834 protein-coding genes, 18 tRNA genes, 1 other RNA gene, 34 pseudogenes and 1 riboswitch (2 of these 888 cut by a window edge) are annotated in these 922746 nt (G+C 59.4%); of the genes and pseudogenes, 448 read left to right on the top strand and 439 right to left on the bottom strand.

Features of this window, described 5'->3' with window-relative positions:
• Both EJ997_RS07065 and EJ997_RS07070 read left to right on the top strand, forming a co-directional pair.
• Nucleotides 1–2714, top strand: partial view of a multifunctional oxoglutarate decarboxylase/oxoglutarate dehydrogenase thiamine pyrophosphate-binding subunit/dihydrolipoyllysine-residue succinyltransferase subunit gene (locus tag EJ997_RS07065; protein WP_228201416.1) — the 3' portion only. The gene continues 1054 nt to the left of window position 1, outside the view; 2714 of the gene's 3768 nt are visible here — the last part of the coding sequence; the start codon falls outside the window, past its left edge; the stop codon is at nt 2712–2714.
• Nucleotides 2715–2803: 89 nt separating this feature from the next.
• A complete protein-coding gene (locus tag EJ997_RS07070) occupies nt 2804–3394 on the top strand; it encodes a GDSL-type esterase/lipase family protein (protein ID WP_323052602.1) in 591 nt (196 codons plus the stop codon).
• A gap of 231 nt (nt 3395–3625) precedes the next feature.
• Here the strand turns inward: EJ997_RS07070 and EJ997_RS07075 are convergent, their stop codons facing one another.
• The 13 genes from EJ997_RS07075 to EJ997_RS07130 all read right to left on the bottom strand — a co-directional run bounded on the left by EJ997_RS07075 (nt 3626) and on the right by EJ997_RS07130 (nt 15755).
• Nucleotides 3626–4186, bottom strand: a complete 561-nt coding sequence (locus tag EJ997_RS07075) for a hypothetical protein (RefSeq protein WP_126703932.1) — start codon at nt 4184–4186, stop codon at nt 3626–3628.
• Between the two features lie 110 nt (nt 4187–4296).
• Nucleotides 4297–4371 (bottom strand): 50S ribosomal protein bL37, encoded by a 75-nt coding sequence (locus EJ997_RS14080; RefSeq protein WP_407644345.1) that lies wholly within the window; start codon nt 4369–4371, stop codon nt 4297–4299.
• A gap of 86 nt (nt 4372–4457) precedes the next feature.
• Nucleotides 4458–4727: a mycothiol system anti-sigma-R factor gene (rsrA, locus tag EJ997_RS07080; RefSeq protein ID WP_126703933.1), complete on the bottom strand. Its 270-nt coding sequence runs from the start codon at nt 4725–4727 to the stop codon at nt 4458–4460.
• Nucleotides 4724–5329: a sigma-70 family RNA polymerase sigma factor gene (locus EJ997_RS07085; protein ID WP_126703934.1), complete on the bottom strand. Its 606-nt coding sequence runs from the start codon at nt 5327–5329 to the stop codon at nt 4724–4726. Before EJ997_RS07085 ends, rsrA begins: the two co-directional genes overlap by 4 nt.
• Nucleotides 5330–5379: 50 nt before the next feature.
• Complete coding sequence (locus EJ997_RS07090; protein WP_164719859.1) at nt 5380–6525, bottom strand: N-acetylglucosamine-6-phosphate deacetylase; 1146 nt, start codon at nt 6523–6525, stop codon at nt 5380–5382.
• A 364-nt stretch (nt 6526–6889) separates the two neighbouring features.
• Complete coding sequence (locus EJ997_RS07095) at nt 6890–7648, bottom strand: glucosamine-6-phosphate deaminase (protein WP_126703936.1); 759 nt, start codon at nt 7646–7648, stop codon at nt 6890–6892.
• A 3-nt stretch (nt 7649–7651) separates the two neighbouring features.
• The gene (locus EJ997_RS07100) at nt 7652–8323 is read right to left on the bottom strand and encodes an N-acetylmannosamine-6-phosphate 2-epimerase (protein WP_126703937.1); all 672 of its coding nucleotides are present in this window, start codon (nt 8321–8323) and stop codon (nt 7652–7654) included.
• Nucleotides 8316–9200 (bottom strand): ROK family protein, encoded by an 885-nt coding sequence (locus EJ997_RS07105; protein WP_228201417.1) that lies wholly within the window; start codon nt 9198–9200, stop codon nt 8316–8318. The genes EJ997_RS07100 and EJ997_RS07105 overlap by 8 nt, the downstream gene beginning before the upstream one ends.
• A complete protein-coding gene (locus EJ997_RS07110) occupies nt 9197–10123 on the bottom strand; it encodes a dihydrodipicolinate synthase family protein (RefSeq protein WP_126703938.1) in 927 nt (308 codons plus the stop codon). The genes EJ997_RS07105 and EJ997_RS07110 overlap by 4 nt, the downstream gene beginning before the upstream one ends.
• 10 nt (nt 10124–10133) lie before the next feature.
• The gene (locus tag EJ997_RS07115) at nt 10134–10940 is read right to left on the bottom strand and encodes an ABC transporter ATP-binding protein (RefSeq protein ID WP_126703939.1); all 807 of its coding nucleotides are present in this window, start codon (nt 10938–10940) and stop codon (nt 10134–10136) included.
• Entirely contained in the window at nt 10940–13060 is a 2121-nt protein-coding gene (locus EJ997_RS07120; protein ID WP_126703940.1) for a dipeptide/oligopeptide/nickel ABC transporter permease/ATP-binding protein, read from the bottom strand. Before EJ997_RS07120 ends, EJ997_RS07115 begins: the two co-directional genes overlap by 1 nt.
• A 3-nt stretch (nt 13061–13063) precedes the next feature.
• Nucleotides 13064–14014: an ABC transporter permease gene (locus EJ997_RS07125; protein WP_126703941.1), complete on the bottom strand. Its 951-nt coding sequence runs from the start codon at nt 14012–14014 to the stop codon at nt 13064–13066.
• 133 nt (nt 14015–14147) lie between these two features.
• Complete coding sequence (locus EJ997_RS07130) at nt 14148–15755, bottom strand: ABC transporter substrate-binding protein (RefSeq protein WP_126703942.1); 1608 nt, start codon at nt 15753–15755, stop codon at nt 14148–14150.
• A 229-nt stretch (nt 15756–15984) separates the two neighbouring features.
• On the opposite strand from EJ997_RS07130, the gene EJ997_RS07135 reads away from it, so the two are divergent.
• The 7 genes from EJ997_RS07135 (at nt 15985) to hisN (ending at nt 22315) form a co-directional block, all read left to right on the top strand.
• Entirely contained in the window at nt 15985–16833 is an 849-nt protein-coding gene (locus EJ997_RS07135) for an alpha/beta fold hydrolase (RefSeq protein WP_126703943.1), read from the top strand.
• Nucleotides 16830–17747 carry an alpha/beta hydrolase fold domain-containing protein gene (locus tag EJ997_RS07140; protein ID WP_126703944.1) on the top strand — a complete coding sequence of 306 codons (918 nt, stop codon included), beginning with the start codon at nt 16830–16832 and terminating at the stop codon, nt 17745–17747. Before EJ997_RS07135 ends, EJ997_RS07140 begins: the two co-directional genes overlap by 4 nt.
• A gap of 27 nt (nt 17748–17774) precedes the next feature.
• Nucleotides 17775–18551 (top strand): FadR/GntR family transcriptional regulator, encoded by a 777-nt coding sequence (locus EJ997_RS07145; protein WP_228201418.1) that lies wholly within the window; start codon nt 17775–17777, stop codon nt 18549–18551.
• A 44-nt stretch (nt 18552–18595) separates the two neighbouring features.
• Entirely contained in the window at nt 18596–19144 is a 549-nt protein-coding gene (locus tag EJ997_RS07150; RefSeq protein WP_126703945.1) for a DoxX family protein, read from the top strand.
• An 89-nt stretch (nt 19145–19233) separates the two neighbouring features.
• Nucleotides 19234–20430: a 3-phosphoshikimate 1-carboxyvinyltransferase gene (gene aroA, locus EJ997_RS07155; RefSeq protein ID WP_126703946.1), complete on the top strand. Its 1197-nt coding sequence runs from the start codon at nt 19234–19236 to the stop codon at nt 20428–20430.
• Entirely contained in the window at nt 20427–21437 is a 1011-nt protein-coding gene (gene rsgA / locus EJ997_RS07160; RefSeq protein WP_126703947.1) for a ribosome small subunit-dependent GTPase A, read from the top strand. The genes aroA and rsgA overlap by 4 nt, the downstream gene beginning before the upstream one ends.
• 56 nt (nt 21438–21493) lie before the next feature.
• The gene (gene hisN, locus EJ997_RS07165) at nt 21494–22315 is read left to right on the top strand and encodes a histidinol-phosphatase (protein WP_126703948.1); all 822 of its coding nucleotides are present in this window, start codon (nt 21494–21496) and stop codon (nt 22313–22315) included.
• Nucleotides 22316–22427: 112 nt separating this feature from the next.
• Here the strand turns inward: hisN and EJ997_RS07170 are convergent, their stop codons facing one another.
• On the bottom strand, nt 22428–22967 hold the full coding sequence (locus EJ997_RS07170) for a DUF6912 family protein (protein WP_126703949.1): 540 nt from the start codon (nt 22965–22967) through the stop codon (nt 22428–22430).
• Between the two features lie 159 nt (nt 22968–23126).
• On the opposite strand from EJ997_RS07170, the gene EJ997_RS07175 reads away from it, so the two are divergent.
• Both EJ997_RS07175 and EJ997_RS07180 read left to right on the top strand, forming a co-directional pair.
• Nucleotides 23127–23333, top strand: coding sequence for a helix-turn-helix domain-containing protein (locus EJ997_RS07175; protein WP_126703950.1), 207 nt, complete (start codon nt 23127–23129; stop codon nt 23331–23333).
• A 165-nt stretch (nt 23334–23498) separates the two neighbouring features.
• Complete coding sequence (locus tag EJ997_RS07180) at nt 23499–23903, top strand: Rv3235 family protein (protein WP_126703951.1); 405 nt, start codon at nt 23499–23501, stop codon at nt 23901–23903.
• Here EJ997_RS07180 and secA read toward each other — a convergent pair.
• The 18 genes from secA to EJ997_RS07270 form a co-directional block, all read right to left on the bottom strand.
• Complete coding sequence (secA, locus tag EJ997_RS07185; protein ID WP_126703952.1) at nt 23900–26620, bottom strand: preprotein translocase subunit SecA; 2721 nt, start codon at nt 26618–26620, stop codon at nt 23900–23902. The genes EJ997_RS07180 and secA overlap by 4 nt on opposite strands.
• Nucleotides 26621–26745: 125 nt before the next feature.
• Entirely contained in the window at nt 26746–27690 is a 945-nt protein-coding gene (locus EJ997_RS07190) for a polyprenyl synthetase family protein (RefSeq protein WP_126704990.1), read from the bottom strand.
• Between the two features lie 53 nt (nt 27691–27743).
• Nucleotides 27744–29306, bottom strand: a complete 1563-nt coding sequence (nuoN, locus tag EJ997_RS07195; RefSeq protein ID WP_126703953.1) for an NADH-quinone oxidoreductase subunit NuoN — start codon at nt 29304–29306, stop codon at nt 27744–27746.
• The gene (locus EJ997_RS07200) at nt 29303–30862 is read right to left on the bottom strand and encodes an NADH-quinone oxidoreductase subunit M (protein ID WP_126703954.1); all 1560 of its coding nucleotides are present in this window, start codon (nt 30860–30862) and stop codon (nt 29303–29305) included. The genes nuoN and EJ997_RS07200 overlap by 4 nt, the downstream gene beginning before the upstream one ends.
• 25 nt (nt 30863–30887) lie before the next feature.
• Nucleotides 30888–32810, bottom strand: a complete 1923-nt coding sequence (nuoL, locus tag EJ997_RS07205; RefSeq protein WP_228201419.1) for an NADH-quinone oxidoreductase subunit L — start codon at nt 32808–32810, stop codon at nt 30888–30890.
• Between the two features lie 12 nt (nt 32811–32822).
• Nucleotides 32823–33113 carry an NADH-quinone oxidoreductase subunit NuoK gene (gene nuoK / locus EJ997_RS07210; RefSeq protein ID WP_206501904.1) on the bottom strand — a complete coding sequence of 97 codons (291 nt, stop codon included), beginning with the start codon at nt 33111–33113 and terminating at the stop codon, nt 32823–32825.
• 5 nt (nt 33114–33118) lie between these two features.
• Entirely contained in the window at nt 33119–34156 is a 1038-nt protein-coding gene (locus tag EJ997_RS07215) for an NADH-quinone oxidoreductase subunit J (RefSeq protein ID WP_206501596.1), read from the bottom strand.
• A complete protein-coding gene (gene nuoI, locus EJ997_RS07220; RefSeq protein ID WP_126703957.1) occupies nt 34153–34824 on the bottom strand; it encodes an NADH-quinone oxidoreductase subunit NuoI in 672 nt (223 codons plus the stop codon). The genes EJ997_RS07215 and nuoI overlap by 4 nt, the downstream gene beginning before the upstream one ends.
• On the bottom strand, nt 34817–36154 hold the full coding sequence (nuoH, locus tag EJ997_RS07225; RefSeq protein WP_126703958.1) for an NADH-quinone oxidoreductase subunit NuoH: 1338 nt from the start codon (nt 36152–36154) through the stop codon (nt 34817–34819). The genes nuoI and nuoH overlap by 8 nt, the downstream gene beginning before the upstream one ends.
• The gene (locus EJ997_RS07230; RefSeq protein ID WP_126703959.1) at nt 36154–38730 is read right to left on the bottom strand and encodes an NADH-quinone oxidoreductase subunit G; all 2577 of its coding nucleotides are present in this window, start codon (nt 38728–38730) and stop codon (nt 36154–36156) included. The genes nuoH and EJ997_RS07230 overlap by 1 nt, the downstream gene beginning before the upstream one ends.
• Nucleotides 38727–40061 carry an NADH-quinone oxidoreductase subunit NuoF gene (gene nuoF / locus EJ997_RS07235; protein WP_126703960.1) on the bottom strand — a complete coding sequence of 445 codons (1335 nt, stop codon included), beginning with the start codon at nt 40059–40061 and terminating at the stop codon, nt 38727–38729. The genes EJ997_RS07230 and nuoF overlap by 4 nt, the downstream gene beginning before the upstream one ends.
• The gene (gene nuoE, locus EJ997_RS07240; RefSeq protein WP_126703961.1) at nt 40052–40732 is read right to left on the bottom strand and encodes an NADH-quinone oxidoreductase subunit NuoE; all 681 of its coding nucleotides are present in this window, start codon (nt 40730–40732) and stop codon (nt 40052–40054) included. The genes nuoF and nuoE overlap by 10 nt, the downstream gene beginning before the upstream one ends.
• The gene (locus tag EJ997_RS07245) at nt 40732–42087 is read right to left on the bottom strand and encodes an NADH-quinone oxidoreductase subunit D (RefSeq protein ID WP_126703962.1); all 1356 of its coding nucleotides are present in this window, start codon (nt 42085–42087) and stop codon (nt 40732–40734) included. Before EJ997_RS07245 ends, nuoE begins: the two co-directional genes overlap by 1 nt.
• Nucleotides 42087–42785, bottom strand: a complete 699-nt coding sequence (locus EJ997_RS07250) for an NADH-quinone oxidoreductase subunit C (RefSeq protein ID WP_126703963.1) — start codon at nt 42783–42785, stop codon at nt 42087–42089. The genes EJ997_RS07245 and EJ997_RS07250 overlap by 1 nt, the downstream gene beginning before the upstream one ends.
• Complete coding sequence (locus tag EJ997_RS07255; RefSeq protein ID WP_126703964.1) at nt 42782–43342, bottom strand: NADH-quinone oxidoreductase subunit B; 561 nt, start codon at nt 43340–43342, stop codon at nt 42782–42784. Before EJ997_RS07255 ends, EJ997_RS07250 begins: the two co-directional genes overlap by 4 nt.
• Nucleotides 43343–43353: 11 nt before the next feature.
• Nucleotides 43354–43713 (bottom strand): NADH-quinone oxidoreductase subunit A, encoded by a 360-nt coding sequence (locus tag EJ997_RS07260; RefSeq protein ID WP_126703965.1) that lies wholly within the window; start codon nt 43711–43713, stop codon nt 43354–43356.
• A gap of 109 nt (nt 43714–43822) precedes the next feature.
• Nucleotides 43823–45100 (bottom strand): geranylgeranyl reductase family protein, encoded by a 1278-nt coding sequence (locus tag EJ997_RS07265; protein WP_407644346.1) that lies wholly within the window; start codon nt 45098–45100, stop codon nt 43823–43825.
• 124 nt (nt 45101–45224) lie between these two features.
• Nucleotides 45225–45920 (bottom strand): demethylmenaquinone methyltransferase, encoded by a 696-nt coding sequence (locus EJ997_RS07270; protein ID WP_126703967.1) that lies wholly within the window; start codon nt 45918–45920, stop codon nt 45225–45227.
• Between the two features lie 129 nt (nt 45921–46049).
• On the opposite strand from EJ997_RS07270, the gene EJ997_RS07275 reads away from it, so the two are divergent.
• Nucleotides 46050–47189 carry an isochorismate synthase gene (locus EJ997_RS07275; protein WP_164719861.1) on the top strand — a complete coding sequence of 380 codons (1140 nt, stop codon included), beginning with the start codon at nt 46050–46052 and terminating at the stop codon, nt 47187–47189.
• A gap of 174 nt (nt 47190–47363) precedes the next feature.
• Nucleotides 47364–47540: a hypothetical protein gene (locus EJ997_RS12905; RefSeq protein WP_164719863.1), complete on the top strand. Its 177-nt coding sequence runs from the start codon at nt 47364–47366 to the stop codon at nt 47538–47540.
• A 310-nt stretch (nt 47541–47850) separates the two neighbouring features.
• Here EJ997_RS12905 and EJ997_RS07280 read toward each other — a convergent pair whose 3' ends face one another.
• The 3 genes from EJ997_RS07280 to EJ997_RS07290 all read right to left on the bottom strand — a co-directional run bounded on the left by EJ997_RS07280 (nt 47851) and on the right by EJ997_RS07290 (nt 52307).
• Nucleotides 47851–49596, bottom strand: coding sequence for a trypsin-like peptidase domain-containing protein (locus tag EJ997_RS07280; RefSeq protein WP_126703969.1), 1746 nt, complete (start codon nt 49594–49596; stop codon nt 47851–47853).
• A 66-nt stretch (nt 49597–49662) separates the two neighbouring features.
• Nucleotides 49663–51321, bottom strand: coding sequence for a 2-succinyl-5-enolpyruvyl-6-hydroxy-3-cyclohexene-1-carboxylic-acid synthase (menD, locus tag EJ997_RS07285; RefSeq protein ID WP_164719865.1), 1659 nt, complete (start codon nt 51319–51321; stop codon nt 49663–49665).
• Nucleotides 51318–52307 (bottom strand): o-succinylbenzoate synthase, encoded by a 990-nt coding sequence (locus tag EJ997_RS07290; protein WP_126703971.1) that lies wholly within the window; start codon nt 52305–52307, stop codon nt 51318–51320. Before EJ997_RS07290 ends, menD begins: the two co-directional genes overlap by 4 nt.
• 33 nt (nt 52308–52340) lie before the next feature.
• On the opposite strand from EJ997_RS07290, the gene EJ997_RS07295 reads away from it, so the two are divergent.
• Genes EJ997_RS07295 through EJ997_RS07305 form a run of 3 tightly spaced genes read left to right on the top strand, consistent with a single transcriptional unit; the run spans nt 52341 to nt 55266 of the window.
• A complete protein-coding gene (locus tag EJ997_RS07295; RefSeq protein WP_126703972.1) occupies nt 52341–53321 on the top strand; it encodes a 1,4-dihydroxy-2-naphthoyl-CoA synthase in 981 nt (326 codons plus the stop codon).
• The gene (locus EJ997_RS07300; RefSeq protein WP_126703973.1) at nt 53318–54394 is read left to right on the top strand and encodes an AMP-binding protein; all 1077 of its coding nucleotides are present in this window, start codon (nt 53318–53320) and stop codon (nt 54392–54394) included. Before EJ997_RS07295 ends, EJ997_RS07300 begins: the two co-directional genes overlap by 4 nt.
• Before the next feature lie 2 nt (nt 54395–54396).
• Complete coding sequence (locus tag EJ997_RS07305; RefSeq protein WP_126703974.1) at nt 54397–55266, top strand: 1,4-dihydroxy-2-naphthoate polyprenyltransferase; 870 nt, start codon at nt 54397–54399, stop codon at nt 55264–55266.
• 158 nt (nt 55267–55424) lie between these two features.
• Here EJ997_RS07305 and EJ997_RS07310 read toward each other — a convergent pair whose 3' ends face one another.
• On the bottom strand, nt 55425–55820 hold the full coding sequence (locus tag EJ997_RS07310; RefSeq protein ID WP_164719867.1) for a DUF4229 domain-containing protein: 396 nt from the start codon (nt 55818–55820) through the stop codon (nt 55425–55427).
• 50 nt (nt 55821–55870) lie between these two features.
• On the opposite strand from EJ997_RS07310, the gene EJ997_RS07315 reads away from it, so the two are divergent.
• Together EJ997_RS07315 and EJ997_RS07320 are read left to right on the top strand one after the other, a co-directional pair.
• Entirely contained in the window at nt 55871–56248 is a 378-nt protein-coding gene (locus EJ997_RS07315) for a PLDc N-terminal domain-containing protein (RefSeq protein ID WP_126703976.1), read from the top strand.
• On the top strand, nt 56223–57356 hold the full coding sequence (locus tag EJ997_RS07320; protein ID WP_126703977.1) for a hypothetical protein: 1134 nt from the start codon (nt 56223–56225) through the stop codon (nt 57354–57356). The genes EJ997_RS07315 and EJ997_RS07320 overlap by 26 nt, the downstream gene beginning before the upstream one ends.
• Here the strand turns inward: EJ997_RS07320 and EJ997_RS07325 are convergent.
• The 10 genes and pseudogenes from EJ997_RS07325 to EJ997_RS07370 all read right to left on the bottom strand — a co-directional run bounded on the left by EJ997_RS07325 (nt 57304) and on the right by EJ997_RS07370 (nt 64029).
• A complete protein-coding gene (locus EJ997_RS07325) occupies nt 57304–58254 on the bottom strand; it encodes a hypothetical protein (RefSeq protein WP_126703978.1) in 951 nt (316 codons plus the stop codon). The two genes, EJ997_RS07320 and EJ997_RS07325, sit on opposite strands and share 53 nt — an antisense overlap.
• On the bottom strand, nt 58241–59146 hold the full coding sequence (ccsB, locus tag EJ997_RS07330; RefSeq protein ID WP_126703979.1) for a c-type cytochrome biogenesis protein CcsB: 906 nt from the start codon (nt 59144–59146) through the stop codon (nt 58241–58243). Before ccsB ends, EJ997_RS07325 begins: the two co-directional genes overlap by 14 nt.
• Nucleotides 59143–60669, bottom strand: a complete 1527-nt coding sequence (gene resB / locus EJ997_RS07335) for a cytochrome c biogenesis protein ResB (protein WP_164719869.1) — start codon at nt 60667–60669, stop codon at nt 59143–59145. The genes ccsB and resB overlap by 4 nt, the downstream gene beginning before the upstream one ends.
• On the bottom strand, nt 60669–61430 hold the full coding sequence (locus EJ997_RS07340; protein WP_126703981.1) for a cytochrome c biogenesis CcdA family protein: 762 nt from the start codon (nt 61428–61430) through the stop codon (nt 60669–60671). Before EJ997_RS07340 ends, resB begins: the two co-directional genes overlap by 1 nt.
• Nucleotides 61427–61969: a TlpA family protein disulfide reductase gene (locus tag EJ997_RS07345; protein ID WP_206501598.1), complete on the bottom strand. Its 543-nt coding sequence runs from the start codon at nt 61967–61969 to the stop codon at nt 61427–61429. The genes EJ997_RS07340 and EJ997_RS07345 overlap by 4 nt, the downstream gene beginning before the upstream one ends.
• A pseudogene (locus tag EJ997_RS07350) lies at nt 61969–62639 on the bottom strand (histidine phosphatase family protein). The gene EJ997_RS07345 and the pseudogene EJ997_RS07350 overlap by 1 nt, the downstream one beginning before the upstream one ends.
• Before the next feature lie 38 nt (nt 62640–62677).
• The gene (locus EJ997_RS07355; RefSeq protein WP_126703982.1) at nt 62678–63148 is read right to left on the bottom strand and encodes a MarR family winged helix-turn-helix transcriptional regulator; all 471 of its coding nucleotides are present in this window, start codon (nt 63146–63148) and stop codon (nt 62678–62680) included.
• Between the two features lie 35 nt (nt 63149–63183).
• Nucleotides 63184–63483, bottom strand: a complete 300-nt coding sequence (locus EJ997_RS07360; protein WP_164719871.1) for a glutaredoxin family protein — start codon at nt 63481–63483, stop codon at nt 63184–63186.
• A 163-nt stretch (nt 63484–63646) separates the two neighbouring features.
• Nucleotides 63647–63745, bottom strand: a complete 99-nt coding sequence (locus tag EJ997_RS07365; protein ID WP_019174583.1) for a 30S ribosomal protein bS22 — start codon at nt 63743–63745, stop codon at nt 63647–63649.
• Nucleotides 63746–63819: 74 nt separating this feature from the next.
• The gene (locus tag EJ997_RS07370; RefSeq protein ID WP_126703984.1) at nt 63820–64029 is read right to left on the bottom strand and encodes a helix-turn-helix domain-containing protein; all 210 of its coding nucleotides are present in this window, start codon (nt 64027–64029) and stop codon (nt 63820–63822) included.
• Nucleotides 64030–64219: 190 nt separating this feature from the next.
• Between EJ997_RS07370 and EJ997_RS07375 the strand changes: the two genes are divergently transcribed.
• The 3 genes and pseudogenes from EJ997_RS07375 to radA all read left to right on the top strand — a co-directional run bounded on the left by EJ997_RS07375 (nt 64220) and on the right by radA (nt 67776).
• On the top strand, nt 64220–65599 hold the full coding sequence (locus EJ997_RS07375; RefSeq protein ID WP_228201420.1) for a TrkH family potassium uptake protein: 1380 nt from the start codon (nt 64220–64222) through the stop codon (nt 65597–65599).
• Between the two features lie 116 nt (nt 65600–65715).
• Complete coding sequence (locus EJ997_RS07380; protein WP_126703985.1) at nt 65716–66381, top strand: potassium channel family protein; 666 nt, start codon at nt 65716–65718, stop codon at nt 66379–66381.
• Between the two features lie 43 nt (nt 66382–66424).
• Nucleotides 66425–67776: pseudogene (gene radA / locus EJ997_RS07385) on the top strand (DNA repair protein RadA).
• A 98-nt stretch (nt 67777–67874) separates the two neighbouring features.
• Here radA and EJ997_RS07390 read toward each other — a convergent pair.
• On the bottom strand, nt 67875–69020 hold the full coding sequence (locus tag EJ997_RS07390) for a hypothetical protein (protein WP_126703986.1): 1146 nt from the start codon (nt 69018–69020) through the stop codon (nt 67875–67877).
• A 68-nt stretch (nt 69021–69088) separates the two neighbouring features.
• On the opposite strand from EJ997_RS07390, the gene EJ997_RS07395 reads away from it, so the two are divergent.
• Both EJ997_RS07395 and EJ997_RS07400 read left to right on the top strand, forming a co-directional pair.
• Nucleotides 69089–69952 carry an HhH-GPD family protein gene (locus EJ997_RS07395; protein WP_126703987.1) on the top strand — a complete coding sequence of 288 codons (864 nt, stop codon included), beginning with the start codon at nt 69089–69091 and terminating at the stop codon, nt 69950–69952.
• Nucleotides 69949–70338, top strand: a complete 390-nt coding sequence (locus EJ997_RS07400) for a hypothetical protein (protein ID WP_126703988.1) — start codon at nt 69949–69951, stop codon at nt 70336–70338. Before EJ997_RS07395 ends, EJ997_RS07400 begins: the two co-directional genes overlap by 4 nt.
• 198 nt (nt 70339–70536) lie before the next feature.
• Here the strand turns inward: EJ997_RS07400 and EJ997_RS07405 are convergent, their stop codons facing one another.
• Together EJ997_RS07405 and EJ997_RS07410 are read right to left on the bottom strand one after the other, a co-directional pair.
• Nucleotides 70537–71064, bottom strand: a complete 528-nt coding sequence (locus tag EJ997_RS07405; protein ID WP_126703989.1) for an amino-acid N-acetyltransferase — start codon at nt 71062–71064, stop codon at nt 70537–70539.
• Between the two features lie 9 nt (nt 71065–71073).
• Nucleotides 71074–72114 (bottom strand): sugar-binding transcriptional regulator, encoded by a 1041-nt coding sequence (locus EJ997_RS07410; protein WP_228201421.1) that lies wholly within the window; start codon nt 72112–72114, stop codon nt 71074–71076.
• 385 nt (nt 72115–72499) lie between these two features.
• On the opposite strand from EJ997_RS07410, the pseudogene glpK reads away from it, so the two are divergent.
• Nucleotides 72500–74025 (top strand): annotated as a pseudogene (glpK, locus tag EJ997_RS07415) (glycerol kinase GlpK).
• A 237-nt stretch (nt 74026–74262) separates the two neighbouring features.
• Here glpK and EJ997_RS07420 read toward each other — a convergent pair.
• On the bottom strand, nt 74263–75057 hold the full coding sequence (locus EJ997_RS07420; protein WP_228201422.1) for a MerR family transcriptional regulator: 795 nt from the start codon (nt 75055–75057) through the stop codon (nt 74263–74265).
• Nucleotides 75058–75215: 158 nt separating this feature from the next.
• Between EJ997_RS07420 and EJ997_RS07425 the strand changes: the two genes are divergently transcribed.
• The gene (locus EJ997_RS07425) at nt 75216–76016 is read left to right on the top strand and encodes an HAD-IIB family hydrolase (RefSeq protein WP_126703992.1); all 801 of its coding nucleotides are present in this window, start codon (nt 75216–75218) and stop codon (nt 76014–76016) included.
• Between the two features lie 123 nt (nt 76017–76139).
• Here the strand turns inward: EJ997_RS07425 and EJ997_RS07430 are convergent, their stop codons facing one another.
• The 4 genes from EJ997_RS07430 to EJ997_RS07445 all read right to left on the bottom strand — a co-directional run bounded on the left by EJ997_RS07430 (nt 76140) and on the right by EJ997_RS07445 (nt 80841).
• Nucleotides 76140–77810: a ribulokinase gene (locus EJ997_RS07430; protein WP_126703993.1), complete on the bottom strand. Its 1671-nt coding sequence runs from the start codon at nt 77808–77810 to the stop codon at nt 76140–76142.
• Nucleotides 77811–78060: 250 nt separating this feature from the next.
• Nucleotides 78061–78705, bottom strand: a complete 645-nt coding sequence (gene deoC, locus EJ997_RS07435; protein ID WP_126703994.1) for a deoxyribose-phosphate aldolase — start codon at nt 78703–78705, stop codon at nt 78061–78063.
• Between the two features lie 100 nt (nt 78706–78805).
• The gene (locus EJ997_RS07440) at nt 78806–79765 is read right to left on the bottom strand and encodes a sugar-binding transcriptional regulator (RefSeq protein WP_126703995.1); all 960 of its coding nucleotides are present in this window, start codon (nt 79763–79765) and stop codon (nt 78806–78808) included.
• A gap of 14 nt (nt 79766–79779) precedes the next feature.
• Entirely contained in the window at nt 79780–80841 is a 1062-nt protein-coding gene (locus tag EJ997_RS07445; protein ID WP_126703996.1) for a galactitol-1-phosphate 5-dehydrogenase, read from the bottom strand.
• Nucleotides 80842–81011: 170 nt separating this feature from the next.
• Between EJ997_RS07445 and EJ997_RS07450 the strand changes: the two genes are divergently transcribed.
• Nucleotides 81012–81857 (top strand): HAD family hydrolase, encoded by an 846-nt coding sequence (locus tag EJ997_RS07450; RefSeq protein WP_126703997.1) that lies wholly within the window; start codon nt 81012–81014, stop codon nt 81855–81857.
• A 106-nt stretch (nt 81858–81963) separates the two neighbouring features.
• On the opposite strand, the gene EJ997_RS07455 is transcribed toward EJ997_RS07450, so the two are convergent.
• Nucleotides 81964–82548: a GntR family transcriptional regulator gene (locus tag EJ997_RS07455; RefSeq protein ID WP_126703998.1), complete on the bottom strand. Its 585-nt coding sequence runs from the start codon at nt 82546–82548 to the stop codon at nt 81964–81966.
• Between the two features lie 38 nt (nt 82549–82586).
• On the opposite strand from EJ997_RS07455, the gene EJ997_RS07460 reads away from it, so the two are divergent.
• A complete protein-coding gene (locus EJ997_RS07460; protein ID WP_126703999.1) occupies nt 82587–82802 on the top strand; it encodes a dihydroxyacetone kinase subunit DhaK in 216 nt (71 codons plus the stop codon).
• Between the two features lie 213 nt (nt 82803–83015).
• On the opposite strand, the gene EJ997_RS07465 is transcribed toward EJ997_RS07460, so the two are convergent.
• The 19 genes and pseudogenes from EJ997_RS07465 to EJ997_RS07555 form a co-directional block, all read right to left on the bottom strand.
• Nucleotides 83016–83795 (bottom strand): DeoR/GlpR family DNA-binding transcription regulator, encoded by a 780-nt coding sequence (locus EJ997_RS07465; RefSeq protein ID WP_126704000.1) that lies wholly within the window; start codon nt 83793–83795, stop codon nt 83016–83018.
• A gap of 133 nt (nt 83796–83928) precedes the next feature.
• Nucleotides 83929–84963 carry a zinc-dependent alcohol dehydrogenase gene (locus tag EJ997_RS07470; RefSeq protein WP_164719875.1) on the bottom strand — a complete coding sequence of 345 codons (1035 nt, stop codon included), beginning with the start codon at nt 84961–84963 and terminating at the stop codon, nt 83929–83931.
• A 21-nt stretch (nt 84964–84984) separates the two neighbouring features.
• Complete coding sequence (locus tag EJ997_RS07475) at nt 84985–86031, bottom strand: NAD(P)H-dependent glycerol-3-phosphate dehydrogenase (protein ID WP_126704001.1); 1047 nt, start codon at nt 86029–86031, stop codon at nt 84985–84987.
• A 17-nt stretch (nt 86032–86048) separates the two neighbouring features.
• Nucleotides 86049–87614, bottom strand: coding sequence for a xylulokinase (locus EJ997_RS07480; RefSeq protein WP_126704002.1), 1566 nt, complete (start codon nt 87612–87614; stop codon nt 86049–86051).
• A 427-nt stretch (nt 87615–88041) separates the two neighbouring features.
• Nucleotides 88042–88694, bottom strand: a pseudogene (locus tag EJ997_RS07485) (class II aldolase/adducin family protein).
• A 6-nt stretch (nt 88695–88700) separates the two neighbouring features.
• Complete coding sequence (locus tag EJ997_RS07490; protein WP_126704003.1) at nt 88701–89726, bottom strand: 2-hydroxyacid dehydrogenase; 1026 nt, start codon at nt 89724–89726, stop codon at nt 88701–88703.
• Nucleotides 89727–89766: 40 nt separating this feature from the next.
• Nucleotides 89767–91272 (bottom strand): FGGY-family carbohydrate kinase, encoded by a 1506-nt coding sequence (locus EJ997_RS07495; RefSeq protein WP_126704004.1) that lies wholly within the window; start codon nt 91270–91272, stop codon nt 89767–89769.
• Nucleotides 91273–91364: 92 nt separating this feature from the next.
• Nucleotides 91365–92405 carry a zinc-binding dehydrogenase gene (locus EJ997_RS07500; protein WP_126704005.1) on the bottom strand — a complete coding sequence of 347 codons (1041 nt, stop codon included), beginning with the start codon at nt 92403–92405 and terminating at the stop codon, nt 91365–91367.
• A 114-nt stretch (nt 92406–92519) separates the two neighbouring features.
• Nucleotides 92520–93998 (bottom strand): FGGY-family carbohydrate kinase, encoded by a 1479-nt coding sequence (locus EJ997_RS07505; RefSeq protein ID WP_126704006.1) that lies wholly within the window; start codon nt 93996–93998, stop codon nt 92520–92522.
• A gap of 658 nt (nt 93999–94656) precedes the next feature.
• Nucleotides 94657–94923, bottom strand: coding sequence for a hypothetical protein (locus EJ997_RS07510; RefSeq protein ID WP_126704007.1), 267 nt, complete (start codon nt 94921–94923; stop codon nt 94657–94659).
• A gap of 326 nt (nt 94924–95249) precedes the next feature.
• Entirely contained in the window at nt 95250–96314 is a 1065-nt protein-coding gene (locus tag EJ997_RS07515; RefSeq protein ID WP_126704008.1) for an NAD(P)H-dependent glycerol-3-phosphate dehydrogenase, read from the bottom strand.
• Nucleotides 96315–96323: 9 nt separating this feature from the next.
• On the bottom strand, nt 96324–97835 hold the full coding sequence (locus EJ997_RS07520) for a xylulokinase (protein WP_126704009.1): 1512 nt from the start codon (nt 97833–97835) through the stop codon (nt 96324–96326).
• A 42-nt stretch (nt 97836–97877) separates the two neighbouring features.
• Entirely contained in the window at nt 97878–98579 is a 702-nt protein-coding gene (locus EJ997_RS07525) for an L-ribulose-5-phosphate 4-epimerase (RefSeq protein WP_126704010.1), read from the bottom strand.
• Entirely contained in the window at nt 98576–100246 is a 1671-nt protein-coding gene (locus EJ997_RS07530; RefSeq protein WP_126704011.1) for a ribulokinase, read from the bottom strand. Before EJ997_RS07530 ends, EJ997_RS07525 begins: the two co-directional genes overlap by 4 nt.
• A 33-nt stretch (nt 100247–100279) precedes the next feature.
• Nucleotides 100280–101647, bottom strand: a complete 1368-nt coding sequence (locus EJ997_RS07535) for a sn-glycerol-1-phosphate dehydrogenase (RefSeq protein WP_126704012.1) — start codon at nt 101645–101647, stop codon at nt 100280–100282.
• A gap of 91 nt (nt 101648–101738) precedes the next feature.
• Complete coding sequence (locus tag EJ997_RS07540) at nt 101739–102530, bottom strand: DeoR/GlpR family DNA-binding transcription regulator (protein WP_164719877.1); 792 nt, start codon at nt 102528–102530, stop codon at nt 101739–101741.
• A 10-nt stretch (nt 102531–102540) separates the two neighbouring features.
• Nucleotides 102541–104088 carry an FGGY-family carbohydrate kinase gene (locus tag EJ997_RS07545; protein WP_126704995.1) on the bottom strand — a complete coding sequence of 516 codons (1548 nt, stop codon included), beginning with the start codon at nt 104086–104088 and terminating at the stop codon, nt 102541–102543.
• 80 nt (nt 104089–104168) lie between these two features.
• A pseudogene (locus EJ997_RS13765) lies at nt 104169–104965 on the bottom strand (HAD-IIA family hydrolase).
• 125 nt (nt 104966–105090) lie between these two features.
• A complete protein-coding gene (locus tag EJ997_RS07555; protein ID WP_126704014.1) occupies nt 105091–106092 on the bottom strand; it encodes a hypothetical protein in 1002 nt (333 codons plus the stop codon).
• A gap of 585 nt (nt 106093–106677) precedes the next feature.
• On the opposite strand from EJ997_RS07555, the pseudogene EJ997_RS07560 reads away from it, so the two are divergent.
• Nucleotides 106678–107537: pseudogene (locus EJ997_RS07560) on the top strand (HAD-IIB family hydrolase).
• Here EJ997_RS07560 and EJ997_RS13475 read toward each other — a convergent pair.
• Nucleotides 107501–107680: a hypothetical protein gene (locus EJ997_RS13475; protein WP_228201662.1), complete on the bottom strand. Its 180-nt coding sequence runs from the start codon at nt 107678–107680 to the stop codon at nt 107501–107503. The pseudogene EJ997_RS07560 and the gene EJ997_RS13475 sit on opposite strands and share 37 nt — an antisense overlap.
• Nucleotides 107681–107748: 68 nt before the next feature.
• On the opposite strand from EJ997_RS13475, the gene EJ997_RS07570 reads away from it, so the two are divergent.
• Nucleotides 107749–108372 (top strand): SMP-30/gluconolactonase/LRE family protein, encoded by a 624-nt coding sequence (locus EJ997_RS07570; RefSeq protein ID WP_265936857.1) that lies wholly within the window; start codon nt 107749–107751, stop codon nt 108370–108372.
• Between the two features lie 18 nt (nt 108373–108390).
• On the top strand, nt 108391–109044 hold the full coding sequence (locus EJ997_RS07575; protein WP_126704017.1) for an ATP-binding protein: 654 nt from the start codon (nt 108391–108393) through the stop codon (nt 109042–109044).
• A 401-nt stretch (nt 109045–109445) separates the two neighbouring features.
• On the opposite strand, the gene EJ997_RS07580 is transcribed toward EJ997_RS07575, so the two are convergent.
• Nucleotides 109446–110486: a zinc-binding dehydrogenase gene (locus tag EJ997_RS07580; protein WP_126704018.1), complete on the bottom strand. Its 1041-nt coding sequence runs from the start codon at nt 110484–110486 to the stop codon at nt 109446–109448.
• Between the two features lie 219 nt (nt 110487–110705).
• On the opposite strand from EJ997_RS07580, the gene EJ997_RS07585 reads away from it, so the two are divergent.
• The gene (locus tag EJ997_RS07585; RefSeq protein WP_126704019.1) at nt 110706–112574 is read left to right on the top strand and encodes a KUP/HAK/KT family potassium transporter; all 1869 of its coding nucleotides are present in this window, start codon (nt 110706–110708) and stop codon (nt 112572–112574) included.
• 305 nt (nt 112575–112879) lie between these two features.
• On the opposite strand, the gene lysS is transcribed toward EJ997_RS07585, so the two are convergent.
• Complete coding sequence (lysS, locus tag EJ997_RS07590) at nt 112880–114358, bottom strand: lysine--tRNA ligase (RefSeq protein WP_126704996.1); 1479 nt, start codon at nt 114356–114358, stop codon at nt 112880–112882.
• A gap of 872 nt (nt 114359–115230) precedes the next feature.
• Here lysS and glpA point away from each other — a divergent pair.
• Genes glpA through EJ997_RS07605 form a run of 3 tightly spaced genes read left to right on the top strand, consistent with a single transcriptional unit; the run spans nt 115231 to nt 119341 of the window.
• A complete protein-coding gene (glpA, locus tag EJ997_RS07595) occupies nt 115231–116805 on the top strand; it encodes an anaerobic glycerol-3-phosphate dehydrogenase subunit GlpA (RefSeq protein ID WP_126704020.1) in 1575 nt (524 codons plus the stop codon).
• Entirely contained in the window at nt 116802–118052 is a 1251-nt protein-coding gene (glpB, locus tag EJ997_RS07600; RefSeq protein ID WP_126704021.1) for a glycerol-3-phosphate dehydrogenase subunit GlpB, read from the top strand. The genes glpA and glpB overlap by 4 nt, the downstream gene beginning before the upstream one ends.
• Nucleotides 118049–119341 (top strand): anaerobic glycerol-3-phosphate dehydrogenase subunit C, encoded by a 1293-nt coding sequence (locus tag EJ997_RS07605; RefSeq protein WP_126704022.1) that lies wholly within the window; start codon nt 118049–118051, stop codon nt 119339–119341. The genes glpB and EJ997_RS07605 overlap by 4 nt, the downstream gene beginning before the upstream one ends.
• Before the next feature lie 202 nt (nt 119342–119543).
• Here EJ997_RS07605 and EJ997_RS07610 read toward each other — a convergent pair whose 3' ends face one another.
• The 16 genes from EJ997_RS07610 to dacB all read right to left on the bottom strand — a co-directional run bounded on the left by EJ997_RS07610 (nt 119544) and on the right by dacB (nt 134078).
• Nucleotides 119544–119771, bottom strand: a complete 228-nt coding sequence (locus tag EJ997_RS07610; RefSeq protein ID WP_126704023.1) for a hypothetical protein — start codon at nt 119769–119771, stop codon at nt 119544–119546.
• Between the two features lie 158 nt (nt 119772–119929).
• Complete coding sequence (locus tag EJ997_RS07615) at nt 119930–120151, bottom strand: hypothetical protein (protein ID WP_126704024.1); 222 nt, start codon at nt 120149–120151, stop codon at nt 119930–119932.
• A gap of 626 nt (nt 120152–120777) precedes the next feature.
• The gene (gene panD, locus EJ997_RS07620; RefSeq protein WP_206501604.1) at nt 120778–121251 is read right to left on the bottom strand and encodes an aspartate 1-decarboxylase; all 474 of its coding nucleotides are present in this window, start codon (nt 121249–121251) and stop codon (nt 120778–120780) included.
• Nucleotides 121244–122074, bottom strand: coding sequence for a pantoate--beta-alanine ligase (gene panC, locus EJ997_RS07625; protein ID WP_228201425.1), 831 nt, complete (start codon nt 122072–122074; stop codon nt 121244–121246). The genes panD and panC overlap by 8 nt, the downstream gene beginning before the upstream one ends.
• 82 nt (nt 122075–122156) lie before the next feature.
• Nucleotides 122157–123014, bottom strand: coding sequence for a Rossmann-like and DUF2520 domain-containing protein (locus tag EJ997_RS07630; RefSeq protein WP_126704026.1), 858 nt, complete (start codon nt 123012–123014; stop codon nt 122157–122159).
• Nucleotides 123011–124564: a PH domain-containing protein gene (locus EJ997_RS07635; protein ID WP_126704027.1), complete on the bottom strand. Its 1554-nt coding sequence runs from the start codon at nt 124562–124564 to the stop codon at nt 123011–123013. Before EJ997_RS07635 ends, EJ997_RS07630 begins: the two co-directional genes overlap by 4 nt.
• Nucleotides 124565–124566: 2 nt before the next feature.
• Entirely contained in the window at nt 124567–125052 is a 486-nt protein-coding gene (locus EJ997_RS07640; RefSeq protein WP_126704028.1) for a PH domain-containing protein, read from the bottom strand.
• Between the two features lie 186 nt (nt 125053–125238).
• The gene (locus tag EJ997_RS07645) at nt 125239–125733 is read right to left on the bottom strand and encodes a DUF3180 domain-containing protein (protein WP_126704029.1); all 495 of its coding nucleotides are present in this window, start codon (nt 125731–125733) and stop codon (nt 125239–125241) included.
• The gene (folK, locus tag EJ997_RS07650; protein WP_164719879.1) at nt 125697–126554 is read right to left on the bottom strand and encodes a 2-amino-4-hydroxy-6-hydroxymethyldihydropteridine diphosphokinase; all 858 of its coding nucleotides are present in this window, start codon (nt 126552–126554) and stop codon (nt 125697–125699) included. Before folK ends, EJ997_RS07645 begins: the two co-directional genes overlap by 37 nt.
• Complete coding sequence (folP, locus tag EJ997_RS07655) at nt 126547–127317, bottom strand: dihydropteroate synthase (protein WP_126704031.1); 771 nt, start codon at nt 127315–127317, stop codon at nt 126547–126549. Before folP ends, folK begins: the two co-directional genes overlap by 8 nt.
• A gap of 8 nt (nt 127318–127325) precedes the next feature.
• Complete coding sequence (gene folE, locus EJ997_RS07660) at nt 127326–127892, bottom strand: GTP cyclohydrolase I FolE (RefSeq protein ID WP_126704032.1); 567 nt, start codon at nt 127890–127892, stop codon at nt 127326–127328.
• The gene (ftsH, locus tag EJ997_RS07665) at nt 127889–130204 is read right to left on the bottom strand and encodes an ATP-dependent zinc metalloprotease FtsH (RefSeq protein WP_323052605.1); all 2316 of its coding nucleotides are present in this window, start codon (nt 130202–130204) and stop codon (nt 127889–127891) included. Before ftsH ends, folE begins: the two co-directional genes overlap by 4 nt.
• Entirely contained in the window at nt 130188–130742 is a 555-nt protein-coding gene (hpt, locus tag EJ997_RS07670; protein WP_228201426.1) for a hypoxanthine phosphoribosyltransferase, read from the bottom strand. The genes ftsH and hpt overlap by 17 nt, the downstream gene beginning before the upstream one ends.
• Before the next feature lie 36 nt (nt 130743–130778).
• On the bottom strand, nt 130779–131798 hold the full coding sequence (gene tilS / locus EJ997_RS07675) for a tRNA lysidine(34) synthetase TilS (protein WP_126704033.1): 1020 nt from the start codon (nt 131796–131798) through the stop codon (nt 130779–130781).
• Nucleotides 131774–132709 (bottom strand): zinc-dependent metalloprotease, encoded by a 936-nt coding sequence (locus EJ997_RS07680; protein ID WP_126704034.1) that lies wholly within the window; start codon nt 132707–132709, stop codon nt 131774–131776. The genes tilS and EJ997_RS07680 overlap by 25 nt, the downstream gene beginning before the upstream one ends.
• The gene (dacB, locus tag EJ997_RS07685; RefSeq protein ID WP_126704035.1) at nt 132699–134078 is read right to left on the bottom strand and encodes a D-alanyl-D-alanine carboxypeptidase/D-alanyl-D-alanine endopeptidase; all 1380 of its coding nucleotides are present in this window, start codon (nt 134076–134078) and stop codon (nt 132699–132701) included. The genes EJ997_RS07680 and dacB overlap by 11 nt, the downstream gene beginning before the upstream one ends.
• Nucleotides 134079–134146: 68 nt before the next feature.
• Here dacB and EJ997_RS07690 point away from each other — a divergent pair, with 68 nt between their 5' ends.
• Complete coding sequence (locus tag EJ997_RS07690; RefSeq protein WP_126705000.1) at nt 134147–134647, top strand: inorganic diphosphatase; 501 nt, start codon at nt 134147–134149, stop codon at nt 134645–134647.
• 321 nt (nt 134648–134968) lie between these two features.
• Here the strand turns inward: EJ997_RS07690 and EJ997_RS07695 are convergent, their stop codons facing one another.
• Nucleotides 134969–135511: a DUF1648 domain-containing protein gene (locus EJ997_RS07695; protein ID WP_126704036.1), complete on the bottom strand. Its 543-nt coding sequence runs from the start codon at nt 135509–135511 to the stop codon at nt 134969–134971.
• 323 nt (nt 135512–135834) lie between these two features.
• Nucleotides 135835–137277, bottom strand: coding sequence for a C40 family peptidase (locus EJ997_RS07700; RefSeq protein ID WP_126704037.1), 1443 nt, complete (start codon nt 137275–137277; stop codon nt 135835–135837).
• Nucleotides 137278–137741: 464 nt separating this feature from the next.
• Here EJ997_RS07700 and EJ997_RS07705 point away from each other — a divergent pair.
• From EJ997_RS07705 to EJ997_RS07715, 3 genes and pseudogenes are all read left to right on the top strand, one after another.
• Nucleotides 137742–139024: pseudogene (locus EJ997_RS07705) on the top strand (O-acetylhomoserine aminocarboxypropyltransferase/cysteine synthase family protein).
• Nucleotides 139025–139026: 2 nt separating this feature from the next.
• Nucleotides 139027–140253, top strand: coding sequence for a homoserine O-acetyltransferase MetX (gene metX, locus EJ997_RS07710; RefSeq protein WP_126704038.1), 1227 nt, complete (start codon nt 139027–139029; stop codon nt 140251–140253).
• Nucleotides 140254–140395: 142 nt separating this feature from the next.
• The gene (locus EJ997_RS07715; RefSeq protein WP_126704039.1) at nt 140396–141436 is read left to right on the top strand and encodes an alpha/beta hydrolase; all 1041 of its coding nucleotides are present in this window, start codon (nt 140396–140398) and stop codon (nt 141434–141436) included.
• A gap of 192 nt (nt 141437–141628) precedes the next feature.
• Here EJ997_RS07715 and EJ997_RS07720 read toward each other — a convergent pair whose 3' ends face one another.
• The 11 genes from EJ997_RS07720 to EJ997_RS07770 all read right to left on the bottom strand — a co-directional run bounded on the left by EJ997_RS07720 (nt 141629) and on the right by EJ997_RS07770 (nt 155813).
• Complete coding sequence (locus tag EJ997_RS07720) at nt 141629–143218, bottom strand: DUF4357 domain-containing protein (protein ID WP_126704040.1); 1590 nt, start codon at nt 143216–143218, stop codon at nt 141629–141631.
• Between the two features lie 43 nt (nt 143219–143261).
• Nucleotides 143262–146120 (bottom strand): FAD-binding and (Fe-S)-binding domain-containing protein, encoded by a 2859-nt coding sequence (locus EJ997_RS07725; RefSeq protein ID WP_126704041.1) that lies wholly within the window; start codon nt 146118–146120, stop codon nt 143262–143264.
• Between the two features lie 351 nt (nt 146121–146471).
• On the bottom strand, nt 146472–148466 hold the full coding sequence (feoB, locus tag EJ997_RS07730) for a ferrous iron transport protein B (RefSeq protein ID WP_126704042.1): 1995 nt from the start codon (nt 148464–148466) through the stop codon (nt 146472–146474).
• Entirely contained in the window at nt 148463–148702 is a 240-nt protein-coding gene (locus EJ997_RS07735; protein WP_126704043.1) for a FeoA family protein, read from the bottom strand. Before EJ997_RS07735 ends, feoB begins: the two co-directional genes overlap by 4 nt.
• Before the next feature lie 218 nt (nt 148703–148920).
• Entirely contained in the window at nt 148921–150021 is a 1101-nt protein-coding gene (locus EJ997_RS07740; protein ID WP_126704044.1) for a sugar kinase, read from the bottom strand.
• Between the two features lie 3 nt (nt 150022–150024).
• Nucleotides 150025–150660 (bottom strand): bifunctional 4-hydroxy-2-oxoglutarate aldolase/2-dehydro-3-deoxy-phosphogluconate aldolase, encoded by a 636-nt coding sequence (gene eda, locus EJ997_RS07745; RefSeq protein ID WP_126704045.1) that lies wholly within the window; start codon nt 150658–150660, stop codon nt 150025–150027.
• A gap of 59 nt (nt 150661–150719) precedes the next feature.
• Complete coding sequence (locus EJ997_RS07750; protein WP_126704046.1) at nt 150720–151673, bottom strand: sugar kinase; 954 nt, start codon at nt 151671–151673, stop codon at nt 150720–150722.
• Nucleotides 151674–151760: 87 nt separating this feature from the next.
• The gene (locus EJ997_RS07755; protein WP_126704047.1) at nt 151761–152378 is read right to left on the bottom strand and encodes a bifunctional 4-hydroxy-2-oxoglutarate aldolase/2-dehydro-3-deoxy-phosphogluconate aldolase; all 618 of its coding nucleotides are present in this window, start codon (nt 152376–152378) and stop codon (nt 151761–151763) included.
• Nucleotides 152375–154123, bottom strand: a complete 1749-nt coding sequence (locus tag EJ997_RS07760; RefSeq protein WP_206501606.1) for a tripartite tricarboxylate transporter permease — start codon at nt 154121–154123, stop codon at nt 152375–152377. The genes EJ997_RS07755 and EJ997_RS07760 overlap by 4 nt, the downstream gene beginning before the upstream one ends.
• Before the next feature lies 1 nt (nt 154124).
• Entirely contained in the window at nt 154125–154703 is a 579-nt protein-coding gene (locus tag EJ997_RS07765; protein WP_126704048.1) for a tripartite tricarboxylate transporter TctB family protein, read from the bottom strand.
• A 90-nt stretch (nt 154704–154793) separates the two neighbouring features.
• Nucleotides 154794–155813: a tripartite tricarboxylate transporter substrate binding protein gene (locus tag EJ997_RS07770; protein ID WP_164719881.1), complete on the bottom strand. Its 1020-nt coding sequence runs from the start codon at nt 155811–155813 to the stop codon at nt 154794–154796.
• Nucleotides 155814–155998: 185 nt separating this feature from the next.
• On the opposite strand from EJ997_RS07770, the gene EJ997_RS07775 reads away from it, so the two are divergent.
• On the top strand, nt 155999–156943 hold the full coding sequence (locus EJ997_RS07775; RefSeq protein ID WP_164719883.1) for a LysR family transcriptional regulator: 945 nt from the start codon (nt 155999–156001) through the stop codon (nt 156941–156943).
• Nucleotides 156944–157036: 93 nt separating this feature from the next.
• On the opposite strand, the gene EJ997_RS07780 is transcribed toward EJ997_RS07775, so the two are convergent.
• Together EJ997_RS07780 and ppdK are read right to left on the bottom strand one after the other, a co-directional pair.
• Nucleotides 157037–157492 (bottom strand): ribose-5-phosphate isomerase, encoded by a 456-nt coding sequence (locus EJ997_RS07780; RefSeq protein ID WP_126704051.1) that lies wholly within the window; start codon nt 157490–157492, stop codon nt 157037–157039.
• 328 nt (nt 157493–157820) lie between these two features.
• On the bottom strand, nt 157821–160538 hold the full coding sequence (gene ppdK, locus EJ997_RS07785) for a pyruvate, phosphate dikinase (RefSeq protein ID WP_126704052.1): 2718 nt from the start codon (nt 160536–160538) through the stop codon (nt 157821–157823).
• Nucleotides 160539–160723: 185 nt separating this feature from the next.
• On the opposite strand from ppdK, the gene EJ997_RS07790 reads away from it, so the two are divergent.
• Entirely contained in the window at nt 160724–161278 is a 555-nt protein-coding gene (locus EJ997_RS07790) for an HdeD family acid-resistance protein (protein WP_164719884.1), read from the top strand.
• A 240-nt stretch (nt 161279–161518) separates the two neighbouring features.
• On the opposite strand, the gene EJ997_RS07795 is transcribed toward EJ997_RS07790, so the two are convergent.
• From EJ997_RS07795 to EJ997_RS07825, 7 genes are all read right to left on the bottom strand, one after another.
• A complete protein-coding gene (locus EJ997_RS07795; protein WP_126704054.1) occupies nt 161519–163156 on the bottom strand; it encodes a formate--tetrahydrofolate ligase in 1638 nt (545 codons plus the stop codon).
• 350 nt (nt 163157–163506) lie between these two features.
• The gene (locus EJ997_RS07800; protein WP_126704055.1) at nt 163507–166041 is read right to left on the bottom strand and encodes an ATP-dependent Clp protease ATP-binding subunit; all 2535 of its coding nucleotides are present in this window, start codon (nt 166039–166041) and stop codon (nt 163507–163509) included.
• 87 nt (nt 166042–166128) lie between these two features.
• Nucleotides 166129–166551: a D-aminoacyl-tRNA deacylase gene (gene dtd / locus EJ997_RS07805; RefSeq protein ID WP_126704056.1), complete on the bottom strand. Its 423-nt coding sequence runs from the start codon at nt 166549–166551 to the stop codon at nt 166129–166131.
• On the bottom strand, nt 166551–166868 hold the full coding sequence (locus EJ997_RS07810) for a DUF2516 family protein (RefSeq protein ID WP_126704057.1): 318 nt from the start codon (nt 166866–166868) through the stop codon (nt 166551–166553). Before EJ997_RS07810 ends, dtd begins: the two co-directional genes overlap by 1 nt.
• Nucleotides 166865–167926, bottom strand: coding sequence for a CAF17-like 4Fe-4S cluster assembly/insertion protein YgfZ (gene ygfZ / locus EJ997_RS07815; protein WP_228201427.1), 1062 nt, complete (start codon nt 167924–167926; stop codon nt 166865–166867). Before ygfZ ends, EJ997_RS07810 begins: the two co-directional genes overlap by 4 nt.
• A complete protein-coding gene (locus tag EJ997_RS07820) occupies nt 167923–168480 on the bottom strand; it encodes an FABP family protein (protein ID WP_126704058.1) in 558 nt (185 codons plus the stop codon). The genes ygfZ and EJ997_RS07820 overlap by 4 nt, the downstream gene beginning before the upstream one ends.
• A 141-nt stretch (nt 168481–168621) precedes the next feature.
• On the bottom strand, nt 168622–169371 hold the full coding sequence (locus EJ997_RS07825) for a hypothetical protein (protein ID WP_126704059.1): 750 nt from the start codon (nt 169369–169371) through the stop codon (nt 168622–168624).
• A 561-nt stretch (nt 169372–169932) separates the two neighbouring features.
• On the opposite strand from EJ997_RS07825, the gene EJ997_RS07830 reads away from it, so the two are divergent.
• Nucleotides 169933–170511, top strand: coding sequence for a FadR/GntR family transcriptional regulator (locus EJ997_RS07830; RefSeq protein WP_228201428.1), 579 nt, complete (start codon nt 169933–169935; stop codon nt 170509–170511).
• On the opposite strand, the gene EJ997_RS07835 is transcribed toward EJ997_RS07830, so the two are convergent.
• From EJ997_RS07835 to EJ997_RS07875, 9 genes are all read right to left on the bottom strand, one after another.
• On the bottom strand, nt 170508–171194 hold the full coding sequence (locus tag EJ997_RS07835) for a cyclase family protein (RefSeq protein WP_126704060.1): 687 nt from the start codon (nt 171192–171194) through the stop codon (nt 170508–170510). The genes EJ997_RS07830 and EJ997_RS07835 overlap by 4 nt on opposite strands.
• A 383-nt stretch (nt 171195–171577) precedes the next feature.
• The gene (gene pstB / locus EJ997_RS07840) at nt 171578–172357 is read right to left on the bottom strand and encodes a phosphate ABC transporter ATP-binding protein PstB (RefSeq protein ID WP_126704061.1); all 780 of its coding nucleotides are present in this window, start codon (nt 172355–172357) and stop codon (nt 171578–171580) included.
• A 42-nt stretch (nt 172358–172399) separates the two neighbouring features.
• Complete coding sequence (pstA, locus tag EJ997_RS07845; RefSeq protein ID WP_228201429.1) at nt 172400–173494, bottom strand: phosphate ABC transporter permease PstA; 1095 nt, start codon at nt 173492–173494, stop codon at nt 172400–172402.
• Complete coding sequence (locus EJ997_RS07850) at nt 173491–174612, bottom strand: PstC family ABC transporter permease (RefSeq protein WP_407644330.1); 1122 nt, start codon at nt 174610–174612, stop codon at nt 173491–173493. The genes pstA and EJ997_RS07850 overlap by 4 nt, the downstream gene beginning before the upstream one ends.
• An 84-nt stretch (nt 174613–174696) precedes the next feature.
• Entirely contained in the window at nt 174697–175920 is a 1224-nt protein-coding gene (pstS, locus tag EJ997_RS07855) for a phosphate ABC transporter substrate-binding protein PstS (RefSeq protein ID WP_228201430.1), read from the bottom strand.
• A gap of 461 nt (nt 175921–176381) precedes the next feature.
• Nucleotides 176382–177359, bottom strand: coding sequence for an NUDIX hydrolase (locus tag EJ997_RS07860; protein ID WP_126704063.1), 978 nt, complete (start codon nt 177357–177359; stop codon nt 176382–176384).
• A complete protein-coding gene (locus EJ997_RS07865) occupies nt 177356–179692 on the bottom strand; it encodes an RNA degradosome polyphosphate kinase (protein ID WP_126704064.1) in 2337 nt (778 codons plus the stop codon). The genes EJ997_RS07860 and EJ997_RS07865 overlap by 4 nt, the downstream gene beginning before the upstream one ends.
• Nucleotides 179693–179740: 48 nt before the next feature.
• Complete coding sequence (gene mshD, locus EJ997_RS07870; protein ID WP_126704065.1) at nt 179741–180547, bottom strand: mycothiol synthase; 807 nt, start codon at nt 180545–180547, stop codon at nt 179741–179743.
• The gene (locus EJ997_RS07875) at nt 180547–181158 is read right to left on the bottom strand and encodes a hypothetical protein (RefSeq protein WP_126704066.1); all 612 of its coding nucleotides are present in this window, start codon (nt 181156–181158) and stop codon (nt 180547–180549) included. Before EJ997_RS07875 ends, mshD begins: the two co-directional genes overlap by 1 nt.
• 121 nt (nt 181159–181279) lie before the next feature.
• Between EJ997_RS07875 and EJ997_RS07880 the strand changes: the two genes are divergently transcribed.
• The 3 genes from EJ997_RS07880 (at nt 181280) to EJ997_RS07890 (ending at nt 183163) form a co-directional block, all read left to right on the top strand.
• A tRNA-Lys gene (locus tag EJ997_RS07880) sits at nt 181280–181351 on the top strand.
• A gap of 538 nt (nt 181352–181889) precedes the next feature.
• On the top strand, nt 181890–182582 hold the full coding sequence (locus tag EJ997_RS07885; RefSeq protein WP_126704067.1) for a hypothetical protein: 693 nt from the start codon (nt 181890–181892) through the stop codon (nt 182580–182582).
• Nucleotides 182583–182773: 191 nt separating this feature from the next.
• Nucleotides 182774–183163 (top strand): hypothetical protein, encoded by a 390-nt coding sequence (locus tag EJ997_RS07890; protein ID WP_164719886.1) that lies wholly within the window; start codon nt 182774–182776, stop codon nt 183161–183163.
• A gap of 1063 nt (nt 183164–184226) precedes the next feature.
• Here EJ997_RS07890 and EJ997_RS07895 read toward each other — a convergent pair.
• The 3 genes and pseudogenes from EJ997_RS07895 to EJ997_RS14085 form a co-directional block, all read right to left on the bottom strand.
• Nucleotides 184227–187241 (bottom strand): Eco57I restriction-modification methylase domain-containing protein, encoded by a 3015-nt coding sequence (locus EJ997_RS07895; protein ID WP_126704069.1) that lies wholly within the window; start codon nt 187239–187241, stop codon nt 184227–184229.
• 683 nt (nt 187242–187924) lie between these two features.
• Complete coding sequence (locus EJ997_RS07900) at nt 187925–188608, bottom strand: tyrosine-type recombinase/integrase (RefSeq protein ID WP_407644347.1); 684 nt, start codon at nt 188606–188608, stop codon at nt 187925–187927.
• A 27-nt stretch (nt 188609–188635) separates the two neighbouring features.
• A pseudogene (locus EJ997_RS14085) lies at nt 188636–188884 on the bottom strand (tyrosine-type recombinase/integrase); the annotation flags it as partial.
• Nucleotides 188885–188929: 45 nt separating this feature from the next.
• Between EJ997_RS14085 and EJ997_RS07905 the strand changes: the two are divergent.
• The gene (locus tag EJ997_RS07905) at nt 188930–189274 is read left to right on the top strand and encodes a hypothetical protein (RefSeq protein WP_126704071.1); all 345 of its coding nucleotides are present in this window, start codon (nt 188930–188932) and stop codon (nt 189272–189274) included.
• A gap of 715 nt (nt 189275–189989) precedes the next feature.
• Here the strand turns inward: EJ997_RS07905 and EJ997_RS07910 are convergent.
• From EJ997_RS07910 to EJ997_RS07950, 9 genes are all read right to left on the bottom strand, one after another.
• Entirely contained in the window at nt 189990–190385 is a 396-nt protein-coding gene (locus EJ997_RS07910) for a hypothetical protein (RefSeq protein WP_126704072.1), read from the bottom strand.
• Nucleotides 190376–191269 (bottom strand): bifunctional DNA primase/polymerase, encoded by an 894-nt coding sequence (locus tag EJ997_RS14090; RefSeq protein ID WP_126704073.1) that lies wholly within the window; start codon nt 191267–191269, stop codon nt 190376–190378. Before EJ997_RS14090 ends, EJ997_RS07910 begins: the two co-directional genes overlap by 10 nt.
• The gene (locus EJ997_RS07920) at nt 191269–191472 is read right to left on the bottom strand and encodes a helix-turn-helix domain-containing protein (protein WP_126704074.1); all 204 of its coding nucleotides are present in this window, start codon (nt 191470–191472) and stop codon (nt 191269–191271) included. Before EJ997_RS07920 ends, EJ997_RS14090 begins: the two co-directional genes overlap by 1 nt.
• A gap of 897 nt (nt 191473–192369) precedes the next feature.
• On the bottom strand, nt 192370–193602 hold the full coding sequence (locus tag EJ997_RS07925; protein WP_126704075.1) for a tyrosine-type recombinase/integrase: 1233 nt from the start codon (nt 193600–193602) through the stop codon (nt 192370–192372).
• A 584-nt stretch (nt 193603–194186) separates the two neighbouring features.
• On the bottom strand, nt 194187–194441 hold the full coding sequence (locus tag EJ997_RS07930) for a GlsB/YeaQ/YmgE family stress response membrane protein (protein WP_126704076.1): 255 nt from the start codon (nt 194439–194441) through the stop codon (nt 194187–194189).
• Between the two features lie 143 nt (nt 194442–194584).
• Entirely contained in the window at nt 194585–195421 is an 837-nt protein-coding gene (locus EJ997_RS07935) for an EamA family transporter (protein WP_206501608.1), read from the bottom strand.
• Between the two features lie 193 nt (nt 195422–195614).
• Nucleotides 195615–196280 carry an endonuclease/exonuclease/phosphatase family protein gene (locus EJ997_RS07940; protein ID WP_164719889.1) on the bottom strand — a complete coding sequence of 222 codons (666 nt, stop codon included), beginning with the start codon at nt 196278–196280 and terminating at the stop codon, nt 195615–195617.
• Between the two features lie 52 nt (nt 196281–196332).
• Nucleotides 196333–196758 (bottom strand): peptide-methionine (R)-S-oxide reductase MsrB, encoded by a 426-nt coding sequence (gene msrB / locus EJ997_RS07945; RefSeq protein WP_126704078.1) that lies wholly within the window; start codon nt 196756–196758, stop codon nt 196333–196335.
• Complete coding sequence (locus EJ997_RS07950) at nt 196755–198539, bottom strand: mechanosensitive ion channel family protein (protein WP_126704079.1); 1785 nt, start codon at nt 198537–198539, stop codon at nt 196755–196757. The genes msrB and EJ997_RS07950 overlap by 4 nt, the downstream gene beginning before the upstream one ends.
• 169 nt (nt 198540–198708) lie before the next feature.
• Between EJ997_RS07950 and EJ997_RS07955 the strand changes: the two genes are divergently transcribed.
• The 6 genes and pseudogenes from EJ997_RS07955 (at nt 198709) to EJ997_RS13490 (ending at nt 200859) form a co-directional block, all read left to right on the top strand.
• A tRNA-Glu gene (locus tag EJ997_RS07955) sits at nt 198709–198781 on the top strand.
• Nucleotides 198782–198805: 24 nt separating this feature from the next.
• Nucleotides 198806–198879: transfer RNA gene (locus EJ997_RS07960), tRNA-Asp, on the top strand.
• A 33-nt stretch (nt 198880–198912) separates the two neighbouring features.
• Nucleotides 198913–198985, top strand: a tRNA-Phe gene (locus EJ997_RS07965).
• 220 nt (nt 198986–199205) lie between these two features.
• Nucleotides 199206–200027: a GNAT family N-acetyltransferase gene (locus EJ997_RS07970; protein ID WP_126704080.1), complete on the top strand. Its 822-nt coding sequence runs from the start codon at nt 199206–199208 to the stop codon at nt 200025–200027.
• Between the two features lie 184 nt (nt 200028–200211).
• Nucleotides 200212–200436: pseudogene (locus tag EJ997_RS13485) on the top strand (class I SAM-dependent methyltransferase); the annotation flags it as partial.
• A gap of 75 nt (nt 200437–200511) precedes the next feature.
• Nucleotides 200512–200859 (top strand): hypothetical protein, encoded by a 348-nt coding sequence (locus EJ997_RS13490; RefSeq protein ID WP_228201663.1) that lies wholly within the window; start codon nt 200512–200514, stop codon nt 200857–200859.
• A gap of 46 nt (nt 200860–200905) precedes the next feature.
• Here the strand turns inward: EJ997_RS13490 and EJ997_RS07980 are convergent, their stop codons facing one another.
• On the bottom strand, nt 200906–201469 hold the full coding sequence (locus tag EJ997_RS07980) for a TetR/AcrR family transcriptional regulator (protein WP_126704081.1): 564 nt from the start codon (nt 201467–201469) through the stop codon (nt 200906–200908).
• Between the two features lie 346 nt (nt 201470–201815).
• Between EJ997_RS07980 and EJ997_RS07985 the strand changes: the two genes are divergently transcribed.
• Nucleotides 201816–203453, top strand: coding sequence for an FAD-binding protein (locus EJ997_RS07985; protein ID WP_126704082.1), 1638 nt, complete (start codon nt 201816–201818; stop codon nt 203451–203453).
• 184 nt (nt 203454–203637) lie between these two features.
• Here EJ997_RS07985 and EJ997_RS07990 read toward each other — a convergent pair whose 3' ends face one another.
• Nucleotides 203638–207006, bottom strand: coding sequence for an ExeM/NucH family extracellular endonuclease (locus EJ997_RS07990; RefSeq protein ID WP_164719891.1), 3369 nt, complete (start codon nt 207004–207006; stop codon nt 203638–203640).
• Between the two features lie 290 nt (nt 207007–207296).
• Here EJ997_RS07990 and EJ997_RS07995 point away from each other — a divergent pair, with 290 nt between their 5' ends.
• Together EJ997_RS07995 and EJ997_RS08000 are read left to right on the top strand one after the other, a co-directional pair.
• Complete coding sequence (locus EJ997_RS07995) at nt 207297–207770, top strand: phage holin family protein (protein WP_126704084.1); 474 nt, start codon at nt 207297–207299, stop codon at nt 207768–207770.
• Nucleotides 207763–208047, top strand: coding sequence for a DUF3618 domain-containing protein (locus tag EJ997_RS08000; RefSeq protein WP_126704085.1), 285 nt, complete (start codon nt 207763–207765; stop codon nt 208045–208047). The genes EJ997_RS07995 and EJ997_RS08000 overlap by 8 nt, the downstream gene beginning before the upstream one ends.
• 94 nt (nt 208048–208141) lie before the next feature.
• On the opposite strand, the gene EJ997_RS08005 is transcribed toward EJ997_RS08000, so the two are convergent.
• Nucleotides 208142–208330, bottom strand: coding sequence for a BldC family transcriptional regulator (locus EJ997_RS08005; RefSeq protein ID WP_126704086.1), 189 nt, complete (start codon nt 208328–208330; stop codon nt 208142–208144).
• Between the two features lie 176 nt (nt 208331–208506).
• On the opposite strand from EJ997_RS08005, the gene EJ997_RS08010 reads away from it, so the two are divergent.
• The gene (locus EJ997_RS08010; protein WP_126704087.1) at nt 208507–208731 is read left to right on the top strand and encodes a DUF3073 domain-containing protein; all 225 of its coding nucleotides are present in this window, start codon (nt 208507–208509) and stop codon (nt 208729–208731) included.
• Between the two features lie 252 nt (nt 208732–208983).
• Here EJ997_RS08010 and purM read toward each other — a convergent pair whose 3' ends face one another.
• From purM to EJ997_RS08040, 6 genes are all read right to left on the bottom strand, one after another.
• Complete coding sequence (gene purM, locus EJ997_RS08015; RefSeq protein WP_228201432.1) at nt 208984–210057, bottom strand: phosphoribosylformylglycinamidine cyclo-ligase; 1074 nt, start codon at nt 210055–210057, stop codon at nt 208984–208986.
• Nucleotide 210058: 1 nt separating this feature from the next.
• A complete protein-coding gene (purF, locus tag EJ997_RS08020) occupies nt 210059–211522 on the bottom strand; it encodes an amidophosphoribosyltransferase (RefSeq protein WP_126704088.1) in 1464 nt (487 codons plus the stop codon).
• A complete protein-coding gene (locus EJ997_RS08025) occupies nt 211512–213080 on the bottom strand; it encodes an RNB domain-containing ribonuclease (RefSeq protein WP_228201433.1) in 1569 nt (522 codons plus the stop codon). The genes purF and EJ997_RS08025 overlap by 11 nt, the downstream gene beginning before the upstream one ends.
• Before the next feature lie 9 nt (nt 213081–213089).
• A complete protein-coding gene (locus EJ997_RS08030; RefSeq protein WP_126704089.1) occupies nt 213090–213353 on the bottom strand; it encodes a hypothetical protein in 264 nt (87 codons plus the stop codon).
• Complete coding sequence (locus tag EJ997_RS08035) at nt 213343–213717, bottom strand: sterol carrier family protein (protein ID WP_164719893.1); 375 nt, start codon at nt 213715–213717, stop codon at nt 213343–213345. Before EJ997_RS08035 ends, EJ997_RS08030 begins: the two co-directional genes overlap by 11 nt.
• Before the next feature lie 130 nt (nt 213718–213847).
• Complete coding sequence (locus EJ997_RS08040) at nt 213848–218230, bottom strand: bifunctional metallophosphatase/5'-nucleotidase (protein WP_126704090.1); 4383 nt, start codon at nt 218228–218230, stop codon at nt 213848–213850.
• A 213-nt stretch (nt 218231–218443) separates the two neighbouring features.
• Here EJ997_RS08040 and ptsP point away from each other — a divergent pair, with 213 nt between their 5' ends.
• Complete coding sequence (ptsP, locus tag EJ997_RS08045; protein WP_126704091.1) at nt 218444–220126, top strand: phosphoenolpyruvate--protein phosphotransferase; 1683 nt, start codon at nt 218444–218446, stop codon at nt 220124–220126.
• Nucleotides 220127–220308: 182 nt separating this feature from the next.
• Here the strand turns inward: ptsP and gdhA are convergent, their stop codons facing one another.
• The 7 genes from gdhA to EJ997_RS08080 all read right to left on the bottom strand — a co-directional run bounded on the left by gdhA (nt 220309) and on the right by EJ997_RS08080 (nt 229632).
• Nucleotides 220309–221661, bottom strand: a complete 1353-nt coding sequence (gdhA, locus tag EJ997_RS08050; protein ID WP_126704092.1) for an NADP-specific glutamate dehydrogenase — start codon at nt 221659–221661, stop codon at nt 220309–220311.
• Between the two features lie 216 nt (nt 221662–221877).
• Nucleotides 221878–224136 carry a phosphoribosylformylglycinamidine synthase subunit PurL gene (gene purL, locus EJ997_RS08055; RefSeq protein ID WP_126704093.1) on the bottom strand — a complete coding sequence of 753 codons (2259 nt, stop codon included), beginning with the start codon at nt 224134–224136 and terminating at the stop codon, nt 221878–221880.
• A complete protein-coding gene (gene purQ / locus EJ997_RS08060) occupies nt 224133–224822 on the bottom strand; it encodes a phosphoribosylformylglycinamidine synthase subunit PurQ (RefSeq protein ID WP_126704094.1) in 690 nt (229 codons plus the stop codon). The genes purL and purQ overlap by 4 nt, the downstream gene beginning before the upstream one ends.
• Nucleotides 224819–225070: a phosphoribosylformylglycinamidine synthase subunit PurS gene (gene purS, locus EJ997_RS08065; RefSeq protein WP_126704095.1), complete on the bottom strand. Its 252-nt coding sequence runs from the start codon at nt 225068–225070 to the stop codon at nt 224819–224821. Before purS ends, purQ begins: the two co-directional genes overlap by 4 nt.
• Nucleotides 225071–225168: 98 nt before the next feature.
• A complete protein-coding gene (locus tag EJ997_RS08070; protein ID WP_126704096.1) occupies nt 225169–226074 on the bottom strand; it encodes a phosphoribosylaminoimidazolesuccinocarboxamide synthase in 906 nt (301 codons plus the stop codon).
• Nucleotides 226075–226301: 227 nt separating this feature from the next.
• On the bottom strand, nt 226302–227519 hold the full coding sequence (purD, locus tag EJ997_RS08075; protein ID WP_126704097.1) for a phosphoribosylamine--glycine ligase: 1218 nt from the start codon (nt 227517–227519) through the stop codon (nt 226302–226304).
• Between the two features lie 247 nt (nt 227520–227766).
• The gene (locus EJ997_RS08080; RefSeq protein ID WP_126704098.1) at nt 227767–229632 is read right to left on the bottom strand and encodes a phosphoenolpyruvate carboxykinase (GTP); all 1866 of its coding nucleotides are present in this window, start codon (nt 229630–229632) and stop codon (nt 227767–227769) included.
• A gap of 443 nt (nt 229633–230075) precedes the next feature.
• On the opposite strand from EJ997_RS08080, the gene EJ997_RS08085 reads away from it, so the two are divergent.
• The gene (locus tag EJ997_RS08085) at nt 230076–231161 is read left to right on the top strand and encodes a hypothetical protein (protein WP_126704099.1); all 1086 of its coding nucleotides are present in this window, start codon (nt 230076–230078) and stop codon (nt 231159–231161) included.
• Nucleotides 231162–231481: 320 nt separating this feature from the next.
• Here EJ997_RS08085 and EJ997_RS08090 read toward each other — a convergent pair whose 3' ends face one another.
• Nucleotides 231482–232765, bottom strand: coding sequence for an adenylosuccinate synthase (locus tag EJ997_RS08090; protein WP_126704100.1), 1284 nt, complete (start codon nt 232763–232765; stop codon nt 231482–231484).
• 495 nt (nt 232766–233260) lie between these two features.
• On the opposite strand from EJ997_RS08090, the gene EJ997_RS08095 reads away from it, so the two are divergent.
• Nucleotides 233261–235624: a glycogen/starch/alpha-glucan phosphorylase gene (locus tag EJ997_RS08095; protein WP_126704101.1), complete on the top strand. Its 2364-nt coding sequence runs from the start codon at nt 233261–233263 to the stop codon at nt 235622–235624.
• Nucleotides 235625–235709: 85 nt separating this feature from the next.
• Here the strand turns inward: EJ997_RS08095 and EJ997_RS08100 are convergent, their stop codons facing one another.
• From EJ997_RS08100 to EJ997_RS12910, 5 genes are all read right to left on the bottom strand, one after another.
• On the bottom strand, nt 235710–236111 hold the full coding sequence (locus EJ997_RS08100) for a hypothetical protein (protein WP_126704102.1): 402 nt from the start codon (nt 236109–236111) through the stop codon (nt 235710–235712).
• A gap of 43 nt (nt 236112–236154) precedes the next feature.
• On the bottom strand, nt 236155–236418 hold the full coding sequence (locus EJ997_RS08105; protein ID WP_126704103.1) for a hypothetical protein: 264 nt from the start codon (nt 236416–236418) through the stop codon (nt 236155–236157).
• A gap of 168 nt (nt 236419–236586) precedes the next feature.
• Complete coding sequence (locus tag EJ997_RS08110) at nt 236587–237003, bottom strand: hypothetical protein (RefSeq protein WP_126704104.1); 417 nt, start codon at nt 237001–237003, stop codon at nt 236587–236589.
• Between the two features lie 106 nt (nt 237004–237109).
• On the bottom strand, nt 237110–237529 hold the full coding sequence (locus EJ997_RS08115; RefSeq protein ID WP_126704105.1) for a hypothetical protein: 420 nt from the start codon (nt 237527–237529) through the stop codon (nt 237110–237112).
• The gene (locus EJ997_RS12910) at nt 237526–237681 is read right to left on the bottom strand and encodes a hypothetical protein (protein WP_164719896.1); all 156 of its coding nucleotides are present in this window, start codon (nt 237679–237681) and stop codon (nt 237526–237528) included. Before EJ997_RS12910 ends, EJ997_RS08115 begins: the two co-directional genes overlap by 4 nt.
• 217 nt (nt 237682–237898) lie before the next feature.
• Here EJ997_RS12910 and EJ997_RS08120 point away from each other — a divergent pair, with 217 nt between their 5' ends.
• The gene (locus EJ997_RS08120) at nt 237899–238324 is read left to right on the top strand and encodes a hypothetical protein (RefSeq protein ID WP_126704106.1); all 426 of its coding nucleotides are present in this window, start codon (nt 237899–237901) and stop codon (nt 238322–238324) included.
• A gap of 108 nt (nt 238325–238432) precedes the next feature.
• Here the strand turns inward: EJ997_RS08120 and fbaA are convergent.
• The 4 genes and pseudogenes from fbaA to EJ997_RS08140 all read right to left on the bottom strand — a co-directional run bounded on the left by fbaA (nt 238433) and on the right by EJ997_RS08140 (nt 242587).
• Nucleotides 238433–239496: pseudogene (gene fbaA, locus EJ997_RS08125) on the bottom strand (class II fructose-bisphosphate aldolase).
• Between the two features lie 121 nt (nt 239497–239617).
• Nucleotides 239618–240313 carry a hydrogen peroxide-dependent heme synthase gene (gene hemQ, locus EJ997_RS08130; protein ID WP_126704107.1) on the bottom strand — a complete coding sequence of 232 codons (696 nt, stop codon included), beginning with the start codon at nt 240311–240313 and terminating at the stop codon, nt 239618–239620.
• Nucleotides 240314–240321: 8 nt separating this feature from the next.
• Nucleotides 240322–241305, bottom strand: coding sequence for a ferrochelatase (hemH, locus tag EJ997_RS08135; protein ID WP_126704108.1), 984 nt, complete (start codon nt 241303–241305; stop codon nt 240322–240324).
• Nucleotides 241298–242587: a glutamyl-tRNA reductase gene (locus EJ997_RS08140; RefSeq protein WP_126704109.1), complete on the bottom strand. Its 1290-nt coding sequence runs from the start codon at nt 242585–242587 to the stop codon at nt 241298–241300. Before EJ997_RS08140 ends, hemH begins: the two co-directional genes overlap by 8 nt.
• Nucleotides 242588–242642: 55 nt before the next feature.
• Here EJ997_RS08140 and hemE point away from each other — a divergent pair, with 55 nt between their 5' ends.
• Complete coding sequence (hemE, locus tag EJ997_RS08145; protein ID WP_206501610.1) at nt 242643–243638, top strand: uroporphyrinogen decarboxylase; 996 nt, start codon at nt 242643–242645, stop codon at nt 243636–243638.
• Nucleotides 243635–244921, top strand: coding sequence for a protoporphyrinogen/coproporphyrinogen oxidase (locus EJ997_RS08150; protein ID WP_126704111.1), 1287 nt, complete (start codon nt 243635–243637; stop codon nt 244919–244921). The genes hemE and EJ997_RS08150 overlap by 4 nt, the downstream gene beginning before the upstream one ends.
• A 72-nt stretch (nt 244922–244993) precedes the next feature.
• On the opposite strand, the gene EJ997_RS13775 is transcribed toward EJ997_RS08150, so the two are convergent.
• The 3 genes from EJ997_RS13775 to EJ997_RS08160 are packed head-to-tail and all read right to left on the bottom strand — an operon-like array spanning nt 244994 to nt 246977.
• Entirely contained in the window at nt 244994–245683 is a 690-nt protein-coding gene (locus tag EJ997_RS13775; RefSeq protein ID WP_206501612.1) for an asparaginase domain-containing protein, read from the bottom strand.
• A complete protein-coding gene (locus EJ997_RS13780; protein WP_206501614.1) occupies nt 245584–245931 on the bottom strand; it encodes an asparaginase domain-containing protein in 348 nt (115 codons plus the stop codon). The genes EJ997_RS13775 and EJ997_RS13780 overlap by 100 nt, the downstream gene beginning before the upstream one ends.
• A gap of 2 nt (nt 245932–245933) precedes the next feature.
• Nucleotides 245934–246977 (bottom strand): hypothetical protein, encoded by a 1044-nt coding sequence (locus EJ997_RS08160; RefSeq protein WP_206501616.1) that lies wholly within the window; start codon nt 246975–246977, stop codon nt 245934–245936.
• Between EJ997_RS08160 and EJ997_RS08165 the strand changes: the two genes are divergently transcribed.
• From EJ997_RS08165 to EJ997_RS08195, 8 genes are all read left to right on the top strand, one after another.
• Entirely contained in the window at nt 246936–247580 is a 645-nt protein-coding gene (locus EJ997_RS08165; protein WP_126704112.1) for a GntR family transcriptional regulator, read from the top strand. The genes EJ997_RS08160 and EJ997_RS08165 overlap by 42 nt on opposite strands.
• Nucleotides 247581–247817: 237 nt before the next feature.
• On the top strand, nt 247818–247964 hold the full coding sequence (locus tag EJ997_RS12915) for a hypothetical protein (protein ID WP_164719897.1): 147 nt from the start codon (nt 247818–247820) through the stop codon (nt 247962–247964).
• A 249-nt stretch (nt 247965–248213) separates the two neighbouring features.
• Complete coding sequence (gene hemC, locus EJ997_RS08170) at nt 248214–249080, top strand: hydroxymethylbilane synthase (RefSeq protein ID WP_164719899.1); 867 nt, start codon at nt 248214–248216, stop codon at nt 249078–249080.
• Nucleotides 249077–249739 (top strand): uroporphyrinogen-III synthase, encoded by a 663-nt coding sequence (locus EJ997_RS08175; protein ID WP_126704114.1) that lies wholly within the window; start codon nt 249077–249079, stop codon nt 249737–249739. The genes hemC and EJ997_RS08175 overlap by 4 nt, the downstream gene beginning before the upstream one ends.
• A gap of 1 nt (nt 249740) precedes the next feature.
• Nucleotides 249741–250712, top strand: a complete 972-nt coding sequence (gene hemB, locus EJ997_RS08180; RefSeq protein ID WP_228201434.1) for a porphobilinogen synthase — start codon at nt 249741–249743, stop codon at nt 250710–250712.
• Nucleotides 250705–251991, top strand: coding sequence for a glutamate-1-semialdehyde 2,1-aminomutase (gene hemL / locus EJ997_RS08185; protein ID WP_126704115.1), 1287 nt, complete (start codon nt 250705–250707; stop codon nt 251989–251991). The genes hemB and hemL overlap by 8 nt, the downstream gene beginning before the upstream one ends.
• The gene (locus EJ997_RS08190; protein ID WP_126704116.1) at nt 251991–252803 is read left to right on the top strand and encodes a Sir2 family NAD-dependent protein deacetylase; all 813 of its coding nucleotides are present in this window, start codon (nt 251991–251993) and stop codon (nt 252801–252803) included. The genes hemL and EJ997_RS08190 overlap by 1 nt, the downstream gene beginning before the upstream one ends.
• Nucleotides 252804–252835: 32 nt before the next feature.
• Nucleotides 252836–253357, top strand: coding sequence for an SRPBCC family protein (locus tag EJ997_RS08195; protein WP_126704117.1), 522 nt, complete (start codon nt 252836–252838; stop codon nt 253355–253357).
• Nucleotides 253358–253480: 123 nt separating this feature from the next.
• Here the strand turns inward: EJ997_RS08195 and EJ997_RS08200 are convergent, their stop codons facing one another.
• The 4 genes from EJ997_RS08200 to EJ997_RS08215 all read right to left on the bottom strand — a co-directional run bounded on the left by EJ997_RS08200 (nt 253481) and on the right by EJ997_RS08215 (nt 256422).
• Complete coding sequence (locus tag EJ997_RS08200) at nt 253481–254104, bottom strand: TrmH family RNA methyltransferase (RefSeq protein ID WP_228201435.1); 624 nt, start codon at nt 254102–254104, stop codon at nt 253481–253483.
• Complete coding sequence (locus tag EJ997_RS08205; RefSeq protein WP_126704118.1) at nt 254101–254976, bottom strand: LemA family protein; 876 nt, start codon at nt 254974–254976, stop codon at nt 254101–254103. The genes EJ997_RS08200 and EJ997_RS08205 overlap by 4 nt, the downstream gene beginning before the upstream one ends.
• Nucleotides 254977–255081: 105 nt before the next feature.
• Nucleotides 255082–255645 (bottom strand): orotate phosphoribosyltransferase, encoded by a 564-nt coding sequence (gene pyrE / locus EJ997_RS08210; protein WP_126704119.1) that lies wholly within the window; start codon nt 255643–255645, stop codon nt 255082–255084.
• Nucleotides 255646–255654: 9 nt separating this feature from the next.
• Complete coding sequence (locus EJ997_RS08215; RefSeq protein ID WP_126704120.1) at nt 255655–256422, bottom strand: SDR family NAD(P)-dependent oxidoreductase; 768 nt, start codon at nt 256420–256422, stop codon at nt 255655–255657.
• Nucleotides 256423–256452: 30 nt separating this feature from the next.
• Between EJ997_RS08215 and EJ997_RS08220 the strand changes: the two are divergent.
• Both EJ997_RS08220 and EJ997_RS08225 read left to right on the top strand, forming a co-directional pair.
• Nucleotides 256453–257243: pseudogene (locus EJ997_RS08220) on the top strand (exodeoxyribonuclease III).
• A gap of 4 nt (nt 257244–257247) precedes the next feature.
• Nucleotides 257248–257559 carry a hypothetical protein gene (locus EJ997_RS08225; protein ID WP_126704121.1) on the top strand — a complete coding sequence of 104 codons (312 nt, stop codon included), beginning with the start codon at nt 257248–257250 and terminating at the stop codon, nt 257557–257559.
• A 164-nt stretch (nt 257560–257723) separates the two neighbouring features.
• Here EJ997_RS08225 and EJ997_RS08230 read toward each other — a convergent pair whose 3' ends face one another.
• The gene (locus EJ997_RS08230) at nt 257724–258491 is read right to left on the bottom strand and encodes a serine hydrolase domain-containing protein (protein ID WP_126704122.1); all 768 of its coding nucleotides are present in this window, start codon (nt 258489–258491) and stop codon (nt 257724–257726) included.
• Nucleotides 258492–258507: 16 nt separating this feature from the next.
• On the opposite strand from EJ997_RS08230, the gene EJ997_RS08235 reads away from it, so the two are divergent.
• The 4 genes from EJ997_RS08235 (at nt 258508) to EJ997_RS08250 (ending at nt 261582) form a co-directional block, all read left to right on the top strand.
• Entirely contained in the window at nt 258508–259269 is a 762-nt protein-coding gene (locus tag EJ997_RS08235; RefSeq protein ID WP_126704123.1) for an HAD-IIA family hydrolase, read from the top strand.
• A gap of 201 nt (nt 259270–259470) precedes the next feature.
• Nucleotides 259471–259992: a GntR family transcriptional regulator gene (locus EJ997_RS08240; RefSeq protein ID WP_126704124.1), complete on the top strand. Its 522-nt coding sequence runs from the start codon at nt 259471–259473 to the stop codon at nt 259990–259992.
• A complete protein-coding gene (locus tag EJ997_RS08245; protein ID WP_126704125.1) occupies nt 259989–261038 on the top strand; it encodes a DUF1648 domain-containing protein in 1050 nt (349 codons plus the stop codon). The genes EJ997_RS08240 and EJ997_RS08245 overlap by 4 nt, the downstream gene beginning before the upstream one ends.
• A 70-nt stretch (nt 261039–261108) precedes the next feature.
• A complete protein-coding gene (locus EJ997_RS08250) occupies nt 261109–261582 on the top strand; it encodes an ASCH domain-containing protein (protein ID WP_126704126.1) in 474 nt (157 codons plus the stop codon).
• Nucleotides 261583–261721: 139 nt separating this feature from the next.
• Here the strand turns inward: EJ997_RS08250 and EJ997_RS08255 are convergent, their stop codons facing one another.
• From EJ997_RS08255 to EJ997_RS08260, 3 genes are all read right to left on the bottom strand, one after another.
• On the bottom strand, nt 261722–262627 hold the full coding sequence (locus tag EJ997_RS08255) for an arginase family protein (protein WP_126704127.1): 906 nt from the start codon (nt 262625–262627) through the stop codon (nt 261722–261724).
• A 113-nt stretch (nt 262628–262740) separates the two neighbouring features.
• Nucleotides 262741–263028, bottom strand: a complete 288-nt coding sequence (locus EJ997_RS13505; RefSeq protein WP_228201436.1) for a hypothetical protein — start codon at nt 263026–263028, stop codon at nt 262741–262743.
• A complete protein-coding gene (locus EJ997_RS08260; protein WP_228201437.1) occupies nt 262992–263516 on the bottom strand; it encodes an LLM class flavin-dependent oxidoreductase in 525 nt (174 codons plus the stop codon). The genes EJ997_RS13505 and EJ997_RS08260 overlap by 37 nt, the downstream gene beginning before the upstream one ends.
• A 98-nt stretch (nt 263517–263614) precedes the next feature.
• Here EJ997_RS08260 and EJ997_RS13510 point away from each other — a divergent pair.
• Nucleotides 263615–264208: pseudogene (locus EJ997_RS13510) on the top strand (recombinase family protein); the annotation flags it as partial.
• A 53-nt stretch (nt 264209–264261) separates the two neighbouring features.
• Here the strand turns inward: EJ997_RS13510 and EJ997_RS13515 are convergent.
• The gene (locus EJ997_RS13515; protein ID WP_228201664.1) at nt 264262–264693 is read right to left on the bottom strand and encodes a hypothetical protein; all 432 of its coding nucleotides are present in this window, start codon (nt 264691–264693) and stop codon (nt 264262–264264) included.
• 86 nt (nt 264694–264779) lie between these two features.
• On the opposite strand from EJ997_RS13515, the gene EJ997_RS14205 reads away from it, so the two are divergent.
• The 4 genes and pseudogenes from EJ997_RS14205 (at nt 264780) to EJ997_RS08285 (ending at nt 268424) form a co-directional block, all read left to right on the top strand.
• Nucleotides 264780–265691, top strand: coding sequence for a hypothetical protein (locus EJ997_RS14205; protein ID WP_126704128.1), 912 nt, complete (start codon nt 264780–264782; stop codon nt 265689–265691).
• A gap of 88 nt (nt 265692–265779) precedes the next feature.
• Nucleotides 265780–266148: a Cd(II)/Pb(II)-sensing metalloregulatory transcriptional regulator CmtR gene (gene cmtR, locus EJ997_RS08275; RefSeq protein WP_126704129.1), complete on the top strand. Its 369-nt coding sequence runs from the start codon at nt 265780–265782 to the stop codon at nt 266146–266148.
• Nucleotides 266145–268043, top strand: a pseudogene (locus EJ997_RS08280) (heavy metal translocating P-type ATPase); the annotation flags it as partial. The gene cmtR and the pseudogene EJ997_RS08280, both read left to right, overlap by 4 nt.
• A gap of 78 nt (nt 268044–268121) precedes the next feature.
• Nucleotides 268122–268424, top strand: coding sequence for a hypothetical protein (locus tag EJ997_RS08285; RefSeq protein WP_007321360.1), 303 nt, complete (start codon nt 268122–268124; stop codon nt 268422–268424).
• 148 nt (nt 268425–268572) lie between these two features.
• Here the strand turns inward: EJ997_RS08285 and EJ997_RS08290 are convergent, their stop codons facing one another.
• The gene (locus EJ997_RS08290; protein ID WP_206501617.1) at nt 268573–268827 is read right to left on the bottom strand and encodes an LLM class flavin-dependent oxidoreductase; all 255 of its coding nucleotides are present in this window, start codon (nt 268825–268827) and stop codon (nt 268573–268575) included.
• A gap of 499 nt (nt 268828–269326) precedes the next feature.
• On the opposite strand from EJ997_RS08290, the pseudogene EJ997_RS13980 reads away from it, so the two are divergent.
• The 4 genes and pseudogenes from EJ997_RS13980 to EJ997_RS08305 form a co-directional block, all read left to right on the top strand.
• Nucleotides 269327–269896: pseudogene (locus EJ997_RS13980) on the top strand (methylenetetrahydrofolate reductase); the annotation flags it as partial.
• A 5-nt stretch (nt 269897–269901) separates the two neighbouring features.
• On the top strand, nt 269902–270273 hold the full coding sequence (locus EJ997_RS13985) for a methylenetetrahydrofolate reductase (RefSeq protein ID WP_323052607.1): 372 nt from the start codon (nt 269902–269904) through the stop codon (nt 270271–270273).
• Nucleotides 270274–270560: 287 nt separating this feature from the next.
• A complete protein-coding gene (metE, locus tag EJ997_RS08300; RefSeq protein ID WP_126704131.1) occupies nt 270561–272885 on the top strand; it encodes a 5-methyltetrahydropteroyltriglutamate--homocysteine S-methyltransferase in 2325 nt (774 codons plus the stop codon).
• A 341-nt stretch (nt 272886–273226) separates the two neighbouring features.
• A complete protein-coding gene (locus tag EJ997_RS08305) occupies nt 273227–273805 on the top strand; it encodes a hypothetical protein (RefSeq protein ID WP_126704132.1) in 579 nt (192 codons plus the stop codon).
• A gap of 222 nt (nt 273806–274027) precedes the next feature.
• Here the strand turns inward: EJ997_RS08305 and clpB are convergent, their stop codons facing one another.
• A complete protein-coding gene (gene clpB, locus EJ997_RS08310; protein ID WP_126704133.1) occupies nt 274028–276637 on the bottom strand; it encodes an ATP-dependent chaperone ClpB in 2610 nt (869 codons plus the stop codon).
• 496 nt (nt 276638–277133) lie between these two features.
• Here clpB and EJ997_RS08315 point away from each other — a divergent pair, with 496 nt between their 5' ends.
• Together EJ997_RS08315 and EJ997_RS08320 are read left to right on the top strand one after the other, a co-directional pair.
• On the top strand, nt 277134–277649 hold the full coding sequence (locus EJ997_RS08315) for a hypothetical protein (RefSeq protein ID WP_126704134.1): 516 nt from the start codon (nt 277134–277136) through the stop codon (nt 277647–277649).
• Between the two features lie 130 nt (nt 277650–277779).
• A complete protein-coding gene (locus EJ997_RS08320; protein WP_126704135.1) occupies nt 277780–278427 on the top strand; it encodes a hypothetical protein in 648 nt (215 codons plus the stop codon).
• Between the two features lie 77 nt (nt 278428–278504).
• Here the strand turns inward: EJ997_RS08320 and EJ997_RS13180 are convergent, their stop codons facing one another.
• Both EJ997_RS13180 and EJ997_RS13525 read right to left on the bottom strand, forming a co-directional pair.
• Entirely contained in the window at nt 278505–278684 is a 180-nt protein-coding gene (locus EJ997_RS13180; RefSeq protein WP_206501618.1) for a hypothetical protein, read from the bottom strand.
• Nucleotides 278681–279918 (bottom strand): annotated as a pseudogene (locus tag EJ997_RS13525) (amidase). The gene EJ997_RS13180 and the pseudogene EJ997_RS13525 overlap by 4 nt, the downstream one beginning before the upstream one ends.
• Nucleotides 279919–280108: 190 nt before the next feature.
• Here EJ997_RS13525 and moaA point away from each other — a divergent pair.
• The 11 genes from moaA (at nt 280109) to EJ997_RS08380 (ending at nt 297698) form a co-directional block, all read left to right on the top strand.
• Nucleotides 280109–281197 carry a GTP 3',8-cyclase MoaA gene (gene moaA / locus EJ997_RS08330; RefSeq protein WP_126704136.1) on the top strand — a complete coding sequence of 363 codons (1089 nt, stop codon included), beginning with the start codon at nt 280109–280111 and terminating at the stop codon, nt 281195–281197.
• Complete coding sequence (locus EJ997_RS08335; protein ID WP_126704137.1) at nt 281198–281443, top strand: MoaD/ThiS family protein; 246 nt, start codon at nt 281198–281200, stop codon at nt 281441–281443.
• A 425-nt stretch (nt 281444–281868) separates the two neighbouring features.
• Nucleotides 281869–284328 carry a DMSO/selenate family reductase complex A subunit gene (locus tag EJ997_RS08340; RefSeq protein WP_126704138.1) on the top strand — a complete coding sequence of 820 codons (2460 nt, stop codon included), beginning with the start codon at nt 281869–281871 and terminating at the stop codon, nt 284326–284328.
• Nucleotides 284325–284978 (top strand): DMSO/selenate family reductase complex B subunit, encoded by a 654-nt coding sequence (locus EJ997_RS08345; RefSeq protein ID WP_126704139.1) that lies wholly within the window; start codon nt 284325–284327, stop codon nt 284976–284978. Before EJ997_RS08340 ends, EJ997_RS08345 begins: the two co-directional genes overlap by 4 nt.
• An 884-nt stretch (nt 284979–285862) precedes the next feature.
• Nucleotides 285863–288418 (top strand): DMSO/selenate family reductase complex A subunit, encoded by a 2556-nt coding sequence (locus EJ997_RS08350; protein ID WP_126704140.1) that lies wholly within the window; start codon nt 285863–285865, stop codon nt 288416–288418.
• A 437-nt stretch (nt 288419–288855) separates the two neighbouring features.
• Nucleotides 288856–291291 (top strand): DMSO/selenate family reductase complex A subunit, encoded by a 2436-nt coding sequence (locus EJ997_RS08355; RefSeq protein WP_206501621.1) that lies wholly within the window; start codon nt 288856–288858, stop codon nt 291289–291291.
• Nucleotides 291292–291711: 420 nt separating this feature from the next.
• Entirely contained in the window at nt 291712–294273 is a 2562-nt protein-coding gene (locus tag EJ997_RS08360) for a DMSO/selenate family reductase complex A subunit (protein ID WP_126704141.1), read from the top strand.
• Between the two features lie 14 nt (nt 294274–294287).
• On the top strand, nt 294288–294926 hold the full coding sequence (locus EJ997_RS08365; RefSeq protein ID WP_126704142.1) for a DMSO/selenate family reductase complex B subunit: 639 nt from the start codon (nt 294288–294290) through the stop codon (nt 294924–294926).
• Nucleotides 294926–295969, top strand: coding sequence for a dimethyl sulfoxide reductase anchor subunit family protein (locus tag EJ997_RS08370; RefSeq protein ID WP_126704143.1), 1044 nt, complete (start codon nt 294926–294928; stop codon nt 295967–295969). The genes EJ997_RS08365 and EJ997_RS08370 overlap by 1 nt, the downstream gene beginning before the upstream one ends.
• A 332-nt stretch (nt 295970–296301) precedes the next feature.
• Nucleotides 296302–296829: a TorD/DmsD family molecular chaperone gene (locus tag EJ997_RS08375; protein ID WP_126704144.1), complete on the top strand. Its 528-nt coding sequence runs from the start codon at nt 296302–296304 to the stop codon at nt 296827–296829.
• Nucleotides 296826–297698 carry a 4Fe-4S dicluster domain-containing protein gene (locus EJ997_RS08380; RefSeq protein WP_126704145.1) on the top strand — a complete coding sequence of 291 codons (873 nt, stop codon included), beginning with the start codon at nt 296826–296828 and terminating at the stop codon, nt 297696–297698. Before EJ997_RS08375 ends, EJ997_RS08380 begins: the two co-directional genes overlap by 4 nt.
• A 134-nt stretch (nt 297699–297832) precedes the next feature.
• Here the strand turns inward: EJ997_RS08380 and EJ997_RS08385 are convergent, their stop codons facing one another.
• Complete coding sequence (locus EJ997_RS08385) at nt 297833–298882, bottom strand: molybdenum cofactor biosynthesis protein MoaE (RefSeq protein WP_228201438.1); 1050 nt, start codon at nt 298880–298882, stop codon at nt 297833–297835.
• Nucleotides 298883–298969: 87 nt separating this feature from the next.
• Here EJ997_RS08385 and EJ997_RS08390 point away from each other — a divergent pair, with 87 nt between their 5' ends.
• The 4 genes from EJ997_RS08390 to mobA are packed head-to-tail and all read left to right on the top strand — an operon-like array spanning nt 298970 to nt 302446.
• Nucleotides 298970–300121: a ThiF family adenylyltransferase gene (locus EJ997_RS08390; protein WP_206501622.1), complete on the top strand. Its 1152-nt coding sequence runs from the start codon at nt 298970–298972 to the stop codon at nt 300119–300121.
• Nucleotides 300118–301335 (top strand): molybdopterin molybdotransferase MoeA, encoded by a 1218-nt coding sequence (locus EJ997_RS08395; protein WP_164719902.1) that lies wholly within the window; start codon nt 300118–300120, stop codon nt 301333–301335. The genes EJ997_RS08390 and EJ997_RS08395 overlap by 4 nt, the downstream gene beginning before the upstream one ends.
• Complete coding sequence (gene moaC, locus EJ997_RS08400; protein WP_126704149.1) at nt 301332–301844, top strand: cyclic pyranopterin monophosphate synthase MoaC; 513 nt, start codon at nt 301332–301334, stop codon at nt 301842–301844. Before EJ997_RS08395 ends, moaC begins: the two co-directional genes overlap by 4 nt.
• Before the next feature lie 20 nt (nt 301845–301864).
• Complete coding sequence (mobA, locus tag EJ997_RS08405; protein WP_164719903.1) at nt 301865–302446, top strand: molybdenum cofactor guanylyltransferase; 582 nt, start codon at nt 301865–301867, stop codon at nt 302444–302446.
• A 133-nt stretch (nt 302447–302579) separates the two neighbouring features.
• Here the strand turns inward: mobA and EJ997_RS08410 are convergent, their stop codons facing one another.
• The 4 genes from EJ997_RS08410 to EJ997_RS08425 are packed head-to-tail and all read right to left on the bottom strand — an operon-like array spanning nt 302580 to nt 305214.
• Nucleotides 302580–303272: an ABC transporter ATP-binding protein gene (locus EJ997_RS08410; RefSeq protein WP_126704151.1), complete on the bottom strand. Its 693-nt coding sequence runs from the start codon at nt 303270–303272 to the stop codon at nt 302580–302582.
• Nucleotides 303269–304015 carry an ABC transporter permease gene (locus tag EJ997_RS08415; RefSeq protein WP_206501623.1) on the bottom strand — a complete coding sequence of 249 codons (747 nt, stop codon included), beginning with the start codon at nt 304013–304015 and terminating at the stop codon, nt 303269–303271. Before EJ997_RS08415 ends, EJ997_RS08410 begins: the two co-directional genes overlap by 4 nt.
• A gap of 47 nt (nt 304016–304062) precedes the next feature.
• Complete coding sequence (gene modA, locus EJ997_RS08420; RefSeq protein WP_126704152.1) at nt 304063–304821, bottom strand: molybdate ABC transporter substrate-binding protein; 759 nt, start codon at nt 304819–304821, stop codon at nt 304063–304065.
• The gene (locus EJ997_RS08425; RefSeq protein WP_126704153.1) at nt 304822–305214 is read right to left on the bottom strand and encodes a TOBE domain-containing protein; all 393 of its coding nucleotides are present in this window, start codon (nt 305212–305214) and stop codon (nt 304822–304824) included.
• A gap of 222 nt (nt 305215–305436) precedes the next feature.
• On the opposite strand from EJ997_RS08425, the gene EJ997_RS08430 reads away from it, so the two are divergent.
• Together EJ997_RS08430 and EJ997_RS08435 are read left to right on the top strand one after the other, a co-directional pair.
• On the top strand, nt 305437–305610 hold the full coding sequence (locus EJ997_RS08430; RefSeq protein WP_126704154.1) for an Rv0909 family putative TA system antitoxin: 174 nt from the start codon (nt 305437–305439) through the stop codon (nt 305608–305610).
• 165 nt (nt 305611–305775) lie between these two features.
• Nucleotides 305776–307803 (top strand): prolyl oligopeptidase family serine peptidase, encoded by a 2028-nt coding sequence (locus EJ997_RS08435; protein WP_126704155.1) that lies wholly within the window; start codon nt 305776–305778, stop codon nt 307801–307803.
• 54 nt (nt 307804–307857) lie between these two features.
• Here the strand turns inward: EJ997_RS08435 and EJ997_RS12920 are convergent, their stop codons facing one another.
• Nucleotides 307858–308028: a hypothetical protein gene (locus EJ997_RS12920; RefSeq protein WP_164719905.1), complete on the bottom strand. Its 171-nt coding sequence runs from the start codon at nt 308026–308028 to the stop codon at nt 307858–307860.
• Nucleotides 308029–308448: 420 nt separating this feature from the next.
• Here EJ997_RS12920 and EJ997_RS08440 point away from each other — a divergent pair, with 420 nt between their 5' ends.
• A complete protein-coding gene (locus tag EJ997_RS08440) occupies nt 308449–309966 on the top strand; it encodes an RNA-binding domain-containing protein (protein ID WP_126704156.1) in 1518 nt (505 codons plus the stop codon).
• Nucleotides 309967–310108: 142 nt separating this feature from the next.
• On the opposite strand, the gene gluQRS is transcribed toward EJ997_RS08440, so the two are convergent.
• Nucleotides 310109–311038, bottom strand: a complete 930-nt coding sequence (gluQRS, locus tag EJ997_RS08445) for a tRNA glutamyl-Q(34) synthetase GluQRS (protein WP_126704157.1) — start codon at nt 311036–311038, stop codon at nt 310109–310111.
• A 190-nt stretch (nt 311039–311228) separates the two neighbouring features.
• Here gluQRS and EJ997_RS08450 point away from each other — a divergent pair, with 190 nt between their 5' ends.
• Nucleotides 311229–311855, top strand: coding sequence for a hypothetical protein (locus EJ997_RS08450; protein WP_126704158.1), 627 nt, complete (start codon nt 311229–311231; stop codon nt 311853–311855).
• Nucleotides 311856–312059: 204 nt separating this feature from the next.
• On the opposite strand, the gene EJ997_RS08455 is transcribed toward EJ997_RS08450, so the two are convergent.
• Both EJ997_RS08455 and EJ997_RS13530 read right to left on the bottom strand, forming a co-directional pair.
• Nucleotides 312060–315617 carry a phosphodiester glycosidase family protein gene (locus EJ997_RS08455; protein ID WP_228201629.1) on the bottom strand — a complete coding sequence of 1186 codons (3558 nt, stop codon included), beginning with the start codon at nt 315615–315617 and terminating at the stop codon, nt 312060–312062.
• Nucleotides 315512–316213, bottom strand: coding sequence for a hypothetical protein (locus tag EJ997_RS13530; protein WP_228201439.1), 702 nt, complete (start codon nt 316211–316213; stop codon nt 315512–315514). The genes EJ997_RS08455 and EJ997_RS13530 overlap by 106 nt, the downstream gene beginning before the upstream one ends.
• A gap of 525 nt (nt 316214–316738) precedes the next feature.
• Here EJ997_RS13530 and istA point away from each other — a divergent pair.
• The 3 genes from istA (at nt 316739) to EJ997_RS08475 (ending at nt 319853) form a co-directional block, all read left to right on the top strand.
• On the top strand, nt 316739–318295 hold the full coding sequence (gene istA, locus EJ997_RS08465; RefSeq protein ID WP_126704161.1) for an IS21 family transposase: 1557 nt from the start codon (nt 316739–316741) through the stop codon (nt 318293–318295).
• Nucleotides 318292–319041: an ATP-binding protein gene (locus EJ997_RS08470; RefSeq protein ID WP_126704162.1), complete on the top strand. Its 750-nt coding sequence runs from the start codon at nt 318292–318294 to the stop codon at nt 319039–319041. Before istA ends, EJ997_RS08470 begins: the two co-directional genes overlap by 4 nt.
• A gap of 365 nt (nt 319042–319406) precedes the next feature.
• Nucleotides 319407–319853, top strand: coding sequence for a hypothetical protein (locus EJ997_RS08475; RefSeq protein WP_126704163.1), 447 nt, complete (start codon nt 319407–319409; stop codon nt 319851–319853).
• Between the two features lie 161 nt (nt 319854–320014).
• On the opposite strand, the gene EJ997_RS08480 is transcribed toward EJ997_RS08475, so the two are convergent.
• From EJ997_RS08480 to dnaK, 7 genes and pseudogenes are all read right to left on the bottom strand, one after another.
• A complete protein-coding gene (locus EJ997_RS08480) occupies nt 320015–320638 on the bottom strand; it encodes a hypothetical protein (protein ID WP_126704164.1) in 624 nt (207 codons plus the stop codon).
• Nucleotides 320635–321393, bottom strand: coding sequence for an ABC transporter ATP-binding protein (locus EJ997_RS08485; protein WP_126704165.1), 759 nt, complete (start codon nt 321391–321393; stop codon nt 320635–320637). Before EJ997_RS08485 ends, EJ997_RS08480 begins: the two co-directional genes overlap by 4 nt.
• Entirely contained in the window at nt 321390–322628 is a 1239-nt protein-coding gene (locus EJ997_RS08490; protein WP_126704166.1) for a hypothetical protein, read from the bottom strand. The genes EJ997_RS08485 and EJ997_RS08490 overlap by 4 nt, the downstream gene beginning before the upstream one ends.
• A 726-nt stretch (nt 322629–323354) precedes the next feature.
• Nucleotides 323355–323810, bottom strand: coding sequence for a heat shock protein transcriptional repressor HspR (locus EJ997_RS08495; protein WP_323052608.1), 456 nt, complete (start codon nt 323808–323810; stop codon nt 323355–323357).
• A pseudogene (locus EJ997_RS13535) lies at nt 323807–324804 on the bottom strand (DnaJ C-terminal domain-containing protein). Before EJ997_RS13535 ends, EJ997_RS08495 begins: the two are co-directional and overlap by 4 nt.
• Nucleotides 324805–324866: 62 nt before the next feature.
• The gene (locus EJ997_RS08510; protein WP_126704170.1) at nt 324867–325517 is read right to left on the bottom strand and encodes a nucleotide exchange factor GrpE; all 651 of its coding nucleotides are present in this window, start codon (nt 325515–325517) and stop codon (nt 324867–324869) included.
• Nucleotides 325514–327372 (bottom strand): annotated as a pseudogene (gene dnaK, locus EJ997_RS08515) (molecular chaperone DnaK). The gene EJ997_RS08510 and the pseudogene dnaK overlap by 4 nt, the downstream one beginning before the upstream one ends.
• Before the next feature lie 420 nt (nt 327373–327792).
• Here dnaK and EJ997_RS08520 point away from each other — a divergent pair.
• Entirely contained in the window at nt 327793–328086 is a 294-nt protein-coding gene (locus EJ997_RS08520; protein ID WP_126704171.1) for an SRPBCC domain-containing protein, read from the top strand.
• The gene (locus EJ997_RS08525; protein WP_126704172.1) at nt 328068–328409 is read left to right on the top strand and encodes an SRPBCC family protein; all 342 of its coding nucleotides are present in this window, start codon (nt 328068–328070) and stop codon (nt 328407–328409) included. Before EJ997_RS08520 ends, EJ997_RS08525 begins: the two co-directional genes overlap by 19 nt.
• A 156-nt stretch (nt 328410–328565) precedes the next feature.
• Here EJ997_RS08525 and EJ997_RS08530 read toward each other — a convergent pair whose 3' ends face one another.
• Both EJ997_RS08530 and EJ997_RS08535 read right to left on the bottom strand, forming a co-directional pair.
• Entirely contained in the window at nt 328566–328961 is a 396-nt protein-coding gene (locus tag EJ997_RS08530) for a zinc-binding dehydrogenase (RefSeq protein WP_164719907.1), read from the bottom strand.
• A 58-nt stretch (nt 328962–329019) separates the two neighbouring features.
• Nucleotides 329020–329535 carry an alcohol dehydrogenase catalytic domain-containing protein gene (locus EJ997_RS08535; protein WP_126704174.1) on the bottom strand — a complete coding sequence of 172 codons (516 nt, stop codon included), beginning with the start codon at nt 329533–329535 and terminating at the stop codon, nt 329020–329022.
• Between the two features lie 65 nt (nt 329536–329600).
• Between EJ997_RS08535 and EJ997_RS08540 the strand changes: the two genes are divergently transcribed.
• The 3 genes from EJ997_RS08540 (at nt 329601) to EJ997_RS08550 (ending at nt 333772) form a co-directional block, all read left to right on the top strand.
• Nucleotides 329601–330326, top strand: coding sequence for a TetR/AcrR family transcriptional regulator (locus EJ997_RS08540; RefSeq protein WP_126704175.1), 726 nt, complete (start codon nt 329601–329603; stop codon nt 330324–330326).
• 351 nt (nt 330327–330677) lie between these two features.
• On the top strand, nt 330678–331025 hold the full coding sequence (locus EJ997_RS08545) for a hypothetical protein (RefSeq protein ID WP_126704176.1): 348 nt from the start codon (nt 330678–330680) through the stop codon (nt 331023–331025).
• A gap of 2 nt (nt 331026–331027) precedes the next feature.
• A complete protein-coding gene (locus EJ997_RS08550; protein WP_126704177.1) occupies nt 331028–333772 on the top strand; it encodes a hypothetical protein in 2745 nt (914 codons plus the stop codon).
• A gap of 173 nt (nt 333773–333945) precedes the next feature.
• Here EJ997_RS08550 and EJ997_RS08555 read toward each other — a convergent pair whose 3' ends face one another.
• Nucleotides 333946–334893: a LysR family transcriptional regulator gene (locus EJ997_RS08555; protein WP_126704178.1), complete on the bottom strand. Its 948-nt coding sequence runs from the start codon at nt 334891–334893 to the stop codon at nt 333946–333948.
• Between the two features lie 70 nt (nt 334894–334963).
• On the opposite strand from EJ997_RS08555, the gene EJ997_RS08560 reads away from it, so the two are divergent.
• The 3 genes from EJ997_RS08560 (at nt 334964) to EJ997_RS08570 (ending at nt 337864) form a co-directional block, all read left to right on the top strand.
• Nucleotides 334964–336223: an MFS transporter gene (locus tag EJ997_RS08560; protein WP_206501624.1), complete on the top strand. Its 1260-nt coding sequence runs from the start codon at nt 334964–334966 to the stop codon at nt 336221–336223.
• 262 nt (nt 336224–336485) lie between these two features.
• Nucleotides 336486–337235, top strand: a complete 750-nt coding sequence (locus tag EJ997_RS08565; RefSeq protein WP_206501625.1) for a MarR family winged helix-turn-helix transcriptional regulator — start codon at nt 336486–336488, stop codon at nt 337233–337235.
• 305 nt (nt 337236–337540) lie between these two features.
• Nucleotides 337541–337864: a dienelactone hydrolase family protein gene (locus EJ997_RS08570; protein WP_206501626.1), complete on the top strand. Its 324-nt coding sequence runs from the start codon at nt 337541–337543 to the stop codon at nt 337862–337864.
• A gap of 299 nt (nt 337865–338163) precedes the next feature.
• On the opposite strand, the gene EJ997_RS08575 is transcribed toward EJ997_RS08570, so the two are convergent.
• Entirely contained in the window at nt 338164–339375 is a 1212-nt protein-coding gene (locus EJ997_RS08575) for a serine hydrolase domain-containing protein (protein WP_126704180.1), read from the bottom strand.
• 255 nt (nt 339376–339630) lie between these two features.
• Between EJ997_RS08575 and EJ997_RS08580 the strand changes: the two genes are divergently transcribed.
• Nucleotides 339631–340221 carry a GNAT family N-acetyltransferase gene (locus tag EJ997_RS08580; protein ID WP_126704181.1) on the top strand — a complete coding sequence of 197 codons (591 nt, stop codon included), beginning with the start codon at nt 339631–339633 and terminating at the stop codon, nt 340219–340221.
• A 119-nt stretch (nt 340222–340340) separates the two neighbouring features.
• On the opposite strand, the gene EJ997_RS08585 is transcribed toward EJ997_RS08580, so the two are convergent.
• The 3 genes from EJ997_RS08585 to EJ997_RS08595 are packed head-to-tail and all read right to left on the bottom strand — an operon-like array spanning nt 340341 to nt 342938.
• A complete protein-coding gene (locus EJ997_RS08585; protein ID WP_126704182.1) occupies nt 340341–340823 on the bottom strand; it encodes an LppA family lipoprotein in 483 nt (160 codons plus the stop codon).
• A 54-nt stretch (nt 340824–340877) separates the two neighbouring features.
• A complete protein-coding gene (locus tag EJ997_RS08590; protein ID WP_126704183.1) occupies nt 340878–342626 on the bottom strand; it encodes an alpha/beta hydrolase in 1749 nt (582 codons plus the stop codon).
• Nucleotides 342627–342938, bottom strand: a complete 312-nt coding sequence (locus EJ997_RS08595; RefSeq protein WP_126704184.1) for a hypothetical protein — start codon at nt 342936–342938, stop codon at nt 342627–342629.
• 258 nt (nt 342939–343196) lie between these two features.
• Between EJ997_RS08595 and EJ997_RS08600 the strand changes: the two genes are divergently transcribed.
• On the top strand, nt 343197–344705 hold the full coding sequence (locus tag EJ997_RS08600) for a hypothetical protein (RefSeq protein WP_126704185.1): 1509 nt from the start codon (nt 343197–343199) through the stop codon (nt 344703–344705).
• Nucleotides 344706–344825: 120 nt separating this feature from the next.
• Here the strand turns inward: EJ997_RS08600 and EJ997_RS14095 are convergent, their stop codons facing one another.
• The 12 genes and pseudogenes from EJ997_RS14095 to EJ997_RS08660 all read right to left on the bottom strand — a co-directional run bounded on the left by EJ997_RS14095 (nt 344826) and on the right by EJ997_RS08660 (nt 364409).
• Nucleotides 344826–345821, bottom strand: coding sequence for a 4Fe-4S dicluster domain-containing protein (locus EJ997_RS14095; protein ID WP_126704186.1), 996 nt, complete (start codon nt 345819–345821; stop codon nt 344826–344828).
• Nucleotides 345818–349006: a molybdopterin-dependent oxidoreductase gene (locus EJ997_RS08610; protein WP_164719908.1), complete on the bottom strand. Its 3189-nt coding sequence runs from the start codon at nt 349004–349006 to the stop codon at nt 345818–345820. Before EJ997_RS08610 ends, EJ997_RS14095 begins: the two co-directional genes overlap by 4 nt.
• The gene (gene nrfD, locus EJ997_RS13540; RefSeq protein WP_126704187.1) at nt 349006–350265 is read right to left on the bottom strand and encodes an NrfD/PsrC family molybdoenzyme membrane anchor subunit; all 1260 of its coding nucleotides are present in this window, start codon (nt 350263–350265) and stop codon (nt 349006–349008) included. Before nrfD ends, EJ997_RS08610 begins: the two co-directional genes overlap by 1 nt.
• Nucleotides 350266–350390: 125 nt before the next feature.
• A pseudogene (locus EJ997_RS14100) lies at nt 350391–350945 on the bottom strand (4Fe-4S dicluster domain-containing protein); the annotation flags it as partial.
• Between the two features lie 203 nt (nt 350946–351148).
• Nucleotides 351149–351721 (bottom strand): hypothetical protein, encoded by a 573-nt coding sequence (locus EJ997_RS08625; RefSeq protein ID WP_126704189.1) that lies wholly within the window; start codon nt 351719–351721, stop codon nt 351149–351151.
• A gap of 245 nt (nt 351722–351966) precedes the next feature.
• The gene (locus tag EJ997_RS08630; protein ID WP_126704190.1) at nt 351967–355158 is read right to left on the bottom strand and encodes an efflux RND transporter permease subunit; all 3192 of its coding nucleotides are present in this window, start codon (nt 355156–355158) and stop codon (nt 351967–351969) included.
• A 308-nt stretch (nt 355159–355466) separates the two neighbouring features.
• A complete protein-coding gene (locus EJ997_RS08635) occupies nt 355467–356036 on the bottom strand; it encodes a hypothetical protein (protein ID WP_126704191.1) in 570 nt (189 codons plus the stop codon).
• A gap of 190 nt (nt 356037–356226) precedes the next feature.
• Nucleotides 356227–356985, bottom strand: coding sequence for a respiratory nitrate reductase subunit gamma (gene narI / locus EJ997_RS08640; protein ID WP_126704192.1), 759 nt, complete (start codon nt 356983–356985; stop codon nt 356227–356229).
• A complete protein-coding gene (gene narJ / locus EJ997_RS08645) occupies nt 356972–357676 on the bottom strand; it encodes a nitrate reductase molybdenum cofactor assembly chaperone (RefSeq protein WP_126704193.1) in 705 nt (234 codons plus the stop codon). Before narJ ends, narI begins: the two co-directional genes overlap by 14 nt.
• Nucleotides 357673–359328, bottom strand: a complete 1656-nt coding sequence (gene narH / locus EJ997_RS08650) for a nitrate reductase subunit beta (protein ID WP_126704194.1) — start codon at nt 359326–359328, stop codon at nt 357673–357675. Before narH ends, narJ begins: the two co-directional genes overlap by 4 nt.
• 2 nt (nt 359329–359330) lie before the next feature.
• Nucleotides 359331–363051: pseudogene (locus tag EJ997_RS08655) on the bottom strand (nitrate reductase subunit alpha).
• A gap of 14 nt (nt 363052–363065) precedes the next feature.
• Complete coding sequence (locus EJ997_RS08660; protein ID WP_228201630.1) at nt 363066–364409, bottom strand: nitrate/nitrite transporter; 1344 nt, start codon at nt 364407–364409, stop codon at nt 363066–363068.
• A 730-nt stretch (nt 364410–365139) separates the two neighbouring features.
• On the opposite strand from EJ997_RS08660, the gene EJ997_RS08665 reads away from it, so the two are divergent.
• The 4 genes from EJ997_RS08665 to EJ997_RS08680 all read left to right on the top strand — a co-directional run bounded on the left by EJ997_RS08665 (nt 365140) and on the right by EJ997_RS08680 (nt 367361).
• Nucleotides 365140–365550, top strand: a complete 411-nt coding sequence (locus EJ997_RS08665; RefSeq protein ID WP_126704195.1) for a hypothetical protein — start codon at nt 365140–365142, stop codon at nt 365548–365550.
• A 9-nt stretch (nt 365551–365559) separates the two neighbouring features.
• Nucleotides 365560–365934, top strand: a complete 375-nt coding sequence (locus EJ997_RS08670; RefSeq protein WP_126704196.1) for a hypothetical protein — start codon at nt 365560–365562, stop codon at nt 365932–365934.
• A gap of 266 nt (nt 365935–366200) precedes the next feature.
• Complete coding sequence (locus EJ997_RS08675) at nt 366201–366905, top strand: hypothetical protein (RefSeq protein WP_126704197.1); 705 nt, start codon at nt 366201–366203, stop codon at nt 366903–366905.
• Nucleotides 366906–366971: 66 nt separating this feature from the next.
• Nucleotides 366972–367361 (top strand): hypothetical protein, encoded by a 390-nt coding sequence (locus EJ997_RS08680; protein ID WP_126704198.1) that lies wholly within the window; start codon nt 366972–366974, stop codon nt 367359–367361.
• Between the two features lie 166 nt (nt 367362–367527).
• Here the strand turns inward: EJ997_RS08680 and EJ997_RS08685 are convergent, their stop codons facing one another.
• A complete protein-coding gene (locus EJ997_RS08685) occupies nt 367528–367803 on the bottom strand; it encodes a DUF1540 domain-containing protein (RefSeq protein WP_206501628.1) in 276 nt (91 codons plus the stop codon).
• Between the two features lie 427 nt (nt 367804–368230).
• On the opposite strand from EJ997_RS08685, the gene EJ997_RS08690 reads away from it, so the two are divergent.
• From EJ997_RS08690 to betT, 4 genes are all read left to right on the top strand, one after another.
• The gene (locus tag EJ997_RS08690; protein WP_126704199.1) at nt 368231–368797 is read left to right on the top strand and encodes a TetR/AcrR family transcriptional regulator; all 567 of its coding nucleotides are present in this window, start codon (nt 368231–368233) and stop codon (nt 368795–368797) included.
• Nucleotides 368798–369178: 381 nt separating this feature from the next.
• Complete coding sequence (locus EJ997_RS08695) at nt 369179–370669, top strand: aldehyde dehydrogenase family protein (protein WP_228201441.1); 1491 nt, start codon at nt 369179–369181, stop codon at nt 370667–370669.
• Between the two features lie 92 nt (nt 370670–370761).
• The gene (gene betA, locus EJ997_RS08700; RefSeq protein ID WP_126704201.1) at nt 370762–372501 is read left to right on the top strand and encodes a choline dehydrogenase; all 1740 of its coding nucleotides are present in this window, start codon (nt 370762–370764) and stop codon (nt 372499–372501) included.
• A 134-nt stretch (nt 372502–372635) separates the two neighbouring features.
• Nucleotides 372636–374678, top strand: coding sequence for a choline BCCT transporter BetT (gene betT / locus EJ997_RS08705; protein ID WP_228201631.1), 2043 nt, complete (start codon nt 372636–372638; stop codon nt 374676–374678).
• A gap of 103 nt (nt 374679–374781) precedes the next feature.
• Here betT and EJ997_RS08710 read toward each other — a convergent pair whose 3' ends face one another.
• The 4 genes from EJ997_RS08710 to EJ997_RS08725 form a co-directional block, all read right to left on the bottom strand.
• Entirely contained in the window at nt 374782–375108 is a 327-nt protein-coding gene (locus EJ997_RS08710) for a DMT family transporter (RefSeq protein WP_126704203.1), read from the bottom strand.
• A complete protein-coding gene (locus tag EJ997_RS13990) occupies nt 375105–375599 on the bottom strand; it encodes a DMT family transporter (protein WP_126704204.1) in 495 nt (164 codons plus the stop codon). Before EJ997_RS13990 ends, EJ997_RS08710 begins: the two co-directional genes overlap by 4 nt.
• Nucleotides 375596–376105 (bottom strand): TetR/AcrR family transcriptional regulator, encoded by a 510-nt coding sequence (locus tag EJ997_RS08720; protein WP_126704205.1) that lies wholly within the window; start codon nt 376103–376105, stop codon nt 375596–375598. The genes EJ997_RS13990 and EJ997_RS08720 overlap by 4 nt, the downstream gene beginning before the upstream one ends.
• Before the next feature lie 389 nt (nt 376106–376494).
• Complete coding sequence (locus EJ997_RS08725; RefSeq protein ID WP_126704206.1) at nt 376495–376725, bottom strand: hypothetical protein; 231 nt, start codon at nt 376723–376725, stop codon at nt 376495–376497.
• A 670-nt stretch (nt 376726–377395) separates the two neighbouring features.
• Here EJ997_RS08725 and EJ997_RS08730 point away from each other — a divergent pair.
• The 5 genes and pseudogenes from EJ997_RS08730 to acpS all read left to right on the top strand — a co-directional run bounded on the left by EJ997_RS08730 (nt 377396) and on the right by acpS (nt 391002).
• The gene (locus EJ997_RS08730) at nt 377396–378127 is read left to right on the top strand and encodes a biotin--[acetyl-CoA-carboxylase] ligase (RefSeq protein WP_126704207.1); all 732 of its coding nucleotides are present in this window, start codon (nt 377396–377398) and stop codon (nt 378125–378127) included.
• Nucleotides 378128–378138: 11 nt separating this feature from the next.
• Nucleotides 378139–379917 (top strand): ATP-binding protein, encoded by a 1779-nt coding sequence (locus EJ997_RS08735; protein WP_126704208.1) that lies wholly within the window; start codon nt 378139–378141, stop codon nt 379915–379917.
• 35 nt (nt 379918–379952) lie between these two features.
• On the top strand, nt 379953–381518 hold the full coding sequence (locus EJ997_RS08740) for an acyl-CoA carboxylase subunit beta (RefSeq protein ID WP_126705017.1): 1566 nt from the start codon (nt 379953–379955) through the stop codon (nt 381516–381518).
• 12 nt (nt 381519–381530) lie between these two features.
• A pseudogene (locus EJ997_RS08745) lies at nt 381531–390565 on the top strand (fatty acid synthase subunit beta domain-containing protein).
• Nucleotides 390562–391002, top strand: coding sequence for a holo-ACP synthase AcpS (acpS, locus tag EJ997_RS08755; RefSeq protein ID WP_206501942.1), 441 nt, complete (start codon nt 390562–390564; stop codon nt 391000–391002). The pseudogene EJ997_RS08745 and the gene acpS overlap by 4 nt, the downstream one beginning before the upstream one ends.
• Before the next feature lie 264 nt (nt 391003–391266).
• Here acpS and EJ997_RS08760 read toward each other — a convergent pair whose 3' ends face one another.
• Entirely contained in the window at nt 391267–391524 is a 258-nt protein-coding gene (locus tag EJ997_RS08760; protein ID WP_126704212.1) for a DUF6458 family protein, read from the bottom strand.
• Nucleotides 391525–392117: 593 nt separating this feature from the next.
• Between EJ997_RS08760 and EJ997_RS08765 the strand changes: the two genes are divergently transcribed.
• Nucleotides 392118–393812, top strand: a complete 1695-nt coding sequence (locus EJ997_RS08765) for a dihydroxyacetone kinase family protein (RefSeq protein WP_126704213.1) — start codon at nt 392118–392120, stop codon at nt 393810–393812.
• Nucleotides 393813–393999: 187 nt separating this feature from the next.
• Here the strand turns inward: EJ997_RS08765 and EJ997_RS08770 are convergent, their stop codons facing one another.
• Complete coding sequence (locus EJ997_RS08770) at nt 394000–394620, bottom strand: NUDIX hydrolase (protein WP_126704214.1); 621 nt, start codon at nt 394618–394620, stop codon at nt 394000–394002.
• A gap of 91 nt (nt 394621–394711) precedes the next feature.
• On the opposite strand from EJ997_RS08770, the gene EJ997_RS08775 reads away from it, so the two are divergent.
• Together EJ997_RS08775 and EJ997_RS08780 are read left to right on the top strand one after the other, a co-directional pair.
• Nucleotides 394712–395671, top strand: coding sequence for an L-lactate dehydrogenase (locus EJ997_RS08775; RefSeq protein WP_126704215.1), 960 nt, complete (start codon nt 394712–394714; stop codon nt 395669–395671).
• Nucleotides 395672–396130: 459 nt separating this feature from the next.
• The gene (locus EJ997_RS08780; RefSeq protein ID WP_126704216.1) at nt 396131–401665 is read left to right on the top strand and encodes a lamin tail domain-containing protein; all 5535 of its coding nucleotides are present in this window, start codon (nt 396131–396133) and stop codon (nt 401663–401665) included.
• Between the two features lie 121 nt (nt 401666–401786).
• On the opposite strand, the gene EJ997_RS08785 is transcribed toward EJ997_RS08780, so the two are convergent.
• The 3 genes from EJ997_RS08785 to EJ997_RS08795 are packed head-to-tail and all read right to left on the bottom strand — an operon-like array spanning nt 401787 to nt 405670.
• Entirely contained in the window at nt 401787–404444 is a 2658-nt protein-coding gene (locus EJ997_RS08785) for an ABC transporter permease (protein ID WP_126704217.1), read from the bottom strand.
• 1 nt (nt 404445) lies between these two features.
• Entirely contained in the window at nt 404446–405135 is a 690-nt protein-coding gene (locus EJ997_RS08790) for an ABC transporter ATP-binding protein (RefSeq protein ID WP_126704218.1), read from the bottom strand.
• Nucleotides 405128–405670 carry a PadR family transcriptional regulator gene (locus EJ997_RS08795; protein ID WP_126704219.1) on the bottom strand — a complete coding sequence of 181 codons (543 nt, stop codon included), beginning with the start codon at nt 405668–405670 and terminating at the stop codon, nt 405128–405130. The genes EJ997_RS08790 and EJ997_RS08795 overlap by 8 nt, the downstream gene beginning before the upstream one ends.
• 204 nt (nt 405671–405874) lie before the next feature.
• Between EJ997_RS08795 and EJ997_RS08800 the strand changes: the two genes are divergently transcribed.
• The 3 genes from EJ997_RS08800 to EJ997_RS08810 all read left to right on the top strand — a co-directional run bounded on the left by EJ997_RS08800 (nt 405875) and on the right by EJ997_RS08810 (nt 409775).
• Nucleotides 405875–406390 (top strand): hypothetical protein, encoded by a 516-nt coding sequence (locus EJ997_RS08800; protein ID WP_126704220.1) that lies wholly within the window; start codon nt 405875–405877, stop codon nt 406388–406390.
• 344 nt (nt 406391–406734) lie between these two features.
• On the top strand, nt 406735–407100 hold the full coding sequence (locus EJ997_RS08805) for a hypothetical protein (RefSeq protein WP_126704221.1): 366 nt from the start codon (nt 406735–406737) through the stop codon (nt 407098–407100).
• Entirely contained in the window at nt 407100–409775 is a 2676-nt protein-coding gene (locus EJ997_RS08810; RefSeq protein ID WP_126704222.1) for a hypothetical protein, read from the top strand. Before EJ997_RS08805 ends, EJ997_RS08810 begins: the two co-directional genes overlap by 1 nt.
• A 165-nt stretch (nt 409776–409940) precedes the next feature.
• Here EJ997_RS08810 and EJ997_RS08815 read toward each other — a convergent pair whose 3' ends face one another.
• From EJ997_RS08815 to EJ997_RS13555, 5 genes are all read right to left on the bottom strand, one after another.
• Nucleotides 409941–410492: a hypothetical protein gene (locus tag EJ997_RS08815; protein WP_126704223.1), complete on the bottom strand. Its 552-nt coding sequence runs from the start codon at nt 410490–410492 to the stop codon at nt 409941–409943.
• 124 nt (nt 410493–410616) lie between these two features.
• Entirely contained in the window at nt 410617–411219 is a 603-nt protein-coding gene (locus EJ997_RS08820; RefSeq protein ID WP_126704224.1) for a hypothetical protein, read from the bottom strand.
• Nucleotides 411220–411355: 136 nt separating this feature from the next.
• Nucleotides 411356–411832 (bottom strand): hypothetical protein, encoded by a 477-nt coding sequence (locus EJ997_RS13550; protein ID WP_228201445.1) that lies wholly within the window; start codon nt 411830–411832, stop codon nt 411356–411358.
• Nucleotides 411766–414432 (bottom strand): type VII secretion protein EccCa, encoded by a 2667-nt coding sequence (eccCa, locus tag EJ997_RS08825; protein WP_228201447.1) that lies wholly within the window; start codon nt 414430–414432, stop codon nt 411766–411768. The genes EJ997_RS13550 and eccCa overlap by 67 nt, the downstream gene beginning before the upstream one ends.
• Nucleotides 414429–415361, bottom strand: a complete 933-nt coding sequence (locus EJ997_RS13555) for a hypothetical protein (RefSeq protein ID WP_228201449.1) — start codon at nt 415359–415361, stop codon at nt 414429–414431. Before EJ997_RS13555 ends, eccCa begins: the two co-directional genes overlap by 4 nt.
• A gap of 130 nt (nt 415362–415491) precedes the next feature.
• Here EJ997_RS13555 and EJ997_RS08830 point away from each other — a divergent pair, with 130 nt between their 5' ends.
• From EJ997_RS08830 to EJ997_RS08855, 6 genes are all read left to right on the top strand, one after another.
• The gene (locus EJ997_RS08830) at nt 415492–415845 is read left to right on the top strand and encodes a hypothetical protein (RefSeq protein WP_126704225.1); all 354 of its coding nucleotides are present in this window, start codon (nt 415492–415494) and stop codon (nt 415843–415845) included.
• Between the two features lie 83 nt (nt 415846–415928).
• Nucleotides 415929–416870 carry a hypothetical protein gene (locus tag EJ997_RS08835; RefSeq protein WP_126704226.1) on the top strand — a complete coding sequence of 314 codons (942 nt, stop codon included), beginning with the start codon at nt 415929–415931 and terminating at the stop codon, nt 416868–416870.
• A gap of 21 nt (nt 416871–416891) precedes the next feature.
• Nucleotides 416892–418721 carry a type VII secretion integral membrane protein EccD gene (eccD, locus tag EJ997_RS08840; RefSeq protein ID WP_126704227.1) on the top strand — a complete coding sequence of 610 codons (1830 nt, stop codon included), beginning with the start codon at nt 416892–416894 and terminating at the stop codon, nt 418719–418721.
• A gap of 3 nt (nt 418722–418724) precedes the next feature.
• Nucleotides 418725–420077: a type VII secretion protein EccB gene (eccB, locus tag EJ997_RS08845; RefSeq protein ID WP_126704228.1), complete on the top strand. Its 1353-nt coding sequence runs from the start codon at nt 418725–418727 to the stop codon at nt 420075–420077.
• Complete coding sequence (locus EJ997_RS08850) at nt 420074–421366, top strand: S8 family serine peptidase (RefSeq protein WP_164719910.1); 1293 nt, start codon at nt 420074–420076, stop codon at nt 421364–421366. The genes eccB and EJ997_RS08850 overlap by 4 nt, the downstream gene beginning before the upstream one ends.
• A gap of 196 nt (nt 421367–421562) precedes the next feature.
• Nucleotides 421563–422918, top strand: coding sequence for a dihydrolipoyl dehydrogenase family protein (locus tag EJ997_RS08855; RefSeq protein WP_126704230.1), 1356 nt, complete (start codon nt 421563–421565; stop codon nt 422916–422918).
• 114 nt (nt 422919–423032) lie between these two features.
• On the opposite strand, the gene EJ997_RS08860 is transcribed toward EJ997_RS08855, so the two are convergent.
• The 5 genes from EJ997_RS08860 to EJ997_RS08880 all read right to left on the bottom strand — a co-directional run bounded on the left by EJ997_RS08860 (nt 423033) and on the right by EJ997_RS08880 (nt 426681).
• Complete coding sequence (locus EJ997_RS08860; RefSeq protein ID WP_126704231.1) at nt 423033–423848, bottom strand: hypothetical protein; 816 nt, start codon at nt 423846–423848, stop codon at nt 423033–423035.
• 125 nt (nt 423849–423973) lie between these two features.
• A complete protein-coding gene (locus EJ997_RS08865) occupies nt 423974–425551 on the bottom strand; it encodes a hypothetical protein (RefSeq protein ID WP_126704232.1) in 1578 nt (525 codons plus the stop codon).
• A gap of 12 nt (nt 425552–425563) precedes the next feature.
• On the bottom strand, nt 425564–425959 hold the full coding sequence (locus EJ997_RS08870) for a hypothetical protein (RefSeq protein ID WP_126704233.1): 396 nt from the start codon (nt 425957–425959) through the stop codon (nt 425564–425566).
• A gap of 84 nt (nt 425960–426043) precedes the next feature.
• Nucleotides 426044–426334 (bottom strand): WXG100 family type VII secretion target, encoded by a 291-nt coding sequence (locus EJ997_RS08875; RefSeq protein ID WP_126704234.1) that lies wholly within the window; start codon nt 426332–426334, stop codon nt 426044–426046.
• 29 nt (nt 426335–426363) lie between these two features.
• Nucleotides 426364–426681 (bottom strand): WXG100 family type VII secretion target, encoded by a 318-nt coding sequence (locus EJ997_RS08880; protein ID WP_126704235.1) that lies wholly within the window; start codon nt 426679–426681, stop codon nt 426364–426366.
• Between the two features lie 275 nt (nt 426682–426956).
• On the opposite strand from EJ997_RS08880, the gene EJ997_RS13195 reads away from it, so the two are divergent.
• Nucleotides 426957–428024, top strand: coding sequence for a hypothetical protein (locus tag EJ997_RS13195; RefSeq protein ID WP_206501629.1), 1068 nt, complete (start codon nt 426957–426959; stop codon nt 428022–428024).
• Between the two features lie 60 nt (nt 428025–428084).
• Nucleotides 428085–429041, top strand: coding sequence for an ROK family glucokinase (locus tag EJ997_RS08890; RefSeq protein WP_126704236.1), 957 nt, complete (start codon nt 428085–428087; stop codon nt 429039–429041).
• Nucleotides 429042–429170: 129 nt separating this feature from the next.
• Here EJ997_RS08890 and EJ997_RS08895 read toward each other — a convergent pair whose 3' ends face one another.
• Nucleotides 429171–430640 carry an alanine/glycine:cation symporter family protein gene (locus EJ997_RS08895; protein ID WP_126704237.1) on the bottom strand — a complete coding sequence of 490 codons (1470 nt, stop codon included), beginning with the start codon at nt 430638–430640 and terminating at the stop codon, nt 429171–429173.
• 462 nt (nt 430641–431102) lie between these two features.
• A complete protein-coding gene (locus EJ997_RS08900) occupies nt 431103–432299 on the bottom strand; it encodes an MFS transporter (RefSeq protein WP_206501630.1) in 1197 nt (398 codons plus the stop codon).
• A gap of 58 nt (nt 432300–432357) precedes the next feature.
• Between EJ997_RS08900 and EJ997_RS08905 the strand changes: the two genes are divergently transcribed.
• From EJ997_RS08905 to EJ997_RS08930, 6 genes are all read left to right on the top strand, one after another.
• A complete protein-coding gene (locus EJ997_RS08905) occupies nt 432358–433518 on the top strand; it encodes an amino acid deaminase/aldolase (protein WP_126704238.1) in 1161 nt (386 codons plus the stop codon).
• Nucleotides 433482–434840 (top strand): D-arabinono-1,4-lactone oxidase, encoded by a 1359-nt coding sequence (locus tag EJ997_RS08910; protein ID WP_126704239.1) that lies wholly within the window; start codon nt 433482–433484, stop codon nt 434838–434840. Before EJ997_RS08905 ends, EJ997_RS08910 begins: the two co-directional genes overlap by 37 nt.
• A 167-nt stretch (nt 434841–435007) precedes the next feature.
• Complete coding sequence (locus tag EJ997_RS08915; protein ID WP_228201450.1) at nt 435008–435526, top strand: general stress protein; 519 nt, start codon at nt 435008–435010, stop codon at nt 435524–435526.
• Between the two features lie 99 nt (nt 435527–435625).
• Entirely contained in the window at nt 435626–436957 is a 1332-nt protein-coding gene (locus EJ997_RS08920; RefSeq protein WP_126704240.1) for a DUF4921 family protein, read from the top strand.
• Nucleotides 436958–437015: 58 nt separating this feature from the next.
• On the top strand, nt 437016–437330 hold the full coding sequence (locus EJ997_RS08925; protein ID WP_126704241.1) for a DMT family transporter: 315 nt from the start codon (nt 437016–437018) through the stop codon (nt 437328–437330).
• Nucleotides 437327–437683 (top strand): DMT family transporter, encoded by a 357-nt coding sequence (locus EJ997_RS08930; RefSeq protein ID WP_126704242.1) that lies wholly within the window; start codon nt 437327–437329, stop codon nt 437681–437683. Before EJ997_RS08925 ends, EJ997_RS08930 begins: the two co-directional genes overlap by 4 nt.
• A gap of 4 nt (nt 437684–437687) precedes the next feature.
• Here the strand turns inward: EJ997_RS08930 and EJ997_RS08935 are convergent, their stop codons facing one another.
• A complete protein-coding gene (locus tag EJ997_RS08935; RefSeq protein WP_126704243.1) occupies nt 437688–438359 on the bottom strand; it encodes a hypothetical protein in 672 nt (223 codons plus the stop codon).
• A 142-nt stretch (nt 438360–438501) separates the two neighbouring features.
• Complete coding sequence (locus tag EJ997_RS08940; RefSeq protein ID WP_126704244.1) at nt 438502–439176, bottom strand: hypothetical protein; 675 nt, start codon at nt 439174–439176, stop codon at nt 438502–438504.
• An 82-nt stretch (nt 439177–439258) separates the two neighbouring features.
• On the opposite strand from EJ997_RS08940, the gene EJ997_RS08945 reads away from it, so the two are divergent.
• Nucleotides 439259–440077 carry a glycerophosphodiester phosphodiesterase family protein gene (locus EJ997_RS08945; protein ID WP_126704245.1) on the top strand — a complete coding sequence of 273 codons (819 nt, stop codon included), beginning with the start codon at nt 439259–439261 and terminating at the stop codon, nt 440075–440077.
• 71 nt (nt 440078–440148) lie between these two features.
• On the opposite strand, the gene EJ997_RS08950 is transcribed toward EJ997_RS08945, so the two are convergent.
• The 10 genes from EJ997_RS08950 to EJ997_RS08995 all read right to left on the bottom strand — a co-directional run bounded on the left by EJ997_RS08950 (nt 440149) and on the right by EJ997_RS08995 (nt 450618).
• A complete protein-coding gene (locus EJ997_RS08950) occupies nt 440149–440973 on the bottom strand; it encodes an ABC transporter ATP-binding protein (RefSeq protein ID WP_126704246.1) in 825 nt (274 codons plus the stop codon).
• Nucleotides 440970–442595 carry an ABC transporter permease gene (locus EJ997_RS08955; RefSeq protein ID WP_228201451.1) on the bottom strand — a complete coding sequence of 542 codons (1626 nt, stop codon included), beginning with the start codon at nt 442593–442595 and terminating at the stop codon, nt 440970–440972. Before EJ997_RS08955 ends, EJ997_RS08950 begins: the two co-directional genes overlap by 4 nt.
• Nucleotides 442592–443575 (bottom strand): thiamine ABC transporter substrate-binding protein, encoded by a 984-nt coding sequence (locus EJ997_RS08960; protein ID WP_126704247.1) that lies wholly within the window; start codon nt 443573–443575, stop codon nt 442592–442594. Before EJ997_RS08960 ends, EJ997_RS08955 begins: the two co-directional genes overlap by 4 nt.
• A 49-nt stretch (nt 443576–443624) precedes the next feature.
• Nucleotides 443625–443729, bottom strand: a riboswitch (TPP riboswitch).
• Nucleotides 443730–443820: 91 nt separating this feature from the next.
• Nucleotides 443821–444075 (bottom strand): DUF4235 domain-containing protein, encoded by a 255-nt coding sequence (locus tag EJ997_RS08965; RefSeq protein WP_126704248.1) that lies wholly within the window; start codon nt 444073–444075, stop codon nt 443821–443823.
• A gap of 39 nt (nt 444076–444114) precedes the next feature.
• The gene (gene mnhG / locus EJ997_RS08970) at nt 444115–444498 is read right to left on the bottom strand and encodes a monovalent cation/H(+) antiporter subunit G (protein ID WP_126704249.1); all 384 of its coding nucleotides are present in this window, start codon (nt 444496–444498) and stop codon (nt 444115–444117) included.
• Nucleotides 444491–444895 carry a monovalent cation/H+ antiporter complex subunit F gene (locus tag EJ997_RS08975; protein WP_126704250.1) on the bottom strand — a complete coding sequence of 135 codons (405 nt, stop codon included), beginning with the start codon at nt 444893–444895 and terminating at the stop codon, nt 444491–444493. The genes mnhG and EJ997_RS08975 overlap by 8 nt, the downstream gene beginning before the upstream one ends.
• On the bottom strand, nt 444892–445527 hold the full coding sequence (locus tag EJ997_RS08980) for a Na+/H+ antiporter subunit E (RefSeq protein ID WP_228201453.1): 636 nt from the start codon (nt 445525–445527) through the stop codon (nt 444892–444894). Before EJ997_RS08980 ends, EJ997_RS08975 begins: the two co-directional genes overlap by 4 nt.
• Complete coding sequence (locus EJ997_RS08985) at nt 445524–447110, bottom strand: Na+/H+ antiporter subunit D (protein WP_126704251.1); 1587 nt, start codon at nt 447108–447110, stop codon at nt 445524–445526. The genes EJ997_RS08980 and EJ997_RS08985 overlap by 4 nt, the downstream gene beginning before the upstream one ends.
• Complete coding sequence (locus EJ997_RS08990) at nt 447107–447592, bottom strand: Na(+)/H(+) antiporter subunit C (RefSeq protein ID WP_126704252.1); 486 nt, start codon at nt 447590–447592, stop codon at nt 447107–447109. Before EJ997_RS08990 ends, EJ997_RS08985 begins: the two co-directional genes overlap by 4 nt.
• A complete protein-coding gene (locus EJ997_RS08995) occupies nt 447589–450618 on the bottom strand; it encodes a Na+/H+ antiporter subunit A (protein WP_126704253.1) in 3030 nt (1009 codons plus the stop codon). Before EJ997_RS08995 ends, EJ997_RS08990 begins: the two co-directional genes overlap by 4 nt.
• A 136-nt stretch (nt 450619–450754) precedes the next feature.
• Between EJ997_RS08995 and EJ997_RS09000 the strand changes: the two genes are divergently transcribed.
• On the top strand, nt 450755–452956 hold the full coding sequence (locus EJ997_RS09000; protein ID WP_228201454.1) for a (Fe-S)-binding protein: 2202 nt from the start codon (nt 450755–450757) through the stop codon (nt 452954–452956).
• Nucleotides 452957–453245: 289 nt separating this feature from the next.
• Here EJ997_RS09000 and EJ997_RS09005 read toward each other — a convergent pair whose 3' ends face one another.
• Nucleotides 453246–453635, bottom strand: coding sequence for a hypothetical protein (locus EJ997_RS09005; protein ID WP_126704254.1), 390 nt, complete (start codon nt 453633–453635; stop codon nt 453246–453248).
• Nucleotides 453636–453659: 24 nt separating this feature from the next.
• On the opposite strand from EJ997_RS09005, the gene EJ997_RS12925 reads away from it, so the two are divergent.
• Nucleotides 453660–453851, top strand: coding sequence for a hypothetical protein (locus EJ997_RS12925; RefSeq protein WP_164719912.1), 192 nt, complete (start codon nt 453660–453662; stop codon nt 453849–453851).
• Here EJ997_RS12925 and EJ997_RS09010 read toward each other — a convergent pair.
• On the bottom strand, nt 453848–454549 hold the full coding sequence (locus EJ997_RS09010) for a hypothetical protein (protein WP_126704255.1): 702 nt from the start codon (nt 454547–454549) through the stop codon (nt 453848–453850). The genes EJ997_RS12925 and EJ997_RS09010 overlap by 4 nt on opposite strands.
• A gap of 434 nt (nt 454550–454983) precedes the next feature.
• Here EJ997_RS09010 and EJ997_RS09015 point away from each other — a divergent pair, with 434 nt between their 5' ends.
• From EJ997_RS09015 to EJ997_RS09025, 3 genes are all read left to right on the top strand, one after another.
• Nucleotides 454984–456396, top strand: coding sequence for an ABC transporter substrate-binding protein (locus tag EJ997_RS09015; protein WP_206501631.1), 1413 nt, complete (start codon nt 454984–454986; stop codon nt 456394–456396).
• A 71-nt stretch (nt 456397–456467) separates the two neighbouring features.
• On the top strand, nt 456468–457820 hold the full coding sequence (locus EJ997_RS09020) for a carbohydrate ABC transporter permease (RefSeq protein ID WP_206501632.1): 1353 nt from the start codon (nt 456468–456470) through the stop codon (nt 457818–457820).
• The gene (locus tag EJ997_RS09025) at nt 457817–458788 is read left to right on the top strand and encodes a carbohydrate ABC transporter permease (protein ID WP_126704256.1); all 972 of its coding nucleotides are present in this window, start codon (nt 457817–457819) and stop codon (nt 458786–458788) included. Before EJ997_RS09020 ends, EJ997_RS09025 begins: the two co-directional genes overlap by 4 nt.
• Nucleotides 458789–459039: 251 nt before the next feature.
• Here EJ997_RS09025 and dcd read toward each other — a convergent pair whose 3' ends face one another.
• Nucleotides 459040–459618: a dCTP deaminase gene (dcd, locus tag EJ997_RS09030; protein WP_126704257.1), complete on the bottom strand. Its 579-nt coding sequence runs from the start codon at nt 459616–459618 to the stop codon at nt 459040–459042.
• Between the two features lie 169 nt (nt 459619–459787).
• Between dcd and EJ997_RS09035 the strand changes: the two genes are divergently transcribed.
• The 4 genes and pseudogenes from EJ997_RS09035 to EJ997_RS13565 all read left to right on the top strand — a co-directional run.
• Nucleotides 459788–459861 (top strand) — tRNA-Gly (locus EJ997_RS09035).
• A gap of 105 nt (nt 459862–459966) precedes the next feature.
• On the top strand, nt 459967–460902 hold the full coding sequence (locus EJ997_RS09040; protein WP_126704258.1) for an aldo/keto reductase: 936 nt from the start codon (nt 459967–459969) through the stop codon (nt 460900–460902).
• 155 nt (nt 460903–461057) lie between these two features.
• The gene (locus tag EJ997_RS13560; protein ID WP_228201455.1) at nt 461058–461597 is read left to right on the top strand and encodes an LD-carboxypeptidase; all 540 of its coding nucleotides are present in this window, start codon (nt 461058–461060) and stop codon (nt 461595–461597) included.
• Between the two features lie 72 nt (nt 461598–461669).
• Nucleotides 461670–462053: pseudogene (locus tag EJ997_RS13565) on the top strand (LD-carboxypeptidase); the annotation flags it as partial.
• Here the strand turns inward: EJ997_RS13565 and EJ997_RS14105 are convergent.
• Nucleotides 462041–462091, bottom strand: a pseudogene (locus EJ997_RS14105) (hypothetical protein); the annotation flags it as partial. The pseudogenes EJ997_RS13565 and EJ997_RS14105 overlap by 13 nt on opposite strands.
• Before the next feature lie 152 nt (nt 462092–462243).
• Between EJ997_RS14105 and EJ997_RS09050 the strand changes: the two are divergent.
• From EJ997_RS09050 to EJ997_RS09060, 3 genes are all read left to right on the top strand, one after another.
• Nucleotides 462244–462666, top strand: a complete 423-nt coding sequence (locus EJ997_RS09050; protein ID WP_126704259.1) for a ribosomal protein L7/L12 — start codon at nt 462244–462246, stop codon at nt 462664–462666.
• A 275-nt stretch (nt 462667–462941) separates the two neighbouring features.
• A complete protein-coding gene (locus EJ997_RS09055; protein WP_126704260.1) occupies nt 462942–463637 on the top strand; it encodes a YqeB family protein in 696 nt (231 codons plus the stop codon).
• A gap of 14 nt (nt 463638–463651) precedes the next feature.
• Nucleotides 463652–464059 carry a (deoxy)nucleoside triphosphate pyrophosphohydrolase gene (locus EJ997_RS09060; protein ID WP_126704261.1) on the top strand — a complete coding sequence of 136 codons (408 nt, stop codon included), beginning with the start codon at nt 463652–463654 and terminating at the stop codon, nt 464057–464059.
• A 135-nt stretch (nt 464060–464194) separates the two neighbouring features.
• On the opposite strand, the gene EJ997_RS09065 is transcribed toward EJ997_RS09060, so the two are convergent.
• Entirely contained in the window at nt 464195–464380 is a 186-nt protein-coding gene (locus tag EJ997_RS09065; RefSeq protein WP_164719914.1) for a hypothetical protein, read from the bottom strand.
• 48 nt (nt 464381–464428) lie between these two features.
• Between EJ997_RS09065 and EJ997_RS09070 the strand changes: the two genes are divergently transcribed.
• Nucleotides 464429–465064 carry a TetR/AcrR family transcriptional regulator gene (locus EJ997_RS09070; RefSeq protein WP_126704263.1) on the top strand — a complete coding sequence of 212 codons (636 nt, stop codon included), beginning with the start codon at nt 464429–464431 and terminating at the stop codon, nt 465062–465064.
• Nucleotides 465065–465078: 14 nt separating this feature from the next.
• Here the strand turns inward: EJ997_RS09070 and EJ997_RS12930 are convergent, their stop codons facing one another.
• Genes EJ997_RS12930 through EJ997_RS09100 form a run of 6 tightly spaced genes read right to left on the bottom strand, consistent with a single transcriptional unit; the run spans nt 465079 to nt 470190 of the window.
• Nucleotides 465079–465729, bottom strand: coding sequence for a tetratricopeptide repeat protein (locus EJ997_RS12930; protein WP_164719915.1), 651 nt, complete (start codon nt 465727–465729; stop codon nt 465079–465081).
• Nucleotides 465726–466709 carry a vWA domain-containing protein gene (locus EJ997_RS09080; protein WP_164719917.1) on the bottom strand — a complete coding sequence of 328 codons (984 nt, stop codon included), beginning with the start codon at nt 466707–466709 and terminating at the stop codon, nt 465726–465728. The genes EJ997_RS12930 and EJ997_RS09080 overlap by 4 nt, the downstream gene beginning before the upstream one ends.
• Before the next feature lie 5 nt (nt 466710–466714).
• Nucleotides 466715–467722 carry a vWA domain-containing protein gene (locus tag EJ997_RS09085; RefSeq protein ID WP_126704265.1) on the bottom strand — a complete coding sequence of 336 codons (1008 nt, stop codon included), beginning with the start codon at nt 467720–467722 and terminating at the stop codon, nt 466715–466717.
• Nucleotides 467716–468309 (bottom strand): hypothetical protein, encoded by a 594-nt coding sequence (locus tag EJ997_RS09090; RefSeq protein ID WP_126704266.1) that lies wholly within the window; start codon nt 468307–468309, stop codon nt 467716–467718. Before EJ997_RS09090 ends, EJ997_RS09085 begins: the two co-directional genes overlap by 7 nt.
• The gene (locus EJ997_RS09095) at nt 468302–469198 is read right to left on the bottom strand and encodes a DUF58 domain-containing protein (protein WP_126704267.1); all 897 of its coding nucleotides are present in this window, start codon (nt 469196–469198) and stop codon (nt 468302–468304) included. The genes EJ997_RS09090 and EJ997_RS09095 overlap by 8 nt, the downstream gene beginning before the upstream one ends.
• Nucleotides 469195–470190: an AAA family ATPase gene (locus tag EJ997_RS09100; protein WP_126704268.1), complete on the bottom strand. Its 996-nt coding sequence runs from the start codon at nt 470188–470190 to the stop codon at nt 469195–469197. The genes EJ997_RS09095 and EJ997_RS09100 overlap by 4 nt, the downstream gene beginning before the upstream one ends.
• A gap of 73 nt (nt 470191–470263) precedes the next feature.
• On the opposite strand from EJ997_RS09100, the gene EJ997_RS09105 reads away from it, so the two are divergent.
• From EJ997_RS09105 to EJ997_RS09115, 3 genes are all read left to right on the top strand, one after another.
• Nucleotides 470264–472258: a cytochrome c oxidase assembly protein gene (locus tag EJ997_RS09105; protein WP_126704269.1), complete on the top strand. Its 1995-nt coding sequence runs from the start codon at nt 470264–470266 to the stop codon at nt 472256–472258.
• Between the two features lie 91 nt (nt 472259–472349).
• On the top strand, nt 472350–473198 hold the full coding sequence (locus EJ997_RS09110) for a hypothetical protein (protein WP_126704270.1): 849 nt from the start codon (nt 472350–472352) through the stop codon (nt 473196–473198).
• Nucleotides 473199–473377: 179 nt separating this feature from the next.
• Nucleotides 473378–474157, top strand: a complete 780-nt coding sequence (locus EJ997_RS09115; RefSeq protein WP_126704271.1) for a YwiC-like family protein — start codon at nt 473378–473380, stop codon at nt 474155–474157.
• 101 nt (nt 474158–474258) lie between these two features.
• On the opposite strand, the gene hisC is transcribed toward EJ997_RS09115, so the two are convergent.
• Nucleotides 474259–475320 carry a histidinol-phosphate transaminase gene (gene hisC, locus EJ997_RS09120; protein ID WP_126704272.1) on the bottom strand — a complete coding sequence of 354 codons (1062 nt, stop codon included), beginning with the start codon at nt 475318–475320 and terminating at the stop codon, nt 474259–474261.
• Between the two features lie 36 nt (nt 475321–475356).
• Here hisC and EJ997_RS09125 point away from each other — a divergent pair, with 36 nt between their 5' ends.
• Nucleotides 475357–475740: a phage holin family protein gene (locus tag EJ997_RS09125; protein ID WP_164719919.1), complete on the top strand. Its 384-nt coding sequence runs from the start codon at nt 475357–475359 to the stop codon at nt 475738–475740.
• Nucleotides 475740–476507 carry a fructosamine kinase family protein gene (locus EJ997_RS09130; RefSeq protein WP_164719920.1) on the top strand — a complete coding sequence of 256 codons (768 nt, stop codon included), beginning with the start codon at nt 475740–475742 and terminating at the stop codon, nt 476505–476507. Before EJ997_RS09125 ends, EJ997_RS09130 begins: the two co-directional genes overlap by 1 nt.
• A 63-nt stretch (nt 476508–476570) precedes the next feature.
• Here the strand turns inward: EJ997_RS09130 and EJ997_RS09135 are convergent, their stop codons facing one another.
• Nucleotides 476571–478250 carry a long-chain-fatty-acid--CoA ligase gene (locus tag EJ997_RS09135; protein ID WP_126704275.1) on the bottom strand — a complete coding sequence of 560 codons (1680 nt, stop codon included), beginning with the start codon at nt 478248–478250 and terminating at the stop codon, nt 476571–476573.
• Nucleotides 478251–478492: 242 nt separating this feature from the next.
• On the opposite strand from EJ997_RS09135, the gene purB reads away from it, so the two are divergent.
• Together purB and EJ997_RS09145 are read left to right on the top strand one after the other, a co-directional pair.
• Nucleotides 478493–479839 (top strand): adenylosuccinate lyase, encoded by a 1347-nt coding sequence (purB, locus tag EJ997_RS09140; RefSeq protein ID WP_126704276.1) that lies wholly within the window; start codon nt 478493–478495, stop codon nt 479837–479839.
• Nucleotides 479839–480729, top strand: coding sequence for a DedA family protein (locus tag EJ997_RS09145; RefSeq protein ID WP_126704277.1), 891 nt, complete (start codon nt 479839–479841; stop codon nt 480727–480729). The genes purB and EJ997_RS09145 overlap by 1 nt, the downstream gene beginning before the upstream one ends.
• 234 nt (nt 480730–480963) lie before the next feature.
• Here the strand turns inward: EJ997_RS09145 and EJ997_RS09150 are convergent, their stop codons facing one another.
• Nucleotides 480964–481896 carry a Ppx/GppA phosphatase family protein gene (locus tag EJ997_RS09150; RefSeq protein ID WP_126704278.1) on the bottom strand — a complete coding sequence of 311 codons (933 nt, stop codon included), beginning with the start codon at nt 481894–481896 and terminating at the stop codon, nt 480964–480966.
• Nucleotides 481897–481949: 53 nt separating this feature from the next.
• Here EJ997_RS09150 and EJ997_RS09155 point away from each other — a divergent pair, with 53 nt between their 5' ends.
• The 5 genes from EJ997_RS09155 to EJ997_RS09175 all read left to right on the top strand — a co-directional run bounded on the left by EJ997_RS09155 (nt 481950) and on the right by EJ997_RS09175 (nt 489483).
• Nucleotides 481950–483350, top strand: a complete 1401-nt coding sequence (locus tag EJ997_RS09155; protein WP_126704279.1) for a hypothetical protein — start codon at nt 481950–481952, stop codon at nt 483348–483350.
• Complete coding sequence (locus EJ997_RS09160) at nt 483347–483592, top strand: copper-exporting P-type ATPase CopA (protein ID WP_126704280.1); 246 nt, start codon at nt 483347–483349, stop codon at nt 483590–483592. The genes EJ997_RS09155 and EJ997_RS09160 overlap by 4 nt, the downstream gene beginning before the upstream one ends.
• A gap of 12 nt (nt 483593–483604) precedes the next feature.
• Nucleotides 483605–486196, top strand: coding sequence for a lysylphosphatidylglycerol synthase transmembrane domain-containing protein (locus EJ997_RS09165; RefSeq protein WP_126704281.1), 2592 nt, complete (start codon nt 483605–483607; stop codon nt 486194–486196).
• A gap of 80 nt (nt 486197–486276) precedes the next feature.
• On the top strand, nt 486277–487662 hold the full coding sequence (locus tag EJ997_RS09170) for a DUF2079 domain-containing protein (RefSeq protein ID WP_206501634.1): 1386 nt from the start codon (nt 486277–486279) through the stop codon (nt 487660–487662).
• Nucleotides 487663–487824: 162 nt separating this feature from the next.
• Nucleotides 487825–489483, top strand: coding sequence for a phosphoglucomutase, alpha-D-glucose phosphate-specific (locus EJ997_RS09175; RefSeq protein ID WP_456071323.1), 1659 nt, complete (start codon nt 487825–487827; stop codon nt 489481–489483).
• Nucleotides 489484–489584: 101 nt separating this feature from the next.
• Here EJ997_RS09175 and EJ997_RS09180 read toward each other — a convergent pair whose 3' ends face one another.
• Nucleotides 489585–490361 carry a CPBP family intramembrane glutamic endopeptidase gene (locus EJ997_RS09180; RefSeq protein ID WP_126704282.1) on the bottom strand — a complete coding sequence of 259 codons (777 nt, stop codon included), beginning with the start codon at nt 490359–490361 and terminating at the stop codon, nt 489585–489587.
• 341 nt (nt 490362–490702) lie between these two features.
• Here EJ997_RS09180 and EJ997_RS09185 point away from each other — a divergent pair, with 341 nt between their 5' ends.
• A complete protein-coding gene (locus EJ997_RS09185; protein WP_126704283.1) occupies nt 490703–491824 on the top strand; it encodes an App1 family protein in 1122 nt (373 codons plus the stop codon).
• A 306-nt stretch (nt 491825–492130) separates the two neighbouring features.
• Here EJ997_RS09185 and EJ997_RS09190 read toward each other — a convergent pair whose 3' ends face one another.
• Nucleotides 492131–493093: an ADP-ribosylglycohydrolase family protein gene (locus tag EJ997_RS09190; protein WP_126704284.1), complete on the bottom strand. Its 963-nt coding sequence runs from the start codon at nt 493091–493093 to the stop codon at nt 492131–492133.
• 31 nt (nt 493094–493124) lie between these two features.
• Complete coding sequence (locus EJ997_RS09195) at nt 493125–494207, bottom strand: VIT1/CCC1 transporter family protein (RefSeq protein WP_228201456.1); 1083 nt, start codon at nt 494205–494207, stop codon at nt 493125–493127.
• 221 nt (nt 494208–494428) lie between these two features.
• Between EJ997_RS09195 and EJ997_RS09200 the strand changes: the two genes are divergently transcribed.
• A complete protein-coding gene (locus tag EJ997_RS09200) occupies nt 494429–495037 on the top strand; it encodes a hypothetical protein (RefSeq protein WP_126704286.1) in 609 nt (202 codons plus the stop codon).
• 157 nt (nt 495038–495194) lie between these two features.
• Here the strand turns inward: EJ997_RS09200 and EJ997_RS09205 are convergent, their stop codons facing one another.
• On the bottom strand, nt 495195–496205 hold the full coding sequence (locus EJ997_RS09205; protein ID WP_126704287.1) for an endonuclease/exonuclease/phosphatase family protein: 1011 nt from the start codon (nt 496203–496205) through the stop codon (nt 495195–495197).
• Between the two features lie 40 nt (nt 496206–496245).
• Between EJ997_RS09205 and hrpA the strand changes: the two genes are divergently transcribed.
• A complete protein-coding gene (gene hrpA / locus EJ997_RS09210; protein WP_126704288.1) occupies nt 496246–500037 on the top strand; it encodes an ATP-dependent RNA helicase HrpA in 3792 nt (1263 codons plus the stop codon).
• A gap of 177 nt (nt 500038–500214) precedes the next feature.
• Here the strand turns inward: hrpA and EJ997_RS09215 are convergent, their stop codons facing one another.
• From EJ997_RS09215 to EJ997_RS09230, 4 genes are all read right to left on the bottom strand, one after another.
• Complete coding sequence (locus tag EJ997_RS09215) at nt 500215–500508, bottom strand: hypothetical protein (RefSeq protein ID WP_126704289.1); 294 nt, start codon at nt 500506–500508, stop codon at nt 500215–500217.
• Nucleotides 500505–501164, bottom strand: coding sequence for a hypothetical protein (locus EJ997_RS12935; RefSeq protein WP_164719922.1), 660 nt, complete (start codon nt 501162–501164; stop codon nt 500505–500507). The genes EJ997_RS09215 and EJ997_RS12935 overlap by 4 nt, the downstream gene beginning before the upstream one ends.
• A 719-nt stretch (nt 501165–501883) precedes the next feature.
• Complete coding sequence (locus tag EJ997_RS09225; RefSeq protein ID WP_126704291.1) at nt 501884–502558, bottom strand: hypothetical protein; 675 nt, start codon at nt 502556–502558, stop codon at nt 501884–501886.
• 7 nt (nt 502559–502565) lie between these two features.
• Entirely contained in the window at nt 502566–503741 is a 1176-nt protein-coding gene (locus EJ997_RS09230; protein WP_126704292.1) for an NAD(P)-binding domain-containing protein, read from the bottom strand.
• Between the two features lie 109 nt (nt 503742–503850).
• On the opposite strand from EJ997_RS09230, the gene EJ997_RS09235 reads away from it, so the two are divergent.
• Together EJ997_RS09235 and EJ997_RS09240 are read left to right on the top strand one after the other, a co-directional pair.
• The gene (locus EJ997_RS09235; protein WP_126704293.1) at nt 503851–504357 is read left to right on the top strand and encodes a SprT-like domain-containing protein; all 507 of its coding nucleotides are present in this window, start codon (nt 503851–503853) and stop codon (nt 504355–504357) included.
• Nucleotides 504358–504507: 150 nt separating this feature from the next.
• The gene (locus EJ997_RS09240) at nt 504508–505818 is read left to right on the top strand and encodes an ABC transporter substrate-binding protein (RefSeq protein WP_126704294.1); all 1311 of its coding nucleotides are present in this window, start codon (nt 504508–504510) and stop codon (nt 505816–505818) included.
• On the opposite strand, the gene EJ997_RS09245 is transcribed toward EJ997_RS09240, so the two are convergent.
• A complete protein-coding gene (locus EJ997_RS09245) occupies nt 505815–506381 on the bottom strand; it encodes a low molecular weight protein-tyrosine-phosphatase (protein WP_228201457.1) in 567 nt (188 codons plus the stop codon). The genes EJ997_RS09240 and EJ997_RS09245 overlap by 4 nt on opposite strands.
• A 260-nt stretch (nt 506382–506641) precedes the next feature.
• Here EJ997_RS09245 and EJ997_RS09250 point away from each other — a divergent pair, with 260 nt between their 5' ends.
• Nucleotides 506642–507391 carry a hypothetical protein gene (locus tag EJ997_RS09250; protein ID WP_126704295.1) on the top strand — a complete coding sequence of 250 codons (750 nt, stop codon included), beginning with the start codon at nt 506642–506644 and terminating at the stop codon, nt 507389–507391.
• Between the two features lie 121 nt (nt 507392–507512).
• The gene (locus EJ997_RS09255) at nt 507513–508232 is read left to right on the top strand and encodes a hypothetical protein (RefSeq protein WP_126704296.1); all 720 of its coding nucleotides are present in this window, start codon (nt 507513–507515) and stop codon (nt 508230–508232) included.
• A gap of 72 nt (nt 508233–508304) precedes the next feature.
• Here EJ997_RS09255 and EJ997_RS09260 read toward each other — a convergent pair whose 3' ends face one another.
• Together EJ997_RS09260 and nrdF are read right to left on the bottom strand one after the other, a co-directional pair.
• On the bottom strand, nt 508305–509303 hold the full coding sequence (locus EJ997_RS09260) for a winged helix DNA-binding domain-containing protein (protein WP_126704297.1): 999 nt from the start codon (nt 509301–509303) through the stop codon (nt 508305–508307).
• A 601-nt stretch (nt 509304–509904) separates the two neighbouring features.
• On the bottom strand, nt 509905–510879 hold the full coding sequence (gene nrdF, locus EJ997_RS09265; protein WP_126704298.1) for a class 1b ribonucleoside-diphosphate reductase subunit beta: 975 nt from the start codon (nt 510877–510879) through the stop codon (nt 509905–509907).
• Between the two features lie 330 nt (nt 510880–511209).
• On the opposite strand from nrdF, the gene EJ997_RS09270 reads away from it, so the two are divergent.
• Nucleotides 511210–511671: an SRPBCC family protein gene (locus EJ997_RS09270; RefSeq protein ID WP_126704299.1), complete on the top strand. Its 462-nt coding sequence runs from the start codon at nt 511210–511212 to the stop codon at nt 511669–511671.
• A gap of 211 nt (nt 511672–511882) precedes the next feature.
• Here the strand turns inward: EJ997_RS09270 and EJ997_RS09275 are convergent, their stop codons facing one another.
• On the bottom strand, nt 511883–512713 hold the full coding sequence (locus EJ997_RS09275) for an ABC transporter permease subunit (protein WP_126704300.1): 831 nt from the start codon (nt 512711–512713) through the stop codon (nt 511883–511885).
• Entirely contained in the window at nt 512710–513624 is a 915-nt protein-coding gene (locus EJ997_RS09280) for an ABC transporter ATP-binding protein (RefSeq protein WP_126704301.1), read from the bottom strand. Before EJ997_RS09280 ends, EJ997_RS09275 begins: the two co-directional genes overlap by 4 nt.
• A 190-nt stretch (nt 513625–513814) precedes the next feature.
• On the opposite strand from EJ997_RS09280, the gene EJ997_RS09285 reads away from it, so the two are divergent.
• The gene (locus tag EJ997_RS09285) at nt 513815–515002 is read left to right on the top strand and encodes a heparan-alpha-glucosaminide N-acetyltransferase domain-containing protein (RefSeq protein WP_126704302.1); all 1188 of its coding nucleotides are present in this window, start codon (nt 513815–513817) and stop codon (nt 515000–515002) included.
• On the opposite strand, the gene EJ997_RS09290 is transcribed toward EJ997_RS09285, so the two are convergent.
• Nucleotides 514953–515594 carry a sugar O-acetyltransferase gene (locus EJ997_RS09290; RefSeq protein ID WP_228201458.1) on the bottom strand — a complete coding sequence of 214 codons (642 nt, stop codon included), beginning with the start codon at nt 515592–515594 and terminating at the stop codon, nt 514953–514955. The two genes, EJ997_RS09285 and EJ997_RS09290, sit on opposite strands and share 50 nt — an antisense overlap.
• A gap of 28 nt (nt 515595–515622) precedes the next feature.
• Between EJ997_RS09290 and EJ997_RS09295 the strand changes: the two genes are divergently transcribed.
• On the top strand, nt 515623–516102 hold the full coding sequence (locus EJ997_RS09295) for an aminoacyl-tRNA deacylase (protein WP_126704303.1): 480 nt from the start codon (nt 515623–515625) through the stop codon (nt 516100–516102).
• 93 nt (nt 516103–516195) lie between these two features.
• Here the strand turns inward: EJ997_RS09295 and nrdE are convergent, their stop codons facing one another.
• The 4 genes from nrdE to EJ997_RS09315 all read right to left on the bottom strand — a co-directional run bounded on the left by nrdE (nt 516196) and on the right by EJ997_RS09315 (nt 519854).
• Entirely contained in the window at nt 516196–518343 is a 2148-nt protein-coding gene (gene nrdE / locus EJ997_RS09300; RefSeq protein WP_126704304.1) for a class 1b ribonucleoside-diphosphate reductase subunit alpha, read from the bottom strand.
• A complete protein-coding gene (gene nrdI, locus EJ997_RS09305) occupies nt 518313–518729 on the bottom strand; it encodes a class Ib ribonucleoside-diphosphate reductase assembly flavoprotein NrdI (RefSeq protein ID WP_126704305.1) in 417 nt (138 codons plus the stop codon). The genes nrdE and nrdI overlap by 31 nt, the downstream gene beginning before the upstream one ends.
• A 63-nt stretch (nt 518730–518792) precedes the next feature.
• Nucleotides 518793–519044, bottom strand: a complete 252-nt coding sequence (gene nrdH / locus EJ997_RS09310) for a glutaredoxin-like protein NrdH (RefSeq protein ID WP_126704306.1) — start codon at nt 519042–519044, stop codon at nt 518793–518795.
• 444 nt (nt 519045–519488) lie between these two features.
• The gene (locus EJ997_RS09315; protein WP_126704307.1) at nt 519489–519854 is read right to left on the bottom strand and encodes an SdpI family protein; all 366 of its coding nucleotides are present in this window, start codon (nt 519852–519854) and stop codon (nt 519489–519491) included.
• A 159-nt stretch (nt 519855–520013) separates the two neighbouring features.
• Here EJ997_RS09315 and EJ997_RS09320 point away from each other — a divergent pair, with 159 nt between their 5' ends.
• From EJ997_RS09320 to EJ997_RS09330, 3 genes are all read left to right on the top strand, one after another.
• The gene (locus tag EJ997_RS09320; protein WP_126704308.1) at nt 520014–521303 is read left to right on the top strand and encodes a citrate synthase; all 1290 of its coding nucleotides are present in this window, start codon (nt 520014–520016) and stop codon (nt 521301–521303) included.
• A gap of 385 nt (nt 521304–521688) precedes the next feature.
• Entirely contained in the window at nt 521689–524004 is a 2316-nt protein-coding gene (locus tag EJ997_RS09325) for a glycosyltransferase family 2 protein (RefSeq protein WP_126704309.1), read from the top strand.
• Between the two features lie 4 nt (nt 524005–524008).
• The gene (locus tag EJ997_RS09330; protein WP_126704310.1) at nt 524009–525559 is read left to right on the top strand and encodes a chitinase; all 1551 of its coding nucleotides are present in this window, start codon (nt 524009–524011) and stop codon (nt 525557–525559) included.
• 50 nt (nt 525560–525609) lie between these two features.
• Here EJ997_RS09330 and EJ997_RS09335 read toward each other — a convergent pair whose 3' ends face one another.
• The 4 genes from EJ997_RS09335 to EJ997_RS09350 all read right to left on the bottom strand — a co-directional run bounded on the left by EJ997_RS09335 (nt 525610) and on the right by EJ997_RS09350 (nt 530199).
• On the bottom strand, nt 525610–527952 hold the full coding sequence (locus tag EJ997_RS09335; protein ID WP_126704311.1) for an EAL domain-containing protein: 2343 nt from the start codon (nt 527950–527952) through the stop codon (nt 525610–525612).
• 62 nt (nt 527953–528014) lie between these two features.
• Nucleotides 528015–529472, bottom strand: a complete 1458-nt coding sequence (locus EJ997_RS09340) for an L-serine ammonia-lyase (RefSeq protein ID WP_126704312.1) — start codon at nt 529470–529472, stop codon at nt 528015–528017.
• A gap of 5 nt (nt 529473–529477) precedes the next feature.
• Nucleotides 529478–529903 carry an NUDIX hydrolase gene (locus tag EJ997_RS09345; RefSeq protein WP_126704313.1) on the bottom strand — a complete coding sequence of 142 codons (426 nt, stop codon included), beginning with the start codon at nt 529901–529903 and terminating at the stop codon, nt 529478–529480.
• On the bottom strand, nt 529900–530199 hold the full coding sequence (locus EJ997_RS09350; protein WP_126704314.1) for an MTH1187 family thiamine-binding protein: 300 nt from the start codon (nt 530197–530199) through the stop codon (nt 529900–529902). Before EJ997_RS09350 ends, EJ997_RS09345 begins: the two co-directional genes overlap by 4 nt.
• A 118-nt stretch (nt 530200–530317) precedes the next feature.
• Between EJ997_RS09350 and EJ997_RS09355 the strand changes: the two genes are divergently transcribed.
• Together EJ997_RS09355 and mtnN are read left to right on the top strand one after the other, a co-directional pair.
• A complete protein-coding gene (locus tag EJ997_RS09355; protein ID WP_228201459.1) occupies nt 530318–530782 on the top strand; it encodes an S-ribosylhomocysteine lyase in 465 nt (154 codons plus the stop codon).
• Nucleotides 530783–530784: 2 nt separating this feature from the next.
• Entirely contained in the window at nt 530785–532104 is a 1320-nt protein-coding gene (gene mtnN / locus EJ997_RS09360; RefSeq protein WP_126704315.1) for a 5'-methylthioadenosine/S-adenosylhomocysteine nucleosidase, read from the top strand.
• A 139-nt stretch (nt 532105–532243) separates the two neighbouring features.
• On the opposite strand, the gene EJ997_RS09365 is transcribed toward mtnN, so the two are convergent.
• From EJ997_RS09365 to EJ997_RS09380, 4 genes are read right to left on the bottom strand one after another with little or no spacing between them, the layout of a single operon-like run.
• On the bottom strand, nt 532244–533467 hold the full coding sequence (locus tag EJ997_RS09365; protein ID WP_126704316.1) for a TIGR04053 family radical SAM/SPASM domain-containing protein: 1224 nt from the start codon (nt 533465–533467) through the stop codon (nt 532244–532246).
• A 47-nt stretch (nt 533468–533514) separates the two neighbouring features.
• Complete coding sequence (locus EJ997_RS09370; protein WP_126704317.1) at nt 533515–534564, bottom strand: LLM class flavin-dependent oxidoreductase; 1050 nt, start codon at nt 534562–534564, stop codon at nt 533515–533517.
• Nucleotides 534565–534613: 49 nt separating this feature from the next.
• A complete protein-coding gene (locus EJ997_RS09375; protein ID WP_126704318.1) occupies nt 534614–536698 on the bottom strand; it encodes a S9 family peptidase in 2085 nt (694 codons plus the stop codon).
• 32 nt (nt 536699–536730) lie between these two features.
• Nucleotides 536731–537426 carry a DUF3152 domain-containing protein gene (locus tag EJ997_RS09380; RefSeq protein ID WP_126704319.1) on the bottom strand — a complete coding sequence of 232 codons (696 nt, stop codon included), beginning with the start codon at nt 537424–537426 and terminating at the stop codon, nt 536731–536733.
• Nucleotides 537427–537610: 184 nt separating this feature from the next.
• On the opposite strand from EJ997_RS09380, the gene EJ997_RS09385 reads away from it, so the two are divergent.
• Nucleotides 537611–538249 (top strand): DsbA family oxidoreductase, encoded by a 639-nt coding sequence (locus EJ997_RS09385; protein ID WP_126704320.1) that lies wholly within the window; start codon nt 537611–537613, stop codon nt 538247–538249.
• Between the two features lie 13 nt (nt 538250–538262).
• Here EJ997_RS09385 and EJ997_RS09390 read toward each other — a convergent pair whose 3' ends face one another.
• From EJ997_RS09390 to EJ997_RS09430, 10 genes are all read right to left on the bottom strand, one after another.
• Complete coding sequence (locus EJ997_RS09390) at nt 538263–539165, bottom strand: ribonuclease H family protein (protein ID WP_228201461.1); 903 nt, start codon at nt 539163–539165, stop codon at nt 538263–538265.
• An 81-nt stretch (nt 539166–539246) separates the two neighbouring features.
• Nucleotides 539247–539696, bottom strand: a complete 450-nt coding sequence (gene rplI, locus EJ997_RS09395) for a 50S ribosomal protein L9 (RefSeq protein WP_126704321.1) — start codon at nt 539694–539696, stop codon at nt 539247–539249.
• 12 nt (nt 539697–539708) lie between these two features.
• Entirely contained in the window at nt 539709–539945 is a 237-nt protein-coding gene (gene rpsR, locus EJ997_RS09400) for a 30S ribosomal protein S18 (protein ID WP_126704322.1), read from the bottom strand.
• 40 nt (nt 539946–539985) lie between these two features.
• On the bottom strand, nt 539986–540507 hold the full coding sequence (locus EJ997_RS09405; RefSeq protein WP_126704323.1) for a single-stranded DNA-binding protein: 522 nt from the start codon (nt 540505–540507) through the stop codon (nt 539986–539988).
• A gap of 23 nt (nt 540508–540530) precedes the next feature.
• Complete coding sequence (gene rpsF / locus EJ997_RS09410) at nt 540531–540827, bottom strand: 30S ribosomal protein S6 (RefSeq protein WP_126704324.1); 297 nt, start codon at nt 540825–540827, stop codon at nt 540531–540533.
• Nucleotides 540828–540928: 101 nt separating this feature from the next.
• Entirely contained in the window at nt 540929–543247 is a 2319-nt protein-coding gene (locus EJ997_RS09415) for a transglycosylase domain-containing protein (protein ID WP_126704325.1), read from the bottom strand.
• Nucleotides 543248–543254: 7 nt separating this feature from the next.
• Complete coding sequence (locus EJ997_RS09420) at nt 543255–544604, bottom strand: AI-2E family transporter (protein ID WP_126704326.1); 1350 nt, start codon at nt 544602–544604, stop codon at nt 543255–543257.
• A 171-nt stretch (nt 544605–544775) separates the two neighbouring features.
• The gene (locus EJ997_RS13200; RefSeq protein WP_206501636.1) at nt 544776–545507 is read right to left on the bottom strand and encodes an MFS transporter; all 732 of its coding nucleotides are present in this window, start codon (nt 545505–545507) and stop codon (nt 544776–544778) included.
• Nucleotides 545453–546085, bottom strand: coding sequence for an MFS transporter (locus EJ997_RS13205; protein ID WP_206501637.1), 633 nt, complete (start codon nt 546083–546085; stop codon nt 545453–545455). Before EJ997_RS13205 ends, EJ997_RS13200 begins: the two co-directional genes overlap by 55 nt.
• Entirely contained in the window at nt 546085–547533 is a 1449-nt protein-coding gene (locus EJ997_RS09430) for a CCA tRNA nucleotidyltransferase (RefSeq protein ID WP_228201462.1), read from the bottom strand. The genes EJ997_RS13205 and EJ997_RS09430 overlap by 1 nt, the downstream gene beginning before the upstream one ends.
• A gap of 118 nt (nt 547534–547651) precedes the next feature.
• Here EJ997_RS09430 and EJ997_RS09435 point away from each other — a divergent pair, with 118 nt between their 5' ends.
• The 8 genes from EJ997_RS09435 (at nt 547652) to EJ997_RS09470 (ending at nt 557205) form a co-directional block, all read left to right on the top strand.
• The gene (locus tag EJ997_RS09435; RefSeq protein WP_407644331.1) at nt 547652–548188 is read left to right on the top strand and encodes an NUDIX domain-containing protein; all 537 of its coding nucleotides are present in this window, start codon (nt 547652–547654) and stop codon (nt 548186–548188) included.
• Nucleotides 548185–550236 (top strand): DUF6049 family protein, encoded by a 2052-nt coding sequence (locus EJ997_RS09440; RefSeq protein ID WP_126704328.1) that lies wholly within the window; start codon nt 548185–548187, stop codon nt 550234–550236. The genes EJ997_RS09435 and EJ997_RS09440 overlap by 4 nt, the downstream gene beginning before the upstream one ends.
• A 3-nt stretch (nt 550237–550239) precedes the next feature.
• Nucleotides 550240–552297 (top strand): murein biosynthesis integral membrane protein MurJ, encoded by a 2058-nt coding sequence (murJ, locus tag EJ997_RS09445; protein ID WP_126704329.1) that lies wholly within the window; start codon nt 550240–550242, stop codon nt 552295–552297.
• A gap of 77 nt (nt 552298–552374) precedes the next feature.
• Entirely contained in the window at nt 552375–553640 is a 1266-nt protein-coding gene (locus tag EJ997_RS09450) for a discoidin/SUN/FTP domain-containing protein (RefSeq protein WP_126704330.1), read from the top strand.
• 10 nt (nt 553641–553650) lie between these two features.
• The gene (gene trxB, locus EJ997_RS09455; protein ID WP_126704331.1) at nt 553651–554583 is read left to right on the top strand and encodes a thioredoxin-disulfide reductase; all 933 of its coding nucleotides are present in this window, start codon (nt 553651–553653) and stop codon (nt 554581–554583) included.
• Complete coding sequence (locus tag EJ997_RS09460) at nt 554573–554872, top strand: thioredoxin family protein (protein WP_164719924.1); 300 nt, start codon at nt 554573–554575, stop codon at nt 554870–554872. Before trxB ends, EJ997_RS09460 begins: the two co-directional genes overlap by 11 nt.
• 25 nt (nt 554873–554897) lie before the next feature.
• A complete protein-coding gene (locus EJ997_RS09465) occupies nt 554898–556232 on the top strand; it encodes an aminotransferase-like domain-containing protein (protein WP_126704333.1) in 1335 nt (444 codons plus the stop codon).
• A gap of 13 nt (nt 556233–556245) precedes the next feature.
• On the top strand, nt 556246–557205 hold the full coding sequence (locus EJ997_RS09470; RefSeq protein ID WP_126704334.1) for a D-alanine--D-alanine ligase family protein: 960 nt from the start codon (nt 556246–556248) through the stop codon (nt 557203–557205).
• Here the strand turns inward: EJ997_RS09470 and EJ997_RS09475 are convergent.
• The 8 genes from EJ997_RS09475 to rpmH all read right to left on the bottom strand — a co-directional run bounded on the left by EJ997_RS09475 (nt 557202) and on the right by rpmH (nt 564627).
• Complete coding sequence (locus tag EJ997_RS09475) at nt 557202–558296, bottom strand: ParB/RepB/Spo0J family partition protein (protein WP_126704335.1); 1095 nt, start codon at nt 558294–558296, stop codon at nt 557202–557204. The genes EJ997_RS09470 and EJ997_RS09475 overlap by 4 nt on opposite strands.
• Nucleotides 558296–559189, bottom strand: coding sequence for a ParA family protein (locus tag EJ997_RS09480; protein WP_126705030.1), 894 nt, complete (start codon nt 559187–559189; stop codon nt 558296–558298). The genes EJ997_RS09475 and EJ997_RS09480 overlap by 1 nt, the downstream gene beginning before the upstream one ends.
• Nucleotides 559190–561208: 2019 nt before the next feature.
• The gene (rsmG, locus tag EJ997_RS09485) at nt 561209–561835 is read right to left on the bottom strand and encodes a 16S rRNA (guanine(527)-N(7))-methyltransferase RsmG (protein WP_126704336.1); all 627 of its coding nucleotides are present in this window, start codon (nt 561833–561835) and stop codon (nt 561209–561211) included.
• Between the two features lie 2 nt (nt 561836–561837).
• A complete protein-coding gene (locus tag EJ997_RS09490) occupies nt 561838–562389 on the bottom strand; it encodes a Jag family protein (protein ID WP_126704337.1) in 552 nt (183 codons plus the stop codon).
• A 50-nt stretch (nt 562390–562439) separates the two neighbouring features.
• Nucleotides 562440–563702 carry a membrane protein insertase YidC gene (yidC, locus tag EJ997_RS09495; RefSeq protein WP_126704338.1) on the bottom strand — a complete coding sequence of 421 codons (1263 nt, stop codon included), beginning with the start codon at nt 563700–563702 and terminating at the stop codon, nt 562440–562442.
• Between the two features lie 3 nt (nt 563703–563705).
• Nucleotides 563706–564119: a membrane protein insertion efficiency factor YidD gene (gene yidD / locus EJ997_RS09500; RefSeq protein WP_126704339.1), complete on the bottom strand. Its 414-nt coding sequence runs from the start codon at nt 564117–564119 to the stop codon at nt 563706–563708.
• Nucleotides 564116–564475, bottom strand: coding sequence for a ribonuclease P protein component (gene rnpA, locus EJ997_RS09505; protein ID WP_126704340.1), 360 nt, complete (start codon nt 564473–564475; stop codon nt 564116–564118). Before rnpA ends, yidD begins: the two co-directional genes overlap by 4 nt.
• Before the next feature lie 14 nt (nt 564476–564489).
• On the bottom strand, nt 564490–564627 hold the full coding sequence (gene rpmH / locus EJ997_RS09510; RefSeq protein WP_126704341.1) for a 50S ribosomal protein L34: 138 nt from the start codon (nt 564625–564627) through the stop codon (nt 564490–564492).
• A 387-nt stretch (nt 564628–565014) separates the two neighbouring features.
• On the opposite strand from rpmH, the gene dnaA reads away from it, so the two are divergent.
• The 10 genes from dnaA (at nt 565015) to EJ997_RS09555 (ending at nt 575733) form a co-directional block, all read left to right on the top strand.
• Nucleotides 565015–566538 carry a chromosomal replication initiator protein DnaA gene (gene dnaA / locus EJ997_RS09515; protein WP_126704342.1) on the top strand — a complete coding sequence of 508 codons (1524 nt, stop codon included), beginning with the start codon at nt 565015–565017 and terminating at the stop codon, nt 566536–566538.
• Between the two features lie 382 nt (nt 566539–566920).
• Nucleotides 566921–568060, top strand: coding sequence for a DNA polymerase III subunit beta (dnaN, locus tag EJ997_RS09520; RefSeq protein WP_126704343.1), 1140 nt, complete (start codon nt 566921–566923; stop codon nt 568058–568060).
• A gap of 68 nt (nt 568061–568128) precedes the next feature.
• Complete coding sequence (gene recF, locus EJ997_RS09525) at nt 568129–569322, top strand: DNA replication/repair protein RecF (protein WP_126704344.1); 1194 nt, start codon at nt 568129–568131, stop codon at nt 569320–569322.
• A complete protein-coding gene (locus EJ997_RS09530; RefSeq protein WP_164719926.1) occupies nt 569312–569905 on the top strand; it encodes a DUF721 domain-containing protein in 594 nt (197 codons plus the stop codon). The genes recF and EJ997_RS09530 overlap by 11 nt, the downstream gene beginning before the upstream one ends.
• Nucleotides 569906–570066: 161 nt before the next feature.
• Nucleotides 570067–572127 carry a DNA topoisomerase (ATP-hydrolyzing) subunit B gene (gene gyrB / locus EJ997_RS09535; RefSeq protein ID WP_126704346.1) on the top strand — a complete coding sequence of 687 codons (2061 nt, stop codon included), beginning with the start codon at nt 570067–570069 and terminating at the stop codon, nt 572125–572127.
• A gap of 15 nt (nt 572128–572142) precedes the next feature.
• A complete protein-coding gene (gyrA, locus tag EJ997_RS09540) occupies nt 572143–574782 on the top strand; it encodes a DNA gyrase subunit A (RefSeq protein WP_126704347.1) in 2640 nt (879 codons plus the stop codon).
• Nucleotides 574779–575246: a DUF3566 domain-containing protein gene (locus tag EJ997_RS09545; protein WP_228201464.1), complete on the top strand. Its 468-nt coding sequence runs from the start codon at nt 574779–574781 to the stop codon at nt 575244–575246. The genes gyrA and EJ997_RS09545 overlap by 4 nt, the downstream gene beginning before the upstream one ends.
• A 194-nt stretch (nt 575247–575440) precedes the next feature.
• Nucleotides 575441–575514: transfer RNA gene (locus EJ997_RS09550), tRNA-Ile, on the top strand.
• Between the two features lie 20 nt (nt 575515–575534).
• Nucleotides 575535–575660: a DLW-39 family protein gene (locus EJ997_RS13570; protein WP_228201466.1), complete on the top strand. Its 126-nt coding sequence runs from the start codon at nt 575535–575537 to the stop codon at nt 575658–575660.
• A tRNA-Ala gene (locus EJ997_RS09555) sits at nt 575661–575733 on the top strand. It begins immediately after the preceding gene.
• Nucleotides 575734–576382: 649 nt separating this feature from the next.
• Here EJ997_RS09555 and EJ997_RS09560 read toward each other — a convergent pair.
• A pseudogene (locus EJ997_RS09560) lies at nt 576383–577132 on the bottom strand (aldo/keto reductase); the annotation flags it as partial.
• A 333-nt stretch (nt 577133–577465) separates the two neighbouring features.
• Here EJ997_RS09560 and EJ997_RS09565 point away from each other — a divergent pair.
• The 5 genes from EJ997_RS09565 to EJ997_RS09585 all read left to right on the top strand — a co-directional run bounded on the left by EJ997_RS09565 (nt 577466) and on the right by EJ997_RS09585 (nt 581335).
• A complete protein-coding gene (locus EJ997_RS09565; RefSeq protein ID WP_126704348.1) occupies nt 577466–577954 on the top strand; it encodes a MarR family winged helix-turn-helix transcriptional regulator in 489 nt (162 codons plus the stop codon).
• A 327-nt stretch (nt 577955–578281) separates the two neighbouring features.
• Nucleotides 578282–579094, top strand: coding sequence for an ABC transporter ATP-binding protein (locus EJ997_RS09570; RefSeq protein ID WP_126704349.1), 813 nt, complete (start codon nt 578282–578284; stop codon nt 579092–579094).
• Nucleotides 579091–579747 carry an ABC transporter permease gene (locus EJ997_RS09575; RefSeq protein ID WP_126704350.1) on the top strand — a complete coding sequence of 219 codons (657 nt, stop codon included), beginning with the start codon at nt 579091–579093 and terminating at the stop codon, nt 579745–579747. The genes EJ997_RS09570 and EJ997_RS09575 overlap by 4 nt, the downstream gene beginning before the upstream one ends.
• Complete coding sequence (locus EJ997_RS09580; protein WP_126704351.1) at nt 579744–580433, top strand: ABC transporter permease; 690 nt, start codon at nt 579744–579746, stop codon at nt 580431–580433. Before EJ997_RS09575 ends, EJ997_RS09580 begins: the two co-directional genes overlap by 4 nt.
• Entirely contained in the window at nt 580430–581335 is a 906-nt protein-coding gene (locus EJ997_RS09585; RefSeq protein WP_126704352.1) for an ABC transporter substrate-binding protein, read from the top strand. Before EJ997_RS09580 ends, EJ997_RS09585 begins: the two co-directional genes overlap by 4 nt.
• A 201-nt stretch (nt 581336–581536) precedes the next feature.
• On the opposite strand, the gene EJ997_RS09590 is transcribed toward EJ997_RS09585, so the two are convergent.
• Nucleotides 581537–582310 carry a hypothetical protein gene (locus EJ997_RS09590; protein WP_126704353.1) on the bottom strand — a complete coding sequence of 258 codons (774 nt, stop codon included), beginning with the start codon at nt 582308–582310 and terminating at the stop codon, nt 581537–581539.
• 169 nt (nt 582311–582479) lie between these two features.
• Between EJ997_RS09590 and EJ997_RS09595 the strand changes: the two genes are divergently transcribed.
• Nucleotides 582480–583001 carry a peptidylprolyl isomerase gene (locus EJ997_RS09595; RefSeq protein WP_126704354.1) on the top strand — a complete coding sequence of 174 codons (522 nt, stop codon included), beginning with the start codon at nt 582480–582482 and terminating at the stop codon, nt 582999–583001.
• Nucleotides 582998–583684: a rhomboid family intramembrane serine protease gene (locus EJ997_RS09600; protein ID WP_126704355.1), complete on the top strand. Its 687-nt coding sequence runs from the start codon at nt 582998–583000 to the stop codon at nt 583682–583684. The genes EJ997_RS09595 and EJ997_RS09600 overlap by 4 nt, the downstream gene beginning before the upstream one ends.
• Nucleotides 583685–583993: 309 nt before the next feature.
• On the opposite strand, the gene EJ997_RS14000 is transcribed toward EJ997_RS09600, so the two are convergent.
• Both EJ997_RS14000 and EJ997_RS14005 read right to left on the bottom strand, forming a co-directional pair.
• On the bottom strand, nt 583994–584650 hold the full coding sequence (locus EJ997_RS14000) for an MATE family efflux transporter (protein WP_323052610.1): 657 nt from the start codon (nt 584648–584650) through the stop codon (nt 583994–583996).
• A complete protein-coding gene (locus EJ997_RS14005; protein ID WP_323052611.1) occupies nt 584617–585318 on the bottom strand; it encodes an MATE family efflux transporter in 702 nt (233 codons plus the stop codon). Before EJ997_RS14005 ends, EJ997_RS14000 begins: the two co-directional genes overlap by 34 nt.
• A 394-nt stretch (nt 585319–585712) precedes the next feature.
• Here EJ997_RS14005 and dnaB point away from each other — a divergent pair.
• Nucleotides 585713–586980: pseudogene (gene dnaB / locus EJ997_RS09610) on the top strand (replicative DNA helicase).
• 131 nt (nt 586981–587111) lie between these two features.
• Here dnaB and EJ997_RS09615 read toward each other — a convergent pair.
• Genes EJ997_RS09615 through EJ997_RS09625 form a run of 3 tightly spaced genes read right to left on the bottom strand, consistent with a single transcriptional unit; the run spans nt 587112 to nt 589331 of the window.
• Nucleotides 587112–587699, bottom strand: a complete 588-nt coding sequence (locus tag EJ997_RS09615) for a YdcF family protein (RefSeq protein WP_164719928.1) — start codon at nt 587697–587699, stop codon at nt 587112–587114.
• The gene (locus EJ997_RS09620) at nt 587683–588480 is read right to left on the bottom strand and encodes a PfkB family carbohydrate kinase (RefSeq protein ID WP_126704357.1); all 798 of its coding nucleotides are present in this window, start codon (nt 588478–588480) and stop codon (nt 587683–587685) included. The genes EJ997_RS09615 and EJ997_RS09620 overlap by 17 nt, the downstream gene beginning before the upstream one ends.
• Before the next feature lie 14 nt (nt 588481–588494).
• The gene (locus EJ997_RS09625; protein ID WP_126704358.1) at nt 588495–589331 is read right to left on the bottom strand and encodes an aldo/keto reductase; all 837 of its coding nucleotides are present in this window, start codon (nt 589329–589331) and stop codon (nt 588495–588497) included.
• A 172-nt stretch (nt 589332–589503) separates the two neighbouring features.
• On the opposite strand from EJ997_RS09625, the gene EJ997_RS09630 reads away from it, so the two are divergent.
• Nucleotides 589504–589854 carry a VOC family protein gene (locus tag EJ997_RS09630; RefSeq protein WP_126704359.1) on the top strand — a complete coding sequence of 117 codons (351 nt, stop codon included), beginning with the start codon at nt 589504–589506 and terminating at the stop codon, nt 589852–589854.
• Nucleotides 589824–590372, top strand: a complete 549-nt coding sequence (locus EJ997_RS09635) for a methylated-DNA--[protein]-cysteine S-methyltransferase (protein ID WP_126704360.1) — start codon at nt 589824–589826, stop codon at nt 590370–590372. The genes EJ997_RS09630 and EJ997_RS09635 overlap by 31 nt, the downstream gene beginning before the upstream one ends.
• A 141-nt stretch (nt 590373–590513) precedes the next feature.
• On the opposite strand, the gene EJ997_RS09640 is transcribed toward EJ997_RS09635, so the two are convergent.
• Nucleotides 590514–591353: an aldo/keto reductase gene (locus tag EJ997_RS09640; protein WP_126704361.1), complete on the bottom strand. Its 840-nt coding sequence runs from the start codon at nt 591351–591353 to the stop codon at nt 590514–590516.
• Nucleotides 591354–591482: 129 nt separating this feature from the next.
• Between EJ997_RS09640 and EJ997_RS09645 the strand changes: the two genes are divergently transcribed.
• The 5 genes from EJ997_RS09645 (at nt 591483) to EJ997_RS09665 (ending at nt 596988) form a co-directional block, all read left to right on the top strand.
• Nucleotides 591483–592832, top strand: a complete 1350-nt coding sequence (locus EJ997_RS09645) for an alpha/beta fold hydrolase (protein WP_126704362.1) — start codon at nt 591483–591485, stop codon at nt 592830–592832.
• Between the two features lie 157 nt (nt 592833–592989).
• On the top strand, nt 592990–593865 hold the full coding sequence (locus EJ997_RS09650) for a phosphotransferase (RefSeq protein WP_126704363.1): 876 nt from the start codon (nt 592990–592992) through the stop codon (nt 593863–593865).
• A gap of 95 nt (nt 593866–593960) precedes the next feature.
• Entirely contained in the window at nt 593961–595784 is a 1824-nt protein-coding gene (locus tag EJ997_RS09655) for an SWIM zinc finger family protein (RefSeq protein WP_126704364.1), read from the top strand.
• The gene (locus EJ997_RS09660; RefSeq protein ID WP_126704365.1) at nt 595703–596353 is read left to right on the top strand and encodes an SNF2-related protein; all 651 of its coding nucleotides are present in this window, start codon (nt 595703–595705) and stop codon (nt 596351–596353) included. The genes EJ997_RS09655 and EJ997_RS09660 overlap by 82 nt, the downstream gene beginning before the upstream one ends.
• Nucleotides 596299–596988, top strand: coding sequence for a DEAD/DEAH box helicase (locus tag EJ997_RS09665; RefSeq protein WP_126704366.1), 690 nt, complete (start codon nt 596299–596301; stop codon nt 596986–596988). Before EJ997_RS09660 ends, EJ997_RS09665 begins: the two co-directional genes overlap by 55 nt.
• A 143-nt stretch (nt 596989–597131) precedes the next feature.
• Here EJ997_RS09665 and EJ997_RS09670 read toward each other — a convergent pair whose 3' ends face one another.
• The 5 genes and pseudogenes from EJ997_RS09670 to ilvA all read right to left on the bottom strand — a co-directional run bounded on the left by EJ997_RS09670 (nt 597132) and on the right by ilvA (nt 601369).
• Nucleotides 597132–597776: a 1-acyl-sn-glycerol-3-phosphate acyltransferase gene (locus EJ997_RS09670; protein WP_228201467.1), complete on the bottom strand. Its 645-nt coding sequence runs from the start codon at nt 597774–597776 to the stop codon at nt 597132–597134.
• Nucleotides 597766–598074 (bottom strand): antibiotic biosynthesis monooxygenase family protein, encoded by a 309-nt coding sequence (locus EJ997_RS09675; protein WP_126704367.1) that lies wholly within the window; start codon nt 598072–598074, stop codon nt 597766–597768. Before EJ997_RS09675 ends, EJ997_RS09670 begins: the two co-directional genes overlap by 11 nt.
• 122 nt (nt 598075–598196) lie before the next feature.
• Complete coding sequence (locus EJ997_RS09680) at nt 598197–599096, bottom strand: DsbA family protein (protein ID WP_126704368.1); 900 nt, start codon at nt 599094–599096, stop codon at nt 598197–598199.
• Nucleotides 599093–600112 carry a pyridoxal-phosphate dependent enzyme gene (locus tag EJ997_RS09685; RefSeq protein ID WP_126704369.1) on the bottom strand — a complete coding sequence of 340 codons (1020 nt, stop codon included), beginning with the start codon at nt 600110–600112 and terminating at the stop codon, nt 599093–599095. Before EJ997_RS09685 ends, EJ997_RS09680 begins: the two co-directional genes overlap by 4 nt.
• Before the next feature lie 10 nt (nt 600113–600122).
• Nucleotides 600123–601369: pseudogene (ilvA, locus tag EJ997_RS09690) on the bottom strand (threonine ammonia-lyase IlvA).
• A gap of 85 nt (nt 601370–601454) precedes the next feature.
• Between ilvA and EJ997_RS09695 the strand changes: the two are divergent.
• Entirely contained in the window at nt 601455–602093 is a 639-nt protein-coding gene (locus EJ997_RS09695) for a CYTH domain-containing protein (protein WP_228201469.1), read from the top strand.
• Between the two features lie 463 nt (nt 602094–602556).
• Here the strand turns inward: EJ997_RS09695 and EJ997_RS09700 are convergent, their stop codons facing one another.
• Nucleotides 602557–603345, bottom strand: coding sequence for a hypothetical protein (locus EJ997_RS09700; protein WP_126704370.1), 789 nt, complete (start codon nt 603343–603345; stop codon nt 602557–602559).
• Nucleotides 603346–603348: 3 nt separating this feature from the next.
• A complete protein-coding gene (locus tag EJ997_RS09705; RefSeq protein ID WP_126704371.1) occupies nt 603349–603618 on the bottom strand; it encodes a cell division protein CrgA in 270 nt (89 codons plus the stop codon).
• A 65-nt stretch (nt 603619–603683) separates the two neighbouring features.
• Here EJ997_RS09705 and EJ997_RS09710 point away from each other — a divergent pair, with 65 nt between their 5' ends.
• Genes EJ997_RS09710 through EJ997_RS09715 form a run of 3 tightly spaced genes read left to right on the top strand, consistent with a single transcriptional unit; the run spans nt 603684 to nt 605211 of the window.
• Nucleotides 603684–604421: a class E sortase gene (locus EJ997_RS09710; protein WP_126704372.1), complete on the top strand. Its 738-nt coding sequence runs from the start codon at nt 603684–603686 to the stop codon at nt 604419–604421.
• Nucleotides 604421–604576, top strand: coding sequence for a hypothetical protein (locus tag EJ997_RS12940; protein WP_164719929.1), 156 nt, complete (start codon nt 604421–604423; stop codon nt 604574–604576). Before EJ997_RS09710 ends, EJ997_RS12940 begins: the two co-directional genes overlap by 1 nt.
• Nucleotides 604576–605211, top strand: coding sequence for an anthranilate synthase component II (locus EJ997_RS09715; protein WP_126704373.1), 636 nt, complete (start codon nt 604576–604578; stop codon nt 605209–605211). The genes EJ997_RS12940 and EJ997_RS09715 overlap by 1 nt, the downstream gene beginning before the upstream one ends.
• 94 nt (nt 605212–605305) lie before the next feature.
• On the opposite strand, the gene pknB is transcribed toward EJ997_RS09715, so the two are convergent.
• The 6 genes from pknB to EJ997_RS09745 are packed head-to-tail and all read right to left on the bottom strand — an operon-like array spanning nt 605306 to nt 612712.
• Entirely contained in the window at nt 605306–607201 is a 1896-nt protein-coding gene (gene pknB / locus EJ997_RS09720; protein ID WP_228201470.1) for a Stk1 family PASTA domain-containing Ser/Thr kinase, read from the bottom strand.
• 20 nt (nt 607202–607221) lie between these two features.
• Nucleotides 607222–608679, bottom strand: coding sequence for a peptidoglycan D,D-transpeptidase FtsI family protein (locus EJ997_RS09725; RefSeq protein ID WP_126704374.1), 1458 nt, complete (start codon nt 608677–608679; stop codon nt 607222–607224).
• On the bottom strand, nt 608676–610145 hold the full coding sequence (locus tag EJ997_RS09730; RefSeq protein ID WP_126704375.1) for an FtsW/RodA/SpoVE family cell cycle protein: 1470 nt from the start codon (nt 610143–610145) through the stop codon (nt 608676–608678). Before EJ997_RS09730 ends, EJ997_RS09725 begins: the two co-directional genes overlap by 4 nt.
• Entirely contained in the window at nt 610145–611518 is a 1374-nt protein-coding gene (locus tag EJ997_RS09735) for a Stp1/IreP family PP2C-type Ser/Thr phosphatase (RefSeq protein WP_126704376.1), read from the bottom strand. Before EJ997_RS09735 ends, EJ997_RS09730 begins: the two co-directional genes overlap by 1 nt.
• A gap of 7 nt (nt 611519–611525) precedes the next feature.
• Nucleotides 611526–612014 (bottom strand): FHA domain-containing protein FhaB/FipA, encoded by a 489-nt coding sequence (locus EJ997_RS09740; protein WP_126704377.1) that lies wholly within the window; start codon nt 612012–612014, stop codon nt 611526–611528.
• A complete protein-coding gene (locus EJ997_RS09745) occupies nt 612011–612712 on the bottom strand; it encodes an FhaA domain-containing protein (RefSeq protein ID WP_126704378.1) in 702 nt (233 codons plus the stop codon). Before EJ997_RS09745 ends, EJ997_RS09740 begins: the two co-directional genes overlap by 4 nt.
• A gap of 308 nt (nt 612713–613020) precedes the next feature.
• Here EJ997_RS09745 and EJ997_RS09750 point away from each other — a divergent pair.
• The 4 genes from EJ997_RS09750 to EJ997_RS09765 all read left to right on the top strand — a co-directional run bounded on the left by EJ997_RS09750 (nt 613021) and on the right by EJ997_RS09765 (nt 615605).
• Nucleotides 613021–613107 (top strand) — tRNA-Leu (locus tag EJ997_RS09750).
• A gap of 364 nt (nt 613108–613471) precedes the next feature.
• Nucleotides 613472–614173, top strand: coding sequence for a Crp/Fnr family transcriptional regulator (locus tag EJ997_RS09755; RefSeq protein ID WP_126704379.1), 702 nt, complete (start codon nt 613472–613474; stop codon nt 614171–614173).
• 137 nt (nt 614174–614310) lie between these two features.
• Complete coding sequence (locus EJ997_RS09760; RefSeq protein WP_126704380.1) at nt 614311–614919, top strand: riboflavin synthase; 609 nt, start codon at nt 614311–614313, stop codon at nt 614917–614919.
• Between the two features lie 209 nt (nt 614920–615128).
• Nucleotides 615129–615605, top strand: coding sequence for a cupin domain-containing protein (locus EJ997_RS09765; RefSeq protein WP_126704381.1), 477 nt, complete (start codon nt 615129–615131; stop codon nt 615603–615605).
• Nucleotides 615606–615774: 169 nt separating this feature from the next.
• Here the strand turns inward: EJ997_RS09765 and EJ997_RS09770 are convergent, their stop codons facing one another.
• The 4 genes and pseudogenes from EJ997_RS09770 to EJ997_RS09785 form a co-directional block, all read right to left on the bottom strand.
• Nucleotides 615775–616605 (bottom strand): phosphoenolpyruvate hydrolase family protein, encoded by an 831-nt coding sequence (locus EJ997_RS09770; RefSeq protein WP_126704382.1) that lies wholly within the window; start codon nt 616603–616605, stop codon nt 615775–615777.
• A pseudogene (locus EJ997_RS09775) lies at nt 616602–617844 on the bottom strand (Tm-1-like ATP-binding domain-containing protein). The gene EJ997_RS09770 and the pseudogene EJ997_RS09775 overlap by 4 nt, the downstream one beginning before the upstream one ends.
• A 109-nt stretch (nt 617845–617953) precedes the next feature.
• Nucleotides 617954–618775 carry an ammonia-dependent NAD(+) synthetase gene (gene nadE / locus EJ997_RS09780; RefSeq protein ID WP_126704383.1) on the bottom strand — a complete coding sequence of 274 codons (822 nt, stop codon included), beginning with the start codon at nt 618773–618775 and terminating at the stop codon, nt 617954–617956.
• A 461-nt stretch (nt 618776–619236) separates the two neighbouring features.
• Nucleotides 619237–619626 (bottom strand): RNA-binding S4 domain-containing protein, encoded by a 390-nt coding sequence (locus tag EJ997_RS09785; protein WP_126704384.1) that lies wholly within the window; start codon nt 619624–619626, stop codon nt 619237–619239.
• A gap of 909 nt (nt 619627–620535) precedes the next feature.
• Here EJ997_RS09785 and EJ997_RS09790 point away from each other — a divergent pair.
• The gene (locus tag EJ997_RS09790; RefSeq protein ID WP_126704385.1) at nt 620536–621861 is read left to right on the top strand and encodes a hypothetical protein; all 1326 of its coding nucleotides are present in this window, start codon (nt 620536–620538) and stop codon (nt 621859–621861) included.
• A gap of 209 nt (nt 621862–622070) precedes the next feature.
• Here the strand turns inward: EJ997_RS09790 and EJ997_RS09795 are convergent, their stop codons facing one another.
• The gene (locus EJ997_RS09795; RefSeq protein ID WP_126704386.1) at nt 622071–623042 is read right to left on the bottom strand and encodes a hypothetical protein; all 972 of its coding nucleotides are present in this window, start codon (nt 623040–623042) and stop codon (nt 622071–622073) included.
• A 577-nt stretch (nt 623043–623619) separates the two neighbouring features.
• Between EJ997_RS09795 and EJ997_RS09800 the strand changes: the two genes are divergently transcribed.
• The gene (locus EJ997_RS09800; protein WP_126704387.1) at nt 623620–624516 is read left to right on the top strand and encodes a hypothetical protein; all 897 of its coding nucleotides are present in this window, start codon (nt 623620–623622) and stop codon (nt 624514–624516) included.
• A 605-nt stretch (nt 624517–625121) separates the two neighbouring features.
• On the opposite strand, the gene EJ997_RS09805 is transcribed toward EJ997_RS09800, so the two are convergent.
• Both EJ997_RS09805 and EJ997_RS09810 read right to left on the bottom strand, forming a co-directional pair.
• Nucleotides 625122–627296: an acyl-CoA dehydrogenase family protein gene (locus EJ997_RS09805; protein ID WP_126704388.1), complete on the bottom strand. Its 2175-nt coding sequence runs from the start codon at nt 627294–627296 to the stop codon at nt 625122–625124.
• Nucleotides 627259–627870: a TetR/AcrR family transcriptional regulator gene (locus tag EJ997_RS09810; RefSeq protein WP_126704389.1), complete on the bottom strand. Its 612-nt coding sequence runs from the start codon at nt 627868–627870 to the stop codon at nt 627259–627261. The genes EJ997_RS09805 and EJ997_RS09810 overlap by 38 nt, the downstream gene beginning before the upstream one ends.
• A 69-nt stretch (nt 627871–627939) precedes the next feature.
• Between EJ997_RS09810 and EJ997_RS09815 the strand changes: the two genes are divergently transcribed.
• From EJ997_RS09815 to EJ997_RS09835, 5 genes are all read left to right on the top strand, one after another.
• Nucleotides 627940–629217 (top strand): acetyl-CoA C-acetyltransferase, encoded by a 1278-nt coding sequence (locus tag EJ997_RS09815; RefSeq protein WP_206501641.1) that lies wholly within the window; start codon nt 627940–627942, stop codon nt 629215–629217.
• A 23-nt stretch (nt 629218–629240) separates the two neighbouring features.
• Complete coding sequence (locus EJ997_RS09820) at nt 629241–630578, top strand: 3-oxoacyl-ACP reductase (RefSeq protein WP_126704391.1); 1338 nt, start codon at nt 629241–629243, stop codon at nt 630576–630578.
• Entirely contained in the window at nt 630575–631453 is an 879-nt protein-coding gene (locus tag EJ997_RS09825; protein ID WP_126704392.1) for a MaoC/PaaZ C-terminal domain-containing protein, read from the top strand. Before EJ997_RS09820 ends, EJ997_RS09825 begins: the two co-directional genes overlap by 4 nt.
• Nucleotides 631454–631613: 160 nt before the next feature.
• Complete coding sequence (locus tag EJ997_RS09830) at nt 631614–632105, top strand: PepSY domain-containing protein (protein ID WP_126704393.1); 492 nt, start codon at nt 631614–631616, stop codon at nt 632103–632105.
• A 250-nt stretch (nt 632106–632355) separates the two neighbouring features.
• Nucleotides 632356–632688, top strand: a complete 333-nt coding sequence (locus EJ997_RS09835) for a winged helix-turn-helix transcriptional regulator (RefSeq protein WP_206501642.1) — start codon at nt 632356–632358, stop codon at nt 632686–632688.
• A 91-nt stretch (nt 632689–632779) separates the two neighbouring features.
• On the opposite strand, the pseudogene EJ997_RS09840 reads toward EJ997_RS09835, so the two are convergent.
• The 3 genes and pseudogenes from EJ997_RS09840 to arsD all read right to left on the bottom strand — a co-directional run bounded on the left by EJ997_RS09840 (nt 632780) and on the right by arsD (nt 636785).
• Nucleotides 632780–634026, bottom strand: a pseudogene (locus EJ997_RS09840) (IS256 family transposase).
• 573 nt (nt 634027–634599) lie between these two features.
• Nucleotides 634600–636366: an arsenical pump-driving ATPase gene (gene arsA, locus EJ997_RS09845; RefSeq protein WP_126704394.1), complete on the bottom strand. Its 1767-nt coding sequence runs from the start codon at nt 636364–636366 to the stop codon at nt 634600–634602.
• Entirely contained in the window at nt 636366–636785 is a 420-nt protein-coding gene (gene arsD / locus EJ997_RS14110) for an arsenite efflux transporter metallochaperone ArsD (protein WP_407644332.1), read from the bottom strand. The genes arsA and arsD overlap by 1 nt, the downstream gene beginning before the upstream one ends.
• 40 nt (nt 636786–636825) lie before the next feature.
• Between arsD and EJ997_RS09855 the strand changes: the two genes are divergently transcribed.
• Nucleotides 636826–637572 carry a metalloregulator ArsR/SmtB family transcription factor gene (locus tag EJ997_RS09855; protein WP_126704396.1) on the top strand — a complete coding sequence of 249 codons (747 nt, stop codon included), beginning with the start codon at nt 636826–636828 and terminating at the stop codon, nt 637570–637572.
• A gap of 446 nt (nt 637573–638018) precedes the next feature.
• Here EJ997_RS09855 and EJ997_RS09860 read toward each other — a convergent pair whose 3' ends face one another.
• Nucleotides 638019–638912, bottom strand: coding sequence for a DDE-type integrase/transposase/recombinase (locus tag EJ997_RS09860; RefSeq protein ID WP_206501643.1), 894 nt, complete (start codon nt 638910–638912; stop codon nt 638019–638021).
• A 1232-nt stretch (nt 638913–640144) separates the two neighbouring features.
• Between EJ997_RS09860 and EJ997_RS09870 the strand changes: the two genes are divergently transcribed.
• Together EJ997_RS09870 and tgt are read left to right on the top strand one after the other, a co-directional pair.
• Nucleotides 640145–640813, top strand: coding sequence for a queuosine precursor transporter (locus EJ997_RS09870; protein ID WP_126704398.1), 669 nt, complete (start codon nt 640145–640147; stop codon nt 640811–640813).
• Entirely contained in the window at nt 640810–642054 is a 1245-nt protein-coding gene (gene tgt / locus EJ997_RS09875; protein WP_126704399.1) for a tRNA guanosine(34) transglycosylase Tgt, read from the top strand. Before EJ997_RS09870 ends, tgt begins: the two co-directional genes overlap by 4 nt.
• On the opposite strand, the gene EJ997_RS09880 is transcribed toward tgt, so the two are convergent.
• Both EJ997_RS09880 and EJ997_RS09885 read right to left on the bottom strand, forming a co-directional pair.
• Entirely contained in the window at nt 641975–643660 is a 1686-nt protein-coding gene (locus EJ997_RS09880; protein ID WP_126704400.1) for an ABC transporter permease family protein, read from the bottom strand. The genes tgt and EJ997_RS09880 overlap by 80 nt on opposite strands.
• Complete coding sequence (locus EJ997_RS09885) at nt 643657–644355, bottom strand: ABC transporter ATP-binding protein (protein WP_126704401.1); 699 nt, start codon at nt 644353–644355, stop codon at nt 643657–643659. The genes EJ997_RS09880 and EJ997_RS09885 overlap by 4 nt, the downstream gene beginning before the upstream one ends.
• A 100-nt stretch (nt 644356–644455) precedes the next feature.
• Between EJ997_RS09885 and EJ997_RS09890 the strand changes: the two genes are divergently transcribed.
• Nucleotides 644456–645286 (top strand): sensor histidine kinase, encoded by an 831-nt coding sequence (locus EJ997_RS09890; RefSeq protein ID WP_126704402.1) that lies wholly within the window; start codon nt 644456–644458, stop codon nt 645284–645286.
• Nucleotides 645283–645939: a response regulator transcription factor gene (locus EJ997_RS09895; RefSeq protein ID WP_126704403.1), complete on the top strand. Its 657-nt coding sequence runs from the start codon at nt 645283–645285 to the stop codon at nt 645937–645939. Before EJ997_RS09890 ends, EJ997_RS09895 begins: the two co-directional genes overlap by 4 nt.
• Before the next feature lie 30 nt (nt 645940–645969).
• Here the strand turns inward: EJ997_RS09895 and EJ997_RS09900 are convergent, their stop codons facing one another.
• Nucleotides 645970–647196 carry an alpha-amylase family glycosyl hydrolase gene (locus tag EJ997_RS09900; protein WP_206501644.1) on the bottom strand — a complete coding sequence of 409 codons (1227 nt, stop codon included), beginning with the start codon at nt 647194–647196 and terminating at the stop codon, nt 645970–645972.
• Nucleotides 647197–647259: 63 nt separating this feature from the next.
• On the opposite strand from EJ997_RS09900, the gene EJ997_RS09905 reads away from it, so the two are divergent.
• Nucleotides 647260–647934 (top strand): hypothetical protein, encoded by a 675-nt coding sequence (locus EJ997_RS09905; protein WP_126704404.1) that lies wholly within the window; start codon nt 647260–647262, stop codon nt 647932–647934.
• Entirely contained in the window at nt 647921–648532 is a 612-nt protein-coding gene (locus EJ997_RS09910; RefSeq protein WP_126704405.1) for a hypothetical protein, read from the top strand. Before EJ997_RS09905 ends, EJ997_RS09910 begins: the two co-directional genes overlap by 14 nt.
• A 117-nt stretch (nt 648533–648649) precedes the next feature.
• Here the strand turns inward: EJ997_RS09910 and EJ997_RS09915 are convergent, their stop codons facing one another.
• The 3 genes from EJ997_RS09915 to EJ997_RS09925 form a co-directional block, all read right to left on the bottom strand.
• The gene (locus EJ997_RS09915; protein WP_164719931.1) at nt 648650–649660 is read right to left on the bottom strand and encodes an acyltransferase family protein; all 1011 of its coding nucleotides are present in this window, start codon (nt 649658–649660) and stop codon (nt 648650–648652) included.
• A gap of 218 nt (nt 649661–649878) precedes the next feature.
• Nucleotides 649879–650625 carry an enoyl-CoA hydratase/isomerase family protein gene (locus EJ997_RS09920; protein ID WP_164719933.1) on the bottom strand — a complete coding sequence of 249 codons (747 nt, stop codon included), beginning with the start codon at nt 650623–650625 and terminating at the stop codon, nt 649879–649881.
• A 143-nt stretch (nt 650626–650768) separates the two neighbouring features.
• A complete protein-coding gene (locus tag EJ997_RS09925; RefSeq protein ID WP_126704408.1) occupies nt 650769–651716 on the bottom strand; it encodes a P1 family peptidase in 948 nt (315 codons plus the stop codon).
• 49 nt (nt 651717–651765) lie between these two features.
• Here EJ997_RS09925 and hrpB point away from each other — a divergent pair, with 49 nt between their 5' ends.
• Together hrpB and EJ997_RS09935 are read left to right on the top strand one after the other, a co-directional pair.
• A complete protein-coding gene (gene hrpB, locus EJ997_RS09930) occupies nt 651766–654168 on the top strand; it encodes an ATP-dependent helicase HrpB (protein WP_206501645.1) in 2403 nt (800 codons plus the stop codon).
• Complete coding sequence (locus EJ997_RS09935) at nt 654165–655163, top strand: hypothetical protein (RefSeq protein WP_126704410.1); 999 nt, start codon at nt 654165–654167, stop codon at nt 655161–655163. Before hrpB ends, EJ997_RS09935 begins: the two co-directional genes overlap by 4 nt.
• Before the next feature lie 46 nt (nt 655164–655209).
• On the opposite strand, the gene EJ997_RS09940 is transcribed toward EJ997_RS09935, so the two are convergent.
• The 8 genes from EJ997_RS09940 to EJ997_RS09975 form a co-directional block, all read right to left on the bottom strand.
• Complete coding sequence (locus EJ997_RS09940; protein WP_228201473.1) at nt 655210–656367, bottom strand: class I SAM-dependent methyltransferase; 1158 nt, start codon at nt 656365–656367, stop codon at nt 655210–655212.
• Nucleotides 656368–656516: 149 nt separating this feature from the next.
• Nucleotides 656517–658094 carry a sodium/proline symporter PutP gene (gene putP / locus EJ997_RS09945; RefSeq protein WP_126704412.1) on the bottom strand — a complete coding sequence of 526 codons (1578 nt, stop codon included), beginning with the start codon at nt 658092–658094 and terminating at the stop codon, nt 656517–656519.
• 385 nt (nt 658095–658479) lie between these two features.
• Complete coding sequence (locus EJ997_RS09950; RefSeq protein WP_126704413.1) at nt 658480–659478, bottom strand: glycine betaine ABC transporter substrate-binding protein; 999 nt, start codon at nt 659476–659478, stop codon at nt 658480–658482.
• A 55-nt stretch (nt 659479–659533) separates the two neighbouring features.
• Nucleotides 659534–660460, bottom strand: coding sequence for a glycine betaine ABC transporter substrate-binding protein (locus EJ997_RS09955; RefSeq protein WP_164719934.1), 927 nt, complete (start codon nt 660458–660460; stop codon nt 659534–659536).
• A gap of 70 nt (nt 660461–660530) precedes the next feature.
• Entirely contained in the window at nt 660531–662006 is a 1476-nt protein-coding gene (locus EJ997_RS13575; RefSeq protein WP_228201475.1) for an ABC transporter permease, read from the bottom strand.
• Nucleotides 662006–663349 carry a quaternary amine ABC transporter ATP-binding protein gene (locus EJ997_RS09965; RefSeq protein WP_126704415.1) on the bottom strand — a complete coding sequence of 448 codons (1344 nt, stop codon included), beginning with the start codon at nt 663347–663349 and terminating at the stop codon, nt 662006–662008. Before EJ997_RS09965 ends, EJ997_RS13575 begins: the two co-directional genes overlap by 1 nt.
• 867 nt (nt 663350–664216) lie before the next feature.
• Nucleotides 664217–664289, bottom strand: a tRNA-Arg gene (locus tag EJ997_RS09970).
• 114 nt (nt 664290–664403) lie between these two features.
• Entirely contained in the window at nt 664404–665681 is a 1278-nt protein-coding gene (locus EJ997_RS09975) for a peptidoglycan bridge formation glycyltransferase FemA/FemB family protein (RefSeq protein ID WP_164719936.1), read from the bottom strand.
• A 655-nt stretch (nt 665682–666336) separates the two neighbouring features.
• Between EJ997_RS09975 and EJ997_RS09980 the strand changes: the two genes are divergently transcribed.
• The 8 genes from EJ997_RS09980 (at nt 666337) to EJ997_RS10015 (ending at nt 675706) form a co-directional block, all read left to right on the top strand.
• Nucleotides 666337–667560, top strand: a complete 1224-nt coding sequence (locus EJ997_RS09980) for an arginine deiminase (RefSeq protein ID WP_126704417.1) — start codon at nt 666337–666339, stop codon at nt 667558–667560.
• A 34-nt stretch (nt 667561–667594) separates the two neighbouring features.
• A complete protein-coding gene (argF, locus tag EJ997_RS09985) occupies nt 667595–668596 on the top strand; it encodes an ornithine carbamoyltransferase (RefSeq protein WP_126704418.1) in 1002 nt (333 codons plus the stop codon).
• A gap of 1 nt (nt 668597) precedes the next feature.
• Nucleotides 668598–669569, top strand: a complete 972-nt coding sequence (arcC, locus tag EJ997_RS09990) for a carbamate kinase (protein ID WP_126704419.1) — start codon at nt 668598–668600, stop codon at nt 669567–669569.
• A gap of 101 nt (nt 669570–669670) precedes the next feature.
• On the top strand, nt 669671–670798 hold the full coding sequence (locus tag EJ997_RS09995; RefSeq protein WP_126704420.1) for a serine/threonine protein kinase: 1128 nt from the start codon (nt 669671–669673) through the stop codon (nt 670796–670798).
• A 225-nt stretch (nt 670799–671023) separates the two neighbouring features.
• Nucleotides 671024–671986: a DMT family transporter gene (locus tag EJ997_RS10000; protein WP_228201477.1), complete on the top strand. Its 963-nt coding sequence runs from the start codon at nt 671024–671026 to the stop codon at nt 671984–671986.
• A 41-nt stretch (nt 671987–672027) separates the two neighbouring features.
• Nucleotides 672028–672810: a creatininase gene (locus tag EJ997_RS10005; protein WP_126704421.1), complete on the top strand. Its 783-nt coding sequence runs from the start codon at nt 672028–672030 to the stop codon at nt 672808–672810.
• Between the two features lie 18 nt (nt 672811–672828).
• Nucleotides 672829–674535, top strand: coding sequence for a BCCT family transporter (locus tag EJ997_RS10010; RefSeq protein WP_126704422.1), 1707 nt, complete (start codon nt 672829–672831; stop codon nt 674533–674535).
• Nucleotides 674536–674782: 247 nt separating this feature from the next.
• Entirely contained in the window at nt 674783–675706 is a 924-nt protein-coding gene (locus EJ997_RS10015) for a DMT family transporter (RefSeq protein WP_265936816.1), read from the top strand.
• 282 nt (nt 675707–675988) lie between these two features.
• Here the strand turns inward: EJ997_RS10015 and EJ997_RS10020 are convergent, their stop codons facing one another.
• From EJ997_RS10020 to arc, 4 genes are read right to left on the bottom strand one after another with little or no spacing between them, the layout of a single operon-like run.
• A complete protein-coding gene (locus EJ997_RS10020; RefSeq protein ID WP_164719937.1) occupies nt 675989–677398 on the bottom strand; it encodes a proteasome accessory factor PafA2 family protein in 1410 nt (469 codons plus the stop codon).
• A complete protein-coding gene (locus tag EJ997_RS10025) occupies nt 677395–677577 on the bottom strand; it encodes a ubiquitin-like protein Pup (protein WP_126704424.1) in 183 nt (60 codons plus the stop codon). The genes EJ997_RS10020 and EJ997_RS10025 overlap by 4 nt, the downstream gene beginning before the upstream one ends.
• Nucleotides 677574–679181, bottom strand: coding sequence for a depupylase/deamidase Dop (gene dop / locus EJ997_RS10030; protein ID WP_126704425.1), 1608 nt, complete (start codon nt 679179–679181; stop codon nt 677574–677576). Before dop ends, EJ997_RS10025 begins: the two co-directional genes overlap by 4 nt.
• Nucleotides 679178–680791, bottom strand: a complete 1614-nt coding sequence (gene arc, locus EJ997_RS10035; RefSeq protein WP_126704426.1) for a proteasome ATPase — start codon at nt 680789–680791, stop codon at nt 679178–679180. The genes dop and arc overlap by 4 nt, the downstream gene beginning before the upstream one ends.
• A 200-nt stretch (nt 680792–680991) precedes the next feature.
• Between arc and EJ997_RS10040 the strand changes: the two genes are divergently transcribed.
• Nucleotides 680992–681579, top strand: a complete 588-nt coding sequence (locus EJ997_RS10040) for a TetR/AcrR family transcriptional regulator (RefSeq protein ID WP_164719939.1) — start codon at nt 680992–680994, stop codon at nt 681577–681579.
• Between the two features lie 211 nt (nt 681580–681790).
• Here the strand turns inward: EJ997_RS10040 and EJ997_RS10045 are convergent, their stop codons facing one another.
• Nucleotides 681791–683041: a carboxylate--amine ligase gene (locus EJ997_RS10045; RefSeq protein WP_164719941.1), complete on the bottom strand. Its 1251-nt coding sequence runs from the start codon at nt 683039–683041 to the stop codon at nt 681791–681793.
• 144 nt (nt 683042–683185) lie between these two features.
• On the opposite strand from EJ997_RS10045, the gene EJ997_RS10050 reads away from it, so the two are divergent.
• Nucleotides 683186–683812: a DsbA family oxidoreductase gene (locus tag EJ997_RS10050; RefSeq protein ID WP_164719942.1), complete on the top strand. Its 627-nt coding sequence runs from the start codon at nt 683186–683188 to the stop codon at nt 683810–683812.
• The gene (locus tag EJ997_RS10055) at nt 683809–684018 is read left to right on the top strand and encodes a hypothetical protein (RefSeq protein WP_126704430.1); all 210 of its coding nucleotides are present in this window, start codon (nt 683809–683811) and stop codon (nt 684016–684018) included. The genes EJ997_RS10050 and EJ997_RS10055 overlap by 4 nt, the downstream gene beginning before the upstream one ends.
• A 192-nt stretch (nt 684019–684210) precedes the next feature.
• Here the strand turns inward: EJ997_RS10055 and EJ997_RS10060 are convergent, their stop codons facing one another.
• Together EJ997_RS10060 and EJ997_RS10065 are read right to left on the bottom strand one after the other, a co-directional pair.
• On the bottom strand, nt 684211–686292 hold the full coding sequence (locus tag EJ997_RS10060) for an ABC transporter ATP-binding protein (RefSeq protein ID WP_126704431.1): 2082 nt from the start codon (nt 686290–686292) through the stop codon (nt 684211–684213).
• Nucleotides 686289–688046 carry an ABC transporter ATP-binding protein gene (locus tag EJ997_RS10065; protein WP_126704432.1) on the bottom strand — a complete coding sequence of 586 codons (1758 nt, stop codon included), beginning with the start codon at nt 688044–688046 and terminating at the stop codon, nt 686289–686291. The genes EJ997_RS10060 and EJ997_RS10065 overlap by 4 nt, the downstream gene beginning before the upstream one ends.
• Nucleotides 688047–688333: 287 nt before the next feature.
• Here EJ997_RS10065 and EJ997_RS10070 point away from each other — a divergent pair, with 287 nt between their 5' ends.
• From EJ997_RS10070 to EJ997_RS10080, 3 genes are all read left to right on the top strand, one after another.
• Nucleotides 688334–688981 carry a hypothetical protein gene (locus EJ997_RS10070; RefSeq protein WP_126704433.1) on the top strand — a complete coding sequence of 216 codons (648 nt, stop codon included), beginning with the start codon at nt 688334–688336 and terminating at the stop codon, nt 688979–688981.
• Nucleotides 688982–689221: 240 nt separating this feature from the next.
• Nucleotides 689222–689800, top strand: coding sequence for a hypothetical protein (locus EJ997_RS10075; protein WP_126704434.1), 579 nt, complete (start codon nt 689222–689224; stop codon nt 689798–689800).
• A gap of 100 nt (nt 689801–689900) precedes the next feature.
• The gene (locus EJ997_RS10080) at nt 689901–690089 is read left to right on the top strand and encodes a hypothetical protein (RefSeq protein ID WP_126704435.1); all 189 of its coding nucleotides are present in this window, start codon (nt 689901–689903) and stop codon (nt 690087–690089) included.
• Between the two features lie 106 nt (nt 690090–690195).
• Here the strand turns inward: EJ997_RS10080 and EJ997_RS10085 are convergent, their stop codons facing one another.
• From EJ997_RS10085 to EJ997_RS10110, 5 genes are all read right to left on the bottom strand, one after another.
• Nucleotides 690196–690972 (bottom strand): VOC family protein, encoded by a 777-nt coding sequence (locus EJ997_RS10085; protein ID WP_126704436.1) that lies wholly within the window; start codon nt 690970–690972, stop codon nt 690196–690198.
• Nucleotides 690973–691627: 655 nt separating this feature from the next.
• Nucleotides 691628–692158: an NYN domain-containing protein gene (locus EJ997_RS14115; RefSeq protein WP_126705039.1), complete on the bottom strand. Its 531-nt coding sequence runs from the start codon at nt 692156–692158 to the stop codon at nt 691628–691630.
• 414 nt (nt 692159–692572) lie between these two features.
• Nucleotides 692573–692944: an ImmA/IrrE family metallo-endopeptidase gene (locus EJ997_RS10095; protein ID WP_126704437.1), complete on the bottom strand. Its 372-nt coding sequence runs from the start codon at nt 692942–692944 to the stop codon at nt 692573–692575.
• A gap of 508 nt (nt 692945–693452) precedes the next feature.
• Complete coding sequence (locus EJ997_RS10105) at nt 693453–693917, bottom strand: helix-turn-helix domain-containing protein (protein WP_126704439.1); 465 nt, start codon at nt 693915–693917, stop codon at nt 693453–693455.
• A 674-nt stretch (nt 693918–694591) separates the two neighbouring features.
• Nucleotides 694592–695374, bottom strand: coding sequence for a helix-turn-helix domain-containing protein (locus EJ997_RS10110; protein WP_126704440.1), 783 nt, complete (start codon nt 695372–695374; stop codon nt 694592–694594).
• Nucleotides 695375–695565: 191 nt separating this feature from the next.
• On the opposite strand from EJ997_RS10110, the gene EJ997_RS10115 reads away from it, so the two are divergent.
• Genes EJ997_RS10115 through EJ997_RS10130 form a run of 5 tightly spaced genes read left to right on the top strand, consistent with a single transcriptional unit; the run spans nt 695566 to nt 697806 of the window.
• Nucleotides 695566–695934 carry a helix-turn-helix domain-containing protein gene (locus EJ997_RS10115; RefSeq protein ID WP_126704441.1) on the top strand — a complete coding sequence of 123 codons (369 nt, stop codon included), beginning with the start codon at nt 695566–695568 and terminating at the stop codon, nt 695932–695934.
• Entirely contained in the window at nt 695931–696521 is a 591-nt protein-coding gene (locus EJ997_RS10120; protein WP_126704442.1) for a helix-turn-helix transcriptional regulator, read from the top strand. Before EJ997_RS10115 ends, EJ997_RS10120 begins: the two co-directional genes overlap by 4 nt.
• 36 nt (nt 696522–696557) lie before the next feature.
• Nucleotides 696558–697331 carry a phage antirepressor N-terminal domain-containing protein gene (locus tag EJ997_RS10125; RefSeq protein ID WP_126704443.1) on the top strand — a complete coding sequence of 258 codons (774 nt, stop codon included), beginning with the start codon at nt 696558–696560 and terminating at the stop codon, nt 697329–697331.
• A complete protein-coding gene (locus EJ997_RS12945; RefSeq protein WP_164719943.1) occupies nt 697328–697504 on the top strand; it encodes a hypothetical protein in 177 nt (58 codons plus the stop codon). Before EJ997_RS10125 ends, EJ997_RS12945 begins: the two co-directional genes overlap by 4 nt.
• Nucleotides 697492–697806 carry a hypothetical protein gene (locus EJ997_RS10130; protein WP_126704444.1) on the top strand — a complete coding sequence of 105 codons (315 nt, stop codon included), beginning with the start codon at nt 697492–697494 and terminating at the stop codon, nt 697804–697806. The genes EJ997_RS12945 and EJ997_RS10130 overlap by 13 nt, the downstream gene beginning before the upstream one ends.
• Before the next feature lie 20 nt (nt 697807–697826).
• Here EJ997_RS10130 and EJ997_RS10135 read toward each other — a convergent pair whose 3' ends face one another.
• A complete protein-coding gene (locus EJ997_RS10135) occupies nt 697827–698315 on the bottom strand; it encodes a hypothetical protein (RefSeq protein ID WP_126704445.1) in 489 nt (162 codons plus the stop codon).
• Nucleotides 698316–698413: 98 nt separating this feature from the next.
• On the opposite strand from EJ997_RS10135, the gene EJ997_RS10140 reads away from it, so the two are divergent.
• The 22 genes from EJ997_RS10140 (at nt 698414) to EJ997_RS10215 (ending at nt 706735) form a co-directional block, all read left to right on the top strand.
• Nucleotides 698414–698629, top strand: coding sequence for a helix-turn-helix transcriptional regulator (locus EJ997_RS10140; protein WP_206501646.1), 216 nt, complete (start codon nt 698414–698416; stop codon nt 698627–698629).
• Nucleotides 698630–698944: 315 nt separating this feature from the next.
• The gene (locus tag EJ997_RS12950) at nt 698945–699106 is read left to right on the top strand and encodes a hypothetical protein (protein WP_164719944.1); all 162 of its coding nucleotides are present in this window, start codon (nt 698945–698947) and stop codon (nt 699104–699106) included.
• Complete coding sequence (locus EJ997_RS10145) at nt 699103–699282, top strand: hypothetical protein (RefSeq protein ID WP_126704446.1); 180 nt, start codon at nt 699103–699105, stop codon at nt 699280–699282. Before EJ997_RS12950 ends, EJ997_RS10145 begins: the two co-directional genes overlap by 4 nt.
• Entirely contained in the window at nt 699279–699530 is a 252-nt protein-coding gene (locus EJ997_RS10150) for a hypothetical protein (RefSeq protein WP_126704447.1), read from the top strand. The genes EJ997_RS10145 and EJ997_RS10150 overlap by 4 nt, the downstream gene beginning before the upstream one ends.
• A complete protein-coding gene (locus tag EJ997_RS10155) occupies nt 699527–699793 on the top strand; it encodes a hypothetical protein (RefSeq protein ID WP_126704448.1) in 267 nt (88 codons plus the stop codon). Before EJ997_RS10150 ends, EJ997_RS10155 begins: the two co-directional genes overlap by 4 nt.
• On the top strand, nt 699790–700773 hold the full coding sequence (locus EJ997_RS10160; protein WP_126704449.1) for a hypothetical protein: 984 nt from the start codon (nt 699790–699792) through the stop codon (nt 700771–700773). Before EJ997_RS10155 ends, EJ997_RS10160 begins: the two co-directional genes overlap by 4 nt.
• Entirely contained in the window at nt 700770–701447 is a 678-nt protein-coding gene (locus EJ997_RS10165; RefSeq protein ID WP_126704450.1) for a hypothetical protein, read from the top strand. The genes EJ997_RS10160 and EJ997_RS10165 overlap by 4 nt, the downstream gene beginning before the upstream one ends.
• A complete protein-coding gene (locus EJ997_RS12955; RefSeq protein WP_164719945.1) occupies nt 701444–701608 on the top strand; it encodes a hypothetical protein in 165 nt (54 codons plus the stop codon). Before EJ997_RS10165 ends, EJ997_RS12955 begins: the two co-directional genes overlap by 4 nt.
• Nucleotides 701609–701611: 3 nt before the next feature.
• Nucleotides 701612–702334, top strand: a complete 723-nt coding sequence (locus EJ997_RS10170; protein ID WP_126704451.1) for a hypothetical protein — start codon at nt 701612–701614, stop codon at nt 702332–702334.
• Nucleotides 702327–702548 (top strand): hypothetical protein, encoded by a 222-nt coding sequence (locus tag EJ997_RS10175; RefSeq protein ID WP_164719946.1) that lies wholly within the window; start codon nt 702327–702329, stop codon nt 702546–702548. Before EJ997_RS10170 ends, EJ997_RS10175 begins: the two co-directional genes overlap by 8 nt.
• Nucleotides 702549–702550: 2 nt before the next feature.
• Nucleotides 702551–703036 (top strand): hypothetical protein, encoded by a 486-nt coding sequence (locus tag EJ997_RS10180; protein ID WP_126704453.1) that lies wholly within the window; start codon nt 702551–702553, stop codon nt 703034–703036.
• A complete protein-coding gene (locus tag EJ997_RS10185) occupies nt 703033–703515 on the top strand; it encodes a single-stranded DNA-binding protein (protein WP_126704454.1) in 483 nt (160 codons plus the stop codon). The genes EJ997_RS10180 and EJ997_RS10185 overlap by 4 nt, the downstream gene beginning before the upstream one ends.
• An 11-nt stretch (nt 703516–703526) precedes the next feature.
• Entirely contained in the window at nt 703527–703907 is a 381-nt protein-coding gene (locus tag EJ997_RS10190) for a hypothetical protein (RefSeq protein WP_126704455.1), read from the top strand.
• A 43-nt stretch (nt 703908–703950) separates the two neighbouring features.
• Nucleotides 703951–704100, top strand: a complete 150-nt coding sequence (locus EJ997_RS12960; protein WP_164719947.1) for a hypothetical protein — start codon at nt 703951–703953, stop codon at nt 704098–704100.
• Nucleotides 704097–704243, top strand: coding sequence for a hypothetical protein (locus EJ997_RS12965; RefSeq protein WP_164719948.1), 147 nt, complete (start codon nt 704097–704099; stop codon nt 704241–704243). The genes EJ997_RS12960 and EJ997_RS12965 overlap by 4 nt, the downstream gene beginning before the upstream one ends.
• A complete protein-coding gene (locus tag EJ997_RS10195) occupies nt 704243–704596 on the top strand; it encodes a hypothetical protein (protein WP_126704456.1) in 354 nt (117 codons plus the stop codon). Before EJ997_RS12965 ends, EJ997_RS10195 begins: the two co-directional genes overlap by 1 nt.
• A gap of 77 nt (nt 704597–704673) precedes the next feature.
• Entirely contained in the window at nt 704674–704910 is a 237-nt protein-coding gene (locus EJ997_RS14120; RefSeq protein WP_407644349.1) for a helix-turn-helix domain-containing protein, read from the top strand.
• Complete coding sequence (locus EJ997_RS10200; RefSeq protein WP_206501647.1) at nt 704903–705130, top strand: DUF3263 domain-containing protein; 228 nt, start codon at nt 704903–704905, stop codon at nt 705128–705130. The genes EJ997_RS14120 and EJ997_RS10200 overlap by 8 nt, the downstream gene beginning before the upstream one ends.
• Nucleotides 705131–705206: 76 nt before the next feature.
• On the top strand, nt 705207–705380 hold the full coding sequence (locus EJ997_RS12970; RefSeq protein ID WP_164719949.1) for a hypothetical protein: 174 nt from the start codon (nt 705207–705209) through the stop codon (nt 705378–705380).
• A complete protein-coding gene (locus EJ997_RS10205) occupies nt 705377–705859 on the top strand; it encodes a hypothetical protein (RefSeq protein ID WP_126704458.1) in 483 nt (160 codons plus the stop codon). The genes EJ997_RS12970 and EJ997_RS10205 overlap by 4 nt, the downstream gene beginning before the upstream one ends.
• Nucleotides 705860–705877: 18 nt before the next feature.
• On the top strand, nt 705878–706162 hold the full coding sequence (locus tag EJ997_RS10210) for an HNH endonuclease (RefSeq protein WP_126704459.1): 285 nt from the start codon (nt 705878–705880) through the stop codon (nt 706160–706162).
• Nucleotides 706163–706303: 141 nt separating this feature from the next.
• Nucleotides 706304–706735, top strand: coding sequence for a hypothetical protein (locus EJ997_RS10215; protein ID WP_126704460.1), 432 nt, complete (start codon nt 706304–706306; stop codon nt 706733–706735).
• Nucleotides 706736–706802: 67 nt separating this feature from the next.
• Here the strand turns inward: EJ997_RS10215 and EJ997_RS12975 are convergent, their stop codons facing one another.
• Nucleotides 706803–706946 carry a hypothetical protein gene (locus EJ997_RS12975; RefSeq protein ID WP_164719951.1) on the bottom strand — a complete coding sequence of 48 codons (144 nt, stop codon included), beginning with the start codon at nt 706944–706946 and terminating at the stop codon, nt 706803–706805.
• A gap of 60 nt (nt 706947–707006) precedes the next feature.
• On the opposite strand from EJ997_RS12975, the gene EJ997_RS10220 reads away from it, so the two are divergent.
• The 31 genes from EJ997_RS10220 (at nt 707007) to EJ997_RS10370 (ending at nt 729430) form a co-directional block, all read left to right on the top strand.
• Nucleotides 707007–708260 carry a hypothetical protein gene (locus EJ997_RS10220; protein WP_126704461.1) on the top strand — a complete coding sequence of 418 codons (1254 nt, stop codon included), beginning with the start codon at nt 707007–707009 and terminating at the stop codon, nt 708258–708260.
• 13 nt (nt 708261–708273) lie between these two features.
• A complete protein-coding gene (locus EJ997_RS10225) occupies nt 708274–709581 on the top strand; it encodes a phage portal protein family protein (protein WP_126704462.1) in 1308 nt (435 codons plus the stop codon).
• Nucleotides 709565–710737, top strand: coding sequence for a head maturation protease, ClpP-related (locus tag EJ997_RS10230; RefSeq protein WP_126704463.1), 1173 nt, complete (start codon nt 709565–709567; stop codon nt 710735–710737). Before EJ997_RS10225 ends, EJ997_RS10230 begins: the two co-directional genes overlap by 17 nt.
• A 2-nt stretch (nt 710738–710739) precedes the next feature.
• A complete protein-coding gene (locus EJ997_RS10235; protein ID WP_126704464.1) occupies nt 710740–711096 on the top strand; it encodes a capsid cement protein in 357 nt (118 codons plus the stop codon).
• A gap of 16 nt (nt 711097–711112) precedes the next feature.
• Nucleotides 711113–712018 (top strand): phage major capsid protein, encoded by a 906-nt coding sequence (locus EJ997_RS10240; RefSeq protein WP_126704465.1) that lies wholly within the window; start codon nt 711113–711115, stop codon nt 712016–712018.
• On the top strand, nt 712018–712410 hold the full coding sequence (locus EJ997_RS10245) for a hypothetical protein (RefSeq protein ID WP_126704466.1): 393 nt from the start codon (nt 712018–712020) through the stop codon (nt 712408–712410). The genes EJ997_RS10240 and EJ997_RS10245 overlap by 1 nt, the downstream gene beginning before the upstream one ends.
• Nucleotides 712411–712426: 16 nt before the next feature.
• On the top strand, nt 712427–712819 hold the full coding sequence (locus EJ997_RS10250; RefSeq protein WP_126704467.1) for a hypothetical protein: 393 nt from the start codon (nt 712427–712429) through the stop codon (nt 712817–712819).
• Between the two features lie 23 nt (nt 712820–712842).
• Nucleotides 712843–713157, top strand: a complete 315-nt coding sequence (locus EJ997_RS10255) for a hypothetical protein (RefSeq protein ID WP_164719953.1) — start codon at nt 712843–712845, stop codon at nt 713155–713157.
• A complete protein-coding gene (locus EJ997_RS10260) occupies nt 713157–713474 on the top strand; it encodes a hypothetical protein (RefSeq protein ID WP_126704469.1) in 318 nt (105 codons plus the stop codon). Before EJ997_RS10255 ends, EJ997_RS10260 begins: the two co-directional genes overlap by 1 nt.
• 70 nt (nt 713475–713544) lie before the next feature.
• A complete protein-coding gene (locus EJ997_RS10265; protein WP_126704470.1) occupies nt 713545–713865 on the top strand; it encodes a hypothetical protein in 321 nt (106 codons plus the stop codon).
• Nucleotides 713866–713923: 58 nt separating this feature from the next.
• Nucleotides 713924–714505, top strand: coding sequence for a phage tail tube protein (locus EJ997_RS10270; protein ID WP_126704471.1), 582 nt, complete (start codon nt 713924–713926; stop codon nt 714503–714505).
• Nucleotides 714506–714615: 110 nt separating this feature from the next.
• Complete coding sequence (locus EJ997_RS10275) at nt 714616–714924, top strand: hypothetical protein (protein WP_126704472.1); 309 nt, start codon at nt 714616–714618, stop codon at nt 714922–714924.
• Between the two features lie 140 nt (nt 714925–715064).
• Nucleotides 715065–715319: a hypothetical protein gene (locus EJ997_RS10280; protein WP_126704473.1), complete on the top strand. Its 255-nt coding sequence runs from the start codon at nt 715065–715067 to the stop codon at nt 715317–715319.
• A 15-nt stretch (nt 715320–715334) separates the two neighbouring features.
• A complete protein-coding gene (locus EJ997_RS10285; RefSeq protein ID WP_126704474.1) occupies nt 715335–718868 on the top strand; it encodes a peptidoglycan DD-metalloendopeptidase family protein in 3534 nt (1177 codons plus the stop codon).
• Between the two features lie 19 nt (nt 718869–718887).
• The gene (locus tag EJ997_RS10290) at nt 718888–719601 is read left to right on the top strand and encodes a hypothetical protein (protein ID WP_126704475.1); all 714 of its coding nucleotides are present in this window, start codon (nt 718888–718890) and stop codon (nt 719599–719601) included.
• Nucleotides 719601–720659, top strand: coding sequence for a hypothetical protein (locus EJ997_RS10295; RefSeq protein ID WP_126704476.1), 1059 nt, complete (start codon nt 719601–719603; stop codon nt 720657–720659). Before EJ997_RS10290 ends, EJ997_RS10295 begins: the two co-directional genes overlap by 1 nt.
• Nucleotides 720660–722084 (top strand): hypothetical protein, encoded by a 1425-nt coding sequence (locus EJ997_RS10300; protein ID WP_126704477.1) that lies wholly within the window; start codon nt 720660–720662, stop codon nt 722082–722084.
• Between the two features lie 140 nt (nt 722085–722224).
• Nucleotides 722225–722575: a hypothetical protein gene (locus tag EJ997_RS10305; RefSeq protein ID WP_126704478.1), complete on the top strand. Its 351-nt coding sequence runs from the start codon at nt 722225–722227 to the stop codon at nt 722573–722575.
• 65 nt (nt 722576–722640) lie between these two features.
• Nucleotides 722641–723318: a hypothetical protein gene (locus EJ997_RS10310; protein ID WP_126704479.1), complete on the top strand. Its 678-nt coding sequence runs from the start codon at nt 722641–722643 to the stop codon at nt 723316–723318.
• Nucleotides 723315–723755 carry a hypothetical protein gene (locus EJ997_RS10315; protein WP_126704480.1) on the top strand — a complete coding sequence of 147 codons (441 nt, stop codon included), beginning with the start codon at nt 723315–723317 and terminating at the stop codon, nt 723753–723755. Before EJ997_RS10310 ends, EJ997_RS10315 begins: the two co-directional genes overlap by 4 nt.
• Nucleotides 723756–723767: 12 nt before the next feature.
• Entirely contained in the window at nt 723768–724043 is a 276-nt protein-coding gene (locus tag EJ997_RS10320) for a hypothetical protein (RefSeq protein WP_126704481.1), read from the top strand.
• A 41-nt stretch (nt 724044–724084) separates the two neighbouring features.
• A complete protein-coding gene (locus EJ997_RS10325; protein WP_164719954.1) occupies nt 724085–725005 on the top strand; it encodes a peptidoglycan recognition protein family protein in 921 nt (306 codons plus the stop codon).
• Nucleotides 724998–725291 carry a hypothetical protein gene (locus EJ997_RS10330; RefSeq protein WP_126704483.1) on the top strand — a complete coding sequence of 98 codons (294 nt, stop codon included), beginning with the start codon at nt 724998–725000 and terminating at the stop codon, nt 725289–725291. The genes EJ997_RS10325 and EJ997_RS10330 overlap by 8 nt, the downstream gene beginning before the upstream one ends.
• Nucleotides 725291–726052 carry a hypothetical protein gene (locus tag EJ997_RS10335; protein WP_126704484.1) on the top strand — a complete coding sequence of 254 codons (762 nt, stop codon included), beginning with the start codon at nt 725291–725293 and terminating at the stop codon, nt 726050–726052. The genes EJ997_RS10330 and EJ997_RS10335 overlap by 1 nt, the downstream gene beginning before the upstream one ends.
• On the top strand, nt 726053–726316 hold the full coding sequence (locus EJ997_RS10340; protein ID WP_126704485.1) for a hypothetical protein: 264 nt from the start codon (nt 726053–726055) through the stop codon (nt 726314–726316). It abuts the gene before it with no gap.
• Entirely contained in the window at nt 726297–726785 is a 489-nt protein-coding gene (locus EJ997_RS10345) for a hypothetical protein (RefSeq protein WP_126704486.1), read from the top strand. Before EJ997_RS10340 ends, EJ997_RS10345 begins: the two co-directional genes overlap by 20 nt.
• Nucleotides 726782–727147 carry a hypothetical protein gene (locus tag EJ997_RS10350; protein ID WP_126704487.1) on the top strand — a complete coding sequence of 122 codons (366 nt, stop codon included), beginning with the start codon at nt 726782–726784 and terminating at the stop codon, nt 727145–727147. The genes EJ997_RS10345 and EJ997_RS10350 overlap by 4 nt, the downstream gene beginning before the upstream one ends.
• Before the next feature lie 175 nt (nt 727148–727322).
• Nucleotides 727323–727682 carry a hypothetical protein gene (locus EJ997_RS10355; RefSeq protein WP_126704488.1) on the top strand — a complete coding sequence of 120 codons (360 nt, stop codon included), beginning with the start codon at nt 727323–727325 and terminating at the stop codon, nt 727680–727682.
• A gap of 261 nt (nt 727683–727943) precedes the next feature.
• Complete coding sequence (locus EJ997_RS10360) at nt 727944–728165, top strand: hypothetical protein (protein WP_126704489.1); 222 nt, start codon at nt 727944–727946, stop codon at nt 728163–728165.
• 45 nt (nt 728166–728210) lie between these two features.
• Entirely contained in the window at nt 728211–728918 is a 708-nt protein-coding gene (locus EJ997_RS10365; RefSeq protein WP_126704490.1) for a DUF3800 domain-containing protein, read from the top strand.
• Nucleotides 728891–729430, top strand: a complete 540-nt coding sequence (locus EJ997_RS10370) for a hypothetical protein (RefSeq protein WP_126704491.1) — start codon at nt 728891–728893, stop codon at nt 729428–729430. Before EJ997_RS10365 ends, EJ997_RS10370 begins: the two co-directional genes overlap by 28 nt.
• 159 nt (nt 729431–729589) lie before the next feature.
• Here the strand turns inward: EJ997_RS10370 and EJ997_RS12980 are convergent, their stop codons facing one another.
• The 7 genes from EJ997_RS12980 to EJ997_RS10400 all read right to left on the bottom strand — a co-directional run bounded on the left by EJ997_RS12980 (nt 729590) and on the right by EJ997_RS10400 (nt 735099).
• Nucleotides 729590–729730 carry a hypothetical protein gene (locus EJ997_RS12980; RefSeq protein ID WP_164719956.1) on the bottom strand — a complete coding sequence of 47 codons (141 nt, stop codon included), beginning with the start codon at nt 729728–729730 and terminating at the stop codon, nt 729590–729592.
• Between the two features lie 166 nt (nt 729731–729896).
• Nucleotides 729897–731021 carry a tyrosine-type recombinase/integrase gene (locus tag EJ997_RS10375; RefSeq protein WP_126704492.1) on the bottom strand — a complete coding sequence of 375 codons (1125 nt, stop codon included), beginning with the start codon at nt 731019–731021 and terminating at the stop codon, nt 729897–729899.
• A 202-nt stretch (nt 731022–731223) separates the two neighbouring features.
• Nucleotides 731224–731313: transfer RNA gene (locus tag EJ997_RS10380), tRNA-Ser, on the bottom strand.
• 50 nt (nt 731314–731363) lie between these two features.
• Entirely contained in the window at nt 731364–731918 is a 555-nt protein-coding gene (locus tag EJ997_RS10385; RefSeq protein WP_126704493.1) for a hypothetical protein, read from the bottom strand.
• Nucleotides 731919–732086: 168 nt separating this feature from the next.
• On the bottom strand, nt 732087–734132 hold the full coding sequence (locus EJ997_RS10390) for an N-6 DNA methylase (protein ID WP_126704494.1): 2046 nt from the start codon (nt 734130–734132) through the stop codon (nt 732087–732089).
• Nucleotides 734129–734641 carry an NYN domain-containing protein gene (locus EJ997_RS10395; protein WP_126704495.1) on the bottom strand — a complete coding sequence of 171 codons (513 nt, stop codon included), beginning with the start codon at nt 734639–734641 and terminating at the stop codon, nt 734129–734131. The genes EJ997_RS10390 and EJ997_RS10395 overlap by 4 nt, the downstream gene beginning before the upstream one ends.
• A 370-nt stretch (nt 734642–735011) precedes the next feature.
• Nucleotides 735012–735099, bottom strand: a tRNA-Ser gene (locus tag EJ997_RS10400).
• Nucleotides 735100–735160: 61 nt separating this feature from the next.
• Between EJ997_RS10400 and EJ997_RS10405 the strand changes: the two genes are divergently transcribed.
• Nucleotides 735161–736096, top strand: coding sequence for an NAD(P)H-quinone oxidoreductase (locus EJ997_RS10405; RefSeq protein ID WP_206501648.1), 936 nt, complete (start codon nt 735161–735163; stop codon nt 736094–736096).
• Between the two features lie 11 nt (nt 736097–736107).
• Here EJ997_RS10405 and EJ997_RS10410 read toward each other — a convergent pair whose 3' ends face one another.
• Nucleotides 736108–736983 (bottom strand): HAD family hydrolase, encoded by an 876-nt coding sequence (locus EJ997_RS10410; protein ID WP_228201479.1) that lies wholly within the window; start codon nt 736981–736983, stop codon nt 736108–736110.
• The gene (gene serS / locus EJ997_RS10415) at nt 736980–738239 is read right to left on the bottom strand and encodes a serine--tRNA ligase (protein ID WP_126704496.1); all 1260 of its coding nucleotides are present in this window, start codon (nt 738237–738239) and stop codon (nt 736980–736982) included. Before serS ends, EJ997_RS10410 begins: the two co-directional genes overlap by 4 nt.
• Before the next feature lie 34 nt (nt 738240–738273).
• Between serS and EJ997_RS10420 the strand changes: the two genes are divergently transcribed.
• Entirely contained in the window at nt 738274–739476 is a 1203-nt protein-coding gene (locus tag EJ997_RS10420; RefSeq protein WP_126704497.1) for a diacylglycerol/lipid kinase family protein, read from the top strand.
• On the opposite strand, the gene pheA is transcribed toward EJ997_RS10420, so the two are convergent.
• Nucleotides 739425–740342: a prephenate dehydratase gene (gene pheA / locus EJ997_RS10425; protein WP_126704498.1), complete on the bottom strand. Its 918-nt coding sequence runs from the start codon at nt 740340–740342 to the stop codon at nt 739425–739427. The two genes, EJ997_RS10420 and pheA, sit on opposite strands and share 52 nt — an antisense overlap.
• Nucleotides 740343–740400: 58 nt before the next feature.
• Here pheA and EJ997_RS12985 point away from each other — a divergent pair, with 58 nt between their 5' ends.
• Entirely contained in the window at nt 740401–741987 is a 1587-nt protein-coding gene (locus EJ997_RS12985) for a hypothetical protein (protein WP_164719958.1), read from the top strand.
• Nucleotides 741984–742508, top strand: a complete 525-nt coding sequence (locus EJ997_RS10435) for a hypothetical protein (RefSeq protein ID WP_126704499.1) — start codon at nt 741984–741986, stop codon at nt 742506–742508. The genes EJ997_RS12985 and EJ997_RS10435 overlap by 4 nt, the downstream gene beginning before the upstream one ends.
• A gap of 93 nt (nt 742509–742601) precedes the next feature.
• On the opposite strand, the gene EJ997_RS10440 is transcribed toward EJ997_RS10435, so the two are convergent.
• The 3 genes from EJ997_RS10440 to EJ997_RS10450 form a co-directional block, all read right to left on the bottom strand.
• The gene (locus tag EJ997_RS10440) at nt 742602–743402 is read right to left on the bottom strand and encodes a glycosyltransferase family 2 protein (protein WP_126704500.1); all 801 of its coding nucleotides are present in this window, start codon (nt 743400–743402) and stop codon (nt 742602–742604) included.
• A 99-nt stretch (nt 743403–743501) separates the two neighbouring features.
• Entirely contained in the window at nt 743502–744353 is an 852-nt protein-coding gene (locus EJ997_RS10445) for a DUF5926 family protein (RefSeq protein WP_126704501.1), read from the bottom strand.
• A 9-nt stretch (nt 744354–744362) separates the two neighbouring features.
• Entirely contained in the window at nt 744363–744713 is a 351-nt protein-coding gene (locus tag EJ997_RS10450; protein ID WP_126704502.1) for a rhodanese-like domain-containing protein, read from the bottom strand.
• Between the two features lie 22 nt (nt 744714–744735).
• Between EJ997_RS10450 and EJ997_RS10455 the strand changes: the two genes are divergently transcribed.
• Together EJ997_RS10455 and EJ997_RS10460 are read left to right on the top strand one after the other, a co-directional pair.
• Nucleotides 744736–745425: a copper resistance CopC family protein gene (locus EJ997_RS10455; protein ID WP_164719960.1), complete on the top strand. Its 690-nt coding sequence runs from the start codon at nt 744736–744738 to the stop codon at nt 745423–745425.
• A gap of 281 nt (nt 745426–745706) precedes the next feature.
• Entirely contained in the window at nt 745707–747644 is a 1938-nt protein-coding gene (locus EJ997_RS10460) for an MDR family MFS transporter (RefSeq protein ID WP_126704504.1), read from the top strand.
• A 54-nt stretch (nt 747645–747698) separates the two neighbouring features.
• On the opposite strand, the gene upp is transcribed toward EJ997_RS10460, so the two are convergent.
• The gene (gene upp, locus EJ997_RS10465; RefSeq protein ID WP_126704505.1) at nt 747699–748337 is read right to left on the bottom strand and encodes a uracil phosphoribosyltransferase; all 639 of its coding nucleotides are present in this window, start codon (nt 748335–748337) and stop codon (nt 747699–747701) included.
• Between the two features lie 83 nt (nt 748338–748420).
• Here upp and tadA point away from each other — a divergent pair, with 83 nt between their 5' ends.
• The 3 genes from tadA (at nt 748421) to EJ997_RS10480 (ending at nt 749369) form a co-directional block, all read left to right on the top strand.
• Complete coding sequence (gene tadA, locus EJ997_RS10470; protein WP_265936817.1) at nt 748421–748855, top strand: tRNA adenosine(34) deaminase TadA; 435 nt, start codon at nt 748421–748423, stop codon at nt 748853–748855.
• A gap of 66 nt (nt 748856–748921) precedes the next feature.
• Nucleotides 748922–749009 (top strand) — tRNA-Ser (locus EJ997_RS10475).
• A 180-nt stretch (nt 749010–749189) separates the two neighbouring features.
• Nucleotides 749190–749369, top strand: a complete 180-nt coding sequence (locus tag EJ997_RS10480) for a hypothetical protein (RefSeq protein ID WP_126704507.1) — start codon at nt 749190–749192, stop codon at nt 749367–749369.
• 201 nt (nt 749370–749570) lie between these two features.
• Here EJ997_RS10480 and EJ997_RS10485 read toward each other — a convergent pair whose 3' ends face one another.
• From EJ997_RS10485 to EJ997_RS10540, 12 genes are all read right to left on the bottom strand, one after another.
• The gene (locus tag EJ997_RS10485) at nt 749571–750737 is read right to left on the bottom strand and encodes an HNH endonuclease family protein (RefSeq protein WP_126704508.1); all 1167 of its coding nucleotides are present in this window, start codon (nt 750735–750737) and stop codon (nt 749571–749573) included.
• 3 nt (nt 750738–750740) lie between these two features.
• Nucleotides 750741–751868 (bottom strand): adenine-specific methyltransferase EcoRI family protein, encoded by a 1128-nt coding sequence (locus tag EJ997_RS10490; protein WP_126704509.1) that lies wholly within the window; start codon nt 751866–751868, stop codon nt 750741–750743.
• Between the two features lie 119 nt (nt 751869–751987).
• Nucleotides 751988–752482 (bottom strand): hypothetical protein, encoded by a 495-nt coding sequence (locus EJ997_RS10495; protein WP_126704510.1) that lies wholly within the window; start codon nt 752480–752482, stop codon nt 751988–751990.
• Nucleotides 752483–752853: 371 nt separating this feature from the next.
• A complete protein-coding gene (locus EJ997_RS10500; RefSeq protein ID WP_126704511.1) occupies nt 752854–753501 on the bottom strand; it encodes a hypothetical protein in 648 nt (215 codons plus the stop codon).
• A gap of 4 nt (nt 753502–753505) precedes the next feature.
• Nucleotides 753506–753817, bottom strand: a complete 312-nt coding sequence (locus EJ997_RS14125; protein ID WP_407644350.1) for a hypothetical protein — start codon at nt 753815–753817, stop codon at nt 753506–753508.
• 388 nt (nt 753818–754205) lie between these two features.
• Entirely contained in the window at nt 754206–754409 is a 204-nt protein-coding gene (locus EJ997_RS10510) for a helix-turn-helix domain-containing protein (protein WP_164719963.1), read from the bottom strand.
• 171 nt (nt 754410–754580) lie between these two features.
• Nucleotides 754581–754976, bottom strand: coding sequence for a hypothetical protein (locus EJ997_RS10515; protein WP_126704514.1), 396 nt, complete (start codon nt 754974–754976; stop codon nt 754581–754583).
• Nucleotides 754977–755244: 268 nt separating this feature from the next.
• Nucleotides 755245–756429, bottom strand: a complete 1185-nt coding sequence (locus EJ997_RS10520; RefSeq protein WP_164719965.1) for a tyrosine-type recombinase/integrase — start codon at nt 756427–756429, stop codon at nt 755245–755247.
• A gap of 410 nt (nt 756430–756839) precedes the next feature.
• Nucleotides 756840–757655: an Ltp family lipoprotein gene (locus tag EJ997_RS10525; RefSeq protein ID WP_228201639.1), complete on the bottom strand. Its 816-nt coding sequence runs from the start codon at nt 757653–757655 to the stop codon at nt 756840–756842.
• Nucleotides 757656–758298: 643 nt separating this feature from the next.
• Nucleotides 758299–758580 carry a hypothetical protein gene (locus tag EJ997_RS10530; protein ID WP_126704516.1) on the bottom strand — a complete coding sequence of 94 codons (282 nt, stop codon included), beginning with the start codon at nt 758578–758580 and terminating at the stop codon, nt 758299–758301.
• Nucleotides 758581–758732: 152 nt separating this feature from the next.
• Entirely contained in the window at nt 758733–759374 is a 642-nt protein-coding gene (locus tag EJ997_RS10535; RefSeq protein WP_126704517.1) for a hypothetical protein, read from the bottom strand.
• 146 nt (nt 759375–759520) lie between these two features.
• Nucleotides 759521–761008: a DUF1846 domain-containing protein gene (locus EJ997_RS10540; RefSeq protein WP_126705045.1), complete on the bottom strand. Its 1488-nt coding sequence runs from the start codon at nt 761006–761008 to the stop codon at nt 759521–759523.
• A gap of 359 nt (nt 761009–761367) precedes the next feature.
• Here EJ997_RS10540 and EJ997_RS10545 point away from each other — a divergent pair, with 359 nt between their 5' ends.
• The 3 genes from EJ997_RS10545 (at nt 761368) to EJ997_RS10555 (ending at nt 763219) form a co-directional block, all read left to right on the top strand.
• The gene (locus tag EJ997_RS10545) at nt 761368–761922 is read left to right on the top strand and encodes a type 1 glutamine amidotransferase domain-containing protein (RefSeq protein WP_126704518.1); all 555 of its coding nucleotides are present in this window, start codon (nt 761368–761370) and stop codon (nt 761920–761922) included.
• A 197-nt stretch (nt 761923–762119) separates the two neighbouring features.
• A complete protein-coding gene (locus EJ997_RS10550; RefSeq protein ID WP_126704519.1) occupies nt 762120–762830 on the top strand; it encodes a class I SAM-dependent methyltransferase in 711 nt (236 codons plus the stop codon).
• Nucleotides 762827–763219, top strand: a complete 393-nt coding sequence (locus tag EJ997_RS10555) for a hypothetical protein (protein ID WP_126704520.1) — start codon at nt 762827–762829, stop codon at nt 763217–763219. Before EJ997_RS10550 ends, EJ997_RS10555 begins: the two co-directional genes overlap by 4 nt.
• A 76-nt stretch (nt 763220–763295) precedes the next feature.
• Here the strand turns inward: EJ997_RS10555 and EJ997_RS10560 are convergent.
• The 3 genes from EJ997_RS10560 to EJ997_RS10570 all read right to left on the bottom strand — a co-directional run bounded on the left by EJ997_RS10560 (nt 763296) and on the right by EJ997_RS10570 (nt 766732).
• A tRNA-Pro gene (locus tag EJ997_RS10560) sits at nt 763296–763372 on the bottom strand.
• 73 nt (nt 763373–763445) lie between these two features.
• Nucleotides 763446–764333, bottom strand: a complete 888-nt coding sequence (locus EJ997_RS10565; protein ID WP_206501650.1) for a metallophosphoesterase — start codon at nt 764331–764333, stop codon at nt 763446–763448.
• Nucleotides 764330–766732 carry a transglycosylase domain-containing protein gene (locus tag EJ997_RS10570; RefSeq protein ID WP_164719967.1) on the bottom strand — a complete coding sequence of 801 codons (2403 nt, stop codon included), beginning with the start codon at nt 766730–766732 and terminating at the stop codon, nt 764330–764332. Before EJ997_RS10570 ends, EJ997_RS10565 begins: the two co-directional genes overlap by 4 nt.
• Nucleotides 766733–766952: 220 nt before the next feature.
• Here EJ997_RS10570 and EJ997_RS10575 point away from each other — a divergent pair, with 220 nt between their 5' ends.
• The 3 genes from EJ997_RS10575 to EJ997_RS10585 are packed head-to-tail and all read left to right on the top strand — an operon-like array spanning nt 766953 to nt 767952.
• Nucleotides 766953–767279: a WhiB family transcriptional regulator gene (locus EJ997_RS10575; RefSeq protein WP_126704522.1), complete on the top strand. Its 327-nt coding sequence runs from the start codon at nt 766953–766955 to the stop codon at nt 767277–767279.
• 34 nt (nt 767280–767313) lie between these two features.
• Entirely contained in the window at nt 767314–767475 is a 162-nt protein-coding gene (locus EJ997_RS10580) for a DUF4177 domain-containing protein (protein ID WP_126704523.1), read from the top strand.
• Nucleotides 767476–767952 carry a RidA family protein gene (locus tag EJ997_RS10585; protein WP_126704524.1) on the top strand — a complete coding sequence of 159 codons (477 nt, stop codon included), beginning with the start codon at nt 767476–767478 and terminating at the stop codon, nt 767950–767952.
• A 139-nt stretch (nt 767953–768091) separates the two neighbouring features.
• Here EJ997_RS10585 and EJ997_RS10590 read toward each other — a convergent pair whose 3' ends face one another.
• Nucleotides 768092–768769, bottom strand: a complete 678-nt coding sequence (locus EJ997_RS10590; protein WP_228201480.1) for a Crp/Fnr family transcriptional regulator — start codon at nt 768767–768769, stop codon at nt 768092–768094.
• Between the two features lie 170 nt (nt 768770–768939).
• Here EJ997_RS10590 and nth point away from each other — a divergent pair, with 170 nt between their 5' ends.
• On the top strand, nt 768940–769551 hold the full coding sequence (nth, locus tag EJ997_RS10595) for an endonuclease III (protein ID WP_323052612.1): 612 nt from the start codon (nt 768940–768942) through the stop codon (nt 769549–769551).
• A 65-nt stretch (nt 769552–769616) separates the two neighbouring features.
• Here nth and EJ997_RS10600 read toward each other — a convergent pair whose 3' ends face one another.
• The gene (locus EJ997_RS10600) at nt 769617–770531 is read right to left on the bottom strand and encodes an alpha/beta fold hydrolase (protein ID WP_164719969.1); all 915 of its coding nucleotides are present in this window, start codon (nt 770529–770531) and stop codon (nt 769617–769619) included.
• Between the two features lie 69 nt (nt 770532–770600).
• Entirely contained in the window at nt 770601–771878 is a 1278-nt protein-coding gene (locus EJ997_RS10605) for a hypothetical protein (RefSeq protein ID WP_126704527.1), read from the bottom strand.
• A gap of 88 nt (nt 771879–771966) precedes the next feature.
• Between EJ997_RS10605 and EJ997_RS10610 the strand changes: the two genes are divergently transcribed.
• The 5 genes from EJ997_RS10610 to EJ997_RS10630 all read left to right on the top strand — a co-directional run bounded on the left by EJ997_RS10610 (nt 771967) and on the right by EJ997_RS10630 (nt 776239).
• Entirely contained in the window at nt 771967–772770 is an 804-nt protein-coding gene (locus EJ997_RS10610) for a hypothetical protein (protein WP_126704528.1), read from the top strand.
• A gap of 64 nt (nt 772771–772834) precedes the next feature.
• Entirely contained in the window at nt 772835–773851 is a 1017-nt protein-coding gene (locus EJ997_RS10615; RefSeq protein ID WP_126704529.1) for a hypothetical protein, read from the top strand.
• Nucleotides 773848–774999 carry a TadA family conjugal transfer-associated ATPase gene (locus EJ997_RS10620; RefSeq protein WP_228201481.1) on the top strand — a complete coding sequence of 384 codons (1152 nt, stop codon included), beginning with the start codon at nt 773848–773850 and terminating at the stop codon, nt 774997–774999. The genes EJ997_RS10615 and EJ997_RS10620 overlap by 4 nt, the downstream gene beginning before the upstream one ends.
• Nucleotides 774996–775715, top strand: a complete 720-nt coding sequence (locus tag EJ997_RS10625; RefSeq protein ID WP_126704531.1) for a type II secretion system F family protein — start codon at nt 774996–774998, stop codon at nt 775713–775715. The genes EJ997_RS10620 and EJ997_RS10625 overlap by 4 nt, the downstream gene beginning before the upstream one ends.
• Nucleotides 775712–776239 (top strand): type II secretion system F family protein, encoded by a 528-nt coding sequence (locus tag EJ997_RS10630; RefSeq protein ID WP_126704532.1) that lies wholly within the window; start codon nt 775712–775714, stop codon nt 776237–776239. Before EJ997_RS10625 ends, EJ997_RS10630 begins: the two co-directional genes overlap by 4 nt.
• Before the next feature lie 12 nt (nt 776240–776251).
• Here the strand turns inward: EJ997_RS10630 and EJ997_RS10635 are convergent, their stop codons facing one another.
• On the bottom strand, nt 776252–777226 hold the full coding sequence (locus tag EJ997_RS10635; RefSeq protein WP_126704533.1) for an aldo/keto reductase: 975 nt from the start codon (nt 777224–777226) through the stop codon (nt 776252–776254).
• 137 nt (nt 777227–777363) lie between these two features.
• Between EJ997_RS10635 and EJ997_RS10640 the strand changes: the two genes are divergently transcribed.
• Genes EJ997_RS10640 through EJ997_RS10650 form a run of 3 tightly spaced genes read left to right on the top strand, consistent with a single transcriptional unit; the run spans nt 777364 to nt 778386 of the window.
• Nucleotides 777364–777585: a DUF4244 domain-containing protein gene (locus EJ997_RS10640; RefSeq protein WP_126704534.1), complete on the top strand. Its 222-nt coding sequence runs from the start codon at nt 777364–777366 to the stop codon at nt 777583–777585.
• Between the two features lie 46 nt (nt 777586–777631).
• Nucleotides 777632–778027 carry a TadE family type IV pilus minor pilin gene (locus tag EJ997_RS10645; protein ID WP_126704535.1) on the top strand — a complete coding sequence of 132 codons (396 nt, stop codon included), beginning with the start codon at nt 777632–777634 and terminating at the stop codon, nt 778025–778027.
• Complete coding sequence (locus tag EJ997_RS10650) at nt 778024–778386, top strand: Rv3654c family TadE-like protein (RefSeq protein WP_126704536.1); 363 nt, start codon at nt 778024–778026, stop codon at nt 778384–778386. Before EJ997_RS10645 ends, EJ997_RS10650 begins: the two co-directional genes overlap by 4 nt.
• On the opposite strand, the gene EJ997_RS10655 is transcribed toward EJ997_RS10650, so the two are convergent.
• The gene (locus EJ997_RS10655; protein WP_126704537.1) at nt 778383–780746 is read right to left on the bottom strand and encodes a DEAD/DEAH box helicase; all 2364 of its coding nucleotides are present in this window, start codon (nt 780744–780746) and stop codon (nt 778383–778385) included. The two genes, EJ997_RS10650 and EJ997_RS10655, sit on opposite strands and share 4 nt — an antisense overlap.
• Before the next feature lie 182 nt (nt 780747–780928).
• Between EJ997_RS10655 and EJ997_RS10660 the strand changes: the two are divergent.
• Together EJ997_RS10660 and EJ997_RS10665 are read left to right on the top strand one after the other, a co-directional pair.
• A pseudogene (locus EJ997_RS10660) lies at nt 780929–782787 on the top strand (ribonucleoside triphosphate reductase).
• The gene (locus tag EJ997_RS10665; RefSeq protein WP_126704538.1) at nt 782784–783512 is read left to right on the top strand and encodes an anaerobic ribonucleoside-triphosphate reductase activating protein; all 729 of its coding nucleotides are present in this window, start codon (nt 782784–782786) and stop codon (nt 783510–783512) included. The pseudogene EJ997_RS10660 and the gene EJ997_RS10665 overlap by 4 nt, the downstream one beginning before the upstream one ends.
• Before the next feature lie 116 nt (nt 783513–783628).
• Here the strand turns inward: EJ997_RS10665 and EJ997_RS10670 are convergent, their stop codons facing one another.
• Nucleotides 783629–785041 carry an MFS transporter gene (locus EJ997_RS10670; RefSeq protein WP_206501652.1) on the bottom strand — a complete coding sequence of 471 codons (1413 nt, stop codon included), beginning with the start codon at nt 785039–785041 and terminating at the stop codon, nt 783629–783631.
• A 117-nt stretch (nt 785042–785158) separates the two neighbouring features.
• On the opposite strand from EJ997_RS10670, the gene EJ997_RS10675 reads away from it, so the two are divergent.
• From EJ997_RS10675 to EJ997_RS10700, 6 genes are all read left to right on the top strand, one after another.
• Nucleotides 785159–786616: a methyltransferase gene (locus tag EJ997_RS10675; RefSeq protein ID WP_164719971.1), complete on the top strand. Its 1458-nt coding sequence runs from the start codon at nt 785159–785161 to the stop codon at nt 786614–786616.
• A 101-nt stretch (nt 786617–786717) separates the two neighbouring features.
• Nucleotides 786718–789456, top strand: coding sequence for a type I DNA topoisomerase (gene topA / locus EJ997_RS10680; protein WP_126704540.1), 2739 nt, complete (start codon nt 786718–786720; stop codon nt 789454–789456).
• Nucleotides 789453–790058 carry a dTMP kinase gene (gene tmk / locus EJ997_RS10685; protein WP_126704541.1) on the top strand — a complete coding sequence of 202 codons (606 nt, stop codon included), beginning with the start codon at nt 789453–789455 and terminating at the stop codon, nt 790056–790058. Before topA ends, tmk begins: the two co-directional genes overlap by 4 nt.
• Nucleotides 790042–791190, top strand: coding sequence for a DNA polymerase III subunit delta' (locus tag EJ997_RS10690; RefSeq protein ID WP_126704542.1), 1149 nt, complete (start codon nt 790042–790044; stop codon nt 791188–791190). The genes tmk and EJ997_RS10690 overlap by 17 nt, the downstream gene beginning before the upstream one ends.
• A 69-nt stretch (nt 791191–791259) precedes the next feature.
• Nucleotides 791260–792807 (top strand): alpha/beta hydrolase, encoded by a 1548-nt coding sequence (locus EJ997_RS10695; protein WP_126704543.1) that lies wholly within the window; start codon nt 791260–791262, stop codon nt 792805–792807.
• 122 nt (nt 792808–792929) lie between these two features.
• Nucleotides 792930–793002 (top strand) — tRNA-Thr (locus EJ997_RS10700).
• Between the two features lie 129 nt (nt 793003–793131).
• Here the strand turns inward: EJ997_RS10700 and EJ997_RS10705 are convergent.
• Entirely contained in the window at nt 793132–793929 is a 798-nt protein-coding gene (locus EJ997_RS10705; RefSeq protein ID WP_126704544.1) for a hypothetical protein, read from the bottom strand.
• Between the two features lie 278 nt (nt 793930–794207).
• On the opposite strand from EJ997_RS10705, the gene EJ997_RS10710 reads away from it, so the two are divergent.
• Together EJ997_RS10710 and EJ997_RS10715 are read left to right on the top strand one after the other, a co-directional pair.
• Nucleotides 794208–794657: a hypothetical protein gene (locus tag EJ997_RS10710; protein WP_126704545.1), complete on the top strand. Its 450-nt coding sequence runs from the start codon at nt 794208–794210 to the stop codon at nt 794655–794657.
• 473 nt (nt 794658–795130) lie between these two features.
• Nucleotides 795131–796504 carry an MFS transporter gene (locus tag EJ997_RS10715; RefSeq protein WP_126704546.1) on the top strand — a complete coding sequence of 458 codons (1374 nt, stop codon included), beginning with the start codon at nt 795131–795133 and terminating at the stop codon, nt 796502–796504.
• A gap of 177 nt (nt 796505–796681) precedes the next feature.
• Here the strand turns inward: EJ997_RS10715 and EJ997_RS10720 are convergent, their stop codons facing one another.
• The 3 genes and pseudogenes from EJ997_RS10720 to EJ997_RS10730 form a co-directional block, all read right to left on the bottom strand.
• On the bottom strand, nt 796682–797098 hold the full coding sequence (locus tag EJ997_RS10720) for a MarR family transcriptional regulator (RefSeq protein ID WP_206501653.1): 417 nt from the start codon (nt 797096–797098) through the stop codon (nt 796682–796684).
• Nucleotides 797076–797525, bottom strand: a pseudogene (locus tag EJ997_RS13220) (CE1759 family FMN reductase); the annotation flags it as partial. The pseudogene EJ997_RS13220 and the gene EJ997_RS10720, both read right to left, overlap by 23 nt.
• A gap of 238 nt (nt 797526–797763) precedes the next feature.
• A complete protein-coding gene (locus EJ997_RS10730) occupies nt 797764–798948 on the bottom strand; it encodes an LLM class flavin-dependent oxidoreductase (RefSeq protein WP_126704547.1) in 1185 nt (394 codons plus the stop codon).
• 449 nt (nt 798949–799397) lie between these two features.
• Here EJ997_RS10730 and EJ997_RS10735 point away from each other — a divergent pair, with 449 nt between their 5' ends.
• The 4 genes from EJ997_RS10735 to EJ997_RS10745 all read left to right on the top strand — a co-directional run bounded on the left by EJ997_RS10735 (nt 799398) and on the right by EJ997_RS10745 (nt 801600).
• Entirely contained in the window at nt 799398–799718 is a 321-nt protein-coding gene (locus EJ997_RS10735) for a putative quinol monooxygenase (RefSeq protein WP_126704548.1), read from the top strand.
• 206 nt (nt 799719–799924) lie between these two features.
• Nucleotides 799925–800641: a type I 3-dehydroquinate dehydratase gene (gene aroD, locus EJ997_RS10740; RefSeq protein ID WP_126704549.1), complete on the top strand. Its 717-nt coding sequence runs from the start codon at nt 799925–799927 to the stop codon at nt 800639–800641.
• 9 nt (nt 800642–800650) lie between these two features.
• Entirely contained in the window at nt 800651–800815 is a 165-nt protein-coding gene (locus EJ997_RS12990; protein WP_164719972.1) for a hypothetical protein, read from the top strand.
• Nucleotides 800816–800862: 47 nt separating this feature from the next.
• Entirely contained in the window at nt 800863–801600 is a 738-nt protein-coding gene (locus EJ997_RS10745) for a phosphoglyceromutase (protein WP_126704550.1), read from the top strand.
• 167 nt (nt 801601–801767) lie between these two features.
• On the opposite strand, the gene phoU is transcribed toward EJ997_RS10745, so the two are convergent.
• A complete protein-coding gene (gene phoU, locus EJ997_RS10750; protein ID WP_126704551.1) occupies nt 801768–802460 on the bottom strand; it encodes a phosphate signaling complex protein PhoU in 693 nt (230 codons plus the stop codon).
• Between the two features lie 158 nt (nt 802461–802618).
• Here phoU and EJ997_RS10755 point away from each other — a divergent pair, with 158 nt between their 5' ends.
• On the top strand, nt 802619–803782 hold the full coding sequence (locus EJ997_RS10755; protein ID WP_126704552.1) for a sensor histidine kinase: 1164 nt from the start codon (nt 802619–802621) through the stop codon (nt 803780–803782).
• Nucleotides 803779–804467: pseudogene (locus EJ997_RS10760) on the top strand (response regulator). Before EJ997_RS10755 ends, EJ997_RS10760 begins: the two are co-directional and overlap by 4 nt.
• A 255-nt stretch (nt 804468–804722) precedes the next feature.
• On the opposite strand, the gene EJ997_RS10765 reads toward EJ997_RS10760, so the two are convergent.
• Nucleotides 804723–805196 (bottom strand): hypothetical protein, encoded by a 474-nt coding sequence (locus EJ997_RS10765; protein ID WP_126704553.1) that lies wholly within the window; start codon nt 805194–805196, stop codon nt 804723–804725.
• Between the two features lie 150 nt (nt 805197–805346).
• Here EJ997_RS10765 and EJ997_RS10770 point away from each other — a divergent pair, with 150 nt between their 5' ends.
• From EJ997_RS10770 to ispF, 3 genes are read left to right on the top strand one after another with little or no spacing between them, the layout of a single operon-like run.
• A complete protein-coding gene (locus tag EJ997_RS10770) occupies nt 805347–805826 on the top strand; it encodes a CarD family transcriptional regulator (RefSeq protein WP_126704554.1) in 480 nt (159 codons plus the stop codon).
• Between the two features lies 1 nt (nt 805827).
• Nucleotides 805828–806520, top strand: a complete 693-nt coding sequence (ispD, locus tag EJ997_RS10775) for a 2-C-methyl-D-erythritol 4-phosphate cytidylyltransferase (protein ID WP_126704555.1) — start codon at nt 805828–805830, stop codon at nt 806518–806520.
• Nucleotides 806517–806981 (top strand): 2-C-methyl-D-erythritol 2,4-cyclodiphosphate synthase, encoded by a 465-nt coding sequence (gene ispF, locus EJ997_RS10780; RefSeq protein WP_126704556.1) that lies wholly within the window; start codon nt 806517–806519, stop codon nt 806979–806981. Before ispD ends, ispF begins: the two co-directional genes overlap by 4 nt.
• A gap of 239 nt (nt 806982–807220) precedes the next feature.
• Here the strand turns inward: ispF and EJ997_RS13580 are convergent, their stop codons facing one another.
• Together EJ997_RS13580 and EJ997_RS13585 are read right to left on the bottom strand one after the other, a co-directional pair.
• Nucleotides 807221–808000, bottom strand: a complete 780-nt coding sequence (locus EJ997_RS13580) for an MFS transporter (protein WP_228201482.1) — start codon at nt 807998–808000, stop codon at nt 807221–807223.
• Between the two features lie 14 nt (nt 808001–808014).
• Complete coding sequence (locus EJ997_RS13585; RefSeq protein ID WP_228201484.1) at nt 808015–808551, bottom strand: MFS transporter; 537 nt, start codon at nt 808549–808551, stop codon at nt 808015–808017.
• A 101-nt stretch (nt 808552–808652) separates the two neighbouring features.
• Here EJ997_RS13585 and cysS point away from each other — a divergent pair.
• The 5 genes and pseudogenes from cysS to EJ997_RS10810 all read left to right on the top strand — a co-directional run bounded on the left by cysS (nt 808653) and on the right by EJ997_RS10810 (nt 813793).
• Nucleotides 808653–810079: pseudogene (gene cysS / locus EJ997_RS10790) on the top strand (cysteine--tRNA ligase).
• Complete coding sequence (rlmB, locus tag EJ997_RS10795) at nt 810076–811050, top strand: 23S rRNA (guanosine(2251)-2'-O)-methyltransferase RlmB (protein WP_126704557.1); 975 nt, start codon at nt 810076–810078, stop codon at nt 811048–811050. Before cysS ends, rlmB begins: the two are co-directional and overlap by 4 nt.
• Complete coding sequence (locus EJ997_RS10800) at nt 811047–812453, top strand: hypothetical protein (protein WP_126704558.1); 1407 nt, start codon at nt 811047–811049, stop codon at nt 812451–812453. Before rlmB ends, EJ997_RS10800 begins: the two co-directional genes overlap by 4 nt.
• Nucleotides 812446–812850 carry a hypothetical protein gene (locus EJ997_RS10805; protein ID WP_126704559.1) on the top strand — a complete coding sequence of 135 codons (405 nt, stop codon included), beginning with the start codon at nt 812446–812448 and terminating at the stop codon, nt 812848–812850. The genes EJ997_RS10800 and EJ997_RS10805 overlap by 8 nt, the downstream gene beginning before the upstream one ends.
• On the top strand, nt 812843–813793 hold the full coding sequence (locus tag EJ997_RS10810; protein WP_164719974.1) for an LCP family protein: 951 nt from the start codon (nt 812843–812845) through the stop codon (nt 813791–813793). The genes EJ997_RS10805 and EJ997_RS10810 overlap by 8 nt, the downstream gene beginning before the upstream one ends.
• Nucleotides 813794–813894: 101 nt before the next feature.
• Here EJ997_RS10810 and EJ997_RS10815 read toward each other — a convergent pair whose 3' ends face one another.
• Nucleotides 813895–814458: a LytR C-terminal domain-containing protein gene (locus EJ997_RS10815; RefSeq protein WP_126704561.1), complete on the bottom strand. Its 564-nt coding sequence runs from the start codon at nt 814456–814458 to the stop codon at nt 813895–813897.
• A gap of 167 nt (nt 814459–814625) precedes the next feature.
• On the opposite strand from EJ997_RS10815, the gene EJ997_RS10820 reads away from it, so the two are divergent.
• On the top strand, nt 814626–815582 hold the full coding sequence (locus EJ997_RS10820) for a hypothetical protein (RefSeq protein ID WP_126704562.1): 957 nt from the start codon (nt 814626–814628) through the stop codon (nt 815580–815582).
• A gap of 87 nt (nt 815583–815669) precedes the next feature.
• Here the strand turns inward: EJ997_RS10820 and EJ997_RS10825 are convergent, their stop codons facing one another.
• Nucleotides 815670–816143, bottom strand: coding sequence for an FABP family protein (locus EJ997_RS10825; RefSeq protein WP_126704563.1), 474 nt, complete (start codon nt 816141–816143; stop codon nt 815670–815672).
• 121 nt (nt 816144–816264) lie between these two features.
• Nucleotides 816265–817755, bottom strand: a complete 1491-nt coding sequence (locus tag EJ997_RS10830) for a DEAD/DEAH box helicase (protein ID WP_126704564.1) — start codon at nt 817753–817755, stop codon at nt 816265–816267.
• Between the two features lie 308 nt (nt 817756–818063).
• On the opposite strand from EJ997_RS10830, the gene EJ997_RS10835 reads away from it, so the two are divergent.
• The 3 genes from EJ997_RS10835 (at nt 818064) to EJ997_RS14130 (ending at nt 819831) form a co-directional block, all read left to right on the top strand.
• Nucleotides 818064–818504 (top strand): hypothetical protein, encoded by a 441-nt coding sequence (locus EJ997_RS10835; protein ID WP_126704565.1) that lies wholly within the window; start codon nt 818064–818066, stop codon nt 818502–818504.
• Between the two features lie 364 nt (nt 818505–818868).
• On the top strand, nt 818869–819480 hold the full coding sequence (locus EJ997_RS10845; RefSeq protein WP_126704566.1) for a DDE-type integrase/transposase/recombinase: 612 nt from the start codon (nt 818869–818871) through the stop codon (nt 819478–819480).
• Between the two features lie 87 nt (nt 819481–819567).
• Nucleotides 819568–819831 carry an integrase core domain-containing protein gene (locus EJ997_RS14130; RefSeq protein WP_407644351.1) on the top strand — a complete coding sequence of 88 codons (264 nt, stop codon included), beginning with the start codon at nt 819568–819570 and terminating at the stop codon, nt 819829–819831.
• A gap of 340 nt (nt 819832–820171) precedes the next feature.
• Here EJ997_RS14130 and EJ997_RS10855 read toward each other — a convergent pair.
• Nucleotides 820172–820255: transfer RNA gene (locus tag EJ997_RS10855), tRNA-Ser, on the bottom strand.
• Between the two features lie 390 nt (nt 820256–820645).
• Between EJ997_RS10855 and EJ997_RS10860 the strand changes: the two genes are divergently transcribed.
• The 8 genes from EJ997_RS10860 to EJ997_RS10895 all read left to right on the top strand — a co-directional run bounded on the left by EJ997_RS10860 (nt 820646) and on the right by EJ997_RS10895 (nt 827894).
• On the top strand, nt 820646–821323 hold the full coding sequence (locus tag EJ997_RS10860; RefSeq protein WP_164719975.1) for a VOC family protein: 678 nt from the start codon (nt 820646–820648) through the stop codon (nt 821321–821323).
• Between the two features lie 154 nt (nt 821324–821477).
• Nucleotides 821478–822524, top strand: coding sequence for a zinc-binding dehydrogenase (locus EJ997_RS10865; protein ID WP_206501656.1), 1047 nt, complete (start codon nt 821478–821480; stop codon nt 822522–822524).
• On the top strand, nt 822521–823171 hold the full coding sequence (locus EJ997_RS10870; RefSeq protein WP_126704568.1) for a PaaI family thioesterase: 651 nt from the start codon (nt 822521–822523) through the stop codon (nt 823169–823171). The genes EJ997_RS10865 and EJ997_RS10870 overlap by 4 nt, the downstream gene beginning before the upstream one ends.
• Nucleotides 823117–824532, top strand: a complete 1416-nt coding sequence (locus EJ997_RS10875; RefSeq protein WP_126704569.1) for a class I adenylate-forming enzyme family protein — start codon at nt 823117–823119, stop codon at nt 824530–824532. Before EJ997_RS10870 ends, EJ997_RS10875 begins: the two co-directional genes overlap by 55 nt.
• A complete protein-coding gene (locus EJ997_RS10880; protein ID WP_126704570.1) occupies nt 824529–825317 on the top strand; it encodes an ABC transporter permease in 789 nt (262 codons plus the stop codon). Before EJ997_RS10875 ends, EJ997_RS10880 begins: the two co-directional genes overlap by 4 nt.
• Before the next feature lie 136 nt (nt 825318–825453).
• Nucleotides 825454–826086: an ABC transporter permease gene (locus EJ997_RS10885; RefSeq protein ID WP_164719977.1), complete on the top strand. Its 633-nt coding sequence runs from the start codon at nt 825454–825456 to the stop codon at nt 826084–826086.
• Nucleotides 826083–826907, top strand: a complete 825-nt coding sequence (locus tag EJ997_RS10890) for an ABC transporter ATP-binding protein (RefSeq protein WP_126704572.1) — start codon at nt 826083–826085, stop codon at nt 826905–826907. The genes EJ997_RS10885 and EJ997_RS10890 overlap by 4 nt, the downstream gene beginning before the upstream one ends.
• Before the next feature lie 15 nt (nt 826908–826922).
• Nucleotides 826923–827894 carry an ABC transporter substrate-binding protein gene (locus tag EJ997_RS10895; RefSeq protein WP_126704573.1) on the top strand — a complete coding sequence of 324 codons (972 nt, stop codon included), beginning with the start codon at nt 826923–826925 and terminating at the stop codon, nt 827892–827894.
• A 3-nt stretch (nt 827895–827897) separates the two neighbouring features.
• On the opposite strand, the gene EJ997_RS10900 is transcribed toward EJ997_RS10895, so the two are convergent.
• Nucleotides 827898–828593, bottom strand: a complete 696-nt coding sequence (locus tag EJ997_RS10900; protein WP_126704574.1) for an SDR family NAD(P)-dependent oxidoreductase — start codon at nt 828591–828593, stop codon at nt 827898–827900.
• A 222-nt stretch (nt 828594–828815) separates the two neighbouring features.
• Here EJ997_RS10900 and ffs point away from each other — a divergent pair.
• From ffs to EJ997_RS10940, 9 genes are all read left to right on the top strand, one after another.
• Nucleotides 828816–828910: signal recognition particle sRNA small type (ffs, locus tag EJ997_RS10905), an RNA gene on the top strand.
• Between the two features lie 215 nt (nt 828911–829125).
• Nucleotides 829126–830046 (top strand): SPFH domain-containing protein, encoded by a 921-nt coding sequence (locus tag EJ997_RS10910; protein WP_228201485.1) that lies wholly within the window; start codon nt 829126–829128, stop codon nt 830044–830046.
• Nucleotides 830047–830049: 3 nt separating this feature from the next.
• Nucleotides 830050–830253 carry a hypothetical protein gene (locus EJ997_RS10915; RefSeq protein WP_126704576.1) on the top strand — a complete coding sequence of 68 codons (204 nt, stop codon included), beginning with the start codon at nt 830050–830052 and terminating at the stop codon, nt 830251–830253.
• Nucleotides 830254–830434: 181 nt separating this feature from the next.
• Complete coding sequence (locus EJ997_RS10920; protein ID WP_126704577.1) at nt 830435–832867, top strand: DNA polymerase III subunit gamma and tau; 2433 nt, start codon at nt 830435–830437, stop codon at nt 832865–832867.
• On the top strand, nt 832846–833004 hold the full coding sequence (locus EJ997_RS12995; RefSeq protein ID WP_164719979.1) for a hypothetical protein: 159 nt from the start codon (nt 832846–832848) through the stop codon (nt 833002–833004). Before EJ997_RS10920 ends, EJ997_RS12995 begins: the two co-directional genes overlap by 22 nt.
• Nucleotides 832997–833197, top strand: a complete 201-nt coding sequence (locus tag EJ997_RS10925; protein WP_126704578.1) for a hypothetical protein — start codon at nt 832997–832999, stop codon at nt 833195–833197. The genes EJ997_RS12995 and EJ997_RS10925 overlap by 8 nt, the downstream gene beginning before the upstream one ends.
• Complete coding sequence (recR, locus tag EJ997_RS10930; protein ID WP_126704579.1) at nt 833197–833838, top strand: recombination mediator RecR; 642 nt, start codon at nt 833197–833199, stop codon at nt 833836–833838. The genes EJ997_RS10925 and recR overlap by 1 nt, the downstream gene beginning before the upstream one ends.
• Nucleotides 833839–833945: 107 nt before the next feature.
• Entirely contained in the window at nt 833946–835208 is a 1263-nt protein-coding gene (locus EJ997_RS10935) for an aspartate kinase (protein WP_126704580.1), read from the top strand.
• Nucleotides 835205–836248 (top strand): aspartate-semialdehyde dehydrogenase, encoded by a 1044-nt coding sequence (locus EJ997_RS10940; protein WP_126704581.1) that lies wholly within the window; start codon nt 835205–835207, stop codon nt 836246–836248. The genes EJ997_RS10935 and EJ997_RS10940 overlap by 4 nt, the downstream gene beginning before the upstream one ends.
• Before the next feature lie 205 nt (nt 836249–836453).
• Here the strand turns inward: EJ997_RS10940 and EJ997_RS10945 are convergent, their stop codons facing one another.
• A complete protein-coding gene (locus EJ997_RS10945; protein WP_126704582.1) occupies nt 836454–837677 on the bottom strand; it encodes a DUF4032 domain-containing protein in 1224 nt (407 codons plus the stop codon).
• 37 nt (nt 837678–837714) lie between these two features.
• A complete protein-coding gene (locus EJ997_RS10950) occupies nt 837715–838845 on the bottom strand; it encodes an ABC transporter ATP-binding protein (RefSeq protein ID WP_126704583.1) in 1131 nt (376 codons plus the stop codon).
• 226 nt (nt 838846–839071) lie between these two features.
• Here EJ997_RS10950 and EJ997_RS10955 point away from each other — a divergent pair, with 226 nt between their 5' ends.
• The 6 genes from EJ997_RS10955 to EJ997_RS10980 all read left to right on the top strand — a co-directional run bounded on the left by EJ997_RS10955 (nt 839072) and on the right by EJ997_RS10980 (nt 844540).
• Nucleotides 839072–840844 carry a serine/threonine-protein kinase gene (locus tag EJ997_RS10955; protein WP_126704584.1) on the top strand — a complete coding sequence of 591 codons (1773 nt, stop codon included), beginning with the start codon at nt 839072–839074 and terminating at the stop codon, nt 840842–840844.
• A gap of 10 nt (nt 840845–840854) precedes the next feature.
• Entirely contained in the window at nt 840855–841238 is a 384-nt protein-coding gene (locus EJ997_RS10960; protein ID WP_126704585.1) for a hypothetical protein, read from the top strand.
• A 51-nt stretch (nt 841239–841289) separates the two neighbouring features.
• Entirely contained in the window at nt 841290–842111 is an 822-nt protein-coding gene (locus EJ997_RS10965; RefSeq protein WP_126704586.1) for a DsbA family protein, read from the top strand.
• Between the two features lie 61 nt (nt 842112–842172).
• Nucleotides 842173–842245: transfer RNA gene (locus tag EJ997_RS10970), tRNA-Thr, on the top strand.
• A gap of 518 nt (nt 842246–842763) precedes the next feature.
• Entirely contained in the window at nt 842764–844281 is a 1518-nt protein-coding gene (locus tag EJ997_RS10975; RefSeq protein WP_126704587.1) for a molybdopterin-dependent oxidoreductase, read from the top strand.
• Nucleotides 844268–844540 carry a hypothetical protein gene (locus tag EJ997_RS10980; RefSeq protein ID WP_126704588.1) on the top strand — a complete coding sequence of 91 codons (273 nt, stop codon included), beginning with the start codon at nt 844268–844270 and terminating at the stop codon, nt 844538–844540. Before EJ997_RS10975 ends, EJ997_RS10980 begins: the two co-directional genes overlap by 14 nt.
• Nucleotides 844541–845161: 621 nt before the next feature.
• Here EJ997_RS10980 and ppc read toward each other — a convergent pair.
• Nucleotides 845162–847954 (bottom strand): phosphoenolpyruvate carboxylase, encoded by a 2793-nt coding sequence (gene ppc, locus EJ997_RS10985; protein ID WP_228201487.1) that lies wholly within the window; start codon nt 847952–847954, stop codon nt 845162–845164.
• Between the two features lie 164 nt (nt 847955–848118).
• On the opposite strand from ppc, the gene EJ997_RS10990 reads away from it, so the two are divergent.
• Genes EJ997_RS10990 through EJ997_RS11000 form a run of 3 tightly spaced genes read left to right on the top strand, consistent with a single transcriptional unit; the run spans nt 848119 to nt 851245 of the window.
• Nucleotides 848119–848328 carry a heavy-metal-associated domain-containing protein gene (locus tag EJ997_RS10990; protein ID WP_126704589.1) on the top strand — a complete coding sequence of 70 codons (210 nt, stop codon included), beginning with the start codon at nt 848119–848121 and terminating at the stop codon, nt 848326–848328.
• A gap of 59 nt (nt 848329–848387) precedes the next feature.
• Entirely contained in the window at nt 848388–850877 is a 2490-nt protein-coding gene (locus EJ997_RS10995; RefSeq protein WP_126704590.1) for a heavy metal translocating P-type ATPase, read from the top strand.
• Nucleotides 850878–850930: 53 nt separating this feature from the next.
• A complete protein-coding gene (locus EJ997_RS11000; RefSeq protein WP_228201641.1) occupies nt 850931–851245 on the top strand; it encodes a metal-sensitive transcriptional regulator in 315 nt (104 codons plus the stop codon).
• Between the two features lie 171 nt (nt 851246–851416).
• Here the strand turns inward: EJ997_RS11000 and EJ997_RS11005 are convergent, their stop codons facing one another.
• Nucleotides 851417–852346: an Fpg/Nei family DNA glycosylase gene (locus tag EJ997_RS11005; RefSeq protein ID WP_126704592.1), complete on the bottom strand. Its 930-nt coding sequence runs from the start codon at nt 852344–852346 to the stop codon at nt 851417–851419.
• 146 nt (nt 852347–852492) lie between these two features.
• Between EJ997_RS11005 and EJ997_RS11010 the strand changes: the two genes are divergently transcribed.
• Complete coding sequence (locus EJ997_RS11010; RefSeq protein WP_164719980.1) at nt 852493–853167, top strand: helix-turn-helix transcriptional regulator; 675 nt, start codon at nt 852493–852495, stop codon at nt 853165–853167.
• Between the two features lie 237 nt (nt 853168–853404).
• Here EJ997_RS11010 and EJ997_RS11015 read toward each other — a convergent pair whose 3' ends face one another.
• A complete protein-coding gene (locus tag EJ997_RS11015; protein ID WP_126704594.1) occupies nt 853405–854079 on the bottom strand; it encodes a uracil-DNA glycosylase in 675 nt (224 codons plus the stop codon).
• A gap of 224 nt (nt 854080–854303) precedes the next feature.
• On the opposite strand from EJ997_RS11015, the gene EJ997_RS11020 reads away from it, so the two are divergent.
• The 3 genes from EJ997_RS11020 to groL all read left to right on the top strand — a co-directional run bounded on the left by EJ997_RS11020 (nt 854304) and on the right by groL (nt 857095).
• Nucleotides 854304–854570, top strand: coding sequence for a DUF3263 domain-containing protein (locus EJ997_RS11020; protein ID WP_206501657.1), 267 nt, complete (start codon nt 854304–854306; stop codon nt 854568–854570).
• A gap of 18 nt (nt 854571–854588) precedes the next feature.
• Complete coding sequence (locus tag EJ997_RS11025; RefSeq protein WP_126704596.1) at nt 854589–855281, top strand: LytR C-terminal domain-containing protein; 693 nt, start codon at nt 854589–854591, stop codon at nt 855279–855281.
• A 191-nt stretch (nt 855282–855472) separates the two neighbouring features.
• The gene (gene groL / locus EJ997_RS11030; RefSeq protein WP_126704597.1) at nt 855473–857095 is read left to right on the top strand and encodes a chaperonin GroEL; all 1623 of its coding nucleotides are present in this window, start codon (nt 855473–855475) and stop codon (nt 857093–857095) included.
• Nucleotides 857096–857333: 238 nt separating this feature from the next.
• Here groL and EJ997_RS11035 read toward each other — a convergent pair whose 3' ends face one another.
• Complete coding sequence (locus EJ997_RS11035; protein ID WP_126704598.1) at nt 857334–857777, bottom strand: hypothetical protein; 444 nt, start codon at nt 857775–857777, stop codon at nt 857334–857336.
• A complete protein-coding gene (locus tag EJ997_RS11040) occupies nt 857774–858730 on the bottom strand; it encodes an HD domain-containing protein (protein WP_126704599.1) in 957 nt (318 codons plus the stop codon). The genes EJ997_RS11035 and EJ997_RS11040 overlap by 4 nt, the downstream gene beginning before the upstream one ends.
• A gap of 131 nt (nt 858731–858861) precedes the next feature.
• On the opposite strand from EJ997_RS11040, the gene EJ997_RS11045 reads away from it, so the two are divergent.
• Together EJ997_RS11045 and EJ997_RS11050 are read left to right on the top strand one after the other, a co-directional pair.
• Complete coding sequence (locus EJ997_RS11045) at nt 858862–859653, top strand: SDR family NAD(P)-dependent oxidoreductase (RefSeq protein ID WP_126704600.1); 792 nt, start codon at nt 858862–858864, stop codon at nt 859651–859653.
• Nucleotides 859650–860399: a lysophospholipid acyltransferase family protein gene (locus EJ997_RS11050; protein ID WP_126704601.1), complete on the top strand. Its 750-nt coding sequence runs from the start codon at nt 859650–859652 to the stop codon at nt 860397–860399. Before EJ997_RS11045 ends, EJ997_RS11050 begins: the two co-directional genes overlap by 4 nt.
• 144 nt (nt 860400–860543) lie before the next feature.
• Here the strand turns inward: EJ997_RS11050 and EJ997_RS11055 are convergent, their stop codons facing one another.
• The 4 genes from EJ997_RS11055 to EJ997_RS13225 all read right to left on the bottom strand — a co-directional run bounded on the left by EJ997_RS11055 (nt 860544) and on the right by EJ997_RS13225 (nt 865990).
• On the bottom strand, nt 860544–861950 hold the full coding sequence (locus EJ997_RS11055) for a sensor histidine kinase (protein ID WP_126704602.1): 1407 nt from the start codon (nt 861948–861950) through the stop codon (nt 860544–860546).
• 83 nt (nt 861951–862033) lie between these two features.
• Entirely contained in the window at nt 862034–862747 is a 714-nt protein-coding gene (locus EJ997_RS11060) for a response regulator transcription factor (RefSeq protein ID WP_126704603.1), read from the bottom strand.
• Between the two features lie 518 nt (nt 862748–863265).
• On the bottom strand, nt 863266–864024 hold the full coding sequence (locus tag EJ997_RS11065) for a PspA/IM30 family protein (protein ID WP_126704604.1): 759 nt from the start codon (nt 864022–864024) through the stop codon (nt 863266–863268).
• Nucleotides 864025–864124: 100 nt separating this feature from the next.
• A complete protein-coding gene (locus tag EJ997_RS13225) occupies nt 864125–865990 on the bottom strand; it encodes a TPM domain-containing protein (protein WP_206501658.1) in 1866 nt (621 codons plus the stop codon).
• A gap of 253 nt (nt 865991–866243) precedes the next feature.
• On the opposite strand from EJ997_RS13225, the gene EJ997_RS11075 reads away from it, so the two are divergent.
• From EJ997_RS11075 to EJ997_RS11100, 6 genes are all read left to right on the top strand, one after another.
• Nucleotides 866244–866618, top strand: a complete 375-nt coding sequence (locus tag EJ997_RS11075) for a cold-shock protein (protein ID WP_126704605.1) — start codon at nt 866244–866246, stop codon at nt 866616–866618.
• Between the two features lie 23 nt (nt 866619–866641).
• Complete coding sequence (locus tag EJ997_RS11080; RefSeq protein ID WP_228201488.1) at nt 866642–867382, top strand: DUF3027 domain-containing protein; 741 nt, start codon at nt 866642–866644, stop codon at nt 867380–867382.
• Complete coding sequence (gene manA, locus EJ997_RS11085; protein WP_126704607.1) at nt 867382–868602, top strand: mannose-6-phosphate isomerase, class I; 1221 nt, start codon at nt 867382–867384, stop codon at nt 868600–868602. Before EJ997_RS11080 ends, manA begins: the two co-directional genes overlap by 1 nt.
• Before the next feature lie 72 nt (nt 868603–868674).
• A complete protein-coding gene (locus EJ997_RS11090) occupies nt 868675–870123 on the top strand; it encodes an NCS2 family permease (RefSeq protein WP_126704608.1) in 1449 nt (482 codons plus the stop codon).
• A 277-nt stretch (nt 870124–870400) separates the two neighbouring features.
• A complete protein-coding gene (locus EJ997_RS11095; protein WP_126704609.1) occupies nt 870401–870811 on the top strand; it encodes a MarR family winged helix-turn-helix transcriptional regulator in 411 nt (136 codons plus the stop codon).
• Complete coding sequence (locus EJ997_RS11100; protein ID WP_126704610.1) at nt 870808–872217, top strand: MFS transporter; 1410 nt, start codon at nt 870808–870810, stop codon at nt 872215–872217. Before EJ997_RS11095 ends, EJ997_RS11100 begins: the two co-directional genes overlap by 4 nt.
• On the opposite strand, the gene serC is transcribed toward EJ997_RS11100, so the two are convergent.
• A complete protein-coding gene (gene serC, locus EJ997_RS11105) occupies nt 872168–873250 on the bottom strand; it encodes a phosphoserine transaminase (protein ID WP_126704611.1) in 1083 nt (360 codons plus the stop codon). The two genes, EJ997_RS11100 and serC, sit on opposite strands and share 50 nt — an antisense overlap.
• A 77-nt stretch (nt 873251–873327) precedes the next feature.
• Between serC and EJ997_RS11110 the strand changes: the two genes are divergently transcribed.
• The 3 genes from EJ997_RS11110 to EJ997_RS11120 all read left to right on the top strand — a co-directional run bounded on the left by EJ997_RS11110 (nt 873328) and on the right by EJ997_RS11120 (nt 876374).
• Nucleotides 873328–874008 carry a metal-dependent transcriptional regulator gene (locus EJ997_RS11110; RefSeq protein WP_126704612.1) on the top strand — a complete coding sequence of 227 codons (681 nt, stop codon included), beginning with the start codon at nt 873328–873330 and terminating at the stop codon, nt 874006–874008.
• Nucleotides 874009–874090: 82 nt separating this feature from the next.
• The gene (locus EJ997_RS11115; RefSeq protein WP_206501659.1) at nt 874091–874903 is read left to right on the top strand and encodes a C40 family peptidase; all 813 of its coding nucleotides are present in this window, start codon (nt 874091–874093) and stop codon (nt 874901–874903) included.
• A 205-nt stretch (nt 874904–875108) separates the two neighbouring features.
• Nucleotides 875109–876374, top strand: coding sequence for a DUF6880 family protein (locus EJ997_RS11120; RefSeq protein ID WP_126704613.1), 1266 nt, complete (start codon nt 875109–875111; stop codon nt 876372–876374).
• Between the two features lie 140 nt (nt 876375–876514).
• Here the strand turns inward: EJ997_RS11120 and EJ997_RS11125 are convergent, their stop codons facing one another.
• Nucleotides 876515–876859, bottom strand: a complete 345-nt coding sequence (locus EJ997_RS11125; RefSeq protein WP_126704614.1) for a rhodanese-like domain-containing protein — start codon at nt 876857–876859, stop codon at nt 876515–876517.
• Between the two features lie 527 nt (nt 876860–877386).
• On the opposite strand from EJ997_RS11125, the gene EJ997_RS11130 reads away from it, so the two are divergent.
• From EJ997_RS11130 to EJ997_RS11140, 3 genes are all read left to right on the top strand, one after another.
• Complete coding sequence (locus EJ997_RS11130; protein WP_228201491.1) at nt 877387–878199, top strand: C40 family peptidase; 813 nt, start codon at nt 877387–877389, stop codon at nt 878197–878199.
• Nucleotides 878200–878561: 362 nt separating this feature from the next.
• Complete coding sequence (locus tag EJ997_RS11135) at nt 878562–879482, top strand: universal stress protein (protein ID WP_126704615.1); 921 nt, start codon at nt 878562–878564, stop codon at nt 879480–879482.
• A gap of 29 nt (nt 879483–879511) precedes the next feature.
• Nucleotides 879512–879583 (top strand) — tRNA-Arg (locus EJ997_RS11140).
• A 295-nt stretch (nt 879584–879878) separates the two neighbouring features.
• Here the strand turns inward: EJ997_RS11140 and EJ997_RS11145 are convergent.
• Entirely contained in the window at nt 879879–880070 is a 192-nt protein-coding gene (locus EJ997_RS11145) for a hypothetical protein (RefSeq protein ID WP_126704616.1), read from the bottom strand.
• Between the two features lie 269 nt (nt 880071–880339).
• Between EJ997_RS11145 and EJ997_RS11150 the strand changes: the two genes are divergently transcribed.
• The 3 genes from EJ997_RS11150 (at nt 880340) to EJ997_RS11160 (ending at nt 883275) form a co-directional block, all read left to right on the top strand.
• Entirely contained in the window at nt 880340–880858 is a 519-nt protein-coding gene (locus EJ997_RS11150; RefSeq protein WP_126704617.1) for a hypothetical protein, read from the top strand.
• Nucleotides 880859–881155: 297 nt separating this feature from the next.
• A complete protein-coding gene (locus EJ997_RS11155; protein ID WP_126704618.1) occupies nt 881156–881929 on the top strand; it encodes an SDR family oxidoreductase in 774 nt (257 codons plus the stop codon).
• A gap of 173 nt (nt 881930–882102) precedes the next feature.
• Nucleotides 882103–883275, top strand: a complete 1173-nt coding sequence (locus tag EJ997_RS11160; protein WP_126704619.1) for a hypothetical protein — start codon at nt 882103–882105, stop codon at nt 883273–883275.
• Nucleotides 883276–883500: 225 nt separating this feature from the next.
• On the opposite strand, the gene EJ997_RS11165 is transcribed toward EJ997_RS11160, so the two are convergent.
• The gene (locus tag EJ997_RS11165; RefSeq protein WP_126704620.1) at nt 883501–884979 is read right to left on the bottom strand and encodes an NAD-dependent succinate-semialdehyde dehydrogenase; all 1479 of its coding nucleotides are present in this window, start codon (nt 884977–884979) and stop codon (nt 883501–883503) included.
• 266 nt (nt 884980–885245) lie between these two features.
• Between EJ997_RS11165 and EJ997_RS11170 the strand changes: the two genes are divergently transcribed.
• From EJ997_RS11170 to EJ997_RS11205, 10 genes are all read left to right on the top strand, one after another.
• The gene (locus EJ997_RS11170) at nt 885246–886040 is read left to right on the top strand and encodes a fumarylacetoacetate hydrolase family protein (RefSeq protein WP_164719982.1); all 795 of its coding nucleotides are present in this window, start codon (nt 885246–885248) and stop codon (nt 886038–886040) included.
• On the top strand, nt 886037–886414 hold the full coding sequence (locus tag EJ997_RS13590; RefSeq protein WP_228201492.1) for an RraA family protein: 378 nt from the start codon (nt 886037–886039) through the stop codon (nt 886412–886414). Before EJ997_RS11170 ends, EJ997_RS13590 begins: the two co-directional genes overlap by 4 nt.
• Before the next feature lie 87 nt (nt 886415–886501).
• Nucleotides 886502–886675, top strand: a complete 174-nt coding sequence (locus EJ997_RS13230) for a hypothetical protein (RefSeq protein WP_206501660.1) — start codon at nt 886502–886504, stop codon at nt 886673–886675.
• A 112-nt stretch (nt 886676–886787) separates the two neighbouring features.
• Nucleotides 886788–887285 (top strand): FAA hydrolase family protein, encoded by a 498-nt coding sequence (locus tag EJ997_RS13595; RefSeq protein ID WP_228201493.1) that lies wholly within the window; start codon nt 886788–886790, stop codon nt 887283–887285.
• Nucleotides 887279–887656: an FAA hydrolase family protein gene (locus EJ997_RS13600; protein ID WP_228201494.1), complete on the top strand. Its 378-nt coding sequence runs from the start codon at nt 887279–887281 to the stop codon at nt 887654–887656. The genes EJ997_RS13595 and EJ997_RS13600 overlap by 7 nt, the downstream gene beginning before the upstream one ends.
• The gene (locus EJ997_RS11185) at nt 887628–888392 is read left to right on the top strand and encodes an HpcH/HpaI aldolase family protein (protein WP_228201495.1); all 765 of its coding nucleotides are present in this window, start codon (nt 887628–887630) and stop codon (nt 888390–888392) included. The genes EJ997_RS13600 and EJ997_RS11185 overlap by 29 nt, the downstream gene beginning before the upstream one ends.
• Before the next feature lie 413 nt (nt 888393–888805).
• Complete coding sequence (locus EJ997_RS11190; RefSeq protein WP_126705053.1) at nt 888806–889135, top strand: metallopeptidase family protein; 330 nt, start codon at nt 888806–888808, stop codon at nt 889133–889135.
• A 201-nt stretch (nt 889136–889336) separates the two neighbouring features.
• Nucleotides 889337–890134 carry an alpha/beta hydrolase gene (locus EJ997_RS11195; protein ID WP_126704623.1) on the top strand — a complete coding sequence of 266 codons (798 nt, stop codon included), beginning with the start codon at nt 889337–889339 and terminating at the stop codon, nt 890132–890134.
• Between the two features lie 59 nt (nt 890135–890193).
• A complete protein-coding gene (locus EJ997_RS11200; RefSeq protein WP_126704624.1) occupies nt 890194–894492 on the top strand; it encodes a hypothetical protein in 4299 nt (1432 codons plus the stop codon).
• Nucleotides 894489–894689, top strand: a complete 201-nt coding sequence (locus EJ997_RS11205; RefSeq protein WP_126704625.1) for a hypothetical protein — start codon at nt 894489–894491, stop codon at nt 894687–894689. The genes EJ997_RS11200 and EJ997_RS11205 overlap by 4 nt, the downstream gene beginning before the upstream one ends.
• Nucleotides 894690–894691: 2 nt before the next feature.
• On the opposite strand, the gene mscL is transcribed toward EJ997_RS11205, so the two are convergent.
• The 4 genes from mscL to EJ997_RS11225 all read right to left on the bottom strand — a co-directional run bounded on the left by mscL (nt 894692) and on the right by EJ997_RS11225 (nt 897108).
• Nucleotides 894692–895105: a large conductance mechanosensitive channel protein MscL gene (gene mscL / locus EJ997_RS11210; RefSeq protein WP_126704626.1), complete on the bottom strand. Its 414-nt coding sequence runs from the start codon at nt 895103–895105 to the stop codon at nt 894692–894694.
• Between the two features lie 27 nt (nt 895106–895132).
• Nucleotides 895133–895747, bottom strand: a complete 615-nt coding sequence (locus tag EJ997_RS11215) for an SAF domain-containing protein (RefSeq protein WP_126704627.1) — start codon at nt 895745–895747, stop codon at nt 895133–895135.
• A 228-nt stretch (nt 895748–895975) separates the two neighbouring features.
• Complete coding sequence (locus EJ997_RS11220; RefSeq protein ID WP_126704628.1) at nt 895976–896299, bottom strand: FmdB family zinc ribbon protein; 324 nt, start codon at nt 896297–896299, stop codon at nt 895976–895978.
• Nucleotides 896300–896490: 191 nt separating this feature from the next.
• Nucleotides 896491–897108 carry a 5-formyltetrahydrofolate cyclo-ligase gene (locus EJ997_RS11225; protein WP_126704629.1) on the bottom strand — a complete coding sequence of 206 codons (618 nt, stop codon included), beginning with the start codon at nt 897106–897108 and terminating at the stop codon, nt 896491–896493.
• A 113-nt stretch (nt 897109–897221) separates the two neighbouring features.
• On the opposite strand from EJ997_RS11225, the gene EJ997_RS11230 reads away from it, so the two are divergent.
• From EJ997_RS11230 to EJ997_RS11240, 3 genes are all read left to right on the top strand, one after another.
• Nucleotides 897222–898439 carry a molybdopterin molybdotransferase MoeA gene (locus EJ997_RS11230; RefSeq protein ID WP_228201496.1) on the top strand — a complete coding sequence of 406 codons (1218 nt, stop codon included), beginning with the start codon at nt 897222–897224 and terminating at the stop codon, nt 898437–898439.
• Between the two features lie 88 nt (nt 898440–898527).
• Nucleotides 898528–899514, top strand: a complete 987-nt coding sequence (locus EJ997_RS11235; protein ID WP_126704631.1) for a hypothetical protein — start codon at nt 898528–898530, stop codon at nt 899512–899514.
• 79 nt (nt 899515–899593) lie between these two features.
• Nucleotides 899594–899669, top strand: a tRNA-Ala gene (locus EJ997_RS11240).
• 187 nt (nt 899670–899856) lie between these two features.
• On the opposite strand, the gene EJ997_RS11245 is transcribed toward EJ997_RS11240, so the two are convergent.
• Entirely contained in the window at nt 899857–900180 is a 324-nt protein-coding gene (locus tag EJ997_RS11245; RefSeq protein ID WP_126704632.1) for an Imm10 family immunity protein, read from the bottom strand.
• Between the two features lie 621 nt (nt 900181–900801).
• Between EJ997_RS11245 and EJ997_RS11250 the strand changes: the two genes are divergently transcribed.
• The 6 genes and pseudogenes from EJ997_RS11250 (at nt 900802) to EJ997_RS11270 (ending at nt 909259) form a co-directional block, all read left to right on the top strand.
• On the top strand, nt 900802–902376 hold the full coding sequence (locus tag EJ997_RS11250) for a type I restriction-modification system subunit M (protein ID WP_126704633.1): 1575 nt from the start codon (nt 900802–900804) through the stop codon (nt 902374–902376).
• A gap of 22 nt (nt 902377–902398) precedes the next feature.
• A pseudogene (locus EJ997_RS14135) lies at nt 902399–902626 on the top strand (winged helix-turn-helix domain-containing protein); the annotation flags it as partial.
• Between the two features lie 99 nt (nt 902627–902725).
• On the top strand, nt 902726–903295 hold the full coding sequence (locus EJ997_RS13605) for a restriction endonuclease (protein WP_228201498.1): 570 nt from the start codon (nt 902726–902728) through the stop codon (nt 903293–903295).
• Nucleotides 903292–903834: a restriction endonuclease subunit S gene (locus tag EJ997_RS11260; RefSeq protein WP_126704635.1), complete on the top strand. Its 543-nt coding sequence runs from the start codon at nt 903292–903294 to the stop codon at nt 903832–903834. Before EJ997_RS13605 ends, EJ997_RS11260 begins: the two co-directional genes overlap by 4 nt.
• Nucleotides 903831–906872, top strand: a complete 3042-nt coding sequence (locus tag EJ997_RS11265) for a type I restriction endonuclease subunit R (protein ID WP_126704636.1) — start codon at nt 903831–903833, stop codon at nt 906870–906872. Before EJ997_RS11260 ends, EJ997_RS11265 begins: the two co-directional genes overlap by 4 nt.
• On the top strand, nt 906872–909259 hold the full coding sequence (locus EJ997_RS11270; RefSeq protein WP_126704637.1) for an AAA family ATPase: 2388 nt from the start codon (nt 906872–906874) through the stop codon (nt 909257–909259). The genes EJ997_RS11265 and EJ997_RS11270 overlap by 1 nt, the downstream gene beginning before the upstream one ends.
• A 98-nt stretch (nt 909260–909357) precedes the next feature.
• Here the strand turns inward: EJ997_RS11270 and EJ997_RS11275 are convergent, their stop codons facing one another.
• Nucleotides 909358–910440, bottom strand: a complete 1083-nt coding sequence (locus tag EJ997_RS11275) for a GmrSD restriction endonuclease domain-containing protein (protein WP_126704638.1) — start codon at nt 910438–910440, stop codon at nt 909358–909360.
• Nucleotides 910441–910725: 285 nt separating this feature from the next.
• Between EJ997_RS11275 and EJ997_RS11280 the strand changes: the two genes are divergently transcribed.
• A complete protein-coding gene (locus EJ997_RS11280; RefSeq protein ID WP_126704639.1) occupies nt 910726–911244 on the top strand; it encodes a flavodoxin family protein in 519 nt (172 codons plus the stop codon).
• A 157-nt stretch (nt 911245–911401) separates the two neighbouring features.
• Here the strand turns inward: EJ997_RS11280 and EJ997_RS13795 are convergent, their stop codons facing one another.
• The 3 genes and pseudogenes from EJ997_RS13795 to EJ997_RS11290 form a co-directional block, all read right to left on the bottom strand.
• Entirely contained in the window at nt 911402–911779 is a 378-nt protein-coding gene (locus EJ997_RS13795) for a DUF6198 family protein (protein ID WP_126704640.1), read from the bottom strand.
• 58 nt (nt 911780–911837) lie between these two features.
• Nucleotides 911838–912059, bottom strand: a pseudogene (locus EJ997_RS14140) (hypothetical protein); the annotation flags it as partial.
• Between the two features lie 190 nt (nt 912060–912249).
• On the bottom strand, nt 912250–912876 hold the full coding sequence (locus EJ997_RS11290) for a hypothetical protein (protein WP_126704641.1): 627 nt from the start codon (nt 912874–912876) through the stop codon (nt 912250–912252).
• 479 nt (nt 912877–913355) lie between these two features.
• On the opposite strand from EJ997_RS11290, the gene EJ997_RS11295 reads away from it, so the two are divergent.
• The 3 genes from EJ997_RS11295 (at nt 913356) to EJ997_RS11305 (ending at nt 916411) form a co-directional block, all read left to right on the top strand.
• The gene (locus EJ997_RS11295) at nt 913356–914774 is read left to right on the top strand and encodes an MFS transporter (RefSeq protein WP_126704642.1); all 1419 of its coding nucleotides are present in this window, start codon (nt 913356–913358) and stop codon (nt 914772–914774) included.
• A 208-nt stretch (nt 914775–914982) separates the two neighbouring features.
• A complete protein-coding gene (locus EJ997_RS11300; RefSeq protein WP_126704643.1) occupies nt 914983–915678 on the top strand; it encodes a FadR/GntR family transcriptional regulator in 696 nt (231 codons plus the stop codon).
• 166 nt (nt 915679–915844) lie between these two features.
• A complete protein-coding gene (locus EJ997_RS11305) occupies nt 915845–916411 on the top strand; it encodes an exonuclease domain-containing protein (RefSeq protein WP_126704644.1) in 567 nt (188 codons plus the stop codon).
• Here EJ997_RS11305 and EJ997_RS13000 read toward each other — a convergent pair.
• A complete protein-coding gene (locus EJ997_RS13000; RefSeq protein ID WP_164719984.1) occupies nt 916408–916548 on the bottom strand; it encodes a hypothetical protein in 141 nt (46 codons plus the stop codon). The genes EJ997_RS11305 and EJ997_RS13000 overlap by 4 nt on opposite strands.
• Nucleotides 916549–917107: 559 nt before the next feature.
• Here EJ997_RS13000 and EJ997_RS11310 point away from each other — a divergent pair.
• The 4 genes and pseudogenes from EJ997_RS11310 to EJ997_RS11325 all read left to right on the top strand — a co-directional run bounded on the left by EJ997_RS11310 (nt 917108) and on the right by EJ997_RS11325 (nt 921723).
• Nucleotides 917108–918757, top strand: coding sequence for an L-lactate permease (locus EJ997_RS11310; protein WP_126705054.1), 1650 nt, complete (start codon nt 917108–917110; stop codon nt 918755–918757).
• Nucleotides 918758–918786: 29 nt separating this feature from the next.
• Entirely contained in the window at nt 918787–919575 is a 789-nt protein-coding gene (locus EJ997_RS11315; protein WP_126704645.1) for a (Fe-S)-binding protein, read from the top strand.
• Nucleotides 919572–921082: pseudogene (locus EJ997_RS11320) on the top strand (LutB/LldF family L-lactate oxidation iron-sulfur protein). Before EJ997_RS11315 ends, EJ997_RS11320 begins: the two are co-directional and overlap by 4 nt.
• The gene (locus tag EJ997_RS11325; protein WP_126704646.1) at nt 921079–921723 is read left to right on the top strand and encodes a LutC/YkgG family protein; all 645 of its coding nucleotides are present in this window, start codon (nt 921079–921081) and stop codon (nt 921721–921723) included. Before EJ997_RS11320 ends, EJ997_RS11325 begins: the two are co-directional and overlap by 4 nt.
• A gap of 214 nt (nt 921724–921937) precedes the next feature.
• On the opposite strand, the gene EJ997_RS11330 is transcribed toward EJ997_RS11325, so the two are convergent.
• Nucleotides 921938–922746, bottom strand: partial view of an Eco57I restriction-modification methylase domain-containing protein gene (locus EJ997_RS11330; protein ID WP_126704647.1) — the 3' portion only. 808 nt of this gene lie beyond the right edge of the window; 809 of the gene's 1617 nt are visible here — the last part of the coding sequence; its start codon lies beyond the right edge, outside the window; its stop codon occupies nt 921938–921940.

The raw sequence follows: 922746 nt of genomic DNA on the forward strand, positions 1-922746 counted from the left end.
GCGCCGCCTCCGGCGAGTTCCTGCGTGCACTCGAAGAGAAGCTCACCGGGCGGGACGGATTCTACGACCGCGTCTTCACGGCGCTCCATGTTCCTTACGAGCCGGTCCGCTGGCAGAAGGACATCGAGTACGACGCGAAGCGCGAGATGGGTAAGCCAGCTCGTATTGCCGAGCTCATCCACGCCTACCGTTCCCGCGGCCACCTCATTGCCGACACGGATCCGCTGGCCTACCGCAACAGGCGACACCCGGACCTCGACATCACCCGGTACGGGCTAACCCTGTGGGATCTGGACCGGTCGTTCCCGACCGGCGGCTTTGCCGGCACCTCGCATCTGCTCCTGCGGGAAATCATCGACCAGCTCCGCGAATCGTACTGCCGCAACGTCGGCATCGAGTACATGCACATTCAGGATCCGGCGCAGCGCGAATGGTTCCAGGCGCGCCTCGAGCGGCCCCACACCGAACTAACCAGCGAGGACCGCCTTCAGATCCTCAAGAAGCTCAACGAAGCCGAGGCTTTCGAAACGTTCCTTCAGACGAAGTACGTCGGCCAGAAGCGCTTCTCCCTCGAGGGTGGCGAGTCCCTTATCCCGCTTCTCGACGCAATCCTTGACTCGGCGGCCGACTCCGGTCTCGAAGAGGTCGCGATCGCCATGGCGCACCGCGGCCGACTCAACGTGCTCACCAACATCGCGGGCAAGTCCTACCGTCAGGTCTTCACCGAGTTCGACGGCACCCAGGATCCCCGTTCCGTGCAGGGCACGGGCGACGTGAAGTACCACCTCGGCACGGAGGGCACGTACACGGCCCGCTCCGGTTCCACCACCGAGGTTTACCTGGCAGCCAACCCGTCGCACCTGGAAGCAGCAGACGGCGTTCTCGAGGGCGTTGTCCGCGCCAAGCAGGACCGCATCGACCTCGGTGAGGAAGGCTTCTCCGTCCTCCCGATCCTCATTCACGGCGACGCCGCCTTCTCCGGCCAGGGCGTTGTCACCGAGACGCTGAACTACAGCCAGCTGCGCGGCTACCGCACGGGCGGCACGGTTCACATCATCGTCAACAACCAGATCGGGTTCACGACCTCACCGGCTTCCGGCAGGTCCTCCTACTACCCGACCGATATCGCCAAGGGCCTGCAGCTCCCGATCTTCCACGTCAACGGTGATGATCCGGAAGCTGTCACCGAGGTGGCACGCCTCGCCTACGAATACCGGGAGACGTTCAACAAGGACGTCATCATCGATATGGTCTGCTACCGCAAGCGCGGACACAACGAGGGCGACGATCCGTCGATGACCCAGCCGGTCATGTACGGCCTTATCGAGTCGAAGCGCACCCCGCGTCAGCTCTACACCGAGTCGCTTCTCGGCCGCGGCGCCCTCACCGACGCCCAGGTCGAAGAGCTCGAAACCGACTTCCACAACATCCTCTCGGCAGCCTTCGACGAGGTGCGCGAATCGGAGAAGGAAACCGGTTACGGCTACCCGCACGTCGACACCGTCGCGGGACTCGAACTGCCGACCTCCCAGCAGGAGGATGCTGGCACGATTGTTGGATGGACGTCGGCAACCAGCCCCGAAATCATCGCCCGAATCGGCGAAGCACACGTCCGTGCACCGGAGGGCTTCACCGTTCACCCGAAGATCGAGCAGCTCTTCGAACGCCGCAACAAGATGGCGTACGAGGGCGGCATCGACTGGGGCTTCGCCGAGCTCATTGCCTTCGGCTCCCTCCTGATCGAGCAGACCCCGGTCCGCATGTCCGGCCAGGATTCCCGCCGCGGCACCTTCGTTCAACGTCACGCCACGGCACACGACCTGACGACGGGCGCCGAGTGGACACCGCTCCGTCACCTGACCGAAGACCAGGCGAAGCTCTGGATCTACGACTCATCCCTGTCGGAGTTCGCTGTTCTCGGCTTCGAATACGGCTACTCGGTGGAACGCCCAGATGCTCTCGTTCTCTGGGAAGCGCAGTTCGGGGACTTCGCCAACGGCGCCCAGACCATCATCGACGAATTCGTGTCCTCCGCCGAGCAGAAGTGGAACCAGAGCTCGTCACTCGTCATGCTTCTGCCCCACGGCTACGAGGGCCAGGGACCGGACCACTCTTCCGCAAGGATCGAGCGCTTCCTCCAGCTGTGCGCCGACGACAACATGATCGTCATCCAGCCGTCGACACCGGCAAACTACTTCCACGCCCTGCGCACCCAGGCCTACAGCCGCCCGCGGAAGCCGCTGATCGTCATGACCCCGAAGCAGCTTCTGCGTCGCAAGGCCGCCAAGTCCGGCATCGAGGACTTCACCGCAGGCGGCTTCAAGCCCGTTATTGGCGAGGTCGACCAGAACCTGGATCCGAACGCGGTTAACCGGGTCATCATGTGCTCCGGCCGCGTCTACTACGACCTGGCCGAGCAGCGGGAAAAGCGTGGGGACACCCAGACCGCAATCATCCGCGTCGAGCAGTTCTACCCGGCACCGACCGAGGAGATCAAGGAAGCCATCGCCCCGTACGGCGATGCCGAACTGGTCTGGCTCCAGGACGAGCCGGCGAACCAGGGTGGATGGCCATTCCTGGCGCTCAACGTGTTCCCGGAGGTTGGCCCCGTCCGCCTCATCTCACGCCCCGCCGCCGCATCCCCCGCCACGGGCCTCTCGGTCCGCCACGTTGCGGAAGCCAAGGAACTGATGGACAAGGCGTTCACACGCTAGCCCATTCAGTGGCTAGACCAGCAGTTTAGTTTGACACTCCGCCGGCAGCCCACGGGCTGCCGGCGGTTCCTTGTGAGAGACTTGGGAAGGTGAGCACAGACGAATTTAGGATCATGGTCGTCGGCGACGAGATTGTCGCCGGGCGCGGCGATGCCCGCGCCATGGGATGGACGGGACGCGTCTTCGCACGCACCGACTCCCCTATCCCCCTCACCTCCATGGTCCTACCCATCCCCGGAGAGGATTCGCAGCAGCTAGCTGCCCGCTGGGAGGGAGAGGTCGTACCGCGCCTATCCCCCGAGGCCGACAACCGACTCGTCGTCGGCATGGGTTCCCACGACATTGACCATGGAATCTCGCTTGTCCGGGCCCGGCTCAATCTGGCGAACATTCTGGATCAGGCAACCCGCCATCACATCTCAGCCTTTGTTGTTGGGCCGCCACCCCGCCCAGACGTCCCGGAAAAGCAGATGAGCGAACTGTCAAACGCATACCGCGATGTTGCCGACCGACGCGGAGTCACGTTCGTTGACACGTACCATCCGCTTGCGTCCCACGATCAGTGGCAGACAGACATGGCTCAGCCCGGTTCCTACACGCCCCAGCAGGCCGGCTACGGCTTGCTTGCCTGGCTCGTGTTGCACAACGGCTGGCATCACTGGCTGGGCCTCACCGCTTAGCCGCGTACAAGTACGCTTCCGGCATCGGGCCCTATGAGTCACGATTCCATCTTCGCGCTGGGATCCTTCCTTACCGGCTGTTTGGAATCATTGGGAGCTACAGGCCAAAAGCTGTCTCGCACTGATCCCGCACTCCTGGAACAGACACCGCTGAGGATTGGAAAGGGCGGCCGAGACTCTGCTCGACCGCCCTGAGTTCTGGTGCTGGCTTGTTTCAGTCCGCTTGGTTACCTACTTCGTTTCCAGCGAGGACTGGTGCCCGGTTTCGGTTGCAAGGAAGATAAGAAAGATCCTTGAGAGCGTCCGCCATACGTGGGACTTGGCGACTTCGATATTGTTCTTGAGGAGCTCGACGAGGTTCATTTCGAGTCCACCTTCGAGGTGCTCGAACTCGGCCTTCCGACAGTCCCTGCCCGTATCGAGATCCCCTGCCGCCCATGCGGCCGATTCCTTACGGCACAGGTCCCTCATGGCCTCCAGGCCGTCGTAGTGGGGCTTGTCTGCAAGCAGGTTGCCATGATCGGCGAGGAACGCATCCCGGTCGTCTTCGAATGTGCGGCGGCGGGCGCCGCGGGAGTACACGTCGAGGCTCATGAGTGCGCCGTGCGCGAGGGATTCCTGCCCGATTTCCTGAAAGTGTTCCCGAACGAACTCGCCAAACTCGCCTTCGCGGACGGCCTTGATGAAGTCCTCATCACCGTTCCACATGTCCATCATGAGGCCCCAGACGCGGGCACGCTGCTGGGAAATACGCGAAATTCTCCCAGCGAACTCGGGAACAGGTGTCGACAACTTCTCTCCTTCACGCCCTAAAACCACGGTATGGATCGAGGGGCTTAGATTCGGCTTGGTATGCACATGGCCGCACCCCGTAATCGGGGAACGGCCATGCACCACACTACTTATGCGTTTGGACGCTTACCGTGATTGGCTGCCTTCTTGCGGCGATCCTTGCGCTTACGACCACGACGTGACATGGTTCCTCCTCAGTTAAACAACATCAGACATTCTACCATGGCGGAGGTTTGCCCCCTATATGCGAATGCGGCAGACCACAGTGATATCAGCGACGTGTCAGCCCGGTGACCTTCGCCCGCAGGGATTCCGGGGCGGACTCGGTGCAGGAACGGCGGATGACTTCCCGCATGTGCTTTTCGGCTTCCGTCGCCTCGGTGCAATCGGGACAGGACTCGGCGTGGGCCTTCAGCCTGCCCATCTCGTCTTCTTCCATCTCCTTGTCGAGGAGCTCGAAAAGGTGGTCACGTACTTCTTCGCAGGTGCATTCGGGAATGTCGGCGCCCAGTTCACGGGCAACATCATCTATGTTCTTCATACCTTCTCCGTGGCGTATCCTCGGTCGGCAGCGTACTGAGCCAGGAGCTCCCTGAGCTGGGAGCGGCCCCGGTGGAGCCGGGACATGACTGTTCCGAGCGGGATCTCGAGGATCGCGGCGATTTCCTTGTAGGCAAATCCTTCGACGTCAGCCAGATACACCGCCATGCGGCGGTCCTCCGGGAGCGCCGCGAGCGCTTCCTTGATTTCTTCGTCCGGCAGGGCGCTCATGGCCTCGGTTTCAGCGCTCCGCATCCCCCGCGACTCATGGGTGGATGCTTCGAGCATCTGCCAGTCTTCCAGCTCGCCAGCGTCGTACTTCTGCGGCTCTCGCTGCTTTTTCCGGTAGGAGGAGATGAATGTGTTGTTGAGGATCCGATACATCCATGCTTTGAGGTTCGTCCCGGCTTTGAACTGGTGGAAGGAGCTGTACGCCTTCGCATACGTTTCCTGGACGAGGTCCTCGGCGTCAGCCGGATTCCTGGTAAGCCTCATCGCGGCACCGTACAGCTGATCGAGGAAGGGGATCGCGTCGCGCTCAAAACGCTCGCGCCTCTCCTCCTCGGTCTCTTCGCCCGGTGCCCGGGTAACGTCCTCTGTCATTCTCCCCATACTACCTTTATTGGTTCACTGGGGTGAACGGCAAAGAGTTTCTAAACATTCCCGTATTCGACACCGTCACGCCACGCGCGTAACTCCGCGCCGTCAATAAGCACACCCGTCAGGGGCCTACCGGGGGCCGGATAGGCCGGTGGATCAATGTTGATAGCCCTGGCGGGGGCAAGCATCGTGGCCCGTGCAAGCACTCGTGGATCCACCCCATAGTCGAGGAGCTTAATGACTTGCCTTGCGAGTGTGGAGGCGCCTCCCGCGATCGTGTCGGTGCCGGTGAGCTTCGCCGTGCCGTCAACCATGGTGACGGCTAGTCCGCCGAGAACGTAGTCGCCGTTCGGCATCGCCGCACATGCGAGAGCGTCGGTGACAAGGGCGGCACCCGGTTCGACCGGATCATCAAGATAGTTGAGACAGTCGGCTACTAGCTCGGTTGCCACATGCACGCCGTCGCCGATGATCTCGACCACGAGGTCACCGTATTTCGCTGCGTCCATGAGTTCCCGGACGGGGCCGGGGAACCGGTGGTTGAGGGGCGGCATAGCGTTAAACAGGTGGGTGGCTGTTTGGGCCGGGCGGAGCCCTCCCGCGATCTTCGAGGTAGCCGACACTGCCTCGGAGGTCTGCCGGGAGGACGCCGCCGTGTGGCCCCATGAGGGGACGGCACCGTGCTGAAGGAGAAGCTGTGCCGCTTCCACGGAACGCTCCCTCTCGGGAGCGATGGTCATTGTTTTAATCCAGCCGCGCCCGGCCTCGAGCCAGGTAGCCAGCTCGTCGAGGTTGATGTCGCGAATGGCGGCGGGGTTTTGGGCGCCCGCCTTCTCGTGGCTCACGTAGGGGCCTTCGAGATGAATGCCGATCAGGAGCCCGTCGTCGCAGGCATCGGCCAGTGCCTTGATTGCGGGTAGGGGGTCGAGTGCGGAGACAAGGGATGCGATGAGATGGGTGGTGCCCTCGTGGGCGTGGGTGCGGGCCGCACGTTCGATTGATTCGCGGTCGTTGTCGTCGGGGAACGACGCGCCACCACCGCCGTGACAGTGAATGTCGACAAAGCCGGGGAAGAAGTACGGGCCGCGGAGTTCTTCCGTCGGGGGTGCAACATTTCGTACCACCCCGTCTTCGAGCGTGATGCTCGATCCGATGATGTGCCCCGCAGCATCAAGCACGGTGGCGTTAATCTTTTCCACGACACTACCCTTTCTCAATTCGGCCGGTCTATCTATTAGTCATTTGCTGGCCTGGTGGCCACTATTCCCGTGACCGGGTGGCCACTGTTCGGCTGGCCTTGCGGCCTCTGCCCAGCTGATAAGCCAGCGTCTCTGGTCCGCCTTCGAGCTATTCACTCGTCATGAATAGCTCTCTGTCCGCATCTTTGCGTTTCCCGTTCAGCTGTGGTGGTCTGTTTAGATTCGTTGACCTGTTTCAATTTGTTGGCCAGCTCAGGTCTTGCAGCCTGTTCTGACTTCGTGGCCGGTTGTGATCTTTGGTGTTTGGTATTTCGGGAGAGGCGGGCCGGCACGCACGGAGTGATCGTGTCGGCCCGCGGTCTCCTTAGAGCTGTTCGAGCGTACGGTAGTAGTCGAGCAGTTCGAGGCGGGAGGCGGCCGCCTCGTCGATGTAGACGGTGACATCAACGTGGTGCTGCAACACGGTGGCGGGCCAGAGTTGGCTGACCGCGCCTTCGATGAGTTGCTCGACTGCTTCCGCCTTATCGGTCCCGAAGGCCAGGAGCACGATCTTCTTTGCCGACATGATGGTGCCGAGCCCCTGGGTGACGCAGAAGGTCGGGACACGATCCATATCGTTGTCGAAGAAGCGAGCGTTAGCCTCGCGGGTGGAGGCGGTCAGGACATCCACGTGGGTCCTGGAGGCGAGACCACCGCCCGGTTCGTTGAAGCCGATGTGGCCGTTGCGACCGAGTCCGAGAATCTGAATGTCAACGCCGGGGGCGATTGCCGCATCGTATTCCTTGGCGGCTACCTTCGGGTCTTCGGCTCCACCGTCGGGCGTGTGGAGGTCTGCTTCGAAGAGGCCCACTCCCCCATCTTTAACAAGTTCGGTGTGGAGCACGTTGAAGTAGCGTTCGGGATGATCTGCGGGGATGCCAACGTATTCGTCGAGCGCCCACGCCGAGCTTCCCGCCATGGAGAAGTCTCCCGCGGCGTGAGCTTCCCGCAGGGCCTTGTACAGCCCGAGGGGCGTTGAGCCCGTTGCGACGCCAAGCCTCATGCCGGGCGTATAACCGTCGATGATTTGCTGAGCTGCGATCTTCGACAGCTCCTCGGCGTTCTCGCGAATAATGATCCGCATGTACTACTCCTTGCCAGTTTCCAGTGCCTGGACAAACCAGGATGTGATCGATGTTGGGTGGGTGATTCCCGTGCCGACAACCACCGACCACGCACCGGCATCGAGCGCGGAGCGAGCCTGGTCGGGAGTGTGGACCCGGCCCTCACACAGTACCGGTCGATCGAACTGCTCGACCATCTGACGGAGCAATTCCAGGTCAGGTCCCGCTGTCTTTTCCCTCTCACCCGTGTACCCGGACAGGGTTGTGGAGAGAATGTCGGAGCCGGCCTCGTAGGCCATCTCGGCATCGCCAATCGAGCCGCAATCCGCCATGACCACAATGCCTTCATCGTGCAGGGCAGCAACGGTTTCCGCGTATGTCCTACCGTCGGGGCGGGGCCGGCGGGTGGCGTCGATGGCGACGATATCAGCCCCCGCCATCGAGCATGCACGGGCGTGGCGGAGGGTCGGGGTGATGTACACACCCTCGGAGCCCTCTTTCCACAGGCCGATAATGGGGACCGATACCTGGCCTTTGATGGCGGAGATGTCGGCAAGCCCCTGGCAGCGGATAGCTGCTGCGCCGCCGAGTTCGGCGGCCAAAGCGATCTGTGCCATGGTGCGCGGATCCCTCATCGGCTCGCCCGGATATGCCTGGACGGAGACGACCAGACGGTTCTTCATTGATTCAAGCATTCTTGACCTTCGCGTAGGCTGCCGCACCAATCAGGGGAGCTTCATCACCGAGCTCACCTTTCACCAGCGGCGTCTTGTTCACGGGGTCCATGATGGCGGCGGCGAAGCCACAGCGCAGAGCCTGCCACCATGGATCTACCGCTCGACTCACGGATCCCGTGACAACAATGATCCCAGGATCAAGGGCGTTCGTCAGCGAGCCGATGACTTCACCGAGGGCAAATCCGCCGTCATGCAGGACCTTGAGGGCCGGGCTCTTCCTATCGATGGCCTCCTGGTCCATTTCCGGACCGGACCGATGTTCGCCGGTTGCCCGCTCATAGGCCGCCGCCATGCCGCTGCCCGAGGCAATGGCCTCAATGTGGCCGAAGCGGCCGCACGAGCATTCAATGTTTGCGGCTGCGCCGTGGCTGATGTGGCCAACGTGGCCAGCCACTCCGTGCTCACCGATCATGGGCTTGCCGTCCACGACGAAGGCCCCACCGATGCCGGTGCCTACCGCGACCGTGAGGGACGATGGGTAGCCTTTGGCAACCCCGTAGGTGGCCTCTCCCACGCCGTGGGCGTGCACGTCCCCGAGGGCCGTAACGGGCACATCAAGGGCGGTGCCGAGCTCGGCGGCTATGTTGGTTCCCGCCCAGTTCGGGATGAGGTCGGTTGCCGAGGTGACGACACCGTCGACAATGACTCCGGCAGAGGCCACGGCGACATCCGTGACGCCGTCGTAGCTCTGCGCGAGCCGGATGATGGCCGGCATGATCTCGTCTTCACCGGGGCCGGGTGCCGTCTCAATAGACTGCATTTCAGTGACGGCTCCGCCGTCGACAAGCCCCGCCCGGATCTTTGTTCCGCCGATATCGATCGACAGAGTGCTCATGATGCTTGCAGTCCGTTCCGGTCGAGGATCTCCGCAACGGCATCGATCTCGGCCCCCGCGAGCCTGCGAACAGGCTCCGGCATCTGGTTCGTCTCGATAACACCGAGCAGATTCAGTGCCGTCTTGAATGCGCCCACGCCCGCGCCGTAGCCGACGAGGTTCTGGGCTGCCCCAACGATGGTCATGAGGTCGGCGAGACGATCCTGTTCGGCGCGTACCGCGTTCCAGTCGCCCGCCTGGTAGGCATTCCACTGCCGCACATAGCCGGCCGGGTCGACGTTGCCGAGACCCGGGACAGAGCCGTCCGCACCGGACATGTACGCGCCGTCGACAACCACCTCGTGGCCGGTGAGCAGCGACATCTTGTTCGTGGCCTTGCGGTTTGCGAGCGTGAGGGCACGGAAGGACACGTCGTCACCGGAGGAGTCCTTGACCCCTTGGATCACGCCGTCTTCGGCAAGGCGGAGAAGCAGTGCCGGGGGCAGCTTGACGCCGTTGACGCAGACCGGGATGTCGTACGCAAAGATCGGCAGGTCAGTTGCCCTGCGCAGCGCGCGGAAGTGCTCCTCGACCTGGTCGACGCCACCAAGCGCGTAGAACGGTGCGGTTGCGACGATCGCGTCGGCTCCGAGCTTCTCTGCTACGCGGACGTGCTGGAGGACGCGGGCGTACTGGGTGTCGATAACACCCGCGAGGACCGGGACGCGGCCGGCGGTGATGCGGATAGCGGATTCGAGGATCTGCTCGCGTTCCGCATCGGCGGTGAAGGCTGCTTCACCCGAGGAGCCAAGAATGAACAGGCCGTGCACGCCCGCTTCGAGCATCCGGTTGATGTTGCGCTCCGAAGACGCCTCATCGTAGCGACGGTCCTCGGTGAGGGGTGTGATAACCGGAGGTACGACACCGGTGATGGTAGATGACATGTCACTTTCCTTAGGAAGCGGGGTGCAGCAGGGAGGGCGCTGCGCCGAGAAGGGTCTTGGTGTAGGAGTGTTGCGGGTTGGCGAGAACGTCGGAGGCTGGGCCTTCTTCGACGACCTTGCCGGCATTCATGACCGCAATGCGGTCGGAGATGTATCGGACGGTTTGGATGTCGTGCGAAATGAAGACCATGCCGAGGCCCAGCTCGGCCTTAAGGTCCGCCAGCAGGTTGAGGATCTGGGCACGGACGGAGACGTCGAGAGCCGACGTCGGTTCGTCCGCGATGATCGCATCGGGTTTGATGGCGAGGGCGCGGGCGATAGCGACGCGCTGACGCTGACCGCCGGACAGCTGGCCCGGAAGAGCATCCATGACGGAGTCGGGCAGGCCAACCATGGAGATCAGGTCACGGACCCTTGCCTCCCGATCTCCCTTCGTTCCGACCTTGTGGACGCGGAGCGGGTCAATGAGCTGTTCCTTGACGACCATGCGTGCGTTCAGTGCTGTGGCGGGGTCCTGGAAGACAACGGAGACGACGCGGCCAATCCTGCGGCGCTGGGCGGCGGACCGCTTCGTCACCTCCTCGCCCTTGAAGAACACGCTTCCCGCGGTGGGCAGCTGGAGGCCGCACATGACGTTCGCCGTTGTGGACTTGCCACAGCCGGACTCGCCGACAATACCGAGGGTCTGGCCGGACACGACCGACATGTCAACACCTGCGACGGCGTGGACCTTGTTCGGATTGAACAGGGAACCGGTGCGGGTCTTGAACGTGACGTGCACGTCCTTGAGCTCAATGATGGGGTTCTGCTCAGGCATTACTTTTCACCTTCTCCTAGCTCGTCCCTACGCTCGTCATCAGTGCCGTAGGCGGCGGGCCTCATGGCTTCCTCCGCGAGCATCGACTGGTCCTTTCCATCCTCGCGTTCGAGAACGGCGGTTGCGGCGGCTGCGTGCTTCGCGCCTTCCGGAAGTGCGGCGTAGTAGTGGTCCGTTCCGGGCACCTGGGTGCGGACCGGCTTGATGTCCAAGCCAACGTCCGGGTGGGAGGAACGGGGTGCGAAGCGGTCGCCCGCCGGGAAGTCCTTCGGGGACGGAACCGTACCGGGCACCTGGTGGAGGCGGCCCTTGCCGGATTCGATCGAGAGGACGGAACCGAGGAGTCCGCGGGTGTACTCGTGGATCGGGTTCGTGAGAAGCTCCGAAGTCGGGGCCTGCTCAACAACCTGGCCGGCGTACATGACCGTGATCGAGTGCGCCACCTCGGCAACGAGTGCCAGGTCATGCGACACGAACACCATGGCGAAGCCAAGCTTGTTGCGAAGCTCGTTCAGCAACTCGATGACCTGCTTCTGGACGGTGACGTCCAGGGCAGTGGTCGGCTCGTCCGCAATGATGAGCTTCGGGTCGCGGGTCAGTGCCATGGCGATGAGGACGCGCTGGCGCTGGCCACCGGACAGTTCGTGGGGGTACGACTCGAGGGTGCGCTTCGGGTCGAGGCCCACAAGCTCGAGAAGTTCCTCCGCCGTGCGGGTGCCGCCGCGCTTCGTCATCTGCTTCATCTGAGCGGAGATCAGCATCGCCGGGTTGAGGGACGACAGGGCGTCCTGGTAGATCATGGCAAGCTCGTGGCCGAGCAGCGACTGACGTTCCTTCGCCGGCATGGCAAGCAGGTCGCGGCCCTGGTAGAGGATCTCGCCCGACAGCTGAGCCCGTTCATCTATCAGGCCCATGATCGTCAGCGCGGTGATCGACTTACCACAGCCGGATTCACCAACAAGACCCATGGTTTCGCCCGAGTGGACGGTGAAGGACACGTTGTCGACAACGGCGACGTCGCCGTGGCGCGGGAACCTGATCGACAGGTTCTTCACCTCGAGGAGCGGCTGACCTTCGGCCTTCTTGATGAAGCGGTCGGATCGGTCGGCCTCGACAGCATGGAGGGCATCCAGTCGGGCCTGGAGGGAATCCTTCTGCGCTTCGTGGGCTGCGACGGGGTCGATGAGGAGGCGGTCTGCTTCGCGCTCAACATCGGAGCGGGGCTTGTCCTGGATGGCGCCCTTGGGGGCGGCAACCATGGCATCGGTGATGCCCTCGGACAGGATGTTGAGGCAGAGGACCGTGATCATGATGGCGATGCCCGGGAAGAGGGCCTGCCACCACTCGCCACGGAGAACACCGGGCTGTGCGGCCGAGAGGACGTTACCCCACGTGGGAACCATTGTTTCCTGAAGCCCGGCACCAATGAAGGTAAGGGACGCTTCGAGGATGATCGCATCGGCAACGAGGACGGTTGCGAACACGAGGACCGGGGCCGCGGTGTTGCGGACGACGTGGCGGATCAGGATCCAAGGTGCACGTGCACCGGAAACGACAACCGCGTTGACGTAGTCCTCACCGTAGGCGCTCATGACGTTCGCGCGAACGATACGGGTGAGCTGCGGGGTGTAAACGAAGGCAATGGCGGCAACGATGACGTAGGTCAGGCGCTCCGGGTGCGCCGGGTCCTGGAAGACAACGACGGTAACGGCGACGAGGGCGATGCCGGGGATGGACATGATGACGTCCATGACCCTCATGATGACCTCGGACAGCCACTTGCGGACAACGGCGGCAATCGAACCGATAATTGCACCGGCGAGCAGAGCTACCAGGGTGGAGAACAGGCCAACGAGAAGGGAGGCGCGGCCACCGTAGAGCAGGCGGGACAGGACGTCACGGCCCACGTGGTCGGTTCCGAAGAGATGCTCGGCACTCGGCGGCTGTGCCTTGTAGAAGACTTCTTCCGGCGGGTGCGGGGCCAGCAAGGGCGCAAATATCGCGCTCAGCGCAACGAGGATGAGGACAATGATCGCAATGCGCGATCCCCAGTTCATCCGGGAGAAGCCGCGCAGCTTGATGCCGGGCTTCGACAGCTTATTCGTCAGGTTTTTACGCATGGGTTACACCGCCCTAATCCGGGGATTGATGAGGACATAGAGGACGTCGACGACGATGTTCACGATGATGAAGGCAACGGCGACGACGAGGGTTGCACCCTGGACGACCATGACCCAGTTGTTCGTGATCCCGTCGATAAGAACGCGTCCCATGCCGTTGATCGAGAAGATAATTTCAATGACGACCGCGCCACCCATGAGGTAGCCGACTCGCAGGCCAAGAACCGTGACGGGCGTGATCAGCGCGTTGCGCAGGACGTTGCGGCCAACGACGACGGGCTTGGGGATGCCGGCACCGAGTGCGGTACGGACATAGTCGCGGTCCAGTTCCTCAACCATGGAGGTACGGACAACGCGGGTCATCTGGCCAATGACGGGGACGGCGAGCGCAAGGGCCGGGAGCAGCATGCGCAGGAGCCATCCGCCAGGGTCCTCGGAGAAGGCCGGCAGGGCACCGGATACGGGAAGGATTCCCATGAAGATGAGGACCAGCATGATGGCAAGCCAGAAAGACGGGGTTGCGAGGCAGGCAACCGATACGACGCGGATGACCTGGTCAACCCATTTGTCGCGGTAGATGGCGGCGAGAACGCCGAGGGGGAACGCCACGATCACGGCGAGGAAAAGGCCGAAGAACGTGAGTCCAAGAGTGGTGGGGAGCGCGGCAAAGACCTTGTCGGAAACGAGGTTGCCGGTGCCGACACCGTAGGTGCCGAGGTCGCCTTGAACCATACCGACGAGATAGTTCCAGTACTGGACGATCAGCGGGTCGTACAGTCCGTTCTCGATGCGGTAGTTTTCGAGCTGCTCGGGCGTTGCGTTTTCTCCGAAGGCCACATATGCGGGGTCGATCGGCGAGAGCGCCATGATGAAGAAGACGAGAAGCGTTACACCCAGCACCATGAGCGGGAGGGCTAGGAGTCTTCGTCCAATGAGCCGAATAAGGTTGTTCACAGCATTGTGCCTTTGCTTTTCTGGGCTTTCTGGAGGGCATGACAAAGGAGGGGCGAGTCAACCGGGGGTCGTCTCACCCCTCCTATGTCGATGGAGTATGCCGCGGAAAGTAGGTACCGCGACCGGATGCGTACTACTTGGTGGTCACGCCGACCAGCTCGATACCGGTCGTGGCAATGGGCTCGACTCCCTCAAGCTCATCGGCGTTGTAGGCGGTGATCATGGTGCGGTGGAACAGCGGGTAGATCGGGACCTCGCGGGAGATCAGATCCTGGGCTTCGTTCCACTTCTCCTGCTGCTCGTCGCCGGAAAGCTGGACCGCGTCAAGGACGAGGGTCTGCAGCTCTTCGAAGGACTCCATGTCGGACTCCTGCCAGAAGGAACGCTGCGTGGTCCAGATGTTGTCACCGAACCACCAGTTGATGAGGAGGGCCGGGTCCTGACCAAAGACCGACGGGTCACCGGGGGCAAGAGCAACGTCAAACGTCGGGTCATCAACGTCGAGGTTGTTCGAGTAGAGCGATGCAGACGCCTCGGCCTGGACGCTGACGGTAATGCCAACGGCCTCAAGGTCGGTACGGATCTGCGGGGAAAGGTTCTCGATCCAGGGGTGGTCGGTCGTCAGAAGCGTGATCGACAGATCCTCGGCTCCGGCCTCGGCAAGGAGCTCACGCGCCTTCTCCGGGTCGTAGTCGAACTGGACCTCAGCCTCGTTGTAGTTCGGGTGCGACTCGGGCAGGAAGGAAGTCGCGGGGACAGCCTTGCCCGACATGGCGTTCGCAACGAGCTTCTCGGTGTCAATCGCGTAGAAGAATGCCTGGCGGACCAGCGGGTCATCGAACGGAGCCTTGCTCGTGTTGAAGAGCATGAACGGCAGGTTGAAGCCGGGCTTCTCTTCGACGGTCAGGCCGGCGCTCTCGAGGAGCTCAACGTTCTCAGCGGGAACGTTCTCCATGACCTGGATGGTGCCGTCCTGTGCGGCGGTGGTGCGAGCGGTGTCGTCCTTGAGGACCGACCAAACCATGCGTTCGCCACCGGCCGGGTATGCGCCGTTGTAGTGCTCGTTCGGAACTGCGATGACCTCGGTGTCCGAGATCGTCTCGTACTTCCAGGGGCCCGAACCAATCGGCATTGAGGTCAGATCCTCATCCGTTGCATCGGCGGGAACGATCTTGACGACCGCGATACGCTCCTTGACGAGCGAGAACGGGTACTTGGTGGTGATGGTGACCGTCTGGTCATCCTTCGCCTCGACCGACTCGATGAAGTCCAGCATCGTGGCGTAAATGTTGCCCTCGGCGGTCGAACGCTCAAACGAGGTTACGACATCCTCGGACGTAATGTCGGTGCCGTCAGAGAACTTAGCACCATCGCGGAGAGTCACCTCGTACTCGGTGTCAGACACCTCGACGAGCCCCTCATCGGCCGCGAGGGCAGCATAGGTCGTGTAGTCCTCCATGTGGAACTCGTACAGGCCCTCGACAACATGCCAGTTGGTGCCCATCGCGAGTGCCGATGACGTGTTCGACGGGTGGTAGTTGGTGGTTTCGTAAGCCACGCCAACCGTGATGTCGCCCGAGGGGGCGCCGTCACCACCGGTGTCGCCACCGTTGTCGGATGTGTCGTTCGAACCGTTTGTATCTTCGGTGGGATCGTCGCCACCCCCGCCACCACAGGCGGAAAGACCAAGCGCAAGTGCTGCGGTCAGGGCAACGAGGCTCTTGCCGCGTGCTCTTTTCATAACTGATTCCTCTCCGTTGAGAATTCGTCAGACGTCTGTTCAGCGATCTGATGACAATAAGGTACGTTGTCTGACAAGCTAATGCAAGCCATTTGGTTAATTTCCCGTGTCTCAATCGGGTAAATGGCCGAAATTACGTGCGAAAATCACCGCGAAGCAAGGCCAACCTTTCCGCGAATGCACAAGGAAGGGTGGATGTTTGACCGGTCCTGCCCTACACTATCATCAGTTGTCTGTTGAATTTATGGGAGGTGTCATGTTTGTTCGGCCTAGGTGTGACATACTCGCCCGGATCGAGGCCGGAGCATACGGCAAGCGCCTCCTTATCCTCTGCCACGGAGTAACGGACAGTGCCGCCTCCCTCGATGAGCTGATCGACCGCTTCTCCCCCACCCACCGGATTGTCGCCTTCGACAGCCTCGGGCACGGGCATTCCCCCTCCTTCACGGGAGAGACCCTGGCGGACCCGATCGAAGCGGCGCGGCTGGCGCTCGAACAATCGATCGCTCCCCTCGTAGCAAAGTACGGCCGTGCAATTGCCGTTGGACACTCGATGGGAGCCGCTCTCCTGTCCCGCGCGGCAGCCGATCATCCCGAGTGGTTTACCGGCCTAATCCTCGAGGACCCGGCTTGGCTCACCACCGAGCAAGCCGCCCGCTACCGAGCAAACGGACCGGCCGAGGCTAAGCGAATCGGCGACATGGTCGGCAGAGAACGAGAAACGATCGACACGATCGACGTGGACTATCCCCTCTGGCCCAGGACAGAACTGGCCGGCTGGCTCCAAGCCAAGCTCAACGTCGATCTCGACTTCGTCGCTACCGGCGCCGTTGGCTACATCGAACCATGGCAGACGTGGCTCGGGGACCTGACCGTCCCCACGCTCGTGCTGTCCTCGGATGGTGACGACACCCTCCTGAATAGAGACGGACTCCGTCTCATCGATTCTTTGGCCAATCCCGCGCTGACAACGATGTTCGTGCCGGGGCTACGCCACACCATGAGGCGGGACAACCCGGCCGCCTTCCACCAGGCGGTCGATCCCGTCATCGCCCGCTGGACCGAGGAGCATCCATGACCTTCATTCATCCCGAACTACGCCCGCCACTCGAAGCACCCTGGTCCCCAGAGTGGGACCTGGCGCTCACCCGCGCCAGGAACGAAAACACCTTCGCGGACCAAAACGTAGCCGTTTCGGGAACCGCTCTTCACGTGAGTCGTGCCGGAGAAATGGAGATAAGAGTCTGGCGGCCAACGGACAACCAGCCCACATTCCTTATCTACGCAATCCACGGTGGCGGATACACGGCGGGCCGGGCACGGTACGACGACCAGCGCAACGCAGAGATGGCACTCGAATTCAATGCGGTCGTCGTTTCCCCCGACTATCGGCTCGCACCCGAGCATCCCTTCCCCACACCGCCGGAGGACTGCCTGTCGGGCCTCACCTGGGCAATTCAGCAGTTCCCGGACCTTCCCATCTTCCTATACGGCGACTCGGCAGGATCGGGCCTGGTGGAAACGGTGGCCGCCTGGCACCTCGACAACGACGGGAGGGCCCTCGCCGGCCTCATCTGCCTAGAGCCAGCCCTCGACCCGCTTGCCGGAACCCGTTCCATGACAACCTACGCAAACGGGCCAATGTGGTCCCACGAGAAAGCGCTCCGCTCCTGGGAGTGCTACCTTGGCGGACAACACCATTCCGAACTACCCCGCCTCATCGACCGAGTCGAGAGCGAGAACTTCCCGCCAATTCTCGTATTCGTTAACCCCGTCGATCCCCTCAGAGACGAGGGAATCGAATGGGCGCTGGCGCTCGCTGACGTGGGGGCGAAGATCGAACTGCATCTCATGCAGGGCACCTACCACAGCGCCCTGTCGATCTCCGGGACCCGGACGTGGCGTCGAGTTCAAAACACAATCCACGACTTTATCGATATATTCCACTTATCAGACAACCGCGCCGCTGACCCTGCCGGCACAGAGAGCTAGACGAGGCACCAACACATGGTCAAAAGCATGTCTCCCAACGACAGATACGACAGAGCCGCGAAGCTCGCACACCTCATGCCCGAATCCCGGCGCGAAGGGACGCTGAGCCAGTCGAGCCGGGCCGAAGCGACGATGGATGTCATCGAGCAGTACATCATCTCCAAGGGGCTTAAACCGGGCGATCCCCTTCCCACCGAAGCCCGCCTGTGCGAAGACCTGGGCGTATCCCGCTCCTCGGTCCGCGAAGCATTCCGCCAGCTTCAGGCACTCGACATTGTCGCCGTCCACCAGGGCCGCGGCACCTTTGTGTCCGACATGAGTCTCCGGCCGCTCGTCAAATCTCTCGTTATCCGCGCTTCCCTGGGGACCGATAACTTCACCTCCCTCAAGGAAGTTGTGGAGATCCGCGAAGTCCTCGACGTGGGCCTGGCTCGCAAAATCGTGGAGTCCATGGAGGGTACCCGCCACGAGGAACTGCACAGCATCACCGACGTCATGATCGCAAAGGCCGAACGTGGAGAATCGTTCCCGGATGAGGACATCGCGTTCCACCGCGGACTCATGCAGTCCGTTGGTAACGCGCTTGTCGAGCAGCTCATGAGCGCCATGTGGATCATTCACATGGCGGTGCTCCCGGACCTGCCGGCAGGCGACCAGACCTCCATGATTGCCACAGCCCGCGCCCACCGCGACATGCTTCTAGCTTCCGAAGCAGGAGATGTTGAAGGCTACGAAGCCGCGGTTGATGCCCACTACGCACCGCTTCTGCGCACCCTCGGAAATCTCCCCTCTCAGCAGAATTGACGTTTCCGGTTTAATTTTGGGCGGGTCTAGTAAAGAATAGACTCATGAGTATCATCACAGCACTTGCCCGCCCGTTCCTGGCGGTTCCCTTCATCGCCTCCGGTGTGGACGCCGTCCGTAACCCCAAAGATCACATCGAAACCGTCGAAAGAGTTAACCCGACCCTCGAACAGCTCGGAGTGGGTCCACTCGACCCCGGAACAATCTCTGTTCTGACCCGCGTTGTCGGCGGTGTCCGCATCGCTGCCGGTGTCGGGATGGCAATCGGTAAGAAGCCCCGCGTTGCTGCCCTGACCCTCGCCGCCACCGAAGTTGGCCTCGCGGCCGTTAAGAACCCCGTGTGGCTCTCCGAGGGGGAAGAGCGCAAGCAGCACATGGCCGGACTTGTCGGCTCCCTCGGCCTCATCGGCGGCGCCCTTGCCGTCGCTGGCGACCGCCGCGGCAAGCCCTCGCTCGGTTGGAAGCTTGAAAATCACCGCAGCCACAAGGATGACCTCAACGCGCTGGCCGACAGCTACGAGGACCGCCTCGATGAGCAAAAGGCTAAACTGGAAGAAAAGATCGCCAAGACCAAGGAGAAGGCAAAGTCCTGACCTCAGATTCTTCCCACCTCGACCCGTGGCCGGCCCCCTTCACGGGATCACCGGTTCACGGGCTCGTTGCTGTCCCGGGCTCGAAGTCAATGACCGCCCGACAGCTTGTTGTCTCGGCCCTTGCCGACTCCCCCTCGCGCCTCGAAGGCGCTTTGCGCTCCCGCGACACGGACCTCATGATCGAGGCCCTGAAAAACATGGGGGTACAGATCGACGGCGACGGAGACACCCTCGACATCACCCCGGCGCCGCTGAAAAGCGCACACGTTGAGGTTGGCCTCGCGGGAACCGTCTTCCGTTTTCTCGCGGCCGTGGGCGTCCTGGCCGACGGTCCCGTCAGCTTCGACGGCGATAAGGCTATGTACGCGCGCCCCATCGAGCCGTTGCTCGATGCGCTTGACCAGCTCGGAGCAACCATCACGGCAGGGAACGGCCCCGGCGGCCGCACCCTCCCCCTCACGGTCTCCGGTCCCGTGTCGGGCAACGAAGTCACGGTTGACGCATCCGGCTCCTCCCAGTTCATCAGCGCCATGCTACTTCTGGCACCACGGCTCCCGGGCGGCCTCACCATCAAGCTCGCGGGCACCGCGGTGCCCTCCCTTCCGCACATTTCCATGACCGTGGAGGCACTGCGGAACGCGGGCGCGGATATCACCGAGAACCTCGAAGGCCCGATCAGCTGGGTCGTTTCTCCCGGGCCGCTCAACCCCGGCACCGTCGTCATCGAACCCGACCTGTCGAACGCCAGCCCGTTCCTTGCGGCCGCCGCGGCAACCGGCGGAAGCGTCTCGGTACCACGCTGGCCGGCGGAAACAACCCAGGCCGGCGCTCTCATCGTCCCCATCCTGGAGAAGATGGGAGCGACCTCCGAGCTCGAGGACGGCACGCTCACCATCACCGGGCCAGAAACACTCAAGGGCATCGAGTTGGATATGCACGAGGCAGGCGAGCTCACGCCCACGGTGGCGGCCCTTGCCGCGCTGGCTGAAACACCCTCCCGCCTTTCCGGCATCGCTCACCTGCGGGGCCACGAAACGGACCGACTCGCTGCGATCTCGACGGAGATCACGAAACTCGGCGGCGTCTGCGTCGAAACGGCAAACGGACTCTACATCGAGCCAAAGCCGATGCACGGCGGAGTCGTCGACTCATACGAGGACCACCGGATGGCAACATTCGGGGCTATCCTCGGCCTTGCCGTCGAGGGCGTCTCCGTTCTCGACATTGGTTGCACGTCGAAGACAATGCCGGACTTCCCCGGCATGTGGACAAACCTGGTCACATGAGGGACACGGGAACGGACGATCCCCGGGTCCGGATCCGCCCGAACAGGCGCGGTTCCCGTCCCCGGACAAAGATTCGTCCCGACTACGATGACGCGCTTACGGCGCGGGTCTACCGCGTGGATCGCGGCCGCTACCATCTCATCCTCGACGAGTCGGGAACCGCCGTTGTCTCCGTCAAGGCACGAGAACTCGGCCGCGGCGCCATCGCCGTCGGCGACCGGGTCGCCGTTGTCGGGGACACCAGCGGCCGCAAGGACACCCTGGCACGGATTGTTAAGGTCCTCGAGCGTACCTCAACACTGCGCAGAACCGCGGAAGAGGGCGAGGCCGCCGGGAATGAGCGGGTCATTGTCGCCAACGCCGACAAGCTCCTCATCATTACCGCACTCGCCCAGCCAGAGCCGCGCACCGGCATGATTGACCGTTGCCTCGTTGCCGCATACGACGGCGGCATGGAACCAATTCTCGTCCTCACGAAGTCAGATCTTGCCGACCCCACTCCCCTCCTTGATCACTACCGGAACTTGGAGATGAGAGTTCTGTCCACATGGATCAATGAGGAAATGGGCCAGACCGACGGGGTTGACGTCGTTGCCAGCGAAGTAGCCGGCAGCATCTCCGTCCTCGTTGGCCATTCGGGCGTCGGCAAGTCCACCCTCATCAACGCCCTGGTACCCGACGCCGAGCGGGCCACCGGATCGGTCAACGAAGTGACCGGGAGGGGAAGGCACACATCCTCGTCAGCAATCGCCTTTGACCTTGCCGACGGTGGCGTCATCATCGACACCCCCGGTGTCCGCTCCTTCGGGCTCGCCCACGTGGATCCCGACATGCTTCTCGAAGCATTCCCCGACCTCATTCCGTTGGCTGAGGAATGCCCGAGGGGATGTACGCACGCGGAGACGGAACCCGAGTGCGGCCTCGACAGCGCAACGGAGCAAACCGCGGAACGCGTCGAGTCGTACAGGCGGCTTCTCGAGGCCCGCCATAACGCCGAACAATTCTGAGTCCGCGATACTGACGCTCCCCCGTCGCGTCGACCAACTGACGTAGGGTTGGTGCCATGCAATCCTTAACTCGATTGGGCGATGACCTGAGCTTCGCCACCGCCATCATCGACCAGGTCGATGCTCTGACCCTGCCCCGCTTCCAGACACAGGACTTCACCGTCTCAACGAAGCCGGACAACACCGAGGTCACAGAGATCGACATTGCCGCCGAGCAGAAGATCCGCTCCATGCTGTCCCGCTCTCGCTCGCGTGACGCGATCCTCGGAGAAGAGGAAGGCGAGACCGGCACCGCTGCCCGGCGCTGGATCATTGACCCGATTGACGGCACCCGCAATTTCGTCCGCGGAGTCCCCGTCTGGGCAACGCTTCTTGCTCTCGAAGAAGAGGGCGAGATCGTCATGGGGATCGTCTCTGCCCCGGCACTCCACCGCCGCTGGTGGGCCGCCAAGGGCCTCGGTGCCTTCACCGGCCGCAACTGGACCAACGCAAAGCAGCTTCAGGTCTCCCAGGTATCGAAAGTCGAAGACGCTTCGCTCTCCTACTCGTCGATGAGCGGATGGGCGGAGCGCGGTCAGCTCCGCGGCTTCCTACGCCTCGCCGAACAGTGCTGGCGCAACCGCGCCTACGGCGACTTCTGGTCCTACATGCTACTCGCCGAGGGCGCAGTCGATATTGCCTGCGAACCAGAGCTCGAACTGTACGACATGGCGGCACTGGTCCCCATCGTCACCGAAGCAGGCGGCACATTTACTTCCGTTGATGGCGAGCCCGGCGTAGCTGGCGGCAACGCGTTCGCGACCAACGGTCTACTCCACGAGGAAGCCCTTGGCCTCCTCCGCTCCATCACCGACGGAGAGGGCGAAGCCCGCGCCTAAACGCACACATCTAGCACATCGAGGGTTCCCAAAGGCAGAGAGTCTTGGCAACCCTCGATGTTCTTCCCCAACCGACATAGAACAAACCTCTCAGCCATTGGCGTCAATACTTCTAGGTTGCGAGACGACGCTTAAGCTCAACCGCAAGCTTCAGGCGTTCACTCGGGTGGTACCAGAGCATGTCGAGGTCCGCACAATCGTTGTAGGCATCTTCATCGCCCTTCCGTGCCGACAGGATCGTCCCCGCGGAAGCCTCCTCGTCTACAAAGATGGCAGCGACGTCGCGCCACCTGACTTGTCCACCTACTGAGACGCGCGATGGTTCGTTTTCATCAGCAGATCCTGCCGCACCATCAAACGCAATCACGAGTCGAAATGGGACATATGCACCGGAAGTGAGATGATCGTCCGCAGCGGCAAGCTGGACGATCAAATCGAGTTCTTCATCGTCTTCTTCAGTGAAGACAGCACGCACACCTGGAGTCACAGCATGCCCACTCGGGATCTCGAGCACTGCTTTCTCGAGGTCATCGAGACTAATCGCCGAGAATATGCGTCTTGATTCGAGCATGTCATACACCGTTTCACCATCGAGATGCCGCGCCACCAACTCGCGGCGTAACCTTAACCATTCCTGAAAGCGGAATGTCATACAATTTACTCTGATATTAACAAGATGTATTGTTAAGTATCCGATTGCATTTCGGTCACCGTCCTGGTGAACGAATGGCAATGAAACCCTTACTTCTCGTTTCCTCAAGGGTCTAGCACCTTAAAGAGCACGGAAGTCACGAAGCGGAGATCTCATATTATGGCCACAAAATTTATGACGATTGCCGATGTCGCAGAGACACTTAACGTTTCGACGGCACAGGTTCGATCACTTATTCATTCCGGAACTCTACCCGCCATCCAGGTTGGAGGGCGCGGTCAATGGCGTATCGAGCAGACTATTCTCGATAAGTACATTGAAGACGGATACGAAGCTACTAAACGTCGCGTTCAGGGCCAGGACTAAATCCTGGCCAAACTCGATGGGGCCACCACCGGTGGCCCCATTCTCTTATCCACATGACCGGTTCTAACCGGTTGTCCGCTTTGCTAACGATGCTAATAATCATATAAACATCGTTCTTGCCCGTAAAGCGGAACTAGTGGATTGAAGATACATAGAGGTTAAGAAATGAATAATAAAGGAGAGGATATTGAGCCAAAGGACAAGTTTCCCGTTCCTCCGACGCCGAAGGAGCGAGTCTCAGGTCCGTTGCCGGATCCGCAGAAGATTGCCGAGAATATTGCGCTTGGCGCCTTCGAGGTGCTTTCGGGCTATCGATCCGTCCAGCAGCTTCAACGTTGGCTCGAGCCTCAGCTCTACGTGGAGCTAGCGCAACGTGCCGGCGTGAGGTCCCGTGTGAGGGCAAAGAAGAGCCTTCCGGCGCGCGTCATCAATTCGATCACGTGCGAACCTGCCGAGGGCGTGTGCGAAGCTAGCGTGGTCGTTTGGAACATAGATCGGCCCCGAGGCTGCGCAGTGAGGCTGGCGGAGCATCGGGGCCGGTGGAGGGCTCAGGCCCTCGACGTGATCTAGCGGCGCTTTTTCTTAGCAGCGCGGCGCTGCGCCCGGTTCTGTCCGGGCTGGGCCGGCGCCGGGCGGGCGGGACCTGACGTCTCTTCCTTATTGGTCATCATGCGAGACTTGGGGCGCTCAATCGAGAGGACCTTATCGGCGGCTTCCTGGCGCTTCGCCATGGCAACCGTCTCGTCCGCAGCCTCCACGGCTGCGATCTCATCCTTTGCTACCTGCTCGTCATCGGAGGCCATCTTCAGGCCGAAGAGGTAGCGAACCGTTTCTTCCTTAATGGAGACGGACATGGCCTTAAACATGTCGTAGCCTTCCCGCTTGTACTCGACAAGCGGGTTGCGCTGCGCCATGGCACGCAGACCAATACCTTCCTTCAGGTAGTCCATCTCGTAGAGGTGCTCGCGCCACTTCCGGTCAAGAACGGTGAGGAGAACTCGACGTTCAATCTCTCTCATCTGTTCCTCGCCGAACTCGGCCTCCCGCTCCTCATACTGGGCGTGGATATCGTCATCGAACTCGGCGTTAAGGCGCTCAACGGTCAGGCGGTTCTTCGCCCCCACGTCCTCAAGGAGCTCCTCCGCGGTGAAGGACGGGCGGTAGACGGTCTTCATGTCCGTCCACAGCTCGTTCAGGCTCCAGTCGGTGGGATCGCCCAGCGTGTGCCCTGCGACAACGTCCTCAACGACCTGGGTCATGTAGGACTGGATCGAATCGGCGAGGTCCTCGCCTTCCAGGATCTCCCGGCGTTCCTTGTAGACGGCCGCACGCTGATCGTTCATGACGTCGTCGTACTTGAGAACGTTCTTACGAGTCTCGGCATTACGTGCCTCGATAGCGGTCTGTGCGGACTCGATCGACTTCGCCAGGATCTTGAACTCAAGGGGTTCATTCGAGGGGTGGTTGTCGGGGCTCAGCAGCTTGCTTGCCATGCCCGAGGCGAACAGGCGCATGAGCTCGTCTTCGAGCGACAGGTAAAACCTGGATTCGCCCGGGTCGCCCTGACGGCCGGAGCGGCCTCGGAGCTGGTTGTCGATACGGCGAGACTCGTGGCGTTCCGAACCGAGCACGTATAGTCCGCCCAGTTCTTTCACCTCGTCGTGTTCGCGCGCAACGGCTTCCTTCGCGGCCTCCAAAACCTCCGGCCACGCGGCCTCGTATGCTTCCGGATCCTCAGCCGGGTCCAGGCCCTTCGCCTGCATCTGCTCAACAGCGAGGAACTCGGCATTGCCACCGAGCATAATGTCGGTGCCTCGACCGGCCATGTTTGTTGCAACGGTAACGGCACCCTTGCGTCCCGCCATCGCAACCACGGCGGCTTCGCGCTTGTGGTACTTGGCGTTGAGAACCTCGTGCTTGATCTTCCGCTTCGTCAGGAGCTTGGAGATCGCCTCGGACTTCTCCACCGAGGTCGTACCAACGAGGACGGGCTGTCCGGCCTCGTAGCGCTCGGCAATGTCGTCGGCGATGGCCTGGAACTTGCCGGCCTCGGTTGGGTAGACGAGGTCCGTCTGGTCGATACGGATCATCGGCTTGTTCGTGGGGATCGGGACAACGCCAATGTCGTAGGTGGAGGCAAACTCTTCCGCCTCGGTTTCGGCCGTACCGGTCATGCCGGAGATCTTCTCGTACAGGCGGAAGTAGTTCTGAAGCGTGATCGTGGCGAGAGTCTGGTTCTCGGCCTTAATCTTCACGCCTTCCTTCGCCTCGATCGCCTGGTGCATGCCCTCGTTGTAGCGACGGCCCGGCAGCACGCGTCCCGTGTGCTCATCGACGATCAGGACTTCGCCATCCATGACGATGTAGTCCTTGTCGCGCTTGAACAGCTCCTTCGCCTTGATCGCGTTGTTGATGTAGCCGATCAGCGGGGTGTTGGATGTTTCGTACAGGTTGTCGATACCGAGCTGGTCCTCGATCTTGTCGATACCGGGCTCGAGAATGCCGACGTTACGCTTCTTCTCGTCCACCTCGTAGTCGGTGTCCTTGCGGAGCTTCAAAATGATCCGCGCGAACTCCTCGTACCACTTGTTCGCATCGCCTTCGGCGGGGCCGGAGATGATCAGCGGGGTACGGGCCTCGTCAATAAGAATCGAGTCAACCTCATCGATGATGGTGAAGTAGTGGTCCCGCTGGACGAGCTCATCGACCTTCCACGCCATGTTGTCGCGCAGGTAGTCAAAGCCAAACTCGTTGTTCGTTCCGTAGGTGATGTCGGCGGCGTACTGTTCGCGCCGCTGCGCGGGAGTCATGCCGGAGGTAATACAGCCGGTCGTCATGCCAAGGAACCGGAAGACACGTCCCATAAGGTCCGACTGGTAGGTGGCCAGGTAGTCGTTCACCGTGATGATGTGAACACCCTTACCGGTCAGCGCATTGAGGTAGGCCGGGAGGGTCGCAACAAGCGTCTTACCTTCACCGGTCTTCATCTCGGCAATGTTGCCCATGTGGAGGGCCGCGCCACCCATGATCTGCACCGTGTAATGGCGCTGCCCCAGGGTGCGCCGCGATGCTTCACGTACAACCGCGAAAGCTTCCGGTAGGAGCGAGTCAAGGGACTCACCCTCTTCGAGTCGCGTCTTGAACTCGTCGGTCATGCCGCGCAGTTCATCGTCGTCAAGCTCGAGGAAATCATCCTCCAGGGCATCGACCTGCTTCGCGATCGTCTGCAGTTTCTTCACAGTGCGGCCCTCGCCGGCACGGAGAATCTTGTTGAGAATCTTTGACACGAAATTTTACTCCTGGGAATGGGACAGCTGACAACATTGTACGGCCTATAATGCGATCCGCCCGAGTTCGCGGGGGAACTCGGGCGGATATTCGGCGTACAGCGGAGGGGTACTCCCCCGAGCCGTTAGCTAATGCGGTCAACCATGAGGCGAGCAAAGGCATTGAGTCCGTTACGGACCTCGCCTTCCGGAATCGCATCGAGCGATGCGACGGCCTCGTCCGACCAGGTGCGCGCCAGGTCCCTGACCTCTTCCATGACCTGATGTTCACGTAGGAGGCTGACGGACTTTGCCACGGCCTCGTCACCAACGTTACCTGCGAGCAGGTCGAGGATCTGCTGTCCAGCCTCGTCGATCGTGCCGGCGGCGGCACGCTCCTTGAGGATCAGGATCGGCATCGTCTCGACGCCTTCGCGCAGATCGGTTCCCGGGGTCTTACCGGTGACGTCGCCGTCTGACATGATGTCGATAACGTCGTCAGCGAGCTGGAAGGCCACACCGACCTTCTCGCCGAACTCGGCAACCGCTTCCGCGATCTCGGGCGAGCCGCCGGATGAATTCACGCCGTAGCGGGCCGAAGCCGCGATAAGGGAACCGGTTTTGTCGGCCAGGACGTTGATGTAGTTGTCCCGAGCAGACACGTTTTCGGGAGCGCCGAGGGTCTCGCGGAGCTGGCCGAAGCACAGCCGTTCGAAAGTGACGGCGTGAAGGCGTACCGCCTCCGGGCCAAGACCAGCGACGAGGGACGAGGCCTTCGCGAATAGCACGTCACCGGCGAGGATCGCGGCGGAGTTCCCGGCAAGCTGCTGAGCTGAGGGCACTCCCCTCCTCATCGGTGCCTCATCCATGACGTCGTCATGGTAGAGCGTGGCGAGATGCGTGAGCTCGACGACCGCGGCTGACACCTCGGCATCCTCGTTACCCGGGTTAGGGCCGAGGAAGGACGTCAGCAGGCACAGGGCGGGGCGCAGGCGCTTGCCGCCCGCTGCCGCCAGGTGCCGCGTCAGTTCGTCAACGTCGGGTTCGGGTGACCTGACCGCCTCCTGGAGACGCGTTTCCACGCTCTCCATGAGTTCGGACAGACTTTCGTTCAGGCTGCCGGTGGCGCTGACGAGTTCTTCGATCACGGGAGTAGCACCGCCGCGTTTCCAATGAGGTCAAGGACAGGTCCGGGGAACACACCGAGTGCGATGGTCGCGATAGCTGCGATGACGATCGCCACGAGGCTCATGCCCTCCGAGGAGACTACCGTCGTCCGCTCGTCCGAATCCTCAAAGAACATGAGGACGACGAGACGGAAGTAGAAGAACGCGGTCGCTGCGGATGCAAGAACGGCGATGACAACCAGCGGCCATGCCCCGCCCTCAATACCGGCGGCGAAGGCGGTGAACTTACCGACGAAGCCACCCGTGAGCGGAATACCGGCAAACGAGAGGAGGAAGATCAGCATCGACACGGCAAGTGCGGGCTTGCGCTTGCCGAGCCCGGCCCATGCCTTGAGCGAGGTTGCCTCGCCCGTGATGTTGCCGTTTGAGTCCTTCTCGCGAACGAGGGTGACGATGCCGAAGGCACCGACCGTTGCTACGCCGTAGGCCAGGAGGTAGAACAGCGTGGCGCTGATGCCCGAGATCTCGAACGACGTGGCCGCGATCAGGACGAAGCCCGCGTGGGCGATCGACGAGTAGGCAAGCATGCGCTTAATGTCGGTCTGAATGATACCGAGAACGGTACCGACCAGCATCGTCACGATGATGATGACCCAGAGGAGAACCTCGAGGTCGCCCGCCATGCCCGGGGCAATGACGTAGAGGAACCGGATCATTGCCGCAAAGGCAGCGATCTTCGTGCCTGCCGCCATGAAGCCCGTGATCGGGGTCGGAGCGCCCTGGTACACGTCCGGGGTCCAGGAGTGGAACGGAACGGCACCGACCTTGAAGAGTAGGCCGACGAGGACGAAGACAATGCCGATGATGAGCATCCACTCCATGCCGACCGTCGCCGTTGTTGCCTGAGCAACCTCGGAGTAGCGGACGGATCCGGAGAATCCGAACAGGAGGGCAACGCCCATGAGGAAGAAGGCCGACGAGAACGCACCGAGCAGGAAGTACTTGAGTGCGGCCTCCTGCGAGATGAGGCGCTTGCGGCGTGACATGCCCGACAGGATGTAAAGCGGCAGCGAGAGAACTTCGAGGGCGATGAACAGCGTCAGCAGGTCGCCCGCTGCGGGGAAGGCCAGCATGCCGGTGACGGCGAACAGAACGAGGGGGTAAACCTCGGTCTGCTGAACGCCGGCACGGATGAGCTCGCGCTCCTCCTGAGAACCGGGACGGGTTGCTGCCGATGCCGCGAAGGAACCTTCGCGGGTCTGCGTGCGGTCGGCGATAACGAAGGCCGCGAGCAGAGCGGAGACAAGGACAATGCCTTGGGCCATGAGGGTGAAGGGATCCTCGATGAGCTGTCCGCCCACAACTGCCTGCGCGTCTTCGGTGTCAACAACGGTCCAGCGCCACACGACGGAGACAAGCGCTCCGGCGAGGGCAAGGAACGTGATCGTCACCTGGACGGAGCGACGGGAGTTACGCGGAGCGAAGGCCTCGACCAGGACTCCGAGAACGGCGGCACCCATGACCACGAGGATCGGAGTGAGTGCTGCCCAATCGATATCTGGGGTCACAAAGTTAGTCACTTGAGGTTCCCTTCGGTGAGCGCGGACGTAGCAAATGCGTTATCCGCGACGATGACGGCGGACTGTTCCGCGACCGGCTCAACGATCTCGATGATCGGGCCGGGGACGAAGCCGAGGGCCAGCATCAGGGCCACGAGAACACCGGTGACGGTCTTCTCGGAGACTCCCAGGTCCTTGACCTCGATGGCGGGCCGCGGTCCGGTGAATACCCGCTGGTACGGCAGGAGAATGTACAGAGCCGCGAGGATAACGCCGATGACGGAGATGCCTGCGATAAGCTTCGAGACCTCGAACGTTCCGGCCAGGACCATGAACTCGGGAACGAAGCCCGACAGGCCCGGCAGGGACAGGGTCGCAAGACCGGCGATGAGGAAGCCGCCCGCAAGCAACGGGGTGACGCGCTGCCAGCCACCGTAGTCGGTCACCATCTGCGAGCCGCCCCTCTTTGCGAGGTAGCCAACGATGAGGAACAGCGCTGCCGTTCCCACACCGTGCGCAACCATGTACAGGATCGCGCCGGTCATGGCGGTCTCGGATCCGGAGAAGATACCCATCACCATGAAGCCGAAGTGCGACACCGAGGTGAACGCGATGAGGCGCATGAGGTCCTTCGAAGCGATGGCCATGAAGCCACCCCAGATGATCGAGATCAGAGCCAGGATCATGATGACCGGCGCTGCGTCCTGTGCGGCGCCCGGGAAGAGCGGAAGACACAGGGCGATCATGCCGTAGGTGCCGACCTTGTCGAGGACGCCGACGAGCAGCGCGGATGTTCCGGCCGGTGCCTCTTCCGTTGCGTCGGGGAGCCACGTGTGGACCGGGAACATCGGGGCCTTCACCGCGAACGCGATGAAGAAGGACAGGAACATGAGCATCTGTGCTGTCTGCGAGCCGTCAACCGAGCCTGCCAGATTGGCGATGAGGAAGCCTTCGGGTCCACCCGGTCCGGAGACGTACGCGGCGACAACGCCGACAAGCATGACGAGTCCGCCAGCAAGCGAGTACAGCAGGAACTTCAGTGCCGCTGCCTTGCGCTTCGGGCCACCGTAAGAGCCAATCAGGAAGTAGACCGGGATGAGCATTGCTTCGAAGAGCACGTAGAACAGGAACACGTCCTGCGCCGCGAAGATCGCGATCATGACGGCTTCGAGAGCAAGGACCCAGGCGACGTAACCGGCGTCGCGGCGGCCGCTCTGCTCCTCGTGAGGACGCAGGAAGCGATCCGAGTCAGCCGTGAGGATGACGAGCGGGACGAGCACGACGGCAAGGCCGATCATGACCGCCCCCATGCCGTTCACGCCCCATGCGAGCGAAACGCCAATCGACGGGATCCACGAGTAGGTCTCGGCCAGCTGGACGGTGCCAGCGGTTGCCGTGTCGAACTCGGAGACGAATGCGATGATCGCACCCGCTAGGACCAGGACTGAGACGACGACGCCATAGGTCTTCGCCTGACGGTGGAGCGGCTTGACGGCGGCCAGGATAATGGCTGCGACCAAGGGCACCAGGATTAGGACAGTCAGCCAGGGAAAGGCTGCCGTTTGTGGGGTATCCATGTAACCTCTATTCCTCCAGTCCCGGTCAGATCCGCGCCGCGAGGGCCAGGATGACGACGACGACAATACCGAGCGTCATAACACCCGCGTAGCTTCGTGCGTAACCGTTTTGGATCTTGCCGATGCTGCGTCCCACGGAGCCGAAGCTCCGTGCCACAGCCATGACGAGGCCGTCGATGAGGCCCCGATCGGTCCCGTCCACGCCGCGCGTCAGCCACTGGCCGGGGCGCATGAACAGGTTCTCGTTGATGGCGTCCTGGTGCAGGTCGTTGCGGGCAGCGTTGACCAGGACATTGGCGGCAGGTGCCTTCGCGGGCACGTCGTTGCGAACGTACATGACGTAGGCAACGGCAACGCCGATGGCGACGAGCGTTAGGGTCAGCCCGATGATCACGGGGACCGGGATAACCGGCTCCAGGTGCTCAACGGCTCCGGTGACCGGCTCGAGGAACGTGACGAAGCGATCTCCAGCATCGAGGAACCAGCCCAGTCCAACGGATCCGATGGCCAGGATGATCATGGGGATCGTCATGAGAGCCGGGGACTCGTGCGGGTGCTTAGCATTCGGGCCTTCGGAGCTCCAGCGGGGCTTACCGTGGAAGACCATGAAGAACAGCCTCGACATGTAGAAGGCGGTTAGTCCGGCGACCAGCAGTGTTGCGGTACCGAACACCCAGGGCTGCCAGCCCTCGCCGACAAACGCGGCCTCGATAATGTAGTCCTTCGAGTAGAAGCCAGACAGGAACGGGAAACCAATAATGGCAAGGTAGCCCAGTCCGAACGTCACCCAGGTGACCTTCATGTGCTTCCACAGTCCGCCGAAGCCTCGCATGTCGACCTCGTCGTTCATCGCATGCATGACGGAGCCAGCTCCGAGGAACATGCCGGCCTTGAAGAAGCCGTGCGTGACGAGGTGGAAGATGGCGAATGCGGCACCGATCGGGCCAAGGCCCGCAGCCAGCATCATGTAACCGATCTGGGACATGGTCGATGCTGCCAGCACCTTCTTCATGTCGTCCTTCGCGGAACCGACGATGGCACCGAAGATCAGCGTGATCGTACCGATGATGGCAACCAGTAGCTGAGCGGTGGGTGCGCCCTCGAAGATGAAACCGGAACGGACCATGAGGTAGACACCGGCGGTCACCATGGTGGCGGCGTGGATGAGGGCGGAGACCGGGGTCGGGCCCGCCATTGCGTCACCGAGCCATGCCTGGAGGGGGAACTGTGCGGACTTACCGCACGCAGCTACCAGTAGGAAGATGCCGATCGCGGTGAGGACGCCCTCGCTGGCGCCACCAGCGGCACCGGCCACACCGTCGAAGCTGACGGTGCCGAACGAGGCGAACATGGTCATCATGGCGAGCAGCATGCCCATGTCACCGACACGGTTCATGACGAATGCCTTCTTGCCTGCGGTCGCGTACTCGGGGACCTGGTTCCAGAATCCGATGAGCAGGTACGAGGCAAGGCCCACGCCCTCCCAGCCCACGAAGAGGACCAGGTAGGAGTTACCAAGAACAAGGAGGAGCATCGAGGCAACGAATAGGTTGAGGTAGGCAAAAAACCGGCGACGGTCCCTGTCCTTCTCCATGTACGCCACCGAGTAGATGTGAATGAGCGTGCCAACGAACGTCACAAGAAGAACGAACGTGATCGACAACGGGTCAACCCGGAAGCCCAGCGCAACATCGAGGTCCCCGCCGGGGATCCACTCGTAAAGGATGTGCTCCTGAATACGATTCGAAGAATCCTGGCCCAGCAGGTCAAGCGCGGCCATGACGCCGATAACGAGGGAGCCGAGGGAGGCAAGGATGCCCAGCCAGTGGCCCCAGCGGTTAGCGCCCTTCCCCGCGAGGAGAAGGATGCCTGCGCTGACGAGCGGAATGGCGACGGCGAGCCAGATGAGCTCCACGTTGCCGGTTGCTGCGATTGCGTTAGTAGTCACAATCTACCCCCGTCAGTTCTTGAGCAGGTTCGGCGCGTCAACGGACGCGGACCTGCGGGTTCGGAAGATGGACACGATGATGCCCAGGCCAATGACGACCTCGGCGGCGGCGACAACCATGACGAAGAACGCCACCGTCTGGCCCGTAATGTCCCCGTGCATGCGGGCGAACGTGACGAGCGCCAGATTGCACGAGTTCAGCATGAGCTCAACACCCATGAGGGCAATTATCGCGTTGCGCCGGGTGAGAACGGCTACCGCACCGATGGCAAACAGAATGAATGCCAGCACTGCGTAATTCATGAGGCTCACTTGTTCTCCTCCTTCGAAGACTCCGGCTTGACCTCTTCGGCCGCCTGCGTCTCCGCTGCGGTCGGGACCTCATCGGACTGTGAGTCCTCATCGAAGGCCGGGCCGGTTGCGGAGATCTCGGTCGACTGGGTCGGGGCAAGCGGGGCCTTGGCGCCCGGCATACCCGGCAGGCCAACCTGGCCGATCTTGCCGAACGTGGTCGGGCCGTCGAGGCCCGGACGCTCGTCGCTTGCGCGCGCAATGCGCTCGACCGTCCTGGGCGAGATCTCGCCAACGGTACGGGCCTGGCCGCGGATGCGGAGGATGCGGGAGACGGATTCCTCGACGGGCCTGCCGCCCGCGGTGAGGGCCGGGTTCGTCGACGAGTTCGATTCGGCAAACAAGCCCGCGTTGGGGGCCTGGCCGGGGTGCACGCCGGACTCGGCGTACGCCATCATCTTTTCGTTCGCGACATCCAGCTGCGTCTTACGCGGCTTCAGCTTCTCGCGGTGCGTGAGAACCATGGCTCCCATCGCTGCCGTAATGAGCAGGGCGCCCGAAAGCTCCATGGCGATCACGTGGTTACCGAAGATGTCGGTGGCTACAGCAACGGGGTTGGACTCTGCGTTGACCTCTGCCATGCCAACCGGGGTCGGCAGGTCGGTTGCTGTAAAGACAGCACCCGCAAGCACGAGGACAATACCGATGCCGCCGAGGGCGGCAACCCAACGCTGGCCCTTGATTGACTCAACGATCGAGTCGGAGGAGTCAACGCCCACGAGCATGAGGACGAAGAGGAAGAGCATCATGATTGCGCCGGTGTAGACGATCACCTGGACAACACCGAGGAACGGTGCTTCGAGGGCCGTGTAAATGAAGGCGAGCATGACCATGACGAAGACGACGGAGATCGTTGCGTATACGGCCTTCTTGGCGAACAGCAGGCCGAGAGCCGCGATCACCATGAGAGGCGCCAGCACCCAGAAGAGAATGGTCTCTCCCGTGGTGACGGTCCCGGTGACCGGGTCAATCCCGGCGCTCAGGAACGGATTCACTTCGCTGCCTCCTCAACGGGACGCGCAGCCTTGAGAGTCGGGTCGTCGGGACGGCGCTCTGCCACCCAGTCGATCTGCTCCTTGGTCGGTCCCGTGACCTCGTTGCGGTAGTAGTCGTCATCGGTCGTGCCCTCCACCATCGGGTGGGGCGCAGCCAGCATGCCATCGAGCATCGGGGCCAGGAGGTCCTGCTTCTCGAAAATGAGGGACTCGCGAGTCGGTCCCACGAGGGAGTCGAACTCGTTCGTCATCGTCAGTGCGCGCGTCGGGCAGGCCTGAATGCAGAGCCCGCACAGAATGCAGCGCAGGTAGTTGATCTGGTAGACCGCTCCGTAGCGCTCACCCGGTGCGTACTGCTCATCCGGGGTGTTCGCGCCAGCCTCAACGTAAATCGCGTCGGCCGGGCACGCCCATGCGCACAGTTCACATCCGATGCAGCGCTCCAGGCCGTCCGCGTAACGGTTCAGCTGGTGCCTGCCGTGGAAGCGCGGCTGGGTCGGGGTCCTCTTGAAGGGGTACTCCTCAGTTGCGGCCGGGCGGAACATCGACGAAAACGTGACGCCGAAGCCAGCGACCGGGGCAAAGAACCTGCCGATCGCTCCCTTCTTCTTCGGGCTGTACAGTGCCGGATCAACCGGGCGGCGATCCGAGGACTGGTTGTCACTCATCGGAATCTGCCTCCTTTGCGGTAGACGAATATGCGGGAGCTCGCTTCGCACGTGGCGAGGGCGGTAGGGATTGGCCGGGCAGCGGCGGGACCGGGTAACCACCGGAGAACGCATCGAACTCGTCCTTCGGGTCGATCACCGTGCCATCTCCCGGATCATCCCTGTCATCGCTCTTGCCCTCAACGAACCAGAGAACAGCGAAGATGACGAGGAAGATAGCGGCCAGGATGATGAGGATCATCTGCGTATCGATATCTGTGAAGGTGCCGAGTCCCTGGATGATCGCAACGGCGACCAGCCACCCGAGGGCAACGGGGATCAGGACCTTCCAACCGAGCTTCATGAACTGGTCGTAACGCATACGCAGTAGCGTGCCGCGGATCCAGATGAGGCAGAACATGAATACCCAGGTCTTGAGGAACATCCAGATCATGGGCCACCAGCCCTCGTTGAACATTCCGTCGTTGATGGCAGAGATCGGCCACGGTGCACGCCAGCCGCCCATGAACACAACAACGGCGATCGTCGAAACGTTCAGCATGTTGATGTACTCGGACAGGTAGAACCAACCAAACTTCATACCGGAGTACTCGGTCGTGTGACCGGCAACCAGCTCACCCTCAGCTTCGGGGAGGTCGAAGGGCAGACGGTTAACTTCGCCAACCATCGAAATGAAGTACGTGATGAATGCGGGGAGGCAGATGAACACGTTCCACAGGCTCGTCTGATCATCGACCATCGCCGATGTTGACATCGTGCCGGAAACGAGGAAAACCGACAGGAGCGACAAACCCATGGCGAGCTCGTACGAGATCACCTGGGCGGCGCTTCGGATCGAACCCAGCAGCGGATATGTGGAGTTAGCGGACCAGCCACCGAGCACCAGGCCGTAGACACCGAACGAGGCAACTGCCAGCACGTAAAGCAGTGCAACCGAGGAGTCGGCAAGCTGCAGTGGCGTCTCGATGCCGAACATGGAAACTTCGGGACCGAACGGCATAACCGCATAGATCGAGAACGCACAGAGAGCGGAGATCGCGGGGGCGACAAAGTAGATTGCCTTCTCTGCGCCCTTCAGCCAGAAGTCTTCCTTGAGCATCAGCTTGATCGCGTCCGCGAATGCCTGGCCGAAACCGAAGATACCGGTAACGTTCGGGCCCTTTCGCGTCTGCATCAAGCCGAGACCGCGGCGCTCCACCCAGAGGGCCAAAATCACGGAGAGGATCAGGTACAGGACGATGAAAACGGCTTTGATCAGCCAGATCCACCAGGTGTCCTGGGAGAAATCTGCGACCGGCTCAGCCATCGCCGCAGGAAATGTTGCGAGCATTAGTTAACCTCCGCCGTGAGAGACACGATGCCGCCCGGCTGGGCGCCCAGGTCCGCCACGTGGCAGGCCGGGGAGTTCTTCGGAAGCCACACGACCCGATCGGGCATGTGCGAAAGAACAAAAGGAACAGTGATGGAGCCCTTCGGGCCGGTCACGGTCAGCTTCGAATCGCGATCAACACCGAGTGCCTCGGCCGTGGCCGGGGAAATACGGGCGATGGACCGGTGGGCGGTACCGGCAAGGTGCGGCTCGAAGTCCTGGAGGCGACCGTCGTCGATCATGAGGTGCCAGGTTGAGAGAACCGCTTCCCTGTCCCCCGGTGCCGGGACCGGGTCGGCCTGCACGCGAGGACGCTCGATGCGGGCACCATCCCAGTCGACGAGCTCGCGGTACTCCGCGTGCACGGACTCGAGTGTGGGAAGCCCCAGATCGTGGCCGAGTTCCTCGGCGAGCTCCGCGAGGATCTGACGATCCGTAAGAGCTGTCGAGGTGAGGACCTGACCGAAGGGACGTTCGCGACCCTCCCAGTTAATGAAGGTGCCGCCCTTCTCGACGGGCGGTGCCGCCGGGAAGACAACGTCGGCCTTGGCCGTGATGTTGGAACGACGAACCTCGATCGCAATGACGAACGGGGCATTGTCTAGTGCCTCGGGCGCTCCCGCGGGAAGGTCGGCCAGTTCCACACCGGCGGTGATCAGGGCAAGCTTGCCAGAACGGGCTTCGTCGAGGATTCCTGCGGTGCCAAGCCCCGGCTGATCGGAAACCGTGGCGTTCAGCGTGACGCCGAGGTCAACGCGTGCCTGGCTGTCCGAAGCGGGACGTCCACCGGGAAGGAGGAACGGAACAGCGCCGGCCTCGAGGGCAGCGCGGTCACCCGCACGCCTCGGAACCCAAGCGATCCGTGCATTCGTGCGCTCCGCGAGGTCAAGAATCGCGGTCAGCGTGCCCGGGGTTTCGGCAGCGCGCTCACCAATGAGGATGACGCCGCCGTTCAGGCGCTCAGCGAGTGCCGCGAGGTGCTCCTGAGGAGCGTTCGCTGCAACAGCGTTGAGGACCGAGGGCTCGGTTCCGGGGGCCGCCGTGACGAGAGTGCCCGACATCTTCAACGTGCCGCGGGTTGCGAACGGTGCCAGGACGGAGACCGACGTGGTCTTCGCAAGAACACCCTTCCGCAGGCGGAGGAAGATCGAACCGCATTCCTCTTCCGGCTCGAGGCCAACGAGGAAGACGTGCTTGGCATTCTCGATCTCGGTGTAGGTAACACCGAGGCCGGTTCCGACAACGGACGAACCGAGGAAAGCATCTTCTTCCTCGGAGGCGACGCGGGTGCGGAAGTCGATGTTGTTGTGACCGAGGACGGTGCGAGCAAACTTCGAGTACGCGTAGGAATCTTCGAGCGGGAGACGACCGCCGGTCAGGATGCCGGAGGCACCTACCTTCTCGAGGCCGCGTGCCGCAACATCCATGGCGTCCGCCCAGGACGTGGGAACGAGTTCACCGTTTTCGTCGCGGACGTGCGGGACCTTGAGGCGGTCCTCGCCATTCTGCCAGCGGAACGCGAAACGGTCCTTATCGGTAATCCACTCTTCGTTGACCTCCGGGTCGTTACCAGCAAGGCGACGGAGAACCGTGCCACGACGGAAGTCGACGCGGATATCGGAGCCCGATGCGTCATGCTCGGTGACCGAGGGGACGGACACGAGGTCGAAGGGGCGGGCACGGAACCGGTATGCGGCCGAGGTGAGAGCACCAACGGGGCAGATCTGGATCGTGTTGCCCGAGAAGTAGGAAGAGAAGGGGCGGCCCGACTCGTCGAGCTCGGCCTCTCCGACCGGTCCCGGTGCCATGCCGACAACGAGGCCAGCCTCGCCGTGCGGGCCGGCATTGGCCAGATCCTCAACGGACGAGGGGACGTCGTCACCGTCGACAAAGCCGAGAATCGAGGCGTCGAAGTTGCCGATCTGCGAACCGTGGAGTCCATGGACCTCGTAGGCGGGAGAGCCGCCGCCGCGTCCCTGAAGCTGAATGAACGGGTCACCGGCAATCTCAGACTGGAAGCGCGTGCAACGCTGGCACAGGATGCAGCGGTCGCGGTCCAGCAGGATCTGCGAGGAAACCTTAATCGGCTTCGGGAATGTCCTCTTCACGTCCGTGAAGCGGGAGGTTGCCCGACCATCGGACATGGCCTGGTTCTGGAGGGGGCATTCGCCGCCCTTGTCGCAGACGGGGCAGTCCAGCGGGTGGTTGATCAGGAGGAACTCCATGATGCCGTGCTGGGCCTTCTCCGCAACGTCGGACGACGCCTGCGTGTAGACCTCCATGCCGGGGCTGACAGCCTCTGCACAGGATGCGACGGGCTTCGGTCCCTTGGCGAGATTGCCGTCGCGGCCCGGGCGGGCTACCTCAACGAGGCACTGACGGCAGGCGCCGGCGGGCTTGAGCAACGGGTGGTCGCAGAACCGCGGGATGCGGATGCCGACCTGCTCCGCGGCACGAATAATCAGCGTGCCCTGCGGGACTGCAACATCCTGGCCGTCAACCTTGATATTGACAAGATCGGTTTCGGTCGTTGTCATGAGACACCTACTTCGGAGAAGAGTGCGGACTTTTCGTATGGGAAGAGCTCCCAGGCCGGAGTGGTCAGGCCCTGCTCAAATTCCTCACGGAACAAATTGATGCCGGACTGGATCGGGACGGCCGAAGCGTCGCCGAGCGCACAGAAGGAACGGCCAGCGATGTTGCCCGCGATTTCGTAGAGCATGTCAATGTCGGTGGGCAGGCCCTTGCCTGCCTCGAGGCGGTGCATCACTGCCCGCATCCAGAACGTGCCTTCGCGGCACGGGGTGCACTTACCGCATGACTCGTGCTGGTAGAAGTCGGTCCAGGCGCGGACGACGCGAACAACGGAGGTTGTTTCGTCAAAGATCTGCAGCGCACGGGTGGCGAGCATCGAACCTGCCTCCATGACCTCTTCGTAGCCGAGGGGAACGTCGAGGGCTTCGGGGCCGAGGATTGCCGTGGAGGAACCGCCGGGGGTCCAGAACTTCAGCTCGTGGCCTTCGCGGATGCCGCCTGCCATGTCCAGAAGCTCGCGCAGCGTAATGCCAAATGGAGCCTCGTACTGACCGGGATTCTTGACGTGACCAGAAAGGGAGAACAGGCCGTGGCCCTTCGACTTCTCCGTTCCCATCTTCGCAAACCAGTCGGCGCCGTTCTTGATGATGCCGGGCACGGATGAAATGGTCTCAACATTGTTAACGACCGTGGGGCGGGCCAGGTAGCCCTTTGCCGCCGGGAACGGGGGCTTGAGGCGGGGCTGGCCACGGCGTCCCTCAAGGGAGTCGAGAAGAGCCGTTTCCTCACCGCAAATGTAGGCGCCAGCGCCAGCATGCACGGTGATGTCAATGTCGTAGTCACCGTTCGGGCCCAGGCCCTTACCGATGAGTCCGGCCTCGTAGGCTTCGCGGACCGCTGCCATGAGGCGGCGGTACACGTGGACGGTTTCACCGCGCAGGTAGACGAAGCCATGGTGGCCGCCGATTGCGCGCAGGCAGATTGCCATGCCCTCAATGAGGGCATGCGGGTTGGCGAGCAGGGCCGGGATGTCCTTACAGGTTCCCGGCTCCGACTCGTCAGCGTTGACCACGAGGTAGCGGGGACCGCCGTCGGCGGGCGGCAGGAAGGACCACTTGAGGCCCGTCGGGAAGCCGGCACCGCCGCGTCCGCGCAGACCGGAGGCCTTGACGACCTCGGTTAGCTCGCCATCGCCGTAGTGCCAGGCCTTGCTGAGGCCCTCGTAGCCGCCATGCTGCTTGTACGTCTCGAGCTTCCACGACTGCGGTACATCCCAGATATTTGAGATAACCGGGGCGAGAAGCGAAGGATTAGTAAACTCGGTCACCGTGATTCCTCCCCTACGGCCTGGGGAGCGGTCCAGCCCTTTTCGCGGGCGTAGCGGAGCCCAACGAGGGACTCGGGACCGGCACCAGGGCCTTCATCGACGAGGCCGTCCTCGAACCCTGCAAGGGTGCGGGACACCTCCTTGAACGTGTGGACCTTGTTGGGTCCGCGGGTGGGCTTGATGTCCTCACCGGCGGTAATCTTGTCGACCAGTTCAACCGCGCTTGAGGGCGTCTGGTTGTCGAAAAACTCCCAGTTCACCATGATGACGGGCGCGAAGTCGCAGGCGGCGTTGCACTCGAGCTGTTCGAGCGTGATCTTGCCGTCCGCGGTGGTCTGGTCGTGGCCGACACCGAGATGCTCGGACAGCTTGTCCCAGATGATGTCACCACCCATGACCGCGCACAGCGCGTTCGTGCAGACACCGACGTTGTATTCGCCGTTGGGACGACGACGGTACTGGGAGTAGAAGGTTGCTACGGCGGATACCTCGGCCCGAGTGAGCGACAGGACGTCCGCACACAGGGCAATGCCCCGGGGCGACACGTAGCCGTCAACGGACTGAATGAGGTGCAGCATCGGCAACAGGGCCGACCTGTCATCCGGGTACCTGGCGATGATTTCAGCCATGTCATTGCGAAGTCGGGTCTCGACATCCGCATCAAAACGATCGGACATTAGCGATCAACTCCTCCCATCACCGGGTCGATAGAGGCCAGGGCAATGATGACGTCGGAGAGCATGCCGCCCTCGCACATCATTCCTAGCGTTTGCAGGTTCGAATATCCGGGATCACGGAAGTGAGCACGGTACGGGCGGGTGCCGCCGGCCGAGACGAGGTGAACGCCGAGCGTTCCCTTTGCGTGCTCGACCAGCTGGTATGCCTGGCCTGCGGGTACCGAGAAGCCCTCGGTGACGAGCTTGAAGTGGTGAATGAGCGACTCCATCGAGTCGTTCATGATTTCCTTGATGTGCTCGAAAGACTGGCCCTGGCCGTCCGTTCCAATTGTCATCTTGGACGGCCACGCAATCTTCGGATCCTCAATCATCACCGGCTCGCCCTCGGACTCCTCGAGAGCGTCAAGGACCTGGTAGACGATGTGGAACGACTCGAAGATCTCCTCGAAACGGAGAACCGCGCGGTTGTAGGCGTCAGACTTGTCCTTGACCGGGACGTTGAACTCGTAGTTCTCATAGCCGCAGTACGGCTGCGTCTTGCGCAGGTCGAAGGGCAGTCCGGCCGCCCGCAGGTTTGGTCCCGTCATGCCAAGAGCCAGCATGCCGGCCAGCGGCAGCGTGGAAATGTCGACGTGACGCGCCTTGAAGATGGGGTTCTCCTTGACGACATCCATCATCTCTTCCGTCGTCGCCTTGACGTTCGGGAGGAGTTCGCGGATGTACTCGATCGTGCCTTCGGGCAGATCGTCGGGGAGGCCGCCGGGGCGGACGTACGAGTGGTTCATGCGCAGGCCGGTGATCCGCTCGAAGATGCGGAGGATGTCCTCGCGTGCGCGGAAGCCCAGCGTCATCATCGTTGTCGCGCCAAGCTCGTTGTTGGAGGAGGCGATAGCGACAAGGTGGGAGGCGATCCTGTTGAGCTCCATGAGGAGGACGCGGATCTGGCTGGCACGGCGCGGAATCTGATCGGTGATGCCGAGTAGCTTCTCAATAGCGAGCGCGTAGCCAACCTCCTGGAAGAACGGAGCAACGTAGTCCATGCGGGTGCAGAACGCGACGCCCTGCACCCAGTTGCGGTATTCCATGTTCTTCTCAATACCGGTGTGGAGATAGCCGGTCGACGAGCGGAGCTCGCGAACGTACTCGCCATCGAGTTCGAGAAGCAGGCGGAAGACGCCGTGGGTGGAGGGGTGAACGGGGCCCATGTTGACGACGATGCGCTCTTCGCCTAGGCGCTCAGCCTCGGCGGAAAGATCGGACCAGTCGCCGCCCTGCGCGTGATGCTGGGGCGCCGAGTTCAGGTCCTCGTCGGTTGCTCCGGCAGTTGCGTAGTACCGGGAATCTGTAGAAGTCATCAGTTGTAGCTCCTCCGAGTATCCGGCGGCGGGACGACCGCGCCCTTGTATTCGACGGGGATGCCTCCGAGCGGGTAATCCTTACGCTGCGGGTGACCGACCCAGTCATCGGGCATCGCGGGACGGGTAAGGCCCGGGTGATCGTCGAAGACGATTCCCATGAGGTCCCAAGCTTCGCGCTCGTGCCAGTCATTACCCGGGTAAACACCGACGAGGGTCGGCATGTGCGGGTCCTCATCCGAGCAGACGACCTCAATGGCCAGCTGGCGGTTGTGCGTAATGGAGAACAGTGCCGTGTAGGCGTGCAGCTCGCGCCCCGTGTCGTTCGGGTAGTGCACGGCGGACGTGCCGAGGCACAGTTCGAAGCGCAGGTCCTGATCGTCGCGGAGCATCTTCGCCACCATGGGGGCGTGCTCCTTCACGATGAAGAGGATGAGCTGACCGCGGTCGACGACGACCTTCTCGATGACGTCCTCACCTGCGAGGCCTTCGGCGGCAATGAGCTCAAGAAGGATATCGACGACCTCGTCGAACCAGGAGCCGTAGGGTCGGACGGCGGCCGGGGAGATCGTGACGGTCTGTTCGAGCGTCCCGAATCCGGAGGTATCACCGGTTCCTTCGACTCCCCACTGCCCGTGCGTCGTACGTACGACGTCCAGGCTGGGGCGTCCGCCCCGTGCAATTTCGTTATCGGTCACGCGAGCAGTCCCTTCATTTCGTGCGTCGGCGTGGCAGCCAGCGCGGCCTGTTCGGCGCGACGGGCAATGGCCTTACGGTGTCCAAAGAACTTCTCGTCCTTAATGAGCTTACGCAACTCGAGGACGGAGTTAATGAGCATCTCGGGGCGCGGCGGGCATCCCGGCAGGTAAATGTCGACCGGAACGATGTGGTCAACGCCCTGGACGATCGCGTAGTTGTTGAACATGCCGCCTGAGGAGGCGCAAACACCCATGGAAATTACCCACTTGGGGTCCGCCATCTGGTCGTAAATGTTACGGACGACCGGTGCCATGCGGTGGCTGACTCGGCCGGACACAATCATGAGGTCTGCGTGTCGAGGCGAGGCGCGGAACACCTCGAGGCCGAAGCGAGCCATGTCGAACCGGGGAGTACCCGCCGCCATCATCTCAATGGCGCAACAGGCGAGACCCATCGTGACAGGCCACTGGGAGTTGGAACGTCCCCATCCGGCAATGCCCTCGATGGTGGTGAGCATAATGCCCGCGGATGCATCATCTTCATGCGAATGTGCCATGATTTATCTCCTCAGTCCCACTCCAGGCCACCGCGGCGCCACTCGTAGACGAAGGGCACGGTGATCAGGAAAATGAATGTCAGAACTGCAATGAGCCCGAAAGCTCCGAGTTTCTCGAACGAGACCGCCCAGGGGTAGAGGAACACCACTTCGATGTCGAAGATGATGAACGTCATCGCGGTCAGGTAGTACTTGATGGGGAACCGTCCGGCGGTGCCGGCGTTCGGGGTTGCTTCGACTCCGCACTCGTAGTTTGAGAGTTTGACGCGGTTATAGCGTTTCGGGCCGAGCAGGCCAGTTCCGACGAGGCCACCGACGGCCACGACGAGCGCCACCACAATCATTAGGAGTATTGGGGTATAGGGGTTCATTTCGCCTCCATTGAGCAAGCAACCCGCGAAGCCCTGAGGCCCGCTTGATTCACACTTCCAGGGTAGTCGGTATTTTTCACGCTTGTGGCGCTGCCGCAGGTCAACAGCATCATGCGGACGGCACCACCTTCGTGAGAGTCGTGATGAGCTTGTCCATCCAGTCCCCATCGCGGCGGTCATAACCGTCCGAGAGGAGCTTCATGACGAGCCTCATGAGGGTCGGCCTCGGCAGTCCGTAGTGGACGCAGAGGTGCATGATCTCCGGGCGCTCGATCAGGGTAGCGAAGATACGTCCGAGCGAGTAGTAGCCGCCAAGCTCCTCCCGGAGCTCCGCGCTGTACTGGTGGAGCACGCGGTCCTGCTGGCCGAGCGAGCGGCGCGACAGCGCCTGTGCAATAAAGTCCGCTGCGAGGCGGCCGGACTGCATCGCGTATGCAATGCCTTCGCCGTTGAACGGGGAAACCATGCCGCCAGCATCGCCAACGAGCAGAAGGCCCGATTCGTAATGCGGCTTGCGGTTAAACGCCATCGGAAGCGCCGCTCCCCTGACCTGGCCAACCTGGTTCTCCTTCGTGAAGCCCCATTCCTCAGGAACGTTCTGCATCCACGTGTCGAACAGCTTGCGGTAGTCAATGCCGGTGGGCTTGGCCGTCGAGGACAGCGAACCGAGGCCCACGTTGACGAGACCGTCGCCCAGCGGGAACACCCAGCCGTAGCCGGGCATGAGGTTCGACTTACCGGGCTCCCCATCCCACAGCTCGAGGTGGGATTCCATGATTGGCTCATCGGCGCGCGGCGACCTGAAGTACGTCCGCGTTGCCACGCCCATGGGCCTGTTAAAGATCTTTTCGCGACCCATCGAGGTTGCAAGCCGTGCGGAAACACCGCCAGCATCCACGACGATCGGGGCAAGAAAACGCTGCGGCGGGGCCTTGCGGTCAGCCCCCTTGGGGCGCGCCTCAACGCCGATAATCCGGCCGGAACGCTCATGAGTAATTGGCCCCGTGACGGTCATGCCCTCGCGCAGGTCCGCACCCGACTCGACTGCCTTCTTCGCGAGGTCGTGGTCGAGGTCGCCACGCGCCCGTGCCATGCCGTAGGAGGGCATGGAGTTCAGCTCGGGCCACGGAACTTCAATTCGGTGGCCGCCGCCGTGGGCAACGAGAGAGTAGTTGCGGATCCAGCCGTCGGTGTTGATTCCCATGCGGATGATTTCCGCGACTGCACGCGGGGTAAGCCCGTCGCCGCAGATCTTGTCTCTCGGGAACGTGCCTTTCTCCAGAAGCAGTACACGCAGGCCCGTCTGTGCCAAATAGTGAGCGGTAGCTGAGCCGCCTGGTCCGGCGCCTACAACGATGACGTCTGCATCACCGCTGAGCCTATCTATAGCCACGCTTTTCCTTTCACTATCCGCGTCATCCTATCAGCGGATTTATCCCATTTATCCATTAGTAAATGTGGTTATTTACCAAAGGCAAACGTTGTTAAATTCGTTTGGTCACTGCGGCCACTCATTCGGGCTTCGTAGCCCTGTGCAGGGCAACGATTCCTCCGGAGAGGTTTCGGTATTCAACATTTCGCCAACCGGCCTCCTGGACGCGCTTCGCAAACGCCTCCTGGCTCGGCCAGTCGAGAATCGATTCCGCGAGGTAGTCGTAGGCCTCAGAATCCGAGGACACAAGCGTAGAAAGCGTCGGCAGGGCCGTGCCGAGGTAGAAGTTATAGAGCGCTCGGAACGGTTTCCACGTGGGCGTCGAGAACTCGTTGACAACCAGGGTGCCACCGGGGCGAACAATGCGAAGCATCTCCCGCAGGGCCAGATCCGGGTCATTGACGTTACGCAGGCCGTACGAGATGGTCACCGCATCAAACGTACCGTCCGCAAAGGGCAGGGCTGTCGCATCGCCGGCAATGAAGTCCATATCGGGCTGGCGCTGCTTACCGACGGTGACCATGCCGATCGAGAAGTCGAGCGCAACGGTCTCCGCCCCAGCATTCTTGTACACCTCGGTGGACGTGCCGGTTCCGGCCGCAATATCAAGGATCTTCATACCGGTGGTAATCCGCAGGGCCTCGCGGACAGCCGCCCGCCATACGTACACCTGCCCCATGGACAGAACGGTATTGGTGATGTCGTAACGCTTGGCGACATCATCGAACATACCCGCCACATCGCGCGGGTCTTTCTTCAGGGTGGCTCGACTCATATCTCCATTATGGACCCATACCAAGTATGCTTTTTGCTTGTGTCCGACCTAACCCGACTTTTCGCATTCACGCGGCAGGCCGCTTCCCGGCCGAGCCCCGGGGATATCCCGCATCCCCGAAAGAACCTCATGTGGGTCACAGCCACGGGCGGCATGGTCGGATGGGGAGAGGCCGCGGTCGGTACATTTGAAGGGCCCGACCGCTTTACTGCGGCTCAGCGCTGGTTCGATGACATCATTGCCGCCGCCATCATCGACGATCCGGTGGCCCGCCCCGGCACCGGCCTCACGGCGTTTGGAACCTTTTCTTTCTCGGACACCTCCGCCGACATTTCGACCGTGACAATCCCACAGAGGATTCTTGGCTGGGACAGCGACGGTGCCTGGGAAACAGTAATTTCGACGGACCAAAACTCCAATATCACAGCCGAGCCCATTGAGCCAATCGGTGATTTCGGACACGTCGACTGGTCGGCGGGGCACCTGGATGAGGATGGTTTCACCTCGGCGGTCGCGGAAACCGTTGAACTTCTGGCCCGTGGAGAAGCAAAAAAGGTCGTGCTGGCCCGCGACATCGACATCGTTTCCGAATTCCCCATGGACGAGAGACTCCTCGTCGCCAAGCTGACCCGGGCCTTCCCCTCCACATGGACCTACCTGGTTTCGGGAATGATCGGAGCAACGCCCGAAATGTTGGCCTCCGTTCGCGACGGCCACCTCACCACCCGCGTCCTCGCAGGATCCTGGCCCACCACGCAGGGGCAAGAAGCGGCAGAATATGCGCTCCGCTCTTCCGCGAAGGACATTGCCGAGCACCGTTACGCTTCCGACTCGGTCCTCCACGCACTCGACATTCAGGCCTCCGGCCCGGTCCGTGCCAACGGCCCCACCATCCTGCATCTGCCCAACGTCGTTCACCTCGCAACAGATTTCGAAGCTGACTTAGCAGCGGGTTGGACGGGGCTGACCGCAGCCGGTGCCATGCATCCCACCGCGGCAGTCGGTGGCACCCCCACCGATACGGCCCTCGAGGTCATCGACCGGATCGAGGCCCTCGACCGGGGCCGCTACGCGGCACCCGTGGGCTGGATGGATTCGTCCGGTAACAGCGACTGGGCGCTCGCCCTGCGATGTGCACAGCTGGATCAGAACGATCCCCACCGCGCCCGTGCCTTCGCCGGCGGCGGCATCATGGAACGCTCCGTCCCCCAGCAGGAACTCGCCGAAACCGAAGCGAAGTTCTCCGCGATCCTCAAAGCCTTCGAATAGCGAGAGCTTCACGGTGCTCGACAGAGCCCACGCAACCGGGGCGGCCGGTCGGTTCAATCGGAAACCTTTCCTCGCTATTATTTCTTTGACACCTCCGGTGGGCAACGATGCTCGCTGAACCCGGTATGGCACCCGCCAGACTCGTGCTTATCCGGCCCGACAGACGTTAGGACAATGATGATGACCGAGAAGCCCGCGCGTTCCGCCCGCCAGTCCGAGGCCGCCGCCCGCAATGCCAAGATTCGGCAGGAGAAGCGGAAGAAGCAGGAGAAGCGTCGCAAACTCACAATCGGCATTGGCACCATCATCGCCATCGCTGCCCTCGTCGCCTTCTTCGTGTTCGTTTTCTGACGCCCACCTCCCATCCCCGTAGTCCGGTAGGGAAATCAGCCCGTGTTTCCGACACTCATGTCGGAACGCAGGAAGCCCCGCGCCTAGATCTGAATGATCATGCGCGGGGCTTCCCTTTTGGCTATGACGTCTTCCCGGTAGGTATCGGGGTGGTCTCTTCTGTTGAAGCAATGGGCCCGGTCTGTTGAAGCAATGGGCGCGGGCCTAGCCGGTTTGCCATCCACTTGCTAGCTAGCGGGTTTCGCTACTCCCGCGGGCGGGTTTGCTACTCCCCCTTCCGGGTTTGCTCCTCCCCCGTCCGGCTATTCCCTCATACCCAGAACGAGGTCGATCGTGTCCGTGCTTCCATCGCGGTACACCTCGAGGGCGATGGTCTCGCCGGGGCGTACTGGCGGACGTAGCCGGTCAGGGCGGTGTTGGAGGCGAGCTGGTCGCCGTTGATCGACAGAATCGCGTCGCCTGATGACAGTCCATACTGCTCTGCGGGAGATCCTGGCGAGACCTCAACGATTCGGGCACCCACGCGGGTTCCGGTCTCGGTGGACACTGCCTCGGACACCGTGGTCACACCAATGAAGGCGTGATCGACCGTGCCATCATCCATGAGGTCATCAACAACCCGGGTTACCAGGTCGACGGGGATGGCGAAGCCAAGGCCAATCGACCCGGCACTGCCGCCGTCACTCGAGGTGAGGGAAGCAATCGAAGAGTTAATGCCGATCACCTCACCGGAGGCGTTGAACAGCGGGCCACCGGAGTTGCCGGGGTTGATCGCAGCATCGATCTGGATTGCGTTGGTAACAACCTGCTCGGACGTATCGTCCTCGCGGGTAACAACGGGTCGATCGAGTGCGGAAATGATGCCGGTGGTGACCGTCGAAGAAAGACCCAGCGGGTTACCGATAGCAACAACGGGTTCGCCCACGATCAGATCCTCGGAGGATCCAAGCGTTGCGGGAGTGATGTCATCGGGAACCGTCTCTAGCTGGAGCACGGCAAGATCCGTTGAGGCATCGGATCCAATAACCTCAGCCGGAATGATCTGACCGTTGGAGAGGGTCACCTGGATCTGCCTAGCTCCGGCAATGACGTGATGATTCGTCACGATGTGGCCGTCGGCGTCGATAATGACACCGGACCCGGTCGATCCTGAGGTGGACGTCATGACGTCAATGGCCACGACCGAGGGCTGCACTTCTTGCGCAACCTGGGACCAGTTCACGCCATTGTCCGACGCTACGGTCCGGATCTCAGTCGTCGGTTCAGACGTCGCGCTCGTTGATTCGTGCGGCTCGGACAGTCCATAGAAAAGTCCGGCGCCACCCGCACCGCCAATGAGGCCAGCGACAAGCGCAAGGGCGGCGGTTCCCGCCACTCCCCTCTTTGCCTTCCGCTTCGGTGGTTCATTCCAGGAACCCTGACCGTAGGACGGGCCGTAGCCGTTTCCGGTGGGACCGTTCGGACCCAATGGGCCAGCCGGAGCGGGACCCGACATCCCGACATACCGAGCGTTCGTGCCGCGCGGTGCCCCGTAGTGCGCTCCCTGGGGTCGACCAGCACCCGGCGCGGATCCAGCGTGGGGCGTCGAGTTGCTCATCGGCGCCAGTCCAGCGTGTGCCTGACCGGTCTGCGGGACGGAACCCGCCCTGTCACCGCCGAGGCGCGAAGCAGGAGCTGACATCGGTAGCGCACCACCCTGGGTGGACGGGCCAACCGGGCGATGCCCCTGGCCCTGCACCCCCTGAGCTGAATCAGCTTGAAAACCGTGGGCCGATGCCAAGTTGTTTGCCGACCGTGCGGTATATCCGCCGGATCGTTCGCCGGGCTGCCAGGACGTGCGCTGCTGGGGATCCGCGCCGGTTGCCGGAGCCAAGGGCGTTGCCCGGTCGGCATGATCCGGCTTCGGGGCGAAGCGCCGAGTGTCATCATCGGTATGCGGCGCGTCCGACGGGGCCTGTGGTTTGTCGGGGCTTGCTTCGCTCCGCGGCTGCTGCCCGCCCGATCCCTCGCCGAGCCATCCGCTCGTATTCCACCGCCCGTTGTCGTTCTCGCTCACAGTTCCGATTCCCTTCTGTTGGTCTTGATACTGCCCTAGTTAAACGCGCGGTTCTGCTAAATCGCTTCAGGGAGTCTGAACAGACTCTGGGCCACCGGCCGCCTTTGCCGCCTCAAAAGCCATGGCCCGCGCCAGTTCTGTCCGTTTTGCTCGAACCTCAGTGACCGGTCGCTCGCAGGCAACGCGAATGACCCTGCCAGCGGGCGGTAGCGCAAGGACCTCGGTAAGGTGCTGCCGGTCGGTTACCTCGACCGCTTCCCAACCAAAGGCACGAGCCGCACCAGGGATATCGAGGGATTTAGCGGTGCGGAAGACGCGTTCGAACGTATCCGCGTAGCGGTCCTGTCCGTGCTCGAGGGTGGCGAAGATCCCGCCACCCGAATCGTCGATAACCACAATGTCGGCCGCGGGTTCGTCCTGTCCGCGGGTGAGCACGAGCCCACCAAGGTCGTGGATAAAGGTGAGGTCGCCAACCGCGACCTTCATGGGCCCCAGAATTTTTGCCATGCCCCGGGTGGTCGACATCGTTCCGTCGATGCCAGCAAGCCCGCGGTTGGCATGGAAAACAGCATCGGGGTGACCTGCCAGCAGGTCAACATCCCGAATAACGTTCGAGGCACCGAGGAACCACTGCCCCGGAGCATCGGCGATCACGGCGGCGGCTCCCAAAGCGTCCAGGTCATTGCCAAGCAGGTCCCTGCCCGCCTTCCAGGCGGCCTCCCCCGCCCGTTGCCAGCGAGCCAGCCACCGCGGCTGGGGAGCTATCTCGGGCATAACCTCCACGACCCGGCCAACCCTGCCTGGGTCCGTCGGGACCGGGTCGTTAGCGACGGTAATGACCTCGATGTCGGAGCGGGAGATCAGCTGTGTGACGGGGCGGGAAAGAGTCGGGTGCCCGACGACAATGACGCGCTCGATGTCGTTGGCGAAAACGTCGGCAAGAATTCGTCCCGCCGGAACGGCCTCTGCGAGGTTGCGTTCACCGCAGGCGGGTTCCGCAATGATCGGAACTGTCCCTGCCCCGGCCCTGCCCAGTATTTCGGCGTACGGCGTTCCCGGACCTGCCACGATCACGGTGGAGCGATCATCAAGACGCTCGGGCTCGATACCCTGCCCACTCACGCTTGTCCGATTGCTTGCTCGCGCCTCGAGCGCACGGACGTCGCCGTTGAACGCCCCCCTGGTTGGGATCGCATCGAAGACGGCCCCCTCGGGGTTGAGAGGGTTTTCGAACGAGACGTTGATGTGAACGGGACCGTTCCACGACAGACCGACGAGCCTGCCGATTTGCTCGGGGTCGGCAATGATCTGCTCGGCCGTCAGATCGGCCTGACCTACAAGGTTCGGGCCAAGAATACCGACCTGGTTCGTTGTCTGGTTGGCCCCGCTCCCCCGCATCCACTCCGGCCGGTCGGCTGTGAGTGCTATGAAGGGGACGCCGGAATGGTAGGCCTCGACGGCCGCCGGGTGGAGGTTGGCCACCGCGGATCCGGAGGTCGTGACAACGGGCGCAGGAATTCCGCTTGCTCGGCCAATACCGAGAGCAACAAATGCGGCGACGCGCTCATCGGTTTCGACGTGGAGTGTGATGGCTCCGGCTCGTTCCAGTTCGGCAAGTCCATACGCCAACGGCGCTGATCGTGACCCGGGACAGAGAACGACGTGCTCGATGCCGAGGGCGACGAGGCGAGAAAGAACAAGCTGTGCGGATTCTTGGGAGCTCACAGGGCTCCTCCCGTGAGAGCCGAGACATCTCTCGTGTCCTTCAGGTACTGCCACATGAGCTCAAGCCGCTTAGCCCAGCGTTCCTCCACGTCGGTTGGCGCGGGCTCCAGAGCATCGGGAACAGCTCTCCTCACCGGCAGGCTCCCATCATCTGGGAGGAGGCTGTCGGAAGCAACGTCCCGCTGGAACAGCTGAACGGTGGCGAGGCCACAGGCATGATCGAGCGCGGGGAGGGATGCCGCGAGCGCAACGCCCGATGCGATACCGATGGAGGATTCGAGGGCGGAGGACACCACCACCCTCATACCGATCTCCTCTGCGAGTTTCAGGCAGGCTCGCACACCGCCGAGAGGCTGCACTTTGACGATGATGAGGTCGGCCGCTTCCTGACGGGCCACCTCGTAGGGGTCTTCCGCGCGGCGGATCGACTCATCGGCAGCGATGGGAACGTTGACGGCCCTGCGGACCCGTGCGAGATCATCCACGGACGCGACGGGTTGCTCTGCGTATTCGAGACCGCGGGCGGCCTTGTCCAGAAGTGGCAGTGCCTCGATGGCCTGCTCGGTGGTCCAGGCGGCGTTCGCATCGATTCGGATCTTGCCATCAAAGGATTCTCGTACGGCCGCAACCCTATTGAGGTCATCGTCGAGGCTCTGGCCTGTTTCTGCGACCTTGACCTTGGCGGTGTTGCAACCGCCCCTGCGGGCGATGATTTCGCGCGCTCGCTCGGGTGTTGTGGCGGGAACCGTGACGTTGACGGGAACGGAATCTCTCAGGGGGTTCGGGTAGGGCAGGCAGGCGGCTTCGAGGGCCGCGGCCAACCAATTCGAGGATTCTGGGATGCCGTAGTCCCAGAAGGGAGAGACCTCCGCCCAGCCCGCCGGGCCTTCAATGAGGAGGCCGTCGCGGGTGTCGAGGCGTCGGAACCGGGTCGTCAGCGGGGTGGAGTAGGCCCGGTGCGGGAGGGGGAAGCTGGTAGCTCGCATGGTGTAAGCGTAGCGAAGTGGCACAATAGCGCCATGACGCTTTCACTTCCCGTGTCCGTATCCGAGACGTTTGATCCCACTAAGTGGCGTCTCGTTGAAGGATTCGAGTTCACCGATATCACCTACCATCGCGGAGTCGAGCGGAGCTCCGACGGCAACACGATCACGAGCGAGCGGGATCTGCCGATCGTCCGTATTGCTTTTGATCGTCCCGAGGTCCGTAACGCGTTCCGTCCCGAGACGGTCGATGAACTGTACCGGGCACTCGACCACGCCCGGCTCACCCCCGACGTTGGTGCGATCATCCTGACGGGCAACGGCCCTTCTGCCAAGGACGGCGGGTGGGCGTTCTGCTCCGGTGGTGACCAGCGGATCCGCGGTAACGATGGCTACCGTTACGACGGCGGTGAGACATCGGATGAACATGCGAAGACGCGCGACACGATCAACCCGGAGCGGGCCGGAAGGCTCCACATTCTTGAGGTGCAGCGCCTCATCCGGACGATGCCGAAGGTTGTTATTGCCGCGGTATCGGGATGGGCGGCGGGTGGCGGCCACTCCCTCAACGTCGTGTGCGACCTGTCGATTGCGTCGATTGAGCACGGCAAGTTCAAGCAGACGGATGCCAACGTGGGTTCTTTTGATGCTGGCTACGGTTCAGCCCTGCTCGCACGTCAGACAGGTGATAAGCGCGCCCGCGAGATCTTCTTCCTGGCCCGCGAATACTCCGCCGAGGACGCGGCCGCATGGGGTGTGGTCAACGAGGCCGTGCCGCACAGTGAGCTGGAGGAGAAGGCCTGGGAGTATGCCCAGATCGTCCTCACGAAGTCGCCTCAGGCGATTCGCATGCTGAAGTTCGCGTTCAACTTGCCGGACGATGGCATTGCCGGTCAGCAGGTGTTCGCCGGTGAGGCAACCCGCCTCGCCTACATGACAACCGAAGCGGCAGAGGGCCGGGATGCGTTCCTTGAGAAACGCGAACCGAACTGGTCTGACTTCCCGTACTACGCATGATCCTTGAAGGCGGGACGGACCCCGACAGTATTGAGCGCCTCGCGCACGCGGCGGCGCACTCCCTTTCCACCCATCGGTCCGGTGAAAACCCGGAACCGATCCTCCTGGTTGAGCCGGGCGCAGAGAACGTCGAAGACGTCAACCCTCGGCTCGGCACTGCCTTTATTTTGCGCACCTCCGGCTCCACCACGGGCACCGGCAAGCTCGTTGAACTCCCCTGGGAGTCCATCATTGCCTCAGCAGAAGCCACCAACCGGTCGCTCGGCGGCCCCGGCCGCTGGCTAGCGTCTCTGCCCGTACATCACGTGGCCGGCCTACAAACGGTTCTCCGGTCCGTCATTGAGGGCCTGTCGCCGCACCCCTACCAGCTTGGCGATCCCCTGCCCGAGGGCAGGACCTACCTGTCGCTGGTACCCACGCAGCTACGCAGAGCCTTGCGCGACAGAACGGTCACCGAGCAGCTCCGCAAGGTCGACGCGATTCTCGTTGGCGGTCAAGCCACTCCCGGGTCGCTTCTCGACGAGGGAAGGGCAGCTGGTCTCAACCTGGTGACGACATACGGCATGACGGAAACATGCGGCGGTTGCGTGTATGACGGGCTCCCAATCGGTAATACGGGACTCGCGATCGAAGACGGCCGCATCATCATCGAAAGCCCCGTCGTGGCCCTCGGCTACGTCGGCGGACCCGCGTTCAATGGCAGGTTCGTGACGAACGACGCCGGGCGGATCACCGACCGGCTCACGATCCTGGGGCGCATTGACGACGCGATCACAACCGGCGGGATGACAATCATGCCGACCCTCCTCGAAGACCTCGTTGCTTCCCTGTTCGGCCAGGCTTCAATCGCCTCCGGAATTCCCGACCCCGAATGGGGAGAAAAGCTGGTTCTCGTCACCGAAGCATCCATGAACACGAAGGAGCTACGCTCCGCGGCGAAGGAGAAACTCGGGGTGGAATACGCCCCGAAGGACGTGATCTCCCTTGCTGAACTGGGCCTCGACGCCTTTCCCCTGAAAGACTCCGGTAAAATAGACCGGCGCACACTCGCGCAGATTCTTCAGAAGGGATAGTCGTGGCAACGCTCAAGGACTGGCTCGAAGGAGCCAGGGTAAGAACCCTGCCTGCCGCAGTCGCCCCCGTCCTTATCGGCACGGGAGCCGCCTACCAGGTCGGTTCAGGTTCAATCCCCCGCGCCCTACTCGCGGGCGGCGTTGCCCTTGCCTTCCAGATCGGCGTGAACTTCGCAAACGACTACTCCGACGGTATTCGCGGAACCGACGACGTACGCACGGGCCCACCCCGGCTCACCGGTGGCGGCATGGTCTCCCCCGGGATCGTCAAGGTGGCGGCATTTGCCAGCTTCGGCCTTGGCTGCCTCCTCGGACTCGTCCTCATCGCTCTCTCGGGAGCCTGGTGGCTCCTTGCGGCCGGTGTGGCCGCCGTTATCGCAGCCTGGTTCTACACGGGCGGCGACAAGCCCTACGGGTACATGGGGCTCGGCGAAGTCTTCGTCTTCATTTTCTTTGGGCTCATGGCAACCCTTGGCACAACCTGGACCCAGGCAGGTCAGCTACCAGCATCATCCTGGCTCGGTGCGGTTGGCGTTGGTTTCATTGCTTGCGCGCTTCTCATGATCAACAACATCCGCGACATCCCCACCGACTCCCTCGTCGGTAAGCACACGCTCGCGGTGCGCATGGGAGACAGGGCAGCGCGCCTCGCATTCGTCACCATGCTCATCATCCCGATGCTCCTGGCATGCATCATGGCTATCGAAGCCCCCTGGGCGCTACTCTCGCTCCTGCTCCTGCCCGTCATTGCTCTCCAGGCAAAGCGGGTTCTCGGAGGAGCAAACGGACGCGACCTGATCCTCGTCCTCCGCGACACTGGTCTCATTGAGCTCGGCTACGGCATCACCCTGCTCATCGGCCTCGCGATCTAGACCAGACCTTCACATGGCCAAGCCAGCGTAACTGGACGGGCCAATATAGGTGGGCGGGCAGCTTCTGGTGCCTGTCAGGTGATCCAGGCAGATCCAGCCCGCTATCAAACGAGCCAATGAGAGCAGCCGTCCCGGCGCTCCACCGAGACGTCTTCGCATTAGCGCTGTTCGGGCCGTTCCTGCGTCTCGGTTGCTGCGTCACCTTCCGGCATCTGGGTACCTGCTTCTGCGGTGCCCGTAGGCTCAGGATTAACTACCTCTGCGGATCTTGATTCGCGGCCCGTCGTTTCGTGGATAATCTCGTCCTCAATGTCCTCATCGGACGGCCCGGAGGCGGGCTTCTTAGCGGGCTCGTGTTCCCGTTTGGAGACGAGGGACTCAACGCTTCCGGCGGCTTCCTGGCCTTGACGGGGGAAGAAGATGAAGCCTGCCATCGCTCCGCAAATGATTGCGACAAAGGCCAAAAGATAGGACCGCATGCCCAAGAGATAGAAGACTCCGGCGAAGCCGGCGATCAGGACGATACGGATCGCGGTGTATTTCAGGATGCTCACCACTCAAGCCTACCGTGACCCTGACCAGGTACATCGCCTATGCTGGGAGGGTGCCAAGACTGATCGCCGTACTTCTCCTCGTAGCCATAGTGGTCTACGCATTCATCGTTGCGGTCCGGATGGATCCCAAGAAGAGCCCAGCCGGCATCAACAAGTGGGTCTGGGTGATCTTCACGATCCTCCCTCCCGTTATCGGCTCCATCATTTTCCTCGTCGCCAACTACGTGACGAACTCCAAGAACAATCCGCGTCGCGGCGGACCCGACTTTCTCGGCCCGCTCTCCCGCGACCAGGGACCCCGCCCGGGGCCAATGGCTCCCGATGATGATCCCGACTTCCTGCGAGAACTCGAAGAAGAGCTTCGTCGCGCCCAGTACGACAAGAAACTGAGAGATCACGAGGATGACAGCGACTCATCCTCCTCATGATCGGCTCGATGCGAAGGCCGTGATCGGTGCTCCGGTCGCGGCCTTTCTTGCCGTTCTCGGAGCCTCAATCGCCTGCTCCCTGATCGCGGGCACAATCCCCGCTGTTTCCGAAGCTACCGGCCAATCCATCCCGTTCTTCCTCGGGGCTCTGCTCCTGACCCTCGGGGCTTTCGGTGGCTTGCCGGCGGGCGAGATCAGCCTCACGCTTGGGACGGTGGGATTTACTTTTGTTATTGTCCCGCTTCTCTTCACCGCCCTTGCCGCATTCATTCTGTACAAGGTCCACCGAGCCTCGGAACTATCTCAGCCACTGCCGGACACCGCCGACAGGATCGTTGCCGGCGCCTGCTCCGGCATGGTGCTTCTCGTGTGCTGCGTACTTGCCTGGTTCGCCGCGTCGCTCCTCAATCCCGACAGTTCCCGAGCATCCCTGACGTCCAACGTCTTCATTCTCGCGGCCGGTGCGCTCCTGGTCGGCACGGTCTTCTCCGCGGCCGGAAGGAACTCCACAGATCACAGGCGGCCCGCCTGGATGTTCACCATGAGGTATGCGCTGGCGACCGGCATGCCCGTCGCGATTGTCGTCTGCATTGTCATGACCGTGTCTTTCGACTGGGGCTCGTCCGCATGGCTTCTGCTTGGGAACATGGCGGCAGCAATATGGGTAGGTATTCATGGCGGCCTGCTCACGTGGCAACTCGACCTTGCACCTCTCGGCGGCCCAAGCACATCGGGAACGGACCTGATCATCGCGGCTTCCGAGGGCCCGTGGACCATCATCTGCCTGCCCCTGGGCGCCGTCGCCATCATCTTCGCAACCCTGGCGTGGCGCAGGGAATGCCTATCACAATCTAAGTGGGCGCTACCGTGCGCCTTCGCAGTCATCACGGCAGTATCGCTCGTGGCGGGCAGCTGGTTCTCCGGTTACATCCGGGTGGGGGCTGATACCTCCCGGCTGTCTGCGATGCTTCTCCTATCGCCCTTCAACATTGCGATCATGGGGGCTATCGGATGCGTTATCGACCGGCTGGCACGGCTCATGGTCGGTGGAAACGTTACAGCTCAGACTGCGGCACCCAACCACAGCGCCAATCGGTCCAGAGGTTAACGTCCCCACCATCGAGCAGGAACACAACCTGCTGGTAACCTGAAACCAGCAGAGTGTTTGTTTCATGCTCATCCGGCGGAAGTTCAAAGAGCGCAAACTCTTCATATCCGGGAGTTTCACCGACACCGGGATAAGGATTGAGGGACTCGACCTCGATCGGGTCCTGCTTCATCGCTTCCCGGATCTCATCAATCGACTGCGTGCACTGCAGCGCGCCCCCGAACTCATCAACTCTGACGGGTACCCCGTCCGGCATACCGATCTCGATCGTGTCAGAAAGTCGACCATCGCTCGAGGTGACTGAAAAGCCAGCATCGATTGCCGATACGTCAGTGATGGGACCGGGGTTCACATAAAAGGCGGTACGGATGCCGCCGTCCTCGTAGCCGAGAATAAGCAGACCGGTACCGGTCACTTCACGGACGGGGTCGGAGCCTCTATCCTCTTCCGAGGAGTAGTAGGAGACCGTCTGATCGAGGACGATCATGGCGTCTTGAACACCGTCAGCATTCGCATCCGAGTAGTACACATCGTCAGCGGTAAAGGACAGGTCGACGTTTGCGACGCCCTCGGTGACGGCTTCCTCGCCAAGCTCGACAGTTGCGCTCCCTTCCCGGAACTCGATCCGGTAACCGCCCTCGGGCGTGATAGCAGCGGCAAAGCTTCTCTCGGGGAACACATCCTTATCGAAGGACTCGAGGAACTGGATACCCCGGATGACAAAGTCGAGGTTTAGAAGGTCGATATCTTGGATCTCGGGGCTTCCCAGCCCCGCATTCGTCAGGGTCGCGGGAGGTTCCGGGAGGACCAGCCAGCGGGACTTAAGGTCGTCGCCGGAGCCGCAGGCTCCGAGGAGAGCGGTGGCGGCTGCTAGGGCAACGAGCCTAGAGCCCCGCATAAGAATGCAGGGAGTCGACGAAGAAGTTGATGACGTAGTAGTTCACCATGAGACCCGCAATGCCGATGAGGTTGAGCCAGGCGGCGCGCTTACCTTCCCAGCCACGGGTGGTGCGAGCATGCAGGTAGGCCGCGTAGAAGCCCCAAACGACCAGCGACATGGTTTCCTTCGGATCCCAGTTCCAGGGACGGCCCCAGGCGTGCTCGGCCCAGATAGCGCCAGCAATTAGAGTGAAGGTCCACAGAAGGAAGCCAACGACCGTGACGCGCAGAGCGCCCGTCTCAAGGTCCTTCGCAGCAGGGAGATTGCGCAACCGACTCGGCTTCTCGTCAACGACCGTGTCACCATCACCTGCGGCAACGGCCTTTGCCTTGGCCTTTTCCATTTCCTCCTTACGGATCTGGACCAGCTGGAGGGCCGACATGAGTGCCGCGAAAGCAAACAGGCCCATGGCTAGGGTTGCGGTAGAGACGTGGATGACGAGCCAGTAGTGGTCGAGGATCGGCGGGGTGCCTTGCACGCGCACATAGAGCACGGCAACGGCAATACCGAGGGAGAGAACGGCGAGGCCGTTGACGAAGGTACCCAGTACCCTTAGATCGCGTTTGCGGGCCAGAACGAGATAGGTACCGACCGCCACGCACGTGAACGTCAGGGTGAACTCGTACATGTTGGCCCACGGGACACGGGATCCTGCGACTCCTCGTAGCACCGTTCCAACGCCATGTAAGCCGAAGCCCAGCACGGTGAGCGACATGCCGATATTGGCGGCCTTACGGACCTTTACTTCCTTGTCCGCCGAGGTCAGGTCGATGCCGAACGCGATCATCGCAATCGTGTACACCGCCATCGCCCCGTACACGAGGATCAGGCTGATCTCTTCCAGGTTCATGAGTCCTCCTTGAGGCCAAGAGTAGTGGACACGACTCTATCGAGCCCAGTGTCGCCCTTCCGCCCGATTGCGGCGGCGTGCAACGTGCCGTTCTCGTACCGTACCCACACGCGGCGGCTCGGTATGAGAAGCGAGGTGGCAAGGCCCGCCAGTCCAAGGACCGCGAAGCCCAGCATCCATCCCAGCGTCGGATCGTATCGCATGTCGAGGGCCGCGAAGCGGGCCAGGTCAACGAACTCGATCGTGCCATAACCGCCGGGAATCTCGGCAGACTGTCCCACGGCCGAGGTCGTCAGAACGCCGACCTCGGCTTCCCCGATCGCTTCGGTCACCATCTCCATGTTTTCCGTGTCGAGGAAGTAGACGTTCTGGGGAACCCCTTCATCCAATCCCAGGTCGCCCGTCCACGTTGTTGTCACCAAAACGGGGTTAAGCGCATCGGGATTGACGGAGATGATGACACCATCTTGCTCCTGAGCCGTGGGGAACAGCGTCGCCTGGAAACCGAGCTGCGGACCGGACGTCACGTCGGGAACCTTGATGACACCGGTGGAGATATAGGTCTGAGTGATATCGGGCAAGATAACATACTCATCGAGTGCCACGTTGCCGTCGGAGTCGGTGATCCTAATCCGCGGCGCGTAGCCGTTGCCGGACAGATAGACGTTCGCTCCCCCAACGACGATCGGCTCGTTCGGACGAATGATTTCCGTGCGGGTCTCGCCGTGTTCTGAAATCGTCACGTCCGCAGCAAAAGCCGAAGGCGCACCGTCCTCGTAGAACTCCGGCCTCATCTCGTCCAGAAGAATCCGGTAGGGCGGTAGGGATTCTTCGTCAACGAGAATCCCGCGGTTAAACGTGTCGTAGGAGAGTACAGAGTTCGCGAAGGTGCCGCCCTCGACGATGATGGCCTGGCCACGGTAGGAGACGGCCTGCGAAAGACCAAAGACGATGAGCAGGCCCAGGAGCGACATGTGGAAGATCAGGTTGCCGGCCTCCCGCAGGTAGCCGTTCTGTGCCGAGAGCGTCCCGGAGCCCACTCGGGTTCGGAAACCCCGCAGGTTCTTCTGCACCGTCTCGAGAGCCTCATCCTCGGACAGCGCAGTTTCCGTTGACCGGTAGCTCTCGTACCTCGTGAGCCGGGCAGGAACTCGCCCGGGGCCGGCCTTGATGTCCTTGTACAGCGTGTACGACCGGGGCACGATGCAGCCGACAAGAGAAATAAAGAGAAGGATGTAGATCGCCGCAAACCACGGCGCGGTGAGGATATTGAAGAAGCCAAGAGCATCGAGGATGGTGCCCCAAATCCCGTTCTTCTCAATCCACTGCTCGGCCAGGACGGGGTCTTGGCGCTTCTGCGGAATGATCGATGCGGGGATGAGCGCGATGACAAGAAGTAGCAGCATGATGATCGCGTTGCGCATCGATGTGAGCTGCCGCCACCCCCACCGGAGCCAGCCCTTCCATCCGATCCCAACGGGAGCCGATGGCTGAGTGTCTCGATTAGACCTAACCGTTTCCATCACACCACCAGTTCCGTCTGACCCGAAAGATTCGCGACCCAGTTAATAATGTCGATCCACCAGCCGGTCACCATGAGCAGACCAACGAGGATCAGTGCGACACCACCAAAGATCTGAACTGTCCGGCTGTTCCTGCGCAGCCAACCCAGGATCTTCGTTGAGCGATCAACGGTCAGGGCCGCAATGATGAACGGCAGGCCAAGACCAATGCAGTAGGCGACCGTCAGGATCGTTCCGCGCTCAACGCTTCCACTCGAGAAAGACATTGAAAGTACTGCGGCAAGGGTGGGTCCAATGCACGGCGTCCACCCCAAACCAAACACGCCACCGAGCAGGAAAGCTCCGAGCGGGCCGCCCCGCTTCTGAATATTCAACCTGGTCGTCCGCTGCAGGAACGGCAAACCGCCGATAAAGGCAATGCCCATGACAATGATGATGGCGCCCGCAATCATCATGACCGTGTCCTGATACTGCGTGAAGCGCGCACCCGCCGCGGAGAAAACGACGCCGAGGAGAACGAAGACGGCGGAGAATCCCGCCACAAACAGCGCTACCGACCCCGCAAGTCGCCAGCTTTTCTGCCCCTCCGCCGTTGCCGGGGCGAGCGACGAAAAGTAGCCAAGGTAGCCCGGCAGGAGCGGCAAGACGCACGGGGAGGCGAAGGAGACAAGTCCAGCCACCAGCGCGGCCCCAAGCGCTAGGAGCATGGGTCCGCCGGTGACGGCACTAACGAAGGAGTCGGCCAGGGACAGCGGCATCATAGAGCGTCGTCGATCATGCCCCGGACAATGTCGGGATCGATCTGGCCAATGTAGCGGGCCGCGGGCCTGCCCTCGGCATCAAGAATCAGTGTCGTGGGGACCGCCTGGAGCGGAACCGTGCCCTCAAGATCGGCCACAAACTGACCATCGGAACCATCGATTGATTCGTAGGGGGTTCCAAAAGACCGCTCGAAAGCCTGGGCCGTTGCCGCATTGTCGCGAACGTTCACGCCCAGGACAGTCACGTCATCGGCGTAGTCCTCGGCAATCGCATTGAGGTCTTCGGCTTCGGCCCGGCATGGCGGACAGGCCGCGTACCACGTGTTAATAACGACGACCTCACCGCGCAGGTCCTCCAGGCTGATCTCTTCGCCCTCGAAGGTCGTTCCCGAAGCGGAGACGGCGTCAGCTCGTTCGGCCTCTTCCCAGATCACCCAGTTGGCGTCGCCGCCCTCGTATTGCTGTCCTGCGTCGAGAGTTCCCGAACAGGCCGTCAGAACGGGGAGAAGAAGGAAGGGCAGGATCCTGGCTTTCCGCACTACTCTCCCTTCGCCTCGGCAGCCACCGAGGTGCCGGGAACCATGTCGGCTGCTGACTTTAAGAGTTCAGCGGCGGGCTCCCAGTAGTCGAGCGACAGGAGCTGGGAATCGGCGAAGGTCAGCGACGTAACCGATGCAAGTGCACACTGGCGATTGCGCGGATCGTGGGCAAGCGACTTCTTCTCAACGAAGCGCCTCATCGTCCATATCGGCAGCTGGTGGCTAAAGAGCACACCCTCACCCCCGCGAGCAGCGTCAAGGGCGGTAGCGATGGCCCCGCTCATGCGACGCACAACGTTCGTGTAGGGCTCGCCCCAGGAGGGCTCAAAAGGATTCGTGTACCACGAGTAGTAGCGGGGGTGCGCAAGCACCCAGCGATTCTTATTAACTGCGAGACCCTCAAACTTGTTATCGGCCTCGATCAGGCGATCATCGATCGCGATCTGCAGATCAAACGCATCGGCGGTCGGCTGGGCCGTTTCCTGGGCCCGTTCAAGGGCGAGGAGGCAACGTAGCGGACATCGTGTCCTTCGGAGAAGGCCTCTCCAACCTTTTCTCCCATGGCTTTGCCAAGTGCGGTGAGGTGGAATCCTGGCCTACGGCCGTAAAGAATACCGGTCGGGTTGTCCACTTCGCCGTGGCGTACGAGGTGAATGGTCGTCAATTCCATAGGTCAACAGTGCCACACGTGTCTGGGAATGTGGAACGTCAGACCGCGGGAGTGGCCGGATCGTCAAGAAGGGTCGCCATGATACGCCCAAGCTCGATCAGATCGTCGTGGCCGATCTTGTCAAGCAGGTGCTCGCGCACGGAAGCAACGTGGCTCGGTGCCAGCTTCTCAAGGAGCGCATACCCTTCATCCGTCATCCGGCAGATACGGCCGCGACCGTCCTTCGCGCAGGTCTCGCGAATAACAAAGCCCTCCTGCTCGAGGGAGGCAACGGTACGGGTGAGTCGGCTACGGGAGTGCACGAGATCGTCTGCGAGGTCGGACATTCTCATCGACCAGTCATCCGATTCGGACAGGCGCACGAGAACCTCATACTTGTTAAGGGTGAGCCCGTGAGTCTCAAACAGGTCATGACCAATCTGCGCACTGAGGCGCGCGGAACCGCGCAGGTAATTGCGCCAAGCCGCCTGCTCATCGGCTTCCAGCCATTTTGTGCTTTGCTCTGACATGCCTACTCCTCTATCCACTGGTAAGCATACCAAAATTAGTTAAAATGTAAACTACTTTTTATTCGAGACCACATACCGGGCTTCGTCGCCTTGTCGAGTGCAACCTTCGAAGACGTCAGTTTAGTTACTGCCCTGGGCCCATCAAGCAGCACGGGCAGATCGTCCGAGTACTGAGCGAGTGCGGGATCATCATCATCGATATTAACCGCACGCCATTCAATACCCCGCTCCGACTCGATCTGCGCAAGCGATTCCTCAGCCTGCTCGCACAGGTGGCAACCGGGACGCACAACGAGGGTGTACATGTTTCCTCCAGTGGAATCGGGTTCAGGCATTGAATCAGTGGGTTCAGGGTCAACGTTTAGTTTCTGAACTGGTCGCGCTTCCGGTTTTCTGGACATACTTCCAGTTTCCTAGTAGCGCTTCCAATCGCTTTTTAGAAGCTCGACCATTCGCTGGATACAGATGTGGGCCCGGACATACCGGACCCACATCGAGTCACTTCTTGTTGCGACGCTGGTGACGCGTCTTGCGAAGCAGCTTACGGTGCTTCTTCTTGGACATACGCTTGCGGCGCTTCTTAACTACGGAACCCACGGGTTACCTCCAATGTCGGGACGGCGAAGACTCCTTCGCCAATGGTCACCCGGAGATTCTACCGCTTCTTCTGCCTAAGCGTGTCTTTCGTCAGCGTCGTAGGCGGTTTTTGAGAGCAATTCGTCAACAGCCTCGGTGGGGACCCGGTAGGAGTTCCCGACGCGAACGGCCGGCAGGTCGCCGGAATGTACCATACGGTAGACGGTCATTCGAGACACACGTGCGAGCTCCGCGACTTCGGCAACCGTCATAAATTGCGGCGCCGAGGGAGGTACCTGTGACATACGTTTCCGTTCTTACGAGGAGAAGCCGTAACCTAACCGGTCGCGACTCCAGTGGAGTTATGCTCTTGATCATCATAGGGGACGAATGGGCCAAATGCCGATTAATTGCTGGATGTCGGCTGGATCATCTCTCATTGGGGACGCATTGAGAGTACTCTTCAACATGGTCGGACCAGCGTCAGGAGGTGTCGTGGCAGCCGATAAGCGTGACAAACCACACATGGCACGTGTGCGCAATTGGGTCGATAGGATCGCTCATGAGCGCCCTGCGCGGCTCGCTCTCATCGTTTTCGCTTCGATCATTGCCGTAGCCACCGTGCTCCTATTCCTTCCCATTGCCCGAACCGGGCCGGGCGGAGCCTCCTTCATTGACGCCTTTTTTACCGCAACCTCGGCCGTATCCGTCACGGGACTATCCGTATTGGATACGGCATCGTCCTGGACCGGCTTCGGCCACGTTGTCATCATGGTGTCGATGATGATCGGCGGCCTGGGTGTTATGACCCTCGCCTCGATCCTCGGCAGGGCCGTCTCACACCGCATCGGCCTCACTCAGAAGCTTCTGGCCGCCTCGGAGACAAAGACTCGTCTTGGCGAGGTCGGCTCTCTCCTGACCGCCGTTCTCGTAGCCTCACTATCTGTTGAGGCCCTCCTGACGGTTGTTCTTCTCCCCTCCTTTTTAGGAATGGGAGAGCCCCTCCTGGAGGCTATCTGGCATTCGATGTTCATGGCGGTGTCGATCTTCAACAACGGCGGCTTTGTCATCGTTGAGGGCGGCCTATCCCCCATGGTTGGTGACTGGCTGTTCTGCATTCCGATCATTTTCGGCACCATGGTTGGTGCCATCGGCTTCCCCGTCATCCAGGATGTCTACGCGAACTGGCGCAAGCCCCGCTTCCTTTCCCTCCACTCCAAGCTAACGATCTCCACCTACCTGATTCTCTGGCTTGGCGGCACGATCGCGATCTTCTTCTTCGAATGGGGGAACCCGGCAAGCCTCGGCGGCCTCCAAGGCGACGACAAGATCCTTGCGGGACTCCTCCAGGGAACAACACCCCGATCATCGGGGCTTTCAACGTTGGACCTGGCGGAGATGAACAACTCGACCCTGCTGATCATGAACGCGCTCATGTTTGTCGGCGGCGGCTCCGCTTCGACCGCTGGCGGTATCAAGGTCGCCACCTTTGCCGTCCTTGTTCTCGCTATCGTTGCCGAGGCACGAGGCGACCGCGACATTGTTGCCTTCGGTAAGAGAATTCCCTCTTCCACGCTCCGCCTCGCGGTCTCCGCAGCATTCCTTGGGGCCACGCTGGTCGGCGTCGGCACCCTGGCTCTTATGCACGTCACGGACCTGTCCCTCCAGGTGGCACTCTTCGAGGTCATCTCTGCCTTTGCCACGTGCGGACTCTCCCTCGGCATCACCGCCAGCCTTCCCACGGCCGGCAAACTCATCCTCATCCTCCTCATGTTCTCGGGCCGTGTCGGCACCATGACCCTGGCCGCAGCACTTGCCATGAGAGAAACCCAGCGCCAGATCCGCTACACCGAGGAACGCCCCATTATTGGCTGACGCCAGTCACACAGTTAACTGCCCAGCGCTCGGCTGTAACTCAGTCGCCCTGAGGCTCCCCGCACTCAGTCACTCCGACACTCGCTGGGGCGCATATGATGTTCATGGAGGTACGCATGCGCAAATCACAGGATCCGCTTGGAGCCGTTCTCGTCATTGGACTGGGCCGCTTCGGCTCCGCTGTCGCGCTCACGTTGGCCGAGCAGGGCCGCGAGGTGCTCGCGGTAGAGAAGGACCCGCTTCTTGCCAACCAGTGGTCGCACCGGTTTACCGTGATCGAAGCCGATTCCACTTCAAAGGACGCCCTCGAGCAACTTGGCGCCCGAGACTTCTCCGTTGCCGTTGTCGGCATTGGTTCCTCCTTGGAAGCTTCCGTTCTGACTGCCGCAAACCTGGTGGAGATGGGGATCCCGGAGATCTGGGCGAAAGCCACCTCCCGTGACCACGGCAGGATCCTGGAAAAGATCGGTGCCCACAGGCGCGTTTTCCCCGAATACGATGCTGGCAGGCGCGTGGCCCACATGGTGGCTGGCCGCATGATTGATTACATCGAGATGGACGATAACTTCACCATCGTGAAGATGAGGCCGCCCCTCGAACTCCGTGGCTTCACCATCGGTGAGTCAAAGGTCCGCGAGCGCTATGGCGTCAACATCCTGGGCGTCAAAGCCCCGCACCAGCCATTCGAGTACGCAACCCCCGAGACTCGGATCGGCGAAGACGATCTCATCATTGTCTCCGGCAACGTTGAGCTCCTCGACGAGTTTGCGTCACGCCGGTAGTTCCGTGACGCGATTCGCCACTGTCCTTCGATAACCTCATCCCATGGCAAAAACACGCACGTCATTCGTGTGCTCGGAATGTGGATGGGACACCTCGAAGTGGGTGGGCCGCTGCGCACAGTGCGAGGCTTGGGGGACTATGGTGGAGAACCGTCCGGCCCCAACAACCACTGCCAAGGCACTCGCACCCACGTCCCCGGCCGTACCCATCACGGAGGTGAAGACAACCGCAAGCAAGCGTTCTTCCACCGGTGTCGGTGAGCTCGACCGGGTTCTTGGTGGCGGGCTTGTACCCGGTGCTGTGATCCTCCTGGCTGGCGAACCTGGCGTCGGTAAGTCCACGTTGCTTTTGGACGTGGCGGCCCAGATATCCCGGATCAACTCCGAGCCGGTCCTCTACATCTCCGGTGAGGAATCTGCCTCGCAGGTCCGTCTCCGCGCCGAGCGCATCGGCGCCCTCTCTCCCAGCCTGCACCTTGCCGCAGAAGCCGATCTGTCGACGATCATTGGGCACGTCGAATCGGCTCGCCCTTCCATGCTTGTTGTCGACTCGGTTCAGACCATCATGGACACGTCCGTGGATGGTGCTGCCGGTGGCGTCTCCCAGGTACGTGCAGTAACTGCCGGTCTCGTTCATCTTGCTAAGTCGAAGAACCTTCCGGTTCTCCTCGTTGGCCACGTGACGAAGGACGGCTCAATTGCGGGTCCCCGCGTTCTCGAGCACCTTGTCGATGTCGTGTGCCAGTTTGACGGAGACCGTCATTCCCGCCTTCGCATGGTGCGTGCTATCAAGAACCGGTACGGACCAACCGACGAAGTCGGCTGCTTCGAGCTGGTTGATGATGGGATTAACGAGCTTCCCGATCCGTCCGGTCTTTTTCTTTCCGACCGGGCACGCACCGTCCCGGGTACGTGCGTGACGATCACGCTTGAGGGTCGGCGTCCCATGCCGGTGGAGATCCAGTCCCTGGCCGTGGCCCCGCGGGTCCCCCGCGGAGAACAACGTCGGGTGTTGATTCTTCGAGGGTTGCCATGACCGTCGCTGTTCTCCAGTCACGGCTCGGCGTCGATCTTGATCGTAAAGACATCTTCGTTTCCACGATCGGTGGCGCCCGAGCCTCCGAACCGTCAACGGACCTCGCGGCTGCCCTGTCCCTAGCTTCGGCCGTCGCTGACCTGCCACTCGCCCCCGGCGTCATTGCCCTCGGCGAAGTTGCACTGACGGGTGAAGTCCGTCCCATCGTCGGACTCGAGCAGAGACTGGGCGAAGCAGTACGCCTCGGCTTCACTAAGGCACTGATCCCCGCAGGAACTGACGTCAAGGTTCCCAACGGAATGACGATCGCACCGGTGGCCGATGTGGCTGCGGCCGTGAAGGAAGTGCTTCCAGTCTAGCCTCGCAGGCGACTGTGGGTTATCGCCATCTGCCTATGGCATTGAAAAGAATCGTGACCCCGAGGTAATCGCTTTCGACACCGGTGGAGCTTTCGCACTCAGTCCTGAATGTGCTCGTGGTCCTCGGGGATATCTTCGTCAACGATGAACTCTTCGGTGGGGTCGTTTTCTTCATCAACGGCAGCGTCTTCGTTTGTTGTTTCCTCGGTCGGCTCTTCCGTGGTTTCTTCCTCGGTCGGCTCCTCAGCGGGAGCGGCACCTGAAGAGTCCGTGAGGACAAAGGACTGCCTTAGCTGCGGGAATTCGGTTCCGTCGACGGATCCCTGGACAACATAGGTGCCGGGGCGCGGTGCAGGTAAGCCACCTGTGCACTCAGCGTTGGATCTGTTGCCACCCCACTGAACATCAATCTGAGTGGAGACTCCGGGGCTAAACACGTATAGCTCAGACTCGTCTCCAGACACGCAGTGGTTCGAGGCCCAAATATTGTCATTACCGGACGTAACCTCAAGGACGAGATGATCCGATCCAGCATCCAGCGAACACGTCTGCTCCGAGGTATTCGTCATCGATACAGCAAACGTGATCGGATATCCCGCGACACTTCCAAAGCGGTTGATATCCATCTCCAGCATGCTGGGGTCGCACGGGATAACGTCAAAGTTATCTTCCTCGGAACCCGCAACTATTTGTTCCTCGCGCTTGTTCAGCTGCGACTGCAGGAATACGGCTGCACCGATCGCCAAAGCTGCGACGAGCACAGCAATGATTGCACCGATGATGAGACGCTTCTTCTTTTCCTTAGCCGCCTGTTCCTCTGCTGACAGCGGCTTCGGCCGCGGCTTCCTTGTTGCGGTTGCGGAGGATTTCCCAATTTGGGATTGTTTCCGGCCGCTCGGTCGCCTACTTGGTGCACCCTTGGCGGGCTGCTGGGTGGCACGACCGGCTGTGCCTCGCGCACTCGTCCGAGAGGTTCCTTGCCGGGAGGCAGTGGTCGACGTGGAGCGACTGGTCCGCTTCGGTGTGCCGTCGGCTGCCGTGGGGCGCGGGCGTGGCTTACGCTCACTCGGGGTCCTCTTTGGACTACCGTCGCGCGGTAGCGTGCCGGGGATCGGCTTCGTTTCAGAAGGTCTGGGGCGCTTTGCGCCGCGCGCGGGCGTGCCCGACCGGCGAGCCTTACCGGGCTCGCCTCTTCCGGGGGTGTTGCCCTTGCGGGGCTTCCCCTGATCCTCAGAATCCTTCACGCTACTAACTTAGAGCCGTTGAGCATCGAAATGCTTGATCAGCGCGCCCCTGTGACACACTAAGAACGATGTTTATCGAGATTGCGGCGTGGTTCGACAAGCATGGGCGCGACCTCCCGTGGCGGGAGGATGGAACGCCGCCGTGGCATATTATGCTTTGCGAGGTTATGAGCCAGCAGACTCCCGTCGCCCGAGTCCTTCCCGCATGGCTGGAGTGGACGGAACGCTGGCCAACTCCCGAGGCGCTCGCACAGGGCCGCACCGATGACGTTCTGCGCGCCTGGAAGTCACTTGGCTATCCAAGACGAGCACTGCGACTGCGCGAATGCGCGCAGGTCATTGTTGAAAGACACGGCGGCGAGGTCCCGCACAGCGAAGAGGAACTGCTTGCTCTTCCCGGGATTGGTTCTTATACGGCAGCGGCTGTCATGGCCTTTGGTTTCGGCAAGCGATCACTCGTTCTTGACACAAACATCCGGAGAGTTATTGCCCGGCTTCATGGAGAGGCTCTACCCCCACCCGCGCTAACGAAACCCGAGCGTGAACGTGCCGCAGGTATGCTCCCCGAGGATGTGGACGAGTCCGTGGTGTGGAATGCAGGAGTAATGGAGCTGGGTGCCCTCGTGTGCACGGCACGTTCCCCGATCTGCTCGCAGTGCCCGGTTGCCGAAGAGTGCGGATGGCGGGAGCTGGGATATCCGGCAGATCTCCACGCACATCGGAGAAAGACTCAGCAGTGGGAGGGAACGATGCGTCAGGCCCGGGGAAACATCATGAGGGCGCTCCGCGACTCGGCTGACCCCATTCCGGTTGCCAGCATCCTTGAAGCAGATCCGAGCCGGGCAGAGGCAGCTCTCGAGGGGCTTCTCACTGATCGTTTGGTGGAGCGTTCAGGCGAACACGTGTTTCTTCCCGGTAGCCTAGATTCATGAGCCCCATGCCAAATCATCGCATTATCCTCTGGTCCACAGGACTCGTTATCGTCGGACTGCTCCTGTCCGTCATCGGGCTCATCCTGTACGAGTTCACTCCGGCAACGGACCGAACCTGGGCTCCCGTTATCCCCTCAATCTCCACACTCGGTCTGACCCTTGGCGGCGTCCTTGTCATCTCTCGACAAAAGGACCCGGGTCTTCACGGCTTTGCCATCCGCATCTGGAAGATCGCTGCGATCGCGACAGCCATCGCCATTATTGTTGCCGCAGTCGCAGCAGCTGTCATGATCGATCCGATCACGTCTCTCATCATTGGGCTCGTAGCTATCCAGGGTCCGATCGCCGCCTGGTTCGTTTCCGGCCAACTGGAACGTCAACGCTAATCGGTAAAGCCGACAAAGTCCGGTAGCTGTAGGAAAGCAACTTGACCGAGCTGGCTACGTAGCAATTCCCCAGTGGGGAGATCGGTCGGACACGCCTCGATCCAACTCCGATTTGCCTCGATCAAACTCGTACCCGCCTCAAAACAACACGTGTCCGCCTCGATGCGGCTAGGTGAGGTCAACGTTAGGCCCGTCGACTTAGCTTTGAAATCCACCTTCGCTGATGGGATTGTCCAGCTCCTTAAGCATCCGGGTGTTGCCGAGAGTGTTGGGCTTGACGCGCGCAAGCTCCAGGAATTCCGCCATACCGTCATCGTGGGAGCGGAGCATTTCGGCGTATACGTTTTCACCGACGGGAGTTCCCTGGATCTCTGTGAAGCCAAACTTACCGAAGAACGACGTTTCGAAGGTGAGGCAGAAGAGCCTGCGCAGCTCCAGCTCGTACGCTTTTGCTTCTAGTGCAAGGTAGAGATTGCCGCCAACACCCCGCCCTTGATAATCGGTGGAAACGGCGAGAGTACGAATCTCCGCGATGTCTTCCCAGAGGACGTGGAGTGCCCCGCATCCGACAACGCGATCGCCGTCGATCGCTACGTAAAACTCCTGGACGTCTTCAAAGTAGTCAATGAGGTCCTTGGAGATCAGGAGCCTCTGTGCAACCATCGGCTCAATGAGCTCAGCGATGCCACGAACGTGTGCGGGAAGGGCGGGCATGATATTGATCATCACGCCATTCTAGTCCCCGCTATGACACCCAGCTGCGAGCCGCGTCTGGCATACTCCAGAATCAGTGGCCGTTTCGATCCTTGCGCTTACGCTGACCCGAAGCAAAATCCATGAGTTTCCAGGCCGCCCCTCATCAATAATCAAGTCGGTGACGGCACCTGCAAGCAGTGCTCCGTGCAGTGGCAGAACCTTCGAGGCACCTGCAACAACGCAGATTCTGCGCGGGATCTTCTTCAGTTCCCCGGGGGTAGGGCCGGTGGCGCGTTTGTTGATCTCGATGTCCTCGTAGGAACCATCGGGGCGCAGGAGGACCGTGCAAATATCTCCGACAACACCCTCGGCGCGTAGAACAGAAATGTCCTGCGGTGACAGGTAGCCGCCCACATACACGTGGGAGGCCAGCGGAGAGTTGAAGGAGCCGACACCGAAAACGGCGATATCGGTGGTCTGCTGGAGTTCGCGGACCGACGCGAGGGAGCGTTCCCGCCACATTGCTTCGCGGGTTTCTGCGAAGTCGAAGAAGGCAGGTACAGGGAAGTGCCGGATCGTGGCGCCGAAGGCCTTACCGAAGGAATCGATGATTTGGCCGGCGTAGGGGATGCCGGTCGTGGAGGAGTTCGCGGCGCCGTTCAGCTGAACGACAATCGATCCGGGCGCGGGACGCGGGGAGAGATGATCGGTGACGGCCGAAATGGTCGTACCCCAGGCGACGCCGATCGTGTGGCCGGGTTTCACAAGGTCGGAGATGATGGCACCTGCGACAGTGGCGACGGCGTCAAGCCTGCGCACATCTGTTGACGTTGGAGACACGGGGACCACGTGGGCATTGATTCCGAACATCTCGGACAGCCGGGCGGCGAGCGAATCAGAGTTCTCGGTGGGCGGGTGAAGGCTGATACGAACGAGCCCCTCATCCCGGGCCAGCGATATCAACCTCGACACTGTCGAGCGGGAGACGCCGAGTCTGCGGGCGACCGTCTCCATGGTTTCACCCTGCACATAGTGCAGAACGGCTGCCTCGTAAGCAATTCTCCGACGGTCCTCGGACAACCTGACTCTCCTCGTTGTGCGGTCATGCCGTGACCATATGTATGTCACGCTCTCTCTAGCATACTGTCTAGAATCCACTGCTCCGCGATGAGCATAGGATCCCGCCTTCTTGCCGCAAATTGACGGGATTAACACGTCGTTGCGGCGGGTCAGGTTCAGCATGCACGTACGTTCATACCTTATGCGATCAAGTGCATGCCTGGCACACTTTTTTCAGTATGATGTGATTACACCCACCCGGGTGCTGGCCGCAACGTTGCGTCTCCAGTCCAACTGGCGCGAGCGATCACCACTTACTACCTTTGAACACTGTGCCGGTGCAAACGCTTCGGCACGAAGGCAGACAGCGCGTCGGCCTCACCACCACGAAAGGAACTCGTCAAAGATGACCGAGAAGAAGTACGTATTGGCAATTGACCAGGGAACCACCTCATCCCGCGCGATTATCTTCAACCACTCCGGTGAGATCGTCTCCGTTGGACAGATGGAACACGAGCAGATTTTCCCGAGGCCAGGCTGGGTTGAGCACGACCCGATCGAGATCCGTGACAACGTTCGCGAGGTAATTGGTATGGCCCTGGGTAAGGCCGATATCAACCGCCACGAGATCGCCTCCGTCGGTATCACCAACCAGCGTGAGACGGCAGTTGTCTGGGACAAGAACACGGGCCAGCCGGTCTACAACGCCATCGTTTGGCAGGACACCCGTACCGACAAGATCGCACGCGAGCTTGGCGGGGACGAAGGCGCGGAGAAGTACAAGGAGCGCGTCGGTCTGCCGCTCGCCACCTACTTCTCGGGCCCGAAGATCAAGTGGATCCTCGACAACGTTGAGGGAGCACGCGAGAAGGCTGAAGCGGGCGACCTCCTGTTCGGCAACACCGACGCATGGGTTCTCTGGAACCTGACCGGTGGTGTTGACGGCGGCGTCCACGCAACCGACGTCACCAACGCTTCGCGCACCATGCTCATGGATGTTCGCAAGCTCGAGTGGGATCCCGAGATCTGCGCCGACATGGGCATTCCCATGTCGATGCTCCCGAGATTAGGTCCTCCTCCGAGGTTTACGGCCACGGCGCCAAGAACACCCTCATCATCGACACCCCGATCGCGGGTATCCTCGGTGACCAGCAGGCAGCCACCTTCGGCCAGGCTTGCTTCGAGAAGGGCATGGCGAAGAACACCTACGGCACCGGTAACTTCATGCTCATCAACACCGGTCAGGAAGCCGTTACCTCCAAGAACGGCCTGCTCACCACCGTCTGCTACAAGATCGGTGACGCTCCGGCCGTGTACGCACTCGAGGGCTCCATCGCTGTCACGGGCTCGCTCGTCCAGTGGCTGCGCGACAACCTCAACATGATCAACTCCGCACCGGAGATTGAGACCCTTGCTGAGACCGTTGAGGACAACGGCGGTGTTTACGTCGTCCCCGCCTTCTCGGGCCTCTTCGCTCCGTACTGGAAGGACGATGCTCGCGGCGCGATCGTCGGCCTCACCCGCTTCAACAACAAGGGCCACATTGCCCGCGCAGTCCTCGAGGCAACCGCCTTCCAGACTGCCGAGGTTCTCGAGGCAATGAACGCCGACTCCGGCGCCGACCTCACCGAGCTCCGCGTTGACGGCGGCATGATCGCCAACAAAGCTCTCATGCAGTTCCAGGCCGACATCCTCGGCGTGGACGTTGTTGCTCCCAAGGTTGCGGAGACCACCGCTCTCGGTGCCGCCTACGCGGCAGGCATCGCTGTCGACTTCTGGCAGGGCGAGCAGGACGTCATCAACAACTGGCAGGAAGGCTCCCGCTGGACGCCCGAAATGGACGAGAACGAGCGTGCACGTCAGATGCGTCTCTGGAAGAAGGCCGTTACCCGCACCTTCGACTGGGTCGACGAGGATGTCACCAACGCCTGATCACCTGATCAAGCCATTCGATAGTCAATAGTCGACGGTAGGCCCGAACAGCTCAAACTGTTCGGGCCTACCGCTATCTATTTCCGCAAATATTCCCGTTGAGAACATCCGCATTGATACCAACCTCGAGGAGCCGTCTTTTCCGCAAAGCGCTCGGCTTCCCAGGGTTTCGCTGACAGCTCTCAAGCCTTGGGTTTAGCCCGCAGTCGTTGCGATAACCACTGCGGCAAAGTTCTACTAGACCCATTCGGCAGTGTCGGGATCCACTCCATTTGCTCGGGCGTTAGCTTCGACGATGTCTCGCACCCACCGGGCAAGGCCCGGGGCGCGATCATCGTAGTGGGATTGGAAGCGCGGGTCTTCCGTGTACAGGCGTGCCATGAGCACCTGCTTCGAATGGGTTGTTTCGACCCACTCTCCCACCCAGCCGCGGTGTAGCTCGGCCAGTTCGTTGGCTCGTTCGGTGCCCGGTTCAACACCTTCCTCGAAGGCCTCCGCCAGCTTCTCCTCGAGCACGTTAATGTTGCGTTTCGCTACCTTCCAATCATCCGCAGTCATGTTGCTCACGCGCTTGTTGGACTGTTTCCACGCGTCACTCTCACCCCAGCGTTCTTCCGCTTCGTCTTCCCACGCCGGATTCCAATCCGGCCCAAGAATCTCGGCCCGCTGTGCGGCGGTAAGTTTTCTTCCCATTCCTTTTTCCCTCAACAGTTGATCAACAGCAGAGATCTTCTGCTGAAGGTGGGAGATCCTGGCAACGAGAAGCTTTCTTTGCTGTTCCAGATGTTCGCGCTCACCGAGCGCAGGCTCACCCAGAACCTCAGCGATGATCGATAGTGGCATGCCGGTCTCGCGGTACACGAGGACCGTTTCGATCCGGTGGACATCCGATTCGGAATAGAGCCGATAGTCGGCACTTGACCGTCCACTCGGCACCGCAAGACCAATCTCGTCCCAGTGGTGCAAGGTCCGCACACTCACTCCAACGAGCTCTGCAACCTGCCCCACCGTCATACCCGGTTCATCTCTCACGCTCATAGCATCCAGCCTGACGTTGCGTCAGGGTCAAGGCAAGCGGGATGGCGGTTTTGCCACCCAAAGTCAGGTCACGTGACCGAACGCCCGCGAGTCGGCCGTCTCTGCCCTGTAGTGAGAAGATGGTTGAGCAGACATGACTTGAAGGAGCCGCAGTGAACCGTAGCCAGGACGCTTACATTTTCGATCTCGATGGAACCCTCACCCCGATCGGAGCTGACGCCGAGCAGGATGTTCTCGATGCGTTGGCAGCTCTGTCAGCCACGGGAGCGACGATCATTGTCGCGACGGGCAGAACCCTCAATGCTGGAGTGGCGGTTCTCGAGGGAGCAAACATCCCCGGTTATGTCGTGGCGGCCAACGGCGGCGTGATTGCTCAGCAGCCCGGCACCGAAATCCTGCGTCGCTCGGTCATGGACGATTCTCTGATTTCCGAGCTTGTCGCTATCGGCCGCGAAGCAGGTGCGGACATTGCACTGTTCCGCACCCACGACCTGGTCATGGAACAGGACGGGATAGCGGCAGAACACACGAGAAACGGCAACTCGCAGGTGCCGATCAGCTTTGAACCCATCGACGATGCTGACTGGAGCGACGTCATCAAGGTCATGTACTGGGGACTGCCAGATCTTCTCGAGAAGCAGGTTCCTCTCATGAGAGCAAAGCAACCGAACATCGTTCAGTCCATGGATACCGTGGCGGAGATGTCGGCACCGGGTTCCGGCAAGGAGGGCGCACTGACCTGGCTGGCGGAGCGCCTCGGCATTGATCTGAACAACTGCCTCGGTATCGGCGATTCCGGTAACGACCTGGACTGGTTGCCTCGCATGGCGCACTCGGTCGCACCCGACAACTCCTCCCCGAGGTCAAGACGGTTGTCGACGAGGTTATCGGCAGCCAGGAATCGGGCGCAGTCGTCCGCTACATCGAGGAGCTCGCAAAGAGCCGCTAGGTAAGCTCAAGCCACACTACTGATCGGGGCAAGCCCGGCATAACACCAAACCTGCCCCGATCAATAATCAGCTCCGACTTAGCCGCTTCATGGATAGTTGCTACTCCATTGCGCAGCCGCCGTTGTCCTAGCTGTTCTTGCGTTCATGGATGGAGCGCTGGATGCCCTTGAGGCGTGCCATGACATCATTGGTTCCGCGACCGAAGTAGTCGTGGAGTGTCAGGTACTCCTCGTACAGAAGGTCGTACTTCTTGGCGGCGTCCTCGTTCGGCACGTAGGCGTGTTCGATCTTGGAGCCCATAGCATTAGCTGCCTCGTACACGTTCGGGTAGGCACCCGCCGCAACTGCACCGTAGATCGCTGCGCCGAGGGAGCCTGCGAGGTTCGATCCGGAGATTGAGAGCGGGATACGGGTGATGTCGGCGTAGATCTGCATGAGGAACTTGTTCTTCAGCAGGCCGCCGGCGGCCACGATCTCGTTGATCTCCACTCCGTGCTGGAGGAAGTTCTCGATAATGACCCGCAAGCCAAAGCCGGTTGCTTCCAGGTAGGCGCGGTAGATCTCTTCGGGCCGGGTGTTGAGCGTCATGCCGACCAGCGTGCCCGACAGGGCACCGTTGTTGAGGATCGAACGGTTTCCGTTGTGCCAGTCGAGAGCGATGAGACCATGCTCGCCGATCTCCTGCTCGGCACCCTTCTCTGTGAGGAGTTCGTGGACGGAGATTCCGCGGCGGTTGGCCTCGTTCTGGTATTCGCCGGGAACGATGTTGTCGACGATCCAGGCAAAGATGTCACCCACACCGGTCTGTCCGCCCTCGTAGCCCCACAGCCCCGCGGAGATACCACCGTTGGCGATACCAAAGACACCGGGGATGTCGCGGGCAGTTTTACCGTTGACGATGTAAACATTCGAGGTCCCCATGATCGCCGTCATCTGACCAACTTCAATGGCCTTCGCGGCGGGCGCGGTCACGTGAGCATCAATCTGTCCGACGGCGACGGCAATGCCGGGGCGAAGCCCCAGATCATTCGCCATTTCCTCAGTCAGGTCACCGGCTCGATCACCAAGTTGGAGGACCGGGGCCTCAAACTTGTCGGCGATGAAGGTGCGGAACTGCGGGTTGAGCTCGGCGAAATACTCCTCGGAGGGGTACTGGTCGTTCTGACGCAACGACTTGTAGGCCGCCGGTGCCGCGGAGTGGATGAGGCGGCCACACAGCTGCCACACGATCCAGTCGACAGCTTCAACGTAGTAGTCCATCGCCGCGTAGACATCGGGTGCCTTCTCCAGGGTCTCAAGTGCCTTCGGAAGCACAATCTCGGAGGAAATGCGTCCGCCGTAGCGGCCGAGCCACATCTCGCCACGTGCCTCGGCGATCGCGATCGCGCGCTCAGCCTGCTCGGTGCCGCCGTGGTGCTTCCACATCTTCACGTAGGCATGCGGGTTGTTCTTGAATTCCTCCGACTCGCACAGCGGAACGCCGTTCTCGTCGGTGGGGAGAACCGAGGCCGACGTGAAGTCGGTTCCGATACCGATAATGTCGTCAGCATTCACCGCAGCATCGCGGATCGCTTCGGGAACAACCGCTTTAAGGACCTCAACGTAGTCGGCCGGAACTTGGAGTGCGTAGTCGGGAGGTAGCGTCTGACCATCACCGGCGGTGAGGGTGCGGTCCATGACACCGTGCGGGTACTCCATGACGGACGAGCCAAGCTCGCGTCCGTCCGAAACTCGCACGACCGTGGCGCGGCCGGAAAGCGTGCCAAAATCGACACCAATAACGTATTTTTCGCTCATAAGATCACCTTTGATCGTTGGGTAGTAATGCCGTGCGTTTACGCGGCAACGGATCGGTATTCCGCAAGAATCTACGGTTGTTCGGTTGGGATGTCGCACGTGGTCTGCGACAGTTCTTGGATGTTATGCCGAGAGAATTTCGGGATCTAAAAGGGGTAGAAATTGCCGCGGCGCACCGCGGCAATGACTGGGTGTACTTGCTGAGGTATGCCGCGCCAAAGTTTGTTGACGCGGAATACCTCAGAACGGTTTAGAGGGTGTCAAGAACCTTCTGGGTACCCGACAGGCCAAGGCGGCTTGCGCCGGCTTCGATCAGTTCAGTCGCAAACTTGCCGTCACGAATACCGCCGGAGGCCTTGACGCCAATGTTCGGACCAACGGTCTCGCGCATGAGCTTGATGGCAGAGACGGATGCTCCGCCAGCCTTGTGGTAGCCGGTCGACGTCTTCACGTAGTCGGCCTTCGCATCGACGGAAGCCTGGCAGGCGGCAACAATCTCGTCGTCGGTCAGGGCGGCCGACTCGATGATGACCTTGAGGAGAACATTCGGGGCTGCCTCGCGGACTGCGGCGATCTCGTTCTTGATGTAGTCGAAGTCGCCCTCCTTGGCCTTGCCGACGTTGATGACCATGTCGATCTCGTCAACCCCAGCATCGGCCAGTTCCTTCGCTTCGGCGGCCTTAACGGTCGCGGAGTGGGCGCCCGAGGGGAAACCGCAGACCGCGGCAACCTTCACGCTTGTCTCCCTCGGGAGCGGGATCTGGGTGGGTGAGACGCAGACCGAGAAGGTGCCCAGCGCCTCGGCATCGTCAAGGAGCTTAAGAACGTCTTCCTTCGTGGCCTCCGGGGCCAGCAGCGTGTGGTCAACAATGGATACAACATCCTGAGGATTCATATTTTCTCCGGTTCTGGCGGCACGGTAGCCGCGGATCTTGTGGTGGTGTAGGCCGAAGCCATTACGTTAAAACTACAGTGGGTTAGCGTCGAGCACCTTCTCAGCGGTCCTCGACACCGAGGACATTCTCAGCAATCTTGGATTCGGTGACGAGAACCGAGCAGATCCCGGCATAGAGAACAGCGCGGGTAATTCCGCTCTTCTCCTCCCCCACCGCAACTGCGATCGACTTCGGGATCTTAGCGAGGGAATCGATATCCAAGCCAATCGTCCGCTGGTCGAGCTCGAAGTCAACAACCCGACCAAAGCGGTCAATGTAGTGCCCGAGAATATCCCCGATAGCACCGGCCTCTTGAAGACCCACGACCTCGTCGGCGGTGATGCAGTTGGTCTTCCGCAGCACCGAATGCGGTGAGAGGACACCAATCGAGAAGAGGCCAACTTCGGCCCTGGCGGCAAGCTCGAGTGTTTTCCCCACCTGAGGATCAGCCATGAGCCGCCGAGCAAGCTCCCGGTCCTGGACGATCGCGGATGCTGGAAGCAGCGCGGTCCTGGGATCGCGGGACTTGCTCGCAATCATCCGGATGATGCTTCCAGCATCCACCGTGTCCGTGAGGGAGTTGGCCCCACCATTCAGCTGCACAATCGTGGGTTCCCTGAGAATACCTTCGGGGAGCCGTTCCGCAATGGCGGCCACGGTGTGCCCCCAGGAAACCCCAACGATCCCCGGCTGCGGCCGGAGCTCGACCAGATAGTCAGCGGCGGCCTGCGCCGCCAACGCCATCGTCCCCGCGTTCGTCGGTTGAGATTCGACGACAACGGCTTCGCCGCAGTCGAAGCGCTCCATGAGCTTCCGCTCGAGGTCGCGCCTCCTCGACTGAGGGTGATGGATCTTAATTTCGACAAGGCCCGAGGACCGGGCCTCCTCAAGGAGCCTTCCCACCTTCCAGCGGGACAGGCGAAGCTTGTCCGCAACCTCGGACTGGAGCAGTCCGTCGTTGTAGTACAGCTCCGCCGCTCTCACCATGGCGTGCTCGTGCTCGGTACTTCCGCTTTTCATAGTTGCCTGCCGGGCTAGTTGGTCGGCAGGTCCGTTCCGTTCGGAAGGAAAAGAACCTTCGAGGAATGGATCGTGCGCTCAGACATGTTGCGAATCGTCTCCGCTACCTTCTCGAGCGGCTCCTCGTGGGTGATCATGAACTCCCACAGCAGGTTGCCGTTGGCCATGTGCTCGAGGGTGGTCGTCCACTCGGCACCCGGGAAGGGCGCACCGAAGGAGTTCCACGAACCGCAAATATTGATCTCCAGGCGCATGAGGCGGGCCCAGTTCCCTGCCGAGATCTCCACCGGGGCGTTCGGAATGCCGATAAGGGTAACTTCGCCGTGGCGAGCAGCAATGCCAACCGACTGGTCAGCAACCGCCGGAACACCCGTCGTTTCAACAACGACGTCGAAACCGGATCCAACAATCTTCTCGAGTTCTTCGGTCGAGGAAACCGCCGTGGTTGCCCCTGCCTCGAGTGCCAGCTTGGCCTTCTCCTCAGACACATCGACGGCAACGATGTCGGTGGCACCCATGATCCGGGCCCACTGGACAGCGAACAGGCCAATCGGGCCGCCGCCACCCATGACGGCAACGCGGGAACCGGCGGTCAGCTTCGTCCGCCAAATCGCGTGCAGAGCAATAGCGGCCGGGTCAACCATCGCGGCGGCGCGAGCATCAAGACCGGCGGGAACCTTGAGAAGAAGGTTGGCGGGGCCGGCAACATACTCGGCGTAGGCGCCGTTACGACGGGAACCGTAGTAGTCGTAGTTCTCGCACAGCGAGAACTCGCCCTGAACACAGGGAGCGCACTCGAAGCAGGGAAGCATTGGGGGGACAGTGACAAGGTCGCCGACCTCAAAGCCCTCAACGCCCTCACCGAGCTCCTCAATGTAGCCGGAGAACTCGTGGCCTGTGACGAGCGGAAGCTTGTGGGGGCCCTTCTTGTACATGCGGTCGAGATCGGAACCGCACACGCCGCAGGCCGCAATCTTCATGACGACCTCACCCGGACCAGCAACCGGCTTATCGATTTCTTCGAGACGAATATCGCCGACCGCATGCATGACAACGGCCTTCATTTTCTCTGACATTTTTCCTCCTCCGGGCTGGCCCATTCCAGCCCACGACTTCCCCCAGAGTAGGCCCGAACGCTCCACAAAATCAACGTAAATTGGTAATTCCGACATATGAGCGCCCAAGTTCAACTTTTGTTGATTTTCCGCGCTTTGTCGAGCATTGGCTTGTCCTATAAGGTCTTGGTATGGCCGAACTCTTAGACGATTCCTTGCCCCCGAACATCGACGACATCGACGTCGCAGTCTTCGATGTCGACGGCACCCTGTCCCGCGATGATGCAAGCGTTTCTGACCGAACAATCGACGCACTTCGGGACCTTACCGACACCGGTGTTCATGTCGTCCTAGCCTCGGGACGCATGGCTCCCGCGCTACGCAAGCTCTTCACCCGCATGGAACGCTCCGGCTACGTGATCGCCTGCAATGGCGCGATCACTGTCCATACCGACCACGACGAGATCATTGGTCTCGGCCCGCTGAACGACAACTATTACCGGGAAGTTCTAGAGTTTGGTCGCGAGAACGATCTCGAGACCGTGATTTTTGGAACCGATTTCTTCTACACGGAAGTCGATGGCTCCGGTCGCCAACTCCTCAAGGCACCCAATGAGGGTCTTGCCCCCGAACTTGTCGACCTTGACGAGCTCGATCGCAACAACAGACTCAAGGTGATGTACTACATCGACCCTGAGCGGACGGACGAGATGGTGGAACGTCTCCGCGAGCGCTTCCCCGAAACCGTGAAGACTCTCCCGGAGTTCTACGAACTCACGGAGGAAAACGTCAGCAAGTGGAGTGGTCTCACTCCGGTTCTTAATGACCTTGGGGCCACTCCCGAGAGGACGCTCGGAATTGGGGACTCGGAGAATGACCTCTCCTGGCTACCAAACGTCGGGATCGCGGTCGCCATGGGCAATGCCTACCCTCACGTCAAGGAATCGTGCCACTACGAGATCGGATTAAACGAGGATGATGCGGTCGCAGATTTCCTCACCCGGTGGGCGGATCACCGGCGCAGTAGCGCCGCATAGCGGAGGATCCTCCCCGCCGGGAGAAAACTGTTCATGAATATAGTGGGGCCGGTCTTGATCGACCGGCCCCTCTATTTGCGTCCACTTCGACCGCACACCAGCGGATTCAGGATTCGAAATGGAACTCGAGCTTCATGCGATCTGAGCGCATCAGAAGGTTGGTGTATTCGTATCGTCGCCCGCGTTCATCACGCAACTGGTCAACCAGTTTCAGAAGTGGAGCCCCCGGTTCGGCGCCAAGTAGCCAGGCTTCTTTTTCCGACGCGAGGATCACCTCGAGACTCTCGTCGGTGTTCTTGACGTTCAGTGCAAATTCGGTGCTGAGGACTTCACAAAGCTGCCGTTCAACAACATCAAACCGATCGAGGCTCGGCGCCAGGTCGGCACTCACCCAGGAACGGTGGATCGTCACTGGCTTTCCTTCGAGGAAGCGCCTGCGAGAGATCTGATAGACGGGCGATTTCTTCGGAATGCCGAAGAAATCCGCGATGGTATCAAGTGCCGCCACAAGATCAAAGGAAAGCAATTCGGTCTGGGTTGTGTAACCGCGATCCTCAAGTTGCTGCCTAATTCCCTGGTACGCAGGTGACGTTGTTGCAATCTTCGGTTCAGAAACGAACGCCCCCTTGCCGGGGACCCGGTGCAAGAGCCCTTCGTCGGCAAGTACGTTGAGTACTCCCCGCACAGTCATGCGGGATACGCCGAAACTGTCCTGAAGGACGGATTCCGATGGAATCCTCTGCCCCGATTTCCGAGCAGTACCTCCTCTACGGCATCGCGCACCGCAAGCTCGAAGAGCGTGGCATCAAGGTGTGGCGTAGCTACGTCGGCGAATACTGTACTTCGCTGGAGATGGCGGGCGTCTCCCTCACCCTCTGCAAGGTTGATGCCAAGCTTAACGAGCTCTTCCTTGCACCGGCGGAGATCGCAATCCGTACCTTCTAACAAGTAGGTGCGGGGGCTGGCAGAACCTGTTCTGCCAGCCCCCGCACCAATCTCGCTACATCAAGCTAAAGCGCCCCATGTCGCACAATTTCTCTCGTCCACGACTAAATTTACGCGGTTACCTCAGCGTCGGAAGGCACCCGGCAATCGTGGAGGAAGCAACGTCGCACAGACAGATCCTTTACCCGGCTGGTTGATCCCCTTCCCGAATTCCTAGGAAACAGGCGTGCCAATCTTAACGTTCGCACTTCGGTTGCGCAGGGTTTCGACAATCTCATTGCTCGTACCAGCGTCAACAACCACCGAGTCAAAGTCTGCTGTGTCAGCCACTCGGTAGAGTGCCTTACGCTCAAACTTCGAGTGCGTCACCGCGAGATGGGAATGGCTGGCTGCCTGAAGCATGAGCGCCTTGTAGTCGGCCACCGCAGCATATGGGTGGTACACGACCCCGTCGCTGATTGCGGCAGCCGAAATGATAGCGTGGTCGGCCCGGATCTCCCGGAGCATCTTCACTCCGGCAGGGCCATAGTTCGCGTCTAGGTGGCGATCATAGAATCCGCCGAGCGTAATGAGCTCCCAGTCTGGCACCGAGCCAGCAAGCTGAATAATCGACCAGTTGTTCGTGATGATCGTGAGCCCACCAACGGACGTATATTCCTTGAGAATCGAGAATACGGTTGATGAGTCGTCGCAGATGATCGAGGATCCCCGGGTAAAGAGCGGGGCGAATACGGAAACCAGTGAGTTCTTGGCGTCTTCCTCCTGCGTGAGCCGATACTTCATCGACGTTTCGCTGAGCGATGTCGCAACGGCCGTGACCTCACCGCGGGAACGCACGATAACTCGATCGTTCTCCAGTTCTGACAGGTCCCGATAGATCGTCATCGGGGACGCGTCGACGAGCTTAAGCAGGTCCTCAACGCGCACCGTCCCAAGGTTTAGGACATGCTCGGCGAGCATTTGCTGCCGATCGTTCTTGCTGAGCTGAGCCACAGTGTTCACTTCCTCCCTACATCAAACTCTACTGCCACCCATCGAAGAAGAACGAAATGGGTGAAAGAAATAAGCAGCACAGCTCGTCGAGATAGGCGTGTCGGGGCCAGAGCCCCGACACACCACTCACGTGCTAGGGGCGCAGGATGTACTTCGATCCGTTGCCCTGAGACATGTCCTCAAGAGACTCAACAAGAGCCTCCAAGGGCCTGACCTCGGTGCAGAGGCTCATGCCATCAAACTTGCCGGTTGAGAGCAGTTCGACAGCTACCTTCACGTACCTGGGCTGATGGTGGTACACGCCCTTAAGCGTGTACTCCTTGTAGTGCATGTCGGAGGAGTTCACCGAGAACGGGGCGTTCTTCGGGGTTCCACCAAACAGCACCGCAGTTCCGCCGGGGCGGAGGCAGTGAACTGTCTGCTCCCATACCTGGGGCAGTCCCACAGCCTCCACGGCAACATCGGCGCCGCGTCCGCCCGGGGTGAGCTCGTTAATCTGTGCCGCACACTCCTCGGGGCCCTCGAGTCCCGTCAGGTCGACGGTACGTGCACCGGCTTCCGCGGCCTGCGCAAGGCGGGATGCGGAACGGTCGGCGGCGATGACACTGGCCCCGCGCAGTTGCGCAAGCTTGATGAACATCTGGCCAATCGGACCGGCACCGTTCACGGTCACCGTATCGCCAAGCTTGATGCCGGACTCGTAGATTCCGTGGACCACTGTCGACAGGGGCTCGAGCGGGGCTGCCGCTTCGAAGGAGAGCGTGTCTGGAATATGGTACGTATTCCTTTCCACGATTGCCTTCGGGATGACAATCTGCTCCGCGAATGCCCCGTTGAGGTACTCGAGGTTATCGCACAGCGATTCGCGCCCGATGGTGCAGGCCCAGCAGTGCCCGCATGGTGCAGTGTTGGCGGCGACGACGCGGTCCCCGACCTTGAAGTCAGTTACCCCGTCACCCACCTCCGTAACAATGCCAGCGAACTCGTGACCAAACCTTGCTGGGAGGGTCGGAAACAGCGTGGGATGCCCGCGCCGATACGACTTGAGGTCGGTTCCGCAGGTTGCTGCGGCCTTGACCTCAACGGCTATCTCTCCGGGGCCGGGGACACCCGGCTCGACGTCTTCCAGGCGAAGATCGCCCGGACCATAGAACATATACGCGCGCATATGCGTCGCACCTACTTTCTGTTAGGGACGGGGCGGCAGAACCGCCTGCGCCAAAACATCTGCGTAGTTGGGATCGTCTTCGTAGACGATCTGCTGAGCCGCGAACAGCAGCGGCATGCGCTCCTTAAGGGAAGCGTCGGTCTGCTCAACGAGGTTGACGGCGAGCGGGATAGCCGGAACGCCCTCAACGGTCTGCTCAAGCTCCTTCATCGTTTCGAGAGCAGTCTTGGCTCCCTCACCGCGTCCGATCCTCGAGCCGTAGACCTTGTTGCGGCCGGACAGGCCGGTGACTTCGAGGTCACCAACGCCGGGCAGGCCGTAGGCCGTGGCTTCCTTGGCGCCGAGGGCAACCGAAAGGATCGACATCTCGCGCACAGCCTGGGCGAACGTGGCTGCCTTGAGGTTGTGGTGGGGATGTCCGGTCTTGTCCTGGAGGCCGTCGGCGATGCCGAGCATGATGGCGTAGACGTTCTTCATCGGGGCGCAGACTTCCACGCCTACCTCGTCATCCGAGGGTTCGATGGCGTAGTTATCGGAGCGTGCCTCGCGGGCGTACTTCACCGCTACGTCCTTGTCCTTGCATCCGAAGATCGTTGCGGTCGGCTCGTCGGCAGCGCACTCGTTCGCCTTGACCGGGCCCGCGATTGCGACGATCGGGGGAAGTTCGACGCCGGCCTCTTCTGCGATGGCGCGAACACCGGCGGGCAGGAGCTGAATGGTGCCGTCTTCCGCAGGAAGGAAGCCCTTCGTGGTCATCCACAGGGCCTGGGCCTTGGAGATACCGGGGAGTGCAAGTTCAACAACCTTTGGGACACCGGCGGAGGCAACCGAGAGTGCTACAACATCGACGCCGTCCATGGCCTTCGCCAGGTCATCGGAACGGAAGGTCGTGACCTTGCCGGAGATGACAACGTCGATGCGAGGGTGCGGTGAGCCTGCCTCGATGGCATCGATCAGGTGATCGTCCAGCCAGGTACCCCAAAGGTTCACCTCCCAGCCTGCGCGGACGAGAGCATTTGCGAGGCCAGAGCCCATGGCTCCGGCACCAAGAATGACAATTGATGGCATTGTTCGGCCCTTTCGACCTAGTCGTCTTCGTTTGATACTTCGGCGTCCGGGTAGCGGCGCGCGAACTCGTGAAGCTGATCGTTGGTTTCCTTGAGATCAGAGTAGAGACGGCCCTGGATAGCACCGAGCTCCTGGTAGATCTTGTGGTTTTCCTCGTTGGGTTCGGTCGAGTCGGTGAACTGAGCCATGTTCTTGGCTGCGGTTGCGATCTCGGTGTCACCAAAGACGCCGGTCGAGGCCATGGCGACAACACCTGCACCCAGTGCGGAAATCTCGTCTTCCTTGCAGGCGGTGATCGGCAAGCCGATCGCATCGGTCATGATCTGACGCCAGAGCTTCGAGCGGACACCGCCACCCATGGCACGAACCGTCTGAAGCTTCACTCCCGTTGCTTCTTCCATGCCGCGTAGCGAACGAGCCATCTCCATCGAGATCGCTTCAAGAAGCGAGCGGTACATGGAGCCGGGTCCGTGCGTTCCACGCCAGCCGACAATTCCGCCGCGGGCAATCGGCTCCCAGTAGGGGCTCTGTACGGCGTTCCAGTAGGGCAGGGTGACAAGGCCACCCGAGCCGGGGGTACGTGCTGCCGCGAGCGCCTCAAGCTCCGGATCCGGGCCACCCTGCAGTGCCGGGTTGCCGAAGACACGACGGAACCACGTGGTAAGGAATGCTCCCGAGGACTGAAGGATCTCGAGAACGTAGGTGTTGGGGACACCACCGGCGAGGGTGCGGAACACCTGGCCGTACTGGTAGTCGAGGGAGGTCACGCCCGCGTTAACGGCGGTTCCCATGTTGAGGTAGGCAACCTCGGGGTCAACGGCGGCGGCACCAATGCCGGCAGCCTGACCGTCGCCGAGGCCTGCGATAACCGGGATCTCCTTCGAGATGTTCCAGGCGTCGCGAACTTCCTTCTTGACGTAGCCAAGGACCTCACCGGGCTGGTACAGGTCAGCCATCTGACCGCGGTCAACACCCGCAATCTCCATGAGTGACTCGTCATAGTCGAGCTTCTCGATATCGAACAGTCCGAGCGAGTCAGCGGCTGCAACAGAGTCGCTCCACTTACCGGTCAGGCAGTAAACGAGATAGGCGTGGACATCGACGATCTTGTCGGCCTTGGACCAGATCTCCGGCTCGTGTTCCTTCACCCATGCCATCTTGTAAATGGCCGGGGTCACGTCAGCGGGCTTGCCCGACAGCTTGTGAATCTCGGGGGTGCCGTACTTCTTGATCTGATCCGCGGCGCGAATGTCGAGCCAGAGAATACCGTTGCGCAGCGGGGTGCCATCCTCCGTGAACGGAGCGAAGGTCTCGCGCTGGTGCGTCATACCGATAGCTTCGATGCGACCCCGGTCCTCCATCTTCAGCCGCGAGATTGCCTCAGCAATTGCGGCGTTCGTCGAGGTCCACCAGTGTGCGGGGTTGTGTTCTCCAAAGCCCTGCTGCGGGGTGCGGAGCGGGATCTCCCGCTTGCCGAGCGCAAGCACATTGCCCAGAGCATCGACAATGATCGCCTTCGACGAGGTCGTCGACGAGTCAACCGCAATAACGAGCGGACCATCAGCCGCATTGATCTTGTTCATTTGTGTCTCCTGAATTCTTCTTTGAATCAGACTGGCCGAGTGAGAGCCAGCGTTATTAACAGTATTAACAGTTAGAACTGATAAATCCACCAGAATTTCATGATGGGAATACGTTCAACTACATTCAGTCATTCTCTCAGTGTTGAGGTGGGTGACTTTCGACCGATACGAGAAAGCGTCGGGCGTGGAATGCGAATGTCGGTGACCCGGCTTCTCTCCCCCAACCCGGCGTTCCTGCTCGGGCGGGAAGCGCGGGACGGTATGGAAAAACTCGGGCGCCGGACACGTGACCGGCCCATTGGAGGAGCCCGCGACGGGTGATGACGATTAGCCCAGTTTCAAACCGGACCAGACCGGTAAGTGCCGCGCGGGGCAGAGAAGCTTTCAACTCCCCCACCCCGCGCTCGTTGGACTCTTGCCGAAAGGCTTAGCCCTCGTCCCTTCCGGGCTGCTTGCCGTAGGTCGACATGCCAACGACGGCACTGTCGATCTGTTCCTGACTGAGGAGGGAAATCGGGGCTCCGGTTGCCATGGCCCTGAGCTGGATCTCGCAAATATATTCGAGGATGGGCAGGAGGTTCACGGCCTTCTTGAGGTTCGGGCCCAGGGTGATCGCGCCATGGTTCTTCATGAGTGCACCGCTACGACCTTCGAGTGCCTTGGCGACATTGATGGCGAGCTGATCCGTGCCGAACTCGGCATAGGGGGCCACGCGGATAATGCCACCAAGCATGCCCGAGTAGTAGTGCGAGGGCGGGATCTCATCAACAACGAGGCCAAGGGCCGTCGAAGCGTACGCGTGGTTGTGGGTCACCGCCTGGGCATCCGTCGATTCGTAGACGGCAATGTGGAGGGGCAGTTCGGAGGACGGCTTCAGCTTGCCCTCCACATGGTTGCCATCCATGTCGTATACGACAACGTCCTCGGCGACCATCGTGTCGTAGTCAACCCCGACGGGGAGATAACAACGTGGTCGCCAATTCGGACGGATACGTTACCCGCAGTTCCAACAACGAGGTTTTCCTTCACCATGAACTGGCAGGTTTCAACAACCTCTTGGCGTTCCTTCTCGTACAGCATTGATATTCACTTTCTCTTGACGTCGGGATTGGCGAGATGGGTGGGTAGTTCCCCTCGCGCATACGCAGCAATATCGGCGGAGCCGATACGAGCAGCCACGCGCGAGGCTTCCTGGGAGGCTCCCGCAAGGTGAGGGGTGAAGGTAATGCGCGGGGTGCGTAGCAGGCGGTGGTCCGCCGGTAGCGGCTCCTCGGGCAGGCAGTCGAACGCAGCGGCGTGGAGATGACCGGAGTCAATGGAGTCACAAACAGCGTCGTAGTCGACAAGAGGGCCGCGAGCGCAGTTGACGAGGATCGAACCCTTCTTCATCTTCGCGAGGCTATCGGCGTTAATCATGTGCCGATTCTCGTCGGTGACGCGTGCGTGGAGCGTCACGAAGTCGGACTCTGCGAGCAGCTGGTCGAGTCCAACGAACTCGATGGTGCCGTCGCTACCGGGCTCCTTGAACGGATCAAAGACGAGGACGCGTGCGCCGAATGCGGACATGATTGCCGCAACGCGGGCTCCGATAGCTCCGTAGCCGATGACGCCAACGGTGGAGGCTCCGACTTCCTGGCCGGTTTTCTCGAACAGGTAGTAATCGGTTGCCCACTCCCCGTTCACCACTTCCATGTGCCGCTGGGCGATCTGCCTGGCTGCGGCGAGCAGCATGGCAACGGAGTGTTCAGCCGTGGCCCGAGCATTGCGTCCGGGCGCATAGGAGACCATGACACCGTGCTTGGTGGCTGCGTCGATATTGACGTTGACGGGGCCGCCGCGACAGATCGTGATGAGCTTCAGGTCGGGGCTTGCCGCAATAACCTTCTCGGTGAACGGGAAGGTGTGGGAGATGACAACCTCGTTGCCCTGGAGGGCTTCGATCAGGGCGTCCTCGTCACCGAGTGCCTCCCGCACATCCCCAACATCACCAAATGCTGGTGTGGGCCACGTCGAGGCAATGCGGGAGAGCTCAGCATCCGGGAGCTCGTTTTGGATAGCGGTGGTGAGGACATCATCGGTGAGGAATCCGTCCGATGCGATGAGTATTTTCATTTCTCTTCCTAGTTCGTCCTAGTTCGTCTGCTTCTTCGTCCTAGTTCGTTTGCTTGCGGAGGTTCCTCATATCCGGCCACACCGGCCGCAGGGCCGCCCTGGTCTCCAGGAACAGGTCGTAGGCGGCGCGGTAGATGTCCCGGTTCTCGGCGTTCGGTTCAAACGTCTCGGTGGTGGCTCCGAGTGCCCTCGCTGCTTCTTCCACCGTGTCGTAGCGGCCCGCGGATACAAGGCCGAGCACGGCAGCACCGCGTGCTCCTGCCTCGGGAGCATCCTGACGCACAACGGTCAGGCCCGTCGCATCGGCAAGTATTTCGCAAAGCAGGTCGGAGCGGAAGCCGCCGCCGGATACCAGCAGGTCGTCCTGAACTTCCAGGGTTTCGATGCATTCGACCAGGGAGAAGGCCACACCTTCGTACACCGACCGGAGGATGTCTTCCCGCTCCGTCGTGAGCGACATGCCCTGCCAGGAAGCGGAGGCGTGCGGGTCGAGGAACGGTGCCCGTTCGCCGCCCGGGGACGCGTACGGCAGGTAGACAACGCCGTGGGATCCGGGGCCGGCCTTGCGGGCAACAGCTTCGATGTCACCCCAGTTGGCTTCTTCAAGCCCGAGCATCTTCTTGATCCAGTCAAGGTTCGGGGTTCCCGTCATGGGAGCCATGAACTCAAGCACCTGCGCGTCGTTGCCGGTCGCAAGAACCATCGATAGGTCGGACTTGCGTTCGGACACGGACGGGAGAAGCGTTCCCACAAAACCGGTAGTGCCGAGGATGAGCCAGGTGTTGCCGTTCTCAACCATGCCCAGGCCCGCACCGGTGACGGCGACGTCGATCTGGCCCACGCCAACGGGGGTGCCTTCGGGGATACCGGTGAGTTCCGAAGCCTCGGCGGACAACGGGCTGGCCTTACCGGCGGGGTGGCGCACCTCGGGAAGAAGTGCCAGCGCATCGGTCATATTAAGCGAAGCTGCGAGTTGCTCGGAGTATCCCGAAGCATCGCGAACATCAAGGAAGGTACGGGAGGCTTCCGAATAGTCGGTGGCGCGCTCACCGGTGAGCTTAAAGCGGAGCCAGTCCTTGCAGTACAGCTGGGTAGCCGCGCGCGCAATGACGTCAGGTTCGTTCTCCCTGAGCTCCTCAAGGAGGACCGGAAAGAGACCGGAGAACAGGGACGTTCCGGTGACCTCTAGGACCTTCGCGTCCTTACCGTCAGCGGTCCAGGCGGCCACTCGGTCACCCGCACGACCATCCATCCAGTTCGCGGCGGGACGGACCGGCTCACCGACCTCGTCGACGAGCCACACGCCATCACCTTGTCCGGTGAGGCCAATGCCAACAATGTCGTGACCATCGAGCTGCTTCACAACCGAGCTCAGGCAGTCCGCGACTGCCTGCCAGATCAGATTCATGTCCTGCTCGGCCTCCCCACTGGGGCCGTAGTTAACGGGAACAGATTCGTGATGAGTTGCGTAAATCTCGCCGTCAAGTGTGAACGCAACAGCCTTAACCGCGGTTGTGCCGCCGTCAACTCCAATAATGACTTCCATGGTTGCTCCTCCTTGAGCATTCCCCGGCGAAACTGCAGAGTCTTAGAGCCGGCGCAAGATCCGGGCACCTCCCGCGCCGACTCAGCTACGTCCTAGTTGGGGACGATCGCAACCTTGATACCTTCGCCCGTTTGGGCAAACTCAATCCCTTCGACAACGTCATCGAGAGGGAACGTGTGGGTGTGGAGCGCCTTCACATCAATGAGTCCTGCACCGATAAGGGCGAGGGCCTTTTCGTGGGAGGCACGACCAGCGTTCGATGCGCCCGTGACAACGAGCTCGCCGTAGTGGATGAGGTTCGGGTCGATCTCCGCGAGCGCTTCCTTCGAGAACCCAGCAAAGGCATTAACCCTGGCGCCCTTGCGTGCGGCCTGGAATGCCTGGTTGATGAGCTCGCCGCGGCCAATACAGATGACCACGACATCGGCACCGCGCCCATCCGTCAGGTCCTTCACGAACTCTGTGAGATCCTGCTCAAGCGGATTAATCGTGTGGGTGGCTCCCATCGATTCCGCGATCTCCCGACGCGAGTCAGATGGGTCGGAAACGATGACCTTCTCAGCGCCGAGCAACCTGTTGAGCTGGGTGTGGAGCAGACCGATCGGGCCAGCGCCCTGGATCAGGACGGTGTCACCGACCTCGGTCTTGTAGTTATCGGCTCCGTTTAGAACGCAGCCGAGGGGTTCCGCGAGAGCCACCTCCGCCGGTGTAAGGTGCGGGGCCGCCTTGAAGACTCCCCCGCGCTTCATTGCCGATTCCGGGATCAGCACGTACTCGGCAAGACCGCCATTCACCCGGTACCCGAAGATGTCGGAGTCGATGCACAGGTGCTCGGCACCGCGAGCGCAGTAGTAGCACTCGAGGCACGGGATCGTGGGAAGAATCCCAACGAGGTCGCCGACCTCAAAGCCCTCAACGCCCGCACCAATTTCTTCAACGTAGCCGGAGATCTCGTGGCCGAGGACAACCCCGACGTCGATTCCAGCGGACTTCTCTCCGCGAAGGATACGACCGTCGGTCCCGCATACGGTGTTGGCACCGACCTTGAGGACAAGCTCTCCCCTGTTCGCCGTCGGCTTCTCAATATCTCGTAGTTCAAGCTTTCCCGGTCCTGCGAAAATTGCCGCTTTCATGCGTTCTCCCTCGTGAACATTCAATAGGTGGAGGAGCATTCGCCCCTCCGTTGGTTTAACGGGCAACGATGTGCGGAAGGCCAGGATTCCCTGTCCTCCCGCACACAGCTACTTCTAACGTGCCTGGATGTCTGCCAGCCTGTGGCTGACATCAGCCGTGGCCGGATAGAGATCCAGATAGATCTTGTACATCTCGCCGTAGATATCCAGGTTGTCCGGGTTGGGCTCAACCTCGCGCTCTGCAGAGTTCCATGTCGTGTTGACGTCAACAACGCCCGCAGCCATCGACGCTAGGAGAGCGTCGCCGTACGAGGCACCGATCGTAACCTTCGGGATGTACTGCTTAATGCCGATGATGTCGGACATGATCTGGGGCCACAGGCCACCTGTCGTGCCGCCGCCAACAGCCCAGTACTCGGATGCTGCACCACCTGAATCCTTGATCGAATCGAGGAGGTGGCGCGAGCCGTAGCCCGTTGCCTCCAGCGCAGAACGGTAAATATCTCCGTACGAGTGGGTCAGGTTCAGGCCGGCAAGCACGCCGCGAGCATTCGGGTCGGCAATCGGCGAACGCTCACCGGAGAAGTACGGAAGCATAAGCAGGCCGCGTGCGCCCGGCGAGGACTCGCCAGCAAGCTGGGTGAGCTCGTCGTAGTTGCGTCCCGACAGTTCAGCAACCCACGTGGTCAGCGAGCCCGTGGTCGACATACCACCCGAAACATTCGACGTTCCCTCGAAGAGGCCAGCGTTCGACCACAGCGACGGAGCAATAAGTGGCTTGTCGGAGATTTGCACGGCAACCATGGTCGAGCCGTACATGAGCATGACCTGGCCCGGCTGGCTCACGCCCACCGAGAGCGCTTCCGAGAAAGCGTCAATGGTGCCAACAGCAACCGGGGTACCCGGGCGCAGACCGGTGATTCGAGCAGCGTTGTCGGTGATGCGACCGGCAACCTCGTTCGACCACATAAGCCTCGGCATCGGCAGGTCACCGCAGATATCTTCAACCCACTCGTCAACCCAGTCGTTCGTGAACGGCGAGTACAGGGGCTCGCACATCGAAGCGGACAGGTGATCGAGCACGTATTCACCGGTCAGGTGGAAAATGCAGTAGGTGTGCGCCATCAAGAAACGCTTCGTACGCGCCCAAACATCGGGCTCGTTGCGGGTCAGCCACTCAATCTTCGGTCCCACCGACTGCGACGTCATGTGGTTACCGCAGACCTCGAGGATCTTATCCGAGCCGTAACGCTCCGTCAGCTCGTCAATTTCTTTAGCCGAACGAGTATCAACGCCATAAAGAATTGCGGGACGCAGGCCCTGCCCGCGTTCATCAGCAGCCAGGAAAACGGGGCCGATACCGGAGATGCAGAGACCTGCAACATCGCCCTTGGCGCGGGCCGTCAGCCTGCGACAGATCTCGACAACATCCTTCCACCACGTTTCGTCCGGATCGTGCTCCGCCCATCCCGGACGGGGGAACGAAGTTTCGTGGCGGACCACCTCACTATGGATTACATTTCCGTCAGTGTCCGACAGAACACCCTTCGTCGAGCCTGTGCCGATATCGATACCGATAACAAGATCTGACATCTCTCAATCTCCTTTGATTTGAGGTTTTGCCGGCCGCACTCACCCCGCGCGCACCAACATTTTCGACGTGACAGCAGTCACGCACGCCTTTAATCATCCTTGACCCATCCCTCAGTGTCAATGGAGTTTTCACTCTTGAACGTGCACCTTTTCTCAATGGAACACGGTAAATTCATCATGCTTTTATTAACTCGAACGATAAATGAATAACTCATAGAATATGAAACCATGAGAAAAACGAGCGATGTCTTTGCTCATTCGAGCAGGTTCTTTATGTACCCAGGCCTCCTTTAGCTGGAACACATCATCCAGTTAAAGGAAGAGTGCCGTACAAACGCCACGTCAAGAACATGGAGCACCTCATGCGGTACACGTACCCCAGAAAGGATGTCTTACCTAGCTGGGCGGACACGTGGTCTTGAATGCGAGCGCCTACGGATATCCCTTTAACCACTTAAACTAGGACAATAAAGGTTGACCAGTATCCAGGATCAATCGCGCACATACACCGTACAGACAGCAACGATAGCCGAGGCCGCAACTATGGCATCCTGAACATTTTTGCGGTTGCCGACTGGCGGTCATCACTAGGATACTCGGTCGCGTTACGCACTTGCCGCACCCAATCAAACTCCAAGAGTGCGGAACCATCAACAAACTATGCCGCCGCAATTTGCGTATTACGGTGCGCCCCTCCAACAGGACGCGCTCGCAATCCTTCAACTGCTAAGACGGCAGCCAGGGCTTTACGAGCCGCATCGTCAGCCGCGGTGAACGCCATGGTCCGGTCATCCATGCCAGCAAGAACTTGAGCCGTTTGCACATGCTTCTCGGCCATTTCAATAACCGTCAAAGCATGCGCACGATTCGCACTTACCCGTGCCAGCCTGCGGTTCAGCAACATCTGCGCGATAACATCAGACATGAATATCCCCGGTCATGACGTTGACTTGTAGGAAGGATCAACAGTCGGCGTGCACTAAGTGGATAAATTGGCTAACAACGTACCTGCCGACTTCGAAGGTCCCTCATTAGTTGCGTCCCAGTCTGAAAAAATGGGGTCGCGCTTACCTCGACCTGAAGATCCACTACGCCAAAGCGTGAATGCGGCTTCGGATTCGAGATACACCAAGGATTATCTTGCCGATTCGCAACTCATCGGGCTCGTTTCTTATTGGGTTAACTTCCGTAGCAACTTATGATTCTGGGGCTCCCCTTTCGGAGAGCCCCAGAGTCGTTAGTCGCGATGTACTAGGTCAGGTCCTGGAAGAACTTGTCCCACGGAATGTCGAGGGGAGCGTCTTCGGCAACGACTGAGTAAAGGAACCGGCACAGCGGGTACTCTTCGGGCTTGATGACGCCGCGTTCGGTGAGCGGGCCAAGTGCCTTACCGACGACCTTGATAGCTGCGACGCCTTCGAGCGTCACGCCCTTCATGTGCTGGTCGCGGACTTCGGAGAAGGGAATGCCCTGTCCGACGAGCGTGCCGGCCTTGACATTGCGTCCACCCATGGAGGTCACGAACATGTCGCCGACGCCGCCCAGACCGTCTGCGGTGTCCGGGTTGCCACCCATGAGCTTGACGAAGGAGCGGAGCTCCCGCTGGCCCTGCGCGAAGATCGCGGCACCGAAGTTGTACATGACGTACTTGTCATTTTCCTTGCCCTGCTTGCGAAGAAGGCCCTCGGCAAAGCCGGCTGCGAAGGCGTAGATGTTCTTCGTGGCAGCACCGGTCTCGTGACCAATGAAGTCGGTCGAGGTCCACACATGGTAGTAGTCGGTGCGGAACAGGTCGGCCAGGTACTCGAGGTCGTCCTTGTCGTGACCGCAGAAGACCACGGCGGTGTCGTGGTGGACGGCAAGCTCGCCAGCGATCGACGGGCCGGTAATGGCATTCCAGGAGATCTGTTCAGCCAGCTCGGGATCTAGGTATTCCTTGATCTTGTCCGGGAGGAGCTGCAGGTCGCCAGTCCCCTCATCGGCCCTCATGCCCTTCGTGATGCAGAGGAACTTCTGTCCCGGCTGAAGGAGGTCAGCCAGCTGTTCACCGATCCACTCAACCCCGAAGGAGTTGACGCCCGACATGACGACATCGGCACCCTCGAAGGCTTCCTTCGCCTGCTCGAGCTGGTAGGCGGTCACGCCGTCATTGACCTTGAGGCCAAGGTCGGGGTGAACACCGGTGGTCTGGATCGACTCGACGATCTCCCGGTCAAGGAACGTTCCGACGAGGCGTACCTCGTGGCCGTTCTCCGACGCCGGGAACGACAGTGCCGTCCCCATGATTCCGGATCCGAGGATAACGATTGTTGCCATTGCTTATTCCTACTTCCGTTTCGTAACAGAGTTGATTCGAGTAAAGATATCGGCGAGTGCCGGGTAAATATCCTGCTGGATTGCGGCCCATTCGCCGTAAATCTCGTGCGCCTCGGGATCCGGGTCGGTGCGGTCAACGAAGCTAGCCATACCCTCGGAGGCCGACTGCACATCGGGGTACGCACCGATCGCTGCCATCGCCATCATTGCCGCGCCCTGGGCGCTGACTTCGTCAACGCCGGAGACAACGAGGGGGAGGCCGGTCGCGTCGGCGAAAATTCTGCGGTAGAGGGGATTGCGGGAACCGCCGCCCGTGCACCGCAGTTCGCGGAGCTTCCTGCCGGTCGATTCCTGGACGCGTTCCAAGTTGCCTCGTAGTTCGATTGCCATGCCCTCGATGATCGAGCGGTACATGTGGGCACGAGTGTGGGCGGAACCGAAGCCGAGCACAATGCCCTTTGCAAACGGATCCCAGTGCGGGGACTGCACGGCATTCCAGTACGGCACGGTCAGCAGGCCGTCGGTACCGGGTTCAAGTGCTTCGGCCGCAGCATCCAGCTCGGGGTCGAGCCCGCCATCGAGCGCGGGGTCGCCAAGTTCCTTGCGGAACCAGTTCGCGAGAACAGAACCTGAGTTCTGGACGATCTCAAGAACGTACGAGTCGGGGATACCACCAAGGAGAGTGCGGTAGGCCGGAGAGTACGCGTACTCGAAGGCGTGCACACCGGCGACCACCGAGGTTCCAATATTGACGTAGGCGACGTCCTCATCGATAGCGGAGGTGCCAAGGCCGGCGGCCTGACCATCCCCGACGCCAGCAACAAGAACAACGTCACCGGGAATACCCCACGAGTCCGTGAGTTCCTTCTTGATGGTGTCGATGATCGAGGCCGACGGGGCCAGCTCCGCCATCTGCTCCCTCGTGACGCCCGCGATGTCGAGAAGCTCATCCGAGTAGTCGACGTTCGCGATATCAAGAAGGTTGAGGGTATCGGCGGAGCCTACGGCCGAAACCCAGCGGCCCACCAGGTGGTGGGCGAGGTAGGCGTGGACATCAACAAGCTTGTGAGCCGAGGTGAGAACCTCGGGCTCGTGCTTTTTCAGCCACGCAATCTTGTAGAGCGCGGGGGTCGTGTCGGCGGGCTTGCCGGACAGTTCGTGGATGTGGTCGGAGCCGTGTTCCTTGATCTCGTCACCCGCGCGGGAGTCGAGCCAGAGGATGGCGGGGCGAAGCGCCCCACCATCCTCGTCGACGAGCGCGAAAGATTCGCGCTGGTGAGTAATGCAGAGAGCCTTGATCCGCTGCCGATCAGCATCGCTGAGCGCCGCGCACGCCTGCGAGATTGCCGTTTCGGTCGACTCCCACCACTGGACGGGGTCGTGCTCGTACATGTCCATTCCCGGCGTCAGCAGATCAATGTCTGCCTTACCGGTGGAAAGGACCTGGCCTGACTTGTCGACGACAACGGCTTTGGTGGCTGACGTTGACGAGTCAACGGCTATAACTAACGGATCGGACATGGCTACTCCTCGTACTTCTCTACTGCTGCAGACGCTACTGACCTATTTCTGTCCGTAAACGTTCTGGTATCGATCGTAGAGGGAGTCGATATGTTCCTGCGCAACAGGAACCGGTTCCCCGAGGGTCCTAGCGGCCGCGACGGTCCGCGCAACTTCCTCTACCATGACGGCCGCCTTAACGGCCGCGGTTGCATCCTTACCGATCGTGAACGGGCCGTGGTTAGCCATCAGAACGGCGGGGGAACGCGAGTCCTTAAGCGTCTCAACGATTCCCCGCCCAATCGAGTCGTCACCAATGATGGCGAAGGGGCCGACGGGAACTTCCCCGCCGAACTCGTCGCCCATCATGGTCAGGACGCAAGGAATGGGCTGATGAACGGCAGCGAATGCCGTTGCGTAGGTGGAGTGGGTATGAACCACTCCACCAACCTCCGGCATGTGTCGATACACGTAGGCGTGGGCCGCCGTGTCCGAGGAGGGGGAAAGTCGCGCCGGTGTACCGTCCTCGATCTTCTCCCCATCCATCGTGCACACGACCATGACCTCGGCGCTCAGTTCGTCGTACCGGACCCCGGAGGGCTTGATGACGAACAGGTCTGCGCCGGGAACGCGTTCAGACACGTTCCCCGCTGTCCACACGACGAGGTTGTTGGCCGGAAGCTCCGCATGGAGCTTCGCGACCTTCTCCCTCGTTGCAGCTACCGCATCTTGGATATCTTGCGAAAGCTCAGTCAGCTTGATCATTTGCTGCTCTCGTAGGCCTTTGCCTTGATGTCCTTCAGGCGATACATGGGCGAGTTCGGGTTCCGGCCGAACTGGTCATGCAGCTCCTTGTAGATCTCGAACAGAGCATCGTACTTGGCTGCGCGATCCTCGTTCGGAAGGTAGGCGTCCTTACGAACGTTCGCCATGGCCTCTGCGGCCTGGAAGACGTCCTCGTAAACACCGGCGGCGACTGCGGCGAACACGGCGGAGCCGAGTGCACCGGTCTGCTCCGCTTCGGAGACTGAGATCGGGCGACGCGTAATGTCAGCCATGAGCTGCATGTAGAACGAGTTCTTGAGAAGACCGCCGGCCGCGACGATTTCCTCAACCTGGACGCCGTGCTCCTCGAAGTTCTCGATGATGACACGAGTGCCGAACAGCGTGGCCTCGAGCAGTGCCCGGTACGTGTCCTCGGGCGTCGTCGTCAGGGTCTGGCCGATGACCAGGCCGGACAGGCGTGCGTCAGCCAGGATCGAACGGTTGCCGTTGTGCCAGTCGAGCGCGATCAGGCCGTGCTCGCCAACTTCCTGGTCGGCTGCCTTCGCCACGAGGAAGTCGTGGAGCGAAATGCCCTTGCGGGCGGCCTTCTGCGCGTACTCCGCGGGAACGCAGTTGTCCGTGAACCAAGCGAAGATGTCGCCAACAGCGGTCTGTCCGCCCTCGAAGCCCCAGTAGCCGTCAACGGCGCCGCCATCGACGATACCGAAGGTACCGGGAACGTTCTTGTAATCCTCACCGTTAATGACGTAGCAGGAGGACGTTCCGAGGATTGCGGTGAGCTGACCGGGGCGAACAGCGTTCGCGCCCGCAACGACGACGTGGGCGTCGATGTTGCCGGAGGCAACGGCGGTGCCGGCCTTGAGACCGGTCAGTTCGGCCATTTCCTCGGTCAGTCCGCCAACCTTGGCGCCGAGCGGGAGGATTTCCTTGTTCATGCGGGTCTCGAAGACATCCTCGAAGCCCGGTGCAACGGACTTCAGGTAGTCCTTCGACGGGTATTCGCCGTCCTGCAGCATGCGCTTATAGCCGGAGTCGCCTGCCGCGTAGCTGAGCGTGCCGGTTAGCTTCCAGGTCACCCAGTCGAGAAGGTTGACGATCTCGGCCGTCTCTTCGTAGACCTCGGGTGCCTTCTCGAAGACCTCGAGGGCCTTCGGGAGGAGAAGCTCGGAGGAGAGGACTCCGCCGTAGCGCTCGAGCCACTCTTCGCCACGCTCTTCGGCGGCGGCGACGAGACGGTCGGCCTGGTCCTGTGCACCGTGGTGCTTCCACAGCTTGATGTAGGCGTGCGGGTTGTTCTTGAACTTCTCCTGCTCGCAGAGCACGTTGCCCTCGGCGTCGGTGAAGAACACGGTTGCGGATGTGGCATCAATGCCGATGCCGACGATGTCGGCGGGGTCCACACCAGCATCCTTCACCGCGTTAGGAACGGCAGTTCCAAGAACTTCGATGTAGTCGGCGGGAACCTGGAGAGCAAACTCCGGGGGCAGCTTCTGACCATCACCGGCATCAAGCGTCCGGTCCATGACCGCGTGGCGGTACTCGGTTACGGCAGTTCCGAGCTGCTCGCCATTGGATGCTCGGACTACAACGGCACGGCCCGAAAGCGTTCCGAAGTCAATACCGACGATGTACTTGTCGTTCGACATGTGGTTTTACTCCTTCGTATGGATTCTGTGTGGTTACGCCTCGGGATGCTGGTGCTGGCCCCAGAAACCCTCGGGAGAGAACAGCTTTTCGACAACCTCGTCGAGGATGCCCAGGTCGGTCAGAATATCCAGCACCGTGTAACGGGGGCGGATCATCTGAGCCTTGAAGTGGGTCTCGCGGAAACGATCCCAATCAACCTTGATGAGCTCGGGGTGGTGGGGGGCGCCCGCCGCCTTGAGCATGTCCATGGCCTCCTGCGCGGAGATCAGCTGCTTGGTGCAACGCTCCTTGATGGTCGGCCACTTTTCCTTGAGAAGCTCAATGCGCTCCACGAGGGCATCGCCTTCCATGCGCTTACCGAGCGAATGCTTGACTGCTTCGTCCTGGATCCGGGGGTCGAGGATCGCGCGAACGTCGGCCTCAACCTGCTCGGCGGACTTCACCTTCGACAGCGCCTTCTCAACATCGAAATCCTCGACATCCATGGAGAGGAAAACTTCCCACATGGCGCACGATGCGACGGTTCCAACGCCAACCTTGAATCCGTGGCTGAGCGGCGGCTCCCAGTCGAGGCCGTGCCCCTCCATCTCCCACGTGTGGGAGAACTGGTGGCCGGCACCCGAAGCAGGACGGGACGAAGAGTATGCCTGCATGGCAAGACCCGACATGATCTGGCCTTCGCCGAGCTTAGCGATCGCGTCCTCGTCGCCGTTCGCGGTACCTTCCGGGTTGGCAAGGGATTCGCGCAGCGGGCCCTGGACGAGGCTCCACGTGTAGGGGTCAATGGATTCGATGCCGAGCTCGTCGGAGAGAATCCAGTCCGCGCCGGCGGGGATCTTCTCGATGAGGTCGCCGTAGCCGGTGGCGGTCAGGCGTGCCGGTGCGTTCACCATCGTGTCAACGTCGGCGATAAGGCCGACGGGGGCCGGGCATGAACGAGTGATCTTAAAACCGTCCTTGGCGATCGAAGCACCGAACGCCGCAAAGCCATCTACCGAGGCTGCGGTGCAGACGTTGATATAGGGACGTTCCAGTTCGCCGGAGGCGAGCTTAGCAATGTCGTTAAGCGTGCCCGCACCAAGGGAAACAACAACGGTGTTTTCGTAGGGACGGATGGCCTCGCGGAGAATTTCAACGTTCTCATATCCGCCGTACAGGGTGGGGGTACCCGGAAAGATGTACGGTTCGTCAGCAAACTCAACGTTCGCGGCCTTCAGCGATGCAACAACATCGTCGCCGACGGCAGCGTACGTGTTTTCGTCGGCGACAACGAGGACCTTCGAACCCGGGAACTGCTCGGCAAACATCGGTCCGGTGTCTTTGTTAACGTCCTTGCCAAACGAGATAGCCTTCGTCTCCTCGGCAGTTTCAAGTGCCTTATTGATAAGTTCGGTCGACATTATCTATTCCTCTCTAGACCTAACGATCATGAAGGACGATTCGATAGCCTCGATGATCGTCCGGTTTCTAAACGACAAGTGGTCACCCAGTTTAGCGGGCAACTATGACGTGCGTCTCCCCTCTCAGTTCGGCCAGAGTTTCCTCATCGATGCCATCATCAGTGATGACGCAGTCAAAATCAGAGATTTCGGCCATTTTGTGGAGAGACGTGCGTTTAAACTTCGGTGCCGCAACAACGAGGACCGAGAATTCTGCCTGTGACATGGCAAGAGACTTGAACGACCCCACCTCCGCGTACGGGTGGTAGACAGCGAAATTCTGAACCGAAGCGGCTCCGACGACAACGGCGGACGGGTTAAGGTTCGTTATCTCTTTGGTAGCTGTCGGGCCGAAAAAAGCGTCAAGCTGAGGATTATAGGTGCCGCCGAGCGAAATGAGTTTGCCCTGAACGGATTGCGAGAGGGCCCGCGACACTGCGAGCGAATTCGTGATGTACGTCTTTTGCTGCACATCGGGCAACAGGTCGACTATCGCTAGTGCGGTCGTCGAATCATCAAGGAAGATTGTGGAATAGTCGGCCAGGATCTCGGCCGCAACCTTAGCAATTTTGGCCTTGGCCGAGACATCCTGCACGAGACGGAAAGAGATAGGTGTTTCCGAGGTGGAGTTGGTGACCGCCGCGACCTCGCCACGGGAGCGGCGCACAAGGCGCTTCGACTCCAGCGTGGCGAGATCACGGTAAAGGGTCATAGGAGACACGTCGAAGAGCTCGATGAGTTCATCAGTTCTGATGGAACCGCGCTCGTAGATCAGCCGAGCAAGTTCATCCTGGCGCTGCTGCTTCGAGACGCTTACCGTCGCCCCCCGACTGGCCTCCGACACGTCTGCTCCGTTACGCGTTCTTGCGGAGGCTATCGACGTAGTCGACGGTCGTGTGGACGTGCTCCTGGACAAGCGGGTACTGAGCAACGTACTGGTCCGCGAAGAACTTGTACTGCTCGTGCTTGGCCATGTCGGGCTCGATGTGCTCGCGCTCGTGCACCATGTTGTCGGCAGCGTCCTGCACCGAGTCGTACAGGCCGGCACCGGCGGCTGCGAGAATGCAGGAGCCGAGGGTCACAGCATCGCCGACCTCCGTGAGTGTGATCGGAATACCGGTGACGTCGGAGTGCATCTGCATCCAGCTGCGCGACTTCGTGGAGCCACCGCAGGCAACGAACTGCTTGACCTCGAAGCCAGCGTCAGCAAGCTTGCGCATGTTGGCTTCGACGCCGTAGCAGACGGCTTCCTGGATGGCCTTGTACATGTGCTCACGGCTGTGCGAAAGCGACAGGCCGGTGATGACACCGCGGGCCTTCGAGTCGGAGTACGGGGTGCGGTTGCCCTGGAAGTACTCGTTGATGAGCAGACCGTCGCAACCGATCGGGATATCGGCGGAACGCTGGTTCATGATGTCGTAGGTGTTGAGACCCGTCGACTGCGCGGCCGCCTCGATATCGGGGCAGAAGTTGTCCTTGAACCACTTGAGGACCGAACCGGAGGACACGAGCGAGGTCTCGACCGTGTACTGACCGGGAACAACACCGTCCGTGTAGCCGCCGAAGAAACCGGGGCCAGAAACGGGTTCCGGAGACTGGCCGGACATGACGTGCGAGGAGCCCGTCACGAGGGTCATCTTGCCCGGGCGCAGAACGTTGAGGCCGATCTGACCGTGCCAGGCGTCGCCGCCACCCTGCGCAACGGGGGTGCCGGGGATCAGGCCGAGCTGCTCGGCGGCGCGGTTAGCGAGGCCACCGACGGGAACACCGAGGTCGTTCACGGTCTCCGGAAGCTTCTCGAAAACGTCGCCCGCGCCGGCCTCCTCGTAGAGGTCGGTCGGCCAGCCACCGTTGTCACGGTCGTAGTACATGCGGTGAGCGGCGGTGTTGATGTTGAGTGTCCACTCGCCGGTCAGCTGGTAGGTGAGCCAGTCCGGAGCATCAACAATGCGGTAGGCGTTCCTGTAGGTGTCCGGCTCATTCTCGCGCAGCCAGGCAGCCTTGAAGGGGAACCATTCGGCGGTGGGAGGAAGGGTGCCGTTGCCGGTGTAGCGACGGGCCGTCGACTTCGTCTCGGCAACGCGTGCGGCCTGCTCGGTTGCACGGACGTCCATCCACATGATTGCTGGGCGCAGAGCCTCACCGGTCTTGTCGAGCGCCACGACGGTCATCGTCGTCGCATCGTAGGAAATGCCGGCAATCTGGTGCGGCTGGAGGCCAGCGCGCTCCATGACGCGGTGCGTCGAGGCGACGAGAGCGCCCCACCAGTCGATCGGGGACTGCTCGGCCCAGCCCGGCGCCGGGTGGGTCGTCTTGTAGGTCGTCGCAGCAAACGCAACGGGCGACCCGACAAGGTCGAAAATGCCGACACGGCACGACTCGGTGCCGAAGTCGATGCCCATGACGAAGGGTCCGTCAGGACGAGTATTCGTGTTGTGAGTTGTCACAGTTATCTCCACCTAGATTCGTTCGTTAATCTCGTTTAGTCTTCGTCGGTCCAGCCCCAGTCGGAGCGAATGGACTCCGGAATGAGGTGGTCAACGCGTTCCAGGACATACGTCGGCTGGTGCTCTTCATCGAGCCCCTGCGCTTCGGCGTAGGTCGAGTCGCCGGTAAGGACCAGCGTTGACGCCATGCCCGTGTTCACTGCCATGCCGATGTCGGTTCCGAGGCGGTCGCCCACCATCATGCAGTTCTTCGGGTCAACATCGAGGTCGCCCAGTGCCGCCTCGAGCATGGCAGTCTCGGGCTTGCCCATGTTGGCCTTCAGTTTCGTTCCGGTTGTCGCCTCGATCGCGGCAACAATGCCTGCGGCGTCCGGTTCCCCTCTTCCCCGGGGAACGGGCAGTACTTGTCCGGATTCGTCGTAATAAGGAATGCCCGCTTGTGGAACCAGATGGCATCAAAAGCGATCTGGAGCTTGCGGTATTCAAAAGTTCTGTCGTAGGAGGCGATGACAATGTCGATCTCCTCCGGGTTTTCGCTCATCTTGATCCCGGCTTCAGCCAGTGCCTTCTTGAGCGGTTCTTCCGAGATGGGGAAGACGGTCGCGTCCGGGTGGTGCATCTTTAGCCAGCGCGTGGTGGTGACCACCGTGTTGGCGATCTCGGAGACGGGGGTCGGGATCCCGAGCCGTTCGAGCTTTTCTACGTACAGCTCGGGGTCCTTCGTTGGGTTGTTCGAAAGGAAACGAACAGGTTTACCCAAGGAGCGCAGTCCCTCGATGAGACGCTTAGCTCCGGGGAGCAGATCCTCACCGAGATAAATGGTTCCGTCCATGTCGAATACATATGCATCAAATAGCTTGTCCGGCGAAGAGAGAATCAAGACTGCGCTCCTTGGGTGTTTTGTTATGGGTGTTGAGTTGTTTCTGTAAGCCGTACTTGACTATGCGAGGATCGCGGTCAGGACGTACAGAACCGAGGTACCGATCCAGATGGCGAATGCCGGGGATCAATGTGGGTGTCGCCGTTGGCGTTGGTCATACGCGAGAGCGCCTCACCAAGGACACCGGCAAGGGCACCGAAGATACCGCCGATGATGACTGCAACGACGATCATGACGTCGCCATCCCATGCGGTGACATCGGACGTGCCAGCGAGGATCGGAGCGAACTTGAGTGCTGCGATCGAAGCGACGATCGTCATGTGGTGCGTGACCGGGGTCTTCATGCCGAGCGACAGGAAGATCAGGGAGATAGCCGAGATGGCCCAGCCAACGAGCTGCGCGTGGTTAACAATGCCGGGGGCTGTCGGGAAGATGAAGACAACCAGCCAGATGGTGGCGAATGCCGACATGATGCCCGAGGTGAGACCGTGCATCGCGGTGATGCCCCAGCCTTCCTGGTGCTCGACCCAGTGCTTGCCTTCGCCGACGGCGAGAAGAGCGTGATCCTTGGTCGAGAAGAGGCCGGTGGAACCCCAGATGAAGCGGACTGCGATGGAGACGATAACAATTGTCAGAGCGACGGTATCCGTCCAGCCGATGACTTCCGCACCGTAGTGCAGATCTGGGTCGCTGACCGAAAGGGCCGGGACCTCGGCGAGGAGGTTGTTGACAAGGTAGCCAACCATACCGAAGACACCACCGACGACGAGAACGTCCGAGCGCCCAATGCCGGCCAGCGGTGTGACAATGTCACGGCCGTTGGCCCCGCCTGCCATCACACCCTTCTTAGCGGCGTAAGCGGCTGCTGCCGCGCCACCAAGGAAGGCGATGTGCGGGCCGAAGACCGGGCCGAACACGATCGAACCCATGAACCAACCCATGTCGACGCCACCGAGGTAACCGCCGAGGCCGATCATGTAGAGAATGCCGGTAAAGATAAAGGCGGTCTGTCCGCCGATTGCTGCGCCAAAGGCGCCGCCGCCGAAGGAGGCGACGAGCCATAAGAGATCAAATTCCACGTTGAAATCCTCTTTTAGTTTGTGGGGCTGAGTGCGCCGTGCATCTCTGACAGGGAGATGCAGTCCCTTCCGCCAACGGTGGAGGAGGGGCGCTGCGGCGATTTTGTTTGGACAAACGTCCCAGATTCTGGGTCGCTTACTCCTGTTATATGACGGTGTCCCAGCTCACTGGCGCCGACGCTCCGTAAGGCAGGTACCTTGAAATCGAGATAGTTGGGCTTGTGAGCCCTCCCGATCGCTGTCTCCGTGCGGCCTTGAATCTCTTCAGGACTGCCGCAGACGTGTCGAGGGACGTCCAATCGACACGTCAAGCCGGCACTCAGATCATGAGTTTGATGGCTCATTCCGCGCATTTGAACCTCCCTTCCTGACATCTTTGCCAGGTGCTGGACCGTAACACCGATGTTCGCGGTCACACCGTCATCGTAGACAGTAACACTATTCGTGTTAATTTCCCCATTGCTTTGGTTGATGTGCACCAATTCCCAAGGCGATCCTTACTTTGCGCAATCGATTGCACGCACGCGTCTCCCTGTGAGTCACGTTATTCTCCCCATCACGCCTGTCTACTAGAGTGAGGGCGTGATGAAGAGCGAAACTCCTGTCCTGGATCTTGATAATCTGCCCTGGCCCGCCGACCAGCCGAAACACTTCGTTTTCGACGTTGACGGCACCCTCACGGACGAGCATTCGATTACTCACCAGCCCACGGTTGATGCCCTTCAAGCCGCACACGCCGCTGGTTACCCCATCACCGTTGCCACGGGACGCCTCCTCCAAGCAGGCGTCCGACTGCTTGAACGTGCAGGTATCGAAGGCTGGGTGATCGCAAACTGCGGCAGTATCGTCTGGGACGGACAGTCCATTGTTCACGCATACCCGATGCCAACGGAGCAGCTGGAGCGCTTCATCGAACTTGGTCGTAGCATCGGCGTCGTTCCCGCTGTCTACTTTGTCGACGACATTGTCATGGACATGGGCGACTTCGACATCGATGCCGGAGACATGAACCTGCTCAACGTGGCGCTTAACGCGAATGAGGGGCGCCCGATCCGCCAGCTCGACCTTGAAACCGCCGACCTCAGGCACGCGACAAAGGTCCAGTTCGGTGGCGATTCAAGAATCCTCGACCAGCATCAGGAACGGATCCTGGAGGAGTTCCCGGAAGCCGTCCGCGGCCATGCCTTCGCTCTGGAGCTCACCCCGATGGCATCACGAAGTGGACCGGGATCGAAGCTACCCTGAAGGATCGCGGCCTGACCGCGGAGGGCGCACTCGGCGTTGGCGACTCCGGTAACGACGTTCCCTGGCTTCCCAAGGTCGGGATTTCTGTGGCAGCTCCGCATTCCACACCCGACGTCATCGACGTATGCGACGTCGTTCTACCCAACATTGACTTCCCCGTAGCTCAGCTCATCAACGCGATCGTGAGGAGAACATCATGACACCCGAGCAGATCACCGATCCCGTCGCCGACCACGGCGAAGGCCCCTGCTGGCATCCCTCCTGGGGTGGCCTGCGCTGGGTCGACATGCTTGCTGGCGACCTCCTCACCTTGAACGGCGACGGCGACGTCGATCGCCTCCACGTCGGCAAGATTGCAGCCTTCGTTCGGCCCCGCTCCCGGGCGGCTACGTTGTCGGCCTCGAAAACACGATTGCCCTTGCCTCTTCGCCCTTCGGCGATCCGGTTGCCGAACCTGCCTTCTGGGACGACTCGAACCTTCGCTTCAACGAGGGCGGCTGCGATCCCTGGGGCAACCTCTACTGCGGGTCCATGGCATACGACCGTACGGAAGGGGCCGGCCAGCTCTTCCGGGTCAGCCCGAGCGGCGAAAAGACTGTCGTCCTCCCGCACGTCTCCACCTCGAACGGTATTGCATTCTCCCCCGACGGCACTCTCGCCTACTACAACGATACGAAGCTTCGTCAGACCGATGTCTTTGACGTCATCGATAAGCGCCTCATCAACCGTAGGCCGTTCGCCTCGTCGGACGGCGCCAGCAACGATGGTCTGACGGTCGACTCAGAGGGCAATATCTGGGTGGCAATGAACCGTCACGGCAAGGTGCGTCTCTACTCCCCCGACGCCGAGATTCTCACGGAGATCCAGCTTCCTGTTCAGCTGGTCACGGCGTGCACACTGGGAGGACCGGACATGCGCACCCTGTTCATCACAACATCGCGCGAAAACCTTGAGGATCCGGAGCCGGAAGCAGGAGCGGTGTTCGCGGTCGAGGTAGACGTGCCGGGCATGCCCGTTGCCGAGTACGGCGGCTGACGGACTATCATCGGTCAGGTGACGACGAACCTCACCGGTGACGGTGCACTCTTTGATCTCCCGCCCGAGGAACGTGAGCCTCAGGCCCGGGTAATCCTCGTGACCGGCCCCTCCGGGTCCGGCAAGACGAGGTTCACGGGCCGCACCGGCCTGCCCGTCGTCGCCCTTGACGATTTTTACTACGACGACACCCACCCGGGTCTCCCTCGTAAGCACGGGATCATCGACTGGGACTCTCCCGCATGTTGGGACAGGCAGGGCGCCCTGGGCGCACTGATCAAGCTCGCCACGACTGGCGAAGCCACTCTTCCCATCTACGACATCCCCACCAACTCGAAGGTGGCAGAACGTACCCTCGACCTCGAGGGCTCACCACTTTTTCTTGCCGAAGGGATCTTTGCGGCCGAGCTTGTTCACCTGTGCCGGAGGGAAGGCATCCTCGCGGACGCCTTCTGCATTTCCCGTCCCCGCCTCCAAACCTTCTGGTTCCGGCTCATGAGGGACCTTGACGAAGGCCGCAAGCCACCCATCCCCCTTATCCGCCGCGGCATCTCCCACATGATTCACGAGCCCGAAATGTACCGGGATCTGGAACGCAAGGGAGCCCGCCGGGTCTCCATCGTCGAAGCCCACGAAGCCCTCACCCAAATGTTGGCGAAGGTCCGCCGATAAGGACGCACTCCAGGCAAACCATAAGCAACTTAGCCGGCAAACAACTTAGCAGGCACAGTACCCGCCACCGATCCGCACGAGGGTAGCAAGCCACTCCTCTTATATAAATAGGACGGCCCCACAACCTGCAGTCTTTTGGGAACCGATTCCCTATAGGGAACTCTAAGGCCCTGAGATCGCCTTGCCAGCGGCTACCCCCACGTCAGCGCATCTGGCCACCAACAGGTTGGTGCAACGGCAGTACTAACACCGATTACACGTTGGCATGTGCGAAGAAGGGGATCGGTTGCGATCTACCGATCCCCTTCTTCACGCTATGACCGCAGGCGATTTCTGGATTCGTGACTGAATCGAGCACCGCCTAATAGATACGGCCGTCCAGTATCGACGGCCTGCTCCACCTAGCTGGGCACAACTGCTGTCTTGATGCCCTTGCCTGCGCTGACGTGTTCGATAGCTGCGGCAGCATCCTCAAGCTTGAATGGCTCGGTGAGCAAAGCACCAACGTTGATTGTGCCGTCGCCGATAAGCTGGACGGCCTTGCGGTAGTTGTTCCGCCCCATGTTCGAGCCACCGGTGACGGTGAGCTCGTTGTAGTGGATGAGGTTCGGATCGATGCTCGCCATCTGCCCCTTCGGGAAGCCAGCAAATGCGTTGACACGTCCGCCATTGCGGACGGACAGGAGGGCGGTCTGGAAGAGGTCGAGGGCGCCGATGCACTGAACCGCAACATTGGCGCCGAGGCCGCCGGTGAGGTCCTTGACGAACTCCGGCACATTCACATCACCGGTGAGTGCGGTGTGGGTGGCGCCAACCTGCTTGGCGATCTCGAGGCGCTCCGGTGAACGGTTAACAACAATGATCTGCGAGGCACCCTTCTGCTTCGCCACTATCGTGTGCAACAGACCAATCGGGCCCGCGCCAACGATAAGGACGGAGTCACCAATGTGCACCTGGTAGTTATCCACACCGTTCAGCACACATCCGAGGGGCTCCGCGAGCGCAATCTCGGCCGGGTTGCTACCGGGGAGTGCGGGAACGATGGCACCGCGCTGGATTGCAGCGTCGTTGACGAGGACATATTCGGCTAGGCCACCGTCGATCCAGTAGCCGAAGAGCTTAGCGTCGACACACATGTGCTCAAGGTGGTTTTCGCAGTAGTAGCAGCGCAGGCAGGGCACGGTTGGCATGACGCCAACGAGCTGTCCCTCGTCGAAGCCTTCGACGCCGGCGCCGATCTCGTGGACGTAGCCGGAGAATTCGTGGCCCATGATGACACCGGGGCGTACGCCCGCGGTCTTTTCTCCGCGGAGGATCCTTCCGTCGGTTCCGCAGACGGTGTTAGCTGCGACCTTGAGGACCAGTTCACCGGGTCCCGCCTTTGGCGTGGGAACGTCCCTCATCTCGAGCTGACCGGGCCCGACAAGTACTGCAGCGCGCATGGAATCTCCTTGTAATCCGCGTCGATTAAGTACCTTAACCGTACCCGGTTACGCGCGATTCCTCGCCTCACGTTTTCGACGTAGTGCCGCGGCGGCGGGTGATCGAGGGCGCCCGCAAGGTCTCGCCCAGGTAAGCGCTGAGATTGGACCGCGTACGTGCTGTCGGGGCGAGCCCTTAGACACTGTTGCGATGACCCCGACAGGCGTATATTTCCGTTCATGAAAAATGTATTGCGGGTGGATTCACTCCTCGCAATCAGTGCTCTCGGTATTGTCTTTGGGGATATCGGGACATCCCCGCTTTACGCCATGCATGCGCTGTTTTCGCATGCCCTTATCCCTCGCTCTACGGAGGCGATTACGGGGATTATCTCCCTCGTCATATGGGCTCTCTTAACGGTCGTCTCGATCAAGTACATCATTGTTCTCCTATCGGTCGACAATGATGGTGACGGCGGAATCATGGCGCTATCTGCTCTTGTCATGAGGTCGGTGAAGCAGTGGGTTCCCAAATTTGCGATCGTTGCGGGGATTGTCGGTGCGGGCCTGTTCTACGGCGATGGCCTTATTACCCCAGCTATTTCAGTCATGTCAGCAACCGAGGGTCTCGCTGGGGTCAGCCCGTCCCTTGAGTCCTGGGCCGTTCCGTTTTCCATCCTTATCGTTCTTGGCCTCTTCTCCGTTCAGCATTTTGGGACCGGGAAGGTTGGGGCGCTATTTGGCCCGACGATGCTTGTCTGGTTCCTTGTTCTGGCACTCCTGGGCCTGCCCCAGATAGCTACCCACCCCGGTGTTCTTTTAGCGCTTCTCCCCCATACCGGCCTGCTGTTCATCTTCAATTATCCGCTCGCCGCTTTCATTGCTCTTGGCACCATCGTCCTTGTTGTCACCGGAGCCGAGGCCCTTTACGCAGACATGGGGCACTTTGGCCCCAACCCGATCAGGGTTGCATGGTTCGCGATCGCATTCCCCTGTCTCGCGATTAACTACCTGGGGCAGGGAGCTTTCCTTTTGGCCAACCCCACAGTGAGCGACAATCCGTTCTTTGCGATGGGGCCGTCGTGGTCAACGCTCCCACTTGGCCTGCTTGCTGCGTGCGCTGCTGTTGTAGCCTCCCAGTCGGTCATCTCCGGCGTATTCTCCCTCACCCGTCAGGCAGAACGCCTGGGCTGCCTGCCTTACGTCCGTGCCGTCCAAACGTCCGCACGTGCGCGCGGGCAGATCTACCTTCCACCAGTTAATGCTCTGCTCTGCATTGGCGTCATTGCCCTGATCGTGTTCTTCCAGTCGTCGACCGCCCTCGCGGGCGCCTACGGATTAGCGGTCACATCAACATTTCTTCTCACTTCAGTCCTTCTTGTCGCCTACATGAGAGCAGTAAGACGCTGGAACCGGGTCCAAGTCGTCTCTTTCATCATGACGGTTGGCGCCGCGGAGACCATCTTTTTCGTCTCTGGCCTCACCAAGATCGTGTCGGGCGGATGGATCCCTCTGACAATCTCGGTTGCTATGTGTGCCGTCATGGTGACGTGGCGCAAGGGCCGGTCTCTGCTCAGCACCCAACATCAACAGTTCATTGATGATCGGGACCATTTCCTCAGGACTCCGGGCCTGACGGTCGTCCCCGGCACCGCCATCTACCATCATGTCGATCACCGCACGACACCGTCGGCACTTCTGTTATCAGCAATGGCATTCGGTGCCATCCACGACAGGATCATCGCGGTTTCGATAGTGACGATGCCGGTGCCTCACGTCCACGTCATGAAGAGGTACACGGTACATTCAACCTTCCGAACCATGTACCCATTGCGCTACGAGAACGTGACGATCAGGTTCGGGTTCAAGGACGACATCAACATTCCGGCCGCCCTCGAGGAAGCCGTCGCCCAGGGTCTCATGTCGCAGATCAAGAATCCCTTGTACATCACGACCGAAGCGCACTTCCCACCGGAAAATCCAGGGGTCCTGCCAAGATGGCAGAGAGCCCTTTTCTTGACCCTTTACCGGATCTCGTCCCGCCCAACTAGCCGATTCAGGCTCCCGGCAGACCGTTCACTCGTCATCGGCCTCAATGCCAGGATGTAAGTCCAACGAGGCAGGCCTCGACGACACAGCAGTCGTGTTATCGCCCAGCAAATCCGAAGCTCCCGGAGGGCTTACCAAACTGGCACTGCATGCGCCCTGTCGATAAAGACCCACTATCGGCAGTATCAGCATCCAAAAGAGAAGCCCCGGGGACCGGCCGAGTCATCGACGTAGCCCCCGGGCGCGTTCCACCACTGAGTTAGGCAATTGTTATTGCACGTGTTACCACAGGCGATTGGAGTACGTGGTACACCGTTGCCACCACAGCAGCATCCGTTCCCTCGTCATCCCTACCGGTTGAAAGCTTAGCGGCGCCTGACGTACGGGAAGGCGATTGTCTCACGGATTCCGAGGCCGGTGATGGCCTGGAGGAGACGGTCGATTCCCATGCCCATGCCGCCCGCGGGCGGGAAGCCCTGTTCCATGGCCTGGATGAAGTCTTCATCGAGTTGCATGGCCTCCGGGTCGCCATCGGCTGCGGCCAGCGACTGGGCAACGAGGCGCTCGCGCTGAATAACCGGGTCGGCAAGCTCGGAGTAGGCGGTTCCCGTCTCGACGCCACGGATGTAGAGATCCCACTTTTCCGTCACGCCGGGCTTGGTGCGGTGCGGGCGGGTGAGCGGGGAGGTGTCTTCCGGGAAGTCCCGGACAAACGTGGGCGCCCACAGCTTGTCGCCAACGAGCTCCTCCCACAGGTCCTCGGCAATCTTCCCCGCAACGGCGTAGGGAGCAACACCAATGTCGTGCTGATCAGCGATCTTCTCAAGCTCATCGCGTGAGGTCTGGACGGTGACTTCCTGGCCGAGCGCCTCGGAGAGCGACTCGTAGAGGTCGAGCTCAGTCCATTCGCCACCGAGGTCATACTCGGTGCCGTCGGCAAGGGTGACGAGGGTCGTTCCAAGGGAATCCATCGCCGCGTTCTGGATAAGGGCGCGGGTCAGTTCGGCCATCGTGTCGTACGTGCCGTAAGACTGGTAGACCTCGAGGGCCGTGAACTCGGGCGAGTGCGTTGAATCTGCACCCTCGTTGCGGAAGTTCTTGCCGATCTCAAAGACCTTGTCGATGCCGCCGACGACGGCACGCTTGAGGTAGAGCTCGGTTGCGATCCTCAGGTACAGGTCCTCGTCGTACGCGTTAATGTGGGTGGTGAATGGACGAGCGGCCGCACCGCCGTGGATCGGCTGCAGAGTCGGGGTTTCGATCTCGACATAACCGCGATTATCGAAGGTCGAACGGAGCGACTTCATGACATTGGCGCGCACCCGGATCATCTCGCGGGCAGCCGGACGCATGATGAGGTCAAGGTGCCTCATGCGGACGCGGTTCTCCTCGGAGAGGCCAGCTTCTTCGCCGTCTTCCTTCGTGTATGTCTTCGGAAGGGGGCGGAGTGCCTTCGATGCCATCTTCCACTCGTGAGCAAAGATCGAGAGCTCACCGCGGCGGGATGTGCCAACGTGGCCCTGAATGAAGATGTGGTCGCCCATATCAACATCGGCCTTGAAGCGGGCCATCTCGTCCTCGCCAACGATCTTCTGCGACAGCATGACCTGGATCCGGTTGCCGGGCCCGTCCTGAAGGGTCGCAAAGAACAGCTTGCCGGAGGTCCGCATCAGCATGACACGGCCCGCAATGCCGACAACCGTGTCCTCAAGCTCGGTACCGGGTTCCAGACCCTCGTGCTCCTCGCGGACACCGGCGATTGTGGCGGTCACGGGAAGTTCGGCCGGGTACGGCTCAATGCCCGCGGCGATCATCTTCTCGCGCTTGGCTGCACGGATCGCCATCTGCTCCGACGATGTTGATTCAATCTGCTCGTTCTCAGTCACCACGCCATTCTACAAGCGGAGTCGCAGGAATGAACCGCAAGAAGGTGTGCGACTGCTCGCCATCAGCCCCATTCCACGCCCAATGCATCCGATTATCTATGGCCACCACCAAGCCACACCTCCACCTGCACGCGGACTTCTCATCAGGAGAACATCCGCAAGCGCCCCAGAAGGACGTCAGTTCCGTAAAGCAACGCGGTCCCCACCGTCAAGAACCTGCCACTCACGCATAGGCAATAGGTCAATTCTCTACAAGGACTCCGCTATTTCCCGATAGCATTCAGCGATTTTCCGCGCCCGGCCAATCCGCCCATACTGGGCAGTCACCGCTCCCGTCATCGGCGCAATTGGTTTTTACGCAAGCCCAGCCACGCTCCCCGGTGCGTCCTACAATGCCAGCACCAACCCGCTCAATTTCAGCCGCCTCGACCGAGAAAGTCTCCGTCCCCTCCTCCACGCACGTGCTCGCCGTCACCGCCTCGATCAGTCCAAACATCTTTTACCCTGGCCTAACGGCAGATGCTTCCCATGTTTACTTCCAGCCGACCCCATGCATTTGTAAGGTCTAAGTCGTTGACCCACTCAAGCATCAGAATCGTCGAATATCGAACCATTAGACTTGCGTAAATCGGCGGAATGGCGCGGTTTTCTGCACCTCGTTGCGAATGCTCGGAAATTTCTTGCACGTCGGAATCGTGGAACCCATAAGTCCCATTTTTCTGTGTTCCGATCGGTACTCTGGAAACGTCACCAATGAGGATGTTCACCATTGGCACCCAATGTTGTTGTTCACCATTGGCACTCTGAATTTTCGTTGAGGGAGCCCACACATGAAAAAGATGGAAACGGATGTCGTCGTTATCGGCGGCGGCGCTACGGGAGCGGGTGTTGTCCGTGACGTAGCGATGCGCGGGTACCGCACGATCCTCGTGGATCGCGCGGACCTGGGACAGGGCACCACGGGCCGCTACCACGGCCTCCTCCACTCGGGCGGACGCTACGTCGTGTCCGACCCGCACTCGGCGACCGAGTGCGCGGAAGAGAACGCAATCGTCACTCGCATCAATGCCGATGCGGTGGAGACCACCGGCGGACTCTTCGTTATCGGCCCGGATGATCCGCTCGACTTTGGCGATGCTTGGCTGAAGGGAGCGCAGGAGACCGGAGTTCCCCACGAGGAGATCTCCGTTGCCGAGGCCCTGCGCCGCGAGCCACGACTCAACCCCGGAATCAAGCGGGCTTTTGCCGTTGAAGACGGCACGGTCGACGGCTGGCAAATGGTGTGGGGAGCCGCAAAGTCCGCCGAGGAGTATGGCGCACAGATCTTCACCTACCACGAGGTCACCGACATCGTTCGCGAGGGCGATCAGGTACGTGCCGTTCGGGCCATCGACCACAAGACCGGCGAAGACATCGAGATCACCTGCAACTTCGTCATTAACGCGGGCGGCCCCTGGGCTGGCCAGATTGCGGACATGGCGGAATGCCCCGAGGTCAACGTCGTTCCGGGCCGCGGCATCATGATCGCCATGAACCACCGCCTCGTCAATCAGGTTGTGAACCGCTGCATCTACCCCTCGGACGGCGACATCCTTGTTCCCGTTCACACGGTCTGCATTATCGGCACAACCGACGTTAAGGTCGAGGATCCCGACAACCTGGCGATCCCCCGCAACGAGGTGCAGCAGATGCTGGACGCCGGCGAAGTCCTTATCCCGGGCTTCCGCAACTCCCGTGCCCTGCACGCCTGGTCGGGCGCTCGCCCGCTCGTCAAGGACAACCGCGTCTCCGCCGACGACACGCGCCACATGTCCCGCGGCATGTCGATCATCGACCACCAGCATCGCGACGGCCTCAACGGCATGCTCACCATTGCTGGCGGTAAGCTCACGACCTACCGTCTCATGGCGAAGAACATCGTTGACGTCATGGTTGACCAGCTCGGCGATGATCGTCCGTGCACAACCGAGACCGAGGCGGTACCGGGATCGAAGGATCTCAAGACCTACCACGTCACCCACCGGCTCGAGGAGGCCGAGAAGAACCTCCGGAAGGAGCAGATCGTCTGCGAATGCGAGCTCATGAGCCGCAGGCAGCTTGAGGACCTCATCGAGGAGCAGCCCACCGCTTCCTTCGACGACCTGCGCCGCCAGCTCCGACTCGGCATGGGACCCTGCCAGGGCGGATTCTGCTCGATCCGCGCGGCGGGAATCATGCAGGAGACCGGCAAGGCCGACACCGAGCGCGTCACCGCGCTCCTCCGCAAGTTCCTGAAGAACAGGTGGATTGGCCTGTGGCCAATCCTCTACGGGGACCAGGTCCGCCAGACCGCTCTTGATAATTGGATTTTCCAGGGCACGCTCGACATGGATCACCTGCCCGAGGCCGAGGAGGCTCACGTATGAAAACCGTCGTCATCGGTGCCGGTATCACCGGACTTGTCACCGCAATCCGCCTCCGGCAGGCGGGACAGGACGTCACGCTCGTAACCAAGGGCATTGGCGGCCTCCAGCTCGGCCAGGGTACCCTCGACGTCTTCGGGTACAGCCCGGACCGCGTCGACAACCCCATCGCCGAAGTCGATAAGGTAGCGGCCTCCGACCCCACTCACCCCTACGCCGCCATCGGCTCGGACAACGTCCGCAAGGGCCTCGAGTACACGGCAGGCCTGCTAGACGGCCTGGTTGAGGGCGATCCGGAGAAGAACGTCCTGCTGCCCACCGCGGTCGGCGCCATGCGCCCCACCGCCTACATTCAGCCGTCGATGGCCAACGGCGTCATCACCGCCGACTCGAAGTTCCTGATCGCGGGCCCCCGCCAGCTTAAGGACTTCTATCCGCAGCTCATTGCCGGCAACCTGGCCCGCACGGATCTTCCGGGTGGCGGCAGGGTCCAAGCCCGCCCCGGCTCGTTCTCGATCCCGGCGCGCGGCACCGAGGCGGATTCCTCTGGCCTCAACTACGCACGGGCCCTTGACCGTCCCGAGTACCGCAAGGAATTCGCGGCCCAGATCAAGCCCCTCGTGAAGGAAGGCGAGACGGTTGGCTTGCCCGCAATGCTGGGCCTGCGTGACCGGAACGCGTGGAGGGACCTGCAGGACCTGATCGGCGCACCGATTTTTGAGATCCCGCTTCCGCCCCCGGGGGTTCCCGGCATGAGGCTCAACGAGCACCTGACCGACCTGGCCAAGGAGCTACGCGTCAAGATCATCCTTGGCTCCCCCGTCGTTTCCGGCACGGAAGAGAACGGTCGGGTCGTTTCCGTCACCGTTGCCTCGACCGGCCACGACATGGTGATCAAGGCCGACAACGTTGTACTGTGCACAGGCGGCTTCGAATCCGGTTCTCTCGAACTGGACTCCTACGGCGTCATGTCCGAGACGATCTTCGGTCTTCCGCTCGTTGGCACCGAAATTCCCGAACCCACCCACGGTCAGTACTGGGGTGACCCGCAGCCGATGTTCCGCGTGGGCGTCAAGGTTGGGGAAGATATGAGGGTGCTGGACGCGTCCGGTCAGCCCGTTTACGACAACCTGTACGCTGCCGGTGGCATTCTCGCCGGTTCGATCCGCTGGACCGAGAAGAACGGTGAAGGCGTCGCGGTTGGTTCCGCATATGCCGCTACCGAAGCAATCCTTGGAGGTAATTCATGAGCATCGACGCATTGGCAAGCACCCACGACAGCCCGCTGCAGTTCGCCGCCGATCAGGTTGCCAGAGCTTCCCTCGACCACTGTGTGAAGTGCACAATCTGTGAAACCCAGTGCCCCGTGGCACGGGTGACCGACCTGTTCCCCGGACCGAAGTACGTAGGCCCACAGGCGGAGCGCTACCGTCACGGCAGTCCCGTCGACGACTCGCTCGACTACTGTTCCTCCTGCGGCATCTGCACCTACGTGTGCCCGCAGGGCGTAAACATTGCCGAGCTGAACGGTCAGGCACGCGCCGTCATGAAGGCCGAGCCGGGCAAGATGCCGCTGAGGGACAAGCTCATCACCCAGACGAACCTCATGGGCACGGTCATGACCCCCTTCGCTCCGATTGCCAACTGGGCTCTCGGACAGAAGCCCATCCGCGTCGCCGTTGAGAAGACGATCAAAATTCACCGCGAGGCCCCGATGCCGGTGGCTACCTCGCAGTCCTTCATGGGCTGGTGGAAGAAGCGCCCGAAGAACACAAACGCCCCGCTGGGACCCGTTGTCTTCTTCCACGGTTGCGCCGGCGGCTACTTCGAGGTTGAGACCTCGAAGCGCACCGTTGAGGTCTTGGAGAAGATCGGTTACGAAGTCATCGTTCCCAAGCAGGGGTGCTGCGGCCTTGCCCAGCAGTCCAACGGTCTGTTCGACCAGGCGAAGAAGGCCGTCGTGAAGCTGTCGAACCAGCTCCGGTCTGCCGGCCGCGACCTGCAGATCATCTCCTCCTCCGGTTCCTGTGCGGGCATGCTCAAGCACGAGGCACACGAGATCATGGGCGTGGAGGACCCTGCCCTTCTCGACGTCGCCACCCGCATGCGCGAAACCTCCGAGTTCCTCCTCGAACAGGTTGAGCTCGGTCACCTCGACCCGAAGGACTTCCGCGACATCAACGACACGGTCACCTACCACCAGCCGTGCCAGGTGAAGTCGCAGGGCATGGGCACCCCGTCGGTCACTCTTCTCGAGCTGATCCCGGGACTCACAATTAAGGAATCGGGCGAGAACTGCTGCGGCATTGCAGGCACCTACGGCCTCAAGGCCGAGAAGTACGACATCGCTCAGCTCGTTGGCCAGCCCCTGTTCGACAAGATCAAGGACTGGAGCCCTCGGCTTGCTGTCTGCGAGACAGAGACCTGCCGCTGGCAGATCCGCAAGGGCTCCGGCGCGAAGGTTGTCCACCCGGTCAACCTCATCCACCACGCCCTTGGCCTGTCCAGCGATCTCTACGATCCGAACACCAAGCACTGAGCAGATCGTGAGCAGAGCATCCGCTCACCAATCCATGCTGATGATCTGACACTGCAAACTAAATAGTTATCTCTTGCGGCGCTTTCTACGGCGCCGCAAGACTATCTCGACCGTGGAGACCCAAAAGAGCGAGGGCCCTCGTGGGGCCCTCGCTAACGTTTATGGGGAGGCTGTAGCCGTCGCTCTTGGCCTCGGGTACGGGCTATTCGCTCTCGTACGGAAGTGTGAAGACTGCGGTAAAGACTGTCAGCACGGTGCACAGACCGGCAAGGCTTGTCAGAAGCGGATTCGACAGTGCGACGCCGACAAAAGCGACCACGAGCATAAGAACCATGGTGGCGATGAGTGCAGGCAGCGCTGCGATGCGGCGAACGGGCTTCCGGTACGCGGACTCAGTCGGCGCGTATCCGTTCAGGGTCAGGGTCGACATGGCGTACTCCTTCACATGGACAGGCGGTCTTCGTGTTTTTGTCGATAGGCTCGACGGACCTTTTTATTCCGCACACCATTCCCTCTTATCGGGGAGGCCCTACGCTCTGCGAAATTCGCTGTGCGCTGGTGTGCCTCGTGGGCCGTAGCAACTACTGCTTAGTTGTCGCTATCGATCGCAGAGAGTGCGATAGCGGGGACTGCAACAGCGGTGATGAGGCCGGCGGCGATCGTCACGATCGGAGCGGTGAAAACAACACCTGCGAGAGCAGCGATGGTCATGACAACCAGGAAAGCAACCAGGGCCGAGGAGTTGGTGATGGTGGCGTCAGATGCTTCGAAAGACTGGGCGTAGGCGTTTGCTTCGATGATGCTCGACATAATTTTTGATCCTTTTCAAATTCGGTGCAGAGCTACGGATGGTTGCTCTGCACATCCGTGTGCTCGGCCCGTTTGGACCGGTTCCTTGTTGGAACACTTCAAGCATAAGACACATTTGTAAGGAGTGCAAGAGCCCTTTCAGTGTCTTGCATATATTTTTCATATCTCGATATCAAATTATCCGCAGAATTCAGCGCTAAATAGACTCTGCTATTTGTCCTAACAAATATACTTAATGAATATCGTACAGAGTCTTTACGTTTCGAATTAGTGACCGCTTATCCGGTTTTGTTGACCTCAAGCCAAAAGACTCCCACTGGCAAGCTTTGCAAGATATTCACCCTCGCTTTTGTCAAAGAAATGGTCAACGCAAGGCCGGGCATTTCCCTGAAACAGCATGCCTCCTTCCACGCGCCTTCCAAGGGCTTGGAGGTTCCCCGATCTGCCGCTCAGTGGCAAGGATCGACCGATTGCGGGTTCTCGTCTTAAGGCTCAAGAATTTCGTCGCTGCTCGAGAATTCTTAATTTCCGGCGCATGGTGCGGACTCGCCTTTGCAGGTTGCAGGCGCTGTGCCCGCACCGGATCGGTGCGGGCACAGGAGTATTCTTAAGGCTTGCCGGGGCGGTTACTTGGTAGTTTCGCTCTCGGAGCTGTTGTATCCAGAGCGGTAGTCCGCAAAGGGCTGGCCGGAAGAGACGAGGCCGGTCGCGTTGTCCGGGACCTGGCCGGGCTCGTCCGAGGTCTCGATAATGGCGTTATTTTCGTCGACGAAGACGACGTGCGGCGTGTAGGTGCGGGCATGAACATCATCCAGCTCGCCGTAGGCAATGAGGATGACGATGTCGCCCTTGTGGACGAGGTGGGCGGCCGCACCGTTGATCTGCAGTTCGCCGCTCCCCCGCTCAGCGGGGATCGTGTAGGTTGTGAGACGAGCACCGTTAGTGACGTCCACAATGTCGACGGCCTCGCCGGGCAGGATGTCGGCCGCGTCCAAGAGGTCTGCGTCGACCGTCACCGATCCGACGTAGTGGAGATCCGCACCCGTGATCGTGGCGCGGTGAATCTTACCGGTCATCATCCGGCGCATCCGCTTAGCCAAAGGTTACCTCCATGTTGTCGATGAGCCTGGTTGGTCCTACTCGCGCCGCGACGATACCCAGGCCCTGCTTCGCGTTAGAGGATACTCGTTGGAAGGTGTCCGGATTGACAATCGTGGCGTAGTCAACGGCAACACCTTCGGCGGCCTCCAGCGCTTCGGAGAGGACCTTCTCGGTCTCCTCGGGGCTGGCTCCTGCCGCGGCCGCTTCGCGTGCTGCGCGTAGCGATCCTACGAGGGCAAGGGCAAGGTTGCGCTCCTCAGTGCTCAAATAGGCATTGCGAGATGATAGTGCGAGGCCCGATTCTTCGCGGACGATCGGGACGGCGACGATGTTGGTACGCATATCCAGGTCCGCCACCATCGTGCGAACGAGGGCAAGTTGCTGAGCATCCTTCTGACCAAAGTAGGCCCGGTCCGGGCGAACAAGGTTAAGCACCTTCGCAACGACCTGAAGAACTCCGGCAAAATGCGTCGGGCGGGTCTTGCCTTCAAAGCGGGTGGCAACCTCACCCGGGTTCACGCGAACGAGCGGTTCACGCGGGTACATTTCCTCATCTGTGGGAGCAAAAACAATATCGACGTCTCCGAGAAGTTCGAGGTCCTGCGCCAGGTTCCTCGGGTACGTATCGAAATCCTCGCCGGGTGCGAACTGGAGCGGGTTCACGTAGATCGAGACCACAACGGTCTCATTTTCCTTCCGGGCAGCATCAACGAGTTGTCGGTGTCCCGCATGCAACGCCCCCATGGTCATGACCAGGCCAACGCTTCCCGTGAGGGGAAGAGCCTCGATCAGTTCCTTTTTTGTAGAAACAACATTAGTCACGGGCTTAAGCCTACGCCCCTCGACCACGCAGTCTCATCCCCCATGGTCCAACGGGTCCACGTTTCAGGGGTACCACGGGTATTTAGTCGCCGAGGATCTTGCGGAGTTCTGCTGCCTTTGTTTCGCTGATTTTCATGCGGGCCAGGGCGCGCTCGGTGGTGGCTAGCGCGAGCGCGCGGTATGACTCTTGGGTTTGCGGATGGTCGGCAAGGACCTCGAGGTGCTTCTCGAGAGTAACGCCGTCCCCGCGTACGATTGGGCCGGTCAGGAGGGCTTCGCCCGACCGCAGTGCCCCATCGAGGCTGGCCGTTGCGAGCGGTGAGAGGAAGGTACCGGGATCGGTGATCCCCACGTCCTCGAGGAGCCGCATCGCCTGGGTGACAACGGTGACGAGGTGGTTGCCGCCATGAGCAAGTGCCGCGTGGTAGAGGCCCCTCTTGTCGTTATCGACCTCAACGGGAACCCCCTCCATCTCGCTCACGAGGGCATGCGCAATGGGGAGGATCGTTGCCGGACCGGATACCCCAAACGGACATCCCACCAGCCGTGCCAGATCAAGGGAGGTTCCGGTGAAGGTCATGGCGGGGTGGATGGCAAGGCCCAGTGCTCCGAGCGAGGTGGCGGGCTCGAGGACCTCGGTTCCGACGCTACCTGCGGTGTGAACGAGCAGCTGCCCGCTTTGCCATGCCTTCATCTTCGCCAGCCCGGAAACAATGCCGGGGAGCTCGCTGTCGGGCACCGCAAGGAGAACCAGTTCGCAGGTGCGGACGATCTCTTCCACGTCTTGGAGGGGAACTCCCGGGAGAAGCATTTCGGCCCGGTCAATCGACTCTTCGGAACGCGCGTGGGCCGCGACCAGCGTGTGTCCGGCTCTGCCGAGCGCGGCCCCAAGGACAGCGCCGACTTTACCTGCGGAGATAATGCCGATTCCGAGTTTCACGAAACTCCCACTCTTTCCGCCCACTGGTCAATTGATTCCCTGTCGTTGCGGGCGCGGGCTTCCAAGCCAATGTTGCGTTCTTCTTCAAGGAGGCCATGCACCTGCGTCAAACCAAAGTTCTTACCCTCCCAGTGGATCGTGCCGGACACGAGCGACAGCCGGCACGTTGCCAGGCCCAGCTTTCGCTGGATGGGGCCCTGGGTGGCTTTCAGTCCCTGCCAGTGGCCGTGGAACGCCACTGTCATGCTCCGGCTAGCCCAGCCGTCGCGAAGGACCGCCACGGTTCTCGTGAGGGCAATACCGTTCCGCTTACGACGAAGCGGATCTAGCCACCTCGATTTCCTGGGCGGCGCCACGAAGAAAGCAGACGGGCCCTTGCCGACGAGCGCATCGTCGAAAAACTCTTGCAGGTTGTCCACACCGATATCGGGAACGATCGTCCACAGCAGATCAAGGGCCTCGGCGCGTGTGCCCACGGGCATGATCACGCTCCGCATGAGCATCGTACTTGCATTGTCGGAATCCTTGGAGATCGAGCCGGCGACCAGTACCTCCACCTGCCACCAGTCTTTCCCGCGCCACAGCAGGAACTGACTGACCTTAACGGCGTGGATCCGCCTGGGCGGGATTGTCTGCGTCGTTGTTGTGGTCAGGCCGCGTCTCACCCGGATCCCATCGGCTGTGAGGAACAGCTGGAGGCCGTGGTTGAGGTTGAACTGGCCCCATCCCACCGCCACGGCACCACCGAGGGCAACAATGATGCCGATGGAGAAGGACTCATCAAAGAGGAAAACGGGAATGAGGATGATGGCAATACCGCCGATGATGCCCAGAACTGTCCCGGACCGGAGCATCGAGCCGAGGAGCACCTTGGTGGGGAGCCGATAGAACGGCTTCTCTCCCTGGTAAGCGTCGTCAGGGTCGTACAGGTTCGGCAGGTCGCGGTCCTCAACCTGGAACTCTTGCCCGGTTCGAGCTGCCGTGGCAATCCGCAGAATCTCCCCGCGTAGCCGCTGTATCTCGTTCATCTTCAGCAAGCCAAGGGAAAGATCGTCTCCGCTGGTGGAGGCGGAGTCGATGACGATTGCTCCGAGTCCAACAATCCGGGGAATGATTCCCTGCTTGATCTCCACGGACTGGATGCGATCCCACCGCACGTGGCGATGCGTGCCGGAGATAATGCCCGAACGATAGTGAATTCCTGAAGGGGCAAGAACGTAGCGCTGTTTGCGCCAGAAAACCCAGGCCACCAGAACAACAAGAAGCGATAGGCCAACGAGGACCGCAATGATGATGAGAACCGTTGTCCTGCTTATTCCCGTCAGGGTCTCCAGGATTTCCGAGACCCCAGTATCAAGGGCCTGGACCAAGATCGACAGCGCGAAGGCAACGAGGGCGGCCCACACCTTCCACAGTGAGAACAGGGGCGTAGCCCAGTGGAAGCGCTTCCACTGGTCCTCCGGGATCAGATCGGCCGCCTGCTCAGGATTCGCCGCCGTAGCCGCTTCGAAATGTGCAGGGTCAGGTTCGTCGAAGGGGACCGTTCCCATGGCTACAGCCCTTCCATCTTGGTGGAGCCCAGCTCCGTGAGGCGCCTGCGCAGGCGGTCCGCCTCATCCCGTCGCACACCCGGAATCGACGTGTCAGTCGTCGAGGATGCTGTTTCCATCGTGATCTTCGCAAGGCCATAGTGCCTCATAAGAGGACCGTCCTCGACCGTCACCTCCTGCATGCGGCCGTATGGCACGACGTCGAGCTTCCGGAAAAGAATCCCCCGGCACACGAGCAGTTCCTCATCGGTTTCATGGTAGCCGGTGTAGAAGACCGCACGGACCTGGACAAACATGATGAAGAGCCCGATGACGAGCGCAACGGCCACGGCAATAGTGACCCAGAGGAGATCCCACAGGGCAATGGAAACAATGAGGAGCGCGAGGAGCGGAAGGAGGCAGATAACTGCAATAAGTCCGCGTATTTTCGCTTGATCCCGCGAGATCCCAACGAATGAAATTCCGGGGGCTAGCGGCGACATGATCATAAATAAAGCGTACTCGAGCACCGGGTAGGTACGCAGACTGGGCGGCCGTGGGATCAATAACTGACCGAGATCGCTAACCCGGTAGGGAACCTGCCCGGCTGGATTCTCGCACCGGCTTGAATCAGTGGCTTGGATCACCGGACAGGAGTTGCGGTGACGGAGATATCGGGCGTTGCGGCAGACGAACTAGGCGCCCTGCGCCGCCGCGGGAGCGTCGTCGTCATCGTCGTCGATCGAGCACCACCATTCGCCGAGCCAGCCCGCTCCCGCAAGAACCAACGAAGCCACCCCCGCCCAGAGGGCAGCGGAGGCCTGCTCGTTCAGGAACACGGCGTTTTCGCCGCTAAACGCGAACCAGGCACCGAGGCAGATTCCGGCGAGGATCATGCCGCCGCGGGAGGACGCCTGGCAGAAGACCGCGATTCGCGCGGCCGTTAGCGGATTCATTGTCCGCTTCTTACCGTCCGCCATGGCCTTCACTGGCCACGCCGACACCAGGACACCGACCGCCAAAACAAGCGGAATTGTCCACGTGAAATCGGGGATGGCAACAAGTGGAACGGTCGAGCGGATCCAGGCGGCGGCGCCAACGAAGCCAATGAGAAGGCTGAGCACAAGCCATCCCACCATCTGCTTCGCTGACGTCATCTCCGGACCGGCTTCCCGCTCAGCATGCCCCACGGATCAACCTCTGCCCAGGGTTCCAGAACGAAACTCCGTTCGTGGGCGCGGGGGTGAGGTAGCGTCAGGTTCGGGTCGTCCGAGGTGATCTCCTTGCCAGCAACCTTGTAGGAGACGAGGTCGAGGTCGAGTGTGCGCGGGCCCCAGCGTTCTTCGCGGACCCTGCCCTGCTCATCCTCAATCCGCTGGAGCTCTCTCAACAGTGCCAGCGGCGACAGCGTCGTATAGCCCACCATGACCGCGTTGATGTAATTCGGTTGCGAGGGTTGCCCCGGCATAACCTCAGCGGCGGTGACGCGCCTGCGGGACATCCGCTCATACTCGAGGACCTTGGCGAGCTTGCCTGCCCCAATCTCCACCTGGGTGACCGGATCATCCATATTCGATCCGATGCCGACAACGACTTCGGCGGCGGGCTTGGGCGGCTGCAGGAGCTTCGAGAGCCTGCGGACCGTCACATCCACATCCGCAAAGGAATGCTCGATTGGCGCCTGTGGCTTATGCACGGTGACGTCGGCCGCGAGGGCACCGAACTGCAGGGCAGCATCCGCGATTCGTTCGGCGAGCGTTTCGATGAGGTTGAGGGGCTCCCCCGAAACGATCTCCACAACCTTGTCGGCGACCTCCGCATAGTTAATGGTCTGCGCAAGATCATCGCCGTAGGGGGTGCGGTGCATGGAGGTGTGGAGGACGACATCTATGATGAAGTCCTGACCGTTCTCCCGCTCGTGCTCAAAGACGCCGTGGAATCCCCTGACCTTCAGTCCGGTGAGGGCGATACGGTCGGACAGTTCCCCTCCGGGAAGATATAGCTCAGCCATGGAATCTCCTCGCGACAGTAAGAGCTGCGGCATTGGACTTGGCGTCGTGCACCCGCACGCCCCAGACCCTGCCGACAAGATGAGACGTAACAAGCGCGGTGGCGAAATCCCGATCGTCACTCACCGAGCTCAGCAAGCGCTTGCGGGAGTGCCCGATAAGCCAGCGTCCCGGTAACATCGCCATGAGCCTGTCGAGCCCCGCAAGAACATCCCAGTCCTGCTCCCCGACCTTGGAGAATCCGAGTCCCGGATCGAGGATCAGTCTCGACTCATCGATTCCAGTTGCAACGGCTTTCTCAATGGCGACGGACATTTCCCGCGCGACGTCATCGATGATGCTGTCATAAACGGCCGTGTCGTTGGTTGTGACCGCTCCACCGCGGGAATGTTGCAGAACGTACTGGGCTTCCGAGCCCGCAACAACAGTGTGGATCTCCGGTTCGATCCGGCCACCCGTCACGTCGTTGATGATGGGGACGCCCGCGGCAATCGCCCGGCGTGCTGTCTCCGCGTGGTAGGTATCGACCGACACCGTCAGACCATCGGCGATCAGCCCCTCGACAACGGGACCAATCCGGTCCCATTCTTCATCGGAGGTGATGGGAGTGGCACCTGGCCGGGTCGATTCTCCGCCAACGTCAATAATTGTTGCGCCGTCGACCGCCAGCTGTCTGCCCCGGGCCAGGGCCTCCTCGGCGCTGGCCCACCGCCCGCCGTCCGAGAAGGAGTCGGGCGTGACGTTGAGGATTCCGAGGATTTCCACGGGCCCTCCTAGCGGCTCATGATGAGGCTCATGGCCTCGGCCCTGGTTGCGGCGTTCCTCATCGTGCCTCGCACCGCGGACGTGACCGTGTGGGAGCCGGGTTTGCGGGCACCGCGTAGCGACATGCACATGTGCTCGGCCTCGACGACAACGATTGCTCCGCTGGCGCCCAGCGGGTCCATGAGAGCATCCGCCACCTCGGAGGTGAGACGCTCTTGGATCTGGGGGCGCTTCGCATAACCGTCAACGAGGCGAGCAAGCTTGGACAGCCCGGTCACCTTGCCGTCGGCTCCCGGGATGTAGCCAATGTGGGCCTTGCCGTAGAAGGGCAGCAGGTGATGTTCGCACACCGAGTAGACGGTGATGTCCTTGACGAGGATCATCTCCTGGTAGTCGAGATCGAACGAGGCCGACAGCACCTCGGTCGGGTCCGAGTGCAGGCCGGAGAACATTTCCTCGTAGGCACGGGCCATGCGTGCGGGGGTCTCCTTCAGTCCGTCGCGATCGGGGTCCTCCCCAATGGCAATAAGAAGGTCGCGGATGGCACGCTCAACGCCGTTCGCATCAAAGGTCACGATTCCTCCGTCTCTTCCGGTGCACCAACACCGGGCTCACCCGAGGCCGTATCGCCTCCACCATGTGGCTCGCCCTGTGTTTCTGGAGCGCTCGGCAGACCGGCCCTCACCTCACCGGCATGATCTCCAGAATGGCTCTTCACCGGGTGGTCGATGGGCGGAACATTGTCGGACGGGCGATCGTCAGAGCTCAGCCACAGCTTCCGTTCGGGAGCCTTAATAACCGGCTCGAAAATCTCGGCGAGCTCCTTCTCGAGAAGGGTTTCCTTCTCGAGAAGGCGGGCTGCCAGCTCATCCAGAATGTGCCGATTTTCCGTCATGAGCTTCCAGCATTCGTCATGAGCATCGTCAATGAGGGCCCGGACTTCCTGGTCAACAACGTGGGCCATGCGGTCCGAGTACTCCGTTCCACCACCACCGGCGGCACGGGTCATCGGATCCGATTCCTCGGAGGCAAGCCGGACGGCACCGACGCGGGAGGACATTCCGTATTCGGTCACCATCTTCCGAGCAATGCTCGTGGCTTTCTGGATGTCATTCGAGGCACCGGTTGTCGGGTCGTGGAAGACAAGCTCCTCCGCGACGCGGCCGCCAAGCGCATAGACCAGCTGGTCGAGGAGCTCGTTGCGGGACGTCGAGTACTTGTCCTCGGTGGGCATAACCATCGTGTAACCGAGTGCGCGTCCGCGCGGCAGGATCGTCACCTTCGTGACTGGATCCGTGTGATTAAGGGCGGCTGCCGCGAGCGCGTGCCCGCCCTCGTGGTACGCCGTCATCCGCTTCTCGTTCGGGTTCATGACCCGGGTGCGTCGCTGAGGTCCCGCAATCACGCGGTCGATTGCCTCGTCGAGGTCGTCGAGGTTGATGCTCTTCTGGCTTTGACGTGCCGCGAGCAGCGCCGCCTCGTTGAGGAGGTTGGCGAGGTCGGCACCGGTGAACCCGGGGGTTCGACGCGCGATTGCCTCGAGCTCAACGTCCTTCTCGATCGGCTTTCCTTCGGCGTGGACTTCGAGGATCTTCGTGCGTCCGGGAAGATCCGGGGCATCCACGGAGATCTGTCGGTCGAAACGGCCGGGGCGGAGCAGGGCCGGATCGAGAACGTCGGGACGGTTCGTGGCCGCGATCAGGATGATGTTGGTTGTGGCGTCAAAGCCGTCCATCTCCACCAGGAGCTGGTTGAGGGTCTGCTCGCGTTCATCGTTGCCGCCGCCGATACCGACACCGCGGGAACGACCAACGGCGTCGATTTCGTCGACGAAGATGATGGCGGGGGCTGACTGCTTTGCCTTTGTGAAAAGGTCGCGGACGCGGGAGGCGCCAACGCCGACAAACATTTCGACGAATTCGGAGCCGGAGATGGAGAAGAACGGAACCTTGGCTTCACCCGCTACGGCCCGTGCAAGAAGGGTTTTGCCGGTTCCGGGAGGTCCGTAGAGCAGAACGCCCTTGGGGATCTTGGCTCCCATGGCGGTGAACTTTTGGGGGTTCTCAAGGAACTCCTTGATTTCACCGAGTTCTTCGACCGCCTCGTCGGCGCCCGCCACATCCGTGAAGGTAACGTCCGGCATTTCCTTGTCGAGGTCGCCTCCGCGGGAGCGGATCTTGCCGAAGCCTCCCATGCCGCCCTGCTGGATCTTGGGTAGGAGGAAGAAGAACAAGCCGATAATGATGATGAACGGGACGAGCATGATGAGCATGCTCGACCAGATCGACTCTTGGGGGACGAGGGAGTTGTAGCCGTTCTCCGGCTCAGCACCCTCGACGAGAGACACCATGTCGTCGGCTTGGGCGTAGAGGTACTGGAAGGCAACCTTGTCGCCAGCTTCCTGTTCGTTGCCCTCCTCATCCATGACCGTGATCTCGTTCGCAAGGTCAACGCGTACGGTTTGGGCGCCTTCGGTGATGACGACGCGTTCAACGTCCTGCTCCTCTAGGATCTCAATGCCCTGGGAGGTGGTGACGGTCGTGTAGTCGCTTCCTCCGAAGAAGAGGAAGTAGGAGGCAGCAAAGAACAGGGCGATGATGACCCACGGGAACCAGGAACGCTTCTTCTCCTGTCCCTTACCGGTCTGACCCTTGCCTGCCTGGGTCTTTCCAGTCTGGCCCTTGCCGTTCTTGCCATCGGAGCGCTTACCCGTGGATTTACGATCACCCGGCTGGGTGCGGCCGGGTTTGTCGCCCGGCTTATTTCCTGGCCGGTTGCCTGCCTGTTCATCCTGGTCGGGGGCCGGCTGGTTTCCGTCCTGCTGCCAGGGCTTGTCTTGATTGCCCGGGAGTCGCCGGTGCTTACGAGGGTTATCCGCCATAGACATGGGGGGCCAGGGTGCCGATGAAAGGCAGGTTCCGGTACTTCTCCGCATAGTCGAGGCCGTATCCGACAACGAATTCGTTGGCGATGTCGAAGCCAACGTATTCAACATGGATGTCGACGGTCGCGGCCTCCGGCTTGCGCAGGAGAGTCGCGATCTGAACGGAGGCGGGGCCGCGGGACTCAAGGTTCGACTTGAGCCACGACAGGGTGAGCCCCGAGTCAATAATGTCTTCCACGATAAGGACGTGACGGCCTTCCAGGTCCGTCTCGAGGTCCTTAAGGATCCGAACAACACCGGAGGACTTTGTGCCGGATCCGTAGGACGACACCGCCATCCAGTCCATTGTGAGCGGGGTGTGGATCTTGCGGACCAGATCAGCCATGACCATGACCGCGCCCTTTAAGACACCGACGACAAGAATGTCCTTGCCTTCATAGTCCTTATCGATCTGCGCCGCCAATTCCGCCAGTCGGCTATCGATTTGCTCCTCGGTGATGAGGATCTTCTGGAGATCCTCGCCCATATCCGTCTGATCCACAGTTTTCCCTTCGTGTCTTGCCACTAGCTCCTCATGCTACTCCACGGCGCGTTTAAGGGAGTGCCTCGTTCTCGATGCGCGAAGGCCCGGCACATCAATTCCCTTACCGGTCTCCGCCTCAAGCAGACGGGTCACGCCGCGTACGTGCGTGCTGGTCAGCTCACCGGCTCGGGCCCCCTGCTCGAGGAGCCACAGGCGCACCACGCGGGTGCGGACCGGAACCGGCTGACCACGTAACGTTTCCAGAAGTAATTCATCGCCGTCCCGGCAATCCTCCAGTGCCTCCTCCGCTACCTTGTCGAGATAGTCCAGGTCCTCGCGCAGGAGTTCAGCCGTGCGTGCGAGCGGCTCTCTCACGTCTTGACCCAGGGCCGCTGACAGTTCGGGGAGCACATAGTCCCGGATCGCGGCCCGGCGGAGCGGTTCACCGCTCGCGGTCCGCCACGGACCCTCCGCTCGATTGCTCGGATCATCCCACCACTGCTCACCCCACTGCCTGCAGGCCTGCTGCAGGTCCTCGCGGGTCAGGCCAAGGAGCGGCCGAGCAGCTGGAACGTCCTCGGTGCCGGGAAGAAGACCAACGGGACGCATGCCGGCGATCGAGCGGGGGCCACTTCCCCTGCCGAGTCCCATGAGAACAGTTTCTGCCTGGTCGTCCATCGTGTGCCCCAGCAGAACCAAGGCGGGGCCCCGGGAGGGGTTGCCAAATCTTCGTGCTTCTTCGGCGAGCGCTCGGTAGCGTGCGGCGCGGGCGCTGCCCTCGGGGCCATCCTCGCCCCCGGCGTCGATTCTGACGGAGCGGGATGGCAGGTACTGCGACATTCTTTCCACGAGCTGTTCAGCTCGCCCGGCGGAGCCGGGCAGGATTCCGTGATCCACGGTGAGGAGTGAGGGAATGATTGCGGCCCGCGGTGCTTCCGCTGCGAGTGCCAGGGCGAGGGCCAGGGAGTCGGATCCTCCAGAGCAGGCAACGATCATGCGTGAGCCGGCGGGGACGGTGGTGAGGACGGCGCGAACTGCCTGGCGCGCTGCTAGGACAGCACGCGGTCGATCCACGACTGCGGGTCCTTGATCTCGTCGGGGCCGGGCAGGTAGCCGGGGTTGGTCCACAGCGTGTTGAATCCCTCATGACCATGAGAGGAAATAATCGCCTTCACGAAACCTTCGCCCTCGCTGTATTGGTCAAGCTTCAGGTCAAAGCCAAGAAGCTTTTTCAGCGCCTGAGCGAGCTGACCGCCAGAGCCCCGGCGCGCCTTAATGGCGGCGGTGATCCGCTTCCGTGATGGAATGCGTGCGATCGGCACGGTGTTCATGACGTACTCGGCATGACCTTCCAGGATCGACATGATTGCCAGGAGCTCGGAGAGCGCGTCCGCGGAGAACGAATCTTCGATTGAGTCCATGGCGATCCGCACCTTGGCGATCAGAACATCCTTCAGCCAGGGCGCGGCCGTGAACTGGAAGGCGTGAGTGAACTCGTGAACGCAAACAAAAAGCTGGATATCCCTGCTGTCAAGATTCCATTCGCTGGAGAAATCCCAAATATTCGGTGCAACGAGAAGGAGCCTGCCTTCGATGGGAAGCCCCTGCCCGGGCAGGGCTGTGAGAGCAAACGGGTCGTACTGGCCAAGGATCCGCGGAGCCATGACAGCGAGAGCCGCGGCCAGTTCTTCGGAAGCTATCCGGGACTGAATCTTCTTCTCCCCAACCAGGGAGTCCAGGAACGGCGAGACGGACAGGGCAGCGGCCTGCGCCCATCCCGGCCGAGCAAGAACGGAGACGGGCTTTGACTCAACGTCCTCGAGAAGATGATGGAGGCCCGTTTGGGTGGCAACAATCCCGGGTGCTACCGCGGCCGCTCTGCGGAGTCCGGTCGCAACCGCCCGTGCACGTGCGGGAGTAATCGTGGGGCCGCTCCCGGAAAGCTGGCGCACTCGGCGGTAGGCAACTGTCGGATCAACCGGCATTCTCTTCCCCTCCCGTCACCAGAAGATCAATAGCTTCGTCCATTGCGGGACGAACAATTCCTGTGGTTCCGGATTCGATGTCGTCAATAAGTATGGAAAAGGCGAGCGTCTCGCCCTCACCTGTCGTGAAGTAACCCGACAGGGAGTTCGCTTTAATCAGGGTACCTGTCTTGGCTCGCACCAGACCCTCGCTCGTCATGCCCTCGAACCTGCTGGCAAGCGTTCCGTTGAAACCCGAGATAGGCAGTCCGTGCGGGACGGATGCGATCTCGCAGCCGCTGCAGGAGCCGGCGTGGGTGAGCACCTCCGTGAGCAGCAGGCCGGTCACCCGGTTATCGATCGACAGGCCGGCCGTGTCCGAGATCGTTACCCCGGTGGTGGAGAAGCCCTGCTCAACGAGAGACTCGTAGACTCCGCGGGCCGAGCCGTCGAAGTCGGGAACCAGGCCGCGTTCTGCTGCCACGAGGTGGCCGAGAACCTCGGCTAGAGAGTTATCTGACATGGTCAGCATGTAGTCAACGAGCTCGCGGACGGGAGCCGAGTAGACAACACCGGAAGTGTTGTCGTCGGTGATCTCCGGCGCGGACCCCGTTGTCACGGACGTGACAGTAATACCGCGCTCGGTCAGCAGCTCAGCAAAGACCTCGGCCGCATAGATATCGGGGTTTGCCACGTAGGTGCCGTCAAGGGCACCACCGTCCACCGCGATCGGCCTCATCGGCATGATAAAAACGCGGTCCGTTCCCTGAACATTCTCGTGATAATCGGCCCCGGCAAACGCGCTCGAGTCGACGGTGAGCACCACGGAGGAGGTTCCCCGCTCCGCGAGGTCTTCTGCGGTCTGGTCGGCAAGGTCGGCAAGGCCAGCGTGCCCGACGATCGAGTCGGAATCCCCCTCTTCTGGTGACAGGTAAATATCGCCACCACCGACAAGGAATAGGCGGTCCCCAGAAAGCACGGTTGTTGTGGGAAGAGTTGCGGTGGGGCTCAGCTCGTAGAGGGCTGCGGAGGCAGTGAGAATTTTGATGCTCGATGCTGGGAGACGTCCGGTCGATCCGGACATGTCGTACACGACATTGCCGTCGAGGTCGCGGACAACGAATGACGTGGAGCCAGTATTTCGGGGATCGCTGGCCAATGCCTGGGCGATTTGTTCGATTCGTTCGGCGGAAAGTTTCTGTCCCGAATCATTTTGGGGAACGTCTGCGTCAATTACCTCATAACTGGCAACTTCAGGGTAGGCTCGTGGTTCTAACGGCTTGTCCGCTGCGGTCAAGACACCCGGTGCGATATCAACTGCATCCGCAATGACGTATCCACCGAGTAGTATCAAGACAGCAACAATACCTGCCTGCGATCGTGCCTTCACGACATTAGTCTGTCACGTTCGTTCACCGTTCACCACACAAGGAACCCGTAGCCGAAGGAGGCGCCATGCTGGAGTTCGATGTCACCATCGAGATTCCGAAGGGCAACCGGAACAAGTACGAAGTCGACCACAAGACGGGACGCATTCGCCTCGACCGCATGCTGTTCACCGCGACCCGCTACCCCGATGACTATGGCTTTATCGATGACACCCTGGGTGAGGACGGCGACCCGCTCGACGCCCTCGTCCTTCTTGAGGAACCGACGTTCCCGGGCTGTGTCATTCGGTGCCGCGCTCTCGGCATGTTCCGTATGAAAGACGAAGCGGGCGGCGACGACAAGGTCCTTTGTGTCCCGGCGGGCGACCAGCGTGCGTCGTGGCGTGTCGACATCGATGATGTGTCCGAGTTCCACCGCCTGGAGATCCAGCACTTCTTCGAGGTTTACAAGGACCTCGAGCCCGGCAAGTCCGTCGAAGGCGCTCACTGGGTTGACCGCGCAGCCGCCGAAGAGGAAATCAGGGCCTCCTACCAGCGTGCCATCGACCAGGGCTACTACGACGAGCACTGATACGGCTACGCGACGAGCACTGCCGTAGCTCAGTACTGGCACGCACAAGACTAAGCGCCAGTGCCCGTCGCAAGCGGTGGCGCTCGAGCCAAGCAATTCTGCTTGATAATGTCCGAGGGGACGGTTCAATGACGAACCGTCCCCTCAACTTTTGTTTCGATTCTTCGGCACAGTTCTTACCCGTCGCCCACGGCTATCCCTGTCACCCAGTGCATTCGTATCATCCAAAGGTCAATGCGGACCACCTGGTCAACGGCACGGACAAGACCACGACAACTAGCTCTTAAGCGGCCCCGAAGGCGCTGATGCGGCTCCGTTTTTCTAGGAAACCCCGGGCGGGTTCTTCGTTGACTTCTTGGCGGCGGACCCGACGGACAACATCTTCACGGTGTACACGACGCAAATGACGAGCAGGCTGATGGTGATAACTGCGGTGGGCCACTGCAACGCGTGCGCCTGCGACACGGTGAACACAGCATCCCACGAGAGTAGCGAAAGGCAGATAGCGATCAGGGCAAGCATTCTGCGCATATGGCTCACGATCTGGAACCGGACCGGCTCAGGTACGGGCTCTCCACCAACATCCGTCGCCTTCGTGTTAAACACTGCAACGGGATAGAGAAGAGCGATGAGTGCCATCATGATGGCAGGAACAACCCAGATTGAGGACTTGCCACCCCAAGCATCAGCGTCCCCTGATAGCCCAAAGTGCGTCGGTATCCGATCCGGCAGGTCCGAATAGATCGTTGCCGTATAGGCAAGGGAAGCAAGAACGCTCAACACGGCGAGCACAAACAGAATCCGATCCACCGGCTTCATCCCGCGGCGCCCCGCTCCCTGCGATTCGATCCGACTCTCCTCCATTGGGTCCTTCCTCGAGTTTAAATTCAGGCCTTCCCTGCCACCATGAGTGCCAGGCTCGCACTGCCCACCCCATCATCACAAACCTCAGGCGGGCTGTGCCGGTCGAGACGACGTAAGAATGACCCTCGCCAGAGCCGTCCATCATTCTCACCGAGGTTCTGAATCCTCGGCAACGGAGGCCAGTTTGAGACCGGGGTGCCGAGCCAAGCGTGCGGATTCGGTGTGCCGAGCATTGCAACGAGATGCTCGTCAGAGAAGTGAGGCAGGCCGATTAGCCTGCCTCACCGAGTATTAAGCGTGATCACTCAACGCGTTGGCTGCGATCAGTCTCCGACAACGTTGCGGTACATGGGGCTTCCCCAGACTGCTCGCTCCTGTGTTCCCATCGACGGGTTCCAGGCTGCAATGTGTGAGCCGTTGCCGGTGTAGATTCCGACGTGGCCGGGCCACCACATCATGTCGCCGGGGCGAGCCTGTGACGTCGGCACGTAGGTTCCGTTGAACTGTGCTCCGTAGGAGGAACGAGCAACGGTAATGCCATGGTGCGCGTAGACGTAGTGCGCAAATCCGATGCAGTCCCAGCCTGCCGGGGTCACGCCGCCCCACACGTAGGGCGCTCCGATGAACTGGCGGGCGTAAGAGACGATCGAGTTACGAACGTTGCTGGACGGTGCCGGCGCGGGAGCCGGTTCCGGCTCCGGGGTAGGTGTCGGCGTGGGCGTCGGCGTCGGCGTAGGAGTCGGCGTCGGCGTTGGGGTAGGCGTCGGATTCGGAGTAGGAGTGGGCGTCGGCGTTGGGGTAGGCGTCGGAGCCGGAGTAGGAGTAGGCGTCGGCGTGGCAGTCGTCGGTTCCGCGGTGGGTTCCGTCGTCGGCTCCTTGGTCGGCTCCGGTGCGGGCGTCGTGTCCGGTGCCTTCTCTTCGTCCTTGTTTACTTCCTGGTTGGCCTGCGACTGAACGGCTGCGGCTTCCTGCTGGGCAGTGGCCTGGGCCTGCGCTTCAGCGATGACCCGCTGCCTGTTCTCCTCGTCAGCCTTACGACGTTCCTCTTCGAGTGCGGCAACGCGAGCTGCCTCTTCCTCTTCCTCGACGCCCTTCTGACGAGCAAGCTCGGCAACGAGTGCGTCGCGGCGGTTCTCTGCCTCGGCGAGCTGTTCCGCGGCGGCTTGCGAGGCACGGTCCGCTTCGCGAGCAGCCTCGTCAACACTTGCGGCGGCGAGCGTCTGCTCGTCGGCCGCGGCAACGGCCTGCTCTTCCATGACCTCGGCGAGGTTCAGCTTGGCTTCAAACTCCTGGACCTTGGCCTCAGCCGACTGGCCGAGACGGTTGTAGGCGTCCTGGCGTGCATTGACCTCTGTCAGGGACGTGGCGTTCAGGTAGTTGGCAAAGGGAACGGCGCTAGCACCGTCGCGGTACATTGCGGCACCAACGGAGCCGAGCTCCTCCCGAGCAACCTCTACCTCGTCATAGGCACGGATGGCCGCATCCTGAGCGTCCATGGCTGCCGTAATCGATTCCGAGAGATCGGCCTGGGCACGAATCTGGTCACTTTCGGCGAGTGCCGCGTCTTCTGCGAGAGCCGTTGACTGTGCGGACAGGCTGGCAAGTTCAGCTTCGAGCTCCGCTAGGGACATCTCCGAGTAGCTGACTGTCGACGAGACTTCGTCGTCTCCGTCGTCGGCAAAACCAGCCGACCCTGCCAGGACCATGCTTCCGGCAATTGCCACGGCACATGCGGCATGGAAGCCGCGTCTGCGAATATTGGCCACGTTGTTTTATCCTCGTTCTTCCGCGTGTCGCCTTGACGGCTACGCTTTGGAAACTCTTAACCGATATTGACGGTATACCAATCGTGACTCAATTGAAACATTTTCGCCATCACTCACATCATTCACATTTGTCACATCCTTAACACGATTCGACGATTGCCCCAAACTACGCCGAAAAAGCGGCCTTTTCAGATCGTCACCAAAAGTAAGGAGAATGTTATGTGGCAAAGCTCACATCCGCCGCTTTGGGCCTTTGGTCCACCGTTTGAGACATATCGACGGATGTTTGGACGTGCCCCGGTCCCCGCCTATGGTCGAAAGCATGTTCCGAATGTGTAACTAGCAGCGCGCTTATACAGCGCGCACCGATGCGCGCTGTTGCATCGGCCAGCCCCATTTAATCGATCACAACCGAGGCTGGAGTTGTTGCACAACTTTGGCCCTCCTATATTCAGGAGAGAGACATGACCCAAGAAAACTGGAACTTCGACACCCTTCAAATTCATGCGGGACAAGCTCCGGATTCGGAGACGGGCGCTCGCGCCCTCCCCATTTATCAGACGACATCCTTCGTCTTCGAGGATGCTGAGCAGGCAGCGGGACGCTTTGCTCTGACCGAGCCTGGCAACATCTACACCCGAATCACAAACCCTACGCAGGGCGCTATTGAGAACAGGATCGCTGCCCTTGAGGGCGGCGCGGCCGGCCTCCTCCTGTCCTCCGGTCAGGCAGCGACGACTCTTGCGATCCTTAACATTGCCCAGGCTGGCGATCACGTTGTGGCAAGCCCCTGGATCTATGGCGGCACGAACACGCTGCTCACCCACACGCTGCCCCGCTACGGCGTTTCCGTCACTTTCGTTGAGGATCCGACGGATCCGGAGTCGTGGCGCGCTGCCACGCAGGAGAACACGAAGCTGTTCTTCGGTGAGTCAATCCCGAACCCCCGCGGTTCCGTTCTCGACATCCAGGCCATTGCCGACGTCGCACATTCCGAGGGCCTCCCCTCGTTATCGACAACACGATCGCCACCCCGTACGTCCTGCGTCCGTTCGAGCACGGCGCCGACATCATCATTCACTCCGCCACGAAGTTCCTTGGTGGCCACGGCACGTCGATTGGCGGCGTTGTCGTTGAGAAGGGCGACTTCGACTGGAAGTCCGGGAAGTTCCCGACCCTGTCTGAGCCCGATGGCTCCTACCACGGGATTGTCTGGGGCGATCTGGGCCCCGGCGCTTTCGTCACTCGCATCCGCACCACTCTCCTGCGCGACGTGGGCCCGGCGATCGCACCGTTCAACGCCTTCCTCATTGGACTCGGCGTGGAGACCCTGTCGCTGCGCATGGAGAAGCACCTGGCGAACACGAAGAAGGTCGCCGAGTTCCTCGAGGCTCACGACCTCGTTGAGTCGGTCACCTGGGCTTCGCTTCGCTCGTCGCCGTTCTACGAGCTGGCACAGAAGTACACGCCGAAAGGCGCCGGTTCCGTGATTGCCTTTATCATCAAGGGCGGTCGCGAGGCCGGCATCAAATTCGTTGATGGGCTCGAACTGCATTCGAATGTTGCCAACATTGGCGATGTTCGTTCACTCGTTATCCATCCCGCTTCGACCACGCACTCGCAGCTGACCGAGGAGGAACTGGAGGCAGCGGGAGCACCCGCCGGCCTGGTACGCCTGTCGGTAGGCCTCGAGGACGTGGACGACATTCTGGCAGACCTCAAGCAGTCCTTCGATAGGATCAAGTAATAATGGATCGCTCTCCCGCCTACCTTGTCGGTCACCCGCCTCTGCGGATCACCGACGCCGCCCCAGTCCCGGATGCTGACACCGGCTATCGGCCGCACGCTCGGTTCCGTGATCTCCCCGCGAGCGGGGCGTGGCGGGAGGGCGACGACCCCGGAGATCGCAAGTTCGTCGATATTGGCACCCAGGTCCTCGAGTCGGGCGAATCCCTCGACGTCACGGTCGCCTACGAAACGTGGGGGAAGCTAAACGAGGACGGTTCCAACGCCGTCCTCCTCTGCCACGCCCTCACCGGCGACTCGCACGTGCGTAACGATGATGGGACCGAGGGCTGGTGGCCCGGCATAGTCGGCCCCGGCAAGGCAATCGACACGGACCGCTACTTCGTTGTTGCCCCAAACGTCCTGGGCGGGTGCCAGGGCACCACCGGGCCCGCCTCGAAGCATCCCGACGGTAAGCCGTGGGCACGCCGCTTCCCGCGGATCACGGTCCGCGACCAGGTGGCCACCGAGAAGGCCCTCATGGACCATCTCAAGATCCCCACCTGGCATCTCGTTGCCGGGGCCTCCGCGGGTGGCCACCGGGTCATGGAGTGGCCTGCCACCTACCCGGAACACGTTGAACAGATTGCGGTTCTCGTGTCCGCACCTGAAACGACGGCGGAGCAGATCGCTTACGCCCACCAGCAGATCCTCGCGATTGAACTGGATGCTGCGTGGCGGGGCGGTGACTACTACGACGCTGAACCGGGTTACGGCCCGCACGCTGGTCTGGGTCTTGCCAGGGCTATCGCCCACACGACGTATCGATGTCATAGCGAGCTCGATTCCCGCTTTGATCGAACCCCCCAGGAGGGTGAAGACCCGATGGACGGCGGACGGTTCTCCGTCCAGTCCTATCTTGACTATCACGGCTACAAGCTCGCCGCCCGGTTCGACGCAAACTCGTACTTAACCCTGACCGAAGCAATGCTCACCCATTCGATTGGGCGCGGCCGCGGCGGCGTCGACAAGGTCCTGTCAGAAATGACTGCCCGCGCACTCGTTGTAGCGGTCGACACGGACCGGCTGTTCCACCCCGACGGGCAAGAATACCTCGCCTCTTCCCTGCCCAACTGCGATGGTGTCATCACGATCCACTCCGACCACGGCCACGATGGCTTCCTCGTTGAGAATGAGCAGGTCGGTACAATCATCTCCACCTTCCTTGCAGGAAGCCCCAATCGCCCCTGAGCGGGAAACCGATCCAGCAACCCTTCAGCTGAAAACACATAGCTCCCTGAACTGGCATAACACCGGCCGTTTCGGGGAGCTTATCCCTATTGAAAGCCCGCGTTCTCCCACTGCCTACGCCCTAAGCTGTCAGAATGGTGGCATGTGGCAACCAGATGAACTCGGTCCCGGCTTTGAGTACAGCACCCTACCCCTCATGGATGATGATGAGGGGGCTGTTGTCACGACCCTTGTTCGCCACGTTCCCGCGAACGACCCGCTCGCCCTTCACGCGACACCGTCGGCACCGCGTTTTGCGTTTCTTGCCATCCACGGCTGGAACGAATATTTCTTTCACGCCGAGCTTGCACGAGTGATCTCCAGTGCGGGTGGTGCCTTTTACGCGATTGATTTGCGCAAGTACGGAAGGTCGCAACGCGAGCACCAATCCGCCGGCTACATCACCTCGATCTCCGACTATGACGAGGATATTCACGCCGCTCTCGACGTGATCTACGAGAACCACGGATGGGACATTCCCCTCGTTTTCTACGGGCATTCAACCGGCGGCCTGACCGCTGCTCTCTGGGCCGATCGTCATCCGGGTGCGCTCTCCGGCCTTGTTCTCAACGCCCCGTGGCTCGAATTCCAGGGCGCCACGATTGTCCGCCAGCTTGGCACCCCAATCATTGATTCCCTCGCACGGATCTCGCCCGAGGTCATCCTCCCGCTCCCGGACACCGGATTCTACAACCGGATCCTCACGGCGTGGCGGGATGAGCACGAGCCCGAACCGGAAGAGGGCGACACCGACCCATTCACAACAACGGGATGGTCGTTCAACCCGAAGTGGCGCAGAACCCCATCAACTCCCGTCCGGGCGGGGTGGCTTCTTGCGATCCTCCACGGCCACGCACAGGTTGCGAAGGGGCTCGACATTTCTTGCCCGACAATTGTCCTCACGTCGAACGCAACCCTGTTCTCCGATAAGTGGAGTCCCGACATGAGGTCTGCGGACACGGTTCTCGATGTGGAACAGATTTGGCGGAGGGTTCCGTCCCTCGGCAGAGTCACCACCCTTATTCGCCTCGAAGGAGCCATCCACGATGTCACTCTGTCCCGAGCAGCCGTGAGAACCCAGGCTTTTGGCGAAATCCGCAGGTGGCTCCGCACCTACGTCAAAATCGATCGACCGGGCCACTGACCCAGTAGCCACATAACCAACATCTTCCAAGACGGGACGTGCTCGTTACGACCTGACCAACTCGGTCCGCACGCGGCTGTCCGCACGCGACCGTCCACATGCGACTGTCCGCAAGATGATTTAGTCAAGCAATCAGGGCTCCCGGAGATGTAGGAGCCCTGATTCGCTAAGGTATGGAGACTTGGGAATCGTTCAGTCTCGGAGTTCCCCGAGCCTTGTTCCCGACTCGGTCTTCCAGTTCTTCCAGCCATCCATGTTCCTGCCAGCAACGGCGGTTGCGGCAGCGTTCGGGTCGACGTAGGAATCGCCGTTCGCGAGCACTATCTGTCCCTCGGCTGTCAGTTGCGCAGTGGCGTTGACCCGACGCCTAAGCGACTTGAATACGAGCGTCATGGGACCATGCTGGTCGGCGATCTTCCGGAGCTCGGTGACCCTGCCTGGCCACTGAATTTGATCCATTTGCTCGGTCGCGGCCTCAACGGGATCGGTGCGCGGCAAGTCCAGTTCGGGCCCGGATGTTGCAGAGGACACTCCCGTCTGATCGGGTGTGAACCCGTCTGCACCGACGTTGTCATCATCGTGACCATCCGGGGACTGTCCCCGGTCGGTTGAGTGCGGGGACAGTAGATCTTCTGCACGGTCGGACCCAAATGCACGCGAATCTGCCGGATCCTCCGCCAGATCTTCGGCGGGCGTAGGATCCCAGAAACGTCCGGACGGCGCTGAGTCAACGGCGGAATCTGTCATCTCTGTTAGCGAATCATCCGCCTCACCAAGCGACTCGTTCTCGCCGATCACCGGCTCGGTCTCGCCGGACGCGGACTCGTTCGAGTCGGAAGCGGAGCCGCCGGTAACCGTGCCGGAAGCGTACTCACCCGAGGCTGTCCCCGCCGTAGCATTCTCACTTGGGTAGTGACCCAGTTGCTCTGCAGCGAGCGAACCAGCAGGTTTGTCCGTGGCAGAGTCCGGGTCCTGCTCCTCAGCTTCTGCGGAGCCATGCTGGCCCTGCTGATTGCCGGCTAGGTAGCCATCAGTTAGCTGTTCGTCAGCCGTAGCGTCCGCCGCCTCCTGGGAAGAGTCGGATTCGGCTTCGGAGGAGGACGGTGCGGTGGCCGCGTCGAGGGCGTGGGAGGCGGTGATCGCGGAGAGGTCGTCACCAGTTTCTTCAGTCGGCGGGGTTATTTCACCTCGACGGATGGCTTGACCGATGGCAAGGAACGACGCCTCGTGGGGGCGCACCTGCTCAAGTGAGACGAGGAGACCACCGCGGGATTCGTGGAGGTCGATCCGGTGCACTTCGAGGCTGGCGCCAACAAGCGAATCGAGGACTGAGCGGACTTCGTCATCGACGGTGACAGCGAGGACAATAAGACGCGGATAGTCTTCCATGCCAGATGGACAGGAATCGAGGAAGTCCTGCCATTCTCTCCGGAATGCTGCGACTCCGCGCGGGTAGAGGCCCGCAAGTTTGCCGCGGGAGATTTCCTCGTGACGTGCCGCCCGCGCAAGGGAGCTCATAAGCACGGTCGTATCGAGGTGTTCAACAACGTCGACCGTCACCGTTTTCCCGGACGAGTCGAGTGCCACAAGTGACGTGTGACGGCCGGTTTGGCCGGCTCGTGCGGTCTCGGTCAGCCACGCGACGGGAAAGAGTGGCTGGTAGATAAGTTCAACAACCTGGTCGCGGACCGCAATGAGGGCCTCGCGCACAATCGCGGGACTATTGGTTAGTGTCGGACGTGCCGGACTGAGCCTGCCATTATCCAACGAGAAAACGGGCATTCTTCACCTTCTCATGACCAAATGCGTACTTGCCCAGGGTACCTCAGGATCCTGTAAACCCTCCGGACAGAAGTGTTGCAATGTGGATACCATTTCGGCCCGCCAGGCCCTCCGCCTGGGTTCTGCACGAAAACCCGTCGGCAAGGAATACCGCATCGGGATTTTCCCGCAGGGCGGGAAGCAGTGCGCTTTCGGCAACCTTGCGGGAAATATCGGCGTGGCCCTTCTCCATGCCGAAGTTTCCTGCCATGCCGCAACATCCGGCAAGCTCCACAATCTCGGCACCGGTGCGTGAAAGGAGCTCAGCATCCGTCTTCCAGCCCATGACGGAGTACTGGTGGCAGTGCGGCTGAGCAACGACCTTGACACCGTCAAGGTCCGGTAGCTTGAGCTTCTCCGGCCCGAGCGGCGCGGGTGCCAGCAGGAGCTCGGCCAGGGTGTACGTATTCTCGGCAACAATGTACGAGCGCGGATCCTCTGAAAGGAGCTCGGGAAGATCATCGCGGAGCACGGCCGTGCAGGACGGTTCGACACCGACGATCGGGATCCCGTTCTTCGCGAACGGGGCAAGCTCGTTGAGGAGCTCGCCGAGCTGGGCCCGAGCCCCGTCAAGCTGTCCCGTCGTGATCCACGTGAGCCCACAACACACGGGTTTCTTGGGAATGAGTACGTGATAACCGGCGGCTTCCAGGACCTCAACCATGTCCCTTGCCCCGGTGGTGTCGAGAGTTTCGGAGAACGAGTCGGCCCACAGCATCACGTACTTCGTGTTGGTGCGATCAGCGTCCGTACCCAGGCCCGCCTTTTTGGCCCAGCGGGAGAATCGCTGCGTCGCCAACCCCGGCATGTTCCGCTCCGGATCTACCCCGGCAACCGTGAAGACGGCCTTCTTAATTGGCTCGACCGACATGACCTTGTTCGCAACGGTAGCGACCGCGGAGGAAACGGTGGCGAGCTTGGTCCAGCGGGGTAGCTGACCGAGCAGGTAGTGGAGCTTGGGGCGGATCTTGCCCTTGTGTGCGCGGTAGAGAACTTCAGACTTGTACTTTGCGACATCGACGCCGCTCGGGCAGTCGGCGGAGCAGGCTTTGCAGGACAGGCACAGGTCAAGGGACTCCATGACTTCGTGCGAGCCCCAGTCGGCAACGAGTGAGCCGTTGGCAACCTCTTGAAGGACTCGTGCCCTACCGCGGGTCACATCCTTCTCATCCTTCGTGGCTTGGTAGGACGGGCACATAAATCCACCATTTGCTCGATTGTCGGCGCGGCACGCACCAACGCCCGTGCACCTGTGCACCGCGGTCGTAAAGTCGCCGCCGTCTTCAAGGTAGGCGAAGCCGCCTCCCTTCTTCCCGCCACCGGTGATGGGGCGCGCGTAGGGCCTGCGCAGATTCGCGTCGAACGGATCCGGGTCCACGAGAATCCCGGGGTTCAGTGACTTGCTCGGATCAAATAGGTTCTTCACCTGACCGAACATCGTCATCATTTCGGGGGTGTACATGCGCGACAGGAGCTCCGAACGCGCCCTGCCGTCGCCGTGCTCACCGGACAGCGAACCACCATACCGCGCCACAAGATCTGCCGTGTCCTCAAGGAATGCTCGCGCCTTGGGAACACCCGTGGGATCCGACAGGGGCATATCGATACGAACGTGGACGCATCCGTCACCAAAGTGGCCGTAGAGGATTCCGTCAACGTCGTGTTCGTTCATGACGTCCGTCATGTCACGCAGGTACTCACCCAGGTGCTCCGGGGGAACCGCGGAGTCCTCCCATCCCGGCCACGCTTCCAGGCCGCGCGGCGACCTACCCGCGAGCCCGGCACCGTCGGCACGGATCTTCCACAGGGCCGCCGATTCCGGGCCTGCCGGCGCAACCTTGAAGGACGGGGTTCCGGCAACCGCGAGAACGGCCTCGATTCGCTCGGCAACGACGTCTTCCGATTCGCCCTCGAATGCGCCGACCTCGACCATGAGCCAGCCACCACCCGCGGGGAGCTCGGGAACGCCGCCGCGAGCGCGTTCGACCACATCGACGAGCCGGCGGTCCAGTCCTTCAACGGCGAAGGGCTTCAGGGCAAGGATCGGGGGAACAGCGTCCGCTGCGCGGATCATATCTTCGTAGCCAAGAACGATGAGGGTGGGCTTAACAACCATCGGGACGAGAGCGACCTCGGCCTCAAGAACCGTTGCGAGTGTTCCTTCGGAACCGACCAGGAACTTTGCCAGATCTCGTCCCCGCTCGGGAAGCAGGTGCTCAAGTGAATATCCGGAGACCTGGCGGGAGAACCTGCCCGAATGGGTCCTGATCGGTGCCAGGTTCGCGTCCACGAGTTCATTCAGCCCGGGCACAACCGTGCCCTTTTCGGCCGTGTAGCGACGGCCCATACCATCGACAACATCGAGGCTGATAACATTCTCGGACGTCTTGCCCCAGGCCACGGCGTGGGGGCCACACGCATTGTTGCCGATCATGCCGCCAAGCGTTGCCCGGTTCGATGTTGACGGGTCCGGCCCAAACCGCAGGCCGTACTTGCCGGCCTGCGCCTGCAGGCTCGTCAGGACAGTACCGGGTTGCACTCGCGCGGTACGCGCCTCCGGATCAACCGAGATCACGTTGTTGAGGTAGCGGGACAGGTCAAGAACAAGGCCCGGGCCGATCGAGTTACCGGCCGTTGACGTCCCACCGCCACGCACCGTCAGGGCCATACCCTCTTCCCGAGCAAAGCTCTGGGCAACAACAATGTCGTCGACGGTCTTCGGGAAAGCAACGACCTCGGGGACAACACGATAGTTCGACGCATCCGTCGAATACTCCGCGCGGCGACGCACACTTTCCTCGACCTCACCCCGCAGGAGGCCCGAGAGGCGGTTGGCTAGGCTTGTCGGAATCGTCGCAGTCATATCTCAAGTCTGGCACACGCGAGTTCCGATCGACTTGGAGCTACGCCCTTCGGACACTTATCAGCGGACATCCCGCACATCCCACAGGAAGAACCTCGGTAGGATGGAGCGCGGGGCATGCATGTGAGCAAGAAGCCCCCGCCGGATCTCCCAAACCCGTCGTTACCCCGGCCCCCATAGAACCATCGAGTGCAGGGGCTTCTCCCCCACTCCGGCCCATTTTGGTTGAGCCTGCGAGGAGGCGCTCGCGGTGATCGATGGCAAGTCGAACCAGCTCGGGATCCATTTTTGATTCCCGTGCCATTGTCGCAACCGATCCGCCGCGGCGTAGCGCCCTCAAGACTCGCGACATTAGAACAGCGAGCCGATCTGGAAGACCGCGACGGCAAGGAGCCAGGCGAGTGCTAACTGGGCGACAAAGGCAGCAAAGGTTAGTTTTCCTCCGAGCACTCGCTTCTGTTCCGCAAGGGTCGCCGCGCATGGGGTGTAGGCCAGAACGAATACCAGGAACGCAATAGCTGCGGCCCCGCCGTGACCGCCGGAGGACTCGTCGAAGTCGGCACGGAGCCTGGCACCAAGATCCGAGCCTTCGGCGTCCGCATAGTCGTTCTCGGCCGGCTCGTCCACCTGATATGACTGGGCGAGGGCCGCGACAACGGTTTCTTTCGCAACAAAGCCCGTCATCAGAGCTGCGGTTGCATGCCAGTCGTCAAAGCCTGCTGGAGCAAACACGGGTGAGACCGATTCGGCGATCTCCGCGTACAGGGAATCCTCGACGGGAACATCGGCGATGTCGTGGCCGCCTCGCACCGGGATTGCCATGAGGCACCACATGAGAGTGAGCATGATGACGATCGTGACACCCGCCCCCTTGAGGAAGGCGAGCGCGCGCCGTCCCGCAATGAGAAGAACGGTTGAGACGCCGGGACGCTGGTAGGACGGGAGAACAAGGAACAGCGGATCCGCGCTACTCGTGTCTTTGAAAATCAGTCGCAGCAGAAGACCGCCGGCAATAACAAGCAGAACCGAGCCCACATACATGCCGAACACAACCGTGCCCGCGTGATCGGGGAAGAAGGCCGCCGCAATGAGGATATAGACGGTAAGCCTGGCCGCACATGACGTGAGCGGAACGAGCAGGGCCGTGACGGTGCGGTGCGCAGCATTCGGGAGACTCTTCGTGGCCGCGAGCGCCGGCAGGTTACAACCAAACCCCACGATCAGTGGCAGGACCGCACGACCATCGAGTCCAATCGCTCGCATCAGCCGGTCGGCAAGTAGTGCCGCACGCGCCAGGTACCCCGAGTCCTCGAGCAGAGCGAGCGCAAGGAACATGATGAACATGAGTGGGACGAACGACAGAACAACGCCGATACCGGCAAGAACACCGTCAATGAGAAGGGATTCGACCCAGCTTCCCGACAGGCCCACGAGACCTGTCAGCCACAGGGCGCCGTCGGTGACGGGTCCGGCGACGAACCCTTCCGCCCATTCCATGACCGGGGCTGCAACTGCCGTTGTGGCCTGAAACAGCGCCCACAGCACACCGAGCAGGACGGCGAGACCAGCGACCGGGTTGAGAAGGACGCGGTCAACCTTGTCCGAGAAGGTTGTTTCCACCCGCCGGCTCCCCGCACCGACTTGCGCCGAAACATCCTCGACCCAGTCGAATACGTCGTCCGCTTCGACCATGCGGTCCACGAGCGAATCGGAATCCTTGACCGGGTCATTGCAGCATTGCCCGCCGTGCGCGCAATTGCAGGCACCCGGCCCTCTGAGAAGAGGTTGCGTACCGAGTGCTTTAACAACTGTATCTGCGAGTACCTCTAGGCCCCTCCCGTGGCGCGGATCAACGTCAACAACGGGAACACTTAGCACCTTCGAAAGAACGGTACTGTCGACGGTGACGCCCTCGGCGCGTGCCACGTCCGTCATGGTCACCGCAACAACGGTGGGAAGACCCGTCTTCGACACCTGGCCAAGCAGGTAGAGAGAACGCTGTAGCGCGGTTGCATCGAGAACGGCGACAACCAGATCCGGCTTCTTCGAACCCTCGATCTCGCCGGTCAGCAGTTCGGTCACCACTTCTTCATCAGCAGAACGAGCAAGGAGTGAATATGTTCCGGGTGAGTCAATCAGGGTCAGTTCCCTGCCGCCGCCACTCCATCCGCCGCTCGACAGATCCACCGTGGTTCCCGGAGCATTACGGATCGTCTGGTGAGCACCCGTCAACTTATTGAACAGCGTCGATTTACCGACGTTCGGGTTGCCAACAAGAACAATTGTTGGGCTATCAACGAGAACGGTCCCGCGATTATCGCTCGGTTCGCAGTGTGAGCAACTCACGATAGCGCTCCCTCAACATCGAGGGGTTCAACGATCATGCGACGCACCGAGGTTCGATCAAGCGCCAGGCGGCTTCCCGACACATCGAGGACCGTTCCACCAAAGAGTGTCCGCTGAGTGACTCGGACAATTGCTCCGGGACGTAGCCCGAGCTCCTTCGCGCGGAGAGATCCTGTGGGAAAGTCTGTCGACACCAGACGCGCCGCCCTGCCAAGCGGCCAAGCACTCAAATTCATAACCCCAATTTAGGATCGCCTAACCAAACATTCCCGGGACCTAGGTCTGAAATGTCCGACTACTTTCCCTTGATGTGTCGCCGAAAAACACCAATAAAAGAGCGATTCCAGAGTACGGCAAACCAACGGCAGTAGTTTTACTTGGAGCGCTCGTTCGTCACCAGTCGGTCAAGGGGCGGAGTCGTTGTGACTCCGCCCCTCGCCCACCGAAAATTTGGTTATCGTCGGACCCGGGCAGAACCGCCCTGGGCCAAGCGAACAACCTCGTCCTTTGTGGCCATGGAAGTGTCACCCGGTGTGGTCATAGCGAGCGCACCGTGCGCGGCCCCGTAGTTAACCGCCCGCTCGATCCCTTCGCCTTCAAGCAGTCCGTAGATCAGGCCGGAGGCAAACGAATCTCCGCCACCAACGCGGTCAAAGATCTCCATATCGGGACGGTGAATTGCTTCAACAAACCCGTCTTCCTCAGACCAGGCGACTGCGCCCCAGTCGTTGATGGAGGCTGACTTGACGCCGCGCATTGTTGTTCCGACTGCCTTGAAGTTAGGGAACTCCTTGATGGCATTCTGGATCATGGCGTGGAAAGAAGAGACTTCAAGTTCGGTTAGGTTCTCGTCGACGCCCTCGATCTCAAGACCGAGGCAAGCAGTGAAGTCTTCCTCATTACCAATCATGACGTCAATGTAGGGGGCGATAGCTCGGTTAACTTCCTGAGCCCGCGCTTTTCCTCCGATCGATGACCATAGTGAGGGCCGGTAATTCAGGTCATAAGAGATGATCGTGCCGTGGCGGCGCGCCGCCTGCACTGCCTCAAGAACGACATCCGCGGTCGTATCGGAGAGCGCCGCAAAGATTCCTCCGGTATGGAACCATCGCGAGCCAAGCTCACCGAAAATATGATCCCAGTCGATGTCCCCGGCCTTGAGTTGCGAGGCGGCCGTGTAACCGCGGTCAGAGACACCAACGGCACCTCTCACACCAAAACCACGCTCGGTGAAGTTCAGGCCATTTCGGCTTGCACGGCCCAGTCCATCATCTTCTCTCCACTTAATGAGGGAAGAGTCTACTCCGCCCTGGAGAATAAAATCTTCGATGAGGCGACCCACTCCGTTGTCAACGAGGGAGGTCACAATACCGGAACGCTTACGGAAGCAACGGCGCATGCCGCGGGCGACGTTATATTCACCGCCGCCTTCCCACACTGTAAAGTTTCGCGTTGTGGTAATCCGGGCATCGCCTGGATCAAGTCGGAGCATTACTTCTCCGAGGGAGAGAATGTCGTACTGGACGCTGTCTTCGGGTCTCAGTTCAATGGTCATGGCTTATTCCTTTCTCAGTTCTTGGGCAAGGGAAACCGCCTCACGACAGAGCTCCGTAATCTCGTCGAACTCTTCTGCGGCAATCTTCTTCTGTGGCACCATCCACGAACCACCGACGGCCAGGATTTGCGGCAATGCAAGATATTCCGCCAGATTTGCAGCTGAGATTCCACCGGTCGGGATGAATCGGAGACCACCGAATGGGCCACCGTATGCCTTGATTGCCGATGCCCCACCATTTGCCTCAGCGGGGAAGAACTTGAGCGTATCGAGCCCAAGCTTAATTGCTGCCATCATTTCCGTTGCCGACGTGGTTCCCGGGAAAACTGGGACGCCACGCTGCTGACAGAATTCAACGACCTCGGCGCTAAATCCTGGAAGGACAATAAATTGTGCCCCTGCCGCCAGTGCTCGCTCAGCCTGCTCAACACTTATAACGGTACCTGCGCCTACAAGCATGTCCTTGTTTTGTGCCATGGCTTGGATCGCCTCAGCAGCAGCTTCCGTGCGGAACGTAACTTCCGCGATGGGAAGCCCTCCCCTCACCATCGCATCTGCTAGCCCCGGCGCGTGCCGAGCGTCATCGATGACAACGACCGGGACGAGCCCCACACGTTCAAATTCTTCTTCAATCGACATTCTATGTACCTCATTTGCTCTGACATACTTCGTACTTGTCCCGTGACAGGCCTCCGGCTTTATCGCACAACGCTCCCGTTCACGGGAACTCCGTCTTGAGCCTCCAGGACGGCCAGCTGGTCGCGGGTCGGGAGACCTTCCCAGTCACCTTCAGATCCGACGATGATCCTGCCGAGAAGGTGCGCACGCGTCAGTCGCTCCATCGCTCCAAGCCCGTCGAGCACTCCCGAAAGATAACCGGAAACAAATGCGTCACCTGCTCCGATCGGATCTACTGCCCTAACAAGCCGGTTGGGGCACTCCACCATGCCTTCAGCACTAAGTACCCGCGCAAGGTCGGATTCCTTCCAAACAATTTCGCGCGCCCCGCTGGCCAAGACTGCCGACATTGCTTCTAGCGGGTCGTGCTGACCCGTGACTATCGCAAGTTCACCGGTTCCACCAATGACGATGTCGGCAAGCGAAGCTAACTCCGTGAGGACAGGAGCGGCTTCATCCCTACCCCAAAGTCTGCCCCGGAAGTTGACGTCGAAAGCCACCGTGATGCCAGCTTCGCGAGCAGCGTCCACCGCGAAGCGAATCGACTCTGCAGCAGCTTTACCGAGCGCGGGTGTTATCCCTGTGACGTGGAGGATTCGAGGACCTTTGGCAATTGCTCCGCTGATCTGTTCCTGTGAAATGATCCGTCCAGCAGATCCCGAGCGATGATAGTCAACACTCTTTGTTTCTGGGCCGATAACTCGAGAAACGAGTAGGCCTGTCGGTTCGGGCCTCTTGACCACGTGACTGACATCCACACCCTCGCCGCGGAGAGTCTTAATAATTCCCTGTCCGAAAGTGTCGTTCCCGACGCTACCCACCCAGGCAACGGCATGTTCGAGCCGTGCAAGCCCAATTGCCACGTTCCCTTCGGCCCCGGCTAGAGACGGGGTCACGGTTGTCCCGACCCCGAACTGGCCAGAGAATCGAAGTGTGCCCATGACTTCACCGATAGTCACAACATCCGGTTTCATTGCTTTCCTCTGCTGCTGGGCATGATGCGGGAGGCGCCAAAAGCCGACACCCTCGATGATCGAGAATGCATCATGCTTGATTGTTTATTACCGCGTAAAGGCGGCTACGCCGCGGGCCCAAGAATCAACGAAAGCTTTCGCCTTCTGGGTGAGTCCAGTCCAGTCCCCTGCTCGCACCGCATCTTCACTAACCAACGAGGAGCCCACTCCCACACCGAGGCATCCGAGTGCCGCGTAAGCCTCCGCTTCCGCTACCCCAACTCCTCCTGTGGGGACGAGTGGAACATCGGGCATTGGGTCCTTGACCGCCTTAATGTATGAGGGGCCACCCACGGTGCCAACGGGAAACACCTTGACGCCCGCAACAGCGGGATGTCGGTAGGCTGTCTCAATTTCTGTGGGGCTGAGAGCACCAGGATAGGCAACTATTGATGCTTGCTCCGCCACGTCCAAGACGTCATGGTCAATAGTCGGGGTAACGAAAAACCTCGCCCCAGCATCCCTGGCAGCTTCAGCACCGGCATGGTCGCGGACAGTACCCGCACCAACCGTGATTAGCTCGCTGCCTGACCAGCGTCGGATCAGGTCCAGGGAGCCCGGCGTGGGAAGAGTGACCTCAATTTGATCAACGCCTCCCTCGGCCATTGCTTCCATGAGCTCATCGGGCGGTGCTATATCTCGAAGCCGAATAATTGCAATAATCATCGCTCTGTCCCTTCCGAACCTTCATCCTTCCGAGCATCTCCCGGGGCATCCGACCTAGCATCGTTTACACCATCAGCGCCATTTTCAAGAGATTCCGAGTTTGTCGACGGACCAGAATCTGCATCATTCACGAAGCCCGAAGCTCGTTCCTGTGCTGTCCTATCATCCTGCTCAGCATGGGCGTCAGCCTGCTTGTCCTCATCAGTATTGGCCGCAGCGACACTAACCGTTTCCTCTTCCGTTACATCGCTTCCACGACGCTTGGAAATAAGGGTCGAGATGACGGGGAAGAGAAGCAGAAGCAGCGTGAGAACGATAAGGACTGCCGAAATTGGGCGGGTGAAGAACTGGGTTATATCCCAGTCGGTCTTGATAACCGACGACATGAAGTTGCTCTCCACGATCGGGCCCAGCACGATGCCAAGAACAACGGGCGCAAGTGGTATCCCAAATCGCTCAAAGAGGACACCTAAGACACCGAACACGAGGACAATGATGATCTCGAGATATCCGTTGTTAATGGCGTAGGCACCAACAACGGAGACGGCGACAATCATCGCCATGAGAACTGGCCTTGGGATTCGCAGGATCGAGGTAGCTCCCCGGATAAGGAGGAAGCCAAAGGGCAGGAGCAGAATATTCGCGATGATGAAAACAAGGTAAATCGAGAACAGAGTCGAGGTATCACCCGTGAATAGCATGGGGCCAGGCTCGACACCCTTGATGACGAGAACACCAATAAGAATTGCAGTAATGGTGTCACCCGGAATACCAAAGGCGAGTGTCGGAATAAATGCTGAGCCGAGGGCAGCATTGTTCGCCGATGCAGCACCAGCAATTGGCTCAAGCGATCCCTTGCCGTACTCGTTACGCTTCTTCGAGGTGGACTTCGATACCGCATAGGAAATCCAGGCGGCGATATCTGCGCCGGCTCCCGGGAGAACACCAACGGACGCTCCGACCGCCGACCCTTGAGCAACCTTGCCCTTGTTACGGCCTATTTCACGGAACGATTCCCGCACCATCCCCTTGGTCTTCACGCGGGGGAGCTTGCGGATTTTCTCTGTCGGTGTCGTCACATTGCGAAGAACCTCGGACAGACCAAAGAGACCGATCATCGCGGGAATGAAGTCGATCCCACGGTAGAGCTCATCTACGCCGAACGTGAAGCGCGGCTGACCGAGAGTAACATCCAGCCCCACGGTAGAAATCAAGAGTCCGAACAGCAGAGCAAGCGCGCCCTTGACCTGCGTCCCTCGCGAGATGATCACGGCAGCAGTCAAACCAAGAACAGCGACCCAGAAGTACTCGAACGACGAGAAGTTCATAGCGAACCGACCGAGTGCCTGCGCAAGGAAGATCAGGATGATGGAGCCCACAAGGCCACCGATTGAAGAGGCGATGAGCGAGACACCGAGAGCAATTGCTCCCTTGCCCTTCTGAGTCAGAGCATAGGCATCTTCCACATAGGCTGCCGACGACGGTGTACCCGGCATACGCAACAATGCCCCAGGAATATCGCCAGCGAAGATTGCCATGGCAGACATCGAAATAATCGCACCGATGGCGGGAACCGGGTCAAGGAAGAACGTAAACGGAATAAGGAGCGCAGCACCCAATGTTGCTGTCAGGCCAGGGATGGCTCCGATAACGAGACCGAACGCTCCTGCCAAGGCGACCACGATAATATTCATCGGGTCGGAGAATACGAGCTCGAAAGCTCCGAGAATGCTTTCACCCATCATGTTAGAACCCCAGAATTCCATTGGGGAGCTGAACGAGCAGCCCCTTCTCGAATACGAGGTACAGGACGATTGTGAAGGCCGCCGAGTAAATTGCAGCCATCAACACCTTCTCCCGCAGGACAACCATGATCGCGAATAGAACAGCGAACAGGGTGATGATGAAACCGAGAGTATCGGCCAGGAAAATATAGGCGAGAATGCCTGCGACAACCACCAGGCCATTGAAAAGAAGGCGCCCAGGAGACTCTGCAACGAGCGCGTATGCGCCGCCCTCTCCCCCTGTCTGGACTTCGTGGCTCTGCTCGTATTCCTCTGCGGATAGAACCTCGACATCCGCGTCATCTGCTGCGGGAGCCTTGCCGCGTACACCTTGGAAGAGGAGGACTGCACCGAAGATGATGAGGAGCCAACCAATAAGCGTCGGGAAAAGTCCAGGCCCCATTTGGCCAGTGTTCAGTAGCTTCATGCCGGAGGCATAAATGATAATCGCGATCCCGCCGACAATAACGATGGCGGCGAGGACGATATCCGGAATGGATCTCTGTCTCTCTAAAGTTGAATTGTTCTCTGGCGTGGTCATCTGCGTCCTTGCCTTCTCACACGGTCTTTTAATGATGGTGCGGTACCGGCAAACGCGGGTACCGCACCATCTTTGTTTCGTTAGCGTTGGCTACTCGGTCAGTCCAGCTTCGGACATGACAGTCCCCATGGACTCGTCGTAGTCGGCCATGAACTGCGTAAACTCCTCGGTATCGCGGTAGACAATCGAGAATGCAGCTGCGGACATGGTCTCCTTGAAGGCGTCACCTTCGACGATGCCTGAAATGTAGCAATCAAGCTCTTCGACAATATTCTCGTCGGTGCCGGTCGGGACGACAATGCCACGCCAGGTACCACCGATGTAGTCGTTGCCGGTCGAGCTGAGAAGCGGAACGTCCGGGTAAGCAGAGTCCGGCTCTTCACCCATAATGGCGAGCGTACGAACTTCGCCGGCATCGATCATCGTGCGAACCTCACCGATCGAGGAGGTCACGATGAAGTCAACACCACCCGATACGAGCTCCTGAAGTGCAGGAGCTGCACCATCAGAGGGAACCCATGTCACGGCATCAATCGGAATATCGTCACCCATCAGCATGCCAAGCATGGCAAGGTGCCCAATACCGCCCTGGGCCGTACCCGAGGAGGTCAGTTCGCCTGGGTTCTCCTCAATGTAGGCAAGGAGATCCTCGATCGTCTCAAACTCCGAGTCAGCCGCGACGGTAACAGCAGCCTGGTCTGCATTGACCTGGGAAACTGCCTGCAGGTCTTCAGCTGACAGATCTGTCAGACCCTGCCAGTGCATCATGCCGATCTCAGCCGTTACGAGACCCATCGACGAGCCATCATTCGGGGCATCCGCCATGGCCGAGTGGCCAATGACGCCGCCACCACCAGTGCGATTAACAACGTTGACCTGGACACCGAGGTCATCCGAGAGCTCAGCGGCAAGCGATCGTGCCACCTGGTCGGTACCACCACCGGCCGACCACGGAACGATTAGTTCAACCGGACCGCTCGGGTAATCGGGCGCGACGTTACACACATCGTCAGTGTCCCCACCGTTTCCGTTGCCCTCTGCACCCTCATCCGAATCATTCGAGCAAGCGGCGAGAGTCATCGAAAGTGCGACAAGCGACACAACTCCCATGTTCCTAAGTTTTGAAATTTGCATAGTTCAACCCTTCCAATACACATCCTTGTGAACCGTTGACCCTAAGCCTGGCATAGGTTCTTCAGGAATTTAAGTCAAAATCTGTGCAAATCCTGCATACGCATTATTTGATTTCGCAATAACGTTGTAAACTCCATGTGAACTGAGACATGGGGGTAGGGATGGCAGCGATTGATAGAATTGACTGGCTCGAGACATTTATCGCGGTTTCAGACTTTCAATCATTCTCCCGTGCCGCGCACTCCCTGCATTGCAGTCAGTCCCGGGTAAGCGTCCATATTGCAGAGCTTGAAAAGGCCGTGAGACATAAGCTCGTTAACAGGTCATGCAACCCCATCGAGCTGACGGAAGCAGGCATTGTTTTTCTCGATCACGCTCGCCGTGCCATCAAGAATCTCAATGAGGCGATCGACGAGATGGATCAGCTCAATCTCGAGGTGCGAGGCCACTTCACCATCGGCACAGTCCCCTCCATTTCGGCAATGTTCCTTCCCCAGGTATTGCGGGCATTGAAAGACAAATATCCTCGGATCCGAGTCGACATCACTGAGCGCACAACCGACGTTCTCTTGGACAACCTCCTCGATGGCGTTGTCGACCTTGCTATTCGCGTTGACAGTGCAACGACCAGCACAGAAAGTAGTTCAATTGAACCCCTCTGGGGCGAGCCAATACTCGCGGTCTTCCCCAAGGACCACCCTCTCGCGGCGACGAAGGGAAGCATTCATCCGGACGAACTCAACCAGTTTGAAGTCGGCACAACCGGTGCCCCCGGGATAGGTATCGACCGCGATATGAGAAGTCGGTTCGACATGTGGGGAGTCTCGGGACCGCGCTCCAATTATTTCACCGAGCAACCCCAGACACTATTCAACATGGCGAAGGCGGGGATCCTCATCCCCATCATTAATCTCCTGGCCTACGAATCATGCGATCACCGCGGTCTTACCTATCGCGTTATCAATGACGAGCTAGCGGCACGCCGGGTCTTCCTCCAATGGAATCCCGCACGTCCCTTCAATGCCGCCATGCAGGCATTTATCGACATTGTTTACGAGACCCAATTACCCGACGGAACCGTTCCAATCACCCACTCCGATCTATAGAAGATGCACCAATGCAAAGCAATGCGCCCCTCACGTTGAGGGGCGCACAGCTTGAATATTGATTAGCCGACTATCGCGATAGTCGGTCGAAGATTAGTCCTCTTCGTAGGAGCAGATGGCGTCAACCTTCTTAGCGGAGTTCGAGGTCTCGTCGAACTCGTAGTTGAGGAACTCCTTGGCCAGGCGGCGTGCGAGCTCCTTACCGATGACGCGCTCACCGAGGCACAGGACCTGTGCGTTGTTCGACAGCACGAGACGCTCAACGGAGAACGAGTCGTGTGCGGTCGAGGCACGAATACCCTTGACCTTGTTCGCTGCGATCGCAACGCCCATGCCCGTCCCGCAAACGAAGATGCCGCGGTCGGCCTTGCCTTCAGCAATCATGCGTGCCGCGTCGACTGCGACGTGCGGGTAGTCGATGTCCTCACCCTGCTTGACGCCGGCGTCGATGACTTCGTCGACCCGGGGATCTGCCTCGAGGTCGGCCTTGATTGCATCCTTATAATTCACACCGGCAATGTCACCGGCGACTACAACGCGAAAACCCATGGTGTCTTCCTTTCAGATCAACTGCGACAGCTTGAACGCATGGCACACGGGTACCCGACGCGGAAGTCTTTCCGCGATATCAGGTCCGCCTGCAAGCAACGTTTTCCGTCCTCTTGGCCGCCCGGCGATCCACGTTCGCGAACCCCCGGGTTGCTAGTTCCCAGGTTACCGCCTTTACCCCGTCGCAGGTCCAGAGCTATCCGCAAAACCCGCTTAAAGCTGAAGAACCGTGGCCCCACACGGGATAACGTGCAGGGCCACGAGCACGTGAAGGGGATCCGCTCAGGAGAAGTAGCGAGATTCCCGCTTCGGGGTGCGGATAGATGCTTTAGACCTCGTCAGGAGCCTCGTTCGAAACCGCTGCGCGGCCCGCCTCGAGGCGTGCCACGGGGACGCGGAACGGGGAGCAGGACACGTAGTCGAGCCCAACCGAATGGAAGAAGTGGATTGACTGCGGATCTCCACCGTGCTCGCCACAGACACCGCACTGGATCTCCGGCTTCACCGAGCGAGCATTCTTCATGCCGATGGAGACAAGCTTGCCAACACCGCGAGTGTCGATCGACTCGAACGGCGATACACCGAAGACGCCGAGATCGAAGTACTCGTTGAAGAATGTTGCTTCCACGTCGTCACGGGAGAAGCCCCACGCGGTCTGCGTCAGGTCATTTGTGCCGAACGAGAAGAAGTCAGCCTCTTCGGTGAGCGAATCGGCGGTGATTGCCGCGCGAGGAAGCTCAATCATGGCACCAACGGGAATGTCGAGCTTAACGCCACGATCCTCTTCGACCTTCGCGATGATCTCCACAGCATCCTCACGGATGATCTGGAGCTCGCGGACGGAGCCAACGAGCGGAACCATAATCTCCGGCTTCGGATCGCCCCCGGCCTCAATGCGGTCGGCCGCAGCTTCGGCAATGGCGCGGATCTGAAGTCCAAACAGTCCCCGAAGCTTCAGACCAAGGCGGACACCACGCAGACCCAGCATGGGGTTCTGTTCATGATTCTCGCGGACGGTCTCAAGAAGCTTCTTCTCCTCTGCCGTAACCCCTTCGCCCTGCGCTTCCTTGACGGCAAGCTTGACCGACAGTTCCGTGAGGTCCGGAAGGAACTCGTGGAGCGGTGGGTCAATGAGACGGACCGTGGTGGGCAGACCATTCATCGCTTCGAAGATACCAACGAAGTCGCCACGCTGGAGCGGGCCGAGAGCATCGAATGCTTCTTCCTGCTCCTCTCCCGAATCAGCAAGAATGACCTTTTCGATGAGCTGGCGGCGGTCGCCAAGGAACATGTGCTCGGTGCGGCACAATCCAATACCGGTGGCGCCAAAGGCGCGTGCCCGAGCAGCATCCTCCGGAGCGTCCGCATTCGCACGGACCGTCAGGCGGGCCCGCTTATCGGCGTGCGTGAGCAGCAGGTGGACCGAGGTAACAAGTTCCTTCGTCGCCTCATCCTGGGCGGCCGCTAGACCAGCATCCAGGCCCTGCTCAATGTAGATCGTGACCGGCGACGGAACAACGGGGACCTCCCCGAGGAAGACTTCACCGGACGTGCCATCGATCGCGATAACGTCACCGGCCTTGAGAACGCGGTCAGAGCCGCGCACCGTGAGCGTTCCTTCGGCGGCATTCACCTGCAGGGCTTCGGCGCCGACAACACAGCAACGGCCCATGCCGCGGGCAACCACGGCAGCGTGGGAGGTCTTACCACCGCGCGCGGTAAGAATGCCGGAAGCAACAACCATGCCCTCGAGGTCATCAGGGTTCGTTTCCCTGCGGACCAGGATGACATCCGCGCCAGCGTTGGTGCGCTCAACGGCCTGCGCATTCGAGAACACGATCTCGCCAACGGCGGCACCCGGGGACGCCGCCATACCCTTCGTCAGGACCGTCTTGTCGGCCTCGTCATCGAACTGCGGGAAGAGAAGCTGGGTGAGTTGCTCGCCGTTCACGCGGGTTAGGGCCTCATCGCGAGTGATCAGGCGCTCCTCAACAAGCTGAGCCGCGATCTTGAAGGCCGCGGACGCCGTCCTCTTACCAACGCGCGTCTGCAGAAGCCAGAGCTTACCCTCCTCAACCGTGAACTCGATGTCGCACATGTCGCGGTAGTGGGTTTCCAGCGTGTGCATCGTGTCGAGCAGTTCGTCGTACGACTTCTTGTCGAGTTGCTCGAGATCCTCGAGAGCCAGGGTGTTGCGGATACCGGCAACGACATCCTCACCCTGTGCGTTAACGAGGTAGTCGCCATAAATGCCGGAGTGCCCCGAAGAGGGGTCGCGGGTGAAGCAGACACCGGTTCCCGACTTGTCACCCATGTTGCCGAACACCATCGCCTGCACGTTGACGGCAGTGCCAAGGTCGTGGGGGATGCGCTCGCGGCGGCGGTAGATTAGTGCGCGGTCCGTATTCCAGGAGCGGAACACGGCCTCAACGGCACCGTCGAGCTGTTCGCGGGGATCCTGCGGGAAGGGATTACCGGTTTCGCGCTCAACGATTGCCTTGAACTCATCAACAAGCTCCTTGAGAGCTTCGACATCTAGCTCGGTATCATGCGTGATTCCACGCGACTCCTTCGCAGCATCGAGGGCATCCGAGAAGTAGTCACCGTCGATGTCGAGAACGGTCTTGCCGAACATCTGGATCAGGCGCCGATAGGAGTCCCACGCGAAGCGCGGATTACCGGAACGCTCGGCGAGGCCGTGAATAGATTCGTCGTTCAGGCCAATGTTGAGGACCGTCTCCATCATGCCCGGCATGGAGAACTTGGCGCCGGAACGGACGGACACAAGAAGCGGATTTTCGGCCTCCCCGAGCTTCTTACCCATATCCATTTCCATTTGGCGCAGTGCGGTGGTCACCTCCACCTGCAGAGAATCGGGGGAATAGCCATACTGCAGATATGTCTGGCAGGCTTCCGTTGAAATTGTGAACCCTGGGGGTACAGGAATTCCGAGCTTCATCATCTCTGCGAGGTTGGCACCCTTACCGCCCAGCAGATCCTTCATGTCTTTATCACCTTCGGTGAAGGCGTAGACGTACTTGGTCATCAGTTTCCTCCGTTGGACCCTGTCCGTAATGTGTATTACGTCACGAATCAAGTTAACACCTTGGTCCCATTCAGTGAGCGACCAAGGTCCCACCATCCGTCTCTCCATTATGTTCCAACGGAACGTGACATGCATGACATATGGCAGATATGCTGAAAACTCCACGGCAGGAGGCAAAAAAGGGCATGTTCTCATTTCTCACGCGCTCCTGGTGGGTGCCTTTCCTCGGAGGCATAGCCGCCATCGTCTTCGGTGTCCTGGCAATTGCCATGCCCGCGATCACGCTCCGCACCCTTATCATCGCTTTCGCCATCTTCCTGCTCGTCCAGGGCGGTTTTCTCATTTACGTCGGGCTCAAGAAGTACGAAGACGCTAAGGGCACCGCAATCACTTTCGCCGGAGTCATACTCGGAGTCGTCGGAATATGGACCTTAGTAGCGACAGATACTGCGGCCTCGCTCCTGATCATCATCATGGGAGCCTGGGCGCTGGCCCTCGGCCTCTGGACCCTCATTTCGGCCTTCTCCATCAAATCATTGACCGAGAAGTGGTGGCTCCCCGCCCTCGGCGGAATCCTTCTTGTCATCGCCGGCATTCTCGTCATTGCCCAACCGTGGACCGGTATCGCCGCCATTGCCATCACCATCGGTATCGGCTCCATCTCCTGGGGTGCGCTCCTCACCTGGATCGGCTGGACCCTGCGGTCCATCGCACCACCGGAAGAACCCGAGCCCCGTTAGGCAAGCACGCAAGCATGCAAGGCCTCGAACGGGACGCGAGGCTTCGACCGACGTAGCGTTGGACGGAAGACGCGTTGAGAGGAAGACCCGTTGAGAGGAAGACCCGTTGAGCGGAAGACGCGTTGAACGGGGCTCAAGCCCCTCCCAACGCGTTCAGAACGTCACCGGGAAATAGAGCTAGCGAGCGTCGACGACCACCCCCTTATCAACACCCCGATCCTCTGGTCTTTAGTGCGATCTCTAGTGCAGGCCGACGATCTCTCCGTCCACTACATCAATATCGAGTGCCGCTGGCCGCTTGGACAACCCCGGCATGGTCATGATCGAGCCCGCAATGAGCACCACGAATCCTGCACCGGCCGAGAGCCTGACCTCACGGATCGGTAGCGTGTGCCCGGTGGGTGCGCCAAGCATTTTCTCCGAGGCGAATGAGTACTGGCTTTTGGCAATGCAGACGGGGAGGTGACCGTAGCCCCTTTCCTCCAGGCGCAAGATCTCCTTCTTTGCCGAGGCCGTCCACGTGACTCCGCCAGCCCGATAAACCCGGGTGGCAACGTTCAGGGCCTTCTCTTGGAGCCCTGCCTCATCGGGATAGCAGAACGTTGTCCGGCTCGGGGTCTTGAGTTCTTCCAGAACGGCCCGAGCAAGGTCGGTGGCGCCCTCTCCCCCATTCGCAAAGTGCGAGCTTGTCACAGCATGGACGCCAAGCGGGGCAAGAGCCTGCTTAACCGCCTCGATCTCCACTTCCGTGTCGGTGGCAAACTCGTTGAGGGCAACAAGAACCGACTGACCAAACACTCCTTGGAGGTTCTCGACGTGACGGACCAGGTTAACGATTCCCGCACGCAGAGCATCAACGTTTTCTTCCGCTAACTCCGCCAGCGGAACACCGCCGTGGTATTTGAGGGCGCGGACGGTTGCGACAACCACGGAAAGATCCGGTCGTAGCCCAGACTGGCGACACTTTATGTCAATGAACTTCTCCGCCCCAAGATCTGCCCCGAAGCCCGCTTCAGTGATCGCAATTGTGCCCGTGGCCAAGGCTGCCCTCGTCGCGATAATGCTGTTGCATCCGTGAGCAATATTCGCGAACGGTCCGCCGTGCACAAAAGCGGGGGTTCCCTCCAGGGTCTGAACGAGATTTGGTGCAAGTGCCGAGGCCAGAATCGCGGTGAGTGAGCCCTGCACCCCGAGGTCAGCAACGGTGGCTTCTCCACCATCAAACCGGTCCCCAATAACGATCCGGGCGAGCCGGTCCTTCAGGTCGTCGGGGGACTCCGCCAGGCACAGGACAGCCATAATCTGGCTGGCAGCCGTAATGTCGAAACCGGTTTCTCTCACGACGCCGTTTGCTCGGCCCCCGAGCGAGGTAATGATTGTGCGGAGCGTCCGGTCGTTAACGTCGATTGCACGGCGAAGCCCGACGGCCCGCGGATCAATCCCCAGTTCGTTACCGTGATGGATGTGGTTATCGACGAGGGCAACAAGAAGATTGTTGGCCTCCGCGATTGCCGCAAAGTCTCCCGTAAAGTGCAGGTTGATATCGGTCTCGGGAACCAGCAACGCCTTACCACCCCCGGTCGCCCCTCCTTTCATCCCGAACACGGGACCCATGGACGGCTCCCTCAGTGCAAGAACGGCTTCTTCGCCAATTCTTCTGAGCCCGTCCGCCAAGCCAATCGATGTTGTCGTCTTTCCTTCCCCGGCGGGCGTTGGCGACATTGCCGTCACCAGCACAAGCTTCGAGTCGTTTTCGGGGCGGGACGACAGCCAGTCCAGGTCGACTTTGGCCTTGTCGTGGCCGTATCGGAGAAGAGCATCATCGGGGATGTTGAGTGATGCGGCGACGGCTGAAATCGGGTGAGAAGTACGCGTCATGATTTCAGAATATGCTGTCAAACCCCACCTACCGTGCGGTAATCAGACCCTCTTTGCACCAGTTCAGTCTCCACCCGCAGCAGCGCAATCCGGAACAGGAAAATACCTCAGAACTATCCCACATGAAGCTCTCAACATCTATTGCTTACCTAGCAGGCTAACAAGGTCTTGCTCCTTCCAACGCGCCGTCTTTCATCCTGTGCGATCAGGGAACAACGGTCCCAGACTAGGCAACGGCGGAGTAACACGGGGTCAATAGTTTTATCGGGTACGCCGAAGGGGAGAAGAATTGTTTCTTCTCCCTTCGGTTACATTATTCAGTCAGGCTCTGGGCCCGCTACCTGCCGGTGTTACTGCTGTGGGCCGGTTTCCAGTGCGGTGTCGTCGAGTTCATCGACGGCCTGATCAATTTCGGCTTCCTTATCAGCCTCGACATCATCACCTTCGAACGTGAACGACATCGGAATGTTCTCCTTGTCGACGTCCACGCGGATGGTCTGGCCAGCCTTGAGGTCGCCGAACAGGATCTTCTCAGACAGTGCGTCCTCGATCTCTCGCTGGATTGCACGACGCAGCGGGCGAGCACCCAGAACCGGGTCGTAGCCGCGCTCTGCAAGGAGCTCCTTGGCATCCTGAGAGATCTCGATCTTCATCTCCTGGACCGCGAGGCGTTCTGCCAGCTGCGCAATCATGAGGTCGACGATCTTGAGGACCTCGTCCTGCGTGAGCTGCGGGAAGACGATGGTCTCGTCAACACGGTTGAGGAACTCGGGCCGGAAGTGCTGCTTCAGCTCGTCATTCACCTTCGACTTCATTCGCTCGTAGGACGTGCCGGTGTCGCCGACCACCTGGAAACCGGTGTTCTGTGCGCGGGCAATGTCCTTCGTGCCGAGGTTCGTCGTCATGATGATGACCGTGTTCTTGAAGTCAACAACGCGTCCCTGCGAGTCCGTGAGGCGACCCTCTTCGAGGATCTGCAGGAGCGAGTTGAACAGGTCCTGGTGAGCCTTCTCCACCTCGTCAAACAGGATGACGGAGAACGGGCGACGGCGAACCTTCTCGGTCAGCTGTCCACCATCCTCGTATCCGACGTAGCCGGGAGGGGCACCGAAGAGGCGGGAAACGGTGTGCTTCTCCGCGTACTCCGACATGTCGAGCGTGATGAGTGCTTCCTCATCGCCGAACAGGAACTCGGCGAGCGCCTTTGCCAGCTCAGTCTTACCAACACCGGTCGGGCCGGCGAAGATGAACGAACCGCCGGGGCGCTTCGGGTCCTTAAGACCTGCACGAGTGCGTCGCATTGCCTGGGACAGGGACTTGATTGCCTCGTCCTGGCCAACGATCCGCTTGTGCAGCTCGTCCTCCATGCGGAGCAACTTCTGCGACTCTTCCTCGGTGAGCTTGAAGACGGGGATACCGGTGGACATAGCGAGTACCTCTGAAATGAGGTCTTCGTCGACGACGGACACCTGGTCCATGTCGCCCGCTTTCCATGCTTTATCCTTCTCGGCACGCTCCTCGGCGAGGCGCTGTTCCTTGTCGCGGAGCGCGGCAGCCTTCTCGAAGTCCTGGCCATCGATCGCGGATTCCTTCTGCTTGCGAACGTCGGCGATCTTCTCGTCGAGCTCACGAAGCTCCGGCGGCGCCGTCATCTTCCGAATCGCGAGGCGGGCACCGGCCTCATCAATCAGGTCAATGGCCTTATCCGGCAGGAAACGGTCGTTCACGTAGCGATCCGAGAGGGTCGCCGCTGCCTCGATCGCGTCGTCCGTAATGGTGACACGGTGGAAAGCCTCGTAGCGGTCGCGGAGCCCGCGAAGGATGTCGGCGGTCTGCTCGACGGTCGGCTGATCCACCTGGATGGGCTGGAAGCGACGCTCAAGTGCCGCGTCCTTTTCAATGTGCTTACGATACTCGTCGAGAGTCGTGGCACCGATGATCTGGAGCTCGCCACGAGCCATCATGGGCTTCAGTAGCGAAGCCGCGTCGAGCGCGCCCTCTGCGGCGCCGGCGCCAACCATGGTGTGAACCTCGTCGATGAAGAGGATGATGTCACCGCGGGTGTTGACTTCCTTCAGGATCTTCTTAAGGCGCTCCTCGAAGTCACCGCGGTAGCGGGAGCCGGCAACGAGCGAACCCATGTCGAGCGCGTACAGCTGCTTGTCACGGAGGGTCTCCGGGACATCTCCCGAGGAAATCGACTGGGCAAGGCCCTCGACAACGGCGGTCTTACCAACGCCGGGCTCGCCAATGAGAACGGGGTTGTTCTTCGTGCGGCGGGACAGCACCTGCATGACTCGCTCAGTCTCGGTGTTGCGTCCGATAACGGGATCCAGCTTGCGTTCCCTCGCGGCCTGCGTGAGGTTACGGCCAAACTGGTCAAGAACGGTCGAACCGGCCTTCTGGCCCTCGCGGGGGCCGGTGCCAGCTCCGACGGGTTCCTTGCCCTGGTAGCCGCTCATGAGCTGGTTAACCTGCTGGCGTACCCGTCCAAGGTCGGCACCGAGCTTGACGAGAACCTTCGCGGCAACGCCATCCTGCTCGCGGAGCAGGCCGAGGAGGAGGTGCTCGGTTCCGATGTAGGAGTGCCCAAGCTGCAGGCCCTCCCTCAGGGCATACTCAAGAACCTTCTTCGCACGCGGCGTGAAGGGAATGTGGCCGGAGGGGTTTTCGTTCCCCTCGCCAATAATGTCAATGACCTGGACGCGTACATCGTCCAGGGAAATGTCGAGGGCCTCCAGGGCCTTCGCTGCGACACCCTCACCCTCACGAATGAGGCCGAGCAGAATGTGCTCCGTGCCCAGGTACTTGTGCTTGAGGTTGCGAGCCTCATCCTGAGCCAGCACGATTACGCGCCGCGCACGGTCAGTAAACCGTTCGAACATTGCGCCTCCTTTAATAGCTTCACCTACTCTAACGAAAGGATCCGGAGGCCTATGCCTGTGTTCGCCGCTGGCGTTAGCAGACGGAAGTTAACATTCCCACCAGAGAGTAAACGGCCCGTCATTGACGGACTCCACCGCCATCATTGCCCCGAATACTCCCGTTTCGACGGTGAGCCCATGGTCGGTGCGCAGGCGCTCGGCAACCTTCTCGTACATCGGCTCGGCAACATCACCGGGCGCAGCATGCGACCAGGAGGGTCGCCGGCCCTTCCGGATATCCCCGTAGAGGGTGAACTGGGAGACAAGAAGAACGGGGAGCCCCGCCTCCGCGACGCTTCTGTCTTCAAAGATCCGCTGGTCCGCGATCTTGCGCGCGGTTAGCTCGATCTCCCGATCCCCATCATCGGGCTTTACCCCAAGGAGCACGAGAAGACCCCGATCAATCGACGACACGGTGATTCCGTCAACTGACACGCTCGCGCTGGTGACCCGGGAAATAACGGCGCGCACTACCAGGACCCCCTGCCGCTATTGCCTCTGCCGCGCCCATTGCCGCGGCGGGGTAGTTCATCCAGCTTTGGCTTGATCGAACCCAGGTAGTAGACGACCAGGACGAAACAGGCGAGGGAGATGATGAAGCCGAAGGGAATTCTGGTCGTCAGCAGACCGGCGCGGAAAGCGCCAGCAGCGATCAGCAGGAGCACCCACTGCCACTTGCCCATCGTTCCCGCCCAGTCAAAGGCGGCCTTCTGCCGCGTGGCGGCATCAATTATCGCCCACAGGAACAGGGCGAGGATGAAGTAGTTGAAGAGAAGACCGGGGCTCATGATGGGAGACGGCGTACCTTCGGGCGCTCGTACGACAGTTCCGTACGACCGTCGGGGTTGACGATCACTTCGGCTAGGGCAGGCACCCCGTCAACGGTCAGTTCCGCATCAACCGGAGTGTTCCTCTTGAGAAGACCGAGGGCAACCGGCCCCTCGTCCATGTCCCGTCCCGAGCTGGTCACTGTGCCGACAACCTTCTCACCCATGAGAATCTCGGTGCCGGGACCCGGCAAGCGCTCCTCCGAACCATCGAGCTGAAGCAGGACAGCTCGGCGGGGCGGGCGCCCGAGATTCACGGTGCGAGCGATCGCTTCCTGCCCGCGATAGCAGCCCTTGTTCAGGTGAACGGCAGAGCGGAGCCAGTCCCACTCGTGCGGAAGCGACTTCTCGTCCCTATCAAGTGCGGGCCGGGGGCGCAGGTCAACGATCCGCTGGGCCTCCCAGGCCAGCATTCCCGCCATCTTCCCACCCCACTCATCGAGGGCCTCCGACTTCTCGGCGGTGGGAACTAGCGCGATAAAGCGCTTGCGACCAAACGCGGGATGTTCCTCAGCAGGAACGCCGTAGGCAACGGAATCGGCCGGCACGTTCGGCCAGGGGTCCTGCCACGTAATAACCGCGCGCGGCACCGCGAATTCGCCGATGCCACCGAGCAGGGAAAGATCGTCCCGGAGAGTTACTTCCACGCGGAGCATGAACCTCATCTTTTGGAGGAACTCTGCGAGTTCCTCCCCCTGGCCAACATCGGCGATGAGGAAGAGCGTCTCGCCATCATCAACGACGGCCGCGGGAACCTGAATCCGTCCCTCGGCGGTCAGCAGGATGAGCTCGGTCGAAACACCCGGCTCAAGATTCATGATGTGCTGAGTCGTCAGGTTATGCACCCACGACAGACGGTCGGGGCCCGTGACCGTGACGACGCACATGTGGGAGAGATCAACGAGTGCCTCCCCCGCCATCAGCGCCCGTTGCTCGCGAGCAGGAGATCCGTAGTGTGCCGGGACAGCATCATCAATGCCGTCGCCCAGGACAGCTCCGGGAAGTTCTGCAGGAATCAATTGTTCTCCCTCACCTTGCTGAGACGACCTGCCGCGTACGACTGCATCTCTTCACCGAACGCCGACATGTCGTAGGCGAACAGTAGATCGGAATCGACCATCGCAACCTGGAGCTGGCTAGCATCAACATGCGCACCGGTCGCGGAACGGACGATCGTGTCTGATACGAGGTTCATTCGAGGGGCCTTCACAACACCAACAAAAAGTGTTGCTCGCCCATCGGGGGATGCGATCATTGCCTCGAGCTCCCCCTCCTTCTCCGGTGACTGACGCAGGAAGCCGGTAAATGCCTGCCATAGGCGCTCCTCGGTCAGCTGAGCAACACCCTGATCTCCGGGGAGCTCCATATCGACCTTCTCGATCGATTCGTTGGCCAGGTACCAGGTTCCGTTAACCGTCAGGTACGGGCCACCATTGTTGAACACCTCGAGCTCGCAAATCATGGGTGCCTGCTCAATACCGGGGTAGCCGATCGAGCCGTAGCCCCGCCACGTTCCAACGAGCCACGCCATCGGATACGTCTCGGGTGCCAGATTCTCCGGAATTTCAAACATGTCCTAAGCCTAGCGAACCGGGCACACGGGCGAAACGTGACAAATGCGGCTCGGGGTCCCAACATCCCAATCCATGCCGGTGGACTCATGCCACATGAACTGAGCTTTACGGACAGATCCGCAAGGATCTCTGCGGCCCGATCAGGCCAGAATGAGGGTCAGCGTGTAAGCCACAACCGCACCCGCACAGAGCGGCACCATGGCGAGCGCAAACCCGGGCCTGCGGCGCGTGGCGGGCGGTAGCCTGCGAAGGATCGAATCAAACATCGCAAGGATTGCGCCCGCGGCCAAACCGGTGAGCCCCGCCGCGTACCAGGCCAGGTCCGCGAAGAGCATGAAGAGCAAGCCGCCAAGAAATCCGCCCACCATGTAGACGACGTGGCGAAGGTGTCGAAGAGAATGCGGGATCAGCATCTCCAGCAGGGTGGCGACTGCAATGGCGATAAGGACAACCTGAATGGCATCCACGCCATCGCTTTCAACGAGCAGGGACCTCGTCCACAGCCCCGCCATCAACGCCAGCATCGAGCCCGAGACGGTACCGGAGATCTGTTCGAGCAGGCGGGGCCTGCCATCCTTTCTCGCCATCTCAGCCACAAAGCCCGCGATCACGACAAAGCCGGCCAGGAACGTGAGTTCCCTGATTGTCAGGAAGTAGGCGACGAACGCGGTCGCGATTGCGGTGCCGACAATAACCCTGCGGGCGGTACCCGGGTTGGGCAGCTCGATAAGGAAGGACCAGCCGAATGCGAGAAACATGCCAATGAGGCCGCTGGCGACCGCCATCGCCTCCGCTCCGAGAGCCGAAGCCCCGAACAGAACACCCGCACCGACGATCGTTGTCAGGGCTCGAGCGTTCGCACTCATCCGCGTTTCAATTCCAAAGGCCACGTTCCGATCTTGCCATGATTGGGCCACGTAACCACGTTAAACGGCCAGGATCACGCTCCCCAGATAGGTCGCATTCGCCCCCGACCTGCAAATACGTGCATGGTTACCAAAAAGTAGTTGCACGGAAGAGAGATCGTTCTGGTGATCGGGGTAACAGATTGACGAATCGGTGAAAGACGGTAAGAATGGTGTCACGGCACCGGATCGCGAAAGCCCCGGGCTCCAACTATTGCCACTACGAGTGGCCTTCGCGCCGACAGGCGCTATCCGGTTCGGTGTCGCACAGTTAGCGCCGACTCTGTCGGCGCTAACTTATTTTCTTCTTCGGACATCCGCTCTAAACGCACGGGACGTGCGATTATGGCCTTTCAGTTGCTCATCACCGTTGCGCGCGTGAGAGAATGAACGGGCACAATGAGAAGGAGCAAATATGTCCGTTGATCGGGTTACAGCTGCCGTCGACGACATCCTGTCGAGGATCTATTCCGGTGAATTTAGCGTCGATGAGCCACTGCCCCGGAGGCGGATCTCGCTACGCTCCTTGAGGTTTCCCGTCCCACCATGAGGGAGGCCGTACGCTCACTCTCAACGCGCGGCGTCCTCAAGGTTGTGCACGGTCGCGGCACGTTCGTTAATCCGATCGACTCATGGACGGACCTGCCAACAATGATCGCGGCATTCATCCACACCGAGTCGCCCCGGCGGATCGGGCTTCAACTCATCGAGCTTCGCCGCATGATCGAGGTCGGCGCGTGTGGGCTTGCTGCCCGCAACCGTACCGCCGACGACATTACCGCTCTCCGAAAGCACCTCGAGACTTACTCCGTTGCGGAAAAGCACGGAGACATTACGGGCGTGACCCAAGCGGATCTTGCATTCCACACGACCATTCTTAAGGCAAGCAAGAACCCGTTTCTGTCTGCCATCATGATTCCGCTCCAGGACGCCCTTTCTGCTTCACGAAAGCTGACGAGCTCCGATGAGAGTATTCGCAACCGGGCAACCGAGCATCATAAGGTGATCCTCGCCGCCATCGAGGATGGCGACGAGGATCGGGCAAAGAATGCGATGAGAGCTCACATGACGCAGACGGCGGACGATATCGCCACGCACCTGTCGGATGAGCCGGTGAAGGCCTAGTCCTCCAGCAACGCCATCGCGTTGACCTGTGCGGAGTCGACTCCCTTGATGCGGAGCGGCCCCATGGTGAGGAACTTGATCTTCTTATCACCGATCGGTGCGAGGCTCATGTCCTCGATACCGGTGATGATGTGGTCGTTGTAGTTGCCGAGCAGCCAGCGGTGTGCCTCCGGGCCGTGGTCGTTGGTCGGTGCCGCAATAGACATCCAGTCCATGCCGATGCAGGCAAGCTCCGGGAACTCTTCGTTCAGCCACTTGGACAGGCCCGAGTGGATGGAGACGCCGCGGTTCTGATAGGTATCGGGATCCGACTCTCGCTTCTCTTCAAAGCCGGTGCCCAGGAGCAGGAGGCGCTTGCCCTTCAGCTCGTCCGCATAGGGCTCGAGGTCTTCCTTCGTGACGATCTCTTCGGCGCCGTTACGGTGCGGGAGGTCCACGAGAAGAATCTCATCGCCGTGGTAGGCGAAGGTCTCAATCGGTAGCTCATCGAACGGGGTACCCGACGTGTTGAAGTGACGGGGTCCATCCATGTGCGTACCGAAGTGGTTCGGCAGGGTGATGAGGTGCGAGTTAAACGGCTTTCCGGTCTCCGACAGGTGCGTGTCCTGCTCAATGCTGATGACGGGCTCTCCCGGCCATGCAACATCTTTCGGGTCCAGGACATGGGCAAGGTGTACGAACATCGTTGTTCTCCTTCGTTGTGAGTGTGGCAACAATTCACCTCAGACCTCTGAGGACTGGCAAGCGAGAATAAGGTTACCCTTACAAAGCGATGGGAACGTATTCAGAGTGGGTTGAGAAAGCTCGATGAACTTCCCGGGTGAGGATTCCCCGCGGGTTCTCAAACTACTTTCATAGGGCTTTTTTCCGTCATCGTTTCCAGCGTTCCTCGTTCAATCCCTCGGAGCAAAAGTGGATACGTGAGGATAGCGACCATCGGTACTGCTGAGATATCTGCCCGTAGAGCCCTGTGCGCCCGCCGGGTGGCGGGCGCACAGTCAGTTCGATGCGAACTCGTTGGTTGGGTTGGCGGCCGGTCTGATCATTCCTGCCGTGTCCCCGGGTATCAGCCGAAGCGGCCCGAGACGTAGTCCTCGGTGTCCTTCTTCGAGGGGTTGGAGAAGATCTTCTCCGTGGTGTCGTACTCGATGAGGTGGCCGGGCTTGCCGGTGCCCTCAATGTTGAAGAACCCGGTCATCGTCGACACGCGAGCGGCCTGCTGCATGTTGTGGGTGACGATGACGATCGTGTAGTCCTTCTCGAGCTCACGGATAAGGTCCTCGATGGCGAGGGTCGAGATCGGGTCGAGAGCCGAGCAGGGCTCGTCCATGAGGAGCACCTCGGGCTTGACCGCGATGGCGCGGGCGATGCAGAGGCGCTGCTGCTGGCCACCGGACAGGGAGGAGCCGGGACGTCCGAGGCGGTCCTTGACCTCTTCCCAGAGGTTGGCGCCGCGCAGCGAGAACTCGACGAGCTCATCGGCTTCGGACTTGCTCATTTTGCGAGAGTTGAGCTTTGCGCCAGCGAGGACGTTGTCCGCGATCGACATCGTCGGGAACGGGTTCGCACGCTGGAACACCATTCCGACGGATGCTCGGACGTCGACGGGGTCAACGCCGGGGCCGTAGATGTTCTTGCCGTCAATGACGGCGTCGCCTTCCACGTATGCGCCCGGAATGACCTCGTGCATGCGGTTGAGCGACCTGAGGAAGGTCGACTTACCGCAGCCGGAGGGGCCGATGAGGGCCGTCACCGAGCGGGGTGCAATGTGCATGGTGACATCCTCTACGGCGAGGAAGTCGCCGTAGTAGATGTTGAGGTTTGAGACGTCAATGCCTTCGTTCACAGGATTGTTCCTTCCAGGGTTTCATTACGCCGGGATACCGGCTTACTTTTCGCCCTTCGGCGCGAACGCCTTGGCAATGAATCGGGCTATGAGGTTGAGCAGGAGAACCAGGATGATGAGCGTCAGGGCGCCCGACCACGCGAGTTCGCGGGTCTGCTGGTTACTCCAAGAAGCGTAAACGTATGTCGGCAGAGTTTCCATGTATCCGGTGAACAGGTTCCAGTTGAATACGTTGGTTGTGCCGGTGGTGATAAGGAGCGGGGCGGTCTCACCGATAACGCGGGCGATAGCGATGACGACGCCGGAAACGATGCCGGGCAGTGCGGTACGGAGAACAACCTTGATGATTGTTCGGGACTTCGTGACACCCAGCGCATAGGAGGCTTCGCGCAGTTCGTTGGGGACGATGCGGAGCATCTCCTCCGTGTTCCTGACAACGATCGGTGTCATGAGAACAACGAGCGCGACCGCGCCCATGAAGCCCGTCTTCATTTGAAGTGCCTCCGACTTCCCAACGAAGTATTCCGCGATCGTTGGGATCATCGCTGCTGCGAACAGACCGGCAACAATCGACGGAATACCGGTCATGATATCGACGAGGAACGTCACCGTGCGGGAGAGCCAGCCACGGCCGTATTCGACTAGGTAAACGGCGGTCATGATGCCCAGCGGGACCGCGATAAGCGCGGTCGTGCCGGTGATGACGAGCGTACCGACGAGGGCGTGGCCCGCACCGGAAGCGTGATCCTCAAGCGTCAGGCCGTCCTTGTCGTTCGTAAGGAACTCCCAGTCCAGTGATCCAACACCGGCCTCCACGACCATCCACAGAAGGGAGATGAGAGGGGCAACGGCCACGAGGAACGCGGTCGTAATGAGGCCGGAAATCAGGCGGTCGGTTGCGTAGCGACGGCCTTCTACAAGGAAGGAGATTGCCGTTGCGACCACCAGGTAGAAGATGATCGTGAGGACGACCGAGGCGATCGGGGTGATGCCCTCGTAGCCCCACGTGTTCAGGCTGAACAGTGACAGCGCGGCCGAGACGACGATGATGGCGGGGGTGAACCAGCGGGGAAGGCGATTACCGTGGGTAGACGACTTCTTGGTCCCCATGATTTCGTTTTCAGTCAAGGTGGTCATGCGTTAGCCCCCGAGAATTCCTTACGACGGTTCACAATGCCGCGCGCGATGAAGTTGACAATGAATGTCAGGACGAAGAGGAGCAAGCCGAGCGCAATGAGGAACGGCTGCTCGAGCGACGGATTCTCAGCGGTTCCCGCACTGGCCTCGGGCCAGCGCAGAGCGATCTGCGAAGCGATTGTCGAGTGCTGTCCGACCGAGAAAACGTTGAAGTTGATTTGCAGGCCGGCCGACAGAACCATAAGGAGCGCCATCGTTTCACCAAGCGCACGGCCCAGGCCAAGCATTGCGGCGGACACCATGCCGGAGCGTCCCATGGGGAGCACCGTCATCTTGATCATTTCCCAGCGGGTGGCACCCAGTGCCATTGCTGCCTCTTCCTGGAGGCGCGGGGTCTGAATGAAGACTTCGCGGCATAGGGAGGTGATGATCGGAAGGATCATGATCGCGAGGATGACAGCAGCCATGGCGATGTTACGGGCGGGTCCGGCGGAGACGGTGAGGACGTCGGGCTGGATCGGCCACCATTCCCAGTTCTCGGCGGGGTAGGCCAGGAACGGCAGTCCACCGCTCCACACCTCTTCGCCGTCTACCATCTCGGAATCGCCGGTGAAGAACACAATGATGGGACGGAGGTAGTCCTCCATCCAGGTAAAGATGGGCTTCATCAGAGGCTCAAGCGTCCACATACCCCACATACCGAAGATGATGGAGGGGATGGCTGCGAGCAGGTCAATGATATATCCGAGAAGCTGAGCGAGACGCCTCGGAGCAAAGTGGGAGATAAAGAGGGCAATGCCAATGGCAAGAGGAACTGCAATGGCAAGAGCCATCAGTGCAGAGAGGACCGTGCCGAACAGTGCCCTGGCTGCGTATCCCCAGAAGGACAGCGGCTCAGAACCAACTTGAGCGAATCCGACATCCTCCTGGATCTCTTCCATGGAGGCCGTATAGACCTGGTACGACTGGAGGAGAAGGAAGAACGCAACGGCGCCCAGAAGCACGAGAATCGCGATTCCAGCTCCGTACGCAAAACCGCGGAACGTCTTATCGCCGGTTGAACCGACAGAGCGCTTCCGAGTCTTCTTCGCCTCGTCTCTCGTTGTCACTGTAGACACGCGAAACTCCTTAATTGAGCACTGAATGGCGGGCTGGCCATAGGCCAGCCCGCCATTAGGCTACTTTATTAACTGCTCGAGCAATTACTCGGTGACGATGGCGTCAATCGCGGGCATAACGCGCGACTGGAGATCGTCGGAGATGGGGGCGTTACCGCCGCCGGCTGCGGTCGCGGCCTGCTGACCCTCGTCCGATGCCATGTAGGAGAGGTAGCCCTTGACGTTAGCGGCTTCCTGAGCGTCGTCGTACTCGGTGCAAGCAATGATGTAGGAGATCATGACAACCGGGTAGGCGTCAGCGATCGAACCATCGCGCACGAGGTCAACCGTGAGGATGTACTCGTTTGCATCTTCGGTCGGCTCGGAGCCGTCGACGATCGCGGCAGCAGCCTCGGGCGAGTACTCGAGGAACTCGCCGTTGACCTCGACGTTGGCGGCACCGAGGTCGCCAATCTGCGAAGCGTCAGCGTAGGTGATTGCACCCTCGGTCTGAGCGGTGAGGTCGACAACACCGTTGGTCTTCTCCGCGGACTGCGTGCCCGAGATCGGCCAAACATCGCCGGTCTCGTAGGGCCATGCCTCTTCGCCAGCAGCCTCAACAATGTACTGCGTGAAGTTCTCGGTGGTACCCGAGTCGTCTGCACGGTTGATCGGAACGATCTCAAGGTCGGGGAGGTCAACATCCGGGTTGTCGGCGACAATTGCGTCGTCGTTCCAGTTGGTGATCTCACCGCTGAAGATTGCGGCGATGTTAGCTGCCGAGAGGTTGAGCGAGTCAACACCCGGGAGGTTGTAAGCAACAGCAATCGGCGAGATGTAGAGCGGAAGCTCAAGAAGCTCCGAGCCACAACGCTCCGCAGCAGCTGCAACCTCTTCCTCGTCGAGGATCGAGTCGGTACCGGCGAAGGAAACCTCGCCACCGATGAACTGCTCGCGACCCGTGCCCGAACCGGTCGGGTTGTAGTTAACGGTCACGCCGTGGTCGGCGGAGAAGTTATCGCGCCAAGCCTGCTGGGCGTTCTGCTGCGAGGAAGCACCAGAGCCATTCAGCGTGCCAGAGACGCCAAGGTCAGCGATCGGGGTGGGGACGTCAACCGAACCAGCGGTGTCGTCGCCCTCGTCCTCGGTCGGCTCCTCGGAATCTTCCTCGGTGGTCTCCTCGGCGTCGGTGGTATCCTCCGCAGCCGTGGTCTCCTCCACTCCAGTCGTCTCCTCGGTATCCGAGTCGTCGGAGCAGGCGGTCAGGGTGATAGCAAGGGCGCCAGCGAGTGCGAGCGATGCTGCCTTGCGGGAACGGGTGATGTTCACGGTCGTTTCCATCCTTCAATAGTTCTGGGAGAGCGCGAAGCTCCGGACCGGGATCTACGCTAAGCGGGCTTGGTGACCACAAAACCGGTTTAGGGTAAACAGTTGGTTAACACTGCTATGAATCAGATCACGGCTTGGCCCCTTAGCGTGTCAAATCCGCTCGAAATGACCATTTCGTCCTACTAAGACGGAAAATTCTTGAGCTCAAGAATCAAGTAACAACATCATCACGATTCAGGTGATTCCCCGCGCACAGGGTTGCGGCCGGGCACAATACACCACGCTGGCGGGGTGTCGCGCCCCACCACTCTCTCCCACATCTGCCCCACGGCAGATCGTTCAGCGGGGAATGTGCGGGGGCGAAGCAAGGCTTGGCGATTCGATCTAACCACCGGCGAGTCCACAGCTCAGCTACCAGCGGGCCCTGAGCTGGCTCACAGACCTATCGGGCGTAGCGGTTATCAGACTCTGGGGCGGAGCTTTTCGAGGGCGACAATGGTTGCCTTGCGGTCTCGGCGTTGCGACACGTGGGCCACGAGGGCTTCGCCGGTCTGGAGCCACGGGTCGGTCCGCGGTACCTGCTTGATGATGGAATGCGGGGCCCTGTCGCGAAATGCTTCCACGATGGTGGGGAGCGTTGGGCGGTGAGCGCAGAGTGCCACAGGCGCCTCGTTAACACGTAAGAGCTTGTCGATAAGCCGGTAGACGGGCCTAGGTTTCTTCTCGTGCGCCGATTCCGTGAGCTCGTCGAAGGTTTCCATGTTGATTTTCATGGCGTTGGCATAGGGCCTCATCGTCGCCACGCATCGCTCCCACGGGGAAGTAACAATCCTGGTGATGCCGTAAGACGACAGAAGCGGGATCATTTCCTTCGCCATTTTCCCACCGACGGGAGTGAGCGGGCGCGTCTCCTCCGAACCCTTGCCGCCCTTCCAGGCGGACCTCTTCACGGCTCGGCTGTGCCGGACAACCATGAGAGTCCATGTGTCGAGTTTGTCGTCGTTGTGTTGGTCAACAAGTTTACCGAGGAGTTCCTTGTCGGAGTCCTGGGTGAGGATGTTGAAGGCCTTCTTGGCAGTCACCCACCGGACCTTGTCAACTTCCGAGCTTTTCGCGGGTGACACGTGGGGGCGAACCTTGAACACTTTCGTGCTGGTCGACAGCGGCCTGGCAGCCCAGTAGTAGGTGGTCTTCTTCCTGCCGTCGCCTAAGCGATAGTTGACCTTGCCAAGGGGCTGGCCAAGGTAGATCGGCACACCGGTCTCTTCCTCGACCTCGCGAATCGCCGCAACCGGGATGTCTTCACCATTGTTGAGTTTCCCCTTGGGGATGGACCAGTCGTCGTAGGAGGGCCGGTGCACGAGGAGTACCTCGAGCTTGCGCCCGGTTACCCGCCATACGAGTGCACCGGCCGCTACGACATCGGGCCTAGAACTCAACTCTTCACCCGGGAGCGTGCGTTCCTCATGAAGAGCTCCTGGATATCGGTGAGCGGTTCACCATCCTCGTCGTACTTTACTCTCCGCCATCCGTCGCCCTCGAGGTGCCAGGAGGACGTGGAGTCAGATGTAGCGATCTCAAGCATTTCGACGAGGCGTGCGATTTGACCGGGGTCGATGATCTTGATCAGCGCCTCAACCCTGCGATCAAGGTTCCGGTGCATGAGATCGGCGGAACCGATAAACACGTCGTTGTCCCCGTCATTGCAGAAAGCGAAGACGCGGGAGTGCTCAAGGAAGCGGCCGAGGATCGAACGCACTCGGATGTTTTCAGAAAGGCCCGGGATGTTTGCTCGCAAGGAGCAAATTCCGCGCACCTGAATATCAACGCGGACACCGGCCCGGGAGGCCCGGTAGAGGGCGTCAATGATTTTCTCATCGACGAGCGAATTCACCTTGATCTTGATCCAAGCATCCTTGCCGGCCTGCTTGTGTTCGATCTCCCGTTCAATTCGCTCAATGAGGCCCGGCCTGATTGACCTGGGAGCAACGAGGAGGCGGTGGAACTTCGTACGGGGTGCATAACCAGACAGCTGGTTGAACAGCCTCGTGAGGTCCTGACCAACATCCCTATTCGAGGTAAGCAGGCCAAGGTCCTCGTAGCCGCGCGCTGTCTTCGGATGGTAGTTACCGGTACCCACATGACAGTAGCGGCGCAAACCGTCTTCTTCCTGGCGGACAACGAGGCAGAGTTTGCAGTGCGTCTTCAGGCCAACGATGCCGTAGACGACGTGCACGCCAGCTCGCTCCAGCTTCCTCGCCCACTCAATATTGGCGGCCTCATCGAAGCGCGCCTTAATCTCCACAATTGCTAGGACCTGCTTGCCTGCGCGAGCAGCCTGGATAAGAGAGTCGATGATCGGGGAATCGCCCGACGTGCGGTACAGGGTTTGCTTGACCGCCAGCACCTTGGGGTCGGCCGCGGCCTGGGCAATGAACTGCTGGACGGACGTCGAGAAGGAATCGTAGGGGTGCTGGAGCAGAATGTCCTGCTCCCTGATGACGTCGAAGAAGTTCGTCGGAGTGGATGACTCAACATCCGCAAGGCCACGCGCGGTCACCGGCACGAACTTCTTGTACTTCAGTTCCGGACGATCGAGATCGTGGATAACGTCAAGGCCGGTCAGGTCAAGGGGCGCCGGGAGCCGGTACACATCCGATTCCCGAACATCCAGTTCCTTCATGAGCAGGTTAAGAACGTGGTCGGAGATTCCCTCGGCGACCTCGAGGCGGACGGCGGGGCCGAAGCGGCGCCTCATGAGCTCCTTCTCAAGAGCGGTCAGGAGGTTCTCCGCGTCATCTTCCTCCACCTCAACATCCTCGTTGCGTGTCACGCGGAAGGTATCGAATTCGACGACCTCCATGCCCGGGAAGAGCGTATCCAGGTGGGCACCGATGATCTCTTCGAGGGGAACGAAGACCGTCCCCTCTCCGATGAGCGAAGCATCCTCGGGACGATACGTGCGCCCCGCATTATCGATCGCGATAAAACGGGGAAGGAGCGGCGGGACCTTCACTCGAGCAAAGTGCTCCTTGCCGGTATTCGGATTGCGCACAACCACGGCAAGGTTGAGCGAGAGACCGGAAATGTAGGGGAAGGGGTGAGCCGGGTCAACGGCCAGCGGCGTCAGGACCGGGAAAATATCCGAGCGGAACATCTTTCGCAGGCCCTCGCGCTGAAGATCTTCCAACTGATCCCAGTGGTTGATGTCAATCCCCACCTCGGCAAGCTTCGGCTGGACGTCCTCAGAGAAGACAGCCGCGTGACGGGCCATGAGCTCGTGGGCGCCCTCGGTGATTCCCTCGAGAACCTGGCGGGGCGACAGCCCCGCTGCCGACGGAACTGCTAGACCGGTTGCGATACGACGTTTCAGTCCGGCAACGCGAACCATGAAGAATTCGTCGAGGTTCGATGAGAAGATCGAGAGGAACCAGGCGCGCTCCAGGAGCGGCAGGGTCTGGTCCTCGGCCTGCTCGAGAACACGGGCGTTGAACGCCAGCCAGCTCAGCTCGCGTTCCGCGAACCTGCCCTCCGGCAGGTCCGAGTCCCCATCGTCCGGTTCGGCCTCTACCTGGGCGGCAAGGGATTCCATTGGAACCGGCGAACCCACGCGGGTTGCGGCCCGGATCCGGGCGCGACGGGCCAGCTCATCGTCGCTGTCGATCCCCTCTGGCAACAGATCTTCGTCATCGACCTCATTTTCGAAGTCGACGAATTCACCCTGCTCATCGGTAGCGTCACTACCGAACTTCGATTCGAGCTCACTATCCATGCGCACATCCTCCCAAGACAAAGTTAACGGAAAACTAACCTCAGCGGATCAGGCAAGTTCATATTGGACATCACTGCGAGACAGGGTGAACCCGGCCCGCTCGTATGTCACCAGCGCGGGAGTGTTATCGCCCTCTACGTAGAGCATGACCGAGTCGGCTCCGCCTTCGCGCAGATCAGCCAGGCAGTGCGCGGTCAGCCAACCGCCCAATCCCTTGCCCTGCCAGTCAGGATCAATACCAAGCACGTACAGCTCAGCAGGATCCCGCTGAATCCACACGTAGCCAACGATCTCGCCTTCGGCCTCGGCAACGGAGATCTCCCCTCCGGACGCGGGAATGTCCTCCGCCGTCATCGCACCCTGCTCCGGGTGCGAAGCAAAGGCCCGAGCGTTAACGCGTACAAGAGCATCAGCATCAGCGTCGGTGTATGGCCGCAGGACAACATCATCGCGGCCGATTGGGCGCTGAGCATCGCCAATATCCATGGAAAGCTGACGGAGTTCGCGGACAACGGCGAGGCGCAGACTAGCCGCGAGCGCAGCCGCCGCAGGCAGGTTCCCGTGGGACCAGAGCCGCATGGGCTTCACGGTCTGGGAGACATGCTCAACTAGCTGGCGTCCGGCTCCCTGGCGCCGATAATCGGGGTGCACGGCGAGCTCGCTACCCTCCTTGCCCATGACGGCAAGGGCAACGATCACATCGTCCTCGTAGAGCCCCAGGTAGCGGGCTGGGCGGTCCTCGGTGACATCGCGATGCGATGCTTCTCCGAAAGCCTCAACACCATCGTGCTGCTCGACGAGAGCGGCGAAATCTTTGAATGCTTGCTGATCGGGCCGTGCGGTCGATACTCGCATCAGTCGAGCCGCCCCTCTCCGAAGGCGACAGATCCCACCGACATTTCCTTCGCGGTCTCGTGCAGAGCGTTATTGCGGCGGGTCACCTCCGTGGCGAGTTCGTGATTGTCGGAGGCGATCCAGACGGGATCAAGATCGCCGAGGAACTGAGCGAAGTACGCGGAGTCACGGAGAAGCTCCTGGAATCCTTCGGATCCCTTGCCCTCAAACACGACATCCCAGCGATTCTTAATCTCGTCGGGGGTCCAGGGCGGGGCGCCCTTCCCTGCCTCGGCGAGCATGGCGGAGCCGGCGGCGAAGCGCTGTTCCACATCGCTGGGCTCTCTGCGGATCCATTCCTTCAGCAGGTAGCCGCGCCACAGCACACCGCCAAGAGTGTCCGAGGGGCTACGCACCCACGATTCCGCAATGAGGTCGATCCCTTCCTCGTGAATGAGTTCAAGGATGCGTGCGCGAACATCGTCGTCAATGCTCTGTCGGGAGTCCGTTGGGATCAGTGCCTGCGCCGAAGCGTGCGCGATCTCCGAGCTGTGTGCAGGATCCGGTTCACCCGTGAGGTATTCAACCTGCTCGGGATCAATCTGCGCCGGTCGGCGTGGACGCTTATTCATGGTGTCCTCCCTCATGACTTTTTTGAGTTTCTCTATTGTCTCTCATCACAGCAGGCGGATGTAGGACCTTGACGAGGCAATTGAGGTGCTACCATTATTTCTCGGTTCCGTACGGAGCCGTGGGCCTCTAGCTCAATGGTAGAGCTCCGGACTTTTAATCCGTAGGTTGTGGGTTCGAATCCCACGGGGCCTACCCCGGCTTTCCCCCGGTATTGCAACGATATGCGATCCGGGGGAATAGCATTTATGGGGCACGACGAACGCACGGCGAACAGTGGGAAGACTTCTCCTGGTAATCCTCGAGCTGTCAGGCCGCCCACAACCACGATGACAACCGCGAGCGCTGCAGAGACGTTCACCCAACCTCGACGCAAGTTCTAGACCCTGGGCCATGCCTCCCTCCCCCGCTTAACGTCTGTACCGCGGGAATAGCACCTCCCGTTCTACGTACGCGGAAAGGTTCCAGTTTTCCAGCCAGCACTAGGCAGAGGACAGTCTTTCCCTGTCATGGCAACGATTTAAGGCCCTGGAGAGGTTCGTGAGCGTAACACTGATTCCAGCCAATACAGGCAGCCCTCCCCGGCAGTAAAGTTAGGGTTGTAGAGGGTTGCCGTGTCCCGGGCCTACGCGGCAGCTCTCTCCCCGCATACCTGCACCTCTGTATGACACTCCTCCCGTGAGTGTGGGTCTAAAGGTCCTGTATCGCTAGCTGGGCCATGAGAGGATTGAGTATGGGTTTAAGACGAGTAACGGCTCTAGTAGTCGCTGGATTGTTAATGGTCGCCTGCAGTGATGGAGAGGCCGAGACCAATAGCAAGGAGCCTACGGACACTCCAACAGCGGAGGCTACAACGGAAGCTCCAGAACCCACGCCCACCCCGGACTATCCATATGACATGACAGACGGGGTTCCCCGGGAATTAGCTGAATATATGTATGACGCGTGCGCGGCAGAATATGCTGCGGATCTTGCAGACCAAGGGGTTATCTCCGACCCCTCCAAACGCGTGGACAACGACGGGAAATACTCAGAGTATGGCGAGGTTGTCCGCTTCGACGGTTCCTTTAGAGCTGACCGTACGGATCATGAGTGGCATTGCCGCATATTGTATGACGATGAAACCGGGGAGACCATAGACCTAGTTGTTGAGGAGCTCAATAAAGAAATACGGGAAAGACCAAGTGAGAGCGTCTTAGAAACCTGTCACACGGGGGTAGCAGATAAGCTTGTTTCCCCGGCCTCCGCAGAGTTTAGTAGCCCGGTCTACAACGAAAATGATGACGGTACCTGGACCATCAGTGGCTACGTTGACTCGATGAACAGATTAGGAGTGCCCCTCCGGTCTCAATGGCAGTGCAGAGTAGAGTTCAGCGGCTTTTTACAGGACTGGTATTCCACGGGGGTAACCGTAACGGAGCGCTAGCCCTGAATGTCATACCGGTCTGACATGCCCGTGAGTGAAAATTGACCTATGCCGCGGGAGTGCCCAGGGAAGGGTAGGAGGGGACCTCCCCCTCCCCTCAGATCAGGACCCCATTTCTGTCTCCACCGGCTGAAAGACTGGGAGCTGGGAGACGTAAAGGAAACCTATAAGGGCAGGAAACATTGTCTCAGATGCAGCAGAAACTCACCCTCGCGGAGAAGCGGAGGGACGCTCTCCAACTCAGGCTTAAAGGAGTCCCGTACGAAGAGATCGCCCTGGAGCTGGGATACGCGAACAGGTCAGGGCCCTACAAGGCTGTCCAGGCCGCTCTGACAGACGTTTACCGGGAGGACGCGGAAACCTATCGGGCTCTGCAGATGGAGCGTCTAGACGCCGTGACACGGGCCCTATTCGAGCGTCTGGAAGATGGAGAGGTCTCAGCAGCGACTCCACTCCTCAAGGCCCTAGAAGCGATGGACCGCTATGCGGGGTTCAACAAGGACACGGCTGGGCATGAAAGGGCGGCGACTCTCCTAGACGCCCTTATCGTTAATTCCCGTGCGGGACTGCTGAACAGGTAGGTGACAACTGACTGGATCGATTCGCGCAATAATCGCTTGCTCCAAAGTAGCCTTGTAAGGGTCAGGTCAAATAAATAGATACAAGTAGGCCTTACTGTGCAACTCTCGAACGAGAATGGCTTCCAGTACGATATCAACTCCAAACCCAATACAGTTCAAACGCTAGAAAGTAGATCACCGTGTCACTCAAAAAGACTCTCCTCCTTGGAGGAGTAGCTGCCCTTATTCTCATGGCATGTTCAAACGAACCAGATTTTTCGGACTTTGAGAATGCAGTGCGAGATGGAGGCACTTGCCAGGAACTCTTCGATATTAGAAATTCCTGGGATCCTAAGAGCCCAGATAAGCCCCGCGCTAATGCAATTTTGCGTTCAATTGGTTGCCTATCATCTAGTTTTGACAGGACAGACCAATAGAACCAAGTAGGTTGACAAGTCACCCGCATCGTTTTGTCTAACCGATACTGTAGATCGCGGGCGAGGCTTCTAACCTATTCGCCAGGTGGGATCTAGGAATGCAATCCAGTCCATTCGCGTGACTTGTCTCGAGATTGCTGAAAGTTTTATGTGACATCTAATCAGGCTTTCCAGAGTTCTGGTCCGGAGAAATGACAGGGGACTGCCGCTCTGGAGCTTCCTCAACAGCCGTAGCCCTGGCCCCGGGAGACCCCCTTGCTTGTCTCTGGGACCGCTCCGCGTTTAGGCCCTCACAGGCTGTACGGGTTTCCAGGTTTCCCGTAGGGCTCTCGTTGCCGACTATGGGCACGGGGAGGCCCCTGGGCTGTTGAGCGTGGGACCGCTGGCAAGCCGGTTTATGAGTGTTGAGGGTTCAAACATTCGCGAGGACGTGACACATTGCAGGTCGTCAGCCTTGCCGTAATGGCGTGTTCGTTAAGGTCACCCAAGGTATCAACGGCGCAGGTTCTCGCCGCATGTGAGAGTCCAGACTTGCGCAGTATCTTCCCCACATTGCTTACCCGGTGAGCTGTGGCACCCAGGGGACTACCCGAAGGCAATCTGCGGCAAATGTAAGTCGGTCCTCTCCGCTTCCTAAGAATCGGTGCTCAGCTAAGCGTATAGATTTCTTTAACTGAAGCTTCGATAATATCTTGTGCTCTTTTCGCTGGGCCTCGCATGGCTTCATACTCGCGTTGAGCATTCTTGAATAGCTCACTGATTTCTTTGATCGTCACCACTGAGTGCCCCTTCAACCTCTCTCTGACTACCTCGAAGCTCAGTGCCAGAATTTCCCTATTCATCTCTCGTGAGGGCTCGAGGCTATATGACTCGACCAGGAAATCTCTCATTTCCTTATTGAGCCGAACCTGCTTAGGCAGAATAGTTGAAAGTTGCTGAGCTTTCTTGGCAATAGTCACCATTGTGGGATTTTCCGAGTCAAATGGTACATATGGGAGTGCACCGATCTTACCGCGTGTATAGCTCATGTACCCCCCGGATAACCCGCTGCTCGAGTGAAGGAGCTTAAACAGTTCGGACATAGCCTCACTGTTGAGCACCCCCGAGAGATAGTGCAGTTCATCTTCACTCGCCGCAGTCACTACTACAGAGGGGATGCTTGGCAAGAATTCAATATTTTGGTCCACAACAGCCTCAATACGGACACCCAAGCCAGCAATGACAATTTTGGGGAGTTCAGACCAAATCTTCTTCTTGATGACATCCTTTCGAACCACCGGATAGTCATACTTCGATTTAAGATAGGTAGTTTTCACTTCTCCCCACTGTTGGAAGTATGGCTCGATTGCTCCACTAGTTAACAGTTTCAGCTCCGATTCAAGGGGCTTGGAGTTTTCGTATACATGTTCCCGGAGCTTATAAGCCTCATCTACTGCCGCAGAGGTATACACTTGTGCGTAGTCAGATATAGTCCCGAATGCTCCTGCCGCTGTCAGCATCTGATTTTCTGTTGATAGCAGCGGTGTCCAGTTCTTCCAGTTCACAGTAGAGTATGAAGCTTCAGTGGTTTGCAGCGGATCCAAGCGACGTGCGACGACGACTCTATCGGTCGCAGCCAAAGCACTGACCAGCAGAATCACAGGATAGACTGCGACTTTCTCGAATACGTTGTCTTGTGATACATCTACAATGCCCTCAAGGGAAAAATCATTCTCGATGAATTTTCGAAGCTCCCGGGCGTAGTCCTGACCAAGTACCTTATTTGGGATAATGAATCCGAATCTACCGCCTTCTCTTAGGATGCTTAGGCCCTTTTCGATGAAGGGTACATAGAGATCCCAATTGCCCTTAGCGGTCTTGTACTCCTGCGATATGTGTACCCGTTCAGCAGGTGCAGAAGTGACCATAATGTGGGATTGCACGTAGGGAGGGTTGCCTACAACAACATCAAACCCGCCGTTTTCGAATATCTCTGGAAACGAGTCTTCCCAGCTGAACGCCTTTTCGCCTGCGACTTCAGGACTAGCTATCAAGCTGTTGCCGCAAAGTATGTTCTCATTGAGAGTTGTCAGCTTCTCATTTTTTGACGCGGATTTTAGCCATAGACTTAGTTTGGTAATTTCTACCGATTCATCATTTACGTCTACTCCGAATATGTTCTCGCGTAGAACTTTCCGGACATATTCAGTGGTACTGAAGAGGTCTCCAGTGATTTTCTCAATGCGTGCATACTCTGCCATAAGAAAGTCGAAGACATGGACTAGAAACGCTCCAGAGCCGCACGCAGGGTCTACAATGCGTAGCGCCCCTAGACGCACCTGATAGTTCAAATATGCTACACGTTCACGTTTCGCATAGTTCTCAGCATTTAACCTGTCATGCAAGTTCGCCTCTTGGCGGCATTCAGATTCCATCCCCCGAACATACTCACCTAGGGTCTGATCTATGATGAAGCGCACGATGTAATCAGGTGTGTAAAAAATCCCATCGCGTTTACGCCTGGAAAGGGTTTCTAGCGTTGAGTCAGTAGCGGCGACATCTCTGATCTCTTCCAGATCAGTGATTGATTGCTCGAAAAGATGCCCGAGGATGGTGACGCCAAGGTCTTCCTGAAAGTCATACTGATCAAAATCCAAGATCGTTAGAAGCGCTTCGTCGCCGATCTCAAGGTCATCTAATACAGGGTCCTCGCGAAAGAGCCCGCCGTTATACCCGACGGGGATGTTCAATTTCTCACTACCCTGGTCCACGGCCTTGAAGAAACCCTTCAGGGCATCCCATACGGGTATAAGCCCCATTTCACTTGGGGCCTTAACTCGTTCCCGCAACGTATTCTCGGGTAACAGTCCACCGTCTTCTGCGAAACAGCAGAAGACAACACGATCCATTATTTTTTGCGCTTTACTGATACCCAAATCGATATCGTGAGCGACTATTTCGTTACGCTCACGCATGTCTCTCAAAAGAGCAAGTCGAGCAGCACGGTAACGCTCGTAGAATTCCGTGCCTATTTTCTCTTGATCAATACGTACTGTTTTAAGCAGCTCTTCTGTATTCGATTTCTCTTTAACCGAGGTCATGTTCGACGCACAAAGAAGGGTGTACCAGAGCCGGAAATTCTCGTAATTGTTGGCTGGGTTAACCAGGTCAGTTAAAGTCCATGACTCATAATCGAGTTGATTATCGTTATAGAGACGGAACTCAAACAAGTTGGAAACAATGACAAAAGGGCAACGGTCAAACTGAGGTTTGTACTTAAACGCCTGCTGCACCGGGCTGAGTTGCCCTTTGTAGCCTCGTTGAGGTTTATCGAGGTCCGCAGAACTGCCCTTCAGCTCGATCACGGCAAATGTGTTGTTAATGCCCTCAGATGGGTCCGTATAACAGAGCACACCATCTGGAGTTTCACCTCCGGGAGTGACAGTCTTGGGCTTGGCTTCAAAGGTGTAGACTGGCGCAGGTTTTTCGGCATAGCCCAGGATGTGGCCAAAGATCTGAGAGTTGAAAGCTTGTTCTCGGTTCTCTTCCTTATCAGCACGCAATGTTCCGCTGAAGTAATCATGACGCCAGGCTTCCAGGATTTCTACATGTTCAGCTAAATTACTGAAGTCCAACCTTTCAGCTTCTTCAAGGACTCGCTGCTTACTGAACAGGTGCGCCATCTTATAGATCCTCTACTAATTCACGCTGGGTGTTAGGTGTCGGGAGAAGGGGTTCTACCCTCTATTTGTACCATCTGGCATCGTAAAGAGGAGTCTTCCATCCAGGAAGAGGGTAACCCCACACCCTTATGCTGAGTTGGGCTGGTTTTTAAATTTCTTGTTCAGGTAGGTTAATGACACTTGTTTTTGGTTGGTATTCATAAAGTGGTCGTACATTGGCCTAATTTCTTCGTCCAAGAACGGGCGATTAAAATTACAGCGTGGGCACATAGGCCACCCGGCAATGTAACCATCTTTGTAGGGCGATAAAAGACCAATGAACGGAATTGGGGGATCGAAAACGCGTACGTAGCCAAGGTAGATCGTAGCTATTTCGCTCCGGTTAGGTCGTCGCTTGCCATCGGTTCCGATGTACATGCACTTAGAGCTACCGCACCACACCTTGATCCGTCGCTCAACATGGTCGTTTTCGCTTGGTGGATCGCGCAAAACGTCTACGTCGCTCATCGTTCTGACTCTCGCTCTAACTCTCGGATCACTTGCCAAGCCTTCCAGCCGCGAGCGTGCGCCCACTGTCGTAACTGTCCCATCGTCATACGCCTAAGCGTGGCATGTTCATCGAAAGTCAGATACACATCCCCGCCGGTTTGTTCCTGTTGACCCATCATGTGTTTCCTTTCCTGTTATTGGGTGCTTGCCCGGCGCGCGTCCAAAGACGCCACCGTGCCAGGCTGGTTGACCGCGGTTAGTTGGCTTGCCACACCTTCTGCCACCTTTGTTTGCTGTTCCTCATCCGACTTCATGTAGCGCAACGCCATAGACGGCGTGGTGTGCCCAAGCGCAGCCTGTACGTCACGTACAGACACGCCCGGCGCTCGCCCGGCCAGCGTGGCGAACGTATTGCGTAGGTCATGGGGTGAGAAATGTTGTACGCCTGCTTTCTCGCACGCGCGCTTAATGTTTCGCCGGATCGTGTTTTCCCTGAAATGCTTACGCGGATCGGCCGGGGACGGGAACACTAGCCCGTTAACCCCTGTCATGGGCGCGGTTTGAACGTGTGCCCGCAAATCGTCTAGTAGCCCATTTCTAATGTAAACAGTCCGAACACCTGCCGGGGTCTTAGGTTCAGACTCTTTTGAAAGCGTCCCACCATCACCTGTTACCCCGCGACGAATACGGATCAAACCCAAGTCAAGATCAATGTCAGACCAGCGTAACTCTCTAAGCTCACCGACACGAATACCCGTATGGGCAAGCACTCGAACAATGAGCCGGGTAGACGGGGCAATAACCTCCAAAACTGCTGTGAGTTCGTCCGATGTGACACGGCGCGGGGCATGACGTCGTGACACGCGTACCGTGTTCACCGTCTTAGCGTGAGCGCGAATACACGGGTTACGGCCAATGAGTTCATTGTCAACCGCGTGCGAGAGAATCGCCCGGAACAGCTGAAACGTTTTCTTGCGGGCACCTTCATGGTCAGGGGAAAGTTCATCGGCTAACCACATAGTCACGTCCTGCGTGGTGATCTGTTTCAACGGGACCTTGCCCCATCGGGGTAGCAAATGATTATCGAGATAAGAGCGCATGGATCGCAGTGTGGAGGCCCGATAGTTCCCGTTATCGACGTAGACCTTCGCGTGCTCAGCGAACGTGTACGAGTCCCGTTTGGCCTGTAGTTCAGCGGCGTGGCGCTCGCGGGTTACGAGGAGATAGCCCTGGAGCTGGGATACGCAAACAGGTCAGGGCCCCACAAGGCCGTACAGGCCGCTCTGACAGACGTATACCGGGAGGACGCGGAAACCTATCGGGAGTTGCAGATGGAGCGCCTAAACACCGTTACAGGGGCCCTGTTCAACCGTCTGGAAGATGGAGAGGTATCGGCAGCAACTCCACTCCTCAAGGCCCTGGAGGCAATGGACCGCTATACCGGGTTCAACAAGGACACGGCTGGGCATGACCGGGCAGCGACTCTCCTAGACGCCCTTATCGTTAATTCCCGTGCCGCTCTGGAGCTTCCTCAACAGCCGTAGCCCTGGCCCCGGGAGACCCCCTTGCTTGTCTCTGGGACCGCTCCGCGTTTAGGCCCTCACAGGCTGTACGGGTTTCCAGGTTTCCCGTAGGGCTCTCGTTGCCGACTATGGGCACGGGGAGGCCCCTGGGCTGTTGAGCGTGGGACCGTCGGCAAGGGGACGGACCACTAGGACGGGTCCAAACATTTCAGCCGGTCCACTATCTCCCGCAGACACTCAGCGACTACAGGCATGTCCGGGGACTGATCGAGGTGGTTCTCAACCCAGTCCAGTTCTCGCTGTGCAGATGCTAGGTCATGGCCATATAGGGCATTGAGGGCGTTGCGTAGCCCGTCCCATTGATGTTGTTCCATAACAGCTCATGATCCCATCAACGCGGCTCTCTAACCACGGGTTATAACCGGTCTCGCACGCGACCCCCGTCGCAATTTCGCCCAAAGGGGAGGGAGGACCCTACCGCCGCCCACCGACCGGCAAGCATGAACATGCGACTTACGAACGCCCTCCCCAAGGATCTCCACGCTGAGGGTAGCTGGGGAGAATACTCTCACCGATTCGCCTCAGTCAGAGCACTCTCCCCGCTCGCGTTGGAATCAACGCAAATCCATTGATTAGTAATTATGTATTAGAGAGCTAGTAGTACTACTGGTAACGGCTATGGCAGTCATATTGCAACTGGTATAGCTGTCGTAGTGCGACTGGTATAGCAGTCGCATCACTCTATGGGCCTTTTTCGTCGGCGCTTCGGACGTGTCGCCATGAACATCGCGAGCGCGTCCCGCCCCGGGTATTTGTAGACGGTAGCCTTGCCGCGCTTGCCCTCACGCAGACGTAACCGCAGACCGGATTTCTCAATCTCCGACACTTTGTCACTGAGGGCCGTCGGCCCCAATCCGACGTGCGCCCCGAACTGCACCCGCGTGATGTACACCTCCCCCGGCCATAGTGTCTCCTGGTTAGATACCCGGGGCCTCCCCCCGGCATGATGTGGGGAATCGGACTCATGGGATCTAAGGGCAATCTCTTTGATGATGGCCACCTCCGCAACACCCATCACGTCAGGGTATTCCTCGAGCAGGTCGTCAACCTCTTTCAGGTATTTCAGACCCATTGCCGCGAACCTTTGCGGCTATAACCGGCCCGGGCACTTCGAATAGTTGAATCGACCTCCCGCTCTGGCAGACCGGCCCTAACAGCTGCGCTCGCGAGAGCATGGAACGCTTCATCTGGTTGATGTTCGTTCGCGAATCGCCATGCTGCACGACTAAGCAGGACATTGCGGTTACCCTCTTGCGCCATGCGCTCGTATGAAGTCACCAAACCGCCCCAGGATCGCGCAGTAGCGCCTAACAGCGCCCCGGGCACCTCGGGTACACCCCGGGGCCTCTCGAGAGCTTGTAGGGCTGCCTGTGCCAGTGTGGCGAGCTCTCCTGTGTGGACCCACCTGTAGGAGTTCCCGCTCGCGTGAGAGCTAGGAGGACACACAACGTAGGCACCGTGGCCGAGTACGTCGATGCCCTGCCCTGCCAGAGCGGGATCTCTGTCGAATGTCTCCATACCCTCGGGCAACGCGAACCAGAGATGCACGCCCCCGCCCCCGCTCGCGGCTGTCACCGTAGCGGGGAGGGTTCCGCATCGGTCTGCAAGGTCTTTGAGCATCTCTGCAGCCGTCCGGCCCGCGTTCCGTGGGTCGAGGTCAACGACAATGACACCGGGAGGGATCGCCACTCCGATATTGACCCCGGCCCGATTGCCGAACCAGTCCCGAACCTTATGCACGTCGGTCGTAGCCACGGTTAGGCCCTTGCCCTCAGTGAGGTCGAATAGGGGACGCTTGTCAGGGCCTAGGGGTAGGACCGGCCAATTTCCGCACGCGAGAGCGAGTGCATGTAATTGCACGGTGAGAGCACGGTCCAGGTACTTTGTGTCTTTCAGTGATGGTACTTTGATTGTGAGGGCACCCATTCGTGGGTGTCCCGCCCTTTTCTGTGTCATTACCGCTGCACCCCGCCCGCGAGCGCTTCGACGGTGAGCGCGGTGAGGGGTATGCGGATAGCTTTACGAATCCGCACATGTGGCAGTTCTCCTGCGTAGATCATGTGCCGAATTGTGTCGGGGTGGCAGTCGAGCAGAGTTGCCGCGCCCTTAACGGACGTGTACGCGGGACTCTTCGGTTCAATAACGGATTGCGCCGACATGGATCACACCTATTCTCCCGATAAATTCGGGGTAGCGAAACTAGCGCTACACGTGTAGGTGTGCGCTATTCGCTACGTCCCGCACCTGAGGACGGGAGGTGCCCCATGATCTTAGGGCTGTGGCTTTAATAGCCGATAGGCCATCTAACAGAACCTATCACTCACGATCATACCACTTCGCCCTTGCACACCACTTGTCTCTCTAGGACTGATACCGGAATTTGCCCAACATTGTGGTCTCTCAATGTATTCAAAACTGCATATGTTGCAGTTGACTCGAGTGGCCGTATTCGCCGACCACACTTACACCGGAACAGATATTCAAGAAGTACCTTGTCAAGAAACTCCGGAACATCGGGATCCTCATCCGAGTCAACCAAGTTTAAATAACCTGACCAATCAGCAGTAGCCCATTTATGTTCACTCCCCGCTATTTCTACAGTGGGGGATGAGCGCCAAGCCCGGGCAACAAAACTGTCCGTAGCGTTGTAGATGCTGAAATAGTCATGGTTGCCAACCACAGCGAAGGTCACAGTCCCAGCAGGCACCAATTTACTAACGTTCGGATGCAACGATTCAAGTTGCTCAACAGTGAGCTTGAATCGCGCCCTAAACATCGTCGTCGCATCTTCACTACGCAACGTCCTGCCGCCACGAACTAACACCTCGCTAGCGGTTTGCGCAGCAGTCTTTCGAGAGATATAAGGTCGCGGCACCCATTCGAGCGTATTATCGTCCCCCTGGAACGATCTACCAGACAGTAGGTAAATACACCCAGGACCGTTTCACCGTATCGCTCATGCCATCCGCGCCCGTCCCGGTCGCACACTACTACTACCTCATGCACCGGATTATCCCGATCAGCACGCCAGACATGCGTCAAAGGCACTTCCGGGCTCACGCGCCCCGCCTCTCATCGAGGGAGGACACACTAGCCTCCCGGTTGTGATTCTTGTACGCCTCATTCATGACCAGCATCGCCTTATCGCGACGCTCCTGGGAGGACCGAGCATAACGCATCGTCATTGAGGCCGTCGCATGTCCCACCGTGGCTTGAATGTCAGGCAATGGCACCCTGGCATCGATAGCGTTCGTCACCATCGTTCGACGTAGATCATGAGGCGACACCGGCCCTATCCCGAGCCGTTCCCCAGCTCGAACCATATTCAGCCGATAGGTTGTCTCGGGAATGTGCTCAGCAGGATTCGTGACCGACCGGAACAATAGGCCCTCATCGCCCGCCCGCTCTTTCAGCTCGAGAAGATCATTAGAGATCTGGTCCGGGACAGCCACTACCCGTATAGATTCTTCGGTCTTCGGCACTCCCACAACCTTAGCTTTGCCCTGTCCCGACACTGCACGGACGATTGAGACGTACACGGTGCCCGACACGTCGGCAGTCTGCACGTCCTTACCTCGCAGCTCTCGAGCCTCCCCCGAACGCAGCCCACATAGTCCAGAGAGCAGAACTAGGGTCCGCAGATAGTCGGGAACTTCGTGGGCAAGCGCATGTAACTGGGCCAAACTTAGGGCCCTTGTCTGTCGTTTCACCACTTGCCGCGTCGGTGTCGGGCTTGCCACCGTGCCGAGCATATTTCGCCGGTACGGATTGACCGGGATCAACTCATCATCGACAGCAGTATTCATGATCGTCCGGAACAGCTCAGCTGATTTCTTGCGAGCTCCCGGCGCATTAGGTGCAAGCTCCGCAAGCCACGTCCGGATCTCAGGCGTTGTAATCGCCTTGAGCGCAACATCGGCCCACCGGGGAAGCAGGTGTGTCCGTAGATTACTTTCGTACGCGAACCTGGTCGCGGGTGTCAGCTTCCGAGCTATCAACCACTCTTCGGCATATTGACCAAACGACAATGAATCCCGTTTAGATCGCGCTTCGGCCTCGAGGCGCTCGCGGACTAGTTGCTCTGGGGACTTCCACACCCCGCGTTGAATGTCGGTCCGCTGCGCATCCAGCCAGAGCTGGGCCTCCGTCTTCCGTTCGAACGTGTACGGTGCTGGCACCCAATTCCGGGCACCGTTGTCTCTGTAGGGCTTGTCCGGGTGAGCGAATCGGGCAACATACTGCCCGCTGGCAGTGCGGTAGATATTTCCGAACCCACGACGCTTTACCATTGCTGATACCTCATCCCGACGAACATCCGGCGAACAAGCGGCGAACAACTACGCCCGTTCCTGTCATATTCCATCATACACGGGCCTAGGGACAGACAGCGAGTAAACATTGATATAACGCCAATTACGCCGATTTTTCCGCACCAGCACAACACTCTACGAATCGCGGATACCGTGCATTCGAATCCCACGGGGCCTACCCCCGCTTTCCCCGGTATTGCAACGATATGCGAGCCGGGGGAAAGACTTCTTGGGGAGTGCGCAACCCATGTGCCACTCCCCTCCCCACACCGGGCACTCGCTCGACGCATCCAGATAACGGCCCAGAAGTACTTCGCAAACTGGTCTTGGCCCGCACTCGCGGGTGAAGACTCAGAAAGTGTGGGTGGAGTGTCAGAAAGTGTGTCGTTATTTTCTGCAGCCCTTTGTCCTGCAGGGGAATATCCTGGTCGGCATGCTTTGAGAGCTTAGGACACGACCCGTTGGCGAACATATGGGAAGCGGGCCGGTTTCCCGACCCGCTTCCCACAGTTTTGCGAGGTTATCCTCGCGCTACTTAGTTCGCGCTGACGCGCTTTTCGCCGTTACCTGCGTGCACCCCTGTTGGTGATGCCCAGGTAGGCGGAAATGAGAAGGATTGCGATGACGATTGAGACGATCCACTTGAGGATGGTCGAATCAGAGCCCATGGGGCCTTCGACGAGCCACCAGCCAAGTGCGGCACCGCCAGCACCGAGGATTACGGTCCAGATGACACCAAGGTTCTGATCGCCCTTCATGAGGATGCGAGCAAGGACGCCGATGATGGCGCCAACAACAATTGTTCCGATGATACCCATGTGTATGTACCTCCTGAATTTGGGAAGCTGCGATTTACAGTTCCACCGGAGAACACACTAGAGGCTTACTTCACGAATTTCCGCATTCACCTGCACAAATATCCAAAATTATCCAAAAATTAGCCAATTTGCAGGGTTAGTTTTTACCGTTCTACAAGCTTTGGGGGCTTTGGTCGATATGTCGCAATGAGGACCGCAATCGATACGCAGACCAGTCCGGCAACCTCACCCCAGGTCGGTACCTGCTGCAGCATGACGAGACCCACCACCATGCTCATGGCGGGAAGAATCGAGTTCAGAATGGCAAAAATCGTTGCAGGTACGTCCCGCAGAACAAGCTGGTCAATAACGTAGGGAACGACGGAGGAGAGCACGGCAACCCCGGCGAGTGTCAGCCAGAATGCCACATCGGGCTTGACCTCGATGAACTCCCCGAGCGCCAAAGGACTGTAGACAAGAGCCGCCCCTGCCATGCCGATAGCCAGTCCGTCAACGTTGTTGGGTTTCCCCGCCATCCGGCTTCCCAGAGTCATGTAGAGCGCCCACGCGACACCTGCGGCAAGAGCAAAGCCAATACCGAGGGCCACGCCAGGCTCATTGGGGTCAAGGCCGATCCAGGAGATCAGGAAAACGCCGAGAAACGCGAAGAGAATCGCAACGGTCGTTCGCTTCGTCCGTGCCGTCGCGGCGAGGACAACGGGGCCAAGGAACTCGAGAGCAACGGCGGTGCCAAGAGGAATACGGGCAATTGACAGGTAGAACAGCAGGTTCATGCCCCCGAGCGCCAAGCCGAAAAGCACGGCTTTGCCCTTGTCCGGGTAGGACCAGGGGCGTCGCCACAGTAGCAGGAGAATGGCGGCGAAAGCGATCCTCCCCCACCCGACGGAGAGGCCGGAAACGATCGTGAAGAGGCCGACGGCAATCGAGGCGCCCACGTACTGGGATAGGCCCGACAGCAACATGGCAGAAACATTCTTCACCCCGCCAGTATGGACCCAACGGAGATGGCTTTGCCAGAGACGTTCACGTGACAGGAGAAAAGCATCGCGAAAGGGGAGATTTTGGAGACATCCAGAAGCTTCGCATTGTACATGGGGACATTTTGGGGACAGCGAAACAAAGTTTCACCCCAGGGCGGCGGATCAAGCGCGCCTTGCCCAGTGATTTGGGAACTTACCTGAGCGATACTTCTGCGAGAACGCCCCGGTGGTCAGAAAAGGAGAACTTGTGGATTGAGGTGTTTGTGGCGATGAGGTCGGAGACGATGTAGTCCATCTGGAACGTGGGCTCGTGGGCTGGATAGGTTGGGCCGTCCACCAGGCTGGGCCAGATTGAGGCGTTTTTCCTCATGTTGAAGTCACCACCGAGCACCCACGGCCCCGGGAGGTTCTGCAGGAAGGTTTCGGCTTGTCGGAGCTGGTCGACACCAACGCCGAACTGCCAGGACAGGTGCGTGGTTGCCACCGTGAGGGTTTTCTCATCGCAATCCAGAACCCCGGCAAGGACCTGGCGGGGCTGGTCCATGTCCACCGTCATTCCCCTCATGCGGTGAAGCGGCCTGTTTGTGTTGAGTGGGTGAGCATGCCACGTGGCCGGAAAGCGGGAAGCTATACCGATTCCGGTTCCCCGCTCCCCGATCTTCCTACCCTGTGGGCTGACGAGCGGCAGGACTGTTGCCCACGTGCTCCTCCCGGGGAGAAACGCGTGATGACCAAGGCCGCAGGCGGCCGCCACCAGGCCGGTGTGGTCCACCCTGCCGGAGAATAGGGAGCCCTTGTCGGCCTCTTGGACGAGGACAACATCGGGTTCGAGCTCCCCGAGTTCGCGAAGCCCTTCCACGAAGTTCTCTCGGGGTTTTCCCTGTTGGAGGTTGAGCGAGAGGACGCGGATGCTATCCCTCGACAACGTCACCACCATCCGAGGGCTCGAACGTAAGCGACACCGAGTTCATGCAGTAGCGGTTGCCGGTCGGGGTCTGCGGAGCATCGGGGAAGATGTGGCCCAGATGCGAATCGCAGGTGGCGCAACGAACCTCGGTGCGGACCATCCCAAGAGTGCGGTCCTCAATGAAGGTCACAGCGCCGTCCTTTGCTTCGTAGAAGCTCGGCCATCCGCAGTGAGCATCGAACTTGGTGTCCGAAGCAAAGAGCTCGGCTCCGCAAGCCTTACATGCATACGATCCGGTGCGTTCCTCGTTCAGCAGGCGGCCCGTTCCTGGCCTCTCGGTGCCGGCTTCGCGCAGGACGTTGTACGACATGGGATCAAGACGCTCGCGCCATTCGCCCTCGGTCAGTGTCAGGAAATTCTGTTCGGTCATTTCTTCTCGTCTTCCTCGTCGGGTGCCTGTTCCTCCGCCTCGGCGGCGGGGTCGGAAACGGGCTCCTGTTCAGTCGTTTCGTCGGTGAAGTTAGCGCTAGCTTTCCCCGGTCCTGCCGAGGTTACGGTAGCTGCCGCGGGAGTGCCGGGCTGCTTCTGCTCGGTGTCATCCGGGTTTGCGTTCTCGTCGGAGTCTATCGAGCCGGCAGTTTCTTCTTGATTCTCGTCCAGGGTCTCATCGCCGTCCACTGCGTTCCGTTGTGAAGCTCTCTGTTCGCGTTCCGCGATAGCGTCCTCACCGGGCCCGGCGAAAGCCTTAGCGAGTTCCTCAGCCTCGGGTGAGCCGCTGAAGATCGATGCTTCGTGGCCGGGTCGCACCTGGGAGGTAGAAACACCGGCGGTTATGGGAGTCGCTGACAGTTCGTCTTCCGAAAGTTCGAGCGGGGAACGTTCGGTAATGGGCTTCCGGAACGGCAGGTAGTTTGTGGGCAGAACCACGGTTTCCTCCAGGTCGGTTGCCTGCGGGGCGCGCTTCGGCCTGGGAGGGATCGGTTCCTCTTCCTGGTCCACAAAGGTTTCCGGGTCCGGGTATTCACTGATTGCCTTCGCCAGATCGTCGATCGTTGCGTACAGGTGACGCTCGTAGGGCAGCGCCCGCGGCACACTCTTCTGGATCCACTTGACCATGTGCTCGCGAATAAAGTTACGCAGGTCCGTGAGAGTTGGAGAGTCCTTTGCCGACACCAGAAGGGCAATGCGCACTCGACCATTCTCGGCCGAATCAACCTGAAGGACAGCGGTTCTACCATCCCAGAGTTCTGTTGATTCAAGGGCCCTGTTCATTTCGGACCTCATCGCATCAACGGGAACCCGCCAGTCCAGGTCAAAGTACACCTTCCCCATCATGAGGGGATCTCGTCTCGTCCAGTTCTCGAACGTTTCCGTTGTGAGCTTGCTGGAAGGCACGATGATTCGCCGACCGTCCCAGACTCGGACAACAACATAGGTCAGCGTGATTTCTTCAACGGCACAGTATTCGCCGTTGACGATGACAACATCGTCAACGCGGAGCGAATCGGAGAACGCCACCTGCAATCCAGCAAACACGTTACCGAGCGTGGACTGGGCGGCGAGACCGGCGATCACGGAGATAATACCGGCGGAGGCAAGAATCGACGCGCCTGCCGCCCTGGCCGTCGGGAACGTAATAAGAACACCGGCGATGCCGAGGGTCCAGACCACTGCAACGAGGACTCGGCGCACAATCTGGAACTGGGTTTGAATTCGTTTCGCCCGCTTTGTGCCGGTCCGCTCAACGTGTTTGACCACCGCCGCTTCGAAGCCCACCACAATACTGGCCACAAACCACGTGGCCGCCAAGATCATCAGGATCAGCCCGGCGTGGATGATCGGGTTCCGCCATTCGGGCTCGACTTCACCGGCGCCCACTTCGGTCCTAATCCCGAACGCTATCCAGCCACCAACTAAGGCCAGCGTTAACTGAAAGGGCCGTCTGGTCGGACCAATCGAAGGTTCCACAATGGGGTGCCGCCGAGCAATCATCTGGGCAATAGCCCCGAGTAAAACCGCGACAATAATGCCGATGACTATGCCGACGAGAGTCGCAAGGACAACGTTGACGACATCGAATGTCACCGTCACCGCCTGGTCGACCGTCTCCCCTAGCGGAGTGTCGACCGTGCCTTCTTCCGTGGGGTCCTCAACGGGGTCCTCAGGGTCCGTGACACGGGCGAGAACACTGGTGATCGCGAAGGAATTCATAGTCCCCAGACTAGTCAGAGATAGCTCCCGACTCGATAGACATTTCCTGACAAATCGCCCCGTGAGTAAGGACACAGGTATCGCTTTGCATTTCTTGTCAGTTTCTCAGTATGCTTATCTGGCTGTCGAAGTTACGGAAACGGAGCGGAGACAGTAACCAGGAAGACTGGCCCCGATCGTCTAGCGGCCCAGGACCCCGCCCTTTCACGGCGGTAACACGGGTTCGAATCCCGTTCGGGGTACGACTTAGGTCATCAGTGTTCTTTGGCCCTGTAGCGCAGTTGGTTAGCGCGCCGCCCTGTCACGGCGGAGGTCGCGGGTTCAAGTCCCGTCAGGGTCGCAGATTGCCCGGCTATGCCGGGCAATCTTATAAGCCTCTGTAGCTCAGTTGGTAGAGCGTTCGACTGAAAATCGAAAGGTCATCGGATCGACGCCGATCGGAGGCACAGTGAGAAGCCGCGAGAAATCGCGGCTTTCCTGTTACCGCTGTGTTTTCCACCCCTGGCTCCACCCTTCGCCTGCAACTCCTCCCGCAAGCAAAACTGCCATGGACCCTGGTTTCAGCAACCGCGGTGCCCCTCGACCATGTTGGCCGAAGGTAGGCTCTCCCAGTCGACTTGTAAGTTGCCTCTCCCCTTGCATCATTCCTGTCACTAAGCTGGATTCATGGAGGCAGCCACCACTTTTATGATTCGCCTCGATTCTGCGCCCGGTGCGGGTGCTGCGGAACACGGGAGCCTGGCCCCCGGATCCTACGAGATTCTGGACGGCACAGAGCCGCGGGCACAGATCACAGTGACCCGTTCCGGCCAGAGTCTTACCGCGATCATTAACTACACCACTCCCACCGGCGCGAACAGCACCGATTTTTCACTCACCGACTTCGCTACGTACCTAGCCGAACAAGCCTTCTTTGATCCTGAATGCGATGACTTCTCGGTCCGGGCGCCAGCCACTCCCCAAGCAGGGCAGACAAAAGCCGTTCCTGCAACGTCCACCGAGAACCCAGAATCTTCCTCGGCAGACGCATCCGATCCCCAATCATCGCCCGATCCACTCTTCTTTCAACGCGATGATTGGGCTCAAAGTCAGCCGATCGAGATCGTTGATTTCGTTCCCTCTCATGCGGAACAAATATCGGCACTGTGTCGCGGCGAGGGATGGAAAACATACGCCGATCCGGAGGTAGCTCAGGTCGGGTGCGCGGCACCCGGGGTGGCAACCATCGTTGCCATCAATAGCGTTACACGGACAATTGCGGGTTTCGCCCAGGCTCTCTCCGACGGTATTGCCCAGGGGTACCTTGCCCAGCTGATTATTCACCCTGCCTATCGTCGTATCGGGATCGCCCGAAAGCTTGTCGAAGAGGTCTACGACAGGTGCGGCGCACAGCGGCTTGATCTTCTCACCGATGATGCTCAGGCGTTCTACGAAACTTTCACCGGTCACGCCAAACCGGGCTACCGCATTTATCCACGAGGTGACTGATAATGGTGAACGAATCATGGTTCAGAGAAAACCAGTTGAACTGGGATGATCGCGCACGTCTCCACGAGGCAGCAGGATATGGGATTGACGAACTCGTATCCGATCCCGCCTACATCACCCCAGAAGTCGCACAAGACCGAGACCTCATTGGTGACCTGACCGGGAAGTCCGTTCTTCACCTTCAATGCCACCTGGGAACCGACACGATCAGCCTCGCACGGCTCGGGGCGGAGCATGTCATTGGACTGGATCTCTCCCCGAGTCACTCCGGCGCGCCAACAGAATCGCCGGCCGTGCCGGAGCAGAAATCGATTTTGTTCAGGCAAACGTTTACGACGCGCGGAGGGCCGTCACGGAGGATTTCGATCTGGTCTACACTTCCCTCGGTGTCCTGTGCTGGCTCCCGGATGTTGACGAGTGGGCACGGGTTGTCCATTCCCTTCTAATGCCCGGCGGCCGGTTCATCATCCGCGATGATCACCCGATGTTCATGGCAATCGGCGAGGACGTGAGCGAGGGGCTCAAAATCGAGCAACCCTATTTCCAGCAAAGGGCCCCACAAACCTGGGAGGACGACGGCAGCTACATCGACGCCAAGCACGCTCCCCGGATTCAGCACACAAAAAGCCACGAGTGGAATCACTCGATCGGCGAAATCCTCACCGCGGTTCTCAACACCGGGCTAGTCATCGACTCCTTCGAGGAAACAAACTACTCAGCATGGTGCCCCTGGCCGCACCTCATGGAACGTGACGGCGACACATTCCGGCTCAGGGAGAATCCCGACAGGCTGGCTCTGCAATGGGTCATGTCGGCGCACAGGCCTTCGTAAAGCCACGGCCACCGATCCACCCGGCCACGAGTCTCCTCGGCCCCCGCTATCGAACGCTGAGCCCCAGTCCGGCAAGGAGCTCCGCGACCTGGTCCCCCACCGGTGCCATCCCCTCGCCGTTCGTTGCGACAAGGCCGTAGATGGCGCGGAGCGCCAGGAAGAGCGTTTCAACCGTCGTCTCGTCCTTCAACCTGCCCGCTTCCTTGGCTTCCGCGACAAGGGGGTTGAGGATGTTCCGAATATCAACACCGAGTTGATGGATACGGGGGTCGGTGTTCGAGTGCACGGCAGTTTCGATAAAGGCCACGTCGCTCATGGTCAGTTCGACAAGTTTTCGCCACGCAGCATCGAACCCGAGCTCGTCCGCCGCCTTGTCCGCGAGCGCCCGATCTACCTTTTCCATATTCTCGTCAAAGACAGCTACCACCAGGTCCATACGCGAACGGAAGTGCCGGTACAGCACTCCCTGGCTTACGCCTGCCTTCTTAGCGATGGAGGAAAGCGGTGCGCTTAAGCCCTTCGAAGCAAAGATGGAACGCGCCGCCGACATGAGCGCCGCACGGTTCGAAGCCGTCGCGGCGGGCCCGCGGTTCGGCTTGCGTGTCCCCATACCGACTCCCTTCGGTGACTCCATTTCAGGCACCCACCAGTTCACTCGCTCTCGATTCCGGACCTGTTAAGGCCGAACTACTTCAAGAACCTACCAAACAGTTGCTCTCTCACCGTGCGTCACACCATGACCAAGACCCGATTTGGCTTTCTCGGCCGTTGCGATCCCGCCTTCCTTGGCGCGATCAGGTCACGTTTCGTGGGCCCGTGTCCAGCGACTTCACGCCTGGTTTGGATCTCTTCCAGAAAATACTCGCACAAACGCGGTTCCCTCATTAGTATCGAACCATACACCTAACCGGACAACCATGTCCGGTTAGGGAAGCACAACACAATGAGGTGACGTAATGCCAGCAAAGCAGGATGAGGTCTTCGACGTTGTCGTCGTCGGCAGCGGTAGCGCGGCCTTCGCGACCGCTCTCGGGGCGATCGATGAGGGACTGAGCGTGGTCATGGTGGAGTCCACCGACCAGTGGGGCGGCAACTCCGCTATGTCGGGCGGTGGCATGTGGCTACCGAACAACCCGCTGATGAAGCGCGACCGTGCGGGAGATTCGCGCGAAGAAGCTATTGAATACATGGAGCAGACAATCGGTAAGCCCGGGCCTGCCTCCTCTCGGGAACGAATCGAAGCCTACGTTGATGGCATTGAGGACTTCGTTCGCACTGCCGAGAACCACGGCATGTCGTTCATGCGAGGCAAGGACTATCCGGACTACTACCCGGAGCTTCCGGGCGGCAAGATCGGTCGCTCGATCGAAGCAACAAACTTTGACCTGAAGAAGAATGGCACCTGGTCGGATACGCAGCGCAACGCGATGCCGCTACCGATCCGCACCGATGACGTGTGGTTGCTCGGGCGGTCCTGGTCGACCCCGGCCGGTTTTGTTCGCGGAGCCGAGTTCGTGTTCCGCACCCTCGGCGGCTTGGTGACCGGTAAAAAGCTCACCGGTATCGGTGGCGCCCTCATGGCGCACTTCGCCCAGGCCGTTCTCATCAAGGGCAGGGTTCCGCTGTACCTCAACACTCCGGCGGTTGGCCTCGAGGTGGAAGGTGAACGCGTTGTCGGTGTTCGCGTCAAGGACAGTGCTGGTGAACGCGTTCTGCGCGCACGCAAGGGCGTCATGCTGGGCGCTGGCGGCTTCGAGTCCAATCAGGAATGGCGTCAGAGGTACCAGAACGTTAGGGGATATACCTCGGGTGCTCCCGGTAACGTTGGTCAACCCATCGAGCTGGCGATGGAACTCGGTGCGGCTATCGACTACATGGAGGACGCCTGGTGGGGTGGCTCGCTAGCCCCCTACAGCGCGGAAGCGGACCCGTCCTTCCTCGTGGGCGAGCGCGCACTTCCCTACTCGATGATCGTCGATGCTCAGGGCAAGCGTTTCGCCAATGAAGCCGAGTCCTATGTTGATCTCGGGCACCATATGCTTGATCACGACCGCGGTGGCGACTACTGGTTCCTGACGGCCGGCCCCTACAACAAGCGTTACTTCCGGACGTTCTCGATCATGCCGGGTGTCATGAAGGGCATGGAGGAGAACGGTCTCCTCCACAAGGCAAAGACCATCGACGAGCTGGCTCGGAAGATCAACGTCAACCCGGGTAACCTCCGCGCAACCGTTGAGCGTTTCAACGGCTTCGCACGCACCGGTATCGACCAGGACTTCGGCAGGGGCAACTCGGCCTACGACCGCTACTACGGCGACCCGACGGTTCGCCCGAACTCCTCGCTCGGCGTCTTCGAAAAGGGCCCTTACACGGCGTACAAGTTGGTGGCAGGCGACCTGGGAACGAAGGGCGGCGTCATGACCGACACCGTGTCCCGCGTGCTCCGCGAGGACGGCACCATCATCGAGGGCCTCTATGCGGCAGGCAACACCACTGCCTCCGTTATGGGCCACACCTACCCGGGCCCCGGCTCCACAATTGGTCCCGCCGCCGTGTTCGGCATGTTGGCAGCCCGCCACATGGCAAAGAACTAACTAAGCTAGTCCTTCCTCGGAGCAGTGGCCTCTTCGAGGAACGACTGCGGCGCAGCAGAAACGGGCCTACATGGAAGTCTTCGCCTTCCGTGACTTCGCAGGTATCGCTTCTGGGATAGCCAGCAATCCCGCCCCACCAGTATTTCGGTGGGGCGGGATTGTGTTATTTACTCGTGAAGAATCCTTAGCGGACAACCCGGTTGAGGATCGGAGTATCTACTCCGTCACCATTCCAGTCGCCGATGAGGACCGTGTCGCTGGCGCGGCCGATCTTGACCTCGTGGTCAGCATCGCCGCCCGTGAGCGCGTTGTTGATGTGGAAGACGTTCGCACGGCGGATCGACACGGTGTCGATTCCGTCGCCATCGAAGTCACCCGCGAGCGCCTCGTCGCTTACCCAACCGTAGTTATAGACAATCTTGGCGTTGCCACCGAGGTGCTCGTTGTTGACGTAGTAGACGGAGCCACGGCGGATCGTGATCGTATCGCCATCGGTACCATCCCAGTCGCCGACCAGAACGTCGTCGCCGTCACGGCCGTACTTGAACTCGAGCTCGGCGTTACCACCAATGAGTTCGTTGTTCAGGTAGAAGGTGTGACCGCGGCGAACACCAAAGGTGTCCTTACCGTCGTCGTTCCAGTCACCGACAAGAACCTCGTCACCGAGGCGCCCGTACTTGAACTCAGCATCGGCGTCGCCGCCCTTGAGCTCGTTGTTAACGTAGAAGGTCTTACCGCGGCGGACGGCGAGCGTGTCGTAGCCGTCACCATCCCAGTCACCTGCGTAGACCTCGTCGCCAATGCGTCCGTATGCGAAGGCGTCAACGAAGTCGCCGCCGTTCCAGTCATCAGAGACGTAGAAGACATTGCCCTTCGGGTCCGGAAGGACCGGTGCAACGTACTCGAAGGTCCACGAGGTCACTGACTCCTCGGACAGCTCGTAGCCGCCCAGAGCACGAGCGGTCACCGTCGTGTCCTCAGTAATCTCCACATCGCCGGTCACAACCTCACCGTCAATAAGGTACTCAACGCCCTCAACGGTCGGGATCGTGATGACATTGTCGGCAAAGGCCGGAGCCTCGGTCTCGACAACAACAATGTCGTTGAGGCCCGGGACGTCCAGGCCGACCTTGATCGGGTCATGGTCGGAGGAGCGGAACGCGATGTCGGCCTCGAAGAGGTTCGTCACGTTGTAGTTGTGCCGCGAGTACTCCATACCTACGGACTCAACGGAGTTGATGTTCCACACGTCGGTGTCGACAACCCAGTCGTGAGCGGTTTCGGAAGCGAAGATGTGGTCGAGCGATCCGGCCCTCTTATCGAAGGTGTAGGTGTAGAGGTGCTCACCGATCTGCTCGCTCTTTTCGGCAAGCAGGTTCACGTAGCCGTCGGCTTCGAGGGCACGCAGCGGGTCCTCTGCACCGTAGGAGTTGAAGTCACCAACGAGGAACACGGGATGGTCCGCGTACTCGGCTTCTGCGAAGTCAAGAAGAGCATTCGCCTGGTTGATGCGGTCGGGGTTAGCATTGCCCTGGCCGGTGCCGTCATCGGTTCCGGAGCCCTTCGACTTGAAGTGGTTGGTGATGGTTACGAACTCTTCACCCACCGGCTCACCAGCATCGTCGAGTGCCTGCCAGGCCTGACCCAGCGGCTCACGCGCGTTGTGGAAGGCGTCGTTTCCGATGAGAATCTTCGATTCCTCGGTCGGGGTCACTTCGTCGACCTGGTAGATAAAGGCGAGACGAATAACGTCCTCGTCCTCGGGAAGGTCAGCCGGGGACTCGGCGTAGGCCCACTTGTCAAAGCCAGCATTGGCGTTCAGAGCATCAACGAGGTTGGCGAGAGCATCGTCGCGATCCTTACCGAACGGGGCGGAGTTCTCGATCTCTTCAAGGCCAACAACCGAAGCATCAAGCTCTTCGATTGCAGTGACGATCTTGCCTTCCTGGCGTGCCAGATTCTCAGCATCCCACGCTCCACGGACCAGGCAGCCACCGCGAACGGAAATCGGGCTGCCCTCACGGTCGCTATAGGCACTACAGCCGGAAAGGTCGACACCGAGGGTCGTGAAGTAGTTCAGGACGTTGAATGTCGAGATCGTGATGTCGCCACCAACTTCGGGTGCCTCAGCCTCGGCTGCGCGAGTGTCCTCGAAGACCGCGAAGTCATCGTTCTCACCGGTGATGCGCTCGGTGGGCTGGAGGTTCCACTGGTAGCGGTAGTCGAGGATCACGGGATCCGTGATCTCAGCACCCGCACCCACGCGGAGCGGGGTATCGAGGTTGAGGTAAGGAACCGGGATCTCGTGGTCATCGAACCGGAAGTCCGTGTAGTTGTACGACGAACCATCGTCCAGGGTCAGCATTTTGGAGTAGTTCTCCGCCACAAGAGCATCGTGCTCGGCCTGTTCCGTGACGGGGTTGTAGATATCCGTCTCGGTGGGAAGTGCCGCGCTGTCCATGGCAAGAGCAACCTGCCCGTGCGCATTCGTCTGGTAGGAGTCGGTCACGGTGAACTCGATGGCTGACACATCGATGAGCATGCCCTCGAGGGCCTCGCGCTGTTCATCCGTTGCCAGGTCGGCAGGAGTTACGACAGCGGGAATCGGGGCTTCAACGGTTTCATCGAGCACCTCCCAGGTCGGGTTGCTGAGCTGGGTAAGCGTGAAGTACTCATCGGCGGTGCCGGCGACCTCAACGTATTCGCCGTATTCAACGTCATTTGCCATCGAGCCCGAGTAGACGAAGATACCGTGCGAAGCATCGCCGATCTTGCCACCGGTTCCGGGGGTTTGCAGGTAGACACCGTTGAAACCACCAGAGGTGTATACGCCGGTAACAACGCCACGAGTGATTACCTCGTCACCGTCCAGCGGAGTCGTGTCACCCGTGCCCTGAATGTCTTCAATTGCTACGAGCTCGGGATCCGGATCAGGGTCCGGATCGGGATCCGGGTCCGGCGCGGTATCATCGGAGCCCTGCGGGGTCGGTACAGTCACGAAGTCAAAGTCGGCCGAGTTGTCATCGGTGTCCAGGCCATCGGTACGAGTGATGGAACCCGGATCGGAGTTTCCACCGTCGTAAGAAGCAGCCTTGGTCTCGAACTTGACCGACTCACCGTAGCCGACGAAATCGATGAAGTTCTCATTACCGGAAACATCGCCAGCAACTACGCCGTCGACGTCTGCCGAGCCATCAACAAGGGCGATTGCTCCGTTGGCGCCGCCGGGGTTCAATCCGCTCGCGACAAGGTCGACGTTAGGCACTGCCTCGCCGTTTGATCCATTCGTACCGCCGCGGACGAGGAAGTATCCGCCAGCTTCAATGCTGTATCCCTCGAGGCTAACGTTGTTGCTCGCGTCGGCATTGCTCGATGAGAAGTACTGGAGCGACATTCCGTCGAGGCTAATCTCAGCGTCGGTTGGGTTGTAAAGCTCTACAAACTTGTGGGTGTAGGGCTGGTTCTTGGAGCCGCCACGCAGGTACAGCTCGTTGATGACGATGTTGTCGTTTTCTGGTGTTGCCTGGGCGGGTAACGCCCATATCGGCGTCACGACAAGTGCACATGCACCGACTAACGCCGTCCTTCTACTCGTATATGCCTTCATTAAATATCTCTTTTCATGCAGGTCAAAATAGACGCCTTGTGCATCTCCACTAGCGTCCCACAAATTACACTGGTTAGAGGAATGAATCACACATTTCATAACAATTCGACATCGGTGATTCACTCTCCGGTTACCTTTTCTGATCGCCATGAGCATACGTTTTGCTACGCATTACACCGTTGTTCGCGATAGAGTGAGTGAGATCAAATGACGAGTTCATCGGAAGGAGATGAACGGTGACAGCATCCGGACATCCAAACCAGGGACCGGCAGTCCCCAATGACCTTGGAGGCACCAGCCTCCCACCGGTCAACGAGAAGGAATCCCCACGGTCTATTGGTGAGCTCGTGGCGGGGGTGACCGAACGCTTCTCCCGCCTGATTCGTGACGAGATTGAGCTCGCGAAGGTTCAGGCGAAGGCGAAGGCCTCGAAGGTCGCGGGAGGCGTAGTCTTCTTTGCGATTGCTGGCGTCCTTGCCCTCTATGCGCTCGGGATCCTTCTCCTTGCCGCCGTTTACGGACTGGCGAATGCGGTGCCGCTCTGGCTTGCCGCTCTTATCGTCGGCGTCGTTATCCTCCTGATCTGCGGCATCCTTGCCCTGATTGGGATTAAGAGCCTCAAGGCCTCAAACAAGCACGTTGTTGACCCGAAGTCTGGGCTCATAAACGACATTGAGGCAGCGAAGAAGGGACTGAACAAGAATGAGTGAATCGGCTCCCAAGCGTTCAGCGGCTGACATTGAGGCCGACCTGCAGAGGACCCGCGCCGAGCTGACAGACACTGTCGACGAGCTCGCACGCCGACTTGACCCGAAGGCCAACGCGAAGGCTGCGGCCGATCAGGCCAAAAACAAAGCTAACGAGTTTGCCGATAAGGCACGCGGGGTCGCCGACGATGCTGGCAAAGGAGATGCGGCATCGATCGGAATCATCGTCGCGGCGGTGGCGACTGTGGCGCTCGCCGGGTACCTGATCCTGAAGAAGTAGTTGACGACCCAGCCCGTTTGGGCATGACAATGGGGTGAGAGGCGGATGTGTTCCTCTCACCCCATTGCTTTTGCTCTGGAGCTATCGGCCTCGGTTAGTGGCCTGACGTTGATTCCAGAAGCTTTTCGACCTCGTCCTTCCGGAAGCGACGGTGCCCCCCGAGTGTGCGGATCGATGATAGTTTCCCTGCATTCGCCCATCTGGTCACGGTCTTGGGATCGACGTGAAAAAGCGCGGCGACCTGCGATGGGGTGAGCAGTTCCTGCTCGGACTGTGTTTGCATGTGTCCTCCTCGGACTCGCGGACGCTATGTCCAGATTCTCAGCAAATGTCACGGTTCTTCGGGGTCCAAGGTCCCGAATTCCGGAATTGCTGGCCATGACGTAGAATGTTGGGTGCCATCGATGTACCTTTGAGGCGCAAGATAACTGACCGATCTAGTTGAGGGGGGTCGACGCCATGGGGCGCGGCCGTCAAAAGGCCAAGCAACGCAAAGTTGCTCGCACACTGAAGTACTCCAGCCCGGAAACTGACTACCGAGCGCTGGAGCGTGAGCTTGTCTCCAGGGGAGACGAGGGTTATGAAGAGTCGGAAAGCTACGACGAGTCAGACGACTACGACGATCAGTATTCCGGCTATGAGGACTACTACGGCGAGGATGAGGACGAGGAAGACGAAGCCTGATCCTCGGCATCACTAGTGCTCCTAGTTAGAAGCTAAACATAGGGGGCGCGGCACAAGCCGTGCCCCTAGCTGTATCCTCAAACTCCCAGCTGTATCCGCAACTCCCATAACTCAGCCCCGATAGCCCGCTACACGGCACCCGCAGTAACGCCATCCCTCACCCACATACCCATCTCCTTAGCCGGCAAGAACCCGCGGTTTCCCGCGGATTCTTAGCATTGGTTATCGGTGCGGTCCGGCACCGGGGTGGTCTTAGAGACCGGTGTAGGTGCCGGTGAGGCGGACGCCGCCGCCGTCCACTCCCTTGGCGCCGCGGAGCGCTTCCCCACCATCATCGGTGCGGACAACGCCAGCGTCCCAGGCGGGGATATCCGCGGCGACGGAGGCGTCGATGGTGGCCTGTGCGTGCTCTGCGGGAACGACGGCAAGCATGCCGATGCCGAGGTTGAGGGTACCCTCCAGGTCCGCCGTGGGGACGCCACCGAGATCGGCAATGACCTTGAAGATCGGCGGAACCTCCCAGCGGGAAACTTCGGCAAGTAGGCCCGCCGGCATGACTCGCGCCAGATTGGCTGCCAGGCCGCCTCCGGTCACGTGGCAGAAGGCATGCGCACGATCTGCCATTTCCAAACACACGTTTGTGTAAAGACGCGTCGGAACGAGCAGTTCCTGTCCGATTGTCGTTCCCAGATCATCCACGTGCTTCTCGTAGCTCCATCCGGCAACTTCAAGAACCTTGCGAACCAGGGAGTAGCCGTTGGAGTGGATGCCCGAGGAGGCCATGGCGATAATGGCATCGCCTTCCCGGACCCGCTCGGGGCCGAGAACGCTGTCCGCTTCGACAACGCCGGTGGCTGCTCCTGCGACGTCGTACTCTTCTTCACCGAGAAGTCCGGGATGTTCGGCCGTTTCCCCACCGAGCAGCGGGGTGTTGATCGAGGCGCAGGCGGTGGCGATGCCGCGGACAATGTCGGCGATCCGCTCGGGGACGACCTTCCCGCAGGCAATGTAGTCGGTCATGAGAAGGGGCTTTGCCCCGACCACGACAATGTCGTCGACGACCATGCCGACCAGGTCCTGGCCAATCGTGTCGTGAATGTCGAGAGCCTGGGCGATCGCGACCTTCGTGCCAACACCGTCCGTTGAGGTGGCAAGGAGCGGCTTGCGGTATTTCAGGAGCTCGGATGCGTCGAGAAGGCCAGCGAAGCCGCCCACGCCGCCGATCACGTTGGCGTTGTGGGTCGAGGCTACGGCCGACTTCATGAGTTCAACGGCGCGGTCGCCCGCCTGGGTGTCGACACCCGCCTGTGAGTAGGTGATCTTCAACTTATTCCTCCACTGCTGGATCCAGCCCGGCGGCGACCTTCGCGTGGTCGACCGGGATCGGGTACTTACCGGAGAAGCAGGCGGTGCACAGCTTCGATTCGGGGATTGTGGTGGCCGCAATCATCCCCTCCGGGGAGATGAAGCCAAGGGTGTCTGCGCCAATAGACTGGCAGATCTCGTCAACGTTCAGACCGGACGCAATGAGCTCCGCACGGGTCGCGAAGTCGATTCCGAAGTAGCACGGCCATTCCACCGGTGGGGACGAGATGCGGACGTGAATCTCGGCGGCGCCCGCTTCGCGCAGCATGCGGACAAGCGCACGCTGCGTGTTGCCGCGGACGATCGAGTCGTCGACAACAACGATCCGCTTACCTTCGATGACTTCCCTCATCGGGTTGAGCTTGAGGCGGATACCGAGCTGACGCATGGTCTGGGTGGGCTGAATAAAGGTACGACCCACGTAGGCGTTCTTCACGAGACCCTGGGCGTAGGGGATCCCGGACTCCTGGGCGTAACCGATGGCGGCGGGCGTGCCCGAGTCCGGTGTGGCGATCACGATGTCGGCATCAACCGGGTGTTCACGAGCTAGCGCCCGCCCCATTTCGTTCCTCGATGCATTGACTCCCCTGCCCGCGATCTTCGTGTCGGGGCGGGCCAAGTACACGTATTCAAAGATGCAGCCCTTCGGGGTTGCATCGGCGAAACGAACCGAGCGCGGCCCCGCTTCGTTGATGATGAGAAGCTCACCGGGCTCGATTTCGCGGACGAACGTGGCGCCGATGATGTCGAGGGCCGCTGTCTCGGAAGCAACGACCCAACCGGCCGACAGGCGGCCCAGAACGAGTGGGCGGAAGCCGTAGGGGTCCCGGGCTGCGTACAGCGTCCCTTCATCCATGAACACGAGTGTAAAAGCGCCCTTGAGGGCGGGCAGGATCCCGAGGGCCGCTTCCTCGAGGGAGTCGTAGTTGTCAGCGGCACCAAGAAGGGCCGTGATAACAGCGGTATCGGTCGAGGAGCCCCTGCCCAGTTCACCCGTGAGGTCCTCGCCCGCGTCGTCACGCACCTTGGCCATGAGGGCCTGGGTGTTGATGAGATTGCCGTTGTGCCCAAGGGCAACGGTTCCGAACGGGGTCGGGCCGAGCGTGGGCTGTGCGTTTTGCCAATGGGACTTGCCGGTCGTGGCGTAGCGGACGTGGCCGACGGCGATGTGCCCGGTCAGCGGGTGGAGGTGATCTTCGTTAAAGACCTGGGAAACAAGACCCATATCCTTGTAGATCAGGATCTGCTTCCCGTTGGAGGTGGCGATTCCGGCGGACTCCTGGCCCCTGTGCTGGAGCGCGTAGAGCCCGAAGTAGGTCAGGCTTGCGACATCTTCGCCCGGCGCCCACACGCCGAACACGCCGCATTCATCCTGGCCCTTGTCCTCTGGATCGAGAACATGGGTGAGCCGACCATCATTTTGCATGCTTTCCCTTTACAAGTTGGAAGCGGGGTCCGGTGGGCAAGACCTCTGTCAATCTCACCCGAACATCTGTACCGACAGGCAGGTTCTTGCCGGTCACGGAAGCCTCAACGGCAGGATCGGACAGCATGACACTACCGCGCTGCTCCTCGGAGCCTTCCTTGGGTTCGGATGCTTCAACGACCACTCCGTAGAAGACTTCCCCCTCTCGGCCGGTGAGGATCAGGCCCTCGAGGGCGTTAATGGCGCCATTCTCGTAGTTTGAGGCCCGCTGGCCTGCCTTGGCCATTTCCCTCGGGAGCTTCGGAAGAGCATCCAGAACCCACTGCGGGATCGGCTCACCCGCGCAAAGGCAGCGGCACACTTCAAGGCTGTAACGATCAACAAGGCGCCGTAGCGGAGCCGTCACGTGAGCGTAGGCGGAAGCAATAGCGGCGTGCTCGGAGTAAGCATCGTTGCCGACCTCCCTGTCGCCCCTGTCCTTGTCGGCAGCATCTTTACCAGCGTTGTTCTTGCCGCCCTTGCCGCCATCATTTTTCTTATCTCTACCGCTCTCCTGCTCCTCCACGCCGAGTGCGAGATAGGAGGCGCCGCGGAACAGGCCGGCGGCTTCGTTGAGGAAGGCGGCGTGCTTTGGTTCTTCGGAGTTGAGGGAACGCACATAGTCCGGATAGGACACGTCCTTCGGCCAGTCGAGATCGAGGGCGTGCGCGACCTGGCGCAGGCGCACATAGTCCTTTTCGCGGGCGGCAGGCAGGGTGCGGAGAATTCCGACGCCAGCGTCGAGCATCATGCGCGCTGCCGCCATCCCCGTCAGCAACGAAATTTGTGCGTTCCACTCATCGATCTCGGTGACCGCACGGTAGACCAACTGGTAGCCACCGTCTGCGGCCTCGATGTTCTGCTCGGGCAGGTCCAGCGATATGCCACCGCGAGCAATCTCGCGATGGATTCTCAGCCTCCCGATTTCGGCAAGCAGGCGGGTCAGGTCGGCGGGCACGTCGTCCGCGAGCACCTTCCCGGTGTCGTGGGATTCCTGCACTTCTTCGTAGGTGAGCTGGGCCCGCGACCGTACAACGGCAAGTTCCACCCAGGAATGGCTTAAAGCACCCTCAGAATCCAGATGTAGGTACCAGAGGTAGGCGGGCCTATCCTCCCCCTCAAGCAGCGACGCTACGCCCGCAGAGAGCTCCCTGGGGTGAAGTGGGATGGAACCGTCGGGGCCGTAGTAGGTCACTCCCCGGTTGTGCACTTCCTGGTCGAGGCGGCTACCCGGTTCAATGAAGAGGCCGACGGCACTGATTGCGTAGCGGACGAGGTAGCCGTCGCCTTCGCGGGACAGGTGCATGGCCTGGTCGAGATCCGCAGCGCCCGGCGGATCGATTGTGACAAAGGGAATGTCCCGCCGGTCAGGGTATTCGCTCAGGTCGACGGTTCGGATGTCGTCAACCGCCTCCTGAGGATACTCCTCGGGTATCTTCAGCTTTTCGCGCAGGGTAACCAGCGCGCTGACCATTTCCTGGGGTTGTGCCACGTTAACGCGGACTATTCGCTGAGCCACGTTTTCAGGCTAGTCCAACTTCTTCGATTTCTTCAGAGATTTGCGATCGAGCAGGAGGGCAACGAGCGCTCCAAGGAAAATCCCGACCGGAACGGCGGTGAGAAGCGTGGCCGTTACGACGTCGCCAATGGCGTAGTAGCCGGCACCGGGGCCGAACTGGACGATGAGTAGGCCAGCGATCGCTCCGAGCACCGCTCCTAGGAACATGAAGCGCCCGTACCGCGGAGCCCGTCTTGGGTTCGTTACGTAGAACTCCGGCTGCTCAGATTCCATTCTTACTTCCTCGAAACAATGGCAGATAGGCGGAGAGGTCTGCTCTCACGCCCGATGCCCCCACTTTACCCGCGTCGACTGCATCATCCCAGCTTACCGCCCCCACCGTCAGGTCCAGCCACGTATCGAGATCGATCTCGACAACGTTCGGCGGGGTGCCGCGAGTATGCCGTGGACCGGCAATGGCTTGGACGGCACCCACGTAGGGCACCCTGATCTCCACGGACTTCCCGGGGCTCAATGTCGCGATCTCTTCGAGTGCGCCGCGTCCCGCGGTGCGCTTCTCCCCCGCACTCAGCTCCTCACCAGCCACGTAGCGCCCAATGATCCCATCGAGTACTGCCGGTTCAATCCGCCTTCTCATTCCACCAGGATAGCTTCCCCGGCGCGCAGGGTCGTTTCGGCAATAGCTGAGGCGCCCACTTTCGTGGGCGCCTCAGGCTTGTGTCTTCTCGCAGCCTGCCTCCTAGCGGAGGCCTGGCAGCGTTAGCTCATTAGCGGCGTACTGCCGGGGTGTCGATCTCATCGCCGTCCCAGTCGCCGACGAATGCATCGTCGCCGGTACGGCCGTAGTTGAGGACGAGGTCGGCGTTGCCGCCGGCCAGGTCGTTCTTCATGAACCAGGTGTGGCCACGGCGAAGCGCGAACGAATCACCGTCGTTACCATCCCAGTCACCGGCGAAGACCTCGTCGCTTGCGCGACCGTAGTGGAACTCAACGTCGGCGTTACCGCCGGTCATCGTGTTCTTGACGAAGAAGGTGTCGCCGCGGCGGACAGCGAGGGTGTCTTCACCATCGTTATCCCAGTCGCCTGAGTAAACCTCATCGGCGTCACGGCCGTAGTTGATGACGGCGTCAGCCTGGCCACCGGTCAGGTCGTTCTTGATGAAGTAGGTGTCACCGCGACGGACAGCGAGGGTATCCACGCCGTCACCGTCCCAGTCACCCACGAGAACAACGTCGTCGTCACGGCCGTAGCGGAGTTCGACATCGGCCTGGCCACCAACAAGGGAGTTCTTGAAGTAGTAGGTGTGGCCGCGGCGGACCGCGAGGGTATCGGCGCCGTCACCGTCCCAGTCACCCACGAGAACAACGTCGTTGACACGTCCATAGGCGAACTCAATGGAGGCCTCGGAAGCGGTCCAGTCGTTGGAGACGTAGAACCACTTGCCGGGGATCGGCTCAGGCTTGGTATCGGAAACAAGAACCGTTACCGGGATCTCAACATCGGTGTCAACCGAGCCATCTTCGAAGGTCGTGACGATCCGCAGGACCGACTCTTCCGGAGCATCGGCCGGAAGGGCAGCCTCAACGGTTGCCTGACCGGTGTCGTCGATGCTGGAAGTGACGGTGGTGTCGATGTCGGCGGAACCAACCTCTTCACCGTTGAGGGACAGGGTGACCGTGGTCGGCTTCTCCTCGAATGCGGTGAACGCGAGCGAGGAAAGGGACACGTTGACGGTCTCGCCAGCGGCAAACTGCTGCTCACCGATCTCGAGGCCGATCGAACGCTGACCAGCGGGGATGGTGTCGCCGTGGCCCGCCTCAAGGTAGTCAACGTAGCCGTTCAGGTCGACGTAGCCGGTCTCGCGGAAGTTCGTGCCCTCGGTGAAAACGGTAAAGCCATCCTGGCCACCGAGGAGGAACGTGTTCGAAGCAATCGTGTAGGTAGCTGCCGGGTCAACGGCTTCACCGTCGATCCAAACACCGGTGATATCGCCACCATCGGCAGCGCTCGGATCGTACGTGTAGGTCACATTGTCCGACAGGCCAAGGCGGAGAACCGGACGGGACTCCTCGGGCTGGAACTGCTGCTCAAGCATGGTGTAAACCTGCTCGCCCGTGAGGTCGATCGTGCCGATCGTGTTGCCGAACGGCTGGGTCGTGTAGGCCTCGCCGTAGGTCACTTCACCATTGTCGTCCTGGTCCATGTCCGCACGGACACCACCCGGGTTGATGATGCCGAAGTCGGCTCCCATATCGAAGTTCTCCGCAGTGAACAGTGCGGCGTTGGCAAGGTGGTTGCCCATCGACGACTCGGTGCCGCGGTTCGCACCGGGATCCGTTCCATCATTGGTGCCGCGCCATGCATTATCAGTGATCTCAGCGAGGACCTCGGCGCCAAGCACCTCGGCCTCGGCGACAGCGTCATCAACGAGTGCCTCGATGTCGGGGTCTGCCGCAACGGTCTCGTCAAGCTCGACGATCTCGGTGAGGACAATGTCAGCACCGTCAGCGGCGAGGAGGATGCGGGCGTGAGCAAAGTTCTTGCCGTATTCGCCAGCCTGGAGGATCGGGGCGCCACCGTCGGTGGTGTCCTCCGAAACGATGTGGGTGTGGCCAGCAAAGACCAGGTCGACGTTCTCGTCGAGACCCTTCGCGAAGGTGTCACCCTCGTGGAACAGGGAGACAACGATGTCGGCTTCGCCGTTGGCGTCATCGCCGTCCTTGAGGTCGGCAGCAATGTCGTTGGTGACAGCAACCGGATCGTTGAAGGTCAGGCCAGCAATGCCGTCCTTGGAGACGATCGTCGGGGTGGTTTCGGTGACGGTGCCAATAAAGGCAACGTTCACGCCATCGATATCAACGATGTCGTACGGTGGCTCCGCAATCTCCTCTGCACCGTCGACGTTTGCACCGAGGTAGGAGAAGTCGACATCGGGGATCACACGGTCCCGAAGGTCCGCATAGCCCTGGTCAAACTCGTGGTTACCAACCGCCGACACGTCGAGGCCCATGGCATCGAGAATGTCGAGAGTGGGCTGATCGTTGGCGATCGAGGAGACATAGGCCGAGCCGCCAATGTTGTCGCCAGCGGACACGAAAAGCGTGTTGTCATTGTTGGCGCGGATCTGATCGATCTGCGTCTTCAGGAACGGAGCAGTCTCGATGTAACCGTGGAAATCGGTGATACCGACAATGTCGAGAGCCTGTACGCCGCCGGCAATCTCAACCGGAAGGGCGAAGTCGGTGTCGACCGAGCCATCTTCATAGGTCGTGACGATGCGAAGCTCAGCTTCGTCGGCAACAACCGCGGGGATGGTTGCCTCAACGGTTGCGGTACCGGTGTCGTCGATGCTGGAAGTGACGGTGGTGTCGATGTCGGCGGAACCGACCTCGACACCGTCAATCGAGAGCGTGACCGTGGTCGGCTTCTCCTCGAATGCGGTGAACGCGAGCGAGGAGAGCTCAATGTCGAGCGTGCCACCGGCAACCAGCTCGGTCTCGTCAAAGACAAGGCCAATGGAACGCTGACCAGCGGGGATCGTCTCGCCGTTGCCTGCACGCAGGTAGTCCACGTAGCCGTTCAGGTCGACGTAGCCGGTCTCGCGGAGGTTCGTGCCCTCGGTGAAAACGGTGAAGCCATCCTGGCCACCGAGGAGGAACGTGTTCGAAGCAATCGTGTAGGTAGCTGCCGGGTCAACGGCTTCGCCGTCGATCCAAACACCGGTGATATCGCCACCATCGGCAGCGCTCGGATCGTACGTGTAGGTCACATTGTCCGACAGGCCAAGGCGGAGAACCGGACGGGACTCCTCGGGCTGGAACTGCTGCTCAAGCATGGTGTAAACCTGCTCGCCCGTGAGGTCGATCGTGCCGATCGTGTTGCCGAACGGCTGGGTCGTGTAGGCCTCGCCGTAGGTCACTTCACCATTGTCGTCCTGGTCCATGTCCGCACGGACACCACCCGGGTTGATGATGCCGAAGTCGGCTCCCATATCGAAGTTCTCCGCAGTGAACAGTGCGGCGTTGGCAAGGTGGTTGCCCATCGACGACTCGGTGCCGCGGTTCGCACCGGGATCCGTTCCATCATTGGTGCCGCGCCATGCATTATCAGTGATCTCAGCGAGGACCTCGGCGCCAAGCACCTCGGCCTCGGCGACAGCGTCATCAACGAGTGCCTCGACATCAACATCGGGGGTTACCGTCTCATCGAGGGCAACAATCGCCTGTGAATCAATGGTGATGGTGCCGTCAACCGCAACCGTCAGGGAGGCGTGAGCAAAGTTCTTGCCGTATTCGCCAGCCTGGAGGATCGGGGCGCCACCGTCGGTGGTGTCCTCGGAAACGATGTGGGTGTGGCCAGCAAAGACCAGGTCGACGTTCTCGTCGAGACCCTTCGCGAAGGTGTCACCCTCGTGGAACAGGGAGACAACGATGTCGGCTTCGCCGTTGGCGTCATCGCCGTCCTTGAGGTCGGCAGCAATGTCGTTGGTGACAGCAACCGGATCGTTGAAGGTCAGGCCAGCAATGCCGTCCTTGGAGACGATCGTCGGGGTGGTTTCGGTGACGGTGCCAATAAAGGCAACGTTCACGCCATCGATATCAACGATGTCGTACGGTGGCTCCGCAATCTCCTCTGCACCGTCGACGTTTGCACCGAGGTAGGAGAAGTCGACATCGGGGATCACACGGTCCCGAAGGTCCGCATAGCCCTGGTCAAACTCGTGGTTACCAACCGCCGACACGTCGAGGCCCATGGCATCGAGAATGTCGAGAGTGGGCTGATCGTTGGCGATCGAGGAGACATAGGCCGAGCCGCCAATGTTGTCGCCAGCGGACACGAAAAGCGTGTTGTCATTGTTGGCGCGGATCTCATCGATCTGCGTCTTCAGGAACGGAGCAGTCTCGATGTAACCGTGGAAATCGGTGATTCCGACGAGGTCAATCGTGACAGGCTCGGTATTGGTGTTCTGGGGTTCAACCGCGACATCCTGCGGTTCGGTCGTCGTCTCCTGCGGCGCAACGCTTCCGGTGTTCTCGGAGTCGTCCTCCACCGGCGCGGCGGCTGCCGGGACAGAAAGTCCCACAGCGGCCAGGGCAACGGTGGCAGCCACAGCGATGGGGCGTCTGGTGCCCTGTAGGTGAATTCGCATCACTTACGTCCTTATCACTGGGTAAACATATGACACACTTAACATACACGTAAGCAGTGAACATCGGGTTAAAACTGGGCAGATGGGGATCGACTAAATAACCCCCTATGATGATCGTGATAACCAGTTGTTTCGATCCAACACAGTCAGCGAATGAAGCATCCTGACAACCACAGCAACAAGGCATGAATGCAGATCGGGAAGGAACGGCACATGCAAGCGTCACTCACCCTCACGGGGACACCAGTAGTACCGGGAATTTCGTACGCAAAGACCGCGTGGGCCAGAGTCGTCCCCGAGCCAGCCGACACCGCGCCCGACCTTCCCGAATCAGAACGCGACGCTGAGAACGAACGCTTCCTCGCCGCCTCCGAGGCCGTAGCGGACCGCCTTCTCACCCGAGCCGCAAACACCGTTGGAACAGCCTCCGATATTCTCGCTGTCTCCGCAGGCTTCGCCAAAGACAAGGGATGGCGGAAGGAGGTGTCCAAGCGAATAGCTAACGGCACTCCTCCCGTTCAGGCCGTCACTCAAGCAACCCAAATGTTCGTGGACGTGTTCCGCGCCCAGGGCGGGCTCATGGAAGAGCGGATCACCGACCTGGTTGACATGCGCAATCGCGTCATCGCCGAGCTCGAAGGGCACCCCGAACCCGGGATCCCCACGCCCGACGAACCCATCATCCTCCTCGCCGATGATCTGGCACCCGCCGACACTGCCGGTCTCGACCCGGAACTCATTCTCGGCATTATCACCCGGCTGGGCGGGCCAACCTCCCACACGTCGATCATCTGTCGTCAGCTCTCCATCCCCTGCATCGTTGCCGCACGGGACCTGGAGAAGATCCCCGAAGATTCCATGATCATCATGGATGGCGATTCCGGCGAATACTCGCTCGATCCGGACGTTGAACTCGCCACAACCCTCTCAGAAGACGACGCGAAGAGGCGCGCACATGCGAGGGAATGGACCGGCCCCGCACAGACCAAGGACGAGCATCCCGTCGAACTGCTCGCCAACATCCAGGACCGGGCCGGCGCGGAACGTGCCGAGGCCTCTCAAGCAGCCGGAATCGGCCTGTTCCGCACCGAGCTCTCATTCCTCAACACCCCGACCGAACCCAGCATTGATGAGCAGACGGACCTGTACCGCAGCGTCTTTGGACGTTTCCCCGGTGCCAAGATCGTTGTTCGAACCCTCGATGCCGGATCCGATAAACCTGTTGCTTTCGCTTCTGTACCGAACGAAGAAAACCCTGCTCTCGGCGTGCGCGGCCTGCGCACCTCCGGGATCGACGAAGGCCTCCTCACGCGTCAGATCGATGCGATCGTCACCGCCTCCGCGGAACACGATGGCCCGAACTGGATCATGGCGCCCATGGTCTCCACCGTGTCAGAGGCCCGCTGGTTTGCCGGCCTTATTCGAGAGCGCGGCCTCAAGGCCGGAATCATGATCGAAGTACCGGCAGCGGCAATCATGATCGACCAGTTCCTCGAAGAAGTTGATTTCGTGTCGCTTGGAACAAATGATCTCACCCAGTACGTCATGGCAGCGGACCGCGGCAACGCTAACCTCGCGACCTACACCGACAACTGGCAGCCCGCCGTTCTCACCCTGATCAATCAAGTTGCCCAGGCCGGCGTCCGGCACGGCAAGCCCGTTGGCGTCTGCGGCGAAGCCGCGGCCGACCCGAATCTCGCCGCCGTCCTCATCGGCATGGGAGTCACATCGCTTTCCATGGCTCCGGGTGCCATCGCCTACGTCGGATCCCGACTCTCCGAAGTCACCCTTCAGCAGTGCCGGGAAGCAGCCGAGGCCGTCCTGCACGCACCCGACCCAATCAAGGCCCGCCAGACCGCCATCGCCATCCTGCAGGGCAAGGGCACGTCCGCCTAGCCGCACCCGTCCATCGATCCCGAGGCACCAGGTCAGCACTGGCTCCTCGGGATCGATCTATTGCGCACATTTTGTCAGCACGGCCCGAGGGCGTTCCAATATGAGTGTCGGGGTGAGGCGAGTTTCCTCGCTTCACCCCGACACCTCTGTGCTCTTCGCTGTTTGAACGAGACTTACGTTGCTTAGACGACGCCCTGGTCGAGCATTGCTTCGGCCACCCGGACGAAGCCTGCAGCGTTGGAGCCTACGACATAGTCGTCGGGGCGGCCCGTGTACTTCTCGGACGCTTCGACGCACTGGCGGTGAATGTCCTGCATGATCGAGTCGAGACGGTCGGCAATATCTTCGCGGGTCCAGGACTGGCGTGCAGAGTTCTGCTGCATTTCCAGGGCGGAGACGGCAACGCCACCGGCATTGGCTGCCTTGCCTGGGCCGTACAGCAGGTCGGCGGCCTCGAACACCTCAATACCCTCGGCATCGGTCGGCATGTTGGCACCCTCGGCAACGGCCTTGACGCCGTTCTTGACGAGCGTGCGGGCATGGTCGCCGTCAATTTCGTACTGGGTAGCGCACGGGAGAGCAACGTCAACGGGGACGTCCCAGACGGCGCCGTCGGTGTGGAGATCAGCGGAGGGGCGTTCCTTCACGTAATCGGCAACCCGTCCGCGGCGAACATCCTTGATTTCCTTGAGTAGCTCAAGGTCGACGCCTTCGGCGTCGTAGACCCAGCCGGACGAGTCGGAGAAGGTGACGGGCTTGGCGCCGAGCGCAAGAAGCTTCTCAATCGAGTAGATGGCGACGTTACCGGAACCGGATACGGAAACCGTCTGACCTTCAAAGTCTTCGCCGCGGGTCTGTAGCATTTCGCGGGTGAAGGCGACCAGGCCATAGCCGGTGGCCTCGGTGCGGATCAGCGACCCGCCCCATCCCAGGCCCTTACCGGTGATCATGCCGGCTTCGAAGCTGCCGACGAGGCGCTTGTACTGGCCGAACAGGTAGCCGATCTCACGTCCGCCCACACCAATGTCACCGGCAGGGATATCGACCTTGGAGCCGACGTGGCGGTACAGGCCGGTCATGAAAGACTGGCAGAACCGCATGATTTCGTTGTCTGAACGGCCGTGCGGGTCGAAGTCCGAGCCGCCCTTGCCGCCGCCGATCTGCTGGGCGGTGAGAGCATTCTTGAAGATCTGCTCGAAGCCCAGGAATTTCACGATTGATGCGGAGACCGTCGGATGGAAACGGAGACCGCCCTTGATCGGGCCCAGGGTCGAGTTGAACTGGACACGGTAGCCGCGGTTGACGTGGTACACGCCACCATCGTCAACCCAGGGAACACGGAAGTGGATCATCCGCTCCGGTTCGACAATGCGCTCAAGAATGGCAAAATCCCGGTACTCGGGATGCTGCTCGAGCACAGGGGCGAGCGAATCCAGAACGCCAGTGACGGCTTCATGGAATTCCTTCTCACCGGGGTTGCGTACAGCCAGTTCCCTACGGACTGACTCGATGTAATCATTCGCAGTGCTACTCATGACTGACACGCTAGTTCATGAACGGAAACCAGGTCGATACTGTCCACTGCGAAATATTCCACATTTCGTTGAGTTTGCGCTGATCGCGGCTTATGAAACGGACAGTACGAGAAAATTGGCGGAAATAAAGCCCTCCCCCACGATCTTTTTCCTTGAAGCAAGGAGACCAATCGTGAGGGAGGGCACTTTACGCCTTCATTCCGCGCGTGACAAGAGTCAGTTCTGCGGTGCTCGAGGAGCGGGACCGACAAGCTCGTCGATGAGGAACGAGTAGATTTCCTCGCCCTGGATTACGAGCCTGTCACCGCCGGTCGTGCCGATTCTTGCCGCCACAACACCCTCGGCTTCCGCCGCTGCGTGGACCGCGGGAAGCAGGTGTTCGGGAACAGCAATGACTGCACGAGCCTGCGACTCAGAGAAGAGTGCCGTGAAGTCATCGGCACCGAGCTTCTGCAGGTCGATCGAGGCACCAATCCGGTAGCGCAGCACCATGTCGGTGAGCGTCTGGACAAGTCCACCATTCGACACGTCGTGAGCGGCCTTGGTGACATCGGCTTCCGCGAGCGCAACCAGAACGTTGCCCAGCGCGACTTCCTGCGCCAAGTCAACCTTCGGGGGCAGGCCACCGAGGTGGTCGTGGATGGTGCGAGCCCATGCGGAACCGTCGAGTTCGTCCGCGACCTCGCCCAGTGCCAGGATTGCAAGCCCTTCTTCCGTCCATCCGGAGGGACGTGCCGTCTTGACGTCATCGAGGACGCCGAGCATGGCAACGACCGGAGTGGGGTTGATGGACTCGTCGCCCGACGAGTTGTAGAGGGAGACGTTGCCGCCGGTAACGGGGATCCCAAGTTCCACGCAGCCGTCCGCGAGGCCTTCCATGGCCTGCACGAGCTGCCACATCAGGTCCGGGTCCTCGGGGTTACCGAAGTTCAGGCAGTCGGAGATCGCAATCGGCTTCGCACCGACCGTGGCGACGTTCCGGTAGGACTCCGCGAGTGCGTGACGGGCACCTTCGTACGGGTCGAGCTTCGTGAACCAGCCGTTGGCATCCGTCGCAACGGCCACCCCGCGTCCGGTTTCTTCGTCGACGCGGATGACCCCGGCATCGTCCGGCTGCGCCAGAGCGGTATTGCCGCGAACGAAGCGGTCGTACTGGCTGGTCACCCAGTCCTTCGGAGCCTGGTTCGGGGAGTGCAGGACGCGGATGAGCTGCTCGCGTAGTTCACCACCCGCGGCGGGGCGTTCCAGCTTCTCGCTCGTATCGGCCTGGAGGGTGTCCTGCCAGTCGGGGCGGGCGTAGGGACGGTCGTAGACCGGTCCATCAACGGCAACCGTCTTTGGGTCCACGTCAACGATCCGGTGGCCGTTGTGGTCGATGGTCAGGCGTCCGTCACCGGTCACCTCACCGATCACGGAGGCCTCCACTTCCCACTTGTCGATGATCTTCATGAACTCATCGAGACGCTCGGGGGCCACCACCGCCATCATCCGCTCCTGGGATTCCGACATGAGGATCTCGCCAGCATTCAGGGTGGAGTCGCGCAGGAGGACCTCTTCCAGGTTCACGTGCATACCCGAATTGCCGTTCGCGGCAAGCTCCGAGGTGGCGCAGGAAATACCTGCAGCACCAAGGTCCTGAATGGCCTCGACGAGACCGTTCTGGAACAGCTCGAGGCAGCATTCGATGAGGATCTTCTCCATGAAGGGGTCGCCCACCTGAACCGAGGGACGCTTGGTTGGCATGCCGCCCTCGAAGGCCTCCGAAGCAAGAATCGAGGCGCCGCCGATACCGTCGCCGCCCGTGCGGGCACCGAACAGCACAACCTTGTTGCCCGCACCTTCGGCATTGGCCAGGTGAATGTCCTCGTGGCGGAGCACGCCTACCGCGAGCGCGTTAACGAGCGGGTTGCCCTGGTAGGACGAATCGAACTCGACCTCGCCACCGATGTTTGGCAGGCCAAGGGAGTTGCCGTAGCCCGCAATACCGGCGATGGCACCGTTGGCCACGCGCCACGTGTCCGGCTCGTTCGGGTCACCGAAGCGAAGCTGATCCATGACGGCAACGGGGCGGGCACCCATGGCGATGATGTCGCGGACGATACCGCCCACGCCGGTGGCCGCGCCCTGGTAGGGCTCCACGTAGGACGGGGAGTTGTGGGACTCGACCTTGAAGGTCACCGCCCATCCGTCACCCACGTCCACAACGCCAGCGTTCTGGCCCATGCCAACAAGAAGATGTTTGCGCATCTCATCCGTGGTCTTCTGACCGAACTGGGCGGACAGGTGCTTCTTGGAAGACTTGTAGGAGCAGTGCTCCGACCACATCACGGAGTACATGGCGAGCTCGGCGTTCGTTGGGCGCCTGCCCAGCAGGTCCTTGATTCGCGCGTATTCGTCATCCTTTAGGCCGAGGGCCGCGTACGGCATCTCCTCGTCCGGAGTGGACGCAGCATTGTCGACAGTATCGTGAATCATCGCAGAACCCCCATGAGCGACTGGAAGATCGGAAGGCCATCAACGCCGGTGCGGATGCCATCAGCTCCGTCGGGACCGAAGCCAGCCTCAACGGCATGTTCCGGGTGCGGCATGAGGCCAACAATGGTGCCGGCCTCGTTCGTGATTCCCGCAATGTCATTGCGGGACCCGTTCGGGTTCACATCGAGGTAACGGAAGACAACGCGACCCTCACCCTCCAGCTCCTCAATCGTGGAGTCGTGCGCCTGGAAAGAGCCCTCGCCGTTCTTCAACGGAATAACAATCTCGGCATTCTCATCGAATGCTGAGGTCCACGAAGTGCGGTTGTTCTCGACCCGCAGCTTCTGCTCCCGGCAAATGAATTTCTGGTGGTCGTTACGCACGAGTGCGCCGGGAAGCAGCCCCGCCTCGCACAGCACCTGGAAGCCGTTGCAGATACCCAGGACCGGCATACCTGACTTGGCGCGGTCAATCACGGACGACATGACCGGGGCGAGCGCAGCGATTGCGCCACACCGCAGGTAGTCACCGTAGGAAAAACCTCCGGGGATGATAACGGCATCGACTCCCTTGAGATCGGAATCTGCATGCCACAGTTCGACTGCTTCGCCGCCAGCAAGCTTCACGGCCCGGCGTGCGTCCCCCTCATCAAGCGACCCGGGGAAGGTGATGACACCGACTTTCACTGTTCCTCCGCATATACGCCGACAACGTCTTCGATCACGGGATTGGACAGGACCGTCTCGGCGGCCTTCTTGGCGGCCTCAAGGTCCGCCTCTGTGACGTCGCCTTCAACGGTCAACTCGAACCGCTTTCCCTGGCGAACATCGGTAAAAATGTTAAGACCCTGGTGTGGCAGGGCCCCGGCGATAGCCTTTCCTTGCGGATCAAGGATTTCAGGCTTTGGCATGACTTCTACAATGATGCGTCCCATGGGATCAACTGTAGCGTCAACAGGTTCGATATCGCTTCGCAGTCTGCCCTGCGAGCCAGAAACCGTCACCGCTCACAGCGGTGCCATTTGCTCGGTGCCTATTTCTTCCAGGTGCGCCCGGTGAGCCGCTCGTACGCCAGGATGTAGCGTTCGCGAGTCTTGTCAACGATGTCTGCAGGAAGCTCCGGCGGCGCCGAATCCTGATCCCAGTCGGACTCTTCCGAAGTCAGCCAGTCGCGAATGAACTGCTTATCCAGGGACGGCTGGGGTTTGCCGGGCTCGTAGATCGACGCATCCCAGAAGCGCGACGAGTCCGGGGTGAGAATCTCATCCGCAAGGATCAGCTCCTTCTCACCCGGCTGGAGACGATATCCGAACTCGAACTTCGTATCGGCAAGAATGACACCCTTTTCCTTCGCGATCTCCCGTGCCCGCGTGTAGAGAGCAATCGACTTTTCACGAAGCTGAAGGGCAGTTCCGGTGCCGACCCGATCCTTGACCTCTTCGAAGGTGATGTTCTCGTCGTGCTCTCCGACCTGCGCCTTCGCGGCGGGAGTGAAGATTGGCTCGGGAAGCTCATCGCATTCCTCAAGGCCCTCGGGAAGCTCAACGCCGCATATGCTACCGGTCTCCCGGTATTCGGCAAGGCCGGAACCCGCAATGTAGCCGCGAACCACGCATTCGATCGGCACCATTTGAAGACGCTCGGTAATCATCGAGCGACCCTTGACCGTTTCCGGCACCTCGACCGACACGAAGTGGTTCGCGGTGACATCGGAAAGCTGATCAAACCACCAGAGGGTCATCGACGTGAGAATCCGTCCCTTGTCTGGAATCGGGCTCGGAAGCACGTGGTCGAAGGCAGAGATGCGATCGGACGCCACGATGAGAAGTGCGTCGCGCCCAGAATGCGCAGACAGGTCAGCCGGAGCGTACAGGTCCCGGACCTTGCCGGACGTAAGATGCGTCCAGCCGCGAAGATTCTCATACGGCGTCTTAGTCATACGAGTATTGTCCCACGAAAACCGGCATTATGCGCCCCTAACTTTAAGCGTCCCAAACCCGCGATTTAAGCCCCTGGCCTGCGGAAAGACCTCAGAACTCAAGAGAATCTTGAGCCTCTGGGACGAAGGTGCCGCATAGGGCGTCACAGCAGTCCGTCAATGACCTCACTAGGTCAAATGACGTTATCTGGATGCTCTTGTCCGATATTGATATCGATCTCGGGTAGTTAGACTCCCGCAGCAATATCGGTACGGTACTGCGCACCCTCAAAGGGCACGATCTTCGCGTAGGCGTCCTCCCGAGCAGCCGCTACCGTCTCACCAAAGCCTCGGACGCACAGCACGCGCCCGCCGTTCGTGACAATCTGGTCGTCCTTGCGGGTCGTACCGGCGTGAATCAGATCGGGAGCATCCTCGATCTGGTCGCCGAGCTGGAGCTTGCCCGGGTATCCCGCGCTGGCCAAAACAACGGTGACGACAGCTCCCGGATCCCAGTCGAGCGGGGCAAGCTGGTGAAGCTTGCCGGTGGCAGCAGAGTAGAGCAACTCCGACAGCGGCGTCTTGAGCCGCGGCAGAACCGCCTGCGTCTCCGGATCCCCGAAACGAACATTGAACTCGATAACTCGAATGCCGCGCTCGGTGAGCGCAAGACCGACGTACAGGATCCCGACGAACGGGGTTCCCTGCCTTTCCATTTCACGCACCACCGGGTAGGCAACGCGCTCGAGAACTTCCTCGGTCAGGTTCTCGGGAGCCCAGGGAAGCGGCGAGTACGATCCCATGCCACCCGTATTCGGCCCCTCATCCCCATCCTTCAGACGCTTATAGTCCTGCGCCGGCTCAAGGGGAACCACCGTCTTACCGTCGCAGACGCACAGGAGCGAAACTTCCGGACCGTCCAGGAACTCTTCGATAACAACAGAACCGCCCTGGTCAATGCAGTGGTAGGCGTGTTCCTTTGCCTCTTCCAGATCCGTTGTCACAACAACTCCCTTGCCCGCGGCTAGGCCATCGTCCTTGACGACATAGGGAGCCGGGAACATCTGCAGCGCCTCATCGGCCTGCTCGCGGGTCGAGCACACGTGGGCAAGAGCCGTGGGGACCTCGGCAAGCGCCATGATCTGCTTCGCAAATGCCTTTGAGCCTTCGAGCTTGGCGGCGCCACCCGACGGGCCAAAGACCGCAATCTCGGCTTCCCTCAAGTCATCGGCCACACCCGCAACAAGGGGCGCCTCGGGGCCGATGACGACGAGATCCACAGCCTTTCGGCGAGCAATCTCAACCATGTCAACGCCGTTGAGAATATCGCCCGCAATGCATTCGGCGTTCGCAATCGATTCGATACCCGGGTTGCCTGGAACGGCGACAAGTTCTTCAACGTGAGGGGCGAGTGCAAGCGCCAGGGCATGCTCGCGGCCGCCCGAACCGAGGAGGAGAATCTTCATAGCATGAGCCTACCTGCGCCTCCGCCATGACGCGGTACTCGCGCGCATTTCGATCACCAGATGAACAGGGTAATGACCGCAAATTCGGATAGCGGCCACGGCACTTCTTCACTATTCCCGGCACACATCTAACCGCTAATTATCCCCCACCAATCCTCGCCCTCACCTTTCTGCTACCTATCAGCAGAAACAGGAAGCGGCAGGCGCCGAAGCACCTGCCGCTAACCTATGCGAAAGGATTAGTTAGTTACTTGCGTGCGGCCTCGATGCGGTCGCGGAACTCGCCGAGCTGGTTGGTGATGCCGGCCGGAACCTTGTCACCGAACTGCTTGAAGTACTCTTCGACCTGATCGATCTCGCTTGCCCAGGCATCCGGGTCGGTCTCGAAGAGCTTGTCCCAGGTCGCCTTGTCGACATCGGTACCGTCAAGGTTGAAGTCCTCAAACTTGGGGTAGCGACCGGTGATGCCGTCGACTGCCTCGACCCTGCCGTCTGCACGGCGGACGATCCAGTCAAGTACGCGGGAGTTGTCGCCGAAGCCGGGCCACATGAACTTGCCGTCCTCGTCCTTACGGAACCAGTTAACCTGGTAAACCTTGGGGAACTTGTCGCCAAGTTTGGCTTGCATCTCCGTCCAGTGGCCCCAGTAGTCGGCCATGTTGTAGCCGCAGAAGGGAAGCATGGCGAAGGGGTCGTGGCGGAGCGAGCCAGCCTTGACGTCCGTAGCGGCAGCGGTGACCTCGGAGGCAACCGATGCGCCGATGAAGACGCCGTGGTCTGCCGAGTACTGCTCTGCTACCAGCGGGACGTTGGTAGCGCGACGGCCGCCGAACAGGATCGCGTCAACCGGAACACCCTCGGGCGCCTCCCAGTCGGGCGAGATGATCGGGCACTGCGAAGCCGGAACGGTGAAGCGGGAGTTCGGGTGAGCGGCAAGCTTGCCTGCCTCCGCGTCTGCCTTCGTGAAGTCGTTGCCGTGCCAGTCGATCAGGTGATCGGGCATCTCGCCGTCGATACCCTCCCACCAGACATCGCCATCGTCGGTCAGTGCGACGTTGGTGAAGATGGAGTTGGCGCGAGCCGTGTCCATTGCCATCGGGTTGGTGTCGTAGGAGGTGCCGGGAGCAACGCCGAAGAAGCCAGCCTCGGGGTTGATCGCACGGAGACGACCCTCCTCATCCGGGCGCATCCAAGCAATGTCGTCACCGATCGTCTCAACCTTGTAGCCCTCAATGGTGGGCTGCAGCATGGCAAGGTTCGTCTTGCCACAGGCCGAGGGGAAGGCAGCGGTTACGTGGAACTGCTTGCCGGTTGCCTCTTCGGTCAGGCGGAGGATCAGCATGTGCTCTGCCATCCAGCCATCGCGGCGAGCCATGGTGGAGGCGATGCGGAGTGCGTAGCACTTCTTGCCTAGCAGGGCGTTGCCGCCGTAGCCCGAACCGTAGGACCAGATCTCGTTGGTCTCGGGGAAGTGAGTGATGTACTTTTCGTCGTTGCAGGGCCAGGACGTATCGGGGCGCTCATTGCCCTCTGCATCGACCAGCGGGTAGCCGACCGAGTGAACGGCGGGGACCCATTCGCCGCCCTTGCCAATGAGCTCGAGCGCCGGGGTGCCCATGCGGGTCATGATTCGCATGTTGACGACAACGTATGGGGAGTCGGTGAGCTCGATGCCGAGCTGCGAAATCGGGCCGCCCACCGGGCCCATCGAGAACGGAATGACGTACATGGTGCGGCCGCGCATCGCGCCGTCGAAGACACCCTTGAGGGTCTCCTTCATTTCCTTAGGGTCCGCCCAGTTGTTGGTCGGGCCAGCATCCTCTTCCTTTTCGGAGCAGATGTAGGTCCGCGACTCAACACGCGCAACGTCGGACGGCAGGGAACGAGCAAGGAACGAGTTCGGACGCTTCTCCGGGTTCAGGCGAGTGAACATACCCGACTCAACCATCTGCCCCGTGAGCAGATCCCATTCTTCGTCGCTACCGTCGACCCAGAAAATGTCCTTCGGCTTTGCCAGGTTCGCCACCTCGGCTACCCAGGCAACAAGATCGGCCGGAGCAATCTCCGGGGCCTCTGCCTTGACACTCTCGGCGGTGTAGGTCTTGTCAGTCATCGCGCTTCCTCCTAGAAACTAGGCGATGGTCTTTTTCCTTTATTGGTTAAGTACCACTTATGATTATTCCGGTTAAAAATCGCCCAACGGTGGGACTATTGGCATTATTTCGCTGGGAAATGAATTGGGACTCTCGACCTAATCGACCCTTCCATGTTGTCCCATTTGTCCATCAAATAATCTCAAATGGGCTTTTGTAGCAACCCCACTGAAACAACACCCAAACTGGCCAGTAATTTGTCCGATGAGTTATTAAATCGCATATAAAAGCATCCGATTTGTCCTGTTTGATCATCTCATCGTTACCGATCGGTAAGGTCCGCGGGTCGAATTCGGCAAATTGGTAGAACTCCCCAAGGTTTTGTTCACAGATTCAGCAGTTCTCCGCTTAGTCTGGACCTCATAGCCGAGAGCTCACGCACCGGCATTCTGAAAGGACAACAATGAAAACCCGCACCAAGAAAGCATTGGCCATAGCAGCCGTTGCACCGACCATGCTGGTCCTCTCAGCATGCCGGATGGAATCAATCATCGAAATCAATGAAGATGGCTCCGCCAACGTCATCATGGAGATGGAAGACACCCAAGGCATGATGGCCGGCATGGGTTACACCTGCGACCAGGTCTTCGAAGAGATGGGCCTCTCCGAAGAGGATGAAGCAGAGTACGTCGTCGAGGACATCTCCGGCGAGAACCTCGCATGCCGTCTCACCGCGAACAGCATGGAGAACGTCGTTGATGGCGAGACCCTGATCGACAACGGTGACTCCTACACGTTCCTCATGGAGGGCGACCCCTCGATGAGCATGGAAGAGATCCCGCCGGAGATGGGCACCTTCGAGTTCATCATCACGATCCGCATGCCCGGAGAGATCGTTGAGGCCACCAACGGCGGCCAGATCGATGGAAACTCCGTTAGCTACAACGATCTTGAGGTCATGGCCCAGGGCTTCGAGGTTACCGGCATGAAGTCCGGTGGCGCCACCAACGGCGGCAACCAGGGCGGCAACGAAGGTGGCAATGATGGCGGCTCCGACCATGGCACCGGAAATGAAGGTGGCAACGAGGGTACCGACGACGGCACCGGCAACAACGACGGCGTCCCCGGTCCGGATACCGGTAACGACGACGGCACCTCAAACAACGATGGCGATGACACCGGTAGCAACGGTGACGACACCACCAGTAACGAGGCCGACGACGCTAGCGACTCCGATGAAGAGGGCGGCTTCCCGATGTGGGCATGGTTCGCCATCGGTGGCGGCGCCATCGTCATCATCGGCCTTGTCGCTTGGATGATTGCCCGCGGCAACAAGAACAAGAACCAGGGCGGCCCCTACGGTCCCGGTGGCGGCTACGGGGGTCCCCAGGGTGGTTACGGAGCCCCGCAGCAGTACGGTGGCCCCCAGGGCGGCCAGCAGTACGGCGGACCCCAGGGTGGACAGTACGGCGGTCCTCAGGGCGGCCAGTACGGTGGCCCGCAGCAGGGCGGCCAGCCTCCTCAGGGAGGCCAGGGCAACTGGGGATGATCCCCCAGAGCGGTAACTGTATCCGGTAGGACCCACAGCGATCGCTAACTCTTGGGGAGGGCAGGTGCACACGGCACCTGCCCTCCCCCTTTTACTACCATGACCGCCGCGCTCTGTTGAGGCTCTCCGTTTATCGCTACCCCGTTAATCGCTACCTCGCTATTACCGTTGCCGCTCCCGTTTATCACTCCTCCTCTAGCGCCTGTCGGACCGCTTCCCGCTTTGCGTAGAGAAAAGCCGAAGGGCGCCACAGTCAGTAACCGTGGCGCCCTTCGTGCCAGTTGTTCAGTTCTCGTCGCTGCGACGAATCACCCTTGCTCTTATATGAGAGGGTGGCGGACGATGGTCTGCTCGCGGCCGGGGCCAACACCGATCGAGGAGATCTGGGCGCCGGACATTTCCTCGAGGGCAATGACGTAGTCCTGTGCGTTCTTCGGGAGATCCTCGAAGTTCCGCACGTCGGAAATGTCTTCCTGCCAGCCCGGGAAGTACTCGTAGATCGGCTTCGCATGGTGGAAGGATGTCTGATCCGCCGGCATGTCCTCGTGACGAACACCGTCAACGTCGTATGCCACGCAGACCGGGATCTGATCAAGGGTGGAGAGAATGTCGAGCTTCGTGAGCACGATATCGGTCAGCGAGTTGACGCGGGTCGCGTAGCGGGCGATCACGGCGTCGTACCAACCGCAGCGGCGGGGACGTCCCGTTGTCGTTCCGAACTCTCCACCGCGTTCACGCAACCAGTCACCAGATTCGTCGTGAAGCTCCGTCGGGAAGGGACCCTCACCAACGCGGGTTATGTACGCCTTGGCAACGCCCACGACGCGGTCGATTCGGGTGGGGCCAACGCCCGAGCCTGTGCATGCGCCGCCCGCAGTTGCCGACGAGGACGTAACGAAGGGGTAGGTGCCGTGGTCGACATCAAGCATGGTGGCTTGGCCGCCCTCGAAGACAACGGTCTCACCGTTGTCGAGAGCATCGTTGAGAAGGTTGGTGACGTTCGCGACCATCGGCTTGATCCGATCGGCATACTTGAGGAGCTCCTCGGTGACGATGTCGATGTCAGCGGCCTTTGTGTTGAACACCTTAAGGAACAGGTGGTTCTTCTGATCGATTGCCGACTCCACCTTCTGACGCAGAATCGATGCGTCGAACAGGTCCTGGATGCGGATGCCGATGCGGTTCATCTTGTCTGCGTAGGTCGGACCAATGCCACGGCCCGTGGTACCGATCTTGCGGTTACCGAGGAAGCGCTCCGTGACCTTGTCGAGAGTCCGGTTGTACGAGGGAATGACATGAGCATTGGCAGACACCTTAAGCTTCGAGGTGTCGATTCCGCGCGACTCAAGCTCATCGACTTCCTGGAAGAGCACATCGAGATCAACAACAACACCACCACCGATGACCGGCGTGCACGAATCGGTGAGAGCACCAGCGGGAATAAGGTGAAGAGCGAACTTCTCACCATCAACCACGATCGTGTGGCCCGCATTGTTACCGCCGTTGAACTTCACGACATAGTCAACGTCCGTGCCGAGCTGGTCAGTGGCCTTACCCTTCCCTTCATCGCCCCATTGGGCGCCGATGACAATGAGTGCCGGCATGGTGATCTCCTTCAATGGTTTATACCGAGAGCGCGTTCATTCTAGTTCGGGCTGACTTACAAGACATCGGTGTCTCGCCCTGCAACCGCCTACGCAAGCATACAACCTGGTCAGACGGCGAGTGCTCTGCCAGCCTTATCTCACATCGACTCCAAGTTAAACAGGTAAACGCAGACGAATAGATAAGGACCTCGTGCAAAGTCGAGACCACCCCGAGGCGTGCGAAGTCCCGCTGAAGCAGTAGCAATCTCAACAGAGCAGTAAGGACCGGACTGTTCACATTTCTTGAGTTTTGAGATCGGTTGGCAACGTTGCTCAGAAGTTTCATTGATTCGCTCACAAACGAGCGTTTAGAGATCACCCAGAATGCCTAAAACTCGTAGCATTTACTTGCTGTTCACTGTCTTGACCTGGGCACTCATTCGCGACTTTCACCTACGTCCATTAACCTTGGAGGCAGGGCATTCTGCCGCCTTTCATCACTAAGGAGAAGTTGTGACCTCTGAACTAACCAATAGCCTCGGCGCATTTACCCGAGCCGTGGCTGGCCGCACTCCGGAATCATCGACACCGATGGAGCTTTGGACAGGCCTCTCTGCCAACATCGTTGACCTGATTGCCGACAAGTGGGAAAAGTCTGCAAAGCACGCCGCCACCGGCCGCCAACAGCACTACTTCTCGGCCGAGTTCCTCATGGGCCGTGCGCTGCTTAACAACCTGACCAACCTTGGTCTCGTCGATGAAGCTGCTGCCGCTGTTAAGGCTCACGGTGGGAACCTGACCGATGTTCTCGAGGCCGAGCACGACGCTGCTCTCGGTAACGGCGGCCTTGGTCGCCTCGCCGCCTGCTTCCTTGATTCTTGCGCCACCCTGGACCTTCCGGTGACGGGTTACGGCATCCTTTACCGCTACGGCCTGTTCAAGCAGCAGTTCTCGGATGGTTTCCAGGTTGAGCATCCGGACCCGTGGATGGAGGAGGGCTACCCCTTCGTAATCCGCCGCGAAGAAGAGGCACGCTACGTCAAGTTTGACGACATGGACGTGAGGGCTATTCCTTACGACATGCCGATCACCGGTTACGGCACCGACAATGTTGGCACCCTCCGTCTGTGGAAGTCGGAGCCCATGGAGGAGTTCGACTACGACGCCTTCAACTCGCAGCGTTTCACCGAGGCCATTGTTGAGCGTGAGCGCGTTGCCGACCTGTGCCGCGTTCTCTACCCGAACGACACCACGTACGAAGGCAAGATCCTTCGTGTCCGCCAGCAGTACTTCTTCGTTTCCGCTTCGCTCCAGGCGATGGTCGACAACTACGTCGAGAAGCACGGCACTGACTTCAGCAAGTTTGCTGAGTTCAACTGCATTCAGCTCAACGACACCCACCCGGTGCTCGCCATCCCCGAGCTCATGCGCATCCTCCTCGACGACCACGGCCTGACCTGGGAGGACGCCTGGGACATTACCCAGAAGACCTTCGCTTACACCAACCACACCACCCTCGCCGAGGCTCTGGAGACCTGGGAGTACTCAATCTTCCAGCAGCTGTTCGGCCGCGTTCTCGAGATCATTGCCGAGATTGACCGCCGCTTCCGTAACGACCTGGTAGGCCGTGGCATCTCCGAAGATCGGATCCACTACCTGGCACCGATCTCCGACGGTCGTATCCATATGGCTTGGATCGCCTGCTATGCCTCGTTCTCGATCAACGGCGTTGCCGCGATCCACACGAACATCCTGAAGAAGGACACGCTGAACGACTGGTACCAGCTGTGGCCCGAGAAGTTCAACAACAAGACAAACGGCGTAACCCCACGACGCTGGCTCAACCACGTCAACCCGCGTCTCGCACGCCTCCTGGATGCTCAGGTTGGTTCCGATGCCTGGGTCTCCGACCTGGATCTGCTCAAGCCGCTTGCCAAGAAGGCAACGCAGAAGAAGGTCCGCAAGGAGCTCATCAAGATCAAGCAGGCCAACAAGAAGGACTTCGCTGACTGGATTGAGAAGCGCCAGGGCATCACGATCAACCCGGATGCTGTCTTCGATGTTCAGATCAAGCGCCTGCACGAGTACAAGCGTCAGCTCCTCAACGCCTTCTATGTTCTCGACCGCTACTTCCAGATCAAGGACAACCCCACGCTTGACGTGGTTCCGTCCGTTGCAATCTTTGGTGCGAAGGCAGCCCCCGGCTACTACCGTGCCAAGGGCATCATCAAGCTGATCAACACGATCGCTGAGCTTGTGAACAACGACCCCGAGATTGGCGACAAGCTCAAGGTTGTATTCATCGAGAACTACAACGTCACCCCCGCCGAGAAGGTCATCCCCGCCGCAGATATCTCCGAGCAGATCTCCACGGCCGGCAAGGAAGCCTCCGGCACGGGCAACATGAAGTTCATGATGAATGGCGCGCTGACCCTCGGCACCCTCGACGGCGCGAACGTTGAGATCGTTGAGGCAGTTGGCGAAGAGAATGCCTACATTTTCGGAGCGAAGGAAGAGGAGCTGCCCAGCATCATGGCCTCCTATGATCCCTACGCGACGGTGGAGGCGACGAAGGGCCTCAGCCGCGTTATCAACGCACTCACTGACGGCACCCTTGACGACAACGGTTCCGGCATGTTTGCCGACATCCGTCGTTCGCTCCTCGAATCCGGCCCCGACGGCTCCGACATCTACTACGTCATCGGTGACTTCGCTTCCTACCGTGAGGCACGCGATCGTGCTCTCGAGGACACCCTGGATGAGATGGAGTGGGCACGCAAGGTGTGGATCAACATCACCGCCTCCGGACGCTTCTCCTCCGACCGCACCATCCGCGACTACGCGCGCGAGGTCTGGAAGATCGAACCGGTCAAATAACAACCTAAGTCGCTGATTTCATCAGCTAACACGTGTGGCGCCTCGAAAACGGGGCGCCACCTTTTTGTCATTTTTCGGCAGGAGTTCAGTCGTAAATATCAACTTCGATGAAGAAGATATCGACCTGATCGTCTGAGGGTGAGGAGATGTCTACGCCTTGTCCGTCGCGGATGATGGTTCCGAAGATTGTGTCGCTTCCTCCGCCGCTCGTGCCCGCAGCCATGGCGCTGCTGAATGAAACTTCGATCGAGTCTTCATTGATTTCTTCAACGGTGATCGTCATGTCGGTGAGGCTCCGGTCGATCTTGATCTCGGATCCTTCCGTGACCTGATAGGTCTCCGTTGCTTCCTCGGTGGTCTCGACCGTCTCCCATCCAACGAACTGGGATGTCGTGATTGTTACTTCCGCGCTCTTCTGCTCACCTTCACCGCAGGCGGCCGCGCCAAGCAGGATGATCGGGAAGATGGCTAATGCTGTGCGTTTCATAGTTCTACCTGTGTCAGATTCTCGCGTAGGTGGTCGCCCTAGTTCATTCGGTGATCTCGACGGTGATCGTGTAATTCATGCCAGCATCTAACGTCGCCGTCGCTAGCTCTGTCGCACGACCTTCGGTGATAGTTGGCGCCCAAACATTCATATTCATGTTGATGCGACCATCGTTCCTCGGAGAAAGAGGAGCATCGAATAGGAGTGTTACCGAGTCCTCGTCAATCTCTTCGACGGTCACTGTTTCGGGGCCACCAAAAGCAGGATCAAGTTCGAAGGTATCCCCCGCAGCAACAGTGTGGGTCACGACTTTTATCTGCGGCTCATAGTCTGGGGACCAACCGCTCCAGTCCGACATTTCGACGGTGACCTCAGCGGCGGGTTCGGGATCTCCACCGCAGGCAGCCAGAAACCCTAGGGGAAGAAGCATTGTGGCTAAGGCTCGGGTTTTCATGATCACGGTTCCTGATTCCTGTCAGTGGCTCTCGAAGGTGAGCCGATAATTGGTGCCAGCGTCTTCGCTGTCTGTTTCGTAGGTGACTGTTTGCCCATCGGTCACCGTGAGAGTCGGATTTTCGCCGTCAATGGATGGCCCGCGATACCAGCCGATCAGGGTCACCGTGATCTCGTCGTCAGTGATCTCGTCTACGGTCAAGATTTCGACGCCGCGCTCCGAAACCACGGTCTCTCCCGGAACAACTTCGTAACTGGTGACCGTTGGCGGGTGCGTGGTTCCCTTCGTCCAGTTCGTAGATTGAATGGTGAGCACGCCCTGTGATGACGACGTCACGGTCTCGCTGGTGTTGACCGGAGGTTCCTCATCATTGGTGGAGCATGCGGCAGCACTGAGGGCTAGTGCGGCCGCAGCGAGTGTGCTCATTATCCGTTTCATGCGCCCATCGTAAACAGCTGAGCCTCGCCATAACAGGCCGAAAGGCGGGGAGTGGTGACCACCCCGGGTGTTGGAGAGAACACCCCTACCTCGCTAACTATGTTCCCTATTCTTCGATCTCATAGGTGAGGTCGTAGTCGACACCAGCATCAGCGCTTGCCGTACTGAAACCAACCGTCTCGCCGTTGCTCAGAGTGAACTCAGGACCATCTTCCATCCCATCGCCAGCAAAGTACGCACCGCTGACACGGACCGTGACCTCTTCGTCCGTGACCTCCAGGATCCCCAGTGTTTCAGTTCCGAACATCGATTCTATTCGGTAGGTTTCACCTTCGATCACCTCGAACTCCGTGACGTCGGTGGCAAGTGAATCGTTCTTGACCCAGTCGGTCGACTCGAGAATGAGAGCGCCTTGAGGGACGGCTTCTTCGGTCGTCGTTGGTGCGGGAGTTCCTTCTGATCCGCAGGCGGCCGCGCCACCAAGGAGTGCGGTTCCTAGAACAAGTGCTGTAGTTAGGCGTTTCATGCCAGCATCGTAAACAGGACAGTTTCTGTCGCAACACCGGGAAGGTGGGGACCGCTCCACGACGCTAGTGCTTCCGGATGGGATGAAAGAATGACGGCTGGGCCTTTGCTCAGCAAATCAATGCGGGCTGCCCTCATGAAACCTGCTTCCATGATGCTCACGGTGCCCGTCACCCGCCTGTTCCTGGCTGGTAGGAGCAGCTGACGAATACCCTCAACTACTGACTTTGACCGAACACAGCGAGGGCACTGAGTTTCACCGATAACTCCACATTATTTATCGGGCACCTATCCCCCACTCGGGTCATTTTTCCGTTCGCAGGAGCTTCGGCCACGGCGTAGGCTGGCAGGGACGAAACGAGAGGAAACTATGTCCGCTATTACCCGTGACCCTGTCCGCACTTCGCTTGCCGTGACCGGAACTGTCTTCGCGCACTATGCAATGCCGGACTTCGTGAAGTCGAAGTTTCTGCGCTTTATCGGCAAGACGGCCGTGAACTCTGCACTTGTCGCCTGGACGGCTTCCCATAGCAGTGAGGAGCTTGGCCAAGCGGGCGAGCAACTCCAGGAGTTCCTTGATTCGGCTGATGCTGAGACGCTTAAGTCAACGGCGGGTATCGCAGCTGGCGCCACGCTCGGCACAACGGTCATTGCTGTTGCTGGAGAAAAGTGGCTCTACCGCCGTGCTGAGAAGAAGCGTGCCGAAGGTAAGCACCTAGCACACACGAAGCAGGCCCTTGTCCTCGCTGTCCTCACCGGTGCCGTTACCTATGCCGCGGAGATGGTTGACGCCTGAGAGTTGGGCACTTGCTCCAATAGAGCTTTGTTGAATATGCGCGGAGGGCGACAGTTTTGAACTGTCGCCCTCCAGAGCTTTTAATTCGGGATGGTCCCGAACTGTGTGTTACTTGATGCGGGTGCCGACGGAGCCGAGCTGCTGGCAGGCCTCGACGATGCGGTCAGCCATGGCCTTCTCTGCGGCCTTGCCCCACGAGCGGGGATCGTACTGCTTCTTGTTGCCGACGTCGCCGTCGATCTTGAGGACGCCGTCGTAGTTCTTCAGCATCCAGTCAGCGACCGGGCGGGTGAAGGCGTACTGGGTGTCGGTGTCGATGTTCATCTTGATGACGCCATGCTTAACAGCGGTGGCGATCTCTTCCTCGGAGGAGCCGGAGCCACCGTGGAAGACGAGGTCGAACGGCGATTCCTTGCCGTACTTGTCGCCAACAGCCTTCTGGATCTCGCCAAGAAGCTCGGGCGGAGCTTCACGAAGCCCGGCTTGTAGACGCCGTGGACGTTACCGAAGGTAAGGGCCGTGAGGTAACGGCCATTCTCGCCAAGGCCGAGGGCCTCAATCGTTGCAATGCCGTCCTCGGCGGTGGTGTAGAGCTTCTCGTTGATTTCGCCAACGACGCCGTCTTCTTCGCCGCCGACAACGCCGATCTCGATCTCGAGGATGGTGTTGGCCTTCTGCGAGAGCTCGAGAAGCTCCTTGGCGATCTCGAGGTTCTCGTCGAGCTCAACAGCGGAGCCGTCCCACATGTGGGACTGGAAGGAGGGAAGCTGGCCGTTCTTGACCTGCTCGGCCTCAATCTCGAGGAGGGGGCGTACCCAGGAGTCGATGTTCTCCTTGGCACAGTGGTCGGTGTGGAGTGCGACGGTGACGTCGTAGTTCTTGGCTACTTCCTTGGCGTATGCGGCCATGGCGAGCGAACCCGCGACGCGGTCCTTGCGGGTGGAGCCCGACCAGTACTCTGCGCCGCCTACGGAAACCTGGATGATGCCGTCAGACTCAGCCTCGGCGAAGCCCTGGAGTGCTGCGGTCAGTGTCTGAGAGGAGGTGACGTTGATGGCCGGGTAGGCGAAGCCGCCCTTTTTGGCCCGGTCGATCATCTCGTTGTAAACCTCGGGGGTTGCGATAGCCACGGTGGAAATCTCCTTCGATAGTCGGCGTAATCCACTTGTCATTCTCTCACGATCGACGAGGGTTCGGTAGGCCAGGTGGCCCAGGTCTTACTGTTTTAGGGCGAAAAGCTGAACTTTATGAGTGATCACACACTCGGGGTGAACGCTGCCGTTCACCTGCGGTTTACTCGCCGCGGGGCTGACGCTCCGCCCACTCGCCAAGCGTGACCTTGGGGCCCGTGTAGAACGGGGTATCCACGCGGACGTGGAGACGAGCTTCCGTGTAGCGGAAGTCCCTCATGAGGTCGACGATCCGGTCGAGCTGGTCGGCTTCAAGGGCAACGATCCACTCGTAGTCGTTGAGCCCGAACGAAGCAATCGTGGAGGCAACAACGTCCTTGTAGGGTGCGCCGGTCATGCCGTGGTCGCGGAGGATCCGGCTACGCTCGGACTCTTCGAGCAGGTACCACTCGTAGGAACGTACGAACGGATACACGCACAGGTACTGCGGGGCTTCGGGCTGGAGAAGGAACCCGGGCAGGTGGCGCTTGTTGAATTCGGCGGGGCGGTGCAGGCCGGTCACGGACCATACGGGAGTGATCGGCAGGTCGGAATTGAGGAGTGCGTGGTAGGCAGCCTGAACTCCTTCGATGGACTCGGCGTGCCACCAGACCATGAGGTCAGCATCGGCGCGGAGGCCAGCCACGTCGTAGTAGCCGCGCACGACAACGCCAGTCTCGGCAATGGCGGCCTCGGCGTCGGCAACGATCTTCTCCCGCTCGTCCGGCGAGATCTCGCCGGTCGTGGCGAAGACCGACCACATGGTGTAAATCTTCGAGCTGTTGATCAGTTCTACTGTCTGGTCATCGGGCTGCTTCATTGATGCTCCTAGATTGCTGGGAATTCGGGGCTCTTCGGGCCTGCCCAGCAGCAGGTCTCCGAGCAGAAGGTTTCGCCGGGGTTCTCAAGAAGGTCGGCTAGCTGGGAAATAAAGTCGGGGTCAACGCCAACGGTGTCTGCACGCACAAAGCCCATGCCGAGCTCCTCGGCCTTTGCCTTTGCTTCCGTGTCGAGGTCGTAGAGGACTTCCATGTGGTCAGAAATAAAGCCAATGGGGGCCAGGACAACGTTCGTCACGCCCTGCTCATGGAGTTCCTCGAGGTGGTCGCAAATGTCGGGCTCCAGCCACGGGGTGCGGGGGCTACCGGAACGGGAGCAGTACGCCATGTCCCATTCGCTCACGCCAAGTTCAGTGGCAACCCTGCCAGCGAGTGCGTGGTGTTGCTTTTCGTAGGTCAGTTCGTGATCGGTTCCCGATGCTTCGTCCATTGCGGTCGGGATCGAATGGGTAACGAAGATCAGGCGCGAACCTTCGGCGGCCTTTGATAGACCTTCGGATACTGCGGTCAGTATTGCTTTGAAGAAGCCCTCGGTGCCCCAGAACGGGCGGACCTTGCGAATCGTCAGGTCGGGAAGGTCAAGTTCTCCCATCCAGCGGGCAATGTCCTCGCGGTACTGCCGGCATGACGAATACGACTGGTACGCGGAGGTGGCGAGGGCGAGAATGTCGCGTGCACCATCATCATAAAGGGCCTTGATGACGTCGTTGCCGTAGGGCTCCCAGTTGCGGTTACCGATCGCTACCCGGGTGTTGTTGCCGCGCCTGGCCAGTTCGTCCCGCAGGTGTTCAACGAGTTCATCGTTCAGTTCGTTGATAGGGGACTTCCCGCCAAACATGTAGTAGTGCTCACCCACCTGCTCCAGCCGTTCATCTGGGATTCCCTTGCCCTTGGTTGCGTTCCTCAGGAATGGAACAACATCTTCCGGCTTGTTCGGGCCCCCGTACGAGAGCACGAGATAGGCATCAGGCATGTGGTTGGTCCTTTCGGGGGCACGTCAGTGCCTGTTCGGTGGGTTCTGGCAGATCAATTCCAAATACTAGTTCAGCGGCCCGATGAAACTCTTCGCCCCGGCCTTCCTTCGCGGCCTTCTGGGCAGAAACCGTCGGATGGTAGGCAACTGCCGCCGCGAAGCGTTGCAGGGCGCGGATAGCGTGCTCGGCAGGAATATCTCCGCTCGCGGGAAGTTGGCGAAGTTCCTTCTCCAGTTCGGCCGCAAAAGCATTGCGCACGGCAACAACCAGCGGGTCCATCGTGCGACCGAGAAGATCCGAGTCGAGCCTCGCGAGACCTTCGGCGATGATGTTCTGAGCATTCTCAACGTCGCCGCTAGCGGCTGCCGGCACGTGCTTGCGCACGGTCTCAAGATCGATGAGGGTGACGTCCTCGATCTGCTTCACCTCGGACTCAACATCCTTGGAACGGGCAAGGTCAACGAGGGTAAGGGGGCCGCGAGTCCGCTTTGCATCACGAACCATGTCGGCAGTGAGCACCGGAGATCCTGTGCCGCGGCATAGAACAATAACGTCGGGCCAGTCCAGGTCGAGAGACGGCGAGTAGTCAATTCCGTGATCGGCGGCGAACTGTTTGGCCCTGCCGGACTGCGACCAGACTCGGACATTGTCAGCACGGCGTTCCCGCAGCGCTGCAACGGCCGCTCCGGCGTAGGCGCCGGTGCCAACGAGGAGGACCTTGATTCCGGCCCAGTCGGTTGCGGGAACGGTGGGTCCACCGGTTTCTTCCCACTCGTATTGGTCGCGTTCGCAGGCAACCGCCCCCGCCATATCCAAAGCCACGGCGACAATAGAACGTCCGGTGCGGGAGAAGTCCGTCTTGACGGCGACCTCGCGAGAGGTGCGGAGTGCACCCTGGATGGTCTGCTCGAGAAGCGGGGAGGTGGTGCCTTCCTTGCGGGCTGAGGCAAGCGCCTGGCGTACCTGGCCGACGATCTCGCGTTCGCCAACGACCATGGAGTCAAGACCGGAGGCGACTTCGTAGAGGTGGCGGGCAGCGTCGAGACCCGAAAAGACTGAAATGCTGTGGTCGATTCCGAGTAGCTCCGCGACATCTCGTGCGGCAGTTTCATCGGCTTCGAGGTAGACCTCGTACCGGTTGCACGTGGAAAGGACCACGGCACCCGACACGCCCTCACGTTCCAGGATCTCCTGTTTTACCAGTGCACCGCGCTGTGCAAGACCCTCAACGTCGGAAATGTCGGAATCGTGGTGATTCGCTGTTAGGACCACAAAACTCACCCTTCGATTGTGTACCTAACTGGAAAAAAGGTCTACTTGGCCGGACAATAGAGACGTGTCCCTCTTAGTCGATGCAGCCCGAGGTATTCGAGGCGAGCGTGTCCCCGTTTGGTTTATGCGTCAGGCGGGAAGGTCCCTTCCTGAGTACCGCGCGCTACGCGAAGGTACAACGATGCTGGAGGCCTGCCTGCGGCCGGAGATGGCGGCGGAGATCACAATGCAACCGGTACGCCGCCACGGCGTGGACGGTGCCGTGTTTTTCTCCGACATCGTCACTCCCCTCAAGGTCGCCGGTATTGATGTCGACATCAAGCCCGGCGTGGGCCCCGTGTTCGGCACATCCATCTCTTCCAAGGCCGACATCGACAATCTCGTCTCCCACAGGCTTGAGGACTCTCAGGAGATCCGGGACGCGGTCAAGATCTGCGTTGAGGAGCTCGACGTTCCCGTCCTCGGCTTCGGTGGCGCCCCCTTCACCCTCGCGGCCTACCTCGTTGAAGGTAAGCCCTCCCGCGATCACCTGGCGGCCCGCGCACTCATGTACTCCGACCCGGAATCCTGGGACCGCCTCATGACGTGGGCCGCCGACATCACCGGCCGGTTCCTGGAGATCCAGATCGAGGCCGGTGCCTCCGTCGTTCAGCTCTTTGACTCCTGGGCGGGCTCCCTGTCGCTGAAGACCTACGAAGAGAAGGTCCTCCCCTACTCGACGAGGGCACTCTCCTACGCAACGGTGCCCACCATTCACTTTGGTACGGGCACAAGCACGTTGCTGGGGCAGATGGCATCGATCTGCGATGTTCTCGGAGTCGACTACCGTGTCCCGCTCGACTCGGTTGCAAAGCGGATCCCGGGAAAGCCCCTTCAGGGCAATATCGATCCGGCTCTTCTTGCGGCCCCGTGGTCGGTTCTCGAAAAGCACATCGATGAGATCATAGAAGCAGGCAAGGCGGCGCCCGCACATATCCTTAACCTCGGCCACGGAGTTCCCCCGACAACCGATCCCGAGGTCCTGACGAAGATCGTGTCCTACGTAAAGGGCGAGCTGTGATTGTCATCGTCGGAGGCGGCCTTGCCGGCCTCGTCGCAGCCCACGCCCTTGCCACCGCGGGCAAAGAAGTCACCCTCCTGGAGGCACGGAGCAAGCTCGGCGGTCTCGTCGCCTCCGAGGAAATTGGTGGAGTCCGTTTCGACATTGGAGCTGAGTCCTACGCCCGCCGGGCCACCGAGGTTACCGACTACCTGCACGGCCTCGGACTTGAAACGGTCCTCCCCGCGGGCCGGTCCTGGATCTGGAACGGCTCCCCCATCCAGATCCCCGCAAACACGTCCCTCGGTATCCCAGCCGACCCGTCCTCCGACGAGATCGCCGCAATCATCGCCGACACCGAACGGATCAAGGAAGACCTGGTCCTAGATCCCTCCATCGGTGCAGAAGCAACGACCCTCGCCGAGCTCGTAGAGGCTCGCATGGGAACCGAGCTGCTCGAGAAGCTCGTTCGCCCCATTGCCGGAGCCATCTACTCCACCGACCCGGCCAACCTGTCGATCAACCCAAAGCTGAAGGCAGACTTCCTCGAAACGGGAAGTCTGGCAAAAGCAGTTGCGAAGGGCCTGTCGGGCCCGGCAATTGCCTCTGTCGATGGTGGCATGTTCCGCCTCGTTGACGCTCTCGCCGAACAGGCTGAGGAAGCGGGTGCCGAGCTCGTGACGGGTGCACGCGTCAACTCACTGGACCTCACCGAGAGCGGCGCCTCCGTCACCGCGGAGATCGACGGCACCTCGATTGCTATCGATGCTGAGCACATCATCCTGGCCACCGATATTCGGTCCTCCCAGTTCCTTCTGGAACAGGTCATGGACCTGGAGCCGTTCGAGATCCCGCAGGGCAAGCCGACGACGCACGTCAGCCTTGTTTTGGACGCCCCTGAGCTTGATGAGGCACCGAGGGGCTCGGGCCTTCTCTGCGTTCAGGGCACCTCTCGCGCTAAGGCGCTTACCCACCTATCTTCCAAGTGGCCGTGGCTACGAGGGGTCACGGACTTCCATGCAATCCGTGTTTCCTATGCCCTGAACGAGGACCTCTCGACGGAGCAGGCACTCCAGGACGCCAACCAGCTTCTAGGAACCCAGATCGACCGGGAAGCCATCGTCGGGGCCCGCGTGGTCCGCTGGGGAGATGCCCTGACTCCGTCAACACCTGCCCTGCGAAGCTGGGCCGAGGCCATCACCCCGCCCAAGCAGATCACCGTGACGGGCGCGTGGCGGGCAGGCACCGGCATCGCCGCCGTTATCCCCCACGCCCTCGCCTCGGCGCAGTCGCTTATCGACTAGGGAAACTCTTAAAGCCCTAAAGCCCGTGTCGGGCAACGGTGTTTCGGATCGTGTCCACGTGGGCTCCGGAGCTCAGGAGTACGTGAAGCAGGATGCGGAGCTTACGGCCAGTAAGGAATCCCCGGGGATGATGCCGCGTTCGATGAGGTCCTCCTCGGAACCCGGATAACCGTAGGAATGCTCCAGGGTTGTTCCGCTTCCCGTTCGCGTCACCATCGCAACAAGGAGACCGTCCTTCATGAGCTGCTCGCACGCATCGGCAGTAGCCTCCGATAGATGGCCGACACCCGAAGCCTCGATAACGAGGGCGCGGGGATTATTCGAGGCAATGGCAGTCACCCACATTCCATCATCCGCCCACGGGGACTGGACGATTGGGATGTGCAGTGGGTCCGCGGAAGGCACGGGTAGCGGATCAAACATTCTCGCTGGCTTCAGCATGAGTCGTAGCTTGCGTTCCGCGATCCTGCCCACCGGCCCCCACCCGGGCGACTGGAAAGTCCACACTCCGGTCGAGTGTGTTTTCGACACGAGCCTGGCGAGGTGAACGGTATCGTCCAGGACAACCAGCACCCCCAAGCCTCGTGCTTCTTCGGAAGAAGCAGCAACTACAGCGGATAGTAGGTTTGCTGGACCGTCAGTTCCCGGGAGGTTGGGGCTCCTCATGGCTCCCGTGACAACGAGCGGCTCCTCACGATCCCACAGCAGGTCAAGGAAGTATGCCGTTTCCTCAAGAGTGTCCGTGCCGTGGGTGAGAACCACCCCACCGCCCCATCATCAACGGCCCTACGAGCAAACGCCAGAGCGTCGAGAACATGGGATGGGACGATCGCGGGGGACGCAACATTCGCGATCGAATGGGCCCGAATATCGGCAATATTGGTGAGTTCAGGAACCGCAGCAACAAGGTCCTCAGCGTCAAGTTCCGGCTTCACTGCGCCGGTACCAACTGCGGACATGGCTATCGTGCCTCCGAGAGCCCCGACAGCAACAACAGGTTTCTTCGACATGATCAGAATCCTCCCAGGATAATTGCAACGGCGGAAACGAATAAGAGACCAACAAGCTGGGACGGCCGTTGGAACTTGTTTGCCAACTTGAGGTCCGAGTCAGGAACGACCGGGATTGTCGTGGCTAGGGCAGCGACGGGGCCACCCGTAAGGAAATACTGCATAACCGCGGTCGGACCCGCGGCAGCGGCTGCCGCCGCCAACGGATTCACATCTCCCGTTGCCATCACAATAGAGAGCATAGGCAGGATGATGGCCGCAGAGGCCGAGTTTGACTGCGTGAGAAGCCCTGCCACTGCCGAGACGAGGATCAGCGTGATGATCGGGGCCGTGTCGATAAGCGGTTCGAACCAGTCACCGAGGAGATCGGTAATGCCGATAGCGCCGATAACAGCGGACATGTAAAGGAAACCAATCGTGGCGATAAGCGGAACTGCAACGCGCTGAACAGATTCAAGCATGGAACGCTCTGTGTCCATTGGATTGCTCCGCGCCATGAGCATGACGATGACGGACACAATGAAGCCAACAACAAAGACCGGGTATCCCATGGCAAAACCAACAATGAAAATGAGGAAGGGGAGCAGCACCCACCAGGTAGCTGGCTCATCGTCCTTGCGTTGGAAATCCTTGAGCGCCTCCTTGAGCTCAGCTGGCGACTGCTTCGCCCTGTCCTTGACATCCCCTCTCATCCGAAGGAACGAGACCAAGAAGATTGCGAGTGCCGTTCCAAGGCCGATCGCATTAATCCAGCCGAACGTAATGCCGGTCGTTGCGATGACTGCGAGAAGTGTTGGATGGGTGAATCCCGCGAAGTTACCGAGATGCCCCGCGTGTGCGTGAGTACCCGCTGACTTGTTCGGATCAACCCCCAGCTTGACCGAGGCAGGTCCCGTGACAACCGCGGTGATCGCCGGTTGCGTGAAACCGGTGAAGGCACCAATCAGACCTGCGGCAATACCACCGGACGTGGCGACTCCCGGAGGTAGACAGTGGTAGCAGAGATGGGCTCCGGGCCCGCTCAGACGCAGGCTGGCTACGCACACGCGCAGATCCGCAAGGCGATTATCAACGGAGAGTTCACGTCTGGGGACAGACTTCTGCAGGCAGAATTAGCAAAGCAACTCAATATTTCTGTTACCCCCGTCCGCGAGGCGCTTAGTCGCCTCAAGGAAGAAGGCCTTATCGAGTCTGTTCCCCACCGGGGAACTACCGTCGCGAAACTCAACATTGAGCAGGCCGAAGAGATCTATGCGATGAGGAAGCCTCTTGAGCCGATCCTTATCCGGCGCAATATTGATTCCATCCCCGATGAGGATCTGGCGCGGGCGGCCCGCCTGATTGACAAGATGAAGGCAACGGACGATCTTCTTACGTTCACGGCCATCAACGAGGACTTCCACGGAATCACGATGGGATACGACAATTCCTGGACATCCCGTATCGTCCAACAGCTGGCCGGAATCGCCTCCCCCTACGTATCTTTCTCTCTCCGCCTGTACCCGGAACAGATCGAGGAGTCCCACCGTGCCCACGAGGCAATTCTCAGCGCCGCGGCAGATCGGGATGTCGAACGCTTCATCGAACTCGAGGTCGCACACCTCGAATCCACCCTTGTCATTCTCCGCAAACTCGGCGATCGGGTGTAGTTTCAAGTCGTACCCGGCGCGGCGGTTGCGAACTCTTTTTTGAAGCGGCTACTAGCAGGTAACTGCACACGAGGACGTGTTTTCCCCGGTCACCTTGCCATCCGCTCATTGAACATGCCATCAAAGATCAGAACTCACCACCCGAAGAAAGATCAGAACTCCCCACCCGGACCACACCGATTGACGTAGCGTTGTAGCCATGGAAGATCTTGTTCTTCCGCGGCAGGAGAAGGAATCATGACAGAGCGCCACGACGACGGGGACCCTCGCAAGGATCCATCGCCCAAACCGTTTCAACCCTTCAAGAAAAAGAAGGTTCTGTTTTCGACGGTGTTCGGCGTTCTTCTCGTTGTTGGTATTCTCCTTTTCGGCATTCTCTACTGAGCACCGCTGTCGATAGCGATATCAGCGGTCTCCGCATTTCCAACAAACGGTGCTACCCCCTGCCGACGAGCAATCTCAAGGGACAAGATCAAGACCACTCGGAGGTCACCGTAAAACTTTGGAAGTCTGCGTAAAGCTCTTGCGGGAGCTCTGCCAACGGCTTTCCTTTGAATTCTTAAGGACCACAGCGCTTCCTCCGAATTTCTATGGCCCAAAGCAGCCTGATCTCAAACGCGTATGATGGCTGATATGCATATCCTGCGCGTTGGTACGAGAACATCCGATCTAGCCCTGGCTCAGGCTTCTGCCGCCGCCCAGGAGATCGTCGACGCCGATCCAAACCTTGAAGGCTTTGAGATCGTCGGAATCACGACGAAGGGCGATACCGACAGGTCGTCCCTGTCCCAGATTGGGGGAACGGGTCTTTTCACCTCCGCGGTCCGCGACGCACTTCTGGCCGGGGAATGCGATGTTGCAATTCACTCGGCAAAGGATCTGCCCGCGGCAGATCACCCCGAACTCTCCATGTACTTCCCGGAGCGGGTCAGCCCCCACGACGTGTTCATTGGACATACGGACTACCGCGGCCTGCCCTACGGAGCGAAGATCGGTACGGGGTCACCGCGCCGCGCAGCCCAGCTTCGCCACTTCCGCAAGGACATCCAGGTTGTCGATATTCGCGGCAACGTCCCGACTCGTATCGCACGTATCCACGACGATCTCGACGGCGTCATCCTGGCTCGTGCAGGCCTGCTCCGGCTCGGTCTTGATGAAGGGCAGGACCTGCCGTACGAAGTTATGGTGCCCGCCGCCGGCCAGGGCACCATTGCGATCGAGACGGTGAAGGGATCGCCCTTCGAGCAATCCCTCGAGCGCATCGATCATGCCACCACTCGCCTTGAGATCACGGCAGAACGTACGTTTATGACAATCCTCGGTGCTGGCTGCACCACCCCTGTCGGTGTTCTCGGTGAATCCACGGGCAAGACGGTTGCGCTGCATGCTCGCTACACCGGCGAGGGTTCGAAGATCGAGATCCGCCGTAGCTCCAACAATCCAGTCAAGCTGGCAACTGATCTTGCGGAGGAGTTCGTGAAGCGCGGGGTGCGGGTATGAAAGTCGCGATTACGCGACCGCCCTCCCCGCTGACGGACGGCTGGATCGCCGTTCCCGTCACCTCCCGGATCCCCATCCGTTCCGGGATCGATACCTTTGCCGAAGTGCTGGAAACCGAGCCTGACGGCACGTGGATCGCGGTGACCTCCCCGCACACTTTTAAGCTACTTGCGGCCCGCGGAGTTACTGTGCCGGAGCGTTTCCGGCTGGCCTGCGTGGGCGAGGCCACTGCTAAGGCCGCACCCTGGAAACCCGAGTTCGTGGGGCCGCCGCCCGCGAGCGCCGAGTCCATGGTGGAGGCTTTCCCGGACGGTTCTGGGACCATTCTGTTCCCCGCTTCCGCCATGGCCTCCCGGACCCTGGAGGAAGGTCTCGTCGAGCGGGGCTACAGCGTCGATCGGTTCGATATTTATTCGTCGGAGGCAGATCCTGCCGGGGTTCTGAAGCTCGCGAACCAGCGGGCTGACGCGATCATTGTGACTGCGGGCAGCGCCGCCCTGGCTATTCACGATCACTGGCCAGCTTCGATTGAACTGCCTCCTCTTATTGCTTTTGGAGAGCCCACGCAGCGGACTCTCGCCTCGGCAGGTATTCCTGCCGCCCAAACTTCTGCCACCCCTGATCGCACGGGGCTGGAAGCCTGTCTGGAAAGGATTTGATGTGATTTCTCGTCCGCGCCGCCTGCGCACCACACCTGCCATGAGGTCCATGGTGAAAGAAACCGGTTTCACGGCCGGCAACCTGGTCCTGCCCATGTTTGTCCGCGAAGGGCTCGAGGCCCCGGAGCCGATCGGCTCCATGCCGGGCGTCTACCAGCACACCCTGGAGTCGCTGAAGGTAGCGGCACGCGAGGCCGTTGATGCTGGAGTTGGCGGCATCATGCTGTTCGGGGTACCTGCACACCACGACGCCGTTGGTTCGGCAGGCGTTGATCCCGAGGGGATCCTCAATGTTGGTTTGAAGGCGCTCAGGGACGAGATCGGTGACGAAGCCGTAATCATCGCCGACCTGTGCTTGGACGAGTTCACGGATCACGGTCACTGCGGTGTTCTTGCCGAAGACGGCACCGTGGATAACGATGCGACTCTCGAGATTTATCGGGAAATGGCAGTCATCCAGGCGAAGTCCGGGGCTCACATGCTGGGTCTATCGGGAATGATGGATGGTCAGGTCGCGGCGTGCCGGGAGGCACTCGACGAGGCCGATTTCGCAAACGTATCGATCCTCGCCTACTCCGCGAAGTACGCGTCGGCCTACTACGGTCCGTTCCGCGAGGCCGTTGATTCTCAGCTCAAGGGCGACCGCCGCACTTATCAGATGGACGTGGCGAACCGGACCGAGGGCTTGCGGGAAGCTCTTCTCGATATCGAGGAGGGCGCCGACGTCGTCATGGTGAAGCCAGCCGGGTCCTACCTGGATGTGCTGGCCGACGTTGCCGAGGCTTCCACGGTTCCGGTAGCCGCCTACCAGGTGTCCGGCGAGTACGCGATGATCGAGGCGGCTGCCGAACGTGGCTGGCTGGACCGGGACCGCACCATCATGGAATCTGTTTCTGCTATTGCGCGAGCGGGCGCAACGATTATTTGTACGTATTGGGCGACGGAGCTCGCTAGGAAGGTGAACCATGGCTGATCTATTTACCCGCGCACAGGCTGTTATTCCCGGTGGAGTTGACTCCCCCGTTCGAGCATTCGGCTCCGTTGGTGGAGCCCCGGTGTTTGTTGAGCGGGCCTCCGGCCCCCACATTTACTCAGCTGACCGGGAGTACATCGATCTTGTTGGCTCCTGGGGCCCCGCGCTCCTTGGACATGCTCACCCCACCGTTGTCGAGGCGGTCCAGAAGGCCGCCTCAAAGGGTCTGTCGTTCGGTGCACCGACCGAGGCGGAAGTAGAACTGGCAGAGCTGGTTATCGATCGGGTGGAGCCTGTTGAGAAGATTCGGTTCGTGTCGACCGGTACGGAAGCGACGATGACGGCGATCCGTCTGGCTCGTGGTTTCACCGGCCGCGATCTGGTCGTCAAGTTTGCCGGTTGCTATCACGGCCACGAGGACAACATGCTGGTTGCGGCGGGCTCCGGCGTTGCCACGTTCGGAATGTCCTCCTCCGCCGGTGTCCCGAAGGGCACCGTCGAGGACACCGTAGTTTTGCCCTACAACAACCGCGAAGCAGTTGAAACGCTCTTTGCCACCCACGGGGAGAAGATCGCCGCGATCATCACCGAGGGCGCTCCGGCAAACATGGGTGTTGTTCCGCCCACCCCGGGCTTCAACGCTTTCCTCAAGGAACAGTGCGAGAAGGCCGGTGCACTGCTGATTCTCGACGAGGTGCTGACAGGTTTCCGGCTTTCCAAGGCTGGCATGTGGGGAATCGACCAGGACGTCCCCTACACCCCCGACCTGCTGACGTTTGGAAAGGTTATCGGCGGTGGCATGCCGATCGCGGCCCTTGGCGGTCGCGCCGATGTCATGGACTGGCTGGCTCCGCTCGGCCCCGTCTACCAGGCGGGCACCCTGTCCGGTAACCCGCTCGCCACCGCCGCCGGCATCACCACCCTCGCCCTTGCCGACGATGCTGTGTATGAGCAGGTGAACCGTTCGTCCCAAGCACTGTCCGATGGCTTTTCCCAGGCACTGTCGGCCGAGGGCGTGGACCACACAATCCAGCGGGTCGGTTCCCTGTTCTCAATCTTGTTTTCGGACACCCCGGCAACAAACTACGACGAGGTCGCCGCACAGGACCAGTTCCGGTATGCCCCGTTCTTCCATTCGCTTCTCGAGGACGGCATTCACCTGCCTCCTTCGGTGTTCGAGGCCTACTTCGTATCCGCCACCCACACCGATGAGGTCATCGACAAGATCCTGGCCGCAGCACCCAAGGCGGCTCGCGCCGCCGCACAGGCAACCGCGTAGTGTCACTAACGGATCTGGCTAGCCTGCTCTCGGACGGCGACGTCGTCGTGGTCTCGGGAGCGGGCCTGTCAACCGATTCTGGGCTACCCGACTATCGGGGCAGTGGCGGTTCAGAGAAGCCGAGCGTCGACTACGACATGTTTGTCGGACTCGACATGTGGCAACGCTGGGTGTGGCAACGCAACCAGGAAAGCTGGAAGGCCCTCGACACGCTCCCACCCACAACCGGACACCGGATCCTGGCCGACTGGGAACGCCGGGGCATTGTCACCGGCACAGCCACCCAGAACATTGATGGAATGCATTTCAAAGCCGGGTCGAAGAAGGTTGCGGAGATGCACGGGTCGTTCACCCGCGTCACCTGCATCGACTGCAACCAGGTCACTCCTCGCAGCGAACTGGATCCCAGGTTGCGGGAACTTAACCCGCTCACCGTTGACGACCCAAACCCAGCCAACGCGGCTATTCTTGCCGAGGCCGACCGAGCATCTGCTGAGAAGTCGACATTTGTTCCCGCACCGTGCGCAAACTGCGGTGGAATTCTCAAGCCCGACATCGTGTTCTTCGGGGAGGCCGTCCAAGCGATCGACCAGGCCTTCGACTACGCCAGGGAAGCCAAAACAATCCTCGTGCTCGGATCATCCCTGCTGGTCATGACCGGAATGTGGGTCGTCACCCAGGGACTGTCCTCGGGGGCGAATCTTGCAATCATCAATCGCGGCCCCACCCAGGCCGACAGATATGCCGACATCAGAATCGACGCCGACATATCGGAGTCTTTGAAAGCCCTGGACGAACTTCTCAAATCCTAGGCTCCAGGCAACCGGTTCTGTACTGTCGGACTATGGATATCCGAGACCGAATCGCACAGCTGAACACGGACACGGTACTGGACGGCAACGTTCTCCACCTCTCGTTGGCAACCGATCTGCCACCATCGATTCTTTGGCCATATTTGACTGACCCGGTCCTGCTTCGCGCCTGGTCGCCCTACGTGCCCGACAGGGTCCTTACCTTCGAAGAGTCTGTTCTCGCCCGAGAGAACAGCGCGGACGAGCCGTATCTTTCCCAGATCATGGAGATCAAAGCCGAAGAAACACTTGCCCACACGTGGGGCGATGACACGGTCCGCTGGTCGCTGACCAACCCCGGGATCACATGCGACATGACATTGCAGGAACCCAAGTATGCCTCCTACTACGCGGCCGGATGGCAGGTATGCCTCGCCGTCCTCCAAGCACTCCTCGAAGGCGACAAGCAGGAGCGCATCATCGGCATGGATGCCATGAAGTATGGCTGGCCGGAGCTCCAGAAAAAGTACCAGGCCGAGCTACCCGGACAGGAAGCCGCACCCGACGAAGGCTAACGAGAAGGTGTCTCGACAGAAGTGTCGAGATACCTCGACACAGGTGGCGCTGTCAGAAGCCGGTGGCTCACTGCCACCGGCTTCTTCGCGCACCACGCACCTGCGCTCGCAGTTACAACGGAGCTACGCCTGCGACGAGTCCTGCGCCTTCCCGTACTGGTGGGAAACGGACCAGGAGTGCATGGCAATAGCGGCGGCCGCCGCAACGTTCATGGATCTGGTTGAGCCGTACATGGGGATCTGCCTGACCTCGGCACACTCTGCGAGGAGTTCCGGGGAGATTCCGTTGGATTCCTGCCCAAAGACGAGAATTGACCGCTCGGGAAGCGGGCTCGCTTCCAGGTCCGTACATCCGGGAACATTATCGATCCCAACGATCGAATAACCGTTTTCCCTCGCCCACGTCCCCAGGTCTGCGGGACCGGGCTGGTGGATGATATCGAGGTAGCGGTCGGTCACCATCGCCCCGCGCCGGTTCCACCTGCGCCTGCCAACGATATGAACTCCACCGACATTGAAAGCATTTCCAGTACGGACAATGGAGCCGATGTTGAGATCGTGCTCAAGGTTCTCGATCGCAATATGTAGGGCAGCGCGGCTCTCATCCAGATCGGCCTTAATGGCCTCGACTGACCAGAAGCGGTACTTGTCGACAACGTTGCGAGTATCGCCGTTCTCCATGAGGTCGGGATCCAGACGGGGATCAGCCCCGGGATCACCGGGGCTGACCTGAGCATTGTCGGTCACTGCTGCGGTCCCGGCTGGTAGGGATTCTGATCCGGCGCCTGACCCTGGTTACCGTAACCACCCGGATGGCCACCGTAGCCATTTTGCTGATTGCCGTATCCGCTCTGCTGGGACCCGCCCTGCGGCTTGCCGTAACCGTTCTGCTCGTTGCCGTAGCCCTGACCGGGTGCCATGCCGTGCGTGGGCCGTCCGGCATCCCTGTTCGGGTCATAACCACCGCGCTGACCGCCGAGGGTCGCGGCTCCGGGCTCGGGCGCGGGCTGCCAGTTATTGGGCTGATAGTTACCGAGATTGCCGTCCTGGGTTGCGAACGAGACGCGCGGGGCTTCACGGGAGTAGGAGGGGATCTCAAAGTACTCGGCGCGACGGAAGGAGAACATGCCGGCAATGATGTTGGCCGGAAATGCTTCGATCCGCGTGTTCATCCCGGACACGTTGGAGTTGTAGAAGCGGCGTCCTGCCGCGATTCGGTCTTCCGTGTTGGAAAGCTCTGCCTGGAGATCGCGGAAGGGACCCGCCGCCTGGAGCTGCGGGTAGTTCTCGGCAACAGCGAAGATGTTGCCGAGTGCCCTGGACAGGTCGCCTTCGCGCTGTGCGCGCTGCGCGGTGGAGTTCGATGGCTGTGCGGCGATGTTCCTCATCCGGGTGACATCATCCAGGACGGCCCGCTCGTGTGCGGCATAGCCCTTGACGGTCTCAACGAGGTTCGGGATCAGCTGGTAGCGGCGGTGCAGTTCGACATCGATCTGCTTCCACGACTCCTGCACCTGGTTTCTCAGGCGAATAAGAGTGTTGTAGGTGCCGATCGCCCAAGCGATCACGATGAAGACGAGCAGGACAACGATGCCCAGGACGACCCATCCGATATCCATGCGGACTCCTTGGAATTATCAGTATTGGCTAGAGAACAGCCTAATAGCTTGGGAGGCTCTCTTCCGGGTGGAGAGCTCCCCCGCTATCGGCGCTCTCCGGGTGTGTTAGCGAAGCTCGTCGATGGAAAGGGCTGCGAGGTAGGGAACCCCGGATTCCTCGATACGTTCCTTGGCTCCGGTCTTGCGGTCAACAACAACTGCGACGGCAACAACGTCGGCGCCTGCTTCTCGTGCTGCTTCGAGTGCCTCCAGGGGTGATCCGCCGGTCGTGGAAGTGTCTTCCAGAATAACGACCCTGCGTCCCTCAATGCTGGGGCCCTCAACCCGGCGCTTCATGCCGTGGTCTTTCGCGGCCTTGCGGACAACGAAGGCGTCAACGTCAAGGCCACGGGAGGCAGCAGCATGCAGGATTGCGGTGGCGACGGGATCGGCTCCCATGGTGAGCCCACCAACTGCGTCGGTTTCCCCTGCACCAAAGCCCTGTTCCTCGAGCATGTCGAGCATGACGTGGCCGATCAGGGGTGCGGCCTCGTGGTGGAGGGTTGCCCTCCGCATGTCGACGTAGTGGTCGGAGACAATGCCGGAGGCGAGGGTGACTTCACCCTCGATGACGGCAAGGTCACGGACAAGCTGGATGAGGCGCTGGCGCTGCGTATCGTTCGTTTTCACGGGGCCAGTCTACTGGCGTCCGGACCGTCCAGGGCCCGCGGTCTTGCGAACCAGCCAGCGCGGCATGGCTCGTACGACACCAGCCGCCCCCTTATACAGCGGTGAGGGCGTGACGATAACCTGTCCGCGGCGAGCAGCATCAAGCGACCGTGACGCCACCTTCTCAACCGGGATAAAGGCAATCTCGGGCCACTGGCTAGAATCCACATTCGTGCGCTCGTGGAATTCGGTGTGGACAAGGCCAGGGCAGGACACGGTGACGGACACTCCGTAGGGCCTGAGGGTCTCGGCGAGCCCCTCTGAGAAAGTACGAACCCAGGCCTTGTGCGCGGAGTATGTTCCCTGGGCCGTCAGCGCCGTCATGGACGAAATGTTGAGAATGGCACCGTATCCGCGGCGCGCAAACTCGTTCGCGGCCGCGTGGCAGATGATGAGAACAGCTCGTGCCATGACATCGATGCCGCCGAGCTCTCGATCGAGAGATCCACTAATGAAGTCCTGGCCCAGACCAAACCCGGCGTTGTTAACTACCAGGCCAATGGGGCGGTTCCGGTCGGCCGCTCTTGCGCCAACGGCCTTTGCGCCGTCCTCGGTGGAGAGGTCTGCGGACAGGATCTCAACCTGCTGGCCGGTGAAGTTACGGATCCGCTCCGCGAGCGCTTCCAGGGCATCAACTCGGCGAGCAACGAGGACAATGTCATTTCCTTCGGCGGCGAGCTGCCATGCGATCTCTTTGCCGATGCCCGATGTTGCGCCTGTGACGAGTGCGGTTCCCATGCTTGAAGCCTAGCTGGAATAATGGCCCACATGAGACTTGCTACGTGGAACGTGAACTCCATCAGGACCCGCTTTGAACGTGTTGTCGATTTCTTGGAACGCTCGCAGACGGATGTGCTCGCTATCCAGGAAACCAAGTGCAAGGAGGAGCAGTTCCCCTACGAGGTCTTTGAACAGGCCGGCTACGAGGTGGCGGTCGCCGGCCTCAACCAGTGGAACGGTGTGGCCATTGTTTCCCGCGTTGGCCTGGAGAACGTGCGGAAGTCGTTCGAGGGCCAGCCTGCCTTTGCTAAGCCCGATAAGGAACCGGTTGTTGAGCCCCGCGCGATCGCCGCAACCTGCGGTGGCGTGGACGTGTGGAGCCTGTACGTGCCGAATGGTCGATCGAACACCGACCCGCACTACACCTACAAGCTGTCGTTCCTCAACACGCTTGCCGAGCAGGGCAGGGGCTGGCTCGAAGCCGACCCGGAAGCTCAGATCGCTCTCGTTGGTGACTGGAACGTTGCTCCCCTGGACACGGACGTGTGGGACATCGAGGTATTCCGCGACCTGCTATACGTGACCGACCCGGAACGCCGTGCAATTCAGGCAATTGTGGATGCTGGCTTTGAGGAAGTGACCCGTCAGTACGATACCCAGTACACGTTCTGGGACTATCAGCAGCTCCGGTTCCCGAAGAACGAGGGAATGAAAATCGACTACCACCACTACTCCCCGCGCTTGCAAAGCGAGTCGATACCGCATTTATCGATCGTGATGAGCGGAAGGGGAAGGGGAGTTCTGATCATGTCCCCGTTGTCGTTGACTTGCTAGATTAACGCCATGAGCAACGCACCCGGCTACCCGAACCCGTACGCGGCCGCCCCGAATCCGCAGGCGAACCCCTACGTGTACCAGGCACCGCCTCCGCCACAACGCAAGGTCCCTGGTCGCCTCACCGGAATCCTCGCCATCTGCTTCTTCTGGACGGCCTCAATCGGGTGTGCCCTGGGCTTTGTGTCTATCCAGCAATCTCGCCGTGCCGGAACATCGGCAACCCTCGGAATCATCGGATTCATCCTTGGCCTTGCTGTCTTCATCGGCATCTTCTTCTATGTCCTCTTCGGCGTCCTCGACGTCTGGAAGATCCTGTAAAAAGAGGCAGCCGGAAGCCCCAGCGGGCCGGATGTCCTCACGTATGAGTGAAGGCGCCTAGCAGCCGGTGGGCGCCTTCACTTTCTGCGATTGATTCGGTGTCGTCGATGTGCCGGACCCGGCGCTGAGGAATAACCCCGGTATCGGTAGGCCGGGCTGTTGCCCTAGAAGTCTTCTCCCGCCCTCATCTTCTCCGTGAGGCCCGGCCACATGTCGATGTGCTTCTGTCCAAAGTTCTCATCCCCGAGGTAAACGCCAGCTAACTGAGCGTCGGGGTCGACCCACAGGAACGAACCGGACTGACCAAAGTGGCCGAATGCGCGGGGCGAGAAGGATTCCGCAAGCCAGTGCGGAGACTTGTCGGCCCTGATCTCAAAGCCAAGGCCCCAGGCATTGTTCTTCTGCCTACCGTAGCCGGGGAGGACCCCGGTGAGCTCACCAAAGCTCAGGCTGGTGGCTTCCTCGTAGCTTTCCTGGGAGACCAGGGTGGGGGCTAGTAGCTCGCGGGAGAAAGCGGCGAGGTCTTCAGCATTGCCTACACCCGAATGTGCCGGGGTGCCTTCAATAAGGATCGAGGACAGCCCGAGGGGTTCGAGGACTGTTTCCTCGATCCATTCCTGGAACTCCATGCCAACCCGTCCTGCCACATGATCCCCAAGGACTTCGATGCCCTTGTTGGAATAGATCCGGCGGGTGCCAGGCTCGGCCAGGGTGGCACCGTCGTTCAATGGCAGGCCGGAAGCATGGCCAAGGAGGTGACGGACCGTGGCCGGACCCGCTTCGTCGTCGAGGCTGACGAGATGACGGTCGACGGCGACGAGGGTCGCGTATGTCGCGAACAGTTTGGTAACCGACGCAAATGGGAAATCTTGCGCTATTTGACCACGAGTTTTTATGACTTTGTCTACTGAGCTGAGAATTACCGCGTCCACGTGCTAAGTGTAGAACATGAGCTCTTGGCTAATTGATATGGATGGTGTCCTCGTACACGAGGGCCTGGCACTTAACGGGGCGAGGGAATTCCTCGACCTTCTTGACGAGAAGGGTATCCCCCACCTCATCCTGACGAACAACTCGATTTTCACGCCCCGCGACCTAGCGGCGCGGCTCTCCACCTCCGGCATCGAGGTCGACGAGTCCCGGATCTGGACCTCGGCCCTTGCCACCGCACGTTTCCTCGCCACGCAGTCGGACTCCCGTCGCGCCTACGTGGTTGGTGAAGCGGGACTGACGACCGCTCTTTACGAAGAGAACTTCATCATGACGACCGCCGACCCGGACTTCGTGATCCTCGGCGAAACACGCACCTACTCCTTCGAGGCGATTACAACGGCAATCCGCCTCATCCAGAACGGCGCCCGCTTCATTGCAACAAACCCCGATGCGACCGGCCCCTCGGCCGAAGGCGACCTCCCTGCAACGGGTGCCGTTGCAGCCATGATCGAGAAAGCAACCGGCCGCACCCCGTTCTTCCTCGGCAAGCCCAACCCGATCATGCTCCGCCACGGCCTCAACAAGATTGGCGCCCACTCGGAGTCGACCTCGATCGTCGGTGACCGCATGGATACCGACATCCTCGCCGGTATTGAGGCTGGCCTCACGACCCACCTCGTCCTGACGGGCTCCACAAAGCGGGAAGAGATCGTGAAGTTCCCGTTCCGCCCCGATAACGTCCACAATTCTATCGCGGACGTTATCGAATACATCTAGATCTTGAGCTAGCAGATCGCTCGGATCTCACCACCTTTTATCGCACGCGCCCTGGGGAAACTCGGGGCGCGTTGCCATACTCGGGCAACATTTCTGACCCATTCCGTCGCGAAGCTCTCCCCACATTGCACCGGTCTCGCATATACAACGTCAATCTCATTAGTTATAGTTGAACTAGAACTACTGGCTAAGGAGGTTGGGATGTTGATCTGGATTGACCCGGCGAATGAACGGCCAATCTATGAGCAGATTGCCGACTCGGTACGGCGCTCGGCCGCCCAGGCCGATCTCGTTCCGGGAGATAAGCTCCCTACCGCATCGGATGTTGCTACGGGCCTTGGCATTAACAAGCACACGGTTCTCCGCGCATACCAGGAACTGCGGGATGAGGGGCTGGTTGACCTGCGGCGGGGCCGGGGCGCCACGATCACTCCGCTCGCCGATGAGTTAGCAAAGCTTCGAAAGGAGGCGGAGGCTCTTGCCCGCCGTGCATCATCCCTCGGCATCGCACAGCCCACCCTCGCCTCACTCTTTGCCTTCGGTGGCGATAACGAGACCAAGTCCGATGATGTCGACACTCCCCCGCAGGTAGGCACACGGGAGCTCGCTGGCACATCAGCCTCTGCCGACGTTGACGAACAAACCGACAGCCAGGTGCATTTGCCTACGCCAACCAATCCCCAAACTCAAACCCGCAATGACAATCCGGAGGGAACGCGATGAAAGACCTCACGAACATGAATTCTGCGACCGAGCAGGAGCTCGCTTTCGCGAAACGCGTGGCGCGTTTTGTCGGCGTCTACTTCCCTCTTGTTCTCACCCTTGCCGCCACCATCCTTCTCATCGTTTGGATGGATCGTATGCCTGATCCGATGGCAACGCATTGGAGCGGTGGGGATGGGCCGGACGGCTACGGTCCCGCCTGGTCAAACTTGGCATTGAGCCTCGGCACGGGCATCGGCATCACCGCGCTCTTCGCCCTTATTCCGTTCTTTGAAAGGCGCCGTTCAAAGTCCATCGCCTGGGGTTGGACGAATAGGTTTATGGCCGCGATGGCACTGTGGACCGTTAGCTTCATGCAGGTGCTGGCAGTTCTCACCTCGTACGTTCAGCTCGACTTGGAAGACGCTACCCAGGCCCCCGGAGTCGGCGCTATCGTCCTCATTGGCCTTGTTGTAGCCACTCTTCTTGGAATCCTTGGCTGGTTTGTGCAGCCGAATCTGACTGTGCACGCACCAACCTCCGAGATCACTAATCCCATCAAACTTGCGCCAAGTGCCCGGGCCGCCTGGTTCGGAACAACCTCGATGCCGAAGCCACTCGCGTTCGCGCTCGTTGCCACCACTCTCGCGTTGCCTATTGTGCTCCTCGTTGAGTTCGCGAGCCCCGATCGTGACACCACAACGATTGTTGTGTTGGCCATCTGTTCCATACTCAGCTTGGGCCTCATAGCCACCGTCCTGTCATTCCGCGTGCGGATTGACAAGCACGGGGTTGAGGTTAGGTCAGTGCTGGGGTGGCCGACGTTCCGGGTTCCTGCCGATGACATTATCGGCGTCGAGGTCCGCGAGATCCACGCATTCTCCGAATACGGCGGATGGGGGATACGAGTGGCCGGTGATCGGTTCGGCATCGTCCTGCGCAATAGCGAGGGGTTCATCATCACCCGCAAGAGCCGGTCCCGAACCTTCGCGGTCACCATCGACGATGCTCGCACCGCAGGTTCACTGCTGGCCCGGATGGCTGAGAACAACAACCGCTCCAAATAGGCGCGTCTCAAGGATCCTGTTTCCTTGGTTCCCGGTTTCCAACCTTCCCGGATCGACTAATCTCGTGATTATGGATACCGATGCCGCTATCACCGAGTTTTGGGCGGGTGCCCGGAAGGCCCTGCCAGGCCTTCCCGAGAATCCGGCCGTCGCATGGTCTTTTGGGGCAACACCCAAGCATGCTGACGAGCTTCTCAATCTTGTTCTCGAAGGCACTAAGACAGGAACGGCATCTTCGCTTTGGGACCACCACACCACGGGCGAACCGATTCCCTACGTGGGCGAGCACAGCATCATCCTCGACGGCCAAGGTTCACCCCGGGCCATTATCGAAACCTACGACGTCCAGATCGCTCTGTTCACCGAGGTAACAGCGGAACACGCACATGCTGAGGGAGAGGGAGATCGAACGCTCAAGACCTGGCGGGAGATCCACAGGGAGTTCTGGAAGAAATACTCAGAAAGCCCCAAGGGCTTCCGGGAGGACATGCCGGTGGTGTGCGAAAGGTTCCGGGTAATCTACCGCGGAGATCCGGGAAACTGATCACCTCAAGTGCCTTCATAGTTTCGTTTGCTCGACGTACCTAACAGTTTCGTTTGGCGGAGTCGACACAGCCAGCAGTTACTGACCTGGCTTCCGTTTCTTCAGCTGATCTTTCGGCCGTTTCGAACAGTGCCCACTATCAGGAGCCATCCGTCTGGATCAGTGGCATCGCCTCGAGCATCTCAACGGTGGCGAGCAGGCTCCGCGGGATGAACTCTGCAACGGTGAGGCCAACGACCTCGGAGTCTTTCGACACGTCCGCGACAAGCCTTTGCAGTTGGGCTCGTGTGAGCCCTCCCGGCACCACTCCAAGACCGAGAACTATTTCATCGCCGTCTACCACATCAACGTCAATGTGGATCGCGACCTTCGAGCATCCGGTCGAACGCATCCAGGCAAGTAGAGACTCCCTTGATGCACGCACGTCGTCGGGCGCGAAAGTTTGTAGACCCCACTGCCCGACATGCTCATAGGCATCCTCGGTCCAGTCATGGAGGCCGACGAGCGCTACCCTGCTGGAGTCCACGGTCGCGGGCAGCAACTCAGCAATCTCGGGGTCACCATGCCCAAGCAAGTGGCTTACGGCCATGGCGTGGTAGCCGTCGTAGCCCGTCTCAGGCGTATCGACATCGGGGTCCGCATCAACCCAGAGGACAGCAAGGTCATCACCGTATTTCTCGGCGAGGGCCGCGAATGGTGCAACGCTGACCAAGCATTCCCCACCGAGCGTCAGAATACGATCAGCATCATGCTTACGAATCAGCTCGAGAGCATTCTTTAAGCTCTCCATCACCGTGCCGCGAGACTCAATCCCGTTGGTCGTACCTTCGTCGCCAGTATCCGGCATCGGCACCACGGCGGTTGGGCCATGATGCTCGGGAAGCACGGCGTCGCGTACGCGCGAACCGACTGCGTAGCCCTTACGAGCATGTGCCTGGCCAATCTCAGGAACCAGTTGCACAATGTTTTCCCTGGTGGCCCCCTGGTACCGGGGCCAGGCAAGACGGAGTGTGGACGCGGACGGCAAGATATTCCCACTAGTCATACAGCGACCGCAACATCGCCTTGATCCGTGCCAGCGCTTTGTCATCATGTAGGCAGGTGCCTCCCGGGTGGCACCTGCCTGGCTACATCAACTTGTGTAATGCTGGGCTGGGCTTAGCGCCACCCAAGGGCCGGGGCCACGTGGGTGATGATCGATTCGAGAACGTGGGCGTTGTAGTCCACGCCCAGCTGGCTCGGCACCGTTAAGAGCAACGTATCGGCGGCCTGAATGGCCTCATCTTCTTTCAACTGCTCAATCAGAGGGTCGGGCTCGTCAGCATACGTACGGCCGAACATCGACCTGGTGGAGTCGATGTAGCCGAACTGGTCCTTACGGTCCCCGCCTCCAAAGAAGTATTCCTTATCTAGATCGCTCGTAATCGCAAAGATTGAGCGAGACACGGACACTCGGGCTCGAAGCCGTGGTCGTGCTTCGCCCATTCTTCGCGGAACACCTCAATCTGCTTGCGTTGCTGTACGTGGAAAGGCTCGCCCGACTCATCATCCTTCAGGGTTGAGGACATGAGGTTCATCCCGAGCTTCGCAGCCCACTGCGCCGTCCCATTCGATCCGGCGCCCCACCACATTCTTTGACGGAGCCCCTCCGAATAGGGTTCGATCCGGAGCAGGCCCGGAGGGTTCGGGAACATGGGATTGGGATTGGGCTCAGCAAACCTGTTACCTTCCAGAACGTGGAGCGCGATCTGGGTCTGCTTCCTCGCCATGTCAGCATCCGTATCGCCCTTCTCCGGCTCAAACCCAAAGTAGCGCCACCCGTCAAGGACCTGCTCGGGTGAGCCACGGGAGATGCCAAGCTGTAGTCGACCTTCGGAGATCAGGTCTGCCGATGCTGCATCCTCAGCGAACTGGAGCGGATTCGCATAGCGCATATAACGGTTACAACACCGGTTCACATAAGCTTGATTGCATGGTTGAACTGGTGTCGCTGAGGAAGACGAACGAGGTGGCCGCGTACGTCCGCGCCTCGATGGACCGCAAGGGCGACCGGTGGACCATCGAGCCCCAGTTGCGGAAGATCAGGGCACTCGCCGAGGCCAAGGACTGGGAGGTCGTCGAGGTCTACGACGATAACGCTGTGTCGGCGACCAAGAAGCGCCGCGCTGGCACCCGGTGGGCCGAGATGCTGGACGATGCCCGCGCGGGCCGATTCTCGATGGTGGTCGCCGTGGACATGGACCGGCTCCCGCGCAGCACGAAGGACCTCAACACACTGATCGACCTCGGTCTGCGCGTCGTCACCGTGGACGGCGAGATCGACCTCTCGACGGCGGACGGCGAGTTCCGCGCGACGATGCTCGCGGCTCTCGCCTGCTTCGAGGCCCGACGCAAGGCTGAGCGTCAGATCAGGTCGAACGAGCGCCGTCGTGCCGAGGGCATACCCACGTCCGCCTGGAAGGCGTTCGGCTGGACGCGTGAGGGCGAGCTGATCGAGGAGGAGGCAGAGGCCGTCCGGCGAGCCTTCGATGCGTTCCTCGTCGAGCCGTCGCTGTCGATCCGGCGCATCCGCGAGGACCTGAACAGCGCCGGTCACCTCACCGCGCGCGGGCCGGAGTTCTCTGTCGATGCCGTACGCTACCTGCTGGCGAACCCGCTCTACGCGGGGTATATCAAGCACTACGCCTCGGGCGAGCTGTACCCGGCGCAGGGCGAGGCCTTCCCGCCCATCGTGGCGAACAGACGTGGCGGGCCGCGGTGGCGAAGTTGGAGGACAACGTGCGTAGGTCGACCAGGCAGGACAACCAGCCGAAGTACCTCCTGTCCACTATCGGCCTGTGCGGGAAGTGCGGTGCGACGTTCGTCTCGGGGACGAACAGCCGGAAGCAGCCGACGTACCGCTGCGGCGAACAGTTCCACCTCACCCGCCAGCGCGAGCCCGTCGATGCGATACTCACCGAGGCCGTGCTCACCCGCCTGTCCTAGGTGGACGTGCACGACCTCGTGATACCGCAGGAGGGGGACGGACTGGATCGCGAGGAGCTGCTGACCGAGCGGAACGCCCTGGTCGAGCGCGTGAAGGAGCTGAGTCCGCTGCTGCGCGACATCCATCAGCCGGTCCTGGAGATCACCGCGGCGAGTCCGGGCGTGCCGAGCGCCGCAAGCGCACGAGCGCCCTCTCGGCAGACTTCACCCCGGTGGGCGCGCAGGCGTTCTTCGACTACCACCAGCAGCAGAACGCGCAGGACGAGCAGCGGCAGCAGCTCGGCAGTCCGGAGACGATGGAGGCGTTGACCTCGATCCTCACCGTCGTCGAGGCGCAGAACGCGAGGCTCGGCCGGCTGGCCGAGCAGCAGAAGAAGCTCGCGGGGTTCGTGAAGGTCATGGACGAGGAGACGACGAGGCGGCTGGAGCGGATCACGGCCCCGGCGTCGACCTCGTCACCCTCAAACGACGTGTTCGCAAGGATCGCGAGTATCGAGAGCAGGCAGAACGAGATCGCGAGCACGCTCGGCGAGTTCGCGCAGAGTCTCAACGGCGAGAGCTTGAACGCCGCGTCGCGGACCTTGGTCGCGGAGGCGCAGAGGAATCACGCGGCTACGGCCTCGGCGATTGAGGGGCTGAAGATGCAGGCCACAGCGAACCAGAAGCTCGTGAGCCAGGTCGGCGGCGCGGTGCAACGGATCGAGAAGCGCACCGAGGAGCGGGTCGAAAAGGCGGTCGAGCAGGTCGCCGGGGAGGCATCGGTCACGATGACCGCGAACCTCGACGCGTCGAACGAACGGGCCGAGCGGATCATCGCCGCCACCGCGAAGCTGGAAGCCCGTCAGCTCTGGTCGGCGGCCGCGGCGATGTGCCTCGCCCTCCTGCCGGTGGTCGTGGTCGTCGCCGGGATCTGGATGGGCATCGCCGGGCTCATCACGGGCGCTCAGTGGGCGCTGGACGTGGACGGGAACGTGTGGCTCGGCATCGGGCGGTGGCTCGCGGTCGGCGCTGGCCTCGCCGGATCCGGCTACGGGCTCTTTGCGTCCACCCGCTGGGTCGCAGGTTTGGTGGAGACCTGGAGGGGCCGCGGGATGCCGACGTGGCCGAGCTGGCGCAAGAGGTGACCGCGATTTCCGAGGGCAAGCGCGCGGAGCGCGTGCGGCAGCCCCTGCATCTGGACGATTGGTCAGCGTGCACTGTATAGTTCAGTGCATGCTGACTATTGCTTCGCGCCTCGACGTCATGAACCGGCTTGGCCGGGCCATGGCCGACCCGACGCGCTCCCGGATCCTGATGTCCCTGCTTGACGGCCCGAGCCACCCCGCCGTGCTCTCGCGCGAGCTGGGGCTGACCCGCTCGAACGTGTCCAACCATCTGACCTGTCTGCGCGACTGCGGCATCGTGGTCGCCGAGCCCGAGGGGCGGCAGACCCGCTACGAGATCGCCGACCCGCACTTGGCCGCGGCGCTGACGGCGCTGGTGGACGTGACGCTGGCGGTGGACGAGAGCGCCCCGTGCATCGACCCGCACTGCTCGGTGCCCGGCTGCTGCGGCCCAAGCGGCTCCGAGGACGCCTCGTGAGCGCCGCCTGCGGCTGCGACGAGCCGACCACCAACGCCGGCGAAGAGGCAGAGGAGACCGAGCGCCCGTGGTGGCGCGACCCGGGCCTGGTGGTGCCGATCCTCTCCGGGGTCGCGTTCGGCACCGGCCTGGTGCTGGAGTGGTCGGGGCTGCACGTCGCGGCGCTGGTCGCGTTCTGGGCGGGCCTGCTGCTGGGCGCGTACACGTTCGTGCCCGGCGCGCTGCGGAACCTGTTCGTCAAGCGGAAGCTGGGGATCGCGCTGCTGATGACGATCAGCGCCGTCGGCGCAGTGATCCTCGGCTACGTCGAGGAGGCCGCCGCACTGGCGTTCCTCTACTCGATCGCCGAGGCCCTGGAGGACAAGGCGATGGACCGCGCCCGCGGGGGCCTGCGCGCGCTGCTGAAGCTTGTGCCGGAGACCGCGACCGTGCTGCGCGACGATGCCTCGGTCGAAGTCCCGGCCAAGGAGATCGCCGTCGGCGACGTGCTGCTGGTCCGCCCCGGCGAGCGGGTCGCGACCGACGGGACTGTCCGGTCCGGTCGCTCCAGCTTGGACACCTCGGCGATCACCGGCGAGTCGATCCCGGTCGAGGTCGCCCCCGATGACGCAGTGTCGGCGGGCGCGATCAACACCGCCGGGGTCCTGGAGGTCGAGGCGACCGCGGCGGGCACCGACAACTCGCTGACCACCATCGTGGAGCTGGTCGAGCAGGCCCAGGCCGAGAAGGGCGAACGCGCGCGCATCGCCGACCGGATCGCCCGTCCGCTGGTGCCCGGCGTGATGGTCCTCGCCGTCCTGGTCGGCGTGCTCGGCTCGCTGCTCGGCGACCCGGAGACCTGGATCACCCGCGCCCTGGTCGTGCTCGTCGCGGCCAGCCCGTGCGCGCTGGCGATCGCGGTGCCCGTCACCGTGGTGTCCGCGATCGGGGCTGCGACGAAGTTCGGCGTCGTCATCAAGAGCGGTGCCGCCTTCGAGCGCCTCGGCGGCATCCGCCACCTCGCCGTGGACAAGACCGGCACCCTGACCTGCAACCGGCCCGAGGTCACCGCCGTCGTCGCCGCCGACTGCTTCGACGACGCGCAGGTGCTCGCCTGGGCCGCGGCGGTGGAGCAGCACTCGACGCACCCTCTCGCCGCCGCCATCGCCGCCGCGGGCCAGGGAGCCCCCGCCGCGCAAGAGGTAACGGAGGAGGCCGGCCACGGCATCGGCGGCACCGTCGACGGCCTCCGGGTGAGCGTGGGCAGCCCCCGCTGGATCGACGCCGGACCGCTCAAGGCCCGGGTCGAGGACCTGGAGGCCGAGGGCCAGACCTGCGTGCTCGTCACCGTCGACGGCCGCCTGGCCGGGGCGATCGGGGTCCGCGACGAGCTGCGCCCCGAGGTCCCCGACGTCGTGCGCACGCTGAAGAGCCAGGGCGTCGAGGTGAGCATGCTCACCGGAGACAACGCCCGCACCGCCCACGCCCTGGCGCAGATCGCCGGGATCGGCGACGTGCACGCCGAGCTGCGGCCGGAGGGCAAGGCCCGCATCGTGGCCCAGCTCTCCGAGCAGTCACCCACCGCAATGATCGGCGACGGCATCAACGACGCCCCCGCCCTGGCCGGGGCGACCGTGGGCATCGCGATGGGCGCGACCGGCTCCGACGCCGCGATAGAGTCCGCCGACGTCGCCTTCACCGGACACGACCTCGGCCTGATCCCGCAGGCGCTGCGGCACGCCCGCCGCGGCCGGGCGATCATGAACCAGAACATCGTGTTGTCCCTGGCGATCATCACCGTGCTGCTGCCGTTGGCCATCACCGGCGTGCTCGGCCTGGCCGCAGTCGTGCTCGTCCACGAGGTCGCCGAGGTCATCGTCATCGCCAACGGGCTGCGCGCCGCGCGTGCCCGCAAGAGCCAAGCGGCGGCCGCGTCGCCTGAGACGGCGTCACCGGCCGCAGTCCGCGCGGACAGAGCCTGAGAGGAGTGGATCATGGAGATCACGTTGCAGTACTTCGACGGGTGCCCGAACTGGGAGGTGCTCGACCGGCGGCTCACCGAGGCCCTCGACGGCCGATCGGACGTCCGCGTCGTGCATCAGCGAGTCGAGACTGCCGAGGACGCCGCCCGCCTCGGGTTCCACGGGTCCCCGACCGTCCTCATTGACGGTTCCGACCCCTTCGCCGACGAGCACACGCCGGTGGGGCTCGCCTGTCGAGTGTTCCGCACTCCTGCCGGGCTGGCTGGTTCGCCCACCGTCGATCAGCTGCGCGAAGTACTTGATGCGCCTCTATGAGGGTGGAGCACCGCCGGGATGCGCGATCATCGCACCGACGCTCAGCGCAGGAAGAGCCGCCTTCATCGAAAACCAGCCAGGATTGCCGTCAGCGTTGTGCTGTAGAGCGCGCCGACGCTGACAACGGGTGCTGCAACCCGGGCATGCGCTAGCGCATGTCGATAACGCCGGTACCGATCTCGATCGTCTCGGTCTTCGCACCGATCGCGGCGAGTAGCGGGAAGGGAGATCCGAGTTGCTGGGCGAAGTGGTGAACTCGGAAGTAGGCACCGTCGGCACCGACCTCTTCCGCTGCCTGAGCAAGTTCAATGCTTTGCAGGAGCGAGTCCCCGCCCGACCTTGCCGAGGAGCTGGGATGGTCGTTCCAGTGGCCGAACGACAGGAAACCTATTTTCTTTGTCATACCAGCTGTCAACGCAGAACGTGGCCCGACAATTCCGGGACACCATTCACACCCCAGCCGATTCGAGACGCAGACCACTTTCCCAAAAGGTGGACCGACTATCCGGGATTCGAATTCCGGGTCATGATGGTTCCCATGTTGACACGCATGAAGATGACAACCCGCCTCGCCGGGGATCTTCGCGCGCGAATGTGCAGGTAAGCATTTAAAACGCGTGCGGAGAGGCTACGGGCCCACGCCGCGCACAGCTTGACCGGCATAGAAGCACACCCACCCACCAATTCCGCGGGACACCCATATCCCCAGGAATTGCCTCCCGGGAATCACCTCACTGGAATCTCCTTCCACCAAAGCGAACAACCTAGCTGGAATCTCCTTCCAGTAAGCAAGTCCCTAGATTCCCTTACCCGGGTTCCTCTTCATCCTTGTGCCGGTCTGAACACAAGGTATTCACAATGTCGTCACCCCTTTGCCAAGGCCCCTTATCTCGTTTGAGCTCATGCCTCCCCGCCACCCGGATCGAGCACCGAAGTTCTGGGGCACGGTTGATCGCCTCATGAAGTTCCGTCCCGACTTCGTATCCGTCACGTACGGCGCGGGAGGTAAGGACGCCGACACCTCCCACGAGGTCATCACCAAGCTCGTTCAGCACACCCCGGTCCAGCCCATCGCCCACTTCACGTGCGTTGGTAGCTCCCGGGAGACCATCAACGAAGAGCTCTCCAACTACCTCAAGACCGGCGTCCGCACCTTCCTGGCGCTACGCGGAGACCCACCCGTCGGCATCCCCAACTGGCATCCAGAACCCGACAGTCTTCAGTCCGCCGTCGAGCTGGTGACAACATTGCGCGAGATCGAGGACGAGACCTGCAAGGCCTCCCCCGCTGCCGCTCTCCGTAGCGCCTTCAAGCCACTCACGATTGCGGTTGCTACGTTCGCGAACGGCAATCCGGCAGCAGGCACAAGCGTTGATGACGAGGTGAACCGCCTCCTGGTGAAGCAGGCGGCGGGAGCTAACTTCGCAATCACCCAGCTGTTCTGGGACCCGGAGGTCTATGCAAGCTTCGTCGAGAAGTGCCGCCGCGCCGGAGTGAGGATCCCGATCGTTCCGGGCATACTTCCCCGGTCGAATCCCGCAGGCTCCACCGCACGGCCGAACTCACCGGAATCACCGCCCCGCAGCACCTCATTAACCGTCTTGAGGAGGCTGAGGATCTCGACAGGGCAGAGGCCGAGAGGAACGGTGGCAAGCCGAACGAGTTCGGCCACGCGTACGCCGCTGGTATCAACTTCGGAGCGGGCCTCGCCACAAGCGTTCTAAACGCTGGAGCACCCGGCCTTCACCTGTACACCTTCAACCGTGCCGAACCTTCCCTGGACCTCCTCAAGAAGATCGGGATCACCGGACTTGACGGCACTGATGACGAGAAGAAGGAAGCCGCCTAGGCGCGTCCCTTGATGGCTTGCCCACCGACCGCCGTTGCCTCACCAGCACTTCAACCAGCACCGATTCCTTCACCATCCAACCATCGTCGAATCTCCAACTTTCGACACTGACCGCCTCGCCTCCCAAACTGCGTCCGCCGCCCACCGCAACCAACCCCCTTTACCGCCAAACACCTAGCCCGAACGTTTTACCCCCGAACCCTTTCCACCTACCCCAATTCCCGCTGGCACGACTGTCAGCACCACATGCAGAAACCATTCTGAAAACAACACACAAGGAAGTAATCATGTCTCTTTCATCCACGATCCTCGGTTATCCCCGCGTTGGCCGTAAGCGAGAGCTCAAGAAGGCCGTCGAGGCGTACTGGGCTGGTCGCAGTGACGCCGCAGGCCTCAAAGAGGCCGAGGCCGAACTCCGCAAAGCCAACCTGGCACGCCTTGTCGAGCTAGGTCTTGACCGGGACGGTTCCGCACTGCCGGAGAACTCATCGCTCTACGACCAGGTTCTCGACATCACCTTCCTACTTGGCGCAGTGCCGGAGCGTTTCCGCGGACTTGGTGGCCTTGACCAGTACTTTGCTCTCGCTCGCGGCAACGCGGAAGTGTTCCCGCTGGAGATGACGAAGTGGTTCGACACGAACTACCACTATCTCGTTCCCGAAATTGGTCCCGATACTCCGATCTCGCTCAAAAACACCGATCTCGTGGACCGCTTTACCGAAGCTAAGTCCTGGGGTTACCTAACCCGCCCCGTGATCGTCGGCCCCGTCACCTACCTGGCACTGTCAAAGGGCGAGACCGAAGGATATGACCCGCTCGACCGCCTCGAGGATGTCGTTGCCGTTTACGAGCAGCTCCTCACAGCCTTTAAGGCCGCCGGTGCAGAGTGGGTTGAGATTGATGAGACCGCCGTTGTCTCCGACAACCTGTCTGCCTCCCGCGACGGGATTATCGCCAAGGTTGAGCAGGTCTGGACACACCTTCTGTCGAGTTCCAACCGCCCGCACGTTCTTCTCGCCGCACCTTACGGAGATTCTACGAAGGCCTTCCCGGCACTCTTTCGCACGGGCGCCGAAGCAATTGCTATTGATCTGGATCGCGGCACTCTCCCAAGCGCCGACGACCTAGCAGGCATCAACAACCTCTCCTCCCGCACGCTCGTTGCTGGCGTCGTAGATGGCCGAAACATCTGGGCAACAGACCTGAATAAAGCAAAGGATCTCCTTGAGCAGGCAAAAGACCTCGGCTTCACCGTCAAGGTTGGTACATCCACGTCACTTCAGCACGTCCCCCACGACACCGATCTTGAGAACTGGGCCGATCCCGAACTCAATGAAAACCTGCACGACTGGCTGGCGTTTGCCGACCAGAAGATCGAAGAGGTAGTTATTCTCGACCGCGGTCTCACCGAGGGCTGGGACGCCATCGCTGACGAGCTTTCGAAGAACGCCGATATTCTCACCCGCAGGGCAGCCACCGCCGGCGTTGCCGTGGACGCTGTGCGCGAGCGCGTTGCCGCTCTGACAGAGGCCGATCGCACGCGCGGTGACTACGCCGAGCGCGAGGCTGCCCAGGAGGCACGCCTGAACCTTCCGCCGCTTCCCACGACGACCATTGGTTCTTTCCCGCAAACAACGGAGATTCGTACCTCGCGAGCAGCTCATGCTCGGGGCGAGATTGACGATGCTACGTACGAGGATCGCATGAAGGAGGAGATCGAGCGTGTTATTCGCCTCCAGGAAGAGCTTGATATCGATGTTCTCGTTCACGGCGAGGCCGAACGGAACGATATGGTTCAGTACTTCGCTGAACTGCTTGATGGTTTCGCGGTGACGAAGCACGGCTGGGTTCAGTCCTACGGTTCCAGGTGCACGCGTCCGTCGATCCTGTGGGGCGACGTGGCAAAGTCGGGAGACATCTCCGTGCCCTGGTGGTCATTCGCCCAGTCGGTGACCAACCGCCCGGTCAAGGGCATGCTGACCGGCCCGGTCACGATTATCGCGTGGTCGTTTGTTCGCAAAGACATTTCCCTGGGGCAGGTTGCCGACCAGATCGCTCTTGCACTCCGCGACGAGGTTGCAGACCTTGAGAAGGCTGGCGCCGCCATCATCCAGGTTGATGAACCGGCCCTACGTGAGCTTCTTCCCCTGGAGCAGTCGAAGCACGCCGATTATCTCGAGTGGTCTGTCGGTTCTTTCCGCGCCGCCACCGCAGGTGTCGATAAGGCAACCCAGATCCACACCCACCTCTGCTACTCGGACTTCGGCCAGATCATCGACGCAATCGCAGGCCTGGATGCTGACGTGACATCTATCGAGGCAGCAAGGTCAGCCATGGAGGTACTCCCCGACCTGAACGATCACGGCTTCTCGCACGGCGTCGGCCCGGGTGTTTGGGACATCCACTCCCCGCGCGTTCCCTCCACCGAGGAAATCGCCGGCCTACTCCGACTCGCGGTGGACTCGGTTGACCCAAGGATCCTCTGGGTCAACCCCGACTGCGGTCTAAAGACCCGCGGCTACGACGAAACCGTCGCATCTCTGAAGAACCTCGTTACTGCAGCCAAGCAGGTCCGCGAGGAACTGTCGGCCGACCAGCGGCTTCTCGCCTAGGAGGCGACGCTTCCCACCGAACCGAAAACCACCCAGCGAGTCACGGTAAGTGAAGATCGCTGAACCGATTCAGTCACAGGGCTCCCCGGCACCGCACAGGTAGCCGGGGAGCCTTACTGCATGGACGTAAAGCTCCGACTTTTACTACGTCAACCTTCACCACTCCACCCGTCACGACAGCGGCAATCAGAACCGTCTCACTGCGCTTTTATTGGTAGGCAGGTCAACCCATTTCTTTACTTCTATTCGGATTAGCCGCCTGTCTTTCTTCGGTTGACCGACCCACCAAATTGTCAACTTTCGGCTGACACGCTCTGTCAACCAATCGTTGACTGTTTGTCATGGACAGGATCAGTAGGGCGCAGCAGGCGATCGAAGACGCTCACAAGGAGCTCCAGGACGCAGTGCTCGAGGCCCGTGCAGAAGGAACCACCTGGGCCGAGATTGGCAACAGTCTTGGAATGTCCCGCCAGGCCGCGTTTAAGAGGTTCGGTAAACCGACCGATCCAACAACAGGAGAAGCTATGACACAGCGATCAATAGAGAACCTGACCGCTTTGACCGAAAAGTACGTCACCCTCATATCCCAGGGCAACAAAGATGGTGTGGCAGCGATGATGCATCCGCGCACCCGGAAGGAGCTTCCCTGGTCGACAATCATCGACGAGTGGAAGCAGGTTCTGACGGAAAACGGTGAGCTTGAGGGCTTTGAGGACACCTTCATTACAACCCCTAAGGGAATGAAGCCCGATTCCGGAATGATCCGGAAGGCTGTTGGCAAGATCTTGGGAATCGCCATTGGCGTCACCACGGTCAAGCTCGAGGCCGGAGAGATTTCCGCCCGCGTCGCTTTTGACAATGACGACGCCGTCGTCGGCGTTCTCTTTGTCCCCACCGATCAGACCGACGTCCCGTTCTAATTCAAGGACCGGGCGAGTTCACGAGGATCACGTACCACCGCGGCGAATTCATGGCTCCGCCGCGAGAGGCCGCAACAGCTCGAACAACCCCCGCACGCCTGGATGAAGTCAGGCCCCGCAGATCTCGAAAGGTGATCTGCGGGGCCTTAACCTTACCGTCGTTCCACTTACCGCGATTTACCCAGTTCTTACCGAGCAACCCAACGGCTCGTGGACAGAGCCTTACTCGTGTTCCACGACCGTGAGCTTCATGCCCTGGCCAGCATTCTCCGGGGCATCGACCTCAATCGTGTCACCTTCGGCAACCGCACCTGCCAGGATCTGCTTGGCGAGCTGGTCTCCAATTTCACGCTGGATGAGGCGGCGGAGCGGGCGTGCACCATAGGCCGGGTCGTACCCTTCGAGCACGAGATAGTCGCGACCACTCGGGGTGACATTGAGGGTGATCCTCCGGCTCTCGAGCCTCTGTGCAAGCTGCGCCACCTGGAGTTCGACGATGTGGGCGATGTCTTCCATGCTGAGCGGCTGGAAGTGCACGATGTCGTCGAGACGGTTGAGGAACTCCGGCTTGAAGGCGGACTGAACCGTCTTCTCAACAGCCTCCCGCTTCTCCTCGTCGCTCAGCGTCGGATCCACCAGGAACTGCGAACCGAGGTTCGAGGTGAGGATCAGGATAACGTTCCGGAAGTCCACGGTGCGGCCCTGACCGTCGGTCAGCCTGCCATCGTCAAGCACCTGGAGGAGGATGTCGAAGACCTCGGGATGTGCCTTCTCGACCTCGTCGAGGAGGACAACCGCGTAGGGCCTGCGGCGGACGGACTCGGTGAGCTGACCGCCCTCCTCGTACCCGACGTATCCGGGAGGGGCACCAACGAGCCTGGACACGGAATGCTTCTCCGAGTATTCAGACATGTCGATACGAACAATTGCTCTCTCGTCATCGAACAGGAAGTCGGCAAGCGACTTCGCAAGCTCTGTCTTACCGACGCCCGTCGGACCAAGGAAGAGGAACGAGCCTGTCGGCCTGTTCGGGTCGGAGATTCCGGCGCGGGAGCGGCGAACAGCATCGGAGACCGATGCGACAGCATCCTTCTGACCAACAAGCCTCTGACCGATCTCTTCCTCCATGTGGAGCAACTTCTCGGTTTCGGTCGCCATGAGGCGCCCGACTGGAATGCCGGTCCAGGAGGCAACGACCTGAGCCACCTCGTCCGCATCCACGTGCTCCGCGATCATTGGCTCGACGCCCTCGTTCACGGATTCAGCCGCCTCACCTTCGGCGATCTGCCTTTCCACATCGGGAATGTCGCCGTTCTGAAGGCGACCAGCATCCTCATACCGGCCTTCGCGGATCGCCCGCTCAAGCTCCGTGCGCAGCTCATCGAGCTTCACCCTGAGGTCACCCACGAGGTTCCGACCAGCCTTTTCTCGCTGCCAGCGAGCATTCAGAGCATCGAGCTCTTCGATGCGGTCAGCAAGCTCGGCGCGGATCCTCTCGAGCCGCTCAGTACCGGCCTCGTCCTCCTGCTCGGAGTCGGTGTCAATGAGGTACGACTCTTCCATCTTCAGCCTATTGACCTGACGCTGGAGGGTATCGATCTCTTCCGGGGACGAATCCAGTTCCATGCGGAGCCGGGAAGCGGCCTCGTCAATAAGGTCAATGGCCTTATCCGGGAGCCGACGCCCGGGGATGTACCGGTGGGATAGCTCAGCAGCGGCCACGAGCGCGCCGTCGGAGATTGTCACCTTGTGGTGGGCCTCGTATTTGGGTGCGATGCCACGTAGGATTGCCACCGTATCGTCTACGGAAGGCTCCCCCACGAACACCTGCTGGAACCTGCGTTCCAGGGCGGCATCCTTCTCGATATTCTCGCGGTACTCGTCCAGGGTGGTGGCACCAACGAGCCTGAGCTCGCCGCGGGCCAGCATGGGCTTCAGCATATTGCCAGCATCCATGGCACCCTCGGAGCCCCCTCCAGCGCCGACAACGGTGTGGAGCTCGTCGATAAAGGTGACGATCTCACCGTCGGAGTCCCTAATCTCCTGGAGGACAGCCTTGAGGCGCTCCTCGAATTCACCGCGATACTTGGCACCGGCCACCATGGCCGACAGGTCGAGCGAAATGAGTCGCTTGTCGCGCAGCGACTCGGGAACATCGCCGTCAACGATGCGCTGGGCGAGACCCTCAACGACGGCCGTCTTACCGACGCCGGGCTCACCGATCAGCACCGGGTTGTTCTTGGTCCGGCGGGACAGCACCTGGATGACACGACGGATCTCGGAGTCGCGCCCGATCACAGGGTCCAGCTTGCCGTCGCGAGCAACCTGGGTGAGGTCAAGTCCATACTTCTCGAGAGCCTCAAAGGTACCCTCGGGATCCGGGGAATCAACCTTCCGGTTGCCACGCACCTGACCAAGAACTGCCTGTATCTGGTCGCGAGTAACACCGGCGGCCTTCAGCACATCGCCGGCGCTCGACCGGGAGGCCGCAATAGCCATGAGTAGGTGCTCGGTCGAAATGTAGGCATCACCCAGTGCCGTCGCTTCCTTCCCGGCGTCCGACAGCACGAGGCTGAACGGACGAGAGGTAGCGGGCTGGGACACGGAGGCGCCCTGCGCCCCCGGTAGCGCGGTCATGGTTGCATTCGTGCGCGACTCCAGCGCCGTCTTATCAACCCCGATGGCGTCGATGATTCCGACGGCAATACCGTCCTTCTGCTCGAGAAGAGCAGAGAGCAGGTGGATTGGCTCGAGTTGCGGATTGCCCGCCCTCATTGCCTTTTCAACAGCAGAAGATATCGCCTCCTGCGACTTGGTTGTCAGCTTGTCCATAGAACTCCTTCAAAAGTTTCTTCGATCTACATAATAGAACGCAATTAAACTTGAGTCTATTCCACTCAAGTTATTTCAGTTTCTAGAATCTTCTGGCGAAGACCTTTCCGCCACACATCAACAAAAGGCGGCAGTAAATTCTGAAAACACTCCCAGCCAATTCCCGGACATCACACCTTCGGTTCACAAGTAGCAGGAAAGCAACATTCACGGAGCCAGCGGCTGGCTACCACTGCGGGAGAGCCAAGCGGGCGACAACGCAAGAAGAGTTTGCATCCGCTTCCAGCAAGTACGGGTCACGCCCCTCTCCCGGCAAGTAGGTGTCAAAGCTCCCTCCAGCCAGTAGGATCCAAGGTTCTCGGAAGCAAATAAATGAACCTCCCTATTTACCTTCTATTTACGCTAATGAGCGCCTATTGGGTCGGCCATAAGCGCAATTGCGTCAATGATTATCTCTGGAGGTGATCTATTCTTTGGGTCGGTCTATGCTGAAGATATGAAGGGAGCCCGGTTTGGATTGGCTCTCGTAGCGCTTGTGCCGTTCATCATTTTGGGAATCGGGGGAGGTTTCGTCCTCGCGGGCCACTTCTCGAACGCCTCAATGGTTTCGCCAATTGACATGCTGTTCATGGCGATTATCCCTGCCGCAATCAGACTGGTCCTGCTCGGCATCCCCACCATGTCCTTTACGACGCGTAGCCCGGACGAGATCGCGAAGATTCGTGCCACGGGGCGTACCGGTTGCGCTGAGATCACGGGCATCGATTCAACCCACACGGAGATCAATGGCGTTGGTCTCTACAAGGTCCACGTTGTTGTTGCTCTGAAGGACCGGACACCGTACCGCACCACGATCAAGCATCCGATTGAATCTCACGAGTACGACAAGTACCGGGTCGGTTCAGTCCATGCCGTTGTTCAGTTCTACGAGGGCCATCCGCAGGTTGCATTCGATCACGATTCCTTCTCCCATGCCAGTAAGCGCCGTAGCCACTGCGCGCGAATGGGATGACACAGACTCATTCAGTAGCTTCTCCGGCAGTAGCTTCTCGAGCGGGCCCAAGTCAAGCACCTATAAGAAGGAAAAGAAGGGTCCGCGAGATCCTTTCCTACCTCGGCATGCTGGTTCTCGCGATCGTCACGTGGGTATCGCTGCTGGTGTCACCTACTACGTGATCGACCAGCATGATGGTGGGCCGTCGTTCTCTCTCAGCGCCGAACGAGCCGAGGAAGCCGTCCAAGCTGTCGTTGACGAATGCGGTAGCGACGTCCACGAGATTAGGGCTCTCGACTATCAGATGACGGTCGTTACTCGAGCGAAAGACAACCCGGACCACTGGGATGAGGTTGTTGTTCAGCACCGATACCACAAGCTCACGAACGATGGGGCCGCGTCGATCCAGCCGGAAGAGAATGAATACTTTGACGCCACCCAGGTCGACTGGGATGTCATCATGCCCGGCATGGTCGACGAGGCCATGAGTCACCTACCCGAAGGCGATCTCGGCGACCTCTCAACTCACGTGACCGTCACCGCCATAGACGAGCACACGCTTGAACGCAACTACTGGCGGGAAGACTTCCCGATGCCGCGCGATCTCGAAAAGTATGACGCGGAGTCCTTCGAGTTCTTCCACGACATCACTCCCGACGAGGGACGCCCTGTCATGGAGAAGATGATCGCAGCGGCACCCCTTGCCACGGTCCGCATCTACCTCGGCCACGACTACGGCCACGTCTCCCTCACAGGAAACACTGACGGCGAGATCCTGGACATCGCAACCGGCTAAACCACCGCGCAGTCTCACTTATTGTTTAGCCACCACGCAGGCACAATCCTCAGCTAGCAACCCCGCAATTACACCCCCTATGCGGTCGGCGCCGTGATTGTCGGCCAGGGATCCACCTGCTCGACCTGCGCCGCGAGCGCCAGTAGCAGGCCGTCCGCTCCGGGGCGTACCGCGGACAGCATCGCACCGAAGGGCAGGGTCACGCCATCAACCTCGGCCCGGTGGATAGGAAGGGTGATCGAAGCATTCCCTGTCATGTTCCATACACTCCCCACGGTGTGAAGCGCTTCTGCGCTTCGAAGTCATCTGCCCCGTGCGGTAGCACGATGTCTTCCGGGAAGACCGGCGGCGAGGCCAGGGTCGGGGTGAGGATCAGGTCGAATTGGGACCATCCGTTGGCGGCCTTGCGGGTGAGGGTCTGCACCGCGTTCACTGCGGCACTGTAGTCGGCGGCCGACAGCTTCATTCCCTCTTCCCGTAGCCACCTCGTGAGCTCGGTAACCTTGGGAAGGTCGTCTTCAGCGAGCGGGATCCCAGCGGCGGAACCGGTCCACAGCGGCATAAAGGCCAGCCAGTCATCGGCGGTGAAGGGCCTGCCCGCTTCTTCTACGACGTGCCCCATTCCTTCCAGCACCGCTGCCATCCGCTTCGCGGCGGCTTCCGCTTCGGGGTGCAGGTCGAGGCTTTCAACATTCAATGGTTCGAGAAGAAGTCCGATGCGGAGCGGGCCGGGGGCGCGCTTGCTGGCCTCGAGGTAGCTTCCTGCAGAATCAAGAAGCGGGTCTCGCGGCGCGTGGTAGGACTCGCCCGGCCACGGCTTTGCCAGCACATCGAGGAATGCGGCGGAGTCGGCAACCGTTCTTGTAATAACTCCATCTGTTGTGAGACCACCTCCGCTCACTCCAACGGGTCCTGGAGAGACGACACCGCGGGAGGGCTTGAGGCCAACGGTGCCGCAGCATGCGGAGGGGATGCGGATGGAGCCACCACCGTCGGAGGCGTGGGCGACAGGGACCATGCCGGTGGCAACGGCGGCCGCTGCCCCTCCGGAGGATCCTCCCGCGGTCCTGCGAACATCCCACGGCGTGCGTGCGGACGGCCCCGTTTCGGGTTCGGTGTACGCAGGGAAGCCAAACTCGGGGCACTGGTCTTGCCGACCATGAGGGTGCCAGCTTCCTTCAAGAGGGTGACGACACCGCCGTCTTCCTCGGCAACGTTGCCAAGAAGTAGTCGCGAACCGGAGTCCTGTGGCTGACCCTGAACTGGCGTGAGCGCCTTGATGGGAACGGGAACACCGTCAAAAGGCAGGGTCTCTCCCCTGGCCACTCTCCTATCGGTTTCTTCAGCCTGCTGCCCTGCCAGCTCCGGGGTGACATGCGCAAAGGCACCAACCTGAGGGAACTGCTCGATCCGGGAATAGACCGAGTCGAGCACCTCGACTGCCGATACTTCTTTGTTCCGGACCGCTTCGGCGAGCTCCAGCCCGCTCATTTCAAAAATCTCCACGATTTCCTCCTTCCACCATCCTACGAAGATGCTGGGCGGATCACAGTGAACGAGACGTCAATGTGAGACTGAAGTCCCGTACGTAGCGACCTAAACCGGGTAGTCGTGGCCCGCCAGACACCTATTTAGTCCGGCGAACATGGATAAAATAGACATCCTCGAATATCGTGGAGGAATGACAGGAAGTATTTCTCTGGGTATTCCATCCGTTCGTTCGCAGGAACCGGACGTCTCGGGGCGCCCGAATACTCCGCTCCTCACAGACCGGTTCGGGCGCATTGGCCGCGACCTCCGAGTCTCGCTCACCGACAAATGTAATTTGCGCTGCCAGTACTGCATGCCGGAGGAAGGAATCGATCCGCTCCCCAATGATCGACTCCTGAATGACGACGAGATTGTCAGGTTGATCAGTATCGCTCTCGACAAGCTCGGCATTGAAGAGATTCGTTTCACCGGCGGTGAGCCACTCCTGCGCAAGGGCCTTGAATCAATCGTTGGTCAGGTCTCCCACATGACAAACCATCTGGGCGTTAAGCCGGAGATGTCGCTGACAACCAACGCGCTTGGCTTGGCAAAGCGTGCAGGCAAGCTCAAGGAAGCAGGCCTCGACCGCGTCAACATTTCCATCGACTCAATCGACCGCGAGGTGTACGCGAAGCTGACCCGCAGGGACCGCCTCAAGGACGCCGTTGAAGGCGCGAAGGTTGCCCAGGAAGTCGGCCTCACCCCGGTCAAGGTCAACGCGGTTCTCATGCCGGGAGTTAACGACGATCAGGCCTCCCCGCTTCTGGCCTTCTGCCTCGACAACGGCTACGAGTTGCGCTTCATCGAGTACATGCCGCTCGGCCCGAGGGGCTCCTGGAAGCGGGGAGACATGATCACCGCCGAGGACATCCTCGACATGCTGGAGAAGGACTTTACTCTCACCCCGCTTGGCGACACGGTTCGCGGAACCTCCCCGGCAGAACTGTGGGGAGTTGCCGAAGGCGAGCACCCCGCGGGACGAGTCGGCATCATTGCTTCCGTCACGCGCCCGTTCTGCGGCACGTGCGACCGCACGCGCCTCACCGCGGACGGCAAGATCCGCAACTGCCTATTTGGCCAATCGGAGATCGACCTGATGGGGATGATGAGGGACGGGGCAAGCGACGACGAAATTGCGGACCGTTGGCGCGGCGCAATGTGGATTAAGAAGGCCGGTCACGGCATCGACGACGAGGGCTTCCTGCAACCGGATCGCCCCATGAGTGCAATAGGTGGATAAATGGTAGAAGTACGGTACTTCGCTTCCGTTGCTGAAGCAGCGGGCATTCCCTCCGAGACCCTCCCGTACGAGGATGGGATGACAGCGGGCCAGCTCCGCACCCAGCTGAAGGAGTCCAGGCCCGGAGAGTTCTCTCGCCTCATGGGGATCTCCGCTCTGCTGGTCAACGGCGTGAGCGCAGACGACATCACGGTCCTGCCCACCGGCGCCCGGATTGATGTCCTTCCCCCGTTCGCGGGCGGGTGACTAGAACCCCCAGGACCACAGCACGATTGTTCAGAACCACGTCACGATCAGCGCTGGTCGGGCACAGATAGCTCCGGCCTTGATCATCGCAACCGGCTGGGGTGCCGTAGCTCCTGGATCCCCACCGGATACAGCACATCCTGCACTATGCATAAATAGGCCGGTCGGGGCATCACAGACGAATTAACCAATTAAGATACCTATCGAGTTCGCAATACCGACTCGATAGGTTTTCTTCTTTTCCACCTCTTTTGGAATTTCTCCAACAAGCACCTTCTCCCGGAATAGTACGGATTACTCAAATTTCGCGAATCGGGCACCAATGAATTTCGATTAAATTCGGCAACGACCGAAACAAACCGACAATCAGCACGGATAGTCTTGCAGTGGTATGTGAATATGCAAGCTATTGCGAAAGAGGGAGCATGACTATCGAGGTTGGTGCTGACAGGAAAGTCAGCCGCAGGTCTTTCATGAAGTGGTCCGGCATCGCAGGCGGCAGCGCCGCCCTCGTTGCCACCACCGCACACCTGGGCATGCCTGGGATAGGCACGGCAGCAAACAGTGACGGTATGCTCGATGCTGAGCAGACGGTTTGGTCCGCATGTCTCGTGAACTGCGGCGCTCGGTGCCCACTACGTTTTCAGGTCAAGGACGGCACGGTTGCTCGCGTTCTGCCCGACAACACGGGTGGCGACGAGATCGGGAACCACAGGATCCCGGCGTGCCCGCGCGGTCGTTCGATCCGCCAGCGCATCTACTCCCCCGACCGCATCAAGAAGCCCCTGAAGCGCAAGCCGGGAACGAAGCGTGGCGACGAGCAGTGGGAGGAGATCTCCTGGGAGCAGGCACTCGACGAGATCGCCGAGAAGTACCAGCAGCTCCTTGCCGACTACGGCCCCGAATCACAGTTCTACGCCTACGCGACCGGCGTTATCGCCGGCACCGTATCCGGCTCCTACTACGGTGGCGCACTGCAGCGCCTGCTAAAGAAGATGGGCGGATTCCTCTCCTATTACGGCGACTACTCGACCGGTGGAATCACGGAAGCCATGAGGGTGACCCTTGGCGGATACATCGATTCAAACTCCACAGATGATCTCGTCAACTCGAAGCTGTATGTCCTGTGGGGCCACAGCCCGATGGAGACGAAGATGTGCGGAGGCTCCGAAGCCTTCTACGCGCAGAAGCTCATCCGCGACACGAACGTGCGCACGATCGTGGTTGACCCGCGCCACTCGGACTCGGTGCAGCTCATGGCGGACGAGCACGTTGCTCTCAAGCCGGGAACCGATGCGGCTCTCATTGCCGGTATCGCCCACGTTCTTATCTCCGAGGACCTGCACGAGCAGGAGTTCCTCGACGAGTACTGCGTTGGGTTCGACGAGTCCACGCTCCCCGAGGGTGCGCCCGAGAATTCTTCCTACCGCGCATACGTCATGGGTGATGGCCCGGACGGCATTGAGAAGACGCCTGAATGGGCGTCGTCCGTTACCGGCACCCCGGTCGACACCATCGTGAAGTTCGCTCGCGAACTTGGCAACAACAAGCCGTCGATGATCCACCAGGGCTGGGGCGCACAGCGGTGCGCGAACGGCGAGAACCAGTCCCGCGCCATCATCACCCTCAACGCAATGCTCGGCAACGTTGGCCTGCCGGGTGGCGGCGCCGGCACCTACCCGGGTAGCTCCGCCGTTACCATCAACTCCGCTTTCGATGCGGACCCGAACCCGGTGACGAAGAAGATTTCGCACTTCACGTGGCCCGACGCAATCGACCACGGTGCCGAGATGAAGGGCGAAGACGGAGTTCGCGACTGGGATGAGGACGGGAACCCGATCTGGGATCCGCAGCTTGAAGTACCGATTAAGGCGATCTGGGCCTACGGCTCCAACACACTTATCAACCAGCACTCCGACATCAACGGCACGAAGGAACTCCTGCGGGACGACTCCAAGTGCGAGCTCATTGTGCTGTGCGACAACCAGATGACCTCGTCGGCGAAGTTCGCAGACTATGTTCTGCCCGGCACCTCAAACGCCGAAGAGGGCGACGTTGTCCAGCAGGGCCTGGCTGCCAACATGGGCTACTCGATCGTTGCCACAAAGGCCATCGACCCACTGTACGAGTCGAAGACGATCTACGAGATCTGCACCGAGCTTGCCCGCCGCCTCGGCATTGAAGAGGAATTCACGGAAGGCAAAACCCAGGAAGACTGGGCCCGCCAAATCATCGAGGACTCCCGCGAAGCCAACCCGGGTATGCCGGGCTATGACGAACTGCAAGAAATGGGAGTGTGGAAGGTCGACAATGGCGCCCGCGTCGCACTGCGCGAGTTCCGCGAAGATCCCGAAGCGAACCCGCTCGACACCCCATCGGGCAAGATCGAAATCTACTCTGCCGAAGTGGCCCGCAAAGCCGAAGAATGGAACCTCCCCGACGGGGATGTTGTGACGGCACTACCCGAGCAGATCAACACGTGGGAGGACTTTGAGGCCGCCAAGACCAACAGCGAGTTCCCGCTCCAGATGATCAGCTACCACTTCAAGGGCAGGACCCACTCCAGCTACGGCAACGTACCCTGGCTCAAGCAGGCACACCGTCAGGTCATCTGGATCAACCCGGTCGATGCGAAGCCCCGCGGTATCGAGAACGGCGACGAAGTGATCGTCTACAACGGCCGCGGACAAACCAAGGTTGAAGCGAAGGTCACCCCTCGCATCTTCCCCGGTGTCACCACCCTGCCGGAAGGCGCCTGGTACAACCCCGACAAGGACGGAGTTGACCAAGGCGGCGGACCCAACGTCCTGACAAAGTACCATCCGACCGCACTTGCAAAATCCAACCCGCAGTACACGAATCTTGTGGAGGTTAAGAAGGCATGAGCATCACAACCGAGAACTTCACCGAGGCCGGCGGTAGCTTCGGCTTCTTCTTCGACCAGTCCCTCTGCAATGGCTGTAAAGCCTGCGAGATTGCCTGTAACGACAAGCATGACCTGCCGCTCGGAGTGAACTGGCGCCGAATCGTCGAGTATGCGGGTGGCTCCTGGTCCTCCAACGAGGCCGACGGCACCCACACACCCAACGTGTTCAGCTACTACACGTCCATCTCCTGCAACCACTGCGCGAACCCAATCTGCATGGAAGTTTGCCCGACAACCGCAATGAGCAAGCGGGAGGATGGCACCGTCTATGTTGACAGCGACAAGTGCGTCGGCTGCCGCTACTGCGAATGGGCCTGCCCCTACTCCTCCCCGCAGTTCAACGCCGACACCGGCCAGATGACCAAGTGCGACCTCTGCTACGACTACCGTTCAGAGGGCCAGAACCCGGCTTGTACAGACGCCTGCCCGACCCGCGCACTCGATTGGGGCCCGATCGAGAAGCTCCGTGAGGAGCACGGCGACCGTGCCGACATCGCGCCCCTCCCCGACCCGGCGATCACCGAACCGCACCTCGTCATCAAGCCCCACCGCGACGCACAGCGCTGGGACCAGGGCAGCGGCATTATCCAAAACCCCAAGGAAATCTAGAGCCAAACCAGTCAGTTTCGCCCCCTCCGGCGTTTTCGGCGGGGGCGAAACGCTTTCAAGCCTTCTTGACCAGCGACAATACCCAAGAGTTGCAACATCAATTCGATTTAACCCAGCTCTTTATTTAAAAATCAGGATTATGACCATATTCTGGTGATTTAAGCACTTTCATCCGCATATGCTTGCGCCTTCGAATCAGAACATCGAATCGCCACTGTTTCCGCCAGAAAGTCAGGTTCTTGGTATTACGCGTTAAATCAGGCTGTTTAATATCGGGACGTTTTGCCCACGTTTCCAACAAACTGGCAGTCCAACCTTGGAATCGAGCCGAGGATCCGTCCCTCAAGTAAGGACGCAACGGGGCGGGACCTCGACTCACTCAAGAAAGAGCTTTGCACGCTGACCCGAGTTTGCTCGGACCAGCATCCTTCTCGCTTCTGCGCGGAGGAGTCAAAGCCGGGGAGTACCCATCCTCTTAGAGCCGGGAGGGGTGCTCCCCTTCTTTCATCTTCGAAGACAGCGACACCTTGCCATCCACACACATCGCCTACTCCAATTGTGGGCGCTTCTGGAACCACCGCATATTCCGTTTCGATTCTGGACAGGCAACACCGCTTAAAGCGGACAAACCGGAACAATTAGGCTCAGGCTCGCATATTGCCAACATTCAAGTACGCAAATTCGGCACAAGATCACCCGAAGTTCTCAAAAGGGTCACATCGCACGCGCCTTCGCGGTGTTGACACATACTTATCCTTGCAAATACGCCATTTTCCAATCGACCCCCACGATCTATGAGCGGAAGTCGCAGGACCTTTCACCCAGACCTTGGCCTAGAACTTTCCGAATACTGAGGAATCAAGAGAACTAGGTAAGGAGCAGAGATGACCTCGCAAGCCTTAAAACAGGATGTCTCACGACGTTCATTCATGAAGTGGTCGGGTGTTGCAGGTGGATCCGCAGCGCTCGTTGCCACAGCGACGCACTTGGGCATGCCATCCGCCCACAAAGCCGCAGCCGCCACAGACGGCATGGAAGGTGTCGATAAGACAGTCTGGTCGGCGTGCACGGTGAACTGCGGTTCTCGTTGCCCCATCAGACTGCAGGTGAAGGACGGTGTCGTTGTCAGGGTTTTGACCGACAACACTGGAACAAACGAGCTTGGCAGCCAGCAGGTCCGCGCATGTGTTCGTGGCCGTTCACAGCGCGAACGTATTTATTCCCCAAACCGTCTCAAGAAGCCGATGAAGCGCAAGCCCGGCACGAAACGGGGCGAGGAGCAGTGGGAAGAGATTTCCTGGGATCAGGCTCTTGACGAGATCGCTGACAAGATGAAGGCGATCAAGGAAGAGTACGGCAACGAAGCCTTCTACATTCAGTACGGTACGGGCGTTCTCGGCGCCATCATGTCATGCTCCTGGCCGCCCGACTCCTCACCAGTTGCGCGCCTGCTCAACGTCTACGGTGGCTACCTTGATCACTACGGGACTTACTCATCATCCCAGATCAGCAACATCACGCCTTACGTCTACGGCAGTGGCATGTCATCTAATTCCCGCGAGGACGCCAAGAATGCGACCCTGCAGGTGATGTTTGGGTCAAACATTCTCGAGACTCGTATGGGTGGAGGTAGCCAGCTATTTGTCGCCCAGCAGACGAAGAAGGAATCGGGCGTTCGCACGATCGTTATCGACCCGCGCTACTCGCAGACCGCAGTCGCACTGAGCGATGAGTGGGTACCAATCCGTCCAGGTACGGATGCCGCTCTCATTGCGGGCATGATTCACGTGATGCTTGAGAAGAACCTGCACGATCAGGATTTCCTCGACAAGTACTGCGTGGGCTTTGACGAGGACACCCTTCCCGAAAGTGCACCAAGAAACTCTTCCTACCGCGCATATGTTGAAGGCAAGGGCGAGGACGGCATTGAGAAGACCCCCGAATGGGCATCTGAAACTACCGGCATTCCCGCCTCAAAGATTCGTAGTCTCGCAATGGAAATCGGTGGCGCCGAAGCCTGTGCCATCACCCAGGCACTGGGTCCGCAACGCCATGCCAACGGCGAGAACAACGCTCGTTCAATCCTGCTACTCGCCGCGGTGACCGGCAATATTGGCATTCCCGGTGGCGGTACCGGTAACGACTGCGGCTCACAGGGCCTGTCGTTCGCGCGCCCCTTCACGACCGAGGTCTCAAACCCCTCGAACAAGATCATCTCGGTTTTCTCTTGGTTCGAAGCAATCGAGAACGGGCCACAAATGGATACGTTTAACGCCGGCGTCGGCGTCAAGCCCGAGAGTGGGGCACGCACCATGAAAATCCCGGTCGACGAAGACGGTAATGCCGAGAACACCAAGCTGGAGGTCCCAATTAAGGCGCTTTTCCAGTACGGGTCAAACGCTCTCGTCAATCAGTCCGGTGACAACAACAGGTCTGTCGAGATTCTCCAGGACGAATCGAAGGCTGAACTGATCGTCACTTGCGATATTCGATACACGGTTTCGTCCCGCTACTCGGATTACCTTCTTCCAGGAACAACAACATCCGAAGAGAGCGACATCCACCCGGGTGAGAACTCTGGCCCCATGGGGTACGGCATCGTCTCGTCCCAGGCGATCGAGCCACTGTACGAATGCCGCAATATATTCGACATTTGCACGGACCTTGCAGACCGCCTCGAAGTCAAGGACGCCTTCACCGGTGGCAAGACTCGTGACGAGTGGCTTAACGCCACGATTGAGGCCACACGCGAAGGGGATCCGGACCTTCCCTCCTACGAGGAATGGAAGGAAATGGGCCTATTCCGCAAGGAAACCGGGACCACGGTGGCCATGCAGGACTTCCGCGAGGACCCCGAAGCCAACCCCCTTGGCACACCATCAGGAAAGATTGAGATCTATTCCGAACGACTCGCAACCATGGCCGATCACTGGACCTTCGGCAGCTTCCATCCGAAAGAGAAGGGCGACAAGCTCAGCGCAATCCCCGAGTTCGTAGAGACCTGGGAAGGTGCTGTCGAGTCGAAAGAGAACGAGAAGTTCCCATTCCAGCTCATCGGACACCACTACATGCAACGGACGCACTCAAGCTATGGCAACATCGGCTGGCTACAGGAGGCCCATCCGCAGGTTGTGTGGGTAAACAAGCTGGACGCCGAGAAGAAGGGAATCGAGGACGGCGACGAAGTATTCGTCTACAACGACCGCGGCACGTGCAAGCTTCCTGCCAAGGTCACCGAGCGCATTGCGCCCGGCATTATGTCCATTCCGCAGGGTGCATGGTTCGATCCTCGAACCGACATCACACCACCCGAAGGTGCAAATCCCGACAAGCCTGTCGACGTTGCAGGATCCGTCAACTCACTGACATCGCTCCACCCGTCACCTCTGGCAAAGGGAAACTCCGTACACACAACTCTGGCGAACATCGTCAAGGCGTAACCGCTTGAAAGAAGGGCGGGGTGGTTGTTCTTTTCGAACTGCACCCCACCCTTCTCTACGCGGACGAACCAAAGCCAGGAGCACCCATCCTCTCAGAGCCGGGAGGCGCACTCCCTTCTTAGTTTGTATATTCAATTCTTTGCCAATTTCAAATCAGTTGAACCACGCATCCACCCAAACCAGCACAAGTCGGACAGAAATTGAATTAGGTAACGACCTTTTGGCCTTATTGCAACGGTTTAGTCTAAGAATCGGTTGCGTAAGCAACGGTGGAGTAAATGCAACTCGCTGACCTCAATGTTTCCGCTCAACTACGCCAGTTCCCGCCCGTTTAGTTCTAGTTTCTGGGGATTTGGGCAGGGACCTTGAGCCCACGAAATTTCGATCTCTGAACAAATACTGGGAATACAATCACCAATTCTTCTTGAGGAGCAGAGATGACTTCACAGATGACGGGCCACAGGGTATCCCGTCGGTCGTTCATGAAGTGGTCGGGCGTTGCGGGAGGATCCGCAGCACTTGTCGCCACCGCCGCACACCTTGGTATGCCAAGCACACACCAGGCCTCGGCAACGGACGGCATAGAGGGCGTTGACGCCACCGTCTGGAATGCTTGCCTTGCCAACTGTCAGTCACGTTGCCCGCTTCGACTTCAGGTTAAGGACGGCACGGTTGTCCGGGTCCTGCCTGACAACACGGGCTCGGATGAGCTTGGCGATCTTCAGATCCGCGCCTGCGTGCGCGGACTCAACCAGCGCGAACGCATCTACTCCCCGGATCGCATCAAGAAACCGATGAAGCGCACGGGTAAGCGCGGCGAAGGTAAGTGGGAGGAGATCTCCTGGGAGGAAGCCTTCGACACCATTGCTTCGGAGATGAGGAGAGTCAAGGAAACCTACGGCAACGAAGCTCTGTGGTACCACTACGGCTCAGGATCAACCGGTGGCAACATCACGAAGCGTGGCACCTGGCCTCGTCTTATCAACTCTTACGGCGGTTACCTCGGTCAGTATGGGACCTATTCGACCGCACAGATCCGCGCAGGTATTCCCTACAGTTACGGGGCTTACCTCGGATCCAACTCACTAGAAGATGCCGTGAACACACGTCTGCAGGTGTTCTTCGGAAACAACCCACTTGAGACCCGCATGTCCGGCGGCGGCGAACTGGGCGTCGTTCAGAAGATCAAAAAGGAACACGGCGTTCGGACGATTGTCATCGATCCCCGATACTCAGATACTGCCGTCGACGTCGCTGATCAATGGGTTCCGATTCGCCCCGGAACAGATACTGCACTAATTGCAGGAATGATCTACGTAATGGTTCAGGAGAATCTCCACGACCAGGAGTTCCTCGACGAATACTGTGTCGGTTTTGATGAGGAAACCATGCCTGACGGCGCACCAGAGAACGCTTCCTATCGTTCATACCTCGAAGGTAAGGGCCCCGACGGTGTCGAAAAGACTCCGGAATGGGCTGCTGACATCACCGGAATCCCGGCCGACACAATCCGGAACCTCGCACGCGATATTGTCACAACCAAACCCTGTGCTATCACCCAGGGCTGGGGGCCTCAGCGACAAGCAAGTGGAGAAAACACCGCCCGCGCCATCGCACTGCTTGCCACTGTAACCGGCAACATCGGCATTGCTGGCGGCGGCAACGGTGCTCGTGAAAGCAACTACTCTGTCCCCGTCACAGCATTCCCCAACTTTGACGGCGATGCAGCACCGGTTTCAACTCAGATCTCCTGTTTCAACTGGATTGAGGCAATCGAAGACGGGCCGAGCATGACGGATGTTCAGCATGGCGTGCGCGGCAAGGAGAAACTCGATGTTGGCATCAAACTCATGGTCATCAACTCCTCGAACACCCTGATCAACCAGCACAACGATGTCCACCGGACTCAGAAGGCTCTCGAAGACGACAGCAAGTGCGAGTTCATTCTTGTTATCGACCACCAGTGGACACCGAGTTGCGAATGGGGCGATATGGTCCTGCCCGCAACAACCAACTTTGAAGAGAACGACATTGTTCCAGGTGGTTCATGTGGCGATATGGGCTGGTCCATCTGGGGTGGCAAAGCCATTGAGCCACTTTACGAGACTAAGACCGGTTACGAAATCTGTACCGAGATTGCTCGCCGACTGGGCATCGAGCAAGAGTTCACACAGGGACGCACACAGGAAGAATGGCGGTCTTGGATCTTCGAGGAGACGCGAGCCAACGTTCCTGACTTCCCCTCCGAAGAGGAACTCGAAGAGATGGGAGTATGGCGCAAGCACAACCCGGACGGTCTAACAATTGGCATGAAAGCCTTCCGTGACGATCCTGAGGCTAATCCACTCACAACCCCATCCGGAAAGATTGAAATCTATTCATCTACTCTCGCTGAAATGGCAGACACCTGGATCTTCGAAGGAGTGACCGAGGGCGACAAACTAACGGCACTACCTGAGCACATCGATACTTGGGAAGGCGCCCTCGAAGCGCGCACAAGCGAATTCCCGCTCCAGTGCCTTGCACACCACTACAAGGGCCGGACGCATTCCTCCTACGCGAACCTTCCGAAGAACCTCGAGGCTCACCCGCAGATGGTCTGGATCAATGAGAAGGACGCCAGCGACCGTGGAATTAAGAACGGCGATACCGTTGACGTCTACAACAATCGCGGCACGATTCGCACCGAAGCCCGCGTGACCCCACGCATCGCCCCCGGTGTAGTTTCCGTTCCCCAGGGCGCTTGGTACACACCCGATGAGGATGGTGTGGACGTGGGAGGCAACGTCAACACCATCATGAAGTACCACCCGTCACCGCTGGCAAAGGGGAATCCCGGTCACACTGCACTCGTAGAAGTCAGGCCAGTATAGGTACTGAAATAGAAAGGAATAGATCGGACTGAATCAGTTCCTTTCATCGAACCCCGCGGGGCAGCTCACAGTAGCTGCCCCGCGCTCCTTTATACCCGTCTAGGCAGGGAGCCCTGCCCATCATCACAACTCCGGATCGGGTCGCTTCCCCCTTTAGAAAACGAATTACGCAAGTCTTCGTATCTCTAATTCATCCATCCCAATCTTGTGTCCCGGGCAACAGCCTTTTCGCCCGATTTCCGCTCGATCAAATTTCTTGGCTGTAAAACCGCAGGTTAGAGCTGTAGTTCGATATCAAGATAGTTTTCACAATTCACAACGAATCGGATATTTCGAATTAATGACAAAAGTCCCAGACAGGACATTTTTTTCGGGCCAAACTGCAATTACATAAGGCTCTAAACAAAGAAGAGGTGGACAATGACAATTGCCGCTAACCGGGAACGCACGGGGCTCTCTCGTCGTTCGTTTATGAAGTGGTCGGGGGTTGCCGGCGGCTCTGCCGCACTGGTTGCAACTGCCGCTCATCTTGGAATGCCTGGTACGTCCGCCCAGGCCGATTCCGACGGCATGACCGACGCCGATAAGACCGTCTGGTCCGCATGCACGGTGAACTGTGGTTCCCGTTGCCCTCTCCGTCTTCAGGTCAAGGACGGTACCGTCGTCCGCGTCCTCCCTGACAACACCGGCACCGACGAGCTCGGCAGCCAGCAGGTTCGCGCCTGCGTCCGTGGCCGTTCGCAGCGCCACCGTATCTACAACCCCGATCGCCTCAAGAAGCCAATGAAGCGTAAGCCCGGCACCAAGCGTGGCGATGAGCAGTGGGAAGAGATCTCGTGGGAGCAGGCTCTTAACGAGATTGCCGACAAGATGAAGGACATCAAGGAGAACTACGGCAACGAAGCTTTCTACATCCAGTACGGAACAGGCGTCCTTGGTTCCACGATGGCTTGCTCATGGCCGCCGGACACCACCGCTTTCGCAAAGCTTCTGAACTGCTATGGCGGATACCTTGATCACTACTCGGACTACTCGACCGCTCCGATCACGCAGGCTTACCCATACCACTACGGTAGCTGGGTTAACGGCAACTCCTTCGACGACGCGAAGAACTCGAAGCTTCAGGTCATGTTCGGTAACAACCCGCTCGAGACTCGTATGTCGGGTGGCGGCCAGCTGTTCGTCACGCAGGACACGAAGAAGAACCACGGCGTTAAGACGATCGTGATCGATCCCCGCTACTCGGAGACGGCCGCACTTCTCGCTGATGAGTGGGTCGGTCTGCGTCCCGGCACCGATGCTGCTCTTATTGCCGGCATGATCCACACGATGATCTCTGAGGATCTGCAGGATCAGGATTTCCTCGACACGTACGTTGTTGGTTTCGATGAGGACACCCTCCCCGAGGGCGCTCCGGAGAACTCCTCCTACCGTTCCTACCTTGAGGGCAAGGGCGCAGACGGCATCGAGAAGACTCCCGCGTGGGCTTCCGAGATCACCGGCGTTCCCGCCGAGCGGATCCGTCAGCTTGCCCGCGAGATCGCGGCTGCTAAGCCATGTTCGATCACGCAGGGCTGGGGCCCGCAACGTCATGCCAATGGCGAGAACAATGCTCGTGCAATCTTTATGCTCGCTGCCGTGACCGGCAACGTCGGCATCCCCGGTGGTGGCACCGGTGCCCGCGAGGGCGCGCAGGCGCTACCACTCAGCAAGCCGTTCTACAACGTTCCGAACCCGTCGAACAAGATCATCTCCGTGTTCGGCTGGCTTGATGCCATCGAGTACGGCGATCAGCTAGATACATTCAACGGCGGTGTTTGCGAGAAGGTCGCCCCCGGCGTCCGCTCGAACAAAGTCCCGGTTGACGACAACGGCAACCCGACGAACATCAGTCTGGACGTTCCCCTTAAGGGAATCTTCCAGTACGGCTCAAACTCGCTGGTTAACCAGACCGGTGACAACAACCGGTCGGTCGAGATTCTCCAGGATGAGACGAAGGCTGAGCTGATCGTTACCTGCGATATCCAGTACACGGTTTCCGCTCGCTACTCGGACTACGTCCTTCCCGGCACGTCAACAGCTGAGGAATCGGACATTCACCCTGGCGAGAATGCTGGCCCGATGGCCTATGGGATTGTTTCGCAGGCTGCAATTGATCCCCTTTACGAGTGCCGCACGATCTTCGACATTTGCACCGAGCTGGCTGACCGTCTTGGTGTGAAGGAAGAGTTCACCGGTGGCAAGACCCGCGAGGAATGGCTCGAAGAGACCATTAACGTTGCTCGCGAGGCAGATGCTGAGCTCCCCACCTATGAAGAGTGGAAGGAAATGGGCATCTTCCGTAAGAACCAGGGTCCTGCGGTTGCACTCGCAGATTTCCGTGAGGATCCGGAGGCTAACCCGCTTCCGACTCCGTCCGGAAAGATTGAAATCTACTCCGACCGTCTGGCAGCAATGTCAGAGAAGTGGGAGTTTGGCGTGTTCCGTCCCGAGCTGCCTGGCGACAAGCTGACAGCTCTTCCGGAATTCGTCGAGACTTGGGAAGGCGCCTTGGAGGCCCGCGAGAATGACAAGTACCCGCTACAGGTCATTGGTCACCACTACAAGGCACGTACACACTCCAGCTACGGAAACGTGGACTGGCTAAAGGAAGCGCACACGCAGTCCGCATGGATCAACCCGATCGATGCTGCTGCACGTGGAATCGAGAACGACGACGAAGTGTTCGTGTACAACGATCGCGGAACCGTCCGTCTCCCGGCAAAGGTGACGGAACGTATCGTTCCGGGAACGATGTCGATTCCGCAGGGCGCTTGGTTCGATCCGAAGGGCGCTTCGGATGTCAAGCCGCCTAGCGAGGCCAATCAGGACAAGCCGGTCGATGTCGCCGGATCTGTCAACACGCTCACGTCACTGCACCCCTCGCCGCTTGCGAAGGGCAACGCGGTGCACACAACCCTAGCTAACGTCGTCAAGGCCTGAAAGAGGTAATAAACATGGCCACTGCTGAAATCACGGCCGGAGCGAACTACGGGTTCTTCTTCGACCAGTCTCTCTGCACAGGCTGCAAGGCTTGTCAGATCGCCTGTAAGGACAAGCATGATCTTCCCGTCGGTGTGAACTGGCGCCGGGTCGTCGAGTACTCGGGCGGTTCCTGGCAGGAGTCGGGGAACACCTTCACTCCCAACGTCTTCACCTACTACACATCCATTGCTTGCAACCACTGCGAGAACGCGATCTGCATGGAGGTCTGCCCCACGACGGCGATGTCCCGCCGCGAGGATGGCACCATCTACGTCGACTCCGACAAGTGCGTTGGTTGCCGCTACTGCGAGTGGGCCTGCGCCTACTCCGCTCCCCAGTTCAACGCAGAGACCGGTCAGATGACCAAGTGCGACCTCTGCTACGACTACCGCTCGACCGGTCAGGATCCCGCGTGTGTCTCGGCATGCCCGTCGCGCGCACTAGACTGGGGTCCGATCGACCAGCTGCGTGAGGAGTACGGCAACACGGACAACATCGCTCCGCTTCCGGATCCCTCGATCACGAACCCGCGTCTCGTCGTCAACCCGCACCGCGATGCCCAGACCTGGGATGCCGCTTCCGGTGCTATTGCGAACCCGAAGGAAATCTGATGAACCTCCACGAACTACCCATGATCATCTTTACCGTCTTCGCGCAGATGAGCGTCGGCGCCTTCGTGGCTCTCGGTGTCATCAACGTAGTCGGTACCCCCAAGTACGGTCGCGAGACGATCGAGCGGGTCACGGACCCTGCTATCTACGCGATTGGCCCGACCCTCGTGTTCGGCCTTATCGCCTCGATGTTCCACATGAACGACATTACGAACACGCTCAACGTCCTTCGTAACTGGGATACGTCCTGGCTGTCGCGTGAGATCATCCTCGGTGTTGGCTTCGCTGGCCTCGGCTTCCTCTTCGCCATCATGCAGTGGTTCAAGATCGCCAGCCACACGATTCGCCAGGCCATCGCGCTTCTGGCAGCTATCGTTGGCCTCGGCCTGGTCTACTCGATGTCGATGATTTACGCCTCGGTTGAGACCATCCCCGCATGGAACACCTGGTCGGTCCCCGTCCAGTTCTTCGCAACCACCTTCCTCCTGGGTGCCCTAGCAGTTGGGGCCGCGATCCTCATTCACATGTCGATCCGCTTCCGCTCATCCGACAACGGCACGCCGGCAGCACCGGCCACTGACAGCACTGTCGATGGCACCGATGGTGACGGCAAGGGCGGCGTTGGCCTCCTCCAGAAGACGAAACTCCAGGCCCGTTCCATGACCCGTGAGCGGCTCACAGTTGACTCCCCGGACGCCAAGGCTGGCGTCCAGATCATCCGCTGGGTTGCGATCACGTCGGTCGTTATTGGTGTCATTATCTTCATCAACTACATCTTCCACATCATCAACCTGGCCACGGGCGTTCCGGCGGCACAGCTGGCCGCCGAGGAATACCAGTCTGGCTTCTTCTTCGTCCGTCTTGCTCTCCTGGGAATCGCAGCTGTTCTCCTTGCAGTCTTCACGTACAGGACCGCTAACCAGGAGTTCAAGAACCCGAAGACCCTGACGATCCTCATGATGACGGCGCTCGTTCTCGCTGTTGTTACCGAGTTCATGGGCCGCTCGGTCCACTACGACACGCTCTTCCGAGTAGGTATGTAGTAACTCTTTAGAAGGGCGGGACCTGAGGGTTCCGCCCTTCTTCTATACCCGCACACCGCAACATTCGTGCGCACCGCGCACAGCATCCTTGCCGTCAAGTGGAATCCCTGTTCCGGAGCACTACCTCGCTAACCCGGACAGAACAGCCGAATCTAGGCACAAGGTCGCTGCCCGGTATGTCCGAGTCCGGATAGAATTTACCCAGTACCCCCTAAAAGGAGAATCGTGAACCCTTCACTGCCATCCCCCGAATTCCTTGACCGCATGGCCGCAGCGTTTGCAACGCTCGGTAGGCTCCACCTTCAGTCCCCGATCAGGAGACCCTTGATCAGTTGGCTGAGCTACTGGACGAGTGGCCGATCGAGGACGAGGGCGATACCGCGTTCGGTCTCAAGGAGCTCCGCGCATCGCTTGCGGAGAAGGAAGAGGTCGCGCAGATCCGCCGCGACCACAACCTCCTGTATGGCGTGACGGCAGGGGCAAAGGTTCCCCCCTACGAGTCCGTGCACCGTAATCGTGACGGTCTGATCTTTGATGAGGAAACCCTTCAGGTACGTTCCGAGTACCGCAAGCTTGGCCTGCAAGCTCCCAAGCTCAACCAGGAGCCCGATGACCACATCGGCCTCGAGTTTAACTTCATTGCACAGTCCTGCCTGCGTTCCCTCGATGCTCTCGATCAGGATTCGACAACCGACGCTTCCCGCTACTACGGGATCGGTGCCGTATTCATGGAGCAGCACATCATGGAGTGGGCTCCCGCAATGCTTGAGGAAGCCGCAGAGGCCGCGGAGACACGTTTCTACCGGGGAATCATGTACATGTCGCTCGGGGCACTAGCGGCGTACGCAGTGGGTCAATGACGGGCCTGAGGCTTCTCCATTCTTGGCTGCGAGCCAACGATCCCGGTCCTATCGCTCTTCTGGAACCGGGTGAGGATCTTCTTGTCGCGGATAAGAAGATCCCGGCCGTCCTGCTTACCGAGCCACTGGCAGAGATTCCTCGTCACGAGATCCTTGAAGCGCTAGGGCTCGGGGCCACCGAGATTTATCTTCACGGTGAACCGGGCGATCTCTCAAAACTTGTCGAAACCCTAGAAGTAGCCGGCATCACCAAACTCAGGGAAGCTTCGAGGGTCATTAAGCCAAAGAGTTCGTTCAGTGCGGACGACGTTCCTCATTCACGCCGTGACCTTTTTGGCATGGGAGCAAGCACCCTTCAGCTTCCGGACGACGACATGCTTCCGGAGGACCGCGAGCGCCTCGCTCTCACAAGGCTTCTTCAGGCCGAGGGCGTAGAACCGTCCGTCCTGGCTGACACCCCGTCCCACGGTCTGCTACTACAAACCTCGGGGTGTACCGCGTGTGGCGTATGCGTGAAGGCCTGTCCAACGGACGCTCTGGAGTTGACGTACACGGAGATAGGAACCGAGCGGAGAATCTCCTCACTCGGGATCGTCGACTCTCAGTGCATTGGTTGCCGTAAGTGCGTGGAACTCTGTCCCGAATCGGCGTTTACGGTCGAGGGCAATACGTCGTGGGAGACGCGCCTAGCAGACACTCCAAAGCGTCCGCTCGAAACAATTCCGACGGTCAAGTGCGAGAAGTGCAAAACCTTCTTCCCGTTGAAGGAAGGCGGGACGCTCTGCAAGACCTGTAAGGCAACCCGCGACAATCCCTTCGCAATCCGGTGGCCCGAGGGAGTTCCGAAACCTCCCGGCCTGAACTTCTAACGTATTCGGTACCAGTCATTCCATCCGCCCGAATACCCCAGGGTTCTAAGCATCTTCGGTAGTAGATTGCCCCGGCTATTCGCCGGGGCAATCTACTTCTCGGGAACCTTGTTCACGGGACGACTCCCGGTGGTTTAGGCTGAGCCGGACCATTCGTGCGAGCCGTCTGGGAACTGTTGCTTCTTCCACACCGGAAGTTGCATCTTGACCTGTTCCACGACTTCGTTGAGAGCGTTGAACGCTTCGACTCGGTGGGCGGCAGACACGGCCGCTCCTAGGGCTAGGTCGCCGATCTCCAGATGTCCGGCACGGTGGACCACTGCGATAGCGAGGCACCCTGAGCCCTTCGCGACCTCGTGGGCAACCCGGGCAACAACATTGGCCGCGTCGGGATGTGCTTCGTAGTCGATGGAGTCAACGGACCTGCCAGCATCGTGGTTGCGGACGATACCTCGGAAGGTCATGACGGCACCGGCTTCGGGGCGTTCAACCATTTTCACGAGATCAGCGACATCAACATCGTCTTCGGTGACCGTCGCATAAACCACATCGGCGTCGTGGTCGAGACGCTTTGCCTTGTGCTGATTTTCCCAGGTTGCTTGCGCATGCGCAGTGGGCTGAACTTTCGCTCCATGATGGTGGGCTGCGGGGATATCCAGGTCGGATACGTGTCCGCCGTGATCGTGGGAAACGTGGGGTACCGGATGGTCGCCGCCCTCGAGCTGGTCGACGATATGGTCGAGAAGCGGGCCAATGACATTGACCGTGTCGGTGACACCGCCGCGAGATCCGGGGGCGTTAACAACGAAGGCATCCTTGCCGTCGACGGTCACGATGCCGGCGAGGGCGCGGGATAGCGGGGCGGCCGGCGCGTTCTTTGCGGCTTGCCGAATCAGGGATTCAATCCCGTCCAGACGCTTTGTCAGCAGGGGCATTGTGCCTTCTGGAGTTTCGTCCCGCGGCGAGATACCGGTACCTCCGGTTGTCACAATAACGCGGGCACCTTCGCGGACGGAGGCCTGGATGGTCTCCGAAACGGATTCTGTGCCGTCTGGGATAATCTTCTTCTCGGTCACTTCGATCGCCCACCCGCCGAGGAGGGCTGCGGCAAGGGGTCCGGAAAGGTCTTCTCGTTCGCCGCTTGCGCAACGATCCGACACGGTAATGACATGCGCGGTAATCACGCGGTCCAGTCTACCCGGGCTGCATATACGCCCTATACGACCGTAGTCCCATAAATCGGACAATTCACTGCAGGTAGAATCGTGTTTATGTTGCCTCTCGTTGAACCCGGCGCTCCACTGACTCCGGAGCAGACTGTCAGGTACTCCCGTCATCTCATGCTTGAAGAAATTGGGGACCTCGGGCAGCGGCGCCTCAAGAACGCGCGTGTTCTCGCAATCGGTGCCGGTGGCCTCGGATCCCCCTCCCTTCTCTACCTGGCCGCCGCGGGTGTCGGCACCCTCGGCGTCATCGATGACGACCTGGTTGACCGGTCGAATCTGCACCGTCAGGTGCTCCACACCGACACGAGTGTCGGCATCCCCAAGACCGAGTCGGCGGCGAACGCACTGACAGAACTCAACCCCGATATCACGGTGAATCAGCACCGTGAGCGTCTCACGGAGGAGAACATCGATTCGATTTTCTCCCAGTACGACGTCATCATGGACGGCACCGATAACTTCCAGACCCGTTATCTCGTCGAGTCCGCCTGCACCCGCCTGGGTATTCCTGAAGTCTGGGGGTCGATCCTGAAGTTCAACGGTCAGGTTTCCGTGTTCTGGACCGGCGAGCGGGCAGTTGCCGCTGGCGCACCGGCACCGGATGGTGTGAGCCTGCGCGACCTGTTCCCCTCTCCCCCGCCCGCGGGCGAAGTCCCTGCCTGTGGTGATGTCGGAGTACTTGGCTCCCTCCCGGGTCAGGTCGGCACGATCATGGCGACCGAGGCAGTCAAGCTGATCTGTGGCATCGGTGAACCGCTGGTTGGCCGGGTCATGGTGATCGACACCCTGAAGGCTGAGACCTTCACGGTCCCGTTCGCTCCGAGGCCACTACCACGCCCCGAACCGTTCACAGCCGAGGAGCTCCTCCCGTACTGTTCGGCACCGAAGGTGCCCGAGATCGACATTGTCGAATTCGAACGACTCCGTAGCGAGGGCGTGCGAGTTCTTGATGTTCGCGAGGATTCGGAGCGAGAAGCTGCTTACCTCCCGGGTTCGGAGCACGTTGTTCTGTCTGAGCTTCTGGAACGTCCCGAACTTGCGGCTGGTGAACAGCCTGTTTACGTGCACTGCAAGGCGGGTGCGCGAAGCGCACGGGCAGTGACGGCCCTTCGAGCAATCGGTATTCAAGGTATAAATGTTGCTGGCGGGCTTGATGCTTGGCAGGCCGCAGGATTCAGCGTGGAAGGCACAAAGTGATCAGTTTCGAAGAGTATCGGAATCGGGTTCTTCAGCTCGGCTCCCCCGTTTCAACAGAGGTCCTTCCTCTCCACGCAGCAGAGGGCATGGTTCTTGCCGAGCCGGTGTTCGCCCGGTTCGCGGTTCCCCCGTTCGACAACTCAGCCATGGATGGCTTCGCGGTTCGCCACGACGATATAAAAAACGCTCCGGTCACCCTGCGGGTCTCCACCGATATTCCTGCTGGTCGCACCGATATCTCTCCCCTCGAGGAGGGCACGGCTGCTCGGATCATGACCGGTGCTCCGGTTCCTCCCGGTGCGGATACGATCATTCAGGTTGAGAAGACCGCGAATGCTCACGAGAACATGCTGACCGAGGCCCCCGACGAGATCCATATCCTCGAAGCCAATGCGCAGGGAGCCCACGTTCGGTTCTCGGGCGAGGACATCGAACCCGGAGAACTGGCAATCGACGCAGGCGTACGGCTCGGCCCAACCCAACTTTCGGCACTTGCTTCCATTGGCCACGGCTACGTCACCGTTTACCGCAAGCCTGTGATCGGCATTCTCTCCACAGGATCGGAATTGAGGAAACCCGGTGAGGATCTTCTACCTGGCCAGATTCCCGACTCGAACTCCACGCTGGCTCGCCTCATGGTGCGCGCCTCGGGCGGCAAGGACATTGTCCTGTCCTCATCGTCGGATGATCCGGCAGACCTCGCAAAGGTTCTTGACGAGGCGGGCACCTATCTCGATGGTCTTATTACCACAGGCGGTGTTTCCGCGGGCGCCTTTGACGTGGTCAAGGAGTACCTGACCGATAAGAACGTCGAATTCCTCAAGGTTGCTATGCAGCCCGGTAAGCCCCAGGGGCTTGGCACACTCACGTTTGGGGACCGCGAAGTCCCAATCCTGTGCCTGCCCGGCAACCCCGTATCCGTGTTTGTTTCCATGAAGGTCTACGGCGACGCTCTGATCGCTAACCTATCTGGCCGTAAGCACACGAGTATTCCGTGGCAGGAGTGGCCAGCGGGTGGCTCATGGAAGACCCCGGAGGGCAGGGCTCAGTTTATGCCGGTCGTTGCCCACGGCGACACCGTTATCCCCGCCACCTCGGGTGGCTCCAAGTCGCACCTCATCTACTCGATGATCAAGACCCGCGGCCTCGCCTATGTCCCTGCCGAAGTTGAGGAAGTAACCGAGGGCGATCCGCTGAAGGTGTGGTGGCTGTGAAGTTCACTCATTTGACCGATACTGGCGACGCCTACATGGTGGATGTGACGGCGAAGAACCCAACGGTCCGCGAGGCCACGGCAATTGGAACCGTCACCTGCTCCCCCGACGTTGTGAAGGCACTGCGGGACGGCACCGTCCCCAAGGGTGATGTTCTCGCGGTAGCGAGGGTCTCCGGAATCTCGGGCGCCAAGAAGGTTCCCGAACTCCTACCCCTCGCCCACCCCATCGGCATCCACGGCGCTTCCGTGGATCTATCGATCGAGGATCACGGGGTCGACATCAAAGCCACAGTCCGCACCGCTGACCGCACGGGTGTCGAGATGGAGGCGTTGACGGCAGTCACGATTGCTGCCCTCGCCATCGTTGACATGGTCAAGGGTGTTGACCGCTCAGCGGAGATCACCGACTGCCGGATCATCGCCAAGTCCGGTGGCCGTTCAGGCGACTGGTACCGCCCCGGCTACGAGCCCACAGAAAACACGTCACAACCACCGGAATCCCAGTAGCGGGAATGGCAACAGCAGGTATGACAGACCCACGCCCCACGTTCGGTGCAATCGTTCTAGCGGGCGGCAACGCCCGCAGGCTCGGCGGTTTCTCCAAGGGTGATGTCGAGATCAACGGAACCACGATGCTGACCTCGGTCACCGATGCCTGTCAGAAAGCCGGAGTGCCGGCCGACAACATCGTGGTGGTGGGACATGCCGAAACAGAGCTCAAGCGGACCGTGGAAGATCCTCCCTTCTCGGGGCCCGTTGCCGGAATAGGTGCCGGGCTCGATCACGTGGACGCTGACAGGCTCTTCGTTCTCTCCTGCGACATCCCTTTCATCGCCTCCGGCCTGCCCCGCCTCATCGACACCTACCAAGGCGAAGGCGTGTGCTTCGGTGGCGAAAAAGCTCAGTACCTTGCTGGTCTCTACAGTTCGGATGCTCTGCGCAACCGAATCGGACTCCTTCAGCAGGAAGAGCGCGGGCTGATTGGCATGCCCGTTCGGAAGCTCATGGAATCCCTCGATGTCACTATCCTTGGCGAGCATGAAGCGGCACGAGACCTCGACACGTGGGAAGCGGTCAACGAAGCCCGGGAACAGGCTTCCGAAGACTAAAATCGCATAGGCAAAGCTATGGGGCGGACATCCTCAACAGGTGCCCGCCCAATAACTTTGTGCGACAGATCTAGGGAATAGCTAGGACCCAATCCCAAGCCCCCAATGTCTGGCATTACGCCCAGATCCGAGGTCAGAAGCCCAGGAAGTATTTCCTCAGCATGGAGTTCTCGTCCGCCATCTTTTCCTCAACCGACCCGTAGTCACTGACCTGACCGTCAGCGAGGACAGCAACATCGTCGGCGAAGGCCGAGATGTCTGCCATGTCGTGCGTGACAACAACACCGGTGCGGTCCTTGAGTGCATCCTTGATGAGGTCACGAAGTACAACGGCTGCGGAGACATCCATGGCCGCCAGTGGCTCATCGAGCAGCAGGATCTTTGGTTCCACCGCGATTGCTCGCGCCAGGGCAACGCGCTGCTGCTGTCCACCGGAAAGCTGGTGCGGCATGCGATCCACGAGATCACCGATTCCGAGCGGCTCAATGTAGGAGCGTGCTCGCTCACGCGCCTCGCTCTTCTTCATACCTCCGGCTCGCAAGCCGTATGCAGCATTATCGAGAACGCTAAGGTGCGGAAAGAGCGTCGGATCCTGTGACAGAAGGGTGATGGGCCGCTTGTGGGGACCAACCCACGGGTCCGCAACTTCCTGTCCGTCCAGCACAATGCTTCCACCATCATCGGGAATCAGGATCCCCGAGAGAAGGCCGATCAGGGAAGACTTGCCGGTACCGTTGCGACCAATCACCGCGAGGGTACGCCCGGCCGAATGCTCCAGGTCGAACGACAGTTTCCGTTGAGAGAGTCTTGCGTGTAGCGAGATCATGACGGTCTGCTCACCACCCGTCCCCGAGCTGTCAGCGACACGACAATAACTGCAAGAACAAGGAGCACGAGCGCCAGGGCGAGTGCAGTATCCGGATCAACTTCCCGTTGCAGGTAGATGGCAAGGGGAATCGTCCGTGTTCTACCTTCGAGGGATCCGGCGAAGGTCAGTGTTGCCCCAAACTCGCCTAGGCAACGAGCCGCGGCCAGTGCAGTGCCCGATACTAGCGCCGGCATCATCATCGGCAGCGTGACATGGAAGAGCGTGTAGCTCGGTGATGCTCCCAGGGTTGCTGAGATCTGTGCGTGCGAGGTTCTGTTTGATCGGAGGGAGGCTTCCAGCGAGGTCACGAGGAAGGGCATGGCAACAAAGACCTGCGCCATCACAACCGCGGTCGCCGAGAAGGCAATGTCGATACCGAGAAGGGAGAGCTGTTCTCCCAGAAGCTTTCTCTTACCGAAGGTAGACAGCAGGGCTAGGCCCGCGACAACGGGAGGCAGAACCATGGGGATTGTGACACCAATGCGCAGGAGCTCCCCGCCCTTGCCATTGAGCCGGGACATGAAAACAGCCAGCGGAACGCCCAATAGTACGCAGATCAGGGTGGAGATAGCGACGGTGCGGAGCGATACTCCAAGCGCCTGCATCGCAGTCTCCGACGTGAGAATCTCTGGCACCTGCGCCCACGGCATGTCGATAAGCATGCCGACGATCGGGAGCGACAGAGCCAGTACACCAAGCACCGCCCCAATGAGAATCCATCGAGGCGGCGCTCCAGCGGTTTTCCACATCACGGTGTGGTGAAGCCCAGGTCTTCCATGCGCTGCTTGCCGTCACCGGTCGTGAAGGCATCGATCCAAGCCTGCTCGGTGGCGTCTGCCTCTTCGGAGTCGACAATGACCAGCGGGTACTGGTTCGGAATTTCCTCCGACTTGGGGATGTCGATAACCTCGACAGCGTCACCAGCGGCGTTAGCATCCGTGCGGTACACGAGACCAACATCGCCCTGGCCGGAGGTAATCTTGCCAAGAACATCCGTGACGGAGCCCTCTTCGGAGACCGGCTCGAGGGTGAGGTCGTTGAGCTCAGCAAGCTGACGGGAGACGTCACCGCAGGGAACCTGCGGTGCACAGACAACGAGGTCGGCTGCGTTCATCGACTCATCGAAGCCGGTGGTCCCGGCGGGGTTACCAGCGGGAACAACGACAACAAGCTCGTTGGTCGCAATCATGTCGAGTTGCGTTCCGCGATCACCATCAATGATCTGGTCAGCAGTCTTCTGGTTGGCGGTGATGAGGATGTCGGTTTCGTTACCGGCCTCAATTTGTGCAGCAAGGTCAGAAGAACCCGCACATACAGTCGTGACGTCGATGCCGAGGTCTTCTTCAACATCAGCTTCGGCGCTCTCAGCGATACCGCACATCGAAGCGGCAATCATGACAGTGATGTCGCGATGCTCATCACCCGAGGCTTCATCAGCATCATCCGAGCAGGCAGCCACGGACAGCGCCAGGAGTACGGAAGCACCCAGGCTAAGAATCTTCTTCATTTACAGAATTCCAGACTTGATAGAAACATTGGTGGCTTTGATCAGCGCGGTGGCGGGCGAACCCACTTCCAAGCCGAGCTCCTTCACCGCTTCGGCGGAGATAAGGGAGACGACGCGGTAGATACCGCACTGCAGATCAACCTGGGCCATGACCCCGTCAACCTGCACTCGCGTAACAATTCCCGCGAGCTCGTTACGAGTCGAGACTTCGTGGTTAGAATCGGCCTTGCCTTCCGCAAGCTTGATCGCCAGTTCCGCAACAGACCTCCCATCAACGTGGATACGTCCACCGTCCCTGTTGGCAACAAGCGACCCATCGTCGATCCATCGTCTGACCGTGTCATCCGATACGCCGAGGAGCCGAGCTACTTCACGAACTTTGTACTGCGACATACCAGCAAGATTACACGGCAAATACGAACAATATCCAGTTGGAGTTCCTCAAATGCGCCCACATGTGACGCATTCTCAAGCTTTTCGTGGGCCAATAGACAGATTGCACAGCCTGCAAGCACCGGTCCCGCCGATCTTCCACGTGCATGTGGCACCCAACACAGGTACATTATGTTCAGAGCCGATCGCTTGGTCGGCCGTTCCCGACGAAAGGAGAACCACATGGGCATTTTTGATAAGGCAAAGGATTCGTTGCACTCAGAAAAGGCCGAACAGGTTTCCGATCAGGCCCTGGATCGTGCCGAGGAGTTCGCCTCCAGCAAGGCTGGGGACGAGCACCAAGAGAAGATCTCCAACACAAGGGAGAATGTCGATAAGAGAATCGGCAACGAGTAGTAAGAATTGCTTTGCCACTGTGGCCGGCCCTTCGGGGCCGGCCACAGTGCGTTACCACCGACTCGGGCCGACGATTTCCCGACCGCCCCATTCCCACCGCCCACTTCTCTCGCCGCGCAACCGTCCACCTTCGGAAGTTGCCACATGGATACGTAGACTTGGGCCATGACTGATCCCCGCCTGTGGCTTGAAGAGTTCAATGACGAGACCCTGAAGTGGGCGGGAGCAAGATCCGACTCCTCGCTTGATTCTTACGGCGGTGAGGGTTTCAATTCGCTCGAGAAGGACATCTACGAGATCCTCTCCGCCAAGGACAAGCTGGACCTTGGCACGCTACGTGGCGAGTACGTTTACAACTTCCACACGGATGGCGACCATCCGCGTGGCCTGTGGCGGCGCACCCTGCTTGCCGACTACCTGAGCGAGCCCAAGTGGGAGACGCTCCTTGATATCGACAAGCTCGGCGTTGAAGAGGATCAGTCCTGGGTGTTCGGCGGTGCGCAGCTTCGCAGGCCCGACTATGACCGTGCACTTATTACTCTCAAGCCCGGTGGCTCAGACGCGAACGTTGTCCGAGAGTTCGACATGGAAACGCTGACCTTTGTGGAGGATGGCTTTACCGCCCCCACCTCGAAGGGCTCCCTTTCATGGGGACCCCACGGATCAGATACCGTTCTCATCTCCCGCAACTTCGGAGAAGGGTCGCTGACCAACTCGGGATATCCGCGCTCCGCGCGGATCTGGAAGCGCGGCACCAGCCTCGATGATGCTCCCGTCATTCTCGAAGGCGAGGCCGAGGACATCCTCGTCGGTGCCCGACACGACTTCACACCTGGCTACGAGAAGACCTTTGCCATTCGCGCCACCGACTTCCGCGACACGATTGTCTACGAGGTGGATGAAGAAAGCCTCGATCTGACCGAGATCAAGCTGCCCAGGAGCGCCGGTGTTGGCACGATTCGCGACTGGGCCGTCGTTGAGCTCCGCTACGACTGGGAACTCGACGGTACGACCTTCCCTGCAGGTTCCCTCCTCGCACTCCCCTACGCAGATGCACTAGCTGGCCCAACGGCCAACAGGATCACCACGATCTTTACCCCGACAGAAACAGCTTCGCTGTCGTCGATGACAGAGCTTCAGACCGGCGTCGTCTTCACAACTCTCGACAATGTGCGTAGCCGCGTCTACTTTGCTCCCATCGACACCTGGGAGGTCACCGAACTACACCCGGACCTGGGCGAGTTCGACTCGATCGGCGTAACCGCGGTTGACCGCGAGGAGGGCGACGACGTCTGGGTCGTCACCACCGGCTTCCTCACACCGACAACACTTCTTCATGGCACAGCCTCGAGCGATAGCCTGGACGTCAAGAAGGTGCGCTCCGCTCCCGAAAGGTTCATCTCGGACGGCATGATTGTTGCTCAGCGGTGGGCAACTTCTAAGGATGGAACCCAAATCCCGTACTTCCTCGTCGGCAACGAGGAAGCCGTGAACGGAGTTCAGCCCGCACGCACACTTTTGGATGGTTACGGCGGGTTTGAGATCTCCAACATTCCCGGATACATCGGTAGCTACGGCAAGGCTTGGCTAGAGAACGGTGGGGTCTACGCCCTGGCAAACATCCGTGGCGGTGGTGAATATGGCCCGGCCTGGCACCAGGTCGCCCAAAAGGCTGGCAGGCACCTCGCCTACGAAGACTTCTCGGCAGTTGCCGCACACCTTGTTGAGACAGGCGTGACAACCAAACCGCAGCTTGCCGCTATTGGAGGCTCCAACGGTGGCCTCTTGATCGGCAACATGTACTCCACCTACCCAGAGCACTTCGGCGCACTCGTGTGCCGGGTTCCGCTTCTCGACATGAAGCGGTTCTCCCATCTGCTTGCTGGAGCTTCGTGGATGGATGAATACGGGAACCCGGATACGGATGATTGGGAGTTCCTCCAGAACTATTCGCCGTACCACAATGTTGAGACGGACCGGGACTACCCGCCGATCCTCGTGACGACCTCGACAAGGGACGATCGCGTCCACCCAGGCCACGCTAGGAAGTTCGTTGCCCTCTTGGAAGAGCTCGGGCGGGATGTTACCTACTACGAGAATATCGAGGGCGGCCACGCGGGCGCTGCGGACTCCAAGCAGAGCGCAAAGTCGATGGCTTTGATCTTCAGCTTCCTCAACGAGAAGCTGGCGTAAGCCTAAAAATGGTTCAAGAAAAGCCGGCCGGAGCCGACTGAATTGGTGTAAAGGTCAGAAGATGAGGATGGCCGAGAAGCCGACCATGCCGACAACAACGATGATGGCGACGACGGCCTTCCAGAGGGGACGCCTGCGCGGCGTATAGTCCGCACCGGGCACGTACCCTCCAAAGTCGTAGCCACCAGAATTCATGCGCTCCGGCTTGTTCTTCGAAGATGACATATACGCGACTCCTCCTACTTTCGACGACCCGGGACTTGCGACAAGCCTAGCCGTTAATGACCGAACTGGATACGCCTAAACCGACCCATTGTCTGACAACAGCCTAGTAGGTGAAACTAGCGAAGAATGAGACCTTCGACACCGCGTTGCGCCACCTGAACTTCCACACTGCAAATCAAACTTTTAAAGTTTAGAAGTTTCACCGCAAACAGGAGGGAATTGGACTCGCAGCCCCGACACCGAGGCTCTTCAGTAGCTCAGCAGGAGTCCAACAAAGCACGCTAAGATGGCTCAAACGCCGTACTCATACGACAGTTCGTTGGCAGACAATCCGCACTCCTGCAATTTAAACTACAAATCAAACTGTGAAACTTTAAAAGTTTGATTTAAAGTTTCACAGTTTGATTGTAGTCTGCTGGTATGACCTGGGATACAGACAGTGTTGAGAGCATCATTGCTCCCCTTCGACGGACTGGTGGAGATTCTTCATCGGTGGAAGTAAAGCGCGCTCAGGGCGGGCTCCCTTCATCCATCAATCAAACCATCTGCGCTTTCGCTAACATGCCAAATGGTGGAACCATCGTCCTTGGAGTCGACGAGAAGAGCGGCTTCACCACCGTTGGAGTGCCAAATCCCGCTGAGCTCGCACGTGGAATTGTAGACATCGCCAGGGACAGTATTGAGCCGCCAATTACTGTTCTCACTCACACGGTTGAGACCGAAGACAAGGTCGTTGTTGTAGCTGAGGTTGTTCCCCTTCGGGTCTCCGATAAACCCGCTCGGACCCAGGGCAGAGCATATCTCCGGCAGGCGGACGGGGACTATGTGATGGCGGAGCACGAACTCCGCATGATTGAAAGCGAGAAGTCTCAGCTCAACACACCATCAAACTTTGACAAACTCCCGGCCTCGGGTCTAACAGTTGATGACCTCGTCGATGATCTCGTGACTGACTATCTCGATGCTGCTCGCTCTTCCGATAAGCGGCTACAAAGCAGTAGCGATGACGAAATCCTTCGCAGAACCGGGGTTACGCTTACCTCCGGGGATCTGACGATTGCTGGTCTCTATGCCATGGGAGACTACCCGCAGGGCGAATACCCGGCACTTACAGTGACAGCAGCAGAGCAGGTCGCTCCAAACGATCAGGGTGTGCGGAATCGCAACCTGACAGACTTCACTGGACCGATTCCGGTCCTGCTCACCGACATTCTCGACTGGACTCGAGAGAACCTTGACCGAGTGAATCGCTATCGTAGCGACGGGCACATGGAGGAGCAGTATGAGCTTCCCATCGCAGCCATTCGCGAGCTTGTGGCGAATGCACTTGTTCATCGGGATCTCGGACCGAACACTCTCGGTACGGGCAAGTCCATTCAGATCAGGCTCGACTCGAAGAAACTGATGGTCCTCTCCCCCGGTGGCCTCCGCGGAGTTTCCTTAGATCAGATCGAAAGCGATGACCATGCGCAGGCCGCCGTCAATCAGCGTCTCTACGGAATTGCCAAGAAGCTCAAAACTTCCGATGGTGCATCCATCATCGAGGGCGAGGGTGGAGGCATCCACGAAGTGTTTTCACTAGCTCAGCGATATCAATTGGAGAGACCAAAGCTGATCGATACCGGTGTTCAGTTCAAGGCGCTCCTTTGGCGGCCAGTGGAGGGTGTTGAACCGCTCCCCTATACGGCAACTCCGGCATCAACCACCGCACATACACCTGCCGACGCTGGTCCTGAAACTAGTGGTGCCACCCCGAACGAGATTGCAGTTCTGGCCTTACTCCGCGAATCTGATCGCACAATCCATGAGCTCGCTTCGGGCACCGACCTCACAATCGGACAGGTCCGCTATGCCCTTCGAGAACCCATTTCACGGGGCACAGTAGAAATGATCGGTGGGCAGGGTTATCGCAGCACCCGGTACCGGCTAAATCGGTAAGTCCCGACAACCGGCTGACAGTCGATCTTCAAAAGTTTGAGTTAAAGTTTCACAGTTTGAATACTCGATCTTCGACACTCAGCCTCCCGCGCCTTTTAGCACATGAGCGCAGTGGACCAACCGCACCTTCTCAAGCATTTTATTACCACGAGCGCGCTAGCGTCTCCGAGTCAAAGATCCATGGCTCACGAGCAATCGAGTTGATCGAGAACTGGTCTAGGAAGTCGGCACTGTTGTCACCTTGGATCCCCAAGGATTCAGAAATGAGGGCAAAGACCTGCTGAGTGCTCCAGCCTTCCCTATGCAGCTCATCGAGGGTGACCGCCCCATCTCGCTTAGCTAGTCTCTTGCCCCCGCGGTTTAGGACGAGTGGAACGTGAACATATTCGGGCGTTTCGTACCCCAGGAGTTTTTGGAGGTAGACCTGTCTCGGGGTTGATTCGAGCAGATCATCGGCCCGGACAACTTGTCTGACGTTCTGGTATTCGTCATCGACTACGGCAACAAGGTTGTAGGCGTGGGCACCATCACCCCTACGGACAACGAAGTCATCGATGTGCCCGGTGAATTCCCCCCAGATTCGGTCGGTGATGGTCAGTTGATCGTTCGTTGTTTTGAGGCGCAGGGCTGGGCCCCGGTCCATAGGAGCAAGTTTCTGCCTGCCCTGCTCTCGTTCAACTTCGGTCAGATCTCGGCAGGTTCCGGGATAGGCGCCGGGCGGGGCATGGGGTGCTCGCGGAGCGTCCTTAATATCTGCACGGGTGCAATAGCACTCGTAAACGAGATCCCTTTCAAGAAGTTCAGAAACAACCTGGTTGTAGGCATCGATTCGGTCGCTCTGGAACAGGACGTCGCCATCCCAGTCCATGCCGATCTCGGAGAGGTCTCTCAGCTGCGTTTCGACGTATTCGGGGCGGCACCTTTCATCCAGATCCTCCATTCTCATCACAAACCCCAGACCGGCTTTCCTGGCGCAGGCCCAGGCAATGAGACCGGTACGGAGGTTGCCGAGATGTAGGTCGCCTGATGGTGATGGCGCATAGCGCCCAGTTCCACGTGCCTCAGATGTCATCGTTACCTCCGAAGATAAGCGTAACGAAGAATGGAACCAGCTCTTAGCAGGTCTACGGCCAGTACACCGACCCACGTGCCACTTGGTTCGGCACTGGCCTTGGGATAATCCGGAAGCTACCTAACAATCATGGCGAATGACAGATTTTCCTAGCAAGCAAACGGGTAACGACTCCCCTACCATGTTGACCATGTCGACTATGACGAATCAGCTTCTTGCCCTCCGACCTGATTGGCCTGGCATTCCGATCGAGCTTGATCGCGCCTGGTCGCATCTTGAAGAACTTGGACTCGGCACCATGTCAACAACTGGTTACATCATTGATCCCTACCCGGACTCTGACGCGGCCGGTCCATACTTCAGTGCAAACCTCAGCCTGGAAGGCTGGTTCCACGAGGACTCGGTGGCATATACGCGGGTTCTACCAATCGCTGAGGCTGCGGGTGAGGGCTCGCTAATCGCACTGTGGCTGGATGACGAAAAGAATGCTCGCGTGATTCTCTTAGAGTCCGAAGGAAGCGGTTTCCTGATCGCCAATGACGCAAGCGAGCTCCTGGTTCTTTTCTCCATCGGATATGCGGAGCTGCTGTCACACAACCTGGGTAGTAGCCCAATTGAACCGATCTCCCCCGAGGCGCTTGAGCCGCTTCGATCATGGGTCGAGTCCGAGTTCGCGATGACGATTCCGGACTCGTGGCCGGCACCCGGTCGTGACGAATTCAGTGCCTGGCTTGATCGGGAACTTGGCAGGGAAGAACCTATTTCCGAGGACGTCCCAGACTCCAGCACCGAGATGCCTATAAATGAGGCTCCCTAAGCAGCCGGACCTTATTCCTAAACCACCGGATCCTATCTCGGAGCGAGCGGTCCTTATCTCGGAGCTGCCGGGCCTTATCCCAGGCAAGCAGGAGCTCCTCCTAAGAGCGGGTAACGCGAGCCGCTCCTAAGTTAAGAGGTGGGGGCAGAACCTTCCGGTCCTGCCCCCACCTCGTCTCAGCCAGGCTGGCTGGAAGTTACGACATTAGCCGACGTAACGGTTGACGACGGGAGTATCAACTCCGTCACCGTCCCAGTCACCGATGTGGATAACATCGGTTGCCTTGCCGTAGTTGATCTCGATGTCGGCATTACCGCCAGCGATCTCGTTCTTCACGTAGAAGGTGTTGCCACGGCGGACAGCGAGAGTGTCTACCTCGTCGCCATCGAAGTCACCTGCAAATACTTCGTCACCGAGCTTGCCGTAGAAGAACTCTTCTTCAGCGTTTCCACCGATGAGGGCATTGTTAGCGAAGAAGGCCTTTCCGCGCTGGACCATGATCGTGTCGATCTTGTCGCCATCCCAGTCACCAACATGAACAACGTCGGCTTCGCGGCCGTAGTTGAACGAGATGTCGGCATGGCCGCCCTTGAGCTCGTTGACGAGGTAGAACATGCTTCCACGGCGCACACCGAGCGTGTCGGTGCCGTCACCGTCCCAGTCGCCAACGATGACGTCATCACCGGGGCGTCCGTAGTGGAACGTGTCTTGTGGGAGGTCACCGGTTAGCTCGTTGTTCACGAAGAACTCGTTGCCGCGGCGAATGGCGAGAGTATCCTTGCCGTCACCATCCCAGTCGCCAACGAAGATTTCGTCACCCTCGTTTCCGAAGGCAATACGAACATCTTCGGTGGTCTTGTCCCACGAGTTCACGAAGTAGAAGAGGTTACCTACCTCGGGAGCCGGTGCAACGTAGACGAAGTCCCACGATGCTGTTGCTGTCTCGTCGAGGGCGTAGCCCTCGAGTGCGCGAGCAACGACCGTGACATCCTCGGTGATCTCAACGTCACCGGAAACGACCTGGTCACCGATAACATAGTCGACGCCTTCGACCTCGGGGATGGTGATGACGTTGGCCTCGAATACCGGGGCCTCGGGCGTAACGATGATGATGTCTGCCTCAACCGTGAATTCCGCGGTCACAGTCTTGTTGTTAACTGCGAGGGTCAGCGATGCATCGCCGGGTGCGAGTGGGGTCAGGGTGTTGGTTTCGGCGTTGAACGCTGCAACGGTTCCCTCGGGTGCCTCGTCGACGGAGCCGACGTGGACGTTCTCACCGGACCAGGCGTAGCTCATCGGCCATGCCACCGGCATGGAACGCACACCGTCGTCCTGAACCATGGTGGGGTTCAGGGTGACGGCTTCGCCGTATTCCTCGAAGGAGGAGGGAACTTCACCGAGCGAGAGCCCATCTTCGTCAACGCGGGTGTTGACCTCGAAGGAGATCCAGTCGCGCGGGTTGTTGCTGGTTGCACCGGCGGGGTCGATGCCGACCATGGTCCAACCGGTGAACGAACCGGAGCTTCCGCCGGTCGGGCTCTTACCTGCGTTGCCGTTGATGAAGTACGGGATTCCATCAAGGGTCATGGCATGGAAAATACCAACGCCTGCGGCAATGTTGGAGACCTGCTTGCCGGACTCTGCACGGAACTCTTCAAGCCAGTCGCGCAGCATCTCAGCATCCAGCCTGTTGGACAGCTGGCTTGCCTTCGTGGGCAGCGGATCATCAACCGGGTGGTGCTGGAACACGAGAACACCCGTGATGTCGTCGTTCACCGCAGCATCGTCCAGAGCATTCTTGGCCATGGTGAGCTGAGCAAAGTCATGGCTGAGGCTGCCGGGGGCCGAGTTCAGGTAGATCAGGCGGGTGCCATCAACATCGAGGTAGCCGTTGGTAGCACCGAAGGCGTCGATGAAGTTCTGGATGTCGCCACCCATGATCTCGTGGTTACCGGGAACGTAGATGTACGGGAAGTCGCCGAGCTCTTCATCGATGATGCGCTGTGCGAGCTCGGAGTCTTCCGGGGCTGCCTCATCGACGAAATCGCCGTTGATGATGAGAAGATCGGGATCTTCTGCGAGGACCTCACGGAAGGACTCACGCGCGCCCTCAACTGCACCCGACTCGGGGTTGCGAGCAACGAACTGAGCATCGGAGACAACGGCGATACGAAGCGGGGAGTCGTCTGTTGCGCCCGTGGGAACAACAACGGAGTCGGTCACCTCTTCGGTCTTGGGCAACTCAACTTCGGTGGGTACGAGTGCCTGGAGGTCGGAGATGATCACCGTGTCCGTGTACTGCGCCGCGGGACGGGTTTCCATGATCCTGTACATCTGGAACGTCAGTGGGTATTCGACACCGCACGGAACGGCAAAAGTAACCTGCTGCCACCCCTCGAAGACCTCTGTTGGGCCATCCAGCTGGGTGGTGGTGCCATCGGCCTGGCGAACTTGGATGCGGGGCCATGCACCATCCTTGTTGCCGTTCACCCACGCGGTAAGCGCGGTGGGCTGGCCTGGAATCTCAAAGCCACCATTCGGTGCAACGGCGTAGGCGCCGCGGGTGCCGGTGGACTGGGTGAAGTCGAAATCAATCGCTACCCCATTCTTGCCTTCGTGGCCCTCTGCGGGTGTCACGGTGACGCCCGGGGCACGTGCCTGACCGGCAGTCCACTCGGCAGCATCGGAGAAGTCTACGAGCGGGAGTGTGTCGACACCGACGGTCAGGGCAGCTTCGGCCTTGATGCCGTTGACGCTGACGCTGATCGGTGAGGCCGCATTCTCTTCGTTCGCAGTGACAGCGAAGGTGCCGCTCGTACCGGACTCGATGGTGAAGCTTCCTGCTTCATCACCCTCGATGACAACGTCGTTCGCGTCGATCGGGGCCCTGTAGCCGTGCTTGTCGTAGCCGTAGACGGTGAAGGAGCCGACCTCATCGGAGGTTGAGAGCTGGATGACAGACGGGGAGAGCTCGATGCGGTCAAGCTCGCCGAGCACCTGGACGTTCATCGTCCCGTTCGCATCATTCTGTGATGCTGTGACCGTGTCGCTGCCTGCGGCAACGCCGGTGAGGGTCGCGGTGTGGTCGCCGTTCGACTCAACAGCGACAGAGCCGGTCGAGGTCGACCAGGCGGGAACAGTGCCGGGAACGGCGGAGCCGGTCTCGTCATAGCCCTTCGCCTGGATCTGCCTCGTGAGGCCCGGGAAGACACGGTCGGGCTGGCCGACCTGGAGGAGCGAGGAGATCGAGTAGCCGATCACTTCACCGGAGCCGCGCTCAACGTAGAGGCCGATGCCGTTCGGCACCGGACGCTCGTAGCCGTCCGACGGGTTGTGCGGGATCTGTGCCTCGGTCTCACCCGGCGGCACTGCACCCATCGTGGTTGAGCCGCCGCCATCAAGGTTCGCACCGCTGTAGATGCCGAGCTCTGCCATGAGCACACCAAGATCAGCGAGGCCCAGGCCATCCGATGAGGCCTGACGGCCGTCGACGACGAGCAGGTACATGACAGTGCCGGCTTCGTTGAAGCCGATCGCGGTCCTCGGAGCAGTTGCCGTGCCAGAGCCGACCGGCTCTCCGTCTGCGACGAGCATGGCGTTCGCGCCGATGGCAGCCGAGATCTCGCCCGCGTCAGAGGTCACCGAGCTCTCAACTGTCAGCGTATCTCCGACGCTGATTGCATCAAGCGCATTCTCTGAACCCGCACGATCACGCTCGACGAGGGAGGTGACGCCCTCGGGGAGCTGGCCGGTGGCAGGGATGCCGACCGAGGTGACGACACCGTCGGGGTTGATGAGGATCTCGGTGCCCGTTCCGCCGTCAAGGGCACGGTCACGGGTGTAGTCGCCCCACAGGTGGTTGAAGAGGCCGACCTGGCCCTCACCCAGCATGTAGGAGTTGACGCCGACGATGTCGAGGTCAAGGAGCTCACCGTTGTGGGTGACTTCAGTGACGAGGGTGATGCCGGAGAAGGCGGCGAGGCCTTCGGGGTGAAGACGATCGGGATGTTGCTCGAGGTGATCTCACCATTGCCGGTTCCGGCAGGGATGGTGACGATGCCATCCTCTTCGGAGACGCCGACACCGGAGGGTGCTTTGGAGGCGTTGATGTCGAAGAAGGAGCCGTTGACACCAGCGACAGCATCAGCATCTTCGATCATGTCCGAGATCGCTTCTGCATCGGAGACGGTTCCCGGGTACAGGTAGTCGGCCTTGACGGCGCCGGAGCCGAGGTCTGCGACAAGAACGTCGAATTCGAGGCGTCCGCCCGGCTGGATCCGGTCGACGCTGACGAGCTCAACCCCGGGGGCGAGCATCTGACGGTCGTATGCGTTGACGATGGCATTGCCGCCCGTCAATGTTCATCGCCTCGACAGCTGCGGTGACGGCGTCAGTCTGGTTGAGGCCATCCACCGCCATTGCCGGTGCGATTGTTCCGATACTCAGTCCGCCCACGAGGACGCCGGCAAGAAGCCGGCGCCTGGGTGCTGAGTTCCGGGATTTTTCCATATCCATGGAAGGTTTCCCCATTTTCTCTCAACTGAAAACATGTCTGCTCTGCCCGTTTCCGGGCCGTCATCATGCTGTTCGAGCAAAGTGAATTCCAGGAGACGAAAGAAGAACGGGGAAAGAAATCTATGTGAATAAACGTCTACATTATTGTGAAGCAAGCCTCTCTGCCTGCTATAACGCAGCGCGAGTAGAGCTATTTAGAGCGCTGTGAATATTCGTGGTTGTAAGAGCCGGTCATGGTGCGGCTCAGAGCCAGTGGTCGTTTACCTGGATGGCGCCGGTGGGAGCCATTTATGGCGTGTCTGAGAGCCACCCTGGTTAGGCTCCTTCCGTCGCGTGGATAGGTCGCGCGACGAAAGGAGCATGTACCCATGGTACGAAAGATTAAGTCGAAGCTGATTTTAGAGCTTCGTTCCCAGGGACAATCAGGCCGCGCGATCGCAGCCGCCCGCGGGATGTCACGTAATAGCATCGCCCAAGTATTCGAAGCCGCCGACCGCGAAGGCCTGTCCTACGACGAAATAGCCGAGATACCTGAAGCGGAGGTTTATGCGCGGCTGTTTCCCGGCCGCGGAGAACACACCAGCGTTTACGTCCAACCCGATTGGGCCCGCGTCCACCGCGAACTTGCCAGGGTCGGGGTGACATTGAAACTGTTGCACAGCGAATACGTTGACCTCGTGAAAGACGAGGGTGGTCTGGCGATGAGTTATGACAGGTTCTGCCGACGATATCAACATCATGTGCACCTCACCGGGGTCGCCTCTCGGGTAGGGCATAAAGCCGGACAATCAGTGGAAGTGGACTGGGCTGGCCCCACGATGACCTTGACCAATCCGGTCACTGGTACGGAGCAGAAGGTCTATCTGTTCGTCGCTTGCCTGCCGTTCTCGCGGTATGCGTTTGTCGAGCCCTGCGCGGATATGACACAGGCCTCGTGGTTGAACGCTCATGTAGCGATGTTCGACTACTTCGGGGGCAGCGTCCCGCGGATCGTCTGTGACAACCTGAAAACCGGTGTCATCACCCGACCCCGGGAGGGCGAGATCGTCTTGAATGATTCCTACCGTCAGCTCGCCGGCCACTACTCGGCAGCCGTGCTCCCCGCCCGGGTGGGAAAACCGAAAGACAAAGCAAGCGTGGAGAACACGGTCTGGCACGTGGCCACGAGAATCAACGCCAAGCTGCGAGAACGCACTTTCACTTCTCTTGCCGAGCTGCGCCAAGCAATCCACGATGAGCTCGAGTCCTATAATGCTGAACCGTTTCAGAAGCGTGCAGGCTCTCGCACGAGTGTCTTCCGCACCGAGGAGGAGCCGCTGCTGCGCCCGCTACCAGCGGTACCGTATGAGATTGCTACCTGGGTCTATAGCCGTAAAGTCGCAAAGAACTCTCATGTGGTGTGGCAGAAGAACTCCTACTCCGTGCCCTACGTGAACATCGGTAAAACGGTTGACCTGCGGATCACGACCTCAATGGTAGAGATCTACGACGGCCACGATCGGCTCACCAGTCACGTCCGCGTCCCTGCCCGGACCAGCGGGGTCTATCGCACGCATGACGGTGACCTGCCTGAGGGGAAGGGCTATCAGCCCTGGGACGAGCACCGCGTCCGTGACTGGGCCACCAGGATCGGCCCGAACGCCCTCACGGTCGTTGATCAGATCTTTGCCGCTGTCCCAGTCACCGAGCAGGGCCTGGACCCCGCTCTCGCAGTCCTACGCCTATCTCGACGGTTTACCACCGGTCGGGTCGAGGCCGCCTGCAAGATTGCCTTGGAGGCCAATATTCGCTCCCCACGCTATAGCCACGTGCGCCCGATCCTCGATACCGGACAAGACAAAACCGGAAATGCTGTTCCATCTTCTTCTGAAGGTGGCGGCTATGTTCGCGGGGCTTCCTACTACGCCGGAGGCCAATCGAAATGACGATGCTCGATACTGAAACGAAGAACAAAATGCGCGACATGGGAGCAGCCTCCCTCCTCGATGCGCTGAGCGCCCTTGATGATGCCTTGACACTGGGACTGTCGTTTGAGGAGAAGCTCAAGCTTGCTGTTGATGACGCGCACGCCGTGTTCACTCACGCGAAGATCCAAGGCCTGGGGCGCCGCTCAGGAGTGCGCTACCCCGACGCGGACCTGCGTAGGGTCGATATGCTCACCGAACGCGGACTTGATCAGGGGATGCTGGCTCAGCTGGGAACCTGCCGGTTCATCGAGTTGCACCACAACATCGTCTTCCAGGGCTTCACGGGTTCGGGCAAGTCCTATCTCGGCTCCGCCCTTGCGAACCAAGCATGCCAACACCGGATCCGAGCTCACTATGTACGGATGCCCGACCTGGAAGAGCTCATCAGCGTCGCGGCCGATAGGCCCCACGGGAAGACACAGCTGCTCAAGAAGCTGAGTAACTTCACTCTGCTTGTGATCGATGAATGGCTCTTGGATCCGCCTGACGAAGCGCTTCAGAGCTTCCTCCTGGAGCTGCTCGAGCGTCGCTATGACGCTGCCTCAACAGTGTTCTGCACCCAGTATCCGAAAAAGGACTGGCACACCCGCCTCGGCGGCAGCGTCCATGCTGATGCGATCATGGATCGCATCGTTCACAACACGACGTGGATCGAGACCGGCACCTTCAACATGAGAGAACACCAAGCACGAATAATGCTCTAAAAATGCGTGTGAGAGCCAGTGGCTCCCAACAACACCAGTCACTGGCTCTCACAGGCACCATAGCCGGCTCCCCGACACACGAACAGATGGCTCTAAACAGGCCGGATACTCACGCTGTGAGCCTGGCAACACAACAACCTGAATCTCGGATTGCCCAAGCAGTGTCAGCCGTAGGCCGTGTAGTCAACAACCGCCACATTATTGCGATTAGACAAATTGGACATTTGGCACGAATTTGGGCTTTTTATCATTAAATATTTCATTTGATGGCGACTACACGAGGAAAGGGCTCTTGTACGCAAGACCGCCACATGAGAAGCTATTTGCACCTCCTTCGACTGCATATTCGATAAGAAGCACTCATCATGAAAACGAGAAAGAAAGCCGCATTATCAGTGGCACTTCTCGCCGCCTCAGCTTGGCTGGCTGGCTGCTCTGGCGACGGCTCACCTCAAGGCACCACGACAACACCCACACAGTCCGACGCTGAGTTCATTTCAGTGAGATCAATCAAGGGCAAGGCCCCGGGGACAGTGTGGATTATCGAAGGCGCGGTCTTTAAGGACGATAGTGGCGGATCACGAATGTGCGACACAGTGCTTGAGTCCGATCCGCCCCAGTGTGGAACACCAGAGATACAACTGCTTTCATTACCAGACGACGTACCGTTCACCGACGTCGATCTGGACTATCGCGAACCAATGTCCGAGCTTCGACTTCGAGTTAAACTTGAAAGTCCTGAAACAGCTCAAGTACTGGAAGTTCTTGAAGTAACGTCAATCGAAGAGCTCGAAAGCCCACCAACCGAATAAGGATGCTATCCCTCACTCACCAACCCTGCCCGCTCAGATAGCAGCCACCAAGGTTATTCGACCGCAAGCATAGATGACGGCTGCCCGCATTTCGACCCCAGCCTGTCCATCACCGATAGTGCTTTGCGCTATTCACATACTTCAACACTTGCGACAAGCCATCAGTCCGCCCTGATCTTCGGGTTGCCGATACTCGCGATGACAAGGCCAAGGCCATAGGCACAGACAGCAGTGACGACAAGAGAGCCACTTGTATTGAGGACCAGGTTCCAGGGCTGCACCGTGTACTCATCTTTCCAAGAGAAGGCGAGGAACACGGCCATCAATGCTGTGGGAATCAGCCACATGCGGGGTCCAGCGGTGAGCCCGGCCGCAAGGAACCCTACTCCATGAAAAAAGAGCATGGACGTCAGAAACACTGCGACATGCTCCCGCGGCATGTCCAGACCGGCTATCTCTCTCAGCACTATCGAGACGCCGAGTATCAGCAAAGCCTGGGCGACTGTTGCAATCAGCAGAAGCAATGCTCTTGCTTGTGCCACCCTGCGCGTCGCCAGGATCTCCATTGCAGGACTCACCGAATGGACGAGTGTCGCGCTGAGGGACCCGAGTACGAAGCCGATGAGGTAGCTGATGGGAGTGTCCCTGACATTGTTGAACCCGGGGATGCCATACGCGGAAGGATGAAGGAGAAGCAGAATGACTGTGGCAATAACGGAGAGTACCGCTACACCCCAAGCACGGCGCGTCTTGAGAAAGATGCGCCAGGCTCCAAACCTCGTCATTGGCCAGCTCTCATCAGATTCACGTAGATGCGCTCCAGCGCTTCGATCGAACGGTCACCTTCTCGAAGGATGTCCGCTGAGCCCGCGTACGCCAGATTGCCGTCACTGATGACAACAAGATAGTCCGCCAAGGATGCAACGTCCTCGATGAGATGCGTGGAGATAAGGACTAATCTCGAATCCAACGATCTCAGCACTTCCCGAAACTGCGAACGCTGCTCAGGATCCAAGCCCGAAGTCGGTTCATCAAGGATCAGCAGATCCGGGTCACCCGCTGTTGCCGCAGCTATTCCCGCTCTTTGACGCATTCCTCCCGAGAGCTCTCTGAGCTTGACGTGCTTAGTCTGCGAGAGGCCAACGCGGTCGATCGCCACTTCAGAGGCCGCCTCAATCTTGATCTTCGAGAATCCTCGCATCCACAGGGAATATTCCACATACTCTTTCACTGTCAATTTGTTATCTGCAGTGAAATCCTGCGGCAGGTAGCCAAGGTTTCGTCGAAGCTCATTTCGCCCCTGTTTGGCCGCGATGTCATGGCCAAGAACAACAATGCTTCCAGCCTTTGGTTTCAACAGCGTGGCAATGGTTCGCATGAGCGTCGTCTTACCCGCTCCATTTGGGCCGGCTAAAGCCACAATCGAACGGTCAGGCACATCAAGGGAGAAGTCCTTCAGAACTTCACGGTTGCCATAGCCTTGCGTGAGGCCCGAGACCTTTATGCCTGTCGGCAGTTTTCCAGATTCTTCGATCGTCATTGTGCAATCTCTCCCGAGAACTCGCAGTATTCATTGTAATGGGCCAGCTGTTCCCCGAGCCAGGCAACTCGGTCTGCCTCCGGCCACTCCTCAAGAACCTGTCCGACTTGAAGCCGCCACGCATCCATTTCCGGACTCGAAGTCGCCCACGAATCATCCGCCATGTCACCGATGACGTACGCAGTCATGAGGTCTGCAACTTGGAAATGTCGATCAAAATCTTCGCCTGTGGAGTTCCCGTCGACGCACTGCGGGAACCCGGTATGGGTGTCCACCGCCGGTGCAACAAAGCCCTGTGCTGATCGCAGTGATGCTCCGCCCTCAACCGGGGCAACAGTCATGCGATGACCGCCACGGCTCGCACCGTCATAGCCAGGTTCGGCAAAAACGATGCTGGGACGCTCGATCCCCGCTGCCGCTTCAAGGGCTTGAGCACGTTCCAACTGGGCAACCAGCCCGGGAAGCAGCGGCTCATCCTCTGGCCAGACACAGATCGAATCTGATGCGACCGTGACGCACTCGGGATCCGCGGTAGGCACACGAGGATAGTTGTAAACGTGTATCGAGCCGCCAATGAAGACCAGGGCAACAAAGCCGACGAGGGTTAGTCCGGCAACTGCAGCAGCACGTTTTTCACTAGCTCTATATGCGAGGAGAAGACCTACGAAGAGCAGGGCGGCAAGAAGTACGACAAATAGAAGTGCCGCTCGGTCGAACATCGTCCATGTATCCGCATGTGCACTCGTCACGATCGTGTACATCCACGCATAGACAGCCAGCACAAAGGCAACGAGCGGTGCAATCACTCGACCAGCGAACAAACGCGCGGCCACTTTGCCGAGAAGAACCATTGCGATCCCGAACAGCAGCGCATACAGCGGGTATCCCCAATCGAAATAGCCATAGCCAAAAGCTGCAACCAAAAGATAGGCGACACTCGATACCATAACCGTCGGGATAATGGAGAGCGTTAAAACATCCGCGCCCCAGTGCAACACGACAATCCCAAATTGGGATCGTGGCGAGACTTCAGTGACCGGCCTAGCCTCGGCCTCGATTCGAGCTGACTCTCTCGTGGCAGCAATTGCCGCTGCGGCAGCGCCTACCAGGAGCATGGAGATCCAAATCGACGGGCCTAGGCCATTGAATGTCGGCCACCATCTCTCGAGCAGCAATAGCAGAACAGCACTCTGGATGATGAAGATAAAGAGGGAGCCTCGAAGGCGCTCTCTCATGCGAAGAAAATTCATAGTGTCTATCCGAATTCAAGGGCGGTGGGCGCGACGATCAAAGTTTGCCGCACCCACCGCTTAGATCACTGATACTTTGTCTGTCCGTCATGCACGTTAAAAGTGCAGCCCACTTCGGATATTCCAGTGACATTCGAGTTGCGAGAAACCGATCTGAAAGTTCCCATTCGGGTCGGCTGGCCTGTGCACCACGCTTTCGTCGCGTACTCAAATGATCGTGTTGCCGGTCTGCAATTCGTCCATGCCTTGGAACCGCTTATATAAGCTTGACAGCCATACACGTTCGATCCCCGATAGCCCTCTGCCGCGATCGCAGTACCGCCCATCCCTAAAACAAGTAAGAGCGTTGCCAACACGCTCGTCATCGTCTTTTTCATAATTTCTCCAAACCTGCATCTGCAGGAGTAACCCCCCCCCCAAGGCCATTCTTGAGGGTTTGTGGTGATGAAAGTATATCGTGTAAACATTCGTTGTGAGCTGAGAACCGGAAGCTGACGCAAAGTATTATTCAGTGGAAAATCGGCAAAGCAGATAGACAATATTCCTTAACATTGCGGGCATGTAACTGACGAGCCGCTATCACCTCACGCACCTACCCATCCCTGCCAAGATCACGACAACACGAAAGCCGCCCTTTCGGGCGGCTCATCTTCACCGATCAACAGTTCTACGGCAGTAGACGCATCGAGCCGGCGACATCGTGACGTCACCTTACCTCGGCCGCCAAATCACAAGCGCGGAGCTGCGGCGTACGGCTTCGTCGGCGGGCGCGCGTTCACCGCGCGACAGGGCAACAATGGAGCCGTCCTGACCGGCAGCGAAGACGCGCCTTTCGGCAGCCTGCTTTTCCAGCAGGACATCCTTGAGTCGGTTAGCCATCGACTTCAGGCGAGAGTTTTCCCGCTTGAGCTTCTTGACTTCCTGCTCGAGCTCCAGGATCCGGGAGATACCTGCCAAGTTAATTCCCTCTTCCTGGGACAGCGTCTGGATCTCTTGGAGAGCCGCGATGTCGTTGAGCGAGTAGCGGCGTCCGCCACCCCTCGTGCGTGAGGCAACGACGAGTCCGAGGCGGTCGTATTGGCGGACGGTTTGTGCGTGCATCCCCGCCATCTGCGCCGCAATCGAGACGGAGAAGACGGGGTCGTTCCTGGACAGCGAGGGGCTCACGATACCTCAGCCATCCTCACCAGGTCAGCACGCGGATCAGCGTCCCCGGTTGCTTCCTGGAATGCCTCAACGGCTGCCTTGGCTTCCGCTGAGAGCTTCTTGGGAACCACGATCTTCAGGGTGACAAGCATGTCGCCCGGCAGTCCCTTGCCTTTCACTCCGCGTCCACGCACCCGCAGGGTACTACCGGACGAGGACCCGGACGGGATCTTCACGGTAACAGTGTCGCCATGAACCGTGGGAACAGAAACCTTCGCACCCAGTGCGGCTTCGGAGAATGACACGGGGAGTGTCATCCGAACGTTCTTGCCGTCCAGTTCAAACACGGGGTGCTTCTCAACCGTGACGGTGATGAGCAGGTCGCCGGCTTCCCCGCCGTTTTGGCCGGGCTGTCCCTTGCCGCGGAGCCTGATCTTCTGACCGTCGCTCACACCTGCAGGGACCTTCGCCGAATAGCGCTGGCCGTGGTTCGAGACCTGAATCGTTGCGCCCTGGACTGCCTGGGCGAGCGAGATACTTGTTGATGCGGTCTCGTCGGCGCCGCGCTGTGGGCGCCTGCCAAAGCCGCCGAAGCCTCCCCGCCGAACGGGGATCCTCCGCCTCCCCCGAACATTCCGGACAGGATGTCGTCGAAGCCGCCCTGCGATGTCTGCTGGTAGCGTGCACCTCCCGGGGCAGCCCCTCCACCGAACATGCTGGAGAAGACGTCTTCGAAACCTCCGCCTCCGGCACCGCCGGCGGAGAAGCGGGCTCCGCCGCCTCCCATGGCGCGAATAGCGTCGTACTGTTTGCGGTCTTCCGCGTCGGAAAGGACCGCGTAGGCTTCGCCTACCTCTTTAAATTTGCTCTCTGCCGCAGCATCACCCGGGTTCTTATCCGGATGGTAGGTGCGCGCGAGCTTGCGATAGGCCTTCTTGATTTCGTCCTGCGAGGCGTCCTTGCTGACACCGAGAACGGCATAAAAGTCCTTGGATAGCCAATCCTGACTAGCCATGGCGCATCACCTCCTTCTGTTGTGGGTGTGCCGGGCGTTTATGCCCGGCACACCTCATTGAATTACTGCGGCGAGACAACGCCGACCCGTGCGGGCCGGAGCACCTTGTCTCCGTGCTTGTATCCGGGCTGGATCAGAGTTCCGATCTGCTCAGATTCGACGTCCTCGGACTGAGAGTGCATGAGGGCTTCGTGGATTTCGGGATCGAAGGGATCCCCCACTGCCCCGAAGCGGACGAGCTGGTAGTTCGTTTCGAGAGTGTTCTCGACCTTGAGGGCGATCTTCCCGGCGGGGCCTTCGAGGCCATCGTGCTGGCGGGCCAGCTCAATGTCATCAAGGACCGACAGGAGGTTCTCCAGAACCGAGGCGATTCCCGCCTGCTTCTGGGCTGCCGCCTCCGCCTTGGACCGTCGGACGTAGCCGTTGTACTCCTGCGACACGTTGTACGTGTCGGCACGGGACCGTGCAAGCTGGTCTTCCAGCTCCACAATCTTCGCCTGGGCTTCCAGTAGCGGATCGATTTCTTCCGCTTCCTCGTCGCCTTCAGCGGCAGTCTCCTCAGTTTCTACACCGTCGGCTACTGTTTCCTCAGTCTCGGCGGCCGCGGTAGCGGCACCCTCTTCAGGTACCTCTACGGATTCGACCTGCTCCTCGGGAGTGGTGCCAGCATCCTCCGAGTGCTTCCTCTCTTCGGGTGACTGGTTTTCACTCACTTGTTGTTACCGTCCTCTTCATCAACTACTTCGGCGTCGACAATGTCGTCGTCTTCCTGGGCTTCCTGCGCCGGGGCTTCGCCCTCGGCAGGTGCCTCAGAAGCGGCCTGTGCGTAAATGGCTTCGCCGATCTTCTGCGATTTCTCGGTCAGCTCCGCCTGAGCGGTCTTGAGTGCCTCAACGTCTTCGCCTTCGAGTGCGGTCTTGACCGCGTCGACAGCGCCCTGAACGTCGGAGACGAGTGCGTCATCGAGCTTGTCCTTGTTCTCCTCGAGAAGCTTCTCGATGGAGTAGACCTGCTGCTCGGAGGTGTTGCGGAGCTCCTGCTCCTCCTTACGCTTGGCGTCCTCAGCCGCGTGCGCTTCGGCTTCCTTGACCATGCGGTCGATCTCTTCCTGGGGAAGAGCCGAGCCACCGGTGATCGTCATCGACTGTTCCTTGCCGGTGCCACGGTCCTTAGCGGACACGTGGACGATGCCGTTGGCGTCGATGTCGAACGTGACCTCAACCTGGGGCATGCCACGGGGTGCGGGAGCAATACCGGTGAGTTCGAAGGTGCCCAGCGGCTTGTTGTCGCGAGCAAACTCGCGCTCGCCCTGGTAGACCTGGATGAGAACCGAAGGCTGGTTGTCTTCAGCGGTCGAGAAGACCTCGGAACGCTTGGTCGGGATAGCGGTGTTGCGCTCAATAAGCTTCGTCATGACGCCACCCTTGGTCTCGATACCGAGCGACAGCGGGGTCACGTCAATCAGGAGAACGTCCTTGCGGTCACCGGTGATGACACCGGCCTGGAGGGCTGCACCAACGGCAACGACCTCGTCCGGGTTCACGGACTTGTTCGGCTCCTTACCACCGGTCAGTTCCTTAACAACCTCGGTCACCATGGGCATACGGGTCGAGCCACCGACGAGAACAACGTGGTCGATCTCGGAGAGCTTGATGCCGGCGTCGTTAATGACGTTGTTGAAGGGAACCTTCGTGCGGTCGAGGAGATCGCGGGTCATCTCTTCGAACTTGGCGCGGGTCAGCTTCTCATCGAGGTGCAGCGGGCCATTCTCCGTCATGGAGAGGTACTGGAGGGTGATGTTCGTCGAGGTGGCCGAGGAGAGTTCCTTCTTGGCCTGCTCGGCAGCTTCCTTGAGGCGCTGGAGAGCAATCTTGTCCTTCGACAGGTCAACACCGTAGGAGTTCTTGGCCTGGCCAACGAGCCAGTCAACAATCTTCTGATCCCAGTCGTCACCACCGAGGCGGTTGTCGCCGTTGGTTGCACGAACCTGAATGGTGGAGAAATCGTCCTCGTCCTTACCAACTTCGAGGAGCGAGACGTCGAAGGTACCGCCACCGAGGTCGAAGACCAGGATGAGCTCGTCCTCCTTACCCTTCTCAAGGCCGTAAGCAAGAGCAGCGGCCGTGGGCTCGTTGACGATGCGTTGGACATTCAGGCCAGCAATCTGACCGGCGTCCTTCGTTGCCTGACGCTCAGCATCGTTGAAGTAGGCGGGAACCGTAATAACTGCGTCGGTTACCTCTTCGCCCAGGTATGCCTCGGCGTCCTTCTTGAGCTTGCCAAGAATGAAAGCAGAGATCTGCTGCGGGGTGTACGTCGTATCGTCGATGTCGACGGACCAGTCGGTGCCCATGTGGCGCTTGACCGACTGAACGGTGCGGTCAACGTTGGTGACGGCCTGACGCTTGGCGATCTCGCCAACGAGGACCTCACCCGACTTCGAGAAACCAACAACCGAGGGGTGGTGCGAGCGCCTTCGGCGTTCGCAATAACGGTGGGTTCGCCACCTTCAAGAACAGCAACACACGAGTTCGTGGTGCCGAGGTCGATACCTACTGCACGTGCCATATTTGTTTACTCCTTCCGGGCCGTAGCCCTAACCGCATATCGCGGCACATTCACTTTTCCTTCTCAAGTTTGAACCAATCTGATGGTTATGTCCAACCGACTGATCAATTCTTGAGTCCACTAATATCAACTTTGAATCTGATGGATTTATTCCACAAAGATCAAAACTCGCGAAATTTCAACGAAAACTTCGCGCGCTCTCGATAGAACAATCGAAATTTCACCTTTCAAATACAGGATTTCTCACAGGTCCTTGCCGACATCTTCACAGCCTCACCCCAGGATCGGCACCTGCCTCGAGCACCAACTTTCTTCTAACTCAGTCCCCACAATCTCGTTCGATCCCCCGCTGTCTCGCGCGGGGCGGGAAATGTAGGGTGGAGGAGGAAGCGCTGAGGGGCAGCGCCGCGGAAGGAATCCATGACGTTCAAGGAACAGGTCCAGGCGGTCACTCGCACAGTTCAGCACTCGAAGGGCTCCCACCTGGTTGAGCTCACTCAGACCTTTCCATTCGAACCCGCAGCCATGTGGGATGCCCTGACCAGCCCGGAGGCAATGGTCCAGTGGTTCGACGTTCTAAGCGGAGACTTGGAAGAGGGCGGCGACTACGAACTCACCGGCTCACAGCACTCGGGAACAATCAAAACCTGCCGCCCCAGCAGTCACTCGAGGTCACCTGGGAGTACGGCGAGGACGTGTCGAACGTTTCCCTGAGCCTCACCCCCACCGGATCCGGCACTGTTCTCACCCTCGTCCACGAAGTGAAGGATGACGAACACTGGGAAACCTTTGGACCGGCCGCCACCGGGATCGGGTGGGATGGCGCCTTCTACTCCCTGCTTCTTTACCTGCGGGGCGATTCGAACTCGAACCCGGAGAAGATGGCCGAACTATCAATGACACCCGAAGGCCTCCAATTCGTTACCGACACAGCTCACGCATGGCGCAATGCGCACATTGCATCCGGTGCGAAGCAGACCGTTGCAGAAGGAATGGCGGAGCGCACAGCGAAGTTCTATCGAGGCGAGGGCGAATAGCCTCGACCTCTCCTAGCCACTAGGTACAAGCTTTGCGCAGTGTCGCTCACCGCTAGGTGCCGGCCTCTTCGACCAAAACGCCCGGGAGGACCTGCCATAATGTCACCTCGACGGCCTGTCACCGCGTCACCTCCACGGCTTGTCACCGCCACGGTTTCACGCGATGTCGACAAGGACCTTTCCGAACACCTCGCCGCGCTCCAGTGCGCCGAGAGCCTGCGGCACCTCTTCTAAGGACACGGCCCACCCAATCACGGGCTTAAGTCTGCCGCTCGTCACATAGTCGGCCAATGTTTCGAGATCATTTGTCCTCGTGGAGGACACAAGCATTTTGACTTTCTGCTTTGAAAAAACACTCGAGACCATTCCCCCAACCTGCCTCCCGAGGCCCGCCGCGAACGAGCTACCACCCTCGCCGCCAATAAGGACGAGAGTGCCGGTTGGAGAAAGTGCCCGGCGGAGAGTGGAGATCGGAACCATGCCGCCAATATCGAAGATCGCATCAAAGTCACCACTTGCCGGGAGCGGCTCCCTGTCATAGCTGATGACCAAGTCCGGTTGCAGCCCTTCCAGTTGTTTAGCCTTAGCCGAACTGGCAACCGCGACGACCTCACATCCCATGATGTTTCGCAAGTTGAACAGCGAACGTACCGACCCCACCGGAAGCACCATTGATCAACACACGCTGCCCGGGTTCCACTTTCGCCTGATCACGTAACGCTTGGAGCGCCGTACATCCGGAAGCAGGAAGAATCCCAAGTGAGTAGTCAAGAGTCTCAGGGTAAACCACCGCGATCTGTATCGGTGTAGCTATCGCATACTCGGCGAGAGTGCCGACACCGTTGCCGTATACGAGCTGGCCCGCTTCAAAACCTGTTACACCCTCACCCACGGCATTAACCTGCCCGAGGAAATCTATACCCAGTAGCGGATTACTGGGCTTACGCAACCCGGTTCCGAGCCGCATGACCTGCGGGACCCCGGTGAGCATGTGGACAATGCCGCGATCAAGGCCGGCATTATTGACCTCGATCCCGACCTGACCCTTTCCCGGCTCCGGCTTGTCAATCTCGGCAACCTGAACTTTATCGACGCTTCCATAGTTGTATCGAACCGCTGCTTGCATGACTCCGCCTCACGTAGACTTACAGCGTAAGACTAACCCACTTATACGGTGTAAGATAGAGGGTAATGAATCGGAAAAAGCAGAGCCCTAAACTTGATCGGTCCGCGATTATTGATGGCGCGGTTGCCCTGGCTAGCACGGGCGGCCTCGAGTCCCTTTCTATGCGCAAGCTCGCTGGACACTTAGGCGTTCAAGCCATGTCGCTCTACTGGTATTTCGACTCCCGGGACGCCATCCTTGATGCCGTCACGGACAGAATCTATTCATTGTTCTATCAGCCCGTTCCGGGCATGCCATGGCGACAGCAGCTTGAGAAACGTTCCCGTTCGATTATGAACATCTTGTCTGAGCACCCCTGGTCGATTCCCCTTCTCAACAACCGCAGGCCGCCGGGCGCCGCCACCCTCTCTCACCTGGATGGCTTACTTGGGTGCCTCATGATGGACGGGTTCAGTTCGACGCAGGCAGCACACGCCGCCGCTCTCGTCGACGCCCACGTCTACGGCTTCGCCATCCAGGCTTCTTCACTCTCCTTCTCATCCCAGACCGAGACCGACAGAGACGACCCGACGAGTAACAGGGGCACCCCAGGCACTGACGGGAAGGACTCAGCCGCTGACGTTGCGCAAGAGATGGCTTCCCTGTTTGCTGACGGCGCTTTCCCCTATCTTGCCCAGTTTGTTGACGAGCATGTCATGACCCCGAACTATAACTTTATGGACGAATTTGAGTGGAGCCTACAGGCGGTTCTCGATGCCGCCGGTGCCCTCTTGATTCCGCACGGAAAATAAGAAGAACGACACGCTCTCACAGCAGTTTCACGCAACCGGACCGGAACGCTGGTAGGTAAAACGGCCTGACACAGCGACTTCTCACAGGCGGCCCCACACTGAGCCAAGAGACATTGCACCGCCCTGCAACACCCCGCGGGAAGTAATACCCGCCTGCACGCTGCCCAAGACATTTGTCAATAATGGAACCCGAGCATTTGGCTTTCTGCCCGGCAAAAACACCAAGGCTCGGCTCCTCGCACCTCCGTCATTAACCCGTGTCACACCCTGATGGGTAGTTCTCACGGTGGCGCAGGTTTCGGATGCCTACCAGAATCAACCATGTACACATTGCAGATGGAAGGTTGATCAATGGGAGACGTTGTCGCAGTCGATCGAGACGCGCTGGGCATCAGCACCAAGGAGGACTGGACCGATTCTGAGACCCTGGCGAACATTGCCGGTGGCATCCAGCCCGTTATCAACGATACGTCTTCCTCAATCCACGACATTCCTGCAGGACGTGGCACCGATGGTGTTGTTCGCCTGAGGAACGAGATCGGCATGTTCCTGGAGACCATGCGAACAGTTATCCGCGAATACTCGGATGCTGCTGCCCTGCTTGGTTCAGGTCAGGAATCAGCAATGGCTAACTACGACACCACTGAGACGGACACGACCGGTCAGTTCGATTTCCTCACCTCGTCCACCGAAGGATAGTCATGAGCGACGGCGCAACCCAGTTCCCCACGGTTCCCGACACGGAAGCCGATATCAATGCCTTCGGCGAGGCAGTCAACAACGTTGGCGAGTCACTCTTGTCGACCCAGATAGCCCAAGCTGGTCCCGGCAATCTGCCCGCTTCGTGGGAGGGTAACGCCTCGGATGCTTACGCTTCTTCTGCGCTCTCCTACCAGAGCCAGCTCATCGAGCTCTCCGATGATTTTGCCCCCGTCCAGTCGGCAATCGATGCCTATGCATCGGTTGTGACGACCACGAATACCACGATCGTGGGTTTGCAGGAGGACTGGGATACTGCGAACGAAACATTCCGGCGGGAAAAGGGAGCTCTTGATTCCACCGTCACTTCTCTTACCCAGGAGGAGTATGACGAGGAGCTTCGCCGCATCACCCTCAAGCGAGACACTCAGCACAGCGACCTGACGAACACCTACAACCGCACGCTGGAAACCCTTAACGCTGAGGCGGACGCCCAAGCAAACGCGATCCTTGCCCACCACGATTCGATCGTGAGCCCCGAGACGAGAGCCGGCGGCAGGGAACTAATCGCCACCACACTGTTCGATGACATTCCGGTCCTCGATGGTGCCGCCGAGCAGGAATACTATGGCGAGCGGGCCGAGGAAGCCGCGGTTCTCTTTGAGGACGGTCAGCTCACTCTGGAAGAGGTCGAAACTTTCCTGACCGAGTATGGCGAAGATTCTTCCAACCCGTTCTTCGCTAATGCGCTGGCCGACAAGGTCGGGGCCTACAATCTCACGGGCGCCCTGATCAGTTTGGAACAGTACGGAGTACTGGCACTCGGCAATGACGATTATGACGGTGATGGTGTCCCGGACGAGTTCGACCCGACCCAGCTTGACACTGCCGCCACCCAGATCGGTTCCATTTTTGTTCTCGCATCCGGTGGAGCCAACCTAGCCGACCCGGATTCAGCTGCCGCATGGGAAGCAGTACAGCCCGGAATCGCATACGACGGCGGCCAGTCCGTGTCCAGTGCTCAGGTGGAGTTCCGGAACGGGATCATGGAGGCAGGCAACACCGATTTCACGGCGCCCAGCCCGCACGACCCCAATCCCGATCAGCACTACGACCCGTACTACGGCAAGCACGGATACGACTACATCATCACCGCCATGGGAGCGGCAGCTACCGGCAATGAATGGCTGGTTGCCGGGGATGAGTTCTTTAACGGAACCGGCAACACCGACACCTCGGTTGCCCAGGACATTCTGGAATGGGAAGCGACGTACGGTGGAGCTCGCCACGAGGCCTCGGTTGGCCCCTGGAACACTGACGGCACCAGCCTCTATTCAGGCGCCCGCACCGAGGAGGGCTACAGCAACGCTGGCATGACTCTTGCCCGCCTCATGGATTCGGTGGGCACCATCAACCCCACCGATCCGCACGCACAGTTCCTGACAGAGATGAATGAGGACAGGCGGGACTATGTCCAAACCTTCCTCGCTTCGGACACCGAGTTCCTTGACGAGAACATGAACGTTGCCGAGTACATGACTGGCCACCGCCACATCGGTTACGAGTGGAGCGACAAGGGTGAGCTGTGGGCTGAGATCATGACCGAAGCCACCGACCCCCGATTGAACGAGCTACCTGTTGAACCCGGCCCGGGAGCCACCGCTGAAGAGATTGCCGCCTACGAGACAGCAAAGGACGAGTGGATTGACGACAACCGTAAGGCTGGCATTGTCGCCGTCGGCCTCACCGAGGGCTACCAGTACGGCCTCAACCATGTTGCCGAAGTTGAGGGCATTACCGGCTTCGCACTCCGTAGCGGCGAGGAAGGTTTCGGTAGCAACAACAGCGAGCTCCGTAACCAGCTCGGATTCATTCTCGAACCCTACGCCGATGACTTCGTCACCTCGTTCAATGGTCGCTACGACGATTCCGGCACGTACAACCCGGATGAGGAGAACTGGCGGGACGGTGTCCGCATCCAGTTCCACGACGGTGTCGTCCAGGACTTCTATGGCGACCAGTCAATGTTCCGGGACATGTCCCATCACCAGCCCGAAGAAGGCAAGTCCGGTATCGACGTGTTCTCCGAAGAGATCGATCGCCTCATGCGAGAGGACATCGAACTGGCCATCGCCGACGGTGCAGACCTTGACGGCATTGCCCGTGCCGCGGCGGAATATGCGCCAATAAGTTACCTGCTGAACATGGCAGAAACAATGACCGAGGTTGAAGCCGCACACGCAGCTGACTTTCGTAACGAAACGATTAGTTTCCTCACCGGTCAAATAGAATTCAGCGAGGACCACCCCGGTGCTACCGTTCCACTAGAGATCCTTGTCGACTGGCTGTTCCCAACCGATCATGTGGAGCATGCTGACGTGGCGGCGGCCGTGGCTCACGACGAAGCTATCGCCCACTTCCAGGAACAGATCTACAGTGCCACCTGGAACTCCTGGTACGAGGGCGACTGGCAAAGCGCATTCGATACCGGTGCCGGGGTTAGCGACCCCATTGAATACCTCCAAGCCAAATCAGAAGCCAACTACGCTCTCGACGATGACTACTTCCTGACGTTCCTTGACGAAAACGGCGAGCTCAAGCCCTGGGAGGAGCTCAACGACACCCAGCGCACCGAGGTCCTTCTCTTCCTGGAATATGAAGGACTTGTCGGAGACCAATCTGTCCTCAACACCACGGACGAAGGCGGTCGGAACGAACCGGAAAACTACCAGCCTCGCGGAGGATAGAAGAGCGGGCAAGTTCCCCAACGTCACTACGGAGCTACATGAGTTATCGCATGTCCACGAGCGCAATTGCCATTGCGCGGCCATTACCCCGACCCACTATTCGGTCGCTTTAATTTCCGACCCACTATTCGGTTGTTTCAACTACTGCGCCGAGCGGGCCCCGTGACGATCGTTTAACGCTCCGCCTGTTTGCTATCCCCATACCGATTCGACGTGTCTTCCAGGAAAGATCGGACGACTGGAACCTGTTCGACACTCGATGGCCACACGAGGGCAATGTCGCGCTTAAGCTCCGTCTTGAGCGGAACGAACACGGCGCCCGGCACGTGTAACGATGGATCATCGTCTGGGAGGACGGTAATACCGATACCGGTGGAGGCAAGCCCAGCATGAGTTGCCAACGCTTCGGATTCCATCACGATCCGAGGAACTACACCGGACTTCTTCGCCAGCCTCTCCAAGATATTGCGGGTCGTGTAACCTGCGGGCGCAGCCACGAACGGTTCCCGTGCTACTTCCTTAAAATCGACGAGTTCCCGCCCGGCCAACCGGTGCCCTTCCGGGACCACGAGCGCCATGGCCTGCCGATGTACGGTGAGGATGTTGAGATCACCGAGTAGCTCGGGGAGAACATCGGGCGCACAGAGGGCAACATCCAGCTCCCCATCGAGGAGCAGCCCCACTAGTACCTCCGCAGTGTCCTGCGACAGAACCATCTCCGCACGCGGATGCTCAGAGGTAAAAGCCCGAATAAGGCGGGGTGCCAGCCATGGGCCAAGCGACGGCATGAACCCGAACCTGATCCGCCCGGTCTCGGGATCCAGCAGCCGGCGGATCTCCTCCTCGCCACGATCGAGACTACGGACGGCCCCCTGAATTGCCTTCTCCAGGGCGCGACCGCGTTCGTTGAGTCGAAGCGACCGGCCACCCCGGTCAAACAGAGTGGTACCAATACGCCTTTCAAGCCCCGACAGTTTCCGGGACAGTGTGGGTTGCGGGATGTCGAGTATCTCGGCAGCCTCGGTCAGGTGCTGCACCCGCGCGAGTGTGAGATACCAGGAATAATCGTCGGAGAGCATCGAGGCATCCCCCTCCCACTTGACACACACGTACATGGTCATGCAGTTTCTGCATGAATAAGTGCAAGTCTATTCATTTTACAAGTTGCTTGACTAGCGGGACTCTAGTCCTATGACGTTATTGGCGAAAGGCACTTCCACAGAAGCGAAGCTCAAGGGAGGGGACATGGTCGACCAGTGCGGACTTCGGCGCGGAGACCCCGACTACCGTCGTGCCGTTATTGCTCTTTTTGCCATAGGGCTGGCTTCTTTCAACGCCATCTACTGCACGCAGGCTCTTATGCCGGCGCTGTCGGATTACTTTGGGGCCACCCCAGCCATGTCAGCATGGACGGTCAGCGCAGCAACAGGAATGCTGGCGCTTGCGATCCTTCCAGCTTCGATCCTGTCGGAACGCTTTGGTCGGGGCCGCGTCATGGTCATTTCCTCACTCCTGGCTGTCACCGTGGGAGCGCTCCTTCCGTTCGTTCCCACCATCGAGTGGCTCATTGCGGGCCGCGCACTCCAAGGATTGGCTGTCGCTGGCGTACCCGCCACGGCGATGGCTTATCTTGCGGACGAGATCAACGGAATTGATCTACCGAGAGCCATGGGCCAGTACATTGCCGGTACAACATTGGGCGGTCTGCTATCCCGCCTAATTCCTGCCGGAGTGTTGGAGTTTGAGAGCTGGCGGTGGGGTCTTGGGATCAACATGATCTTCGCGGGCAGTTGCGCAATCCTTACGGTTCTTCTCATGCCGAAGCAAAAGCGGTTCACCCCGAAGAAGCTGACGATCAAGTCCGAGATCAAGGCAGTATGGCGACACCTCACCAACCCAACAATGCTTGGACTCTTCGCCATCGCTTTCCTACTCATGGGAGCCTTTGTTTCCCTGTACGACTACCTGGGATATCGACTCGCTGACGACTTCGGCTTCTCCCCCGGGCTTGCCGGATCAGTCTTTATTCTTTACCTGGTTGGCACGTTCACGTCCGGATGGGCGGGAGGAGCCGCCGTCAAGGCAGGCAGGGCAAAGATCCTCATGCTCGGCATTACTTCCTGCCTAATAGCACTCCCCCTCATTACCATCAACAGCCCGGTCACAACGATCATGGGAACCGCGATCTTCACGGGCGGCTTCTTTATCGCCCACTCCATCGCCTCCGGCTGGGTGGGGGCACTCGCACGCAAGGACAGGGCCGAGGCCACCGGCATGTACCTGACCGCCTACTACCTGGGCTCCTCAATCGTTGGCGTCGTCTCCGGACTCGTCTTCCACAACTGGGGCTGGATCGCGATGATTATCTTTCTTGCCGCCAGCGTTATCGCCGCAGCGCTCACCGGGATCTACGTGGCGCGGAATGCTGGGCGACAGTACTCCAAGCAGTAGTTCCCCAACCGAAAGCAAGGTAGCCCCGAGCAATACCGGGCAGCACCAAGCAAGAAGATCAGCAGTGCAGGTCCAGCGAAAGCCCTAATAAATTGCTAGATCACGCAAATTTCCAGGAAAACCACACACGAAATTCAACCAAGTAATCACAATTACTTTAAACATTCGACAGGCGCCTGTTGCTTTTCCCGTTGAAGTCCTTTAATGTTTCTAACAGGCACCTGATAGACAGGTTCCTGTAGATCTTGAAAGGACTACTCTTATGAATCACGACGAACTGTATAAGAAGTTCCGCTACACCACCCATCTCATGAAGCCTCGCCGTCCGCGTCCGGGCGGCCCCGGTCAGGGACACCCCCGCGGCCCGGTAGAGGATCCGACTCGCGGCCAGGGCCGCATCCTCGCAGCTCTTAAACTGCAGGACAACATCCCCACAAAGGATCTCGCCTATATCCTGGGCATGAGGGTCGCGTCCCTTAACGAGCACCTGGTGAAGATGGAGGCGGGTGGCCTTATTATTCGCGAGCAATCCCCCGAGGACAAGCGCGTCATGCTGATCAAGCTCACCGAGGATGGTCGCACAGTTCAGCAGCTCCACCCGGAAAAGCCCAACGCCTTCGAAACACTGACTGACGAGCAGGTCGAGCAGCTCGACACGATCCTCGATCAGATGATCGAACATCTCGAATCCGTGAGTAGCGACGGCGAGTGCCTGTCCCCTTCCGACACCGACTTCACTTCCTGGAGCGAGCGCGCCCGCTCCCGCATGGGAGATGACAAGTTCGAGGCCTGGATGGAGAGGATCTCCGACTACGCCCCTGACGGTCCCGGTCACCACTTCGGCCCTCACAGCCGCAGACATGGTGGTCGCAGACACGGTGGTCGCAGGCATGAGAACCACGAACGTGGCGGACATGGTCACTGCGAGCGCGGCGGACACTACCGAATGACTGGACGCCCCGGCCTTGGCAATCGCGGTGAACACACGCTGGATGACAATCCACAGGCATGACGACAACAAGTAGCGGGGAGAATGACGGTCTCATATTGTCTCATGCATCCTTCCCAATCCCTTATTCCACATCGAGCTCAGTAGTGCGGCCATTCGGGGTCGCACTACTTCATCGCAGCAATGCATTCCCGTGGGGCCAAGCAAATTAGGCGATTGTAGACACCCAGCTTCAGCTCTAGCCGTGCGCTCTAGCGGTCGCAGCCAACCAAATATGCTCGCGAAAGCTCGCAGGCAGGGGCTTGATTCTAATGGAAAACCTGGACAACGTAGGTGCACTGGACCAACTGCCGCCGACATTTGGCGCGATGATCGCTCAGGAACTTGCCCAGCCCCGACAAGGCACCGCGGGCGCTCTCCTGCTTCATTCCTGCGTCCCGGTCTCCGAGTTTTCTGAAAGCTGGCCAACGGGCATCCAAGTTCAGATTCACGGAATGGACCGGGATGAGTTCTTCCTCGAAGACCTGCCTGCCGCAAAAGAGCTTTCCCAGCGGGACGAAGCGGAACTGTTCCTTTACCCGGGCGATCAGCATCTCTTCACCGATTCATCGCTTGGCGCATACGACCCCGAAGCATCCGCGCTTCTCATATCGCGAGTCAAAGAGTTACTCGCCCACATCCCCACCAACTAGGCCTCAGTCGACCTAGGGATCACGCGGAACCGCATGCCGACAGCACTCCAAGCGGGCCAGCACTCAGCTCTCCTACCAACCCCATGCATGAACATGTCGTTCGCACCAACGGTCACCACCGCCCGCCCGCACTTTCAGCCCCTCCACGCCAACCGGCCGGAACAGGAATGCACATTCGCGCGTTCTTGAACCGGCCGGTTGAGGTATCACTCGTACCCGAAAGCAAAGAGGCTGTTCAGCTACTTTTCCTTCAGCTCTGGCGATTTCGTTGGAGTTTCATTTGTGAACTTCAGTGGGAGCTAGTCGATGACTGCCGCGTTGGCTGCCGCGATGATGCGGAGGTTGTGGGGTAGGGCGCCGTCGAAGCCAGGCGTGGTCATCGTGAGGATGACGGTGTCCTTGTCGGGGTTGTTGACGAACTTGGTGGAGAAAAAACCCTGCCAGCTGTAGGCACCCTTACCACCGAGGTAGTGGATGGAGCCGGGAGGAGCATTGACGCCTTCCTGGAGGTCAACCTGGTAGCCCCACTTGTTCTGAGTAAGCTGCCAGTTGGTGAGGTCACCGATCTGGTTGCTTGTCATCTGCTCAACCGCTGCGCGACTGACGATACGAACACCATCGAGCTCACCCTTGTTGAGGAGCATCTGCGCGAACTTAAAGTAGTCCTCGGTTGTTCCGTGGAGGCCGCCGGCACCGCTGAAGTAGGTCTTGTGCTCACTGAAGGTGTAGTCAGGTCCGAGATTACCCATGCCGAGCGGTGACGTTCCGACCTGCTTTTCGTCCTTACCTGCCCAGTAGACGGCGGCAACACGATCCAGCTTGTCCTCGGGTGGGAAGAACCAGGTTTCGTTCATGCCGAGCGGCTCAAAGATGTTGGTCCGCAGGTAGGTGTCGAAGTCCATGCCGGACACGATCTCAACCATGCGACACAGTGTGTCAACGCTGTTGTTTGAATAGTCGAATGCCTCGCCCGGGTGGGACATGAGAGGCATTTTTGTCAGAATGTCGATGTTGCTTTCGAGGGTAATGGGAGGTGCATTCAGGTCATCCATGAGCCCTGCCTCAGCATAGAGCTTTGGCACAACGCGGTAGTTCTGGGGCGTGAACAGGTCGTACCACCAAGAGTTGGTCATGCCAGCGGTCATGGACAGCAGGTGGTGGATGGTGATGTCGGTCTTCGGAGTGACGAGCTTGACCTCGCCCCAATTGTTGAGCTCCGCAACCTTGACGTCCGCAAATGCTGGGATGAATTTCGAGATCGGATCGGAAAGGGAAATCAGTCCCTGATCCCACAGCTGCATGACCGCGACGGCGGTCGGCACCTTGGACATTGATGCGAGACGGAAGATGTTGTCCGTCTGCATCGGCACATCATCGTCGGCCTTACCAAAGGCCTTGAAATAGCAGACCTTTCCATGTCGGGCGACCAGCACAACCATGCCCTGGTACGCATCCTCACTCATGTGGTTTTCAACCAGCTTGTCAATATTGGCAAGGTAGTCGGCCGACATACCTACGCTCTCGGGGCTACGGTCTCAATCTTATTCACGGTGTCTCCATTCTCAGCACGCCGATGTGCCGATCATCAGGCCCGGCACATAACGCATGTGCGGGACGTCTCTGACAGTATGTTATGGTGCACATCACGGTCAACGGTTCGGTGAAATGTTGAGAATCCGCGCATTCCTCACCTCGGTACGCGCCAGATTTCTCCCACTTAGAAGTGCGCAGTGCCGCCCGGCTACCATATCGATACGCTCGTTTCTATGGATTCGCTCTTCCCAACCAAACCAATAATTACTGGCTCGCTCGTTCAGCTACGCCCTTTCACCGAGGCTGATATCGAGTGCATGGGGCCAATCCTTGCCGATCCCGAACTCATCAAGCTGACCGGTTCCGCGAACACCACCGAGGAGATTAAGAAAGCGGTACCCGCACTCGACGAGAGAACTCTCGAGTGGTATCGAACGAGGGAAGAACAGACTGACCGACTTGATCTCGCGATTATCGATTTATCCAACGATCAGTGTGTTGGAGAGGCAGTACTGAATGCGTGGAGTCCGGCAGACCGGTCCTGTAATTACCGGATCCTGATTGGCCCGGAGGGCCGCGGCCGCGGCTTCGGTTCGGAGGCCACGTCACTGGTTATTGACTACGCCTTTGAGAACACCAATCTCAACCGGATTAGCCTGGATGTGCTGGCTTTTAATCCGCGAGCGCGCAGAGCCTACGAGAAGGCTGGTTTCCTGTATGAGGGGACTTCGCGGGAGGCCTTTAGGTTCGACGGCGAGTACATCGATGATGTTCTGATGGCGATCCTGCGTTCGGATTGGAAGCGCAAGAGTTCCCGGAACTAAATCCCCAAGGGAACTATGCGAGAGGCAGGGTACCGGCCACCGGCCACGTTCAACTGCTGTCGCTAAATGTGCAGCCCCTAGGAGTAACGGCCTGGCTGTTACTCCCCTAGTATCTGCTTCTACTCCCCGGTATCTGCTTCGTCCCGGTTCCACGGCCTACATCCGGTGTTGACCTGGATGATAAGACCCTTGCCTTTGGCCATGGTGAGGTGCACGTAGCCGCCGTCTTCGGGGTTGAAGAGGTCGACGTAGAACCAGGTGTCGTCACTTGAGTCAACAAGATGGGTGTATCCAAGGGGCAGGACTTCTTCTTTGACAATGTCGAGAACTGTCGGGAAGTCATCGTCTGCCAGATCGAAGGTTAGGCCCTCGTCGCGGCTGGTGTATCGGCCTTCGCCGCCACCGGACTTGCAGAGGGCATAGTCGCCATTGTCGTAGCTTCTGTCACTGAGGTTTTGCCAGTTTTGCACACCAATTTCGGTGTCGATCCTGTTCCGGATCCGGGCCATGGCGACAGTGAGCTCACGATCCGCAACGTCGATCGTTATCCTCTCATTGAGGGGCTTCTGGCCATCGAAGAAAAGGCCCGTTCCGTCAAGCATCAGGCAGATATCTCCCGGTGAATTGTGAAGTGGCTTCTAAGATGATAACCAGTGTCAGTCGTCATTGCCCGCTACTCCGATGACAACATCAGCCAGTTCACTCTGCGACTTGCTGTTGTCATCCAAATACTGGGTGTGTGCGGTTCCGGGATCGGCTTGTCCCGGGTCCAAAGTGGTAAATCCGGGATCCTGAGAAGGGTCGACCCCAAGTCCACCAGCGTCTGGAATCCCACTGATCCAGCGGAGCGGGTTGTTGAGGTACCGAATAAGTTCCTCATTCTCGAAGTTCATGACGTAGTTGTTGCCAGAGTTCATGTTCCACGAGCCACCATCCACACCGGGGGTACCAAACGCTGCATAGTCATCAACCGTTCCCGGTCGAGCATCCGCAACACCGTAGCTCGAGGTTGTCGAACCGTAGGAGTGCCCGAGAACCGAAGTGTGTGGATCCCGTGTTACCGCCGGGTTTGTCGTGTCGTGGGTACGGCTGTCGTGAATGCCTTCAATGAAGGACGTGAGATTCTCTCCGCCCTGTTCCGCACGCGCCGGCGAAACAATTGCGGGGTCCACCGAGTAGATCAGGGGCGGCTGCGGATATTCGGGGGTCCCCTGGGGAATGATGAGCGGGACATCGCCAGGCATTACGTCTTCCATGGAGTCGACAAGGACCATGTTCGTGGGGCTTCCCGGGGCGTCATAGCCAAGCCAGGCAATGCTGGCGACTGTTTCGCCGCCTCCCATCGCGTCGAGTTTGCCCTGAGCTACTCGGTTGAGGTTGTGCAGATCCGCGGTGTAGTTACCAACGCTGTCGTGCACGGTAGTGGTCATGCCAGGCACGAAGGTGGTGATGTGGTCGGCCTCGTCTACGTCACCAACGGCCACGGCCGCCTGCATATGGTAGTTCCCGTCCTCACCGGTCGAGGGCTCGTAAAGCAGTAGCTGCCGCACCTCACCATCGGCAGGCTTGAGCGAACCAAGCAGTGCTTCCATCTCATCAATCTGGGCTTGGAGTTCCGGCGAGTCATCACCGCCGGCTTGTGCTTCCAGGGCCTCCTCCAGGTCTTCCGTCAACCTTGCCTCATTGGCCTCATGTCTCGCCCAACCGTCAACGCCATCCATGCCGCCTATAAGCTCGGGATAGGTCTCGATGTAGTAATCCTGCTCATCCTTGGACAGCGAGTCCCACCAGATCGCCGCTTCTTCGGTTGACGGGCTCTCTGGCAGGCCAGGGATCAGCCCCGAACCGGCAGCCATGCCGGCGGTCACCTGATCATCACTGATTCTCCCAAGCGCATCGCAGAACGCCTGGTCAACTTCGGTAGCTCGAGATAGTGCGTTTGATACGGCCTCGGCGGTGTCTTTAAGGGCACCTTTTCGTTCGGCTAGTTCTGCCGCATAGGCATGCGATTGCCCCGCCGCCATGTTCGACGTGAAGCGTTCCCACCAGGAATCCAATTCGGGATCCGTGACCTGGCTACCGTCTTCGGCAATGACGAAGCCGTAGTGATCGGCCCGAGATTGCGCTTCCAGGACGAGGGTTTCGACATCCCCGATCCCATCCTGTGCGGTGCTGGCTGCGGTAAGGAGGTATTGAATATTGTCCTGCAGTTTCTCGCCGCGCTCGATCAGGGACGTGAGAGTACTCTGCGCGGCCTCTGCACCTTCTCCTTCCCAGGTTTCGATGGTGATGGCTACCGTGTCATCAGCAACGCTGGCCGCTTCTCGTTTGCGGGAGATGATGGCGTCGATGAAGCCATCGAGGTTCGACGCCTTCCATCGTTTAATGTCAGACCATCCTGCCATCTAGTAGTCCTCCAACTCGCTCGCCACGTCTTCAAAGTTCAGCGATGCTGTCTGATCGGTTGCATTGTAGTCCTCGTCAGCGGACCGTACCGCACTGGTAAAGCTCCCAAAAGCATCGGCCAGGGACTGGGCGACGCTATCGATAAAGGTGCCTGCACTTGCCACATCCCCGACAGCAGTAGCTCCCGGCATGGCATCCCCAACGCCGCCCGTACTACTGGAAATCTCAATGGTTTCGGCGGTTTCCTGGATGTCTTCGGCCTCGTCGGCTACGCGTTTCAGCTCTTCAGAGCTAACCCTTACCTCACCCATGAAACGCCTCCTCGCGCGGACACCACCAAAAGCGCGACATCCCGCGCATGCACTACATGCTAAGCAAAAAGGAGTCCTTCCGCTCTTTGAAGTCTCACAATTTAACCTCTATTTACCTTCACGCCTACCCCTAGACCCGGTAAAGGCATAGGATTCGTACACGGCATGAGCCGGGCTTTGACCTCACGCTCGAGCGCGGGGAGCAGTGAAGTTCACCGGGCCTTGCGTAGCTAAACCCGTGTACGGAAGGTGACGGTCATGGCCACACGACTCGCTTTCGCATCAATTCTGGGGCTTCTTTTGCCCTTTGTTCTCTTCCCTGCGCCGCACGCGCAGGGAGCGAATGCTGACAACTTCGACCCGGGCTACATCATTTCCGATGCCGAGTTTTACGATTGGGATTCGATGAATTCCGCCGAAGTTCAAGATTTCTTCGAAGACATCAACCCGAGGTGCGTACCCGGGCCCGATGGCACTCCCTGCCTCCAGGACTACCGGGAGGACACCCCCAACACTCCCGCGAGAAGCGGATGCACGGCACACGTCGGTAAGGACGGCGAACTGGCCTCGAAGGTCGTTTACGACGTGGCGGTGGAATGTGGGATCAACCCACAGGTCTTCATTGTTCTCCTCCAAAAGGAACAGGGACTTGTCACCGCCTCCGGCAGTCTCCTGAACGCACAGCGTTACGAACGAGCCACCGGGCTCTCATGCCCGGACGGTCCGGATGGTCAGCCAATCTGCGACCCGGAGCACGGCGGGTTCTACAAGCAGGTGCGCGGAGCCGGCGAGCGTTACAACGCCTACCGGGATCGCCCCGACATTTACAAGAACTATCGTCCCGGCCAAACTTGGGACATCCTCTACCACCCGGACAGGACATGTGGAACGGGTAAGGTCTACATCGAGAACATGGCAACAACCCTGCTGTACACGTACACCCCGTATCAGCCGAACGAAGCTGCCCTCGATAACCTGTACGGCACGGGCGACGATTGCTCGTCCTACGGCAACCGGAACTTTTGGCGTAACTACGTCGACTGGTTCGGTAACCCCACCTCCGATGACTGCATTGCCACCAATGAGTGCGACTTCTATCTCGCCAATGACTGGACGACATCGAATGCTCGCCTGGGTGTTCTCATCACCGACGCCCCCACGGGCAACCCAATATCGGGTGTGTGGGACGTCGGCACAAGAGAATCCGTTGGTGTCCGGCACGGCCAAGATCTCTTCCTGAAAACGGATCACACGACCGGCCCCGCTGATATTCACTACAAGTACGGCAGGATTGGCGATGAAGTGTTTGTTGGCGACTGGAACGGCGACGGCATCGACACCCCAGCTGTTCGCCGGGGTAACACCTGGTATCTGACCAACATTCCCGGAGCCTCCTACGCGGACATCGTGTTCCATTACGGCCGCGAGAACGACACGGTTCTTATCGGCGACTGGAACGGCGACGGCATCGACACCCCGGCTGTGCGCCGGGGCAAAACCATCTACCAGTCCAATGACTTCGCTGGAGGCAACGCCGAACACGAATACATGTACGGCCGGGAAACCGACACAGTGATCGTGGGAGACTGGAACGGGAACGGTGAAGAAACCCTTGGGGTACGCCGGGGCTTCACCTACTACCTGAAGAACACGACAACCGGCGGCAATGCTGACATCGTCATGAACTACGGCAGGGCAAACGACCTGGTCGTCGTCGGCGACTGGGACAACAACGGCACCGACACCCTCGGCGTCTACCGGCCCTAGGTCACAGCCACACCTAGCAATTCGCAATGGGGCCCTGCCGGAAGGCAGGGCCCCTGTTCCACAAGTCAGGCCTACTATCGTCTTGGTAGATCTCTCAACGACCCCGCGACCTACCTGCACCTAGGGTTCGATACCGAGCTGATGCCAAATATCAACGGTAAGTTCTGCACGGGTCTTACAACGGTGACATTGACCGGTCTCCCCCGGTCCGAGGGTTGCCTCACATCTTTCGCATTTTGCAAGAGGTGCTTGAGCTATCACGGTGGGGAACCTTCCGATCCCTACGTCGTCGAGGCTGAGAATTCCTTCGGGGCAGACCCGCACGCATTCGGCGCACGCAAGACAGGAAGCTGGCTTAAAGACAAGGTCCCGACTTCTCACCTCTAAAGCATCCACCGGACACACGACAACGCATGCGTTGCATCCCGTACAGCCCACTGCCGCTTTCGCTTGCGGCAAGGCCGGTAACGCCGTTGATTCAAGAAGTAGCTGCCGCGGGTCCTTTGCTGGACCCGCGTAGGTGCCAGCCTCAAACACTCCGCGGCGACTCACGCCGGCTGATGGCCTGCGGCGCACTGATTTCCCTTGGGCAGGTTCGGCATAGCGGTGCGTAATGGTGCCGGCCCCACCGCTCTTGCTTACGATTCTCTGGGCACGATCCACCGCCCCAGTGACGGTTTGTGCCGAGCCGATCGGACACTGCTCACACGGACCGCTCGTTAGGACAACATCCTGTTTCATAGCGCGAGAAGCAACAATCTCTGGGTCTACTGCACCGAGGCAGGGGACACTGGCGTCGGTTGATGATCGGTCGATCCTCTGTGCCAGGTCGCACTGCAAGCGCGACTCTTCCTCAAGCACTGTCGACACTGAAACCGTGGAATAGCCGACCCCACAGATGGCATCAACCGGGCATGCTGCCGCACATATTCCGCAACCGTGACAGCTATCGCCAATGGTGATCGACAGATCAGTCGTATCGATGGCGGTTACGGGGCACGCATCTACACAGATCGTGCAGTCAGATGCGAAATATCGAGTGCACTTTCCGTCAGTGAGGGTCGCCTGGGGGCGGGACGACGCTATCGCCCGCACCGCCCCCAGGAGCATTCTCATGCTTTAGCTACCTCAACCCACGTATCTAGCTGGGAAGCTCCGCCTCCGATCGGATCGGAGACACCGCCTCCACCCGTGACAGTGTCATCAGCCAAGAGGCTGTTGACCGGAACACCGCCGCCACGGGGACCGGCGTAGCCGGTTTCCTCATGCATGGGTGTGATCTTCCGAGCCGATTCCTCGTGGCCGTAGCGGGCTGGCGGTTCGACCGCAACACCATCAATCGTGAAGGTTGAAGCGCCGTAGTGCTCGTGCCCGAACGCGGCGTCTGCTCCAATCACTCCGGGACGGATCGTTTCCGTCAGCAGCGCCACACCGGTTGCTTCATACGTGGAGGACTTGACCTTCACGTCATCTCCAGTTTCGATACCGCGAACGCGAGCATCAACCGGGTTGATAGTGACGAAGTTCGAGGGCCGTACTTCACGGAGCCAGGCCGAGTTGACGGTCCTGTGAGTGCCCTGGTGGCGTGCCTTCCAGTTGATGAACTGGAGTGGAAATCCGTCTTCCTTGAAGCTAGATCCATCGCTTCGGAGGGCTTCCCGCACGTCGGCCATTCCGTCAAAGTATTCGCCCGTCATCGGGTTCTTACCGCCGGCAACGTTCGGATCGTAGAACTGGGTAAGCCCGTTGTAACGGTACTTGAGCCATTCACCTTCGTAACCGTTTGAGTGTTCTTCACCGTGTTCTTCAAAACGGCCACCGCGGTTGAGGACGTAGACAACCTTCGCCCATTCTTCGTCCTTAACGGCTGCACGCCACTGCTCTTCATTGAACGCGTCCTTCAGATACGTGTTCCTCGTGTCAAGGAAGACGGACTGTTCTTCCGCATCAGCATCCGGGACCGGGTCATCGGCGTAGGCCACGTTGGCGGCGACTTTCAGCCAGTAGTCCTCGTACGTGTGCCAGTGAGCATTTTCGCCGAAGGCATTCTCTCCCACACCTGGCAGTCCCATCTGGGCACCGATCTCGCGGAACGTTTCTTCCACGGGGCGGGGGCCTTCGAAGGCACGAGTGGTGGGCTGGCCAAGCTGTGCGACAGCGTACTGCTGTGCTGGGTAGATTGACTCGTTCGTGAACCGTTCCAGGTAGGTCTGGTCTGGCAAGACATAGTCCGCGTAGGCAGAGGTGTCTCCCATCGTGATATCGAACGAGACAATGAACTTGATGGCTTCCGTGTTCTTCAAGCTTTCTGCGAGCCTGTGCCCTTCGGGTGAGGAGTTCACCGGTGAATGTCTGTAGATGAACAGAGCATCCAGATGGTAAGGATATCCGGCAGCCGCTGAGGGAATGACCTCGTGGCAGAGGTTACCTGGGTACTGGTACCAACGTCGTTTCGCCGGGTAACCATCTTCTTCAAAGAACGAAGAGTTCTCGTACTTGGACTTCTCCCGTGTAACCGGCACACCCCAGGAGGCACGCGGTTCAGGGACTGAAGTCAGGTCGTAATGTCCCGCGTACCTGTCGTACTGTTTTTGGCCCGTGATGTGACCGCCCTTCCAGTCGTGGTTACCGACGAGGAAGTTCAGGTACCCGATAGAACGGATCGCATCGAAGCCGTTGGCATGCATCGCCGCACCACGATATGAGGTGACGGCGGCACGCTTGCCGAAGGACGTGAAGTCCCGGGCAACGGAAATGATCTGCTCGACAGGAATCCCACAAGCCTCAGCAAGCTCATCAATGTCTTTTTCAAGGGCACGTTCTTTCAGCATGTTGAATACGGACCGCACGCGGATGGGACCGTCGGGACCATCCACCTCGGTGATATCAACATCAAGGTCTCCAGGTTCTTCGTTCGTGTCGACGCCAACAATCTCGCCGTTCACGAAGCAGGCCCGTTCCGAGTCTGGCATCTCACCGTTCTCGTCGGGCTCCACACCTTCTTCCAGACCGAGGTCCCGCAGGGTCAGCGGAGCACGTTTCTCATCGTCAATCTTGATGAGGTGGCTACCGTCCGACCAGTTGGGTTCGCCTGCCGTAGCAGCGGAGTTAGGGCCGGTGGCCCGCAGGAAATTCTCGTCGTAGCGTTTGTTGTCGACAATCCAGCGAATCATCGCCCAAGCCAGTTCGGCGTCGTGGCCGGGTTTCACCGGCATCCACACGTCCGCTTTCTCACCGGTCTTGGACATGCGTGGGTCGATAACAACCATCTTCATGCCATTAGCACGGGCACGTCCGATGCGGGGAGCGAGGAAGGTCGGTCCCTTATTTGCCGTGACCGGCTCCGCTCCCCACACGATGAGGTACTGGCAGTAGTCGATATCGGCATACATGCGCTTGAACCCGTTCTTCGGGTGCGAACGAGCATTCGCGACAACACCGGTCACGCCACATGTACCACCGTGGTTGAAGGCGTTTACTGAACCGAACGACTGCTTGGTCCAACGGTCCTGAATCAGTGATGCACGGTCGCCACCCATGACGGCAAGACCGTTGGCGCGAGGACCGAGCTCCGGTCGCTTTGGATCCATGAGCTTATCGCCCCAGGTGGCTTCAAAGTCGGACTGCGACATGTCGCCGTCCTTAACCTTCTGCCAGTCCTCCATGACCGGCCCTTCAGGAACGTAGGCGTACCAGTTGTTAATACCGGGGGTGCCGAGCTTGTCGTCACCATCCATGATGCCCCTCAGCGCCTCTTCCCAGGTGATGGTCTCCCATTCACCGGAACCACGTTCACCAACTCGGCGAAGCGGCTGAGTGATGCGCTTCGAATCGTGGACAACCTGGGGGCCAGCCTGGCCCTTGAGGCAGGCAATACCACCGGAACGAGACCGTGAATCACGCGACATGGTGCCGATGCCCTTCACTGCATCACCCAGGCTCGTGTCGTACGGAATCGGACCGACAGGTTGCGTAGTTAGCGGCGAGTAGGGGTTGCCAGCAATCTTACGGACCAGTGCCGTAGCACCGGTGTCACCACCGTCCGTGAGTCGCACTTTGATCGTGCAGAACGTGTTGCACTGCATGCACATGGAGTGGATAACATCCCGCTCCGTGTAAGCATCCGTGAGGTCACCACGGCCGTGCTGCGTGGGTTCCAAGAACGGATCCTCAAACCCGTCCTTGAACATGAATCCGACTGCGGCAGTGCCCGCAACGGCGGCTGTGCCGCCGAGAATAAAGTTGCGGCGCGACGTGCCCTGCTCCTCGTCACCACGGGGCTTCTCAACGTTGGTTGTCATCAAGCAACCTCTTTCTCTTCAAGCTCGGCTGGATCTGGCTCGTGGATGGGCTGCCACTCTGAAATAAGGCTGTACAGTAGCGCACCACCGGCCACGCAGAATAGGACAACTAACCATTCAAGGAGTGTGGGGAAGTAATCGTTCGCGGGGTAACCGTCAATAACGGGCGGAATAAGCGGCGGAACAACGATGTTGAAGCGGACCCCGAGGATACCGACCACCACCATCATGGCTGCGGCAATGATCCAGCCACTCTTCTTACCCAGGGGAGACAGCAAGATAATCGACGGGATGATCATGCCCAGCCCTAGCTGCAGTCCCCAGAACGACCAGGCGTATGGCCCTGTCGCCTGTATCGATATGATCTCTTGATCCCCGGTGTGGAAGGCGAGCAGGGGAACAATGAACTCGTAGAAGGTCAGCATCAGGTCGATAAGAACCGTTGCGAGCAGAACCTTCGAGAGTCCGTGAAGGAGCTTGTGGTTGGGCTCCTTCATTGCTCCGCGTGCCTGCCAGTAGTGGATCGCCATCAGCAACGCTGTTCCCGACACCATCGCTGACACAACAAAAATGACAGGGAACAGGCCACCGAACCACATACCGCGAGCCTTCACGACAGCGAAGATTGTGCCCGTGCCGCCATGGACACCGATGATGGCTAGGGGAACACCGATCGTTCCGAGGATTCTTAGCCACTTGTGTGCCTTCTTCGCGCTCCGCACAACTCCCCTGTGAAGACGCAGGGCAATCGTGAGCTCAGCGATGAGAAGAATGATGTACATGACGTAGAAACGAACTTCCCACGACAAAGGCGAGGTCCAGTGGAAATGGACAAGAGCTGAGACAGCTCGATCAAGCCTGCCCAGATCCAGGCCCACGAACAGCAGGGCCACAAACATCGACACAACGGCCGACAGCAAAGCTGACCTACCGATTCTCTCGAACTGGTACATGCCGAACACGTATACGAGAGACGACAGCAGGAATGCACCTGCAGACAGGCCGACAAAGAAAATATAGAACGCGATCCAGGAGCCCCACGGCATCTGGCTCGTCAGGTCCGTCATCGCTAGGCCGCCCGACAGGCGCTCCCACATGCCCCAAGCACCAAGCGCTAGGCAAACAACAAGAAAGCCGTACCAGTACTTGCGGACCTTAGGTGTGAGGAATGGTTGACGACCATTCCCCTCGTTTGTAAATCTCCGCCACCCTGTCGTGGCGGGCACCGCATCTTCGCGGCGAATTTCAGTCGTTGACATGACGCACCTTTAACGGAGGTAGTAGACGCGGGCTCGGTGCCAACCTCTTCTTTGAGGCGGAAGGCACGCGAATCAGCCACCAGCTGGGAAACTTTGGACTCGGGATCGTTCAGATCACCAAAATAGCGAGCATCACCAATGCAGGTCTCACAGCAGGCTGGCTCCTCGCCACGTCCCAGTCGGTGCTGGCAGAACGTACACTTACGGACCGTGCCAATCGGCGTATCCCACACGCCACCACGAGTCTCCGCCAACATACCCCACTCCGGCGCCTGGACTTCATTCGCCCCCTGCATCTCATCTGCATAAGTCTCACCAAAGTCGAACGAGCGAGCACCATACGGGCATGCAGTGATGCAGTAGCGGCAACCAATGCATCGCTCAGCATCGATCGCCACAATCCCATCATCGCCCTTGTAGGTGGCATTCACCGGACACACAGTCACGCAGGGTGGGTTGTCACACTGCATGCACGGCCGGGGAATATTTACCCGGCGCACATTCGGGAAAACCCCGATCTCTTCTTCAACAACAACGTTGTAGCTAACGCCAGGTGGTGTCCGGTTCTCCACCTTGCATGCGACCGTACACGAGTCGCATCCAACGCATTTCTGTAGGTCAATAACCATCGCCCACTGAGGCTGATACTCCTCAGTCGTCGACTTCGTTGCCTCCGACATACGCTTCCTTCCATTGCCAACATACGCCCGTAAACATCAGGTCACCCACATGCTAGGTTCGGAAAAAAGCGAAATCGATTTAAGAAAGCCAAATCGCACGCAAATACCGCAAAGGGTATTTTTGTAGAAAAATGGCAAAATTTCGGTTAAATAGGACAGTTTTTGAATGGTTCTGACTAAACCACACTTGCGAAACCCGTCGGCTACGCCATGATCGAGGGGAGCAGGTCACGACCACTTTCAATAGAAAGATGAGCTCCATAAATCCTGGCAAGCATTCTCCTGACCAGCACTTTTGTACCGTCATGAAGCCCTGCTGCCCAGTTGACTGCATTCTGCAGATGCTCTGACATGTCCTCAAACTGAGCAAATCGTGCCTGCTTCGCAGAGTCAATTTCTCCCTTTGCCCAGCCCTCCGCCTCCGCCTCACAGAGCACCGTCGTGGAACTCGCCCAGTTTTCCAATGCGGGACGAACGTCCCGGTTTTCAAGGCGGTTCCAGTCCTCGAGGAGGACGGCCATGTCCTGGCCTAGACTGATTCGTCCAGATCGTCCTTCGAAGGCGCGAAGGCTTTGCAAGTGGATCGTCATAGGGTTGTCTTCTCCAACCCACGCCGTGTGTTGCTCGAGGGCCTGCCGCACAACCCCGGTCCGCAACTCCTTCACAAACTCTTCGGTGGGCTCCTGAATTATCTGCGCCATGATGGCCCACGCGGCTGCACGACTGCGTGCAACATCTGCCATCTTCTTTGCCATATCGGGTTCAAGTGAAGTCACGGCACAACCCTAACTCGAAGCAGAGCCCTCCGTCATAAATACCGCCGGGGTATTAGCGAGCTGAAGGGGACCCCTTTTGAACCACGACTTCCACTGGCTACAAGAGATCACCGACAGCACCCAGTTCTTGCCTTAAAAGGACCTTATAACCGGGGCACTGCGCTGGTTCCTCACATCGCCGACTCAGTTAGCGAGGTGACTTGCTCCAATTGTCATTTGGTATCAGACGAACCTCGGACTTCAGACTACTCACCAGAGTCCCGAGATTCATTCAATTCATCTGGTGCGGTGTCCCCTGTTACCCCTGTGACGGCAACCGGATCGTCGTCCACTTTGGCCATCGCAGCCTCAACCTCAGCATATGCCTTCTCCTTCTTACGTACTGCTCGGCGTTCCTTCGCGCCCTCGACAAGGCGGTAGAGCACGGGGAGCAGGATAAGAGTAAGCAGCGTTGACGTGAGTAGGCCGCCGATAACGGTGATCGCAAGCGGGGTGGAGATGAACCCGGTGGCAGACGAGATACCGAGTGCCATGGGGATCATGGCCGCAATCGTTGCTAGCGACGTCATGACGACCGGTCGGACGCGTCGCATCGCACCTTCGTGGACTGCTTCGTTGAGTTTCTTGCCCTGATCACGGTACTGGTTCATGAGGTCCACGAGCACCACCGCGTTGGTGACAACAATGCCGGTGAGCATGAGCAGGCCGATCATCGCGGAGATGTCGAGCGGAGTATCCGTCAGTAGCAGCGCCAGGAACGAACCGATCGCGGCGAACGGGATCGCGACCAGCAGGAGTGCAGGCTGGATTAGCGAACGGAAGATCCACACGAGCACCACGTAAATCAGCAGGACCGCGGCGGCAAGAGCCAGTCCAAGCTGGTTGAAAGAGTCCTCGAGCTGTTCGGCAACGCCACCCGTGGAGGTAACAGCGCCGTCCGGCAGCTCCACCTCCGCAACGGCAGCGTCCACTGCGGAGGTGGCCTCACCAAGGTTATCGGCGGCCACCGGAACCGCCGACACGGTTGCCGTTGTCTGTCCGTTGATGGTGACGATCGTGGGGATCGATCCGACTTCCTCAACCGTCGCGAACGTTTCGAGGGGCTGACCCAGGATGGTCAGATTCCTCAGTTCTTCGACGGTCTCAACCGGGTTCTCAATCGAAAGATAGATTGACGTATCGACGTTGTCGATCGTAATCTGACCGATCTCGGGTTCAACCATTTGTGCGGCAATGAGACCGACGATGTCGTTCTCTGTCAGCCCCGCACCGGCAGCAGCATCACGATTGACCGTCACCTGCACAGCAGGCGCTTCCGCAGCGAGGTTGTGTTCGGCTCCGGTCACTTCGGGTACTTCAGCCACGGCGTCACGCACAGCATCGGTCGCTACCTGTAGCGATTCGGCGTCGGGCGCCGTGATGTTGATGTCGATCGTGCCGGAACCCAGCAGTCCTTCATTTGCAGACGAGGTTGTTCCTTCACCGCTCACGGAATCGCCGGCGGTCACGAGGTCTTCGGTGAGCTGGTCAATATCGGCTTCTTCATCGACTGCCACGAGGTAGCTAATCGCGCTTGCGCCTGTCATCTGGGCGCCGCCGATGATAACGGCAACGGAGTTGACTCCCTCAACTTCCATGAGCTCATCTTCAACAGCATCGGCCTGTTCAACCATGGCATCCATGGAGGCGCCGGGCTCGGTTTCCTGCGCAATAAACACCGAGCCCTGGTTGGCTCCGCCAAGCAAATTAATCTTGAGTAGGGGGAACAGGGCAACCGTTCCAACGAGGATTGCGAAGGCCACAATGATGGTGATGACCGGGTGCTTCTGTGTGCCGTTTAGAACTGGCGCATATCCGCGGCGGAGCCAGTAGCGGCGTTCCTTCTTTTCGGCCTCCACGCGATATGCCTCAAGCTCGCCCTGCCTTTCGGCAACGCGGGCTTCCTTGGTGGGTTTCAGGAACCAGTAGGCAAGAACCGGAACAATCGTCAGTGCCACGATCAGGGACGCGGCAAGCGCAATGATCACGGTGAAGGCGAAGGGGCGGAATAGTTCGCCAACCAGGCCCGGCACGAGGGCAACCGGGACGAAAACGATGAACGACACAATTGTTGATGCGGTGATGGCGGAGGAAACTTCCTTCGCGCCATCGAGTACCGCATCCCGTTTGGGTTTGCCGTAGTCGAGATGTCGTTTGATGTTCTCGATAACGACAATCGAGTCATCAACCACTCGACCGATCGACAGCGTGAGGGCCGCGAGGGTCAGCATATTCAGCGAGTAGCCGCCCACCATCATGCCGATAAAGCCGACAAGCAGGGAGAGCGGTATCGAAATCGCTGTAACGAGCGTGGAGCGGATCGAGAGGAGGAAGACAAGGAGGATGAGGATCGCGAAGATCAGGCCGAGCGCACCCTCCTGTGCAAGTGACTCAATGGAACCGGTGATGTAGGGGGCCTGATCGAAAAGCATCGTGAACTGGGTGTTACCACCGACCGTGGGAGCCAGTTCCTCGAGGGTCTCATCAACTTCGGCAGACGTATCAACGATGTTGGCGTTAGCCGTTGGGAAAACAATGATGGCGATAGCCGATTCACCGTCGAGGCGGCCAACCATATCCGATTGACCATCGGTAAATTCGACAGTGGCAATCTCGGACAACGGGTAGACCGTGGCCGGCTCCCCCGGTTCAACTTCACCGGCAACGACCGGGATCGCCCGGAGGTCCTCAATCGAGGCGATTTCCTTACCAACGGTCACGTCCTTGGCCTCACCGTTTTCGATGAGAGTGCCAACGGGAACAGAGAGACCGTTATCTTCAAGTGCCTCTTGGACAGCATCGGCTGAAATGCCTAGCTCAGCGACCCGCTCCTGATCCAGGGAAATATTGATATTTTGCGCTGGCGCACCAATGAGTTCGACAGAGGAGACGCCGCTGATCTGCTCAAGCTGAGGAATAACCGTGTCACGGATTCGCTCCGCAGTTTCCAGCGGGGTGCCATCGGACGTAATGCCAACGTACGACAGTGGAATATCTGACGTGCCACCAGAAATGACGTCATATTCAAGGTTTTCGGGGAAGCTAGCATCCGCTCGACCTATCGACAGTTCAACGCGGTTCGATGCTCGTGCGACGTCAGTTCCGTAATCGAGCTCGATCGTGACCATGGAGAGGGATGAGGAGGAGGTCGTCGTCGTGTTCGAGACTTCCGGGATGGTCATCACCTGCTGCTCGATCGGAACCGAGACGCGGTCTCTCATCTGCTCGGACGTCGCACCCGGGCTAATAGAGATGACGTTGATAACCGGAAGCTCGACTCGCGGGATAAGCTCCTGGCGGAGCGAACCCATCGAGAAAATCCCGATAACGAAAATTGCGACCGATAGGAGCGCAACAAACGCGCGATTACGTAGCGAACCTTGAGTAAGTTTGAACATGATCCCTCAACACTAGAGTTACAGGCACAGACTACTTTCCTCAGCACCCTGACCACTAATGGTGTATTGATCACGGTGGCGCACGTGGTGAGTGCTGGGAAAGCTACCGCTTCCCACCCCCGCATGAGGCCTACTCGAGGACTTCCTTAGGCAACTACCGTTCAAACTCTCTGTTTCCGGCTGTCGCTGTTAGCCCGCGCGGCCTTTACCGACGTCTGGGACCCATCCAGCATCTGGGGCTAATTCGGGCGGGATGCTCCCCGGGTCGGTCTAAGGTTCTCCGGGCACATCAGCCCTGGCCCTGAACTTTAAACAGTCAGGTAGCCATCCAGTGACACATCGTGACTCTCGCCGACAAGGTCGGTGATCACAGTTGGCGCACTCTCGGATCCAAAGGTCATTCCGAAATCACCAAACATGTTCGAAATACGGATGTAGTTGTAGAAAAAGAAGACCACCATCCCAATGCCGATGAGTGTCGTGATGATCCTAAGAACTCGCTCTATCGTCCATCGTCCAGAACGATCTTCGAATCTTTGAGGGTTGGAATAGTAGCCACCCTTTTGGCCGTAAGGGCGGGAGTCACCCCGACCGCTGCGCAGGTTCCGCCAGTACTGTTGCTCGGCCGCATGACGTTCCGGGTCGTAAGTCGGGTCGTTCTGTTCCGTCGGGGAAACAATGCGGTGCCGGCTCTCGTGTGCCGTCTCCTGGCGTTCGTTTTCCCAATAATTTTGCGCAGGGGACTCCCACGAAGCATTGTCGCCCGTGTTCCACTGAGAATTGCCGCCACCAGGATTCCAGGCATCGCTACCGGAACCCCAGGCATTCCCACCGCCGTCCTCAGCATTACCAAACGGTCCCTGCCTGTTGCCCGCCACTGCTCTTCCCCCGTCAATGTGTTCTCTTATCGCCCTGCAATACGCGCGAGCGCAATGTCATCCAGTGTGCCAAGTTAAGGTCCCTATGCAAAGGAAACGGTAGGGGAGTCCTGCACATCCCCTACCATTGGCCACACAAACGGTCTGGCATTTTCCTTACGAGACTACTGCCCCAAGTGTTCTCGTTCGGTTAGCGCTTTGGCCTTCCTCCCGAGAAGTCGACGGGCTCCCAACCCCTCTTCGGCGCCTGGGTGGAAATGGTTTTCTGACGGGAGCGGTACACGATATCGGGGCGAGTTGAGTATCCGATCGGTGCCGAGAAGGCATGAACGAGCCTCGTGAACGGCCATATCGCAAACAGCAGGAAGCCCGCAATGACGTGCATCTGGAACGATATCGGCACATCGACCATGAGTTCGGGCTGCGGATTGAAGATAAACAGGTTCCGTAGCCACGGGGAGATAGTTTCCCGGTAGTCGTAGCCGTGGGACGCGGTGAACACCTGGTTGATCAGGGTGGCGATGAGGCCAAGAACGATCGGGACGGCCAAGAAAATATACATGATCTTGTCGTTCACGGTCGTTGCCCGGAAGACGTCGCCGTAGGTGCGGCGGCGAATAATGAGGAGAGCAAGGCCGACGACCGCGGCCAAGCCAGCAATCGTGCCGGGGATGGTTGCCACCCAGTGGTAGACGGTGTCGGACACCCCGAGCGTTCTCGTCCACGATTTCGGGATCATGAGACCCAGGAAGTGGCCGATCGCGACGAACAGGATGCCGAAGTGGAACAGCGGGGAGGCGAGCTTCAGCCACACTGACTCATACGACTGGGAGGACCGGGTGGTCCACCCGTACTGGTCGTATCTCCACCGCCATATCATTCCCACAATGAAGAGGAAGATCGACACGTAGGGTATGACGGCCCAGAGGACAATATCAACGGCTTCCAAGGGTCTCTCCCAACGTGAATGGCTCGAGTGGGCCGAGAGCGGTTACCCCCACCATTTCCGCGGGCGGGCCGTCGGTGATGAGGCGGAGGTAACGCTCCTTCGTTTCTTGATCGATCGCGGGCAGTGTCATGCACAGGGCAGAGACAAGTCCCGCGTAGGGGCTGGAGCTGGACTCCAGCGTGGTGCGAAGCAGTTCGATGCCTTCCCGGTGGGAGGACAGGAGCTCACCCGCGATCTGAGTGTCACCGGTCGCGGAGAACTCAAGAACCATCGGGAGATAGTCGGGTAACTCGTCGCGGTCGACTTCGCAGCCGCCCGCACGGTAGGCCTCGGTGAATCTCACAAGGGCGGTACCCCGCTTCCTTGTGTCACCGGTCAGGTAGTACGACAGGTACATGGTGGCCCGGCGCTTCAGGTCGAAGATCGACACGTAGTGCTTCTCCAGCTCTTGGAGGGTGGCGACGTGCGGGGCTTCTAAGAACCGTGCCAGCTGGTTCAGTACCGGAGTGGGTAGCTTCGCCGAGTAGATTTCATCCCTGATGAGAGGGAAGTGGGCGTAGCGTTCCGGGACTGGATAGTCGAGCAGGATCGACGCCGCCATGTGGATCAGCTGTCGCTGTTCCACAGTCACGGAGACCGAGGCAGTTTCTTTGAGGTGCGAGGTGGGGATAAACGAGGTGGGTAGCATCATGCACCTGCCGGGTTTGCCGGAGGGAACAGCCCGCCCATGCCCTGGTTAGGCGACCAGCCAAACAGGTTGGTTCTTCCCGGCGTGGAGGGTGTTGTCGGGTCCGTCTTGCGCTGCTGCGGCGAGACCGTCATCATCTGACCGCCGTTCATGCCAAGCCCAGCGCCGTCAGCACCGAAACCAGGTCCTGTCATGCCAACCGAATCTTCGAGCGAACACCCCGCCTGAAGGGCAATCTGGTCGAGTTCACGGGCCGTTTCGGCGTGGGCGGTGGGGATGACGTAGCGCTCGTCGTACTTGGCGAGAGCCATGAGGCGATACATGTCTTCAATGTCTTCGCCTGTCATGCCGACAGCCTGGGCGATCTCCTCATTTCCTTCGGCACCGAGGTTGATGTCTCGCATGTAGGAGCGCATGGCGGCGAGCCTGCGGAGGGACTTCTCGACGGGCTTCGTATCGCCGGCCGTGAAGAGTTCCGCCAGGTATTCGAGCGGAGTTCTCATCTTCGATAGTGCCGTGAACAGGATCTTGTAATCCTCCGGATCGGACGTGGTCTTGGAAACCTCGTCGACGACCGGGGTGAACGGCGGGACGTACCACACCATGGGAAGGGTACGGTACTCGGGGTGGAGCGGGAGCGCCACCTCGTAGCGGGAGATCAGCTGCCACACGGGTGATTTCTGGGCCGCAATGATCCAGTCGTACGGCATGCCCTGACGCTCGGCCTCGGCGATGATTTCCGGATCGAAGGGATCAAGGAACGCGGCGCGCTGAGCATCCAGCAACTTGTGCTCGTCCGGCTCGGAGGCCGCTTCGGTGACTTTGTCGGCGTCGTAGAGGACGATGCCGAGGTAGCGGAGACGACCGACGCATGTTTCGGAACAGACAGTGGGTAGGCCGACTTCGATACGCGGGAAGCACATCGTGCACTTCTCGGCCTTACCGGACTTGTGGTTAAAGTACACCTTCTTGTAGGGACATCCGGAGACGCACATGCGCCATCCCCTGCACTTGTCCTGGTCGACGAGAACGATGCCGTCTTCGACGCGCTTGTACATGGCACCGGAGGGACATGCGGCAACGCAGGCGGGGTTGAGGCAGTGTTCGCAGATTCTGGGCAGGTAGAACATGAAGGTCTTCTCGTATTCGAGTTGGACCTCGTCGTTCATTTTCGCCAGGATCGGGTCCTTGGCCGCGATCTCGTGGGAGCCTCCCAGGTCGTCATCCCAGTTCGCAGACCACTGGATCTGCATGTCCTCACCGGTCAGGAGAGACTTGGGGCGCGCGACAGGCACGTGCTGGGAATTCGCGGGTGCGTTGAGCAGCATGTCGTATTCGTACGTCCACGGCTCGTAGTAGTCCCTGATCCCCGGCATATCGGGGTTGTAGAAAATGTTGAGGAGCTTCTTGGCTCGCCCGCCGCCCTTGAGCTTGAGCTTGCCGTTCTTTTTCAGCTCCCAACCGCCCTTCCACTTGTCCTGGTCTTCGTAGGACTTGGGGTAGCCAAGACCGGGACGGGTCTCAACGTTGTTGAACCACACGTATTCCATGCCTTCACGGTTCGTCCACACCTGCTTACAGGTGACGGAGCACGTGTGACAACCGATGCATTTGTCGAGGTTCATCACCATCGACATTTGGGCCATGATTCTCATTTCTAGTACTCCACATCCTGAGAGCGACGGCGAATGACCGTCACCTCATCTCGCTGGTTTCCGGTTGGTCCGACGTAGTTAAAGGCGTACGCGTGCTGGGCGTAGCCACCAATAAGGTGGGTGGGCTTCATGAGCACGCGGGTGAGCGCGTTATGGATACCACCGCGGCGGCCGGTGAGCTCAGCCTTGGGAACATCCACTGTGCGTTCCGTTGCATGGTGTAGGTAGACGGTGCCTTCTGGCATACGGTGGGAGACAACGGCGCGGGCCACGACAACGCCGTTACGGTTGTATGCCTCCACCCATTCGTTGTCCTTCACCCCGATCTTCGCGGCGTCCTCCACGCTCATCCACATCGCCGGGCCGCCGCGTCCGAGGGACAGCATGTAGAGGTTGTCCTGGTATTCGGAGTGGATCGACCACTTGTTGTGGGGTGTCAGGTAGCGGACCGCGACCTCGGCAACCTGCTGGTCACCCGAGTATCCGGTGGTCTGCTCACCAACCTGAGCATCGCCGTACAGCCGGTGCAGGTCGAGCGGCGGCTTGTACACCGGCATGTTCTCCCCCAGGTCCCTCATCCAGTCGTGGTCGAGGAAAAAGTGTTGGCGGCCCGTCAGGGTATGCCAGGGCTTTTCGTGTTCCACGTTGATAACGAATGCGGAGTAGCGGCGTCCGCCCGTCTCCGAACCGGACCATTCCGGTGTTGTCACCACCGGGGTGGGGCCCTCACGGGTTTGAGCAAAAGTCACGAGTGTTGACTCGTTCTCCTCGGCAAGGGACGCCATTTCCTTACCGACCCGCTTCTCCTGTTGCCTGAATCCCTGCAGGGCGAGGCGCCCGTTGGTAGCTCCGGCGAGAGTGAGGATCATGTCGGCCGCCTTGCGGTCCGCATCGATAAGCGGCTGACCCTTGGCGACGCCGCGGCGGGTGATTCCGTTGCGTCCGCGAAGCATCTCGATTTCTTTGTCGGGATGGTAGGTCACGCCTTTTGTCACCATGCCGAGCTTCTCGGACAGCGGGCCGATCGCGTTCCATTTCTCGGAGACCTTCGTGTAGTCACGTTCGATCGTGATGAGCTTCGGCATTGTCACGCCGGGGATCATGTCGGTTTGCTCCAGCGGCTTTACATTTCCGCCCGGCATAGCCATCGCGTCCGGGGTGTCGTGAGTAAGCGGCGCTGCCACGACGTCCTTGCGCACGCCGAGGTGGTTTTCTGCCATGGCGGAGAAGTCTTTGGCGAGCTGCTGGAAGATCTGGAAGTCCGTACGTGCCTGCCACGGCGGGTCAATAGCCGCGTTGAAGGAGTTGACGAACGGGTGCATGTCCGTGGTCGAGATGTCGTACTTCTCGTACCAGGTGGCGGCGGGAAGGACGACGTCGGAATGCAGGGTTGTTGACGTCATACGGAAGTCCGCTGTCATGAACAAATCGACCTTGCCCTGTGCGGCTTCTTCGCGCCACACCATAGACGTGGGGCGGCGCCCCTCCTCGTTTTCTGCGCCGCGGACCGAGTGTCCACATCCCAACAGGTGCTTGTAGAAGTATTCGGCTCCCTTCGCGGAGGATCCGAGGACGTTGGTGCGCCAGTTGAAAACGACGCGGGGAAATTCTCGGGATTGTCCGGGTCCGTGCAAGCCCAGTTGAGATCGCCCTTCTTCAGCTGGTCAACAACGTAGGCGGGCACGTCCATGCCGGCCTGTTCTGCCCCATCGGCAATGTCGAGCGGGTTCTTGTCGAACGTCGGGTAGGACGGCATCCAGCCCCGCTTTGACGCTTCCACGAGAGTATCGGCCGTGGTTTTGCCCTTCATGGTGTCGCCCGCGAGCGGGCTGGCAAGGGCTTCGACGGGCAGGCCGTCATAGCGCCACTGGTCTGTTGCCAGGTACCAGTAGGCGGTAGTGATCATCTGACGCGTGGGGCGCTGCCAGTCCAGAGCAAACGCGTATTGGGCGAAGCCGGTGATGGGACGGACCTTTTCCTGGCCCACATAGTGCGCCCATCCCCGCCGTTCACACCCTGACATCCGCACATCATGGTAAGAGCCAGCATCGTCCGGTAGATCGTGTCGGAATGGAAGTAGTGGTTGGTGCCCGCACCCATGATGATCATGGAGCGGCCCTTCGAATCCTCGGCATTCTGAGCAAACTCTCGGGCAACACGTTCGATTGCTTCCACGTGGACCCCGGTGATGGTCTCCGCCCATGCGGGCGTACCAACAGCCTCGGGATCGTCAGCGGCCTTCGGCCAGTCACCCGGCAGGCCATCCCTTCCCACGCCGTACTGGGCGAGCAGGAGGTCATAGACGGAGGTGACGGTCTTTCCTGCCAGCTGGTAGGTGGGGACCCCGCGGCTAAACACCTCGGCAGAACCCAGGTGCTTTTCATCCTCGGAGGCATTGGCGGAGACTTCGGTGTCGAAGCGGGTGAGAAGCACTTCTGCCGTGCCGTGACCGGGCAGGTCTTCTGCGGACAGGACCGGGTCCCTGCCTTCAAGGTCGAGGTTCCATTTGCCCATGCCGGACTCGGAGAACCGGTCACCCAGGGAGCCGTTCGGAACGAAAGGCTGACCATCTGGTTCGATCATGACGGTCTTGAAGGCCGGCTGGTCGCCCGCCTCAATGTGGGTACCCGCGTTCTGAATGTCGGCGGCGGTCAGGAACTTATCCGGAACGTAGGCACCGTCCTTTTCCTTCAACTGGATGAGGAACGCGGAGTCGGTGAACTTCTTCATGTACTCCATGAAGTACGGGGTCTTTTTCTTCACGTGGAAATCACGGAGAATCACGTGGCCCATGGCCATTCCCAGAGCACCGTCGGTGCCGGGGTGGACGCGGAGCCACTCGTCAGCAAACTTTGTTGCATCCGAGAAGTCCGGGGACACCGAGACAACCTTCGTGCCCTTGTAGCGCACCTCGGTCATGAAGTGAGCATCGGGGGTACGGGTGACGGGCGGATTTGATCCCCACATCATCAAATACGAGGAGTTGTACCAGTCGGCAGATTCGGGAACGTCCGTCTGGTCACCAAAGACCTGCGGGGAGGCCATGGGAAGGTCGGCATACCAGTCGTAGAACGACAGGATCGTGCCACCAATCATCGAATAGAAGCGGGTACCTGCGCCGTAGGAGACCTGGGACATGGCGGGGATAACGGTGAAGCCTGCCGTACGGTCAGGGCCGTAGCGTTTCACCGTGTAGACGTGGGCGGCGGCAACAAGTTCGTTAACTTCACTCCACGAGCAACGCACAAGGCCGCCGCGGCCGCGCTGCTCCTTATATGACTGGGCTTTAATCGGGTCCTCAACGATTGACTCCCAGGCATCGACGGGGTCGTCATAGTTCGCGCGGGCTTCACGCCACAGGTTGATGAGCTGTGCCCGCACATAGGGGTAGCGGACACGGGTGGGTGAATACGTGTACCAGGAGAACGCCGCACCGCGAGGGCATCCTCTTGGCTCATACTCGGGGATGTCGGAGCCGATTGACGGATAGTCGGTCTGCTGCTCCTCCCAGGTGATGATGCCGTCCTTGACGTACACCTTCCAAGAGCAGGAGCCGGTGCAGTTAACGCCGTGGGTGGAGCGCACAACCTTGTCGTGGCTCCACCGGTCACGGTAGAAGGCTTCGCCGGCGCGGGGAGAAGCGAGGAACATCTGTCGGAGGTCCTCGGACGCTTCACCCCTGCGCAGGAACGTGCCCAGTTTGAGAAGTGGTGATGTTGTCATGATGTACCTTCCGATCAGCCGGGGAACGGGGCGCCCGGGCGGGCATAGCGGAACCAACAAATAACGGCACAGAGAGCGCCGAAGACGACGCAGATCATGTACCAGAGGTAGGGAGTCATCGCGGTCAGTGCGATACCGACAAAGAATGGGCCGAAGGCCGCAATAGCAGCGGTGAAACCAATGGCGCCACCCGCTTGGCGGGCGGGCATGATCATCGGCATCTGCTTAAACGTTCCGGCGTTACCAATGCCGGAAAACACGAACATGGCGATCATGGCCCACAGGAATCCCGTGAACTCATCCGGGCTGTCGGGACGAAGGAAGAACGTGCAGATAAAGAGCGAAGCGCTCATGCCGACAATCGACACAAACGTCCATATCGCACCCCCGAACCTGTCACACAACGGGCCCCACGCAACGCGCACGAGGGAAGAGATCAGGGGGCCGAGGAAGGCGTAGGTGACGCCCTGCGGCAACCCTTCCATGCCAGCAAACTGCGAGGTTGAACCGAAATTGTTCTGAATAAGAAGACCGAACTGCGCAGCGAAACCAGAGAACAGACCGAACGTCATGACGTACATAAGGGTCATGTACCAGGTGTTCGGGTTCGAGAAAATATCGAGCTGCTCGCGGATATTGGCCTTGACCGGAACATCCTTCAGAAGCTCAAGAGCAAGGATCGCGGCGACAATAGCCCACGGCACGAAAACGATGGCCGCGTTGTACACGAACATGCTTTCGCCATCGCTGGTCCGTTGCGGCGTCATGGCACCCAGCCCCAGCAGGCCAAAGCCCATGAGCCACGGGCCAACGAGCTGAATGATCGACATGCCGAGATTGCCGATCCCTGCCTGAATGCCAAGAGCAGTACCCGACTTGGATTTCGGGAAGAAATATCCGGTCGATGGCATGTAGCCGGAGAACGAGCCGCCGCCAATTCCGCAAAGGAACGACAGGACCAGCAGCCACCAGTACGGAGTGTTCGTATCCTGCACGGCAACGAACCAGCCGATCATCGGCACAACGAACAGCAGAGAGGAGTATGCAACCAGGCGGCGGGTGCCAATGATTGGGGGTAGCACCATGTAGACCAGGCGAAGCAGACCGCCCGACAAACCAGGAAGTGCCGTCAGCCAGTACAGCTGCGAGGTCGTCAGATCGAAGCCAATCTCGTTGAGCTTCGGAGCAATAGCGGAAACCAGGAACCACACGCAGAACGCGATGATCATCGAATACGTGGTGATCCACAGCGTCAACCAGGCCTGCTTGGAACTACTCCTCGCAGGATCTTCCTTGTCCCAGTTCGACAAATCAGGCTTGAGCTCAGAGCCTTCAACAACTTTGCCTGAATCAACCATGTTGCTCCATTCAGAATTCATGACCGCCCTCACAATGCGGTGGAGATATCGTAAACCCCTAATCCACGATTTATCCCGTAAATAATGTGCAATCGGTGGGCTTTTTACGGAGAATTACGTGAGAATTATGTTCTTTAAAACCTCAGCCCCGTCGTTTCGCCCCGGTTGATGACGGTTTGCCCCGGGTCATGAGGGTCTCCCAGGCCAAAAGAGGACGACAGAAGCGAAAAGAGAAGAGGGGTAGCCAACCTACGAAAATTGATAAATCCACCCTCCGCAGGTCAGCAAGCATCGACCGTTCACGGTCGAGAATTACTAACCAGCAACGGTCGCGAAGAATCGACCGGTCACGGTCGGGCAATCCGACTTACGACAGTCGGGATAACCGGGCCGACTAGGGCCGGGCACTCATTGCTCGAAGATAAGCCAACACGGGTGAGTGTGACGGAACAACCGGGCCAGCAAGAAGATAGTGCGGCACAACGGTTTCAACGAGAGGCGAGACAGTGCGGCTGGAACAAAGTCCGAGGTCCGATCGCAGATCGAACGAGCCGGAGGGAGGGCGATAGAGCCCGCGCGCGGAGTCAGCGGCCGCGCCAACTCCCCACCAGGGTACCCCGCCCCACGCTTTTGATTGAGGTTTTCCGAGCAAAACGTAAAGACTGGAAATCATCAACTCTGAATATTGAACCGACAGAAGGCTCGGACAGCACCGGCCGGAAGGAGAGCCATGAAGGCAATGAGGTATCTGGCAGTGGCGGTAGCCGCGCTTGCTATTTCGGCCTGCTCAGACTCAGCTGATAGCACCGGCCCCTACACGGTCGAGGTCACGGCAATCCCAGCATCAACCCAACCACCGAGAGGACCCTCCGGCACTCACACCCTTCTTGGGGATGTGGCGGACGATGGCGAAGGACGCATCCGCACGCTCACGGACGACGAGCTCACTCAAGCCGAACAGTCAATCGACGCCCTTATTGAAAAGGCCGACGAGCCACTCTCCCTGTGCACGGGAACGGAAGCCATGAGCGTCGAAATTCGAAACGCCGAGAACGCCCTCCTGTACGACAAGGTCGTCGACCCCTGTAGCGAAGGAACCGAGTGGAGCACCGCAAACTCCCTCTATGACCTACTCGGATAGAAGAAACCCATGAATAAACACAAGCCCCGTAGATTCCGCGCAATACCAACCCTCCTTGCGGCGCTCACGATTGCGCTTGCGGGAGCATGCTCCGACGACACAACTGCGGCAGCCCCTCCCGAGGAAACAATCAGCACATCTTCTCCCGCAGAACCGACCGGTACAGAATCTCCCGAAGAGACATCGACGGAAACACACGCCCCATTGGCACCCGCTTCGAACAGCGGCCGGGACGCGGTCTCGATTGCCATGAACGACGCCAACGACAAGGTTGAGGTTGACATGCAGCCGGATCCAGTTGGCGCAGACAGGCCGCAGTCCCCCGCAGGAGACAACAGCCCAACCGAGCCCACACCGGACCCGGTTGAGGATCAAACCCCCTAACCGAGGCCTTCGCTTCGGAACCACCCCTCCCCCAACCCGGCCATGTAGCACGGGGCGTCCATTAGACCGGGACTTTGACCGCATTGACTTTGGTCGAATTATGTTAGGCTACCCTTACCTAATTCACGGAGGCTGATGTGACGGAGCTCGACCGCAAGCAGGAAACCGCACACACAGAGGTGTACGAGACCCGAGCGATGAATCTCGCGCTTCGTCTTTTAGACGGAATTGGCTCCGCCTCCGTACACGCTTATCACGATCAACCGATGCATCCAATGACGCTCGTTTCCCACGGTCGGACCACAACCGGGGAGTTTGTTGTGTCGACACTCGTTGACGAGAGCATGCCGGTCGGGGCCCAGCCCGCCGGTCAGCCTTTCCCGGTACGTGTCGAGATTGTCCGAGAGGCGCCCGCCCCACATCTCCGCCTCGTGTCCGGCTCAATCCACATGCTTGGCACCATGACGTGGCTCGACGAGATAGAAACCGGACACCTGACTGCAGAGGAAGCCATCCCCGAGCACGTCGCATTCCTTGCATCCGCTACCGGTGGTCGGCTCGGCTTTGTTAACTCGCGCCGCGCAGTCGTCAATAGCGATACAGGTATTACGGCATTCCAGATTGACGTTCTTGGCGAATCGGGAATCGTTCCATTCCCAGGCCGAAAGGACGACCTGGCCTGCTACGACACTGTCGAGTCTCTGAGCGAGGACAATCTGTCGATGATCTGCGAAGCGGCCAGAACCAAGCAGATCGACGGCGTCGTGCAGTTCCATCCCGAATTCGACAAGTCCTGCCCTCACCTTTACGACACTGCCGTATGCGTGGATGCTGATCCGCACGGCCTTTCCCTCATCCAGTTCCGCGAGAACGGTAGCTTCCAGGCTTTTGTCCCCTTCGACGTGCCCGTCTCCACCATCACCGAGCTCCGCGAGCAGCTCGACCTGCTCCTCATCAACTGCGACCAGTAAGGCTTACCAAGGCAGAGTTCGCCATCTCGTAACCGACAAGAACCCGGATTCAGCTCCGAAACAATCGTGTCGCGTGGCAACTCTGCAAGCCAGGTACGAGAAGCAGGCCGCGATCGTGAACTGCTTGGCTGGATCACGCCCAAAGGCGAAGGCCTCCAGGACCTCGACTTATTGAGCGGAACTGGCGGAGCGACCGGCTGGTTGAGCGCCAAGGAATACCGGGGGATCGCGGCCTCTCCTATCGACATTGAATCCTACGAGATCGAAGCAAATGTGCGGTTTCGAGTGCGCCTGCTCAGGGTCTCAACCGCGGGTATCGCCGTCAAAGAAGACGATTTCGGTGACGCTACCGCGCACCTTCCCGGGCACGTTCTGTCGTTCCCTGCCGGCGTCCGTCTCACCCCAATCGGTGAAGCACCGTGCGAGGTCCACAGTTCCATGAATCCACGCATCTAGAACCCCAGACCCACGTAGGCGCAGGTGGCAGAACTCAGCAAACTGACGGCTGGCCGCGGCTCAGCCACCAGACCTTCACCTGTAAATCTGGATCTTCAACCATTGTTGCCCCGTCCGAAGACGGGTCAACAATGATGAGACGGTGACGGATGAGTCGGGGTCAGCCTTAGCGAGCTTCGTAGGTCATGCAGTTGGCGTGGTCCGCGATATCAACCGCGGAAGCCGTGCACATAAGGTCGGTGTTGTGTACACATTCGAGGCGCTGGCAGGCACCTACCTTGCCGTCTGCGGCAGCGAGGTCGCCGCGAGCATCAATCGTCAGGGAGGTCGTACAGGAGGCAACGCCTTCGGCGCCGCCAATCGTCACCGCGAACGCGGTGCATCCATCGCTGTTGTAGGCACAAGTGGTTGTTGCGCAGGCCTTTACAGCTGTCCTTTCCATGATTTCGGTCCTCTCAGTCCGTGCCGCCGAAGCGGTGATTACACAATTGCGATACGTCGCTGAAAAGCAATTAACAACGAAGACGATCCTCACTTTTCTGCTTAATCGCGCGGTTTTGGCGCATTGAACAGGTTCGTATATAGGGGGTATTTACGCAACGCTGTTCAAGCCTCAAATTCTGTTGTTTAATTCATTCCAGATAACGGAGCACTGCCGACCCCATCACTGAGCTCTGCCAACCGGATGAGGGAGCGCTACCGACAGCGGCCCCACGCGCAGGTACCCGGCCAGCAAAATTCATCGCGTTCACTCGACCGGTCGGCACACATTGCACACCACCACCTGCAAGACCCCGCAGTCCAGCCACCAGGAAACAGGCATGCCACGAGCACATGACCGAAACATTAAGACCTGACAGTATGGGGACATGACCGGCAAGAGAGAAGCAAAGCGACGCGATAAGACGGAGCGCGTCCTTAACGCCGCCCAGGAGATTTTCTCCACCCAGGCTTTCGACGACGTGACAACTGCGCAGCTCGCCACCAGAGCAGGGCTGACAACCGGCACGTTCTTCCGGTACGCCACTTCAAAATCCGAGCTTCTCATCGACACATACTCAAACGTCCTCGAGCAGTGCCTCGCAGACAGCAGGGACTTACCTCTTTCCACTGCGAAGCGGAACCATATTCTCGCCCTTGTTGGCCCCATCATCACCGCTACCGAACGCCATTCTGGCAATGTGACCGCATTCCAGCGAGAGGTTCTCTTCGGAACGGGGCAGGGCCCTAACCGCGAGCGCGCCATCGAACTCGTGAAGGACATCGAGCGGGAACTGACGAGAATCGTGGGCGGGGACCGGCAACTTGCTCACGCACTCTACGCCACGTTGTACATGGCGATTGTGCGAGTGGCCGTCGGAACCCTGGCATCCGACCGACTGCTTGCCGACGTGTCAGCAAAGGTCGACTATCTGCTGGCGGATAGCGAAGAATAATCGTCAGCCGCAAAGCTGTGACCACCATTTTCACTATATTTGCGAGCATCGAGAACAGATTTACAGTTCCATTAGCTCAACATCAATTGGCACTAACTCACTTTCGCTGGCCGTTCACTCGCCAGCAGGATAATTGTTATTACTAGCGCATTCTTACTTGATTCATAACATTTAGCCAATGTGAGAAGTCTCTACTATCTCTTTCTTTCATTGAGTTGACGCAGGAAAGTCAGGGTAGCCCACTTGTGCATCTAGCATATTTGGACATATGTGCCGCTTCACCTGGCATATTAGCCATTGGCCCTATGTAGCAGTAATGTGAGACCCGCGCCACTTTTAATTGACCAATTTGGACGCTTGAACTGAGTTATGAGGAAGAACGTGGAAACACTGAATTTATTCATTAATGGAGAATTCGTCCCAGCAGTATCCGGAAAGACGCGCGAGATTGAATGTCCGGCAGACCGGGAGGTGCACACTCACGCTTCCGAGGCTGGCACCGAGGACGTGGCTAATGCAATTGCCTCGGCGCGCGCAGAGTTTGATAGCGGAGAGTGGCCCCGCAAGACCGTTGGCGAACGTGCAGATATCCTTCGCCGCATTGCGGACCGCCTGGTCGCTGACAAGGCGGAGATTGCCCGCCACGAGTCGCTCGACACCGGCAAGACCTTTGCCGAGTCGGAAGGCGACGTTGATGATGTCGTTTCCGTATTCCGTCACTATGCGAACATGGCGTCCGCTTCGGGTGGCCGCGTTGTGGAGACATCGAATCCCGGCATTTCTTCCCGGATCGTTCACGAGCCGGTGGGCGTGTGTGCGCTGATCGCGCCCTGGAATTACCCGCTGCTTCAGATCTCGTGGAAGGTTGCCCCGGCGCTTCTCATGGGCAACACGATCATCATGAAGCCTTCTGAGCTGACTCCCCGCACCACATACGACCTGACGAAGATCATGGTCGAAGAGGGCGTGAGCCCGAACGCAGTCCAGCTGATCCTGGGTGATGGCGGGGTTGTTGGTCCGGCTATGACCGAATCCGAGGACGTTGACATGGTTTCGTTCACCGGTGGCCTCGCCACCGGGTCGTCGATCATGGCCTCGTCCGCTGGCACCGTCAAGCGCGTCACCCTTGAGCTTGGTGGTAAGAACCCGAACGTTGTCTTTGCCGACGCCGACATGGAAGCCGCAATCGACAATGCGCTCACGGCGATCTTCCTTGATTCTGGCCAGGTGTGCTCCGCCGGTGCCCGTCTGGTTGTCGAGGAGTCAATCCACGACGAGGTTGTGGATGAACTGGTTCGTAGGGCGAAGAACATCCGGATGGGCGGCCCGTTCGATGAGAAGTCGGAGACCGGCCCCCTTATTTCCGCTCAGCACCGCGACAAGGTCCACACGTACGTCCAGCACGCGGTAGAGCAGGGCGCAAAGCTTCTGGTTGGCGGGGAGATCCCCGGAGGGGAACTCGCCAACGGCTACTACTACCCGCCCACCATCCTCGATGGTTGCGATAGGTCTATGGACTGCGTCCATGACGAATCCTTCGGCCCGGTTCTCACCGTGGAAACCTTCACCGGTGAGACGGATGAGGAGAAGGAGCGGAACGCTCTCGAGATTGCCAACGACACGGTTTACGGTCTCGCTGGCGCCGTGTGGACTTCCGATGTGTCGCGTGCGGAGCGGGTTGCTCGAGGACTCCGTCACGGAACCATCTGGATTAACGACTACCACCCCTACGTCGCTCAGGCCGAGTGGGGTGGAATGAAGCGTTCCGGCAATGGCCGGGAGCTCGGACTCATGGGATTGGACGAGTATGTGGAGGTGAAGCACATCTGGCACAACACACAGCCGCAGCCCGCTGGCTGGTTTGATGCCTAAAACCCAAACCATCCATTTCTTATACGCATTGATTAACTCTTATTGATTCTTGCTTGTACGCATATTGCTTGAACTGATGTTAGGAGCCACTCGTGGCGCACTATGATTACGTCATTGTCGGTGGCGGCTCGGCAGGTTCTGTCCTCGCCAACCGTCTTTCCGCCGACGAATCGACGAAGGTCCTTGTCCTCGAAGCCGGACGTAGCGACTGGAAGATGGATCCCCTGATCCACATGCCGGCCGCACTCATGTTCCCCTCCGGCAATCCCCTCTACGACTGGCGGTACGCCAGTGAGCCCGAGCCGCACATGTTTGGGCGCAGGATTTCCCACACGCGCGGCAAGGTCCTTGGCGGATCCTCGTCAATTAACGGAATGATTTTCCAGCGCGGCAACCCGCTCGACTACGAACGTTGGGCTGGCGACGAAGGCATGGAAGGTTGGGATTACGCCCACACCCTGCCCTACTTTAAGCGCATGGAAAACTGCCTGTCGGGTGCTGACGCCTGGCGCGGCGGCTCCGGTCCCCTCGTCCTCACCCGCGGCCCCGCCGATACTCCCCTGTTCGGTGCTTTCCTCGAGGCAACGCAACAGGCCGGGTACCCGCCGACGGACGACGTCAACGGCTACCGTCAGGAAGGCTTTGGCAAGTTCGACCGCAACGTCCACAAAACCCGCCGCCTTTCCGCGTCACGCGCCTACCTGCACCCGGTCATGTACCGCAAGAACCTCAGCGTTGAAACCAATGCGTTCGTGACAGAGCTGGTCACCCAGGGCACCCGGATCACGGGCGTGAAGTACCTGAAGTTCGGTAAGCAGAAGAAGCAGGTCACCGCGGGCGAGGTCATTCTCGCGGGCGGCGCCTTCAACTCGCCCCAACTGCTCCAGCTCACCGGAATCGGCGATCCCGAGAAGCTTGGCAAGGTCGGCGTGAACACGCTCGTTGACCTGCCGGGCGTTGGTTCGAACATGCAGGACCACCTCGAGGTTTACCTCCAGTACAAGTCGAAGGAACCCGTTGGCATTGGTGCCTGGCTTAACTACGGCCTCGCACCGATCATTGGCGCGGACTGGCTGTTCCGCCGCAAGGGCGTTGGCACCTCCAACCACTTCGAAGCGGGCGGCTTCATCCGTTCCAACGAGGACGTGGCATACCCGAACCAGATGTTCCACTTCCTGCCGATCGCAGTGCGTTACGACGGCCAAAAGTCAGAATCGAAGTACGGCTACCAGGTCCACATCGGCCCCATGTACTCCGACGTGCGCGGCACGCTCGACATCAAGTCGACCGACCCGTTCGAGCACCCGGCTCTTCGCTTCAACTACCTGTCAACCGAGAACGATCGTCGCGAATGGGTTGAAATGGTCCGTTCCGCACGCAACATTCTCAACCAGGAAGCGTTCGATCCGTTCAACGGTGGCGAGATGTCACCGGGCTTCGACACTCAGACCGATGACGAGATCCTTGACTGGGTACGTCGTGACGCCGAAACGGCCCTGCATCCCTCGTGCACGGCCAAGATGGGTAAGGACGACATGTCTGTCGTCGACCCGGACACGATGAAGGTGCACGGCACGGAGGGGCTGCGCGTAGTTGACGCTTCGGTCTTCCCCTACATCACGAACGGCAACATTTATGCGCCAACCATGATGGTGGCAGAGAAGGCATCGGACCTCATTGCAGGTAACCATGTTCTTGAGCCCCTGACTGACGTGCCTTACTACCAGGCGAAGAAGGGCATGCCCCTCTACCCCGAAGGCGATCCCCGCAATGATGGTTGGAACGCCCGGACCGATATTCCGTCGGCTGAGACCGCCACGGCAAGAAAGTAAGGCAAGGCAGTGTCAGACAATACGGAAAACACAGGTCACAACGATCTCCTGAACGAACCTATCCCGAAGACGGCCTCGAAGTAGGCGTTGTTGAAGAGGCTGTTGAGGAACGTCTCGCAAAGCAGCCCATCGAGATCAACTGGCCCGTCTTCATCGTCTCCGTCGTTACCCTCGTCGGGGTCTCGGCATGGACAATCTTTGGAACCGAATCCGCAACGAAAGTCCTCGGGAACGTCACCGGCTGGATCGGTCAGTGGTTTGGCTGGTTCTACATTCTGCTAGCAACCGTCGTCGTCGTCTTCGTCCTCTACGTAGCATTCTCGAGGCTCGGTAAGCTCCGGCTCGGACCTGAGAACTCGAGACCCGAGTTCTCGACCTTCTCATGGGTTTCCATGCTATTTGCGGCGGGTATCGGCACCGACCTCATGTTCTTCGCCGTGGCCGAACCGGTCACGCAGTACATGCAACCGCCCCAGACGCAGCCGGAGTCAATCCCGGCAGCCGAAGAAGCAACCGTGTGGACGATCTTCCACTACGGCCTCACCGGCTGGGCAATGTATGCACTCATGGGCATGGCACTGGGCTACATGGCTTACCGGCACAAGCGGCCCCTGGCAGCACGCAGCGCGCTCTACCCGATCTTCGGGGACCGCGTTAACGGCTGGCTCGGTAGCGTCGTCGACGCCGCCGCACTGCTGGGTTCGGTCTTCGGCCTCGCCACCACCCTCGGTATTGGCGTTGTCCAGATCAACGTCGGACTCGACATCCTCTTTGGTGTCGAGCAGGGCATCCCAGCCCAGGTCTCTCTCGTTGCCCTCGCGATCGTCGTCGCATCCATTTCTGCCACGACAGGTGTCGCCAAGGGTATTCGTATCCTGTCCCAGCTGAACGTTGGCCTCGCTGTAGCGCTCGCTGCGTGGGTTCTTTTCTGGGGACGCACGGACTACCTCCTGAACGCGCTTGTCATGAACGTTGGCGACCTTGTCGCCGGATTCCCCAGCATGACTGCGGACACGATGGCATTCAACGACGTGTCGGGCTGGATGAACGCATGGACGCTGTTCTTCTGGGCTTGGTGGGTTGCCTGGGCATCCTTCGTCGGCATGTTCCTCGCACGCATCTCCCGCGGCCGAACGCTTCGTCAGTTTGTCCTCGGAACCCTCACCTTCCCGCTCATGTACATCATCATGTGGATCTCCATCTTCGGTAACGCAGCACTCGACCGCGTTATCAACGGTGGCGAAGACGGAAACGGCGATACCGGGTTTGCGAACGCCACAATTGACTCCCCAGAGCTAGGGTTCTTTACTCTGATCCAGGATTATCCGGCCGCAACACTCGTCGTCGGCGTGGCAACAATCGTGGCGCTACTGTTCTATGTGACATCGGCAGACTCCGGTGCGCTCGTCATGGCGAACCTGACTTCCAAGCTTCCCACGCCACGCGTGGACGCGAAGGCATGGAACAGGATCGTATGGGCGGTTATTTCCGGTGTCCTCACGATCGGCATGCTACTTGTCGGCGGTGTTACCGCCCTCCAGTCAGCCACACTGATCATGGGCCTACCATTCGCGATCGTCATGCTGTTCGTCATGGCGGGACTCATGAAGGCATTGCGTCAGGACGTTCACCGGGCCGATTCTCTTGAACACTCGGAACGCAACGTCGTCGCTGGCGCCGGTGCGCACCGCTACTACTTGGAGAAGGGCCCGAACTGGCGGGACCGCCTCACCCACGCCTTCGGGCAGGTGTCCTCCAAGCAGGCCATCGAGTACCTCGACCGGGTTGCCGAACCAGCACTGCGAGCAGTGGCGGAAGAAATGTCGAAGAACGGTTCCGGAGTGAACGTCGAAGTGGTCCGAGGCGACCTCGATGTCGTCGACGACCTGCGGCAGGAAACCAAGGTCTACGACAGGCTCAAGATCACCGCGTTCGAAGGCGCCAACCAGTTCGTGTACCGAATCATCGCAGTCAACGCACCGACCCCTGTCTACGGCGGACGTATGCATGCAGCACGTGACCGGTCAGTGCGACTGGAAGTACACACAACCGCGGGTGGCACGACCTACGACGTCATGGGTTACTCCGGCAACGCGATTATTCACGACTACCTCAACCACTTCGACCGGCACCAGGAATATCTGCGTAACCAGGAAGAAACAAAGGCAGACCAGTAACAATCTGACCTGCACCACGAGGTGACGTTGATGGCCCGGAGAAATCCGGGCCATCAACACTTTCTACAGCAGTGGCAGATTGAACAGCTTGAAGCTACTCAGCTCAGTACGCGGATCCCACTTGGATAAGTAGGACTCCACCGACGATGAGGGCGATGCCGGCTCCCATGACCGGGGTCAGGGGCTCTTCAAAGAGGACCTTGCTAAGGATCGCGGTTAGAGCAACTCCTGCGGCGGCCCAAATGCCGTAGGCAAGACCAAGAGGTAGCCCCTGGGCGAGCGACACGGAAAGCATGCTGAAGGCAAAGACGTAGCTACCAGCAACCGCAACGAACCATGCCTTTGAGCCGGTTGTCGCCTTGCGAAGCGACATGGTGCCAGCAACCTCACCAACGATAGCGGTGACAAGGGCAGTGAATCCTAATGTCATCGCACGGCCTCCATTTCCTTACGGGACTTTCCGTTGCGGGACTCTTCCTTGCGAGCCTTTTTCTTGGGCATCTTTTTCTTGGGATTCTTGACTCTGACCTTCTTACGAGCAAGCTCCTCGTAGGTAACTAAATTCGGATCTAGTTCGAAGCTACCGACCACCTTCTTTTGGGCCGAGTGCGATCCGATCTCCACAATGAGCACGCCACCCATGACGAGAACAATGCCGAGTGCTATGACCGGGGTGATGGGTTCGTTGAAGATGAGATTCGACAGAATGGTCGTGAGGGCAACGCCGGTGGCGGACCAGATGCCGTAGCCAACCCCAAGATTCATACCTTTTCGGAGCGACATAAACAGTGCAGAGAATGAACCGGCATACCCCGCGACAACTATCAGATAGAACGCCGGGGCCTCGAGCGCCGCTTTCAGTGACAGCGACCCGCTTACTTCAAGGACGATTGCAGCGATAAGGAATAGCCATTTCTTCATACTTCATCTCCCTCCCAGATCAGTGAGTTAACAAGCTCGACCGTGGCAATGCGATCTGCTTCTTCCACGTGGAGAAGATCAAGACAACGATCAATCCAGGCACCGTCGGCTACCAGGCGTGCAGTCACGAGCCGCGGGTCCTGCATTTTCCCGAACCAGCCATCCATGCGTTCCGACCACCGATTGGAGAGCGTGTCGAAAAGCTTCGGATCAGCCAACAGTGCCAGGTCGGACGTATCCATGTCGCTAAGGAGCGTGTACTCCACGTAAGCGCGGAGCCGCTCCCTTGGACCAGCACCGTCACCCGCTCGGGCGTTCAGCTCACCCTCCCAGCGATCAAGGAGGTGATCGAGCACAGCAAGCATCAGCACCTCCTTCGAACCGAAGTGGTGGACCACGCCAGCCTTCGTCAGGTCGGCCTCGCTCGCCACCGAGTCCATGGTGAGCGAATCACCCCGGCGAAGCACCTCGCGCGCACAGTCAAGAATGTCCGTTTTCGTTGTCACGCGGTCAGCCTACCTTACGGTTGGTAGGTCCGTCACGTGAGTCCTCTCACCGCCATAATGAGGCGGACTTAACCTAGTAGCTATAAGGGTTTGAGACATTCCGACCCGCGGCTCCATCCATGGGAAACGGGGCGAAATTGCCGCTGCCAGTTCGGCTTATACCCAATGGCTTCGTGGTACCAGGCAGGGGAAACTTCAAAGTGGACCTGCACGATCTCATCCACACTAATTTCTTCAGATTCTTCGATCCAGCCGCGCACGACGCCCAGCTGAGAATTCGCAAATTGCGAGCTCAGAAGTCGCGCCTCGACATCGCGCGGAAATCCTTCAACGGGCGAGGGGAATTGAATATTGTCACCGCGGAATCGCATGAAGTCTTCGATTCCCGTTCATAAGTATTCAACGAGTTCCTCCGCGAGAACCGAGGGGGCCTGCGTGAAGGGCTGCCGATAGATATCTGCGTGTTGCCAAATATCTACCATCACCAATGAAACACGGGTGACGTAGAGGGGGAAGTTATCCATGCCTGGGACAAGCATGAGCTTGGCGCAGTCACCGCGCCGCCTCTCATGGAGTCTCCTGCACTCATCGGCAAGCAGGTCGGCAGGCGAGGTCGCCACGCGATAGAAAGTTGCCCTCGAAATCCCAGCGGCTTCACACGCTTCATTCGTCTTGACCGTCTCGACCGGAAGCGATCAGATTGTGGGGGCTCGTGCACGGCCTCGTCAGCCTGGAAATGAACGGCATCCTCACCTGCTCCCCCGAAGAGCGCGAGCACATCTATCTCAATGCGTCGATCGCATCCGCCCCGCAATCGGCAAGACTCGGGCCTGACAATTCTGCACCGCGGGCCTAGCAACAAAGACCCCAGCCCGGCACCACCGCAACCGCGGCAGCTTGATAGCTCCACGACCCCACCCCAGTACCTAGTACCGGGCGCTTCCCTATCTTCACGACTCAAACACTCGGCACCCAGATTTCCGCGTAGCGCCCCTTCTGCTATCTACACATTCGCTCCCCTCGGATTTCACACCCAGACAAGTGCTCCGCAACACGCCCACAGGGCTTGCTGTCACGCTTGACACACCCGAGATAACCGACCCTGCCCAGTCGATGAAAGTGGCGGAATACCAACAATTAACAGGCGCCCTACCGCCTTCCAGGAGTGAGATCTCACCCACATTACCGATCAGTAAGTTACGATTAGGTAGGTTTGTTCAAGCAAACTCGTTAGACTCCTAAAAATGAAGTGCGCTCCGTTTTGGCGCGCTGTTGATCTCAGGGAGTTGGATGCTTAGGACTGTGGAGTCGATTGACTCGACGAATGCTGAACTGGCACGCCAGTGGCGGGCCGGTGAAGTTCGGGACGGAGATGCTCTCCGCGCATTGCATCAGACCTCCGGCCGTGGCCGGATGGGACGCTCCTTTGTTGAATTGCCGAGTGAGGCTCTCCTCCTTTCTGTTATTAAGACCCTTCCCGACACTCCCCCTATTCGTGAGAATGCTGGCTGGCTGACTCTGGCAACCGGATTGGCTATGGCTGAAGCGGTTCGTCCACTCGCTCCCGAGCGCGTTGCTTTGAAGTGGCCGAACGACGTTCTTCTTGATGAGAAGAAACTTGGCGGGGTTCTGGGCGAGCTTCTTGACCCGGAAGAGAATGTTCTTCCGGTTGTTCTCGGATGTGGGATTAATACGACGGCGCAGGCGGAGCCTGCACCCGGTGCTACCTCGCTTGCGCTTGCGGGTCTGGACCCAAGCCCCGAGACCGTGAACGGAATTATTGATCGGTTCCTTGCGGAGCTGGATGCTCGCGTGGAGCACGTTGCAGCGGACCGGATTGAGCGTCTCCACGAGGAGCTCTCCGAGGTGTGCCTTACTCCCGGACGTCAGGTCCGGGTCACGACTGTTACCGGCGGTGTCACGGAGGGGCGGGCTGTCGAGATCGACAGGCAGGGCGCCCTGGTTGTGGATACCGAGGCCGGCATTGTTCGCGTCAGCGGATCTGACGCGAACCTTATCTAAGAAGGAAACGAATGCTATCGACAATTCTTGTCGCCAATCGTGGTGAAATCGCCGCCAGGATCATCCGCACGGTCCACGACATGGGTCTGCGTGCCGTTGCCGTCTACGCGGATCAAGACATCGACTCTCCTGCCATTGGGCTTGCCGACGAGGCTTACGCACTCGGCGGTGCAACGATATCCGAGACGTACCTGAACGGTGACCGGATCCTGGAGATCGCGAAGCAGGCCGGTGCCGATGCTATCCACCCTGGCTACGGTTTCCTGTCCGAGGTTCCCGAGTTCGCTGACGCCGTCGCAGAAGCCGGCATCGCCTGGATCGGTCCGAAGGGTTCGACAATCACGCAGCTGGGAGACAAGATCGGTGCACGCCGCACCGCTCACGCGGCAGGCGTTTCCCCCGTTCCCGGAACGAATGACCCCGTGAAGTCGGTAGAGGAGATCCGTTCCTTCGCTTCTGCTCACGGGTTTCCGATCGTTGCGAAGAGGAGCGATGGTGGCGGCGGCCGAGGCATCGTCGTCCTGCGCTCCGAAGCCGATGTCGACGAGTTTGAGGCCCGGTATGGCGGGAAGGGCGGCGACCTGGGTGCGTATTTCCTGGAGAAGTTCGTCGAGTCCGCTCGCCACGTGGAGACGCAGTGCATGGCGGACAGCCACGGCAACTTCGCCGTCGTATCGACCCGCGACTGTTCGGTGCAGCGCCGCAACCAGAAGCTCATCGAGGAAGCACCGTCGCCGTTTATGCCAACGGGCGCCGAGGAGACCATGCGAGCATGGTCCGAAAGCCTGTTCCGCCAGACCGACTACGTTGGCCTCGGTACCTGCGAGTTCCTTCTCGACTCCGATGGTTCCGTCTATTTCCTTGAGGTCAATCCCCGCCTTCAGGTTGAGCACACCGTTTCCGAAGAAGTAACCGGTCTTGACCTTGTTGCCGAACAGATCCGCATCGCTTCCGGCGAAGAACTTTCTCCCGTTCCCGAGGTGCGCGGCCACTCGATCGAGCTGCGTATTACCTCCGAGGATCCGGGTGCCGACCTGGTTCCGACCGCGGGCACCATTTCTGCACTCGAGTGGCCAACCGGTCACGGTATCCGCGTTGAGACCGGCGTCCGCATTGGCGACACCGTGTCACCCGACTTTGATTCAATGATCGCAAAGCTGATCGTCACGGGCCCGGACCGCCCCACCACCATTGCGCGCTGTCTCCGCGCCCTGAAGGAACTGACGATCGAGGGCATTGCCACTCCGAAGGACCTTCTTGCCTCCGTGCTGCGTCACGATGACTTCGCGAAGGACTTCACGGTTGGTACGCGGTGGATGGAGACGAAGTACCTGCCGAACGCAGACCTTCCCGCACCGTTTGCTGGCAATCAGCCCGGCGATAATGGCGATGCTCGACGCAGCTTTGTTGCCGAGATCGACGGCAAGCGTCATAGCATCTCGCTTCCCGCAGAGTTCTTCGCATTTTCCGGCAACGGGCACCCCGCTGCCCCGGCCCGGCCTCAGCAGCTCCGCCGTACCGGCGGACGTAGCGCTGCCGCAACAACCGGCGCTGCCGCTGTTGCCGCCGACGGTGTCCTGTCTGCCCCGATCCAGTCGATTGTTGTCCGCATCGCCGTTGAGGTGGGCCAGAAGGTCGAGAAAGGCGACGTTCTTCTTGTTCTTGAGTCGATGAAGATGGAGAAGTACGTTCACGCTCCCTCTGCCGGCACGGTCTCTGAGATTTACGTGTCTCAGGCCCAGAACATTCCTGCACACACACCACTCATCAAGTTGGAGGAGGATCAGTGAGCATCTCATCCCTGCGCGGAATCGTTTCGCGCGTTATGCCGCACCGGAAGCCCCATGCTCCCGCCGTGACGGCAGCGCGGATCGATTACGCGAAGATTGCCGAGACGGCTGAGGAGAAGGCAACGGCCTTCCAGCACACCAAGGGCAAGAACACAGCCCGGGAGCGCCTCAACCTGCTACTGGATGCTGATTCGTTTGTCGAGATTGGCCAGTTCGCTGGCGGCAACCCGAAGGACGGTTTCCTGGGCGCGGCTGTCGTGACCGGCTTCGGTGAGATCGCCGGCCGTCAGGTCGCCGTCTATGCTCAGGACTTCTCCGTGCGCGGCGGAACCCTGGGCCGCGCGGAGGGCCAGAAGATCCTCGCTCTCATGGACAAAGCGCTTTCCATGAAGATCCCGATCATTTCGATGCTGGATTCGGGCGGCGCCCGCATCCAGGAAGGCGTGGTGGCACTTGGCCAGTATGGTCGGATCTTTAAGAAGACCTGCGAGGCCTCCGGCCTGATCCCCCAGATCTCCATGATTCTCGGCCCCTGTGCCGGTGGCGCCGTTTATGCTCCTGCGCTCACTGACTTCATTGTCATGACGAAGGAGAACTCCCACATGTTCGTCACGGGACCCGACGTGGTGAAGGCCGTGACGGGCGAAAACGTGTCGATGAACGACCTGGGTGGCGGCGAACTCCACAACTTCCAGTCGGGCGTTGCGCACTACCTGGCTGACGACGAGGTGGACGCAATCGACTACGTGCGTTCCCTACTGTCGTACCTCCCGTCAAACTGCGACGAGCTACCCCCGCACTACACGTACACTCCGTCGGTTGAGGACGAGAAGGCGGCCTCCGAGGTCGCGGCCCTCGTCCCGGCGGAGTCTCGCCAGCCCTACGACATCATCGAGGTCATCGAGCATCTCGTTGACTACGGTGAGTTCCTCGAAGTCCAGCAAGGCTTCGCCTCCTCCATTGTGATCGGCTTCGCCTGTATCAACGGTTCGGCCGTTGGCATCGTTGCGGACCAGCCGAACCACAACGCGGGAACCCTGGACGTGGATGCGTCCGAGAAGGCGGCCCGCTTTGTTCGCTGCTGCGATGCCTACGGCATTCCGATCGTCACTCTCGTTGACGTTCCCGGCTACCGCCCCGGTACGGAACAGGAGCAGGCCGGAATCATCCGCCGCGGCGCGAAGCTGATCTTTGCTTACGCGAACGCTACCGCCCCGATGGTGACCGTGATTCTCCGCAAGGCCTACGGCGGTGCCTACATCGTCATGGGTTCCAAGTCGATCGGTGCGGACTTCACGTTTGCTTGGCCCGATGCTGAAATCGCGGTCATGGGGGCGGAAGGCGCCGTGAATATCTTGAAGCGGCGCGAAATCAAGGCGGCCGGCCCGAACGAGAAGGACATGGCGGAGGCACGTGCCCGCCTTGCTGCCGAGTATCAGGCCAACGAAATCAACCCCAGCCTTTCGGTGGAAAACGGCGAGCTAGACGGAATCATCGATCCCGTTCTTACCCGCCAGACCATCGCTGAATCACTTGAAATTTTGCGCACGAAAGAACGTACGCACCCCGGACCCAAGCGCCACTCAAACGGCCCGCTCTAAGAAGAAGGAAACATGGCTTCCAGTTTTATCTCCCGTCTCGCATCCGGCGAGCCCTACGTTCTCCTGTTCGCAGGCCAGGCCACCCCGTGGCGTGAGAACCTTGCCGAGATCGGCGAGGACTCCAATCTTGCTCATTCGCTCCGCACCCTGATCTCCGACTCTGATGATCTCCTGGCACCGCTCGCAGCCCAGCTTGCTGCCGTCGGTGCGGGCTCGCTGACCCTCGAGTCCCTTGGCTCGTCGAACGACGCCGCTATGTCGGTCCCGGGTATCACCGCAGCCCAGTACGCGCTCCTGCATGCACTGTCCTCGGCCGGTCTCGACATTGGCGTTTCTCGCCCCACCGAGGTTCTTGGTCATTCCCAGGGCATCCTCGGTGCCGAGCTCGCAAAGGCCTGGGTTGAGAAGGACTCGAAGGAACTCGCTCGCGTCTTCGCAATCGCCCGCCTTATTGGTGCAGCCGCTTCCCGCACCTGCCGCACCGCCGGTATCTCCCACCCCACGAAGTCACCGATGCTGTCGGTGCGCGACGTGTCCCGTTCCGACCTGGAGAAGATCGTCGAGGGCACGGGAGCCACGATTTCGATCGCGAACTCCCGCCGCCGCTTCATCGTGTCCGGCACCCCGACCGCCCTTGAGCGCGTTGAGCTGGCTGCCGAGGCCGCCGAGAAGGCCGACCGTGCCGAACTGGCCGCGAAGGTCCGGGGTGGTATGCCGCTGGCACCGATCGTCGAATACCTCGACGTGGAGGCTCCCTTCCACCACGAGCTTGTTTCCCCCGCCCTCGACCAGGTTGTTGCCTGGGCCGAGCAGTGCGGTATCGAAGGTGCTGAGCCGCTGGCCCGCGCCGTTCTCGTTGACCCGGTCGACTGGTCGACCCAGGTTCGCGAGGCCCAGGCTAATGGCGCCGAATGGTTTGTTGACCTAGGCCCCGGCAACATTGTTGGCCGCATTACCTCCGATGTTCTCGAAGGCACCGGGGCAGGCATTGTGTCCGCCGGAACGCTCAACGACATTGATGCTCTTGCCGCACCGGGCGAGGAGCCTGCGCGTACGGCCGACTGGTCGAAGCACGCCCCGCGTCTCTTGGACCTGCCGAACGGCACGGTTGTTGAGACCGCGTTTACTCGCCTGACCGGTAACTCCCCGGTTCTCCTTGCCGGCATGACCCCCACGACCGTTGACCCGGAGATCGTTGCCGCCGCGGCAAACGCAGGGTTCTGGGTTGAGATGGGAGGCGGCGGCCAGGTAACCGCCGACGTCTTCGCAAAGAACCTGGCTGGCCTGCAGGAGCAGCTCGACGAGGGTCGTACCGCGAAGTTCAACGCCATGTTCATGGACCGCTACCTGTGGAACCTCCAGTTCGGTGGCCAGCGCGTTGTCTCGAAGGCCCGCGAGTCCGGTGCCCCGCTCGATGGCGTCGTTGTCTCCGCAGGCATCCCGGAGCTCGATGAGGCTCCCGAGCTGATCGAGACCCTCCAGTCCGAGGGCTTCAAGTACGTGGCGTTCAAGCCCGGCACCGTTGCCCAGATCCGCCAGTCACTGGCGATCGCCCGCAAGGTCGACACGACGATCATTCTGCATGTCGAGGACGGTCACGCCGGTGGCCACCATTCGTGGGAGAACCTCGACGACCTACTGCGTTCCACCTATGCGGAGATCCGTCGCCAGGAGAACGTGATTCTCTGTGTCGGCGGTGGTATCGGCACCCCCGAGCGGGCCGCTGACTACATTTCGGGCGAGTGGGCACTGGCCTACGATCTGCCCGCTATGCCGGTCGATGGTGTCCTCATTGGCACCGCTGCGATGACGGCGAAGGAAGCGAAGACCCAGGATTCTGTCAAGGAACTCCTCGTGAAGACGACGGGTGTTCCCGCGTCCGAGGGTGGCTGGGTTGGCGCCGGAAAGTCCAAGGGCGGCATGACATCCGGCCTGTCGCACCTGCGTGCCGACATGTACGAGATCGACAACGACGCAGCAGCATGCGCTCGCCTTGTTGCCGAGGTTGAGGGCAAGCCGGAGCTTCTCCGGTCCCGTCGGGCCGAAATCATTGAGGCTTTGAACAAGACGTCGAAGCCCTACTTCGGTGATCTCGGCGAAATGACCTACGCAGAGGTGGCTACCCGCTTCGCGGAGCTGTCGCATCCGTGGGTTGACCCGTCGTGGCTAACCCGCTTCCACGAACTCCTGCAGCGTTTCGAGGCCCGCCTGTCGCCCGCCGACCACGGCCCCGTCACCACCCTATTCCCGACCGAAGCCGATGTTGAGGCCGGTCAGCCGGCCGCCGACAAGCTCATCGAGGCCTACCCGCTGTCGAAGGAACTGACCCTTACCCCGCTGGACTCCGCCTGGTTCATTGCTCTCATGCGCAAGTACCCGAAGCCGATGGGCTTCGTTCCCGCCATCGACGATGACCTGCTTCGCTGGTGGGGCCAGGACTCCCTCTGGCAGGCCCAGGACGATCGTTACGACGCTAACGCTGTCCGCATCATCCCCGGCCCGCTGTCCGTTGGTGGCATCACGACCGTGAACGAGCCGATCGCCACGATCCTCACCCGTTTCGAGGACGCCACGATCGAGCGCCTTGACGGCAAAGCCCAGAAGGTTTCCGGCTACTCGCGCCTGAACAATGCGGCTGACGCTGAGCAGTTCCTGCGGTCCACCCCGTTCATTTCCTGGACCGGGCACCTCATGGACAACCCGGCACACATCCTTGATCCGTCGGCCTACGATCTTGAGATCGACGGCGACAAGGCAACTATTACGGTCAACCTTGACACGTACTGGGATGGTTCTGCCGCCTCGGTTCACGCCGTGCGCGAGCTCGTTGTTCCCCTGGTTCTTCCCGAGTCGGTCCGCGACGGTGGCGTCCCGGTCGTTGACGAGAAGCGCCTGCCCGAGTCGATGTACAACCTGCTGTCCGGCACGGCAGGTGTCGGCAACACGGCTGTCCAGGGCGACTACATCCCGGCACTGCCCACCATGGTGGACTCCGAGCTTTCCGAGTTCGGCGAAGCCCACTACTCGTTCGCGTTCCCGAACACGCTCGGCCCGGACCACGCTGGCGTGACAGCGAACGCACTGGACCTGGACACGGCGACGATCGTCCCGGACGCTCTTCTCGGTACGTGCTGGCCGGCGATCTACGCCGCGCTCGGTTCGGCCCTGGTTAACGACTACCCGGTGATCGAGGGCCTGCTGAACGCAGTGCACCTGGACCACACGATCACCTTCGATCGCCCCGTGTCCGAGATTGACGCCGACCGCATCGACGTTATCTCCTGGGCCGATTCGATCAACGAGTCCTCCTCCGGTCGTATCGTCGAGGTTGACCTCGACCTGTTTGTCGATGGCGTGAAGATTGGCCACATGGAGGAGAGATTCGCGATCCGCGGCCGCGCCTACGGCAACCAGCTTCCCGCCGACCCGCCGTTCGCGGGTGGCACGACCTCCGAGGTTGTTGACACCCCGCGTTCCACACTCCGCAAGGTCAAGGTCACGGCCCCTGCCGACATGACCCCCTTCGCGTGGGTGTCGGGCGACTTCAACCCGATCCACACCTCCGCCAACGCGGCCCGCGTCGCAGGCCTGTCGGCACCGCTCGTTCACGGCATGTGGCTGTCCGCCACGGCACAGCACGCTGCTTCCGCGGCCGACAACGAAGGCAACCGCCTGAAGCTGACGGGTTGGACGTACCGCATGTTCGGTCTTGTTGACCTGAACGACGAAGTTGATATCACCGTTGAGCGCATTGGCCGCCTCAAGGGCGGCGGTCTCGTTCTCGAGGTCACCTGCAAGGTTGGTTCCGAACTTGTTTCAACCGGCACGGCAACAACCGCTGCCCCGTCAACCGCCTACGTCTACCCGGGCCAGGGCATCCAGGCCCAGGGTATGGGGCTCGCGGAGCGTGCCTCTTCGAAGGCCACCGCTGACGTGTGGGAGCGGGCCGATGCTCACACCCGCAAGGTCCTCGGCTTCTCGATCCTCGCTCTCGTGCGGGACAACCCGACCGAGCTCACCGCCAAGGGCATCGTCTACAAGCACCCGGAGGGCGTGCTGAACCTGACGCAGTTCACGCAGGTTGCTCTCGCCACCCTTGCGTTCGCACAGACCGCACGCCTGCGTGAGGCCGGTGCTGTGGTTGATGGCGCGTACTTCGCGGGCCACTCGCTTGGCGAATACAACTCCCTGTCCGCGTACGCGAACGTTATTGAATTGGAAACGGTTCTTGAGCTCGTGTTCCACCGCGGTGCCACCATGCACAACCTGGTTCCCCGCGACGAGCAGGGCCGATCGAACTACCAGATGGGAGCGTTGCGTCCCAACCAGTTCGGTGTCAGCCACGACCAGGTCAAGGACTACGTCGAAGGCGTTGCCAAGGCGTCCGGTGAGTTCCTGGAGATCGTCAACTACAACCTGGCAGGCCAGCAGTACGCCATTGCCGGCACCATCAAGGGCCTTCAGGCTCTCGCGGCCGACTCGTCGGAGCGTGCCCGCAAGGCCGGCGGCAAGGGCCCGTTCATGCTCGTCCCCGGCATTGACGTCCCCTTCCACTCCGCAGTGCTCCACGACGGTGTTCCGGAGTTCCGCGAGCGCCTCACCGAGCTACTCCCCACCGAGATCGATTACCGGGTTCTCGAGGGCAAGTACATCCCGAACCTTGTTGCCGTTCCGTTCGAACTGACGCAGGACTTCGTCAAGGTTATTCTCGGCGTTGTTCCATCCACTCAGCTTGAGGATGTGCTGGCGAACTGGGATAAGCGGATCGAGGACAAGGTTGCCCTTGCTCGCACGATCCTCATCGAGCTGCTGTGCTGGCAGTTCGCTTCCCCGGTGCGTTGGATTGAGACGCAGGAGCTCCTGTTCTCGACCGACAAGCTCGACATCAACGAGATCGTTGAGATCGGCCTGGGTGCCGCCCCGACGCTCGCTAACCTCGCTTCGAAGACCCTGGCTCTGCCGGAGTTCAACGACGCTTCGGTGACCGTCCGTAACGTTCAGCGCGATGAGGCCTTCGTCTACCACGAGGATGTCCGCACGATCGAGGATGACGAACCGGAAGAGGCTACTCAGGAAGCAGCCGCCCGGGCACAGGCTTCGGCACCCGCCGCAGCTCCCGCTCCCGCACCTGCAGCACCCGAGGCGGCCCCTGCTGCTCCGGCGGCTCCCGCCGGTTCCATCGAGCGTCCCGCTGACCTGCCGTACAAGGCATCGGACGCAATCAAGACGCTGCTGGCTTTTGCTAACAAGGTGCGTCCCGAGCAGATTGGCGCCGCCGATACGACGGGCACCCTGACGAACGGTGTGTCCTCGAGGCTCAACCAGTTGCTCATGGACTTCTCCGCCGAGCTCGGCCTGGCAAGCGTTGAGGGTGCGGCCGAGGCCGATGTGGCAACACTGTCGAACACGGTTGACCGCGCCGCTCACAACTACAAGCCGTTCGGCCCTGTTCTTGGTGAGGCCATCAAGGACCGTATCCGTAAGCTGTTTGGTGCCGCTGGCCAGAAGCAGTCCTACATTGGCGACCGTGTCGGTAGCGTGTGGCAGCTCGGTGAGGGCTGGGTTGCTCACACCACCTCCGCCATTCTCCTCGGCACACGTACGGGTGCTTCGACCCGTGGTGGCGACCTAGCCACGATGGCGACCGAGGCTTCGTCGACGGCCGATGTCAACGCGATCATTGATGCTGCGGTTGCTGAGATTGGTGCCGCCCACGGCATTCCGGTTGCTATCCCGTCCGCGGGTGGTTCCGGCGGTGGCGCAACCGTTGACTCGGCCGCTCTTGATGAGTTCGCTGAGAAGATCACGGGCGATCAGGGTGTTCTCGCGGACACGGCCCGTCACCTCCTTGGCGTTCTTGGACTGGATGAGACCACTCCTGCTTCGTTCGATCATTCGGAGGAAGAGGAAGTCGCTAATGTTCTCGAGACGGTTGAGGCCGAGCTTGGTTCCGGTTGGGTGAAGCTCGTATCCCCGTCGTTCGATGCTCGTAAGGCGATCCTTCTTGACGATCGTTGGGCTTCGGCACGCGAGGATCTTGCTCGCCTCTGGGCCGGTTCGGAGCTTCCCGAGACCGTGTCGTTCCGCGGTACCGGTCAGGCAGTTGCCGATCAGGCCACCTGGTGGGCAGGTAAGTCCGAAGGAGAAACAAAGGCTCGCTTCGAACAGATCGCTACGGAGGCTCTCGATCAGACCCCGGGTGTGTACTCCGGCCAGGTAGCCATCGTAACCGGTATGGCTCCCGCTTCTATCGCTGGTGGCGTTGTTGCGAAGCTCCTGGCGGGCGGCGCAACCGTTGTTGCCACCGCGTCCCGGATCAACGCGTCGCGTCTTGCCTACGCAAAGACCCTGTACCGGGAGAACGCATCGGCCGATGCTTCCCTGTGGCTGGTTCCCGCGAACCTGTCCTCCTACCGGGATGTTGATTCACTCGTTGAGTGGATCGGTACGGAACAGTCGGAGACCGTTGGTTCGGACCTCAAGGTCACGAAGCCTGCTCTGACCCCGGACCTGTACTTCCCGTTCGCTGCCCCGCCCGTTTCGGGCACGGCTGAGGATGCTGGGCCGGCTACCGAGACACAGGCCCGCCTGCTGCTCTGGTCGGTTGAGCGTTCCATGACCGCCCTGTCGAAGATTGGTGCGGACACGAACGTGGAGCACCGCCTGCACGTTGTGCTCCCGGGTTCTCCGAACCGCGGCACCTTCGGTGGCGACGGTGCATACGGCGAGGTCAAGGCAGCATTCGATGCCATTGCGAACAAGTGGCAGGTTGAGCCATGGGCTGACCGGATCACGATCGCTCACCCGAGGATCGGCTGGGTTGCCGGTACGGGACTCATGGGAGGCAACGACCCGCTGGTCGAGGCCGCCGAGAACTCCGGTATCCGCGTCTGGACCCCGTCGGAAATCTCATCCGAGCTGCTCGCCCTCTGCTCCCCGAGTCCCGCACGAAGGCCCTCGACGCCCCGCTCGACGCTGACCTGACGGGCGGCATGGGCAAGATCAACATCGCGGCCCTGCGCGACGAAACCGATCTGTCGGTGGAGGAGACTGTCGAGGAAGCCGCAGCTACGTTGCAGGCACTGCCGTCCCCGGTCCGTTCCGTCCAGCCCACGGCCGAATGGAGCAAGGTCACAACGTCGCTTGACGACATGGTCGTGATTGTTGGCCTTGGTGAGGTCAGCCCCTGGGGCTCGGGACGTACCCGTTTCGAAGCCGAGTACGGCATCCAGTCCGATGGCACGGTGGAACTGACCGCCGCCGGTGTTCTGGAGCTGGCCTGGATGACCGGGCTGCTGCGCTGGATGGATACGCCCGTTGCTGGCTGGTACGACACGGACGACAAGATCGTGGACGAAGCCGATATCTTCGATCGCTACCGTGACGAGGTCGTGGCACGCTCCGGCGTCCGCACATTCGTTGATTCGATCGCGATCGAGGACCTGACAAGCCCCGAGGGCGTGGAAATGTTCCTCGACAAGGACATCACGTTCTCCGTTGACTCCGAGGAAGCCGCCAAGTCCTACGTCGAGGCCGATCCAGCGTTCACGGAGGCCCACGAGGTCGATGGGGAATGGCAGGTGACCCGCAAGCAGGGTGCCCGTAGCCGCATGCCTCGCCGCGCCGCAATGGCACGCAAGGTGGGTGGCCAGTTCCCGACCGACTTCGATCCGACCCGCTGGGGTATCCCCACATCCATGGTGGAATCGATCGACCGGATTGCCGTATGGAACCTGGTGTCCGCGGTTGACGCCTACCTGTCGGCGGGCTTCTCTCCCGCAGAGATCCTCCAGGCCGTCCACCCCTCCGATGTGGCGATGACTCAGGGCACCGGTTTTGGCGGGATGACGTCAATGAGGAAACTGTTCCTCGATCGTTTCCTGGCCGAGGACATCCCCTCCGACATCCTCCAAGAAACCCTCCCCAACGTGGTCGCTGCTCACACGATGCAGTCCTACATTGGTGGCTACGGTTCGATGATTCACCCGATCGGTGCCTGCGCTACCGCGGCCGTCTCCGTCGAGGAGGGCGTCGACAAGATCGCGACCGACAAGGCCGACTTCGTTGTCGCCGGCGCTATCGACGACATCTCGGTCGAGTCGATCGCGGGATTTGCTTCCATGAACGCCACGGCGGACTCGGATGCGATGGCGGCGAAGGGCATTAACGAACGCTTCTACTCCCGGTCGAACGACCGCAGGCGTGCAGGCTTCGTCGAATCCCAGGGTGGTGGCACGATCCTACTCGCTCGCGGCTCCGTCGCTGCCGAGATGGGTCTGCCCATCTACGCAGTGGTTGGCTTCGCCCAGTCCTACGCCGACGGTGCGCACACCTCAATCCCCGCCCCGGGGCTTGGTGCACTCGCAGCGGGACGCGGACGCAAGGCTTCCAGGCTCGTCAAGAACCTGGCAGACCTTGGCGTAACCGTTGACGAGATCTCCGTGGTCTCCAAGCACGACACGTCAACGAACGCGAACGACCCGAACGAGTCCGACCTGCATACCCGCCTTGCCGAGGCCATGGGACGCACCGAAGGCAACCCGCTTCTCGTTGTCTCCCAGAAGACCCTGACCGGTCACGCGAAGGGCGGTGCCGCTGTCTTCCAGGCCGCAGGCCTCGCCGATATCTTCCGTACCGGCAAGGTACCCGCCAACAAGGCACTCGACTGTGTCGATCCCGCCCTACAGACCTCCCCCGGTCTGGTCTGGCTCCGCGAGCCTCTCCAGCTCCCGACGACGGTCAAGGCAGGACTGCTCACCTCCCTCGGGTTCGGCCACGTGTCCGCACTTGTCGCCCTGGTCCACCCGGCCACCTTCGAACAGGCAGTCAGGCAGGAACTCGGAGAAGACGCAGCCCAGGCATGGCTCGAGAAGGCAACCTCACGCCTACGTGCAGGTGTCCGCCGCCGCGAAGCCGGCATGCTCGGCCACGAGCCGCTCTTCACCCCGATCGAGGACCGTCGCTTCGCTGGCGAGCCGAAGGAGATCGAGGCCGAAATGCTGCTCGATCCCGAGGCACGTCTGTCCGAAAGCGGTTTCTTCGAGTGATCATCGGTGTGGGTGTAGACCTTGTCGGAATCGAGTCCTTTGCACAGCAACTGGACTCCCCCGGCACGGTCTACGCCCGCGCCTTCACCGGCCAAGAACGCCGCACCGCCAAGAACCGAGCCAACACCTCCGGTTCGGTCGCGGGACACCTGGCGGCACGGTGGGCGGCGAAAGAAGCCTTCATTAAGGCCTGGTCCGCCGCCCTTATCGGAACCCCGCCCCCGCTCACCCAAGAAGAGGTCGACTGGTCACAGATCGAAGTTGTTTCTGACAGGTGGGGCAGGCCTACTCTCACCATCCACGAGCCACTCGCAGCGGCAGTCAAGAGATCGCTCGCGGAACGGTACGGCCGTGGATCCACCACTTGGCACATATCTATGAGTCACGATGGTGGGATGGCGATGGCGACGGCGATTGCTGACAGGACATCGTCCTGACTGCCACCCGCCCGGGCTACGGCAACTGAAACGCAGGTGCCGCCGTTTCTCCGGGGCGGACTGGCCGTGACGAACTCGGCTTCGTCACGGTACGAACAGGACTAACAGCCGGGGCCGCTCCCGCGTGTCTACTCAAAGTAAGACGCGCGGGAGCGGTCATGGGTTCGGCACTTGGAAGCCCTCGACGAGGTCAGGGCAGGGCGGCGGTGCAGGGCCGACGAGACTGAGAGTCTCTCGCTACCGCTCCACCCAGTCTCTCAGCGATCAGATCTCGTCCTGGCGCCTCTCGTGCACCTCTTGTCGCGGCACTCCGCCGTCGTTGATAGTTCGCTGCTCCGTGATCACCGAGGACCTTCGACGTCCAAGGATGAGCTCGAGAACAAGCCAGATTCCGCCAGCGATCATGAGGATGAGTCCAATGGTTCCGAGCGGAACCTCCTCAACAGCATCCGGGACCGCGAAGTAAAGAATGGCGCCAATGGCCGCGAGAATGATCGGGCCGCCGACTCTTACAGCTCTCATGGGATCCGCCTTTCGTCATGTCAGCACGCTTGCTGCGTGTTCACTTCACCCTACAGTTCTGCACCCAAAGGTGCCACACGTCACAATAGCAAAGCGTCGTTGGCGTAGCGCACGGTCGTCGGGTTTACTGCGCGGGGCCGCCGGGTACGGGACGTTGTCGATGTGATGCTCGTCGGCGCTCGGCCGCCAGTCACCCGAGCTGGCTGACCCTATCGACGTCAAGAGGCATAAACTCGTGAAGCCATGACGGCCTGATGAAAATTCACGGTGTGGGAGGAACAACGGTGGCTGTTCCTCCCACATTCCTCTTATACCCACTCCCAATGGACCCCTTCCACATCCTGAGATTTATCCGAGTTGCCCCGATTTGGCCAAACTGGTCAACACTGCAGTCAGCAACTTTTCAGTCAACGCGCGAGCATAGTTTTTGGCCTTCTATCAACGTTTACTGCTGATTCGCGGCAGATTTCCCACTAGTTGGTGAGAAATTTTCATGATTGTCCCGGAATTTCCGGTTGTATGGCTTGGAACACGCTCGTATGATCGGTACCGATGATCTGTCAGTGGAGACAGTCCCAACGTAAGGAAGAGCAATGACGCGTCTAGTGAACGTTCCTGAAGATTTTCCCGCAGAGTCGCTTCGCGGCTTCGTTCTCGCGAACAAGCGGTACGTGAAGCCCGTCTACGGTGGCGTGGTCCGTTCGACCGCGACACGTGACGGCAAGGTTGCTGTTGTGTACGGCGGTGGCTCCGGCCACTACCCGGCCTTCGCTGGCTGGGTCGGTCAGGGCTTTGCCGATGGTGCCGTGTGCGGCAACATTTTCTCCTCCCCATCAGGAGCACAGGCCTACTCGGTCCTGAAAGCAGCCGACCGGGGTGCCGGTGTTCTTATTGGTTTTGGTAACTACGCAGGCGACGTCCTCCACTTCGGCCAGGCCATTGAGCGCCTTCGTGCCGAGGGTATTGATGCAGACACTCTGGTTGTCACGGATGACATTGCTTCCGGTTCGAAGGATGAACTGGAGAAGCGCCGCGGTATTGCCGGTGACTTCCCGACCTTCAAGATTGCTTCTGCCGCGGCAGAGGCAGGTAAGGACTTCGAGGAGGTCAAGCGCGTCTTCGCCAAGGCAAACGACGCGACCCGTTCCTTCGGCGTAGCTTTCGACGGCTGTACTCTTCCCGGTGCCGATGGACCGCTGTTCACCGTCCCGGAGGGGAAGATGGCGATCGGTCTCGGCATTCACGGTGAACCCGGCGTTGACGAAGCACCTCTTGGTACGGCCAACGAGGTCGCTAAGACCCTCGTTGATGGTCTGCTCGAGGAACGTCCCGAGGGCGCGAACCGCGTTGTCGCCATGGTCAACGGCCTGGGTGACACGAAGTACGAGGAGCTGTTCATTGTCGCCGGTGCAGTCCACGACCTCCTGGAAGAGGCAGGCATTGTCGTTGAAGACCTGGAGTCGGGCGAGTTCGTGACTTCTTTGGACATGGCAGGCATTTCCCTCACCCTGACCTGGGTTGATGACGAGCTCCTTGAGTACTGGAACGCACCGTGCGATTCCCCTGCCTACCGCAAGGGCTCTGTCAAGCAGGTTGAGCGCGACGATGCGGTTCTCAACAACGAGGCCGCGAAGGTCACCGTCACCGAGACCGGATCTGAAGCTTCCCAGGCCGCCGCATCCAAGGCCGCAGATCTCCTTGGTGAGATCGCCACCATGCTCGAATCTAAGAAGGACGAGCTGGGTGAACTGGACGCCGTTGCTGGCGACGGTGACCACGGCATTGGCATGGAGAATGGTTCCCGCGCAGCCGCTAAGGCAGCCCAGGCACTGGTTGCTGATGGTGCTGGCCTGTCGACCACCCTGGCCGCTGCGGGTGACGCGTGGTCCGATCGTGCTGGCGGCACCTCGGGTGCTCTCTGGGGCGCTATCCTCACCTCGTTCGGCGCGGCCCTTGGTAACGAGGATGCTCCGACCGAGAACAAGCTTGTCGAAGCAGTGGTTGCGGCTCGGGAAGCAGTTCAGCGACTCGGTGGTGCAGAGGTGGGCGACAAGACTCTTGTTGACGCCCTCGTTCCGCTCACCGAAGCCCTGACGACCACCGAGGGTGACCTCAAGACCAAGGCAGAGGCCGCTCTAAAGGCAGGCGAAGAAGGCGCATCCTCCACCACGGACCTTGTCGCCAAGGTTGGTCGCGCCCGCCCGCTCGGCCAGAAGTCCGTCGGCACCCCCGATCCGGGAGCTATCTCCCTCGTCGAGGTCGCACGCGTCCTCCTCGGAGCTCTCTAAGAATGCAGACTCGATGATCGCAGGGAGCTTATGACAGCAATGAGCTAACAGTGACAGTGGGCCCACGGACGGAATCCGTGGGCCCACTGCGTGAAGACTAAGAAGGAGATCAATCTTAGGGTTCAGTCCCCTCGAATGATCGGATTCTCCCTCCGAAAGATCAGCCTCCGTCACCCCTCTAGAAAGATCAGCCCCGTTCTCGCCGGTATTCTTCCGGGACGATGATGGTGCGGTCGTGGTCCCATTCTTTTTCCCAGCCACCAACTTCCAGAAGACCATCAAGTAGGTGAGCCGTGAATCCCCATATAAATATGTCGCCAAGCTGGAAGGCCGGTCCCCGGTAGGGTCTGCCTGGAATGAGTGCAGTCATGCGAATATCGGGGTCCGCCAAGTATTCGAGTGTCGGCAGGTGAACGGAGTCGACCTCTGCCTCGTCGACCACGTCGGGGCGTTCGCCGGGCCCGATAACACCAATGATTGGGGTAACTGCATTTGATGATGCTGCAAGCGACAGGCCCGGGAGTTCCCCGAGAACCGAGACCCTTGTGGGTTCAAGCCCTACTTCTTCGTGGGCTTCCCGCAACGCAGCATCAACCGGGGTTTCGCCTTCTTCGAGGGAACCCCCCGGGAAGGAGACCTGGCCGGGATGAAAGCGCATGGTCAGAGCCCGCCTCGTGAGCACGATCCTGGTGTCATCCTCATCGGTGAGCGCCATGAGAACAGCGGACCGGCGGCCCCCGGTTCGTGCCCTCTCGAGCGGAATGGGGAGGGCACCGAACTTGTCAACGAGATCGTGAAAGCGGCTCATTGTTTCATTATGGTCCATTGCCGCTGAGAAGAAGGGGACCGTCTTCTCTCAGCCCTTGGCGCGGCGGGCCGCTGTCGTAGACAATGTGTCTATGACTGATACCGCCAGCACCACGAAGCTCTCGATCGTTGGAGCGGGATCCGTGGGATCCTCTCTTGCTTACGCCTCTCTCATCCGCGGCTCCGCCAACACTGTTGCCCTCTACGACCTCAACACCGAGAAGGTCGATGCCGAGGTCCTCGACCTTGCGCACGGAAGCCAGTACACCCAGGCCTCCCAGATCATTGGTGGCTCCGATATTTCCTGCGTCGCAGGTTCCGACATTGTTGTCATCACTGCCGGTGCACGCCAGAAGCCCGGACAGTCTCGACTGGACCTGGCTGGCACGAATGTCGACATCTTGGGTTCTCTTATGCCGCAGTTGCTCGAGCAGGCCCCGAACGCGATCTACATGCTCGTCACGAACCCGTGCGATGTGCTGACCACGGCAGCCCTGAAGATCTCCGGTCTTCCCACCCACCGCGTGCTCTCCTCCGGAACGGTTCTTGACACGTCCCGCCTGCGCTGGCTGGTTGGCAACAAGATCGGGATCTCGCCCCGTTCCGTGCACGCCATGATGGTGGGCGAGCACGGCGACACCGAGTTCGCACTCTGGTCTTCCGCCACGATTGGCCAGTCCCCGCTCCAGGATTGGAAAGACTCGGCAGGTAACCGCGTCTTCGACCGTGAGGTTCTCGATTCCCTCGAGCACGAAGTCATGAACTCCGCCTACAAGGTCATTCAGGGTAAGGGCGCAACGAACTACGCAATCGGCGTTGCCGGTGCCCGAGTCGTGGAGGCGATCCTCCGCGACCAGAAGGCCGTCCTCCCCGTCTCAACCCTCTTGAACAACTACCACGGGATTTCCGACATCGCCCTGTCCGTCCCCTCGATCGTGGGCCGTGGCGGCGTTGAACGCACCCTGAACTTCCCCATGGACGACATCGAAGAGGCGAAGCTCCACAAGTCCGCCGAGGCCCTCCTGTCCGTCCAGAAGTCCCTCGGAATCTAAGCCTCCAAGACACTCACGGAGAGCCACGGAAAGTCACAGAATTAAGCTTCTCCTGAAGCTCCTCAGGATCTAACCGACAGTAGCTCTTTAGCGGAATAGAAGAACTTCCTTCAAAGTAAATTGTTCACAACTAGTCCTTTCTCGTTCAGCGGCCGGGATTTTCCCGGCCGCTGACCTGTTAACAGGTCAGCTGTGACAAGGGTTGCGGGTCAGCATGCCATGAGAGACTCCACACCTGCTGGATACAGTACACAACTAATGATCTTCCGGGTTTCGTTGCTGGGCCGCACGTGCCCGCTGACGTATCGGATCGGTGAGCACGCCCGTAAGCTGGGGCGACATGATGCGCTCTCCTGACGGACACGCGTCCGATATGTCTCGTTCATTCTGATTTCATTCTGTTTTTCTACTCTAATTCAGAAACTCAATACATAGTTTCTGATACAGAAGGAAGACATAGTGAAGAGTATTCGGCGCATACCGGGGGCTATTATGGCCGCGGGTACCGCAGGCGCTCTGACCTTGACCTTTGCGGGTCCGGTCGCAGCGCAGCCCAACACGACACCACCAACAACGATTACACGAGCACAGGAGCAGGACTCCCTGCCCCCGCTGATGATCACCGAGCTTGCCCCCGACCATGGCGGGGTTGATCATTTCGAGTTCATTGAGCTCCACAACACCACTGAATCCGCGATCTCCATGAACGACGCCGGATATTCACTCACTTACACCTCAGCGGATGATGGGGAAGTGGCTAGCACTGTCCTGTCTCCGCACGAGGGCGATGACATTATCATCGAGGCCGGAGAGACCGTTGTGCTCTGGCTGTCGCACGAGAACGGCAATGTTCGTTCCTTCGACTACACGGAAGCCGATTTCCGTGAAGAGTGGGGCATGGGAGAAGACGGCCGCGTTATCCGCATTGTCGGACAGAACGGCATGTCTAACTCCGGTGACCGCGGCGTTCAGGTCGTCAAGAACGGTGAGGTTGAGTCGTGGGCGTACTACGACGCCGACACGATCAGCACCACCCAGACCGCCGAGTTCGCAATTCCCGCCGCCGATGCTGCGGATACTCGCAGGCTGAGGCAGATCGCAAACGAGCCGGGCGGAACCGCTGGCGCTGTTTCTCCCGAGCAGCTCGAGGCCCCGGAGCCCGAGGTTGCAGAAGAGGGTATTCCGGCTCTCATGATCACGGAGATCCTTCCGAACTCGACGAGCCACGACAACTTCGAGTACTACGAGATTCACAACACGACCAACGAGACCATTAACGTTCTCGAGGACGGCTACTCGTTCCAGTACATTTACGTGAACTCGGACGACATGAGCCGCGACCTTCTGCACCCGGTTGAGGAGGGCGTTGATATCGTTCTTGAGCCCGGTGAGACCGCGGTTGCCTGGGTGTCCTACACCGCGAACAACATTGACTCATTCTCCTACACGGAAGAGGACTTCCGTAACGAGTTCGGCATGGAGAACGACGCGCAGATCTTCCGCGTTGAAGCCGGTGGCATGGCCAACGGCGGCGACCGTGGCATCCGCGTCCTCAAGGACGGCGAGATCCAGTCCTGGTCGTACTACCCATCAGATTCCGTTGGTCCCGCAATGTCGGCCGACTTCGGTCTTCCCGAGGCTGACGCTCTTGAACCTAGGTCGATGAGGGTCCTGAACACCCTTGCCGATCCCTCCCCCGGTGTTGTTCATCCCGAGCAGCTCATGGATCCGGCGGACATCACGGAAGAGGAGCCGCTGCTTCCTCCGACTACCTCGGCCCCTCTGCTTGTCACCGAAGCTGTTGTTGACTCCACGAACGTGGGTTCCTCGGACGGCTACGAGTTCATTGAGATCGCGAACGCCACGAACGCACCGGTCGACTTCTCCGACTACGCCATCAACTACCTGTACCCGCTGGACGAGTTCACGAACTCGAACGCAACCGTGTGGCCGACGATCCCCTCGGATGCGGTCATTGCTCCGGGCGAGACACTCGTGTTCTGGATCAAGAACGGCCCGAACGATGAGCTGACCGCTGAAGACTTCAACACCTTCTACGGCGCAAATCTTGAGGCTGACACCGAGCTGCTCGAGATCTACGCGGGTGGCATGGCCAACGGCTCAGCCCGCGGCATCCAGATCCAGACCAACACCGGTCACATGGTGAACCGCGCCTACTACAACACGGGCTCGGAACGTGACGTTGTCACAAACCTTGGTCTCCAGTGGGGCGTTGACGAGGAGGACCTGCTCAAGCAGACCCTGCTCGGCTCGGACCACGCCACCCCCGGCACCGTGGCAGCACACCAGCTACCCGAGCCGCTCGTCACCCCATCCTCCGACACAGCAGAGCCGGTTATCACCGACCTGACGGCCGACACGGTTCTTGCCGATCAGCCCTTCGAGTTCGTCTTCGAGGTGACCGATGACATTCAGGTCAAGACCGTGACCGTCAGCGTTGTTTCCTCCGCCGGTGACGAGCCCCGCGTCATCAACCTGCTGGCCGATGGTGACCGCTACTCCTACGAGCTTCCCGCTGCCGACATCATCGGTAAGCGCTGGTACGAGTACTCGATCACCGTCTCCGACGGCACGAACTCCGTGACAACTGATCCGACCCAGGTCATGGTCGACGGCGTCGACATGTCCCCGGTCCGCCTCAGCGTCACTGACGATCAGTGGCTGAACGGCATTGTCGACCTCATTGCCACCACGAACACCGTGGATCGCGTTGCAGAGCTATCTGTTGACGGCACTGCCGTCGACACGAATGCTGCCCTCGAGTCCGCTCCCGTGTTTGCCATGGAAGTGACGGCTACCGACATGTTCTTCCGTAACGGCATTCTTGCTGGCGACGAAGTTCTAAGGATCTTCGAAGACGGCACGTACGAACGCGTCGAAACGATCTCCACCGCTGTTCCCCAGCGTCACATCAACGAGGACGGCAACCTGGTTGTCAGCGTCTACGCTGGCACGAAGGCAGCCCCCGAAATCGATCTTGACGAGAACAACGACGATTTCCAGATCAAGGGCCTTCGACTTATTCTTCCCGATGGTAGGACGCTCACCCCGGTCGGCTACGACGATTCAGAAGAGTGGCTCCGCATGGGTGACTCCGCCGGCAAGCTCGACTACTACGACGCTGTCTTTGAGATCCCCGAGGACGCCTTCACGGGTCAGCTCCACGCCTGGGATACCACGGCAGTGGAAGACGGCGAGCACGTTATCGAAGCTGTTGAGGGCGAGGACTCCAAGTCCGCGACCGTCAACGTCGACAACACCGGCCCGTCAATCACCGTCACCGGTGTCGACGAGGGAGTTATGCAAGGCGAGTTCACGATCGAAGCCGAAGCAGTTGACTCCGGCATTGGCCTCGACGTTCTCACCGCTTCACTCGATGGTTCCGAGACCACGCTTCCGCACACGACGACCTCGACCAAACTTGAGGCTGGCGAGCACACCCTAACCGTCTCGGCAACGGACCTGCTCGGCAACGCTTCCACGATGACCGTGTCGTTCGAGATCCCCGATGAGGAGCCGACCGCGGCTGGCTTCACCCCGGCCGATGGCACCGAGGTTCCCGTTGGTGATGTCCTGCTGTCCGCAGAGATCACCGACCCGACGAACGACCTTGTTGACGTCACCTTCTACGGTGGCGGCGCACCCGCCCTCGACTCCGAGATCCGCACCTCCTCGGGCACCGTCGTTGACGCTGCCACCACTGAGCGTGCAGAGGCGCAGCCTCTGACCGCTGACGAGGTTGAACAGTTTGGTAGCAAGGATGGACTGTCGAACGAGGTCGCATCGTTCAGCCAGTTCCCCTACCAGCTGTTCGAGGTTGATGTAGCTGACGACATGGTTGCTGGTTCGCAGGTCCGCGTGGCCTGGTCCGGCGAGGCCGACAGCGACGCACAGGTCATCCTGTACGCACAGCGGCCCGATGCGAGCGGCTGGGACGAGATCGATCGTCACATTACCGGTGACGCCACCGAGTCGTTCACGCTGTCCGCTCTGATCGACGCCGAAGAGTACGAGGCGGATGGGTCCGTGACCCTTCTCGTTCAGCACTCCGAGGGCTACGCAGGTCAGGACCTGACAACCCGCGACAGTGCGGTTGTGAAGAACAACGAGGAGGACCGTGACCGGTCCACCTACGACTTCACTCTCGCCTGGGAGTCTGACACGCAGTACTACAACGAGCAGTACTTCGACCACCAGGTCGCAATCCATGACTTCGTGCTTGAACAGCGCGAGAACATGAACATCCAGTACCTGTTCCACACGGGTGACATTGTCGATGACTACGACCAGATGTACCAGTGGGAGCATGCCGATCCGCAGTATGCTCGCCTCGATGAGGCAGGCCTGCCCTACGGCGTTCTCGCAGGTAACCACGATGTGGGACAGAACCTCGAGGACTACTCGATCTACTCGCAGTTCTTCGGTGAAGACCGTTTCGCCGATAACCCGTGGTACGGCGGTTCCTACCGGGACAACCGCGGTCACTACGACCTGTTCTCCGCCGGCGGGATCGACTTCATTGTTGTCTCGATGGGTTGGGGACCGAATGACGAGTCCATTGCCTGGATGAACGAGGTACTGGCGCAACACCCGGACCGCGTTGCTTTCATCAACCTGCACGAGTACATGCTGACCACCGGTGGCCTTGGCCCGATCCCGCAGCAGATCCTCGATGAGGTTGTGGCAACGAACCCGAATGTTCAGGTTGTCATGTCCGGTCACTACCATGACGCTCACACCCGTTACGATTCGTTCGATGATGATGGTGATGGCGTAAACGACCGTACCGTTACGTCGATGCTGTTCGACTACCAGGGTCTGCCGGAGGGCGGCCAGGGCTTCCTGCGCCTCCTCCACTTCGATAACGAGAACCAGGAAGTCAACGTCCGCACATACTCGCCGTCGCTCGACCAGTACAACTCGGACGATGCGTCGCTCGTTGGTCCCCCGGAGGACCCGGACCTGTACCAGGACTTCGTCCTCTCCTACGACCTGCTCGACATCGCTCCTGCCGAGCGCGTCCTCTCAACCGACTCCTTCACCGTCGAGGTCCTCACCGACCACGAAATCGGCACCGTCGAAGACCTGGAAACCCCCGGTACCGCTTCGGTGACGTGGGAAGACCGCGTTGAAGGCGAGCACTACTGGTACGTCCGCACCGTCGACGAGCACGGAGCTGAGAACATCTCCCCCGTTCTCACGTTCACGGCAGTCGAAGAGGACGACACCGATCCCACGGATCCCACTGATCCGACAGATCCGACCGATCCGAAGCCGACCGTTCCCTCCGGCAACGCCTTCCTTCTCATTAATGACTGGTCTTCGACCGGCCACGAGGTTGGTTTCGCTTACGGACAGGTCGGTGACGAAGTCATCGTGGGTGACTGGGACGGTAACGGCACTGACACCCTTGGTGTTCACCGCGGTAAGACGTTCTACCTCAACAACACTCTTGAGGGTGGCGAAGCTGATGTCGAGTTCCGTTACGGACGCGAAGGCGACGAGATTCTCGTTGGCGATTGGGATGGTGACGGCGTCGATACTCTCGGTGTTCGTCGTGGTGACACATTCTTCCTGAAAAACTCCCTCGCGGGCGGTAACGCTGACGAAGAGTTCCACTACGGCCGGGTCGCTGACGAGGTTCTCGTTGGCGACTGGGACGGAAACACCACGGACACAATAACGGTCCGCCGCGGACATACCTACTTCGTCAACAACGTTCTCGTTGACGGTAAGGCAGAGACGGAGTTCCGTTACGGCCGGGACGGGGACGTTGCCCTCGCAGGTGACTTCGACGGCGACGGTTCCGACACGATCGCACTGCGTCGCGGACACACCTACTACATCAACAACGCCCTCGCGGGCGGAGATATTGAAGAGATCCTCAACTACGGCCGCGATTCCGATCGCGCCATCGTTGGTGACTGGGATGGTGACGGGATCGATACCCCCGGCGTTAACCGCGCTAACTAGCAAACTAACGAAAACTGGGAGACCAGTACGTTAGGTAGCTAAGTCAGATGTTCCCCCGAGGCAATCGCCTCGGGGGGAACATTCATTATCAGGCCTTCAGCCCGCTCAGCTCGTTGTTCGACTAGTCGAGCCGCCTGGTGAGCGCCTTCTTCCGCGGCGCAAAGAGACCGGGGATGATGGTGGCGAGCGCGATGATGAGGATGGCAAGGCCGATGATCGGGAGAAACGGGACTTCCAGTGGCTGATTGTCGAGCAGTTGGCCGATGGCTATGGTGAGGATAGATCCCACAATGAAGCCGGGAATAATACCTGCTAGACCGATAATGAGGCCCGTGGCATGGCTGACCTGTCTGCGTAAGCGGGGCTTGCCGCCAAGAGCATCAATCGTGTCGTAGTCGGCCCGGGTTTCCCGTCCCGCCAGCACAACAATGATGATTGCTGTTCCAACAGCCACGAGGATGGAGATGATGGCGGCGGCGAGCGCTGCGATCACGTAGTCCGTATTAACTTCGTTGATGGTCTCGTAGACGATCGCGTTGTTTCCCGCAAAGTCGTAGAGCATGCTACTTGTTTCCAGCATGGTGACGGGCTTTTCGAACACGATGAGCGCACCGATCGGATTGACGATAAGGCCAAGCTCTTCTGCGGCTTCCCAGCTGAAGATCTGGTAAGGACCATCTTCGTCAAGTACCGCTTCAGTGGGAACGGTTATCGTTTCACCTTCAATAACATCAACATTTTCGTATGTCACAACGGTGAAGGTCGCGGAGCCCCCAACGATCCCGTCCGCGTATGCGAGGAGAACGCCTCCCTTGTCGAGCGTGGCCTGGCCAAGTTCCACATCAACATCTCCGGGGAGGAGAGCCAGAATCGTGCCGTCATCAACGATCGGGAATCCACTGTGGAATAGGTTCGGAAGAGCCGGGTTCATGCGGTTACCACCCAGGTAGTTGATGCAGCGCGGATCAGTCTGCGCGTCCTCCTGTACCTGCTCGTACTCTTCTGAGGAGAGCCCCTCCATCGTCTGCCAGTCTTCAAGTGGGCACATGCGATCTTCGGGGATTTGTACTTCAACGTTGGAGTTCCATCCGGTCGCCGCATAGACGGGCGTCCATGATTTAACGGCGCGCTCTTCATCCAGTTCTCTGATTGAGTTCTCGAGGATTGCCAGATCATCACCTCCGGTACCCCAGTCTTGCAGAGCAACCCAGGCGGCACCTCGAGGACCTGCAATGTTCTCTTCAGAGAAGTTTCGGTTCAGCATCGTAAAGAACTGGGAAATAGTGAACACGGCGACAACAGCGACGATCATGACGGCAGCAACACCTGGAGCTGTTCTATGGACGCTCCTCACAGATTCCCTGCCAGCGAGTTTGCCGGGCAGTGACATCTTCCCAACCAGCGCGGAAACAAGCCGAATGCAGATTGGGGCGGTGCCTATCAGGCCAAGGACTATCCCGATCGTGCTGATTGCATACAGGACATCTGAATCCTTCACCGCAATGGCACCGAAGAGAAGGACGATGCCGAGCAGAAGTATGGCGGGACCAATGATCGATCGCCGATATCGCACTGACTTGCCAGACTCCCGACCCGTGAGGACGGCAACAACGTTGATCCGGGAGGCTGTGACCGCGGGGATAACTGCGGCAAGAAGCCCAAGAATCACAGCGAAGACAATGGCGACCGGGTAGTGCCAGGCAACAAGGAAAAGCTGTTCACCCGCATTAGAGTTAAGGGCAAAGCGGAACACCAAGTACCCGATGATGCCGAGAACGGCACCGGCGAATCCAAGGAACGCTCCCTGGAACAGCATGAGCCTGCGGAGCTGCTTCGCGGTAGCACCAAGGGCAGCGAGTTGTCCAAGAGACCGCTCGTTCCTCCGCACCGCCATAGTAAACGGCGGGGAGATCAGCAAAACAACTTCGATCAGACCAATGAGCCCAATCGTCGCGACAGCAATGTAGTTAATCTCGGTGGAGGTCGGTCCGAACCCGCCATCTGTCCATGCATCAACGTCTTCTTGCGGTGGCGGATTATCAAGAACGTGTTTGGATTCGACAACGATTCCAAGCCGGTTGAGTTCCTTCACCTGCTCCCAGGTGACCGGATCTGGTCCGGTAATCGCAAGCTGGGGCATGCCCCAGCCACTCACAGCAAGATCATCAAGGGTGGGGCGCTGTCCCGTACCGTCCTGGCTGATCAGAGTGACGTTCTCGGTGATACCAACAACGGTGACTGGTTCGGGATTGTCGTAGTTGATAATCCTCGACATGTCGTCACCGACATCCACTCCCAGGGACGCTTGATCGCCGCGGGACAGTGCTATCTCGTCAGTGCTTTCCGGTACCCTGCCTTCAATGATGAGGGACTCATTAGCAGCAGCCCACTGCGCTTCCGAGTGGAGAATGTTGTAGTCGCTCGACTTTTGGAGCATGAGGCTCATCGAGTCCTGCCGGATCTCCACCGAGTTATTGGGAGAGATGACGGCGGCAATCATTTCCTCGGCATCCCCATTTTCACGGCCACCATCAAGGTAAGAGGCACCGTTTCCCGCGGGTTCCTGCCTGATCTCACAATCACAGACAGCTAAACCGGAGGCCTGAAGATCCTCGACCTCACTGAAGTGTTCAAGCATCCAGTGGCTGGACTGATTCGAGTAGAGCGAACCAATGACAAGGCCCGCCATGACAGGCAGAGAAATAAGAACCGTGGCAAGAATAGCCCGGACCTTATTGAATCTGAGGTCCCGGAGCGCAAGGCGACGTATTGCTTTCATGTCACGCCTCCGACGTGGAATCGACGATGGCGCCGTCGCGCAGGAACACAACCCGGTCCGCCCATCCCGCGTATCGCGACTCGTGGGTCACAATAATTCCCGTCGCACCGTGATCAACCCGGTCACGCAGCAACATCATGACCTCTTCCGAAGAATTCGAGTCCAGGGCACCCGTCGGCTCATCGGCAAGCAATAGTCTGCCCTCACCAAGGAGAGCGCGAGCAATCGCGGTGCGCTGGGCCTGACCGCGAGAGACCTCGGCCGGGAACCGATCGGCAAGTGACTCAAGGCCAAGCTCCGCCAGCCCCTTGAGTGCCTGTTCCCGGGCAACAGCTTCCTTCACTCCGTCCAGCTCAAGTGGCAGAGACACATTCTCTGCCACGGTCAGGGTGGGGATGAGGTTGTAGTCCTGGAAGACATAGCCGATCTGGGTGCGCCGCACCTCGGCACGATCCGCCACCGACATGGTGACAAGGTTCTGACCGTTCACGATCACGTCACCGCTATCGGGACTGTCCAGGCCCCCTGCCATATTCAACAGCGTGGACTTGCCCGAGCCCGAGGGGCCCATAATCGCGACGAGTTCGCCGCGCTCCAGAGTGAAGTCAACGCGGTCGAGAGCAACGACCTTCTGCGCACCCGAATCGTGGGTTTTCAGAACATCGACAAGCTGCAGGGCGATATCAGTCATCGCTCTTCCTTTCGATAGATGCCGCGCGGGCTATCCTTTCAATGTGATCGAGCCAGCGTGACTCGGAGTCGAGGTCGAAGATCCGCCTCTGAAGAATGAAATAGGAAGCAACATCCGCACTGTCGCCCTTGCGGAGTTCACGCGTTGCTTCCGCAAGCGCCTGCAGTGTCTGCTTCCGCTGCGTCTGAATAATGTCGGAGACATCAACGGCGTCGGAATGGACCGCGGCCAAGACCCTCATAACAAGGTCGTCGCGGTCCCGCGGAGACTTCACCAACGGTGCCCGCCACCACCGAGACAGCTCTTCCTCGCCTGCTTCCGTGATCGCGTAAAGCTCGGCTACTCGACCACCCGTTGTGACCTCACCGGCGGACTGGACAAGCCCGTCCCTGTCCAGTCGGGTAATGGTTTGGGAGACCTGTCCGATGTTCATCGGCCATGCATTCCCCGTCAATTCATCGATCGACTGTTTGAGGGAGTAGGCCCCGGCCGGCTTCTTCTGAAGCAGGACAAGAATGACGTGCTTGACCGACATGAACCCACCTCCACTCAGCAAGAAAACTAATAGTTACTCGGTAACTATAAGACGAGTGTTCCGCACGAGCAAGCCGAAACACGCAACCGATCAAAATTGTCCGAATCGAACAGAAAGTGTTGTTGGTAATGTCCGGGTGATGGTGAAGAGGCAGGAGCAGGGTCCGCCCACTCCATCAATATCCGCCCGCCGTACACTTGGGACATGCTGTTTCGTCGCCGCAAGTCCCAGCCCGCTCCATCTCCTGCACCCATGGTCGATCCGGTTATCGATGCTCAGATTCATTGGCTCGGGTCTCGGGGTCTTGTTCTTCGGCAGGATGTGTCTCGCGAGGATTGGATCGCCGCAGCCGAGGACCCGACGGATCCAATAGCACTCGCAGTCGCGCAGTTGAATGGCGCTTACTGCACGAAGCCGAAACCTTCCGCGACGATCGAGCCGGGTAGTCTCCCGGATATGGTTAATTCCCTGGCCGATGGGCTCGAACTACCGATCGACGAAGCCTTACTTGACGGTGATCAGCTGACGATCAGGTCGGGATCAACCTACGAAAAATACGACGTTTCGGAAGCTGACTCATGCGGGACCCTGGTTGCAGTAGCCAACACGTACGTGGACTCCGCCCATGTCCTGATCCGCAAGAACCAGACGTTCGCGATCGCACATCGCGATATTGCCGAGGAGGTCCGGCAGGTCATGGGAGCCTCAAGGACCGAATAGGGTAACCGCCGCGGTGCCATGACTCAGGGACACCACCATCCGGACGGCTGGTGGTGTGACCAGCATTCATACTGCTTGTGTTCCAAAGCTTCGAGACAAGCCTGGGGTAACCCTGCACGTGGAGAACTCCCCAGTCCTCGCCTCAACCCTTGTTCGGCCACGTTGCGCCTGGCAGGTGACGGCCGTTTTCCGCTCTACAGCAACGGAAAACGCTGGTCGGACGTTCTCTCCATCGCTTGGGGACCCGCGTGAACACCGGGTGAATGGTCTCGTCTCGAGATGGGCAGGGGTCGAAATTTCTCTATTGTGGTCAGTAGTAAACAACGCGTGCTTGGGAGAAAAGAATGTCAATTATTGAGTTCGACCGGGATGCTGCCGGTGTCGTCGCCAATAGGGACTGGACTGATTCGCAGACCTTTACCAATATTGCAGTCGGCGTGGGCGAGCTGGTATGGAAGCCGAACCGCGTCTTTGTTGAGCTTCCAGAGGACACTGTCGGGGGAGCGGGCAAGACCGACAATGGTGGCCGTATCGAGCTCAAGAACGAAGCGAAGTACGCTCTCGAGACCATCCATCTGATCGTCCAGGAGTTCTCAGACGCATGTGGCCTGCTAGGCTCTGGCGTCTCGGAGACCTCCATGAACTTTGATGCTTCAGAGGCGCAGGCAACAGCAGACTTCGACTTCCTGACGAGTGAGGTGGCTAGCTAATGGGCTATTCAAGAAAATCAGGTACCGCCGCACTTCCACTACCGCAAACCTCTCCAAGCCCTGCAGTCAGCGACTTCTCCTCCTCGTTCACAAATGTTGGTGGAGCGATTGGTGAGACACAGGTTGTTGCCATGGGCCCACAAATCGAGTCCTGGCTGGGCCAGGCCGCGAGCGCCTATGCCCACGAGAGTCTCGATATTCAAGCGCAAGCTATTTCTCTGCAGGGAATCCTGTCGGACATCAGCACCCAGGTCTCCAACTATGGTGAGACCTATCAGACGCTTGTTGACACGACGATTCCGGACTATCAGCAGCAGTGGGATGACGCGATCATCACGCATGACGAGAACGTTGAAGCAACAGAAGCCGAGATGGAGATCGCGCGTCAGAACACCCCCGAGGGTGAAACCTTCGATGATTCTTCCTTCCTGGCCGAAATTGAACGTCAGCATGACCTCCTTGAGGAGACTCAAGACGACCTTGCGCTCTACTACAATCAGGCGGTCACAAGCGTTGATGAAGCGGCGGGCTCAACAGCCTCTGCTATCGCTGGCCTGATAGATGGTTTCGTCCCGCGCGGGGAAAACGGTTCGTTGCCTTCCCGCACGGACATCAGCCTCGCCATGTTCGGCGGCAACGACGGACTGCTCGGAGCACAGAGCCAGTGGGAGTCGGCTGTTGAGGACGCTCCCGAGGCCGTCGAACTGCTCAACCAGACTGACGAATACGGTTACCCGACGCCCGAGGCTCTGCAAGAGTTCAATGAGCTTTACGGAGACCGGCTTGCAAACGATCCATACTTCGCAGCGGCCTTCGCGGCAGAGCTACCTCCCCAGCAGGCCCTTGAACTGGCGGCAAAACTTAGTAGCCACACAGCCACCAACATGGGAGTGGAGTACCAGGGCCTTGCCGAGAACTTCCTGACAGATATGGGTGCGGGAATGATGGTGGCCACCGGATCCCGCCCCGTCGGCATCTCCGATGATGCATGGAATGCTTGGCAGCAAGCCAATGGCTCATTCGAGGTCGGAGAGCACGACGATTACGATGCCTGGCTAGGTAGCTACCTTGACGACATGAACGCGGCGGGCGCAATGCACTATACGGAGATGGGAGTGGAAGAGCACGGGCGGCCCGGCTTCCACTTCCTGTCCCAATACATTGGTGCAGCTGCCGAGGAACACGAGAGCCTGGCCCTGTCCGATGCATTCCTTAACGGACACCCCGACTCAAGCGGAAGCTCTGTCGCACACAACATTGTCACTAATGACTACGAAGATTCCTACAACTATCCGGCCATTAACGGGTTTGGATTTGATGGATCATCTGATCCGATCATCAATCTGCTTTCGGCAATGGATGGGAATCCCGAAGCCACCCGAACTTTCCTTGCAAGTGACACGGGCTTTGACTTCGGTAACGAGAACCAGAACATGACAAGCTACCTGGTTAGCCATCGTCCAGTTCCGTGGGGCGAAAACCTCCGTTGGAATGATGGTGGTGCTCAACTTGGCTTGATCATTGACGAAGCAACATCAATGGATGACGCGAGACAGAATCCCGAAACCTTCGAGATCCTCGATGGCTTCCTCGACGGATACACCGATGGTTTGCAGGCCAACCAGAGCGGACTCCTGCAGTCTGAATCGGTCAGTAATTGGTTCACGAATAAAGACGAGAACGGACAGGACCTCTTCGGTTACTACAATCCGGAACTGCGCCACTGGGCGGGTTCAATCCTCGAGGAATACGCATCCGATCTCGCACGTGAAGTGCGCACGCCAACCGGGACTGAGGGCGCCAGTCCCTACACTCAGCGCAGCGGGTATGACGGCTCCGACTACAGCCTCACCCTCTCTCCCGAACTGCGCGATGCGATAACGGACTCCGAAAATGGCTTCTTCCACGACTTGAGTTACGACGAGCCCGCGCCGGACGACCCGAACTGGGCCACGGAGGCACCGAACTCGGCTCTCTCGAAGATCTCTGTTGCTGCCGTTGAGGACATGAGAGCTGAGCTCACCGACGCTCGAATCCGGGACTACAACGGCGAGGATGGACAGCTCGGCCGCTACGAGGATGCTGTCGGTGACTACGGCGCACTCCTTAGCCACATTGAGCTGGCCGACGAAGCGGCCGATGTGTCCAGGGGCCAGACCACCGATCAGCGTAATTCAACGGTACGGAGCGCACTCGACTTCGCAACCGATGTGTTCCCGGTCAGTAGGATCCCCGGCTTCGATGATCTCTCCGACACCGCACAGAATGCGCTCAAGTCCGCAACAAAAAGCGGACAAGAGATGGGTTACGACGAATGGCTCTCCACATCGAACGCTGCGAATGCCGCAGAGGACCACGAGAATGAGACCGAAACAGTGTCGATCGAGCTTTCCGAGCTTGTTCGAGACATCAACATCGATGCGCAAAACATGACCGGACCACAGCCCGAACACATTCAGGAAAGCGATGCTCAACGCGACCCCAACCTTCAGATCCTGACCGAGGATGGATACATTCTCCGATGGGAAGACATGACCGAAGATCAGCGGACCACGTACCGCAATCATGCGCAAGACTTTGTCTTCGGTGACGGCGAGTGGACGGGTAACTCCGTTAACGACATCCCCCAAATCGTGAACGAGGCGTACGACGAGTCTAAGAGAAGCATGCCGTAGCCAATGGCATCCGCACCTGCACAATCAGCGCTGTTGAGCCCTCGGCAACGCAACGTCCGCAGGTAATTCACTGTGGTGATTGAAAAGGAGTGGTGGGGGAAGATGTTCTTCCCCCACCACTCACTCGCTAGCTGCGTACTCGCTCATCGAGTTCGCCGCTCTGAGTCAGCCTCCGAGCACAATGTTGTCGAGCACCTGCGTAGCCTCTGCACTTACCTCATCGGCACCTTCCTCGGATTCCAAATGGATCGTGTACCGAGTCTGGTCCTTCACGACATACCAGGTCTGTACCACACGTGAGGTTCCGCCACTCTTGTAGACCAACCCCGAGGCAGCTTCTCCATCGATTTCACGGTCCGGGAGGGCATTGACCGAAACACCCTGGGTCTGCATATCAAGCAGGAGGTTTTTGCGATGTTCCTCGGCACTCTGCGAGGACGGGATGCCTTCCTGGATGATGAGCCGGCTTCCCTTCCCGTCACCATCGACAAGTTCTTCCGCAAGGATGATGCTCCGGTAGTCGGTTGATCCCCTAGAAATAGGTTCCCAACCATCAATTTGGGTCTTCACTGAAGTGTCGGGCTGGGAAGTGTTCACTGCGGTTCCTTCTGTGTCTTGTGACGGATCGGTCTGCTCTGATCCTTGGCAGGCCGCGAGGGAGAGCGCGAGCCCTCCCGCGACCACTGCCACAACGGTCCTATGGATGAGTGTTTTCACTTCACAAGTCTATCGGCCACGCCCTTAGGGAACAGTGCCAGGGAGGGTATCGCTACCCAGTGTTCACCTAACTTCCAGGCGAGCCCCCGGTTCACCGCAGACTCCTTTCCCTCAGCAGAGGGCTCTATGGGAGAAACTCAACGGTCTTCATGAAATCAATGAGTTCCTGCGGGACAGTTCCGTTGCGTTCACCGTAGACCTCAAATTTGACAGTCTCGCGACCAATGTCCCCGTACCAGAACTGGAACGGACCGACATGGTCGCCGCTGGTCAGCATCCCCTCGTAGCCATGGAATGTAACGCCATCTATTTCTAAGGTCTCGATGTCACCGATCTCCGAAAAGAACTCGATATTCTCCATATCGTCCTCTCGCTGAGCGGAGGCGTATACGGCGGCGCCGCGGGTCCCTCCAAGATTGAAGAGAGCAAGGTGCGCGAACTCGACTCGTTCATTACCCGGCATGAGAGCCTGCGGCTCGGTGCCCTCGGGAATAAGGGCTAAGACATAGACTTCCAAACCCGGTGTATCCGATGTCTGCACCTCCCATCCTTCGGGAACGAAAGCGCGGACGCTACCGTCGACCTCGATGGTCTCGCCTTGCGGCGAAGCCTCGGGCGCCGTCTCCGATGCTGTTGGGTCATCGTCACCACATGCGGCAAGTGGCATAAACAGGAGGGCCGCTACTAGCAGGCACACGCTTCTCTGCGACCTCATCGGTGTGTTCATGACGTTTGATTCCCCCTCCCTCAATCATCGTTCGTCGCTTTGGCACACTGCACAGGTCTTATCTCAGCCATTTTGAGCACTGTTCTTGCCTGACCCCTGTTTCTCGCTACATATCTTCGATCTGTGCGCGTGGCAATCAGATGAGTTCGGGCGGTTCCCAGGCGATCTGAAGCTGTTCGCGGGGCACTTCGCGGGAACGGAACTGGGCACGACCGGGGTTGGCGACCTGGGGCTTGAGCTTGCCGATGATCTGACCATCCTCGGGCGATCCGGGTAGGAGCATGGCGGGGACGGCCAGGTCGTTCATGGTCTGCATGACCGGTTCGAACAGGGCACGCTGTGCACCACCGGAACGCCTTGTCAGGATGATGTGGAGGCCGAGGTCGTGTGCCTGTGCCATGAGCGGCTGGAAAGCCGCCACCGGGTTGCCTGAGGGAGTGTTCACGAGGTCGTAGTCATCGACCAGGATGAATACTTCCTTGCCTTCCCACCACGACCTGTCGCGTAGCTGCTGGGGCGTGACGTTCGGCCCCGGCATGCGGACCTTCAGGTAGTTGGCAAGCCCGCCCAGTTGCTCCATGGCCTGATCGGCGGTCGTGTAGTAGCCACCCACATATCCTTCGGGGAGTTCGCCAAGGAGGGACCTGCGGTAGTCCACGGCGAAGATCTGTGCGGTTTCGGGGTGTAGACGCGGGCAATCTCGGAGGCAATAAGGCGGAGTGTGGCGGTCTTGCCTGAGCCCTGACCACCGTAGAAGTAGAAGTGGTCGTTCTTCCAGAAGTCGATCCCAAACGGTTCGAGCCTGGATTCGTTGATACCGAGGAGAATACGACGGTCGTCCCTGTCGACCATGGCGCGCACGTCCTCGATGGTGATCTCGAGAGGGAGCTCGCGCAACTTCGGGCCGCGTTCGCCCTTCCACGCTTCGTTAACCTTGGAGATCAGGTCACGGACACCCACCGACACGGTGTCCGGCGATTCTTCACCATCGACCCGCGGCAGGGCACCAAGGAAGTGGTGCTTGCCCGGTTCCAGGCCGCGGCCGGGAAGGCGTTCGGGCACGTTCTTGGCGACCTTACGATCGATCTCGGAGTCGAGTGGGTCGCCTAGCCTCAGCTCAAGCCTGGTACCGAACATGTCCTTCACCTGGGTGCGGAAGTTCATCCAGCGCAGTGCAGAGGCCACAACGTGAAGGCCGAAGTTCAGACCGCGCGGCATGAGGTTCTGGAGCTTCGATTCGACCTGGTCGAAGTCGGCTCGGAGGGTTGCCCAGTTGTCGATGAAAAGGAAAATATCGCCATAGCCATCGTCCGCCTCGCCAGCTGCTCTCATGCGCCGGTATGTTTCCATCGAATCAATGCCATTGTCGGCAAAGAACTGTTCGCGATCGTCAATGATCGAAGCAATCTCTGCCACGATTCGGTTGACCCGGTCCGTGTCCTTACGCAGTGCAATGCCTGCCGTGTGGGCGAGGTCCCGGAAGGGCGCAAACGTACCGCCGCCAAAGTCCATGACGTAGAACTGCACTTCTGTCGGGGTGTGAGTGAGGGCAATGCCAGCCATGATGGTTCTCATGAGGGTGGACTTACCCGACTGGGGGCCGCCGACAATCGAGGCGTGGCCACCCGCGCCGGAGAGATCAACAAGAAGGGTGTCACGGCGCTGCTCGTAGGGCCGGTCGACTTCACCAACCGGGATTGTGAACGCACCGGCGCCACGCCATGACTTCGACACGTAGCCCAGGTCCTTATCCGTACCCAGGTCACCCATGAGCCGGTCCAGGGACGCGGGCATGCTGAGCGGGTCGAGCCAAACCTTATGCGCGGCCGGGCCCTGACCTTCCATGCGGTCAACCGCAATGTCGAAGGTGGTGTAGTCCCCTCCCTGCTCATCGACAATCTCGTCCTCGGCAGGATCGAGAACGTCGACTTCTTCGGGTTCCGGCTCTTCGGACTGGGCGAGGAGAACCGGTGCGGCCGTGAAGTTGACGATCGCAACCTCCTTCTTCTCTTCGCGTTCCTCGTGCTCGATGACGGGGGCGGCGGAGACCCTGCGACGGGGCGGTGGGCCGGACACGTAGGAGGCACGGAAGCGCCTCATCGTGGTCTGGTCTTCCTTCAGGTACCCGACGCCGGGGATCGGGGGCAGCTCGTAAGCATCGGCCACGCCGAGGACGGTGCGGGACTCGGCAGCGGAGAAGGTCCGCAGGCCGATCCGGTAGGACAGGTGGGAGTCGAGGCCGCGGAGCCTGGACTCTTCGAGCCGCTGGGAGGACAGGAGAAGGTGAATGGAGAGGGAACGTCCGAGACGGCCGATCGCAACGAACATGTCAATGAAGTCCGGCTTCTCAGCAAGAAGTTCGGAGAACTCGTCGGCAACGATGAGTAGTGCGGGAAGCGGCTCGAGGTCGGTTCGGCCATCCTTGCGGGCCTTCTCGTAGTCCTGGACGTTCTTGAAGTTGCCACCGGCACGTAGCATTTCCTGCCTGCGTGCCATTTCGCCTCGCAGAGCATCTTCCATGCGGTCAACGAGGGTGAGGTCATCGCCGAGGTTCGTGATGATTGCCGAAACGTGCGGCATCCCGCTCATCCCGGCGAAGGTGGCGCCGCCCTTAAAGTCGATCAGAACAAAGTTCAGGTCTTCCGAGGAGTGCGTCATGGCAAGAGCAAGAACGAGGGTACGGAGTACCTCGGACTTACCGGAGCCGGTAGCGCCGATAATGAGGCCGTGTGGCCCCATGCCCTGCTGGGCCGATTCCTTGAAGTCCAGGTAGACGGTCTTGCCTTCGGGTGTCAGGCCAATCGGGACGCGCAACTTGTCCCTGTTGAGCCTGGGCCGCCACGTCTGGGTCACATCGAGGTCGCGCACATCGCCGATCCCGAGAAGATCAACGAGCTCTGCGGATGCCTCGGTCGTAGCATCCTGGTCCTCACCGGAGGAGTCTTCGCCCGGACCCGCCATCATCGGACTGGTCAACCTGCGAGCAACCGCTTCGGCTTCTTCAATGCTGATCGAATCGGCTTCACCCGCGATCGGTTCAAAACCAACCTGGAGGAGAGTAAGCCTGCCGTTGCGGAGCGTGAGACGGATCGTTGACGGATCGGTGAGAGCATCCCAGGACTCGGGGAGGTCAATAACGGTGACGCCAAGAACCCCGTCGGGGGTGATGATCGGATGGTCGATCGGAATCCGCACACCATCGTTAACGATCACGAGGTGCGGCAGTTCCGTACCCCCTCATCCGGCGAAAACCGGGGACGGTCGGAGATTCCATCCGGAAGGAGGTCGACAAGGCTGTCAGCGGAGGTGTGAACCATTCGTGCGGGGCCCACAGCATCGCGGATTCGTTCGGACTGGACGTGAGGAAGCCACTTCACCCAGTCCCAGTCAGACATGTTCTCGTCCTTGGAAAGAACCGCGATCTTCAGGTGATCCTCGGACAGGAACGAGGCAAGGTGAACAACCATGGCGCGGGCCAAGCCGCGAACATCCTTTACGCGCCCGGTCAGCTGAACCGTTGAAACGGAAGCAAGGTTGACACCAAGGGGCAGGCTTTCCAGGGTCTCATATGAGGCCATGAATCGAGCCCTCGCCGATTCTGCAACCGGATCAGTTTCGGCCAGCGAGCTTTCCTCTTCTACGGCCAGCTCGGTTGCAAATGGCTGATCGGCGGAACCGATCCGGCACAGGAGAAACTCATCGTCGGTGGTTTCGCGTTCTGCGATTCTTGACCCCTCGTCGAGGATAAGCGGCAGGTCGGCGGGGTGCGGGAGGAACCACTGCGTGAATTCCCGCTGCATGTCTTCCGCCTTGCGGGCATTCTTGCGCAGGGTCGCGATATACGTGAGGTATTCCCGCCGGGATCCCGTTACCGCGTCGCGGTGCTGGACCCGGTTTCGGTAAATGTTGAGACCGGCTACGCCCACCATGGCAACCATGAAGGCGCCCGACATGAGCAACATTTGAGGTGATCTGTTTGATGACAGTGCCATCACCGCCATCATGCCCATGGAACCGAACATTGGGAGGATCATGGCGAGAGTGCCCGTGATTCCCTCTGAGCGAACAACGTTTGGCGGGGTCTTGACGGTGACCGTCTCCTGAGGCGGAGGGCTCGGGCGCTGTCGTTTGGTGCGGGCCATATGCTTCCTCTCGTTGTCCATACCGGACACCGAAATGCTCGGTCATGTTCTGCAACGGTCAGGTTCTTACGTCATACTAGTGCTTGTCCAACGGCCGTGCGGTTCGAGAACGATGACGCAAGGAGAGGTGATGGCTACAGCAGACGTCATAGTCCCTGAAACCTCCCTCGTCACTCTCATCGTCGACCGGGGAGGGAAGCGCGAAGATCTTGCTTTCCCCGCGGGAATCACCCTCAAAGAGGCTCTAACCGCCGTCGGTATTGGGCAGCTCAGCCCAGCGACGATCGATGGTCGAATTATGAGACCGGAGGCTGTTCTCGGCCGAGACATTGTTTCCGGAACCCTCGTTCTTCTGAGAGACAAGGGCTGGGAAACCGGTTCCGAGATCACCAGGATTGATCATTCCGCGGAAGTGCGGGCAACCACCCTGTCGATCACCATCTCGACCCTCGCCATCCTCCTCGGCCTCCTCGCGGGGCGGTAGGGCTGACCATCAAGGGGGCTGGAGAATCGGCCGCCCACCTCGTTCCCGGGCCCTGGGTCTACTTCGCTCTCATTGGCGTCCTCGTGCTCTTTGCGCTCCTGCTGGCGTGCCGGGATCCGTACGGTAAACCCCTCCTTGAAGTCGGCGGCCCGGTGGCCCTGATCTTTGGAGCATCTTCCCTTCTTTCTTTTGCTAATCCCGGTGATCACACGCACCAGGTTCTGATTGCCACCATGCTGGGCACGAGCATGGTGTCCCTCGTGCGCTGGGTGTACTGCGGCCGATATCGGCCGGACACCGGCAATGTGTGCATCGACGCCGCTCTCCTCACTCTCGCGGTCGCGCTCCTCGATATTGGCGTCATGTCAGCGGGGCTCCCCATCGAGTTCACGGCGGCCGTTGTTTTTGGGCTCTGTCCCCCGCTGCTTGCGGCCATGTCCGGCTTCTCCATCCGCGTCTCCTCCGATGTTCTTCTCGACTCCGAGTCCGTCATCCGCGAGGCGCCCGCGGTGCGTAGCGCCTCGGTTGATGAAGAAGCAGCACGGCCCGATGTCGGGAAACTCATGGCAATCTCCTCGGCCCGCAACTCCTTCTGGGTGACGGCCACGTGCCTCGGTCTTGTCGTCACCACGCCTGCCATGGCAAACCTCCTCGCTGTTGAGGGGTGGCGGGGAACCGTCGCGTTCCTGGCTTTCCTTGCCGCTGTTGCCGCCTGTCTCCTCGTTCCTCGTAGCTCCTCAAGCCGGCTTGTCCGGATCCTCCCCCGGGTCTCCGCCGCAACCATTCTCGCTATCGTCATCTGGTCGGGAACGCTCCCCTTCACTCCTCTCAAGCTCGCCATTGGTCTTGCCCTGATCGGCCTGCTGTTCCTCGGTGCCAGTCTCCTTGTGCGGCAGGGACGCCCCTTCTATGGCTTCTCCCGAATCGGCGATATTCTGCAGACGCTTTCCGTCTCTACGTCCCTGCCGTTAACCCTTGCAGCTATCGGTGTCATTTCCCTTGTCCGAACCGGAGGTTTGGGCTGATGTCTCCCACGAGGTTGGATCATGAATCAATCAGGTGACCGCAACTCCCGACGCCAACAGCGCAGGGAGCAAAGGGCCCGCCAGGAGCGTCAGCAGCAGGGTCAGTTCCCGCCCCAGCACGGCCAGCCCCCGCAAGGCCCGGGCCGCGGGCAGGCACCGAACCAGGGCCGAGCACCCCAGCAGGGGCAGTTCCAGGGCCAAGCACCGGGCCAGGGTCCGCATGGGCCGGGCTACGGCAATCAGCCCTATCAGCAGGGACCCGGGCCTCAGCAGGGCGGCCCTCAGCGGGCACCTCAGCAAGGCGGGCCTTCTCAGGGTGGTCCGCAGCAGGGCCAGCCGACGGGTGGGCCCGAGAGCGGCTACCAGGTCCGTCATCACGGAGCTTCGGCAACAACGGCTTTCAGTCGTCCACCCCAGCAGTACGCGGCTCCGCCGGCACAGGGTGGGCCCGCGTCCCGCAGCGCGCCCGAGACCGCGCTGAGCGCCCCCGATGTTGCCCATAGCGCACCGGAGGCGTCAAACGCTCCCACGGTTATTGGCACCCGTGTTGCATCAACCATCGGGGACGATCCGCAGGCATTCCTCCGGGTGACCGTCATTCACGAGGACCGCAAGGGCGATCTGCTGCTTCCTGGCAATATTCCACTTGCGGAAATCCTGCCGTCACTCGTTCGTAAGTTCACGTCTCTCACGCCACGGGGAGCCACCCGCGGTTTCATTCTTCTTGGTGTTGATGGCAAGCCGCTAAAGCCGGGAATGTCGCTCTTTGACCAGGAAGTGAAAGACGGAACGGTCCTCTCCCTGGCATCGCGCGTCACCGAGAGAGACAAGAAGTACGACGACATTGTTGAGGCCGTGGCCGATGCTGCGGAGTCCCTCAACAAGCCGTGGACTCCGGCCAACACGGCCACCACGGCTGTCGCCGCCACCGTTGTTCTTGTTCTCGCCGCACTCTTCCTGCTGATCAGCCTGCGCCCCGAGGTTGGCACAACCGTGCCAATCATGACCGGGGTGCTCTCTGTTCTCCTGCTTGGCCTGTCGTGGGTTCTGCAACGCATGGGGAGGTCCTGGCACGCGGTAACGATCGCCATCCTGTCCTCCGTCGCCGCGGGTGCCACCGGACTAACCGTGAGTCTCGATCCACTCACCGAGCTACCGTCGGTGTTTGGCGGTCTTGCCATGGTCCTCATGGCGGGGTTGGCCCTGCCGCTTCTGAAACAGTGGCGGGAGATCCTGGCGATCCCCATGATTGTGGGCGCCACGATCGCTATCATCGGCGGGCTCTATATTGCCTTCGACGTCGCGATCCCCAATGTTGCGGTCACCATCGCCGGTCTCATCGGCGTTGCAATCCTTGCCGTTCCACAGCTGTCGCTGCGGATCTCGGGACTGGACCGCGAGCGCGAGAAGGTTGATGGGAAGGAAGCAAAGAAGCTCTACACGCGCGGGCACCGGCTCATGCTGGCCTTCTGGGTGTCCGTATCGATTCTTCTTCTCATCGTGGTTCTCCCGGCAGTTCAGACCGGCCCGTACGGCATCGCCGTCATCGGTCTCGACATTCTCCTACTCGTCATGGCCTCAAGAAGGTCCTACGCGAAGGTTGATGTTGGAATCCAGTACAGCGGGGCGCTCCTCGCCTTCGTTGGTGCTTCCGCGGCGGTGATGGCGACCTATCCGGATAGGTGGCCGTGGGTTGTCGTTGCCCTGCTCCTCGTCATGGTTGCTACCACTGCCTTTGGTCTCGTTCTGGGTCGCACCTGGACGTGGACGCGGCGGGTTGCCGACATTGTCGAGCTACTCGCGATTATCCTCATCATTCCCGCAACCGTTCTCGCTTTGAAGCTCTGGTAGGCCATGGCATCGACGAAAGACATTCTTAACGCCCAACGCTTCAACCGGGCGCGGCTAATGACGGCCTTCCAGTCGGGCATGCCAGAGGGCAGGGAGCTCACACCAACCCGCCCCTGGGGCGGGTTGATCGGCGGCATTATCCTCACGATCCTGCTCTTTGGTGTGGCCTGGGTGTCGACCCTGTTCGCACCGTCCCTGCCCGCCAACTGGGAACACGGCTCCCTCATCACCGACGAGAACACGGGTGCCCGGTACGTATCGATCGAAGGTACCCTGCATCCGGTCAATAACGCCTCGTCGGCACATCTCATGTTCCCGGGAAATCTCAAGATCGTATCCGCCGGCTCCGAAGCGCTGACCGAAGCAAGCATCGGGCCCGAGGTTGGGATTGCGGGGGCACCCGATCAGTTACCGACTCCAGAGTCGGTTGCCGACCCGACGCTCTTGACCTGTACGGCAACGGGCGGCGGCCCGTGGACGGGCGTGAATACTGGCGCCTGGGAGGAGCCCGAGGATCGTGCCGTCCACGTCATCGTCGACGGTCAGAGCTACCTGGTGGCGGGCGGCTACCGGTACCCGATTGGCGATGATGTTCATTCGCCCGAGCAGATCCTTACGGCTCTTGGCCAGCAGGTTGAGGCTCCCATGCAGGCGAATGCGACGTGGCTGAATGTGTTCCCGCAGGGTGAACCGCTCGTGTCGCTCACGATTCCCGGTCTCGGGGAACCCGCCGGCAGCATGACCGGCGTTGGTGACGACGTGGCGGTGGGAACTCTTCTCGAGGTTTCGGATACTGCGAATGAGGGAACGATCTATGTCGTTCACCAGGGTGGTCAGATCGAACGCATGACTCCCGTCATGATCCAGCTTTATGCCATCGGTGACGGCGCGATCTACTCCGATCCCCTACCGATCACGTCCCAGGAGCTATCGCAGCTTGAACTCATTGACGGCAGCACCCGAGGAACGTGGCCCGAGGAGATCCGAGGCATGCTCGAAGAGGGCGAAACCCCCTGCGCATACCTTGATACCGAGTCGGCTCAGGGCCAGGTCCGCTTCGTAGTCGGCAACGATATCCCGTCCACATCGGCGATGATGGTTGACGTTGCTCCCCAGTCGGGTGCAATCATCCGGACCCGCGCCGATTCTTCTCTCGGCTACACCCACCTCATTGACGAGTCCGGCACCATGTTCACTGTCAACCCTGCCGCCGACACTCTGGCCGCGCTGGGACTCAGTGAAGCTGACGACCTGACTGTGGGCCCCGAGTGGCGGGACCTGTTCTATGCTGGACCAAGCCTGTCTACGACGCAGGCGTGGGCGACCGTCCCCGAGGAATCGCGGGGCGAACAGTGAGTTTCCGTGCCGGTCGCAGGGGAGCCGCCGCGGCGGCTCTCCTTGCCGTGTCGTTGTCGTGGCCAGTTTCTGCCGTGGCAACAACCGAGGATGAGACTCCGGCTGCGCCAGAGCGATGGACGTCATTCAACGATATTGCGTGTCCCCCACAAAGCCCGGACGATGAGGAGCCGCCGGAGGGCCGGCTATCCTCCTATGTTCTTGGCCTGCCTTCTGCCCACGAACTATCGACCGGTGAGGGCGTTCGGATTGGGCTTCTCGACTCCGGCATCAACACCTCCCACGTGACGCTCGAGAACGCAAATATCGACGAGGGCGTGGACCTAACGGATTCCGACGATGCGACGGATGATGAATTCGGTTCGGGAACTACGTATGCCTCCTTCCTGGTAGGAAGTAGCGACGGCCAGTACCCGGTGCGCGGCGTCGCCCCCGAAGCGACATTGGTGCCGATCAAGATCATTGATCAAGTCCCAGAGAACATGTCCCAGCAGTATGTGGCGGACATGGCAGACAGACTCACCGAAGGGATCAACTGGGCGGTCGACAACGACATCGATATTGCCGTCACCGCACTTGCCCTTCCCACGGGCTCCCCCGAACTTGAAGAAGCAGTAAGGGAAGCAGAGGAGGCAGGTGTTCTCATCATTGCACCCGGTGGTGAACTAACAAGAAACGAAGATGAAGACGAGGCTTCACTGAGGTTCCCGGCGGCCTACGAGTCGGTCCTGTCCGTCACGGCCGTTACCTCGGCCGGTGGCTCCGTGCAGGGCATGCTTGGTGCCGACACGATCGACATTGCAGCCCCCGGACAGAACATCCCCGGCGCGAGCAACGCCTCCTCCTCGGCAACCTGCGTGGTTGGTAAGGCCTACCCGTCCTCCCTCAACGCTTCGATCAACGCTGCAGGCGTAGCCGCCCTCGTGATCTCGGCACATCCCGATGAAACACCCGCACAGATCGCCCACAGGCTGGAGACAACGGCAATTCGGCCGGGAGCCGACCGCAGGACTTCTTCCACGTCTTGGGGCATCATCAACCCCTCGGGTGCCATTGCCTTTATTGACGATGGCACGGCCCACGGCCCCGTCTCCCCCGCGCACGGCGAACAGCCCGAACCGGAGTTCATTGGCCGTGAGCCCATTGCCGTGGAACCCGATCCGCAACGCATGACGAAACCAATGACGTGGATTGGTCTAGCCGGTGGCGGAGCCCTTGCCCTCGCCCTGCTCCTCGGAGCGGCCGGGCTGTGGCGCGGGAGGAACGACTCCTCCGACAACGAAAAGTAGTGCCTCATAGCGGTGAGGTAGCCCTTCTTCATCGACAATCGTTACTCTGCAGAACGCTACGAAACGGCTCTCGGAAGGCCCGTACTCGATTTGTGCCGGTGGGGGCTGGGAGCGATCCAAACGCTCCCACCGTATCGCTCCAGAAAAACTCCCTGCAGAGTAGTGTTTTGGGTAACACCTCTCGGAAGGAAGTCCCATGAACACATTTGATGTCGCTGTCATTGGCTGGGGCAAGGGCGGTAAAACAATCGCGGGAACTCTTGCTCGCGCCGGGAAACGGGTCGCGATCATTGAACAGTCCGCGGAAATGTATGGCGGGGCCTGCATCAACGTCGCCTGCATCCCCACCAAGGCCCTAATTCATTCCGCCCAATCCCGGCCCGAGAAAGACTACGATCCCGAATACTTTGCTCGCGCTGTCGACAGCCGCAATAAGCTGACGGGAAAGATGAGGGACGTGAACTATGCGATGTTGGCGGACCTCGGCAACGTTGTCGTTATCGATGGCGTAGCTCGCTTCACGGGTCCCAAGACACTCGTCGTCGAAGCGGGGGAAGACAGCCTTGAGCTCAGCGCCGAGACAATCCTGATCAACACGGGTTCCGTTCCGGTAATTCCAGATATCGAAGGCGCCGAATTTGGTGGACGTATCCACACGTCTATCACCCTGCAACAGGCTCCCCTGCCCGAGCACCTGGTCATTGTTGGTGGCGGTTACATCGGTATCGAGTTCGCCTCGATGTTCTCCCAGTTCGGTTCCCAGGTCACCGTCATCGACAAGAACCCGCGCCCCCTGCACCGCGAGGACCACGATGTTTCACAGGTCGTCTCCGGGCTCCTCGACGGGGTTCGTTTCATCACCGACGCCACGGTTATCAGAATCTCCCAAACCCAGGACTGCGCGGCGATCCAGTATGTGTGGAACGAACAGGAGCAGACGGTACGCGGGGACGCTGTTCTCATTGCCCTCGGTCGCAGGCCGGCCACGGATTCGCTCGATCTTGCCACGGCAGGAATCAAGACCACAAAGAACGGCGCGGTCGAAGTCAACGAATATCTCGAATCCTCGGTTCCCGGGGTTTATGCGCTCGGCGATGTTAACGGTGGCCCTCAGTTCACCTATATTTCCCTCGACGACTCCAGGATCGTGACGGACCGTATTCTCGGCGATGGTCTGCGTTCAAGAAACGACCGGCAGGCCATCCCCTCCACGATCTTCACCACCCCACCGTTCGCCAAGGTGGGCCTCACCGAAGCCGAGGCGGAGAAAGCCGGCTACAGCATCAAGGTCGCATCCAAGAATGTTGCCGATATCAAGGCCATGCCGAAACCCAAGATCGTTGGCGACCCTCGCGGAATGATCAAGGTGATCGTGGATGCCGATTCGGACCTCATCCTGGGGGCCGCGCTGATCCATATCGACGCTCAGGAAGTCATCAATCTTGTTGCCCTTGCTATGAGGCACAAGATCACGGCCTCCGAGCTGCGGGACACGATCTATATTCACCCGTCCTCCACGGAGGCCCTCAACGAGGTGCTTGGCACGATCTGATCAACAGCGAACGAGCAGGGGTGGCTTCAGTCGGTTGAAGCCACCCCTGACTTAGCCCTGTGGTTGCTCACGTGCCCGCACGGCTCCGGGGACTCGTGACGACCGTGACTGGAACTACTGTGCAGGTGCAAAGACGATGCCGTCCCTGATGTCATTCATTTCGTCAGGAATCTGCTCCGTTCCAGCGGAATAGACGTAGATGCCGAGGACTGATTCTCCAACATCACCGAACCAGTACTGGACCCGGGACTGCCCGGAGGACATCGTTGCAACAGCCTCAAGACCATGAAACTCGGAGCCATCAATGTCGACCGGATCGAGCTGGGTGACTTCGGAAAAATCCTCATCCGTCGCATATGTTTCAAACATGAGGTCGTAGACACCTTGGGCATCAATTCCCAGGTTCTGGTCCGTGACCACGATCGTGCGGAAGTCATCACCTACGATATCTCCAGCTTCCAACGTCACGAGGTCATAATCGGTGAAGGCCTCTTCAACACCAAAGGCCTCCCAGCCGTCGGGCACATCAACCTCGATTGTCATGTCGCCCGGCATGGTCGGAGCCGAGAAGGACGCTGGACCAGTGACGCGGGCCCCGCCTTCTCCCTGGTCTTGCTCTTCAGAGCCAGTGGACACGTCATCCTCATCCGGTATCGCATTCTCACCAGATCGATCGCCGCCATCGGAGCCCGCACCCTCCGAATCGGGCCCATCCCCACCCGTGCCGTCTGTATCGCGTCCGCCCGAATCTGTGCCGTCTGTATCGTTATCCGAGTTATCGCCGGGGTGGGCTGACTCGTCCGTGGTCTCCGAACCGGTTGTCGTATCGTCACCGGTTGTCTCCGAATCGGTCGGATCGTCGGATCCGCAGGCCCCAAGGAGGCCCGCACATAGCAGTGCGGTCGTGATAGCCACTCGTGTTCTTGCCATATCTTCTTTCCTCAGTGCCGCCGTGCCCGGCCGCAGCTTCCTTGACGAGGTCCTGCCAAGTTGTTGAGCTGGGAACAGTTGGGCGGGGCGCAGATACTCTCCGCACCCCGCCCAGCCCATTCTGATCAGTCGAAATCGGGTTCGCGATGTCCGGCTTCAATAAAGGTTACTGTCGTGTCATCGGTCAGCTCGGTTGCTACGAAGGTTTCGAAACCTGCCTGTGCAGACTTGTCCTTCTTCGAGTTACCGCGAGCCGACACTGGGCGTCCCATCATGCCACGACCATGAGCTGCACCACGGCCGGTGGCCTGCTGCCTGGGGGCGGTCACTCCGCTGCGGGAACCTGCTCCCTTAGCAGCTCCAGCTCCGCGTGCTCCAGCGGTGCCCTTGGCCTGTGCCGGGCGTCCGGCGCCGGTTGCACCGCGAGCTGCCGAGCCGCGTGCCGCGGGTGCTCCACCGCGTGCGGATGCTGTTCCCCGTGCGGGAGCCGCTCCGCGTGCAGCAGCGGAACGAGAGGATGCTCCCGAACCACCCCTGGCGGGGGCTCCTGCCCCTGCCCTCGGGGATGCTCCACGAGCGGGTGTACCAGCTCGCGTTGCCGCGCCCTGCCCCGAACGGGGCGCAAGGCCACCGCGCGACGTGGGGGACGCAGCTCGGGTGGTAGCTCCGGACCTGCCGGAGGCGCGTGCGGGAGCTCCCGCACCCCGAGGAGTTGCTCCACGTGCCGGGGCGCCCGCGGAGCGTGCGGTTGCTCCACCACGCGTGTTGGCTTTCATGGCACCCTGCGCGCGAGAAACGGCCTTCGCCATGGCGGGGAGGGCCGCTGCTCCGGCTGCTGCCTTGGCTACGCCAAAGCCGTCGTGCTGGGAAGCATCGAAGGGTGCGGTGGTCGCGGTGAACGCCTTGCCCGGGGTTGCCACCGGTGCAGGAGTGTTCGTTACCTCGAAGCCATTCTCAATGGGCTGCGAGACATGCTCGCCAACGGCACCGGTGTTCGCGGTTGCGTCGGCGGGCTGGAAGCCGGGATTGGTTGACGCTACCGGCGTGACCGGGCTATTGGTGAGCGAGGCGCGTGATCCGGCGCTTGCCGGGTTGTTGCTGAGCTCCGCTGCCTGCGGCATCCAGTTCGTTGCCGACTGGGAGGGCCGGATTGCGGGGCCGGAGCTGGCACCGGGCGAAACGGAGCTGGTGCGTTGCAGGCTGGCCTGGGATCCACCGCCCTGCGAAACGGGTGCGGTTTCTGGGAAGACGGCCGGCAACTGACCAATTGCCTGGGAGGTCCGTGCCGCCAGGGCACTGAGAGCGCCCTGCGCCTCAATGTCGAGACGCATGTAGAGCTGTTCGCCCTGCATAACCGTTTTCGGGTCCTCGCTCTGCATCATCGTTTCCGCGTCGATAACGCGCGGCTGAATGGATTTGGAGCGTTCCCCAGCGGTATCGCCACCGCTGGTCGCCGTGTTACGCGCGTCGGCTAGCTGGTTAACGTTTTCGCTACGTTCGCGAATCTGATCGACAAGATTGGTAATGGACTCGTCGATTGCTCGCGCGGCATTTCCTTCAATCCCCATGTTGCCGATCAGGCCTGTGAGCCTATCGGCAATGTCGGAGAGTTCGCGTTTCACGGAACGGTACTCTGCCGTGCGCCCGTAAACGCTTCCCGGGCTGAATGATTCAGCGCGGGCAATATTCTCAATGGCACCCAAGGTGTGTTCCTCCTAGACCATTGTGTAGGTGAGTCCGCCACCGCCAGTGGGCGGGGTAACAATGTCACCGATTGAATCGACCGAGTCATCAAGGTCTTCAAGTTCGGATGCGATGCTGGCCATGTCGGATGCGGACACCTCATCCGAGTTCGCCATGCCATCAAAGGTGGCCCGCAGGTCAATCGCAAGGTGTTCAAACGAGCCCTTAATCCCGTTAAAGGCCGTCACAAGGTCGGCTATCACGGCATTCTGCGGCCCCTCAAACTGGTTAAGTTCGCCAAGGGAAGTCCAGTAGTCACTGATGACTGTTTGCAGGTCGGACTGGGCCTTGCTGAAGTCATCGGTGATGTCCGTTAGTTCGTTCAGCTGGGCCAGGAAAACTTCCGGGTCTAGTTTCACCGAATTCATGGTTGTCCTTTCACGGAACGGTGATGGTGGCCACGCGAGAGTGAGGTGCACCGCGACGCGTCGTCACGGTGCACCTCTAGCGGTTTAGGCGCGGAAGCGGTTAGCTCCGGTGATGTCAGCCTGGTTCATGTTCTGGGCCGAGTTACCAACCTGGTTGGAGCCCTGGACGAACATGGAGTTGAGCTCAGCGGACTGGTTGTTCCACTTGAACTGGGCTGCGTAGTAGGCGGTCGATGAATCACCAACGAAGCGCTCAATGAGCGGGCCGACCTGGCCTTCGAGGACCTCAAGGATGTCGTCAATGTTTGTCGCACCCTTGTTCATGTCCTCCTGGCCGGTGAGGAGCTGGTCGAGGTTGTACCGAATGTTCTTCATAGTGTTACTCCTTCGTGGATGAGGTCGTCTTATTCGATGGTTGCTGTCAGGCCACGGAAGGCCGAGCCGGAGTCGAAGTCCGTGCTCTGGAAGTCAGCACTGGTCGCACCGAGGCTTGCTTCAAACTCATCGAGAGTCGCCATGAGAGCAGCAAAGCGCGTGTCCCATGCGCCGCGGAAGTTGTTGAAGGAATCGGAACCTTCACCCTGCCACTGCGGACGCCAGCTATCGATCTGGCCGCCGATGCGGGTGTTTTCGGTCTGAAGGTCGGTCCTCGCAGTGCCAATGAAGTTCTTGATGGCGATAATCGCGCCGTCTTCGTCCTGGATCTGGTTGGGGGTTGCCATGGTCACAGTCCTTTCGGGTAGTTTCTCGTGACTTGCCACCGAGGTGGTGACCCTTGGGGGCCTGGTGACAACTCTTGCACAGCGTCCGGATCATCGCACCAGTTAAAAATGACTTGTTCACGTTCTATTCACCTTCCACTTGACGCAATCCGCTATCCTCGTACCGGCACAAGATGTGAACATAAGTAGTTGCAGTCCAGCGTCTCGGACCGCCCCTGCGACGGTCCAAAAAGTCCGCTCGAGAAGCTATCGAAAACCCTTTGGGAGAAGGCAGAATGACAAGCAGAAAAGCCCGGATTAGCGGGGTTTCCCTCGCCGCCATCACCATGGCCTTGGCACCCCTCCCCGCCTTCGCGGCGGTGAACCAGACCCCCTCCGACGAGGCGGTCATCGATGCCGTGATCGAGCTCGGTGAGTCCGGCCAAGCAACCCTCTCAGCGATGGAAAACGGGGTAAAAACGGACACGGAAACTGGGGAGTCCACCCCAGCCGATGTGGAGCCCACAGAGGACGAATCGGAGCCCACGGCTCTCGCCACCACCACGGACGAACCCACCGACGAGCCGAGCCCCTCCGACCCCGAACCGGATCCGGTCGACCCCGACCCCACGGACCCGACGGAGCCCGAACCCACCGAAGATCCCACGGAGGATCCGGAGCCGGACCCGATCGACCCCACGGACGAGCCCACTGAAGAGCCTGCGCCAACCGATCCTCCGACCGGCCCTACTGATCCGACGGATCCGCCGACCGAACCGGTTGATCCCACCGATCCCCCAACCGACGAGCCGGGCCCCACTGATCCGCCGACCGATGAGCCCGGTCCCACGGACCCGCCCGTCGATCCGACCGATCCCCCGACCGAGGAACCGGAGCCCACTGAACCTCCGACCGAGGAACCGGAGCCCACTGAACCTCCGACAGACGAACCCGAGCCCACGGACCCACCCACCGAGGAACCCGAGCCGACCGACCCACCCACGGAAGGACCGGAACCCACTGAGCCGCCGGTTGACCCCACGGAACCGACCGACCCCGACCCGGTCGACCCGGACCCCGTAGATCCTCCCGAAGAGGACGAACCAGGTGAAGACGCCAGCTGGCGCGAACGTATCGAAAACGTCTGGGACAACTACAACAGGCGCAACGAGGGCTACGGCGTTAACTCGATCATTCCCCGCCAGGCCGTGAACGCGCCTGTTGCCCACGAGGAGGAAGAGCCCGAGGAGTTGCCATTCACTGGCGGATCGGTTGAATACCAGGCCGCCCTTGCTGCTGGCCTGATCGTTGCCGGTGCCGGATCGATCTACGTGTCCCGCAAGAAGGGCAAGCACGCCAAGTAAATTCGTGCACCTCACATGCATTACACCTATTTTGATCCGCGAACGTGGGACGATAACAGCATGGGTGTTGCATTAGGTATTGATGTCGGCGGGACAAAGATCGCCGCCGGAGTCGTCGATGACGGTGGTCAAATCATTGCACGCGTTCGTCGCCCCTCGCGGGCGGCGGACGCGTCGTCCATTGTCGCCAGCATCCTTGAGGTTGCACAGGAGCTAACAGAGGAACACCGTCCCTCCGCCATCGGTGTTGGCGCCGCGGGATTCATTGACGCTACTCGCCGCACCGTTGTGTTTGCTCCCAACATTGCGTGGCGCGACGAGCCCCTGGCTGACAAACTCGAGGAAGCAACCGGCCTTCCGACCGTGGTAGAAAACGACGCTAACGCAGCCGCCTGGGGAGAGTTCCAGTTCGGGGTAGCAACCGATGCTTCGTCGATAGTTTTCATTACTCTTGGAACCGGAATCGGTGGCGGGATCATCATGAACGGCAAGCTACTCACCGGAGGCCAGGGATATGCCGGGGAGATCGGTCATCTCAATGTTGTGCCGGGTGGCAAGAGATGTGGGTGCGGGCTCCTGGGATGTTGGGAGCAGTACGGTTCAGGAACAGCTCTTGTCCGGCTTGCGAAGGAATCAGCCGAACTCAACCCCGCTATGGCACGAACCCTCCTGGGCCTCGTCGATGGGGACGCCACTCAGATCACGGGCTACACCGTCACCCAGGCCGCGCAGCTCCAATGCCAAGCCGCCCTCGGCGCCATCGACTCCATGGCAGGGTATACGGCGCAGGCACTATCTGACCTTTCGTTGATCCTCGATCCCGAAATGTTTGTCCTCGCGGGCGGAGTGTCCGAAGCCGGTGACGTTGTCCGAAACCCCATCACCAAAGCCTTCCGTTCCTACACGGCAGCAAGCGGGCGCGAGTCAACCATCCCGATCGTGACCGCCACTCTCGGCAACGACGCAGGCATCATCGGCGCAGCCGACCTGTCGCGAGTCAAGGCATCAGGTTCCTGACAGGTCGGTTCAGGCAGTCCCTACCGGGCTAAGCGTGCTCGCTGACAGAGGGGCGCTCGCTCCCTCGTTGCCACGGGCAATTAGCGCCGACACTGGGCCGGTGCGGACTGGCGGCGCTAGCGGCTGATGCTAGCGGCCGGTGATTTCGTAGGTATCAATCCCGCCATCGTGGCCCTCCATGAACCGGTCGATCTCCTCCTTGCTCGCGGTGAGCTTCGGGTCATTCTTGAGGTAGTGCCTGGTTTCACGGGCGATAAGGCCCGACAGAACGATGAGCCCGACAAGGTTGGGCAGTGCCATGAGACCATTCATGACGTCCGCAAAGCTCCAGACGAGCGACAGGGAGGTCGTGGCACCAACGTAGACCACGAGGCAGAAGATAATGCGGTAGGGCATGACACCCTTTCTGCCGATCAGCCGCTCAACACAGCGTTCACCGTAGTAACACCAGCCCAGCAGGGTTGAGAACGCAAACATTGCAAGTGCAATGGTGACAACCCAGTGGCCCCACTCGCCCGGCAGGCCCGTCGAGAAGCCCGCACCGGTAGCCAACGCAGCATCCTCTTCCGAGGTTCGCCACGCTCCCGTGGTGATAAGAACGAGTGCGGTGCAGGTAACGACAATGATGGTGTCGATAAAGGTCTGGGTCATGGAGACAAGTCCCTGACGGACCGGGTGCGTTGTCTTCGCAGCGGCTGCTGCAATTGCCGCGGATCCCATGCCGGATTCATTGGAGAAGATTCCTCGCGCCATACCAAAGCGGATAGCTGCGGCAATCGTGGCACCGATAAAGCCGCCCGTGGCAGCGGTGCCCGTGAAGGCATCGGTGAAGATCATTCCGAAAGCCTCGGGAATTGTTCCGGCGTTAACGATCAGAATCCAGATGGAGACAAGAACGTAGACGAGGATCATGAAGGGAACAAACTTCTCGGTCACCTTGCCGATCGACTTGATTCCGCCAACAAGAACCGCGAAGGCACCAAGCATGAGAACGAGGCCAATGATCCAGGTTTCAATATTCCAGGAGGCGCTAACGTTTTGGGCGATAGCGTTGGCTTGGGTGAGGTTACCGATTCCAAAGGAAGCAATGACGGCAAAGACGGCAAACATAATGGCAAGGACCTTGCCGACCGAAACCTTACCGATCTTCCAAGTAATGCCACGCTCAAGGTAGTACTGGGGACCGCCCGAGGCCTCACCAGCATCGTCCTTTGTCCGGAACCGAACCGCTAGGAAAGCCTCCGAGTACTTGGATGCCATGCCGAGAATTCCCGTCACCCACATCCAGAACACGGCACCCGGACCGCCGAGAGCGATCGCGGTAGCAACACCGACAATATTGCCGGTACCGACCGTGGCAGCAAGCGCGGTAGTGAGTGCCTGGAACTGGGACACATCACCTTCTTCCGCGTCGGCATCCTTCCTATCCTTGATACCGAGCCGGAGCGCCGGGATCAGCTTCGTAAACTGGATGCCACGAAGTCGAATGGTGAGCAGAAGTCCCGTGATTGCGAGAAGAGGTATGAGAACCCAGGGCCCCCAGATAATCCCGCCGAGGGTGCCCAGAAAGGACTCCACTGATTCCTCAAGCTGTTTCATATGCTTTCCTATCCTCGGGACGGCGTCCGCCCATCAACATTCTGGTAGTTTGGCACACAATGAGGTGATACGGAGCACAATTCGCATGTTTCTTGCAAATTTAAGACAGATTCTCCACCGAAAGGGGATCTTTGCGCAGTATGACGGGCGAAATGTCCGATTAGAGCAGTCGGTACGGCACCTCACAACCCACGCATCCCCGCTATTTGCGCGCGCCCACTCCGTTAAGAAGAGGTGGTTCTACTTGGAGAGGAGGTTGCGGATCGCTCATGCGAGACACTCCTCCCCGAGCGGAAGGCCACTTACGGCACCGCCGAGGGACCGCGCACGGATCAACTGGAAGACCTTTTTCTCGTTCGACAGAAGACTGCTTACGGTTTGGCATCTAGGGCATTGACCGCTCAAGCGGAAGCCTGCCTGCTGTTCAGAGGTGGAGAATCTACCGCTTGAGAGGGAGCCTGCTTACTGTTCCGAGGCGCGGTATCCGCGGTAGGCGTCGCCGCGTGCGGGAAGCCAAGCGAGGATTGCCGCGATGAGGATGATGCCGGAGATGGTGAAGGCGGCGCTGTATCCGAGATGGTCCGCGAGGAGACCCGCGAGAAGGGGGCCGACGATCTGGCCGACGTCTCCCGCCATCTGGAATGTCGACACGACCTTGCCGCCCGCCCGACCATCCAAAACATCCGCGACAGCACCCTGCTGGCCGGGCTGGATGAGACCGGCTCCCAGGCCCGTGAGCAGGCAGACGCCGACAAGAAGGTAGGGGTTGTCAAGGTTGCCGAAGACGATGGTCATGAGGCCGGACGCAAAGAGACCTGGAACGATGATCTTCATGCGGCCGTATTGGTCGGACCAGCTTCCGGCTACCAGGAGCGAGATCGCGGTGCCGATTGCACCGGCGGTCAGGGCAGCACCCGATACCCAGTCGTCATAGCCTGCGGCCACGCCCACTGCGAGTGGGATCATCGTGAGCCGCACTCCCATGTTTGTCCACGCGTGGGCGAAGCCCGTGACGAGAACAGCCCGGTAGGTGGGAGACGTTATGGCTTCTCCCACCGTCATCGGGGCTTCCGCAACCCCGTCCTTGCCCGGCAATTCGCGCTCGGGTTCGGGCAGAGCAATAAGAATGACGAGAAACGCAATGAAAAGTGTTCCTGCATAAATAAAGAACGGCAGTCTCATACCCCACACGGCAAGCAGTGAGCCAAGCGAGGGGCCGAGGATGTTGCCCAGCAGGAAGGCCGAACCGTAGAGCGATGAGGCCCTTCCCCTGTGGTCGGGTGGGGAAAGCTTAATGATGAGAGACATGGCGGAAACGGAGAACACGATCGATCCGATTCCGCCCAAGCCGCGCAACACCAGTAGTTGCACGTAGGACTGCGCAAAGCCGGAGGCGGCGGAGGAGACGGCAACAATCAAGAGCCCCGTCATGTACATTTTTCGCTCACCGAACGTGTCGATGAGCTTTCCGCCAGGCGTGGCAAACAGGAGCCTCGTACCCGCAAAAACCGACGTCAGTGCACTGGCGGCGGTGATCGAAACGTCGAAGGACCGAGCAAACTGGGGAATGATCGGGGCGACAATTCCATAGCCGAGTGCCACCGCCAGCGCAGCCGCCACGAGTACCCAGATTTCCCTGGGCATCCGAGTTTTATTCACACATCCCTCAATTCAAATCCGGCCACATTCTATGCTGGATTCCCGTTACACTCCCATCATGGTGACCTCCCGCACACGTCACGCCGTTGCTGGCCTCGACGGGCCCCTCGCCGTCCTTGACCTGGATGCTGCCGACCGCAATGCCGAGAGCCTTATTCGCAGAGCCGGTGGGGTTCCAATCCGGCTCGCTTCGAAGTCAATTCGCGTTCCGGAACTCCTCAAACGGGTCCTTGCCCTCGACGGCTATGCGGGGATTCTGGCATTCTCTCTTCCCGAGGCGCTGGAGCTTCACAACGATGGTTTCACCGACATAGTTGTCGCCTACCCGACGGTCAACAAGAGGGCGCTCGCCTCGCTCGCAGGCTCCGCCGATGCTCTAGCCACTATCACCCTCATGATCGACTCTGTCGAGCACATCGAGTTCCTCGAGCACGCGGTCGGGAATGTTCCGCTCCGCCTCTGCATCGATATCGATGGATCCCTCCGGATCGGGTCGATCCACATTGGTACTCGTCGCTCCCCGATCCGCATCCCGGAGCAGGCCCTTGACCTGCTTGGCAGAATTGAGTCCAGTCCGTTCACCACGGTTGGCCTCATGTGTTACGAGGGGCAGATCGCCGGCGTGGGCAACGCAGGCAAAGGGGCGAAGGCGCGTGCGGTGCGGGGCATGCAGGGGAGGTCAGCCATTGACCTAACGGAACGCCGCACGGCAATCGTCCGCGCTGTGCGAGACCGAGTCGACCTGGAGTTCGTCAATGGTGGTGGAACCGGTTCGCTCGAATCCTCGGCCGGGGAAGGTAGCCTCACGGAGGTTGCTGCCGGCTCCGGCATCTACTCCCCCGGCCTGTTTGACGGATATGAACATTTCCGCCACGAGCCCTCCCTGTTCGCTGCCGTTCCCGTTGTTCGTCGACCGGCCCCCGGTTGGGTAACGGTCTTCGAAGGCGGATGGATCGCCTCCGGCCCCGCAGGGGCGGACCGCCTTCCTCATATCGACTGGCCCCGCGGCCTTGCTTATTCGCCCACCGAAGGCCCCGGCGAAGTCCAGACCCCGCTGAAAGGAAAGGCCGCAGATACGCTGAATCTTGGCGATCACGTGTTCCTCCGTCACGCCAAGGCCGGGGAGCTTCTCGAGCACTTCCCGAGCGTTACGGCGGTTTCGGGAGGGTCAATTGTCGACACGTGGAAGACGTATCGGGGCAGGGGATGGAGATTCTGATGGAGTTCAAGAACTGGTCCGGCTCCGTGCGCGTCACACCAGCATCTTTCGTACAGCCCGACACCGTCGACGAAGTCCGGGACATCGTCAGGGCTTCCAAGTGCATTCGTGCCGTTGGTGCAGGTCACTCCTTCTCCCCCGTCGCCGCAACATCGGGCACCCTGCTCAACCTTGACCGCCTCAGCGGGATCGTCTCCGCCGACCGAGAATCCAGCAGGGTGCGTTTCCGTGGAGGAACACGGTTACGGGACATCCCTGCTTTGCTGGAACCGTACGGCTTGGCACTTGCGAACCAGGGCGACATCAACGCGCAGTCACTCGCGGGCGCGGTCTCAACGGGAACCCATGGAACCGGGCTTCAGTTCACGGGCTTCGCCGGGATGGTCACCGGCGTAACGATCGTTAACGCTAGCGGCGAGCTTGTTGACGTGGCCGACTCCGATCCGAATTTCCCGTTCTACGTCGTGCACCTTGGTCTCCTTGGCATTCTTGTCGAAATCGAAATCCAGTGCGTTCCTGCCTTCGACATCATCGCGGTTGAGGAACAGCTCCCCCTTGCCGAGATCGAAGAGACCTTCGTGGACAGAGCAAAGGTAACCGATCATGTCGAGTTCTTTTGGTTTCCGCACTCCGAGCACGTTCTCCTGAAGTCGAATACTCGCGTGCCCGGAGGAGCCGATGCACCAGCGGAGCTGTCGGGGGCACCGTTCCGCTCCCGTTTCGCACGGACTCTCTCCGAAGAGGTTATTGACAATGGTGGGCTGAGGGTGGCTCTCGAGGCCGGCTCGCGCTTCCCCAAGGTGGTGCCAACTATCAACCGGATAGCGACGAAGATTGCTAGTGGCCGCACGTACCGCGGTCCCGCGCACGAAGTATTTGTTTCACCCCGCCGGGTGCGCTTCAACGAAATGGAGTACGCGGTCCCCGCCGAGAACGGCATCGCCGCATTCACCGAGATTCGCACGATGATTGACGGCGGGGATTGGCGAATTTCGTTCCCAATCGAAGTGCGTATTGCAGGCGCGGACACCGTTCCGCTGTCGACTGCCTACGGGCGGGACTCCACCTACATTGCCGTTCATCGTTTTGTTCGTGATCCCTACAAGGAATACTTCACCGCTGTTGAGGAAATCCTGGCCCGCCACGGGGGCCGCCCCCACTGGGGGAAGATCCATTCCCGAAGTTCTAAATATCTTGAATCTGCCTATCCGCTTCTCGGGCAGTTCCGGGACCTCGTGGAAACAACCGACCCGGAGGGTCGGTTCGGCACCCCCTATCTTGACCGGATCTTCCTCGGCAAGAGTCGGCCCGCAGTCTCTTGAGGAATCGCGCAATAAGGGATTCGAACCATATCCAGTCGAGGCCTTCTTTCCCAGTCAAGGACTTGCTTTTCTCCGTAGCCTAGTCATTTTCTCTACCGGGACACTGTCCAGCAAACATTCAGGCAACCTGAACGCCTGGTACAGCGACGGTCCTTACCGTGAGGTGTATGGACAGAAATGAGATGACTCCCGGGGCGCCCCAGTCGCAGTCCCCCTTTGCACATGATGATGCTCCGCGCGGTTCGCACGCGTCGACCATCAACTACCGAGTCCTTACTTCCGTCCGCTCCTACTCCGAAGCGCAACACCACGTTGATACTCTCTCGGATGCTGGGTTCCCCGTCGAGAACGTCCGCATCGTCGGCCTCGGTCTCGAAACGGTTGAGCAGGTCACCGGGCGAAAGACCACGTGGACCGCGGCACTGCAGGGTGCCCTTTCCGGTATCTGGATGGGACTTTTCCTTGGCCTGATCTTCACGATCTTCGCTCCCGTAATTGCGTGGCGGGTCATCCTTGTCTCCATGTTGCTCGGCGCAATATTTGGTGCCATTTCCGGCGCCATTAGCCATGCCGTGTGGCGTGGCAAGCGCGACTTCAGCACGGTGGCAACAACACGGGCCTCAACGTACGAAATCCATGTAGTTTCTGGTCTTGTTGACGAGGCCAGCCAAATCCTCCGACTCTGATCGGATAGCCGCATCCACGGCGGCGTGGGGCTAGTGGCCGGTGTCTGGGTTTTCTGCCTCCTTCCCGGATGCCGGCCACTTACCGTATACGCTTAAGTCATGGCACAGCCTCATTTTTCACAGCCCGCACCGCTCACGACAATGGCTGACGGGACGGTCAAGCAGATCAACCCGTTCTCTGGAACAGAGGTTTGGACAGTCCCGGGACGTGCCAACCGTCCGCTGACTCTCGCCAACCCTCATCCCGAACCGATTGATCACGAGGCCCACGGCAAACACTGCGCGTTCTGCACCCAGCGCGTCTTAGACTCGCCTCCCGAGAAGTCCCGCATCGTCGCCACGGATAACGGCTCCAAGATTCTCGCCTCAACCGGTGTAGATGACCTGATGAAGCCGTGGGAGTTCCGCCGGGTCCCGAATCTTTTCGAAATCCTGTCCTTCGACTACTGGACCAAGAATTACGGGTACAAGCTTCCTCCGGAGGCGGCGCACCGTCGCGACCGCTACCTGTCGGACCCCGCCGGCAAGGCCCACGTCCTCAAGGTCCTCCAGGCCAAGGCCACCGCTTCCGGCATGAGCTACGACGACTGGATCAGAATTCCCGAGTCTGAACGCCTGGAAGGCGCGAATGCTTTCTTCGGCGGCGGGCATGACGTCATCATTTCAAAGCGCCACTTTGTTGAAGGCGCTGAGATGAACAACGAGCTTGCAGCATCAGCCACTCTCACGCCGGCCGAGCACGAGATGTACATGAAGCTCACGATTGACGCAATGAGGGACCTGTACGCGACAAACCGGTACATGCGCTACGTCCAGGTGTTCCAGAACTGGCTGAAACCAGCTGGCGCATCCTTCGATCACCTCCACAAGCAGCTTGTCGGTATCGACCAGCGGTCCGTCAACGCGGAGATGGAGGTGGCGAAGGTACGGAGCAACCCAAATGTCTACAACGAGCTCGGTGTCGACTACGCGGGTTTCCAGAATCTCATCATTGCCGAAAACCGGCACGCCGTGGCGTTTGCTGGCTTCGGCCACCGCTACCCCACCCTCGAGGTGTATTCGAAGGCGGCCGAACCCATGCCGTGGTTGCAGACCGCCGAGGAGCAACGCGGCATGTCCGACATGCTTCACGCCCTCCACGTTGCGACCGGCCCGCTTGTTGCCACGAACGAAGAGTGGCACCATAAGCCGATCGATGTTGATATGCCGATGCCGTGGCGGATTCTGCTCAAGTGGCGGGTCTCCACTCTGGCCGGGTTCGAGGGCGGCACAAAGATCTACGTGAACACGATCGATCCGTGGACCCTCCGAGACAGGGTCGTTCCCCGCCTCCTCGAGGCCAGGGCCAACGGAGAGATTGCTTCGTCGCTGAACATTGCAACCGAGTGCGCCTGCAAGGTCAACTCCCTGCGATACAACCCCTACCTCTAGGGACTCCTGTTACGTTTAGGATCCTCCGGCAACTACTTCTTCTAGGACCACGCACTTAATGAACTGGTTTGTTCTCGTAGCATCCGGTCTGTTCGAAGCCGTCTGGGCGACGGCTCTCGGCCAATCAGACGGGCTACGCAAGCCCATACCCAGCCTCATCTTCGTTGTCGCTTCCATCATTTCTCTTGGTGGGCTCGCCTGGGCAATGACGAGTATTCCGACCGGCACGGCCTATGCCGTGTGGACGGCGATCGGGGCTGTGACGACAACCGTGTGGGCACTAGCTACGGGAGCTGAGAAAGCCACCACGGTTAAGTTGCTGTGCCTGCTTGGGATTGTTGCCTGCGTTGTCGGACTGAAGGTGACGTCATGAACCCCTGGGTGCTACTCATCGGATCCGGTTTCTTTGAAGCCATCTGGGCAACGGCACTCGGGGCCTCACACGGGCTCTCGGTTCTAACTCCTTCGATCATCTTCTTCGTTGCCCTTATCGTCTCCACCGTCGGCCTGGCGCTGGCCATGAAGTCAATCCCAACGGCAACGGCCTACGCCGTGTGGACGGGAATCGGGGCAAGCCTCACGGTGGTGTGGGCCATGGCAACGGGAAGCGAACCGTTCTCCGCTCTCCGGATCACTCTTATCGCCGTCCTGATCGCGTGCGTTATCGGCCTGAAAGTCTCAGAGGGAAGCAACGAAGAACCCCACGAGTCCGAGATATCGAACTAGTTCGTTAGCGGCGGCCACCCGGATATCCGTAGTCCTGCCACAGGAACCGCGGGATTTGGGCAAGGAACCCATCGCTACGAGCAACGATGGAGTCAACTTCCTCGGCTGCAAGCTGACCGTTGGTGTAGAAGGCGAGCCAGCCCGAATCAAGGCAAAGATTGAGGTCAGAGTGCCGCATGAGCCATTCCTGCATGGTGGGGCTCAGCAGGGCGTGCACGAACCGTTCGTCGGGTGCCGTCACTTTCCACTGCTCGTTGAACACTTCCCATTCGGCCTTAATATCTCGGTTAAACAGGTTGTTGAAGAACCTTTCCTTGACCATCCGAACATCGCGAACATTAAGTTCGATGGGCCGCAGGACCACCCTGCGGTAATGGGTTTCGGAGCTACGGTTCTTACCGGAGCCACTGGATTCAGTCCACCGTGCCGTACCTGCAAGGAATGGACGCCCCGCTGATTGCCCTTCAAACACCATTCGGAAACTGTTGCTTCTGCGCCCGCCTCCAACCACCTGTACAGCTACCCTGGCTAGCGTGGGATGCTGCTTGTGGTAGCGCCAGCCTCTCGACTGCGCATACGCCAAGTTCTTCTCGTGCTTCTTCCTCGTAAAATGCTCTGCCACAACCAGGATGAGACCGAAAACGATGACGACGATGATGAAGAAATTTACTTGCACAGGTTCTCCTTACAGGTCGTTTCCCTATTCTTGCACGGACTAGCGAGACGTACTGGGAAGCGCAGAATGTGCTTGTGTGGAATGTTCGGTGGGCACCTGCGTGACATGTTCAGTAAGCTCGCGTGCATGTTCACGACCCGGTTCACATCGCCAGTTCTTGCCAGAGAAAGCCGGGAATGTTGGCTCTGATGCCGTAGACGATCCGCAGGCCCTCCCGGGCAGGAATCGAACCTTGCTCTCCTGGCCGAAGGACGGCGATCCACCCCTGGGTGATGACAATGCGGTTGCCAACCGCCGTCATAAGGAACTGTTGCATGGGTCCCGTGAGCAGAGCATTAGCGAATACACCCCGGGCTGTCGTGACGTCCCACGCCCGGTTGAACGCATCCCATTCCGTATTCACATCATCGTAGGGACGGCCCTGCTCGGGCTTCAGTTCGGTGCGCGGCGCCCGAAGCGGTACAGGGATCGCCAGGAAACTCCACGTTTCCCCGTGAACGCTCGTCGACTTCCCGTACGAGGAGAACGACGGCCCGTAGTCGGTGATCACTCCAACGTGAAATGGACCGTCGGGACCTGTCATGACGTCGTGCCTCGTCACCCCGAAGGTGGGTGCCTCCCCTCGGATTGCTCGAGCGAGCTGTTCCTTCTCGTCTTCCCCGGTGAAGCCTCGTGGCATCCCCGCGTAGTCGTGCCCACCGCCTCTCTGTACCCTCCGGCGGATAACCATCTTGCCCACTAGAAAAGCGACGCCGAGAACGAAGACGGTGATGAGTCCGCTCAGAAGAATGTCCATGAGGGCCTTTCTCCGTGACATCCCGGCGTCGCCAGGATAAACAGTTCGTTACAAGACCGCATGGACTCTCCCGGATAGTGCTCCCCAGTCATACACTGGGAGCGTGAGCCTGCCTTCGGTACTCCATCCCACGCCGGCCCCCGACAGCATCCTGTCCAGGCAGCCCGGTGCCCGCCCCCACGTTATCGCACACCGCGGCGGTGCAGATCTCGCACCCGAAAACACCCTAGAAGCTTTTGCTCAGGCTGTTGCCATGGGTGCGCACATGTTGGAAACCGATGTCCAGCTGTCCGCTGACGGCATTGCCATGGCGTTCCACGATGAAACCCTGGACCGGGTCACCGATCTCAAGGGTCCGATCCGGGCCTACACCCTCGACGAACTGAGGAAGGCCACCGTCTTTGGCCAGTGCGGTCAAACCGGCAAGATCCCCACAATCACCGAGTTGCTCGATGCGTTTCCGGAAATGCCGTGGGCAATTGACTTGAAGAACGGGGACTCGATCGTCCCCCTCGCCCGTTCCATCAACCAAACCGCGGGCGCAGCTCGCGTCTGTGTCGCACATTCGTGGGATTCGTGGCTGGACCGCGTCCGGGAACTCACGAGCCCCGAGCTGGAGAGAAGTTTGGGATGGCACGAGTTGGCGATTCTCGTGGCCTGCGCCAAGGCAGGCATTCACCCTCCTGCCCATCTTGTTGCGGGCTCCTGGGTTCACATTGGTTGGAAGCCCGGCGGGATTGTTCTCATGAAGTCAAAGCGTTTCTCCGACCGCCTGATCTCCATGAGCCATGATCTGGGCATGGGAGTGCGGGTGTGGACGATCAACAAGGAGAAGCACCTCAAGCGTCTCCTCCAGCAGGGTGTTGACGGCCTGTTCACCGACCGCCCCGGCCTCGCCCTCGATCTTGTCGACGCCCTCTGAACCACGCTCCACCAGTCACTTGAAGGCGATTCCGAGGCTAGAGGTATTCTCTCGAGGCTATCGTGGCACCGCTACGGTAGCGGCTTGATTCTGAGCCTCACCGTGTCGGTGTCAACCGTGCCGGGAATTTCGATTTCGTTAGGGAGTGTGAGGCGGGTGCGGTCACCTGACCGCTCGGTTACCCTGCCCTCCAGTAACGGCATGTTTCCCAAGAACCCGGCGACGGCGGAATCCGCGGGACGGGCGAGTAGTTCCGCGGGGGTTCCGACCTGGAGGAGTTTGCCGAAATCCATAATCCCGACTCGGTCGGCCACGGTAAACGCCTCATCGTGGTCATGAGTGACATAAACGGCGGTGGCCTCGGCGGCCTTGAGGATTTCTCGGAGATCACCGGAGAGTCGTTCCCGAAGCACCCGGTCAAGGGCCGAGAGCGGCTCGTCGAGAAGTAGCACCGACGGGCGCGGGGCAAGGGAACGTGCGAGCGCCACCCGCTGGGCCTGACCACCGGACAGAGTCGTGACGCTCCGCTCCCCCATGCCTTCCAAGCCAACCAGGGCAAGCAGTTCGGTGACTCGGGCGGCGATCTCTTTTTTGGGCAGGCCCCTGAGGCCGTATGCGATGTTGCCGGCCACGTCCCGGTGGGTGAAGAGCTGGGCTTCCTGGAAGACCATGCCGATACGACGCAGGTGCACGGGAACATTCTGTACAGATTTACCGTCGACAAGGATGTCGCCCGTGGAGGGCTCGAGGCCCACGATTCCGCGGAGAAGCGATGACTTTCCACATCCCGAGGGGCCAAGCAGTGCCATGATCTCACCGGTTTTGACGGTGAGGTCCACGCGGTCAACAGCAACTGTCTCTCCGTAGGAGACGGTGAGCGAGGATAGTTCAATCATTGTGGGTCCTTCCGGGCAGCCTCCGCGGCCGCCATGATTCCCGCGGCAAGAATGGCGAGGATGACTGCCCCCGCCATCGCCATCCCGTAGTTGTCGCCACCCGGGCGACCGAGCAACCGGACGATCATGACCGGCAGCGTTTGAGTGTCGGGCCGGGCCAGGAACGAGGTCGCTCCGAATTCGCCAAGCGACGTGGCGTACGCAAAACCGATAGCGACACCGATTCCTCGCACGAGGAACGGGCCGTCGATCGTGGCGAGAACGCGCCACGGCGAGGCCCCGAGGGTCGCGGCGGCTTCTCTTCTGCCGGGGGCGATGGAGGACAGCGTTGGGGTGAGAGAGCGGACGACAAGCGGCAGAGCAACAACGGCCTGGGCTATGGGGATGAGAAGCGGGGAGTTCCGCAGGTCGAGCGGTGGGGAGTCGAGGGCTATGGAGAAGCCGAAACCGACCGTGACGGCACTAACCCCGAGCGGCAGGAGGATCGCCCCGGAGAGGAACGACTGGCCGGTCCTCAGCGGCCCTCTGACTTGACGGGAGAGAACCAGCGCCAGGGGGACGCCGATAGCGAGGGAGATCAGGGTGGCGACGAGACCGATTCGCAGGGAGTTGCCAATGGCTTCGAGGACGCTGGATCCTCCCGAGAAGCCCTGCCCAGACGTTGCCAGCAGACGGTAGTTCTTCAGGCTCCACTCGCCATCCACCGTGAGGGAGCGAGCGACGAGGGAAATGATGGGAGAGGTAATGAGGACGACAAGGACAAGGCCGGTGAACACGGCCGCGGGAGCATCGCTCTTCCCAATCGGGGAAACGTGGTGGCTACGCAGGTTGAGTCTGCCCGCGGTTCGCGACGATAGCTTCTCGGAAACGATGAGGGTGAGGATGACAATGACGACCTGGAGGATCGACAGGACCGCTGCCGTCCTCGTGTCCAGCATTGCGGTTGTCTCCCGCCATATCTCCGTCTCAAGAGTTCCATACCCCGGGGATCCGAGGGTTCGGACCAGTCCGTAGCTGGTGGAACAGAATAGGAAGACGATGGCACCGGCGGAGGCGATTGCCGGCGCGAGTTGCGGCAGGGTGACGGTCAGAAACGCCCGCGAGGGAGAGGCCCCGAGGGTTCGGGCGGCCTGGGCGGAGCGCGGATCAAGGGTTTGCCACATGGTGCCCACGGTGCGAACAACGACCGCATAGTTGAAGTAGGTGAGTGCGATAACGACCGCGGTGACGGTCTGATCAAGCCCGAGGAATTCGAGCGGTCCGCCCCTGCCAAGGAGCGCGCGGAAGGCCACGCCAACAACGACCGTGGGAAGAACGAACGGGATGGTGGCGGCCGCTCGTGCGACTTTCTGGAACGGGAACCGCACCCGGTACAGGATGTAGGCGCTCGGGACTCCGAGAAGGATTGCCCCCGCCGTACCAAGGGCGGCCTGGAGGACGGTTTGCCACACGACCTTCCAGGTGCGGGACTCGGCCAGAACATTGCCGACTCCGCCCAGATCGAGCCCGCCGTCCCAGATTCCTCTCCACAGCATCGTGGCTGTGGGGTAGAGGAAGAAGATGGCGAGGAACGCGGCCGGAATGATGATGGCCGCGCTCCACGCGCTTTTCCAAAGCCTCAACGAAGCTCCGTGAAGGCTTCCAGCCAGCCGCCTCTATCGATCGTTCCGGGATCGACAATGATCGGGTCGCCTGACAGGCTTGCCGATTCCTGCCATTCCTCCGGCAGGGCAACGCTATCGTCAACCGGGTACATGTACATGGTGTTCGGGATACTGGCCTGAACATCCTCGGTCAGCATGAAGTCGATAAAGGCCTGCGCACCCTCGGGGTTCGCGGCATTGGATACCACCCCTGCGTATTCGACCTGTCGGACGCAGGTGCTTGGCAGGTAGTCCGTGTCTGGGGCCGCGGCCGGGCTTGACGAGTAGGACAGCACCAGCGGATAGGGACCGTTTCCGTCCGCTCCGGAGAAGTCCGCATAGTAGGCATCCGACCAGCCGCTTGCGATGCGCGCACCACCAGCGAAAAGGTCGGTCCAGTATTCTTCCCAGTCATCGCCATACTCGGCCACCGTTGCCGCAAGGAATGCGAAGCCCGGGGAGGAACTAACCGGATCGATAAGGGCAAGCAGTTCGGCATACTGCGGTTCCCTTAAGTCCTCGAGGGTCTCTGGCTCCGCTATCCCGTTTTCTTCGAACCAGGCGGTGTCAACGTTGATGCAGACTTCTCCCTGGTCGATTGGGGTAAGGGACTCGTCTACAACGAGATCGGTTGCCGAGTCCGGCAGATTCCCGGACGTGTACGGGTCAAGCAGGTCTTCTTCCAGGACCGTGCCGACGATAAAGGTGTCGAGGCCGTAGACCCCGTCCGCCTGCGGATTGTCCTTGTTGAGGATCAGCTGGTTCACAAGCACCCCGCCATCCCCCGGCGCGATCGTGATGAGTTCGTATCCGGTTTCTTCCTCAAAGACCGCGATCTGCTCTTCAGTGATTCCGAACGAGTCGTGGGTGAGGATCGTGACCGTCTCGGTTTTCTCAGTTTCTGATCCGCACGCTGCAAGGACCATAACGAGCGCCAGGCTCGCACATGTCTTCTTCATACTTCCTCCGTGTAAAGGAGGGGAAAGACCCCTGCCCGATGGGCAGGGGTCCGAGAGATTCCCGACTTCTTCCGCCAGTGTTACCCGGTTCAAGTTCGAGGGTCTGCATCGTTTAATGCACTCTCAGCGCCGTAGCGCTCCCCTGTCGTACCCACCATGCTAGTCCAGCACACGGAAGGAAGCCACCGGCGGGAAATCCCGACCAGTATAAGAGTCCCTTGTGAGGAGCTCTATTCAGTTATCTGCTAGTCCGAGACGGACTTAGCTCCGCGGCCGTAAACCTGATTGGCCTTCCTCATGACAAGGTTGTGGATAACGGTGCGGGTTGCTCCAGCAACAACCGAGAACACAACGATTTCGACCAGGTTGGACTCGAAGTCATCCTCATCGGGGGCATTGTGGCCCGTTGCGAACTTCCAGCCCTGCTCTACTACCTGCTTTGCCAGGAAGCCAGCGGCAAGGCCGCCTACCGTGCTGACGATCTTCCAACCAATATCCATGCCTCGTCCTTTCGGAGTTTTACTACTTGGATAGTTTTGCTATTTGGATTTTGTACGGCCCGGGCCGACGTGGTCAACACGGGCTGAGTCGAGGTCGTCACCGAGTTCGTCGACGACTAGGTCTTCAGGAACGATACCACCCGTACGATATCCTGCACGGCCAATCATGTGGGCAGAAATCGGGGATGTAATGAGCTGGAAGGCGACAACAAGGAGCGCCGTCCAGGCCAGCGACACGTCCCGAACGATCAATGCCATGCCGCACATGACCAAGATCAGTCCAAACACCTGAGGCTTCGTGGCCGCGTGCTGCCGGGAGAGCAGGTCCGGGAATCTGAGGAGCGCGATTGCCGCAATAAGGACGAGCGACGATCCGCTTATCAGGAACGCTCCGCCGATCACGTTGTAGACAGTGTCAAGCATCCTGTTCCTCCTTCACTTCCCCTTCCACATCATCATCTACGTCGGGGTTGTGGACCTCTTCGTCATCGTCGTCTTCACGAATCCTCTCCTCCTCAAGGATCTTCGCAACCTCTTCCTTCGTGAGGATCCGCTTGTCGGCGGTCGGCTCGTGTGCGAGGAAGCGTGAGATCGTGGTCGACCCAATGAAGCCGACAATGGCGAGAACGACGAGGACGGGGATGAGGTCGGTACGGCGCGTGAGCGCCGAGATCACGGCAATCGCACAGACGATTGTTGAGGTGAACAGGTCGACGGCCACCATGCGGTCCAGCATCGTCGGTCCCTTGGAGACACGAATGACGACGCCGAGGCCAGCAAGGAACAGCAGGCCTCCGCAGATCCAGGCAACTATGGTCATTTGTCATCACCTGCCGCGGGAGCGTAGGGAACCGGAAGCCGCTGCCCCATCTTCGAGCCCGGCACGAACCCAGCATCGATGAGCTGGTTGTGGGAGGCAAAGGCCCGGAGGATCCGCTCCTCCTGGTCCAGCACCGCCTGGTGGGCAGCTTCAAGACCGCCGGCGATATCAATGTCGAAGACGTGAATATAGAGGGTGCCGGACGCCGCGTGAGCATCGACGACAACCGAACCGGGAACCAGCGACGTGAAACCCGCCGTTGCCGTGAGGAACACGTCCGAGTGGCCGCGGGTCTGGACACGAATCACGGCACCGCGGGGCCGCTTGCCCCGCAAGGCATACGACGAGATCTGGATCGAAGCCTTGATGACGTCGAGAAGGAACACACCCCCGAGGCGCAACAGTGCGACAGGGCGGAAACGACCGTCGAACGTTGCGGCCGGAAGCGGCGTAATTGTCGTCAGTGCCAGGGCGAGGAGGAAGCCAGCAACAACGTTGCCGGTTGTCACGTCACCCCAGAGAAGCACCCAGACGATCGTCAGCCAGATGATCATGCCTGCGGTAGCGCGGGGGAAGCGCCCGGGACGATAGGTTGCTCTGCGGATCAGCATCCGCGCATTGGATTCTGTCACTGGCCCTCCTTCTCGTCCGGGCTGATGCTTTGCTCTTCTAGGTCATCTGCCGATTCTTCATCGGTTTCGTCCTCCGATGTTCCCGTCCCGCGGCTACCGTCGGGAAGGACCGCCACAATGTAGGGGCCGCGCCGCTCCAGGTCGGTTGCCGCTCTTTCAGCGTAGCCGTAGATCGGTCCGGCGAACACGGCAATGGCCAGGGACATGATGACCAGGGAAGCGGCCGCACCGTACATGCCTGCCGGGATCTTCTTGTGTTCCAGCTCCTCTTCCGGCTCCTGCCAGAAGGCCAGGTTCCAGGCTCTGAGGATCGCGTAGAGCGTGAGGAGAGACGTGACGAGACCGGCTCCGATAAGCCACCAGTCGATCGTCTCCCCCGACTGGGCCGACGCTGAAATGAGCCCGACCTTGCCCAGGAAGCCCGTCATCGGTGGAATACCGGCCAGGGCCAATCCGGGTATGAGATAAAGCGCGGCGATCACGGGAGCAGATTTCGCGAGCGAACCGAGCTTCTGCAGGGACGTTGTCCCGCCGTGTCGTTCAATCAAGCCAGCCACAAGGAACAGAGCTGTCTGGACAGTAATGTGGTGGACGACGTAGTAGATCGTTGCCGAAAGACCGGCCTCGGTCGAGATCGAGATACCCCAGATCATGTAGCCAATGTGGGAGACCAGCGTAAACGAAAGCATACGTTTAATGTCTCGCTGGGTCACCGCACCCATGATGCCGATAACCATCGTGAGGATTGCAAGGGCCGCAAGTATCCCGTCCAGCCTGCCCTGCGGGAAGAGCAGCACCTGGGTGCGGATAATCGCATAGACGCCGACCTTTGTCAGCAGGCCCGCGAAGACCGCGGTGACGGGAGCGGGAGCAATCGGGTAGGAGTCCGGCAACCAGGCCGACAGCGGGAAGATAGCCGCCTTAATACCGAAGGCCACAAGAAGCATGGCCTGCAGGGCAAGGCTCACCCCCGGGTCGATTTCCTGGAGGCGGATCGCGAGCTGAGCAAAGTTCAGCGTTCCCGTTGCCGCATAGGTCATGAAAATGCCAACGAGGAAGATGATCGACGACAGCATCGACACGACAACGTACACGGTTCCCGACCGGATTCGTGCCCTCGTGCCACCCATCGTGATCAGCACAAAGGAGGCCGCGAGGAGGATCTCGAAGCCAACGAACAGATTGAAGAGGTCACCCGTCAAGAAGGCGTTTGAAACGCCCGCGGACAGAATCAAGTAGGCCGGGTGATAGACCGCGGTTGGGGCTGCTTCTTCGCCGTCCTCAACACCCTGTGCAAGGGAGTAGATCAGGACCGCAAGAGTAACCGCGATCGACACGAGCAACATCAGTGTCGACAAACGGTCAGCGACAAGCGTAATGCCAACGGGGGCTGCCCATTCACCAACATCAAAGACGAGCGGGCCGTCGTTAACGGCGATGACAAGGGCGAACGCAACGGCCAGCGAGATCGTCAGAATCGAAACCGAAATGAGCCACTGGACGCGACGGAAGTTCGAGAAGGCAAGGGTAATACCTGCGCCGAGGAGAGGCAGGACAACGGGGATAGCTACGAGCCAGTTCATACCTGCTCACCTCCAACAACGGTGCGATCGTCCGAATCCACTTCGGTTTCGTCATGGACGTCGGCCGCATCATCATCTGTTGCTGACTGCTCGTCACGGACGAGGCGCTCATCGCGCTCCGCCATGACTGCCAGCCTGCGGTCCTCAATGTCGTCCTGGACCTCGTCGTTACCGTCGAGCTGCCACGAGCGGTAGGCAAGGGCCAGCATGAAGGCTGTTGTTCCCATCGTGATAACGATTGCGGTCAGGATCATCGCCTGTGTGAGCGGATCCGACATTTCGCTCGGTTCCGACTGGCCCACGATCGGCGGGGCGCCTGCCCTGCCACCGGCGATGAGGAATCCGATATTCACTCCGTTCGAGAGGCTCGAAAATCCAAGGATGATTCGGGACAGGGAGCGTTCCAAGATGAGGTAGACGCCCACTGCCACAAGAACAGCGCACAGGGCAACGAGGATCAGGGACGGGGAGGTATCGATCATTTCAGCCCCTCCACAGCATCTCTCTTCGTCACAGCTTCCTTTCGTCGGTCAGACTGTGGCGTCGGAACGCTCATGCCATCATCATCCAGGCCTTCAATTTCTCCGTGGCGGTCAATTTCCGCTCCCATCGAACGCAGGATCTCAAGAACCAGGCCAACAACCACGAGATAGACACCAACGTCGAACACCATGGCGGTTGCAAACTTGACGTCCCCGAAGACGGGGAGCGTGAACTCGAAGGCGGCGGTCTGCAGTGCCGACCCGCCAAGGAGGATCGGGAACAGCGCCGCCGTGGTTGCCACCATGAGGCCACCACCCATGAGGACTCCCGGATGCATCGGGATAGCGGCACCGAGCTCGTAGCGCCCGCCGGCAAGATAACGCAGGGTGAGCGCAATGCCAGCAAGCAGGCCACCAGCAAAGCCGCCACCGGGCAGGTTGTGGCCCGAGAACAGGAGGAAGAGGGACCCGATGAGCATCGTGTGGTAGACGAGCCGCGTACCAACCTCGAAGATCACGGAGCGGCGTGCGGCCGCCAGTGTGTTGGCTGCGGGTAGCCACAGATTGTTTCGTCCCGGCTCGCGGACCTGGTGATCTTGCACGTACTTGAGGTTCTGCTCATCAAGCACCTTCGTGTGATCATCAGTTTCCTCCACCCGCCACACCCGGTCATGCATGCCGGGGCGAGCAATGTTGCGGAGCGGATCTGTCCGAGCCTTGCGGTCACGGATAAAGAGCAGGGAAGCCACGCCAATAGCACAGGCCACGAGGACGGAAATCTCGCCCATCGTGTCCCAGGCACGAATATCAACGAGGGTCACGTTGACGACGTTCTGGCCGTAACCGAAGTCGTAGGCCTCGCTCGCAAAGTCCGAGGAAATCGGGCGATGCTGGCGAGCATTTGCCGCGAAGAACGCAAACCCGGCAACGCAGACACCAACAACAACGCCGAGGCTGGCACGGAACCAGCGGGAGGTCGCCATGGGCCGGTTCGAGAAGTAGGCAGGCAGGCGGCGCAGTACGAGAACGAACACGACAAGGGTAATGGTCTCAACCAGCACCTGGGTGAGAGCAAGGTCCGGTGCGCCGTGAAGCTCGTAGATCAGAGCAACGCAGTAGCCGGACAGGCTAAGCAGCAGAACCGCCTTAAGACGCCTGCGTGCCCGGGCAGCGAGGACCGCGGCAATGCTGGCAATAATGACAACGGGTACCTGAGCAACCGTGTCATACCAGCGATAGTCGGCCGCGATACTGGTTCCGCCAAAAATCAGCGCCGTTGAACCCGCCGCCGCCATGACAATCAGGGTGATCGTCAGGTACATGGGCTGGGAACCGGACTGGGTGCGGCCCGTGATGTCACCGGCAAGGTTCTCGAGGCCAACAATGGTCCTCCGGTAGCCACCCTCGGCCGAGAACGGAACGGCAACCCTTCGCTGGAACCTTTCGAAGGGCTTGCGGATAACAAAGAGGATGATGCCACCGGCAATGATGAGACCGGTCATGATCACCGGAAGGCCAAACCCTGCCCAGAGGGTCAGGTGACCGGGCTCGCCAGGATTGAGGTTTGCATGGCCCTTGAGAAGACCTTCCCACCAGGACGGAACGAGACCGAGAGCCAGGGAAGCAATGGCGAGGAGAACCGGGGGCGTGAGAATAATCCGCGATTTGTTCTTCAGCTCGATCGGCTCCACACCCGGCTTGTCCCAGAAGCAACCCCACCAAAAACGCAGGCCGTAAGCGAGAGTAAGAACAGAGCCCACAACGATCACCCAGGCAACCACCATGTCCTGTGTGGAGCCGTGCGTGAGCGCATGGAGGGCAGCTTCCTTACCGACATAGCCGGCGAATGGCGGGATTCCCGCCATGGAAAGCACTGCTATGCCCGCGGCAACCGCAAGGAAGGGGCGCCGCCTTCCAACACCGGACAGTTCCCGCAAATCGCGGGTGCCGGTCGACATGTCGACAATGCCGACGCAGAGGAAGAGGCAGGACTTGAAGAGCGCGTGGGCGGTGAGGACGGCCAGGCCGGCTAACGCCATCTCCGCCGTTCCGTATCCGACGAGCACCATCATGAAACCCAGCTGGGACACGGTTCCGTAGGCGAGAATTAGCTTCGTGTCGTTCTGGCGGAGCGCCCGATAACCGCTGATGATCATCGTGAAAAGGCCCGCGGGAAGAATCACCCACATCCACACCGTCTGATCGGCAAAGCCCGGTGCCATACGGGCAACGAGGTACACGCCAGCCTTCACCATCGCAGCCGCGTGGAGATATGCCGAGGTCGGCGTCGGGGCTGCCATGGCAGCTGGCAACCAGAAGTGGAACGGGAAGATTGCGGACTTCGAAAGAGCACCGAGAAGAACGAGAACAACGGCGGTTGCTACGTAACCGGTTCCCATACTTGCCCTGGCTCCCTCGAGGAGCGTGCCATCCGCACCGGCCTGGACAAGTTCCGTCAAGGAGTAGGAACCACCGGGGAGTTCTCCAAGAAGGATGATGCCGCCAAGCATTGCGAGGCCACCCGCGGTCGTCACAATAATCGCTTCCATGGCGGCACGGCGGGACGCTCTGCGACCCCGATAGTGGCCGATAAGGAGGAAGGAAAAGACCGTTGTTAGCTCCCACATGATGTACATGATGAGAGTGTTATCCGTCGTGACAAGCCCAAACATCGCTCCGGCAAACGCGACGAAGAAGCCCGCGAATCTACCGAGGCCACTGGCTTTTCGGGAGAAATATCGAGCCGAATAGATCAGAACGAGCGCGCCAACGCCGTTCACAAGTAGCGACATGATCCACGACAGCGTGTCGAGCCGGAAGTCTCCGGCGAGGCCAAGTTCGGCAACCCACGTCACCGTTTGAACTGGATAGTCGCCTGCCAAAACCCTCGGCCCCTGCGCTATTGTCCAGATCAATCCGACGAGCGGAACGATTGATGCTACGAAGAATCCTTCACGGCCCAGCCACTTCATTACGACTGGCATTGCCAGAGCAACCACCATAAATGCAATGAATATCTGAACCATTCACACTCCCCAGTAGTCCCCATCCCACTTTAACGGACGGCACTATGGGTTCCCTACCCTTGTTCGCAAGTTGTTTAATTTACGGAACGGAACAGGCTATTTTGAGATAAGACAGTTTTCCTCCAGAAAGGCCGCTGTGTTACCCACCTGGTCACTCATCATCGCCGGTTTGATCACCCTCGCGTGCGCCGGGATCTTCCTGCGGGGATTGTGGCAGATCGTGACGGTAGCGCGGATGGGGACGGTTGCCCCCGGTCGTCTCACACCGGTCGGTCCGCGCCTGTGGATGACGATGAAGGAGATACTGTCACACAGCGCTTTTAAGAACCGCGCGTGGATTCGAGTCGCGCACTGGTGCGTCATGATCTCGTTTCCCGTGCTCTTCTTCACACTGGTCACAGCCTTTAACCAGCTCGCAGACCCTGCCTGGGCTTTCCCCATCATCGGGCACTGGGCACCGTGGGAATGGCTGATCGAAATATTCGCATGGGCAGGGCTTATCGGTGGGCTCTATCTCACCTGGGTACGTACCCGCACGGGCAGGGCTAAGAATTCCGGTGAAACACTTGAAAGCGGCGACGAGTTCCCGAGAACCTCCCGTTTCTATGGGTCGATCAACTGGCAGGCCCGCTACGTCGAGTTCACAATCGTCGGCGTCGTCGTTTGCGTTCTCCTGATCCGTGGGGCCGAATACGCCTACCTGGCCGGAGCCGAGTACGCGACCCTCGTACATTTCCCCACCACAGCCTGGATCGGTGGCCTGCTGACCGGTCTTTCGCAGGGCACCATCGGCTGGATCATCACAATCCTCGCCATCATCAAGCTTGTCCTCTCCCTGTCCTGGCTCGTCGTGATCGGCCTCGTTCCTTCCATGGGTGTTGCCTGGCACCGCTTCCTTGCCCTCATCAACGTTTACGCCAAGACAAACGTTGACGGCTCCAAGGCGCTCGGGCCCCTACCCGATCTTCTTGTCGACGGTAAGCCACTGAGGCTCGACATGATTGAGGAGATGGAAGGGGATGAGAGGCTCGGAATCGAAACGATCTCCGACATCTCCTGGAAGGGCCTGCTGGATACGGCAACCTGCACCGAGTGCGGACGTTGCCAGGATCTCTGCCCCGCCTGGAACTCGGCCAAGCCACTCTCCCCCAAGCTCCTTGTCACCGCACTGCGCGACCATGCCTTTGCCTCCGCACCCTTCGCAAAGGCCGCAGTCAGTATGGAAGAGGCACACAGCGGGGATGTTCTGGGCGCCCTCATGGAATCCGGTGCAATCGGATCGGATCCCGAGCGGGGCCCCAATGCGCCACTTATGCCGAACGTTGTCACCCCTGACGTTCTCTGGGCGTGCACGATGTGCGGGGCATGCGTTGATCAGTGCCCCGTCGACATCGAGCACCTTGATCTCGTTGTTGGACTGCGTCGGCACCAGACCCTCATGGAATCGACCTTTCCGGCAGAGCTCGGCAAGATGTTCACCGGCATGGAGAACAAAGGCAACCCGTGGGGCCTCAACCCCCGTAAGCGCCTCGACTGGGCCAAGAAGCTCGACTTCGATGTTCCCCAGGTCGGCGTCGATGTGGAAAGCGCCGACGAAGTCGACTACCTGTTCTGGGTCGGCTGCGCCGGAGCCTACGACGATCGAGCAAAGAAAACATCCGCGGCCGTTGCCGAGCTCCTCCACACCGCTGGAGTGTCATTCGCGGTCCTGGGCGACGGTGAATCCTGCACCGGCGATCCCGCCAGGCGTGCCGGTAATGAGGTCCTGTTCCAAATGTTGGCCGCCCAAAACATCGAGACCCTCAACGAGGTTGGCGCGAAGCGCATCGTGGTGTCCTGCGCCCACTGCTTCAACACGATCGCGAAGGAATACCCGGACCTGGGTGGCACCTACGAGGTCGTTCACCACACGCAGCTCCTCAACCGGCTCGTCCGCGAAGGCAAGCTCACCCCGGTGCCGCCCTCCGAAGAGGACCGCAAGAAGATCACCTACCACGACCCGTGCTTCCTGGGCCGCCACAACAAGGTCTACAACGCACCGCGTGAACTCTTGGGCGACAAAGACGTCGTGGAAATGGAACTGAATCACGAGCGCGCCATGTGCTGTGGCGCCGGTGGCGCCCATGCCTTCTTTGAAGATAAGAACGGCACCTCCGTCAGTGGTATGCGGACCAGGCAGGCCATGGCGACCGGTGCCGAAGTCATTGCGACAGCGTGTCCGTTCTGCACAACTATGTTGAATGACGGAGTCCGCGGCGAGGCCGCCGAAATCGAAGTGAAGGACGTCTCCGTCCTTCTGCTCGAAGGTGTCAAGCGAGGCCAGGCCCGAAGCGAATAGCCCCACCCCATTCGGCAGTCTGCGATAGCGTGGCCGAGCCACACGCTACCTATCAGCCCCGCTTGATTGCGCTAGACGCGGTTGTAGCCCCGCCAACCATTCACGTGATCGTTGCAACGAACGCGTTGCCAAGCTGTCGGCGAAGCTTTCCCGCACATCTGCACCAAGCCCGACAGTCCCTCCCGCGGCCCTCTTGATACAGCCGATCCAATCTGGGTATGGGAATGGCCCAAGAGTTACCTCCCGGGCCATTCCTATTTGCTGGCGCGACCTATTGGTGCGCGTAGTCTTACAGCGTTCCGGTCTCTTCTCGAATCTCGCACGTACCGGCAGCGTAGTCGGTGCGTCCGCCGCAGGTTTCGGCAAACTCTTCGTACTCGGAGCCAATTTCGGAATCCCACCACATGGTGTCGCAGGCCGCCAAGTCGCCACCCTCACACTCGTCGTAGAGAGCATCGAGGGCCGCATCGTCGCCGTAGTTCATGGCGCCTGAGCCGTTGGTGGAACCCGAGGAATCGCAGGAACCGTAGTTGTCTGTATCTGTTCCACCGCAGGTGATGGCGAACTCCTCGTACTCTGTTCCGTAGCCGGAGTTGAAGTAGAGTTCATCGCACGCAGCCATGTCGCCGCCCTCGCACGAATCATAGAGTGCGTCGAGCTCCGGATCGGAGCCGTACATTCCCGTATCCGTTTCAGGGGTACTTTGACCGGGGGTCTCCGGCTCCGTGGTTTCGGGCTCCGTGGTCTCGGGCTCCGTGGTTTCTTCTTGGCTGGTTGTCGTCTCCGTACCCGTCGTTTCGTCATCATCGCCACCACCGATGACTCCGGTAGCGAAGAGAATGCCGACAACAACCGCCGCAATCAGGATGACACCGAGGACAATCCAGGCAATTAGCGGGCCTTTGCCCTTGCTCGGGGCTGGCCATAGCCACCGCCCTGGGGCGGGTAGCCACCGTAGTTACCGCCGCCGTACTGTCCGCCACCGTAGGAGGCCTGTGCCGGTGGGTACGAGGAGGGCTGGGAGTCCGGGCCGTATCCCTGCTGCCCGTAGCCTTGCTGGCCATACTGCTGACCGTACTGCTGGTTGTAGCCCTGCTGCGGCTGGCCGTAACCCGCCTGATCCGCACTAAACGACTGCGTGGGCTGCTGGCCGAACTGCTCCTGATGGGAAGCCTGATAGGGCTGTGTGGTATGGCCGTAACCGGCCTGCTCGGCGCTGTATGCCTGGGGTGGTTGCTGGCCGTAGTTCTGTCCGTAGGCGGCTTCTTGACCGTACTGCTGGTCGTAGCCGTGCTGGGGCTGGCCGTAGCCTGCCTGATCCGCACTGAACGACTGCGTGGGCTGCTGGCCGAACTGGTCCTGATTCGGAGCCTGGTAGGACTGTGTATCTTGCGGGCCCCACTGGTTCTGTGGAGCCTCGTTAGCAGAGCCGGCCTGATAAGACTGCGTGTCCTGCGTGCCCCACGGCTCCTGCGGGGCCTCGTTAGCAGAGGCCGACTGGTCGTTCTGAGGCTGGAACTGCTGAGTATCGTCAGCAGTGTTCTCGGGCTGCTCGCCATCCTCTGGACGGCGCCCTCCGTTGAATTCTGACATTTTATTTTCCCCTGCGATATTCGCTTGTCGATAGATCGAGATCTGCTGAAGTCTATTCGTTGCCAGAATACATGGTAAAGACTGCTGTTCTTCCACGTGGACCGTATTGTCCGACTCGGAATGTGGGCACTACTTCCCACCGCCTACCAGCGCATGCTCTCCGGGTACCGACTATTCGGGTGCACCATCCGCAAAGGCCCGGCGCGCCGTCACCTGGAAATCAATTTCGAAATTATCTCGTTTTTCGAGTGAAGAAATCACGACAATTGAACATACATCTGATAAACATGGATCAAAAATGCGTCACTTTGCAACAATTAACGCCGTCCACATAAGAACATTGTTCATTTCGCTACTACTGGAGGCAAGAACGGCCTACTCTATCCCTGAAAGGTGTGTGCATCAGTTCACACCACGACTACACGGGAGGAACCATGCGACGGAGCATGAAGGCTACGGCCGCCCTTATTACATCAGCAGCTTTGCTGGCCGCTTGCGGCGGCGAAGAGGTGGAGGACACCGAGCCAACGGACGGTGGTGCGGACACGACCGACTCGACCGACGATGGCGAGACCACTGACGACACCGAAGATACGGAAGACACCGACGGTGAAGAAACCGACGATGGTGCCGACGGTGGGGATTACCCGGACCTGTCCGGCGTAACCATTGACGTCGCATCCGACTGGTCGGGTGCGGAGCAGGAGAACTTCGAGCAGGTCCTCGACTACTTCGAGGAAGAAACGGGTGCGCAGGTCACCTACACTTCGCTTGGGAACAACGTGTCCACCGCTCTTGGCACCCAGATCGAAGGTGGTGGCGCACCCGATATCGCGCTTGTCCCCCAGCCCGGTCTCGTTGACCAGCTGGTCGAGTCCGACGACATCGTCCCCATGACCGACGAAGTCGTTGCTGCGGTTGACGCAAACTATGCGGAGACCTGGAAGGATCTATCGACCTACGACGGCGAGCTTTACGGCGTGTGGTTTAAGGCCGCAAACAAGTCAACCGTTTGGTACAACGTTGGCGTTTACGAAAATGCTGGCGCCGACGTTCCCGAAACCTGGGAAGACTTCACTGCCACGCTGCAGCTCATTTCAGACTCCGGTGTTCCCGGCCTCGTCGTTGGTGCCGATGTTGGGTGGCCGCTGACCGACTGGTTCGAGAACGTTTACCTGCGTACCGCCGGTCCGGAAATGTACGACCAGCTTGCCGCACACGAGATCCCCTGGACCGATGACTCCGTCATCGAGGCCCTCGAGATTCTCGGTGAGCTGTGGGGCAACGATACGTTGCTTATGCCGGGAGGGGCACAGCGTTCCTTCCCCGACTCGGTCACTGCCGCTTTCACGGATCCTGCCGAGGCTGGCACCGTCTACGAAGGTGACTTTGTTGCAGGCAACATTGCCGAGCAGACCGATTCGGTTGTCGGCGAGGATGCCAACTTCTACCCCTTCCCCTCGATCAACGGCTCCGAGCCGGCAGTCATGGGTGCGGGTAACGTAGCAATCGCATTCAACGACGACGAAGCAACGATGGCTCTTATGACCTACCTTGCTTCGCCCGAGGCCGCAAACATCTGGATTGAGCTTGGTGGCTTCACCTCACCAAACCAGAATGCCGATACCTCCCTGTACCCGGATGATGTCTCGCTCGCTATCGCCGAGCAGCTGACATCGGCCGAGTCCTTCAGGTTCGACATGTCGGACCTCACTCCCTCCGCCTTCGGTGGTACCGAGGGTGAGGGCATGTGGGCTGTCCTCATCGAGTTCTACGAGAACCCGGACGATGTTGAGGGAACCGCGCAGGCCCTCGAGGATGCGGCAGTGGCCGCGTACGGCAACTAACCAACCAGTGGGCGGGGCGCATCGAAGTGCGCCCCGCCTTCACCGGCCTATCACCGGTCAAGTGAGGAACCATGTCCACTACCGCAGTGAAGAAGAACAAGAAGACAAAGGTCCGGGGTAAGCCCCCGATGTCGACGCAGAACCGCTGGCTTCTTGTCATCCTGCTCGGCCCCGCCCTGGCCTTCCTTGTTGCCTTCGTTGTTTATCCGATCATCTACTCGCTCTATCGCTCGACGTTTGACAGCCGCGGCGACGGATTCGTTGGTATCGGCAACTACGTCAAGGTCTTCACCGACCCACAAACCTTCACTGCGTTTAAGAACAACATCATCTGGGTGCTTGTCGCACCGCTCGTGTGCACAATACTCGGCCTGATCTTTGCCGTGCTCATGGAAAAGATCGCATGGGCAACGGCATTCAAGCTCATCATTTTCATGCCGATGGCGATTTCTATGCTTGCCGCGGGCATCATCTTCCGTACCGCCTTCCAGCAGAACCCCGACATTGGCATGGCAAACGCCATCACCGTCACCATTAAAGAGTTCTTCTCTTCGGGCTCCCACTATCCCGACGCACGGTTGAGGGCCAGCGAGGAGTTCTCGTCTTTCGAGCAGCAGGAAACGGGCGGTGAGATTCTCTCAACCTCCGAGTTCGGGCCCGGCGACGTCGCCCTTATCCCCCTCATCGGCATTGCCCCCGAGCACATCGGCGACGATCCCGTCCCCGCAGTTCCAAGCCAGGCGCAAGATAGAGCCGTGACTGGCACTGTCTGGCTTGACTTCATTCCCGGCGGTGGCGGAGAAACCGGCCACATAGATGCTGGCAAGCCAGGACTTGGTGGCATCACCATCCACGCTACGGATGGGTCCGGGAACGACTACGAGGCGGTGACGGCCGACGACGGCACATTCGCCTTCGAAGGGGTAACCGAACCCCTGACCCTTAGTGTTCCAGCATCAAACTTCACGTCCGGACCAACGGGAATCAACTGGCTGGGACCCGACCTCATTACCCCCGTCATGATTCTTGCCTACGTGTGGATATGGGCGGGCTTCGCCATGGTCATGATCGGCTCCGGCCTTTCTGCCATTGACCGCTCCCTGCAGGAAGCGGCACGAACCGACGGCGCTTCGGAATGGCAGGTGTTCCGGCACATCACGGTGCCGCAGCTGATGCCGGTCATCATGGTTGTCATCGTGACCCTCATGATCAACGTGCTCAAGATCTTCGACCTTGTCTACGTCATACCTCCTGGCTCATCGAAGCAGGAAGCAGAGGTGCTCGCCACCCGAATGTGGACCGTGTCGTTCGGTGGCGGTAACGACCAGGGCCTGGGCTCCGCCCTCGCCATCGTCCTCCTCATCCTGGTCATCCCGTTCATGCTTATTAACATCCGCAACTTCCGGAGAGGAGGCCAGCGATGAGTACCTCCAACATCGAGCACGTAGCACAGGAGCTTTCTGCCGAAGGCGAGGATCGGGACACAGAGAAGAGAGTCAAGCGGCGCCGGTCCGGCAAGGTTTATCGGGCCGGGGAACGCAAGAAGACCGTTGGCGGCAGGATCGTTGCCCTATTCAATAACTCGATCGTCAACATCATCCTTGTCATTGTTGCCGTCATGTGGCTTGTCCCGACGGTCGGCCTATTCGTTGCCTCGTTCCGTAGCTCGCAGGCTAACTCCGCCACCGGTTGGTGGACGGTCTTCCAAGACGTTCATCAGCTAACTGTTGAGAACTATTCATCGCTGCTCGGCAATGACGCGATGATGCAGTCTCTGCTCAACACGATCATCATTGTTGTCCCGTCCACGCTTCTTGTTGTCGCCTTCGGCGCCATGGCAGGCTATGCCCTGGCTTGGATCGACTTCCCGGGAAGGGACTGGGTTCTCATCGGGGTTGTGGCTCTCATGGCGGTGCCCCTCCAGGTTGCCTTTATCCCCCTTGCTCGCCTGTTCGGCAACATCGGCATCTTCGGAACCTATGCGGCAGTCATCATCTTCCACGTCTCCTTCGGGCTACCCTTCGCCGTGTTCCTGTTAAGGAACTACTTCACGAACATCAGCCCGGAACTTCTTGAAGCCGCGAGGATCGATGGTGCTTCGGAAATGAGAATCTTCCTCCGTGTTGCTCTACCGCTTGGAATGCCGGCGATTGCATCCCTGGCAATCTTCCAATTCCTGTGGTCCTGGAACGACATGCTGGTCGCCCTGATCTTCGCGGGCCCCGGGTCACAACCGATTACTGTGGCGATCCAATCCCAGCTACGCCAGTTCTCTTCGAACATGGACATCCTGTCGGCCGGCGCCTTTGTATCCATGGTGATCCCACTGCTCGTCTACTTCGCCTTCCAGAAGTACTTCGTCAACGCCCTCATGGCAGGCTCCTCGAAGTAACAGCAAACCCACCGGCGAAGTACCAACAACAGGCGGATCAGCGCAGAGAAAACTCTGAATTAAGCGATCCGGTGGATGAGCTCATCTGGCACGTAGCAGTCAGGCCCCCGATCTTCGGATCAGGGGCCTGACTGTTTTCCTGGCTTTACCTGACCGGGCATTTATTGCCGGGGCATACTTTGGCAGAGGTTATCTCCGGCGGCTTTCCGGCTCAGGCTCCCCCACCACAACTCCGATGGGGATCAGTCGATTCAGTCCTGGATGTTGGTGCGGTGGAAGTTCTTCCAGGAACGGGAGGCCGTGGGGCCGCGCTGACCCTGGTATCGGGAACCGGGTGCTCCGCTTCCGTAGGGGTTCTCGGCCGGCGAGGACAGCTGGAAGAAGCACAGCTGCCCCACCTTCATTCCCGGGTACAGCTTGATCGGCATCGTCGCCGTGTTCGACAGCTCCAGAGTGATATGGCCCGTGAACCCGGGATCAATGAAGCCCGCAGTGGAGTGCGTAAGCAGGCCGAGCCTGCCGAGCGATGACTTACCTTCCAGGCGCGCCGCAATGTCTTCCGGAAGGGTCACCTGCTCATAGGTGGAGCCGAGAACAAACTCGCCCGGATGAAGGACGAACGGTTCGTTCCCAGCATCGATAAGGCGCGTCAGGTCTTCCTGCTCCTCGGCCGGGTCAATGACCGGGTAGCGGTGGTTATCAAACATTCGGAAGAACTTATCGAGCCGAACATCCAGGGAGGAGGGCTGAACAAAGTCAGCCTCCCAGGGGTCGATCTTGATCCGACCCTGGTCGACCTGTGAACGGATATCTCTATCTGAAAGCAGCACATATTGAGTTTGCCAGAAATCTGCTCCTTAGGCCCTCTCGTTCACTTACTACCCGGGCCCCGCACCTGCCACAATCCGACTATCCCCGCGTTTCCACACTTCCAAGACTGCAACCTCACACCAAGGTCTTTGAAGGATGGCAACGGCAAGCGGTAATATGGATAAACACGCGGGTGTAGTTCAATGGTAGAACTTCTGCTTCCCAAGCAGACAGCGCGGGTTCGATTCCCGTCACCCGCTCCATTTCACTCACGCAGAGCTCGGACTCCCAGCCATGAGACAGTCGGGGCTCCGAATTCAACTTTTGATTCCGTGGCGCTTTGACCCTGTGGAGCATAGTGTGGCGGCATGAAGCACATAAGCTTTCCAAACTCAGATCTCAAAGCATCGAACATCGTCTCGGGGTTCATGAGGATTGCCGAGAAGTCGGACCAACAGATCCGTGATCTCGTTTCCGCAGCCCGGGACGCTGGGGTCAACTATTTTGATCACGCCGATATTTACGGGAACCGCATGCACGAATGCGAAGAGAGGTTTGGTGAGGCCCTAAACCTCAGCTCCTCCGAGCGGGAGGACATGATCATCCAAACGAAGACCGGGATCCTTCCTCACGACGATTACTACGATCTGTCGTACGAGCACATCACTTCCCAAGTTGAGGGCTCCTTGCGGGCCTTGCGCACTGACTACATTGATGTTCTCCTCCTCCATCGCCCCGACGCTCTGGTTGAACCAGATGAAGTTGCTCGCGCTTTTGACGAGCTTCATTCCGTTGGAAAGGTACGGAACTTCGGGGTCTCCAACCACACCCCGGGCCAAATCGACCTTCTCCGTGCTTCGCTGTCCCAGCCACTGGTCGTGAATCAGATGCAGCTGTCGATCACCCACTCCCCGACGCTGGCGCAAGGCATCGCCGCCAATATGCTGAGTGACAGCCAATCGGCTGTTCGGGACGGCGGCGGTCTTGTTGAATACTGCAGACAGGCGGGAATTACCATCCAGGCCTGGTCGCCCTTCCAGGGCGGAACAAAGCCGGGAACATTGTTCAACCGGGATTCCTATCCTGAGCTCAATAATGAAATTGATTCCCTCGCATCCACGTACGACGTCCCTAAGGAAGCGATTGCGACAGCCTGGATCACACGCCACCCGGCGGATATGCAGGTGGTTCTTGGAACAACAACACCCGCCCGGGTCCGTGCCGCAACAGCCGGGTCGGATCTGCCTCTCACGCGCGCCGAATGGTACCGACTGGCACAAGCAGGCGGATGGTCAATCCCTTGAAAACGGCGGATGCAACTCAACGGGCACGACGCGACGATCCAGCTCTAACGGTGAAGGCACATTACCCATAGAAACCCCATAAATAAGTGTGGGTTCCCAAGAACCCATTGGGCCTTGAGAGCCTTCTCAGCTCATCACTTCGCTAGTGTGAATCCATGGCTTCCACCCTCGTTTCTCCGCCCAAGGCTAGTGAGGGCGACCGCATCGCCGTTCTCTCTCCGTCATTCGCAGCTCCCGGGGTCTCTCCCCGGGTTCACGAGCAGGGGATTGAGCGACTTGAGGCCCTGACCGGCCTGGCCCCGGTCGAGTTCGCAACGACGCGACGGGTTAACGCACATGCGATCGATCGCGCCAACGACATCACACAAGCCTTTGCGGATCCAACCATCACCGCGATTATCACGACCATCGGCGGTGACGATCAGGTGACTGTAATCCCGCACATCGATGCCGATATTGTCCGGCAGAATCCCAAGCCTTTTCTCGGCTACTCCGACAACACTCATCTGCATAACTTCCTTACTACCCTTGGCATCAAGAGCTTCTACGGCGGTTCAACTCAGATTCACCTTGGCCCCGGGCCACAGGTGGAGGAAGAACATGGGGCATCTCTTCTCGCAGCAGTAATAGATGGTGGCCTGCTTGAGATCACGAATCCGGCGGAGTCGGAGGACCACGGAACACTGTGGGCGTAGCCGAACGCTCTGACGGAATTTGGGCCGAGAGAGCCCTCGGAACCCTGGATTTGGGACGGTCCAGCAAAATCGATAACGGGACGCACCTGGGGAGGCTGCGTCGAGATTATTCACGAGATCCTTGCCTCAGGCCGCTTCTCACTCCCCCTTTCGGATCTTGACGGAGCCGTTCTTCTCCTCGAGCTTTCCGAGGAAGTCACTCCTCCCATCATTGTCAAAAGGATGATGAGAGCTCTTGGCGAGCGGGGAATCCTTGAACGGGTCGGTGCTGTCCTGTTCGCACGCCCTCCTGTCAGCGACCACGCTTCTCGGCCCGATAGCAAGACCAGGCAAGCCATGCGTAACGACAGGTACGGCACGGCAATCCGAACCATTCGTACCTACAGTCACGATGCGGTGATCTGTTGCGGCGTTCCCTTCGGGCACACTAGGCCGCAGTGGATCCTCCCGTACTGCGGAAACGTCACGGTCGACGGGGCGACGCAAAAGATCATTGCAGATTACAGCTGATCGTGAGGACAACTTCGTCTTTAGCTTTTACCCCGAACCGCTCTATCTCTTAGGAAGGTCTCCTAAGTGGCGAACGCCGGGCCTAGCGTTACGTACATCTGTAATACTGATTGCGAACTTAACCGAAGGATTCACCATGGGTTTCTTTACTTTCCTTGCCGCAGCTCTCAGCGGCTACCTCGGAATCGCCCTTCTCGATACTGATCATTCAACCCTGGCAATCCTCGCTATCGTTGCCGCTGTCCTCAGCGCCATCGCCTTCATCCTTAGTTTCAGGCGCGGTGACAAGAGGGCAAACACTCTCGGCGAATCGTCCTTCACCTCCCCAACGACCAGCACGTACCAGCCATCAACATCCGCGGCGCCTTCTCAGAACATTTACCAGGCCGCACCCACCGCCAAAACAACCCTGCTAACCGGTGAGCAGCGGGAACGAGTCCAGTTCCTCGTCCACGACAAGCAGAAGATCATGGCGGTCAAAGAAATTAGGGGATGGACGGGACTCGGGCTCAAGGATGCCAAGGACCTGGCTGACGCTATCGAACGCGGCCAGGCCTAATTCCCAGCGTTGCGTTTGGCCACCCGCCCTCAGCTAGCCCTGCCGTTCGATGAGATCGACCGGTCCTGCCAGTTATTCGCGTGGTCCTGTCGAATCGGTCATCTACGACCTTCCACATTCTCAGAATTAGCGTTCTGAGGGCACTCGCTTAAGCCCATCTTTAAGCCATCCAATGGGTGCCGACTTTGGATGATTTCTCCGGGGAGTTTTCCCCGGGGATCACTCCCCCTCCCTGGTGGTGCCAATCGTTGCAATGACAGGGCAAAGTAGTTGTCATGAACGCAACAACAGTTTCTCTGAGCACGAGGCGCCGCCTTGCACTGGGCCTGAGCCTCCTTGTCATCGGTGTCCTCCTCGGCGCTCTCTTTGGGCTGCTTGCGGAGTTCATTCTGTCGCTGTTCGACTTCCAGGGCTTCCTGGGAGTCGGAGCGCATGTTGGCGAGGTCCGTGGCCTCGCACTGACCGCAGCTCTTGGCACACTCATTGCCATTGTTGGCACCGGCACTCTGATCGCAGAGTCCATGAGAGCCGAGATCTCGGATGATGATGTCCTGCTGACGTGGAAGGGCGCAAGCGTCCGGGTTCGTAAGGAACTCGTTTCCTCCATTTACCTTGGTGAAGACATCGTCCTGTACAGCAAGAGCGGAACCGAGCTTGCTCGGGCCCGCGCAGTTAATCCGCAGGCCCTGCGCTCTTCCCTGATCCATCACGGCTACCCCACCCCGTCGCACACCGAGCAGGGCGAAGGCGAGTTTACTGACGACATTGAGATTCTCGATGATGACGCGAAGCGGATTGCCGCAGCACGCACGAAGGCTCTGAAGGCCGGTAACACGGACATTGCGGAGATTCTGCGCAGGCAGCTCGCTTCCATGGGTGTTATGTCCCGCGATCTTAAGGCTGGCCGAATGGGGTTGAGGACGGAGTTCCGGAAGCTCGAACCCTTTCGTTCCGCCGCAGTGACGGCCTAGGGTATCGTGGCTGCGTGTCACTCGTTGTCGCCGCAGCCATTGTCGATTCAGTCGAGAAGCCCACGAGACTTCTCGCTGCCCAGCGCTCGTACCCGAAGGATCTAGCGGGGATGTGGGAGCTTCCCGGCGGCAAGGTAGAAGAGGGCGAAGATCCCATCCAGGCATGCGTCCGCGAGATCATTGAAGAACTCGGGGTCACTCCAACTCTTTACGACCTGGTTGAAGGGCCGGAAGGGGACTGGCCGATCGGCAAGCACACCATGCGAGTATGGCTCGCAACAGTCAATTCCGAACCCGTACAGGGCTCCGATCATTCAGAGCTTCGCTGGTGCGAAGCAGAAGACGTGACGAAGCTTGATTGGCTCCCGGGCGATGTTGCCCTCGCAAAGAAGCTTGCCGACTGGATGGTGTCAACCCGCTAGCAACCGGCCACACATGGCTTGAATCCAGGCCGGTATAGATTCTTGAATAAGGCCGTTTACAGATGTGAATGTGGGGCCGGATCGCGCGGTTCCGGCCCCACATCTTCTGCTCACAAGCCGATTGCTTGCAGGTCACTATCCCTTGAGGGTCGAGTTGCCGAGAAGCTCCTCAACTTCCTCGTCGCACAGTTCGCAGCGGTTGAAGAGGTCGTAGAACTCCTTCGTCTCCGCAACAATGTCATTGTCGAAGTATTCGGGGTACAGCACGTCACCCATCCAGTTGATGCCAACAATCCGGTTCGGGCCCGGTGGGCGGCTCACCCAGTTTCTACGGCTCACCTGGCACTTCGTATCACGTATGCTTCGGCTATGCCCAAGATCTCCGGGCGGTCGCTCATAGAGCACCGTGACAACACTCGGCGAGCCCTTTTCGACTCGCTGAGCACTCTCATGTCCGAACGGGGATTTGAGAACGTGTCAATCTCGGACCTTGCGGAACACTCCGGGATTAGGCGCACCACGATCTATAACCATTTCACCGACAAGGAAGACATCCTGATCGCCTATGTCGAGTCAGAAATGTCGAAATACCTGTCAAACACGAAGGCGATGCTGGCCCGGGCTGACAATTCGATCGACAAGCTTCGCTTCTATGTTCGAAGCCAGCTACTGGCAGAACGCAGCTATCTTATGGCGCCCGGTCCCCCGTTGAAGGATGTCATCAGCCCTGACACCGGGATGAAGTTGGCGGAGCACATTAAACAGATTTCGGATCTGTTGCGTTCGATCCTTACGCGCGCAATCGATAATGGGACGATTCCCGATCAGAACATCCGCGTATCTATTCAGCTCATTAACGGCACTCTAACCGGCAGGCGGGTTCCCCGTAGCGAACCGGAACGGACCGAGTTCTTCCACTCCACGGAGCGGTTTGTGATTCAGGCCCTCGGGGCGAAGTTTCCCGAAAACCCAACGGATATCGGACCAATCCCACCCTGCAAGTAACCCACCGGGTCGGCTCACCAGTTCTGGGGGCCCGATCCTCCGCCGGTGCCCCATTCCTGTTCTTCCTGGCGCCGCTCGTCAGCTTCGCGGTTGCGTTGTTCCATTTCGCTTTGCTTGGGGTCTGTGGGGTCGCCCGATCCGCTGCCGTTCGGGTTGTCACCTTCGTCGCCTTCATCCCCTTCATCACCCTCGTCGCCTTCGCCACCTTCATCGCCCTCGTCGCCTTCTTCACCGCTACTGGTGGCGTTCGGGTTGGGGTTCGGGCAAGTTTGAATGACTTCTTCCGCGTCTTCATCCCGGTCCGCCGCAGCGTAGCCAAGGTAAAGGTTGGCACGAACGAGGCATTCGTAGGATTCGGGGTCCTTGACCCCGCCCTCGAAGACCTCTGCCTTCGGGACCGTCTCGAGGGCTTCTTCCAGCTTGGCGATTCCTCGGTTGATCTCGTCCTGGGCGAGAAGGGCTGTTCCTTGACCGAAGTCGGGCCGCCACTTATCGAGCGGAGATACTCGTTCGGCTGTCTGGTAATAGTCTTCGGCGGCCTCGTAGTCGCCCCGCTCGTAGGCTTTCGCACCGAACCACATGGATCCGAAGATCAGGCCGGACCAGACGGCGAGGGCAACAATGAACGTGCCGATAACAGCGGTTATGAGGTGGTAGGTCTTCATCGGGTCCCCCTCAATAGCGAGACAGCCTTGGGAGTGAGGTACCAGAGTTCCCAGCCGACAAGCGCAATGAGAACGAGACCGACGGGCCATAGAACCGGGTTGAGCGCACCGCGCTCTTCCCGGCCGTCTCCGGCAATCATTTCAAACGGGATGTCGTCGACAAGCTCCCCGGCTCCTCCGGGCGTCGTGCGGTGCACGTATTCAATATCGAGCTGGCTTGCTACCTCTTGGAGGGCTTCCTCGTTGAGTTTGGAGATTCCCGGTTCACCGGTGCTTTGGTCCGTGATGTAGTTGCCGGGCTCTTCCTCCCCGGCAAAGGTGCGGAGCATTGGCGCACCTTCCGTTGTGCCGTAGCCGAAGACATAGCCATCGTCGACGTATTCGGCGAGCGACTCGTATTCGACCGGTTCGTCGGCACTGGAGTCCCGATTGTTTGTTGACTCACCGTCGGTGAAGAGCAGCATGACACGAACGTTCTGCGGATCGTTCTCGAAGGAGCGGGCAAGTGCCTTCTCAACTTCTTCCACGGGACGGTTAATTGAGGAGCCCTGGGAGTACATGGTTGATTCGCGCCTCGTAGTATCAAGCCAGGACAGCGCGGCTCGCTCATCGGTTGTCAGCGGAAGCTGCTGGGTGGCAGTCGAAGAGAAGGCAATGATCGAGTACTGGGCTCCCGGGTTCTGCTCGATGATCTCTCTCATGTCGGCTTTGACGCCTTCGAGGCGCTGCTCTTCACCGTTCCAGTCTTCTGCCCCCATGGAGCCGGTCAGGTCCACCACAAAGTAATATTCGGCGTTCGAGATCCGCTCTTCCGTGATGATTGTGGCGGCGGGCGTAAGCCCAATGATTCCCACGCAGGCGACCATGAGGCCGCGGCGCAGCCAGGTGGAGGTTTTGCGGGTCTTGCGCCACGCATCGAAGCAGAGCACCCCGAGTGCCAGCACGAGAAGAATGGTGACCCAGGCGGGCCAGGCGTTCATGAAGCTCATATTCGGTACCGCCATCCCACGACGACGAGGATGCCGATCCCGACGGCTGCAATGATCGGCCACGCACCGGGGGTGTCGACCAGGATGGTGACGGGATCGGATTCGAGGTCTTCAGCCTGCTGGCTTTCGATCTCATCGAGGAGCTGGCTCGCAGCCTCCTCATCGCCGGCCACGAAGTAGTACCCTCCGGCCCCTTCTATTTCGTCTCTCATTTCTTGGGATTCGTAGTTGACCGAGCCGTAGTAGGTTTCGATGTACATTCCGTGGATGACGATGCTTTGCTCCGCCGCCATCTCCACCGCTTCAGACAGGGAGTAGATCTGCACTTCGGGGGTGGACACTTCGTTGTCGGTTGCGAGGATAATCGTCCTCGCCCTCTCCTCTTCCGGCATGTCGAACTGCATGACGCAGTTCGCCAACCCGTCACCGACCAGGGAGGCACCTCCCGTTGATTCGAGGAACGTGCCGGCAGTGAAGTCGTAGAACTCTTGAGGATTTGTGGGGTAGTCGCTATACCCGTCGGTTTCGAGCGCCTCGGCCCCCTCGTTGAGCCTTTCCTTCACCAGGTCATAGTCATCGGTCAGGGGGAACACGACCTGGGAGTTCGAGTTCCAGATAACGAGGGCAACCCGCTCCCCCTGGAATTCGTCAACCATGCTCGCGAACGCCTTCATGACTTCCGAGTCGAAGCCAATAACGGAGCCGGATACATCGAGGCAGAGAACAATGTCGCGGGAGGCCAGCTCCTCAGCCCGGGTTTCCACGGTGTGCGGCCGGGCAACCATGACGGCGCTTGAGACGGCCACAGCAGCCAGCAAAACAAAGGACCCGAAGGTGGCGATCCGCAGTTGCCGGATCCGTGCCCGGTAGCGCGGCAGAACCCGCCCCGGCAGAGTGTGGGCAACAAGAACTGCCTCACCGGAGTGACGTTCCCGTTTAAACCATCTGTAGGCGACGATGGCAATGAGGATGAGTGGGATAGCGAGAGCCCAAGGGTTCACCATGCTCCGACCACCGCCTTCGCACGCTCCGTCACGTGATCAATTGTGGTCGTGTCCGCGGTGCCGGGGCCACCGGCAGCTCCCGATTGATCGACAGCACCACCGTTTGCCGCAACTTCGGCCCCGCTGGTACTGCCACTCTCACCGGCAGTTTCGCTACCCTCCGCACTGCCGCCGGTGACGCCGTTACCTGCGGTGCTTGGCACCGCGGGTGAAGCACCGAACGACGGCTCTTCCAACACGGAGAGGAGTTCACCAAATTCCGTAAAGCCGCTCATGGCTGTCGCTTCCCGCACGGACATCCAGGACATGTCGGAGCCGGTTTTCTCTGTCCCGAAGTCACGCAGGAGCTTCGCAAGGGCAAGGGCATAGACCCGGCTGTCCCCAACGTTCCGATGTTCTTCTCGCAGGTCGTCAATCTTTTTCTGCCAGGTGCGGACCCGGACAGGGGCTCGCTTCTTGGCACCAATCGACGTAATCCGCCATCCCAGCCACATGGCAAGGACAACGAGGAGGGCGAGGGCGGCAACGATGTAGAACGGGGATGCCTCAAACGGGGCAACGAGGTCTTCGACCATGTCGTCAGTCACGGACACCCCTCCTCAGCATGTTGACGAGGGCGGGCACGACCTCGTCGGAGGAGTTCACAACGGTCTGTTTGATGCCGTGTCCGCGTAGCATCCTGTCGGCTTCGTTGATCATGGTTTGTCGGTGGTGACGGAGCATGTCGGCCAGTTCGGGATCTTCGCGGGCATAGGCAGGAATGACGATGCCTCCGTCGACATCGACCATCCGGTCCACGCCTTTCACTGTCATCGGCATGTCTGCGACGCGGACGACGAGGAGTTCGTGGCGGGCACGCACCTTCCGCAGCGTGTCGAGGTCGGCGGAGGTGGGCCAGGCTTCGTCGGTAACGAGTACGATGAGGGTGCGGAGTCGGGTGAGGGTGAGGACGCGTTCAAGCAGTCCGCTCACATCGGCGGGTGCCGCGGCTTCTTCGTAGGCGGCAGCTGCCCTGTTGAGGAGGAATTCGAGGTGATCGCGGCCGTGGCGGGCTGGGATTGCCTGGCTGAGTTCGGAGTCGCCCCACACGAGGCCGAGACGGTCGCCCCGAGACGATCCGAGGTAGGCAAGAACGTCCGCCGCCCATATCCCGATGTCGCACTTGCGTTCCCCGGACGGCGCTGTTGCCAGCATCTCCACTCCCATGTCCAACACGAGCTGGGTGAAGACGTCCGATTCGCGTTCGAAACGGCGGATAATGGGGTGGCCGGCGCGGGCGGATGATTTCCAGTCAATAGATGACACATCATCGCCGGGCCGATATTCGACCTGGTCTTCGAAGTCGATGCCGTGGCCGGTGAACATGGAGGAGTGTTGGCCTTCCGAGTGCCCAACGGCCCGGCGGATCGTGGGCAGGGCAAGCCTGGCCCGCACGAGTGCCATTCGGGACGACGGGTTACCTCGGCGTGCGGTCATGGCGTGGGCACCGCCGCAAACACGTCATCAATAATCGTTTCGGGCGGGATATCTGCCGCGAGCGCATCGTAGGTTCGGATAATCCGGTGACGGAGGACTGCGTGCCGGAGGGACTTGATGTCGTCGGGAACAACGTAGTTCCGGCCGTTGAGCAACGCGAGTGCCTGACCGACTCGCATGAGTGCCAGGGAGCCACGGGGTGAGGCACCAACCCGGACCTTGTGTCGCAGGTCGGGGATGGGGCGGGGGCCACCGCCTCGGGTCGTGTTGATAAGAGCAACGACGTAGGCCTTGATTGACTCGTCAACGTAGACCCGTCCGGCAGTCTCCTGAAGGAAGAGCACATCCTCGGTGGTGACCGGCTGGGCCGTTGATTTTCCGAAGGCCCGTTCGGCTGTTTTGGTGAGGATCTCGATCTCTTCACCGGGAGTCGGGTACGTGAGGATCTCTTTGAGGAGGAACCTGTCCATCTGCGCTTCAGGAAGAACGTAGGTGCCTTCCTCGTCGACGGGGTTCTGGGTGGCGAGCACCATGAACGGGTCCGGCAACTTATAGATGGTGCCGCCAATCGAAGTCTGGCGTTCCTGCATGGCTTCCAGCATCGCCGACTGGGTTTTGGCGGATGAGCGGTTGATCTCATCGAGGAGCACCATGTTGGCGTGCACGGGACCGAGCTGGGTCGAGAACTTCCCGGTCTCGTACGTGTAAATCTGGGTGCCTACTATGTCGTTCGGCATGAGGTCCGGCGTGCACTGGATACGGGAGAAAGATCCGGAAATTGCTTCCGAAAGAGTCACTGCCGCAGTGGTCTTTGCCAGTCCTGGCACGGATTCCAGGAGGACATGACCCCGTGCCATGAGGGAGACGATCAGAGCCTGATACAGGTCTCGCTGGCCCACGACCGTGGCGGAGAATATGCCCTGGACCCGCCCCAGTGCGTCGCGTGCCCTCGCCATGTCTTCAGTCGGTATCTTGCCATTTGCAACCTGCATGCTGCTCCTATCGCGAGGTCCTCTACACCATCATTTCATCACGCCTCCCAGTGTTAGGACATAATGTGGTGGGGTGACCACTACCCAGCGCCTGCTTAATCCCACGGGAGTTTCCTGGCCCATTGTCGTCGGTATTGCCGCAACAATCATCGCCGGGCTCACCACCGGTATCTACGCCGAAGCCCTTCTGGCCGACCCGGGTGCCGTAACCCGGTGGGCCGTTCCGCTTCTCACGTACGGCCGGGATACCGTTGCCGCGCTAACCTTTGGGGCGTTCCTGATCGCCGCCACCGTCTACTCCCCCACCACGGAAATAAGACCGCGCAAGTCCTTCACATACGACGCACCCGAATGGCAGCGGGTCATGAAATTCGGGCGGACAACAGCAATCATCTGGCCGATCCTGGAACTCGCAAACTTCATTGTTACCTACTCTTCGGTCGCCGGGGTACCGCTCTCCGATAACTCGCTTGGCCCGGGCCTGTGGCAGTTCATGACCGAGATCGAGCTCGGCCAGATCATGGCCTGGTCGATCCTGCTTGCCGTTATCGTCTCCATCGTGGCGGCCTTAGCCTCGACCATGGCGGGCTCCGCGTGGACCATGGCACTTTCGGCCGTTGCCATGGTCCCCATTGCCCTGACCGGCCACGCCTCCGGCGCGGCCTCCCACACTCTTGCCGTGTCCTCGATCTACATCCACCTGCTTGCCATGAGCGCATGGGCCGGTGGCCTCATTGCCTTCCTTGCCACCGCCCCCAGGAGCGGCCGTCTCGCCGCCTACGCATCCCGCTATTCCTCAATCGCGGCGTGGGCACTGGGGCTGACAATCTACTCCGGTTTCCTTGCCGGTTTTATCCGATTCAACAGCCCCGCAGAGCTGTTCACCTCAAGCTATGGCCGACTCCTACTCGTCAAGGTGCTCGCGACGGGCGTGCTGGCGCTCGCGGGCCTCGCGCACCGCAGGCGCACCCTCGCCACCATCGAAGGGACACCGCGGCCATTTACGAAGCTTGCCGTCGGCGAAGTGCTCATCATGACCGGGGTTATCGGTGTTGCTGCCGCCCTGTCGAATTCGGCTCCGCCGGTCCCCCAGGACCCGGTTCCCGATCCGACCCCGGCTTTCCTGCTGTCTCAGAACCCAATCCCGCCCTACCCGGAAACCATCAACTACCTGACTCAGTGGCGCATCGAACCCATCCTCGCTTTCGCAGCTGTCGTCGGGATCGTGCAGTACGTGCGCTGGGTCAGGCGCCTCAACGCTCGCGGTGACGAGTGGCGCAACTGGCGGGCCTTCTCCTGGATTGCTGGCATGGTCCTGTTCTTCTGGGTAACGAACGGCGGACCCGCAGTGTATGGAGCCGTTCTGTTCTCCGCCCACATGCTCATGCACATGATCCTCGCCATGGTGATCCCGATCCTCCTGGTCCTCGGTGCCCCGGTATCGCTCCTGGCCCGAGCAATCCCCGCCCGCACCGACGGCTCGCGGGGCGGTCGGGAGATCATTCTTGCCGTTGCTCATTCCAAGTACGGAGCTTTCTGGGCACATCCGGTTATTGCTGCCGTGAACTTCGCAGGATCCCTCATCCTGTTCTATTTCACTGACCTGTTCTACCTGTCGCTCACCACCCACGTTGGTCATCTCCTCATGGTCCTGCACTTCACTCTTGCCGGATACATGTTCACGAACGCGCTGATTGGTATCGACCCGGGCCCCACCCGCCCCGCCTATCCGCTTCGCATCCTCCTGCTGTTCGCAACGATGGCATTCCATGCATTCTTTGGCATTGCCGTTATTTCTTCCACGTCGGTTCTCGCAAACGAGTTCTTTGGCTGGCTGGGACTGCCGTGGGGCGTGAATGCTCTCGCCGACCAGGAGGTGGGCGGTGCCATCACGTGGGGCATCGGTGAGTTCCCCACCGTGGCGCTCGCAATCTCGGTGGCGATCATGTGGGGCAGGTCGGAAGACAAGGTCGCGAAGCAGATCGACCGCCGCGCCGACCGGGATGATGATGCTGAGCTGAAGGCCTACAACGAGATGTTGGCGGCGCGAGCAAAAGGTCGCGGATAGCCCGCGTAGCGGCTCGTGAATAATCGTTTCTCGCAACCTGTGCCAGTATTGACCTATCCTTGTTCGGGAAGTTCCGACGATTTGAGTACCTATGAGTGAGAACAACACATCGCACAACCGCGGCATGAGCCCCGGGCTTAAAGCCGTACTCGTTGTCTTGGGCATTATCTTGTCGATCATCATTTTCCTCATCTGGTCCGCCATCATCCGCGGCGGAGCCGACCTGGTTGCAAACGCCGAATCCGCCACCCCAACCGAGTCAGAGACATCCGGGGCTGACAACACCGAAGAAGAGGCACCGGATCCTCTGGCACAGCCCAGGGCCTCCGTCATTGCGATTGTGGACGCACCCACCTGCGATTCCGCAGAAACCGACACCAACGCTCTCGCTGAGCTCGTGACCGTATCCGAGCAGAACGGTGGCCTCGGGGACGACGATCGTCAGCTTATTGTCGACACGCTCAACAAGATCGACGACTCCTGCCCGAAGGATTTCACCCTCGATGTCGCGAACCGGGTTTCCGGGGCTGGGGTGCCGCTGGCGCTCGCACAGATCTCCGACGAAGCAGATTGGGTAACGAAGGCCCGTCCCGCCCCCGACGGTGCTCGACCGCTCACCGACTTCAATACGGACAGCCTCAATATCCACTGCACGATGGATTCCACCCAGGCTGCCTGCTCGATCTACACGTACACGTTCCCGTCGGTTCCCGAATCCTGCGAAACGTACACGCAGACGTACACGGTCGGCGAAGCGAGCGACACGAACGAACTCTGTTCTTGGCGCATCCAGTCCTCTAACAACCGGAACGCCAACGCCGTCTACGCGAACGACACCTTTGCCTGCGAAGTAACGGGCGGCGGAAGCACTGTCGAATGCTGGTCCCAGTTGTCCGGCAAGGGCTTCACGGTGAACCGCAACAGCGGCACCACCTTCTAAACCCCACGCTGCGCTCGTTTCCCATCCGGGCACGCCATTTCGATCCCCGCGCTGCATTACTCCGATCCCGGCGCTAGATTCCACTCCCCGCGGCACCCTGGGTTCCGGTAGAGCGCGAGTGCCGCACAGGACAATCTAACGTCCCATATCTTCACGGTTTAGTCCGTGATAATAGGGGCATGGCATCTCGAGGTTGGGTACCGAACTATCACGGCGCGTGGGCAATGATTATTGTTCCGCCGTTTGTAGGGACGATCCTGTCTTCGTTCCACCCCCACCATCTCCTGTTGCTCGCCGTGTGGTGGATCGGGTACTTTGCTTTCTTCTCAACCGGCCAATGGCTCCGGTCCCGCAGGAAGGTCCGCTACCGCAAGCCGGTCATCGTCTACGGCACCCTCACCTGCCTCGCCGGCATCCCCCTCGCCTTCCTCGTTCCCGAGCTGATCATCTGGGTTCCCGTGTTCCTGCCCCTGATCATCATCACGGCATGGCAGTCGATCCAGCGGAAGGACCGTTCCCTTCTGAACGACACGGTGACGGTCGTAGCCGCCGGGCTGCTCACTCCCGTGGCCTTCCACCTGGCAACCCTGCTTGGAACCGTTCCTCAGGGCAGGCACGGATGGGAGGCGTGGGACTGGATGTGGCTGGCCACCGCCTCAATCACCGCCTATTTCGTCGGCACTGCGTTCTACGTGAAGACAAACATCCGCGAGCGCGGCAACGAGGGCTTCTTCTGGCTTGCCGTCGGCTACCACGCGGTCTTCGCCACTGCCGCCACAGTCTTCGCATTCATGGGGGTCTTCCCCATCCTCCACGCTGTCGTCTGGTGGGCGCTGACCGCCCGCACATACGCAGTGTCAACCTATTCAGCCAAGATCGGGCGCCGCGTCTCCGTTAAAGCCATTGGCATCTGGGAAATTATCACCACGGTCGCGGTGACCGGCTCACTGCTGATGTAAATCCCTTCTCACGAGGCTTCTTACCGTCGCTGTATGCCGAACTCTTCTTGGGCGAAATGGTGAGCTCATTGGCACGGGCCGATCGGGAGGCGTAGTTCCAGCTATCGCAGGCTTTTCGCATACTCCGCTGCAGCCGCAATGATCCGGTCGTTGGCTTCAGGGGTGCCGATGCTGACGCGCACTCCGTCACCAACAAAGGCGCGAACAACGATTCTGTGGCGTTCGGCGGCCGCCAGGAACGGTTCCACGTTAGTCATCTCGAACCACATGAAGTTGGCCTGCGAGCGCGGAATGGCGAATCCCAGATCCGCCAGTTCGGCGATGACGCGTTCCCGTTCGGCAACGACATCATCCGTTCGGGCCACAACCTTGTCCGTTGCATCGAGGGCGGCGATAGCTGCCCTTTGGGCGAGGGCGTTCACTCCGAAGGGGGTTCCGACCGTGCGGAGGGTTTCCGCTGTGGCGGGGTGCGCGAGTGCGTAGCCGACCCGCAGTCCGGCCAGCGAGTACGCCTTGGAGAAGGTGCGCAGAACAATGAGATTCGCGTGCTTTGCAAGGAGTTCGTCGGAACGGACCCTGTCTTCCATGCGAGCAAAGTGAATGTAAGCCTCGTCGAGTATCACCGGGATGCTTTCGTCGATGCGGTCGAGGAAGCGTGCGAGATCCGCGTGGGTGACGGCTGTTCCCGTCGGGTTGTTCGGGGAGCACACGATGATTGCAGCGGTTTTGTCCGTCACTGCCTCCGCCATCGCATCCAGGTCATGCTCGCCAAGATCGGTGACGGGAACCTTGATAGTCAACGCCGCGGCGAGGGCCGTAGCGATGGGATAGGACTCGAAGGACCGCCACGCACACACCACTTCATCACCGGGCTCGCAGGCAGCATCGAGGATCTTTTCAATCATATTGACGGAGCCGTTGGAGACGGCCACCCAGTCACTGTCGACACCGTGGAACTTAGCAACCCGCTGGCGCAGCTTCACTGCCATCATGTCCGGATACTCCTGCAGTGAACCAACACCTTCGGTAATCGCGGCCTGGATCGACGGTAGCGGCTCGAACGGCATTTCGTTCGACGACAGCTTGATAATCGCAGGGTCGGTCGAGGGTTTTCCGGCCACGTAAGAGGGCAGGTTCGCAAGGTCTTCACGGAAAAGGCTCATATCCTCATCATGCACCTTCCGAGTAGGGTTGTGCCCATGAAGTTCATTGTGCGCACACTCGTGACCGCCCTGGCACTGTGGCTGACGAGCCTTCTCTTGGACGGGATTACTGCCCCGGCCGCTCAGTCAGATGGTCAGCTCGCCCTCTATTTCATTGGTGCGGGAGCAATCTTCGTTGCCGTTACGGCAATCATTCGGCCAGTCCTGATCGTCCTGTCCATCCCCTTCTACATCCTCACCCTCGGCCTGTGGCACCTGGTCATCAACGCGGGAATACTTCTCCTGTCCAGCTGGTTGGCCCGACAGTTCGGGTGGGGTCTGACCGTTGATTCCTTCTGGTGGGCCGTCGGCGGCGGCCTTGTCATCGCCATCATCCTCATCGTGATCGACATGTTCCTGCCGAAGGAGTACCGCAAGTAGTGTCTGTTTACGTCAAGAGAGGCACCTCCAGGCAGATCGCCTTCGAAGCAGCGGGGCTCCAGGACCTGAGAGCATGTGGGGCTAGAGTCGCCGAGCTCGCCCAGGTCGATGACACCTCGCTTGCCACCGTCACCATCCAAGAAACATCCCCCACCCAGCAGGCCGCCTACGAGTTCGGGACGATGCTTGCAGGCCTGCACGAGAACGGCTCCGACCGCGTGTTTGGGCAGGCCCCTCCGGGATTTGATCTCGCCGAGCACGGCGAGGGAACCATGGGGCAGGAGCGCCTCCCACTTGTCTCCGCAGGGGCACAGCCCCGGCCCTGGGGCGTGTTCTATGCGGAAGACCGGATCCTGCCCTACCTGGGCTCCGCCGTTTCCAACGGCTCAATAGACACGGACGGAGCACAGGTAATCGAAGCCCTTGCGGAACTTCTCCGGGACGGAGCATTCGACACTGACGATCGGCCGTCGGTCCTCCACGGCGACCTGTGGTCCGGCAACGTCCTCTGGTCGGCAGATGGTGGGGTTCTCATCGACCCCGCCTCCCACGCCGGCCACCGCGAGTCGGACCTTGCCCAGCTCACCGTGTTTGGCGCTCCCCACTGGGACGACATCACCGCAGGATATGAATCGGTGAAGGAACTATCGGAGGGATGGAACGAACGGATTGGGCTACACCAGCTCCACATCCTGATCGTCCACGCCTCGCTCTTCGGCGGCAGCTACGGCAGACAGACGGTGCGAACAGCCCAGAACTATCTCTAGTTCCGAGCTGTTCACGTTGCTCTTACCGGAACATAGCTTGCCAGGGAGTCGCTCGAAGATGCACTAGATCAGCGACGGAGCAATCTGCTCCTTCACCTTCTTGCGCAGCACCTTGCCAAGCATCGACTTCGGCATGTCCTTCATGACCGTAATGCGGCGGGGCACCTTGTAGCGGGCCAGGTACTGGCGGCAGAACTCCCGGATCTCCTCAGCATCAAGCGTGTGCCCCGGGGCAACAACAACGGCCGCCACAACCTCTTCACCGGAATCCTTCTCGATTCCCACAACCGCTGCCTCCTCGATCGCCGGGTGGCGCTGTAGAACCTGCTCCACCTCGGACGGGGACACATTGAATCCACCCGTAATGATCAGTTCCTTCACCCGGTCAACGATTGTGGCAAAGCCGTCCTCATCAACGGTGACAATGTCACCCGTACGCAGCCAGCCACCCGGTAACAGAGTCTTGGTCGTTTCTTCTTCGTTCTCCCAATAGCCCGAGAACACCTGCGGGCCCCTAAGGAGCAACTCGCCTTCCTCACCTTGAGCAACCTCAATCGAGGGATCCTCAATGTCAACGACCTTCATGTACGTCGACGGGAAGGGAACACCGATCGTGCCGGTGCGGCGCGACTCGTGGAAGGGATTACCCAGGGCAACGGGCGATGCCTCAGTCATGCCATACCCCTCAACAAGTAGCCCGCCCGACAGTGCCTCCCACTCCTCCACAATGTCGTCTGTGAGCTTCATGGCTCCCGAAATGCAGTACTTCGCTGCCGACAGCGAGATGTTGCGCTCGCGGGCACGCTCGGCAGTCTTCTTGTAGATCGGGGGAACCGCGCAGTAAATCGTCGGAGGATACTTCTTCACCTCGTCAAGAACCATGTCGGGGTTGAACTGCGGGAAGATCACGAGATTCGCCTGTTTCATAATCCCGAACGTCAAATAAAGAGTCATACCAAAGGCGTGGAACATGGGGAGGAGCGCGTAAGAATTTTCCTTCCGCTCTTCCGCTCCCAGCATCCATGCCGCACCCTGGCGAGCATTCGCGTAGAGGTTAAGGTGCGTCAGCATCGCACCCTTCGGTGAGCCCGTCGTACCAGACGTGTACTGAATAACCGCGGTGTCATCAACGGTCGGCTTCGGGTAGTCCGGAGCAATTGCGGGCCCCTTCACAAGTGTCGACCACGGCGTGGTGCCCGTCGTTTTCGTGGTCAACGCACCCTTCTTTTCTTTCAACGACTTGATCGGAAGGTTCAGCGCGAGACGCTTGACGGTTGGGAACTCGTCAAGCATGTTGACGGCAACGATCGTATCGATACCGAATTCAGGACCGGAAATCTTCTCCACCGACTTATCCCAGGCGATCGCCACCTTTGCTCGGTGGTCCTGGAACTGGGCAAGTAGTTCACGGGAGGTGTAGAGCGGATTGTGTTCCACCACAATCGCCCCGATCCTCATCGCCGCATAAAAAGCCACGACGTGTTGCGGGCAGTTGGGCAGCACAATGGCAATGCGGTCACCCGGCTTCACACCCAGCTTACGCAGGCCCTCGGCGACCGCGACCACCTGCTCACCGAGCTTGCGATACGTTGTTTGCTTCCCAAAGAACGTCATGGCCGGGGAGTCGCCTCCCCCGGCAACAGCCGTCTCAAAAAGCTCAACGAGCGAGTCCGTCGGGGTCTCGATCTGTTCGGGAACTCCCGGCTGGTAGTTCTTCGTCCAAGGGGTATGGCTCTGTGTCATACATTCATCTTCGACCAATTCATGGCGCCATTGCTAGATCATTCCACGCGGAAAACATCACCGTTCCAATTAACGACAGTTTTCAAAACATCCGTCTTGGACGATCTGCACCTCTCACCAAGAACGGCCCTTATTCACGCCTAATCAGTGCCAATTCGCGCTCACTATGCGCTTGCTACCTGCCGGTAGATCGCGCCACAAAGGTGGGATCATCACGACCGAGCACTCCCCGGGCGGTTAGCATGGCTGTCATGAGCACTCTCAGCCCGCTTGATGGTCGGTACGCATCCTACGTTTCCCCACTCGTCGATCACCTGTCAGAGGACGCCCTGAACCGGGCCCGTGTCACGGTCGAAGTCGAATGGCTCATTTACCTTGTCGACACGGGGATCCTGCCCGGCGAGTTCACGCCCGAGGAGCGGGACGAGATGCGAAGCATCGAGGTCGATCCCAAGGAGCTCGGCGAGATCGAGGCGGAAACCCGCCACGACGTGAAGGCTGTCGAGTACTACCTGCGTAAGCGCGTAAAGTACCCCGATATCGTTCATATTCTCTGCACGTCGGAGGACATCAACAACCTCGCGTATGCCCTCACCATCAAGGATGCTGTCGAGAAGGTCTGGCTCCCGGCGGCCCGTCGCCTTGTCAACAACATTTCGGCTCTGGCCCGCGAGCAGAGGGACCAGCCGATGCTCTCCCGCACCCATGGACAGACCGCCACCCCGACAACCCTGGGTAAGGAAATGTCGGTGTTTGCGTGGCGTCTGTCCCGCCAGCTCCAGCGGATCCGCGACACCGAATACCTCGGTAAGATCAACGGCGCCACCGGCACCTACGGTGCGCACGTGACGGCCCTGCCCGAGACAGACTGGCCCTCCCACTCGCGGTCCTTCGTCGAGTCGCTCGGTCTGAGCTGGAATCCGCTCACCACCCAGATCGAATCGCACGACTGGCAGGCCGAGCTCTACTCCGACATTGCTCGCTTCAACCGGATCCTTCACAACTTTGCGACCGACGTGTGGACCTATATTTCCCTCGGCTACTTCCACCAGAACCTGGCAGCCCAGGGTTCAACCGGTTCGTCAACCATGCCGCACAAGGTCAACCCGATCCGCTTCGAGAACGCCGAAGCGAACCTGGAAATATCCTCGGCCCTGCTCGACACTCTCGGATCCACGCTCGTTACCTCGCGCCTGCAGCGGGACCTCACGGACTCCTCAACTCAGCGCAATATTGGTGTGGCCTTCGGCCACTCTCTCCTCGCCATCGACAATGTCACCCGCGGCCTTGCTGGCCTGGACGTTGATGCGAATGCCCTTGCTCGTGACCTCGACGCCTCGTGGGAGGTTCTTGGTGAACCAATCCAGCAGGCCATGCGAGTCGCTTCCATCAAGGGCGCAACCGGCATGGACAATCCGTACGAGCGACTCAAGGACCTGACCCGCGGTCAGCAGGTCACCGAAGAGATCATGCGTGACTTCATTAAGTCCCTCGGCATCCCCGCCGATGTGGAGGCCCGCCTGCTGGAGCTGACCCCCGCAACCTATACGGGACTGGCCAGCCAGCTCGTTACCTACCTGGGAGAATAATGGATCAAGAGCTCACCGGAATTGCCGGGTGGGCGGTGGACGTCATGGAGTCGCTCGGCGGCTTCGGCGCCTTCCTCCTGATCGGCCTAGAGAACCTCTTCCCACCACTACCCTCAGAAATCATCCTGCCGCTCGCAGGTTTCACTGCGTCCCTTGGCACCCTCGGCATGGTCGAAATGATCGTCTGGTGCACCGCGGGATCCGTCGTCGGCGCCTGGCTGCTCTACGGAGTTGGCTACGCCCTTGGCCGCGACCGTACCCGTGCCATTATGGGGGCCCTTCCCCTGGTCAATATCAGCGATATCGACAAGACCGAGGCCTGGTTCCGCAAGCACGGCACGTGGACCGTGCTCCTGGGCCGCATGATCCCGATCTTCCGTTCCCTGATCTCGATCCCCGCGGGCGTCACGAAGATGAAGCTACCGATCTTCACGGCCCTCACCCTCGTTGGCTCCCTGATCTGGAACACCGTCCTCATTTCCCTTGGCTATGTCCTTGGTGAGAACTGGACCAGGGTTGAAGGTTGGGTTGGGATCTTCTCCCGGATCGTTCTCGTCGCCGTCATCGTCTTCGTCATCTGGTGGATTGCCCACCGCATATATACGACAAGGAAGAACCGCAAGGACGACACTGATCAGGTGGCAGGCACCGATCAATCGGAGGTCACCGATCAGAAGACGGGCGGAGCCCCGGCAACGGACACGGCCCAGAGCTCTGGCGCTAACTCCGCCGGGTCAACGACAGCAGGTGCTTCCGAGAACCCGCACCCAGAGACCAAAGCAGAAGAGTCGGCTTCCCACGCAGACGGTCACTCTGGCGCCACAGACTCACGTCAGCAGAACAGTACCGAACTCGATCCGCCTACCACCGAACCTGAAGAACACGCCTAGCAAGGGAAACCTCATTGCGACCGAGGCAGGCGGGAACCGAAATTGACAAGCCTGAAATGTGACGGACATGAGTGGAGGAGGGGCTGCGGACGAAAAACGTCTCGCAGCCCTTCCTCAGTTGCTGAGGCCACTGCGTCAGTGCAAGCAGCGCTACGCCAGTTTCTACCGGGCGAGGCGAATTGATTGAAAAGGCTTAGCCATGTCTGTTCGCTTGACCCATAGCTCGCGACTTGATCAGGCGTCGCGCTGCCCCTCCAAGTAGTTGAGGATCGCGCCCTCGCGCATCGCCCAGGGGCAGATCTCGAGCTTGCTGATCTTGAAGGACTTCATGGCGCGCACGGCAACTTCGGCACCCGCAACGATCTGGTAGGTGCGCTCGGGGGTAATGCCGGGGAGTGCGGTACGTGCCGCCGCCGGCATCTGAGCCAGCCTACCTACCCAATCTTCCAGGTCGGAGCGGGACATGCGGCGGCGTTCCGTGGGGCCCACTACGGCAACAAGCTGACCGGCAAGCCGCGCCAGCGAGCGGAAGGTTTTCGAGGTGGCGACGACGTGGTCGGGCGTGGGGAGCTGCTTGAGCGCCTCCGCCAGCGGCTTCATCTCATCCTTGATGTGCGCTTTCATGACCGAGACTTCGTCCTCGAGCGGCGGATCGTGCTTGAGGTAGTGACGAGTCAAGCGGCCTGCACCGAGAGGCACGGATGCGGAGAATTCGGGGTTTTCGTCAACTCCGTAGGCCACTTCGAAAGAACCGCCACCGATATCGAGGACGAGGAGGCGACCGGCGGCCCAGCCATGCCAGCGTCGAGCGGCAAGAAACGTCAGATTGGCTTCTTCTTTGCCGGAGAGGACCTGGAACTTCAGTCCCGCAATTTCTTCGAGTTCTCGGAGCACCTCGGGGCCGTTCGCGGCCTCGCGAAGAGCCGAGGTCGCCATGCCAATGACTTCACCGGCACCGAAGCGCTCCGCGAAGAGCATCGCTCGTTTCACGGCTTCACGAAGAGCGATCACACCATCTTTCGTCACCATGTTGTCATCGTCCAGATACCGCATGAGGCGCACAACGGTGCGATCGTCGGCCGCAGGGGCGGGCCGGGCACCGTAGTGAGCATCCACGACGAGCATGTGGACTGTGTTCGATCCGATATCGAGTACTCCAAGACGCATGTAGACAGCCTAATGCAGTACTCTCGGTTATGGACCCAAAAGATTGAGGAATCGTGTCAAATACTTACTCTCTCCCCCTGACGCCAGGACAGCTGAACGGCTTCATGAAGAGCGGACTCGACTATATTTCCGGTCTCGCCGTAGATTCGGAGGCTCTTGACGAGCTCACGAAGATTGAAGACATTGTCGAACTCTTCCAGGTGGGCTTCAAGGGAAGTCCCTTCGGTAAGGACGGGGAGCTTTACATCCTTGAACTGGAGGCAGGTCCTCTCGTTCAGTCCCGCAAGGCCGTCGGCCCCCTCGATGAGGACGCTTTCCTCGGCGGCATCTTCGAGGTGATTCCCTTCGATGGGACGGGACGCGCCAAGGCCGCCGGCGTGGAAACGGATCTGCTCTGGGTCGAGCCCGCTCGTCTCACCGCCGGGTCGTCGATCTGGAAGTACACGGCCGATGAGGCGGAGCCGTCCATGGTGGCCGCTTACCACGGCATTGCCTACGGCTGGGAGACCGAAGAAGGATTCAAGGCGATTGTTCCTTCCAACTTCCTGGGCACCGTCATTAAGCGTTCCTGGGGTGAGATCCCCTGCGACGTGGAAGTTGAAGATAATAAGCCCATCGCTGTCACTCTCGTAGCTCCCACGGACCCGAAGGGTGAAGAGGGCTTCGCACAGATCGAGTCGGGCCTGTGGGCAAAGCGCATTGCCTACACGGAGGACATGGAGATCTACGAATCGCAGAAGATCGCGAAGGTCGACGGCGTTCCCGCCCGCGTGCTACGCCCCATCCGTCGCGATGGTGAGACCCTGCTCGAGGTTCAGGCTCTTCTGCCCGACGCTCCGTACTGCCGCGCGAACGGCTACTCCCGGTATGCCCCCGCAGTATTCGTAAAGGCCATTCCGATCGAGGGCGTCAAGGCGCAGGCCCGTAAGGCCACCCCGAAGACGTGGGAAATTGAGGAGATCTCGCCGGCACGTGCGGATGACATGGTCGATAAGGACCTGACCGACACTCGTGCGATCATCCCCGACATTTACAAGTTGCTCGTCAATGCGGTTCCCAACGGGTTCACGGAAATCACGCTGTTCATGCAGGTGGTGGGCAATCACTTCGTGTTCCTCGGCGAATACGAGGTGGACGGCAAGAAAGAACGCCTCGCGTCGATTCCGACCGCGGTTGTTCACTACACCCGCCAGCTGAAGAAGAACACGTACGATGCGGACGAGGGCGGCTTCTACGTCGCTAAGTTCTCCTTCGATTCGCTTGGCACCGGCAACTTTGGCTTCAACAAGTCGGCTCAGCCCTCATGGGCGAGCCAGGTTCCTGTCGATGAGTGGAAGAAGGACCTCGAGGAGTTCCCGCGTAGCGCTCCCCAGACTCCGGACTGGCTGATTGACGCGATCAATGGGAAGCTTTTCAAAGCCACAAACTCCAATCAACTCGAGGAACAGGCATGATTCAACTAATTGTCTCGGGAATCAATGGAGATGACGACGTCGCAAAACTGACGGAAGAACTGTCAAACATCGGATCGACTAACCAGATCATGGTGACGCTTGGTACGGATTCGCGTGCCACCGTTATCGTGACAGGCAAGGCATCCGATGATGAGCTGACAGAGGCCGTCAAGCAGGCCGGCGCCTACTCCATTGTCGACATCGAGCGGGAGGGGCTTGAGCCCTACCACGTCGATAAGTAGCCAGCACCTGTCATGAACAGGAGAGCGGCCCTCCTTGTCGACGCCGAGGATCGGTGGATCCGCAGACCCAGCGATCTTTTCGGCGCGCTTCTTTCCCTCATCGGGATTGTTTTTATTCTGATGTTCTCCGTGTATGCGTCATCCACCGCGGTTGCGGTGACGACGGATGTTCGCGAAGCAACGAACGATTTCCTGACGACGGTGTTCATCATGCCGATCAACGTCCTCGAGGGTTTACTGACGTTCTTCGCACCGCTTGCCGTTCTGATAGAACTGACCTGGACAAAGCGATGGCGGGCATTATCCAGTTCGATCCTGGCCATGGCTCTCGCCGCGGTTCTCTCGAACATCATCGTCTGGTTCCTGCGCGAATACCTGCCGGATGCTCCGGTGACGAATACTCTAGCGGTGGCAATCGAGGGCCAGGCCATCGTTCTTCTCGTGCCGTACATGGCGATCATCTCTGCCCTGTGCACGGCCGCGGGAACCCGCGGCTCCCTCGTTAGCGTGCGGTGGACGTGGCCGCTCCTGTGGATCGCCGTTGTCCTTTCCATTCTCCAGGGTCAGCAGACCCTGCCCGGAGCTCTTTCCATCGTTCTACTCGGCACGATGGTCGGCCAGCTTGTCCTATTCCTGCTCGGCACCGTTCCCGAGCGCGCCAACGGCCTCAACCTTGTCCGCCTGCTCCGCCGCGCAGGTGTCGACGCGGCCGAGATTGTCCGCGTTGACCGCAGCATTACGATCGATGACCTGATTGCCCTGCGGGTGACAACCAGCTCCCCCATTGGTTATCTCGACCGTTTCGGTATTGCCCAACTCCAAGAGTTCATCAACCGTGCTTTCGACCCGATGGAGATTGTCGAAGAGGACTCGAAGAACGAGTCGGTGATCCCCGAGGCCCTTGTCGACCCGATCGCGGTCTACGAGGACTATCAGACATTCACGGTTCCCCGTTCCGAAACGGTGTCCCGCAATTACGTCATCATTGACTCCGGCGGCCTCGCCTATCACGCGGCCGTGCTCGACGGTGACCGTCAGCTCCTGTCCTGGCTTTCCTCCATGTGGTCCCGGATCCGCCTGCGGATCCAGTACCGCCACTCCGATGCTTCGATCCATGACACCGCTAACCAGGTGACCCTCATGACGCTCGCGGCACAGCAAAACGGGGTTGTCGGTCCCGACCTGGTTGGCGTTGCGTCCTCCGATGACTCCGTCGTGATTGCCACCAAGCTACTCCGTGCCCCCACGCTTGACGCGGTTCCCGAAGAGGACCTGACCGACGACGTCATCGACCAGCTGTGGATGGTCCTGACGACCGCGCACCGGAGCGGTCTAGCGCACCGCAATATTCACGCCGGCACGATTCTTCTCGACAACGGCGAGCTCATCATCACGAACTGGCACGACGGCACCATTGCTTCGTCGGAGATTTCCCGCAGGATCGACCTCGGTCAGGGACTGCTGATGATGGCGGGACTGGTCGGCACCGACCGCGCCATCGCCTCGTTTGAGCGGATGCTCGGCAACGAAATGCTCATGACCACAGCACCTGTCATGCAGCGTTCCGTCATGCCCCACCAGACGCTCGCCACAATGTCGAAGAAGAAGACGGCAGAGCTTCAGGAAGCGATTACGGCGAAAGCTCCCCCAACGGCGGAGTCGAATGCTCAGGTGGAGTTCCGTCGCTTCTCTCCCAAGACCGCGATCACGGTTACCATTGCGGTCCTTGCGATCTACATTCTGCTGGGTTCGATTAACTTCGGTGAGGTCTGGGAAGCTCTCAAGCAGGCACAGCCCGTCTACCTTGTCATTGCGTTCGTTGCCGGCTCGATCCTCACCTATTTCGGTGCGGCCCTCCACCTCAAGGCGTACACCCCGGAGAAGCTGCCGCTGGCCGAGACCGCGACCGTCCAGGTCGCCGCCTCGATCATTACCCTTGTTGTTCCAGCAGGTATTGGCCCCGCAGCCCTCAACCTCCGTTACCTCAACAAGAAGGGCGTCTCAACAACCCTGGGACTGGCAACGGTGTCTCTCGTGCAGATCGCGCAGTTGCTCACGACGATTATCACGCTGATCGTCGTTGCTCTCCTCACAGGCGAGATTGGGCGCCTATCCCTTCCCTCGGGTTCCCTCATTGCGACGATTGTTGGCGTCATCCTTGTGATCGTCGCCCTTCTCCTCATCAAGCCGCTTCGCGCATGGCTTGCCGCCAAGATCCAGCCAACCTTTGACCAGGTGTGGCCGCGGGTTGTCTGGCTGGCCACCCGCCCGAAGCGCATCCTTCTCGGCATTGTCGGCTCGACCCTCCAGTCGATCGGCTTTATCGCCGCCTTTGGATTCGCGCTCGCCTCGTTCGGCTATACCCTGCCGATCATGACGCTCGCTCTCACGTTCCTTATCTCGAACACGCTCGGCTCGATCGTTCCCTCCCCCGGTGGTATCGGTCCCGTCGAAGCGGCCCTCACGGGCGGCCTTGCCGTTGCCGGCATCCCCTACTCGATCGCCCTGTCCACAGCGCTTGTCTATCGACTGCTGACCTTCTGGGGCAGGGTGCCGTTCGGCTGGTTCGCCCTCCGCTTCCTCCAGCGCCGGGACCTCGTGTGACCGAGCACAGGACACCCACCGGTCCCGGGGGGCAACCCCCGGCTACCGCCGCCGCGCAGGATCGTGGCGTCCCAGGCCACTTGGAAACATCCGCAGTAGCCGGTACAAGCGGAGCAATCAGCTCACGAGAAGCCGGCTCCACCGAGTCCGGCCCGGGTACTGTGAGCGGGTTGCTCGCCAGCTCGGCGCTTCTCCCCGCGGCATTCACGCTTGTTGCATTCGTTCTCTACACCGCCCTGTCCTGGGTGATGTGGAGCAACACGATCTCACCCTCCTGGGATCTGGGGATCTTCACGCAGCTTGCCAAGGCCTACGGAAATCTCGAGGCCCCGATCGTTGACATTAAGGGCGACGGCTACAACCTGCTGGGAGACCATTTCCACCCGATCCTGGTCCTACTCGGCCCGTTCTACGCGCTGTTCCCGTCGGGCTCAACCCTCCTCATCATCCAGGCGGCACTCTTTGCGGTCTCGGCATGGCCCGTGGTGTCGCTGGCTCAAGAACGTCTTGGGAAGCCCGCGGCCGCCCTTCTGGGTGGCTCCTATGTTTTCTCATGGGGGCTTCTGAACGCGGTGTGGGCGCAATTCCACGAGATCGCATTCGCTGTCCCCCTTCTTGCTTTCGGGCTCGTCTGGTGGATCAGAGGCAGAACAGTTCCCGCAATCATTGCCATTAGCCTTCTAGTGTTCGTCAAGGAGGATCTCGGGCTAACCGTCGCCGCTGTCGGCGCCGCCTTCTACCTCCGCGAGCGCACCGACCGGAACCTGAAAACGGGCGTATTCCTTGCGGTGTGGGGGATTGTCTGGTTCGTCTTGTCGACCATGGTCATCCTTCCCGCTCTGAACCCGCAGGGCCAGTGGGACTATACGGATAACCTGTCCCTGCTAGACCAGGTTATGGCCGGGGCGGGCATGAAAACCCTGATCCTTGTCATCCTTGCTCTGAGCACGGGAGTTATTGGCCTCAAGTCTCCTCTCATGCTCATCATGGTTCCGACGTTGGCGTGGCGGTTCGTTGGGAACGTGGACTACTACTGGGGCTGGGAGTTCCACTATTCCGCGGTTCTCATCCCCGTCGCCGCTATCTCACTGATCGATGTTGCAACCGAGCGCTGGCGCACCGTTGCGCCACTCATTGCTTTTTGCACCTCGCTGGTCATGCTTCCGCAGACCGAGATCGATCTCCTGTGGGACCACGAGGGCTACGTTAGCGACTCCTCCGGGGCAATCGAGGCCGCATCCCAGTACGACATTGTGGCTGCCGACATTTCCCTCCTTGCCTACCTGGTGCCGCACACGAACGTGTACTGGTACGGGACCCTGGGCGATGTGGAGCCGGATGCTATTGCCGTGAACTGGTGGCGGCTTGGCGAGCCAGCTGAACCGTGGGCGGAGGAACGCTTCGGCGGGGATTGGGACACAATCTATTCGGACGATCGCTGGGAAGTCATCGTTCCCGCGGAGTAAGGCAACCTTCACTGCGATCTCCTTGCGTCAACAAATTTGCCCTGAACGTTTCCTCCACGATTCCTCAATGCTGAGTCCACAGGTCCTGGACAGCATGTTCGTATCTGGCGCACCTCCTCTACTTCCCGCCCAAAAATGTGATTTGAGTGGCAAGATTGAATCATGAATGAACGCGCAGGTACCCCAGCCCTTCCAGAGGACCTCATCGATATCGATGAGCTTGTTTCTGCCTACTATGACCGCGAGCCGGTCGAGCCAGTCGTGTTCGGAACGTCCGGGCACCGTGGTTCGTCGCTCGACGGCGCCTTCAACGAAGGCCATATCGCGTCGATTACTGCCGCGATCATCGAATATCGCCAGGAGCTCGGTTACGACGGAGCTCTCTACATCGGTCGCGACACTCACGCACTTTCGGAGCCCGCTCAGAAGACCGCAGTTGAGGTCTTCGCGGCCGCCGGTGTGGAGATTCGCATTGATGCTCGTAACCGCTACACCCCGACCCCAGCGGTCTCCCTTGCAATTCTCCGCGCCAACGGTGCGGGTACGGAAGCGGGCGTGCGCGTCGAGGGACCGGGCCTAGCCGACGGCGTGGTTATCACCCCGTCCCACAACCCGCCCCGTGACGGTGGCTTCAAGTACAACCCGCCGCACGGCGGGCCGGCCGACTCGGATGCGACGAAGAAGATCGCAGCTCGCGCCAATGAGCTCATGAAGGATTGGCGTTCAATCCCTCGCATGCCGTACGAGCAGGCACGCGTTGCGCGGACAACGGGAACTCATGACTACCTGTCTGCCTATGTCGATGACCTTGAGAACGTGGTCGACATGGAAGCAATCCGTAAGGCGGGCGTGAAGATCGGTGCTGACCCGATGGGTGGGGCCTCGGTCGACTACTGGGCCGCAATCGCGGAACGCTACGGAATTGATCTGACGGTTGTGAACCCGGAGGTTGATCCGACGTGGCGGTTCATGACACTCGACTGGGACGGCAAGATCCGCATGGACTGCTCCTCCCCGAACGCCATGGCTTCCCTCCTCCAGATCATGGGCGAGAATGCGCCGTACGACATTGCTACCGGTAACGACGCGGATGCTGACCGCCACGGAATCGTGACGAAGGATGGTGGGCTCATGGACCCGAACCATTACCTTGCGGTCGCGATCTCCTACCTGTACGCGAACCGGACTGGATGGAATGCGGACGCCGGGATCGGTAAGACCCTCGTGTCCTCAAGCTTGATCGACCGTGTTGCAGGCGAACTGGGACGGAACCTCCTCGAGGTCCCGGTCGGCTTCAAGCACTTTGTCCCAGGCCTCCTGGACGGCTCTGTCGGTTTCGGTGGCGAGGAGTCCGCAGGTGCTTCCTTCCTCCGCTTCGACGGCACCGTTTGGACAACCGACAAGGATGGCCTCATCCTCTGCCTGCTGGCAGCAGAGATCCTGGCAGTCACCGGTAAGACTCCCTCACAGCTCCACGCGGAGCTTGTCGACAAGTACGGCCCCTCCGCCTACGCCCGCATCGATGCTCCCGCCACAAAAGAGCAGAAGTCCAAGCTGGGCAACCTATCCCCGAGGACGTCACGGCCACGGAGCTTGCTGGTGAACCAATCACCGACAAGCTGGTCAACGCGCCCGGCAACAACGAACCGATCGGCGGCCTCAAGGTCACAACCGAGAACGCCTGGTTCGCCGCCCGGCCATCCGGCACCGAGGACGTGTACAAGATCTACGCCGAGTCATTCAAGGGCCCCGAGCACCTCGCGCAGGTTCAGGAAGCCGCAAAGGACGTCGTTGACCGCGCCCTCAACGGCTAGTCTCTAGCGGCCTAGTCTCTAGCGGCACAGAGCCCCCACATAACCCAGTACTGAGGCCCGCCCCTTCGTGGGGCGGGCCTCGTGCTGAACGGCTTCTGAGTTAACGCGCTACATCTGGAAGACCGCTGCTGCGGCGAGTGCACCGAAGGCGTTGAGTGCCCAGTGAAGTCCAATGGGGGCGAGGACCGACTCCGACCTGTGCCTCAGCCAGGTAAAGGCGGCACCGGCGAAGGACGTGGCAATAACGGCGAGGCCTATACCAACCCACTGGGCCAAGGTTCCTGTGCCAAGCATTGCAGTGAGGCCTTCGTTGCCGGCGGTCAGGTTGAGGGACGAGGCAACATGCCACAGGCCAAAGAGGATCGAACCGGCAAAGAGAACGGCCCGGATCCCGCCAAGCTTCTGGAGGGAGCTATGCAGGATCCCGCGGAAAGCCAGTTCTTCCGGGAGGACAGTTTGGATGGGGATGAGGACGAAGGCCGCAAGTAGCGCAGTTCGTGCCGAAGAATAGGAGTCGTTGAGGAAGAAGTCCCGCGTTATTGGCAAGAGAACTCCGATAAGAACCCCGAGGAGGACAATACCGGCGGCGATAGAACCATACTTCAGCCCCTTCTTCAGGGTGCTTCGGGAAATACCAATATCGGCCATCGTGTGGCCCATGGCTCTGCCGAGCAAAAGAATGACGCCGACACCGACGGGGATCGTAAAGAACCAAAGGGAGAGCGGCGTGAAGTGCGCAAGAAAATTCAGACCTGCGAGAAGCCCGATAACGGAAACGACCGTGATGATCTCTTTCCGATGACTGTATGACGGGGGTGCGTCAAGGCCATTGGGCTCGGCAACGGACAGCTCGGTATCCGGCTCGGTCTTCGTGAGTACTGTCATCGCCAAGGAGTCTAACGACGGAAGGGGTCGCGCGGGCAACAATTGGGGGAAACTCCCCTGATGTGTGCCAGGCTCCTTCCAGTCTGGACACCAGTTTTGGGGACATATCCGCCATTTTCTCCCAATAACTCTCCAGCCTGCACATATGTCACCCCACCGGCATATGTTGTTGCACTGCGTTCCTCAAAGCCTTCGCACGGTTGCCGTTCTCGGCCTCGTTTCCTCCCGCCGGGCCGCCCGCACGTCGTGCGCAAGTCCCCGGTTCCGAGATGGCAAGACATGTTGTTTTGCTAAGCGCTCATTTGCATCCCACAGCGCCCGGCGGACCGTAAACTAGGCCCATGGCCATCGCTGACATCGCACGGAAGCTTGAGGACTCCTTCAACCGCAGGGGAACCGTTAAGCGTGTCGAAAAGGGATGGCGGCCCTCCATCATCGGCTTCACCGGATACGGGTCTGTCACGTCCCTGCACGTTCTTGGCCGGGTTGTTATGGCGGACCCGAACAGTAAGTCACTATTCAAACCACTCCGACTACCACCCTCGGCTCACACGGTCCTTGGCACCGTCCAGGAGGCCTTCGAGCAGGCGCAGAAACTGTCCGACACTGCCCAGCGGGGGTGGCGCCAGTTCTTCACAACCCAGGTGGGTTTCCTTCCGGTCACGATCCGTGCGGGCAACAAGGTCATATCAACAAAGACCGACCGCTCTGGATATATTGACGTCCTTGTTCTCGACCACGGGCTGGAGCCCGGCTGGCACGAAGTAACAATCGAGGCTGCGGCAGCGGAGCCGATCATCGCGAAGGTCTTGATTGTTCGTCCCGAAGCCCGCCGCGGCATGGTGTCCGATATTGACGACACGGTCATGATCACCTGGCTTCCCCGCATGGTCCTCGCGGCCTGGAACTCGTGGGTGCGGCACACAAACACCCGGAAACCGGTGCCCGGGATGGCGAAGTTTTATCGGGAGCTCCTCGACGACGCCCCCGATGCTCCCGTCTTCTACCTGTCGACGGGTGCCTGGAATACCCTGCCGACTCTCGACATTTTCCTTACCCTCAACGGGTTCCCCACGGGGCCTCTCCTGCTGACCGATTGGGGCCCCACTCCCACCTCGGTCTTCCGTTCCGGGCAGGAACACAAGAAGACCCAGCTGAGGAACCTCATCATCACGTTCCCTGACATCGAGTGGTACTTGATTGGTGACGACGGTCAGCATGACCCGCTGATCTTTGACGAGCTGGCACGCGAACACCCCCGCCACATTGCCGGTATTGCAATCCGCCAGCTCAACCCGGTCGAGCAGGTCCTTTCGCACGGCATGACAGAAGCGATCGAGGATCGTCGTTCGGTTGATGACGAAGCACGCCACGGCGTCCCGATCATCTACGGTGCGGATGGCTACGAGCTACTCTCCTCCCTCAACGACCAAAACAACAGGCCGCAGACCCCCAAAAACTAAGCTGCCTCCCCACGTGCGGACCCGCCCCGTACCGTCGGGCCCGCCCGTGTTTTCGATGGAGTATATGCTTCCCGGCGAGCTATTCGTGCACCGGCTAGGGTAACTAAACCTGTGCGAGTCACCCTGCGGCGCTCGCAAGAGTTTCCGTCGAGAACCGGGTCGGTGCCTGATCGCTCGACCACGGACAGAGTCCGGTGAGCGAGCACCTGTTCTCCGCGGAAGGATAGCCGGAGCTGTCCCTTCCCTTAAGACGACTGTGCCCGCCGTGAGGCGGGCACAGTGCTGACGTGTTGGTCGATGTGAGGACTAGTACCGGGGTCGGCACTTCTCGACGATGGTCTCACCAAGGTTGGCGAGATCTTTACCGGTGAGCCCCGGCCATCCATGCACCTCGTAGTCGGGAACCATGTCCTCACCGAAGGCCGCACCAAGGAGTGCGCCAGCAACGGCCGCTGTGGTGTCGGTGTCGGAGCCCTGGCGGATTGCCTCAAAGAGACCGTTGCGGATCGGGTCATCCGTGTCTTTCGCCATGACAACCGCATGCCACGCGGACTGCATCGCCGTGATCGTGAAGGAGTTCGATTCGGGCTTGAAGCTCGGCTCCTCAGCCTCCTTCAGTGTGGCGATCATCGAAGCGTGCACGTCCGGGTGCAGCAGGTCAAGGCCCGCGTAAATATCGATGCGGCCCGTCGTTACCGCGTGGCGGATTGCTTCGGACCAGAGGACGCACGTGTCGCCCACCATAGGGTCCGTGTGCGTGAGGGCTGCGATCTCCCGTGCCGCTTGAGCCGTCAGATCGCGGTCGTAGAGGAATGCCAGGCCAATCGGTGCCGTTCTCATGAGAGCGCCGTTGCCCGCGGCACGATCGGAGGTGGCAGAGAAGTAGGCGGCAGCGGCTCTCAGGCGCTGGGAGGCTGTGCCTTCCCTGCGGTGAGCGTCGGACAGGACGCGAGATGTTTGGATCCCAATATCGGTCGCACCGTCCTTTGACCAGGCAAGGAACTTTGTTGCGATATCGTCCTGGGCGGCTTGCGAGGTGAGGCGGACACCGGTCGCCGCCACCTGCGCAATACAGATCGACATCTGCGTGTCATCGGACCATTCGCCCGGCGCATAGTCGCCAAGCCCGCCTCCGATAGGTTGCGGATCGCCCTCAAGGGCAATGGTGTCGAGCTCGTAGGGGACGCCAAGCACGTCTCCCACGGCTGAGGCAAGGAGCGTCCCCCGGGCACGCTTCCTCACGGCATCGGTTAATTCAGGAGTCTCCATAATCAAAGTTTAAAGACTCCGTGAGCAATTGTTAAGCAGTTGTGCCGAAAAGCAGACCGAGAGCAAAGGTTACGATTCCTGCTCCGTAGCCGATTGCGAGCTGACGGAGCGCACGCGGCATCGGCGGCTTCCCCGAAAGGATGCCAACAACGCCGCCTGTGAAGAGAAGGGCGATACCGACGAAGACCGCGGCAATCACGATCGCGAGAGTTCCAGAGGTTACGAGGAACGGCAGGATCGGGATAATCGCACCCGTTGCGAAGAAAAAGAACGATGAGATTGCGGCACGCCAGGGCGAACCGATCTCTTCGTGGCTGGCGTGATGTACCTGGAGCACATTGATGGACTCCTGGGAGTGGATCTTCTCAAGTGCCAGGCTCGCCCGAGCATCGGCTTCGTGCTCGGACATTCCCCTGGCCCGGTACACAAGGGATAGTTCATTCTCGTTCACGTCGAGATTCGGCAAGAGCTCATTGGATGACTCGTCCGGCATGGAGGCATCGAGGAGTTCCCGCTGGGAACGCACCGACACCCATTCCCCCGCACCCATGGACAGGGCGCCGGCAAGCAGGCCCGAGAAGCCGGTGAGGAGAACTGTCGAGTTCGAGACATTTGCGGCAGCCACACCGAGAACGAGTGCCAGGTTAGACACCAGGCCATCGTTGGCTCCGAAGACAGCGGCACGGAACGTTCCCGACATCGAGTTACGGCCGCGGGTAGCGAGCGAGCGAATAACTTCGGCATGAACAGCTTCATCGGCTGCCATTGCCGCCGTCGCACCGTTGTTCTCGATTGCGCCGCGTTTCGTGGCTCGCTCTTCCGACACCTGGATGAGTGCCAGGGCAAAAACGAAGCCGAACCAGCGAGCGAGGAAGCCGAGAAGGAGTGACCGGAAGGAGGGATGGAGCGGCTTGCCGACGTTGTCACCGAGGAGGGTGCGCCAGTGCTCGGCATGGCGTTTCTCTGCCACCGCTAGTTCGAGGAGGATCTCCCGCTCTTCGCCGGTGCGTGTTTCTGCGAGCCGCTTGTAAATCTTGTACTCGGCTCGCTCCTCAGCAAGGTTCTTGCGCCACTGTTGCAGCTGCTTCTCGCTTGCACTCTTCCCAATCGTCACCGAACTATTGTGGGCCATTTTCCTGGGAAGTCACGGTTACGGATAGGGAATGCAAGAGCAATCACAAAACCAAGTCACAGTTCGGTAAGCCGAAACTTTGACAGGATATTGGTCCCATAGAAAGTCGCGAAAAGATGCCAAGTTCCGCTCTTTCCAACCGTTTTTCCGGTTCGGGAAAGCGTTCCGATGATTTTCATCTATCCAGGGGATAGTGTCGGAATATGACTGAAAATCGTGGCGAAGAAGCACGTCCCGGCACGGGTACGCCGGTGCGGGCCCAGTCCTCGATGGTCTCCGACAGGGCGCTGGTAGACGCCACGGGGCGCACCCGCGACGAGTGGTACGAGATGCTCGACGAGGCGGGCGCAAAGGAGTGGGACCACGCTAAGATCGCGCGCTGGCTCGGCGGTAAGCATGAGGTCGATGGCTGGTGGGCTCAGGGAGTCACCGTCGGCTACGAGCAGTCCCGGGGCCTGCGGGAGCCGGGGCAGCGCCCCGACGGATCATTTGATGCAAGTAGTTCCAAGACCCTGCCTGCCAACGTGGAAGACGTTTGGCCCTATCTTGTTGACGAGGACTCTCGGCGGGAGTGGCTTGACCTTGAATTAAATCCGCGGAGCCAATCCGCTCAATCAATTCGATTCGACGGTGGGGAAGGTAGCCGCGTCTCCTTCTATCTCGACGCGGCACCACCGACAAAGGCGGGTCGGCCCCGATGCAAGATCTCCCTCCAGCACTCTCGGCTAAAGCGCGAGGAAGTGGTGGAAACAAAGGAGTTCTGGAAGGGCGCGCTCGCTCGCCTCGCGGCAATCCTCAGCGACGGGGATTAAAGCCGTTCCCGGCACTCAACAACGTAGCGCCGAGCTTCTCGTACCTTCGATACCGGGGCGCAGCCCCGGCTACCCGGCAGGCCCACCCGGCAACCGAGTGGATGGACTCGATGACGAAGCCGGCAGTCCTAATTCTTTACCTGGCGGGCCCGGTTACTTAGCGGGCGAGCCTGACGAGGATGCCGCGATGGTCGGAGTCGCCCACGTCAACGATTGCGGTGGCCGTGGGGTCAAGATCCGTGAAGACGTTGTCGATCGGGGATCCCAGGAGCCCCGTGAACGAGGTCGGCCAGGTGCCATATCCGCCGATAGTGCCGTCGAGAGCCGAGGTGCAGCTTGCTCCCGTGCCATGCATGTGGTCAACGGTCGAGTTGAAATCCCCCGCCATGATCGCATCATCCATGGACGAACACATGCCGTAGACCTCGGTGATCTCCTCGCGCCACGCATCTTGAAGATCCTGCACTGGAGCAACCGGGTGTACGGCAATAATGTCGGGACCATCCCCGAGTGCTCTGAGGCTCACCGAACCCCACGTGAGGTCAAGGGAGGGACCCTGACGGTATTCGCCCAGCGAGGACGCGACAAGAACGGAGGTTGATTCAATCTCCGGGTTATAGGGATCAGCCCCCGACGAGTAGACGGCGAAGGACAGGCCGCGGCCGCTGAGGGACTCGGCAAGTTGCTGAGCGCTCTCTTCCGAGGTTTCTGAGAGAACAACAATATCAACGCCGTTGTCGACGACGAGTGGTTCGAGGTCCGACATGCTCGTTTCGCTACCGAGCGTGTTGTAGGAGAGGACTGTGACATCCCCGTTGCCCTGGGAAACGTGGGTAACCCCGTAGTCGGGAGGAAGGGCCGACGGGGTGTCCAGCCCCCGGTCGTTAAGGATGAGATAGTGCCCGCCAGCAACCGCAATGAGACCAACTCCGAGGATCGCAAGGAACAGGCCCCTGCGAAGCATCACGAAGCGAATAACTGCGATGATGAGTATGACGATGGCGAGGACACCGAGAACCAGTGCCACCACCCCTCGCATGGCGATCATCTGACTAACCGGGTAGGTTAGCGCAAGGCTGTGATCGCCCGCCGAGATCAGGCTGGGACCAAGAGTAGCCACCGCTAATGCGAGGATGAGGACAACCAGTATTGAATATACGTATTTCATCCATTCTCCTTCAGAGCCGATAATAGGTGACGATGCTGATATGAGTACCCCTGAATTACGGCGCGCCGCCGTTCCCCCGATTACGTATCCCGACCTGCCCGTCTCGGCCCGCCGGGACGAAATCGCGGAAGCAATAGCGAATCACCAGGTCGTGATCGTGGCGGGCGAGACCGGATCGGGAAAAACAACACAGTTACCAAAAATCTGTCTCGAACTCGGTCGAGGGATCAACGGAATGATTGGGCACACCCAGCCCCGCCGGATCGCCGCCCGCTCCGTTGCCGAACGACTGTGCGTGGAAATGGGAGTGGAGCTCGGCCAACAGATCGGTTACCAGGTGCGGTTTACCGACCAGGTCTCCGACACGACTCTTGTGAAGCTCATGACCGACGGCATCCTCCTTGCCGAAATTCAGGGCGATCCGCTTCTATCCCGGTACGACACGATCATCATTGACGAGGCGCACGAGCGTTCCCTCAATATCGACTTCCTCCTCGGATACCTCGCCCAGTTACTACCGCAGCGGCCCGACCTGAAGCTCATCATTACGTCCGCGACGATCGACTCGGAGCGGTTCGCCGAGCACTTCGGCCCCCTCCAGGCAACACCGGAAGAAGCCGCGCCGATCATCTCGGTCTCCGGCCGTACCTATCCCGTTGAGCTCCGCTACCGCGAACCGAAGGATGGTGACCAGGTCACCGGAATCGTCGACGGCGTGCAGGAACTCATGGCTGAAGGCCCGGGAGACATTCTCGTGTTCCTGTCCGGCGAGGGCGAGATCAGGGATGCTGACAAGGCCCTCCAGGACGCTCTAAGGAACTATGCGGCGCCCGGCGAGGGCAAGCCAGGTTCAGTTGAAGCACTTCCCCTCTATGCCCGGCTGAGTGCCGCCGAGCAGCACCGGATCTTCCAGGACCACGGGTGGACGAGGATCATCCTGTCCACCAACATTGCCGAGACCTCGCTGACGGTCCCCGGGATCCGCTACGTCATCGACCCGGGGACGGCACGAATATCCCGCTATTCGAACAAGACGAAGGTACAGCGCCTGCCGATCGAGAAGGTCTCGCAGGCGAGCGCCAATCAGCGGTCTGGTCGATGTGGTCGCGTCGCCGACGGCATTGCGATCCGCCTCTACACCGAGGAGGACTACGAGCAACGGGACGAGTTCACCGAACCAGAGATCCAACGCACCTCGCTTGCCTCGGTTATTTTGCAGATGGCATCGCTGGGGCTTGGTGAGGTTGCCGAGTTTCCATTCGTTGACCCGCCGCAGATGACAGCGGTGCGGGCAGGGCTCCAACTGCTTGACGAGATCGGTGCCATCAGGGGCGGGAAACTCACCCGAATTGGGTCGAAGCTGGCCCAGCTCCCCATCGACCCGCGGCTGGGACGAATGCTGCTGGAAGCCCAGCGCAACGGCGTGATCTCCGAGGTTCTCGTCATCGTTGCGGCACTCTCCGTCCAGGATGTTCGCGAGCGCCCCTCGGAGAAGCGCACCGAGGCTGATGCCTACCACACCAGGTTTACCGACCCGCGCTCGGACTTTATCGCCTACCTCAACGTGTGGCGCTACCTGAATGTTCAGCAACGCGACCTGTCCGGGTCGGCTTTCCGCCGGCTGTGCCGGGCCGAATACCTGAATTACCTGCGTTACCGGGAGTGGCGTGACGTCGTCACCCAGCTACGTCAGGTAGGTCGCTCCCTTGGGGCAAACCGCATTGGTATTCCGTCCCGGAAGCTCATTGGCGAAGCAGGCGACGTGGCAACGGCTGTCCGCGCCTTCGACAGGTCGAAGTCCGACGAGATCCACAAGTCCCTCCTTGTTGGCCTCCTGTCGTCGCTTGGTTCGTGGGATGAGAGGAAGCGGGACTACGAGGGCTCCCGTGGTTCACGGTTTATTATTTGGCCGGGCTCCGGCCTCGCCAAGCGGCACCCGTCGTGGGTGATGGCGGCGGAGCTCGTGGAAACATCCCGGCTCTTCGCTCGAACGGTTGCCCAGATTGAACCGGAATGGGTGGAGCCGCTGGCCTCCCACGTCATGAACCGCGTTCATTCCGAACCGTTCTGGTCAACTAAGCTTGGTGCCGCCATGGTCCACGAGAAGGTCATGCTGTACGGCATGACGCTGTTTGCAGACCGGCAGGTTCTCCTGTCCAAGGTCGGGACAATGGAAGCGCACGAGCTGGCTCGCGACATGTTTATCCGTCACGCTCTCGTGGAGAATCAGTGGCGCGACAATTGGCATCCATTCATCAAGAAAAATAAGGCCGCGATTGAGGAAGCTCGGGAGGTCGAGCGGCGCCGCCGCGTGCACGGTCTGGTGGCGGACGAACGGGAACTTGAACAGTTCTTTGACGAACGGGTCCCGAAAGACATCGTTTCCGCCGCTCATTTCAATGCCTGGTACAAGAAGAACAAGAGCCGCGTCGATCTTGTCTATCCGCGTTCTCTTCTCCTCGGTGAGGAGGTGGCTTCCGAGAATGATTACCCGGACACCTGGGTGCAGCGCGGCATTGAGCTTCCCATCGAGTACCGGTTCAACCCGGGTGGACGGTCGGACGGAATGACAATCACGGTTCCCGTGACGATCCTCCCTCAGCTCACCGACGACGGTTTCGACTGGCTCGTCCCCGGCATGCTGAAAGAGCTCACCGAGGCCACAATCAGGTCCCTGCCAAAACGGCTCCGCCGGGAGCTTGTTCCCGCCCCCGATGTTGCCAGGGCGGTCCTCGAGGTCCTCCCAGCGTGGGAAGACGTATCCGCAGGCCAGGCGGATGTACCCACCTACCGGGAAGCATTCGCTGCCGCTGTATTGCATTTGCGCGGCGTGGAGATCGACGAGTGGGGAGAGCTACCGGAACACCTCTCTGTCACTTTCAAGGTGGTGTCCGACAAGAAGAAGGTTCTTGCCTCCGGCTCATCTATCACCCACCTGCAAAAGCAACTGAAGCCCGACACGAAGCAAGCCGTTTCCTCAGCCGTAAAGAAGGCTGTGGCCCAAGCAATCCAGCCCACGCTACCGAAGGACGGGTTCGGTAAGGACGGCCTCCCCGCCTCCGTCGAGGCGGGCGGAGCCAAGGGTTATCCCGCCCTCGTTGACCGTGGCGGGAACGTGCGCGTTGAAGTGCTCGATACTCCACGGGAGCAGGCCCGCGAGCATCGCCTGGGCGTGCTCGCCAAGCTCACGGAGAAGCTCTCCCTTCCCACTGCACGAATCACCTCCCGGTGGTCACCAACCCTGTCGCTGACGATGGCGGGGTCCCCCTATGCGACAACAGAATCGCTTGTCGCAGACCTCCAGTGGGCGGCGGTACGGAACCTTGCTGGGCCGGTCGTCAAGATCAGGAAACAGGAAGAGCTCGATGCTGTCGCGGAGAAGATTCGGAACCGAGTTGAGGACGAGGTGTATCGTCTCGCCGAGATTACGGGCCGCATTCTTGGCTCGTGGCGGGAACTGCTTGTCGCCATCGACCGCGCCCCCTCATCGATGCTTGGGGTGGCAGCCGAAGTGAAGGACCAGGCAGACGCACTCGTCTACGACGGTTTCCTGAAGAAGACGCCTTCGGAGTGGCTCGCCCACCTCCCCCGCTTCCTCAATGCTGCGGCGGTCCGGCTCGAATCAAGCCTCGACCAGGATGACGCGAAGGCAGAGCAGGTAGCGCAGGCCGAAGAGATGCTTGAGAAGTTCAAGCCGGATTCTCTTGAAGCCGAAGCCGCCGCGGAAAAGGCTCGCTGGCTTATCGAGGAACTCCGCGTCTCGCTCTGGGCCCAAAAGCTCGGCACCTCGGTCAAGGTCTCCCTGCAGAGAATCGCCAAGCTTCTGTCATAGCCAGTTCAACAGTTCTCCGGTTGCCTGGTAACACCAAGAAACTGCCAGATCCCCGAGAGTTCAGCACTTTCCAGTTTCTCTCGCGATGCTCAGGGTGGCGGGGAACCGCCGAGGAGCGTGCGGACTTGTTCAATCGGCTGGGGAATTGGCCGACTCTGGTTTCAGCCCGGTCAGGTCTTAAAGGAAGAGGATGAGGAAGATAGCAAGGAGGGCAAAAGCCAGCGTCCACACCGCCCATCCCCACATGATGAGCGGGAACTTTTGGACGTGGACCTCATCGACGGGTTCCGCTTCTATGACGGGCTTACGGTCTCCGTACAGGTCCTCTAGGTAGCGGTCCATGGGCCGCTCGGGGTGGCTAACCTGTTCTTCACGGATCGGGCCAAGTTCGACCGGGGCTACCGACCGGGGCCGGAAGTTTTCCGGCGGTGTCGTGGGCTCTTCGTACTGCGGGATATCTGGAAGCTTCACTGCATCTCCATGAGGGTATCGTTCTCGCCGGAATACAGCAGGTTGACCCGGAGGTAACCCCCTTCGGGGATTTCCGCGGGAACCTCAAAGTACACCCACCCATCAAATTCGGTCGCAGACGTCGAGGCACTTTCCAAGCATCCCCATCCGCAGTAGTGCTCGGTGTATTCCTGCCCTGCCGGGGTGATGTAGTAGAACAGGAAAGCCTCTTCAACGGGGGTGGAATTCAAGTAGTTCGTGCCAGCATCAATCCTGACACCGACGTATCGCATCCCGTTAGCCGGGGAGGACATACTCGTCTCGGACGCGACCTGCTCGGTCGCGTGCCAATTGACTTCAGCGATCGAGACATCCCACGGCACATCATCAACCGTTTCTGAGAATTCGGCGCCCGGGCCAAGAACTGCCATGCCCTCATACTTGTCGTGAAACGCCGGGTCGAATCCCTGGGAGCTGGTCGGATCAAGGCTCGAGGGGCTCGCGGCGATAAATACGAGCGCACCGCAGGCGATAACCGTGGCACCGATCGCGGACCATGCCCACCAGGGCAAGATGCCGCAGTCCCGATAGTGCCCGTAAGTGTTCTCCTCCCCTGTCTGTGCGCCCGACTGCGGCTGGCGACCGGCAGGACGTTGCGCCTGGTTGCTGCCGGGCATCTGCGACTCGTTAACGGCCGGCCTCTGAGCCCGTTGCGGGGCCGCGTTACCTGACTGTGCTACTCCCTGTTGCGAATATCCGGGCATACGCCCGCCACCAGCAGCCTGGTCTAGGGGCCGGTTCCCTCCGGCTCCTAGTCGGGTCCCCTGCCGGGGTCCAGGCTGTTGGTGACCAGGCTGCTGGGAACGGCCGGGAGAATCGTTATTGGCGGAGCCGGGCGGACCTTGCCAGCCGGGACCGGCCACAAACCCGCGGACGGAATCCCCCACCGTTCCCGAGCCAGGCGTCCCGGAAGCCGGGGCCAGCGGCCATTGCTGGGGCCGGTCTTGGCTGTGGGCCGGGCTCCGCTTCTGCTGTTGATTCGTGCCCCGCTGCTGGTCCGGTGTCTGCTGTTCGTGAGGATTTTGCTGGTTGTGGTTCCGGTTTTCTTCCTGCGGACTATCGGTGAGGAACGAGAATGAGTCTTCGGGGTTCTGCTGGGGTGTGGCGGGCTGCTGGTCTGCGGCAGGTTCGCGTGAATCCCCCTGGTCACTTCCTGGGGAGCCGTGGATCTCTGGATCCCACGTATCTTCATCGCCTAGTACCACGCAGACCTGCCTTTCTTCATCTCAGAGTAAGCCGGAGCGGCGACAGTTGCATCAATGTCGATGGGGAGAGGTTCACGGAACCTCCCCCTGTTTCCTTCACAAAATGGTGTCGAAGAGCGTAAATCCGCGAATCAGACAAGTTGGACGAGGCTGAAAAGCAGGGCCGCGCCAATGCCAATCGAAGCGTAGAACTCGATGGCCGCACTGGCCGGCTTGCGTTCGAGCGGGCCACGCCTGGTGGGCAGTGCCGGTGCTCGGTTGGAGACAAGCTTCGGGTTTCTCGCCCAACGTTCCATGAGGGCACGTTGCTCATCATTGGCCGGGGCGGAGATCAGATCTCCGAGCCCGGGCTCGACTTGACGAAGAGCCATGATCGTTCCGGGCGCAATGTCTTTCGGGGGTTCCTTCGTTTCCGAAGTGGACAGGACGACGGAACGGAAGTCCTCGCCTTCGAGGGGGCGCACCACGACGGGGCAGAGAATGCCGCCGGTACGGACGCTTCTCTCGGCTACCGACTCAGCGGTTCCCAGGACCTTCGCGACAACGGGCACGGATTCATCAACATCCTTACCTTTAGCCAACTTCCACAGCACAAATCCGATGATTGCGATGACAAATGCACCGATGAAAGGTACGGCGTAGCCGAGCAACGTCATATTTTCATCAAAGAACAGGATCGCGATCATCGATCCTATGAAGGAACCGAAAAACAGTCCGGAGAAGATCCTCTGCACGTGGTCCCGCGTGCGGTTAGCGGGGACGAGACCAACAGAGGTAATGCTTTTGACAACGTCAGTAGAGGCCATAATGGCCCTAGCTTATCTTGAGGATGCTCTTCAGTTCCCGCACGGCCTTCCGAGCGCCCCAGCGGGCCCCAATTGTTGAGGCCGTTGGCCCATATCCGATCAGCTGAATCGTGGGTTCACCGGCCACCGCTGTGCCCTTCATCATGATTCCACCATCTGACGTACGGAGCTTCAGGGGTGCAAAGTGGCGGAGCTCCGATCGGAAGCCCGTGGCCCACAGGATGATGTCGGCTTTCCACAGTTTCCCGTTGGCTTGCCGAACACCGTCCGGCTCGACCGCTTTGAACATGGGTTTCCGGTTAAAGACCCCGGCCTCCCGAGCTGCTCGCACCGAGTCGGTCACGAGAAGGCCGGTCGCGGCAACAACGGACAGGGGACGCAGGCCAGCCTCAACGCGGGCCCTCACCGCTTCCTCCACCTGCATACCGGTCTTCAGTTTCCCGCCACTATCAATCCAGTTGGGTTCACGCCTCGTGTACCAGGCAGTGGATTTAGCGACCGGGGCAAGTTCGGCAAGATGTTGGGTGGCGGAGATACCGCCGCCGACCACGGCAACACGGCGCCTCGTGAACTGATTTGGGCCACGGTAATCCTGCGTGTGGAGCTGGATACCGCGGAAAGACTGCTGCCCCGGATAGTAGGGAACGAAGGGGCGGGTCCACGTTCCCGTGCAATTAATGATTGCTCGGGCCAGCCAGGTGCCACCGGAGGTTTTCACGAGGTACTGGCCCTCGTGCCGCTCAACCGAGTAGACGAAGACGGGCCGCATGATGGGGAAGTCAAAGTGTTCTTCGTACCTTGTGAAGTATTCGGGGACGACATGGGAAGCCAGATCGGTCGGATTGTGTTCCCCAACTTTCAGTCCGGGCAGGTCCGCAATGTCATTAACCGTTTCCATGGTGAGCGTCGGCCAACGGTGTTGCCAGGCGCCTCCCGGGCGCACTTCAGCATCAATCACGAGATACGTGCCGGTGATATCGACGCCGTCGGCAAAGCCTCGCATTCCTGCGCGGTGAAGCTCGTGGGCGGCAGCGAGGCCGGCCTGTCCCGCACCGATAACAAGGACATCGACCCGATGCTGGATTGTGGAATCTTTCGGGCCGGTGCTGGTGGAAAGCCAGGCGGGTTGCGTGCCCCAGCCCGGCCCGGATGGACTCCAGGCACCCGGAACTAACGCGTTCATCCCTGAATCATTCGAGGTCCGCGCGATCTCACCCATCCATGTCACCCTTTAAAGGTAGTGCATATCCCAGCCTCGGACGATCATGCTCAGAACGTGGTGAAATATTGGTATGGAACTTGTGCCTGCACGCCAACTCGCCCTGAACCTCATGGCTGAGCACGGCCTGTCGTGGAACTTTAGATGGGATAGAGCAAAGAAGCGTGCCGGTCAGACTAACTTCACAACCCGCACCATCACCCTGTCCAAGCACCTCACACAGCTGTGCACGGAGGAACAGGTGAGGCACACAATCCTCCACGAGATCGCACACGCCCTCGTCGGCCATGGCCACGGGCACGGCCCCGTGTGGCAGGCAAAAGCAAAAGAACTTGGCACAAGCCCGAGAAGATGTACCGGACCCGACTTCCCGGTGGCTGACGCCCCCTGGCAGGGCACCTGCTCCGCCGGTCACGTGCACGCCAGATATCGCAGGCCAAAGCGGCCTCTGAGCTGCGGTCGTTGCTCCCGAACCTTCTCCGAAAAACACCTCCTCACCTGGAATTATGTTCCCTCGACGAAGCAGACCAAGAAGCAGGCTGCGGAAGAAACCGAGGTCCCACAAGACACGCTCTTCTAACGTTTTCCGAGCCGTCACAGCACCGAGAACTTTTCTTTTTCCGTTGAGCTCTCAATGAAATAGTGCATTCAACAAGGTTTCGGCTATCCGACATACGATATTCTTGTGTCAGAGCGGACCGGCTGTCTGCTCACTCGAAGAGGAGGGCCGATGACGCGGAAATTCTTGGCGGCATTCACGGCCGTTGCCCTACTCATGGGTGCCTGCTCCTCAGCGCCAAACGGTGACGAAACAACCGACGCCACAACCGCACCGGACCCCGTTGAGCTGACGTTCCGGATCTGGGACATCGGGGCGGAGGACGCATACGAAGAGTCTTTCGATGCTTTCACAGCCGAAAACCCGCACATCTCCGTCACCATCGAAACGGTGGATGAAAACCAGTACTGGGACCGGGCCGAATCCGACACTGCGGATGGCACGATGCCGGACGCATACTGGATTGATCCTTCCAACGTGGCCGCTCTTGCCGAAGACGGCACGATTGTTGAGATCACCGCAGACCGCGGCGGATGGGCGCAGTCCCTGGTTCAGCTCTTCACTCTTGAAGACCAGCTTTGGGGAGTGCCCCAAATGTGGCGCTCCGTTGCCCTCTACTACAACCGCGACCTGTACGCCGACATTGAAACAAACGTCGAGAATCTGACATGGTCACCCGACGAAGAAGAGGACACTCTTCTCGAGGTCGCCCGGACCCTCACCGTTGACGAGGACGGCAACAGCGCGGGCACCGAAGACTTCGACCCGAACTCGATCGCGAGATATGGGTACGCTGTTCAGCCCGACCTGACCCGCACCTTCGTTCCTTTCCTTGTTCAGGCAGGCGGGCAGTTCCAGGACGACGACGGCCATTTTGTTTTTGCGAGCGATGAAGGTGAGCAATCCACTCAGTACCTCACCGACCTCATCAACGAACACGACGTCTCCCCACCGCTGGAAGCAACCACGTCCCACGAGCATGGCGCAGCTGACCTGTTTATTGATGAGGACATCGCCCTCTATCAGGGCGACTCGGACGCCCTCCGACTGATCGCCGAAGGCGCGGACTTCACCTGGGGCGTTGCCCCGATCGTGGGTGGGCCCAACGGCAAGATCTCGGTCGTTGACGGCATAGCCGTTGCTGGCAATGCCGAGTCGGAACACCCAGAGGAAACCGCACTGCTCCTCGTCTGGCTCGGTTCAGACCAGGGCCAGGATCCGCTCGCGAGCCACGGACTGGCCTTCCCCGCCTCCATCACCGGTCAAGACACGTACGTGAACTACTGGGCGAAAGAAGGCGTGGACGTCTCAGTGTTTATTGAGAGCTCAACGGATGCCACAACGATCTCGTCCCATTCACTCGATATTCATCCCGCCCTCGAAGAGATCCAGCCAATTATTTGGGACATCATCAACGGGGAGCTTCCCGTCGACCAGGGCCTGCAGGAAGCCGAAGACACGGGCAACGCGGCGCTGAACTAAACCCGCTCAGTCGAGAGTCGCGACAATCCCGTCGGCACCGCTCTCGACAACAGCAAGGGTGTCGTAGAAGCCTTCTTGTCCGCCGTACCACGGATCTGGAACGTCCCATTCGCCATCGGACATGTACAGGTTTGAGTGGCCTCGATCCTCAGACTTTTTGGTAGCAAGGTATCCGCCTTCCCCAAACACTCCCCGGGCGCCACGCCGAGGCTCGAGGACGAATCGTATTCACGCCACAGGTGAATCTTGTCGGTCGAGATTCCGTGACGTTCCGCGAGCGCACCGAGCTCTTTGGCGTGCCCAACTGTCATGGCCAGCACCAGGTCGGAATCCTCGAGGTCCTGCGAGGTAACCTTACGCGCGCTCCTTCTCGGCACGTCGTATCCGGCTTCACGGAGGACTCGTGCGGCTCGAGTGTCAACGCCCCGTCCATGCTCTTCGGACGATACGCCGACCGAATCGACCTCCGCGGAGATCCCGGCCTGAGCCAGCTTCTCTCGCAGAACAATCTCTCCCATGGGAGACCGGCAGATATTACCCGTGCAGACGATAAGGATGCGCATGACACGATCCTATCCGACCGCGTTCCGGACGGCTTGTACCCGCCGGTTCCAGGCCATAACCAGGTGAGCTAACCAGGCGGCCGGAGCCTCTCAGCACAGTGGGGACACGTTCCAACAATCCCATCACTCGGCTACTAGCTCCGCTTCGATGATTGGGCTCACAGGTTTCCTTGGAGGTTGGTGGGAGTATTCGCGCTCGGAGCGTGATTCACATCCATGTGCACACCTCACGGCCCTGGACCTGCCGTAGTCTTGGCACCATGTCCCGCCTTACGTCAGTATCTGCCACGGCCATCGCCGCCCTTATTGTTCTCAGCGCCTGCGGCGATGAGGAAGCTCCGGTTGAAACGGCCTCAACGAACGCATCCACCGATACGGCGGAGCCGACTCAGGATTCCGAGTCGATTGCTCCCGCCAGTTACGAGTGCACCGATCCGTTGGCCGGCAATCCCACAGAGGTATTAACCTACGACCTCCTGGTGTGCACGACGCTGACGCTGGCCGATTCGGAAGGGTATGCAACAACCTCGACCGTGTCCGGCAGCGGAACGAGCACCCTTAGGGTCAACACGGATCCGTTCACCGTGGAGGTCACGTATCCGGATGGTGTCACGATCATCGCGACCGAAACGAACGCTTGGGTGAACGAGGGAGACGGCGTCTGGCAGGAGGGTGATGCCACCTCCGACAACTACCTGGTCGCTCAAGCAACGCAGGTTCTGCCGACCTACCGGAATGCTCACAACCCCGCGATTACAACGGCCCAGATTCCCGAGGGCACGACCTACACGGTTGAAGGAACCGAGGTTATCGATGGCGTTGAGTACACGATCCTCAAGGGCGTGTTTGAGGATTCGGGCTATACCTCCGAGGTAACGATGTGGGTGGGGTCGGACTATCACCAGTTGAAGTCAACAACGACATCCAGCTCCGATGGTGCTGACCCGCTAACCGTGGAGACCGCGTACACCGAATGGGATGTTGCCCAGGACATCGAGATTCCCGAGTAGGAAACACAGCCGGGTCTCTTAGCCGGGACCCCGGCGGTCCATTTGGCGAGGACTCCCCGGCGAATTCCTCCGGGTTGGCTGTTTCGTCATGCCATAGTGGGGATAAATCCAAGGAGCAGTCATGGCCCCCACCAGCACCGAACGTACGCCAGCTATCTCGAGAAGATTCGTCGCGATAAGCATCTGCGCCGTGATCCTTGTCGTGGCGCTTATTGCGGCCTTCTCACTTATACCCAGTTACCTGGATGATCGGGACGAAAAGGCATATCAGCAGGGCAGGTACGACATTGCTTACGACATGTTGGAGATCGATCTGCGCAGTGCCGAGTCCGAGCTCTTCGAAGCAACGCTCCTTGCCTCCACATGCCGTACGTTTTCCCAGGAAGTCTGGTGCGACATGCTGAACCTATACCGGGAGTCTCTACAGGAGCACTCACTTCCCAATTACCTGACCGACGCATCGACCGAGGAGTATCGGGCAGCGGCCACCGTGCAAAGCTCAACGCTTCGTCAACTCCACGCCGACCAAGAACGCACCAACCGCATGATCTTCCGGGTTAAGGAATGGACCGAGAACGACGATGTCCTCAAACTCATTGACGAAACGGTCGCGATTACGCGGGATATTCGTCAAACGCTTCAGACCGCCGAGAGAGCACTCGACAATGGCGCAACCGTTCTCGAGAAGCCCTACAACGCCCTGCGCGAAGAGTACGACCGATATCTCGGCCCCTCTTACCCGACGTACACAACTGTCGAAGACCTAACCGCAGCCCGGGATCGGCTCGACGAAGCACACCGCGATCTCGAGGAATCAATTGCCGAGAACACCGTGCAGTAGCGCCAAGACCCGGCCCGAGCGACGCCCGGTCGATGATCCCACGACGTTACAGCCCCGGTTGGGCAACGAACCCTAGGAGCCTCCCGACAGGGGCGGTTTGCGAAGCGCCTTCTGTACTCGCTTGTCGAGAGCGGTAGTGGGCTCGGCAAAGTAGGTGGTCTGAAGCCCGGTTTTCTGCCAGGTTCCGATAACTCGGCCCGCCGACATGATGGTCGGCTTAAACACTCCGTTGCCTCCCGGACAGATCGCCACAGCATGTTCGTCGGCAACGCTTGCCGACCGATCCGAGTAACCGAGAATCATCTCATCAAAACCGGGAAGCACCTGAATGCTTCGACTACTGGCCAGGCTCTCGTCCGGCTTACGCCAGTACCCATCTTTCAAGACAAACCGGCTTCCCTCGAGGGCACGGTCAACGGCGGTCACCGGGATGTTCGCCCACCAGGCAGCATCCTTGCGCGTTGTTGGGGCATGGGAAGTGACATAGCGGGTCACGATCTCGGCAATGATGTCCTCGTATGGTCTCTCGGCGCTCGGTGCAACCCACCGATCAAGGAGAACAAGGAGCTGCTCTTTCCCTCTCATCGGCCCCCAGACGAGAAGCCCCTCAATGCTCAGATGGAAAATGAGGTGATAGACCTGTCCCGGCTGGTTAACCAGGCCCGCGCTCTCCCACGCCGCGGCAAGCTCCTTTCGCGTGATCCCATCACCTACAACATCGCGCGCAATAGTCCGAGCCTGTTCGAGAACCTGTTCATCGATACCGAGGGCCTCGCGGCGCTTCACTGTCCCAGGGAATGTGCGTTTCCGGGCAACCGCAAGAACATCCCGCACACGGTCACTGCCGACAACATGGAGGGTTCCCCTCTGCGGCCAGGTTCTTACCAGAGCACCCGAGTTGAAAGCATCGATGACATCTTGGCGTGAACGACGTTGAGTCCGAAGGGCGATCGACGTAATTACCCCGGGGAAGTCCTGCCCCTGCATAGCGCCAAAATGGGAGACAACCTCAACCGGAGAACGGCCTTCGACAAGCAACTGCGACGACATGCGAGCAAGCGCAACGGACATCTTCAGACTCCCATGCTGATCCGATGGTTCATGATAGTCACAGCTGTCAACAACTGGTTCAGGGAGAGGGAGCACCCTGGAGCTATCTAAAGCATCCTTCTGTTCCCGCACCGTCTACCGATCCGTGCCGCAAGAATCCCCTGACCGCACCCAAGCACCCTACGGTCCCCCTGCCAACCGTCAATTTTGTGAGCCGAGAACGGTTCTGTGGAGGTCACGCACAATTCGGGCACCTCCAGCAAAGCATGCGGGCGCAGATCTCTCTCGATGCTGCTTACGTCGCTGGCCCTCCCACCTGCGTTGCGCAAATACCGGTGAACCCGACGATCAAGCCCAATCAGCCACTGCGCCATACCGCTACGAAGAAACCAACGAAGCCTGGTGGGCATGATGCTCTGGCAGGGTAGCCTCACACCGCCGATTTGAGGCTCATGAGACTCCTCGAACCACAGGCGGATCGTTTCACCAGCATCCGGGCCCCGACTGAGCCCTAAACCTGAAGCCGATCATTGCTCAACCGGAGGCACAAGAAGGCCCCGGACCAGCGATAGCTCGCAGATCCGGGGCGCTACTTAATCTTTACGTGACCGGGGATGAACTTCTAGAAGTCCCAGTCCTCATCTTCCGTCGCCTCGGCGGTACCGATGACGTAGGAGGACCCTGAGCCGGAGAAGAAGTCGTGGTTCTCGTCGGCACCCGGGGACAGCGCCGCAAGAATCGCGGGGTTGACCGCGGTCTGATCAGACGGGAAAAGAGCCTCGTAACCAAGGTTCATCAGAGCCTTGTTCGCGTTGTAGCGGAGGAACATCTTGACGTCCTCGGACAGGCCAAGATCATCGTAGAGCGACTCGGTGTAGTCCTCTTCGTTGTCGTACAGGTCCTGCAGCAGGTCGTACGTGTACTCCTTGAGCTCGTCCTGACGCTTTGCGTCTTCCTTCTGGTTGGCAACCTGGAACTTGTAGCCGATGTAGTAGCCGTGCACTGCCTCGTCACGAATAATGAGGCGGATAAGATCGGCCGTGTTCGTGAGCTTGCCGTGAGCAGACCAGTACATCGGGGCGTAGAAGCCGGAGTAGAACAGGAACGACTCGAGCATGACCGAGGCGACCTTACGCTTCTGCGGATCATCACCGTGGTAGTAGTCGAGAATGATGCGGGCCTTCTTCTGAAGGTGCTCGTTTTCCTCCGACCAGCGGAAGGTCTCCTCAATCTCCTCGGACGTGTTGAGCGTCGAGAAGATGGACGAGTACGACTTCGCGTGGACCGACTCCATGAACGCGATGTTCGTGTACACGGCCTCTTCGTGCGGGGTCACAGCATCCGGGATCAGCGATACTGCTCCAACCGTTCCCTGGACCGTGTCAAGAAGCGTCAGGCCTGTGAAGACACGGGTCGTCATGAGCTGCTCAGGTCCGGTCAGGGTGTTCCACGACTGGATGTCGTTCGACAGCGGGATTTTCTCGGGTAGCCAGAAGTTAGCGGTAAGCCGATCCCAGACTTCCTCATCCTTTTCGTCGATGATCTTGTTCCAGTTGATCGCCTGAACACTGGTTACGAGAGGCAACTTTTCTGACACGTGAGCTCCTTCGTGCGTGAATTTCGTTCCCGCCCATCTTCCCACGTTCCCGCTCAAACAACGAGGATGTACACCACAGGGACAACCCTTGCATAGGCCTATCTTCCTATGATTACGCCAGGAAACTCGGCTTTCGACTCGGTCGATATGCGCAACTTTCCGCTATCCCGCACCACAGTTCCCTTTCCGTCACACACCCCAACCACTTCTTACACCCCCTGCCCACAGCCCAATCTCTCGAGTCACTGAATAGTTCCTGGACGCGTTGGGCTCTCTTCCTCTCAGCTGAATACCTTTTATCGGGAAGCCGTTCCACGTGAGGATGAAGCTATGGCACATGACGAGAAGCAGATTACAGTTACTCGAACAATCGACCACTCGGCAAAGGACATTTTCGACACCCTGTCGCTACCGGCACGGCACCCAAACTTTGACGGCTCCGGCATGGTGCGGTCATCGGACAACACCGAACGTATTAGCGCCGTCGGGGACACGTTCCTCATGAACATGGTGGGACGTACCGGCAATGAGTACCAGACAAACAATCACGTCACGGCATTCGATGACGGCAAGATGATCGGCTGGAAGCCCGCTCTTGCCCAGGAGGCCGACAGCCCGGGCGGATGGGAATGGCTCTACACCCTCAAGCCTATTGATGCGGAAACGACCGAGGTCACGCTGACCTACAACTGGTCCGCCGTCGACAACGCAGAAATCCTTGCGCACCTTCCGGCGGTTTCCGCCGAGGAACTTGAGCAGTCCCTCAACGATCTCGCTTCAGCAATCAACTGACGACCCTCCACATACCGCCACTGTCCGGGTAACTAATCCTGTGCAACTTGGCGGCATTCACGGCGAAGTCGATAGTCGGCAAAGCGATGCTCGAAATCGTCAAGGAAACGAGAGGCCCTCCGCGCAGATAAGCGTGCGGAGGGCCTCTCTCTAGCTACAGATCCAGTGTTCGTTGCCCCAGACATGTCGTCTCACGTGGGCTACTGACTAGCTATGCATCTCTCTTCTTGAGGGATAGAGCACCGGCGGCAATGAAGAGCGCCGTGTAGATCGCGAGAACCAGTAGCGCAACATTCGCGTCGAGAGAGTTCTCTGAAACAACGAAGGTTGACAGGATGCCTTCTTCCCTCGGTACCACCGCTGCCGTCATGACGTTGATCGGGAAGTACGGACGAAGGTCATCAATGAAGTCGAGCGGAATGATCTCAAGGACAGGCAGGATCAGCACGAGACCGAACATCAAGGTAATCGTTCCGACCGTCGACCGGAGCAGGGCACCGACTCCTGCGGACATGAGCGCTCCCATGATGAGCACCAGGACGCAGCAGAAGATTGACAGCCAGAAGGCGAGATCACCCATTGGCAATGACACGCCCATACTGCCAATCGTCGCCTGAATGAGAAGGGTGGAGAGCACCATGGTCACGATGACAACCGCACCCCAGAAGAGCGCAAGAACCACGAGCTTTGAGGCGTAGAACGCCATCCGCGAGCGCGATGCTAGGAGGGACGTTTGGATCGTGTTGTGGGAGTACTCATTGGTCATGACGATCGTGCCAAACGAGATTCCGAACAGCAGCATGAACTGGAAAACGCCAGTCACCATGTAGGAGCTGCCGAGCAGTTCGGCTTCTTCGAAGCTCATGTATTCGCTGTACGACTTCATGGACTGGGCAACCATGAATGCGATCAGGAGGTACAAGACCGCCGCCACGATGGTGATGATCCACGTAGACCGCAGGCTCGTGAACTTGCGGAACTCGGACTTGAGAAGCCTGCCAAAGGTGGGACGGTAGGTCTGGGGATCCATGATGACGCTCATCGGTTTCCTCCTGCCCGGAACTCGACCGATTCACCGGTAAGTTCCATAAACACGTCCTCAAGAGAGGAGTGGATTGTGGTGAGTTCGTGGATTTCGAGCCCCGCCTGGTGCAGGGCGTGGCCCACCTGGGAGGCGGGAACACCGGAGACGAGGAGAACGTCGCGATCGTCAATGCGGTCGTGACGCGGCTGCATTTGTGCCAGGGACTCACCGATAGCTGCAAGATCGGGCCCCGCGACGCGAACGGTGGAATGACCGGCGGATTCCGTGAACTGCTTGATCGGACCGGATGCGATGAGGCGGCCGTTGCCGATAACAACAAGGTTCGTTGCCGTCATCGCCATCTCCGACATGAGGTGAGAGGAGATGAGAACCGTGCCACCGATCTGGGCATGGTTCTTCACGAGATCACGGACCCAGCGCACACCGTCCGGGTCAAGCCCGTTAACCGGTTCATCAAGGAGCAGGTATTCGGGGCTGCCAAGCAGTGCGGTGGCAATGCCGAGGCGCTGGCCCATACCGAGGGAAAAGCCCTTAACCTTCTTGTTTGCGACCTCAGCGATTCCTGTCATCTCAAGAAGCTCGTCAACTCGCTTCTTACCGAATCCGTGGGTGGCTGCCACGACGTTGAGGTGCTGGCGCGCTGTACGGGCGGGGTGGAACGCTTTCGCATCAAGCAATGCACCCACCGCCGTCATGGGACTGCGTAGCTGAGAGTACGGAACACCCTTGATAAGCGCGTGTCCTTCGGTTGGGTTGTCGAGTCCAACAATGCATCGCATAGTTGTGGACTTTCCGGAACCGTTGGGCCCGAGGAATCCGGTGACTTGGCCGGAAGGGACCGTGAACGACAGGTGGTCTGTCGCCGTTTTCTTCCCGTACCTCTTCGTGAGGTTTTCTATCGTAATCATTCTTGGCCTTTCGCCGATACGCCAATACTGTAGGCGCCACTGACGGCACAGCAATACTGTACGGGCAGGGCTTGGGGGAAAGATCGGGGAAACCCCTGAGGTGGCCGCTCGGGGAGCAGTCCCCGCTACTCTTCGTCCACCGCTTAACTTCCAAACATCATTGGGAGCCTTCCCCACCTAAGGTTGATGCGTGACCCAACATCCCTCACTTCGGTACTCTGGCCGCATCGCCGCTTTCGACATTGCTCGGGGCCTCGCTGTCCTCGGCATGATCGCCGCCCACATCGGCCCCGAACGCGAGGGCATCATGGGCTGGCTCATGGCGGTACCGGATGGTCGGTCATCCATTCTCTTTGCCATGCTTGCTGGGGTCTCACTCGCCATCATCACGGGCAGGAACGTCCCGTACACGGGCGTGGAGTTCCTCCAGGCAAAGATCCGGATCTTCACAAGGGCCGCACTCCTTCTCGTCATCTCGGGCGTCCTCGCCCTCATGAACGACATCGTGGCCCTGATCCTCGCCTACTATGCGGTGTGGTTTATTCTCGCGATCCCATTCCTGCGGTGGCGGCCGAGCCGACTCTTTATCGCCGCGGGACTCAGTTGGGTGATCGGCCCGCTTATCGCCATCTACCTACCGGTCTTCTTCCAAAAGGCCGGTATGGACACCATGGGCGATGCGTCGGATTTCATTCTCGACACGATGCTGACCGGAACATATGTCGGTGTTATCTATATGGGTTTTGTCCTTGCCGGGCTTGGGATCGGGCGTCTCGACATCACGCGACGTTCTGTACCGATGACGCTCACTCCGATCGGGCTGTCGCTTGCGATCGTCGGATATGGCACGGCCTTCCTGCTGTCCGACAGCACGGAAGAGTCTTGGAAGTACATTGACGACGGCGGCTATACGGGGGCCTGGACCGATGGCTGGCAAACAGATGGCATGGGGCCCGACTGGTATCCCGACGTCACGTTCCCGCCAGTCACCGACTACCTCCATGCCGAACCTCATTCGGGAACGATCCTCGAGGCCATTGGTTCGGGAGGGACCGCCATCGCCATCATCGGAATCCTTCTACTCGGCGGCCCGTTCCTCGGGACGCTGCTCTACCCAATTGGCGCGGTTGGTGCCATGTCGCTGACCGCCTACTCCACCCACATCGTTGCCGTCTGGGCCATCCCGGCTCTCGTGTTCCCAGAGTCAATGGCGCCGCTACTCTGGCACCTGCTGACAACAATGATCGTATGCAGTCTGTGGAAGTTCTTCATCGGCAGGGGCCCGCTCGAATGGCTTCTATACCGCGTCTCACAGAAGGCCGCTCGGATCATCCCCGAGCCTTCCGGTAATCCTCAACTTTCTCCTCCCAGGCTTTGACCTCAGCGGGCTCAATCCTCCGAATAACCCGGCAGGGGTTACCGGCCGCAACCACGCCCGCGGGAATGTCCTTCGTGACCACGGAGGAGGAGCCGATGACCGCGTTGTCGCCGATCGTGACACCCGGGTTGACGACAACGTGGGCGCCAAGCCAAACGTTGTTGCCGATCGTTATCGACTTCCCGAATTCCAAACCTTCGGCACGCGGGCCGGGGGCAATGGGGTGACTGGCGGTCGCCAGCGTGACTCGCGGTCCGAAGAAGCAGTTGTCCCCAATGGTCACAGGGACAACGTCAAGAACGATGAGCCCCATGTTGGCATAGAAGTTCTCACCCGCAAACGTGTTCCAGCCGTAATCGAAGCCAATTGTCGGCATCATCGTGCACGACTCTCCACGGCTCCCAAGGAGCTCTGTGAGGATCTCGTCGCTCCGCCCCGGGTCTGCACAGGCATTGAATTCCCGGACCAGATCCTGGGCTTTTCGCTGGAGCGCTTCATTGTGTTCATCGAAGATATAGAGCTCTCCGTCCAGCATTCTGCGGACATTGAACGATTCCCTGTGCGATTCCATTTCCGCCTTTGCGCTCGACATTGCATCTGGTTGCGTGGACCATTGTTGCATGACCACATCAGCGATCTCGTTCCTGCAAGCATCCGGAAAGCCGTTCCGCCAGTACGAAACTGAGGTCGACGGGGTCGACTTCTCCTCCATTGATATCGGCACCTACTTCGCCGAACAAATGGGAATGCCGGGGGAACGCGTCTACAAGTCCCTCATGGCTTCTGCCCAGGGAACCCTGGTCATGGGACTGATCCCGGTCACGAGGAAGATCTCTCTCAAGAACCTTGCGAATGCCATCGATAAGAAGAAAGCAACAATGGTTCCCCCTGACCAGGCCGAAGAGTTCTCGGGTTCCGTGATTGGCGGCATTTCCCCGTTTGGCCTCAAGACTCCCATGCCGATTGTGATCGACAAGGGCGCTTTCGCTCATGCCACCATTGCCATCTCGGGCGGTAGTCGCGAGCTCAAGGTTGAGGTGACGCCAACGGATGCCGTTGAGCTTCTTGGTGCCATCGTTGCCGACATCGCAACTGACTAGCAGTCCAAGTATTTCTCGTAGAGCAAGGCTCGGGGCCCAATCCGTTACGGACGGGCCCCGAGCCTTGCTTTGGCTATCTATCCGATTACCGGTCTAGAGCATGCAGGAGACGCAGCCCTCAACCTCGGTGCCCTCGAGGGCAGCCTGGCGGATTCGCATGTAGTAGAGGGTCTTGATGCCCTTCCTCCATGCGTAGATGTAGTTCTTGTTAACGTCACGGGTGGTTACGGTGTCCGGGTAGAACAGGGTCAGCGACAGGCCCTGGTCGACGTGTTGCGTGGCGACCGCGTAGGTGTCGATGATCTTCTCGGGTCCGATCTCGTACGCGTCCTTGTAGTACTCAAGGTTGTCGTTCGTCATGTACGGAGCCGGGTAGTAGACGCGGCCGATCTTCCCTTCCTTGCGGATCTCGATCTTGGAGACGATCGGGTGGATCGACGAGGTCGAGTGGTTGATGTAGGAGATCGAACCGGTCGGGGGAACCGCCTGGAGGTTCTGGTTGTAGATACCGTGCTCCATGACGGAGGCCTTCAGAGCCTTCCAATCCTCCTGCGTGGGGATGTGGATATTACTGAAAAGCTCCTTGACCCGGTCGGTTTCCGGCACCCATTCCTTTTCGATGTACTTGTCGAAGAACTTGCCCGAAGCGTAGTCCGACTTCTCGAAGTTGTAGAACGCTTCACCGTTCTCGATTGCGAGCTTGTTCGACTCCGTGAGCGCGTGGAACAGCACCGTGTAGAAGTACATGTTCGTGAAGTCGAGGGCTTCTTCCGAACCGTAGTGGATCCGCTCACGGCCCAGGTAGCCGTGGAGGTTCATCTGGCCGAGGCCGATCGCGCGGGACAGGCGGTTACCCTTCTCGATCGACGGAACCGAGCGAATATCCGACGTCTCGGAAACCGCGGTCAGTGCACGGATCGCAGTGCCGATGGTCTTGCCAAAGTCCGGGGAGTCCATGGTCTTCGCGATGTTGAGCGAGCCGAGGTTGCAGGAAATATCCTTGCCGATCTCGTCGTAGGAGAGATCAGCGTTGTAGGTTGAGGGCTCGGAAACCTGGAGAATCTCCGAGCAGAGGTTCGACATGGAGATGCGTCCGTCAATCGGGTTCGCCTTGTTCACCGTGTCTTCGAAGACAATGTAGGGGTAGCCAGACTCGAACTGAATCTCGGCGATCGTCTGGAAGAACTGGCGGGCGTTGATCTTCGTCTTGCGGATGCGTCCGTCGTTAACCATTTCCTCGTACTTCTCCGTGACGGAGATGTCGGAGAACGGCTTGCCGTAAATGCGCTCCACGTCGTACGGGGAGAACAGGTACATCGACTCGTTTCGCTTGGCGAGCTCAAAGGTGATGTCGGGAATGACAACGCCGAGCGACAGGGTCTTGATCCTGATCTTCTCATCGGCGTTCTCGCGCTTCGTGTCGAGGAAACGCATGATGTCGGGATGGTGGGCGTTGAGGTAGACAGCGCCTGCACCCTGGCGCGCACCGAGCTGGTTCGCGTAGGAGAAGGAGTCTTCCAGCAGCTTCATAACCGGGATAACGCCCGAGGACTGGTTCTGGATCTTCTTGATCGGGGCGCCCTGCTCACGGAGGTTCGTGAGATTGAGTGCCACGCCGCCGCCACGCTTGGACAGCTGAAGCGAGGAGTTGATCGCGCGGGAGATCGACTCCATGTTGTCCTCGATGCGCAGGAGGAAGCAGGAGACCAGCTCGCCGCGCTGCGCCTTACCGGCATTGAGGAAGGTCGGGGTGGCCGGCTGGAAGCGGCCCGAGACGATCTCGTCGATGATCGAGTAGACGGCCCCTTCCTTGCCACGCGCGAGGAGAAGCGCAACCATGACGACGCGGTCCTCGAAGCGCTCGAGGTAACGCTTACCGTCGAAGGTCTTCAGGGTGTACGAGGTGTAGTACTTGTATGCGCCGAGGAAGGTTGAGAAGCGGAACTTCGCCGCGTAGGCGCGCTTGAAAGCGGACTTAACGAACTCGAAGTTGTACTGATCAAGCACATCCTTCTCGTAGTAACCCTCTTCGACGAGATAGTCGAGCTTTTCCTTCAGCGAATGGAAGAACACCGTGTTCTGGTTGACGTGCTGGAGGAAATACTGTCGCGCTGCCTGACGGTCAGCATCAAACTGAATGTTGCCGTCAGCGTCGTAAAGGTTGAGCTGCGCGTTGAGCGAATGGTAATCGACCTTCGGCGAGAGCGTCTCTAGGCCCGTATCTGTGAGAGTTGTTCCCAAAACTCTTCCAATCCTTGCTTCACCTTGGCAACGTCATCAGTCGTGCCGAGGAGTTCGAACTTGTACATGTGGGGGACCTTGCACTTAGCCGAGATGATTTCCCCGGCTAGGCAGTATGCCTTCCCGAAGTTGGTGTTCCCCGCGGACACCACTCCTCTGATAAGGCTTCGGTTGTGCTCGTTGTTAAGAAACTTGATGACCTGCTTGGGGACGGCGCCGCGGTTATTACCGCCACCGTACGTCGGCACAATCAGGACGTACTCGTCATCGACGATGAGGTCCGGATCTGTCCGACGAAGCGGGATCCGCTCCGCCTCCATCCCCAACTTCTTGACGAAGCGGGCGGTGTTGTTGGTGACCGATGAGAAATAGACGATCTTTGCCACTGCTTCCTCCCCTCGATACCGCGGAGAGCGGACGGCAAAGCCGCCCGCTGCGTCCTGGTTTGGTTAGGCCGTTACCGCTGCGTCAACATTGGCAGCTACGAGCGCCTTGATCTTGTCGGGACGGAAGCCTGCCCAATGGTCGCCTCCTGCCATCACCACGGGGGCCTGCTGGTAACCCAGGGCCTTGACCGCCTCGAGCGCCTCCGCGTCCTCCGTAAGGTCAACGGTGTCGTAGGCCAGACCAGCCTTATTCAGAGCTCGCGTGGTCGCATTGCACTGCACGCAGGCTGGCTTCGTGTAGACGGTGATGGTCATGGTGCTCTCCCCTTTTCCCGGTAATTCGTTGTTTCAGAGCGTCCCGGCATCGACCCGGTCAAAGATCGATTCGGCGCCGTAACGCGCTTCGAACTTCGACACTACACCTTGTGCCGATTCTTTCCAGCACCACTAGATGGTGTGTTTTGTGGGAAACTTCCGGACGATTTTGTGGACGCATCGGTGGAAACCCTGTGGATCCCTGGGAACGGGCGGTGGATAACTCCACCGCGACCATTCCGGAACTGTTCATTATTTCCACTGAGAGCAAAGCCTCCGTCAGTTCGCTCCCTTGAATTCTCGCGCTCAGCCCGGACAGAAATTGATCCATTCTTCATCCACAGCCCTTATCCACAGGCGTGTGGACAAGTTTCCCCAGCCTTTATCCACAGCTGTGGATAAGTTGGCAACCCTGCCAGGATTTACGTTGTTTACATCACATTCTTACGGCGTGTTTTTGCCGTCGGCGTGTTCTGCTGCGGAGGTGGCACGGGCCACCTGAAAGCCGGCAATAACGAGAATGAGTATGACGACTGCGCCGATGGTAAACATGGCAAATGGAGAGTCCGGCGAGTAAAGAACAAATCCGATGAGCCCGCCGACAATGCAGAGGGTTCCTTGCATGTAGGAGTAGGGAGAGGCCGCAAGATTACCGGCAATCCAGGCGCGGTGGGATGCTGTTGTTGCCCTAGTCTTCGTCCCGAAGATCGAGTTTCTCGGGACCTTTCCGTTACGCTGAAAATATCCGATAGCAAACAGGCCGAAACCGGTCGGCACGAGAAGGATGCATAGGATCTCGGTCCAGGTCATTTTTCCTCCGTGGTTGGTACCGTAAGTGAAACGTTACCTCAGGGATGTGGGTGAGCCGAGGCACACTTGCTATTCTGATCGTGGAGATTCCACAACTACGATCATCCGCGCCTGCGTAACCACTGGCGGTACAGCAGGAACAATTTATAAGGAGAGTTCATGAGCGAGACTGCAAAGCTCATTCTCGACGGCAAGGAATACGACCTTCCAGTCATTACCGGATCGATGGGCGAAAAGGGCATTGACATCAGCTCCCTGCGATCCACCACCGGGCACATCACCCTCGACGACGGCTACGGAAACACCGGTTCCTGCCAGTCGGACGTTACCTTTATCGATGGCGAGCAGGGCATCCTCCGCTATCGCGGATACCCGATCGAGCAGATCGCCGAGAATTCCAGCTTCATCGAAGCCGCCTATCTCGTGATCTTCGGCAAGTTGCCCAAGCAGGACGAGCGTGACAACTTCGCCCAAGCACTCGCCGACAATGCTCCCTTGCACCAGTCGATGATGAAGCACTTCGACGGCTACGGCTCCAACGGCCAGCCGATGGCGGTGCTCTCCGCCATGGTGAACTCGCTGACCGCATACGACCCGCACGTCATGCACCCGGCCGATGAGAGCGACGTCTTTAACGCTGCCGCCACTCTCATGTCGAAGGTCCGCACGATTGCCGCCGCGTCGCACAAGACAACCATTGGCGAACCGATCGTTTACCCGCGCCCCGACCTCAAGTACGTCGAGAACTTCCTCCACATGATGTTCTCCACTCCCTACCACGACTACGAGCCCACCCCCGAGGTGGTTCGTGCGCTCAACATGTTCCTGGTGCTCCACGCAGACCACGAGCAGAACTGCTCAACCTCCACGGTCCGCATGGTTGCGTCCTCGAAGGCAAACATGTTCGCTTCTGCTTCCGCCGGCATCTCCGCCCTCTGGGGCCCGCTACACGGCGGCGCAAACGTTGCCGTGATCGAGATGCTCCAGAAAATCTACGACGAGGGTCTCGACCCGGCTGTCTTCATGGACGAGGTCAAGGACAAGGAGACCGGCCGTAAGCTCATGGGCTTCGGTCACCGCGTCTACAAGAACTTCGACCCCCGAGCCACGATCCTCAAGGGTGCCGCCTTCGACATGCTCGAGAAAATGAACATCGACGACCCGCTTCTCGATGTTGCTCTCAAGCTCGAAGAGGTTGCTCTCAAGGACGACTACTTCGTGGAGCGCAAGCTCTACCCGAACGTCGACTTCTACTCCGGCATCATCCTGCGCGCCATCGGCATCCCGCTGGACATGTTTACCGTTATGTTTGCCATCGGCCGCATGCCCGGCTGGATTGCGAACTGGAAGGAAGTCCACGAGGATCCCAAGTCCCGTATCTACCGTCCCCGCCAGATCTACACGGGCGACGTCGAGAACACCTGGATCCCGCGCAACGAGCGTTCCTAATTCATACAACCATCCGGAGGCCTCTTCTTGCGAAGGGGCCTCCACTCATTTCCACGACAACTCCCGGGGCCTGCAGAAATGCGACAATCGGTGACCAGCAATCTCATGGCGCGCTTATTCATGCCAAAAGGCCCTCATTATTGCAGTGGGTCAAGAGAACGTTCCGGTCAAGCAAGATGAGCCTGTTGGTGGAAGCAGGAGAGCAGATTACTCCTCATCTTTCCCGCTGTCAGAAGTTTTTACAATTAGTTGCATGTGGTAAAAATAACCCTCTTCTTCTGGCGTTTACTGTGTTATCTTATCGTTGGCTTCCCTGCGGTTTTCTTGGTCACCGCTGGTGAACGGACCCTCTTCTTTCGTGCAGGGCACTTAGTCAGGTGGAGTTATGGCCGACAAGACAGCAAAAAATCCGAAACGGCAATGGGGCGCCGAACGTGCGACGGCGCCCATGTCGATCAAGCATCCGGTCCCATCCCTGCGGAAGATTGTTGTCGGGCGAATCGCCATTATCGTCACCATTTTTGCCTGGTTCATGTACGTCATCACGACGATTATGAGGGAGTTTATCGAGGGCGATCCCGGGTCGCTCCGTTACGTTCTCGAAGCGGTCTCCTACGTTGCTGTTGTCACCGCACTGACCTTCTCGGCGCTGATGTATCTCCTCGCACGGCAGGGCGCCCTCTATCGCTTTCGGGACCACATCCGGACACCACGCGGCCCCCTGGACCAACATTACGACGGGGCCGACGGCCACGACATCACGGTCCTCATTCCTTCCTACAAGGAGGAACTAGACGTTATTGCCAAGACTGTATGGTCGGCTGCGCTCCAGGAGTTCCCAAGCAAGCGGATTGTTTTACTCATTGACGACCCACCGAATCCCACAAACCCTGACGATATTGCCCAGCTCAACGCGGCCAGGGACCTGCCGGCACGGATCGCAGCCGCACTGGACGAGCCCCGGAGCCGGCTCGAACACACTTCCGCCGTCGTTCACGACGAACTCGAGGGTGCCGAGACCGCACCTCGCGACATTCTGTCCCTGGTTGCCGCGGACTACGGCTACGCCTCCGAATGGCTGGAAACCATGGCGTGTGAGCATCCGCTTGTTGACCACACCGATGCGTTCTTTGTTGAGCGGGTCCTACGCGGGCTCGCTGGCGACCTGAAGCTCACGAAAATCGCGCTGGATGGTGCGCTGGATCAACAGCAGTCTCCCACTCCGACCAGGCTCCTTCAGTTGCACAACCGCCTGGTGCGGATCTTCTCGGCCGAAATCATGGTATTCGAACGGAAGGCCTACGATTCCCTCTCGCACGAGGCGAACAAGGCAATGAACCTCAACTCCTATATCGGGATCATGGGAAAACGGTGGCGGATTGAGAAAACACCTAGCGGTCAGGTCCTTACCGAGGTCGGTGCCCACTCAGAATGCGATCTTGATATTCCGTGGACCAAGTACCTGCTGACGCTCGACGCCGACTCCATGCTGCTCCGGGACTACTGCGTGCGTCTCGTTCACGTCCTGGAGGAGCCCGGCAACGAACGCATTGCCGTTATCCAAACCCCGTACTCTTCGTACCGTGGCGCGCCGTCCCGCATTGAGCGCATGGCGGGGGCGACAACAGATTTGCAACACAACCTTCACCAGGGCATGAGCTACTACAACGCCACGTTCTGGGTGGGTGCGAATGCGGTGATCCGACGGGATGCTCTCGAGGACATTGTCGAGAAGCAGACCGTGGGTGGCTTCGAGATCCGCACCTATGTTCAGGACCGCACGGTTATTGAGGACACCGAGTCAAGTATTGACCTCGGCACTCACGGGTGGACTCTGTTGAACTATCCGGAGCGGCTCAGCTACTCGGCGACGCCACCCGATTTCGGTTCCCTTATCGTTCAGCGCAGGCGCTGGGCCAACGGCGGCCTTCTCATCCTCCCCAAGTTTGCACGGCAGTTGCGCGAACGCCGATACCGGCGCGACCGGGTCCTGCACCGAGAGATCTGGCTCCGCATCAACTACATGGCATCGATCGCGTGGGCCAGCGCCGGTCTCGTGTTCCTCCTGGGCTACCCGTACGACAGCAGGTTGCTCAGCCCCTGGGTGATCCTTGCCGCCGCACCCTACTTCCTGTGCATGGCGTCCGACCTGAAGTATTCCGGGCACCGACGTACCGACATTTTCCGGATCTACGGCTTCAACCTGGTGCTTCTCGCGGTCAACATCGCCGGTGTCGTGAAATCAATCCAGCAGGCACTGACAAACACGAAGATCCCGTTCGCGCGTACTCCGAAGGTGCAGGACCGCACTGCCGCCCCTGGAATCTATGTTTTCATTCCCTACGTCATCGTCGGCTTCTCCGTCCTCACCCTTATTCGCGACTATCAGGCCGAGAACTGGGGAAACGCAATCTTTGCCGCAACGAACGCGATCCTATGTACGTACGCGATCATCGCCTACATTGGCATCCGCGCTTCCCTTGTCGACATGGTTCTCGGTGTCGTGAACTGGCTCTACGTCCCGGACGTTCCCTCCCGCCGGCAGCTGAAGAAGAAGGAAGAAGAGGAGCGGGCGGCCCGCCGCGCCAAAGGCGCTTCAGAGCCCGTCGAGTGGGAACGGATTCTTTACGACGGTGACCGCAGGTTGGGCCCAGACGTGAAGCGTAAGAACGACCTGCGCCGCAGGATCACCCCGAGGTAGGACCATGTCGAAGCGTTTTCCCGGGCGCAAGCTCTCCCTCGCTCGTCTCGCCTTTCTGATTGTCGTCCTCGTTGCCGTCGGGGTTGGCGGCATCACGGGCTTCAACTCCTGGCAGGATTCCCGTACCGCAAGCGATAGCGAACCGTGGTTCGCTACCTACGTTGACGTCACAGCATCGCCGTCCTACGCGTTTGAGCAACCTGTCTCCGAACATGAACAGGATGTCATTCTCAGCTTTATCGTGGCGGCGGATGAGGCGACGTGCGAGGCAAGCTGGGGTGGCTACTACTCGCTCGAAGAAGCCCACCGGTCCCTCGATCTTGATCGCCGCATTGCCCGCCTCCAGCAGGGCGGCGGCTCCATCGTCATCTCACTGGGCGGGGAAGCCAACTCGGAACTTGCCCTTGCCTGCGAGAACACCGACGATCTCGTCGACCAGTACCGGGCCATTATCGACCGTTACGAACCGGCCGCTCTCGATCTGGATATCGAAGGTCCGGCCCTCACCGATACTGCCTCCCGCGAGCGCCGTGCGGAAGCTATCGCCACCCTTCAAGAGGAGTACGGGGAGGAGTGGACGCCGGTATGGCTCACCCTGCCGGTAGGCCCGGAGGGTCTGACCGCCGACGGCGTCGACGTTGTGAAGGAGTTCCTCCACGCAGGGGTGGATATCGCGGGCGTCAACGCCATGACGATGAACTACTCTTCGGAGCTGTCCGCCCAGGACATGGGCCAGCAGGTCATCGATTCCTTGGAAGCCACCCACCGACAGGTCATGGCAATCTACGCCGACGATGGGCAACCCCTCGGCACTCACACAGCATGGCGGAAGATTGGGGCAACCCCAATGATCGGACAAAACAATGTTGCCTCCGACATTTTCACGCTCGATGATGCTCGCGTGCTTCGCAATTTTGCTAGCGATGTGGGGCTGGGCCGGATGTCGCTGTGGTCAGCGAACCGGGACCGTACGTGCGCCGATGCCTACGCCGATGGTCACATCATGTCCGACTCCTGCAGCGGCATCGACCAGGGCGCCAAGACCTTCGCAGGGATTCTCGGGAATGGCTTCACGGGTTCACCGGCAAGCACAGTTGCGGAGGATACGGATAGCCTGCGTCCCGAAGATATCGTTGACGATCCGGAGACCAGTCCGTACCCGATATGGAGTGCCACGTCCTCCTACCCGGCTGAGTCACGGGTGGTATGGCGGCAGAACGTTTACGTGTCGCAGTGGTGGAACTCGGCGATCCAACCCGACGATCCGGCTCTCAGTGCCGCCGATAATCCATGGCAGCTCATTGGCCCCGTTCTCCCTGGCGAGTCGCCCCTTCCGTTGCTTGAGCTTCCCGAGGGTCATTACGCGACATGGGATCCAGACGTGGAGTACCGCCGGGGTGACCGCGTCATCTTCGATACTGTCGCCTACGAGGCACAGTGGTGGACTGTCGGGGAGAACCCGGCTTCCGGCCAGGCAGATCCCGGATCCTCACCGTGGCGGGCACTTAGCCAGGACGAAATTGAACAGATCCTCGAGGAAGAATACGAGGAGTAGCAATCAGGCGCCGGCCGGATAGGGCTTTGGGGAGCCGCGGTTGGCCGCAGTCACTTACTGGCTTCACTGACGGGTTCGTCAACCACGGCATCCAGCCCGTGCTTCACGAACCTGTCAACAAGTTCATCAGCCAACAGTGGCTTGGCGAACCTGTACCCCTGCATGAACCGCACCCCGCTACCCCGCAAATACTTGTAGACATCATCGTTCTCCACGCCTTCAAAGATCACCGCGGCACCGGTTGCTTGGCCGAGCTCAACAATCATGTCGATGACGGTGTCGCTCTTGTTCGTGCCCAGGTCGGCGGATATTGAGCGATCAATTTTCAGGGTATCGAAGGGGAAGTGAATAACGGATTCGAGGGTGCACCCGGACGTTCCAAAGTTGTCTAGTGCGACGTGGAGGAAGGGCGTTTCAATCATGCGTTGCAGCCGGGTTGTCACCCGGTCGTAACGTTTGCCAAGCGAGTTCTCAACGAGTTCCAGCGTGAGTTCAATACCGGCGCCTTCCCATTCGCTCTGGAGTGCCCCAATGAACTCGTCATCGGCAATCTGCTCCACATCGATGTTGATGTGAAGACTATTGAGTTCGGGAACGACCTGCTGGAACCGCCTCATATCGGCCAGGGATGTTCTCAGGAGGTAGATACTGAGTTCGGTTAGCTGCCCTTCGAACCGTGCACGTTCGGCAATCTGTTCGGCTGTGCTCCCTGCCAGCTCGGAGACACCCGGGCGAATCAGGGCCTCAAGGCTGACAATCTTTCCCGTTTCAGCATCGATGATCGGCTGGTACGCAAATGGCAGGCTCGCCTGCTTAATCACTTGCCTAATCGCGCCTATTTCCATCAGTTCCGAACGATCATTCCCGTTTCTACGGCCCTTCCTTCCCTCGTACATTCGGTAGTCTGCTTCTTCAATAAGGTGACGGGCTTCCGTGGTTCCTGGAAGGGAGAAAGACAGGCCGTAAGAGAGCTTCACCGGGATCCACAGAGATCCAACCTTGACGTGATCTGCGACCGCGGGGAGGATTACTTTCATTCGTTCGTGGCCCGCCTGCTTATCCTTAAGCCGCAGGAGGATGAGGCCGAACTCATCGCCACCGAGCCGCGCAACAAACTCATCTGCTTCTAACTGGTTGCGGAGCCTCTCACCGACCGTCTTGAGGAAGATATTGCCGGCCTCGTGCCCATACCGGTCATTCACTTTCTTGAAGCCATCAAGGTCGATATAGACAACCGCAAAACCCCGTGTTGCTTCCTGCGCGGTTACTTCCAGGCCGTTCATGAATGCTCGATAGTTTGGAAGTTTCGTAATCGGGTCGGTGCGTGCCTGCCGGTACAACTTTTCGTGATCGCTCCGCACGGTCACCATCGTGTCGCCAATATGGGCGATCGAGTCGAGAACCAGCTGATCCGCTTCCAGCAACGGTGCCTGGTTATTGCCGCGGCGGGCAATGAGGTGACCGTTGGCCATGGGAGATGAAATCTCGTTAATGTTCCTGCCAGCTTCGTCACGGAACTCAATCGCGTAGTTGGGCAGTGCCCTTTTCACGTACTGGAGCGCCGAATCCGAAATCGGCCTATCTTCGGACCAGGGCAGGCTGATCGCGGCATCGTGAACACCCGTGAGTTGGTTATTGATAACCCTAATTGTCCACATCGTGGCGAGAACGAAGGCGATAAGGCCCGTGGCGAGCGTGACGTATGTTCCCGCCCAGTAGGGACCGAAGGCATTGCTTCGCTCCGCAATATAAACCTGGAGATAGCGACTGACCACGGCAAGGAGCGGAATACCAAAAATGGTCAGGGCCAGACGAATCGGTATGAGTGCTGCCAGTCCCTGCCGCACGGTAATCGGGGTGACCACGCTCAACCGAACCGTCGAGATTATTAATCGGGTGACAAGGTAGATGACGAGCGCTACCGCCGTGTAGTACTCGCGCCACCCGTACTCACCAGCAAGCCATTCCACGGCCGAAAGAGCGACAATGGCACTGCCAAGCTGGTAGCACAGATACTCCATCACGTCCCAGATGAGGCGGACCCGCACAAAGAGGGCGGCAACGTTGGCAATTCCCCACAGCGCTATTGCCGTTCCCAGGTCCGTTCCCATGTAGAGCACGATGAGACTGGCAGGAGAGATGTTGAAGATCAGCGTCGCATCGAGCCTAGAAACCGCCCCACCCAGGGTGGCGGACAGGGCTATGCCGGTGACGGTGACAACAATCCACAGCGGGTCCCACCTCATGTCACCGAGACTCCAGGCGACACCAATCGTCGCGACGGCGACAACGGTCCAAATGATTCCCCAGGTGAGGGTTGCGCGATCGCTTAGCTTCCGCGGAACCGGCGCATGATGCACGTGATTGCCGTGGAAAAAAGACGCAGAAGTCATGGTATTAACGTATCGACAACCCGTCTCAAATCACACGATTTGGGACACAATTACGTCACAAATCAGCACTCGACGACGTTGACCGCGAGACCACCCTCAGATGTTTCCTTATACTTCGAATGCATGTCAGCGCCCGTTTGCCTCATCGTTTCTATAACGGTGTCAAACGAAACGGTGTGCTGACCATCGCCCCACAGGGCAAGCCGCGCGGCATTAATTGCTTTCACGGCACCAATGGCGTTGCGTTCAATGCAGGGGATCTGGACAAGCCCTCCCACCGGATCGCACGTGAGCCCCAGGTTGTGCTCCATGGCGATCTCAGCGGCATTCTCCACCTGCTCGGGTGTGCCACCCAGGGCTTCCGCCAGTCCGGCGGCCGCCATGGCGCTCGCCGACCCAACTTCGCCCTGGCAGCCAACCTCGGCACCGGCAATCGACGCATTGGTTTTGATCAGGGCCCCGATAGCGGTGGCGGCAAGAAAGTAGCGGCGCTGCCCCTCCTCACTCGCATCTTCCACCTCCTGGCAGTAGTACGTGAAAACCGCAGGTACGATCCCTGCCGCACCGTTTGTGGGAGCCGTGACAACCCGATGGCCGGAGGCGTTCTCTTCATTAACCGCGAGCGCCCACAGGTTCACCCAGTCAATTCCCGACATGGAGTCCGCCTTGGTCGTTTCGGACAGCTCCCGATAAAGGCTGGGCGCTCTCCTGCGCACACCGAGCCCGCCAGGTAGCGTGCCTTCGGTGGAGACACCTGCCTTGATGCAGTCCGCCATGGCGGCAGCAATGTCGGAGATGTACTGAAGAACATCGCCCTCCGATCGGGCAGCGATCTCGTTTTCCCAGACAATGTCAGAGATTCTCTTCCCGTTTTCCCTGCATAGGACGAGCAGCTCGTCGGCTGTGGAAAACGTGTATGGGGCAGGCCGGGAGTGGGCTGCCTGGGATTCACTGGATGCCATGGCCCGAACATCGGGAGAATTCGCGGGATCGTCGGACAGGTCCTCCATGATGAACCCGCCACCGATCGAATAGTACGTGCGCGAGTAGCTGTCGCTACCGGCGTGCACGGTAATTTCCAGGGCGTTCACGTGGTAGGGCCGTCGGATCCGCGGGGAGTAGATCATGTCGGCCTCAAGATCGTAGGGAACACTTCCTACTTCCCCGAGCTGAATCCGTCCCGTTTCTGCCACGGTATCCATGATTCCGTCGACCACTTCAATCCCTACGGCATCCGGTCGATATCCGGCAAGGCCCAGGAGGACCGCCCGATCCGTCCAGTGGCCGCGACCGGTAGCGCCAAGCGAACCGAACAGTTCAACGGTTACGCGCTCAGCAGGCTTGTCTCCCAACCAGTCGCGCGCGACTGTCGCGAAGGCGTGCCCCGCCTTCATGGGTCCCACCGTGTGCGAGGAGGAGGGCCCAATTCCGATCCGGAACATGTCGAAGACCGATAGCGGTCTCGTGGCCTGTTCAGCTTTGATCTGGCCGGCAACGATGGCGGCTGGGGACGAACGCATGATTTCTACCCTTCGATATCGATGGTCAATCGTTTTCGTAGTGCGGGAACGACATGCTTGGCGAGGAGTGGTGCCAGGCTTGCCGGGATATTATCCGAGAGGTCCAGCCACTTGAGTTCAGCTATCTCTGCTCGGGCAGTGAGGCCTGCGGCTTCGCGCTCGGTGAGAGGCTCGGCCAAGAATACGGTCGACGATACCCTCCATCCGGGTTCGTTCGCCGCATCTTCGTCGAACTCGCCAAGGAGTTCCAGCTGGTCTTCAGTTCTCATGAGATCAACTTCTTCGAGAATCTCTCGGGAGGCGGCCTGGACCGGGGTTTCTCCCGGCTCCAGCTTTCCGCCAACCAGCATGTACTTACTCGTGTTTTTCTTTCGGACGGTCAGGAGTTTCCCGTCGGACACGAAGCAGACACCGGTGATTGTGAGAATCATGAAAGGAGCTCGTTGACGCGGTCCACCTTGGCGGTGAGCTGGCCCGTGAAACCGGGACGAATATCGGCTTTCATGACGAGCGAAACTCGCGGCGACACTGCTGCCACCGCCTCGGTAGCTCGCTTCACGACTTCCATGACCTCATCCCAGGCGCCCTCAATCGTCGTAAACATCGAGGTAGTTTCGTGTGGCAGGCCGGATTCTCGGACTATGCGGATCGCGGAGGCGACAGCCTCGGAGACCGATCCGTCTTCGGTTTGAGCGGTTGTGGGGGCAACAGAGAAGGCAAGTAACATGTTCTCACGGTAGTTCACTAACCTGGGCGAAATCTATGAAGGAAAGAGCCCTTAACCCCCTCAAAGCAGATCGTTTCCCGCTACAGTGGAATGAAGCCACCAGACGGAGGAAGTACTTATGCCAACTATGAACGTCGAGTCATTTAACCTGGATCACCGCAGGGTTGATGCCCCGTACATTCGCGTTGCCGATGTGAAGCACCTCCCTCACGGGGATGTGCTGACGAAATACGATGTGCGGTTCTGCCAGCCGAACGTTGATCACTTGGAAATGGACACCATTCATTCTATTGAGCACACGTTTGCTGAGCTCTCGCGTAACCATTCGGACCACGTCATCGACTTTTCCCCTATGGGGTGCCAGACCGGCTTCTACCTGCTCATGTCGGGTGAGCCCGCCGAAGAGGAGATCCGGAACCTTGTCGCCCGTACCCTCACCGACCTCATTGATGCCGACGAAGTTCCCGCAGCCAACGAAGTTCAGTGCGGATGGGGGGCCAACCACAGCCTCACGGGCGCAAAGCAGGCCGCTAAGGCCATGCTCGATAAGCGCGATTCGTGGGCAAACGTGATGAAAGACTGATCATGCGCACTGCTGCAGCCATTATCCTGACCGCTATGCCCGAAGAGGCAGCCCCCTTCCTTGAGAAGGCAGGCGAGAACCAGCGGGTTGGGGAACTCAATACACCCTCAACTTTCAAGGCCTGGTTCCTTGATCTCGCATCCCCCCGTGTCCTCCTCGTCCAGACCGGAATCGGTCAGACCGCTGCCGCCAGTGCCCTCACATGGGCCCTCGGTCAAGTCTCCACCCAGGATGTTTTCATCTCCGGAACCGCCGGCGGCCTCCACACCACCATTAATGTCGGCGATATCGTCATCGGCTCCGAATATCGGTACGGCATGGCCGATGCAACCGCATTCGGATACGAGTTCGGCCAGGTCCCAGGCCAGCCACCAGCCTTTGAAGGCTCCTCCCGGGTTGCCGAAGTTCTTGAGATCCTCGAGGTCAACAAGGACCGTATTCGGCAGGGCCTCATGCTGTCCTCCGATAGCTTTGTCACCGCGAAGAACGTCGACGCAGTCCGCGAAGCCTTCCCCGAAGCTCTGTCGACCGACATGGAATCCACGCCCCTCGCGCAGATCTGCCAGGCCTACGGAACCAGCTTCACCGCCGTTCGGGCCATTTCTGACCTGTGCGGCCCGGCTGCCGACCAGGATTTCCACATGGAAGTCGATAAGGCCGCGGCCCTCGCCGCCGAAACAACAACCGCCATCATTTCCCTCCTCCGCGGGGGCAGCAAGCCGGATCGTCGCCGCCGACAGTTCGGTCTCGATGCTCTCTACGCGGCTCTGTACACGATGATTGCCGTCAACAAGGAGCTTGAACCGGCTGATGCCACCGGGCTCGACCTTGACCTGTCCGACCTGTCCCGGGATTTGTACGAGGAGCAGGTGACAGGCTTTGCCGGTCTTGTTGCCGCAGGCAAAGAATATGTTGCCGCACACCCGGACAGCCGGATCACATCCCAGCGTTACGACGCCCTGAGAGCCGAAATACTGAAGGACCTTAACCTCACGGGTGGCCGGGGCAGGCAGACATGGCCACCGACCTCGCAGACCATCATGAAACGCTTCGACGGCTACTGGAATAACGCAATGACGGCGATTGGGCTGAAGGGTGCCAGCGGCCGCCGCCGCGGCGGCCTGCGTTACTCGGATGAGGACTACCGCGAAGCAATCCGGCTCTACCACCAGGCCGTTAGCGAGCAGCGGAAGCACCCCTCCTACTCCGGATATCAGACGTGGCTCTCAACGCAGGACAAGACATACCCCTCCGGTGCGTCTATCCGACAGCATTTCGGTACCTGGGCCGATGCGATCCTCAGCCTGTACGAGGAAAACTAACCCAGTATCCCAAGCGTCTACGAAAGAATTTGCCAGGCACTGCAAACCATCATTGGGGAGTGCCGGGCAGATCTTTGCCAGTAACTCTCCGCGTTACTGGGAATCTTTGTAAATCTAGATTCTCAATAATTCTCGATTCTCAGCGCTGGTGGGGCGCGTTAGCCCTGAAGAGGGCCGACACCTCGTCCGCCAGCGGGAATGTTCCCGGCTCGTACACGCACAGTGGCTCTTCGGCATAAATGTTGCCGGTCGAATTGTAGGCCCGGGAACGCGAACCGCCGCAAACTGTGTTGTATTCGCAGCGGCCACACTTACCTTCAAGGAAGTCGGGGCGGCGGATCCCGGTGAACAACTCCGAGTTCCGGTAGATATCAACGATCGAGGAGTCGCGAACGTTTCCTGCCGGGACCTCGAGGAACCCGGACGGAGTTACCTGACCGACATGGTTAATGAAAACGAAGCCGTTACCAGAGGATACGTTGATCGGGGGCCTGCGGCGCCTGCCACCATCAAGCAGGCCAAGGGACTCACTCTTCTCGCGCAATGCCTGGTAGAGCGGACCGAGTTTCATTGCTTCGACAGGGTCGATCCCTGCCTCTGCAAGAACGTGACGCTGGATTGACACCCGACGGAAGTGGTGGCCCTCGGTTGTTTTGACCGGAATCGTTTCTCCCATGTCGTAGAAGACGTTCAGAACATCCTCGCATTCCTGGGCATTGAGAGCACCCAGGTCCACGCCGCGGCCGGTGGGCACCAGGAGGAAACCGGACCAGGTCATGACCCCAAGATCCTTGACCAGTTTCGCAATGTCAGGAAGCTCCATGACGTTATGGCGGGCAACAACCGAGTTCAGCTGCACCTTCATGCCGAGCTCCCGGGCCGCCTCCCATCCACCAATCGTGTTCTCGTACGTTCCGGGGATCTGACGGAAGCCGTCATGGCTCTCAATCGTTGCACCATCCAGCGATAGCGAAATGACGTTAACACCCGCGTCCTGAAGGCGCTTCAGCGACTCCCTGTTGAGTTTCTTTGTGCCCGACGGGGACACGGCAACGTGGAGTCCCATATCGACTCCGCGCTTCGCGATCTCGAACAGGTCGTCCCGCTCAAAGCAGTCGCCACCGGAAATGATGAAAATCGGGGCGGGCTTACCGAAGGAGAGGACCTCCTTCATGAGGTTCGTTGCCTCATCCGTTGTCAGCTCGAAAGGATTACGCCCCGGGGCCGCCTCGGCCCGGCAGTGCCGACAGGCTAGCTGGCATGCCCGTGTTGCCTCCCAGATGACAATCATGGGTTGCAACGCGGGATCGTGTCGGCGGACGCGGACGGGACGCTGGGTTCGCGAAGAGGGTGCAAGGGTCATAAAACCATAATGACCGGAAGAAATCGGAGTAGGAGGGCCGAACGTCCCTAGTTATTCCATTCCTTGGCAAGATCGGTGAGAGCCTTCTCGCGAACTGCGGGGTCAAAGGCGTAGCAGCTCACGATGACCTCATCGAGGGAGAAAGCCTCAACAAACTCATTGATCTTCTGGGCAACCGTGTCGGGAGTGCCAATGATATGGGTGGGGTCAATGCCTGGATTGCTCCAGGTTTCCACCATGTCCCAGGTTGGCTCCTGGAGTGGGCCCGTGGCACCGAAACGGAGTTGTCCCTGCATCTTCTTATGCGTCGTTGCCTGATACTGGGCTTCCCGCTCAGTTTCGGCAACCATGATGTTCACTCCCGCCATGACGGTCGGCTTCTCCACCTGGGCGGTGTCTGCATCGGCCTTGAACCGGCTGCGGTAGGTCTGGAGGGCTGCCGACATCTGCTGCGGCGCAAAGTGGGAGGCAAAGGAGAAAGGAAGCCCGAGCTCTGCCGCGACGTGAGCGCCTCCCGTAGACGATCCCAGCATCCACAGCGGCACGTTTGTGCCCTCGCCGGGAATGGCACGAACGGTGCGGTGGAAGCGGGAGGGGCTCACGGATAGGCCAAGAACGGATGCCTGTGCACCGGACACTCCTTCATCAACTCCAACGGAGTCGGAACCGGAGAAGAAGTTCGTAAGTTTAAGGACATCAGCCGCGAAATCGTTGAGATCGGAGCCGCCCCTGCGCAGTTCAGCTGCCGTCACCGGGTCCGTTCCCGGGGCTCTGCCCAGGCCAAGGTCGACCCGGTCGCCGTAGATCGTTGCGAGAGTGCCGTAATACTCGGCCACCATAAGCGGAGCATGGTTAGGGAGCATGACTCCACCGGACCCCACCCTGATTGTCGAGGTATGCTCTGCGGCCCTGCCGAGGAGCAGCGCCGTTGCGGAGGACATGAACGTCGCTGAGCCGTGGTGCTCCGCCATCCAATATCTGTTGTATCCGGACTGCTCCACAGTCTGCGCAAGCCTCAGGGAATCATCGAGAGCCTGCTTCCTTGTACGGCCAGTCGACGTAGGAGCGAGGTCAAGGACACTTAAGGGAACAGTCATAACCCTTACTCTCCTCGGCCCCGCCCCTGACGGCAAGTTCCTGATGCTACTAGCGAACCCCGAGCTGGTCGAGCACGAAGGCTCTGCGCAGGGCCTGGTCCTCCCAAAGGTTGTAGCGCCCCGAACGTCCTCCGTGGCCCGCCACCATCTCAGTTTTGAGGAGGATCGGCCGCTCCTCACCGTTCGTAGCCGTTTCCTGAAGCTTTGCAATCCACTTCGCGGGCTCAACGTAGAAGACCCGGGTGTCGTTCAGCGACGTGGTCGCAAGGATAGCCGGGTACTCCTTCTCCTCGACGTTCTCATATGGGGAATAGCCTTTCATGTACTCGTATACCTGCGCATCGTGGTACGGGTCGCCCCACTCTTCCCATTCGCCCACCGTTAGCGGCAGCGAGGGATCAAGGATTGTTGTCAGCGCATCAACGAATGGGACAACGGCAAGGATGGCACGGAAACGGTCCCCTCCCATGTTCGCCACGGCACCGACGAGGAGGCCACCAGCGCTCCCGCCCTCACCGGCAAGCCGGTCCTTATCGACCCATCCGGAGTCGCGCAGAAAGTCAGCGCAGGCAATGAAGTCCGTGAACGTGTTCTTCTTGTTCAGCATCTTGCCTTCGTCGTACCAGGCCCGCCCCATATCGCCGCCGCCACGAATGTGGGCAATGGCGTAGACAACGCCGCGATCAAGGAGGGAAATAATCGACGGCCCAAACCCGGGGTCGCTCGAGATCTCGTACGATCCGTACCCGTACAGCAGGCCGGGGTTCGTACCATCCGGCTCGACACCCTTCCGGTAGGCAAGGGTCAGGGGAATCCGTGTTCCGTCCTCTGCCCGCGCCCATTCCCTTCTTGTCTCGTACCGGGACCGATCATAGTTCGGAACTTCCTTCTCCTTGAGCAGCGTGGTCGTTCCATCCACCACAGAGTAGGAGTAAACGGAGGGTGGCTGAATGAGAGAGGTCAGGCTGTAGTCGAAGGAATCGGCCTCATACTCGGCGTTATTCGCCAGTTCGATCGTCGACAGCTCAGCACCCGGGAGCACATATGCCCCACTCCATGCGCCGTCGTTGCGGGGAATGATCCGCAACTGGGTTTGCCCACCGGAACGCATCGATACCACCGCATAAGATGCGAAGGCGGAGACGCCTTCGACTCGTTCACCGGGTTCGGCCACAAGGAGCGGCTGCCAGCTTTCGGGCTCGGAAGTCCCGATCGGTGCTGTGGCAACCTCGAAATCTTGACGGTGCAGGTTGTGGACGATCAGGAGCTCGTCACCAGCAGGTTCAACCGAGTAGTCCAGGCCCTCGCGCCTAGTTGAGACAAGAATCTGTTCGGCACCAGCCTCGGCTTTCATGATCCGCACCTCGGAAGTGAGGCGCGACTGCGAATGGAGGATCAGCCATTCGCCATCCCGCGAAATTTCGGGGTAGACCGTGTACTTCTCATCCTCTTCCTCAAAAACGAGGACATCGGTGGCCGGGTCCGCCCCGAGCTCATGGGACCACACCTGGTAGGCACGCCAGGCTTCGTCCACTCGGCCGTAGAACAGGTGGGTCGAGTCCTTCGACCACTCCATGCCGTACCCGGCGCCAACAACGCTCTCATCGACAACTTCACCGGTCGCAATATTGGAAATACGGAGGGTGAACCGTTCGTCACCGGAGACATCGATACCAAGGGCAACGTACTGACCATCGGGTGACACCGCATAGCCGGCCGCGGAGAAGAATTCCTTCCCTTCGGCAAGCTCGTTCTGATCAAAGAGGAGCTGTTCGCCCTCGGTTACGTGATCCGGGTTGGGGCGGGTTTCGCTCGCCACGCGGTGATAGGAACTGTAGGCCTTGCCTTCGTAGGTGCGAGCAAAGTACCACCAGCCATCCTTCGCATAGGGAACCGAGGTATCGGTTTCCTTCGTGCGGGACTTGATCTCCGAAACAATGTCTTTCTGGAGTTGCTCGGTGGGTCGGAGGATCGCCTCCGTGTAGGCGTTCTGCGCGTGGAGGTAGTCGAGAACCTCCTGGTCTTCCTTGTCCCTCATCCACTCGTAGGGATCCGTGAAAGTATCCCCGTGAAATGTGCGATGTACAGGCACCTTCTTGGGTGCGGGTGGCTGGGCTGCTGGTGGCGTAGTCATACCCCCTAGGTTAAGCGATCGGGGCCCCTTACTTACGCACCAGCGGGCCATCCATTCGGCTCGCACTGACGCAAATCAAGGGTCTGTTGCATCATGACCGGAGCAGTGCCATCAGGGTTACATTCTTCGACGTGCCCGTGGCCAAGAAAATGGCCCACTTCATGGTTAACGAGGTAGGTGCGGTATTCCTCGAGACTACCGCCAGCCTCGAGGAAATCCTCCGTCGCCTCGGCCCAGCGGTCAACGTTCAAAACAACATCGGAGCCGGTGCGGCACGAGGTGTACCCCATCGTGTTCAGCGGGGCGCACAGCTCATCGACAGTATCCGGTGTCGCCAAGCGAATGGCGACCTCCGCATCATCCGGTTCAACTAGCTCAAAGGCAACAGAACCGTCCGCTCCCCACCCGCGATCGTCGTTGAGGGTGTTGACGACGATTCCGGCAAACAGCTCCGTATCAACGGAAATATCGGACTCGGTAACAACGGCAACGCTCACGGTACGATCCGCCTCGGGGATCTCGTCATCGACTCGATCTCCACTCGCAACCGTGAACTCACCGGAGCCGCTGTCCGGCTGGTCAACCGAGTCCAGCCCGCCGAGGCTCTCGCCGACTTTGGAGGCAGCACCGATCTCGGACTCGGCGCCGAGAGCAACTCCGGGCGCGAGAATGATCCCGGCGGCGAGAACACCCGCCCCGAGTTTTATTACAGTTTGGTAACGATGCACGGTTCGATACTACCTAGTTGCCATCCCCCTCGGTCAAGGGCTGCGTTCACAAAACCCAGTGTTTACCCAGGGCTGGCGTGAGCCAGCAGTCAAACACATGCCGTATAGTCGCTGCCCCGTCAGCTCCAGAGTGCAACGAAACCCGGACACCGGGGGTCCAAGCCTCGGGTGATATAAGAGCTGTATGAGTTCACGCGTCGTCGTCCACGTCTGGACAACCCTGTCATCGCCCCAGTCACTCCTTGGGCTCCTCAATTTGCGTGAGGCAGCAGCCGGGAAGAATGTGGCCATTGAACATCACGCTTTTATCCCAAAAACACCTGACGAAACCGATCCGGAAGCCATTAAAGCCTTGGAGGACCACGGTGTGACAGTCAGCGGAGCGCCAGTGGACGATACTGGCCACGCCCAAGAAATGGTTTATGCGGCAAAGGAACAGGGCTCCACGCCCGAGGAGGCCGCTGAGCTTGGGTTAGCTATGGCAGAGAGGTTGCACCGGGCCGCCCTTGAGGACGGGAAGGACATTTCCGCCACCGATGTTCTCATCACAATTGCCCAGGAAGCTGGGCTTGATCTCGAGAATGTTCGTGCGGGCTTAGATGAGGGTCGCTGGACCAAGCTGGTTGAGAATGACTGCAAGGATGGGGAGCGCATAAGGATGGAGAAAGCTCCGTTCCTCATTGCCGCCGGTATGTTCCTTCTCGAAGGACCCCAGGATGCTCAGGCGATGTCGTCCGTCCTGAAACGAGCAGGTGCTGAACTGACCGACCGGGTGAAGGCAGCCGCGGAAGAGGCGCAAGAGCTCTTCGGATATCAGGGCTAAGCCCCGGGCCTACCTACTGGCGGTCACGTTCCTTAACAGCGAGGCGGTCCGCTTCTTCATTGCCAGCATCCCCGTCGTGCCCGCGCACCCAGTCGATCCGGGTCTTGGCCTCGCGGGCTTCATAGGCTTCGAGGAGCTTCGCAACAAGTTCCTGGTTGGCGACGGGCTTACCATCGGCCTTCTTCCAGCCCTTCCTCCGCCATCCCGGCGCCCACTTCGTCACGACATTGATGACGTACTGGGAGTCGGCGCGGAGCAGGAGTGTCCTCTTCGGGTCCGCGTGGCGGAGGGCTTCGAGCATAGCGGTGAGCTCCATAATGTTGTTCGTTGTGCGCTTCGCACCACCGGAGCCACTTTCTCCCATGATCTCGTCAACCCACGCCCATCCGCCCGGCCCCGGATTCCCGGAACACGCACCGTCCGTTGCGATAACCTGGTCGAAGCCGTACTTGTCGGCTCCCGGCACGTAGGGTGTTGACGCATGATCCCGGTCTGCACCATTCCCGTGCTTGCCTGCGTCGGGAGTCTGCCCCGGGGCAGGCTCTGCCGGTGCAGAGCCTTCGGCTATTCCTCGGACCTGTGCGCGGGCGCGTGCCCGGTCGATAGCGGATACGGGTTCTGCCGCAGAATCGGCCTCGTCTTCGCCGAAGAGCATCTCGGATGGAATCCGAGGTTCGGCCGGAGCTTTTTCCAGGCCGGTTGCAGCTAGCAAGGTGATGACGTCCGGATGCCAGAGGATGCCGCTCGTCGAGTAGTCGTTCGACTCGATAGCGAGGTCGTGCCGCAGTGCCATTTCGGAAGCTTCTGCGCCAACCCCGATAAGGCCCAGCTGGTCAAGGTGTCGGACCACGGTCTGCGGGTCCGTTCCGCACATCATTGCGATATCTGAGGCAGCGAGCCATTCCATCCGTGTCATGTCTTCAAGGCTACCGGGAAAGTCTGCCGCAAAACGCACAGCACCCGCCGGTTGGGCGGGTGCTGATGCGTGATGTTTCGCTTATTCAGAGACGACCGAAACGGGGACGGTGACGGTAACGTCCGAGTGTAGACGGATGTCCACGCGGTAGTCGCCGACCGACTTGATCGGGTTCTGAACGAGGACCTTGCGGCGGTCAATGTTCTCGCCGGTTGCCTCCTGGGCAGCCTGTGCAATGTCTGCAGCGGTGACGGCACCAAAGAGACGGCCGGACTTGCCGGTGCGGACCGTGAGGGTCAGCGAGGTCTCTTCCAGCTTGTCGCGCAGGGTCTGGGCCTCTTCGACGGTAGCGATGTCGCGCTTGCGGCGAGCCTGCTCCATCTGGTCGATCTGCTTCTGAGCGCCCTTGGTCCAACGGGTTGCGTAGCCGCGGGGCAGAAGGTAGTTGCGGGCGTACCCGTCCTTCACCTCGACGACATCGCCCGGAACGCCGAGGCGGTCGACCTCATGGGTCAGAATGAGCTTAGCCATGATGGTGCCTCCTTAGCGGCCGGAGCCGGTGTACGGGAGCAGAGCCATCTCGCGGGCGTTCTTGATGGCCCGAGCGATCTGACGCTGCTGCTGGACGGAAACGCCGGTTACACGACGGGCGCGGATCTTGCCGCGGTCCGAAATGAACTTGCGCAGGGTTGCGGTGTCCTTGTAGTCGATGTTGTCGACCTTCGTCACCTTAACTGGGCCGATCTTCTTTTTCGGCTTGCGAAGGTTTGGCTTCGCCATGATTGATCTCCTCGATTATGCGCTGACGCGCGGAAAGTTGTTAGAACGGAGGGGCGTCGTCGAAGGACGATCCCGACGGGCCGCTTGCCCAGGGGTCGTTCTGCGATCCGCCCGACGGGCCGTCGTACGCGACATTGCCGCCACGGGAGTTGCCTCCACCGTAGCCGCCACCACCGAAGTTACCGCCGCCACCGCCGGAACGCTGGGTCTTCTGGACCTGCGCCGTTGCGTAACGGAGGGACGGGCCGATCTCGTCGACCTGCATCTCGATGGAGGTGCGCCTCTGGCCCTCGTGTTCGTAAGAGCGGACCTGCAGTCGCCCCGTGACGACCACGCGGGTGCCCTTCGTAAGCGAGTTGGCGACGTTTTCGCCGTGCTCACGCCACACCGAGCAGCGTACGAACATGGCTTCGCCATCTTCCCACTGCTGGGTCTGCTTGTTGAGGGTACGCGGGGTTGAAGCCACCGTGAAGCTCGCTACCGGGATACCCGAGCTGACGTATCGCAGCTCCGGATCGGCGGTGAGGTTGCCAACGATGGTGATTATCGGTTCGCCTGCCATGATTTCGCTCCCTTGAAGCTAGCTCAGTGCTCGCCCTTGCGCAGCAGCTTGGTGCGCATAATGGACTCGTTCAGACCCAGCTGACGATCGAGCTCCTGTGCGGTTGCACTGGTTGCGGTCATGTCGATAACGACGTAGACGCCCTCGGTCTTCTTCTGGATCTCGTAGGCAAGACGACGCTTGCCCCAGATATCCACGTTCTCGATTGAGCCGCCGTCGTCAATGACGACCTTGAGCAGCTTTTCCAGTGCGGGCGCAAGGTTGCGCTCGTCAACTTCCGGATCGAGGATGATCATCAGTTCATACTGACGCTTATCCATACCCACCTCCTCTGGTCTCAACGGCCACGGTCTCTCCGTGGCAGGAGGGTATATGTGCCTAGAAGGCACCCAACTACTTTAGCGTCAATTGCTTAAAAGCGTTAGGCCTCGTCCGGAACGTACTGTGTGCAGTTCGGCACCTGGCCGGCTGGGGACAACGGCGGCCCCTTCGTTCTGGTCTTCCGGCGGCCCGGGGTTGGCCGGGGGCCCGGGTTGTCCGGAGGACCGGGCTCTGTTGGATCAACCGTCGGGTCCGGTGTCGGGTCAACGGTGGGTTCCACCGTCGGTATCGGATCCTCGGTGGTCGGTTCCTCGGTCGGTGTCGGATCCCCCGTGGTTGGCTCCTCCGTGGGCTCTTCCGTGGTGGGTTCTTCCGTCGTCGGTTCTTCCGTGGTGGGTTCTTCCGTCGTCGGTTCCTCGGTCGTGGGTTCCGGTTCGGGGACAAAGGTGGGGATCGGGGCCCGCGTGGTCGGTTCGCTGGCGGGTTCGGGGAAGTCTTCAACTTCCATGTCCCGCGTCGCTTCCATCATGAAATCAAGCCAGATCTGGGCCGGGAAGTTACCGCCCTGGATTGCCCACTGGCCACCGAATGGGGTCAGGGATTCCTCTTCGCCATTGGGTCCGATCTGGTACATGTCGACGACCGTGGCGAGCTGCGGAACATATCCTGCGAACCATGCTGATACGAGGAAAGAGGATGTGCCCGTCTTGCCTGCAACGGGACGGCCGAGTGCGGAGATCTGGGAGGCGGTGCCCCCGGGGCTGACCACCGATTCCAGCGCGTACGTCAGGTTCGCGATGTCATCGGCTTCGAAGACCCGCTCTCCGGATGTGTCACCCGTGTAGATGACGTCGCCATCGCGGTTGCGGATTTCCCGCACAATGTGCGGGTTCGTGCGAATACCCTGGGCGGCGAAGGTCGAGTAGGCGTTAGCCATTTCCTTAGCCGTGGGAGAAGCCGATCCGAGAACGTTCGAAAGTGTGTCATCAAGGCCGGGGGTGGATTCCGGCAGGCCCGCCCTGACGGCAACGTCCCGTGTCGCCTGGGGACCAACTTCTTCGTTCAGCCTGATGTAGACCGTGTTGACGGAGTTGGCGGTGGCCTCGAGAAGTGTGATGTTTCCAAGTCCGCGGAGCTGGAAGTTCTCAAACTCTTGCCCACCCACTTCGTACGGGGATGAGGAGTCGTAGCGGTCGGTGAGGCTCACGCCCGCTTCGATGCCTGCGAGCAGGCCGAACGGCTTGAAGGTGGAGCCTGCCTGGGCGCGGTCCTGGGTGGCCGTGTTTCGGGCCCTCGTCAGGTAGTCCTCGCCGCCGTACATTGCCATGATTTCGCCGTTCTCGGGATTCATGGAGATAAGACCAACATAGTTGTTATCGGGGCGGTCTTCCGGCAGGTTCTCAACGGCCTGGACCGCATAACCTTGCATGTCTTCATCGATTGTCGTGACGATGTCGAGGCCCATGGTGTCGAGCTCGTCCTCGGTGTAGGCACCGGAGTTCACGAGTTCCCTGCGTACCTCGGCAAGGATGTATCCATCGGTTCCGGAGTACTGGTTTTGTGCGGCCGGTTCGATGGTGTCGGGGAAGCGCGCCGCTTCGGCTTCTTCCACGGTAATCCACTCGTCCTCCGCCATGCGCCGAAGTACCCTCTCCCACCGGGCCATGGCCTGGTCGGGGTTAACGGCGGGATCCCAGTTCGACGGCGAGGGGATGATGGCAACGAGCAGAGCTGCCTGGTCGAGCGTCAGGTCGGCTGCATCGATACCGAAGTAGGACTCGGCGGCTTCTTGAATACCGTAAGAGCCGCGACCAAAGTAGATCGTGTTGAGGTAGTTCTCGAGGATCTCGTCTTTCGACTGCGACTGGTCAATTTTGAGAGCAAGAATGGCTTCGCGGAGCTTGCCCGGGATGGACGTCGTTGTCCCCATGTAGTACCGCTCGACATACTGCTGGGTCAGGGTCGAGCCACCCTGGATGGGCTTGCCTTGAAGGTTATTGATCGCGGCTCGGATCGTTCCCCGAATGTCGATTCCCGCGTTTTCGTAGAACCGTTGATCCTCGGAGGCCACAACCGCATGCGGCACGTAGTCGGGTAGTGAGTCGAGGGGGACGGAGGTGCGCCGAACGTTAGCGAATGTCCCGATCTTTGTCTCACCGTCGGCGTAGTACACGTCGGTGGACTGGGCGAGCGCGAAGTCGTCAGGCTCGGGGACCTCGGTTGTCATGTAGAGATAGGCAAAAGCGCCGACACCGGTCGCGGCCACCAGCAGGAAGGATCCCACAATGAAGCGCCACGACGGGAGCCAGCGCCGGATACGACCCTTGCCCCGCCGGGGATAGTTCCACAGCGATTTCTTCTTGGTCGGCTTAGCGGACTTCTTGCCCCGCTTCGTCGAGCCTTGACGATTGCTTGCCATGGCCCGATTATTCCCTACGCTTGCGCCTCCTGCGCAACTTCTTGGCCTGTCTCACGCCCTTCGGTCTCTCCGTGGCGGGCCTCCGAAGGCCCTTTGCGGCGCGTGTTGCCACGGTCTGGAAGCCTCCCCAAGCATCCGGTGGCTCGTACGTCACGTCGTACTTACCGGCCCCCTGTTTTCGTTTCGCGTCATGCTCGGACGTCATAAACGCATCAAGCCATCGCGTGGACTTCGACGAGTCGATCAGAACCGCCTTGAAGAACAAGGTGAGGGGCACCGCAAGAAGAGCACCGAGGGGGCCAATAACGATGGCCCAAACCATGAGGGACAAGAACGTGACCGTTGCTGAGAGCCCAACGGCATCGGCCGTAAACTTGGGCTGGAGGAGCGACTGGATGATGAAGTTGATCAGCGAGTAGGCGACAATCACCCACACCATGAGCTGCCATCCGCCCTCGAGCAGACCGAAGAGCGCCGGTGGAACGAGGCCCAGGATAAAGCCGATGTTGGGAATATAGTTCGTAATGAACGAGACGAGCGCCCACGCGAGGGCAAGCGGTATTCCCATTGCCTGAAGAGCCACCCAGTCGAGGACTGCGACAATCGCACCGAAGATTGATGAGACGAGCCAGTACTGGCGGACCCTGCCTTCGAAGCCAGAGAGTGCTTCGTGGAGCTCCGGGTTGGCACGCTCAACGATTTCCGACCGAGTATCCAGCGACAGCGTGTCAATCACGATGAAGAAAATCGACATGGCGATAACGGCCAAGAGTGCACCCATGGATGACACCTGGTCGATCAGGGCGCGGGCGGCCGTCATGATCGTGTTGAGATCCAGCTGGTTCAGCAGATTGTTGATGCTTGAGACGTCGTAGCCCTGCTCGACAAGGAACTCGCTGTCCTCAAAGGCGGTCGAGATATTGTTGACGATCTCCTGGAAGCTGTCCTGGTAGGACAGGATGACTTCCGGCAAGGGCAGGAAAGCCAGGACCGTCAGGCCAATGATGGAGGAGAGAACAATGACGAGAACCAGGATCGATGCGATGGCCGAAATCCACTTCGGCACGCCCTTCCGAATCATCCATCGGTGAATGGGCCGGATCGTCAAAACAAGCGTGAGCCCGAGGAAGGCGGGGGCGAGGATCGACGCGAAGCGCGACAGTCCCCAGAGCGCTATCGAGACGAGTGCACCCGCGATAAGGATCCACATCCCCGTCGGGATTGTTTCACGGGGCCTGCTCTTCCTACCGACTACAACAATGTCTCCAGAATCAACACTTTGATTGTCTGGATAGCTTTCCGGTGTCGAAGAGCTTTCCTCACTCACGGCACTCGGATTCGGTTCGTCTTGTTTCACGGCACCACCTTCCCATCAAAGAGCGTACCGCCCGCGGGCCGCGCCGTCCCTGCCAACAGGAAAAACATCTATCCTCAGTGGGTGAAACGGGGCACCCACCCGAATCGGGTTCTCAGATTGGGCACGGTGTCGGACCAACCCGGCAGTAGCCGGTCTAGCTCCCAGCTCCGGTTACGGCCTTGCCTGCTCGGGAACGGTACGGGGTTCCCCGCCCAGGCTCTTGTTCCGCAATCCGTACCAGGTGGCCAGAAGCAGGTAGAGAACAACGAGTCCGGTAAAGCCAGCTCTCGACCATCCCGTGTCGGGAAGGATTGTTGCCGCGAGCGCGGCAGCACCGACAAAAGCGGCGTTGTACATCATGTCGTAAAGCGCGAAGGCACGTCCGCGATAGGCGTCGATGACGTCGCGTTGCACGATCGTGTCGACAGCAATCTTCGCGCCCTGGACGCCGAGGCCCATGAGGACGGCGGCGATCCCGATCCAGGGAAGGGATGGGGTGGCGATAAGGATGAGCTGGGACAGTGTGGAGATTCCCAGGCAGGCAACGATCCACTGCCACGGGCTGAGCTTCTCGTGCGCAATCGGGGTCAGGACAATCGCGGAACCGTTGCCCGCAAGCGAGATCCCGGATAGGAGCGCAAACATGGCAAGCCCAGCATCGGCGTCCGCGGGGTCCGTGAGGAGGTTGCGGGAGATAAGGAGTAGCGCAATGAAGTTCACGCCGTAGAGGAACCGGTGCACCGCCATAACAATCAGGGCGTGTCCGGGGGTTCCGCGCTTCGCGAGGTAGCTGGCGCCAAGCCAGAGATCGTGGAAGACCTCCGCGATCTGTGACGACAGCGGCACCTTCATCTGGTTATCCGGACCGAGTTCTCGCTTGCCGATGGTGGAGGCGGCCCACACGGCGCCAACGAGGAGAAGGGCCGCGATCGCGAGGCAGGAGGCATCTCGGATCGGGCCCTCGGGGTCAGCCGGTTGACGACGAGTCCGATGACGGCACCGACGACGGTGGCGACGGCACCCAGGGTGGGAACGAGGGAGTTCGCCATGATGAGCTGCCTGCGGGGCACGACGTGCGGTAGTCCAGCGGAGAGCGCCGATAGAAGGAATCTATTAATGCCGAGGGTGATAAGAGCAAGAACGGAGATGATGCCGAGGCCGGCACCCAGGTACATGAGCACTGCCAACAGCAGACACAGGATCGCACGGACAGTGTTGCCCCAAAAGAGCACACCCTGCCTGCTCCATCTGTCGAGGAGCGGGCCCACGAATGGACCGATGATCGTGAAGGGCAGGAGGAGCACGGTGAATGCTGCGGCCACGCCCGCCGCGGTCGTCATGTTTGTTGGGTTAAAGAAGTAGAGGGTAGCGAGGCCGACCTGGAACATTCCGTCTCCGCATTGGGAGATAAGGCGTACGCGGAAGAGTCGTTTGAAACCGTCGTGAACGAGGAGGGTCTTGAGGTCGGCGAGAACTGCCACTAGAGATTCTCCTTAGCCCAGGCTCTGAGCTTTTCGACAGCCGTCTCCTGATCGAGCGGTCCGTGTTCCATTCGTAGGTCAAGAAGATACTTGCGTGCCCTACCAACCGTGGGGCCGGGTTCGATTCCGAGGATCTCCATAATTTGGCTTCCGTCGAGGTCGGGGCGGACCGCGGCGAGCTCTTCTTGTTCGGCGAGCTCGTCGATCCGCTTCTCCAGATCATCGTACGCAGCCTGGAGTCTCATGGCCTTCTTCCGGTTCCTCGTCGTGCAGTCCGCGCGAGTCAGACGGTGGAGCCGCTCCAGGAGCGGCCCAGCATCCGTGACATAGCGGCGGACGGCCGAATCGGACCAGACGGCTTCGCCGTATCCGTGGAACCGCTGGTGCAGCTCGACAAGGCGGGACACATCCTTCGTGGTCTGCTTGTCGAACCGTAGCTCCCTCATGCGCTTGCGCGTCATTTTTGCGCCCACGATGTCGTGCTGGTGGAACGTGACCTTCCCGCCTGGCCCAAACTGGCGGGTCGCCGGTTTACCGACGTCGTGCATGAGAGCAGCAAACCGGAGGACAAAGTCCGGGGCGGGCACCGGGCCCTCCTCATCAGTTTCCAGTTCGATTGCCTGGTCAACGACGGTGAGCGTGTGCTCGTAGACATCCTTGTGCCGGCCGTGCTCATCAACCGTCGACTTGAGCGCGGCAACCTCGGGAAGAACCCGTTCGGCCACCCCGGTGTATTCCATAATCTCGATACCGCGGCGCGGATATGGGGAGATCATGAGCCGTTCCAGTTCGGCACGGATCCTTTCGGCAGAAACAATATCGAGGCGCTCGGCAAGTTCGGACATGGCGGACATGGTTCCAAGGTCCACGTCGAAGCCGAGCTGCGCCGTAAAACGCGCTGCACGCATGATCCGTAGCGGGTCGTCGGAGAACGAGATGATTGGGTCGATCGGGGTCCGCAGGATCGCATCGACAATGTCGGAGAGCCCGCCGCACGGGTCCACTAGTTCCATGGTGGGTAGTCGCACTGCCATGGCGTTCACCGTGAAGTCACGCCGCGTCAGGTCGCCTTCGAGGGTATCGCCGAACGCCACCTGTGGTTTGCGGGAGGACGGATCGTATTCATCGGACCGGTAGGTCGTCACCTCAACGGTGAGCCCGTGCAGAGAGGCACCGATCGTGCCAAACTCTTTTCCGATGTCCCACGTGGTCTCACCCCAGCGATCTAGGATTTTCTGCGTTTCGTCGGGGCGTGCCGACGTGGTGAAATCCATGTCGTGGGCGGGAATGCCGAGGCAGGCATCGCGCACCGGGCCGCCTACGAGAGCGAACTCGTGCCCGGCCTCGTCGAACAAGGTGGCGAGCTTCATAACCGCTGCCGGGAGCTGCTGGAGCGCAGCCTGCGCAGCGGCGAGATAGCGTGCCTTTACCTGGGAGTCGGGAGCCAACTGTCACGTCCTTCGATGGGGGTGGGCCACGCCGAGATGACCCTGCTTTAATAGAGCGGGCCACGCCGAAGCGAGCCTGCTGGGATAGACTTGCGCGAACATTATTACAGTTAAGAGTATGCCGATGCCGGGACCGAAACCTCGACCCCGCGGCCCACAGTCGTGGCGCCGTGGCGTTTCAGCGACCCGAATTGGCTCCCGACGCTCCTACCTTCCCGTTGTAAACGAGACCTCCGCCGGCGGCATTATCGTGAAACCGGTCGACGGAATCGCCTGGGTTGCAGTGATTGCGCGCCGTAACCGCGGTGGCCGTCTCGAATGGTGCCTGCCCAAGGGCCACTTGGAAGGGGAAGAGACTGCCGAGGAGGCGGCAATCCGGGAAGTCTCGGAAGAGACCGGGATCTATGGCCAAATCCTCACTCACCTGGCAACGATCGACTACTGGTTTTCTGGCACGGACCGGCGTGTCCACAAGGTTGTTCACCATTTTCTTCTCGAAGCTCTCTCCGGGGAGCTCACCACCGAAAATGACCCCGATCAGGAGGCCGAGGACGTGGCCTGGATCCGGCTTGATGACGTCCCGGGCCGGCTCGCCTATCCGAACGAGCGGCGGATCGCAACGCTGGCCCGGGACGTGCTGACAGGTAACCGGTGAAGCGGATCTTCGCGGCAGCCACGGCCACTGCCCTGCTCTTTGTCGCCCCGCTCCCGGCCTCTTCCAAGCCGGCGAGCGAGGAAACCGGAATAGAGATCGAGATCACGGAACTCACGCCCGTCCACAGCCCCGGCGAGGCACTGCCCCTCACAATCGAAGTGACGAACCCGGGCCCAGCGATAGCGGAGGCCTCTCTGCACATCACTGCGCAGGCCTCGGTCCCGTCCTTTCGAAACACGATGACGTCGTGGCTTGCCGATACAAATGTCGAAACAACCATGATGACTCTCGAGGCGCAGACCATCGAGGTTCCCTCCGGAACAACGGAGATCGAGTTTGAGATCCCGGCAGAAATCTTCACGTGGGGCAATACGCTGGCAACGTGGGGGCCGCGCGGTATTGAAGCCTCCCTTGAGTTTGAAGGCGCGCGCACAGTTGACCGCAGCATTCTTGTCACCGAGCCCTCTTACGAGCAGGAGGCCATGCCCTTCACCGCGCTCGTTCCCATCACCGTCGGTGGCGACGACCTCGCCGCAGTTCCCACGACCGCAGAGCGTTACGAAGATTCACTCCTCGCCCTGGAATCGGGCGAACTGGGCGACAACGAGGAACTTCCCGATCCCGTCATCGAAGCGGTGCAGGGCTCAACCGACCGGGTAATCGGCGATATTGAGGCCCTGACCAGCCCCGGCATTACCCTCGCCCTCGACTCGTCCCTTGCCGCCCTCGAGTACGGCACACTCGACCTCACAGAGGAAGCGCTCACCGACTTCGCTGACGCCGACCACCACGAACTCGTCCTGCTTCCTGCCCTCGACACGGATGTGGCCGCGTGGGCGCAAACCGGCTACGACCAATATTTCGCCACCCATGCTGACCAAATGCAGAGGTCCACCGAGGCACTCAATCAACGTGCTATTGCGGCCCGTACCGACCTGCTGTTCACGCCAGTATCACCCTCGCTGGCGACAGCCGCTCTTGGCCTCGAAAACGGCGCGAACACGGTCGTTATCGACAGTTCCGCAATCCCGTCGAGCGAGGAGCTGTACTGGACCCCGTCCGCCCACACTCGTCTTGAACTCGGCCAAGAATCTGACGTTCTTCTCGTTGACAACGAACTATCGGCACTGTTGCTCAATGATGAAATGTCGGATGTCGATAAACGGCAGGCGCTACTTGCCCTCACCGCCATTCACTATCGCGAGCGCCCCAACGACTCCCGTCCTCTCGTTCTTGCCCTTCCTCGGGCCGACCGGCGGGATGTTGACCTTGCGGACATCAACGAGCTCATTGGCCTGCTCGATGAGACGGCGTGGCTTGACGGGGCCACCGCATCGGATATCGAGGAAACCCCCATTGTTCACGTGGCTCGCGGCGAGCTGACCGCACCCGAAGAAGGCGAAAACTCCGTCACCGCCCGGCACCTTGAGGAACTCACCGAAGCCAGCGAAGCAATCTTCTCCATCGGGGACCTAACAACGAGCCCCTACATTTTCCGGGACGCCGTCGAAGCAACGTATTCGGTCATTGGATCCTGGTCGCTGTCCACCGTGCCCGGTGAGATCGACAGCCGCGTGGAGTCTGTCGAGGACATGCGGGAGGAGCTGGCCGGCTCCGTGAGCGTCCAGGAGTCGTCAACGATTAACCTGATTTCCCAGGCCTCTGAACTGCCCGTGCACGTCACCTCAACCCTGCCATTCCCGATTACCGTCGACATTGACGTGCAGAGCGAGGACCGCAGGCTCCGGTTCACGGAACGAACCGCCCGCCTACAACCCGACACGACAACGACGGTGGGTGTGCCAGTACGCGCCATTGGTTCCGGCGACGTGACCATCACCGTTGAGGTGCAGAGCTCCGAGGGCCACACCATCGGGGCCGGAACAGATATCAAGATCCGCGTGAGGGCCGACTGGGAGAATCTCGGTACGGCCATCATCGCCGGTATCTTTCTCATCATCCTCATCATCGGCATCGTCCGGTCCGCACGTCGCGGCAAACGATCTGCGCCGGTGTCCGAGGCTGACACGATTGATCTGGAGGAATAGGCCGTGGCTGGCGGTATTGCACGCAACTCTGCAGTGATGTTCGCGGGGACCCTAACATCCCGGGTTCTCGGCCTCGTCCGCTCCCCGCTCCTCTTCGGCATTGCCGTCGGACTTAACTATCCGGCAGGCAATGCCTTCGACGTTGCCAACAAGCTTCCCACCCTCATCTACATGCTGGTGGCCGGAGGCGTCGTCAACGCCGTCCTCGTGCCCGCAATCGTCCGTGCCTCCAAGCAACACGATGATGGTGGCACCGCTTACATCAACAAAATGGTGACCCTCGGCGCCCTCGTGCTCGGGGTCATCACTACCATCCTCACCCTGGCCTCCCCACTGCTTGTCTCTCTTTTCGCGTCGGGGTTGGAAGGTCCCTGGTACAACCTGGCCGTAGCGTTCGCCTTCTGGTGCGTTCCCCAGATGTTCTTCTACGGCATGTACACGCTACTGGGGCAGATTCTTAACGCCCGAGAGAACTTCGGGCCGTTCATGTGGGCACCGGTTCTCAACAACATTGTCGCCATTGCCGGTCTTCTTCTCATGATGGGAATCTACGGGAGCGCCACCCCGGAGAATGCCCTCGACGCATCCCTGTGGGACGGTCAGCGCATTGCGATCCTCGGCGGTAGCGCCACTCTCGGAATCGTCGCCCAGGCCGCGATCCTCCTCATCCCGCTGTACCGCATGGGAATCAAGCTACGCCCCGACTTCCAGTTCCGGGGTGCGGGGCTCAGCTCCGTAGCCAAGTCGGGCGGCTGGGTTTTGGCCTCCATGGGTGCCGGAATGATCCCTACCCTCCTCATCTCCAACGTCGCCTCCGTGGCCTCCCAGCGGGCCGTGGGCATGTCGCCAGCCGACGCCCTAGGCGTACCCGGCAACGCCGCCTACACGACCGCGTACAGCCTCTATTCGCTTCCCACGTCCCTCGTTGTCGTCTCCATCGTCACCGCGATCTTCACTCGCATGTCAGCCAAGGCCGCGACAAATGACATGGAAGGGGTCAAGCTTGACACGTCCCGGGCGCTGCGAATTGTTGCCGTCTTCACCTTTATCGCCACGGCGCTCATCGTTGTCCTGGCGGTGCCCGCCGTGCGCATCATCAGCCCCGGCTCTTCCTGGGCAGAGGTCTCGTCAATTGGCACCGTTCTGCTCACCATGTCCCTCGGGCTTGTCGGGGTTGGCTCCTTCACCGTCCTGCAACGCGTCTACTACGCCCTCGAAGACGCACGAGGTCTCTTCTTCGTGCAGGTCCCCTTCTTCGTCCTCCACGCGGTACTGATCCTTTCGACCGTGGTCCTGCCCGCACGATTCATCGTCGCTGGCGTCGGCGTGTCCATGGCGATCACCAACAGCGTCACCTGCATAGCAGCCCTCATCCAGCTCCGCCGCAGGATCGGCGGAATTGACGGAGCCACGCTCCTGCGCTGTTTCACCCAGCTTGCGGTTGCCGCAGCGGTCTCCACAGGCGTCGGATTCGCGGTTCTTCGCCTGTTTGGACCATTCAGCGAAGAGTTCACGTTCTTCTCCGCCATTATTCGGATCATCATCGTCGCCATCCCCATGGTGATCGTCTACCTGGCAATCATGCGCCTGTGGCGTATGCCGGAGCTCAACGCCCTCATACGCCCACTGAATGGCCTGCTAGCACGGCTACGTAAGCGGGGCACACCGCGAGCTACTACACTGAACACAACTGAAACATCTCAACCCAACGGAGTCATCGTGTCCTTGAACCTGGAAGCCGGACGCCGGTTGCGCGACCGCTACGAACTCGTGGAGCCACTCGTCCAATCCGACGAAAAGTTCGAGTGGCGTGGCACTGACACCGTCCTCGGAGCCGATGTTCGCCTCATCATCATCCCCACCGAGAACCCGGCACGCGAAGCGACGGTCGATGCTGCCAGGCGCGGCGTCCTCGTTGACGACGTCAGGCTCATCAAACTCCTGTCGATCTTCGACATGTCCGGGGGATCGGTCATTGTGACCGAGATGCCGCGCGGAGTGACTCTCGCCGAGATCATCGAAGGCGGCTCCGTCCCGAAGACCAGGTCCGCACAATCGTAGGCGAAACCGCCGGAGCCATTGATGCTGGTGCCCGCCGCGGTGTCCGCCACCTGAACCTCCGTCCCGAACTTGTCCGAGTGGACTCTGAAGGCTCGGTCCTCGTCGACGGACTCGGCATTGACGCCGCGTTCTCAGGTGACCATTCAGCCGATCTCTCCAGCCCGGTTCTGGACCGCCGGGATGCTCGGAACCTTGCCCTGCTCGCCGCGGGCCTCGTCCTCGGTGAGGAAGCACCCGCCGAGGACGACCAGCAGGACTTCCTGCGCCGGGCCGCTGACAAGGTTGGCGAAACGGAGCTCCGCCCCGTCTTCACGGAGATCGCCGACGGTCAGGGACCGCAGTCAACAAGCGAATTCATTCGCGCAGTCGCGCCCTGGGGTGCCATCCACGTCAACCGCCTACCCCGGCCCATCAAGGACCCGGAAAAGACGCAGGCCATGCCTGCAATCCCGGATCCGTTCGAGGATCCCCAGCCGACGAAGAAGGAATCCATTGCTCCTCTCGCGGCCGGTGGGGCTGCCACAACCCCGGTCGTAGCGGCAAACTGGCCGAAGAGAAGCCCCGAGGAAACGTTCACGGCAACCTCCGCAACGACAGCCTCAGCCGGCCCGGAACCGGAGCCGTGGGAGGGCCTGTCGGGAGACGATGACGAGGACCGTCCCGCACGTTCCGTCAACACGTCCGCAATCGTCCTGGTCATCATCGCAATCCTCGTGATCATCGCCGGCTACTTCGCCGTGAACCACCTGCTGAGTGACACGAACCCCGTGACGATCGACCCGACCGACGATGCGGCAACCGAAGAAGTTGTCGAGCCAACTGAGGACGACACCGCGGATCCCACGGAGGAGCCGACCGAGGAAGAGGAAACGGAAGAACCGGTCGAATATCCGGAACCGGTCATTGAGGACGTAGCCCTTCTCAACCCCCAGGCCGCAGACCTCGATCCTTCGACAGTTGCGACCCAGGACAACCCCGGCTCCACCCCGAACATTATCGACGGCAACCCCGCAACTTCCTGGTCTTCCTGGTGGTACTCCGATCAGGGCTTCTGGATGAAGGAAGGTATCGGACTGGAGATTACGCTCGCTGAGGAAACAGAAATATCTGAGGTGACTCTCACCGTTGACGGTAATGGTGGCTTGGTCCAGTGGCGGGATACTGTTAACGCGGCACCCAACTCCGGCCAGGTCATCGCGGAAGGGCCCATGTCGTCCAGCACCGTCCTGACATCCGAGGAGCCCGTCGTCACCCAGACGATTATCCTCTGGTTCGAGGACCTGCCGGTTGCGAACTCCGACGGCCAGTTCCGCATCGACCTTTCCGAAATCACCGTTCAATAGAAAGCTTTCCATGACTGACATTCGCGACGTTGTCATCGTCGGCTCCGGCCCCGCCGGTTACACCGCTGCCATCTACACGGCCCGGGCAGGTCTCAAGCCCCTGATCCTCGCAGGCGTCCTCGACGCCGGTGGTGCGCTCATGACGACCACGGAGGTTGAAAACTTCCCCGGCTTCCCCGAGGGCATCCAGGGACCCGAGCTCATGGAGAACATGAGGGAGCAGGCCGAGAGGTTCGGTGCGCAGGTCGAATACGAGGACGCCGTCGAACTGAAGCTTGAAGGTGACATCAAGGAAATCAAGACGGACTCCGAAACGTACTACGCCAAGTCCGTCATCCTCGCCCTCGGCAGCGAGTACCGCAAACTCGGTCTCGAAGGCGAATCGGTTTACTCCGGCAAGGGTGTTTCCTGGTGTGCCACCTGCGACGGGTTCTTCTTCAAGGGCCAGGAAATCGCGGTTGTGGGCGGCGGCGACTCCGCCGTCACCGAAGCACTGTTCCTCACGAAGTTCGCTTCCAAGGTCACCGTCATTCACCGCCGCGACGAGCTCCGCGCCTCGAAGGTCATGGCCGATCGCCTGCTCGCCAACGAGAAGATCGAAATGGCATGGAACTCCGCCGTCACAAAGATCAACGGCTCCGCCGACGGTCGCCTCGAATCGATCACCGTGACGGACACAAACACCGGTGATCAGCGGGACATGCCGGTGGGTGGTCTCTTTATCGCGATCGGACACGACCCCCGCACCAGCATCGTGGATGGCCAGGTGGACCTCGACGTCAACGGCTACATCACCGTCGACTCCCCAACGACCGCCACCTCGATCCCCGGCGTCTTCGCCTGCGGCGACGTTGTCGACCACCGCTACCGTCAGGCCATCACCGCCGCAGGAACGGGCTGTGCAGCGGCGCTTGATGCCGAGCACTACCTCAATGACATGTGAGGTCCTGTTCTTCACCGCACCGTGGTGCGATCCGTGCCGGCAAGCAGCCCCGATCTTTTCTGAGGTCGTTGCCGAACTCGGTGTGACTGCCCGGTTCGTTGACGTTGATCTCGACCCCGACCTCGCCGATAGGGTCGGGGTCGACATGCTACCTACCGTGGCTATTCGCACAGACGGCACAGTCAGCGGTACTCTGACAGGGTCCAGGCCGAAGGCCGAGCTCCGCTCTTTCATCCAGGACTCCCTGCCAAAGGTCTCAATGACCGGCGGGAGTGACGTGGCAAAATAGAGCGGGACACACGTAAGGAGTACATATGGCAGCACATTCCGACGACACTCGTTCGAATTCGGCACGTGCCTCCGCCGGCAACAGGCTCGATCCCTGGTATTCCTCCTACGCCGACCGGTCACTCGGCATGAGAGCCTCCGAAGTCCGTTCTCTTTTCGCCGTCGCTAACCGCCCCGAAGTCGTCTCACTCGCCGGCGGCATGCCCAACATTGCGGGCCTGCCGCTCGACTTTCTGGCAGAAATGTCGGCCAAGCTTATCCGCGATCGCGGAGCCAAGTTCCTCCAGTACGGCGGAGGCCAAGGCGAAGAAGAGATCCGCACCCAGATCGTCGAAGTCATGCGCTACGACGGCATCCATGCACACCCCGATGACGTGATCGTGACGACCGGGTCCCAGCAGGCCCTGGACCTCATGACCCAGATCTTCATCAACCCGGGTGACGCCATCATCGCCGAAGCACCCTCCTACGTTGGTGCCCTCGGCGTTTTCCGGGCCTATCAGGCCGAAGTCATTCACTCCCCGATGGATGACAAGGGGCTGATCCCCGAAGCCCTCGAAGAGACCCTGAAGCGCGCTGAAGCCCTCGGCAAGAACGTGAAGTTCCTGTACACCGTTCCGAACTTCCACAACCCTGCCGGCGTCACCATGTCGCTCGAGCGCAGGCCCCAGATCGTCGAGATCTGCAAGCGCCACAACGTCATCATTCTCGAAGACAATCCGTACGGGCTCCTCGGCTTTGACTCCGAGCCGCTCCCTGCCCTCCAAAGCTTCGACCCCGATGCGGTTGTGTACCTTGGCTCATTTTCGAAGATCTTCGCACCTGGATATCGGGTGGGATGGGCATTGGCGCCGCACGCGGTCACGCAGCGGCTCATCCTTGCCGCCGAATCCGCGATTCTCTCCCCAAACATGGTTGGGCAACTCTCCATCGCCGAATACCTAAAGACCTACGACTGGTTCCAGCAGGTTAAGGAATACCGGGGCATGTACCGCGAACGTCGCGACGCCATGCTTGAATCGCTCACCGAATACCTACCGAGCTCCACCTGGACGGTGCCGGACGGTGGCTTCTACACGTGGGTGACCCTCCCGGAAGGCCTTGACGCACACGCGATGTTGCCCCGCGCCGTCACCCACCGCGTCGCCTACGTGTCGGGAACAGCCTTCTACGCCGATGGCCAGGGCCGTGACCACATGAGACTCTCCTTCTGCTATCCCACGCCGGAAAACATCCGCGAGGGTGTGCGACGCCTCGGAACCGTTATCGAGGCAGAGAAGGAACTTGTGACCATGTTCGGAGCACAGGAGCGTCACGAACACGGACCCGTTATCGAAAACCCATCCACAGAGACCCACTGAAGGCGGAGAAGCCATGACATCACCACAGACCGTTGCCATTCTCGCCGGGGGGCTTAACCACGAGCGGGACGTATCGATCCACTCGGGCAGGCGAGTAGCTGGAGCGCTCCAGGAAGCCGGCTACCAGGTCAAGGTTCTCGATGTGGATTCGAACCTCCTTCAGAGACTCTCGGCAATCCAGCCGGATGTCGTATGGCCTCTTATTCACGGCTCCACGGGCGAGGACGGCTCCATTCAAGACCTTCTCGAGCTCATCGGATTACCCTACGTTGGCAGTAAGGCACACGGGAGCCGACTAGCGTTTAACAAGCCCGTCGCAAACTCTATCCTCGCCAACGCTGGCATTGCGGTACCGGAATCCACCTCCCTTCCGCAGTCACTCTTCCGCGAGGTCGGAGCAACCGCGATCCTCGACCTCGTTGCCGCGAAGTACGGTTTCCCTGTCGTTATTAAGCCAGCTGCGGGCGGTAGTGCCCTGGGTGTCAGCATCGTGACCGAAGCCAAGGCCCTGCCGGGCGCCATGGTCGACAGCTTTGCCTACTCAGACCGTGTTCTTATCGAGAAGCATGTCGAGGGCCACGAGGTGGCCGTCTCCGTTATTGAAACCGCGGAAGGCAAGCCGTTTGCCCTGCCCCCGGTAGAGATTGTCACAAACGGCCTCTACGACTACGACGCTCGCTACAACGCCGGTCGCTCAGAGTATTTTGTTCCGGCACGCTTCGAAGATGATCTGCTCACGAAGTGCATGGACGTGGCGATCACCGCGCACCAGCAACTCAACCTCAGACACATTTCGCGCTCGGATCTTGTCGTCGACAACAACGGCACGCCCTGGTTTATCGATGCGAACTCTGCACCGGGAATGACCCAAACATCACTGCTCCCGCAGGCAGCTGTCCGCTATGCAGAAGACAACGAAATGGCCCCCAGCGAACTGTATTCACAGATCGTGGAGGCCGCTCTCGTCTTTTAGCTATCCGGATTATTCTCGTCCGGGTTCGGCACTCGTTCCACTGGGATAGACAGGACGTCGAGTATTCGGTTCAGGTCATCGATCGAACCGAAATCCACCGTCATGGTGCCCTTTCGAGCACCAAGCTTTACCTTCACCCGGGTGTCCAACCGATCAGAAAGATCAACAGACAGACGCTGAAGTTCCGGCGATGCAGCAGCGGATGCTCCGCGCGACGTCGACCTGGCTCGAGGTTCGTCCCCAAGTGCCACAATCTCTTCAACCGCCCTAACCGAAAGACCTTCGGCAACGATCCGTTGCGCAAGCCTCTCCATCGCAGCCGGATCGGTCAGACCGAGTAATGCTCGCGCATGACCGGCAGAAAGCACACCGGCGGCGACCCTCCGCTGAACAAGCGGAGGTAGCTTAAGAAGCCTCAGCGTATTTGAGATCTGGGGACGGGAACGTGCAATCCTCCGAGACAGCTCTTCCTGCGTACAACCAAAGTCATCAAGAAGCTGCTGGTATGCCGATGCCTCTTCGAGCGGATTGAGCTCAATTCGATGGAGGTTCTCGAGGAGTGCGTCGCGCAGAAGATCGTCGTCCTCAGTGTCACGAACGATCGCCGGGATTGTCGTTAATCCTGCCTGCGCAGACGCTCGCCAACGACGCTCGCCCATGATGAGTTCATATCCATCACCATCGGGTGAGTTGCGAACAACAATAGGCTGGAGGAGGCCAACCTCCTTAATGGAAGCGGAGAGCTCCGAAAGCTCGTCCTCATCAAAGATCGTTCGGGGCTGGCGTGTGTTCGCCACAATCTCCCCAATGGGGATCTCAACAAAGGTAGCTCCGGGAACCGGCACGAGCTCAACTTCGCTCTCACGCCGTTCTGGCTTCTCCACTGAATCGGACGTAACCTGTTCGACTGCTTCAAGAGCGGTCGGTTCAGGGATCGGCTCCGAAGCCGCTTGGCCTGTGGTCTCAACTTCGTCGCTACCGAAGAAAACATCTATGGCATGGCTCGACTTGGGCACCTCAATGCTCTCAGCGTCCTTGGTTGGAAACAACGCATCTAGGCCTCGGCCTAGGCTACGACGTCGCTGCGCCATTAGTTTGCTCCTCGCTTCGTAATCTCCAGGGCAGCCTGCTCATATGCAATCGCACCCGTGGAGGATGAATCATAGGTAATAACGGTCTGCTGGAAGCTCGGGGCTTCAGAGATACGAACCGACCGGGGAATTTTGGTATTTAGGGTTGCGTCAGGGAAGTGGCTCCGGACCTCTTGAGCCACCTCATTAGCAAGATTTGTGCGCCGGTCGAACATTGTCAGAAGTATAGTTGAAATTTCAATTTCTCCATTGAGGGAGTTTTGCACCAGCTGAATATTGTTTAACAACTGGGACAAGCCTTCGAGTGCATAGTACTCGCACTGAATCGGAATAAAGGCTTCAGTCGCCGCAACCATAGCGTTAATCGTCAACAGACCTAGACTCGGTGGACAGTCGATCAGAACATAGTCCAGACGTGTTTCTTTATCGGTGTTGACTGACGTTAAATAGACTTCGAGCGCTTCCTTCAACTTTGATTCGCGTTGGTCGATATTAACGAGCTCAATCTCCGCGCCTGAGAGGTGAATTGTTGCTGGCACGACTTTCAGACTGGGCCCCTCCGGGCTATCCTGAACTACCTCGGCAACTGTCATGTCCCCAATGAGGACATCGTAAATAGAGGCCGTTTCAGATCCGTGCTCAACTCCGAGTGCTGTAGAAGCATTTCCCTGTGGATCCGAATCAATAACCAACACATTAAGACCATGCTTGGCAAGTGCCGCAGCAATATTCACGGTGGTCGTGGTTTTACCGACACCGCCCTTTTGGTTTGTGACCGTCATGATTCTTGTTTTTGCTGGACGCTCAAAAACCGCCTTATTGAGTCGCTGCCGTGCAGATCGTGCCGTAGCGAGCTCATTTGCGATCGGCGATCCACCGGAAGTTGTCGCCATATTGTCGTAGAATCCACCCTTCTCTGAATTTTGAGATGAGGGCTTCTTCTTTCGGGGATCTGCCATCTGAACCGCTCCTTTAGGTCGCTGCTTATTCATTCTACGCAGTTAATTTTGGGAGAGCGCGACGTGCGGAGAGTGTTTCACGTGAAACAAGGGCCGGCGCGGTTTCCGTCGATGAACTCGCAACCATACCTATCGCAAAAATCTTTCATGTTCCCTCGATATAGATATTGGTCGCAAAAGTAGGCAGCGCACATTGTCGAAGTGAAAAAGGTCCACTCACTGCACCCTCATTTCGAAGTGCGAGCGAGATCTTAATCCTCTCGTTGTAACTCGCCATGTTTCACGTGAAACAAGCCTCCTATTCCAACTTCAGTTGAGTTCGGGAGATGCGCAATCGTTAGTGTATGCGGCTCCTGCGCCCGTTTCACGTGAAACACTTTGCTCCGATTTGGATCTTCCGCTCGGTCATGGAGAGTCCTACTGGGAACACGGGAAATGCCTCCAAATTCGGCATCTGATTGACGGGTAGAAGCGGTAGTTACAAAGCCTTAAGGAATTACAATGCGGAACAGGGTTCCACCTGGAACAGAAATGCTTCCAAGATTGCCTAGAGCCACATGACTGCCTTATGGATGTCTCGGGACCCAAAGGAATGCGTGGCCGCAGCGGTAACCAGCAACCGTTTACGGTTCGATTGGGAATGGCCCCGTCCGAGATAGGAAAAATTGCCGTTTCACGTGAAACAGTGATCCCTGATTAAGTTGCTACATTGAAGGCATATGTCGGCGGATGACTAGTGGCTCTCGTTACATACAGCGTCGGTTTTGAAGGATCCTCTACAAGTGGCTGTCTCGACTGTTGCTACTAAAGGCTCATCCGATGCGCATGTTTCACGTGAAACGAAAGATACTAATCGGCCGCCTCATCAAAGATTCGTCAAGCTGATCTGAGCCGCGCGGATTCTGCCGGTCAGTATCGCGAGCTTAGTTGCAACTCAAGATCAATCCAGAATCGACTTCATTGTGTCTACGTCGCTAACCCCGGAACATCGCAACCGTTTCACGTGAAACAATCAGCTTCAAGCCGGGTGAAATACTCTCTATTGCTGTCGTAAATTGGCTACTAGAATGCGTGGATCGTGTTCCGACTCCGCACCAATTCGGAGCCGTCTGGCGCAGTCTTCGGCCACTTTTCGGGAAAAGCACCAACACACTGACGGCTAAACCACGGGGTACAACGTGTTACGTGGCGGATTGGAGGATCAATCAACTGCGCTCAATAGGACGTACAACATCAACCTCGGCAGGAATAGTCGCCACGACCAATGTTCCACGTGAAACATTTACGACGCACGCTTCTGGAACCGGGCAAAGGTCGAAGCGACACTATCAACCGATAGTCTCGCTGGCGCAGCGCCAAGGCCTAAACCCCTATAGCGAAAATCCCCTCGAATAATCTAAGTATCGCAACTATGCATCGAGTTGTGGTCGCTCAGAATTTCATTTGTGACCCAAACGCTTAGCTGGCATAACAGGGGACGAACTGTTTCACGTGAAACAGCAAACCGTTCGGTGCTTGGAATAGAACTGATAAGTCAGGTCATATCCTGCAACAATTACATCGCGTGATCGTCCCGCACCAGAGAGGGCGTGCCGCTAGAAATCCCCGACGCGAGAATCTTCTTTAACTAAAACCCACGTCGTCCCACCGGAATTCTGAGTGCCTTCCTCTCGCTAGTCCGGACATAAGGTCCTCATTCGGGCGCTTCAGCACAACGATCAAGAACCTGCGACCTACTGTCACAAGACAACAGAGTATGGATTGTGGAAACAGGTTAAGAGGGCCAATTGAGCTAGCGCCACTTCATTCTGTGCATCGCTCCGTCGCCAGCTGCGGATATGAACCGTATACTCCAGATTGTATTTAGGCACTTGGCCAGTCTTTAGACAAGTGAGGGTGCCCAAGCCGTAGAGGCCAAGCACCCTCACTAAAATAACATACTATTATATCATGTTATTTCTTACGTGCTACTACAACGCGCGTAGGTTCGTCGGTTCCCGCCACATCGACGATGTGGAGATCGACTGTTTCCACCTTGTTCTTGCGAAGTGCTGAACGAGCATCATCAATTTCTAGTTCTGCCCGCTCACCCTTGAGAGCAACGAGAACGCCGCCACTCTTAAGTACAGGTAGAGCCATCGGGACCAGCTTCTTGAGAGCAGCGACAGCTCTCGCCGTGACTGCACTTGCCTGGAACTCGCCATGGAGATCCTGGATCCGCGCTCGGTGGATAGTGAGATTACTAAGACCGAGGGTATCAACTACTTCGGTTAGCCACGCTACTCGTCGCTCCATAGACTCAACTAGATGGACGTGGGTATCGGGTCGAGTGGTTGCTAGGACGATTCCTGGAAGTCCGCCACCGGAACCTATATCAATCGTGACAGCACGTTCAGGGATGAAGTCGTTGATGGCGGTCGAGTTGAGAATGTGTCTCGACCAGAGCCGTGGCAGTTCGCGGGGACCGATGAGTCCCCGCTCTTCTCCGTGGTCCCAGAGCATTTGGGCATAGGTTTCTAGCTGATCCCACCTATCGCCAAAGAGCTCTGGACCATTTGCTGGAGTATCGTCCTGGCGCACTGCTACTCGTCGTCCTCGTTCTCTTCGACATCGCTCTCGTTGTCATTCTCATCCGCATTCAGCGTGATGACAACGTGACGATCGGGACCGACACCTTCAGAATCGGATACCAGGCCAGCGTCAGCAACAGCGTCGTGAACGACTTTGCGCTCAAATGGGTTCATCGGGTCGAGGCTGGTCGACTCACCGGTCTCGAGAACCTTTTTGATGGCTTCCTTGGCGATACCGAGGACGCGCTCCTTATGGTGTGCACGGTATCCATCGATGTCGAGCATGAGACGTGAGCGTTCGCCGGTCGACGTCTGTACGGCGAGTCGTGTCAGCTCCTGGAGAGCATCGAGGACCTCACCATTCTTGCCGACAAGGCGGCGCAGGCGAGGGTCCGACTCTTCGTCGTTGACAATCGCAACGCTGGCACGGTCGGCCTCGACTGTGATGTCAATGTCGCCATCGAGATCGGCAATGTCGAGGAGTTCTTCCAGGTAGTCGGCAGCGATATCGCCTTCGGCATCAAGGCGCTTAACGAGCTCTTCGCGCTCGGTTGATTCAGACATTGGAGTCCTTTTCTGGTTGTGTGAAGCAAGCTCTGCTTCGCGAACTAAAACTATTTACCTTCGCGCTTTTCGCGGGCAATACGGCGTTGCTCGGCGCGGCGGGCGGCACGAGCTGCGGCACGTTCAGCAGGTGTCATACCACCCTTATCGACCTCGGTCTCATCGCCAGGATCGGATGTTTCGGCTGGTTCCGGAATCTCCTGCTCGGCGGCCACGACTGCCTCTGCCTGACGTTGCTTTTTCGACTTCTTCTTGGAGCGCTGTGCCGGCTTAGGTTCTTCCTCTACCTCGGTCTCGGGTGCAGGCAGGGGAGCCGGCGTAATTGTTTGCGCTTCTTCCTTGTCAAGCCCCTTGCGCTTGGCACGGCTCTTACCGACTGGTTGCTGACGCTGGCCACGAGGCTCGTCGATAACGGCGGTCGACGTTGATGTGGTCTCCTCAGCCGGCAGTCCCTTCTTAATACGGCGCTCACGGTCGCGCTTCTGCTTGGTCTTGTAAGCTTCGGATCCCGGGGCGGGGGCCTGGGTGATCATGTAGAGTTGCTGACCAAAGGACCAGATGTTGGAAACAACCCAGTAGACGAGAACACCGACTGGGAAGGCAACACCGGAAATAAGGAAGATGAACGGGAAGATCCACAGCATCATCTTCTGCGTGCGGAACATGGGGTTGTCGGAGTTCTTTGACTCCTCCGGCATGTTCTTCGTGATCATCATGCGCTGCGAGAAAAACATGGTGACCGACATGATGACGACAAGGACCATCGCAACAATGCGAACGGTTACTTCATCGCCACCACCGGCGGTGGCGTTGTTGAACGACGCTGCGAGTGGAGCCCCGAAAACAGTGGAGGCCTCAATTTCCTTGGCAAGCGCCTGGTCGAGCGGACCAATTGCACCGCGCTCACCAGCAGCGATCGGCACAAGGTTGTTGAGTACGCGGAAGAGCGCGAGGAAGATCGGGGTCTGAATAAGGAGCGGTAGACAAGCCGCAAATGGCGAGGTGCCAGCGTCCTTGTAGATGGCCTGCATCTCCGCCTGCATGCGCTGCTGGGAGTACGAGTCCTTCTTATTCTTGTACTTTTTCTGAAGTTTCTTCAGCTCGGGTTGGATGAGCTGCTGGGCCCTAGATGAATTGATCTGCTTCTTGAAGAGCGGCAGGATCAGGATCCTGACAACAATCGTCAGTCCGACGATCGACAAAACCCATGTGGGGCCGGCGCCGTCTGGCAGGCCAATGGCGGTCAATCCCATGTGGACCAGGTTCATAATCCACGCGATGACCCACATGATGGGGGAGAGGATGGTATCCAAGGCTCAGTCTTTCCTTGTCTCGGAGTCATGCTTCTTATCGAGCATGTCTGTATCGGTCTGTTTCTGCTGTGCCGCGGGTGGCACGATGTCCTCGCCTGAGTGATGATCTCTGGACGCGGCAGAACTATGTACGTCTTCTTCGTTCCACTTCGTTAAAAGCTCCTCGTGTCCGAGTGGTTCGCCCGGCCATGCTCCCTTCTCGGGAACATAGTCGACCCCACCTTTCGACCACGGGTTGCATCGAAGAATTCGCCAACTGGCTAACAGTGTACCCTTGCCAGCCCCGTGTCTCTCTACCGCCCGCACCGCATATTCGGAGCAGCTCGGATAGTAGCGACATCTCGGCGCAAATCTCGGCGAGATATTCCGCTGATACCAGCGGATCATGCTTGCCATTGCGCGTGAGATGGTGCTCATCCCCGTGCCCTTGCTGCCCTATCCCAGGCTTTGTCGAGATCTGCTCGCAACTCGTCGTATGTACGGCCCCGTGCTGACGGGAAAACTCGAATGACAACACTGCCACCAGCATTCAAATCCTCGATGCGTTCGCGCATGAGGTGCCGGAGCTGACGGGTCAGTCTATTTCTTACTACTGCGTTACCCACCGTTTTCGGCACGACAAAGCCGACCAGGGTCGAATCCTGGTCGGCTTGCTCAGCGTCGCCCGGCGACTGCAGATGAAGCATGAGGCTGGAGGCTTTGCCCCTTACCCCATGCTTAATCGTGGCTCGAAAGTCTCCGGAGCTGCGCATACGGTTTTGCGCCGGAAGCATGAGCCCTCAGCAGCTTAGGCAGAGAGCTTCGCGCGGCCCTTGCGACGGCGGCCGGAAAGGATTGCGCGGCCTGCGCGCGTCGACATGCGCTTGCGGAAGCCGTGTACCTTCGCACGCTTACGGTTATTGGGCTGGAAAGTCCGCTTCACCATGATGTTCTCCACTCGGTCTTTTGGTTTCGGAGCGCAGTACAGCGACTTCCGAAATGTCACGTAACCAGAAAAGCCTAGGAAAAAGCGCGTCAGAGGTCAATAAGAGGGCTCGGGAGGTGAGCAGGTTCACCGAGATTCAGCGTCCTGAAAATTCGTTAATGCGGGAATTCACATCCGGTGTATAACTTTCATCCACAGCTGTGTAATCACACTATTGTAGTTCCAGACTTTCATCAAAGGTCAAGCCGAATTCTGACCTCAAAACTTTTCCACACTTGTGGAAAACCCTGTGGAGAAGTGGGACTCTCAGCGGTGGATAATCCGAAATTCTGGCCTACTATGGAGCAGGTAGCTGCACCGGCTGTCGTCATCCCAAGGAGTTCATGAATGTCTGATTCACGCCACGCGCTCGAGGCATGGAATGCGGCAATCGAACTCCTTCGCTCAGAGAACCGCCTCTCGGATTCTCAAACGGCATTCCTTCGCATGGCTCAACCGCTGGCGACCGTCGACGAGATTTTTATGATTTCCGTTGGTTCTGAGTTCATTAAGTCCTGGCTGGAGCAGAACGCACTCGAGGACATGACCGAGAAGCTGACGGACATTCTTGGACGCAAGGTCCGGGTTCTCACCTCAATTGACTCAACTCTTGGTGAGACCGCTCCTCCTGCCGAGCCCGAACCGGTGGCCGTTAATGAGTCGCCGATTCAAATTGCACCCCAGGTTCCGGTGAGGCCAACCGAGCTCCCGCAGTCCGTTTTGTCAGATCATGACCGTGACAATTCCGCGACAACTCGCTCCTATTCGGAACCGACGGCAGATTACCGGCGGGGCGCCGGCCCGATCACTCCCGATCATGTGCTCAAGGCTGCCGGTCTCAATCCGCGCTATAACTTCGATTCCTTCGTTATTGGTGAATCGAATCGGTTTGCTCACGCAACTTCTTTTGCCGTGGCGGAGGCTCCCGGTAAGTCTTACAACCCGCTTTTTATCTACGGCGACTCGGGTATTGGCAAGACCCACCTCATGCACGCGACCGGAAACTATGCGCTGCAGCTGTACCCGGACCTCAAGGTCAAGTACGTTTCCGCCGAGGAATTCACGAACGACTTCATCAACGCCCTGCGCGATGAGAGAAAGCATTCGTTCAAGGAGCGTTACCGCACGATCGATATTCTCCTCATTGACGACATCCAGTTCATCGGCACGTTCGAGCACACGGTGGAGGAGTTCTTCCACACATTCAATGCTCTGTCGAATGCCAATAAGCAGATCATTATTTCCTCGGATGTTCCGCCGAAGGATCTCAATAACTTTGAGCAACGGATGATTTCTCGCTTCGCCTCGGGCATCACGGCACAGATCTCGCCGCCCAACCTTGAGACTCGAATCGCGATTCTCGATAAGAAGGCCGCATACGACAACATTCAAGTTCCGCGCGAAGTCAACGAATACATCGCTGCCCGCATGACCACCAACGTGAGGGAGATGGAGGGGGCGCTTCGTCGCGTCACCGCTTTCTGCGATCTCAACAATGAGGCGATCAGCGTTAACATGGCCGAGTTCGTTCTCAAGGATCTGATCTCCAACACGGATCAGCTCGAGATAACAGCGGGTCTGATTATGGCTCAAACTGCGGGCTTCTTCGACATCACCATTGAAAACCTGACGTCGGCGGATCGCACACGTGCCATGGTCAACGCCCGGCAGATCGCCATGTACCTGTGCCGTGAACTCACCGACCTGTCGCTGCCGAAGATCGGCGATCTGTTCGGAGGACGCGATCACACCACGGTCATGCATGCGACCCGAAAGATCTCGGATCAGATGGCTGAGAAGAAGAATGTCTTCGACGATGTGTCAGCGCTCACAACTCGCATTAAACAGGCGGCCTCAAAACCCGCTCGCTGATAGGGAAATATCCACTTTTCCACAACAACCTGTGGATAACATGGGATAACTGGCCAAATTTTGTGGATAACTTCGCAAAACTGTGGAAGAATTTTTCATCGAAATGGCTCAATCCACAGGAGGCCTCATTTATCCACAGCTGGGCCCACATCTCTACCCACAGGACAAAGTCGAAGAATATCGCGGAAAAGTGTCATTTCCACAGAATCCACAAGCCCTACTACTGCTACTGCCTATTAACTAAGAGATAAAACTACGAAGTAACAGTGGCGGAAAATGGCTCACGCGATTGCTTCCCGGATTATTGCTAGCGCGGACGCAAAGCCCGGTTAAGTCGCGTAAGGTAAGCGTAGTTACAAGCTTTCAGAGGAAGGACTCTAGGGTGGAACTGAGGGTCGAGCGCGACGTGCTTGCGGATGCTGTCACATGGGCAGCCAAGACAATTCCGAGCCGTCCGGCAATCCCCGTTCTCGCGGGCATCAAGCTCGTTGCAGACGGCGAGGGTGTTTTACGTGTCTCCGCATACGATCCCGAGACGACGGCACTTGTCGAAGCCGAGGCAAGCGTTGATACTCCGGGTGAATGCCTCGTCAACGGACGCATCCTGGCCGACATTTGTCGCGCGCTTCCCAACCGCCCGGTCGATCTGACACTGGACGGCACGAAGCTTGAGGTTGTTTGTGGTAACGCCCGCTTCTCTCTCCACTCCATGGCTCTCGACGAGTACCCGGCCCTGCCGGATACGCCCGACGTCATCGGAACCGTTGACGGAGCCGAATGGCTAGAAGCTGTCACCCAGGTATCGTCCGCAGCTTCGCACGATGAAACCCTCCCGTTGCTCGTCTCCGTCTGCGTCGAGATTGACGGCGAAAACATCACCCTGATGGCAACAGACCGGTACCGTCTCGCGGTTCGAGAGCTCACCTGGTCCCCCGCCAAGACTGACGTTTCCGATCGCATTCTCGTCAAGGCTTCCCGTCTGTCTGACATCGCGAAGTCCTACGGCTCCGCTGGCCAGATCTCACTCACTCTCGATGAGGTGGGCAACGCCAAGATGATCGGTTTTGAGTCCGTGGGCCGGGAGAACACCTCGCGCCTCATCGACGGTGACTACCCGCAGGTTCGTTCACTATTCCCGAAGGAAATCAACGGTTACGCTGTCGTTTCCCGCACCGAGCTGCTCGAGGCAATCAAGCGCTCCCGCATCGTCGTCGAGCGCAACGCAGCTGTGCGCCTTTCGTTCACCGAAGGCCAGGTCACGGTCGAGGCAGGCCAGGGTGGCGACTCTGCGCAGGCGAAGGAAGTTCTCCAGGCATCGCTGAACGGCGAAGATATCGCGATGGCGTTCAACCCGTCGTACCTGCAGGATGCTCTCGCCGTGACGACATCCGACTACGTTCGTATTTCGTTTACTCATGCCAGCAAGCCCGCCGTGGTTTCCGCCCAGGAAGAGCTCGGGGGTGACGACTCTCTGGACTTCCGCGTTCTGCTCATGCCGATTCGGGCATTCGGTGTGAACTAGGGTGACAGTTAGGTCGATGGGGTCCGCCATGAGGCGGACTCCGGTTATGGAAAGGAAGAGTTGTTAGCGTGTGGATTTCCAATCTTGCGCTCAATGACTTCCGTTCCTACAAGAGTGCCGTTCTCGAATTCACTCCGGGGACCACGGTCTTTGTTGGTGAAAACGGGCACGGCAAGACAAATCTTGTTGAGGCAATCGCCTATCTTGCAACTTTCGGATCGCATCGAGTAGCTGCCGATAGTGCTCTGGTACGTCAGGGCGGGGCGGCCGCCGTCGTCCGTGCCAAGGTGCACGATGGTGATCACGAGACGATGCTCGAGATCGAGATACTCTCTGGACGAGCAAACCGAGCCCGGCTTAACCGCGGCAATGTGAAGCCCCGAGAGCTACTCGGCATTTTCAAAGCGGTTGTTTTTGCCCCGGAAGACCTGCAGCTCGTCACTGGAGATCCCGGTGTGCGGCGCCGGCTCCTCGATGATATTGCGGTGCAGCAGATGCCTCGGATGGCAGGGATCCGCTCCGAATACGACAAGGTTCTGAAGCACCGCACCGCGCTCCTCAAAGCATCCAAGGTTGCCCGTCGACGCGGCCAACCCATCGACGAGGTCAGTTTCGCGGTCTGGGATGAGAGGCTCGCCGAGCTCGGGGCGCAGATTATTGCCCACCGGGTGGACATTGTTCGGACCCTGCGGCCCCATGTTGGTGAGGCATATCAGCAGATTGCACCCAACCGCGGTGTTCCGCACGTGACCTATCAGGCGCGAGTTGACGAGGCGTCGAAGAACATTCCCGCTGCTCAGGATCTGGAGCGGGACGGGTACGGGGCGATGACCGAGATTGAAAACTCCCTCCTGCGCTCTGACGAGGTCAGGGATCGCTTGCTTGCAGAGATTGGTCAGGTGAAGGACCGGGAGATCGACAGGGGAGTTAACCTCGTCGGCCCCCATCGTGACGATCTTCAGCTGGGGCTCGGAACTCTACCAGCGAAGGGTTTTGCGTCCCACGGGGAAAACTGGTCGTATGCGCTATCCCTGCGTCTTGCCGAGTGGCAGCTGCTGCGTTCCGAAGAGTCGGACCCCGTCTTGATTCTCGACGATGTTTTTGCCGAGCTCGATTCGAAGCGGCGTACCGCCCTCGCGCAGATGGTGCGTGAGTCGGAACAGGTGTTTATTACGGCTGCCGTGGGTGATGATGTTCCCAAGGAACTATCCGGGGCAAGGTTCCGGGTGCATGACGGCAAGGTGGAAGCCGATGAAGTCTGAGGAAGCACGTGCGAAAAACCGGGCGGAGACGGGCGATGATGTGTGCCTTCATGCGCTTGAGTGGGCGCGGCAGATGCAGGAACGTCACGGCTACCGCCGAGTGGGCAAACCCAAGCCCTTTGCCGGAAAGGGTGCCCGACGAGACGAATCACTGATTCCCCGTAAACTTGCCGTTCAAACTCCAGGGCCGGGCTGGGGCGATGTTGGCTCCGGACCGCGACCATCCTGGCGGGATCCGCGTCCGATCGGGGAATCGCTCAACGCATTTGTGAAGGGGTCAGGTTGGTCCCGCCAGCTACAGGTGGCAAAACTCCGTACCGACTGGGCGAAGATTGTCGGTGAAACGGTATCGAAGCATGCCGCTCTCGACAGTTTTGAAGAAGGGGTCCTGACGATCATGACCTCGTCGACGGCCTGGGCCGTGAACCTACGATCCATGATTCCCCTGATTGAGAAGGCAATTGTCGATCACGTGGGTGAGGATGTTGTCGAATCGATCGTCATTAAGAATCAGCCCCAGGTGTCTTGGAAGCGGGGACTGTTCTCCGTCCAGGGCAGGGGTGTGAGAGATACCTACGATTAAGAGATTCAAAATAGGCGAAAACGTTAAATCGCGCTAGAATGGGATGAGTCCTAAAACTAGGTATACCTACCTGTTTTAGGGTCCAGGCCTACAGGAGCCGTTCTAGGCATGTTTTTGAACGGTGGGGGTCTGCGATCAGTCAATGAAGGAGAATCCTGCACGTGGATGACGAACGCCCAAACGAGGAGCATGCTCGACGCCCCGGTACGGTCGATGAAAATCAGGCCTACGACGCTGCAAATATTACAGTTCTCGAAGGTCTAGAGGCTGTCCGCAAGCGCCCGGGCATGTATATCGGCTCAACCGGCGAACGGGGTCTGCACCACCTCGTTTACGAAGTTGTCGACAACTCTGTCGACGAAGCGCTTGCAGGATACTGCGACCATATCAAGGTCACGCTTCTTGAAGACGGTGGAGTCCAGGTGGAGGACAACGGTCGTGGCATTCCCGTTGCCATGCATCCCACAGAAGGCAAGCCAGCCGTTGAAGTTGTTATGACGGTGCTGCACGCCGGCGGTAAGTTCGGTAACGGCGGCTACGCCGTATCGGGTGGCCTGCACGGCGTGGGTGTCTCCGTTGTGAATGCCCTGTCGACGCGCATGGAAACAAAGGTGAAGCGCGACGGTAAGAACTGGTCGATCTCGTACCGGAATGGTGTTACCGACCAGCCGCTGACCGAGGGTGAACCGACCGACGAGACAGGTACAACGCAGACCTTCTGGGCCAATGGCGACATTTTCGAGACGCTTGACTTTGACTTTGAGACGCTACGTCGCCGGTTCCACCAGATGGCATTCCTAAACAAGGGACTGCGGATCACGCTGACCGACAATCGGCCCGAGGCGATCGCCGAAGGTGACGAGGTCACCGGTGACGATGAGGGTACGTCGAATGATCCGGTGCAGGGTCACCGGCAGATCTCGTACCGCTACGAGGGTGGTCTTCTTGACTACGTGAAGCACCTCAACCAGATGAAGAAGGTTGACCTCGTTCACCCCGACCCGATCTACCTCGAGTCAGAGGACAATGACAAGCAGATCTCGCTCGAGATCGCGATGCAGTGGACAAACGGGTACTCCGAGGCAATCCATACCTTTGCCAACACGATCAATACGACGGAGGGTGGTACCCACGAAGAGGGCTTCCGTTCCGCTTTGACCACGATCATCAACAAGTACGCTCGCGAGAAGGGCCTCCTGAAGGAAAAGGATCCGAACCTCACGGGCGAGGACGTACGCGAGGGTCTCACGGCAGTCATCTCCGTGAAGCTTGGTGAGCCCCAGTTCGAGGGCCAGACGAAGACGAAACTTGGTAATACCGAGGCGCGAACCTTTGTTCAGCAGCAGACCTACCAGCACCTGACCGACTGGTTCGATTCGCATCCTTCCGAGGCGAGGGACATTGTCCGCAAGTCGACGCAGGCCTACCAGGCTCGTTTGGCAGCGAGGAAGGCCCGCGAGGCCACGAGGCGAAAGTCCGTTCTCGAATCTGCTTCGATGCCGGGCAAGCTTAAGGACTGCACGTCACGTAATCCCGTTGATTCCGAGATCTTTATTGTCGAGGGTGACTCGGCTGGTGGCTCGGCAGTGAACGGTCGTGACCCCGCACATCAGGCGATTATGCCGATTCGAGGAAAGATCCTCAACGTTGAGAAGGCACGACTGGATCGCGCACTCTCATCGGACACGATTCAGTCGCTGATTACCGCGTTTGGCACCGGCATCGGGGACGAATTCGACATCAGCAAGCTCCGTTACCACAAGATTGTTTTCATGGCGGATGCCGATGTCGATGGTCAGCACATCGCAACTCTGCTCCTGACGCTCGTGTACCGGTACATGCGTCCTCTCGTTGAGGAAGGCCACATTTACCTGGCAATGCCTCCTCTGTACCGGATCAAGTGGACGAATGCTCCACACGACTACGTGTTCTCCGACATGGAGCGCGACGAGCTTCTTGAGGCAGGCAAGGCAGCAGGTAAGCGGCTCCCGAAGGATAAGACCGTCGGCGCTATCCAGCGCTACAAGGGCCTGGGTGAAATGAATGACCAGGAGCTGTGGGAAACCACGATGGATCCAGAGACGAGAACACTCAAGCAGGTGGAGATTGGCGAGGCCGCTGCCACGGATGAGACTTTCTCGATTCTCATGGGCGAAGATGTCGAATCTCGCCGAAGCTTCATCCAGCGCAATGCGCACGATGTGCGTTTCCTCGATATTTAAGATGTAAGGCAAGTTGTGAGCGAAGATACCGGAATATACAACCACGGGGAAATAGTCGAGGTCGACCTCCAAAGGGAAATGGAAAAGTCCTACTTGGACTACTCCATGTCCGTCATTGTGGGTCGTGCACTGCCCGACGTGAGGGACGGCCTGAAGCCTGTCCACCGCCGCGTCATTTACGCCATGTGGGACGGCGGATATCGTCCCACCTCCTCGTTCTCCAAATCAGCGAAGATCGTCGGCGACGTCATGGGCCACTATCACCCCCACGGTGACAGCGCGATCTATGACACGATGGTCCGCCTCGTCCAGCCCTGGTCGATGCGTTATCCGCTTGTTGCTGGGCAGGGTAACTTTGGTACGGCTGGCGACCTGGGGGCGGCAGCTCCCAGGTACACGGAGGCCAGAATGGCTCCTCTGGCCGTTGAAATGGTTCGCGATATCGACCAGAACACGGTTGATTTCGAGCCAAACTACGACGGTTCACTTATGGAGCCGATGGTCCTCACGGCACGCTTCCCGAACCTCCTGGTCAACGGGTCCGAGGGTATTGCGGTCGGCATGGCGACAAGAATCCCGCCGCACAACCTGCGCGAAGTTGCCTCCGGCGCCCAGTGGTTCCTCGAGAACCCCGACGTTACAAAGGAAGAGCTCCTCGAGGAGCTCATGAAGCGCATTAGCGGCCCTGACTTCCCGACCGGTGCCACGATTCTTGGCAAGAAGGGGATTGAAGAAACCTACCGGACCGGCCGCGGCTCCATCACCCAGCGCGCTGTCGTCGAAGTTGATGAAATAAACGGACGCCAGTGCCTCGTTGTCACCGACCTCCCCTACCAGGTCAACCCCGACCGGCTGCTGGAGAAAATGGTCGAGGGCATCAAGGACGGCAAGCTCCCCGGAATCGCCGATATTCGCGATGAAACATCGGGTCGCGCCGGCCAGCGCATCGTCATTGTTCTCAAGAGGGACGCGGTTGCGAAGGTCGTTCTCAACAACCTGTACAAGCACACGCAGCTCCAGAACAACTTCCCGGCAAACATGCTGGCACTTGTTGACGGTGTGCCGCGTACCCTGTCGCTCGATGGCTTCATCCGACACTGGGTCAACCACCAGATCATCGTCATTCAGCGACGCACGCAGTTCCGCCTCGACAAGGCCCGGGAACTGCTCCATATCCTCACCGGCTACCTCAAGGCGCTCGACAACCTTGACGAGGTTATTGCACTGATCAGGCGCTCACCCACGGCCGACGCTGCTCGCGAGGGCCTCATCGAGCTCCTCGACATTGATGCCGAGCAGGCTAACGCTATTCTGTCGCTCCAGCTGCGCCGTCTGGCTGCCATGGAGAGGCAGAAAATCCTCGATGACTACGCCAAGGCCGAGGCCGAGGTTATTGATTACGAGGACATTCTTGCCAGGCCCGAACGTCAGCGCTCAATCGTTTCCGAGGAACTTACGGAAATTACCGATAAGTATGGTGACGATAGGCGCACGAAGATCCTGCCGTTCGATGGTGAGATGTCGGTCGAGGACCTCATTCCCGAAGAGGATGTCGTCGTCACGATCACCCGCGGTGGCTTTGCCAAGCGAACGAAGGTCTCGGAATACCGAGCCCAGCATCGGGGAGGTAAGGGCATTAGGGGAGCATCCCTGCGCGGCGATGACGTTGTCGATCGGTTTGCGGTTGCCTCCACCCATGACTGGCACCTGTTCTTCACCAACCTCGGTAGGGTCTACCGGATCAAGGGATATGAACTGCCCGAGGGTGGCCGCGATTCAAAGGGCCAGCACGTCGCTAACCTCCTTGCTTTCCAACCCGGGGAAAACATTGTGTCGGCGATTAGCTTCCCGTCCTATCAGGATGCGGAATACCTCGTTTTGGCAACGGCTGATGGTCTCGTCAAGAAGACGCGCCTCACCGACTATGATTCACCGCGAACCGGCGGCCTAATCGCCATTAAGCTTCGCGAACACGTTGACGGTTCCACCGACCAGGTGGTGGCTGCTCGCCTCGTCAATGAGGGCGATGACATTCTCCTCGTGTCGAAGAAGGGTCAGTCCCTACGGTTCACGGCAACCGACGAGACGCTCCGCCCCATGGGGCGCGCAACGTCGGGTGTGACAGGCATGAAGTTCCGCGATGACGACTCGCTACTGTCGATGGATGTTGTCCGTGACGATTCCGAAGTCTTTGTCGTGACCGAAGGCGGTTTCGCCAAGCGGACCAGCGTCTCCCAGTACCGCAGGCAAGGCCGTGGCGGCCTCGGCATCAAGGTTGCGAACCTTGTTGAGGAACGTGGCGACCTGGTTGGCGCCCTCATCACGGAGCCCACCGATGAGGTCCTCGTCATCATGAGTTCGGGCAAGATTGTTCGTTCCGCCGTCTCCGAGGTCTCCCTCACTGGCCGTAATACGCAGGGTGTCATGTTTGCTCGCCCCGATTCGACAGATCGCATCGTTGCCATTGCCGGCAATGTGGAGGCTGAAGAAGAGCTCGTCGAAGCTGAAACACCGCCCACCGGTGAAACACCTGAGGGCGAAAATGGTGAAGTACTGCCAGGAGATGAAAATCCGGTGACTTCTACCGAAGTTGAGGACGCGGGCGATGTAGTGTCTACTCTAGATCAGTCGACCGATGAGGATATTGAGTCATGAGTGAGCAGACGAGCCAGCAGCAATCGTCGCAGGTAGCCGGACAACACCAGTCCCCGGCCCCCGAGCAGCGTACGCCGCAGGCAACGACGAAGCCGAGCGGCCGGGGGATCCGACGCGCACACATGACGATCTCAAGGATCGATCCCTGGTCGGCACTGAAGATCTCGTTCCTTCTTGCGGTCGGCATGGGGGTCATGATTGTCATCTCGTCGGTGGTCCTGTGGAACGTTCTCGATTCAATGAACGTCTTTGCCTCAATCAGGGACCTGCTGGAAACTCTCGGTTCCGAGCCGCTCCTCGAGCTCATGCAGTACCTGGAGTTCGGCCGAGTCGTATCCTTCTCGATTATCGTCGCGGTTATCGATGTTGTGTTGTTCACCCTGCTGGGTGGGATCATCGCGCTCCTCTACAACCTGATTTCCATGCTCGTCGGTGGCGTTCACATCACCATTACCGACGAGTAAACGCCGGGGAACTAGCGGATTTCGCAAAACCGTAAACATTACGTTAAGATAACGTTAGTGCCGTGGCCACCAGTTGAATTCATCCTGGTGGCCACGAGACATTTCAGGGATGTATTCATCCTCACTGTCGGACAGTTTTGTATCGCGGCATGCCGTGAGATAACCTGATTTGGCACGTTACCGCGAGGTAACAGGGGCCTATAGCTCAGTCGGTTAGAGCGCTTCCCTGATAAGGAAGAGGTCGCTGGTTCGAGTCCAGCTAGGCCCACACCCTACTGATTGGTTAACATGAAGAAGTTCGTCATCATCGCAGTGGCAGCCGGTATCGGCTACGTCACGTGGCTAAAGATTGCGGCGGACCGTGCTAATCAGGCAGTATGGGAACAGGTTGCTGATCCAACACCGGCAATCTAAGGGGCTATGGCGCAATTGGTAGCGCATCTGCTTTGCAAGCAGAGGGTTCGGGGTTCGAGTCCCCGTGGCTCCACAAGGAACGCGGCACGACAGTGCCGCGTTTTACTTTTCCCACAAGAACATCCGCCTTCTCCGAATGTTGACCTGGCTCATTTAGTCAGACACTTTGACACACCACTGGACCTGGGCCGGACCAAGCAGATTCTGGGTATAACAGCCTTCGGCACTTGTCATTCTTCGAGGGTGTCTACACGCGATAGATTCAGCTGAAAACTGGGGCACCAAGTCGGCATTTGCGCGCGGCTCCAGATCAATAAATCTGAGTCTTAGGTGTCGTTACCGCAGAAATAGCGCCCGTCAGCTCGTTGCGTACGGCGATAAAGGTTTCGGTGTCATTACCAGAATGTCCGACATTCGTAACAAGACGTGAGTTCCACCGTGACTTTCAGGATGAGGGAGACCGGCAATAATCGGTTGATGGAGAACCGTCGAATCGAGACACTAAGCAAACTGTGTAGGTCACCTTAGTCGGACATTTTTGATTGCCAACCCGATACTAAAGATTGCGGTCAGAGCGGTACTGCTCAAGGCGGCACCTTCTGTCGCCGGGTACTCGATGTCCGTGGGTGAGGGAGTTTAGATAGTAATGAAAAGAAGGCCGGCCCCGATCATTGGGGCCGGCCTCATGGAACCTCTGTATAGGACAGGGGTACTAGATCTCGTTAGGCGAAGACCTTCGAGACGGAATCAAGCTTCTCGAACTCTGCCTCGGTGAGCTTTTGGTCCTTGGCTGCAACGATTGCGGGCAGCTGCTCGGGGGTGGACGCGGAGACAATCGGAGCAGTCACACCGCGTGTCAGGAGCCAGGCTAGAGCAACGGACGTGGGCTCTGCCGAGTGTGCGTCTGCAACCTCAACGAGTGCATCAATGACCTTGAGAGCATCGTCGGTCAGGAGATCCGTTGCGAAGATTGCACGGGCCTTACCCTCGAAATCCTCCCGGGCGCGGTACTTGCCGGTGAGAACACCCGAAGCGAGGGAGAAGTATGAGAAAACTGCCGCATCGTATTCGCGAGCGATCGGGGCGAATTCCTCTTCGAAGTTCTTGCGGTTAATGAGGTTGTAAGCGGGCTGGATAGCAACCGGAAGGGTCAGGCCCTCGCGGGTAGCGACCTTGAACCATTCCTTCATGCGCTCGCCGGTGTAGTTCGAGAGGGCGATGTGGCGAACACGGCCGGACTGGACGAGCTCGTGTGCGTGCTTGACCTGGCCCTCAATGGAGACGGTCTCGTCGTCATAGTGCGCATAGTAGATATCGATGTAATCGGTTTGGAGGCGAGCAAGGGAGTCGTTGAGCGCTGCTTCAACGTTTTCGCGGCCGAGGCCCTTGCGTGTGGCAAGGCCGCCACCCTTCGTGGCGATGATGACCTTGTCTCGGTTGCCGCGTTCCTTCATCCATTCACCAAGAATTGTCTCCGAGGTGCCTCCGGGGCTGGTCTCCGATCACTCCGAGTACGAGTCGGCGGTGTTGATGAAGTTACCGCCGGCCTCAACAAATGTGTCAAGAACCGCGAAGCTCTATTCGCAATCGGACGTCCACCCGAAAGTGTTACCGCCAAGGTTGATTGGGAAGATATCGATATTGGTGCGGGGAATGGTGGTCGCAGAGTCCTCCTGGCCATGTTTGTATGGACAAAACTTGAATGACAAGGCTTAATATTTTCCTCTAGAACCAACCATAGAAGAACTTACTTGCCGTGCCAAGTATATGCTTGTTGTGGAAACTGTTTTGCGTAGAATGGGGGCATGGCAGACAGCAATCAGGCCCAGTGGCTTGCCGAAAATGAAGACGAGGCATGGCGTTCCCTGTGGGCGCTCATGACCTGGCTGCCCGTGCGCCTCGATGCTCAGCTCGAGGAAGATGCAGGACTGAGCCTCGCTGAATACCACGCACTTTCGCAGATCTCTGAAGCTCCTGATCGACAAATTCGCCTCAGCGAACTGGCGAAGAATACGAACATGACGCTTTCGCACCTGTCGCGGGTGATCTCCCGGATGGAGAAGGCAGGATGGGTGGAGCGCAAGCCCGATCCGACAGATCGGCGAGCAACAATTGGTTCGCTGACCGAAGAGGGCTGGAATAAGGTCACCGATTCGGCTCCTGCGCACGTTGCCACGGTGCGATCGGTGATTTTTGACCTGCTTGACGATGAGCAGATTGCCGCACTCCGGGAGACCTCATTGATCATCGCTAATGCTGTCGCACCGGCACGCAAGCCCCCTCAAAACGATTGAGCATCCGCGCGGGATCATGCTGGAGCTTTACTTGCTGCTCCAAGAGAATATGCGTGCGAAATGGGCGGATGTCCCGACCCGTCCAATTTGACGATGTTATGACAGCGTTTACTATCATGCGGAAATTCTGGCTCCCGAGGTGAGGAATAACAACGCGCGGTATGGGACGAGTTTCTCCCCGACGTGCATGCAAACCTTCGACCCGCAGGGGCACGCCGCTATGTCAAGATTTTGTAACATATCTTCCTTTAGTGAGGTAAAGTACACTGATATCTTTCTAAATCGATAAAATGGCTGGCACTGGCGTCGACCAAGTGAGGACAGCACATGATCCGGTTCCAAGAAGTAGGAAAAACATACCCGGATGGCACAATAGCGGTTGAGAACTTCTCTTACGAGGTTCGAGAGGGCCGGATTGTTGCGCTTGTTGGCGCCTCTGGCTCGGGTAAGACGACGCTCCTTCGGATGGTCAACCGCATGGTGGAGCCAACCAGCGGATCCGTCTGGGTTGATGGTCGTAACGTTTCTGACGTTGATAGAGTGCAACTGCGACGCTCGATTGGTTACGTGTTGCAGGCGGGCGGGCTTCTACCGCACCGCACCATCATCGACAACGTCGCAACCGTTCCCCTTCTGAACGGTGAACCGAAGAAGAAGGCCCGAAGGGCCGCTGAGGAACTGCTTGAACGAGTTGGGCTCGAAGTTGGGATGGGGAAGAGATATCCGGCCCAGCTCTCCGGTGGCCAGCAGCAACGAGTTGGCGTAGCAAGGGCATTGGCTGCAGATCCCAAGGTACTTCTCATGGATGAGCCGTTTGGGGCTGTTGACCCGATCGTGCGAAAGGAACTGCAGGTCGAACTGCGCCGCCTCCAAGCCGAGCTGGGGAAGACCGTTATCCTCGTGACCCACGACGTCGATGAAGCCTTCAACGTGGGTCACGATGTTGTTCTTCTAGCCAAGGGCGGGGAGATCGTCCAGTCCGGGACGCCCGAAGAGATCCTGTCATCGCCGAAGGATCAGTATGTTCGCCAATTCATTGGCGCAGATCGTGCGGAACGACAGTTCACGATTGAAGAGATTAACGGGCAGCGCCTTATTTTCGATGGCGATGGTCGTCCGGCCGGGATTCTGCAACAGTGACCTGGCTGTCCCACTCCTGGCGAAACGTCCTCGAGCTCCTGCTCGTGCACCTCAGCATTGCCGTTCCGGCAATCATCATTGCCACGCTTATTGCTATACCGATAGGCAGATTCGCATACAGGTTCCCGCGCGTTGGCGGGCCGGTCCTGTCCGCCTCCACCCTCCTGTATGCCATCCCGGCACTTCCCATGCTCATCATCATCCCGGTGATCTTCTCTACCAGCTTGCGGTCCGCCACAACCATCATCATCGCCCTTATTGCCTACGGTGTGGCGCTCCTCGTGCGTAGCGCGGCCGATGGTTTTGCAGCAGTCGATCGCAGTATCCGTGAAAGCGCCATGGCGATCGGGTACTCAAAACGGCAGATGCTGTGGAAGGTGGACTTGCCGCTGGCAACGCCCGTCATCATCTCAGGCATTCGGGTTGTCACAGTCAGCACCGTCGGACTGACAACCATCGGTGCGCTTGTTGGTATATCGAATCTGGGTAGCCTCTTCACCGATGGATTCCAGCGGGGTATTCCCGCCGAGGTCATCACAGGTATCGTTCTTACCGTTGCCGTTGCTCTTCTTCTCGACGGCATCGTTCAGCTGATCGGACGGCTACTCACCCCGTGGGTCCATGCAGCGGCACCAAAGGGGGTGGGCGCGTGAACATCATTGACGACACTTTTGCCTGGCTCTCCGACCCCAGCCGCTGGTCGGGGGACGGAAGTATTCCCCAACGTCTCCTCGAGCACGTCGGTGTCACCCTTCTTGTCATTCTGATCGCAGGCCTCCTGGCCATCCCCGCCGGCATCGCTATCGGCCACACCCGCCGTGGTAAAGCTTTCGTCATTAGCTTTGCTGGTGCGATGAGGGCAATTCCCTCCCTCGGTCTTCTTACTCTCGTTGGTATCTGGGTGGGTATTGGCCTCGAGGCACCGATCGTTACCCTCGTTGTTCTCGCGATCCCCTCTCTGCTAGCCGGTGCCTACTCGGGGATTGAATCGGTCGATGCTTTGACCGTTGACGCTGCTCGCGCGGTTGGCATGAGCGAAGGCCAGATCATTCGCAAGGTTGAGCTTCCAATCGCGGCCCCGGTCATCGTTGGTGGAATACGGGCAGCAATCCTTCAGGTCGTTGCAACAGCCACCCTTGCGGCCTACGTGTCGGATTACGGGCTTGGCAGATTTGTGTTCTCCGGTCTCAAGGGCGGCGACTATTCGCCGATGCTTGGCGGTGCACTCCTTGTCACGGTCCTTGCCATCATTCTCGAAATTGTTCTTGCGTTCGTCCACCGGACGTCTCGCCACCTCTCATATCCGGCCGCACGGGCGGCCACGAAGGGAACACCATGAAACGCACAATCGCACTACTCGCCGTAGCGGGCTTGGGCTTGGCGGCCTGTTCGAACGACGATCCGCTCAGCGAAGACAACGGAGGGAATGGGGGAAGCGGTGAAGCGATCGTTATCGGCTCCCAGGACTACTACTCCAACGAGATTATCGCTGAAATCTACGCGCAGGCCCTCGAAGCCGAAGGATACGAGGTGGAACGTGACTACCGCATCGGCCAGCGCGAAGCCTACGTTCCCGAGATCGAAGATGGAAGCATTGACCTGTTCCCCGAATACACGGGACCACTGTTGCGGTACTGGGAGGGTGAAACCGAGGTCCGGGAGGCTGATGCTGTCTACGACGAGCTCGTTGACACTGCCCCCGAGGGACTCCGCGTCCTGGAGTACTCACCGGCAACCGACCAGGATGCCTATGTCGTCACGGCTGAATTCGCAGAAGAGTGGGGACTGGAAAGTCTCGACGATCTCAAGAACGTCGACACGCAGATCACAGTCGGAGCGAACTCGGAGCTCGAAACCCGCCCGAACGGACCGCAGGGTCTCCTCGAGGTATACGACGTTGAAGTTGGGTTCACTCCCATCGAAGACGGTGGTGGACAGCTAACCGTCAATGCTCTCAAGGACAACGATATTCAGATGGCGATTATCTACACCGCCGACCCGCGCATTGCGGATCCTGAACTGGTCGTTCTTGAAGACCCGCAGAGCCTCTTCCTCGCATCGCATGTTGTTCCGCTTGCCTCGGAGAACATAGATGAACAGGCTGAGGAAATCATTAACAGCATCAGTGCCGCCATGGAGCCCGAGGACCTTGTTGCCCTCAATATCCGATCGGCGGAAGAACAGCTTCCTGCCGAGACTATCGCCTCCGACTGGCTCACCGAAGAGGGTCTTGTTGAGTAAAGTCCTTCCGTAAGCGCAATCCCAGCCGGGGCTAACGCCGATGTCCTCTGAATAAGGACCGGGCGAAAACCCGGCGCAAGTAAAACTACTTTTGACACAAAAACTGAGGGTCCAGAAGCAAATGCTCCTGGACCCTCAGCCAATCTCAGCGGGGATTACCCCGCGTGGACACTACCCAGTGCGGATAGCACCCAGAACGGACTACTTGGTGTCCGGCTTACCGAGGTCGGAATCCTTGTCAGACTGGGCTAGGCCAGCCTGCTCGGCAGCCTCAGCCTCGTTGAGCGACGGCTTGTCCACCTTCTCGTCAACCACCGGGTCGGCAACCTGTGCCTGTGCGTCAGCAAGCGGATCAACCGTTGCCTTCTCGCCCGATGCTACGGCCTGAGCGGCAGCGTCCTCAGCGGCGATGTCCTCCCAGTACGCCTCTGCCCACGGGTCCTCAATCGGCTGGTTGCGCTTCCAAATGAAGTAGCCAATACCGGCAGTGGCAGCGCCAACGACCAGCCAGCCGAACTTACGGCTCTTCTTCTTCGGAGCCGGGGGCGGAGTCTGCAGGGCCTTCGAGGTCGCCCCGGACACGGCTACGGCCTTGTCCTTGAGGCTGGAATCCTTGCCGGCCTCTTCGCGGGCAGCATCAGCGGCGGCCTGGACGCGGGGCCGGACATCGTGCTCCCAGCGGTCCACTGCAGTCTCCGTGAGCTCCTGGGCCTTACGGGATGCGGACTCAATGTGGGGAGCGGCCCACTTTGCGCCCTGGTCTGCGTACTGCTTCGCCTGCTTACCGGCCTTGTGTGCATAAACGTTGGCCTCGGTGGTTGCCTTTTCGGCGAGATGCTTTGCACTCTCACCGAAAGTGCCTGCACGGGAGCCAATCAGGTTTGCCCATTCGCCAGCCTGGCGGCCGAGCACATCTCCGAGCTCGCTGGTCTGGGACTTGGCCAGGTCAGGTGCGGTCTTCTTCTTGCCGAACATTCGACACCTCCATATGGATAAAACTATCGTTACGAAGTCTATCTTCCCATCTTGGGCGTTCGCTTGGGTTGAGAATCATCTTTTGCGAAATACGCCGATGGCGCAAGGAATGGAGGCTCGGACGGGAAGCTGTTGGGCGAAGGCAAAGGTTAGTGCGAAGATAGGGAGCATGGAAGCAACACTGCATACGAACCATGGCGATATTGTCGTCGAACTGTACCCCAACCACGCACCGGCAACGGTCGCTAACTTTACCGAGCTTGCCACGGGTGAGCGCGAGTGGCAGAACCCGGCCACGGGTGAGCGCACCTCGGAGCCCCTCTACAACGGAGTGGTCTTCCACCGCATCATCCCCGGCTTCATGATCCAGGGTGGCGACCCGCTTGGCACCGGAACCGGCGGCCCCGGCTACAACTTTGATGACGAGATCCACCCGGAGCTTTCGTTCACCGAGCCCTACATTCTTGCCATGGCAAACGCCGGCAAGGTTGGCGGCCGCGGCACGAACGGCTCCCAGTTCTTCATCACCGTTGCCCCGACCACCTGGCTCCAGGGCAAGCACACCATCTTTGGCCGCGTGGCTGATGATGCCTCGAAGAAGGTTGTTGACGAGATCGCAGCCGTGGCGACGAACCCCATGGATCGTCCCCTCGAAGATGTCGTTATTAACTCCATTTCCGTCTCGGCATGAGTGAGTATCCGGATCCGGTGCCGGCAGGTCCACCGCCGGATCCGGATCGTCGCCGACGTCTTAAGAGACCGACCCCGTACGTCACGATCGGGATTATTGTCCTGTGTATCGGTGTCTACGGTGGCGGTCGGCTCTGGTCTGAGCTTGAATCAACCCTGATCTTTGCCCCGTGGCTGGGTGAGGATCAGCCATACAGGTTCCTCGGCTCCGCATTCTTACATGCGGACTTCTGGCACCTCATTTTCAACATGTATGCGCTGTGGCTCGTGGGCCAAGCGATCGAACCCGTCTTTGGCTGGTGGCGATTCACCTGCCTGTACGTTCTTTCCGCGATAGCGGGGAACGTCGCAGTGCTCGCCTTTGCGGACCCTACTGGGGCAAGCTGGGCAACGTTCGTTGTCGGAGCCTCCGGCGCTGTCTTTGGCCTCTTCGGAGCCCTATTCGCGCTCTCAAAGGGTCTGTCGCGAGATACGACTCCCCTTCTCGTCCTCCTGGGCATTAACCTCATTCTCGGATTTGTGGTGGACGGAATCTCCTGGCAGTCCCATGTCGGTGGTTTGCTCGCCGGCCTGCTCATCGGTTACCTCTACACGAAGTCCCGGAGGACCTGGGCAAACGTCCTGGCAACGGTCCTCATTGCACTCGTTCTGGCTGGCATAACCTTCTACATCTACGCAACATGAATCTGCTCGGATAACGACTTAAGTCCTGAAAGCCGCCCTTCGGGGCGGTTCTTCTTTATCTCACTGTGAACAATTTTTCACACGTGGAAAAAGTTATCCACAGGTTTGTACACATCTGGGGATTATTTCCACGGCACGCATCGTCCTGATCGTTGAAATCTCGGATAACTACATCGATGTAGTTATCCACCTGTGGGTAACTTCTGTGGATAACTTCCTGCTTCTCCACAGCAGTGGATCAAATTGTGGGAAAGTTTCTGATGTGATAATTGGATTTCGCCCTGGGGACAGGTTTTGTTTACGAGAACTTCACCGAGACTCGCCGAGCACTATCCACCGGTCTCCGCGCGTGCGAAGGAACAGCGTCAGGCTCCGCATCCCCATGAACAGTCCCGCGTATCCGCCCCACAGCAGCATGAGGCCAATTCTGCCAAGATCCGCACCGGGCCCGGCCAGTAGAAGTGGCACGGGTGTGTACAGGGCAAGGGCGAGGATCATCATCCAGGCCAGGTACCGAGTATCCCCGGCGCCGATCAGGACGCCATCAAGCATGTAGGCAATCGCTGCGATAGGGAGGCCGATGGCGCAGACAATCAATCCCCAACCAGCCCAGCTGACGACCAGATCGGATCCCGTGAAGACTCTGGGGATAAGGAAAGAGGTGGCCGCAAGGCCAATACCAAGAACTGCACCAGCTCCCACACCCCACCACAGGCACCGGTTAAGAACGTCCCGGACTCGCTGTGACTCTGAAGCTCCGAGAGCTTGGCCCACGAGTGCCTGAGCGGCAATGGCCAGGGCATCGAGCCCGAAGGCCGCGAAGTTCCAGATCGAATTGATGATCTGATGTGCGGCAAGCGCCGTGGTTCCGAGAGCCGTTGCCGCCGTGATGGTGAGGAGAATACTGATGCGAAGCGACAGCGTGCGAATGATCAGCGGAATAGAGTCCTTGAGGGACTTGAGCACACCGGCCCCGAAGGAAGAAGCGAGACTGAGTGTCGCCGAGCTGAATGAATAACAACCCAGGCGAGTGCAATTCCCATGCCGGTCTGCGCGATTGCGGTTCCGTAGCCGGCTCCCGCGGTCCCAAGGCCAGCGGGATAGATCAGGGCATAGGAAAGGGGAATATTGGCGAGAGCGCCAAGTGTGGCAACCACGAGGGGAGTGCGAGTGTCCAGCATCCCGCGAACAGTTCCCGTCGCCGCAAGGACCGTCAGCATCCCCGGAAGACCCCAGGCACTAGCAGCAAGATAGCTTTGTGCTTCGTGAAGCACCGCCTCCTCGGGCCCGAACCATCCAAGAATGGTGGTTCCGCCGAAGACAAGGGTCAGGTGGAGCAGAACACCAAGCCCAATCGCAAGCCAAATTCCATCCATGCCAAGCCGCAGGGCGCGTTCCGGCTTCCGGGCACCGAAGTACCGTGCCGTCGATGCTGTTGTCGCATAAGACAGGAAGATGCAGATGCCGACAAGGGTCGTCAGGATCGTTGAGGCCAGCGACAGCCCGGCAAGCGAATCCACACCCAGCCTTCCCACAAGCGCTGTATCTACGAGGATCAGAGTCGGTTCGGCGAGAAGAGTGGCAAGAGTTGGCAGGGCCAGGGAGATGATCTGGCGATTGAGGCTTGTGGTCACCTCCACACCCTAATCCCGCCTCAAGTAGAACTTGAGGAAAGCTCGAGGAATGGAGTGTTGTGGATAAACTCGTAATTCCAAGTTATCCACAGCTGTGGATAAGGTTGGGGATAGATTCCCGCCAGATCCTCGTGGAATTACAAGGATGTGATTTAACGCAGTCTGAACTTTGTGGACAACCCGGATGTTTATCCACAAGTTATCCACCGTATTTCGGGCGTGTTTCCACGGAAAACAAGAAGTTGTCCACAGGTTATCCACAAGCAGCTGAATCTCCATCCACCGGTATAGTCCACCTAGAGGGTAAAGGAGAGGTATGACAGAATCCGGAGGCGGTTTCGAGCGCACACCGCCGCAGAATATTGAGGCTGAGATGTCGGTTCTTGGCGGCATGATGCTGTCAAAGGATGCGGTCGCGGACGTAACGGAGATCCTGCAACCGGACGATTTCTATCGTCCCTCGCATGCGCTGATCTTTGAGATCATCATGCAATTCTTTGGGGACGGAGAGCCCGCCGATGCTGTGACTGTCGGTGCTGAGCTTAAGCGTCGTGGCGAGCTCGAGCGGGTTGGTGGCTTGCCCTACCTGCACTCGCTTGTCGCAAGCGTTCCCACGGCCGCCAACGCCTCCTATTACGCATCAATCGTGCGGGAGCAGTCGCAGTTGCGTGCTCTTGTCGAAGCGGGAACGAGAATTGTTCAGCTCGGCTACTCAACCGATGGTGCCGAGGTGGACCAGCTCATCAACATGGCCCAGTCCGAGGTCTATGCGATGACGGACTCGGACGATAACCGCGACTACGCGATCATGAGCGACATTATCGAGGACCTCGTTCAAACGCTGGAGCACAACGAGTCCCGCGGCGGCGAGATCGAAGGTATCTCGTCGGGCTTCCCGTCTGTGGATGCCATGCTGAACGGCTTCCGGCCGGGTCAGATGATTATTGTGGCGGCCCGTCCCGGTGCCGGTAAGTCAACCTTTGCGATGGACGTGTGCCGTGCAGCCGCGGTTCACCACAACCAGCCGGTCGTCTACTTCTCGCTGGAAATGAACAGGACCGAACTGTCTATGCGCGTGCTGGCGGCCGAGTCCAGCGTCTTCCTTGACCGCATGATCAAGGGCAATATGACCCCGATGACTGGCAGCGCGTCGTTAAGGGCCTCGACAGAATCTCTAAGGCCCCGCTGATTGTTGATGACTCTCCGAACCTCACGATGGCGGAGATCCGGGCAAAATGTCGCCGACTCAAGCAGCAGAGCGATATCAAGCTCATCGTTATCGACTACCTTCAGCTTCTCACCTCGGGCGCGAAGAGTGTCGAATCCCGCCAGCAGGAAGTCTCCGACTTCTCACGTTCCATCAAGCTTCTTGCGAAGGAGCTCGGAGTGCCGATCATCGCGGTTGCTCAGCTGAACCGTGACTCTGAGAAGCGAGAAACAAAGAAGCCGATGGTCTCTGACCTTCGTGAGTCCGGATCGCTCGAGCAGGACGCTGACGTTGTTATCCTCCTCCATCGCGAAGACATGTATAAGTCCCGAGAAGAATCACCGTCGGGTCTAGGTGAAGTCATCGTCGGCAAGCACAGGGCGGGCCCCGTTGGCTCAATCATGCTGACCTTCCAAGGCCACTACGCACGCTTCATGGAGTCCCAGCTTGAGTAATCTGACCGTGCAATCCCGATGACCGTGCGATTTTGAGCTGTCCAATGCTGAAGTAAAGACTGAGATGTGCCCCCGACAATTTCGGGGGCACATCTTTGGCTTGCTCGAGGCTGCTCTGCCTGAGCTGGGTCTCAATAATTGGTGACTTTCCGGCCAACGGTTCTTGCTCCCCACAGTATGAGTGCTCCCGCTTCTCTGAGGAGAGAAAGGGACGCGACCGGTTCCGGCGCGGGGATACCGCGGACTGCTAAACCCAGCCCTTTTGCAAGAAGCTTTGTTCTTGGGAGGTGACTGCGCGATGTCACGATCGTCAGCGGGACATGTTTGCCCGGTCGAAGTGTCCGCTGATCCAGGGTGCGGGGATCGGGGACATCGGTAGCTGGGAGTCCGGCCCAGGCCTCCGGAAAGCCGTCGTGGGTGAGAATTGCCCGCAGGTGGAGAAGATTCTCCTCCGTGGTCCGCGACCAGGCCTCTTCAACAAGGACGGCACGGGGAATTCCGTGTGATTCCAGGTAGTTGGCCATGACCGGCGCCTCCGGCTGGATGCCTTTTCCGCCGATCCCACCAAGGCAGATGACGAGCGGGCGGAGCCCGGAACGGTGAGCCACCAACCACTCGTTCGTTGCCGTGTCTAGGCGACGACGAAGGGCGGGGCTGGGGGCCCCGCCCTCTACCGTGCTGCCGAGAACAGCAATAACTGGATCAGTGCTGGTAGGCACCTTGCCACACCGTGTCGAACGGAGGATGGGCGACAATGCGGTTCTCAATGCCGGCGGTGACTACATCCTTGGCTACCTGGACTGCCTGGCGAATCTCCGTGCCCTTTGCGAGCTCTGCGGTGATCGCAGCCGCCAGCGTACATCCGGCACCGTTGACACGATAGGAGCCGACCTTCGGTGCCCGGTAAATCGTTGCCTCTTCGCCATCCCAGAGGACGTCGACAGCATCATCACCGGGGAAGTCAATACCGCCCTTAACGACAACGGAGCGGGGGCCATGATCGGAGATACGCTTCGCGGCCTCAACGAGATCGTCAACGCTGTCGAAGGATTCCATGCCTGACAGGGTGAGGGCCTCGAAGTGGTTCGGGGTTGTCACCGTTGCCTGCGACAGAATCTCGGTACGGAGTGCCTGATCGGTGTCGAATGCCTGGCCGGCTTCCTGTCCCTTAAAGATGAGGACAGGGTCGACCACGACGTTCTTCCACGGCTGCTTACGCAGTGCTTCAGCTACTGTCTCGATCGTGGGGATTGTGCCGAGCATACCAATCTTCACCGTGTCGAGATCGAACGAGGCCGTGGCCGCAGCGATCTGTTCGGCAATTCGCTCGGGAGGCATCGGGGTGAACTTGTGGCCCCAGTCATCGTCCGGGTGCATGGTCACGACACAGGTCAGTGCGCCGAGCCCGAAGACCCCCAGTTCGTGGAACGTGCGAATGTCGACCTGGAAGCCGGCAACGCCGCTCGCCTCAGATCCGGCGATCGTATATGCAAAATTCATGGATTCCCTTTCTGTCACAGACGATCCATGGTTGCGGGATTCGAGCCCTGACGACCGTCCTCTCCGCGGTTGAGCGCCGTGATCCTCTCATGATCCGCCTCGGTGAGCGGTACGTCAAAGATGTCCATATTGGAAGCAACGCGAGACGGCGTGACCGACTTCGGGATAACAACGTCACCGCGGTTCAGATGCCAGGCAAGAACCACCTGTGCGGGTGTTACGCCAATGCGCTCCGCGATCTCCTCGATTACCGGATCGGTCAGTACTGCGGCACGACCGAGCGGGGACCATGCCTGGTTAATGATCCCGGCCTCCGTGTTCTTCGCGCGGGAGTCCTCGTTTGTGAAATAGGGGTGAACCTCGATCTGGTTGATTGCTGGCACCACGTCGGAGCCCTCAAGCAGAACGTCGATGTGCTCGGGAAGGAAGTTTGAAACACCAATGGCCTTGGCGCGACCATCCGCATAGAACTCTTCCAGGACCTTCCAGGTCGACAGGAAGTCGCCATCGTAAAGGGTGGGTAGCGGCCAGTGGATCAGGAACAGGTCAACATAGTCGGTCCGTAGATCCTCAAGCGACTGGGCGAAGGATGCTCGAGCATCCTTCGCAAGGTGATTCGTATTGTTGAGCTTCGTTGTGAGGAAGATGTCGCCTCGGTCAATGCTCGAGGCCTCGATAGCTTCGCCTACCTCTGCTTCGTTGCCGTACATCTGAGCCGTGTCGATATGTCGGTAGCCAGCATCCAGCGCCATCGTGACAGCCGCCGCCGCATCGGCGGGAGCAATCTTGTAAGTTCCGTAGCCAAGAACGGGGATCGTCGCTCCGGTATTCATTGTCAGGGTCTTAGTCATGCCACCATTGTCCCCCGATTCCAACTGCTACGTAAACTCCCGGTCACCGATTCTCAAACGATCTCATCGACAGTGACCCAGGTGCTTGTCCACAGGCAGTGGGGAGCAAGAGTCAGAAGCCGTATTTATGGACGGACTATCCTGTGACCTGCACTGTTGATACCTTGGAGGTATGCAACTCATACCGATTCTGGTTGTCGAAGATGACAACGCAGCACTCGATTTTTATACGAAGGTTTTCCAGGCGGACATCAAGAAGGTACACCGGAACACGACGCAGATCAGTGTCCAAGGGTATGCCATCGCGATCCGCAAGGCCGACGATCGGGACGCCTGCTCCGATGAGCATGGCATCATCCTGCTCATCGAAACTGCCGCGCCCGATGTTCTCGCTGAGGCGGCCATTAAGCACGGCGCAGAAAAGATTACCGACGTCGATGATCATGAAACCGGTATCCGTGCCGGACGGATCCGTGACCCGTTTGGATTCCAATGGATTCTCAGCACACCGGCACCCCTCTAGGGGCAACCTTCAGCCTCGGTTTCGCCGAGCTGTCGGTCTTCGTCGATGACGCGGGCACCGTTATCGCGTCCGGCTTTGACAGTCTCGATGCCATTGCGGCTGGCCGCCCCTACCGCAGGGGTGATCTGCCGAGCAATGTGACGGAAGCACTGGAGGCATGGACTAACGGCGACTTTGGTCGCCTCATGGACGTTCCTGTGTGGATCACGGGAACACCAAAGCTTGTCCAGCTGAGGGAACAGCTCCGCAAGGTCCCCGCGGGCTCGGTTGTGACCTATGGGGAACTGGCTGACCGTGCGGGTCTGCGTTATTTACCGAGGCTAGCGGGCCGAGCGTGTTCGGAGAATCCCTGCCTGCTGTTCGTCCCCTGCCACAGAGTTGTCGCTGCGTCCCACGTGGGCCCGCCCGTTGTGCCGGGAAGCTACGCGGCCACGGAAGGTATGAAGGCGCAACTCCTGACTCACGAGGGTGTGAGCGTCCGGGAAGCAAAGCCAAGGGACGAATCGTCGGGATTCTGAATTCTCTCCACGAGTCCTGCGTTCCGGGCAATCCTTTAGAGATTGCCCGGAGCCATAATCCACAACCGTCCGGTAAAGCGTCGACACGTCTCTACTTCTAAATGGCCTGATGTGTGGCTCGAGTGGATGATCGCTTTGCGGTTACCGGATCTGGGATAGCTCAACTTCACGGGGATCCAGGACGACCATGTTGCCAGCTTCAAGGGAGTCGATGAGTGTGATGTCGTCGGCGCTCAGGTGAACATCGGCGGAGGATAGATTCTCTGCCATCCGGTCCGGGTTGGTGGACTTGGGAATGATGATCCTGCCCTTGGCTAGATGCCAGGCGAGAATGACCTGCGCCGGGGTTGCCTCAATGCGATCGGCAATTTCCTTGACCTCGGGCGCGTTTAAGTCATCGCCGCGCCCGAGCGGGGAGTATGCCTGAACGGCAAGGCCAGCGTCCTTCGATGCAGCCTCAACATCTGCCTGCTGGAACGTTGGGTGAAGTTCAAACTGGTTGACCATCGGCTTGATGCTTGCTTCGCCGATAATCCGATCGAGATACTCGGGAAGGAAGTTGGCGACACCGACGGCGCGCACAGCACCTTCCTCGTAGAGCTTCTCGAACGCCTTCCAGGTCTCTACATACAGATCACGCTTCGGGCTAGGCCAGTGGATCAGGTAAAGATCAATAACATCCAACCCCAGGCGCTTACGGGAGTCGTCAAAGGCCTTCAGCGCGGACTCGTATCCCTGCTCGCCGTTGCGGAGCTTCGTGGTTACAAAAATGTCATCCCGGTCCACCCCTGTGGCTTTCAGTGCGGCACCGACACCCTCCTCATTGTCGTAGGCCGCAGCCCCGTCAATGTGCCGGTAACCAAGCTCGAGGGCGGTCTCGACAGTCTGCTGAACTTCGTCGGCAGGGACCTGCCACACGCCAAGACCGACCTGGGGGATTCGAACCCCATTGTGGAAAGTGATTGGCGAAACGGATGCCATGATGATGCTCCTGCTCTTGACAGTAAGAAAGGACGGGTCGTGAGTCGAACCCATCTCCTTTCCACTCTGGCACGCCTTAGAACGGTGTTCCACCCATTCCGCCACCCGCATACCATGCATAATCAAAGCATGACGATTGAGACAGAAAGATACAGAATCGGTGGAGATACCTTTTCCGATCACCGGATCGAGGTGCCGCTCGACCGCAGCGGCAAGCTAGCAGGGAACATCTCTGTCTTTGCTCGTGAAGTGGTACGTGATGGACAGGAGAAGGCCCCGCGCCTCGTATTCTTCCAGGGTGGACCGGGCTCACCGGCCCCACGCCCGGCACCCGTTGGTGGCTGGGTGGACTGGCTACTCAATCACTACCGCGTCATTCTTTTTGACCAACGAGGCACGGGCGCTTCAAGCCCCATCGATTCTGCCATCGTTACCGCCCAGGGAGATTCTGCCGCGCAGGCCGACTACCTTGCCTGCTTCAGGGCCGACGCGATCATTGATGATGCTGAGCAGCTCAGGCAGGAACTGCAGGGGGATAAACCCTGGCATGTGCTTGGGCAGTCTTTTGGTGGTTTCATCAACACTGCCTATCTCTCACGGGCGCCCTACGGACTCGCTTCGGTCATGATCACGGCAGGCCTGCCCTCGGTCAGCAAGCATGCTGATGAAACCTACCGGTTGACGTGGGCTTCGACGAAGGCACGGAACGAAGAGATGTTCCGATCCTTCCCCGGACTTCACGACCGCGTATGGGATGTTGCCGTTCACCTCGAGAACAGCGATGAGCGGCTCGTTACCGGGGAACGGCTGACGCCGGCACGGCTCCGCATGCTTGGGCTCGTCCTCGGTTACTCCTACGGCCCGCAAACACTCCGGTTCCTCTTCGAAGACCCGTTCACAGTGATCAAGGGTGAGAAGAAACTAAACTCCCGCTTCCTCCTGCAGGTGTCTGACCGGCTCTCGTTTGCCCAGAACCCCATCTATGGGGTCCTCCACGAGTCCATCTACTCGGGAACAGCCGGCGGTCCAACTTCCTGGTCCGCACACCGCATGAGAAACGAGTTCCCAGACCATGCCCTCCCGGGAACCGAACAGTCACCGCACGAGACCGAGAAGGCGGCGCAGCAGGCCGGAGCACAGTTCCTCTTCTCCGGCGAGCACGTCTTCCCCTGGCAAATGAGCGACGACCCCAGCCTGGCTCCCATGGCGGAAGCAGCAAATCTCGTTGCGGAGCGTTCTTTCCCCAGGCTCTACAACACGGAGGTGCTTAACGAGAATACGGTTCCGGCCTCCGGTTGGGTGTTCTGGGACGACATGTTCGTCCCAGCATCCCTCTCCCTGGAAACCGCGGCACAGATCCGTGGCTTCAAGCCGTTCCTCACGAACGACTACCACCATGATGGACTGAGGGCCGATGGTCCAAAGCTACTGGAACGAATGCATTCCTGGAACATGCAGCAACGGTCCGGGCACCCATAGGTTGCGGAAGAAAGGCTAGGAGGCTCCCGTCCGATCTGTCATGTTCAAGAGATATCCACAGTGACCGCTACAAACGGAACAGGAGCCGCCTCAGCGCGAGCGGACCCCGGGGTTCCTAGAGTTGGGTCAGGCAGACGCAGTCGAAGAAGGATAGTTTATGCGGACAAACTTTACCCAGGCGGTAGTTGACGAACTGGCAGCCGCGGTTCCTGATGAGCTAGCCGGATCCGGACAACCCGTCCTTATCGGCACGGGGTGGGATAGCGCGGTGTACAAATGGGGGGACCGTTGCCTACGCCTGTCGACCTCGGCGGCGGCAGCCGAACTCCTGGCGAAGGAGTATCGGTGGACGGAACGGGCTACGAGCCTGCTCATTGAGAGCGGGTTCAGCGTCCCAACACCAAGGTTCTATGGAGAATCAACGGATTTCTTCCCCTACCGTTGGCTCCTCGTTGATTACGTGGCAGGAGCTCCCCTCTCCGACATCCCATCCGAAGACCGCGGGAGGGCAGCCCGGGACCTCGCGACCGTCTTTGCAGCACTCCACGAGAAGGCACCCCCGGGCGCTCCCGTCAGCCCCCACAGAAACGTCGCACTGGAAAGGAAGGCAGATGCCTTCAACAAATATGTTCGGGGAACTGACATGGAAGCTCTGCTCCGGCCCCTCTTCGAGCGGGGCGTTGTGGCCCTGCCGTGGGATAGGGAACCAGTCTGGTGCCATGGCGACCTACATGCGCGAAACATTTTGACGGCCGGCGGCTCGATTTCGGGAATCATCGACTTTGGTGACCTCGGTGCCGGCGACCCCGCAGTGGACTACGCGGCATTCATCTTGGCCTTCACAAAGCAACAGCGTGAGGATGCTCGAATAATCCTCCGCATGCTTGGCGAGCCCGATGATGCCTTCCTCTGGGAACGGGCGCGGGGATGGGCGGCATACATGGTTGCCGCACTCGCCAGCTCAGAGCACGAGGAAGATCGGCGGCTTGCCGAGGAAGCACGGCGGCTTCTTGCCAGTGAATTACCGGACTGATTCTGTGCTCTGATCGACGCGCAGCGGTGTGGGGTGACATGAAGCGTGAGGAATCTCGGATGACCGGTGTCAGGTTCAGGTCGTAAGCTGGTGCAATGGGCGAAAATCTTTCTCAGCAGGCTAAGGACCTGACCGACGAGGATCTCATCGCACTCTTCGGAGACGCCATGGTTGAGCGCGGACGGGGCTACCACCGGGAAGACAGGCTCGCATCGGTCACCGTCGAGGACAGCATCGTTGCTCGAGTTAAGGGCAAAGGTCGCACCTATCTCGTCATGATTGACAGCATCGAACCATTTGACGGGCGATGCACGTGTCCCGTCGGTAGCTACTGTAAACACATGGTCGCTACCCTCATGGGACTCGGGGCCGGCGGGGATCTAGGGTGGCGGAGCTTGCTCACCGCTATGACATCCACCCGTAAGTCCGGTGGAGCTGGCCTGGCGCTGAAGGTCGATACTCGTAGCGAAGGAGGGCCGCTCACGCCGTTCCGGCGGAGTAAAGGTCACTGGGTGCTCCTACCGTGGCCGGACCTCACAAACAACCACTGGCAGTCCACGACGGACGGGCTCGACCAACGCCACGTTAGTATTCTCCGGCACCTCCACCGCACGGCACGCCGCAGTCGACCTTGGAACTCGCCCACCGACATTCTGGTCTCCGACCTGGGAGCCGAAGGAATGTCCTTCCTCCGTCAACTCGCCAGTAACGGCATCGAGATTCTCGACCCCGACATGGAAACGCTGGCGCTCGCGGACGACTACTGGCCCGTGCGCATGGAAATCGAGGGTGCGGGTGATATTACGGCAAGGCCCGTGGTGGCCCGGCCCAGTGACGGGGTCCGTGCATACACGGTTCCCGGAGTTGTACCCGTTCTTGCACTGTCAAAGGGGAAGCTTGCCAATATCGCGCCTTCCATCCCGACGCAGATCCAGTCCCTTATTGCCTCCCGTGGCACCATTCCCGTTAACGAGAAGGACCGGCTGGAGTTTGAAGCAACCTTCCTGCCCGCGGTTGGTGAGGTTGACATCGTGTCACCCGACGGGTCGTTCACGAAGACCGAGTTCACGGAGCCCCGCCTCCACCTCGATGTGACGAGGCCATCCGGGCTTTCCCTCCTGTTGAAATGGAAGCAGGCCCGCCGAGCAGTAGGCTCCAATGAACTGCTTGTCACCGATTTGATCGATGCATCTGGTCTTGCAGACGACGTGGCGATCGCGGAGCGCCTCTGGGCGGAGGCGGATCTCCCGCCGACATGGCGGATTCCAGCATCGTCGCAACTCGCCCCCGAATACTTGGAGACCTTCCGGGAGTTCTTCGTGCCCGCTCTCAAGGACGTCGGCATCGAGGTGTCGTTCTCCAAGGGAGGCGACATTGAGCTCGTGCGTGCCATCCCCGAGCTGCGGATCAATGCCGCTAGCGAACGTGACTGGCTGGATCTGGCAATGACGGTCGAGGTTGACGGTCACGATGTTCCGTTGCCGGTCCTGTACCCGGCATTGGTTGGCGGCCAGCCCTACCTGGAGTTCGGTAGCGTTCTTATCAAGCTCGGGGAGGAGTTTGACGAGCTACGGAAGCTCCTGCGAGAAGCGGCGATGCTCGGTCGAATCAAGGGTAAAACGATCAGTGTTCCCGCAGCTCAGCTCCACGCTCTCAGCATCCCTGACGATCAGCTTGATGGGCTCCTGGAGGACCGACTTGGCAGGCTCCGGGAGCTCGGGCAGCCCGTTGATGTTCCAGCTTCTCTGACGGCAACCCTGCGCCCTTACCAGGAGGTGGGGTACTCCTGGCTAGTCCGCCTAGCATTAGCGCAGTACGGGGGATTCTTGCCGATGACATGGGCCTTGGTAAGACCGTCCAGGTCCTTGCCGCGATCACCAAACTCAAGGAACTGGGACGACTGGGTGGCCCCGTTCTGATCGTTGCCCCCACGTCGGTGGTTTCCACCTGGGCACATGAGGCAACCCGCTTTGCTCCGGGACTCACCGTCAATACGGTGACGGCAACAGCAAAGAAGCGTGAGGAGTCAGTGGAGGAACTAGCTGCCGCAGATATTGTCGTCACGTCCTACACTCTTCTTCGCCTCGAAGGGGATGCCTATGAGGGTGTCACCTGGGAAGGTGTTGTCCTTGACGAAGCGCAGGCAGTGAAGAACCCGCGGACGATTGGATATCGCGCCCTGATCAAGCTACGTAGGGAATGGACCTTCGCGGTAACCGGCACACCGATCGAGAACACGATTGGCGACCTCGGCGCACTGTTTGGGCTATCAACTCCCGGGCTTCTACCGGCAGCCGATAAGTTCTCTGAAAAATTCAAGCGACCCATCGAACGCAACGGGGATCCCGTTGCCCGGGCTCTTCTCATGAAGCTAACGAAACCATTCCTCATGAGGCGCAAGAAGTCCGATGTTGCTCGGACCTGCCCGAGAAAATGTCGACAGTTCTCTCGATCGAGATGGATGACAACCATCGGGCACGCTACGTGAAACAGCTGGAACGAGAACGACAGGAAGTCCTCGGGCTTATTCAGGATCCGGACGGCAACAAGATCTCAATCCTGGCTTCGCTGACGAGGCTTCGTCGCCTCGCAATCGACCCCGGACTGTTGGATGATGGGGGGCCGCCCGCCACCAAGACCCAGGTTCTTCTCGAACATCTCGATACTCTTATTCCCGCCGGACACCAGGTTCTCGTGTTCTCCCAGTTCACAAGCTATCTGGCCAGAATCGGTGAGCAGCTTGATAAGGCGAAAATATCCTACGCTTATCTTGATGGAAGTACGAGAAACCGCGACCGGGAAATCCAGTCATTCAAGTCGGGAGAAAAGCCCGTCTTCCTCATCTCGCTTAAGGCGGGCGGTGTCGGCCTGACCCTGATCGAAGCCGACTATGTGTTTGTCATGGACCCCTGGTGGAACCCCGCTGCGGAAGAGCAGGCTATTGACCGCGCCCACCGAATCGGTCAAGACAAGCACGTCCACGTCTACCGCATGGCATCCACCGGCAGTATCGAAGAGAAGGTCGTTGCCCTCCAAGAACGAAAGCGTGGCTTCGCTGAGCTTATCGATAGCGGTAGCGGAGCCCCGATCACCGCAGATGACATTAGGGCGCTTCTCGAGTAGTAGCTTGGTGACGGTTTGCGGTGCAAGCCGTCGGTCACGGGTCTCTACTGATGCCTTCTCAAGAATGACTGTGGGTTTCGGGAAGCCCACAGTCGCAAGTTGTGCCGTGTACCTACCTAATGGGAGACCGGTGCGACAGAATCCTAGGAAACCGGTCCGTCGTCGACGGGACGGAGAAGGTACGCGGCGGCCTCCGCGTCGTCTTCTGCACGCAACCGCGGCGTTGATGTCTGATCCGGCTTGAACCCCAGCATGTCCGCATAGAATGCCCGGATCACTTCCATGTCCTTCGTGATGTCCCACGTCGGTTCGAATGTGGGCCCGGTGCCAAAGGTTTTAGAAACCGAGTCCACGAAACCGAACGTGATGGGAAGCTTGTTCTCGTAGGCAATCCGGTAGAAGCCGGACTTCCAGAAGTCCTGTTTTGAGCGGGTACCCTTGGGCGTGATGCAGAGCGTGAACGTGTCGGCCTGCTGAGCAACCTGCGAGATCCCGTGGGTAAGGCCCGTGCTTTTACGACGATTGACGGGAATGCCGCCGAGCCAACGAACGATTGACTTGAGGACCGGGACCTTCATGACCTCGTCCTTAACAAGGAAGTTGAACTCCCGTTCGGCCCGCCACATGATGAGAACCATGAGAAGGGCGTCGAAGTTCGACGTGTGCGGGGCACCGATGATAATCGACTTGTTTGGCCAGGGTTCGATGCTGGGCTTCCACTTCGGCGTGACAGCAATGAGCGCGTTAGCGATACCGCGACGAAGAGTCTTACCTGCCTTACCGGCCACTGGTCACCGCAACAGAGTAGTTCCAGATCTCCGAACCGGTACCGACAGGCTTCTTACCGCCCGACCGGTCGTGGCCCTCGCGGAAATTCTGGGATGATGTCCACGCCTGGAAAGACTCCTCATCCTTCCACCGGGTAATGACGAGCCACGTGTTACGGCCATCCTCGGGGCGCAGAAGCTCAAAGCCTTCGGAGCCGGGAACGTCGTCCATGGCCCGTGCACGGGGCGAGAAACGCTCCGCAAGAGCGTCACCGGAACCTTCCGGAACCTCGATGGCGTTGATCTTGATTACTGTCATGGTCTTCCCTCCACTATCAGTGATCATGATAGTCCGGTTTTGGGCCAGCTCCAGTCACGAGCCCGGGTGAGCTCACGAGAGTGCCCGCGAAACGTTAGCTGACGACGTGTTTGCTCGCTGCGCTAGGGGAGCTTGCTTTCAACAACCTGGATAAAGGCTTCCTCGTCGAGGGCTCCGGGGACAAAAACGTCCTCGATTATGAACGACGGGGTTCCCGTGACACCGAGCTCAAGATTGTGCTGGCGTGAATCCAGAACAGCCTCGAGGGTCTCCACGTCCTGCAGGTCCGCGCTGAACTGTTCGATGTCTTCAACACCAACCCGTTCCGCTACGGATTCGAAGTAGGCCAGGTCGTAAGCCGGGCTTGTTCCGTTGTACGTGTCCTCGTAGAGGGCATCACCGTACTCCCAGAACAGTCCCTGATTTTCGGCCGCTCGTGCCGCTGCTGAGGCGTAGATCGAGGCGTCCCCAAGGACCGGATGGTCGCGGTACTCGAACCGGACCTGGCCGGATTCGATGTATGGCTCGAGAGCTTCGAAAACCTCAACATGCCACAGGGCGCAATAGCCGCACCTGTAGTCGGCATACTGGACAACGACAATGTCGGCGTCCACGTCACCGAGAGCATACGGATCCTCGGAATCCCTCTGGTGCTCCGCAAGAAGAGCATCAGGATCCTCCACGGTGCCGGACGTAGCATCCTCCGTGGGTAGCGGTGCGACAGTCGCAGTTGGTGTTTCCGCAGGATCGGTTGCGGCGTCAGAATCGCTTGCCGTTTTGCTCGCGTCACTATCTGCTCCGCCGTCCGATCCCAATGTGACATCGGGTTCAATGGTCTCGGCCTGGATGGTCTCGTGGGACTGGCCTGCCGAGGAGTCATCATCGCCGGAGATCGTCAGGATCAGCGCAATAGCCAGGCCAATGATGACGAGCAGGAGGATGATGATGGTGATCAGCAGCCCCCGATTCTTCGAATCGGGTTGCTGGCCCGGCGTCTGGAACTGGGGGCTGCTGGTGCTCATGACAGCCAGTTCTGCATCTGCTTGATTGCCTCATCGGGGGAAGCAATGCAGGTAGCGAACGTATCAAGGTCGACGTTGCCGCCCGAGATCACGGTTGCGACACGGGAGCCACGGGCGATCTTGCCCTCGTCGACAAGGGTCTTGACTCCGGCAAGGCCGAGAACACCGGTGGGTTCAGAAACGAGCTTCAGGCGATCAGCGACGAGCTTCATGGAGGTGAAGATCTGATCATCGGTTGCGGTGATGATCTCGTCGACGTTCTTCTTCATGAGGTCGAAAGTCAGTTCGGTGATGCTACGGACTCGCGCACCGTCAGCGATCGTTACCGGGGATGGGATGGTGACAATCTCACCCTTCTCGAGAGACTGCTGTGCATCGTTAGCCTCGGCGGGCTCAACACCGAAGATCTGTGCCTCGGGACTGAAGACCTTTGAAACCAGGGCAGAACCGGAGATCAGGCCGCCACCGCCGACGGGCAAAACGAGCGCGTCGACGTGGCCGACCTCCCGTAGCAGTTCCTGCATTGCGGTTCCCTGACCGGCAATGATCTCAGCATCGTCGAACGATGGGATCAGGGGCCAGTCGCGCTCTTCTGCGAGTGCGTTGGCCATCGCAACGCGATCGTCCTTCTCGGCGTCATACATGATGACCTCGACACCGTACGACTTCGTCATGTCGATCTTGACCTTGGGTGCGTCGGTCGGCATGAAGACGGTCGCGGGGATGTCGAGCTGGTATGCGGCAAGGGCTACTGCCTGGCCGTGGTTACCGCTGGAGTACGTGATAACTCCACGTTCCTTCGTGATCTCGCTGCGTTCCATACGAGAGAGGATTGCGTTGAAAGCACCACGGGTCTTGAACGAGCCACCGCGCTGCTGGTTCTCGCACTTGATAAGGACCTCAACACCGAGGTACTTGTTTAGCAGGCGGGATCCAACGACACGGGTCTCGTGCGTGTACTGCTTGATCCGTGCGGCGGCTGCACCGACATCTTCGAAGGTGGGTAGGGTGGTCATTTCTTCTCCTTCAGAGCAGGAAACTGAAGGCCGGTGTATCCGGTTCCAGTTTCTCGATAACCAGCGGTGACGCGTTCATTCTCTCAAGAAGAGAGGAAATCCGCGACGGAGCATCGATTTCGATGCCAACGAGCGCTGGCCCCGTTTCTCGGTTGTTCTTTTTGGTGTATTCGAAAAGGACAATGTCCTCCCCTTCGGAGAGAACTTCATCCAAGAAGTGCCGGAGAGCGCCGGGACGCTGAGGGAACGTGACAAGGAAATAATGCCGTAACCCCTCGTGAACGGCGGAACGTTCGATGATCTCGTCATAGCGCGAAATATCGTTGTTGCCACCGGAAATAATGCAGACAACAGGACCATCATCGGCGGTCACGTGGCCGAGGGCGACAACCGTGGAGGCGAGTGCCCCGCGGGTTCCGCGATGATGCCGTCCGTCTGATAAAGCTCAATCATTTCAGTCGAGACCGCGCCTTCGGGCACAGGAATGATCTCGTCAACCAGATCGCGAATAATCGGGAAGGTCGTTTCACCAACGAGGGCAACGGCCGTGCCGTCAACGAACCCGTCGACCTTCGGTAGCCGGACCGGGCCGCCCTCGTCGATGGCTGCTTGCATGGAAGCGGCGCCAGATGGCTCAACACCGATGATCTTCGTGTCCGGATAGTTCTCCCGCACCCAGATCGCGGTCCCGGCAGCGAGCCCGCCACCACCGATTGGAACAATCACGGTCTTTGGGGTGGTCGAAGCCTGTTCGAAAACTTCCTTGATAACGGTGCCCTGGCCGGCAATCGTCCGCGGATCATCGAACGGGTGCACGTAGATCGCCCCGGATTCATCGGCGTAGGCCTGTGCGGCCTGCGAGGCAGCATCAAACGTTTGGCCTTCAATGATCATCTCGATCCAGGAGCCTCCGATGTCTTGGATCCGGCGACGCTTCTGGCGCGGTGTCGTGGCGGGAAGGAAAACCTTGCCGTGGATACGGAGCTGTCGGCACGCGAAAGCAACACCTTGGGCGTGATTACCTGCGGATGCACAGACAACGCCAAGTTCCGGCTCGATGTCAGTTAGTGTGGAAATAAAGTTGTATGCGCCCCGTACCTTGTACGAGCGACCAACCTGGAGGTCCTCTCTTTTGAGGAGCACATCCCCGCGCATAAGCCCGGACAGCCTGAGGGACAGTTCGAGCGGAGTCCGCCGAACCATCGGCCCGAGGCGTCCGGCCGCTGCGTTGACGTCTTCTCCAGTTGGTTGTGGCATATATCCATGGTGCCACGCGAAACTCGGACAAGTGCGGCACTTCGTCCTAATTTCACACGTCGGAACCTACAGAAAAGGTCACATTATGGATCTCGACCCGATTGAACAGATCTTCGAGTTTGAGAGGAAATTCTTTGTCTCCGCACTTCCTGACGTCGTTGAGCACGCTCATCACAACCTGATCATCCAGGGATACGTGTTTGCGGAAGACGGTTACGGCATCCGAGTCAGAGTGACCGCGCCTGACATGACGGTGGACTTCTCCGACTTCAATCCTGACACCGACCGGTTCGGTGCCTACGAACGCAAAGTCCTCGAGGGCGTGGTGGGGAAACTGTCAGGAGCCTGGATTACCGTGAAATCCCCGCCTGTCTCCGGCCAGCGGTACGAGCTCGACCAGCAGCTCGATAGCGCTGTTGCGGTCTCGATTCTCCAAAGATCTCAGCGGATCGTCATCAAGAACCGCCACTCGATTTGGCTGGGGGAGGACGGCTGGGAGATCGACGAGTTTGGCGGGCAAAACCACGGCCTGATCCTCGCCGAATGCGAACGAACCGGTCCGGTTGTTGACCTTGAAATACCCGACTTCTGTGAAACCGAAGTGTCGTCGGATCTGCGGTTCACCAACGATAACTTGTCCAAGCACCCGTGGATCGGCTGGGAGTCGTCCTACCTTGCTGAGCTAGCCACCAAGGGACCTTTCTTCGAAGACTTTGAGTCGTAAACCGTTCAAAGACTTCTTCCGCTATCCCGTTCGGAAACGTCAACTCCCAACGCGGACTGAGGCTCCTCCGTGCAGCGGAAGCGTGCCTCGATGCCGGACAGTGTTGTTCTTCGCCAACTTGCTAGATCGTTCTCAGCTAACCTGTTAGAAAAGAATCCACGCGACCTTTCCCGTGTCCTACCTCACAGCGCAGTTTTTCCTGCGAGCCTGGAGGTACCGAGATGGAAGGTGATTGGCTTGAGCAGGAGAGCACGCAAGTTCCCAACGTTCAAACGATCCACGCATGATGGGCGCAAGCAGGTTACTCCCGCCCCACGAATGCGGACCAGCCTATGCAGAATAGACCGACGGTATAGACGGGCGGTGTCGCTGAGGCCAGAGCAGCCCTCAGCATTTCCGACACAACGAGTCGCCTAGGCGAGTGGTTATCCGCGTGGGCGGATAACCACGGGTACATCGCATGTTAGCCGTGGAGGAGGACCTTCATGGTGGGCCGTGCCAGGATGGCAAGGGTTGCGACGGTGAAGGCCGATAGGGCGGATGCAACGCGTTTACGGTCGACGTTGTAGTTGTCGACGAGCCAGTCGGCAGCGACCTCGAGCGACCAGGCATCGACGTCAAAAACGTCAATGTTGCCGATCTGGTCGAGGACATTCTGGTCGATCGTTGTGCCCTTTTCGTGGTTCACGATAATCGCGATTTCCTGGTGCACGCCGCGGAGCGGTGTCAGCTTCGTGTCGGGCTTCTCGTCGAACATGCGGTAGATACCGGGGGTATCGATCTGTTGACCCTTGAGGGAGGCAAGAGGATACGTGACCTGGACGGGAAGACCGAGTTCTGCGGCGACTTCCCGAAGGAGCGGCTCCTGTTCGTTCGCGTAGTCGATGATGGTCGACAGTCCGTCGAGCGCCCCACATCCGCTAGAACGGTCGTCGGGGCCGGCGTGGATGTGACCCTCGGACCCGTACCAGGTGAGCCGGTTACTCAGTTCGTCAGCACCCCACAGAGGATCGGTGATTCCGCGGGCCGCAGCGAGGGCGACAAGCAGGCTGAGTGATCCGCCGGGAGCGCAGGGAACGACCTGTGCGTACGGGGTGGTTGGCCGACGACCATCAATGCAACGAGCCGGAAGATTCGTCTCGGTACGCATGTAGAGGGAACCATCGGAGTTTGCGAGCTGGAGAGGCTCGAGACCGGGATGACCGGGTTCTGGTGCGATGGTGCCTTTCGCGAGCTTAGCGAATACCCCCACCCGCTACTTCCAGCCCATTGTCATGAGGAAGCCAACGAGCATGACTCCGAAGCCGAGGAACAGGTTGTAGTTACCGTTGTCGAAACCGATCGGGTAGTTACCGCCGGTCACGTACGCGGTGACAACAATGATAAGGCCGAGAAGCATGAGGCCCACCATGAGGGGCGCCCACCACCGGGGTGAGCCCTTGAGCTCCCGGTTCTTCTCGATCTCCACATTTTCCTGAGCCCGCTTCTTCTGGACAGCGGCTTTGCGACGCCTTGATTCGGGCATGTTCGCTCCTATCCTTGTGATGGCATAATCTTAACCGGACTGGCGTTGCGATGAGGAGGGCGACCATGGGCCGACACACCAAGGCTAAACCGTCTGCTCCAACGAGGGTACTAGGTGTTGTTGGAGAACTCCTCATCACAGCGGGTGTCATCATCATCCTGTTCGTCGTTTGGCAGATCTGGTGGACCGACGTTATCGCCGGACGGGAGCAGTCCCGTGTTGTCAGCGAGTTCCGTGAGGAGATTCCAGAACCCGCGGAAGAACCTGCTGATGAACCGACCGAGTACCGGAGTGATCCCCCGGTGATTGATACTGCTACAGTAAAGGCCTCGATTGGCACGAACGACCTGTGGGGAGTTATGCACATTCCCGCTTTCGGTGATGACTACGAGGTTGGTATTGCCGAAGGCACAGACCTCTCGACCGTTATCGATAAGGGAAGCCTGGGCCACTACACGGATACGGCGATGCCGGGGGAGCTCGGCAATTTTGCCCTGGCAGGGCACCGGCAGTCCTACGGCGCTGCCCTTCGCAACCAGCCGGACCTCGAGGCGGGAGACCCCCTCATCGTGGAAACTGCCGAATACTTCTACGTGTACCGCGTGACCGAACACGAGATTGTTGCCCCCACCGCCATCGAAGTTCTCGCCCCGGTCCCCGGAAACCCGGGAGTCGCCGCCGATGGGTACTACCTGACGCTGACGACCTGCCACCCTCCCTTCATCTCGAACGAGCGCTGGATAACCTACGCAGAGCTCGACTACTGGATGCCCCGTAGCGAGGGCACACCGAAGGAGCTTTGATGTACTCTGCACTGTTCCGCCGGCTCCCCGGTCCGACGTGGCTCAAGGTGATTCAAGTACTCATCATTGTCGCCGCGATTATTGTTCTTCTCTTCGGCTGGGTTTTCCCATGGGCAGCCGAACACCTCCCAATTTCCGAAAACACGGTGGGCTGATGGCAAAAATTCTTATCGTCGACAACTACGACTCGTTCGTTTACACGATTGCCGACTACCTTCAACAGCTTGGAGCGGAGGTCGACATTGTGAGAAACGATGCGGTTGACCCTGAAGATGCGGCGGAATACGACGGGGTGCTTATCTCACCGGGCCCCGGAACTCCCGTTAATGCTGGAGTGTCGATCGATATGATCCGTTACTGCGCAGACAATCAGAAGCCGATGCTCGGCGTCTGTCTTGGCCACCAGGCCCTTGCCGAGGTCTTTGGTGGCACCGTGTCCCATTCGCCGGAGCTCATGCATGGCAAAACCTCCCAGATCAGCCATGCCGGCGGCGGAGTGTTCGATAGCCTGCCGAGCCCCCTCGAGGTAACCAGATACCACTCCCTCGCCATCGAAGACGGAACGAATCCTCATGAGCTTGAAGTAACCGCCTCGGTCCTCAGTGCCAGCGGTGAAGTGATCATGGCGGTCCAGCACAGGAACCTGCCACTGTGGGGAGTCCAGTTCCATCCCGAATCGATTCTCACGCAGGGCGGGCACCGCATGCTTGCCAACTGGTTGGCACTCGCGGGAGACAGCGAAGCCGTCGGCAAATCTGAAGGGCTCAGGCCCCTAGTCGACCGCGGATAGTTACCCGGGGCAATACTGGGAGATGTCCAAGACCGGGAGACGTCAAGATCAAGGGAGCAGCTCGTGAACTGCTCCCTTGATTCATCCCGCGGGTCTACTCTCCCTCGGTAGGCGAAGGCTCCTCCGTAGGAGGTGGCTCTTCGGTGGTCGGGTCGGGCGTTGGATCTTCCGTGGGGGTTGGATCTTCTGTCGTCGGATCCTCGGTCGGTGTGGGATCTTCTGTCGTCGGATCCTCCGTGGCCGGGGGCTCTTCCGCAACCGTGATCGTGATCTGGGTGCCGGTATCGACGATTGAACCTTCGCGGTAGTCCTGAGCGATAACAGTATCGGGCTCGGCTTCGGCAGTTTCTTCGTACTCGATCCGGTAACTCAGCTTGAGATTATCCAGCTCTGCCGTGGCGATATCAATATTCATGTTGAGGAGATTCGGGATAGAGACGCGTCCCGAGGAAACCTGAACGTTGACCTGTGTCCCACGCGGTACCTGCTGATCGGCGGCAGGGTCCGAGGAAACAACTTCACCCTCGTCATATTCGGGGAAGTTATCAACGGAATCTGAGGTGCCCCACACGAGGCCCTCGGCCTCGATGAGGTTTCGAGCGGAATCGACATTAAGGCCTGTGACATCGGGGACGGTGACCTCGCCAACGCCGGACGAGAACGACACGGTGACGGTGCTGCCCTCTTCGACAGAGGTGCCAATCTCCGGGTTGGAAGAAACAAAGAGGCCCTCTTCGACATCATCAGACTCGACGGGCTCGCCGATTACGAGCTCAAGATTGTGATCCTCCAAGGTTGTCCGCGCCTCGGTTTGGTCCAGACCTTCGAGGTTGGGAACGTCCACCATTGTGATTGTTGGTGTGGGTTCTTCTGGTGGATCATCGTTGCCGAATACCTGCCAGGCAACAAAGCCAAGAACCGCGAGAAGAATGACAATGATGGCCCACAGCCAGCCGTTGCTCGACTTCTTCTCCTGCGCCGGGAACTGGCCCGTCTGGTACGGAGGATAGTTGCCGGTATGTGCGGAAACCGCGGATGGTACCGACTGGCCGGTCGGGAACACGGTGGTGGCGATTGGTGTGGCCATTGGTGCGGGGGCCACGTAGGCGGTGGTGGCCGGTGCGGTGACCGCTTGTCCACGGACAGCACTCAGCAGGTCGGAGCGGAATGCCGCGGCTGTTTGGTAGCGATCATCGCGGTTCTTCGCGAGGGCTTTGAGAACGACGCGGTCAATAGAATCCGGAATATCAGCCGTCACGGTTGATGGTGGGGTGGGAACCTCGGAGACGTGCTGGTAGGCAACGGCAACGGCCGAGTCACCGGTGAACGGCGGCTTGCCAACCAACATCTCGTACAGGAGGCAACCAGCAGAATAAAGGTCGGAACGAATGTCGACCACCTCGCCGCGTGCCTGCTCGGGCGACAGGTACTGGGCGGTTCCAACAACCGTGTTTGTCTGGGTGACGGTCGAGTGATGATCGGACAGTGCGCGGGCAATGCCGAAGTCCATGACCTTGACCGACCCGTCCGGGGTCAACATAATGTTGCCCGGCTTAATGTCGCGGTGGATGATGCCCTCGCGGTGCGAGTATTCCAGTGCCGATAGGACACCGGCGGCCACGTGCGCGGCTTCGTCGATCGGGATCGGGTCGCCGTCGGCAAGTAGATCACGGACCGTCTGTCCGTTGACGTACTCCATGACAATGAATGGCAGGGTGACCTTGCCGGTCCCGGTCTCGACCTCTTCCTCACCCGTGTCGTAGACGGCAACGATCGACGGATGGTTCAGAGCAGCGGATGACTGGGCCTCACGCCGGAAGCGGGCGAGGAACGTGTCGTCCGTTGCCATGTCGGAACGCAAGATCTTGATGGCGACCGTGCGTGACAGCCTCGTATCGTAGGCGATGTACACCTGTGCCATCCCGCCACGCCCGATAAGCCGGCCAACCTCGTAGCGGTCGGCTAACATCCGGGGGAGTTGGTCCACCATGTTCTACCTTTCCTTTTGACCTAGTCGTTCAGTGCGGTCAGCAAGACCGACTGGGCCATGGGGGCTGCGAGCGAGCCACCGTCTGTTCCAAAACCTTGGTTTCCACCATTTTCCACTAAAACGGCAATTGCCACCTCAGGATTGTCGGCCGGGGCGAAACCAATAAACCAGGCGTGCGGGGCAATTGTGCTCGATATCTCGGCGGTGCCGGTCTTTCCAGCCACGTCCACACCCTGGATCTGAGCCCGGAAACCCGTCCCATTATCGACAACATCAACCATCATCGTCGTCAGCTGCTCGGCCGTGTCCTCGCTCATGGGTCGCGAGAACTCCGACGGGCTGGTTGTGCTGATCTCATCCAGATCGGCAGAGAGCGTACGGTCGACCAGATAGGGAGTCATGAGCGACCCGTCATTCGCGATCGACGAGGCGACCATCGCCATCTGCATCGGCGACACCTTCAGCTCGTACTGGCCGAAACCAACCTGAGCGAGCTCAGCCTGGGTCTGGCTGTCCGGGAACTGCGAAGGAGTGACAGGCATGGGGATCGACAGGGACTGACCGAAACCGAACCTCTCGGCCTGCTCCCTCATCGCGTCTTCGCCAAGCTCGACGGCCGCGATAGCGAAAGGTGTATTGCACGATTGGCGGATCGACTGAAGCAAGGTTGCCTCACCGGAACCGTCACCGCATGCTGCCTCACCCGGGTTGTGAATAACGTGGGTGGTACCGGGAGGTGAATACTCTGTGGGTGCCTCAATCTCATCATCCATGTCGGCGCCGCTTTCCAGCATCGCCGTGGCCGTCACAATCTTGTATACCGATCCGGGCGCGTACAGGTTGCCGCCCGTGGCGCGGTTAAGCAAAGGCTGATCTGGATTCGCGATCAGTGCATCATAGTTCGCCTGAGCGTCGGCAGAGTTGTGGGTTGCAAGCAGATTCGGATCGTAGGAAGGAATCGACACCATGGCAAGAATCCGCCCCGTGTTCGGCTCCAAAACCACAATGGAACCCTTCTGCCCGGCAAGAGCATCGACCGCTGCCTGCTGGATCTCTGGATCGAGAGTGAGCTCAACCCCGCCGCCGCGCTGCTCGTCCCCGGTAATGAGATCCCGGAGCCGCTGAATGGCAAGCGACGTGTCGGAGCCCCCGAGCACACTGTTCTCGTATCTCTCCACGCCCGTCATCGAGTTGAACGCGACAGAGAAATACCCCGTTGAGTGGGCATACAGTTCCCCCTGCTCGTAGGTGCGGAGGAACGAATACAGGTTGTCGACCGGCTCGGACGTCACGATCGTCTCGTCGGCCACGATGATGGGGCCGCGCTCGCGGCCGTACTCTTCGTAGATCGTTCGGACGTTGCGACTGTCGGCGCTCAGTTCGGGTGCCTTCACGAACTGGATCATGGTCACGGAGATCAAGAGAGCGAGGAACATGATGGCTGCGAGAGTGGCAAGCCGCCTGATGGGAAGGTTCACGAAAGGTTCACCGCCTGAGTGTCTGTGCGGTCAGCATCGGACTCGTCACGTGGAGTCTTCTCCTCTGACTCAGCTGATTCTTCGTCGCCACTATCCCAGTACTCGTCATCAATGTCCCAGGCCGGCGGCAGGGGCTCGCTGGACCGCACCTGGGGCCGTCGTGCAGCATCCGAGATTCGCAGGAGCAGGCCGATGACGATCCAGTTGCACAGGAGCGATGAGCCACCAAGCGCGATGAGGGGGAGCGTGAGGCCGGTGAGTGGGATAAGGCGAGTCACGCCACCAACGACAACGAAAACCTGGAGTGCGATGGTGAAGGAAAGGCCCGCTGCGAGGAGCTTGCCGAAGCCGTCACGAACATAGGCAGCACTACGCAGGCCCCTAATGACGATGATGAGATAGAGAGCGAGGATGGCAAAAACTCCGGCCATGCCCAGCTCCTCGCCGATTGAGGCAATGATGAAGTCGGAGTTCGCCTGGGGAACAATGCCGGGATAACCCTGACCGAGCCCCGTTCCAAACAGGCCGCCGTGCGCCATGCCGAAATTGCCCTGGACGACCTGGTAGGAGCCGAACGCAGCATCGTAAACCTCTGGGTCCATGGCGTTCAGCCACACGTTGAAGCGGGCCGTGACGTGCGGGAACAGTTGAAACACGACAAAGCCGCCGCCGAGTGCCAGGAGCCCGCCGATAACGATCCACGACAGCCGGTCGGTTGCCACGTAAAGCATGGAAACAAAGAGGCCGAAGAACAGGATTGAGGTTCCGAGGTCCTTTTGGAAGATCAGGACGGCAAGGCAGATAGCCCAGGCCAGCAAGATCGGAGCAAAGTGCCGGAGCTGCGGGAACTGGATCTTCAGAAACTTGGGGCCCGCCAAAGCCAGATTGTCGCGGTTGACGACGAGATAACCGGCGAAGAATATCGCGAGGAAGATCTTTGCGAGTTCCGCAGGCTGGAAGGAATAGCCAGCGATGCTGATCCAAATCCTTGCGCCATAGATCTCCCTGCCAAGGCCCGGGATAAGCGGCAGGACAAGGAGAACGGCGGAGACGATAAGAGACGTGTACGTGAACTTTCGCAACACCCGGTGGTCGCGTAAAGCAATGACAACGAGGGCAGCTAGCACCATGCCAAGGGGCGTGAAAATAGCCTGCGAGGTGACCTGGCTACCTCCGGTGGCAATGTCGATCCGTTCAATCATGGCCAAACCCAAGCCGTTGAGTGCCATGGCGGACGGGAAAATAACCGGGTCTGCGTAGGGAGCGGCCCATCGGATAAGAAGATGAACGAGCAGCGCTGTTCCGCCGAAGATCGCGGACACGACCATGATATTCCCCGGCATTTCTCCATTCGCTCCGAGATGCACGAGTGAATACGCTCCCAGGCTGATCACGGCCGAGAGGATCGTGAGGAAGAACTCGGGGAGCCTACCGGGGTGGGCGGCGAGATGAGTGACTGTCGCCATCAGGGCGTTTCCTCAGGCTGAGTGTCACTCTCGGTCGGCTGACCACCGCTGTCGGAACGGGGCGGCGGAGTCTGCGACGGCTCATCCGCTGGATCCTCGTTGGAACCGTCGACCGGACTTGGGGTCTCGGTGGGATCCTCCGTGGCGTCGTCGGCTTCCTTCTGTTCCTCGTTTTCAACGATCTGGTCCCGGAGGAATTCATCCTCAAGATCAGAGACGTAGTTCTCGGCGTCCTCCCGGGACGAATGCGTGACGGGCTCCTCGAGCCTGCGCTGCGCCGTTTGCGTCAGATCCTCGATTTGTAGGTCGGTGCGTTCATCAAGGTGCGAAAGTTCAATGGGCCCGAGGGCCTGAGGGACGCCCCGGTAGATACCGACGTTCCCGTCAGCTGAATAAACGTAGTACTGGGACTGCGTCCAGAACCAGGCGCCAAAGATGCCGCCAGCAAGAAGAACGAAAACACCGATAAGAACAGCAAGCCGTGCCGGCCATTTCTTTTTCTTCGGTGCTTCGTCGTCCTCAACGCAGTTCGGGTCGGCAACGTCCCCGGTGCGAACTGGACGCTTGCTCTTCCCGCTCTCAAACTCTGCGGAGGCGGAACCGACAACGACAGGAATCTGGGAGGGCGCGTTGGCACCGGAGATCTCGCGATCGTCGAGGATATCGGCGAGAACAACAGTGACATTGTCGGGAGCCCCGCCCGCGAGGGCAAGCTCAATGAGCCGGGATACGCACTTCTCGAGGTTTGCGTAGTGGAGGAGCGTGTGGGCGATCGTTTCGTTGGAGACAACACCGAACAGACCGTCGGAGCAAAGGAGCCACCGGTCGCCAACGACCGCTTCACGCACGGACTCGTCGAGCTCGACCTCGCCCTCCGTGTCGCCAAGCGCCCTCATGATCACGTTCTTCTTCGGGTGGTTCTCGGCCTCTTCCGGCGTGATCTGACCGTGGTCGACCAGGTACTGGACGAGAGTGTGGTCCTTCGTCACCTGAATGAGGGAATCACCGCGAAGCAGGTAGGCCCGTGAGTCACCGATGTGGACCATAGCGAGCTTGTTCCCCGACCGCATGAGAGCGATACAGGTGGTTCCCATGCCCTTCAACGCCGGGTCGTCGGTTGCCATGGCAACCAGCTCGTCGTGAGCTTCCGTGACCGTTTCCCGCAGCATCGGTAGCAGATCGTCGGCGCGGTGAATGTCATCGAGTTCGGATAGTTTGCTGACCGTGACGCTCGAGGCAGTGTCGCCACCGGCCGCGCCACCCATGCCGTCAGCAAGCACCAGGAGATGCGGTCCAGCGTAACCAGCATCCTGGTTGTTCTTGCGGACCGCACCAACATCCGACCGAGCGGCAAAGCGAAGTTGAACTGACATTGAGCGCCTAGCGTTGCAGGGTGAAGGTGGTTTGGCCGATCGTGACCGAGTCGCCTGCCTTCAGCGGGATGGGATGGTCGATACGCTGACCGTGGACAAATGTTCCGTTCGTGGATTGCAGGTCCTCAACGAACCAGGAACCCTCGGAATTAAAGAACCTGGCGTGCCTGGCCGAAGAATACGAGTCGTTCAGTACGAGAGCGGAATCGGGGGAACGCCCAACAATGATTGATGCGGTGCCAAGCGGAACGGTCGTACCGGCCAGAGGGCCGTCGGTCACAACGATCTTTGTGGGAACGCCCTTCTTAGGCTTTGGCGGGGCCTTAGCCTTGGGCTGGTGGTAGTTAACGGGGGCAACCGGTTGCGGCTTCTGCCCACGCTTCTTGACGCGCACACCGTAAATGTCCCGGCGCAAAGTCAATGTCACCGCCATGACAAAGATCCACAGCAGGACAAGGAACCCGATGTGGAGAAGTGTCAGTACAAGCTCGCTCATGCGTAGCTCTCCGGGCTATTCCAGAACATGATTCTCGTTCGGCCAATCGTGATCGTATTACCGTCAACAAGCGTGGCGGCAGAGATCCGGTGGCCCTCAACGAAGCTGCCGTTCGTGGAACCAAGATCGGTAGCGATAACGCCGCGTGGCGTTACCCGCAGTTCGAGATGGTGGCGTGATACGCCGGTGTCGTCAACGACAATGTCAGATTCGGAGCCGCGGCCAATGATCGTAACCGGGCCCGTCAGAAGGTAACGCTGTCCCTGAACATCGATGATGGGATTTGCTGCGGAGGGAACGGATGTAGTCACGGGTGCAACAGCTCCTCGAACGGTTTGGGAAGTGACGCGAACGGTGCCTGTGCCCTGTTCTTCGGCCTCCTCGAATGCAATGGCTATCGGACCAAGGAATGTGTAGTCCTGGGAGGTGGCGTATTTGATGGCGTGATCGCTGAGTTCATCCTCGATAGCGACCCGACCCCACTGGTCGATCTTCGCGTAGTCATCGGACGCCAGAGTGATCCGGAACTGGTTCGGAGAGATTGTGCGAGACCGAGAGTAGACCGCGGCCCCCTCGTCCATCGCACGGTTGATTGCCGACGCTATTTCGACCGGCTTGACCTCCGACTTGAAGGCGCGGCTGAACACGGAATTAACGGCATTCTCGATGCCGCGCTCGAACTTGCCAAAAGCTCCCACGCGTTTTCCCCTTTCCGATGACGGCCGGCCAGGTGGTCCGGAACTACATCAAGACTAGTAGGTTTTTGCTCCCAAGCGAGGGTCAGGGGGAGTTTCCTGGGGAGTCTTCCCACCAACATTCCCCAGTGTTGACATTGATTGCACAGCTCTCGGCCCTGCACATCCCTACGCGTAAGCTGGAAAGAGACCTTTAACGCGGATAGCGCGCCTAACCTCTCCACTAGTGCGGACGTCGGCCGTCTCACACCGGGTTCACTTTGAGCAATAGCAACAAGCAAGATAAACTAGGCGAGCTGGTTACCAGCACTGCGCAAGTGGCGGAATAGGCAGACGCGCACGGTTCAGGTCCGTGTGCCCGTGAGGGCGTGGGGGTTCAACTCCCCCCTTGCGCACCACCGGAAACGGCGAGATACCGAGAGGATCTCGCCGTTTCCTCATTCCTAGGAATCGAGCCGTGACACGGGCACAGCGGCGTACATGCGATGGGTTATGACGCGAGCACGGGTTTGCCGAACTCTTCGCCTGTTTGTTCATCAATCGGAGTTCCAACTTGATCTGGATCAAGGCGGATCGTTTGTATTCCCCATAGTGTCGGTGGTGTAGATGGAGCAGTGCTACCTGGCTCCACTTGTGAAGGAATGCAGGTCTCGTCGCCGTATCGGGGCGCGATTAGCTTCTAGGGGCATAGGGTGGTGGGACGGTTACTTAGCTTGTGGCCTCGTAGCCGAACGGGCTATGGGGTCAAAGGGAAGGAATGCGATGAGTACGGATGCCGAGACCCGGGAGAGCGACCTGTGTGTCAGCAGGGTTCCGCTGTTTCAAGGGCTCTCCTACGAAGAGCAGCTCGACGTTGCCGGCGTGGCGCAGCCGACGAAGAAGTCCCGGTCAGAAAGCCTTTACACAACGGGAAGCAGCATCTCTCAGCTCATGGTGGTCCACACGGGCTACGTCAAGATTTCCCGCACCACTGCAGATGGTCATGAGCAGATCATCCGAGTCCTCGGCCCCGGCGACTTTATCGGTGAATCCGCATTCCTGACGGGAGCCCGCCCCGACCATTCGGCTACTGCCCTTGAGCCTGCCGAATTGTGCGTGTTCCGCCACCGCGACCTTGGCAAGCTCGTAGCGAAGCACCCAAGCATCGCACTCCGCATGCTTCAGGGCGTCAGCCAGAGGCTACAACAAGCAGAAAACCGGCTCGAGGCCGTGATCTCCGGTGACGTAAGTTCCCGACTTGCCGACTACCTCCTCGATCTTCCTGCCCAGCGGGCAGACGACGGCAACCTTACAGTCCGTCTTCCTCTCGCAAAGAAGGACATTGCTTCCCTTCTGGATACAAGCCCAGAGTCTCTGAGCAGGCAACTCCGTTCGTTGACCGAGGCTGGGATTATCAGTCAGACACCGAAAACGGTGACGTTCCTCGACCTTGACCGCCTCCTCGCGCTCTCTAAGCAGAACTAACTACAGGCACAACTCCGAGAGGTAATAGGACCCGTAGGAGATTCACGCCTACTGTTAGACTGGCGGAATCTAGCGGAAAACCCACCGCCTGGCAGACATCAAATGGTTTGCGAGCGGCTCAGTCAAAGGAGGCCAGCGTGTTCACCGGGCTTGTTGAAGAAATCGGAACTCTTCTTGAGATCATTCCCCAGGAAGGCGGGGAAGTACAGATTGAGATCAGCGGCCCTCTTGTGGCATCCGATGCTGGACTGGGTGACTCGATCTCCGTTGACGGAGTATGCCTGACGGTTGTTGATCTTCCCGGTGAAGGTAGGTTCACGGTTGAGGCGGTCCCGGAGACGCTGACCAGAACAACTCTTGGCCGTGCTGCCACCGGAACCTCGGTGAATCTCGAGAGAGCCCTACCTGCGGGAGCTCGGCTCGGTGGTCATATTGTTCAGGGGCATGTTGATGGCATGGGAGAGCTACTGACCCGCACCGATGGTGGCCGATGGGAGGACCTGACCTTCTCGATGCCAGCGGACCTTGCTTACCTTGTTGCCGAAAAGGGGTCGATGACGGTCTCGGGAGTTTCGCTAACGGTCACCGCGGTGACCGAGAACAGCTTTTCCGTTTCGCTCATTCCCGCCACGCTCGGAGCAACGATCCTGGGAGGGCTGCAGATCGGAGATCGGGTTAACCTCGAAGTCGATGTCATCGCCCGCTATGTCGCGCGACTGATGGAAGGCAAAGAAGTAGCCGAGTAAACCGGAGTCGTTACCGAGTGAACTGACGTCGGGACCACATTCGCCCGCTGCCCTGATCGAAGTGGCACGCGATATAGCCACGATCGAGGTTGGGTAAAGGCGAGTATCCCAAATCGGCGGAATGTCGGTCTTTTCCCGGTTTTGCGAGGAATTTGTAGCGCCGGGGAGTAAACTTGAAGCACACGTTCGATTGGAAGGTTACGGAAGCGATGACGATCAAGGATATTGGCCCCGCGCCCCACGCATTCGATATTGAGAATGCTACGCGCGACAACACGAACTATCGGACAACGGTCTGGTCAGGGAAGTACCTTCAGGTTACTCTCATGTCCATCAAGCCCGGGGAATCAATCGGCCTGGAGGCACATCCGGACACCGACCAGTTCCTCCGCCTCGACGCCGGCGTTGGCAAGTGCGTCATGGGTCCGACGGAAGACAACCTGAACTTCGAGCAGGAAGTCTCGGATGGTTGGTCCATCCAGGTCCCCGCCGGAACTTGGCATGACGTCATCAACACGGGCAATGAGCCGCTACAGCTCTACACCATCTACGCACCCGTCCACCACGCTGCTGGAATCATCCACGAAACTGATGAAGATGCGGAGCGTGACGAGGAGTCGGGCGTTGACGTTCCCCCGGAATGGTCGGTCCAGCCCGATAACCAGGCTGAGGATCAGCACGCCTAAAGCGAGGCTCGATGGCCGATCCTCCAGGGAGGAATAAGTCTCAGAAGAAGGCTCGGCCACGATCTCCCAAGAAGGTCGAGCAGCCAACGGCGCAGGGGCGGTGGAAAAGGCTTTTTGGCCCATCCACCGCCCCTGCTATTGCATTGAGGCTCGGTGACCGCGTGAGCGGTTAGCGAGTGATGGCCTTGAACTCCTCGGTCTGCGCCTTGATTCCTCGCTCGGCTGCGAAGCGCTCAATCGAGGAAGCGCCGAAGAAGCCGGCCAGTTCCGGAAGTGCCTTGATGACATACTCGGCATCGGTCGGCTCGGCAATCGGGCCGCCGTGGCAGATAACGAGGACATCAGGATTTACTTCCTTACCGGCCGCAATGATGTCCCTGATGCGATCGACGCAGTCATCGAGGGTGAGGGCGGTCTGTGCGCCGATCGTGCCCTTGGTTGTGAGACCCATGTGCGCAACGAGGACGTCAGCACCGGCCTCGGCCATTGCCTTTGCGTCGTCAGCATTGAAGACGTAGGGGCAGGTAAGCATTCCAAGGTTATGGGCCTCCCGGATCATCTCCACTTCGAGGCCGTAGCCCATGCCCGTCTCTTCGAGGTTTTGACGGAACACGCCATCGATCAGGCCAACGGTCGGGAAGTTCTGAACACCGGAGAAGCCTTGGGCCTTCAGGTCCCGGAGGAAGCTCGGCATGATGCGGAACGGATCTGTGCCGCAGACGCCCGCGAGAACGGGGGTGTTCGTGACGACGGGAAGAACCTCGGATCCCATTTCCACGACGATCGCGTTGGCATCGCCATAGGGCATGAGGCCGGACAGGGACCCGCGCCCCGCCATGCGGAAACGGCCGGAGTTGTAGATGATGAGCAGGTCAGCACCGCCAGCCTCGGACGACTTGGCTGTGATGCCGGTGCCGGCGCCAACACCGAGGAGAACTTCGTTCTTCTCAACTTTGGAGGTGAAGCCCGCGACAATCTCCTCACGGCTTTGAGTGTTCATTTCTGAATTCCTTTCGAGTTGTTGATAAGTGCAATGAGTTTCTCCGCCGCCGCTTCGGCGAATGCTGGATCGTTAATATCGGTATCCATGGTTTCGATTGTGACGTGCGGGTTTGTGACTGTGGTAGTCAAGGAGTCGAAGAGAACTCGGTCCGCCTCCGGATCGTAGAAGGGGCCGCCTTCCGTTGCGATTGCCGAGACGCCGCGTAGCGGAAGTAGGACGTCGGTGGGTGCCTCGGCGAGGTTCAGCTTCTCACCGAGAGTTGTGCCGAGTTGAGCGTTCTCCTCCGGCGTTGTCCGCATCAGCGTGACCTGTGGATTGTGCGGATAGAAGTTTCGGCTGCTATAGCGTTCCGGGACTGACTCGGGACTACCGAAATTCACCATGTCCATTGCGCCAACGGACACGACCTGAGGTAAACCGGCTTTCGATGCGGCCTCGCTCCTGTTCGGCCCCGCGGCGAGAATCCCGCCAAAGAGCTCATCGCACCATTCCGTCGTTGTCAGGTCGAGAACCCCAACGAAGTAACCGTCTTCGATGAGTTTCTCCATAGAACGGCCGCCCGCACCCGTCGCGTGGAAAACGACAACGTCATAGCCGCGCTCCTCAAGATACTCTTGGGCGTGGGAAACGCAGGGAGTGGTGACGCCGAACATCGTTGCAGCGATTTGCGGTTTCGCGTTCTCGTGCTCTTCGCGGGTGCTCTTGAGCATGCCGATTGTCGCATGAACCGCATTGGTCAGAACATCCTGAAGGATTGAGTTTAGTCCCTGGACGTCCACGATTGAGGGGAACATGGCGAGATCGGAGGTCCCGACATACTCAGCAACATTTCCTCCAGCCATCGTCGACACCATGACTTTTGGCACTCCGACGGGAAGCTCCCTCATGCCCGCCGTGGCCAGGGCCGTTCCCCCGAGCCGCCGAGCGAGAACACGGCATCGATCGTGCCCTTGGCGTACAGGTCCGAGATAATCGTTCGCACCCCGGATGTCATGGCAGCCATAGAGGCTCCGCGATCCTTGGAATCAATAAGTGCGGTGAGTTCGGCACCGCCCGCACTGGCGACGACGTCATTGGAAATATCGGTTGGGATCTCCGAGGGGAACGTCCCGCGTGGATCATGGTGGTGGAAATATTTTGCTCCTCAAAGATCTCTCGACAAAACTCAAACTCCCGACCTTTGGTGTCGAAAGTTCCGACGAGCGCAACGTTTGCCATAGCCCCTGCCTTCTCCATTGAATACGATGGTGTGTGACTTAGCTTATATGAGTGTGGCCGGGGGTAAGCAGACGAAGGTCGGTAACAGAGTTCGGTCAGCGAGCGTCCTCCTAGAACGGGCGAAGTTTCAACGCCACCACGTGTCGGAGGGAGTTGCGGGCATGCGCCTCTTGTGCTGGGAACGAACAAAGTACCGTTCAATTGCTTCCGCAATTGCTTCGGGAACGTCCTTGCCCTCGAGATAGTCGTCGATGTCGGCGTAGTGAAGGCCGAGCTCGTCCTCGTCAGTTCGCATCGGATTATCATCGAGCAGGTCGGCGGTCGGCACCTTGTTCCACAGGTATTCGGGTCCACCAAGGGCTTGGGTGACGGCCCGGACTTGGCGTTTATTGAGGCCTGCGAGGGGAGTGATGTCGGCTCCACCGTCACCGTACTTGGTGTAGAAGCCCGTCACTGCTTCGGCCGCGTGATCGGTGCCGATGACGAGAAGGTTTTCGTCGCCGCCCACCGCGTACTGGGCAATCATCCTCATTCGGGCCTTCGTATTGCCCTTGTTGAAATCCGACATGCGCTGATCGGCCGCAAGGTCGTATTCCTTTTCGAAGGCGTCCACGGCCGGCCCAATGTTGATCGTGATCCTGCGGTCCGGGTTAATGAAATCGAGTGCGCCCTGCGCGTCATCCTCATCGGCCTGTATGTGGTGGGGAAGCCGGACGGCAAAGAACTGGACTCCTCCGCCACTCTTTCTTACCCGTTCAACTGCGAGCTGGGCGAGACGCCCACCGAGCGTGGAATCAACTCCACCGGAGATCCCAAGAACGAATCCGCGGGCCCCCGTCGCCCCCAGGTAGTCGGCAAGGAACTGGACTCGCTTTTCGATCTCCTCCGCGGGGTCGATAACGGGCTTAACTCCGAGCTCCGCAATGATCTTTTCCTGCATCTCACGCATGTTTAGAGACTACCGCACGGGCCTGCGGACATAGTCTCGACTTTTGACCTTTGTCTGTGGATAACTACCGTTTTTCGGTGGATAACCCCGGTTTTTCTGTGAATTTCTGTGGATGACCGGTGGATAACTTTGTGGATAGGATTGGAGATTTTGAGTTACACGTATGTCTTTCAACAGGTGAGGAGTGAGCCGCCTGTGGATGTGGAGAAAGGTTGTGACAAAGTCTTGGGGGATCCTGAGCAGGTCAGAGTGTCGCCGACCGAATGTGTGTAACCGCGCGCGCTGGTATCGCAGATGCACGGGTCCGCGGTGTCGCAGAAACCACGGCGAAGCTACCTGTGAAATGGCTAAACGACAGGTGGAGGTAGGTAACCCGATATGAAAGTCGGTACATCAACAAGGGACAGACACTCCAGGGCGCCCCGGTGCGAGGTGCCGGGCTGAAGGACAGCGATTGAGTCTCAGTCTTCGAAGCGTCCCCAGTTGGCATCCAAGCCTCGCAGCCTGTCCATTTCCCTACGTTCCTTCTTCGTGGGGCGCCCCGCCCCACGTTCTCGCTTGAACAGCGGAGGCATGAACACCTTTTCCCGTGGTGGCGTGTGGTCGATGTAGCACCCCTGTGCAATCGGGGCGCTCGTCCTTTTCACGATGAGTTTCGTGACTTCAAGGATTCTGTCCTGTCCTTCGATCCGCAGTCGGATTTCATCCCCAACTTTTACTTTCTGGGCTGGCTTTGCGGGATCTCCGTTGACCCGCACATGTCCCGCCTTTGCCGTATTTGTGGCGAGTGTGCGCGTCTTTAACTGCCGCACGGCCCATAGCCACACGTCGACTCGAACGCTTTCACTCATGTAGTGATTGTAGTTCGAGCCAGCGCCGAGCCTGAGAAGGATGCGTGAAGACGAGAACTTCGACGTGCTCGAACATCTGTTGATGGGAGTTGATGAAACTTTGGAGTTTGTTTCGGGTTGACCACGCTCGCCGGAGAATGTGTTGCCGGTTGGTGAAGAAGGTGCGCAACGGAGACTCAATATTGCCGTTCCACAGGACAGTGCGCCGTAGCGAACGGTGAATTGTTCGATTGATGACCTGGTACATCTGGATACGGGCGGGATAGTTGAGGAACACAACGTGAGTGGCCCTCTCCAGAAGGAGCGAGTGCGCGGACCGGTACTCCACTCCATCACCCACCGTTGCCCACGGGTCAGCTCATCAACTCGCTCTTCAAAGTCCGGCAACGGTATCCAGCCCTGCCCGTGGTAGAGGTAGTCGATTTCCGTGAAGGGCAGATTGAGTGCCAGAGATAGTTCCCGGCACAGGGAAGTCTTGCCGGACCCGGAGGAACCGGCTATGAGGATTCGAAGGTTTTCGTTACCTGTCATCCTGTTTCTCCCGTCGGGATCGTGGTCCACTTTGGCTGGAACTGGCCGGCCAGTTAGGGATCAAGCTTCTTGGCTGTGCAGCTCGCGACCCTCTTGCTTGACAGTCAGATGGAGTGCTGACCGCCCCGGTTACCGCTGTCTGCGGCGATAGCGAAATCATGGCACAAGGGGCTTAATGTGGGGGCGGCGATACCGTCGTGAATTGCGACAAAATGACATCCCAGTCGGCTGTGAAATGACTGAAAGCTTTCAGATGCATGCCCAATGAGAGTTTTTCGGTGCCAGATCAGTGTTATTTACTTAACCTGTCACCTATTTCACGACAGATCCTTGTCAGTTGGTCACCTCCGGTTAACTTTGCCAGTTAACAGTAGATACATGACAATGGCGGACAGAGGAACGAGACATGCCACCCGGGCAAGTCTCGTCGACGAATTCCGCGCTGTTGTTGCCCGCACAGGGATCCTCAACATTGTCGATGTAGCATTCGGCGGCAGGGCTCTCCACGATGGGGTTGGGCTACCAGTGGGAGTCTTAACTTTCCAAGCTCTCGGTGATGACTGTGCCGAATGGATGATCGTCGCCGGTTCCTCAGATGTTGATCCCTGGATCCACGTCGACACCGCACCGGAATGGGTGCAGGGAGCCTTCGACATTACCGCTCGCCCGGCCCTCGTTGCGTGGGGCCAGCCAGGTCGCTGGGAAACCTCGAAGGGCCGTATCGAACTCGAAGAGGCCGGTCATGTCGCCATTGCAGATCTGGAGCGGCCCTGGCTCACCGACGGTATTGCCGATGACATTGCTCCGGTCTTAAACAATGAGGGGACTCGTAAGCATTTCAGAGAGATGCTGCCCCGCTGGGAACCCGATGTTCTAGTCATTGCCGATATGGACTCCTTGAGTTCTGCTGCGTGGAATGCTCTCACTCAGCCGGAGCCCACACTGAATCGGGTCCGGTCCGCCGCCTCGCTGCATGCGCTACACAGTCACGTCCATCTCCTCGAACCAGAAGATCGCGGCATCAGTGCGGCCCTCGACCTTGTTGGTCGGCTCTGGAACGAGTACGTGCCCGGCAAGCCCAGGCCGCTCGACGCTGTCTTCGGGCCCTACGATATTGCGCCGCGCCGAGCGAACATCGAAGAGAAGCTTCACAACGCGAACCGGCAGCTCGTGTGGGGATGGGCTATTGCCGCCATGGCAGAAGCCGCCAGCGGCACCCCGACGGAGCAACGCCGCTTCATCTTCGACAGCCACGGCCTGCTTGCTCGCGAAAACGGCTCGTGGGCACGCCTTGTCGGCTTCGACAGCCAACGCCTGGCGATCACCGGCCACGACGATAAGTCAGCACAAACCAATTCCGCAAACACTTGCGAAACCCGTCGTTATGCGAAGCCCTCGTGGGCCCCGGACCTTGCCGGTTCCTTCGGCGGGCAGGAAGCCTGGACGGTGCGAGGCTTTTGGCGGGGCGAGCAAACCACCGGGCCCCTGGAGACCATGCGGGGCATGTCGGTCCTGTCCAACATCCGCCCAAGCCGGGCACCGAACCTTCCAGCTGCGCTCGCGGACGTGCCCGACCCGGTCAACCACAGCGCACAGGTGGAGGTTCTGGGGATGATGCAGGGCATGCAGGACTACAGCTGGAACGGCAGCGTTCTCGCTACCTGCCCTTTCTACGGCACAACGCCGCTCAGCTACCGGTTCTAACGGTGCGGGGCAATCAAAACCTTGGAATGAATGGGCTGGCTGCACGGTGAGGGGCAACGCCTGAGCTCCTGGGAGTCATGCGTTCACGTGTGTCATGAGCACCTTCAGGTTAGATATGAGCTGTACTAACTCCTAAACTGCCCGGTGGTCCTCCCCGAATCACGCCCTGTTCATGGCGTCCCGGAGAAGTTCAGCCAGTGCACATTGACCTAGTCAGCTCGCTTCGTAACGTCGGCAATAAAGTTGTCCGCAGCCTCCTCGGTATCAACGACTGCGATATAGAAGGTATCTCCCATTCCCCGCCGGTACTGTTCGGGATTACGTTCAACAAGCCGAATGTTTGTTTGCCATCGGGAGTGAAGTGCATTCGCATGGAGGCGGTAGGTGACATCGTCCTGCCGTGATGCGTAAACCGCGATCCCCCGGTTTCCGTTCGGTTGGGGAACAACTGGGTTAAGAAGGGGATCGAGTGACGCGATTGCCGCCGCATAAACCTGGTAGGAGTCGAGTTCCTGAGCGTAGTTATGCATGTCAAGCGTGAACGCCGGGGGAGCGGACCGCGATACCCGGATAATCCGAGGTTCTGCATCAGGTGGGAAAGCGATTTGAACGTGCAGGAAAGTGAGCTTGGCACGCAGTGCCGTAGCAACGTCGCGTCCGATCTGGCTCATGACTTCCGGAACAAGGCTGAGAGTGCGGTATGCATATTCCGTTGATGACACCGCAGGCCATGCTGTAATCCCTTCGAAAAGGACTTCCCGTTCGGCTCCGACAAACCCGTCCCAGGACAGGACGGGACCCGATGCTTCACCGGTAGGGATACCTGCCTCGCGAACAATGTCGAGCGAATCAGCATCGGAGCTGCCCCAGATGATCCCTGGGATATTAAAATCGCGCCGCAGCTGAGCATCCTGACTGAGCCAATACGAGTTGTTGGATTCAAGGCGGGACGGTTTACCGTACGTATGGGCAAAGTAGGCGACCGCTCGATATACCTCACCGTAGTCTTCGAGGCTGGTCACCCGGTAATACTCAGCTAGAGACGACTTGAGGCGGTGATCCAACCCGTCATACTCAGCATCCCCGATGCCGAGGACACGGACACCCGAGGCGGCAAGATGTTCGCACAGATTGATGTTGATCTGTGGGAAATCAGGTGAAACAAAAATGAAGTTGCTCATCGGTGTCCTAGCGTTGACTACCTAGATCCTAAAACCGAATCTATCGAGATTGGGGGAAGTTAGGAGGGACTCCTAAATGAGCCGGTCGCGGTACTTGGAGCAGTAGCACTTCTTCCTATCGCTTCTATCTGCCACTGGGTGGGAAAGTATGGCATGCCCAAGCCCCATACAAGATGCGTACTCTTCGTCGTGCGATATTTAATAGCTCGCCAGTAGCTAAGTTGCTGATGTCATACTGCACTCTGTTCACGCCTCTTGGTAAATAATTCCTGGAGATTGCCATCAACCATTCCCGCAAGGTGCACCAAGAAGGCCCGACACATTGTCATTACTCTCTTCGCTGTGGAAACATCGCGCTAGCAATATGGGAGATTGTTAAATGTCTCTGAATTTCTGTTTATTTAGGCAAGATGCCCATTTGTAAATTGCTGGAGAACAAACATGCTAAATTCAGTGCTTTAGCGCAGTTCTGTCATGTAAGGTCCAATATTGTTTTGTCTAGCGATGTTGAAATAGGGCGGCAGTCAAAGGGTTGTTTCACAATAGCTGCTGTAGTCGATGAATAAGCGGGATTTAGATGGATACTGAGTTGAGTCCCAACCTGTGTGCCTGGATTTCTGCGTTGCACGTGACTGGGAGAGAAAAGTTTGATCTTTCGCCAGTGGCGAGGAACGATCGCTGGCCTTGGTTACTCGAGGAAGCAGAGATCGCCTATCGCTCAATGGTGGAGATAGCGGGAGAGCTTCCTGGTGAGGTTGAGACACTGCGACTGTTTTCTGAGCTACTGCGAATGATTGGTGGTTCGAGCGAACCGCTCACGGCGGGACTCCCTCAAGAAGTGGTTTTGCATTCGGTCGACATGTTTGAAAGGGACCTTCTCACGGTGATTGATGAGGGCACTCTTGGCCGGTACATTTTAGCGGCTGAGCTCTCGTGGGCTGAGAACGATTTGCGGCTAGGTGAGAATTCCAGCCTAAATGAGTGGTGGTCGGTGCCTACTTACTTGAATAGGTATGGAACTCGCCTGCCAAACTTGTTCCGCGCTGCTTACCTCTTTAAAAAGTCGTTACCGCTAATTGGTGGGCTACCGCATGACACAATTCTTTGCGAAGACAGCGCGTTGGAGTTCGCTCAACGTTTGGGGCGGTACGTGAACCTGGAATCGGTGCCGGATGAACGGAGGGTTTGCCGGATTAAGTCAGGCGAAGATTTCATCAGGCTGGTGGAGAGCTATCCTGCAACGGTGACAGCACAGGGACGTGGTAGGCCAGATGTCAGTACGTTGAAGCAGATCGACGTAGTCCCAGATTGGAAGCGAGTCGGGGAGCAATTTGATGCGGTGAGTGTGGATTGTAGAACCTATCTCACTGCTTCGTGGCGCCCGCTCTCTACGTCCTACGGATTTACGCGCATCTCCGGTTGGGTTCCGGAAGCTGTCTACCTACTCAGGAGTCAGAGTGTTCATACTGCCTGAAACACAGGTGTTAAATTGTGCGGTAGAGGATCTTCGTGGTGAGCAGCGGGTAGGTTTCTGTGGCTTTCATCCATCCGCAGGTAGCCGTGTATTCACTGTTTGGCGATGATAGCTGGGAATGTGCATAGGGCGCTCTTCCAGTTCTTAACAGAGAGCGCAGCGCCTTGAGTGCTGGGTTTGAAGAACCGGATCTATCGGCTGTGACGCGTTCATAATCGGATCGTGATGTATCTGGCTCATGTAAGCGCAAATGTGCTGACAAGTGGGTTCAAAGTGCTGAAGGAACGGGAGGATTCCAGGAAGGCTTATTGCGACTGTCGCTTACCGTGAGTCCGACATGGAGGGTGATGAGGGCTTTCTCAATATTGCGCTTCATCACTCAGGTAACATCTCGATTCTGAAGCCTGGTGAACAGTTGCCACTTGACCTGATTCCGTCCGAGGCATCACCGCCGGTGTTATACGGCGGGAGGGTTGACGTAGTGACACTGGTGGCCCACAACCGGCCTATCCCTCAGGATTGATGGCGTTGCGGGTGAATGTTTGGCCGCCTCGTACCTGGGCTCCGATTACTCGGGTCTCAGGCACGAGGCGGTTGAGGTGGAACTAGCTAGCCTTATTCCGTTCGGCCTTCTTCTTTGCGTCCTGCTCCCTCTTGTAGAGGACCTTCTCATCGATTGGTGCATCGTTTGATGCTCGGTGTCTGCGGTAATAGTCTGCGGCTTCTTCCTGGCGTTGCCGTTCCAGACCGGAGGAAATCGGGGCACGCCAGTGCTCCTGGGTGTAACCGAAGGCCGCGACGAGGTCGAGGGCGTGGGGCCTAATCTTTGTAAGAAGGCGGTTGATGTAGTCATCAAGGGTGCGTGCCCTGCCGTGCGAGAGGTGCCCATGCATGAGATACCAGGCCAGTTCCCGCTTGATTGTTGTCAGCGCGAACAGGTCGCGCAGACGCACGAGCACTGCCTTCGTTTCTTTGTCCTCAATTTTCTCTAAACCGTTGTTGAAGGCCGTGAGAAGGATGAGGTCAACGTGCGCCTTGGCTGCATCAATCAGCTCGGCCTGATGAGAGTTGACGAGAGCCGCCGCGTCCTGTTTGGACATGCTGGACGCTTGGCGCAGGTCAAGGCTGAGTTCTTCAATGAGGCCCTCGGCACGGGACGAGATCAGTTCGACCTGCAGCGAGGGGTCCCGTAGGGAGGCGGCCGTTCGGCGGACCGATCCAAGGTCGGCGGCTGACTGGAGGAGCCGGCGCCAGGGGGTGTGTCGAGTTGAGATTGTTTCGGCCCGTGAAGCAATGAACTTGGTGACGTTGCCCGTGTCCATGTCCTTCATGGAGTTGGCGTACTCACCGAGGAGGCGCTTGCCAACAAGCTGGAGGAGGACGTGGTTGTCTCCCTCGAAGGTGGCGTAAACGTCGAGGTCGTCGTGGAGGCCAACGAGTCTGTTCTCCGCCATGTACCCTGCACCCCCGCAGGCCTCCCGGCATGCCTGGATGGTGTCGAGAGCCAGCCAGGAGGAGGTGGGCTTCAGGGCCGCTGCCATGGTCTCCAGGTCAATGCGGTTGTCCTCCGTATCTCCCTCACCGGAGAACACCTCGTGGAACGCCTGGAGCAGATCCTCCTGAGCAAAGGCCGAGGCGTATGTGCGAGCGAGGAGCGGGAAGAGTCGCTTCTGGTGCAGCTGGTAGTCGAGAAGAACCACTTCGTTGATTCCCGTGAAGTCGGCGAACTGGCGGCGCTGAGTTGCGTAGGTGACGGCGATGCCGAGGGCCAGTTCGGCAGCGTTGATCGCCGCTCCCGAGAGGGATACGCGGCCCTGGACGAGGGTGGTCAGCATTGTGAAGAAGCGGCGACCGGGGGAGGCAATGTCGGAGCTGTACGTGCCGTCCGCTGCCACATCACCGTAACGGTTGAGTAGGTTCGTGCGGGGGACCCGCACGTGATCAAAGGCAAGCCGGCCGTTGTCGATACCGTTCAGACCACCCTTCTCGCCATCATCCTCGACCGAAACACCGGGGAGGATCTTACCGTCCTCGCGGATCGGAACGAAGAAGCAGTGAACGCCATGGTTGACGCCGTTCGTGATGAGATGGGCAAACACAACCGCGGCGTGCCCGTGCAGTGCTGCGTTACCGAGGAACTCCTTTGTGGCGGCCCGGAAGGGTGTGTCGATGACGAATTCTTCGGTTTCCGGATCGTAGGTAGCCGTGGTTCCCACGGCAGATACATCGGATCCGTGGCCGATCTCCGTCATGGCGTACACGCCGGGAAGATCGAGGCTCATGGTCGGAGCCAGCCACTTCTTGTGGTGCTCTTCGGTGCCGAGGTGGAGGATCGCGGAGGCGAACAGCCCGAACTGGACACCGGCCTTAATCTGCACGGATGGGTCACCGGCAACCAGTTCCTCAAAAGCGGCAAGGTTACCGCCGGGATTATTCGTGCCACCGAGGGACTTGGGGAGCATCTGCTCGGACCAGTTCCGTTCCGCCAGCTTCTTCAGTCGTCGGAGCGTTAGTTCGCGGTGATCTTCCTTGGAGATGTTCATGGGCCGCGCGAAATCAGGATCAGCGGCAATCGACCGGCCGTAGTCCCTCATGTCGCGCCACCTACCGTCAAGAACCTTGGTGAGGCCGTTAATGTCGATCCGGTGATCGTCGTCGACATGAAGATGGGATTCGGTGGGGCTTTCGCTCGACTCGTTAGCCGAGATAGGGCCGGTGGCATTGGCCACGGCCCCTGCGTCGTTAGCTCCTGTGGGTACTGGAGGTAGTGTCGTCGTCATTGAGAACTCCCGTGAGCAGTGCTTGAACAATAAATGTGATGAGGCTGTCCTTGTCCATCGAGCGGTCCGACTCCATCCACCACTTGAACGTGGCGTTGACGAATCCGGTGGCTCCGACCGCCCACAAGTCGCGGCGGTCTTCCGGTAGCTCGTCATCCATCGCTTCCGCGATCAGAGTGGAGCAGTCGGCAAGGAACTGGTTGAGGCCCTCGGAGGGCTGAGTGATGAACCGGTAAACATTGGTGGAACTAGCCGCCGAATCCACGTACATCCGAACCATTGCCCTGATTGATTCTTCCGGGGTGGATCCCGCCCGGACGCCCTCTTCAAGGCGATGTGTCATCCGGGACAAAATCGAATCACCTAGCGCTCGCTTAAGCTCGTCTTTATCCTGGAAGTACCGGTAGACAATCGACTTCGAGGTTCCGCTCGCGGCAGCGATCGCCGCCATGGTCACATCGGGACCATCGGTATGGATCAGCTTGCGAGCAACGTCGATAAGCTCGGCACGCCGCTGTTCACGGTGGCTGTCCCAGCGCGTTGATCGCCTGTCGGTCGATGTAGTAGGGTTCACAAAACCGACGGTATCAGATACTCTCGGTATTGCATACCTTTGAAATATAAGGAAAACGAAGGAGACCTCGTGAAATATCCTCGCAATGTTGCGGTTCTCGGCGGAAACAGGATTCCGTTTGCCCGGGCTGGCAAGGCATACAAGAATGTCAGCAATCAGGACATGCTGACCGCAGCACTCGACGGACTCGTCGCGCGATTCTCTCTCCAGGGAGAACTGCTGGGGGACGTCGCGGCAGGGGCTGTGCTCAAGCACGCCAAGGATTTCAACCTGACCCGCGAGGCAGTCCTCGGATCGGCTCTCGACTCCCGCACACCCGCCATCGATATTCAACGGGCCTGCGCCACGGGGCTCGACGGCATCAGCCTGGTCGCGAACAAGATTGCCCTCGGACAAATCGAGGTTGGCGTTGGCGGCGGCGTTGACTCCACGTCGGATGCTCCGATTGAGGTCAGCAATGACCTTCGGGCTCTCCTGCACCGCCTCAATACCGCGAAGACCACGAAGGACCGGCTCAAGGTTCTCAAGGACATCCGCCCCGGCCACCTCAAGCCGTCCGCACCCTCGGCTGCCGAGGTCCGCACCGGCCTGAACATGGGCCAGCACCAGGCGCTCTCCACCGAGCGCTGGGGTATCACCCGCGAAGAGCAGGACGAGATCGCCTACAACTCGCACAAGAACCTCATGGAGGCCTACGAGAAGGGCTTCTTTGATGACCTCATGACCGGCTACCAGGGCCTGGACCGCGACGAGAATCTCCGCGTTTCGACCAGGGAGAAGCTTGCCTCCCTCAAGCCTGTCTTCGGTGGCTCCGAGGGAACCATGACCGCGGGCAACTCGACTCCGCTGTCCGATGGTGCCTCCACCGTTCTTATCGCCTCCGAAGAGTGGGCCAACGAGCACGGCCACCAGCCGCTCGCCTACATTCGCGACATCCACACTCGGTCAGTTGACTTCGTGAACGGCGCCGATCTGCTGTCCGCACCCGCGTACGCGGCCCCCGAAATGCTTGAGCGTCACGGCCTCACCCTCGACGACATGGACTTTGTCGAAATCCACGAGGCGTTCGCGGCCACCGTCGCGATGATCCTCAAGGCGTGGGAAGACGAGGAGTTTGGCAAGAACGAACTCGGCCTGCCCGGTGCTTTTGGCACGGTCGACCCCGCCAAGCTCAACGTCTACGGCTCCTCGCTTGCGGCGGGCCACCCCTTCGCTGCCACGGGCGGCCGCATCGTCGCCTCCACGGCGAAGATGCTCTACGAGGCGGGCCCCGGAAAGCTTGCCCTCATTTCCATTTGCGCAGCTGGTGGACAGGGCACCGTAGCCCTGCTCGAATCCGCACGCTGACCTAAACCCCCGAAAGGCTACCAATGAAGCTCGACTACCTGTCCTTCGTCCGGTCCGGTCCCGGCAAGTTCATTGCCAAGAAAACCGGCCTGCCTGAGCCGGCGGACCTGCCAAGGTTTAAGGATCGGCCGCAGCCGATCCTTGGTCCCGTGCTCGTCCTCGGTAACTCGCAGGGCACGGAGGATATCGCCAATCAGCTTCTAGCCTGGGACGGGGACGTCCGCAGGCACGGCGATGAACTCGACAAGATCGGTTCAATCATTGTCGTCCTTGACGACATTGTTGAGCCGGGCCAGACCGGCCCGATCATCGCCGAACTGCCTGCCGCATTCAAGAAGATGAAGAAGGGCGGGAGAGTCATCACGGTCTCCCGCACACCGCTTGAGGATGACCCGGCCGTTAACGCGGCCCGGGCCGGCCTCGAGGGCTTTATCCGCACCCTTGCAAAGGAAGCTCGCTACGGCACCACCGCCAACGGGATCCTTGTCGACGACGATGTGGAACTCACCTCTTCCTCCGTGATCGGAGCACTTCGCTTCCTCCTCACCGCCAAGTCCGCCTTCATTACCGGTCAGACCCTGCGGGTCTCCGCCGAAGGCGGAGGCATCCCCACCCTGTGGGAACAGCACCTGTCCGGCCGAGTCGCCCTCGTCACCGGTGCCGCCCGCGGCATCGGAGCAGCGATTGCACGCACCCTCCACCGGGACGGTGCGAAGGTCATCATCCTCGATGTACCCGCCGCGGGGAGCGCCCTCACCGATCTCGCGAACGAGATCGGCGCGATTCCGTTGCAGATGGACATCACGGCCGACAACGCCGGTGAACGAATCGTTGAGGAACTCGCAAAGCGTGACCTCAAGGTCAACGTCTTCGTGCACAATGCCGGAATTACGCGCGATAAGTACTACGTCAACATGAGCGAGGACCGCTGGAACTCCGTCATTGACGTCAACATTGCCGCCCAGCTCCGCATTAACAATGCACTGCTTGCCTCCGACCGGATTGGCGACCAGTTCCGTCTCGTATCCCTGGCTTCCACCTCCGGAGTTGCCGGCAATGCTGGCCAGGCAAACTACGCCTACTCGAAATCCGCCGTCATGGGCATGGTAGCGGCCCTCGGCCCGATCCTCGCCGAGCGCGGCGGCACCGCTAACGCCGTTGCCCCGGGCTTTATTGAGACTGAAATGACGGGGAAGATCCCCGCCGTTCAGCGCGAAGTGTTCCGCCGTAGCAACTCCCTCAAGCAGGGTGGTCTCCCCCTCGACGTCGCCGAAACGGTCTCGTTCCTGGGTAGCCTCCCCGCGGGCGGATACGTCGGACAGACCCTCCGGGTCTGTGGACAAAACCTTGTGGGGCGATGATGGTAATCGAGCACGACAAGCTTCCCACTTTCGGCCAAACGTTCTCGGCGGCCGCCCTCCAGGCGGTCCGCATGAAGGCGGGCAAGGAGAGTGAAGGAACCCTGCCCGACACTCAGGCCAGGGCAAAGGTCACCGCTGACAGGGCCGTCTACGCTGACTTCGCCCACCTTGTTGGTGATTCGGTGGCAACCCACCTGCATCCGGGCTACATTCACGCACTCGGCTTCCCGCTCACGATGTCGCTACTGGTGCGGAAAGACTTCCCGCTTCCCCTGCTGGGAATGCTCCACATGACGAACCGGGTCACCCAGACCAGAGGTATCGAAGCCGGTGAGGAGATGGAGATGATTGCCAGCATTGGCAATGCTCGCCCCCACTACGCGGGGACGCTCCTCGACTCCGTGGTAACCGTCCTTGTTGACGGCGAGGAGGTCCTTGTTGACACTGCAGGCTACCTGGTTCGTGGTTCCGAGCTGGGCGGGCCGCGCCCTGAACGGCCCGAGAGGGAAGAGTTCACTCCCGGGATTCCAACCGCCCAGTGGAAGCTGGGAGCCGACGCCGGACAGCGCTACGCAAAGGTTTCCGGTGACGCAAACCCAATCCACCTAAACTCCCTCACGTCGAGACCCTTCGGCTTCAAAAAGCCGATCATCCACGGCATGTACTCCGCCTCCCGTGCCTATTCAGCAACCGGAGTTGGCAGCAACGGTCCCCGTGACTGGTTTGTCGAATTTGAGGCCCCGATTGCTCTGCCGGGCAAGGTCCAGTTTGCGACCTCCCGTGAAGGCAACCGCGTTAGCTACGAAGGATGGCGCGAAGGCCGAGGTGATAAGCCAGCCAGGCGTCACTTCAACGGATACGTCGAGCGGGGCTAAGAACCGATGCTGGCAACAAGCCAGAAAGAACAATGGGAGAGCTCCCAAAAAGATATGGGAAGCTCTCCCAAAGTTCTGCCAAAGTTTGGTCAGATCTGATTAGATGAATGGTATGGGAAGACTTTGGGTCGGGATGGCTGTGCTACTACTAGCAGCGTGTGTGCCAACCGATGAACCGTACGTTCCAAAGGCCCCCACGACCACTCCCTCAACAGAGTCAACAGAGGGCCCCGTTATCATCGAAACCGGCCCAACAAACCGGGAGATTTTTGATGCAATCGAGCGTGCCGAGAACGCTCTGGACGGCACCGCGATTGCCATCCACACTGTCATCAACTCGTACGTCGTCTCCGTCATTGTTGATGACGAGCTCTACGAAGTGACCCTTGCAGGCACCGGTATCTTCACCAATCTCATCGGTGAACAGGACCCTGAGATTGAGGACTATCTTGAAGGCCAGGTTGTGACCCTGGCGGACGCGATCGATGCTGCGGGGATATCCGTACCGGGTCGCGTCGACTCTGCCACCATCACGCTCCTTGACGAGGTGCCCGTCTACATCATCACGATCGAAGATGAAGAGGCCCTCTACGAGGTCACCGTCGACGACCTCAATGCCGAAGTGCTTGAGATCGTCGAGATCGAAGAATAGGCGGTCGTTGAGGGACCCGATTGAGGCGGTTGGTACTTAGTGCATCCGGTGAGGATGAACGAAAAGCCCAGGTGCAGGCACTACTCGCTGGTAATAGTTCGGGAGACAACGGTTGTTGACGAGGTCGTATCGAACTCGCCAAATCTAGGACCAAAACGCTTTGCTCGGTTTGGCGGCATCTCCACTATTCAGGGAACAGCCTGTGCCCATAGTCCTATATGTCCGAGTTTTCAGTACTTATCCTGACCTCATGGGAGGACAGACTGATCCGCGGTCTCCGGATGCTCCACTGGAGAAGTGCGAGGCAATGGAGAAGATCTACAATGTCCTCGGCAAAAAATGGATGGGACCGATCGTTGACGTCCTCCGCCAGAGACCCGCACACTTCACAGAGATTGCGACAACCATCAGCATCTCGAAACGAATGCTTTCGGCGCGCCTGAAAGAACTGTCAGAGATCGGAGTCGTTGAACGGGACGAGTCAGAGGGAGAAATCCTTTACTCGCTCACCGAAGCCGGTAAGGAGCTAGGTGCGTCTCTTGATGTGCTACGGGACTGGGCAATCGAACACATGATGGACTGACGGAGTCTTTCCGGTTGTGCCGGGAATCTCCGGACCGGGTCAAGTCCCTTTGGGTGGTGTAGCCGGTGTTCCTTCGTTGTCGGTTTGGGGGTTAGGCGGTCAGTTCGAGTGGGTCGTCGCTTACGTTTCCTGCATTGTCGGCAACGGTGTGGAAGCGGCTCTTGGCGAGGATGTCGAGTCCGAGGTAGCGTCGGCCTTCGGCCCATTCATCGGTCTGTTCGGCCAGGACGGCGCCGACGAGGCGGATGATCTCTTCTCGGTTGGGGAAGATCCCCACCGAATCGGTGCGGCGACGGATCTCGCGGTTGAGGCGCTCGCCCGGGTTGTTGGACCAGATCTGGGCCCACACCGGGCTCGGAAAGGCAGTGAAGGCAAGGATATCGGCACGTGCGCCGTCCAGATGATCGTGAGCTTCAGGGAGCTTATCGCCGACGTAGTCCAAAAGCCGATCGAATCGGGCGTGGACACTGGGAGCGTCGGGCTGGTCGTAGACCGAGTGCAGCATCGCTTTGACTGCCGGCCAGTAGCTCTTGGGGCACACGCTCATCAGGTTCGTCGCATAATGGGTCCGGCACCGCTGCCAGGCAGCTCCGGGCAGGTTTGCGGCGACCGCCTCGACCAGGCCCGGGTGAGCATCGGAGGTCACCAGTCGGACCCCGCTCAGGGCGCATCATGCGACGAGGTCGGCGAAGAAGGAGTTCCACGCGGCCCCGGTCTCACTGGTCGTAACCCGCAGGCCGAGGACTTCTCGGTGCCCGTCGGCATTGACACCGGTGGCGATGAGGACGACCGTGTTGATCACCCGTCCGCCCTCACGGACCTTCATGGTCAGTGCGTCAGCAGCGACGAAGGTGAAGGGGACCGCCTCATCGAGGGGCGGTGGCGGAACTGGTCCACGTGCTCGTCGAGCTCGGTGGCCATGCGCGAGACCTGCGACTTCGATAAAGAATGGATGCCCAAGGTCTTGACGAGTTTAACCATCCGCCGCGTGGACACTCCGGCGAGGTAGCAGTCAGCCACGACCGTGATCAGTGCGGTCTCGGCCCGTTTCCTGCGCTCGATCAGCCAAGCAGGGAAATACGTGCCCGAGCGCAGTTTTGGGACAGCAACATCCACTGTGCCGACCTGGGTATCCAGGGGCCGGTAGCGGTAGCCGTTGCGCCGGGTGAGCCGGTCGGGGCTGGGCTTGCTCCATTCCGCCCCGACCACGGCATCAGCGTCGGCGGAGAGCAGGGCGTTGATCATGGTCTGGAGCAGGTCTCGCATCAGATCCGGGGATGCTTCAGCGAGGGCTTCGCGGAGCAGGCCTGCAGGGTCGATAATATGAGGGGCGGTCATCGTGGTGATGTCCTTTCGAGTGGGAAGTAGAGAGCTTTCTCGAAGGATCCCACGGTGACCGCGTCCACGTCAGCAACGACGCTCACGACCACCCCGGGGGCTACACCACTCTAAGGGGCACTACTAACCCGCCGCAGGCAATAATAGAAATCATGGCAAATGCCTAGGAACAAAACTCGGGACACTTCACCTCACACCCGATGAGTACGAGACCCTGTACTACGCTAACCTAGAAACACCTGCCCACCCGGAGCTGGCACCCGCATAACACCAGCAACAAACTGAAGACGGTTCACCCCGACGGTATTATCAACATCCGGTTCAAATCCTGAGCTCGGGAGCTACAACGAACCGGTACCCTCGACGCACTCCAGGTAGAAAGGATGACCCAGTAAGGCGTTGCGGATGGAATCCGATGCTCGCGTTTCCGGATGAACGAATGCTACCGTGTGCCCGCAAAAGCGGATTCAAGCCATTCAAGTCTCAGAATAAAAATGGCCACCTCGTCTGTCCCCCAATTTATAACTGGCAGAAGAGACGAGGTGACCTATACGACTTAGCTTCGGTAAATCGCTATTTGCATAGTTCATGGTCGAGCATGACGGGCAGTTGAACCACTGGTACCCCTGCCTGATCAGCGACCGAGTTAATTATCTCCTGTTGCGCATTGGCTCGTCGTAGCAGGAACGGTGATGATGTCTCGGTTGCTGGGAGTGACTGGTTGATTACCCATGCCCACGGCTCAATACCTGCTCGCGACAGGTCGGCTGCGAGGGATTGTGCCTCGAGCATTGGTGTGGTTTCTGGCAGTGTCACGAGGATTGGTCGAGTCACTTCCGTATTTTGCAGGTGTTGGAGCGTGGTCGCGGAATCGTCACGCCCGGATTGGCGCATGAGTTCGCGGTGGTAGGACCCAGTGGCGTCCAGTAATAGCAGGGTGTGCCCGGTGGGGGCGGTGTCGAGGACGACCCACTGGTTTTGGGCCGTTGCTACGACCTCAGAAAATGCTTTGAAAACGGCCACTTCTTCCGTACATGGGGAGCGCAGGTCTTCCTCCAACTGTGCGTACCCGTCGGCATCGAGAGAAGCGCCTTTGCTGGCGAGCACTTCTTCACGGTAGCTAGCCGTCACCGCGTCAGGATCGATAGATGACACCGTCAAACCTTTGATGCGATCTTCGAGGGAAACATCGAGGTGATTCGCAGGATCCGTGGTGGACAGATGCACTGGCTTGCCGCGCTTAGCGAGCTCCAATGCCAACATTTGCGCCACGGTGGTTTTCCCAACCCCGCCCTTGCCCATACACAAGACGAGTTTCGGTTTCCCCTCTGCTAGCTCATCTACCAGATGGGATAAACCAACGTGCGAATTTGAAATGGAGTGCGTAAAGCCCGGCTCTAGTGCGGGGCCCGCGCTCGAAGTTTCATTACCGTCAGCCTCGCCCAGATGTAACAGGCCGTCTACCCCCATCACCGGTTTGGCATTCAACTCGATCCGTGCCGTTGGAACACTCTTGATCGCGCTCAGCTCAGTATTTGCGGCAAGGCCATCAAGTAGTGCTTGTTCCCGGGCGTAAATAGACTCCGACAGCTGATCGGTAGCGGCGCTCACTGGCAGGATCCCGTTGATCACCAACAGTGTGGGTTTGATTCCCATCTCAAATAGATCACCGGTGGAACGGTTAGCTTCTTGCAGGGTCGAGATTTGAGCCCTGGCCACCAGAACCAGTGAAGTTTGTGCCGGGTCAGACAGAGCAGCGACCGCCTCGTGATAGGTTTGCCGGTTCTTCTCTAGCCCCGACATCGGCCCCAGACACGAGGCATCACCCGCGCCTTTATCAATGAAACTAGACCAGTCGCCGGGTAAGGACAGTAACCGCAGAGTGTGTCCGGTCGGGGCGGTATCGAAAATGATGTGGTCATAGTGGCTAGTAATGTCTTCGTTGGTTAGATAGTCGACGAATCGATTAAAACTAGCGACTTCAACCGTGCAGGAACCGGACAAGGTTTCTTCGGTTGTTGCTAGCACCTCGGGTGGCAGCAGGCCACGAACTGGACCCAGGATAGACTCGCGATACCGCTCCGCTTCTGCCTCCGGATCAATCTCTACCGCATCAAAACTGGTAGCGCCGGGCACAAGGTCGGTTAGCTCTGCTCCGCCCGATCCGATCTCACGGCCGAATACCTGCCCAATATTCGAGGCTGGATCAGTTGATACTAGCAGTACTCGCTTACCTTCACCTGCCGTACGGGTAGCTAAAGAGCAAGCAACCGTAGTCTTTCCGACTCCACCTTTACCGGTGAAAAACGCAAACTTGGTGCTCAGTTCAGGAAGGGACATTAGCAGCACCCGCTTCCGCCAATACAACCAGACTCAACGACGGGCAAAGTCGTCTGTCCCTCCAGGGCTACCCCCGCGAATTGACGGAGCTGATCAAGTTGCGGGTAAGAACCAGTAGCAACGATAGTGCCATCAACCACAGTAACTGGCAGGCCGTCTGTGCCAGCTACCTGAACATATGCGCGAACTGGCTCGCAAGCCGCAAAATCAGTAGGGGCAGACGCCAAATTATGCCTGGTGACGGTAATGCCCTCTTTATCCAGGGCGGTCAGCGCCGCGTTGAAATCAACGAGAGCCTGATCTACGTCGGTTCCACATACCCCGGAAGAACAGCACAAAGCCGGTTCATAGATATCGATTTGTCGCACGATTAACTCCTTACATTTCGATGATTGTCGAATCGATGAAAACTCTATCACACGTTTCGATGTCCGTCGAAACGTCTGATAGAGTTCTTGTATGACCAGCCAACACGCTCCGAATTGCTGCCCCGCACCTGCAATCGCCGACGAAGGTCAATGTCAGGACGCGGCAGATATTTTTGCGGCACTCAGTGATGTCACGCGGCTGCAACTGGCTCTGTTCATATACCGCTGTTCACCGAACCCGGTGTGTGCATGTTCATTTCCCGAGGTTTTTAATATCAGTCGGTCAACCGTTTCGCACCATCTCACCAGGCTGGTAAATGCTGGCATATTAGGCCGTGAACAGCAGGGTAAGTGGGCCTACTACTCGATCGCCCCGGATTGTGATACTCAGCTCCTTGACGTTGTCGCTAAACACGTGCCTCAACAAACCACAAGCCGAAAGGGAGCCGCCGTGACCAGAATCCTTTTTGCCTGCAGACAAAACGCTGGTCGCTCACAAATAGCAGCTGCCATTGCGCAAGAACTAGCTAAATCTGACGTGACCATCATGAGCGCAGGCACCGAACCGGCCGAGGAAGTACACCCCGAGGTGCGCGACGCCCTCGCCGAAATAGGGTTAGAGCCGTTTGCGCAGCCAGAAAAACTTGATCCGGCGAAAGTGAAGACGGCCGATTGGGTAATCACGATGGGATGTGGCGAATCATGCCCAATTTTCCCCGGAACCCACCATGAAGACTGGGAGGTCGCTGATCCGTCGGGTGAACCGGTAGAGGTCGTACGCGAAATCCGCGACGAGATTACCAAGCGCGTAAAAGAGTTATTGACCCGAATCTCTTAACGAAATACTGCTTCACGTCCCAATCAATGCCGAAACGTCACCCGTCGGGAAAGACTGTGACTAGCCAAACCATTGGAATGAACCCACCACTCAGAATCTGCGCACACCTCGGGAGCTAATGCGCACACCTAAAGCCCTGTATCAAAATGAACGTGCAACGCTCGGTGTCAAGCTGTGGTGAGTCAGTTGGGGGTTATTTTGTTGTTGTGTTTTTGGGGAGGTTAATCCCGACGGTGTCGGAGGAGGCTGGGGTTTGAGGCTTTTTCCGGAATCGTTGGGAATGGTGTTCGTAATACTGTTGTAGTGCCTTGTCTCGGATGTTCCAGGTGTGGCGCCAGGTGCCGTCACCGACCTGACGGGGCGTGAATAGTGCGATCCCTGAATGCCGATGGCTCGTGTTGTACCAGGACACATAGTCATCGAGATAAGCACGGGCAGTGTCAAGATCAGCAAACACCCGGGGATAACCGGGGCCGGTACTTCATGGTCCTAAATCCTGCCTCTGAAAACGGGTTGTCATTGGACACGTATGGCCGATGATGTGACAGCCGTACCCCGTAATCGGCGAGCGTCTGACCCAACGTGTTGGACCGCATGGCTGGCCCGCAGTCCGCATGCACGACTTCGGGTGCCCCGTGCTGGGCGATCGCGGTCTTAAACATGTCAACGGCAAGATGGTCGGCTTCACGTTCCTCGACCCGGTAGCCAACGATCTCACGCGAGTAAATATCGGTGATCTTGTAGGCCTTGAGTACAACCGAGCGCCACGGGGTAAGCAGATCGGTGATATCCCAGGACCATGCCTGGCCGGGCCTAGTCGCTGAGACGACGGGCACCTGTCGTGGTCCACCCCGGCCACGCTTGGTGGGGATCTTGGGGCGTAGGCTCTGCTCTAACTCTGCCCCGATCCGCCACCAGGTCCGCACAGAAGCGAGCATCACGCCCTGATCCCATGCCGCTACAAAGGAGTGTTCCACTGATTCATCACGGGCCCAGCCGGCGAGTATGAACTCCTCGATCCGTTCCCGGTCATGAGCACTGACCCGTGTTGGGTAGTCCCGTTCATGGTGGGGGATCGGGTCATTAACCTTGGGCCGCGGATGGTGGCGATACTGCCACGTCGAGCGTGCCACCCCGGCCAATACCAGAGCCTTTCGCTGTGAACCCGTCACCTGGGTTAACTCCACCACCAGCGCGTTCTCACCTATGAGGAACTGCTCGGCTCGTTCGTCTGTGATGGTCCGGGCTCTTGCTCGCTCAACTGATGCACGAGCCCGATAGCTTTTCCCAAGCCTCGTTCGTTGCTTCCAGCTCTTGTACACGTGCACGGAGCCGCTCATTTTCAGCTTCCTGCATGGCATTCTTTTTCGCGCTATGGCGTCATTGGGAGGGACTTGCCATAACACTACCCTGTCGTGGAATCAGTCCCCGGTCCACACTCCCGTCATACACCGTGTCGCGCCACCTACGGAACCGGCCCCAGCTCACGCCTTGTACTGCCAGCCAAGCACGCTTGCTGCCATGGGGCTGGCGTTCATACTCGTACACAAAATCGCGGACTTCTTCAACAGTTAAACCAGGCGCAATCGTCATCTTGAACCGACCTTCCAAATCATGAGCACTGACTCACAACCAGCCTGGCATCAAAGGCCGGCAGCTCTTACGCTGACTGGCAGGAGCAGCAGTTCGCGGCCGAGACCGGGAGTTCACTCTCTTGAGCAAATGCGCGATGGAGTCGTGGAGTACTTTTGATCCGGTGGGTGATTGATGTCACCGTTGTCCAGATTTGGAGAAGGCTAAAAGCCAGGACTCACACTTGCGGAAAATAGCCCCGCCAGTGGCTGAGTTCCCGAGACAAGCGATGCTACGGTCCTAGGTCGAGTCCGACTTCTGTCGGGTTGCCAGCACATCAGAGAAAATGAAGATCAGACAAGAGCCTGGGAAGCAGACTCTGCGCCTTTCAAGGTCCGCGCTGGGACTACCCTTGTCATTGATGCGTCACCTGCCTCGAGGAACGACAAGGACGGCATCGAGAATTCTCTGAACCAAACTTCAATCGACAGAGATGCTGAAGAGTCACTGTGGAGCTATAAGTCGATGCGTTTCGAGTAAGTGATGGCGAAGCTACTTGAGGCTGAACAGCTCGAGTCAAAGTTTACCCGAGCCTTCGTTTTCGATGCTTTCCGTGATGCTCAGATCCGCGAAACTGGAACCGCACGGACTCGAATTTTGCCGGTAGTTTCACGCTTTGGTCGTGACGGTCAGAGCGGGGATGCCCGAGAGTAGAAGAGAGGAGTTCTCCACCACCTCCACCCTGTAATGCACGTGTCCCACGACCGCGTCCTAAGCGAGGACTCCCGCTCAGCGAGGTGCCGGTATTCAAGGTGCTTAGTCCGGGAGCTACGTGCGCAACCAGGGAAGATCATTCAGGCGAGAGCGGACCCGCCCTTGATTCTTGTTCTTTTTCGCTACACTTATGCCTGAGCGGAGCGATCCGCTCAACGCATCATGCGTGATTCCGGTGGTGGCAGCGCCGAATCAGTACCCTTCATTATCTGTACCCGAGGTCTGAATGTCTGCCCGTTTTGCACCGGTCCGCCGCGGCCACTACGACACGATCGTTGTTCTTTTCGTATCCTTCCTGCTCCTGTCCAATATCGGAGCCACCAAGCTCATCGAGCTCAACCTGTTTGGTGGAGAACTGATCTTCGATGGGGGAGCGATCCTCTTCCCGCTGACTTACGTACTGGGGGACGTGATCTCCGAGGTGTACGGCTTTAAGCCGGCACGGAAGGCCATCATCCTTGGTCTCGTTGTTTCGATCATTGCTTCCGCCGTGTTCTACCTGGTGCAAATCGCGCCACCGGCAGCCGACTACGAGAACCAGGCAGCTTTTGAGGCGGTTCTTGGCTTTGTTCCCAGAATCGTTCTTGCTTCCGTTGCCGGTTATGTTGTTGGTCAGCTTCTGAACTCTTGGGTGCTGGTGAAACTTAAGCAGAAGTACGGTGAGAAGAATCTGTGGGTGCGCCTGCTGGGCTCAACGGTTGTCGGTGAAGCGGCAGACACTGCGATCTTCTGCCTCGTTGCCTGGGCTGGTGTCATGCCGGCCTCGACAATCTTCAACCTCATGATTGTTGGCTACATTTACAAGGTTGCTGTTGAGTTCCTGCTCCTGCCTATCACCTACTGGGTTGTAGCCTGGGTGAAGAAAAACGAACCCGCCTACGAGGAGATCCAGTGACGTTCACAGTTAGTTCGCGGCTCGACGGAGTCCAGGGGAGAACGGGCACGATCCACACCCCTCACGGCGATGTTCGTACCCCCGCTTTCATTCCCGTGGGAACAAAAGCAACGGTTAAAGCTGTTTTGCCGGAGTCGATCAAAGACATTGGTGCGCAGGCGGTTCTCGCCAATGCTTATCACCTATTCCTCCAGCCCGGGTCCGACATTGTCGACGAGGCCGGTGGGCTTGGGAAGTTCATGAACTGGGATGGCCCCACCTATACGGATTCGGGCGGATTCCAGGTTATGAGCCTTGGAACCGGCTACAAGAAAGTTCTCTCAGAACAATTCGCCGGCACGGGTAAGAAGGGCCGCGATGGCTCGGATCTTGAGGTAGCCGAGAACAAGATCCGCCGCGCACACATTGATGACGACGGTGTGACGTTCCGTTCCCATCTCGACGGCACGAAACTACGTTTCACGTCCGAGGTATCGATGAGGATCCAGCACGAGCTCGGTGCCGACATCATCTTTGCCTTTGACGAGCTTACGACGTTGCTGAACTCCCGTGAATATCAGGAAGAAGCGCTTGAACGGACCAGACTGTGGGCGGAGCGTTGTCTCGTTGCGCACAAGCAACTGACGATCGACCGTGCCGACAAGCCCTACCAGCAGCTCTTTGGAGTTATCCAGGGCGCTCAGTACGAGGACCTTCGCCGGAAGGCGGCTCGGGACGTGGGGTCCATGGAAGTTGATGGTCAATCCTTCGATGGGTTCGGTATTGGTGGTGCCCTCGAGAAGGAAAATCTCGGAACGATTGTGGAATGGGTGAGCGAAGAGCTTCCCGAGAACAAGGCCCGCCACCTCCTCGGAATCTCCGAGCCCGACGACCTGTTTGCCGCGATCGAGGCGGGTGCCGATACCTTCGACTGCGTGAACCCCTCCCGCGTGGCCCGCAACGCTGCGATCTACTCACCCGACGGCAGGTTCAACATCACGAGAGCTGAATTTAAGAGGAACTTCAGCCCGCTCGTTGAGGGTTGCGACTGCTACACATGCACGCATTACACGAAGGCCTACCTGCACCACACGTTCAAGGCGAAAGAAATGATCGCCAACACCCTCGCTACAATCCACAACGAGCATTACACGGTGAAGCTTGTCGACTCGATCCGAGACTCTATCGACAACGGGACCTTTGCGGAGCTGAAGGAAGAGACCCTCGGCAGGTTCTACGCGAAGAAGGCGAACGGCTCCTGACCGCAGAGGTAGCGGTCTGGGTTGGGTAATAGGTGAATACCGTGTCAGGCCTGGCGGTCGGGAACCCTGGCTCGCTCAACACGCAGGGGTAAGGCGAAACATAGACCTCTGGCAGGAGCCGGGTATGACTCCCAAGTTCCTGCCAGAGGACTTTAGTGTCCAGCTGCCAACGCGGCCAGGGGTGCGGTGCGGACCCTGCTCGTGACATGGCGTGCTCGGTTGATTTAGTCGTTTCTTCGGTAGTCGGAGGTGAGGATCTTTGACTCGATGGGGCGGGAGGCTCCCGCCGCTGCCGTGCAGAGGACGATACCGAGGACGATGACGATTGCGAGCGTGACCCCGTTGCTTGACTCGGTGGCAAGCTCGGGCGTGCCAAGCAGAATCGTGCGCATGATGAGGATACCGAGGGGGATGGAGACCCGAGGGTCGTAATCAACGGTAGGAGCACCTGGCGGTAGCGGGCTCCCGCGAAGACCTTACGCGGGGTTCCCATGCGGGTGAGGGCCACGGTTTGCTCGGCCCGGTCCACGGTAAAGGCAGCCTGGTTGATCAGTGTCGATGTGGCGGCAACAAGCAGGCCGATGAGCATCGTGAGCGTGGTGCCCGTACCAACGTCGCGGAGCTGAAGGTTGAAGATCGGGTCGTCCGGAACCTGCGGCATGGTGATCGTGAAAGCCGAGATAAAGCCGATGAAGGCAAGCCCACCAACGTTCCGCCATGCGTCCCTTGGCTGTGCGATAAGCCGACGGGAAGCCAGGAGCGATGCTGGATTGGAGGTCTTCGTGAACGGCCTAGCCACCATCTGAATTATCCAGGGGCCAATGAGGTTCACCGCAAAGAGAACAATCATGAGAAGGATGCCGACAAAGAAGAAGCCGATGAGCTGAGAGTCAATGACGTTGAAGCTCTGTGTGCCAACAAAGAAGATGACGATGGCAGCGAAGAAGACGATGACTCGCCAGAACTGCAGGGCCTTCGGGGTTTCTCGCTTCGCAATACCGAGGGGGCTGATGACAACCCGCTGCAGTCCGATCACGGTGGAGATTGCGGACAGCAGAAGGATGACTCCAAGAACGGCAAGATTGACCCACCAGGGTCCGACCATTTCCGCGGGGCTCAGGTACTCGCCATGGAAGGACACGAAGTTCCAGATCGGCAGGCTCAGTGCGAACAGGAAGCTACCAAAGACTGCTCCCGCGATTGTGAGAACGAGGGACTCGATGACCGACATGAGGACAACCTCGCCGCCGGTCATGCCGATCAGGCGGAGCGATGCGAGGCGCTTGGCCCTGCCGGAGGCGCCGAGCCGTGCCGCGCCGGCACCGAGGCTGAGGATCGGGACGACAAGAATCGCGCAGGCAATGACTGCGAGGGAAACGTAAAGGGACGCGATGTCGGGGGCGTACGGCTGATAGGGGGAGGCCGCGGCAATCGCCGTGAGAGACTCCGGTGGGTTTGCCTGCCTCTCCACGAACATGCTGGTGCCGCCAGCAACCGTCAAAGCTAGAAGCGTTGTAACGGCAAAGGCGATGATCGCGAGAGCATCGAGGCCGGACCGGTTTGTGGTGATCCTCGACCATGCGAGGCGTGAAGAAATACCGATCATGCCTGGCCCACCCCAAGCTTGCGATCATCGTGGATCAGGGCGTCCCGGATCTCCACGAGACGGTTACACCACTTCGCCACCTCCATGTCGTGCGTGACAACAATGAGCGTCGCCTTGGACATCTGGCACACGGTGGTGAGAATCTGCATGACCTCGTGGCCGGTAGCCTGATCAAGAGCACCCGTCGGTTCGTCGGCAAAGACAACAGCGGGGCTGTGAACGAGGGAACGTGCAATAGCAACGCGCTGGGCCTGACCGCCCGACATCTCGCCCGGCTTACGCCCACCCATGTCGTTCAGGCCGAGGCGGCTCAGCCACTGATCAGCCTCTCGCATCGCCCGGCTCCGCTTCCAGCCGCTCAGCAGAAGCGGGAATGCAACGTTCTCGCGTGCAGTGAGCTCATCAACGAGCTGACCATCCTGGAAAACAAAGCCGAAGCGCTCGCGACGCAGGGTCGACCGTTCCTTATCCGACAGGCTCGTCACATCGACGGGGCCGAGGCGAACGGTGCCGGAATCGGGGCGGAGAATCCCCGACAGGGTGTGGAGAAGGGTGGACTTACCGGAACCGGAGGGGCCCATGATGGCGACAGACTCGCCACCCTCGACAGTGATCGAGACATCGGCAAGGGCCCGGACCGACCCGTACGTCTTCACGAGGTGGGTTGCGTTCAATGTGTTCTTCATGGTTCCCATTCCACCCTCTTCGGACAGCTTTAAACATCCAGCTCAGTTCCAACCATGGGTGGACCTAGCTCTACTGCTCACCTCGGCCTGACCCCACTAGGATAGAGCCATGTCCCCCAAAGCCCTCAACGTGGTCATCGGCCTTGCCGTTCTCGGTATCGTTGCCGCACAACTCCAGCTTGAGGGGCCCCGGGCGGTCGTCCTTACGGCCTTCACCGTCATTCTCATCCTCGGCCTACAGCTCACCAGAACCCGTCAAGCCGATGGTGGGGAGAACGTGCCTGGGAACTATGCGGAGAACCTGGCAGAGCTACGCCGCTCCCGCCGGGAAATTGTGGGAGCATTCGAGATTGAACGGCGCAGGATCGAACGCGACCTGCACGACGGAGCCCAGCAATACCTGGTGGCCGCAAACATGAAAATGGGAGAAGCCTCCCTGAGCCTCGACCCAAACACGGTTGAAGGCAGACTTATTTCCGCAGCTCAAGACGATGCTGCGCTCGCGATCAAAGCACTAAGGGAAACGGTTCATGGTATCCATCCCCAGGTGCTGACAGATATGGGATTAGAAGCGGCAGTGCGGGACCTGGCAAGGCGCTTTGATCAGGTGGAGGTGCGGTGCCCGCACCCGCTACCTTCCCTGCCGCAGGGAATCACGGCCTCCGGGTACTTTTTCGTATCCGAAGCTCTGACCAATGCGGCAAAGTATGGTGGCCCCGCCGCTATTCTCCTTATCGCGGACGAAAGCCTGCACATTACGGTGACGGATATGGGGCAGGGCGGGGCTGTTATTACCCCCGGTCGGGGACTGTCTGGAATGAAGGAACGGCTAGCTGCCTTCGGGGGAACCCTTGAGCTATCCAGCCCCAAGGGTGGCCCCACAGAGCTTCGTGCCACCATGCCACTGCTATTGAATGTTGGAGAATCGGGGTACCTGTGAAAATAGTTGTCGCGGACGATTCCGCACTGCTCCGCGAGGGGCTCGTCGGACTTGTCGAACGCCAGGGACACGAAATCATCGAGGCTGTTGACGATGCTCCGAGCCTTGTTCGTGCCGTGAAAAAAGCGCTGGAATCCGGGCAAGAAATCGATGTTGTTATCGCCGATGTTCGCATGCCGCCCGGGATGGGAACCGATGGTCTTGATGCTGCGGCGGAGATCCGGGAAGAATATCCGGATCTGGGGATCATGATTCTCTCCCAGTACGTGGCACCGGCCTATGCCTCGCGGTTCCTCACCGGTGCAGGAGGTGGCTTCGGGTATCTGCTCAAGGACAGGGTTGCGAAGGTCGGGGACTTTCTGCGTTCGCTGAGTGTCGTGTCTTCGGGTGGCATTGTGATCGACCCCGAGGTTGCCAGCCAGCTGGCACGGGCCCGGTCGGGGCCTCTCGATAGCCTGACCGACAGGGAACGGGAAGTGCTGGCTCTCATGGCAGAGGGCCTGTCCAACAGCCAGATCTCATCCCAACTATTCCTATCCGCAGGAGCCGTATCGAAGTATGTGGCATCCGTGTTCCTCAAGCTGGGTTTGCAGGTGGGGGAAGAGAACCGCAGGGTTCGTGCAGTCCTCACCTACCTGACGGCAAAGAAATAACCGAACTCTAAGTGTGGGTGCACTATCGGATCAATCGTCGATGTGGGGGAGGGTCCAGATGATCCGGCCGTCTTTCTCGACCCGCGCGTTCTTTTCCGCCAGGTCAAGGACCACGGTGATTTCCTGCCCCGAGCCGTGGGTGACGTACGTGAACGAAGTGTTGGTGACGTGCAGCTTGTCGGTGCGGGCCGTCTTCAGCCAGGGATGCTCCCGGCGGAAATTAGCTCCCCAGCGGTAAATGTCGAGAATCAGGCGGGACTCATCGTCGATTGCATCGGCAGGCGTGCGCGGAAGCTCGGGACGCAACGGATCATCCGCTTCGAATCCCTCGCCCTTCGTTGCCTTCCAGCCAAGCTCATCCCCGTAGTAGATGGAAGGGATTCCCGGGGTGGTAAAGAGGATGACTGCGGCTGCGACCGCCTTGGATCTGCCAACCGTTGACGCGATTCTTTCGACGTCGTGGTTGCCGATAAAAGTATTGGGTGAGAATGACTCAAGGAACTCGTCATGGCGTTGGAGTGACCATTCGAGTTCGTAAAAGTTCTCGTCCAACAGGCTGGACCAGATCGCCTTCCAGAGTTCGTACTGGGTGACGGAATCGAGACGGTTCTTGCCGGTGAATGAGGTGTAGTCGCCGTGGATGACTTCCCCGAGGAACCAGGCTTCGGGATGCTGTTTTCGTACCACAGGGAGGATCTGTTCCCACACGGCCGGTTCAATCCGGTAGGCCGCATCCATGCGCCAACCCATGGCGCCCCGATCTAGCCAATGGCTGAGAACACGGATGATGTAGTCGATAACGGCGGGATCCGCGTGGTCGAGCTCGAGGAGACTGCCGTGCCCCTCAAAGACGCGGGGCGAACCGTCCTCGTTCCGGGCGACGCGATCAGAAAGGGCATGACCGTCAGCAACGTGGTTAAAGACGCCATCGAGGATGATGCCGAGGCCGCGTTCGCCGGCGGCACCTACGAGGTTGTCGAAGTCATCGTCCGTTCCCAGGCGCGGATCCAGAGTGAAGTGATCAAGAGTGTCGTAGCCGTGGGTAGCCGAGGTGAAGATTGGACCCAGAAGAAGCATGTCGGAGATTCCCGCCGCATGATCAAGCCAAGGCTCCAACCTGCGGAGGCGATGTTCGTCAGTTCCCGGATCTGTCCAGTCCCGAATTGGCGCCCCGGTAGCTCCAAGGGGATAGATCTGCCACAGCGTGTCCATACCCCCATCATCTCCCATACGCAGTCGTGGTGAAAAGGATTTCATGACAGGGTTACTCCTCTGAGTTCGTGTCTACTAGACTGGCACGGTAAAGGATGGGGGAGTGCCGTGCGTAAATCATTGATGAGTGCCGTGGGAGCGGCAGCACTTGTCCTGTCCGCATGCGGATCGGTTTCGAGCGATCCCGAATCGGATGCAACCGAGACGCAGACAGAAACAACCGAAGAACCCACGACGTCCAATCCTACGGATGAAAGCACCGATGCTTCCACGGAAGATCCGACGGGTGATCCCAGCGATGCTTCCACGGATGATCCAACCGTTGATCCAACGGAGGATGAGACTGTCATTCCACCCGAGGAGCAGGATCCAGCGAACGCTACCGCGGTAGACGGATCCATGTCAGTCTCCCTGCCGGATGACTGGACCTATCGGGAAGAGCTCGAGACCGCCTACTCGGTGTTCTTCTGGACCAAGTCGGACAACAGCCAGAACCTTTCGATGGCACCGCTGGGCCCGTGGGCGCAGATTGAGTCTCCCGAGACCTATATCGAGCAGCTCGAGGCTGCAGGAAATCTTGGGGACGCTACACTCACCTACGAAGGGGAACTGACGATCGATGGTTACGACGGGTTCTGGATCTCGGTTGAAGGCCCCGGATATGTCGCCAACATTTACTACCTGAATGTTGACGGCGGCATTAAGGAAATCACTGCCAACGCCCTCCACTCCGAGGGTCTGGCAGAAGTCGACAGATTGGTACACACAATTGACTTCCACTAAGTTCGTCGCGGCCCTCGCCGCGGGGCTTCTCACATTGGGTGCATGCGGGAGTGTCTCAAACGACTCCGATGAGGCCACCACAGAGAGAGCTGGAACCTCCGAACTCGGTGACGACAGCCTGTCGTCGAGCGAAGGTAGCGAAAGTGGAACGGCCGACGACTCGAGTATCAACGTCCTGAGAGATGGTGATGAAGGGGAAGATACTGAGTACACGGTGGAAGTGACCGTGCCCGAAGACTGGTACGAGGCCGATAAGGCCGGATTTGACTACCAGTACCTGTGGAGCGGCAACGACTGGGACGATGTGCTCGCACAAGACTTCTCCGACCCAGAGTACGAGTTCTCAGCAAACTTCTTCATTGATCTCCTCGAAGACAACCTCGCAGCCGACGCAAACATCACGCTCCGGGATGAGAGTGCTGAACTTGCTGGCTATCCCGCCATCATCATCGACGTCACCTACGCAACAGAGTCCTACACGTCCCTCACCTATGTCGACGTTGCTGGACACCTGTGGGAATTCACCGTCAACGCACAAACCCTCGAAGGAATCGAACGTGGCGAAGCTATTAACGCAACAGCCGAATTCACGGGGTAAGTTGTCCGTTCGGCACTGTCCCGCTACGCCGCCTGGTAGCTGCCGAACCAAGGTCCTAACGAACCGTCTCTGACAGTACCGCTGTCGTGCCCGCTCAGTTGAGCGGGCATACTTGCTCTACCGGGCCGATGCCTTCTTGCGGGGCCAGGGGAGCTCGAAGAAGATCCAGCGTAGGGCCGGGACCTTCTGGCATGCGTAGACCGTGAGAGTGGGGATAATGAGCCCGATTGCCATCATCACCGGATAGTGGGCTGTTCCGATCTCGACGTGCGGTGCGATCCACCAGGCGTAGACCAGGAAAATCGGGTAGTGCATGACGTAGTAGTAGAGCGAATAGCGGCCGATAAACTGCAGTGGCTTTGTGTACCGCGATGATTTCAATAGCGGTGCAAAGGCGAGAATCAGGCAGATAAAGGCGATCGGTCCCCAAATGAACTCCGGCCGGTACCTGACGGGCGCAATTCCCTGGAGGTAGATGTAGACCGGGATAACGAAAGCAACGGCAAGCAACAGTGTTACGACGGGTTTGCGGCAGAACCGGGAGATCTTATCCAGGTGCTGCATGGTGAGGCAGCCGAGGAAAAAGAACGTCATCAAATAGCCCCACCGAAGCGGCGTCGTATCGATCTGAGGATTGTCGATCACCTGGTAGACACAGATACCGAAACCTAGTGCGGCGCCCGACCACAGGGGTAGCCGAAGCCAGGTGAGTGCCTGGGCAATGAGGTAGTAGAAGAACAGGTTCCGGAGATACCAGAGCGGAGTCATGTTCGGGTTCTCCGGATTGATGATCTCCATGGGAATCTGCGAAAGCTCAGCACCGCCGCGTATCCACACAACGGTAAAGAAAACTGCTATCCACACCGCATACGGCCAGGCCAGTTTGGTGAACTTCCCGGGCAGGAACATCTTCCAACCCTTTGCGATCGATCGCGGGACAAGCATTCCGGATAGGAACATGAGCATCGGCATGCGGAGCAGCACGAGCGTCATGTTCGTCGTGACCATCCAGTCCTCACGCTCAAAGACCGCTTCAATTTTCGCAACGTTCTCGACATGACCGTAGATGACGGCAATAATGGCCAGGCCCCGGACCACGTCCATCCAAATGGCACGCTTCCGAGTCACGGTTGGCTCCCCGGAAGTTACCTCAGGTGATCGCATAGGCCCAAGGCTAACAAGCGCAAACGACGTGGTTCACCTATTGAGAGTAGAACAACTGGGGTCGGGTCGTAACGGATAGGAGCAATGATTCAGATGGAACGACGAAAGAGTCGAAAAGGAACTTCCCAGGGAGTGCTACGTCCCGACCGCGAAGAGTGTGGCAGTCTGATTTTCGCGTGGCGCTACTTTTTGAGCTTGCGAACAGCCTTTTCAATCTTGATCTGCGTCCTCGGATTTGTCATGGCACGCGCGAATACTGCGGCCTCGGAATCGAGGTTCGCAGAAATATGCTTGAGAAGGGCCTTGCGGCTACGGGGCTTCAGATCCTTGATCGCCTTCTTCACGCCCTTGCGGTCCGTGCGTTCGATCAGGCCATCGACCAGGCCAATCTCCTGTGCGCGAGTAATCCCCATAAGGTCGGTGTTCTTGATGAATTTAGTGGCTTCCTCTTCACCGATACGTTCCTTCAGGAGCTCGTAGGTACCGAAATCGGTCGGAAGGTTAAGAGAAGCATATGCGCTACTAAACCGTGTCCGGTGAGTGGCGAGCTGATAGTCGCAGGCCAGAGCAATCGCAATCCCTGCACCGGCGCATGCGCCATCGATCAAAGCAATTGTTGTTGCCGAGGAGAACAGCAGGTCCTCGATAACATTGCCGCCCTCCCGGACGATGCTTTCCACACCCAGCACATCGGTTTTGGAAAGCTCGGACAGCTCGCTAAGAACTTTGAGTGAACCGCCCGATGAGAAAGCGCCGTTGCGGCCCGTGATCACAAGGGTCCCGGTCTTGACCGACTCAATTTCCTTTGCGAGCGCACGAACGAGCGGTGCGTCGAGAGCATTAAGGCTCGTAGGGTCGTCAAGGATAATCCAGGTCTGGTCCTTCTCCTGAATTGTGACAACACGTGGATCGGAAACGGATTCGCTCACATGGATAGAATAGCGGGAATTCTGGCATAGAAAAGTTACTGGCCGTTAGCCCGGGGTTCATTCAATAATTTTTGGGGCGCTTTGGCCTCATCTAGAGGGACCGGCGGTCCCCCGATAAGGAAGAACTGTGTAAACGCCCACGGTTAATTACTGGGTTTGGAGAATGGCAAGTCCTCCACAGCTATGATCCCCGGAAGGGAAGTTGCTGAACGCACCCCATCCAGCACAGCAAGCCTCACGGCCTCCGCCGCCATGAAGCACACCGCGTTCACGTGCGCAGAGACGGTTCCCGTCGACACCGCAAACAAAGTATCCCCATCATCCATCGTGTGAACCGGCCGAATCGACCGCGCCAAACCATCGTGCGAAGCAGAAGCAACTTTCTTTGCCTGCGCCTTCGTTAAAGCGGCATTGGTTGCCACGATTCCGATTGTCGTGTTTGTCAGCCCCACCGGGGAACCCAAATATTCAGTGGTCGGCAAGAAGCCCTCTGCGGAATGTGTTCCCGCGATCTTCTGATCCCCATCAAAAATGTCACCGAGAGCGTTAACGACAACAGCAGCCGAAACAACAAGATCTCCCCTACGGACCGCGGCCTGGCCCAGCCCGCCCTTCATGACACCGTTCGGCCCCAAGTACTTACCGACCGTGGCGCCCGTGCCGGCACCGACGCAGCCGCGCTCGCGGTTCTCACCGGCAGTGCGGACCGCCTCCCTGCCAAGGTCGGGAGTGGGCTTGGCGCCACCCGTCACCGGCAAATCAAAGATCACGGCCGCAGGCACGATCGGGACGATCCCCATGCCGGTATCCAGGCCCTTACCCTGCTCTGCGAGTTCCAGCATCGCACCGTCAGCTGCGGCGAGACCAAAAGCTGAGCCACCGGCAAGCACGATTGCGTTAGCGTGCTGAACGGCAGCCGTGGGATCGAGCAGATCGGTTTCTCGAGTACCGGGTGCTGACCCGCGAACATCCACGCCAGCGGCTCCACCGGAATCAATAACGGCAATGGTCACGCCCGTACGCTGCTCGGAGGCATTGCCCAGCCGCAGGCCCCCGCTGTCGACCAGTGCGCCATTTTCGATGATCTCCATGACACGACACTACAGGCGACGAGCCTGCCGAGCGACTACCGTAGAGAGCGTGGAGACGCTTGAGAATGTGGACCTGCCGGTCCGGGAGGTCCTGCCTGACCTCGGTAAGGCCATGACCGGTGTGGGTGCGGCGGTGCTATCTGCCCCACCCGGCACGGGAAAGACCACACTTGTCCCGCCCTACCTGTCAAAGCTCGTTGAAGGAACCGTTCTTGTTTCCCAGCCGAGGCGCATGGCAGCACGGGCTGCGGCCCGAAGGCTCGCCCACCTGCTCGGGGAACCCGTTGGTCAGACTGCCGGATATTCGGTGCGAGGCGATACGAAGCGATCGGCAAAGACCCGCGTCGAGTTCGTGACCTCCGGCGTTCTCCTCCGCAGGATCCTGTCCGATCCGGACATGGCCGGGATTGGAGCAGTTGTCCTTGACGAGGTCCACGAACGGCACCTCGATTCGGACCTGTCGGCAGCCCTTCTCCTCGATATCCGCGATCTCACCGGACTCAAGATCGTTGCCATGTCTGCAACGCTCGCGGCGCGGTCCTGGTCAGATCTGCTGAAGGCCCCGGTCGTTGAAGCCTTCGCCAGAACCTATCCCGTTGACGTTCTCTACCGCCAAGGCCCAAACCCTCTTGGAATCTACGGCGTTGAAAGGGACTTCCTCAGGCAGGTGGCGGATGAGACCATGCAAGCGGCCAACGAGGACGCGGGAAGTGTTCTCGTGTTCCTTCCCGGCAGGAAAGAAATTGATACCGTAGCAAACCTTCTTGATCACCCAAACGTGAAAGTCCTTCACGGTTCGGTTCCCGCGAAAGAACAGGATGCGATTCTGTCCGGGGGCGACGAACAACAGATTGTTTTGGCCACCTCGATAGCGGAGTCCTCCCTCACCGTCCCGGGAGTTACCCGGGTGGTTGATTCGGGGCTGTCCCGCGAGCCCAGGACCGACTACCGGTCGGGAATCTCCCGGCTGGTCACCGTCAGTGAATCAAAGGCGGGTGCCGCCCAGCGGGCCGGCCGAGCCGGGCGCCTTGGCCCCGGTCAGGCCCGGATACTCATGGGTAAGACCAGCTGGTCGAGACTTCCCGAGCACCCCGAACCCGAGATCCGCACCGCCGATCTCACATCATTCCTCCTGTCGGCTCTGCGGTGGGGAGAGGTCGAAGATCTGCGCTTGCCCGATAAACCGCCCGTTGCCGCCATTGAATCTGCACGGAAGATCCTGGAGGGCCTCGGGGCGGTGGATGACGAGGGAATCACTGCCTTTGGGGAGAAAATCTCAAGCATTCCCGCACACCCCAGAACTGCTGCGGCTCTGCTCCGGTTGAATGATGAGATTGGCACGAAAGTAGCCACCGAGATCATTGCTCTCCTCGAGGAGGACCAGCAGATAGCCGGGGCTGATCTAGCAGTTGCATGGCGGGACATGATCCGCAGGCCCACCCAGTCCTGGAAACAGTCCGCGAAAAGGCTGGCGGGGCTCGTACCCCACCGGCATGGCGAAGGGTTGTCTGCCGATGAGGCAATTGGAGCGGTCGTTGCCGCCGCCTACCCGGACCGAATCGCCATGCTCCGTGGGAGCACATATCTGACTGCCATGGGAACAGGTGCGGTCCTGCCCCAGGGATCACCGCTCACCGGATCCGAATGGCTCGCCATCGCCGACATGACTGACACTGGCAGGGCCGATGCAATGATCCGTTCCGCTATCCCCATCGCCTCCGACCTTGCTCACGAGATGGGATCAAGTGAGCGGATCGTCCACGAGGTCAGCAATGGTCGTGTGAAAGCGTGGTCCGTGACGAGCCTGGGAGCCATCGAGCTGTCGAGAAGACCCGCCACCATTGACCCCGCGGCGGCACGTCCAATCGTGATTGGCGCCTTGCGGGACGATATTGCTCTCCTTGGCTGCTCAGAAAACGCGATCAGCCTGCGACATCGGCTCGGCTTCCTCCATCATCACCTCGGCGAGCCCTGGCCCGACGTATCCTATCCGGCGCTGGTTGACCGGGTGGAGGAATGGCTAGGGCCCGAGTTAGATCGGTGGAGTGAGGGCGGGAAATTCCAGGCAAACGCGACCGAATGTCTGCGTAGGCTCCTGCCATGGCCCGAAGCAACAGAGCTCGACAAGCTCGCCCCCGAACGAATCGAGTCACCCGCTGGTGGAACGGCCAAGATCACCTACGGCGGTGAGAAGCCGTACGTTGCGATGAAGTTGCAGGAATGCTTCGGATGGGAGGACTCCCCGCTCTTGGCCGGGGGAGTCCGCCTACAGATCCACCTACTTTCGCCAGCGGGACGGCCGCTTGCGGTTACTGATGATCTGGGATCGTTTTGGCGGGGAGCGTACTCTCAAGTGCGGGCAGAGAACCGGGGTCGATACCCGAAGCATCCGTGGCCGGAGGACCCGCTCACAGCGGTTCCGACGAGACAAACGAAAAGGAAAATGCCATGAGTGAGCTGAAAGCCCTGAAGAAGCAGGCAAAGGATGCTGTGCGGGAAATGAGGGACTGGCTGGTTCGCGATGGCCACCGGCCCGACAAAGTTGACGTGCTCGGCCGTATCGACGGCCCCGGCGTCACTTTCTTCGCGATGCAGTTCCGTCTCCCGGGATCCGAGGACTGGTTGCTCGGTGTTGCCGGCGGCTACCTCGGGGATGGTCTTACGCTCACTGGGCACACCATCACGTCCTACGAACCTGTGACTGACAACTTTGGTCAGGATGCCACGGCCCTCATTGCCGCCATGGATCGTGCCCTCACAAGCGGGGCAGTTGCAGAAGGCAGGGAAGCCGCCGGAAGTCTCGTTGCGACACTGCTCCTGACCGAACCCGTCGACATTGACCGGTTGGCAAGGACGATTGGTGGCACCGTTGAGGATGGCGTCCTGTTCCACGAAAAGGCCCGGATCACTCCCGGGCCCAAGCAGGACAAGCTTAGCCCCATTGCCGACAGAGCCTACCTGTGGCCAGCAGCCAGAGAAGTTACCGACAATCATGTCGCCAGCCTGGAAATCGAGACGGCAGGAGCAGACTTCCTTGAACGAGCATGGGACCACACCCGTCTCGTCTCCTCCCTCATTGATTCACATGTCGTTGGAGTCTTCGCAAATGGCACCGTTTACGAACCTGCCTTCTACCGCCAAGTTGTTGAAACAACCCCCGACGGCTCCCCGCCCGTCCTAGCGCTCGTTCAACTTGGTCTGGCTAAACGAATGGGGAAGCTCCACGGATTTACCGAAGGACTTGCCGATGTTGGAAAAGACGAGTTTCTCCTGACCGGTGATTCGCCGGAAGACCTCCAGCGAGTCCTGCTTGAGCTCGCCTCGCATGTACTTGTTACCGGAGCGGTGATCCCGGGCGGAACTGAACTCACGCTGTCGACTGGCACCGTTATCCACCTCGAGAGAAAAGGTACCGGAGAGAACGCGGCACTCGTTGGTTCGATCTAATGATCTGCCGGTGGATTGCTTAGGATATGGAACCTGAAATGGAACCTCAGAAACCATTTGCGGTTGCTGAATTATTGGGGTGGTCGCTAGCTTGCTGGCCGGCCTCCCGCACCGCCATAATCAAACACTCCAGGTGATCGGTGTGGGGGAACATGTCAAACACCTGTGCCCGTTCGGCCTTGAAACCCATGATCTCAATGTCTTTTGCGGCTGAGACGAGATTGCAGGACGAGTAGAGCACCCGGTCGATGCTGGAATCACGAATCCATTCGGCAAGGTCACCGATCCCTCGGCGCGGTGGATTCACAACAAGCAGATCGGGAACAGTGCCCTGCTCCCGCGCCCATTGCCCAGCGTCCCCGGCCACAAATAGTGGTGCGCCGCCCGCGGCGATAACCGCTTCCTCGGATAGCTCCACCCCGGTAACAGTGCGCCATGGCGCTGCCATCGATTTTGCGAAGCCCCCAACGCCGCAATACAGATCCCAGACTGAGGAAGGGTCGACCTCGTCAGCCCAGGCTGCCGCCGTTGCATACAGAACGCGGGTGATCTCCGTGTTCGTTTGGAAGAATCCCTGCGGGCGTAGGCGCAGATCCAATGGGCCCAGGCTCATGTCCAACAGCGGGTCACCAAACAGGTGGATCTCGGTTGGGCCCTCGGGGAGGGCAACGTGCTCGGGAAGGATATTGGCGCTTGCTACATCGAGCGGAAGATGCTCTGCCAACCAATCCAGATCGCTGGAAATGCGTTCGACAAAGTCGGGGGAGCGCAGGACGAAGCGAACCATGAGCCTGCCGTGTGGACTAGCCGTGACAATAATCGATTTCAGTTCACCGGTCCGTTCTGGAACCGAATAGGGGGTGAGCTTATTTCTGGTGATGAACTCGGTCAGCGGTTCGTGTGCCTCGGTGATGATCGGGTTGTAAAGAAGGCAGTCCCGCAGGTCCTGGCCGGCGCCGTTCCGCAGGATACCGAGAGTTGGTTCGGCAACTGTTCCCGCAATGATGATCTTGGCTTTATTACGGAATCCGAACTCTGCACTGGCAACAGGTGGTAGCCAAGAATCGCATTCCAGGATGGTCTCCGAGAAGCTTTGCTTCTGAGCAAGTTGCTCCTCGTAGGGCGTTGCCAAGTGCGTGCATGACCGGCACAGGCCCTCATTGAAGTAATGGCAGGGCGTGAGAGGAGCAGACTGATCGGGCACCGCTACATCGTAACGGAGACGTATGAGCATCGTGCTGATCCCCCTCTGCTCACCGGACTGGCGTTGGGCAGAGGGGGATCAGGGACGGACCAGAGGGTCTTGCATCTGAGATGGATGCTTGCGCGCTAGAGACTATGAGGCCGCTGACCTCACTGTGCTGGTGCAGGCGGGTTCTCGTCCAAGTGCTTGCCGGAAGCGGTCTTGGCCCCGGCGGGATCCCACTTCTTGGTAAGGGCGACCGCGCGGTCAAACTCGGTATTGATCTCGGACTGAATTGCCTCGTTGTAGGGGGTTATCAGGGAAACACCCCAGGTGACGAGAAGGGCGAGAATAAATGCCGGGATCATCTCGTACACGTCGAAGATGCCACCGGCATCCACATTGCCCCAGACGAAAACGACCACGGCACCGGTGATCATGCCCGCCATGGCTCCCCTGGAAGTGAGGCGCTTCCAGAAGAGGGCAAGGATGATAACGGGGCCGAAGGCTGAACCGAAGCCAGCCCAGGCAAAGCCAACAAGATCAAGAATCGTGTCAGATGGAGTGATCGACAGGAGCGCGGCGACTATAGCTGTGATAACAACGGCAACGCGTCCCCACATGGTGCCGCTCTGCCTACCCATCTCCTTGCCGGTGATGCCCGAATAGACGTCCTCGACAAGAGCGGAGGAGGACACGAGCAGCTGGGAGGAGATGGTCGACATAATGGCAGCGAGTACAGCCGCGAGAATAAAGCCGCTAATAAGCGGATGGAAGAGCGCTCCCGTGAGCGAAATGAAGACCGTCTCCGGGTCGGCCAGTGGATCGGTTTCTGGATGGAAGTAGGCGATGCCGACAACGGCTGTGAGAACGGCGCCACCGACGGAGAGGATCATCCAGCCGATGCCAACGCGACGGCCCGTGACAGCATCCTGCGGGGTACGCAGGGCCATGAAACGCACGATGATGTGGGGCTGACCTACGTAACCCATGCCCCAGCCGATAGCACCCAGGACAGCGATGATGGTCAGGTTCGCAAACGGATCGAGACCGTTGGCTATGCCGGAACCTGATAGCTCCGCATTGTTGATGATGTCGGTGGTCTCGCCGACACCTCCGTCGAACTGCATGACGGTAACGACGGGAACAATCAGCAGTGCCGCCATCATCAAGAGACCTTGCGCCATGTCCGTCCAAGCAACGGCAATAAAGCCGCCAGCGAAGGTGTAGAGAACAACGATGACGCAGACGAGGATCATGCCCCAGATGTAGTCCCAACCGAAGGCTGACTCGAAGTATTTACCCGATGCGACGAGCTGGGCGGAAATGTAGAAGATGAAGAAGACCAGGAAGATAATGCCGGCCGAGATCCGCAGGGCGCGGCCGGTTCCCGCCAAGCGTGCATTCAGGAACGAGGGGACGGTAATCGAGTTCCGAGCGATCTCCGTGTAAGAACGGAGCCTGGGAGCAATGAACTTCCAGTTCAGCCAGGCACCAATGGTGAGGCCCACGGCAATCCAGCCCTCAACGAGGCCCGCAGCATAGATAGCGCCGGGGAGGCCCATGAGGAGCCAGCCCGACATGTCAGAGGCGCCCGCGGAGAGCGCTGCTGGGATCGGGTGGAGCTTTCTGCCCGCCAGCATGTAGTCGTCGTAGTCCTGCGTCTTCCGATACCCCCACCATCCGATGAGAATCATGATGATGAAGTAGGCGATAAGAGCGATCGTCTGTCCGGTTATTTGGCTCATGCTTTCCTCTCTCGGCGACCGTCATCGGTGCCGAGTGGTATTACCCCGGAAAGCGGGGCGCAAAAAGGGCTGCGCCGGGCGACTCTGCCCGGGGTGATGCCACGTTCGTAATACGGAGATGCTAGCGAAGATTGATCGCCAATTGTTGACCTCCGGTAAGAAGTTATACGGAAGATATCAACGAAAAACTCCCCGGCAGCTACCTTTCCCCGGAGTGCCGGTGAAAACTCGTAGTGGTGGGACTAAAGTCCCAATTTGGCCCTATTGGGTGGAAAACGTAGGTGAGAAGCGGAGAAGGAGTGTTTTGAGATGCGAGGTGGGGCCGCTTTCGCGGCCCCACCTGGTTGAGCTTATTACTCAGATTTCTTCTGAGTGGTGCTCGATGTTACTCAGCGCTACCAACGTTCATGCGGTCAGCAACCTCGGGGTTCTCTTCCATCCACTCGGCAACGGTCTCTGCCGTGTCGCGGTCTGCGTTCTCGTTGAGAACGTAGTTCTCGAGATCGGAGAGTTCTTCAGCGGTCAGCTCGAAGTTGGAGAGCATCTCTGCAACGTCGGGGTAGTCGGTGGTGAAGTCAGCACGGCCGTAGGAGAGGATCTCCTCAGCGCCACCGTAGGTGCCCTCGGGATCTTCGAGGTCACGGATGTCGTAGGCGCCGTACGCCCAGTGCGGGGACCAGAGGGTTACGACAATGTCGCGGCCCTCGGACATGGCTGCATCGAGCTCAGCGAGCATAGCAGCGGTGGACGAGATCTTGTATTCCATGCCCTCAAGACCGTAGGTCGGGATGGTCTCGTTCTGGGTGGTCTGGGTCAGGCCAGCGCCACCGTCGATGCCGATGATCTCGTTGTTGAATACGTCAGCGTTCTCAGCGAGCTCGTCGATCGAGGTGATCGGGGCATCGCTGTTCACTGCGAGAGCGAGCTTCGCATCGGAGTACCATGCGCCGAGCTCCTCGATGTCATCGCCGTATTCCTCGATGTAGTTTGCGTGGGTGACGGGCAGCCACGCGTCAAGGAGAAGGTCCATGTCGCCATCTGCGAGAGCCGTGAAGATCACGCCAATCTCAGCGTCCATGAGCTCAACTTCGTAGCCTTGCTCCTCGAGAGCAATCTCGGCCATGTGGGAGACGACAACGCCCTCGTCCCAGCCAGCCGGAACACCGATGAGGATTTCCTCGTCGGAGCCGCCACCGGTCGCGTCATCACCTTCGGTGTCGTCACCCTCCGTGTCGGTGGTGTCGTCGCCTTCGGTCTCTTCGGTGCCTTCGGTGGTGTCGTTGCCGGCGGTCTCGTCGGCGGACTCGTCATCGCCACATGCGGCGAGCATTGACATTGCTAGTGCAGCGGTAAGCGCTACACCTGCCTTCTTTCGAATCATCATCTTTTCATTCCTTTCGTCGAGAGGTCGTTATCCGCGGGAGTTAACCGCGAGCAGGTCAGTCTTCTGCATCGAGCGTGAAGCGCTCTTTAACCTCTGGGTTGTCGTCGAGCCACTGGGAGGTCATTTCGTAAGTGTCCTGATCTCCGTTCTCGTTCATGATGAAGTTACCGGCGCGGCTGAGATCCTCTTCGGACAGGTGAACCTGGCCGAGCATCTCAGCAACTTCCGGGAATTCTTCGCTAAAGCCTTCGTGGGCAAAAGTGTGGAGCTGATCGGGTTCGCCAAATGCTCCTTCGGGGTCTTCAAGGTTCTTGATGTCGTACGCGTCGTACGCCCAGTGCGGGTTCCAGATCGTTACCGCGATATTGCGGCCCTCGGACATAGCGGCATCGAGCTCAGCGAGCATCGCGGCCGTCGAGGAGATCTTGAACTCCATGCCTTCCAGGCCGTAGGTCGGAATGACCTCTTCCTGGGTGAGGCGGGTAATGCCAGCACCGCCATCAATACCGATGATCTCATTGTTGAAAAGATCGGCGTTCTCGGCGAGCTCGTCGAGCGAGTCGATGGGAGCATCGGCGTTGACTGCGACGTTGGAGATGTTCTCCTCGTACCACCAACCAAGGTCCTCGATCGTGTCTTCGTATTCGTTGACGTAATCAGCGTGGAGGGTCGGCAGTGCGACCTCCATGAGCAGATCCATGTCGCCGCTGCCGATACCGGCGAAGATTACGCCGATCTCTGCGTCGGTGAGCTCAACGTCGTAGCCCTGTTCTTCCAGGGTTACGGCCGTCATGTTCGAAATGATGACGCCCTCGTCCCAGCCGGCAGGAACGCCAATGTGGATCTCTCCCGTGTTGCCCGAGGTGTCACCACCTGCGGTTGTTGTTTCTTCGGCGTCACCGTTGTCGCTACCGCAAGCTGCAAGCAGCCCGGCGGCAACCACCGTGGTTAGGGCAACGGTTCTCTTCGTCCGAAAATTCATATTTCCCTTCCCCATGAATCATGGGTTGTTGTTGATTGCGTTCGGATTGGGGTTCTGCTGGGGACTGTGGTTACTTGCCAACTTCGTCGTGCTTGGATCGGCCGAATGCGGCGGTGGTGCGATCCAGGAAGATAGCAAGGATAACAACGGCGAGACCGGATTCGGCGCCGAGCTCCATGTTGACCTGTGTGACCGAGGTGTAGACGTCACGGCCAAGACCGCCAGCGCCGACCATACCGGCGATAACGACCATGGACAGGGCAAGCATGATGACCTGGTTAATACCACCCATGATTGTGGCCCTCGCCAGCGGAAGCTGAATCTGACCAAGAATACGGGCGGGGTGTGCGCCGAACGCGTGGGCTGCCTCGACAACCTCTTTATCGACCTGCTTAATGCCGAGCTCCGTGAAGCGGACGGCGGGAGCAATCGCGAAGAGGACCGTGGCAACGATACCGGGGACGACACCGATGCCGAGCAGCATGACGAACGGAATGAGGTAAACGAACGCCGGCATGGTCTGCAGGAAGTCCAGAACGGGACGGACTACCGCGGACACGTACTTATTCTTAGCGGCGAGAATACCGAGCGGAAGGCCGATGACGATCGCAATGATCGTGGCGACGAGGACGAGCGCGAAGGACGCCATCGCGTTCTCCCACTGGTCGACGCCGTAGATCACGGCGAAGCCGAGAGCGGAGCCGAGAGCAAGCTTCCAACCCTTCGTTGCATAGGCAACGAAGACGAGGAGCGCAATCATCGTCCATTCAGGCAGGTAATCAACGCCGTGGAGCTGCTCTCCGTCAAGCTCGTAGGTGACAAGGAACCAGCGTTCGATCACGAAGGCAAGAGCCAGTGCGGCAAACACGGCGAGTGCGACCTTCTGGCCCTTCCAGAAGTACACGCCCAGTGCAATTGCGACATAGATGCCGCCGAGGATGTACGCGTTGAGGCCAAGGCCTGTGGCGTCAGCAATCAATACCTCTGTTGCCCAACCGAGGGCAATGCCAGCAAGGCCGGCGACAGCAGCCTGCCAACCCTTCCAAAAGTAGATGCCAACGGCGATCGCAATGTAGATAACACCGAGGACATAGGGATTAACCTCAAGGCCATCGCTAGCAGCTATCCAGGTCTTCGAAAGGAAGCCAAGATATGCGCCGATACCGGCGAACACAGCAAGTGCGGTGTGCCTCCAGGAATAGGCGAGTGCAGCGCCCGCGACAAACAGAGCGGCAAGAACAAATACGTTAAATCCCACGGCGCCAGAGCTGACAATCCAGGTCTCTGCCACGTAGCTGGCCATGACGACGCCAGCTCCAAACAGTGCAACCTTGGCACCCCTCCACAGAAGGAGGATCAAAACAACGATGATGCCGATTGACGCAAAGTTCGGAGTCAGCAGGAGATTCTGCAGGAAGTCGTACATCGGGTTTAGCACATCATCGGAAAGGAAGTCCGTGATGGATCTCAGGTTTGCTTTGGCCCATTCGACGGCCTTATCGGCCCACTCGCCGAGCGGGATTCTGAACAGAAGATCGTCAGCCATTACTTGATCTCCTCTCCGGTCGTGCCATCAGCATCGAACGAAGCATCAGCCTCATTCCCTGCCGCGGACTCCTGAGAAAGTTCAACGGCATCGTGATCGACCTCGACGGCGGACGACGCACTCGCAGCCGAATTAGCGCTGAGATCCACTGGCATAACAACATCCTCCTGGCCGAGTGCACGCAGGAGCGTGACATTCGGGATCACACCGAGCAGACGGTTGTCCTCAGAGACGACGGGAACCGTGAGTCGATCGCTTGCCGCAGGGGCGACAACCTGGTTGAGCGGAGTATCGGGGCCGACACCCGGGTGAATCGGGTGAATCAGCTCTTCGATCGAATTGAGGCGCGGGTTCTTGCGGAGAGCTTGAACGATTTCATCCGCATAGACAGCGCCAGCAAGGACCCGCGAACCGCCGTTTGTTACCCAGCCGCCCGGGGAAGCAACTTCCTCAAGCTTGCGCAGAATAACGTTCGGGCCGTCATTCATGTACAGGCGGGTCATGGGCTTCACCATGATCGATGAAGCGGTAATGACGCGGGAACGGTCGACGTCCTGGACGAACCGCTCGATGTAGTCGTTCGACGGGTTCGTCAGGATCTCCTCGGCCGTGCCGATCTGATCAACAGAACCGCTCCTCATAACCGCAATGCGGTTGCCGACAAACATGGCCTCGTTGAGGTCATGGGTAATAAAGATAATGGTGCGGCGCTTAGCTTCCTGGATCTCCAGGAGTAGCTCCTGCATGTCCCGCCTGATAAGCGGGTCAAGTGCCGAGAACGCCTCGTCCATGAGCAGGATCGGTGCATCGGCGGTCAGTGCGCGAGCCAGGCCCACACGCTGCTGCATGCCGCCCGACAGCTCGGACGGGTAGTTATCCTCCCAGCCCTCAAGGCCGGTCGTCTTCAAAGATTCTTTTGCGCGCTCAAGGCGCTCAGCCTTACCGACGCCCTCAATCTCCAGCGGATATGCCGCATTGTCGATCACGGTGCGGTGGGGGAGCAGGGCGAAGTGCTGGAACACCATCGACATCGAATCGCCGCGGAGCTTACGTACCGCCTTCTTCGACATCGACGTGATCTCGTCATCGCCAATGTAAATCTTGCCGCCTGTTGCTGGGCCGAGAGCGTTCAGGGTGCGGAGCAGGGTGGACTTGCCGGAGCCCGACAGGCCCATAACGACAAAGATTTCGCCAGGCTCAACCTCAAAGCTCACATTGTTTACTGCGACGGTAACGTCGTCGGGAACTTCGTCAAGGCTTGCTCCTTGCTGGAGCATTTTTGTCGCCTTGGCCGCATCCTTCCCAAAAACCTTGTAGACGTTCTCGCAACGGAGACCCTTCATCTACTTTCCTTACTTCTAAATCAATAACTTCAGTACTGCTGGTTTACGTAGTGCGCATAAGGACCGGGTGTGACGTGAATCGCGAATTGTTCCACACGCGGGTCAACCTCGACAAGACTCCCAAACTTCCCGCGAACCGTACAAATAACAGTTAAATAACGAAAATTTTCCTCGTTTCCGAGTAATCGGCACCGGCTAGGCGTTTACGGTGAATCCCCCAGAGAATTTTCAGACTCCAAATGTGACTCACTCTATAGTAAAAAATACAAGATTTCTGCATTAATGCAATGATCATGCGAGGAGTAAATTGACTGGCTCTCAAGTCGAGGTAAAACATCTTCGAAAATCCGCCAATTTCTTTGGCACCTTAGTCTGATATCCGCAGAAGCGCAACGCATATATGCAATTGTGATGCAACTGTAACGCAATGCAAGGGGCCACATTCCCGTCGTTGTGTGGGCTCCGTGGGCGACGTGCAGATCTGTGAGGGCGCATGTCAACCCTGCGACAGTCCTGGCGCCGCTAGCCCGTGCAGGGCACGGGCTACTCCGAGGCGCTAACCACCGACTATGCCTTGGCCGCTGCCGCCGATGAGCGGCAGTTGAAAACTGAGCTCCGATTCGGCAATCCAAAACTGAGCATCGCGGACGAGTTGCGACTCTGGGCTGGACGGTGAGGGTTGCGTGTCAAGAGTGGGTTAAGTGTCAAAAAGTGTGTCTTTATTCTGGGATGGCCATGCTCTCGCACGGGAAAGTCCGCGTCTGCATGCTTTGGCTGGAATTGGGGGTGTGGCCTATTAGCCTCGGGGTGGTGCTCGGTGTGGAAGAGAAAAACCCCGACTCTCTGATGTGAGTCGGGGTTATACTGCGCGCCCGGAGGGATTCGAACCCCCAACCTTCTGATCCGTAGTCAGATGCTCTATCCGTTGAGCTACGGGCGCGTGTCGCTTGGACGTCATTCATCATAGCGCTCTTTTTGGGCAATGTGCGAACTCAGTTCGCATGAAAGCCGTCACCATTTGATGTGAGGGGCGCTCAGCCGATGGGTTCCGGCCTTATCCGAGCGTGCGGAGAAGCTGGGCCCTGCGTGGGCGGACCGGGATGTCCCAGGTGCCGACAAATTCCTCAACGTCGCCCTTGAACTGCCTCTTGAAGTGCAGGACGCCGGCGTCCGAAGCGTCGTCGGTAAAGATACCCGTGATTCCGAACGTGTTGTAGCGGTCCATTCCGTTCTCCGTGGCCCACTCAAACATGGCTCGGTGGATGAGGTAAATGCCGTAGTAGGACTGGTATTCGCGGTAGGAACCAGAAAGGAGGTAGACAAGCTCATTCGGGCAGGTAATAAAAAGAGAACCGGCAAGAACGATTTCGTTCCCTGCCTCGGCCTGGTGCTTGCGGGTTTCATCAGCGCGTCGCTCCAGTACTTTCAGCCGGTTGTTGGCCTCGTTGCGCGCGGTACGCTGCTTCTTTGCGAGGTTCTTGCCCTCTGCCTGAAGCATTGCCTCCTGCTCGTCAACGCCCCGGACCTTGGTTCGCAGCTCCTGGGCTTCCGACTCGACGCCAGCTAGGTAGTCGTCGCAGTTAAGTGTCGCAACGGGGGCGAAGACCTTCTCGGGTTTGGCCCGCTTGAGTCCCTTGTAGAACTCCATCGCATTCGCGGAGATCTTCTGCATCTCCGACCTGTCCGACGTGTGGTCGAGGATTTCCTCCAGAACATCAAACTCGTCCGCTTCGAGGAAGCGGATGGTGACGCCCGGGGTGCCGACACGGTTGAATCCGGTGCGAACAACCTGACCAACGGACTTCATGACGTCATCGAACGACATTCCCGCAATGTTCTTCGTGTAGAAGAAGCGTGCCTGGATGTCAGCAGAATCGTAGAATTCCTTCTGCACATTGATGCCGCCAAGCTCAGACATGGTCGCCTTGAAAGTGTCGGCAACCGGATTGTGCTCCACGGGGGTGATGTCGTCGTAGAACTTCTCCGCAACAAGGGGATTGAAGCGGATCGAGAGGACGCTCCTATCCTTCTTTGCAAACGTCCTGAGTTCGGAGAAGAAGAAGCGAACGAGATCCCGGTTCGAGTAGTCCATGATCGGGCCGTAAGCGATATTGATCCGCTTAAATACCTTCATCCACGGCTGGTAGCGGAGCAGAGCGGCGGCCACAATCTTTTCTTCGCCGTCCACGTCGTCCACAACCCCGACTTCGAGAATCTCGGCACCTTCAGAACGCCTCTCCTCTGCATAGCCGGGGAGTTGCGGGAAAAGCACCCGCTCCTGGCTATAGATGAAGCGGGCGTAGGCGGACTGAGAAAGTCGGGTAAAACGCATGGGACCATTATGCCCCGCCCCAGGAAGATCATGACCTTCTCGCGGTGCGGCATGCGCCGTCGGTCGGTGGTGGAGGGTGCCGATCGTTGGACCGGTCGTTGGGGCGCCGGTCCTCTGACCGGTCGTAAGAGTTATCGCCTGGCTCGGGCCTTTGGGTCTCGCAGTGCTAACGAGAAGTTGTATCGGGGGCTTGGGGAGTGGCCTGCGGTTGCGCATGGCTTCGAAGGTGCCCGGTTCGGATTGGATGCTTCCGCGGGCGTGCTACGAGCCAGCTACTGTTCTTAATTCCCTCAGTGCCGGGAAATTGGGGAATTGAGTGGAATGTGAAGGGCGGTTCGGAGCCTGCCAAGATGAAGGCCCTGTGCGTGCTTATGAGGGTGTGGCGAAGTGCTCCTGTGAACATGGTTGGCAATCGTGCAACTACCTCTGCACCTTTTTGCGGTCCTATTTTCCCCTTTGCGTGCGTTCGTGTGAAAGTGCTCAAGTTCGTTGAATTGTCGCGGAAAGTTGCGTCATTCACAGCTCGAATTGCGCGGTCCAAATTTTGTGGGCGACAAAACATTAAGTACGCAAGTACTAAAGTCCTAGCACTCGCGTACTAATCGGGTTCAGACTAATGGCGTGCCAATCAATCTCAATGACGAGAGGATCCCCGATGACATTCCGCGTTGCATCTGAAGTAGGAAAGCTTCGCCAGGTAATTGTCCACCGCCCTGGGCGCGAGATGGACCGCCTTACCCCTACTAATAAAGACGAACTGCTTTTCGATGATGTTCTGTGGACTCAGAAGGCCCAGGAAGAACACGATGATTTTGTTGCCTCGATGCGTAAAGAGGACGTCGAGGTTCTCTACGTCGAAGAGCTGCTAGCCGAAACGCTCGAAAACCCACAGGCCCGCCACTACGTGAGCGATGAGACGTTTGAAGAGCGGTGGTACGGCATCAACGGCACGCAGATCATGCGGGAGTACGCGGATAGCCTGTCGCCCAAGGATCTGGCCGAGCTGGTCATTGCCGGCATCACCAAGACTGAGCTTGTTGCTATTATGGGTCGGTCGGACTCGGCGTATCTTGCTCGGGCAGAGAACGACTTCATGGTTCTCCGTTGCCTCCCCAACCACCTCTTCACCCGCGACACCTCTTGCTGGGTTTTCGATGGTGTCTCCATTAACTCCATGCAGAAGGTTGCTCGCCAGCGCGAAACCATCAACTTCGAAGCGATCTACCGGTGGCACCCCAGGTTCAGGGACGAGGACTTTAAGAAGTGGTCCGGCGGCATGGCAGACAGGGCTGCGACGATCGAAGGTGGCGATGTTGAGGTCATCGGCAACGGTGCCGTTCTCGTGGGGATTTCTGAACGCACCACGGCAGCCGGATTTGAACGCCTTGCTCGTAGCCTCCTCTGGAACGGTGAAGCACAGCGCGTCATCGGTGTCCTCATGAAGAGTGAGCGTGCGCAGATGCACCTCGACACCGTTATGACAATGGTCAACGAGACGACGTTCCTCAAATACGCCCACCTTGGAATGCTTCCTACCGTGACGATCACCAAGGGTGGTCGTCCGGGAGAGATCAACGTCGAGACCGCCCCCGGCGAAGATATGCACAAGGTTCTCGCAAAGGCCCTCGATGTTCCCGAGGTTCGTATCCTCACCACCCCGGAAGACGACTTCGCAGCCGAACGTGGCCAGTGGAACGACTCCTGCAACGTGCTCGCCCTCGAACCGAACGTCGTTGTTGCCTACGACCGCAACGTAACAGCCAACGAGTACCTGGAATCCGAGGGAGTGCGAGTCGTCACCATGCCAGGTGGAGAACTCGGCCGTGGCCGCGGTGGCCCCAGGTGCATGAGTTGCCCAACTATTCGAGACGAAATCTAACCAACACCCTCCCGTATTGAAAGGACCATGGCTCATGACCATCAATTTGAAAGGCCGACCGTTTCTCAAGGAAGTCGACTTCACTCCAGAAGAGTGGCTCTACCTTCTTGAACTAGCAGCTGAGCTCAAGGCGGCGAAGAAGGCCGGTACTGAGAAGCAGTACCTCAAGGGCAAGAACATCGCTCTGATCTTCGAGAAGACCTCCACGAGGACCCGTTGCTCCTTCGAGGTCGGTGCCTACGACCAGGGTGCCAACATCACCTACCTTGATCCGAGTGGGTCGCAGATGGGACACAAGGAATCCGTTGAGGATACCGCCCGCGTCCTCGGCCGGATGTTTGATGGAATCGAATTCCGCGGACATAAGCAGGAGCACGTAGAAACCCTTGCGAAGCTCGCCGGCGTCCCCGTCTGGAACGGCCTCACCGACGACTGGCATCCCACCCAGGTCCTCGCCGACCAGCTGACGATGCATGAGTCATCCGGGAAGCCCTACAACGAGATCACCTTCGCCTTCGTTGGTGACACTCGCAATAACGTCGCCAACTCGCTCCTCGTTGGTGGTGCCCTGATCGGCATGAACGTCAAGATGGTCGGCCCCAAGGAACTTGAGACCATCCCCGAGGTTCGGGAACTCGCAGCCAAGCTCGCCGAGAAGTCCGGTGCACAGATCACCTACGAAACCGATCCGAAGGAAGGCGTCAAGGACTGCGACTTCATCTACACCGACATCTGGGTTTCCATGGGTGAGCCGGACGAAGTATGGGATGCGCGTATTAAGCAGCTCTCGCCCTACCAGGTGAACCGTGAACTGCTCGACGCAACGGGCAAGGACGCGAAGTTCCTGCACTGCCTGCCGGCATTCCACGACCGCAACACCACGGTTGGTGAAGACATCTTCCAGAAGACTGGCCTCGACGGTCTCGAAGTCTCCAACGATGTCTTCGAATCGGAAGACTCCCTGGTCTTCGACGAGGCAGAGAACCGCATGCACACCATCAAGGCCGTCATGGTCGCCACGCTTGGTGAGGAGTGACATGAGAATCGTTGCAGCTTTGGGAGGCAACGCGCTTCTTGAACGTGGTCAGAAGCCCGATGCCAACCCTCAGATCGAGAACGTGAAATCGGCTGTCAACTCGCTTGGGCTGCTGGCTGATGAGCACGATCTTGTCCTGACACACGGCAACGGTCCCCAGGTGGGTGTTCTCGCCCTCCAGTCAGCGAACGATGACTCACTATCCGAGCCGTACCCCTTTGACACGCTCGGTGCGATGACCCAGGGAATGATCGGGTACTGGATGCTGCAGGCACTCCAGAATAGATTGCCCGATCGGCCCATTGCTTCAATTGTTAACCAGACGCTTGTTCTTGCTGGCGACCCCGCCTTCCAGAACCCCACGAAGTTCGTGGGTGCCGTCTACACGGAGGATGAGGCAAAGCAGTTCGAGAAGGAACGCGGATGGGTCATGCGCGAAGACGGCAAGTACTGGCGTCGCGTAGTCCCCTCTCCGCAGCCCCAACGGATTGTTGAGACCCGGATCATCCGCACGCTCGTCGATTCGGGAGCTGTCGTTGTCTGCTCGGGTGGCGGCGGTATCCCCGTTGTTCGCGATGAAGAAGGCAACCGGGTTGGCATTGAAGCAGTTATCGATAAGGACCTGACAGGTTCAGTCCTTGCCGAGGCACTCGACGCAGACATCTTCATGATCCTCACTGACGTGCCGGCGGTACTCGATAACTACGGAACTCCCGAAGAGACGGAGATCCGTTCGGCCACACCGGCAATGATGCGGTCGAAGGGATTCGCTGCAGGATCCATGGGACCGAAGGTTGAAGCTGCATGCCGCTTCGTCGAGCTGACCGGCAATGTCGCTGCGATCGGCCGTCTTGAGGACTGCGTGAAGATCATCAACGGCGAGGCCGGCACCATCATCACCCCCGGCGGCTACTACGGCGGAGTTGTCGACGGACGCCCCAATACATTCAATCCCGACAAGATAACCGAATAACAAACATCTGGTTGGAAGGAACGTCCTTCTAGCCAGGCGGGGAGCAATCTCCGCAGAACTCCAGCACCAACAACGGTGTTGATACCAGGAGGAAAGTAACCATGACGAAAATCGTCAATTCATGGAACGACTTTGACCCGCTGAAGCATGTCATTGTCGGAAAGGCTGACTTCACGGTCATCCCCGATGAAGAGCCGGCAACCTCAGAGAAGGTCCCTGTCGACTCGGAGATGCGCGGTATGTGGGGCCCCCGTCCCACCGAAACCGTGGAGAAGGCAAACGAAGCACTCGACCGCCTCGCAAAGGAACTGGAGAACCGCGGAGTTAAGGTTGACCGCCCAACTCCAATCCAGTGGAACCAGGCCATGATGACCCCCGACTTCCGGGTGCCCTCAGGCCAGACCCAGATGCCGCCCCGCGACATCCTGCTCACCATGGGTAACGAGATCATGGCATCCGCCAACTCGTTCCGCTGCCGCTACTTCGAGTACCTCGCATACTGGCCTCTCATGAACCAGTACTTCGAGGAGGACCCGGAGTTCAAGTGGTCGCAGGCCCCGCGCCCCCGTCTGACCGACAAGTCGTACAAGCACAACTACTACGATGAGCAGATCACCCTGGAGGAGCGCCTCGAGCGCACCGCGAACCTCGACTTCGTTACCACCGAAGCAGAGCCGATGTGGGACGCTGCTGACGTACTGCGTCTCGGCAAGGACCTCTTCATCCAGCACGGCCTCACCACCAACCGTAAGGCCATGGAGTGGTTCAAGCGCTACTACCCGGAGCACCGCATTCACGCAGTGAACTTCCCGGGTGACCCCTACCCGATCCACATCGACGCGACCTTCGTGCCACTTCGCCCGGGCCTCATCATCAACAACCCCGAGCGTCGTCTGCCCGAAGAGCAGCGCAAGATCTTCGAAGCGAACGATTGGCAGATTGTGGATGCGGCACCGCCCGCCCACAAGGAGCCGCCGCCGCTGTGCTACTCCTCCGTGTGGCTCTCGATGAACTGCCTCGTACTCGACCACAAGAACGTGATCGTTGAGGCCTCCGAGGTCCACCAGCTGGAGCAGATGGAGAAGCTCGGAATGAACCCGATCCCGGTTGACTTCCGTGACGCCTACGCCTTCGGCGGTGGCCTCCACTGTGCCACGGCAGACGTCTACCGCGAAGGCGACTGCGAGGACTACTTCTCGACCCAGGTCGAGGATCCGACACTCGTCTAGTCCGCCAGCATGGGCTTGGGGGAGCCGGGACAACAACCGGCTCCCCCAAAGTGCAACCCCACCAATTCTAAACCCAAGTTCAAACTCCATAGTCATTCGCGAGGGCCAGTGACGAGGCTACACTGATGCAATCTGGTCCCTCGAACCACACCGAAACCTGTCGCCGGCTGATAGCGGCGATAACCCACAGGGCAATGACGCCCTCCACTCGAAGGAGCGCCACTCATGGCAACTACCGAGACCAGTACCAAGATCAAGGGCTTCGTGACGATGTTCCTATCGTCAAGTGCCATGGGTGGTATTGGCGCATTTTCGCGCTACATTGAGGCCCCCGGCATCTTTATCGCCCTGTGCCGTAGCCTCGCGGGCCTTATTATGATGACGCTGATTTTCCTCTTTACTCAGCGATTCTTCAAGCTCAAGCAACTAAAGATGTCCCCGACAATTGTCTGGAGCGGTATCTTCCTCGGTCTTCTGTCAGGCCTCTACGTTGTTGCCACCCAGATGACAACGCTCGCGAATGCGGCGTTCCTCATTTACACAGGTCCCATTTACTCAACAATTCTGGCCAGTATCTTCCTGAAGGAACCATTCACGAAGGTGACTGCCGTATCGCTCACGTCGGTCGTTATCGGCTGCCTCCTGATCATCGGAATCATCAACTATTCCTCGGGTGGCGGATTCACGATCGGCCTCGACCTCGACCCTGAATACATGACGGGCAACCTTATTGCCTTGGGATCGGGTCTCGCCTACGGCCTCTACCTCTTTACCAGTCGATACCGACAAGATGTTGATTCAGACGTGCGATCCTTTACGAACTTTGGCTTCGCTGTCGTCACTCTTCTCATCCTGGTCTTTGCAACGCAGCCTGATCTTTCGGAAATGACAACGCGCGGCTGGATTGTCCTCGTCATCGCCGCATTCGTTACGGGTGCCATCGCTTTCTACCTGCTGACTGTGGCATCGAAGATCCTGCTTGCCGGCGAGCTCGCGACAATCTCCTACCAGGAAACCATCATGGCAACCATCCTCGGTATCGCGCTCTTCAGCGAATCACTGACCGCCATGCAGGCACTTGGTGGCGGCCTCATCCTCTTTGGCGGACTGTTCCAAATCTTTGCCTCGACGCGAAAGAAGAAACCAGCAGGGGCAAATGCGCCTGAAGGAATGGCCGGGATTCACTAGCGAGATGCCTTCAACGCTTCAACACAAATATTGGAGAAATCATGGTTAATAAAGAAGTTAACATTACCCGCCTCGATGCCTTTTCCTACCGGGAAGCCATCAAGGACGGAGAGGCCATTGTCCTCATTCCCGTTGGCGCTCTCGAACAGCACGGGCCGCATATGCCGCTCTACACGGATGCCATGCTGTCCACAAAGATGGCAGAGCTAACCGCGGAAAATATTGATGCATTGGTTGGCCCAACAATCTGGACGGGATACAAGTCGCAGCAGCGTTCCGGCGGCGGCAACCACATCATCGGTTCGTTCGGGTTCGATGCTTCTCACGTCATTGAAACCTGCCGCACCCTCGTGCGAGAGTTCCACCGACACGGCGTCAAGAAGATCGGTTTCATCAACGGGCATTACGAGAACTACCAGTTCCTCTACGAGGGTGTTGATCTGGCGATGAGGGACATTGCGCACTCTGGTGAAACGACTCCCACCATTTTGTTGCTGTCCTACTGGGATTTCGTCACTGACGAAACCATTGCAGAACTCTATCCGGATGGATTCCCCGGATGGGACGTGGAGCACGGCGGCGTCATGGAGACGTCCATCATGCTCGAGTACTACCCGGATCTTGTGCACATGGACAAGGTGATGGACCTGCCTGCTGCAGAACTCCCGCCTTTTGATGCTTTCCCGGTCGATCCATCCCGGACACCTGAGTCGGGTTGTCTCTCCTCCGCCGCAGGTTCGACCGCAGAGAAGGGTCGGCTACTGACAAAATCGGTTGTCGATGGGATGTCCCAAGCCCTGCGTGAGCAACTGTCCGTGCAGTGAAGGTGATGGTGACGCATTATGACTAGTGGTACTGGAAAACGGGGTGAGCCGCCAGACCCGGCCAGCCACCTTGATGCGAGACTTGAGGCAAAGGCGAGAGCGCGTAACCGCGACAACTCGATCATCCGCATTGTCAGCCTTATCCTGATCGGTGCAGTCGTCGCGCTTGCGCTTCTCAATGCAACCGGTGCAGCGAATCTCATCCATTCGTTTAGAACTACCGTCACGGGCAGCTTGACCTGGTATCTGGTCCTTCTTGCCACCGTGGCCCTCATATTCTGCCTCTATATGGCATTAGGGAGTCGCGGAAACATCCGGCTCGGCGGCAGGGGCGCCAAACGAGAATATGGAAACTTTGCGTGGTACTCCATGCTGTTTGGATGCGGGCAGGGAATCGGACTAATTTTCTGGTCCGTTGCCGAACCAATCCTCGTAAAGAATGACAACCCGCTAGCCGGCTCGGTCGGTGTGACAGCAAATGATGGTGCTCTCATGTGGACCTATTTCCACTGGTCCCTTCATGCCTGGGCAATTTACTGTCTCGTTGCCATCTGCCTCGCAATCTCATTCCACAATATGAAGCGGGAACTGACGTTCCGCGATGCGGTTATCAATGCCTTCCCGGAGAGAATCCGCCCCGGTATGGGGATTGTGATCGAAGTTATCGTCATCCTGGCAACCGTTTTCGGCCTGTCAACCTCGTTTGCGTTTGCTGCCATGCAACTCTCATCGGGAATCTCCCAGACTTTTGATGTCCAAAATTCGACCGCGATTCGCACGGTTGTCATTATTGTCATTGGCATTATCGCGGCGATCAGTGTTTATGTCGGCATCGAAAAGGGCATGAAGATCATCAGCGAGACCAACTCGATCCTGTCAATTGCGCTCGTTGTTGGCGTGGTAATCTTCGGGCCCACCCTGTATATCCTGTCGGTTGTCCCGCAATCAGTCGGCCAGTTCCTCTTCAATGCGCCGTGGATGGGCATGTGGACGGATGCCGAGCTCAACCACGAACCGTTGCTCAACTGGACTGAAAGCTGGAACGGAAACTGGACTGTCTTTATCTGGTGCTGGTCGTGGGCGTTCTCGCCGTTTGTCGGGTCGTTTATCGCCCGCATCTCGAAAGGTCGAACTCTGCGGGAATTCGTTACCGGCGTGCTTGGCATTCCCACCCTGATCTGCGTGATATGGATCGGTGTGCTCGGTGGATCTGCACTTCACTATGACGAACAGTCAGGTGGCTCCGTTACCAGTGCAACACTGGAGGATACCTCGCTCGGGCTATTTGCGATGCTGCACGAGATCCCACTCGGGCCAATCTCGTTCATACTCCTTCTCATAGCAACGATTCTTGTTGGTACCTACTACATCACGTCGCTAGATTCTGGTGTTCATGCCCTCTCGAGCTTCGCATCATCAGACGGTAAATCGTCGAAGGCGTACCGCACGGCACTCGTTCTTGGCATTGCTGGTATCGCGCTCCTGCTACTCAGCATTGGTGGCGAAGATGTTGTGGGCACCGTGCAAACGGGAACAATCATCGGGGCCGTGCCGTACACGCTTGTCATCATTCTCATGATTGGGATGACTGTAAAGCGCGCGAACCGTCTCAAGCGTGACCCGGAGCAACTTGCGGCACCGAACATCCATCCCTCCATCGACCCCGTCGATCTTGGGCTCGACCCGTCCGTACGGGACGAGCCTGGGGAAGCGGAGCAGAAGTAGCCAAAGACAGACGTGGGGCAAAACAATCCCGCCTAGGACGGAAACCGTACCGTCCTAGGCGGGATCTCATACCGAATTTACTCATCAGCAACGATGCTGAAGTTAACGTAAGGATTCAATAATGGCGACGCAAACTGATTCTACAGCTGTAACGAGTGCCCCAAACAAGAAACTTGGCTTCGCAGCGATCATCATCTCGGCAACGGGAATGGGGCTGGTCGGTACCTTTAGCTGACTCGCAACGCCGGTGAACCCTGAAACCGGGGTCAGCGATATCACGGGTGATTTTCTTGCGATCGGACGCATGACAGTCGGGGCCCTCGGCATGCTCCTGATTGTTGCGCTCGTCAAGAAACTTCCTGAGCCCCGTAGGACGCGGATTTCCTTTGCAGTATTAGCTGGTGGTTTCTGCATTGGGGCTAGCCTTGCCTTCTCTGTTTCAGCGACACTCATGACGACGATCGCCAACGCCGTATTCCTGATTTACACCGGTCCACTGTTTTCGGCGATCCTTGCCGCGATCTTCCTGAAGGAACGAATAGGCAAATCCCATGCGGTGTTCCTTGGTCTTGTTTTCATCGGCATGCTGATGATGGTGGGGCTTGTAGCCTTCAGTCCTGAAACGGGTCTTACATTTGGACTTGGCCTCTCAGTAAATCCTGAGCTTCCAAACAAGACCATGGGCGATATTTTTGGTCTTGCTTCGGGTGTCTTCTACGGTCTCGCGCTGTTCTTCTACCGTTACCGCCCCGACATTTCTTTCGAAGTTCGCTCATTCTGGAACTTTGTGTTCGGCATTGTTGGCGCGTTAGTCATTATGATCTACTGGCTCATTGCGATCGACCCGACCAACCCTATTGAAGTCATGGAAGGTAACCATTGGGCGTGGGCTGTTGTTCTCTTCCTGGTATCCGGCCTCATGGCGATCGGGCTGCTACCGGTGGCAGGCAAACATCTTCTTGCGGTGGAATTGTCCACCGTCGCCTACTGGGAGTGTGTCGTCGCCTTGATTCTGGGTGCCCTTGTCTGGAGCGAAGCGATGACTGTCGTCGGTAGTGTCGGTGGTCTGCTCATTATCATCGGAGGTATCGGGCCAATCCTTCTTCAGGTCGCGCGAGACCGAAGAAAGCGGTCAGATGAAGTTGATCCAGCACTTCACGTAGAGCGTTGAACCGTACAACGTAGGCGATCAAAACCGCACACTCGTGCATTGGGGACGCTTGCCGTAGCCGCATCCAAAGACGATGCGGCTACCGTTCAAAAGCGCTGTGGGTCAAGCGTTGGAATGATCCTCATTGAAGGGGTGGCAGAGATAGCTGGCAATACCGATTTCTGTGGGAGGTTCCTATCGGTTGGAACTTCCGACAGAAGTGTCTGTCATCGAACTCCCGCGCGGTGATAACGCGACTGATTCAACTGCACATGGCTGCGGGTAGATCGATCGGGTTAGGCCTTAATGCAGTGGTCCGAGTCCAGCCTTCAGTCGGGCAAGGGCGCTCAGTGTTTGCGGCGGAAGAGTCTTCATCTTCTCGACGAGGGCAGCAACGCGTTTGTCCTGGCTACTACTCGCGTCCATCAGGTCAATCTGGGGTTGTGGAGGTGAATCTAGCCGGACGTGGGTCCACGACACCGAGTACTGGAGTTCCAGCCTGTCGGCTTCCGAAATGAAGTACCCGCGGACTCGAGCACGAGTATCGCCCGGCGGATTGGTTTTGGCGCTTGCGATCTCTTCCGGATCAAAGAGTGTCTTCAGGTTCCCTGCTCGCCGTAGCCGATCCGCGAGGCCGTGTTTTTCATCGATGTCATGGAAGGCCAGGTTAAGTCGAGAAATAAGAGGGGAGGCTAAATCAAGTTGATGCTTCGCCGCGGCTTGCGTGAGAAGACCGCGTTTGCAGATCCAGTCCACCGAGTCTGAAATTGACCGGCTATCGCCAGCCTTGAGGCAATTGATCATGTGGCGGATATCCGAGAGTTCGCTACTGCCCTGTTCTTCGCACCGCTGCAGGACATGCTCTTGTAACTTGAGGGCTGTCGTCGTGCCCCCGTCGGCGAGATCGAGGGCCGTGTCGGGGCCCAGTCGTGATGTGTCTCGGAGGGCAGCGATTGGGTCTGCCAGTGCGAGGTCTGCGAGTGTGCCCCCGCCTTCGAGATAGTCGAGAACGGTGGATGTGTAGCGTAGCTTCATCTCGGTTGCGGTCTCGGCCATGTTTGAGTCACCGAATGTCACCTGCAGCCTGGCATACTTTTCCGCATCAGCATGTGCTTCCTCTCGGGTGACGATAAGGGGGCGTTGCTTGGTGGGATCTGCCGAGGTCACCTGGTGAATGTGAAACGCGCGCGGGGAGAGGACATAATTCCCCTTGACGTCAATGCCGCCCGCACCCGTCAAGATGATTCGGGTGACAAGAAAGGAAATGAAGCCCGGGTCGAGAGACTCAATGGTTTCTCGCAAGACCTGATAGTTCTCGTGACACCCGAACGTCGCATCACCCGAATCGGTGTTGGTCTTGAGTAAATGAAGTCGAATGTTCTTTATTGCAAGCCGTTCGTTCGCGGCGTTCAATAGGTCGAGTAGAAGGTGCTCACCTGCACGATCATTAACCGCTACATCGCGAGCATTGGAGCATTCGGCCGTCGCATACTCCGGGTGAGATCCGAGGTCCACGTATAGCCTTCCCCCGTTGGACAAATAGCGGTTGCGTGCGCGATTCTGGGTGCTTGTGCCGCGGAAAAGCTCGTCGATGCATTCCGCGGGTGACAGCGGGGAAGTGTCCTTTCCCTGCTCCGGGATGATCCGATGCGAGACAATTGCATACTCGGTCTCGAGCCCCAGGATGCGGGGAAGGTGGCCCGAACGGGTCACTGACCGCCCTCCTGAATGAAGCCTCGGACGAATGTCACGGCATTCTCCTCGAGGATGTCATCAATGTCGTTGAGGACGGCACTGAAATCCTGGGCGGCAGCCGATGATGGTACGGGTGGTGGCTCGCTACCTTCCGGCTCCCGATCCTGACGGTGTTTAAAACTCTGGTTCTCAGTCATCGTGCTCCAACTTTCGCGTAGACATCTGGGTCGGCAAGAGTGTTTTGCCCGGTGCCGCCAACCAGGTCGAGAACCTCTTCGACAGACTGACAGGCGTTGAGCTTATCCTCCAATTGCATCGCGGACCCGGCGTCGGGGCTGGTCATGGGGATGCGGATGAGCTTACCGCCATCGAGTTCAACAACGATTGAATGCCACGATGCTGAATATATCTGCCCAGGAAACCGGCGAATGAGTTCGCCACGGAACCACGCTCGTGTCCCGGCCGGGGGAGTGAACTCAGCGTGCTCAATCCATGAATCTGCTTCCATCGTTTCAAGGATCCCTCGCTCGGTGAGCTTATCCGGTAGAGATTTCTCCTTGCGTACGTCACTCCATTGAAGATCCATAGCCATAAGCTCGGGAGCGTCCCAGTCGAGACCATCGCGGGAGCGCCGTGCCTCGAGCAGGGCAAGTTTTGTTGCCCACTCGATATCGCCAACCGTTTGCCGCCAATCGTCAGCGAGTAAACCGATCATGTCCCGCCACCTGTAAAGGATGTCGGACGTCTCCACATCGGGGCTCCGGCCGTTGTGGTACTCGATGAGACACGCATCCACCGTGCGCTGGTACGTGCTTTGAATATCCAGGGCTGTCATCCGGTTACCGTCCGCAAGTTCAAGCTCCTGCGACAGCGAGAGGTCGCGAGATACGACCTTCACGGCCGCAACGGGGTCCTTCAGCTCAAGAGCTTTCCACTCATCTGGCAAACCGTTCGTTTCGAGTACCCACAGAAGAAGTGATGTCATGCCAAGTTTGAGAAGCGTGTTTGACGGTACGCAGTTTGCGTCTCCGCTGATCACGTGGAGCCGGCGATGAAGGTGCGGCTCGGCGTGCGGCTCATCCCTCGTATTGACGATCGGCCGATCGTACGTCGTGTTTGGTCCGATGATTGACTCGATGTAGTCCGCACGCTGTGACATCTGGTATCCGGCTTCCTCGGACGCCTGTCCGAGTCCTACCCGGCCCGCCCCTACAAGTATTGGGCGGGTGACGAGGAACGGGATGAGGGCGGCTACGATGTCGTCGAAAGGTACTGCTCGGTCAACGAGATAGTTTTCGTGACAGCCATACGATGAGCCTTTACCGTCAACATTGTTCTTGTAGATTGCGGGGCTGGTGCCGGTCTCTTCCTGCAACTGGGCCATTGCCCGTTGCATGACGAGCTCGCCCGCCCTGTCGTACATAACTGTTTGACGGGGCCCTAAGCACTCTGGCGAAGCATATTCGGGGTGGGAATGATCAACATAGAAACGGGCACCATTGTGCAAAACTTTCGTGGTGCCTCGCTGCCACGATCGTTCTTGTGCGGTGAGAGATGCTACCTGATGGATGTTGTTTCGACTGGCGATATGCTCCCGACTGATGGTCGGGTGGCGAGTGTCCAACATTGGCATTTCGCCCGCTAGATCCCATGCCACATCGTCGGTGTGACCGAGCTTGCTGGTAGCCCGCGTGTATGCGGAGATGATCTCCCTCGACATTGCTTCGGAGGTTGCTTCAGGATTATCGGGGTGCGAGATTCCATATTCGGTCTCTATCCCCATGATTCTTCGAACGGTCATGTGTTCCTCAAAAGGTGGACCCGCGAAATGCGTTGGCCGCGGCGACCAATGATTCTTTCCCAGTTCTCAAGGGTCCCGGTTGAATGAAGGCTTGCATTCTCACTGACTTCGGCGGTCACGGCTTGCAGAATGTGTTCGCAGGAGATCCCGCCAGGCAGTCCATTGAGCTGGTCCTTAATTGACAGTCTCTTTGCGCGATCCACAATGTTTGTCAGCATCGCTCCAGAAGAGAAATCTTGAGCATAAAGAATCTCGGTGTCGCCTGAATCGAACGTGACTTCGACCAGTGCGGAATCGTTGCTGCGCACGTAAAGACTGTCGACGATCGTTTGGATAAGGGAGGTAACAGCTCCTTCGCGAGAGCCGGCACGGGCAATCTCGGAGTCGGCGAGCGGCAGTTCCGGTACCAAATATTTGGCGAGAATATCGGCAGCTGCCTTCTTGTCTGGGCGTGAGATTTTGATCTTAACATCGAGGCGACCCGGCCGGATGATAGCGGGATCGATCATGTCCTCACGGTTCGTAGCGCCGATAATGATGACGTTTTCCAGCTCTTCAACGCCATCAAGTTCGGCAAGGAGCTGAGGCACGATCGTTGTTTCAACATCGGAGGACCGACCGGTCCCGCGCGTGCGGAACAGGGAATCCATCTCGTCGAAGAACACAATGACCGGCATGCCGCCCTTTGCGCGTTGCCGGGCACGGGAAAAGATTCTTCTGATTTGTTGCTCGGTTTCGCCAACATACTTGGTGAGTAGCTCCGGTCCCTTGACCGAAATAAAGTACGACCGCGCCTCTGATTCGCCGGATCTTGCTGCCGCTGTGCGCGCCAGGGAAGTTGCGACAGCTTTTGCGATCAGGGTTTTGCCGCACCCGGGTGGGCCGTAGAGCAGGATGCCCTTGGGTGCTCGGAGCTGATGGGCACGATAGTGACTGGGGTAAAGGAACGGAACCTCGATTGCCTCTCTAATATCTGAGATTGCGCCACTCAGTCCACCAACATCGGCGTAGTCGACGTCCGGGATCTCTTCGAGCATCAGTTCTTCGGTGTCTTCCCGCTGAAGTCGTTCGTAGGCAAAGCCGCCCCGCACGTCGGCACGAACAGTGTCGCCGGGCCGAACCTTCGGCTTCCCTCCGGCGGTAATGAGACTCTCGGCGAGCCGGAGCACCTTCTCTTCCTCGTCTCGTACCCGCACGGTGATGCGATTATCGCTCAAGAAATCCGTGACCATGACAAGATCGCCAACTTCGTCGAAGCTCTCGCTCGAAATCACGCACATATGCTCGTTGAGAATAACCTCGCGACCGGGATAAAGGCAGGCGCGGGGTACGGTATCCGCCACGGCGCAACGAAGTTTCCGACCGCTAACAATGACATCAACGGTGCGCTCTGGCTTATTGGTGGCTGCGATGACGCCAAACGTGTTGGGTGCGGTAGTTAGCTGGCGGACCTGGTCGTGAAGAGCTGCTAGCTCTTGACGAGAGGCGCGCAACGCCGATGCCAGCCGGGCATTGTTTCGGACAAGCGTGTCGTAGTCGGCAGACACGTCTTCGACCTGCGCTGCCGAGTCCTTATCGTTCACACTTGTGGTAGCTAAAGAATTATCCATGCGATCGTCCCTGACCTCATCTCAAAATTTCTAGCACAAGCGTACCATTCTGTGCGATTATTGGTTTGGGACCTTCGGGTAAAAGCAGATTATGCCACGAGTTCGCGGACTGGCAGATCTGCATGGTTCCCCGGTTTGACCATGGCTTTGGGTTAGGATCGGGCACGTAGTAGGCGCAAGTGGCGGAGGAGGGAAGAAGCGTGACCGAGTCGGCGCGATTGACTAAGGGCGAGCAGCGACGGCAGTCCATCGTGGAGGCTGCCGCAAAGATACTCAATGAAGAAGGGCCTGCGGGCGTAACTCATCGAAAAGTGGCGACGCGAGCGTCAGCCTCCCTTTCTGCGACAACGTACTATTTTACGGGGCTCGACGACCTGCTGGGGCAGGCCGCTACTTTAAACTTTGGTCGCTGGGTCGCTCGCGCTAACCGTGTTGTTGAAACTCTCGAAGAGAGCGGTCCGCCGCAGTCGGTGGATCAAGCTGTTGATGTGATCCTGCGAGCCTGCCTCCCCGAGGATGAAAATCTGGAGAACCACTACGTCCAACTGGTTGCGGCCACGGAATTCCCGGAAGTGCACAAGCAGTACAACAAGAGCCGAAACCTTCTTGATGAGGCCATTGAGCAGGTCCTGTCGTGGATGAAAAGTTCTGTTTCGGCCCAACTCGTGTTGACGATTGTTGACGGCGCTGCTGTACAGGCAATTTCTGAAGGCCGGGATGTTCGCGAAACTGCACGTGAGCGAGTACGCGAGTTCTTCATCCGTGTCGGCGCAATCCCCCTGAAATGATTCGAAGGTGCTGGGTGACGGATCCTCTACGGGCAGTCACCTAGAACTCCCACTGGATGCTGGGTTACGTTCTCCAGAATCCCCGGAGGCTCGTGGTACTGGGGTCCGGAGATTCGGGGTACTAGGAGAATCGTGTACGTCAGATTGCCGCAGTGTGAAGACGGCCAGATTGCCTGTGCGGTCTATAATCAGAAGTTTGAACTGGGCCGACTTAGAAGGTTGTTTCCGTCGGAGTTGGGTAATTCTGAATTAGCGCCTTGAGCTGGTTGAAGTCAGCAGCATAGCGGTAGGCGAATCGCTTAAAATTGGGGTCCTTCGAGTAGGAGAGCGGGTGTACTGGGCGGCGCTTAAGCATGAGCTTTACAAGGTGCCTACGCAGGTCCTTGTCCCTGACCCAGCGGAGCACCGTTACCGGTGGAACAAAAGCATAAACGCCTTCTTTTTCGGCAACGATGGGAGGAAGCGCAATGTCGTCAATGAAGTCGGCAACCATAGCCCGGGCCAGGTTTACGCCTCCAACCACGGAATAGTAGGAGCCGCGACCCCATCTCGGATTCACGTCGAGAACGTGCGGCATATTGGTGCGGGAATCAATCTTGATGTCGATTGAGAAAAAGCCACGAAGTCCGAGAGCATCAATCATTTCCCCGGCTATTCGACGGAGTTCCGGGTGGTCGGTGACGTGAATAATCCCGGCATTACCAATGAATGAACTCTGGTGCAGGCCAAGTATCTGGCGACCGGTGGCGATAGCGGTGATGGTGCCGCGGGAATCAACATAGCCCGTCACAATCCATGACTGCGTGTCATCACCCACCACCATGTCCTGGACAAGCATGACACCCGCGAATCCTGCGTCTTGGATCTTGGCCAGGGTTTTCATGGCCGAATCCAGATCGGGTGCGTCATAGGCCTTGCGCTGGCCAGAGAACTGTAACTTGCCGTAGTCCATCCCACCATCGCGGGGTTTAATGACAGCGGGGAACGTAATCGATTCCAGGAGCCCCGGCCATGTCCCTGCATCCGTATCCAGGGGGACCGGAACCGTTGTTATTGTGGGAAGCCCACGTTCTTTGCAGATCGCGTTGACGACGGCCTTGTCGGATGCTCGCTCGACCGTTTCCGTGGGTGCAAGTGGAATGACATAGCCGGCCTTCTCTAACCGGTCCCGGTAGTTGAGGACAAGATCAACGTCCCGATCCATGAACGGCATGATGATTGGGGTTCGGTCTGTGTCAGCGATCTTCTCGAGAGTTTCGATCATGAGCTGATCATTGAGGGTGCCGCCCCGACCAACATAGACAGGATCGATGATGTTCGAATGGGAAATAGACCCGCGCGACATGCCGGAAACGCTGACCGAAGTGCATCCGAAAGCTTCGTGGAACATTCTCGCGCACGAATAGGTGCCAACATCCGTGCCGAGGAGAACGGGCATGAGTTCCGGTCGAGAGATTGCCATAGATCGAGTCTGCCACAGCCGGGGCAGGCGATGCTTGATAGAAGATTCCCGTTTCTGCTGATAAGCAAATCTGTTCCGGATAAGAACCGGTTTGCTTACCATGGTGTGGATCAACCAAGAGATGGGTGAAGTATGAGCGCGGATATGCGTATTGACCTCTGGACAGACATCGTGTGCCCGTTCTGCTACATCGGCGAAGCCCGCCTTAGGCGTGCACTTGAAGAAGAAGGAATCACCGCTGATATTCGGCTCCGTTCGTTTGAGCTTGACCCCACCGTGACCGAACACGTGAGCGGCATGGACCACCTTGCGGCAGGCAAGGGTGTGGCCCGCGAGCAGGTGGAGCAGATGGAAGGTCAGATGCGCCAGATAGCGGAGGTTGAAGGCCTCACGTACGAAACCGACCGCATGATGGGACCAACGGTTCCCGCCCACCGGATCGCCCAGTACGCGACCCAGCAGGGAACCGACAAGGGCGTGGCCTACTTCCGGGCAGTTCAGACCGGATACTTCGAAGGCAAGCTCAACCCTTTCGACACCGAGGCTCTCCTCGATGTTGCAGAACAGCAGGGCCTCGATCGTGAAGGCGCAGCGGCTGCCCTGGAGGATGAGCGGTACCTGACCCTGGTGCGACAGGACCAGCAGTTTGCCCGGCAACTTGGCGTCAACGGAGTTCCCTACATTCTTCTTGACCAGAAGCTTGCCATTCCCGGAGCTGTCAGCCTTGACCAGTTCATCGGAGCTCTCCGCCAGGTTAAGGAGCTCGCATGACCTCCGGCTTTGACGGGCTCGACCTCTCCAAACTCGTCACCCTTGAAGGTGCCGAAGGTGACGTCTGCGGACCTGACGGATGTATGCCGGCCGACCTCGGCAGCGCTCAGCAGAACGTCACTATTGGCGAAGCGGGAGTGGCCGGTGCGGTTGCCGCCGGATTCGGTACAACTTCAGATGAGCAGGAAGGCTTCGCGGACAAGTAACTGACCTTAGGTGTTAGCCGGGTCAGCCCCCGGTCAGAACCCTCATTGACCAGGTCGTGACAGTGACCGAACCGGCGTTCGTCAAGCTGGGAATTAAGAGTGGTGGGTCCTCGACCAAACGATCAAGGTCCCACCACTCTATTCCGAGGGATCCGCAGGGGGATTCTCCTCTGTTACCAGGACATTCAGCTACTAGAAGGGCATGCCACCGCTTTCGGGGAGAGCAGGAGTGTCCAGGGTTGGCTCATCATCCGGGTCTTCACCCTGGGTGAACTGGGACATGTAGAGCCGGTAGTACGCGCCCTCCTGTTTGAGCAGGCCCTCGTGAGTTCCCTGCTCAACAATCGCGCCTTCTTCCATAACCAGGATGATGTCGGCTTCGCGGATCGTGGAGAGCCGGTGTGCGATCACGAAGGAGGTGCGGTCGGTTCGCAGTGCCGCCATGGCCTGCTGAACAAGAAGCTCGGTTCGGGTATCGACAGACGAGGTTGCCTCGTCCAGAATCAGCAGTGCCGGCTGAGCAATGAACGCTCGCGCAATTGTGATCAGCTGACGTTCGCCGGTGGAAATGTTCTCGCCGCCGTCTTCGATGATGGTGTCGTAACCGTCGGGGAGCGTGTGAACGAAACGATCGACATACGTGGCCTTTGCAGCTGCGATGACCTCTTCGTCAGTTGCGTCGAGCCGGCCGTACCGGATGTTGTCCATGATGGTTCCGCCGAATAGGACAGCGTCCTGGAGGACCATGCCAATCCGGGAGCGTAGCTCACCGCGTTCGAGAAGTAGCGTGTCGACGCCGTCTAGGCGGATCTGGCCGGATTGGATCTCGTAGAACCGCATGATGAGGTTGACGAGCGTCGTCTTACCGGCACCCGTCGGACCAACAATTGCAACGACCTGGCCAGGCTCTGCCGTGAGCGACAGGTCGGTGATCAGAGGTTTGTCGGGACTGTACGAGAAGGCGACGTGATCGAACTCGATACGGCCCTCTACGGGCTCGGAGAGAATCGCCGGCTGGGGTCCCGACGGGTCGAGGACTCCCTGGTCGGCAAGTTCCTGCAGGTCCGGATCCTGCTCATCAGCATCGAGAAGCTCGAAGATGCGTTCGGCAGAGGCCACGCCGGAGATCAGCATGTTGGCCATGCCGGCGACCTGGCCGAGCGGCTGGTTAAACTCGCGCGAGTACTGGATGAAAGCAGTCACGGCGCCGAGAGTCATCTGTCCGTTGGCGACACGCAGACCGCCGACAACGGCGATGCCCACGTAGCCGAGGTAGTTCACCCACTGCATGATCGGCATGATCATGCCCGAATAGAACTGGGCCTTAAACGAAGCCTCGTAGAGTTCCTCGTTCCGTTCATCGAAACGTTCACCCATCTGCTCTTGGCGGCCAAAAACCGTCACAAGATCGTGGCCCGTGAACGATTCTTCGATATGTCCGTTGAGCCGGCCCGTATGCCGCCACTGGCTCGTAAACATCTTCTGGGAGCGGGTGCCAATAATGCCGACGACAATTCCCGACAGGGGAAGAGCAATGAGGGCGATAAGGGCGAGCTGCCAGGACAGGGAGAACATCATGAAGATGATGCCGATGATGGTGAGAACCGAGTAGATGACAGAGGTGAAAGCCTGCTGCATCGCGTTCTGCACGTTGTCGACATCGTTCGTGGTGCGCGACAGAATGTCACCGCGCGAGTTCGTATCGAAGTAGGCCAGGGGAAGGCGGTTAACTTTCCTCTCAATGTCCTCCCTCATGCGGAACACCATGCGCATGACAATGTCGTTGAGAATCCTGCCCTGCAACCACATGAAGAACTGGGCAACAACATACATGCCCAAAACGATGGCGATGAGCCGGCCAAGTTCACCGAAGTCAATGCCCGCTCCGGGCGTGAACTGCATGCCGGACAGCATGTCGACGAGCTGAGCTTCCCCGGCCGCGGCCAGTCCCGCGATGACATCTTCGCGAGAAACCCCTTCCGGCATGCCGGAAGAAATGAAGCCGCCAAAGATGACATTCATGGCGTCGCCAAGGATGGACGGTGCCCACACGCTGAGAACAACGGCAATGACCACCATGATGAAAACCACGGTCAGGGCAATTCGTTCCCGAGCAAACAGGCCCAAAAGGCGAATAGCCGATGGCCAAAATGCTTTCGCCTTGCGAGGCGGCGCAGCGTCGCCCCAGTCACCCATGTCAACCGAGTCCTGTAGCTCCTCGATCTCCTGGTCGGTCAGCGTGCCGTCATTCTTGGCGTTCTTATCGGTGCTCATGCGAGCTCCTCCTGACTGATCTGAGAATCCACGATCTCCCGGTACGTATCGGAACTAGCAAGCAGCTCCTCGTGGGTTCCGCGGTCAACGATCCGGCCCTCCTCGAGAACCAGGATTTGGTCGGCCTCGGTAATCGTTGAGACTCGCTGGGCAACGATAATGACGGTGGCGCCCTCGGTGTAGTTGTTCAACGCGGCCCGGAGATTCGCATCGGTTGTCACATCCAGCGCGGAGAACGAATCATCAAAAAGGTAGATTCTGGGGCGGGCCGTGAGGGCGCGCGCAATACAGAGGCGCTGGCGCTGACCACCCGACACATTCGTGCCGCCCTGGGAAACAGCGGACTCAAGCCCGGTTGCGAGAGCATCCCCGGAACCGGTACTGCGATCCTTCACAAACTCAGTCGCCTGAGCAGTATCGAGAGCCTCCCACATGTCCTCCTCAGTAGCGCCGGGTGCTCCGAAACGCAGATTGTCGGCAACGGAACCCGAGAACAGGTAGGGGCGCTGAGGTACGAGACCCACGGCCCCGGTCAACGTACTGCGGCTCAAGCTGTTGACGGGGACACCGTCAATAAGAATCTCGCCAGCCGTGGTGTCGTACAGCCGGGGAATAAGATTAATGAGAGTGGACTTGCCAGAACCGGTGGAACCGATGATCGCCGTTGTCTTACCCGGGCGGGCAGTAAACGAAATTTCGTCAATAACTGGTGAGTCGGCACCCGGGTAGGAGAAGGAAACGTTCCGAAACTCGACAGCACCGTCGGTGCTATCGGGAACCCGCGGACTGGTCGGCTCAAGGACGGAGGTGTCGGTGTCCAGAACCTCACCGATACGGCGGGCACAGATAATCGCGCGCGGGAAAATCATGAACATGAAGGTACCCATCATGACAGCGACCAGGATCTGCAAAAGGTACTGCATGAAAGCGGTCAGTGAACCGACGTCGACCAAGTTCTGATCGACACGGTGGCCGCCGAACCACAGGACCGCTACTGTTGCCAGGTGCAGAATGATCGTGACCAGCGGTCCCATGATGACAAACAGCCGGCCGATACGAACCGAAATATCGGTAAGTGTTGAGTTGGCGTCCGTGAACCGGTCTGTCTCGTAGCGCTCGCGGCGGAAAGCTCGAACAACGCGAATACCCATAATCTGTTCGCGCATCACGCCATTGATTGAGTCGATCGCGTCCTGCATCTTCTGGAACAGCGGCATGAGGATCGTCATGAGGATGACAAGGATGACGAGAAGGACCGGAACTGACGCCCACACGAGCCAGGACAGGCCGGGATCCTCCCGGATTGCCATGACAATCCCACCGACGGACATGATTGGCACCATGACAACGAAGTTCAACGTCATAAGCAGGACCATCTGGACCTGCTGCACATCGTTCGTCCCACGGGTGATGAGAGTCGGCGCGCCAAACTTAGCGATCTCCTCCGATGAGAAAGAATCAACCTTCGAGTAGACGGCCTTGCGCAGGTCCCGTCCCACAGACATCGAAGCGCGCGCACCAAACCAGACGGCAAAAACTGCCGTAACCAGCTGGACGAGGGCAACAACAAGCATGACCCCGCCCGTGCGCCAAATGTAGTCCGTGTCGCCGAGGGCAACACCCTCATCAATGATGTCGGCGTTGAGGCTCGGCAAATAGAGCGTGGCGAGTGTCGTCAAGGTCTGCAGGACCACGACAGCAACCACCTGCCCCGAATAAGGCCGCAAATAGTGGCGGATAAGCTTCCAGAGCATAAATGTCGCTTTCAGAAAGAAACGTGGACCTGGCGTGAAGTAGGCTGAGCCCTCCGGGTGGACTGCCGACAAGATAAAGTACCAGACCCTTGACCTACAGGGAAGACTCCTCTAATGCGGGATTCGTTCCGTGATTCAAAGCCAGGAAATTGTCGGTGACGAAGGGGTATGGAGCGTCCAAAAATGTCGGGTAAACGGATCGCGTATAAGGCAGGTACGGACACCCGTGGCAATTGGTTGTGTGCAGACTAGGCTGTGGACAACTGCAACAGGGGAAAACGATGCAGATGAGTTACATCGGCACAGATGTGTATATCGCAATTCCGGAGCGGGGCCAGCAGGGTCTGCCGCCATTCCCTGGCGACCTCGTCAATGCGCAGACGCTCGCACAAGATCGGTTTGCGATGTTTGCAGAAAATCCCGGCGGAGCAATCCACCCGGCAAGCGAGCACCTCGGTGCCATCATCGACTATCCGGAATGGCCGTCCCTCATGCTCCGAGGAACCTTTGTCGACAGCCATCTGATTCGTATCATCGACGAGCTCCCCGACTGGGCAGTGTTCGGCCCCCACGGGAAAGCCATCGAAGACCTGATCGACCAGTACCTGTTTCTCGACGATGAAGGAAAAGACTCATTCCACGCCGTCGAGCAAACCGGTAGACAGGTACTTGCCGACTATTCTCGGACTCGTCATGAAACCGGATTCATTGAATGTATCTTTGATGGGACGGTCTTTGACGGCCAGTATGCGATGGCATGTCGGGCACTGTACTTCCTTGCCAACTCATCATGCGTGACAGGTCCGCTCGCGCTCGTTGCATGCATTATTCTCCGCGACAGTCTCGGCGAAGGAACCTACGACCAGCTTGTCGAGCCCTACCGCGTCGCCAACATCCCATTTGCCGACCCTCGTGATGAGAGTACTGGACACTAAGCCCACCATTGCTCTCTGAAACAGCGGGACGCGCTGATGAGGGTATGACCCTCCTCCATAGTCGCAGAAGTGCTAGATAATCCGGCACGCGCCCGAGCTGAAAATACCCTGAGTGGAAGATGAAAGGTTTCTCATCTGAAACTCCTCTTCGCTTCATATCTGCTCGCTTGAATATAAGCATCAAGGAAATCCCACGGGAACTCAGGCCCCGTTACTAGCGGCAATAGGAAGTAGGAAAAAATGTCACGCAAACTGTGGATCGCCACCGGCACACTCGGCGCCCTCTCGATCTTCGCAGGCACTGGCCTCGCGGTTGCCGACTCGAACAACGACCAGGTCACCCCCGCGGTCCAGCTCCAAAACAACTCCGTACAGGACTCGAACTCAACGGCTTCTGCACGTTCGGCACAGACCACAGTCTCCGCCGTCTCCACGCAGTCGGCCAAGAGCACGCAGTCCGCCAAGTCGGCAGTGTCGACCCCGTCGGCAAAGTCCGCGGTCTCTGCTGCTTCCCCGGCACCCGCCCCGAACGTCATCAACGTCTCGGCAGCTTCCCCGGTCTCGGCTGTCTCCCCGGTTTCGGCTCCGTCCGCTGCATCGCCTGCTCCGGCACGTCAGCCCGCCACGACGCAGCCCGCACCCGTTAAGAAGGCGCCGGTCCAGGCACCGGCCCCCGTCTACTCGGCACCCTCACCGGTGTCAGCACCTTCCCCGGTTTCGGCTCCGTCCCCGGTCTCCGCTCCCTCAGCTGATTCCGGATACTCAGCACCTTCGGCTGACTCGGGCTGGTCCGCCCCGTCCGCTGACTCGGGTGACTGATCCGGGCAACCACTGAATTCGGGCGATGCTCCTGTCGAGGTAGTTGGGGGCGAAACCCAATTCTTCACAAGAACACAGGTACCGCACTAAGGAGGATGAAATGACTAGCAAGCTTCGGATTGCAGCTCTTATGGCAGCAATTCTCAGCATGGCATCGGGCGCCGGCGTGGCGTACGCGATGAATGCTGACGATAGTGAGCCGCGCGTCCTCATCACCGTCAAGGGCGGTAACTACGACGAGGATGACCAGCAGCAGGAAAACCCGGCCACAGAGTTTCCTGCTCCCTGACAGTGACCGATCAGGCGGCTCATCCGCCAGTGAGGGCCCGGCTCCATCTGATAGAACCGGGCCCTCACTGGTCATTGCCACTCAGCGGCTGAAGAGTTCAATCGGGTTAGTCCATGCCGTCAAGATTGGCTTCCCACAGGCCGTAGGGGACCCCTGCAGGGGTCGTTGCGTAGGTGAACCTGCCCATTTCACCCATGTCAACGAACTCTTCGTCGGCAGTTCCACCGTTTTCGCGAACGAGGTCCGCTGACTTGTCGAGATCGTCAGTGAAAAGTGAAACAAACCAGGTGGCTTTGGTGTTCCCGTCCTGTTGTGGGAACGCAAAACCGTATGCGTCTGCCGGTGCTCCGGGCACCTTGATCGTCCAGTATTCGTCGCCGTGATTGACCAAATCCAGATCGAAAGCGTTGGCGTAGAAAGCGGCTGAGGTGGCTGGGTCGGGGCTGAGGTGCTCGAACCAGAACGGTGAACCGGGGACCATCATGACGTCAATCCCGTTAAAGGTGATCGGCTCCCACAGCCCAAAGTGAGCTCCGGAAGGATCCTTGAGGAAAACTTGCTTGCCGAGCTCCATCACTTGCTGGATCTCAACGCCATCCATTGCGATAACTTCCGCACCGAGTTCCTTAACTCGCGCGAGTGCGCTCTCAATCTTGTCGACCGAGATCCAGACATCTATTGCGTCTGGTTCGGACTCTTCCGCTGGCACTGGCCAGATTCCGCTAACTGGCTTTCCTGCGATGGAGGCGATTGCGTATCCTCCCATTGCTGGATCGCCTGGAGGAATCTCCCATCCAGCTGTTCGGCGAAAAAATTCGGTACCGGAATCCAGGTCATTGAACTCCACCTGCATCCAACAGGGGGTTCCGTGTGTAAATTCCATAACACCTCCCAAGTGTGAGACCTACGTTACAACCCCTGTCTGGTAGAGGGTAGTGGAAAATGTGGGGACTTGGGGCTGGGAGTCGAAGTCGGTAAATCGATCCGGAGTCCGAGCGGAAACTTTCTGCAAGCGCGCTTTCACTTCGAGATTTCCGTTCGTAACTTGGGTGAAAGTCAGGAGGCCTAGGTTCCCAGAGTTCAACTCGCATCAGTGTGAGGGGCCGACCATGTCTCTGTGATAAGAAGATGTGGAGGCCTCGATCTTGGTGCCCGTCCGAACAACAAGTAAAGGCTCTTAAGGGGTGATGCCTGAGGATTTGGAATGAGTCTTGATCCGTCTTTAGAGAACCCTGGCTGAATCATCTGTGGCTGTTGTGGGCTGCTTACATAAGGCCCCGAATGTCCTCGGAATTCCAACATGATTCGTCTTGTCGCATCGTCCTTCCCGACATTTGCGTGTACGGCCCAACCGTATATTTACTCTGTCACCACATACTCGGTCTGGCGGACGAGAGGAAGTGTTGCTTGCGCCATCAACTCAAGTTGCACGCTCAGGCCCATCTGGCCCTACACACAAGGACGTGCAGTTGAAGATCGCGCGTAATTCGCGCTCCGCGGCATCGCTGGCCTGGGGCGGGATGGTATAGCGCAAGGCGTTAGTGCCACTTGTCGGGGCGTTGATAGGGTTTTCCGTTCTTCGTGAACTTGTCCGGCAGCTGGGCATTGCGGATCTTTGCTACGCCTATTTGAAAGGAGGCTGGCATCAATTCTTTGAGTTCGGATGATGAGCGCTTTGGAGGAAAGGCGCAAAAAATGAACATGTTTGATCGGATTTTCCTGGCAGCTCGAACTGCTGGGGCAACGGCACTGTCCGCAGAAACTATCATTGCGGTATCGAAGATGTCTTTGGCAACGTCTACGACTATCGATGTTGCAAGGTTGACGTCCGTTTCCTTTTCCTCGTAGCTGATGCATTTGTGGCCACACTTAAAGCAGCGCCGTTCCTTTTGCTGATACCGGCCATGAATTACTTCAAGGATTGTGGGATTAGCGGCGACCAGGGCGTCTAGGTAATGGTCTTGTCTGCTTTGTGCGTCAGGGTCGTTGAGTACGGAAGAGGTAAAGTACTTGACGGATACGAGTCTCTGGCGTGGGCGCAGCGATCTAGACAGCTTTACGACATTCAGCTACAGATTTGCACGGTTACTACTGTCGTGTAGGCCGTGGTACAGGTTGAATCCATCGATATAAACGGCCAGGCGCTCCTGCTGGGAGTTCTCGTTCACCATTTGGTATTTCGCCTTGGCTTTCGCTGTTTACCGGGTATTGTCAACTCATACCACGCTTCGGTTGCAAACACGACTGAAGTCCGACGGCCCCTTTCCGAAGGGGCCGTTTTTGTTTGCGCCCACAATGATCGAGCAAGCCGGAACGTCTAAACGCAAAAGGGCCGACCATGTTTCCATGATCGGCCCGATTTGCGGAGACGGAGGGATTTGAAACAAGACCCCTAGATACTGGTGTTATACCAACGATCTACCGGGGCAGTGGCCTAACAATGTATCCCTCAAGTGTCCCTGAGTCCTTCACTTCGTGCAGGCTTAAGCAACATTTGCCAACCGCCGCCGATACGCCTCTACAATCCAATCCGTCACGTCGAGCTCATCAGCGATCCCGTGCACGTCACTTCCATGGATCCGCTCAGCCAACCGATACTCCGCCTCACTGATGAGTAGTCCTGCAGCATGCTCATCCACCCAAGCCTCACGCGCCGGCTCACACGGCCCATCATGCCCAAACCACGCATGCACCGCCTCATGAGCAAGAGTGCAACGCTGCCACCTAGGCGAGAGTCTGGCGTCCACGATGATCAGCCGCTGCTCATGCCAATACGCTCCCGGCTTCGGGTAAGGCAGGAAGACTACGTGCACGCCCTCACGCTCGAGGGCCGCAATCAACTCAAGATCGGTCACGTAATGGAGCGTAAACGATGGTGAGGGCGAATAGGTGCCTCAGTTATCTTCGGCTTCCCCGTCCTCACCGATAGGTTCCTCGACGTCAGGCGATAGAAAATCGATCTCCAAACCGTCCGGAGGGATTTCAATTTTGCACGGGGAATCATTGCAATTGTTGCGGCCATACTCGGAGCAACTGCGAGCCAGAGCACTGGCATGGCAAAGTCTTTGAACTCTGCAGAGAGCGCCGAGAATCGCTTATTAGCCACGTCGCCCCTAACGTCACCGATCTCTCCAGTGATATCAAGAACTACTTGAGCCGTTCCCGCCGCCATCCACTCGCCCTCAGACAAGCGGACGTCCAATGTATAGACTATTTGAGTGAAGTTTGCTTCGCCGGAATCGTCGCTGGAGGGATCAGCAAAAAGTTTTACGTAAGACTTGACCGCCGCATCGTCACCGTGAGTGTTTAGATTATCAATTGGTGACACCATTATGCGGATAAGGCTCGATGAACTGATATGCACTAACGACTCCCGCCCAGGGGGCCAGCATGCTTCTGGGGTGTTCCCGAAGTCCAAGGCTGCCACGATTCCGTTTCCTTAATCAGAGACTCAAGTCTGCGAACATCAGAGGCCCGCTCTAAGGAATCAGCGTTATGCTCGAACTGGCTATTAGTGTCATATTCTGATGTGTCTGAGCCTTGCATGCAAGGATGACCGTCAGCAAGCTGGACGTTGTAGTGAATCTCTGCACCGATGGCTACGGCATACTCCCGTAACGTCCTGCGGCGGACATCTGCCCGACCGGTCTCCAGTCTCGAGATGTTAGCCTGGTCTGTGCCCATTATTCTGGCAACGACCTTCTGAGTTAGACCGAGGGGCTCCCTTGAGCGACGAATGTCAACTAGAGCTTCAAGGACTTCCTCGTCCCGCAAGGCCTGATCCACTGCCCATTCAAATACCTGCTCTTCCGTCAGTCTTATTGTCATGGTCCCTCCTCACCTCTATTCGTTTACAACATGGTGTCATAAATTCTATGCTCGATATGGCATTTTCGCCATGCGGATAACGTCACAACTAAGTAACGCGCCGCTTTCGATGCCATGCCCAGCCGCGATCGCAAGCGCTATATATTCGGCCGTCTTGCAGCCTCTTTTGCGTGGCGTATGACGGGTTCTCCGCTCTCGACTTTATATGTTTAAGCTGTGATCCGAGACTAACCAGAAGGCTCGTGCTCGCAGGTTCGGCGTAGTAAATGCGGCATAACCACTCTTTCCCATCGAACCGGAGAGGCTCAGGAACGCGTATCTCAAACACGTCGGGATGGTCCCTTGTTCGAACAGTATGTCCTTTTTCGCCCCAGTGGTCGTCGTCATCCTGACTGAGCTTTCCTCCCGCTGCCTTCCTGAGGGCCACTTCGATTTCGGCTTTCATATACCCTCGCCTCTCAGTCGGAATAGATTCTCTGTCGTAGTCCGCGTCAAGATCCTCATTTAGGTAGCATGGCATGTCGTGCCAGGAGCGGTTTGGCTGGTTCCCGTCAAAGAACTCTCCTACATGTAACCACTTATAAGGCATCGGGGTTCGAGTGCACGATCGAAGCTTCTTATTCTGGTGCGAATAGCGCTCACGACGAGCGTGGTCATGGGGATCCCTCATTCTGCTACTCATCCTGATTCTCTTCTCCCACACCGTTGTGGGGGTCTAGCTGTGCATGCGGGGACGCTGCCGGGGTGTAGTCCGATTGGAGCACCTCAGCCAGTTTCGCCTGCGCAACATCGTCATAGGCGACAGCAGGATCCGGGGTAGCTGCGCTCGCGGCCGCAGACTTCTCCTGTTCAGTAGGCGCGCTCGTGGGCGTGGGTTCGGTGTCTCGTCTCTGCAGTGGTGCGAACTTCTCGATGATCTTGTGTGCCCATTCGAGCCTCTCTTTGTCGCTCATCCCCGCTAGTTCCGAGGGCTGGGAGCGTGATTGCTCAATGCGATCGGAAACAAACTCAAAAGCTTCCTCAGCTACATCGAGAAGCGCGGTCACAGTGAAGTCATCGCGATCGCCCACCCTGCGGTCAATATAGATGGTGAAGGTAAGACGGTCCTCGCTTACGGAGATGTCATAGTCGTTTGTGCCGGCACTTACGCCCTCGATGTCTTCATCATCAAAGCCCTCTTCAACCGCTTCGTCAGTGTCGACGTGATCCTCGAGAGGGTAAGGGGGCAATCCATTTAGAACTCCTTGGGAGGAACCAAGTTTCCAGTTGAGCGCCCGGTCGATTTTGAAGAGGGTGGAGTCGCGGTAGGAGTCGCGACGAGCGTTTTCGATTTCACCAACCATGCGTGGAGATAGGTCTGCCTTCTCCGCTAACTCGCGTTGGGTGTCAATGCCCAAGGTTGCGCGTCGTTGAGTGACGGCTTGCGCGAGGGCTTGTGTATCGACGTTCGGATTCATTCCTCAATCGTGCCGGAAACGGATAGGAACATCAAAAGTAATTTTGCAGGAACAAACAGGAGACACGCCGGAAACCCGCGCCTGTAATTACAGACTTGTTCTCCTTTCTGACCTGCGAAAACACGCACAATAAGGAACGTTCCTATGCAATATTGTTGCTCGTGCCAATTTGTTCCTGTAGGGTCGTGGGCATGAAAAGGAACAAGCAGGAATGTGAAGCGGAAAGAATCGGAACGACGCTCCGCACAATCCGTGAACTTCGCGGATTCACGCAAGACGAGTTCGCCAATGAACTACTAATTTCACGCCCGTATCTGACGAATATTGAGCTCGGACGAAAGCCACTTAGCGAAAAACTACTCACCAAGGCATCTGAGGTTCTCAACGTCCGCCCAATCGCAATCATCCGTGAAGGCTACTTCGACGCCGACGAAGCTACGCGCCAGATCGAAGAGAACAAGCTCCGCAAGGATCTGAAAGCCGCGCAGGACCAAATCAAGCGGATGTCAAAACAACTCGAAGATTTATCGCTGCGCCTCCCTCAGGGTGTGACGGCATGACCACTCCCACCACCAGCATGCAAGGCGGGTTCTACCTCTATCTTGTCGAGTTTGGCTCAAACCTCACGAAGGTAGGCATTACCGGCAATCCTAAAGAGAGGATCCGCCAACATCGTTACACAGGTAAGCGAATCGGGCATCCAATGCAACGCGTGTGGATTTCTGAGTACCCCCACCTTGAAGCAAAAGTCAACGAGCTGACCATCAAAGGGGATAGTCAAACCGAACTCCTGCAACGGTCATTCGATTCGTGCCTCGCTCAAGCAGAGACACTACCCAAGACACGAGGCACGACCCCGTCCTACTTTGCAGAGCTCCTCGCGCCGGCGGCACTTAAGCAGTTCCTCAAGTTTCGAGACATGTCCTATGGACAGCTTGCAGCGAAGTCTGGTTGCTCAAAGGCCCTTATTGGTCACCTTGCAGCTGGGCGGCGTGACGGCACTGGAAACGAAATCGCCCAGGCTATCTGCCAAGCGATTGACATCCCCATTGAGGCGCTATTCAAACCAAGAACCACCGACGCAACATCCAGCGATGCACGTTTAGCGGTTGTAGCCAGCCGGAACAACGGAAAGACCGCCGCGTAGCAGCGCGACGGTCCCAATCGAAAGGAATTAGCTTTCATGTCTCACCTTACAGCAGTCCCCTTCCACGGGACCAATATCCACGCAGTCAAGAATGACGACGGCATCCACATCGCGGTCCGTCCGGTCTGCGAATCCCTCGGGCTCGACTACTCCGGGCAACTCCAGCGTCTCAAGCGCCAACCGTGGGCCTCCGTGGGTGTTATGCCCACGCAGGTACCCGGCGATGTCCAGTCGCGTGAGGTCACCTTCGTGGATCGTCGGACGTTCACCATGTGGCTCGCCACCATCCAAACCAGCCGCATCAAAAACGAAGCAGCACGTGAACTCCTCGAGGCTTACCAATGCGAAGCCGCTGACACCCTCGACAAATACTTCCACGAGGGTGGAGTCATCAACCCGCGCGCTAGCGAGCACCAGGTGAACGCGATCATCCGGCAAGCCCAAATGAAGATGGAACTCTGCCAAGCAGCCAAAGGCCTCATCCACGCCGACCACCTCGAAGCTAGGGCCCGGATTGTTCTCGCTGAAGGGCTCGGTGAGAAGCCTGTCCTCGACCGCGAGAAGAGGCCTCTCTATGTTCAGGCATACCTCGAGCAGAAGAACCTTTCCACCAGCCAGCTCCGCAAGGTAGCCGGCACATTCGGGAAACGATTGAAGGCCGCCTACACGCTGCGTCACGGTAAGGCACCTGGCCAGTACCCGCTACAGATCAAGAACGGTCAGATCAAGAACGTCAACGCCTACACCGAAGCTGACCGCCCCCTCATGGACGAGATCTGGACCGATTACTACGCACAGGTGGCGTCATGACCGAACGTCACGTCACCTCGCACCCGTGGGAGCCCGGCCGCATCGCACTCTATCAAGGCGATCCATTCGGTGAAGACCGGATCCTGCTCGCCATCATCACCACCAGTGAAGCCGTCAAGCTCATCAAATCTCTCGCTGACTCGATCGAAGGAACCTCCTCATGGCTCAAGTAAAAGACTTATTCGTCAAAATTAATCCCTCCCTCAAAGTCAAACATGATCGCGCCATCCTGGACCTCGAAGACCTCCGTCTTGGTCCCAGTTTCAGTGTTGGTGATGTACGCCTGCCCGTCATCCACGAGAACGACGGTGATCTCGTCATGAATTCACTAGCTCAGAAATGGGTTGACCAGGCCTATGCCCTGATCCAGCACCCCTCCGATGCGCCGACGAGCCCGGCCCGGATCCGCACCGCTGTTTTCTGCCTCCAACGGGCCATCAAGCTCAGTCACCAGCCGCCAGGGGAGACAGCATGAACACCCTTCGCTGGGGCCAGCTACTGATTGGTGAGGTTGATTCCAACCGCGGCCGCCGCGGCTCCAATGCTTGTACCTGCAGCAGTCCCGAAACTGGTCGCGAAGCTCTCTATGAACTTGCCGGTGCCCGACTTGCCAGCAACGTCTTCCCGAACGCTCTTGATCTCGTCTCGAAGGGAGTCGAGTTCACCCTGGAGTTCGGAACGACTGTCAACGGAACCACTTTCCGGTTCCGCCTGCTCCACGAGGCTGGTCAGACGATCGAGGGACTCCGCAAGGACGGTTACCCGACTATCGATCTTCTTGGTGTCGCTCGCAAGCTCACGATATGCCCTGATGCACAGTTCGATCCCGATCTTGCATTGTGCAATCCAAGCAGTGTGCAACGTGCTTATATCGCCTCCGTTGCGACCCACGTCGTTGATGACCTTGTTCCAGGATTCAAGCTGTTCTTGCAGGAGCTCGAGACTCTGTTCCCTGAGCGGCAACGCTTTCCTGTAGTCAACCATTCTTCCTCCTCAGTAGGTGTGACTAGCACTCCTCAGCCTACTGAGGAGGAACCCCCAGCGTCCCCAGAATCACGTGATGCGGGGGAGGTGAACCAGAAATGAGCACTCCTCTGCAGGATCGGCGTGAAGCCGAAACTCGGATGGTTTCGAAACAACGCGCAGCCGAACTCCTCGACGTCGGCATCGATTTCATTTCAGCCCGCATCGCCGACGGAACAATTCCCGCCGTGAAACTCGGCCACCGCACCGTCCGCATACGCCTGAAAGACCTAGAAACCTTCATGAACCAACGCCCCTGGCGCAACCCCGCATAAAAAAGTCCCCCACCTGCAGCAACAAGCGGGGGACCAAAGACAGCCAAACAAACTATCTAACCCAAAGGATACCCCATGCGACTGAAACAAAAACTCTCAGACCCCTCTGCTAGAAACCCACGCTTCCAAGGTCTGTTCGAGTGCGAGCACTGTGGCCACCTCGACAAGGCCAACGCATATAACGACATCCACTTCTGGGAAGACGTCATGCCCTACATGCAATGCCCTTCCTGCCGCCGCGACTCAACTGCCGTCGCCTGCGAGCCCCGCGCGGACGGGCATGGCTGCACCTGCGGAAAGACGGGAGCCTGACCCATGAAACCCGCCATCATCTACGCGACCTTGACCCTTGTCGCAGCAGCACTCTGGGCAACGCATCTGCCGAGCCCTAACCCCATCAATGGGAGCTTCATCGGGATGTGCGCCGCGCTTGGCATGCTCGGACACTCCCTCATGAACGTGGAGGTCACGAAATGACCACCTACCAGTTCCCCGCAGAACCCGCGGGTCCGGTCTGGGACCGTGAAGGCCGTAAATGGGCACGTGAATTCGTCCTCTGGACCACACTCAGCGGACCCGGCTACAAGTACTCATCGTGGCTTGGCCTGCTCTACGAGCAAGGTCCCCTCACTGACGAGGAGCCAATCACATGATCCGCATCGCAGACATCCTCACCGAATACGCCGATGCGTTCGCGACCGGCGACCGTGACCCGCACCTATCGAATATCTCAACGGATTTGATGGTGATCGCAGCGGCGATCCACGGCGGGAAGGGCCGTCCCCTTGTCACGGACCACGGAGCTCGCAGGCTGCGCCGCGAAATCTTGATCTGCATTCACGGACGTGGGCACTGGGCAACAGAATGCACCCCGGCCTGCCGTGAAGGGAGCACAGCATGAACACTCAGCTCTGGCTCGCACTCATCATCACGGGCATCAACGTGGCGTGCACGCTCGTCAACGTCTGGCCGCTCCTACGCGAACGCCGGGCCCGTAAGCGCGTGCAGCAGGTCATTTCCCGTGTCCGCTCCGGCCTGCCCCACATCACCGAACTGGCTGAAGCCCACCATGCCGGCGACGTCGCGAAAGCGGACCAGATTCGCACCCATCTAGCGAACGAGCACGGTATTCACGTCGGGGAACTTCCAGGGGAGGAGGTATGAACCCGTTCATTACCCTCACCTTCGGGAAGGACGGGACAGCACTCACTGTCCGTGGGAAGTCGATCTTTATCGCGATCCCTGAGACCGCGAAACTGGTTGATCATCTGCGGATGCTTGAAATCCGGCCCCGCCGCGCCTGGCTCGAGCCCGTTCATTTGAAGAATGGCATCATCTCCACCCCCAAGGGCCAAATCCATGTCACCACTGGTGGCCCCACCGTGAAGACCCCGTTCTCAATCGACGACGCCGAGACGCTTGCAGACTTGCTGCTTGAGTTCGAGCAGGCCCGTAAGGCACAGATCCAGCCCTGTTCGATCTGCGGGGAAGCCCTACCTCCAGGCCAGTCTGAGCCTGCACATTCTCCATGTGCAGCGAAGCAGGCTGAAGCTCAAGCGAAGGTACTCACCTCGAAACCTACGGCCCCGCAGCGAGTCTGTGGGGAATGCGGTGAGCCACTAACCAAGGACGCCACCCCGAGGAGCCTCTACCACCCGGTATGCGCCTATAAGCGGAAGAACCGGCTCCAGAAAGAACGCCAACGCGCACGCCGCGCAAGTGGCGCCCAGCAGGCCGTGACGAAGGTGCGTCCGTGCCGCGAATGTGGCCAGCCACTACCGGCCGACGTGTACAGCTCCACGCTCTATCACGCCGAATGTGCAGCCTTGCGGACAGTACGGGCCCGTAAGCGCAAGCGCAAGCCCGCGATCCCCTGTGCCAAATGTGGGTCCATGATTGCCGAGCCCTACGGCACCCAGCGTTATTGCGAGGCCTGCGCCGCGAAACCCCGGCGCGAGGTGATCGAGTGCGAGACCTGCCAAACCCGGATCGAGACGCCCGCTAGCAGGCAACGCTTCTGCAAGCCCTGCGCCCAGCGAAGGCGTGAAACCTACTACGTCCGTGTTGGTCGCTTCCGCTATCTCGAGCAGAAGAAGCAGATGGACGAAGCCCGCAAACAACTCAGTGAAGGAACCACATCATGACCACCCTCCAGAATCAGAATCTGGATGAAGCCCTCCTTGCCTTCCACAAGGAACTCCCAGACGATCTCAACGCCGCCCAGGCACGCAGACTCCTCGCAGAGCAGGGAATCATCTTCTTCTGCACACCAGTGATCGAAGAAGAAGGCAGGATCACCCTCACCGGCAAACTCATCCACGTCGACTCCGGTGACGAACTCAAAGCCGAGTTCCCACTCTTCTATGACAACGACTTCCCCCGCTCAGCCCAGACGCTGTCTGACGGGCTCCTGCACCTCCTAGCAGGCCTCCCCGCCGCTCGTCCCGCTCCACAAGCGCAGCGCCCCACAACCCCCGCAACATCTGCTTCCCAGGCCTCACAGGCAACGAATGCGGTGCGACAGGCCCGCCCCACCCCCAAGCCCGGACAAGGCCCCATGACTCCCAGTCAGTGGCAGGCAATCCACGGCAGATTCAAGACCCTCGGCATCATCGACGCCGACAAACAAATCGGCCACATCTCCCATGCAACAAACAAAAGAATCACCAAGGCCGCCGACATGACCGCCGCTGACGCGTCCGCAGTCATCACCCACCTCGACCAACTCATCAAAGACGAAGCCGACCGCAGGGCAGAAGCAGGCCGCCAAGCCGCACAGACCCCCACCCACGAACCCGAACCAGAAGACGCAGCATGACCACCGAACCCACACGACTCTACGTCCCACCCACAACAAAACTCGCACTCGCGGATGCCGTGATCGAGGCGATGACGCCGTTCATTCTGCAGACCGTGAAACACCCGCAGCTCCTCATGGCTGAGGGGGAACCCCGCGACGACTCAGAAGAGATGGACTGACTCATGGCGAAAATGCGTGGCATCAAGCCGGAAGCCTTCACGGACGACAAAGTCCTTGAGCTGAGCCCTCTTGCTCGCTGGCTGTTCGTGGGCATGTGGACCCAGGCCTGCGACAACGGCCACCTGGACGACAAACCAGTCCAGTTGAAGGTTCGACTCCTCCCTGTCGATAACTGCGACGTGGAAGCTCTCATCCAGGAACTGCTCGACACGGGGCAGGTGACTCGTCACGACGGCTGGCTCAAGGTCGAGAACCTGTCAGAGCACCAAAGGATCGATCGCCGTTACCTGTCCCTGTGTAAGTGGTGTGAACACGATGAGGATGCCCTCTACTACCCAGACGACAAGTCCACCCGTCGGGCACCCAAGGCAACGCCTTCCATCCAGCCTTCAGCCCAGCGTGCACCCGACGAGACCACAGAGGGCGCGCCCCGTGACCCCGACGAGAACCCACCGGAACCACATGGCGAACCCAACGGGCACCCAACGGGCACACGACGGGGACACGACGGGGACACGACGGGCACCCAACGTGTGCACGACGTAGAAGGTGAAGGTGAAGGTGAGAAGAAGGTGAAGGTGAATAACCCCCCTACCCCCAAGGGGGAGCCCGTCCCGTTCCCGGGCCGTGCGCCTCCCCGAGGACTGGCAGCCAAACGACACGCACCGGAAGATCGCGTCCGAGGTCGGGGTAGACCTCGAGGCGGAGGCCGTGAAGATGCGTGACTGGGCCGCAGCAGGAGGCAAGACCGCGAAAGACTGGGACGCCAGGTTCCGGAACTGGCTACGCAAAGCTGGGGAACTCCGGCCGAGAGCGAGCAGCGGCTACACCGGCCCACCTGGAGTATCCCGGATGGATCTCTGGGCCCAATCCGCCCAGAACCTCAACCAGCGCATGTCCCCGGGTCCGTCGATGTTCGCCATCGAAGGCGGTGCCTAGCGATGAATCCTCAAGCTCGCCGTGACCTCGCCGCCCGAGTGCTCGCAACCGCCGCATCATGCGACAACCGCAGGCTCGCCTCCGATGACGAACGCCAAATGGCAGTGGCGTTCTGGGCGGAAGCCTTGCATCCCGAGACGACGCTCGCTGATGCCACGAACGCCGTCATCGAGCACTACGCCACCACCACCGACTGGCTCATGCCCGCCCATGTCAACAAACTCACCGCAACCTACCGCCGCGAGCGCTTGCTCGACACTGAGGTGCCGTATCCGCCCGGCCTGGCTGATAGTCCCCAGCTGGAGAACGAATGGCGTAGAGCCTGGCATCAGGCCGTGAAGCAGGGTGCGAGTCCGGAGACTGCGCAGGGTCTGGCGTGGGAGCGGATCGGGAGAACGCCGCCCCGGGAACTTCCCGCTGCTCCGACTGCTGACGTTAAAGCTGCTCTTGCCCGATTTAAAACTACTTTCGGAAGGAAAACTCGATGAATGAACCCACCCTGACCGTGACCGGTAATCTCACTGGTGACCCTGAACTGCGCTACGTTGCCTCGGGTATCCCGGTTGTGAACTTCACTGTCGCGGCCACGCCCAGGACGTACAACAAGCAAACCCAGCAGTGGGATGACGGCGAAGCGATGTTCATTCGTTGCACTGCCTGGCGCGAACACGCAGAGAACATTGCGAACAGTCTCAGCAAGGGCACTCGAGTTCTCGTCACAGGTCGCTTCTCAGTCCGTTCGTACGAGCACGAAGGCCATAAGCGCACCAGTCTCGAACTCCAAATCGACGACATCGGCCCATCCCTGCGCTACGCCACCACCCAGGTGACCCGCAAATCGTCACAAAACCAGGCCCAGGGCGCACACGCAGGGCAGTCTGGCACCTCGGGTATAGACGCACCCCTGGGAGGCCCCCAAAACGACCCCTGGACAACCAGCAACTTCGACGACACCCCACCCTTCTGAGAGCCACAGCCATGACAGACCCAACCGAAACATTCACCCTCACCATCCCCAAAACCGACTGGCTCACCCAAAACGCCCGCGAACACTGGGCCACCACAGCACGCAAGAAAAAAGCAATCCGCATGCGCTCGCGGCTTGAGGCACGTCGTCAGGGACTGTCACGGCGGACGGAGAGGACTCTCTCCACGATCCTCGTCGGGTATCCATCTGCTCGTCGTGCGGATCCGGAGAACGCAGCGCCCACGATCAAAGCCGCGATCGATGGACTCGTGGATGCCGGCATCCTCATCGACGACAACTCCACATGGTGGGCACACGGGACCGACCGTGACCCTGAGAAGACCGAGCCAGGCATGTACCGGCTCACGATCACGATGGAGACAGCAGCATGATGACCACCACGCACTGGATGACCTTCATGAAGGAGACAGCAGCATGAGACGCGATAAAAACTGCCCGTTCTGCGAGATCATCTCAGGCGCAACCCCAGTGGACGCGAATGCGATCAAGACCCCCGGCTATATGGATCTCATCAGTCTGATTATGAAACGTCTCGGACTCAACCCCGAAGAGGAACAAGCATGACGCTGGACGACTACACCCGAATGATCCCCGAAGAACATCGCGACGGATTCATTGTCATGATCCTCCGAGACCGAATCAAGGCCGAACTACGCGGCTTCCAGACAGGACAGCAACAAGGCATCCACATAGGACAGGGACACTAATGACTGACGTCGACACTCTCCGCACCCAGCTCGACGACCTCATCACCTGGTGGCCACACCTCACCGACCACGCCGCCACCCTCCACGGCATCACCGGCCACGGACTCAACCTCACCGCCACCCCACACACAGGAACCTCCAGCGTCGAAACCGCAGCCACCGAACACATCCACCTCACCAACATCACCACCCCACTCGAAACCATCGCAACCGAATGGGCATGGCGCGGCCACCACCACGACGGCAACCTCCTCACATACCTGCGCTCGCGGCTCTCCTGGGCCGCCAACCATTTCCCCTGGAACCAGTCTGTGAAGTCGTCGGTGAGCTCCATGCGAAAGTTGCCGTCCTGACCGGGCACGCACCCGCACGAACCGACATGACGTGCCCTGGCTGCGGTGAGGCACGCCTGCGACGACTCGAGGATCAAATGCTGTACTGCCCAGTCTGCGACCTCACACGCACCCCGGACGAAGTTGAAGCACTCACGAAGTGGAGAGCCGCGAGCGCTGACCTTAGTGTGCGGCCAAGGGAAGCAGCGAAGCTTTTAGGGATTCCAGAGCAGACGGTTTATGCGTGGGTCCGCCGCGGCCTGCTCAATCGCAGGGATGGGCTTGTGAGCCTGGCCGATGTCGCCAGCGTCAGGAAGGAGGAAAAGAATGACTGAACTGAACGCCCTCGAAGAACAGGTTCTCGTTTTCGAAGAAACCTGGGACCACTCCCTAGCGAAACCAGAAGCCATCCGCCGGCAGTTTGGCTGGTCCTCATTCCGCTATCATCTCGTCCTCAACCGGCTCCTCGATTCACCCGCCGCTATCCTCCACCACCCTGTCCTCGTCGCCAGACTCCGCAGCTTAAGAGACTCGCGACAAGCCGAACGAAAATGACTTCAACTTTGCCCAACCACGGTGCATAATTAATTGAGGGCGGAAGCATGCCCAAGGTTCAGAGAAGAGCTAAAAAATGTCAGACTTTCAGATTCCGTGCCCAAAGTGCGGCAGGAACACGGGCGTTAAACTCGAAGACGTCGCGAAGCAACGGACCGTCAGTTGCCCCGCTGGGCACCTCTTTGAACTTGTTGATGACGGTGGAGGAGCAAAGGACGTTGTCGACCTGTTGAAGAAGTTCGGACGATGAACGAGCGAACAGTTAAACCCTTCTGGAAGCGTCCACTAGGGATTACACTCATCGTCCTCGCCGTCATCGTGATCCTCGGTCCCATCCTTAATGCGCTTGGATTCGGTGACACGACCGAAGCCAATACAGACATAATTGCGACAGATAGCGAGACCGAACCTGAAGAGACCCAGGAGCCTACTCCTGCCACGACAGAGGAGACCGATACGGTGGCTGAAGAGGACATCACCGACTGGGTGAAGGGGCTGCGCACGGACAAGGCTGAACTCATCGAGTCAGCGACCCGAGAAGACAGTGGCGAGATCCGAGTGCGCACCAACATCGTTGACCCTCGCGTCCAAGGCATCTCGCCCGAAGGAACCGACGCTCTCGCCATCTGCATCGCCATCGCAGATCAGGGCGAAGATCGCGTGTGGATCTATGAGGCTGACGGCACAACATTCGTTTACATGCGTGATGGGATCTGCACTGAAGCATAAGATGCCAGGAGGTGGCCAGTGTCTGACAGGATCAGGAACGGTACAGGCCACCGAGCATACCGACGCAAGCGCACCCAGCTCCGCAACCACTACCAGCGCAACGGCCTAACCTGCGACTGGTGCGGGAAGCCGTTCGACTGGACCATCGCCGACTACAACCACCCCGAAGCCTTCACCGTTGACCACCCGAACGCTCTCGCCAACGGCGGGCACCTTGTCAAACAAGACTTCGTCGGCATGCATCGCGAATGCAACCGCCTCAAAGGCGCGATGGTGGTCCCGGTGATCCGTCCAGCGTCCTAAAAAGTTTTCTGAAATATTTTGCACCTACCCCGTCCATAAAATTATTGGGCGGGGTTGACTGCCTCGCCCTGGGCCGCCTTGGCTATGATCTCTCTCCGCAACTTTTGGGGCGTGTATCCGATTGTGTGGGGGTGGTATGTCATGGCGCGGGCACTGAAGCCGTGTGGAACGATCGCTGCGTATCGCAGGCACCGGAAGAATGATGAAGATCCCTGCGATCAGTGTCGTGAAGCGAACGCAGCTGTTCAGCGTGAGCGCAGGAATGCGAAGAAGGCTGAGAAGGCAGAAAAGTTCGCGGCAGAGCTCGAAGTGTCTCAGCCTCTTATCGAACGTGGGGTTTCTCAGGAGTCTTCGCGTCTGTCGGATCTTGAGCGCCAGCGTTTTCTTGTGATGAGCGCTCTCGAGGGCAGCTTTGCTGTCGCGGAGGTGCGGACGATTCCGCAGCTGTCAAAGGAATTGCGGGAGATCAACCGCGAGATTGAGCAGGTCAAGGCTGAGGGCCAGGAGGAGGTTGATCCGCTTGCAGAGTTCTTCAACGCGGACGTCATCGACCTTCACACTGCCTCGGGTTGATAAGCGTCCTCGCTCGGTCGGGTCACATGGTCCGACGGTCATCCGGTTTTGTGAGGCTGTCGGAGTCTCACTGTTCGACTGGCAGAAGCATGTCATTGACGCGACGTTCGCGGTCAATGATCAGGGGGAGTGGGCGGCGAACGAGTTCGGGCTGCTTGTATCTCGCCAGAACGGGAAGGGCGAGATCCTCGTCGCGTACACGCTCGCGCACCTGTTCTTGTTTCCGCGGGCCGATAATCGACGGAAGACAATCTTGTATTCAGCGCATGAAGTGAAGACGTCGGATGACGGGTTCGAGCGGATCCGGTCGATCATTGAGGCCTCTCCGTCGCTCATGGCTCGTGTAGCCCATATTTATCTTGCGAACGGGAAGGGGTCGATCCGGCTCAAGCCTCGCAAGGGGCAGAAGATGGGTGACCGCGTCCTGTTCGTTGCCCGCTCGAAATCGTCTGGGCGTGGCTTCTCTGGTGACGTCATCATCCAGGACGAGGCACAGGAAGAGTCGAAACAAGCGCACACGGCCCTCACCTACACGCAGTCGGCGGTACCGAACCGGCAGGAATTCTTCTGCGGAACGGTCCCCGAGGAGGGCGTGAACGATTCTGAAGTGTTCGAGGGAGTCCGTGATCGTGGCCGTTCGGAAGAGGAATCACGAACCGGCTGGATGGAATGGTCCCCTGTTGGGTCGGAGAACCCGGAGACGGTGGATTCGATCGATTTCAGTGATGAAGATGTGTGGCTTGAGGCTAATCCGTCGTCGCCGTTCCTGATCAAGCTTGACACGATCCAGGACCAGTTCGATCGTGACGTGTCACCGAATAAGGAAAGTTTCGCGCGGGAGCGGCTCTCGATCTGGCCTGACCGAGCCGAGGTCTCGGAAGAAGAGAAACAGGCGAATGACCTGGATCTTGAGAAGTGGGGTGAGGGAGTGATCCCTGCCCGACTCGGCAGCAGGGTTGTCCTCGCTGTTGTTCTCGGTCCCGGTGGTGGCTATTCCACGATCGCGGGCGGACAGAGGCTCGATGATGATCGGATCTTTGTTGAACACCTCGATACGCGGGTGCAGACAAGGTGGGTAGCGGACAGGCTCGTTGAGCTGCAGAAGAAGCATGCAGCGGTCCTCGTTGTTCTCGACGACAAGAACGCGGCCCCCATTATTCCGAGTTTGCAGAAAGCACGGGTCAAGTTCATGTCGATGAGCATGAACGAGATCGGTGCGGCCTACAACCTTTTCATCGAGCACGTGAACGATGGGGTGGTGGCACACCCTGACCAGGCTGAGGTTGTGATCGCGATCCAGAACGCGGTCCCGCGCGTCATGAGCAAGGTGGCGGATTTGAAGACGTGGACGCAAGGCGACCCTCTTGAGCCTGTGACGTCGTTGCAGGCAATGACGCTCGCCTTGTGGGGAGTGCAGAAAGCTGAGACCCGCTCATCGAGCCGGCCTCCTGCAGATCCGGTCCAAGTTGTTGAAAGAGATTCCCTCGGATTGTCGGGCGTGGATCTGTTGAATGTTCGTTTCTGAATGGAGGTGACCGATGTCGGAAATCGGGTACGCCGTTCCCGCTGCTGGAAGCATGGGTGGCTGGAACACACTGACGCAAGCTGACGATGAAGAGAATCTTGACCTCCAGTTCCCGCAATCCACGAGCGTGTTCAAACGGATGCGGCGTGAAGAAACACAACTCCAAACTGTCTTGAAGGCGGTCAAGCTCCCGATCTTGCGGTCGAACTGGCGGCTGAACGCTGACGGCGTGGACCCTGAAGTGACTACCTTTGTGGCACAAAACTTGGGGCTCCCTGTCGATGGGCAGACGGATGGGAAGCGACTCCGGTCGCGTGGCAGGTTCTCCTGGCTGGAACACCTCCGGCTAGCCCTGACCAGCCTCGACTTTGGGTTCGCCTTCTTCGAGCAAGTCTATGAAGCCCGGGACGATGGGCGGCTGTGGATCCGGAAACTCGGCTACCGGCCCCAGGCAACAATCGCGCAAATCAACGTTGCAGCCGATGGCGGGCTTGTCTCCGTTGAGCAAGGACTCGATGGTGGACGTAACGCGAAGATCCCCGTCAACCGGCTCGTGGCCTACGTGAATGAGCGTGAGGGTGCGGCCTGGTCAGGCACCTCCGTCCTGCGAAGCTCTTACAAATACTGGTTGCTGAAAGACCGTCTCCTGAGAGTCCAGGCCATGACCGTGGAACGAAACGGTCTCGGCATCCCTGTCGTGACCGCACCTCCCCGTGATGACGGACCCTACGGGGATGATGCGCAGCTCGTCGCACGCGAGAAACAGCAGATCGCGGAAGGACAGAAGATCGCGTCCGGGCTACGTGCAGGAGAGACCGCCGGCGCATCACTCCCACATGGCAGTGACCTGAAGCTTCTGGGCGTGCAGGGTCAGTTGCCGGACGCAGCCGAACCCATCAAGTACTACGACGAGCAGATGGCCAAATCGGCGTTGGCGCATTTCTTGACGCTCGGGACGCAGACCGGTTCGTGGGCTCTCGGCACAACGTTTGCGGACTTCTTCACCATGTCGTTACAGACGGTGGCGAAGCAGATCGCGGAAACCGCGACAGCTCACATTATTGAAGACCTCGTGGACCTGAACTTCGGTGAAACTGTTCCGGCACCCTCGATCGTGTTTGACGAGATTGGTTCACAAACGCCTCCGACCGCGCAAGCTTTGCAGTCGCTGGTCCAGACCGGAGTGATCCGGCCCGACGATGCCCTAGAGGAATTCATGCGGAACAGGTTCGGGCTCCCCGCTGCCGACACTGGGACGGCAAGGGAATTCAAAGGAACAATCATGAGCCCGAAGGAGGCAGACCATGAGCAAGACCTATAGACCGAACAATGACTGGTTTCAGATCACCAACACAACCGAGGGTGGGCGCTCGACCGCGCGCCTCGATATATATGACGAGATCGGGTACTGGGGCACGGATACACAGACTGTCGCACGGCAGCTCCGAGGACTCGAAGCCGATCAGCTTGACGTGCATATCAACTCCAACGGAGGGGATGCCTTCGCGGGGATCGCGATCATGAACATCCTCCGTGACTTCCCCGGTGACGTGACCGTGACGATCGACGGGATCGCGGCAAGTGCAGCGTCTGTGATCGCGATGTGTGGCGACAAGATTGTCATGAATCGTGGGTCACAGATGATGATCCACGACGCATCAGGATTCTGTTACGGCGACGCAGCAGAGATGGCGAAGATGATCGAATCTCTCGACGTTGTCTCTGACTCAATCGCGGATGTCTATGCTGGCCGCGCTGGCGGGACACGTGAGCAGTGGCGCGAGGTGATGAAGTCCGAGCAGTGGTATCGCGCTGAGGAAGCAGTCACTGCCGGCCTAGCTGATGAAGTTGCTGACAGCGAAGAGGCTGAGATCTCGAATCAACGTCTCATGATTTTTAACCATGCGGGGCGAGACGAGGCTCCTGCTCCGTTCATGCCGCAGACGACGCACGAAGATTTCCAGGCCGAGCCTGGGAAACCCAAAGAAAACACAAGAAAGGAAGACACTATGTCTGACGCTCTGAAGAACGGGATCCGCGAACGGCTCGGCATGACCGCCCAGGTCGCCGACATCACGGATGACATGTTCCTCGCAGCCCTCGATGAAGCTCTCAACGAAGGCGACACCAAGGTTGAAGCTCATCTGCCTGAAGGCACCTCACTCATCGAGACCGCTGTCCTCGAACAGATCCAGGCTGACGCGACTGCCGGCCGAGCGGCTCTCGAAGCACAGGAAACCGCAGCGCGCGAGGCTCGAGTAGATGCTGCAGTAAAGGCTGGGAAGATCCCGCCCGCTCGTCGTGAACATTGGCTCAACGCGCTCAAGGCTGACGAGGAAGGTGCAGGTGCGGTCCTGGACTCGCTCGAACCTGGCCTGATCCCGCTCGCTGCGGTGGGTGTCGATCATGACCCTGAAATGACCGAAGACGACAAAACCTACAACGCCCTGTTCGGCGAGAAGAAGAAGGAGGCCTAGACATGGCTGATTACCTGCCCCTGTACCGTCCCGGTCACACCGTGACGTTCAATGTGTCCGCTGACGTGGTCGGTGGACAGCCCGTCGAAGTTGGTGACGCTGACTGGTCCGTCCAGCCTGCAGCGGCTGGCTCAACCACCGTGGTTGGTGTGGCCGGTCACGATGCCGCGGTTGGTGACAAGCTGACCGTTGAGGTCGGCAAGGTCATCCACGAGTTCGTAGCTTCTGGCGCTGTCGCTCGTGGAGCGAAGCTTGCGGCCGCGGCTGATGGCAAGGTTGCGACCGCTGCTGAGGGTGGCCTGTGGCTTGCCCTGAATTCTGTTTCCGATGGTGGCCTTGTGGCCGCGCTCCAGCTCTAAGAAAGAAGGCAATATTATGGCTGTTTACCCTATGACTCAGAGCCAGGTGTCCGCGGCGACGTCGGACCAGGTTCTGACCTTCCTGCAGCGTCCCACTCTCGTGGCACGCCGACTGTCTGAGATCCTTGCAGCTCAGCAGTTCCTGTCCCTGTTCCTCCTCACCGGCCGATTCCCGATCCAGGGTGGTGCGATCGCAGTTCCGAAGAACGAGTCGATCCGCACCAAGCGTGGCACGACCACTGTGGCTCCCGGTGCGGAATACCAGCTCACCACGATGAACGATCGTGAATACGACATCTACACTTCCAGCAAGGAAGGCATCGCAACCGAGGTCACCGATGAGGAAGTGTCGCGCTCCGCGATGCAGCCCATCCAGGACGCGCTCGCATTCCTCCAGACGGAGATGATCTTCTCCGCTGACGATGTCGCCATGGGCGTCATCGCCTCTTCAGTCACCCAGTCCCACACGGGCGCGACGTGGGATAACGGGAAGGCTGTCCTTGCGGATGCGGAAGCTGTGAAGGCGAAGGCCCGGGCACTGCGCCTCGGTTACCAGATCGACACCGCGGTCCTGCCCGGTGAACTCTACGCAGCTGTCCTGCCTGAGCTTATCGAGATCCTGCCCTCGTCAGCAGACAACGCTGTGACCGGTGCGTTCCCCACCATTGGTGGGATCACGTGGGTCTCGGACGACACCGGCACCCTGTCGGATCCGCTGTTCGTGGACCGTCAACGTCTGGGCGGGGTCGCTCGTGAGAGTATCCAGTCACCGGGCTATGCGGCTGTCGGTAACGATACGGGCGTTGAGATCAAGACGTTCCGCGTCGAAGGTGCAGACAAGACCCGCATCCAGGCGCGTAACCCTCACGTCCCGATCGTCACGAATCCTCTCGCGGGATATGTGGTGGGAGGTGTGTCCTAATGACGCATGTTGTCACCGGTGCAGCCGTCCGTGTCGCAGTCCCCACACGCCAGAAAGGGATCTGGGAAGCTCGGATTCTCAAGAAGGGTGACCTCGTCCCGGGACATGCCCGTAAGAAGGACCTGGAGTGGCTTGTCGAGCGTGGCTTTATTGCCGAGGTGCAGGCCGAGACAGACAAGGCCGAAGAGAAGGAAACCTCCCCAACCGGGGAGGTTCTTTTCGATCCGAACGACCACAAGGCTGACGACGTGATCGCCTACCTGGAATCGGCTGACGAGGATGAGCGCGCCCGTGTGCTCGCTGTCGAGGCAGAAGGCAAGGACCGGAAGGGTATCCGGGACTGGCAGCCGGAAATGGCGGAGCCGGAAGAATCCGAAGCTGAGGACGAGTAGGTGAGTGGAGGGAACCATGACTGAACTTCTTGACAAGCTAGAACTTTCCAGCTTGGTTCCCGAGCTCAAGGATCCGTGGCTGTCCCTGTTTCTTGACGCGGCGAACGCAGGGGTGGCTCGCATCGCCCCACATGCTGCCGAAGATACAGGGGTGGCTGCGGAAGCCCGGCTGATCGTTGTGCGCGCGATCCAGCGTGTTTTCAACACGAAGGCCTGGGTCCGGTCGCAGTCTGCCGGCCCTTTCAGCATCTCCTACGTCACCAACGGCTACGGGCTGTTCGACTCCAACGACAAGGCTGAACTCGCAGCCCTCGGCCCCGTCCTACCGGGCGCTCTACCATCCGGGAATTTCCCGGAGCCAGGTGACTACGACCGGCTCTTCGCTCGACCTGGGAAGCGGTGGTTCTAATGTGGAATCACGGAGAACAAGTCGTGTGGCATCGCCACGGAGTGACCGGTAAGGACTCGTATAGCCGGCCAATCCTGGGTTTCACGGACGAGCCGCTGGAGAACGTCGTGGTTGCGCCAGGTTCCTCGTCGGAGTCCCGCTCCACCTCGAATCCTTCCCGGCTCTCCACCCAGATGAGCATTCTGCTCACCAGCGACCCAGGCATTAGCGACCAGGATGAATTCACGATCCGTGGCCGCCGGTACGCCGTCGAGGGTGATCCTGAAGGTGGCTGGGTAAACCCATTCACCGGGACCAGCTTTGGTACCGAAATCAATCTGAAGAAGGTGACGGGCTGATGGCCAAGATTAAGTTCAATCAGAAAGGGTTCCAGAAGCTCCGTAAGGAACCCAAGCTCCAAGACCTGGTCAATAAGCTTGCTCATGACGTCGCAGTCGAAGCGTCGAAGGCCGCTAGCGGGGATCCTCTGCCTGTCTTTGATCAGGGCTCTCCTCCTCCTGGGGGACGGTCTGGCTATCAGGTGACTGAGCTGGCTCTTGAGGATCCACGTGGCGCTACATCGGTCATGGCGGTCGGAGCCGGGCATCACCACAACAGGAAGCATTCCTCACTCCTGCGTGGTGTCTCTGTGGTGGCGGCGAAAAATCGTGGTTGAGATCATTCGGGGCCGCGACCCACAACTCGAAGCCCTCCGATATTTGTCAGCGTGGTTTCCGGAAATTCAGGTGGAAGTCCCGTCCGGCTGGACCGGTGACGGACTCCTCGTTGTTGTACAGGACGCTGGTGGATCAGGCGGCTACGACATCGTTCTCGACGACATTCTCATACGGTTCCTGGTGTTTCATCCGGACCAGGAAACAGCCTCCAGCAATGCACGGACCCTGCATGGTCTCGTTAAACGCTGGGGTGAAGAACACGCGGGTGTTTCGTTTCGTGACACGATCCAGCGCCCCACCTATGACCCGGACCCCGACACTGGGGTCCCGGCCTACACCATGACTGTCCGTCTCGTTTTCCGTGCGGAAACAGTGACGGTCACGCCCTAACAGACTGGGGCGAACCCTCAAGGAGAGATGACGCAAACGTATTTCCTAAGGAGGAAAAATGGCAGAAGGAACCTCTGCAATTCTGGCAGGAGCCCCAGTCGATGCGACCGGTGGAGTCCTGACTGCACCGATCGGAACGACCGGACCCACCTCAGCAATCGACGCGATCGCGGACTTCATCAAGACAGGTTTTGTCGGTGAAGACGGCATCACGAAGACTGTTGATGCGTCTGACGAAAAGATCAAGGCATGGGGCGGCTCCACAGTGAAGATCGTCCGATCTGAACACTCGGTCACCTATGCGTTCACTTTCCTAGAGTCGGCGAACGCAACCGTTCTCAAGCTTATCCACGGTGAAGAAAACGTCATCATCACGCCTCCCACGGCGGATCATGGCGGGCAGGTTGAGATTCGTGAACGCGGGGAACTCATCGAACGCCAAGAATTCGTGTTTGACATGAAGGACGGGAAAACCCGGATCCGTGAATTCGTCCCAGATGGGCAGCTGTCCCATACAGGCGATGTGCAGTTCGTGCACTCCGCGATCATTTCCTACACCGTGACCATCGAGGCGTTCCCCGATGGTGATGGCGTGAAGGCCTACAGCTACATGGACGACGGCGCGACTACCGCCGCCTAATGACCGGTGTTCGGGGCGGGAATCTGATTTGCGTCGTCTCGCCCGCCTCGAACACCTTAAACCCCTCATTTTTCGAGATTGACGCACACATTTTTTGAGAGAAGGACGCAATGGCAGCCAAGAAAACTAAGAAGTTTGTTCGTAAAACCGAGAAGAAGATCGAGATGGTCTCCTTCACCCTCCCCGAGATCTATGGGGACGCTGAGTTTGTCCTCCCGGACACCGACCAGATGCCGATCAAGGCGCAGCGCATGATCCGCCGCAATGACGCCAACGGCATCATCGAATTCCTGCAGGATGCTGGGGTCGATGCTGAAACGATTGATGCGATTGATGCGCTCGATGCGGCAGAGTTTGTTGAGCTGTCGAAGGCGTGGGGCGAAGCGTCGGGGATTGATCTCCCAAAATCGCGGGCCTGATCGACCTGCACGATGAACACTCGGAAGGGTTTGAAGCGACCCTGATCGAGCGCGGCCTGCGATGGCGCGACGTCGGCACACCGGCGTTCCGGTGGTCTGACTGTTACGCCATCGTCGCCACGCTGCCATGGGACGCTCCATTGACTCGGCAAGCGAACGAGCATTGGGAATGGGGAAACCCTCTTCATCAGCTTCTTGCGATTATCGCGGAGGCAACCCACAACGGGAACGTCTACCAGTTCTCGAAGAAAAAGACGCTCAGCAAGAAGGATCTGCTGCGGATCCCACGGCCCGGCGACAGCACGAAGTTGCAAGAGAAACTCGGCGGCGAACCTGTCCCGCTCGATGAGCTCACGGTGTGGCTGGGGCCAGGCTGGGCGGAACTGCTGGCATGACTTTGGAGGTGGCTCGTGGCAAAAGGTATCGAACTCGCGACCGCATACGTTTCTCTTGCGATTGAATCGTCAGATCTCGCGAAGACGATCGGCACACAATTCGGTGACGTTGAGCGACGGGTTGCTCCCAAGGCTGGTAAGAGCATTGGGAAGGCGATGGCGAAGGGTTTCGAGGCGGAAGCCCCGGACCTTACGAGACTGGAGCGTGACTTCGAGGACGCCCAGAAGCGGATCGTTCAGGCTGAGGAACGTGCCACCACCGAGCAGGAAAACCTTGCCCGTAAGGTTGAGATCGCGCAGCAGAAGAAAACTGAAGCGGTCGAGAAGTACGGCGAGGAATCCAGCCAGGCACTGACTGCGATCGACCGGCTGATCATTGCTGAGCAGAAGCTCGAAGCCGCCAGCATGAAGGCGGAAGACGAGCAGCGCAAACTCAACCTCGCGCTCGAGGATTCTGAGAAGAAGCTCAAGGCCGCGAAAGACGAAACTGACGATCTGAGCGATAGTGCTGAAGACTCGGGCAAAAAGTGGGGCCGATTCAAAGACTCGCTCGACAAAGCCCTAACCGGCGACTTTTCGGGTGCGTTCGACAACCTGAAAAAGACCGCCAACCAGTCAGCAGATGATGTGGGTGAGTCTTTCACTGAGATGGGGTCCGAGTCCGGGACCGGCTTCTCTGGTAAATTCTCCTCTGGTGTGGCTGGCGCGATCGGCGGCCTCATCGCCGCTGCGGGGATTGGGACGATCATCTCGGACGCCATCTTCGACAGCATGGATGACGAGAAGAACGCCGACCGTATGCAAGCCAGTCTTGGCTTGTCTGAGGCAGATGCGCAGGCTTACGCCGATATCGTTTCTGACATTTACTCTGAGGGCTGGGGATCCGACAAGAGCGAAGTGCAGTCCGGCATCGAATCGTTCCTTTCATGGTCGCCCGAACTAAAGGCCGACTCGGATGCCCTAGATGACGTGACCACAAAGGCACTCGCACTCTCGGACGCATTCGCCTTGGACGTCGCGGATTCAGCCCAGATCGCAGGACAAATGGTCATGAGCGGACTGGCCGGGGACACGGCTGAAGCCCTCGACCTTCTTGCCGCAGGCATGCAGAAAGTCCCCGTCTCACTCCGCGACGAATACACGGACGCAATTCAGGAGTACGCGCCGCACCTGGCGAGCCTGGGTTTTACTGGCGAACACGCATTTTCCCTACTCGCGTCCAGCGCCGAAATGGGGCAGTACGGCATTGATAAAACCGGTGACGCGATGAAGGAGTTCGCGATCCGGGCAACCGACGGGTCCAAAGCCTCCGAGGAGGCCTATGACCTCATTGGGCTCAAATCTGATGAGATGGCTAATGCAATCCTCGCTGGCGGTGACGATGCTGCAATTGCCCTTGGGAAGATCACGAACGGGCTGCTCGATATCGAAGATCCGGCCGAGCAGGCTGAAGCCGCTATAGCCCTCTTTGGAACCCCACTTGAAGACCTAGGAGTTGAGAATATCCCTGAGTTCCTGGAGGGAATCGACGGGATGTACCACGGGCTAGGTGACGTTGACGGCCGGGCCCAGGATGTCGCTGACACGCTCTCGGATAACACCTCTACCGAGGTTGAGAAGGTTAAGCGCGGCTTCTCGGAGTGGTCGACGGAGATCGGTGACAACCTCATCGTGAAGCTCAAGGACGGCTATGAGTGGATCGACGAGAAAATTGGTCCGGTTATCCAGTGGCTCTCCGACGAGATTATTCCTCCGGTTGTGGACGCATTCACGAACATTTGGGAGACCCTCGAGGAGGAAGTGTTCCCTGCACTGCAAGAACTTTGGCGGGTCCTCCAGGAGGATCTCGGCCCGTCGTTCACGATGTTTAAGGACCTCGTTGTTCTATCGTGGGACCTCATCTGGGGCGCAATCTCGCTCGCGTGGGATCTTATCTCCGGGGTCTTTACCTCTATCGTGCAATTCCTCTCCGGGGACTTCTCCGGCGCATGGGAGACGATCAAGGACACCGTGGTCGGCGTGTGGGACACGATCTGGAACAAGATCAAGGGGATCTGGAACGACAACATTTACCCGTTTCTTGCGAAAGTGGGCGGATGGTTTGTTGAGAACCTTCAGGGTCCGATTGAGACTGTCGTCGAGAAGATCGGTGATGCCTGGAACTGGTTGACGGACCTGTTCAAGACGCCGATCAACTGGATTATTGACTACGTGATCAACGGGGCAGTCCGGCCCGTTGTCAACACGGTCGCTTCTGCTCTCGGCCTGGACTGGCAGATGGGCGAGGTGTCGAGGATCGCCATGTCGAGCCCTTCACGGTCGGCTCGCCGCGTTGGCGGCCCTCAGACTGGTGGGACTCTCACGTCAAACCGGGCTTTCGCTGATGGCGGTTTTGCTGCTCCTGGTTGGGCTCTTGTCGGTGAAGAAGGCCCTGAGCTGGTGAACTTCTTGCGTCCCGGACGTGTCTATACGGCGGATGAGACGGCGGAGGCTTTCCGGGCCATGACCACCGGGACTCCGGGCGACCTACAACGTGCAGCGGGATCTAGCCCGGCTTCGTCGTTGCTGCCGATGGGTGACAACAAGGATCCGAGCGTGTTTGACCGTATCGGTGGTGCGTGGTCGGACATTTGGCGTGGCACGTGGTCTGCTGTCACGAATGTGGCCGGCAAGGCGATCGAGTTTGTTCGGGGCGCATTGGGCGACGCGGCCGCTCTCGCATTGAACCCAGTCAAGGGCGCGATCCGTGACAACGTCGGAATCCCGTTCGTGCGTGACGGTTTCATTAACCGGATCGACTCGGTCATTAACTGGGTTAAGGGCGTTGACGAAGGTAAGGGCTCGATCAACGGGGTCCCGGTCACGGATGTGATCAGCCCGATCCTTGAGGACCTGCGGGCGGCCGGTGCATACGGCAGCCAGTACGCTGACCAAATCGCAGCCCTCACCACCTCCGGTAGCGCCCGTCCCGTCACAGGTGGCGTACTCACGTCCCTGTTCGGTCCCCGCTGGGGCGGATTCCATGCCGGCATCGACTGGGCCGTCCCTGTTGGGACCCCCGTCCGTGCCTGGCGCGACGGTGTGATCACGAATCAGGGCTGGGATACTCTCGCGGGGCGTACCGGCTTCGGCAAGGTCCTCGCCCACGCCGGCGGATTCGGCTCCTACTACGGTCACCTCTCAAGGCTGCTTGGCTTTCCGGGTGACAGGGTTCGAGCTGGTGACGTCATCGGCTATTCCGGTAACACCGGTAACTCGACTGGCCCGCATCTGCATTTTGAGATCTCGAAGGGTGGGCCGCATAACGTGGTCAACCCGCTGCGGTATCTCTTTGATAGTGGGGGTGGTTGGAGCCGGGTGAGACTGTGGTGTCGAACCAGACCCACCGGCCGGAAGCGGTCTTGTCACCAGCCCAAACAGATGCGTTCTTGGCTCTGGCTGAGGCCGCCACTGAACGACGAGACACGTTCCCGAGGACACTTGTTCTCCAGGTTGGTGAACGAGAGTTCACGGCCTACGTGGATGAGCGTGCTGAACTGTCGCATGTGACAGCGGGGAGGTATTAGCAATGTTGATTCGAGTCGAACAGTCGCGTGTCATAGTCGATCCAGAAGGAGTCACGGGCGGAGAGATTATCGGCAGATCCACGATAACCGGCGAGACCTGGGTTGCGGCACGAGAGTCTCCAGGGCGGGCGTTTGTCGACTGGCAGGCGCCCCTCGGGGAACCGGTCGTTTATCGTCATGGGGGTGTGGAGACTCCGGTCGCTAGCTTGGAGTCGTTTCGGCGTGATGAACTCTCCTCAATTGACGGACGTCTTGTCGCCCCGATTGACCGCTCAAATAGCCGTGAATGGCAGGTTGAGCGGGACATACACGAGTTCTGGCCAAAGGGCGGGTCGAGACCTCTCATTTTGCGGGGCGGCCCTAACCGGCAGTCGGAGCCGATCACGTTCGGAGCTGACGCAGCGGCCTCGAGCATGATTGAACGTCTTCTTGAGGAGCCGTTCCTCGTGGTGCGGCACAACCGTGTGAGATGCCCGGTCCGGAACTGCTCAATTCCCGCTGTCCGCCTGTTCTCGACCCGTAACGGGTCTGTTCGTTATCTCGGACAGGACTATAACGGTGAGTTTAATGAGTGGGTTTTAGAAGGTGTGGAGCCGCGTCCTCCTGCCACGCCGGTGCCTGCCCGGACGTGGGCGGATATCGCGCAGGAACATGCGTCGTGGGCTGATGTGGCAGCTAACCATGGGTCGTGGGCTGGGGTTAGGGACGGTGCGTGATGGCTGCGGTACCGTCGCCGGTTGAGTTGGATGGTGGCCGGTTCTGGTGCACGGCGTCAGTTGAGCTGGCCGGCCATAGCGTGACGCTCCCCGTTTCGGCGGGCCGTATCGTGTGGCAGGCAGACCAGTGGCCAGGCACGCAAATATCTGGACTCACCGTGCCGAGGTTCGATGACGAGGACACGGATGTTTACGGCGCGGGCCTAGTCGGTTCGGATGGGCACCGTGTCCGTATCCAAGCCAACGCGGAAAGCGCTGCGGGGTCTTGGTCGTGGGGTCTGGGTGAGTTCCTGGTGAACCGGGTGACGCCTGGGCCTGTCTCGCTTGAGATTGACGCGATCGACCTGACTGAACTCGTGATCCGGCATGAAGCCCGCGTCCCAAGACCAGTGCATCAGACTGCTCGTCCCGTCGAGGTCATGGCAACATTGCTCGCTGAGGACAACATCAACTTCTGGTTCGACCCGTCGTTGCCGTTGCCTCGTATTCGTGACGGGTTCGCGCTCGGCACCGATAGGGGCGAAACCTTACAGGAACTCTCCACAATGTGGGGAGTATTTCTTTATCCCCATTCGACGGGCGGACTCGGCGCGTTCCCGTTACCGTCCGGGCCGATCAGTGAGCCGGTAGCGCGATTCAGCGAACTAGACGCGTCGGATTCCGCACCGATTATTGACAGTGTTCTTGATTTGGATCGGTCGCAGATTTTTAATCATGTCATCGTCCCTGTCCGTGATAGCGAGAAGGTCGCTGAGGCGTATCAGACGACCGGGTGTTATGCGGTGGATCGGTATGGCTGGCAGTCTCTGCGGCTCGACTCCAACGCGGTTGGTCATTATGCGGAGGCGCAGGGGATGGCACTCACTCAACTCGCCAAGTCGTTGTTGCGGACGGTGACGAGGCCGGTCGAGTCGGTCCCAGATTGGCGAGTAGCCCCGTATTCCCCGGTTGCTGTTGAGACCCATGCGGATGGGGAACAGTGGGGCCGGGTCACTGGTTTCGAGTTACCGCTCACACATGGCGAGACAGCGGTTTATCACGTCGGGATGGAGGTCTAAATGGTTCGCCCTAATGAACTGAGTTTTGCGCGCAGGGGAGCGTTGTCGAAGCTCGCCGCACGTCGGCAGGGTGCGCGTCCGTCCCAGTTGACTGCCGTGTTTGTTGGTCTCGATGCGGAGCGTGACGACCGGGCGGTTGTGTCGTTTGACGGCTCCGAGGTTTCGGTTTTGGCTGGCCCGGTGAAGATGACCCCCGGCGCGCTCTGCGCGGTCGAGGTTGATTCCGCGAATGCTCCTGTGCGTGTTCTTGGTCCCGTCACGGTCCGCCCCGAAGGCCTAGACGAGGATGTTCCTGCACCTGACCCGGTGACGGCCATGCCTGAACTGGCACCGCACGAGGGTATGAGTGAGGCCGATAAGCAGATCCTGGATGATGCGGTCGAGGATTTGGGCGAGGCGCAACAGACCCTCACATGGGCTGAACCCATGTTTAACCTACTTTCTGACCTGGGTGCCGAAACGGATGACCCCCACCAGTTTGCAAGCAACCTAGCCACGTATCTCGAGATCCCGCTCGACCAGATCAAGATCGTGGACAATCGCGGTGCAGACGGTGACGTAATTGTGGAGCTCTATGACGCGCTGATCGTTGAAAAGTTCCTGCTGGCCACTGAAGTGATCACTGAAACGATGTTGGCGAAGAAGTCGGTGACCGCTCCAGCGTTAAACGTCGTCCACACGGACCCGAACACGGGTTATGGGTTCCGGCTGGAGCCGGAGGGGCTCACGATCCTGGACGCCGACGGAAACGTTGTCATATCGCTCCGCGCCGATATGGCGAATTATTTCGGGATCATTAAAGATGGCGGGTTCGTTGCCAGTATTGACCCGGACGGGAATATTACCGGCAACAACATCGCCGTGAATGGTGAACTTACGTATGACAGCCGCGAGTTGTCAGAGATCTTGGCGGAGTTCCCTCGTGGCCTGGTTTCGATGTCCCGGAATACGGCTGACGCGTCGATCGGGTCTAGTGAGGGCCGGTTGCTCGCTACCACGTTCATTACCCCTGAAGATAACCGGATGATTGAAATCCGGGTGATGGGGCGCATCTCGAACAGTGCCACCAGGAGGGCCGCGCTCCGGCTCCGGCAATCGTCCGGCGATACGGTCACGCCCCTCAATTCGGCCCAGAAAACATGGTACTTGCACACCGATTGGGCAGAATCGTTTGACCTTTCTGTGGTTCGGTCCACGTCGGAGTGGGGATGGAATCCGGGCGAGATGATCACGGTCGGCCTGTTCATCGAGTCGTTGAATAGTGGTGAATCAATCGGGTTTCCGTTCACGGCCGGTCAAGAAATCAGCGTGAGGGATGTGGGGCCGTGGCAAGCGATCCAGGGTCATGCGCCGTGGGTCCCGCGTCCGGTGGCGGAACCGGGACGGGCGAACAGGACAAGAAGGGCGAATCTGCTCGAACACTGAGGCGTACCGCCACGTGGGTGCAGTCTTTCGTGGGCAACGGGAGCCCTTATGTTTATCGGCCGACTGGTTCGACAGACGTAGGGAAAACCCGCGCATATCAAGGCCTGCAACCAAGAACGTCGAACGGGAATATGCGTTCCATGATCGGTTTCGGTGATGTGACCGCGGCGTTGGAGGGGGCGACCGTAACCGGGGTCAGGGTGAAGCTCAAAAATATGCACACGTTCGCGAACAACGGCGGGACCGCATACGTCGGACTCCACGGACGCGCGTCGAATGAGGAGACGTGGGGATTCTCCGTGCAGTCAGCCACCAACCAGGCTTACGCCAAAGGCTCCTCGCATGAGATCAAAATCCCTAGCGCATATTGGGGTGGTTTCATCACTGGCTCCTATCGCGGAATCACCCTCTACACCAACGTCGCCAGTAATGCGCGTTACGGGTATTGGGACGGCAGCAATGCCGAACTAATCATCGACTACCGCAAATAACCCCCACCAACCTAAGCCCCGCCACCTAGCGGGGTTGTCTTATCCCCTTTTTTAGGAGGCTCATTGTGGCTCTCGATCTTTTGAAACGCGCTATCCCCGACTCGAGCGACCCTGCGGATGCGACTGTGGCGTTCGAGCAGTTTTCGCTCACTGTCCGCCCAACTGATTGTGCGACGGTGACGGAAGCGAACACGATCGCAGGGCAGCTCTCTACGGCTGGTGCGACGCAGGCGTTTCCGTTCTTCGTGTTCGTGCAAGACTTACAGAGGCATATGTGTCTCACTGCGCCGGGCGAGGAATGGATCATCCTCGGCGGCCGGTTGCATGGTGCGACCGCCAACATCCGCAGGTTTTGCCCGAACGGGACACTAACCGAACTCCACGTCTCCGGGAGCGGGTTCACAAAACAGTCCGTGGGTTTCACGCGGCATGCAGACGGCGGCATTATGATCCCCGAAACTGGGCTGTATTTCATCCGGTTCTCCGCCTCTGTCGTGGGCATTAACTCAGCGACCGCAGGCCGGCGCTTCCTCTCCTTGAACGTGAATGGCAACTCGACGGGCGGAAATATCGAGTTTGAGGGAGGGACCAGCACGAAGCTCTTTGACTTGCTCGAACTCAACCAGGGCGACAGCGTCATGCCAATGGCCTACCAGCAGACCGGGCAGCAGCGAGACGTGGTTGGGATTATGACGGTCGCACAACATTTGACGCCATCCTGGACGGTGGTGGCAGGATCATGAATCAGTCTTTTGCGCGGCGTGTATGGTCGCGGATTCATGAACCGAGGGCAATCGCGGTATTACAGGCATCCGCGTATCTGGTTCTCGGGCTGGGTGGCCTGACTGTGTTCCATACCGCTCCGCAAAGCGTAGAAGGGCAAATCGGCGCGGTCTCGATGATGGTTCTCGCCACGATGATCACGGTCTCCACGACACTCGGCATACCCGCCGCGTTGTTTGGGTGGCAGTGGCTAGAACGAATAATTTCAGCCGGTGTGATTATGAGCGCAGGCTTGTACGGCTGGATCATCGTTTCTCTCCAAATCGCCGGGTCGGGGAACCGGTTCTTGCAGCTCTCATTCGTGATCGCCGCGATCTTCCACCAGATTATCCGGCTCGTGAGGATCGCTGGACCGCCCTATAACCGGGAATTAGCCATCACACCCGCAAGCCCGTAAGGAGCGCATGTTTTGGATGCAACGATCACGGTCGCGCTCATCAACCTCGCGGGTGGCGGTCTCGGAGTTCTCATCTTGCAGGGCGGCTGGAAATGGATACGCGGGCACTATAGCGCGGTCCAGGACGCGGAGGACAAGGCGGAGGAAGCCCGCAAAGCCCTCGCGGATTTACGCCACGAGTACGACTACCTCCGGGCGTGGATTCTCGCCCAGCCACTCACTGAGGATCAGCTGAGCAGGATCCCGAAAGCCCCTGATAGGTCCAGGCACAAGGATAAACGAGACTAGCCCGCCACACGGCGGGATTTTTTATGCCTAAAGGAGGCGCTATGGCTCGCACTATGAAGCCGATTAGTGAGTGGACGGTGTGGGATCCGGTGACGGGCCGGTCCAATGTTCCAATCCGACCCCGCATGATGACGATTCATACGGCGGTCACGAACTCGCCGGATATTTATGGTCCTGGCCTGGGTCCGGGCCGCACACATTCGCATTTCTATAACCCTAAATCGGGGAAGATGCGGCAGCACCAGGAGATTAACCGGAAGGCCTTCGCGGACGGCGACGGCAACAACTACTGCGTTTCGGTGGAGCATTGGGACGGCTACCCGAATGGTGCACCGGGTTATTGGAAACATGGTAGCGATGTTCCTCCGCTGACTGATAGCCAGATTGAGAATGATGCGCGCTTGTTCGCGCACCTCGTCAAGCACTTCAATCTCCCGAACCGGATCGCCACCCCGAACAATCTCACCGGACTCGGCTGGCACCGGCTCGGAATCAAGGGCAACTGGCGACCCTATAACCCGGCTGATTTAAAGACGTGGACCGGTAACCAGTCTGGCGTGAAATTCAGCAATGCGTTCGGTAAAGCCTGTCCTGGTGATCGACGTATCGACCAGATACGAGAAATCTATGCACGCGCCCAGGAATATTTGACCCCCACTAAACCCGCTCCGAAACCGAAACCAACACCGAAAGAAGAGAAGGATTTTCTGATGGCACTCACCGACAACGAACAACGAGAGCTCCTGCGACTCGCACGCACGGGCAAGGATGATGACGTGAAGATCAAGACCGCCATCCAGCGCCTGGAAGCAGAGGTCGCGGAGATTAAGGCCGAACTGACTGACATCGACGCGAATACGGTCGGCGGGAAGGTGTGGCGCACGAATGCGGCGATGGGCCGTGCCGAAAAAGCCAGGCTAGAGGCCGAAGCAGCTGAACCGGAGGAGGGCACCAATGACTAACCAGTCTCAGCCGGGTCAGCCGACGCAGGTTGCGCACCCGTGGCGAGCCGTACTCAGAACGTTCGTAGCAGCGGTCGTTGGAGCTGCGATCACGTGGCTGGCTGGGGTCGGTATTGATCTCGAAACCCTTGAACCCGCAATCACCGAGTCCATCACGTATGGGCTGTTCACTCTCGTGACGGGCGTGGTGACTGGCGTTCTCGCACACCCCGCCGTCAATGAGTGGGTGGAGCGGTTCCTGCCGTTCCTCGCGACCGGCGTCCACACAGAGAAGGAGCAGAACTAATGACGCGCGTCCCTGTGCACGGCGTGTTCACACGCCTCGACGGCTCCCCTGACACGGGCACAATCATCGTCACAACCTCCCGCAAACCCATCCAGGTCGAGGGCGAGGTTATTTCCGGCCCGCAGGCGTTCCCGATCCAGTCTGACGGCATTGTCACGTTTGAGCTGCCGGTGTCTGATGACCCGGTGAATGGTGAAGCCTGGACCTACAACCTGCGTGGTGACCTCGCCCAGGGAACGTGGGTGCTGAACGGGCTCGCAATCCCCGTCGGGACCACAGAGGTTGATCTCGCTAACCCACCCAGCGGTGTGCAGCGCATGTACCCTACCCGGCAGGAGTGGGAGAAGCTGATCGGCCCGGTCGTAGATGGCGCGGTTGACGCAGCTGATCGTGCTGAATCAGCGCGGGAGGAGGCCGAGGCGACGATTGTGGCGCAGGGCGACTGGACTGGCACCATCGACCTGACGGCGCTTGCGGTCCGCCCGAATTATCTCACGGCGACGCTGACTGGTGACGTGACGCTGACGCTTCCTACGCCGGGGCCTGAACGCGCTTTCACCGTCACACTCGACCTCGCCCAAGACTCGACGGGTAGCCGGACACTGAGTCTGCCGGGTGTCGCGTCCGCGTGGGCCACGCCCATCGTGCCCCATCCTGACCCCGCATCACGCACCATCATCCATCTCATGTGGACCGGGACCACCTGGGTGGGCATGGTTGCCGCTACGAACATTGGTATCCCTAGTGAGGGTGGTGTCTAAATGACTGCACAGGAAAGGCTTGATGCGGTGACGGTCGAGCTCGAGGCGGCAGGCGCACGGGTTTTTTCCGTGGCCCCTCTCGCCGACCCGGACGCGCCGCATGTGGTTGTGGCGCATGACGTTAGGGTATCGTCCCCAACTCCCCAGGTTCACGCCGAGGCGACGGCTATCTTGGCTGCGCACCGGGTCCCTACCGACGGCCTGGTCCCCTGGGTGGACCCGACTATCGAGGAAGGAGAAACCGGTGAGAGCATCGATCACTGACCGGCGGCTCGAAGCAATCGCAGGGAAACCCGGACTGGTCACTCAAGCACCGACATGGACCGAGCGGGGAGACAACGCTTTCGCGGTTTTCGTCGGGGAGCTGAAAGCGCCAGACCCCGAGCACCAAGTCGCACTCCAATCCCGAGAATTAGAGGGATCACCAGCAACCCACAACATCTGGCTAGGGGCGGGAAGTACGGTACCCACTTTCACTGGGGGCGCTAAGAGTCTCACACTCATGCCCGGCCTCGTGGCAGGCACGATCCCGCTCACGGACAAATCCATGGGGCTCGGTATGAACTACATACCCGCTCAATCATGGAAAGGCAGTTTCGCGGCCGCGGCCTACGTGCGTGTGCTGACTGGCGCCGAGGCTCTGGCGGTCGCACGCTCTCTCTCTCTCTCTCTCTCTCTCTCGCTCTCTCTCAGGGCTGACGCAAGCCACGCTGATTGGTGCGTGGCAGCATGAGAGCCGCGACCACCGACAGCCGCCTGTTTCTGCCGGTATTCCAGCAGGGATGGACCAGAGGCGGGAAACCGATCACCGTCGAGGACCTAGAACCGGACGGCAGTCTCATCCCGAACGGCTTCGTGGTCTCCCCAACCTTCCCTGTCCCTGTGGGGACGGGTTGGAAGCGGGAAGTGAATCACCGCGGCTGGACAAGCTCAACAGCCGGAATCCATCTCCGAGATCAAGACAATCTACTCCTCGCGGACCTACCAGCCGGGGATGTCAGAAGAGCCGTCCCCGAAGGAACGGTCACTGCCCGGATCTATCTCTACGGGGCGATAGCTATTCATCCAGGGATCGAAATCATCTTTACACCCTAACTGGCGGTGTGTCGTGAGGGCCGCGACCGCGGACTCCAGGTTTGGGAACCCTGTCGTCAATCTTGCTCTCGACCCCTTGTTTACTGCAGGCCCAGGAGGTTGGGTCGGTGGTGTGATTGAGCATTGGGAACCTGGGAAACTCACTGTCACAGGTGGGTACACTCCAAAGATCAGTGTGGAACCCGGCACGATCGTCTCGGTCCTCGTCGATATCACGACCGTAACCGGCGACGAGCGAATAGGGATTCACGATACCGAGTTCGGTTCCGGTGCCTTCAACTTTGAGGGTGATTTCCGGACTATGTCTGGCCCCCTCTCCGCGGGGCGCTTCACGCTTAAGCGCAGGATCTTGACGGACGGATTCCGCGTCCGAACAGGGTTGTCCGGTAGGGCAGTGTCGGTCACCATGAGCGGACTCTCAGTCACGGAAGGACGGATGGTTCTTGCCGGGATTGTGCACGGCGACCAATATGATGCGCGGTGGCTCGGGGCCAGACACAACTCCCCGTCCGTCGGATACCCACAACCTCGCTAGCCTCAACGCGGCTACGCACACAGATCCCTGAAACCATGCGGTTATCCACAGGCTCTACCTTGAGCCTGCAAGCTCGAGCTATATCGCCTTAGACTGGACATTGGCCACACCAATTGCGCCCCTTCTTGCCCACCCCTTTCCGTTACCTCGGGGAAAGCAAGAAGGGGCACTATTTTTATGCCTTGACACTTGATTCCGGGGCTTCAAGGCTACCGGCTAGAAACAGTTCTGCGTTGCGTTCCCCTGCGCGACGGTGGGTGTATGGATAAAGAAACAATGCTCACCTATTGGGAGCTGATGGGTCCTGGCCGGGCCGACGAAGATCGCCGCAACCTCCACGAAATGCCCGCAACACCCGAGGTGCTCATCCTCCGGGCATGGGCGAGCGAGGCCCTCCAAGCGCACCACGCATGGCGGGCCGAACACTATCCAAAACGAGTGGCGGCGCATCGTGCAGTACCTTCGGCTAAAGTTGAGCAATAGAAGCGTAGGGACACGTAAGAGCTGATTTGGCAGAATGGCGAGAACATGAACATCCCAGTCAACATCTACTGTGACGAAAGCACCCATCTCCCCAGTGACGGACATCCGTTCATGGTGCAAGGCGCCATTGTCTGTCCGCTAAGCGAATCCGATGGCGCTCACCGGCGACTTATCGAAATTAGGCAACGTCATGGTCTAACAGGCGACTTTGAGATCAAGTGGAACAAGATCTCGCCAGCGAAGTTGAGCTTCTACCTCGACGTCGTCGATTACTTCTTTGATGACGACGACCTAGGGTTTAGGGCTGTGGTTTCCCGAAAGAAGGGGCTTGACCACGCATCCTTCGACCAGACTCACGATGACTGGTACTACAAGATGCTGTTCTATCTCATCCGTAATGTCCTTCCGGCCAGTAGCGAGGCATACATTTATCTGGACAAAAAGGACACTAAAGGGGGCTCTAAAGTCGACCGCCTTCATCAAGTGATCGCAAATGCCCGCTTCGATTTCGACCGTCAGAAAATTCGACGGCTCCAAATTGTCGAATCGCACCATGTCGGCTTGATGCAACTTGCGGACGTACTAATTGGCGCTGTGAACTACGCCAATCGTGGTCTCTCGGGAAATGTTGCCAAAGAGGAAATTGTGCAACGGGTGCGAGATCGCGCGGGCATTACTTTGACACAGACAACCTTGCTGAGCGCGACGAAGTTTAATCTCTTTAAGTGGACGCCAAGAGGGGAAGAGCTGTGAAGACGCCTCCGATGCTTCCCAGACTCGCCTCTTTCAGAATGGACGAACGCGAATATTTGGACTTTCTGTACTCACAGTTCATGGAGTCCCTCGTTCACGAAGCACCTCCATGGAAAGACGGGTTATCCCGGGTTAGACTCCGACGCTACCCTGAAGTAGATGGGAGGCACCAGTGCTTTTGGCATATCGTCTCGGGCAGCGAAGACAAGAACTCTGAGCGGACTCTGGATGAAGAACGCTGCATCAGGCTGCCATGGGTTCGATACTTCATCGACGAGTTCACGAGCCACTATCCGAGATACGTTGATATCCTGTGGTGGATTGATCGTAAGCGCGCAAGACACCCAAGATACGTCCTCTCGAACTCCGATTTTTCCTTTGTCGTAATCGTCGAAGAGCGACCTACTTACGCATTGTTAGTTACGGCGTTCCATGTCGAGAGAGACCGCCGGAGAAGAAAGTTCCAAGACGAGTTCATCGCGTTCTGGCAAAAGCAGAAGCCGCTCGCGTAGCGAACGGCCTCAGATACTCCTTCAACACATGGTTGATGAGCTACCTAAAAGGTAACAAGTTTAGCGTTATTTTCCAAGCTAATGGGAATCTGTGCATTACGAGACCGGTTTCTTGATGCTGGCAAGCAGGCCACCGCCAGGCCGAGGCGACCTACAGACTTATGAGCCGAGTAGTTTCTTGAATGCGGTGTCCATCGCGTCCGCAGCACCCGAGAGCCGCGCCGCGTCGTCGTGCGTGTAATGCTCCGTCATGTCAATACTGCTGTGCCCCATCATGAGTTGCCTATCCGACTCCGACACGTTCTCACCCTCCAGGCATGGGCAGAAGAAACGCTGGAGCGGCATCATGCATGGCGGGCACAGCACCGACCCGACTTGGTTGAGGAGGCGGGGAGTATTTAAAAGCTGGTAATAATATGACAACCGCGCGATAAGACGCGGATTTATCACACGAAAACAAACACTCTTAGACTCCGCCCATCCGCGAGGACAGCTCCCTATCCCGCGTAGCCGTCGCATGTTGATAAATGGCAACAGTCGCAGGATCAGCGTGCCCCGCACGAGCCATGAGATCAGCTGTTGTCGCACCCGCCCTGCCAAACAACGTGAGCCCAATATGGCGGAGGTCGTGGAATCTCATCGGAGGTAGTCCAACCTTCATCGCGGCTTTATTGAGATCCCGACGCAACACCCGGTCGGATAGGTAGCCGTTTGGGCCGCGCGGCCGGTGAAAGAGCAATGCGTCGAGAGCTGGCGCAGTAAAGCTCTCAAGATGGTACTGAATAATCGGGAGCGCCTGAGGTGGGATGGAAGGGGAACGATAGCCAGCATCTGACTTGGGTGGACCAATCGACAGGCCGCCGTTTGGTGCGCGCTTGACGCTCTTGGTCACGTGCACAACTCCAGTTTCCAGATCAATGTCAGCGCGTTCGAGCGCGGCGATCTCGCCGTAGCGAAGTGAGACCCATGATCCAAGAGCCCCCGCTGCGCGAGTGTCTTCCGGGAAAGCGTCGATCAGCTCGATGAGCTGTGTGGGTGTGATCATGTGGAAATTTCGTTTCGGAGGCGTCTTACTCATCGCCCCTTTCACTTTTACTGGGTTCTCGGCTATCAGGCCTTCTTCGACTGCTGCGCCCATACATGCAGAGAAGGACCTGATGACGTTTTTTGCTGTTTCTTCGGACCGGGTTTCGAGGACGTGCTGAAATTTTTCCGTGCATACCTGCGGGGTTACGTCAGTGAGGGCGAGGTGCCCGAAATCCGGCAATATATGGACCTTGAAAATGCTGCGGTACGCTCTGAGGCTGTTGGGGGAGCGCTTCGCCTTCTCCTGCCGCGAATACCAGGCCTCATACCAAGCCCGCACTGTCCAGCTCTGATCTGTATCGATGGCAGCTGTGCCCGAGCGGGTCTTCCTGGGTGGCTCCCATTCTCCCGCGAGAATAGCTGCCTCGATCTTGACGAGGTCTGCTCGTACGGCCTGTTTTGTGCGTTGCGTAGGCGTGTAGTAGGTGCGGCCGTGGCGGCGGTATCGGCCCATGTAGGTGCCGTTCTCGCGCTTGATGAGACTGCCGAAGTGAGCTCGCGCCATGACTGCCTGCTTTCCTCAAATTTGTATCCCTGTAATGGGTGGCTGGTGTATCCCCAAATGTATCCCAACCACGCCTACGCATGCCCCTTTATGGCTGTTTATGGGGCGCAGGGTGATTCTCTGAGAGCGCTGGCACGTCAGGGAAAAGTGGCGACATATCAATGAAAAACCCCGCCCATTCAGTGAACAGGCGGGGCCATCGCGGAGACGGAGGGATTTGAACCCTCGAGGGGCTATACACCCCTACCTCCTTAGCAGGGAGGCGCACTCGACCTGACTATGCGACGTCTCCGAGTGCTAGAACCTAGCGCTATCTAGATTACAGGTCGAAGAACTCAGATGCTAATAAAGGCCATGGCTGTTGCCGATATCGCTTATTGCAAAGTCTGAGGGTCGTGGGTTCTCCCACTTGAAAATCACGGTTTCCGTCAGGACGCTCGTGACTCGGTGGAGATTGATGGTCCATATTCCGGAGCGACGTGTCCGCATTTCGGTGTCCGTGATTTGAACCAGGCCCGTGATGTGTCCGCTGAGTTTACCGTCCTTCATAATGGCGGTGCCGTCACCGGTTGGTTCCAGCTCGGCTATCCAGTCGGGGACTGCGAATCCTTCAATCTTGATCTCTTGCGTTGGCCATTCCGGATGAACAAACGATAGGAGGCACGTCGTCCGGTTGAGTGCCTCTGCCATTGCAAAGGACTGAAGCATGACTGCGGAGTCCGAATCAAGGTCGATTGCGTACTCGTTGGCGGGCCTCGGCAGAAGAGAGGTGGGTTCGGTGGCGCATCCGACGAGGAACCGAGGATTGAACTCGTTGTCCTTGAGCAGATTGATCCGTCCTGAAAGATCTGCGGAGAACCAGAGGTCGTCCTCCCAGGTCATTTCGTACATCAGCATTTTCTATCCTTAACGGGTTGGTGTTGCAGTAGTAAGGCCCGTGACAACGGGCCATAAATAGGTTTTCTGAAGGAAGCCAAGGTGCCTTGGCCAGAAATATTTGTGTGGCAAGGGCTCGGAACGCTGTGTCGCGGTTCCGAGCCCTTGAGGAGAGCAATCGGTCGTTGCCTACTGAGCGGATGCCTTACTCGGGTCGAGTTCAACCCCATATCGGATGCCGTCCAGGATAGTTATCCGGAGAGCTTCTGCTTGAGAGACCAGCTTTTGTGCTGTCTCTTCGATGTCTCGAACCTTGTTGAGTTCGTTGACCAAAGTTGCTTGGGCCTGCGGTGTCAGTGCGGGAATTTCGGCTTGACGGACTCGGCGCATTGACATGATCGAGCGTGGTTCGTTTGGTCGGTTGTTCCAGGACCCTGAGAGTGCAGCGAGAAGGAACTCGGGTCTGAGCGCCTCCGGATCCTCAACACGCAGCACCGTCATGAGTGGTGAAATGGCCCGAGAGCCCTCATGGTCGACCACCGTGATTAACCCGCGGGTTGCCGACACGATAATGTCACCCGGCTTGGTAAGTTCGAGATCGTATTTCTTTGCGACGTTCTGAGGGATTGGCTCGGGGAGCTCGCCAGTCGATACGTGCTCTGGTTTGACCGTGCGGTTCTGATATTTTTCGGGCAGTTCACGGATGCCTCGGTGATGGCCGGAAACCACCGTGAGCGTGCCCTGTGAGGCAAGCTCGTCGATCGTTACCACCCCAGGATTGCTCGCGGCAGAGAACTTTTCGGTCAGAAGTGTGCCACCTGGATCAGCCAGGGGAGAAGACAGTACTGCGGCTAGGGCCCCGGCAAAGTCTTCTTGGATCTTGTCCTCATCCACATTCGCATCTGACACCCATTTGCTGGGACTCAGCGGTGCGTTGCCCTTGAGCAGTTCCGAGTTCGGCACGAATGCCTGAGCGAGCTCGGAACCGGCTGAGTCCTCAGCGAGAACCCACCCAGCAAGTGCCTCCTCGGGATCTTCGAAATCTCGAGCGTCGATGAAACGAACTTGCAGAGAGCCCTCTTCCGCGGGCCGGAGAGCCCACAAAGTGAGCGTCATGTGTGACTGCGGAAGCATGTTGGCGGGCAAGGTGGTAATCGACTCGATGTGGTTACCGAGAAGAAGGCTTTCAATGATCTTGTTCTTTGACGTCAGCTCGGAGAGTCGACTGTGCGGGGCAATGACGAATGCTCGCCCGTTCGGTGCCAGATGAGAAAGAGCATGCTGGATCCAGGCTAGCTCCGCCTCAATGCGTGACGGGACTCCGTGCGAGAACCGCGGATCATCATCGGCGTGGGCACTATCCCACCGCATGCCAAACGGTGGTTCAATGACAATCGTGTCCGCGGTCAGGTCCGGAACCGGGTCTTTGGCAAGAGCATCGCCAAGGTGCAGCTCGAGCTCAAGGTCCCGAAGGTAGGCGCGCTGAGCGGCAACATCAATTGCTGCGGGGTCGATCTCGGAACCGACTAGACGTGTTGCCTTCCCGGATGTTCCTACCTGGAGGAGGACATTCGCGATCCCCGAAGCCGGGTCGTAGACGGTGCCACCAACTCCCTGAGCTAATGCCGAGAGCAGCCTCGAGGTTCGGGAGCCAATGAATCCGTGCTCGCCCCCGCTCTTGACCTGATGGCGGGTGACCCGCTCGAGGAGAAGATCGGTAGTTTCCGCTAACTGATCGGTGTCGATACCCGCGATTGTGTTGATCAGCTGCGACAGCGCCTTCTTGTCGATAACTTCGAGTACCTCGAGGTCGCTACCCGGCGTCAGGTTAGGCACGCTGTTGCGGAGCGTCGTAAGCATCTCCCGAACCGCGGGCGCCTGCTTACCGGGCTCGAGTGCGATCAGCAGTTCGAGATTGTCCGAGTTCTGCTTCTTGAGGGCGGCGAGAGCCAGGAGGAGTCGAGTGACCCCATCCAGCGGGGCGGCTCCCCGAACGGTGTTGAGAAGAGTCCACAGCTGAGCGTCGGGCCTGGGGAGCTCGACCTCGTGGCCGCGCTCCTGCAGCCAGGCAATAACGTCGGTCTGCGAGAAAAGTGGGCGGGCGTCGGTTCCGCCGACGGGGGAAGGGAAGTCTTCATTGCGTCGGCGCCAGTTGCTGACAACGGGCCTGCTGACCTTGGCCAGCTCGGCAATATCGGATGGGGAAAGGAGGATAAGGGACGAGTTGATGGTCATGCGGCTTCCGTGTAGTCAGTCTGCGAGAGCAGATCGTCGAGAAAATAAGTTGTGTTGGCAACGAGCCTGAGATGTGCAGAAAGGCTGTCAGCCCAGCCGGCGACGGTGACATGCACTCCGTCGGCGCGAAGGGCCGCGATGGCATCGGTAAAGATGTGATCTCCCGAGATGATGAGAACCTCGTCGTAGCGGGAGGCAAGATCCTCTGTCTCAAGAATGTTGAGAAGTGCGAGGTCCGCGCCATCATCCCCGTCTTGCATGACAATCCGGGAACTCTGCCATGTCGCGCCGATATTGACGGCTCCCAGTCGGCAGGTGCCGAAGATCAGCTGATCGGAGTCGTTTACGACACCGCGATTCTCGAAGAGCTGCTTAGCCCACTGCGCCTGGTCGAGGGTTGTCACGGCACCTCCCACAATATTCTCGATATCGATGAGAACAATCCGGCGACCCCGAGTGGGAATTCCGAGCCTTGCCATCGTCGCAACATCCGTCAGCATTTCAACCATCTACTTTCTGTTAATCAAATTAACTACCTTGCATACTTCAACTATGGGGGAGTGGTTTAGCAGTTGTCAAGTGTTAATTTGATTCACAACTTATTGTTTCATTTATCAACTCATTTCTAGTGCGGGGCAATCCGCTCGACGGGCTATCTGCAGGCTCCTTTGGGTAGTAAAAGAACCCTTGACTACAAGGGTTCTGAGGAGCGCCAGGTGATTGGCCGCAGGCTTCGGGGAGCGAGCGCTAGCTTGATCCGATGAAGTGCTTCCAGGATAAGTGGGGGTTCGGACAAACTTTTCTCAGTTTTTCTATCGGGCGGATATGGAGATGCAAAAACGGCGACATACTGTTGGTATGCCGCCGTTTTTGCATCCGCGGAGGGTGGGGGATTCGAACCCCCGATACGGGATCGCCGTATAACGGTTTTCAAGACCGTCTCATTCGGCCGCTCTGACAACCCTCCAAGCGCATTCCATTGTACTGAGAAACGTGCCCGACATGCACATCGCTGAAACAATGGAGATATGCAGAACACAATGCTGGCAGTGACAGACGATGCGAACCTGAGCCCCACCGACCATCCGGTTCCGGCTCCTGGCCCCGGTGAGGTGCTTGTCAGGGTGGAGTATGCGGGGGTGAATCGGGCTGATCTTAGCCAGGTTGCCGGCAATTATCCGCCGCCTCCAGGAGCATCAAGCATCCTGGGGCTCGAGGTGTCAGGCACGCGTGTCGATACTGGAGAGCGGGTGATGGCTCTCCTGACTTCTGGCGGTTACGCGCAGTACGTGGCAGTTCCCGAGGGGCAGGTGATGTCCGTCCCGGAAGGGATCGATCAGGAGCGTGCCGCTGCGATCCCGGAGTCCTTAGCAACAGCATGGTCGAATCTTGTCGACATTCTGAAGGTAGGTAGCGGCGACACTGTTCTCATTCAGGGCGGCTCGGGTTCTCTTGGAACCTTTGCTGTTCAGTTGGCGCGGGAGCTTGGCGCGAATGTTCTTGCGACCGCTGGAGGGCCAGATCGTTGCCGACAAGTCGAGGAGCTTGGAGCAACAGCCATCGATCATCGTGGCGATGTTGCCGAACAGGTTAAGCACCATGCTCCCGATGGTGTTGACGCAATCCTCGATATTGTCGGTTCGGATGTTGGGCAGATGCTGAAGTTACTCGCCCTCGAGGGACGCATCGCAATCATCTCCCTCCAGGGCGGGACAAAAGCGGAGATCCCGGTGGGCCTTGTTATGGTAAAGCGTCTGAGTGTTCTCGGTTCGACGCTACGAAGCCGCCCCAAAGAGGAGAAGGTAGAAATTATCCGTGACGCGGCCGAGTTTGCGTTGCCGCGACTTGCGGACGGCAGGATCGTTCCGTTCGTTGACCGCGCCTTCCCACTGGGCCAGGCAAAAGAGGCGCACGAGCATGTCAGGTCCGGATCCCCATTTGGGAAAGTGGTCCTGCGAATCTGAAAGCTGAGTGCTTACAGGAGGCGCTCAAGAACGACTGCTAGACCATCATCCTCAACGGAGGCGGTTCTGGCGTTAGCTGCACGATGTACCTTCGGGGTGGCATCTCCCATGGAAATACCGGTGCCCGCCCATGCCAGCATTCCAATGTCATTGTCGCCGTCTCCCACGGTGAGGACCGACGACAGTGAAATGCTGTGCTCCATGCGGAGCTTCTCAAGAGCGGTTGCCTTCGATACTCCTTCGGGGGAGATGTCGAGCCATGCGGTCCAGCCGATCGCGTACTCGACGCCGTTCAGGCCAAGATTGTCGATCCTGTCCTGAAGCTCTTCGGGGGACAGGTGCGGAGCGCGGACCGTTAGGCGGGTTGCGTCATCACTCGCAAGAGAGTCAATGGGCGTAACAATTGACTGGCCTGTGAGTTCTCCCGGAGGGAACTCTGCCGAGACCCTGCGGGGCCCCCAGGCGGGTTCCACTGCGAGAAGGGCGTCGGGGATGTGGGTGGCGACGGCCTCGATTTCGGCGGCCGGGTTGAACGTCACGTAGTCTAGCAGGCGCGTGCCAGGGTTGAGTCCGGGTTCGTTTGCTTGCTTGTCCCGCTTAAAGGTCAGTGCGCCGTTGGCGCACACGGACAGCCCGTCCGGCATCTCCAGCTGTTCGGCAACCAACATCATCCCGTCCACACCGCGACCCGTCGCCATGATGACGTGCGTGCCCATATTCAAGTGGGCGTGAATAGCTTCGGCAACGCGCGGGGAGAGCGACGTGTCGTGCCCGATCGTTGTTCCGTCGAGGTCAAGTGCAACCATGAGCTCCGGCCCCGCCCCCGGAAGGGAGGACATGGCGTCGCGGAGCCGCGCAGAATCATCTGCGGTGAATTCGACCTTCACGCTGGCTTGATGATGTCGCGGCCACCGAGGTACGGGCGCAGACCCTCCGGGACGTACAGGCTGCCGTCCTCCTGCTGGTGGTTTTCCAAGATCGCAACAAGCCAGCGCGTTGTGGCGAGCGTGCCGTTCAACGTGGCGACCGTGCGGGTCTTCCCTTCGTAGCGCTCGCGGACACCGAGGCGGCGTGCCTGGAACGTCGTGCAGTTCGACGTGGATGTCACTTCCATCCACCGTTCCTGGCTGGGTAGCCAGGCCTCGCAGTCGAACTTCCGCGCTGCGGAGCTGCCGAGATCGCCCGCTGCGGTGTCGATAACGCGGTAAGGAAGCTCAACCTTGGCGAGCATTTCCTCTTCCCATCCCAGCAAGCGCTGGTGCTCTTCTTCGGCGTCCTCTACCGGGCAGTACGAGAACATCTCGACCTTGTTGAACTGGTGGACGCGAATAATGCCGCGGGTGTCCTTACCGTAAGAGCCGGCCTCGCGCCGATAGCATGACGACCATCCTGCGTAACGCTTCGGACCATCCGAAAGGTCAATGATTTCGCCGGAATGGAACCCGGCAAGGGCTACCTCAGAAGTGCCGACAAGGTACAGGTCGTCTGTCGGCAGGTGATAAATCTCGTCTGCGTGTGCCCCGAGGAAACCGGTTCCGCCCATGACTTCCGGCTTCACCAGAGTTGGCGTCATTGTTAGCTTGAAGCCGTTTGCTTCAGCAAGATCCGCCGCCGCAGTCAGGAGCGCCAGTTCGAGGCGGGCTCCGATGCCGGTGAGGTAGTAGAAGCGGGATCCGGAAACCTTCGTGCCACGAGCCATGTCGATCGCGTCAAGACCCTCGCCAATATCCAGGTGGTCCCTGACCGGGAACGAGAATTCGGGAACTTCGCCGACATGCTTGAGGACCGTGTAGTCGTCCTCGCCACCCGACGGTACTCCGTCGACAATGACGTTGGGGATCGAAAGGGCAACTCGCTCATATTCGTCGTTCGCCTCGGATGCGACCTGTTCAAGCTCCTTGACCTTGGCGGACAGGGCCTGCGCCTGCTCGAGGATTGCCGGTCGTTCCTCGGGAGTCGCCTTCCCGACGGTCCGGGAGAGAGCCTTCTGCTCGGCGCGAGTATCCTCGGCGAGTTGCAGGGTCGACCTGCGAGATTCGTCTGCGGTGAGCAGCTGGTCGACAAGTGACTCGTCAGCGCCGCGTGCTCGCTGGGAAGCCTTGACTGCATCGGGGTTGTCCCGAACGAAGCGAATATCGATCATGCAACTAGTCTAACCCTCGCTGTATCCTTTCGATATGTCCTGGGAAGCATGGGTTGGAATCGCCGCCCTCCTCGTGGCGCTCGCCGCCCTTTTCACGTCCGTCAAAAACCGGCAACTGATTGCGGGCCTGACGGCCCGCCGCGGACCCGCGACGCGTTCCGAATCCGAGCAGTCCACCGAAGACAAGTCGGGTACGCCGGTTGCCGTCGTGTTCAACCCGTCGAAGAATATTGATTTACCCGCACTCAAGAGACTCGTGACGGAACGGGCTGCCGAAACCGGTTACGGGGAGGTTCGCTGGATCGAGACAACGGTTGAGGACCCGGGACTTGGACAGGCCAAGCAGGCCGTGGCCGACGGTGCGGGGCTCGTTATTGCTGCCGGCGGCGACGGAACGGTACGCATGGTGGCAGAAGGGCTTGCCGGTACCGGCGTTCCACTCGCTGTGATCGCTCTGGGAACTGGCAATCTCCTGGCGCGAAACATGGACCTGCCCATCTCATCAACTCGCGACATGGTCAACCTGGCCTTCACCGGTTCGTCCCACGCCGTTGATATGGGATACATCGAGGCAGATCCGCTGAGTGAGGCAGAGAAGGTGGAGGCCATGGCCGCCGACCCGGATGCAGCCAGTGTCCCCTCTGGCGAACACGGCTTCGCAGTGATTGCCGGTCTAGGATTTGATGCCGCCATGGTGGGTGACGCTGACTCGGACCTGAAGTCGAGAATTGGCTGGGTCGCCTACGTCGCTTCCGCGGTAAAGAACATGAAGGCACAGAAGATCCATGCGGGAGTGACGGCCGGGGATGCAGAACCGGTTGAAATCGATGCTCGCTCAATCATGTTCGCAAACTGCGGCAAGCTTCCCGGCGGTGTCGTTCTCGCCCCCGACGCGCACCTGGATGACGGCTGGCTGGAACTCGTCATTATCGACACGAAGGGCGGGTTGGTTGGATGGGCGGACCTGGTGCGCCGCATGGGGCTCGCAGGAATCGGTGTCACCAACGACGGCCTTCCGTCGACCGGAAGAATCGAGATGAGGAAAACCCGTCACGCCTCCGTTGTCACCGACAGCCCGGCCCGTGTCCAGGTTGACGGTGACGTCCTCGGATATGCCACAACAGTGCGGTCCCGAGTGGTTCCCGGGGACTTCTCGTCCGCTTCTAATTCTGGCTGTGTTGTCGGCTACTTGCCGAGCAGGTTAGACACCCAGTCGCGGGCCGCGACAAAGTCCTGATCTGCAGTGCCTGGGCGTAGCTTGACCGGGACCTGTTTGGCGCTCGGGTAGGAGCCGAGGAACTTCACGTGAGGGCTCGTGCGGTGCAGACCGATAAGAACCGCCTGAACTCGCTCGTCCTCAACGTGGCCCTCGCAGTCAATGGAGAACTGGTAGCGTCCGAGAGAATCCCCGACCGGGCGGGACTCGATCCGAGACAGGTTCACCCCGCGCGTCGCAAACTGTTCGAGCATCGCAAGCAGAGCACCTGCCTCATCCGACGGTAGCTGCACCTGCAGGGTTGTCTTATCCGATCCGGTGCGCTCCGGAAGGGCCGTGCCTTCCCTCCCAGCGCAAATAAACCGCGTGACAGCATCCGGATTGTCGGCAACGCCTTCGGCTATCACTGTCAGACCGTACTGCTCGGCGGACAGTGGATTGCACAGGACTGCATCGAAGTTCATTGCGCCATCGGCCATGGCCTTCGCAGATCCTGCTGTTGACGTGCCGGGAACGTGAATCGCGTCGTCGAGATTACTGGCGATCCAGTTTTGGCACTGCGCCCATGCGTGGGGGTGGGTGGAGATTCGCTTCACCTCGGACAGGTCCATGGGACCCCGAGACGCTAGAACGAACGTGATCGGAACCAACATTTCGGCGACAATGCGCAGTCCGCTACCGTTCGATAGCGAATCGATTGTGGCGTTGACCCCGCCCTCGACGGAATTCTCGATCGGAACAACAGCAAAATCGGTCTCTTCGTTACGGACCATTCGCAGGGCTGCGGGTACGTCAATGGCGGGAATATGTCCCCCCTCATCGGACGAAATCTGCATGAGAGCCATGTGCGTGAACGTGCCGCGTGGTCCAAGGTAAGAAAACCGCATGACCCACAGTGTAGTCCCCGAGGAGAACGGGCGGACCGACGCTGGATAAGATCAGGTCATGAGATCGCTCCATGCTGCCTGCCTCGCACTCCTCGTGTGTGCGCTCGCGATCCTTCCGGTGTCCGCACACGCTACCGAGGAGGACCGGCCGATCGTCCTCATCGGCACTGGTGGAGTCATGTGGGACTACGTTGACCCGGAGACAACCCCCAACCTTTTTGCCCTCTCCGAAGAATCGGCAGTCGGCAACCTGTCGGTGCGGGCGGTCCACCCGGTCGCCTGTCCCGCCGATGGCTGGCTTACCCTCGGTGCGGGCGAACGCGCCGGTGATGATGAGACGGACAATGGGGCGTGCCGACTCCTTGAAGAACCCGTTGACGGAACTGTTCCCCACTGGGAGGACTACGTTGCCTCCGCGGAAAACTCTGCCTACTCACCTCGTCTCGGTCAGCTCGCAGAGCTCACCGCAGACCGCAACACGCTCGCGCTCGGCCCAGGTGCCGCCATTGCTCTTGCCGACGAGAACGGCACTGTCTCCTCCTATGGTCAGATCGAGGATTACCGCGACCTAGCGGAAGGCCAAGACCTTGTTCTCGTCGACATCGGCTCTATGTCTCAGATCGAACCAACTGTTTTCGATGAAACCCAGAACCGGCAGAAGGGCGATCCGCTAGCTGCTTCGTTCGAAACCCAGGAATGGGATGAGGAAGCGATCCGGGCAGACATGGCAACAATCGATGCCAGGCTCGGAGAGGTTCTTGATGCAATCGAAGAAACAACGCCCGAGGCGCGGATCATTGTTGCCTCCCTCTCTGACTATTCCGCAACTGCTTCCACCCAGCAGGTGATCATGGAGGTGACAGGAGAGCCTGGCCTGCTCACCAGCTCAACAACGAGGCGGAGCGGGCTTGTGGCAGCAACCGACCTGCTCCCAACCCTCGTCAATGGTTCTGAAGGTCCGGGAGATTCGATTGTCGTCGACGCTGGCGGAACAGCGGAAGGGAACCGGGCCGCCGTTACCGAGTTTGACTCCCTCACGAAAGCCATTAAGCCCGCCACCGGATGGGTGTATGCCCTGTGGGGCATAAGCTGGCTTCTTGTTTTCTTCGCCACCCTGATCTTCCGAAGGAAACCGGTCCTGCGCGGCGGTGCGCTAGCTGTGGCCAGCCTGCCCGCCTCGGCCGTGCTCATAAACGTTACTCCCTGGCACACGACGGGCAATCCCACGCTGATGCTGTGCCTAGGAATCGCCGTCGGCAGCGTGCTAATCGGTATCCTTTCCTATCGCCTACACGGACGTCACCGTGCGGCGCCAGCGGCCCTCGTTGCCGGCCTTGTCCTGCTTTCCTACATGCTTCCTGTTCTTGTCGGCTCCCCGCTGGCCCTCAACTCTGTCTTTGGTGCGCTCCCGTCGGTCGGCAGGTTTTACGGCATGAACAACATGATGTTTGCGATCGTGGCGGCAAGCGGGCTCGTGCTCGCCGGCATCATTGCCGAAAAGCTTGCTGATCGTCAGCGTGCGGCGGCCCTGATTGTTGGCTTGGGGCAACTATTGTTTTTATCGACGGATCTCCCTGGCACGGCACTGACTTTGGCGGGCCACCCGTTCTCGTGGTCGGCTTTCTATTCCTCGCACTGCTCGTGAGCGGCCGCCGGCTCACCTGGCTCTCGAGCCTTGGCATACTGCTTGCGGGTGTTGCCGTTGCCGCCTTCTTCCTACTCGTTGACTACCTGCGCCCGGTCGAGGACCGCACCCACCTGGGTGATTTCGCGCAGTCGATACTGGACGGAACAGCTTTCGACGTTATAGCCCGGAAGGCCATGCAGGTGGTGACCCTGTGGCCGCTACTGCTGGTCTTCGTCATCATGCTTGCCGTGCTCTGGATGCTGTGGCGGAAGAAAGCACCGATAAGCCTCGGGCAGTTAGTGCACCCGAATGGTGACAGCTGGGTGTGGACAATCATTGCCCTCGTTGTCGTACTCCTGGGAGGAACCCTCCTCAACGACTCCGGTCCCATCATCTTCCTCACGGGTGGAATGGTGGCGATTCCCCTCCTTGCCTCAATCCTCTATTACGGGAAGCCGCTAGGTGCTCGGAAACAGAAGCTGGCGGGTGACACGGATGAGAAAGCCCGGGGATCAAACAGGGATAGCACTACGAATTAGCTGAGCGAACATGCCTGAACGGCTGGCTCTCCTCGGCGATGACCCGACTCAGTCAATTGCGTTGCTCAGACGATCACGCAAAGTGAGGTGGTCTCACTCGCTGGTGACGGGCCTGATCTTGTAGGCGCAGAAGGGCTCGCCCGGTCGCTGCGTAGACGGGTCGACTCGATACTGAGAGGTGACGCGGACGCCGCGGAGGCGCCTCATGTTCACCGCCAGGGCAACATCTCGGTACTGGGCGGCCCGGTGGAGGTGCCCGGAGAAGTCGTTACCGGTGGGACGATGCTGAAGGTCGCAGGGAATTTCCTGGAGAGTCATGCCGGCAACCAGCATGTCGATCGTCATGGCCGTTTCCACGCCCCATCCTCGCGCCAGAGGCTTTGCGGCCTCGTAGGCTTCACGGGTCATGCAACGCTGACCAGAGAGCGGCTGGGTCGGTGACCATCCCGTCATGTTCGAGATTGCCTTCCGAGATAGGCCGGTGACGAGGCCGTGGCCACCCGCACCCGCCTGCTTCGGCAGAACGGCAATCGTGCAGTCCGCTTTGCCGGAGGCGACGGGACCAACGAGAGGAGCAGTCTGAACCGAGGTCTCGCCAAGATCAGCATCAATGAACATGAGGAGGCGGGGCTGACGCCCCTCCGCATCTCTCATGGCAACCACGGAGGCTCCCGTTTCAAGGGCCGATGCTTTGCCACGGTTCACGGGGTGGCGGACAACGGTAGCGCCCGCTGCGCGAGCGGCGGACTGGGTGTCGTCGGTGGAGCCATCATCGACCACAACAATGAGGTCGACGTATGGAATAGCGCGCGCGGCTCGGATTGTCGAGGCGATGAGATCGACCTCGTCCTTTGCCGGAATGACGACAGCGACATGCGCACTTTGGGTGTTCACGTCTTTAGCTTATCGCGCTACGGACTGAGAGATTGCCAACAGAATAAAAAAAGGGCAGAACGGGCAGTACTATCCACCCGTTCCGCCCAGTTTTGGACATTATCGCAGTGTCACCTGTCGAGAAACGATGCCCGAACGGGTGCGTCGCTCCTCGGCGGTGAGTGGCTCGGTCGAATTAATGGCGGCTGTGAACTCCTCGTTGAACGCCTTCATGGGCTCACCGAGCTCGTCAGCTTCCGTACCGGGGGCCAACTGCCATACGGGGATAAGAAGACCGCATGCCCTGAATGCACCGACGAAACGAGCGTCCTTATCGAAGCCTTCGCTACGGCTCGACTGGAGGCGTGCCAGCCCGTCAAGGACGCGGTCCTGATCTTCGGGCCGGATCCAGCGAATAAACTCGTTCGTCATCCGGCACCAGTAGGCACCGCGGACACCCTCGACTGGTGCCGACGGGATAACGTTCTCGCGGGTCTGTTCGATGGCCTGACGTACGTCCTCGCGGTCGCGCTCCTCGTCGCTCATCCAGTACGAGAAATCCTCGTACAGGGTGAGTTCAATATCCTTGTCGACCAGGACGTCGGGAAGGCGGGGACCAGGCTCGGCCAGCTCGGCAGACTGAATAGCTGCGCCAGGCTCAAGCTCGAGGGCGTCGATAATGAGAGCTGCGAGGTCGCGGGATGCGTCACCGGATCCCGTGACGGTCTGAATGGCAACGAGAAGCTCACCGCTTTCGCGGCGTACCGCGGCCGACATGTTCGGAAGCAGTGTCACCAGGGTGATGTCCCGGCTTCCGTACTCTTCAGTTGTCGTTACCGTGGTGGTTGCGGCGGGAATGATTTCCCGCATGGCAACCAGTTCAATCTCTGCCTTGAGGCCCTCGTAGGGGCGCTCAACGAATGGCACCCGCTTCTTCTTCGGCGCTTTCTGCTTGCGGCTTTGCTTACCCAATGAATGTCCTTACGCGATAGTGGGGATGTCGCCGTCGGATGACACGAGCGGGAGCCCGTTGGTCTGCCAGGCTGCCATGCCGTCTGAAAGATCCCAGGCGTCAATGCCGTGCTCTGTCAGGATGGCTGCGGCCTGTGCACTGCGGCGGCCCAGTCTGCACACGACCATGATGTCCGTATCGGGAACCTCTTCGATACGGTCGGCGAGTTCGTCAAGCGGGATGTGGAGTGCACCGGGAGCATGTCCAGCGTCCCACTCGTCCTCGCCACGAACGTCAATAAGTGTGAATCCCTCCGGGATGGGATCGTCAGCATTGAGGTCAGTGGTGACAAGCGGTCCCGGATTCTGTGGAATAGCCATGCTTCTAGAGTACGGTGAAAGAATGTTGAGACGAAACTCTGCCCCCGCCTTGATTGTGGCACTACTAGGTTTTCTCTTCTTCGGGACCAGCCCGGCAAGCGCCCACGACACCCTTATTTCGGTGGATCCCGAGGACGGTGGACAGGTTGAGACAGCGCCCGACGAAGCTGTCCTGACCTTCTCCGGCAACCTCATGGATATTTCACCCCAGGCAGTTGTCAGGCAGGGCGACACCACCCTCGAATCGGGCGAGGTCAGCCTTGACGGAACCGACCTTATCGTCCCGCTACCGCAGCTGGATGCTGGCGACTACGAAATCGTTTACTCGGTTGTATCCTCCGACGGTCACCGGATCGACGGCCTCACCACATTCACGGTCACGACCGGAACTGGGGTAGGAACCGATGGTTCCCCGGGCGATACGGGAGAGGATGAACAGCCGGTGGCCGATCCGGACGGGCAGGAAACCGATGATCCCGACACTCCCGTGAACAACGATGAAACCGCTACGGACGCTGACGAACCCGCCACCGATGAAGCGACCGATGATGCTCAGTCCGATGATCGCGGAAGCGATGCGACGACGGGTGAGGAAGAGCAAGCCGACGAGGATAATGGATCGGCTACAACCTGGATTCGCTGGGGCGGAATTATTGTCGTTGTCCTTGGGCTTGCCGTCATCATTTCCCGCTACCTCCGCAACAGGGACTAATCGGCAATTCGGAATATTCCGCAGCGAAGACCGACAGCTAACGGATCTTCATCCGTGGCGGATATCTAGAGAATTAGTTGAGAGCCGGGCCGGTTGGCCCGGCTTTCTTATGCTCACTTCCGCAGCTCCGACATTCTTGTGTGCCGCCAACTCACTCCCGCTCCTTGCTGGCACGTTTCCTTTCTGTCCAGGGGAAATGGTTAGCGACATCTCTATCCCAGCAGTACTGCTCTGAGGTCATTGGGAGTAAAGTAGTTCAACTGTATTAATGAAGGAGTGCAGTGAAAAAGCGCGAGAGGGATCTAACCTCGAAGAGGGCATACCGGGGTATGACTCAGGAACAGGCGGAGGCTGCTGAGAAGAAGCATCGGGAGGTGCTCTCCGTTCTTACGGGGCTCCTGCTTGTTCAGTTCCTTGGCATGTTGGCAAACACCATCGTGTCGAATGCTATGCCAGTCATTGTTGCCGAGATCGGCGGTAACCAGACCCACTACACGTGGATCCTTACCTCAGGCATTCTCGCCAACACGGTCATGACGGCCCTGTCCGGCAAGCTTGCCGACCTGTACGACAAGAAAAAGCTCTTCATCATCTCGATGGTGCTGTTCATCCTCGCCTCCCTCCTCTGTGGCCTGGCAACCTCCCCGGAAATGCTTATCGCTTTCCGAGTGCTTCAGGGAATCGCGATGGGCATGCAGGTCATGATGTCGATGGTCATTATGGCCACCGTTATTCCTCCGCGGGAACGCGGCCGCTACAACGGGTACATGGGTGCGGTCATGGCTGTTGCCACGGTGTCCGGCCCCCTCATGGGCGGACTTATTGTTGACACCCCGTGGTTGGGGTGGCGCTGGTGCTTCTGGGTAACAATCCCGTTCATGCTGTCCGCGATCTGGGTCATCAGCAAGCGTCTTGACCTGAAGCAAATGTCCCGCGGCAAGGTCCACCTCGATATCCCCGGTGCCGCTCTCATGGCGATCGCGGCCGTCTCCTTCCTTCTGTGGGTATCCATGGTGGGCGCTAGCACACCCTTCACTGACCCCGTCGCACTCCTCCTTATCGCTATCGCAATCGTTGCTACGGTCCTCTTCATTCTTGTCGAACGCAAGAGCCCCGAGCCGCTTATCCCCATGGAGATCCTCCTTCACCGCAACACCGTCCTTGCGATCGTCGGTGTGATCGGTGCCGGCACGATCATGTTCGGAGCGAACGTCTTCCTTGGCCAATACTTCCAGTATGGTCGCGGGTACAGTCCAACGGTTGCGGGACTCCTTACCTTGCCGATGATGGTCGGCATTGTTGTTGCCTCTACCTGGGTGGGCCAGCTGATCACCAAGAACGGCGTCTGGAAACGGTACGTTGTCTCCGGCATGGCACTTCTGACTGCCTCTGCATTTGCCCTGTGCTTCGCCCGTCAGGATACAAACCTCGGCTACCTGGGCGTCGTCTTCTTCGCGGCGGGCTGGGGTCTTGGTGCCGCCAACCAGAACCTTGTTCTTGCGGTCCAGAACACCGTGCCGCTCAGTCAGATGGGAGCGGCAACCTCCACGGTGACGTTCTTCCGCAACCTTGGCGGTGCCCTCGGCATCCAGGTCCTGGGTGCCGCCTACACGGCCGTCACCGATGACTACATGATCGAACGCCTCGGCTCCTTGCCAGAGGTTCCGGCAGGAGCGTCCGGTGCCCTCGACCTCGGTGCCCTGCCCGATGATGTTGAGATGGTGGCCAGGGAAGCCTTCGGCAACTCCCTGTGGGCCGTCTTCCTTGCCTCCGGCATCATCCTCCTCATCGGCACGATCGCCACCGCCCTCATGAAAGGTACGTCCCTGCGTGACACGGTGGATATTGAAAAGAAGGTCCACCGCACCCTCCGGGAGGAGGAGATTCAGGCGACCCAGGCCGCTGCCGCCATGCCTGCTCCGGTGGAGCCGTCCCTCACCCAACCCAACCTCCCGAGGAAGCCTCGAGCTTCCAGGCCTCGGTGCGTGCCGGCCTCGATGAGAATGATCCTAAGTGGGGCGAATCTGCGACCCAGCAGAGGGCCGATACCGAGTCGAGCAAGCAGAACACCAGCGCCGAATCGGCTGAACAGAGAGCCGGGGATAACCAGGGAGCCGGTAACAGCCGAGCGGAGAAGCAGTAACTGGGTCGATGACAGTGGCTTACACCGTCACTGGGAAGCACGCGTTGAGCGCTCCCTGCTCTCGGTGTGTTTATGACAATGGAGGAGGGCCGGTGCGAACGTACCGGCCCTCCTCAGTTAAGGATTGCGTTTAGTCGATAACGCCGTAAAGACGATCGCCAGCATCGCCCAAGCCGGGAACGATGTAGGCGTTCTCATCGAGCTTCTCGTCCACAGCCGCAACGACAACGGTGACGTTGGCTCGGTCGCCAATGTGCTCCTCCAGGGCGGCGAGACCCTCAGGTGCGCCAAGTAGGCAGATAGCGGTGACGTCCTTAGCCCCGCGCTCAAGCAGGTAGTCGATCGACGCGATCAGCGTGTGGCCGGTGGCCAGCATCGGGTCAAGGACGTAGCACTGGCGGTTGGCTAGGTCGTCAGGGAGGCGGTTTGCGTAGGTGATGGCCTCGAGCGTCTTCTCATCCCTCTTCATGCCGAGGAAGCCAACCTCAGCGGTCGGAAGGATGCTCTGCATGCCTGCCAACATGCCTAGGCCAGCACGGAGGATCGGGACCACAATCGGCGGCGGATCGGTCAGAGCCGTGCCCGTCGTCTTAGCGACAGGGGTCTCGATCTCGATCGTCTCGACGTTGATGTCACGGGTTGCCTCGTAGGCAAGAAGTGTCATCAGCTCATCAACGAGCTGTCGGAAAACCGGCGATGGGGTCTTCTTCTCACGGAGCACCGTGAGCTTATGGGCAACTAGGGGGTGGTCAATGACCTGCAGTCTCATATCAACTAATCTAACTGAGGAAAGTGCAAATCGCAGGAAACCGAGGTCCCATGTGCGCAGAAAGACTCAAAAACTTTGAGTGGGTGATGCGCAACTGCCTCAAACTTGCCGAAACAGCGTCGCAGCTGGGCGACGTTCCGGTCGGCGCTGTCGTCCTCTCTCAAACCGGTGAAATCCTTGGTGAGGGTTTCAATATCAGGGAATCTCGGCACGATCCCGCCGGTCATGCCGAGATCGTGGCCCTGAGAAGAGCGGCAGAAAAGCTCGGTGCCTGGCGACTCGATGAATGCACTCTCGTTGTCACGCTGGAGCCGTGCACAATGTGTGCAGGAGCGATCGTGCTGTCGAGAATCGAGACGGTGGTCTTCGGTGCGTGGGACCCGAAGGCTGGTGCGGCAGGGTCCCTCAGGGATGTCTTGCGAGATCCAAGGCTCAACCACCAGGTTGAAGTAATCGGCGGGATCCTTGAGGAAGAATGCTCAACCCAGTTGACGGACTACTTCGCTCAGGCCCGATAGTTCTGCCACATTCCGCACCAATGATTTGTGTATCTAGGCATACTCCAAGTAATCTGAATGACCGATGGTGGAGTGTCCGAGCGGCCGATGGTGCAGCACTCGAAATGCTGTTTGGTGAAAGCCAACGTGGGTTCAAATCCCACCTCCACCGCCATAGATTCCCCCGGGATACCAACGAAAAGTTGGCCCGGGGGAGTTCTTTTTGCCCCCGCGTGTATCCTACGTGTATCAGTGGAGGCAACTCTAAGCCCATTCCAGCGCACTTAGAGAGCTTCAAAATGAGGCACGGACCGAGGGCGCGAGACACCCTCGAGCGGGCACTAGCGTCTACCGCATGACATTCTCAAGCGACATTGACCGCGAGCGCATGACGGCTCACATAGACACCGAGGTCGACCACGGCACGGCCTCAAGCGGGCACGGCCCGCACCAGCCTCCCATGCTCCTCGAGCACCTCGGTAAAGCCCCCGGCACCCCGGCACACTCCCTCGAGCACCGACACCGATACATGTAACGGTGTTACACCTGCGTTACATACACCGTTACCAACACCAAACGGGCAAACACTCCCCGCAAGCAACCCGCCCCGCCCCGGCACCACCCCGTCTTTAATATTCAGAAAACGGCTCACAGCCACGTCCCGGGCCTCACCTGGCATATATCCCTCCGGAGGCTCCTTTGTTCCGTAAAACATACCCGCAGGGGTATGAAGGGTTTAGCGGTTGCCCTTGGCGCGGTTGTGGCTCATGCAGAGCATTTCGCAATTATCGTCGGTTGTGAGCCCGCCCCGGGACCATGCCGTCACGTGATCCGCTTCCATCTCTTTGAACTTGTAGAGACGGGCACGGTTGGCGTTAGATCCAACGGCGCATAGCGGGCAATTAGAGACACCGGCTTCCTTGGCGGCCTCCGTCTGTCGGTCATAGGCGGCCTTCTTCGTTGCGGCAAAGAATACTCGGACATCGAGGAGTCTCGGGTCCGTCTTGCCTCCGAGGAGATACTCATAAATGCCGGCCGGCTTAAATACCGCCCCGTCTTTGAGGAGTGCTTGCACGTCCGCGTCGAGCTCGCGGGCGTTGTAGGCGTTGTGATGATACGTCTCGTACAACCGGCCCCATTCGAGGCCTCTCATTGTGGGATCCGGGATCCCGATAAACACGCTGTCTATCCAATCAATAACGCTCGTGAAGTATGTATTGAGGCCGTGAATATCGGTGTCCTGACGGTGAGCCGCCATATATCCATCGATTGATTGACCGTTAGCCGAGGCAACCCATTCGAGGGCTTCCTCGAGGATCTCCTGCCTCTTAGGGTTACCTCGAACGTAGTGAGACCACTTCTGTATTAGGGCATTGTTGGAATTGGAGAACTCGGCCTTCGCGGCCGTGACGAACGGTCCGGAATAGATTGCGTTGCGCAGCTCTTGGTCATTGAGTGGCACCCCGGCAATGTTGATTGTCTTGAACCATTCTTTGATCTCGGCCTCGGTGCCCTTGCATATGTAGACGAGGAGCTCGTGCTCGAGAATTGAGGTCTGTTCCTCCTCGGTGAGTGAGGAGAATACTTGCTCACGGCCTCCGTGGATCACCGCGAACTTCCCGGTAATGAAGCGTCCGAGGCTCGTTATTCTTTGTTGTCCGTCGAGCACCTCGAGCTGGTTCCCGGCGTCCACAAAGTAAATGAGACCGAGGGGATAGCCCTTGAGTACTGAGTCAATAACGGCAACGTCTCGCTTACCGTCCCCGTAAATGTAGTGCCGTTGGTATTCGGGCTGGATCACTAGGTCACCGCTCAACCCGTAGAGCCCCCGGCCCTCTAGCTCGTTGTAGACAAAGCCGTCGACCACTTCGGCGACAGTGTATTTCTTGAGTGTTGTCTCCATGTCCTACGGCCTCCGTTGAATTAGTAGCCGGGCATAGGTCGACTTGAGATTACCGTCCGCGTCGATGTAGGCCGCGCGTCGGTTTAAATCCCCGGCCTTCGGTGTCTCCGGCCCATATTCGCGTGTCTTGAGCCCGTACTCGTTACCGCGATCCGTAATCCCAAGGATCTCGAACTGGTCCGGGTTGTACTTGTCGAGGAAGGTAATCGGGACTCCCATAACTCCGGCGTAATCGCTCGGGATCGAGTCGGTAAAGCCAACCTCTATCGCGTCGTAATTGTCGTATTGCGGATAGCCCGTCTCGCGTATCCGTTCGTGTCGGCTGAACTTGACGTTATCGGCCATTGTCATGAGTTGAACCGGCTCATGCCTCCGGCCGTGCTCGATATTCGTGAACCACCGGACGCCCTTTACTCGAATGTATTTGCGGCCAGCCTCGTCGACTCGAGTCCCGGCAGCGTTGAGCGGGTAACTATCGGGGACTCTAAACTCTCGGTCTCCACTTGAGATTGACGGACCAAGCCAGAGCAGATTGTTACGAATGAGTGGGAACACTTCTTTATACGTAATTGCGTTTACATTGCCGATGATCGAGAACTCAACGCCACCTCCGACAAGCCATCCTAGGAACTCTCGAAACAGCGAGAACGGTGGATTAGTGACAATGATGTCGGCCTCATCTCGCAGCGCGGTTACCTCCGGACTCCGGAAGTCTCCGTCACCTTCGAGGTATTCCCAGCGGAGATCGTCAATATCGACACGGCCGTCGCCGGTCACGTCCTCCGGCAGGAGAGTAAACACTCGTCCCCGCTCGAGAGACTTCTCGACGTCGTATATGGGCGTCTCCGTCTCGAACAACGTCGGCTGGTAGAACGCCGCCCCCGCGTTGCTATTAGGCGCGTAGGACGTTGATATGAGCTTCTTGAGTCCAAAGTCTTGGAAGTGTAGCGCGAAAAACTTTGTAAAGTTGCTCCACTCCGGATCATCGCAAGGTAGCAGGACTACTTTGTCCCTAAAAACGTCCGGGTCATACTCGAGATAGGCGTTCATCTCCCGCTCGATATCCGGCCATTGAGTATAGAACTCGTTTGCTTGCGCTTTACGCGCCGCCCCTAAGTCGGTGTTCCCCATGCAAAGCCCCTTCAATGTCTCTCAAGCATTGTAGACACGTCACCGGCAATAACGGGCCACAATCACCCCCGCACGGCCTAACCCCTCCCCGAGGCCCCCTCGGAGCCCCTAGGACACGCTCAACCCTCCGCGAGGCTCTCCAGCTCCACCGCGAGCGCTCGCGGTATCACATCCCCCAGCTGCTCCTCGAGAGTCCAATACTCCTCGCCGTCATCGAGCCACCGCACAACATTCGCATAATGGCTATGCCCGGCCTCAAGTGCCCGTCCGCCCTTAACCGAGTAGGTAGCCTCCCGAGGGATCCGCTTAACATCCGGCAGATACATAGCCCCCGCGAGATATAGCGCGTACGTATCGAGGTCGCTCCCGCCCTGGTTCTCCCACACTCGAGGCGCACCCTCGCCCCAAGTGAGTTGACCTACCCGAACGTACCGGCGGGCATTCCCCGGCCGGCTATCGTGCCCGATACGCGTCCAATGCCGAGACGGCACTACCTCCGCGCGGGCAAGCGTGAGAATGTCCTGCAAGCCCGCGAGAGACATACCTCCGGCTTGGCGGTCCCGAATCATTCCGGGCGTGATCGAGAGACTCCAAAAGTAGGGCGACATAGACATGACGGCGACACCTTTCAACGGTTGTTATTGACGAATAGGCGCGAGTACCGGGTTTCAATCGAGACACGCGCCGGGCGAGTTGAAACCACCTGCCAATAACAACAGGCTGACCACTATTCCCCGCATGAGCGGGTCTTGTATTCGTGATCCTCCCCGGCATTGAGTCGCCAATCCTAGTCCCATCATTGGGGTATTCGTGTCATTGGAGAGCGGGCTTCAATCGCTTGGCTGAGACGGTATCACAATGTCCGGACCAATCTAGCGAGCTTTGGTCACGTGTACGGGATCCGGTTGGTCTTAGACGGCAATGACCGCGAGCGCGTCCCGAGATTGAATGCGCTCGCGGTCATCGTGTCTAGTGCCGTATTGAACTACCCGACTAGTCCAGGTGGGATCTCCTTAGAGGGCGGGGGCGGCCACTCGGAGGGACCAAGACTATCGGGTACGGTGCCTTGGCTTCCTTCTCCACTTGAATACCTAACCTTTTCCTCTCCTTGCCTTTCCTTACCTGTCCTATCCTGTCCTACTCCGGCGTTAGTCACGGGTGCGTCACGCGTGACGGAATAAGGGGAGTCTGTAGCGTGCACCGGGGGAGTGTCCTCGGCTTTCAAGCGGCTGAGTTCCTCCTCATTCGCTCGGCTACGTTCTCGGTAGCGTCTCGAACGCTCTCGAGATTGGTGGCGTGCCTTTTCCCGCTCTTCGGCGGTTGACTGCCAAAGCCACGTAACGCGAATGCCTGGGCCCCGCTCGTCGACGTAGTCCTCGGCGAGGCCATACTCTTTCAACTTCGAGATAGTCTCGTCGGCAACCCACGGTATCCCCGGGTAGGGATCGTCCTTCGTGTATTCGTCCGCATAAATGACACCGTCCCTACCGGCACCGATTGCAAAGAGCTGTAAACAAATAAGGGCCATGTTCGCATTCGACCCTATTTTCAATCGACGCGGGTCGCGTAGTATCGCCTCATTTACGCGGACATCGAGGCCGCGAGATCCTGCCTCTTGAGGTTCAAGTCTCATGCGGTCACCGTCCCCTCGAGAGCGTCGACATAGCCGATGTATCGGGCCCTATGTCTCCCCGGCGTCGACGTGCACGGTATCGCCGTCGTACGGGTGCCCTGTGCGGCGTGAGAGTGTTCTCAAGCCCGGCCGGTAGGGGAGCCGGGGCGCTCGCGGTAAGCCACGTGTACGGGCGTCCTGTGACGGGGTGTGGTGACGGCGGCACTACTCCGATAAGGGCGCGCGAGTGCTTCTCCCACGCCTCCCGAATAGCGCCCGGGTCGACTGTCGCCGTGCGTAGTCCGCCATACGGTGACTTAGCCGGCCCGCTCGCCATGTCGACATGACGGCACGGCACTACTGGCCAACCGAGAAGGCCCGCATAGGTGACCGCAAGGGCCACGTAGTCGCCCCGTATGTTCCCCGCCGTGAGTAAGTTTGATATTGTGGACATATGGGCACCCCTTACCGGGTGCTCTTCCCCTTTGTGTTCCATTAGTCCAAGCCCTCCCAGCGGCTCACCGCAAGAATGAGAGAGCTCGCGAGCGCGAGTGCCTCGCCGGGATCGAGCATTAGGACGGGCGGGGTTGAGAGATCCGCCCCCTTCGCCCTTACCCCGATAGGTCTCGCCGTGCGCGAGGCAACGGCAACCGCATAGGTAGGGTTAGGGTCGACCGGAGTGCCTGAGGCCGTCTCCCGGCCATTTGTGGACGATACAGGTATGGTCACTTTGCACCGCCCTCGCCGTTAAGCGACTCGAGAGTGAGTGCTGAGAGTGGGATCCGTATCGTTCGACCGAGGCGGGCATGAGGCAATTTACCGGAGTAGATCATCCTCCGGACCGTGTCGGTCGAGCAAGCGAGGAGAGTGGCAGCTCCCTGGATCGACGTAAATTCGGGCAGAGTAGGTTCAACCGTTGACGTTGACATGAGTTCCCTTTCGAACTTCATGTTTCGGGCGTGCGAAACAAAGGGTCCGCATGAGAGCCACCCAAAGATCGAGCGCGAGCGCTTATGCCCGTGTCGCCGTTTTCAACGCCTTAAGCCTTGGCCGTAACGGTTAGCCAGTAAGCCCATTCTAGCCCGCTTGTGCGTAAGTGCCTAACTGCGGTTCCCGAGGCGCTTAAGCACCGCCTGAATCGAGACCTCTCCAATACCGTTACGTGCAAGTACATCGAGTATCTCCGCGAGCGCGTCCACTCGAATATCCCGAATTTGAGTACCGCAAGGGCACTTCATCCGGTAATACCTTTCGGGACTCCCATCATGGCGCACTACCCTAACCGGGTGCTTAATGATACGGACCGCTGGCCCCAGGTCTTGCTCGGGAGTCGGTGAGATCATGTTCCACTCGGGGTCATTCGGGTCGGTTGACAGATTAACGTTAGGTCCGTCCCGCTCGTATTCCTCGAGTGCTTCCGCAAATCTCGCCATAGCCTCGGGAGAGTCGAGATCCTCGGTCTCTGGGATGTAGTCCACCCCGTCACGCTCGGCCACGTATTGAGCTACCCGCCGGGCAGACGGAATACCGATCGACCCCCAGTATCCTTCAGAGTCATCGTAGAACAATCCAAGCCAATACCGTTTCGTTCGACCACCGGCCCTGCGGTGCTTAGGCCGATCCGCTAGGCAATAGATCCCAATCAAGTGTAGCCCCGTCGACATTCTTTCCCCTCCGTTACCTATCTCCCCGGCCCGAGGTGCCCGCGCTCGCGGTCATCCCCCGCCCAAAGTCCACCAGTAGCCCTAGGGCACGCTCCCGGCCCTAGTTTGCCACCGCCCTACGTTCATCGAGCGACGTCACGCCAGCGGGCCGTTGCATGAGATTAGAGATAACCTCCGCCGCCTCCTCGAATTGCTCGGCATATGTGTGCGTATAGCGCCGTGTGATCGACGAATGAGTATGCCCCAGGATCTCCGAGACAACATGCTCCTGAACGCCATTCGCGAGCAGAATACTCGCCGCCGTATGCCTGAGGTCATGCGGTGCTACGTGACCAATACCGGCACGCTTACCGGCCCGCGTGAGTGCTTGCCCATACGTTGACGTCGGCATGTACTTCGCCGGGTCATCCTTAGCCGGGAAAAGGATCCCACGCTTACCGGCCACTCGAGCCCATTCCAATAAGGCGTGAGCCATAGCCTCCGGCACGGGCAACGTGCGAACACTCTTAGGTGTCTTAGGTGTCTTAACGTGCAGGCTCTTACCGTCATTCGAGGCACTTTGTTTCACCTCAAGCCATACGGCCCCGTCCGCGTGCTCGATAACGCTTCCTCCCACTAGGGCCCGTACCTCCCCGATACGTAGCCCCATACGGCCCTGCACCATCGCCATGACCGCATGAGTCTCCGACAACTCCGCCGTGAGCTTCTCGAGCTCCCCGGACGTGAATGCCCGGGGCTCCCGCTTGGCTTGCTTAACCTTGCTCGGCTTCACCGGAGCGGCCTTGATACCTTTCAAACCCTTAACCGGGCACGGGTTACGCGGTATGAGGTCATCATTAACGGCGCTATTCAAGATATTCGCGAAAAGGTCATACGCCTTCTTACGGTTCCCCGGCGCACCAGGTGCGAGCGTAACGGCCCAAGACTTAATGTCCGGCGTTGTGATCGAGGAGAGTGCCACCTCGCCCCAGCGGGGCAATAAATGAGTCCTAAGCCGTGACCGTTCGGGCCGTTCGGTGTTCGGACTCCAGTCCCGCGTGGCAAAGAATGCCTCCGCGTACTCCCCGAACGTGAATGCGAGTCGGCGTGCCTCGGCGTCGGCAGTGGCTTGCTCGGCCTTCTCTTGCTCGGGGCTCTTCCATGTCCCGGCCGCGATACTTGATTGCACCGTTGCTAGCCAGTTGTCTGCTGCGCGCTTCGTCGTGAATGTTACCGGGCCGTTGATGTAGTTACGGGTCCCGTCATCCTTGAACGGCACCTCGGGATGAATGTACCGGGCCTGCATTCGACCACTAGGGAGCGTTCTTATCATTCCGAATCCCCGTCGTGTAGCCATTATGTCCCCTTCCCGGCGTGTATCCTACGTGTATCAAGCCCAACAAATATGAGCATATACCAGCCTATTCGTGCACACCAGTGGAATGAGGGAGAATGGCTAACTACCAACGAAAAACCCTCATAATCGCGAGATATCAACACTCCCGAAAAACATGCGAGGTGGGTTCAAATCCCACCTCCACCGCCATAGATTCCCCCGGAATGCCAACGAAAAGTGGTTTCCGGGGGAATTCTTGTCCCCGGCGTGGGGACATTCTGGGGACATCCGCGAATTCTAGGCGAAAAGTGATCGCCTAACCATGGGAATCGAGGCGATAAGCCGCTTTTTCGTGCAACCTACGCGCAACAGTGAATGAATTAGAGGCCGACCGCGTTCACTCCGTAGGTGGCCTGCTCGAGGGTGAACCCTTCATACAGCAGTTGGTCGATGAGGCCCTGGCGGGAGAATCCCATGAGCTCCAAGTAGCTTTCCGCGGATAGGCGAGCCTGCTCATTCCAGTCTGGATTGACGGCATCCACGCCGTAGGTGGCCTGTGCGTTGGTGAACCCTTCGTACTCAAGCTGGCCAATAAGTCCCGTGCGGGAAAAAGCCGTGAACTCCAGATAGCTTTCTGCAGAGAGTTGCGCCTGCTCGTCCCAGTTCACGCTGAGGGAGTCGACCGCGAATGTTGCATCGGATGTTGAGTAACCCTCGTATTCGAGCTGGTCGATGAGGCCCTGGCGGGAGAATGCCGTGAACCGGAGGTAAGACTCGGCTGAGCGCACCGCGTTCTGCTGGGAGACTGAGAGGTCTGAAGCGGGAGCTTCCGTGGGTGCGGGTGCCGGTGTCGTCGTTGGTGCTGGCGCTACGGTCTCGTTCTTAGCGGCCTCCGGGGTGGCTTTCTTTGTCGCCTCGGAAGATGTCGACTCAACGGCGGCGACGGTGACGTCGTCTGTCGGCTCCTCACTCTGCTCCTCGTCGGTCGTCTGTACCTCGGTGGCCTTTGGTGACTCCGATTCTGATGCCGTGGTTTCAATGTTGTCTGCAACCTCGGCCGCTTCGGGAGTCTTCTCCGAGGAACTGCCGGTTGCTATGGCTCCAATGGTGGTGATGATGACAACGATGGCGATGGCCCACACCCACCATTGTCGGTACCACTTCTTTGTGGCTGGTGGGTAGTAATTCATGGACATGTCAGACACTTCCGTTCTTGAGGATTATCTGAACCTTATGATCATGCAAGGCCAAAAATGTTGGTTTATTTCAATTGGTGCAAAATCACGCATGGAATCCGAATAGGCGCTTGGCTTGTCCTTTGGGGTTTAGGGCTAAAGTCTGCTCTTTACCCTATGCTGGGTTGCTTTGTCGCTATTGGCGAGAGCCGCAGTAGTCCAGGATATTGTCCAAAGCCTCTTGTGTAGCCTCTTCGTCATTACCGGGATAGGTCAAGGCTAGGGCGTACCCGTATTCGTTAGCCTGCGTTTTTTCATTTGACGGAATAACGCTCGTGCCACCGAGGAGATTAGCGATGAGGTAAAGTTGGCGACGCGTTTCTAGGTACTGATCGGAATCTCGTCCTTCGAAGTAAACCTCACCGACCTTAGAGGCCACTTCGCAGGCATAGGTTATTTGGCCTTCGATGCTTGTCTTGGGTGCATCATCAGACCGGATAAAGAAGCCGATGAATGCGCCGATGCTGAGCGCGGCAACGAGGAGGATCGCAACAATTCCTGCATTAACTCATTCAGCCATGCTGAATTCGTTCTTGTGCCCACATCTTCACTTCTCGTCTTGAGGCGGTTGGGTTCTGGGAGGCGGAGGCTGCGAACCGCGGAGCTACTGAGCATCGCAGTACTCAACAGCGACTCGAACCGCATTGCTGAGCAAAGCTGAGATGGATCGGATTTTGCTGATCTTTCTCCAGTCGTAGCCAAGGTAGGGCTCGGACAAATCGGCATCACTGAGATCATGTGCAATCGCACAGGCATAGTCGATGCGACCGTCTTTGGAGGTGTCAGGACCGGAGCCACCGGGAATGTAGTATCCCGCTGCAGTTCCGCTCAGGAGGGCAACCACTGTGAGCGCAACAACGGTTCCTCCATTGAATCCCTTGGACATCGTTATCTCTTCCCTAGATACGTGAGCTTCGGAAAAGACACCAGTGCCACTCATGGAGGGCGTCAGTCAGTTATGTGGGGAGCGGGACCCAGAGTAAGCCGAATGAACCGAGAATTGCGCGGGTTCGAGGAATTCTTTGAGGCGTTACCGGCCTAATTCGCTGGGGGCGTCGTGTCACCGGTTGGTGGCGCAGGATCTCCGGTCGGTGGCGGATCGACAGGTGGCTGAGTTGGCGACGGGACTGACGGAGTTGGGTCCACTGGCTCGGGCGGGCCGTCAGTAGGAGGTGCAGGATCCTCGGTGGGAGTGACTGTCGGTATCGGTTCTCCGGGGTCGTCCGTTGGATCCGCTGGCGTCGGCGTTGGCGTGGGTGTCGGCTGTACCGGAGCTGGATTGACCGGTGCCGGGCGGACGGGAGCAGGGGTCGGCTGGGCAGGGGGCGCAACCCATTCGGTTGTTGACGGCTCGGCGAGCTCGGGTGTGGACGGCTCCAGTACCTCGCTTATTTCAGGTTCGCTCGGTTCCTCTGTCTCAGCAGGATCGGTTGACGGAGCGTCCGTGGTTTCTTCCTCGGTCGTTTCCTCGTCCGTTGTCTCCTCCGGCTCGGTCGGGGGCTCGGTTTCGTCAGTTGAGGAGAAATCAAAGGTACGCAGTTCACCCGTGGGTGGTTCGTCACTGTTGACGATGCTGATGGTGGCTACGCTGACTACCCCGATGAGTATTGCAACGGCGAATCCCCACACCAAATAGGGTCGGTCTCGCCACCACGGTGTGCCCGAGGGGTTATACGACATGGAGAATCCGATCCGGGTGCTCGGTAAGCAAGAAGATTGCGAGCAACCCCAAAGCTAGGTGTTACGCCCTATATCTTAGTGATGAATATCCAGAGATAAAGGTATGGAAGTGTCCGTATAGGGTGCAATGCCTCTCGATCGGGCCATTATCGCTTCCGGTAAAGCTTTTTGACCTGATAGACGGGCTCAGATGTGACCCGCACACCCAGGTTGCGGAAAATGCCTTCGTCAACGGATCCAAGAATCGTTGTCGTATGAACATCGCAGTCCCGCAAGTTCCTCAGCTGAGCAAGAGCTTCCTGCGCCTGAGTGCTAGTGGCCGCAGAGACCGACAGGGCAATGAGCACTTCGTCCATGTGCAGGCGCGGGTTCTGGCTCCCCAGATGCTTTGTCTTAAGATCCTGAATTGGCTTGATTGCTTCGGGGGAGAGGAGCTGCACCTTATCGTGAATGCTGGCAAGGACCTTGAGCGCGTTCAGGAGCATTGCAGACGAACATCCAAGCAGCTCGGAAGTTTTGCCAGTCACGATCGTGCCGTCAGCAAGCTCGATCGCGGCTGCGGGATTCTTCGTTTTCTTCTCGATCTTCAGCGCAGGCTCGACAACGGCTCGATCCAGGCGGCTGATCCCAAGCTTGCCCATGACGATCGCAATACGATCGGACTCTTCAGACTCCAGATCATTCCGGGTCTCGTTAACAAGCGCCTTATAGTAGCGGCGGATAATTTCTTCCTTCGCCGCCTGTCTGCACGCCTCATCGTCACTGATGCAGTGGCCGACCATGTTCACACCCATGTCGGTCGGCGACTTGTACGGAGACTCCCCAAGGATCACTTCCAGCAACCTGGATAGGAGCGGGAAAACCTCAACATCGCGGTTGTAGTTGACCGCCTGCTCCCCGTATGCAGACAGGTGGTAGGGATCGATCATGTTGACGTCATCAAGGTCGGCAGTAGCCGACTCGTATGCGAGGTTCACGGGATGGTCGAGAGGTAGGTTCCATACGGGGAACGTCTCAAACTTTGCGTACCCGGACTTCAAGCCCCTTTGGTGATCGTGGTAGAGCTGAGACAGGCACGTGGCGAGCTTGCCGGAGCCCGGGCCCGGTGCGGTGACAACGATGAGGTCGCGGGTTGTCTCGATATAGTCGTTCTTCCCGAATCCGTCCTTTGACACAACAAGATCCGGATTAGCGGGATAACCCTTGATTGTCCGGTGGCGGCTGACCTTGAAACCGAGGCGCTGCAAGCGTGAACGGAACGCTCGGGCTGACTGGTTATCATCTGCCATTTGCGTCAGCGCGATGTTCTCAACGAGGAAGCCGCGCTCGCGGAATACGTCAACGAGCCGCAGAACGTCCTCTTCATAGGTGATGCCAAGATCGGCCCGGACCTTTTGCCGTGCAATGTCGTTGGCGTTGAGGACGATGATGATTTCAACTTCGTCCTTCATGCGCTCCAGCATGGTGATCTTATTGTCGGGAGTGAACCCGGGAAGAACCCTCGACGCATGATTGTCGTCGAACAGCTTTCCACCCATCTCCAAATAGAGCTTTCCGCCGATGCTCCTGTGGCGTTCAGCGATGTGCTGGGACTGGAGTTCGATATATTTCGCGCTATCAAAGCCCACGGACATGTCAGTCATCTTCGCTCAATTCCACGTAGTCGTTTACGGGGGAGCCCTAATGAAGCATAGTGTTTCTTTCGCGAGCATGGCGAGTTACACGGCGTGTGCCGTCCACCCTATCTGACCAGCCAAGCGTTTTCGCGACGCCTACAGGGCACCAAATTCGTGACTTCTGCTCAACCTGCCACCCGATGGGCGGATGGTAGAAACATGTTTCAGCAGAGGGCTCGACGATGCTCCATTCCTGTGTATTTCCGTGATGAGGTTGTGCCCAACACGTAAAAGAGTGTTCATCCTCCGCTGATTTCCTTGGCTACAGACAGTCTGGCCACCAGGCTGGAGGTCAGAGTAGGAGAAGGGAAGTCATCATGTCGAATGAACTCGCAGGCCACAAGATCGCATTCCTCTGCAAGCGCGGAGTGGAGCAGCCAGAACTGACGGAACCGTGGAAGGCAGTCCTTGAAGCGGGCGGTCAGCCGGTACTGGTCAGTGAAGAGGCGGGCACTATTACCGCAATGATTCACGACTGGGACTACGGCGATGATTTCACCGTCGATGTCACCCTCGACGACGCGAAGCCTGCTGACTATCTTGCACTCGTCCTGCCCGGAGGAACACTGAACTCCGACAAGATCAGGACGAACGAGAAGGCGCAGGACTTCGTCCGAGCATTTGTGGAGGATGGCAAGCCCGTCGCCCCGATCTGCCACGGTGCGTGGATCATGATCGACGCCGAGGTTATTGCCGGTCGCACGCTGACGTCCACACCACGGATCCGGAAGGATCTCGAGAACGCCGGGGCAACCTGGGTGGATGAAGAATTCCACCGCGACGGCAACCTGCTGTCCAGCAGAAGCCCTCGAGACCTTGACGCGTTCAACCGCGGTATTGTCGAAGTTTTCGCCGAAGCAGCATCCAAGTAGCCTAAGCACGACGGTTGCAAGCTAGGTATTGCCGCCCGGGATTTCTCACCAGCGGCAGTGGGCCCGTGTCACACCTGTGCCATGGGCCCACTTAGTGCCAGCGTGCGCGGCCAGAGAATCCGTGGTTTGCCCGCTGGGTGCGTGAATTCAGTTTCTCCACATTGACAGGATGTCGCGCGCCGAGGAGTGTTTAGCCTATGGCTTTTGATGATTTCATCCCCTCGGGTAACCAGGCGGTTAATCCCGGTGTGTACGACATTGAGAATGAGGGGATCGATCCGGAAGGGACCCTGTGGCGGGCCCTCGTTGAGGCAGCACCCTGGACAGATAAGTCCCTGGTTGATCTGGGATGTGGGGCGGGTTGGTGGCTCCCAAAATACTCCGATGCTGCTGAGCTGTACGGTGTTGAGCCCGATGAGACGCTCCTGGATATAGCTCGTGGTCGCGACTCGAAAGCAAAGATTCTTCACAGTTCGGCCGAGCATATTCCCCTTGCCGATGACTCGGTTGACGTTGTGCACGCCCGGTTCGCCTACTTTTTCCCACACCCCACATACGACGTGTCCCAGGGCCTACGTGAGGTCGCTCGTGTTCTCCGCCCGGGAGGGACCCTCGTCGTGATCGATAACGACACCGTGCGAGGGGAGTTTGCGAAGCTACTCAAGGTCAGTGTTGCGGCTGAGAGGCAGGGCGAGAATACGTACACCAGGCAGTGGTGGGCTGAGCAGGGAGCCGAGACCCGTGCCATTATGAGCTCCTGGGAGTTTCAATCACGGAGCGATCTCGAGTCGGTTATTCGGCTCGAATTCCCATCCGAGGTCGCCGAGAACTGGCTTGCCGAGCATCCCGAACGCACCGGCCTCAGTTACGGGTACCTGCTCCACATCTGGGTTAAGCCGGGCGCATGATGGCTAGATTTATTATTCGCTCGGCTCTTGACGTGCAGGAGGCTGTCCGCAGGATCGTCACAGCCGAGGAGCATCGGGTGCCGTTCACGACCGTGAAACGCGATGGTCGGCGGATTGTAGCCACGACGACCGTTGGCCCGATTCGCTTCGACGACACGATGGTGATCGCCGATGTGGATGTGAGGGAAGATCATGCCCGCGGGACAATCATTAAAGAAGGCCCCGTTCTCCTCGGCACGATCCGATTTGCGGTCACAGCTACGGAGGGTGGATGCGTTGTGGGATGGGATCAGAATATTCGTGGCGGACGATGGTCGATCCTGAACCCGCTTCTCCGGGCCGTCATGTTCGCGGGGTATCGGATCTCGCTTGGTGCCCTACTGCGGTAAGCCTCGGCAGTTACGGAAGTAGTCCGCCATAAAACAAGGATGCTGGTACCTCAGCTGAGATACCAGCATCCTTCTCTGGTCGGGGTGACAGGATTTGAACCTGCGACCTCTTCGTCCCGAACGAAGCGCGCTACCAAGCTGCGCCACACCCCGTGCAACTCATCCATGATACCGAATCCGGCGTGCGAACGAAAAACAGGGGGCTGGATCGGTTGTGACTACTTGGTCACGCCAGGTCGATGATTTGAACCTCGGGTCGGCAGGCCAGACGGAACGGCGCGTACGGGGAGGTTCCCAGCCCGCGGGAGATTGCTACGGTCATTGTCTTTTCCTGCGCGATTGCAGGCCAGCCGAAGACTCCGGCAACATGCGCGGTGTCGAGATCGCAGTTGGTGATAAGAGCACCGTAGCCAGGGACGCAGACCTGACCGCCGTGAGTATGACCGGCGAGGGCAAGCGTGACGCTGTCCGCCTCCATAGCGTTAAGGACCCGAGCGTACGGGGCATGCGTTAGGCCGATTGTGAAGCCCTCCTGCTCCTTGGGAGCCGGGTATTCGTCGAGATCGATGTGCGGGTCGTCCACGCCAACAAGCTGAATCTTTTGGTTGTTTACCTGGATCGACGACCGAGTGTTGCGCATATCGGTCCAGCCGAAGTCGCGGAACGCTTCCGCCATCGCGGCGTGGGGGAGGTCCTCCGGGTCCTTCTCGGGTCCACCGAGGAACGGCAGAACGTAGCTGAGTGGGTTCTTCCAGACCGGTGCGTGATAGTCGTGGGAGCCAAACACGAAGGCTCCCGGGATCCCGTTGAGGGGTTGCAGGGCACGCAAAAGCGACGGGAGGGACTTTGTGGATGACAGCTGATCGCCGGTGAGGAACACGGCATCCGGCTTGAGGTCGGCAAGGTCGCGAAGGAACTCCACCTTTTTCTCATCCCCGGGCATGAGGTGAATGTCGGAAATGTTGAGGATCCTCATCGGCTCCATGCCGTCAGGGAGGATATTGAGGTGGTGGAAGGACCGTTGGAAGCTACGGGCTTCCCACAGTGACCATCCGGCAACTCCTGCACCAATGCCTACGCCAAGGCCCGTGACGGTGGCGATACCGCGGATCATTCGTCGCCCCCGGTGTCTCCACTACGGGGGTTCCCCTGACCGGGATTCTCCCCCTCGGTCTGTCCGGGAGGTGGTTCGGGGCTCGGTGGAGTGGGTGGCTCCGGGCTTGCCGGTGCGGGTGCCTCAGTCGTGCCATTATCGGTCGGCACTTCCTCCGGTTCCGTCGTCGGATCCGGGGTGGGTTCGGCAGCCTCAGGCTCGGGTTCAGGCTCAGGCTCAGGCTCAGGTTGCGGTGCCGGAGCGGGTTGCTGTGTCTGGCGGATTGCCGGATTGTCCCGGCCCTGCGGGAGGATTGTTGCGCCGCTTTCGTCACTACCTTCGGTTGTTTGAAGGTCGAAGGGGACGGGCTCGACGCCCTCGAGGATTCTCGTGTGGTAGGTGGAGAACACCATGGCCGGGTACAGGCCGCCATAAACTTCGACGTTGTATTGGCCGTTAATGGTGGTGTAGAACATCGAAATGTTCCCCTCCATGTGACCAAGCCACACCGCGGTGGCCTCCTGGGTTGTATATCCCATAAACCAGGCGTGGTAGTCCATGTTGGCGGTACCGGTCTTGCCGGCAGCCTCGTGGCCCGGGATCTGCGCACGGAAGCCCGTACCACCGTCAGCCACGACCGTCTGGAGTACCTCGGTGGTCGTGTCGGCCACGTCCTCCTCGAGTGCGCGGCTGCAGGACGGCTGAAGTTCGGCGATAACCTCGCCGTCCTGGTCCTCGATCTTCGTGAACGACATGGGCTCGCACATGATGCCGCCGGAGGAGAGCGTAGCCATCGAGTTGGCAGTGGACAGCGGGGTCACGTTGTTCGAGCCAAGGACGGAGGAGGGGCGCGGCATAAGAGGATCGCCGCTACCGCTCCGCACACCCATCTGCTCCGCAACACCCGTGATATTGCACAGGTCCAGCTGCGTCGCCATATCAATGAACGACAGGTTCACCGAGCGAGTTGTCGATTCCAGGACGGTCATCATGCCCGAACCAATGCCCTCAATGTTCGACGGATTGTAATCATCGGCAAGATCTGGGGCGCACGAGATTGTGAAGTCATCCCTCGAATAGGTGTCGCGAGACGCGTCAACGCGTTCCTGCACGCTACGTCCCGAACGGATCCATTCGATCAGCGTGTACACCTTGAAAGTTGAGCCGGACTGGAAGCCGAAGCCACCGCCGCGGTCGGTGCCAACGTTGAGATTAACCGTTGTGGCGTTCGGATCCTCGGGCGAGGCGGTGCCGTAGTTCGTGTTCTGAACCATGGCGACGATCTTGCCCGTGCCGGGCTCAACGGATGACATCGCCATCTCGACACCCGAGGGGTCGTTGACCGGGATGTGTTGGATAACGGACTCGTAGGCCGCGCGCTGCTTCACGGGGTCAAGAGTCGTGTGAATAACGAGACCGCCGCGGTACAGCAGATTGAGGCGGTCCTCCTGGGACTCACCCCAGGACTCGGAAGCCAGCAGGTCCTTGACGACGTATTCGCAGAAGTAGACCGAGATTCCCGCCGACTCACAACCGTTTGTCGGGGTAGAAATATCGAGCATGTCATCGATCGACAGGGCTACGGCCTCGCGGAACTCCTGTTCGTTGATGTAGCCCAGCTCGTACATTTTCGCGAGCACCGTGTCGCGCCTGTTCTTCGCCTGATCCGGGTTCGTCAGCGGGTTCCAACGGCCCGGCGACTGAGTGATGCCGGCAAGCATTGCGGCCTGCGGAATGGATAGGTCCTTCGCGGGAACGGAGAAGAAGAACTGCGATGCTGCCTCGGCGCCGTACTGGGAGGGGCCGAACATGGCGATGTTGATATAGCCGGTGAGGATTTCGTCCTTCGTCAGCTGCTTCTCGATCGCCATGGCGGTCCGAGCCTCGGAGAGCTTACGGGCGATCGTCCGCTCCGTCGCTGCCGCAATCAGCTCCGGATCGTTCGAGTTACGACCCTCCTCGATTAGGAGGTTCTTGACGTACTGCTGGGTGATCGTGGAACCACCGGCGAGCTCACCACCGGTGAAGTTGTTGAACGCGGCGCCAATCAGGCCCTGCGGGTCAATGCCGTTGTGCTCGTAGAACCGTTCATCCTCAATCGCGACAACAGCGTCCTTGAGGTGCTGAGCGATGTCTTCCGAGCCGACCACGACGCGGTTCTCCGCGTAAAAACGGGCTAATTCCGACCCGTCGGAAGCGAGAATGACTGACTGCTCGGAAGGTTCCGTGAACGTCAGCTCGGTCGGCAGGTCATCAAACAGGGATGTCGTGGCCGTCGTGACCGTTCCGGTTGCTGCCACGATGGGCATGGCAAGACCGGCGAGGGCAATACCTCCTGCGGTGCACGCAAGCAGGAATGCAAGGAGCGCCGCGACGATCTTTCCGGGAGCGGCCCCGGGGGCCTTCTGTGAGCTCGGCATGGTTACGAGTTTAGGCGCTGAGTCCGGCGTTGTCTGGTTCGAGTAACCGAAAACGCAAAAAGCCTGCCTTATTACCAGATTCTGCGTCCTCTTTTTCATAAATTAATATCGCATTTCGCATTTTCCCAGGTAAACAGATATATTGAAAAGGTAGGTGACAGTCATCACGTCAAACAAAATAATCGCCAGAGTCGAGGAAGCCTCGGGTGAAGGAGCGCAAATGTCTCTTTTGTTAGAAGGACAGACCTGGGCCGCGCAAGCCGCGTGCTCAAACGTGGATCCGGACAGTCTTTTCGTCCGGGGTGCCGCACAGAGACAGGTTCGGCAAGTCTGCTTTAGTTGCCCGGTCAGGTTGGAATGCCTGTCGGATGCATTGGACTCGAACACAACATACGGAGTTTGGGGTGGCCTCACCGAACGGGAGCGTCGTGCACTCCAGCGTCGATTCCCGAACGAGCAGAACTGGTATAAACGTCTGCACACCTCGCAAGATCCCATCTCTGTGGAGCTCCGGGCCGGACGAATTCCCAGATTTAGTAATCGATAGAGCGTCGGATGAGGTTGTTCGGTAGAATCCAAGCATGACCAAATGGGAATACTTGACTGCACCGCTTCTCATCCACAACACGAAGACCATTCTTGATAACTTCGGAAGTCAGGGCTGGGAACTTGTGACAATCACCCCCGGGCCTGCCGGGACCGAAAACGTTATCGCTTACTTCAAGCGTCCAAAGGAGTCTTGAGTGACTGTACCAAGCCGCCGCCTCGCAGAACTGGGGCTCGTGTTGCCTCCGGTCGCGAAGCCGCTCGCGGCTTACGTTCCTTCGAAGATGATCGGGAACGTTGCGCGTAGCTCGGGGCAGCTCCCCTTCGTTGACGGCGAGATCAAGACCGTCGGGAAGGTTGGCGCCGAGGTATCCCTCGACGATGCCTACGAGGCGGCCAGGGCATGTGCACTCAACGCACTGGCGGCAGTTGCGCAGACAACAGGCGGGATTGATTCGATCGCCTCGATTATTCACGTCACCGGCTTCGTAGCATCGGCGCCCGACTTCTATGACCAGCCCAAGGTCGTCAACGGAGCATCGGAGCTTCTTGGCGAAATCTTCGGGCAGGGCGGGAAGCACACCCGTTCAGCCGTTGGAGTTGCTGCGCTACCTATGAACGTTCCGGTAGAAATAGAGATAACGTGTCAGATCGTGAAATCGCGAAATGACTAACTGAACCCTTTTAGTCTAGGCACCGTGTGGCCGTGCCAAGGTTAAAAGTTAGCCGAAAGGCGGAATGCGGCGGGGATTTCCCCGCCGCATTCTTTATGGTCTGGATCCCGTAACTGTGAGTAGCTACGGGCCGTGAGATCTACGAAGCCCGCTTCTCGAGGCGTCCGATCTCGATAAGGGTGACAGCGCGTCCCTCGAGGCGGATCCAGCCGCGGGAAACGAAGTCAGCAAGGGACTTGTTGACGGTCTCGCGGGAAGCGCCAACCAGGTGGGCGATCTCTTCCTGTGTGAGGTCGTGGGCGACGTAGACGCCCTCCTGGGTCCGCTCACCAAAGCGAGAGGCAAGATCAAGGAGTGCCTTGGCGACACGGCCGGGCACGTCTGCGAACACGAGGTCAGCCATGAGCTCATTCGTGCGGCGCAGGCGCTGCGCGAGCTGGCGGAGCATGTGCTTAGCCATGTCTGGGTTGGTGTCGATAAAGCCCATGAGGTCCTCGTGGGAGAGTGACAGGAGCGTGGTCGGAGCAACGGCGGTGGCCGAGGTCGAGCGCTTGCCCAGGTCAAACAGCGATAGCTCGCCGATGATCTCACGGGGGCCAAGGATGGCGATGAGGTTCTCACGACCATCGTCAGAGGCGTGGCCGAGCTTGATCTTGCCGTCGACAATGATGAACAGGTTGTCTCCGGAGTCGCCCTCGTGGAAGAGGGACTCGCCGCGGCGGAGCGTTTCCTCAGACATGAGCTCGGTGAGCCTTGCCTGATCCTCCTCCGACAGGCCCGCAAAGAGCGGAACCGAAGCGATGATGCTTGTCTCCAATGCTTTCTACCTTTCAAATATGTCTAGCGTTGCCGAGCCGACCGACTGGCATTGGCAGGTCATGGATAAGACTATCCTATGTGACAAGGGGCATAATATGGATTATGACGGTCCAGAAGAAGAAGTTCCCTCCCAGGCCACGTTCAAAATCCGCTCGGATAGAACAGGCAGTGGCAGTGAACGAGGCTCTGACCAGGTACTATCCCGATGCTCGATGTGAACTGGACTACCGTACCCCTCTCGAGTTACTTGTTGCCACCGTGTTGTCTGCACAGACGACGGATGTGCGGGTGAACTCGGTGACTCCGGAGCTGTTTGATTGTTATCCGACTGCGCTGGATTATGCGGAGGCAGACAGGGAAGAAATGGAAGACATCCTCCGCCCCCTGGGGTTCTTCCGTGCGAAAGCCAAGTCGCTGATCGGCATGGGGCAGGCGCTGACCGAACGTTACGACGGGGAAGTCCCCGCCGATCAGAAGAAGCTGATCGGTCTTCCCGGAGTTGGTAGGAAGACCGCGAACGTCGTTCTCGGTAATGCGTTCGGAATACCTGGAATCACGGTCGATACGCATGTGGGTCGCCTGGCTAGGCGACTGGGTTGGTCGAGAAATGAAGATCCGGTCAAGGTAGAAGCCGACATTGCCGAACTGCTTCCCGAAGAGGAGTGGACCATGGCCTGTCACCGGCTGATATTCCATGGGCGAAGGATCTGCCACTCTCGTAAGCCAGCATGTGAAGCGTGCCCGATCGCTGACCTGTGCCCCTCATACCCCCTTACCTAGGGTGCGGGTGGATGGGCTGAAGAAGGTTCAGCGGAGCCTGACAACGAGCGCAGTGCAGCGTTCTGCTAGGAGGCGTGCTCGGCGAGAAACTCGAGTAGCAGCCGGTTGATCTCGTCGGGGTTCTCCTCGTGCGCGAGGTAGCCCGTGTCCGGAAGGACAACGTGGCGGTAGTCGGCGGCTACATGCTTCTTCGTGCTGGCCCAAGCCCTGGTGGGCAGGAGTGGATCGAGATCGCCACGGACAGTGAGGACCGGGATGTTTAGCGGGCTAGAGAGTTTATCGAGGTGCTTGCGGCCCGAGGGACGCCGCGTCATACCCCACGTCCACTGAAGCTGTTGGAGCTGAGTCTTTGCGGCATTGGGAAGCTGAAGGGCCTGCGAATAGTAGTCGACAGCTTCGACTGCGCCCCGGTTGCCGGGTGCGGACACCGCGGCAAGAAGCTTCTTCAGTTTGTCGCGGCTGGTCAGGCTCTTCTCGGCAAGCTGGGGGAGGAACGCCGATAGGTAGTGGCGCCACGTGCGGAACGTGACGTGAAGACCGAGCCGGAACGTGTCAACGGGATGGGGTGCCGAGATCGTGGCTACTCCTGCGATCAGGCTCGGAGCAAGTGAGGCCGCGGACCAGGCCAGCGCACCGCCGGAGCCGGTACCGACCAGAATCGCTTTTGAGGCTCCCACAGCGCGGATCACACCAATGACATCGTTAGCCAGAGTGGGGGTATCGAACGTGTGCCGGGTGCGGTCGCTTCCGCCCGCGCCGCGAACATCCATGGCCGCAACCGCGTAGCCGGCTTCGGCGAGAGCCGGGATCTGGTGACGCCACGCGTACCAGTACTCGGGGAAGCCGTGGATGAGAAGGATAAGAGGCCTGTCTTCTTTCAGGGTGCCCGCCTGGGCCACGTGGAACTGGGCGCCACTCGCCCGAACGAGGCGATGCTGCCAGGGGCCCGGCAGTGTCACGCACGAATTGTCGACAGGCACGATTCTCCTCATAGATGTTGCGGGTGCAGGCAGAGCCCGCACCCGCACTGGTATACGTCCGAGAATAGCCTAGGAGTTTGGGTTCCTCGACAGGAGAACGGCTCGGCGGCCGGTGACATCTCCCCGGTCTGTTCCGAACCGGCGGGCGGAATGGGAGACGATTCCGGTCATGAACAGAACGAATCCGTAAACCGTGAGCCTGCCAGACGCCGCATCGTTTGTCAGGTGGTAGGCAACGTTGCCGGTGAAGTCGCTGATCTCCGAGAAGTTACGCATCGCGGATCCGGTCAGAAGATCCTGAGCAAAAGCCGGAGCGAAAATCGCAATGGCACCGGCGATCGCAATGATCAGGCCGATAACGATTGCTCCAACGGAGGAGAAGCTGGCCAGGTACCAGAGAACAGCGAGGCAGAGGAGTGCGCCAAGAAGCTCGAGGACGACGAGCCAATCCACGGTTCCCGTGTTCCAGGCAGAATCTTCGAGGCCGACAAGGCGAACCCCGGAATCGGCAACGAGATACCAGGCCAGTGGCGCAACGATCAGGGTCGCGAAGAACACGCCAACGTGCGCCCATCCGCGGCCGCGCGGCTCTTCGGGGATCGGCTCCTGGAACCGGAAACCGTTCGTGTCGTGGCGGGGCGCGACAGTCTCGGGAGGAGTGGCGATCGTCGAGGGCGACGAAGCTACGTTTTCTGCACCGACCCGGTTAAACACCGATGTGCGGTTCGGGTAGTTAGCTCCTGCCGGGGCCGCGACGGGAGGCGTCATGACAGTCTGATCGGTAGCTGCTGGGCTACGAACTGCAGTGGCATCGGTTGCCGGGTCATTGCCCGCAATCACCGTGTCGTCCTCGGAGCGTGGCGTGGTATCGACGTTGCCGAACTCGCGTTCCCAGCGTTCGCGTGCGGCCGCCCTGTCCTCCGGGGTTTCCCGGGTGAGGTTATCCTCGGAACGCTTTGCTCCAGCAGGTTCATCCACATCATCATCGAACGAGGGCGTCCACGACCTGGTGGACTCAGTTTCAGACTCGGTGAACTCCGGATCATCAGCCACGGAAGCTTCGCCCTCGTGCGAGTTCGAAGGAATTGGCCCGCCCTGCGTCGGCTGGTTCTGTGCCGGCTCGCTGTCGAAACGGGAAGCGTTGCGGAAAGCGGGGGAGTCGTCTGACGGAGGCGGAGTGAGGGCCTCGTCGTTGTTCACGGGCGCGTCAGCGGGCGCCTCGTGTGCCGGAGTGTCAGAGGGCTCGGCGATATTGCGTTCCTCGCGCTCCTCGGGAAGCGGATCGAGAATATCGTCGTGGCCGTCCTCGTGGTCCGGTCGGGAATAAGGATCGGTTGGTGTCGACACTGTGGCCTCCTAGTCGGTATAAGTCGACGCTATACCGAATCTGGCGCATTTTTGTGGAACACGCGCCCGTCGACATACCGTTGGGTTTATGGATTCGGCAGATACTCCCCTGGTCACAGCGCTGAAGACACTTGGCAAACTGCCCGAAGCTAGCGCCGGTGCGGCACGAGTTTCCCAAGCCGTCAGGTCCGTCAGATTCTCGACGGGGCTCCGCCGAGGCTGGGAAGGTGCCAGGACAGAATCGAGTATCCGCTGGGTTCTTGCCGACTGCCGCAGGTCCGGCATCGATGTCACGGCAAAGACACTGCGGGAGCAGGTTGCCTGGCAGGGTGAACCGGAAGACAGGGTCGCGGCGGCCTCCTGGCGATGCCACAGTGACGCTGTTGCCGAAATGCCTCCGCTTAATACGAAGGATCTTTCCCCGCCCTCGCACCGTCCGGTCCGGGCCATGCTCGCGAGCCTGCACCGAGACGCGGGCTCAACTGATCCCCAAGACTACGTCAGGGAAGAAGCTGGGATCCTCTCCGAGGAAGACGCTGCAAAGCAGGAGCTCATCATCGAAGTCGCCGAAGCAAATGCTCCCGGCCTCATTGTCCTCTCCGTGCTTGCCGGCCAATGGATCATGCAACCGCTATCGGTCGATGCTGACCGGACGATCAGGGATTCGTTTATCAGGTGGCTCGGAACAGGGCGCGGCTTCGAACCAACGGGAACCGCTGTACTTAACCTTGACTCGCTCGAAAGCCAGATTGCTCTTTACAGCGCAGGAACACAGGAAGGAATGGATGCGTGGATTGGTGCCGTTGCCGACGTCTACGTTGATGCGATGAGTGAATCCTTGCGGATTTCCCAATCGGTTCTTGCCGGGCGTACTGATCCCCTCGTTGACTGAATTCATCCACAGGATGACCTGAGCGGAACAGAGCCTCACGGGGTGTCGGAGCAAACTCGGGGGTATGAACGACAAGGTCTCACACCGCAGGATTCGGACGCAGCCCCTGACAACTGTGCTCATCAGGGCCTCGTCGACCGATCTGATTACCGACATTGAACGGCTCGCCACGGTGGCCGGCGTCGATACTTCGACCGCGCCACCTGGCGGTGATGCTCCGCCCGCGATTCTCACTCTCGTCCAAGAACCCGGGGACCCTCGGGCAGTCAGCGCGAGGTTCAATGAGCTGTTCCAGCCCGAATTCGCCGGACAGCACGTGGTGGTGAACCCGAGAACCCAGCCTGGCGACCTTCTCGAACTATTTGTGGCCGCCGGAGCGACCCAGCGAGGAATCATCGTCGGAGTGATCGGTGCCCACGGGGGAGCGGGAGCAACAGTACTATCGGCAATGTTGGCAAGAGAGCTCGCCCTCGACGGTAGTGCGAGCCTGGTTGACCTTGATCCGCTCTCGCCCGGCTACGGTGTCCTGCTCAGCCTCCCGGAGACCGGCAAACGATGGGCGGATGTGGCACGAGAAACTGGGACACTTCTTCCCGGCAGGCTCGTGGAATCACTCCCCGAATGGAAGAAAGTTCGGGTGTTGAGCGGTGATCAACGCGGCGGTGTGCCAATCGCGGATCGCACCGGGGTGCTTGTTGCCTCCGCGGTCGCACAGATCAGTGCCGTCACCATAGTTGATTTACCGCGACATGCCATCCTCCGTCACGGGCCGACAGCGGAACTCCTCGGTTGGCTTGACCACCTCGTCCTTGTCACTCGGGCGGATATTCTGAGCCTGGCAGCCGCGGAGCGGGTGCTCACACTCCTGCCGGAAACAATGTCGTTCACCCTTGTTATTGCCGGGGTGAAAAGCATCGGGCAAGCCGAGGACGCGGCTCACCAGCTCGGTCCGGAAGCGGTTCCCCTGAGATTTGAGAGAACCTTCGACGGGGATATTTCCCACGGCATGACACCGGGTGACCGGCTTAGATCCGGTTCGTCCCGCGATATTCGACGCATCGCGACCAGGGTGGCATCGTGAAAGCCGCGGACCTGGCGCAGGCCCGCGCCGCAGTTGTCGGCGGGGACCCCATCGGCACCGTCATTGCCAGTGCCGTACCGGGCGCTATTTCCATTGCTTCCGTGGCATCGCTTGGCCAGGGCATCCTCCAACAGCTTGAAGGAGCGGGCCCCGTTCTTCAGCCCCTGCTCGAAGACCTCAGTGTCACCGACGTTCTCGTTAACGGAACGAAAGGCGTATGGGTTGACCGAGGTAACGGGCTTCAACAGGTCCACGAAAGTGCGGCAGAGCTGGATGATGATGAAGAGGTCAGGAAACTAGCTGTGCGGCTCGCTGCCCGATGTGGGCAGCGGCTCGATGATGCCTCCCCAATTGTCGACGGTACCTTCCCGAACGGCGTGCGGCTCCATGCGGTCCTGCCGCCACTCGCCGCCGAAGGCACCCTCATCTCCCTACGAACCCAGAGATCCGTTGCCCTTACCCTCGAGGACCTGGGCGAATTTGGAACCGTTGACCCAACGGTCGCCGCAGTCCTTACCGCCATGGTCAACCAGCGAGCCAACGTCATGATTTCGGGTGCCACGGGCTCGGGAAAGACAACACTGCTCGCGGCGCTTCTTGGCCTCGTTCCCCACGAAGAACGAATCATCGTTATTGAGGAGTCGGCCGAGCTACGGCCCACCCATCCCCACTGCATTCACCTCCAAGTGCGGCACGCAAACGTGCAGGGTGCGGGTGAAGTGTCGATGAGTGACCTGGTTCGTGCCGCCATGCGCATGAGACCCGATCGTCTTGTTCTCGGAGAGTGTCGCGGTGCGGAAGTGCGCGACGTCCTCGCGGCCCTCAATACCGGGCACGAGGGCGGCTGGGCAACGATCCACGCCAATGCCGCGCAGGACGTGCCGGCGCGCCTCGTTGCGCTTGGTGCACTTGCAGGAATGTCGGAGCAGACGGTCGCAGCCCAGGCATCTGCGGCCCTTGACGCCGTCGTCCACATCAAGAGGACACCCCGGGGGCGGAAGGTTGACCACATCTCCGTTCTCACACGCACGAGCCAACGGCTCGTGTCTACCGCAGCTCTGCGCATGGTTGACGGGGTTCCCGAACGTGGGCAAGCCTGGGACCGGCTCAGCGAGCGGCTTGGTCTGGACAAGGACCTCATACCGTGAGTGTCATCATCGGGTTGGTTCTCGCGGTAGCTATCATCGCTGCAGGCCCGGCCCGCCGTCTGCCGAAGCCGCGTCAGCAACGACAAATTTCCCGCAGGAAGCTTCCTACGCTCCCGAAGCGTCACGATATTGATTTGGGGGTTCTCGCCTCCGAAGTGGCTACGCGGCTACGGGCCGGCATGGGAGTGGAAAAAGCCTGGCAGGTGTCCCTGGAACGTACCGGACTACCCGTCCGCCAACCCGTTCTTGACCGACGGGGGACACCGCGGATCCTCACCGAGCTGGACAGACAGTCCGGCCCGGCGGACCGCGTCCGAGCGTTCCTGACCGGAGCTCCCCGAATCACTCACGTCACGAGAATTGCACTGCCTTCCTTGCTGGCGGCGACACGGTTGACCTGGGAGACAGGTGCTCCCATGGCTGATGTGCTCGATGAGTGTGCCGAGGGGTTGACCGAGGCGGGGGAGGCGCAAGCTGCCCGGGAGATTGCGCTAAGAGGGCCCCAGTCGACGGCCACGATGTTGGCCTGGCTTCCCATCATTGGGATTGGGCTGGGGTTCATGATGGGAGTTGACCCGGTCGGGTTCCTCCTCGGCTCAGCCCTTGGTCGGGTCTTTCTAATCCTCGGAATCTGCTTCGAGATTGCGGGAGTCATCATTGTCCGCAGGCTCGTCCGTACGGCGCAGACCGACGGGGCGATTGGCAGGCAACCGTGATCGTTGTTGTCTGCATCCTTCTTGTCGTGCTCCTGGCGCTACCCGGCAGGCGGCTACCTAAACAAAAGCCGCTTCCACCCCCGAAGCCACAGCCAATCGACGAGGCCATGGTCATCGACCTGGCAACTGCTCTCGTTGTCTCCGGCTCCTCAATCCCGTCGGCCCTTCGGGCGCTCGGTCGGTGCTTGCCGCCCGGACCGGAAGCGGAGGACGCAAAGAGCGCGGCCCGGTCACTCCTCATGGGAGCGGGATGGGATGAGGCATGGGAAGGCAGATCCGGGAGGCTCACCAGACTGTCGAAGGCCCTTGAACCAGCCTGGGTTGATGGTGCCCCACCCGCAATTATGCTCCGCCGGGCCGCTTCCGCGGTGCGTGCCAGGCGTCTCAAAGACTCCCAGGAGGCAGCCGCCCGTCTTGGCGTGCGGCTTGTCCTCCCACTTGGTCTCTGCTTCCTGCCTGCCTTCTTCCTCCTCGGAGTCGCCCCGATCATCATTTCGCTCGGGATGACAGTCCTCGGAGGCTAGGGGTGACGTGTTCTAGAAGAGCGCGACCTTTGGCGTGGGCGGGAAGATCTCGCTGAGCTCCTCAAGATCGTCCTCGGTGGGAACCCAGGAGGCCGCCTTCGCATTGGCGGTAATCTGGTCCGGTCTTGTCGCTCCGGCGATCACCGATGCAACGGGGTAGGAAGCCAGGAGGAAAGCGAAGGCAACATTTAGCTCGGTCAGGTCGCGTGCTTGAGCGAACTCCCGGAACTCCTTCAACTGATCGAAGTCGGTGGTCTCCATGAGCTGCGGCTTAACCACATCGAGTCGCGACCCGTCGGGGGCCTTGCCATCCGTGTACTTGCCGGTCAGGAGACCGTTGGCGAGCGGATAGTAGGGAACAACGCCGAGACCAAAATGGGCTGCGGCAGGCAGTACTTCAAGCTCTGCTCGTCGGTCCAGGAGATTGAAGTTGTTCTGGGACGCAATGAACCGTTCCGTACCGAGCTCCCGAGCCAGGTGGTCGGCGTGGGCAATCTGCCAGCCCGTCATGTTCGAATGACCGATGTAACGAACCTTGCCCGACGTGACCAGGTCATCGAGGGCCGCGAGGGTCTCCTCAAACGGCGTATTTTCGTCAACCGTGTGGTAGTAGAACAGATCAATGTAGTCCGTTCCCAGCCTCCGAAGCGATGCTTCGGCCGCGCGAACGATATAGCTCCGGGAACCGCGAGCGCCGAAGTCCTTGCCGTTTGCGCCCTTCATGTTCATGCCGAACTTCGTGGCCAGAACAATGTCGTCCCGGTTCTTGTCGAGAGCCTGACCGAGAAGCGTCTCCGACAGTCCAGGCTCCATGCCGTACATATCCGCGGTATCGAACATCGTGATCCCCGCGTCCAATGCCGCGTTCACGAGAGCGCGCGTGCCCTCAAGATCCTCCGTAGCCGTGTTCTTCCGCCCGAAATTGTTGCCGCCGAGGCCGATCGCCGAGACCGTCAGACCCGAATCGCCCATGTGCCTTAGTTCCATGACCACCAGTCTACGGATCGGTCCACACCCTGCAACGGACAAGCCACTTCCACGAGGGCCATTCGGCCCCGGAGTGGATGTTGCGTTCCGCGGGAAAGTAGGTCCGTGCTCAACCGGGCACAGATACAAGGAAAGCAATGTCTATGAAAGGGACAGTCATGAACGCTGAGAACATCGAAGAAAACATCGAGCTGACAGCCTCACTGGAGGACCCGGAAGCCGGCATGGCAACTGCGGAATATGCCATCGGAACGGTGGCGGCCACATCCTTTGCTGGACTCCTCGTCTGGATTTTGGACCAGCCCTGGGTCAAGGAAGCCATCGAAAACATCTTCCAGGCCATCTTCAACTTCTTCTAGGAAGCGAACGCGGGCCGGCCTTTCGGGGCCGGCCCGGGAGGTCACCATGACAATCACAAAACCAACCCTGGAAGATTCGGAAGACGAACGGAATAACCAAGATGACAGCGAGCGTGGAATGGTCACAGCCGAACTGGCCATGACAATTCCCGTAGTCATCGCCGTCCTCTTCCTCGTCGCCAGCCTTGGCGTATCGCTCGTAGGTCAGCTGAGGGTCACCGATGCTGCAAGAGAAGCTGCCCGCGCATACGCGATGGAGATGAGCGACCGCGAGGTTGCCGAACTTGTCGCGGATCGGGCCGGTGACGATGCGTCATATACCGTCCGTCAACACGGCAGAACATTGACCGTAACCGTCAGTGCGCCGGTTGGTGGCCCCTGGTCGATCCTTGACCTCACTGCCGAGTCGTCCATGACTGCGCTCGCGGAGGCCGAACGATGAGTGAGAAGCCAGGATGTGACGATCCAGAGCGAGGATCGGGCACCGTGCTATCGCTCGGCCTAATCGCCGTGCTTGCATCAGTGGCCATCTTCCTCGGCTGGCTGTCCGCCGCCTTCGACGCAAAACAGCGGGCGGATGGTGCGGCGGACTTTGCGGCACTAGCTGCGGCTCAGGTTCTCCATGACCCGTTCGAAACTGGAGACCCCTGTGTCGTGGCAAGCGAAGTGGTGCGGGATGCTGAGCTGGTCTCGTGCACCGTTACGAACGACCGGATTGTCGTGTCCACACAGGCGGAAGTGCGGCTGGGAATCCTCGGTGGAACGGCAATGACGGGAGAGGCCGAGGCCGGGCCACGCTAGCTCATGCCGGACACGATCGCTCGCCCGAGAATCAGTGCACCGACCTTGGATAGCGGGGAGTTTCCGTTTCCACACTTCGGGGACTGAATGCATGAGGGGCACCCGTCCCGGCAGGGGCAGGACTCGAGGCGGCTTACCGTCGCCTCGAGCCAGGGCCTCGCCGCATGGAAACCTCGTTCCGCACACCCCGAACCTCCCGGAGACGCATCGTGAATGATGATCGTCGGACTCCCGGTCTGCACGTGAAGTGCGGTCGACAGTCCGCCAATGTCCCACCGGTCGCAGGTGGCAAAAAGTGGAAGCAGCCCGATTGCGGCGTGCTCCAAGCCGTGCAGTGCACCGGGCAGGATATCGGGAGTCAGCTTGAGTTCGGCACACCGCACGTCCGAGATCGTCCACCAGCAGGCTTGGGTAGGTAGCTCCCGCAACGGCATCTCCAGCGGAGACCGGCCGAGATAAAGACCGTCCCTGCTCCGCCTTGTGTCGTAACCCGTCACGCGAGAAGCGACAAGCACATCGCCGAATGCGAGGACGCCATCCCTAAGGGGAACCTCGTGCTTGGTCTCAGCGATTTCCACGGCCGTCTCCGCAACGGCAAACGTACGGATTTCCTCGTCCCGATAAGGCTCGACTATTGCTCGTTCGGCGTCGAGCGACTCAACAATGAAAGGAGAGCCCTGATGAATATAGACAGCTTGGGGGTGGACAGTGGTGTCTGCCTGACCGGCCGATACCGTGCCGAGAAGCGAACCCGTGGAGCCCTCGATGATCGAAATCTCGCTTCCCCCGCCCCGAATGTCAACGAGTTCGTGCGCGGAGGCTCCGAGAGCCACATTCCAGCGCCATGCCCCGCTTCGGTAGGTGAGCAGTCCAGCTTCAACGAGCTCATCGAAATGTTCCGTTGTCTGGAACCCGAAGATCTGAGCGTCGTCGGCGGTCAGCGGAAGCTCGGAAGCTGCGGCGCACACGTGCCCCGAAAGAATGTACGGATTGCTCGGGTCAAAGACCTGAGCTTCGACAGGTTGTTCAAGGAGCCCGGCAACGTTCTCGGCCAAGTACTGGTCGAGAGGATCGTCGCGCGCAATAAGAACGGCAATCCCATCCTGTGAAGCCCTGCCCGCTCGGCCCATCTGCTGCCGGAACGAAGCATGCGTGCCCGGCCACCCGGACATGACAACCGTGTCGAGGCCCGAGATATCGATGCCGAGCTCGAGCGCATTCGTCGTGGCAAGTGCTCGAATGTCTCCGCTACGGAGACCTTCCTCGAGTTCTCGGCGTTCTTCTGGCAGGTAGCCGCCGCGATATGCGGCGACCCGATCCTTATAGGGAGATCCGTGATCGGCAAGATCCTCGCGAACCAGCTGGCTGATCGTTTCCGCACCCGCCCGGGAACGGCTGAACACGAGCGTCGAGGCGCCGGACGCAACGGCGCGGGAGGCCGCCTGGGCGGCTTCCTTGAGCGCGGAGCGCCGCACCGGTTGTTCTTCTTGGTCGATGACTACGATGCTGTCCTCGTTAAGGGACTGATCGGACCTTTGGGGGATGGCCCGCCCCCGGGCAATCACGAGGCTCGATGCGCTGTGGGACGACGTGTCTTCGTCGATAACCGATATTTGGTTGGCGTCAACGCCGAGAAAGCGCGCGGCGGTACCACCCGGGTTTGCCGCAGTTGCAGACAAGAATATGACTGTCGGGTTAGCCCCGTAGTGCCGTGCCATGCGAAGCATCCTGCGGACCACGAGTGCAACTTGCGCTCCTGTCATTCCGCGATAGGTGTGGAACTCGTCGATGACGATGGCGGTAAGACCACTCCACAGACGGGGCCACCGCTCGTGGCCAGCCAACATCGAAAAGTGTGCGAAGTCCGGATTCGTCAGGATGATGTTGGCGTGGGCTCTTGCCCATCGCCGCACCTCGGAGGGTGTATCGCCATCAACTGTTGCAGGTTTGATGCTGTCTCCCGTGACGGAAACAAGGTGCGTGAGGCTGTCGAGTTGATCTGCCGCGAGTGCTTTCGTGGGAGCCAGATAGAGGACCGTTGGTTTCTTACGGATCTCGGAGAGCCTGGTAGCCTCCCTGTGCGAAAGGATGTGCGACAGGAGCGGGGCCCACGCTGTCAGCGACTTGCCCGAGCCGGTTCCGGTTGCAATCACGGTGTGGTGGCCAGCGTGGATGGCTTCCATGCCGTCGACCTGATGGCTCCATGGCGACGGTACGCCAAGGGAGGCAAGTCCAGCGGGAATGGCTTCGTGCACCCAGCTCGGCCACGGTGCGCGAGTGCCTTCGCGGGCGGGGGCGAAGAGGGTACCGGCGATCTGATCGGCAGCAAAGCCGTCGAGGATCGCCTTCCAGATGGTCATGGTGCAAATGTAGTCCCTGTGCCGGGCAATCGACCCGAGCACCTCGCGAACTCATCTGAGAATGTAATCGGTAAGATTCGCGACCAGGCACAAGATGTAGTGGTGGTTCGGCGTGTCGCCACAAGTCCTAGTGTTTGGGGCATACCTTGGGGACTGTTCGCGCTCAACGCGGAGCGATTGACATGGAGGAAGAAATGAACAGAAAGCCCGTCAGCGTCGACCCGGTATCGACCATCAATGAGTACCTTGACCGTTCGGATTGGCGCGTTAACGCCAACGCCAATCAGGATTATTCGCTGGGAGGGATGATCCTCAACACCTCGGGCAAAGTGGTGGCCAACTATTGGCTAACCGAGGTGTATTCAGAAGCGGCTGCGGCCGCGCACCGCGACGGAGACATTCACATTCACGATCTCGACATGCTGTCGGGCTACTGCGCAGGATGGTCGCTCCGCCAGCTGATAGAGCAGGGCTTCAACGGAGTCCCGGGAGCCATCGCTTCGAAGCCGCCGAAACACTTCTCATCGGCCTGCGGTCAGATCGTGAACTTCCTGGGCACACTGCAGAACGAGTGGGCGGGCGCCCAGGCATTCTCGTCGTTCGACACGTACATGGCGCCATTCGTGCGCCTGGATTCGATGACGTTCGACCAGGTGAAGCAGTGCATGCAGGAACTGATCTTTAACCTCAACGTGCCGTCCCGGTGGGGAGCCAGTGCCCGTTCACGAACCTGACGTTCGACTGGACCTGCCCCGAGGACATTGCCGATAACCAGCCGATGATTGGCGAAGAAATTTGCGACTTCACCTACGGTGACCTGGCTGAGGAAATGGCAATGATCAATCGTGCCTACATCGAGGTCATGATCGAGGGGGATGCCGATGGGCGGGTCTTTACCTTCCCGATCCCCACTTACAACATCACGCCCGACTTCGATTGGGATACCGAGAACGCCAACCGGATGTTTGAGATGACGGCGAAGTACGGGCTTCCCTACTTCCAGAACTTCATCAACTCGGACCTGGATCCCGGCATGATCCGTTCGATGTGCTGCCGCCTCCAACTCGACATGAGGGAACTTCTCAAGCGTGGTAACGGGCTGTTTGGTTCAGCCGAGCTGACCGGTTCAATCGGCGTCGTCACGGTCAACATGGCAAGGCTTGGCTACCTCTATGCCAATGATGAAGAGGGGCTCCTTGCGCGCTTGGATGAGCTCATGGACCTGGGTCGCGACACGCTGGAGGCCAAGCGGGTTGCCGTTCAGGGACTCATGGATGGTGGGCTGTACCCGTTTTCGAAGCGGTGGCTCGGTCACCTCAACAACCACTTCTCCACTATTGGCGTGAATGGCATGAATGAGATGGTCCGCAACTTCACCCTCGATGAGCATGATCTTTCAGACGAATGGGGCACGGACATGTGCCTGCGGATACTCGACCACGTCAATGAGCGACTTATTTCCTACCAGGAGCAGACCGGTAACCTGTACAACCTGGAAGCCACCCCCGCCGAAGGTGCCACATACCGGTTTGCAAAGGAGGATGGCAAGCGCTTCCCGACGATCCTCCGGGCAGGAACCGAGGCCAACCCGTATTACACGAACTCATCTCAGCTTCCCGTTGGCTACACGGATGATGCGTTCGAGGAGCTCATGCTTCAGGACGATCTTCAGAAGAAATACACGGGTGGTACGGTCCTTCACCTGTATATGAACGAGAAGATGAGTTCGGGCGAGGCGTGCAAGCAGCTTGTGAGGCGGGCCCTCACGAAGTTCCGCCTGCCCTACCTGACGATTACGCCCACCTTCTCGATCTGCCCCACCCACGGCTATCTTGCCGGTGAGCACTTCACCTGCGACCGGTGTGCGGCAGAGAATCCGGGTGCAGAACCCGTGGAGTGTGAAGTGTGGACGCGCGTCATGGGCTACTTCCGTCCCGTGAAGTCGTTCAACATCGGAAAGAAGGGGGAATACGCCGAGCGGCTCATGCTGACCGAGAACAAGATCGGCAGCCGCGCTCCGGTTGAGGCTACGAGCCGATGAGCGTCTCCGTTGCCACCGACCTGTCGATAGCGGGCCACGTTCCGCTATCGACAGTCGACTGGCCCGGCAAACTCGTCTCCACCGTATTCCTGCAGGGCTGCCCCTGGGCGTGCGGCTACTGCCAGAACACGGAAATACTGGACCCGAAAACGCCGGGAGTTGTTCACTGGGGTGATGTCGTGAAGCATCTGGATAACAGGCGAGGGTTGCTTGACGGCGTTGTTTTCACCGGAGGGGAAGCCCTGCGTCAAGAGGCGCTTGGCCACGCCATTGACGACGTCAAGGCGCGAGGCTTCCTTGTCGGCGTCCACACTGCAGGCCCATATCCGTCCAGGCTTGAACGGTTCATTGACCGGATTGACTGGGTGGGTCTCGACATTAAGGCCCTTGTTGGTGACTACAGGAGCGTTGTCGGCTACGACCAGGGCGCCAGATCCTGGAAGTGCCTCGACATAGTCCTAGAATCGGGAGTTGACTACGAGATCAGGACAACCGTCCACCCGGGTTCCCCCGCAGCTGTGCAATTCCCGGAGCTCCTTAGTCGGCTGAAGGAAAAGGGAGTGACGTCCTTTGCTCTCCAAGAGGCACGCGCAATTGGTACTTCGGAAACCTTCCAACGGGAGGCGCAAGCGTGGGATCTAAAGGAATGGTCAAAAGAATTTGCCGGCCTTGCTGAGCTGGCAACGACTGCCGGATTCAACTCGGTGGAAATCAGGGCGGCCTAGGAGTAGGTGTTGGCTGGGCCGGCTGCGGGCTGTTGTTTGAAAGTGCGCAACCGGCCCTGCCATCTGGCGTTGCGGGAAGGTCAATTCCCTGGTTGAAGCTGGAATCGAACCACGGTTCAGACGGTGTCCTGGCCCCTGCCCTTGACGGCGTCGATGAGTGCAATGCAGAGGGCAAGAACCATGAAAAGCGCAATGAGGGAGTAACCCCAGAGGAACGCAACATCGTGTCCGGATGAGATGTGGCTGAAGTAGAGGCCGGTGACGGCTGCCGTGCCCACTGACGTGCCGATGCGCTGACCGGTCTGCATGATCCCGCCCGCGGTCCCGCCGTGGTTTGTGGGAACCTCTCGAAGCGTTAGCGTCTGGTTTGGTGAAGTGATCCAGCCGGCCCCGAACCCGATCGGGAGCACGGCGAGGGAGAGGACCCAGACGGGCGCTCCATTAACAATCGCAAAGGCCGCCCACACCGCGAGGCAGAGACCCGTAATGTTCAGAAGCAGGCCAGTGACAACGAGCCAGCGGCCGTGCTTCACGACCAGCTTTCCTCCGATATAGGAGGTGTAGATCGAAACCACCGCTGACGGTAAGCCAACCATTCCCGCAACCAGCGCAGACTCGCCGGCGCCGTTCTGGACAAACTGCGCGATAAGGACCCAGATGGTTGTGGTACCAGCGAAGAAGACCGTGATCATCGCCGAGCCCAGCGTGAAGGTGCGAATACGGAAGAGGGACAGATTAACCATGGGGGAACGCCCCGAATAACGGTAGTGCTGTTCCCAGGCAAGCCAGGCAATCCCGAGGATGACACCAACTGGAGCGAACCACCAGGTGGCGCGATTGTCGGATGCCATCATGAACGGAAGCATGAACAAGAGGACAGCCGCACCGAGCAGTAGCGCACCAACCGGATCGAGATCGTGCTTCACGGCCTGAGCGCGAGGCGTCTTCGGTAGCCACATAAGGGCGAGAATAATGGAGATGATTGACAGGGGAACGTTGATTCCCATTGTCCACCGCCACCCCACCCCTTCGGGAAAGATATTGATAATCGTGCCGCCGAGAACCGGTCCAATAGCAACGGCAACACCAACAACTGCGCCGAACATGCCGAAGGCACGCGCCCTCTCCGGCCCCCGATAGTGTTGCTGAATGATTCCGGTGGTTTGAGGGTTCATGAGGCCTGCACCAATTCCCATGAAGGCGCGGGAAATGTTGAGAACAAGGATCGTTGGCGCGAGGGCCGCGAGGAGGGAAAAGATGCCGAACACGGCCACGCCAGCAATAAACAGGCGCTCGCGGCCGAGGAGGTCGCCAGCTCGACCGGCGGCAACGAGAACGATTCCAAAAGTTAGGGAGTAGCCGGACAGCACCCACTGAAGTCCCGTTGAAGAAGCCCCGAGCCCCTTCTCAATCGAAGGGAGGGCAACGTTGATGATCGACACGGCGACGAGCGCCATGAATAGCGAAGAAAGCAGGACAACGAGGACTTTGTTACGGTCCTTCGGTGCGAGCGTGGAATCAGCGGTCACAACTTCACACCATAGTCCCGTATCGGACAGAAGAGCAGAACGGGTGTTGGGTTAGACAGAATTTCAGATAACATTCCAGTTAGTTTCAAGAAAGTGTCAAGTTTAGGGATGGTGAACGTGTTGAAACTCCTAGAATTGGCTGATCGGCTCTGCGAGGATCTTGCTGGTTACACAGAATCGGCGGTCGCAACGGCCCTCGGCCCGGTTGGCATGGCCGGCATTGCGAGAGAGCAACGCCTCCCTGGAATCTGTTCCGTGGATCGCAATCCCAGCCGCATGGCACTCGTTGCCGCCCTGTTCATGCTCGGTGGGAGGCTCAGCTTGGAAGAGTATGAGCAGGTGCTCCCCTCAATCCCGCTCGAGGAAGCCATCGAAGCTGGCCTCGTCACTGACTCAATCCGATCCTGCATTGCTATCCGTCCCGTCCCGGTTGATGATCGGCACGGCGGAGGGGAACTCCTTATCGCCTCCGACCTCGGCCCTCTCCAAGGCAAGGCTCCCAGTACGGATCACGTCATGCCGGTGGGCGGGGCAACAAAGACCCTCGCCAGCCTGACCTCCTTCGAGGCGGGTCAGACAGTTCTCGACCTGGGAACCGGGTGTGGCTATCACGCGCTTCTTGCCGCCAAGGCGGGCGCCAAGGTCGTTACCACCGATGTCTCGGAGCGGGCGCTAGCGTTCACGAAGCTCAACGCCAGCCTCGCGGGGCTCGAGGTGGAGACCCGTCTCGGATCCCTCTACGAGCCAGCCCCCGAACGATTCGACCGGATCGTCTCCAACCCGCCCTTCGTTATTACGCCCGCCAAGGTCCGCGCCATGATCGGGACCTTCGAATATCGGGACGGCGGCGTGGAAGGTGATTCCCTCCTGCAGGAAGCAATCGTCGGCACCAAGGATCACCTCACCGAAGACGGAATAGCCTGGATGCTCGGCAACTGGCAGGTCGCAGCGGATGTGACAAGCGGAAGTTTCGGCGAAGCGTGGAAGCAACCGGTTGAGGAATGGCTGGGGGACCAGAAGGCCTGGGTAGTCCTTCGAGACGCTATTGACCCAGCCCAATACGCCGAGATGTGGTTGCGGGAAAGCCAGTTAACCGGCTCTGCCTACGATTCTGCCTACTGCGTTTGGCTCGGAGAGTCCGCCAAGGACACCTCAATCGCCTTTGGCTACCTGACGATCGCGGCAGAGGATGGGCCGCAGCGCCTCGAAGACTATCGCGGGCCGATTGCCGACACTTTTGTTGATTCAACATGGGCGGGGCTTGAGCTGGCGGGAGCCTCCGATCAGGAGTTGCTTGCCATGCGCCTGGTTTCGAAGGCTGTTCTCGAGACGCGGCTCCACACGCCGGGCCAACCCGACCCTTGGCACATCTCCATCACCGCCCACGGTCGGGAGATTCCCGTCAGTGCAGAAGTTGCAGGATTCCTGGGAGCAAGCGATGGGGAATTGACCACGGGACAGATCATTGCGGCACTTGCCCAGCTCCTGTCCGTCCCCGAAGACGAGATGACGGAAGCTGTTCTACCGGCCGTGAGAGAGTTGATTGGAGCTGGCGCCCTCGTCCTTGGCGGGTGATATCGTGAGCCCGAGTGCGAGCGGCGAGTTGAACAACGGGGTGCTACTCCTTATATATTGTGCCTAGTCCCTCGCCGGATCCATCAACCGAAGGAAGTTCAGTGACCAAGCTTGTCATCGTGGAGTCTCCAGCCAAGGCCCGCACCATTGCGGCCTATCTTGGCTCGGAATTTGTGGTCGAAGCATCAGTCGGCCACATCCGGGACCTAGCGGAGCCACGGGAACTTCCTGCTGACATGAAGAAGGGGCCTTACGGGCGCTTCGCCGTCAACACGGAAGACGGATTCGACCCTTACTACATCGTTGACGCGAACAAGAAGAAGACAGTCACAGAGCTGAAGAAGCTCCTGAAAGACGCCGACGAACTCTATCTCGCAACGGATGAGGACCGGGAGGGCGAGGCAATCGCCTGGCACCTCCTGCAGGTCCTCAACCCGAAAGTTCCGGTCAAGCGCATGGTGTTCCACGAAATCACCCGCGAAGCAATTGACCGGGCCCTCGAGAACACCCGCGAGATCGACACGCAGCTCGTCGACGCACAAGAGTCCCGCCGAATCCTTGACCGGCTCTACGGCTACGAGGTCTCGCCGGTCCTCTGGCGGAAGATCGGTCCCGGCCTCTCCGCGGGCCGCGTACAGTCCGTCGCCACCCGCCTCGTCGTTGAGCGCGAACGCGAACGCATGGCGTTTGTGTCGTCCAACTACTGGTCCGTGGCCGTCAAAGTCCACGGCGGTGAAGAGGGCGCCGAAGAGACATTTAAGGCACGACTCACCAGCGTCGACGATCGTCCCGTTGCTCAGGGCCGCGACTTCGGTGACGATGGCAAACTCAACCCTGCCGCAATCCGCAAGGACGTAGCAGTCCTCGACGAAGAGAGTGCGAAGGCGCTCGCGGAAGCCCTGACGGGTGCACATATCGGTGTGCTCAAGGTCGAGTCGAAGCCCTCGAAGAGACGCCCGTCTCCGCCGTTCACCACATCGACGCTTCAGCAGGAAGCCTCTCGCAAGCTTGGACTCAACTCCCGTCAAACCATGAGCCAGGCCCAGCAACTATACGAGAACGGTTTCATTACCTACATGCGTACCGACTCCGTCGACCTATCGAAGGAAGCGGTTTCTGCGGCACGGTCCCAGGTGAAGGAACGCTACGGTGACTCCTACATCCCGGAAAAGCCCCGCTTCTATTCGAAGAAGGCGAAGGGCGCCCAAGAGGCCCACGAAGCAATCCGTCCGGCGGGCGATAAGTTCCGTAGCCCGGACCAGGTGAAGTCCGCCCTGTCCGGCATGCAGTACAAGCTATACGAGCTTATTTGGAAGCGCACCCTAGCGTCGCAGATGTCGGATGCAAACCTCCTGACATCGTCGGTACAGATGAGCACGGAAGTGCAGGCAGCGGGCTTCTCGAAGGCCGGCCTCTCGGCCTCCGGCACGGTCGTTACCTTCCCCGGCTACCTTGCCGTGTACGAGGAAGGTAAAGACAAGTCCCGGTATGAGGAGAAGGACGGAGAGTCCCGCCTGCCGGAGCTGTCCGAGGGCGACATTGTTGACGTTGTCGATCCCGGTGCGGTTGCCGAGGGTCACGAAACGACCCCGCCGCCCCGCTTTACGGATGCTTCGCTCGTCCGAAAGCTTGAGGAGCTTGGCATTGGTCGCCCCTCGACCTACGCCTCGACGATCTCGGTTATTACCGATCGCGGATACGTGGAGCGCCGCGGACAGGCCATGGTGCCCACGTGGATTGCCTTCTCCGTCATCCGTCTTCTCGAGGAGAACCTCCCCGGGTATGTTGACTACGACTTTACGGCCCAGATGGAGAATTCACTCGACTGGATCGCGAGCGGCAAGACCGATCGCGTTGCCTACCTGGAATCCTTCTACCACGGCGATGACGACCATAAGGGTCTTCAGCACGAGGTCGAGAACCTCGGCGAAATCGATGCTCGAGCCCTGAATACGATGAGCCTCGGTGAAGGTGTCGATTTGCGAGTCGGCAAGTACGGCCCCTACATCGAGAAGGCCATTGAAGACGGCGACCCGCTCCGCGCGAACGTTCCGGTTGAACTCACCCCGGATGAGCTCACGCTTGAGAAAGCGAAGGAGCTCCTGGAGAAGGGCAAGGATGACGGCCGGATCCTTGGCGTCCACCCCGATACCGGCAAGGAGATTGTCGCGAAGAACGGCCGTTTCGGCCCCTACGTCTCCGAGGTCCTCCCGGAGGACAGCCCGAAGACAGCGAAGCCGAAGACCGCATCCCTGTTTAAGAACATGGATCTCAGCACGATCTCTCTTGACCAGGCAGTTGAGCTCCTGTCGCTTCCCCGCGACGTCGGACCCGACGCCGAGGGCACGATGATTACCGCCCACAACGGAAAGTTCGGTCCCTACCTGAAGAAGGGAAGCGACTCCCGGAGCCTCGAAACCGAGGAGCAACTCCTCAAGATCACCGTTGAAGAGGCCGAGGCGATTTTTGCTCAGCCGAAGAGGCGCGGACGCGCCGCTGCCGCCGCTCCGCTCAAGGAGTTCGGCGAAGACCCGATCTCGAAGAAGCCCGTTGTTCTTAAGAACGGTCGCTTTGGTCACTACGTCACCGATGGTGAGATCAACGCATCACTGCGAGTAGCGGACAACATCGAGACGATCTCGCCCGAGCGAGCATTCGAGCTACTCGAAATGAGGCGCGAGAAGCTCAAGAATGATCCGCCAAAGAAGAGCACTCGTAAGGCACCCGCCAAGAAGACCACCGCGGCAAAAAAGACGACAACGACGCGGAAGCCTGCGGCGAAGAAGACCACAACTCGCAGGGCTCCTGCGAAGAAGGCCACGGAGGAGAGCGGGTCGTGACCGGCCGCTTCATCTCCTTTGAAGGCGGTGACGGATCCGGGAAAACCACCCAGATTCGGAAGCTAGCAGAACGAATCCGGCAGGCAGGCGGCGACGTTGTTGTCACCCGCGAGCCGGGAGGTACCGACCTGGGGCTGAAGATCCGCCAGGCACTGCTTCACGGCGAAGATCTGTCCCCTCGGACGGAAGCTCTCCTCTATTCAGCCGACCGTGCGCACCACATGGCAACGGTTGTTCGCCCCGCCCTCGAGCGGAGCGCCACCGTGATCACCGATCGCTTCATGGACTCCTCGATCGCATACCAGGGCGGTGCCCGCGGACTCGGCATCGATACGATCACGAAACTCAACCGGTGGGCCGTGGAGGACCTTGTCCCGGACATGACGATCCTTCTTGACCTTGATCCCGTCATTGGTGCACAGCGCGTAGGAGCCAAAAAGGACCGGCTCGAATCCGCAGGCGACGCATTCCATGCGGAGGTCCGCCAGACCTTCCTCGACCTTGCCGCCAAAGAGCCAGACCGGTTCGTGGTCGTTGACGCAAGCAGGACACCCGAGGAGATCTCCGCAGACATCGGAACGGCCTATGACCGTCTTCGATGACCTTGCAGGGCAGGAAGCGGCAATCGAAGTGCTGACTCGAGCCGCTACGGCTGCCCGCACCGGCAGCGCGGGAATGACGCACTCCTGGTTGATCACCGGGCCCCCCGGTTCGGGACGATCAACCGCCGCTAAGGCCTTCGCCGCTGCTCTCCAGTGCACCGGCGAGCCAGTGGGGTGCGGTGAGTGCTCGGGATGTCGGACAGTCATGTCCGATTCCCATCCGGATGTTGAAATTCTGGCCACAGAAGCAACGACCATCACCGTCGCATCGGTACGTGAACTCGTTTCCCACGCACAGTCAACACCGACGGTTGGCGCGTGGCGAGTCATGATCATCAAAGAGGCCGACCGCATGGTTGAGAGAACAACAAATGTTCTCCTCAAGGCAATTGAAGAGCCGCCGCCCCGTACCGTGTGGATTCTGTGCACACCATCGCCCCGCGATGTGCTGACAACAATTAGGTCAAGATGTCGGGGGCTCAATCTCGTGATCCCCGCGGCGGAAAAAGTTGCAGACCTGCTGGTGCGCCGTGACGGCATTGATCCTGACGCCGCCCTAATCGCCGCGAAAGCAGCTCAGTCCCACGTGGGGGCCGCGAAAGCCCTTGCGAGAGACCCCGGTGCGGGCGAGCGCAGACGAGAGAATCTTCGTGGCGCCTACGGGATTAGGACGGCAGGGCATGCGGCCCTAGCTGCGCAGGCACTCATCGACCGCTCGAAGGTCCAAGCGGAGGCTGAAGGTGAGAATCGTGCGGACCGCGAAATTGCGGAACTCCGCAGGACCCTGGGCCTGGCACCCGATGAAACCATTCCGCCAGCAATGAGAAGCCACTTTAAGCAACTGGAGTCCGAGCACAAGAAGCGAGAAACACGACGGATTCGCGACGCTCACGACCGCGCTCTCATCGATCTGCTATCTCTCTACCGGGACGTCCTTGTCGTACAGCTGGAGGCTGGCACCGATCTTGTGAATGTTGATTTCGAGAAGGAGATCGAAGACATCGCGGGATCGATCACGGCTGACAAAACGATTGCGATCATGGATGAAATCTCGCTGGCTCGTGAACGCATCGGAGCCAACGTTGCACCGCAGCTCGCTATCGAAGCGATGATGATGGTGATGAGGCGCTGACCGGGGGATCAATCCCCAGACAGTCTTCCGCCGTCGAGGATAGGCAGGTATCTGGTCTAGTCTGAAGGCGTGAAACGCTCTATCGCCGCCCTCGGTTCTCTGTTCCTCTTCCTCGGCGCCTGCTCATCATCTGTGCCCGGTGAAGAGCTCTCCTCTGATGGGTCTAGAGACCCCGGGGAGTCAACGGCCCCGATTCCCGAGGGTCTCGAAGCCTTCTACGAACAGGAGGTGACGTGGGAGGCTTGCGAGGAATCCGGAACAATCAACTCGGAATGCACCGAAATCACGGTTCCCCTCGACTATGACGATCCCGATGGTGAAACGATCGAGATCTCTGTCCTGAAGGCAAACGCGACAGGCGAAGCTCAAGGCTCGCTGTTCGTTAACCCCGGTGGCCCTGGAAGCTCTGGTAAGGATGTGGCGGAGAGCGCGACTTTCTATTTCAATGATCCCATTATCGAGAATTACGACATCATTGGCTTTGATCCACGCGGAGTCGGCGACTCGGCACCGGTTGACTGCATGCCCGATGATGAGCTTGGCCTCGTGCTCGATGCGAGCTACCCGGACACTGACGAAGGCTCTGCGGAGTCGCTTGAAGACACGAAAGAAATCGTCCAGTCCTGTGTCGATACCTCGGGTGACCTCCTCGAGCACGTGTCAACGATCGACGCTGCCAGGGACATGGATGTCATGAGGGCGGCACTTGGAGAGAACAAGCTCGATTACTTCGGCTTCTCCTACGGCACCCATCTTGGTGGCCAGTACGCCGAGCTCTTCCCCGACAACGTGGGACGCATGGTTCTTGACGGAGCCGTTGACCCTGCGATTTCCTCTCTTGACTCCAGCTACTTCCAGGCGGTCGGCTTCGAAAAGGCGCTGACGGCCTACGTCGAATACTGCCTGGAGGACGGGGACTGCCCGCTGGAAGGCGACACTGCTGACGAGGCCAAGGAGTTCCTCCAGGGACAGATTGAGGACAGCCTCGAAAACCCACTTCCCACGATGATTGATGACCGCTCCGTGACCCCGGGAATTTACTACACCGGTATCGCCACCACTCTCTATGCCGAAGAGTCCTGGCCCTACCTCACGGAAGCTCTGAGCATGGCAATCGAGCGGGGTGACGGAAGCCTCCTTCTGTCATTTAATGACCTCATGATCGGACGTGACACCATGTCCGGTGAGTTTATGGACAACTCCCTGGAGGCGCGTTGGGCGATCAACTGCATTGACTACCCCGCCGATGCTGATGAAGAAGCCGTTGCGGAAAACGATGCTCGACTCCACGAAGATGCTCCGACATTCGCTCCCTACTTTGAGGGTGGAGATGTCTTTTGCAACGAATGGCCGCACACGGCCGATGAGGTCCCTGGACCGTTCGTAGCGGAAGGCTCCTCCGAGATTATTGTCATCGGAACCGTCGGCGACCCGGCAACCCCATACGAGGCTGCAGTCAGCCTGGCTGAGCAACTCGACAACGGCATCCTCCTGACCTGGGAAGGGGAGGGTCACGTCGCATACGGCACGGCTGGCTCCTGTATTGATGATGCAGTGGACAACTACTTCGTCGATGGGACAATCCCCGAAGACGGATTAACCTGCCCTGCCAACTAGTCCGTCAACTACGATCCAGCGCCCCGGTTCACCCACCGGGGCGCAATCGTGTTTAGCGCCATAGCTGAGTATTTGAAATCGAGCTCCGGGCTTGGGTAAGCTCGGTTTGCTGATAACCCAGCGCCGCCTTAGCTCAGTCGGTAGAGCGATTCACTCGTAATGAATAGGTCGTCGGTTCGATTCCGACAGGCGGCTCAGCTCCGAAACCCCCGCCCTGCGGGGGTTTCGCATGTAATCGGCCCGATGACGTCATTGGCGCCTCGGGGTTTTGCCCGGCGGGTGGGAGTTATCGCGACCGATTCGATCTTTGGGTCTGTTTGCTGTTTATGGCGCCTCGTATGGTTCCAGCAGTAGCCACATCCGAACCTGCGTGGCGTCGGGCCCGAGGTAGATTGCCTGGAGTTCTTCGTCGATAGGCTTTTCCAGATAGGTCACGGCGATGACGCTGTCGCCAGTGCGAAGATCCTCGGCAAAGGCTTCATCGAAGAGCTGGTCGTTAATGAAGTCCAGGGCAGGGTCTGACGGTTGCTCGTATTCGGTGTCGTCGATGACTATGCCGGTTGGCAGTTCGGGAACACCTGGAGTGCTACCGATGTGGTCGTATTGGATCGTTACCTTGCACAGCTCCTGATTTGCTTTGCCAATATAAGAGTCTGTCAGGTTGTCGCGATATTCCTCATTCAATGCACCGGGGTCCACCCCGCATACAACCTCGTGCAGGGTCGCGTCCCACTGGAACGGCTCTTCGTCCCCGACTTGTTCTGCGGAACGGTAAGCAGGCTCTCCGAAATACCACGGCAGTGCAGGAATTGTACCGTCAGGTCCGGGTGCAACATCCCAGTCCATCGGTCCATCGGAATAGTCCGGGATTTCTACGTCATCAATATCCGGGGTGAGAGTCCGAGGCTCATAGACAGGTTCCTCCGGCTCGCTAGGCTCACCCTCCGTTGCCTCATCTGTCTCCCCAGTCTCGTCGGGCGTGGGTGACTCCGTGGCCTCGGTGGTGTTGTCGTCGGCTCCGGTGTTGTCGGTGGCATCCTCGTCGGATGTGGTTGCATCGCTACATGCGGCAACGATAAGTAGTGCTACCGCCGCAGACGTTGTCAGCTTCATTGCTCTCATGACCACCACACTACGGAACCAGGGCACACGGGGCGCGGCGAAAGATTGGTAGATACCGAGCTGGAATCTTCTGTTATCGGACTGCAGTGTTCCTATTTTCTGTCGAACTTTCCATCATCATGTTGCATGCCCCGCACGGAAATCGTTTCGGGTCCAGTGGCTTGGGACCTTTGGCCAGGTTGCACTAATTGGTGTCGTTAGGCTGATTATGAACCGCCGCTTTCGGCGTCGTGTCGGCAATTGAGAGATGAGTGATTTGCGTGCCTGCTATTCAACACATGAAGAGTGCTGGATTCATTCTGTGGGGCATTTTGTCGTCCTTTTTCGGAATCCTATTGGGTGGGATTGCCTATTGCATCGCTGTCGATTCGTGGAACTCATATTCTTACTCGTATTCCAGCCGGTCGGACGACACCATTGAAGTGCTGGTCATCTTCGGCATTGTTTTCCTATTCTTGGGTGCAGTACTGCTAACCATCGGTATCTATCGTGCGTTCCGTATGTTTGATGCGATGGGGGAAAAATTTCTTTTTGAGCCCCACGTGCAACAGTCCTATGCCTGGGGCCGCCCAGTCGATCCTAGCTTTGAGGAGAATGTGCCGGTTGGCCCGGCTCCTGGGGCTCATCGGTACCACAGTGTGAGCGCGGAGAACGTCGCGAACCAAGATGATCTCTCCGGTGCTCGAGAGCAACAGTTCCGTCCGGATTCCACGCAACAAGAGTTTTGACGCTAAGCCCTGAATGTGCGCTCTTGAATGCTCGCACCCCAACACCCTCGACGTTATCGGGTTGCTGGGGACGTAGGTCGTTCGGCGAACTCGCCCCGTAAAAAGTAAGGCCCGTCCGATCGGGACGGGCCTTACCAACTATGACACTTGGGAAGTAATGTCGTGACTTCACTCTAAGGCGCCCTTCGAGTCCTTTTCCGGGACTAAAGGCTGGGGATGATGCGCATCACGTATCCGGATGTTGACGCGTAATGGGTGCTGTACTTGATCTGCTCGGAAAGTGCTTGCCGTGGTGATGTCTTCGTCATGGTTTCCGACCCATAGCCTGACCTATTGGCGATTTCTAGCGGATTGTCGACGGTCTCACCGTGGGGAATTGTGCTGATCTGAAAGGTATGCGGTGTAGCATCGAGCCACATCCCAGGAATTCGAGGGGACCTGGGCGCGGTCTCCTACGAGATAAAAGGACGTTGATGAATACTTCTGCAGATGATCAAGCATCGCGCGACGAAGAGGTGCTTGCACGGTCGGAGCGGCTGGAGCGGCTGCCGTTTACGAAGAAACTCGGGAAGCTTCTTGGAACATCGGGTGTTGGATGGGCGCTGGACGCGATGGATGTTGGACTCATCTCCTTCATTGTCGCTGCGCTTGCTGAACAGTGGGGACTGACCGACAGCGAGAAGTCGTGGGTTTTCTCCGTCGGCTTTATTGGCATGGCAGCGGGAGCGACTCTTGGTGGTCTGCTTGCGGACAAGATTGGTCGCCGCTCTGTCTTTGCCCTCACCCTCCTGATCTACGGAATTGCAACAGGGGCTTCGGCCCTTGCTACCTCCCTCGGGGTTCTTCTGGTATTCCGCTTCCTTGTTGGCCTTGGCCTGGGTGCCGAGCTGCCCGTGGCTTCTACGCTGGTATCGGAGTTTGCGCCGAAGAGAATCCGCGGACGCGTCATCGTCTGGCTTGAAGCCTTCTGGGCTATCGGCTGGATCCTTGCCGCTCTGATTGGCTACTTCATTGTCGCCGGTTCGGATGATGGATGGCGGTGGGGCCTTGTCATTGGCGCCGTGCCCGCGATCTACGCACTTGTTATTCGTCTCCACGCACCCGAATCGGTTCGTTTCTTGGAGACCAAGGGCAAGTATGACGAAGCCGAGAAGATTGTTCAGGAATACGAGGAATCTGCCGGCCCTGAATACGAGTACACGGGACCGACCGTCCAGTCCGAGGTGGATGCTGAGAAGTACAAGCTTCCGCAGGTCGATAAGCACCTGACTATTTGGTCGCCCTCGATGAGGCGCCGCACGATTGCCCTGTGGATCATCTGGTTCGCCATCAACTTCTCCTACTACGGCGCCTTCACCTGGATCCCGTCCCTCCTGACAGCGCAGGGCTTCTCGCTGGTTAAGTCCTTCGAGTTCACTCTTATCATCACGCTGGCCCAGATCCCGGGCTATGCTCTCTCGGCCTACCTCATTGAGAAAATTGGCCGCCGTTCCACGCTCGCGATCTTCCTCGCAGGGTCTGCTGTGGCAGCAATTCTCTACGGTCAGGCGGCTGTGGACTGGCAGATCATTGCAGCCGGCATGATGCTGTCCTTCTTCAACCTCGGTGCGTGGGGTGCGCTCTACGCGATTGGCCCAGAGCTATACCCGACGACCGTCCGAGGAACAGGCACGGGAGCCGCTGCCGGCTTTGGTCGTATCGCCTCGATCATCACTCCGCTTCTTGTCCCCCTCTTTATCGGCTGGGGAGGAAACGTTCTCACGTTCACGGTCTTCTCCATTGCGTTTGCAATAGCGGCCGGGGCCGCGTTCTTCCTGCCCGAGCAAAGAGGCAAATCTATTCACTAGAAAGTTCATGAGCTAACCAGATGCTCGATGGCGAACGCCATCGACAAACGTGAATATCCCCGGCTTCATCATTTGATTGCCGGGGATATTCATTTTTCTAACTGTCTGTGTCGAGGTGGCAGCCAACGTCCTCGAAGACACGGAGGAGCACCTCGGCGTCGCCGGGCTGGAGGCGGTTCAGGAACAGTTCCTCCACCTGGGCTGAATGGAGCTGTGCCGCATCACGGAAACAGTCCCTGCCAGCATCGGTGATCGTGGCGACCGCACCACGACGGTCCGCCCTTCGACTTCGCGCGTGACGTAGCCGCGTTCCACAAGGTGCTTGATTCGGTACGTTATTCGTGAAGGAGCGAACACCATCCGGTTGGCGAGCTCGCCCATCCTCATCGAGCCCCCTGCTTCTTTCAGCAGAAGAAGCAGGTTGTAGTCGGTGAGGCTGAGATTTGCTTCGTCCTTGAGCTGCTTTTCCAAGCGGTCACGAAGAAGCGCGGTTGCTTCCCAGTAGGCGCGCCACGCCTGTCGGTCAGTGCCGTGCTCGCGGTGGGCGGGGTTCGCGGACCGAGTCCAGCGACTAACCGTTGAGGAGCTGGTCAAAGGGAATCACCTCGAGATCCTCAAGATTCGTCTCCTTCTTTTTCCGCGGGCGTGCTGGACGACCCTCGAGGAGGCTGGCGAAGCTGGCACCGGCCTTCGCGATCCGCTGATGGATCGGCTCGGTGCGAGTGGAGTCAGCTCCGCCCTCGACCCGGCCCCAGTCGTCCGAGGCGGCGAATACGCTCATGGGCGCCGTAACACCCTTGAGGTAGGCGAACAGCGGCCTCATGGCCTGGTCGATAACGAGCGAGTGGCGGGCGGTTCCTCCCGTGGCTCCCAAGAGAACCGGGGTGCCCGCGAACTCCTCCTCATCGATAAGGTCCCAGAAGGACTTGAACAGGCCCGAGTAGGAAGCCTTGAAGGTCGGGGTGACGGCAATGACGCCGTCTGCCTGCATGACCTGGTCAATAGCCTCTTGGAGCGCGGGGAGTTGTTGTGCGCGATCAGCGCGTTGGAGATGTCCGAGGCGAGGAGCCGAAGCTCAACAACGTGGACCTCGGGTACGACACCGGACCCTGACAGTGCGTCGGTGGCTGCCTCGGCGAGGCGGTCGGCCAACATTCGGCTCTGCGAAGGGTCGCCGAGTCCGCCGGAAACAACGGCGATGTGCCGTGCCTCGGGAGTGAACGGATCGGTCGATTCGAAAGCGTTCTCGATAGCTACCATCAGTTGTTTTCCATCTCCTTAGCGGCGGCCTCAAGCTTGGCCTTGCGCTCCTGTGCGTCCTCCCATGCCTTCGAGCCTTCCTTGCCTCCGGGAACCGGGTCCTCGCCAGCCTGGTGGCGCTTAACAAGGAAGTCGTGGGTCGGTGCGGAAGGAACGTCCTCAGGACGGTTCTTCTTGAATTCTTTGCGCAATACCGGCAGAACGTCTTCGCCGAAGATGTCGAGCTGCTCAAGAACGGTCTTTAGCGGCAGGCCGGCATGGTCGATGAGGAACATCTGACGCTGGTAGTCGCCAACCCAGTCACGGAACTCGAGAGTGCGGTCGATGACCTGCTGGGGCGAGCCGACGGTCAGCGGTGTCATCTCCGTGAAGTCCTCCATCGAGGGCCCGTGGCCGTAAACCGGGGCATTGTCGAAGTAGGGACGGAACTGGCGGACTGCCTCCTGCGAGTTCTTGTGCATGAATACCTGGCCACCGAGAGCGACATAAGCCTGGTGGGCCTTGCCGTGACCGTAGTACTCGTAGCGCTGACGGTAGAGGCGCACCATCTGGATGACGTGCTCCTTGTTCCAGAAAATGTTGTTGTGGAAGAAGCCGTCACCGTAGTAGGCGGCCTGCTCTGCGATCTCGGGGGAGCGGATCGAACCGTGCCACACGAAGGGGGCAACGTCGTCCAGCGGCCTCGGGGTTGCTGTGAAATTTGAGAGCGGCGTGCGGTTCTTACCCTGCCAGTCCACCTGCTCCTCGTGCCAGAGGCGGTAGAGAAGGTTGTAGTTTTCAACGGCGAGGGGGATGCCGGCGCGAATGTCCTTACCGAACCAGGGGTAGACGGGGCCCGTGTTGCCACGACCCATTGTCAGGTCGACACGACCGTCGGCAAGATGCTGCAGGTAGGCGTAATCCTCGGCAAGGCGAACCGGATCCATCGTCGTAATCAGGGTTGTCGCGGTCGACAGCGTGATCTTCTCCGTCTGTGCCGCAAGGAACGAAAGGAGGGTAGGCGGGTTGCCGGGGGCAACGAATGGCGGGTTGTGGTGCTGGCCGGTTGCGAAAACGTCGAAGCCGACCTCTTCCGCATGCTTGGCAATCTCAACGGTTGCCTTGATGCGCTCGTTCTCTGTGGGCGTCTCGCCCGTCGTGGGATCGGTCGTGACGTCACCGATTGTGAAAACTCCGAACTGCATGCTGCTCCCCTTCTCGAAAAATAGTTTAAATTTGAACTATATAAGACAACGCGGAATCTGCTGATCTATTCCCTAGCATCCCGGACGTGACAGAAGCAACAGAATTGATGTCGCTGTGGAGATGGTTAGGTGTCGACCCGGTGTAAGCATCTGTGCCTGTCGTGGATGACTGTCGTGGAGCGCGAGCGTCCGGCAAGTGCCGGAGGTGCCGGTGCTCTGTTGGGTATCCGTGCTGAGTTGGCTGCCGGGAATAGTCCGCCGTGGCCAGTTGGCACGGTTGTTCCCCCAAGTGCGAAATGACGGGACACGATGCTGCCTGGGCGATTAGCGTAAGTGTGGCGGGGAAGTCGCGAACAGAATGCAGGTGTCGACTTGCGTCTTAAAGCGTTAGGGAATTCGCCGCCACTGCGAGCCCGTTTGGGCTCGCAGAAACCTATGGAAGGGAAGCCATGATTCTCATCGTCGTTAAGTTTCCGATTAAGCCCGAGTATGCCGACCGCTGGCCCGAGATCAGTGCAGAGTTCACCGAGGCCACCCTCGCTGAGGACGGCAATAAGTTCTTTGAATGGTCAAGGTCGGTGAACGAACCGAACACCTATGTCCTCGTAGAGGGCTTCGAGGACGATGGGGCAGGGCCCCATGTCCAATCCGATCATTTTAAGAAGATGCAGGAAGAGTTCCCGCAGTACCTGACGGCAACCCCGAAGATCATCTCCCGTCAGATCGACGGCAACGACTGGGACGACATGGGGGAACTCCAGGTCGACTAGTCGAATTGCGACGGTCAATTTCTCTTGCCAACCCAGGCACAGTTCCGTCTCGCCTCGGCTAGCAGTAGCCCACAAGTCTCTGGGATGCCGGTATGGGCGGTGCGTTTGAGGCGGGAGAGTCCGCGTGGGGCCTGTGGTGGCTGGCCGGGCCGGGAAGCGGCCGACATAATTGAAGATGCCGGGATGGTGCCCGGCAGGAGGTATGTATGGAACCGCGTTTGCCCGAACCGCTAACGGGAGCGTCCCCCGTCCCCGCATTGATTGTCTCCGTTTTTGGAGCACCTTCCGAGATTCCGGCTCAGCTCGCTGAGGCCCGTGAGGCGGGTGCTGACTGCATCGAGTGGCGTGCTGACTTGAGCGATGACTGGGATGCGTGCGCGGAGCAATTCGAGGGCATCGAATTGCCCGTGATCGCCACGATCCGAACCGATCGTGAGGGCGGTAAGTTCCCGGGGCACGGCCATGACTACGCAGCCGCTGCCATGAGGCTTGCTCGCCCGCCTTTTGCTGCGATCGATGTTGAGGTTGGCAGGTCTGCCGCCTACCAGGTTGTTCCGATGGCGCACGATGCTGGTATTCCCGTCATCGCATCCCACCACGACTTCACTAGCACTCCCCGCAACGACGATATTCTGGCGACGTTGAATGACATGGCAGAGATTGAGGCGGATCTGTTGAAGATTGCCTACATGCCGAAGCATTCGGATGATACCTGGCGTCAAATGGAACTGACCCGTGAAGCAAAGGGCCGCTTCGGCCTTCCCGTTATTTCAATCTCCATGGGTCAGGAAGCCGCGTGGACGCGGGTTGCGGCTAAAGCCTGCGGATCCGTCGCAACGTTCGGAGCGCTCGGCGGAGGCTCAGCACCAGGCCAGCTGGATACTCACCTTCTCCGTCGTGTTATCGACGCGCTTGGACGTTAGACTAATCCCGTGGAGAACCTACTTGCAGTCCTGCCTTCAATCCTTGCGCTTGGCGCCTTCGCCGCGGTCATGAAGCTCATCATGAACTCGGACCGTCTCGAAAGGAACGCTGAGGCGGAGCTCGATGCTCGCGAGGCCGCGGAGGCCAAGGCCCACGAAACGTCGGCAGACTAGGTCCGCCGTCCCCCACCCGTTAACCACTGACATGGAAAGATAGGTACATGGTCTACAAACTGGTTCTGCTCCGCCACGGCGAGAGCGAATGGAACGCAAAGAATCTCTTCACTGGATGGGTTGATGTCCCACTGTCCGAGAAGGGCGTGGGAGAGGCAAAGCGCGGCGGCACGCTCCTGAAGGATGCTGGCGTTACGCCCGACATTCTCCACACCTCGCTGCTACGCAGGGCAATCTCGACCGCCAACCTCGCCCTCGACGAAGCCGATCTGCACTGGATTCCGGTCAAGCGCAACTGGCGCCTGAACGAACGCCACTACGGCGCTCTCCAGGGCAAGAACAAGAAGGAAATCCGCGACGAGTACGGTGAAGAGCAGTTCATGCAGTGGCGTCGTTCCTACGATGTTCCGCCGCCGCCGATCGAGCTCGGATCCGAGTTCTCGCAGGATCAGGAAGCCCGCTACGCAGGTGAGCCGATCCCCGCAACCGAGTGCCTCAAGGACGTCCTCGAGCGTCTTCTCCCGTACTGGGATGAGGAGATTGTTCCGGACATCAAGTCGGGTAAGACCGTCCTGATTGCCGCACACGGCAACTCGCTCCGCGCAATCGTTAAGCACCTCGACGGTGTTTCCGACGAGGAGATCTCTGGCCTCAACATCCCGACCGGTATCCCGCTCTACTACGAGCTGGATGAAGACCTGAAGCCGATCAAGGCCGGTGGCACCTACCTCGATCCCGAGGCAGCAGAAGCCGCGATCGCGGCCGTTGCCAACCAGGGCAAGTAAGTCCCCTGAAGTAGCTGAGGGCCCCCGTTCAATTGAACGGGGGCCCTCACTGTGCGTGGGTGGGATTCTCGAAGTGACTGGTTGGGTATGCCGGTGCCGGTCCCTACGGAATCCTTGGGGAGCTAGCGCTTTGTCCTGTAAAAGTTAGCGCAGGTTCCTCGAATGGATTATTGACGCTCCTCGTAGCCCAGGGCTACGTCGCCAATTGACATGTTTCGTTCGGCGTGGATACCGGTGACAAGGAACGTAATGCGGCGGGCGATCGAAACGCCGTGGTCGCCGTAGCGCTCCATGTAGCGGGCAAGGAGAACGGTGTCGATGAGCTCCTGACGCTCCATGTGCTGCTTCTCGTCAAGGATGAGGGAGAACGACTTCTGGTGAAGCTTGTCGAGAATCGAGTCCTCTTCTTCGATCCTTTCGGCGAGCTCCAGATCGTGGCTGTCGAGTAGCTCGGCAACGCGGTGGCCAACGATCGTGGCGTGCTCCGCCATCTCAACCAGCAGGTCATAGACTTCGCCGGAGTTGACGCGCTCGGGGTAGCGGCCGCGTGCAACGTAGGCAACGTGGCGCGCAAGGTCACCCATGCGCTCGAGGGTGGAAGAAATACGGAGGGCTGAAACAACGGTACGAAGATCTGCTGCGACGGGTGCTTGACGGGCGAGGAGGGAAATTCCCATCTCGTCGAGGTTGCGCTCGAGAGCATCGATCCTCTTGTCGGCGTCGATGACCTGCTCGGCAAGCGCTAGATTGGCGTTCTTGAGGGACTCGGCGGCCCCCTCCATTGAGCGCGCAGCTTCGCGCCCCTGCTTGAGCAGATCGTCGCCGAGCTGCTGCATTTCCTGCTTGAAGATCTCGCGCACTTTGACTCCTTGATGTTGGTGATTCTGGAGTGGGTAAACAATTTCCGAGCTTGATCTCATCATAGCCGGGTTAACTACTTGTAAGGATGAGGTAAACAGAAAGTCATTCACGTGGAACTAGATGGGTGATTCTTGCTTTGACGGTCTAGTCTGGAAGCATGCCTGCCTCTGGGATCGTCTACATGATCGTTGCAGCGCTCCTAGGAATTGTTGTAGGAGCCTACACCATGCATGCCTACCGGTCGTCACGAGAGGGTCAGAAAGGCATGGAAGTTGACGAGCCCGGGCCGTCGGAAGGCGACGTGCAGGCTATCCTTTCGGCCATGCCGCAAGCCCATATCCTTCTGAACCGCATGGGAGATGTTGAGCGCGCCTCCACGGTTGCCTATTCCCTCGGGTTGGTCCGCGGATCACGTGTTACTCGCTCCGAGATTGCTACCGCCGTTGCCGAGGTCCGCGAGAGCGGGGAAGCTATGGATATGGAAGTGTCGATGCGGCGGTCCTTTGAGGAGGCCGGCAAACTCATCCTGTCCGTCCGGGTAGCGCCGATGAGCGGAAACCGTTTCCTTGTCCTGTTCTTTGATTCCACGGAAGCGAAAAGACTGGAAGAAACAAGGCGCGACTTCGTTGCCAATATTTCTCACGAACTAAAAACACCGGTGGGAGCGATCGGATTGCTCGCTGAAACCATCGAGGAATGTGCGGACGAACCTGAGAACGTCATTATGTTCACCGAGAAGCTGCAGAGGGAATCTGTGCGCCTTGCTTCTCTCGTGCAGGACATCATTGAACTGTCCCGCCTTCAAGACGGTGCCGCGCTCGTTAATTCCGAGCTCGTTGATCTGGGTCAGGTGATCTCCGAGGCGATCGACCGCTGCCGCGTTGAGGCCGACAACCGAGGTATCTCCCTCGTGTCCGCGCCGGTGGAGCAGGCGACAGCTTTCGGTGACAAGTCGCTACTGACAACAGCGGTACGCAATCTCATCGACAACGCGATCCGGTACTCGAACGAGGGCGGTCGCGTTTCAATTGGGCTGAGCGAACTCGATGGCGAAATGAGGATTGCTGTCGTTGACCAGGGCGTTGGCATCTCCACCGAGCAACGCGAACGCGTCTTTGAACGTTTCTACCGTGGCGATGAGGCCAGGACACGGGATACTGGTGGTAGTGGCCTTGGCCTTTCAATCGTTAAGCACGTCGCAGCCGACCACGGCGGGCGTGTCACCCTGTGGAGCGAGCCAGGTAAAGGCTCGACCTTCACGTTCATCGTTCCAGCGGCGTATGCGAATACGCCGGACACCAAGGAAGAGGTAATCCGATGACTGCGATTCTGCTCGTCGAAGACGAAGCGTCCTACCGAGACACTCTCGCATTCAAGCTCCGCCGTGACGGCTACGAAGTTGTCGCCGTCGGGACGGTAAGGAGGCTGTGGACAGCTTCGACCGGGTCGAGCCCGATATTGTCCTTCTCGATCTCATGCTCCCGGGCCTCAGCGGCACCGAGGTGTGCAGGCAGATCCGCCAAAAGTCCTCCGTCCCCGTCATCATGCTGACCGCGAAGGACTCGGAGATCGATAAGGTTGTTGGCCTGGAGATCGGGGCCGACGACTACGTGACAAAGCCCTACTCGTACCGCGAGCTCGTGGCCCGCATGAGAGCCGTGCTACGTCGCGGAGCAAGCGAGGACTCCGGCGAAGAAGAGGTGTCGCTGTCCGTCGGTCGGGTCACGATGAACACCGACCGCCACGAAGTCCACATCGACGGCGAGACGGTCGCCATGCCGCTGCGCGAATTCGAGCTTCTCGAGCTCTTCATGCGGAACCCGAACCGTGTCCTCACCCGAGGTCAGATCATTGACCGGATTTGGGGCCCGAACTACATTGGCGACACAAAGACCCTCGACGTGCACGTGAAGCGCGTGCGTTCAAAAATTGAACTGGATCCTTCGAAGCCCCAGATGCTGAAGACCGTTCGTGGCCTCGGCTACAAGCTGGAAGCCACCGAATAAGACGAAATAACAAGCCGGGTGGGCGGGGAGTATTCGTGCTCCTGGCCCACCCGGTTCATGTTTGACGAGGGAATGCTTGCTCGCGGGATGTGGTCGAGCAACAGATTGCTTACGCGTTGCTTCGCCACCGCGTGGTGACGGCGAATGCGCGCGGGAATACGCCCGCACGACGGAGGTACTCCTTATGACCGACGTTTGTGGAACGTGGAAGGCCCCGTCAGTGACGGGGCCGACCGAAGAAGAGTGTCAGTGTGGCTAGTCGCACTGCGCGTCAGGGAAAGCGTCCTCATATCCCGATGCACATGCCGTGATCACGGGGATCGTGGCGGGGGCTTCTGCACCACCGGCAGTGACAATGGCGTCGACGTTGTAGCCCGGCTGGAAGTCGCCTTCGATCAGGATGAGCTCATCGTTCTCCGCGAGTTCAGCGGTGCTGAAGTTCAGGTGGGAGCTAGCTTCGACGTCGAAAGACTCGGTGATGTCACCGCCCGAGATCTCTGCGGTGACGGCCTCCTCGGAGCGGTTGTTGACGAGGCCGTAGAGAACGCCTTCGCCGTTGCCGTCCGAAATAATCATGAGGTTCTCGAACACCACGTCGGAATCAAGGTGGACGCGGATGCCATCAGACGGTGCGTACGGCTTCTGAGTGATCGCCTCGGTTGTCATCGAGCATGCTGCCGTTGTGAGTAGCACGAGAGCGCCGGCGGCGGTAAGACGCTTAAGATTCACATGACCTCCTATGTCAGTTCCCCAGAATAGCGTACCGTGCGCGCTCTGATTGGCGAATAGTAGACGAATACTCGGATCCTGTGAGCCGGATTGTGCGTGATGCTAGAATAGATTTCTAGTTGGGCTCATTCCGTGAAAGGCTTTCTATTTATGTCGCTTAAGATCGGCGAGACTGTTGTCTACCCGCACCATGGGGCTGCTTACATTGAAGACATCGAGACCAAGGTCATCGATGGCGAAGAACTGAAGTACCTTACGTTGCGCGTGATCCAGGGAGATCTCGTCATCCAGGTTCCCGCCGCCAGCATCGAAGACGTTGGCGTTCGTGACGTCTCGAACGAGGCAAAGCTCGAGCAGGTCTTTGAGGTCCTGCGCGAGGAAATGACAGAGGAGCCGTCGAACTGGTCCCGTCGCTTTAAGGCGAACGGTGAAAAGCTCACGAGCGGGGACGTCATCAAGGTCGCCGAAGTTGTTCGTGACCTGACGCGCCGTGACGAGGACCGTCACCTCTCGGCAGGTGAAAAGCGAATGCTGACCCAGGCCCGCCAGATCCTCGGATCCGAGGTCGCCCTGGCAAAGGACATCAACGAGGAAGAAGCATCTGACCTCCTCGACGAAATCCTCGGCTGACATGACCACCGCCGTTGTTGTGACGGCCGCCGGCATGGGGACCCGACTCGGGTTCAACATGCCCAAAGCACTCGTGCCTTTGCACGGGCGCACACTCATTGAGCGGGCTTTGGATGGTGTCATCGCCTCCGGCATTGCCGACCAAATCGTCGTGACGATCCCGCCGGGTACGGAGGATGTGTTCTCCGGCCTGGTCGGAAACGACATTGATATCGTCCCCGGAGGGGACACCCGCCAGCAGTCCGTCAAAAACGGCATTGACCAAACGGGCACTGCCGACATCATTCTCGTTCATGACGCGGCACGTTGCCTAACCCCACCTCCCGTGATCGTCCGCGTGCGAGACGCTATTGCCGCAGGGCAGGCTGGGGCCGTTCCGGGGCTTCCCGTGACCGACACGGTTAAAGTGGTGCGCCCCGAACCTCCGTACGAGCCCGTTATCGACACGCTTGAGCGGAGTGTTCTCCGCGGGGTGCAAACCCCGCAGGGCTTCAACGGCGAGATTCTCCGCGAGGCCCACGAGATCGTGTGGCCAGGCGTTGATGGCGCGCCGGACGATGCGAGTCTTGTCGAATACCTGGGCCACGATGTTGTCATTGTTGAGGGAAGCCCCCTGGCCATGAAAATTACGACCGTGCTTGACCTTAAGCTCGCTGAGCTCCTCCTGAGGGAAGAGACAAAGGAAGAAGTATGAGGGCAGCCACCGCGATTGACGTACACGCGTTCTCTCGGCAGCCGCGTCCCCTCATGCTTGCATGCCTTGAGTTTTCCGACACCGGGGGCCTGGCCGGACACAGCGACGCCGACGTTGCCGCGCACGCGGCTGCCGATGCTCTCCTCATTGCCTCCGGAATCGGGGAACTCGGGACGGTCTTCGGAACCGACAGGGAGGAATGGGCGGGGGCCTCGGGCTCTGTCCTCCTGGGGGAAGCAGTCCGCCTGGTCAGTGAAGCAGGTTGGCAGATCGAGAACATCTCGATCCAAATCATTGGCCAAAAACCCCGTTTTGCTCCGCGCCGGCTTGAGGCGCAAGAAACCATGTCGAGCATCGTCGGAGCACCCGTACTTCTTTCCGCAACAACGACGGACCACCTGGGGGCACTGGGACGCGTTGAGGGTATCGCTGCCCTGGCGACGGCTCTTCTAACCGACTGAGTACGTGAGATAGTCAGCTAGTTTGCTGGTGCCATCAAGAACGCCAGCCACGGCGCCCCAAGCATGCCAATAGGTCGGTGACGAAGTTCGCCAACGAGCGGCCGTGAACGGCGGCACGAGGACCACGGTGTGCGCCGCTGTCCCAGAAAACTTAGTGGGCGCGGCGCGGAACTCACCGCATCGCGCCCACACCTTGGTTAAACTCAGCCTTTCGGCGGGCAGCCAAGGTTGAGCGCTTACTATTCCTCGAAGGCGGCCACGTTGTCGCGATTCTTACGCTCGGGCTTGATCAGGAAGAACGTAAGGAAGCCGGCGAGGAGGACGACGACGATGCCGAGGATGCCAAAGTAGGCGGCTTCGTCCTTCGTGATGTCGAGAGCGGTAGCTCCGATGGTGATTGCCATGGAGTAGAGGAAGGGCGAAAGGAACGAGACGGCACGGCCCGTCGTTGCATAGAGGCCAAAGATCTCGCTTTCCTCACCGGCGGGGATGATCCGGGCTAGGTAGGTACGGGAACTCGACTGCGTGGGACCAACGAAGACGCAAAGGAGAAGTCCGCAGATCCAGAAGACGATTGTTCCGGCGTCGTGGAGGAAGAAAATGAGGAGCCCGAGAGTCACCATTGACGTGAGAGAGAACAGGATGACGGGGCGGGAGCCGAAATAATCGTCCGCATAGCCAAAGGTAATGGTAGCGATGCCGGCGACGAGGTTTGCGGCGATACCGAAGACGAGGACCTCGCCATCGGAGAAACCGAAAGCCTTAGCAGCGATCACGCCACCGAAGCTGAACACACCTGCGAGACCATCGCGGTACAGGGCGGAGGAACCAAGGAAGTAGACGAGCGAACGATCCTTGCGCCACAGGCGGGCAATCGAAGCAAACAGCAATTTGTAGGAGCCGATGATTCCCACCTTCTCCGTCGTCTTCGGCACCGTATCGGAAGCGGTCCGCATAAGAGGGAAGGAGAAGATAAGGGTCCAGATGGCACAGAGGACCATGGACACGCGGATCTTCATCCCATCATCGGATGTCACCCCGAACCAGCCGACTTCGGGCCGATGATACCCAAGTAGAGGATTAGCATCAGTACGATTCCACCGACGTACCCCAGTCCCCAACCGATCCCCGAGATCTTGCCGCGGTTCTGCGGAGTGGAGATATCGGTCAGCATGGCGTTGTAGACGACCGATCCGGTGTCGAACGCAATATTGCCGATCGCAAGCAGAAGCAGACCCAGCCAGAGATAAGACTCCTCCGGGCGCACCAAGGCGAGCCCGGCCGTCGCCAGAATGGTGATCGTGGTGGTGAGAGTAATAAGGCTACGGCGTTTGCCGGAGCGGTCAACGGACTGACCCATCACGGGGGCGATGATGGCGACAATGATGCCGGCCGCTGTCATCGTGTAACCAAAGTTCGTGTTGGCGTCGGGGCCAAAGAAGTCGCTGTTGACGATGTAGACCGAGAAGACGAAGGTGGTGACGACCGCGTTGAAAGCTGCCGAAGCCCAGTCCCAGAGGGCCCATGCCGTAACCTTGCCGCGCGTCGTTCCGCTTGACGAAATGCTCATTCCTGCACCGTAGCGCCTGAAGGTTGCCAGAAAGTAATGAATGGCGAAAATCCCGTCCCCGAGTCGTGTGGATCCCGAGGTTATCCGGGTAACCTAGAGGTGTGACTCTGGAAATACATGACTCAGCGACAAAGACTCAGCAGGTGTTCGAACCCCGCACCCCGGGCAAGGTCGGAATCTACCTGTGCGGAGCCACCGTTCAAGGAGCCCCCCACATTGGGCACCTGCGGTCGGCCCTCGCCTTCGACGTGCTGGCACGCTGGCTCATCAGGTCCGGGTACGAGGTAACAACGGTCCGTAACGTCACCGACATTGACGACAAAATCCTCGCAAAGTCAGCGGAGGCAGGCTGGGAGTGGTGGGCCTGGGCCTACCGTTTCGAACAGGAATTTGCCGACGCGTATCGTGCACTGGGAGTTCTGCCTCCCACATACGAGCCGAGGGCAACCGGCCACATCACCGACATGATCGACCTTATCCGCCAGATCATCGAGGCGGGCCATGCCTACGTAGGAGATCCCGGGAACGTCTACTTCGACGTGGGATCCCTCCCGGACTACGGTTCGCTGACCCGTCAGAGCCTGCGGAACATGACCGTGGACGAAGACGAGGTCGAGGCCGACAAGAGGAACCCGCACGACTTTGCCCTGTGGAAGGCACCGAAGGAAGGCGAACCAGAAACGGCCGCATGGGATAGCCCCTGGGGTCGGGGCAGGCCCGGATGGCACATCGAATGCTCCGCCATGGCAGGCCGCTACCTCGGTGACGACTTCGATATTCACGGGGCGGAATCGACCTGCGTTTCCCTCACCACGAAAACGAGCAGGCACAGTCGCACGCCGCTGGACGTGGATTTGCGAAGTACTGGATGCACAACGCCTGGGTGACGGTAGACGGCGAGAAGATGAGCAAGTCGCTCGGCAACTCCCTCATCGTCTCCGAGATTCTTAAACAGGTCTCCGCCCCGATCCTTCGCTTCGCGCTCACAACGGTGCACTACCGGTCCACCGTTGCCTACTCGCCATCCACGCTCTCGGAAGCCACAACCAACTGGGAGCGACTCTCGGGATTCCTCGCCCGGGCCGCCGAAACCGTTGGCGAGGCCGACGCTGACCGAGTTGCCTCCCTGACCGCAGAGCATATGCCCAAGGAATTCCGGGAGGCCATGGACGACGATCTCAACGTCTCCGCAGCCATGGCAGTCATCCACGACCACGTGACAAAAGCAAACGTGGCACTCGGCGCCCGCGACGATGTTGCGGTAGCCGAAGCCCAAATCATTATCCGCGCCATGCTGGACGTCCTCGGGCTCGACCCCAGGTCCCCGCAGTGGCTCCAGTCCGGCTCCAGCTCGCACGATGAGGCGCTCGCGGTCCTCGTCCAGGAGGTCCTCGACCAGCGCGCCAAGGCGCGTGCCGACAAGGATTGGACAATGGCAGACAGGCTTCGCGATACGCTCGCAGAGGCCGGCATTACCGTAGAAGACGGCGCGGACGGCGTCCGCTGGCACGTCAAGGAGAATTCATGAGCAACCACAGGCCCGCCAACAAGAAGGGCCCGAAGGTCGGCTCCGGAGGAGTGCGCCGTCGGCGACTCGAAGGACGCGGCCCCACGCCGAAGGCGGAGGACCGCGAATACCACGTCGCCCACGCCAAAAAAAAGGCACGGGAGGCCGAAGAGAAACGACAGGAAGCAATCAAGCTTGCTCGCGCCGGAGGTAAGCTCCCGGCCTACCTCAAGCTTGAGGCTGGCCATGAACTGATCTCGGGGCGCAACCCCGTCCTCGAAGCTGTTCGTGCCGGAGTGCCTCTGACCCGCGTTTTCGTGGTTCCCGGCGGCACCGTTGACGAACGCATGGAGGAGGCGGCGCGGACCGCGGCCGGCCGGGGGGCGCCCGTTGTTGAGGTGAGCCGCGGACACCTGGACACGATGACGGAGAAGGCCGCCCATCAGGGTATCGCCATTGAAGTCCCGCCCTATGACTACACGGATATCGATACCGTCGTCTCCGACATTGCGGAAGCCGACAAGACCGGTCTCATTCTCGCTCTTGATTCGATTACCGACCCGCACAACCTCGGTGCGGTGCTCCGCTCGGCATCGGCCTTCAACGCCGATGCCGTTCTCATCACCGAGAGACGCTCCGCCGGGGTTAACGGAACGGTGTGGAAGGTGTCGGCAGGTGCGGCCGCCCGCGTGCCCGTCGCACGGGAAACAAACCTGGTTCGCACCCTCGATCATTTGAAGTCGAACGGCTACTTCGTTGTGGGGCTCGCCGGCGAGGGCGATGTCATGCTCGATGACCTTGAGCTTGCCGATATGCCACTCGTTCTTGTTACCGGATCCGAAGGGAAGGGTCTATCCCGTCTCGTTCGGGAAACGTGTGACCAGGTCTGTTCCATCCCGATCTCGGGTGAAATGGAGTCGTTGAACGCAGCGGTGGCTACGGGTATTGCCCTCTACGAAGTGGATAGGCGAAGGAGGAAGGCAACAGCATGACCATGTGGCGCCCCGTCAGCGGGGATATCTACGGCCTCGACCCGATTCTCTTCAACGAAGAGGCGTTCCAGGAATTTTTCGCCAAGGAACGGGTGCTGGCGCGAGGTAAGAACATCGAAAACGGCCACTATGAGATTGAGCTTGCCGTAACGGGACGACGCAGGCGCGTCGCCGTTCTTGACGACGAAGGCTACGTCATTCCAGGCATGCCACTGTCGGAGCTCGTCGATACGATGGATGCGACGCTCCGCAAGGTCCAGATCGTCATCGATGGCGAGGTCCGCTACGGCGATATCGACCTCGGATCCCTCCCCGCCGATCTGGCTGAGGATGTTGCCTTCTTCCAAGAGGGAGATGATGGACTGACCGGGGTCGCGCAGACACCTGAAGAAGCTACGTCGGAGACGGCGGACGCGGAGGAAGATGAAGAGCTACCGGATGCTCCGTTGCTCATGCTGACCGACATTGTTCTCGCGGAGATTCCCGCGCTTGCAGCGGTCTCCAAGGTGACGATGGCAGCGATTCCGCACGGCACAATCAACGCGATAGTGGGGGAGAAAGCCGTTGACCCGAAGCGGCTGATCCTGCCGAAGCCGGTCTTCCACCTGACTCTCCGCACCCAGGGTGAAGGCGCCCCCGTCCTGACGGTCACGCTCGACAACCAGCGCACCCAGAGCTGGACCTGGGACGGTCAGCTCCCCATCCTCGACTGGATGAACGAATATGACGGGGCACGCGAATTTGCCGACGAACACCTGGGCGCCGGTGCACTCGCCAGACGATGCGTCCTCGAGATCGAAGATGGCTCAGCCATGGAAGTGCGGGATGCTCTCCTGTCGAACAAGAAGCTTGGCCCGGCCTTCTTCGTTCAGGCCATGGGCTTGCGCCCCGAGATCCTCGATGTTCTCGACGGTCGAATGAAGGTGAATGAGCTGCAGGACGCGGAAGTGTTCGAGCAGGCCACGTTTGCGAAGGCCCTGCGGGAAGCGCTTGCCCTTGAAATCTCGGGCCACGGTGTTGCCAAGCCCAAGCTGTGGGCAACCTACCGGAAGGTCTTCCTCGACAACCCGGGGCTCCTCAACGCCGCCGCCTCCATCCAAGCAGCCCTCGGCGGGTCCATCTTCGTTGGTGCCCTCCAAGCGAAGGGCCGGAAGGCACGCTGGGGTGCTGGCGCCGGAGCTCTCCTCATGGTGAATGCGGTCTCCCGAATTCTCACCACCCAGTTCATTCAGGAATCGCTCGAGCAGAGTGAGGCCGTCCAGAAGCTAGCCGCGGCTGCCGCCGAGGAAGCGAGGACCGAGGAACGCGCTCGTATCCAGCAAGAAGCCGCGAGTGCAAGTGCAGAGACTGCGCAGACCCCGGGCTCCGCAACCGCACAGACACCGGAGGATAGCGATGAGTGACGACCAGATTGAAGCATTCTGGACCCGTGCAATAACGAAGGCGCGGATCAATCAGTTCGAAGTCGTGACAGGCCCAGATCGGGACTCGGCACTCACACCGCCCGCGTGGTCACTGGACGATGAGACGGTGGAAGCGGCCCTGCGTGACGGCAAACTTGTTTTGATGTCGGCGGCCTCCCAGCACGAGGTCCTTCCAAAAGCGTGGGGCCTATCGATCCTCCTGTGGGAAGACGAGACACCCGCGGCACTGGTGCAGACCACCGAGGTCACGGTCCGCACCAAGGAAGAGCTCGATGCGGAAGAGACAATCGGTGACTGGGCCGCGGTTCGCGACACCATCCCTGCGGGGGCATCCGTCGTTGTCGAAGTCTTCAAGGTTCTTGCCGACAATGCGTAAGACCAGCATTCTCGCCGTGTGCGCTCTGTTAATTGGTGCATGTGGGACGGATGCTGAGGAAGAACCGACAACCAGGTCGTCGGCAACGTCCACCCCGATCGAGTCGGCGGGGCCGTCCGGTGATGCCACGTCGAGCAGTGCTCCGGCGCCGTCTGGGACGACAGAATCCGACGACCCGGTTGCCACGGAGGAGCCGCTGACACTTCTCGTGGTTGGACTCGATGCTGACTCGGGGTCGCAACGAGCAGACGTCACGATGCTTGTCCGCATTGATGGCGACCGCGAGCATCTGACCGCCATGTCGATTCCGCGTGACACCTGGGTGGAGATCCCGGGCCACGGTGAAAACAAGATCAATGCCGCCTACGCGTTTGGGGAAGAAGAACTCCTGTCGCAGACGGTTAGCGACCTGTACTCCGCGGAAATTGATCACGTCATGGCTGTGGACTTTGAAGCGTTTACTGAACTGTCCAGCATCCTTGGACCCATCGAAGTGGAGACAGCCGACGGTGTTGTCACCTTGGAAGGTGAGGAAGCCTTGAGTTTTGTGCGGGAACGGAAGTCGCTTCCCGCCGGAGACTTCGACAGGGTCCGCCGCCAGCAGGCATTCCTCGCGGGGGTCTCGCAGTCCCTTCGCGAAGCCGGTCCCGCCGAACTCGCTCAGCTAGCAGAGCTCGCAGGGGAGTACATCGAGGTAGATGGACGCAGTGGGATCAGTGCACAGGCGCTACTTCTCAGCCTGCTCGATGATGCTGCGGGAACCGAGCAGGTTTTCTTCTCCGCACCCCACGCCGGAACCGGCTGGTCCGAGGACGGTCAATCAATCGTTCTCGTCGATGCTGAGGAAACCCAGCAGATTGCAGAAGCCTACGAGTCCGATACCGTTGCGGAGTGGGTTGAAGAATCCCAGGCAGAAACGCTCGACAGCAGGCCGGTCAACTAGGGACGAAACTGCTGCAGGGCGGCTTGGCTGATGCGTAGGGCGGAGTTGTAACTATTTCTGGAAGCGAATAGGCGTGACCGGAGTTGATCAGCGCTCGACGGTTACGCAGTTCTCGGGCTGGTGAGTTCCTGCCCGGCGGACAACTCGGCAATCTCACCGTCGGGACGAAGCTCTGTGAAGTCCTCGCCGAGAACAACATCGAGAACCTCCGTTGTGGTTGTGCCGTCAAGGAGAACCGTCGCGGTGGGGAACATGCGGGCGAGGGAGTAGGCCTGCGGAAGGGCCCCGAGCGACGAGTAAATGACGACGGGGGCCTGAGGAGTTTCCCCACCCCAGTTCAGTTCGTCGGCAACAGCAACGCCATGTTCGGTGAGCTTCCCAGCGACCGTCGCGGCCAAGCCAGTGCGTGGGCTTGCGTTGTAAACCTTGACGGTGATCGAAGTGTTTTCCACCGCCTGGGTGCCGGCAGGAATACAGGGGACAACGTTGTCCTGAGCATCTTCTTCCGCAGTGAACTCGCGGTTCATCGGGAAGGGAACGATTCCGGTGAACCAGAGGAGCCCAAGAAGGAGCAGGAGGGAAAGCAGCAGGCCGATACTGCCGAAGATGACAGTCTGACGCTGCTGCAGGCGCTGACGGTAGCTCGTTCTTTGATGAGAGTTCACCCCTCAACGTTATCCCACGCGAGTAATCGGTGGCTTCCAGACACGGTTTCTTCAGTAGGATAGATGACCGATAACCGAAAATTTTGACCAAGGATACTACTCCCCAAGTTCGACGATGAGCGAGGGGCAGAACATTCCTAGAATGATCGGGACCAGGGGAGGTGTGTGTGCGAGGAAAAGGTTTCATCGCTGCTCTCGTACTTGTTCTAGCGGGCTGCGGTTCGGTTGCGGACGAGGAGGGCGAAAGCGCACCCTCACGGACTGGGACACGTGATACCCCCACCGCTTCTGAGGAAAACCCGGCAGTACCTCCCGCTGCCGAAAGCCCCGCTACGCCAACGGGCGCCGTTGAAGACACAACCGTATTCCCCTCCGAAACGGGATCCTCCAACGGCAGCATGTCAGACAGTCAGGACGACAGTAGCGACGGTAGCGAGCCGGAAATGAATGAGGCTCCGACCGTTGAGCCGGAGGAAACCAGTAGCGCCCAAGATAGCGGAGCTATGGGACTTAAAGTTGCCTCGTCCAATCCCGGTTTCCTCATCGGCGACAGGTTCACAGTTGATGGCGAAGTCTATCGACGACTGGTCATGCCCGATGACTACGAGAACATTGTTCAGGACTCGGTCCTGAGCGACTCCGATCTGACGATTCCCGAAGAGAACGTCATCGATGCGCTCCTCGTGACCGGACGGTTCGCAGGCGAAGAACTAGCGACCTCCGAACTGGCCTTCGACTATTCCGAAGAGAATGCTCGTGCCTGGCTCGAAGAAAATGCGGACCTTTTCGTCCAGCCCGACCTTGTCGAGGCGGGGCTACTCGACACCGAGTCCCCCAATAATTCGCTTGCTCTGCTCTACACCAACAATGGCTGGGACAGGGGAGTGCCCGAACGGGTAGCCCGAGTACAGAACCTTCACGTCGAGCTTGCCGATATTGAGCAGGACGGACAAAACCTCACCATCACCCACTCGGTATCGTTCGAAGCCAAGGTTGACGGTGCTGGCGGACTTGACGGTACGTTTGTTGAGAAGACCCGACTGACTGCCACCTACGAAGTGACTCAGGTCGATGGCGAATGGAAGATCGCGGACTACACGACCTCCTGGCAAACCCGCTACTGACGCGGCGGCCATGGCACGGGGGTTGCTCCGCCGAAAGTGCTTAGGCGCAGTGGAGACGGTCGAGTAGCTTCGCCAGAAAACTATGAACTATTCGACTCGCGTCAACGTTGCGGCAAGATGATCAGTCATGGGCTGTCCCACCGCCGCCATGCCGAACCTCATCTCCAACACATCGCCCGATAACGTGTACTTCCGAGTCGTGGCATCAACGCGTTTCGCAGAAGAAGAGTTGTGGAGAGTTGACGTCAGGGAAATTTCGAAGCCTGCCTCTCCTTCCACCAGCGTTCCTTCCGCAAGTTCTGTCTGACCCGTCGGGAGGGCAAGAATGAATTCCACGTTGCCGGGGGACGGGATGCGGAGATAACCCGTTTCGGTATGAAGGGGAGTGCCGGTCGGCGACCAGGTCTTCTGCTGATAGTGCAGGAACGGCTTCCCGGTGTTCGTGAAGGTCAGTTCCTCCACGTAATCGAAAGTCTTGATCGTTGGATAAAAGCCCTGGCCAGGCCCCTTCCAAACGCCGACGAGGGCGGCGACGGGTTTCAGGTTTGCATGAAGGTCCATGACCACAATCCTAATGAGAACGGAACCGCCTGACTCGGACATCAAGAGTTTGCCCGGATAGCTACCAATGGTGGGCTACCCGGGCAAACGAAATACTCGTTTTAGAACGACGTAGGTGGTCCTACCTCGAGCTGAAGCTCCGAGAAAACTCAGCGGCGCCGCGGCGGCTGGAGCCGTTAGAGCGGCCCCTAGCTAATCCAGACCGGTTACCGGATCCGCGTGCACCCTGCTCGGAGTGGCCACCGGAACCGTGTGCTCCGCGGCCGCCACCGGAGCGGCCGCGTCCGCGTCCGCGTGAATCGGCCTGGTTACGAGAGTCTGATTGTCCGCGTGAGGGTGCTGAGCGTTTGCCTCGGGAAGACCCGGACGAGCGGGGCTTGGTGGAGGCCTGCTGGGTAGGTTGGGGTGCCTTGCCCGAACGATCCGCGGCTTCTTCGGGAGAGAGGAAGGCGCGCTTGCCGGGTGCAAGATCGAAGAGGATCGGGTGATCCGGGTGAGCATTGGTGAAGGTCGGGCTAATCTTCGCCTTGCGGAGAAGGGAACGAACATCGTTCCGCTGGTCGGGTAGCTCGATGGTGATAACCGTGCCTGCCTTGCCGGCGCGTGCCGTGCGGCCCGACCTGTGCAGGTAGGCCTTGTGCTCAACCGGCGGATCCGCGTGGATGACGAGTGCAACATCGTCAACGTGAATGCCACGAGCGGCAATATCGGTCGCAACCAGGGTCTTCACCTGTCCGGAGTGGAAGGCCTCGAGGTTCCTCGTGCGTGCGTTCTGCGACAGGTTGCCGTGCAAATCAACGGAGGGGATACCCAGGCGGATCAGCTGCTTGGCGAGCTTCTTCGCTCCGTACTTCGTGCGAGTGAAGATAATGGAATTGCCGGGTGCGGCCGCCAGCGAGGCGATGACATCGGTCCGGTCCTCGCCCGTCACTCTCAGAACATGATGCTCCATCGCGCTGACGGGGGAGAGCGCCGAATCTGCCTCGTGGGTGATCGGGTCGTGCATGAACTCCTTGACGAGGGTCGAAACCCCGGCGTCCAGCGTTGCCGAGAAGAGAAGACGCTGGCCCTGCTTGGGAGTTGCCCTCATGATCTTCCGGACATTGGGAAGGAATCCCATGTCAGCCATGTGGTCCGCTTCGTCGATCACGGTGACCTCCACGTTTGAGAGATCGACAAGCTTCTGGCCCATGAGGTCGAGAAGCCGGCCCGGGCAAGCAATGAGAATATCGACGCCGCGGGCCAGCGTGCGGGCCTGCGGATTCTGGTTTACTCCGCCAAAGACAACGGTCGAGACCAGCTTGGTTCTCTGCTCGAGAACAAGAAGGGAGTCATGCAGCTGTGTTGCGAGCTCGCGGGTTGGAGCAAGAATCAGGGCACGAGGCTTCTTGGACTGTCGGCGGCCCTCCGTCTTTAGGAGACGAGCAACAACAGGAATGAGGAAAGCAAAGGACTTGCCGGAGCCGGTTCGGCCACGGCCGAGAACGTCGCGGCCCTTGAGCGAATCCGGGAGGGTTGCTTCCTGGATCGGGGTCGGGATCGTGATGGCCTCGTTCGCAAGAGCGGAAACGAGGTTGTGGGGCACGCCAAGGCGTACAAAAGTGGATGACATGTAAAGAGCTACCTATCGGGAGTTGTCTCACCGGGGCGTCATGTAAAAGTAAGGGCGTCATGCAGAATTTTGATTGACCTGCGCGCCAGCGGCCCGGGGTAAGACTGAGCGGACCGATGACTGGATGCTATCAGTGCATGAAGTGTGAACGAACGTTCGGTGCTGATCGTCACCATTGATGGTTCGTGTGCGAAGCCTGTTTCAGGGACACAACTGACACTGCGAACCGGTCTGAAATGGGTGTGGACCTTTACCGGGCGGCAGTGTTGAATAGCTCACAAAGGTGCTGGCTCATCCGGGGAGGGACCATGGGGCTCACCAAGTATCAGACAGGCGGTTCTACCTCGTGGGCTACGGAGCCCCTGAAGGCCGCGTTGACCGAGATCGTGCGTGCCATTGGGGTTTCCGACGTGCGGATTAGTGCCTACCAAGAAAATGGGGTGGGTTGGCACAAAACCGGTGAGGCTGGGGATGTTCAGCCCGGCCGTCAAGATAATCCGTCCTACCCCGACACGGTCGACGTCATGAACGAGATCGTCAAGTACGTGGTCGCCAACTGGGATCGGCTCCACGTTCGGTACGTGGCTGCGCTGGGATGGGAATACGGCGGAAGCTGGGGTGGGCCCGAGAGAAAACGCCGCCAAGTTACAGACTATGGGGGATCCGATCCCTTCCGCGACCATCATGTCCACGTCGACTTCACGTCCGGCCGAATCCCTGGAGCTAACGCCGGCATTGCCGTTGGGTGAAGTGCCTCGGGTTTTGTTCCGTTTGAGTAGATGGGAATATTTTGGACCATGCCGAAGGGGTTTGATCAGGATGCGAAAGACCGCGTTGTTGGCTTGGTGGAGGACCGCATTTTGGCGGAGAGAATTTTCGACGTAGGAAGCGTGCACGTTTGTGGCGCCCAAACTGGGTGTCTTGTGGCACACGGCCCGATAATGGACGCAAGTAGCTCGACGCGAAGGACGAGTTCCTGAACGTCTTTGCGAAGACTTGGCAGCTGAAAACGCAAGGCTACGGCGAGAATACCAAGAGCTACGTGACACAAACGGGTTGTTGAAAGTTGCATCGGCTTTTTTCGCATCGGAACCAGGCCCCAAACGTTAAGAAATGATCCGGTTTATCGATGAATATCGGGATCGTTTCACAATCGAGTGCATCTGTACGACGCTGAAGAATAATCGTGAAGGTGGCTTCATTACCTCACGTGGTTACCGGCAGTCGAAAGCCCGTGGACTATGTTCTCGCGCTCTTCGCGACGCAACTCTCGTGGAGCATGTTCGTCAGGTTCACGCTGATAATTACGACGTCTACGGCGTGAGGAAAATGTGGCGCGCTCTTCGATGTGGAGGCATTGATATCGGTCGCGAGCAGAGGGCTAGGTTGATGGGCTTGGCCGGCCTGTCAGGCAAAGGCAAAGATGGTGCACCTGTCACCACTGGCAAGCCTCAGGGCCCAGATCTGCGGCCTGACCTCGTTAATCGTGAATTTAAAGCACCGGGTCCAGGCAAACTGTGGGTGGCTGACATTACATACGTCCGCACGCGGAAAGGATTCGTGTACACCGCGTTTGTCACCGAGGTGTACTCCCGCAAGATTGACGGGTGGGCGCTGTCAGATTCGATGCGCACGGAGGCGTTGCCGCTCCAGGCACTGAACCAAGCGATTGCGTGCGCAAAAGAAACAGCCGGACTGGTTCACCATGTGGACCACGGCTCGTAATACGTCAGCATCGTCTACAACGAGCGGCTAGCCAAGTACGGGATCACTGCGTCCACCGGGACAGTCGGTTTCTCCTATGACAATGCCCTGGCCGAGAACGTCAACGGTTCCTACAAGAATGAGCTCATTCATCGCCGACGGTGGGCAGGCGTTGCCGAGGTAGAAATTGCGACGTTTGAGTGGGTGACTTGGTGGAACGACTACAGGCTCCACCAGTCCCCGAGCTACCGCACGCCAGCCGACGTTGAATCAGAATTTGGCAAGAACAGCGCAGCTCAAGAAAAAATAGAAAACAAGGCACATGCCAAGGAACAAAACCCGAGGCACTTCATTTTGCCGTATTTGCGGTAGCGCCCCGGTACCTACCGCCAGGTGTCCGATCGACAGAACCGAACGGCGAGCGAGCCATAACTAATCGCGCTCCCTCACTATCCGAAAAAGACCGAAAATCGGGCAGGCCATAGGTTGCTGTTTTAGAGGGTAACCGAAGACGCCTTTTTCGTTGGCTTCACGGGGGAAATGGTTATAAGGGCCACTCCTTTTGGGGCGTCTCTAAGAGTGGCCCTAATTGTGTCCTTAGCAGTGCAGATTAGATGGATTTATGCCGAAAACTAGCCCTCAACACGACAATCTAGCCCTCAACGTGAAAGGGACTTTTCGTTGGTGTGCCAACGAAAAGTCCCTTACCTTGCGGAGGATGGGGGATTCGAACCCCGAGGGCTTGCACCCAACCCGCTTTCCAAGCGAGCGCCATAGGCCACTAGGCGAATCCTCCTCGCATGCTACGAGGCCGTAACATGCCTGTTCATACTAGCCGATAAAGCTCGTTCGGGTGAAATTCGCCGGTGTAGCGTTCGCCATGAAATGTGTGCCCTTGGGGGAACGAATCTCCTACCCTGCGCCCTGTCGCCCCGGTGTTCGATCGTCGTTCAGTCGTATTTGTGGTTCTCATCTCGCCCTCGGGTGCCCGTTAAGGTTATTTGCGTTCACATGGGTTGTTGTGGTGGGGGAAATAGGACCTTGGGCCGATGCGCAGGATGTGAAACGACATACCGAATCTCGAGACGTCTATACAAAGTGGGTTGTGGTTTGCCAGAATGGCATTGCACGTCAATTGTTGACTTGGAAACTATTCGTTTCCTATCGGAGACCGGAAGGAGGAGCGATGACAGATCACTCAGTGGGAGTTCCTCCGCTCCTTGACCATATTGTGGTTGCGGCTCCGGACCTTGAGGCCGTGGTTGCTGACTTCGAGCGTGCGACTGGTGTCCGTCCCGTTAAGGGCGGTTCGCACGAGCGGTTCGGGACCCGTAACTTTCTCATTTCCTTTGGCGGGGACGCATACATGGAGTTCGTCGGAATTGATCCCGAACTTCCCGAGCCCTCGGTGCCACGTCCGTTCAATCTTGACGATTTGGCGGACCCGGTTGTGTCGACCTGGGTTCTGCACCCGGAGGATCCGGATGCGGCGGTGGAGTCGATTCGCGCCGCTGGCATCGATGTCGGTGATCTTTCCGCGGCTTCCCGTCTGAAGCCGGATGGGGAACTTCTTACGTGGCGCCTGACGCCACCTCTTCAGGGTGGGTTGAATGGCGTCATTCCTTTCCTCATCGACTGGGAGGACTCGGTTTCCCCTGCTCATTCGGTTGAGCCTCGAGCAACGCTCCAGTCGTTTGTTATTCACGCGAATGATCCGGACGCCCTCGGAGGCTACCTGGCTGCCCTCGGCACCGGGGTAGACATGTGTTGTCGTGGCGACGAATGTCCCAGCGGCAAGTGTCAGGGCGAGCTTCCCTGTCTTGGCCTTGCCGTGAGCGGACCCGAAGGCACCTGGACGCTCTGAGCCTGTCGGCTCCGATACCTCAGGGCAGGTGCCCGACGAGGATGCAATCCGCAGTGTTTCACGGCGCTGACAGACCATTTCGCCACAGGGGCGGAACCGTATGCATCAAACCTAGAACCATTTTCTTCCTACACCCATATCTACAGGAGATGACGTGACTGACCAGGCCACAACCCAGACGATGAAGGCAGTAGTTCTTCGCGAGCACGGCGAGGTCGATACCCTCACCTATGAGACTGACTACCCGAAGCCGGTTATCGAGCCCGGCAAGGTCATCATCAAGGTCAAGGCAACTTCACTTAACTACCACGACATCTTCACCGTGCACGGCATGCCCGGGATTAAGATCCCCATGCCCGTCGTTCCTGGCCTGGATGTTGCTGGTGTTGTTGACGAGATCGGCGAGGGCGTTACCGGCGTGAATGTCGGTGACCGTGTCCTCGTTAACCCGCTCAACTCGGATTTCCACCTCATGGGTGAGGTTATGGACGGCGGACTTGCCGAGTTCTCGCTCGTTGAGGCCGGTCAGATCATTCCGCTTCCCGACAGTGTTTCCTTTGCCGAGGCCGCTGCCCTGCCCGTTGCTTACGGCACCGCTTACCGCATGATTGTAGGCAAGAACGCCGTCAAGGCAGGCGACAAGGTTCTTGTTCTCGGTGCTTCCGGCGGCGTGGGAACCGCATCCGTTCTTCTCGCCAAGCAGCTCGGCGCCTACGTCGTTGCGGCGGTCGGCTCGGACGAAAAGGGTCAGAAGCTCCTCGAATACGGGGCGGATGAGTACTTCAACTACCGTGAGATCGGCATCGACAAGTGGACCCGCGAGAATGTTGGTAAGCCCTCGCGTAGCTCCACCGAGACCGGCTTCGACGTGGTCGTGAATAACACGGGTGGGGACACCTGGCACCCCACCCTCAAGTCCACCAAGCTCGGTGGCACGATTCTTGTCTGCGGTGCCACCGCTGGCTTCGACCCGAAGGAAGACCTCCGCTACATCTGGTCCTTCGAGCTGAAGGTGCAGGGTTCGAACGGTTTCGCCCGCGAAGACATTGAGGCTCTGGTCAACCTCGTGGCGACCGAGGACTTCCATCCCGTTGTCGACTCGATTGTTTCCCTGGAAGAGGCCGCTGGTGCTCTGGCTCGCCTCGAGGGCCGCGGTGTAACCGGCAAGGTCGTTATTGCACCGTGGGGTGATGAGAAGTGACTCTCCCGTCGATCGCCACGATCCAGAAGGCTCTGGATAATGGCCCGTACAACCAGTGGCTGGGTGCAACTGTCACCGAGTTTACGAAGGATTCGATCACCCTTGAGCTTGAGGGCCGTGTGGAGATGACGAACTCCCAGCGCGGCGAAGTTATCCACGGCGGCGTGATTTCTGCGCTTCTGGATGTTGCGGCCTGCTTCTCGGTTATTGGAACCGCGGGCGGTAGCGCTCCAACAATTGATCTAGCGACGCACTTCTTGCGCCCCGTCACCCCTGGCAAGATCATCGTGACTGGACGCCTCATCAAGCCCGGTCGTAGCATCGCAGTTGCTGAAGCGGAGCTTCGGAACGAAGGCGGCAAGGTCGCGGCAATCACCCGTGGCACCTTTGCAACGTCTGCTGTCACACCGATCGAGGACGGTGATAGCGCCGAAGACGGCGCTGACTTGTCGGGCTCAACGATCGCCGGGCTTGAGTCCGGCAACATTGGTGATACCTTCAACCGCTCACGCGGCGACGAGATTGCATTCGTCCAGACCGGGGAGAACCCCGAGAAATCAGCTACACGAACTTCATCGACAACGTTTGTGCGGTGCAGGCGCGGCTCGCGAACGAGGGAATCGGGAAGGGCGACCACGTTGCCCTGATCGGCCTGAACTCCATCGAATGGCTGGAAGCATTTTTCGGGATTATGAGGGCCGGTGCCGTCGCGGTGCCGATCTCCCACAAGTTCCCGGTCTCCGTCCTGCAGTACGTTCTGGAGAACTCCGAGTCGAAACTGGTCCTCGCGGATCGCGCGGATCGCTTACCGGAGGGAAATGCTGTTCCCTTCCGTCTCCTCGATTCCTTCGCCGCCGAGGCCGGTAAGAAAGAGGAACTACCTGCCCCTGCTCCCGTCGATCCGGCGGATCCCGCGATGGTTCTCTATACCTCCGGCTCTACCGGCAAGCCGAAGGGTGTTGTGCGCTCCCACGGATCCCACCTGTGGATCATGGAGCAGGGTGAGAAAGCCTCCGACGGTGCATTCCGATCGATCCTCGTTGCGGCGCCGCTCTACCACATGAACGGGTTAGCAACGGTTCAGGGAGCCCTCGTGCACGGTGACCGCATTGTTCTTCAGCCGCAGTTTGATGCTCGCGGATTCCTGCAGGCAATCGCCGATCACGGCGTCACGAAGCTGACCGGCGTGCCCCCGATGATGGCACTCGCGCTACGAGAAAAGGACCTGATTCGGTCCCTTGACCTGTCCTCGTTAACCGAGAACTTCTTCGGATCAGCCCCGCTGACCGATGAGCTCATTGCGGACATTGAGGCGGCATTCCCGAACGCAAAGCTAGCGATTTCGTACGGCACGACGGAGTCGGGCCCGGTTGCCTTTTCTCCCCATCCCGACGGTCGGCCCACCCCGAAGAACTCGGTGGGCGTTGCCCACCCCGCAGTGCGCGTGCGGCTCCTCGACGCGGACGGTAGCGTTCTGGTGGATGAAGGTATGGGAGGAAAGGGCCCTGCTGGCCCTGCGATCGGTAATCTTGCCGTTGGTTCTCCCGCCGAGCTGAGTCTCTACCTGAACCGACCGGACCTTGCTCGTCCGATTGATACTGACGGCTTCTACCGCTCGGGTGATCTGTTCCGCAGGGACGAGGACGGCTTCTACTACTTCACGGGACGGGTTGATGACATGTTTGTCTCCGGCGGCGAGAACGTTCATCCCGCTGCCGTTGAGGCTGCTCTCGTTGAACATCCCGGTGTTCGTGAAGCTGCAGTGGTGCCGGTCGCTGATGAGATGAAGGGTGCCAAGCCCGTCGCGTTTGTTGTCCGACAAGATGGCACCGGGACGACCGAAGAGGAGCTTAAGGCGTGGGTGCTGGACCGCATGGAACCCTACGCTCACCCCCGCCGAGTTTTCTTCACCGACTCGTTCCCGCTCTCGGGGACGAACAAGGTGGACAAGAACGCGCTTGCGGCGCGTGCCGCGGAGCTCACCGGTGATCAAGGAGCTGATTCGTGAAGCTTGACTATCGTCGCAGGTCGGTGAGGGTCGGGCTTCCGATCATCACCGCTCTGCTCCTTCTGCTCCTGTGGGAGCTTGCAGCCATATTGGACTACATTCCGACGAGGTTCGCGGCTTCCCCAACGCAGATCATCTCCCAACTCGCCGATATGGTCTTCTCGTCGGGCGTGTGGCAATCGATCGGCGCCACGCTGTACGCGTGGGGCCAGGCCCTTCTCATCGGAATCATCATCGGCACGACCGTGGGTATTCTTGTCGGATCGTCGCGGTATATGGCGGCTTTCTTTGGGCCCATCATCGAGTTCCTGAAGCCCATTCCGTCGATCGCCATGATCCCACTTGTTATCTTGACGATGGGATCGGGGAAGCAGTCCGAGGTGTTCCTTGCCGGCTATGCCGCGGTGTTTCAGATGGTGATGGCGGGAATCTCCGCCGTGCGCATGGTGGATCCGCTGGCCCGGGATACTGCTTCTGCCTATTCGATCGGGTTCTGGAGCCGCCTGCGCTACCTGATTATTCCGTCGATGCTTCCGCAACTCATGACCGGTATTAGGATTACCTCCAACACTGCCCTGATTTTCTGCATTACCGCAGAACTCATTGTCGGTATGGAGGGGCTGGGTAACTCCATCGGCAAGGCAGGCGCTGCTGGCAACATGCCGGTCATGTACGCCTATATAGTCGTTGTCGGCATCGTCGGTGTCAGTCTTAACTCGCTTCTTCTTGCCGTCCAGCGCAGGCTGCTGTCCTGGCACGAGTCCTACCGGAACGAGGCCCACTGATGAGAAAGCCGTTCCTTTTCTTCCTTTCCCTCCTCGGCCCCGCAATCGCTATTGCGATCTGGTGGATCACGTCGAGTAATTCGGGAGAGATCTACTACCCGCCGCTTCCCGACATTCTTGAGTCGGTCTGGAACTATTGGATCGTGGGGAGGGCAGGACCGACCTGCTGTCCAGCCTGTCGAACCTTGGTGTTGGTCTCGGCATTGGCATTGTTGTCGGAATCCTCCTCGGCCTCGTCATCGGCCAGATCCCCTTCGTCCGGTACGGACTCACCCCGACCCTGGAGTTCATCAGGGCCATCCCGGCCACGGCCCTTCTGCCGTTCGCGATCGTTATCTTTGGTCTGGGCGACGAGATGAAGATCTTCATCATTGCGCTTGGCACGATGTTCCCGATCCTCCTCAACGTCATCGACGGTGTCCGTGGCATTCCGCGCGAATCGCATGATACTGCGCGAAGCTTTGGGATTACGGGATGGACGAAGCAGTGGCGGGTTGTCATTCCTGCCGTTATGCCAAGGGCCGTCGCCGGCATCACCATCGCTATCCCACTGTCCCTGATCCTCGTCGTCACGAGCGAAATGAGGGGATCAGCCGAGGGTATTGGAGCATTCCTCATTACGGCGCAGAACTCCTTCAACCAGACGGCCGTCTGGGGAGTCATCATTCTCCTGGGGCTTCTTGGCGTCATCCTCACCACCATCTTCAACATCATTGAACGCCGGCTCCTAGCCTGGGACCGCGGGCTGCACGGAAGGGACCTCTCATGACGAACAACGTCAGGCTCCGGATCGACGACATCCATAAAACCTATCCGCCGCGGAAGAGGCGTGACCCGGGAACCGAGGTTCTCAAGGGGATCAGCTTGGACGTATACGACCAGGAGTTCCTCACGATCGTCGGCCCCTCCGGCGCAGGTAAGACCACGCTCCTGCGTATCCTTGCCGGGCTCCTTGAGCCCACCTCCGGCCATATTCTCCTGGACGGCAAGGAAATCGACGGCCCACCGCGCGAAATTGCTCTGGTTTTCCAGGACTATTCCCGCTCGCTGTACCCGTGGATGAGTGTGGAGAAGAATATTGGCCTGCCGCTGAAGGCGCACGGCGTCGACTCTGCCGAAATTGCGGGCCGCGTCGAATCCTGCCTGAAGAGCGTTGGCCTAGAAGGCGTTGGCGAGAAATACCCGTGGCAGCTGTCCGGTGGCATGCAGCAGCGCGTCGCCATCGCCCGCGCCATCGCTTACCGTCCCGAGGTCATGGTCCTCGACGAACCCTTCGCTTCCGTCGACGCACAGACCCGCAACGACCTTGAAGACCTGCTTTTGCAGGTCAAGGAAGAAATGAACTCCACGTTCGTTTTCGTTACCCACGACGTGGACGAATCGGTCTACCTGTCCGACCGCGTCGCCATCCTGTCGAAGACTCCCTCCCGGATTGAGCGAGTCATCGACATTAATCTCCCGAAGGAGCGCAACCAGCTGGAAACCCGGGCACTGCCCCAATTCTCCGAGCTCCGCGCAGAGATCTTCGGAACCATCCGCAACCTTGTCGTGCCAACCAATTCTGGCCAGGCGCCCGAGTACACGATCTGATAGCTAAGGAACACTATGAAGAAGTTTGGAAAGTTCGCAGCCCTCGCCCTCTCGGGCCTCATGGCGCTCGCGGCCTGCGGCTCCGACGAGGGGCTTGAGGAGTCGGAGGACGGCCTGACGAAGCTCACCGTCTACCACATCACGACCCTCGATTCGACGCCCCTCTACCTTGGTATTGAGGAGGGCTTTTTCGAAGAGGAGGGCCTGGACGTTGAGGTGAAGATTGCCGAGTCTGGCTCCGCCATCATCCCGTCCGTTGTTAACGGTGAAAGCCCGATCGGCTACGCCAACGTCGTCTCCGACCTCGCGGCAATCGACCAGGGCCTCGACATTCGTTTCGTCTCCAACTGCTGCGGCGTTGGCGCCATTGATGAAGAAAGCACCTCCAGCGTTTTTGTCCTCGAAGACTCTGACATTCAGGGCCCCGAGGACCTTGCCGATACGACCATCGCCGTGAACTCCACGAAGAACCTTGGTGACGTCACCATCCCCGTTGCACTCGAGAACCAGGGAATTGACCCTTCCGGCATCGAGTACATTCCGATGAACTTCTCCGACATGTCGGCCGCTCTTGAGCGTGGCGACGTCGACGCCATCTGGATGGTTGAGCCCTTCCAGACCATTGCCCGCGACAACGGCTACCGTGCCGTCCTCTCGAACTTTGCTGAGGCCTACCCCGACTCGACCCTCGGCTACTACGTCACCTCGGCTGACTTCGCCGAAGAGAACCCGGAGATCGTCGCATCCTTCCAGCGTGCCCTGGACCGTTCGAACGAGTTCGCAACCGAGAACCACGACAGGCTCCGCGAGCTTGCCGTATCCGAGATCGGACTGACCGAAGACGTCGCCTCCCGCGTCTCCTTCGCTACGTTCGTGCCCGGCCTCGACACCGAATCCATCGAGACCTACGGCGAGGCCGCTGTCGAATTCGGCATCATCGACGAAGAGCCCGACTACGACTCCCTCGTCATCCTCCCGCAGGAGTGACGGCTAGCGGCTCGTCGGCGTCACGGTGAGTTGCTCAATAACTGAATCAGGCGGTGCCTCAAGCACCATCCGGATCGCCCAGGCGACCGATGTGGGGGACATGGCGGTAGACGGATCGAAGACACGATCCTGCTTCTCCGCCATGTCCCTTTGCATGTCCGTATCAATTCGCCCTGGCGTTACCGTGCTGACCCGCAGCCCCTTCTCCTCAACGCGTAACACCGAGGCCGCCTTCTCCAGGGCGGCCTTTGACGTCGAATAGGGAAGCCAACCAGGGAAGTCGAGAGTAGCTGCCGTGGATCCCACGTAGATGACGTGGCCCGAAGCGTTCCTCAGGCAGGGCAGGAGCTCGCGCGTGAGGAGAATAGGGGAGAGAACATTGGTCGAATAAACGTCGCGCAGGAACCCATCGGTCACATCCTCCAGCGGTGCTGCCCCTTCAATTCCCGCACACGATACAAAGCCATCGAGACCCGGGCCAGTCAATGCGTCACGCACCGCGGGCCCAACACGTGCGGCTACACCTTCGGGATCGGCGAGATCCCCAAGAATAACCGTGGCAGTAGGGTAGCGTTCTTGGAGTGCCTGAGCACTGGCCTCGCTTCGAGCAAGCAGAATGAGGTTCCATGTTGCAGAAAGCTGGTCAGCGAGCGCCGCACCAACCCCGCGCCCGGCACCGGTAAGGAAAAGAGTCTTCATAGACCAAGTATGTGGTGCCCCAACTCAACGTCCAAGGTGAAAAGTGAATGCACGGGGTGGAGAGAGAAGACTGAAGCCAACAAAATCGTTCCGGGTATGCGGCAAACTCTGGTCGCGATCTTCGACAACTCGTTTGTGCAGGACCATCCGCGTTAACGAGTGCCGGTGCTCACCGTGTGGCGCCCGGCTTTTTGCCTGGGCGGGAACTGCGCTAGACTGGATGACGGCTCCCCACGTGACGTTATCTCGTATACCGCCCAGGGTCGGAAGGCAGCAAGGCAATGCGGGCTCTAGCGGGTGCGTGGGGAGTCCTTTATTCTCCTCGTGCTACTTTCGTGGCGACTTTATCGCCCCAATTCGCGATTCAACCCGTTTTCTTGATTTCGAAATTGTTACTTAAAAGTGATATCACTTTAACCCGCTCTCTGGTAATCTGATATCACATTAAGAGCGTGGTGGATTGGTTGACGGCTTGTCTGCTTGAACAAGAAGGGATGGGGCGATGGAGACCCAAGAAACTCAGAATGTTGATGTGAGCGAAAGGCCGGTTGGTCACGACGGGGCGCAGGTCGAGATTTCGGAGAAGCCATCCTGGACGGCAGGCGCTGGCCCCGCGGCAATAGTTATCGTCCTCATCATTCTTTCTCTCGGTGGATCAATCGGAGCATTCATCGTTGGTGGGCTGGGAACTGCAACGGCCCTCATGATTACTCTCGGGGTTGTTCTCACGATCGTCTGGCTTGTGCTTATGACGATGCCTCGGGTTATTAGCCCGGGACATACCCAGGTTGTGCAGTTCTTTGGTCGCTATCTTGGTACCAACCGCCGGACGGGTCTCTCGCTCGTCCCGCCTTTTACGGTGACCAAGAAGGTGACCGTGCGTGTCCGCAACTTTGAGACAGAGACTATCAAGGTGAACGACGCGAACGGCAACCCGGTCAATATCGGTGCCATTATCGTGTGGCAGGTTGCCGACACAGCAAAGGCCACCTTTGCCGTGGAAGATGTCGATGAATTCATTACCTCTCAGGCCGAGTCGGCTCTTCGGCACGTGGCAACCTCTCATCCGTACGATGGGGGAACACAGCATAACCCCTCGCTGTCGGGATCGACCGAACTGGTTTCCACCGAGCTTGCCAACGAAGTGGCTGCCCGCGTTCACGTCGCAGGCGTAGAGATCCTCGAGGCGCGCATCGGCTCCCTGTCCTACGCTCCCGAGATCGCTCAGGCCATGTTGCAGCGTCAGCAGGCAGGCGCGATTGTTGACGCGCGGGAAACGATCGTGGACGGTGCGGTCACCATGGTGGAAAGCGCTCTCGACCAGCTCGAAGAGAAGGACATCGTGCACCTCGATCCGGAGCGCAGGGCCGCGATGGTCTCCAACCTCCTTGTCGTTCTCTGCTCGGACACGAACGTTCAGCCGATGATCAACACGGGCAGCCTCTACACGTAAGACATGGAACGCAAGAACGTCGCGCTGCGGATCGATCCTGCAGTTTACGAGGCGATTGCTAAGTGGGCGCGGGACGAGACGCGTAGCGCAAATGCTCAGATCGAAGTCATGCTTCGTGACAGCCTGAGGCGAGCCGGGAGACTGCCGAAGGATGTGGGGCAGATCCCCAAGCGTGGGCGGCCACCGCTTGCGTCACAAGACGAGTAAGGGAAACTTCCCTCCCATGAGCAGAAATTGAGGCTCCGCGGCACTGCCGCGGGGCCTTCTGCAATGTCACGCACAGATTTCCGTAGCGACCTTGGCCTCGTTAGCGTTCTTGCTGGGCAGTGTGTCGGGGTGCAACTCCGGCCGTTCGATATCTGCCGGTCCAGGGAACTAGACTGGGCCCGTGAGCACTGCACTGTATCGACGCTATCGGCCCGAGACCTTTGAAGAGGTTGTCGGTCAGGAGCATGTCACCGTTCCGCTCATGGCCGCCCTGGAAGGCGACCGAACGAACCACGCCTATCTGTTCTCCGGCCCGCGCGGCTGTGGAAAGACCACGTCGGCACGGATTCTTGCCAGGTGCCTGAACTGTGCCGAGGGCCCCACGGCCACGCCGTGTGGCGAATGTGAATCGTGCGTGGAGCTGTCCCGCAACGGCTCGGGTTCCCTTGACGTGGTGGAGATGGATGCGGCGTCTCACGGCGGTGTCGAAGATGCGAGAGACCTACGGGAACGCGCTGGTTTTGCGCCGCTTCGCGACCGCTACAAGGTCTTCATTATTGACGAGGCCCACATGGTCTCGCCCCAGGGTTTCAACGCTCTCCTCAAGCTTGTTGAAGAGCCCCCGCCGCACGTTAAGTTTATTTTCGCAACGACGGAGCCCGAAAAGGTTATTGGGACCATCCGATCCCGAACCCACCACTACCCGTTCCGGCTGGTGCCGCCCGGGATCCTCGAAGACTACATGGCCGACATGTGCCGTCAAGAGAACGTCGAGATCGCAGAGGGCGTCCTCCCACTTGTTGTGCGTGCAGGAACCGGCTCGGTCCGTGACAGTCTCTCCGTCCTTGATCAGCTCATCGGCGGCGCCGGGGAGGACGGCGTGAGCTACCAGACTGCCGTGTCCCTCCTCGGGTACACGGACGGTGCCCTCCTGGATGCGGCGGTCGATGCGATTGCCAGCGTGGATGGGGGAGCGCTCTTCACGGCAGCTGCCAACGTTGTCGAATCGGGCCTCGACCCGAGGCGCTTCGTCGAAGACCTCCTTGAACGGCTCCGCGATCTCGTGGTCATTTCCCTTGCGGGTGAGTCCGCGAAAGCCGTTCTTGCGGCGGTCCCCGAGGACCAGCTTGACCGAATGAAGCACCAGGCCGATCAGCTCGGCGCTGGCAGGGCCTCCCGCTGTGCGGATCTAACCAACACGGCTCTGTCGGAAATGATGGGAGCAACCTCCCCGCGTCTTCAGCTTGAGCTACTCTGTGCGCGCCTCCTCCTTGCGTCCTCGACGGTTCAAACATCAGGGGGAGCCCCCGCACCGGTCGCCAGTGTTGAGGATGCTCGAGCGGCCGCGCGAGCCCTCGCCAAGAAGGGCGACAAGAAGCCGGCCGGCGAACCCAAGCCCGCCGCGGCACAGGCGGCGCCGGCGCAACAGGATCCGGCACCCGCCAAGCCCGCGGCGCGTCCCGCGCAGGAGGAGCAGGCTCCGCCAGTTAACCCGCCCGCGACGTCTGCTCCAACGCGCCTCGTTCCGGAGCCCGCCGCACAGGAGCCGGTTGTGCCCAAGGCGCCACCGGTGGATCCTCCCGCTGGTCTCGTACCACGGCCTGCGCAACAGACCACCAATGCGCCTGCTTCGGCGGAAAAGCCAGCTCCAGCTACTCAGCCGGACCTCTCGGATGAGGAGAAGCTCGCCAAGCTTCGTGGTCTCTGGCGTGATGCCATGGCGGACAGGCGTGTTCCGCCCGGAACCTCGAACTTTATTCGGGATGCCAAGGGCAAAACCTCTGTCGTGGATGGCGACCTTCATTTCGACTTCCCGACCCAGGAAGTTGCCAATCGATTTATTGATGAAGGGCGTTCGGGCGGCTTGGAAACCGTGTTCTCCGAGATGCTCAAGAAGCAACTGACGGTCCACGTCGGAGTGATCGGTGTTCCAAAAGAGACCGTCCGAGAGTCCTCTGACGATACGGAGGGTGACTCACGTGAGCGGGTAGTGACATCGACTACCGCTCCTACGGATCACTCTGCCCAGAGCCGTTTCGATGACGGGCAGTCTGGCGCACCCACTTCCGCCCCATCGCCTTCACCAGCTTCAAACGACCCAGATTCCGACGGTGGGGCTCACGGTTCAAACGATTCCGCGGAGATTGCCTCGCCGGTCGCACCGGTGCCACAGCCCACGGCTGTGACTCCGGGTGGTTCTGGGTCGGCCAATACTTCGGCGTCTGCGGACACTGGGGGGCGCGACTCCTCCCAGCGGGAGCGGCCCATGTCGGCAATCGAGCGGGCACGCGCCCGCAGTGCAGAAAGCCGGGGGAGTGCCCCCAGTCCAGCTGACGCGAGGAATGTGCCCCCGGATGACTGGGGTTATCCGGAGCCCACACCCCCGGACGATGACAAATACGGAGAGATTCCCGCGGGTCTGCCGAGCGACCTTCCAGACATTGTCATGGAAGATTTCCCGGCCCCGCCCCCGCGGACATGCCTTCCTTCCCGGCTCCGCCCCCGCGGAATGCCCCATCAACCGGCGGTCCGGCCTTCGGTGCGTCCAGCGGAGGTAGTTTCTCGAAGCTTGCGGAGAACCGCGGTACTGTCGTGCCCGAAGAGGAAAAGCTAGATGTCGAGCATGAAGAGGAGCTCGTATCGGATGATGATCCGCTGGCCCTCGAGGCCGAAGGAATTGGGCTACAGGTTGTTATCGAGATGTTCGGTGGCAAGGTGATTGAAGAAGTGGAGGAGGATCGCGATGTTTGAGTGGGAGATCGGATACGCCCCTGACCTTGAAGAGGCGATGGATCAACACCGCAGGCGAATCGAAGCCGCGCACGAAGACCTTATGCGCGGAGTCGTCGATGCTGAAAACCTCGACTGCTTCCTCGTGCTCTTGAGAGAGCAGACTCTGGGAACCGGCGAGTTTTCTGATGAAACTGGCTGGGAGGAACTCTAGTGGCCGGAGTTTATGACGGCGCGGTCCAGGACCTTATCGATGAGCTGGGACGCCTCCCCGGTATCGGACCGAAGAGCGCGCAACGCATTGCTTTCCACCTGCTGTCCTCCGAAGAGGCAGATGTCCAAGCACTCATTGACGCGATGACGGCCGTGAAGTCAAAGGTTCGGTTCTGCGATATTTGCGGCAACGTGACCGAACAGGAGCAGTGTCGGATCTGCTCTGACCCGCGTCGCGTCGATACGGTGATCTGCGTTGTGGAAGAACCGAAGGACATCGTTGCCATTGAACGGACACGAGAGTACCGCGGCAGGTACCACGTGCTCGGAGGAGCCATCAATCCCATCGAGGGCGTGGGCCCCGACGATCTGCGTATCCGGCAACTGTTCACCAGACTTGCTGACGGCAAGGTGCAAGAGATCATTATTGCGACCGACCCGAACATCGAGGGTGAGGCCACCGCTTCCTATCTGATCCGTTCTCTCGCCCCCATGGGAGTCAACGTCTCCCGTCTGGCCTCCGGCCTTCCGGTAGGCGGCGACCTTGAGTATGCTGACGAAATCACGCTCTCTCGAGCCTTCGAGGGACGCACAATGGTGCATAGGACTTCTGCCGACCCGAACGGCACGAAGGAGACCTAATATTGCACTCATCACCATCCAATTAATGAGAAATGTGGGATGGACTCTAGGAGTGTTCGGCAAATGGTCGGACAATGGGAGCCACCCAATCAGACGGAGTAGACATCGTGAGCCTTGTAGTCCAGAAGTACGGCGGATCGTCGGTATCGGATGCTGACGCGCTGAAGCGCGTCGCAAAGCGCATTGTCGACACAAAAAAGGCCGGCAACGATGTCGTCGTTGTCGTCTCCGCCATGGGCGACACGACCGATGAACTTCTCGACCTCGCTGCACAGATCACGTCCAAGCCGCCCGCTCGGGAAATGGATATTCTCCTCACCGCAGGCGAGCGCGTCTCAATGTCGCTGCTTGCGATGGCGGTTGATGAACTGGGTGTTCCCGCGCACGCCTACACGGGCCAGCAGGCAGGGCTCCGTACCGACAACCAGTACGGCAAGGCCTCGATCGTCGGTATTGTTCCGGAACGAATCGCCCGTGATGTGAAGGACGGATCCGTTGCCATCATCGCCGGATTCCAGGGCGTCAACGAACTGAACGACGTCACGACCCTCGGTCGCGGCGGATCTGACACGACCGCTGTTGCGCTTGCGGCGGCCATGCATGCCGATGTTTGCGAGATCTACACGGATGTCGACGGCCTCTACTCGGCCGATCCTCGGATCGTGCCGTCCGCGCACCGAGTGCAGTCCCTCGACTACGAGGAAACCCTTGAACTAGCTGGGCAGGGAGCGAAGATCCTGCATCTGCGGGCGGTGGAGTTTGCACGCAAGTACAACGTGCCGCTCCACGTGCGCTCCTCATTCTCCGAACTGGAAGGAACCTGGATCATGAACAAGGACGAACGGGACATGGAGTCCCCCATCATCACCGGAATCGCCCACGACCGTTCGCAGTCGAAGCTGTCGATTCTCGGTGTGCCGGACGTCCCCGGTAAGGCCGCGAAGGTCTTCGGGAAGGTTGCCGAGGTTGGCGCCAACATCGACATGATCGTCCAGAACGTGGCAGCGTCGGATCCCGGTAAAACCGATATTTCCTTCACGCTGCCGAGCGACAGCGCAGCCGTTGCTCTGAAGGCCATCGAAGAGATGAAGGACGAGCTTCAGTACCGCGAGGTGACCTACAACGAGAAGGTCGGCAAGCTCTCCCTGATCGGAGCCGGCATGCGCTCCCACCCGGGCGTTTCCGCGAAGCTGTTCGGTGCGCTCGCGAATACGGGGATCAACATCGACATGATTTCGACGTCGGAGATCCGTATTTCTGTTGTTGTACACATTGACCAATTGGATGAAGCGGTCCGTGCAGTCCACACGGCATTCGACCTCGATGCCGAAGACACTCAGGCCGTGGTTTACGGAGGGACAGGACGATGAGCATCACTCTTGCAGTAGTAGGGGCAACCGGACAGGTTGGACAGGTCATGCGGGACCTTCTCGAACAGCGTGGCACGAAGGCAGATAAGATCCGTTTCTTTGCCTCGTCCCGTTCCGCCGGAACCGAGCTCGAGTTCCGCGGCGAAAAGATTGTTGTCGAGGACGTTGCAACGGCCGATTACTCCGGCATTGATATTGCAATCTTCTCCGCGGGTGGCGGCACCTCCAAGGAATATGCCCCCAAGTTCGCGGCAGCTGGCGCGGTCGTCGTGGATAACAGCTCGGCATGGCGTAAGGACCCCGAGGTTCCCCTCGTCGTCTCCGAAGTGAACCCCGATGCGATCACGAACCGCCCGAAGGGCATTATCGCGAACCCGAACTGCACGACCATGGCAGCTATGCCGGTCCTGAAGCCCCTCCACGAGGAAGCTGGACTGGCCCGTCTCATCGTGTCCTCGTACCAGGCAGTCTCCGGATCCGGCCTTGCCGGGGTCTCGGAGCTCACCGACCAGGTGCAGGCAGGTGCGCAGCAGGACCTTACGCAGCTTGTCACAGACGGCTCCGCAGTCGATCTGCCCGAACCGAACACCTACGTAGCTCCGATCGCCTTCAACGTTGTTGCCTTCGCTGGCGGCCTTGTTGATGATGGCAGTAACGAGACCGATGAAGAGCAGAAGCTCCGGTTCGAGTCCCGCAAGATCCTGAACGTCCCGGAGCTCGCAGTCTCCGGCACGTGCGTCCGCGTACCCGTCTACTCGGGCCACGGCCTTGCCATCAACGCCGAGTTCGATCGCGAGATCGACGTGGAGAAGGCCACGAAGCTTCTCGAGGCAGCCCCAGGGGTCGAAGTTGTTGATGTCCCGAACCCGCTCCAGGCCGCAGGTCAGGACCCGTCGTTCGTTGGCCGTATCCGAGCCGACCAGTCCGTTCCCGGCGGCAAGGGCCTCGCCATGTTCGTCGTTGGCGACAACCTCCGCAAGGGTGCCGCCCTCAACGCAATCCAGATTGCCGAACTCCTCATCGAGGAGCTGGACGCCTAGTTCCGATCATCACGGAGATTCCTTCACCGGATCGTCTAAAACCTGAAAACCTTGGTGGGGCGCAGTTTCAAACTGCGCCCCACCAAGCGTGAATACGATGAATTGGTTCGCGCATGGAAGATCCGCGGATGAGAATGACCCTCCTCAGGTGGCGGGGACCTGCGCTCGGTAGCAGCCGCGGGAAAGCAAGCCGGTTCGGTATTGCCTAGTCGCCACCCGAGTTGAGGAGTGCCCGCTCGTCGGGTCTGTGAATGAGGATCTGTTCGATGTAGGAGCGGGTGGAGTAGGCCATGGAAACGTCATGCCCGGCCTTTTCCGACATGTACCAGCGGTGTTCGAGAAGTTCGTGGTAGAGCTCGGCGGGCTGGAGACGGCCCCGGAGGTGGACGGGGATGGCGCTGACCGATGGCTCGAAGATGTTCAGCATCCACGACTGAGCAACGGTGCGTAGGGGTTCGTCGGTTAGGCCAGAATGGGCCCGGTAGGATTCGATGTCATTGAGGAGCCTGCGCGCCTGGTTCTCTTCCACGTCGAGACCGGTGAGCCGCATGATTTGTCGGTGATAGTGGCCAGCATCGACAACAACGGGTTGGATCGACACCGAGGTGCCCGCGCTATCAGTTGTCATGGTAAACTCGCCGACGTCAAAACCGAGTGAGTTGAGCCGGTTGATCCTGTCATCCATCCGCCAACGCTCGTTCGTCGCAAAGGAATCGACCCTGGTGAGCTCGCCCCACAGGGTCGTATAGCGCTCTTCGAGTCGGTCGCCAAGGGCAATGACGTTAACATCTGCGTCCAGCATTTCGCCTGACTGGAGATCCATGAGCTCGCCAATGATATTTGTGCGGGCCACGTCGATATCGTAGGTCCGTTTTCCGTTCGACAATTTCTCGTATAGTTCGCCCGTTTCGGCATCGACCAGGTAGGCGGCGAACGCACCGGCATCCCTGCGGAACAGGGTGTTAGACAGTGACACGTCGCCCCAGTAGAAGCCGAGCAGGTGCAGGCGGACAAGAAGGATCGACAGGGCGTCGATCAGTCGGTCAGCCGTCTCGGGCTTGAGCCACTGCCCGAACAGTGCCCGGTAGGGCAACGAGTACGGCAGATGTTCGGTGATGAGAGCTGCCTGTAGGGGGCTCCCGTCAGCGCTTACCCGGCCGGTGACGACCGCCAGGGGCGTGACCGCGGGAGCGTCGATCTTGCCAAGGTCCCGCAGCATGTCGTACTCGCGGTGAGCGATGGAATCGGAGATTTCCTTGATGGCGATAACGCGGCCCTCGAGGTGCGCGAATTGCACGACATGCCTCGAGATGCCCCGAGGTAGGGCCGCGATCGTCTCCTCCGGCCAGTTCTCCAAAGGTAGGTGCCACGGAAGATCGAACAGTGCGGGTTCGGGATATGCGGCAGTGATTTGGAGGGAAACTGACACGGAGGCCTTTCTGGGCGTAAGGCGCCCACCTGGTGAACTAACGCCGGTTCAGGGCGTTGCCAGTTGACTGGCTGAAGAAGTAGCCGGTGCCCGGCTTTAGCTGGACGTGGATGACCTCGTCTGCTTCGGGGACAGACGCGGGAGGGATGCGGATAACAACCTGGTCGGACCCATCGCCGGAACCGAATTTGTCGACCTCTGACTCGTGTCCAAGGACGCTACCGTAAATGTAGGCATCGGAGCCGAGTTCCTCGACAAGGGTGACCTTGACGGGGATTGTGTACTCGGCGCCAGCTTCGGCACGTTCGAGGTTCTCGGGACGGAAACCGACGATGATGCGGTTGTCATCTTCCGGGCTGATTGAAGACTGCACATCGGCGGGAAGCGGAACACGAGCCTCGCCGTAGATGGCGTGGTCACCATCGATACGCCAGGAACCGATGTTCATCGCGGGGGAGCCGATGAAGCCGGCGACGAAGCGGTTGGCGGGGGAGTCGTACATTTCGCGCGGGGTGCCAACCTGCTGGAGGAGACCGTCCTTGAGGACCGCGATCCGGTCACCCATGGTCAGGGCCTCGGTCTGGTCGTGCGTGACGTAGACGGTGGTGATGCCGAGGCGGCGCTGGAGCGACGCAATCTGGGTGCGGGTCTGGACGCGGAGCTTCGCATCGAGGTTCGACAGCGGCTCATCCATAAGGAACACCTGGGGCTGACGAACAATTGCACGGCCCATCGCGACGCGCTGACGCTGGCCACCGGAAAGTGCCTTAGGCTTGCGCTCGAGGTACTCCTCAAGGTCAAGAATCTTTGCGGCCTCCAGGACGCGCGCGTTGATCTCTTCCTTTGGGGTGCCCGCGATCTTCAGGGCAAAGCCCATGTTCTGGGCCACTGTCATGTGGGGGTAGAGGGCGTAGTTCTGGAACACCATTGCGATGTCCCTGTCCTTCGGGGTGACGTCTGTGACGTCCTTATCGCCAATGAAGATGCGTCCCTGATCGACTTCTTCAAGACCGGCAAGCATGCGGAGTGACGTTGACTTTCCACATCCCGAGGGTCCAACGAGAACGAGAAACTCGCCGTCCTCAATTTCTAGGTTGAGCGAATCAACCGCCGGCTTATCTGAGCCGGGGTAAACGCGCGTGGCGTTGCTAAAGGTTACAGTGGCCATGAGAGGTCCCTTCACCGGCAGGTACGTGCCGGACGATCCGATGTGAAGGTGCCGGTACCGGGTGTCGGCACTGACACGGCCACTTAAAGAATGGAGAGGAACACCGCTGTTCCTCGGGCTTCTCCAGCGGCCTCCTTAATAATGCCGGTTTTGTCACCAACATTTCAAGTGAGAACTCCCCATCCGTGTCAGTGCTCATAGGAGAATCTCAGGTACCGTAGAAGACGTGCAGGAGCGCAGTGAAATTGGCGGCTATCAGCTGGTTGAGAAAATCGGCTTCGGTGGCATGTCGACCGTGTATGAGGCGCTTGACGGTGGCGGCGATCGTGTCGCTCTCAAGCTTCTCCACCCGTCGATCGCAGCCGACCCCAACGCAAGGGACCGGCTGCGCCGCGAAGTGCGCACGCTACGGCAAGTAACCGGGCCCTACGTTGCCCAGGTCATCGATGCTGAAACGGAAGACGACGAGGCCTTTATTGTCACCGAGCTCATCGACGGCCCCACCCTGTCCGTGGATGTTTCCGAAAACGGCGTATTTGTCGGTAAGGACCTTGCCGACCTGGCAAAAGAGCTAGCCGAGGCCCTGTCCGCTATTCACAGCAAGGGAGTTCTCCACAGGGATCTCAAGCCGTCGAACGTTATGATGAGCCAACGCGGCCCTGTCCTCATTGACTTCGGTATCGCCCAGATCGCTGAGGAATCACGCCTGACAGCGACCGGCCTGATCGCTCACACGCCGGGCTATGCGGCTCCCGAAGTTCTGAACGGGGATGACCCCACGACCGCAGCCGACTGGTGGTCGTGGGCCGCGACGCTTGCCTACGCCGCAACGGGGCACGCCCCGTTTGGTACTGGGCATAGCCCCAAGGTGACGAGGAAGGTCCTGACGGGCGAATGCGACCTGTCGGGAGCCGATCCGGTCGTCGCCTACGCGCTTGAGGCCGCTCTCAACTGTCGGCCCGATCGGCGTCCCGACCCCGTTCAGGTCATCGGAATGCTGGACGGCACGATCGAGGTCGACGAAGATGATCTCGCGCTCGGCCCCACCCATGCAGACCACATGTCGCTGGGATACACCCAGGATACGAGGGCGCTCGATGCTCTTGATGCGATTGAGGAAACGGAGCGTTCAGCCGGTCCCGGGTCTGCGCCCCCACCCTACTTCCCGCCACAGGCGGGACGGGCACCCGTGCACCAGCCTGCGAACCCGCCGAGCGGACAGTTCCTGCCGAATCAGCAAGTCTCCCAGCAGCCCGTTAGCCATCACCGGGCACCGCAGCAACTGAACCACCAGGCCGGACAGCAGCTCCACCAAACAAGCCCGTACGACCACGGGGGATCGGCCGTGTTCCATCCGCGCCAGGACTTCGCCGTCGTTGCCCACGCCCGGTTTGATCCGCGGTTCACGAGCAACCCGGCACCAATACCGGACTGGCTACGTCCTGCCCCGCGCCGGCCCTGGATCACCATCATGCTGTGGCTCGTGTTTACCGCATGGGCGGGAGTTCTACCCAGCTACTCGATTGCCCTGTTCGTGGCGTACTCGCTCGTCACGTCGATTGTCGGAGTGGCCCGCGACGGTCTAATCCGTGCTCGTCTCGAACGAGGCGGTCGATATCGGACCGAGTCGATGACCATCATTGGCAGGCTGCCGCTGTCGATCTTCGGCGGCATTGCCCGCACCGTCGCCTCTGTTGGTTCCGGCGTCGTCATCGGCGGTGGGCTTGCCTGGATGTGTCATGGACTGTTCGGTACCGCCGAGATCGTGTGCACCGCGGGCGGTGCCCTGATTGGTAGCTGGATTGCCTGGATTTATCCGACGAGCGGACCGTCGCGGGAAACCACCCGTCACCTGTTCGCCACCATCGCACCTTCGGCGGGATACCGCCTGTTCTGGGGCGTGCTCGCCCTAGCCCTCCTGTCGCTGGCCCTGTCGGTCTATTCCGGTGGCGCAGATCCTGACTGGAGCCCGTTCTCAACACCTTTCATCTTCAACTAGACTGTTTTCTATGACCGCGCGTAACCGACTCGTCATCGCCGCAGTGCCCGCACTTGCTGCGATTCTGACGTCCGTTGGTGCGCGGTGCACCGATGCGGTCCACCCCTATCTTTCGGCGATCGGAATCGTCCACGAGGACGCCGGTTGCACGAGCGGCACTGCCCTTGGCCCGAGCACCTTCCAGGTTGTTGGCCTGCTCGCCATGGTCCTTCTCGGAGTTGTCGCCAATTCGGTTGCGGTCCGAGAAGCCGCCACCGCTTTCATTGCGCACCTTGTTCCCACCGTGCCGCGGTGGAGGACCCCGGACCCGGTCCCGGTCATGGCTGGATACGTTCGACAGAGCACGTGGGGAGTTTCCCGGGCTGTTGGATCACGCGACCCTCCCGGGTGCTAGCGAGAAACCCAGCCCCAATCTCTCATTTCAGTACGAAGGGACCCCCACATCATGGCTAATCAGCAGACAAAGGCGGAGCGCCGCGAAGCAGCCCGCGAAAAGGCCCGCAAGCTCCAGGAGCTCGAGGAAAAGCGCGCGAAGCGCAACAAGCTCATCACCATCATCGTTAGCGTCGTCGCAATCGCTCTCGTTGGCGTCGCAATCTGGTCGATCGTTGCCAACGGTAGCGATGACGAAGAAGACGCGATGCGTCAGGAGTACGATCCGGTTGCAGTCCAGGTTGAGCCCGTCACCATCGAAGGTGCAGACGTCCCGACCGGCTTCTCGGTGCTCGGTGAAGACGCCGAGCACTCGGAAGACGCACAGCGAGTCGAGATTTACTTCGACTACATGTGCATCCACTGCAACAACCTTGAGCAGTGGAACGGCGGCGATCTCAACGAAATTACCGCTCAAGGTGACGCCGAGATCTTCTACTACCCCGTTGCGATCTTGAACAACGACATCTCCGCCTACGGTGCGGCAACGTTCCAGTACATTGCTGAGAACTCGCCCGAGCACTTGATGGCGTACCACAAGAATCTCTTCGACATCACCGATGCCTACCTCTACAACCGCGAGGCCGTCCGCCCCGACTGGGACAGCGTGAAGCAGGCGGCACGTGACGCAGGCGTTCCCGACGACATGGTGGACTCCCTCGAATCCGAGGTCGACCTCGAATGGGTCAACGCGGCCAACCAGCAGTTCAGCGCCAACGGCTTCACCGGTACCCCGACCGTTCTCCTGAACGGAGAGGTCAACTACGAGTATGCGGAGAACGACTTCCCCGCCATGCTCGGCCTGGCAGAGCCCGAGGCTGACACGGAGGAATAAGAATCACAGTTCGCGGGTTGGCTTTGCCAGCGACAGATCTGGCAGAATTGACCCGCGCCACGCCACCTTAGCTCAGCTGGTAGAGCACCCGCCTTGTAAGCGGACGGTCGTCGGTTCGAATCCGACAGGTGGCTCAGCAAAGCCCCGGCATTCGTCACAAGCGAGATCGGGGCTTTGTGCTGTCTTCGCGCCCGGACAACGTTGTCTGAAGCCGACTCCGTGCCTTGCCGGCTCCACTGATGAATGTCTAGCAAACGCTTCCGCAAAGAAACTGCAACACCGAGACCCCGGCGTCGGATCTGACACTGAGAGCTTGGTTGACGTCGATGTGCCACGTGATAGTCTCTTACGATATGTGATCATTAACATAGGGGTTTAGATAGAGTATTGATAAGCATTTGCAGTTATTCGCGCTAACCGCATGTTAATGACTGAGTGTCCAATTTGGAGAACCGAGATGCAGCCGAATTTGGGCTTGAGTGTGTCCGCCGCGATTGGCTTTATCGGAGCCTAGCGATGAATTCTGTGAATTCGCTTTATTTATAACGAGAAAACCCGTACATTTAAATTGTTAGTACCAAAAGTATTCGTATTTGATCCGTGATGCGGGCTCGTGAGCAGGCGGAATCGGATATGTGGGAGTGGAGGAACCGTGGATCCGGATTTCCCTTTGTGGCTACGTGCCACGCATCTTATTAACTTTGTTCTTATCGGCATTCTGCTGCGAAGCGGCTGGGAGATGCTGTCCTCGTTGCCGCGCCTGTGGTGGAGTAACGACAGTGCGCCCGGCAAGGAGTGGCTACGCTTTACCAAGCGCAAGCTTCCCAAGGAGGAGGGCGTCTACACCTCGCTCATGGACGAGCGAAGCCTGTCACCGTTGATCGGCTTGCCCGGACGCAAAAACATTGGCCTCGGACGTCACTGGCACGGCCTGGGCACCACGCTGTGGATGCTTAATGGCATCGTTTACGTGGTGCTCCTGTTCGGCACGGGCTTGTGGCGCAGGATCATCCCCACCTCGTGGGACATCTTCCCGCAGGCTTGGGACTCGCTTGTCATGTACCTTGGCTTCACGAAGCCGTCGGTCGAGCACTTCCAGCCGTATGACGCTCTGCAGATGCTGGGCTATACGTTTATCATCTTCGTTGTTGCCCCGCTCATGATTCTCACGGGTCTTGCCATGGCTCCGGCAATCCGAAACCGTTTCCCTCGGTACGTGAAGTTCTGGGGAGGTCATCAGGGTGCGCGCTCGATCCACTTCATTCTCATGGTCATCATGACCCTGTTTATCGTCATGCACGTGAGCCTCGTCTTTATCGTTCACGCCGAATACAACCTGCCGCGAATGATCTTTGGAGCGAACGATCCGGAGCGGTATGCGCAGGCGTTCACGATTGCGCTCGCCACGATTACTATCGTGATCTTCTTCTGGATCTTCCTGTCCTACTGGTCGCTCGCGGATCGTCCGAGGGCGCAGCGGTTCCTCGTGAAGGTTACCGAGCCAGCTCGTAAGATCGGTCTGGGCTGGATGAAGCCGACGGTGGAGGATGCCAAGGCCCTCGGCAAGGACGACGTGTCTGAGTTCCACTGGACTAACGGGCTGCCTCCGACCGAGGACGAATCTCCGGAGTGGCTGGAAGCAAAGGCCAGCAACTGGGAGAGTTGGCGACTGCACGTTGGTGGGGGTGCTGACGGCGAGAGCCTCGACCTCAGCCTCGATGACCTAAAGCAGCTACCCAAGGTCGAATACTATGCAACCCACACGTGCATGCAGGGATGGTCTGGCACTTCCCTCTGGGGCGGCGCACGGCTCACGGACGTTCTCGATCTTCTGGGCCCCAGGCCCCAAGGCGCCAACTACGTCATGGTTGAGTCGTACGGCCTCGCGCAGGAAATGATCGATCACCGCCCGCGCGAACCGTTCTATTCGGTGCTGGATCTGGACACGATCGAGGAGCAGGGCGTGATCCTTGCGTACGAACGTAACTCCAAGCCGCTCGAGGTTCACCTGGGTGCCCCGGTTCGCCTCCGTGCGGAATCCAATCATGGTTATAAGATGGTCAAGTGGGTGAAGTCGGTCCAGTGGATTGACGACTATTCCAAGTACGGGGATGGTCGAGGCGGAACCCGCGAAGATTCAGCATTGCAGGCATTCAATGGCCGCATCTAACCGCAAGGATTCCATGATTTCTACGACCTATATTCTGGATGGGGTAACGTCGGATGACGATGTCCTCGACCTCCGTCTGAAAGTAAGCTCCTACGACGCGAAGGTTGGCGGTGTCTCCTTCGAACGTCAGGAAGGCGGCCGCGCCCTCATGATTGTCAAGCACAAGGATGATGTCGTTCTCGACACCGACAACATCCGTGCGCTTGTGGCGTCGGCAGGCGACTTTACGCTTGACGGGCCAGTGGAGAATAAGGCTTAGAACAGTTCAGTGTTCACCAGGGGTGGGGCCAGCTAAAGCAGTTGGTCCCACCCCGTTCTTTCTCAAAGAATAAATTCGGGCAACAATCGTGGCTGTACCGCCCGGGGTACTGAATTGTCAGCCTCAGTCGCACAGTTTCTATCACCGCACCAAGGGGGCTCATAGGCAGCTTCGATGGCTTGCGGTTTCGTGCTGGAGACCTCCTGGGTTCATTGTCGTGGGGAGAGGTAACGCTGGCCCCGTGAATGGGTCTGGACAGAAATGAGGGGCATGCCCGCATTCGGCATGCCCCTCACAACTGGTGTGGCCCGTAACAAGGATACAGTAAATTAATGGTTTCTGGCTAGCGGTGGCGAATGTTAACGGTGGACGCTTTACCGCGGGTTTGAATCCATGTCAGCATAAGTTGGGTATCCATGCGTAAAAGTTAGCCATTCTGTTCCGGTGTGGTGGGAGATCGCTATTAGGTACTGCTTCGGATTGTCTTAACTCACTACATTCTGGATGTCCGAATTCTACCTAATTCGGGACCGATTACTGTGGGAGTGACCTGCGCAAATGACTGTGCCCCGGACGTGTCGATCTGGTCGACTATCCGGGGCACAGGCGAGACGATGAGAATCAGCCGGTGTTCCTCATACCGGCGGAAATACCGTTGATCGTGGTCAGCAGGGCCCTCTTCAGGTCCTCGCCCGCCTCGACGTCGTCGAGCTGCCGGATCCTGGTCAGGAGGTTCACCTGCATGTAGCTGATCGGGTGCAGGTACTGGTCGCGCACCTCGAGCGTACGCTTGAGCGTCGGGTTTGAATCGAGAAGCTCGTTCTCGCCGGTGAGGGCACGGATCTCTTCGAGGGTAATCTCGAACTCTTCCTTGATGAGGTGGAAGAGGTGCCAGAGCCGCTCGGGGGCCAGCGAACGGACGTAGTGCTGGGCGATGCCCAGGTCGGTCTTCTTCGTCGTCATCTCCACGTTGGAGATCACGGCACGGAAGAAGTGCCACGTCTGGTACATCTCCTTGAGAGCATCCTCCTGGCCCGCTTCGCGGGCCGCCCGGAGGGCGGTTCCCACGCCGAACCAGCCGGGGACAATCTGGCGGGACTGCGTCCATCCAAACACCCAGGGGATGGCTCGCAGTCCATCAAGGCCCTTGTCGGCCGTTGTGCGCTTGGAGGGACGGGAGCCGATGTTGAGCATGCCGAGCTGCTCAACCGGGGTGGTGGTCACGAAGTACTCGGGAAGGTCCGGGTCGTCGATTAGCTGACGGTAACGACCAAATGCTGCCTCGGAAATCAGGTCCATGAGCTTATCGCGCTCGACCTGCACCTGGGCTGTTGCGCGGGCAACCCGGTGCAGGCTAGAGCCCTCGAGGACTGCGGCAACGGTGAGTTCCAGGTTTTCCCTGGCAAGTTCGGGATGTAGGTACTTGTCGGAGATAACTTCGCCCTGCTCGGTGAACTTGATAGCACCATCAAGGACACCGTACGGCTGCGAGAGGATCGACTCGTAGGTGGGGCCGCCGCCGCGGCCAACGGAACCGCCGCGGCCGTGGAAGAGGCGGAGGGTGATGCCGTGACGGGCACAGACGTCGCGGAGGCGACGCTGGGCCTGGTGGATCTCCCACTGGGATGTGAGAACGCCCGAGTCCTTGTTCGAATCGGAATACCCGAGCATGACTTCCTGGATATTCCCCCTCATCCGAACTATTTCGCGGTACGTGGGATCGGAGAACAGGGTTTCGAGGATGTCGTCCGCCATCCGCAGCTCCCGGACCTCTTCGAGGAGGGGAACAAAGCCGATGTCGGCACGGCCCGAGGTTGCACCGTTCGGGGTTTCGATCAGCCCAGCTTCGCGTGCAATAACTGCGGCGGCGAGGATGTCGTGAGCGCCGTGAGTCATGGAGACAATGTAGGTTTCCGCAACAGCCTGGCCATAGATTCGCTGAGCCTTCGCGATTTCCGCGAACGTCTCGTAGGTGTTCTGGGCGGAGTCGGTGATCTCCAGGGTGCCGTTGTGCAGGCCGGGGCCAGCGATCGGGCGCTTGGAGGCAAGCTCGCGGGAGAGAAGAGCGGTGCGCTGCTCGTCATCCATCTCGCTATAGGGGATCTCGGTATCGCCGAGGCGGTCGAAGAGCTGTTCGAGGAGCTCGTGATGCTTGGCGGAGTGCTCGCGCACGTCAATGGCGGCCAGGGTCAGACCCATTCCCGCAAGAGTGCGGCTGAGTTCCCCGGCAAGGCCGTTTATAACGAGGTCGGAGCCGGTGCGTTCCAGGGCGCCGAGCAGGATGTCGAGATCCTCGCGGATTTCACCTGTGTTGGCATAGTCGTGGCCGGGCTCGTGGGGCGTACCCTCGTTGATCCGGTCGCGAGTATTGAGGTACTTACCCTTCATGAGTTCGATCTTGAGGCGGAACGGCTCGTCCCGGAACAGGTCGACAACGAACTCCGGGAACTTTGGAAGCGCCGTGAGGTCGGCTTCGATGGATGCCTGAAGCTGTTCGTCGGCCGGGGTGAGGTTCGTCGAAACGGAGAGGACCTGGGATCCGGTGTCGAGCTTCTCGAGAGCGACCTCGATTGCCTCATTTGCCTGCATGCGCAGGATCTCGGCCGTGACCTCGGGGGTGACGAAGGGGTTGCCGTCGCGGTCGCCGCCGATCCACGAGAACAGCTTGAGGGGTTCGACGTTCTGCTTGACGTCAACGCCAGCGGCCTCGACCTCGGCGGCGAGAAGAGCTACCGTGCCGGGGAGGGCGTCCGTGTAAAGGGTCTTGAGGTAGTAGAGGAGGTTACGGGCCTCATCGACGGGGGAGGGGGCCGTGTGCCTCAGTTCGTCCGTCTGCCACAGGAGTTCGATGACCTCTGCAAGGTCACGATCTTGGCGGCGGCGTGCCGCCGTGCCCTCTTCGGTGTCCTGCGAGAGAACGTGGAAGAGCCTGCGGAGCTTCGAGAGCACGGCGCGGCGGGAGGCCTCGGTTGGGTGGGCTGTGAACACGAGCCTAATGTCGAGAGCGTTCGCAATCCGGTCCAGCTCCTCGGCGCCGAGGGAGTCGGTGATCCGAGTGACTGCACGCGCGATCCACTCTTCGGACTCGGGACGCAGTTTGCGGGCGCGGGAACGCTGATTCTGCTCTGCCGTGTTGGCGAGCTGGAAGTACAGGGTGAATGCTCGAACGAGATCCGTCACGCGCTCCATAGGGAGGTCGCGAAGCTCCTCTTCCATTTGAGCAAAGACCTCGAGGCGATTATCGGACTGCTGGGCTTCCTTTGCGAGCCGACGAATTCGCTCGACCTGCTCGAGGAGGTCGTCCCCCTTCTGAGCGGCGAGGATCTCGCCAAGCATGGTGGCGAGGCGTCGGACGTCGGCCCGTAGCGCGGCATCCGTCTCGCTCCGGGTATCACGATCAATGTTCTCTGACACGTGTTCTCCTCTGTTGGACCATCGCAACCTTAAAACACTTTTCCTTCCCGAGGGCTACCTGTCCAACCGTGTGATAGGACATACGTCCCATTGACCCATACCCCTGAGGGGTATAAATTAGACAGTGCAATACCCACCGGGGGTATCTAATCGAAAGGTTTATCATGACGACCACCGAATTTGATGTTACGGGAATGACCTGCGGCCACTGCGAGGCCAGCGTTCGTGAAGAAGTCACCGAAATTGCTGGTGTTGACAGTGTCGAGGTGTCGCACGAGACCGGCAAGCTCGTTGTTAACGCATCTGCTCCCGTCTCCGATTCCGACGTCATTGCAGCTGTCGACGAGGCCGGCTACAAGGCCGTCCGCGCCTAACCTGGATTCAATTATTTGCCGATTTAGCTTCCTTTCCGCTCATAGATAAAGAGGTACGTATGTCAACTCCGACAATCGCCACCGATTCGATTGAACTTGAGGTCGGCGGCATGACGTGCGCGTCATGCGCCAACAGGGTGGAAAGGAAGCTGAACAAGCTCGACGGTGTTTCGGCAACCGTCAACTATGCGACCGAGAAGGCCCGTGTCGACGTGCCCGAGGGTTACGACCCGAACCTGCTTGTCGAAGAGGTTGAGAAGGCCGGCTACACCGCGACCTTCAAGAAGAAGGAGATGCCGAAGGGCTGGCTCGAGCTCTCCATCGGTGGCATGACCTGTGCGTCATGTGCAAACCGCGTGGAGCGAAAGTTGAATAAGCTCGATGGCGTTTCGGCAACGGTCAACTATGCGACCGAGAAGGCCCGCGTTGAGATCCCAGAGGGTTACGACCCCGACCTGCTCGTCGCAGAGGTTGAGAAGGCTGGCTACACGGCTCAGCTTCCCGAGCCTCCCGCGGCGGATGAGGAAACGCAGGAGAGCGACGGCGAGGAACAGCCGGATCGCGAACTGGAGTCGCTAAGGCAGCGCCTCATTGGTGCGGTTATCCTTTCCGTGCCCGTCATCATTATTTCGATGATCCCCGCCCTCCAGTTCCCGAACTGGCAGTGGCTGATGCTGACTCTCACCGCCCCCGTTGTTGTCTGGTGCGGTTACCCGTTCCACAAGGCTGCGTGGACGAACCTGAAGCATGGTGCGACGACCATGGACACCCTGATCTCGCTTGGTACGATCTCGGCTTTCCTTTGGTCCCTGTACGCACTCTTCTTCGGCACCGCCGGTGAGACGGGCATGACCCACGGCTTCGAGCTGACCCCGAGCCAGGGCTCGGGCGAGGGCAACATTTACCTCGAGGTGGCCGCCGGTGTCATCATGTTTGTTCTGCTTGGTCGCTACTTCGAAAAGAAGTCGAAGCGCGAAGCTGGCAGTGCCATGAGGGCGCTCATGGACATGGGTGCGAAGGACGTCGCTGTTCTGCGGAACGGCGCCGAGGTGCGCATTCCCATTGGCCAGCTCAAGGTTGGCGACGAGTTCGTTGTCCGCCCGGGCGAGAAGATCGCCACCGACGGTGAAGTTATTTCCGGTGCTTCGGCAGTTGATGCGTCGATGCTGACCGGTGAGTCGGTCCCCGTTGAAGTTGAGGTTGGTGACAAGGTCACCGGTGCAACCGTCAACGCTGGGGGACGCCTCGTTGTGCGCGCAACCCGCGTTGGCTCCGACACGCAGCTTGCCCAGATGGCGCGCCTTGTTGAGGAAGCCCAGACCGGCAAGGCCGATGTTCAGCGGCTCGCCGACAGGATCTCGGGAATCTTTGTTCCCATCGTTATCGTCATTGCCGTTGTCACGCTGATTGGCTGGCTGGTAACCGGCCACTCCGCCACGATGGCATTCACGGCCGCCGTTGCCGTTCTCATCATTGCCTGCCCCTGCGCTCTCGGCCTGGCCACCCCGACGGCTCTTCTCGTGGGAACCGGTCGCGGTGCTCAGCTCGGCATTCTTATCAAGGGCCCCGAGGTTCTTGAACAGACGAAGACCGTCGACACCATCGTTCTCGACAAGACCGGTACCGTCACGACCGGTGTCATGACTCTCGAAGACGTCCACGTTTCCGGAACCGATAAGCAGACTCTGCTTTCCCGGGCAGGTAGCCTCGAGGATGCCTCCGAGCACCCGATCGCGAAGGCAATCGCGGATGGTGCGCGGGAAGAGCTCGGTGAGCTCCTGCCCGTCGACAACTTCGCGAACCGCGAGGGTCACGGCGTTGCAGGAACTGTTGACGGCAAGGACGTCCTGGTCGGCAAGCCCTCCATGCTTGCCGAAAAGGGCATGGAACTTGGTGAACTCGAGCAGCCTTTCATCACCGCCCAGGAAGCCGGCAAGACCGTTGTTGCGGCCGGTTGGGACGGTCAGGTCCGCGGCGTCCTGGTCGTAGCCGACCAGGTGAAGGCCACCTCTGCGCAGGCTATTTCCCAGCTCAAGGAGCTCGGCCTCGAGACCATTCTGCTGACCGGCGATAACGACCGCGTGGCCCAGCAGATTGCTGGCCAGGTAGGAATCGACGAGGTTATCTCCGAAGTTCTTCCGCAGGACAAGGTCGACACCGTCAAGTCCCTCCAAGAGAGCGGCAAGGTTGTTGCCATGGTTGGCGACGGCGTTAACGACGCCCCCGCACTCGCGCAGGCAGACCTCGGTCTCGCCATGGGAACCGGCACCGACGTTGCCCTCGAGGCTGCAGACATCGCACTGATCCGTGGTGACCTGCGCAGTGCAGCCGACGCAATTAGGCTGTCCCGCAAAACCCTCGGAACAATCAAGGGGAACCTGTTCTGGGCATTTGCCTACAACACCCTGGCGATTCCCTTCGCGGCCCTCGGCATGCTCAACCCCATGCTGGCCGGCGCCGCCATGGCATTCTCGTCAGTCTTCGTTGTCTCCAACTCGCTGAGGCTCCGAGGATTCAAGTCCCGCGCAACGGATGGAGCCACGCAATGAGCACGGTAGTCAACGACCACGACGAACAGCAACCAGACGTCCAGGCAGAACAGGTGGCCGACGGCCACGAGAACTGCGCCCACGCCACCCACGGCTACTCGCAGGACAAAGCCAAGTACCTGGCACGCCTGCGCAGGATCGAAGGTCAGGCCCGAGGCATCCACCGCATGGTGGACGAGGACGTGTACTGCATCGATATCCTCACCCAGATCTCAGCCATGACCTCCGCCCTGGAGAACGTTGGCCTGTCCCTTCTCAAGGACCACCTCAACCACTGCGTCGTTGACGCGGCACGTGCCGGTGGCCCGGAAGCCGAGGAGAAGATCGAAGAGGCCATGGCGGCAATCACCCGCCTGGTGAAGTCGTAAAAATAGAATCCAACCAAAAATGATCGCGGGCCCCAATCGGGGCCCGTCATCATGTCCGTGACACTTCCTTCAACGACGGTCTTCGGAGTTTCCGCGAAAACTGAAGTTTCCAGAAAAGCGGGAGTTTCCACGAAAGACGGTCGCAGGAATGATCATGCTGTTTGATTAGATCTATCGCTGACACCCTGGGCACCAGAACAGCCTGCGCCCCGCCATGTCGCTCTCAACAATCTTTGTTCCGCACCGCCAACACGCCCTGCCGGTGCGGTGGTAGACCGCAAAGCGACGATCGTCCTCATCGGCAGGATCCTCCGGCACATACTCGGGTGGGTTCGTGAGAATAATGCCGTCCCGCTTGCCCTCGTTCATGGCCGAGACGAGATCATCCCACAGCAGGCCCAGCCGCGCTTCGGATACTCGGTTGCCGGGGCGCAGCGGATTGATGCCCACACGGAACAGGCAGTCAGCCCGATAAATGTTGCCGGGGCCAGCCGTCACGGCCTGGTCGAGAACAAGCTGGCCGACCGGCACCCGCCTCTTACGGACAAGGGAGATGAAGCGCTCGCGATCACCCGGATAGTTGCGGAGCGGATCCGGGCCAAGCCTATTGAGGACGGTGCGAACACCGCTACCATCCAACACCCGGCACTGATTGGGTCCCGTCAGATCGGCAATACCGTGCTCCTGAGCAAGCCGGATCCGTACCGTGTCGCGGGGGATCGGGGGCTCCCAGTCGGTCATGACTCTCTCGTCATCACCCTCGGCAAGCTTCTCCTGCTCGCCAATCTTGCGGCGCGGTGCGCCAATTGTGTCCTCGGCAATGAACTCGGTGTCACCATCGAAAGACCAGGAGCCGTACAGTCCCAGGTGGACATGGAGCCAGTCCGGACCGTCCTCGCCAAGTTCAACTGTCATGGGTTCCGGCGCAAACGGCATGAAGAAATGTTTACCCCAGGCCTCGGCGGGAAGAGCGACCTGCCCGTCGAGTTTCGCGGCCCCCTGAGCAAACCGGCCCTGCGGGGAAGTGATCTTGGGCCGCAACCCTGAAAACAGTTCGGTGAGAGCTCCGGCAAGCCGGTGTACGGTATGCCCTTCAGGCATGTGACTCCTTCAGTCGTTGCGAACGCACAGGTTCTCCACCCCCGGGACACGATTCTTATAGCATATCTGGGCCGTATGGCGGATGATTCTACGGAATTGCGTGGTATTGTCAGGAAATATCCGTGACTATTATGAGGGAGAGTATCATGGCGATCGTTCACAGCCGGGGCCCGCGTCCCATGGCTGAAGCGCTCAACCAGGCAACTCCGTTGACCCGTCAGCAGCGGCGACTCCTTGACACGCTTGTCGAGATGGCACGGTCTGTGACTGTTGTTGAGCTTGCCGAAGCCCTCGAATCCCACCCCAACACCATCCGCGAGCACCTCGCCGTGTTGGAAGAGAGCGGGCTGGTTTCTGCCGCGACCGTTCCCAGCAAGGGCCGTGGCCGCCCGCGCAAGGTTTACCGGACCAATGCTGGCGCACGCGGCGCACCCGCACGTCACCTCGTTGGACTCATTACCGCTGCGCTCAAGGCATTCCCCGATGATACGGCTCAGGCTGATGGGTACCGCTGGGGCAGAACCTGGGGTGAGGATATTGCCGCGAGCGGCGTCTACGACGGATCCGATGGCGCCGTTGAGGGCGTGACGTCGTTGATGGCGGACATGGGTTTCGCCCCTCAAATGATTGACTCAAACCAGGGTTGCATGGGGCTTACTCAGTGCCCGCTCCTGTCCACCGGCCAGGCCGTCCCAAAGGGGCTCTGCGAAATTCACCAGGGCATGCTCGACGAAGTCCTCAATAGAGAGGCACCCGATGCCAAGGCCTTTGTCGAACCATTTGCCGAGCCCAACGCGTGCAGGCTCACGGTCAACCCGTAACGGCTGACCGACCAACCGGCCAGCATTAACAATGCGGGCCGAATTCCGGCGAACCCGGTTGTCGGTACCAGCATCACCTTCAATGCAGGTACCAGAGATATTCGCCTAGCGGGCGGCACTAATTGTCGGAAAATTTTTCCCGAGTTGCCAAAGGACTCGCTCTTAAAGCCCGTGTCGGGAGCGCTTGCCAGCCGACAGGCCCCGCGTTAACACCCTCGCTGGCCACCGCTCTCGGAACTAAAGCACCCGCCAGTCGACGGGGTCGGCACCCTGCTCTTCGAGGAGAGCATTTGCTCGGCTGAATGGCCGTGAGCCGAAGAAACCCCGGGAGGCTGAAAGTGGGGAAGGGTGCGGGGAAGCGATGATCGGTGTATCCCCAAGAAGGGGAGTGAGCTCCTGTGCCTGCTTGCCCCACAGGATTGCGACGAGCGGACTGCCACGTTCAGCCAGTTGGGTGATTGCGTGTGACGTGATCGCTTCCCATCCCTTACCGCGGTGGGAAGCTGCGGCACCCGGACGGACCGTTAGAACCCTGTTGAGAAGCATGACGCCCGCGTTCTGCCACGATGTCAGGTCGCCCGTTGCGGCGGGCGGAATCCCAAGATCGGCCTCGAGTTCCTTATAGATATTGGTCAGCGACCGGGGGAGCGGCCGGACTTCGCGCTCAACCGAAAACGACAGGCCAACGGCGTGGCCGGGAGTTGGGTAGGGGTCCTGGCCGACAATCAGAATCCGCACGTCCGTCATTGGCCTCGTGAATGCTCGGAGGACCCGATCGCCGTGCGGGAGATAGCTGTGGCCTGCTGCGACCTCTTCGCGCAGAAAATCACCCATAGCATGAATCTCATCCTCGACGGGAGCAAGAGCGTCGGCCCAGTCGGATGCGACAAGTTCGCGGAGCGGTTTCACCATGCCACCAGGCTACTGCAGGTGGAGAAGCGGCAGGCTCCTACCAGAGATCTATGCAACCCTGGAATGATCCAGAGTGAGTTGGGCACCCGAATCTCACCTTGTGCAGGTGTGGACGCTACGATGAAACGATCATCGCAATCGGTGCTGAGCCGAGGCGCGCAGTGACTGCTATTTGACGATTTCGGTGGACCACTGCAGGTGACAGGCGTGTTGAAAGGGAGAGAGTGGCGGAAAGCGGAACGAGTTTGAGTGAGGAAGACCTGGCGGTTCTGGAACTCGAGGACGGCTGGCAGAAGAATTATTCGACGAAGGCCGAAGCCATTCGGCGCGAGCTCGGATGGTCGACAACGAAGTACTACATTCGCCTCAATCTGCTGCTCGACAACCCGGAAGCAATCTACTCTCGTCCCGTCACCGTGGGCCGACTCAGAAGGCTTCGAGAAGCTCGAACCGATGAACGCGGCGGTGCACATACGCAACAATCGTCATAAGCGGCTAAAGTTAGCGGCGTGGAGCAGTATCCAAAGGACGAATTCGACGAGCTCGCTGAAGCTCGGACCCTCAGAGGAGCGCATCGGAAGAAGCGCTCCCCACTCAGAGTCCTCATTCCCTTCCTCGCTGTTCTGATCATCGCTCCCGCACTCGGGTGGGGCGTTGTCGAGCTTATGAGCCAGGACGGCATGACCAACCCCTTCGTCGCCGCAGACGAGTCGGACGAAGAATCCGAAGCCGGTGAATCCGATGATGCGGCGGATGGTGGATCTGGCGATGCTGAGGGCACCGCTGACCCCTCGGGTGACGAAACCGATAACGGCACCGATCCGGCCGACCCAACCGACGATACTGAGACGGCAGATCCGACGGACGATGCCTCCGAGGAGCCAACCGAGGAGCCGAGCGAAGACATTGAGACTCTCGCTCCCGTTCCCGGCGTCAGCTACGACGCCAGCGTTCTGCTCTACAACGGCACGGGAGTCCCGGGCGGCGCGGCCGAGGCAGAGAGCACTCTGCGGACGGCCGGATATACGAACATCACGGTCCAGGACTACGCGGGTGCGACACCAGCAAACGATGCCATCTACTTCGCCTCAAATGAGCTGTACGCCACAGGACAGAACGTCGCGCAGAACCTGGTGATCGACTTCTGGGCGGAGAACGCTGGAATGACGGGGGCGTCGGACATCGTCATCTACATTCGCTGACGTCCGCTGGTAGCGTGATCTTTTTCCCCGTCTTGCACTCGACGGGTGAGAGTGCCAAAATCGAGTTAGCACTCTCCATGCGAGAGTGACAGATTTCGGCCGATGAGGCCAGGTGGGTTTCGGAAAGTCCGTTGCCTCCTGACCGTCCGTCGCGGGCGTTGGCCGACCACCACGTGGAGGAATATCACGCTATGGCTAAAACCATTGCTTTCAATGAGGATGCTCGTCGCGCCATGGAGCGCGGCCTCAACACCCTGGCCGACACCGTCAAGGTGACGCTTGGCCCCAAGGGACGCAACGTCGTCCTCGACAAGAAGTGGGGCGCACCCACGATCACCAACGATGGCGTTTCGATCGCCAAGGAAATTGAGCTCGAGGATCCCTACGAGCGCATCGGCGCCGAGCTCGTCAAGGAAGTTGCCAAGAAGACGGATGACGTCGCTGGCGACGGCACGACCACCGCAACCGTTCTTGCTCAGGCACTCGTCCGCGAGGGCCTCCGCAACGTCGCCGCTGGCGCGAACCCGATCGGACTCAAGCGCGGCATCGATGTTGCCGTCGAGGCCATCACCGAGCGTCTCCTGGCTGATGCCACGGAGATCGAGACCAAGGAGCAGATCTCCGCTACCGCAGCGATCTCGGCTGGCGACCCCGCAATCGGCGAGCTGATTGCCGAGGCTCTCGACAAGGTCGGCAAGGAGGGTGTCGTCACCGTTGAGGAGTCGAACACCTTCGGCCTTGACCTTGAGCTCACCGAGGGTATGCGCTTCGACAAGGGCTACCTCTCCCCGTACTTCGTGACCGACGCTGAGCGCCAGGAAGTTGTCCTCGAGGATGCCTACGTCCTGCTCGTCGAGTCGAAGATCTCGAACGTCAAGGATCTTCTGCCGCTGCTCGAGAAGGTTATGCAGACCAGCAAGCCCCTCGTCATCATCTCCGAGGACATCGAGGGCGAAGCTCTCGCAACCCTCGTCGTCAACAAGATCCGCGGCACCTTCAAGTCCGCTGCCGTAAAGGCACCTGGCTTCGGCGACCGCCGCAAGGCAATGCTCCAGGACATGGCTATCCTCACCGGTGGCCAGGTCATTTCCGAGACCGTCGGCCTCAAGCTTGAGAACGCTGATCTCGACCTCCTCGGCCAGGCCCGCAAGGTCGTCATGACCAAGGACGAGACCACCATCGTCGAGGGTGCAGGCACCAAGGACGCCATTGACGGCCGTGTTGCCCAGATCAAGGGCGAGATCGAGAACTCGACCTCCGACTACGACCGCGAGAAGCTTCAGGAGCGCCTCGCCAAGCTTGCTGGCGGCGTCGCTGTCATCAAGGCTGGCGCAGCCACCGAGGTGGAGCTCAAGGAGCGCAAGCACCGCATTGAGGATGCAGTCCGCAACGCGAAAGCTGCCGTTGAAGAGGGCATAGTCCCCGGCGGCGGTGTCGCACTCATCCAGGCCGCCAAGGACGTTATCGACGGCCTTTCCCTCGAGGGCGATGAGGCAACCGGCGCTGCAATCGTCGCTTCCTCCGTTGCGGCCCCGCTCAAGCAGATCGCTGAGAACGCAGGCCTCGAGGGCGGCGTTGTTGTTGAGAAGGTTGCCAACGCTGAGAAGGGTGTCGGCCTCAACGCCGCCACCGGCGTCTACGAGGACCTCCTCCAGGCCGGTGTTAACGACCCGGTTAAGGTAACCCGCTCTGCCCTGCAGAACGCTGCTTCGATCGCGAGCCTCTTCCTCACGACCGAGGCCGTCGTCGCTGACAAGCCGGAGCCCGCAGCCCCGGCAGCCCCCGGCGCTGACGACATGGGCGGCATGTACTAAAAACGCCCAGCCAACGGCTAACTGAAGGAGGGGAGCACCAAACGCGGTGTTCCCCTCCTTCAGTCATGTCTGAAAGCTTCCAGTCATATCCAACAGCCCCCGGCGTATCTGCGAGTAAAACTCGCAAGGGACGGCTGCGAATGTTCGGCGGGAGTTTTATGCCGATATTTCCTTTTTGCATGGCGGTATTTCCCGACTTGCGAATGCAGTGGCCGTGCCCGACTGCGGCGAAGCGGCACTAGTAGGCTGGTTCCCGTTCAAAGCCAGCCCGTCCATCCCCGTTATCGTCATCCTCGTCGGGCGTGGCCGCGGTGGCCGGTTCCTCGTCAACCCAGTCAGGGGTGGTGGCCGTCAGAGAGCTAGGTGCCGGAGGTTGGGCGAGGTTGGCGGAGCCACTACGCTCAGTATGCTTGGTCCGAGGGGCGTCAGTTTTAACCGGTTTAGAACGAGCGGCCGTGGAGTGACCAGATTCTGCTTGAGACGTGTCCGCGGGGGTGGGCGCACTCGTGGCTTCGGGAAGTCCTGCCTGCCTGCGGGCCAGCCTCTCCTGCATTCGTTTTGCAATATCGTCCCGTTCGGCCTTCTTCCGTTCGGCCGGGGTGAGCTTTCTAGGGGGAGATCCGGGCTCCGCCTCATCGGGCATGTCCTCTAGCGAGGAACGGACAACTTCGGGTTCCCTCACGGCCCCTGCGACAGGGTGCGGGGCAACAAGTCATCCTGTGAGGATGGAAGGACCTCCAGCTCCGAGGGCCGATCGGCGGGAACCAAAGGATTCTCAGCTCGCTTCTGCGCATATTCCTCGGGAGTGAGCGGACTGGCTTCGGTCTCTGTTTCGGGATTGGGAACGCTGTCGCTAGTGTCGTTTGGTGAACCGGGATGCTTCCACTCGCTTGGTGGCTCGGTTTCCGCTGGGATCTGAATATTCTGAAGCTCTGCAAGCTTCACTTCCAGCCGATCAAGTTCGGCCGATAGGTTCTCCCGCGCCTGAGATTCCCACTGCCTGCCAAGCGGTGACACAAAGATCTGTTTGCGTGCCAGCAGTCGTTTGACGATCTCCCGTCGTGCCTCCAGGAATGATTGGGCGGGAATGTGTGCGTATTCTTCGCGAACAGCCTCCAGGTACTTGGCGTACTTTTGGGGGCCTGCGGCAAGGGAACCGAGATGAGCATCGCGGAGGGCAAGCTTGTCGATGTCGACCGTGCTCAGCGTAGTCGACACGCACGGGTCTTCCTCCCTCGGCTGCTTTTTCATGCCGGTAATGAGATCGGCGATCCGGTCGACCTTTTTCTCTTCGATGCCGAGTTCGGCAAGTTCGGCGCGCGCTACGCGTGCCGATTCGACCTCGTTCTCGCCGCCGTTGCGGGTGTAGGCATCCTTCTCGGACGTGGAGAACACGCAGCCGTGATAGTAGGCGGCGAGCCTTACAAGATCGGGACTGTGGGTTTCCGGCGCTAGGGCGGTGACGCGTGAGAGGACGTCGGTAAGGTGGTGCAGGTCGTGGTGGTGACGATCCTTGCCGTTCCAGCGCGTGATCAGGCGTTCCGCGGCATCCGTAATCTCCTCATCGGGCGCCGTTGCGCCCGCGGCGCGGGCACTCCTGATAAAGGTGGGGAGAAGCCACTGGGGATAGTCCATACGTGGGTCGATGCCTTTCTACGGTCACCGGAAGTCTAGACTCATTCGGGGTAGTTTTCGACCGGCGGAGGTCCCGCGAGGTCCCGGCGTGCACTACCCTTAGTGATGTACTAGTAGGAAGGTTCAGGCACATGGCCAAGAGCACTCACCCCCTTGCAGGGCGAGCCCTCATCACGGGTGGAACGTCCGGGATTGGGTTGGAGTTTGCCAGGCAGCTTGCCGAGCGTGGCCTGAACCTCGTCCTGGTCGCACGCGAACAGGATCGCCTCGAACGCACCGCCAAGCAGTTCGAGTGGCGCCACGGAGTAACCGTTGAGGTTATTGCCGCAGACCTGGGAACCCCCGAAGGCCGCTCCTCCGTTGCGGACCGCCTCCTGGATGATGAATCACCGGTCAACGTTTTCGTGAACAACGCCGGTGCGGGACTGTACGAGCCACTCGTCACCGACAACCTGGAGCCGCACCGCAAAGCCATTGAGGTCATGTTGTGGGCCGTTCTCGAACTGGGTGCGGCAGCGGGCCGTGCCATGAAGCAACGGGGAAGCGGAACAATCATCAACACCGCTTCGATCTCGGGCCTGGTTCCCATGGGTGGGTACTCTGCCATCAAGTCCTGGGTGAAGACCTACTCCGAGGCGCTCTACCTTCAGCTCCGTGCTCACGGCGTTCACGTGACGACCTTTATGCCGGGCTGGGTCCGCACCGAATTCCATCAGCGCACCGGTGTGAAGACCTCGAACATTCCCGACTTCCTGTGGCTGGAACCGGAGCGCGTCGTGCGCGAATGCCTTGAGGACACAGAAAAGGGCAAGGTCATGTCGATCCCCTCGAAGCGTTTCAAGGTCATTGGCTTCCTTGCCGAACGGGGGCCGCAGGGAGCCGTGCGGGCCGTTGTTCAGAAGATCAACAAGGGGCGTCAGTGAGCAAGCTCCATCCCCTTAATCAGTACACGTCATCATCACACCGGGCGGTCAGGCGGTTTATTCGCCGCACCATTGCACGCCCGCTGATCACGACGCTCCTGTCGACCTCCACCGAGGGCCAGGAGTCCGTGGCGGAACTCGAAGGTGCCTACATTGTTGTTGGTAACCATTCGAGCCACCTCGATGCTCCGATGATGTTCACGTTGCTTCCCTCGCACATGACTGACAGGCTTGCCACCGGTGCGGCCGCCGATTACTTCTATCGCCGTCGCATCATTTCGAAGCTGACGGCACTGTTCTTCAACACCTACCCGATCGAACGAAAGGGCAAGGTGAAGACAGCGACCGGACGTGGCCTTCGGGAGCAGGAAGGCCCGAGCCCCGCCGCCGGCATGACAGGCCGCCTGCTGAGAGCGGGAATCCCGATCCTGATCTTCCCCGAAGGCACCCGTAGCCGCGATGGTCGCATGGGTGAGTTCAAGGCCGGCGCTGCCGCACTGTCCCAGAAGATTAGTGTCCCGATCGTCCCCGTCGCACTTATTGGTGGGCACGATGCTATGCCGGTCGGTGCCGTGTGGCCGAAGCTGGGTCGTCCCCGCGCCAAGCTGGTTCTCGGTAGCCCGATGTTGGCAGAAGACGGGGAGACGGTCGAAGAGTACAACGCCCGCATCCGTGCCTGCGTCGCGGCCATGAAGGCAACCGGACACCCTCACTCCGGTGAAGACATTGACCAGGACGCCGCCTAACGGACTCGTTTCCCTGACGTGCTCTGAAGCACAGAAGAATAAGCCTGAACCAACGAGGGCGAGCACGTGGCATGGCGCCAGATGCTCGCCCTCGGGCTTATCGACTACTGCTGGATCAGTCGGGTAGCGACCGGGTTCGGCAGGCTACTTCTCGAGGTCCTCACTGGTTGGAGAGGATGGGGACACGTACGTGCCTGCGTGGTCGTTCCTCTGGAGGATCGGGATATTGAGCGAAACGGTGGTGCCGCCACCCGGGGTTTCCGAAATATTAGCGGAGCCGTTGTGGGCTGCCGCGATCGAGGAGACGATGGCGAGGCCAAGGCCGGAACCACCGGAAGCTCGGGAACGCGAGGTGTCGACACGGTAGAAGCGTTCGAAGACTTTCTCGCGGTTCTCGGGAGGAATACCCGGACCGTGGTCCCGGACCTCAATGACAGCCATGGTGACCATCCCGGTAACTGCCCTGACCTGTTCCGTGCCAACGGCTATGTCGACCCGCGTGCCCTTCGGGGTGTGCTGCAGGATGTTGGTGAGGAGGTTTGAGACCACCTGGGTGATCTTGTCCCGGTCAACGAGGGCTATGACATCTTCCGGTTCGTCCCCGAACAGGCCGATGACCTCGACCGGATAGTCGGAGGAGCGGGCCCTGAAGTCAAGAATGGCGCTCTGGGCAAGATCGGTGATGTTGGCGGGCGCAATGTTGAGGGGGCGGGACTCGTCGAGGCGAGCAAGCATGAGGAGATCTTCAACGAGCCCTCCCATGCGCCTGGCCTCGGATTCGATCCGGTCCATGGCCTGGCCGACCTTGTCGGGGCCGATCCCTCCCATGCGGTACAGCTCTGCGTAACCGCGCACGGATGCGAGCGGTGTGCGGAGCTCATGAGAAGCATCGGAAACGAATTGCCTCATCTTGTTCTCGGACCGTTCCCGGGCGGTCATGGCGGCCTCGATTTGGCCGAGCATGATGTTGATGGAACCGGCGAGGTGGCCGACTTCGATGCCCATGTTTTCCGTGGGGACGCGCTTGGAAAGGTCGCCCTGGGTAATCTGCTTGGTGGTATGTTCAATGATTCGCAGGGGCTTCAAAGCGTGCTGAACAATGAAGTAAGAAATTAGGGCACCGAGGGCTACGACGCAGGTGGCGATGAGAAGCAGAATGAGCATCATCTGCGTCTTCGTGTGCTCAACGTTGTTGAGCGGGAAGGCAATCGCGACGGCCGGGAACTGCTCCGAAACGGTCGGCAGGTATATGGCGCGCCATGTCGAATTGTCGAGCGTGCCCGGGATTGTTATCGGGTTTGATGGTGGACCATCGAAAACGACCGTGACATCCTTTGGGGTGCCGTACCGTTCCTGCATGGATGGCGACATGTACTGCCAGTCGGCCCCGGCCGCGTTCTGAACGTAAATGTAATACGGCGATGGGACGACCTGAACATTCGTACCCGCCAGGGCATTGAATGTCTGTTGGGCAATGGTGGCGCCGGAAGATTTGAGATCGGAGTCGACCTGGTTCATGAGAACTTGGCTCATGACCGTCATGGTGCTCATAAACACCGCCCCCAGTGCCACGGTGAGCACGAGGACGTAAAGGGCGACAAGCCGCCCGGTCAGACTTCGTTCGTTACGCAAAACTACTGCTGTTCGCGCAGCACGTATCCGATGGCACGCTTCGTATGAATCAGCGGAGTTACTTCAATACCGAGAGCCTCCGAAGAATCGATCTTGCGGCGCAGGTAGGAAATGTAGGACTCGACGATGGAAATCTCACCGTTCCAGTTGTAGTCCCACACATGGTCGATGATCTGTTCCTTCGAAACAACCCGTTCAGCGTTAATCATCAGGTAGCGCAGGAGCTTGAACTCGGTGGGGGACAGCTCCACGTTTACGCCGGCACGGTGCACCTCGTAGGAGTCCTCGTTGAGAACAAGATCGCCATACACAATGTTGCCCTCTTCCCGCTCGTCATTCGTGCGGCGGAGGATCGCGCGGATGCGAGCAACAACCTCTTCCAGGGAGAAGGGCTTCGTCACGTAGTCGTCGCCGCCCACGGACAGGCCACGGACCTTATCCTGAAGATCATCCTTTGCGGTAAGGAACAGCACCGGCAAACCGGGCTCGTGTTCGCGCAGCTTCTTCAGCACTTCGAAGCCATCCATGTCCGGAAGCATGATGTCGAGGACCACCAGGTCGGGGTGAACGAAAGAGACCTGGGAGATCGCCTCGTGACCATCAGCTGCCATGCGGACCTCGAAGCCCGCGAAGGTCAGTGATGCGCTGAGGAGCTCGCGGATCGACGGCTCGTCATCAACTACAAGGATCTTTGCTTCTGCACTCATGCGTTCCATTATCTTGACGTTGGCTGAGAGTTGTCTGGGAAACAAAACGTAATTTCCAGGAAACCGGATACTCCCACAACCGGCTACCAGGCCAGCATCACCAAGTCTCAAGCGGCCTCTGCGAAACGTCACCATCCAGAAACCGCACCATGACAGGAATCTCGGACTCAGTCCAATATTCGAGTAGCCCTCTGCACACGAATCCCACGTCCTTCCCTTGTCTTCGAGATGTGACGAGAGAGTCACCGAGCAGGGCAAGAAATTGACTGCGGCCCGGGTAGAAGAAAAGTTAACTGCGGAGGGTCAGTTAGGAGGCGGCGGTGTGGGTTGGAGGCGGAAGGTCGGGTGGGAGAAGGAACTGACCGAATGATTCGGGGAATCCTTCATTAAGAGGTGCGAATAGAAGATTTGACTAAAGGTCTGAATAGAAGATTTGACTAGAGGAGGGGACCCGCGCGCGGATCCCCTCCCGATGCTAGCGGCTGTCCCGCTGTGGAGACTCTTAGGACCGAGGTCTCCGGGGGTGCCTAGTAGATCGTGCTGTCGCCCGATTCGATGGCCGGCTTTTCCTTGTTGCCGCCCTTGAGGGCTGCGAGGCGGGCTTCGATCTCGATGTTCTTCGAAGCGTCCTCGAGCTCGGCGAACTGGTCGGCGATCGAGGAGCTCTGAAGCTCTGCACGGCCAGCTACGGCTGCCTCTTCGCGCCGGATCTGCTCCTCGTAGCGGGAGATCTCCGACGTGGGGTCGAGAACGTTGATGGAAGCCATCGACTCCTGGACCTGAGCCTGGGCGTGGGCGGACTTCTGGCGAGCAACGAGCGAATCACGCTTGCTCTTCAGCTGGTCCAGCTTCTGGTGCATCGTCTGTAGGCCGTCCTTGAGCTGGTCAACGACCTCGTTCTGCGACTCGATCATCGGCTCGGCGGACTTAGCTTCGGACTCGGCAGCGATCTGCTTGGAGATAGCAACCTTCGCAAGGTCGTCAAACTTCTGTGCGTTCGCATCGTCGCCGGCGCCACGGAACTGCTCGGCACGGTCGGAGGCTGCGATAGCCTTGCGGCCCCAGTCCTCTGCTTCCTTGAGATCCTCAGCATGATCGGCCTCTGCGAGACGGAGGTTACCGATCGTGACTGCGATGGCGTCCTCGGCCTCCGAGATCGAGTTCGTGTAGTCGCGGACGAGCTGATCCAGCATCTTCTGCGGATCCTCAGCGCGATCGAGGAGAGCGTTGATGTTGGCGCGGGCAAGCTGGCCAATACGGCCAAGGATGGACTGCTTTTCAGCCATGGTGAACCTTTCGTTGGTTATCGATGCTTGGGAACAAATCTAGTGTTGGTACTGGATAGTAGAAGGGAAAAGGACAAAGGGCGGGGACTGGTACCCAGTTTTAGAAGTCGATGCCTCCTCCGAAGCCGCCTCCGCCGCCGCCACCTCCGCCGAAGCCGCCGAAGCCGCCTCCGCCGAAGGAACCTGAGGAGAATCCGCCGCCGCGGCTACTGCCGCCGGAGAAGATCGAGCCGAGAATCATGCCAGTCAGCATGCCGTCCATGCCGCCGCCTCTGCGCCGACCACCGCCGCCCCACATGTCCCCCGGGTAGGTGCGGTTGTCGATGTCGCGCTGCGCCTGGGACCGTGCCTGCTGGGCAAAGTGGCCAGCATCGCGGTACAGCTTGAGCTGTTCGTTCATGTCCTTTTCGCGCTCGGCCCGCGCCAGGGTAGACATTGCCGTGGATAGCGAGGTACGTGCGGAAGAACCAACGACAGAGCGATTGGCGTTAATGAGTGAGTCCGCACTGTTGATATGATTTTCGGCCGATGCCTTTGCCTTCTCTACACCGGCGCGGATGCGCTTCCGGTTCTCCTCATCCTCGCGCACACCGACCAGGGAAGCGTCGATAGCTGTTTCCGCTTCCTCCAGCTTGTTGAGAGCGAGGATCGGATCGGCGTCCGGTCCCATCGCGTATGACAGGGCGCGCTCGGCCTCAACGCGGCGGGACTCAATGGTCTTATCGCCCTTTCCGAGCCGCTTAGCGTCCGCCACGTCGGACGACAGGGAGGAGATGCCTTCTCGGAGGGCTTTCTTCGCATTCTTTAACGTTTCCTCGGCGTTCGAGATCTCATCGAGAAGTGTTGCCGCCTGCTGGACGTTGTCTTCAGCGATTCGTGCGAACACGGTGGCCTGATTGCGCCTATCGGCCGCGACCTGCTCCTTACCCTTCGCGATGGCCTCGCGAGCAGAAGCAATAAGGGCCGAAATCTGCTCCGGGTAGGTACGGAGCGTCTGCAGTGCTGCCGGTGGGAACTTGTACCCCAGGTTGTCGATCTGGGCTTGCGCCGATGGGATCTGAGGGCCAATTTCGGAGACCCTGATCTCCAGATTGGCAAGGATCTCGTGCACGCGAGCGTTGAGATCGCGGAGCTTGGCGAACTCCTTTTCCTGTGCGGCAATGGCCTCGCGGGCCCGGGACGTGTGCTCGAGTATGCCCGTGTAGTACTGGCGCTGCTCCTGCGGAGTATCCGGGATGTTGTCGTCCAGCTTCTTGCGGAACTCGAACGCCTCCGATACTTCCTTGCGCGCCAGGGCGAGCGCCTCATCGAACTGGACGGTTGCCTGAAGACCGAACTCGGCCTTCGCGAACTCCAGCTCGGCAGCGGATTCGCGCACGCCATCATCGGCTTCAATGAGGGCGCTGGCGGCGCGCTTACCCAGCTGGTCGAGCGATTCGGCTTCCTTCTGCGCCTTCGTCTTTTTCTTCTTCGACTTCCGGTAGGAGGCGAAACCAATGATGGCGGCGACAATGACGACGAGGCCAATAACAAGCGGGAGAAGGCTGGAGCCTTCTCCGCCCCCGGTCAGGCCGTCGCCCTCCGAGCTGAGCTCGGAGGTTATCGTCTCGATCGCCGCATTCCAGTCCCCATCCCGAAGCTCCGGGCGGGACGTGATGATCGCTGCTTCAACCTTCTCGGCCACGTCCTCTTCGAGAGCCCAGTAGCCGACCTCGGTCGTTTCCGTGGCGATGGCGATAAGCGCGTCGCCGTCGTCGATCACGGCATTTGACGTTTGTGCCGCCCATTCGCTCGGGCCCAGATTGCCAAAGTCCTCAACGAACACGACGTACAGCTCATCCCCGCTCGCGTCCGCCAACTCGTACAGGGCATCCTCGGCGGCCCCGGGATCCGAAACGACCCCGTGCGGATCAGACAGCAGGTCCGTGGGGCGGAACGGATCATCGGAGGGAAGGAAGACAAGCATTGGCTGGGCCTATCGGTTGGGGCAACGTCGGGTCGTAAACCGCGCGGCAACAGCCATTGCGGTATCCGTTCGTCGGTGCGGGCGAGTGGGCTGGTGTCATCTTACCGGGTTTGTGGCCTGCGGCACCTTGGAGAACGTGTCATTCCGCGCTGTTTCGCAACCGGCTAACACGGAAGGCTCCGGTCTGGGACATAGGCGGTAGACTGGAACGGTATCTCTCAAAACAGAAGGACTCGGAACAGAAGGAGCTGTCGTGCCAACAGGCAAGGTAAAGTTCTTTAGCCACGACAAGGGCTTTGGCTACATCACAGGCGACGATGGACGCGATGTCTATTTCCCCGAATCGGTCCTGCCTGTCGGCGTGCGCCCCCGGAAGGGCGCCTCTGTCGAGTACTCCGTTGCAGAAGGCCGCAGAGGCCTGCACGCGCTGTCCGTAGAGGTCAAGGAAGCGCCGGTTTCGCTCGCTAAAGCAAACCGCCGCAAGCCCGAAGACATGGTCCCGATCATTGAGGACCTCATTAAGATTCTTGATTCGGCCTCCGGCCAGCTACGCCGAGGCCGCTACCCCGATGGTGGTCCGAGGATTGCCCAGGCCCTCCGAACACTGGCAAGTGAGTTTGACGTATGAGTCGTTTGCAACCCGTTAAGAACGTGACAAAGGAGAAAACTCTCGCGCAGGCTGTTGATACTGCGCGAGAAGCCCTCCTGGAGATCACGACAGCCGACTCGATCGGCGAGCACCGCGGAGTGGTCCTCGATGCGGAGCGGGTACTAACCCACGCTTTCGCATGTGAGCTCCCGGGCTACGTCGGCTGGTTCTGGGCCGTGACGCTGGCGAGAGCCTCGCGCTCGCGGAAGGTCACGGTCAATGAGCTGTCGCTCAAGCCCGGCCCCGATGCCCTTATGGCACCCGACTGGGTGCCGTGGGCGGATCGGCTCGAGCCGAAAGACGTTTCCGGGACGGAGGCCCTTCCCTACCGCGCCGATGATTCGCGTCTTGTCGAGGGCTTTGAGGACACGACGGAAGATGCCGACCAACTTGAAGAGTTCGAGATGGGATTGGGGCGTGCCCGAGTCCTGTCGATCGAGGGCCGGAAGGAAGCCTACAACCGCTGGTACAACTCCGATCGGGGCCCGAACACGGCATCCACGCGCGCTGCGAAAGCAAACTGCTCAACATGTGCCTTCATGATGCTTATGGCGGGCTCGGCCCGGAGCCTCTTTGGCGTCTGCGCCAACGAATGGTCGCCCGACGACGGCAAGGTTGTTTCGCTTGACCACGGCTGCGGCGCACACTCCGAGACGGATGCTCCACGGGAGAAACGTCTCTGGGTTCAGACGGAACCGGTCGTTAACGAGACGGATATCGAGATCGTCGAAAGCGCGCACTGATGGAAAGGCTGCGCGGAGCGGTCAAGGACTACGCCTGGGGCTCGACAACCGCGATACCCGCCCTGTTTGACATGGGGGAGAGCCCGACACCCGTGGCTGAGATCTGGCTCGGCGCGCACCAGTCAGGCCCGGCCCTGCTAACGGGCGGGTCCGTTTATAACCCAACGGGAGGGGCCGCGGACCGCGACCTCCTCACCTACATCGATGAAGACCCGAAAGGTTGCCTGGGGACCGCAATTCCCGGTGGTGGCACGGTTCTGCCCTACCTTTTGAAACTCATCGCTCCCGCCAAGCCACTCTCACTTCAAGTCCATCCCTCCCGCGAGCAGGCCGAGCGGCGCTATGCGGATGAGGACAGTGCCGGCGTTGCGATCACCGACCCCAATCGGAACTATTTCGACCGCAACCATAAGCCCGAACTGCTTCTTGCGCTCACAAAGTTTGAGGCCGTTGCCGGCTTCCGTGCGCCGCGCCGCGTCGCAGACGTGGTGTCGGGGCTGGAATGCACAATTGCGGAGACCCTCCTCGGTTTCCTCAAGGAGGACCTCTCTCCCGTTGGGATTAGGCGCTGCTTCGAGTATCTGCTGAGCAACGAGACGAAGCCCAGCCCCGAGGCCGTTGGCGACCTCGTCGAGGGATGTCGGGCGCGGCTCGATGCGGGCACCTCTCCGTCTATGCGAGCCGACCGCATCGCCATCCACCTGGCAGACCACTACCCGGGTGACCCGGGGGTTGTTGCCTCGCTCCTCCTTAACCCCGTCACACTCCAGCCTGGCGAGGCCCTCTTTGTTCCCGCGGGAACGGTGCACGCGTACATGGCGGGGACCGGCATAGAGATCATGGCGAACTCCGACAATGTCCTGCGTGCGGGACTGACCGCAAAGCACATCGATGTTCCCGAGCTCCTTGCCACCGTCGACTACGTGGCCGCCCCTCCGATCCGCATCGCCCCGGAGCGCATCACGGAAGGCACAAGAACTTTCTACGCCCCGGTTGACGACTTTGAGCTGTCGGTCACGGAGCTGAGGGACTCGAACTTCCGCTACCAGCTCCCCGGCAGGGGCCCCAGAATCCTCCTTGCGCTGAGTGGCGCAATCGAAGTTTCGACGAACGAGCAGAGAATCACATTGAACCTCGGGGAGAGCGCCTTCGTTCGGGCGGATGAAGGAAACCTGCAGGTCCAAGGGGTGGGCGTCCTCGTCCAGGCGAACGTTCCGTAGATCCTGTCTCACCATGTGGTCGCGTTTCTGTGTCGAATAGTGAGACGAGCATTTCCTTAGGGCTGAAACTCGATGAATATCGGTGGAGTGAACGAATTACTTGATCGCACTTTCAAGCTCTCCGAGCGGGGAACGACTGTAGGACAGGAGCTCCGCGGAGGGCTCGTCACGTTCTTCGCCATGAGCTACATTCTTGTGCTCAACCCGATTATCCTTTCGACCCAAGACTCGACCGGCCACTACCTTGGTGGCGGCACCGAGGGTGCTAACGTCGCGGCAATTGCCGCCGGTACCGCACTCATTGCAGGTGTTATGTCGATTCTCATGGGAGCCGTCGCCAACTTCCCGATGGCAATGGCAGCGGGCCTTGGCCTCAACGCGATGCTCGCCTACACCGTTGTCTCCCTCCCGGGCATGACGTGGGCGGATGCCATGGGAATTGTCGTTCTCGAGGGTATTCTCATCCTCGTGCTCGTCATGACGGGGTTGCGCGAAGCAATCTTCCGGGCCGTTCCGGGCTTCCTGAAGACCGCGATTTCCGTCGGTATCGGCCTCTTTATCGCCCTCGTTGGCCTGTACAACGCCGGCATCATCCGTACCGGAACGGGTACGCCCCTCGACCTGGGTATCAATGGTTCGATTGCTTCATGGCCGCTGGCTGTCTTCATCCTCGGCCTTATCTCGATCATTGTTCTCATGGTCAAGAAGGTTCGCGGCGCCATCCTCATCGGCATTGTGATTGCGACCGCTACTGCGATCATTGCCGAGGCAATCCTTAACCTTGGCCCGAAGGGTAACGATGGCTCCAACCCGACTAGCTGGGGCCTGACCGTTCCGTCGCTCGAGGGCTCACCGGTCTCGGTTCCCGAGTTCTCGACCCTGGGTGCTTTCTCCATCACCGGCCCCTTCGAGAAGATCTCCGTTATCGCGGTTCTTGTTCTCGTCTTCTCCCTCATGCTTGCTGACTTCTTCGACACCATGGGCACCATGGTTGCCGTGGGCTCCGAGGCGAAGTTGCTCGATAAGGAAGGCAACCCGCCGAAGATGCGTCAGATCCTCGCCATCGATTCCCTCGGTGCGGTTGCCGGCGGTGTTGGCGGCGTCTCGTCCAACACGGCCTACATCGAGTCGACCACCGGTGTTGCCGACGGTGCACGTTCGGGTCTTGCCAGCATCGTGACCGGAACCCTGTTCCTGCTCTCGACGTTCCTGGCTCCGCTTGCCGGAATGATCCCTTACGAGGCCGCTACCCCGGCGCTCGTCGTCGTTGGCTTCCTCATGATGCAGCAGGTCGCGCAGATTGACTGGAAGGACCTCGTCGTCGGCATCCCCGCCTTCCTGACGATTGTCTTCATGCCCTTCTCCTATTCGATCACCGTCGGTATCGGCATGGGCTTCATCGCCTACACAATTCTCGCGTTCGTCGACAAGAGGAAGGTCCACCCCCTTCTCTGGGTCGTCGACGTCCTCTTCGTTCTCTACTTCGTCCGTGGCCCCATCGAGGCCGCACTCGGGCTCTAGGGCGCAACCGCTTAGCGCTAGCTCGGCCGGCCTCCGTTCCCTTCGGGGAGTGGGGGCCGGCTTCGTCGTGTACAGGGAATTGGCCATGGTCGGTTTGAGCGTGGGCCGTAGGGTCCGGATGGTCTTGCTGATTAGCCCGATGTTGGAATTTCACCAGGAACTAGGGGGCCCACAATCCTCTCGTTCCACAAGAGCGGGAGACCTCTGCGCTCTGTGATCGAGTAAACCATTATATGCTATGGTTTTCCAGGCTAATGGTTTGCTAAGCTAAGTAACCGTGGTTAATCGTGCTGAAGTCGCAGAATCTCTGAGAGTTGCCGTTCTTCACCTGTCGCGGGTGATGAGGGGGATGGAGGAGCTGGGGGAGTCCCGCTACTGTGTCCTGGCGGCTCTATCGGACGGACCCATGACCGTGAGCGGCCTCGCCGCTCACGAGAGGGTCTCGACGCCCTCGATGTCGAAACTCGTGACGAGTATGACCCACTCTGGTCTTGTTCAGCGGGTGAGGGATGAGAGCGATGGGCGTAGAGTCGACGTGAGCCTGACGGAGGGTGGCAGGCAGGCACTGTCCGACGCTTCTGCGGCTGGCGCGATATGGATGAATGACTATTTCAAGGATCTAAAGGAGGAGGACGTCTCCCTTCTCGCCCGAGCGGCTGAGCTCATGAGGGGGATGTCGACCAGGTGAAGCGTACTTTTCTCTCACTCAAGTTCTATAACTATCGGCTCTGGTTCTTTACCGCGATCGTTGCTAACACGGGTACGTGGATGCAGCGCGTCGCGCAGGACTGGCTTGTCCTCACCGAGCTGACCGACAACGACGGCTTCGCCGTCGGCATCACAACAGGCCTGCAGTTCCTCCCGCTTCTTCTCGTGACGCCCTATGCGGGGGTGTTGGCTGACCGCTACGACAAGCGGAAAATCATGTACGTCACCCAGTCCCTCATGGGATTGCTTGCGGTTGGGCTCGGTGCTCTTGTGCTGACCGATCATGCGACCGTTGAGCTTGTCTACGTCTTCGCGTTGCTGCTCGGAACCGTGTCGGCCTTCGATACGCCTCCCCGTCAGGTGTTTGTTTCTGAGCTGGTTCCGCCCAAGTACCTGACGAATGCGATCGGCTTGAACTCCGCAAGCTTCAACAGTGCCCGTCTACTCGGTCCCGCGGTGGCAGGTCTCCTCATTGCCGCTGTCGGCACGGGCTGGGTCTTTGTCATTAACGGCATCTCCTTCGGAGCTACCCTCTTTGGCCTCATGCTCATGAAGTCGAAGGACTTCTATATGAGTACCCCGCAGCCCCGCGAGAAGGGCCAGATCCGGCAGGCAATCTCCTTTGTTCGGCACCGTTCCGACATTGTGGTCATCATGGTTGTGGCAGGTATTGTCTCCTGCCTGGGCCTGAACTTCCAGCTCACCAGCGCGACCATGGCCTCCGAGGTCTTCAATAAGGAAGCGGGCGAATATGGTCTCCTGGGATCGATCATGGCGATCGGATCGCTCACGGGTGCGCTCATGGCGGCGCGGAGAAGCGAATCCCGCGTCCGGCTCGTCGTCATCGCGGCCTTCGGATTTGGCGTTGCCGCCGGCGTTAACGCCATGATGCCGACCTACTGGGCCTACGCGATCAGCTGTATCCTCGTCGGCTACTCCACGCTCACTCTGCTCACGTCGGCGAATATGGCGATCCAGACATCGGTTGATCCCGCGATCAGGGGCCGAGTGATGGCCCTTTACCAGGTGGTCCTCATGGGTTCGACACCGATCGGCGCCCCGATTGTTGGCTGGATCTCCGAGCACATCGATCCCCGCTGGGGAATCGGCGTCGGTGCCCTTGCTGCGCTGGTTGTTTCGGTTGGCGCGCTGTTCTGGGCGCGCAAGCACTGGGATGTGAAGTTCGAATACAACCTGAGGCAGACCCCGCACGTCACGATCATCGGTCCCGCTGAGCACGCTGCCCGCCGCGAAGCGGCCGAGGCAGAGAAGCAGCAGCGCAGGAAGAAGGAACGTACTCTGGACGCCACCACGCAGGAGATGGCGGCGCTGGGTTCTAGCGCTGTTGCTGTCCCACCCAGGACAGCGAGTCCAGAAGAGCCCTAACTTCGTCCGGCTCCGTGGCCGGGAAGGTCGCGATTCTCAGCTGATTGCGGCCGAGGCCACGGTAGCCGTCGATGTCGACAATCCCGGACTCGCGGCAGGTCGTGCTGAGCTCGTCAGCCGGCAGGTCAATATCGATGGTGGCAACAACCTGGGAGCGGAACTGCTCCTCAATAAAGGGATGGGCCCAGTCGGTATTCGCAGCCCATTCGTAGACGAGGCTGGATGATTCCTTCGTCCTCTTGTCCATGGCTTCCAGGCCGCCCTGCTCCAGCATCCACCTCAGTTGTGTATCCATGAGGTGCAGCGTGGCAAGAGCGGGTGTGTTGAGAGTCTGGTTCTTCTGCGAATTGTCCAGAGCCAGCTGAATGTTCAAGATGTCGGGAACCCAGCGTTCCGATGTCAACCTCTCCATGCGCTCCAGTGCAGCGGGGGAGAGGATCGCAAACCAGAGCCCACCGTCGGAAGCAAAGCACTTCTGGGGAGAAAAGTAGTAGACATCGGCCTCGGCCGGGTCGTACATAACGCCGCCCGCCGATGATGTTCCATCAACGATCGTCAGTGCCGACTCCGGCCCGATTCGCTTCACGGGGAGCATAGCTCCGGTCGAGGTCTCGTTGTGCGGGTACAGATAGGAGTCAATCCCCGGCTCCTCCTCGGGTAGCGCCGCGCTACCGGGCTCGATCTGAGTGACAATCGGGGAATCAACAAACGGGTTCTTGTGGAGGGCCTTCGCGGCCTTCGTGGAGAACTGGCCAAACGTTGTGGCCTTTGCCTTCTGCTCGACAAAGCAAAAGGGAATAGCATCCCAAAGAAGCGATGCCCCACCATTCCCCAGCGCAATCTCGTATCCTTCAGGAAGAGCGAAAAGCTCGTTGAGTCCTTCTCGAATGGAACCGACGACATTCTTCACAGGCGACTTGCGATGTGACGTTCCCATCCACGTCGGGTCTAAGCTCAAGTGAGATGATGGGATCCGGGAAGGTCCCGAACCGAAACGACCGTCGCGGGGAAGAAGCTCACGTGGAATCATCATGAGTTGATCTTCGCAAACTTCACAAACTTTGTAACGGCTGTCCAGATAAAATGGACACGAACCTAGCAGGAGGCGTAGTGGCTGATCTTATCGACACCGGTGAAATGTACTTGAAAACGGTCTACGAGCTTGAAGAAGAGGGCATCCCACCCCTTCGTGCCCGCATCGCCGAGCGCCTTGAGCACTCGGGACCGACCGTCTCCGAGACGGTGAACCGTCTCTCCCGTGACGGTCTGCTGACCGTCAGCTCCAGCCGTCAGCTTCAGCTCACCACCGAGGGCCGCCGCAAGGCCACCGAGGTGATGCGCAAGCACCGCCTCGCCGAGCGCCTCCTCACCGACGTTATCGGCATGGACTGGCAGTACGTGCACGAGGAAGCGTGCCGGTGGGAGCACGTCATGTCCGACCGTGTCGCCAAGCAGCTGGAAGCCGTCCTCGGCGACGTTAGCTACGACCCGTACGGGAACCCCATCCCGTCCATGGTGGAAGGGCCCGCCGAACTGGGTGCGGAGGAGTCCGGTCTGGTTGCACTCGCATCTCTGACGCTCACGGAAAATATCACGGCGACACTCCGACGCATCGCAGAGCCGCTCCAGGTCGACGTTGAACTTCTTGCCTCCTTCCACGAGGCAGGAATCGTGCCAGGGGCCGAGATTACCGTTGAAAACACTGAGAACGGGCTGACGGTCAAGGGTGCTGAGGGGACGATTAACAACCTCGCCCCGGTCGTTGGGAAGCATCTCTTTATTGACGCTTAAGTCACAGTCTGTAATTCTTCGTGACACATTCGTTATCTTCCGTTATTCTCTTGTTTGTAAGGACTGAGATTCCAGGAGAGACATGTCGAAACGAACTGCAGGCCGTCACGCGGCTCCCAAGGTGCGTCGCTCGCACGCCGTAGCCGCCGCTGCCACATCCGCAGCACTTGGTATGACTGCCACCGCCGCCGTTGCTGCCCCCGCCTCCGAGGAGGACGCTGCCCCGGCGCCGCTCGCCCTGGACGCTGAGGTTGTTGAGGTTCCCGCCGTCATCGATGTTGAACTTCCGGAAGACGCAGCTGTCGAGCTCGCTTCGATCAACGTCACGTCCACCGAGGCCCCCGAGCCGGTCGTCGAGCCCGAGCCGGTCGTCGAGCCCGAGCCCGTCGTTGAGGAAACTCCGGTAGTCGAGGCAACTCCTGCCGCCGAGACCACGACCGAGGATGCTGCGACCACCCAGGCTCCCGCGGCAACCACCACGACAACGCAGACCGCTACGGTCCAGGAGGCAGCTCCTGAGCCCGAGCCCGAGCCGGTCCAGGCCGCTCCCGCTGCAACCGGCTACGGTTCCACGATCGTGGGAATCGCCCGCCAGTACTCCGGCGTCCCCTACGTCTACGGTGGAACGACCCCGTCCGGTTGGGACTGCTCCGGCTTCACCTCCTACGTTTTCGCTCAGGCCGGCATTTCGCTTCCGCGTAGCTCGTCCGCCCAGCGTTACGCTGGCTACCAGGTCTCCGCTTCGCAGGCGCAGCCCGGCGACCTCGTCTGGTGGCCCGGCCACGTCGGTATCTACACCGGCAACGGCATGCACATCGCGGCACGTAACCCCTCCTCGGGAACCTACGAGGGCCCGGTTTACGGTAGCCCCGTCTACATCCGCGTCGCTGGCTAACACCAATAGCGGTACATAACTTAGAGAGATCCCGAGGAGCCCGGCTCCTCGGGATCTTTGTCTTCGCTATTTGTTCCGTGCCGTACTGACCCTCCCTCTTCCCGGGGCTCACGCGCGATACCGCGTTGAGAATTGCTCCAATGCGGAACCGGTGCCTCGAAGGATTTAGACTGCAATCGAATCGTGTATCTGATTGGAAGAATCCATGGATTTGATGTCGCTAGCCGATGGTGTGCTCCCATTGATCCGTGCGCAAAGCCGGGACCTGTGGCGCTACGAGGTCGCAAACGACCAGGGCGACTCAATGCTCGACGGGGTTGCCCTTCTGGAGCAAGCCCTTGATAATCCGGAGGAGATGCCCGACCTCGGGATTGCTGTTCCGACCCCACAAGAGACCTACACCGTTATCACCCAGGCAATCCGTTCTGCACTCAAAGTAATAGCTCGCGCGGATGACTCAAGTGGGATCATCGGCACAGCGTGTGCGGAACTGTTGGAACTGCATCCGCGCGCGGCTGAGCGTGCTGACGTGCCGCAACTGAAGCTTGCCGATTGGGTATTCAACTTGCCGTTCACCGACGAACTCCAAGTATTTGAAACGGATCCCGTCGCCTACGCTCCCGCACTTGGTTCGACAGGCATGGAGCGTTTTAAACAGCATGTCGAAGTTCTCCGTGCGGAGGTGGCAAAGGAAGAACCCGGCCCATATGGACTCAGAAGTCATAAAGCGCACGTTCTCGAATGGTTCGACAAGCGTCTTGCGGTCTTTGACAAGGACCCCGAAGCAATTATTAGGACACACCTACGGGACGGCAGTGTGGCTGGCTGGTACGTCGATGTTTCTGAAGCATTCGAAGAAATTGGTGATATTCCAAGAACGGTTGAGTGGGCCAAGCAGGCGGTTCTGTTCGACTACGGTCATCAATCGCGTGACGCCGCTACGCGGTGGCGCAGGCTTCTGATTGAGCATTTGCCTGAAGAACACGATGATGCGATCCGCACGATCTTTCAGCGGTGGCCCTCCGCGGCCTCCGCGGCAGGACTGCACAGAGTTGATGGTGATGAGGTCCTCGGCCGGATCCACGAAACTCTGGAGGAGAAGAATTCGAGCGAACTTGTCCGGTTCCAATGGAAGACCTTAAAGAATGTGCAGCTTGCCTGGGAAACCGCAACCCGGCTTCTACCCGAGGACGACTGTATTTGGGCAGAGCTAGCTGAGGCGTATACGCCCATCGATCCGGTGGCCGCTCTGAGGGTCCGAGCCCGGGTGGTGAGCGATGCATTGATCGAAACGGATAGGCGCAAGTACCGGCCGGCCGCACGCGAGTTCGTGAAGCTCCGAAAAGAAGCGCGAGCAACCGGCAACGCAGAGGCCATTGCCCTCGTCGACTCCGTCATCGGGAGGATGCGAGAACTATATCCCCGCAGGCCTCGCCTCATGGCAGAGTTCGACCAGGCCGGGCTGCCGTAGGCAAAACGGCGGCGATGTTCAGCCCCTTCCGGTATCAGAGGCGCGCTGTCGATTCGGAGTCGTCGTGTGGTTCCAGCCTTGTTCACAATGGGCCAACCAGATTGAAGCCTGGCCGGCCCATTGTGAACGGTGGAAAATGACTATTGGACGATGTTGATACCGGTGGCCGCTGAGGCGTCCTCCAGGGAACCCAGGTTGGTGACGCTTGTGAAACCGGCCTGCTGCATAAGAGCCATGCCCTGGCCCGAACGATTCCCCGAACGGCAGTAGACAAGATAGTCGGCGTTGGGGTCGAGCTCGGGGATTGCGAGCTGAACTTCGCCAGCGTTGAAATCAACAAGCTGGGCACCATCAAGGTGCCCACCCGCATACTCACCCGGCGTGCGCATATCGAGGATGATGGCGCCTTCGGGCAGATCGGACTCAGACGGTGTGCCAGCCGCGAGCGGGAGGATAGCGGTGAGGGAGATGAGGTGACAGAACATAAACGGTCCTTTCGGGAACGGCCTCGGCAAATGGGGAACGGCTCTGCGAGGAGATTAAGAAGAGACGCATGCGACTGAGCTGGAATCTCGCCAGTGATACTGAAGCACTGCAGAGATCTGTGTGTGGAGTTGTTGGTCTGTGACCTAGAGCCACGCGGGCCGAAAGCGTTGCCTCAAGATACCCGATGACCACATGACCAGCTGTAACGTGTGCCGTACTCGTGTTACGCGGTCTGATGGGAGCAGATTTCGGGCCCGTTTGGGTGAAAATCAAGATGAAATAACTGCGAGGTGCGACACGTTTATAACGTTCTGTGATTGGGCTCGCGTGATCTTTCATTGATATCGCAACGTTTTAAAAATAGAGGTCACGGTCACCGCAACAAATCGTTATCGAAGCGTGACATTACCGTTTCAATATTGTTATAGTTTTGGAAGTTCGAACAGCGGACGTGTACCGACCCGGTATAACTCAGACCAAAAGACGAATTGAAACACGCGGGCTTGCCCGCTTGGAGAAACTAACGATGATCAAGTCCCAGCGCACTGGCCGCCACGCGGCTGCTGCACCCATCAAGCCCATGACCGCGGGCGTTGTCACTGCAGGTGCGGCGACCGCAGGCCTGATGTTCAGCGCAGCCATCCCGTCGGCCGTTGGCTCCGAGGAGCAGATCGACGCTTCCGAGCGGATCACCCTTGATGAGAAGCCTACCGATGTCGCACCCGAGGCATTCACTGTCCAGGTTGACGATGTCGAGGATTTCGACCTTGACGCTGTAACCGTCACCGCAGAGGCCGCACCCGAGCCGGAGCCCGAGCCGGTTGTTGAGGAAGTTGTTGAAGCTCCGGTAGCTGAGACCACCACGGCAACTGAGGCCGCCCCCGCCCAGACGCAGGCAGCAACGACTCAGACCACCACTCAGGCTGCAACGACTCAGACCACCACTCAGGCCGCAGAGCCGGAGCCGGTTGTTGAAGCCGCTCCGATCCAGACCTACTCGGCTACCGGTTCTCGCGTTGTCGCCATTGCTCGTTCCTACGCGGGCGCACCCTACGTGTGGGGTGGCACCAGCCCCGCCGGTTGGGACTGCATCGGCTTCGCCGACTACGTCTACAACCAGGTTGGCGTTGACCTCCCGAACTCCTCGAGCGGTGCTCGCTACGCCGGCTACCAGGTGTCTGCTTCGCAGGCACAGCCCGGCGACCTCATGTGGTGGCCCGGCCACGTCGGTATCTACACCGGCAACGGCATGCACATCGCAGCTTGGAACCCCTCGATGGGTACCCAGGAAGCCCCGTTTGGGGCAGCCCGATCTACCTCCGCGTACTCGGCTAATTAACTTCCTAAGTGGGGAGCGCTCGAAAGGGTGCTCCCCACTTGCCGTACCCGGACGCGAAACCATTGGGGAGTGTTTCTGGTCGGCTGAACTCCTTTGCTCGCGCACTTCACGTCCGAGAGGGCTATAGCGGCCTCCTTCCGTGTTCCTATTTGAGAACAGCCATATAGTCTGTGCTCCAAGCCAGTATCCGCTACCTGCTCGGGTCCTTTCTGAGGTGTGCGCGGCTACGCGGGAAGCGCCGGTCGAAGTCCTTGGTCGGATGGCAACGTTTAGCAGTTTTGCCTATCGATCTGCCTTGGGTCGATACAGAATCGCCCTCGGAGCGGTAAAGTGACAGTAAGAATCCTGAGGAGGAGGCCGCTATGACGCATGACAATGTTGTCGCCGTTGGTATCGATGGCTCAGAAAGATCAGAAACCGCTTTAACGTGGGCGATCGAGCAGGCTAAGAGGAGGGCCGCTCGACTGCACATCGTGTCCTCCTACGAACTCCCGACCTACACCGCGCATACCTTTGAGGGTGCCGCGACGTCAATGGACTCGAGGCTTTTCGAAGCAGCGAATGAATACCTTGATGCTGCCGTGCTTAAGGCGCAGAATGCTGGCGTTGAGACTTCGTCCTCGCTCGAGACCGGAGATCCCTCCGCGGTGCTCGTCGAGCTCTCCAAGAAGGTCGCGACCGTCGTTATTGGTAGCCGTGGCAAGGGGTCCTTCGCTGACCGGCTCCTTGGAACGGTGTCGAGCGCAGTTCCGGCTCACGCCTACTGCCCAAGCGTTGTTGTTCCGGAAGCCTCGGCCGGCTCCTGCCTGCCGATTAGGCACATCGTTGTTGGCGTCGATGGTTCAGAAGCCGCAAATATTGCTCTTGAGCGCGCTGTCTGGGAGGCCGAGCGCTGGAAGGCTAAGCTCACGGCTGTTGCAACGGTGAATACGAGCTCGATTGCGTGGATGCCGGGGGCGGGATACTCCGTTGACGTCCTCGATGATGTGCGAAGCGGCCTCGAGGTCGTTGTCGAGAAGGCTACCGAGGGCTACGACATTGACGTACGCACGCACGCTCTCGAAGGTAACCCCGCTGCTCTTATGGCGGAGTTCTCGACCGCAGTTGACCTGCTGGTCATCGGTACCCGTGGACGCGGAGGCTTTGCTGGCCTCCTGCTTGGCTCCACAAGCCAGGCTGTGCTCCATCACTCAACCTGCCCCGTCATGGTTGTTCCCAAGCGGATCCGCCCCGGAGATGACGTACCTCCCACAGTGACTGACGTCCCGTGGAGTAGGCCCTAATAGAAAGTTTCGGTAAACTGGAGTGCGTTGCCCCCGTAGCTCAGCGGAAGAGCAATCGCCTCCTAAGCGATAGGTCGTTGGTTCGAATCCAATCGAGGGCACGACCTGATCCCCGGTGAAGCAGAGACTTCCCCGGGGGATTTCCACTGCCGCCGCGATGTTAAGGCTAGTTCCCTCGATGAAACAGAGTGGTGCATACTTTGTAGGTGGAACCTGGCGAGCCTCAGCACCCCAAGATCCGCGGGTACGGCCTGCGATGGGAGGGGCAACGAGCGCCGTGATGACAACGAGGGCCCACAGGTTGCCCTCTGCAATGTTGAATGCGGCAAAGAAGTCAGATAGCCCTCGTCCGTCGATCAAGATCGCCGATAGGTCGAACAGGTTCGTGAGAACGAACTAGATAATTCCAAAGAAAACATAATCCCTGGGTCGGCAATCCTCGATCTTTGGAATAAGGAACAGTGCGATGACGAGGATAATGGCCGAGAGAATGACACCGCTCAGAGGAGGGGCGAAATCGCCAAGGCCGTCGAGCACGTCGTCACGTAGGATTCCGTTGACGATGGCAAACGGAAAATGAGAGCCCATATCGCAATGGCTACCAGATACTTCCGCATCGTGGCTTCTCCCGTCGAGCCCAGGCTAACGATTTTCGCCTGAAATAACGGTGGACTAAGGGGCCTCACTTTTGAACACGCGGCGTTTAAGCGCCCTCGCGTGCCGGAAAGACGCGATTGTGTGCTGGTGATTCTCGAGGTTGAATGTCGTTCGGGCGAGAGATTGCTGGGCACTTTGACTCGAGGAGGAGATTTGTTCCACCCCGTGACCTGCTAGTTTGCCTCCGCTACGATACGACCATGTTTGACTATCTCAAGCTATACAGAGAGGAGCTCTCCGCCCTGTGTGGGCCGGGGGAGTGGCCTCTTGCGCTTGCGAAAGTCACCTACGTTCAGGGCCACGAGGACATTGGTAGGCGCGGCCCGTCGGTTAGCTTCGATCCGATCGGTGGTCTCGATGTCCGATCCTGGAACGAAGCGGCGGACAAAGCTATTGGCGGCACATCCCTCATAGCGCCACGGGGCGGCATGGCAGTATCCCTCCACAGGGTTGCGATGAACATGCCGGAACTCCTACTAACGACCGCGCAACTCATGGCGATTACGGGAACGCTCGGGCGGGCGCAAAAAATGAAGATCGCATGGCGCTGCACACTCGACGATATCGACGCAATTTCCCACCAGCCCAGGTTCGCCCAGCGCGGCAGGCTCTATATTCGCTTCACCGATGACTCTGCGATCAGACTCATGGCCGGGATGCTGTCCGCCAAGAAAGCCAGAGCCCTCGTCGAAGCGTTTCATCAGAGAACGGGACGTTGAGGACCTTCATTACCCAACAGGACGCTACCCCACAGCAATTGATCCATCCGCTGGATGAGCAGAGCACTGGGATAAGTCGTGCGTGCACCGACTTTGCTCGGGTTTCTCCTGCACGTTGCATAACGTCTCAAATTTCCAGTCTGTCATGGTTCAGATTGTGAATTCTAAACCTCCGTTCACTTTATTCAGTGAGGGGAAATCTCTATCGATGGCCGGTTGAGATACCTAGGCTTGGAGGTGACGGGCGCCACGCAATTGGTGTCGGTCACTGGGAAGTATCGAAGAGAGGATCCCGCAATGAGCATCATGGACAAGTTCAGACTGGATGGAAAAGTAGCCTACGTAACTGGAGCCGCGCAGGGGATCGGTGAGGCGCTCGCGACCGGGCTGGCCGAAGCTGGTGCGGATGTCGCGGTCGTCGATATCAACTTGGAGAAGGCCGAGGGCACGGCTAAGAATATTGCTGAGGCAACGGGACGAAAGACGAAGGCGTACGCAGTCGATGTCACCGTTGCAGAGAACGCCCCGAAGCTTGTGGAGCAGGTTGTTGCAGACTTCGGAGGCCTACACATCGCTTTCCACAACGCTGGGATGGCGCACAACGTTCCTTCGGAAGACCTGTCCGTTGAAGACTGGCATAGGATGATCAACCTCAACATGCATGCGGTGTTCTTCGGAACGCAGGCCGCGGGTCGCTACATGCTCGAGAACGGTGGTGGATCGATCGTCAACACGGGCTCCATGTCCGGATCGATTGTGAACGTGCCCCAGCCGCAGATTCACTACAACACCTCGAAGGCCGGTGTTGTGCATATGTCCAAATCTTTCGGTGTGGAATGGGCGGACAGGGGCGTTCGGGTCAACACAATCAGCCCCGGCTACATCGGTACCGAACTACTTCAGTCGGAAGAGCTCGCACCGCTTCGCGATGAATGGGCCGGCGTAACCCCGCAGCGCCGCCTGGGCCGTCCCGATGAGCTCGCTGGCATCGCCGTCTACCTGGCTAGCGATGCAAGCACGTACGCAACAGCGTCCGACTTCATCGTCGATGGTGGATACACCGCCGTGTAACCCACATATGCATAACGTGCCGGGCTTACACGAACCTGCACGGTGATCGAGTCCGGGGCCTGACCGCACGAGAAGTGCAGTTGGGTCCCGGCCTTGTTGATGGGGTGAGTTTCGGGGACTTCAGCCCGACGGTACGCCCATGTGCGCTGGGTTGCTACGGATAGGGTGCCACCGTGAACGTAGCGAAAAATGTACGAATACGGACGAGCGTCACCGGTGTCGTTGTTGCGTCCGCTCTTCTTGTGGCGGCCTGCTCGGGCGATGAGACGGATGAGGGGGCTGAGCTCCCGGAGGTAGCTGACCTAACTCTCAGCCCTCAGGGCGACTCTGGTGCCTGGCTTAAAGACGAGTACGCCAACGGAGTGGCAGATCCTTTCTATATATCTGGCTTCCTTTGTGCGCTCGACGGCGACGTCGCGGTCGAATCAAGCGACGAGAATGGTGCCTACCATGTCCGCGGATGGGATGTTCGTAGCGGCGAACAAGTGTGGGCTATCGAAGGTTCCACCTGCAGTCCCTCGGAAACCAGTGATGGCACCGTCCTCACTCTCGACATGGCTGACAGCACTTGGCAGGTTGCCGATATTGCCACCGGGGACATTGTGGACGATCTCGCCGTTGACTCGTCGAAGGCATACGGCGGCGTTCACATAAGTGCGCGGGTGGGTGACGTTGTCCTACTCGACATATCTTCCGTGGGGCTTTTCGCGGTCAATGGCGAAGAAGCACTGTGGGAGGCCGGTATTGAGGCGCCCACCGAACTCCACGTTCTCGACGATGGTCTGCTCGCGGTGACTCTCGGCGGCGCTAATGAAAGCCGCGTCCTCAATCTTGATACCGGCGAGACCATCACAACGATTCACCGTGATGACCCTGTGTGGGCAACTGATGGCTACGTCGTTGAAAACGATCCCGATGCCCCCGAGTACGCGGCTTTCGATGTCGATGGCGACAGCGTTGACACCAGCTCTGGGAAGCCCATGCACGCCTTCGTCCCCACACCCGCTGAAGGCGTCCTCTTCCCGGTTGAGGAGCATCTAGCCGCCGGACCCGTCATTGCCGTTGCGGCCGATGGAACTTTGGCCCTCTTTGAGAACGAGAGCGGGAAGCTGTTCACGCAGGATGGTGAGTTTGGCGTTGACGGTGTCGAACCGTACGACGTTGCCGGTGTGTCCGCCGACGGTTCGCTATTCCTCCTGAAGGCTGGGCAGGAGCTCACGCTTATCGATTCCGAAGGTAATGAGCTACTTACCCGCCCGGCGGCCGAAGGGAACCTCATCATTGCATCCGGATATTTCGTGTGGGACTCCAAGAACACGACCGAAGTGTTCCTCCCTCAGGAGTAGTCGCTGAACACCGGAGCAGAGGCCCGCAATCGAGGCCGCGGTTCGCTACTGAGGTTATAGCCAGCCGCACGAGCAACGGTTTGCTGTGGGCGTGCTGGCCGACCGTGGGGACAATCGCCCCAAAAACCTGACAAAGCTGAACGCCCGCGGAATAATCTGCGGGCGTTCGCTACCTGGTGGGGCTGCAGAGAGTCATTGGCTCTCTGCAGCTATGACACCTTCTTACTAGGACAGATCCGGTGCCGGCATGCCGACGTAGACGGTCTCGAGGTATTCCTCGATGCCTTCCTTGCCGCCTTCGCGTCCCATGCCGGATTGCTTGAGGCCGCCGAAGGGAGCCGCCGTGTTGGAGATCGTGGCGGAGTTGACTCCGAGCATGCCGATCTCCAGCTTCTCCGCGAGGCGGAGGACCCGGGGCAGATCGTTCGTGTGGAAGTAGCCCGCGAGGCCAACCGAGTCGGCGTTGATGATCTTGACGAGCTCCTTCTCGTCGGAGAAGGACACGACGGGAGCGACGGGGCCGAAGATTTCTTCGGTCATGATCTCCGCGTCGGGTGCCACGTTCGTGAGGACCGTGGGTGCGAAGAAGTAGCCGGAGTCGCCGACTCGTTCACCACCGGTCTCAACGTTGGCGCCTGCCTCGATTGCGCGCTGGACAAGCCCGGTGACATCATCGAGCTGCTTCTGGCTGACGAGCGGTCCAACATCGATTCCGTCCTCGGTGCCTGCGCCGACGGTCTTGGCTGCGAGGGCCTTCGTGAACTTCGTCGTGAACTCTTCGTAGACGTCCTCGTGAGCGAAGAAATGGTCAGCCGCGTTGCAGGCCTCACCCATGTTGCGGATCTTTGTGGCGACGGCCGCGTCGACTGCCTTATCAATGTCGGCATCCTCGAAGACTATGAAGGGCGCGTTGCCGCCGAGCTCCATTGAGGTGCGCAGAACGTTGCCGGCGGCTTCCTTCAGGAGGGCCTTGCCGACTGCCGTGGAGCCCGTGAAAGACAGCTTGCGCAGGCGCGAGTCCTCGATGATCGGACCGGTAATGTCGCGGGACGACTTCGACGGAATAACTGACAGGACGCCATCGGGCAGTCCCGCCTCCTGCATGATCTTCCCAAAAAAGAGCGAAGTTAGCGGGGTTTCCTTCGAGGGCTTGAGGATCGCGGTGTTGCCCGCGGCGAAGGCGGGGCCCGCCTTGCGGGTGGCCATGGCCAGCGGGAAGTTCCAGGGCGTAATGAACAGGCAGGGGCCGACGGGGCGGCGCACGACGATTGCCTGGAGGTGGCCTTCGGGGATGCGGAAGTAGTCGCCGCGGATCCGGGTGGCCTCTTCCGCGAACCAGCGGAGGAAGCTCGCGCCGTAGGCAACTTCGCCAGCCGCCTGGTCGAGGGGCTTCCCCATTTCGAGGGTCATGATAAGGGCGAGGTCCTCGGCGTAGCTCGTGGTGGCGAGCTCGAAAGCCTTGTAGAGGATGTCGGAGCGAGCCCTGGGGGAGGTGGCCGCCCACTCCTCCTGCGCGGCGACCGCAGCATCGAGGGCTTCCTTACCGTCCTGTGGGCTGGCGGACGCAACGGAGGTGAGAACTTCGCCGGTCGCCGGGTTGAGAACATCGAAGCGTTCACCGGTGCTAGACGCCCGCCATTCCCCGCCAATGAACAGGTCGGTGGGGATGCGGGACAGGAGCTCTGAGATTCGGTTATCGGACATTGTCACTTCTCCTTCGAAGTAAGCCTGAGGGGAGTGGCGTACTTTCTACCCCTACTCTATGTGTCCACCTCGTCGAATTGTCCTTGAGGCCGAACTACTTCGGGCCCGCCGGGAAAACTCGTTGAAGCAATTTCAAATATTTAGTTGACAAGGATTAATTCCTAGGCCATGGTCGCATCACAGATCGTATACGATTGAGTATGCGAACTAGTCAGGTTGTGATCTGACAGCTGGACCGACCAGCACCACATGCAAAAGAGCAGGCGTTGAGTGCCACAGTCGTTTCCCAGACACTCGATCACTCCGTGGGGACGATCGTCGCTGTCCACCTCTCTTACCCGTCCCGTGCCGCCCAGCGCGGACGCACCCCGAAGGAAACGTCGTGCTTCCTGAAGGCCGCCTCCCGTCTGACCGGCCCCGGCGAGGTTGTTCGCCCCGAGGGTACCGAGCTGCTCGTCTTCGAAGCAGAGATTGCCCTCGTGATTGGCAAGGCTGGCCGCCACATCTCCGAAGAGGATGCCTGGTCGCACGTCGGCTGGGTGATCGCAGGTAACGACATGGGTCTGCTCGATTTCCGCGCCGCGGATAAGGGCTCGAATGTTCGCTCGAAGTCCGGTGATGGCATGACCCCCGTTGGTCCGCAGCTCATCGATGCAACCAAGGTCGATCCAGCAACGCTACGCATTAAGGCCACGGTTGATGGCAAGGTTGTTCAGGACGACTCCTCCTCCACCCTGCTGTTCAGCTTTTCCCACTTCATTGCGGACCTGTCCCTCTTCATGACTCTGGAGCCGGGCGACATTATCCTCACGGGAACGCCTGCCGGCTCTTCCGTTCTCCAGCCCGGCCAGACCGTCACCGTCGAGGTGTTCTCCGAGACCGATCCGTCGCTTACTTCCGGTGAGCTCACCACCACTGTTGTTGCCGGCCCGGCACTCGCTGACATTGGTTCGGCACCTGCTGCCGATGACAAGCAGCGGATTGATGAGTGGGGTTCGCCTGAAGAGGCCGGTCTTGAGCCCGAGTTTGAGCTGCCCCCGAACTGCGCGAGCGCCTCTTGAACGTTGCCGTTGCGACCCTGTCCTCGGTTCTTCGAAAGCACGGCTACGCCAATGTCTCCATTGACGGCGTGCACCCGATCGTTGTGGGCACGACGATTATTGGCACTGCCCGCACGCTTCGCTACGTTGCTCACCGTCCAGACCTGTTCAAGGCGAAGGGTGGCGGCTTCAACGCACAGAAGCGCGCCATCGACACCGTTAACGAGGGTGAAGTGCTGGTCATGGAGGCCCGGGGATGGGCGATGGCGGGAACGCTCGGTGACATTCTTGCTCTGCGTACCAGGGTGCGCGGCCCGGGCCGCCATGGTGTGTCGAACGTCTTCTACCTTTACCTGCGCGATCCGGACGGTCTCCGCGTCGAGATCTACACGTAGGACTACTACGCGGGCGACCCTGACAACTCGACCGTCACCTGGGATGTTTACGACAACCAGCGTCGTGACTGGTGGGGTAACCCCGTTGTGCCCTGTTGGTATACCGAGGCTTCTGCTGTTCTCGACCTTGACGGCGACGTGCAGCCGCTCCGCGAGCGCCTCGAAGCGAAGGAAATGGATGTCACCATCGGTGCCGACGGCTTCTCGCACACCCGCGAGGGTGACACGCTTGAGGGCTTCAAGCTCGGTGAGCAGGTGTAAGTCATGCCGACCACAGCACAGCCCGAGATTATTCTCGATGAAAAGAAGTCCGAGGACCGCAGGGTCGCCCTCGGCCTACGACTTGCTCCGCGGCCGTCCCGGAAGGACAGACATGCTAGACAGAACAGCGATCGACCAGATCGCCAGCGAGCTCGCCGAAGCTGACAGGACCCGCGAGCTCATTCCCCGAATGACGAAACGGTTCCCCGACGCCACGGTTGAGGACTCGTACGAGATCCAGGGAGTGTGGCGTGACCAGCAGATCGCTGCTGGGCGGCGCCTCGTCGGCCGAAAGATCGGCCTTACCTCGAAAGCCATGCAGGCGGCCACCGGAATCACCGAACCCGACTACGGCGTCATGTTCGATGACACGGTGTACGAGAATGGTTCGATCATCGACTACAACCGGTTCCTCAATGTCCGCATCGAAGTTGAACTTGCTTTCCTCCTGAAGGCCCCCTCGAGGGCCCACACTGCTCAATTTTTGACGTACTGCGAGCAACCGAATATGTTGTTCCCGCACTCGAGATCCTCAACTCGCACATCGAGCTTGAAGGCCGCACCATCGTTGACACAATCTCCGATAATGCCGCCTACGGCGGCATGGTGATCGGCGGCAATCCGACGAAACCGGATACCGTTGACCTGCGCTGGGTATCGGCCCTGCTTTACAAGAACGAAACGATTGAGGAAACGGGCGTTGCCGCCGGTGTCCTCAACCACCCGGCCACGGGCGTGGCCTGGCTGGCCAACAAGTTCCACCAGCACGGTTCCCGCCTCGAAGCGGGCGAACTTATCCTCGCAGGCTCGTTCACTCGACCCATGTGGGTGGAGCAGGGCGACAGCGTGCTGTGCGACTACGGCCCGTTGGGTCGGTGTCATGTCGGTTCGTCTAGAACTCCCGCCCACCTTCGGCCAGGTCCTTGCCAAATCCACTCGCTCCCAGGTGGGCATGTGGATCAGCTCGGGAAGCACCATTAACGCAAAAATATGCGCAGGAAGCGGGCCCGACTGGGTCCTCATCGACGGCGAACATTCCCCGCTGTCGCTCGAGTCAATCCAGGCCCAGCTGCAGGCCGTTGCACCCTACCCGGCAACCCCGGTGGTTCGGCTTCCCGTCAACGACACGGTCCTCATCAAGCAGTACCTGGACCTTGGTGCACAAAACCTCCTCATCCCCATGGTCAACACCGCTGACGAAGCGGCAAAGGCTGTAGCAGCCACCCGATATCCTCCCGAGGGTGTCCGCGGTGTGGGCTCGGCTCTTGCGCGAGCCGCGCGCTGGAACCGCGTCGAGAACTACCTGACAAAGTCGAACGACGAATACGTCTCCGTCATCGTCCAAATCGAATCTGCCCAGGCCGTCGAGAACGTCAAGGAGATCTGCGCAACCCCGGGCGTTGACGGCATCTTTATCGGCCCCTCCGATCTTGCCGCCTCCATGGGACTCATCGGTCAGCAGGCGCACCCCGATGTTGTCGCAAACATCAAGAAGACAATCGCGGCTGCCCGCGACGCTGGCATCCCCGTCGGCATCAACGCCTTCGACCCGAAGCTCGCACACGGCTACATCGATGAAGGTACCGACTTCATTCTTGTCCAAGCCGACGTTGCGATCCTCGCCCGCCAATCCGAGGCCCTTGCCACCACCTTTATCCCCATCCAGCAAGGCGAGGAGCAGGCAGGAAAGCCGGGTGAAGAGCGAGCCAGCTACTAGGCGAACATGAGCTTCATGGCACCGCGGCGGCGGAGGTCATGACAGAAGCTATGGCACCGGGAAGATAATCCCCGGCGGAATTAATCTGCCGGGGATCGTTGTTGGGGAAGATGCTCGGTTTGTGAGGCGGCATCCACTCCGTGTCTCTTGAGAGCGTCCGCCTGGATGTTTATGGTGAGAAGCAATTGCACTCCCCGGCCTCTCCATGGAAGCTACAGGAGAGTCCTTCTTTTTTTCTGACTAAAGTGACCCACGTCTGGCGGTGCTGGTCGGGTACGTAGCCACGGTCATTGAACGAACCAACAGTGTTCTGTGATTCCCAAGGATTCATCGTTGCTTTCGCGTGGGACAATAGCCTCGTGGTTGATATTTCCGAAGAAGAGTTCGAGGAAGCCGTTGCCGACGCGCTCGATATGGTTCCCGACGAGTTCATGGATGCTGTCGACAACGTCGTCTTCCTGATCGAAGACGAACCGGCTCCCGACATGGTTGGTCCGGATCAGCGTGATGAAGATGGCTTGCCCGCCCTTCTCGGACTGTATGAAGGCATTGCCCTCACGGATCGTGATGATGGATGGGCGGGTGCACTGCCCGACACGATCTTTATTTTCCGTGGACCACTGTCACGCTGGTGCGAAACCAGGGAAGAACTTATCCACGAGATTGCCGTGACCGTTATTCACGAAATTGCCCACCATTTCGGAATCGACGACGACCGGTTGCACGCGCTCGGATGGGGGTAGCGGGCACCGCACGGTGACAATTGGGCAACGGTCAGCGGTAACGGGTCGGGCTAAGCCTGTCCTTGATCAAGATTCTCCGCCGGCGTCACGGATGTCAGTCTGATATTTCTCGGGTGCGGGCATGGACGTAAGATCGCGGGATCCCGGCCTGAGTTCGCGGAACCTTCCTCTGATCGTCTTTTTCGTGGAAGAGTTAGTGTCATGGAACTACGGCATGTGATCGCAGTGGGGGAACCCCGTTCAACTGTTCTCCTGTTGCACGGTTTTGGGGAACACTCCGCTCGGTACTCGCATATCATTGAGATTTTTGCTGAAGCCGGATATGACGTGTTCAGCTACGACCAGGCAGGGCACGGGCGGGCCGCCGGGCCCCGGGCGCAGGTCGATATGCCGGAGCTGCTCAAAGACCACCGTGCGGCTCGCGCAGAAGTCATGGCACGAACAAGAACGGACACCCTCGTTCTATTCGGACACTCGATGGGTGGGCTGATCACGGGAATGTCTGCGCTCATTGACCCTCGTGGCGTCGATGCTGTTGTCCTGTCCGGCCCGGCCTTCCGCCAGTTCCCGGAAGTCGCACCCATCATTGCGAAGATCGGATACGGTCTTTCAAGGTTCCTGCCAAGCATTCCAATTACCAACATTGACACGAAGGACCTGAGCCGAGATCCGTTCGTGGTGCGAGCATACGAGCGTGACCCGCTTGTTCATCACGGATGGGTGCCGATGCTCACGGGCACGTCGATGGCAGTGCACGGCCGGAAAGCACTGGACAATGCCAGCGTGTGGAAGAAGGGCCTGCCGCTCTACGTTGTTCATGGCGAGGACGATCAGATCGCTAACATCGAGGGATCCCGAGAGTTTGTCGCGAGTGTAAGAGACTCCGGATCCCCAGCAGAGCTCGTGACCGTGCCTGCCGGATTCCACGAAGTGCTCAACGAGCCGGACTCAGAACAGGTCGTGGAAGACATCATCCAGTGGCTAAATAATCGAGTTTAAGCAGGTGGCGGCGGCCCTGCTTAACCGATGTGCGGGTCAAGAATGGGTACGGTAAAGGGGTGAGTCCCATATCATTCTTCCGCAAGAAGCGCTCCCAGCCGGTCGAGAAGGTCGCCGAACCATCGGCGGCCTCCCCGATCGAGGCCACCGCCTCGCCAAGCCTGGACAATGCTCTGCCAGTGGAGCAGGAGCGTCCCGTACCGGCTCTCGACAGGAGCCTCGACGAGGAAACGGACGCAGCGTACGCTGCGATCACCGAAGCTTTCGCGCAGTGGCGGGAAAGCCTGTCACTGAAGACGGACGATATTGTTCTCTCCGCCGACGAACCAACGGTTCTTGACCTGTCGAGTCTCCACCCGACGGGTGCAGCCCAGTTCTATTCGGGCAGCCCCACCCCGCTCACGTCGGTATTCCGCGAATCGGAAACCCAGGGCAGGGCGCGAACCAAGATTAATGCGCTCCTCGAAAAGCAACGCAGTCTGGAAGAGTCCTACGGTTCGGCCCCGATCTCCCTCGTCATGGGGACCCTCACATGGTCGGAGATCCGCCCCAAGAAGCAGTCTGCCTCCGAACCCGAGCCGGGTGACAACGCTGATGACGTTGAACTGGGAGCGGCCTTCGATGAGACCGGTCAAATCTCCCTCGACGAAGCCGAAGAGGTCTCCGAGGAACCAACTGGCCCTCAGATCATTGAAGTAACGGAACCCGCGCTCCGCCGCGTTGTTCATGTCGTCGCATCGACAGCAGCGGATCCCGTCCTCACCCTCGGCCACGAAGCCGATATCTCCTCTTCCGTGCTTGGTGCCCTGCGCCGTCACGGCGCACCCGTGGAAGCCGTGGCTGAGATCCGCACCCTCGCCCACGACCCGGAGACCCAGGAATCGGCGCTGGCCCGCCTGCGGGAGCTGGCGCGCGTCTACCTGCCCGGCTGTGAATATCGGAGTGTCACGCTCCTCGCCCTTGCTTCCTCCCCGTCCGCGATCCTGCACGATGACCTGGTGACGATGGAGCCGAGGATCCGCGGTTCCCGGCTCATTGCCCGCCTCGTTTCCGAAACCCCGAGCAACGAGCAGATCGAGGCCGATCCCCACGATCGTTCACCCCAGGAAGAGCGCGGTGCCGGCCAGCTCGATGTCACCGAACTCGATATTGTTGACGCGGTTGCCGGTGGCACCTCCGTCTTTATTGACTCGGCTCCGGGCACGTCCCCAAGGCGCGTCCTTGCCTCAATCGCATCAGATATTGCCGCCTCCGGTAAGTCTGTCCTCTACCTGTACGGCAACTCTTCTGCTCACCGGGCCTTCACCGGCCAGCTCAACATCATGGGACTTGGCGATCTCGTTGCTGACTTCGGCAAGGTCTCCGAAGTACCGATGCGCCTGCGCACCGGTATGCGACTTAAGTCGCCAACAATTGACGCCGAGGCCGTCTCCGAGCGCAATGCTCAGCTCGAATCTGACCGTGAAGCCCTCGTTGAGTTCATGTCGGCACTCCATGAAACCTCACCCAAGTGGGGTGTATCCGCCTACCAGCTGCTCACACAGATTGTTGAGATGTCGCTGGAAGAAGACGGAGCGAAGACGAAGGTGCGGCTCAGCGAAGACGTTGTCACCGCGCTGTCCGACGAGGAAGCACGCGGACGGGCCGCGGCTCGCCTCGACGAAGCGCTCCGCCTCGATCGCAGAGCATCCGAATCCAACCCGTGGGCCCGCTCCACGATCTTCACGGATGAGGACGCCACCGCCGCACACAAGCGGGTCACCCACCTTGCCGACATCAGCCTTCCCGCTCTTCTCGACCAGGTGCAGCGGGCCTCCGCCGAAACCGGGCTCCGCAAGGCCGAGACGCTCAATGACTGGGCTGAGCAGCTTGAGCTCCTCTCCGAAGTCTCCGACACACTCGATACCTTCCGCCCCCACATCTACGAACGCTCCGTCGCCGACATGCTGATTGCCACGGCATCGAAGGAATGGCGGAACAGCCACGGGGCCACCATGGGAATGTCGGAACGCAGGCACCTGAAGAAGGAAGCCCGCGACATGGTCCGTGCCGGTCAGGAAGTCACCGACCTCCACGCCTCCCTCAGCAAGGTCCAAAGGGAACGCGAACAGTGGCGCCTTCTCGCCGAGCCCGGCTCATGGCCCTCAATCCCCGAAGGAATGAGCCAGCTACGCTCCACATACGGTGAGGTCCGTGCCGAGATCGACGAGGTCATGGAATTCCTGCCCGACGGCGGGGAGCTCACCGCTATTCCGCTTGCCGAGCTACGTAAGCGCTGCCAGGCGCTCGCCAGGGAATCCGGGGACCTTGCCGATTTGCCGCGTAGGAATTCGCTTCGCGGCGAGATCGAAAAGGACGGCCTAACCGAGCTCTACGCGGATCTGACCGACAGGTCCATCCCTGCCGACAAGGCTGGGAACGAACTTCATGCGGCCCACCTTGCCTCTGTCTTCGAGCACATGTTCTCCTCGACGCCCGCGCTCGCGGCCGGTGCGGGAACCCGTGCCAATGATCTTGTGGCCCGCGTTGTTCAGCAGGATCGTGAACACGTGGAGTCAATGCCTCAGTACATTAACCGTGCCGTGGTCTCGAACATGAGGTCGAAGATCACGAAGAAGAAGGACCAGACCCTCGAGGTCGACTCCTATCTGGCCGAACACGGTGCGGCCGGGCTCCGGGATGCTATCGCCAGGCACGGCGAGCTACTTCAGGCCGCTCGCCCCGTCTGGGCAATGTCGGCAGTAACCGTTGCACAGTTCATTCCTCCCATGAAGTGGGCGGATGTTGTCATCCTCGACGGCATCGACAATGTTGAACTGGCACAGCTTGTCCCCGCAATTCTGCGTGGCGGCACACTCGTTGTTGCCGGTCGTCTCCAGAGCCGCGGTGAGGCCGTTTCGGCCCTGTCTAAGATTCTTCCCGTGGCAAGCCTGCCCACACTGTCCTCAAAGCATGATGAGATGACGGCAAGCTTCCTGTCCAGCAACGGTTTCTCCACGGCTCTTGCCGTGTACCCGGGAGCGCCCACCCGCCCCATGCCCAAGCTCAAGGTCGTCGAGGGCACGGGAGTGCCCGGACCGAAGTCGGGACTCGTGGAAGGCCCCGAGAAGGAAGTCGAGGCGGTTGTTGAGGCCGTTGTTGACCTGGCGCTTTCGAGGCCGGGCGAGTCCGTCGGCGTGATTTCGCTGAACGCGGCACACGCGGAGAGGATCCGTGCATCGATCCGTTCCGTTGCTCGCACCTCCTCGGCGCTTGGGGACCTCACGGATCCCACGGTCAAGGAACCGTTCACCGTCGTGGACGCCATGTCCAACACGGCACTGCGCAGGGACCACATCATCCTGACAGTGGGCCTAGGCAAGACCGTTCATGGCAGGGTACTGCACTCGTTTGGTGACCTGTCGACCCCGGCTGGCGTTGAGGGTCTTGTTTCGGCACTCGAGTCGCCCCGCAAGTCGCTCACCATGATTTCCTCGTTCGAGGCCTCCGACATTGACCGGAACAGGCTCGGAACGCCCGGCTCGATTCTGCTCGTTGACCTGCTCGAGGCCTACCGGAAGCAGGCGCCTGCCGAGGATCCGGCCGAGGGCGAAGGCAATGCGCTTCTGCGCGACCTGGCCCTGCGCCTTCAAGAACGCGGCTACCGTGCTCGCGTGGGTTACCGCAGGGGAGAGTCGCTCTCGATTCCTCTCGTCGCCGGCCACGATGAGATCCCGGGAACCTGGGCAACCGCCGTCACGATCGATAACGAGCGATACGCGGAAGAGAAGTCCTTGCGCAGGCGCGACCAGTTCTGGCCCGCGATGCTGTCGGGTCGGGGATGGCGGGTGGTGCCCACTGTCACCACCTCCGTGTTCTTCGATCCCCAAGCCGAAATTGAACGGATCATCTCGTCGGTTGATGCTGTCCGCGACGAGGTGCGTCAAGCAGCCTCCCGGAAGAAGACCGGGAAGAACATCCCGGCCCACCTGGATCTGACAACAATCGACGATGACCTGGATGAACCTCAGGGTCGGCCCCGCGGGCCACGCCCGAAGGTCTCTCCGGGTATGCCGCTCGCGGCGTACTCCGACGATCAGCTCGATGATCTTGTTGCCTGGATTATCAGTGACGGCAAGAACCGCAGCGAAGACGAAGTCGTTGACGCCCTCCGTTCCGAACTTGACCTGCGCCGTCGCGGCATCCAGGTTGATGTTGTACTCCGCAACGTCGTCCGCAGGCAGGTTGGTCCTGCCGTCGTGACATCAGAGAATGGCGAAGAGCCGGGTGGAGATGACCTCGGCGGTGCACAGTTCGGCGGGGAACAGCCCGCCGACGGTGATCGGCCTGCTCACAACGACGAGGGCGATCGCCTGTGAAGAAGCGTGCCGTCTACCTCTCCCGGGTTGACCGGGAGAGGCTAGAGCGGGGCGAAATCAAGACGCCCGAGGAAGCTCTCCACAAAGACGATCCGCCCGCCCGGCGGACACCGGAACGGGCGGAGACGAAAAAGAAGAGTGGATTATCCCAGCGCGATAGGGAGATCCTGGCGGAACGTCCCCCACACTGGGGCTGAGACTAGCGGTTCTGGCCCTCGCCACCGTCAGCGTTCTGAACGATCAGGAGGTCGCGGATCTCCTTGAGGACAGCAACGTCATCGGCGTCCGCTGCCGGCGCTTCCTCAACACCAGCATTGCGGCGCTCAGCAAGCTTGTTCATCGGGATGATGATGAAGAAGTAGAGGGCGAGAGCAACCAGGAGGAAGCTAACAAGGGCGGTGATAACAGCGCCGGGCTTCACCGTTGCATCCCCGATCGTAAACGCGGCAACATCATCGAAATTGGGTTCACCGAAGATGCCGCCGATCAGCGGGTTAATGACCTGCTCAACGAGAGCGGTCACAACAGCGGTGAAGGCTGCGCCGATAACCATGCCAACAGCAAGGTCGATGGCATTGCCTCGGGAGATAAATTCTTTAAATCCCTGGATCATGGGATAGTCCTTTCGTAAAAGGACGACTCAACTGTGCAGGACTGCCAGCAGAGGCGTCCGTGCACTAATGCCAAGGACTAATGTAGCCTGCTCCGCGTCGATCGCAACATAGGCGTATGTGAGATTATCACCGGTTGACAGGAATCCCGACGATGCGTCGACCTCGGAGAATGCCAGGATTGTTGCGTCTGTCGCGGCCAGGATCGCTGTGCCGGTCTCATCGGAAGACCACAGGTCTACCTTTGAACCCGCCGGTGTTAGCTCGGCCGGTGTTGAGAGGTAGACAGGAACGATAACGGTTCCTTCGGGAAGACCATCAACGAGGGTTGGGCCAATCAGCATCGACTGGGTGATTGGCGTGCCCTCGGGAAGCGAGATTGCAAGACGCTGGCCCGATGCCATGTCGATCGCCTGATCTTCTGGAACAACTCCGGCAGGGGCCGGAACCTTCCTTACATCGTCCTCGGTAAGACGATGCCCTGCTGGTAGATCGCTTGAGGCCACAAGAAGCTCCGTTGGAAGAACCCGGCCGGAAGATCCAATAGCGGAAACAACAAGTGCGAGGCAGAGTGCAAGAATAGCGGCGGTAAGAAGCCTGCGCCACCGCCACAGTACCGCTCGCATCGGAGGTCTGGAAGACATAACCAGATGGTAAGGACGTGATCGGTGCTTGCCGCCTCCGTGCACGTGTCCCTGTGGATCGGAGGGGTGAGGCGGTTACCTGTGGAAGCGGAGGTAGGTACCCGAGGAGGCGTCACGAGAGCAGTGGGTGCAGAGACAAAGTGACCCGCCGGTAGAGGCGGGCCACTTTAGAAATATCCAGGTAGCCATCGGCTAACCAGAGATGGAATTGGTGCTACCGGCTGAGAGCTAGGCCTTAGCGGCGGCCGTGCTGGCCGACGAACCACCGGACGAAGCCGATGACTTGGATGACTCGGTGGAAGAGCTGGTGCTGGTTGAGCTAGCAGGCGCAGAGTCGGAGCTCTTCGGATCGGTGGCGGTGAGGCCGTTTGACTTTGATCGGGAGTCGTTGCGGTAGAAGCCTGACCCCTTGAAAACAACGCCAACGGAGTTGAAGAGCTTCCTGAGCTCTCCGCCGCAGGCCTCGCAGACGGTCAGCGGATCGTCAGTGAAAGACTGGTGGATATCGAACGCGTTTCCGCATGACTTGCAGCGGTACGAATAAGTGGGCACGTGATTTACTCCGTTGGACAGGGATCTACGAAAAGTTATCGTACTCCACTGCGAGGGCTCCCAACCCGGGTCGTGGCAGGGATGACACTGGATGCCCCGGAAAAGCAGTAGGCCGGACCCTTTTGAGTCCGGCCCTGAATCCCTCTTGCGGTTCTCATTTAGGGAGCTCCGCCTTCGAGAGTAGTGGCAAGTCAGTTGTCTTCTACCTTGGTGATCGTCCCGGGTTGGAGAACCCAAGGGACGCGGACATCCTGTTCGTCATAGGGGAGAGAGTTTGACACAAACTCCCACGGGTAGATCAGTGCACCCACCTTGTCGGTGACGTTCTGCTTCAGCATCCGGTCGTACCAACCGCCACCCTGGCCGAGCCGGGTACCTGACTGGTTGACGGCGAGGGCCGGGACGATGATGACATCGGCTTCTTCGATGACTTCGGCAGGGAGGGGATCGCCCTTCGGTGAGGGCGGGCGACCGGGAGCTTCGCTCACCAGGTCGTCGCACTCGTACTCGGCCCACATCCGGTTGAGGCCCGGCCCGAGCTTGGGGAGCAGGATGCGAACACCGAGTTCGCTGAGAGTATCGAGAGCCAGATAGGTATCGGGCTCGTTCTTGACGGACACGTACATCGCAATGGTCTTGGCATCTGCCACGAACTCGGTAATGGTCTCCGCAAATGCGGGGGCATACTTGCTGAGATCTTTCGCGGTCAACTTTGACCGGCGATCACGGAGAACGCTACGGATCATCTGCTTGGCATCGACAATGTCGAAGTCAGAAACATCGGGCAGTGCCACTTCGTAAGTGGTCATGGCCCAATTATCTCACTTTTCACATGCTCAGGCGAGTAATTGCGCTGGTAACTTACGCGCGTCGGAAGGTGTGGACCGACTACGCTTGGTGTCAGGAGGCAGTAGTGAAACCAGTGTCAACTCATATCGAGGATTGCCTTGCGGTCCTCACCGACATCCCCGCCCTCGACGTGCCCCTCGCGGACTCGGTGGGATCCGTCCTCGCTCGAGATGCGATTGCGACAGTCAGCCTTCCACCGGCAGATTCCGCGGCGCGGGACGGCTACGCCGTCCACTCTGCCGAAACAGCCAGTGCTTCACCACAAGCACCGGTTGGCCTTGCCGTTGTCGGAGAGATCCTTGCTGGCACGGACAGCATCGACGTGTTGCCACCGCGCTCCGCCATCCGCATCTCCTCCGGAGCAACCCTGCCCAGGGGTGCTGACGCTGTTGTGCCGATCGAAGCCACCGACGGTGGGCGAGCTCGCGTCAATATCAATCAGTCGGTCGAGCCCGGGGATAACCTCCGGTACGAGGCTGAGGACTTTGAGGCTGGTCTTGTTGCCCTGGAAAAGGGCACCCGGATCGGGGCGCGACAAATCGCCATTCTTGCCGCAGCGGGTCTCGGCACCGTTTCGGTTAAGCCGGCTCCCCGAGTAGCCATCCTTTCCATCGGTGACGATCTTGTCGAACCGGGCAGGTCCGGCCATCCCGGCACGTACTACGATGCGAACTCCCACGGCCTCGCCACCGCCATCTCCGAACTTGGCGCCATCGTTTTCCGCGTACCCAGGGTGCCCGACAGGCAGAAGGAACTGCGGGACGCTCTTCAGGACCAGCTTGTTCGATCCGATGTCATCATCACGACCGGCGGCCTCTCTTTCGGGGGAGGGGACACGGTTAAGGACGTAGTCGGCGGGCTTGGGACCGTCCGGTTCGACAGGGTTGCCATGACCCCGGTTCACCAGTACGGAGTTGGCCGGATCGAACTCGAAGGGACCGACGTATCGGTTCCCATCTACTGCCTTCCCGGTAACCCCGTTGCTGCTCTTCTTGGCTACGAACTCTTCATCCGGCCGGCCCTCCGCAAAGCAGTCGGGCATACGACCACGAACCGCAGGACGATCAAAGCCGAAGCGGTCAGGGCATGGTCCTCGAAAGCTGGCCTGGAAGAGTACGTTCCGGTACGCGTTACCGGCAGGCCCTCCGAGGGCTATCGCTTCGAACCCACCGGGCTTCCGGGCGCAGAATTACTCTACGGACTGGTGCGTGCCAACGCGCTCGCGGTCATTCCGCCGGAGACAGAATCTATCGCCGTGGGTGACGAACTGAGCTGTCTCATCCTCGACTGACTCATATACCTCAAATTTCCCTGTGAGTTTGGGCAACACTCCGCTGGTCCTGTCCATATATGTGGTCAAGACGCTTTAGGTTTAAGTTGTGGAGATTCAGGGATACGCTCTGTTCGCGGCAGTTATCGTTTTGGTGGCTGTCGTGTACCCGGCACTCTCCTGGAGGACGCGAGTCGCACTCGCCACCCCCATTGCCGAGAGCGAATCCGAGAATCTTCGCGTCGTTAACTCCGTGGACCGCTGGTCGTCATCGCGATCAGTGAATCACGGAACTATCCTTCCGAGAGTGGAGTCGAGAATGAGCGCCAAGCGACGGGTTGATCCAACCAATCTGCGTACGCTCGCGGCCAGCCGTGCCCGAGCACGCGCCCGGGTATCCCAGCGCACCGCCCGCATGAAAGCACTGGGCATGGGCCTCGGTGCCGCCGTGCTCGTCTCCCTTATAGCCTGGATTGCTGTCGCGGCAACCAGCCTGACGATCGTCCTCGGCATCGTACCCACGGTCCTCACCGCGATCGGTGCCGGCCTCTACGGGAAGATGCTGATCGACGCACGCGAACTCAACCACCAGGACCAGATTCAGATCGCGAAGCTCGACGCCAAGCTCGAGAAGCTTTCGGCCACGGCTCGCGCACAGGACCGCAAGGGCAAGCCCGCCTCTTCGAAGCGCGCACCGCGCCGAGTCCAGGAAGCTCGCCGAGCGTCGGCTGCTTCCGCAGCGTCGGCCGAGTCAGTGGCATCCGCGCAGACTGGCCTTTCCGCCAATGATTCCGTATCCGCACCGTCGGTCGCCTCCGCACCGGAAACAGCCCAGGCCGCTCCCGTCCAGGAGAAGCCGAAGCCGGCTCCGAAGCGTGAATCGGTTATGCCGTCCTACACGCCGAAGCCGACGTTCGCACGCCGTACCGTGAAGCCGTTTGAGCCCGAAGAAGCCCCGGTGGCTGCTGTCCCATACCGTCCCACCCAGCTCGGTGAGAAGTTCACGAGCGCTACCTCCGCTCAGTCGGCAGATGCTGCTCCTGTTATCGCAAGCTTCAACTTCGATGACGTCATCGAAGCCCGCCGTCACGCATAGGTTCCCCATAAGTGACGAACGAGACTGGCCCCACTCCTTAGAAGAGGATGTGGGGCCTGATATTATTGATCGGTAGCTGGGGGCTATGGCGCAGTTGGTAGCGCGTCTCGTTCGCAATGAGAAGGTCCGGGGTTCGAATCCCCGTAGCTCCACCAATCACTTTCATTCCCACGGTGTTCAGCCGCATGTTCATATGGGCGGGCGCCGAAAGCGGCCCGATTCTGGATGCGACAGTCAAGACACAACCTGAAACGACTCACGGCTGACACGCGCTCCGCTCATCCTCGTCGTTTGACAGCCGTAGTCTCCCGGTCTGGGGTAGAAGGCCCTGCCACGAGGCGGTCAGGCGAGCAATGTGGGAAGGTGCTCTCGGGCGAGCGCGGCCCCAGGCACGCCAAGGTCAATCTCTAGAGGGGTCGGCAGATGAAGAATGTCGGCCGCCTCTGACGTTATTGATAACGAGAGAGTTGTGCCGGCAAAGGAGTAGCTCGAGACTCCTCCGTAGTAGGTGGCGCCTCCACGCACCAGGCAGTAGGTATTTTGGCCAAGTTCCCGGTCCTGGTCACTTGACGACAGCGGCCGCTGTGAGTCCCCGCTCTCTTCATCGTGTATCACCAGAGCGGCAAACCCGAGTTCCTCATCCTCGATCCACCCGACCTGAATCATGCTCGACCTGCCTTCCCGGTGACATCCTTCGAGGTCACCTGCTCCGGTGGGCGTTTACGGGCCTGGGGGAGGCTGTTGAAGGCCCCGGCGCTAGGCTCACGGTAGGTGTTGGCCAGGTCGGGAGGCCCGATAAGTGGGCGCTTGCGCAGGCCAAAGAGTCCAACACGTATCCCCGAGGTCCACCATGATGCTCTTGGTCGAACCATCAACAAGAGCAATGAAATCATCGGATAGCACGTCCAGGCAGAGCCCCAGTATCTGGAAGTTTGAGGGGGCAAGCTCCTTTGCTCGTCCCCACGCTGTCAACCCGTGCAGCCGAATTTAACTTGATACTCCCGATACTCTGTTCCTTACGCTGCGTGGCGTTTACGGCAGGCTTGTCAACGGTTTTGGGCGGACCTGGGATGCCTGGCCACTGTGAATGGAGCTGCCTGTAATCTGCCGAAGATGAGATAATTGCGGATAGTACTCAGTGACCAGCCGGCATGACATATGGTCCTGGCTGAATCGCTGATTGCGGTCATACCAGAAAGTCACCAGACATGTCAGTCCCCGGTGCTACGGTAAGGATGACTCGCAACCATTGCTTAAGACGCGCCCTGGGCGCAGGAGACGAACTACATGGTACCGACCACCAAAGAAGCACAGCGTACGGAGTTGCACAAGACCATCTGGCGCATCGCGAATGACCTGCGCGGCTCTGTGGACGGCTGGGACTTTAAGTCCTACGTGCTTGGGATGCTGTTCTATCGGTTCATCTCTGAGAATCTCACCGCTTACATCAACGCCGGTGAACGGAAGGCTGGCGACCCGAATTTTGACTACGCCCTACTCGAGGACGCGCAGGCCGAGTTTGGTCGCAGGGAGACGGTTGAGGAGAAAGGTTTCTATATCCTCCCGTCCGAGCTGTTCCAGAATGTGAGGGGGCGCGCCGCGAACGACGTGAACCTCAACGAGACTCTTGCTCGAGTCTTCAAAAACATTGAAGGCTCCGCGGTTGGCACCGACGCTGAGGATGACCTGAAGGGCCTATTTGACGATCTCGATGTCAATAGTCCCAAGCTTGGTAATACGGTTGCCAAGCGAAACGAGAAACTCGTCAGGCTGCTGAATGCGATTGGCGATCTGCCGCTGGGGAACTTTGAGGACAACTCGATCGACCTGTTCGGTGACGCATACGAGTACCTCATGCAGATGTATGCCTCCAGCGCGGGTAAATCTGGCGGCGAGTACTACACGCCGCAGGAAGTCTCGGAGCTTCTTGCCCGAATCACCGTCGTGGGTAAGACTCAGGTGAACAAGGTGTACGACCCGGCTGTCGGTTCTGGGTCGCTGTTGCTGAAGTTCGCGAAAGTACTCGGTAAAGAGAACGTGCGGCAGGGTTTCTATGGTCAGGAGATCAACCTGACGACCTACAACCTCGCCCGGATCAACATGTACCTGCACGATGTGAACTACGAGAACTTCGACATCGCGCACGGCGACACTCTCACCGACCCGGCGCACTGGGATGACGAGCCGTTCGAGGCGATCGTCTCGAACCCGCCGTACTCGATCAAGTGGGATGGCGACGCCAATCCGCTCCTGATCAACGACCCGCGTTTTGCTCCTGCGGGTGTGCTGGCTCCGAAGTCGAAAGCCGACCTCGCGTTTACCATGCATATCCTCTCGTGGCTCGCCGTCAACGGCACCGCGGCTATCGTCGAGTTCCCCGGCGTGCTCTACCGTGGCGGCGCGGAGCAGAAGATCCGCAAGTACCTGATCGACAACAACTACGTCGATGCCGTCATTCAGCTCCCGCCGGATCTGTTCTTTGGCACCACGATCGCAACCTGCGTCATCGTGCTCAAGAAATCCAAGACCGACAACTCGGTACTCTTTATCGATGCATCGAGCCAGTTCACGCGCGCCGGCAATAAGAACAGGCTGACCGAAGCCAACCAGCAGCATATCCTCGACACCTTTACCACAAGAGAAAGCGTCGACTATGTTGCCAAACTCGTGGCGAACGAAGACATCGCCGCGAATGCTTACAACATCGCGGTTTCCTCCTACGTCGAACAAGAAGATACTCGCGAAGTCATCGACATCACCAAGCTGAACGCCGAGATCGCGCGCATCGTCGCCCGTCAAGCTGAACTCCGAATCTCGATCGACGAGATTGTTGCCGACCTGGAGGGGGCTACTGATGAATGAAATGCCGAACTGGGAAGGGTTCATGATCCCCACGCTTCGCGTACTGAGCGACGGGGTAATCCGCCACCGGCGTGAGTTCCAACCGCTTGTAGCGGATGAGGTGGGATTGACAGATGAGCAGAGGGCTGAGCAGCTGTCTTCTGGCGACTTGAGGTATGAGAATCGCATTGGTTGGGGAATTTCTTTCCTCACGAACGTCGGAGCACTGACTCGACCCTCTCGTGGCCATTACCAATTCACTGACGCAGGTCGAACGCTTCTCGACCTGTTCCCAAACGGTGCGCGTGAGAAAGACATTAGGCAACTCGGTGAAGATCCCACGTCACCGATCAGGATTTACCAATCAACGGTGACGCGCGATAAACCTGTTCAGGCTACTGAGCTCGAGAAGGTCGATGCTGCGGCGCTGACACCAATCGAGCAGGTGCAGAACGGGATCGACCGTATTAACGAAGAAATTGCCGCCGAGCTCTTAGATCGACTACAAGGGAAGGAGCCTGGATTCTTCGAACAGGCTGTTGTCGACCTTTTGCTTGCGATGGGATACGGCGGAACGAGCGGCACGGGCAGCGTCACCCAGTTCAGTAATGATGGCGGTATTGATGGAGTGATTGATCAAGATATTCTCGGTCTGAATCGCGTCTATATTCAGGCGAAGCGGTACGCCACTGGGAATACCGTGGGCCGTCCCGACCTCCAAGCATTTGTGGGCGCATTGAGCGGTAAAGCCGATAGCGGTGTATTCATTACGACAAGCGTTTTCTCGACCGGTGCGCGCGAGTACGCCAACAAGGTTCCCACCCGCATCATCCTCATCGACGGCGAACGCCTCGCTGGCCTCATGATCCGATACGGCGTGGGCGTGCAAGTCAAGGAGACCTACAAGGTCGTCGAAATAGACGAGGACTTCTTCGCATGAGCCGCATCGATGAACTGATCCAGGAGCTATGCCCGGACGGAGTTGAGTTCAAGATGTTGGGTGAGGTGCTGCGGATAAGGAACGGGAAAGACCACAAGGTCCTCGGGGATGGCGACATACCTGTCTACGGTAGCGGCGGGATCCTGCGCTACGTCGATACCGCCGCTGCAGAAGGGCCGTCGGTACTCATCCCCCGCAAAGGATCTCTCGGCAACATCTTCTATGTCGAAGGTCCCTTCTGGGTTGTTGACACCATATTTCGAACCGAGATCGACTCAGCCCAGGTTGAACCCAAGTTCCTTTATCATCAGCTACTTACAATGAAGCTTGGCGGGATGAACCAAGCGGGTGGTGTCCCGAGTCAAACTCAGACTGTTCTGAATTCTTTGCGAATCCCCGTACCGCCTCTCGAGGTGCAGCGGGAGATCGTGCGAATATTGGCTTATTTCACTCAGCTGGAAGCGGAGCTGGAAGCCCGCCGCCGCCAGTATGAGCACTACCGCGATAAGTTGCTTACTTTTAAGGAGTTGGAGTCATGAGTGGCTTGACTCCTCGTAAGTATGATCCGATTGCTGTCTCGTCTGAGAGCACGGTAGTTGCTGAGTACGTTCCTGACGTGGCGGGTGCTGGGTCGTATCAGTCGGAGGCGGAGCTTGAGCGTGAGCTGATCCGGCTGTTGCAGTCTCAGGCGTATGAGTATCTTCCGATCACGTCAGAAGCGCAGCTTATCGCGAACCTCCGCACCCAGCTTGAAGCATTGAACTCGGTGACGTTCTCTGGCTCTGAGTGGGATCAGTTCTTTTCGGAACGAATTGCTGGCGCGAATGAGGGCATTGTCGAGAAGACGGTGCGGATCCAGGAGGATCACGTTCAGCTGTTGAAGCGTGATGACGGGTCGGTGAAGAACATCCGGCTGATCGATAAGCAGAACATTCACAACAATCACGTGCAGGTTATCAACCAGTACGAGATTGGCCAGGGAGAGGGCGGCTCCGCTCGTTCGAATCGCTACGATGTCACGGTTCTGGTGAACGGTTTGCCCATGGTGCATATTGAGCTCAAGCGCCGCGGGGTGGATATCCGGGAGGCGTTTAACCAGATTGATCGTTACCAGCGGGACAGTTTCTGGGCGGGCTCTGGACTGTTCGAGTATGTGCAGTTGTTCGTGATCTCGAACGGCACGCTTACGAAGTACTACTCGAACACTACGCGCCGTCAGCATCTGAGTGAGGCGACAGGCTCGAAGCGGGTACGGAAGACATCAAATTCTTTTGAGTTCACGTCGTGGTGGGCGGATGTGCAGAATAAGCCGATCCAGGATCTGACAGCCTTTACGAAGACGTTTTTTGCTAAGCATGCGCTGCTGAATATCCTCACGAAGTATTGTGTGCTGACCGCTGATCGAATGCTGCTGGTGATGCGTCCCTACCAGATCGTGGCGACCGAGCGGATTCTGCAGAAGATCGATATCTCAACCAACTACAAGAGCCTCGGTACCGTTGCCGCGGGCGGGTACGTGTGGCATACGACTGGATCGGGTAAGACCCTGACGTCATTCAAGACGGCTCAGCTCGCCTCGAAGCTGCCGAGCGTGGACAAGGTGTTGTTTGTCGTGGACCGCAAGGATCTCGACTATCAGACGATGCGGGAGTACGACCGGTTCGAGAAGGGCGCAGCGAACTCGAACACGTCGACCGCGGTGTTGAAGAAGCAACTTGAAGATCCGGGTGCGCGGATTATCATCACGACGATTCAGAAACTCTCGACCTTTATCGCCGCTAACAGGGGGCACGCGATCTACGACGGTCACGTGGTGATTATCTTCGATGAGTGCCATCGCTCGCAGTTCGGCGAGATGCATACCGCGATCACGAAGGCGTTCAAGCGCTACAACCTGTTCGGTTTCACCGGTACGCCGATCTTCTCTACCAACTCCGGCAGTGGCGGGAACCCTCAGCTAAGAACCACCGAGCAGGCCTTTGGGGAGAAGCTGCACACGTACACGATCGTTGATGCGATCACCGACAAGAACGTGCTTCCTTTCCGGATCGACTACGTCAACACGATCAAGGTCGGCAACGTTGTTGATAAGCAGGTCTTGGCGATTGACACCGAGAAGGCGCTCCTTGCGCCGGGGCGGATCAGCGAGATCGTGAAGTACACGCTTGAGCACTTCGATCAGAAGACCAAGCGTGCCGAGCACTACACGCTCGGGGAGCGGCGCGTGCGTGGTTTCAACGCACTATTCACGACCGCATCAATCGAGGCTGCGCGCGTGTACTACAACCAGTTCCAGCTTCAGCAGGAGGGCCTGCCTTCCGATAAGCGCTTGAAGATTGGTCTCATCTACTCCTGCGGTGCGAACGACGCCGTCGAAGACGGTGGCCTCGACGAAGAGGGCTTTGACACCGGGGCGCTGAACGTGGATGCTCCCTCGTTCCTGGAGGATGCGATCCAGGACTACAACGACATGTTTGGCACCTCCTTCGATACCTCTGCCGACCGGTTCCAGAACTATTACAAGGATCTCTCGCTGAAGTTGAAGCAGCGCGAGATTGATCTTGTCATTGTCGTGAATATGTTCCTTACCGGCTTTGACGCAACTACGTTGAACACTCTGTTCGTCGATAAGAACCTGCGTGCGCACGGTCTGATCCAGGCGTACTCACGCACGAACCGCATCCTTAACTCCGTGAAGACGTATGGCAACATCGTCACCTTCCGTGACCTTGAGAAAGAAACGAACGATGCGATTGCGTTGTTCGGAAACAAGGATGCTCGTGGCATCGTGCTTCTCAAACCGTACGGCGAGTACTACAGCGAGTATGCCGAGAAAGTTACCGAACTGCTCGGTGCCTTCCCGCTGGGTCAGCCGATTATTGGCGAGGAGTCCCAGAAGGAGTTCATTTCTCTATTCGGCGTGATTCTGCGTCTGCAGAACACCCTCACCTCATTCGACGAGTTCGCCGGTAACGCGATTCTCACCGAGCGGCAGGGTCAGGACTATCGCAGCGTCTACCTCGACCTATACGCAGAGTTCCGCCAGGACAAAGACGCCGACAAGGAACGGATTAACGATGACGTGGTCTTCGAGATCGAGCTGATTAAGCAGGTCGAGATCAATGTCGACTACATCCTCATGCTCGTGCAGAAGTATCGGGATGAACGGGGCGATGGTGACGACAAGGAGATCCGCGGGGAAATCTCTCGTGCGGTGGACGCCAGCCCGACCTTGCGCAACAAGAAGGACCTTATCGAGGATTTCGTTGATTCGCTCTCCGTGCGCGGTGAGATCGACCAGGAATGGCGTTCCTTTATCGCTGAGAAGAGCGAAGTCGAACTCGAGATGATCATCGCCGAGGAAAATCTCCGCCCGGAAGAGACGCGAGCATTCGTTGAGACCGCGTTCCGAGACGGCCATATCCGAACCAACGGCACCGCGATCACGAAAATGCTACCGCCGGTGTCGCGCTTCTCTGCCGACGGCGGACACGGCGAGAAGAAACAACTGGTGATACAGAAGCTCGGTGCGTTCTTTGAGCGGTTCTTCGGGCTGAGCTCCGTGGGTGATAACTGATGCTGAAGCGAATCAAATGGATGAAGAACTGTGGATTCTTCGAGAACTACCGCTGGGATACGACGTTGCCCGACTTTGCTCGTATTAATGTCATCTATGGCCCAAACGGCACGGGAAAAACTTCGCTGGCTGGCGCATTTGATGGACTGCGAAACGCGGAGGATGCTGAAGGTTTCAAGCGGCTATCCCTGTTGATTGATGAGGGTGTTCTGCGAACAACAAACGGAAGCGACGACGATCTCTTTGATCGAATTCTCGTCTTCAGCGAAGCCTATGTTGCACGTAGCCATAACTTCACTGCGGGTAACGCTGATATGGAAGCCATTCTAACAATCGGGGAGAAACCCGCCGATGCAGAGCGGCAGCTAGAAAAGCTTAACCTCGAGCTGGCCAGTAAACGTCAGGAACACATCGCCCAAGAGAAGCTTGAGCGCGACGCCGAAGAAGCCATTAATACTGCGTACAAAACCGTGTCCCAGCAGGTAGTTGATGCCGCAAGTAAGGCAGGTGGTCGATGGCACTCAAAGAGCAACTTCAGTACTCGTGTGGTGAGTCGCGCCTTCACAGAATCTCACAAGGCCTGGGAACTACTCTCGGACTCGAAGTTGCAGGAAAATGTCGGAATCGTTAACTCCGACCAGTCTGACGCGATCCCCAAGAACCTGCTTACGGTCACGGCGCCTGATGGGCTGAGTCAACGTTTGGCAACTGCGCTTTCTACCACTCCAACGACGATCATCCTTGATACGTTGGAAGCGCATCCAGATGCGACGAGTTGGGTCGATGAAGGGCGGCATCTCCACGGCGGTGTCGAGACCTGTATCTTCTGTGGCGCTCCGCTTACTGATGAACGGCGCACCCTCATTGACCAGCACTTCTCTGATGCTGTTCAGCGTCTACAATCGGATCTCGACTCCGCGCTAACTGACCTTCGAGCAGTGATTGAGTATGTAGACACTGCGAGTGCAGGTCTCCCAAGCAAGGGTCTCTTCTTCAAGGATCTCCGGCCGCGTTACGACGACGCGATCACCGAGGTTCGGGCGGAACTGACAGCCCTCAGGTCCTGGGCGACCGAAGTGCAGGCAAGAGCCAAAACGAAGCTAAACAATGTCCTGACTCCAGTGGATCCGGTTGTTGCGGAGCCACCAACAGTTTCAGCGACGGCCATCCTCAAGCTCAGAACTGAGCACAACGACCGTGTCAGCCAGCACGACCAATTGGTCCAGGCAGCAGCACAGGCAATTGAGTTGCACTACCTAAAGGCGTCGGAGTCAAGCGTCAGCGACAACTCTGCCAAATTGACCGAAGCCAAGACTGCACGTGAGGCTCTTGACAAGACGATTGATCGAATCCTTTCCGATATCTACTCGCTCGAAAATGTCGACGGTGACCCGATGCCGAGTGCGAAGATTCTCACTGACGAGGTGACGCGACTGCTCGGTCGTAACGAGCTTAAGTTTGAGTTGGTGGATCGACACTACCGAGTCACCCGTGATGGGCAGCCTGCTCAGGGCCTGAGTCTGGGTGAGCGAACCGCCATCACCCTGATTTATTTCCTCGAGCAAGTCGCCAAGTTCGACTCGTCCAAGGGGAAACCCATCGTGATCATCGACGATCCTGTATCCAGTCTTGATAGTGATGTCTTCATGGGCATCTCTGCCTATATCTGGACTGAGTCGATCGTGAAGGGTCACATTGCTCAGTTGTTCCTGCTCTCACACAACTTCGAACTGTTCCGCCAATGGGATATCCAGATTGAGGCCCTGCATAAGGGTGGCAAGATGGATGATGGCCGCAAGTACAGGGATGTCTATTCTGCAGAGTTTTACGAGATTCGCTCACTGCATCTGACTCTAGATGGTACGACGAAGCGACGTCCGGCACTCGCGAAGTGGCCACCATCAGAGCAAGCACGTAAGATGATTCGCTCGACCTATCACCATGCGTTCATAGCTCTGGCGGATGCGCGGCGTCAGCTTGCTGAAGACGACTCCGTGGAGCGCCGACTTGACGCGCAGTTACTTTTTCCGAATGTCATCCGACGGGTCCTCGAGAGTTTCCTTGCCTTCAAACATCCCGAGTGGGTAGGCAATCTCAATCGTGCGATGCAGAAGTCGGCCGACCTACTGCGAGCAGCGGGCTATCAGGGAGATGCGGATGCGCTTCGACTTCGACTTACGAGATACGCTCACGCTTACTCGCACAGTCAGTCGCCATCAACTGACATCATGGTTAGTCCTGACGAGGTTGCATCAGCTATTGCTTCGGTGTTTGAATTCATGCACTGTTTGGATGAGGCTCACTTCAACGGGCTATGCGAGGTCACCAAGATTTTGCCAACAGACTTATTGCCTCCCGCACCGCAGGCGACCGGGGAAAGCGCATGAGCCAATGAAGGTCATTCAGGTCCAATTTCAATAAATGGGCGTTTGAGAATGCGCAGGAGGATGACGCCGAATAGGTGCCGAGTTCAAGGTGGATGCATTTACTCGCAAGCAATGCCGTCCAGATCGCCATCCATTCCTTCTCGATAACCCGGTTCACCCTTGTAGAGCGGAGCGGCTCCTGCCGCTCGTGCCTCGCTGCAGTTGGCGTAATAGACGCCTTCTGCAGGCGCGTCTGCCGGTGGTGGGGCGGTTGAGGGTTTTGGTGCGGGGGCCGATGGTTCAGTCGTGGCTGTCTGCTGCATGTCTGCGGGATCCAATGTGGGCGTGATGCCGGAGGGTTCGGGGACGAGCTGTCCTGGGCAGTTACCGAGGATATTTGAGATTGCCGTTTTTTCTGCGGATGTCACCCACAGGTTGTATTTGGCTTTGACGGAGACCTGGCGAGCAACATACTCGCACCTGAACGACTTGTTCTTGGGGAGCCAGGTAGCTGCGTCGCCGTCGCCCTTCTGTGCGTTGCTACTGCCGTCGACCGCGAGAAGATTAAGCGGATCGTTTGCGAACCGTTCGCGATCATCGAGGGAAAGCTGTTGAGCACCCTTCTGCCAAGCATCGGATAGGGCGACATCGTGGTCAATCTGTACTTCGGAGGAAGTTGATTCACCACGTACGAAGGAAATGGTCTCGGCCGTGAACGGGCTGATGAGAGTCCCGGTGAGAACGACACAGTCACGGGTGCCGGGCTTGTAAGTCTTGCCGGTGAGGTCCCTGTCCAAGATGTCGTTGCGAGTATCGCACCCGTTACGGTTGATGTCGGCCCAGCGCTGACCAAACTGATCCCGGTCGTAACCGGTCTTCGGCGCGCGGCCTTTAACCTCGAGCGTTTCGAGAACATCAATAGCGAGCTCGCCGTCGGGAACGTTCTCGGCAGCGACAACGGTCTCTTCAGGAGGTTCCGTAGTTGTAGGGGTGGGTGCTGGAGTTGGCTCCGGCTCAGGTTCCGGGGTGGTCTCCTCGACCTCGGGTTCCGTTGTCTCTTCGATGGCCTCTTCGGTCACATCAACAACAGCGGTGGTTTTCTCGGCTACTGCATCGAGATCGTCGATCTCTTCGCCATCGGTGAGTGCGCCGCCGATTCCGATCACGGCAACAGTACCTAAAACCCACCAACGCCTCTTCATCGCCAGTCCCCATCGATTCAATCTGAAAAGTTATCTACACTTTCAATGTAGGCGTCACCGCGGGCGTAATTCCGGGATTAAAGGCCGATACGACGCCATTTATGTTGAACGGCACAAATCGGACGAAACGACTGCGTGGAATGGTGCGAGATGTTGGGTTGATGTGGGTGGCTGAAAGTTATGCCGGAGCGATGGGGAGGCCCGTCGATTATTCGCACGAATCGCTAAAATTGAGTGCCACATATTAATCTTGTTTTGTCCGTAATTAATGTTGAGGGAGTGGCTGTGAAGGTTCTGATCGTGCGCGAGTCTTATTTCGGTAATGGCACGAAGGTTGTCGACTCCGTGGCTACGGCGATTGCTCAGCAACTTGGTGATGATGCTGTTGAAGTGGTGGAAGCAGGCGAAGCTCCCATTTCATTGCCGGAGGACTTGGTCGCCCTTATTGTCTCTGCGCCCACCCACGAGCTGTCTCTTCCCACTCCCAAGACCCGTCAGGCCGCACGCGAGCAGGGAGCAGCCAACGGGTTTGAACATGGCCTTCGGGAATGGATCGATGCCGTTGAGGTCCGCGACAATCTGATGGTGATAGCGATCGATACCTGCACCAAAATCAGCTCGGTCATTGGCAGTGCATCCAAGGCAGCGGTAAAGGGACTAAAGAAGCGCGGCTTCACCGACGTCCACCGTGGCCCGAGCTTCCTCGTGGGTGGCACCGAAGGACCCCTGCAGTCCGATGAGATTAATAAGGCCCAGGCGTGGGGCAAGGAGTTTGGCGCGGGAGTTCTCACCTCCGTCGCGTGATGAGGTTCCCGGAGGGCGCAGTGGCATAAGTAAACGCCCAGGGAAGGTCGGGGCATCGACGTGAACTGGGCGCCGAGTGGCGCTGGGCCTGGGAGGCCTCTTGGCACAGGGTTTGAAAGAAGGAACGGCCCCGCAGCCTTCATGTGTTTCGAAGGATTTACGGTTTGGGCCTGCCATCAATTGTGCGTAGCCACGGGATGCGTTTGTAGAACACGTTCACGAGGACCCCGATAAGGAAGGCTGAGATGATCGTTCCTATCCCGATGCCAACAAGCTCGCCGAGGAAGATGAATGAACAGATCACGCCGGCAAGCGCGAGGGCTGAATCGAAGAAAACTTTGACAGTTCCGAGTCTGATTCCGCCGACTATGCAGATCGCCTCGACGAGTCCCTCGCCGGGGACGGTCAGAACGTTCGGGGCTACTTCGAGAGCGATGCCAAAGGCAAGAACTACACACCCGACAACATCGGTGAGTAGCTGAAGCGCGAGATTTCCCGGATCGAGCCAGTCGAGGGCCCACATGGATAAATCCACGGCCAAAGAAAAAGTTCACGACTATCTGTAGCCACTGGATTGGCGCGAGTCTCTTCTTCAGGAGGAGCTTCTGGATAATGATGAACGCCATGTTCATGATGAACGTGAGGGTGCCGAGCGTGAGCGGCATCGTGAAGCTCAGAACGTAGGGGAGTGACGTGATCGGTGTTGTTCCCAGGTTCGCTCGGGTCACGATGGCGACTCCAAGAGAAGTCAGTACGACACCGATAAAGAACCAGAAATAGCGCACGGGAAGTGTCGTGCCACGCGAATGACCCACCTTGTCATCGTATGCTCGGCTGCGGATATGAGGAGCGAAACCCGTGCTCTTGAGATCGACTGCTCATCACGGGAGGGCAATGCCCTGTTGGACGTTGCCCTCCTCTGGCTTGCTGGACGCTTAAGCAGTACTTTTCGTCCAAGCAGTGATTGCTTGGTTAACTGGCAATCACTTCATGTCTAAGCCGCGACTATTCGCTGGTCAGATCGGTGACTGGAGCGAGGGGGAGGATAGTGTCGATCGACTCGTCCTCGCCAAGGATGTCGGTGAGCGTGAGTGGCATTTCGCCCGTTACCTCGTAGGGGCTGTCCCAGGTGATCTCCCAGGCATGGGTGACGATATCGGCGGTGCAGGCTACATCGTCCTCTGTAGGACTGAATGCAATGTCGATTGCTTCGCCGTCGGTCCAGGCTTCGATTGGTTCGACAAAGCAACCTGGGGTGCTTGAACCGTTCACGTAGACATGGAGGGACTCACCCGGTTCCAGCCACTTGATGGTTGCCGGGATTTCGTTCTGCGGTGGGGTGTCAATGCTTGCGTCAACCGGTACTGGGAGGGCGGTCTGCTCGACCGGGGCAGAGGGATCCTCCGTCGGCTCCTCGCTGGGAGCATCTGAGGGTTCCTCGCTTGGAGTCTCCGTAGCTTCCTCGGTCGTTTCTTCGGCGGTGTCCGTTGGTCCTTCGGAAGGTTCCGCGGTCGGGGCATCCGGCTGTTGCTCGGTAGTTGTTGCGTCATTGTCTGCCTCGTCGCCTGAACAGGCAGCGAGGGTGAGTGCGGTGGCTGTGGCAATCACTCCGATGGTTGCTGTCTTGTTCATGATGATCATCCTTTCGGGTCGGCCGGTGGTTCCGGCCGGGATCGGAGAACGTGGACGTCGCCAAGCCGGCGAGGCCAGGCAGTTGAACTACTGTCCGCAGGTCTTCCGATGGTCTTTGACGCTACCAAACACGGCGGTAACGCTCGACCGGAGATGTGCGAACCGGGTGATCTGTCCAGCCTTTTGCCAGGGAAACTCGAGGCTGTGCAAATGAAGAGCTTGAGCTTTTGCCAATCAAGCGCTTTGGGGGTTGCGCTAACAAATCATGGTGAGATCCGGGAAGTAAACACTGCGGGGATGACTGCCCATAAGCCGTGAAAATGGCCATAACACCGGGCTTTTGGGAGTTTGCGCAGTGCTAGGATTGTCGGCGGCAGCGTGCGGTCAGTAACTGACGTAAGTCCAGTTGCGTGGCCGCCCGTGGACTCTTGTCGTGCGGTCATCAACCGATCCGTTACGAGAAGAGAGTGCCTTTCTTGATGCAGAAGAAGAGTTCGGCCGCGCTATTGGCGGTCCTTTACGCAAGCGCCTTGATTGCCGCGTTTAGCGAGAACCTGGTTAATGTTTCCCTGGTCGACATGATGGCCGAGTTCGGGATTGGTGCGAATACTGCGCAGTGGCTGGTCACCGGATACATGCTTGTCACCGCGATCGTCGTGACGATCTCCGCTTTCCTTTACCGATTCTTTGGGCTGAGGCGGCTGTTCTTCTTCGGAGGCTGCTTCCTCATTGCGGGCTCGATTGTTTCGATCACGTCCGCATCCTTCCCTGTCCTCCTGATCGGGCGTCTCGACCATTCGGTCGGCACCGGAATTTTCATTCCGACCATGATGAGTGCGGTGATGGCGGTGGCGCGAAGGAAGCAGATCGGCACATATCTTGCTATCGGCGGCGCCATGATCACCCTCGGCCCGGCTCTTGCCCCCGTTGTTTCGGGAGTGATGGTGACCGGGTTCGGATGGCGGAGCGCATTCTATCCTCCGCTGATCATCATGGGTCTCATCATGATTGCCGGTTTCTTCCTTGTTCGGGACGTTGCCGAGCCGGTGAAGCTCCGCCTCGACGTCATGTCGGTCGCAATGTCGGCCCTTGGCTTGTTCCTCTTCGTCTACGGTCTGTCGATCGTTTCCTCCGCACCCCTCCAGGCCACCGCATTCATCGTTGCCGGTGTAGCTGTCCTCGCAGGCTTCGCCTACCGCCAGTTCAAGATCGACAACCCCGTTCTTGACCTGCGTCCCATGCTGAATAAGCGCTTCCGACCGTCAACCCTTCTTGTCATGGTGGCCATGGCGACAACGTTCTCGATGAGTGTGTTGCTGCCCCTCTACTTCCAGCGTTCACTCGGTATGGATGCCTTCGCGGCAGGTGCTCTTCTCCTCGCGCCCATCCTCATCAACGCCTTCACCTCGCTCGTGGGCGGCCGGGTTATGGCCGGTAGTGGCGCGTGGCCGCTGCTCCCGATCGGCTTCCTGATCGTCGCGGTGGGCCAGGCCGCAATTGTGGTTCTGTCCCCGAACCAAACGTGGCTTGGCGTGCTGGTTGCCTCCGTTGTTGTCTATGCAGGTGTGGGAGTTGTTCTCTCACCCTCCCAGTCGGCAGGTCTATCGCGCCTAGACCTGTCACAGCACACCTACGGCGTCGCGATTCTCAACACGGCGATCCAGGTTGCTGCCAGTATCGGCCCCTCACTTTTCATTGGCGTCATGGCAGCCCGTGCCGGTTCCGTTGCGGCCGCTGGGACGAGCGAGCCGGAAGCTCAAGCATTCGGCTTCTCGGCGGCTGTCCTCGTCGCCACGATCATCGCGATCATTGGGGTCGTTGTCTCGTTCGTCTATTCGCGCTCCCTGCGCTCTGCCGGTCGCACGGTATCTGCTGGACCCAGCCCTGCCCAGCATTGAAGAGCCTCCTCTTGAGCCTTCGTTGGTCCAAAGGGAGACTCTCTGCCTTTTCCCCCCTGACTCTTCGTGCCGGCCGCCATTTACGCGTAAGACATCTGCCGTAAAGACGATGCTGTGAAGTGGAAGATTGTCCGAATTCTGGAACCTGGTCGGCAATACTTGGATTAAGGTACGTCGACAAGAACCGAGAAGAAGTGAGCCGAAATCCATGAGCAACCCTCCGGGAGCCTCTAAGGCCCAGGTTGGAGCCGCCTACATCCGAGAACGGATAAACAGCGGCGACTGGCCCGTTGGCGAGGCCATCCCCAAGGAGCCCGAACTCATGGAGATCCTCTCGGTCGGCAGATCAACCGTACGAGAGGCAGTACGTTCCCTCGCCTCTCTTGGCATTCTCGAAACCCAGAAGGGTGTGGGAACGTTCGTGCGCTCGCGGACACCCGTTCCCAATGTTCTCGTGGAAACCTATGCTTCCTTTGACCCCGGCGAGATTCTCGTATTCCGCCGCGCCCTCGAAGTTGAAGCTGCACGCCAAGCAACGATGAAAGCAACACCTGAGCAGATCGATGGGTTGAAGGCGAGCTTCGAAGCGACCAGGGCTTTTAAAGACGGCCTGCTTGGCAACAGCTACATGGGTCAGGGAGCCCCCGGCCACTTCCATAACGTGATCTTTGAGATGGCGGGGTCGGGTCCGCTCAGCCTGTCCTACTCGGCCGCAATGACCGTTATCAACCGTGGCGTCCGCAGGGGCACGATCATCCAGGGTTCGCCTCCCGGAACCGGCAAGACCGATCATCTCAACATCATTGCCGCGATTGAATCCGGCGATCCTGAGCGCGCCGCAAACGTCATGGCCGAACACATCGACCACGACCTCATCCCCAACCCCGAGGAAGTTCAGGCGTAGAAGTTACGGCAGGCAGTCCGAAACCCGCTAACCGACCGTTGCTCCCGCACTCCGCATCGTTGTCCTGGTGAATGATCCCGCTATCTTGATGTGAGGCTTTGCTCGGCGAGGGGAATTGATCCGACTCGGGCACTATCCTGGGGTGAGCCCGTAGAAAGTTGAGCCGGTGAAACCCTTCGTTGCCATTGATTTTGAGACAGCAAATGAAAAGCGTGCCTCCGCATGTGCCGTTGGACTTGTCCGCTACGATGACCGCGGTCAGGAGGTTGGTCAATACGCCACCCTGCTGCGACCCCACGAAGATCTTGACTGGTTCAGTTTTCGAAACATCCAGGTCCACGGGATCACGGCCGATGACGTGATCGGAGCGCCGGCCTGGGACGATGTTCACCCCGATATCTCTGATTTTGTCGGCGACCTCCCGCTCGTTGCCCACAACATGGCGTTCGACGGCTATGTCCTTAGCGATCTTGCTTCGCTGTACGGCCTGGCGCAGTCCGCCAACCGCCGCATGTGCACCCTTCGACTCTCGAGGAAGCTGCTTGCCACCGAACTCTGCAGCAAGAGCCTTGACCTTGTCTTCCGTCACTACTTCCCGTCCGACAGTTTCGTCCACCACGAGGCGTCGGCAGATGCGAGAGCGTGTGGCAGGATCTTTGCCCGCATGCAGTCCGAATATGGATACGAGGAACTCGAGAAGCTCTGCCCGCCCACCGGAGTGCTCACTCGCTAGTCGGTCATAATCCGCATTGAGTTACCTTCTGCTTCGCCACGGTCGGGATACGTCACCCGCCCTGGGCGATGTTGGGTAGGTGAGGGATCGATGGCCTCGTCCTCGGCGACAAGAATCATGCTTGTCTTGCGTTTCAACACCGCGATCGGAATGTGCAGTGCTCCCAGGCCCGAGTTGGCGGACTAGACCCGTAGCTCGAGTGGTTTTCTGGGGAAAGCCACGGAGCTGAAAATGGCTTTGCCAGCATGATCCCGTCAGGCCAGAAATGTGCTTATGAAGACCAGTCTCCCATCGGGCAAGATAGCTAACCGCATAAAAACAACGAATTTTCCGTAAAAAAGATGGTCTACTGTGAGGATCGACATCCTTTAACGCGCCAGAGTAGGACTCTAGTCCTAGGGCATGGGGAGTTCATTTTCTTAACTTTTAGTCACTCCTCTGAGTTCTTGAATAGCGCTTTGCGTTGAGGTGTCGCCGAAATCTGCGGTTTCCCATTTACGAATATTCGGTTACTTAAAATAACCAAAGTGCATTTAACGCATAAAAGACTGCCGTAATAAAAATGACAACAATACGGAAAAAACGGTTCAAGGGTGATAAATCTTGAATGGAGTCCACAGCCGTTTGACTCATCCTCGTACAGAGTAGTCCTGGGTGAGCAGGCTGGAAACGACTCGTCATGATTTCTTACTCGAGGTGATTGTGGAAACCTTTGTTCCGTCGACAACGGCGATAGCGGATTCGACTGCTATCTCCGCGCTTGTCGGCATCCTTCCTCTACTTGTTTTCTTTGTCCTGCTCGGCGTCTTCAAGCTGGCAACCCACTGGTGCGCCGTTGGCGCCCTCGTTGTCGCCGCGATCTCCGCCGTTGTCGGGTTCGGTATGCCGGCGGGAATGGTTGGACTTTCTGCCCTTCAGGGCCTTGCCTTCGGTATTGCCCCGATTCTCTACATCGTTATCGCGGCCGTCTGGCTCTATAACCTCACGGTGAGATCCGGGCGAGCCGAGGACGTGCGTGCGGTCTTCTCGGCCGTGGGCAAGGGCGATCAACGCGTTCAGGCGCTCCTTGTCGGCTACTCCTTCTGTGCACTCCTTGAGGGCCTGGCGGGCTTCGGAGCCCCCGTCGCCATCGTCGCCGCTATGCTCGTCACCCTCGGGGTGAAGCCGCTCAAGGCTGCGGCTGTGACGATGGTGGGCAACTCGATCAACGTTGGCTTTGGTGCCATGGCGATCCCCGTGACCACGGCTGGACGAATCGGCGGCGTGCCAGCAACTGAAGTCGCTGCCACTGCCTCCTCGATTACCCCGTGGATTGCGACCCTCCTGCCGTTCCTGCTCGTCATCATTCTTGACGGCACCCGCGGTCTGCGCCAGCTCTGGCATATTGCTCTCGTCCAGGGCCTGGTCATGAGCGCAGGGCACATCATTGCGGCGAACTTTATTTCCTACGAGCTCACGGCCGTCTTTGCAGCCCTGCTGAGCTTCGCGGCCGTTGCCCTCCTGCTCAACTACTCCAATCCCACAACCCCGGAGGAGTACCGTTCGGAGACGAGTGAGAAACTGCCCTCCGGGTCTCGCATCACCCTTGCTCTCATGCCATACTGGCTCGTCGTCATCATCTTTGCTGTCGCGAAGCTCTGGAGGCTCGGGGTCGATATTCCGGCGGCCCTTGCCAGTACCGATATCACCATTGAATGGCCGGGCCTGTATGGCAATCTGCTGACTGCCTCGGGTGAGGTATCAGAATCGGCGATCTACAATCTCCAGACCCTTTCCTCGCCGGGAACAATGATCGTGCTGACCGCCCTGATCGTTGCGTTTGTGTATGGCCGCAATTCGTCGGGTGGGGTCTTCGAGTTCTCGTTCGTCAGGGGCGTGAAGGTGCTCGGGGAAACGATTGTGTCCCTGCGCTGGTCGCTCCTCACCATTGCTTTGGTGATGTCGCTGGCCTACGTCATGAACTTCTCCGGCCAAACCATGGCAATCGGCGCTGCCTTGGCTGCTACCGGTGCGGCGTTTGCCTTCCTGTCTCCGATCCTCGGCTGGATTGGCACGGCCGTCACCGGCTCGGCTACCTCCGCGAACGCCCTGTTCGCTGACCTTCAGGCAACGGCTGCTGCCGGTGCGAACCTGGATTCGTCGGTGCTCCTATCCGCCAACACCATCGGTGGTGGTATCGGCAAGATCGTGTCGCCGCAGAACCTTGCTATCGCGGCAACAGCCGTGGGTGGTAAGACCTCGGAGTCCGAGATCCTCAAGAAGGTCGCACCCTGGTCACTCGGTATCCTCCTTCTTCTCTGCGTGCTGGTCTTCCTGGCAACGCAGGGAATCCTTCCCCTTATGTAGTTACGTCCGACTGAGAGAAAGAAGAATCAATGAAAGTCGCACTGTTCGCCACATGTATGTCGGACGCCATGTTCCCACAGGCTCCGCAGGCAACCCTCCACCTCCTGAGACGGCTCGGTGTTGAGGTCGTCTTCCCGCAGTCCCAGGCATGCTGCGGTCAGATGCACGTGAATACGGGCTACTACCCGGAAGCCATGCCGCTGATCGAGAACCACGTGCGGACCTTCTCACCGGTCCTCAATGGTGAGTGGGACGCCGTGGTTGTTCCCTCCGGTTCCTGCACCGGCTCTATCCGGGAGCAGCAGGCTATGGTGGCCGAGAACCAGGGCAAGTCCCAGGTAGCCGCAAGGGCAGCACTCATTGCAAAGAAAACGTACGACCTGTCCGAGTTCCTGGTAGACGTGCTTGGCGTGACCGACGTGGGAGCCTACTTCCCGCACCGCGTTACCTACCACCCGACCTGCCACTCCTTGCGAGTCGCCCGCGTTGGCGACAAGCCCCAGCAGCTCCTGTCCAAGGTTCAGGGGATCGACTTCGTTCCGCTTCCCGAAGCGGAGTCGTGCTGCGGTTTCGGTGGAACCTTCTCGATTAAGAACCCGGAAACTTCGGCCGCGATGGTGTCCCGGAAGATCGCCAACGTTATCTCAACCAAGTCGGATGTACTGGTCGCGGGTGACTACTCCTGTCTCATGAATATTGGCGGTGCCCTTGCGCGCAACCGCGCGGGAATCCGCACCATGCACCTCGCAGAGGTGCTTGCCGGAACCCAGGCTGAGCCGTGGGAGGCCCCGGCCACGACAACGAAGGTCGGTGTGTGATGTCGACATTCCTAGGAATGCCCAAGATTGTAAACAAGAACCACAAGCAGTGGGAGCAGGGTGACGCGATCCCCTCTAACCCGCTAAACTGGGGGACCAGCTTCCCCAAGGGTTCGGCGGTGACTCTCCGCAATAGCCAGATGAGGAAGAACCTGGGCCACGCCACCACCACGATCCGTAACAAGCGGAACCTGAGGGTGGCTGAGATGCCGGACTGGGAAGAGCTCCGCGAAGCTGCTTCCGCCATCAAGAACGAGACCATGCTCCGCATGCCGGAGCTGCTGGAACAGATGGAGGAGAACGTCACTAAGCGTGGCGGTATCGTCCACTGGGCACGGGATGCCCAGGAAGCCAACGAAATCATTCACAAGATTCTCGTTGAGAAGCAGGCGAAGGAGGTCATCAAGATCAAGTCGATGGTCACTCAGGAAATCAACATGAATGAGTACCTCGCCGCACGTGGCATCACCGCCTGGGAAACCGACCTGGCCGAGATGATTGTCCAGCTCGGCAAAGACATGCCCTCCCATATTGTTGTCCCCGCTATCCACCGAAACCGTGCAGAGATCCGCGAGATCTTCATGTCGGAAATGGAAGACGTACCAGAAGACCTCACCTCGGATCCCCGCGACCTTGCCATGCTGGCCCGTGACCACCTGCGGGCACTGTTCCTCAAAACCAAGGTCGCAATCTCGGGCTCGAACATGATGATCCCCGAAACGGGAACACTGTCGATCTTTGAATCCGAAGGTAACGGCCGCATGTGCCTCACCCTCCCGGAAACCCTGATCTCCGTTGTCGGTATCGAAAAGATGGTGCCAAGATACAAGGACACCGAAGTCTTCGCGCAGCTCCTACCCCGCTCCGCTACCGGTGAGCGCATGAACCCGTACACGTCGATGTGGACCGGGGTAACCCCGGGGATGGTCCCCAGGAGTTCCATCTCATCCTTCTCGATAACGGGCGCTCCCAAACCCTTGCCGACCCGGTCGGCAGGGAAGCTCTCAACTGCATCAGGTGCGGTGCCTGCATGAACGTCTGCCCCGTGTACGAACACACGGGTGGGCATGCCTACAACTCCGTCTATCCGGGACCGATTGGCGCGATCCTCACACCGCAACTCCTCAACTCCCTGGATGCTGACCATCCGCAGTCCCACCTACCATTTGCTTCCTCACTGTGCGGAGCGTGCGGCGATGCTTGCCCGGTCAAGATTGATATCCCCGGCATCCTCGTGCACCTGCGCCACAGGATCACCGAATCAAACCGGGGTGGCATCCCCTCCGGCTGGGATGTAGCCATGAAGGCAAGCTCCAAGGTCATGTCGTCCGGCAAAGTCATGGGAACCTCTATCAAAGCCGGCAAGGCACTGCGACCGATTGCGGGCAAGGATGAAAAGATCTCGAACGCCCCGTGGCCACTCAGTGCCTGGACAAGAAACAAGGATGTTCCCGCCCCACCGGCCCAGACGTTCCGTGACTGGTACAAGGAAGAAGGCCAGAAATGAGTGCCCGTAGCGAGATTCTTGCCAACGTACGTAAGGCCCTGGGTGACCGCGTCACCCCGCCACCTGTTCCGCGGGACTACCGTCAAGAAACAGAGAACGCTCCAGGGTCCCAGCCAGTCATCGACGAAATGATTGAAGCCCTCGAGGACTACACAGCAGTGGTTGTCCGCGTTGAACCGAAGGACATCCCCGATGCGATCGCGGACTTCCTCGATGGCCTGAACTCCGTCGTTGTCCCCGATGGTCTTGACCCAACCTGGAAGGAAGCGGCTACTCGGGATGGTAGGACCGTCACCGAGGACTCGCGAGAGAACGGCCTATCAAACTACGAACTCGACGAGATCGATGCCGTTGTTACTGCCTCCCGCGTGGGTGTTTCCCTTTCCGGCACCATCATCCTCGATGGCGAACCCGACCAGGGCCGACGGGCAATCACCCTCGTCCCCGACACCCATGTCATTGTTCTCAACGAGAAGGACGTCTACCCGACAGTTCCGCAGGCTGTAGCAGTCCTTGAAAAGAACCCGCTGCGACCCGTCACGTGGATCGCGGGACCGTCAGCTACCTCCGACATTGAACTCGTACGAGTCGACGGTGTGCACGGTCCTCGCAACCTCCGCGTTGTGCTCGTCAAGGAGTAGGGCAGACGAGAACTCCCAAGCAAGCACGTCGCAAAACTGAGTGATTCAAAAAGCTAAGCGGGGCTCATCGCAGATGGATAATCGTTGGTGATGAGCCCCATGAAGGTTTCCGACTTCGTAATTTTTGTACCAACATGAATCGGTTTCTGATCCACATCCAGAAAGAACTTAAAATACTGAGAAGCGTTTGGGACAGAAGTCAAAGAAAAGTGTCCTATTTTCTTGAACGTTTGAGACGGCGTTCGCGCATGGTTGTTAGGATTCGTGAAAATCCCTCTACCTCTCGACTCGGCATATTTAAAATATTTTGAAGTACTACCTGGTCAACTAGCTGCCGGGCCTCATCTTCCTTTCCCAGCCGGAGCAGTGAATCTACGTTCACAACCAGTTTCTTTTCGATTAATTTTGGGTCTGGAATGAGAAGTCCACTTGCTTCAGAGGGCTCAAGCTCCAAAATCCCACCACCGTATGATCTTCCATATACCTCGGCAAGCGCACAAGTGACTGAGTTGAGAGCAGCCACTGAGAGCTGTTCAGCCGTGAAGGCACTGGTTTCCAGAAACACGCGATGCACGGTATCGGTAGAAGTTGCACGAGCCTCATTACCGTAAATTCTAGGAGATCTATGAATTTGGCGAAGCATGAAACCGTCTGGAATCGCGATTGAAGGAACAGACCACCAGGATTTCCTGATCCGCGTCTTGTACCCTGTGTGGACTTCTGCTTCTTCGCCTGCTTGCACATATGATGCGAGACGAGGGAACTTGTGGATCTCCGTGTTCTCAGGAATTGCAAGTAATCGTGTACGGTAGTCCTTCGCCTCGTTTTCGCTGAAATCAGAGTGAGTTAAAGTGACGCCTTGCAAGTGTCCGCTTCGGGAGAGAAGCGGGATCGTCCAGGGCTCGAGTCCTTTAGATTTACTTTCCTCAGATGTGAGGCAAAAGAAGGAGTTTCTGCCTGTAACTATACCGACGTTAACCCTTGCAGACCGCGAAACAGGTGAGAATGCTTCGTTTGACTGAA

This window comes from Flaviflexus ciconiae, from assembly GCF_003971195.1.
GTDB classification, from domain to species: Bacteria; Actinomycetota; Actinomycetes; order Actinomycetales; family Actinomycetaceae; genus Flaviflexus; species Flaviflexus ciconiae.

What these genes read in the sequence shown, in the direction of transcription:
- EJ997_RS08425 (WP_126704153.1), bottom strand. Translation starts at nt 305,214, where the DNA reads ATGTCGCAGTACAAAGTTCGTGAAGTAGCTCGGCTCCTCGGCGTATCG.
- EJ997_RS10950 (WP_126704583.1), bottom strand. Translation starts at nt 838,845, where the DNA reads ATGGCCACTGTAACCTTTAGCAACGCCACGCGCGTTTACCCCGGCTCA.
- EJ997_RS08250 (WP_126704126.1), top strand. Translation starts at nt 261,109, where the DNA reads ATGGATACCGATGCCGCTATCACCGAGTTTTGGGCGGGTGCCCGGAAG.
- EJ997_RS09110 (WP_126704270.1), top strand. Translation starts at nt 472,350, where the DNA reads ATGAGTGAGAACAACACATCGCACAACCGCGGCATGAGCCCCGGGCTT.
- purS (WP_126704095.1), bottom strand. Translation starts at nt 225,070, where the DNA reads ATGGGACGCATCATTGTAGAAGTCATGCCAAAGCCTGAAATCCTTGAT.
- nuoI (WP_126703957.1), bottom strand. Translation starts at nt 34,824, where the DNA reads ATGAGTGACAACCAGTCCTCGGATCGCCGCCCGGTTGATCCGGCACTG.
- EJ997_RS10900 (WP_126704574.1), bottom strand. Translation starts at nt 828,593, where the DNA reads ATGAAGACTCTTTTCCTTACCGGTGCCGGGCGCGGGGTTGGTGCGGCG.
- EJ997_RS07295 (WP_126703972.1), top strand. Translation starts at nt 52,341, where the DNA reads ATGACGCTTTCACTTCCCGTGTCCGTATCCGAGACGTTTGATCCCACT.
- EJ997_RS10055 (WP_126704430.1), top strand. Translation starts at nt 683,809, where the DNA reads ATGACCTCCGGCTTTGACGGGCTCGACCTCTCCAAACTCGTCACCCTT.
- EJ997_RS09370 (WP_126704317.1), bottom strand. Translation starts at nt 534,564, where the DNA reads ATGACTGTTCCCTTAAGTGTCCTTGACCTCGCTCCTACGTCGACTGGC.
- EJ997_RS09900 (WP_206501644.1), bottom strand. Translation starts at nt 647,196, where the DNA reads ATGAAATCCTTTTCACCACGACTGCGTATGGGAGATGATGGGGGTATG.
- EJ997_RS12940 (WP_164719929.1), top strand. Translation starts at nt 604,421, where the DNA reads ATGTACTCTGCACTGTTCCGCCGGCTCCCCGGTCCGACGTGGCTCAAG.
- EJ997_RS08235 (WP_126704123.1), top strand. Translation starts at nt 258,508, where the DNA reads ATGAGCTCTTGGCTAATTGATATGGATGGTGTCCTCGTACACGAGGGC.
- EJ997_RS07580 (WP_126704018.1), bottom strand. Translation starts at nt 110,486, where the DNA reads ATGCGCGCTGCAGTACTTGTCGGGCCCGGTCAGCTCGAGATGAGGGAC.
- EJ997_RS07830 (WP_228201428.1), top strand. Translation starts at nt 169,933, where the DNA reads ATGAGGGAGGCCGTACGCTCACTCTCAACGCGCGGCGTCCTCAAGGTT.
- EJ997_RS07100 (WP_126703937.1), bottom strand. Translation starts at nt 8,323, where the DNA reads ATGCTTGAATCAATGAAGAACCGTCTGGTCGTCTCCGTCCAGGCATAT.
- EJ997_RS07770 (WP_164719881.1), bottom strand. Translation starts at nt 155,813, where the DNA reads ATGGGAGTTGTGTCGCTTGTCGCACTTTCGATGACTCTCGCCGCTTGC.
- EJ997_RS08795 (WP_126704219.1), bottom strand. Translation starts at nt 405,670, where the DNA reads ATGTCGGTCAAGCACGTCATTCTTGTCCTGCTTCAGAAGAAGCCGGCC.
- EJ997_RS07780 (WP_126704051.1), bottom strand. Translation starts at nt 157,492, where the DNA reads ATGGGTTTTCGCGTTGTAGTCGCCGGTGACATTGCCGGTGTGAATTAT.
- EJ997_RS10225 (WP_126704462.1), top strand. Translation starts at nt 708,274, where the DNA reads ATGTCGGAAATCGGGTACGCCGTTCCCGCTGCTGGAAGCATGGGTGGC.
- EJ997_RS08735 (WP_126704208.1), top strand. Translation starts at nt 378,139, where the DNA reads ATGCTATCGACAATTCTTGTCGCCAATCGTGGTGAAATCGCCGCCAGG.
- EJ997_RS09055 (WP_126704260.1), top strand. Translation starts at nt 462,942, where the DNA reads ATGAACGCAACAACAGTTTCTCTGAGCACGAGGCGCCGCCTTGCACTG.
- EJ997_RS10005 (WP_126704421.1), top strand. Translation starts at nt 672,028, where the DNA reads ATGGTTAATAAAGAAGTTAACATTACCCGCCTCGATGCCTTTTCCTAC.
- EJ997_RS07275 (WP_164719861.1), top strand. Translation starts at nt 46,050, where the DNA reads ATGTGGGTCACAGCCACGGGCGGCATGGTCGGATGGGGAGAGGCCGCG.
- EJ997_RS09010 (WP_126704255.1), bottom strand. Translation starts at nt 454,549, where the DNA reads ATGTCAGAATTCAACGGAGGGCGCCGTCCAGAGGATGGCGAGCAGCCC.
- EJ997_RS07515 (WP_126704008.1), bottom strand. Translation starts at nt 96,314, where the DNA reads ATGGCAACAATCGTTATCCTCGGATCCGGAATCATGGGGACGGCACTG.
- EJ997_RS08590 (WP_126704183.1), bottom strand. Translation starts at nt 342,626, where the DNA reads ATGGCAGGATGGTCTGACATTAAACGATGGAAGGCGTCGAACCTCGAT.
- pheA (WP_126704498.1), bottom strand. Translation starts at nt 740,342, where the DNA reads ATGCGGTTTTCTTACCTTGGACCACGCGGCACGTTCACGCACATGGCT.
- EJ997_RS07395 (WP_126703987.1), top strand. Translation starts at nt 69,089, where the DNA reads ATGTTTATCGAGATTGCGGCGTGGTTCGACAAGCATGGGCGCGACCTC.
- nrfD (WP_126704187.1), bottom strand. Translation starts at nt 350,265, where the DNA reads ATGTCAACGACTGAAATTCGCCGCGAAGATGCGGTGCCCGCCACGACA.
- EJ997_RS07865 (WP_126704064.1), bottom strand. Translation starts at nt 179,692, where the DNA reads ATGGATAGTGAGCTCGAATCGAAGTTCGGTAGTGACGCTACCGATGAG.
- EJ997_RS08870 (WP_126704233.1), bottom strand. Translation starts at nt 425,959, where the DNA reads ATGAATTCGGTGAAACTAGACCCGGAAGTTTTCCTGGCCCAGCTGAAC.
- resB (WP_164719869.1), bottom strand. Translation starts at nt 60,669, where the DNA reads ATGGAAACGGTTAGGTCTAATCGAGACACTCAGCCATCGGCTCCCGTT.
- EJ997_RS09800 (WP_126704387.1), top strand. Translation starts at nt 623,620, where the DNA reads ATGGATACTGAGTTGAGTCCCAACCTGTGTGCCTGGATTTCTGCGTTG.
- EJ997_RS10940 (WP_126704581.1), top strand. Translation starts at nt 835,205, where the DNA reads ATGAGCATCACTCTTGCAGTAGTAGGGGCAACCGGACAGGTTGGACAG.
- EJ997_RS09835 (WP_206501642.1), top strand. Translation starts at nt 632,356, where the DNA reads ATGGGAGGACAGACTGATCCGCGGTCTCCGGATGCTCCACTGGAGAAG.
- EJ997_RS09870 (WP_126704398.1), top strand. Translation starts at nt 640,145, where the DNA reads ATGTCTGCCCGTTTTGCACCGGTCCGCCGCGGCCACTACGACACGATC.
- EJ997_RS09465 (WP_126704333.1), top strand. Translation starts at nt 554,898, where the DNA reads ATGGCAGCACATTCCGACGACACTCGTTCGAATTCGGCACGTGCCTCC.
- EJ997_RS07340 (WP_126703981.1), bottom strand. Translation starts at nt 61,430, where the DNA reads ATGATGCCGCTGTCCCTGGCCGACTCCTTCGTTAGTGCCGTCACCGGC.
- EJ997_RS08345 (WP_126704139.1), top strand. Translation starts at nt 284,325, where the DNA reads ATGAGCATCACAACCGAGAACTTCACCGAGGCCGGCGGTAGCTTCGGC.
- EJ997_RS09260 (WP_126704297.1), bottom strand. Translation starts at nt 509,303, where the DNA reads ATGTCCGTTGCGCTTGCTCGCATGTCGTCGCAGTTGCTTGTCGAAGGC.
- EJ997_RS07950 (WP_126704079.1), bottom strand. Translation starts at nt 198,539, where the DNA reads ATGAATTCCTTCGCGATCACCAGTGTTCTCGCCCGTGTCACGGACCCT.
- EJ997_RS07585 (WP_126704019.1), top strand. Translation starts at nt 110,706, where the DNA reads ATGAAAAATGTATTGCGGGTGGATTCACTCCTCGCAATCAGTGCTCTC.
- EJ997_RS08555 (WP_126704178.1), bottom strand. Translation starts at nt 334,893, where the DNA reads ATGACCATGTACGTGTGTGTCAAGTGGGAGGGGGATGCCTCGATGCTC.
- EJ997_RS10500 (WP_126704511.1), bottom strand. Translation starts at nt 753,501, where the DNA reads ATGAGACTTGAACCTCAAGAGGCAGGATCTCGCGGCCTCGATGTCCGC.
- EJ997_RS10545 (WP_126704518.1), top strand. Translation starts at nt 761,368, where the DNA reads ATGTCGAATGAACTCGCAGGCCACAAGATCGCATTCCTCTGCAAGCGC.
- EJ997_RS10010 (WP_126704422.1), top strand. Translation starts at nt 672,829, where the DNA reads ATGACTAGTGGTACTGGAAAACGGGGTGAGCCGCCAGACCCGGCCAGC.
- EJ997_RS07775 (WP_164719883.1), top strand. Translation starts at nt 155,999, where the DNA reads ATGGCAGCGATTGATAGAATTGACTGGCTCGAGACATTTATCGCGGTT.
- EJ997_RS08600 (WP_126704185.1), top strand. Translation starts at nt 343,197, where the DNA reads ATGGCCACACGACTCGCTTTCGCATCAATTCTGGGGCTTCTTTTGCCC.
- EJ997_RS07510 (WP_126704007.1), bottom strand. Translation starts at nt 94,923, where the DNA reads ATGTCTGATGTTATCGCGCAGATGTTGCTGAACCGCAGGCTGGCACGG.
- EJ997_RS08940 (WP_126704244.1), bottom strand. Translation starts at nt 439,176, where the DNA reads ATGTCACGGAGAAAGGCCCTCATGGACATTCTTCTGAGCGGACTCATC.
- EJ997_RS09350 (WP_126704314.1), bottom strand. Translation starts at nt 530,199, where the DNA reads ATGTTACTTGCCTTCTCTGTTGCCCCCACAACCGCTCAAACCGAAGAC.
- EJ997_RS11270 (WP_126704637.1), top strand. Translation starts at nt 906,872, where the DNA reads ATGCTGAAGCGAATCAAATGGATGAAGAACTGTGGATTCTTCGAGAAC.
- EJ997_RS10710 (WP_126704545.1), top strand. Translation starts at nt 794,208, where the DNA reads ATGAAGAGTGCTGGATTCATTCTGTGGGGCATTTTGTCGTCCTTTTTC.
- EJ997_RS08195 (WP_126704117.1), top strand. Translation starts at nt 252,836, where the DNA reads ATGGATATCCGAGACCGAATCGCACAGCTGAACACGGACACGGTACTG.
- EJ997_RS07640 (WP_126704028.1), bottom strand. Translation starts at nt 125,052, where the DNA reads ATGATCATGTCGCCGCTAGCCCCCGGAATTTCATTCGTTGGGATCTCG.
- EJ997_RS09415 (WP_126704325.1), bottom strand. Translation starts at nt 543,247, where the DNA reads ATGGCAAGCAATCGTCAAGGCTCGACGAAGCGGGGCAAGAAGTCCGCT.
- EJ997_RS08905 (WP_126704238.1), top strand. Translation starts at nt 432,358, where the DNA reads ATGGTGACCTCCCGCACACGTCACGCCGTTGCTGGCCTCGACGGGCCC.
- EJ997_RS07480 (WP_126704002.1), bottom strand. Translation starts at nt 87,614, where the DNA reads ATGAACAAGATCAATGCGGCTGATGGTCCGCTCGTTATTGCGGTTGAC.
- EJ997_RS08225 (WP_126704121.1), top strand. Translation starts at nt 257,248, where the DNA reads ATGAGCAACGCACCCGGCTACCCGAACCCGTACGCGGCCGCCCCGAAT.
- EJ997_RS10715 (WP_126704546.1), top strand. Translation starts at nt 795,131, where the DNA reads ATGAATACTTCTGCAGATGATCAAGCATCGCGCGACGAAGAGGTGCTT.
- EJ997_RS10615 (WP_126704529.1), top strand. Translation starts at nt 772,835, where the DNA reads ATGAACGACAAGGTCTCACACCGCAGGATTCGGACGCAGCCCCTGACA.
- EJ997_RS08085 (WP_126704099.1), top strand. Translation starts at nt 230,076, where the DNA reads ATGAAAACCCGCACCAAGAAAGCATTGGCCATAGCAGCCGTTGCACCG.
- EJ997_RS08565 (WP_206501625.1), top strand. Translation starts at nt 336,486, where the DNA reads ATGAATCACGACGAACTGTATAAGAAGTTCCGCTACACCACCCATCTC.
- EJ997_RS10045 (WP_164719941.1), bottom strand. Translation starts at nt 683,041, where the DNA reads ATGGCAATCTCTCGACCGGAACTCATGCCCGTTCTCCTCGGCACGGAT.
- EJ997_RS10075 (WP_126704434.1), top strand. Translation starts at nt 689,222, where the DNA reads ATGTCACGCAAACTGTGGATCGCCACCGGCACACTCGGCGCCCTCTCG.
- EJ997_RS10340 (WP_126704485.1), top strand. Translation starts at nt 726,053, where the DNA reads ATGACTGCACAGGAAAGGCTTGATGCGGTGACGGTCGAGCTCGAGGCG.
- EJ997_RS10570 (WP_164719967.1), bottom strand. Translation starts at nt 766,732, where the DNA reads ATGCCGAGCTCACAGAAGGCCCCCGGGGCCGCTCCCGGAAAGATCGTC.
- EJ997_RS09135 (WP_126704275.1), bottom strand. Translation starts at nt 478,250, where the DNA reads ATGACACAGAGCCATACCCCTTGGACGAAGAACTACCAGCCGGGAGTT.
- EJ997_RS08545 (WP_126704176.1), top strand. Translation starts at nt 330,678, where the DNA reads ATGGGAGACGTTGTCGCAGTCGATCGAGACGCGCTGGGCATCAGCACC.
- EJ997_RS09675 (WP_126704367.1), bottom strand. Translation starts at nt 598,074, where the DNA reads ATGACAGTAATCAAGATCAACGCCATCGAGGTTCCGGAAGGTTCCGGT.
- EJ997_RS09290 (WP_228201458.1), bottom strand. Translation starts at nt 515,594, where the DNA reads ATGTCGAGCGCAAAGGCGGAAATGGAATCGCACAGGGAATCGTTCAAT.
- EJ997_RS08820 (WP_126704224.1), bottom strand. Translation starts at nt 411,219, where the DNA reads ATGAACACACCGATGAGGTCGCAGAGAAGCGTGTGCCTGCTAGTAGCG.
- EJ997_RS08005 (WP_126704086.1), bottom strand. Translation starts at nt 208,330, where the DNA reads ATGCAAACACAGTCCGAGCAGGAACTGCTCACCCCATCGCAGGTCGCC.
- EJ997_RS10375 (WP_126704492.1), bottom strand. Translation starts at nt 731,021, where the DNA reads ATGGCGCGAGCTCACTTCGGCAGTCTCATCAAGCGCGAGAACGGCACC.
- EJ997_RS10830 (WP_126704564.1), bottom strand. Translation starts at nt 817,755, where the DNA reads ATGTCATCCACTTTTGTACGCCTTGGCGTGCCCCACAACCTCGTTTCC.
- EJ997_RS07725 (WP_126704041.1), bottom strand. Translation starts at nt 146,120, where the DNA reads ATGACTGCGACGATTCCGACAAGCCTAGCCAACCGCCTCTCGGGCCTC.
- EJ997_RS08305 (WP_126704132.1), top strand. Translation starts at nt 273,227, where the DNA reads ATGGACAGGATCAGTAGGGCGCAGCAGGCGATCGAAGACGCTCACAAG.
- EJ997_RS08070 (WP_126704096.1), bottom strand. Translation starts at nt 226,074, where the DNA reads ATGACTAAGACGCCGTATGAGAATCTTCGCGGCTGGACGCATCTTACG.
- aroA (WP_126703946.1), top strand. Translation starts at nt 19,234, where the DNA reads ATGACCGCCCGACAGCTTGTTGTCTCGGCCCTTGCCGACTCCCCCTCG.
- EJ997_RS08215 (WP_126704120.1), bottom strand. Translation starts at nt 256,422, where the DNA reads ATGGGAACCGCACTCGTCACAGGCGCAACATCGGGCATCGGCAAAGAG.
- ccsB (WP_126703979.1), bottom strand. Translation starts at nt 59,146, where the DNA reads ATGAACCTGGAAGAGATCAGCCTGATCCTCGTGTACGGGGCGATGGCG.
- EJ997_RS09050 (WP_126704259.1), top strand. Translation starts at nt 462,244, where the DNA reads ATGGGTTTCTTTACTTTCCTTGCCGCAGCTCTCAGCGGCTACCTCGGA.
- EJ997_RS09490 (WP_126704337.1), bottom strand. Translation starts at nt 562,389, where the DNA reads ATGTCTGAATCAACCGAGCGCGAAGAGCTCGTTAAGCGCCTTGATGCC.
- EJ997_RS10810 (WP_164719974.1), top strand. Translation starts at nt 812,843, where the DNA reads ATGCGTAAGACCAGCATTCTCGCCGTGTGCGCTCTGTTAATTGGTGCA.
- EJ997_RS09345 (WP_126704313.1), bottom strand. Translation starts at nt 529,903, where the DNA reads ATGATTCTCACAATCACCGGTGTCTGCTTCGTGTCCGACGGGAAACTC.
- EJ997_RS10240 (WP_126704465.1), top strand. Translation starts at nt 711,113, where the DNA reads ATGGCTGTTTACCCTATGACTCAGAGCCAGGTGTCCGCGGCGACGTCG.
- EJ997_RS12950 (WP_164719944.1), top strand. Translation starts at nt 698,945, where the DNA reads ATGAAACCCGCCATCATCTACGCGACCTTGACCCTTGTCGCAGCAGCA.
- EJ997_RS09390 (WP_228201461.1), bottom strand. Translation starts at nt 539,165, where the DNA reads ATGACACGGATGGAATGGCTCGCTGCCTCAGATATCGCAATGATGTGC.
- EJ997_RS10770 (WP_126704554.1), top strand. Translation starts at nt 805,347, where the DNA reads ATGTCGCTTAAGATCGGCGAGACTGTTGTCTACCCGCACCATGGGGCT.
- EJ997_RS07115 (WP_126703939.1), bottom strand. Translation starts at nt 10,940, where the DNA reads ATGCCTGAGCAGAACCCCATCATTGAGCTCAAGGACGTGCACGTCACG.
- EJ997_RS10420 (WP_126704497.1), top strand. Translation starts at nt 738,274, where the DNA reads ATGTCCTGGGAAGCATGGGTTGGAATCGCCGCCCTCCTCGTGGCGCTC.
- EJ997_RS08810 (WP_126704222.1), top strand. Translation starts at nt 407,100, where the DNA reads ATGGGCTATTCAAGAAAATCAGGTACCGCCGCACTTCCACTACCGCAA.
- EJ997_RS07180 (WP_126703951.1), top strand. Translation starts at nt 23,499, where the DNA reads ATGAATAATAAAGGAGAGGATATTGAGCCAAAGGACAAGTTTCCCGTT.
- EJ997_RS10635 (WP_126704533.1), bottom strand. Translation starts at nt 777,226, where the DNA reads ATGGAACTAAGGCACATGGGCGATTCGGGTCTGACGGTCTCGGCGATC.
- EJ997_RS10490 (WP_126704509.1), bottom strand. Translation starts at nt 751,868, where the DNA reads ATGGGGAACACCGACTTAGGGGCGGCGCGTAAAGCGCAAGCAAACGAG.
- EJ997_RS10050 (WP_164719942.1), top strand. Translation starts at nt 683,186, where the DNA reads ATGCGTATTGACCTCTGGACAGACATCGTGTGCCCGTTCTGCTACATC.
- EJ997_RS08255 (WP_126704127.1), bottom strand. Translation starts at nt 262,627, where the DNA reads ATGACTAGTGGGAATATCTTGCCGTCCGCGTCCACACTCCGTCTTGCC.
- EJ997_RS12920 (WP_164719905.1), bottom strand. Translation starts at nt 308,028, where the DNA reads ATGTCATCTTCGAAGAACAAGCCGGAGCGCATGAATTCTGGTGGCTAC.
- EJ997_RS10165 (WP_126704450.1), top strand. Translation starts at nt 700,770, where the DNA reads ATGACCACCCTCCAGAATCAGAATCTGGATGAAGCCCTCCTTGCCTTC.
- EJ997_RS10520 (WP_164719965.1), bottom strand. Translation starts at nt 756,429, where the DNA reads ATGCAGGCCCGGTACATTCATCCCGAGGTGCCGTTCAAGGATGACGGG.
- EJ997_RS10115 (WP_126704441.1), top strand. Translation starts at nt 695,566, where the DNA reads ATGAAAAGGAACAAGCAGGAATGTGAAGCGGAAAGAATCGGAACGACG.
- EJ997_RS10245 (WP_126704466.1), top strand. Translation starts at nt 712,018, where the DNA reads ATGACGCATGTTGTCACCGGTGCAGCCGTCCGTGTCGCAGTCCCCACA.
- EJ997_RS07790 (WP_164719884.1), top strand. Translation starts at nt 160,724, where the DNA reads ATGTTCTCATTTCTCACGCGCTCCTGGTGGGTGCCTTTCCTCGGAGGC.
- EJ997_RS09250 (WP_126704295.1), top strand. Translation starts at nt 506,642, where the DNA reads ATGTCCCGCCTTACGTCAGTATCTGCCACGGCCATCGCCGCCCTTATT.
- hrpA (WP_126704288.1), top strand. Translation starts at nt 496,246, where the DNA reads ATGAGTACCCCTGAATTACGGCGCGCCGCCGTTCCCCCGATTACGTAT.
- EJ997_RS08000 (WP_126704085.1), top strand. Translation starts at nt 207,763, where the DNA reads ATGAGTGAATCGGCTCCCAAGCGTTCAGCGGCTGACATTGAGGCCGAC.
- cmtR (WP_126704129.1), top strand. Translation starts at nt 265,780, where the DNA reads ATGCTGACTATTGCTTCGCGCCTCGACGTCATGAACCGGCTTGGCCGG.
- EJ997_RS08790 (WP_126704218.1), bottom strand. Translation starts at nt 405,135, where the DNA reads ATGACTGATATCGCCCTGCAGCTTGTCGATGTTCTGAAAACCCACGAT.
- EJ997_RS11130 (WP_228201491.1), top strand. Translation starts at nt 877,387, where the DNA reads ATGATCAAGTCCCAGCGCACTGGCCGCCACGCGGCTGCTGCACCCATC.
- EJ997_RS07145 (WP_228201418.1), top strand. Translation starts at nt 17,775, where the DNA reads ATGTCTCCCAACGACAGATACGACAGAGCCGCGAAGCTCGCACACCTC.
- EJ997_RS10105 (WP_126704439.1), bottom strand. Translation starts at nt 693,917, where the DNA reads ATGACAATAAGACTGACGGAAGAGCAGGTATTTGAATGGGCAGTGGAT.
- EJ997_RS10525 (WP_228201639.1), bottom strand. Translation starts at nt 757,655, where the DNA reads ATGTCCATGAATTACTACCCACCAGCCACAAAGAAGTGGTACCGACAA.
- EJ997_RS12905 (WP_164719863.1), top strand. Translation starts at nt 47,364, where the DNA reads ATGATGATGACCGAGAAGCCCGCGCGTTCCGCCCGCCAGTCCGAGGCC.
- EJ997_RS07290 (WP_126703971.1), bottom strand. Translation starts at nt 52,307, where the DNA reads ATGCGAGCTACCAGCTTCCCCCTCCCGCACCGGGCCTACTCCACCCCG.
- EJ997_RS08670 (WP_126704196.1), top strand. Translation starts at nt 365,560, where the DNA reads ATGAATAAACACAAGCCCCGTAGATTCCGCGCAATACCAACCCTCCTT.
- EJ997_RS07635 (WP_126704027.1), bottom strand. Translation starts at nt 124,564, where the DNA reads ATGGGAACGGTCCCCTTCGACGAACCTGACCCTGCACATTTCGAAGCG.
- EJ997_RS08875 (WP_126704234.1), bottom strand. Translation starts at nt 426,334, where the DNA reads ATGAAGAACATTCGGTACAACCTCGACCAGCTCCTCACCGGCCAGGAG.
- EJ997_RS14120 (WP_407644349.1), top strand. Translation starts at nt 704,674, where the DNA reads ATGCTGTACTGCCCAGTCTGCGACCTCACACGCACCCCGGACGAAGTT.
- EJ997_RS10835 (WP_126704565.1), top strand. Translation starts at nt 818,064, where the DNA reads ATGGGGCTCACCAAGTATCAGACAGGCGGTTCTACCTCGTGGGCTACG.
- nuoK (WP_206501904.1), bottom strand. Translation starts at nt 33,113, where the DNA reads ATGAATTACGCAGTGCTGGCATTCATTCTGTTTGCCATCGGTGCGGTA.
- EJ997_RS07325 (WP_126703978.1), bottom strand. Translation starts at nt 58,254, where the DNA reads ATGCGGGGCTCTAGGCTCGTTGCCCTAGCAGCCGCCACCGCTCTCCTC.
- EJ997_RS07910 (WP_126704072.1), bottom strand. Translation starts at nt 190,385, where the DNA reads ATGGGTCTGAAATACCTGAAAGAGGTTGACGACCTGCTCGAGGAATAC.
- EJ997_RS09530 (WP_164719926.1), top strand. Translation starts at nt 569,312, where the DNA reads ATGAAGTCTGAGGAAGCACGTGCGAAAAACCGGGCGGAGACGGGCGAT.
- EJ997_RS09805 (WP_126704388.1), bottom strand. Translation starts at nt 627,296, where the DNA reads ATGACGACGACACTACCTCCAGTACCCACAGGAGCTAACGACGCAGGG.
- EJ997_RS13515 (WP_228201664.1), bottom strand. Translation starts at nt 264,693, where the DNA reads ATGGATGTCGCGCAGCAGCGGACTCAGCTCCTTCACGCGCTCGACCAG.
- ispD (WP_126704555.1), top strand. Translation starts at nt 805,828, where the DNA reads ATGACCACCGCCGTTGTTGTGACGGCCGCCGGCATGGGGACCCGACTC.
- EJ997_RS11245 (WP_126704632.1), bottom strand. Translation starts at nt 900,180, where the DNA reads ATGATTCAGGTCGGGTGGATCGAGGATGAGGAACTCGGGTTTGCCGCT.
- EJ997_RS08110 (WP_126704104.1), bottom strand. Translation starts at nt 237,003, where the DNA reads ATGAAACGGATAATGAGCACACTCGCTGCGGCCGCACTAGCCCTCAGT.
- EJ997_RS10335 (WP_126704484.1), top strand. Translation starts at nt 725,291, where the DNA reads ATGACGCGCGTCCCTGTGCACGGCGTGTTCACACGCCTCGACGGCTCC.
- EJ997_RS08365 (WP_126704142.1), top strand. Translation starts at nt 294,288, where the DNA reads ATGGCCACTGCTGAAATCACGGCCGGAGCGAACTACGGGTTCTTCTTC.
- EJ997_RS09100 (WP_126704268.1), bottom strand. Translation starts at nt 470,190, where the DNA reads ATGCAGGTTGCAAATGGCAAGATACCGACTGAAGACATGGCGAGGGCA.
- EJ997_RS10235 (WP_126704464.1), top strand. Translation starts at nt 710,740, where the DNA reads ATGGCTGATTACCTGCCCCTGTACCGTCCCGGTCACACCGTGACGTTC.
- rnpA (WP_126704340.1), bottom strand. Translation starts at nt 564,475, where the DNA reads ATGCTTCCGGCGCAAAACCGTATGCGCAGCTCCGGAGACTTTCGAGCC.
- EJ997_RS09795 (WP_126704386.1), bottom strand. Translation starts at nt 623,042, where the DNA reads ATGAGCAACTTCATTTTTGTTTCACCTGATTTCCCACAGATCAACATC.
- arc (WP_126704426.1), bottom strand. Translation starts at nt 680,791, where the DNA reads ATGGATAATTCTTTAGCTACCACAAGTGTGAACGATAAGGACTCGGCA.
- EJ997_RS10915 (WP_126704576.1), top strand. Translation starts at nt 830,050, where the DNA reads ATGGAACGCAAGAACGTCGCGCTGCGGATCGATCCTGCAGTTTACGAG.
- EJ997_RS09860 (WP_206501643.1), bottom strand. Translation starts at nt 638,912, where the DNA reads ATGAGCGGCTCCGTGCACGTGTACAAGAGCTGGAAGCAACGAACGAGG.
- EJ997_RS07740 (WP_126704044.1), bottom strand. Translation starts at nt 150,021, where the DNA reads ATGACCATTGAACTGAGACCCGAAGACAGCGTCCAGTACGACATTCTC.
- EJ997_RS07970 (WP_126704080.1), top strand. Translation starts at nt 199,206, where the DNA reads ATGGAGGCAGCCACCACTTTTATGATTCGCCTCGATTCTGCGCCCGGT.
- nuoE (WP_126703961.1), bottom strand. Translation starts at nt 40,732, where the DNA reads ATGTCCGATCGTTTTGATGCGGATGTCGAGACCCGACTTCGCAATGAC.
- EJ997_RS08380 (WP_126704145.1), top strand. Translation starts at nt 296,826, where the DNA reads ATGACGGGCCTGAGGCTTCTCCATTCTTGGCTGCGAGCCAACGATCCC.
- EJ997_RS07530 (WP_126704011.1), bottom strand. Translation starts at nt 100,246, where the DNA reads ATGTCGAACGACAAGTACATCGTCGGTATTGACTTCGGAACGCTTTCG.
- eccB (WP_126704228.1), top strand. Translation starts at nt 418,725, where the DNA reads ATGGCATCGACGAAAGACATTCTTAACGCCCAACGCTTCAACCGGGCG.
- EJ997_RS09335 (WP_126704311.1), bottom strand. Translation starts at nt 527,952, where the DNA reads ATGACTTCTGCGTCTTTTTTCCACGGCAATCACGTGCATCATGCGCCG.
- EJ997_RS09115 (WP_126704271.1), top strand. Translation starts at nt 473,378, where the DNA reads ATGGCATCTCGAGGTTGGGTACCGAACTATCACGGCGCGTGGGCAATG.
- EJ997_RS09095 (WP_126704267.1), bottom strand. Translation starts at nt 469,198, where the DNA reads ATGACCGCACGCCGAGGTAACCCGTCGTCCCGAATGGCACTCGTGCGG.
- EJ997_RS09145 (WP_126704277.1), top strand. Translation starts at nt 479,839, where the DNA reads ATGGATCAAGAGCTCACCGGAATTGCCGGGTGGGCGGTGGACGTCATG.
- EJ997_RS07230 (WP_126703959.1), bottom strand. Translation starts at nt 38,730, where the DNA reads ATGACAACGACCGAAACCGATCTTGTCAATATCAAGGTTGACGGCCAG.
- EJ997_RS09660 (WP_126704365.1), top strand. Translation starts at nt 595,703, where the DNA reads ATGGGCCTTGGTAAGACCGTCCAGGTCCTTGCCGCGATCACCAAACTC.
- EJ997_RS09680 (WP_126704368.1), bottom strand. Translation starts at nt 599,096, where the DNA reads ATGAGCACCAGCAGCCCCCAGTTCCAGACGCCGGGCCAGCAACCCGAT.
- rpmH (WP_126704341.1), bottom strand. Translation starts at nt 564,627, where the DNA reads ATGGTGAAGCGGACTTTCCAGCCCAATAACCGTAAGCGTGCGAAGGTA.
- rlmB (WP_126704557.1), top strand. Translation starts at nt 810,076, where the DNA reads ATGAGCAACCACAGGCCCGCCAACAAGAAGGGCCCGAAGGTCGGCTCC.
- EJ997_RS07885 (WP_126704067.1), top strand. Translation starts at nt 181,890, where the DNA reads ATGGGTTTAAGACGAGTAACGGCTCTAGTAGTCGCTGGATTGTTAATG.
- EJ997_RS10140 (WP_206501646.1), top strand. Translation starts at nt 698,414, where the DNA reads ATGAGCACTCCTCTGCAGGATCGGCGTGAAGCCGAAACTCGGATGGTT.
- EJ997_RS08770 (WP_126704214.1), bottom strand. Translation starts at nt 394,620, where the DNA reads ATGAGCCGCTTTCACGATCTCGTTGACAAGTTCGGTGCCCTCCCCATT.
- EJ997_RS07440 (WP_126703995.1), bottom strand. Translation starts at nt 79,765, where the DNA reads ATGAAAAGCGGAAGTACCGAGCACGAGCACGCCATGGTGAGAGCGGCG.
- EJ997_RS09955 (WP_164719934.1), bottom strand. Translation starts at nt 660,460, where the DNA reads ATGAATTTTCGGACGAAGAGAACCGTTGCCCTAACCACGGTGGTTGCC.
- EJ997_RS07985 (WP_126704082.1), top strand. Translation starts at nt 201,816, where the DNA reads ATGCCAGCAAAGCAGGATGAGGTCTTCGACGTTGTCGTCGTCGGCAGC.
- EJ997_RS07450 (WP_126703997.1), top strand. Translation starts at nt 81,012, where the DNA reads ATGGCCGAACTCTTAGACGATTCCTTGCCCCCGAACATCGACGACATC.
- EJ997_RS09755 (WP_126704379.1), top strand. Translation starts at nt 613,472, where the DNA reads ATGAGTACGGATGCCGAGACCCGGGAGAGCGACCTGTGTGTCAGCAGG.
- EJ997_RS09475 (WP_126704335.1), bottom strand. Translation starts at nt 558,296, where the DNA reads ATGGCGCAGCGACGTCGTAGCCTAGGCCGAGGCCTAGATGCGTTGTTT.
- EJ997_RS11010 (WP_164719980.1), top strand. Translation starts at nt 852,493, where the DNA reads ATGGCGATCGTTCACAGCCGGGGCCCGCGTCCCATGGCTGAAGCGCTC.
- EJ997_RS07810 (WP_126704057.1), bottom strand. Translation starts at nt 166,868, where the DNA reads ATGAGCCCCGGTCTTCTCTTCAACTACTTCATCCTCGCCCTGTTCCTG.
- EJ997_RS09890 (WP_126704402.1), top strand. Translation starts at nt 644,456, where the DNA reads ATGTCCCCCAAAGCCCTCAACGTGGTCATCGGCCTTGCCGTTCTCGGT.
- EJ997_RS09730 (WP_126704375.1), bottom strand. Translation starts at nt 610,145, where the DNA reads ATGGCGACAGTCACTCATCTCGCCGCCCACCCCGGTAGGCTCCCCGAG.
- EJ997_RS10360 (WP_126704489.1), top strand. Translation starts at nt 727,944, where the DNA reads ATGGATAAAGAAACAATGCTCACCTATTGGGAGCTGATGGGTCCTGGC.
- EJ997_RS09280 (WP_126704301.1), bottom strand. Translation starts at nt 513,624, where the DNA reads ATGATTACGATAGAAAACCTCACGAAGAGGTACGGGAAGAAAACGGCG.
- rpsF (WP_126704324.1), bottom strand. Translation starts at nt 540,827, where the DNA reads ATGGATAAGCGTCAGTATGAACTGATGATCATCCTCGATCCGGAAGTT.
- lysS (WP_126704996.1), bottom strand. Translation starts at nt 114,358, where the DNA reads ATGGCGATCCGTGCAGCCAAGCGCGAGAAGATGATCGCCGCGGGCATT.
- EJ997_RS11090 (WP_126704608.1), top strand. Translation starts at nt 868,675, where the DNA reads ATGAATATCGGTGGAGTGAACGAATTACTTGATCGCACTTTCAAGCTC.
- upp (WP_126704505.1), bottom strand. Translation starts at nt 748,337, where the DNA reads ATGAGACTGCAGGTCATTGACCACCCCCTAGTTGCCCATAAGCTCACG.
- EJ997_RS08490 (WP_126704166.1), bottom strand. Translation starts at nt 322,628, where the DNA reads ATGAGAGAGCGCCTTCGAGGCTCCCTCTTTATCTTCATCATCCAGAGT.
- EJ997_RS10305 (WP_126704478.1), top strand. Translation starts at nt 722,225, where the DNA reads ATGATCGGTTTCGGTGATGTGACCGCGGCGTTGGAGGGGGCGACCGTA.
- EJ997_RS12965 (WP_164719948.1), top strand. Translation starts at nt 704,097, where the DNA reads ATGACGCTGGACGACTACACCCGAATGATCCCCGAAGAACATCGCGAC.
- rsrA (WP_126703933.1), bottom strand. Translation starts at nt 4,727, where the DNA reads ATGAAGAACATAGATGATGTTGCCCGTGAACTGGGCGCCGACATTCCC.
- EJ997_RS07120 (WP_126703940.1), bottom strand. Translation starts at nt 13,060, where the DNA reads ATGCGTAAAAACCTGACGAATAAGCTGTCGAAGCCCGGCATCAAGCTG.
- EJ997_RS09330 (WP_126704310.1), top strand. Translation starts at nt 524,009, where the DNA reads ATGTCGAAGCGTTTTCCCGGGCGCAAGCTCTCCCTCGCTCGTCTCGCC.
- EJ997_RS09625 (WP_126704358.1), bottom strand. Translation starts at nt 589,331, where the DNA reads ATGACTAAGACCCTGACAATGAATACCGGAGCGACGATCCCCGTTCTT.
- EJ997_RS14095 (WP_126704186.1), bottom strand. Translation starts at nt 345,821, where the DNA reads ATGAGAATGCTCCTGGGGGCGGTGCGGGCGATAGCGTCGTCCCGCCCC.
- EJ997_RS07525 (WP_126704010.1), bottom strand. Translation starts at nt 98,579, where the DNA reads ATGATCAAGCTGACTGAGCTTTCGCAAGATATCCAAGATGCGGTAGCT.
- EJ997_RS10195 (WP_126704456.1), top strand. Translation starts at nt 704,243, where the DNA reads ATGACTGACGTCGACACTCTCCGCACCCAGCTCGACGACCTCATCACC.
- EJ997_RS09405 (WP_126704323.1), bottom strand. Translation starts at nt 540,507, where the DNA reads ATGGCAGGCGAACCGATAATCACCATCGTTGGCAACCTCACCGCCGAT.
- EJ997_RS07720 (WP_126704040.1), bottom strand. Translation starts at nt 143,218, where the DNA reads ATGCCCGTTTTCTCGTTGGATAATGGCAGGCTCAGTCCGGCACGTCCG.
- EJ997_RS07765 (WP_126704048.1), bottom strand. Translation starts at nt 154,703, where the DNA reads ATGACCACGCCAGAGAACAATTCAACTTTAGAGAGACAGAGATCCATT.
- EJ997_RS13575 (WP_228201475.1), bottom strand. Translation starts at nt 662,006, where the DNA reads ATGGCTGACGATCTTCTGTTCAGAATCCCGCTCGGCGAGTGGGCCGAT.
- EJ997_RS08610 (WP_164719908.1), bottom strand. Translation starts at nt 349,006, where the DNA reads ATGACAACCAACGTTGAGAAGCCCCGTGGTGACGAGGAGCAGGGCACG.
- EJ997_RS08240 (WP_126704124.1), top strand. Translation starts at nt 259,471, where the DNA reads ATGTTGATCTGGATTGACCCGGCGAATGAACGGCCAATCTATGAGCAG.
- EJ997_RS07405 (WP_126703989.1), bottom strand. Translation starts at nt 71,064, where the DNA reads ATGATCAATATCATGCCCGCCCTTCCCGCACACGTTCGTGGCATCGCT.
- nadE (WP_126704383.1), bottom strand. Translation starts at nt 618,775, where the DNA reads ATGCGTGAGATGCAGGAAAAGATCATTGCGGAGCTCGGAGTTAAGCCC.
- EJ997_RS08985 (WP_126704251.1), bottom strand. Translation starts at nt 447,110, where the DNA reads ATGAACTGGCTCGTAGCTATCCCCGTTGTCCTGCCTCTCCTCGGCGCA.
- EJ997_RS11115 (WP_206501659.1), top strand. Translation starts at nt 874,091, where the DNA reads ATGTCGAAACGAACTGCAGGCCGTCACGCGGCTCCCAAGGTGCGTCGC.
- pstA (WP_228201429.1), bottom strand. Translation starts at nt 173,494, where the DNA reads ATGACCACCTTGACTGAAAACGAAATCATGGGGACCAAGAAGTCGTCT.
- EJ997_RS10480 (WP_126704507.1), top strand. Translation starts at nt 749,190, where the DNA reads ATGACATTCTCAAGCGACATTGACCGCGAGCGCATGACGGCTCACATA.
- EJ997_RS07095 (WP_126703936.1), bottom strand. Translation starts at nt 7,648, where the DNA reads ATGCGGATCATTATTCGCGAGAACGCCGAGGAGCTGTCGAAGATCGCA.
- EJ997_RS13490 (WP_228201663.1), top strand. Translation starts at nt 200,512, where the DNA reads ATGTTCATGGCAATCGGCGAGGACGTGAGCGAGGGGCTCAAAATCGAG.
- EJ997_RS08290 (WP_206501617.1), bottom strand. Translation starts at nt 268,827, where the DNA reads ATGACAAAGAAAATAGGTTTCCTGTCGTTCGGCCACTGGAACGACCAT.
- EJ997_RS10580 (WP_126704523.1), top strand. Translation starts at nt 767,314, where the DNA reads ATGACCAAATGGGAATACTTGACTGCACCGCTTCTCATCCACAACACG.
- EJ997_RS08665 (WP_126704195.1), top strand. Translation starts at nt 365,140, where the DNA reads ATGAAGGCAATGAGGTATCTGGCAGTGGCGGTAGCCGCGCTTGCTATT.
- EJ997_RS09150 (WP_126704278.1), bottom strand. Translation starts at nt 481,896, where the DNA reads ATGCGTCTTGGAGTACTCGATATCGGATCGAACACAGTCCACATGCTC.
- EJ997_RS09470 (WP_126704334.1), top strand. Translation starts at nt 556,246, where the DNA reads ATGACATCACCACAGACCGTTGCCATTCTCGCCGGGGGGCTTAACCAC.
- EJ997_RS07355 (WP_126703982.1), bottom strand. Translation starts at nt 63,148, where the DNA reads ATGTCAGAGCAAAGCACAAAATGGCTGGAAGCCGATGAGCAGGCGGCT.
- EJ997_RS13585 (WP_228201484.1), bottom strand. Translation starts at nt 808,551, where the DNA reads ATGAGCATTTCGTCAAGCGGAACGACGCGCGGCAAGGTTACGGCATGG.
- EJ997_RS10535 (WP_126704517.1), bottom strand. Translation starts at nt 759,374, where the DNA reads ATGTCGTATAACCCCTCGGGCACACCGTGGTGGCGAGACCGACCCTAT.
- serC (WP_126704611.1), bottom strand. Translation starts at nt 873,250, where the DNA reads ATGATGATTCCACGTGAGCTTCTTCCCCGCGACGGTCGTTTCGGTTCG.
- EJ997_RS09160 (WP_126704280.1), top strand. Translation starts at nt 483,347, where the DNA reads ATGATTCAACTAATTGTCTCGGGAATCAATGGAGATGACGACGTCGCA.
- EJ997_RS07200 (WP_126703954.1), bottom strand. Translation starts at nt 30,862, where the DNA reads ATGGATACCCCACAAACGGCAGCCTTTCCCTGGCTGACTGTCCTAATC.
- EJ997_RS12945 (WP_164719943.1), top strand. Translation starts at nt 697,328, where the DNA reads ATGACCGAACGTCACGTCACCTCGCACCCGTGGGAGCCCGGCCGCATC.
- EJ997_RS13780 (WP_206501614.1), bottom strand. Translation starts at nt 245,931, where the DNA reads ATGTCGAAGAAACCTGTTGTTGCTGTCGGGGCTCTCGGAGGCACGATA.
- EJ997_RS13560 (WP_228201455.1), top strand. Translation starts at nt 461,058, where the DNA reads ATGGCTTCCACCCTCGTTTCTCCGCCCAAGGCTAGTGAGGGCGACCGC.
- EJ997_RS12970 (WP_164719949.1), top strand. Translation starts at nt 705,207, where the DNA reads ATGTCAGACTTTCAGATTCCGTGCCCAAAGTGCGGCAGGAACACGGGC.
- EJ997_RS09925 (WP_126704408.1), bottom strand. Translation starts at nt 651,716, where the DNA reads ATGGAGATCATCGAAAATGGCGCACTGGTCGACAGCGGGGGCCTGCGG.
- EJ997_RS10025 (WP_126704424.1), bottom strand. Translation starts at nt 677,577, where the DNA reads ATGACTGAGAACCAGAGTTTTAAACACCGTCAGGATCGGGAGCCGGAA.
- EJ997_RS07380 (WP_126703985.1), top strand. Translation starts at nt 65,716, where the DNA reads ATGCGCAAATCACAGGATCCGCTTGGAGCCGTTCTCGTCATTGGACTG.
- EJ997_RS08040 (WP_126704090.1), bottom strand. Translation starts at nt 218,230, where the DNA reads ATGCGAATTCACCTACAGGGCACCAGACGCCCCATCGCTGTGGCTGCC.
- EJ997_RS10190 (WP_126704455.1), top strand. Translation starts at nt 703,527, where the DNA reads ATGACAGACCCAACCGAAACATTCACCCTCACCATCCCCAAAACCGAC.
- EJ997_RS08090 (WP_126704100.1), bottom strand. Translation starts at nt 232,765, where the DNA reads ATGCCGGCACTCATTGTCATCGGCGCCCAATGGGGCGATGAAGGGAAG.
- EJ997_RS09880 (WP_126704400.1), bottom strand. Translation starts at nt 643,660, where the DNA reads ATGATCGGTATTTCTTCACGCCTCGCATGGTCGAGGATCACCACAAAC.
- glpA (WP_126704020.1), top strand. Translation starts at nt 115,231, where the DNA reads ATGAAAAAGATGGAAACGGATGTCGTCGTTATCGGCGGCGGCGCTACG.
- EJ997_RS09770 (WP_126704382.1), bottom strand. Translation starts at nt 616,605, where the DNA reads ATGAACACTCAAAGCCGTGAGGAGATTGTCGCGGGCTTCACCTCCAAA.
- EJ997_RS09855 (WP_126704396.1), top strand. Translation starts at nt 636,826, where the DNA reads ATGACCAGCCAACACGCTCCGAATTGCTGCCCCGCACCTGCAATCGCC.
- EJ997_RS09585 (WP_126704352.1), top strand. Translation starts at nt 580,430, where the DNA reads ATGAAACGCACAATCGCACTACTCGCCGTAGCGGGCTTGGGCTTGGCG.
- EJ997_RS07875 (WP_126704066.1), bottom strand. Translation starts at nt 181,158, where the DNA reads ATGAATAAGCGTCCACGCCGACCGGCGCAGATTGATCCCGAGCAGGTT.
- EJ997_RS11045 (WP_126704600.1), top strand. Translation starts at nt 858,862, where the DNA reads ATGGCCAAGAGCACTCACCCCCTTGCAGGGCGAGCCCTCATCACGGGT.
- EJ997_RS07820 (WP_126704058.1), bottom strand. Translation starts at nt 168,480, where the DNA reads ATGTTTGAAATTCCGGAGAATCTGGCACCCGAGACGTATCCGATGGCG.
- EJ997_RS07085 (WP_126703934.1), bottom strand. Translation starts at nt 5,329, where the DNA reads ATGACAGAGGACGTTACCCGGGCACCGGGCGAAGAGACCGAGGAGGAG.
- EJ997_RS08915 (WP_228201450.1), top strand. Translation starts at nt 435,008, where the DNA reads ATGGACAGAAATGAGATGACTCCCGGGGCGCCCCAGTCGCAGTCCCCC.
- EJ997_RS10275 (WP_126704472.1), top strand. Translation starts at nt 714,616, where the DNA reads ATGGCAGCCAAGAAAACTAAGAAGTTTGTTCGTAAAACCGAGAAGAAG.
- EJ997_RS08435 (WP_126704155.1), top strand. Translation starts at nt 305,776, where the DNA reads ATGACTGATCCCCGCCTGTGGCTTGAAGAGTTCAATGACGAGACCCTG.
- EJ997_RS10510 (WP_164719963.1), bottom strand. Translation starts at nt 754,409, where the DNA reads ATGTCAACGTCAACGGTTGAACCTACTCTGCCCGAATTTACGTCGATC.
- purD (WP_126704097.1), bottom strand. Translation starts at nt 227,519, where the DNA reads ATGAAGATTCTCCTCCTCGGTTCGGGCGGCCGCGAGCATGCCCTGGCG.
- EJ997_RS07680 (WP_126704034.1), bottom strand. Translation starts at nt 132,709, where the DNA reads ATGCCGGTTGATCCGACAGTTGCCTACCGCCGAGTGCGCCAGCTTTCC.
- EJ997_RS10085 (WP_126704436.1), bottom strand. Translation starts at nt 690,972, where the DNA reads ATGGAATTTACACACGGAACCCCCTGTTGGATGCAGGTGGAGTTCAAT.
- EJ997_RS07890 (WP_164719886.1), top strand. Translation starts at nt 182,774, where the DNA reads ATGCAGCAGAAACTCACCCTCGCGGAGAAGCGGAGGGACGCTCTCCAA.
- purB (WP_126704276.1), top strand. Translation starts at nt 478,493, where the DNA reads ATGGCTGTCATGAGCACTCTCAGCCCGCTTGATGGTCGGTACGCATCC.
- EJ997_RS10650 (WP_126704536.1), top strand. Translation starts at nt 778,024, where the DNA reads ATGAGTGAGAAGCCAGGATGTGACGATCCAGAGCGAGGATCGGGCACC.
- EJ997_RS09590 (WP_126704353.1), bottom strand. Translation starts at nt 582,310, where the DNA reads ATGTTCGGCAAGAAGAAGACCGCACCTGACCTGGCCAAGTCCCAGACC.
- istA (WP_126704161.1), top strand. Translation starts at nt 316,739, where the DNA reads ATGGTACGAAAGATTAAGTCGAAGCTGATTTTAGAGCTTCGTTCCCAG.
- EJ997_RS10070 (WP_126704433.1), top strand. Translation starts at nt 688,334, where the DNA reads ATGAGTTACATCGGCACAGATGTGTATATCGCAATTCCGGAGCGGGGC.
- nrdH (WP_126704306.1), bottom strand. Translation starts at nt 519,044, where the DNA reads ATGACCATCACCGTCTACACGAAGCCAGCCTGCGTGCAGTGCAATGCG.
- EJ997_RS07800 (WP_126704055.1), bottom strand. Translation starts at nt 166,041, where the DNA reads ATGTTCGAACGGTTTACTGACCGTGCGCGGCGCGTAATCGTGCTGGCT.
- aroD (WP_126704549.1), top strand. Translation starts at nt 799,925, where the DNA reads ATGGAACCGCGTTTGCCCGAACCGCTAACGGGAGCGTCCCCCGTCCCC.
- EJ997_RS11215 (WP_126704627.1), bottom strand. Translation starts at nt 895,747, where the DNA reads ATGTCTTCCAGACCTCCGATGCGAGCGGTACTGTGGCGGTGGCGCAGG.
- ftsH (WP_323052605.1), bottom strand. Translation starts at nt 130,204, where the DNA reads ATGTCTATGGCGGATAACCCTCGTAAGCACCGGCGACTCCCGGGCAAT.
- EJ997_RS12930 (WP_164719915.1), bottom strand. Translation starts at nt 465,729, where the DNA reads ATGAAGACCTACCACCTCATAACCGCTGTTATCGGCACGTTCATTGTT.
- EJ997_RS09655 (WP_126704364.1), top strand. Translation starts at nt 593,961, where the DNA reads ATGGGCGAAAATCTTTCTCAGCAGGCTAAGGACCTGACCGACGAGGAT.
- EJ997_RS10270 (WP_126704471.1), top strand. Translation starts at nt 713,924, where the DNA reads ATGGCAGAAGGAACCTCTGCAATTCTGGCAGGAGCCCCAGTCGATGCG.
- EJ997_RS09735 (WP_126704376.1), bottom strand. Translation starts at nt 611,518, where the DNA reads ATGTCAGTTCAACTTCGCTTTGCCGCTCGGTCGGATGTTGGTGCGGTC.
- EJ997_RS08975 (WP_126704250.1), bottom strand. Translation starts at nt 444,895, where the DNA reads ATGACCATAGTTGCCTGGATCTGCGGAGGCCTGCTGTTCCTTGCTGGC.
- metE (WP_126704131.1), top strand. Translation starts at nt 270,561, where the DNA reads ATGTCTCTTTCATCCACGATCCTCGGTTATCCCCGCGTTGGCCGTAAG.
- EJ997_RS09765 (WP_126704381.1), top strand. Translation starts at nt 615,129, where the DNA reads ATGACGATCAAGGATATTGGCCCCGCGCCCCACGCATTCGATATTGAG.
- EJ997_RS10485 (WP_126704508.1), bottom strand. Translation starts at nt 750,737, where the DNA reads ATGGAGACAACACTCAAGAAATACACTGTCGCCGAAGTGGTCGACGGC.
- EJ997_RS10655 (WP_126704537.1), bottom strand. Translation starts at nt 780,746, where the DNA reads ATGACCATCTGGAAGGCGATCCTCGACGGCTTTGCTGCCGATCAGATC.
- manA (WP_126704607.1), top strand. Translation starts at nt 867,382, where the DNA reads ATGGAAAGGCTGCGCGGAGCGGTCAAGGACTACGCCTGGGGCTCGACA.
- EJ997_RS10550 (WP_126704519.1), top strand. Translation starts at nt 762,120, where the DNA reads ATGGCTTTTGATGATTTCATCCCCTCGGGTAACCAGGCGGTTAATCCC.
- ppdK (WP_126704052.1), bottom strand. Translation starts at nt 160,538, where the DNA reads ATGACCAAGTACGTCTACGCCTTCACCGAAGGTGATAAAGACATGAAG.
- EJ997_RS09715 (WP_126704373.1), top strand. Translation starts at nt 604,576, where the DNA reads ATGGCAAAAATTCTTATCGTCGACAACTACGACTCGTTCGTTTACACG.
- EJ997_RS07370 (WP_126703984.1), bottom strand. Translation starts at nt 64,029, where the DNA reads ATGTCACAGGTACCTCCCTCGGCGCCGCAATTTATGACGGTTGCCGAA.
- EJ997_RS09190 (WP_126704284.1), bottom strand. Translation starts at nt 493,093, where the DNA reads ATGGAGACTCCTGAATTAACCGATGCCGTGAGGAAGCGTGCCCGGGGG.
- EJ997_RS10170 (WP_126704451.1), top strand. Translation starts at nt 701,612, where the DNA reads ATGGCGAAAATGCGTGGCATCAAGCCGGAAGCCTTCACGGACGACAAA.
- EJ997_RS08920 (WP_126704240.1), top strand. Translation starts at nt 435,626, where the DNA reads ATGGCACAGCCTCATTTTTCACAGCCCGCACCGCTCACGACAATGGCT.
- EJ997_RS09820 (WP_126704391.1), top strand. Translation starts at nt 629,241, where the DNA reads ATGAAGCTCGACTACCTGTCCTTCGTCCGGTCCGGTCCCGGCAAGTTC.
- EJ997_RS09665 (WP_126704366.1), top strand. Translation starts at nt 596,299, where the DNA reads ATGTCGACAGTTCTCTCGATCGAGATGGATGACAACCATCGGGCACGC.
- EJ997_RS08470 (WP_126704162.1), top strand. Translation starts at nt 318,292, where the DNA reads ATGACGATGCTCGATACTGAAACGAAGAACAAAATGCGCGACATGGGA.
- EJ997_RS07610 (WP_126704023.1), bottom strand. Translation starts at nt 119,771, where the DNA reads ATGTCGACCCTGACCCTGAACGGATACGCGCCGACTGAGTCCGCGTAC.
- rplI (WP_126704321.1), bottom strand. Translation starts at nt 539,696, where the DNA reads ATGGCTAAGCTCATTCTGACCCATGAGGTCGACCGCCTCGGCGTTCCG.
- EJ997_RS08360 (WP_126704141.1), top strand. Translation starts at nt 291,712, where the DNA reads ATGACAATTGCCGCTAACCGGGAACGCACGGGGCTCTCTCGTCGTTCG.
- EJ997_RS10860 (WP_164719975.1), top strand. Translation starts at nt 820,646, where the DNA reads ATGACAGATCACTCAGTGGGAGTTCCTCCGCTCCTTGACCATATTGTG.
- EJ997_RS08175 (WP_126704114.1), top strand. Translation starts at nt 249,077, where the DNA reads ATGAAAGTCGCGATTACGCGACCGCCCTCCCCGCTGACGGACGGCTGG.
- EJ997_RS13225 (WP_206501658.1), bottom strand. Translation starts at nt 865,990, where the DNA reads ATGCTTGTCTTCCTTCCCTCCGATGATCCGTTCCGCCCCACGGACCTG.
- EJ997_RS07520 (WP_126704009.1), bottom strand. Translation starts at nt 97,835, where the DNA reads ATGTCCGATCCGTTAGTTATAGCCGTTGACTCGTCAACGTCAGCCACC.
- trxB (WP_126704331.1), top strand. Translation starts at nt 553,651, where the DNA reads ATGACTGACATTCGCGACGTTGTCATCGTCGGCTCCGGCCCCGCCGGT.
- EJ997_RS08350 (WP_126704140.1), top strand. Translation starts at nt 285,863, where the DNA reads ATGACCTCGCAAGCCTTAAAACAGGATGTCTCACGACGTTCATTCATG.
- rsgA (WP_126703947.1), top strand. Translation starts at nt 20,427, where the DNA reads ATGAGGGACACGGGAACGGACGATCCCCGGGTCCGGATCCGCCCGAAC.
- EJ997_RS07920 (WP_126704074.1), bottom strand. Translation starts at nt 191,472, where the DNA reads ATGTCGGCGCAATCCGTTATTGAACCGAAGAGTCCCGCGTACACGTCC.
- EJ997_RS07110 (WP_126703938.1), bottom strand. Translation starts at nt 10,123, where the DNA reads ATGTCATCTACCATCACCGGTGTCGTACCTCCGGTTATCACACCCCTC.
- EJ997_RS09295 (WP_126704303.1), top strand. Translation starts at nt 515,623, where the DNA reads ATGACCACATCAGCGATCTCGTTCCTGCAAGCATCCGGAAAGCCGTTC.
- EJ997_RS08860 (WP_126704231.1), bottom strand. Translation starts at nt 423,848, where the DNA reads ATGGCAAGAACACGAGTGGCTATCACGACCGCACTGCTATGTGCGGGC.
- EJ997_RS07615 (WP_126704024.1), bottom strand. Translation starts at nt 120,151, where the DNA reads ATGTCGAGCATCATCGAAGCAAACGCCTACGCCCAGTCTTTCGAAGCA.
- EJ997_RS08475 (WP_126704163.1), top strand. Translation starts at nt 319,407, where the DNA reads ATGAAAACGAGAAAGAAAGCCGCATTATCAGTGGCACTTCTCGCCGCC.
- EJ997_RS07715 (WP_126704039.1), top strand. Translation starts at nt 140,396, where the DNA reads ATGTGGCAACCAGATGAACTCGGTCCCGGCTTTGAGTACAGCACCCTA.
- gluQRS (WP_126704157.1), bottom strand. Translation starts at nt 311,038, where the DNA reads ATGACATCTGAGGCACGTGGAACTGGGCGCTATGCGCCATCACCATCA.
- EJ997_RS10960 (WP_126704585.1), top strand. Translation starts at nt 840,855, where the DNA reads ATGACCGCGCGTAACCGACTCGTCATCGCCGCAGTGCCCGCACTTGCT.
- EJ997_RS09315 (WP_126704307.1), bottom strand. Translation starts at nt 519,854, where the DNA reads ATGACCTGGACCGAGATCCTATGCATCCTTCTCGTGCCGACCGGTTTC.
- hisC (WP_126704272.1), bottom strand. Translation starts at nt 475,320, where the DNA reads ATGAGCCTTTTCCGTGAAGACCTTGCGAACCTGCCCTCTTACGTGGCC.
- EJ997_RS13570 (WP_228201466.1), top strand. Translation starts at nt 575,535, where the DNA reads ATGAAGAAGTTCGTCATCATCGCAGTGGCAGCCGGTATCGGCTACGTC.
- EJ997_RS08550 (WP_126704177.1), top strand. Translation starts at nt 331,028, where the DNA reads ATGAGCGACGGCGCAACCCAGTTCCCCACGGTTCCCGACACGGAAGCC.
- EJ997_RS08960 (WP_126704247.1), bottom strand. Translation starts at nt 443,575, where the DNA reads ATGAAGAAGACATGTGCGAGCCTGGCGCTCGTTATGGTCCTTGCAGCG.
- EJ997_RS09185 (WP_126704283.1), top strand. Translation starts at nt 490,703, where the DNA reads ATGGCCATCGCTGACATCGCACGGAAGCTTGAGGACTCCTTCAACCGC.
- EJ997_RS13595 (WP_228201493.1), top strand. Translation starts at nt 886,788, where the DNA reads ATGCTAGACAGAACAGCGATCGACCAGATCGCCAGCGAGCTCGCCGAA.
- EJ997_RS09225 (WP_126704291.1), bottom strand. Translation starts at nt 502,558, where the DNA reads ATGGCCTCTACTGACGTTGTCAAAAGCATTACCTCTGTTGGTCTCGTC.
- hisN (WP_126703948.1), top strand. Translation starts at nt 21,494, where the DNA reads ATGCAATCCTTAACTCGATTGGGCGATGACCTGAGCTTCGCCACCGCC.
- EJ997_RS10300 (WP_126704477.1), top strand. Translation starts at nt 720,660, where the DNA reads ATGGTTCGCCCTAATGAACTGAGTTTTGCGCGCAGGGGAGCGTTGTCG.
- EJ997_RS07925 (WP_126704075.1), bottom strand. Translation starts at nt 193,602, where the DNA reads ATGGTAAAGCGTCGTGGGTTCGGAAATATCTACCGCACTGCCAGCGGG.
- mobA (WP_164719903.1), top strand. Translation starts at nt 301,865, where the DNA reads ATGACAGACCCACGCCCCACGTTCGGTGCAATCGTTCTAGCGGGCGGC.
- EJ997_RS08540 (WP_126704175.1), top strand. Translation starts at nt 329,601, where the DNA reads ATGAATCGGAAAAAGCAGAGCCCTAAACTTGATCGGTCCGCGATTATT.
- EJ997_RS08410 (WP_126704151.1), bottom strand. Translation starts at nt 303,272, where the DNA reads ATGATCTCGCTACACGCAAGACTCTCTCAACGGAAACTGTCGTTCGAC.
- EJ997_RS08315 (WP_126704134.1), top strand. Translation starts at nt 277,134, where the DNA reads ATGAAGGGAGCCCGGTTTGGATTGGCTCTCGTAGCGCTTGTGCCGTTC.
- EJ997_RS07270 (WP_126703967.1), bottom strand. Translation starts at nt 45,920, where the DNA reads ATGAGTCGAGCCACCCTGAAGAAAGACCCGCGCGATGTGGCGGGTATG.
- EJ997_RS09480 (WP_126705030.1), bottom strand. Translation starts at nt 559,189, where the DNA reads ATGGCGACAACTTCCGGTGGATCGCCGATCGCAAATGAGCTCGCTACG.
- EJ997_RS11185 (WP_228201495.1), top strand. Translation starts at nt 887,628, where the DNA reads ATGTGGATCAGCTCGGGAAGCACCATTAACGCAAAAATATGCGCAGGA.
- EJ997_RS07300 (WP_126703973.1), top strand. Translation starts at nt 53,318, where the DNA reads ATGATCCTTGAAGGCGGGACGGACCCCGACAGTATTGAGCGCCTCGCG.
- EJ997_RS08580 (WP_126704181.1), top strand. Translation starts at nt 339,631, where the DNA reads ATGGATTCGCTCTTCCCAACCAAACCAATAATTACTGGCTCGCTCGTT.
- EJ997_RS11060 (WP_126704603.1), bottom strand. Translation starts at nt 862,747, where the DNA reads ATGGAACGCATGAGTGCAGAAGCAAAGATCCTTGTAGTTGATGACGAG.
- EJ997_RS10735 (WP_126704548.1), top strand. Translation starts at nt 799,398, where the DNA reads ATGATTCTCATCGTCGTTAAGTTTCCGATTAAGCCCGAGTATGCCGAC.
- EJ997_RS08575 (WP_126704180.1), bottom strand. Translation starts at nt 339,375, where the DNA reads ATGTCGGCCGACTACCTTGCCAATATTGACAAGCTGGTTGAAAACCAC.
- EJ997_RS07320 (WP_126703977.1), top strand. Translation starts at nt 56,223, where the DNA reads ATGACAGCGACTCATCCTCCTCATGATCGGCTCGATGCGAAGGCCGTG.
- EJ997_RS09040 (WP_126704258.1), top strand. Translation starts at nt 459,967, where the DNA reads ATGAAGCACATAAGCTTTCCAAACTCAGATCTCAAAGCATCGAACATC.
- EJ997_RS08765 (WP_126704213.1), top strand. Translation starts at nt 392,118, where the DNA reads ATGACGCGTCTAGTGAACGTTCCTGAAGATTTTCCCGCAGAGTCGCTT.
- EJ997_RS08660 (WP_228201630.1), bottom strand. Translation starts at nt 364,409, where the DNA reads ATGGTTGATTCAGGCAAAGTTGTTGAAGGCTCTGAGCTCAAGCCTGAT.
- EJ997_RS10705 (WP_126704544.1), bottom strand. Translation starts at nt 793,929, where the DNA reads ATGAGAGCAATGAAGCTGACAACGTCTGCGGCGGTAGCACTACTTATC.
- EJ997_RS13180 (WP_206501618.1), bottom strand. Translation starts at nt 278,684, where the DNA reads ATGACAGGGAATGCTTCGATCACCCTTCCTATCCACCGGGCCGAGGTT.
- EJ997_RS13600 (WP_228201494.1), top strand. Translation starts at nt 887,279, where the DNA reads ATGGTGATCGGCGGCAATCCGACGAAACCGGATACCGTTGACCTGCGC.
- EJ997_RS07475 (WP_126704001.1), bottom strand. Translation starts at nt 86,031, where the DNA reads ATGCCATCAATTGTCATTCTTGGTGCCGGAGCCATGGGCTCTGGCCTC.
- EJ997_RS08760 (WP_126704212.1), bottom strand. Translation starts at nt 391,524, where the DNA reads ATGAGAGCTGTAAGAGTCGGCGGCCCGATCATTCTCGCGGCCATTGGC.
- EJ997_RS10150 (WP_126704447.1), top strand. Translation starts at nt 699,279, where the DNA reads ATGATCCGCATCGCAGACATCCTCACCGAATACGCCGATGCGTTCGCG.
- EJ997_RS07445 (WP_126703996.1), bottom strand. Translation starts at nt 80,841, where the DNA reads ATGTCAGAGAAAATGAAGGCCGTTGTCATGCATGCGGTCGGCGATATT.
- EJ997_RS08430 (WP_126704154.1), top strand. Translation starts at nt 305,437, where the DNA reads ATGGGCATTTTTGATAAGGCAAAGGATTCGTTGCACTCAGAAAAGGCC.
- EJ997_RS08440 (WP_126704156.1), top strand. Translation starts at nt 308,449, where the DNA reads ATGACCTGGGATACAGACAGTGTTGAGAGCATCATTGCTCCCCTTCGA.
- EJ997_RS10080 (WP_126704435.1), top strand. Translation starts at nt 689,901, where the DNA reads ATGACTAGCAAGCTTCGGATTGCAGCTCTTATGGCAGCAATTCTCAGC.
- EJ997_RS11165 (WP_126704620.1), bottom strand. Translation starts at nt 884,979, where the DNA reads ATGTCCGATAACCGAATCTCAGAGCTCCTGTCCCGCATCCCCACCGAC.
- EJ997_RS10990 (WP_126704589.1), top strand. Translation starts at nt 848,119, where the DNA reads ATGACGACCACCGAATTTGATGTTACGGGAATGACCTGCGGCCACTGC.
- EJ997_RS07795 (WP_126704054.1), bottom strand. Translation starts at nt 163,156, where the DNA reads ATGACGCGTACTTCTCACCCGATTTCAGCCGTCGCCGCATCACTCAAC.
- EJ997_RS07130 (WP_126703942.1), bottom strand. Translation starts at nt 15,755, where the DNA reads ATGAAAAGAGCACGCGGCAAGAGCCTCGTTGCCCTGACCGCAGCACTT.
- EJ997_RS09635 (WP_126704360.1), top strand. Translation starts at nt 589,824, where the DNA reads ATGGATTCTCAGCACACCGGCACCCCTCTAGGGGCAACCTTCAGCCTC.
- EJ997_RS13195 (WP_206501629.1), top strand. Translation starts at nt 426,957, where the DNA reads ATGACAAGCAGAAAAGCCCGGATTAGCGGGGTTTCCCTCGCCGCCATC.
- EJ997_RS09460 (WP_164719924.1), top strand. Translation starts at nt 554,573, where the DNA reads ATGACATGTGAGGTCCTGTTCTTCACCGCACCGTGGTGCGATCCGTGC.
- EJ997_RS07150 (WP_126703945.1), top strand. Translation starts at nt 18,596, where the DNA reads ATGAGTATCATCACAGCACTTGCCCGCCCGTTCCTGGCGGTTCCCTTC.
- argF (WP_126704418.1), top strand. Translation starts at nt 667,595, where the DNA reads ATGACCATCAATTTGAAAGGCCGACCGTTTCTCAAGGAAGTCGACTTC.
- EJ997_RS10925 (WP_126704578.1), top strand. Translation starts at nt 832,997, where the DNA reads ATGTTTGAGTGGGAGATCGGATACGCCCCTGACCTTGAAGAGGCGATG.
- EJ997_RS11040 (WP_126704599.1), bottom strand. Translation starts at nt 858,730, where the DNA reads ATGGACTATCCCCAGTGGCTTCTCCCCACCTTTATCAGGAGTGCCCGC.
- EJ997_RS10450 (WP_126704502.1), bottom strand. Translation starts at nt 744,713, where the DNA reads ATGGCTATTCCACAGAATCCGGGACCGCTTGTCACCACTGACCTCAAT.
- ptsP (WP_126704091.1), top strand. Translation starts at nt 218,444, where the DNA reads ATGCAAGCGTCACTCACCCTCACGGGGACACCAGTAGTACCGGGAATT.
- EJ997_RS12910 (WP_164719896.1), bottom strand. Translation starts at nt 237,681, where the DNA reads ATGGAAGCAGGTTTCATGAGGGCAGCCCGCATTGATTTGCTGAGCAAA.
- EJ997_RS09435 (WP_407644331.1), top strand. Translation starts at nt 547,652, where the DNA reads ATGCCGATGCCGGGACCGAAACCTCGACCCCGCGGCCCACAGTCGTGG.
- EJ997_RS10260 (WP_126704469.1), top strand. Translation starts at nt 713,157, where the DNA reads ATGGCCAAGATTAAGTTCAATCAGAAAGGGTTCCAGAAGCTCCGTAAG.
- EJ997_RS13990 (WP_126704204.1), bottom strand. Translation starts at nt 375,599, where the DNA reads ATGAAGAAATGGCTATTCCTTATCGCTGCAATCGTCCTTGAAGTAAGC.
- EJ997_RS11155 (WP_126704618.1), top strand. Translation starts at nt 881,156, where the DNA reads ATGAGCATCATGGACAAGTTCAGACTGGATGGAAAAGTAGCCTACGTA.
- EJ997_RS08775 (WP_126704215.1), top strand. Translation starts at nt 394,712, where the DNA reads ATGACTGATACCGCCAGCACCACGAAGCTCTCGATCGTTGGAGCGGGA.
- EJ997_RS08800 (WP_126704220.1), top strand. Translation starts at nt 405,875, where the DNA reads ATGCTGTTTCGTCGCCGCAAGTCCCAGCCCGCTCCATCTCCTGCACCC.
- EJ997_RS10575 (WP_126704522.1), top strand. Translation starts at nt 766,953, where the DNA reads ATGTCTCTTTTGTTAGAAGGACAGACCTGGGCCGCGCAAGCCGCGTGC.
- EJ997_RS08675 (WP_126704197.1), top strand. Translation starts at nt 366,201, where the DNA reads ATGCATCCAATGACGCTCGTTTCCCACGGTCGGACCACAACCGGGGAG.
- EJ997_RS08355 (WP_206501621.1), top strand. Translation starts at nt 288,856, where the DNA reads ATGACTTCACAGATGACGGGCCACAGGGTATCCCGTCGGTCGTTCATG.
- EJ997_RS09180 (WP_126704282.1), bottom strand. Translation starts at nt 490,361, where the DNA reads ATGACAGTACTCACGAAGACCGAGCCGGATACCGAGCTGTCCGTTGCC.
- EJ997_RS09240 (WP_126704294.1), top strand. Translation starts at nt 504,508, where the DNA reads ATGACGCGGAAATTCTTGGCGGCATTCACGGCCGTTGCCCTACTCATG.
- EJ997_RS08100 (WP_126704102.1), bottom strand. Translation starts at nt 236,111, where the DNA reads ATGAAACGCACAGCATTAGCCATCTTCCCGATCATCCTGCTTGGCGCG.
- EJ997_RS09975 (WP_164719936.1), bottom strand. Translation starts at nt 665,681, where the DNA reads ATGCGTTTTACCCGACTTTCTCAGTCCGCCTACGCCCGCTTCATCTAT.
- EJ997_RS11190 (WP_126705053.1), top strand. Translation starts at nt 888,806, where the DNA reads ATGGTTCCCGACGAGTTCATGGATGCTGTCGACAACGTCGTCTTCCTG.
- EJ997_RS08995 (WP_126704253.1), bottom strand. Translation starts at nt 450,618, where the DNA reads ATGGTTCAGATATTCATTGCATTTATGGTGGTTGCTCTGGCAATGCCA.
- EJ997_RS10895 (WP_126704573.1), top strand. Translation starts at nt 826,923, where the DNA reads ATGAAGAAGTTTGGAAAGTTCGCAGCCCTCGCCCTCTCGGGCCTCATG.
- EJ997_RS11015 (WP_126704594.1), bottom strand. Translation starts at nt 854,079, where the DNA reads ATGGTGAAACCGCTCCGCGAACTTGTCGCATCCGACTGGGCCGACGCT.
- msrB (WP_126704078.1), bottom strand. Translation starts at nt 196,758, where the DNA reads ATGACCGAACAGAATTTCCTGACACTGACCGAGGGCGAATGGCGCGAG.
- EJ997_RS08690 (WP_126704199.1), top strand. Translation starts at nt 368,231, where the DNA reads ATGACCGGCAAGAGAGAAGCAAAGCGACGCGATAAGACGGAGCGCGTC.
- EJ997_RS07535 (WP_126704012.1), bottom strand. Translation starts at nt 101,647, where the DNA reads ATGTCGACCGAACTTATCAATAAGGCACTTGAAACTGCCGAGGAGACG.
- rpsR (WP_126704322.1), bottom strand. Translation starts at nt 539,945, where the DNA reads ATGGCGAAGCCAAACCTTCGCAAGCCGAAAAAGAAGATCGGCCCAGTT.
- EJ997_RS08245 (WP_126704125.1), top strand. Translation starts at nt 259,989, where the DNA reads ATGAAAGACCTCACGAACATGAATTCTGCGACCGAGCAGGAGCTCGCT.
- EJ997_RS08340 (WP_126704138.1), top strand. Translation starts at nt 281,869, where the DNA reads ATGACTATCGAGGTTGGTGCTGACAGGAAAGTCAGCCGCAGGTCTTTC.
- EJ997_RS09620 (WP_126704357.1), bottom strand. Translation starts at nt 588,480, where the DNA reads ATGAATTTTGCATATACGATCGCCGGATCTGAGGCGAGCGGCGTTGCC.
- EJ997_RS08205 (WP_126704118.1), bottom strand. Translation starts at nt 254,976, where the DNA reads ATGGATATCGGATGGGTCGTCCTGGGCATCGTTGTCCTGCTCGTCTTC.
- EJ997_RS07255 (WP_126703964.1), bottom strand. Translation starts at nt 43,342, where the DNA reads ATGGCACATTCGCATGAAGATGATGCATCCGCGGGCATTATGCTCACC.
- groL (WP_126704597.1), top strand. Translation starts at nt 855,473, where the DNA reads ATGGCTAAAACCATTGCTTTCAATGAGGATGCTCGTCGCGCCATGGAG.
- EJ997_RS11260 (WP_126704635.1), top strand. Translation starts at nt 903,292, where the DNA reads ATGAGCCGCATCGATGAACTGATCCAGGAGCTATGCCCGGACGGAGTT.
- EJ997_RS09705 (WP_126704371.1), bottom strand. Translation starts at nt 603,618, where the DNA reads ATGCCCGAATCAAGGCGTCGCAAAGCCGCTGTCCAGAAGAAGCGGGCT.
- EJ997_RS08485 (WP_126704165.1), bottom strand. Translation starts at nt 321,393, where the DNA reads ATGACGATCGAAGAATCTGGAAAACTGCCGACAGGCATAAAGGTCTCG.
- EJ997_RS10495 (WP_126704510.1), bottom strand. Translation starts at nt 752,482, where the DNA reads ATGTCTATGTCGCCCTACTTTTGGAGTCTCTCGATCACGCCCGGAATG.
- EJ997_RS12955 (WP_164719945.1), top strand. Translation starts at nt 701,444, where the DNA reads ATGACCACCGAACCCACACGACTCTACGTCCCACCCACAACAAAACTC.
- EJ997_RS09365 (WP_126704316.1), bottom strand. Translation starts at nt 533,467, where the DNA reads ATGACCCTTGCACCCTCTTCGCGAACCCAGCGTCCCGTCCGCGTCCGC.
- EJ997_RS11275 (WP_126704638.1), bottom strand. Translation starts at nt 910,440, where the DNA reads ATGAAGAGGCGTTGGTGGGTTTTAGGTACTGTTGCCGTGATCGGAATC.
- EJ997_RS09650 (WP_126704363.1), top strand. Translation starts at nt 592,990, where the DNA reads ATGCGGACAAACTTTACCCAGGCGGTAGTTGACGAACTGGCAGCCGCG.
- deoC (WP_126703994.1), bottom strand. Translation starts at nt 78,705, where the DNA reads ATGAATCCTCAGGATGTTGTATCCATTGTTGACCACACGCTGCTGGCC.
- EJ997_RS10845 (WP_126704566.1), top strand. Translation starts at nt 818,869, where the DNA reads ATGATCCGGTTTATCGATGAATATCGGGATCGTTTCACAATCGAGTGC.
- gdhA (WP_126704092.1), bottom strand. Translation starts at nt 221,661, where the DNA reads ATGAGTAGCACTGCGAATGATTACATCGAGTCAGTCCGTAGGGAACTG.
- EJ997_RS07545 (WP_126704995.1), bottom strand. Translation starts at nt 104,088, where the DNA reads ATGGGCATCGACTTCGGCACCGAGTCGTGCCGTGTCGGCATTTTCGAC.
- EJ997_RS07455 (WP_126703998.1), bottom strand. Translation starts at nt 82,548, where the DNA reads ATGACTGTGCGGGGAGTACTCAACGTACTTGCCGACGAAGGGCTCTTG.
- EJ997_RS10730 (WP_126704547.1), bottom strand. Translation starts at nt 798,948, where the DNA reads ATGCAGTTCGGAGTTTTCACAATCGGTGACGTCACGACCGATCCCACG.
- EJ997_RS10155 (WP_126704448.1), top strand. Translation starts at nt 699,527, where the DNA reads ATGAACACTCAGCTCTGGCTCGCACTCATCATCACGGGCATCAACGTG.
- EJ997_RS09645 (WP_126704362.1), top strand. Translation starts at nt 591,483, where the DNA reads ATGACGATTGAGACAGAAAGATACAGAATCGGTGGAGATACCTTTTCC.
- EJ997_RS10065 (WP_126704432.1), bottom strand. Translation starts at nt 688,046, where the DNA reads ATGCTCTGGAAGCTTATCCGCCACTATTTGCGGCCTTATTCGGGGCAG.
- purL (WP_126704093.1), bottom strand. Translation starts at nt 224,136, where the DNA reads ATGATTCACGATACTGTCGACAATGCTGCGTCCACTCCGGACGAGGAG.
- EJ997_RS09695 (WP_228201469.1), top strand. Translation starts at nt 601,455, where the DNA reads ATGGATCTCGACCCGATTGAACAGATCTTCGAGTTTGAGAGGAAATTC.
- EJ997_RS07980 (WP_126704081.1), bottom strand. Translation starts at nt 201,469, where the DNA reads ATGGGGACACGCAAGCCGAACCGCGGGCCCGCCGCGACGGCTTCGAAC.
- dop (WP_126704425.1), bottom strand. Translation starts at nt 679,181, where the DNA reads ATGACCGTTCGAAGAATCATGGGGATAGAGACCGAATATGGAATCTCG.
- EJ997_RS11120 (WP_126704613.1), top strand. Translation starts at nt 875,109, where the DNA reads ATGGATTTGATGTCGCTAGCCGATGGTGTGCTCCCATTGATCCGTGCG.
- EJ997_RS07140 (WP_126703944.1), top strand. Translation starts at nt 16,830, where the DNA reads ATGACCTTCATTCATCCCGAACTACGCCCGCCACTCGAAGCACCCTGG.
- EJ997_RS09685 (WP_126704369.1), bottom strand. Translation starts at nt 600,112, where the DNA reads ATGACCACCCTACCCACCTTCGAAGATGTCGGTGCAGCCGCCGCACGG.
- EJ997_RS09005 (WP_126704254.1), bottom strand. Translation starts at nt 453,635, where the DNA reads ATGTACGGCTCCGATCCGGAGCTCGACGCACTCTATGATTCGTGCGAG.
- EJ997_RS10825 (WP_126704563.1), bottom strand. Translation starts at nt 816,143, where the DNA reads ATGGACCTTCATGCAAACCTGAAACCCGTCGCCGCCCTCGTCGGCGTT.
- EJ997_RS10540 (WP_126705045.1), bottom strand. Translation starts at nt 761,008, where the DNA reads ATGTCCGTGGGCTTTGATAGCGCGAAATATATCGAACTCCAGTCCCAG.
- EJ997_RS07735 (WP_126704043.1), bottom strand. Translation starts at nt 148,702, where the DNA reads ATGAATTTGAGTGCTTGGCCGCTTGGCAGGGCGGCGCGTCTGGTGTCG.
- EJ997_RS08120 (WP_126704106.1), top strand. Translation starts at nt 237,899, where the DNA reads ATGTCCGCTATTACCCGTGACCCTGTCCGCACTTCGCTTGCCGTGACC.
- mshD (WP_126704065.1), bottom strand. Translation starts at nt 180,547, where the DNA reads ATGCGAGTATCGACCGCACGGCCCGATCAGCAAGCATTCAAAGATTTC.
- EJ997_RS09545 (WP_228201464.1), top strand. Translation starts at nt 574,779, where the DNA reads ATGAGTGAGCAGACGAGCCAGCAGCAATCGTCGCAGGTAGCCGGACAA.
- EJ997_RS08035 (WP_164719893.1), bottom strand. Translation starts at nt 213,717, where the DNA reads ATGAGAAGGCGGATTGAACCGGCAGTACTCGATGGGATCATTGGGCGC.
- EJ997_RS11055 (WP_126704602.1), bottom strand. Translation starts at nt 861,950, where the DNA reads ATGAGCACCATGACGGTCATGAGCCAAGTTCTCATGAACCAGGTCGAC.
- EJ997_RS09340 (WP_126704312.1), bottom strand. Translation starts at nt 529,472, where the DNA reads ATGCGTTCGTCCCCAGCCGCCATCGTTGCCGGCCAGATCAAAGCTGAA.
- mscL (WP_126704626.1), bottom strand. Translation starts at nt 895,105, where the DNA reads ATGATCCAGGGATTTAAAGAATTTATCTCCCGAGGCAATGCCATCGAC.
- EJ997_RS07470 (WP_164719875.1), bottom strand. Translation starts at nt 84,963, where the DNA reads ATGCGCGCGTATATGTTCTATGGTCCGGGCGATCTTCGCCTGGAAGAC.
- EJ997_RS09205 (WP_126704287.1), bottom strand. Translation starts at nt 496,205, where the DNA reads ATGAAATACGTATATTCAATACTGGTTGTCCTCATCCTCGCATTAGCG.
- moaA (WP_126704136.1), top strand. Translation starts at nt 280,109, where the DNA reads ATGACAGGAAGTATTTCTCTGGGTATTCCATCCGTTCGTTCGCAGGAA.
- EJ997_RS10295 (WP_126704476.1), top strand. Translation starts at nt 719,601, where the DNA reads ATGGCTGCGGTACCGTCGCCGGTTGAGTTGGATGGTGGCCGGTTCTGG.
- EJ997_RS07175 (WP_126703950.1), top strand. Translation starts at nt 23,127, where the DNA reads ATGGCCACAAAATTTATGACGATTGCCGATGTCGCAGAGACACTTAAC.
- EJ997_RS09950 (WP_126704413.1), bottom strand. Translation starts at nt 659,478, where the DNA reads ATGATGATTCGAAAGAAGGCAGGTGTAGCGCTTACCGCTGCACTAGCA.
- EJ997_RS10405 (WP_206501648.1), top strand. Translation starts at nt 735,161, where the DNA reads ATGCAGAACACAATGCTGGCAGTGACAGACGATGCGAACCTGAGCCCC.
- EJ997_RS07245 (WP_126703962.1), bottom strand. Translation starts at nt 42,087, where the DNA reads ATGACTTCTACAGATTCCCGGTACTACGCAACTGCCGGAGCAACCGAC.
- EJ997_RS10125 (WP_126704443.1), top strand. Translation starts at nt 696,558, where the DNA reads ATGTCTCACCTTACAGCAGTCCCCTTCCACGGGACCAATATCCACGCA.
- EJ997_RS10995 (WP_126704590.1), top strand. Translation starts at nt 848,388, where the DNA reads ATGTCAACTCCGACAATCGCCACCGATTCGATTGAACTTGAGGTCGGC.
- EJ997_RS10395 (WP_126704495.1), bottom strand. Translation starts at nt 734,641, where the DNA reads ATGGTTGAAATGCTGACGGATGTTGCGACGATGGCAAGGCTCGGAATT.
- EJ997_RS08260 (WP_228201437.1), bottom strand. Translation starts at nt 263,516, where the DNA reads ATGCGCTATGCGAATCCGCTCCAGTTCGCTGAGGATGCAGCATCGGCA.
- EJ997_RS08165 (WP_126704112.1), top strand. Translation starts at nt 246,936, where the DNA reads ATGGGCTCCGGGCCCGCTCAGACGCAGGCTGGCTACGCACACGCGCAG.
- EJ997_RS10180 (WP_126704453.1), top strand. Translation starts at nt 702,551, where the DNA reads ATGAATCCTCAAGCTCGCCGTGACCTCGCCGCCCGAGTGCTCGCAACC.
- EJ997_RS08390 (WP_206501622.1), top strand. Translation starts at nt 298,970, where the DNA reads ATGTTGCCTCTCGTTGAACCCGGCGCTCCACTGACTCCGGAGCAGACT.
- EJ997_RS11005 (WP_126704592.1), bottom strand. Translation starts at nt 852,346, where the DNA reads ATGCCTGAAGGGCATACCGTACACCGGCTTGCCGGAGCTCTCACCGAA.
- EJ997_RS11150 (WP_126704617.1), top strand. Translation starts at nt 880,340, where the DNA reads ATGTTTGACTATCTCAAGCTATACAGAGAGGAGCTCTCCGCCCTGTGT.
- hemQ (WP_126704107.1), bottom strand. Translation starts at nt 240,313, where the DNA reads ATGAAGCAGCCCGATGACCAGACAGTAGAACTGATCAACAGCTCGAAG.
- purF (WP_126704088.1), bottom strand. Translation starts at nt 211,522, where the DNA reads ATGCAAAATGATGGTCGGCTCACCCATGTTCTCGATCCAGAGGACAAG.
- EJ997_RS07490 (WP_126704003.1), bottom strand. Translation starts at nt 89,726, where the DNA reads ATGAAAATACTCATCGCATCGGACGGATTCCTCACCGATGATGTCCTC.
- EJ997_RS09320 (WP_126704308.1), top strand. Translation starts at nt 520,014, where the DNA reads ATGAGCGAGACTGCAAAGCTCATTCTCGACGGCAAGGAATACGACCTT.
- EJ997_RS09125 (WP_164719919.1), top strand. Translation starts at nt 475,357, where the DNA reads ATGAAGTTCATTGTGCGCACACTCGTGACCGCCCTGGCACTGTGGCTG.
- EJ997_RS10800 (WP_126704558.1), top strand. Translation starts at nt 811,047, where the DNA reads ATGACCATGTGGCGCCCCGTCAGCGGGGATATCTACGGCCTCGACCCG.
- EJ997_RS10230 (WP_126704463.1), top strand. Translation starts at nt 709,565, where the DNA reads ATGAGCAAGACCTATAGACCGAACAATGACTGGTTTCAGATCACCAAC.
- EJ997_RS10060 (WP_126704431.1), bottom strand. Translation starts at nt 686,292, where the DNA reads ATGAGCACCGATAAGAACGCCAAGAATGACGGCACGCTGACCGACCAG.
- EJ997_RS10555 (WP_126704520.1), top strand. Translation starts at nt 762,827, where the DNA reads ATGATGGCTAGATTTATTATTCGCTCGGCTCTTGACGTGCAGGAGGCT.
- EJ997_RS07835 (WP_126704060.1), bottom strand. Translation starts at nt 171,194, where the DNA reads ATGTTCGTACACCTTGCCCATGTCCTGGACCCGAAAGATGTTGCATGG.
- EJ997_RS09885 (WP_126704401.1), bottom strand. Translation starts at nt 644,355, where the DNA reads ATGGGAACCATGAAGAACACATTGAACGCAACCCACCTCGTGAAGACG.
- EJ997_RS11290 (WP_126704641.1), bottom strand. Translation starts at nt 912,876, where the DNA reads ATGAACAAGACAGCAACCATCGGAGTGATTGCCACAGCCACCGCACTC.
- EJ997_RS09235 (WP_126704293.1), top strand. Translation starts at nt 503,851, where the DNA reads ATGGAACTTGTGCCTGCACGCCAACTCGCCCTGAACCTCATGGCTGAG.
- narH (WP_126704194.1), bottom strand. Translation starts at nt 359,328, where the DNA reads ATGAGAATCATGGCCCAAATGTCGATGGTGATGAACCTCGACAAATGC.
- eccD (WP_126704227.1), top strand. Translation starts at nt 416,892, where the DNA reads ATGAATCAATCAGGTGACCGCAACTCCCGACGCCAACAGCGCAGGGAG.
- EJ997_RS10565 (WP_206501650.1), bottom strand. Translation starts at nt 764,333, where the DNA reads ATGATCCGCGGTATCGCCACCGTCACGGGCCTTGGCGTAGGCATTGGT.
- EJ997_RS09965 (WP_126704415.1), bottom strand. Translation starts at nt 663,349, where the DNA reads ATGAAGGGTCTCCGTTGCGAGAACGTCTACAAGGTTTTTGGGAAGGAT.
- EJ997_RS09375 (WP_126704318.1), bottom strand. Translation starts at nt 536,698, where the DNA reads ATGACTACGCCACCAGCAGCCCAGCCACCCGCACCCAAGAAGGTGCCT.
- EJ997_RS10315 (WP_126704480.1), top strand. Translation starts at nt 723,315, where the DNA reads ATGAATCAGTCTTTTGCGCGGCGTGTATGGTCGCGGATTCATGAACCG.
- EJ997_RS08585 (WP_126704182.1), bottom strand. Translation starts at nt 340,823, where the DNA reads ATGCTTGACGGAACGGGCCTTTTCTTCGATGGCCAGAAGCCCCTCAAT.
- EJ997_RS11300 (WP_126704643.1), top strand. Translation starts at nt 914,983, where the DNA reads ATGAGCAACCCTCCGGGAGCCTCTAAGGCCCAGGTTGGAGCCGCCTAC.
- EJ997_RS09565 (WP_126704348.1), top strand. Translation starts at nt 577,466, where the DNA reads ATGGCAGACAGCAATCAGGCCCAGTGGCTTGCCGAAAATGAAGACGAG.
- EJ997_RS08710 (WP_126704203.1), bottom strand. Translation starts at nt 375,108, where the DNA reads ATGACATTAGGATTCACTGCCCTTGTCACCGCTATCGTTGGTGAGGTT.
- ispF (WP_126704556.1), top strand. Translation starts at nt 806,517, where the DNA reads ATGAGGGCAGCCACCGCGATTGACGTACACGCGTTCTCTCGGCAGCCG.
- EJ997_RS08805 (WP_126704221.1), top strand. Translation starts at nt 406,735, where the DNA reads ATGTCAATTATTGAGTTCGACCGGGATGCTGCCGGTGTCGTCGCCAAT.
- hemC (WP_164719899.1), top strand. Translation starts at nt 248,214, where the DNA reads ATGCATATCCTGCGCGTTGGTACGAGAACATCCGATCTAGCCCTGGCT.
- EJ997_RS09740 (WP_126704377.1), bottom strand. Translation starts at nt 612,014, where the DNA reads ATGAGCGAGCTTGTACTGACACTTCTCCACATCGGGTTCCTTGTCCTG.
- EJ997_RS10175 (WP_164719946.1), top strand. Translation starts at nt 702,327, where the DNA reads ATGCGTGACTGGGCCGCAGCAGGAGGCAAGACCGCGAAAGACTGGGAC.
- EJ997_RS10965 (WP_126704586.1), top strand. Translation starts at nt 841,290, where the DNA reads ATGGCTAATCAGCAGACAAAGGCGGAGCGCCGCGAAGCAGCCCGCGAA.
- EJ997_RS09270 (WP_126704299.1), top strand. Translation starts at nt 511,210, where the DNA reads ATGGCACATGACGAGAAGCAGATTACAGTTACTCGAACAATCGACCAC.
- EJ997_RS10390 (WP_126704494.1), bottom strand. Translation starts at nt 734,132, where the DNA reads ATGACCATCAACTCGTCCCTTATCCTCCTTTCCCCATCCGATATTGCC.
- EJ997_RS07400 (WP_126703988.1), top strand. Translation starts at nt 69,949, where the DNA reads ATGAGCCCCATGCCAAATCATCGCATTATCCTCTGGTCCACAGGACTC.
- EJ997_RS07695 (WP_126704036.1), bottom strand. Translation starts at nt 135,511, where the DNA reads ATGGAGGAGAGTCGGATCGAATCGCAGGGAGCGGGGCGCCGCGGGATG.
- EJ997_RS09355 (WP_228201459.1), top strand. Translation starts at nt 530,318, where the DNA reads ATGCCAACTATGAACGTCGAGTCATTTAACCTGGATCACCGCAGGGTT.
- EJ997_RS08115 (WP_126704105.1), bottom strand. Translation starts at nt 237,529, where the DNA reads ATGAAACGCCTAACTACAGCACTTGTTCTAGGAACCGCACTCCTTGGT.
- EJ997_RS09570 (WP_126704349.1), top strand. Translation starts at nt 578,282, where the DNA reads ATGATCCGGTTCCAAGAAGTAGGAAAAACATACCCGGATGGCACAATA.
- EJ997_RS10690 (WP_126704542.1), top strand. Translation starts at nt 790,042, where the DNA reads ATGACCGTCTTCGATGACCTTGCAGGGCAGGAAGCGGCAATCGAAGTG.
- EJ997_RS08560 (WP_206501624.1), top strand. Translation starts at nt 334,964, where the DNA reads ATGACGTTATTGGCGAAAGGCACTTCCACAGAAGCGAAGCTCAAGGGA.
- EJ997_RS09630 (WP_126704359.1), top strand. Translation starts at nt 589,504, where the DNA reads ATGCAACTCATACCGATTCTGGTTGTCGAAGATGACAACGCAGCACTC.
- EJ997_RS09080 (WP_164719917.1), bottom strand. Translation starts at nt 466,709, where the DNA reads ATGAACGCCTGGCCCGCCTGGGTCACCATTCTTCTCGTGCTGGCACTC.
- EJ997_RS08990 (WP_126704252.1), bottom strand. Translation starts at nt 447,592, where the DNA reads ATGATCGATACCTCCCCGTCCCTGATCCTCGTTGCCCTGTGCGCTGTT.
- EJ997_RS10135 (WP_126704445.1), bottom strand. Translation starts at nt 698,315, where the DNA reads ATGGTTGACTACAGGAAAGCGTTGCCGCTCAGGGAACAGAGTCTCGAG.
- EJ997_RS11135 (WP_126704615.1), top strand. Translation starts at nt 878,562, where the DNA reads ATGACGCATGACAATGTTGTCGCCGTTGGTATCGATGGCTCAGAAAGA.
- EJ997_RS08730 (WP_126704207.1), top strand. Translation starts at nt 377,396, where the DNA reads ATGCTTAGGACTGTGGAGTCGATTGACTCGACGAATGCTGAACTGGCA.
- EJ997_RS10130 (WP_126704444.1), top strand. Translation starts at nt 697,492, where the DNA reads ATGGCTCAAGTAAAAGACTTATTCGTCAAAATTAATCCCTCCCTCAAA.
- EJ997_RS11125 (WP_126704614.1), bottom strand. Translation starts at nt 876,859, where the DNA reads ATGTTCTGTCACCTCATCTCCCTCACCGCTATCCTCCCGCTCGCGGCT.
- EJ997_RS10755 (WP_126704552.1), top strand. Translation starts at nt 802,619, where the DNA reads ATGCCTGCCTCTGGGATCGTCTACATGATCGTTGCAGCGCTCCTAGGA.
- EJ997_RS08535 (WP_126704174.1), bottom strand. Translation starts at nt 329,535, where the DNA reads ATGCAAGCAGCGGTTCGATACAACTATGGAAGCGTCGATAAAGTTCAG.
- EJ997_RS10640 (WP_126704534.1), top strand. Translation starts at nt 777,364, where the DNA reads ATGTCTATGAAAGGGACAGTCATGAACGCTGAGAACATCGAAGAAAAC.
- EJ997_RS09165 (WP_126704281.1), top strand. Translation starts at nt 483,605, where the DNA reads ATGAACAGGAGAGCGGCCCTCCTTGTCGACGCCGAGGATCGGTGGATC.
- EJ997_RS07105 (WP_228201417.1), bottom strand. Translation starts at nt 9,200, where the DNA reads ATGAGCACTCTGTCGATCGATATCGGCGGAACAAAGATCCGGGCGGGG.
- EJ997_RS09200 (WP_126704286.1), top strand. Translation starts at nt 494,429, where the DNA reads ATGACTGAAAATCGTGGCGAAGAAGCACGTCCCGGCACGGGTACGCCG.
- EJ997_RS09020 (WP_206501632.1), top strand. Translation starts at nt 456,468, where the DNA reads ATGTCCACTACCGCAGTGAAGAAGAACAAGAAGACAAAGGTCCGGGGT.
- EJ997_RS08030 (WP_126704089.1), bottom strand. Translation starts at nt 213,353, where the DNA reads ATGGAATCTGAGCAGCCGGAGTTCTACGTAACGAACCCAAGACGGGCT.
- mnhG (WP_126704249.1), bottom strand. Translation starts at nt 444,498, where the DNA reads ATGCTTGACACTGTCTACAACGTGATCGGCGGAGCGTTCCTGATAAGC.
- EJ997_RS07605 (WP_126704022.1), top strand. Translation starts at nt 118,049, where the DNA reads ATGAGCATCGACGCATTGGCAAGCACCCACGACAGCCCGCTGCAGTTC.
- EJ997_RS12960 (WP_164719947.1), top strand. Translation starts at nt 703,951, where the DNA reads ATGAGACGCGATAAAAACTGCCCGTTCTGCGAGATCATCTCAGGCGCA.
- modA (WP_126704152.1), bottom strand. Translation starts at nt 304,821, where the DNA reads ATGAAGAAGATTCTTAGCCTGGGTGCTTCCGTACTCCTGGCGCTGTCC.
- serS (WP_126704496.1), bottom strand. Translation starts at nt 738,239, where the DNA reads ATGATCGATATTCGCTTCGTTCGGGACAACCCCGATGCAGTCAAGGCT.
- EJ997_RS08370 (WP_126704143.1), top strand. Translation starts at nt 294,926, where the DNA reads ATGAACCTCCACGAACTACCCATGATCATCTTTACCGTCTTCGCGCAG.
- EJ997_RS12985 (WP_164719958.1), top strand. Translation starts at nt 740,401, where the DNA reads ATGAGATCGCTCCATGCTGCCTGCCTCGCACTCCTCGTGTGTGCGCTC.
- EJ997_RS10200 (WP_206501647.1), top strand. Translation starts at nt 704,903, where the DNA reads ATGACTGAACTGAACGCCCTCGAAGAACAGGTTCTCGTTTTCGAAGAA.
- EJ997_RS10205 (WP_126704458.1), top strand. Translation starts at nt 705,377, where the DNA reads ATGAACGAGCGAACAGTTAAACCCTTCTGGAAGCGTCCACTAGGGATT.
- EJ997_RS07430 (WP_126703993.1), bottom strand. Translation starts at nt 77,810, where the DNA reads ATGAGCGAAAAATACGTTATTGGTGTCGATTTTGGCACGCTTTCCGGC.
- EJ997_RS14090 (WP_126704073.1), bottom strand. Translation starts at nt 191,269, where the DNA reads ATGACACAGAAAAGGGCGGGACACCCACGAATGGGTGCCCTCACAATC.
- EJ997_RS08965 (WP_126704248.1), bottom strand. Translation starts at nt 444,075, where the DNA reads ATGGATATTGGTTGGAAGATCGTCAGCACGGTAGGCGGCCTTGCCGCT.
- yidD (WP_126704339.1), bottom strand. Translation starts at nt 564,119, where the DNA reads ATGAGCACCATCTCACGCGCAATGGCAAGCATGATCCGCTGGTATCAG.
- EJ997_RS09785 (WP_126704384.1), bottom strand. Translation starts at nt 619,626, where the DNA reads ATGAGTGAAAGCGTTCGAGTCGACGTGTGGCTATGGGCCGTGCGGCAG.
- EJ997_RS10215 (WP_126704460.1), top strand. Translation starts at nt 706,304, where the DNA reads ATGGCGCGGGCACTGAAGCCGTGTGGAACGATCGCTGCGTATCGCAGG.
- EJ997_RS09710 (WP_126704372.1), top strand. Translation starts at nt 603,684, where the DNA reads ATGGGCCGACACACCAAGGCTAAACCGTCTGCTCCAACGAGGGTACTA.
- EJ997_RS11315 (WP_126704645.1), top strand. Translation starts at nt 918,787, where the DNA reads ATGAAAGTCGCACTGTTCGCCACATGTATGTCGGACGCCATGTTCCCA.
- EJ997_RS09935 (WP_126704410.1), top strand. Translation starts at nt 654,165, where the DNA reads ATGAGTGAGCTGAAAGCCCTGAAGAAGCAGGCAAAGGATGCTGTGCGG.
- EJ997_RS09385 (WP_126704320.1), top strand. Translation starts at nt 537,611, where the DNA reads ATGAGTTCACGCGTCGTCGTCCACGTCTGGACAACCCTGTCATCGCCC.
- EJ997_RS10610 (WP_126704528.1), top strand. Translation starts at nt 771,967, where the DNA reads ATGGATTCGGCAGATACTCCCCTGGTCACAGCGCTGAAGACACTTGGC.
- EJ997_RS09230 (WP_126704292.1), bottom strand. Translation starts at nt 503,741, where the DNA reads ATGAACGCGTTAGTTCCGGGTGCCTGGAGTCCATCCGGGCCGGGCTGG.
- EJ997_RS09015 (WP_206501631.1), top strand. Translation starts at nt 454,984, where the DNA reads ATGCGACGGAGCATGAAGGCTACGGCCGCCCTTATTACATCAGCAGCT.
- EJ997_RS08785 (WP_126704217.1), bottom strand. Translation starts at nt 404,444, where the DNA reads ATGAAAGCAATACGTCGCCTTGCGCTCCGGGACCTCAGATTCAATAAG.
- EJ997_RS10645 (WP_126704535.1), top strand. Translation starts at nt 777,632, where the DNA reads ATGACAATCACAAAACCAACCCTGGAAGATTCGGAAGACGAACGGAAT.
- EJ997_RS10160 (WP_126704449.1), top strand. Translation starts at nt 699,790, where the DNA reads ATGAACCCGTTCATTACCCTCACCTTCGGGAAGGACGGGACAGCACTC.
- EJ997_RS11325 (WP_126704646.1), top strand. Translation starts at nt 921,079, where the DNA reads ATGAGTGCCCGTAGCGAGATTCTTGCCAACGTACGTAAGGCCCTGGGT.
- EJ997_RS10455 (WP_164719960.1), top strand. Translation starts at nt 744,736, where the DNA reads ATGTTGAGACGAAACTCTGCCCCCGCCTTGATTGTGGCACTACTAGGT.
- eda (WP_126704045.1), bottom strand. Translation starts at nt 150,660, where the DNA reads ATGTCGATTGAAGAAGAATTTGAACGTGTGGGGCTCGTCCCGGTCGTT.
- EJ997_RS07500 (WP_126704005.1), bottom strand. Translation starts at nt 92,405, where the DNA reads ATGAAAGCGGCAATTTTCGCAGGACCGGGAAAGCTTGAACTACGAGAT.
- EJ997_RS08925 (WP_126704241.1), top strand. Translation starts at nt 437,016, where the DNA reads ATGAACTGGTTTGTTCTCGTAGCATCCGGTCTGTTCGAAGCCGTCTGG.
- EJ997_RS09600 (WP_126704355.1), top strand. Translation starts at nt 582,998, where the DNA reads ATGAGTGAGTATCCGGATCCGGTGCCGGCAGGTCCACCGCCGGATCCG.
- EJ997_RS10365 (WP_126704490.1), top strand. Translation starts at nt 728,211, where the DNA reads ATGAACATCCCAGTCAACATCTACTGTGACGAAAGCACCCATCTCCCC.
- dnaA (WP_126704342.1), top strand. Translation starts at nt 565,015, where the DNA reads ATGTCTGATTCACGCCACGCGCTCGAGGCATGGAATGCGGCAATCGAA.
- EJ997_RS09275 (WP_126704300.1), bottom strand. Translation starts at nt 512,713, where the DNA reads ATGAGCGTCATCATGGATCCCCAGACCTACCGTCCCACCTTTGGCAGG.
- EJ997_RS08595 (WP_126704184.1), bottom strand. Translation starts at nt 342,938, where the DNA reads ATGGGTGAGGTAAGGGTTAGCTCTGAAGAGCTGAAACGCGTAGCCGAC.
- narJ (WP_126704193.1), bottom strand. Translation starts at nt 357,676, where the DNA reads ATGATGCTACCCACCTCGTTTATCCCCACCTCGCACCTCAAAGAAACT.
- EJ997_RS09595 (WP_126704354.1), top strand. Translation starts at nt 582,480, where the DNA reads ATGGAAGCAACACTGCATACGAACCATGGCGATATTGTCGTCGAACTG.
- EJ997_RS08880 (WP_126704235.1), bottom strand. Translation starts at nt 426,681, where the DNA reads ATGGCAACCCCCAACCAGATCCAGGACGAAGACGGCGCGATTATCGCC.
- arcC (WP_126704419.1), top strand. Translation starts at nt 668,598, where the DNA reads ATGAGAATCGTTGCAGCTTTGGGAGGCAACGCGCTTCTTGAACGTGGT.
- folK (WP_164719879.1), bottom strand. Translation starts at nt 126,554, where the DNA reads ATGGCTGAGCTATATCTTCCCGGAGGGGAACTGTCCGACCGTATCGCC.
- EJ997_RS08740 (WP_126705017.1), top strand. Translation starts at nt 379,953, where the DNA reads ATGCCGCACCGGAAGCCCCATGCTCCCGCCGTGACGGCAGCGCGGATC.
- EJ997_RS07360 (WP_164719871.1), bottom strand. Translation starts at nt 63,483, where the DNA reads ATGCCTGAACCCGATTCCACTGGAGGAAACATGTACACCCTCGTTGTG.
- hemH (WP_126704108.1), bottom strand. Translation starts at nt 241,305, where the DNA reads ATGCCTGATGCCTATCTCGTGCTCTCGTACGGGGGCCCGAACAAGCCG.
- EJ997_RS07895 (WP_126704069.1), bottom strand. Translation starts at nt 187,241, where the DNA reads ATGGCGCACCTGTTCAGTAAGCAGCGAGTCCTTGAAGAAGCTGAAAGG.
- EJ997_RS09995 (WP_126704420.1), top strand. Translation starts at nt 669,671, where the DNA reads ATGACGAAAATCGTCAATTCATGGAACGACTTTGACCCGCTGAAGCAT.
- EJ997_RS09825 (WP_126704392.1), top strand. Translation starts at nt 630,575, where the DNA reads ATGATGGTAATCGAGCACGACAAGCTTCCCACTTTCGGCCAAACGTTC.
- EJ997_RS08520 (WP_126704171.1), top strand. Translation starts at nt 327,793, where the DNA reads ATGACGTTCAAGGAACAGGTCCAGGCGGTCACTCGCACAGTTCAGCAC.
- EJ997_RS09640 (WP_126704361.1), bottom strand. Translation starts at nt 591,353, where the DNA reads ATGGCATCCGTTTCGCCAATCACTTTCCACAATGGGGTTCGAATCCCC.
- EJ997_RS08830 (WP_126704225.1), top strand. Translation starts at nt 415,492, where the DNA reads ATGGCTACAGCAGACGTCATAGTCCCTGAAACCTCCCTCGTCACTCTC.
- EJ997_RS08570 (WP_206501626.1), top strand. Translation starts at nt 337,541, where the DNA reads ATGATCGCTCAGGAACTTGCCCAGCCCCGACAAGGCACCGCGGGCGCT.
- EJ997_RS10350 (WP_126704487.1), top strand. Translation starts at nt 726,782, where the DNA reads ATGAGAGCCGCGACCACCGACAGCCGCCTGTTTCTGCCGGTATTCCAG.
- nuoH (WP_126703958.1), bottom strand. Translation starts at nt 36,154, where the DNA reads ATGCTCGCAACATTTCCTGCGGCGATGGCTGAGCCGGTCGCAGATTTC.
- clpB (WP_126704133.1), bottom strand. Translation starts at nt 276,637, where the DNA reads ATGGACAAGCTGACAACCAAGTCGCAGGAGGCGATATCTTCTGCTGTT.
- EJ997_RS12915 (WP_164719897.1), top strand. Translation starts at nt 247,818, where the DNA reads ATGACAGAGCGCCACGACGACGGGGACCCTCGCAAGGATCCATCGCCC.
- EJ997_RS09980 (WP_126704417.1), top strand. Translation starts at nt 666,337, where the DNA reads ATGACATTCCGCGTTGCATCTGAAGTAGGAAAGCTTCGCCAGGTAATT.
- EJ997_RS07260 (WP_126703965.1), bottom strand. Translation starts at nt 43,713, where the DNA reads ATGAACCCCTATACCCCAATACTCCTAATGATTGTGGTGGCGCTCGTC.
- pknB (WP_228201470.1), bottom strand. Translation starts at nt 607,201, where the DNA reads ATGGTGGACCAACTCCCCCGGATGTTAGCCGACCGCTACGAGGTTGGC.
- EJ997_RS08895 (WP_126704237.1), bottom strand. Translation starts at nt 430,640, where the DNA reads ATGAAACAGCTTGAGGAATCAGTGGAGTCCTTTCTGGGCACCCTCGGC.
- EJ997_RS14125 (WP_407644350.1), bottom strand. Translation starts at nt 753,817, where the DNA reads ATGGCGAGCGGGCCGGCTAAGTCACCGTATGGCGGACTACGCACGGCG.
- EJ997_RS10145 (WP_126704446.1), top strand. Translation starts at nt 699,103, where the DNA reads ATGACCACCTACCAGTTCCCCGCAGAACCCGCGGGTCCGGTCTGGGAC.
- EJ997_RS10250 (WP_126704467.1), top strand. Translation starts at nt 712,427, where the DNA reads ATGACTGAACTTCTTGACAAGCTAGAACTTTCCAGCTTGGTTCCCGAG.
- arsA (WP_126704394.1), bottom strand. Translation starts at nt 636,366, where the DNA reads ATGTCCCTTCCTGAACTGAGCACCAAGTTTGCGTTTTTCACCGGTAAA.
- EJ997_RS13580 (WP_228201482.1), bottom strand. Translation starts at nt 808,000, where the DNA reads ATGAAGATCCGCGTGTCCATGGTCCTCTGTGCCATCTGGACCCTTATC.
- EJ997_RS08285 (WP_007321360.1), top strand. Translation starts at nt 268,122, where the DNA reads ATGGAGATCACGTTGCAGTACTTCGACGGGTGCCCGAACTGGGAGGTG.
- EJ997_RS08890 (WP_126704236.1), top strand. Translation starts at nt 428,085, where the DNA reads ATGGGTGTTGCATTAGGTATTGATGTCGGCGGGACAAAGATCGCCGCC.
- EJ997_RS10745 (WP_126704550.1), top strand. Translation starts at nt 800,863, where the DNA reads ATGGTCTACAAACTGGTTCTGCTCCGCCACGGCGAGAGCGAATGGAAC.
- EJ997_RS07460 (WP_126703999.1), top strand. Translation starts at nt 82,587, where the DNA reads ATGGAATCCTCTGCCCCGATTTCCGAGCAGTACCTCCTCTACGGCATC.
- EJ997_RS10000 (WP_228201477.1), top strand. Translation starts at nt 671,024, where the DNA reads ATGGCAACTACCGAGACCAGTACCAAGATCAAGGGCTTCGTGACGATG.
- EJ997_RS11295 (WP_126704642.1), top strand. Translation starts at nt 913,356, where the DNA reads ATGCAGAAGAAGAGTTCGGCCGCGCTATTGGCGGTCCTTTACGCAAGC.
- EJ997_RS12935 (WP_164719922.1), bottom strand. Translation starts at nt 501,164, where the DNA reads ATGCCCGGCAGCAACCAGGCGCAACGTCCTGCCGGTCGCCAGCCGCAG.
- EJ997_RS09255 (WP_126704296.1), top strand. Translation starts at nt 507,513, where the DNA reads ATGGCCCCCACCAGCACCGAACGTACGCCAGCTATCTCGAGAAGATTC.
- putP (WP_126704412.1), bottom strand. Translation starts at nt 658,094, where the DNA reads ATGAGCCAAATAACCGGACAGACGATCGCTCTTATCGCCTACTTCATC.
- EJ997_RS09245 (WP_228201457.1), bottom strand. Translation starts at nt 506,381, where the DNA reads ATGCGCATCCTTATCGTCTGCACGGGTAATATCTGCCGGTCTCCCATG.
- EJ997_RS11265 (WP_126704636.1), top strand. Translation starts at nt 903,831, where the DNA reads ATGAGTGGCTTGACTCCTCGTAAGTATGATCCGATTGCTGTCTCGTCT.
- EJ997_RS11145 (WP_126704616.1), bottom strand. Translation starts at nt 880,070, where the DNA reads ATGGGCTCTCATTTTCCGTTTGCCATCGTCAACGGAATCCTACGTGAC.
- EJ997_RS11195 (WP_126704623.1), top strand. Translation starts at nt 889,337, where the DNA reads ATGGAACTACGGCATGTGATCGCAGTGGGGGAACCCCGTTCAACTGTT.
- EJ997_RS08685 (WP_206501628.1), bottom strand. Translation starts at nt 367,803, where the DNA reads ATGGAAAGGACAGCTGTAAAGGCCTGCGCAACAACCACTTGTGCCTAC.
- EJ997_RS10980 (WP_126704588.1), top strand. Translation starts at nt 844,268, where the DNA reads ATGGCCGCATCTAACCGCAAGGATTCCATGATTTCTACGACCTATATT.
- EJ997_RS07190 (WP_126704990.1), bottom strand. Translation starts at nt 27,690, where the DNA reads ATGGAGAGCGTGGAAACGCGTCTCCAGGAGGCGGTCAGGTCACCCGAA.
- EJ997_RS10290 (WP_126704475.1), top strand. Translation starts at nt 718,888, where the DNA reads ATGTTGATTCGAGTCGAACAGTCGCGTGTCATAGTCGATCCAGAAGGA.
- EJ997_RS09025 (WP_126704256.1), top strand. Translation starts at nt 457,817, where the DNA reads ATGAGTACCTCCAACATCGAGCACGTAGCACAGGAGCTTTCTGCCGAA.
- EJ997_RS10325 (WP_164719954.1), top strand. Translation starts at nt 724,085, where the DNA reads ATGGCTCGCACTATGAAGCCGATTAGTGAGTGGACGGTGTGGGATCCG.
- EJ997_RS10890 (WP_126704572.1), top strand. Translation starts at nt 826,083, where the DNA reads ATGACGAACAACGTCAGGCTCCGGATCGACGACATCCATAAAACCTAT.
- EJ997_RS08080 (WP_126704098.1), bottom strand. Translation starts at nt 229,632, where the DNA reads ATGACTGACAAGACCTACACCGCCGAGAGTGTCAAGGCAGAGGCCCCG.
- EJ997_RS10385 (WP_126704493.1), bottom strand. Translation starts at nt 731,918, where the DNA reads ATGCTGATGTACGAAATGACCTGGGAGGACGACCTCTGGTTCTCCGCA.
- metX (WP_126704038.1), top strand. Translation starts at nt 139,027, where the DNA reads ATGGATCGCTCTCCCGCCTACCTTGTCGGTCACCCGCCTCTGCGGATC.
- EJ997_RS09175 (WP_456071323.1), top strand. Translation starts at nt 487,825, where the DNA reads ATGAATGAACGCGCAGGTACCCCAGCCCTTCCAGAGGACCTCATCGAT.
- EJ997_RS09085 (WP_126704265.1), bottom strand. Translation starts at nt 467,722, where the DNA reads ATGGTGAACCCTTGGGCTCTCGCTATCCCACTCATCCTCATTGCCATC.
- EJ997_RS08855 (WP_126704230.1), top strand. Translation starts at nt 421,563, where the DNA reads ATGAACACATTTGATGTCGCTGTCATTGGCTGGGGCAAGGGCGGTAAA.
- EJ997_RS09790 (WP_126704385.1), top strand. Translation starts at nt 620,536, where the DNA reads ATGACAATGGCGGACAGAGGAACGAGACATGCCACCCGGGCAAGTCTC.
- EJ997_RS08480 (WP_126704164.1), bottom strand. Translation starts at nt 320,638, where the DNA reads ATGACGAGGTTTGGAGCCTGGCGCATCTTTCTCAAGACGCGCCGTGCT.
- EJ997_RS07760 (WP_206501606.1), bottom strand. Translation starts at nt 154,123, where the DNA reads ATGATGGGTGAAAGCATTCTCGGAGCTTTCGAGCTCGTATTCTCCGAC.
- EJ997_RS10530 (WP_126704516.1), bottom strand. Translation starts at nt 758,580, where the DNA reads ATGTCCAAGGGATTCAATGGAGGAACCGTTGTTGCGCTCACAGTGGTT.
- EJ997_RS10110 (WP_126704440.1), bottom strand. Translation starts at nt 695,374, where the DNA reads ATGAATCCGAACGTCGATACACAAGCCCTCGCGCAAGCCGTCACTCAA.
- EJ997_RS10665 (WP_126704538.1), top strand. Translation starts at nt 782,784, where the DNA reads ATGAGCGTCTCCGTTGCCACCGACCTGTCGATAGCGGGCCACGTTCCG.
- hemL (WP_126704115.1), top strand. Translation starts at nt 250,705, where the DNA reads ATGGCTGATCTATTTACCCGCGCACAGGCTGTTATTCCCGGTGGAGTT.
- EJ997_RS08930 (WP_126704242.1), top strand. Translation starts at nt 437,327, where the DNA reads ATGAACCCCTGGGTGCTACTCATCGGATCCGGTTTCTTTGAAGCCATC.
- glpB (WP_126704021.1), top strand. Translation starts at nt 116,802, where the DNA reads ATGAAAACCGTCGTCATCGGTGCCGGTATCACCGGACTTGTCACCGCA.
- EJ997_RS07495 (WP_126704004.1), bottom strand. Translation starts at nt 91,272, where the DNA reads ATGGAAGTCATTATTGGAGTTGACGGCGGCACAACCGCGGTTAAGGCT.
- EJ997_RS08010 (WP_126704087.1), top strand. Translation starts at nt 208,507, where the DNA reads ATGGGGCGCGGCCGTCAAAAGGCCAAGCAACGCAAAGTTGCTCGCACA.
- EJ997_RS07755 (WP_126704047.1), bottom strand. Translation starts at nt 152,378, where the DNA reads ATGATTATTGCAATTATTCGGCTTCGAGATATAGCACCGCCCGATGAG.
- EJ997_RS11250 (WP_126704633.1), top strand. Translation starts at nt 900,802, where the DNA reads ATGGTACCGACCACCAAAGAAGCACAGCGTACGGAGTTGCACAAGACC.
- mtnN (WP_126704315.1), top strand. Translation starts at nt 530,785, where the DNA reads ATGCGCACTGCTGCAGCCATTATCCTGACCGCTATGCCCGAAGAGGCA.
- EJ997_RS11065 (WP_126704604.1), bottom strand. Translation starts at nt 864,024, where the DNA reads ATGGCTGAAAAGCAGTCCATCCTTGGCCGTATTGGCCAGCTTGCCCGC.
- EJ997_RS07170 (WP_126703949.1), bottom strand. Translation starts at nt 22,967, where the DNA reads ATGACATTCCGCTTTCAGGAATGGTTAAGGTTACGCCGCGAGTTGGTG.
- EJ997_RS07750 (WP_126704046.1), bottom strand. Translation starts at nt 151,673, where the DNA reads ATGAAACCGGATGTTGTGACTATCGGTGAAGTCATGGGCACACTTCGA.
- EJ997_RS07505 (WP_126704006.1), bottom strand. Translation starts at nt 93,998, where the DNA reads ATGTCAGATCTTGTTATCGGTATCGATATCGGCACAGGCTCGACGAAG.
- EJ997_RS07930 (WP_126704076.1), bottom strand. Translation starts at nt 194,441, where the DNA reads ATGGGTATCATCGGAACAATTGTTGTTGGCGCCATCATCGGCGTCCTT.
- EJ997_RS08950 (WP_126704246.1), bottom strand. Translation starts at nt 440,973, where the DNA reads ATGATTGAACTATCCTCGCTCACCGTCTCCTACGGAGAGACAGTTGCT.
- EJ997_RS08450 (WP_126704158.1), top strand. Translation starts at nt 311,229, where the DNA reads ATGTCGACTATGACGAATCAGCTTCTTGCCCTCCGACCTGATTGGCCT.
- EJ997_RS11225 (WP_126704629.1), bottom strand. Translation starts at nt 897,108, where the DNA reads ATGACCACTTACGAAGTGGCACTGCCCGATGTTTCTGACTTCGACATT.
- EJ997_RS13555 (WP_228201449.1), bottom strand. Translation starts at nt 415,361, where the DNA reads ATGGCCCGCACCAAACGACAGCGCCCGAGCCCTCCGCCTCAGGAGACG.
- EJ997_RS10805 (WP_126704559.1), top strand. Translation starts at nt 812,446, where the DNA reads ATGAGTGACGACCAGATTGAAGCATTCTGGACCCGTGCAATAACGAAG.
- EJ997_RS10330 (WP_126704483.1), top strand. Translation starts at nt 724,998, where the DNA reads ATGACTAACCAGTCTCAGCCGGGTCAGCCGACGCAGGTTGCGCACCCG.
- EJ997_RS09070 (WP_126704263.1), top strand. Translation starts at nt 464,429, where the DNA reads ATGCCCAAGATCTCCGGGCGGTCGCTCATAGAGCACCGTGACAACACT.
- EJ997_RS09325 (WP_126704309.1), top strand. Translation starts at nt 521,689, where the DNA reads ATGGCCGACAAGACAGCAAAAAATCCGAAACGGCAATGGGGCGCCGAA.
- EJ997_RS08335 (WP_126704137.1), top strand. Translation starts at nt 281,198, where the DNA reads ATGGTAGAAGTACGGTACTTCGCTTCCGTTGCTGAAGCAGCGGGCATT.
- EJ997_RS10120 (WP_126704442.1), top strand. Translation starts at nt 695,931, where the DNA reads ATGACCACTCCCACCACCAGCATGCAAGGCGGGTTCTACCTCTATCTT.
- EJ997_RS10185 (WP_126704454.1), top strand. Translation starts at nt 703,033, where the DNA reads ATGAATGAACCCACCCTGACCGTGACCGGTAATCTCACTGGTGACCCT.
- EJ997_RS08630 (WP_126704190.1), bottom strand. Translation starts at nt 355,158, where the DNA reads ATGTTCAAACTTACTCAAGGTTCGCTACGTAATCGCGCGTTTGTTGCG.